Genomic DNA, 912,603 nt, shown 5'->3' on the forward strand with positions numbered 1-912,603 from the left:
AGGCAAGGCGCCTTCGCGCCTTGCCCTTGCGTGGGCCAGCGGGTGCAGGCTCAGACGGCCAGCAGCTCCACGTCGAACTTCAGCGTGGCGTTGGGCGGGATCACGCCGCCAGCGCCGCGTGCGCCGTAGCCCAGTTCGGCCGGGATGATCAGGGTGCGCTGGCCGCCCACCTTCATGCCTTGCACGCCTTCGTCCCAGCCCTTGATCACCATGCCGCCGCCCAGGGGGAAGACGAAGGGATCGTTGCGGTCCTTGCTGGAGTCGAACTTCGCGCCTTGCACGCCGTTGTTGTAGAGCCAGCCCGTGTAGTGCACGGTCACGCTGCGGCCGCGCTGGGCCTCGGCGCCGTCACCCACGACGGTGTCTTCATACTGCAGGCCGGATGCGGTGGTGGTGAAAGCCATGGTGGTATTCCTTGAGAGAGAAACGGTGGGGGAAAAAGACTGTACGGCGGCAAGAGGGCGAAGGGCCTGGCCGCAAGAATCACTTCTTGGCGCGCGCGGCCACCCAGCGGTTGGCGAATGCCTGCACATCGGACAGGCGCTTGAGCAGGTCCTGGCCGGCCAGCGTCACGGTATAGCCGTCGGAGCCATGCTCCAGCAGCCCGCATTCGCGCAGTTCCTTGATGCGGGTGTTCAGCGTGTTGGGCGTGATGCCGCCCACGCTGTCTTGCAGCAGTCGAAAGGTCTGAGGATGGCCGTCACGCAAAGCCCACAGCACGCGCAACGCGTAGCGGCATTCGAGTTTCTCGAACAGCTGGTTGATGGCGGCGTTTTCCTTGGAGCTCATGACGCTTCTCCTTGCGCAATGGTGTGTGTGAGCCGGCGGGGGCATCCGGGTGGGACGCGCGCCGAGCCAAGTCCCGGGGAACTATAGCTCTGGATCCATTCTGCTACAAGTTTGGTAGCTCAAAACCCACAGCGGCAATGCGCTTCGCTAGAGGAATACGCGAATCTCCGAACCAGTGTTGCAGGCCCGCCACGCAACCTGCCCGCTGGACTTCGGTTTCTCAGCTCTTGAGTTTGAGCAGATAGGTCATGACGCTGGCCGTGGTGTGCTCCAGCTCCAGAAAGCCGCTGAAATCGCGGCCTGCCTGCCACGAAGGCTCCCAGCGGTTCTGCCGCAGGGCGCGCTGCCAGCTTTCGTGCTGGGTCGCCTGCTCCACGGCGCCCAGCAGGGCCTGGGCGCGTGCGGCGCTGACCTGCTTGCCCGTGAAGACGGCGCGCCAGTTGGCCATGTCGGCATCCAGTCCCTGTTCGCGGAACGAGGGCAGGCCGAACAGGCTGCGGCGCGAAGACACGCCAATGGCGCGCAGCCTGCCGCTGGCCAGGGCTTCGCTGAACTCGCTGTAGCCGGACACACCCATGCGCGCTTCGCCCTTGAGCAAGGCCTCCACCACCTGGGCGCCGCCCGGAAAGGGCTTGTAGACCAGTTGCTCGGGCGCCGCCTTGGCGGCGCGCGTGAGCAGGCCGGCAAACATATGGTCCACGCCGCCGGCCGAGCCGCCCGCAAACGACTGGTGGGCCAGATCGCTGCGCAGCGCGGCGACCAGGTCCTTGGCATTGCGGATGGGGGAGTCGGCAGGCACGGCCACTACCAGATAGTCGCTGGTCAGGCGGGCAATCGGCTGCACGTGCGACATGTTCACGGCCGGCTTTTGCAGCGCCACGGCACCGACCATGACCATGCCGCCGATCAGCAGCGCATCGGGGTCCTGGCCATGGCGCTCGACAAACTGTGCCAGGCCGATGGTGCCGCCCTTGCCGCCCAGGTTTTCATACTCCACGCGATCTGCCGCGCCGCATGCCACCAGGGCCGCGCCCAGTGCGCGGCCGGTCTGGTCCCAGCCGCCCCCGGCATTGGCCGGAATGACGATGCGCAGGCTGGCGGCCACGCGCTGGCCACCGGCGGCAGCGCGCGGCGCATGGGCCGCAGGCGTTGCAGCGGGCGGCGCGGCATGGGCCAGCGGGGAGCACAGCATGGCCAGGGCTGCACCCTGTGCCAGCAGCTGGCGGCGGTTCTGGCGCGTGCCGTCACCGGAGTGGGCGGCGTTGGCAGTGGTTTGCGAAAAGCTCGGAAGGCGCATGCAGTCTCCAATCGGGTTCGCGCGCCATTGTGGGCGCAAATGAATCAGAAAAGCAGATTATGTAAGCATGTGCGTCAGCTAGTTGACATAACGCAGGCTGTCTGGCGGCATGGGTGCCAGACGCTTCAGGAGAGGGCCCACCGACGGTGCATCGCTGTCCCGGGATGCGTGGGGGCATGCGCGCCCGGGGGCAAGGAGCGGAGATGGAGCGCCGTGACACAGATGTCGATTAAGCCGGTAAAGCTTGTGTAAATGCGATCAATTCTTATTCGTGGGCGGTAGAATCCCCCGGCCTTTTTCTTTCCTGTGCTCCCCGTGGCCGCCGCCGTGATGGTTGTGGCCGCGTGGTGCTGCCGCCTGCCTCTGTTGCGATGACATCCCCCAAACCGGACCCTCGGCGCCGTTCCTACTGGCTCAAGACACTGCACGAGTGGCATTGGGTCAGCTCTGCGCTGTGCCTGATCGGCATGCTGCTGTTCGCCGTCACGGGGTTCACGCTCAATCATGCGGGGCAGATCGAGTCCAAGCCGCGCATCGTGCGCGGCGAGGCGGCATTGCCGGACGCGCTGCGCGTGCAGCTGGTCCGGCAGCAGGCCAGCCAGTCGCGCGACCGTGCTCCCGTGCCTGCGCCATTTGCGGACTGGGTGCGCGGCCAGTGGGGGCTTGAAGCCGAGGGCCGCGAAGCCGAATGGACGGCCGACGAGCTGTATGTGTCCCTGCCTCGCCCCGGTGGCGATGCCTGGGTGCGCGTGGCCCTGGCCGATGGCGAGGCCGAATACGAGCGCACCGACCGGGGCTGGATCGCCTATCTGAACGATCTGCACAAGGGCCGCAACACGGGCGCTGCCTGGAGCTGGTTCATCGATATCTTTGCCGCAGCCTGCCTGGTGTTCACCGTCACCGGGCTGTTCATCCTGAAGATGCACGCGGGCAACCGTCCCTTCACCTGGCCCATGGTCGGCATGGGGCTGGTGATTCCCATGCTGCTGGCCCTCCTGTTGATCCACTGAGAACCGAAAGAGCCTTGCCTATGAATCCGCACTTCTCTCTGCGCTACACCATGGCGCTTGGCGCCTGCCTGGGCGCGGCCCCGGCCTTTGCCGCCGGCCTGAACGTGGGCGTGGAGGTCCCGCGCCTGGATGTCGCCGAGTACCACCGCCCCTATGTGGCCGTGTGGATCGAGCGCGCCGACGCCTCGGTGGCCGCCACGCTGTCGGTCTGGTACGACGTGAAGATGCGCAATGCCGAAGGCACGAAGTGGCTCAAGGACATGCGCCAGTGGTGGCGCCGCACGGGCCGCGACCTGACGCTGCCCATCGATGGCGTGACCAGCCCCACGCGTCCCGTGGGCAAGCACCAGCTGAGCTTCACCGAAGGCGCCAACCCCTTCGCCAAGCTGCCGCCCGGCGAGTACAAGCTCGTGGTCGAGGCCGCGCGCGAAGTCGGCGGCCGCGAAGTGGTCACCGTGCCCTTCAAGTGGCCTGCCGCCAAGGCCGAGCAGCTGAGCGCCAAGGGCAGCAGCGAGCTGGGCGAGATCAGCGTCGAGCTCAAGCCTTGAAATTGAAACCCCCTGAGGCCTTGCGCGTCCTCCCCCTCACGAGGCGGGTGACGCCATCGCTGCGGGGCGGCGCGGCCGGCCAGGCCCTTGCCCGGCATCCCTGAACTGGGCCCTGCATGTGGGCGGGCCACGCATCTTGCGGGGCACCCATGTGCCAGCCCCATCCACGAACCAAGGAGAATCTTCATGAAGTCCAAGACCCGCTTTGCCATCCGTCTGGCGGCCAGCCTCGCCATTGCCTGCGGCGCCTTCCAGTCCGCCCAGGCCCACAACCTGTGGCTGCTGCCCTCGACCACGGTGCTGTCCAAGGCCGAATGGATCACGGTGGATGCCGCTGTCTCCAACGACCTGTTCTTCTTCAACCACGTGCCGCTGGGCCTGGACAACCTCGTTGTCTCGGCGCCGGACGGCTCGGCCGTCGCGCCGCAGAATGCCCATCGCGGCAAGCTGCGCAGCGTGTTCGACCTGGACCTGCAGCAAAGCGGCACCTACCGCCTGGCCATCGTCAACGACGGCCTGTTTGCCTCCTGGAAGGACAAGGCCACGGGCCAGAACCGCCGCTGGCGCGGCTCGCCCGAGAAGTTCGCCGCCGATGTGCCCGCCGACGCGCAGGACCTGAAGGTGACCCAGTCCGTGGGCCGCATCGAGACCTTCGTGACCGTGGGCAAGCCCAGCGCCGTCAAGCCTTCCGGCAAGGGGCTGGAGCTGGTGCCCGTGACCCATCCCAACGACCTGGTCAAGGGCGAGAAGGCCACCTTCGCCTTCCATGTGGACGGCAAGCCCGCCGCCAACCTGGAAGTCGTGCTGGTGCCCGGCGCCACGCGCTACCGCGACAACAAGGGCGAGATCAAGGCCACGACCGACGCCAAGGGCGAGTTCAGCGTGACCTGGCCCACCGCCGGCATGTACTGGGTGGATGCCGACGCGCAGGACAGCAAGACATCGCTGCCCCAGGCCAAGGAGCGCCGCCTGTCCTACGTGGGCACGTTCGAGGTGCTGCCCTGAGCCTTGCGTCCCCACCCGGGGCTCCGTCTGCGCCCGCGCCCGTGCGCGTGAGCTTTGCGCCCGCCCTGTTGCAGGGCAGCGCAGGCCGGGGCCTTGCCGCGCCTGTGTCCACAGGCGCGGCGTCCTTTGCCGTCTCCGGCTACGCGCCGCAGGCCGTGCGGCGGGCAGACCCCGCCGCGCTGCAAACACTCACCGGCGAGGCCATGGGCACAACCTGGAGCGTGCGCCTGCACAACCCGGATTTCCGCCCGCTCGATGAGGCGCGCCAGGCCATAGAGGCTGCGCTGGCCCTGGTCGTGCGCCAGATGAGCAACTGGGAGGCTGATTCCGACATCTCGCGCTTCAACCGCGCAGAGGCGGGCAGCTGGCATGTGCTGCCTGCCGAATTCTTCACCGTGCTGACCTGTGCATTCGATTGGGCGCAGGCCAGTGGCGGCGCCTGGGACCCCACCCTGGGGCCGCTGGTCGAGCTGTGGGGCTTCGGCCCGCGTGCGGAAAAGGCGCAGGGCGCCGGCATCCCCGATGCCGATGCACTGCGGCGGGTGCGCGAGCGCGTGGGCTACCAGCGCATCGTGCTGGACCTGAAGGGCCGGCGCGCGCTGCAGCCCGGCGCCGTCCATGTGGACTTCAGCGGCATCGCCAAAGGCTATTCGGTGGACCTGGTCGCCGAGCGCCTGCAGGCGCTGGGCCATACCGATTTCCTCGTCGAGGTGGGAGGCGAGCTGCGGGCCTGCGGTCAGCGCCCTGGCAACCAGCCCTGGCGCGTGGCCGTGGCCAGCATGGCGGACCCGTCCACGCCGCTGGCGCTGCCGCTGCGCGACATGGCCATCGCCACCTCGGGCGACCACTGGCATGCCTTCGAGCAGGGCGGGCGCCGCTACTCCCACACCATCGATCCGCGCAGCGGCGAGCCCGTGGCGCATGGCCTGACCAGCGTCACCGTGCTGCATGCCGAATGCATGCAGGCCGACGCCCTGGCCACCGTGCTCACCGTGCTGGGGCCGCGCGAGGGCCTGGACTTTGCCGAGCAGCGCGGCGTGGCGGCGCTGCTGTGCGAGCGCACTGCGCAAGGCCCTGCCATGGCGATGACAACGGCTTTTGCCGCGCTGCTGCCGTGAGCGTTTCCTTCCCTTTTTCCGTCGTGTAGATTCCCGGTCCTGCCATGACCTTGTCCGAACCTGGGCTGCGCGTACTCGCAGCCGCCGTGCTGGTCCTGCTCTATGCGGCCATGTGCGCCGCCATCTGGTGGCGCGAGCGCCGCCAGCGCATGCGGGCCCGGCAGGAAGCGGCTGCGCTGACCAGCGCACGCGAGGGCGCGCTGCCCCTGCTTGTGGCCTATGCCAGCCAGACCGGCCAGGCCGAGGAGCTGGCGCGCGAGACCGCCCGGCTGCTGCACACGGCCGGAGAAAGCGTGCACCTGTGCGCCCTGGACGCTGTGGATGCCGACCTGCTGGCGCGCACGCAAAGGGCGCTGTTCATCGCCAGCACCTATGGCGAAGGCGACCCGCCCGACAACGCGGCGCTGTTCCTGGCGCACGCCATGGCCGATGCACGGCCGCTGTCCCATCTGCAATACGGCCTGCTGGCGCTGGGCGACCGGCAGTATGCGCAGTTCTGCGGCTTTGGCCGCGCGCTGGACAGCTGGCTGCGTGCCGGTGGCGCCAGGCCCTGGTTCGAGCGCGTCGAAATGGACAACGGCGCGCCGCAGGCCCTGACCGCCTGGCAGCACCAGCTGACCCAGATCAGCAGCCTGGGCGACATGCCGGCATGGGAGCAGCCGGTCTTCAGCGAATGGACGCTGGCCGCGCGCCGGCACATGAACCCGGGCAGCGCAGGCGAGCCGGTGTTCCACATCGAGCTGCAGCCCCCTGCAACGGAGCCCGCGCTGTGGGAGTCCGGCGACCTGGCGCAGGTCTGCATTCCTGCGGACCCGCAGCATCCGCGCGAGTACTCCATCGCCTCCATCGCCCAGGATGGCTGCGTGCACCTGCTGGTGCGCCAGGCGCGGCGCGAGGATGGCTCGCCGGGCCTGGCCTCGGGCTGGCTCACGCAGGGCGCGCCCCTGGGTGCAGCCATCACCCTGCGGCTGCGTGCGCACCGCAATTTCCGGCTGGAAGACAACCTGCAGCTCCCGCTGGTGCTGATCGGCAACGGCACGGGCCTGGCCGGCCTGCGCAGCCACCTGCGCGCGCGTGCTGCGGCGGGCCTGGGTCCCAACTGGCTGCTGTTCGGCGAGCGCAATGCGGCGCACGACCGGCTGTACGGCGACGAGCTTCAGGCATGGTGCGATGGCGGCGTGCTGCAGCGCCTGGACCTGGCCTTCTCGCGCGACCGCAGCGAAGGCGCGCCGCGCGCCTATGTGCAGGACCTGCTGGCGCAGTCCGGCGATGTGCTGCGCCAATGGGTGGCGCAGGGCGCCGCCATCTATGTGTGCGGCAGCCTGCAGGGCATGGCCCAGGGCGTGGACCAGGCGTTGCACGCCGTGCTGGGTGAGACGCAAATGGACCAGCTGGTGCGCAGCGGCCGCTACCGGCGTGACGTGTATTGAGGTGGTGAGAGCAGCTTGCGCCAGCGCAAGCATTGGTGCCGTCAGCGCTTTCTGCTCCTAGGAACGTAGCATCCGTGCGACAGATAAATCCTATTGTGATCATGAGAATGGAAATGATTCTCAATGTTCATATAATTTCGTTACATATCCCCATCCCATCGCATAACCAAAGATTTCAAAGCGAGTTGAACGGGCCTCACAGCCCGTTTTCCGTTTCTGGAGTGTTTGCATGTCGTATCGCGATCTGCGCGGCGTTCTTCCGTCGCGTCCTTCCCCTCTGGCCCTCCTGGTGGCCGCCATCTGTGCTTCGGGTGCCGCATCGGCACAGACCCCATTGCAAAGCAATGCGGCTGCCGCCACCGAGTTGCGCGAAGTCGTGGTCTCTGCCTCGGGCTTCGAGCAGGACATCAAGGAGGCGCCGGCCTCCATCACCGTCATACCGCGTGAGGAACTGGCCAAGGGCCGCTTCGGCAGCCTGACCGACGCGCTGGAAAGCGTGGAAGGCATCGACGTGGGCGCCCCCGCAGGCAAGACCGGCGGCCTGAACATCAGCATCCGCGGCATGCCCAGCGACTACACGCTGGTGCTCATCGACGGCCGCCGCCAGAACTCGGCCGGCAACGTCACGCCCAACGGCTTTGGCGAGACGCAGACCAGCTTCATGCCGCCCATCGGCGCCATCGAGCGCATCGAGGTCATCCGCGGCCCCATGTCCACGCTCTACGGCTCCGACGCCATGGGCGGCGTGATCAACATCATCACGCGCAAGGTCGGCAAGACCTGGACGGGCAGCGTCAGCGCCGACTACACGCTGCAGCAAGAGTCGGAGTTCGGTGATATCAAGTCCGGCAAGTTCTACCTGAGCGGCCCCATCAAGGAGGACCTGCTGGGCCTGTCGATCCGCGGCAGCACCCAGCGCCGGGCCGCTTCGGACATCACCTATGCGGGCGCCAACGGCCAGCCAGCCGTTCCCATCATGGGCGGCAACCCCGTCAAGTCCGAGATCAACAACCTGGGCCTGCGCCTGGCGCTCACGCCCAACAGGTACCACGACATCACGCTGGACCTGGACTCGGGCCGCCAGACCTATGACAACTCGCAGGGCCAGTTGGGCACGCTGGGCACGGGAGGCTACAGCCCCGAGCAGAAATACAACCGTGACCAGCTCACGCTGGCCCATACCGGTCGCTACGGCTTCGGAACCTGGGACACCAGCTTCATGGTCAACCGGACCGAGACCATCGGCCGGACCATTCCCCGGGGAACCCCGGGCGCGACGCCAGGTGCCGCGCGCACGCTGGAGGTGGAAAGCAAGGTGCTGGACAGCAAGCTGGTCCTGCCCTGGGGTGCCCACCTGACCACGCTGGGCGGCCAGTGGTGGGATGCCGAGATGAAGGACGGCGTGGCGCCGAACAAGTTCGCCTTCACGCAGAAGGCCCTGTTTGCCGAGGACGAATGGAGCCTGACCGACGCCTTCAAGCTCACGCTGGGCGCGCGCTATGACCGCCACAGCCTCTTCGGCGGCAAGCTCAGCCCGCGCATCTACGGCGTGTGGAATGCCGCGCCGCAGTGGACCGTGAAGGGCGGCGTCAGCAACGGCTACAAGACGCCGCGCGTGGAGCAGCTGGCGCCCGGCATCAACGGCTTCGGCCAGCAGGGCCGCCTGCCGCTGGTGGGCAGCCCCAACCTCAAGCCCGAAACCAGCCGCACCACCGAACTGGGCGTCTATTTCGACAGCCCCACGGGCTTTGCGGGCAGCGCCACGGTGTTCAACAACGAGTTCAAGGACAAGATCACCAGCGGCCCGGGCCTGATCAACTGCGACTTTGCGGCAGCGCCCAACCGCCCCGGCTGCGTGAGCTTCGGCGACTGGCCGCTGGTGGATGCCTTCGGCCAGTCCATCAACGTGGACGAGGCCGTCACGCGCGGCCTGGAGCTGAGTGCGCGCATGCCGCTGGCGCGCGGCTGGAACGCCAGCGCCAACTACACCTTCACCAAGAGCGAGCAAAAGAGCGGCCCCAACCGTGGCAACCCGCTGAGCGACACACCCAGGCACGCGCTCAACGCCCGCCTGAACTGGGAGCCGGGTGCCCAGTGGAACCTGTGGCTGCGCGCCGAGTACCGCAGCGAGCGCTACCGTGACCCCGGCACCAGCGCCAGCTCCCAGGCCGCCAAGGCCGCGCTGGGCAACTACAAGGCCTATACCCAGTTCCACCTGGGCGGCAGCTACCGCGTGAGCAAGCAGTTCACCATCAACGCGGCCATCTACAACGTGTTCAACAAGGATTTCGTGGACTACCAGCCCTACAACGTACCGGGCCAGGTCCAGGGCACCGTGATCTTTGGCAACCGCTACGCGAACAACCAGGAAGGCCGTCGCCTGTGGGTGTCTGCCAACTACGAGTTCTGAGGCGGGTTCAGGGGCGCCTGGCTGGCCTGCATGCGTGAAGGGGCCAGCCTGACCAGCACCTGCAGCGTGCGGTTCAGCGGCACCGGCACGCCCAGGGCCTCGCCGCGCCGCACCACGTAGCCGTTGAGGTGATCGATTTCGCTGGGCTTGCCCAGCGCCAGGTCCTGGGCGGTGGATGAAAACTGGCCCGGCATGGTGGCCGGCAGGCCGCGCACGGCAGCGGGCACGTCGCCGGGCAGGGCCACGCCGTCGGCCCTGGCCACGGCCAGGCATTCGGCCACCACGTCGTCCACCACGTCCGTCACGCCGGGCGACTGCACCAGCGGGCCGTAGGGCAGCTGGCACAGCGCCGACAGCGCGTTGTAGGCGCAGTTGATCACCAGCTTGGCCCACAGCGCGCCGCGCACGTCGGGCGATACCTGCACGGCAATGCCTGCCTTGCCAAACTGCAGGGCCACCTGTTCACTGAGTGCAGACGGCGCAATGACCAGCTCGCCGCGGCCGAAATGGCGCACATGGCCGGGGCCGGCCATGGCAGTGGCCACGTAGACCACGGCGGCGGCCACGGCCACGGACGGGCCCAGCACGGCGCGCACGCGCTCGTCGTTGTCCACGCCGTTTTGCATGGTCAGCACCAGGGTGCCCGGCGCCAGGTGCGGCTGCATCTCGCGGGCCGCTTCCTCGGTGGCCGTGGACTTGACGCAGAACATCACCACATCGGCATCGCGCACGGCGCTGGCCTCGGTCGATGCCTGCATGGGCACCTGGATGTCCAGTGCCGCCGTCTCCAGCCGCAGGCCATGCTGCTGCACGGCCTGCACATGGGCGGGGCGGCCGATCAGCGTGACCTGGTGGCCGGCGCGCGCCAGCAGTGCGCCGAAATAGCAGCCCACGGCGCCTGCGCCCATGACGGCGATGCGCAGCGGTTCGGAAGGAGAGGGGAGGCGGGCGGAAGAAGCGTCCATGGTGCAGATCGGATGGGCCTTTGATGGCGCCCAGTCTAGCCAGGCTGCCGTCGAAGGCCCATGCCGTCTTCCCTGCCGGGTGCCATTGCGGACGTCAGGCAACCCTCATGCCGTCTGCAGGCACAGGTACTTGGTCTCCAGGTATTCCTCGATGCCGTGGCGCGAGCCCTCGCGGCCCAGGCCGGACTGCTTGACGCCGCCGAAGGGCGCGACCTCGTTGGAGATCAGGCCGGTGTTGATGCCCACCATGCCGTACTCCAGCGCGCGCGACACGCGCCAGATGCGGCGGTTGTCGTTGGTGAACAGATAGGCGGCCAGGCCGTAGATGGTGTCGTTGGCGCGGCGCACCACTTCGTCCTCGTCATGGAAGCGGAACAGCGGCGCCAGCGGGCCGAAGGTCTCTTCCTCGCAGACTTGCATGCTGTCGTTCACATCGACCAGCAGCGTGGGCTCGAAGAACAGCTGGCCCGGCACCGGGCGCCTGCCGCCCGCCAGCAGGCGCGCGCCCTTGGACAGCGCATCGGCCACATGGCTTTCCACCTTCTGCACGGCCGCCTCGTTGATCAGCGGGCCATGGGTCACGCCGGGCTCCAGCCCATTGCCGACCTTGAAGCCCGCCATGGCACGGGCCAGGCGGCGGGCCAGTTCGTCGTGGATGCCATCCTGCACATAGATGCGGTTGGCGCACACGCAGGTCTGGCCGGCGTTGCGGAACTTGGAGGCCACGATGCCGGCCACGGCCTGGTCGATGTCGGCATCGTCAAACACGATCAACGGTGCATTGCCGCCGAGCTCCAGCGACAGCTTCTTGACCGTGTCGCTGCACTGGCGCATCAGCAGCCGCCCGGTGGCCGTGGAGCCCGTGAAGCTGAGCTTGCGCACCACGGGGCTTTGCGTCAGCGCCTGGCCGATGTCCTGCGGATGGCCGGTCAGCACCTGGAAGACGCCGGCGGGAATGCCGGCCTCCTCGGCCAGCACGGCCAGGGCCAGGGCCGTGAAGGGCGTGCTTTCTGCCGGCTTGACCAGCATGGTGCAGCCGGCGGCCAGCGCCGGGCCGGCCTTGCGCGTGATCATGGCGGCCGGGAAATTCCAGGGCGTGATGGCGGCGCACACGCCAATGGGCTCGCGCAGCGTGAGCAGCTGCTGGCCTGCGTTGGGCGACTGCAGCAGCTCGCCGTCCACACGCTTGCCTTCCTCGGCAAACCATTCGATGAAGGAGGCCGCATAGGCGATCTCGCCGCGCGCCTCGGCCAGGGGCTTGCCCTGCTCCAGCGTCATCAGCCGCGCCAGATCGTCCTGGTGCGCCAGCATCAGGTCGAACCAGCGGCGCAGGATGCCGGCGCGCTGCTTGCCCGTCAGCGCGGCCCAGGCGGGCAGGGCGCGCTGTGCGGCGGCAATGGCGGCCTCGGCCGCGCCGGCCTGCAGGGCGGGTACCTGGCCCAGGCGCTCGCCCGTGGCGGGGTTGAAGACATCGATGGCGGGGCCGGAGCCCACGGGGTGCCAGCCCTGGGCAAGCAGGCAGGCCTGGCGGAACAGATCGGGGCGTTGCAGTGAAAGACTCATGGTGCGGGAAGGCTCAGGCTGTGGAATGGATTCAGGCCGCGACCGGCTGGGGCGCGGTCTGGGTGATGGCGTTGGCGATGATGTCCAGCGCCTTGCCGAACAGCGGCTCTGGAATCGTCAGCGGATAGAGGAAGCGGATGGCGTTGCCGTACAGGCCGCAGGTCAGCAGCAGCAGGCCTTGCTGCTGCGCACGCTGGACGATGGCGGCCACGCGCTGCGCGTCCGGCGCACCGCTGCCGGGAATGTGGAATTCCACGGCCAGCATCGAGCCCAGGCCGCGCACTTCGGCGATGCCGGCATCCTGCGTCTGCAATGCCTGCAGGCGCGAGCGCAGCTGGCTGCCCAGTGCCAGGGCCCGCTCGCACAGGCGCTCTTCATCGATCACATCGAGCACGGCATGGGCAGAGGCCACGGCCAGCGGGTTGGCGGCATAGGTGCCCCCCAGCCCGCCGGGATGGGGGGCGTCCATGATGGCCGCGCGGCCGACCACGCCCGAGATCGGCAGACCGCCGCCCAGGCTCTTGGCCATGGTGATCAGGTCGGGCCGCACGCTGTAGTGCTCCATGGCAAACAGCTTGCCCGTGCGTGCAAAGCCGGTCTGTACCTCGTCGGCGATCAGCAGCATGCCGTGCTGGTTGCACAGCTGGCGCAGGCCCGTGAACAGCGCGGCAGGCACGGGGTTGAAGCCGCCTTCGCCCTGTACGGGCTCCACGATGATGGCTGCCACGCGCTGCGGGTCCACCGAGGTCTTGAGCAGCATGGCAATGGCGTCCAGCGACTGCTGCACGCTGATGCCCTGCACATCGCTGGGGAAGGGCGCGTGGAAGACTTCGCCCGGCATGGGGCCGAAGCCCTGCTTGTAGGGCGCCACCTTGCCCGTCAGCGCCATGCCCAGCTGGGTGCGGCCGTGGAAGGCGCCCTGGAAGGCGATCACGGCCGAGCGGCCCGTGGCATGGCGGGCGATCTTGACGGCGTTTTCCACCGCCTCGGCGCCCGTGGTGAAGAAGGCGGTCTTGGCCGGGCCGTCGATGGGCGCCAGTGCATTGATGCGCTCGGCCAGTGCGATGGCGCTTTCATAGGGAACGATCTGGAAGGCCGTGTGCGTGAAGCACTCCAGCTGGCGCTGCACGGCCTGCACCACGCGCGGATGGCGGTGGCCCGTGTTGAGCACGGCAATGCCGGCCGCGAAGTCGATGTACTGGCGGCCCTCGGCATCGGTCAGCAAGGCGTTGTCGGCCTGCACGGCATGGAAGCCGCACATCACGCCCACGCCGCGCGGCATGGCGGCGGTGCGCCGGCTCTGGAGTTGCTGGTTGACGGACGAGGCTCTGGTGGTGTCGTTGGTGGCGGCGCTGGACATGGGAAGGTCTCCGTTGAGGTGGCTGCAATGCTTACGGTTATAGTGGCGATTGGTTCCATGAATGGAGCCATCTTTTGAAAAGATGATGGTGCCAATCGAGTTCGCCACCATCGCTTCCACAAGGCAGGCAAGGCAGGTAACGCAGGCAAGGCAGACATGGCAAAACCTTCCGTGTGCGCGGACCTCATCCTCCAGATGGACTGGCGCGGGCTGGGCGGGGACCGCGTCCGCCTGAACCGGGCCCTGTACCTGGCGCTGCGCCAGGCCGTGGACAGCGGGGCCCTGTTGCCGGGCAGCCGCCTGCCGGCCTCGCGCGACCTGGCCCGCGAGCTGGATGTGTCGCGCAACACCGTCAACCATGCCTATGAGCAGCTGCAGGTGGAGGGCTATGTGCGCAGCCAGGTCGGGCGTGGCACGCAGGTGGTCGACACCCTGCCTGCGGCCATGCTGCTGAGCGGCGGACGTGCACCTGCCCGCCGCGCTGCCGCCGCAGCGCCTGCGCCTGGCGGCGGCCTGTCCGTGCAGGCACAGGCCCTGCTGAAAACCGCCCAGGCTTCGGAGCAGCAATGGGGCGCCTTCATGCCTGGCGTGCCCGACGTGACGCAGTTCCCGCGCGCCGCCTACGCGCGCATCCACAACCGCCTGCTGCGACACGCCGGGCCGCAGCTGCTCACCTATGGCACGCGCGGCGGCGTGGAGGCGCTCAAGCAGGCGCTGGCCGATCACCTGCGCGTGGCGCGCTCGGTGAACTGCGCGCCCGACCAGGTGCTGATCACAGAAGGCGTGCACCAGGCCATCGACCTGGTGGTGCGCAGCCTTGCCGACCCTGGCGACTGCGTCTGGATGGAGGAGCCGGGCTACTGGGGCATCGCCAACGTGTTGCGCATGCAGCACGGGCTGAGCCTGCACAGCGTGCCAGTGGACGAGGAGGGCATGCATCTGCCGGACGGCCTGCCCGTGCCGCGACTGATCTTCGTCACTCCCTCGCACCAGTACCCGCTGGGCGCCGTCATGAGCATGGCGCGGCGCCGCGCGCTGATCGCCTACGCGCGCCGGGTGGGTGCCTGGATCGTCGAGGACGACTACGACAGCGAATTCCGGTTCTCCGGCAGCCCCGTGCCCAGCATGCAGGGCATGGAGGAGGACGCGCCCGTCATCTACATAGGCACCTTCAGCAAGACCCTCTACCCGGGAATGCGCATGGGCTACATGGTGCTGCCCCCGACCCTGGCCGAGCCGCTGCGCCGCATCCATTCCGAGCTGTACCGAGAGGGTCACCAGCTGCCGCAGCAGGTCATCGCCGAACTGATCGTGGAAGGCCACTACGCCGCCCACATCCGCAAGATGCGCCTGCTCTACGGCAAGCGCCGCCGCATGCTGATGGCCTTGATCGAGCGCTATCTGGGCGCCGACCACCTGCCCTGGGTGGACAGCGGCGCGGGGCTGCATTTCGTGATGCAGCTGCCCGGGCAGGACGATGATGTCGTGCTCGCCGAGGACCTCCGGCAGGCCGGCATCTTCGTCAAGCCGCTGTCGCGCTACTACGCGGGTCCGCACCGGCGGCGTGGCCTGCTGCTGGGGTACGCCTGCGTTTCCGAGGAAGAGATAGGCGCAGCCTTCTTCCGCATGCTGGCAGTGCTCGGAGCCCGGCATGGCCGGCGCTGAGGCCCGGGCCGGACCATCCGGCCGGGCGCCGCCTTGGCTCCCGACGCCAACCCTTTTTTGTCTGCCTAAGGACGCACCATGATCTCCATCCGCCCCGTTGAACCCCATGAATGGCCGCAGTACCGGGATATCCGCCTGCGTGCCCTGCGCGATGCACCCGACGCCTTCGGCAGCACCTGGGAGTCGGAGGCCGCAAGGGTTGACGCGGACTGGGCTGCGCGGCTGCAGGCCGCCGTTGCCGGCGGCAGGGACAGGGTGCTTTTCGCCGTCAACGGCGGCCAGGCCTGCGGCCTGCTCTGGTGCAAGCTGTGTGCCCCCGAGCCCGGCGTGGCCGATCTCTTCCAGATGTGGGTCGATCCCGCCGTGCGTGGCCGGGGTGCGGGCCAGGCCCTGCTGGCCCAGGCCGTCGCCTGGGCCTGGCACAAGGGCATGCAGCGTGTGCGGCTGGGTGTGACCGATGCCGACTCTCCCGCCATGCGCCTGTACCTGGCGAACGGCTTCCGGCCTGTGGGCGGGCTGCAGCCGCTGCGCGAGGGCTGCGAACTGCGCGTGCAGACGATGGCCCTGGACCGGGCCGGCGGCTGAGCCGCTGCACAGCGCAGGAAGTTCCGGCAGTCAGTCCCTGCGGCCTCTGTCGCCCCCTGGTGGCCCCCTGTAGCCCCCCGTAGCCCCGGGGCGTCCACAAGGCCGTCCTGCATCAGCCCGGCAGCACGGCCGGTGAAGGCACCTGCCGGGTCTTGGCCAGTTGCGCGTTGCTGTAGCGAAGATCAGCGGTGACCTCCGCTCCCAGCCAGGCGGGCGAGGGCGGCTGGATATCCTCGCTGGCCAGTTCGATCTCGGCCGTGACCAGCCCGGCCAGCGGGCCTTCGAATACATCGACCTCGAAGTCGAAGCCGTCCACCGTCACGATGTAGCGCACCTTTTCGAGTGCGCCATGCGCGCAGTGCTGGGCCAGCAGCGTCTCGGCGTCGGCCAGCGGAATCCGGTATTCGAATTCGGCGCGGCTCATGCCGCGTGCCGGCCCCTTGAGCGTGAGAAATCCGGCGTCCCCGGCGATGCGCACCCGCACCCACATGCCGTTGTCGGCGATGTATCCCTGCGCCATGCGCACGCCGGTCAGGCCGGTCACGACGCCGGGGTCGGCCACAAGGTATTTGCGTTCGATTTCGAGAGCCATGCTGATGCCCTTGCAGACAAAGGCGGCAGTCTATCGCGCCACCATCGCCCTGCCCGGCAGATGGCCGGCCACAAACAAAAAGCCCCGCAGTGGAGTGCGGGGCTTTCCAGGGGGCGGTTGCCGGCCCGGGGGGGCGGCATCCACAGCGCCTTACAGCGAGTCGATGAAGCTGCGCAGCTTGTCCGAGCGGCTCGGATGCTTGAGCTTGCGCAGGGCCTTGGCCTCGATCTGGCGGATGCGTTCGCGCGTGACGTCGAACTGCTTGCCCACTTCTTCCAGCGTGTGGTCGGTGGACATTTCGATGCCGAAGCGCATGCGCAGCACCTTGGCTTCGCGCGGGGTCAGGCCGTCGAGGATGTCCTTGACCACGTCGCGCAGGCCGGCCTGCATGGCGGCGTCCACGGGAGCGGTGTTGTTGGTGTCCTCGATGAAGTCGCCCAGGTGCGAATCGTCGTCGTCGCCGATCGGCGTTTCCATGGAGATCGGCTCCTTGGCGATCTTCATGATCTTGCGGATCTTGTCTTCCGGGATCTCCATCTTGGCCGCCAGGATGGACGCATCGGGCTCGAAGCCGAACTCCTGCAGATGCTGGCGCGAGATGCGGTTCATCTTGTTGATGGTCTCGATCATGTGCACCGGGATACGGATGGTGCGCGCCTGGTCGGCGATCGAGCGCGTGATGGCCTGGCGGATCCACCACGTGGCATAGGTCGAGAACTTGTAGCCGCGACGGTATTCGAACTTGTCCACGGCCTTCATCAGGCCGATGTTGCCTTCCTGGATCAGGTCCAGGAACTGCAGGCCGCGGTTCGTGTACTTCTTGGCGATGGAGATCACCAGGCGCAGGTTGGCCTCGATCATCTCCTTCTTGGCGTCACGGCTGGCGCGCTCGCCGTCGTTCATGCGCTTGTTGATGCGCTTGAGCTCGTCCAGCGGCACGACCACGCGCGATTGCAGGTCGATCAGGTTCTGCTGCAGTTCCTGCACGGGCGGGACATTGCGCTCCAGCACGCTGCTCCAGGGCTTGCCGGCCGCGACCTGCTCCACCACCCACTGCAGGTTCAGCAGGTTGGGCGGGAACTGGGCGATGAAGGTTTCCTGCGGCATGCCGCACTTGTCCACGATGATCTTGCGCAGCTCGCGTTCCTTCTTGCGCACGTCATCGACCTGGGCACGCACGAGGTCGCACAGCTTCTCGATGGTCTTGGCCGTGAAGCGGATGGTCATCAGCTCTTCGGTCAGGGCCTTCTGCACCTTGATGTACGTGGGCGTGCCGTAGCCTTCCTTGTCGTACACCTTGTGCATCTTGTCGAAGTTCTCGCGCATGGCGTCGAAGCGGCGCAGCGCCTCGTTCTTGAGTTCTTCGAGCTTCTTGGTCAGTGCCTTGGAGCCGCCCTTGCCGTCGTCGTCGTCCTCTTCGTCGTATTCGTCGAAGTCTTCTTCGGCCACGTAGTCGTCGTTCTCATTGGCGTTGACGAAACCGTCGACGATGGTGGAGATGACGACCTTGCCTTCGCGGATTTCCTCGGACATGGCCAGGATTTCGGCGATGGTGGCGGGCGAGGCCGAGATGGCCTCCATCATGTCCATCAGGCCGCCTTCGATGCGCTTGGCGATTTCGATCTCGCCTTCGCGCGTCAGCAGCTCCACCGTGCCCATTTCGCGCATGTACATGCGCACGGGGTCGGTGGTGCGGCCGAATTCGGAGTCCACCGTGGACAGGGCGGCTTCGGCCTCTTCCTCGGCTTCCTCTTCGGTGGTGGCGGACTGGCCCGTGTTGTTCAGCAGCAGGGTTTCCGCGTCGGGGGTCTGCTCGTAGACAGCTACGCCCATGTCGTTGAGCATGGAGATCACGACTTCCAGCGTCTCGGCATCGACCAGCTTGTCGGGCAGGTGGTCGTTGATTTCGCTGTGCGTCAGGTAGCCGCGCGTCTTGCCCAGCTTGATCAGCGCCTTCAGGCGCTGGCGGCGGGTGGACATTTCCTCTTCGGTCAGGACGGTTTCGTCCAGGCCGAATTCCTTCATCAAGGCCCGTTCCTTGGCCTTGCTGATCTTCATGCGCAGGGGCTTGACCTTTTCAGCCGGGGCCGAGGAGGCCTCGACCTCGACTTCCACTTCGGTCTCGACTTCGCCTTCCACTTCGCCATCGATGTCGCCATCGATGTCCGACAGGTCGGCGTCGTCCATGTCGTCGCCCGCTTCCTTGGCCTTGGGCTTGCGGCCGCGCTTGGCGGGGGTCTTGGCTGCAGCGGTGGAAGTGGCGGCCTTGGCCGGCGCCTTCTTGGCGGCAGCAGGCTTCTTTTCTGTCTGGGCGGGGGCGTCGTCGCCTTCGGCTGCCTTCTTGCGGCCACGCTTGGGCGTCGCGGCGGCGAGCAGTTCGTCGGCCATGGCTTTGAGTTCGGCTTGGGACTTGGTTACCACGTCGGTATCTTTCTTTGCTTTGGCCGCAGATGCGGCGCTCTTCGGTCCTGCAGCGGCTTTGCCGGCACCGGCCTTGACGGCCGGGGCTGAAGAGGTTGTCGAAGTCTTGGGCTTCGCTGGAGCTTCGGGGGCCTGCTTGGACTTCACGGACTTTGAAACGGGCATGAGCACCTCACGGTCGGGAGCGAACACACACAAAGGGAAACTCAAACAAGCGCCGCCTAAGCGCGCGCGGACGGACTAGGCCCGCCAGGGAAGCGTACATATTCCAGGCAAGATGTCTGGGCGATCATTTGGTGTGCAGTCCTTGCGGGAAATTGGGCCGTGCAGTTGCTGCAATCACGTGAGTTCGTCACGGGGCCCGGTCCGGAGGTGCTGCTGTCGCTCTTGCCGATAGCCCCCAATTATATCTGCTTACCTCGATTTCAAGAGGAAGTGCGCATCTGGTTTTCCAGGGCCTGCTGTCGGGCAAAGAGATCGCGATAGCGCTGGGCGGCGCTGGGGTCCCGTGCCATGTCGCGCAAGGCTTCGTCGATCTGGGCCTTGATGTGGACGATGACCATGCGATTGAGGACATCACGCAACTCACGGCGCAGCTCGGGCAGTTCGCCCTCGGGATGCGCGTGGGGGCCGCTCATGAGCCTGTCTGCCAGCGTTTCGTGAGGCAGGCCGCGCAGTTGTTCGCGCAGCACGGCAAAGGGCCGGGCACCGGATTCCTGGAACTGTGCCTCCATCCAGCGGAACATGGCGCCATGTTCGCCTGAGCAGTGCGCCAGTGCCTCGAAGTCCTCGTGGGTGAGTTCTTCCATGAATTCCATGTGCGCCATGAGCAGGCGTGCCGCCTGGTCGGTGCGTGTGGCTGGCGCGCCACGCGGGCCCATGGGGGGCGGGTTGAAGTCGGCCCGGCCATTCTTGTCCCAGGGTTTGCGCGGCCAGGGCTTTTTGCCGCCGCGCCCGGGCTCGCCGCTGCGCCAGCCGCCCGCGCCGCTTCCATGGCCGCCACGCTCGTGCCAGCCCGAAGGCGCGCCGTATTCGACAGGCTGGCCCCAGTCGGGCGCGGCCGGTGCATGGCCGGCCTGCTGGCCCGGATGGGAAGCACCGCCGGCCATGGAGCCCCGCGCCGGGCCGCTGCGGGCGGCTTCCTGCGACCACAGGTCGGAGAGGTCGCGCGCATCGAGCTGCACGAGTTCGGCGATCTCGCCCAGCAGCTGGCGCTTGAGCGCGCCGTCAGGCAGGGCTGTCCACAGGGGGCGGGCATTGCTGGCCATGTGGGCACGGCCTTCGGCCTGGCCCAGGTCGCAGCCTTCGCTGGCCGCCTCGATGAGAAAGCGGCTCAGCGGCAGCGCGTCGCCCACGTAGCGGGCAAAGGCTTCGCTGCCGTATTCGCGGATGAAGCTGTCCGGGTCGTGTTCGGCGGGCAGGAAGAGGAATTTGACGCTGCGCGTGTCGCTGGCATAGGGCAGGGCCGCATCGAGCGCCTTGCGCGCGGCGCGCCGGCCCGCCCCGTCGCCGTCGAAGCTGAAAACGACGGCGTCAGTAAATCGAAACAGTTTGTGAATGTGATCGGGCGTGCAGGCCGTGCCCAGCGTGGCGACGGCGTTGGCAAAGCCCAGCTGGGCCAGGGCCACCACGTCCATATAGCCTTCGGTGACCAGCGCATAGCCCATGTCGCGCAGGGCGGTGCGGGCCTCGAACAGGCCGTAGAGTTCGCGCCCCTTGTGAAACACCGGGGTTTCGGGCGAATTCAGGTATTTGGGCTTCTCGTCGCCGAAGACGCGGCCGCCGAAGCCTATGCACTCGCCCTTGACGTTGCGGATGGGAAACATCAGCCGGTCGCGGAAGCGGTCGTAGCGCTTGCCGTCGTCCTCGCCGACGATGACCAGGCCCGATTCTTCGAGCTGCGGATCGTCGTAATGCGCAAAGACGCTGGCCAGGTTGCGCCAGCCGGCGGGCGCATAGCCCAGGCCGAAGCGCCTGGCGGTTTCGCCCGAGACACCGCGGCGCTTGAGGTATTCGATGGCCTGGGGGGAGGCCTTCAGGTGCTTGCGGAAAGATTCGCCGGCCTTTTCCAGCACGTCGGTGAGGGTGGCCTGTTTCTGCTTCTGGGCGGCCTGGCGCTCGCGCTCGGCCGGGCTGATGTCGTCCTGCGGCACCTGCAGGCCGACCTGGCCGGCAAGATCCTGCACGGCCTCAACGAAGCCCATGCCGGCATGGTCCATCAGAAAACCGATGGCGTTGCCGTTCTTGCCGCAGCCGAAGCAGTGATAGAACTGCTTGCTGGGGCTGACGGTGAAGGAAGGCGACTTCTCGCTGTGGAAAGGGCACAGGCCCATGAAGTTGGCGCCGCCCTTCCTGAGCTGTACGTAACGGCCCACGATGTCGACCACGTCGACGCGCGCGAGCAACTCCTGGATGAACGATTGGGGAATGGACACCCGCGTATTGTGCCTTCGCGGGGCCATCCGGCCGTGCCCCGGGGGCACTGGCCGGCAGCGCCCGGCCCTCAGCCCAGGCGCTGGAAGGTCAGCGTGAAGGCCACGCCATCGCGCGTGTTGTGGGCCCTGATCGTGCCGCCCATCTTGGCCATGTAGGTCCTGGCCACGAACAGGCCCTGTCCCCGGTGCTCGGCGCCGCTGGCGGCAGAAGGCTCCTGGGGCGCGGACACCCCCAGCTCGAAGATGCGCTCCAGCAGGTCCTCCGCAATGGTGGCGCCCTGGTTGTGCAGCGTGGCGCTGGCGGTGGACTCGGAGGCCGACAGCGACAGCGTGATGGCCGTGCCGGCCGGACGGTAGCTGTCGGCATTGCGCAGGATGTGGGTGACCACGTCCTCCAGGGCAAATTCGTCGGCGCGCACGATCACGGCGCCGGCGGCTCCCGCGCTCCCGCTCTTGTTCCCGCCTTCGTAGACCACATCGGCAATGCCCGCATAGTGCGCGTTGGCCGCCACGTGGCTGAGGAAGGCGTCCAGGTCCAGCCGGCCCTCCGGCACGGTGGCGGCCTGCAGCGCCTCGGCCGGCGATGCCGTGCCGTAGAGCACATGCACGGCCTGCTGCATGCGCTGCACATAGCGGTGGCCGGGGTCGTCGGGGCCGTACAGCACCATCAGCGATTGCAGGGGCGACATGATTTCGTGGCCCACGGCATGCCACATGTCCCGCTCCTGCTGGGCGCGTAGCTGTTCGCGCTGCAGGTCGTCCTTCACGCGCTGCAGCAGGTCGGCCAGGCCGCCGGCCAGAATGCCCAGCTCGTCGGAACCACGCAGGTCCGACACTTCGAGGTCGCCCAGGCGTGGGCCGACATGGCCGTCCTGCACGTTGTACGACACGGCGGCGGCGCGCCGGGTGAGGGCGGTCACGCGGCGGATCAGCCCCAGCTCGACGATCAGCCAGGCCAGCGCAATGGCGGCCAGCATGGCGCCCAGGTACCAGGACAGGCGCGTGGCCACGGCGGCCAGGCCCTGCTCCACATCGCGCGGGTGGCCGGTGAAGCTGACGGTGTAGTTGCCCGTGGGCGTGTCCAGAATGTCCTGGCCCGTGGGCACGGCCGGGGTCATGGTGGCGGCGGAGACGCCGGCCGCATGCAGCGGCAGCCAGCTGATCAGGCGCAGCAGCCAGGGCGCCGACGGCGCGGCCTGCACATCCACGCCCTTGAGGGTGATGGCGCTGGCCTCGTCGGCACCCACCTTGCGGATCTGCACGCGCTCGCCCGGAAGCAGGCTGCGCGAGATGTCGTTGAGCGAGGCCGCAAGCTGCGCTCCCGGCGCATTGCTGTCGAACACCGGCGGCTCCGTGTCCCCGGGGGCCAGCATTTCCACGCGCACACGCATGCTGCCCAGGTCTTCTGGCGGCCAGACGGGGCGCACGTCCCTGCGGAACAGGGCTTCGCGGAACAGCTCGACCGGCAGGCGGATGGAGTAGTGCGTGCGGCGCAGGCAGTCGGCTGCAGGGGGTGTCTTGTCATTGCCCGCATGGCCCTGCACGCCAGGCGGCAGGTCGCGGCAATGGCCGTTCTGCCAGAGCCAGCCACGGAAATCGCGCACGGGCCGCGCGCGGGCGTCAAGCTGGGGCGTGCCGTTGTCCACAAAGCCGGTGAGCCGGCCGTGCTCGCCGTTGCCGGCCCTGTTGCCCTGCCGCGGCATGGCCTCATAGGGGGCGATCCAGCGGTAGGTGCTGCCGCGCATGTCCAGCGTGATGCGGGCGCGGTGCGCCTGGGCGGGCTCGCGCGAGCCGCGTTCGCGCGGTGTCAGCTCGCCTGCGAAGAAGCTGCCCACCAGATAGATGAAGCCGCCTGCGTAGGGATTGTTGCCGATGGCCGCGCACAGCGAGGCGCCATCGGGATACTGCACCGAGCAGCCAGCCATCTCCACGGCCTGCTGGGACTTTTGCGGATCGTCGAAGTCGATGGCCGCATAGGGCAGCAGCAGCGGCGCCAGCGGCGTCACGCCCTGGCCCAGGTGGCCGGCGTTGAGCAGGGCCAGCCGGCCCGAAGGATGGCGCAGCCGCGCCATGACCTCGGCCTGGCTGCGCACAAAGCCGTGCTGGTAGGCCTGCCAGGCGCGTTCCTTCTCGTCCTTGAGCACCACCACGCTCAGCGCCACCGTGGCCACGGCCAGCAGCACGAACACGCCGCGCAGCAGGATGCGCTGGCGGAAGGCGGCCAGGCCCAGGCGCGGAACTTCCAGCCGGGGCAGCTCCAGTTTGGGGTTGAGCAGGCGCTTCATGCGCGGGCGGCGGCGCCGGCCTGGCCCACCCAGCGAAAGCCGCGCATGGGCACGTTCTCTATGCCTTCGAAGCCCGGGTCCACCTCGCGCAGGGCCTCGCGGATGGTGCTGACGTGCTTGCGCACGTTGTCGCGGTTGCGGCCGCTTTTGACCACCTCGAACAGCTCGTCGTAGGACACCACTTCGCCGCTGCGCTGGTGCAGCGTGGCCAGGATGCGCTGAGCCGTCAGCGGCAGGTTGATGCGCTCTCCGCGCCAGGTGGGCGTGCGCTGCCACAGCGGGTCCAGCACCAGGGCATCGCCTGCGGGCGCTGCGGCGGCCTGCGCGGCCACGGGCGCTGCGCGCTGCGTGGTGCGCAGGATGTCGAGGAAAGTCTCGATGAAGTCCGCCTCCTCGAACGTGGTCTTTTGCAGGTAGTCCCAGGCGTCCAGCGCTTTCATGATGCTGCGGTAGATGGCGGCCGGCATGGCCGACACCACCAGCACCGGCGTGCCCTGGCCCAGCTTGTTGATGGCGTTGATCAGGGCCACGCCGGCATGGCGCTCGCGGCCCAGCTCGATGTCCAGCACCACGGCGTCGTAGTGCTCGCGCGCCAGGGCGGCCTCGGCCTCGTCGCGCGTGAACCACTGGTCGATCACGATGCCGCTGCGCGCACTGCGTATCCATCCCGCCAACTGGTTGCTGGTGGGCAGGTCGTCTTCGATCACGGCGATACGGGTCATGGGGCTGTGCAGTGGTGGGGTCGGGGAGGCCGCCGTGGCGGTGTTCGCGGGATTATCTCGGCCCTGCGCCGGCCCGGGTGTGAGTTTTTCTTCCGGGGCCGGAGCGTTTGCGCCGCCGGTGTGAGCGCTTTGGTCCGTGCGCTGCGTTGTTGCTTCCGGGGTGGATCCGAACAATCGGTCCTCAATGAGCCACCCCTGTTTCCGGTGCCTCAGAAACAGCCAACAACAGCCATCACAGCCGAGAGAGAGAACACCATGAAAGCCACCTGGAACCGCATCATGCAGGCCCTGACGGGCCGCAAGTCCGCCCGCCTGGACGGAGCCGGCACTGCCGCGCCCGCAGCCGGGTCCGATGCTGCAACGCTGCCGGGCAACGCGCCCCGCCGCCAGCCCGTGGACTGGGCAGTCCTGCTGCCCACGGCACGTACCGTGCGCTGGCTGGCCATCGGCGCCGTGGTGGTGGCAGCCGGCCTGGTGGTGGTGCGCAACCCGCCCGTGCAGCACCTGGAGCAGGGCACGCTGGGCGTGCGCCTGAACCAGTTCACGGGCTCCGTCAGCCTGTGGCGCGATGGCAGCGTGTGGGTGGTTCCGGGCCTGCACACGGTGCGCGTGTTCTCCCTGCGCGACCAGAGCTACCGTCCGGAGGCCATGCGCCAGGCCAATGGCAGCGCACCCCTGCAGTCGGTCGAGGGCCTGTCCCTGGGTCTGGACCTGAACGTCCGCTATGCGCTTGATCCCGCATCGCCCGCCGTCAAGGTCGGCAACCTGCCTCTGGACATAGGCGGCGACATCGTGGAGCCCGCCGTGCAGGGCCTGGTCTACAAGGTGTTTGCGCGCTACACCGTGCGCGAGATCTTCTCGACCAAGCGCGCCGAGATCGCCCAGATCATGGAAACCGAACTGCGCACGCGCCTGGCGGCCGATGGCGTGACGCTGCGCAGCATCCAGATCGGCAAGGTGGACCTGCCCGCCGAGTACCGCCGCGGCATGGACAGCCTGCTGGCCGAGGAGCTGGCCTCCGAGAAGATGCGCTACACGCTGGAACTCAAGGACAAGCGCGTCAAGGAAACCGAGCTGGACGCCAATGCCGACAAGGTGCGCCGCGAAGTGGCCGCCGAAGCCGCCGCACGCGAGCAGGTGATTGCGGCGCGTGCCCAGGAAGAGGCCATGAAGCATGTGCTGCCCTTCAAGCAGCGCCAGATCGAGCAGCGCCAGCTGGAAGCCGAGGCCGAGCGCGTGGCCCGCGTGAAAGCTGCCGAGGGCAGCGCCCAGGCCCGCCGCATCGAGGCCAACGGCGAAGCCGATGCACGCCAGAAGCTGGCCGAGGCCGAGGCCTTCCGCATGGACCGCCTGGGCAAGGTCAACGCCGAGCAGATGGCGCGCGAAGGCACCCTGGTCACGCGCTACCCGCTGCTCATCCAGAAGACGCTGGCCGACAAGCTCTCGGACAAGATCCAGGTCATCATCGCGCCCCCGCCGACCAATGGCGACTTCATCGGCGCGGCCCTGCTGGGCGGCAGCCGCAATGCACAGGCCGGCGCAGCCTCCGTGGCGGCCGAAGATGCCAACGCAGCCGTTCAGGAGCAATAAGCCATGCTGACCGTATCGACCTTGGCCGCCGCAGCGCTGGCCACCGGCATGGGCAGCGCCATCGTGGTGCAGGACCAGGCCAGCCTGCGCGCCGCGCCGCGCGATGGCGCCCAGCAGCAGGCCAGCCTGTGGCAGGGCGAGGTGCTGGAGATCAGGGGCGAACGCCTGGACTACCTCCAGGTCTGGGACCACAAGCGCGAGCGCGGCGGCTTCATCCGCGCCAGCGATGTGCGCCGTGTGGCCCTGACAGAGGCCGATGCCCCCGCGCTGCTGGCCGTGCTGCGCTTCGTGCAGGATACGCCCGGTGCCGAGGCGCTGGGCATCGGCCTGGCGGCCGCCTACCTGCAGGCCGCGCCCGCCAGGACCCTGGCTGGCGCCGAAGGCGCGCAGGCCTTCGACGCACTGGGCGGCTTTGCCGACCGGCTGGCGCGGCGCGCCTCCGCCGCTGCGCCCGGCAAGACCTCGGGCGCCACGCTGTCGGCCCACCTGGATGTGGCCAGCGGCTACGGCCTGCGCTTTGCGACCCATGAGGTCGAAGGCCGCATGCAGGTCTGCTACGAAGGGGAATTCTTCCGCCGCGTGCTCGCCATGCCGGCCGCCGACGCGCCGCAGCGCGCCCGTGCCGCCCTGGCGCTGACACGGCCCGAATGCGTGGACCCCGATCTGCCGGCCCATGAGCGCGCCCGCATGCATGCCTGGCAGGCCGATGTGCTGGAGCGCGTGGATGTGACCGGCCTGCCGCCCTACCTGCGCGGCCGCGTGCAGATGCGTCGCGCCAGCGTGTGGGCGGCGCTGGCCTTTCAGCAGGCGCGCAAGAGCATGGCCGACCCTGCCGTGGCGGCATCGGCCGCCCGGGCGCTGGCCGAGTTCACGAGCGTCAGCAAGTCCGAGCTGCCCGATGAAGACCAGAGCGCCTACAACGACGCGGCCATGCGGGTGAGCGCCGTGCGCTGGGCGCTGGCGCCTGTTGCTGCTGCGGCTCCTGCTGCCGGAGCCCGCCCGACGCTGCTGACCGAGCCCGGTGCTGCCGGCGAAACCTGCGTGCTGCTGGTGGACGCCCAGCACGGCGCCAAGGCTCCTTTGCTGCGCCGCTGCACCTACGGCGTGGTGTGGGCTGCATCGGCCAGCACCAACCGCGAGGGCACGGCCGTGGCCCTGGCCGTGCAGCCGCTGGAAGGCTGGCGCGAACTGTGGGTGCTGCGCAAGACCGAAGGCGGCTGGCTGGCCGATGTGCTTCCCCCCGCCGCCACCGCGCCGGAGACCGGCGTGGCCGAATGGGCGGGCTGGGTGCCTGGCGGCCAGCTGATGCTGGTGGCGCGCGAGGCCCGTGGCCAGGGCCGCTACCGCAAGAGCTTCGAAGTGGTGCGGCTGGACGGCCTGGCCACCGAGCGCGTGACCGGCGATGTGTCTGCCCTGCCGCTGTTCCAGCGCTGGCAGGACCCGGCCTGGAAGCGCCAGTCCCTGAGCCTGCGCTGAAGCAAAAAAAAGCCTGCACCGGTGGGGTGCAGGCTCGTCTCCAACGATGCCTGGAGCGTTGCCAGGCGACTCCTCTAGGAACTCCTTGTTCGCCTTCCAGCGGTGCTGGCCGGCGAATCCAAGCGGCGATTCTACGAGTGAAGCCGGGGCCGCGCGGCCGAGTCATCTGATAAATGATGTCTTATAGAGGACCCTGGTTGTGCAGTCGCCTGGGGGACAGTCACAGGCGCGCCTGCAGGCAGGTCAAGTGATTGTTCTGCATAGGTATTTTCAATTTTCATGAAATTCTGAAAGTTTTGATGCTCTGCAAAGACCATGCATGCCGCTTTGGTTATCCGGGCCTGTGCGGTGGCGATCCGGGTGGATGCGCATCAAGCTTGTGTAAGCCTGTCTTGCTATATCTTCAGGTTTCGCCAGTCTGCAATGGCAGACCTGCATCACACCAAGAACCCCAGCGAACCGGAGACCACGATGACCCACATTTACGACCAGCATCTGGAGCGCAACAGCGCCAACCATGCGCCGCTCAGCCCCTTGGGCTTCATCGCCCGCACGGCCGAGGTCTATCCCGAGCGGATGGCTGTGGTCCACGGCACGCTGCGTCGCAACTGGGGCGAGACCTATGCGCGCTGCCGCCAACTGGCCAGCAGCCTGAACAAGGCGGGCGTGGGCAAGAACGACACCGTGGCCGTGATGCTGCCCAATACGCCGCCCATGGTGGAGGCGCATTTCGGCGTGCCCATGGCGGGGGCCGTGCTCAATGCGCTGAACACGCGGCTGGATGCGGAAACCATCGCCTTCATGCTGGACCACGGGGAGGCCAAGGTGCTGATCGTGGACCCGGAGTTCACGGGCGTGGTGGCCAAGGCGCTGAAGCTGCGCCAGCGCAGCGCGCCGCTGCTGGTGATCCAGGTCGAGGACGCGCTGTACGGCCCGGCCGCCGAGCAGGTGGGCAGCCTGGACTACGACGATTTCGTGGCCGGCGGCGATGCCGGTTTCGACTGGCAGCTGCCCGCCGACGAGTGGGACGCCATTGCGCTGAACTACACCAGCGGCACCACGGGCAACCCCAAGGGCGTGGTCTATCACCACCGGGGTGCGGCCATCAATGCCATCAGCAATGTGCTGGAGTGGGACATGCCCAAGCACGCCGTCTACCTGTGGACCCTGCCCATGTTCCATTGCAACGGCTGGTGCTTTCCGTGGACGGTGGCGGCACGCGCGGGGGTCAATGTCTGCCTGCGCAGGGTGGAGGCGCAGGCCATCTTCGACGCCATCCGCAACCACGGCGTCACGCATTACTGCGGCGCGCCCATCGTGCACGGCCTGCTGGTCAACGCGCCGGCCGCCATGAAGGAGGGAGTGCCCGCCGGAGTCAAGGCCATGGTGGCAGGCGCCGCGCCACCGGCCTCGATGATCGAGGGCATGGAGCAGCTGGGCTTCGACATCACCCATGTCTACGGCCTGACCGAGGTCTACGGCCCGGCCACGGTCTGCGCCAAGCATGCAGCCTGGGATGCGCTGGACATCGGCGAACGCGCGCGCCTCAATTCCCGCCAGGGCGTGCGCTACCACCTGCAGCGCTCGGCCAGCGTGCTCGATCCGGAGACCATGGAACCCGTGCCCCATGACGGCCAGACCATGGGCGAGATCATGTTCCAGGGCAACATCGCCATGAAGGGCTACCTGAAGAACCCGCAGGCCACGGACGAGGCCTTCCGCGGCGGCTGGTTCCACACGGGCGACCTGGCCGTGCAGCATCCGGACGGCTATATACAGATCAAGGACCGCAGCAAGGACATCATCATCTCGGGTGGCGAGAACATCTCGTCCATCGAGGTCGAGGACGTGCTCTACCGCCACCCGGCCGTGATGGCCGCCGCCGTGGTGGCCAAGCCCGATCCCAAGTGGGGCGAGACGCCCTGCGCCTTCATCGAGCTGAAGGCCGGCGCGCAGACCACGGCCGAAGACATCGTGGCCCACTGCAAGAAGCACCTGGCCGGCTACAAGGTGCCGCGCGCCGTGGTCTTTGGCGAGCTGCCCAAGACCAGCACGGGCAAGATCCAGAAGTTCGAGCTGCGCCGCCAGGCCGGATCGGTCCAGGCCATCACGGGCTGAGGGCCGGGCCGCAGCGCGGGCAGCGGCTCAGTGTCCGGCCGTCTTGGAAAACAGCTGGATGACCAGCACGCCCGCCACGATCAGGCCCATGCCCGCCAGCGCGGGCAGGTCCAGCGTCTGGCCCTGCCAGAGCCATCCGACCAGGGAGATCAGCACGATGCCCGCGCCGGACCAGATCGCATAGGCCACGCCCGTGGGCACGGTGCGCAGCGTCAGCGACAGGAAGTAGAAGGCCAGCGCGTAGCCCAGGACCGTGACCACGCTGGGCCACAGCCGCGTGAAGCCTTCGGACTGCTTGAGGCAGGAGGTGGCCGCCACCTCGGCGACGATGGCCAGGCCCAGGTACAGGTAGTTGGACGCCATGCTCAGATGGCCGCGTAGTTGCCCGTGCCCTCGGGCCAGCGCGTGAGCACGTCGAAGCCCGTGTCGGTCACCACCACCATGTGCTCCCACTGGGCGGACAGCGACTTGTCGTTGGTGATCACCGTCCAGCCGTCGGCCAGTTCGCGCGTGGCAGCCTTGCCGGCGTTGAGCATGGGCTCGATGGTGAAGATCATGCCGGCCTCCAGCACCATGCCCTGGCCGGGCTGGCCGTAGTGCAGCACCTGGGGGTCGTCGTGGTAGACCTTGCCGATGCCGTGGCCGCAGTACTCGCGCACCACGCTGAAGCGCTCGCGCTGGGCCACGGTCTGGATGGCATGGCCGATGTCGCCCAGCGTGGCGCCGGGGCGCACGGCGCGGATACCGGCCAGCAGGGCCTCGTAGGTGGTCTCCACCAGGCGGCGCGCCTGGTTGGAGGGCTGGCCCACGTAGTACATGCGGCTGGTGTCGCCGATCCAGCCATCGGGCGTGGTCACGGCCACATCGACGTTGAGGATGTCGCCCTCGCGCAGGATCTGACGGGCGTCGGGGATGCCGTGGCAGACCACGTGGTTGGGCGAGGTGCAGACCGTCTTCGGAAAGCCGTGGTAGCCCACGTTGGTGGGCACGCAGCGCAGTTCGTCGACGATGAAGTCATGGCAGAGCCTGTCCAGGTGCTCGGTGCTGACGCCTGGCTGCACGTGGGGCACCAGCATCTGCAGGACGCGGGCGGCCAGGCCACCGGCCTTGCGTGATTGCGCGATATCGAGGGCATCGTGCAGCGGAACGCTGCGCAGCTTGGCGCCCCTCATTGCAGGCCTTCCGAAAGGCGCACGGGGCGCGGGCGGCGTGCTGCCGTATCGGCGGGAGCCGGCGCCGCTTCGGGCTCGCCCAGCTTCAGCGTGGCCGCGGCCTCTTGCAGCAGCAGGGCGCAGATGCCTGCGTAGTCGAGATGGGGATGGTGTTCGGCCAGCTGGCCGACACGCAGCCAATGCTCGGCCTGGGCGTTGATGGATCGACCCAGGGCCGCGCTGGACAGGCGGATCTGGTCGTGCAATTGGTCGGATATTTTGACGATTCCCATGGGGTGGCGATCATACGGGGAATATACGTTTCGTATATTGACAATCGCAAATCGCGGGCTCTGCGGCGGGACATTCGTGCAGGTCTTCAGATGCAGGCCGCCATGTCGTCGGCAAGACTGCGCGAAGTAGGGTGTGAATGCTCTTGTGTTGATAGCGTAATGATCAGGTCCGGCTGGCCATCCGGCAAGGATGATGTTTTTCCTGCAGCGCGGTCCTGCACAAGACTGGGCCTTGCGCGATCGGCGGTCTTCTATCAGATATCTGTTGCAGATCTGGGGCTTACCCCTAGCAACTCGCCTGCTACCCAAACTGACAAGAATCAAGACTGTCTGGAAGCGAATGTCCTGCAAGCCGGCGCATGGTGCGGCCGGCCGGGCCTTCCGGCAGGGAGCAGCAATGGGCAAGGAACAAGAAGCGGGTTCGGCAACGGCATCGGGCGGGGCGCGCATCGTCGTCGTGGGCGGTGGCGTGGCGGGGCTGGAGATTGCGACGGCGCTGGGCAAGGGGCGCACGGGGGCCATCGGCTCCGTGACCCTGGTGGACAGCGATTCGGCCCACGTCTGGAAGCCCATGCTGCACACCATTGCCGCCGGCACGCGCGACCTGGCCCAGCAGCAGACCACCTACCTGGCCCAGGCCAGCGACGCCAGCTTTGCCTACCAGCCCGGCGAGATGTGCGGCCTGGACCGCGAGGCCCGCGAGGTGCTGCTGGCCCCCATCGAGGCGCCCGATGGCCGCGAGATCGTGCCGGGCCGGCGCATTGCCTACGACAGGCTGGTGATCGCCGTGGGCAGCGGCGCCAATGATTTCGGCACGCCGGGCGTGGACGAGCACTGCTTCATGATCGACTCGCGCCGCAAGGCCGATGCCTTCAACAGCGAGATCCGCCTGCGCATGGTGCGCTGCATGACCAGCGGCGAGCAGCTGCGCGTGGCCATCGTGGGCGGCGGCGCCACGGGCGTGGAGCTGGCGGCCGAGCTGGTGCAGCTGGCCGAGAGCGCCCGGGCCTACGGCGCGCTGGGCGAGGCCGCGCGCTTCGGCATCGTGCTGATCGAGGCCGGGCCACGACTGCTGCCCGGTTTTCCTGAAGAGATTTCCGAAGCCACGCGCCTGCGCCTGCAGGCCCTGGGCGTTTCGGTGATCGTCAACGGCCGCGTGCAGTCGGCCAGCGAAGAGGGGTTCGTGCTGGCCAGCGGCGAGTTCGTCGCCGCAGGCCTGCGTGTCTGGGCAGCGGGCGTGAAGGCCCCGGCCTTCCTGGCGCAGCTGGGACTGGAGACCACGCAAGGCAACCAGCTCAAGGTCAACGGCCAGTTGCAGACCAGCGACCCCCATGTCTACGCCGTGGGGGACTGCGCCAGCTTCACCCTGCCCGGCGCCGGCGTGCCGCTGCCGCCCACCGCCCAGGTGGCGCACCAGCAGGCCCGCTATCTGGTGGAGACGCTGCCGCGCCTGCTGAAGGAGCCGGGTTTCCGCCCCGAAGGCTTTGCCTACCGCGACTTTGGCGCCCTGGTGTCCTTGGCCCATTACGACGCCTATGGATCGTTGGGCAAATTCGGCCTGTTCAACGGCGGCGTGATCCGCGGGCGCATGGCCATGCTGAGCCACATCATGCTGTACCGCTCGCACCAGGCCCGCATCTACGGCTTTTGGCGCGGTGGGCTGCTGTGGCTGATCGATTTGATGAATTCGCGCCTGCGCCCGTCGATCCGGCTGGACTGAGCGGCGGGGCCCGGCATCAAAGCAGCCCCTCGATGGGCAGCCAGCCCAGCACGCGCAGCATCAGGCGCTTGAATGCACTGCTGCCGGGCTCGGTGGTGGTGGTGAGTGGCGCAGGCGGCGTGCCGCTTTCCGTGGTCCAGCTCAGGCGGCCCTGTGCATCGATCTGCACGTGGTAGGCGGCCGCTGGCAGGCTCTGGTCGAGCATGCGGCTCATCTGCGAAGCCATCTCGGGGCTGTCGATCAGCAGGCCCATCTCGGTGTTGAGATGTGCCGAGCGCGGGTCGAAGTTGAACGAGCCCACGAAGATGCGCTCGCCATCGACCGCAAAAGTCTTCGCATGCAGGCTGGAGCCCGAGCTGCCGGGGCGGCTGCCAGAACCCACGCCCGCCTTCCCGCCCGACTTCCCGCCCGAGGACGCGGCGGGCGACGGTAGCCCTTGCCTGGGCACGCCTGCATCGGCGGCGGGCGTGTCCGGCTCGCCGATCTGGCGGCGCAGCTCGTACAACTGCACGCCTTCCTCGATCAGCGGGCGCCGGTACCGGGCATAGCCGGCGTGGACCACGGCCACGTCGGTCGCCTCCAGGCTGTTGGTGAGCACGCGCACGGCAATGCCCTGGCGGCGCAGGCCGGCCAGGGCGCGCACACCGGCCTCGGTGGGCACGAAGTAGGGCGAGACCAAGTCCAGCTGGCGCTGCGGCTGGCCGATGGCGGGTGCCAGCTGCGTGATCAGCAGCCCCTGCCTGGGCACCTGGCCCAGCACCTTGGCCGGGTCGTCGCTGACCAGGGTGGTGCGGGCCCAGCGCAGCGGCAGGCGGCCGGCCAGCAGCTCTTGCGTGAACGGGCTTTGCGCCACGGCGCGCACATAGGCCTGGGCCTCGGGGCGCTGCACCTCGGTGGCCAGGGCCTCGCTGGCGCGCGCCACCGCATAGTCGGGCAGCGGCGGCAGCAGGCTGGCCACGGGGTAGGCCGAGGCGCTGGCCCAGTACTGGTCGAACGAGTGCGCGATATCGGCCACCACCGGCCCCATGGCGACCACGTCCAGGTCGGCGAACAGCACGCCGTCGGTGGCCGCGAAGTACTCGTCGCCGATGTTGCGTCCACCCACGATGCTGGCCTGGCTGTCGGCCGTGAAGCTCTTGTTGTGCATGCGCCGCTGCGTGCGCGAGAAATCCGTCACATAGCCCAGCGCCTTGGGCGTGCGCTGCGCAAAGGGGTTGAACAGCCGCACCTCGATCTGCGAATGCCGGTCCAGCGCGCTGAGCTGCGTGTCCAGCCCTGCCGTGCCGCCGTCGTCCAGCAGCAGGCGCACGCGAACGCCCCGGTCGGCGGCCTGGCGCAGTTCGTCAAGCAGCAGGTGGCCCGTGGTGTCGTCACGCCAGATGTAGTACTGCACATCCAGCGTGCGCTGGGCCACGCGGGCCAGCAGGGCACGCGCCGCGTAGGCGTTGCGTGCATCGGAAAGCGCGTGGATGCCGGTAAGCCCCGGATGCTGGTCCAGCAGCGGTGCCAGCGCCTGGCCCAGCAGCGTGGCCTGGGCGGCCTCGGGCGCCAGCGCCGTGGATTCGCTGCGGCCGGCCAGCGGCGGCAGGCTGCAGCCTGCCAGCAGCAGGGCCAGGACGAGCGCCTGGGTGGTGGCAAGGGCGCGGCGCAGCAGGGGCATGATGCGTTCGGTGTTCGCAGTGGTCAGTGCAGCCAGCGGATGAACAGCTGGATCACCGTGGCATTGACGATGTCGACGAAGAAGGCGCCCACCATCGGCACGATGAGGAAGGCCTTGTGCGAGGGGCCGTACTGGTTGGTGATGGCCTGCATGTTGGCCACGGCCGTGGGCGTGGCACCCATGCCGAAACCGCAGTGGCCGGCGGCCAGCACGGCCGCATCGTAGTTGCTGCCCATGATGCGGAAGGTCACCAGCGCGGCATACAGGCCCATCACCAGGGTCTGGGCCGCCAGGATCACCATCAGCGGCGCCGCCAGCCCCGCCAGCTCCCACAGCTTGAGCGACAGCAGGGCCATGGCCAGGTAGATGGACAGCGAGGCATTGCCGAAGACGTCGATGGCCCGGTCGAATACCTGGAAGTGAAAGACATAGTCCAGCGTGTTGCGGATCACGACGCCGCCTGCCAGCGCCCAGACGAAGGTGGGCAGGGAGAACAGGGTGCCGGCGGTGAACTGCGCCATGAACTCGGCAAAGCCCAGGCAGCCTGCGAACAGGGCCAGTGTTTCTATGGCCGCGCTGGTGGTGATCAGGCGCGTCTGCTCGGGGTTCTCGAAGCCGCCATGGCTTGCACTTTCGCCCAGCGGGGGCTGTTTTTCGGGGGCGGCTGCGGGGTCATGCACGGTAAGCCTACGGCGCGTGATCAGGGCCTTGGCCAGCGGGCCGCCGATCAGGCCGCCGATCACCAGTCCGAAGGTGGCACAGGCAATGCCCAGGGTGACCGCGCCCTGGATGCCGTATTCGCGCTCGAAAACCTGGCCCCAGGCACCTGCCGTGCCATGGCCGCCCGTCAGGGTGACGGAGCCTGCGATCAGCCCGAACAGCGGATCGAGCCCGAGCATCTTGGCCAGGCTCACGCCGACCAGATCCTGCAGGCTGATGAAGACGGCGACCACGGCCAGGAACAGCAGCAGCGAACGGCCGCCTTCGCGCAGCTTGGCGAAATTGGCGCTCAGCCCGATGGACGAGAAAAACACCAGCATGAAGGCCATCTGCAGCTCGCTGCTGAAGCTGAAGGTGCAGCCCAGGGTCTGGTTGAGCACGAACAGGGCGACGGCCACGACCAGGCCGCCGGCCACGGGCTCGGGGATGTTGAATTCGCGCAGCAGGCGCAGGTGCCGTACCAGCCATTTGCCCAGCAAAAGGACGAGGGCGGCGAAGATCAGGGTGTAGTAGGCGCTGAAAGTCAGGTGCATGGCTTCCGTTTTCCGGTGGGCGGGGCAAGGCAGCGCACCATACGATAGGCGGCATGCCGGGGGGCGATGTCAGGATAGCCACTGATTGCCAGGCCTGCTGAAAGTGCCCTTTGGTCGTGCCCTGCGTCAGTGCCCTGTCAGCTGGCTACGGGGCCGGGCCGCCTGTCCTCGACGGTGAAGCGGGCCAGCGTGTAGATGCGGCTGTCGGCTCGCATCGGGTTGGCCACGGCGCGCAGCTCGCTGGTCCAGCGCTCGGGCGTGATGTCGGCCAGCCCGTAGCCGCGTTCCTCGCAGCGTGCGTACAGCACCTGAGGGTTGTGGTCGACGATGGCATCGACCTTGGCCTGGGTGGTGCCGCTGCGCGAGGTGATGGAGGTGCTGCAGAACTCGCTGGCCACGACGGGATTGCGCCGCTCGGGCGCGGCCTCGGGGTCTGCGTGCACGGCACAGACATAGTTCTGGTGCAGGTCGCCGCCCAGCAGCACGCTGTTGCGCGGCGTGGGCTGGGCGCCCGGCGTGAGGTGGCGCACCAGGCGCTGGCGCGCTGCAGGGTAGCCGTCCCAGCTGTCCGTGGCCTGCGATCCCGATGGCGGCCGGTGCGCGGACACCAGGGTGGGCTGGGCCAGGATGCTCCAGCGCGGTCCCTCGCTTGCGTGCTGGCGGGCATCTTCGGCCAGCTGGCGGTACAGCCACTGCTCCTGCGTCCAGCCCAGGAAGCTGCGCGCCGTATCCGACAGGGCTGCGCATTGCGCAGGGCGCACGCTGCCCTTGTCTGCCGCTCCCTCGGCGCGGCAGGCCTGGGCGCTGCGGTACTGGCGGCCGTCCAGAAAATGCAGCCGGGCCAGCCGGCCCCACTGCAGGCTGCGGTACAGCTGCAGCCCGCCGCCGCCATGCTGGGCGCCCGCGCCGGTCAGTGCGCTGGCGCGCAGCGGCATGTTCTCGTAGAAGGCCTGCCAGGCAGCCATGCGCCGGGCCAGGAAGCGCCCGGCATCGCCCTGGCCCTGGTCGCCGGCGTAGTTGTTCTCCACCTCATGGTCGTCCCAGCCCACGGACCAGTTGCACATGGCGTGCGCTGCCTGCAGCAGCGGGTCGCTCTTGTGCAGGGCGTAGCGGTCCCGGTAGTCCTGCAGGCTTTGCGCGGCCCGCAGGTTGTGGGTGCGGGCCAGGCCCAGCGTCATGGCGGGCGTGGCGTACTCGTAGATGTAGTCGCCCAGGAAGAGCACCAGGTCCGGCGCGTCCTGCACCACCTGGCGCCAGGCTGCGTAGTAGCCGTGCTCCCAGCGCTGGCAGGAGGCATAGGCCAGGCGCAGCCGCTGGGGCAGGCTGCCGGGCGCGGGCGCCGTGCGGCAGCGGCCCGTGCTGCTCACGGCCTGACCCAGCATGAAGCGGTAGTGGTACCAGCGGTCAGGCGCCAGCCCTCCCACCTGCACATGCACGCCGTGGCCCCATTCGGGCTGGGCCATGGCCTCGCCGCTGCGCACGATCTGGCGGAACAGCGGGTCGTGCGCCAGCTCCCAGCGGATCTTGAGCGCAGGCATGGCCGTGGTGTCGGTCTCGCCCAGCTGTGCAAGCGGCGGCGTGAGCCGCGTCCACAGCAGCACGTTGTCGGGTTCGGGGTCGCCGCTGGCCACGCCCAGCGTGAAGGGGTTGTGCGCAGGCCGCTCGCCCAGGCGGGCCCAGGCAGGCAACTGGCCCAGCGCCGTGGCCAGGCCCGCTGCGACCAGAAACTGGCGCCGCGGTGCAGGGACGGGGGCGCTGAAGGGCAGGGGCATGGCGGTTCGGGGGCAGGTGGCGCAAGAAAGCGGGGAGATACGGAGCGTGGCCTCGGTGGATCAAAGGCCGGCGCCTGCATTTCCAACTGGCTGCCATTGTGCGCCTGATGCCGTGGCAATGCTGTGCTTGCCGCGCTCCTTGGCCTGCAGCATGGCGGTATCCGCGCGGCGCAGCACGTCCATGCCGTTTTCGTGGCTTTGCAGCTGGGCCACGCCCGCACTGAAGCTCAATGGCCGGGGGGCCGGCTGGCCTGGCGTCTGCGAAGAGGCTGGCAAAGGCGTCTGCTCCAGCAACTGCAGCAGGCGCTGCAGCGCCTGGGCGCCCGCAGTCTCCGGTGTCTGGGGCAGCAGCAGCACGAAGGCCTGGCCCTCGTATCGGCCCACCACGTCCTCGGGACGCAGTCCCTGGCGTGCCAGCTGGGCCACATGGATGAGGGCGGCATCGCCCATGGCATGCCCCAGCTCGGCATTGAGGGCCTGCATGCCGTCCATGTCGAGCAGGGCAACGCTCAGCGGCTGGCCATGGCGCTGGGCGCGCGCCACCTCGCGGTCCAGCGCCTCGCTCACACCCAGGCGGTTGAGCTGGCCGGTCAGCGGATCGTGGCGTGCACGGCGCGCGGCCTCGTCCAGTTCCTGCTGCAGGGCCTCTATGCGCGCCTCGCAGGCATCGACATGGCTGCGCAGCGATTGCAGCTCTTCCTGGGCCACGCGGCTGCCGGCGGCCATGGTGCGGGTGGCCTCCAGCACCTGTTGCAGCAGCGGGGCGGCATCCTCCAGGCGCTGGATGCCGTCCAGCTGGCGCGCGGCTTCCTCCATGCGGGCGCCCAGTGTTTCGTTGCTGCTCGTGATCTTTGCCAGATGCTGGACGAAGCCGCCCAGCATGTCCTTGAGCGCCTGCTGCGCGGCGGCCATGCCGTCCTGCAGCTGCATGCGCCGGTGGATCACGGTCTGCAGCTCGCGCCGCGCATCCACCAGGGGCGCGGGTGACAGCGGCGGCGTGATGGCCTGCTCGATGGCCGTGAGCTGCGGCACCAGCCAGCTGCCGTGCGTGGGGTCCTGGGCCAGATGCTGGATCAGGGTCTGCAGCAGCTCCTGCACCAGCTGCAGGACCTGGAGCTGGTCGGCAATGGAGAACGACAGCTGGTAGTGCTGGTCATGCAGGCGCCGCGCCAGGGCCTTGGCGTCCACGGGCGGTGCCTGCAGCTGTTCCATGAGCTGCTGATGCAGTTGCCGGGTCTTGGCTTCCTGGGTATTCAGCAGCGCAAAGAAGGCCTCGAAGCGCCGCGCCAGCTGCTGCGTCAGATCCTCGGGCAAAGCCTGCAGGGGCGGCGGCACGGGCAATTCCACGGGCCTGGCCTCATGGGTTGGCGGCTGCAGGGCCGCGTTGGCATAGGCGGTGATGACCTGCTGCAGGCCCTGCCAGTCGCTGCGTTCTATGGCGGCGCCCAACTGGTCGCGCAGGCGCTTCTGTCCGGGCGTCTGCGCAGGCAAAAGCGCATGGACGTGGCGCAGCGGCCCCTGGGGAAAGCTGGCGGGGCCGGGTTCGCCGGCTGCCTGCTCATAGAGGCGGGTGTAGTTTTCCGGGGTGGGCGGCAGGCGGTTCAGCGCCAGTTGCCGCAGTGTTTCGCGTGCCAGTTCGGAAGCGGAGCGCTCGGCCATGGGTGGGCAGTTGTTTCAGAATGCAATGCCCTCCAGTGTGGCATGGCCGGCGCCTGGTTCACTGCTCGTTGACCATGACCAGCTTGCCCTGGACCTGGCGCGATCCCATGCGTGCGTAGGCCGCGTGCAGCTCGGCCATGGGCATGGTGCGGTCGATCACGGGCTTGATCTTTCCCTGGCCGTACCACTGGGCCAGCTCCTGCATCATGGCCGCGTTGGCCTTGGGCTCGCGCCGGGAGAACTCGCCCCAGAAGACGCCCACCAGCGATGCGCCCTTGAGCAGCGGCAGGTTCAGCGGCAGGGCCGGGATGGGGCCTGCGGCAAAGCCCACGATCAGATAGCGGCCGCGCCAGGCGATGGAGCGGAAGGCAGGCTCGGCGAAGTCGCCGCCCACGGGGTCGTAGACCACGTCGGGGCCCTTGCCGTCGGTGGCCTCCTTGATGGCCGCGCGCAGGTCGCCCTGGCTGTAGTTGATGGTGGCATCGGCGCCCTGTGCCTTGCACAGCGCGCACTTTTCGTCGGTGGAGGCTGCCGCGATCACGCGTGCGCCTGCCGCCTTGGCGATCTGGATGGCGGCCGTGCCCACGCCGCCTGCCGCGCCCAGCACCAGCACGGTCTCGCCCTCGCGCAGCTGGCCACGGTCGATCAGCGCATGGTGCGAGGTGGCATAGGTCATGATGAAGGCCGCTGCATCGACGAAGCTGAATCCATCGGGCAGCGGCATGCACAGCGCGGCCGGTGCCAGCGTATGGGTGCCAAAGCCCCCGGTGCCCGACAGGCAGGCCACGCGCTGGCCCACGCTGAGGTGGCTCACGCCTTCGCCCACGGCCTGGACCACGCCCGCGTATTCCGAACCCGGCACGAACGGCAGCTCAGGCTTCATCTGGTACTTGTTCTGCACGATCAGCAGATCGGGAAAGTTCAGGCTGGCCGCCTTCACTTCGAGCAGTACCTGTCCAGGGCCCGGTGCGGGTGTGGGCAGCTGCGTCCACTGCAGTTGATCGACGCCCGTGGGCGTTGTGCAAAGCCAAGCGTGCATGGTGGTTGTCTCCTGTGATTGAATGCCTGGCCGATGATAGGAGTGTGGCGGGAATGCCTCCTGTCCCTCGGGCGACGAGACGCCCGCCTACAATCGCCCGCAATCCCTGCTGTATCCATGAAGATTCTCATTTGTAACGACGACGGCTACCAGGCGCCCGGCATCCAGGCCTTGTACGAGGCGCTGCGCACGGTGGCAGACGTCGAGGTGGTGGCGCCGGAGCACAACAACAGTGCCAAGTCCAACGCCCTGACGCTGAATGCACCGCTGTACGTGCACCAGGCCCACAACGGTTTCCGCTATGTCAACGGCACGCCGGCAGACTGCGTGCACATCGCCCTGACCGGCCTGCTGGGCTACCGGCCCGACCTGGTGGTCTCCGGCATCAACAACGGCGCCAACATGGGCGACGACACCATCTACTCGGGCACCGTCGGCGCGGCCATGGAGGGCTTTCTTTTCGGCATTCCCGCCATTGCCTTCTCCCAGGTGGACAAGGGCTGGTCCGAGATCGAGGCTGCCGCCGCCGCCGCGCGCCAGCTGGTCATGGACATGCAGTCGCAGGAACTGATCGGCCTGTCGCCCTGGCTGCTCAACGTGAACATTCCCAACATGCCGCTGTCCGCGCTCAAGCCGCTCAAGCTGTGCCGGCTGGGCCGCCGCCATGCGGCCGAGCGCGTCATCACCCAGGAGAGCCCGCGCGGCGAAATGATGTATTGGATAGGCAGCGCAGGCGCGGCCATGGATGACTCGGAGGGCACGGACTTCCACGCCACGTCCCACGGCCACATGTCTGTCACGCCGCTGAAGGTGGACCTGACCGACCATGACAACCTGGGCTACTGGGCGCAGACGGCGGCCAGGCTGGCATCGGCCAGTCAGGCCGTGCTGCCTGCCCAGGGCGGGGCGGTGCAACCGTGAGCGAGCGCCGTCCCGGAGTTCCCTCGTGGGTGGCGCGCTCGGTGCAGAACCCTGCGCCGGCCTCGCGCGCGGTGCCCGCGCGCTCCGCGCTGGCCACCGCCGCCGCCCGTGCCCCGCAACAGCCCTCGGGCATCGGCATGGATTCGGCCGCCGTGCGCGCGCGCATGGTGCAACGGCTGGCCGCCACCGGCATCCAGTCGCCGGCCGTGCTCGCTGCCATGGGAGCGGTGGAGCGCCACCGCTTCGTGGACAGCGCCCTGGTCAACCAGGCCTATGAGGACACCAGCCTGCCCATCGGTCTGGGCCAGACGATCTCCAAGCCCAGCGTGGTCGCCCGCATGACCGAGCTGCTGCTGGGTTCGGAGGCCGCGAAGTCGGGCCTGGGCCGCGTGCTGGAGATCGGCACCGGCTGCGGCTACCAGGCGGCCGTGCTGGCGCGCGTGGCACGCGAGGTCTATTCGATCGAGCGCCTGCGCGGCCTGCACGAGAAAGCGCGCAGCAACCTGCGGCCCTGGCGCCTGACCAATGTCCATCTGATCTTTGGAGACGGCATGGAAGGCTATGGCAGCGGCGCGCCGTACGCGGGCATCATCTCGGCCGCCGGCGGCGAGAGCATGCCCTCGGCCTGGTGCGACCAGCTGGCCGTGGGCGGGCGGCTTGTCGCGCCCATGGTGGTTACGGGGGGTAAGCAGGCACTGCTGGTGATTGACAAGAGTTCACACGGGTTTACGCAATCGATTTTGGAGGCCGTGAACTTTGTCCCCCTAAAATCGGGCATCGCCTAGAAGGGAATAACTTATGTTGGTATCGCGAAGTCTTGGGGCTTGGGGAACGGTGGTGCTGGCCGGCATGGTTCTGGCAGGCTGCACATCCCAAGTGAACAGGGCTCCCGTGGAGGACCGCGGAACATCCACCTCCACTTCCACCTCTTCCTCGCCATCGGCGGCCGTCAAGCCGCTGCCCGGCGTCGAGAACGCCGGCAAGCCCGGCTACTACACCATCAAGCCGGGTGACACGCTGATCCGCATCGGCCTGGAGACCGGCCAGAGCTGGAAGGACATCGCGCGCTGGAACAATCTGGAGAACCCCAACCTGATCGAAGTCGGTCAGGTGGTTCGCGTCGTGCCGCCGACCAGCTCGTCCATGGCAAGTTCGGACAGCGGCAGCACACGTTCTTCGTCGTCGTCCTCGTCCTCCTCTTCCACGCCCAGCGGCTCGCCGGTGGTGGCAACGCCGTTGCCGCCCGTGGCATCCTCGGCATCGTCTGGCAGCTCCACCGCAACGCCTGCACCCGCGCCGACCCCGGCACCGGCTCCTGCACCCGCAGCCGGCAAGGGCGCCGACGATGTGGACTTCATCTGGCCTGCCTCGGGCAGCCTGATTGCCGGCTTCGACGAGGCGCGCAACAAGGGCTATGACATCGCAGGCAAGGCCGGCGACCCCGTGATGGCCGCTGCCGATGGCCGCGTGGTCTATGCCGGCGCCGGCCTGCGTGGCTATGGCAACCTGATCATCCTCAAGCACAACAACACCTACCTCACGGCCTACGCGCACAACCAGACGCTGTTGGTCAAGGAGGACCAGACCGTGCGCAAGGGCCAGAAGATTGCCGAGATGGGCAGCACCGACGCCGACCGCGTGAAGCTGCACTTCGAGGTGCGTCGCCAGGGCAAGCCTGTCGATCCTTCGCGCTACCTGCCTTCGCGCTGATGAGCCGCAGCACCAGGCAAACCGGACAAGCCCCTGCCCCGCAGGGGCTTGTTTCTTCTGCGCCCGGCGAACCGCTGCCGGAATCGGTCGAGGACCAGGACGAGGCCGACGCCGAAGGTGGCGAGGTCGAGGCCGCCGCCGAGCTGCGCGAAATCACCGTGCCGCCCGCCCAGCACGGCCTGCGCGCCGACAAGGTGCTGGCCGAATGCGTGGCCGAGTTCTCGCGCAGCTATCTGCAGCAGCTGCTTGCGCAGGGCGCGGTCACCCTCAACGGGCGTGTGCTGGGCAAGCCTTCCGCCAAGGTCGCGGCCGGCGACCGCATGGTGCTGGAGATGCGGCCCACGCAGCAGAGCATGGCCTTCCAGCCCGAGGACATGGCGCTGGACGTGGTGCATGAGGACGAGCACCTGCTGGTCGTCAACAAGCCGGCTGGCCTGGTCGTGCACCCGGCGCCCGGCAACTGGACGGGAACCCTGCTCAACGGCCTGCTGGGGCGCGACCCCAAGGCGCGCGATGTGCCGCGCGCCGGCATCGTCCACCGCCTGGACAAGGACACCAGCGGCCTCATGGTCGTGGCGCGCAGCCGCGCCGCCATGGATGCGCTGGTGGCCATGATCGCCGCACGCGATGTCAGCCGGCAGTACCTGGCGCTGGCCCACAAGGCCTGGGGCCCGCGCAAGCACCGCGAGGTCGATGCGCCCATCGGCCGCGATCCGCGCAACCGCCTGCGCATGGCCGTGGTCGACCTGGCCCAGCATGCGGGCAAGACCGCGCGCACCGACATCGACCTGCTGGCCGGCAACGACGAGGTCAGCCTGGTGCGCTGCACGCTGCATACGGGCCGCACCCACCAGATCCGCGTGCACATGGCCTCTCTGGGTCATCCGCTGGTGGCCGATGCCGTCTACGGCGGCAAGGACGCTGGCGGCATGACGCGCCAGGCCCTGCACGCCTTCCGGCTGGCCTTCACCCATCCCATGACGGGCCAGGCCCTGGTGCTGCATGCGCCGCTGCCCGCCGACATGGCGCAGGCGCTGGAAAATTGGGGGCTGAGCTACAATCCCGCCGAAAGCCTCTGACCATCTCTCGCATGGCATCTGTGGAGCGCTTGCTTCCTCTTCTTTGATTCGGCGCACCCTGGCTGCCACCCCTGGTGGCACGCGCGCCTTTGTTCCCGAGACGCTGAGCCATGAATACGGTAGATGCCAAGCGGGTCCTGGAAACTGCATTGATCTGCGCGCCGCAGCCTGTCACGCTGCGTGAGCTGCGCTCGCTGTTCGATGACGTGCTGGGCTCCGACACGCTGAAGGACCTGCTGCTGGACCTGCAGAAGGACTGGGCGCAAAAGGGCGTGGAGCTGGTGCAGGTGGCGTCCGGGTGGCGCTTCCAGAGCCGGCCCGAGATGCGGGTGTACCTGGACCGGCTGCATCCTGAAAAGCCGCCACGCTACACCCGTGCGACCCTGGAGACGCTGGCCATCATCGCCTACCGTCAGCCGGTGACGCGCGGTGATATCGAGGACATACGCGGTGTGACGGTCAACAGCCTGCTGATCAAGCAACTGGAAGACCGGGGCTGGATCGAGGTGATTGGCCACCGGGAAACCGTGGGCCGGCCCTCTTTGTTTGCCACCACGCGCCAGTTTCTGGACGACCTGGGCCTGCAGTCGCTGGACCAGTTGCCCATGCTTGAGGAGCCTGAATCCCAGCAAAGCCTGTTCAAGGCGCTGGAGGAGTCGGGCGAGCCTGAGGTGCAAGAGAGTGCGCCAGCCGGTGACGCCCCGCCGACCGAAGGCTGGGGTCCCGACGAAGTGCCGCCAGTCAACGGCGCGCAGGACGTGGGCGAGGAATTGCTGGATCAGGTGCCGTTGCAGGCCGATGAGACGGAGCTGCCGGAGCTGGTCGAGGACGGTGAGGACGACGCCCTTGCCGCTCTCTTGCCAGAGGCGCCCTCGGGCGAGGCTGAGACACCGGATGGGACAGATGCCGCGAGTGCCGCAGAAGCTGCGCAGACCGCAGACACAGCGGAAAAAGCGGACACCGCGGATACGACAGACACAACGGATACGGACGGCGCTGCACTGCAGGCCGAAGAAGGAAAGCCATGACGGGTAGTGATATCTCCAAGGACCAGGACGCCCAGCCGGCGTCCGACGAGGCTGGCGCACAGCGCAAGGCCCGCCCCGCGCGCTCGCGCGCTCCCAAGGCCGAGTCCCGGCCTGGCGCCAGGCCTGCGCGCAAGCCGCGCCCGGCCGCCGAGGCGGTGCCTGCCGAAGACACCGAGCAGGAGCTGGTGACGGCTGATGCATCAGAGTCAAGCGACTCAGGGTCTGCCGAAGGCTACGGTTTTGCGGACGTCATCTCGGGCGAGCTCGACGCCGCCGAAGAGCGCGACGATGCCGCGCCTGCCAAGCGCGTGCTGCTGCCCCAGGTCGATTCGCCCAAGCTGCACAAGGTGCTGGCCCAGGCCGGGCTGGGATCGCGCCTTGAAATGGAGCAGCTCATTCTTGAAGGCCGCATCTCGGTCAACAACGAGCCTGCCCACGTGGGCCAGCGCATCCAGTTCGGCGACCAGATCAAGGTCAATGGCCAGCCCATCCGCTTTCGCATCGATCCGCCGCCGGCGCGTGTCATCGCCTACCACAAGCCCGTGGGTGAAGTCGTCACGCACGACGATCCCCAGAACCGCCCCACGGTGTTCCGCAAGCTGCCGCGCCTGCAGCATGGCAAATGGCAGTCCGTTGGCCGCCTGGACCTGAACACCGAAGGCCTGCTGCTGTTCACCAGCTCGGGCGAACTGGCCAACTCCCTGATGCACCCGCGCTTCGGTCTGGAGCGCGAGTACGCGGCCCGCGTGCTGGGCGCGCTCAGCAAGGAAGAAAAGCAGCGCCTGACCGATGGCGTGCAGCTGGAAGACGGCGTGGCCGCCTTCGGCTCCATCGAGGATGGCGGCGGCGAAGGCGCCAACTGCTGGTACCGCGTGACCATTTCCGAAGGCCGCAACCGCGAAGTGCGCCGCATGTTCGAGGCGGTGGGCCATGCCGTGAGCCGGCTGATCCGCATCCGCTATGGCGCCATGGTGCTTCCGCGCGGCCTCAAGCGCGGCGCCTGGGTGGAGCTGGACCAGGCCGACATCCAGTCCCTGGCCTCCGCGGCAGGCATGCAGGCGCGTGCGCCTGCTGCACCCAAGCCCGCGGCCGGAGGCCGCCGTGGTGGCCCGGCCGACCGCAACACCGTTCGCCGCGAAGGCGGCGGCCGCTATTTCGACGGCAATCGCCCGGCACCCAATGCCATGCTGGACGGCCCGCGTGCCAAGCCCGCTGCCAAGGGTGGCAAGGCGGAGGGCGGCCAGGGCAGAGGGCAGGGCGGTGCAGGCGGGCGTGGCAAGACAGGTGGCAGCCAGCAGCCCGATCCGATGCGTACATCGGTGGGCTACATCGGCTCCGACAGCCTGTCGCGTGCACGCCAGAACGCCAAGCGCAAGCCGGGAGGGCGCCGCTGAAATACGGCGGTCAGCCTCCCCTTTGGCAGCACCATGTCATCAAGGACTTTGATGGCACAGCTAGAATCAACGGTTTTGTCCAATTGACAAAAATCCATAGTAACCCTGATTAGGAACCATTCAAATGGCCATCGAACGCACTCTTTCCATCATCAAGCCCGACGCCGTTGCCAAGAACGTGATCGGCCAGATCTACGCTCGCTTCGAGGCCGCCGGCCTGAAGGTCATCGCCGCCAAGATGGTGCACCTGTCGCGCGGCGAAGCCGAGCAGTTCTACGGCGTCCACAAGGAGCGTCCCTTCTTCAAGGACCTGGTGGACTTCATGATCTCCGGCCCCGTGATGATCCAGGCCCTGGAAGGCGAGAACGCCATCCTGAAGAACCGTGAACTGATGGGCGCCACCGACCCCAAGAAGGCTGAGAAGGGCACGATCCGCGCCGACTTCGCCGACAGCATCGACGCCAACGCCGTGCACGGCTCTGACGCCGCTGAAACTGCAGCCGTGGAAGTGGCATTCTTCTTCCCCGGCATGAACGTCTACTCGCGCTGATCCCCGCGTCTTCCGCGGCCGTCATGGTCTGTCCGGTGCAGGCCATGCCTGCCGCGGAAGAGCCGAGAGCGGCGTGGCACCGGCCTGCCGACATGAATACCAATTTGCTAGATTTTGATCTCGACGGACTGGCCGCTTATTGCGAACAGCTCGGCGAGAAGCGTTTCCGCGCAACGCAGCTGTTCCGCTGGATCCACCAGCGAGGCGCCAGCGATTTCGACCAGATGAGCGATCTGGCCAAGTCCCTGCGCGAAAAGCTCAAGGCGCGTGCCCACATCACGGCCCTGCCGGTTCTGACCGAGCATGTGTCTGCCGATGGAACGGTCAAGTGGCTGTTCGACGTGGGGGGCGGCAATGCCGTCGAATCCGTTTTCATTCCCGAAGATGACCGGGGCACGCTGTGCGTGTCGTCCCAGGCCGGCTGTGCCGTGGGCTGCCGCTTCTGCTCCACGGGTCACCAGGGCTTCAGCCGCAACCTCAGCACGGGCGAGATCCTGGCCCAGCTCTGGTATGCCGAGCATGCGCTGCGCAAGCGCCTGGGCACGGGCGGCGAGCGCGTCATCTCCAACGTGGTGATGATGGGCATGGGCGAGCCGCTGCAGAACTACACGGCCCTGGTGCCGGCGCTGCGCGTGATGCTGGATGACCATGGCTACGGCCTCTCGCGCCGCCGCGTGACCGTGTCCACCTCGGGCGTGGTCCCGATGATCGACAGGCTGTCGCAGGACTGCGCCGTGGCCATGGCCGTGTCGCTGCATGCGCCCAACGACGAGCTGCGCGACCCGTTGGTGCCGCTGAACCGCAAGTACCCCATCCACGAGCTGCTCGATGCCTGCGAGCGCTACCTGGAGTTCGCGCCGCGCGATTTCATCACGTTCGAATATTGCATGCTCGATGGCGTCAATGATCAGCCCGAGCATGCGCGCCAACTGATAGAGTTGGTCCGCGCACGTGGCGACGGCCGCAGCTGGTGCAAGTTCAACCTGATTCCGTTCAACCCCTTCCCGGCCTCGGGCCTGCTGCGTTCACCTGCAGCGCGGGTGACGGAGTTCGCCAGCCTGCTGAGCAATGCCGGCATTGTGACCACGGTGCGCAAGACACGTGGCGACGACATCGACGCAGCCTGCGGACAGCTGGCTGGCGATGTCAAGGACCGCACGCGCGCTGCCGAGCGCATGGCAAAGCAGCGCACCATTGTTCTCAAGCAGATGCCTTGAGAGGACCTACGGAACAAAGGGACAGTTCATGAAGTCAGTGGCTCGGCGGCTGCGATCGGGGGGTATCGGTGGATGCATGCGCTGGGCAGTGCCGGTGCTGGTCCTTGCCTTGGCCGGTTGCGCCGGCAAGCAACCTTTGGTGCCTTCGGCGAATTCAGGCTCCGGCAATGCTTCGTCCGTCTCCAATGCCTCGATGGCCTCGGCCGCCGAGGTCGATCCCCGTCGCCGCGCGGCCATTCGCCTGGAGCTGGCGGCTTCCTACTTCCAGGCCGGCCGCATCGATGTGGCCCTGGAAGAGGTAAACCAGGCGCTGGCCTCCGACCCCGGTTCCGCCGATGGCTATGGACTGCTGGCCCTGATCTACATGCGCAACCAGGACTGGGACCAGGCCGATGCCAGCCTGCGCAAGGCCATGTCGCTGCGCCCCCAGGACGGTGACCTGCAGCACAACTACGGATGGCTGCTGTGCCAGCGCAAGCAGTATGTGCAGGCCCAGGAATGGCTGGACAAGGCACTGGCCCAGCCCGGCTACCTGGAGCGTCCCAAGACATGGATGGCCAAGGGGCTGTGCCTGCAGCAGGCCGGTCTGCTGGTCGAGGCCCAGCAGGCGCTGCTCAAGGGCTATGAACTCGACGCCGCCAACCCGGTGATAGCCTATCACCTGAGCAATGTGATGCTGCAGGGGGGCGACGCCAAGAGGGCGCAGTTCTACATCCGCCGCCTCAACAGCAGCCCCCAGTCCAACGCGGAAAGCCTGTGGCTGGGCATCAAGATAGAGAGGGCGCTGCAGCAATCTGCAGCGATGCGGCAGCTGGCCGACCAGCTGCACCAGCGCTTCCCGGAGTCCCGCCAATGGCTGGCCTACGAGCGTGGAGCATTCAATGAGTGAGGTGTTGGCGGTGCATGACGAAGCAGGTACGCAAGGCGAGAACGCCAAAACTTCCATGACGGCGGGCACGCTGCTGCGCCAGGCGCGCGAGGCGGCAGGCCTGTCGCTGGCCGGACTGGCGGCGGCGCTCAAGGTGCCGGCACCCAAGCTGGAGGCCCTGGAGGCGGATGACTATGCCGCCTTCCAGGACCATGTCTTCATGCGGGCCCTGGCACAAAGCGTCTGCCGCACGCTGCGCGTGGACTCGGCCTCGGTGCTGGCCCTGCTGCCGCGCACCCAGCTCAAGAGCCTGGCCGATGATCGCGGCAGCATCAATGCCACGTTCAAGGAGCGCTCCTTCAAGGCCACCGGAACACCGCTGGGCCGCGAAAACGGTTCGCGCAAGGTCGCCATCATCGTGCTGCTGCTGCTGGCGGCCGCCGCCGCCGTGTACTTCCTGCCCAAGCACGAAGGCGATGCCGAGGAGCCGCAGGCCGGCTCTTCCGACGCCGCTGCCCTGGTGTCGCCGGCCGCAACCGTGTCCGAGCCCGTGGCTGCCCAGGAGCCTGTGGCGCCCGCAGTGACAGCGCCAGCCTCCGAAGGGGCGGCGCCTGCAGCACCTGCACCTGCACCTGCACCTGCAGCGCCTGCAGCCACGCCAGCCGTCCAGGCGCCTGCAGCAGCGGCTCCCGCAGCCGGCGTGCCTGGCGATGTGCCCGCCGATGCCGCAGCGGCGACTCCTGCAACCCAGGCCGCGCAAACGCCTGGTGGCGTGCTGGTCATGAAGGCCAGCGCACAATCGTGGGTGCAGGTCAAGGATGCCAACGGCCGCGTGGTGCTGCAAAAGACGCTGGCGGCAGGTGAGTCGGTTGGCGCTGAAGGTGCGCTGCCGCTGTCTGTCATCGTCGGCAATGCCAGCGGCACCGAAGTGCGCGTCCGTGGTGAGCTGCTGGAAGTGGCCAAGACCACCCGTGACAACGTGGCCCGCTTTGAGGTGAAGTGACCGTGCAAGATTTCCTATCCACGCAGCAGCCGATAGCGATTGCCTCGCCGCTGCCGCGCAAGTCCCGCCAGGCCCGCGTGGTCTGGCGCAACAATGTCGTCACCGTGGGCGGCGATGCGCCTGTGCGCGTGCAGTCCATGACCAACACCGATACGGTGGACGCGGTCGAGACGGCCATACAGGTGCGCCAGCTGGCCCAGGCCGGCTCGGAGATGGTGCGCATCACCGTCAACACGCCCGAGGCAGCCGCTGCCGTGCCCTACATCCGCGAGCAGCTCGACCGCATGGGCGAGTACGTGCCGCTGGTGGGCGACTTCCACTACAACGGCCACCGCCTGCTCACCGAATACCCGGCCTGCGCCGAGGCGCTGTCCAAGTACCGCATCAACCCCGGCAACGTCGGCAAGGGCGAGAAAAAGGACAGGCAGTTCGGCCAGATGATCGAGGCGGCAGCCCGCTACGACAAGGCCGTGCGCATCGGTGTCAACTGGGGTTCGCTGGACCAGGAGCTGATGGCGCGCCTGATGGACGAGAACTCGCGCCGCGCCCAGCCCTGGGATACGCGCCAGGTCATGTTCGAGGCGCTGATCTCCTCGGCCGTCGATTCCGCGCGCCTGGCCGAGTCCATGGGGCTGAACGGCGACAACATCATCCTGTCGTGCAAGGTCAGCGGCGTGCAGGACCTGATCTCGGTCTACCGGGCCCTTGCGCAGCGCTGCGACTATGCGCTGCACCTGGGCCTGACCGAGGCCGGCATGGGCACCAAGGGCACGGTGGCCTCGGCCGCCGCGCTGTCCGTGCTGCTGCAGGAAGGCATTGGCGACACCATCCGCGTCTCGCTCACGCCCCAGCCCGGTGAGGCGCGCACGCAGGAAGTGGTGGTTGCCTCCGAAATCCTGCAGGCCCTGGGCCTGCGCGTTTTCGTGCCCAGCGTCACGGCCTGCCCTGGCTGCGGCCGCACCACCAGCACCACCTTCCAGGAGCTGGCCAAGCGCATCGACGACTACCTGCGCGGCCAGATGCCGCTGTGGCGCATGAAGTACCCCGGCGTCGAGGCCATGAAGGTGGCCGTGATGGGCTGCATCGTCAACGGCCCTGGCGAGAGCAAGCACGCCAACATCGGCATCAGCCTGCCCGGGACGGGCGAGGCGCCCGCTGCCCCCGTCTACATTGACGGCGAGAAGGCGTTGACGCTGCGCGGCGAGCGCATTGCCGAGGAATTCCAGACCCTGGTCGAAGACTATGTGGCGCGCACCTATGGCGCCACCGCTGCCGCACCCGCCTGAGCGGCTGCGCCAGGCATTGCAGTTATTGCAAAATAGATAGCACACCACGCTTTGTTTCATGGGGCCTCACGCGGAATGCGCGTGGGGGCATGGAGCGCAAAAGGCGGGGTCCGCTCCTGTTTCCGAGCATTCATCGAACGAGAACAACGTGGCCAAACCCGAAAAACTCTCCGCCGTCAAAGGCATGAACGACATTCTTCCCGCCGAGTCCGCTCGCTGGGAATGGCTGGAGGCGCAGGTGCGCGAGCTGATGGCGCGCTTTGCCTACCGCAACGTGCGCACGCCCATCGTCGAGCACACGCAACTGTTCGTGCGCGGCATCGGCGAGGTGACGGACATCGTCGAAAAGGAGATGTACTCCTTCGAGGACAAGCTCAATGGCGAGCGCCTGACGCTGCGCCCAGAAGGCACGGCGAGCCTGGTGCGCGCCACCATCGAAAACAACCTGCTGTACGACGGCGGCAAGCGCATGTGGTACATGGGCCCCATGTTCCGCCACGAGCGCCCGCAGCGCGGCCGCTACCGCCAGTTCCACCAGATCGGTGCCGAGGCCCTGGGCTTTGCCGGCCCCGATGTCGATGCCGAGCTCATTTTGCTGGCCGTCTCCCTGTGGAAACAGCTGGGCCTGACGCAGTGGCGCCTGGAAATCAACAGCCTGGGCCAGCCCGAGGAGCGCCAGGCCCACCGCCAGGCCCTGATCGCCTACCTGGAGCAGCACCAGGACGTGATGGACGAAGAGGCCAGGCGCCGCATGTACAGCAACCCGCTGCGCGTGCTGGACACCAAGAATCCCGCCATGCAGGCCATGGTCAACGGGGCGCCGCGCCTGCTGGACTTCCTGGGCGAGGGCTCGCTGGCCCACTTCGACGGACTCAAGGCCATCCTGGACGCCAATGGCGTGCCCTGGACCGTGAATCCGCGCCTGGTGCGCGGCCTGGACTACTACAACCTCACGGTGTTCGAGTTCATCACCGACATGCTGGGCGCGCAGGGCACCATCTGCGCCGGCGGCCGCTACGACTACCTGATCGAGCAGGTGGGCGGCAAGAGCGCGCCGGCCGTGGGCTGGGCGCTGGGGGTGGAGCGCGTGCTGGAGCTCGTCAAGGAGCTGGGCGCCGACATCCCCGCGCCCACGCTGCATGCCTACGCCATCGTTCCCGACGTGTCGGCCATGCCCGTGGCCCTGCGCACCCTGCAGCAACTGCGCGAGGCCGGCGTGCGCGTGCAGATGCATGCGGCCAGCTCCGAAGGCCTGGGCAGCATGAAGTCGCAGTTCAAGAAGGCCGACGCCAGTGGCGCGCATTTCGCATTGATCTTCGGCTCCGACGAGCTGCAGCAGGGCCTGGTCACCGTCAAGTCGCTGCGCGACGGCACGGGCCAGCAGGTGCAGCAAGCCCTGGCCGATGCGGCCCAATGGGCTGCCACCCTACAATCGGCGGTTTGACCGTCATCCGCAGCTTTCCAGGCCACCGCTCCAGCGGCGTCCTCCATACACAAGGCGACACAGGCGATTCATGGCAAACCATTTCGATCTCGAAGAACAAGAGCAGATAGAGCAGCTCAAGCATTTCTGGAATACCTGGGGCACGTTGATCACGGGTGTGCTCGTGGTCATCTTTGTCGGCTTTGCCGGCTGGAATGGCTACCAGTACTGGGAAAAGCGCCAGGCCACCCAGGCTGCCGCTCTGGCGCATGCCGTCGATGTGGCGCTGTCAGGCAAGGATGCGGCGCGCGCCGGCCAGGCCTTTGCCGATCTCAAGGACAAGTACGCCGGCACCACGCAGGCAGCCCAGGCCGGCCTGCTGCTGGCCAAGGCTGCAGTGGATGAAGGCAGGCTCGATGATGCCAAGGCAGCCCTGACCTGGGTGGCCGACAAGGGCGACGAAGGCTACAAGGCCCTGGCCAAGCTGCGCCTGAGCGCCGTGCTGGAGCAGCAAAAGCAGTACGACGAAGCTCTGAAGGCGCTGGATGGCAGCATGCCCGAATCCTTCGCCGGCATCGTGGCCGACCGCCGCGGTGACATTCTTGCGGCCCAGGGCAAGACGGCCGAGGCCATCGACGCCTACCAGCGCGCCCATGCGCTCCTGGACAAGGGCGTGGACTACGGACGCCTGATCGAATTCAAGCTCAACGCCCTGGGCGCCACGCCCACCGTGCTGGCACAGGCCAAGACTTCGACCTCGGAGAAGCAACCTTGAAAACTTCGGCAGATCAACTGATGGCAATCTCGCGCCCGCGTGGCGTTGCGCGCTGGATGGCTCTGGGCCTGCTGGCCGGTGCCCTGGGCGGCTGCTCCACGGTCTCCTCGTGGTTCAGCAGCGACACCAAGCCCAAGCCCAAGGAACTGGGGGCCAACCCCGGCCTGCTGGCAGTGCACCAGGCCTGGACGGCCAAGCTGGGCGCCGAAGTGCCGCTGGCCACCGACATCCATGTGCAGGGTGACACGCTGCTGATCGCGGCCAAGGACGGCAGCGTCACGGCCCTCGATGCGCGCAATGGCAGCCAGCTGTCGCGCTTCACCGTTGGCGAGCCGCTGACTGCCGGCGTGGGTGGCGACGCCCAGCGCCAGGCCGTGCTCACGCGCAGCAACCAGGTCATCGTCTACTCGCAAGGCAAGCAGTTGTGGAAGCAGCCGCTGCCCGCAGCCGCCTACACGCCGCCGCTGGTGGCGGGCGGCCGCGTCTTCGTGCTGGCGGCCGACCGCTCGCTGGCCGCATTCGATGCCGCCAATGGCCGCAAGCTGTGGACCGCGCAGCGCCCTGGCGAACCGCTGGTGCTGCGCCAGCCCGGCGTTCTGATCGCCGTGGGCAACACCCTGGTGGCCGGCCTGTCGGGCCGCATGGTGGGCATCGATCCCGACACGGGTGCCGTGCGCTGGGAGGCCCCGCTGGCCAGCCCGCGCGGCACCAATGACGTGGAGCGCCTGGTGGACCTCGTCGGCCGCGTCAGCCGTGTCGGCGACAGCGTCTGCGCGCGCGCCTTCCAGGCTGCCGTGGGCTGTGTGGATACGCAAAATGCATCGGTGCGCTGGACCCAGCCGTCCAAGGGTGCCGACGGCATCGACGGCGATGGCGAGACCGTGTTCGGCGCCGAAAGCAATGGCACCGTCCAGGCCTGGCGCCGCGGCGACGGCTCGCGCGTGTGGTCCATCGACCAGTTGCAGCACCGCCGCCTGACGGCGCCGTTGATGCTGGGCCGTTCGGTGGTGTTTGGTGATGACTATGGTGTGGTGCACCTGCTGTCCAAGACGGACGGACAGGCGCTGGCACGATTGAAGACGGACGACTCCGGTGTGGCCTCGCCCCCGGTATCGGCTGCCAATACGCTGGTGGTGGTAAGCCGCAGCGGAACTGTGTACGGCTTCCGGCCGGATTGATAGGTATTTTCGGGAATGAAGCCAGTTATTGCCCTGGTAGGGCGACCCAATGTGGGCAAATCGACGCTGTTCAATCGGCTGACCAAGTCGAGGGATGCAATCGTCGCGGATTTCGCGGGCCTCACGCGTGACCGCCACTATGGACAGGGCCGCCAGGGCAAGCACGAATACATCGTGATCGACACCGGCGGCTTCGAGCCTGATGCATCCAGCGGCATCTTCAAGGAGATGGCGCGCCAGACGCAGCAGGCCGTGGCCGAGGCAGACGTCGTGGTCTTCGTCGTCGATGCGCGCCTGGGCATGTCTGCCCAGGACCATGACATCGCCAAGTACCTGCGCCGCCTGGGCAAGCCCTGCGTGCTCGTGGCCAACAAGGCCGAGGGCATGAAGGAAGGCGTGCAGCTGACCGAGTTCTACGAACTGGGCCTGGGCGAAGTGCTGCCGGTTTCCGCCGCGCACGGACAGGGTGTGCGCGGCCTGGTCGACCTGGCCCTGGGCCAGCTCAACCTGCCCGAACCCGAGGAAGACGACCCCTTCGACGATGTGGCCCAGAAGCCCATCCGCCTCACCGTGGCCGGTCGCCCCAACGTCGGCAAGTCCACGCTGATCAACACCTGGCTGGGCGAGGAGCGACTGGTCGCCTTCGACATGCCGGGCACCACGCGCGATGCCATCTCCGTGCCCTTCGAGCGCGCCGGCCAGAAGTTCGAACTCATCGACACGGCAGGCCTGCGCCGCAAGGGGCGGGTGTTCGAGGCCATCGAGAAGTTCTCCGTCGTCAAGACGCTGCAGGCCATCGAGAGCGCCAACGTCGTGCTGCTGCTCATCGATGCCACGCAGGGCGTGACCGATCAGGATGCGCACATTGCCGGCTACGTGCTGGAAAGCGGCCGCGCCGTGGTGCTGGCCGTGAACAAATGGGATGCGGTGGACGACTACCAGCGCCAGATGCTGGAGCGCTCGATCGAGACGCGCCTGTCCTTCCTGAAGTTCGCTCCCATGCACTTCATCTCGGCCGAGAAGCGCCAGGGCCTGGGTCCGCTGTGGAACTCCATCATCCAGGCGCACAAGGCAGCCACCTGCAAGATGCCCACGCCGGTGCTCACGCGCCTGCTGATGGAGGCCGTGCAGTTCCAGACGCCCAAGAAGACAGGCATCTACCGACCCAAGATGCGTTACGCGCACCAGGGCGGCATGAACCCGCCGGTCATCGTCATACACGGCAATTCGCTCGAGCATGTGACGGAGGCCTACAAGCGCTTCCTCGAGGGGCGGTTCCGAAAGGAATTCAATTTGGTCGGCACGCCGTTGCGGATCGAGTTGAAAACCTCTCATAATCCTTTCGCCGACAAGGACAAATAACAAGCCACGGAATTTGGGGAAAACCCTTGTGCAGACAGGGGGCCCAAAACACTGTGGTAAGGTGTCGGTTTACAACAACACTCTTCGAACACGGAGAATATCGTGAGCAACAAAGGCCAACTCCTCCAAGACCCGTTCCTGAACGCGCTGCGCCGCGAACATGTGCCGGTGTCCATCTACCTCGTCAACGGCATCAAGCTGCAAGGCCAGATCGAATCCTTCGACCAGTACGTGGTTCTGCTTCGCAACACCGTCACCCAGATGGTTTACAAGCACGCCATCTCCACCATTGTTCCCGGCCGCGCCGTGAACTTCTCCACGGCCGAAGCTGCCGGCAGCGACGCCAGCGCTTGAGCTCGCTGCGCCCTGATGCCTCCCCGCACAGCCGGGGAGCTTCCTCACCCTTCGGGAGAGGTTTTTCTTGAGTTCTGAATCTTTTGACCGGTCCACGCCAACGCCAGTGCTGCTGGTGGGCGTGGATTTCGGCTTTCCCCATTTCGATGGCGAGTTGGAAGAGCTGGGCCTGCTGGCCGGCACGGCCGGCCTGCGTCCCGTTGCACGCCTGACCTGCAAGCGCAAGGTGCCCGATGCGGCGCTGTTCGTGGGCAGCGGCAAGGCCGACGAAATCCGCATGCTCGCCCAGATGCACGGTGCCCAGGAAGTGCTGTTCGACCAGGCCCTGAGCCCGGCCCAGCAGCGCAATCTGGAGCGCCATCTGCAGATGCCGGTCAACGACCGCACCCTGTTGATCCTGGAGATCTTCGCCCAGCGCGCCCGCAGCCATGAAGGCAAGCTGCAGGTAGAGCTGGCGCGCCTGCAATACGTGGCCACGCGCCTCGTGCGCCGCTGGACCCACCTGGAGCGCCAGATGGGCGGCATCGGCGGGCGCGGCGGCCCTGGCGAAAAGCAGATCGAGCTGGATCGCCGCATGATCGACGAATCGATCAAGCGCACCAAGGAGCGGCTGCTGAAGGTCAAGAAGCAACGCGCCACGCAGCGCCGCCGGCGCGAGCGCCATGGCATCTTCAACATCTCGCTGGTCGGCTACACCAATGCCGGCAAATCCACGCTGTTCAACGCGCTGGTGAAGGCGCGGGCCTATGCGGCCGACCAGTTGTTCGCCACGCTGGACACGACCACGCGCCAGCTGTATTTGAACGAGGCCCGGCAATCGGTGTCCCTGTCGGACACCGTGGGCTTCATCCGCGACCTGCCGCACGGCCTGGTCGATGCATTCCAGGCCACGTTGCAGGAGGCGATCGATGCCGATCTTCTGCTGCATGTGGTTGACGCCTCCAATCCGAATTTCCCGGAACAAATCCAACAAGTCCAGAAAGTTCTGAAGGAAATCGGTGCCCAGGAGGTGCCTCTGGTACTGGTTTTCAACAAGCTCGATGCCGTCGATGAAGAGCGGCTTCCAGCGCAGTTGCAGGACCAGTACGAGCTTGACGGGCTACCTGTTTCACGGGTGTTTGTCAGCGCCCGCTCCGGTGAGGGGCTGCCGCAGCTGCGGCAGCTGCTGGCCGACCACGCACTGCGCGCAGAAGCGGAATACGCCGAAGCGCATGGTGGTGAAGAGCGGGGCGAAGGGGAGGTGGATGGCGCGATGCCCCCTGGGCAGGACGCCGAATACTAGGGGCTAGCGCCCTGATTGGGCAAAATGCCGATTGGGTCCCTGTCTTTACCGAAGAAACCGAGACTTCTCGCATGAATCTTTCACAACGCGCCCATCGTTGGGCGATGCTGCCGCAGCGCCTTCGCGGGATGTTCAACCTGAATGATCCGCGCTGGGGACGTGGCGACGACAAGAACGACGATGCCTCGCGCCCCGATGCCGACCGTCCCGCTGCGCCGCCGCCTGCGGAACCCGCACGCGACAACCGCGACAGCCGTGACAACCGTCCCTCCTCGGGTGGGGGTGGCCAGCCGCCGGATCTAGACGAGCTGTGGCGTGACCTCAACCGCAAGCTTTCGGGCCTGTTCGGCGGCAAGCCGGGCGGTGGCCGCGGGCAGCCGCCCGTGCGCAATGGCGGTGGCAGCCAGCCGCCGGACATGCGCAGTGCCGGCATGGGCGTGGGCCTGATTGCCGGCATTGCCTTCATCATCTGGATGGGCACGGGCATCTTCATCGTCCAGGAAGGCCAGCAGGCCGTCATCACCCAGTTCGGCAAGTACAAGAGCACGGTGGGTGCCGGCATCAACTGGCGCCTGCCGTACCCGATCCAGCGCCATGAACTGGTGTTCGTGACGCAGATCCGCTCGGCCGACGTGGGGCGCGACACCATCATCAAGAGCACGGGCCTGCGCGAGTCGGCCATGCTCACCGAGGACGAGAACATCGTCGAGATCAAGTTCGCCGTCCAGTACCGTCTGAGCGACGCGCGTGCCTGGCTGTTCGAGAGCAAGAACCCGTCCGAGGCCGTGGTCCAGGCCGCCGAGACCGCCGTGCGCGAAGTCGTCGGCAAGATGAAGATGGACACGGCGCTGGCCGAGGAGCGCGACCAGATCGCGCCGCGCGTGCGCGACCTGATGCAGACCATCCTGGACCGCTACAAGGTGGGCGTGGAAGTCGTGGGCATCAACCTGCAGCAAGGCGGCGTGCGTCCGCCCGAGCAGGTGCAGGCCGCCTTCGACGACGTGCTGCGTGCCGGCCAGGAGCGCGAGCGCGCCAAGAACGAGGCCCAGGCCTATGCCAATGACGTGGTGCCCCGCGCAGCCGGCTCGGCGGCACGTCTGCTGGAAGAGGCCAATGGCTACAAGGCCCGCATCGTGGCCCAGGCCCAGGGTGATGCGCAGCGCTTCAGCTCGGTGTTCACCGAGTACCAGAAGGCGCCCCAGGTCACGCGCGACCGCATGTATCTGGAAACCATGCAGCAGATCTACGGCAACGTGACCAAGGTGCTGGTGGAATCGCGCCAGGGCTCCAACCTGCTGTACCTGCCGCTGGACAAGATCATGCAAGGCGTGAGCGGCAATGTGCCGGCAGCCGATGGCTCGGCTGCCCCCAGCACCCAGGCGCCTGCGCCTGCCGCCATTCCCGGCCTTTCGAACGATGCGCGCAGCCGCGACAGCAGTCGCAGCCGTGACCGCGAAGCACGCTGAGGAGCAGCCCAAGTGAACCGAGTTGGATTTTTCATCACCAGCATTCTTCTAGCGCTGGCGCTGCTCAGCTCCATGCTGTTCGTCGTCGATCAGCGCCAGTTCGGCGTGGTCTATGCCCTGGGTCAGATCAAGGAAGTGATCACCGAGCCGGGCCTGAACATCAAGATGCCGCCGCCGTTCCAGAACGTGCGCTACATCGACAAGCGCCTGCTCACACTGGACAGCACCGACACCGAGCCCATGCTCACTGCCGAAAAGCAGCGCGTGGTCATCGACTGGTACGTGCGCTGGCGCATCTCCGATCCGTCGGAGTACATCCGCAACGTGGGCCTGGATGAGTCGGCCGGTGCCATGCAGCTCAACCGCGTGGTGCGCAACGCCTTCCAGGAGGAAATCAACCGCCGCACCGTGCGCGAGCTTCTGTCCAGCAAGCGCGACGCGCTGATGAACGACGTCAAGCGCGAAGTGCTGGAGACCGTGCGCGGCGCCAAGCCCTGGGGCGTGGACGTGGTCGATGTGCGCATCACGCGCGTGGACTATGCCGAGACCATCACGGAATCGGTCTATCGCCGCATGGAGGCCGAACGCAAGCGCGTGGCCAACGAGCTGCGCTCCACCGGCGCCGCCGAAGGCGAGAAGATCCGCGCCGAGGCCGATCGCCAGCGCGAGATCACCATCGCCAACGCCTACCGCGATGCCCAGAAGCTCAAGGGCGAGGGCGACGCGGAAGCCGCCCGCACCTATGCCGACGCCTTTGGCAAGGACCCGCAGTTCGCGCAGTTCTACCGCAGCCTGGAGGCCTACAAGTCCAGCTTTGCCAAGAAGAGCGACGTGCTTGTGCTCGATCCTTCGCAGACCGACTTCTTCAAGGCCTACCGCAACGGCGGCAGCTCTGGAAAGTAAGAACGCCTGAGCGGCAACGCCGCCCGGCCCATGCACGGCGCCCCTGTTGGGGCGCCGTTTTTTCTTGCGCTGCCGCTGGCGCCCGCACACCGAATCGATTCGGAATACCGAACGCTCCTCGCGGGCCTTGGGACACCCCCAATTTGGGCTGGCCCGCAACAGCCGGTAGAATCACGTTTTTAACAGCCTCCCCCTTTTTCCATGTCTGCTTGGGTCCTGCCGGATCACATCGCCGATGTCTTGCCTTCCGAGGCCCGGCACATCGAAGAATTGCGTCGAGGCCTGCTCGATACCGCACGTGGCTATGGCTATGAACTGGTCATGCCGCCCATGCTGGAGTACCTCGAATCCCTGCTCACCGGCACAGGGGAGGCGCTGGACCTGCAGACCTGCAAGCTCATCGACCAGCTGACGGGCCGCACCATGGGCCTGCGTGCCGATACCACGCAGCAGGTGGCTCGCATCGACGCCCATCTGCTCAACCGCAAGGGCCTCACGCGCCTGTGCTACTGCGGCCCCGTCGTCCATGCCCGCCCTGATCGTCCCCGCGCCACGCGCGAGCCGCTGCAGTTCGGTGCCGAAATCTACGGCCACCAGGGCATGGAAGCCGACCTGGAGGCACTGCACCTGGCGCTGGACTGCCTGCGCAGCGCGGGCGTCACCGACATCAACGTCGATCTGGCCGATGTGCGCATCGTGCGCAGCCTGCTGGCTGGCGTGATGGTGGACATGCAGGTGCTGCGCGGCGTGCATGCCGCGCTGGCCGCCAAGGATGCGAGCGAACTCGAGCGCCTCACCCGGGACTTCCCCATCGCCTCGCGCGAAGGCCTGATGGCCTTGCTGCAGCTGTACGGCGGCATCGAGGTGCTGGACCGCGCCGAGAAGCTGCTGGCGCGCACGGCAGGCGTGCAGCCTCTGCTGGCCCAGCTGCGCTGGCTTGCCCAGCGCCTGGAAGGCGTGAACGTGAGCTTTGATCTGGCCGATCTGCGCGGCTATGCCTACTACAGCGGCACGCGCTTCGCCATCTATGTTCCGGGTGCCAGCGACGCGCTGGTGCGCGGCGGCCGTTATGACGAGGTGGGCGCGGTCTTTGGCCGCAACCGGCCCGCCGCCGGCTTCAGCCTGGACATCAAGCAGCTCGTGGCCGTTGTGCCCGAGCGCCCGCTCAAGGCTGCCATCCGTGCGCCCTGGGGCGACAATCCCCAGGTGGCAGCCGCCATCGCGGCATTGCGCCGGCAGGGCGAGACCGTGGTCTGCGTGCTGCCAGGCCATGAAAGCGAAGTGGACGAGTTCCACTGCGACCGTGAGCTCGTGCAGGTTGCCGGGCAGTGGGCCGTGCAAGCCATCTGACGCATTTGTCAATTTCTTCGGATTTCATCGGATTTGAATATGAAAGCTACCAAAGGTCGCAACGTGGTCGTGGTCGGCACCCAGTGGGGTGACGAAGGCAAGGGCAAGCTGGTGGACTGGCTGACCGAAAGCGCCCAGGGCGTGGTCCGCTTCCAGGGTGGCCACAATGCGGGCCACACGCTGGTCATCAATGGTGTGAAGACCGCGCTGCACCTGATTCCCAGCGGCATCATGCGCCCCGGCGTGAAGTGCTATATCGGCAACGGCGTGGTGCTGTCGGCCGCCAAGCTGTTCGAGGAAATCGAAGGCCTGGAGAAGGCCGGCGTGCAAGTGCGCGACCGCCTGCGCGTGTCCGAAGCCTGCCCGCTGATCCTGCCCTTCCACTCGGCGCTGGACGTGGCGCGCGAAGCGGCGCGCGAGCAGGGCGGCACCGAGAAGATCGGCACCACCGGCCGTGGCATCGGCCCCGCCTACGAAGACAAGATTGCCCGCCGCGCACTGCGCGTGCAGGACCTCAAGTACCCCGAGCGCTTCGCCACCAAGCTGCGCGAACTGCTGGCCCTGCACAACCACATCCTGGTCAACGTGCTGGGCTCGAAGAACTTCACCTTCGGTGACGCGCTCAAGCCGTACATCAAGGATGGCGAAGTCCAGTTCGACGCCGTGTACGAAGAAGCCATGCGCCATGCCGAGCAGCTTTTGCCCATGATGGCTGACGTCTCGCGCGAGCTGAACGCCGCGCACGCCGAAGGCGCCAACCTGCTGTTCGAAGGCGCGCAGGGTACGCTCCTGGACGTGGACCACGGCACCTATCCCTATGTCACCTCGTCCAACTGCGTCGCCGGCAATGCGGCTGCAGGCTCGGGCGTGGGCCCCGGCATGCTGCACTACATCCTGGGCATCACCAAGGCCTACTGCACCCGCGTGGGCGGCGGTCCTTTCCCCACCGAACTGGATTGGGAAAAGGAAGGCACGCCGGGCTGGCACATGAGCACCGTGGGCGCCGAAAAGGGCGTGACCACCGGCCGCTCGCGCCGCTGCGGCTGGTTTGACGCCGCGCTGCTCAAGCGCAGCGCCCAGGTCAACGGCCTGTCGGGCCTGTGCATCACCAAGCTCGACGTGCTCGACGGCCTGCAGGAACTGCTGCTGTGCGTGGGCTACGAGCTGGACGGCGAAAAGATCGACCTGCTGCCCATGGGCGCCGACGAGATCGCCCGCTGCAAGCCCATCTATGAATCCATCCCCGGCTGGACCGATTCCACCGTGGGCGTGACCGACTACGACAAGCTGCCGGCCAATGCCCGCCGCTATCTGGAGCGCATCGAGGAAGTGACGGGCGTGCCCATCGCCATGGTTTCGACCAGCCCCGACCGGGATCACACCATCCTGATGCAAAACCCCTACGCCGCCCAGTGAACTGCTGGCGTTTGAACCCCAAGATTGAACCAGGAGCCATTCCATGCTGACGGAAGACGGTCAACACCTGTATGTGAGCTACGACGAATACCACGGACTGATCGAAAAGCTCGCGATCAAAGTGCACCAGTCCGGCTGGGAATTCGACACCATTCTCTGCCTGGCCCGTGGCGGCCTGCGTCCCGGTGACATGCTCAGCCGCATCTTCGACAAGCCGCTGGCCATCATGTCCACCAGCTCCTACCGCGCCGAGGCCGGCACGGTGCAGGGCCATCTGGACATCGCGCGCTTCATCACCACGCCCAAGGGCGAGATTGCCGGTCGCGTGCTGCTGGTCGATGACCTGGCCGATTCGGGCCACACGCTGAATGCCGTGATCGCCATGCTCAAGACCAACTATCCGCCGATCACCGAGCTGCGCAGCGCCGTGATCTGGACCAAGGGCCTGTCCGCGTTCACGCCCGACTACTCGGTGGACTACCTGCCGACCAACCCCTGGATCCACCAGCCTTTCGAGCACTACGACACGCTGCGTCCCGAAAAGCTCATGGAAAAGTGGAAGATCTGAGAGCCGTTGCGCTTTCAAGGTCCTTGCCTGCAAAGGGAGCCAGCCGGCTCCCTTTGTCGTTGTGGCCTGCGTTTTCATGCGTTGTCGTTATGCCTTGATGCAAGTCATGGGTTGGCGCGCTTGTCGCGATATCTCGGGCCAACGTCGCGTAAATGTCGGTTTTTTGCACAGCTTTAAAAGCCGATGCCCTAGAGCGTCCGAGGGCTGAATGGCGCGGCTACACTGCGCAGATTCTCAGAAGGTGGTGCTTTGTGAAACGTCTTTCCGTCGGGCGCTTGGGCGCGGCTGTGGCTTTGGTTGTGGGCGGCGGTGCGCTGGCCTGGCTGGCCGTGGCGTCCCTGCCCGGATCCAAATCGGCCCGTGCGGCCTCAGCCACGCCTGCAGCCGTCCAGGCGCAGGCTGCATCGGCTCAGGCCGCTGCCGTTCCCGCCGCGCCTTCCGTGCCTGCGGCCTCTGCTGCCTCGGTAGCGCCAGTTGCGCCTGTTGCGCGTGTCACGCCGCCGCCGCAGACCCAGGGCCCCACGCCCATCTTCGTGCTCAACTCGCTCGATGCCAACATCAGCATCGTGGACCCGGTCACCTGGCAGGAGACGGCCCGCATTCCCACGGGCAAGGAGCCGCACCACCTCTACCTCACGCCTGACGAGAAATCGCTGGTCGTGGCCAATGCGCTGGGCGATACCCTGACCCTGGTCGATCCGCGCACGGGCGAGGTGCAGCGCGTGATCCGCGACATCATCGACCCCTATCACCTGCGCTTCAGCCCGGACATGAAGTGGTTCGTCACGGCGGCCAACCGCCTCAACCACATCGACATCTACCGGTGGGATGGCCAGAACCCGCAGTTGGTCAAGCGCGTGCCCACGGGCAAGACGCCCAGCCATCTCTGGATCGATGCCAGGAGCACGACCATCTATTCCACCATGCAGGACAGCGATGCCCTGGTGGCCATCGACATCGCCACGCAGACCATCAAGGCCCGCGTGCCCACCGGCCCCATGCCGGCCGATCTCTATGGCAGCCCGGACGGCACCAAGCTGTTCATCGGCCTGACCGGTAGCGATGGCGTGGAAGTGTTCGACATCACCGGCCCCGAGCCGCGCAGCGTGGCCCGCATCAAGACAGCCGCTGGCGCCCACGCCATGCGTGCCGCCGGCGATGGCCGCCACCTGTATGTGAGCAACCGCGTGGCCAACACCATCAGCAAGATCGACATGCAGACCAACCAGGTCGTGGCCAGCTACCCGGCCCCGGGAGGCCCGGACTGCATGGACGTTTCCGCCGACGGCCGCTACCTGCTGGTCAGCTCGCGCTGGGCGCGCAAGCTGTCGGTGATCGACACCGTCGAAAAGAAGGTGGTCCAGCAGGTCAAGGTCGGCAAGTCGCCCCACGGTGTCTGGACACTGGCCCACGCGCAGCGCTGATGGACCGCAGACTCTTTGCGCAATCGCTGGCTGGCGCCGCCGCCTTCAGCCTGCTGCGCCCCGCGATGGCCGCAGGGCAGGGCACGGGCTGCGCCAAGACCGTGTACCTGACGTTTGACACGGGCCACATGGGCATTGCCGACCTGGTGGCCGAGGTGCTCAAGCGCCATGGCGTGCCAGTGACCTTCTTTGCCGCCAACGAGCGCACGCAGCAAGGCGACGGCAGCCTGGGCGAGACCTGGGCGCCCTGGTGGCGCGCACGCGCCGCCGAAGGCCATGAGTTCGCCTCGCACACCTACGACCACATGTACTGGCGCGGTGATCTGCGTGCCTCGAAGAACGGTCCGGTCACGGGCTTTCGCGTGCGCCCCTCGGCCGGGCCACGCGCCAACGAGAACTTCACGGTCGATGCGGCAGGCTATTGCGACGAGATCCGCAGGGCTGCACAGCGGCTGCAGCAGATCACCGGGCGCAAGCCCCTGCCGCTGTTCCGTGCGCCCGGCGGCAAGACCTCGCCCGCGCTGCTGGACGCCGCGCGGCAGGGCGGCTACATGCATGTGGGCTGGTCCAGCGCAGGCTTTCTGGGCGACGAGCTGCCCAGCGACCGCTACCCGAATGCGCAGCTGCTGGCCCAGGCGCTCAAGAACATCCGCAGCGGCGACATCCTGCTGGCCCATCTGGGCATCTGGTCACGCAAGGACCCCTGGGCACCGGCCGTGCTGGAACCTTTGATCACAGGCCTGCTCAAGCAGGGGTTCTGCTTCCGCACGCTGCGGGAGCATCCCGACTATCGGGATTGGATAGCAAAATTCGCATGACGTCCGCGCGCGCAGCGCGGCGGGCGATGGGAGCGTGGTGTGGACTGGTGGATTCAGTGGTTCGGTAATGCGCAGCAGCGCCTGTTCGAGGGCGTTGTCCAGCCTGTGCTCTTTTGGCTGGGACAGGCCAGCCTGCTGGAGGATGCCTACGACGCCACAGGCTGGCTGCTGGTGGGCCTGCTGCAGATCTTCATCATGGTGGCCGTGATCGCGCCGCTGCAGTACTGGCGGCCCGTCGAGCCCGTTACCGACCGGCGCGCCATCCATGTGGACATCATCTATACCGTGGTGCACCGGCTGGGCCTGTTCAGGCTGGCGCTGTTCTTCACGCTGGACCCGCTGTGGGACGAGCTCATGGGCCGCCTGCATGTCTGGGGCCTGCCGAGCTTTCACCTGGACGGTGTCTGGCCCGGCGTGACCGATCTGGCCTGGGTCAGCCTGATCATCTACCTGCTGGCCTTCGACTTCCTCGACTACTGGATACACCGGGGCCAGCACAGCATCGGCTGGTGGTGGAAGCTGCATGCGCTGCACCACTCGCAGCGCCAGATGACGGTCTGGAGCGACAACCGCAATCACCTGCTCGACGATGTGATCCGCGACACCATCATTGTGCTCGTGGCCCAGTTCATCGGCGTGGCTCCAGGCCAGTTCGTGGCCATCGTGGCCTTCACCCAGCTCAGCGAGAGCTTCCAGCATGCCAACCTGCGCGTCTGGTTCGGCACCATCGGCGAGCGGCTGTGGATCAGCCCGCGCTTTCACCGCCGCCACCACGCCATCGGCATTGGCCACGAGCCCATGGCGCCCGTGCGCAACAAGAAGGCGCATGGCAACAACTTCGGCGTGCTCCTGCCCTGGTGGGACATGCTGTTCGGCACCGCCAATTTCGAGCTGCGCTTCGATCCCACCGGCGTGCGCGACCAGGTCCAGCCCAATGCCCAGGGCCAGCTGCGCGACTACGGCCAGGGCTTTTGGGCCCAGCAATGGCGTGGGTTCCTAAGGTTGATGGGTCGCGCTTGAGGCTGGGCTCGGGGTATGCTTGCCGGCATGGGCTTGCTACTCGATTCCTTCTGGCGTGCGACGGCGTATTGCCTGCATAAGCGGGTGATTGCATGGTCGCTGTTTCCCCTGCTCTTCATGGCCATCACGGCCTGGCTGCTGGGTTACTTCTTCTGGGCCGATGCCGTGGTCTGGACGGAAGGAGTCCTGCAGGGCGTGGGCTGGCTGCACACCGTCTGGTCCTGGATGGGCGTGCAATCGCTGCCCGAGCTGGTGGCGCCGGTGCTGGTCGTTCTCTCGGTCACGCCGGTGCTGGTCGTGGTCTCGCTGCTGCTGGTGGCGCTGTTCATGACGCCGGCCCTGGTCGAGCTGGTGGCGCAACGGCGCTTTCCGGCACTCGAGCGCAGGCAGGGTGCCACCCTGATCGGCAGCCTGCTGTGGTCGGCCGGCTCCTCGCTGATCGCCCTGATCGCGTTGCTGGTATCGGTTCCATTGTGGTTCGTGCCTCCCCTGGTGGTGGTGATCCCCCCGCTGATCTGGGGCTGGCTGACCTACCGCGTCATGGCCTTCGACGCGCTGTCTGCCCACGCCAGCAAGCCAGAACGCCGCAGCCTGTTCCTGCGCCACCGCCTGGCGCTGATGCTCATGGGCGTGGTCTGTGGCTACCTGGGGGCGGCTCCGGCCATTGTCTGGGCCTCGGGCGTGGTCTTCGTTGCAGCCTTCTGGATACTGATTCCGGTGGCCATCTGGATCTATGCGCTGATCTTCGCCTTCTCCTCGCTGTGGTTTGCCCATTTCTGCCTGGCGGCGCTGCAGCGCATGCGCGAGGAGGAGCCGGCGCTGCCCGAAGCACCCATCATTCCCTACGCTCCCGACGCGCCGCAAGGCTCCGGCACAGCCCCTGTTCCCCCCACCCCGCAAGAAAAGACCACATGACCCTTCAAGTTGGCGCACTCATCATCGGAGACGAAATCCTGTCGGGCAAGCGTGCCGACAAGCACCTTCCCAAGCTGATCGAACTGCTGGGCGCGCGTGGCCTGTCCCTGGCCCATGCCGAGTACGTGGGTGACGATAGGGCACGCATCACCGACGCCCTGCGCCGCGCCTTCGCATCGCAGGCCGTGGTCTTCAGCTTTGGCGGCATAGGCGCCACCCCCGACGACCACACGCGCCAATGCGCGGCCGAGGCCCTGGGCGTGCCGCTGGCCCTGCATCCCGAGGCCGTTGCCCTGATCCGCGAACGCATGCGCGATGTGGCCACCGAGGAAGGCAAGCCCTACGAGCCCCAGCGGGCCGACAACCTGCACCGGCTGCAGATGGGCAACTTCCCCGAAGGCGCGCGCATCATCCCCAACGTCTACAACAAGATCCCGGGCTTTTCCTGTTCGGGCGCCAGCGGCACGGTGCACTTCGTGCCCGGCTTCCCGGTCATGGCCTGGCCCATGGTCGAGTGGGTGCTGGAGCAGCGCTATGCCAAGCATTTCCACAGCACGGTGCAGCGGGAGCATTCGGTCATCGTCTACGGTGGCATGGAGGCCACGCTGACGCCGCTGATGGTGGCCATAGAGCGCGACCACCCGGGCGTCAAGGTGTTCAGCCTGCCCAGCGTGGATGATTCCAAGCACGGCCGGCACATAGAACTTGGTGTCAAGGGCGAAGCTGGTGCCGTCACCAAGGCCTGGCCCACGCTGCTGGAAGGTTTGCACTCATTTGGTGCAAGTCTTGGCCCTGAATTGGTGCGCAATATCTGATTTACGGCCCTTCATCCAAATCTGCACCGATTTGGTGAGTGGTCACTCGGGCCGGGCCAGGCTGCAATGTCATCCACAACGCCCACGCAAGGCGGCAGAATCACGGGGCTGGCGCGCCAAGCAGGTGCCAGTCTGCGGGCATGCACTCAATGGATGCAGCCTGGCACGCAAACTGCTTAAGAGTATTTATCTTTTTTGATCAGCCAGATTGGCAGGAGAGATCTGATGGCAAAGACCGTTGCAGACGTGTTGAACATGGTGAAGGAGAACGAGGTCAAATTCGTGGACCTTCGTTTTACGGACACCCGTGGCAAGGAGCAGCACGTCACGGTGCCGGTGTCGCACTTCGACGAAGACAAGTTCACCTCGGGCCACGCCTTCGACGGCTCGTCGGTGGCAGGCTGGAAGGGCATTGAAGCATCGGACATGCAACTGATGCCCGATCCCGCCACCGCGAACATCGACCCCTTCTTTGAAGAGACCACGCTGTTCCTGCAGTGCGATGTGATCGAACCCGGCGATGGCAAGGCCTACGACCGCGATCCCCGCTCGGTGGCCAAGCGTGCCGAAGCCTATCTGAAGGCCTCGGGCCTGGGCGATACCGCCTACTTCGGTCCCGAACCTGAATTCTTCATCTTCGACGGCGTGCGCTGGAACACCGAACCCGGCAGCACCTTCTACGAAATCGAAGAGTACGAAGCCCCCTGGAATTCCGGCGCCAAGTTCGAGTCCGGCAACCGCGGCCACCGTCCGCGCAACAAGGGCGGCTACTTCCCCGTGCCGCCCGTGGACAGCACCCAGGACCTGCGCGCCGAGATGGTGCTGCTGCTCGAGCAACTGGGCATTCCCGTCGAAGTGTTCCACCACGAAGTGGCGGGCGCCGGCCAGAACGAGATCGGCACCAAGTTCTCGACCCTGGTGGAGCGCGCCGACTGGACACAGGTCATGAAGTACGTGATCTGGAACGTGGCCAACACCTACGGCAAGACCGCCACCTTCATGCCCAAGCCCTATCCGGGCGACAACGGCTCCGGCATGCACGTGCACCAGTCCGTCTGGAAGGATGGCAAGAACCTGTTCGCAGGTGACGGCTATGCCGGCCTGTCCGACTTCGCGCTGTACTACATCGGCGGCATCATCAAGCACGCCCGTGCCCTGAACGCCATCACCAACCCCGGCACCAACAGCTACAAGCGCCTGGTGCCCGGCTTCGAGGCTCCGGTCAAGCTGGCCTACTCGGCCAAGAACCGCTCGGCATCGATCCGCATCCCCTACGTGGCCAACCCCAAGGGCCGCCGCGTCGAGGCACGCTTCCCCGATCCGCTGATGAACCCCTACCTGGGCTTCTCGGCCCTGCTGATGGCAGGTCTGGACGGCGTGGAAAACAAGATCCATCCCGGCGAAGCCGCGACCAAGGATCTGTACCACCTGCCCCCGGAAGAGGACAAGCTGGTGCCCACGGTTTGCCACAGCCTGGACCAGGCCCTGGAAGCACTGGACGCAGACCGTTCGTTCCTGACCAAGGGCGGCGTGTTCTCGGACAGCATGCTCGATGCCTACATCGAGCTGAAGATGGGCGAAGTGACCCGTTACCGTCAGGCCGTGCACCCGGTCGAGTACGACATGTACTTCTCGCTGTAAGGCGGGTCGGCAAAAAGGCGGCGCAAGCCGCCTTTTTTGCTTTCGGCCAGGACCTGGGTATGCTGGGCGCGGAACCAAAAGGGGTTGTCCCGCTCAAGAAATGACGTCCAGCCCGGAAGATGGAGCGATACTTGCCCGGACAAGCCGGGCCCTTCCGATCTGGCTACCCGAGGGAATGGAATGAAGAAACTGTTTGTGTCGCTGCTGCTGCCGCTGCTGTCGGCAGGAGCCTGGTCCCAGGACGTGATCTACCGCTGCGGCAACGAGTACACCAACAACGTCAGCCAGGCCAAGGCCAAGGACTGCAAGCCGGTGGACGGCGGGCATGTGACGGTGATCCATGGCGGCAGCAAGCCGGCGGCCTCGGGCGGCGGCCAGGCGCCGCGCACCTCCGCCGCTCCTGCGGCAGGATCGCCCGCTCCGGCCAAGGTCAACAGCAGCGCCCAGAAGGCCCGCGACTCCGATGCGCGGACCATCCTCGAAAGCGAGCTGGCCCGCGCCCAGGAGAAGCTGACACAGCTGCGTCAGGAGTACAACGATGGCAATCCCCAGCGCACCGCATTGGAGTTGCGCAATCCCCAGGGCTATCTGGAACGTGTCGAGCAGCTCAAGAGCAGCATCTCGCGGCAGGAAGGCGATGTCGCCGGCATCCGCCGCGAACTGGATCGACTTCCCAAGAACTGACGGGCCCGAGCGGCCCATGCGAGCCCGGCCATGATCCAGGACGACCGGCCGGCGCCCCCGGCCTCCTATCAGGCGCTTGATCTGCTGTGCACGCTGATGACCGTGCTCGACGAGCAAGGCGCCGTGCTTTTCGCCAACGCGGCCCTTGAGAATGCATTGGGCCTGTCGCGCCGCATGCTCGAAGGCAGCGAGCTGGCTGCCTGCTTCACCGAGCCGGCCTTGCTGGACAAGGCCTTGCGCGGCGCCCAGGACAACGACTTCGCCGCCCTGCGCTTCGAGGCCAGCCTGCACCGCGTGGGGGGCGATGCGCTTCCTGTGCACGTCACGGTTTCCCTGGCCGAGCGGCCCGGCCATGTGCTGGTGGAGTTCTGGCCGCTGGAGCAGCAGGCCCGCCAGGACCGCGAGGAGCGTTTGCGCGAGCAGGCCCAGGCGCACAAGGAGCTGATCCGCAACCTGGCCCACGAGATCAAGAACCCGCTGGGCGGCATCCGTGGCGCGGCCCAGCTGCTGCAGATGGATCTGGACGCGCCCGAGCTGCGCGAGTACACCGAAGTCATCATCCACGAGGCCGACCGTCTGCAGGCGCTGGTCGACCGGCTGCTGGCGCCGCACCGCCATCCGCACGAGGTCGGTGACGTCAACATCCACGAAGTCTGCGAGCGCGTGCGTTCGCTGGTGCTGGTCGAGCATCCTGCAGGGCTGACCATTACGCGCGACTACGACATCTCCATTCCCGAGTTCCGGGGCGACAGCGCACAGCTGATCCAGGCCGTGCTCAACATCGTCCAGAACGCGGCGCAGGCCTTGCACGAACGCATCGCGGCCGGCGATGCCGAGATCATTTTGAGAACCCGTGTGGCGCGCCAGGTAACTTTTGGTCGCCAACGCTACCGGTTGGCATTGGAATTGCATGTGATCGACAACGGGCCAGGCGTTCCCGATGCCATCAAGGAGCGGATCTTCTATCCGCTGGTATCGGGAAGGGATGGCGGTTCGGGACTGGGGCTGACGCTGGCGCAGACCTTCGTGCAGCGCCACCAGGGGCTGATCGAATGTGAAAGCCAGCCGGGCCGCACGGATTTCCGCATCCTCATTCCCCTGCCTTGAGGCCCACGGAAGTCAACACTGCAACAAGGGAAGGAAGCACCACCAATGAAACCGATCTGGATCGTGGATGATGACCCTTCCATCCGCTTCGTGCTGGAAAAGGCACTGGGCCGGGAAGGCTGGGCAACGCGCAGCTTCGTTCAGGCGCGCGACGTGCTCACGGCACTGTCCGATGTCGATGCCAGCGACCCGGCGCGCCAGCCACCACAGGTGCTGGTCAGCGATATCCGCATGCCCGGCGGCTCCGGCCTGGAACTGCTCGAGCAGATCCGCGCCCAGCAGCCCGGCCTGCCCGTCATCATCATGACCGCGTACTCCGACCTGGACAGTGCCGTATCGGCCTTCCAGCGCGGAGCCTTCGAGTACCTGCCCAAACCCTTCGACCTGCCCAAGGCGGTGGAACTCATCCGCCGCGCCGTCGAGGAAAGCCTGCGCGAGGACGTGGCCGAGGCACAGGCCCCGCTGCAGGCCGAGATGCTGGGCCAGGCGCCTGCCATGCAGGACGTGTTCCGCGCCATCGGCCGGCTCAGCCAGAGCCAGGTCACGGTGCTGGTCACGGGCGAGTCGGGCTCGGGCAAGGAACTGGTGGCGCGCGCGCTGCACAAGCACTCGCCAGTGGCGGGCGGCCCCTTCGTGGCCATCAACACCGCCGCCATCCCCAAGGACCTGCTGGAGTCCGAGCTGTTCGGCCACGAGCGCGGCGCCTTCACGGGCGCACAGACCCAGCGGCGCGGCCGCTTCGAGCAGGCAGAGGGCGGCACGCTCTTTCTCGATGAAATCGGCGACATGCCTTTCGACCTGCAGACGCGCCTGCTGCGTGTGCTGTCGGACGGGCATTTCTACCGCGTGGGCGGCCACCAGGCCGTCAAGGCACATGTGCGCGTCATCGCCGCCACCCACCAGGACCTGGAGCAGCGCGTGCGCAACGGCGCCTTCCGCGAGGATCTGTTCCACCGTCTCAACGTCATCCGCCTGCGCCTGCCCGCGCTGCGCGAGCGCAACGAAGACGTGCCCATGCTGGCACGCCACTTCCTGCAGCAAAGCGCGCGGCAGCTGGGCGTGGAGCCCAAGCGCATGGGGGTCGATGCCATGCAGCGGCTGCAGTCGTTCGCCTTTCCCGGCAACGTGCGCCAGCTGGAGAACATCTGCCACTGGCTGACCGTCATGGCGCCAGCCCAGGTCATCTCGGTCAAGGACCTGCCTCCCGAGGTGCTGGGCGAGGCCGCGCCACCCGTGGGCGGCGGCAATGCCGGCGTGCCCGCACCGGTGATGCTGTCGCATGCGCCGGCCGTGGCGGAAGAGGGAGTGGGCCGCATCGCCATGCCAGCCCCGTCGCTGGCCCAGCCGCATGACGGGGGGCTGGCCACGTCCGACCTGGACTGGGTGCATCTGCTGGGGCAGCAGGCGCGCCAGCTGCTGGAGCACACCCAGGCCCACGGTCATGGCGAGGTCTGGGACCAGCTGTCCCGCCGCTTCGAGGCGCAGCTGATCCGTTCGGCCCTGGCCGTCACCCACGGCCGCCGGGTCGAGGCCGCCCAGCGCCTGGGCATTGGCCGCAACACCATCACCCGCAAGCTGCAGGAGCTGGGCATGGACGAGGACGCCTTCGAGTAAGGCAAGCCGGCGGGCGGCCGGGCCCTTGCCTTGGCAAGGGTCCGGCTCCTACAGGCCGGCGCCCGGGGTGCTGACGGGCCGGGCCGCCCGGGCTTGGGACAATGGAGTCCTCTTCGCTGGAACGGCCTACGTCCCGACCTATCGTGCCCACAGTCCTCTCCAACCTCTGGCAAAAGGCCAAACCCGCCCGCCCGGGCGTGATGTACCCATCGACACCGCGCAAGCTCGGCGAGCCGGTCGATGCGTACTGGCATGACCGCTATTTCCTGGAGCCGTACTTCGTGCCGGGGCGCGGCTACGACCAATACCGGCCCGCCTATGCACTGGGCTGGAAGGCTTCCCTGTCGCCGGAACACGCGCAGCAGGATTTCGAGTCCGCAGAAGCCCGACTGGAAGAACGCTGGGAGCAGGAACGGGGCGGCAGCCTGCTGCACTGGAACCAGGTGCGTGAGGCCGTGGAGGCCTCCTGGCTGCAGGCGCGCCGGCGCACGCCCGCACAGCCTGCGGCTTCCACGCTGGAACTGCAGACCACGGCGCTGCTCAATGCCGTGCTGGCCCTGGGTCGCCAGGCCCATGTCCGGTTGGGCGAATGCATGGATCCCATGCCCCAGGGACTGATAGGCCAGGTACTGGCGCGCCACTTCAATGCCAGCCAGGTCCTGGTCGATGACCTGGAACGCGCCATCGACGCCAACGGCGGCGTGGTGCTGCCCGTGCGCGACAGCCGTGCCGCACTGCGTCGCAACGCCTTCTGGGACGGGCTGCTGGGCAGGGAAGAGGGCGCGGACTACGTGCTGGACCAGGCCGAGTCCTGCCAGCAGCAATGGCTGAGCGCCTATGAGGCTGCTGAGCAGTCCCGTCTGCCGGCGCCACTCAGCGAAGTTCTGCATCGCCAGTCCCTGATGCTGCGCGGGCAGATCGAGGCCATCCACTGGCTGCGCCGGTACATGCTGTAGCGCAAGTCTGAAAACCTAGCCCAATGTCACGACGACCGGCGCATGGTCGCTGGGCTGCGGATTCTTGCGCGGCGCGCGGTCCACGATGCAGGCGGTGACGCTGGGACGCAAGGCCTCGCTGACCAGGATATGGTCGATGCGCAGGCCCCGGTTCTTCTGGAAACCCAGCATCCGGTAGTCCCACCACGAATAGCTTTTCTCGGGCTGGTCGAACATGCGGAAGGCATCGGTCAGGCCCAGCTGCAGCAGCGCCTGGAAATGCGTGCGCTCTTCCACCGTGTGGTGGATGGTGTCCTTCAGGCCGATGGGATCGTAGGAGTCGCGGTCCTCGGGCGCCACGTTGAAGTCGCCCACGAGCACCAGGCGCGGGTGGGTCGCCATTTCGCTTTTCACCCAGTCCTGCAGCGCCTGCAGCCAGCGCATCTTGTAGGCGAACTTGTCGGTGCCCGGCGCCTGCCCATTGACGAAGTAGCCATTGATCAGGCGCACCGGGCCGCCTTCGGCATCGAGGGTGGCGGCAATGATGCGGGCCTGCTCGTCATCCAGGCCCGGAATATTGCGCACCACGTCGCGCACCGGCGTGCGCGTCAGCCAGGCCACGCCGTTGTAGGTCTTCTGTCCATGGCTGACCGCGTGGTAGCCGGCCTCCTGCAGCGCCTGCAGCGGAAACTTGTCGTCGGTGAGCTTGAGTTCCTGCAGCGCCAGCGCATCGACAGGGTTGGCCTGCAGCCAGGCCAGCACCTGCGGCAGGCGCACGGACAGGGAATTGACGTTCCAGGTGGCGATTTGCATAAATAAATCCAATTAAATCAAATGGTTGCGTGATTTTTCGATGGTTGCTCTTGTGGTGGTTGCCAGCCTGTTCACCCGAAAAATCATGCCCTTGCCGCAGCAGTCAGCCCCTATTTTGATGCGCGATTGCGCTTGGGTGTTTTTCAGGCGATTCGGCAGCGCGGCTGTCAGCCTTGGCTACGGCCAGCGTATCGGCATGCGGGGCCGTTGACGTGATGGGGCCTGCCTCGCCACGACCTTCATGGCACCGGGCAGACCTTGAATCAGATTGATCTGATTTCATCTCGGATGAAAGATGTCTACGATTGAAAATTTACCAAGGAAATGCGGCCTTGGAATTTTTTCATTATCCGGGGGTATTCAAAATGCATATATTCGCAGGTGCTTTTTGCAGAATAAACAAGGCTGTCATGATATTTATTTTGGCAATGATGGCCACCTCCGCATGGTCCGCATGCGCAATTATAGATACAAGTGATGGGTCAGGCTATTACAAGTATATGTTCAATAATTTCAATCCTCCAGAATTCAATCCCAATGTAGCCAAGAACACGGTGATTTACTCAAAAACCGCTATAGCGGTACTGAGTAATGGGGTTGGCGATAGATTGATGCGTTGTAGTCCAGCGGTCACGGGCTATAGTTTGGGTAAATCTACACCAGTCAATAATATATACCCGACGACAGTCGAGGGTATTGGAATGAGGGTTTCGACTGTAAATGGTGCTGCGCCTGTAAGTACTTCGGAGCATTCCAATCACCCCGGATCTTTTGCATATCAATATGCCATTGTCACAGTTGAGTTGATCAAGACCGCAGATGGCGATATCACTGCAGGTGGCGTGCTGGACAGCGATTTCCTGTACGAACGCGCGAATGATGCATTTGGCCAGATTCTCGCTCAATACAACTTTTCCTCGCCCGTCGTCCTCCGGCCCAAGGTGCCCACCTGTACCCCACAGGCGCCGGAGCCCGTGCGCATGGCCCAGACTGTCACTCAAAAACTCACCTCAATCGGCTCAACCGGTGCTCCCCGCTCCTTCCTCATCTCGTTGTTGTGCAAGGGCGGCATCCCAGGTTCGTTGACCAACGCCTATGTCACGCTGACGGATGTGGCAAATCCTGGAAATATCGGCAATGCTCTGACCCTGTCCAAAACCTCGGTGGCAAAAGGTGTGGGTGTGCAGATCCGCAAGGATGACCAGATACTGGGCTTTGGCCCGGACTCCAATGCCGCCGGCAACAGGAATCAATGGTTTGCAGGGTCTGTTGCCTACGGGCAGGAGCGGTTGGATATCCCGCTGACGGCGCGCTATGTCAAGACCGAAGAGAACGTGACCATAGGCAGTGCCAATGCGGCGGCGACCTTCACCATCAGCTACCAGTAGTTCCCCCTGATCCCTTGCGCTTTCGGTCTGACCGCTGGCAGGCCATTCAGCGTGGTCAGGCAAGTCTGCGGGGGCGCGGCCATGCCCGCAGAATACGCAGATGCTTGATCTACTCGTCATTCACGCCACGCTGCCCGACGGCCGCCAGGACATGTCCATCGCCGTGCAGGGCGGGCGCATCGTCGAGGTCGCGGCCGGTCTTTCGGCGCCTGCCCATCAGGTCATCGATGCACAGCACCAGCTGGTGTCGCCGCCCTTCGTCGATCCGCATTTCCACATGGATGCCACGCTGAGCCACGGCCTGCCGCGCGTCAACCGCAGCGGCACGCTGCTGGAGGGCATAGCGCTGTGGGGCGAGCTCAAGCCGCTGCTCACGGCCGAGGCGCTGATCTCGCGTGCGCTGGAGTATTGCGACTGGGCGGCGGCCAAGGGGCTGCAGGCCATCCGCAGCCATGTGGATACCAGCGATGCTCGCCTGCTGGCCGTCGATGCGTTGCTGGAGGTCAAGCGCCAGGTGGCTCCCTATATCGACCTGCAACTGGTGGCGTTTCCGCAGGACGGCGTGCTGCGCTCGCCCGGCGGCGTCGCCAACCTGCGGCGGGCGCTGGACAAGGGCGTGGACGTGGTGGGCGGCATTCCCCACTTCGAGCGCACCATGGCCGAGGGTGCCGACAGCGTCAGGCTGCTGTGCGAGCTGGCGGCCGAGCGCGGCCTGCTGGTGGACATGCACTGCGACGAGTCCGACGACCCGCTGTCGCGCCACATCGAAACCCTGGCCTTCGAGGCGCAGCGCCTGGGCCTGCAGGGCCGCGTGACGGGCTCGCACTGCACCTCCATGCACAGCATGGACAACTACTACGTGAGCAAGCTGCTGCCGCTGATCGCCGAAAGCGGCGTGGCCGTGATTGCCAATCCGCTGATCAACATCACGTTGCAGGGCCGCCAGGACAGCTATCCCAAGCGCCGCGGCATGACGCGCGTGCCCGAGCTGCTGGCCGCAGGCGTCAACGTGGCCTTCGGCCATGACTGCGTGATGGACCCCTGGTACGGCATGGGCTCGGGCGACATGCTGGAGGTCGCCCACATGGGCCTGCATGTGGCGCAGATGACCAGCCAGGACGGCATGCGCGACTGCTTCGACGCCGTGACCACGCGCGCGGCGCGTGTGATGCACCTGGACGGCTATGGCATCGAGGTCGGCTGCGATGCCAGCTTCGTGCTGCTGCAGGCGCGCGATGCGGCCGAGGCGATACGGCTGCGCGCCACGCGCCTGAAGGTGTTCCGCAAGGGCCGGTTGCTGGCCGAGGCGCCTGCTGCAACGGCTGCGCTGCATCTGCCGGGCCGCCCGGCAAGAATCGACTGGCGGCGCTGAACCGGCGCTGAACTGCCGCTGCGCTGGCGCCGGCCTCAGGCGCCGGCCAGGCTGGCCTCGCGCACGATGGTCTGCAGGGCCACCAGGTCCCTGACCACCAGGCCCTGGGCTTCCACGCGAATGCAGTTGTCGCGCTCCATGCGCTTGAGTTCCTGGTTCACGCGCTGGCGCGAGGCGCCCAGCAACTGGGCCAGCTCCTCCTGCACCAGTTGCAGGCCTATGCGCAGCTCGCGCGGGTCGTCCAGCACCTGTGTGCCGTAGCTGCGCGACAGGTGCAGCAACTGCTTGGCCAGGCGTGCGCGCAGGGGCAGGGTGTTGAGGTCTTCCACCAGCCCGTAGGTCTGGCGTATGCGGTGGGCCTGCAGGCGCAGCAGGGCGTCGTAGAACTCCACATGCGTGGCCAGGATGGCGTGAAAGCTGTCCTTGTCCACGCACAGCAGCGTGGTGTCGCCATGGGCATAGGCATCGCGCGTGCGGGGCTCGTCAAGAAAGGTGGACATGGCACCGAACCAGGCACCCGGCTCCACATAGGCCAGCGTGGTCTGCCGACCCGACAGGCTGGTCGAGCTCATGCGCACGGCGCCCTGCGCACAGGCATACCACCTGTGCGGCACATCGCCGCGTGCATAGATCAGGGCCCCGTCCTTGAGCCGCCGGACCGTGGTCTGGCGCAGGATGTCATGGCGCAGCGAGGGCGAAAGGCTGCAGAACCACTGGCCGGAATTGATGGCCTCGCGCTCGGCGGGGGTGAGCATGGGCTCGTGGGTACTCGTTTGCAAACCGCTTGTCTCCAATCGGCCGCAATTTTAGGGCGTGCGGACCGTGGGGAAGGCCTGCGCAGGCCTTGGCTGTGGCGCGATCACGGTTAGGAGGTATTGGAGCGGCCGCCTGCGGGCTGCAGCCGCTCCATACAGGTCAGTGTGACTTGCTGCGCGGGCGGGGCCTGTGCATTGTCAGGGCGGCTGCTGCCAGCATCAGTGCCAGCAGTATCCACTGGCTCCATTGAGATAGCGTGGGAATGGCGGCAGGGCTGCCGCCCGCAGTGGCCGTTACCACGGCGATGCCGCCTGGGTCGCTGATGAAAGCATTCACATCCATGTCGTCATCGCCGTGCTTGCCGTCCTCGATGGTCAGTGTCACGGTTTTCCCCGAGAACTGCGCACCGGTGAAGCGGTACCAGTGCGGCGCGGGATTGTCGGACGTGGCGCCGTACTTCCAGTATTGGGCGCCGGCAGGCAGATCGTTCGGGAAGGTCAGCGTGAGGCTGAGTGTGGACCCCGGCGAGCCATTCATTACGGTGAAATCGAACAGGCCGAACGGGAATTGCAGCTGGGCTGGTGGTGCCTCTGCAGGAGACCTGGTATGTCCCTGCAGCGGGATGAAGCCCGGCGTTTGCGACGGCCCCGTGCCCAAGGGCGTGAACACCCAGTGGCTTCCTGTCGCGATCTGCGCGGTGGCTGTCGCGCCGCCCGCGGCACCTGTCAGGGAACTCACGGTGTGAGGCGGCAAGGTGATCGTGAAGGTCTGGTTCACGGGCGTTGCTGCGGCGTACTCGGCATCGCCGGCCTGGCTGGCCTGCAATGTGCATTCGCCCGTACGCATCAGGCGCAGCGAGGTGCCCGTGACCACGCAGGTCTGAGGGGTGAGGCTGCTGAAGCTGATCGGCAGGTTGGAGTTGGTGCCGGCGGCGTTGGCCAGAGACAGGGCCTCGGGGCTCAGATAGCGCAGGGACGAGAAATCGAAGGTGATGTTCTGGATTGCCTTGCCGACTGCAATCTGCACTGAGGCCGTTGCCTGTGCATGGTTGGCATCGGCCGCCTTGGTTGCCGTCACCGTACAGCTGCCTACGGCCGTGCCGGTGACGGTATCGCCCAGCAGGGAGCAGTTGCCTGAGCCGGCGGTCAGCGCGAAAGTGACGGCTCCGCTTCCGCTGCCACCTGTGACCGTGACCGTGCTGGAGGCACCCTTGGCAATGCTGCTGGGCGAAGCCGCCACGGACAGCGCAGCCTGGCTCGCCTGAGACACTGTCACCGAGGCGCCTGCCGTGGCCTCTTCATGGTTGGCGTCCGCTGCCTTGGTGGCCGTGACCGTGCAGGCTCCGACCCCCTGGCCTGTGAGCGTGGACCCCGTGATGCTGCATGGGCCGCCGACGCTGAAGCTCACCGCGCCTGTGCCCGAGCCACCCGTGGTGGTCAATTGCGACGTACCGCCAAAGTTGATGGCCGCCGGATTGGCCTGGACGGCCAGTGCTGCCTGTCCCGCCTTGGTCACGGTGACCGTGGTGCTGGCGCTGGTGGCCTGGTGGTTGATGTCAGCGGCCTTGGTGGCCGTGATGGTGCAACTGCCGGCGCCCGTGGTGGTCAGCTGGTTGCCGGTCACCGTGCAGAACTGGGCGCCATCGGTCACCGCGTAGGTGGTGGCACCGGTGCCGGACCCCCCCGTGGTCGCCAGCGTTGCCGTGGCGCCGAAGGCCAGCGTCGAAGGCGTGGCCTGCACGCTCAGGGTGGCCTGGGCTGCAGGGGTCACGGTCACCACGGTGGTGGCCAGCGTGTCCTGGTAGTTGGCATCGCCCAGCTTGGTGGCGGTCACTGTGCAGGAGCCCGTGCCTTCCGCAGTGAGCGTGTTGCCGTTGACGGAGCAAAAGGCGGCTCCATCCGTGATGGAAAAGCCCACGGCGCCGGACCCTGTGCCGCCACTGGTTGACAGCACGGCCTTGCTGAAGGCCGCCAGCGTGCTGGGTGTTGCCGTCGCCGTCAGAGCAGGCTGCTGGGCCTTGATCACCGAGATGTCCACGGTGGTCATGGCGGCCAGGTAGCTGGCGTCTCCCGCCTTGGTCGCCGTCACGGTGCAATCGCCCACGGCCGTGGCTGTGACCGTGTTGCCTGTCAGGGCGCAATAGGCCGCGCCTGCGGTTACGGCGTAGCTGATGGCGCCTGCGCCAGAGCCGCCGTTGGTGCTCAGCGTGGTGGTGCTGGCATAGGGCAGGGTCTGGAGTGCTGCACTTGCCGTCAGTGCAGCCTGCGGGCTCTTGTCATTGGTCAGCGAGAACGAGGTGCTGGCCGCCCCTGCCTGCGCCGTCACGGTATAGCTGCCGGCGAACAGGTTGGCCGTGGCACTCAGCGATGCGATGCCCTGGGCGTTGGTCGTGACCGAGGTTCTTGTGGCAAAGGTGGTGGATGGCTCCGATGCGGCAGGCGCATTGAAGTCCACCATGATGCCGGCAAGCGGCTGGTCGTCGATGTCGGTGACCTTGACCGCCAACGGCGTGGCAAAAGGCTGCTGGATGCGGGTGGACTGTTGAGAGCCAGTGAGCACCGCCATGGCCGCAGGTGGGCCGAAAGGATCGATGCGAAACACCAGGCCATTCGAAAGGCTCGCGTTTGCGCTGAGGGCGCTGTTCGCAGGGTTGGTCAGGCCGTTGGTGCCCGATGTGGTGGTGGCGCCGCCCACGGAAAGAAGGGTCCTGCCCTGCACATTGGTTGCGGCCAAGCTGCGCATGGCCTCGTTTTCCGAGGTGCCCAGGAACCCTGCATAGTTCCAGTTGTTCGGATCGCTGGTTGCGATGCTGACCAGGAAGCCGTCCTGCTTGCCTCCTGGCGTGGTGGACAGGCCGCTTTGTGCCTTGACGGGAAAGCCTGCTCCATTGCTGGTGCTGCCCGTGGCGAACCACTGCACGCCGTCGCCGGCCAGCCCTTCCACGCTGTCGTAGCCATTGCCACCCAGGTAGGTGGCGTCCAGCACTTGGTCTCCTGATGCATTCAGACGCAGCACAAAGCCGTCCATGCCGGTGCTGCGCGCGGTCTGCGGCCCTAGGCCCTTGCGCAGTCCGCCGTTGTCGGCGGGAAAGTTGTCGGACCCGGTCTCCCCGCCCACGAGCAGTGAGCCGTCATACATCAGGTTCAGGGCCAGTGCACGGTCCGCACCGGCGCCCGAGCCTGTCAGCAGCGTGAAGTAGTCGAAGGCGCTGCCGTCGGCCCGGATCTTGGCGACGAAGCCGTCTGATCCATCGATGGCGCGCGAATTGATTAGTGTCCTGAGGCCCGTGGCGCCCGGCATCCCCGAGACAGAGTCGGTAGCGCCAGCCACATAGGCCGCGCCGGTGCCGTCCACGGCAATGGCATATCCGATGTCGGCGCCGCCGTCGCCGCCGATGTATCCGGCGTACTCCAGCCCGCTGCCTGAAGAGTCGATGCGGGCCACGAAGGCATCCCGCATTTCTGACTGCGCAGGGCCAAAGCCGTGGTTGAGCTGCGGTCCGTTCACGGCAGGAAAGCCTTTGCCTTCCGTGAATCCGGTCACATAGACCCGGCCAAGGGTGTCCAGAGCCAGGGCATTGGCCTGATCGTCACCCGTTCCACCAATCAGGCCCGAATACAGAATGCCGGCACCGTCTGGTGCCAGGCGCATGACGAAGGCATCCCTATCCGTCGTGCTCTTGCTGCGCCGAAAGCGTTGGTTGGCATCTGTGCCAAGCAGGGGGAAGCCGGTGGATTCCGTGCTGCCCGCCAGGTGGATGCGGTTTTGTATGTCCACGGCCAGGCCGTTGCAGGCGTCGTCTCCCGATCCGCCCACATAAGTGACGCTCATGGGGACACCCTTGGGATCGAATCTGACGACGAAGGCATCCTCGCCACCTTTGCTGCTGCCCGCGTTGGGCAGGTCGGACGATTGCGTCACGCCACAGGCGTAGGTGTTGCCGTCGCTGTCTCGCGCCACGGCGTTGACCTGGTCGGCCGAGTTGCCTCCGACCAGGCCCGAGTAGCCGGTCCAGGCCGGATCGATGACCAGCGGCAGGCCTTTGTCATGGCTGCCCAGCTCAAAGCCCACGCGCCAGGTGGTGGCGTCCACCTGCTCCAGCCGGTAGCGGGCGGGCACGTCCACGCGGCCATTGCCCCGGGGTTGGTAAACCAGCGGTGCATCGTCGGTGAAAAGGTCGTTGCCTATGCTCCACTGCAGCGCTCCCGTGGGCAGGATGCGTGCATCCGTCGCACCTTCCACGCGCAGCCAGACCTGTGCGGCATCGGCACCAGGAGCCAGTTCAAACTGGTACTTCAGACCGCCGGGCTCGCCCTGGAAAACGGCATCAATGCCTGGCCAGACGCTGCGGTAGCCCAAGGCGCCGAAGCTGCGCAGGCCTTTGCGCCATTGCGCGGCTTCGCCGACCAGCCAGTGGTAGAGCGTGGGCGAAGGCTGCATGCCCTGCGGCGTCGACATGGTCCCGTTCTCGAAGCTGTAGCGCAGGCGCGAATCCGGGCGCAGGCTCAGGCTCCGGGCCACGCCGGATGCGGCCACCGACCGGCCTTGCACGCCGTTGGTCTGGCCGGGCAGGTCGATGCTCATGCCTTGCGCATCGAAACTGATGCGCTTGCCTGCGGCCATGGCGCGAAAGCCGGCACCGGGTATCTCTATGAAGCGGTTGTCCCTGCCGGAGAATTCGCGTTGGACCAGGGGATCGGCCTGGACCCCCGTGGTCAGGGCCAACATGGTCAGGGCCGCAATGGAACTGCGCATAGGTGTACTCAGCTCCGTGCGGGGAAGATGCCCTGCAAGGCGATGATGAAGTTCATGACCAGGTAGGGCGGAAGATTGTTGTGTGGCTGGCTGCCGCCCGCAGGTTGAGGGGGAGCCATGGTGACCGCAGAGGTGTTGGAGGCTGGCGCGATGTAGGGGCGCGTCGGTGCGGTGCCCAGGACGGCGCCGGCCGGGCTTGCCACGGCGGGATCTGCGGGCGAAGCAGCCAGGGCCTGATGGGTGTGCCTGGGAATTTCCGATTCCAGCAGCGTCACGGTTTCAGTACCGCCGGTTTCGCCCAGATCGTGCAAGGACAGCCCCGGTCCCTGGCCTGGATGCATGGGCATGCGCCCTTGAAGGTTGGGAAGGGAAAAATTGGATTTTCCATCGCCACCATAGGTTGTTCCCAGCAGGGAAAACAGCGCCGTGTTCTGAGAAAGCGGTATGAGCTGACCATCGCAAAAGGCCCAGCCCTTGGGTGCGAAGTTGAACCCGCCAAGGCGGATTTCGGCGACGAAGGGATCAGACATGTTCTTCAGTTCTGGGAAGGAAAGAGGCCTTGCATCGCCATGCAAAAGCTCAGCGTCAGGTAGGGCGGCATATTGAGGTGTGGCTGGCTGCCGCCAACATTGGCTAACAGGGCGGGCATGCTCGTATTGCCGCTTTGCGCATAGTGGCCGCGCGCCGCTGCAGGCAGGTTGCCGTTGCCCGATGTCGCCTGGCCCGTGGTGCCGGAAGCGGCCATGGCGTGGCTGTGCTGCGGTATCTCTGGCAGGGTCAGGGTATGGGCTTGCTCGCCTGCTCTCTCTCCCAGCGTATGGCCGGCCCCCATGTGCATGGGCATGCGGCCGCGCAGGTCGGGCAGTGCAAAGTTGGTCTGCCCGTTGCCACCGTAGGTGGTGCCCAGCAGCGAGAACAGTGCCTGGTTCTGGTTGATGGGCAGCAATTGCCCATTGCAAAGGGCCCAGCCTTTGGGGGCGAAGTTGAAGGAGAAGACGCGAACCTCTCCGAGAAAAGGGGTAGACATCAGGTGGGTGAGGGATAGATGCCGAACAGCGAGATGATGAAGTTCACGCAAAGATAGGGCGGCATATTGGTATGCGGCTGTGACCCACCGACCGCGCCCACCATCGAGGCCGCCATGGGCGTAGCGGGGGCACCGTTCGCAAAGGCCTTGTGATCCCTGTGCTTGGCAAACACCGCATCGGCGGGCGAAGCCAGAAAGCCGGTGCCGGAGGAAGCGGGAACGCCGTGCGTGTGGGCTGGAATCTGATTGACGGTCAGCGTGACCTCTTCGACTCCAGCGGCCTGTGCCAGCGTGAATTCGTTGCCTGCGTGCAGGGGGATGCGGCCACGCATGTCTGGCAGGGCGAACGTGCTTTGGCCATCACCGCCGTATGTCGTGCCGATCAGATTGAACAGGGTTTCGTATTCAGAGATGGGCAGGAGCTGCCCTTCGCAGAACATCCAGCCTGCCGGCGCGAAGTTGCCGGCAAACATGCGGATTTCCCCAACAAAGGGTTGAGCCATGACAGGGTGGGGTTAGTAAACGTTAATAATTGCAAAATAGTTTAGTATGGCAACCTGTTTCGCAGCAAAAATATTTTGCTTCTGTTGCTTGGGCAGGAAGGGCCACGATGAAGACAGGACGCCGTGCTTTCATGCAGGTTGCAGGGGCCTTTCCCGCTGCAGCGGCCGTTTCCGGGATTCCAGTGATCGCCTGTGCGGCTGGCATGGAGTTGCGCCGCAGCCACTTTCAGCCGCTGCTGGGCCATAGCTTCTCGGTAGCAGGAGAAGTTTCCGAGTTACGTTTGGTTTCGTTGGCAGCGCTGCCGCACACACTGCATGGCGACCGCTCTTTCAGCGCACTGTTCGAGTTGTCCCGCCCTGGCGCGTTGCTGCAGGACACCTGGGAAATCTCTCATCCGGCTCTGGGAAGCCACGCCGTCTTCCTGAGCCCCAGCGACGTGCAAGGCGGTCTGCTGGAAGCCGTGTTCAACCGCGGCTGAGCGCCGCGGTCCTGCGCATGCGCAGGTAGATGCCTTCCTGGTCCTGCTCGACAAAGCCCAGGCGCGTATACAGGCGCCGGGCTGGATTGTTGGCTTCCACGAACAGCTGCATGTCGCGCCCTTCTTGATCTGCCCAGCCGGCCAGCCATTGCATGAGGGCCGTGCCCAGCCCCTGGCCTTGAACAGCGGCGTCGAGCGAGATGTCCATCACTCCCAGCGGCCCGGGTGCGAGATTGAGGTAGAGCCGGCCTATAGGCAGACCTGCCCTCTCGATCACGAAAAACGCGCCGTGTGCGTAGTGCTTGCGGTAGTGCTGGTCCTGCAAAGCGAACTGCGAATCGCAGAAGGCATGCTTTTCGGCTTCGCTCCAGGGCACGGGCGCCAGTTCGGCAGCGCGTACCTGGCGGTACAGGGCGCGGAGAAAAGCGTAGTCGGCTTCTTCGGCCAGGCGCAGCCGCACATCCTCCAGATACAGCGGCGGCAACTCGGGCACGAACGGATCAGACGGCATGGGAAAAGCAGGCCTCGTAATCGACATGGCCTGCCGACTGCGCAATGGGCGTGATGAAGATGGCGTAGTCACCGAGCTGCGCATGGCGCACGCGGTAAGTGCGCTGCGGCAGCTGCGGCTGGCGCGGACCGCGAAACACCAGGGAGAACTGCAGCATGCCGGGCGTGTCGGCCGATGTCTGCGTTGCGCTGAGCACTTGCATGTCGATGCCGATGGTGTGCTCGCCCTCCGCCATGAAGAAGCTCACGGTCTGCTGGGCCAGGGACTGGGCGTCGTTCCACTGCAGGATTCGGGCGTAGAGCGCGTCGTCAATTTCGAAGTTGGACGGGGACAAAGAGGTTGCGGACATGGGCGGCAGTCTGATCGGTGGGGCTGGCAGGCACAGAGCGGCAGCATAGCCCATGCACAGGCGGCGGTTTTCTTCTGCTGAGACCTCAACTGCCTCAACCCCCCCAGCGCAGCACCAGCGGATCCAGCCGCCGCGCAATGTCCAGCAGCTGGCGGCGCACCTCGGGGTGCATGGGCGGCCAGGGCGCGCGCGGCGCGTCGCAGGCGATCACGCCGCCGGCCTTCATCAGCGCCTTGGCGGCCAGGAAGCCGGCCTGGCGGTTTTCGTGGTTGATCAGGGGCAGCCAGCGCTGGTAGAGGGCGAATGCGGTGTCGGGGTCGCCGTTTCTGTGGGCTTCGATGATGGGGCGTATGCCGTCGGCAAAGCCGCCGCCCGTCATGGAGCCCGTGGCGCCGGCCTCCAGGTCGGCCAGCAGGGTGATGGCTTCCTCGCCGTCCCAGGGGCCTTCGATGGCCTCACCACCCAGGGCGATGAGTTCGCGCAGCTTGCCGGCGGCGCCTGCGGTTTCCATCTTGAAGTAGCAGACCTGCTCGATCTCGCGGGCCATGCGCGCGAGGAAGGCGGGGGACAGCGGCGTGCCTGCGGCGGGCGCGTCCTGCACCATGATGGGAATGGCGATGGCATCGGACACGGCCTGGAAGAAGCCCTGGATCTGGGCCTCGCCGAAGCGGAAGGTGGCGCCGTGGTAGGGCGGCATGACCATCACCATGGCCGCACCCATGTCCTGCGCGCGGCGGCTTCGCTCGGAGCACACGCGCGATGAGGTGTGCGTGGTGGTGACGATCACGGGCACGCGGCCCGCCACATGTTCCAGCGCCGTGCGCGTGAGGATCTCGCGCTCGTCATCGGCCAGCAGGAACTGCTCGGAGAAGTTGGCCAGGATGCACAGGCCATCCACGCCCGAGTCGATCATGAAGTCCAGGCAGCGCCTCTGGCTGGCCAGGTCCAGCGTGCCGTCCTCGTGGAAGGTGGTGGGTACCACGGGGAAGATGCCGCTGTAGCGCGGCCGAGAAATTCCGGGCATGGCGTGCTCCCTCATTCGACGATGCGGAACTGGTCCAGGTACTCGGTCTTGAGCGTGAGGCCCAGGCCCGGCACATCGTCCCTGAGCTGCAGGAAGCCGTTCTCGGCCACGGGCTCGCCGTCGAAGATGTACCAGAACAGCTCATTGCCCACTTCCACGTCGAAGATGGGGAAGTACTCGGCCATGGGCGAGGCCAGCGTGCTCATGGTCAGGTGGTAGTTGTGCATCTGGCCCGCATGCGGGATCACGGGCACGCTGAACGCCTCGCACAGTGCATTGATCTTGTGCGCGGCCGTGATGCCGCCCACGCGGTTGGTGTCGTACTGCACGACGCTGACGGCCTTTTTGTCGAGCAGCTGCTTGAAGCCGTAGAGGCTGAACTCGTGCTCGCCGCCCGAGATCGGAATGCTGGTGAGCCGGCTGAGTTCGGCGTAGCCGTCGATGTCGTCGGCGATCACGGGCTCCTCCAGCCAGCGCGGCTCGAACTTCTCCAGCTTGGGCAGCATGCGCCTGGCGTACTCCAGGTTCCAGCCCATGTAGCACTCCAGCATCAGGTCGCAGTCGTAGCCTATGACTTCGCGCACGGCCTCGACCGAGCGCAGGTTCTCGCGCACGCCTTCCTGCAGATGGGCCGGGCCGTAGCCGAAGCGCATCTTGAAGGCCTTGAAGCCCTGGTCCAGGAATTTCTGCGCCTCTTCCTGCATGGCCTTGAGGTCGGTGCGGTAGAGCTTGCTGTAGTAGCAGGGAATCCTTTCCTTGGTGCGCCCGCCCAGCAGCTTGAACACAGGCTTGTTCACGCTCTTGCCCAGGATGTCCCAGATGGCCAGGTCCACGGCCGAGATGGCGGCCATGGTCACGCCCTTGCGGCCCCAGGCGTGCGTGGCGCGGTACATGCGCTGCCACAGGTATTCGTAGTCCCACGGGTCGTGGCCGATGACCAGGGGCGCCAGGTACTCGTCGATGATGGCCTTGGCGATGCGCGGCGCCAGCGCCACGTTGCCCAGGCCGACGATGCCGTCGTCGGTCTCGATCTCCACCACCGTCCAGGAATGGAAGCGGAAGGTGGACATGGTCTCCTGCGGCGCATAGAGCAGGTCCATGGCGTTGGAGCAGAAGTTGCCCTGGGGCGGCACGGTCTTGCCTTGCCATTCGTAGACGCGGGCGCGGACGGATTTGATTTTCATGATGGTGATGGCGAGGGAGTGAAGTCAGTCAGGACAGGCGCGCGGCGCCCATGCGGCAGGCGATCAGAAAGGCCTGCCAGGTGGCCTCCACGCTGGCCCGGCCCTGGCCCGCGATGTCATAGGCCGTGCCGTGGGCCGGCGTGGTGATGGGGATCGGCAGGCCGCCCTGCACGGTCACGCCGCGCGAGAAGCCCAGCAGCTTGATGGCGATCTGGCCCTGGTCGTGGTACATGGTCACGATGGCCTGGTACTCGCCCGCCTGGGCCTTCAGGAAGATGGTGTCGGCCGGGAAGGGGCCGTGGAACGGGTCGGGCGTGGGCCAGTCGCGGGCCTGCAGCGCGCGCACGGCCGGCGCGATGATGTCGATCTCCTCGCGCCCGCAGGTGCCGCCGTCGCCGTTGTGCGGGTTGAAGCCCGCAATCGCCACCTTGGGGGCCGCCATGCCGCTGGCCAGCAGCGCGCGGTAGATCAGCTCGGCCGCCTGGGCGATGCGCTCCTGGCTCAGATAGCCGGCCACGTCCCTGAGCGGCACATGGGACGAAATGCGCGAGGTCCACAGATCGCCCAGCGTGTTGAATTCGCAGAAATAGCCGCTCACACCCAGGTACTCGGCAAAGTGGTGCAGCTCGTCCTCATGGCGCAGGCCGCCCAGCTTCATGGCCTGCTTGTTGAGCGGCGCAAAGCAGATGGCGTCGATCTGGCCGGCCTGGGCCGCGTCCATGCACCGGTCCAGCACCTGCAGCACCGAGCGCCCGCCTGCGGCTTCGGCACGACCCTGGTGCACGGCATCGGGGGCCACCGTGTCCAGGGCCAGGAAGGCGGGCAGGGCGGTATCGGTGCGGCCACGTGCATGGGCCATGCTGGCGATGGGTGTGGTGGCCACCTGCAGGCCCGCGATGCGCTGGCCCTGCTGCCACAGCCAGGGGTCGCCGGCCAGCACGATGTTGGCCTTTTGCATGGCCTCGGGCCGCGCCAGCAGGCGTGCGATCAGTTCGGCGCCTATGCCGGCGGGATCGCCCAGGGTCAGGGCGACGACGGGAAGTTCGGATGCGGGCATGTGCGGCTCAGTCGATCTTGATGTGGTTCTTGCGGATGATTTCGCCAAAGCGCTGGTACTCGGCGTTGTGCAAGGCAATGAACTCCGCCTGGCCCATGGGCTGCAGCTCGGCGCCCACGGCCTCCAGGCGCGTGCGCGTCTCGGGCAGGGCCAGCACCTTGTTGACTTCGTCGTGCACCCGGGCCTGCACGGCGCGGGGTGTGGCCGCTGGCATGTAGATGCCGTACCAGGCGCCTATCTCCACGCCGGGCAGGCCGGCCTCGGCCAGCGTCGGCACCTGGGGCAGCTGGGCGTTGCGGCGCGGCGACGTCACGCCCAGCGGGCGCAGCTTGCCGGCCTTGATCTGGCCGATCACCGAAGGCATGGTGTCAAAGCTCATCTGCACCTGGCCGCTGACCAGGTCCACCAGGGCGGCGGCGCTGCCCTTGTAGGGCACGTGGGTCAGTTCAATGCCGGCCGCGTCCTTGAACATCTCGGCCGCGATGTGCTGGGTGCTGCCCGTGCCGCTGCTGGCGAAGTTGATCCTGCCGGGCTCCTTGCGGGCCAGGGCGACCAGTTCCTGCACCGAGTTGGCGGGCAGGTTGTTTCCCACCACCAGCACATTGGGCACTGCGCCCACATAGGCCACGGGCACCAGGTCGCGGTTGCTGTCGTAGCCCAGCTTGAGCAGGTGCGGGGCAATGGCATGGGCCGTGACCACGCCCATCACCATGGTGTGCCCGTCCGTGGACTTGGCCGTCATGTCCACGGCCAGGGTGTTGGAGACGCCGGGGCGGTTTTCCACGATCACCGGCTGGCGCAGCAGCGGCGCGAGCCGGTCGGCCACCGCGCGGGCCATGGCGTCGGTGCCGCCGCCTGGGGCCGAGCCCACAAGCATGCGCACAGGCCGCGTGGGCCAGTCCGGCGGGGTTTGGGCCAGGGCGATGGCGGGCAGCAGGGCAGTTGCGGCCAGCAGCAGGGGGCGGCGTTGCATGTCTTGTCTCCGGTGCTTTTGTTGTGGACCCATGCTAGGCAGATGATTGATTGCCGTAAACTGAAAGTTGCTGATGAATCAATAACCTTGGGTAATCAATTCACGGGATATTCCTATGGGCTCCATCGACCGCAGGGACAGCACGCCGCAACTGCTCAACCGCCTGCGCATGCGGCAGGTGGCGCTGATGCTGGCCATCGACCAGAAGGGCACGCTGCGCGGCGCCGCAGCCGAGCTGGGACTGAGCCAGCCGGCCGCCACCAAGATGCTGCATGAGCTGGAAAGCGCGCTGGGCCTGCCCCTGTTCGACCGCGTTGGGCGCGGCCTGCAGCTGAACGCGGCGGGCGAGCGCGTGACGGGCTACTTCCGCCACCTGCGCGGCGGCATGGAGGCGCTGAACCGCGAGCTGCAGGAACTGCGCGAAGGCAGCGCGGGGCGGCTGGCCGTGGGCAGCATCATGGCGGCCTCGCCGGGGCGGCTGACACAGGCGCTGCTGGCGCTCAAGCGCCAGTGGCCGCTGCTGTCCATCGAGGTGGCCGTGGACACCAGCGACCGGCTGCTGGCGCAGTTGCAGGACGGCGTGCTGGAGGTGGTGGTGGGCCGGCAGACCGGGCAGGCCGATCCCGCCCATCTGTTCCGCACCATAGATGACGAGGCCCTGTCCATCATCGTGGGCTGCGGCCATCCTCTGGCGCGTGCCCGCAGCGTGGGCTTTGCGCAGCTGCAGGCCCATGGCTGGGTGCTGCAGCCGCCCGGCAGTCCCATGCGCGCACTGATCGACCAGGAATTCCAGGCCCACGGCCTGCCGCTGCCGCGCGGCCTGATCGAGACGGGCTCCATCCTCACCACCATGAACCTGGTGCGCAACTCCGACCTGATCGCCGTGATTCCGCAGGCCGTGGCCCGGGACAGCGCCGCGCACGGCATGGTCCGCATCCTGCCCTATCGCATGCGCCGCAACCTGCAGGCCTACGGCAGCCTGGTGCGCCGCGACCGGCCGCTGAGCCAGGCGGCCGACAGCTTTCTGGCGCTGTTGCACGGGCAGGAGCCGCCGCCGGCATCCGCGCCCTAGCCGATGTACCGCGCCAGATGCGGGCTGACCCGCTTGCAGTAGCTCTTGCAGACCCGGCGCAGCACCTGGGCAGTGTCGGTGACGCCGGGCGGCGGGCTCTTGGGGTACCAGGTGGTGATGCGAAAGGAGGGCGGCGTGGGCAGTTCCAGCTCCACCAGCTCCCCGCTTTCGAGCTGCGGCGCCACCAGCATGCCGTGCATGATGGCGACGCCTAGCCCTTCTCGCACCAGCGAGACCAGGGCCGCCAGCGAGGGCGATCCCGAGATGCGCAGATCGCTGGAGACCATGCCGCTTTGCACGGCCAGTTGCTGTGCCATGGCCACGGCCTGCTCGTAGGGGCCGGTGCCGCGCATCTGTGTCAGCAATTGCTTGCCCAGCGCCTTGTGCAGTCCATCCTTCCTGGGCACCAGGCCCCGCCTGGCAATCCAGTGCACGGGCACCTCCAGCAGGTTCTCGACCACGGCGAACTGGGGGTCCACGCCGCTGCCGGTGCGCACGATCAGGTCCAGATCGCGCCGCATCATCTGCTCCGACAGGTGGGTGCTCAGATCGACGGTCAGGTCCAGCTCGATATGCGGCAGGCTGGCGCCCATCGCCTTGACGAATTCGGGCAGGAAGGTGTGTACCGCCGTCTCCAGCACGCCGACCCGCAGGCGGCAGCCGATGGCGTCGTCGGACCTGGCGGCACGCTCCAGGGTGCGTGCGGCTTCAATGACGGCCTCCGCATGCCGCAGCAAGCGGGCGCCGGCGTCGGTGATCTGCAGCGTCTTGCGGTCCCAGTGGAACAGGGTCACGCCCAGGTCCGACTCCAGCCCGCGTATGCGCATGGAGACGGCGCCGGGGCTGGCATGCACCAGTTCGGCCACGCGGCGCACGCTGCCGATGCGTGCCAGCAGCACAAAGGTTTCCAGAAAGCGGATGTTCATGGGGGTCTGCGCGGGCTGCGGTGGCTGTTCAGTTTTTCTGGGAGAGGCTGCGCACAATTCCTGAGTGGACCGGTGGCCTGCTGCTTTTTACATTGGGAGGCATCTCCACTCAATAGAGGCTCACCCATGACGCACTGGACCCATCCGACCGAGTTCCGACAGGAGGTGCGCGCCGGCCGCTTTCGCGGGCAGACGGCAGGGCAGTGCCCCGGCTACACCCAGGGCAACCTGGCGATATTGCCGCGCGAGTGCAGCGAGGAGTTCCTGCGCTTTGCTCGCCTCAACCCCAAGTCCTGCCCGCTGATCGGCGTGACCGAGCCCGGCAGCAGCCGCGTGCCCGAGCTCGGCGATATCGATCTGAAGACCGACCTGCCCTCGTACTGGGTGTTTCGCGATGGTCACAGGGCCGAGCAGGTGAATGACCTCACGGAGCTGTGGCGCGACGACCTGGTGGGCTTCGTCATCGGCTGCTCCTACTCCTTCGAGGATGCGCTGCGCGAGGCGGGCGTGCCCGTGCGCCACATCGATGAAGGCCGGGGCGCGCCCATGTTCATCACCGACATTGCCAACGGCCAGGCTGGCCGGTTCGGTGGCCGGATGGTGGTCAGCATGCGGCCCATGACGGCGGCCCACGCCATCCGCGCCATCCAGGTCACTTCGCGCTATCCCAGCGTGCATGGGGCGCCCGTGCACCTGGGCGATCCCGCGCAGATAGGCATTGCCGACATCGACAGGCCGGACTTCGGCGAGCCCATGGCGCTCAGGCCGGGAGAGATTCCCGTGTTCTGGGCCTGCGGCGTGACGCCCCAGCAGGCCATACGCTCGGCGGCCCTGCCATTCGCCATCACGCACGAGCCGGGCCACATGCTGGTGACGGAGTTGCGCAACAGCCATCTGGCCGCGTTCTGACGGCCTGCCTGCCTGGCTTGGGGCCCGCTTCGGCGGGCCTTTTTCTTTGCGTCGCTGGCCGGCAAGGGGTCGCTCCTGTTCAGTTTTCGTGAACAGAGGGGGCGAAAACTTCTCGATGGACGCGGTCCAGGGGCACTTTTAGATTGGACGCCAGTGGTGGGCACAGGCGGAGGGCCGTGCTCCAGGCCACGGTTTTCCTGACTTCAACTTCGAGACAAACGGGTTCCGACACCATGCAAGAACGCTCCATTCCCCATGACAGGCGCTGGCAATTCTGGATAGACCGTGGCGGTACGTTCACCGATGTGGTGGGCAAGCGGCCCGATGGCAGCCTGGTCACGCACAAGCTGCTGTCGGAGAACCCCGAGCAGTACCGGGACGCGGCCGTGGCCGGCATCCGCCACCTGCTGGGGCTGGCGCCGGGCGAGCCGGTCCCCGCCGATCAGGTGGAGTGCGTGAAGATGGGCACCACGGTGGCCACCAATGCGCTGCTGGAGCGCAAGGGCGAGCCCACGCTGCTGGTGACCACGCGGGGCTTTCGCGATGCGCTGCGCATCGCCTACCAGAACCGTCCGCGCCTGTTCGACCGCCATATCCAGTTGCCCGAACTGCTCTACAGCGAGGTGGTCGAGGCCGTGGAACGTGTGGATGCCCATGGGAAGGTGCTGCGCGAGCTGGACGGGCTGCACCTGCACACGGCGTTGGCCGCAGCCCATGCGCGCGGCTTGCGCAGCGTGGCCATCGTCTTCATGCATGGCTACCGCCACACGCGGCATGAGCAGATGGCGGCGCGCATTGCGCGGCAGTTGGGTTTCACGCAGGTCAGCACTTCGCACGAGACCAGTCCGCTGATGAAGTTCGTGAGCCGGGGCGATACCACGGTGGTCGATGCCTACCTGTCTCCCATCCTGCGCCGCTATGTGCAGCAGGTGGCTGCAGAGATGCCGGGAGTGCGGCTGTTCTTCATGCAGTCTTGCGGAGGGCTGTCCGACGCGGGCAGTTTTCAGGGCAAGGACGCCATCCTGAGCGGGCCGGCCGGAGGCATCGTGGGCATGGCGCGCACGGCGGGCCTGGCCGGGCACGACAGGGTCATCGGTTTCGACATGGGTGGCACATCCACCGACGTCAGCCACTATGCAGGCGCCTTCGAGCGCGAGTTCGAGACCCAGGTGGCCGGCGTGCGCATGCGCGCGCCGATGATGAGCATCCACACCGTGGCCGCCGGCGGCGGCTCGGTGCTGGCCTATGACGGCTCGCGCTTTCGCGTGGGACCCGAGAGCGCGGGTGCCCATCCCGGCCCGGCGAGCTATCGCCGCGGCGGCCCCCTGGCCGTGACCGATGCGAACGTGATGGTCGGCAAGGTCCAGCCGCGCTACTTTCCCAGCGTGTTTGGGCCTGCCGCCAACGAGCGACTGGACGGCGAGGCCGTGCGTGTCCGCTTCGAGGAACTGGCGCGGCAGACGGGGCGCACTCCCGAGGACGTGGCCGAGGGCTTCATCCGCATCGCCGTGCAGCAGATGGCCAACGCCATCAAGAAGATCAGCGTGGCGCGCGGCTATGACGTCACGCGCTATACGCTGCAGTGCTTCGGCGGCGCGGGCGGCCAGCATGCCTGCCTGGTGGCCGATGCGCTGGGCATGTCCCGCGTGTTCGTGCATCCGCTGGCCGGCGTGCTCAGCGCCTATGGCATGGGCCTGGCGGACCAGACCGTGATCCGCGAGCAGGCCATGGAGCTGGCGCTGACTGCCGAGGCCCTGCCGCTGATCGCTGAATGCCTGGATGCGCTGGGCACGGGCGCGCAGGCGGAGCTGGAGCGCCGGCAGGTCGGCGCAGGCCCCGTGCAGGTGCGGCACAACGTGCATGTGCGCTACGAGGGCTCCGATTCCGCCTTGGTCGTGCCCTTTGGCTCCCTGCCGGGCATTCAGTCGGCTTTCGAGGAGGCCTACCGCCAGCGTTTCGCCTTTCTGATGGCGGGCAAGGGGCTGGTGGTGGAAGCCGTGTCGGTCGAAGCCGTGATTGCGGGCGATGCGCCCGGCGAGCCGCTGCAGCCGGAGCATCCGCCGCGCGAGCATCCGCGCCGCGAAACCGTGCACATGTACTCCGGCGGCGCCTGGCATGGCGCGGCCCTGGTGGTGCGCGAGGACCTGCGGCCCGGCGACGTCATTGCCGGCCCGGCCATCATCGCCGAGCGCAACGCCACCACCGTGATCGAGCCTGGCTGGTCGGCCAGGCTCACCGGGCTGGATCACCTGGTGCTGGACCGGGTGGTGCCGCGCAAGGTCGAGTACGCGGCCGGCACGACGGTGGACCCTGTGCTGCTGGAGGTCTTCAACAACCTGTTCATGAACATCGCCGAGCAGATGGGCCTGCAGCTGCAGAACACCGCCTATTCGGTGAACATCAAGGAGCGGCTGGATTTCAGCTGCGCGCTGTTCGATGCCCGGGGCCATCTCATCGCCAACGCGCCGCACATGCCCGTCCATCTGGGCTCCATGGGCGAAAGCATCCAGACGGTGATCCGCAGGAACGCCGGGCGTATGGCCCAGGGCGATGTCTACGTGCTCAACGACCCCTACCAGGGCGGCACCCATCTGCCGGACATCACCGTCATCACGCCGGTCCATATCGCCGGCGAGGCATCTCCGACCTTCTACGTCGGCAGCCGGGGCCACCATGCCGATGTGGGCGGCATCACGCCGGGCTCCATGCCGCCGTTTTCCACGCGCATCGAGGAAGAGGGCGTGCAGATCGACAACTTCAAGCTGGTCGATCGCGGCGTGCTGCGCGCCCAGGAGATGGTCGAGCTGCTGCAAAGCGGCGAGTACCCGAGCCGCAACCCGCAGCAGAACCTGGCCGACCTGAAGGCCCAGATCGCGGCCAATGAAAAAGGCGTGCAGGAGCTGCACAAGATGGTGGCGCAGTTCGGCCTGCCCGTGGTGCAGGCCTACATGGGCCATGTGCAGGACAACGCCGAGGAGTCGGTGCGCCGCGTCATCACGCGACTCAGGGACGGGCAGTTCACGCTGGAACTGGACAATGGCGCGCAGATCCGCGTGGCCGTCACCGTCGATACGGCCGAGCGCAGTGCCGTCATCGATTTCTCGGGCACCAGCGTCCAGCAGACCAACAACTTCAATGCGCCGCGCGCCGTGTGCATGGCGGCCGTGCTCTATGTGTTCCGCACGCTGGTGGACGACGACATCCCGCTCAACGCGGGCTGCCTCAAGCCTTTGAAAGTCATCATCCCCCAGGGCTGCATGCTCAACCCCAACCCGCCCGCTTCGGTGGTCGCGGGCAATGTGGAGACCTCCACCTGCATCACCAACGCGCTGTTCGGCGCGCTGGGCGTGATGGCGGGCAGCCAGCCCACCATGAACAACTTCACCTTCGGCAATGCGCACCACCAGTACTACGAAACCATTGCCGGCGGCAGCGGCGCAGGCGCGGTGCTGGACGCCGAGGGCCGGGTGGAGCGCGGCTTCAACGGCACCAGCGTCGTCCAGACGCACATGACCAATTCGCGCCTGACCGATCCGGAGGTGCTGGAGTTCCGCTTCCCCGTGATGCTGGACAGCTATGAGATTCGCGACGGCTCGGGCGGCGGCGGGCGCTGGCACGGCGGCAACGGCGGCGTGCGGCGCGTGCGCTTCCTGGAGCCCATGACGGCCAGCATCCTGTCCAACGGGCGCCTGAATCCGGCCTTCGGCATGGCAGGTGGCCAGCCGGGGCAGCCGGGCATCAACCGTGTGCTGCGTGCCGATGGCCAGGTCGAGGAACTGGACCACATCGGCGCCGTGCACATGCAGCCGGGCGACATCTTCGAAGTCTGCACGCCGGGGGGCGGCGGCTACGGAACGGCGGCCTGACACGCCGCCAGCAGGGGGCATGGCGCGGGCGGGGGAGGGCCGCCCGGCCAGGCCCGGATCACAACCGATGGAGTGCCATTGAATGCAAGACGCTTCGCGCAGCCGAAGTGCAAGGAGACAACAAATGACAAGCCTTGACAACGCAAGGACCCTGGCCGCAGAGCAGCCCCGGGGCCACTGGCTGGGCCAGCTCGAGCCCAAGGAAAAGCGGGCGCTGACGGCCTCGTTCGGCGGCTATGCCGTGGACGCCTTCGACTACTACACGCTGCCCCTGGTCACCCCGATCCTGCTGTCGCTGTGGGGCATGAGCAAGACCGAGGTCGGCCTGATCGGCACCTCGACGCTGGTGGCCTCGGCCATCGGCGGCTGGATGGCCGGCATCCTGGCGGACCGCTACGGGCGCGTGCGTGTGCTGCAGTGGACCATCCTCGTATTCGCTCTTTTCACCTTCGCCTGCGGCCTGGCGCAGACACCGGGCCAACTGCTGCTGGCCCGCACGCTGCAGGGCCTGGGCTTTGGCGGCGAGTGGGCCGTGGGCTCGGTGCTGATCGCCGAGACCATACGGCCGGCCTTCAGGGGCAAGGCGGTGGGCCTGGTGCAAAGCAGCTGGTCCATAGGCTGGGGCGCGGCCGTGCTGGTGTCCATGGCGCTGTTCTCGTTTCTGCCGCCCGAGATCTCATGGCGGGCCATGTTCCTGCTGGGCCTGCTGCCGGCCCTGCTGATCCTGTACATACGCCGCACCGTCAAGGACCCCGAGGTCTACCTGAAGACCCGCGCCGCCGTGGGCCGGGGCGAGCGCAGCGGGCACTTCCTGGACATCTTCAAGGGCGGCATGCTCAAGACCACGGTGCTGGCCAGCCTGATGTTCACGGGCATGCAGGGCGGCTACTACGCCATTGCCGTGTGGCTGCCCACCTTCCTGAAGAACGAGCGCCACCTGACGGTGCTGGGCTCGGGCGGCTACCAGTTCATGTTCATCTTCGGCGCCTTTGCAGGCTACCTGTGCGGTGCCTACGCCTCCGACCTGCTGGGCCGGCGCCTGGCCTTCACGCTGTTCGCCATCGGCGCCGGCAGCCTGGCCTATGCCTATACGCTGCTGCCCATCACCGATGCCTGGATGCTGGTGCTGGGCTTTCCGCTGGGCTTTTTCATGTCGGGCATCTTCAGCGGCGCCGGAGCCTTCCTGGCCGAGCTGTTCCCCAACGAACTGCGCGGCTCCGGCCAGGGCTTTTGCTACAACTTCGGCCGCGGCATCGGGGCCACCTTCCCTGCGCTGGTGGGCGTGTTCAGCGACCGGCTGGGCCTGTCGCTGGGCATGGCCATCGGCATCTGCGCCACGGCCGGCTACGTGATGGTGGTGTTGTTCGCCATGTGCCTGCCGGAGACGCGAGGCCGGGATCTGGCCGCGCAGTGAAGCGCTGGCCAGACCGGCCATGGCACGCTCAGTAGCTGCCCATGTAGTCGCGCTTGCCGACCTCGACGCCGTTGTGGCGCAGCAGGGCATAGGCGGTGGTCACATGGAAGAAGAACTGCGGCAGGCCGTAGTGCAGCAGATAGGCGCTGGCGGTCAGCTTCTTTTCCTTGGGCGTGCCGGGGCGCAGCACGATCTCGCGGGACTCGCTTTGCGCGAACTGCTCGGGCGCGAACGAGCCCACATGGTCCAGCGCCTTGGTGATCAGCGCCTGCAGGTCGGCAAAGCTGGTCTGCGTGTCGGGCCACGAAGGCACCTCGGCGCCGGCCAGGCGCGAGGCGATGCCCTTGGCGAAGTCCGCAGCAATCTGCACCTGGCGCACCAGCGGGAACATGTCGGGGAACAGGCGGGCCTGCAGCAGGGCGTCGGGATCGATGTTCTTCTGCGCGGCGTGTTCCTCGGCCTTTTTGAGCACGTCGGACAGGGCCTTCAGCATCTGCTGCAGGACGGGAATGGAGGCGGTGTACAGGGGGCTGGTCATTGCGGGCTCGCTAAGGATTGTGAAGGGCTGGCAATCGCATGCATCTGCATCCATCGCCAGCCGGCACAGGCTAACAGCAACTGCTTTCACTTGCCGCCTGCGCTAGCATGCGCGCCATGCAAATCCCTGAAGCCGCTCCCTCGTTCGCAGGCCTTGGCCAGGCCGGATTCGGCGCCGCCATCTTCGACATGGACGGCCTGCTCATAGACTCCGAGCCCTTCTGGAAGCGTGCCGAGCGCGAGTCCTTTGCCGAGGTCGGCATCGACATCACGGCCGAGATGTCCCGCGTGACGGCGCCCATGACCACGGCGCAGGTTGCCGCGCACTGGTATGCCCACCGGCCCTGGCAGGGGCCCAGCCAGCGCGAGCTGGAGAGCCGCGTGGTCGCGCGCGTGGCGGCCCTGGTCAGCGCGCATGGGCAGGCCCTGCCCGGCGTGCGCGAAACACTGGGCGCCTGCCGCGCCCTGGGCTGGCGCGTGGCGCTGGCCTCGAACTCTCCTTTGTCTTTGTGCCACCACACCCTGGATGCGCTGGGCCTGCGGCCGGCGTTCGACGCCATCGTCTCGGCCGAGCAGGTGGTGCGCGGCAAGCCCGCGCCCGACATCTATTACTTCGCGGCGCAACGCCTGGGCGTGCCGACCGGGCGCTGCCTGGTGTTCGAGGACTCGGTCTCGGGAACACATGCGGCGCGGCAGGCCGGCATGACCGTCATCGCCGTGCCGTCCGAGGACCAGTGCTTCGACGGGGCGCAGCCTGCGCCGAACTGGGTGGTGCCCACGCTGGTGGCGCTGCATGGGGCAGCGGGCCGGTAAGGCATTGGCGGGGCCCGCATCGCATGGCGCGTGCCGGCCGCAAGGGTGTTGATGAGAACCATTCTCAGTACAATCGCCGCCCGTGCCGTCCTTCTTCGTCCTGTCCGTTTCCCATGCTGGCTTGCCTGCCCGCGTCCAGACCGCTGTGCCGGGAGCCTGCCCGTGAGCGCGCGCGTGCCAGGCGCGGACGATGATGCCGCCCCCTCCCTGCTGGCCCGCGTGTATGCGCGCTGGCACCAGCCTCTGCGCCGCCTGCTGGGCCGGCAGATGCGCAACCGCGAGGATGCCGAGGATGCGGTGCAGGAGGTCTTCGTGCGCTATGCGGCCTCGGGCAAGGCCCTGCCGCCCGAGGAGCAGGAACCCTATCTGCGCGTGATCGCCCACCATGTCTCGCACGATGCCTGGCGCCGCTCGGCGGGTGCGCCGGGGCGCGAATCGGTCTCGCTGGATGAACACATGGAACTGGCGCAGCAACTGCCGGCCGGCGAGGGGTCGGACCCCCTTCAGGCGGCGCACCACCGCGAGCGCCTGTGCCGCCTGGAGCAGGCCATGGCCGAGCTGCCCGAGCGCCGCCGCGAGGCCTTCGTGCTGCACAGCATCGACGGGCTCACGCAGACCGAGGTGGCGCAGCGCATGGGCATTTCGCGCCGCATGGTGCACAACCATGTGACGCTGGCCATGGCCTATTGCGAACTGCGCGTGCAGTACGGCAGCGCCGAAGACATGCGCGTGATGCAGGGCCTGCTGGCGCAGGCCGCGACGGACGGGGAGGGCCGGGAATGACGCTGACCCCGCAACGCCTGCAATTGCATGCCCGCGCCGCCGACTACTTCGCCCGCCGCCGTGAAGCCGACTGGACCGGCGCCGACGAGCGCGAACTCGACGCCTGGCTGGCCGCCGACCCGCAGCACCGCAGCATCTTCGAGAGCCTGGGGCGCACGGTGCTGGACCTGCAGCAGTTGCGCAGGCCGGTGCTGGCCTGCGACGCGGCTGCTGCGCCGCAAGCCAGGGCGAGCGGGCCGCGTGCGCAGACACAGGCCCACTTGCCCGGGCCGGCACGTCAGTGCACACGCCGCGGCCTGATGCCTGCATTGCTGTCGGTGGCTCTGGTCACGACGCTGGCCGTGGGCGGGGGCTGGTATGCCTGGGACAACCACGCAAGCCATGTGATCGAGATGGCCACCGGCCCCGGCGAGGTGCGCGAGGCTGAACTGCCCGATGGCACGCGGGTCACGCTGAATTTTTCCTCCAGGCTGCAGGTGCGCTACTACCCGCGCCGCCGCGAGACGGTGCTGGACCAGGGCGAGGCCTTCTTCCAGGTCGCCGCCGACCGGTCGCGGCCCTTCACCGTGGACAGCGGCGCCAGCCAGATCCGCGTGGTGGGCACGGCCTTCAATGTGCGCGCCGGGCCGCCAGCGCTGGTGGTGAAGGTGCTGGAGGGCAAGGTGGAGCTGCGCCCCGATCGCCATGCGGCGGACGGCAGGCGCCTGCTGCTGGGCGCGGGCGCCGGCATGTCCGTCGATGCCCGCGACGGCACGCAGCATCCGCTGGCGGCCGGCGCGGACACGGTGGGCGACTGGCGCAGCGGCCAGATGGTGTTCCAGCAGGCAACGCTGGCCGAGGTCGCCGCCGATCTGTCGCGCTACCTGGGCCAGCCCGTACGGGTGGATGGCGATGCGCGGCTGGCCGCGCTGTCCGTGTCCGGCGTGGCGCTGACCGGCAAGCCCGAGGTGTTTCTGCGCTCGCTGCCGCACTTGTTGCCGGTGCGTGTGCAGGGCGATGCGCAGGGCGGCTGGCGAATCTCGGCGCATTGAGTGTCTTGGCTGTTTGTAAATTAATGTAAACAACCCGCTTTCTCGGTTCGGCCACGTTCCCACTTTGGCGCGGTAGTGGGTTTTACCTTCATGGAGGCCGGGTTTTCTCGCGCCTCCATGGTTGCCAGCCAGGCCGCTGCCCAGTGCACAGCTCAGCCAACAACCGCGACGGCCGCGCACGCGCGTGGCGGGTGGACGCTCAACTGTCTGCCTGCCACCCACCGCGCACACCGCGACAGCGGGCAATGGACACAGTGCAGCAGGAGCAGGGATGCAAGCAGGAAAAGAACACGGCAGCGCCGCCATGGGCGCGGGCATTTGGGGAGGAGAGTTTCAGCACAGGGGCAGGCCATGGCGGCGGGCAAGGATGCCGTCGCTGGTGGCCGCAGCCCTGGTTGCGCTGGCGCAGCCTGCGGTGCAGGCGCAGCAGCCATCGTCCGTGCAGGCGGGGCAGGCGGGGCAGGCGGGCCAGGCAGGGGAGCTGGCCTTCAGCATCGCGCCCCAGCCGCTGGCCGGCGCGCTGCGCCAGTTCACGCAGCAGGCCCAGCACCAGGTGCTGTTCGATCCGCAGATCGTTGCAGGCCGCACTTCGCCGGCCTTGCAGGGCCGCTTCACGCCGCGCCAGGCGCTGGACCGGCTGCTGGCCGGCACGGGCGTGACCGTGATCGACGCCGTACCGGGCGCCTACACGCTGAAGGCACCGGCCAGGGAGCCGTCGCCGGCAGCCGATGCTGCGCTGGGCACGGTGCTGGTCACGGCCCAGGCGCACGCTGGCGATACCACGGAGGGTTCGGGCTCCTATGCGGCCTCGCGCGTGTCGCTGGGCAAGGGGCAGAGCGTGCGCGAGACGCCGCAGTCCATCTCCGTGGTCACGCGCCAGCGCATCGAGGACCAGGGCCTGGTCTCCGTGGGCGACGTGATGCAGCAGACCACGGGCGTGACGGTGGACTACGCGGGCTCGGGTGGCCTGGGCGGCACGGCCAACAGCTTTTACGCGCGGGGCTTCCAGATCAGCAATGTCCAGATCGACGGAGCGGCGGTGGACGCCTTCAGCCAGGGCACCTTCGACCCCAACATGGCCATGTACGACAGCGTGCAGGTGATCCGCGGCGCGGACGGCCTGTACAGCGGCAATGGCGAGCCCGGCGGCTCCATCAACCTGGTGAGAAAGCGCCCCACGGCCCAGCCCCAGGTGCTGGCCTCGGCCTCGGTGGGCAGCTGGAACCAGCGCCGGGCCGAAGTCGATGTGGCCGGCCCGCTGGCCGCCGATGGCCGGGTGCGCGGCCGCGCCGTGCTGGCGCACAGCGACCGCGAGTTCTTCTATGACTACGCCGATGCGCGCAACACCTTGCTCTACGGCATCGTGGAAGCCGATCTCACGCCTGCGACCAAGCTGACCCTGGGCGGCAGCTACGACAAGTCGGCCAGCCTGCCCTGGCGCAGCGGCCTGCCGCGCGCGGCCAATGGCGACGATCTGCACCTGCCGCGCAGCACGGCGCTGATGGCCGGCTGGGGCCACTACGACAGAACCAACAAGGAACTGTTTGCGCAGCTGGAGCAACGGCTGCAAGGCGACTGGCGCGTCCGTGCCCATGCCAACTACGTCAAGGTCGACAGCGACAGCCGTCTGGCGGACATGTCCGGGGCGGTGGACCCCTCGACCGGCCTGGGCGCGGCGCTCAGCGGGTTCTCCAACGATTTCTATTCCACCAAGAAGGCGCTGGATGCCAACGTCAGCGGAACGTTCTCCCTGCTGGGGCGCAGGCACCGGCTGCTTTTGGGCGCGGACTGGGTCAAGATCCGCGACACGCAGGACACCTTTCTCTCCGAAGTGGATACGCCGGCGGGGGGAATCAGTGTGTTCGGCTTCGACCCGGGCGCCATTCCCCTGCCCAGCTTCGTCTGGAAGACGCGCAGCTTCGCGGGCTATGGCGCCACGCAGAAAGGCCTGTACGGCCGGCTCAACCTGAGCCTGACGGACCGCCTGACCGCCATCGTCGGCGCGCGCCGCGCCAGCTACGACACGCAGACGCCCTGGCTGCGCTTCGACCGGGCCGGCAATCTCACCAGCCGCATCGTGTCGTCCTATGGCGAGAGCGGTATCTTCACGCCCTATGGCGGCCTGGTCTACGACATCGACGACCGCTGGACGGCCTACGGCAGCGTCGCCGAGATCCACAAGTCCCAGGCCGACAAGCTGGGCGGGCCCTTGCCCGGCACGCCGCTGGACCCCATCAAGGGCCGCAATTTCGAGCTGGGCGCCAAGGGCGAGTTCAACGAGGGCAGGCTGATGGCCTCCATGGCCCTGTACCGCATAGAGCGCAATGGCGAGGCCGTGGCCGATCCCTCCTACCCCAACACCGACATCGGCGACGCGGGCCTGAACTGCTGCTGGCTGAGCAAGGGCAAGGTGGTCAGCCAGGGCGTGGAAGGCGAGATCTCGGGCGAGCTGGCGCGCGGCTGGCAGCTGTTTGCCGGCTACACCTTCAACCGCAACCACAACAAGACGCCGGGCATCGAAGGCATCTACCACTCCGTCACGCCCAAGCATCTGTTCAAGCTGTGGAGCACCTACCGCCTGCCCGGCGAGCTGTCGCAATGGACGATTGGCGGTGGCGCCAATATCCAGAGCGCGCATTTCGTGAGCGGCTCGGCCAATGCCTTCAATCCTGACACGGGCAAGTTCGACGGCGCGGCCGTGCCCTTCAAGTTCAGCCAGGGCGGCTATGCCGTGTGGAATGCCAGCGTGCAGTACCGCATCAACCGCAACTGGCAGGCCGTGCTCAACCTGAACAACCTGTTCGACAAGGTCTACTACCGCACAGTGGGCACCAGCGGCGGCAACAACTGGTATGGCGAGCCACGCAATGTGATGCTGACGCTGCGCGGAACGTTCTGAGGCACCCCTGAGCGGCTGCGCCGCTTCCCCCTCTCTTCGGAGGGGGGCGGCCACCCTCTGGGCGTGGCGCCCAACGCCAGCAACCTGCTGGACAGGCGCTGCTACGTGCCTTCGTTCAACACGGTGTCGGGCAACAACTGCTATGGCGCACCGCGCTCGCTGCTGCTGACGCTAAGCGCCGCGTATCTGGCGCGTGCTATGCGGCAGCGGCCGCCGCAACGCCGAACTCCTCGCTGTCCGCCTGGGCTCCGTCGTCGAACACCAGGCGGCGCTCAGGCCAGCGCATGGCGGCAAGCTTGAAACGCTGCTGCGGGTCCTCGCCCGCCAGGCGGGCATTCCAGCGGCCGCCGACCGAGTAGTCCACGCAAAACACATTGCCGCGCCGGCCGTGCCAGGACAGTGGGCCCGTCTGGCCGAACAGGTTCTCGGCCTGGGCGCCGTGGAAGGACGGGCCGCCCCGGTTCAGGCGCCGCCAGTAGTGGCCCACGACCACGGCCTGGGCATCCTCATATTCGTTCCACCAGGCCACGCGCTCGACGAAGCGCCACTTGCCGCCCGCGTAGAAGGGGTTGCGGCATTCGCGCTCCACGCCCGAGGTCAGCACCTTCAGCGGATTGACCATGGCCTTGGCCAGCTCGCTTTCGCTGTGCGCGGGCAGGAAGGGCGGCAGCCAGTTGCGGTCTTCCAGGTCATGCGGCCATTGCCGGCGCTCGGCGCGCATGCGTTCGGCCACCTTGTTGACCTGGGCCTGCTGGGCGGCCACGGCCTCGAAGTGGTCATAGGCGCTGCGCGCGCTGCCTGGCGGCAGCTCGCGCGCCATGGCGATCTGCTGCGGGCGCCAGGCCGCGTGGACCACGCGCAGGTCCTCGCGCTCCATGGCAATGGGCAGCCGCTCCAGCAAGGCCAGGGTGTCGGGGATATCGCACAGCGGCATGCGTGCGAACGGGGCGTACTTGGGTGTGTCGGAGGCCACGCGGCTGTCGAAGAACCAGCCGGAGCCGTCCTTGGCATCCTCGCGCAGCAGGTTGATTTCGTGGTTGCCGAGCACGGCCAGCGCATGGCCCGACTCCAGCATGGGCACCACGCGGGCCAGCACGCCCGGGCTGTCGGGACCCCGGTCGCAGAAGTCGCCCACGAAGACCAGGCGCCTGCCCTGGGGGTGGCGGCCCAGCGCGTCGTAGCCCAGGTGCCCCAGCAGATGCTCCAGCGCTTCGGCTTCGCCATGGATGTCGCCGACGATGTCGAGCGGACCGGGGGGCAGGGGCTGGACGAGGCTCATGGCGGAAAGATGCAAAAGACGGCGCAGGCTTGGAAAACCGACATTATTTGCACAGACCCGCCGTGCCCGCCAGCCCCGTTTGCGACAGGACCGTGTCAGCGCCGTTGCAGGCGCACAAAGCTGTAGGGCAGGCCATTGGCTGCCACATGGCGGCTGCGCGAGGCCTCCTGCCACTCGGGGCCCGGCGTGGGCGCGAAGGCGTCGCCTTCGTAGTCGCGTTCGATTTCAGTCACCTCGATGCTGTCGGCCAGCGGCAGGGCCTGGGCGTAGATCTGGGCACCGCCCATGACCCACACGTCGGCGGATGCCTGGCGGCCCAGCGCCAGGGCCTGCTCCAGGCTGGTGGCATGCAGCACGCCGGGGGCGGCTGGCTCGGGTGCCCAGTCCGCCTGGCGCGTGACCACGATGTTGGTGCGCCCGGGCAGCGGCCTGAAGCGGGCCGGCAGCGAGTCCCAGGTCTTGCGGCCCATGACCACGGCCGAGCCCTGGGTCAATTGCTTGAAGTGCGCCAGGTCCTCGGGCAGGTGCCAGGGCATGGCATTGTCCTTGCCGATGACGCCGTTGGCGGCGCGTGCGTAGATGAGATGGATGGCCATCGGGCGGGTCTTTCTGCTGCCTCAGACGGCCACGGGGGCCTTGATGGGCTCGTGGTGCTGGTAGCCGACGACCTCGAAGTCCTCGTACTCGTAGCCGAAGATGGAGTCGGGCCGGCGCTTGATCTGAAGCGTCGGGTAGGCGAAGGGCTGGCGCGCCAGCTGGGTCTCGACCTGGGTGAAGTGGTTGTTGTAGATGTGGCAGTCGCCACCGGTCCAGACGAAGTCGCCCACCTCCAGGTCGCATTGCTGGGCCAGCATGTGGGTCAGCAGCGCGTAGCTGGCGATGTTGAAGGGAACGCCCAGGAAGATGTCCGCGCTGCGCTGGTATAGCTGGCAGCTGAGCTTGCCGTCGGCCACGTAGAACTGGAAGAAGGCGTGGCAGGGCATGAGCGCCATCTGCGGCAGGTCGGCCACGTTCCAGGCGCTGACGATGATGCGGCGGCTGTCCGGGTTGCTCTTGAGCTGCTTGACCACTTCGGCGATCTGGTCGATGTGGCCGCCGTCCGGCGTCGGCCAGTTGCGCCATTGCACGCCATAGACCGGGCCCAGGTCGCCGTCCTCACGGGCCCATTCGTCCCAGATGGTGCAGCCGCGCTCCTGCAGCCAGCGCACATTGCTGTCGCCGCGCAGGAACCACAGCAGTTCCAGGATGATGGACTTGAGGTGCACCTTCTTGGTGGTGACCAGCGGAAAGCCTTCGGACAGGTCGAAGCGCATCTGGTGGCCGAACACGCTGCGCGTGCCCGTGCCGGTACGGTCGGTCTTGGACACGCCGTGCTCGTACACATGGCGCATGAAATCTTCGTACTGGGAGCGGGCTGGGCGGGGCGCAGGAGTCGTGTTCATCTTCCGGATTATCCCTTGATGAATACGGCGCCTTGTCCGACGGTATCCATGCCCCTTGAAACAAGGTCTGGCGCCCCGGATGCGAAAATGCCCGCAGACTGGTGCCGGTGCATTGCCCAGGCTTTCGCACCGGCGTCACCGCTTTTTTCGCATCCGCTTTGACAAGGAGCTTGCGCATGTCTTCCATGCTCTCCCCCTGGCAGGCCGCCGTTGCATTGGGTGTCGCCATGCTGGCGCTGACAGCCTGCGATCCGCGTTCTCCCTCCGTCCCGACTCCCAAGGCTGCGCAGTCCGTCGCACTCGATGTGGCTGCGCCAGCCCCGGAATTGGTGCTGGCGTTTCCCGCGCGCACGCGCATGCCCTCCACCGCCAAGGCGGGGGAGCCCGGCCTGGACAGCCTGGCCGAGTACGTGGGCAAGTATCCCTACGACGGCACCAACTACCTGGAGCAGGGCGTGCTGGCCGACCGGCTCAAGGCGCTGCTGGGCACCAGCTACCCGACCCTGCTGAGCAATATGCGTACCGTGGGCCCGCTGACCAAGGAAGGAGATGTCTGGAGCATCGTCGGCCTGCGCCCGCACCAGGGCGGCGAGGAAATGGGCGCCATCGTGATCGATCCCGCCCGCAATGCCCTGCGCGTGTGGCTGCTCACCGGCGGCAAACAGTCCGACTTCTCCGATGCGGCCGGCGCCGACATCGCCTGGCCCGAACAGGTCAACAAGACGATGGCCAATATCGAGGCCAAACCGGTTTCCTGACAAGGCAGGCACGTGCCGCTCCTGGCTCAGGACGGCGCGTGCAAACCCGGCGCTGCCCCAGAAGGGGCGGCGTTGCGCTCAGGAGGCTTGCCTTGGCAGGATGCAGCCCGGGTTCATCAGTCCCTGCGGGTCCAGCGCCTGCTTGATGGCGCGCATCATGCCCAGCGCCACGGGTGACTGGTACTTCTGCAGCTTGTCCACCTTGAGCGCACCCACGCCGTGCTCGGCCGAGAACGAGCCGCCGAATTCGGCCACGGCTTCATAGACGAGGTGGTTGACCAGGTGCTCTCGCTCGTTGAGGAAGGCCTTGGCATCACCGCCCTCGGGCGCCTGCACGTTGTAGTGCAGGTTGCCGTCGCCCAGGTGGCCGAAGTTGACCAGGCGCACGCCAGGGATCTCGCGCTGCAGCACGGCATCGGTGTGCTCGACGAAGGCGGGGATGCGCGATGCGGCGATGGAGATGTCGTGCTTGATGTTCAGGCCTTCCTCGGCCTGGGCCAGCGGAATGCTTTCGCGGATGTGCCACAGCTCATGGGCCTGCGACAGGCTTTCGGCCACCACGGCGTCGAGCACGCAGCCGTCCTCGAAGGCCAGCTCCAGCAGCGCCTCGAAACGCTCGCGCGCATGCTGCTCGGACTCGCTGTCCGAATTCTCGACCAGCACGTAGTAGGGCGGCGCGCCGATCAGCCCGGCAAAGGGCACGCGCAGCTGGGGCATGTGCTTGATCACCAGCGACAGCGCGAACTGGCCCATGACCTCGAAGCCCGTCAGGCCCGCGCCCAGGTACTGGTGCGCCATGCCCAGCAGGCGCACGGCCGCTTCCATGGAGGGCACGGCGGCGAAGGCCGTGAGCTGGGCCGCAGGCTGGGGGAACAGCTTCATGGTGGCGGCGGTGATGATGCCCAGCGTGCCTTCGCTGCCGATGAACAGGTCGCGCAGGTCGTAGCCGGTGTTGTCCTTGCGCAGGCCCTTGAGGCCGTCCCAGATCTCACCCTGCGGGGTGACCACTTCCAGGCCCAGGCACAGCTCGCGCGTGTTGCCGTAGCGCACCACCTGGGTGCCGCCCGCGTTCGTTCCCAGGTTGCCGCCAATGGTGCAGCTGCCTTCGGCGGCCAGCGACAGCGGGAACAGCAGGCCCTCTTTCTCGGCAAGCTCCTGCAGGCTTTGCAGGATGCAGCCGGCCTCGACGGTGAAGCTCAGGTTGTCGCGGTCGATGTGGCGCACGGCATTCATTCGCGTGAGGCTGAGCACGACCTGCGTGCCGCTGTCGTCCGGCGTGGAGCCCACCGACAGGCCGGTGTTTCCGCCCTGCGGGATGATGCTGGTGCCTGCGGCCGCGCATTCGCGCACCACGGCGGCCACCTCTGCCGTGCTGGCCGGGCGTACCACGGCCAGGGACTTGCCGCGCACGCGGCGGCGCCAATCCTGTTCGTAGGCCACAAGGTCGCCCTCGGTGAGGACATGGGCTTCGCCGACGATCTGGCGCAGGCGTTCAAGCAGTGCAGTCATGTTGCAACTTCTTTCAAAGACGTGAAGGCATGAAAACGGGGGGCTCAGCCGCCGGCCGCCTGGGCCGCGCGGCGCGCGCTGCGCTGGCGCCAGCGCACATGCAGGGCGCAGGCGGTGAACAGCATCAGGCACAGGAAAACTTCGAGCAGCGCCAGCCAGCGGCCGGGCGCGGGATCGCTCCAGGCGCGCACCACGCCCTCGGTGAAATAGATCCACACCAGCAGGCTGACCCAGCGGTAGGTGTACATGCGGTGCTTGAGCAGGCCGATCAGCGGAATCGCCAGCGGCAGGGCCTTGAGCACCAGCCAGGAGCCCCCGGGCCGCATGGGCGCCAGCCACAGTTCCCAGGCCAGGCTCAGCACGATCAGGCCCATGAGGCTGGAGACCGCCAGCCAGCGGGTGGCGGCGACATCGGCGCCGGGGCGAGAAATGGAATCAGTCATCGGGGTGGCATCATATCGGCCATGGTCTTGACCTTTGAACATGTGATTGCTTGGATGGCCGCGCCCGCTGCAGACATGCGCCTTGCGGCGGAGATGGGGCGATGAGCGGCGGCCCCGAAAAGGAGCCCGTCGATGGCCTGGAGGATGGCGCCCTGGCGCTGCCCGTTCCTGCCCAGGAGCGCAGCCTGTCCCTGGCCGAGCCGCCCGAGCCTGCGGTGCCGCGATCGTGGCGCGAACGCTGGCGCTGCTTTCCATGGCGCAATACCGCACACACGCTGCGCGAACGCTTTCGCGAGGACCGGCTGGGCGTGACCGCCAGCAGCCTGACCTTCACCACGGTGCTGGCCCTGGTGCCGTTCTTCACGGTGGCGCTGGCGCTGTTCACGGCCTTTCCCATCTTCTCCCGCGTGCAGATCGTGCTGGAGCGCTGGCTGATCGACAGCCTGATCCCCGAGACCATCGCGCGCCAGGTGCTGGGCTATCTGACGCAGTTCGCCTCCAAGGCCAGCCAGCTGGGCATGGCGGGGTTTTCCATTCTGGTGATCACGGCGGTGGCGCTGATCCTCACCATTGACCGCACGCTCAACAACATCTGGCGCGTGCGCCAGTTGCGGCCGCTGGGCCAGCGCGTGCTGATCTACTGGGCGGCGATCACGCTGGGCCCCCTGGTGCTGGGCCTGAGCCTGGTGCTGTCGTCCTATGTGATGTCGGCCTCGCGCGGGCTGGTCAATGCGCTGCCCGAAGGCTTGCGCTTCATCTTCGATTCCATCGAGTACCTGGCGCTGGCCGCTGGCATGGCGGGCCTGTACCACTACGTGCCCAACACGGCGGTGCGCTGGCGCCATGCCTGGGTGGGCGGCCTGTTCGTGGCCACCTGCATGGAGCTGGCGAAGAAGGCGCTGGGCCTGTACCTGGCCTCGGTGCCTACCTATTCGGTCATCTACGGCACCTTCGCCACGCTGCCCATCCTGCTGATCTGGATCTACATGGCCTGGGTCATCGTGCTGCTGGGCGCCGTGGTCACGGCCTACCTGCCCATCGTGATGGCGGGCGTGCAGCGCATGCCGGGCCAGCAGGGCTGGCAGTTCGAGATGGCCGTGGAGATCCTGCAGTACCTCGCACAGGAGCGCGAGTCGCCCGCCAAGGGCTTGTACGCCAGCGATCTGGCGCGGCGCCTGCGTGTGGACTGGCAGCAGATCGATCCGGTGCTGCAGGCGCTGTCGGTGCTGGACTGGGTGGGCACGATGCAGGCCCCCGGCACTGTGGCGGCCAGCGAAGGCCCCGAGCCCCGCTACATGCTGCTGGTGGAGCCCCATCGCACGCCGCTGCAGCCGCTGGTGCAGCGTCTGCTGCTGGCGCCGTCGCCGGCCGTGCAGCCGCTGTGGGATCGCACGGGGCTGGCAGGCATGACGCTGGCCGATCTGCTGGAGCAAAGGCCGCAGGCTCCGGTCTAGAGCGGGATGCGGCCCGTCAGGATGTCGCGCCACATCACCCAGTCGCCGCGAAAGCTGTAGAGCGGGCGCTTGAAGCTGGCGGGCCGGTTCTTCTCGAAGCCGAAATGCCCTATCCAGGCAAAGCCGTAGCCAAACAGCAGGCCGCCCAGCAGGAACCAGAAATTGCCGGTCAGGAACAGCGCGAACAGGCACAGCAGCGCCAGCGTGGAGCCGACGAAGTGCAGGCGCCGGCAGGTGCGGTTGCTGTGCTCCTGCAGGTAGAACGGATAGAACTCGGCAAAGCTCTTGAACTGGCGCGGGTCCACGGCAGCCTGTGCGGCGCCGGGCAGGGGAGCGGAAGCGTGTGACATGGCAGGCCTTCGCAAGCATGGGGTAGGGTCAACTTATACGCTGCTGCCTTGCCGCTCACCATCGGAGGAACCCGCGCGCCCAGGTTCGCAAAAGCTGCCCCGAGAGAGACAAAAGCTGCCGCATTCCGCCCTGCGCGTCGCCACGGTGTCGCCCTCTGGCGGCATGCGGGCGCATGATGTCTGCCGGGCCGGCGCTGACCGGCATGGAGTTTTTCGATGCCTTCCTCCTGCATGACCGACATCCCCGCATCCCTGAGCGAAACCCGCATTTCCACGCCCCAGGGCAGCATCTACGTCAGGCGCTGGCAGGCGCCGGCGGCCGGCGAAGAGTCCCTGGCCCGCGCGCCCATCGTGCTGCTGCACGACTCGCTGGGTTCGGTGGCGCTGTGGCGTGATTTCCCGCAGCAACTGGCCGAGGCCACGCGCCGCGATGTGCTGGCCTACGACCGGCTGGGCTTTGGCCAGTCCGACCCCTATCCGGGCACGCTGGGGCCGGGCTTTGTGGCCCGGGAGGCAGAGACCGTGTTTCCGGCAGTGCACCAGGGGCTGGGTCTTGGGGATTTCATCGTGCTGGGCCACAGCGTGGGCGGCGGCATGGCCGCCATGGTGGCGGCCCGATACGGCGCGCAGTGCAAGGCGGTGGTCACGGAGTCCGCCCAGGCCTTCGTGGAAGATCGCACCTTGCAGGGCATTCGTGCGGCCCAACAGGATTTCGCCCGGCCCGGCCAGCTGGCGCGCCTGGAGAAATACCACGGCGACAAGGCCGCCTGGGTGCTGTCTGCCTGGGTCGATACCTGGCTGTCGCAGCCATTTGCCGACTACCGGCTGGACGAGGCGCTGGAGCGCGTGCGCTGCCCGGTGCTGGCCATCCACGGCGAGCATGACGAGTTCGGCTCCCTGGTCCACCCCGAGCGCATCCGCGACCGGGCGCGCGGCCCTGTGGAGGTGGAGATCGTGGCCGGTGGCGGCCACGTCCCCCACCGCGAGCAGCCCGAGCGCATCGCCCAGCGCATCGCCCGCTTCCTGGCACGGGTCTGATCCCGGGTGGGCTTCAGTGGCCCGCCTGGGCGGACGCCGAGAGCTCCGGCGGAAACAGCTTCTTCTTGATCACGGCGTGCACGCCCCAGTTGCCGTCCACCACCTGCGTCACGGCGAAGTCCACGGCCACGGAGATCAGTGATACGGCCTCGTCCTCGTCCAGCCCGTGGGCCAGCATCAGATAGCGCCTTGCCTTGTGGAAGGCGTCACGCATGGCGCCTTCCAGCGATGACTTGCGATAGACCTGGGACTGCGCCTGGCTGCCCAGTTCGGCCAGGTGGTCGGTGAAGCTGAAGCCCTGTATCACCCACTCGGAGCCGGTCTCCAGGAAAGGGTGGTCCAGCTCTGCAAGGAAGCGGTTGTCCAGCGCGGCGCGCTTGTGCACCCGCAGCTCGAAGCTGCCGGTCAGCGAGCATTCGATGGCCGTGCCGCACAGTTCCGAGTCGCCTTGGGATGCATGCGGGTCTCCCACCGAAAACAGTGCGCCTGGCACCGATACGGGCAGGAAGAGGGTGGCTCCCTTGCCCGCGCGCCAATTGTCCAGGTTGCCGCCGAAGTAGCTCGGCGGTATGGAGTCGATCAGGCCGGCCTCTCGCGGTGCCACGGCCAGCATGCCGAAATGCGGACGCAGCGGCACGCGTGCCTTGTCCAGCACACCAAAGCGCCGGGTGATGCTGGCGGGGTCCACGGGCACGCCCGGGTAGTCGATGGTCGGATGGACCACGCCGAAGGGGTCGGTCTGCGGCGTCCAGCGGTAGTTGTAGACGGCGCGGGCTGTGGGCTCCTCGGGCAGTGCGTGGTCGATTTCGTAGATGGTGACCACTTCGCGCTGGCGGGGCTCCGTGATCTGGTCGCGGTAGTGAAAGCCCCACCAGGCGGCGGCGTTGCTGCCGAAGACACGGCCGTGGTGGGCGGGGCTGCAGCTGGGGCGTGGCTGCACGTCGAGGATGCGTATCTCCAGCAGGTCGCCAGGTTCGGCCTCATGCACATAGACGGGGCCGGTGCAGATGTGCACGCCGAAGCCCTCGCCTGCGCCGCGGCCGTAGATCGAGGCATCCATCGGGCCCGCGCCGCGCCGGTCCACGGCCTTCTGGGCTGCGGTCCAGTGGAACACGCTTTCGGCGCCCGGATCGCCTTCGATCATGCGTTCCCAGTCGTCCGAGGCATGCTGGGTCAGCGTCTCCATGGTCACCACGTCACCCGAGCGCACCGAAAGCACGGGCTTGAGTGAACGGCTCAGGTAACCCCAGTGCACGGTCTTGTCGGAGACCGGAAGGTAGTAATGCTGGGGCGACGCACCACCATTGTCTGCGTGCGCCGAGCGCTTGGGCACAAGGGCCAGCGCCTGGGCGTAGCGTGCATGGTCGCGCAGCAGGGCCTGGAACGGGCTGTGTGCCAGGCGCGCTGCGGCCGGTTCTGCACCCTGCGCAGCGCTCTCTGCGGGCGAGGGGCGTCCGCGCTGGCCGGGCGGCGCATCCTGCACGCGCGCCGGACTGGCGCGATAGGCCTTGGGGGACAGGCCATAGCGGGCCGTGAAGGCACGGCTGAAGTTGGCGGCATCGCCAAAACCCCAGCGAAAGCACAGCTCGGCAATGGAGCAATGCTGCAGCGAGCGGTTGCTCAGGTCCATGCGGCAGCGCTCCAGCCGGCGTTCGCGCAGGTAGGTGCTGAAGCTGGTGGCCGCTCCCTTGAACAGCTTTTGCAGATAGCGCGTGGACAGCCCCTCGGCTTCGGCGATGGCATCGATGGACAGCTCGGCATCGCCCAGCCGGGTTTCGATGGCGCGGCAGATGCGGCGCAGATGGCCAAGCTGCACGGCGCTGGGCGGCTCGGTCGCCTCCGCCTGCTCCTGGTCGGGATTGCCGGCGCGCGGTGTCAGGCAGGTGACCAGCATGTCGGTGAGCGTGGCCTCCACCGACAGCAGATCGTCCTGTGCCAGTGTGTCGATCTGCTCTGCCAGTGAGGCCGCCATTGCCATGCACATGGCCCCCACACCGCCTGTCCCGCCGATGTGCCTGGCCTCGGGCGGGCACGAGCGCAGCAGGCGCAGCAGAAAGCTCGAAGACTCCAGCCGCGCAAGCAGCAGGCGGCCGTCGCCGGGCAACTGCAGCTGCCATTCCCGGTCTGACTCCAGCAGCAGCGCGGAGCCGGCCTTGAGCGGGAACGCGGCGTCCTCGACCACCGCATCGGCGCTGCCTTGCAGCAAGGCGCACAGCAGCAGGCCCGGGCCGCGCAGCTGCTTGGCCACGGCCCGCAGCGTCAGCGGCGAGGTGGCCAGCGTAATGAATACCGATCCCAGTGGCGAGCTGCGCAGCGCCAGGTGGGTGGCCGGTGGCGTGGGCGCTTCGCCATGGATGTCTGCCCTGGACAGCGCCTCATTTAGCGCAGCCTGCCGCAAGGCATCGGGAAATGCGTGGGTGGAAAAGCGTCTTGGATCGTCGTGCATCAGGGGCGAACTATGAACTGCCGCGTACTGCCTGTCCAAGCCCGGCGCACCGGATGGCAGCCGCGACAAGTTTTTGTGCGCGCAGGAACAACCGGCCTGGACATGCTCGCCTGGACACTGGCGCTGCCGGCACCGATCCACAACAGCAGGAGTATTTTCGATGACCATCCCCCACCAAGAACATATCTGCGGCCCGGGCTGCCAGCACGGTGCTTCGCCAGCCGATGAGACGCTGATCCGCGAGGAATTCCAGGTTGCACGCCGTTCCTTCCTGCGCGACGCCATGGTGGTCGGTGGCGGCGCGGTCTCGGCTGGCGCCATCAGCGGTGCAATGGCACCGTCCCGGGCCTTTGCCCAGGGTGCGCCTGGCGCCCGGGCCGGCCAGGGCATGGCCAGCCACTACTACATTCCCGCCTCTGCCAGCACCGTGCTCTGGGGCTACTTCAGCAGATCGGCCAAGCCGGTGGTCGAAGTCGAATCGGGTGACTACGTGACCATGGAGACGCTGACCCACCATGCCAATGACGATGCCGAACGCATGGTCCGGGGCGACCCTGGCGCCGAGAGCGTGTTCCACTGGGACAGCCAGCGCAAGAACGTCGATCGCCGGGGCGCCGGTCCCATGGATGCCAAGAACGGCGCAGGTGGCGGCCAGGGCGTGCACATCTGCACGGGACCGGTACGCATCAAGGGCGCCCAGCCCGGCGATGTGCTGGAAGTACGCATCATTGATGTGGTGCCACGCCCCTCGGGCAACCCGCAGTTCAAGGGCCGGACCTTCGGCAGCAATGCGGCGGCGAACTGGGGCTTTCACTATGGCGACACGCTTACCGAGCCCCGAAAGCGCGAGGTGGTCACCATCTACGAGGTGGATGCGACCGGCGAGCGCAACTGGGCCCGCGCCGTCTACAACTACCGCTGGACGCCGCAGACCGACCCCTTCGGCGTGGTCCACCCGACCATCGACTATCCGGGCGTGCCCGTGGACCACCGCACGATCAGCAAGAACGAAAACGTGCTGCGCAATATCCGCGTTCCCGTGCGCCCGCATTTCGGCACCATCGGCGTGGCGCCGGCCGAGGTGGAGATGGCCAGCTCCATTCCGCCCAACCACACGGGCGGCAACATCGACAACTGGCGCATCGGCAAGGGGGCGACCATGTATTTCCCCGTGGCCGTGCCAGGGGCCAACTTCACCGTGGGCGATCCGCATGCCTCGCAGGGGGACTCCGAGCTGTGCGGCACGGCCATCGAGTGCTCGCTGACCGGCACCTTCCAGTTGATCCTGCACAAGAAGGCGGACCTGCCTGGAACGCCGCTGGCCGAACTGGCCTATCCGCTGCTCGAAACCCAGGACGAATGGCTGCTGCACGGCTTCAGCTACGCCAACTACCTGGCGGAGCTGGGGCCGGATGCGCAAAACCAGATCTTCAAGAAGTCTTCCGTGGACCTGGCTCTGCGCGACGCCTATCACAAGATGCGCCACTTCCTCATGACCACCCAGGGGCTGGGAGAGGACGAGGCCATCTCGCTGATGTCGATTGCCGTGGACTTCGGCATCACCCAGGTGGTGGATGGCAACTGGGGCGTGCACGCGCTCGTGAAAAAGAGCATCTTCCCCGCGCGCGGGGCGTGAGTGCGTGAGTGAGTGCGTGCCTGCCCTGCGGGCAGGACCTGGCCGGTCTCAGCGCGCCAGGAAATCCCGGATGGCGAACAGCGTCTGGTCGGGCGCCTCAGTCATCTGGTTGTGGCCGCTGGGCAGGTGCACGATGCTGACCTGGCGCTGCGCGGCCCGGGCCGCCTCGATCAGGCCCTTGGCGGCCTTGGGCGGCGTCATCTGGTCCTGCTCGCCCAGGGCGAACAGGACCGGACATTGCAGCGCCGCCATGGCCCCCTCGCCGCCCGCATAGCTGTCGCAGGCCTTGAAGCCGGCGTGCAGCAGGTTGGTGCGGTCATTGCTGGCCAGCACGCGCCGGCCCAGCGCCATGCCGGCGCCGAACACCCAGCTGCCTGCGCCGCTGGGTGGCGCCAGCGTGGCGCGCGAGAACACATTCACCATGTGGATGGCCTGCTCGGGCGTGCTGAGCGCGGAGTCCAGCAAAGCAGGCGAGACCTTCATCGGGTAGGCCGTGCCCACCAGCACCAGGTGGCTGACGCGCGCGCCCAGCCGCGCGGCCGCTTCCATGGCGATCAGGCTGCCCCAGCTGTGGCCTACCAGCGCAGCCTTCTCGATGCCTGCCGCATTCATGAGCTGGCCGATGAAATCCGCCGCCGCCTCCACGCTGGCCGGCGCATCGCCTGCGCTGCGGCAGTGGCCCGGCAGGTCTATGGCCAGCACGTTCCAGCCGTGGTTGGCCAGGTAACGGCTTTGCAGTGCCCAGATGCTGTGGTCGCACAGCACGCCGTGGATGAGGATGGCCGTCGGCTGTGCAGGATTGAAGGCCTTGCCGCCGGTATAGGCGTAGATGGCGTGGCCGTGAACATCGATCTTCATTGTTGGTGTCTCCCTTGCCTATTCACGCGGCCTTCTCGGCCGCCTTGAGGGCGCGCTTGAGGTCGTCGATCAGGTCGTCTGCGTCTTCCAGCCCGATGGACAGGCGGATCGTGCCCTGGCCGATGCCGGCCTGGGCCAGCGCCTCGTCGCTCATGCGGAAGTGCGTGGTGCTGGCAGGGTGGATGACCAGGCTGCGGCAGTCGCCCACGTTGGCCAGGTGGCTGAAGACCTTGAGCGTCTCGATGAACTTGCGGCCCTGGTTGCGGTTGCCCTTGATGTCGAAGCTGAACACCGAGCCTGCGCCGCGCGGCAGCAGCTTCTTGGCGAGCTGGTGCGAGGGATGGGTATCGAGCAGCGGGTGGCCCACGCGGCCCACCAGCGGATGGCTGGCCAGGAATTGCACCACCTTCTCGGTGTTGCGGATATGGCGCTCCATGCGCAGCGGCAGCGTCTCTATGCCCTGCAGGATCAGCCAGGCCGTGTGCGGGCTCATGCAGGCGCCGAAGTCGCGCAGGCCTTCGCGGCGTGCGCGCAGAAGGAAGGCGCCAGTGCTGCTTTCCTCGCTGAACACCATGTTGTGGAAGCCGTCGTAGGGCTCGGTCAGCTCCGGGAAGCGCCCCGATTTTTCCCAGTCGAAGCTGCCGCCATCCACCACGATGCCCCCGACCACGGTGCCGTGGCCCGACAGGAACTTGGTGGCCGAGTGGTAGACGATGTCCGCGCCATGCTCCAGCGGCTTCATCAGCCAGGGCGATGTCAGCGTGGAGTCCACCAGCAGCGGCACGCCGGCCTCATGCGCGATGGCGCTGATGGTGGGAATGTCGAGCACGTCCAGGCCCGGGTTGCCCACGGTCTCGCCGAAGAACAGCTTGGTATTGGGCCGCACGGCGGCGCGCCAGCCGTCGATGTCGCCGGGCTTGACGAAGGTGGTCTCTATGCCGAAGCGCGCCAGCGTGTAGTGCAGCAGGTTCTGCGAGCCGCCGTACAGCGCCGTGCTGGCCACGATGTGGCTGCCCGCGCCCATGAGCGTGGCCACCGACAGGTGCAGCGCCGCCTGGCCGCTGGCCACGGCGATGGCGCCCACGCCCCCTTCCAGGGCCGAGACGCGCTGCTCCAGTACGGCGTTCGTGGGATTGGAGATGCGGCTGTAGACGTGGCCGGGGCGCTCCAGATTGAACAAAGAGGCCGCATGGTCGCTGGACTCGAAGACGAACGAGGTCGTGAGGTGGATGGGCGTCGCGCGCGCACCGGTGGCGGGGTCGGGCTGTGCGCCCGCGTGCAGCGCCAGAGTGTCAAAGCCGGGATCCGAGTAGCCGGGCATTCCTGTCTCCATGGTTGTCAAGGCAAGCGGGCATTGTGGGCTATATTTCCCGGCAGACATGGGCTTGCCGCAACCACGGCGACACAGACAATCTTGGAGATACGGCATGAAAGTAAGTGACATCCTGCGCGTCAAGGGCAACACCCTCTACACGGTGTCGCCGGACGAAAGCCTGGCCAGCGCGGTGCAGGTGATGTCCGAGCGCGATATAGGCTCCCTCGTGGTCATGGAGCACGGCGACGTGGTCGGCATGCTGACCTTCCGCGAAGTGATCCAGGGCTTTGTCAAGCACGGCGGCGTGGGCGAGACGCTGGTGCGCTCGGCCATGGACGACGCTCCCATGACCTGCACCATGGAAACCGACATGGACGAGGTGCGCCGCATGATGCTGGACCGCCATGCGCGCTACATGCCGGTGATGGACAAGCGCATGCTGATGGGCGTGATCAGCCTGTACGACGTGGCCAAGGCCGTGGTGGACAGCCAGAACTTCGAGAACCGCATGCTCAAGGCCTATATCCGCGACTGGCCCGAAGGCGAGCGCCAGGGCGCGGACTGATCATCCGGTCGCGGCAAGACCGTCCCTGCCCATGCAGCAAGGCCTGCGACCGCAGAACGCGGCGCAGGCCTTGGTTTTTTACGGCCGGGCGCAAGCCCGTTCAATGCACGCTGCTGCGCCGGGGCTTGAGCAAGGCGCTGGGCGGCACGGCATAGGCCTGCCTGAAGACGCGGCTGAAGTGCGAGAAACTGGTGAAGCCGCAGGCCATCGCCACATCGGTCACGCGCCGCGCATTGTCGGCCTGCAGCAGCAGGTGGGCCTGGGCCAGGCGCTCGTTCCAGAGCCAGCGGCTGGGAGTCAGTCCCTCGGTGGCGAACAGGCGCGCCAGGCTGCGCAGCGACATGCCCAGGCCCTGGGCCACCTGCAGGGGCTTGAGCTCGGGGTCATCCAGCCGGGCCCGCATGTACTGCTTGGCCTGGGCAAGCCGGTTGCGGGTTCTGAAATCATCGGGCCTGGCTGAGACCAGCAGCATGGTCATCAGGGTGGGGTGAAGATTCTGGTCACCGGCATCCTGTTGAAGGATGGGTGAAGGCGGTGGAGTGCTGCTCGCAGGATCGCTGCGATCCTGGCGTTGCGTTGAGCCGGAAGAGGTCTGCATTTCACGAATCTCCCGCAAGTTGCGGCTGGTGCCTGAGGGATGGTCCGCAGGCGGTTGAAGAACAATGTTCTGTAATTCTAGCTATCAATATTTGTAATTTGATAGTTTTATTGTTTCTTTGCAGGAGATGGCAGCCTGCGCAATGCACCGCTGCAGCGGGAGCGGCGCCTGGGGGCGACCCGGGCATAATCATCGGCCTATGAGCGGCAACACCTTCGGAACCCTATTCACTGTCACCAACTTCGGCGAATCGCATGGCCCGGCCATCGGCTGCGTCATCGACGGTTGCCCGCCTGGCATGGCACTGAGCGAGGCGGACATCCAGCACGACCTGGACCGCCGCCGCCCCGGCACCAGCAAGTTCGTGACGCAGCGCAACGAGCCGGACGCGGTGGAAATCCTCTCGGGTGTCTACGAAGGCCGTACCACGGGCACGCCGATCGCTTTGCTGATCCGCAATACCGACCAGCGCAGCAAGGACTACTCCAACATTGCGCAAAGCTTTCGTCCCGGCCATGCCGACTACGCCTACTTCCAGAAGTACGGCATCCGTGATCCGCGCGGCGGCGGCCGCTCCTCCGCACGGCTGACGGCGCCCACGGTGGCGGCCGGCGCCGTGGCCAAGAAGTGGCTCAAGGAAAAATTCGGCACCGAGTTCCGCGCCTGCATGACCCAGGTGGGCGAGCTGTCGCTGCCCTTCGAGAGCTGGGAGCATGTGTGCAACAATCCCTTCTTTGCGCCGGTGGCCGATGTGTCCCGCTACGAGGAATACATGGATGCGCTGCGCAAGTCGGGCGACTCCTGCGGCGCCGCGCTGCGCGTGCAGGCCAGTGGCATGCCGGTGGGCCTGGGCCAGCCGCTGTATGACCGCCTCGATGCCGACGTCGCCTACGCCATGATGGGCCTGAACGCCGTCAAGGCCGTGGAGATCGGCGCGGGCTTCGACAGCGTGGTCCAGCGCGGCACCACGCACGGCGACTCGCTGAGCCCCGAAGGCTTTCGCAGCAACAACGCCGGTGGCATCGTGGGCGGCATCAGCACGGGCCAGGCTCTGGAGGTGCGCATCGCCATCAAGCCCACCAGCTCCATCATTTCGCCGCGCGAGTCCATCGACACCCAGGGCCAGAGCACCGAAGTCATCACCAAGGGTCGCCATGACCCCTGCGTGGGCATCCGCGCCGCGCCCATCGCCGAAGCGTTGCTGGCCCTGGTGGTGATGGACCACGCCCTGCGCCACCGCGCCCAGTGCGGCGACGTCGATTCAGGCCTGGCGCCGATTCCTGCCGCGGCGCCCTGAAAGCGCTGCCAGGACGCCAAAGAGAAAGCCGCCCAAGGGCGGCTTTCTTATGTCCTGCCGGCCTGATCAGCCAGGATTGCGGACTTCATCCATGACGTTCTTGAAGTCGTCCACGTCCTCGAAGCTGCGGTAGACGCTGGCGTAGCGGATGTAGCCGACCTTGTCGAGCAGCTTGAGCTCGCGCATCACCATCTCGCCCAGGCGGCTGGAGAGCACTTCGCGCTCGCCCAGGTTGCGCAGCCGTTCCTCGATGCGCTCGATGGCGGCATCGATCTGCTCCGTGCTCACGGGACGCTTGCGCAGCGCAATCTTGAACGAACCCAGCAGCTTGGCGCGCTCGTACTCGATGCGCCGCCCGTCCTTCTTGACGATGGCGGGGAAGCTGACCTCGGGCCGCTCATAGGTGGTGAAGCGCTTGTCGCAGCCGCCGCATTGGCGGCGGCGGCGGATGAAGCCCCCATCCTCGGCCTCACGGGTCTCCACGACCTGGGTGTCCGGGTGGCTGCAGAACGGGCACTTCATGGCAGGCCTCTATGCGCTCAAATCAGGCGCCGTAGACCGGGAAGCGGGCCGTCAGCTCGGCCACCTGGGCGCGCACGCGGGCCAGGTTGGCTTCGTCGCTGGGGTTCTCCAGCACGTCGGCCAGCAGGTTGGCCGTCAGGCGGGCTTCCTCTTCCTTGAAGCCGCGCGTGGTCATGGCGGGCGTGCCCACGCGGATGCCGCTGGTGACCATCGGCTTTTCGGGGTCGTTGGGGATGGAGTTCTTGTTGATCGTCATGTGGGCGGCACCCAGCGCGGCTTCGGCCGCCTTGCCGGTGATGCCCTTGGCGCGCAGGTCCACCAGCATGACGTGGCTTTCCGTGCGGCCGGAGACGATGCGCAGGCCGCGGGCCGTCAGCGTTTCGGCGACGACCTTGGCATTCTTCACGACCTGCTCCTGGTAGGCCTTGAACTCGGGAGACAGTGCTTCCTTGAAGGCCACGGCCTTGCCGGCGATGACGTGCATCAGCGGGCCGCCTTGCAGGCCGGGGAAGATGGCGCTGTTGATGGCCTTCTCATGCTCGGCCTTCATCAGGATCACGCCGCCGCGCGGGCCGCGCAGGCTCTTGTGCGTGGTGGTGGTGACCACGTCGGCGTGAGGCACGGGGTTGGGGTACACGCCCGCGGCGATCAGGCCGGCGTAGTGGGCCATGTCCACCCAGAAGATGGCGCCGACTTCCTTTGCGATCTTGGCGAAGCGCTCGAAGTCGATGGCCAGGGCGTAGGCCGATGCGCCGGCCACGATGATGCGGGGCTTGTGCTCGCGCGCCAGCGCTTCCATCTTGTCGTAGTCGATGGCTTCTTCGGCGTTCAGGCCGTAGGAGACCACGTTGAACCACTTGCCCGACATGTTCAGCGGCATGCCGTGCGTCAGGTGGCCGCCTTCGGCCAGGCTCATGCCCATGATGGTGTCGCCGGGCTTGGCAAAGGCCATGAGCACGGCCTGGTTGGCCTGGGAGCCGGAGTTGGGCTGGACGTTGGCGGCCTCGGCGCCGAACAGCTTCTTGACGCGGTCGATGGCGAGCTGCTCGACCACATCGACGTTTTCGCAGCCGCCGTAGTAGCGCTTGCCTGGATAGCCTTCTGCGTACTTGTTGGTGAGCTGGGAGCCCTGGGCTTCCATCACGGCGGGCGAGCAGTAGTTCTCGCTGGCGATCAGCTCGATATGTTCTTGTTGACGCAGGTTCTCGGCCTGGATGGCGGCAAAGACTTCGGCGTCGACCTTCTCGACGGTATTGGTGCGTTGAAACATGGCAGTCCTGTGAACTTGAAATTCCCTTGAGGCCAAGGGCTGCCCAGGCGAACGGCGGAACACTCCAGATCCCGCGTGCGCATGGAGGCTGGGCGGTACGCTCCCCGGTGGTTCACAGAAGGTGGTTCTTTTCAGGCCTTCTGCTGGTTTCCACGTCAGCGGCAGCGGTGCGTGAAGCGGCTGCGCCTATCGCCAGTTGCGTACCCCGCTAGTGTAGCTGAGCTGATGGAGCCGAAGACAGGCGAGGGGCGTTGGCGAAGCCGCCTGCCTGGCAGATCAGCGGGTGCAGGCAGGCATGAAAAAAGCTGGCCTTAGCCAGCTTCGTGCGCCATGTCGGTGGTTCCGGTTACAGCGCCGGCTCCTGTGTCTGCAGGGCCACCTGTTCGGTGCGCGCGGACATGCTGCTCGAGCTGACCGGCACTGCCGGGGTGCCAGCGGACGCAGCCGAGGCCGCAGGTCCGGCTGCCTCGGCCGTGGATGTGGCCGGCTTGGTGGCTGCGATCTGGACGGCCTGCTTGGGCTGCTCGATCTTGGCGGTCATCAGCGGCACGGCACGCAGGCCGGCGGCCATGCGCAGGCGCTGGTGCTCGGCCAGCACCTTGGCGGCATAGCCGCCGTCGGTGGGCAGGTTGGCCGCGCCCACGTAGTAGCGCAGGCCACCTTCGATGGAGCCGGCGCGCTCAATGCACTCCTTGAGCACGCGCACGCCCACGCGCAGATTGCTGACGGGGTCGAACGCGGCGTTCTGGCCGCCGAAGTTCTCGTACTTGTCGGTATGCACCGTGGTCATCACCTGCATCAGGCCTTGCGCGCCGACAGCGCTTTGCGCGAACGGATTGAAGCTGGATTCGATGGCCATGATGGCCAGGATCAGCGTCGGGTCCAGGCGGTTGACCTTGCCCAGGTCGTAGGCTTCGCTGACCAGTGCCGCGATGGGCTCGGGCGCCACGCGGTACTTCTTGCTGAGCCAGAAGGCCACGGCCGCCTGATCCTTGGGCAGGTTCTTCGGGTTGGTCGCCGTCGCGCGGTCGCTGGCCGCGAGTTCGACGGGCGCACCCAGCTCGGCCATCTGGCGAGCGGTCAGCCAGGAGCGCAGCTGGCTCTCTCCGGCATCGCGCAGGTCGGGACGGGCGAACAAGGTAATGGCCAGGAAGGCCACAGCCAGGCCCAGAAGGGCGAAGCTGTTGTGGATGATGGCAAGAAAACCGTTGGCCACATCGATGGCGAACGTTCGCGCGGCGGCGAAAAATTTTCCTGACGCTGGCATAGCTTTTTCCTTTCTAGGGGCACCAACCCGAAACGGCCTTCGCCGAAGCGAAGGCCGGTGAGGCTGACACCCTGGATTGGGTGCTGCGGATCCGGGAGGCTGGCGCTTGGTGCACCATGGCGTTGTAGGCCTGCGGGATCTGCTCAGTCGTGAGGCAGCAGAAACAAAAAACGCTCTATTCGAGCGCTGGCGGATTCTAGGAGTTCACCAAATACACGGTCAACACTATGAAGTGCGTTTGTTAGATCGATGAATAATAACAAACCATGGATGCAAACACAGTTTCTGAGTGTTTGAGAGCAGGTTGCGTGCTACCGATGTGGGGCGCTTGCGGCGGTTGTACAGGGCTTCATGAAATTGCAATGAAATGCAAAAGCACTGGCAGGCCTGGCCTGCATCCTTCTATATTGGAGGCGACTGCTCCTGCAGTCGTCTCGCCAAGGTGGAAGACGGGTAAAAGTGGTGTTCGATGGTTCGGGCACAATCGTTCAAGTCTTCTTCCGCGGCCTTCCTGGAAGCAATCTCTTGCTTCCGAGCAGCAAGGACCATCCTCTCCTTGACTGCGGAAAACGGCCAGGACTTGTGCCTGCCGTAAAGCCCGGAAGCCGGTTCAAGGCTTCCGGGCTTTGTCTTTCCAGGGTGACTGCAACGTCAAGAAATGTGCGGTGATGCGGGTTGAGGTCTTGCTGCCAGCCCAATTTCTGATGCAATGCAGCCACCGCTGCGTCCTCTGTCCAGGATGGCGCCGTATTAGTTATTAGAGCCCCATGCAATTTCTCTTCAAGCACCGCTGGCTGCGCAGGCTGGCCATCGCCTTTGCAGCGTTTCTTTTGCTGTGGCTGCTGCTGTGGGCGCTGGTGCCCGTTGTCGCCAAAAGCCAGCTGGAAAAGCAGGCATCGGCCAAGCTGGGTCGCCAGGTCCATGTGGGGGCAGTGGAGTTCCGGCCCTGGTCGCTGGAGCTGACCCTGCGTGATCTGCGCATTGCCAAAAGCCAGCCGGCGGGCGCAGGGCAGGCAGAACCCGCGCCGTCGTCGCCACAGCTGCAGGTCGACCGCATCTATGTGAATGCCAGTATCCAGTCCCTCTTCAGGCTGGCACCTGTCCTGGATGCCATCGAAGTCGATGCGCCGGTGCTGCGCCTCACGCAGCAGAGCCTGGGGCACTTCGATGTGGATGATGTGCTGGCCCGGCTGGCCGAGCCCAGCGATACGCCGCCGGCCAAGCCCTTGGGCTTTGCGCTGTACAACATTGCGCTGCGCGACGGCCGCGTGCAATTGCAGGACGATGTCCAGCAGCGTGAGCACATGCTGGATCAGCTGCAGCTGAAGCTGCCGTTCATCAGTAATCTGGAGTCCAAGCGCGAGATCAAGGTGCTGCCGCACCTGTCCTTCGCGCTCAATGGCAGCCGCTTTGAATCCAGTGCCCAGAGCACGCCTTTCACCGACCAGCGCCAGACGGCCGTCGATCTGAGCTGGCAGGGCGTGGACCTGACGCCTTACCTGGGCTATGTGCCCGCCAATGCCCCCGTCAAGCCGCGCTCCGGCGTGCTGGATACCAATCTGCACATCTCCTTTGAGCAGGCCGAGCAGGCCGTGGTGCGGATCACCGGCGAGGTCAGCCTGTCCGGTGCCGAGTTGCTTGACCGCGATGAGGCGCCCCTGCTGCGTTTCGAGCGCCTGGCGGCCGTGCTCAAGAACGTGCAGCCCCTGCAGTCGGTGGTGGAGCTGGAGTCCGTGCAGTGGAGCTCTCCAGAGATTTTCGCGGCCCGTGATGCGCAAGGCCGCATCAACTGGATGGCGATGGGCAGTCGCTCTGCCTCCGATTCCAGGCCGGCAGTGGAAAAGCCTGCCTCCGATGCGCCCCAGCCCCAGCCCTGGAGGGTGAGCCTGGACAGGCTGGCCATTTCCGATGCCACGGTGCATTGGCGCGATGCGTCGCCCGGCGCAGGCCAGTCGGGTGCGGCGCTGCAGGCGCGCCAGCTGTCATTGGAAGTGCGCGATGTCCGCTGGCCGCTGGAGCAGCCTTTGCAATTTGATGCCGGCATGCAGGTGCAGTCTGCAGCGGCAGGAGAGGGCGCAAAACCCGCCGAACTGAGGCTGAGCGGCGCCATGACCGACAGGCAGGGGCAACTGGCCGTCTCCGCGCGCCAGTTGCCTCTGCAACTGGCGGCGCCGTATCTGTCTGCCCATCTCAAGCCGGAGCTGACCGGCCTGCTGAGCACCGACGCCGGCCTGGGCTGGAGCGGCTCCGCCATGGTGGTGCAGGTGGCCGAGCTGGGCGTGGAGCAGTTGAGCCTCAAGGACAAGGCCGCGCCGGTCGACATCGCGCGCCTGCAGCTGGAGCAGGTACAGGTCAATCTGGCCAGCCAGCAGGTTTCCGTGGGGCGCCTGGCGCTGCAAAAGCCGCAGCTGGGCGTGTCGCGCGACGCCCAGGGCCGGTGGATGTATGAGCAATGGCTGCCACCCGCAACCTCGGCACCTGCGACGCCGGACCCCGCCAAGGACAAGCCCAGGCCCTGGGGTCTGAGGCTGCAGGCCGTGGAAGTGGACGGTGGCGCCGTTGCGCTGCGTGACGAAGCGCCCGTGCGCAACGCCGATTCGGCGCGCACCGTGTCCCTGGATCTGAGTTCACTGCGCCTGCGCCTGGGCGCCATCGAGCCGCTGGCGGCCAAGTCCGCGCCCACGCCGCTGGAGCTGTCCGCCCAGGTCGGCTCGGGCCGGCGTGTCCAGGCAGGATCGCTGAGCCTGCGCGGCGATCTGGGACTGGCGCCACTGTCGCTTCAGGGCAGGCTGCAGGCGCGCAGCCTGCCGCTGCACGCGCTGGAGCCCTACTTTGCCGACATGCTCAATGTGGAGCTGGTGCGCGCCGATGGCAATTTCCTGGGTCAGCTGCGCTTTGCCAGCCAGCCTGCCGGCCCCGAGCTGATGGTGCAGGGCGATGTCGAACTGGTGGATCTGCGCATGCGTTCCGCGCTGGCCTCGCCCGTGCAAGCCGGGGGTGAGGCTGCGGGGCAGGGCGCACCCAGCACGGCCGCAGGCGCCGTGGCAGCCGTGCTCAGCGAATCCACGGCCGACCGGGCCAAGGCTCGATCGGCTGCCTTGGGCCTGGGCCTGCGCGATGAACTCGTCGCCTGGAAAACCTTGGCCGTGCGTGGCCTGGACCTGCAGATGCAGCCCGCCCAGCCACTGCGCCTGAGCGTGCGCGAGACGGCGCTCAGCGACTTCTTTGCACGCGTGATCGTGCAGCGCAATGGCCGCATCAATCTGCAGGACATCGTCAAGTCGGCCCAGTCTCAGCAGTCCCTGGAGCAAAACACCGCGCCGGCTGCGGATGGCGCGGCGGCTCCTGCCGAGCCCGTCCCGCCGAAGGCCGCTTCCGGGCCTGCACCGGTCATCAAGATCGGCCCCATCGTGCTGACGGGCGGCAAGGTGCAGTTCTCCGACTACTTCATCCAGCCCAACTACTCGGCTGACCTCAGTGAGCTGGCCGGCCGCCTGAGCGCCTTCTCGTCCGAACAGCCGGCCGGGGAGCAGGGGCCGCAACTGGCGGATGTGGAGCTGCGCGGCCGCGCCCAGGGCACGGCTTCGCTGGAGATCACCGGCCAGATCAATCCGCTGGCCAAGCCGCTGGCCCTGGACATACGCGCCCAGATGCGCGATCTGGAGCTGCCGCCGCTGTCGCCGTACTCCATCAAGTACGCGGGCCATGGCATCGAGCGCGGCAAGCTCAGCATGGATGTCAGCTACAAGATCGAGCCCGATGGCCAGCTCACGGCGCGCAACAAGCTGGTGCTGCACCAGCTCACCTTCGGCGAAGCCGTCGAAGGTGCGCCGGCCTCGCTGCCCGTGCGCCTGGCCGTGGCGTTGCTGGCCGACCGCAACGGCGTCATCGACCTGGACCTGCCGGTCAGCGGCTCGCTCAACGACCCCCAATTCAGGTTGGCGCCAGTCATCTTCAAGATCATCGGCAACCTGATCATGAAGGCCGTCACCTCGCCGTTCTCGCTGCTGTCGGGCGCATTTGGCGGCAGCAGCGAGTCGGGCGTGGTGGCCTTTGCGCCGGGCCGATCCCAGATCGATGCCAAGGCCCGCGAAAGCCTGGACAAGGTGGTCGCCTCCCTCAAGGAGCGCCCGGCCCTCAGGCTCACCGTGATCGGCGAGGCGCGCGAGGCCCAGGACAAGGAGGCCTGGAAGCAGGCCGAACTCGATCGCCTGTTGCTGGCCCAGAAACGCCGCCAGGTGCTGCGCGAGGGCAAATCGGCAGAATCGGTGACCGAGTTGTCTGCTGCCGAAGTGCCGGCTTTGACCAAGGCGCTTTACAGCCGTGCCGACTTTGCCAAGCCGCGCAATGTCATCGGCATGGCCAAGGACTTGCCCACCGACCAGATGCGCAGCCTGCTGCTGGAGCAGATCACCGTGCCCGACGATGCCATGCGCGAGCTGGCGCTGGCGCGCGGCGTGGCCGTTCGCGACTATCTGGCGCAGCAGCAGTTGCCGCTCGAGCGCCTGTTTCTCGGGGCCCCGAAACTGGATTCCGACGACCAGGAATGGAGCCCGCGCGCCCAGCTCAGCCTGTCCGCACAGTAGCCCGGTTTTGGCTCCGCTTCAAATAACGGCGAGAATATGGTTTTCCCGGCCCGGCTAGCATGCCCGCATGCAGCCCGGCCGGCCGCGTCTGGCGGCCCGCGGCAGCCAGGCATTCAACGATTGATTCATGTCTTCTCTTTCCCCCCGCAGCACCATGTCCGATGCACCTGAAGTGAGCCCTGCTTCTGCCAAGAATCCTGAACAACACCCCTTGGATGTGCTCACGGGCGGTGCCTTCTCCGCCGAAACCTCGGGTGATCGCGCCTCGCGCATCCGCGACTGGCTGGCAACCCAGCCTTCGGTCGAGCAATTGCAGGACGTCCTCAAGGAGCTGAGCGCGCGCGACAAGAGCGCGGCCCGCGCCGTGCGTGAGCGTCTGGATGAAATCCGCCGCACCAAGGACCAGGAAAAGATCGCAGTGGAATGGGCTGAAAAGGCCCAGGCACTGCTGGTCGCATCGCCCTTCAATGCCGCCGACGCCATCGCCTGGCAGCGCGACGCCGCCAAGGCAGGCGCCCCGCTGTCGCGTGAGCCGCTGTCGCAATACAAGGCCCAACTGGCCGAGCGCGTCAAGGCCATCGAGGAACTGCAGCATCGCGTGCAGGTCCAGCGCGAAGTGGCTGTCTTGCTGGCCCAGCGCATCGAAGTCCTGTCCACCAAGCCATGGCGCGACGCCCAGGCTGTGCTCGACAACCTGCGCGCCGACGTGGCCCGCTGGCAGGAGCAGGCCGGCGAGCTCACCGGCGATGCCAACTGGGCCAGCGTGGATGGACGCTTCCCGCCCCAGCTGGAAGCCGCCAGCGCACAGCTGATCCTTGTCTGGGATGCCTTCCAGTCTGCCCTTGCGCTGACCGAGGCCGCCGCAGCGGACGAAGCAGCCCCGCTGCCCACCGTGCCCGTGTGGGCCGATGAACTGCGTGTGGCGCGTGGCCTGCCTCCCGAGGCAGCGGCCGCCGAGCCGTCCAAGCCAGCGCCTGCCGGCCGCAGCGCAGCGCAGCCCAAGGCCAAGACGTCGCCTGAGCAGGTGGCTGCCGCCAGCGCTGCCCTGACCCAGGCGCTGGAACAGCTCCAGGCCGAGACGGCTGCCGGCGAAAGCAAGGCTGGCTCCGCTGCCGTGCAAGCCGTGCGTGCCGCCATCAAGGCCCATGGTCGTCTGGTGGACGACGCGCTGGTCACCAAGGTGCACGAGGCCCTCTTGGCGGCAGGCGAAGCCGAAGGCTGGCCGCGCCAGAACGCAGACAAGCTGCGTGAGGAGCTGGTTGCCAAGGCGGAAGCTCTGCTGAACCGTCCCGAAGGCCAGGCGCTGGGTGGTCGCAAGATCCAGGAATCCCTGCGCAGCCTGCGTGAGCAGTGGAGGCTGGCCGACCAGGGCAGCGCGGCCAACCACGCTCTCTGGAAGAAGTTTGACGAAGCCTGCAACGCGGCCCACAAGGTGGTCGAGTCCTGGCACGACAAGCTGCGCACGGAAACCACCCAGTCCAAGGCACAGCGCCTGGCGCTGATCGAAGAGATCAAGGCCTGGGCAGCGCAGCAGGCCGCCAGCGAAGATCTCAAGGGTGCGGCCCGCGCATTGCGCCAGTTCGCTGAACGCTGGCGCGAGAGCGGTCATATCGGTGAAAAACTGTTTGCCGAGCTGCAGCCCCAGTTCAAGCAGGCCATGGCCCTGGCCGAGGCTCCGCTGCATGCTGCGCAAAAGGCCAGCCTGCAGCGCCGCCACGCCATGATCGACGAGGCCACGGCGCTGGGCGCCGCACCCAGCCTGCGCATCGATGCCGTCAAGGCACTGCAGCAGCGCTGGCAGGCCGAGGCACAGGCCGTGCCGCTGGATCGCAAGCACGAGCAAAAGCTGTGGGACGCCTTCCGCAAGCCCCTGGACGAGGCTTTCAACCGCAAGGGCAGCGAGCGTGGTTCCCGGGCCGCAGCCGTGCAGCTCAGCGACCATGACCGCCGCGTACTGGAGGCTTCGCAGGCCGTGGAAGCTGCCAACACATCGGGTGACGTGCAGCAAATCCGCGCTGCGGTGGAGGCTCTGGAGCAGGCGCTGCGCGGCCGTGCCGATGCCTCCGTCAACGCTGCCCAGCCGGAACAGGCGCCAGTGGCTGCGGCTGGCTCGGAAGAATCGCAAGCGAAGCCGGCGCCGGTGCGCCCCGTGGTTGCCGTGCGCGGGGATGATCGTCCCGGCATGAAGAAGGAAGAGGGTGGTGCGCGCGCTGCCCGTCCTGGCGACCGCCGCGACGGTGGCCGTGGCCGCGATGGAAGGGACGGACGCGACAACCGTGACAATGGCCGCTTTGGCCGCGAACCGCGTGAAGAGCGCGGTCCGCGCCTAGCCGATCCGGCCTTCCGTGCCCAGCGTGAAGCCATGGAGCATGCGCAGGACGCTCTGCGCAAGCTCGCGGCCCAGGCCCATGGCGAAGCGCTGACCCAGCTGATGGCAGCCTGGGAATCGCGTGACGCTACGCAGATTCCGGCGGCCCAGCAGCTCGGCGGTCGCGTGTCTGCGCAAGTGCGCAGCGCCTGGTCGCAGGCATTGGCCCAGGCGCCCAAGGGTGATGCGGGTGAAGCCCTGCTGCGCCTTGAAATGGCTGCCGACGTGCCCACGCCTGCAGAGCATCTGAGCGCCCGCCGTGCCCTGCAGCTGCAACTGCTGACGCGCCGCAACGATCCGGCCCCGCAGGAAACCTGGGGTAGCGATGCCGCGCGGGTGCTGGCATCGGCACGCGATGACGCCACCGCACGCCGCCTGCAGAACGTGCTCAAGCAACTGCTGCGCAAGTGACGGGGTGGGGTTGAGACCCTCATCGTCAAGAAAGGGAGCCGTCGGCTCCCTTTTTTTTGACCCTGCCGATACCTGATGGTGCTTGGGATGGAGGCATCCGTGTACGCACCCAAGCAAAAAGGCCGTTGCATGTGCAACGGCCTTTTTATGTTTGGTGCCCAGGAGAGGACTCGAACCTCCACGGAGTTACCCGCTAGTACCTGAAACTAGTGCGTCTACCAATTCCGCCACCTGGGCATTTCAGAGTACGCAAATTATATAGCGCGAAAGCGATGTGCCGGGCAGGTTTGCAAAGATTTTCGTGAAATTTTTCTGGCGAGAGGCGCGTGACGTCGCTTTTCGGAAACGGCAAAGAAAAAGGCCGTTGCATGTGCAACGGCCTTTTCATGTTTGGTGCCCAGGAGAGGACTCGAACCTCCACGGAGTTACCCGCTAGTACCTGAAACTAGTGCGTCTACCAATTCCGCCACCTGGGCTTGCTGAAGCTGAAATTCTACTGCATTTTTTTGCAGCGAAGTCCTGATCTTCGATTTTTTCTTGAGACTGTGATCGGCCAAGTCATGAAGCCAGGGAGCCACCTTCTTGTGAAGATAGTTCCTCAGTTCACCGCAACCTCTGCAGGTTGTCGTTAAACTTGGTGCCCAGGAGAGGACTCGAACCTCCACGGAGTTACCCGCTAGTACCTGAAACTAGTGCGTCTACCAATTCCGCCACCTGGGCATCTCAGGAAAGATTTAGATTGTATACCAAGAAAATGAACCCTCACGCAAAAAGTGCCGACGCGAACGACGAAATCGGGGGCAGTGTGCAGGGGCACCGCGACGGACATGGCTTCGTCATCCGTGATGACGGCGAAGGCGACATCTTCCTTCCTCCCAATGAAATGCGTGCGGTGCTGCACAAGGACCGTGTCAAGGTTCGCATCGTGCGGCAGGACCGCCGCGGCAGGCCTGAAGGCCGCGTGGTCGAGATCATCGAGCGGCCTGCGCACAACATCATTGGCCGCTTCTTGCAGGAAAGCGGCGTGTATCTGGTCGCTCCCGAAGACAAGCGCTATGGCCAGGACATCCTGATCCCTGCCAACGCGACGGGTTCGGCCAAGATCGGGCAGGTGGTCGTGGTGGAGTTGACCGAGGCGCCTGCACTGTTCGGCCAGCCCGTGGGGCGCATCATTGAAGTGCTCGGTGAGGTCGACGATCCCGGCATGGAGATCGAGATTGCGGTGCGCAAGTACGGCGTGCCCCATGTGTTTTCCGATGCCTGCCTGGCACAGGCCAAGGCCCTGCCGGACAGGGTGCGGCCTGCCGATCGCAAGAATCGCATCGATCTGACCGATGTGCCCCTGGTCACCATCGATGGCGAGGATGCGCGCGACTTCGACGATGCCGTCTACTGCGAGCCTGCCAAGGTCGGGCGCGGCAAGGGCTGGCGCCTGCTGGTGGCGATTGCCGATGTGAGTCACTACGTGACCACGGGCAGTGCCATCGATATCGATGCCTATGACCGTGCCACCAGCGTCTATTTCCCGCGCCGTGTGATCCCCATGCTGCCCGAGAAGCTCAGCAATGGCCTGTGCTCGCTCAATCCCGATGTGGATCGCCTGTGCATGGTCTGCGACATGCTGATCACTGCAAAGGGCGATATCCATGCCTATCAGTTCTACCCCGCGGTGATGCACAGCCATGCGCGCTTCACCTATAACGAGGTGGCTGCCATCCTGGCCAATACGCGTGGCCCGGAGGCTGCCAAGCGCTCCGATCGCGTGGGCGACTTGCTGAATCTGCATGGGGTGTACCAGGCGCTGCTCAAGTCGCGCGAAGCACGCGGCGCCGTGGACTTCGAGACCACGGAGACGCAGATCGTCTGTGACGAGAACGGCCGCATCGAGAAGATCGTGCCGCGCACGCGCAACGAGGCGCACAAGCTGATCGAGGAGGCCATGCTGGCCGCCAACGTCTGCAGCGCGGACTTCATCGAGCACAGCGGCCGCGTTGGCCTGTTCCGCGTGCACGACAAGCCCTCGCTGGAGAAGCAGGACATCCTGCGCAACTACCTCAAGGCCATGGGAGTGGGTATGGCGCTTGGCGAGAATCCGGCCACGTCCGAATTCCAGGCCATTGCCAATGCCACCAAGGACCGGCCTGATGCCCAGCAGATCCACACCATGCTTCTGCGCTCGATGATGCAGGCCTTCTACACGCCTGAAAATTCGGGCCACTTCGGGCTGGCCTTCGATGCCTATACGCACTTCACCAGTCCGATTCGCCGCTATCCCGACTTGCTCGTGCACCGCGTGATCAAGGCCGAGCTTGAAGGCACGCACTATCGCCTGCCCGAGCTGCCCACGCCTGGAGAGGCCGAAGCCAAGCTGGCCAAGCGTCTGGCCTCGCGTGTCAGTGCACCCGGCCAGAAGCCGCGCAAGCGCGCGCCCGCCGCCGAGGTCCAGGCCTGGGAGGCTGCAGGCCTGCACTGCAGCGCGAACGAGCGCCGCGCCGATGAGGCCAGCCGAGATGTCGAGGCCTGGCTCAAGTGCAAGTACATGCGTGAGCATCTGGGGGAGGAGTTCGCAGGCGTGGTCTCTGCGGTCACCACCTTCGGCATCTTCGTCACGCTCGATGCCATGTATGTGGAGGGTCTGGTCCACATCACCGAGCTGGGGGGGGACTACTTCCGCTTTGATGAGGCGCGCCAGGAACTGCGGGGCGAGCGCTCGGGCATCCGCTACGGCATAGGTACGCGGCTGCGCGTTCAGGTCAGCCGTGTGGACCTGGATGGCCGGCGCATCGATTTCCGCCTGGTGCGCGACGGCGAAGAGCAGCCGGCTTCGGGTCGTTCCGGCAGGGCGCCGGCGCGCACGGAAGCCCATCAGGGCGAAAAATGGGGGCGCCGCGACGCCAAGGAAAAGCGTGCGCAGCGTAACTCCGGCGGTGCCGGCGGAGCCCGGTCTGAATCCGATGGCGCGGTGTCTTCCGGCAAGCAGGGGCGCAAGGCGTCCAAGAAGGCCATGGTCAAGGGCGTGAACCTGGCCGCGCTGGAGGCTGAATATGCGAGTGCCCAGTCCCGCCCGGCCGCGCCAGTGCGTCAAAGCGACGTGAGTGAGCCGGCCGTGGTGCCGGGTTCGTCCGCACCTGCGGCACGCGCTTCCCGCAGGGGCAGGGCGGCTGAAGCGCGCAAGTCTGTCGCCGTCGATGCTGACCACGGTCTGCCGCAGTTGCCGCCGCCATCGCCGGTGCAGGCGCTGCGCGCCTTGGGTAAGAAGGCCTTGGGGGCCGTCAAGTCCAAGGTGGCAGGCAAGACATCCAAGCCCCGGCGCAAGCCCTGAGGGCGTCTATTGGCCCAGCCGCTGGGCCAGCGCGCTGGCGCTGAACGGCATTTGCGCGGGCCATTGGTCTGCCGCATGACCGTGGCGCCAGGCCGCCAGTGTTGCGGCCTGCGCGGAGTCCAGCCCTTGCGCCCATAGCGCGGCAATCAGCCCGGCGAGAACATCTCCGGTTCCTCCGGTGGACAGCCGGGCGTTGCCTGTGGGGTTGATCCAGCAGGGCGGCGATGCATTGCCGTCGCCCTGCGGTCCGGCGATCACGGTGCCCGAGCCCTTCAGCAACGCCGTGCAGTTGAATTGCAGCGCCAGCTGCCTGGCTGCTGAAAGTCGCTGGGCCTGGATCTGGGCAGTGCTCATTTTCAGCAGGCGGGCGGCCTCCAGCGGGTGCGGTGTCAGCACCGTGTGCTGGCTGCGTCGGCTGCGTTCTTTCAGAAGCAGGGCCAGCGACTCATCTTCGGCAACCGCGTTCAGTGCGTCTGCGTCCAGTACCAGCCTGGGCGCCTGATCCAGAATTTGGGGCAGCCAGGCGCGCACCGCCATGCCGCCGCCACATCCGCACACGACGGTGGCGCCGCGCCAGTCTTGTGCTTCGGGGCTGCGCAACATGATTTCGGGCCAGGGGGAGATGGCCTGGTCTGACCCGTGCGAGGCATCGAGCAGTGCCAGCATCACGCGTCCCGCCCCGCCGTGCAAGGCTGCCAGTGCGGCCAGCCAGGCGGCGCCGGTCATGGACAGGCCGCGGTATTCCAGCCCCTCTCCGCCCAGAATGGCCACGTCGCCAAAGCTCCCCTTATGGCTGGCATGCGGACGCGGGGCGCGGGCTTCCGGGGAGAAAAGTTGTGCGCACGGTGAGATGGCGAAGGGTGGCGCGCTGCTTGCCAGTCCTGTGTCCAGATCGTCCCACCATATCTGGCCGCAGGCGTCGCGGCCGCTTCCTGTGAACAGGCCGGGATGCAGTGTCAGCAGAGCCAGCGTATGCCGTGCGCTGACCGGGAGGTTCATGGGCTCGAATCCAGGCAGGTATTGCCCGGTGTCGGCATCCAGGCCGGATGCGATGTCCACGCAAAGGACGGGGCTGATGCCGGACTGCAGGCTGCGCAGCAGCGGCAGCAATCGGTCATCTTTTCGGGTGGGTGGGCTTGCCGTGTCGGGTCGGCGCAGGCCGATGCCGAGCAAGGCATCAATGCACAGATCCTGAGGCCCCATGTCGGAGGGCATGTGGGCGATCCATTGCACGCCGGCCTTGTGGGCTGCATCCCATGCGGCACGCGCGTCGGCGGGCATGCGGTCGCGTTCGTGCACGCAGCTGACCAGGATGCGGCAATTGCGGGATCGTGCCGGCATCGTGTTCAGGTGCTGTTGAAGCCAGGCGGCTGCCTGCAGGCCGTCTCCGCCGTTGTTCCCAGGGCCGCAGGCGATCCAGATGCGGTTGGCGTGAGGGGCGATGGCGCGTGCCAGGCGTGCCAGCCCCATGCCTGCGCGCTGCATGAGGCAGTGTTCGGGCAGTCGGGCCGCGGCCTGCTGTTCCAGGGTGCGTGTGGCCACCGTATCGAACAGTGGCAATGCGGTGGATGTGGGAATGCGCAGCATGGCCTGAGCATAGCCGCCAGCCGCAGGGCGGGGTGTCCGCAGCGGTCAGCCGAAGCGGCGCGGATCCAGCAATGCGCTGTCCAGGAAACTGGTGCGGTTGTCCATCAGGTCGCTCAGCATGCTGGCGCAGCCTTGGGCAATGGCGGCACCACAACTGCCATGGCCCAGGTTGAGCCAGATGCCGGGCAAACCGCTGGCGCCCAGCAAAGGCAGTCCATCGGCTGTGCACATGCGTGTGCCATGCCAGATCTGAACGCCCGAGGTCAGCACGGCGCTGCCGGGAAAGACCATGTTGAGTCGGTGGTACATGCGCTGCAGCGTGGCCTCGTGCATGGGGCCGTGGCTGCCCAGTTCAGCGCCGGCCACGACCCGCATGCGCTGGCCAAGGCGCACCAGGGTCATCTGCTCGCTCCAGTCGACGATGGCGTGGCGGGGCGCGTAGCCTTGTTCGCGCAGCGGAGCACTGATGCCATAGCCGCGCAGGGCGATCATGGGCAGGCGCAGGCTCAGCGGCGCGAGCAGGTTTGCGGCCTCGGCGCCAGCGCAGACGACGATGGCATCGTGCGACCGGGGCGTGTCTTCGCCTTGCAGCTGCAGGCGAGCGGTGCGCCCGGCGCCGCCGGGCTGCAGTCGCTGCACCAGGCGTTGCGTCTCGAATCGTGCTCCTGCGGACTGTGCGGCCTGCCTTTGCATCAGCGTGGCCAGGCGGCCGTTGGCGGCGCCAGCCTGCGGGAAATACAAGGAGCCTGCGAGTGCGGTCTCCTCGCCCAGCGCGGGCTCACGCAGGCGGGTCTGGGCGGCATCCAGTGCCTCGCAGCGCGTGCCGGCCTCGGCCAGCGCTGCAAGTGCAGGTTTCAGTTGCTCATGGTCGGCCTCGCTGCCCAGCAGCACCAGGCTGCCGGAGACATATTCCGGGTCCAGCTCCCACTGCCGCCACAGCGATTGCTGGAACTGCTGGCTGCGCTGGGTGAGTGTCTCCAGTGCCGCCATCGTGGCTGTGGGTTCGCCGGCTTTGCGCAGGCGCCGCCCAGCCTGGCGCCATTGCCATAGCCAGCGCAGCTGGGCTGCGAGGTTTCCGGAGCCGGGGCGTGGCAAAGCCTGCCGGCCGGGAAGCGTGGGTGAGCGTTCTATGGTGGAGAGGCCGGGGACGCTCCACGGTTGGAGCAGACTGGGGCCCAGCCAGCCGGCATGTCCGAAGCTGGCTTCCTCGGCCACCGTGCCATGGCGCTCGTAGACGGTGACCTCGTGCCCGACCTGGGCCAGTGCGTGGGCTGTCGCAACGCCAATGCTGCCGGCGCCCACAATCGCGATGTTCATTTTGGGGTGGAATCTGCTGAAGTGCCTGAATTATCAAGCGGATGTAGCTATCACTACAGGAGTGTGTGGCCGATGCGGCAGCCGTGGCTGTGCGGGGTGTGAGCGCGCGTTGGGTGCGAAGCCTCAGTCTTGGGATGGCGTATGCTAGAATCTTGCGGCTTTGCTAGGGGTTCACCCTGATTTTCTTCGGAATTGCCGGAGATCAGGTGATGGCTTTGGGGTGCGAGGTGTTCGTCATGAATGCCTGCCCATGCTTGCAACCCCCGTTGCAAAGTCAATCGCAAACCAGTCCCTTCAAGGTGTTGCTTCCTGTATCCAGGGGGCAATTGTCGGGCTGGATTTTAGACCTAACCTTTGAGGTATTCATATGTCCGTCACTATGCGCGATATGCTGGAAGCAGGCGTCCACTTCGGTCACCAGACCCGTTTCTGGAACCCCAAGATGGCCCCCTTCATCTTCGGCCACCGCAACAAGATCCACATCATCAACCTGGAAAAGTCGCTGCCGATGTTCCAGGACGCCCAGAAGTTCGTGAAGCAGCTGGCTTCCAACGGCGGCACCATCCTGATGGTCGGCACCAAGCGCCAGGCCCGCGAGCTGGTGGCTGCCGAAGCCCAGCGCGCTGGCGTTCCTTTCGTTGACCAGCGCTGGCTGGGCGGCATGCTGACCAACTTCAAGACCGTTAAGACGTCCATCAAGCGTCTGAAGGAAATGAAGGCTCAGCAGGAAGCCGGTCTGGAAGCCATGAGCAAGAAGGAACAGCTGATGTTCGTTCGCGAACTGGAAAAGCTGGAAAAGGACATCGGCGGCATTCAGGACATGAACAGCCTGCCCGACGCCATCTTCGTGATCGACGTGGGTTTCCACAAGATTGCCGTGGCCGAAGCCAAGAAGCTGGGCATCCCCCTGGTCGGCGTGGTTGACTCCAACCACAATCCCGAAGGCATCGACTATGTCATCCCCGGTAACGACGACTCTGCCAAGGCCGTGCAACTGTACGCCCAAGGCATCGCCGACGCGATCCTGGAAGGCCGCGCTGCTGCACTGACCGACGTGGTCAAGGCCGCATCCGGCGAGAGCGGTGACGAGTTCGTGGAAGTGGAAGAATCCGCTGCCTGATTGAGCTTGTCCGGCTGAGCGACCTCGTCGCCGAATAAAAAGCGGGGCTCAGGGTAGCCCCGTTTTTTTAAGCCGAAATCCTGTAACGAATCGAACTGACATTGGAGAAATACGATGGCTGCAATTACCGCAAGCATGGTGGCTGAACTGCGCGCAAAGACTGACGCGCCCATGATGGAGTGCAAGAAGGCTCTGACCGAAGCCGAAGGCGACCTGGTCAAGGCGGAAGAGCTGCTGCGCGTCAAGCTCGGCACCAAGGCTGGCAAGGCTGCCTCGCGCGTGACCGCCGAAGGCGTGATCGCCGCCTTCATCAATGGCAACCAGGGTGCCATGATCGAAGTCAACAGCGAAACCGACTTCGTGTCCAAGAACGACAGCTTCATCGCGATGGCCAACGCCGCCGCCAAGCTGGTCGCCGAGCAAAACCCCGCCGACGTGGCCGCGCTGAGCGCACTGACCTATGAGCAGGACGGCTTCGGTCCCACGCTGGAAGACGTGCGCAAGGGCCTGATCGGCAAGATCGGCGAAAACATGTCCTTCCGCCGCTTCAAGCGCTTCGAAGGCTCCAGCCTGGCTTCCTACCTGCACGGCTCGCGCATCGGCGTGGTCGTCGAGTTCGACGGCGATGCCACGGCTGCCAAGGATGTCGCCATGCACGTGGCCGCCATGAAGCCCGTGTCCGTGACCAGCGCCGACGTGCCCGTCGAGCTGATCGAGAAGGAGCGTACCGTTGCTGCCGCCAAGGCTGCCGAGTCCGGCAAGCCTGCCGACATCGTCGCCAAGATGGTCGAAGGCTCGGTGCAGAAGTACCTGAAGGAAGTCTCGCTGGCCGACCAGGTCTTCGTGAAGGCTGCCGACGGCAAGCAGACCGTGGCCCAGATGCTCAAGGCCGCCAACACCAACGTCAAGGGCTTCACCCTGTACGTGGTCGGCGAAGGCATTGAAAAGAAGGTCGACGACTTCGCTGCCGAAGTGGCTGCCCAGGTGGCTGCCGCCAAGGCCGGCGCCTGATCCTTCCAGGCGCCCGAACCGTTCCCTTCACCATCCATCATCATCCACCACTTCGGAGAAACACCATGACCCACGCCACACCGGCCCACAAGCGCATCCTGCTCAAGCTGTCCGGTGAGGCACTCATGGGGGATGACTCGTTCGGCATCAACCGTGCGACCATCGAGCGCATGGTTTCCGAAATTGCCGAGGTCACCAAGGTTGGTGTCCAGGTGGCGGTGGTGATCGGTGGGGGGAACATCTTTCGCGGCGTGGCTGGCGGCTCGGTCGGCATGGACCGTGCCACCGCCGACTACATGGGCATGCTGGCCACGGTCATGAATGCCCTGGCCCTGGCCGATGCCATGGACAAGCAGGGGCTGACAGCCCGCGTGATGTCGGCCATTGCCATCGAGCAGGTCGTGGAGCCCTATGTGCGCCCCAAGGCCTTGCAGTACCTCGAGGAGGGCAAGGTGGTGGTGTTCGCTGCCGGCACCGGCAACCCGTTCTTCACGACCGACACGGCCGCCGCGCTGCGTGGCGCTGAAATCGGCGCCGAGGTGGTGCTCAAGGCCACCAAGGTCGACGGTGTCTACACCGACGACCCGATGAAGAACCCCGACGCGACCCGCTACCACAAGCTGGCTTTCGACGAGGCCATCTCGCGCAACCTGGGCATCATGGACGCCACCGCCTTTGCGCTGTGCCGCGATCAGAAGCTGCCGATCCGGGTGTTCTCCATCGTCAAGCCCGGCGCGCTCAAGCGCGTGGTCATGGGCGAGGACGAGGGCACGCTGGTGTACGCTTGAGCGTTTTGATACCGCGTTACACAGCTCTTCAAGGAACAAGAACATGACGATTGCAGACATCAAGAAGACCACCGAGTCCAAGATGGGCCAGTCCATCGAAGCGCTCAAGAACAATCTTGCGCGCGTGCGCACCGGTCGTGCCAATCCATCGCTGCTGGACTCCATCCATGTGGAGTACTACGGCTCCATGGTGCCGCTGTCCCAGGTGGCCAACGTCACCCTGCTTGACGCGCGCACCATCAGCGTCCAGCCCTGGGAAAAGAGCATGTCGGCCAAGGTGGAGAAGGCCATCCGCGAAAGCGATCTGGGCCTGAACCCCGCCTCGCTGGGCGACCTGATCCGCGTGCCCATGCCTCCCATGAGCGAGGAGCGCCGCAAGGAAATGACCAAGCTGGCGCGCAATGAAGGCGAAGCTTCCAAGGTCGCCGTGCGCAACCTGCGCCGCGATGCCAACGAAGCCGTCAAGAAGCTGGTCAAGGACAAGGAAGCCTCGGAAGACGATCAAAAGCGTTGCGAAGCCGATGTCCAGAAGATGACCGACAAGCACATCGCCGAGATCGATACGCTGGTGGCGGCCAAGGAACAAGACATCATGGCGGTCTGAGGCGTCCTGCCTCATTTGCCTCAGGGTCCGTACCTTTGACCAAACAAGACTCCGGCGCGGTGCCGCGCCATATTGCCGTCATCATGGATGGCAATGGACGCTGGGCCAATCGCCGCTTTCTGCCGCGACTGGCCGGCCACAAGCAGGGCGTGGAATCACTGCGCCGCTGCGCCCGCGCCTGCGTCCAGCGCGGCGTGCAGGTCCTGACCGTCTTCGCTTTCTCTTCCGAGAACTGGAACCGTCCCGAAGAGGAGGTTTCCGGTCTCATGGGCCTGCTGGCCAATGCGCTTGCCAAGGAAGTGCAGCAACTGAGCCGCGACGGCGTGCGCCTGCATTTCATCGGTGACCGCAGTGGCCTGGGCGATAAAGTGTGCGCGGGCCTTGCGCAGGCCGAGACCGTCACTGCGCACAACAATCGCCTGGTTCTCAACGTCTGCTTCAACTACGGCGGACGCTGGGACATTGCACAGGCAGCTGCCCGGCTGGCAGAGAAGGGCGAGCCCATCACCCCGCAGAGCCTGGACCGCGCGCTCGCGCTGGCCCATGTGCCCGACCCGGATCTGCTGATCCGTACCGGCGGGGAAATGCGCATCAGCAACTTCCTGCTGTGGCAGGCTGCGTATTCCGAGCTTTTCTTCAGTGACAGCTTGTGGCCTGATTTCGATGAGGCCTGCCTGGACGAGGCCATCGCGGCTTTCGCTTCACGCGAGCGGCGCTTCGGCCAGACTTCCGCGCAAGTACAACAATCACAACCGACGTCGTCCCATCCGCAGACGTCCTGAACAAGGGGGAGCCATGCTCAAGCAGCGAGTCATCACCGCCCTGATCCTGCTGGCCATCCTGTTGCCTGCGCTGTTCTATCCCACGGGTATTCCGTTCGCCGTGGTCGTGCTCGTGCTCATGGCGGCAGGTGCCTGGGAATGGGGGCGTCTCAACGGCTTTGGCACCGCGGGCGCCATCGGCATAGGCGCCATCTGCACGGCGATGTGCCTGGGCGCCTGGGCTGCCGGCTGGCTGGAGCGTCCGCTGTCAGCGCTCTGGATTGTTGCCGGTGCTGCCTGGGTGCTGGGTGGCGGGGCGCTGCTGCGTGCCGGCGTGGCTGGCTGGCCTCGCATTGCAGCGCCTGTGCGCCTGGTCGGTGGAGTGCTTGCCTTGTGGCTGGCCTGGGTCGCCGTGGTGCAGGCGCGCATGATGGGCATCAACTTCCTGCTGTCGGTGCTGGTGCTGGTCTGGGTGGCCGACGTGTTCGCGTATTTCGCAGGACGGACCCTGGGCCTGAAATTCACCAAATCCAAGCTGGCTCCCACGATCAGCCCCGGCAAGAGCTGGGAAGGCGTATGGGGCGGCATGGCAGGCGTTCTGGTGCTGGCCTTAGTCTGGGTCTGGGCCGACCGCCACTACGCGTTGGCCGTGCCCAGTTTCTATTCATTGCTGCTGGCGCGCGGGGCCTGGTTCCTGCTGCTGGCGGTTGTTTTCATGGCCGCGATGAGCGTGGTCGGCGACCTGGTCGAATCCCTGGTCAAGCGCAGCGTCGGCGTCAAGGACAGCAGTGGCCTGCTACCCGGTCATGGCGGCGTCCTCGACCGCGTCGATGCCCTGCTGCCGACCCTGCCGCTGGCCCTGATGCTTTCCTCTTTCGCGCATTCATGAAGCAGAAAATCACCGTCCTGGGCTCCACAGGCTCCATCGGTACCAATACGCTGGATGTGGTGGCGCGCCACCGCGATCACTACGAAGTCTTTGCGCTCAGCGCGGCCACGCAGGTGGACCTGATGCTGCGCCAGTGTGCCGAATTCAAGCCCCGCTACGCCGTCATGGCCAGCGCGCCGCATGCAAGGCTGCTGGCTGAGCAGCTGCGCAGCAATGGATTGGCCACCGAAGTGCTGCAGTCGCCTGACGCGCTGGAGCAGATCGCCTCGCATCCTGAAGCCGATGCCGTCATGGCGGCCATCGTCGGTGCGGCGGGCCTGGCGCCTTGCCTGGCTGCCGCACGCGCCGGCAAGCGTCTGCTGCTGGCTAACAAGGAGGCGCTGGTGGTTGGCGGTGCACTGTTCATGGACACCGTCAAGCGCCACGGCGCAACGCTGCTGCCCATTGACAGTGAGCACTCGGCCATCTTCCAGTGCCTGCCCGAAGACCGCACCAGTTGGCCCGATCGCGTGGACAGTCTGCTGCTCACAGCCTCGGGCGGGCCTTTTCGCCTGCGCGATCCGTCCACCCTGTCCGAGATCACGCCGGAGCAGGCCTGCGCGCACCCGAATTTCTCCATGGGGCGCAAGATCTCCGTGGACTCGGCCACCATGATGAACAAGGCGCTGGAGGTGATCGAGGCCCGCTGGCTGTTCGACATGGCGCCTGACAAGATCAAGGTCGTCATCCATCCGCAGCAGATCGTGCACTCCATGGTGCAGTTCAAGGATGCTTCGGTGCTCGCGCAACTGGGTACGCCCGACATGCGCGTGCCCATCGCCTGCGGCCTGGCCTGGCCCCGCCGCATCGCCAGCGGTGCGGCGCCCCTGGATTTCGCCAAGCTGTCTGCCCTGACCTTCGAGGAGGCGGATGCCGTGCGCTTTCCGGGCCTGCACCTTTCCTGGCAGGCGCTGCACGCCAGCGAGGGAACCACGGCGGTTCTCAACGCTTCCAACGAAGTCGCCGTTGCCGCCTTCCTGGAGCGGCGCCTGGCATTTGACCGTATCCACGCTGTGAATTTGCGCACGCTCGAGACCTTGCTGCCGCCTACACTGGGCAGTCTGGAAGACCTGCTGGCCCTGGACGCGCAGGCGCGCGAAATCGCGCAGACCGTGGCGCGGCAGTGGCAGCTGTGATGCCGGCTTCGCAGGTCAGGAGGGTTTTCTTGATGGGCCTGCGGCGGAATCCAGAGGCGCATTGGATTCAAAGGAGTATCAATTGTTGCTGACCGTTGTCGCATTCGTGGTCGCACTGGGCTTGCTGATTGCCGTGCATGAGTGGGGCCACTACCGCGTCGCCGTGGCTTGCGGCGTGAAGGTGCTTCGCTTTTCCGTCGGATTCGGCCGCCCCATCCTGCGATGGAAGCGCAAGGGTTCGGACACGGAATTTGTCATCGGTGCACTGCCCCTTGGCGGCTATGTGCGCATGCTCGATGAGCGTGAGGGCGAGGTGCCTGCCGACCAACGCCATCTGGCATTCAACACCCAGCCGCTGCGTGCGCGTGCAGCCATCGTGGCCGCAGGTCCCGTGGCCAATCTCGTGCTGGCCATTGCGCTGCTGGCCATCGTCAATTGGGTCGGCATGCAGGAGCCCGTTGCACGGCTGGCAACACCGCCAGCAGGCACGGTGCTGCAGATGGCGGGTGTTCAAGGCGGCGATCGCGTGCTGCGCATGGCTTTGGGTGACCAGGAATGGGAAGAGGTCCGCTCCATCAATGATCTGCGCTGGACGCTGGCCCGTGCAGCGCTCGATGACGAGTCCGTGCGCATGGAGGTGCTCCAGGCCCGCCGCACCGCCCCGTCCGAACTGCGGCTCGCGCTGGCTGGTCAGGTTCAGGGCGAGCCCGATGCCGCCTTCTTCGAGCGCCTGGGCTTGCTTGGTCCCTGGACGCAGCCCGTGCTGGACAAGGTGATTGCCGGTGGTGCCGCCGAGAAGGCGGGCCTGCGCCAGGGCGATCTGGTTTTGCGCGTGGGTGGCACCTCGGTGGACGATGGCACGCAGTTGCGCAATCTCATCCGCAAGATGGGCGCATCGGGCCAGGTCCAGCAGCAGATCTGGCTGGTGGAGCGCGAGGGACGGCAGTTGCAGATCCCGGTGCTGCCCGACCTGGGCCGATCGGAAGACGGCAAGGAAAGCATCGCCCGCATCGGCGCCTACATCGGCAGCGCCCCGGAAATGGCTCTGGTGCAGCGCGGTCCGCTGGAGGGCCTGTGGGCCGGCGTGCAGCGCACCTGGGAGCTGTCGTCGCTGACACTGCGCATGATGGGCCGCATGGTGATCGGCGAGGCCTCGCTCAAGAACATCAGCGGGCCCCTGACCATTGCCGATTACGCGGGGCGTTCGGCCAGCATGGGCCTGGTCCAATATCTCTCGTTCCTGGCGCTGATCAGCATCAGCCTGGGGGTTCTCAACTTGCTCCCCCTGCCGGTGCTCGATGGTGGGCACCTGATGTATTATCTTTGGGAGGGCGTGACTGGCCGAAGCGTGTCGGAAGTCTGGGCCGGACGCTTGCAGCGTGCAGGCGTGGCGGTTTTGATGATGATGATGTCCGTCGCCTTTTTCAACGATATCAACCGGCTTTGGGGCTAACTTTTCAGCCGTTTTCGGCAAGCCGCAGCGGCGGCAAATCCATTCATGACTAAACGTATCAATCGCCTGGGCGTGCGCGCTGCATCGACCCTGGCTGCCATGGTTTTGGCTGCCAATGCAGCCTGGGCACTGGAGCCCTTCCGCGTACAGGACATCCGCATCGAAGGTCTTCAGCGCGTGGAGCCGGGCACGGTCTTCGCTTCCATCCCCCTGCGCGTGGGTGACCAGTATGACGACGACAAGGGTGCAGCCGCCATCCGCTCGCTGTTCGCACTGGGCCTGTTCAAGGACATCCGCCTGGAAGCCAACGGCAACGTGCTCGTCGTCGTCGTTGAAGAACGCCCGACCATCGCCGAAGTGAACTTCGCCGGCACCAAGGAATTCGACAAGGAAACCCTGCAAAAGGCCATGCGCGATGTGGGCCTGGCCGAGGGGCGTCCGTTCGACAAGGCACTTGCCGACCGCGCGGAGCAGGAGCTCAAGCGCCAGTACATCAACCGCAGCCTGTATGGCGCCGAAGTCGTCACGACGGTCACGCCCATCGAGCGCAACCGCGTCAACCTGACCTTCACGGTGACCGAAGGTGATCCCGCCCGTATCAACGAGATCCATATCGTCGGGAACAAGGCCTTCAGCGAATCCACGCTCAAGGACCTTTTTGACCAGGACACCGGCAACTGGATGAGCTGGTACACCAAGTCGGACCGCTATGCGCGCAACAAGCTCAACGCCGACCTGGAAACGCTGCGCTCGTACTACCTGCAGCGTGGCTACCTGGAGTTCCGCGTGGACTCCACCCAGGTGGCGATCTCGCCCGACAAGCAGACCATCTCGCTGACCCTGAACATCCATGAAGGCGAGCGTTTCGTGGTCTCCGGCGTCAAGCTGGAAGGCAACTACCTGGACCGCGACGACGAATTCAAGTCCCTGGTCAAGATCAAGCCCGGCGAGCCCTACAACGCCGATCAGGTCACGGCAACGACCAAGGCCTTCACCGAGCACTTCGGCAACTTCGGCTTTGCCTTCGCGCGCGTCGAGGCCGTGCCGGACATCGACCGTGCGACCAACCGGGTGGCCCTGGTGCTGCACGCCGAGCCTTCTCGCCGCGCCTATGTGCGACGCATCAATCTCAGCGGCAACAACCGCACGCGCGACGAAGTGATCCGCCGCGAATTCCGCCAGTACGAGGCTTCCTGGTACGACGGCGACAAGATTCGCCTGTCGCGCGACCGGGTGGACCGTCTGGGCTTCTTCACCGAAGTCAACGTCGAAACCCAGGAAGTGCCGGGTTCGCCTGATCAGGTGGATCTGGTCATCTCGGTGGCTGAAAAGCCCACCGGCTCGCTGCAGCTGGGCGCTGGTTTTTCCAGCGCTGAAAAGGTTTCGCTGTCCTTCGGCATCAAGCAGGAAAACGTGTTCGGCTCGGGCAACTACCTGGGCGTGGACGTGAACACCAGCAAGTACCGCCGCACCATGGTGCTGTCGACCACGGACCCGTACTTCACGGACACCGGCATCTCGCGCACCTACGACCTGTACTACCGCACTGACCGTCCCTACTACGACGATGCGGCCTACAAGATCGTCACCTCGGGCGGCAGCGTCCGCTTTGGCGTGCCCTTCAGCGAGATCGACACCGTTTACTTCGGCGGCGGCGTGGAGCGCTCCGAAATCAAGCCCGGCACCTACCTGCCCCAGGCGTACAAGGACTATGCCGACAAGTACGGCTACTCCAACACCGGCATACCGCTGACCCTGGGCTGGTCGCGCGACAGCCGCGACAGCGCGCTGGCGCCCAACTCCGGTCTCTACCAGCGCCTGAACACCGAGTGGTCGGTGGGTGGCGAGGCCCGCTATGTGCGAGCCAACTACCAGATCCAGCAGTACATCCCTCTGAGCAAGAAGTACACGCTGGCACTGAACGGTGAACTGGGCTACGGCAAGGGCCTCAATGGCCGTCCGTTCCCGCTGTTCAAGAACTTCTTCTCGGGTGGCCTGGGCTCGGTGCGTGGCTTCGAGCAGGGCTCGCTGGGTCCGCGCGACACCAAGGAAAACCTGGCGCTTGGCGGCTCCAAGAAGGTGACATTGAACGCCGAGTTCATGGTTCCGTTCCCTGGTGCTGGCAATGACAGGACTTTGCGTCTTTTTACATTCCTCGATGTGGGCAATGTCTACGGAGCCAACGAGAACTTCGATCTCGGGGAGCTGCGGGCATCCACGGGCCTGGGCATCAGCTGGATTTCCCCGCTGGGTCCCCTGCGCCTGGCCTTTGCTCAACCCATCCGCAAGCAGACCGGGGATAAAATCCAGCGACTGCAATTCCAAATCGGAACCTCTTTCTAATGAAATCTCTATCTAGCCATTTTTCCCTGGCTGTGCTGCTTGGCGCCATGGCCGTTTCCGCGCACGCCCAGGAGTTCAAGGCCGGCTTTGTGAATACGGATCGCATCTTCCGTGAAGCATCGACTGCCAAGGCTGCGCAGTCCAAGCTGGAGCAGGAATTCTCCAAGCGTGAGAAGGAGCTGATTGACCAGGGCAACTCGCTCAAGAGCGCTTCGGAGAAGTTCGAGCGTGAAGCTCCCACCATGGCCGAAAGCCAGCGCGTCTCGCGCCAGCGCCAGCTGGTGGATCAGGACCGCGAGTTCCAGCGCAAGCGCCGTGAGTTCCAGGAAGACCTGAACTCCCGCAAGAACGAAGAACTGGCCCAGGTGCTGGAACGCGCCAACAAGGTGGTCAAGCAAGTGGCCGAATCCGAGAAGTACGACGTCATCCTTCAGGAAGCCGTCTACATCAACCCCAAGTACGACATCACTGACAAGGTGATCAAGGCGCTGAACGGCGGCGGCAAGTAAGCCAGCTGTCCAGGGCTGCATGCCGTGAGCGTATTGTTGGGCCAGATCCTCGATGCACTCGGTGGCGAGTTGGTCGGTGGCGAAAGGGAGATGTCCATCTCCCGCATCGCACCGCTGGACTCTGCCGGGGCCGGGGATCTCAGTTTTCTGAGCAACCCCCGCTACCGCCAGCAACTGGCCGCCTCCGAGGCGGCCTGCGTTATTGTGGCGCCCGCCATGCGCGAGCTGGCGCAGCAGCGGGGTGCCTGCATCGTGGTCCCTGATCCGTATGCGTATTTCGCCAGGGCCACGCAGTGGTGGAAGCGAAACTGCAGGCCCGTGGCGCCGGCCGGTATCCATCCGAGCGCCGTGGTGCACGAGAGCGCCATCGTTGATGCATCGGCCACCATTGGCCCGCTGTGCGTGGTCGAGGAGGGTGCCACGATCGGTGCCCACACCGTGCTCAAGTCGCGCGTCACCATTGGCGAGAACTGCCATGTGGGCGCGCGCTGTCTGCTGCATTCCGGCGTGGTGCTGGGGGCGGACGGCTTTGGGTTCGCGCCCGAGAACGGCGCATGGGTGAAGATCGAGCAGCTCGGCGGCGTGCGGATCGGCGACGATGTGGAAATCGGCGCCAATACCTGCATAGACCGGGGTGCGCTGGACGACACGGTGATCGAGGATGGGGTCAAGCTCGACAACCTGATCCAGATCGGTCACAACGTGCACGTCGGCAGGCATACGGCCATGGCCGGCTGCGTGGGGGTGGCCGGCAGCGCGCGCATTGGCGCGCATTGCACCGTGGGAGGCGGGGCCATCGTGCTGGGCCATCTGCAGCTGGCTGACCGGGTGCATATTTCGGCAGCGACGGTAGTGACCCGTTCGCTGACACAATCAGGTGTTTACACGGGCATGTTTCCCGTGGATGAAAACGCCAAATGGGAAAAAAATGCTGCGACGCTGAAGCAGCTGCACTCCATGCGCGATCGCATCAAGGCCCTGGAGCGGCAACTGCAGCAATCGGCGGATCAAGGCCATAACGGAACGCAATGATGGATATTCACGCAATTCTCAAGCAACTGCCCCACCGCTACCCCTTCCTGCTGGTGGACAAGGTCACGGAGCTTGAGCGCAATACACGCATCAAGGCGATCAAGAACGTCACGTTCAACGAACCCTATTTCATGGGCCATTTCCCGGGCCGCCCTGTCATGCCTGGCGTGCTCATCCTGGAGGCGCTGGCGCAGGCGGCCGGCCTTCTGGCCTTCGATGCGATGGGCCAGGTTCCGGATGAGAACAACATCTACTACTTCGTGGGCATCGACGGGGCGCGCTTCAAGCGTCCCGTGGAGCCGGGCGACCAGCTGGTGCTGGAGATCACCATCGACCGTGTGCGCGGCGGCATCTGGAAGTTCAAGGGCGTGGCTCGCGTCGAAGACGAAGTGGCCTGCGAAGCCGAGCTGATGTGCACCATGCGCAACGTGGGCTGACGGGCGCATGGCTGGCATTGAACGCATCCATCCCACGGCACTGATAGATTCCGCTGCGCAGCTGGATTCGTCGGTGTCGGTCGGCGCCTATGCCGTCATCGGACCGCATGTGGAAATCGGCGCCGGCACCACCATCGGCGCGCATTGCGTTGTTGAAGGCCATACCCGCATTGGCTGCGACAACCGGATTTTCCAGTTCGCGTCCCTGGGCGCGCAGCCCCAGGACAAGAAGTACGCAGGCGAGCCTACCCGGCTGGTTATCGGTGACCGCAACACGGTGCGGGAGTTCTGCACCTTCAACACCGGTACCGTGCAGGACCAGGGCGTCACGGCCATCGGCGACGACAACTGGATCATGGCCTATGTGCATGTGGCTCATGACTGCGTTGTCGGCAGCCACACCATCCTGGCCAACAACGCTACCCTGGCCGGCCACGTGCACGTGGGCGACTATGTCATCCTGGGCGGCCTGACGGGTGTGCACCAGTTCACCAAGGTGGGTGCCCATGCCATGGCCGGCTTTGCCAGCCATATCTCGCAGGATGTACCGCCCTTCATGATGGTGGATGGCAATCCGCTGGCCGTGCGCGGCTTCAATATCGAAGGCTTGCGCCGTCGCGGCTTCGGGCCGCAGCGCATTCAGGCCGTCAAGCAGATGCACCGTCTGCTGTACCGCCAGGGACTGACCCTTGAAGCTGCGCGAGAAGCCATTGCTTCGCTGGAGGGTGAACTGCCCGAGGCCGCGGCCGATGTATCGCTGATGCTGGATTTCCTGGCGGCTTCGACCCGGGGCATTGCGCGCTGATCTGGCGCGCGAAAGGACGGCATGACAGAGAACGCGGCGCCATCGGCGCGCCTGAGTCCATCGATTGCCATGGTCGCCGGAGAAACCTCTGGCGACCTGCTGGCGTCCTTGCTCCTGGGGGGGCTGCAGTCCCGCTGGCCAGAGGCCTCGGCCTTTGGCATCGGCGGGCTGCAGATGCAGCAGCGCGGCTTTGAAGCCTGGTGGTCCAGCGAGCGCTTGGCCGTGCATGGATACAGCTGGGAAGTGTTTCGCCGGCTGGCCGAGATTCTGAATATCCGACGCCAGCTGCGTCAGCGACTGCTCCAGCAGCGGCCGGCCGTCTTTGTCGGCATCGACGCGCCGGACTTCAACCTGGGGCTGGAAACCGATCTGCGTGCTGCGGGCATCAAGACCGTGCATTTCGTCTGTCCTTCGATCTGGGCCTGGCGTGCCGATCGCGTCGACAAGATCCGCCGCGCGGCCGATCATGTCCTGTGCATCTTCCCCTTTGAGCCCGAGTTGCTGGCCCGCCATGGCATAGACGCGACCTACGTGGGCCATCCCCTGGCCAGCGTGATTCCGCTGCAGCCCGACCGCGCAGCTGCGCGCCGCCGGTTAGGGCTGCCCGAAGATGGTCTGGTGCTGGCCGTGCTGCCCGGCAGTCGGCGCTCTGAAATACGTTACCTGGCTGCCCGCTTCTTTCAGGCGGCAGCTTTGGTTCGGAAGGCGCTGCCAGCTATTAAAATAGTAGTGCCTGCTGTGCCTTCGCAATTCGACGAGCTGCAGCGCATTGCCGCGCAAGCCGGCATGGCTTCGTCGCTGCACATCGTGCGCGGCCAGTCCCATGACGCATTGGCAGCCTGTGACGTGACGCTGATAGCCAGCGGCACGGCCACGCTGGAAGCCGCCTTGTACAAGCGGCCCATGGTGATCGGCTACAACATGCACCCGTGGAGCTGGCGTCTGATGCGTGGCAAGCAACTGCAGCCCTGGGTGGGCCTGCCCAACATCCTGTGCGGCGATTTCGTCGTGCCCGAGCTGATCCAGGATGCGGCAACGCCCCAGGCGCTGAGCGCGGCCGTGCTGCAATGGCTGCAGGCCTGCGAGCATTCCCCTTCAACCGTCGAAGCGCTGGTACAGCGCTTCACAGCGCTGCACCATGAATTGCGGCGCGATACTGCCGAACTGGCCGCCCATGCGATCGAGAAAATCATTGCCCCCACTGCCGCCTGAACAGGCGTGCCTGCCCTGGCATCCGCCGGGGTTGGTTGCGGGCGTGGACGAAGCGGGCCGCGGCCCGTTGGCCGGCCCCGTGGTGGCCGCCGCTGTCATTCTTGACGATCTCCATCCCATCGAGGGCCTGAACGATTCCAAGAAGCTCACGGCTGCGCGCCGCGAGGCACTCTATGACGAGATCCGTGCCAAGGCGCTGTGCTGCAGCATTGCCGAGGCCTCGGTCGAAGAGATCGATCGCCTGAACATCCTGCAGGCCACGCTGCTGGCCATGCGCCGCGCGGTGCTGGGCCTGCGATTGAAGCCGGTACTGGTTCTGGTGGATGGCAACCAGTTGCCCGTGCTGGATGTGCAGGCCGAGGCCATCGTCAAGGGCGACGCCCTGGTGCAGTCCATCTCGGCGGCCTCCATTCTTGCCAAGGTCACGCGGGATCGGTGGTGCCAGCGCCTGCATGAGCAATACCCGGAATACGGCTTCGACGGCCACAAGGGCTATGGCACGGCGGCCCATCTTGCCGCGCTGCGCCTGCATGGCGCCTGCCAGGAGCACCGGCGAACCTTCGCGCCCGTGGCCCATGTCGTGAGCATTGCCCGCAGGGCCGAGCCGCTGGCAGCCGCCCGCGTGGCCGCTGCGGCGCAGGGCGCGCAGGCCTTGCTGCTGTCGGCCTGAGCGCCTTCGCTTTCTGCGCCCGTGGCGCTGTTCTTCGCTGTTCTCTTTGCCCGGAAGCCTTGCCATGAGCCGACAACCTGCCGCTACATCGATCCAGTCCCGTGACAACGCCCTGGTCAAGGATTTGCGAAGGCTTGCCCAGGACAGCGGGGCCTACCGCAAACAAGGACGTGTCTGGCTGGAGGGGGACCATCTGTGCCGTGCTGCCCTGGCGCGCGGCATGCAGCCCGCCGTGGCCGTGGTGGCCGAGTCCTTCTGGCCTCAGGTGCCGCTGGAGTGGGTGCAGGGCGCAGGCAAGTGCGTGGTGCTGTCCGATGCCGTGTTTGCCGAGGTCAGCGGACTGGAGTCTCCGGCGCGCATCGGCTTTCTGATGGACTGGCAGGCGTCGGCGGCCGTGCGTGCCGGCGTGGCCACCGTGGTGCTCGACCGTGTGCAGGACGCAGGCAACGTGGGCTCCATTCTTCGCAGTGCGGCCGCTTTCGGCTTCGGCCAGATCGTGGCCTTGAAGGGCACGGCTGCGCTGTGGAGCCAGAAGGTGCTGCGCGCCGGAATGGGCGCGCATTTCGGGCTGCACCTGGTGGAGTCGGCGTCACCCGAGGATCTGAGTGCGCTTGGCTTGCCCCTGATCGTGACCAGTTCCCATCAAGGTGAACTGATCCAGAGCGCCGCTCTGCCCTGGCCGTGTGCCTGGGCCATGGGCCATGAAGGGCAGGGCGTTGGCGAGGCGCTGATGCAGCAGGCGGCGCAGCATGTGCGCATCGGCCAGCCGGGTGGTGAAGAGTCTCTGAACGTGGCTGCGGCTGCGGCAATATGCCTGCACGCAAGCAGCGTGAGTGCCGGCTCACGTCAAGGGTAATCCCGCCTCCTGTCAGGAGGCTGAAGCGCGACCAGCCTATAATGGGCGGCTTTCAAGCATTCCACAATACGCCTAGCGACGCTTCCTCGCCACCCCCTGCAGACAAGCTGTAAACCGCACGGACCCGTCCGTGCGGCACGCTGGGCGTAACCGTAATTAGAACCGGAGAACCCAGTGCTTTTGTCTCTCAAGGGAGCATTCCCATCCGCCATCCTGGCGCTCGCAGACGGCACGGTCTTTGTTGGCAACTCGATCGGTGCGCAAGGCACCACGGTTGGTGAAGTCGTTTTCAACACGGCAATCACCGGCTACCAGGAAATCCTCACCGACCCCAGCTACTGCCAGCAGATCGTGACGCTCACGTATCCGCACATCGGCAACTACGGCGTCAACGCAGAGGATGTCGAGGCTGGCAAGGTCCATGCGGCGGGCCTGATCATCAAGAACCTTCCGCTGCTGGCCAGCAACTTCCGCAAGTCCGAGACCCTGCCCGACTACCTCACGCGCAGCGGCACGGTGGCGATTGCCAACATCGACACGCGCAAGCTCACACGGCTGCTGCGCGACAAGGGCGCACAAAACGGCGCCATCGTCGGTTTGGCCGCTGGCGAAGAAGTGACCCAGGCGCGCATCGACGAGGCACTGGCTGCGGCCAAGGCGGCCCCCAGCATGAAGGGCCTGGATCTGGCCCAGGTGGTGAGCGCCGCCCAGCAGTACGAATGGACGGAAACCGAGTGGAAGCTGGGCGAAGGCTACGGCCAGCAGCAGGCCCCGCGTTTCCATGTGGTGGCCTATGACTTCGGCGTGAAGTTCAACATTCTGCGCATGCTGGCCGAGCGCGGCTGCAAGCTGACCGTGGTGCCGGCCAAGACGCCCGCCAAGGATGTGCTGGCACTCAACCCCGACGGCGTTTTCCTGTCCAACGGCCCTGGCGACCCGGAGCCCTGCGACTACGCCATTGCCGCGACCAAGGAACTGGTGGAGTCCGGCAAGCCCGTCTTCGGCATCTGCCTGGGTCATCAGATCATGGCCCTGGCCGCTGGCGCCAAGACCTTCAAGATGGCCAACAGCCACCACGGCGCCAACCACCCCGTCAAGGACCTGGACAACGGCCGCGTGAGCATCACCAGCCAGAACCACGGTTTTGCCGTGGAGATGGAGTCCCTGCCCGACACGCTGCGCGCCACGCACATCAGCCTGTTCGACGGCACGCTGCAAGGCCTTGAGCACAAGGACAAGCCTGCGTTCTGCTTCCAGGGCCACCCCGAGGCTTCGCCCGGCCCGCACGATATCGCCTACCTGTTTGACCGCTTCACGGCGCTGATGGAGAAACACAAAAATGCCTAAGCGCACCGACCTCAAAAGCATTCTGATCATTGGCGCCGGTCCCATCGTCATCGGCCAGGCCTGCGAGTTTGACTACTCCGGCGTGCAGGCCTGCAAGGCGTTGCGCGAAGAGGGCTACAAGGTCATCCTGATCAACAGCAACCCTGCCACGATCATGACCGACCCGGCCACGGCCGACGTCACCTACATCGAGCCCATCACCTGGCAGACGGTCGAGAAGATCATCGCCAAGGAGCGTCCCGACGCCATCCTGCCGACCATGGGCGGCCAGACCGCGCTGAACTGCGCGCTGGACCTGTGGCGCAACGGCGTGCTGCACAAGTACAAGGTCGAGCTGATCGGCGCCACGCCCGAGGCCATCGACAAGGCCGAGGACCGCCTCAAGTTCAAGGATGCGATGACGCGCATCGGCCTGGGTTCGGCACGCTCGGGCATCGCCCATTCGATGGACGAAGCCTGGGCCGTGCAAAAGGAGATGGGCTTTCCCACCGTCATCCGCCCCAGCTTCACGCTGGGCGGCACGGGCGGCGGCATTGCCTACAACCCCGAAGAGTTCGAGACCATCTGCAAGCGCGGCCTGGAAGCGTCGCCGACCAATGAGCTGCTGATCGAGGAATCGCTGCTCGGCTGGAAGGAGTACGAGATGGAAGTCGTCCGCGACAAGGCGGACAACTGCATCATCATCTGCTCCATCGAGAACCTGGACCCCATGGGCGTGCACACCGGCGACTCGATCACCGTTGCGCCCGCGCAGACGCTGACCGACAAGGAATACCAGATCATGCGCAACGCCTCGCTGGCGGTGCTGCGCGAGATCGGTGTGGACACGGGTGGCTCCAACGTGCAGTTCTCGGTGAATCCGAAGGACGGCCGCATGATCGTCATCGAGATGAACCCGCGCGTGTCGCGCTCCTCGGCGCTGGCCTCCAAGGCCACGGGCTTCCCCATCGCCAAGGTCGCTGCCAAGCTGGCCGTGGGCTATACGCTGGACGAACTCAAGAACGACATCACGGGCGGCAAGACGCCTGCGTCGTTCGAACCCTCGATCGACTACGTGGTCACCAAGATCCCGCGTTTCGCGTTCGAGAAGTTCCCGGCTGCCGACAACCGCCTGACCACGCAGATGAAGTCCGTGGGCGAGGTCATGGCCATTGGCCGTACCTTCCAGGAGTCTTTCCAGAAGGCGCTGCGCGGCCTGGAAGTCGGCGTGGACGGCATGAACGAAAAGACCCAGGACCGCGAGATCCTCGAAAAGGAACTCGGCGAACCAGGTCCGGACCGCATCTGGTATGTGGGTGACGCCTTTGCTGCCGGCTGGACGCTGGACGAAGTGCACAACATCACCAAGATCGACAAGTGGTTCCTCGTGCAGATCGAAGAGATCGTCAAGATCGAACTCGAACTGGACAAGGTCTACGAGGAAAAGGGCGATGCCGCGCTGGCTGCACTGGATGCCACCACGCTGCGCACGCTCAAGCAAAAGGGCTTCTCCGACCGCCGCCTGGCCAAGCTGCTGCACAGCACCGACAAGGCCGTGCGCGAGGCGCGCAAGGCACTGGGCGTGCGCCCCGTGTTCAAGCGCGTGGACACCTGCGCTGCCGAGTTCGCCACCGACACGGCCTACATGTACTCCACCTATGACGAGGAGTGCGAAGCCGAGCCGACGGACAAGAAAAAGATCATGGTGCTGGGCGGTGGCCCTAACCGCATCGGCCAGGGCATCGAGTTCGACTACTGCTGCGTGCATGCCGCGCTCGCCATGCGCGAGGACGGCTATGAAACCATCATGGTCAACTGCAACCCCGAAACCGTGTCCACCGACTACGACACCTCGGACCGCCTGTATTTCGAGCCGCTGACGCTGGAAGACGTGCTCGAAGTCGTGGCTGTCGAGAAGCCGGTCGGCGTCATCGTGCAGTACGGTGGCCAGACGCCCCTGAAGCTCGCCCTGGGCCTGGAAAAGGAAGGCGTGCCCATCATCGGCACCACGCCCGACATGATCGACGCGGCCGAAGACCGCGAGCGCTTCCAGAAGCTGCTGCATGAGCTGGGCCTGCGCCAGCCGCCCAATGCCACGGCCCGTACCGAGCCCGAAGCGCTGGAAAAGGCGGCCGGCCTGGGCTACCCCCTGGTCGTGCGTCCCAGCTATGTGCTGGGTGGCCGTGCCATGGAAATCGTGCATGAGCAGCGCGACCTGGAGCGCTACATGCGCGAAGCCGTCAAGGTCAGCAATGACTCGCCCGTGCTGCTGGACCACTTCCTGTCCAACGCCATCGAGTGCGATGTGGACTGCGTGCGTGACCGCGAAGGCGCCGTCTTCATCGGCGGCGTGATGGAGCACATCGAGCAGGCCGGCGTGCATTCGGGCGATTCCGCCTGCTCGCTGCCGCCTTACTACCTCAAGCCCGAGACCGTGGCCGAGATTAAGCGCCAGACGGCTGCCATGGCCAACGCGCTGAGCGTGGTCGGCCTGATGAACGTGCAGTTCGCCATCAAGGAAACGGCCGATGGCGACGTGATCTACGTGCTGGAAGTCAATCCGCGTGCCTCGCGCACCGTGCCCTTCGTCTCCAAGGCCACGGGCATCCAGCTGGCCAAGGTGGCTGCGCGCTGCATGGCCGGCGACACGCTGGCCCAGCAAGGCATCACCAAGGAAGTCACGCCGCCGTACTTCAGCGTCAAGGAAGCCGTCTTCCCGTTCGTGAAGTTCCCGGGCGTGGACACCATCCTCGGCCCCGAGATGAAGTCCACCGGCGAAGTCATGGGCGTGGGCAAGACCTTTGGCGAAGCCTTCGTCAAGAGCCAGCTGGGCGCCGGCGTGGCACTGCCCACCCAGGGCAAGGTCTTCCTGACCGTGAAGAACGCCGACAAGCCGCGCGCCGTGGCCGTGGCCAAGGAACTGGCTGCCATGGGCTTCGTGCTGTGCGCCACGCGCGGCACGGCAGCGGCCATCTCCGAGGCAGGTATCGAGGTGCAGCTCGTCAACAAGGTGACCGAGGGCCGTCCCCACATCGTGGACATGATCAAGAACGGCGAGATCGCCATGGTCATCAACACGGTGGAAGAGCGCCGCAACGCCATCGCCGACTCGCGAGCCATCCGCACCAGCGCCCTGCTGGCGCGCGTGACCACCTTCACCACCATCTTCGGTGCCGAAGCCGCCGTCGAAGGCATGAAGTCCATGGGCAACATGGATGTGCACTCCGTCCAGGAACTGCACGCCCAGCTGCAAACGGCCTGATCCTTCCGCGCTGCCGCCCCTCGTTTCTGACGAGGTGCAGCCGGCGGCACTGTCCGACAGTGCCGCCGGGTTTTCCCACCGAAGCTGGTGGTCAAACGCGGCATAATGGACCACATGACTTGATGAAACCGCCGCGCGGCAACGTGCGGCGGTTTGCTTTTGGGGCGCAGGCCCTGCCGCCATACTGCCGGCCCGCCTGTGCCAAAGAAGCCGCGCAACGCGCGGCGTTTGCTGCACATGGAGACTTTTCAATGGCCACCATTCCCATCACCAAGCGCGGAGCCGAGAAACTCAAGGACGAGCTGCACCGTCTGAAGACCGTGGAGCGTCCTTCCATCATCCAGGCCATCGCCGAGGCCCGTGCCCAGGGCGACCTGAGCGAAAACGCCGAGTACGAGGCCGCCAAGGACCGCCAAGGCTTCATCGAGGGCCGCATTGCCGAGGTAGAGAGCAAGCTGTCCGCAGCCCAGATCATCGATCCTTCCGCCGTGGATGCCGGCGGCCGCGTGGTCTTCGGTGCAACGGTTGAACTCGAAGACGAGGACAGCGGCGACACGGTCAAGTACCAGATCGTCGGCGAGGACGAGGCCGATCTCAAGCTGGGCCTGATCAACGTCTCCAGCCCCATCGCACGCGCGCTGATCGGCAAGGAAGAAGGCGATACCGCTGTCGTGCAGGCACCGGGCGGCGAGCGCCGCTATGAAGTGGTGTCGGTGCGCTACCTCTGATGCGTCAGTGCCTATGCCTCGATCGTTGAGGAAGGCCTAAGCCCATGAGCAACCTGTACGAGCGCGTTCCCCTGCTGGCCGCTGCCCTGTGGTGGGGCAGCCTGTCGGCCATCGGCTTCATGGCCGTACCCATGCTGTTCGCCCACTTGCCCACGCCGGCTGTCGCGGGCTTCATGGCTGCCAAGCTGTTTGCCGCGCAGACCTGGGTGTCCATCGCCTGCGCGGCCGTGCTGCTGGTCCTGTCCCGGCGCAGCAAGGAGTCGGTCCTGCAGCCCTGGGCCAAGGCCTGCCTGGGCTTTGTGATCGCAGGCATGCTGCTGGCATTTGTCGTCCAGTACGGCGTGTCGCCGCGCATCGTTGCACGCGACAACCTCAAGCTGTGGCACAGCGTGGGCACGGTGATGTATGCGCTGCAGTGGCTGTGTGCGCTCGTCGTGCTGTGGCGCATAGGCCGTTCGTCTCAAGCGAACACCCGGACCACGGCCTGATCCCGGTCCTGCCGGTTCGGCACCATGCCAAACAAAAACGCCCGCAAGCGCGGGCGTTTTTTTGTGGGTCGAGCTGCTCACTCGTGCCAGTGCTCGGCCACCCAGGTGGCAGGCCGGATATAGCGAAAGCGCCGATTGCGCCGGCCGGCCAACGCGTCGGGCGGGTTGCATTCGCCGTGGAAGATCACCACGCGCGCACCATCCGGCACGAAGGGCGGCTTCCAGTAGTTCGTCGGCCATGCGGGAATGCAGTGGTACTTGAAGCTGGGGCACCAGGCCTGCGGCCAGTACTTGAGCTTGCCCTGCTTGTGCAGCATGTCGGACAGATAGGCCTGTTCATTGCGAAAGTTGCGGCGTATCTCTTCGAAATGCGTGCGGAAGTAGTCCAGCACCTCGGGGTGGGCACCCAGCTCGAAGCGGTACACCGAGGAATTGCCCGTGATGCGCCACGGACGCTTGTAGTCGTGGATGATCAGGAATTCGCCGGGCTCGGTGAAAAAATCGTCCAGCGGCCCGGTGATGACCACGTCCACGTCAAGAAACAGCGCCGTGCCGCGCAGGCCGTGCAGGTCGGCACTGAAGGTGGCGAGCTTGTTCCAGCCGCGTTCCGGAATGCCCGCGGGCAGGTTCAGCGGAGGAATCGGCAGGCATTCGACCTCGTCGCGAATCCCCACGCCGTCATCGGTCAGGCAGACAAGGCGAAAATCGCCCTTCAGATGCCGACGCACCATGGCGTAGAGCCTGTTGACATACTCCGGACCGTACTTCTTGCCCCACTTCATGCAGATCACGAAGCGCTGCTGCGCAGAGGGGGAGGCGGAGGGCGGTTGCGCGGCCTGGGCCACGCTGGCGGCATGGGATGCTACGGTCATGGATGCGGCGGACTCAGTCTGCCTGACGCTTCTTGACCGACTTCTGCTTGGGCTTGGCGCGCTTGACCTGGCCACCTGCCGTCAGGCGCTGGTTGCCCAGCACGCGGATCTGCTTGACCTCGGGCTTCTGGCCCGAGCGCTTGCTGAACTTGAGCAGCTTGACATCGCGAGGGCCGGGCATGCGGTTCTCGTCGATGGCTTTTTCCTTTTCCGGCATGGGGCGCCAGAGCACGAGCAGCTTGCCGATGTGCTGAATGGGTGCAGCGCCAAGCTCGTCGCACAGCTGCAGATACATCTGCTCGCGTGCGGCGCGGTCGTCGTTGAAGACACGGACCTTGATCAGGCCATGTGCGTTAAGGCCGGCGTTGACCTCCTTTTGCACGGCAGCCGTCAGGCCGTCACCCCCGATGAGGACCACGGGGTCCAGGTGGTGTGCGTTGGCGCGGTGTTCCCGGCGCTCGGCGGGAGTCAATTGAATTTGGGGCATGGCCGTATTATCGAGGCTGAAAGAATCCAGCATGAAAGTCAACACAAAAAGCAAGAAGGTCAACAAGGCTTGGCTCAACAGCCACGTCAACGATCCTTACGTCAAGGCCGCCCAGAAGGACGGCTACCGCGCGCGCGCGGCCTACAAACTCAAGGAGATCGACGAGCAGCTCAAGCTCATCCGGCCGGGTGCCACGGTGGTGGACCTGGGCTGCGCACCCGGGGCTTGGAGCCAGTATGTGCGCCGTTGCCTGTCGCCCAACGGGGCGGCCGTCGGCGCGCTCAACGGCCGCATCATCTCGCTGGATCTGCTGCCCATGGAGCCCATCGAGGGCGTGCAGTACATCCAGGGCGATTTCCGCGAGGAGCCGGTTCTGGCCCAGCTCCAGGAGGCCCTGGGCGGGGGCAAGGCCGACGTGGTGGTCTCCGACATGGCTCCCAACCTGTCGGGCAACGGCACGACGGATGCGGCGCGCATTGCGCTGCTGGTCGAACTGGCGGTTGATTTTTCCATCCACCATATGAAACCTGAAGGCGCCTTGGTCGTGAAGCTCTTCCACGGCGGGGCCTACGATGACCTGGTTGCGCTGTTCCGGCAGACCTTCAAGGTGGTCAAGCCGATCAAGCCCAAGTCCTCGCGTGACAAGTCTTCGGAGACGTTTTTGGTGGGCATGGGGCTCAAGTAGGCCTGTGCAGCCGCCCGGCGCTGCCCTGACCCGGGTCAAGACCGTATTCAAGCTATGGCTGCTATAGAGGGATATAGGCGACCAGCCAGCTTGAAACACCTAAAATGGACCGCAAATACGCTTCGAGCACGCTGGAAGTCGTTTTATCTGTATCCCCCATTGGAGCCCCGCTTGAACAATCAGTGGTTTTCAAAAATTGCCGTCTGGCTGGTCATCGCCATGGTGCTGTTTACGGTGTTCAAGCAATTTGACACCCGTGGCGGCGCTGGCGCGTCCCATGTCGGTTACTCCGAGTTCCTGGAAGAGGTGCGAAGCAATCGCATCAAGAGCGCCACCATCCAGGAAAGCCCCGGCGGCACCGAGATCGTGGCCACGACCAACGATGACCGCAAGGTGCGCACCACCGCCACCTACCTGGATCGCGGGCTCGTGGGTGACCTGATCAACAACAACGTCAAGTTCGACGTCAAGCCCCGCGAAGAAGGCTCGGTCCTCATGACCCTGCTCGTCAGCTGGGGGCCCATGCTGCTGTTGATCGGCGTGTGGGTGTACTTCATGCGCCAGATGCAGGGCGGCGGCAAGGGCGGTGCCTTCAGCTTCGGCAAGAGCAAGGCGCGCATGCTGGACGAGAACAACAACACCGTGACCTTTGCCGACGTTGCAGGCTGCGACGAAGCCAAGGAAGAGGTCAAGGAAGTCGTGGACTTCCTGAAGGACCCCAACAAGTTCCAGAAGCTCGGCGGCCGCATTCCGCGCGGCCTGCTGCTGGTAGGGCCTCCGGGTACCGGCAAGACGCTGCTGGCCAAGTCCATCGCTGGTGAAGCCAAGGTTCCGTTCTTCAGCATCTCGGGCTCCGACTTCGTTGAAATGTTCGTCGGCGTGGGCGCGGCCCGCGTGCGCGACATGTTCGAGAACGCCAAGAAGAATGCACCCTGCATCATCTTCATCGATGAAATCGATGCCGTGGGCCGCCAGCGTGGCGCAGGCCTGGGCGGTGGTAACGATGAGCGTGAGCAGACCCTGAACCAGATGCTGGTCGAGATGGACGGTTTTGAGACCAACCTCGGCGTGATCGTCGTGGCTGCAACCAACCGTCCCGACATCCTGGATGCGGCGCTGCTGCGCCCCGGCCGTTTCGACCGCCAGGTGTATGTGACGCTGCCCGACATCCGTGGCCGCGAGCAGATCCTCAATGTGCACATGCGCAAGATCCCTGTAGGCCAGGACGTGAATCCGGGCGTGATCGCCCGCGGCACGCCCGGCATGTCGGGTGCCGATCTGGCCAACCTCTGCAACGAAGCAGCCCTGATGGCCGCGCGCCGCAATGCGCGCACCGTCGAGATGCAGGACTTCGAGAAGGCCAAGGACAAGATCATCATGGGCCCCGAGCGCAAGAGCATGGTCATGCCCGAGGAAGAGCGCCGCAACACGGCCTACCACGAGGCAGGCCACGCACTGATCGGCAAGCTGCTGCCCAAGTGCGATCCCGTGCACAAGGTCACCATCATCCCGCGCGGCCGTGCGCTGGGCGTGACCATGAGCCTGCCCGAGAAGGACCGCTACTCCTACGACAAGGAGTTCATGCTCAACCAGATCGCCATGCTGTTCGGTGGACGCATTGCCGAAGAAGTGTTCATGAACCAGATGACCACGGGCGCGAGCAACGACTTCGAGCGGGCCACGCAGATCGCACGCGACATGGTCACCCGCTACGGCATGACCGACGCGCTGGGTCCCATGGTCTATGCGGAGCAGGAAGGCGAGCCTTTCCTGGGCCGCTCGATGAGCAAGACCAACAGCATGAGCGAGCAGACGATGCAGAAGGTGGACCAGGAGGTTCGCCGCATCATCGACGAGCAGTACGGACTGGCGCGCAAGCTGATCGAGGACAACTCCGACAAGATGCATGCCATGGCCAAGGCCATGCTCGACTGGGAAACCATCGACGCCGAGCAGCTCGATGACATCATGGCCGGCCGTGAGCCGCGTCCTCCCAAGGACTGGGTGCCGCGCAACCCTCCGTCGTCCGACGGTGGCAACTCGTCCGGCGGCACGCCGGCAGTGGATGCCGACCCTGCGCCCACCACGGCCTGAGCTGCTTGCCGCAGAATCGGCCAATCCCATGCAAAGGGCCCTGAGGGGCCCTTTTGCTTTGCTTGCAGGATGTGTTCAATTGCCCGCAACGGCCAGCGATGAACCCGGTCCGGCGGGCGCCTACCTTCAGGAAATCCCATGCCGCATCAATGGCAGACTTCGCGCTTTGTTCTAGACCTTCAGCGTCCACTGGTCATGGGCATCGTCAATGTGACGCCCGACTCGTTTTCCGACGGCGGGCGGCACAACACGGTGGAGCAGGCCTTGCGGCATGCAGAGCAACTGGTCAGTGAGGGCGCGCACATCCTCGATATTGGCGGCGAGTCCACCAGGCCCGGCTCACCGGCTGTTCCGCTGGATGAGGAGTTGCGGCGCGTGCTGCCTGTTGTGCAGGGCGCGGTGCAATTGGGCGTGCCTGTCTCCGTCGATACCTACAAGCCCGAGGTCATGCAGGCCGTGCTGGATCTGGGGGCCGATATCGTCAACGACATCTGGGCGCTGCGCCAGCCGGGCGCGCAGCAGGTGGTGGCCGCGCACCCGAGCTGCGGCATCTGTCTCATGCACATGCATGGCACGCCGCAGGACATGCAGACCACGCCCATGCAAGGCGATGCCGTGCCCGCCGTGCGCGATTTCCTGCAGTTGCACAGCGATGCCCTGCTGGCCCGGGGCGTGGCGCGCGAGCGCATTGTCTGGGACTATGGCATCGGCTTCGGCAAAAGCGTGGCACAGAATTTTTCCCTGCTTGCACGCCAGCATGAATTGCTGGGCCTAGACTTCCCGCTGCTGGCCGGCTGGTCGCGCAAGGGCTCGCTCGGGCAGGTCAGTGGCCGTCCACAGGGCCAGCGCATGGTGCCCAGCGTGGCGGCGGCACTGCTGGCGGTGGAGCGTGGCGCGCGCGTGGTGCGCGTGCACGACGTGGCCGATACGGTGGCGGCATTGACGGTCTGGCAGACCATGCACGACAACGACTGAACAACAAAGGAGCACTATGGCACGCACATATTTTGGTACCGATGGAATTCGCGGCCTGGTGGGCCGTTCGCCCATCACCCCCGACTTCGCGCTGCGTCTGGCGCATGCCGTGGGCCGTGTGCTGCGGCGCAAGGAAGCCCGTCCCACGGTGCTGATCGGCAAGGACACGCGGATCTCGGGCTACATGCTGGAGAGCGCGCTGGAGTCCGGGTTCAACTCTGCCGGCGTGGACGTGATGCTGCTGGGCCCCCTGCCCACGCCGGGCGTGGCCTATCTGACGCGCGCCCAGCGCGCCAGCCTGGGCGTGGTCATCAGCGCCAGCCACAACCCTTATTACGACAACGGCATCAAGTTCTTCAGCGCACAGGGTACCAAGCTGCCCGATGCCTGGGAGGAAGAGGTCGAGCAGGCCTTGACCGAAGATCCCGTATGGGTCGACTCTGCCGCTCTGGGAAAGGCCCGGCGCCTTGAAGACGCGGCAGGGCGCTACATCGAGTTCTGCAAGAGCACCTTCGACCATGCGCTCACGCTCAAGGGTGTGAAGATCGTGGTCGATGCAGCCCATGGCGCGGCCTACCAGATCGCCCCCAAGGTCTTCCATGAACTGGGGGCCGATGTGGTGGCCATTGGCTGTGCGCCCGATGGACTGAACATCAACGAAGGCGTGGGTGCCACCCATCCCGAGGCCCTGGTGCTGGCCGTGCGAGCGAACAAGGCCGACTTCGGTGTGGCGCTGGATGGTGATGCCGACCGGCTGCTGCTGGTCGATGCGGCTGGCCGGCTCTACAACGGCGACGAACTGCTGTACCTGATGGCGGCCGATCGGCTGGCGCGTGGCGAGGCCGTGCCGGGTGCCGTGGGCACACTGATGACCAATATGGCCGTGGAGGTGGCGCTGAAGTCCCAGGGGGTGGGCTTTGTGCGCGCCAAGGTCGGCGACCGCTATGTGCTGGAGGAGCTGCACCGGCAGGGCTGGACCCTGGGGGGCGAGGGCTCGGGCCATCTGCTGGCGCTGGACAAGCACACCACGGGCGATGGCCTGGTCAGCGCGCTGCAGGTGCTGCAGGCCTGCGTCCGTTCGGGCAAGAGCCTGTCGCAGTGGCTGTCTTCGGTCCAGCTGTTTCCCCAGGTATTGCTCAACGTGCGGCTGCAGCCGGGCCAGGACTGGAAGCGCAACACCCAGCTGGAGGAAGCCACCGAGGCCGTCAAGGCCGAATTGGGCGATACGGGGCGCGTGCTTATCCGCGCCAGCGGCACCGAGCCTTTGCTGCGCGTGATGGTGGAGGCACGCGATGGCGACCAGGCCAGCCGCTGCGCCGAGCGCCTGGCCAGCGTGGCGAAGAATTCACCCATGCCCTGAGCGGCGGGCGGCACGTTCCCGGCCATGGAAAGCCGAAGCTGCAGTCTTCGGCTTTTTCGTCTGCAGACCGTGGCGCGGTGAGCCGTTCAGCCCTGGCTGCGCAGAAAGGCCTCCAGCGCCTGGGGCGGCAGCGGGCGGCTGAAATGGTAGCCCTGGGCTTCATCGCAGCCTTGCTCGCGCAGGAACTCCAGCTGCGCCTCCGTTTCCACGCCTTCGGCCGTGGTCTGCATGCCCAGGGCCTGGGCCATGCGGATGATGGCGCTGACTATGGCGCGGTCATTGCTGTCGTGGTCCAGGTCCTGGATGAAGGACTGGTCGATCTTGAGTTTGTAGATCTGAAAGCGCTTGAGCTGGCTCAGGGATGAATAGCCGGTGCCGAAGTCATCCATGGCCAGGCGCACGCCATGCTCGCGCAGCCGGTCCATGGTGGCCGTGGCCTGGCGCGGATCATGGATGGCCACGCCCTCGGTCAGCTCCAGCTCCAGAGAATCGGCCGGCAGGTCGCTGTCGAGCAGGATGCGGTTGATGATTTCGGGCAGTTGCTGCTGGTGGAACTGGATGGCCGACAGGTTCACGGCCACCTTCAGGTCCCGCAGCCCCGCATTGCGCCAGGCCTGCAGTTGCTGCATGGCGCTGCGCAGCACCCATTCGCCGATCTGCAGGATCTGGCCGCTATCCTCGGCGACGGGGATGAACTCCGCGGGCGAAACCGAGCCCAGCTCGGGATGCTCCCATCGCAGCAGTGCCTCCACGCTGCGCACGCGTCCGGTGCTCAGGGTGATCTGCGGCTGGTAATGCAGATACAGCTGATTGCGTTCCAGCGCCCGCCGCAAGGCGTTCTCCAGCTGCAGGGCGCGCAGGGACTGGGCCTGCATCTGCGGAGTGAAGAAGCGGTAGGTGTTGCGGCCGGCCTGCTTGGCGTGGTACATGGCCGCATCGGCGGCCTGTGTCAGCGAGTCGATGTCGTGGCCGTCGCGCGGGTACAGCGCGATGCCCATGGACGGCGCAATGGTCAGTTCGTGGCGGTCGATCTGGTAGGCCTGGCGCGACGCCTCCTGCAGCTTGCCTGCCACGCGGGCCGCACCCTGGGCATTGGCGCCGGGCAGCAGCAGCACAAATTCGTCGCCGCCGATGCGGGCCACCGTATCGCGGTCGCGCACGACGGCACGCAGGCGGCGGGCAATCTCCACCAGCAGGGCATCGCCCACGCGATGGCCCAGCGAATCATTGACATGCTTGAAATGGTCCAGGTCCAGGAACATCACGGCCAGCGGCGTGTCGTTGACCTTGGCCAGCTCGATGGCGCGGGCGCTGCGCTCGGCCAGCAGCGTGCGATTGGGCAGGCCGGTGAGCGCGTCGTAGTGCGCCATCCAGTAGATGCGTTCCTGGTCCAGCTTGCGGTCGGCGATCTCGCGGTGCAGGTTCTCCACCGTGGCGCTGAGTTCGCGTGTGCGGTCGCGCACCTGCTGCTCCAGCAGTTCGTGGGCCTGGCTCAGGGCCTGCTGGGCGCGCAGACGGTCGTCGATGTCGCTGACGATCCAGATGGAGCCTTCGCGTGCATCGCCCGGATTGATGAGCCGGCCCGTCAGTTCACCCCAGAACAGGCTGCCATCCTTGCGGCGCAGGCGGCGCTGCGTGCGAAAGGACAGGCCCGCGCTCAGCGTGCGATAGGCCTCGCGCCCCAGGCTGCGCAGCTCGTCGCGGCTGGGGTGCAGGTGCTCGCTGTTGATGCCGACCAGCGCATGCTCGCCCGCGTAGCCGAAGATGTCGGCATAGCACTGGTTGCATCGGACGATGACGCGCTGGCGGATGAAGACGATGCCCACGCCGGCATTGTCGAGCAGTGCCTGCTGCTCGCGCAGGCTGCGCTGCAGCGACGCCGCCATCATCGAAGACGGACGTTCGAGTACAGGGTCGTACGCAATCGTCGGCGCGGACATGGCGAAGCGTTAGGGCGGTGGTAAAGGGATGAGGGGGAACTTACAAAGTGTAGCACTTGCGCGCAAAACAGCATTTTGTCGTTCCCTGGCGAGGGCAGGGCCTTGGTTTTCAGGTGCCGGTGGACTGTCGTTGCCGGCCCTTGGCCTGCGCATCGAGCTTGTGGGCCAATTCATAGAGCACGCCATGGCGCAGGGCTCCGTGCGTGACGCGCATGCGCTCGATGCCCAGGCTGGAGAAGATGCCCCGCATCACGCTCATGCCGCCGCCGATCATGGGGCGCAGCTCTTCCTTGAGTCCGTCCATGTTCACACGGTCGACATAGCCTGCGCGCAGCAACTGCGCATGCAGCCAGTCCAGTCCCTGCCGCGTGATCCAGCCGGCCGTGCCGCCGGGCGCATGGGCCAGGACCTTGACAATGGCACCGGCCGTGCCCGAGGAGCCATAGGCATGGCTCCATTGCCCGGCAGCAAAAAGTCCTGCTTCGGGCGCAATGATGTCGGCCACGTCTGCTTCGGCCTGGGACAGGGCCTGGGCCGACAGCTCGCCATCGGGGAAGTGGCGCAGGGCCCAGGTCACGCTGCCGAAGGCGAAGGAGCGTGCCTGCAGTACTTGCCGCTGCTGACCCAGGCACAGCTCGGTCGAGCGGCCGCCGATGTCCACCACCAGCCTCCGCTGGGCGCTGGGCGGCAGCAACTGGGCGACGCCGCGATAGATCAGGCGTGCTTCCTCCTCGCCGTCAATGACCTCGATGGGGCAGCCCAGGATGCGCTGGCCTTCGTCCAGGAAGATCTGGCGATTCGATGCCTCTCTCAGCGTCTGCGTGGCCACTGCACGTACGCGGTGGCGGGGCAAATCACCCAGCACCTGCGCATAGCGCTCCAGGCAGGCCCAGCCGCGCTGCATGGCCTCCAGGCTCAAGGCGCCCTGGGCGTCGAGGGCGCTGCCCAGGCGTATGGCTTCCTTGCGATGGCTGAGCAGCTGTACCTTTGCGCCGTCGCTGCGGGCCATGGCCAGCAGGCAGCTGTTGGAGCCAATGTCGATGGCGGCCAGGCGGCTTTCGGGGGGATTGGAAGAGGACATGCGCGAAAGGCGGACGACGGCACGGCTGCGGCAGGTTTGCAGCAGCCAACGGCATCCAGGGGAAGGCAGCTAGCTTAGCACCCCGGCGATGTCGCGTCGCTCTCGTGCCGGTGTGACTGGGTCATGACTTTTGCGTGACGGTTTCTGCGCCGTTGCTTGCGCCTGACTTGGCTTGTATGACAGATGTCATGAACAGAGGAATGCATGTCATGAACTTGTCACAAATCCGGGGCAGACTGCCCGAATCCCCGGCTAGCGGGGTGACTACCGGGTCCTGCCCAGGCCGGGCCCCTGCATCCATGCCCCAGACATTCACGCCGATTCCCGGTGGCGCCTCTGCCGCACCTGCCGAACCAGAACATGAACAGGGAGCGCGTGCCGTGCCCGCAGGGCCGGCTTCGCTGGGCATGGCCCGCCAGACAGCTCCCATACCCGTCTCTGCACCCCTGAATGTCCCGATGATGCCTCTGGCGAAAAGCCTCTCCACCGCCTTGTCGGAGCTGCAGGGCCAGGCCATTGCGGCTTCTGCCTCTGCTTCTTCTGCAAGGCTTCCCGCCCCCGAATACACTGGACTGCACGCCACAGCCGAAAGCGGTGAAGTGCAAGAGCAGCAGCAACAGTTTCTTGACCGTGACCATTGCATCCTGGCCTTCAATGAGCGCGTGCTGGACTGGGCCGTGCGTGAAGATGTGCCGCTGCTGGAGCGTTTGCGCTATCTGTGCATCGTCTCCTCGAATCTCGACGAATGGTTCGAGGTGCGTTGCGCCCCGCATGTGACGGCCGCCAAGGCCGGCGACGCCAAGGGCCTGTACACCCTGCAGAGCTTCCGCTCGCTGATGGACAAGGCGCATGAGCTGGTATTGCGCCAATACACGCTGTACAACCAGTCACTGATTCCCGCCTTTGCGGGGCAGGGCATACGCGTGGTATCCCATGGCGAGCGCAGCAGCGCCCAGCGCAAATGGGTGCGCGAGTACTTCCTGCGCGAAGTCCAGCCGCTGCTCATGCCCGTGGGCCTGGACCCATCCCATCCATTCCCCCAGGTGGCCAACAAGGCGCTGAACTTCATCGTGCGCCTCAAAGGTGTCGATGCCTTTGGCCGTGCCAACGAGGTGGCCATCGTCAAGGTGCCGCGTGTCTTGCCGCGCCTGGTGCGCCTGCCCGAGAAGATCGCGGGCAAGCAGCGCCTGTTCGTGAGCATCTCCAGCATCGTGCGCGCCCATCTCGTCGAGTTGTTCCCGGGGCGTGAGGTGGCGGAGTTTGCGCAATTCCGTGTCACGCGCCATTCGGACCTGGCAGTGGATGAGGAAGACGTCAGCGACCTGCGCACGGCCCTGCGCCAGGGTCTGCACCATCGCCACTACGGCCAGGCGGTGAGGCTGGAGGTGTCCTTTGCCTGCTCGCCCATGCTGTCCGACCTGCTGCTGGGCCAGTTCGGCCTGCCGACCGAGGCACTGTTCCGCGTCAAGGGGCCCGTGAACCTGGTGCGCCAGTCGCAGCTGGTGGATCTGGTCGATGACCCCGCGCTGCTGTTTCCGCCTTGGCGTCCGGCATGGCCGCGCCAGCTGCAGCCGGGCCGCTCGGTGATGGCCCAGATACGCAAGCGTGATGTGCTGATCCACCAGCCCTTCGAGAGCTTCGACGGCGTGCTGGAACTGCTGCGCGAGGCCGTCAACGACCCCGAGGTGCTGGCCATCAAGCAGACCATCTACCGCACGGGATCGGACTCCGAGATCATGCAGCTGCTGGCCGAGGCGGTTCGCCGCGGCAAGGAAGTGCTGGCCGTGCTGGAACTCAAGGCCCGCTTTGACGAAGAGGCCAACATCAACTCCGCCGAAAAGCTGGAGGCCTTGGGCGCCCAGGTGGTCTACGGCGTGCTGGGCCTGAAGACGCACGCCAAGATGCTGCTGATTACCCGGCGCGAAAAGCGCAGCGGCCAGCTCAAGCGCTACGGCCACCTGTCCACCGGCAACTACAACGTGCGCACGGCGCGCCTGTACACCGACATCAGCCAGCTGACCTGCGATGCGCAGATCACGGCCGACATGGATGCCGTGTTCAGCCACCTGTCCAGCCACAACCGCTTGCCCAAGCTGCACCAGCTTGTGATTGCACCGTTCCAGCTGCACGATCGCATGCTGGCGCTGATTGCCCAGGTGGGCGAGGCCGCACAGCGCGGCGAAGAGGCGCGGATTGTGCTGAAGATGAATGCGCTGACTGACGAGTTGCTCATGCAGGCCCTGGTGCGTGCCGGTCAGCAGGGCGCACGCATCGATCTCATCGTGCGCAGCGCCTGCATGCTGCCGCCGCAGCGCAAGGGCTGGACGGACAACATCCGCGTGCGCTCCATCATCGGCCGCTTCCTGGAGCATTCGCGCGTCTTCTACTTCGCCTGGGGCAATCAGCAGGAACTGCTGCTGTCCAGTGCGGACTGGATGAACCGCAACATGATGCGCCGGGTGGAGCTGGCCTGGCCTGTGCGCGATCCGGCGTTGCGCCAGCAGGTGATAGACGAATGTCTTGTCGCCAGCCTGCATGACAACCGCGACGCCTGGACGCTGGAAGCCAATGGCGCCTACCAGCGCGCACCCTATCCGACCACGGGCCTGGGGGCGCAGAACGCCTTGATGGAGCGTTACGGCCCTCGGGCCTGAGCCGCATATCCTGTCAGGGCGCCGCGCGCCTGCCCTGTGCAATCGAAAAAGCCCCGCCAACGCATTGCGCTGGCAGGGCTTTTTGCTTGTCGCTGCGGCAGCCGGAGATGTTCGGCGTTCAGTGCAGATGCAACTGCAGCGTCCAAGGCGTCTTCTGCCAGGCCACGGCTTCGGTGCGCAGCAACTGGGCGGACTGCGGGTAGCTCCTGGTCCAGCCTTCCGGCACGGTCAGGTGAAAGACGCTGTCCGAGCGGTGCAGGCGCATGCCCTGCAGATCGGGATCGCGCCGGGCGTGGCACAGCTGCACGGCCAGGCGCAGCGCCAGCAATGGCCAGGCCACGGCCCGGTCCTCGATGGCAGCCTCGAGCTTGCGCAGCTTGCCCTGGTGGCCAAGCACCAGCTGGGTGATGCGTTCGCGCAGCTCCACGGGCCAGGTGGCAGCACTGCAGTGTTCGGTGATGTAGGCGCCGTGGCGGTGGTAGGCGCTCAGAGAGATGCGCATGCCGATCTCATGCAGGCTGGCAGCCGTGTCCAGTGCGTGCGTGGCCAGTGCATCGGGCGGCTGCTGCGCCTGCAGCGATTGCCAGGCCCAGCGTGCCACCTTGCGAACACGCAGAGCGTGGGATGTGTCAATGCCGAAGTCCTGTTGCAGCGCCGCGATCTCGGCGGCTTCGCGATCGGCAGGCGGCTCGTGTTCCAGCAGATCGTGCAGCACGCCCTGGCGCAGCGCGCCCTGTGCAACCTCCAGTTCGTCGATGCCCAGCAGGCCCAGGGCGGCCATCAGAATGCTCAGGCCGCCGGCGATGACGGCTCGCCGGTCTTCCTTGAGTCCGGCCAGGCGGATGCGGTCCACGTGACCGGCGTCCATCAACTGCTCATGCAGCCAGCGCAGGCTGTCGGGCGTGATCAGCCCGCCGGAATATCCGTTGGCAGCCAGGATGTCGCCCACGGCGTTGGCCGTGCCTGACGATGCATAGGCGCAGTCCCAGGCGGTGGCTGGATAGGCCGATACGGTCTGGGTGAGGGCTGCCTGCGCCGCCTTGATGGCGGCCGAGAAGTGCGCGCGCGACAGCGTGCCCTCGCCAAAGAACTGCGTGCTCCAGGCCACGCTGCCTATGGGGTAGGAGGCCACCTGGCGCGCTTCGCCATGCTGGCCGATGATGACTTCGGTAGAGCGCCCGCCAATGTCCACCACCAGACGCCGTTGAGACGACGGCGGCAGCAGGCTGGAGACGCCGCGATAGATCAGCCGGGCCTCTTCCTCGCCCGAGATGACTTCGATGGGAAAGCCCAGCAGGGTGCTGCCTCGCGCGATGAAGACATCGCGGTTGCGGGCCTCGCGCAGGGTCTGTGTGGCCACGGCGCGGACCTGGTCGGCCGCAAAGCCGGCCAGCCGTTCGCCAAAGCGTGCCAGGCAGTCCCAGCCGCGTTGCATGGCTTCGTCAGTCAGTTCATGGCGCTCGTTGAGCCCATTGCCCTGGCGCACGGTTTCCTTGAGGTATTCCACGCGCTCTATGCGCTGGTGGCTGCCGACGCGGCCTATTTCGAGGCGAAAGCTGTTGGACCCGAGGTCAACGGCAGCGAGCAGGGATTCTGGTGCCATGAAAGAAACGCCAATCAAGATTCGTCGAGCACGATTGCACAGCGATGTCCGAGGGGGCAGGGCTGCACCTGTCTGGTGCCTGCTCGTGCGACACACAAGACTAAGACGGAATTGTGACATCGCGATGACCGGGTTCTTACATGGGAAGGCCTGCTGTTTGTGACGCCTTTTTTCCATGTCACATCAATGTCACAAAGCCTTCTTACAGTCCAGCCATCGCATCTTTCAACCCCTAAGAGGTCTGTACATGAAGTTGTCTGTGATTCACATTCTGGTGGCTGGTGCTCTGTCTGCGGGCGGCGTGGGCCAGGCCCTGGCTCAGCAGGAAGCCACCGGCGCAGGCGCCAGCTTCCCGGCTCCGCTGTACTCCAAGTGGGCTGCGGACTACAACAAGGCCACCGGCGTGAAGATCAACTACCAGTCCGTGGGCTCCAGCGCCGGCATCAAGCAGATCGAAGCCAAGACCGTGGACTTCGGCGCCTCCGACGAGCCGCTCAAGGATGAAGAACTGGCCAAGAAGGGTCTGGTGCAATTTCCCACCGTGATCGGCGGCATCGTGCCCGTGGTCAACATCAAGGGCATCCAGCCCGGCCAGCTCAAGCTGACCGGCCAGGTGCTGGGCGACATCTACCTGGGCAAGATCAGCAAGTGGAATGACGAGGCCATCAAGGCCCTGAACCCGGGCGTGAACCTGCCTGACGCCACCATCGCTCCCGTGCGCCGCGCTGACGGCTCGGGCACCACCTTCGGCTTCACCAACTACCTGTCCAAGGTCAATGCCGAGTGGAAGGAAAAGGTTGGCGAAGGCAAGGCCGTGAACTGGCCCACGGGCGCAGGCGGCAAGGGCAACGAAGGCGTGGCCGCCTTCGTGGGTCGCCTGCCCAACTCCATCGGCTACGTCGAGTACGCCTACGTCAAGCAAAACAAGCTGACCTACACCCAGCTGCAGACCGCAGGCGGCACCTTCGTGTCCCCTGATGACGCCACCTTCAAGGCCGCTGCTGCCGGTGCCGACTGGGCCAAGAGCTTCTACCAGATCCTGACCAACCAGCCTGGCAAGGAGGCATGGCCCATCACCTCGGCCACCTTCATCATCATGCACAAGGCCCAGGACAAGCCTGCACAGGCCGCTGCCTCGCTGAAGTTCTTCGAGTGGGCCTACAAGTCCGGCGACAAGACCGCCACCGACCTGGACTACGTGCCCATGCCTGACGCCGTCAAGAACGTGATCTTCCAATCCTGGGGCCAGATCAAGGACACCTCCGGCACTGCCATTTCCCTGAAGTAAACCCTGAAAAGGGGACCATGGCGCACCGCCGGCAGGTGCATCATGGCTCCCCTGATCCCTTCACAAACCGCGAATAAAGGCGCCTCACGTGTCCACAACGTCGCCCTCGAACTCGCTGGCCGCCTCTGCACAGGCTTCCCAGCGACGCACACCTTCTCCGCTACGCCCCCCGATGCTGTCGGGGCGCGTAGCGGATCGCTTGTTTGGCGCTCTCGCGCGTCTGGCCGCGCTGCTGACGCTGGGCCTGCTGCTGGCCATCCTGGCCTCGCTGCTGGTCGGTGCCTGGCCCGCCATCTATGAATACGGCCTGAGTTTCCTCGGCCGCAGTGTCTGGGACCCCGTTCGCAACGAATTCGGCGGCCTGGTCATGATCTACGGCACGCTGGCCACCTCGGCCATCGCTTTGCTGATTGCGGTGCCCGTGAGCTTCGGCATCGCGCTGTTCCTCACCGAGCTGTCGCCGGCCTGGCTCAAGCGCCCGCTGGGCACGGCCGTGGAGCTGCTGGCCGCCGTGCCTTCCATCGTCTACGGCATGTGGGGCCTGATGGTGTTCGGCCCCGTGCTGTCCACCTATGTGCAGCAGCCCCTGCAAAAGCTGTTCCAGGGCGTTCCCTATCTGGAGGCCTTCGTGTCCGGCCCGCCGGTGGGCATCGGCATCCTGTCGGCCGGCATCATCCTGGCCATCATGATCATTCCCTTCATCGCCTCCGTGATGCGCGATGTGTTCGAGGTCACTCCGGCCCTGCTCAAGGAGTCCGCCTATGGCCTGGGTTCCACGACCTGGGAAGTGGTCTGGAAGGTGGTTCTGCCCTACACCAAGACCGGCGTGCTCGGCGGCGTGATGCTGGGCCTGGGCCGTGCATTGGGCGAGACCATGGCCGTGACCTTCGTGATCGGCAACATGAACCAGCTCAACTCGCTGTCGGTCTTCGAGGCTGCCAACAGCATCACCTCGGCCCTGGCCAACGAGTTCGCCGAAGCGGGCGAGGGCCTGCACCAGGCCTCGCTGATCTATCTGGGTCTGGTGCTGTTCTTCATCACCTTCGTGGTGCTGGCTTGCTCCAAGGTCCTGCTCAACCGCCTGCAAAAGAATGAAGGAGCACGCTCGTGAGCAGCACCTCCACCAAGATGATCAATGCCGCCGAGCTGTCGCGCGTGCGCCAGGCCAAGTATGCCCAGCGCAAGCGTGTGAACCAGGTGGCGCTGACCCTGTCCCTGGCTGCCATGGCCTTCGGCGTGTTCTGGCTGATCTGGATTCTGTGGGAGACCATCACCCTGGGCATCGGCGGCCTGAGCCTGGCACTGTTCAGCGAGATGACGCCTCCGCCCAATGAGGCCGGTGGCATTGCCAACGCCATCTTCGGCTCGCTGATCATGGTGGCGCTGGCCACGTTCGTGGGCACGCCCATCGGCGTGATGGCCGGTGTCTACCTGGCCGAATACGATGCGCGTGGCTGGCTGGCCAATACCACACGCTTCGTCAACGACATCCTGCTGTCGGCGCCGTCCATCGTGATCGGCCTGTTCGTCTACACCGTGGTCGTGGCGCGCTTCAAGAGCTTTTCCGGCTATGCGGGCGTGGTGGCGCTGGCGCTGATCGTGATTCCCGTGGTCATCCGCACCACCGAGAACATGCTGGTGCTGGTGCCTGCCAGCCTGCGCGAAGCCGCCTACGCGCTGGGCACGCCCAAGTGGAAGGTCATCATCATGGTGACGCTGCGTGCAGCGCGCGCCGGCGTGATCACCGGCGTGCTGCTGGCCGTGGCCCGCATTGCCGGCGAGACCGCTCCGCTGCTGTTCACGGCGCTGAACAACCAGTTCTGGAATGCCGACCTGTCCAAGCCCATGGCCAGCCTGCCGGTGACCATCTTCAAGTTCGCGATGAGCCCTTACGAGAATTGGCAGCAACTGGCCTGGGCCGGTGTGTTCCTGATCACCGTGGCGGTGCTCGGTCTCAATATCCTGGCGCGTTTCCTGACACGCCAGAAGTAATGCAGCAACAAGCAATCAACCAGGACAAGGATTCCGCAATGACTGCGACCTCTTCCAGCGCGCTGACCTCTTCCAAGCTGACGGTGCGCGACCTGAACTTCTACTACGGCAAGTTCCACGCCTTGAAGGGCATCAACCTGGACATTCCCGAAAAGAAGGTCACGGCTTTCATCGGCCCGTCGGGCTGCGGCAAGTCCACGCTGCTGCGCACCTTCAACCGCATGTTCGAGCTGTATCCCGAGCAGCGCGCCGAAGGCCAGATCTTGCTGGACGGCGAGAACCTGCTGACCAGCAAGCAGGACGTGGCGCTGATCCGCGCCAAGGTCGGCATGGTGTTCCAGAAGCCCACGCCGTTTCCCATGTCCATCTATGACAACATCGCCTTCGGCGTGAAGCTGTTTGAAAACCTCAGCTCCTCCGACATGGACGACCGTGTGGAATGGGCACTGCGCAAGGCGGCCCTGTGGGGCGAGGTCAAGGACAAGCTGCAGCAAAGCGGCTCGGGCCTGTCCGGCGGCCAGCAGCAGCGCCTGTGCATTGCACGCGGCATTGCCATCAAGCCCGAAGTGCTGCTGCTCGACGAGCCCTGCTCGGCCCTGGACCCGATCTCCACGGCCAAGATCGAGGAGCTGATTGCCGAACTGAAGAACGACTACACCGTCGTCATCGTCACGCACAACATGCAGCAGGCGGCCCGCTGCAGCGACTACACGGCCTACATGTACCTGGGCGACCTGGTGGAATTCGGAGACACCGAGCAGATGTTCTTCAAGCCCCAGCGCAAGGAAACGGAAGACTACATCACCGGCCGCTTCGGCTGAGCAGGAGCCATCGATGACCGAAAAACACCTTTCCAGCCAGTTCGACAGCGAACTCAACCGCGTCTCGGCGCGCGTCATGGAACTCGGCGGTCTGGTCGAGTCCCAGATCCGCCAGGCCGTCTATGCGCTGTCGCGCTTCAGCATCGAGGCCGTGGAGCAGGTCGATGCCGCAGAAAAGCGCGTCAATGCCATGGAAGTGGAGATCGACCACGAACTGTCGTCCATCATTGCCCGGCGCCAGCCCACGGCGCGCGATCTGCGCCTGCTGATCGCCTTCTCCAAGGCCACGGCCAACCTGGAGCGCATGGGCGACGAAGCGCACAAGATGGCGCGCATGGTCAAGTCCATCATCGAAAGCGGCGCCGCACGCTCCCTGCCCACGGGCGACCTGCGCACTGCGGCCGAGATGGCCTCGGGCCTGCTGCGCAAGACGCTGGACGCCTTTGCGCGCCTGGACACCAAGGCGGCCGTGGCCATCCTCAAGGAAGATGACCTGATAGACCAGGAGTTCGACGGCTTTGTGCGAAAGCTCATCACCTACATGATGGAAGACCCGCGCACCATCTCGGCCAGCCTGGACCTGCTGTTCCTGGCCAAGGCCATTGAGCGCATCGGTGACCACTCCAAGAATGTGGCCGAGCTGATCATCTATCTGGTGGAGGGCAAGGATGTCCGCCACCAGACCATGGATGCCATCGAGTCGGCAGTGCTGTAAGTGCCGGAGGCGAACAACGGATGAAGAAGATGCCCATGGTCCTTATCGTCGAGGACGAGCCCGCCATCGCGGAGCTGATCGCTGTCAACCTGCGGCACAACGGCTTCCAGCCGGTCTGGGCCGAGGACGGCGTGACCGCGCAGCGCGAGCTCGATGCCGTGCTGCCCGACGTGATCCTGCTCGACTGGATGCTGCCCGGTGCCAGCGGTCTGGCCCTGGCGCGCAAGTGGCGCGCCGACAGCCGCACCAAGGCCGTGCCCATCCTGATGCTCACGGCGCGCGGCGATGAGCCGGACAAGGTGGCGGGGCTCGATGCGGGAGCCGATGACTACATCACCAAGCCCTTCTCGACCCAGGAGCTGCTGGCGCGCATTCGTGCCGTGCTGCGGCGCCGTGCGCCCGAGCAGATCCAGGACAAGGTCAGCATCGGCGAGCTGGTGCTCGACGCCGCCGCGCACCGTGTGAGCTGGCAGGGCGACATGATTAAGGTGGGCCCCACCGAGTTCAAGCTGCTGCACTATCTGATGAAGCACCCCGAGCGTGTGCACAGCCGTGCCCAGTTGCTGGACAAAGTCTGGGGCGATCACGTCTTCATCGAGGAGCGCACGGTGGACGTCCACGTCAAGCGGCTGCGCGAGGCGCTGGGCATGGCCGGTGCATTGATCGAAACGGTGCGGGGCGCCGGCTACCGGCTCAGCGCGCAGGCGCTGGCCTGAGGCGGTCCTGCGTTCCAATGAATCCACGCATGGCCCCCGCAGGCCATGCCCGGGCGCCGCTGCCCCAGGCAGCGAATACAACGCAAAGAAGGCGCAAGTATGGGTTGGCGAGGTTTTCGCTTGTTGGCGTCCCAGATCGCGGGCGCATTGCTGGGATGGTGGCTGTGGGGCGCCATGGCGGCCTCCAGCCCTGGCATGGCGTCACAGGCCGTGGCGGCCCTGGCGGGTGCGTTGTGCGCGGGCTGGATCTGGTGGCTGGTGGACAGCTGGAACGCCATGCGCCTGCTGTCCTGGCTGCGCCAGTCGGAGCTGCGGGAGGCGCCTGAACTCAGCGGCATCTGGGGAGAAGCCAGCGTGCGCATGCGCCGCTGGCTGCGCCAGAGCGTGCAGCAGGTGCAGCAGGGCGACCAGCGGCTCAATGACATTCTTTCTGCCCTGCAGGCCAGTCCCAACGGCGTGGTCCTGCTGGATGCCGACGGCCGCATCGAATGGTGCAACCAGATCGCGGCGCGCCAGTTCGGCTTCGATGCCGAACGGGACCTGCTGCAAAGCATTGGCAACCTGGTGCGCGACCCCGAGTTCAGCGCCTATTTCGCCACCCAGGATTTCTCGCGCGATCTGGTCATGCAGGGCCGCGAAAGCACGGCCTCGCGCCCCGTCAAGCTGTCGGTGCAACTGTACGGCTATGGCGAAGGACGCAAGCTGCTGCTGGCGCGCGATGTGACCGCGGTGGAGCAGGCCGAGGCCATGCGCCGTGACTTCGTGGCCAACGTCTCGCATGAAATCCGCACGCCGCTGACCGTGCTCGTGGGCTTTGTCGAGACGCTGCAGAACCTGCCGCTGGAGCCCGAGGAACGCAACCGCTACCTGGGCCTGATGGCCCAGCAGGCCGAGCGCATGCAGCATCTGGTGGAAGACCTGCTGGCGCTGTCGCGCCTGGAGGGCAGTCCGCTGCCCAGCAGCAACGAATGGGTGCCCGTGGCCCAGCTCATGCAGCGCTGCGAAAACGAGGCGCGCGGCCTGTCGTCCATGCTGACACGCAAGCAATCCCTGCCGCATGCGCTGAGCTTTCCGTCGGCCGAGATGCTGGCGCAGGCCGGCGAGGTGGCCGGCGCCAGCGCCGAGCTGCAAAGCGCCTTCTCCAACCTGCTGGCCAACGCCATGCGCTACACACCGGCAGGCGGGCGCATCGACGTCACCTGGGAGACCTTGCCCGATGGATCGGCACGCTTTGCCGTGCAGGACTCCGGGCCAGGGATCGAGCCCAAGCACCTGGCGCGCCTGACGGAACGCTTTTACCGCGTGGACCGCAGCCGTTCGCGCGATACCGGCGGCACGGGCCTGGGCCTGGCCATCGTCAAGCATGTGCTGCAGCGCCATGGTGCCAAGCTGGGCATCACCAGCGCGCCGGGCCAGGGATCGGAGTTTTCGGTGACCTTTCCGGCCAGCCGGGTGCGCATTCCTGCGCCCGAGGCCCGTGACAGCAGCGACAGCCGGGGCAGCCGCGCCGCATAGCGCGCTCTGACGGATGGCCGCTACCCGCTCAGCGGTTTGTGGCCTTGCGTACGACCGCGCTGAACACCACGGCGGTCACCAGCAGCGCACAGGCGCTGCCGGCCCAGAACGGGGCGGGCGTGCCCGGGTGCAGCCAGGCGGGCAGGACGCTGTCCGTGCCATAGGCCAGCCAGTATCCGCCGGCCAGACCGCCACCCCATAGCAGCAGGCAATAGATGACCAGCGGCGCCACGGTGATGCGGTAGCAGCGCAGCACGAAGATGCAGAAAGTCTGGATGGCGTCCGCCACATGGTAGGCAGCCACCCAGGCCAGCAGGCTGGCGGTGATGGCCACCACCTCGAGGTTGCCGCTGTAGATGCGGGCCAGGCCCTCGCGGGAAAGGAACAGTGCACAGGCCAGCACCAACCCGCCCATTGCCGCCAGTCGCCAGCCCATGGCGACCAGGCGCCGCGCCGTGACCTCGTCGCCGGCGCCGCGCCAGTAGCTGACCCGTGCGCTGGTGGCAATGGCCAGTGACAGAGGCACCATGTAGCACAGCGCCGCAAGGTTGGCGGCGATCTGGTGGCTGGCCGAGGCCAGCGTGCCCTGGCGCGCCACGAACAAGGCCATCAGCGTGAACGATGTCACCTCCACCAGAATCGCCAGTCCCGCAGGAATGCCCAGGCGCGCGAACTGCGCCAGCTGGGGCCAGTCCGGAGGCTCCATGCGCTGCCACAGCGCCAGCGGTGCGTACAGGCGTTGGCTGCGCATCAAAGACAAGGCCAGCGCGACCATGGCGTAGTTCACGATCAGCGTGGCCCAGGCGCAGCCTTCGGCGCCCAAGGCCGGCAGGCCGGCTCCGCCAAAGGCCAGCCAGATGGACAAAGGGATCTTGATCAGCAGCGACACCAGCTGCAGCCAGGTCACCAGCAAGGGGTGGCCCAGCGCCTGGTTGAGCGTGCTGTAGATGCGAAACAGCAGGGCGGCCGGCAGGCTCCAGGCCAGCACCGAGAGATAGGCCCGCACCTGCACCTGCAGCGGCAGCGGAACATCGGCCCAGCGCAGCAGTGCATCGGGAAACAGCAGCACGCCCATGCCCACGGCGCAGGCCGCCAGCAGCATGTACATGGCCTGCCGCAGCGTGCGGCCTATGTCCTGGGGCTGTCCGGCGCCGCGGTGCTCGGCCCACAGCGGCAGCAGGGCCTGGAAAATGCCCATCAGCGAGACGTAGACGCTCACGAAGATGGCCGATCCCACGGACAGCGCCGCCAGCGCCTCCTCTGAATAGCGGCCCGCCACGATGGTGTCGGTCACGCCGAAGGCCATCACGGCCAGCTGCCCGGCCAGCACGGTCAGGGCATGCTGGGCAATGGTGCGTCGCTCTGCGCTCAGGGGGGCGTGCGCTGGCAGGTTCATGGCTTGACCTGGACGGGCCTCGCCTCAGGCCTGCGTTTCAAGACCAGAAGGAAGTCCTTGCGGTCGGTGGGGCGTACCACGCGGGCCACGGTCTCCCAGGTGGCCTGCAGACGTGCGCTGTGAGGATCCAGCCAGGTTTCTTCCTCGGCCACCATCCAGTCGCAGCGCGCGGCACCGGCCATGCTCAGGCGCTGGGTATCGATGTCACCGTAGTAGCGCAGCGCGGCAATGTGGGCGCGCGGCAGGCCATAGGTTTGAACGCAGCTGCCGTCCCTGGGCAGTTCGGCCAGTACCAGGCGCATCTGTGGCTCGAAGCTGCGCGCATGGTCCATCAGCGGCAGCCACAGCGTCATCAGCAGCAGCCAGGCCAGCGTGGCGCCACTGGCGGGCAGCACCAGGCTCTTCCAGATGGCCGCACGGTTGCGCGAGGTGCGCCAGGCCACGAGCACACACCAGGCCAGGGTGGCAGCCACCGCCACGGCGAAGGACAGCACCGAGAATTCCGGCGTGAACTGCGGGGCCAGCCTTGCCACATTGGCGGCGGGCTTGGCGGGAATGCCGGTCTGCAGCGAAAGCCAGATCACCCAGATGGCAATGGCCGCGGCGCTGAAGAACAGCAGGGTGAACCAGTCGATCAGGGCGCTGATGCTGCGGCGCAGCGTGGGCAGGGCAAAGGCCGCCAGCGTGGCTATGGCGGGCAGGCCCAGCAGCAGGGCGCGGTCTGCTGGCAGCGTGCTCAACGAAGCGATCACCGGAATGATGGCAAACCACAGCGGCAGCGCCAGATGGGGATAGCGCCGGGGCGTGGCGATCTGGCGACGCCAGACCCACAGCGTCCACAGTGCCAGCGGCCAGGCGGGCCAGCTGAACCACAGCAGCAGCCTGACCAGGCTTTGCCATTCCTTGGCAGTGCCGCTGTCCACCACGCGCCAGGCCCACTGGTCCAGCCACCAGGACAGTGCGGCCGCCAAGATCGTCACCGCCAGCCACAGCACGGTCCACAGGCGTGATGCGCGTGGGGCGGGCGTGGCTTCGTCGCCCCAGGTGCGCGAGAAGAAAGCCATGGAGGTACCGCCCAGGCCGAACAGCGTGGCCACGGTCGGCGCACCGCTCAGTGCCAGGCCGGGCAGGCCCAGCAGCAATGCCAGCGTGGCCGTGCGGCCGTGGTAGGGCATGGCGGCGGCGGCAAAGAACAGCAGGGCCGCGCAGCCCAGCTGGGTCATGTAGCTGGTGGTTTCGTGGGAGAGCTGGGCCAGGCCCAGGCAGGCCACCAGGGCCAGCAACCCTCCGTCGGCCATGGCGCGCGCATAGTCGGTGGGCTGTGCCTCGCCGCCAAAGGCAAAGGCCACGGGGCGCGCGCCCGGCGTGCGCGCCAGGTAGTACACGCCCCACCAGGTGGCCGTCAGCGTAAGCACCAGCATGGCGATGAAGGGCAGGCGTGCCGCCATCTCCAGATGCAGCCAGGAAGGCGCTCCCTGCATGGCCAGCGCGCCAAGCCAGTACGACAGCAGGCCCTCGGATTCGGGCAGCAGGCCCGCCATGCGCGGTGCCAGCCACGATGTATGGCCCAGGGCCAGCTCCCGCATGTAGCCGAAGGCCTCCATGTCGGCCATGCGCCAGGGGCTGCGCCCCACATATCCGGGCACGACATAGGCCAGGCACAGCAGCAGCAGCGACCAGCGCGGCAGGCGGCGCACGGCGCTTTGGGCAACGATGGCAGGGGTGGGCTGGTTCACTCACAGGACTTTCTGCAACGGAGGGCGCAAGAATACGCGAAGCAAAGGCCTCGAAAAGAATGGGGCATGCCTGGCCGCCATGGATTGGCCGGACTGCGAAAAACAAAAGGGCAGCGCGGTTGCCCGTGCTGCCCTTCTGGCCGGAGAAGCAGGATTTACTTCTTGCCGAAACGGTTGCGGAAGCGCTCCACACGGCCGCCCATGTTGTCCACCGACTTTTGCGTGCCGGTGTAGAAGGGGTGCGACTCGGACGAGGTGTCCAGCTTGAACAGGGGGTAGTCCTTGCCTTCGAAGGTTTCGGTTTCCTTCGTGTTCACGCAGGAGCGGGTCACGAACTTGAAGCCGTTGGACAGGTCCACGAACAGCACTTCGCGGTAGTTGGGGTGGATGCCTTCTTTCATGATCTTTCCTTCTGATGCAAGTGCGGTAGCCGTGCCTGACCCGCTGCAACCTTTGTAGCGGTTCAAATCAAGCGTACTTTCCGCAAGAAAAAGCCCTGCATTATCGCATAGTGCTCAGTTCCGTGCCAAACCGGCAGGCCTGGGGCCCGTGTACGCCGCGCGCGGACGGATGATTTGCCGGGTGGCACGCTGCTCCAGCGCCTGCGCCAGCCAGCCGGCGCAGCGGCCCAGCGCGAACAGGCCGAAGGCGCTGCCCGGCGGCAGCTGCAGATGCCGTCGCAGGGCCACCAGCGCGAAATCGACCGAAGGCGCCTGCCCCGTCAACGCCATCACCTCCTTGGCCAGCATCGTTGCCGGGCCATGCGCCGGCAGCATGTCAAGCAGCAGGGCGGCACGCACGTCGCCATCAGGGTAGAGGTGGTGGCCGAAGCCGGGCAGGGATTCGCCGCGCGCCAGACGCTGGCGCAGGCGGGTGGCGATCTGCTGCTCGCCCACCTCGTCCCACAGCGCTTCCACGCGCGCGGTCGTGCCACCGTGGCGCCCGCCTGTCAAGGCGGCAAGGCCTCCCACCACGGCAGCGCGCAGGCTTGCGCCCGTGGAGGCCACGCAGCGCGCCGTAAAGCCTGATGCGTTGAGTTCATGGTCGGCGCACAGCACCAGGGCCATGCGCACGAGGTCCGCGCCTGGCGCATCCAGCTTCCAGGCCCGTGCGCATTGCAGATGGATGGCGGCCTTGTCCGGCACGGTGCCCAGCAGGCAGGCAGCCAGCAGGCGCAACAGCGCACCGCAGCCTGCCGCCAGCCGTTCGGGCGATTGCTGCCAGGCAGCGGTGGCCGTGTCATCGCTGGCGACGGTGAACAGGGGCAGCAATGTGTTTTCGCACGGTTGGCCTGCCATGCGCTGCTGCAGGTTGGACAGCAAAGGCGCGGCCTCCACGGCGTTTGCAGCGAAGGCTGCCTGGGTCGGGCATTGCCACAGGAGGGCGGCTGTCTCCTCCAGCGTGCGGGTTCGCGCCCAGTGAACGGCGTCCTCGCCCCGGTAGTACAGGCGGCCCTTTTCTATCAATGTGATCGTGGACTCCAGCACCGGCAGGCCCCAGCTGAGCGCGGCCTGCGCCACTTCGCGCGGCTTGCGGCCCAGGCCGCGCTGGCGTGCGAGCTGCTCGACCTCTTCGCGCAGGTAGCGGCTTTGGCGCGGCGTGTCTGCGGCGTGGGCCTGCAGCAGGCCTCGGCTGACATAGGCGTACAGCGTGGCACGGCTCACGCCCAGCAGCGCGGTGGCTTCGGTGGAGTTCAGGTAGTCGGGCATGGGTCGATCATATGTTGATTAATTGAATCAATATTGACAATATTTACCAGGAACCTATGGTACGAGCTCCAAGCCTTGTTTCAGCTGCCAGGAGTGCTCCATGTCCAGTCTTCCGTCCCCTTGCGCTTTTGATCACTGCGCCGCCCAGATCTGGGCGGCACTGGAAGGTGCCCAGGGCGCGCTGCACCGTCTGGAGATGCGCGGGCAAGGCGCCTTGACCTCGGTGTTCCCGGTCTCCGATCTGGCGGCGGCCAGCCTGGGTGTGGCAGGCCTTGCCATCTCCGAGCTGGTGGCCGAATGCGGCGCTGCCGCGCCGCAGGTGGTGGTGGACCGCAGGCTCGCGTCCCTGTGGTTTGGCAGCAGCCTGCATCCACTGGGCTGGGAGATGCCCGCGCTGTGGGACGCCGTGGCCGGTGACTACCGCACGGCCGATGGCTGGATCCGCCTGCATACCAATGCGCCCCACCACCGCGCAGCGGCGCTGGCCGTGCTCGGCGCGCCGGCCAATCGGGAGGCTGTGGCGACGGCGGTGAGCCGCTGGACGGCGCATGAGTTGGAGTCGGCCGTTGTCGCGCAGGGTGGGTGTGCCGCCGCCATGCGCGGGCTGGCTGCCTGGGCTGCGCATCCGCAGGGGCAGGCCGTGCAGCAGGAGCCTTTGCTGGCGTGGCAGGTGCATCCGCAGCCGGGTCAGCCTTTCAGTGCTGGTGCGTGGCAGCCATCGGCGCAGCGGCCGCTGCAGGGGCTGCGCGTGCTGGATCTGACGCGCATCCTGGCCGGTCCCGCCGCCACGCGCTGGCTGGCGGGCCATGGTGCCGAGGTGCTGCGCATCGATCCGCCCGGTTGGGAGGAGCCGGGTACGGTGCCTGAAGTCACGCTGGGCAAGCGCTGCGCCCGGCTGGACCTGCGGGCGCCCCAGGATCGTGCCGTGTTTGAGCAACTGCTGGGCGGCGCCGACGTGCTGGTCCATGGTTACCGGGACGGTGCGCTGGAGGGGCTGGGATTCGGGGCCGCGTGGCGCCGTCGGCTGAATCCCTCGCTCATCGATGTGTCGCTCAACGCCTATGGATGGAGCGGGCCCTGGCAGCAGCGGCGCGGCTTCGACAGTCTGGTGCAGATGAGCGCCGGCATTGCCGATGCAGGCATGCACCGGCTGGGCCGTGACCGGCCCACGCCCCTGCCGCTGCAGGCGCTGGACCACGCTACCGGCTATCTGATGGCTGCCGCCGTGGTGATGGCGCTGGTGCGGCGCATGCAGGGGCAGGGCGGCAGCACGGTGCGTGCCTCGTTGGCGCGCACGGCCCATCTTCTGGCGGGGCATGGCGTGGGCGACCCGGATGCCTGCCCGCTGGCGCCGGTGAACGGTGCCGAGGATTTCAGCGCGGCGATCGAGGCGACCTCCTGGGGCGCGGCGCGGCGCCTGCGGGCGCCGGTGGAGGTGGCGGGTGCGCCCATGCACTGGGAGCGCGCGGCCTGTGCGCTGGGCACGTCTGTCGCAGCGTGGTGAGACGGGCGGCTGGAATGCAAAACGCCCCGCGTAAGCGAGGCGTCTGTGGGGGCCGTGGGCTGGATCTCTGCGATCAGCCGCCGCGGCGCATCATGTCGAAGAAGTCCACGTTGGTCTTCGTGGCCCGCATGTTCTTGATCATCAGCTCCATGGCCTCGATCTCGTCCATGTTGTACATGAACTGGCGCAGGATGCGGGTCTTTTGCAGGATCTCGGGAGCCAGCAGCAGTTCTTCGCGGCGTGTGCCGCTCTTGTTGAGTTCGATGGCGGGGAACACGCGCTTTTCGTAGAGGCGGCGGTTCAGGGCCAGTTCACTGTTGCCCGTGCCCTTGAACTCTTCGAAGATCACTTCGTCCATGCGGCTGCCGGTATCGACCAGGGCCGTGGCGATGATGGTCAGCGAGCCGCCTTCTTCCACATTGCGTGCCGCGCCGAAGAAGCGCTTGGGACGCTGCAGGGCGTTGGAGTCCACGCCGCCCGACAGCACCTTGCCCGACGAGGGCACGACGTTGTTGTAGGCGCGGGCCAGGCGGGTGATGGAGTCCAGCAGGATGACCACGTCCTTCTTGAGCTCGACCAGGCGCTTGGCGCGCTCGATCACCATCTCGGCCACGTGCACGTGGCGCGTGGCGGGCTCGTCGAAGGTGGAGGCGATGATTTCGCCCTTGACCGAGCGCTGCATCTCGGTCACTTCTTCGGGGCGCTCATCGACCAGCAGCACCATCAGGTGCACGTCGGGATGGTTGGCCGTGATGGAATGGGCGATGCTCTGCATCATCATGGTCTTGCCGCTCTTGGGCGGTGCGACGATCAGCGCGCGCTGGCCGCGGCCGATGGGGGCGATGATGTCGATGATGCGGCCGGTGATGTTCTCCTCACCCTTGATCTCGCGCTCCAGGCGCAGCTGCTGGGTGGGGAACAGGGGGGTCAGATTCTCGAACAGCACCTTGTGCTTGTTCTGCTCGGGCGAGCCGCCATTGACGGAGTCGAGCTTGGTCAGGGCAAAGTAGCGCTCGCCATCCTTGGGTGTGCGCACTTCGCCTTCGATCATGTCGCCGGTGTGCAGGTTGAAGCGGCGGACCTGGCTGGGCGAGATGTAGATGTCGTCGGTGCTGGCCGTGTAGCTGGTGTCGGGGCTGCGCAGGAAGCCGAAACCATCCGGCAGGATTTCCAGCACGCCGTCGGCGAACACTTGTTCCCCGGCCTTGGCGCGCTTTTTGATGATGGCGAACATCAACTCTTGCTTGCGCATGCGACCGACGTTTTCGATCTCAAGCGCTTCGGCCTGCTTCAGGACTTCAGACACGTGCAGTGCCTTGAGTTCATTAAGGTGCATGGAGAGACTCCAGAACGGAGTGGAAAGAAACCAGGGGGAGGCGTTGAGCCAAGCGAAACACTGTGGAAGTGGGCTGGCTTGCCTGAGGGTCTCAGCGCGGCCTTCGATGCATAAGGCCGGTGATGAAGGGCATTATGACAGGAAAAAATCCGCAGGTCATAGGGAAATTTGCGCTGGCGCAGGGTTTGTGCGCCAGTGCGATGCGGTGCAGCGGTCAGCGCCGGGCCGCATGTTTGGCTGCCCCGGTGTAGGGGGCAGCCAGGAGAATCAGGCCAGGTGCTGGTCCAGGAAAGCAGACAGCTGTGCCTTGTTGAGGGCGCCGACCTTGGTGGCGGCCAGCTGGCCGTCCTTGAACAGCATCAGCGTGGGGATGCCGCGGATGCCGAACTTGGCCGGGATCTCGCGGTTCTCGTCCACATTCATCTTGGCGATGGACAGCTTGTCCTTGTAGGTCTGGGCTGCTTCGTCGAGGATGGGGGCGATCATCTTGCAGGGACCGCACCATTCGGCCCAGTAATCGACCAGCACCGTGGAGCCGGGTTGCAAGACGTCAGCTTCAAAGCTTGCGTCGGAGATGTGTTTGATCAGTTCGCTGGCCATGGGTGATGTCCTTGATTTTTCGCAATGAGGAAGGCGCAGGAAAATCCGCACCGCGAAATGATTGTGACAGAAACCTATCACCTGCTGCACCGTATGGGCGGTAGCTGGATGCTATGACTGTCATAGCTGTTTACGGGGCGGCAGCAGGGTTGCGGGGTCATCGGGAATTAGTGGCGCCTGCGCGCAGGCCGGCCTGCGGCAGGGTATTCTGCGCGCCCGCGCTGCAGGCATATAAGTCTGCCGGCAGCGCAAAGTTGAATGCGAGCTTGGAATGGGAACTGATGTGATGGATGCTTTTGAACACAGCGCGGCGGCGCGCACGATGGACTGCGATGTGGCGGTGATCGGCGCCGGGCCTGCGGGCCTGATGGCGGCCGAAGGGCTGGCCGGCAAGGGGCTGACTGTCCATGTGTTCGAGGCCAAGTCCTCCGCAGGACGCAAGTTCCTCATGGCCGGCAAGGGCGGGCTCAACCTGACCCATTCCGAAAACCTGCCCGCCTTTGTCTCCCGCTATGGCGAGCGCAGTGCCGAGGTGTCGCGCTGGCTGGAGCTGCTGCCCCCGGACCAGCTGCGTGCCTGGGCCGGCGAGCTGGGCGTGGAAACCTTTGTGGGCAGTTCGGGCCGCGTATTCCCCAAGGACATGAAGGCTGCGCCCTTGCTGCGTGCCTGGCTGGTGCGTCTGCAGACCCAGGGCGTGGTCCTGCACACGCGCCACCGCTGGCTGGGTTGGCAGGATGGCGATGCGCTGGGCTTTGACACCCCCGAAGGGCGGCTGCAGGTGCACGCGAAGGCCGTGGTGCTGGCGCTGGGCGGCGGCAGCTGGGCGCGGCTGGGCTCGGATGGCGCCTGGATGCCCTGGCTGGAGCAGCGCGGCGTGGAAGTCGCTGCGTTGAAGCCCTCCAACTGCGGGTTCGATGTGGGCCTGGGCGATGCGGCGCCGGGCGGGCAGATTGATCGCCGGGAATTCATGGCCGAGCTGCTGGGGGCCAGCCCCCAGCCTGCGCGCGGCTGGAGCCCCTATTTCACCGAGCGCTTTGCCGGCCAGCCTTTCAAGTCGGTGGCGCTGTCCTTTGATGATGGCCGGGGCAACGTTTTCTCGCGCAAGGGCGAATTCGTGGCCACAACCACGGGCGTGGAGGGCAGCCTGGTCTATGCCGTCTCTGCCGCGCTGCGCGAAGCCATTGCGCGCGACGGGCATGCCACCGTCCATCTCGACCTGCTGCCCCAGTTGACACCCGAGCGGGTGCTGGCGGAGGTGCGCCATCCGCGTGGCTCACGCAGCCTGGCCAGCCATCTGAAGGGGCGCCTGGGCCTGGACGGCATCAAGGCCGCCGTGCTGCATGAGGTGCTGGGCAAGGACGGCGTGGCCGATCCTGCGCGGCTGGCCCAGGCCATCAAGGCCCTGCCCATCACCTTGGTGGCGGCCCGGCCCATCGACGAGGCCATCAGCACCGCAGGTGGCGTGCGGCTGCAGGCGCTGAATGCCAATGGCATGTGCGTGGCTGCGCCCGGCGTTTTCTGTGCCGGCGAAATGCTGGACTGGGAGGCTCCCACGGGTGGCTACCTGCTGACGGCATGCATGGCCAGCGGCGTGCACGCGGCACAGGGCGTCGCCCGCTATCTGAAGGTGGATGGCGAGACGCGTTGAGGAGAGAAGGGGCCGCTGCGGGCGTGGACGGGGGAGGCGCCCGCAGGGCCTGCTGTTCAATGGAAGGTGACGAGCCTTGCCCTCGGCACTGGTTTCACGGTTAGGGCTGCTTGGTTCCCCACCTGACCCGGTTGGCCGCTTCCCCATGCGAGGAGGCCCGTCACTCCCGATTATAGGGGCAAACACCGGGCTGCCCGGGCGACAAGGCCGGCCAAACCCGGGGCGCACCGGGCGAGGGTGCTCAGCCCCGTAGAATCGCGGGATGTCTTATCTTGTGCTGGCCCGCAAATACCGCCCCCGCAATTTCTCCGAAATGGTGGGGCAGGAGCATGTCGTTCAGGCGCTCACCAATGCCCTGACGCAGCAGCGCCTGCACCATGCCTATCTGTTCACCGGCACGCGCGGCGTGGGCAAGACCACGGTCTCGCGCATTCTGGCCAAGTCGCTCAACTGCCAGGGCGCCGATGGCCAGGGCGGCATCACGGCAACGCCCTGCGGCGTCTGTGCGGCCTGTACCGAAATCGACAGCGGCCGCTTTCCCGATTACACCGAGCTGGACGCCGCCTCCAACCGCGGGGTGGACGAGGTGCAAAGCCTGCTGGAGCAGGCCGTCTACAAGCCGGTGCAGGGACGCTTCAAGGTCTTCATGATCGACGAAGTGCACATGCTCACGAACACGGCCTTCAACGCCATGCTCAAGACGCTGGAAGAGCCACCCGAGTACCTGAAGTTCGTGCTGGCCACCACCGATCCGCAGAAGGTGCCCGTGACCGTGCTCAGCCGCTGCCTGCAGTTCAACCTGCGGCCCATGGCGCCCGAGACCGTGCTGGAGCATCTGGGCCAGGTGCTCGGCCAGGAAGGCGTGGCTTCCGAACCCCAGGCCCTGCGCCTGCTGTCTCGCGCCGCGCGCGGCTCCATGCGCGATGCGCTGTCGCTGACCGACCAGGCCATTGCCTTTGGCAGCGGCCAGCTGCAGGAGTCCATGGTGCGCCAGATGCTGGGCAGCGTGGACCGCAGCCATGTGTTCCGCCTGATCGAGGCACTGGCCCAAGGCGATGGCCAGGTGGTGGTGGAGACTTCCGAGGCGCTGCGCCGCAACGGCCTGTCTGCAGCCTCCACGCTGGAGGAGATGTGCGCCGTGCTGCAACGCATGGCTGTGGCGCAGGCTGTGCCGCAGATGGCCGCCGACGCCAGCGATCCGGAGGCCGCAGAGATCGCCCGCCTTGCGGTGCTGATGCCGCGCGACGAAACCCAGCTGCTCTACAGCATCTGCCTGCATGGTCGGGCCGAACTGGGCCTGGCACCCGACGAGTACGCGGCGCTGACCATGGCGCTGCTGCGGCTGCTGGCGTTCAAGCCGCAATCTGCAGAGCCCGCCCCGGGCGCGGCTGAAAAAAAAACTCCAGCGCTGACCCCCTCCACGGCGAAGCCTGAATCTCCCGCGCCCGTTGCGCAGACGCGGCCCGCACAGCCCGCTGTGCCCGAGGCCCCCGCTGTCCCAGTCAAGGCGGCCATGCCCGTCCCGGTCGCGCCTCCTGCTCCTGTCGCGCCTGTCGTATCTCCCGTGACCGCTGCGCCCGCCGTGGTCGCTCCCGTGGTGCAAGCCGTTGCGGCTCCAGCGCCTGTTCAGGCGCCCGTGGCCGTGGCCGCAGTTGTCAGGCCGGAACCTGTGCTTGCGCCTGTCCAGGAGGCCAGGCCTTCCGCTGCTCCAGAGCTGAAGCCGGCCGCCGGTGTCGCCCAAGAGCCCCTGGACGAGCCTGTGGATGAGCCCGTGGACGATGTGCAGGAAGACGCAGACTCTTCTGCCGATGAGGCGCCGCAGGTGCAGGATGCCGATGCGCCGGACGAGGGTGCCTGGGCCGGGATGCCCGATGAAGGCTGGGCCGACGAAGGCCGCTGGAGCGATGACGGAGATCTGGCCCTGGAGCCGCCTGCCGCTGCCGTGGCACGGCAGTCCGAACCGCAGATCGACACTCAGATCGATGTGCAGGATTTCGCTCCCGAACGTGGCCGCCAGTCCCCGGATGCGCCACCCGCGCCGACCGTGGAGCGCACGGCCGAGGGCGATGTCTGGCACGCTGCCGTCCAGCAACTGGTGCAGGCCGAGGCCGTCACTGCGCTGGCGCGCCAGCTGGCGCTGCAGTCGCAGCTGGTGGCGCGCGAGGGCGATACTTGGACGCTGCGTGTGGAAAGCAGCTCGCTGGCCCAGCCCGCCACGCGCGAGCGCCTGCGTGCGGCGCTGGAGGCTGCCGGCCTGGCCCGGCAGCTGCATGTCGAGCAGGGCGCCGTGGTGGACAGCCCCGCGCGGCGCAATGCGGTGGCCAGCCATGAGCGCCAGCGCATTGCCGAAGACATCGTGATGAATCATTCTCTGGTGCAGACCCTGATCCGCAGCCATGGCGCGAAAATCGTGCCTGGCAGTATCAAGCCCGTATCCATTCAGCCCTGACACGCTCTAGAGCGTTTCGTTTTTACCCTACAGAAGAAGGAACTCACATGTTCAACAAAGGACAACTGGCCGGCCTGATGAAGCAAGCCCAGGCCATGCAGGACAACCTCAAGAAGGCCCAGGATGAACTGGGCAACATCGAGGTGGAAGGCGAGTCCGGCGCGGGCCTGGTGAAGGTGGTCATGACCTGCAAGCACGACGTCAAGCGCATCACCATCGACCCCAGCCTGCTGGCCGAAGACAAGGACATGCTGGAAGACCTGGTGGCTGCCGCCTTCAACGCTGCCGTGCGCAAGGCAGAAGAAACCTCCAACGAAAAGATGGGCAAGCTCACGGCCGGCATGCCCGGCCTGCCGGGCGGCATGAAGTTCCCTTTCTGAGGCTGGCCCCGAGAGGTTGTGCCGAACAGCCGGGAGAGGCCGTGACGGTTTCCCCAGCCACTCAATTGCGTTGAGAGGCCATCGAGCGATCTGCCCTTGCAGGTCGCTTTTTTTCTGAGAATCTTCTTCATTGAAAGGAAGCCGCCATGTCGGATGTGCAATCGCTCGATGGTCTGATCGAAGCCCTGCGCAGGCTCCCGGGCGTGGGCATCAAGTCTGCGCAGCGCATGGCCTTTCACCTGCTGCAGCGCGACCAGGACGGCGCGCGGCAGCTGGCCCGTGCCCTGACCACGGCCGTGGAGTCGGTAAGCCATTGCGAGCGCTGCCATACCTTCACCGAAGGCCGCATCTGCTCCATCTGCCAGGACGAAGGGCGCGACGCGGCCCGGCTGTGCGTGGTGGAGGCGCCTGCCGACATGGGGGCCATGGAACGCACGGGGGCCTACAACGGCTACTACTACGTGCTGATGGGGCGGCTGTCGCCGCTCGACGGCATAGGTCCGCGCGACCTGAATCTGTCATCCCTGCTGGAGCGCGCCGGCGACGGCAAGGTGCAGGAGGTGATCCTGGCCACCAGTTTCACGGCCGAGGGCGAGGCCACGGCCCATGCGATCAGCGAGGCGCTGAAAGCGCGCGGCATCCATGTGACGCGGCTGGCGCGCGGCGTGCCCATCGGCAGCGAACTCGAGTACGTGGACCTGGGTACGATCGCCCATGCGCTGGTGGATCGCCGGTAGTGGTGGAGGCGGCCAGCATTCCTTGTCTTTTCATCAGGAGCCCGTATGCCGACCTCTGTCGTCCTGCCGCCCGGCGGTTTTTCCCTTGCCCATTGGTGCCTGCTGGTGGCGGCCCTGCTGCCGCTGGTCTGCGCCTACATCGCCAAGGCGCCCGGAATGAAGCACCGGCCGGGGCAGCGCGGCTTCGACAACCACGACCCCCGCGCCTGGCTCGCCCAGCAGACCGGCTACCAGGCGCGGGCGAATGCGGCGCAGGCCAACAGTTTCGAGTGCCTGCCGTTCTTCATTGGCGCCTTGCTGGTTGCCTGGCAACTGGGCGCGCCAGCGGCGCGGGTCGATGGCCTTGCCGTGGCCTTCGTGGTGTTGCGCATCGCCTACATCGCCTTCTATGTGATGGACCGCGCCACGCTGCGCAGTCTGGCCTGGGCCCTGGCCCTGGTGGTGAATCTGCTGCTGTTTTTCGCAGGCTACCGCTGAGGCCTGCGGCCGCATCCGGCGCCATCGTCCCGCGCAGGGCCTGCACCACAGGCCCTGCGGTGTTTCACGTACGGGCAAGCACCGATGCTGCGTATGCGGGCTCTGGGCATGATCGTGTTGCACTGCAGCAAAATAACCATCATGTCTTCCCACGTGCTTGATCGCCGAACCTTGTTGAGCCTTCTGGGGCTGGCTCCTCTTTGGTCGCTCCCTGTGCTCGGCTCGGCCGAGCTGCTGACGATTGCCGTGGGCGGCCAGGGCCTGCTGTACTACCTGCCGCTGGTGATTGCGCAGCAGCTGGGTTATTTCGAGGCCGAAGGCCTGGCCGTGCGCATTGAGGACTATCCAGGCGGATCGCAGTCGCTGCAGGCCCTGGAGTCGGGCGCCGCCGATGTCTGCGCGGGCGCCTATGAACACACGCTTCTTGCCCAGCAGCGCGGCAGCCAGCTGCGGGCCTTCGTCGTGCAGGGGCGTGCACCCCAGATCGCGCTGGGCGTGGCTGCGCGCTGGATGCCGCGCTACCAGACGCTGGCCGATCTGCGCGGGCGGCGCGTGGGTGTTTCCTCGCTGGGCGCATCCACGGCCCGGGCCATGCAACTGATGCTGCTGGGCGATGGCCTGGATCCCGCTGCGGTGCAACTGGTGGGCGTGGGCTCTGGGCCCGATGCCATGGAGGCGCTGCGCACCGGGCGTGTGCATGCGCTGTGCCATGCGGACCCGCTGATGAGCGTGCTGGAGGACAAGGGCGCCGTGCGCATCGTGCGGGACCTGCGTGATCTGCGCAGCAGCGCGCAGTTGTACGGCGGCTCCATGCCCTCGGGCACGCTGTATGCGACACAGGCCTTCTTGCGCAGGAACCCGGCCAAGGCCCAGGCGCTCAGCAACGCCATGGTGCGCTCGCTCAAGTGGCTGCAGACTGCCGCGCCCATGGATGTGCTGCGGGCCGTGCCTGCGCCCTATCTGCTGGGCTCCCGGCGCGCCTATCTGTCGGCCTTCGAGCACATGCGCACCACGATTTCGCCCGATGGGATGATGCCCGATGACGGGCCCGCCACGGCCCTGCGTGCGCTGGTCCGGCTCGACCCTGCGCTGGCGCGCGGCGGCATTGACCTGGAGCGCTCGTACACCAACGAATTCGTGCGCCAGTCCCGCCAGCGCTTTCACACCTGAGCCCGGCGGCCGCACGCAAAAAAGCCCGCGAAAGCGGGCTCCGTGACGCGGGTGCCAGAGGGATTCCTCAGCGCTTTTTCACCTTGGATGGCTTGCCTCCGCGCTGTGCCGTGGTGACGGCCGTCTTGGCGTTGCGGCTTTGCGGCTGAACGGCCACCTTGCGTGCGGTTCCCGTGGACTTGGCTGCGCGGGCGTTGCCGCCACTGCTGGCGCGTACCGGCAGATAGGCCACCAGCGACTGGCCTGCATGCAGCGTGGCCGAGGACTTCAGGTCATTCCAGTCCGCCAGGTTGGACACGCTGACGCCGTAGCGGTTGGCCACGCTGATCAGCGTGTCGCGCTTGCGTGCCTTGATGGTGGTGCGGCGCGTGATGATCTCGGGGGCAAAGCTGATCTGGCCGTTGTCGGCCACGTGGCCGGCCACGTCGGCACGCACGTTGGCGCCGCGCGGCACCATGAGCGCGGAGCCGGCCTTGATCAGCATGCGCGGCGGAATGTTGTTGAGGGCGCGCAGGTCGGACTCGCCCAGGCCCACGCGCTGGGCTGCCTCGGCCACGCTGATGGTGGAGGGCACGGTCCAGACGGTCCAGCTCGCGTACTGGCCTTCGTCGAAGGCCTGCATGTTGCGGCGAAACACCTTGGCGTTGTCCCAGGGCAGCAGGATCTCCGGCGTGCCGGCCGCAAAGATCACCGGCTTGCGAAAGCTGGGATTCAGCGCCTTGAAGTCCTCGGTCGATACGTCGGCCAGCTTGGCCACCAGTTCCACGTCGATGTCGCGGGTGATGGTGACGGTCTGGAAGTAGGGGTGGTTTTCGATCACCGGCAGCTCGGTGTTGAACGCATCGGGGTTGGCCACGATGTTCTTGACGGCCTGCAGCTTGGGCACGTACATGCGGGTCTCGGCCGGCATCTGCAGGTCGGTGTAGCCCGTGGGCAGCCCCAGCTTCTCGTTGCGCTTGATGGCGCGGCCCACGCTGCCTTCGCCCCAGTTGTAGGCGGCCAGGGCCAAGTGCCAGTCGCCGAACATGTCATAGAGCTTTTGCAGGTAGTCCAGCGCGGCGCGCGTGGAGGCCAGCACGTCGCGGCGGTCGTCGCGGAAGGCGTTCTGCTTGAGGTCGAAATAGGTGCCGGTGGCCGGCATGAACTGCCACATGCCGGCCGCCTTGGCGGTGGAGACGGCCTGCGGGTTGAAGGCACTCTCGATATAGGGCAGCAGCGCCAGCTCGGTGGGCATGTTGCGCCGCTCCAGTTCCTCGACGATGTGGAACAGGTATTTGCTGGAGCGCTCGGTCATGCGCTGTATGTAGTCGGGACGGCTGGCGTACCACTGCTCGCGGTCCTTGACCAGATCCTGGTCCAGGTCGGGCATGGCAAAGCCCTGGCGTATGCGTACCCACAGATCGCCCGTGGTCTCCAGCGAGGCCACGTCGCCGTTGCTGGCACTGCCTGTGCCCAGCGGGCTCAGCGGCCCTTTGGGATACATGGGGGAGTGGGGTGCGGGGCTGGGGGAGGGATCCGTCGTACCGGCCAAGTCCGGGCCGCTGGTGGTGGCGCAGCCGGCAAGAACCAGCAGGCTGCCCAGCAGCAGGGTGTGTAGCAGTTTCATCAGAAGACGTTTTTCCATTGGCGCAGGCCGGCCAGCACGCTGGCTGGGTCCTGCTGTCTCACCTGTGCGTCGAAGCCTGCGGCGGCCGCGGCCACCGCGGATTCGCGCGTTCTCAGAAAGGGATTGATGGAGCGCTCGGTCTCCATCAGGGATGGCAGCGTGGGCCGACCGGCCTCGCGCAACGCCTGACAATGCCGCTGGTAGTGAGCCAGGGTTTCGTTGTTTGGTTCCACGGCCTGGGCAAAGCGCAGGTTGGACATTGTGTACTCATGTGCGCAGCACACCAGTGTATTGCCCGGCAGCGAGGCCAGATTGTCCAGCGATTGCTGCATCTGCTGCGCAGTGCCCTCGAACAGGCGGCCGCACCCCCCGGAAAACAGCGTGTCGCCGCAAAACAGCACGGGCTGTGCCTGTGCCGCCGTGCTGTAGAAGGCAATGTGGCCGCTGGTATGGCCTGGTACATCGATGACCTGCCAGGGGCCGCCCAGTGCCTGCACGGCATCGCCTCCCTGCACGCGCTGAACGGGTTCGGGCAACTGCTCGTAGGCAGGACCCCAGACCTGGGCGCCCGTGGCCTGGTGCAGCTGGGCCACGCCACCGACATGATCGGCATGGTGGTGGGTGACTAAAATGCCCTGCAGCTGCAGGCCCAGCCGGTGCAACGTGGCGAGCACGGGCGCTGCATCGCCGGGATCGACGACCAGGGCCTGCCCGGCGTCATGCAGCAGCCAGATGTAGTTGTCGGAAAAAGCAGGAATGGGCAACAGGTTCATGAGCAGCAAAATTATAGGGATGCATCACTGGACGCAATCTGCCCTCGGCCACTACCTGCTGGAATGGGAGCAGCAGCGCTGCGACGAGGCGGTAGCCGATATTTTCGGCTATCACAGCCTGCAGCTGGGCATGCCCATGCTCCAGGGGCTGCGTGCCAACCGCATGCCGCACCGCTGGCTGGCGCTGGATTCCACGCAGGATGCAGCGCCAGCGGACGGCGCTGCCCCGCTGGAGGTTCCCGTGGCGCTGCTGGCCGATCCCGCCGCGCTGCCATTTCCCGAGGCCAGCCTCGACCTGGTCGTGATGCCCCATACGCTGGAGACCTCGCCGGACCCGCATGCCGTGCTGCGCGAGGCGGCCAGGGTGCTGATGCCTGAAGGCCGCATCGTGGTGTGCGGACTCAATCCTGCCAGTTTGCTGGGCGTGCAGCGGCGTGCCGAGCGTGGCGTGTATCTGCCCGATGTGGGCTGGGGCGTGGGCTACTGGCGGCTGCGCGACTGGCTGCGATTGCTGGCCTTTGAGATCGAGGCCGTGCAGTTCGGCTGCTATCGTCCTGCCGTGCAGACGGATCGCTGGCTGCGGCGCTGGCAGTTCATGGACCGCGTGGGGCGGCTGGGCTGGCCCATGCTGGGCGGCGTGTACTGCGTGGTGGCCGTCAAGCGCGTGCCGGGCGCACGCATGCTGGAGCCTGCCTGGCGTGGCCGCGCAGCCGTGTCGGGCGCCTCCGTGCCTGTGGCCCACCGCATGCCGGCGCAGGCGGTGCAGGGCAGCGGTCCGCATTCCAACCGGCCTGAAGGCCGGGCCATTCAACCCAAGGAAATTTTTTGAATCAAGTTGTTATCTACACGGACGGCGCCTGCAAGGGCAATCCGGGTCCCGGCGGCTGGGGCGTGGTGCTGGAGGCCGGCAGCGCCAGGAAAGAGCTGTTCGGCGGCGAGCTGAACACGACCAACAACCGCATGGAGATGATGGCCGTGATCGAGGCGCTGTCCGCGCTCAGGCGGCCCTGCGATGTGGTGCTCTACATCGACAGCCAGTACGTGCTCAAGGGCATCACCGAATGGATCCATGGCTGGAAGGCCAAGGGCTGGAAGACGGCCTCCAAGGAGCCGGTCAAGAACGTCGAGCTGTGGCAGCGGCTGGACGCCCTGGTCCAGGGTGGCGGCCACCGCATCGACTGGCGCTGGGTCAAGGGCCACGCAGGCGACCCTGGCAACGAGCGGGCAGACGCCCTGGCCAACAAGGGCGTGGACCAGGCACTGGGGCGCTGAGCGCCTGGTGCGGGGCGGGTGCAATGCCCGTCCCTTTCTTCCATCTTCCGAGACCTACCTACAACGCGGTAGATGAAAACCCCAGAACCAAAATTCGGCCTGCGCAGCTAATATTTCCATAAGTGGAAATTAGTTCGCGCCCTGCCAGGCATCTTCCGTGGCGTGGTGTTTGAAATTGCCACTTGTGGAATTTTTAAACCATCTCACGATGAAAGAGCCTTGCGATGAAATACAAAGCAATTGCCGCATTGGCGATGCTGGGCGGCGCGGGAGCGGCGCTGGCCCAGAGTTCGGTGACGCTGTACGGCAGCATGGACCTGACCATGCCCTGGATCAGCGATGTGCGCGGGAGCCGGCTGACGCGCATGGATTCGGCCATTTCCCAGCCTGACCTCTGGGGCCTGCGCGGATCGGAGGATCTGGGCGGTGGCATGAAGGCCTCGTTCCAGCTGGAGAACGGATTCCTCACGGACATCGGCTCGCCGATCTCGCCGACCAGCTACTTCAACCGGGCTTCCTGGGTGGGTCTGGACAGCGCGTCGATGGGCTCGGTGCGGCTGGGTCGCCAGGTCGATTTCACGGCCGGCACGCTGAGCCAGTGGGGCAACGGCTACCAGCTCTACAACTTCTATCTCTACCACCCCGGCAATCTGGACGGCCTGTCCAGCCAGTTTCCGGTGGACAACTCCGTGGTCTACCTGACGCCCAGCATGGGCGGCATGCAGTTCGGCGCGCAGTACGGCTTTGGCGAGGTGCCGGGCCGCTCGCAGGCCAACCGTACCTACAGCGTCATGGGCAGCTATTCCAGTGCCAAGCTCAATCTGGCCGTGGCCTACACCGATGCGCGTGGCCGTGCCTTCGATATCGCCGGGCGCACGGGCCTGGCGAACGCGCTGGGCCAGGACCTGGTGGCGGGCCGGCCCCTGGTGCTCGATACCTTCCAGGTGCTGGGCATCGGCGGCGGTTACCAGCTCGATGCACTTCCGGTCCGGCTCAACGCGCTGCTGACGCGCTCCACGCTCAAGTACGGCGGGGCCTCCAGCAACATGAGTGCCCTTGACCTGGGCCTGGCCTGGCAGACCAGCCAGTCCGTGACCATCAACACGGGCTACTCCTTCAGCCGCTTCGAGCAGACGAAGTGGAACCAGGTCCACCTGGGCGCGCGCTACGCCTTCTCCAAACGCACGCAGCTGCATGCCTCGGTCACGCACCAGCGCGCCTCGGATGGCGTGGCGGCGATGAATTCCGTGGGCGTTGCCAGCGGGCGCACGCAGACCGTGATTGCGGCAGGCATACACCACTCGTTCTGAGAGGCATGAGACATGCAGCCCGGTCGATGCGGGCGCATTGGAGACCCCACGATGAAATTCACCCTCAATTCCCAAAGCGTGGCCTTTGACGGCGACGGGCAGACCCCGTTGCTGTGGGTGCTGCGCGATCACTTCAAGCTGCCCGGCACCAAGTTCGGCTGCGGCATCAGCATGTGCGGGGCCTGCACGGTCCATGTCGATGGCGAGCCGGTGCGCTCCTGCGTGCTGCCCGTGTCGACGGTGGGCGGCAAGGCGGTCACGACCATCGAAGGGCTGTCCAGCAACCGTTCCCACCCCATCCAGAAGGCCTGGATGGACAAGGACGTGCCGCAGTGCGGCTACTGCCAGTCCGGCATGGTCATGGCCGCTGCCGCGCTGCTCAAGACCCATCCACAGCCTACCGATGCGCAGATCGACGAGGCCATGACCAATCTGTGCCGCTGCGCCACCTACCACCGCATCCGGGAGGCCATCCATGCCGCAGCGTCCAAGCAATGAACGGGGCCGTACGGCCGGCTCTGCCATCTCGCTGCGGCGCAGGCATCTGCTCCAGAGCGCTGCCGCGCTGCTGGTGGCGCCTGCTGCCGGCAGCCTGCTGATTCCGCTGGCGCAGGCCGCGCCAGCGGAGGCGGGTGCAGCGGCAGCAACGGCCTCCTCCATCGGCGACTGGGTCTGGATCGAGCCTTCGGGGCAGGTGGTGATCGGCGTGTCGCAGTGCGAGGTGGGCCAGGGCATCTACACCGGCCTGCCCCAGGTGCTGGCCGACGAGCTCGATGCCGACTGGGCCAGCGTGACCGTGCGCTTCGTCACGGGGCGCGACGCCTATCGCAACGATGCGGGCGAAATGCCGTTCCAGCAGTTCGTGGGCGCGTCGATGTCGATGAACTATTTCTACGAGCGCATGCGCCTGGCCGGTGCCCAGGCCCGTGATGTGCTGCTGCGTGCCGGCGCGGCCCGGCTGGGCGTGCGGGCATCCCAGTGCAGCACGCGCGCCGGCCGCGTGCTGCACTCCGCGACGGGCCGCAGCGTGGGCTACGGCGAGATCGTGGCCGAGGCTTCCAGGCTGCCCCTGGCCGCGCGCCCGCGCATGAAGTCGGCTTCCGAGCAGGGCCTGATCGGCCGCAACCTGCGGCGGGTGGACACCCCGGCCAAGGTCGATGGCAGCGCGGTCTTCGGCATCGATGTCGAGGTGCCCGGCATGCTGATCGGCGCCGTGCGCATGGCGCCCAGCGTGACGGGGCGCATCGTACGCATCCGCAACGAGGCAGAGGTGCGCGCGCGCCCCGGCGTGCATGCCGTCGTGCGCACCACGCAGTGGCCCGACCCCGAGCCCAGCACCGTGGTCGTGGTGGCCGATTCGTACTGGATCGCCAAGCAGGCCGCCGACGCGCTGGACATCGAATTCGACGCCGGCGCGGCGGCCGGCGTGGACAGCGAGCGCATCCATGCGCAGTTCGTCGCAGGCCTGTCGAACGACAAGGCCGTCGTTGCCCGCAGCCTGGGCAAGCCGCGCGAAATGCTGGCGGCGGGCAAGCCGATCACGGCCGACTACCACTCGCCCTACATCACGCACGCCACCATGGAGCCGCTGGCCGCCACTGTCCATGTGCGCGACGGCGAAGTCGAAACCTGGGGGCCCTACCAGGGCCAGGACTTCCTGCGCGGCGAACTCGGCAAGGCCTGCGGGGTGCCTGCGGACAAGGTCATCGTGCACACCACGTTCCTGGGCGGCAGCTTCGGGCGCAAGTACATGCCCGACTTCGCCTTGCATGCAGCAGCGGCATCCAAGGCCGTGGGCCGGCCCGTCAAGGTCATCCGCTCGCGCGAGGACGACATACGGCATTCCTACTATCGGCCCGGTGCCTCGGGGCGGCTGAGTGCCGTGCTGGGCGCCGACGGCCTGCCTGCCGCGCTGCATGCACGCATCTCGGGCCAGTCGCTGTACGGCGCCATCAACCCCAAGAAGATGGCCGATGCAGGCGGCTGGGACGAGACCATGGTCGAGTCCATCTACGACCTGATCTACGGCGTGCCCAACCTGCTGGTGGATGCCGTGGACGTGCAGCAGCCCATACCGCTGAGCTATCTGCGCAGCGTGGGCACCACGTCCAGCGTGTTCTTCCTGGAAAGCTTCATCAGCGAGTTGGCCCACACCGCAGGCGTGGACGACTACCAGTACCGGCGCCGCCTGCTGGCCGGCCAGCCGCTGGCGCTGGGCGTGCTGGATGCGGCGGCGCGGGCCGCGCGCTGGGAGCAGCCCGCACCGGCAGGCCTGCACCGCGCCATGACCTTCAACGTCTACACGGGGCGGGGCGAGAGCTTCCAGACCTTCGTCGCGCTGGTCATGGAGTTGCGTGTTGTGGAAGGCCGCGTGCGGCTGGAGCGCGCCATCTGCGCCATCGACGCGGGCCGCGTGGTCAACCCGGGACTGGTCAAGGCCAATGTCGAAGGCGGCATCGGCTTTGCGCTGACCAACACCTTCAAGAGCCGGCTGGGCTTTGACAAGGGCGTGGTGCAGCAAAGCAATTTCCACGACTACCCGCTGCTGCAACTGTCCGAAATGCCCCGCGTGGAGGTGGTCCTGGTCGAAAGCGACCGGCCGCCCCAGGGCTGCGGCGAAGTGGCCCTGGGCCCCACGGCGCCTGCCGTGGCCACGGCCCTGTTCCATGCCACCGGCCGCCGGTTCCGCTCCATGCCGCTGCCGCAGGACATTGCGTCCACCTGATCACCACCCCAACCCCGTTTTTTTTGGAAAAGGAATTTCATGCAAGTCGAACACATCACCCCGTGCATAGGATCGGAGATATACGGCATCGATCTCTCGGACCCGGCGCAGGTGCATGACCATGCGGACGCGCTGCGCCGGCTGCTGGCCGAGCGCCAGGTCATATTCTTCCGCGACCAGACGCTGGACCCTGCGCAGCAGGTGCGCGTGGCCCAGGTGTTCGGCAAGGTAGAGCCCGTGTCCTCCACCTTTCCCTCGCACCCGGACGATCCCCATGTCGAGCTGCTGATCAGCCAGGGCACGCGCACCGGCACCGACATCTGGCATGCCGACCTGACCTGGCAGACCAAGCCGCCCGCCGGTGCCTGCCTCTACGCCGTGGACGTGCCGCCCACGGGCGGCGACACCATGTGGGCCAGCATGACCACGGCCTTCGCCTCGCTGGCGCCCGAGCTGCAGGCCTATCTGCGCAAGCTGCGCGCCACCCACAACTGGGAGGCGCCAGCGCTCAGGCAAAGCCTGATGCGCCGAGATCCGTCTGGCGAGGCCTATCGGGCCACGCGCCTCAAGCATCCGCCGCTGGAGCAGCCCGTGGTCCTGGTGCACCCGGTGACCTGCCTGCCCGTGGCCTTTGTGAACTCGCTCTACACCACGCACATAGAAGGCGTGACCAGCGACGAGAGCGCGGCGCTGATCGCCATGCTCAGCGGCCTGGCCAAGGTGCCTGAATGGCAGGTGCGCTTTCGCTGGCGCAAGGGCTCGGTGGCCATCTGGGACAACCTGGCCACCCAGCATTACGCGGTCAACGACTACCACCCCGCAGCGCGGCGCATGCACCGCGTGGCGATACGCCAGGCGTGAGCCCGGCCCCGGCCTTTGCTGAAAATGACAAAACCCACGATGAAAGCCCACCCCATGAAAGCGAAACGCAAAACGCTTGCCCTAGGCATGGCCCTGGCCATGGCCCTGCTGGCCGGTCCTGCCCAGGCGCAGGCCTATCCCCACAAGCCCGTCACCATCGTCGTGGCCTATCCCGCAGGCGGTGACACCGATGCGCTGGCGCGCCTGCTGGGCGAGAAGCTGTCGGCCCGCATCGGACAGTCGGTGCTTGTGGACAACCGCGCAGGCGCCAGCGGCACCATCGGCAGCAGCTATGTGGCCAAGGCGCCGGCCGATGGCTATACGCTGCTGCTGGCGCCCAATACCTTTTCCATGGCCCAGCTGGTGCTCAAGCTGGGCGCAGGCCACGGATATGACGTGCTCAACGGATTCACGCCCGTGATCGAGGTCGGCTCCACATCGCTGTTCCTTGTCGCCGGACCCGGCGCGGGCGTGCGCACGCTCAAGGAGGCCGTATCCGCGAGCCAGGGCCGTTCGCTGGGCTACGCCACCCCGGGCAATGGCTCGCCCATGCACTTTCTGGGCGAGATGGTCCGGCGCGCCACGGGCGCCCGCTTCGAGTCCATCCCCTACAAGGGGGTGGCGCCTGCGGTCACGGACGTGGTGGGCGGCCATGTGCCCTTCACCTACAGCACGCTGGGCTCCATCGCGCCCTACCTGCCCGGCGGCAAGCTCGTGGCGCTGGCCGTGGCCGACGCCCAGCGCTCGCCGCTTGCGCCCGACGTGCCCACGCTGGCCGAGCTGGGCTACAAGGACGTGGAGCTGACGGCCTGGTATGGCCTGTTCGGCCCCAGGAACATGCCTGCCGACGTGGTCAGGCTGCTGAATACGCACCTGAACGAGGTCCTCAAGATGCCCGACGTGGTGGCACGCATGGCCACGCTGGGAACCGTCCCTGTGGGCGGCCCGCCGCAGCGCCTGGGCAAGACCAATGCCAGCGACTTCGAGCGCTTCGGGCGGCTGGTCAAGGAGCTGGGCATACAGTCCGACTGAGGGCAGCGCACCGGACGAAAGGAGGGAGCAGCGGGCGCCGGCGCAAGTCAATCCGGGTGGTGGCCCGGGTGTGGTGGGTGGTCTTGCGCCGGCGCATCCTGCCTGATGCGCTCGGCCAGCAGGTGGGACATGAAGCGCAGATAGTGCTCGACCTGCTGGTCTGCCTGCGGCCCTTCCCCGAACAGTTCGGCCAGCAGCGGCCGTGCCGTGGGCAGGAAGGCCGAAATGCTGAGGATGGCCAGGTGGATGAAGCGCGGGTCCACCTGTGCCGGGTGGCTGGCCTGCGCTCCGTCCATCAGCATGGTCGAGGTCAGCTCCAGCCCGCGCCGCGTGATGCGCTGCAGCGGCGTGCCCGAGGGCGGAGGCTCTTCTTCGCTTTCATAGTGGTAGATCTCGGACAGCGCCAGCCGCTCGAACTGCGGGTGCTCGCGCATGAAATCCAGCCGCAGCAGCAGGCGCTGGTAGACGCGCTCTTCCACCGTGCCCTGCGTCCTGAGCGCCACTTCCATGCGGTTTTGCAACTCGCGCATCAGGGACTCCGTCACTTCCTGCAGCAGTCCCTTGAGGCTGCTGAAGTAGTAGCGCACCAGCGCCCGCGTGACGCCGGCCGCCGCCGCGATTTCCAGAATGCTCAGTTGCTCCGGCGTGCGGGTCTTGAGCAGGTTGACCGTGGTCTGCAGGATGATGTCCCGGCCGACGGCATCGTCAGCCAGCGGGCGGCCGCTGTTGCGGCGGGGCTTCTTGGGCGCGGAATCGGCAGGCTTCTTTTGGGACGGCATGCGGGCCATTGTCGGCGATACACAGGCAGCGGCTGCGCCGCAAGTGTCAGGGCTGGGCGGTGATGCGGGCCAGCGCGTCCTCGATCTCGCGGGCCTGCTGGGGCCGCACCAGCCTTTGCACCTCCTGCCCGTCACGCAGAAAGACCAGGGTGGGCCAGAGCTTGACGCGGTAGCTGCGTCCCAGGGCCCTGCCGGGGCCGTCTTCCACCTTGATGTGGGCCACCTGCGGGGCGGCATCCAGCGCCTGGGCAATCAGCGGTTGCGCGCGCTGGCAGTGGCCGCACCAGGCGGTGCCGAACTCCAGCAAGGTAGCGCCGGGCAGCGCTTCGACGGTGCTGCGATCGGGGGCGTCGGTCAGGTGCTTGGACTGGAAGGGCATGGGGCAATCTCCTGTCAGGGAAAGGCCTGCAGCGGCAGGATGGACACGGTTTCGCCGGCTTGCACGGCAGCGCGCTCATGTTCGAGCACGATGAGGCAGTCGGCCTCGGCCATGGAGCGCAGCACGCCCGAACCCTGCGGCCCGGTGGTGCGGACCAGGCAGCGGCCATCGGCGCCTGTGGACAGAAGGCCGCGCTGGTACTCGGTGCGGCCCGTCCGCTTGGACAGCGCATGGGCAGCCGCGGCCTGGGGCAGGGCGGCCGCCTCGGCAGCTGCCTGCGCAGCGCCCATGAGCTGCAGCAGCGCCGGACGGACAAAGACCAGAAAGCTGACCATGGCGGCCACGGGATTGCCGGGAAGGCCGATCAGCACCGTGGTGCGTGCAGGCGTGCGGCTTGCGGCAAACGGCGTGCCCGCATCGGGCTGCAGCAGGCCCACGGCCAGCGGCCGGCCGGGCCGCATGGCCAGTCGCCAGAAGTGCACGCAGCCCATGCGCTGCAGCATGGCGCGCGTGTGGTCGGCCTCGCCTGCGCTGATGCCGCCGCTGGTCAGCACCACGTCGGCCAGGGAGGCGGCTTTGCGCAGGCGCTCCTGCAGGGCCTCGGGCTCGTCGGCCACCACGCCCAGGTCCAGCACCTGCACGCCCATGCGCTGCAGCAGGCCGATGAGGCTGAAGCGGTTGCTGTCGTAGACCGCACCCTCGCGCGGCGCCGTGCCGGGGTGGAGGATTTCATCGCCCGTGGAGAAATAGGCCACGCGCAGCCGCCTGCGCACGCGCACCTGGGGCTGGCCCAGGCTGGCGATCAGGCCCAGGGCCGCGGGATGCAGGCGCTGGCCCGCCGCCAGGGCCACGCGGCCCAGGCTCAGGTCCTCGCCGCGCAGGCGCCGGTTGTCCCCGGCACGCACGCTGCCTGCCGGAATGCCGATGTGGTCAGTGCCTGCGGACACGGTGCGTTCATGCGCGATCACCGTGTCCAGCCCGCTCGGCAACACGGCGCCGGTCATGATCTTGATGCACTCGCCGGCCTGCACGGTGCCGTGCCAGGGTTTGCCGGCCAGGGCCTGGCCGACCACGCGCAGCACCAGCGGTGCAGCGGGCGAACCGGCGTGAGCAGCCTGCAGCTGGCCGCCATCGAAGGCATAGCCATCCATGGCGGCGTTGTCATGCGCTGGCACATCGACGGGGGAGACGATGTCTTCGGCCAGCACGCGGTCCAGCGCATCGGCCAGCGCCAGCGTCTCCAACTCTGCCACCGGGCCCAGGGGCTGCAGCAGGCTGGCCAGCTGTGTCAGGGCCTGATCGACCCTCAGGTCCTGGGTGGATGCGGTGGTGGGGGATGCGGGCTGGAAGGATGCTGTCATCAGAACGGAATCCGGTTGGGCAAGGCGGCGTGCGGGCCGGCGGCGCGGGGCACTACGACGGGGTGGCTGCGGCGCGCGCCAGCGCCTGCAGCTCCTGCTGCGTGTTGGCGTTGGCAAAGGCCAGCGGGCTGTCGCCCGCGTGGTCGAAGAGGGCCGTGGCGCAGCGGTGCTGGCCCGTCCATGCATCGATCTTGCGGCCGCCCGAACGTATGAACGATTGCAGACTATCACGCAGCGATGACCGCATCAGGCAGAACACGGGCTGGGCCCGCAGCAGGGATTGATCTGCGTCAAGCGAGCGCTCCCAGCCATGGGCGACGACGATGTCGGCCGCAGGCTGCTGCGACAGCGCCGCCTGCACAAGCCGCTCCACAAGGTCCAGCGGGAACAGCGGCGTATCGCAGGGCACGCAGACCAGCCAGGGCGTCCGGCAGTGCATCAGGCCGCTCAGGAAGCCGGCCAGCGGGCCGGGATAGTCGGGTTCGGCATCGGGCCAGACCGGCGCACCGTAAGCCGCGCCCAATTGCGCATAGGCCTCGGCATGGCGATTGGCGTTGATCAGCAGATGCCCGACCTGGGGCGCCAGGCGGTCCAGCGCATGGGCTGCCAGCGGCTGGCCCAGAAAGGGCTGCAGCCCCTTGTCGACACCGCCCATTCGCATGCCGCGCCCGCCTGCCAGCACGCAGCCCGTGATGTCGTTCAGGGGCAGGGGGGCGTGCAGGGGAGCGGGCTGGGAAGAAGGGGGCATGTGGGGCGGGAGGGAGCAGCGGGGAAAAGGAGTAGGGGGCGAGGCGGCGATGGCAGGGCGCCGACGCCCCGCGCACGCCGCACGAATCAGCCGCCGATGTAGCTCATCTCGATGCGCCTGCGCTGCGTGCCTGTGCTGGCCGGCAGACTGGCGCGCAGTTCGGAGTAGCGGTCGCTGCGCTGCTGCCAGATGGGGGCCAGCGCGGAGGCGACCTCGGCATCGCTGGCGCCGCTGCGCAGCAGGCTGCGCAGGTCCCAGCCTTCGGAGGCGAACAGGCACAGGTACAGCCGGCCTTCGGTGGACAGGCGCGCGCGGTTGCAGTCGCCGCAAAAGGCATGGGTGACGCTGCTGATCACGCCGACCTCGCCCAGCGACGGGTCGTGCAGGCCGCGTGCGTCGGCATAGCCCCAGCGCACGGCCGTCTCGCCGGTGGCGCTGGGCTGCAGCGGCACCAGGGGCAGTTCGGCGCGCAGCCGGGCGATGACCTCGTCGGAGGGCAGAACCTCGTCCATGCGCCAGCCGTTGGTCGCGCCTACATCCATGTATTCGATGAAGCGCAAGGTCACGCCCGTGCCCTGGAAGTGGCGCGCCATGGGCAGGATCTGGTCTTCGTTGGTGCCGCGCTTGACCACCATGTTGACCTTGATGTTGGTCAGGCCCGCGGCCTGGGCCGCCTCGATGCCGGCCAGCACGTCGGAGACCGGGAAGTCCACGTCGTTCATGCTGCGGAACACCGCGTCGTCCAGCCCGTCCAGGCTCACGGTGACGCGGTTCAGGCCGGCGTCCTTGAGCGCGCGGGCCTTGCGGGCCAGCAGGGAGCCGTTGGTGGTCAGCGTCAGGTCCAGCGGCTGGCCGCCGGGCGTGCGCAGGGCGGAGAGCTGCTCCACCAGCGTTTCCACGTTCTTGCGCAGCAGCGGCTCGCCACCCGTCAGCCGGATCTTCTGCACGCCGTGCTGCACGAACAGGCGTGCCGTGCGCGTGATTTCCTCGAAACTCAGCAGCGAGCCGTGCGGCAGGTAGCTGTAGTTCTTGTCGAAGACTTCCTTGGGCATGCAGTAGCTGCAGCGGAAGTTGCAGCGGTCGGTGATGCTGATGCGCAGGTCGCGCAGCGACCGGCCAAGCCTGTCCTGCAGATCGCCGGTGGGCGTCTGCAGCAGACTTGGCACGGCGGCCGGGCGCGTGGGGGAGCGCTCGTCGACCAGGGGGATCACTCGTTCTGCCATGCCTGTGATTTTGCCCGAATGCCTATGTCCAGGCACTGCGCAAGCCTGCAGTTCTTGATCTGTGTCTAGACGCAGCGCGCTCCGTCCACCTCGATGCAGGTGCCGCTGATGAAGGCGGCCTCGTCGCTGGCCAGATACAGCGCGGCATTTGCCACGTCCAGCGCTGTGGAAAAGCGGCCCAGCGGAATCGTCGCGCGAAAGCGCGCGCGGCGCTCCTCGTCCACCGGGCCGCCGGCGAACTCGGCGGCCAGGCCGGTGTCCGGGTTGAACACGGGGTTGATGCAGTTGACGCGGATGTTCTCGGGCCCGAGCTCGGCCGCCATGGACTTGCTGGTGATGATGACGGCTCCCTTGGAGCCGTTGTACCAGGTCAGCCCCGGCCGAGGGCGCAGGCCTGCCGTGGAGGCGATGTTGATGAAGCTGCCGCCGCCAGGGCGGCCATCGGCCAGCGCCGGGTTGGCGCGCATGGCGGGCACGCCGTGCACGGCAGAAAGGTAGATGCTCTTGACGTTGATGGCGTAGACGCGGTCGAACTCGGCCTCGCTGACTTCGAGCATGGGGCGGTTGCGGTGCGTCCAGCCCGCGTTGTTGACGAAGGCGTCGAGCCGGCCATGCGCCTGCAGCGTGGCCTCCACCAGGGCCTTGACCTGTTCGCTGCGGGTCATGTCCGCCTGCACGAAAAGTGCCCGGCCGCCTTCGGCGGTGATGGACTGTGCCACGCGCGTGCCGGCCTCGCGGTCGATGTCGTTGACGATGACCCGGGCACCTTCGGCGGCCAGCCGCTTTGCGATGCCGGCCCCGATGCCGCTGCCGGCGCCTGTGACGATGATGGATTTGTCCTGGACACGCATCGGGCTTTGCTCCTCGGTCGGGGGGTCAGGCCCCCTGGGTTTCGGTGGTTGCTGTGGTCGACGGGATCGGGGTCGCGCCGCCTGTGCTGGGCTGCCAGCCCACGAATTGCGGGTAATAGCGCGCCACGCCGGGGCCGTTGAAGTCCCAGCCCAGGCACTGGCCCAGGTGGCGTGGCGGCTGGCTGGGGTCGGCATCGCCAAAGACGCCCGGCACGGACTGGAAGGCTGCCGTGGCCATGTTGAACAGCAGCTCGCGCAGATGCGTGCAGCTGGCCACGCCGCCCAGGTTCTCGTTGATGGCCTTGCGCCAGCCGCGCGCCATGCTGCAGCCGACCATTTTCTGCAGGGCCCGCGTGGCCTCGGGGCAGTGGCCCAGCGGGTGGGAATCCATGACGACCTCGATGGCCTGCACCGCCAGGCGGGCATCGACCGTGGTGCGTATCCACATGTGGTGTATGGCCGTGCCGGCGGGCATGTGGCGGCCGCCGCTCAGTTCGATGTCATGGGTCTTGCTGTCGCGCAGCTCGCCTTCGATATCCCAGAGGCCGTCGGCGCGGGCGTAGCTGCGGTAGCGCACGTCGCGTTCATGCTGGGGCGTGCGGTCGGGAATGGGGGACAAGGGCATGGGGGAAGCTGTTCTTTCTGTCGCGGGCTGCCGGCTGGCGCCGGGCATCCCGCGATTTTCCGTCATGCGCAACGATCAGCCATGCCGTATGGCGACGGTCTTCAGCGTGGTAAAGCCGTAGAGCGCCTCGAAGCCCTTTTCGCGGCCATGGCCGCTGGACTTGACGCCGCCGAAGGGCAGCTCCACGCCGCCACCCGCCCCGTAGTTGTTGACGAAGACCTGGCCGCAGCGCAGGCGCCGCGCCAGACGCAGCTGGCGCGCGCCGTCGCGCGTCCACAGGCCGGCCACCAGGCCGTAGGCCGTGCCGTTGGCCAGTTGCACGGCATGGTCCTCGTCATGGAAGGGCATGGCGCAGAGCACGGGGCCGAAAATCTCTTCCTGCGCCAGCCGGTGCTCGGGCGGCACGTCGCGCAGCAGGGTGGGCGCCTGGTAAAAGCCGCTGTCTGGGGCATCCTCGACGATCTGGCCCTGCGCCACCACGGCAATGCCTGCCACCTGGGCGTCGGACAGGAAATCCCAGACGCGCTGCTGCTGGCTGGCGCGGATCAGCGGCCCCAGGTCCAGGTCCATGGCAGCCGGGCCCACGCGCAGCGCCTCGAAGGCCTGGCCCAGGCGTTCGAGCAGCGGCTCGTAGATCAGCGAGTCGATCAGCACGCGCGAACCTGCCGAGCAGGTCTGGCCCGCGTTCTGCACGATGGCGTTGACGATGGCGGGCACGGCGGCATCAAGGTCCGCGTCTGCAAACACGATCTGCGGGCTCTTGCCGCCCAGCTCCAGCGTGACGGGGCAGTGGCGCTCGGCCGCCGCCTGCTGGATCAGCGTGCCCACGCCGGGGCTGCCCGTGAAGCTCAGGTGGTCTACGCCGGGATGGCGCGCCAGGGCCTCGCCCACCTCGTGACCCAGGCCGGTGACCACGTTGAAGGCGCCGGCTGGAAAGCCTGCCTCGGTGGCCAGCCGCGCCACGCGCAGCACGGACAGGCAGGCGTCTTCCGAGGGCTTGACCACACAGGTATTGCCCGCGGCCAGCGCCGCGCCCACGCTGCGGCCCAGGATCTGCATGGGATAGTTCCAGGGGACGATATGACCGGTCACGCCGTGGGGCTCGCGCCAGGTCAGGGCGCTGTAGCCCTGCTGGTAGGGCAGGGTCTCACCGTGCAGCTTGTCGCAGGCGCCGGCATAGAACTCGAAGTAGCGCGCAAGCGCCAGCACGTCGGCACGGGCCTGGCGCGTGGGCTTGCCGCAGTCGCGCTGCTCAATGGCCGTGAGCTCATCGGCATGCTGGAGCACGCTGCCCGACAGGCGCATCAGCAGGCGCCCGCGCTCTGCGGCAGAAAGCTTGCTCCAGACGCTGTCCTGGCACTCGCGCGCCGAACGCACGGCCAGGTCGATGTCCTGGGGCGAGCCGCGCTGCAGCTCGTCGAAAGCCTGCCCGTCCGACGGGTCCAGCACGGGGATCGTGCGTCCCGACTCCGTGGGCACGGACGCATTGCCGATGTAGTGGTATTGCATGGAGCCCGATTGTGGGGTGCCCGCGCCGCTTGTCCAGTCCCGGGCGTTGCTGCGTCCCCTCGATCGCCTTGGTGGCTCCAGAAGCTTCAGTGGCTTCAGTGGCTTCAGTCCTCGGGCCAGCCCGCGTCGCGCAGGCCCTGCCGGTCCAGCACCTCCATCTTGCCGCGCCGCAGTTGCAGGCAACCGGCCTGCTGCAGCTCCTGCAGGATCTGGTTGGTCGTCTGGCGCGACAGGCCCAGCATGCGCGCCAGCTGTTCCTGGGAAACATCCAGCTCGCGGCGCCAGCGCTGGCGGCCCTGGCCGTCCGGCTGCCACTGGTCAAAGCCTTCGGCCATGCGCACCAGACGCCGCGCCAGGCGCTGCGGCGCAGGCAGCAGCGTGTGCTCCTCCAGCGCCATCAGGCACACGCGCAGCTTGTCGGTCAGCAGCAAGGCCAGCACCTGCCAGTGTTCGGGATGGGCCGCCAGCCATGCCTGCAGTGGGGCCTGGGGCACGTGCAGCACGGTGCAGGCCGTGGCTGCCTGGGCATCGTGGGTGCGCTCGGCTCCATCGAACAGCGCGATTTCCCCCAGCCACATGGGAGGCTCCACCAGGGTCAGCAGCGCCGTGCGGGCCTGCTCGCCGCAGGCGGCCGTTCCCGAGATGCTGAGCGCACCACGCGCCACCGCATAGAGGCCGCAGGGCGGGTCGCCGCGCCGGAACAGCCAGTCGCCTGCCGCCAGCGTGCGGGGCTGGGCCAGTGCCTTGAGCTGTGCGCCCAGCTCCGGCGGCAGGGCGTGGAACCAGCGGCCCGCCTCGATGGTGGCCCAGAGATCGGCCATGCCCGGCGGGCCGGCCGCAGCACGGCGCCGTACGCCGCGCGGGGTGGCGTGGGCTGCCGGAGGTGCCGGAGCGGGTGCGGGTAAGCCCGAGGTGTGCGATGAGGCTTGTGTCGGATCCATGACAGACGCCAATCCTTGATGACACCACCATGGTTGCGCAACATCCACCGCAGGTGCAGCCTATGAAAACCCTCATCGACCAACTGTCCCAGTACGCGGACTATCACCGTGATCCACGCAACATCCTCACGCACTTCGTCGGCGTGCCGCTGATCATGTGGGCGGTGGTGATTTTGCTGGCCCGCCTGCAGTGGGCTGCCCCCTTGGGCGACGGCCTGCCCGAGCTGCCATTGAGCCTGGCCCTACTGGCGGCACTGGCGGCAGGCATCTACTACTGTCTGCTGGACCTGCGCTACGGCATCGCCATGGCCCTGGTGCTTGCCCTGATGCTGGCACTGGCCCAGCCCATCGCCATGCTGCCGATGGGGGCTTGGCTGGGCTGGGGCCTGGGCATCTTCGCCGTGGGCTGGGTGATCCAGTTCGTGGGCCATTACTACGAGGGCCGCAAGCCGGCTTTCCTGGATGACATCGTGGGCCTGGTCATCGGGCCGCTGTTCGTGCTGGCCGAGCTGGGCTTTGCCCTGGGCCTGCGCCGCGAAGTGCAGCATGCGGTGGAGCAGCGCAGCGGTCCCGTGCAGCGGCGCGCGGGCGGCGCACACGCCTGAAAACGGCCCGGGCGCTGCAAGCTTGGCGCAGGCTTGCCGCCGTAGCATGGCAGGCGTTCCTGCGGAGCCATCCGTGGGGGCGTGTGCCTGCGCCTAAAATCACGCTGCTATCCCCCTGCGGGGGCTTTTTTGTTTCAACTCTCCTCATCCATCATGTCTTTCGACAAAGTCACACCGGGCAAGAACGCTCCTGAATCCTTCAACGTCGTGATCGAGATCTCGGCCAACTCCGATCCCATCAAGTACGAAGTGGACAAGGAAAGCGGCGCCGTCTTCGTGGACCGCTTCATGGGCACGGCCATGCACTACCCGGCCAACTACGGCTATGTGCCCCAGACGCTGTCCGGCGACGGCGATCCGGTGGACGTGCTGGTGATGACGCCCTTCCCGCTGCCCCCGGGCGTGGTCGTGGCCTGCCGCCCCATCGGCATCCTGCTCATGGAAGACGAGTCCGGCGTGGATGGCAAGGTCCTGGCCGTGCCCACGCAAAAGCTGCTGCCCGCCTACGACAAGATCAACACGCTGGAAGACATCCACGAGATCACCCTCAAGCAGATCCAGCATTTCTTCGAGCACTACAAGGACCTGGAAAAGGGCAAGTGGGTCAAGGTTCTGGGCTGGAAGGGCGTGGACGAGGCCAAGAAGGAAGTCGTGGACGGCATCGCCAACTACAAGGGCTGATCCCTTTCACTCCCGTCGAGGGAGTCTCAACTGCGCTGAGGTAAATGCCCGCTTCGCAGTTGATACAATTTGAAACGCACCCGGTGCCTAGGCGCCGGGTGCGTTTTTTGTTTTGTCATGGATCAGGGTTTGGACAGATCAATCAGGCGCTGATGGGGACATCGGCCCGGGAGCGAGCAAATGAAGGTGGCAGATTGGCGCATGGGCACGAAGCTGGGCATGGGATTCCTCATCATGGTCCTGTTCTCGGCAGTTCTGGGGGCGGTAGCCTGGTTGCAACTGGCGCAGATGCACCGCAACGCATTGCATTTGTCGGATGTGGCCCTGCCCAGCATGTTCCATGCGGGCGCCATGCGATCCGAATACAACCGCCTGCGCCGCCACGAGGCCGGCATTGCCTCCGCGCGCAGCCTGGCCGAGGTCGATGGCTTTGCCAAGCAGGTGCAGGACCGGCTGCAGACCATTGGCGAGCATGAGACGGCCCTGCGTTCGCTGATCGACCAGCAGGCCTTGCGCGCGGCCTTCGACGACTACCTCGGCTTCAAGCAACAGTTCCTGGCCATGCATGCGCGATTGCTGGAGCGTGCGCGCGCCGGCAACTATTCCACCACCGAGGAGCAGGCCTTCATGGCCGACGAGATGGGGTTGATGTTCGCCGGCGAGTCCGAGGCGCAGTTCGGCAAGCTGGCCGAAAGCGCCGGCCGCCTGCTGACCCTGCAGCGCGAGGCGGGCGAGCAGGCGCGGCAGCAGGCGCAGGCAGGCTTTGACCTGGCCCGCATCTGGGTGCTGGGCACGCTGGCCGCGGTGGTGGCGATTGCGGCCCTGGTGGGCTGGGCCATCACGCGTGCGGTCACCGGCCCGGTGGCCCAGGCCGTGGCCGTGGCGCGCAATGTGGCGGCCGGCCATCTGGAAAAGCCGGTCACCAGCCGGCGCCGGGATGAAATGGGCCAGCTCATCAACGCACAGGAGGACATGCGCCGCAAGCTCGCCGAGCTGGTGGGCGATGTGCGCGGCAATGCGCACGGCGTGGCGCTGGCCGCTGGCGAGATCGCCCAGGGCAATGCGGACCTGTCGGCGCGCACCGAAAGCCAGGCCAGTGCTCTGGAAGAAACCGCAGCCTCCATGGAGCAGCTGGGCGCCACCGTGCGCCAGAACGCGGACAACGCGCGCCAGGCCAACCAGATGGCTGCCTCCGCCTCGGGCATTGCCGCGCGTGGCGGCGAGGTTGTGGCCCAGGTGGTGGACACCATGAAGGGCATCAACGACAGCAGCCGCCAGATCGCCGACATCATCGGCGTGATCGACGGCATTGCCTTCCAGACCAATATCCTGGCGCTGAACGCCGCCGTGGAGGCGGCCCGCGCTGGCGAGCAGGGCCGGGGCTTTGCCGTGGTGGCCGGCGAGGTGCGCACGCTGGCCCAGCGCAGTGCCGAGGCGGCCAAGGAGATCAAGGCCTTGATCCAGGCCAGCGAGCAGCGTGTGGAGCAGGGCACGCAGCTGGTGGACAAGGCCGGCGAGACCATGTCCGAAATCGTCGCCGCCATCCGGCGCGTGACCGACATCATGGGCGAGATCAGCGCCGCCAGCAGCGAGCAGAGCGCGGGCGTGGCCCAGGTGGGCGATGCCATCACGCAAATGGACCAGGCCACCCAGCAGAACGCCGCCCTGGTCGAGCAAAGTGCGGCCGCTGCCCAGTCGCTGCAGCAGCAGGCGCGGGCCATGGTGGCATCGGTATCGGTGTTTCGCACGGCGCCGGGAGACTCGACAGCGGTCCCCGAGGTGGCTGAGACCGCCAAGGCGGCCGTGGCGGTGCCGCGCGCAACGGCGGCCGCCCCTTTGGCATCACCGCCGGTCCTGGCGCCCATCGCAGCCCGGCCAGCGAAAACTGCCACGCCAGCCCAGGTCAGCAGGACCGCGACCGCCGACGACGAGGAGTGGGCCGCGTTCTGAGGCCTTGCCCGCAGCTGTGCCCCATCCTCTGGCGGCCCCATGCCCTGCATGGGGCCGCTTTCTTTTTGCGTGCTGCGTTGAGCTTGCGCACGCCGGGTGGCAGGAGGCTGTGGCGCAAATCCTCCAGTGAAGGTTTCTGCCTACTGCAAGTACCTGAACTTGTCCTGAACAATGCTTGGATACTGGCAGAATGTAAATAGATGTAGTCCTATTCTTACAGATTGAGGAACGGCCGCTCCTGGCCTCGTTCGCTCGGAACGAAGGGATATCCCATGATTACCTTGTTCTCATGGCCGCCTGGCCTGGCGGCCATCGGCCATCCAGCAGACCGCGCTCCCGCGGGGTCCCGTCCTCCCCCTCTCCAAGCCTTGCCTGCCAGCTGCCATCGGCCGGTGCGGCTGGCCTGTTTCTGCAAGGTTCGCGCCGGGCCTGGCTGATAGCCTGCCCATGGCGCGAGACAGAGCAAGACGCAACAAGATGACGGGACCTCTACAAGAGAGATGAATGTGAAAAACCTCAAGATTTCAACGCGCATGCTGGGCACCTTCGGCCTGCTGGTGGTGCTGCTGCTGGCCGTGGTGGCCGCGGCCCTGGTGCAACTGCGCTCCATGCGCACCAGCATGGAAGTCATCACCGGCAATGCCATGCCCAGCGTGGAAGTGATCAACCAGATAGGCACCGATGTCGTGCGTACCCGCTTGCTGGAGGTGCGCCACGTCAACAATGATGATGTCGCCTACAAGACCGATTCGGAAAAGCAGCTGGAGCAACTGCAGCGCCGCCTGGCCGAGCGCAAGAAGGCCTACGAGCCGCTGCTGTCTTCCGACGAAGAGCGAAGGCTCTACGCCCAACTGCTCCAGGAACGCGAGCGCTACCAGCAACTGAGCCAGCAGGTGCTGGCGCTGTCACGCCAGGGCGAAAAGGAAAAGGCCCAGGCCGTGCTGGGCGGCGAGTCGCTGAAGCTCTACAACGATTCGTCGAACACGCTGGATCTGCTGGTCAAGCTCAACAGCGATGCGGCCGTGCAGGAAAGCCGCAATGCCGAGGCTGTGTACGGGCGCTCGGTCGTCGTCCTCAGCGTGGCGGCGCTGGCCGCCGTGCTGCTGGCCGTGCTGGCCGGGCTGTGGCTGACGCGCTCCATCCGCACGCCGCTGGCCCATGCGGTCGATGCCGCAGACCGCGTGGCCAATGGCGATCTGGGCGGGACCATTCACATCGACCGCCATGACGAAACCGGCCTGCTGCTGGGCGCGCTGCAGCGCATGCAGTCCAGCCTGGTGCAGACCGTGCGCAGCGTGCGCCAGAACGCCGAAGGCGTGGCCTCGGCCAGTGCGCAGATTGCCTCCGGCAATGCCGACCTGTCCAGCCGCACGGAGGAGCAGGCCAGCGCGCTGGAGCAGACGGCTGCATCCATGGAAGAGCTGGGCTCCACCGTGCGCCAGAACGCCGACAACGCACGCCAGGCCAATCAGCTGGCGCTCAATGCATCGAGCGTTGCGCGCCGCGGCGGCGACGTGGTGGCCGAGGCCGTGGAAACCATGAAGGGCATCAATGACAGCAGCCGGCGCATCGGCGACATCATCGGCGTGATCGACGGCATTGCCTTTCAGACCAACATCCTCGCGCTCAATGCCGCGGTGGAGGCTGCGCGTGCCGGTGAGCAGGGCCGGGGCTTTGCCGTGGTCGCGGGCGAGGTGCGATCGCTGGCGCAGCGCAGCGCCGAGGCGGCCAAGGAAATCAAGGCGCTGATCACGGCCAGCGTGGAGCGTGTGGAGCAGGGCTCGCAACTGGTGGACCGCGCAGGCACGACCATGACCGAAGTGGTGGCTGCCATCGGCCAGGTCACCGACATCATGGGCGAGATCAGCGCGGCCAGTACCGAGCAGAGCTCCGGCGTCGCCCAGGTCAGCGAAGCCGTCACGCAAATGGACCAGACCACGCAGCAAAACGCTGCCCTGGTCGAGGAAAGCGCGGCCGCCGCTGCCTCGCTGCGCAAGCAGGCGCAGGACCTGGTCGAGGCCGTGGCCGTGTTCCAGCTGCCGCGCGGTGCCATGGACAGCCATGCGCATGTGCCCAACAGGATGGTGGCGCAGGCCAGCGCCGCGCCACGCGCCGCAGCGCAGCCTGTCCGGCCGGCCCCGCCGGCCAGCCCCGCACGGCCTGCGGCCTTGGGGGGCGGCGGTGCTGCAGCGGGTGGCGAGACACTGGCCCGCCGGCTTGAGCGCGATGCCACGCCTCCCATCCAGCCACGCCCTGGGCCCGCAGCAACAGGCAAGCCGGCTCCGCGCCAGCCCGGTCAGGGCGATGACGACTGGGAAACCTTCTGAGCCTCAGTCCTGGCGCAGCGGGCTGTGGGCCTGCAGCTCCTGCAGATAGCCGGCCATGCCTTCGCCCTCGCGGTCCAGAAAGCGCGAGATGGCGTCGGCGAAGGACGGGTGGGCAATCCAGTGGGCGCTGGGCGTCACCACGGGCAGCAGCGCCCGCGCCATCTTGTGCTCGCCCTGGGCGCCTCCCTCGAAGTGCGCAATCCCGCGTTCTATGCACCAGGCGATAGGCTGGTAGTAGCAGGCCTCGAAATGCAGGCAGTCCACGCGCTCCAGCGCGCCCCAGTAGCGGCCGTAGGCCGTGCCCTGCGGGATGTGCGGGATCTGCGGCGTGTCGCGGTCGCAACTGCCGGCCGAAAGCCGTGCGGCTGCCGCATCGAGTGCGATCAGGCTGCAGGCCATGGGTTGGCCGTCGCGCTCGGCGACGAACATCAGCCAGTTCTCGGGCATCTGGTGCGCCATGGCCTCGAAGAAGGCCGGCTGGAGGTACGGGGCGTTGCCGTGTTCCAGATAGGTGCGTTCGTGGCAGCGATAGAAGAAGGCCCAGTCCTGGGCGCTCATGTCGGGGCCGTGCACTGCTCGAAAGCGCACGCCGGCCTCGTGCACCTTGCGCCGTTCCTGGCGAATCTTCTTGCGCTTTTCCTGGTTCAGCGTGGACAGAAAGTGGTCGAAGTCCCGGTGGCCTGCGCCCCCGGCGTTCTGGTTGCTCCAGTGGAACTGCACGGTGCTGCGCTGCATCCAGCCGTCGGCGTCGCAGGCTGCCAGATCCTCGGCATCGCTGAACAGCAAATGCAGGGAAGACAGCTGCTGCGCCTGGGCCCATTCGCGCACGGCGCGCACCAGGGCCGCACGCAGCAGCGGCGTGCGTGCCAGCAGCCGGCTGCCCGGCACAGGCGTGAAAGGCACGGCGAGCACGCCCTTGGGGTAGTAATCCAGCCCATGCTGGGCGTAGGCGCGCGCCCAGGCAAAGTCGAACACGTACTCGCCATAGGAATGCGCCTTGGCGTAGACCGGGCAGGCGGCGACCAGCTCGCCGCCCTGCCAGAGCGTGACCACGCGGGCGGCCCAGCCGGTTTGCGGCACGGCGCTGCCGCTGGATTCCAGCGCGCTCAGGTACTCGTGGCGCATGAAGGGGGTGGGCGCAGCCTGCGATGCCAGCAGCGCATTCCAGGCCTGGGCATCGAGCTGCTGCACGCTGTCCAGCACGCGGGTGATAATTGCGGTTTCAGCCATGCCATTCCTTGCAGGCCCGTGTGACGCGCGCTGCCGCCTTGCGCTGTGGGGTGGCCTTGTCGGCCCTGTTGGCTCCATTGCATTCCATGACGCTCTCCATCTGCACTGCCCAGCTCAACTTTGTCGTGGGCGATCTGCCCGGCAATGTCCAGAAAATCATTGCCGCAGCCCGTGAAGCTTATGCCACGGGAGCGCGCTTGCTGCTGACTCCCGAGCTTGCCCTGTGCGGCTATGCGGCCGAAGACCTCTATCTGCGTCCCGCCTTTCTGGACGCCTGCGATCAGGCCGTGCAGCAGCTGGCGCTGGAGACCGCGCAATGGCCGGGCCTGGCGCTGGTGCTGGGCCATCCCTGGCGCGACCCCGGCGCTGGTGGCGCGTTGCGCAATGCAGCCAGCGTGCTGCGCGACGGGCGCGTGGAATGCAGCTACGCCAAGCAATGCCTGCCCAACTACGGCGTGTTCGACGAGCAGCGCTACTTTGTGGCCGGCCAGTCGCCTTGCGTGGTCGAGGTCCAGGCAGTTCGCGTGGGCTTGCTGATCTGCGAGGACGCCTGGCATCCCGGGCCGGCAAGCGCGGCTGCCGCGGCGGGTGCGCAATTGCTGGCCGTGATCAATGCTTCACCCTTTCATGAGGGCAAGCAGGCCGAACGTGAAGCCACGCTGGCTGCACGTGCGCGTGAGACCGGCCTGCCCCTGGTCTACGCACATCTGGTCGGTGGCCAGGATGAAATTGTCTTCGATGGCAGCTCTTTTGCCGTGCACGCCGACGGCAGCATTGCCGCACGCGCGGCGGCCTTTGCCGAGGCGCTGCCGTTGGTGGAAGTGCGTGCCGGCGCGCAGGAACTGACGCTGGCCGCCGATGTGCAGCCACCGGTGGAGCACCTGCCGGCGCTGTGGTCCGCCCTGGTGCTGGCCGTGCGCGACTACGTGGGCAAGAACCGTTTCCCCGGCGCGCTGCTGGGCCTGTCGGGCGGGATTGACTCTGCGCTGGTGCTGGCGATTGCGGTCGATGCGCTGGGCGCGGACAAGGTGCACACGGTGATGATGCCTTCGCCCTATACGGCGGACATCAGCTGGATCGATGCGCGCGACATGGCCGAGCGTGTGGGCGTGCGCTATGACGAAATCTCCATCGCGCCCCAGTTCGAGGCCTTCAAGGCCGCCCTGGCTCCGGCCTTCGCGGGCCGCCCCGAGGACACGACCGAAGAGAACCTGCAGGCCCGCATCCGCGGCACCTTGCTGATGGGCCTGTCCAACAAGTTCGGCTCCGTGGTGCTGACCACCGGCAACAAGAGCGAGATGTCCACCGGCTACTGCACGCTCTATGGCGACATGGCCGGCGGCTTTGCCGTGATCAAGGACGTGCTCAAGACCGAGGTTTTTGCGCTGGCGCGCTGGCGCAATGCCAACGATCCGTTCGGCACGGGGCTGGACCCCATTCCGGATCGCATCATCACGCGCCCGCCCAGCGCCGAACTGCGCCCGGACCAGAAAGACCAGGACAGCCTGCCCGCTTATGAGGTGCTCGACGCCATCGTGCGCCGATACATGGAAAATAACGAAAGCATCGCCTCCATCGTGGCCGACGGATATGCCGGCGCCGATGTGGAGCGAGTGACGCGCCTCATCCAGATCAACGAATACAAACGCCGCCAGGCGCCCGTGGGGCCGCGGCTGACGCGCCGCAGCTTCGGCAAGGACTGGCGCTACCCGATCACCAACCGCTTTCGCGCTTGAAGCACCTGAGGCGGCGGGGTTTCCTGGCCAGCCGTCTTGCCCCGTATTGCATGCACTGAGGAGTTCACCCCATGAAAATGATCACCGCCATCATCAAGCCGTTCAAGCTGGAAGAGGTCCGCGAGGCACTGGCCGACTGCGGCGTCAACGGCCTGACCGTCACCGAGGTCAAGGGCTTTGGTCGCCAGAAGGGCCATACCGAGCTCTACCGTGGCGCCGAGTACGTGGTGGACTTCCTGCCCAAGGTGAAGATCGAGGTGGTGGTCCGCACGGAAGACGTGGACCGCTGCGTGGATGCCATCGTCAACGTGGCCCGCACGGGCAAGATCGGTGACGGGAAGATCTTCGTCACCGCCGTGGAGCGCGTGGTGCGCATCCGTACTGGCGAACTCGACGACGGAGCCATCTGAACCCGGCAGCAGTGCAGGGCGCACGCGGCGCCCTGGGCTCGACATCCGGATTCCAGCGGCCACCCCTGAACGGGTGGCCGTTTCCGTTTCAGATTACGGCGCGCAAGGGGGCCGTTTCCAGGCCCGTGCCGGCGTTCTGCACCAGGGATTGCAGCAGTGCGGGGATGTCGCTGCCGCTTTCTATCAGTCCCATCTGCCACTCGCCCATGAAGCCATGGCCCACGCAGGTCTGCAGGAACTGCAGCATGCTGTCGTAGTAGCCGTCCACATTGAGCAGGCCGATGGGCTTGTCGTGGTAGCGCAGCTGGCGCCAGGTCCAGACCTCGAACAATTCCTCGAAGGTGCCTATGCCGCCGGGCAGGGCGACGAAGGCATCGCTGCGCTCGGCCATCATGGCCTTGCGCTCGTGCATGGTCTGGACGATGTGCAGTTCGTCGCAGGCATGGTTGGCCAGCTCCTTGTCCACCAGCGCCTGCGGGATTACTCCCACGACGCGGCCACCGGCCTGCCGCGTGGCCTCGGCCACCTCGCCCATCAGGCCGCTGCGCCCGCCGCCGTAGACCAACTGGCCGCCGTGCTCGCCAATCCAGCGGCCGGTGGCGCGGGCGGCCTCGATGAAACCGGGCTGGTCGCCGGGGCGCGAGCCGCAATACACACAAATGGAAAACGTGGGATTTGTCATGCAATGAACCGTTGATAGAGAGCCGCCAGCCAGACGCCCGTGCACAGCAGCAGCGCCAGCAGCACGGCGGCGCTGCCCATGTCCTTGGCTTGCTTGGACAGGGCGTGCCATTCGGGGCCTATGCGATCGACCACGGCCTCGATGCCGCTGTTGAGCAATTCCACGATCAGCACCAGCAAGACCGTGCTCGCCAGCAGCGAGACCTCGATCCAGCTGCGTCCCAGCCAGAAAGCGGCAGGGATCAGCACGATGGCGGCCAGCGCTTCCTGGCGGAAGGCTTTCTCATTCCATCCGGCACGAAGGCCGGACAGCGAATAACCCGCAGCGTGCCAGACACGGTTCAGGCCCGTGCGGCTTTTCTGGGGATTGACAGGCGTGCTGTCGTTGGACTTGGGTGAAGCGGCGGGCATGCTGGGGAGTGTAGGAGATGCGATGCTGCCTTTGCCGCTCAGCGTTTTTTCCTGGGCGGCGGGGCCTGGTGGATCAGCTGTGTGCCGGCCCAGGCGTCATGCCAGAACTGGCGGCGCGGATGAAGGCGGCTGAGCAGGGCCCAGAGTGCCACCCACAGCACCAGCAGCACCAAGGTGGTCAAGGCCGGCACGCCGGTGGAGTAGGCCGCCAGCGGTGGCAGCAGCCAGATCCAGCTCAGCACATAGCGCCGCAGGGCGCGCAGCTGGCTGACGGGCTGGCCTGCAGCATCCACCAGGCGGATGTGCCAGGTCTTCATGGCCAATGTCTGCCCCTTGGACCAGAACCAGACGAAATAGATGCCCAGCACCACGAACATGAAGGCCTGCAGCGCATGGCGGTTGTCCATGGCGTTGCGCGTCTGAGACAAGGTGCCAAACAGATATCCGGCGATGAAGACCACGCCGAACAGCAGCATGCCCTCATATAGCCAGCAGGCCATGCGCCGGGCCAGGCGCGGGGCCATCCGTGGATCGGCGGCGGAGCCGGCTGCCGTGGAGGCGGGGGAGGTGGCGTTCGTCATGCGGGCGTGTCGGGGCGCTGCATCAATGCGAAGGGGCTGCTTCGCCGTGCGAGGGCTGTGGGGTGGCCTCGGCGCCGTCATGCAGTTCCATGGGCGGCAAGGGCATGGGTGTGGCCGAAGGCACTTCCACCGGGGCTGTCTCCACCAGCGCAGGCGGGCGCACGGGATGGGTTTCCACGGCCGAAGGCGGCGCGACCGGTGGAACCGGAGGCGGCGGATTGTAGATGGTGGCTGGTGGAATTTTGGGGGGATTCGGAATGGTGGCCGGTGCCACCGAGGCCGCAGGAATCCGCGCCAGACGCTTGGGCGCCACGGGCTGTATGGCGTTGGCGGCGCCCTTGACCTTGGGCGCGGCGCGTGCAGCCAGAAGGCGTTTTTCTTCGTCGCTGAGCGCCTGGTAGGCCTCCCACTGGGCTCGCTTGTCCGTGGCAAGGCGGTTGGTCAGGGCGAAATTCAGGCGGGCCTGGCTGCGCTGCTGGGCGCTGAGGCTGGACCAGGTCTGCATGCGGTCGCGCAGCTTTTCCTGCTCCTTTTCGCTGAGCTTGTCCCAGCCTTCGGCCAATGCCATCCAGCGGCGCTTTTGCAGCGCGTCCATCATGGACCAGCGCTCGGAAAGGGGCTCGAGCACCCTGCTTTGCGCAGGCGTCAGCTCGGCCCAGCGTGGGCCGGAGGCCAGGGCCGTGGCGCGCTGGCGCGTGGCTGCGTCGCCATGCAGGGTCTTGGAGGCCGCAATGGTGGCCGGCGACACCGTGCTGGGCGCCAGCCGCACCTGTTGCACGACGCGCCAGCCGGTCCAGGCCAGCGCCATCAACAGCACCGCCGCCAGGATGGCGGCGGGTGATCGGTGGAACGCAGCGCGTGAATCAGTGGGCATGCAGGCAGGCAAGGCGGGTATCAGCGTTCCGTGTTGGTGGCCGAAGTCTTCAGGTACTGGATGAAACCGGGGTCGGCATAGGCGGCAGGGGGCAGGTCATCGGTCAGCAGGGCCGTATCGACCTCGGCAACCTCGGTCAGGCCAATCTGATCGGTCTGCACGTTGACGACCACCAGGCCAATGATGAGGGCCAGCACCGGCACGGCCGAGATCAGCGCGCGCCACCAGGTGCCGCCTTCGTCGCCAGAGCCCAGCGTCATGGTGGCACCCTGAGCCTGGGTTGCGCTGGCAGCCTGCACGGGCGCAGCGCGCAGTTCGCGCCGGCGAACGGACAGGGCGCGCTCGCGCCCAGCGCGCAGCCGCTCGGTGATGTCGTATGGCAGCAACGCCTCGCCGTCACCCAGGCGCGCGGTGATCCGGCGTGCGATGCGGTCGGCCGCCATTTCGCTGTGGAGAGTGAGAGTGGGCGCAGTCTTCATAGCTCGATTCCTTTGGCCTTCAGTGCCTTGCTCAATGTCTGGATGGCGCGGAAACAATGTGTTTTTACACTTCCTTCGGAACACCCCATCGCGGCAGCGGTCTCCGCAACGTCCATCTCTTCCCAATAACGCATCAGGAATGCTTCGCGTTGACGCGCCGGCAGCTCCTGTATCTCTTTTTCAATGCTTTGCAAAATCTGCGCCCGCTCGGTCAGATCCTCGGCGCTGCGGGCGGTTTCGCCGTTCTGTGCGGAGTCGGCGTAGGTCTCGAGCCAGTCGAAGTCCGCATCGTCGCCGGCCGAGGCCTCCAGATCGCTCATGCGGGTGAAGAGGGCGTTCTGCGTCTTTTGCCTGCGAAACCAGTCCAGGGTGCTGTTGGACAGGATGCGCTGGAAGAGCATGGGCAGCTCGGTGATGGGCTTGTCGCCATAGTGCTGCGCCAGCTTGAGCATGCTGTCCTGCACGATGTCCAGCGCCGCCTCCTCGTCCCGGACGTGGAAAAAGCTGCGCTTGAAGGCACGCTTTTCTACGCTTTTGAGGAAGTCGGATAGTTCTTGCTCGGTTGCCAAAAGGAACGCAGGCCCGGATGAGGGGCTCGTTGAGGGGGGCTGAACGGACGCGGGACCCGATTATCGCACCGCAGTGTCAATTTTTTTCGCACGATGGCGCACAGGCTTGTTGCAGTGCGATAATGTCGGCTGCAATTCAAAAAGGCAAACGGTTCACGGTCCGGCGTTTACTCACTCGCCCATGTCTGTTGGTCCTAAGTCCCGCACCGGCCTCACAAGGGCTTCAGGCAAGGGGCACCCAAGGTTTTTCGTTAGAGAAATTCACAAAGGTTGATCATGGAAATTTCCAAAGCCGAGTACTCCAGCGCGGCAGCAGCGGCGTCGCAGTCCCATGCATCCCAGGAGCTGATGGGCTCCGAGATCCTCGTCAAGTCCCTGCAGGCCGAAGGCGTCAAGCAGCTTTGGGGCTATCCGGGCGGTGCGGTCCTGTACATCTACGACGCCCTCTACAAGCAAGACACCATTCAGCATGTGCTGGTGCGCCACGAGCAGGCGGCTGTGCATGCGGCAGACGGCTTTGCCCGTGCCACGGGTGAAGTCGGCGTGGCCCTGGTAACCTCGGGTCCCGGCCTGACCAACGCCGTCACCGGCATTGCCACCGCCTACACCGATTCCATTCCCCTGGTCGTGATCAGCGGCCAGACCTCGACGGCCTACATCGGCACCGATGCATTCCAGGAGTGCGACACCGTCGGCATCACCCGCCCCATCGTCAAGCACAACTTCCTGGTCAAGGATGTGCGCGAGCTGGCGGACACCATGAAGAAGGCCTTCCACATCGCGCGCACCGGCCGCCCCGGCCCCGTGGTGGTGGACATCCCCAAGGATGTGTCCTTCAAGAAGGCTCTCTACACCGGTTACCCCGAAAAGGTGGAGATGCGCTCCTACAACCCGGTGCGCAAGGGCCATGCCGGCCAGATCCGCAAGGCGCTGCAGTTGCTGCTCGCTGCCAAGCGTCCCTATATCTACACGGGTGGCGGCGTGCTGCTGGGCAATGCCTGCAACGAGCTGCGCACCCTGGTGGACATGCTGGGCTACCCGGTCACGCATACGCTGCTGGGCCTGGGTGCCTATCCGGCCAGCGACCGCAAGTTCCTCGGCATGCTGGGCATGCACGGCACCATCGAAGCCAACAACGCCATGCAGAACTGCGATGTGCTGCTGGCCGTGGGTGCGCGCTTCGACGACCGGGTGATCGGCAACCCCAAGCATTTCATGTCGGTGGAGCGCAAGATCATCCATATCGACATCGATCCCTCCTCCATCTCCAAGCGCGTGAAGGTGGACGTGCCCATCGTCGGCGACGTCAAGGAAGTGCTGACCGAGCTGATCTCCATGATCCGCGAGGCCAGCGCCCGTCCCGACGCTGCGGCCCTGGGCCAGTGGTGGGAGACCATCGAAGGCTGGCGCAGCCGCGACTGCCTGCAGTACAGCCGTGGCGACGGCTCGGTCATCAAGCCGCAGTACGTGGTGGAGACGCTGTGGAACATGACCCGCGACGCAGATGCCTACATCACGTCCGACGTGGGCCAGCACCAGATGTGGGCCGCGCAGTACTACCGCTTCGACGAGCCGCGCCGCTGGATCAACTCCGGCGGCCTGGGCACCATGGGCGTGGGCCTGCCCTACGCCATGGGCATCAAGCTGGCCAAGCCTGAATCCGAGGTGTTCTGCATCACGGGCGAAGGCTCCATCCAGATGAACATCCAGGAGCTGGCCACCTGCCTGCAGTACAACACGCCGGTCAAGGTGGTGTCGCTGAACAACCGCTACCTGGGCATGGTGCGCCAGTGGCAGGAGATCGAGTACTCGGGCCGCTATAGCAGCAGCTACATGGACTCGCTGCCCAACTTCGTGAAGCTGGCCGAGGCCTATGGCCACGTGGGCATGCTGATCGAGCGCCCCGAGGACGTGGAGCCCGCCCTGCGCGAGGCCCGCAAGCTCAAGGATCGGACGGTGTTCATGGACTTCCGCACCGATCCCACCGAGAATGTGTTCCCCATGGTGCAGGCCGGCCGTGGGATCACCGAGATGCTGCTGGGAGCTGACGACCTCTGAGCGAGCCCTTGGCCGGGTTCGCCAGGGCCTGTTCCTGCCGCATCTTCTTCAGTAGCCGCCCTCAAGGCGGCAACCCCTTGACGAATCTATTGCCTGCCAAGCCCGACGTTTACCGGCGCCGGGGGAGGGCAGCGAAAAGAGGAATCTTTCTTTCATGAAACACATCATTGCCGTGCTGCTCGAAAACGAGCCGGGAGCCTTGTCGCGCGTGGTGGGCCTGTTCTCGGCCCGCGGCTACAACATCGAATCGCTGACCGTGGCTCCCACGGAAGACGCATCGCTGTCGCGCATGACCATTCAGACGAATGGCTCCGAAGACGTGATCGAGCAGATCACCAAGCACCTGAACCGCCTGATCGAGGTCGTCAAGGTCGTGGACCTGACGGAAGGCTCCTATACCGAGCGCGAGCTCATGATGGTCAAGGTCCGCGCCGTGGGCAAGGAACGCGAGGAGATGAAGCGCATGGCCGACATCTTCCGCGGCCGCATCATCGACGTGACCGAAAAGAGCTACACGGTCGAGCTGACCGGCGACCAATCCAAGAACGACGCCTTCCTGCAGGCGCTGGACCGCACGGCCATTCTGGAAACCGTGCGTACCGGCTCCTGCGGCATCGGCCGCGGCGAACGCATCCTGCGCGTTTGATGCGCTGCAACGCACCTGAAACCTGTCCCCTTCCCCTTTCAACCCCTACACACACACGAAGCCTGGAGCCAACATGAAAGTTTTCTACGACAAGGACTGTGACCTGAGCCTGATCAAGGGCAAGACCGTTGCCATCATCGGCTACGGCAGCCAGGGCCACGCACACGCTCAAAACCTGAACGAAAGCGGCGTGAAGGTCGTGGTCGGCCTGCGCAAGGGCGGCGCTTCCTGGGACAAGGTCGCCAAGGCAGGCCTGACCGTCGCTGAAGTCGACGACGCCGTGAAGGCCGCCGATCTGGTCATGATCCTGCTGCCGGATGAGAACATCCCCGAGGTCTACACCAACAACGTGGCCCCCAACATCAAGCAAGGCGCCACGCTGGCCTTTGCCCACGGCTTCAACATCCACTACAACCAGGTTGTGCCGCGCGCCGATCTGGACGTGATCATGGTCGCCCCCAAGGGCCCTGGCCACACCGTGCGCTCCGAATACCTCAAGGGCGGCGGCGTGCCTTCGCTGATCGCCGTGTACCAGGACAAGTCCGGCAAGGCCCGTGACCTGGCCCTGTCCTATGCCATGGCCAACGGTGGCGGCAAGGGCGGCATCATCGAAACCAACTTCAAGGAAGAAACCGAGACCGACCTGTTCGGCGAGCAGGCCGTTCTGTGCGGCGGCGCGGTGGAACTGGTGAAGATGGGCTTCGAGACCCTGACCGAAGCCGGCTACGCTCCCGAAATGGCCTACTTCGAGTGCCTGCATGAGCTCAAGCTCATCGTGGACCTGATGTACGAAGGCGGCATCGCCAACATGAACTACTCGATCTCGAACAACGCCGAATACGGCGAGTACGTGACGGGTACAGAAGTCATCAACGACAAGTCGCGTGAAGCCATGCGTGCTGCCCTCAAGCGCATCCAGACCGGCGAATACGCCAAGATGTTCATCCAGGAAGGCCGCACCAACTACCCGAGCATGACGGCCCGCCGCCGCATGAACGCCGAACACGCCATCGAAAAGGTGGGCGGTCAGCTGCGCGCCATGATGCCCTGGATCTCCAAGAACAAGCTGGTTGACCAGAGCCGCAACTGAGATTGCTGCATTCCATCTTGCATGGGTCGCGCATGCGGCCTACGCAAGGTGCAGGACAAGGCCACCCCGACGGGTGGCCTTTTTCGTGCAGAGAAGGGGGGCAGCGCGCAGGTACACTGACCCTTTCGGGGCGGCACTGTCCGCTCCCTTAGAATACTATCGTTTTAATAGCTGCTCACGCTTGCGTGCGCTGTGCTGGAGGCCGGATTGATGCAAAACCACAATGAGTCCAACGAAATCGAAGGCGTGGTGGTGCGCAAGCGCCGCAAGGGTATCTACATCCTGCCCAACCTGTTCACGCTGGCTGCGCTGTTCGGTGGCTTCTACGCCATCGTGATGGCCATGAATGGCCGCTTTGAACTGGCTGCCGCAGGCGTGTTCTGCGCCATGGTGCTGGACAGTCTTGACGGCCGCGTGGCACGCATGACCAATACGCAAAGCGCCTTTGGCGAACAGATGGACTCGCTGTCGGACATGGTGTCCTTCGGGGCCGCTCCCGCCTTGATCGCCTATGAGTGGGCGCTCAAGGGCATTGGCCGCTGGGGCTGGATTGCAGCCTTCGTCTATTGCGCCTGCGCTGCGCTGCGGCTGGCGCGCTTCAACGTCAACACCGGCACCGTGGACAAGCGCTGGTTCCAGGGCCTGCCTTCGCCCGCCGCTGCAGCGCTGGTCACCGGCTTCATCTGGCTGCTGGACGAGGCGGGCCTGCTGCGCGGCCAGGATGCCTGGCTGAGCTGGACGCAGATCACCTGGATCATGTTCTTCCTGACGCTGTACGCGGGCCTGACCATGGTCACCAACGTGCCTTTCTACAGCTTCAAGGACGTGCATTTCAAGAAGAGCGTGCCCTTTGCGGCCATCGTGCTGATCGCCCTGGGCATCGCCATCATCAATATCCATCCGCCCATCGTGCTGTTCGGCGTGTTCCTGCTCTACGGTTTCTCGGGCTACGGCGTCTATGCATGGCGCAAGGCCAAGGGCCAGCGCACCAGCGTCATCAGCACCTCGACCGATGAGCCTGAAGAGCGCGGCCTGCACAAATGATGCGCCGCAGCATCTTCACAGCGCCTGAGAACCTGTGCTAAAGTGACCCGCATGCAATACCTGTCGCTAGCTCTACTATTGATGTCCCACGGGCAGAGACAGTAGCGCGCGCGTACATTCCTACTTTCACGGCCCGTTTGCACCAGCGACGGGCCGTTTTGCGTTTGTGGGGTCGCTGGAGCAGGTGGGTCTTGTTTTTACCTAGACGATAGAAAGCACTTCAGCCATGTTGCAAAACCCTTCGACCAAGTACCGTACGTTCGCTCCGGTCCGCCTGCAAGACCGCCGCTGGCCCGATGCGGTGATCACCCAGGCCCCGGTCTGGTGCAGCGTGGACCTGCGCGATGGCAACCAGGCGCTGATCGAGCCCATGGACATCGATCGCAAGATGCGCATGTTCGAGCAGCTGGTGAAGATCGGCTTCAAGGAAATCGAGGTCGGCTTTCCTTCCGCGTCCCAGGTCGAGTTCGACTTCATGCGCAAGCTCATCGAGGAAAACCGCATTCCCGATGACGTGACCGTCCAGGTGCTGACCCAGGCGCGCGAGCACCTCATCCGCCGTACCTTCGAGGCGCTCGAAGGCGTGCCCCGGGCCATCGTCCACCTCTACAACGCCACCGCGCCCGTGATGCGCCGCGTGGTATTGAACATGAGCGAGGACGAGATCGTCGAGCTGGCCACCACCAATGCCCGCATGTTCAACGAGATCGCTGCCGGCTATCCCCAGACGCAGTGGACCTTCCAGTACTCGCCCGAGATGTATTCGGACACCGAGCTGGAGTTTTCCAAGCGCGTCATCGATGCCGTCACCGATGTATGGCAGCCCACGCCCGAGCGCAAGTGCATCATCAACCTGCCCACCACCGTGGAGCACTCCACGCCCAACATCTTCGCCGACATGGTGGAGTGGACGCATCGCCACATCCAGCGCCGCGACTCCATCGTGCTGTCCGTGCATCCGCACAATGACCGCGGCACGGGCACGGCCACGGCCGAGCTGGCGTTGATGGCCGGTGCGGACCGCCTTGAAGGCTGCCTGTTCGGCAATGGCGAGCGCACGGGCAACCTCGATGTGGTCAACGTGGCGTTGAACATGTACATCCAGGGCGTGTCGCCTGGCCTGGATTTCTCCGATATCGACGGCATCCGCAGCACGGTCGAGCATTGCAACCAGCTGCCCGTGCATCCGCGCCATCCCTATGTGGGCGATCTGGTCTACACCTCGTTCTCGGGCTCGCACCAGGATGCCATCAAGAAGGCCTTCGCCGATCGCAAGGACGGCGACATCTGGGACATGCCCTATCTGCCCATCGACCCCAAGGACCTGGGCCGCAGCTACGAGGCCGTGATCCGCGTCAACAGCCAGTCCGGCAAGGGCGGCATCGCCTATCTGCTTGAAAGCGAATATGGCCTCCAGTTGCCGCGCCGCCTGCAGATCGAGTTCAGCCAGGTGGTGCAGCGCGAGATGGACGCCAGCGGCAAGGAGCTGGCCGCGGCCGACCTGTGGGCGCTGTTCCAGCGCGAGTACGGCCTGCAATCCGTGCAGGCGCCGCATTACCGCCTCAGCGAGAACGACGGCGTGGTCAGCCTGTCGGCCGATCTGTCCGTTGACGGCGGCAAGCGCACGGTCGAGGCGCAAGGCACGGGGCCCATCGATGCCTTCGTGCAGGCGCTGAGCGAGCACAGCGGCCGGGCCGTGCGCGTGCTGGACTACAACGAGCATGCCATCGGCGAGGGTGCCAATGCCAAGGCCATTGCCTACGTGGAACTGCGCGTGGACGAGTTGCACGTGTGCTACGGCGTCGGGGTTGATGCGAATATCGTCTCCGCTTCGTTCCGGGCCATCATGTCGGGCTTGCAGCGCGTGCCCTCTGCCGAGAAGGTGACGGTGCAGGAGGCGGTTGCCGCTTAAATTCCATTGCCTAGCCGGTGCAGCCACAAGCGCACCGGCTTTTTTCATCACCTGCCCGTGGGCAGGAGATTCGCATCCACAAGAAAGACGAGACTCCCATGACCGACCAATTGATCATTTTCGACACCACCTTGCGTGACGGCGAGCAGTCGCCCGGTGCCTCCATGACCCGCGACGAAAAGCTGCGCATCGCGCGCCAGCTCGAGCGGCTGAAGGTCGATGTGATCGAGGCTGGTTTTGCGGCGAGTTCCAATGGCGACTTCGAGTCGGTGCAGGCTATTGCGCGCGCCATCAAGGACTCCACCATCTGCTCGCTGGCCCGTGCCAATGACCGCGACATCGCCCGTGCGGCCGAGGCTCTGAAGGACGCCAGCCGCGCGCGCATCCACACTTTCATTGCCACCAGTGCGCTGCACATGGAGAAAAAGCTGCGCATGACGCCCGAGCAGGTGCTGGAGCAGGCGCGCCAGTCGGTGCGATTTGCGCGCAACCTGATCGCCGACATCGAGTTCAGCCCCGAAGACGGCTACCGCAGCGACCCGGACTTTCTGTGCCGCGTCATCGAGACGGTGATTGCCGAAGGCGCGACCACCATCAACGTGCCCGACACCGTGGGCTACGCCATTCCGGAGCTGTACGGCGCCTTCATCAAGAACCTGCGCGAGCGCGTGCCCAACAGCGACAAGGCCGTCTGGAGCGTGCATTGCCACAACGACCTGGGCATGGCCGTGGCCAACTCGCTGGCCGGCGTCAAGCTTGGCGGGGCGCGCCAGATCGAGTGCACCATCAACGGCCTGGGCGAACGCGCGGGCAACTGCTCGCTCGAGGAGGTGGTGATGGCCATCAAGACGCGCAAGGACTACTTCGGCCTTGACGTCAACATCGACGCCCAGCACATCGTGGCCGCCAGCCGCATGGTCAGCCAGACCACGGGCTTCGTGGTGCAGCCCAACAAGGCCGTCGTGGGCGCCAACGCCTTCGCCCACGCCTCGGGCATCCATCAGGATGGCGTGCTCAAGGCGCGCGACACCTACGAAATCATGCGTGCCGAGGATGTGGGCTGGAGCGCCAACAAGATCGTGCTGGGCAAGCTCAGCGGCCGCAATGCCTTCAAGCAGCGCCTGCAGGAGCTGGGCGTGGAACTCGACAGCGAAGCCGCGATCAACACTGCCTTTGCGGCCTTCAAGGAACTGGCCGACCGCAAGAGTGAAATCTTCGACGAGGACATCCTGGCCCTGGTGACCGAGCAGGATGCGCATCAGCAGGCCGATCCCTTCCAGTTCATCTCGCTGGCCCAGCAAAGCGAAACGGGTGAGCGCCCACACGCGTCGGTAGTGTTCAGCCGCGATGGCCGTGAGATCAAGGCCCAGTCCGACGGCAATGGCCCGGTCGATGCCTCGTTCAAGGCCATCGAGTCCGAGGTGAGGAGCGGTGCCGAGATGCTGCTGTACTCGGTCAACGCCATCAGCGGCTCCACCGAGAGCCAGGGCGAAGTGACCGTTCGCCTGCAGCGCAGCGGGCGCGTGGTCAACGGCGTGGGAGCGGACCCGGACATCGTCGTGGCCTCGGCCAAGGCCTATCTGAGCGCGTTGAACAAATTACACAGCAATGCAGAGGTCGTGGCTGCGCAGGGGTAAGCACTCGCCTTATAATTTCATTTAAATTATCGAAAAGTCGCACAAGTTATTGTCACAGTGCGACTTTTTCGATTAATGTAAGGTCTAGTCACAAATTCTTGCTGCTTGGAGCATTTCTCATGCCCACCCTACGCCGTGCCCGCCTCGGTCGATTTGCTCAGGTTCTCTCGTTGCTGGCCCTGAGTTGTGCTCTCACTGCCCCGGGCGCGCATGCCGCACCGGCCAAGAAAGTTGCCAAGAAACAGGTGGCCGTGGCCCCTGTCAAGAAGAAGGCCGTGAAGGAGCGCGCCACGGCGGCTCCCCAGGGCAAGCGCGTTGCCAAGAGCGCGCGCCAGCCCAGCCGCGTGGCCGCCCGCAGCGCTGCCAGCCCCATTCGTGCCGTTGCCTACGAGCCACGCCTGTCGTTCGGGCAGATGGCCGGGCTGCATGCAGTGGCCGATCCTCTTGATCTCAAGAGCAGCGTGGCCCTGGTCATGGACCAGGACACCCACGAAGTGCTGCTCAGCAAGAACGACCATGCCGTGCTGCCCATCGCCTCGCTGACCAAGCTGATGACGGGTCTGCTGATTTCCCAGGCCCGTCTGCCCATGGATGAATCCATCACCATCACGCAGGATGATGTGGATACCGAAAAGGGCAGCAGTTCGCGCCTGGCCGTGGGCACCACGCTCACCCGTGCCGAAATGCTGCACCTGGCCCTGATGTCCAGCGAAAACCGTGCTGCCCATGCGCTGGGTCGCACCTTCCCAGGTGGCCTGGATGCCTTCGTCCAGCAGATGAATGCCAAGGCGCGCCTGCTGGGCATGACCGATACCCGTTACGTGGAGCCCACCGGGCTGTCCAGCCGCAACCAGTCCAGCGCCCGTGATCTGGCCGTGCTCGTGAATGTGGCGCACAGTGATCCGCTGGTGCGCGAGTACACCACTTCGCCCGGCTATGAAGTGGCCGTGGGCCGCCGCACGCTGCAGTACAACAACACCAACCGCCTGGTGCTGAGCCCGACCTGGGATATCGGCCTGCAAAAGACCGGCTACATCTCCGAAGCGGGTCGTTGCCTGGTCATGCAGGCGCAGGTGGCTGGCCGCAAGATCATCATGGTCTTCCTGGACTCCGCCGGAAAGTTCAGCCGCCTGGGCGATGCCGAGCGCGTACGCCACTGGGTGGAATCCATGGGGCAGGTGGCCGGCGATTCCATGATCCACAAGGTCAAGGGCTGAGTTTCTTCCCCTCAACAACAAAGGCGCCCTGGGCGCCTTTGTTGTTTTTGATGACCGGTCTTGCTGCTTGCGGATGGCTGCTTGCAGATCAGTGGCTGCTGCGCGCGTAGGGATTGGGGGGCGGGGCTGCAGGGCGGACCGCATTGAAGCCCAGGGCGCCCGAGATCTCCTGCGCGGTGGCCTGGAGCTTGGACAACCAGCTTTCGTCCAGCCGGTCGGCGGGAGCGGAGATGGACAGGCCGGCCACCAGCTTGCCCTGGTCGTCATAGATGCCGGCGGCCATGCAGCGCACACCCAGCTCCAGCTCCTCGTTGTCGCGGGCGACGCCATAGTGGCGTACCTTGTCCAGCTCGTTTTCCATGTCGGCAAGCCGCGTGATGCTGAAGTGCGTCTTGCCGGGAAGGCCGGTTCGTGTGGCGTAGGCGCGCACCTGCTGCGCATCATCGGCCGCCAGAAACAGCTTGCCATTGGATGTGAGGTGCAGCGGCGCATGGCCGCCGATGGCGCGCACCACCTGCATGCCCGAGCGCTCGCTGTAGGCGCGTTCCACATAGACGATTTCATCGCCCTGGCGCACGCTGAGGCTGACCGGCTGCTGGATCTGCTTGTGCAGCTGGCGCATGGGAATCAGGGCCGCTTCGCGTACGCTCAGGCGGGCCTTGACCAGGTTGCCCAGCTCCAGGAAGCGCATGCCCAGCCGGTAGCTGCCCGATTCGGGGCGGTCGACGAAGCGGCCAATGGCCAGGTCGTTGAGAATGCGGTGCGTGGTGGAGGGGTGCAGGCCGGTGCGCTCGCTGATCTCCTTGAGCGATACCGCTTCCTCACGCGAGGCCAACACGTCGATCAACGTGAACATGCGTTCCAGGACCTGGACGCTGGGCTTGGGCGAGGCCGCGTTATCGTCTTTTTTCATGAGGCGCAAGGGGATTTCGGGATTCGGTCATTCTAGCGGCGGGCATGGCTTGGCGGCATATGTGCCGCCTGCAAACAGCGGCCATGTGCATAAGAAATGTCGCTGAAAAGGGCGCGGTGGCGCCATATCAGCGTGGGAGCTGATCCACGCGCTGCCAGCGCTCGTCCACGCGCACTTCATGGGGAAGAAAGCGCGCCTTGTAATTCATCTTCTGGCTGTCGGCGATCCAGTAGCCCAGATAGACATAGGGCAGGCTCATGGAGCGTGCCTGATCGATCTGCCACAGCACGTTGAACGTGCCGTAGCTGGCCTGGTCATCGGGCTCGTAGAAGGTGTAGACGGCGGACAGCCCGTCTTCCAGCACATCGAGGATGGAGACCATCTTCAGCCTGCCGACTGCGCCGTCGGCCGCCGGTGCGCGGAACTCCACAAGCCGTGAGTTGACGCGGCTTTGCAGCAGGAACTGCGTGTACTGGTCCACGCTGTCGTGGTCCATGCCGCCGCCGCTGTGACGGCTTTGCTGGTAGCGCAGGTACAGCTGGTAATGCTCGTTCGAGTAATGCAGGCGCTGGATCGATGCCGTGAGATCGGCGTGGCGCACGGCGGCGCGGCGCTGGCTGCGGTCCGGGCGGAAATCGTGGACCAGGATGCGCATGGGCACGCAGGCCCGGCAACCATCGCAATACGGCCGGTAGGTGAACATTCCGCTGCGGCGAAACCCCAGGGAGACCAGCTCCGAATAGGCGCTGTTCTGGATCAGGTGGCTGGGCGTGGCCACTTGCGAACGCGCCAGCCGGCCATCCAGGTAGCTGCAGGGATAGGCGGCTGTGGCGTAGAACTGCAGGGCCTGCAGCGGAAGATCGTTCGGGTGCGTCATGGTGTGCTGGCGGCAGCCGGTGATGTGCTGCCGGCGTTACCGGACGGCGGCAGCAACTCGTTCCAGTATACGTTTTCGAATTGCCAGTGCATGGGCGGCAGCTGGCTTTGCTCTGCCACGGTGCGCAGGAACTGGGAGCGGGGCATCTCGCGCGCGCCCAGCGAAGCCAGGTGCTGCGTGGCCTGCTGGCAATCGATTTGCGCGGCGCCTTGGTGCCGGCACAGCGCCACCAGTGCCGACAGTGCGATCTTGGATGCGTCTGTGGCATGCGCGAACATGGACTCGCCGAATACGGCGCGGCCCAGCGCCACGCAGTACAGGCCGCCCACCAGGCGCCCGTCGATCCAGGTTTCCACGCTGTGGGCTGCACCCTGGCGGTGCAGTTCGGTATAGGCGTCAAGAATTTCCTGCACGATCCAGGTGCCATCCTGATCACGGCGCACCGTTTGGGCGCAGTGCTGCATCACGGCCTCGAAAGCGCTGTCGATGCGGATCTCGCAGCCGGCGGTGGAGCGAAAGCGCTGCAATGTCTTGCGCAGGCTGCGGTGCAGCCGGAACTGCGATGTCTGCAGCACCATGCGTGGATCGGGCGACCACCATAGCGTGGGCTGGCCTTCGCTGAACCAGGGAAAAATGCCCTGGCTGTAGGCGATGCGCAGGTGCGCCGCATCCAGCGTGCCGCCTGCGGCCAGCAGGCCCGGAATCGGGTCGTTGGGGCCCCATGCCGTTTCCACAGGAGGGAAGGCCTGGTGGGGAATGAGCCATGGGAGGGGGTGGGACATGATCGGGTACGGACTGAAAAATAATGGATTCGTGCTTCTCTGCAGCCGCAGTCTTGCACAAACCATGGTGAAGAGGGTTGCGTGGATGCGAGAGCATCGCCTGGCCGGGGTAAGTGAACCTCCTACGCGGCCTTGTCCCGCCGGGGGACAGCGCCGCCAGGCCGGGTTGGCTATCCTGGGCTTGTCTTCTTGCGGATGCATGGCTTTCGCTGCGAAGACATCGAAGGAGGATGAGCGATGTTTTTCAGCAAAATCTTTGGCGCAAGCCTTGCCGAGCCGCGCTATATCCGTCGCACCCGGGCCTACCTGCAGGAGGCACGCATGGCGATGCTGGAGCACACCATTGCTGCCGAATACTACAAGTCCTCTGCGGACATGTATGCGGAGCGGGCTGCGCGGCTGGAGGAAGAGCTGCGTGCATGGGAAGAGGGCGTGGAGCAAGCGCGCGCTGCGCACGGTGCGCGTCGCGCACATGCCAAGCACGGCAAGCCTGTCACCGTGGAGTCGGCCGCCCCTGCCGCAGCGCCGAGCACGCCGACTGTCGGCATGGTGCGCGCAGCCTGAGCAAACAAAAAAGCCCGCATGCGCTGGCATGCGGGCTTTTTATCTGGCTCCTCAACCTGGGCTCGAACCAGGGACCTACGGATTAACAGTCCGGCGCTCTACCAACTGAGCTATTGAGGAATATGTTGGTGCTGGGCCCTGTGCGATTGCAAGGCCGCTGAAATTTGGCTCCTCAACCTGGGCTCGAACCAGGGACCTACGGATTAACAGTCCGGCGCTCTACCAACTGAGCTATTGAGGAATACGTGTCTATCGACAAAGACCCTGTGCGATTGCAGGGTCTTGAAATTCTTTGGCTCCTCAACCTGGGCTCGAACCAGGGACCTACGGATTAACAGTCCGGCGCTCTACCAACTGAGCTATTGAGGAACAAGACCTAGATTATATGACGTAAAAAACACGTCACAGAAAACTCGGGGAATTTTTTTCAGCAGGCCTGCCGCAGGCCTTCATTCTCAGGGCTCTGGCCTGAACCACAGCCACACCAGCACGCAGCCCATGGACGTCAGCGCCACGGCCTGTACCCAGGCGGGCGGGCGTGTCCACAGCAGGATGACGGCGCACAGGCTCATCATGGCGCTGGCGCTCCATTTGGCGCGCCGGCTCACGCAGCCACCCCGCGCCCAATTGCGCAGCATGGGCCCGAACAGGCGATGGCGCCACAGCCAGGTGTGCATGCGCTGCGAGCTGCGCGCCGCGGCCCATCCGGCCATGAGCACGAACACCGTGGTGGGCAATCCCGGAATGAAGATGCCGGCAATGCCCGTCGCCAGGCTCAGGCAGGCAAACAGCTGCAGCGCCCAGCGCAACGGCGCGGCCGGCATGCGGTGCAGGGGAGGGGGATCATCATCATTGAAGGCCTGCGCCTGCGCCATGCCTGCCTGCGCAGTGGCATCCGGCTGCCGGGCCTGTGCCGCGGGTGTTTGCTGCGCGCCTGTGTCACGGTCCTCTGGGGACGCGGCGGATGACTCTCTGGCGGTGCTGGGCATGCTGCGATTGTGCCAGCGCGGTGTAGCCATGGCGGCCAAGGGGGGCGAGAGGGGGTGATCGGGGGGGCGAAGCAGGTGGGTGTGGTCAAGGTGCGCGGTGCGCCCGCTATGCTTGGCGACCCGCATTTCCTGCATCACCGTGCACTGCCATGACTGTACGCACCATATTGAAAATGGGTGATCCGCGCCTGCTGCGCGTCGCCCAGCCCGTGACCGAATTCGACACCGACGAACTGCACCTGCTGCTCAGCGACCTGCTGGACACCATGCATGCCGCCAATGGCGCGGGGCTGGCCGCGCCGCAGATTGGCGTGGACCTGCAGATGGTGGTGTTCGGCTCCGGCCTGCCCAATCCGCGCTACCCCGATGCACCGGTGGTGCCGCGCACCGTGCTCATCAATCCGGTCATCACGCCCATGGGCGAGGACGAGCAACTGGATTGGGAAGGCTGCCTGTCCGTACCCGGCATGCGTGGCATGGTGCCGCGCTGGAGCCATATCCGCTACACGGGCTTCGATGTCTTTGGCGATGCGATCGATCGCACGGTGGATGGCTTTCATGCGCGGGTGGTCCAGCATGAGTGCGACCACCTCTGGGGAAAGCTCTATCCCATGCGCATGCGCGACTTCCGCCAGTTCGGCTTCACCGATGTGCTGTTCCCCGGCATCAGCGCTGCCGAGGATGACTGAGCGGACTTGCTTGCCGCTGTAATTCCAGGATCTGCGGTCAGGTCTTTGTATACAAATCGGTAGACAATTTTTCCATGCTGGCGCCGTACAGTGGCACTTCCCGCGAAGGCGGGGATTGTGTGCGTGCGCCCGCCAAGAGCTGCCAAGCAGCCACCGGGCTTCGCGATGCAGGATGCAGGAGAGCGCGGCCTATCGGGTCGGCGGCAAAGGGTGCGCGGGGGCGTGCCTGCCGCCATCCGGCTGCCGCGTACTTGTCCGGCGTTCTGTGAACAAGAGGACAAGGAGACAGCGATGGAAAAAAGTTCTGGCAATGCGCCGGCCCTGGGCGCAGACATCCGCCCGGAGGACGAGCAACTCGGCCTCACGGCCAACACCCTCTATGGTTTGCAGCATGTGCTGACCATGTACGGCGGCATCGTGGCCGTGCCCCTGGTCATGGCCAATGCGGCGGGCATGTCGGCGGCCGACACGGGTCTGCTGATCACGGCCTGCCTTTTCATGGGCGGGCTGGCCACGCTGCTGCAGACGCTGGGCATTCCGTTCTTCGGCTCGCGCCTGCCGCTGGTGCAGGGCGTGTCCTTCTCGGGCGTGGCCACCATGGTCAGCATCCTGCATACGGGCGGCGGCATGCAGGGGGTGCTGGGCGCTGTGCTCTTTGCCTCGGTGTTCGGCCTGATCATTGCGCCCATCTTCTCCAAGCTCACGCGCTTTTTTCCTCCGCTGGTCAATGGCTGCGTGATCACCATCATCGGCCTGTCGCTGATGCCGGTGGCCGCCCACTGGGCCATGGGTGGCAATCCCCAGGCGGCCGACTACGGAAGCATGGGCAACATCGGCCTGGCCGGGCTGTCCCTGGTCATCGTGCTGGCGCTGAGCAAGCTGGGCAACGCCATGATCTCGCGCCTGTCCATCCTGCTGGCCATCGTCATCGGCACGGCGGTGGCGGCCATGATCGGCAAGTCCGACTTTTCCGAGGTGGGCAGCGGTGCGTGGTTCGCCGTGCCCATGCCGCTGCACTTCGGCTGGCCGACCTTCAGCCTGGCGGCGACGCTTTCCATGTCCATCGTGATCCTGGTGACCTTGGTGGAGACCTCGGCCGACATCCTGGCCGTGGGCGACATCGTGGGCACCCGCGTGGATTCGCGCCGCCTGGCCGACGGCCTGCGTGCCGACATGCTGTCCAGCGTGGTGGCCCCGTTCTTCGGTTCGTTCACGCAGAGCGCCTTTGCCCAGAACGTGGGCCTGGTCGCGGTCACGGGCATCAAGAGCCGCTATGTGGTGGCCTTCAGCGGGCTGATCCTGATCGCCTTCGGACTGCTGCCCATCATGGGGCGCATCGTGGCCTGCGTGCCGCCCTCGGTGCTGGGCGGCGCGGGCCTGGTGCTCTTTGGCACGGTGGCAGCCAGCGGCATCCGCACGCTGGCCAAGGTGGACTATCACAACAACATGAACCTGATCATCGTGGCGGCGTCCATCGGCATGGGCGTGCTGCCCATGGTCAAGCCGGACTTCTATCACCACTTCCCGGACTGGTTCGCCACCATGTTCCATTCGGGCATCAGCTCCACTGCGGTGACCGTGCTGCTGCTGAACCTGGTCTTCAATCACTTCAAGCAGGGCAACCCCGAAGAGCCATCGGTGTTCGGCGCCGGATCGGAGCGCGTGCTCAGCGAGGCTGTGCTGTCTGCCCTGGCCGATGGCGACCGGGTGGTCGACGGCAAGCTCTATGACCGCGAGGGCAATCAAGTGGCCACGGTGTCGGCGCCTGCGTCCGCCATGCACTGATGGCTGCATCCCCGCCTGCCAGCGCATGAACCCGACGAGCCCGCCCTGCACAACAGGGCGGGCTTTTTTTCGCAATCGGCTCAGACTGCCAGGGCCTGCAAAAGCTCGGTCTCTATGAGCAGCTGGCGCTGGTTGTTCTGCAGCTCCGCACCCTCGATGAGGAAGCTGTCCTCCACGCGCTCGCCCAGCGTGCTGACCTTGGCCAACTGCACGCTCAGGTGGTGCTGGGCCAGGATGCGCGCCACGGTGTAGAGCAGGCCGGCGCGGTCCGTGGCCGAGATGGACAGCAGCCAGTGCTGGGCCTTGTCGTCGGGTCGCAGCGTGACGCGCGGCGCGAAGGGGAAGCTCTTGACGCGGCGCGACAGGCGCCGGGGCGAGGGCTCGCGCAGCGGTCCGCCCTCCATCAGGGCGGCGACCAGATCGTTCTCGACCATGTGCATCAGTTCGCGGTACTGCTCCTGCATGGCGGGCGCCACCACCTGGAAGGTGTCCAGCGCATAGCTGTTGTGGGCCGTGTGCACGCGCGCATCCAGGATGGAAAACGCTGCGCGGTCGAAGTAGCCGCAGATGCGCGCGAACAGATCGGGCTGGTCGGGTGCGTAGACCAGCACCTGCAGGCCCTCGCCCGCCAGTGAGCGGCGCGCACGCACCACGGGGCGGGTGGTGCCCACGTGGCGCGACAGGTGGCGTGTGTGCCAGGCGATGTCGGCCGCCTCGTGGCGCATGAAGTAGTCCACGCCCAGCGTGTCCCAGAGCTTCTTGTGGGACTCGAAGGGCTGGGCCGTCAGCGCCAGCTGCACCAGCGCCTCGCGCCGGCGCGCCTCGATCTCGGCGGCCGCGTCGGGCGCGCGGCCACCCATCACGCGCAGGGTCAGGCGATAGGTGTCCTCCAGCAGCTTGCCCTTCCAGGCGCTCCACACCTTGGGGCTGGTGCCACGGATGTCGGCCACGGTGAGCAGGTACAGCGCCGTAAGGTTGCGCTCGTTGCCCACGCGCTCGGCAAAGGCCTGGATCACCTCGGGGTCCGACAGATCCTGCTTTTGTGCAACCTGGCTCATGGTCAGGTGCTCGCGCACGAGGAACTCGATCAGCTCGGCGTCGGCGCGCGCAATGCCGTGGGCGCGGCAAAAGCGCTTGGCCTCCACGGCGCCGATGATGGAGTGGTCGCCGCCGCGGCCCTTGCCGATGTCGTGGAACAGTGCGGCCACGTACAGCAGCCAGGGCTTGTCCCAGCCGCTGGCCAGCTGCGAGCAGAACGGGTACTCATGCGCATGCTCGGCCATGAAAAAGCGCCGCACATTGCGCAGCACCATGAGAATGTGCTGGTCCACCGTGTAGACGTGGAACAGGTCGTGCTGCATCTGGCCCACGATGCGCCGGAAGGGCCACAGGTAGCGCCCCAGCACCGAGGTCTGGTTCATCAGCCGCATGGCATGCGTGATGCCGCTGGGCTGCTGCAGGATCTTCATGAACGTGGCGCGGTTGACCGGGTCGCGCCGGAAGGCCGCATCCATCAGGTCCCGCGCGCCGTACAGCGCGCGCAGCGTGCGTGCCGACAGGTCGGTGAGGCCCACATGGGTCTCGTACATCAGGAAGGTTTCGAGGATGGCATGCGGCTCGCGCTCGTACAGATCGTCGCTGGCCACTTCGATGGTGCCGGCCTTCTCGTAGAAGCGGGAGTTCAGCCGGATCCGCGGCGTGGGGCGCGGGTTCAGGCGCTCCTCGATGTTCAGCCGCAGGATCTGGCACAGCTGGGTCACGGCCTTGGCTGCCCAGTAGTAGTGGCGCATCAGCGTCTCGCTGGCGCGCATGGCCAGCTTGCGGCCCTCGGCCGAGGTGGAGCGGTAGCCAAAGGCCTCGGCCACGGCGGTCTGCTGGTCGAAGACCAGGCGGTCCTCGTGCCGGCCCGCCACGGCGTGCAGGCGTGCGCGTATCAGGCTGAGCATGGCCTCGTTGTCTTCGAGCTGCTGGCGCTCGAAATCGGTGATCAGTCCCTTTTCCGCCAGGGCCTGCCAGCTGTGGCCCAGGCCTGCGGCGCGGGCCAGCCAGATCATGGTGTGCAGATCGCGCAGGCCGCCGGGCGATTCCTTGCAGTTGGGCTCCAGCGAGTAGGGCGTGCTCTCGTACTTGTTGTGGCGCTGGCGCATTTCCAGCAGCTTGCCGGACAGAAAGGCGCGCGCATTCATCTGTGCCTGGTAGCGCTGCTGGAACTCGCCGAACAGCGGCTCGTTTCCGCAGATGCGGCGCGACTCCAGCAAGGCGGTCTGCACGGTGAGGTCGCGCCCGGACTCTTGCAGGCATTCGGCCAGCGTGCGCACGCTGGAGCCGATCTCCAGGCCCGCGTCCCAGCAGCTGCCGATGAACTTTTCTATGCGCGAGGTCAGCTCCGGGTCTGCCGTGCCGGTGGCCGGCAGCAGCACCAGCACGTCGATGTCGGAGTAGGGAAACAGCTGGGCGCGGCCATAGCCTCCCACGGCGGCCAGGCAGGCCTCGGCAGGCATGCCGGCGCGGTGCCACAGCGCGCGCAGCAGCGTGTCGGCCAGATCGCTCAGGTGCTGCAGCACCAGGCGCACGCCGCGCCGGCCCATGGTGGGCGCCAGCAGCGAGCCTATCCAGCGTCCGCGATCGAGGGCGTACTGCGCGCGCAACTGCTCCAGCGAATCCGGGGCTGCGGGCGCAGAGTTGGAAGGAGTGTGGTCAGTGATCTGTTTCATGCGCGGCCAGGGCAGGGGAGGCGCCTGGAGCGGGTGCCCCGGGCGCAGTGCCATTTTGCCTGCGCATCACGCAAGAAACATGCCGAGCCTCAGCAGCTCGTGGCGGTCACGAAGGGCGGGAGCGCGGGCGAGCCAGCCGACAGGGTCATGACTTCGTAGCCCGTCTTGGTCACCACCAGGGTGTGTTCCCACTGGGCCGAGAGGCTGTGGTCCTTGGTCACGATGGTCCAGCCGTCCTTGCCCAGTTCCTTGATCTCGCGCCTGCCCAGGTTGAGCATGGGCTCGACGGTGAAGACCATGCCTTCTTCCAGCACGGTGCCCGTTCCGGGGCGGCCATAGTGCAGGATCTGCGGCTCTTCGTGGAACTTCTGGCCGATGCCGTGGCCGCAGAACTCGCGCACCACCGACAGGCCGTGGCCTTCGGCAAAGGTCTGGATGGCGTTGCCGATGTCGCCCAGCGTGGCGCCGGGCCTGACCTGCTGGATGCCCAGCCACATGGCGTCGAAGGTCAGCGCCGACAGGCGCTTGGCCGCGATGGAGCACTCGCCGATCAGGAACATGCGGCTGTTGTCGCCGTACCAGCCGTCCTTGGTGATGACCGTGACATCCACATTGACGATGTCGCCCTTCTTGAGCGGCTTGTCATTGGGGATGCCGTGGCAGACCACATGGTTGACCGAGGTGCACAGGTGCCCGGGATAGGGCGGGTAGCCAGGCGGCTGGTAGCCGATGGTGGCGGAGACCGTGCCCTGCTGCGCCATGCATTCGGCGCCCAGCCGGTCGATCTCGGCCGTGGTGATGCCGGGCTTGATGTGGGGGGTGATGTAGTCCAGCACTTCCGAAGCCAGGCGGCATGCCACGCGCATGGCTGCGATGTCTTCGGCGCTCTTGATGGTGATGCTCATGCCCGCAATTATCCCATTGCGCCTTTGGACGTGCAGGGGTAAGGGGCGGCTGTCGCCACCGGGACGGCGCAGCCCGGTAAAATGGCGGCCTCACCGATTCAGCGCCTTGCGGCCTGCCCCCAGCCGGGCGGGGCCGCAGGGCGCTTTTCACAAGCCTCCTCACCCAACAGGCCGCCACGTGACCTTGCATCTGACACAGTTCGAGGGTGGAAACGCTCTCAGCTCGTTCCGCGCCCAGCAGCTTCTGACCGACCTGGTCGCCATCCATCCCAAAATCACCGGCATTGCCGCGCGTTTCGTGCACCTGGTGGCCACGGACGCCGCACCCACGCCCGCATTGCAAGAGCGCCTCCAGGCGCTCTTGACCTATGGAGATCCCTACGAAGGCCCGCAAGGCCCGGCCGATGGCACCGCCCTGGTGGTCACCCCGCGCCTGGGCACGATCTCGCCCTGGGCCTCCAAGGCCACCGATATCGCGCGCAACTGCGGCCTTGAAGTCTTCCGCGTCGAGCGCATCACCGAGTACCGCGTGGTCCTCAAGAGCGGCCTGCTCGGTGGCAAGCCCGAGCTGTCGGCCGAGCAGACCGCGCAGATCGCGGCCCTGCTGCACGACCGCATGACCGAATCGGTCTTCGCCACGCGCGCCGAGGCCGAGCAGCTGTTCTCCGCCCTGGAAGCCGCTCCCATGGAGTTCGTCGATGTGCTGGGCGGCGGCCGCGCGGCGCTGGAGACTGCCAACCGCCAATGGGGCCTGGCCCTGGCCGACGACGAGATCGACTACCTGGTCGACGCCTTCAAGGGCCTGCAGCGCAATCCCACGGACGTGGAGCTGATGATGTTCGCGCAGGCCAACAGCGAGCACTGCCGCCACAAGATCTTCAACGCCCAGTTCACCATTGACGGCGTGGCCCAGGACAAGAGCCTGTTCGGCATGATCCGCAACACGCACCAGGTCTCGCCCCAGCACACGGTGGTGGCCTACTCGGACAACGCCTCCATCATGGAAGGCCATGAGGTCGAGCGCTTCGTCGCCACCTTCGAGGCGGCCCTGGACAAGATCAAGGCGCCCAGCTACCAGAAGAAGAAGGCCGTCAACCACGTCCTCATGAAGGTGGAGACGCACAACCACCCCACGGCCATCTCCCCCTTCCCCGGCGCATCGACTGGCGCGGGCGGCGAGATCCGCGACGAGGGCGCCACGGGCCGCGGCTCCAAGCCCAAGGCCGGCCTGTCGGGCTTCACGGTCTCCAAGCTGTGGGGCAGCGAAGTGGGCAAGCCCGAGCACATCGCCAGCCCGCTGCAGATCATGATCGAGGGCCCGCTCGGTGGCGCGGCCTTCAACAACGAGTTCGGCCGTCCCAACCTGACCGGCTATTTCCGCGAGTACGAGCAGCAGGTCGGCGTGGGTGCCGATGCCGTGATGCGCGGCTACCACAAGCCCATCATGATCGCGGGCGGCCTGGGCGTGATCGACTCCGAGCTGACGCGCAAGATCGAATTCCCCGCCGGCACCCTGCTGATCCAGCTGGGCGGCCCCGGCATGCGCATCGGCATGGGCGGCGGCGCTGCCAGCTCCATGGCCAGCGGCACGAACGCGGCCGAGCTGGACTTCGACTCCGTGCAGCGCGGCAACCCCGAGATCGAGCGCCGCGCCCAGGAAGTCATCAACCACTGCTGGGTCCAGGGTGACAAGAACCCCATCCTGGCCATCCACGACGTGGGTGCCGGCGGCCTGTCCAATGCCTTCCCCGAGCTGACCAACGATGCGGGCCGTGGCGCGCGCTTCGACCTGCGCGCCGTCAACCTGGAGGAATCCGGCCTGGCGCCCAAGGAAATCTGGTCCAACGAAAGCCAGGAGCGCTATGTACTGGCCATCGCTCCCGAATCGCTGGCCGAATTCACGGCCTTCTGCGAGCGCGAGCGCTGCCCGTTTGCCGTGATCGGCACGGCCACCGAGGAGCGCCAGCTGGTGCTGGAGGACACGGCCGTGGCCTCGGGCGACCAGAAGTTCCCCGTGGACATGCCCATGAACGTGCTGCTGGGCAAGCCGCCCAAGATGCACCGCGACGTGGCCACCGTGCAGCGGGAGCTGCCGCCCATGGACCTGACCGGCGTGCCCCTGGAAAAGGCCGTGATCGATGTGCTGGCCCACCCCACCGTGGCCTCCAAGCGCTTCCTGATCACCATCGGCGACCGCGCCGTGGGCGGCCTGACCCACCGCGACCAGATGGTCGGCCCCTGGCAGGTGCCCGTGGCCGACGTGGCCGTCACGCTGGCCGATTTCCAGGGCTTCAAGGGCGAGGCCATGGCCATGGGCGAGCGCACGCCGCTGGCGGCCATCAACGCGCCGGCGTCGGGCCGCATGGCCGTGGCCGAGGCCATCACCAACATGCTGGCCGCGCCCATCGAACTGTCCAGGGTCAAGATGTCGGCCAACTGGATGGCGGCCTGCGGCGAGCCCGGCGAAGACGCGGCGCTCTACGCCACCGTCAAGGCCGTGGGCATGGAGCTGTGCCCGCAGCTGGACATCTCGATCCCCGTGGGCAAGGACAGCCTGTCCATGCGCACCCAGTGGAACGAGGGCGGCCAGGTCAAGAAGGTGACCTCGCCGGTCAGCCTGATCATCACGGGCTTTGCCTCCATCGACGATGTGCGCGGCACGCTCACGCCCCAGCTGGACGCCTCGGAAGACGACAGCACCCTGGTGCTGGTGGACCTGGGCCGCGGCAAGATGCGCATGGGCGGCTCCATCCTGGGCCAGGTGCTGGGCCAGACCGGCAACGAGACGCCCGACCTCGATGACGCCAAGGACCTGATTGCCCTGGTCGATGCCGTCAACGACCTGCGCGCCAAGGGCCAGATCCTGGCCTACCACGACAAGGGCGACGGCGGCCTGCTGGCCACCGTGGCCGAGATGGCCTTTGCCGGCCATGTGGGCGTGGCTATCAACGTGGACATGCTGGTCACCGAAGGCGACGGCATCAGCGACAGCCGCATGGACTCGGGCGAAGGCAAGAACTGGGCCTCCCAGATCAGCGGCCGCCGCGACGACATGACGCTGCGCGCGCTGTTCAACGAAGAACTGGGCGCCGTGCTGCAGATCCGCACGGCCGACCGCGCCGCCGTGCTGCAGACCCTGCGCGAGCATGGCCTGTCCACCTGCAGCCACATCATCGGCAAGACGCGTCCTGCCTCCTCCAAGGTCGATGCGGGCAAGGGCGAGCTGCAGGTCTGGCGCGATGCCAAGTCCGTCTTCGGCGCCTCGCTCAGCGACCTGCACCAGGTCTGGGATGCCGTCAGCTGGAAGATCGCCCAGCAGCGCGACAACCCGGCCTGCGCCGACAGCGAGCACGCCGCAGCCGGCGAGCCTGCCGACCCGGGCATGCACCTGCACCTGACGTTCGACCCGGCCGAGAACCCGGCCGCACCCTTCCTGAACCTGGGCGCGCGGCCCCGCGTGGCTGTGCTGCGCGAGCAGGGCGTGAACTCCCATGTGGAAATGGCCTACGCCTTCACCGAGGCCGGCTTCGACGCCGTGGACGTGCACATGACCGACCTGCAAAGCGGCCGCGCGCAGCTGCAGGACTTCGCCGGCGTGGTGGCCTGCGGCGGCTTCAGCTACGGCGACACGCTGGGCGCCGGCATCGGCTGGGCGCGCTCCATCACCTTCAACGACAGCCTGTCCGCGCAGTTCCAGCAGTTCTTCGGCCGCAGCGACACCTTCGGCCTGGGCGTGTGCAATGGCTGCCAGATGTTTGCCGAACTGGCCGATATCATTCCCGGCGCCCAGGACTGGCCGCGTTTCACGCAGAACCAGAGCAACCGCTTCGAGGCGCGCCTGTCCATGGTGGAAGTGCTGGAGTCGCCCAGCCTGTTCCTGCAGGGCATGGCCGGCAGCCGCCTGCCCATCGCCGTGGCCCACGGCGAAGGCTTTGCCAACTTCCGCTTCCGCGGCAATGCGGACAAGGCCATCGCCTCCATGCGCTATGTGGACAACCACGGCAAGGCCACCGAGCAGTACCCGTTCAATCCCAACGGATCGGCCGGCGGTCTGACGGCAGTGACCACGGCCGATGGCCGCTTCACGGCCATGATGCCCCACCCCGAGCGCGTGTTCCGCAACGTGCAGATGAGCTGGACCAACGGCGACAAGTCGGAATTCAGCCCCTGGATGCGCGTGTGGCGCAACGCCCGCAAGTGGCTGGGCTGATGCACTGAGCGACGCTGCAAAGCAGACAAAGGCCCTTCGGGGCCTTTTCTTTTTTCTGTTTCTTTTTGGCGGCTGCCGTTACGGCGCCAGCATCTGCGCCGTGCGCGCGCGGGCCTGCTGGACCAGGGTGGAGATCAGCACCGTCTCGGGCAGGTTGTGCCAGTAGCGGCGCGGCATCTCGCGCAGCATGGCCTGCTCCTTCAGGCGCGCGGGGTTGAAGGTGCTGGCGTAGTAGGTCAGCCACAGGGCCTCGCCCGCGTCGGCTGGCGGGGCATCGCTGCGGCGTGCGCCGGGCGCCAGGCGCAGCGCATGGCCGTCCCAGTGCACGCTGCATTGCGGCGTGAGGATGGCCCAGTGCATGTTGGCAAAGCGCTTGCAGAAGAAGGGTGCCGCCGCGCGCACGATGTGGTGCTCGGGCTCGAACCAGGCGATGTGCAGCTCGGGCAGGTTCTGCCGCTGGGTCGTCCGAAAGCGCACGAAGGCGTGCATCTTGTGGATCTCGCGCGAGACGGGGCGGGCCAGGGCCTCGATGGCGCGCCAGTCCGCATCCAGCGCATCCAGCCGCAGTTCGGGCCGGGCCTGCATGCGCGCCAGCCAGCGGTGGCAAAGCTCGAAGCGGCCTGCCGCGCGGTGCATGCAGGCATGGCGCAGGGCGGACATCTGGGTGTCCGACAGGGACAGCCCTGCCTCGCCGGGGCCGGCCAGCCCGGCGAGTGCCGAGGCGGGCATGGCCTGCTGCGGCGCGCTGGAAAACAGATCCACCCCCGCGCCGAGTGGCTGCGCACCCCGCGTGTCGGGCCACCGCCAGCGCACCACAGCGGGGTCGGCGCCGTGGGCCAGCAGCGCCCGGCAGGCTGCGCGAAAGCCGGGCCAGTCGTCAGGGCTGTCGAGTTCGATGGTGAGGGCCTGTCCGTGCATGGCGTGCTCCAGGTTCTAGAACAGGCTGGCCTGCAGTGCGCTTTGCACGCGCATGCCGCTGTGCCGCGCCTGGGCCTGGCTGGCCTGCGACTGCGCGATCAGCCGCGTGCGCAGCGCGGCCGAGTCGGTCTCGCCCAGCAGGGGCCGGTGGCCGTCGATCAGCACGAAGGGCAGGGCCTTTTGCACGGGGGCGCGCAGCCGCAGCAGATCGTCCAGCCGCAGCCTGCGCACGCGGCGCGCCGCCAGCAGGCGGTCCACCGTCTGCGTGCCCAGGCCCGGCACGCGCAGCAGCAGGCTGCGCGGAGCACGGTTGAGGTCCACGGGGAACTGCTGGCGGTTGGCCAGTGCCCAGGCCAGCTTGGGGTCGATCTCCAGGTCCAGCATGCCGTGGCGGCTGGCCGCCGCGATCTCGCCCGCCCCGTAGCCGTAAAAGCGCATGAGCCAGTCGGCCTGGTAGAGCCGGTGCTCGCGCATGAGGGGCGGCGCCTGCGGCGGCAGGTCGCGCGAGGCATCGGGAATGGGGCTGAAGGCTGAGTAGTACACGCGGCGCAGGCCGTAGCCCGCATACAGCGTATGGCTGGATTCGAGGATGTCGGCATCGGTTGCGCGGTCGGCGCCCACGATCATCTGCGTGCTCTGCCCGCCCGGCGCGAAGCGCGGCACGGCGGCGCGCTGCGCGGGCGCGCCGGGCAGGGACTGCGCCTGGCGCTGCTCGCGCGTGGCCGCGCGCCAGGCCTGCACATGCCGGTCCACGCCCTGCATGGCCTGGCGTATGCGCCGGCCGTCCTTTTCAGGCGCGAACTGCGCCAGGCCGCTGGCCGTGGGCAGTTCCACATTGATGCTCAGGCGGTCGGCATGGCGGCCTGCCTGGGCCAGCAATTCGGGCGCGGCATCCGGGATGGTCTTGAGGTGGATGTAGCCGCGAAAGTCATGCTCCTCGCGCAGGCGGCGCGCCACTTCCACCAGTTGCTCCATGGTGTAGTCGCTGGAACGGATGATGCCGCTGGACAGGAACAGCCCCTCGATGCAGTTGCGCCGGTAGAAGTCCAGCGTCAGCTGCACCACCTCGGCCACCGTGAAGCGGGCGCGCTGCACGTTGGAGCTCTTGCGGTTGATGCAGTAGCGGCAGTCGAAGATGCAGACATTGGTCAGCAGGATCTTGAGCAGCGAGATGCAGCGCCCGTCGGGCGCATAGCTGTGGCAGATGCCCATGCCGGTGACCGAGCCCATGCCCTTGCCGTCCAGCGAGTCGCGCCCCTGCGATCCGCTGGAGGCGCAGCTGGCGTCGTACTTGGCGGCGTCGGCGAGGATGAAAAGTTTGCGTTGCAGCTCCATGGCTGTATGAATATACAGTATATTTGCCTGGCACATCCAGTTTTTGGAGAGCCCATCCCCCAGCCAGGGTCTGGTCCGGCCTTGCCTGGCTCCGGTTTGAACGCACTGTCGGGCTATCGCAATGGCCAGCGGATTGCAATGGTTGCCAGTGCAATGGAATGAAACCGTTTTCAGTGCGCAATGAGTGCTTGCTTTCAATGGGTGGAGATGTGCATCGCAGGAAATGGTGAATGCGTGTTTCCTGCGTCTTTTTGCAATGCCTGAAGGCTGGTACGGCTTGGTGCCATCAATGCATGCGCTGATATAGCGCAGCTGGCTGCGCGCCATGGGGTTCCCGGTTCATGGGAGAGAGGTTTGACGTTGTTGTGATTTGTTTCAAATTGCCGATAACTATTGCTGATAGGCTTTCGGGCTTGCCGGGCGCGGTCGTTTCTTCATTCAATGCGCCTGGCGATGACAAACACTTGGAGAGGGAGCTTCGGTGTCGCGTGTATTAGGAACAGAGAGCGAAGTGCTGGCGCTATCGCCGGACGCTTCCTCCAGCAAGGCCGCCAAGGGGCTGCAATCGCCCGCCAAATGGCCCACCATGGGTGCCAACGATGTGGCGGTGTGGGGCGAGTGCCAGGGCAGCGGCAGCAAGCCCTACCAGACCCAGGTGGACCTGTCGGGACCCTCCTTCAAATGCTCTTGCCCCAGCCGCAAGTTCCCCTGCAAGCATGGGCTGGCGCTGATGCTGATGCGTGCGGGCGGCCAGGTCACCGAGGGCGGCGATCCACCGGCCTGGGTGCAGACCTGGCTGGACAGCCGCCAGGAAAAGGCCGAGAAGAAGGAGGCCAAGGCAGCCGCCGCGGCGGCCGAGCCGCCACCCGATCCCGAGGTTGCGGCCAGGCAGCAGGCCAGGCGCGAAGACAAGCGCTGGGACAAGGTCGAGGCGGGCCTGCAGGAACTGTCGCTGTGGATGCAGGACATGGTGCGCGCGGGCCTGGCCAACCAGGCCGGCGACTCCCAGATGCGCCAGCGCTGGAACACCATGGCCGCGCGCATGGTCGATGCGCAGGCCACGGGCATGGCGGCACGCATCAAGGACTGCCGGGATCTGGTGGACAGCCACCGCGACTGGCCACGCGACATGCTGGTGCAGCTGGGCCACTGGCAGCTGATCATCGACGCCGTGCGCCGCCGTGAATCGCTCAGCCCCGAGGTCAAGGCCGACGTGATGGCCGCGCTGGGCTGGCCCATGGACAAGGCCGAAGTGCAGGCCAGGGGCCAGCTGGTCGAGGACGAATGGCTGGTGGCCGGCCTGCGCATGATCGAGCGCGAAGGCCGGCTCATGGAGCGTCGCGTCTGGCTGCACGGGCAGCGCACGGGCCGCATGGCCCTGGTGCTGGACTATGCGCAGGGCGGGCGCGGCTTCGAATCGGCCTGGGTGCCTGGTCATCGCTACGGATGCGCGCTGAATTTCTACCCGGGCCATGCGCCGCTGCGCGCCATTGCCGCCAACGGCAACGGGCCTGCGCTGCCTGCCGAGGGCGCCAGCCCGCTGGACACCTCGGCCGTGGGCGACGTCCTGCAGCAGATGGGCCGGCGCATTGCCGCCAACCCGCTGCAGGCCACGCAGCCGCTGTGCCAGGACGGGTTGCGCCTGGTGCCTGCCCAGGGCCAATGGTTTGCGGCCTGGCCCGATGCGCCGGGCGCATCGGCGGCTGCGCCCGGCGTGTCTGCCGACGGCACTGCCGCGCCTGTGCAACCCGTTCCCGTGGCCATTGACGATGCCGAAGCCTGGCGCCTGCTGGCGCTCAGCGGCGGCGCGCCCATGCAGCTGTTTGGCGAATGGGAGCCCGGCCCGGCCGTGGGCCGCTGGCGCCTGCTGAGCGCCTGGCAGGCCCGCGAGGGCGAAAGCGCCCGGCAATGTATCTGGCAGAACCAGGGTGAACCGGTATGAGCAACACACAACTTTGGACTGCGCTGCAGCAATCGGCCATGGTCGGCTCGGACCGGCTGGCCGTGCCGCCTGCGCTGGCTTCGGGCGTTGATCCGTCTGCCCCGTGGTCGCAGCAGGCCGTGCAGGCCGCGCTGCTGCCCCGGGCGGACCTGCCCGGCGACTCGCCCGCCCAGCAACTGCTGCGCGCCAGCGCCGTGGCGGCCGTGTTCGAGCGCGCAGGCTGGCAGCCCGGCGCGCAGGTGCGCCTGCCGGCACCGCTGGCCGTGCCGGCCGCGGCGCCTGCAGAATCGCGCCCCGCGCCTGCCGATGCTCGCCTGCAGACCCTGATGGGCGACGTGCTCAAGGACGGACCGTTCGAGCTGCAGGCCTCCATGCTGCGCACCCTGGACCAGGCCGGCCAGCGCCTGCCCCATGACCTGCTGGTGCCTGCGCTGGAGCAGGGCCGCCAGTCCGTGGAGCTGCGCCAGTGGCTGGCCCCGGTGCTGGGCGAGCGCGGGCGCTGGCTGGGCGCGCTCAATCCGCAATGGAGCTATGCCAGCGGCGTGGAGGAAACCGCCGACCCCGAACTGGTCTGGCAGGAGGGCTCGGTCGAGCAGCGCGTGGCCCTGCTGCGCAGCGAGCGCGCGGCCGATGCCGCCCAGGCCCGTGCGCGGCTGGAAGGCAGCCTGAAGGAGCTGGGCGCCAAGGAGCGCCTGCCCATGGTCCAGGCACTGACCGTGGGGCTGGGCATGGACGACGAGCCGCTGCTCGAAAAACTGCTGTCCGACCGCAGCAAGGAAATCCGCGAGAACGCCGCGCAAATGCTCTCGTGCCTGCCGGACAGCGCGCACAGCCAGCGCGTCATGGGCTGGATGCAGTCCATGCTGCAGCAGGACGACAAGGGCCAGTGGATCGTGGAGCCTCCCGAGGAAGGCCTCAAGGAATGGGAGCGCGACGGCATCACGCTCAAGCCCGATGCCTACTTCCGTGGCGGCAAGAAGGCCTGGCTGCTGGAGCAGATGGTGCAGCTCACCCCGGTGTCCTTCTGGACCCGGGCCCTGGGCCTGACACCCCTGGAAGTGATGGAGTGGAGCCGGCGCAGCGACTGGAAATCCTCGCTGCGCCAGGGCTGGGTGCGGGCCCTGCAGTACCAGCTGGACGTGGAATGGATCGATGCCGCCCAGGCCCTGGGCCGCGACATGCGCCACGATGCGCTGCTGCCCGCCCTCATGGCCCGGCTGTCCCCCGAAGAACGCGAGTCCCGCTGGATTGCCCAGTTCGAGCGCGACAGGCACAAGCTCATCGACGCCATCGAGGGCATGTCCCAGTCGCTGGGCGGTGCCGAACTGCTCTCGCCCGCGCTGTCGGCGCGGCTGACCGAGGCACTGCATGTGGCCGTGGGCGGCAAGCAGATCACGGGCAACTGGCACAGCTACCGCGCCGACCAGGCCCTGCTGTCCTGCGCGCGCATGCTGGACGTGACCGCGCTGGAGCGGTTTGCCGAGCTGTGGCGCAAGCCCTCGGTGCTGGATGCACAGGTCGAGCCCGAGCCGGAGCCCCCGGCCGAGCCTGTTGCAGAGACCGCAGCCGCTTCGGCATCTGCAGCAACAGCCGCCCCGGCCATTCCCCTCACGCCCCAGCAGCAGGCGCGCCTCGAGCGCAGCCGCGCGCGGCCCTGGGACGAGGAGCGCATGCGCGGCCACCTGGAGCGCATCGTCGAGCTGCGCCTGGGCCTGCACCAGGCCTTCATCGCACTGCGCGGCCAGGCCTGAGGCCGGGCCCGCTTTGCCACCCACCCCCTACCGAATCCCATTCCCATCCCTTTCCGGAAGCACACCATGAGCCAAGTCCTGCGCCAGCATGCCGAACAGCAATTCGCCGAAGAACTCGAAGCCCTGCGCAAGGTGGACGACCGTCCGCGTCCGCCCAACTGGAAGCTGTCGCCCTGGGCCGTGCTCCAGTACCTGATGGGCGGCAAGCTCGGCAACGGCTTCGAGGTCAGCCCCAAGTACATCGGCAATCCGCGCCTGATGGAAATCGCCGTCTCCACCCTGGCCACCGACCGCGCCCTGCTGCTGTACGGCGTGCCCGGCACGGCCAAGTCCTGGGTGTCCGAGCACCTGTCGGCCGCCGTCAGCGGCGACTCCACCATGCTGGTGCAGGGCACGGCCGGCACCAGCGAGGAGCAGCTGCGCTACGGCTGGAACTACGCGCAGCTGCTGGCCCACGGCCCGTCCGAGAAGGCGCTGATTCCCAGCCCCCTGGTCAACGCCATGAAGCTGGGCAAGATCGCCCGCATCGAAGAGCTGACCCGCATCCCGGCCGACGTGCAGGACACGCTGATCACCGTGCTGTCCGAAAAGACCCTGCCCGTGCCCGAGCTGGGCACCGAGGTGCAGGCCGTGCAGGGCTTCTCGGTCATCGCCACGGCCAACAACCGCGACAAGGGCGTGAACGAGCTGTCCAGCGCGCTCAAGCGCCGCTTCAACACCGTGGTCCTGCCCGTGCCGGCATCGCAGGACGAGGAAGTGCAGATCGTCACCAAGCGCGTGGCCGAGCAGGGCCGCGCCCTGGCCCTGCCCGCCGAGCCGCCGGCCCTGCAGGAAGTGCGCCGGGTGGTGCAGATCTTCCGCGAGCTGCGCAACGGCCAGACCGAGGACGGCAAGACCGTGCGCGTGAAGTCGCCCAGCAGCACGCTGTCCACGGCCGAGGCCATCTCGGTCATCAACAGCGGCATGGCGCTGGCCGGGCATTTCGGCGACGGCGTGCTGCGCGCGGGCGATGTGGCCTCGGGCCTGCTGGGCGCCGTGATCAAGGACCCGGTGCAGGACAGCGTGGTCTGGAAGGAATACCTGGAAACCGTGGTCAAGGAGCGCAGCGACTGGAAGGACCTGTACCGCGCCTGCCGCGAGCAGCTCTGAAGCCCGCACTCCCGCTCCGCTGACCGACCGCATCTTCTGCGCATCTCCTGCGCACTTCCCGTATGGCCACCTCTGCCAATCCGCTTCATTTCTTCGGCATCCGCCACCATGGCCCGGGCTGCGCGCGCAGCCTGCTGCAGGCCCTGGAGCAGCTGCAGCCCGACTGCCTGCTGGTCGAAGGCCCGCCCGAGGGCGAGTCCCTGCTGCCCATGCTGCAGCATGCCGACCTGCAGCCGCCCGTGGCCATGCTGGTCTATGTGCAGGACAGCCCGGCCCATGCCGCCTTCTATCCCTACGCCGAGTTCTCGCCCGAATGGCAGGCCCTGCAATGGGCGGCGCGCCAGGGCGTGGCCACGCGCTTCATCGACCTGCCCCAGACCCACCGCATGGCGCTGGACATGGCCGAGCAGGAGCGGCGCCGGGCCGAGGCGGCGGCAGCAGATGCAGGTGATGCAGGCGAGGATGCGGGCGATGAAGGCCAGGATGCAGATGCCGACACCGGCTCCGATTCCGGCGTCGCTGCGGCAGACGGCGGCCAGCTCCAGAGCAATGCCGCCGAGGCCCTGGACCGCGACGACACCACGCAGTCCGTGCCGGCTGCCGACCTCGCCGTCGATCCCTCGGACCCCGGCAGGCGGGACTGGCGCGATCCGCTGGACCTGCTGGCCGAGGCCGCTGGCTACCCCGACGGCGAAAGCTGGTGGAACCGCATGGTCGAGGAGCGCGGCGACGGCGCCACCCTGTTCGAGGGCATTGCCGAAGCCATGGCCGTGGTGCGCGCCGAGCTGCCCAACGAAGTGCGCGGAGAACGCCACGCCCGGCGCGAGGCGCTGCGCGAAGCCTGGATGCGCCAGTGCATGCGCGAGGCCGTCAAGGCCGGCCACCAGCGCATTGCCGTGGTCTGCGGCGCATGGCATGTGCCGGCCCTGCAGGCCCAGGTCACCGCCAAGGCCGATGCCGCCACGCTCAAGGGCCTGCCCAAGGCCAAGGTCCAGGCCACCTGGGCGCCCTGGACCTACCGCAACCTGTGCTCGTCCAGCGGCTATGGAGCGGGCGTGGATTCGCCGGGCTGGTATGAACACCTGTGGCGCTGCTCCGAGCCTGCGCCCGAGTCCTTGCTCCAGTCCGCACCTGCTGCCGACCCGGCACGCGCCAGCACCCGGCGCACCGTCGGCTGGCTGGCGCGCGTGGCCCATCTGCTGCGTTCCAAGGACCTGGACTGCTCCAGCGCCCACATCATCGAGGCCACGCGCCTGGCCGAAAGCCTGGCCGCCCTGCGCGGCCACGCCAGCCCGGGCCTGCCCGAGCTGGACGAGGCCATCGTCACCGTCATCAGCATGGGCGAGCGCGCTCCGCTGCGCCTGATCGAGCGCGAACTCAGCGTGGGCGACCGCATCGGCGGCGTGCCCGCCGACGTGCCCCAGGTGCCGCTGCAGCGCGACATCGAGCAGCAGCAAAAAAGCCTGCGCCTCAAGCCCGAGGCGGCCGCCAAGGTCCTGGCCCTGGACCTGCGCAAGGACACGGACCGCGACCGCAGCCACTTCCTGCACCGGCTGCGCCTGCTGGGCATAGAGTGGGGCAGCGTCACCACCGACCAGCAGCGCAACCGGGGCACCTTCCGCGAAAGCTGGCAGCTGCAGTGGGAGCCCGAGCTGGCCGTGCGCGTCATCGAGGCCAGCCGCTACGGCGGCACCCTGGTGCAGGCTGCAGCCGCCAAGGTGCGCCAGGCGCTGACGCCCGAGACACCGCTGCCCGAGCTGGCAAGGACCATCGACGACGCCCTGCTGGCCGACCTGCCGCACCTGGTCGATGCCCTCATGCACGACCTGGCCGACCGCTCTGCCAGCACCGGCGACGTTTCCCAGCTCATGCAGGCGCTGCCGCCGCTGGCCAATGTGCTGCGCTACGGCAGCGTGCGCCAGACCGACACCCAGGCGCTGGCCACGGTGATCGACAGCATGGCGCTGCGTGCCGCCATCGGCCTGCCCCTGGCCTGCATGGCGCTGGATGAAGACGCCGCAAGGCACATGCAGGCCACGGTGCTGCAGGCCCACGAGGCCCTGCGCCTGCGCGATGCCGAGGAGCCGCGCGAGGTCTGGTTCGGCGCCCTGCGCAGCATTGCCCTGGGCGATGCCGGCGCGGCCCTGCTGCGCGGCACGTCCTGCCGCCTGCTGCTGGATGCCCACCGCCTGGACAGCGAGGCCGTGGCCACGCAACTGGGCCGCAATCTCTCGCTGGGCGTGCCGCCGCTGGACGCTGCCGCCTGGCTGGACGGCTTTCTCAACCGCCAGGCCCTGGTGCTGCTGCACGACGACGCCATTTGGGGTGCCGTCGATGCCTGGCTGGCCCAGCTGGGCGAGACCCAGTTCACCCAGATCCTGCCGCTGGTGCGCCGCAGCTTCTCGGCCTTCTCCAACCATGACCGCCAGAGCCTGGGCGAAAAGGCCCGGCGAGGGCAGGGCAGTGCGGCCGTCGTGGCGGCTGCATCCGCAGGTGCCGCAGGCGCGGCAGGCGGCGGTGACGACGGCGCCTGGAACGAGGCGCGCGCCGTGCTTGCCCTTCCCGTACTCGATCAACTGCTGGGCCTGAACCTGCCCGCGCAACTGCTGTCCAGCCCGCAGGAGGCCCAGCCATGAACACCGCTGCCACCGTGAACGATGCATCCCTTGCCGACGCCGATCCGCAGGACCCCGCCGTCCAGCCCACCAACCGGCTGCAGCGCTGGCGCCTGGTGCTGGGCCAGCCGGCCGAGGGCAGCTGCGGCGGGCTGGGCGCCAAGGGCGGCTCCCTCGAAGAGATGGACAAGGCCCTGGCCGCGCTCTACGAAGAAGACAACAAGGACGGCAGCCTCTCGCGCCGGGGCGGCCGGGGCAACTCCTCGCCCAGCGTGGCGCGCTGGCTGGGCGACATCCGCAAGTACTTTCCCAGCCAGGTCGTGCAGGTCATGCAGCGCGACGCCATGGAGCGCCTGAACCTGCGCGAACTCATGCTCCAGCCCGAAATGCTGGAGCATGTGCAGCCCGACGTGCACATGGTGGCCGACCTCATCTCCCTGGGCTCCGTCATCCCGCAGAACACCAAGGAGACCGCGCGCATCGTCGTGCGCAAGGTGGTGGACGACCTCATGCGCCGCCTGGAAGAGCCCATGCGCAGCGCCGTCTCGGGCGCGCTGGACCGCAGCCAGCGCAACCGCCGCCCGCGCCATTCCGAGATCGACTGGAACCGCACCATCCGCGCCAACCTGCGCCACTGGCAGCCCGACTACCGCACCATCGTGCCCGAGACCCTGGTCGGCTACGGCCGCAAGGTCCGCCGCCCGCAGCGCGAAGTCATCCTGTGCATAGACCAGAGCGGCTCCATGGCCAACTCCGTCGTCTACTCCAGCATCTTCGGTGCCGTCATGGCCAGCCTGCCGGCCGTCGCTACCCGTCTGGTGGTCTTCGACACGGCGGTGGTGGACCTGACCGACAAGCTCTCCGACCCCGTGGACGTGCTGTTCGGCGTGCAACTGGGCGGCGGCACCGACATCAACCGCGCCGTGGGCTACTGCCAGGGCCTGATCAGCGAGCCGCGCAACGCCATCGTCGTGCTCATCTCCGACCTCTACGAAGGCGGCGTGGAAAGCGGCCTGCTGCGACGTGCCTCCGAGCTGGTGGAGTCGGGCGTGCAGTTCATCACGCTGCTGGCGCTCAGCGACGAAGGCGCGCCTGCCTACGATGCACAATTGGCCGCCAAGCTGGCCGCGCTGGGCGTGCCCTCGTTTGCCTGCACGCCGGACGCCTTCCCGCAGCTCATGGCCGCCGCCATCCGCCGCGACGACGTGGCGGCCTGGGCGGCAGGGCAGGGCTTCAAGACAAGCAAGTAGCGGATGGCCGCTCAGGCCGGTGGCCCGGCCGGCCGCCGGGCCTCTCCTACACGGGCAGGACATGCCCGTGCCCCATGATGGCGCCCAGGCCGCAAGGCCCCCCAACAATTCACTGGAGAAACGCGATGGCTGGTGCTGGTTTGCTGATGCTGCTTGACGATATTGCAGCGATCCTTGACGATGTGGCCCTCATGACCAAGGTCGCGGCCCGCAAGAGCGTGGCCATGGCCGACGATGTGTCCGTCATGACCAAGGTGGCTGCGCAGAAGACGGCCGGCGTGCTGGGCGATGACCTGGCCCTCAACGCCCAGCAGGTCACGGGCGTGCGCGCCGAGCGCGAGATTCCCGTGGTCTGGGCCGTGGCCAAGGGCTCGCTGGTCAACAAGGTCATCCTCGTGCCGACGGCGCTGCTCATCAGCGCCTTCATTCCCTGGGCTGTCACGCCGCTGCTCATGGTCGGCGGCGCCTTTCTGTGCTTTGAGGGTTGCGAGAAGCTGGCCCACAAATTCCTGCATTCGCCCGAGGAAGATGCCGTGGAGCGCGAGCGCCTCACCCAGGCCAATGCCGATGCGAGCGTCGATCTCGTCGCCATGGAAAAGGACAAGATCAAGGGCGCCGTACGCACCGACTTCATCCTCTCGGCCGAGATCATCGCCATTACCCTGGGCACCGTGGCCTCGGCGCCGTTCGGGCAGCAGGTCGCCGTGCTGGCGGGCATTGCCCTCATCATGACCTTGGGCGTCTATGGCCTGGTGGCCGGCATCGTCAAGCTCGATGACCTGGGACTGTGGCTGGGCCAGCGTGCCAGCGCCGCGGCCCGCGCGCTGGGCCGGGGCATCGTCGCCGCCGCGCCCTGGCTCATGAAGGGGCTGTCCGTTGCGGGCACGGCCGCCATGTTCCTGGTGGGTGGCGGCATCCTCGTACACGGCGTGCCTGCGCTGCACCACGCCGTGGAGGGCCTGGGCGATGCCGTGGCCCAGGGCGCGCTGGGCGGCCTGTGGCGCGTGCTGGCGGTGAATGTGCTCAACGCGGTGGCCGGCATCGTGGCCGGCGCCATCGTGCTGGCGGCTGTCGAAGGCATCAAGCGCCTGCGCCGCCGCTGAGTCGCCGCAAGCAAGGCCTGCCGGGGCTGCAGCCGGCAGAGCACACCAGGGGGGCCGTCAGGCCCCCTTTTCGATGGAATCTGCATGGAATTTGCACCTCAGCGCATTGCATTTGACTGTGGGCGCAAGCACGTGCATTTCCCCTGGAACTCTGCAAGGCCTGGCGTCCTCCTGTCCCTTGGCGGCGGCGCAATGCACTTGCGCCTGCCGGCCTCCGAGGTTCCGTGAACGGCCCATCGCCGCGCCAGAGCCATTGTCGGGACCGGGCGGCTGAAGCTGATTCCGCGCGGGTCCCTGGATTTTCATCAGGGGGATTCCATGATTTCCAATCTCACCAAGGCCAATGTGCTGCGCTCCGTCATCGCCGGCTGCTCGGTCGCGCAAGCGGGCAAGGCCGAGAAACTCGGCACCGAACGCGCACGCACCGCCCTCAATCGCATCTGCGAACTGCTGAATCTGCCCAACGACCTGGACGCCATACATGCGGAGCCGGACCTGTACCTCGAATCCCTGGCCCATTTCGAGAGCCTGCCCCAGTTCGAGCTGCGCACTCCCCTGGTGGCCAAACTCAGGCAGGTCCTGGGCCTGCGCTCCTGCAGGCAACTGACGCCGGCCATGCTGGCGCAAGTCACCGCGTCACAGCTTATCAACCAGGGCATCTCCATCGTCGCGCTGGCCGATCTGCAGCAATGGCTGCTCAAGCACGATCTGTCGCTGCGGCACAGTCCGCCCGTCACGGAAGTGGACTTCAGGGAGGCCAGGAAAGCCATTGCCCTGCTGGATGCCTTCGACTTCGATACCGAATCGCTGGAATGGCAAATGAATCACCTTGCCCGCCCGCGCGCCAGGGGCAGGGGAAGGCGTGCCGCCGCCACGGCCCCCTCAACTGGCAGGCCTGCAGGTGAATCCCCTTCTGCCGGCTCCGCTCCTGCGTCTGCGTCTGCGTCTGCGTCTGCGTCTGCGTCTGCGTCTGCGCCCTAATATCGGCTTTCCCGAACCACGCTCAGCACACCATGAAGCTCCCCTTGCTTGCCGCCATGGCCCTGGCACTGCAGCTGCTGGCGCCAGCGCCCGCCATGGCAGCCGACGACATCGTCTTCAAGGACAGCGCCGGCCGCGTGCTCAAGCGCAGCGACCTGGACAAGGCCGATGGCCGTTTCAGCTGGGAACTGCCCCGCGCCACACCCGTCAGCCAGGCGGCACGCGATGCCCATGCCCTGGGCCGCGCCGCAGGGCAGCGCGGTGACAACCGGGCTGCGCTGGCGCATTTCGAGACCGCCTCGAAGCTGGCGCCGGACTGGCCTTATCCCGTCTACGACGCCGCATTCACCTACCTGCTGCAAAAGGACTTTGATGCGGCCTATCGCCACTACCGGCGCGTGGATGCAATGGCTCCCAGGGGTTTCTTCATGGCCAAGACGGCCGTGCACAGCCTGCGCATGGAGCGCGATGGCAAGCTCCCGCAAGGCACCTATCTGCGCTACCTCGCCCTGGAGTGGGAGACCGACAGGAGCAAGGTGCGCCAGGCCGCCCTGGCCATGACCCGCGAAACCCCTGGCTTCGCCCCCGCCTGGAAGACAGCCGCCCTGATGGAGGACGACCCCGACCAATGCCTTGCCCTGCTGGACAGCGGCCTGAAGGCCGACCCCGATGCCCAGACCCGCGGCTTTCTGCTGCTGAACAAGGCCCTGCTGCTGCGCGAGCGCAACCAGATTCCCGAGGCCATGGTGATGCTGGGAGAGCTGGCGGTGGACCCCCGGTCTCCGCTGGATGTCGAGGCGCTGGCGCGGCACACGCTGGCGCAGTGGGCGCGGCCTTGAGACCGGCACCCGCACCTTCGCTGGCCGGCCCACTCAGCGCATCGCCAGCTCCACGGCCTCCGCAGACAGCCCGTAGGCCTCGACAAAGACCTCGATGCGGTCCTGCGTCTGCGCGTTCACAAACGTCTCCATGCCCACGCTGTCCATCTCCCCTGACAGCATCTGGCCCGTATTCACGGGGCGGGTGTCGAGCTGCTGCGCCAGCACGCAGCTGTCTTCTCCCTCCGGCTGCAGACCGATGAGCCCTGTCTGGTTGTTGATGGCAATCACCCTGGCTTGTCTTTGCATGCTCCACCCTGTCGTCTGAATCCGTCGTTTCTGGAATGGCGAAAAGGCGCCGCCTTGCGCAACGCCCCTGCCTGTCCTGGCGACTTTAGGCAAGGCTTGGGGGCGGCGGTAGAGGTCTGGGGCTTGGTGGACTGCCAAGGGAAATTTACGAATGGCTGTCTGGTTTTTTGTTTTTGCAAGTGAATGCGTGTGGAAGGTTGCAGCAACAGTTGATTTGAGATTGCCTAGAATATGTCGGCAAGTGACCTCAAAGGAGCAAAAAATGACCATCATCCGTACTACCGTAGATGACAAGATCTACGACAGCGCTGCCGACATACTTTCTACGCTGGGCATGGATGTGAACGCCGCCGTGCGCATGTTTCTGCAGGGCGTTGTGCTGCACAACGGGATTCCCTTTGACCTGCGGCTGACGGCGGAGCAGGTGCAGGCGATGCGGCTGCGTCGCGAGACAAATCGGCAGGCCACTTTGGAGGCGAGAGAAATCGCCAGAGGCGGTGAACCTGGACATGCCTCTGTTGAAGCCATGCTGCAGGCCATGGAAAAGGATGAAGCCTGATGGCCGGCAAGAAGGGCTGCAGGCTGCGCACCATCGCGTACACCAAGACCTTCAGGAAGGACTACCAGCGCATGGCGGCATCAGGCCGTTACGACATGACACTGGTGAACCAGGTCGGCGGCCTGCTCATTGCCCACACGGCGCAGCAGGTGCTGGCGGCGCAGTGGAGCGATCACGCCTTGATCGCCGACGATGAATGGGACGCGGGCGATCGGGATATCCATCTGGGAGGGGACTTCCTGCTGATCTATCGCATTGATCCGCATCCCGAAGCCAAGGACATGGAGATCGTCATCTTCAAGCGCCTTGGAACCCACAGCGATCTGTTTGGCTGAGCGCGGCCATCGCAGGCCGCGGGCAGCCTCCCCCCTCAGCTCCCCAGCGCCCCGCGCACGGCAGCGCGCTCGCCCATGCGCTTGAAGTGCGCCTGCACCTTGGGGAAGCCGGCGATGTCCACGCCGTCGCCCTCCAGCCAGCCGGCAATGGTGAACAGATAGGCGTCGGCCACGGAATAGTCGGAGCCCAGCACCCAGGGCGCGTCGCCCAGGTAGTGGCGCTCTATCACGCCAAAGCATTCGGCCATGTTGGCTGCCACCTTGCGCTGCATGGAGGCAATGGCCGGCTCGTCATCGGCCCAGCGGCCTGCGCGCCGGCCGTGGGCGTGGGCCACGTGCACGGTGGAGGACAGGTAGCCGTGGAACTCCTGCATGTGGGCGAAGGCATAGGCATCGTCCAGCGGGGCAAGCCGGGCTTCGGGAAAGCGCCGGGCAATATAGGCGAGCAGGGCCGGCGTTTCGGTGAGCACGCCGCGCTCGGTTACCAGGGCGGGCACGCGGCCCTTGGGATTGATGGCCAGGTATTCGGGGCTGCGCTGCTCGCCCTTGGAGAAATCGAGCTTGACGACTTCATGGGGCGCATTGGCCTCGATCAGGGCGATGCGGGCGGCCAGGGCGCAGGTGCCGGGAGCGTAGTAGAGCTTGAGGGTGGTCATGAAAGAGACGGGTAGGGGTGGGATACGGGCAGATTCTGCCGTCGACGCCGATGGCCGGGCCGGCCCTCCAAGTTAGTGCGTATTGCAGGGGCGTGCAAGCGGCATCTGCGTCTTTGCTTATGCCGGTCCGGGGTGTTACAGCGCCCGGCTTCCTGTCCTGTCGAAAGGAGCCGTCAATCGCCGGCCGGGTCACTGCCCTGACCGATCACCTTCATGCGCTTCTCCACATCCTTGATCAATGCAGACGGCGTGATGTCCAGGGCATCGCAAAGCTGAAACAGCATGCGGATGCTTGGGCTGTTGCGGCCCAACTCTATCAACGACACATAAGAACGGTCCATGTCTGCGCGCAGAGCCAAGTCTGTCTGCGACCAATTGCGCTTTGTTCTCAGGCTGCGCAGCGCCTGTCCGAATGCCTGATCTGGTTCCACGTTGCTTGCTCAAAATATTCAGCAAGGTTCGCTCTAGGCAATTGGTGATTTGTTGAATATATTCAGCAAAATCATTGGCTTCGATAGATTGAGCCAAATATGTTGGCGCGCGCCAAAAAAGCCTTGGCAAGAGTTCACGCAAATCAGGGGGAGGACGTAGTCAATGCACCAATGCAACTGCGACGGCGCAATGCCATGCGATTGCGAAGAGCAGGTCAACGATGCGCTGTGCCAGATGGGCGCTGCACTGAGCGTGCTGGAGATGCATGCCGAGCGCGTGCAAAGCCCGGAAATCTCTGCTATCCGTGATCTGCTGCACCGCTACCACGAAGAGGCCCACCATACGGCGGGCCTGGTGCACATGGCCGCGCCGGTGGTCTGCCTGCTGAACGATCTGTCTCTGAACCTGCGGCGGATCATCGCCCTGGTCGGGCGGCTCCATGGCGACGACAACGACGATCCCATCCTCTACGCGGTGAGCTATCTGTTGCTGTCCGCCAGGCGTTTTGCCGAGGGCGGGGCCTGCACGGAGGCCCTCCTGGCCGGCAGCAATGGCCGCGCCGAGAACCAGTAAGCCGCAGCCACGGCCTCGCACCTAGAACCCGGCATCACACATCGGTGGCCGCTGGCCTGCCGCGCAATGCGTTGCATGCATCCAACGCCATCCGATCCAGACGAGCAGGTCCGCGATGCGCTGTGCTGGATGCAAGCTGCACCGAGCGTGCTGCAGATGCATGCCGAGTGGGCTGTCTGTTGCTCTCCGCCGGGCGTTGTTCCAAGAGCGGGGGCCTGCATTGCTCCCGCCCTGGCGGGCAGCAATGGCGGCACTCAGAACCGATAGGCCGCCGCCACACGCACCTCGCGCCCGAAGCCCAGCGCGCAAAATTGCGCGCCGCCACGGAAGGTGTTGCATTGCGTGCGGTACTGCCTGTCGGTGAGGTTGCTGAGGTTGACCGAGAAGCGCCACGGGCCGGTGGTGTAGGCGGCCATGGCGTCCCACAGCGTGTAGGCGTCGTTCATGGGGGTCTTCACGCCGTCCATGGGCAGCTCGCCAGGCGTGGCGCTGATGTGGCGCAGGCCCAGGCCCAGCTCCAGGGCGCCGCGCTGGTACTTGCCCCACAGCGATGCGGCATGGCGCGGCGTGGCGCCGGGGCGCGCGCCGATCTCGATGGCGTTGTTGCTGCGCGTGACCCTGGAGTCGAGGTAGGTATAGGCCGCAATGGCCGAGAAGCCGCCGCCGATCTCGCCCTGGGCCTGCAGTTCCAGCCCCCGGTTGCGCACTTCGCCGGTCTGCACGTCGAAGCGCGGGTTGAGTGTGGATGGCGTGCGCACATTGCGCTTGCGCAGGTCGAACACTGCGGCGCTGAGCGTGTAGCCGGCCGACGGCGGCGCGTAGCGCAGGCCGGCCTCGAACTGGCGCGCGGTCTCGGGCTCGTAGGGCCTGCCGTTGGCGTCGGTGGCCGTGACCGTGGTCAGCGGCGGCTGGAAGGAGTTGTTGAAGGACACATAGGGCGCCAGGCCGCTGGGCGCCAGGTAGATCAGGCCCAGCCGCCCGGTGACGGCGCTGTCGGTGCGGCGCACGGTGGTGATGGCGAAGGGCGCGGTGGCTGCGGCGCGCGCGTCGTAGTCGGTGTCTATGCGTGCGCTGTCGCGGCGCAGGCCGGCGCTGAGCACCCAGCGCTCGCCGAACTTGATCTGGTCCTGCACGTACAGGCCCGCCTGGTGCGTGCGTGCCAGCGCGCGGTCGCTGAGGTAGTTGTCATCCCAGTTCGGCGCGATGTGGATGGGGTTGACCAGGTCCAGCGGCGCCACGGCGCCGTTGAGCGAGTAGATGCGCCAGTCGAGCCTGGAGCGGTAGTAGTCGAAGCCCACGGCCCACTGGTGCGAGACGGCACCCGTCCGGTGGCGGCCTTCGATCTGCGTGTCCATGACCCAGGTCTGTTCGGCGTCGGGCCGCACCATGGCCAGGCGTGCCATGCCGCGCTGGTCGGCCGTCAGGCCCCGGTTGCGCATCTCGCGCCGGTCGTTGCGGCCATCCAGGTAGCGCAGGTTGTTGCGCAGCGTGAGCTGGTCGTTCAGCCGGTGCTCCAGCAGCCAGCCCACGCTGGCGTTGCGCTTGTGGTGGCCAGATCCCGGACCGCTGACGTTGATGTCCGTGGCCGACCAGCCCGCAGGCGTCTGGCGGTAGTAGGGGATGACGAAGCCGGTTTCGTCCTCCTGGTACTGCGCCAGCAGGGTGAGGCTGGTGCGCTCGCCCAGCAGTGTGAAGGAGGGGGCGATGTAGCTGCGGTCGGCGCGCAGGCCGTTCCACTGCGTGCCCGATTCGCGCTTGAGCACGGTCAGCCGTGCCAGCGCCGTGCCCTGTTCATTGATGGCGCCACCGATGTCGGCCGTGAGCTGGCGCCGGTCGTGGCTGCCGAACTCCACGCCCACTTCGCGCTGCATGCCGGCGCGCGGGCGCTTGGTGACGGCATTGATCAGGCCGCCGGGCGCGGACTGGCCGTACAGCACCGAGGCCGGGCCGTGCACGACTTCCAGCCGCTCCAGTCCATACGGCTCCAGGTTGGTCATGAAGCCGTTGTGGACCATGCGCATGCCGTCCCGGTACAGGCCCGTGCCCGTCAGATAGAAACCGCGCACGGCCACGTCGTCATCGGTGATGCCGTAGTCCATGGGACGCACGCCCGCGCTGTAGCGCACGGCTTCGGCCACGCTGGAGATGGCCTGGTCGCGGATCTGGGCCTCGCCGATGATGCTGACCTGCTGCGGCGTCTCCAGCAGCGGCACATCCATCTTCATGGCCGAGGCGCTGCGGCGCGGCCCGTAGCCGGGCACGGCGCCCCAGGCGCTTTCATGCTCGGCATCGGCCAGCACGTTCACGGTGGGCAGCGCATGCTCGGCCGCGGCCCCGGGCCGCGCACGGTGCACGGCCCAGCCGCCTTCGGCCGTGCGCGTGGCCTGCAGCTGGTGCGGGGCGAGCAGGGCGGCAAGCCCTTCGTGCACGCCGCGCGTACCGCTCAGCGCCGCCGACTGTCGGTTCTGGACCAGGGCTGGATCGAACGAGAGGGTGATGCCTGCCTGGCGCGCGAGGCTGTGCAGGCTGGTCTCCAGTTCACCGGCCGGCAGGTCGAACCGGATGGATCTGGCATCCGGGGCGGAGCTCGGGCTCTGGGCCAGGGCGGTCATGGGCAGGCCCAGCGTGATAAACAGGCCCAGCATCAAGGCCTGTGCAGCCACCGCCGTGGGGCGTGTGCACGAGGGTGGATGGGCGGCGCGGCGGGTGCTGGGCAGGCTGGGCATGGAGGCAGTCCTTGAGAAGCGGCAAAGGAAAAGCGATGTCTTTGCTCCTATGCCGAACGGGCGGTGTGAAACCCGTAATGACTGCCTGAAAAAATTCCGGCTCAGGCTTTGACCAGGCGCTTGGCGCTGCGGGCACCGCTGGCCGCACCTTGTCCGCGCTCCACACGCACAGGCAGCGTGCGGGCAATGGCGGCCAGCGCACGACCCGCCGGATCCGGGCCGTCCAGCTGGAATACGCCTGAAACACGCAGGGCAGCCACGTCGTCGGCACATTCCATGGGCATGCCGGTCTGGCGTGACAGCTCGGTCACGAAGGCGTCCAGGCGCATGCGGCGGGCGACCAGTACGCCGTCGGTCCATGCGTCGGGCACCAGGCCTTCGTCGGGCAGGCGCACAGGGCGGTGCTGGCCGGCGTGCAGCACATGGGTTTCGCCGGAGGTGGCGACGATGGCGTCCAGGGGGCCTGGCGCAGTGCCGTCCAGCGCCCTGACATGGATGGCCACGCGGCCCTCGGTGACGTACAGGCGCGTGGCCGTGTCCGGGTGTTTTTCGTGGCGCACGCCGAAGCTGGTGCCCAGGGCCTCGAAGCGGGCCAGCGGCGTTTCCACCCAGAAGGAGCGTCGGCCCGCGAGGGAGCGCGGGTCGCTGCCGGTGTCGATGAAGATCTCGCCGCGTGCCAGGCGGACCACGCGGCGCAGCAAGGTGAAATCCACCTGCACCAGCGTGTCCGGTGCCAGGTGCAGGCGGCTGCCGTCGGCCAGCAGCGTGCTGCGGCGCTCACCGATGGCCGTGTCCAGCGCGATCTGCTCGCGCGGTGCAGCCCAGCGCCATGCCATGGATCCCAGCAGCAGGGCCGCGGGGCCCAGGAACAGCAGCCGCTGCAGGCTTGCGCGCCGGCCTCGCGCCGGCCCTGGGCCGGCGGACCGCAGCACGCCGTGGGCCAGGCCCGCCTGGCCGGCGGGCAGGGCGAACTGGGCCTCCACAGCCTGGACCTGTTGCCAGGCCTGTTCGTGCGCGGCGTGGCTGCTGCGCCATGCCTGGCAGGCGGCGCGGTCGGCATCGGTGGCCGTGCCGGAGGCCAGCCGCACGGCCCAGGCAATGGCCTGTTCCAGCGCCTGGGGGGCCTGGTCTGTGCTCACGCCGTCAGTTCCCTGCGCAGGGCAAGGCAGTGGCGTATGGCGGTGGCCATGTATTTCTCGACGGAGCTCAGGCACACGCCCAGCTGCAGGGCGATTTCCGGGTAGCTCAGGCCTTCCAGGCGGGAGAGCAGAAAGGCGCTGCGGGCCTTGGGCGGCAGGCCGGCCAGCAGGTTGTCCATGCGCACCAGGGATTCGATCAGCAGATGGCGCTCCTCGGCCGAGGGCGCCAGCGGCTCGGGCAGGCTGGCGATGGCGTCCAGGCAGGCGCGCTCCAGCGCGGCGCGGCGTGTGTGGTCCACGACCAGGCCGTTGGCGATGGTGGTGAGCCAGGCGCGCGGCTCGCGCACGCCATGCAGGGACTGGGGCTTGCCCAGCACGCGAATGAAGGTGTCCTGGGCCAGGTCGGCCGCATCGCAGGGATTGCCCAGCCTGCGCCTGAGCCAGCCCACCAGCCAGCCGTGGTGGTCGCTGTAGAGCAGGGCGATATCGGGGTGCGAAGGCGCGGCGGCCATGGAGCGGGTTCCTGGGAAAGCGGATTTGATAATGATTCGCATTCTATTTGAGCAATGGCTGCAGCCTGGCCGCAACTGGCCTGCCGCGCATGGCGTTGCATGCATCCAACGCGATCCGGCCATGCGACGGCGCCCACCTTCGGATTTGAGCTAGGACAAGACCGGCCTTGCCTGCCCCTGCTGCAATACAGCTACGGGATTTGCCCCGGGCTACTCCAAGACTCTCCATCATGAAAAGAACTCTGCTCGCCGTTGCTGCCGTTTGCGCCCTGTCGTCGGGTGCCGCCTTTGCGCAGCAGGCCGAAGGCCCCTGGATGGTGCGCGTGCGCGCCGTCCACCTGGACAGCGTCAACAAGGACAGCACGGGCCTGGGCCTGTCGATCAATGACAAGTGGATGCCCGAGCTGGACGTGTCCTACTTCTTCACGCCCAACATCGCGGCCGAGCTGGTGCTGACCTACCCGCAAAAGCATGACCTGCGTGCCAACGGCCTGGGTCAGATCGGCAGCCTCAAGCACCTGCCGCCCACGCTGCTGGCGCAATACCACTTCACCAATTTCGGCGCGTTCAAGCCCTACGTGGGCGCCGGTGTCAACTTCACGCGCTTTTCCAGCGTGAACTTCGATCCCGCCGTGCAGGCCGCGCTGAACCCCTCCATCAAGAAGAACAGTTTTGGCGGCGCGCTGCAGATCGGCTTCGACTATGCGCTGGACAAGAACTGGTCGCTGAATTTCGACGTGAAGAAGGTCTTCATCGAGACGGACGTGCGCGCTGGCGGCACCAAGGTGGGCACCTTCAAGGTGAACCCCGTGCTGGTTGGCGTGGGACTGGGCTATCGCTTCTGATCTTCGGATCATGAGCGAGGCACGCGCTGCTTCATCCGGCAGCGCGTAGTGAGGCAAGGATGGGTACTTGGTCCGGTATGCCGTTCGCGGCATACCGGATTTTTTTCGTCCGGCATGCTGCAGCGCACCAGATCTGCAGGTCATGAAAAAGACACGCTCGCTGGAAACTGTCCTACCCGCGTGCCTGGGGCGGGCGCCTAGGCTGGTGCCTCGGCCTGTCGGCGCGCGCCTTGCGAGGCGGGACGCCAGTTTGCAGGCTTCATTCTGGCTGCCCGCCCCCTTGGCGACCGCTCCCCGCTGCAAGGCGGGGGCGCGGCATTCACCATGCTGAGGCGGTCGGCGCACAACGCGAGGCCCCCACCATGCTGTATGCCCACGATCATTCCGTGTCTTCCCCTCCATTGGCGTCGCGCGCCCAGCGCGTGCCCCTGCCCCTGCCTTCGGCTCCGCGCCCACCGGCCGAAGGTGGCAGGAGAGAGGCTGCGCCGGAGCTGGCAGACAGCGCCCTGCGAGCAACCCTGGCCGAATTGCAGAACGGGCTGATGCAGCCGCAGGCCCGGGTCTCGCCCAAGTTTCTCTATGACTCACGCGGCTGCGACCTGTTCGAGCAGATCACGCGGCTGCCCGAGTACTACCCCACGCGCACCGAGGCCGCCATCCTGGCCGACTCCGGTCCGGCCATGGCCGAGGCCCTGCGCGGCAGCGAGGTGCTGATCGAGCTGGGCGCCGGCAATTGCGAAAAGGTGCGCGGCCTGTGCCGCAGCCTGCGTCCACGGCACTTCGTGGGCGTGGACATTGCGGGCGCCTTCCTGCGCCAGTCCGTGCGGCGCCTGGCCGAGGAGTTTCCGCAGCTGCAGGCCCATGCCGTCACGGCCGACATCACCGAGCCGCTGGCCCTGCCGCCCTATATCCCGCAGGCCGGCCGGCTGCTGTTCTACCCGGGCTCGTCCATAGGTAACTTCGACCCTGAACAGGCCCAGCGCATGCTGGGCCAGATGCGGGCCCTGCTCAGCGACGACGGTGGGCTGCTGATCGGCATAGACCTGCCCAAACCCATACAGTGGCTGGAGCCTGCCTATGACGATGCCCAGGGCGTGACGGCGCGCTTCAACCTCAACCTGCTCAGCCATGTGAACCACCTGCTGGGCAGCGACTTCAACGAGGGCGACTGGGAACATGTGGCCTTCTTCAACACCGAGCACTCGCGCATCGAAATGCACCTGCGCGCGCGGCGCCCGCTGATCGTTGGCTGGCCCCAGGGGCTGCGGCACTTCGCGGCCGGCGAGACCATACACACCGAGAACAGCTACAAATACCCGCTGCCCGACTTCCTGGACATGCTGGCCTGTGCGGGCTTCGGGGCCTGCCAGGTCTGGACCGATGAGCGCCAGTGGTTTGCCGTGATCCATGCCCATGCGTGAAATGCCCGCCGTCTTCCGCTGGGTGCAGCGCTACGAGGCCGTGCGCCAGACCACCGTGCTGCTGGCCGCCCCCTTGTCCGCCGAGGATGCCTGCGTACAGTCCATGCCCGATGCCAGCCCTGCCAAATGGCATCTGGCGCATACCACCTGGTTCTTCGAGACCTTTGTCCTGGCCGAGCACGCGCCCGGCGTGCCGCCCTTCGATCCCGACTTCCGCGTGCTGTTCAACTCCTACTACCAGCAGGTGGGTGCGCGGCATCCGCGTGCCCAGCGCGGGCTGCTGACCCGGCCCTCGCTGGCGCGGGTGCTGGCCTACCGCGAGGCGGTGGACCAGCGCATGCTGCAGATGTTCGAGGACTGGGGCACGCAGCCGCCTGCGCGTCTGGCCGCGCTGCTGGAGCTGGGCCTGCAGCATGAGCAGCAGCACCAGGAACTGCTGCTGACCGACATCAAGCACCTGCTGTCGTGCCACCCGCTGTGGCCTGCCTATCGAGAGCAGGAAGAGGGCATGCCTGCGCCTGGGCCGGCAGATGGAACGCCTGCCCCGCTGCAGTGGCAGACCGTGCCGCGTGGCATGCATGCCGTGGGCCATGGCGGCGAGGGCTTTGCGTTCGACAACGAGCGCCCGCGCCACGAGGTGTTTGTGCAAGGCTGCGAGATCGCGCAGCGGCCCGTGAGCAATGCCGAGTTCCTGCGCTTCGTCGAGGACGGCGGCTATGCCCAGCCGCAGTGGTGGCTGGCCGAAGGCTGGGACTGGCGCTGCGCGCAGCAACTGGAGCATCCCTGGTACTGGCGGCGCAATGCAGGCGGCGCGTTGGATGGCGCATCGGACGGCACGTGGCAGGAGTTCAGCCTGCATGGCGCGCTGGCGCTGGACGGGCGCCGCCCCGTCTGCCACATCTCGTATTTCGAGGCCGACGCCTATGCGCGCTGGGCCGGTGCGCGCTTGCCTACCGAGGCGGAATGGGAGGCGGCCTTTGCCGCGCCCATGGCGCAGCGCCCCGAGCACGACGAGCCTCCCGGCCCCGTGCACCCGCGCGCCATGCAGCCCGGCAGCCTTGCGCTGGGCGAGGTCTGGGAATGGACCCAGTCCGCCTACGGCGCCTACCCGGGCTTCCAGATCGCGGAGGGCGCCGTGGGTGAATACAACGGCAAGTTCATGGTCAACCAGTATGTGCTGCGGGGCGGCTCCTGCCTCACGCCGCCAGGCCATGCGCGCGCCAGCTACCGCAATTTCTTTCCCACGCAGGCGCGCTGGCAGATGACCGGCCTGCGGCTGGCGCGGGATCCGGCTTGAGCCTGCCCCTGCCGCATCCCCATGCATTGCGCCGCCCGCCGGTGCATGCAGTAGCATCGTCGGCCTCAATGATCCGAGGGAGTTCCATGTTGTTGCGTTCGCTTGTTCTTGCCATGCCGCTGTCCCTGGTCCTTGCCGGCTGCGCCACTGCGCCGCCCCAGGTTCCGGCGCCCAGCCAGCCACAGGAGCAGCCCCGGCCCCAGGTGCCTGCCCAGGCCCCGGCCGACACGCCGCGCGCCGAGCCCGAGGTGGCCAACCTCACGCCCCTGCCCAGCCTGCTGCTGATCGGCGAAGACGCAGCCGGCCGCTACTACTCCATGGTGGCCAAGGCCACCTTCACCATCGAGTCCGATGGCCGCCTGACCCTGGCCGACCAGGGCGGCGGCCAAGGCGGCGAGCCCGTCGCCCCGCATGCCGACATGCAGGACCAGAGCATGTCCACCGAATGCAAGCCCTATGGCGCCGTGGCCAACCAGCGCACCACCTGGTTCCCGTATACGGGCGTGTTCGTGCGCGGCGGCACGCTGGTCGGCGCCCAGGCGGATGGCGCCGATGCGGCCATCAAGACGCTGACCGAGCATGAAGGCGCCCAGATGCTGTACACGGGCAAGGATGCCGACCCCACCGAGTACTACTACGCGCCCTGTGTGGGCGCGCAGCGCGTGGCCACCGGCTGGCGGCTGGACCGCTATCTGCCCGATGGCGGACAGCTGCGCGTGCGTGCCGATGCGCGTAACGGCAATGTAAACGGCAAGGGCCAGACGCTGGCGCTGAAGCTGCCCAAGCCCTTTGCGCCCTTCGTGCTGGTGCGCTACCAGTCGGGAGCGATGATTCCCGTGCCCATGCGTGCCGTGCTGGCCACGGTGGACCTGCCCGAGCGCCGCGTGGTGCTGCAGTTCCAGGGCACCTACGCCGTGGAGCCGGCCATCCGCAAGATGGAGCTGCGCCTGATCGTGCCCGGCAGCCGCCCCTCCGAAGGAGAGACCGCCGCGCGCCATGCCGAACGAACCCAGGCCCAGCTGCGTGACCTGGCCCGCTGCGCCCCGCCGCGCGGCCATGCCATCGAGCCCTGCGCCAATCCGCAGCGCACGCCGGACCCGCTGATCTTCTATTCCTCGCAGGAACTGCGCGAGCGCTCGCGCAGGCGCTGAGGGCGTCTCAGACCTTGTCCAGCGCCTGCTCCAGGTCGGCCAGCAGGTCGCTGATGTGCTCGATGCCCACGGACAGGCGCACCATGCCTTCGGTGACGCCGGCCTTGGCCAGTTCCTCGGCGTCGAGCTGGCGGTGCGTGGTCGATGCGGGGTGCGTGGCCAGGGACTTGGCGTCGCCGATGTTGACCAGGCGCGTGAACAGCTGCAGCGCATCCAGGAAGCGCGCACCGGCGGCGCGGGTGTCGCTGTCGCCGCTGCCGTTCCTGAGGCTGAACGACAGGATGCCCGAGGCGCGGCCGCCCAGCTGCTTCTTCACCAGGGCGTGGTCGGGATGGTCCTGCAGGCCGGCGTAGCGCACCCATTCGATCTTGGGATGCCTTTGCAGCGTCTCGGCGATCTTCTGGGTGTTCTCGCAGATGCGGTCCATGCGCAGGGCCAGCGTCTCTATGCCCTGCAGGATGAGGAAGGCGTTGTGCGGCGACAGTGCGGCGCCGGTATTGCGCAGCGGCACCACGCGCACGCGGCCGATGTAGGCTGCCTCGCCCAGGGCCTCGGTGTAGACCACGCCGTGGTAGCTGACATCGGGCTCGTTCAGGCGCTTGAAGCGGGCCTTGTGCTCGGCCCAGGGGAACTTGCCGCTGTCCACGACGGCGCCGCCCACGCTGTTGCCGTGGCCGCCCAGGTACTTGGTCAGCGAGTGCACCACGATGTCGGCGCCATGCTCGATGGGGCGCAGCAGGTAGGGGCTGGGCACGGTGTTGTCCACGATCAGCGGCACGCCATGGGCGTGGGCCACGTCGGCCAGGGCGCGGATGTCGGTGACATTGCCCAGCGGGTTGCCGATGGACTCGATGAAGATGGCCTTGGTCTTTTCGTCGATGTGCTGGGCGAAGCTGGCCGGGTCGCGCGGATCGGCAAAGCGCACCGTGATGCCCTGCTGCGGGAAGGTGTGGGCGAACAGGTTGTAGGTGCCGCCGTAGAGCGTGCTGGCCGAGACGATGTTGTCGCCTGCCTCCGCGATGGCCTGGATGGCATAGGTGATGGCTGCCATGCCCGAGGCCACGGCCACGGCGGCAATGCCTCCTTCCAGCGCCGCGACGCGCTTTTCCAGCACGTCGGTGGTGGGGTTCATGATGCGCGTGTAGATGTTGCCGGCCACCTTGAGGTCGAACAGGTCGGCACCATGCTGTGCACTGTCGAAGGCATAGGCCACGGTCTGGTAGATGGGCACGGCGGCCGACTTGGTGGTGGGGTCGGGCGAGTAGCCGGCGTGGACGGCCAGGGTTTCGATGCGCATGGAAGATTGCCTTTCTGGTGACGGCTTACGCAAGAAGGGCAGGGCGGGCCATTTGCCATGGGCAGCGGCGCGTTCCCGCATCCTGTTTGCGTAAGTCCTGAGGTTTTACAAGCGGAGGACGGTTGGCATTGTGGCGTGCCGGCCTCCGGTGCCCAACGATGCGTTGGTTACGAACATATACGCCGCAGACCGGTTGCTCCTCTGCCGTGCGCAGATATGTCCGGCCTGGCTTTGCCAGGATCGTGAGTGAATGTGTATTTTTGTTAACAACGTGTTGTAACGTGACCTGATCGCTAGACTCCATTCGGGAGTTGATGGTGACGTTGACAGCAAGACATTTTCTGGCGCTGGCGGTGCCCTTGTGCACCTCGCTGCTGGCCGGCTGTTTCTATGTCTGCTGGCGGCATCTGCGTGCCCGGCGCGAGTTGCGCAGCATGTCCCTCGCCTTCACCGGATTCAGCCTGGCGCTGCTGCTGCAGGTCCTGGAGCGGCCTGCGGCCGTGCCCGTCAATGCGCTGGCCACGGCCGCGCTGCAGCTGTGTGCGGCCTGGTTCATCACCGAGGCCATGGCCATGCGCCAGGGCGTGCGACCGGATGCGCCGCTGGCGGCTGTCTTTGGCAGCGCAGTGCTGGCGGTGCTGGGCTACTACGCCTGGGTCGTTCCCGATGCGCAGGCGCGCCAGCATGTGCTCAATTTCGGCCTGGGACTGCAACTGGCCCTGCCGCTGTGGCGTTTGCCGCGCAGGCATCCCGGTACGGACTGGGACCGGCTGCTGCTGGGGGTGTTCGTGGTCTTTGCGCTGAGCTTTTTCGTTCGTGCGCTGTGGCTGACACCGCCTGGCGCCTCGCCACCGGCCGACGCGGCCAGTGAATGGCTGGGCGTTTCTTCCGCGTGCCTGGCGAAGCAGCTGAGCCTGCTGGTGTTCGGCCTGCTGTTCGCCATTGTGTTCCTGGCGGCGGCGGTGCGCGACACCGTGCAGGAGCTGCATGAGGAACGCGACCGCGATCCGCTGACAGGGCTGCTGAACCGGCGCGCCTTCAAGGAGGAGGTGCAGCGCCGGCGGGCCGAGCACCCTCAGCTTTCAGCCGCCGTGCTGGTCTGTGATCTGGACCATTTCAAGCGGGTCAACGACGGCTGGGGCCACGCGGCCGGTGACGAAGTGCTGCAGCGCTTTGCGCGACTGCTGCTGCGCAGCACGCGCCAGCAGGACCTGGTGGCCCGCTTCGGCGGGGAAGAGTTCGTGGCCTTGCTGCCGCGTGCGGACCCTCTGGCCGTGCAGTCGATCACCCGGCGCATACAGACCCAGCTGCGCCTGATGGGCTTCAGCGGGCTGCCCGACGAGGTGCGCATCACCGCCAGCTTCGGCGTGGCCTGGATGGCGCCGGGCCAGACGCTGGAGCAGGCGCTCGCGCGTGCCGACGCCATGCTCTACGAGGCCAAGCGCGCAGGCCGGGACCGGGTGCGGCTGGTGAAGGAAGAGGAAACGCTCTAGGACTTGGCCGGCGCGACCGCAGCCTGCAGCAGGCGAGCGGTGCGGGGCGGACGCGGTGTCTGCGGCGTCTGCGGGGCGCTGGACTCGCGTGGCCCGCGCGGTTCAAGCGCAGGCCTGGAAGGCCGCTGGGCCGCTGCCGGCTGGCGCAGCTCCCAGCCCGGCAGCGCGGCATGCACCATGGCGGCGCCGTGGGCGTCGTTGGCCGCATAGTGGCGCTGGGCCAGGCTCAGCTGCGGTGCAGCCCAGTTGGAGGTGGAGATCTTCTTGGTCTTTTGGAAGTTCTGCCCCAGCACCAGAGCCACGGCCGCGCGCACGCCTACCGAGCTGGCGTAGCCATGGCGCTTGAACACGCGGTCCAGGTCGATCACGTTGTTCAGCGCCACGCCCAGGCGCGCGGGCAGCGCGCTGCGGTCATGGTCCAGCCCGAAGCCGGCCTTGCAGATGGCCTCGCTGGCCATCACGTCGGCCGCAAGCGCGCGTGCCTGCGCATGGTGCAGCTGCAGCAGCCAGGCCTGGTCGCAGGTGGCCAACTGCACCACATGGGGGCCGGTGTCGGTCTGGCTGGCGTGGAAAAGAGGCTTGCTCTCGGTATCGAAGCCGAGCACGGGCGCGGCCATCAGCGCGGCGCGGGCGGCCGCGAATTCGGCGTCGGTGGCGGGCACGTGGATGCAGCGTTCCGGCAGGGCGGAAAAAGGCGGCAGCAGGCGGCTGTCTTCCTTGCTGGGGGCGTGCAGGCGGGGCATGGGAAAGGGGGGGAGGCCGAGGCGAGCCGTCAAGTATGCCTGCTCCTGCATGTCCCTTCGGCCCCAGGTTTTTATCCCCGATGCATGTGGACGGAGTTGTGGAAAACTCCGGGTGTAACTTGCCGAATCCGCGCCCTGCAAGGCTTTCCACGGAATGCCTAAAAAATCAGCGCAGTGGCGAAAGGGCGTCGATTAAGGGTAATTACGGATGGCCGCGGCGGACCCGTGGGCAGGGTCCGGTGGTTGTTTCAAGAGGTGTCTAAAGGCCTTGGTCGCTGAACACCGGGGCCCGTTTTTCCAGGCCTGCGCGCACGGCTTCGGCCTGGTTGGCACTGCCCAGCAGGGCCTGCTGCTCGCGCGCCTCGGCCAGCAGGATGTCCTGGGGCGATGCCGTTTCGCTGAGCTGCATCAGGCGCTTGGACGCGCGCATGGCGTGCGGGCTGCTGGCCGCGATCTGGCGGGCCAGGTGGCGCGCTTCCTCCAGCGGCGCGGAACTCACGCGCGTGGCCAGGCCCAGGGCCACGGCCTCGAGGCCGGGCACGATGCGGCCCGTGTAGACCAGCTCGCGCAGCACATCGCCGCGCACCAGCGGCGCGGCCAGCGCGCAGCCGGCCATGTCGGGCACCAGTCCCCACTTGATTTCCATGATGGACAGCCGCGCATCCTCGGCCACCAGGCGGATGTCCGCGCCCAGCGCCAGCTGCAGGCCGCCGCCGTAGGCCACGCCGTGCACGGCGGCGATCACGGGCACCGGCAGTTCGCGCCAGCCCCAGCAGATCTGCTGGAAGCGGTTGGCAATGCCGTGCGTGCGCGCGGCCAGGTCCGTCATGTCCGCCGTCTGCTGGCCGTCGGCAATGCCGGCCATGCTGCCCATGTCCAGGCCCGCGCAGAAGGCGCGCCCCTCGCCATGCAGCACCACGGCGCGCAACCCGGGCGTGTCCCGCAGCCGTGCCAATGCGTCGATCAGGGCGTCGAACATGGCGGGGTCCAGCGCATTCATCTTGTCGGGCCGGGCCAGGGTCACCTCGGCCACGCCGTGGTCCACCGATATGCGCACGCGTTCTTGGCTCATGGCTTGTCTCCTTGTTTCTATGCGGTTCTTTGCTGGCGGTCGGCCGCGTTGCGCGATTCGATGGCGCTGCGCGCATTCGCCCAGTCCTGGTCGCTCCAGCTGGCCAGCCCGGCGAAGTTGCCGCCCGTCGCCTGGTATTGTCCGCCGTCTATGGCGATGGTCTGTCCCGTCAGGTACTCGGCCTGGCGGCTCATGAGGAAGACGGCCAGGTTGGCCAGCTCGGGCATGCGGCCGTTGCGGCCCATGGGGTTGTCGGCGCGCACATGCTCGCCGCCCTGTGGGTTCAGCCGCGCGCTCATGCCTTCGGTGGGAAACAGGCCCGGCGCGATGGCGTTGAAGCGTATGCCCCGGTTGCCCCATTCCACGGCCAGCGACTGCGTCATGGCATGCACGCCCGACTTGGCCATGGCCGAGGGCACGGTGAAGGCCGAGCCGTTCCAGACCCAGGTGGTGAGGATGGACAGCACGCTGGCCTTGCGGCCCTCGGCCAGCCAGCGGCGGCCGCACTCCAGCGTGAGGTTGAAGCTGCCGCGCATGACGATGTTGGCCACGGCGTCGAAGGCGCGCATGGACAGGTCCTCGGTGCGGCTCACGAAGTTGCCGGCCGCGTTGTTGACCAGGCCCGTGAGCGCGCCGCCGTCGGCCCAGATGGCCTCGATCATCTGCTCCACGGCCTCGGGCTGGCGCACGTCGCAGGCATGGCCCGTGGCCCGGCCGCCGTGCTGCTGCACCAGCTCCTGCGCTGTCTGCTCGACCACGGCGCCGCGCCGGCCGCACAGGTGGATGTCGGCGCCCAGCATGAGAAAGGCCTCGGCCATGACACGGCCCAGACCGGTGCCGCCGCCGGTGACGAGGATGCGTTCGCCCTGGAGCAGGCCGGGCTTGTAGATGAGGTCGTCGAGGGTCATGGCTGCTGTCTCCTGTGCTGCCGGGGAAGGGATAGGGGGACTGCGGCAGCGCTTGGCGCCGCCAGGGGATCGGAGCGTCAGAGCGCGCGCGAGATCACTTCCTTCATGATTTCGCTGGTGCCGCCGTAGATGCGCTGCACGCGCGCATCGGCGTACATGCGCGTGACCATGTATTCGTTCATGTAGCCGTAGCCACCATGCAGCTGCACGAGTTCGTCGAGCACGCGGCCCTGCGCTTCCGAGCCCCACAGCTTGGCCATGGAGGCCGTGGCCGTGTCCAGCGTGCCGGCCACCAGCTGCTCCACGCAGCGGTCGATGAAGGCGCGGCCCACGGTGAGGGTGGTTGCCACCTCGGCGAGCTTGAACCGGGTGTTCTGCATGTCGGCAATGGCCTGGCCGAAGGCGCGGCGCTCGCGCACGTAGGCCAGCGTGGCCTCGTAGGCGCCTTCCATGCAGGCCAGGGCGGCCAGGCCGATGATCAGGCGTTCGTAGGGCAGGTCGCCCATGAGCTGGTAGAAGCCCTGGCCTTCGCGCCCGCCCAGCAGCGCGTCCTGCGGCACGGTCACGTCGTCGAAGAACAGCTCCGAGGTGTCCTGGGCCTTCATGCCCATCTTGTCGAGCACGCGGCCCACGCGAAAGCCCGCGCAGTCCCGGGTCTCCACGATGAGGATGGAGGTGCCGCGCGCGCCCTGGGCCGGGTCGGTCTTGCAGACCACGAGGATCAGGCCGGCCAGCAGGCCGTTGGTGATGAAGGTCTTGCTGCCGTTGATGCGGTAGCGGCCGTCCCTGAGTTCTGCGCGCGTGCGCACGCCCTGCAGGTCCGAGCCCGCGCCGGGCTCGGTCATGGCGATGGCGCCCACCAGCTCGCCGCGCGCCATGGCGGGCAGGTACTTGCGCTTTTGCGCCTCGGTGCCGTGGTTGAGCAGGTAGTGGGCCACGATGGAATGCACGGAGTTGCTCATGCCCGAGAGGGCGCGGCGCGCCATCTCCTCGTGGATCACGGCCTCGTGGCGGAAGTCGCCGCCGCCGCCGCCGTAGTCCTCGGGGATGTCGGTGCACAGCAGGCCCAGCTCGCCGGCGCGGCGCCAGATGGCATGGCCCACGTTGCCGCGCTGGCGTGCGGCCTCGTCCTGCGGCTGCATTTCGGTTTCCAGAAAGCGCACGGCGGTGGCGCGCAGGCTTTCCAGTTCGGGGGTGCTCCAGGAGCGTGTCAGTTGCAGTGGCATGGCTTGGACCGGTGGATTGAGGGGTTCAGTTGATGCGGCGTTCACGGCCCTGCCAGTAGGGCTCGCGCAGCTGGAATTTCTGCAGCTTGCCGGCGGCCGACAGCGGCAGCTCGCTGCGGAACTCCACCGAGCGCGGGCACTTGTAGCCCGCGATGCGTTCGCGGCAGTGGGCGATGACCTCGGCCTCGGTCAGCGGCTGGCCCTCGCGCGCGACGATCACGGCGTGCACGCGCTCGCCCCAGCGTTCGTCGGGCACGCCGATGACGGCGCACATGGCGACCTGGGGCAGCTGGGCGATGGCGTTCTCGACCTCGGCCGAATACACGTTCTCGCCGCCGCTGACGATCATGTCCTTGAGCCGGTCCACGACGAAGAGGTAGCCGTCGGCATCCAGCCGGCCCATGTCGCCCGTGTGCATCCAGCCGTCCTTGAGCGCCGCGGCCGTCTCGGCGGGCCTGTTCCAGTAGCCCTGCATGACCATGGGGCCGCGTGCCGTGATCTCGCCCACCTCGCCGGCAGGCAGCTCGCGGCCCTCGCCATCGACGATGCGCACCTCGGCAATGGTCACGGGCCGGCCGGCCGCGCGCAGCAGGCGCTCGCGCTGCGGGCCGGGGCGGTGCTCGGCCGGGCCCATGGACACGATGGTGGGCGACAGCTCGGTCATGCCGTAGGCCTGGGCGAAGTCGGCGCCGGGCAGCGCCTGCATGGCGCGCTCCAGCAGGCTGGCGTCTATGGGGGCTGCGCCATAGAGCATGAGGCGCAGGCTGGACAGGTCGAATTCGGCCAGGCGCGGATGCTCGATCAGCCGGCGGATCATGGTGGGCACCAGGAACAGCTCGTTCACGCCGTGCTGCTGCACTCCGTTCAGGATGGCCAGCTCGTCGAAGGCCGGCACGATGACCTGGGGCACCAGGCGCTGGGCCATGAGCAGGGCCAGGCCGCAGCCGGCCACATGGAACATGGGAGTGACCACCATGCCCACCTTCACATGCTGGCGCGGCACGTTGCTGGCATTGGACAGGGCGTTGATGAACAGGTTGTCGTGGCTGAGCATCACCCCCTTGGGCCGGCCCGTGGTGCCGCCCGTATACATCACGGCGGCCAGGTCGGTGCCGCTGCGCAGCGCGTCGGCGCAGGGCGTGGCGGCGGCCAGCAATTGCTCGTAGTGCAGCGCGCCTTCGGGCGCGGCGCCCGTGCCGCAGAACACCACGGTGCGCAGGCTGGAGGACAGCTCGCGCAGCCGGGGCACCAGGGGCGCGAAGGCATCGTCCACGAAGAGCACGCGCGTGTCGCAATCGTCCAGCGAGTAGGCCACCTCGTGCGCGCTCCAGCGGATGTTGACGGGGTTGACCGCGGCGCCTGCCCACCAGCAGCCATAGAAGTATTCAAGGTAGCGGATGGAGTTCAGGCCCATCATGCCGACGCGGTCGCCGGGCGCCACGTCCAGCGCCCGCAGCAGGCCGGCGCAGCGTTCGATGCGCTGCGCAAGCTGCGACCAGCTGGCCTGCTCTGCGCCGCAGATGGCTGCCGTGGCGCCGGCCCTTTCGCGGCGGCCCTTGTGGATGGCCTGGGTGAGATACATGGGCATGGGGTTTCCTCAGGAGCGGGCATTCCAGGCGGCCAGCGTGTCCTGCAGGCTGGCGGCGCGCGGGGGGCGGGGCTGCTCGGGCACGCTGCGCGAAAAGCGCGGCGCCGGCGCGGGCTGGAGCACGCCGCCGGCCTCGGTGAACGTGGCGCGCGCGCGGTTGTGGGCGTGCTGGGGCGCCTCGTCCCAGTCGAGCACGGGGGCGAAGCAGGCATCGCTGCCTTCCAGCAACTCGCACCACTGCTGGCGCGTGCGCGTGCGGAACACGTCGGCCAGGCGCAGCTTGAGCAGGGGCCAGCGCGCGGCGTCCAGCTGCGCGTCGAACAGCGGGTCCTGTATGCCGCAGCGCTGGCGCAGCTCGGCGTAGAACTGCGGCTCGATGGCGCCTATGGCGATGTATTTGCCGTCGGCGCAGGCATAGGTGTCATAGAAGTGCGCGCCGCCGTCCAGCAGGTTCTCTCCGCGCTGGTTGCTCCACTGGCCCTTGGCCTTGAAGCCGTACATGAAGGCCGACAGCAGGGCCGTGCCATCGGTCATGGCCGCGTCGATGACCTGGCCCCGGCCGCTGCGCCCGGCCTCGTGCAGGGCGGCCAGCAGGCCCACGGCCAGCAGCATGCCGCCGCCGCCGAAGTCGCCCACGTAGTTGAGCGGCGGCACGGGCGCCTCGCCCGCGCGGCCGATGGCGTGCAGGGCGCCGGAGATGGCGATGTAGTTGATGTCATGCCCCGCCGCATGCGCCAGCGGCCCGTGCTGGCCCCAGCCCGTCATGCGGCCGTAGACCAGGCGCGGGTTGCGCGCCAGGCAGGGCTCGGGGCCCAGGCCCAGGCGCTCCATCACGCCGGGCCGAAAGCCCTCGATCAGCAGATCGGCGCGTGCGATCAGCGCCAGGGCCGAGGCCTGGCCTTCCTCGCCGCGCAGGTCGATCTCGACCTGGCTGCGGCTGCGCGTGGTGATGTCCTGCGCATCGACCGGCGTGCCGGGCCGCGCGATGCGCAGCACCTCGGCACCCATGTCGGCCAGCAGCATGGCGCAGAACGGCCCCGGGCCCAGGCCCGCGAACTCGACCACGCGCACGCCTTCAAGCGGTCCTGGCATGGAGGTCTCCTTTCAGGCCGTGGGCAGTGGATGGTTCTTGTACTGCTCGCGCAGCTTGGTCTTTAGCAGTTTTCCCGTGGCCGTGTGCGGCAGCTCGGCCACCTGCAGCACATCGTCGGGCAGCCACCATTTGGCGATGCGCGTGGACAGGAAGTCGAGCATGGACTCGCGGCTGACGCTGTGGCCTGCGCGCGGCACCACCAGCAGCAGCGGCCGCTCCTGCCACTTGGGATGGGCCACGCCGATGATGGCGGCCTCGGCCACGCCGGGATGGCCCATGGCGGCGTTCTCAACGTCGATGGAGGAAATCCACTCGCCGCCCGACTTGATCACGTCCTTGGCGCGGTCCACCAGCTGCAGGAAGCCGTCGGCATCGATGGTGGCCACGTCACCCGTGGTGAAGAAGCCTTCCTCATCGACGGGCGAGCCGCCTTCGCCCTTGAAGTAGCCGCTGGCGATCCAGGGGCCGCGCACGCGCAGGTGTCCCCGGGCCTGGCCGTCCCAGGGCTGGGGCCGGCCGTCGTCGTCCACGATCTTGAGGTCCACGCCCCAGACGCCGCGTCCCTGCTTGAGCTTGACCTTGACCAGTTCCTCGCCCGACAGCGCGTCGTGCCGGGGCAGCAGCTTGCTGACCACGCCGATGGGGCTGGTCTCGGTCATGCCCCAGCCCTGCACGACCTGGGCGCCGAACTGGTTCTCGAAGCGCTCCAGCATGGCGCGCGGCACGGCCGCGCCGCCGATGCCTATGCTCTTGACGCCCAGCGCGCGCGGGTCGATGTCGGGATGCGCATCCAGGTACTGGAACAGCATCAGCCACACGGTGGGCACGCCCTGCGAGAAGGTGACCTTCTCGTCGCGCATGAGCTCGTAGACGCTCTGGCCGTCCAGGTGGGGGCCGGGCAGCACCAGCCGTGCGCCGGCCATGGCCGCCGCATAGGGCGTGCCCCAGGCGTTGGCATGGAACATGGGCACGATGAGCATCACGGTCTCGCGCGCGTTCAGGCCGAAGGTGTCGGGCGCCAGCTCCATCAGCGTGTGCAGCACGGTGGAGCGGTGCGAGTACAGCACGCCCTTGGGGTGGCCCGTGGTGCCCGAGGTGTAGCACAGCGAGGAGGCCGTGCGCTCGTCGAACTCGGGCCACTCGAAGTCCTCGCTCTGGTTGCCCACCAGCTCGTCCCAGCAGTGCAGGCCGGGCAGGTCCAGCGCGGGCATGTGCTCGCGCGAACTCATGCAGACATAGGTGGTCACGGTCTTCAGATGCGGTGCGAGCTTTTCCACCAGCGGCGCGAAGGTCACGTCGAAGAACAGCACCCGGTCCTCGGCATGGTTGGCGATGTATTCGATCTGCTCGGGAAACAGGCGCGGGTTGATGGTGTGCAGCACCGCGCCGCTGCCCGAGACGCCGAAGTACAGCGCCAGGTGGCGCCAGCTGTTCCAGGCCAGCGTGCCCACGCGTTCGCCAGGCTGCACGCCCAGCGACTGCAGGGCGTTGGCCACCTGGCAGGAGGCGCGGCGCATGCCGGCCCAGTCGGTGCGGTGCAGGCCACCGTCCCGGGTTTCCGGCAGGCGCGAGACGATCTCGGTGTGCGGATGAAAGCGCGCCGCATGCTCGATCAGCGACGAGATCATGAGCGGGCGGTCCTGCATCAGTCCTTGCAAGGCGGGCATGGGGGTGTCTCCTGTCGTTGTCCTGAAGGCCGGGGTCATTGCACGGGCGCGTAGCGGCTGCCGTCGAAGCGCACGAGCTGCATCTTCTTGATGGGGAAGAAATCGTCCGCCCCGGTCTGCAGGCTGATGCCCGGGTAGAGCATGGGCAGGTCCATCTTCAGGCTGGCGGCCTGCTTCATGATGTTGGCGCGCGTGAGCTCGTCGCCGGCCTGCCTGAGCACCTGCACCAGGGTCTGGGCCTGGGAGTAGCCGATGACGTTGAGCGAATCGTTGGGGTCGCCGGCCGGGTAGAACTGCTTCATGAAGGCCAGGTAGCCGGCCAGCTCGGGCGTGCCCTGGTTGCTGGGGTCCGAGGGCTCGCGCAGGTAGCTGGCCGTCATCACGCCGCGTGCGTTGTCCAGGCCCGCGGGCTTGAGCACCGAGCTGATGGACAGCGAGACGCTGACCAGGTAGTGCGCAGGCTTCCAGCCGATGTCGGCGGCCTTGCGTATGGACTGGGCCGCGAACTTGGGCGTGCTGATGTTGATGAAGGTGTCCGCCCCCGAGCCCTTGAGCGCCACCATCTGGCTGTCCACCGTGGGGTCGCCTACCTCGTAGGTCTGCTGCACGACGATGCGCTGCTTGGCCTGCTCGCCGAATCCGTCGAGCACGCCTTTGAGGTAGTCCTTGCCGAAGTCGTCGTTCTGCATCAGGACGGCCACCTTGGCCTGGGGCCGCGTGGCCAGGATGTGCTGGGCGAAGGTGCGGCCTTCGAGCTGGTAGGTGGGCTGCCAGCCCATGGTCCAGGGGAAGTTCTTCGGATCGCCCCAGCGCGTGGCGCCCGTGGAGACGAACAGCTGGGGCACCTTGCGCTGGTTCATGTAGCGATGCACGGCCTGGTTGTGCGAGGTGCCCAGCGCGCCGAACATCAGCAGCACGCCGTCGCGCTCGACCAGCTTGCGCGTCTGCTCCACGCTCTGGGCGGGGTTGTAGGCGTCGTCGGCCGAGAGGTAGGTGATCTTGCGGCCGTTGATGCCGCCTTCGGCGTTGATCTTGGCGAAGTAGGCCGCATGGGCCTTGCCGATGGTTCCATAGGCCGACACGGGACCTGAGTAGGGCACGAAGTTGCCGATGCGGATCTCGGTGTCGCTGGCGCCGGTGTCGTACTTCTTCTGGGTCTGGGTCTGGGTCTGGGTCTGGGCCTGGGCTGGCACCTGGGTGATGGCCGGCAGGACCAGCGCCAGGCAGGCGATCAGGGCCCGGGGGCCGCGGGCGAAGGGGTTGCGCATGGTGGTCTCCTGGCTTGCGGGCGCCGTGCCCGCTTTTCTTGTGGTGGCCGGTCCATGGTAGGAACCGGCCCGGCGCGCGCCCATCGTCGATTCCGACGAATGCATGTGCGGGCGCAGCAAGGTGCGTCGGGAAGGTGTGGCGCTCAGCCCGGCTGGCGGGGCGCGAACACGGGCTCGCGCTTTTGCATGAAGGCCTGCACGCCTTCCATGAAGGCCGGCGCGCCCACCAGCTCGCGCTGGCGTTCGGCCTCGTAGTGAAGCTGCTGCTCCAGCGTGGAAGCGGCTGCGTGGTCCAGCGCGCGGCGGGCTTCCAGCACGGCACCGGCCGGCAGCCGCGCCAGGCGGGCGGCCGTGGCCAGGGCCTGCTCGCGCAGGGCCTCGTCGTCCACGCAGGCCCAGACCAGGCCCCAGTCGGCAGCCTGCTGCGCGCCCAGCCTGTCGCCCAGCAGGGACAGGCCCAGGGCGCGCGCACGGCCCAGCCGGCGCTCGATGAACCAGGTGGTGCCCAGGTCCGGCACGATGCCCAGGCGCGGCAGGAAAGGCAGGTAGAAGTAGGCCGAGCGCGCCGCCAGCGCCACGTCGCCGGCCAGGGCCAGGCCCACGCCGGCCCCGGCTGCCGCGCCGTTGATGGCGCAGACCACGGGCACGGGCAACTGCTGCAGGTCCAGGATGAGGCGGTTGGACAGCTGCTGCATGTTGTCGGCCGTCTGCTCGCCCAGCGTGCGGCCATCGGCCTGGGCCCCGCCTTGTGCCCCACCTTGTGCCCCGCCTTGTGCGCCGCCCATGGACGACAGGTCCGCGCCCACGCAAAACCCCCGGCCCTCGGCGGTGAGCACCAGGGCGCGGAGGGAGGTGTCCTCGCGCACCTCGGCCAGCAGTTCGCGCAGCCGCAGCTGCAAGGGCCTGCCCAGCGGATTCATGCGGGCGCTGTCCTGGAGGACGATGAGGGCGATCTCGCCGTTGTTGCCGCTGTCGCCGTTGTTGCCGTGGCGTTCCATGCGGACGGCCGGACTGGAATTCATGGGGGACTCCTGTGGGTGGGGATGGAAAGTCAGGCACGCGGCCGCTGCCGGGGCAGGTGCATGCCCGGCCGGCCCGGTCGGCCCAGTCGGTGCAGCAGGCCCATCACGCCGCCGGGCATGGCGAACATGAAGACGATGAGCACGGTGCCGTAGACGGCCCAGGGCGCGGCCTTGGACACCTGCTCGGCCAGCCCCGGGATGAACATGATGAACAGGGCGCCGAACAGCGCGCCCCACAGCGTTCCCACGCCGCCCACCACCACGCCCACCAGCAGCGAAATGGACAGGAACATGGTGAAGGAGTCGGGCGCCACGAACTGCACGGCAATGGCCGACAGCGCGCCGCCCACGCCCGTGTAGCCGGCCGAAATCGCAAAGGCCAAGGACTTGCAGTGCGCGTTGTCCACGCCCATGGCCTCGGCCGCCATGGCATGGTCGCGGATGGCGCGCAGCGCCAGGCCGCTGCCGCTGTCTATGAGGTTGCGCGCCATCCAGAACAGCAGGGCCGCCACGGCCAATGCATAGAGGTAGAACCACTGGTCGGCATCCAGCGGCAGGCCCCAGGGCGCCTCGGGCTTGGTCAGCACGATGCCGCCCACGCCGCCGGTCCAGGCTTCCAGGTGGCGGTACTTGAGCAGCTGGGGCATGGCCACGCCCAGCGCAAAGGTGGCCAGCGCCAGGTACAGCCCTTCCAGCCTGAGCGCGGGCCGCCCGAACAGGTAGCCCGCCGCCAGGCTCACCAGGCCCGCTGCAGGCACGGCAAGCCAGTAGGCCAGGCCCGCGCGGTCCATCAGGATGCCGGCCGCATAGGCGCCTATGGCGAAGAAGGCGCCATGGCCCAGCGAGATCTGGCCGCTGTAGCCCGTGAGGATGTTCAGCCCCACCAGGGCCACGGCATAGGCCAGCACCATGGTGGCCTGGAACAGCTGGTAGCCCTTGGCCACGAAGACTAGCGAGCAGGCCGCCAGCGCCAGCGCCGCGATCAGTACCGTGCCCAGGGGCAGGGGGCGGGGCGCGCTGGTGGCGGCGACCAGTGCGTCAGACGAGGAGGCGGATCGTGTGGACATCATTGTTCTCCAGGGCGTTTGGCACAAAACTGGCGTGGCCCAAAAGCGAGGGTGTCGTCCCCCTCCCGCGTAGCGAAAGAGGGGGCGCCGTGCAACGGGAAGCGGCGTAGCCGCTCAGGGGGGACATTGTTCAAACCCTCCTGACGACTTTGCGGCCCATCAGCCCGGCCGGCCGCACGATGAGCACGCCCACGATCAGCACCAGGGCCACAGAAAGCTTGAGTTCGGTGCCGACCACGTAGCTGCCCACCAGGTTTTCAAGCACGCCCACGATGAAGCCGCCCAGCACGGCGCCCGCGGGGCTGTCGATGCCGCCCAGCAGCGCGCCCGCAAAGGCATACAGCAGCACGCCGCTCATCATGTGCGGATCGAGGAAAACCACGGGCGCCACCATCATCCCGGCCACCGCGCCGATGGCGCCGGCCAGGCCCCAGCCCAGCATCAGCATGCGCCCCACGGAGATGCCCACCAGGCGCGAGGAGGCCGGGTTCTGCGCGGCCGCGCGCATGGCCAGCCCCAGCGGCGTGAGCCGGAAGAAGGCAAACAGCAGGGCCACGATGGACAGCGCCACGAAGATGGTGCCCACCTCATGGGCCGACATCAGGGCGCTGCCATACCAGGCGTCGGCCGGGAACGGGCTGGGGAACTCCTTGATGGTGTAGCCGAAGATCCAGCCAGCCAGGCTGTGGAAGACGATCAGCAGGCCGATGAAGACCACCACCTGGGCCAGGTCCGCCGCCTTGTGCATGGGGCGGATGATGGCGAACTCCACGGCCGCGCCCAGCACGAAGGACAGCGCCACCGTGGCCAGGAAGGCCCACCAGTACGGCAGCCCCGCCTGCAGCAGCGCCCAGGCGATGAAGGTGGAGAACATGGCCATCTCGCCCTGCGCGAAATTGATGTGGTGCGTGGCCTGGTAGATCATGACCAGGGCCAGGGCCACGGTGGCGTAGATGCCGCCCGTGGCCAGGCCGGCCAGCAATTGGTGGATGAAGGCGTCCATGGCCGCTACTCCCCGAGATAGGCCTGGCGCACCGCATCGTTGCGGCGCATGGCTTCGCTGGGGCCGTGCAGCACGATGCGACCGGTCTCCAGTAGGTAGGCGCTGTGCGCCAGCTCCAGCGCCAGGCGCGCGTTCTGCTCCACCAGCAGGATGGTCATGCCCTGCTCGGCGTTGATGCGCCGCAGGATGCCGAAGATGTCGCGCACCACCAGCGGCGCCAGGCCGAAGGAGGGCTCGTCCAGCAGCAGCAGGCGCGGGCGGCCCATGAGGGCGCGGGCAATGGCCAGCATCTGCTGCTCGCCGCCCGACAGCGTGCCGGCCTGCTGGGCGCGGCGCTCGCGCAGGCGGGGGAAGTAGCCGAACATGCGCTCCATATCGCCGCCCACGTCGGCACGGGCAGCGCGCGTGGGCCGGGCCTGCGCGCCCAGGCGCAGGTTCTCCTCGGCGCTGAGCTGGGCGAAGGTGCCGCGCCCGTCGGGCACATGGCCCACGCCCTGGCGCGCGATGCGCTCGGTGCTGTGCCGGTCTATGCGTTCGCCGGCCAGGCGCACCTCGCCGCGCGTGTCCACGAGGTGGCGGCAGATGGCGCGCAGCGTGGTGGTCTTGCCCGCGCCATTGGCGCCCAGCAGGGCCGTGACGCGGCCTTCGGCCAGGTCCATGTCGATGCCGTCCAGCACGCGCACCGACCCGTAGGCCGCATGCAGTCCGCGGATTTCAAGCAGTGCCGGCATGCGCCACCTCCCTGTCCTGATCCTGCGGCTGCATGTCCGAACCCAGGTAGGCGCGGATGACTTCGGCATGGGCGCGAACCTCGCCCGGCGTGCCTTCGGCGATCTTGCGGCCGAAGTTCAGCGCCACGACCTTGTCGCTCACGCGCATGACCAGGCCCATGTGGTGCTCCACCAGCAGCACGGTCAGGCCCAGCCGGTCGCGCAGCGACAGGATCAGGTCGCCCAGGCCGGCCAGCTCCTCATGGTTGAGGCCGCAGGCCGGCTCGTCCAGCAGCAGCAACTGCGGGCGGCAGGCCAGGGCGCGCGCCAGCTCCACGCGCTTTTGCGTGCCGAAGGGCAGGTCGGCCACGCGGCGCTCTGCCACGCCCGTCAGCTCCAGCAGGGCCATCAGCGATTGCGCCTGGGCGCGGGCTTCTTCCTCGCGCCGGCGCACGCCGGGCAGGCGCAGGGCGTCGCGCACAAAGCCGGCGTGCTGGTGGCTGTGCGTGCCCAGGCGCACGTTGTCGGCCACCGTCATGCTGGAAAACAGGGCCAGGTTCTGGAAGGTGCGGCCCATGCCCAGCGCGGCCATGCGGTGGCGCGCCAGCGTGGCCAGCGGCTGGCCGCGAAAGCGGATGTGGCCGGCCTGCCAGGCATACAGCCGCGACAGGCAGTTGAACAGGCTGCTCTTGCCTGCGCCGTTGGGGTCGATGAGGCCGCAGATCTGGCCTGCCGCAACATCGAAACTCACGCCGTCCAGCGCGACGATGCCGCCGAAGCGCAGCGAAACGCCTTCGATGCGCAGCAGGGGCTGCGAGTCCTGGCTCATGGCTTTCCCTCCCCCCCGATGGTGGGCGGCCGGCGCGGGCCGCGCCGGTCGCACGGTGGCATGGCGGCGCCTACAGGCGCTCGATGATGGTGACGTTGGCCATGCCGCCGCCCTCGCACATGGTCTGCAGGCCGTAGCGCCCGCCGCGCGCATGCAGGGCGTGGATCAGCGTGGCCATGAGCTTGGTGCCCGAGGCGCCCAGCGGATGGCCCAGCGCAATGGCGCCGCCGTTGACGTTGAGCCGCGCCGGATCCGCGCCCGTGGCCTGCAGCCAGGCCAGGGGCACGGGGGCGAAGGCCTCGTTGACTTCGTACAGGTCGATGTCGGAGATGCGCATGCCGGCCTTTTTCAGCGCGGCCTGGGTGGCGGGGATGGGGGCCTCCAGCATGATCACCGGGTCATGCCCGAGCAGGCTCATGTGGTGGATGCGCGCCAGCGGCTGCACGCCCAGGGCCTTGAGGCCGCGCTCGCTGACCACCATGACGCCGCTGGCGCCATCGCAGATCTGGCTGGCCGTGGCGGCGGTCACGCAGCCGCCTTCGCGGATGGTCTTGACGCCGGCAATGCCCTCCAGCGTGGCGTTGAAGCGTATGCCTTCATCCACCGTGTGCGGCTGGCCTTCGCCCTCGGCACCGCCTTCGGCGCTGCGCGCCTGCACGGCCAGGATCTCGCGGTCGAAGCGGCCCTCGCGCGCGGCCTGCACGGCGCGCTCATGGCTTTGCAGCGCATAGGCGTCCAGCTGGTCCTTGGCCAGGCCGTACTTGCCGGCCATCATCTCGGCGCCCATGAACTGGCTGAACTCCACGCCCGGATAGCGCTGCTGCATGGCCGGGCTCATGTACACGCCCAGGCCGGACTTGGCGGGCAGGGCGTTGGGCGTGCCCATGGGCACGCGCGACATGCTCTCCACGCCTGCGGCGATCACCATGTCCATGCTGCCCGACATCACGGCCTGGGCCGCGAAATGCAGGGCCTGCTGGGACGACCCGCACTGCCGGTCCACCGTGGTGCCCGGCACGGACTCGGGCAGGGACGAGGCCAGCACCGCGTTGCGCGCCACGTTCGTCGCCTGCTGGCCGACCTGGCTGACGCAGCCCATGATCACGTCCTCGACCTGGGCCGGGTCGGCCTGGCTGCGGCGCACCAGCTCGTCCAGCACCTGGGCCGCGAGATCGGCCGGATGCCAGCCCGAGAGCTTTCCGCCGCGCTTGCCGCCCGCCGTGCGCGTGGCGGCGACGATGTATGCCTGTGCCATGGATATGTCTCCTGTTCCTGTATTCCTGGGGGGGATGGTGGCCCGGCCGGCGCGGGCCGGGCATCGTCGCAATCGACGATTCCGGCCAGGGAAAACGCGGGGACGGTGCCTGCCGTGGTGGCTGGGCGGTACGCCTAACGCGGCGCCATGCGGATGGCGCCGTCCAGGCGCACGCACTCGCCGTTGAAGTAGCCGTTGGTGATCATGGTCTCGGCCAGGTGGGCGTATTCGTCGGGCTGGCCCAGCCGCTTGGGGAAGGGGACGGAGGCGGCCAGCGCCGCCTTCACGTTGTCGGGCGCGCCCTGCAGCAGCGGCGTGTCGAAGATGCCGGGCAGGATGGTGTTCACGCGGATGCCCTCGCCCATGAGGTCGCGCGCGATGGGCAGGGTCATGCCCGTGATGCCGGCCTTGCTGGCCGAGTAGCTGGCCTGGCCCATCTGCCCGTCCTGCGCCGCCACCGAGGCCGTGTTGACGATGGCGCCGCGCTCGCCGTCGGCCAGCGGCTCCAGCGTGAGCATGCCCGCGGCCGACTTGGCGATGCAGCGGAAGGTGCCCACCAGGTTGATCTGGATGATGCGGTCGAAATTGGCCACGGGCAGGTGCCGGATCTCGCCTGTGGCCTTGTCGCGGCTGGCCGTCTTGACGGCATTGCCCGTGCCCGCGCAGTTGATCAGGATGCGCTCCTGCCCGTGGGCCGCGCGGGCCTGGGCAAAGCCCGCGTCCACGCTGGCCTCGTCGGTCACGTCCACGCGGCAGAACAGGCCGCCTGTCTCGCGCGCCAGCGCCTGCCCGGCCGTCTCGTTGAGGTCGAACAGGGCGACGCGCACGCCTTTTGCGGCCAGGCGGCGCGCGGTGGCCGCGCCCAGGCCCGATGCCCCGCCCGTGACGACGGCGCTGATGCTTGCGTCAAGCTTCATGTGTGGGTCTCCTTTGTGAGAGTCTTTGCCGCGCGCCCTGTCGCCTTGGCTCGCGACAGGGCGCGCTGCGCTGCCTATGATCTGCAGGCCAGTCTAGGAATCACCCCGCATTGCCGCCATCGTCGAAACCGACGAAAGTGCCCGCTCCTTCACTCCTGCCATGTGCTCCTCGCCCGCATGCCGTCCCCAGTGCCCATTCCTGCTCCCGGTTCCGGCTATGTGCCCCAGGCCAAGCTGAGCCCGCCGCGCGCGGCCGCAGCCCAGGTGGCGCGCCTGGCGGTGGCCGCGCGCTGGCCCGAGGCGCTGCGCGCCCGCGTGGTGCTGGTGCGTGCGCCGGCCGGCTTCGGCAAGACCACGGCCATGCGCCAGATGCGCGAGCGCCTGCAGGCCGAAGGGCAGGCCACGGCCTGGCTCACGCTGGATGCCGCCGACAACGATGTCTCGCGCTTTCTGCAATGCCTGGGTGCGGCCGTGCGCGGCCTGGGCGGCATGGCCGAGCGCGAGGCGGACGGGCCGGGCGAGCTGTCCCGGGCGCTGCAGTCGCTGGCCGGCGAAGGCCGGTCGTTTGCGCTGTTCATCGACGATTTCGAGGTGCTGCACAACGATGCCGTGCTGGGCCTGGTGCGCCAGCTGATGGAGCAGTTGCCCGTGCACGGCCGGCTGGTCATAGGCTCGCGCGCGCTGCCGGCCCTGGGACTGGGGCGGCTGCGCACCAGCGGCCAGCTGCTGGAGATCGATGCGGCGCTGCTGCGCTTTTCAGCGGCCGAGGCCGAGGAGTTCTTTCGCCTGCGCGGCTGCGCGCTGCCGCGCGAGGCCGTGGCGCGCCTGGTGGACAAGACCGAAGGCTGGATAGGCGCGCTGTGGCTGGCCTCGCTGGCGCTGGAGCGGTATGGGGCGCACAGCGACTTCATCGAGCGCTTCTCGGGCTCGGAGCGTGCCGTGGCCGACTACCTGGCCGAGGACGTGCTGGCACAGCAGGCCGCGCCCGTGCGCGATTTTTTGCTGCGCACCAGCATCCTGCGCACGCTGGATGCCCAGGTCTGCCAGGCCCTGGTGCCGCGCGCCGATGGCGCCGCCATGCTGCAGGCGCTGGAGCAGGCCCATCTGTTCTTGCTGCCGCTGGCCGACGAAGGGCAGGGCAGGCGCAGCTGGCGCTACCACAGCATGTTTGCCGACTTCCTTCGCGCCCAGCTGCAGCGCGAGCGCCCCGGCGAGGTGCAGCGCCTGCATCTGGCGGCCAGCGGCTGGTACGAATCCTGCGGCCGGCCCGTGCCCGCCATCGAGCATGCGCTGGAAGGCGGCGACCTGCCGCATGCCCTGTCCCTGCTGGCGCGCCATGCCGAGGCGCTGATGGAGCAGGGCCGCATGCGCCTGCTGTCGCGCTGGTTCACGGCCCTGCCGGCGCCGCTGCTGGCGCGCGAGCCGCTGCTGCAGGCCGTGGCCGCCTATGCCGACTGCTTCACCCGCGGTCCCGTGCAGGCACAGCTGTGGCTGGATGCGCTGGAGCCCGGCATGGCCGCCGACCCTGCCGCGCAGGCCCTGGTCATCGCCCTGCGGCCGCTGCTGCTGGCCATGATGGACCGCGTGGAAGAGGCTGCACCACTGGGCCGCGAGGCGCTGGCGCGCCTGCCCAGCTGCCGGCCCTTTGCGGACAGCTCGCTGACCAATGCCATGGCCTACGTGGCATCGGTGCTGGGCGATACCGACGAGGCCCGCCGCCTGCTGGATGCGGCACGCAGCACCCAGGCCGGCAGCCTGTTCAGCCGCATGTACACCGAGGCCATGGAAGGCGTGCTGGACCTGTCCGCCGGCCGGCTGCGCCAGGCGGCAGCGCGTTTCAGGGTGGCGCTGGCTGCCACGCCGCGCAGCGCGGCCTACAACCCCACCAACGGCAATGCCTGGGCAGGCGTCCTGTACGCGGGGGTGCTCTACGAGGGCAATGACATCGACGGCGCCGATCACCTGCTGCAGGTCTACCTGCCGCTGGCACGCGATGTGGGCCTGCCCGACCACGTGATCGCCAGCTACCGCATGCGCGCGCGCATCGCCTTCCTGCGCGGCGACGTGGATGCCGCCGTGGGCCTGCTCACCGAACTGGAATACCTGGGGCACGAGCGCCAGCTGCCGCGCGTGACGGCCAGCGCGCGGCTGGAACATGCGCGCATCTTCGTGCTGCAGGGCAACCGGGCGGCCGCGTCCGAGGCGCTGGAGCGTGCCGACGACCCTGGCGTATGGCCGCGCGTGGAACGCCTGCGCCTGCCGCCGCACGAGGTGGAGGACATCGCCATCGCCCGGCTGCGCTGGGGGCTGCACTTTGGCGACTGCCGTGACGTGCGCGATGCCATCGCCCCCTTGCTGGCCGATGCGCAACTGCGCGGGCGCCGCCACCGCAGCCTCAAGCTGCAGGTGCTGTGCGCGCTGGCCGAGGCGGGCTGCGGCGACTTGGACGCCGCCGCCGCCATGCTGGCCCAGCCGCTGCGCCACGGGGCCAGCGAAGGCTTTGTGCGCCTGATGCTCGATGAGGGGCCGCTGCTCGCGCCCGTGCTGCAGCGCGTGCTGTCTCCTTCACTGTCGCCCTCACTGTCGCGCCGCACGGAACCGGCGGAGCCGGAGGCTGCCGCCCATGCGCAGCGGCTGCTGTCTGCCCTGGGCGAGCCTGCCGAGCCCGCCGATCCCCCCGAGCTGCAGGCAGCGGATGCGCCCCAGGGCCCGGCGCCGGCCACGGCGCTTGCCGAGCCCCTGACCCGCAAGGAGCTGCGCGTGCTGGAATTGCTGGCCTCGGGCTACTCCAATGCGGCCATGGCCGAGAAGCTCTTCGTCTCCGACAGCACGGTGCGCACCCACCTGCGCAGCATCAACCTCAAGCTGGGCGCGCGCAGCCGCACCCAGGCCGTGGCGCTGGCGCGGGAGCTGCGGGTTCTGCGCTAGGCCGCTGGCGGCTCAAGCCTGCAGATGGCGCGCATAGGTCAGGAACACTTCGTCACGCACCCAGCCCAGCGACTCGTACAGCGCCTGGGCGCGCAGGTTGTTGCGGGCCGTGGTCAGGTCCATGCGTGCATGGCCCGTGGCGCGGGCATGGGCTTCGGCCGCCAGCAGCAGGGCGCGGCCCACGCCCAGGCGGCGCGCCTCGGGCACCACGAAGAGGTCGTAGAGCACGTAGATGGGCGCGGCCAGCACCGAGCAGAACGAGGGGTAGAGCTGGCAAAAGCCCAGGGCGCTGCCGTCCGGTCGGCGGGCCAGCAGGATCACGGATTCGCCGCGCTCCAGCCGCGCCGTGATGAAGGCCAGCGCCGCGTCGGCATCCGCAGGTTGCTCGTAGAACTGGCGGTAGGCATCGAACAGCGGCGCGATCAGCGCGGCGTCTTCGGGGATGGCGGTGTGTATGGCTGTGGAGTTCATCTGTGGTCCGGGGCGGAGGTTGCCAGCATGGCGCAGGGCAAGGATGCCGTGCTCATATCTTTGCTGAATCTCTCCATTTGGAGATGTGATTTGACCTGGATCATGGACAGGCGGAACACTCCCGGCCCATGTCCGAACAAAAGATCGAGTTCTACAAGGGCGCCGCTGGCGGCTGGGGCGCATTGCGCAGCGTGAGCCAGGCCCTGATGCGCCAGGATATCGCCGTCAAGGGCGCCAAGACGCTGCTGTCGGCCAACCAGCCCGACGGCTTCGACTGCCCGGGCTGCGCCTGGCCCGACCGCAACCACCATTCCACCTTCGAGTTCTGCGAGAACGGCGCCAAGGCCGTGGCGGCCGAGGCCACGGCGCGCCGCGTGACGCCCGAATTCTTTGCCCGGCACATGGTGGCCGAGCTCATGGCGCAAAGCGATTTCTGGCTGGAAGACCAGGGCCGGCTCACCGAGCCCATGGTGTACGACGCGGCCAGCGACCGCTACCGGCCCATCGCCTGGGACGACGCCTTTGCACTGATTGCCCGCCACCTGAACGCGCTGCCCGACCCGAACCAGGCCATCTTCTACACCTCGGGCCGCGCCAGCAACGAGGCGGCCTTCCTGTACCAGCTGTTCGTGCGCGCCTACGGCACGAACAATTTCCCCGACTGCTCCAACATGTGCCACGAGCCCAGCGGCAGCGGCATGAAGCCGCAGATCGGCGTGGGCAAGGGCACGGTGCAGCTGGCCGATTTCGAGCAGGCCGATGCCATCTTCATCTTCGGCCAGAACCCCGGCACCAACCACCCGCGCATGCTGGGCGAGCTGCGCGCAGCCCACAAACGCGGCGCGCGCATCCTGAGCTTCAACCCGCTGCGCGAGCGCGGGCTGGAGCGCTTCCAGGACCCGCAAAGCAAGCTGGAGATGGCCACCCTGGGCGCCACGCCCATCAGCACGCACTACTTCCAGCTGCGCGTGGGCGGCGACATCGCGGCCGTCAAGGGCATCATGAAGCATGTGATCGCGCAGGACGATGCACTGGGGCACGGGTGCGGCGGCGTGCTGGACCATGCCTTCATCGCCGAACACACGACCGGCTTCGAGGCCCTGGCCGAGGACCTGCGGGCCGAGGACTGGGGCCTGCTGGAGGCCGAGTCCGGCCTGAGCCGCGCGCAGATGCAGACGGCGGCCGAGGTCTACATCGCCGCCCGCAGCACCATCGTCTGCTGGGGCATGGGCATCACGCAGCACATGCATTCGGTGGCCGCCGTGCAGATGCTGGTCAACCTGCTGCTGCTGCGCGGCAACATCGGCCGCCCGGGTGCGGGCGCCTGTCCGGTGCGCGGCCACAGCAATGTGCAGGGCGACCGCAGCATGGGCATCTGGGAAAAGCCGCCGGCCGCGCTGCTGGACCGGCTGCAGCAGGTCTTCGGCTTCGAGCCGCCGCGTGCCCACGGCGTGGACGTGGTCGAGTCCATCCGCCTCATGCTCGAGGGCAGGGGCAAGGTCTTCTTCGCGCTGGGCGGCAACTTCGCGGCGGCCACGCCCGACACGCATGCCACCTGGCAGGCGCTGCGCCGCTGCGACCTGACCGTGCATGTGACCACCAAGCTCAACCGCAGCCACCTGGTGCACGGCCGCGAGGCGCTGATCCTGCCCTGCCTGGGCCGCACCGAGATCGACATGCAGGCCACCGGGCCGCAGGGCGTGACGGTGGAGGACTCCATGGGCATGGTCCATATCTCCAGCGGCATCAACCCGCCTGCGTCCGAGCACCTGCTCAGCGAGATCGCCATCGTCGCGCGCCTGGCGGCCGCCACGCTGGGCGCGCAGCGGCCCGTGCCCTGGCTGGAGCTGGCTGGCGACTATGCACGCATACGCGAGCTGATCGAGCAGGTCTTCGACGACTTCCACGACTTCAACGCGCGCGTGGCCGTGCCGGGCGGCTTCAAGCTGCGCAATGCGGCAAGCGAGCGCATCTGGGAGACGCCCCGGGGCAAGGCCGGCTTCTTCGTGCACGCCGTGCCGCGCGACACGCCCGTGCACCGCGCACGCGCCGCGCGCAGCCCCGGCGCATCGCCGGTGTTCACGCTGTTCACCACGCGCTCGCACGACCAGTACAACACCACCATCTACGGCATGGACGACCGCTACCGCGGCGTCTTCGGCCAGCGCCGCGTGGTCTTCATCCATGCCGAGGACATCCGCGCCCTGGGCATGAAGAATGGCGACTGGGTGGACCTGCAGACGGTGTGGGATGACGGCCAGCAGCGCAGCGCCGAGCGCTTCAGGCTCGTGGCCTACGACATTCCGCGCGGCTGCATCGCTGCCTACTATCCCGAGACCAATCCGCTGGTGCCGCTGTCGGCCACGGCCATCGTGGCGGGCACGCCCAGCTCCAAGTCCATTCCCGTGCAGCTGGTGGCGCACCGGCTGCCTGCCGTGCCGTCTCCCGCGCTGGAAGAAATGGCGGCCTGAAGTGCAAGGCATGGAAGAACTGGCCGCCGCCATCCTGCGCGAATTGGCCACCGAGCCCGCACCCATGTCCCTGCCCAGGCTGGGCAAGCGACTGGGGCAGGGCGCCAGCGTGCTCATGCGCTGCCTGGCGCTGATGGGCGATGCACCCATTGCCGGCACACCGGGGCCGGGCTGGGTCAGGCTGGAGCAGGAAGAGGGGCGGTGGCTGGCGGCCCTGACGGAGCGCGGGCGCTTGTGGGTGGAGGCCGAGGCCTGTCAGGCGCTGGCCGAGGGCACGGGCCGCGTGCGGTAGAACTGCATCGGAAACTCCTGCATTTCCTTGGCGTGCTGGTTGATCACCGCGCGCTTCATCTTGCCCACCACGTGCATCTCGCAGGGCTTGCAGTCGAAGCGCAGCGTGAGTTTTTCCTTGCCGTTGATCAGCTGCAGCGGCTCGGCCTTGATCGTGCCCTTGACGCCGATGACGCCCTTGGCCTGCTTGGGGCACAGGCTCATGGAAAAGCGCACGCAATGCTTGGTGATCATCAGGCTGACTTCGCCTTCTTCTTCCTTGCTCTCGTAGGCCGCGTCGATGACCTTGACGCCGTGCTTGATGTAGAAATCGTGCGCCTTCTGGTTGTAGACGTTGGCCAGGTAGGTCAGCGTGTCCTCGGGGAAGGGCACGGGCGGCTCCACGGGCAGGGCGCGCGGCAGGCGCACGAAGCCGGCCTGGCGTGCGGCCTCCAGCGCGGCGACGGCGTCGCGGCGCAGCTGGTTCAGGGCCGAGGCCGGCACGAACCAGGGCTGGCTCAGCTGCAGGCCGATGTCATGCACGGAAAAAATGGTGGCGCCGAAGCGGCCCAGCTGCTCGCGCAGCGTGGCCTCGGCACGTGCTGCGTCGGTGGCGGCCTGGTGTTCCTGCACGATGGCGGCGGTGGCGGTGAAGCCGTCCTCGTCGGTCAGCGTGAGCGCAAAGCCGTCGGGCGTTTCCTTGAGTTCGGCCCACAGGCCGATGCGGCGGTCGCTGGACTTCTTGTCCAGCGTGCGCACCCAGGCCATGTCGCGGTTGCGGTTGACTTCCAGGCCCTTGCGCAGATCCTTGAAGCCGGCGATGGGGTCCTTGGGGAACAGGCGCCACAGCGACTTCTTCGCATCCACCGACTCGGCGCGGTTGATCTGCAGGCCCACCAGTTCCTTTTGCAGGTCGTAGTAGCACAGGCCGTCGCCGTTGTGCAGTTCGGTGTCGCGGCTCGAGGTCTCGATCTCCACGAAGTTCTCGCCCACCTTGGTGACCCAGCCGATGGCGCGGCCCGGTGTCTTGGGCGTGTCGAAGGCGCCGATGTCGTCCTTGCGGCCGTTGACGAAGTAGTCGGTGAACTCGCGGTTGAAGTTCTGGTCGGGGTCGGGCGTGAAGCTGAACGTGGTGCTGCCTGAAGACGAGCGCGCCAGCGGCGTGTCGGAGAATTCGCGCTCCTCGATGATTTCGTCCAGCAGCTTGCGGTAGTGGGCCGTGATGTTCTTCACGTAGCCCATGTCCTTGTAGCGGCCCTCGATCTTGAAGCTGCGCACGCCGGCGTCGATCAGGGCGCGCAGGTTGTCGCTCTGGTTGTTGTCCTTCATGGACAGCACGTGCTTTTCGTGGGCAATGATGCGGCCGCTGGCGTCCAGCACCTCGTAGGGCAGGCGGCAGGCCTGGTTGCAGTCGCCGCGGTTGGCGCTGCGGCCCGTGTGGGCGTGGGTGATGTAGCACTGGCCCGAGTAGGCCACGCACAGCGCGCCGTGCACGAAGAATTCGATGGTGGTGCGCGCCGGGTCGGTGGCCGCACGCACGGCGGCGATCTGCTGCAGGTCCAGCTCGCGCGCAACGACGATCTGCGACAGGCCGGCATCCTGCAGGAAGCGGGCCTTCTCGGGGGTGCGGATGTCGGTCTGGGTGCTGGCGTGCAGCTGGATGGGCGGCAGGTCCAGCTCCAGCAGGCCCATGTCCTGGATGATCAGCGCGTCGGCACCGGCCTCGTAGATCTGCCAGGCCATCTTGCGCGCGGCCTCCAGTTCATCGTCGCGCAGGATGGTGTTGAGCGTGATGAAGATGCGGCTGCCGAAGCGGTGCGCGTGGTTGATCAGGCGCTGCAGGTCGCGGATGTCGTTGCCCGCCGTGGCGCGCGCGCCGAAGGCCGGGCCGCCGATGTAGACGGCGTCGGCGCCATGGTTCACGGCCTCGATGCCGATGTCGGCATCGCGCGCGGGAGACAGGAGTTCGAGCTGGTGGGGCAGGAGGGACATGGGGCTTTGTGGTGTTCTGTGTTCGTACCCGCACCGGCGTGGGGGCCGGGCGTCGGGCGCAATGCGGGGGAAACTGGCCCCCACGCTACCCTTGCTGCGCAAGGTCCGCTGCCCCCCAAGGGGGCCGCTTTTTGTCTTGGGGCGGCCCGGCGACGAAAACCTCGCAGCCCGCTTGCGGTGAGGCGCAGCATTATCGCCGCAGCCCCGAAAAAACGCGCGCCAGGGGGTATGCGCCCGATGCCCGGACGCGCAGCGCCGGTTTTTGCCTATCCTTTAGGATGCGCACTGCACGGGCCGGGCCGCCATGCCGGACACCCTGGCCCGTGCCTGCTCCGCCCTCTGCCTGGTGCGCTTTCGCTGCGCCAGTCCTTGACCGGCCGGGCAGCGCCAGATGGCCACGCCGCAGCGGATTTCGCTGGCCAAGGCGCCGTTTCACTGATTGACCGTTTTTTCCAGGAGTTGCCATGCACGCCTCGATTCGCCATTTCCCGTGGGCCGGCCCGGCCCTGCTGTGCGCCATGCTGGGCAGCGGCGGCCTGGCCTGGGCGCTGCCGGGAAGCGGCCCGGCCAACGGGCAGGCGGCAGGGGCTTCCGCTGCGGCGGCTGCACCCGGTACGGCCGCTGCACCCGCTGCGCCCGCTGCACCGGGTTCAGCCGATGCGCCCCTGGTGGTGCGCATTGCCCATGCCGGGCCGGTGTCCGGCCCCATTGCCAGCCTGGGCAAGGATGAGGAAAACGGCGTGCGCATGGCCCTGGACGATCTCAATGCCAAGGGCCTGGAGATCGGCGGGCGCAAGCTGCACTGGAAGCTGGAGGCCGGCGACGACGGCGGCGACCCCGGCCAGGCCGTGGCCCTGGCCCGGCGCCTGTGCGACAAGAAGGTGGCGGCCGTGGTCGGCCACCTGCAGTCGGGCACCACGCTGCCGGCCACGTCCATCTATCAGGACTGCGGCATCGTCATGGTCACGCCTGCGGCCAGCAACCCGGCCATCACCCAGTCGGGCTATGACACCACGTACCGCGTGATCGCCGACGACCGCGCCATGGTCGATGCGCTGGTGTCCCACGCCGTGGGCAAGCTGGGCGTCAAGCGCGTGGCCATCATCGATGACCGCTCGGCCTACGGCCAGGGCATCGTGGCGCTGTTCGAGGCCCAGGCGCGCGAGCAGGGCATCGAGATCGTGGACAAGCAGTACACCGGCGACAAGTCCACGGACTTCGTCCCCATCCTCACGGCCATCAAGGGCAAGAAGCCCGACGCCATCTTCTTCGGCGGCCTGGATGCCCAGGCCGGCCCCATGCTCAGGCAGATGGCCCAACTGGCCATGGACAAGGTGCGCTTTCTGGGCGGCGACGGCCAGTGCACGCTGCGCCTGCCCGAGCTGGCCGGCAACGCGGCGCCGCTGCGCAACGTGACCTGCGCCGTCGGCGGCAGCCCGCTGGAGCGCATGCCGGGCGGCGCTGCCTGGAAGCAGCGCTATGACCAGCGCTTTGCCGACCAGTACCAGGTCTTCAGCCCCTACGCCTACGATGCCACCATGGTGCTGGCCCAGGCCATGGTGCGGGCCGACTCCATCCGGCCCGATGCCTATATCCCCTATCTGCGCCAGACCCGGTATGAGGGCGTGACGGCGCCGATTGCCTTCACGCCCCAGGGCGAGCTGCAGGCGCCGGTGGTCACGCTGTACCACTACGCGCAGGGCGTGCGCAAGGCGCTGCCCTGACGCGCTGACAACGTGGCTGCCGAACACCCTTTCTTGCCGCAGGCCGACGACGAGGCCTGGATGCGCGCCGCCCTGGAGCTGGCACGCGCCGCTGCCGGGGCTGGCGAGGTGCCCGTGGGCGCCGTCATCGTCAAGGACGGCGCCATCATCGGCCGGGGCCGCAACGCGCCCGTGGCCCACGGCGATCCCACGGCCCATGCCGAGGTGCTGGCGCTGCGCGACGCGGCCGCGCGCCTGGGCAACTACCGGCTGGACGATTGCACGCTCTACGTGACCCTGGAGCCCTGCACCATGTGCAGCGGCGCCATGCTGCATGCGCGCCTGGGCCGCGTGGTCTATGGCGCGGCCGAGCCGCGCACGGGCGCGGCCGGATCGGTGCTGGACGTGTTTGCGCTGCCGCAGATCAACCACCACACGCAGGTGACGCGCGGCGTGCTGGCCGGCGAATGCGCGGCCCTGATGTCGGACTTCTTTCGCACGCGCCGCGCCGAGCAGCGCGCGGCCCAGCCGCATCCGCTCAAGGACACGGCGCTGCGCCATGCGGATTCCACCTTTGGCGGCTTTGCCCAGCCGCAGTGGCGCAGCGACCTTCCGGCGCTGGCAGGCCTGCGCCTGGCCGTGCGTGACGAAGGCCCGCGCGATGCACCACTGACCTGGCTGTGCCTGCACGGCAGCCCCTCATGGGGCCAGCTGTTCCAGCCCATGCTGCCCGGCTGGCTCCAGGCCGGCCATCGCGTGGTGGTCCCCGACCTGCCGGGCTTTGGCCGCAGCGACCAGCCCAAGAAGGAGAAGGCGCACAGCGCGGCCTGGCATGTGCAAGTGCTGCGCGAGCTGGTGCTGGCGCTGGACCTGCGGAGCATCGTGCTGGTCGGCCATGACGATGGCGCGCGCCTGGGTCTGGCCGTGGCGCAGGCCGAGCCCGCCCGTTTTTGCGGCGCCTGGCTCATGAATGCCTGGCCCGCAGGCCCGGCGCCCGATGCCTGCGTGCAATGGTTTGCGCAGGCGGCGCGCAAGCCGTCATGGCCCGTGGGCCGCGCCATGCACGAGGTGGGTGGGGAGGCCGGCGCACAGCCGCAGGCCTGGAACCTGCCGTTTTCCCAACCCGGCCACCGCGCCGCGCTGCAGGCCTGGCCCCGCGTGCAGGCCGAAATGCCGGCCCTGCCGATGGCGTTGCTGGCGCAGTGGAGCCAACAGCAGCGCCTGTGGGTGCAGGGCGGCGAGCACGATGCGCTGATGCCTGCGCCCGCATGGCGCCAGGCCTGGCTGCAGGCGCTGCCACAGCTGCCGCCAGCGCAACTGCGCCTATCCCCGTGCGGCCATTGGGTTCCCCTGTGCCCTGCCGGCATGGTGGCCGACGCTGTGGAATACTTCCGCCCGTAGGCCTGCGCCGCCGGCCCCTTGCCGGGGCTGCGCGGCGCCAGGTCCCCGTCTTCACTCCCCTTGCAATATGGAGCATGCCGGCCAGGGCCGGCATGGAACCACCTTGGCCACTTCGCGCAGTTCCCGCACCCCCCGCAAAACGGCAGCCGCTACCGCTACCGTTTCAGCCCCCGTTTCTGCTCCCGCAGAACACTCGCACGAGCATGTGCATTCAGCCGACGGCCAGTGCTGCGTGCATGGCCACGGGCGTGCCGATGACCATGGGGATGCCCACGACCACAAGCATGTGCACGCCGCCGACGGCAGCTGCTGCGGCCACGCGCATGACCAGGGGCCGCGCCACATCTACATCTACTCGCCCGCCGGCGCCGTGCGCGACAAGGCCGGTTTCAAGCGGGCCGTGCGCCGCCTGGAGGCCATGGGCCACCAGGTGGAGATCGATGCCGATGCGCTGAGCAGCCACCAGCGCTTTGCCGGCGACGACGCCACGCGCCTGGCGGCCATCGACCGTGCGGCGGCCAGCGGTGCCGACCTTGCGCTGCCCACGCGCGGCGGCTACGGCCTCACGCGCATCCTGCCGGGCATCAAGTACAAGGCCGTGGCCAAGGCCATCGCAGGCGGCACGCGTTTCGTGGGCCTGAGCGACTTCACGGCGCTGTCGCTGGCCCTGCTGGCCAGGACCGGCGCCACCACCTGGGCCGGCCCGCTGCTGGTGCACGACTTCGGCCGCCCCGATGCCGAGGGCGGCGTGGACGACATCATGCTGGACTGCTTCAACGACCTGCTCAGCGGCCAGGGCGAGGGCGCGGGCTGGCAGATGCCGAAGATCGGCCTGCGCGAAGACGGCAAGCCTGCCGTCAAGGACTTCTACATCAGCGGCGGCGCCACGCTGTGGGGCGGCAACCTGGCCGTGCTGGTGTCCCTGCTGGGCACGCCGTACTTCCCGCAGATCAAGGGCGGCATCCTGTTCCTGGAAGACGTGGGCGAGCATCCCTACCGCGTGGAGCGCATGCTGACCCAGCTGCTGCATGCGGGCGTGCTGGCCCAGCAAAAGGCCATCGTGTTCGGCCAGTTCAGCGAGTTCAAGCTCAGCTCGCATGACAAGGGCTTCAAGCTGCAGACCGTGATCGACTGGCTGCGCAGCCAGGTCAAGTGCCCCGTGCTGCAGGGCCTGCCCTACGGCCATGTGCCGACCAAGGTGATGCTGCCCGTGGGCGCGCCCGTGTCGCTGTCGGTCGAAGGGCGCGATGCGCTGATCTACTGGGGCCACGTGCACTGAGCGGCAAGGAGCAGACGGCATGCTGCAGATGTGGGAGTTCGCGGCCTACCCGCTGCTGGCGCTGATGTTCGTCGGCATCTTCACGCGCGAGGTGATCGCGCCGGCCTCGCGCAACCATTGCGACCGGCGCTGGCTGATCCTGTCCACGCTGTTGGGCCTGGGCACGCTGGCCACCACCTTGGCGGTAGGCCATCTGTTCTCGGACGGCATCCGCCGCCATGCGCTGCTGGACGTGGGCCGGCAATGGCCGGCCTGGGCCGTGGGCGCACTGAGCTTTGTGCTCACCAGCTTTGTCTTTTACTGGTGGCACCGCGCCACGCACCGGTCGGACACGCTGTGGCGCCTGTTCCACCAGCTGCACCACAGCGCGCCGCGCGTGGAGGCGCTCACGGCGTTTTTCGCCCATCCCATGGACACGGCCGCCGCCGTGCTGCTGAGCGCGCTCTCCAGCTACTGGGTGCTGGGGGCCAGCCCGCTGGCTGCCGCCTTCGCCATCGGCCTCACGGGGGCGTTCGACCTGTTCCTGCATGCCGACATCCGCACGCCGCGCTGGCTGGGATACATCGTGCAGCGGCCCGAGATGCACACCGTGCACCACCAGTACGGCCACCATGCGCAGAACTACGGCCTGCCCGTCTGGGACCTGCTGTTCGGCACCTGGGCCAATCCGGCCGAGCGGGTGGAGCGCCTGGGCTTTGATGCCGACAAGGCCGAGCGCGTGACCGACATGCTGCGCTGGCAAGACGTGCACAAGCAGAACTCCCCCTGAGGCGCTGCGCGCCTTTCCCCTCTCGCTTCGCGGGGGGGGGGGACGACAGCCTCGCTGCGGGGCGGCGCGGCCGGCGTAGGCCCTTGCTCGCTGTCCCTTGTTCTTGGCCGCGCCAGATTTTTGAGGCTCTGTCCGGTGGCGGGGGGCTGACTGCTATTCGAGATACCGGCCGTTTTCCTTGCGGCGGGCGCGCATGCCGGTGCGCAGGAAGAGCACGGTGCCGCCTTGCTCGGCCAGCGGCACGCGCGTGTCGCCGGACAGGTGGGCGTCCAGGCGCTGGGGCAGGTTCTCCAGCAGGGAGCGGATGGCGGACAGGTCGGTGTCGGCCGCTTCGGGGTGGTCGCGCACGAAGCCTTCAAGGTAGGCGCGGGCATCGGCCTGCAGCTGCTCGCGCGTGGTGGCCAGCGAGACGTAGCTGACGCCGGCCTGGCCCGGCGCCTCGGTTCCCAGCAGGTAGCAGCCTATGTAGTCACCACGGGGCTGGCCCACGGGCGGGTCCTGGCTGAGCTTCTTCAAGAGGCTGAAAGGCCACATTCCTGGTACTTCCTGTTTCTGTCTGGCGCCCTGCATCCAACTGCGCAGGGCGGGCGCTGATTGTCGCCTGAAGGCGGGGCCAGACTTGCTGACGATTCGTCGTGAGCAATGTGAGCAATGGACCAGTTCATATGCTACAAACTGCAACGCTACGATATGAAAAAAAAGCAGGGGGAAGGGAGAAGAATGGGAATCATGCGAATCCTGAACTCGCGATGGTGGAGCGTGGGCGCCGTGGCGTTGGTCGGCTCGGCCTTGCTGGCCGGCAGCGCGGTGGCCATCTATGCCGTGCGCGTGCAGCCGGTGCTCGACGGACAGCTCACGCTGGCCGGCCTGGAGCAGCCCGTGCGCGTGCGGCGCGACGAGGCCGACATCACCCACATCAGCGCCTTCACGCCGCAGGACCTGTGGCGCGCGCTGGGCCATGTGCATGCGCAGGAGCGCGGCTGGCAGCTGGAGTTCAACCGCCGCCTGATGCACGGCACGCTGTCCGAGATCCTCGGGCCGGCCACGCTGGATACCGACAAGCTCATGCGTGCGCTGGACATACGCGGCGCGGCGCGGCGCCAGTACGCATCCCTGCCCGCCAACGCGCGCGAGGCGCTGCAGGCCTACAGCGAGGGCATCGCGGCCTTCTATGCGGCCCTGCCCATGCGCCAGCATCCGCAGGTGCCCGAATTCATGCTGCTGGGCACCACGCCGGGCGGAGGCGACAGCTCGGCCTGGGCGCCCGAGGACAGCGTGGGCTGGGCGCTGATGATGGCGCTGGACCTGGGCGGCAACTGGGGCAACGAGTTCGCGCGGCTGGCCGCGCTCTCGCAACTGGACACACAGCAGCTGTGGCAGCTGATGCCGCCCTATCCGGGCGAGGCGCCGGCCACCGCCACCGATCTGGCCGCGCTTTACCGGGGGCTGGGCGTGTACCGCCAGGAGGCACAGGCGGCGTCTGCGCCCAAGGTGGCTGCCGCCGGCGAGGCGAGCGATGCCTGGGCCCGCTGGTCCCGCGACATGGTGCGCGATGCGGGCACCAACGACGGCAAGGGCAGCAACAACTGGGTGCTGTCGGGTAGCCGCACGGTCAGCGGCAAGCCGCTGCTGGCCAACGATCCCCATCTGGGCCTGAGCGCGCCCGCCATCTGGTACTACGCGCGCCTGCAGTCGCCCGCCGGCCATGCGCAGGACGGCACGCCGCTGGCGCCCATCGATGTGGTGGGGGCCACCCTGCCGGGCCTGCCCTTCGTGGTGCTGGGGCGCACGCGCGAGGTGGCCTGGGGCTTTACCAACACCAATCCCGATGTGCAGGATCTGTACCTGGAGCAGATCGATCCAGGCAACCCGGGCCGCTACCGCACGCCGGACGGCTGGGCGCCTTTCACCGAGCGCAGCGAGCGCATCAGGGTCAAGGGCCGGGCCGATGTGCAGCTCACGCTGCGCAGCACGCGCCACGGTCCCGTGATCAGCGATGTGCAGCCCCAGTACGAGGCCGTGCTCGACAAGCGCCGCTACGCCGTGGCCCTGCGCTGGGCGGCGCTGGACACCGACAACCTCACCGTGCAGGCCGGCCTGCGCGCCAACGAGGCGCGCAGCGTGGCCCAGCTGTTCGAGGCCTTTGCCGACTACCACTCGCCCATGCAGAGCATCGTCGCGGCCGATGTCCATGGCGACATCGGTTTCAAGGCCGCAGGCCGGGTGCCGCTGCGCGCGGCCGACAACGACCTGCGCGGCGTGGCGCCCGCGCCGGGCTGGGAGGCACGCTACGACTGGCAGGGCTGGCTGCCCTACGACCAGGCCCCGCAGGACGATGGAACGGCGCAGGGCTATCTGGCCACAGCCAACCAGCGCATCACGCGCGAGGGCTATGCCCACTTCCTCACCCAGGACTGGAGCCTGCCGTACCGGCACCAGCGCATCACCGAACTCATCGATGCGAAGGACAGGCACGACGTGGTCAGCATGGCCTCCATCCAGAACGATCAGACCTCGCTGGCCGCCCGCGCCCTGCTGCCGCAAATGCTCAAGGCCCTGGACGAAGCGCCGGCCACCCATCCGCTGGCCCCGCAGGCGCGCCGGGTGATGGCGCAGTTCGACGGCCGCATGGACGCTGCGCAGGCCGCGCCGCTGATCTTTGCCGCCTGGGTGGACGAACTGACGCGCGGCCTGGTGATCCCGCGCATTGGCGCACAGACCTTTGCGGCCACCTATGGCAAGCGCGACTACCGCGCAGGCATCGAAGGCATGCTGGAACGCCGCGACGGCTGGTGGTGCGCGGCTGCAGGCTGCAGTGCCCAGGTCAGCCAGGCGCTGGACCGGGCGCTGGTGCGCCTGCAGTCCATGCAGGGCAGCGACCTGGGCCGCTGGCGCTGGGGTACGGCGCATGCGGCCCTGAGCAGCCATCGGCCGCTGGGCAGCGTGGGGCTGCTGGCAGGCATCTTCAATGTCAGCGTGCCTTCGGGCGGTGACAGCTACACCGTCAACGTGGGACAGTACCTGCCCGGTGATGCCAGGGCGCCGTTCGCCAACCGCCATGCGGCATCGCTGCGCGCCATCTACGACCTGGCCGAGCCCGAGCGCTCGCTGTTCATCTACCAGACCGGACAAAGCGGCGTGGCCCTGTCCAGCCGCTATGCGGACATGTCTGCCGAATGGGCCGACGGCCGCTACCGGCCGCTGCAGATGGCGCCCGCGCGCTGGCGCCATTCCATGATGCTGCGGCCGCAGTAGGTTGCAGTAGGTTGCATTAGGCTGCAGTAGCGGCGCGCGCAGGACTCAGGTGCTGAGGAATTGCTCGATCAGCCCGGCCACGTCCGCCGGCTGGTCGTGGTGCAGCATATGGCCGGCGTCCTGGACCACGGCCGTGCGGCAGACGGCAATCTGCCCGATGCGCTCGTGGTACTCGGCCAGCGTGTAGCGGTCCTTCCACCACATGCCCAGGCTGTCGTCGCTGGCCTCGACGGCCAGTACCGGCGCCGTGATGGCACGGTACAGGGCCAGGATTTCTTCCACGCGGAACAGCTGCGCGCTGATGAGCTTGTGCGCCGTGTCGCCCAGGATTTCCCAGCGGCCCTGCGCATTGGGCGCCGCCCAGTGGTGGGCCAGCCACAGCGCCTTGTCCCCGGGCAGGCGGCGGTTGGTCTTCATCAGCCTGCGCGCCACGTCCTGCACGCTGTCGTAGCTCTTGAGCTCCATGCCGCCGCTGCGCAGCTGGCGCAGCTCGTCCATCCACTGCGCATAGCGTGCGGGCGCCTGGTCGGGCCGGGTGGCCGGCATGCCGAAACCCTCCAGATTGACCAGCCGGCGTATGCGCGCAGGCCGCGCGCCCGCATACATCATGGACACGTTGCCGCCCATGCTGTGGCCCACCAGGTCCACGGGCATATCGCCCACCAGGGTGTCCAGCAGATGGTCCAGGTCGCCCAGGTAGTCGGCAAAGTCATGCCGGTCGGCAGGCCAGGCCGGCCGGCTCAGGCCGAAGCCGCGCCAGTCCGGCGCAATGATGCGGCGCCCCGCCATGAAGGCCTCGCCAAAGGCATCGACCACGAACTGGTAGGAGGCCGCCACATCCATCCAGCCGTGCACCAGCACCAGCGGCGCCAGCGCGGGATCGCCATCCACGGGCCCCCACTCGCGCACGTGGTACTCCATGGTGCGCACCGGCACCATGCGCGAGCGCCAGGGGCGGCTGGCAACGTAGATGGGCGCTTCTTCAGCGGCCGGGGCGGAGAGGGAAGAGGAGGCTTGCAGCATCCCGCCGATTATTCCGGTTTGCTGCTGTGCAGCAGTCAGGGGCGGGACAGCGGTTGCGCGGGATTTCCCTGTGGCGGCAGACCCGCAGGTAGTAACCCGAGCGCCGCCGCCGCTGATGCACGGCATCAGAAACAATGATTGGCCGTTAGGGCCGGCGCTGCCTACAGTGGGTTGCAGATCGACCGCACAACAACCCGAAGGAGACAGCAATGCAGCAACGCAGATGGCTGACGGCCGCCATGGCCGCAGGATTGTGGGGCGCCGCCATGGCGGCGCAGGCCGGCACGGTGACGGTGCTGACCTCGTTTCCCAAGGAGCTGACCACGGCCTACCAGAAGGCCTTCGAGGCGGCCAATCCGGGGATCAAGATCGAGATCCTGAACAAGAACACCACGGCCGCCGTGGCCTATGTGCGCGAGCTGCCCGAGGGCCAGCGGCCCGACATCATGTGGGCCAGCGCCCCTGATGCCTTCGAGGTGCTGGCGCGCAACAAGCTGCTGACCGCCGCGCCCGAGGCGCGCAATCCGGCCGCGCCCGCCAAGATCGGCAACTACCCGCTCAACGACCCGCAGGGCCTGTACTACGGCCAGGCGCTGGCCGGCTACGGAATCATGTGGAACACGCGCTACCTGAAGGCGCACAAGCTGGCGGCGCCCAAGGAGTGGAGCGATCTGACGCGGCCCGAGTACTTCGGCCACATCGCCATCTCCTCGCCCTCGCGCTCGGGCACCACGCAGCTGACGGTGGAGACCATCCTGCAGGGCGAGGGCTGGGACAAGGGCTGGCGCCAGCTGCTGTCCATGATGGGCAATGCCGCTGCCGTGACCGACCGCAGCTTTGCCGTGCCCGATGGCGTGAACAACGGCCAGTACGGCATAGGCATCGTGATCGATTTCTTCGGGCTGGCGGGCAAGTACTCGGGCTTCCCGGTGGACTTCGCCTACCCGGCGATGACGGCCGTGGTGCCGGCCAACATCGCGCTGATCGCGGGCGCCAAGAATGCCGATGAGGCCCGCAAGTTCATGGCCTTCACCATGTCGGTGCCGGGCCAGCAGCTGCTGTTCGACCCCAAGATCAGCCGCCTGCCCATCCTGCCCTACAGCCAGCTCAAGGCGCCGGCCGGCTACCCCGTGCCGCAGGAGGTGGCGCAGCGCGCCAAGGTGCAGTTCGATGCCAACCTGTCCGAGTCGCGCTATGCCGTGGTGATCAGCCTGTTCGACCAGATGGTGACCTTCCGCCTCAAGGAGCTGCAGGCGGCCACGCGCGCCATCCAGGAGGCGCACAAGGCCCTGCAGGCCAAGCCCAATGCCAAGGGGCAGGAGCTGCTGGCGCAGGCGCGCGACATCGCCTACTCGCCGCTGGTGGGCGAAGCCAATGTGAAGGACGAGCAGTTCCTGGAGCTGTTCCGCAAGAGCCGGCGCGATGTGGCCGTGTCCAAGGAGCTGACGGGCCTGGAGCAGATGTGGGCCGACAAGGCGCGTGCCAACTACGAGCGCGCAGGCAAGCTGGCCGCCGAGGCGCGCGGCCTGGCCCGGTAAGTGGCGGGCGCAGGGGCCCGGCACCGGGCGCCTGCATGCACTCCCCTTGACAGTCTCTTTCGCTGCGGAGCATTCGCATGAGCATCGATTCCATGGCGGCGCCCGGCGCCGCCCCCCTTGCTGCGCGCGCACGGCGCATTCCGTCGGGCTGGGGGCCGTGGCTGGCCTTCGCGCTGATCCTGGCCTTTTTGCTGGCCTTTCTCATCGTGCCCGTGGGCATGGTGGTCTACACCGCCTTCATCAATGAAGGCGGCGGGCTCACGCTGGGGCACTTCGGCAATTTCTTCGGCCAGACCGTCTTCCGCGAGTCGTTCTTCAACAGCCTGGGCGTGTCCCTGGCCAGCGTGTTCTTCGCCAGCCTGATCGCCGTGCCGCTGGCCTACCTGACGGTGCGCTTCGAGTTCCGGGGCGCGCTGCTGATACAGACGCTGGGCGTGCTGCCGCTGATCATGCCGCCCTTCGTGGGGGCGGTGGCGCTGCAGCTGATCTTCGGGCGCAGCGGCTCGGTCAACCTGCTGCTGGACGACTGGTTCGGCTTCACCGTGCCCATCATGGAGGGGCTGACGGGCGTGATCTTCGTGGAGAGCATCCACTACTTCCCGTTCATCCTGCTCAACCTCGTGGCGGCCATGCGCAATATCGACGGGGCCATGGAGGAGTCGGCGCTGAACCTGGGCTCGCGCGGCTTCCGGCTGTTCCGGCGCGTGATCTTTCCGCTGGCCATGCCCGGCTACCTGGCGGGCGCGGCCCTGGTGTTCGTCAAGGTGTTCGACGACCTGGGCACGCCGCTGGTGATGGGCGTGACCAATATGCTGGCGCCCCAGGCCTATCTGCGCATCACCTCGGTGGGGCTCGATGATCCGCTGGGCTATGTGATCAGCGTGATCATGATCGCGTTCTCCATCGTCGCCCTGTGGCTGGCCGCGCGGGTGATGAAGGGCAAGGACTACGCCACGCTGCAAAAGGGTGGCAGCGCGCTGCAAAAGCGCCGGCTGTCAGCCTGGGAGGCGCTGCTGGCCTATGGCTGGATCGCCCTGGTGCTGCTGGTGGTGCTGGCGCCGCACATCGGCATCTTGCTGATGTCGTTCTCCAAGGTCTGGAGCTTCTCGGTGCTGCCCGACAGCTACACGCTGGAGCACTACGCCACGGTGTTCACCGACTCGGGCTACATGATCGGCAACACGCTGCTGTACTGCCTGATGGCGGCGGGCATCGACGTGGTGATCGGCACCGCCATCGCCTACCTGATCCTGCGCACCCGGTTGCCTGCCCGGCAGTGGCTGGACTACCTGGCCTCGGTGGCGCTGGCGATTCCGGGGCTGGTGCTGGCCATCGGCTACCTGCGGCTGTTCAAGGGCGTGAACCTGCCCTTCACCGATACGCCCATCGTCACGACCTGGGTGCTGATCATGCTGGCCTATGCGGTGCGGCGGCTGCCGTATGCGCTGCGCTCGTGCATGGCGGCGCTGCAGCAGGTGCACATCTCGCTGGAGGAGGCCGCGCAAAGCCTGGGCGCGGGCCGCACCAGCGTGATACGGCGCGTGATGGTGCCGCTGATGGCCGGCGGCATCCTGGCCGGCTTCGTCACCAGCTTCATCACGGCGGCGGTGGAGCTGTCGGCCACCATCATGCTGGCCTCGGCCCAGAGCCAGGCGCCCATGAGCTACGGCATCTACCTGTACATGCAAAGCATCTCGGGGCGCGGGCCCGGTGCGGCATTGGGCGTGCTGGCCGTGGTCGTGGTCGGCCTGGGCACGTATTTCTCGCACCGCTTCGTGGAGCGCTCGCGCGCCACCGTGCAATCGACTTCGGAGTGAAACGCCATGCACCTGGACCCTGTCTCCCTCGAATGCAGGCACATCAGCCTGAGCTACGGCAGCAACGAAGTGCTGCGCGACGTCAACCTCAAGATCGAGCCCGGCGAGTTCTTCGCGCTGCTGGGGCCTTCGGGCTCGGGCAAGTCCACGCTGCTGCGGCTGATCGCGGGCTTCAACCGGCACCAGCGCGGCGAGCTGCTGGTGGGCGGGCAGGACATCACGGGCGTGCCGCCGCATGCGCGCAACATCGGCATGGTGTTCCAGAACTACGCGCTGTGGCCGCACATGACGGTGTACGACAACGTGGCCTTCGGCCTGGTCGAGCGCCGCGAAAGCCGCGACACCATCCGCCGCAAGGTGGGCGAGGTGCTGGAGCTGGTGGGCCTGTCGCAGTACGCGCAGCGCCGCCCGGGCCAGCTGTCGGGCGGGCAGCAGCAGCGCGTGGCGCTGGCGCGCACCGTGGTGATCGCGCCCAAGCTGCTGCTGCTGGACGAGCCGCTGTCCAACCTCGACAAGCAGCTGCGCGTGCAGATGCGCGAGGAACTGCGCAGCCTGCAGCGCAAGCTGGGCCTGACCACCATCTTCGTCACCCACGACCAGGAAGAGGCCATGACCACGGCCGACCGCATGGCCGTGCTGGACAAGGGCGTGCTGCAGCAGGTGGGCTCGGCGGCTGGGCTGTACGACTATCCGGCCAACCGCTTCGTGGCGGGCTTTGTCGGCACGGCCAATGTGCTGGAGGGCGAGGTGCTGCCGACGATAGGCGAGTCGCTGGTCTTCAAGGTGCCGGGCCTGGGCACGCTGACTCTGCCGCGCCCGGCCCAGCCGCCCGTGCCGGGGCGCGCGGCGCTGGCCTTCCGGCCGCACCAGGTGCAGATTGCGGTGCGCGACGATGCGGGCGATGCCTCGCGCGTGTGGGTGGAAGGGCAGATCGAGAGCGCCGAATTCCTGGGCGAGTTCTCGCGCTACCGCGTGCGCGTGGGCGAGGTGGCCGTGGTCGCCGACCAGGCGCACTACGCAGGCATTGCCATGTTCCCCATGGGCATGCCGGTGCGCCTGGGCATCGAGCCCACGCAGCTGCGCTACCTCGATGAGTGAACGATGAGACGGCTAGGGATGTTCCCTGACACCCGGGCCTGCCCGGGCCGCAGGCCCTGGCGCCTGCGCTAGGCTGGCCGCCCATGGAGATGTATCAGCTGCGCGCCTACGTCACGGCGGCCACGCTGGGCAGCGTCACGCGCACGGCCGAGGCCCTGCACCTGACACAGCCCGCCATCACGGCCCAGATCAAGGCGCTGGAGGAAGAGCTGGGCGTGGCGCTGTTCGACCGGCGCCCGGGCCGCATCAGCCTCACGCGGGCCGGCGAGGCCCTGATGGAGCCCGCCCGGCAGGTGCTGGATGCGGCAGGACGCCTGCAGGGCCAGGCCCGCGAGCTGCAGGGCGAGATCACCGGCCAGCTGCTGCTGGGCACGGTGGCCGACCCCGAGGCGCTGCGCCTGGGCTCGCTGCTGCATGGCCTGGTGGAGGCGCTGCCGCTGCTGGACATCAAGACACGCCAGGGCTGGGCCGAGGAGTTGCGCGCGCAGGTCGCGGCCGGCGGCCTGCAGGGCGCGTTCTACATCGGCGCCCACATGCCGCGCGACCTGGGTGCCCTGGTGCTGCAGACACTGCACTACCGCGTGGCGGCGCCGCCCGCGCTGCGCGAGCGCGTCCTGCAATCGGGCTGGAAGGACCTGGCGCAACTGCCCTGGATCGGCGCGCCCGCGCAGCACCATGAGCAGGCCCTGCTGCTGGCGCTGTTCGCCCGCCAGGGGCTGAGCCCCAATCAGATCGTGGAAAGCGATGCCGCCGCCGCGCCCGAGAGCCTGGTGCGCGCCGGCCTGGGCCTGGCGCTGCTGCGCGAGGACCGCGCCCTGGCCGCGGCCGAGCATGGCTGCGTGGCCATCTGGCCGCATGCGCGCGTGTCGGCGCAGCTGGGCTTCATCCACCCGCGCGAGGCCGAGCACGACCCGGCCCTGGTGGCCACGCTGTCGCAGCTGCGCAGGGTCTGGGGACTGACCGAGGTTCAGGCGGCGGCGCCGCCGCCGGCCTGAGGGGTGCCTGCCTGGACGATGGCCTCGACCAGCGCATCAAGGCTGCCCTGGCGTTCCTGCTCGCCCACCTCGAACAGCTCCAGCACGCCGGTGCCGCGCAGGATGGCGAAGGCCATGGCCGCAAAGCCCTGGGGGCGGGGATGGTGGGCCGCGATCTCGGGGAAGACGTCCAGGAAGCGGGTGTAGAACACGCTGTCCACATGTACCCGGCGCGCGTCCACGCGGTCGAACAGCGAGGGGGAGGCCTTGCAGCCGAAGAACATGCTCCAGGCCGCCTGGTAGTTGGCCGCACCGAAGATGTTGTCCCAGGCCAGGGTGACGAAGGTCTGTGCACGCTCGCGCAGGGGCAGGGCCTTGTCGGGCCAGACCGTGCCCTGGTCGCTCAGCGGCTCCATGACCTCGATGACCAGCCGCTCCATCAGCGCATCGCGGCTCTCGAAGTGGTGCTGCAGCGCGCCCAGCGACACATCGGCGCCGCGCGCGATGGCCTGCAGCGTGGCGCTCTTGAAGCCGCCCTCGCGCAGCAGCGCCAGGGCGGAGTCGATGATCTTGCGTTGCGTTGTCTCCACACGCTCGGTCTGCGGCGTGCGTGCGCGCCGCTGCGTGGCGGACGTCGTCATGTTCTGGGCTCCAGAGGGCAAAAAAATAATAGTAGATTGTTTTTGTTTGTTGCGGGCGTTCAACCGTTGCCGGAGTGCGGCATGGCGGGCGGCAATGCGTCGATGGCCTTCGCTACTCCTTCTTTTTGGGCTTGTCCATAGGGATAAATTACAAGAAATAATAATTTATTGTTTTTTATAGTTGATACCCATCAACAAGGGGCGCACAAGGCCCCGCATTCCAACAGGCACCCCACGAGGAGACATTGCCGTGAAGACCACCGAAGTGTTCCAACCCCTGCGCCGCCGCGCGCCTTGCTGAGAGTCGGAGCACCCCCTTGATGCACAGTTCTTCTTCGCAGGGCCATCTGGAGCGCAGGCTCAAGAACCGCCATATCCAGCTCATCGCGCTGGGCGGCACCATCGGCACGGGCCTGTTCCTGGGCTCGGCCGGCATCATCGAGCTGGCCGGCCCGTCCGTGCTGCTCGGCTACGCCATTGGCGGGCTGATCATCTTTTTCATCATGCGTTTCCTGGGCGAGATGCTGGTCGAGGAGCCCAACGCGGGCTCGTTCAGCTATTTCGCCAACCGCTACCTGGGCCGCTTCGCGGGCTTTCTTGCGGGCTGGAACTGTGTGGCGCTGTATGTGCTGGTGGGCATGCTGGAGCTGACGGCCGCAGGCAAGTTCATCCAGTTCTGGTGGCCCGGCATACCCACCTGGGTGACGGCGGCGGTGTTCTTCGTGCTGATCAACGGCGTGAACTTCATCAACGTCAAGGCCTATGGCGAGTTCGAGTTCTGGTTCGCGCTGATCAAGATCGTGGCCGTGATGGCCATGATCGGCGCAGGCCTGTATTTGCTGTTCAGCGCCGACCGGCCCGAGCAGACCGTGCGCAACCTGTGGACGCACGGCGGCTTCTTCCCCAACGGCTTCTCAGGCCTGGTGATGGCCTTCGCCTTCATCATGTTCGCCTTCGGTGGCGTGGAGATGCTGGGCTTCGCGGCGGCCGAGACCGACCAGCCGCGCACCGTCATCCCCAAGGCCGTGAACCAGCTGATCTATCGCGTGCTGGTGTTCTACATCGGCTCCATGGCCGTGCTGATGTCGCTGATGCCCTGGACCGACCTGCTGGGCCAGCTCAAGGCCGGCGGCGACACCTACAGCAGCAGCCCCTTCGTGCTGGTGTTCTCGGGCCTGGGCGAGAACACGGCCGCCCACCTGCTGAACTTCGTGATCCTCACGGCCACGCTGTCGGTCTACAACAGCATGGTCTACAGCAACAGCCGCCTGCTGTACGGCATGGCCAGCGAAGGCAATGCGCCGCGCTCGCTGATGCAGGTCAACCGCCGCGGCGTGCCGGTGCGGGCCATCGTCTATCCGGCCATCTTCACGGCGCTGGCCATCGTGCTGAACTATGTGGCGCCGGCCGGCGTGCTGGAGTTGCTGATGTCGCTGATCGTGGCAGCCCTGGTGATCACCTGGACCATCATCATCGTGGCGCACTGGCGCTTTCGCCGGGCGCATGTGGCGCGCAAGACCGTGCTGGGCTTTCCCGCACCTGCCGCGCCGCTGACCAATGCCATCTGCCTGGCTGCCATGGCCCTGGTGGTGGGCGTGATGCTGCTGACACCGTCGGTGCGGTCCTCCGCGCTGGCCATTCCGATCTGGGTCCTGGTGGTCTACGGGGCCTATCGCCTCGTGTTCCGCCAACGTCCCACGCCTGTGCTGGAATCCGTACTGGAACCCGCGCACATCCCCCGTTGAAACCTTCAAGGAGAACCAACCATGGCAGACCTGTTCGACAACCCGATGGGCCTGATGGGCTTCGAATTCGTGGAATTCGCGTCGCCCGCGCCCGGCGTGCTGGAGCCGCTGTTCGAGAAGCTGGGCTTCACCCTGGTGGCCAAGCACCGTTCCAAGAACGTGCTGCTGTACCGCCAGGGAGGCATCAACTTCATCATCAACAATGAGCCGGGGCAGGCCGCCTATTTCGCGGCCGAGCACGGCGCCTCGGCCTGCGGCCTGGCCTTCCGCGTCAAGGACGCGCACCAGGCCTACAAGCGCGCGCTGGAACTGGGCGCCCAGCCGGTGGAGATCCCCACGGGTCCCATGGAGCTGCGCCTGCCGGCCATCAAGGGCATCGGCGGCGCGCCGCTGTACCTGATCGACCGCTTCGACGAAGGCAAGTCCATCTACGACATCGACTTCGAGTTCCTGCCCGGCGTGGACCGCAACCCCAAGGGCCACGGCTTCCAGGTGGTGGACCACCTGACGCACAACGTCTACCGCGGCCGCATGACCTACTGGGCGGACTTCTACAGCAAGCTGTTCAATTTCCGCGAGATCCGTTACTTCGACATCTCGGGCGAGTACACCGGCCTGGCCTCCAAGGCCATGACGGCGCCCGACGGCCTGATCCGCATCCCGCTGAACGAGGAATCGCGCCAGGGCGGCGGCCAGATCGAGGAGTTCCTCATGCAGTTCAACGGAGAGGGCATCCAGCACATCGCGCTGCTGACGGACAACCTGCTGGACTCCATCGACCAGCTGCAGATGGCCGGCATTCCGCTGCTGACCGCGCCCAACGACATCTACTACCAGAACCTGGAAGGCCGCCTGCCCGGCCACGGCCAGCCCGTGGGCGAGCTGCAGGCGCGCGGCATCCTGCTGGACGGCACGACCGAGGGCGGCCAGCCGCGCCTGCTGCTGCAGATCTTCTCCCAGCCCATGCTGGGCCCCGTGTTCTTCGAGTTCATCGAGCGCAAGGGCAACTACCGCGAGGGCTTCGGCGAAGGCAATTTCAAGGCCCTGTTCGAGTCCATGGAGCGCGACCAGATCAACCGCGGCGTGCTGCAGACCGAGGCACCGCAGGGCGCCTGATCCCGACGGACGCAACGCGCCCGCCCGGCCCTGGCCGGGTGGGCGCGCTGTCGTCAGGGTAAACACGGGCGGCCCTACACTCGGTGCCCATGAATTCCCCCTCGATGCAACCGGTGGCGCTCGGTCAAAGCGCATTGCAAGTCAGCCCCATCTGCCTGGGCACCATGACGTTCGGCGAGCAGGTCGGCGAGGCCGAGGCCTTTGCCATCATGGACCGCGCGCTGGAGCGCGGCGTGGACTTCTTCGACACGGCCGAGATGTATGCCGTGCCCGCACGCGCCGAAACCTGCGGCGCCACCGAAACCATCATCGGCCGCTGGTTCGCCCAGCGCCCTGGCGCGCGCGCCAGGGTCGTGCTGGCCACCAAGGTGGCCGGTCCTTCGCGGGGCATGCCCTGGGTGCGCGAGGGCAAGGGCATGACGGCGGCCGACATCGCCGCCTCCTGCGAAGGCAGCCTGCGCCGCCTGGGCACGGACGTGATCGACCTCTACCAGATCCACTGGCCCGAGCGCAACGTGCCGGCCTTCGGCCAGCTGTACTACGACCCGTCCAAGGAAAGCTCGCAGACCGGCATCCATGAGCAGCTCGAGGCGCTGGGCCGCCTGGTCCGTGAAGGCAAGGTGCGCCACATCGGCCTGTCCAACGAAACGCCCTGGGGCGTGCACGAATTCGTGCGCCTGGCCGAGCAGCACGGCCTGCCGCGCGTGGCCTCGGTGCAGAACGCCTACTGCCTGCTCAACCGCAGCTGGGAAAACGGCATGGATGAAAGCTGCCACCGCCTGGGTGTCTCGCTGCTGGCCTATTCGCCGCTGGCCTTCGGCCTGCTCACGGGCAAGTTCGACGTGCATGCGCCCACCGATCCCGCTGCGCCGCAGGCCGCACGCATTGCGCGCTACGAGTCCGTGCGCAAGCAGCGCTGGGGCCGGCCCGAAGCCCTGGCCGCCGCGCGCCGCTACAACGCGCTGGCGCGCGAGCATGGCATGACGCCCACGCAGCTGGCGCTGGCGTTTTGCTACACCAAGTGGCAGGTGGCCAGCACCATCATCGGCGTGACCTCGGTGGCCCAGCTCGATGAGGACCTGAACGCCTGGGGCACCCAACTGTCGCCCGAACTGCTGTCGGCCATCGACGCCATCCGCTGGGAAGTGCGCGACCCCGCGCAATAGGCCTCGGCCCTGCGCAATAGGCCTAGGCTCTGCGCCTTCAGCGGCTGCACTCGCCTTGGAGCGCAGCGGCCGCCAGCATGGGCAGGCTCAGCAGGCCCATGCCGCCGCCCTTGAACTCGCCCTTCATGCAGTCGCCCTGGGCGGCCTCGCGCATGCCGCTGGCCAGCGGGTCCTCGCGCTGCGCAGGGATCTGGGGCCTGACCAGGCCTTGCCGGGCCGCCGACTGCACGGCCTCGCGGCCTGCGGCCGAGTCCAGCAGGCGGCCCATGGCCCTGGCGCTGCGCGCGGCGTCCGGAGCGGCCTCGGTGTCGGCGAGCACAGGCGCTTGCGCGGCGGCTGTCGCGGCCTGCTCCGTGGCCTTTGCAGCCCCTGCGCTTTGCATTGAAGGCGGTGCGACGGCGGCGGTGTCCGGCCGTCGCGTAGGCGGGGACGCGGGCGCGGGCGCGGGCGCCGGTCCGGGCCGGGCAGCCGCTGGAGCAGGAGAGGGGGCCGGCGTTGGCGTCGGCATCGGCATCGGCATCGGCATCGGCGCCTCGACCCAGACCACCTGAAGGCGGTGCGCCTCGGCCTGCCCGGTGCCGGGCCGCGCAATGTCCGGGGCCAGACCCTGCCACAGCAGCGCCCCATGCAGCAGCAGCGACAGCAGCAGGCCCGCGATCAGCCGCAGCCGTCCGCTGCTCAAGCCTCGGGCCCTGCCACCCATTCCAGCAGGTCGCCGGGCTGGCACTGGAGCGCCTCGCAGATGCGCTCCAGCGTGTCGAAGCGCACGCCGCGCACCTTGCCGCTCTTGAGCAGGGAAATATTCTGTTCGGTGATGCCGACCATCTCGGCCAGTTCGCGCGAGCGCATCTTGCGGCGCGCCAGCATCACATCGAGGTGGACGATGATGGGCATGCTCAGACGAATCCCGCGTTCTCGTCGGCGATGCGCCGCGCCTGCAGCATCACATGGGCGATGGAGACCAGCACCACGCCGAGCAGGACCAGCAGGCCATCGTGCCAGTACAGGCCCAGCGTGACGAAGCGCTGCCCTGGCGGATTGCCCATGCTGGCCGCCACCGACATCAGCGCGCGCGTGAAGGGCAGGGCCAGCGCGCCCGCCAGCACCGTCCAGGCAAAGCGCATCAGGGCGTGCTGCGCCTGCTGGCCGAAGACCCGGCCCTGCAGGTACTCGCCGAACAGTGTCCACAACTGGCGCAGCGCATACAGGCCGCAGCCCACGGGCAGCAGGCTGACCAGTGCGGTGCGCCAGCGCGCAGCCATGTCCAGCGGCTGGCCGGGCGGCATGCCCAGCAGGCCTTCCGCCTGGCCCGAAAGATCTTGCGGCGACAGCAGGGCGGCTGCCGGCAGGGCCAGCAGCGCGACGGCACCGAGCGCAATCAGGATGCGCGCCGCCTGGGAGTGGCGCCTCAGGGTGTTGCCCGCGGCGTGGGGCGTATAGTTCATGGCACAGCCTTGTATTGATGAATCGATAAAAAATTATTGTAAAACGATAAAAAATTCATGTCCAAGAAAAACTCTCATGTCAGCGAGACACCGGCCACGCAGCTGCTGCGCGCCCACAAGGTGGAGTTCACCGAGCACCCCTATGAGTACCTGGAACACGGCGGCACCGAGCACAGCGCGGCCAGCCTCGGCCTGGACGAGCACATGGTGGTCAAGACCCTGGTGATGCAGGACCAGGACGCCAGGCCGCTGATCGTGCTCATGCATGGCGACTGCAAGGTCTCCACCAAGAACCTGGCGCGGCAGATCGGCGCCAAGAGCGTGGAGCCCTGCAAGCCCGAAGTCGCCAACCGCCACAGCGGCTACCTGGTCGGCGGCACCTCGCCCTTCGGCACGCGCCGCGACATGCCGGTCTATATCGAAGAGAGCATCCTGGCGCTGCCGCGCATCGCCATCAACGGCGGGCGCCGGGGCTTTCTGGTGCAGCTGGACCCGCAGGTCTGCGTGCAGCTGCTGGATGCACGGCCCGTGCACTGCGCGCTGGCAGAATAGATGCCCTGAAGAAATGAACATGACTTGCGCACACGGGAAGGCGGCCACCGTCTCCACCGGGTTCGCGCAGGTCCTGATGAAAAACATGTGTCGGCGATCAGGGAGGGCGGGCCATCATGGCCGGCCGGATCGCGCGCCGGCGCTCCACAGACCGGCCAAGGACTTCAATTGAACGCGCTCTACCCCCTTCTCGCCACCGTGGCGGCCTACCTGATCGGCTCGCTGTCGTTCGCCGTCATCGTCAGCCGGGCCATGGGCCTGAATGATCCGCGTACCTATGGCAGCGGCAACCCCGGCGCCACCAATGTGCTGCGCTCCGGCAGCAAGGCGGCAGCGGCCGTCACCCTGCTGCTGGACGCCGCCAAGGGCTGGCTGCCCGTGGCCCTGGTGCAATGGTTCGGCAGCCGCTTCGGCATGGGCGACGGCACGGTGGCCATGGTGGCGCTGGCTGCTTTCCTGGGCCACCTGTACCCGGTGTTCTTCCGCTTCAAGGGCGGCAAGGGCGTGGCCACGGCCCTGGGCGTGCTGCTGGGCATCAGCGTCTGGCTGGGCCTGGCGGTGGCGCTGACCTGGCTGATCATTGCCGTGTTCTTCCGCTATTCCTCGCTGGCGGCCCTGGTGGCCTCCGTGTTCGCCCCCGTCTACTACCTGCTGTGCAGTGGCGTGGTCTGGTATGCCGAGACACCGATTGCCGCCGCCATCGTCGCCATGGCGGCCCTGCTGATCTGGCGCCACCGCGAGAACATCCAGCGCCTGATGGCCGGCAAGGAATCCAGGCTGGGCAGCAAGAAGGCCGACCCGGCAGCCGCCGCGGCCAAGCCCGGCACGGCCAAAGGCAAGCCGCATTGACCGTCGCCGCCGCGCTGCGCACCACGGGCGCAGCTTGCGTGCGGGGCGTGGCCGGCCGGTCACGCTCCAGGCCCTCTCTTCACTGACGACTCTCTCACATGGCATCCAGTCCATCGCAGCGCGTGTACCGCGCACCATGCCCCGGCTGCGGCGCGCCCGTGGAATTTGCCAGCGCCCAGGCCAGCTATGCCGTCTGCGAGTTCTGCCGCAGCACCGTGGTGCGCCAGGGCGATGTGCTGCAGCGCCGTGGCTCCATGGCCGAGGTCTTCGAGGACTACAGCCCCCTGCGCATCGGCGCCACGGGCCAGATGCTGCGCAACGGCAAGCCCGAGCACTTCACCCTGGTCGGGCGGCTGCAGCTCAAGAGCGAGGCGGGCGCCTGGAGCGAATGGGTGGCCGCGTTCAGCGATGGCGCGCTGGGCTTCCTGAGCGAGGACAACGGCCAGTTCGTCTGGTCCTGGCCCTGGGAGGCCGAGGCCCTGCGCAACGGGCCGTTCAAGGCCTCCGACTGGCTGCTGGGCTCGCAGCGCGTGCTGGGTGGCAAGAGCTTCACGGTCAGCAGCGTGCAGAACGCGCGGCTGGTATCGGCCCAGGGCGAGCTGGCGCAGCTGCCCGAGCCCGGCACGCCGTACCGGCTGGTGGAGCTGCGCAGCGAGCAGGGCCAGGTCCTGTCCGTGGACTTCTCGTCCCAGCCGCCTGCGCTGAGCCTGGGCGAACGCGTGGTGCTGGACGACCTCAGGCTGCAGGGCCTGCGCGACGGCGCCTCGCTCAAGGGTGAGCAGGGCCGGCACTTCAACTGCCCCAAGTGCGGCGCCGTGGTGCCCGTGCGCTTCACCACCACCAAGAGCCTGAGCTGCCCCAGTTGCGGATCGCTGGTGGACCTGAGCCAGGGCATTGGCAAGGAACTGTCCTATGCCGAACAGAACGAGCCCGTGCGCCCCGCCATCCCCCTGGGCAGCAAGGGCGCATTGGAAGGCCTGCAATGGCAGGTGGTGGGCTTTCAGCACCGCATGGGCGAGGAGGCCGGCGACGACGAGAGCTTTGGCTGGGAGGAATACCTGCTGTTCAGCCAGAAGGCCGGCTTCGCCTTCCTGGTCGATTCCTCCGATGGCTGGAGCATGGCCCGCGTGACCACGGGCGTGCCCAAGCTCTCCAAGAACCGCAGCACGGCCAAGTACATGGGCCGGCAGTACCAGCTTGAATCGCGCTACACGGCCGAGACCACCTATGCGCTGGGCGAGTTCTACTGGCCCGTGCAGCGCGGCCAGACCACGCGCAATGTGGACTATGTGAGCGCAGGCGCGCAGAACAAGGCCTTTCTGGCCAGCGAGACCGAGAACGGCGAGACCACCTGGTCGCATGGCAGCGCCGTCTCGGCCACCACGCTGGCCACGGCCTTCGGCCTCAAGCAGCTGCGGGACCGCTCGCAGGTCGGCGTGATGTCGGGCAGCCGCTTCGGCCTGTGGACCATCGTCATCGGGCTGCTCATCCTCTGGCTGGTGTTCGTCACCTTGCGCGGCTGCGCATCGCGCCCCAACTGCGACCCCAATACCGACGCCAACTGCAACAGCTACACCCGCAGCAGCGGCGGCTCCTGGGGTGGCTACACCTCGGGCGGCAGCCACAAGTAAACAACGGAGAAACTGATCATGAACTTCGACTGGCTCAACCCCGCCGCCTTCTTCGGCTCGATCCTCTATGCGCTGGTGGGCGTGGTGGTGTTCTGGCTGTGCTTCTTCATCATCGACAAGATCACACCCGTGGACATGTGGGCCGAGATCGTCGAGAAGCACAACAAGGCGCTGGCCATGGTGGTGGCCGCCATGTGCCTGGGCATCAGCATCATCGTCGCTGCCGCCATCCACTGAACGGGGCCGCCTGGCCCCCGCATTCCCCATCTCCTGCCGACACGCAGCCCGCCTGAAAAGGTGCGGCTGCGCTGCGCATGGCGGCGTTGCTGCGTCGCAACAAATTCCTTGTTGATAGTGAGTTTGCAAATGATATTCGTTTGCATTCTAAATAAAATCGCCCCCTTCATTCGAAGAGAGGGTTTCCATGACAGACCATCAAGCTGCCCGCAGGGCAAGGCTTTCAGTGGGTGTGACCGCTGGCATCATCACCACCGCGCTGGCGGGGGCGGTCCTTGCCCAGGAGGCCGCCCCAGCCGTTCCAGCCGATCCGGCCCAGGCACAGACGCAGACGCAGACGCATCCTCAACAGGCCCACACCCTGCCCACGCTGCAGGTCAACGCCTCCCAGTACGACCCTGACGATGTGCGGCCCGAAGGCGTGACCACGGCGACCAAGACCTACCTGGCGCCCAAGGACATCCCGCAGACCATCGACACGCTGGAGGTCAACAAGTACAAGAGCTACGGCATCAACGACCTGGCCACCATGCTGGACGGCGTTCCCGGCGTGAACACCAGCTACGACATGCGCGGCGAAGGCGTGTACATCCGAGGCTTCAAGGCCGACGAGAGCGACATCTACCGCGACGGCGTGCGCGAGAGCGGCCAGGTACGCCGCAGCACCGCCAATGTGGAGCGCATCGAGATCCTCAAGGGCCCGGCCTCGGTGCTCTATGGCCGCAGCGCAGGCGGCGGCGTGGTCAACATGGTGAGCAAGCAGGCGCGCTTCGACGCCAAGAGCAGCATCACGCTGCGCGGCGGCTCCTGGGACAACGTGGGCGGCACCATCGACATCAACCGCGTGCTCAACGAGAACGTGGCCGTGCGACTGACGGCCGATCGCGAGCAGGCCCACAGCTTCCGCGAAGGCATACGCAACCGCAACGAGATGGTCTCGCCCAGCATCCTGGTGGACTCGCGCACGGGCTGGCGCTGGACCGGCCAGTACACCTATGACAACGTCTGGCGCGTGCCCGATCGCGGTCCGGTCTACGACCAGCTGCCGGCCGGTGTCTCCATCCGCAAGGGCTTTGCGGCGCCGGGCGACTATGTGGAAGACCGCCTGCGCGTGCTGCGCTCCGACCTGTCCTACGACTTCAACAACCGCTGGAGTCTGCGCTGGGTGGCCAGCAAGCGCGAGGCCAGCCAGGATTTCGACCACTACTTCGCCGGCACCTACCGTGCCGCCACCGGCAAGATCACGCCCAACTACGCCTGGCAGCAGACCCGCAACACCACGCTGTCCAACACGCTGGACCTGACGGGCAAGTTCAGCACGGGCAGCATCCGGCACGATCTGCTGGTGGGCCTGGAGGCCAGCGAGGAAGAGCGCGCGCCGCGCGTCGGCCAGCCCGGCAGCACCTTCTCCTACGATCCGTTCCAGCCCATCGTCTGGCCCAGCCGTCCGGTGCAGGGCAAGCCGACCCAGGACAACTATCACAAGGGCAAGGGCCAGGCGCTGTACATGCAGGACCTGGTCAGCCTGACCGAGCAGTGGAAGCTGCTGCTGGGCCTGCGCTACGACAGCTACGACTTCCAGAGCACCAACAGGATCGCCAATCTCACGCGCAAGACCGACGGCAACGGCTTCAGCCCGCGCGTGGGCGTGGTGTGGCAGCCGGTGCGTGAGCACAGCTTCTATGCGTCCTGGAACAAGAGCTACTCGCCCTATGGCGGTCGCGGCATCCTGTCCGTGGAAACCGCTGTCGGCGCGGTGCCGGACGACGAGCCCCAGTACTCGCGCCAGTCCGAGGTCGGCGTCAAGAGCGACTGGCTCGGCGGCGCGCTGTCCACCCAGGTCTCCGTCTACCAGCTGGAGAAGTACAACATCCGCTACCGTCCCGATCCCGAGAACGATCCCTACACCTGGGCCATCCGGGGCAAGGACCGTTCGCGCGGCATCGAGTTCAGCGCGGCGGGCCGCGTGGCCAGTTCCTGGTATGTGCGCGGCGGCGTGGCCTTCATGGAGGCCAAGGTGGCTGAAGACGCGCAAAACCCCGCCAACGTGGGCCTGTACCTGCGTGACACGGCCAAGCGCAACGGCAACCTGTTCCTGCGCTATGCGCCCAAGGGACCCTGGTATGGCGAAGTCGGCGTGACCTACACGGGCAGCCGCTTCACCAACGCCGCCAACACGGCCATCCTGCCCGGCTACTCGCGCTGGGATGCGCTGGTGGGCTGGCGCCAGGACGCCTGGACCGTGACCGTGGCCCTGTCCAACCTGTTCGACAAGCAGTACTGGCGCTCCGGCTCCATGCCGGGCGCACCGCGCAGCGTGCTGGTCAGCGCCAACTACCAGTTCTGACGGAACCCCCAGGAGGCGCGCGGCGCCTTCTCCCGTTGCACGGCGCCTCTCGCGCACACGGGGGGCGCATCGCGCACAATACCGGCCGTGCAAACCTCAGCCCCTCTTGCCGGCGCGCAGCCGGCGCGTCCCATCGACATCGCCCTGCTGGTCAGCGTCTTCGTGATCGCGGCCTGCGGCCTGCTTTACGAACTGGCTGCAGGTGCGCTGGCTTCCTATCTGCTGGGCGATTCGGTCCTGCAGTTCTCCACCATCATCGGCAGCTACCTGTTCGCCATGGGCATCGGCTCATGGCTTTCGCGCTATTTCGAGGACCATCTGCCCGCGCACTTTCTGCGCATCGAGCTGATGGTGGCCCTGGTCGGCGGCGCGCTGCCGGCCACGCTGTTCATTGCCAATGCCTACGCGCCCGGCGCGTTCCGGTTCCTGCTGTACGGCATGGTGCTGGTGGTGGGAACCCTGGTGGGGCTGGAGATTCCGCTGGTGATGCGCATCCTGAAGCGCAATGTGACGCTCAAGGACCTGGTGTCCCAGGTGCTGACCTTCGACTACCTGGGCGCGCTGGCCGTGTCGCTGGCATTTCCGCTGCTGCTGGTGCCCAAGCTGGGCCTGGTGCGCACGGGGCTGCTGTTCGGCTTCATGAATGCGGCGGTAGCGGTCTGGGCACTGCTGCTGTTTCGCCATGAACTGCGGCGCCCGCGCGCCCATGCCCTGGCCTGCGCGGCCGTGCTGGCCCTGCTGGGCACGGGCATCTGGGGCGCCGACCATCTGACGCGCCTGGCCGACGACCATTTCTACCAGGACCGCATCGTGCTCTCCAGCAGCTCGCCCTACCAGCGCATCGTGGTGACGCAGGGTCGCCAGGGTGCGCGGCTGTACCTCAACGGCAACCTGCAGTTCGCCGAAGGCGACGAGTACCGCTACCACGAGGCCCTGGTCCACCCGGTGATGGCCGCGCATGGCGCGCCCAAGCGCGTGGCCGTGCTGGGCGGCGGCGACGGCATGGCTGTGCGCGAGGTGCTCAAGTACCCCTCGGTGGAGTCGGTCACCCTGGTGGAGCTGGACCCGGCCATGACGGACCTGTTCAAGGACAACGCCATGCTGCGCCGGCTCAACGGCGAAGCGCTCAGCGATGCGCGCGTGCACATCCTCAATACCGATGCCTTCCACTGGCTGCAGCAGGGCGGCGATACCTTCGACGTGGTCATCGTCGATTTCCCCGACCCGACCAATTTCGCCATCGGCAAGCTGTTCACCAACAGCTTCTATGCCTTGCTGGACAAGCGCCTGGCCGCCAGCGGCTACGCCGTGGTGCAGACCACCTCGCCCCTGATCGCACGCAAGAGCTACTGGACCGTGGTGCAGACCATCGAATCCATCGGCCTGCAGGCCACGCCCTACCACGCGCATGTGCCCAGTTTTGGCGAATGGGGCTTCGTCATCGCCAGCCACCGGCCTTGGCGCGAGCCCGATGCCCTGCCTGCGGGCCTGCGCTTTCTGAGCGCGCAGACCATGGCGCTGATGTTCGACTTTCCGCTGGACATGGCGCGCGTTCCGGCCGAGGTCAACCGCCTGTCCAACCAGGTGCTGGTCAACACCTACGAGCGCGAATGGGGCAGGGTGGAGCGTTGAGCACCGGCCTCTCGCCCCTGTGGAGCCGGCGCCAATGGCTGCAGGGCCTGGCCGGCGGCGCGGCCCTGGGCCTGTCCGGCTGCACGCCAACGCCACCGCGGCTTGAGAACCTGCCCGGCGGATTCAGCGGCGTGGCGCTGGAGCGCGGCCATGCCTTGCGCGCTTTCTGGCAGCGATTGGGCCAGGGCCTGGCGCTGCCGGCGCCGGCCGTGGTGCACCGCGCCAAGGTGGTGATTGCCGGTGGCGGCATGGCGGGCCTGGCGGCTGCGCGGGCGCTGGAGCTGTCTGGGGTGCAGGGTGTGGCACTGCTGGACACGCAGCCGGCCATGGGCGGAAACAGCCAGGGCGGCAGCATGTCCGGGCTGGCCTGTCCTTTGGGCGCCCACTATCTGCCCTTGCCTGGCGACGATGCATCCGAGGTCCAGGACTGGCTCGAGGCCCTGGGCCTGCGCCAGCGCCGCGCAGGCCGCTGGCAGTACGACGAGCGCCATCTGTGCCACAGCCCGCAGGAGCGCCTGTTCTGGCAGGGCGCCTGGCATGAGGGCCTGCTGCCCGTCGATGGCGTGGCGCCGCGCACGCTGGAGCAGTACGAACTCTTTGCGCGCAGCGTGGCCCAGGAGATGGACAGGGCGCCCTTTGCCATGCCGTCCATCCGCGTCTGGCAGCGCCAGGGCCGGCTGCCCGCCGCCCATGCCGCGCTGGACGGCCAGACCATGCAGGCCTGGCTGGCCAGCCAGGGCATCGATGATGCGCAGCTGATCTGGTATCTGGAGTACTGCTGCCGCGACGATTTCGGCGCGGGCCTGGCGCGGGTGTCGGCCTGGGCAGGCATTCACTATTTCGCCAGCCGCCACGGCTTCTCGGCCCCGCGCCGCCAGGATGAGCGCACGCCCGAAGACGCGGGTGATGCCGTGCTGACCTGGCCCCAGGGCAATGGCTGGCTGTCGCAGCAACTGGTGGCCGGGCTGGGCTCCACCGACCTGCAGACCGATTGCAGCGTGCTATCCATTGCCGAGAGTGCCGATGGCGTGGAGATCGACGTCTACCACCACGGTCGCCAGCAGCACGAGCGCTGGCTGGCCGCGCGCTGCATCGTGGCCCTGCCCAGCTTCATCGCGGCACGCGTGGTGCGCGATGCGCCGGACTTCCTGCGCGCGGTGGCGGGCCGGCTGGACTGGGCGCCCTGGCTGGTGGCCAACATCCATCTGCAGCGGCCGCTGGCCGACCGGCCCGGCGCCGATCCGGCCTGGGACAACGTGCTCTTTGCCGATCCGAATGCGGGCGGCCTGGGCTACGTGGACGCGGGCCACCAGGGCCTGGACCGGCTCACGCCCCGGCCCACGGTGCTCAGTTACTACCAGGCGCTGGGCGACTGGCCTGACGGGCGCGCCCAACTGCTGGGCCAGCCCTTCGGCTTCTGGCGGGACCGCATCGTCGGCAGCCTGCTCGTCCCCCATCCCGACCTGCTGCACAAGGCCACGCGCATGGAGATCACGCGCTACGGCCACGCCATGGCCATACCCCGTCCCGGTGACCAGCAGCTGCTCAGCCAGGTGGCGCTGCAGTCGCTGCACCGGGGGCGCAGCGCGCTGTGCGCCGGCGAGCGCGTGGCCCTGCTGCCCACGCCGGGCACGCGCCGCCTGTGGTTCGCACATTCCGACTGGGCCGGCTACTCGGTACTGGAGGAGGCCTTCACGCGTGGCCACCATGCGGGCCTGTGGGCTGGCGCGCGGACCTGACACGGGCCGCGGCGCCGGTGTCGCGCGCTTCAGGCGCCAGATCGTTCAGACAGGCCCGGGCATCTGCACCATGCGGTACAGCGACTGGCTGCCGCGTGCGGCCAGCACGCCCAGCTGGGCCAGCGTGCGCGGGTCCAGCTCCAGCGTGATGGCGGCGCGCGCCAGTGCCGAGCGGATGCGGGGGCCGTCCTCGCCTTCATGGATGACGGGCGGATACAGGCTCGCGCCGTCGGCGCCGATCACGCTGGCCACCAGCGGCGGCTGCGGCGGCTCGCCACGGCGCAGCACCACGGCGATATCGCCGTTGTCCAGCCGCACGTAGGTGCCCGGCGGGCACAGGCCCACGGCGCGCACCAGCGCGAAGCCCACCTCGTCGGAGTAGCGCTGCTGCTGGGTGAGTGCGCGCAGCGACTCGGCGGCGCTGCGGCCTTCGCGTGACTTGCGCGGGCTGATCAGGGCGGCGTAGCGGTCCACCGTGCCCAGGATGCGGACCAGCCGCTGCACGGGCGCCAGCGTGGACAGCGGCTGCTGCGGCACGGCCTCGTGGTGGTGGCCCACCAGCTCCAGCCACAGCGCATCGTTGACGAACAGCCGCGTCAGCAGGGCCTGGCTGTGCAGCGGGTGGCGCTGTACGGCCTGCTGCTGGGCGGGGGTCAGCGGCTCGCGCTGCAGCGCCAGTTCGTCCTGCAGCGCGTTCATGCCGATGTTCATGGTCAGTGCGCCATACACCAGGGTGCGGTGTTCGGACTCGTCCAGGCGCAGCTCGCGCGCCAGCACATGGCACAGGCAGGCGCAGACCAGGGCATGGGAGGCGCTGTAGCCCACGGTGGACGAGCAGGCGCGCTGGAACATCAGGTACAGCGCGGCATCGCTGTCGTGGGCGATCAGCTCCTGCAGCCACAGGTCGATCTGCTGCAGCTTGACCAGGAAGCCCTGCACCTGCAGCGGCGCGGACAGCAGCACGGACAGTGCGGCCTCCAGGTCGGACCACAGGCCCAGCAGGTCTTCGTAGGAATCGTCGGGGCGTCGGCTCATCGTTGGCGGGGTGCGGGAAGCGGGGCGCATGCAGGCCGCATCAGCGCCGCTCCAGCACCATCTCGCTGCCCTGGCGGGTCATCTGGACGTGGGCAAGAAAGCTGTTGCCCAGCAGCACATAGGGCATGGGAAGAGGGGCGACCACGGCGTCCACACCGAAGACCTCGACATCGCCCACGCGCACCGAATCCAGCCGCAGGCGCCAGCCCTGGGCATCGCCGTTGGCGGTGCGCATCATCACCGGCTGGCCCTTGAGAAAGGGCAGGCCCATGCGTTCGGCGTCGGACCGGCCGATGGCGACCGAGCTGGCGCCCGTGTCCACCATGTAGACCATGGTCTTGCCATTGATCTGGCCGCGTTCGATGAAGTGCCCCCGGTTGTCGGCCTTGAGCACCACGCGCCGGCCGAGCGCGGGATCGCCCGCCGCCGCGCCCCGGCCGCCCAGGCTGATGGGCGCCTCGCCCAGGCGCAATGTCTGGCGGCGGCCCTTGATTTCCACCTCGGCCGTGTCACCCGATACCTGCAGCACGCGCACGTCCTGCAGGCTTTCGCCCGCCGCCAGCGCGCGCGGCGTGCCGCCGTCTATGACCAGCAAGGCCTTGCTGCCCAGCACGCCGCTGAGCGCCACGGACTGCGCCGTCGCCGATGGTGGAGCCAGCGCGGCCGCTGCGGCCAGGCTCAGAAGTACGGCACGTAGGTGGCGCATGGGGTGGCTTGTGGCGCAGAGGCGGGTGCCAGGCGATCAGTCGCGGAAGTTGTTGAAGGACAGGGGATGGTCGGCCAGGTCCTTGCGGATCAGGGCCATGGCGGCCTGCAGGTCGTCGCGCTTGGCGCCGGTGACGCGCACGGCGTCGCCCTGGATGGCGGCCTGCACCTTGAGCTTGCTGTCCTTGATCAGCTTTTGCAGCTTCTTGCCCAGCTCGGCCTCGATGCCGTTCTTGACCTTGATGGTCTGCTTGAGCTTGTCGCCGCCGATCTTCTGGGCCTTCTGGATGTCCAGGAAGCGCACGTCCACGCTGCGCTTGGTCAGCTTGTTGCGCAGGATGTCCTCGACCTGCTGCAGCTGGAAGTCGGCATCGCCGAACAGCGTGATTTCCTTGTCCTTGAGCTCGATGGCGGCCGAGGTGCCCTTGAAGTCGAAGCGTGTGCCGATTTCCTTGGCGGTGTTCTCCACGGCGTTCTTCACTTCGACGAAGTCGGCTTCGCACACGGTGTCAAAAGAAGGCATGGCAAATATTTCCTGTAAATGTTCTGAAAAAGTACCGCAGCGCGCGGCCGGGCGATGCGGGCGCGGGGCCGGCGGCGCAGGGAGGCGGTGCGACAATCCGGTCGATGTTAGTCGAGAAAAATGTTCCGCTGCAGCATTGCAACAGCTTCGGCATCGCCGCCCGTGCCCACACCCTGGTGCGCGTGCGCAGCGACGAGGACGTGCGCCATTTCCTGGCCGATCCGCTGTGGGGCCGCCAGCCCGTGTTCGTGCTGGGCGGCGGCAGCAATGTGGTGATCACGGGCGACGTCGATCCCGTGGTCCTCAAGATGGAGATAGCGGGCATGCGCCTGCTGCGCGAGACCGATCGCCACTGGATCGTCGAGGCCGGTGCCGGCGAACGCTGGCACGACCTGGTGGCCTGGACCCTGTCGCAGGGCTATGGCGGCCTGGAGAACATGGCGCTGATTCCCGGCACCGTGGGCGCGTCGCCGGTGCAGAACATCGGCGCCTACGGATTGGAGCTGCAGGATCGGTTCGAGTCGCTGGATGCCATCGACCTGGCCACGGGGGAGTCCTTCACGCTGGATGCCGCGCAATGCGCCTTCGGCTACCGCGACTCGGTGTTCAAGCATGCGCCGGCCGAGCCCACGCCCGTGGCGCGTGCGCGCATGAGCGGCGTGCCGCCGCGCGGCATGGGCCTCAAGGGCCGCGCCGTGATCACGCGCGTGCGTCTGGCCCTGCCCAAGGACTGGAAGCCGGGCCTGGGCTACCTGGACCTGCAGCGCCGCCAGGCCGAGGCGGGCGTGGCCGAGCCCACGGCCCGCCAGATCTTCGACTGGGTGTGCGAGATCCGCCGCGCCAAGCTGCCCGATCCGGAGCACATCGGCAACGCGGGCAGCTTCTTCAAGAACCCGACGGTGACGCCCGAGCAGTGTGCCGACATCATTGCGCGCGAGCCCCGCATCGTGCACTACCCCATGGACGACGGCTCCATCAAGCTGGCCGCCGGCTGGCTGATCGATGCCTGCGGCTGGAAGGGCAAGTCCATGGGCCGCGCCGGGGTGTATGACAAGCAGGCCCTGGTGCTGGTCAACCGGGGCGACCGGCACAGCGTGGACAGCAGCGTCACGGGCGGCGAGGTCATGACGCTGGCCGGAGCGATACAGACCAGCGTCTACGAGCGATTCGGCATCCGCCTGGAGCCCGAGCCCGTCGTGGTCTGAGCGGCCTTGGGCGGTCCTTGGGCGGTTCTTGAGGGGCACGGCGGCAAAAAAACAGCGGCCCGCAGGGCATTGCCGCCTGCGGGCCGCTGCGCATCAGCGCCTCAGTGGGCGGAGCGACTGCGCCAGTCCATATAGTCCTTGTCGGTCATCAGCACCCACAGCGCGAGCACCAGCACCACGATGCCCGACACCACGGCATTGCGCATGGCGTCCATCTGGCCGGCAAAGCCCAGCGCCCAGGGCGAGATCACCATCCACAGACCCAGCAGGCCTTCGGTCCATTCCTCCCACGCGCGGGGCATGAAGATGGCTCCTAGCGCAGCGGCAATCAGCGCCAGTCCGATGACCACGCCGTTGGCCGTGGGCGCCATCTGGTCCTGGAACCCCAGCACCCAGGGCGAGACTGCCAACCAGACTCCCAGCAGGACGTTGAGCGGGTCCTGCCAATGCTTCATGTATTTCATGGCTGCACCTCCTGCCGCCACGACGAATGAGGGCGGCAGCTGGTTGGATCAAGGGCGCAGCATGCAGGTTCCATGAGGATTTTTGCGAAAGTGCATGCTTACCATGGCATCTCGCCCTTGTTCACCTTGGCGCCGATGTCCAGCGACAGCGCCATGCCGGCCTGCGGGTAGGCCTGCTTCATGGCACCGATCAGCTCGGCGCTGTTGCCCGCCTTGGCGGCGGCGGCCTTGAAACGCTGGAGATAGTCGCGTGTATAGGCGATGGCGCTGGCGTCCATGGCCGTGCCGGCCTGCATGTGGCCGGGCACGACGACAGCGGGCTTGAGGGCCTGCATCTCGTCCAGTTGCGCCAGCCAGGCCTTGCGCTCGGCGCTCTTTTGCGTGTCCGCCGTCCAGACATGCAGGTTGCCGAACACGCCCACGTTGCCGACGATGGCCTGCAGCGCAGGCACCCAGACATAGGGGCGGTGGGCCAGCGGGCCGGTGGTGCCGCGCAGCTCCAGCGCCTGGCCGTCCACCATCACCGTATTGCCTTGCAGGGCCTCGGGCAGCACGGGATGGCTGGGGGCGTTGGCGCCCATCTTGGGGCCCCAGAAGGCCAGCTTGCCCTGCAGCTTGGACTCGATCTTCTCGCGCACGGCCGGCGTGGCCACCACCTTGGCCTGCGGGAACAGGCTCTTGAGCACTTCGGCGCCGAAGTAGTAGTCGGGGTCGGCATTGCTGATGAGGATGGTGGTCAGCTGCTTGCCGCTGTCCAGCACATTGGCGGCAATGCGCAGGCCGTCGGCGCGGGTGAAGCCGCTGTCCACGACCACGGCCTCCTTGGCGCCGGTGATCAGGGTGGAGGTCACGGCAAAGCTGTGTTCGTCGGCCTGGTAGACCTTCATCTGCAGCGGGGCGGGCGCCTGGGCATGGGACAGGCCGGCCGACAGGGCCAGGGTGAGCGAAAGCACGGTGGTGCGAAGCATGTCGATTTCCTTTGAAAAAAGCACAAGACAGAAAACGGGTGGCAGCGCCGTGCTGCCATGGGTGGTACTTTAGTTTTTGAAATCGAGCAGATAAACGGCAAAATATGCGCTTGTTTGTTGCAGAAATCGAGCATATCCATGGACCGATTGCTGGCGATGCAGGTGTTTGCCACGGTGGCCGAATGCGGCAGCTTCACGGCGGCGGCCGAGCGGCTGGACCTGTCGCGCGCCATGGCCACGCGCCATGTGGAGTCGCTGGAGCAGTGGCTGGGCGCGCGCCTGCTGCACCGCACCACGCGCCGTGTCTCGCTTACCGATGCCGGTGCGCAGTGCCTGCGCTACAGCCAGCAGATGCTGGCCCTGGCCGATGAGGTGCAAGGCGAGATGCGCGCCGGCGACAGCCAGTTGCGCGGCCTGCTGCGCGTGACCTGCAGCATGTCCTTCGGCCATGCGCAGATGGCGCCGGCCATTGCGCAGTTCATGCGGCTGCACCCGCACCTCAAGATCGACCTGCTGGTGGACGACGGCGCGCTGGACCTGGTGCAGCAGCGCATCGACCTGGCCATACGCATCAGCGCCGATCCGGGCGCCGCACTCATCGGCCGGCCGCTGGCCGTCTGCGAATCGGTGCTGGTGGCCTCGACCGCCTATCTGGATGCGGCTGGCCGGCCGCAGGCACCGGCCCAGCTGCAGGCGCACCGCTGCCTGGGACACATGCGCGTGGGGCGCAATGTCTGGCAATTGACTCGCCGTGACGATGAAAGCGATGAGCAGCAGATCGCCGTCACCACCTGGTTCAACGCCAACGAAGCCACCGTGCTGGCCGCCGCTGCCGTCGAAGGCGCCGGCATTGCCTTGCAGCCAACCTACCTGGTCCAGCCCATGCTGCAAAACGGCCAGCTGGAGCTGGTGCTGCCCGACTGGCGCCCGCAGCCGCTGACCGTGCATGCGCTGTACAGCTCGCGTCGCCACCTGCCGGTGGCCGTGCGCGCGCTGCTGGATTTTCTCGTGCAGCGCTTCGAGGGCGCGCGCTGGTAGCAGGGGCGTAAAAAAAGCCGCCTTGCGGCGGCTTGTGGGATGCAAGTGTGCGATTTTCTGGCCCATGGCGTCGCGTGCTTGGCGGGCGCGTCCCATGCCAGGGACGCCGAGCAAGGGCCTACGCCGGCCGCGCCGCCCCGCAGCGAGGGCGTCGTCCCCCTCCCTCGCGAAGCGAGTAGAGAGGGGGAAGCGGCGTCAGCCGCTCAGGGGGTGTAGGTCATTCCTTGCCGCCCAATTGGGGCAGGGCGGTGCTGGTGCCCAGGGACAGCAGGCCAGCCTTGGCGTAAATGGCCAGCTTGTCGCGGGTGTCCATCAGGTCCAGGTTGCGCATGGTCAGCTGGCCGATGCGGTCGGCGGGGCTGAAGGGCGCGTCCTCGACCTTTTCCATCGACAGGCGCTCGGGCGCGTAGGTCAGGTTGGGCGATTCGGTGTTCAGGATGGAGTAGTCATTGCCGCGGCGCAGCTCCAGCGTCACGGTGCCGGTCACGGCGCGGGCCACCCAGCGTTGGGCGGTTTCGCGCAGCATGATGGCCTGCGGGTCGAACCAGCGGCCCTGGTACAGCAGGCGGCCCAGGCGCAGGCCGTTGATGCGGTACTGCTCGATGGTGTCCTCGTTGTGGATGCCGGTCACCAGGCGCTCGTAGGCGATGTGCAGCAGGGCCATGCCGGGGGCTTCGTAGATGCCGCGGCTCTTGGCTTCGATGATGCGGTTCTCGATCTGGTCGCTCATGCCCAGGCCGTGGCGGCCACCGATGCGGTTGGCTTCCAGGAACAGCTCCACGGGATCGGCGATTTCCTTGCCATTGAGGGCCACGGGGCGGCCTTCTTCGAAGGTCACCGACACTTCCTCGGCCTTGACCTCGACCTCGGGCTTCCAGAACGCCACGCCCATGATGGGGTTGACGATGCGGATGCCGCTGTTCAGGAACTCCAGGTCCTTGGCTTCGTGCGTGGCGCCCAGCATGTTGCTGTCGGTCGAGTAGGCCTTCTCGGCGCTCATCTTGTAGCCGAAGCCTTCCTTGGTCATGAAGGCCGACATCTCGGCGCGGCCGCCCAGCTCGTCGATGAAGGTCTGGTCCAGCCAGGGCTTGTAGATCTTCAGAGCGGGGTTGGTCAGCAGGCCGTAGCGGTAGAAGCGCTCGATGTCGTTGCCCTTGAAGGTCGAGCCGTCACCCCAGATGTTGACGTCGTCTTCCTTCATGGCGGCCACCAGCATGGTGCCGGTCACGGCACGGCCCAGGGGCGTGGTGTTGAAGTAGGTGATGCCGCCCGTGGAGATGTGAAAGGCGCCGGCCTGGATGGCGGCAATGCCTTCGCCGGCCAGCTGCGCGCGGCAGTCGATCAGGCGGGCCTGCTCGGCGCCGTACTCCATGGCTTTGCGGGGGATTTCGTCGTAGTCGGCCTCGTCGGGCTGGCCCAGGTTGGCCGTGTAGGCGTAGGGCAGGGCGCCCTTGTTCTTCATCCAGCGCAGGGCGGCGCTGGTGTCCAGGCCGCCCGAGAAGGCGATGCCGACCTTCTGGCCGACGGGGACGTTTTGCAGGATGGTTTCCATACGATGCTTCTCTCAATAACGATGGCGGCTGGCGTGCGGGACGCGGCTGCCGGAAAACACGGAAGGCGTCTGGGCGCCGTCAGGTCGAATGCGTCGGTCTGCCCAGGCGCTCAGGCGCTCTTAGGCGTAGTGGCAGATGTAGTGGTAGGCCTCGGTCACGCGGATGTCGAACTTGGAGTTCGCAGGCACCTGGAAGGACTCGCCGGCCTTGGAGGTCAGCCACTGGTCCGAGCCGTCGAGCTTGTACTCGCAGGAACCGGCCACGCATTCCATGATCTCGGCGGCGGCCGTGCCGAAGGTCAGCTGGCTGGGCAGCACCACGCCGGCAGACTTCTTCGTGCCATCGGCCAGCGTGAAGCCGTGGCTGATGCATTTGCCGTCGAAATAGACATTGGCCTTGGTGGTCAGGGTGATGCCAGAGATGGTTTCGGTGGTCATGGAAGCTGGGCAGAGGGTGGACTAAACCGCCCATTTTAGGCCAGCACCCGGCCGCTGCCCGTACGTGCTGGCCGCCGCCATGCAAAAAGCCCCTTGTCGGGGCTTGCGGGGCGAGCGCATGGCGGCCTCAGCGGCGCCAGCCGTGGCGGTAGCCGCCGCGCCAGCCGTGATAGCTGGGGCGCGAGGCGTAGTACACGCCGGCAGCAAGGGCTGCTCCAATCACCACGGGGGCCACATAGTCACCGGCCGAATACACGGGCTGCACAGGCTGGGGGGCGTAGTAGCCACCGCCGTCGTAGTAGTTGTTCTGGTAGACCACGGGCGGCGGCACGGGTGCGGTGGAGTACGCGGCCTGGGGCGGCTGGTTGGTGCCGTAGTAGCCGTTGCTGCCATAGGCCGCGCTGTTGGCGGCGGGCTGCACGCTCAGCGCGATCCAGTCACCGGGCGGCGTGGTGGTGCGCGTCGTGTAGTTGCGGCCTGCGTACTCGTAGACCACGTCATAGGCCACGGCGCGGTTCTGGTAGTAGGTCTGGGTGGTGCAGTTGCGCACCGTCTGGTACTGGGGCTGGCCCGTGGCCTCGGCCTGGTTGCCCAGCATGGCGCCGCCGATCACGCCGGCCGCCGTGGCGGCCGCGCGTCCGCCGCCATGGCCGATGGCATTGCCGACCACGCCGCCCGCCAGGGCACCCAGAACGGCGCCCGCGCCCGAGGTGCGCTGGCCGGTATAGACGTTTTCATCGCGGCAGACCTGCTGGGGCACGGCCACCTGCTGGGTCACCGGGGTCACCGACAGCACCCGGCCTTGCTCCTGGGCCAGGGCCACGGTGGCGGTCGTGGCCGCCAGCGTCAAAAGAACCAGGGATTTCATGATTGCACTCCTGTTGCGCTGGCGGTATTTCCTGCCAGGCTCCATGCAAGTGTATTCCTCGGGCCTGGAAAGCAGTTTGCGGTCGCGTAAATCCACGTAATAAGCTGTTCCAGGCCTGATGGCAGAGTCAGCGCTTGCCCCCGTGGGCCATCTCTGCCCAGGCGTCGGGCGCAAAACCCACGGTGATGCGTCCCTGCGGCCATTGGACGACCGGGCGCTTGATGACGCTGGGCTGCTGCTGCATGAGGGCTGCGGCACCGGCCGCATCCTGGGCGGCGGCCTGGGTGTCGGCATCGAGCTTGCGCCACGTCGTGCCTTGGCGGTTGAGCAGCTTTTCCCAGCCGACAGCCTGCATCCAGGCGGGCAACTGCTCGGCGGGAACACCCTGTTTCTTGAAGTCGTGGAATTCGTAGGCGATGCCCTGGTCGGTGAGCCAGGCGCGGGCCTTCTTGACGGTGTCGCAGTTGGGAATGCCGTAGAGCGTCACAGTGTTTGCAGTGGTCATGATTGGTTGCAGTTGCCGCAGTCAATGGATGGCGAGGACCCCATAAGGACACTGTCCCTGGGTAACAATAGCGCGCAGTATGCACACCTCATTTCCCACATTGGATGCATGGCTCGCCTATTGCGAGCGCCTGCACCCCAAGAATATTGCGCTGGGCCTGGATCGCGTGCGCGAAGTTGCCCAGCGCCTGGACCTGCGTTTCGACTGCCCCGTGATCACGGTGGCGGGCACCAACGGCAAAGGCTCGACCTGCGCCATGCTGGAGGCCGTGGCGCTTCAATCGGGCTTTCGCCCCGGCGTCTACACATCGCCGCATCTGGTGCATTTCGAGGAACGCTGCCGCGTGGGCGGCGAGATCGTGAAGGCCGCCGAGCTGCTGCCGCAGTTCGAGGCCGTGGAGCAGGCGCGCGTGCAGGGCACGGAAGTGGCGCTCACCTATTTCGAGTTCACCACGCTGGCCATCCTGCGGCTGATGAGCCAGTCCAGGCTGGATGTGGCGATTCTCGAGGTGGGCCTGGGCGGGCGGCTGGATGCCACCAATGTGATCGACGCCGATTGCGCCGTCATCACCAGCATCGACATCGACCATGTGGAATTCCTGGGGCCGGACCGCGAGAGCATCGGCCGCGAGAAGGCCGGCATCATGCGCGCCGGCCGGCCTGTGGTGGTCAGCGATCCCATGCCGCCGCAAAGCGTGCTGGACCATGCACAGGCCATTGGCGCCGATCTCTGGCGCCTGGGCCAGGACTTCAATTTCTCGGGCGACAAGCAGCAGTGGGGCTGGGCCGGACGCGGGCGGCGCTATGCGGGCCTGGCCTATCCGGCGCTGCGCGGCGCCAACCAGCTGGTCAATGCATCGGGTGCGCTGGCCGCGCTCGAAGCCATCCGCAGCCGCCTCCCCGTCACGGCCCAGGCCGTGCGCACGGGGCTGGCCATGGTCGAGCTGCCGGGCCGTTTCCAGATCATTCCGGGCCAGCCCACGCTGGTGCTAGATGTTGCGCACAACCCGCATTCGGTGGCGGCGCTGACGGCCAACCTCGATGCCATGGGCTACTTTCCCTGCACGCATGCGGTCTTCGGCGCCATGCACGACAAGGACTTGGCCCCCATGCTGGCCAGGATTGCCCCGCTGATCGACCGCTGGTATCTGACCGACCTGCCCACGCCGCGCGCCGAGAGCGCCGAGGTGCTGCGCCAGAAGATCGAAGCCCTGCCGCCCGCGCCGGGCGTGCCACGCGAGATCTCGCTGGCCACCTTCGCAAACCCGCAGCTGGCGCTGGATGCCGCGGTTCTTGCAGCAGGTCCCACTGATAGAATCGTGGTCTTTGGCTCGTTCTTCACGGTGGGCGGCGTGCTGCAGGACGGCCCGCCCCGGCTGAACGCCAAGCATCTGGGCACCTGAATCCAGTGATCCGCACCGCAAACGGCCATCGTGGCTGCCTGTGGTGGCCGATCTGAACGAGTCCGCACTCCATGGCATTTTTCAATTTTCGTTGGCCCGGCAAAAAAGACGACGGTGATTCGTCGTCCGCATCGAGGCGGCCCACACGGCTGGGACAGGCGGAAAGCGTCGATGTCATGCGCCGCCGGGCGCGCCACCGCCTCATCGGCGCTGCCGTGCTGGTCCTGGCGGGCGTGGTGGGATTCCCCCTGCTGTTCGACACCCAGCCGCGTCCGATTCCCGTGGACATCCCCATCGAGATTCCCGACCGCGACAAGGTCGCTCCTCTGGTCGTGCCCGGCGCCAATGCCGTGGACGCCCATCCGCACCAGGGCGCCGCTTCCCCGGCAGGCCGCGTGCCGGCCCAGGCCTCGCTGGGCGCCGACGAGGAAGAGGTTCCCATGGGCAGGCCTTCCGTGCCCGTGGCGCCGGCCGTCTCGCAGGTGGCTCCGGTCAAGCCGGAAGCAAAGCCCGAAACCCGGCCCGAGGCAAAGCCTGAGCCCAAGCCCGCCGCCAAGCCTGAGACCAAACCCGAGCCCAAGCCGGAACCCAGGCCCAAGCCCGAGCCGGCCAAACCCGAACACAAGCCGGAGCCCAAGCCCGAACCCAAACCCGAGCCGAAGCCAAAGCCCGAACCCAAGCCCGAGCCGTCCAGGAGCGACGACGCCGCGCGTGCCCGGGCCCTGCTGGAAGGTCGCAGCGCACCGGCGGCGCCGGCGGCTGCTGCGGCGACGGACGAGCGCTTCATCGTGCAGGTCGGCGCCTTCTCCGATGCCGGCAAGGCCCAGGAAATCCGCGCCAAGCTGGAGCTGGCGGGCCTGAAGACTTTCACGCAGGTGGTGGACACCAAGGACGGCAAGCGCACGCGTGTGCGTGTGGGTCCGTTCAACGGCCGTGCCGAGGCCGACAAGGCGGCGGCGCGCGTCAAGGGCCAGGGCCTGCCGGCGTCGGTGCTCAAGCTCTGAGGCGGTGACGTACACCTTGCAAAGCAGCACAGGCGCACAGAGATAGCGTATGTCCACGGTGGACTGGGTTTTGCTGGCCTGCGTGCTGGCATCGATGCTGCTAGGTGCCTGGCGCGGGCTGGTGTATGAGGTGCTGTCGCTGCTCGGCTGGCTGGTGGCCTTTGTCGTGGCTCGCATCTGGGCAGCCGACGTGGCGCTGTGGCTGCCCATGCAGGACTGGGACATGCAGCTGCGCTATGCCGCAGGCTTTGTGCTGTTGTTCGTGCTGGCGCTGTTCGGCTGGGGCCTGGTGTCCTGGCTGTCGCGCCGGCTGATCGAGGCGGTGGGCCTGAGGCCCGTGGACCGCACGCTGGGCGCGCTGTTCGGCGTGCTGCGCGGGGCGCTGCTGGCCCTGGTGGCAACGATGGTGATCAGCTACACGCCGCTGCACCAGGGACAGTGGTGGCAGGATTCAGCCCTGGCGCCGTGGCTGATGCAGGCGCTGGCTGCGGTTTTGCCGCAGCTGCCGCAGGAATGGGGACGCTATCTGCCGGCTGCATGACAAGGCGCTGCAGCGCAGGAGTCGGCTGGCAGAAACAGTTTGGATAGAGAAATCGGGCGCAGGCGTGGCCAATGGGTGGCTGCTACGGCCCAGACAGCGAAGGGCGACCTTCGCAAACGGATGGAACGCAACTATGTGTGGAATCGTTGGTGTAGTCAGCACCGCGCCCGTGAATCAACTGATCTATGACGCCCTGCTGCTGCTGCAGCACCGTGGCCAGGATGCCGCCGGCATCGTGACCCAGCAGGAGCGCAAGTTCTTCATGCACAAGGCCAAGGGCATGGTGCGCGACGTGTTCCGCACCCGCAACATGCGCGCCCTGCCGGGCACGGTGGGCCTGGGCCAGGTGCGCTACCCGACGGCCGGCAACGCGACCAGCGAGGAAGAGGCCCAGCCCTTCTACGTGAACGCGCCCTTCGGCATCGTCATGGTGCACAACGGCAACCTCACCAACGCCAAGCAGCTGCGCGAGGAACTGTCGGACACCGACCACCGCCACACCAACACCGAGAGCGACTCCGAAGTCCTGCTCAACGTGCTGGCCCACGAGCTGGCCCGCGCCAGCAGCGGCGCACCGCTCAAGAGCGAAGACGTCTTCCAGGCCGTCAGCGCCGTGCACAAGCGCATCAAGGGCTCGTACGCCGTGATCGCGCTGATTGCGGGCTACGGCCTGCTGGCCTTCCGCGACCCCTTCGGCATCCGTCCCCTGTGCATGGGCCGCAGCGCCGACGGCACGGTGATGCTGGCCAGCGAATCCGTGGCCCTGGAAGGCACGCTGCACCAGCTCGAGCGCGATGTCGCTCCGGGTGAAGCCGTGTTCGTGCACAGCGACGGCCAGGTCGAAACCCGCCAGTGCGCCGAAAAGAGCGAGCTGCACCCCTGCGTGTTCGAGTACGTGTACCTGGCCCGTCCGGACTCGGTGCTCGACGGCATCTCCGTCTACCAGGCGCGCCTGAACATGGGCGAGACGCTGGCCAAGCGCGTGGTCTCCACCGTGCCGCCCAACGAGATCGACGCCATCATCCCGATTCCGGAATCCAGCCGGCCCAGCGCCATGCAGCTGGCCCAGCTGCTGGGCATCCCCTACCGCGAAGGCTTCGTCAAGAACCGCTACGTGGGCCGCACCTTCATCATGCCGGGCCAGGCCTCGCGCAAGAAATCCGTGCGCCAGAAGCTCAACGCCATCGGCAGCGAGTTCAAGGGCCGCAAGGTGCTGCTGGTGGACGACTCCATCGTGCGCGGCACCACCTCCAAGGAAATCGTGCAGATGGCGCGTGACGCCGGCGCCGTCAAGGTCTACCTGGCCTCGGCCGCTCCTCCGGTGCGCCATCCCAACGTCTACGGCATCGACATGCCCACGCGCGCCGAACTGGTGGCGCATGGCCGCACGGTCGAGGAAATCCGCCAGGTCATCGGCGCCGACGCGCTGATCTACCAGGACGTGGCCGCCATGAAGCAGACCGTGGGCAAGATCAATCCGCAGGTGCAGGGCTTCGAGGCCTCGTGCTTCGACGGCGTCTACATCACGGGCGACATCTCCGAGGACGAGGTCACGGCGCTCAACGAGGGCCGTAACCGGGGCGGGGAGGAAGAGGCCAGCGATGCGTCGCGCCTGTCCCTGCCCAATGCCCAGGAAGCCTGAGCGCCAGGGCATTCAGTGACAATGTCGGGCGGGCCTGTGGCCCGCCTTTTTTGACAAATGAGCTAAAAGCGCTGGTGCTGGAGCGTCCAGGGCCGCAAGGCCCTGGAAGCCGCCAGGTGACAAGTGCTTCTAGCTCCTTTTTTCCGGGCACCGCCACCGCTGGCGGTCTGCGCCCGATCCCCAAGGACCATCAACGTGACCAACAAGACACTTCCCGAAGGCCTGCATCCCGATACGCTGGCCCTGCGCGTGGGCGTGGAGCGAAGCCAGTGGGGTGAGCACAGCGAAGCCCTGTACATGACCAGCAGCTTCGTGCAGCCCGACTGTGCAACGGCTGCGCGCCGCTTCGCCAATGAAGAGCCCGGCTACACTTACAGCCGCACCTCCAACCCCACCGTCACCAGCTTCGAGCAGCGCCTGGCCGCCATGGAGGGCACGGAATGCGCGGTGGCCACGTCCACGGGCATGTCGGCCATCTTGCTGGTGGCGCTGACCACGCTCAAGGCCGGCGACCATGTGATCTGCTCGCAGTCCATGTTCGGCTCCACCATCAAGCTGCTGGGCGGCGAGATGGCGCGCTTCGGCGTGGAGACCAGCTTTGTCTCGCAGACCGATGTGCAGGCCTGGAAGGCGGCCATCCGTCCCAACACGCGCCTTCTGTTCGCCGAGACGCCGACCAACCCGCTGACCGACCTGTGCGACATCGCCGCGCTGGCCGAGCTGGCGCACGCCCATGGCGCGCTGCTGGCCGTGGACAACAGCTTTGCCTCGCCCGTGCTGCAGCAGCCTGCCAAGTTCGGTGCCGACCTGGTCGTGCACTCCGGCACCAAGCTGCTGGACGGCCAGGGCCGCGTCATGTCGGGCGCCGTCTGCGGCACGACGGCACTGGTGGACAAGGTCATGGGCACCTTCCTGCGCAGCGGCGGCCTGAACCTGGCGCCGTTCAACGCCTGGGTGGTGCTCAAGGGGCTGGAGACGCTGTCCCTGCGCGTGAAGGCGCAAAGCGCCTCCGCGCTGGAGCTGGCCACCTGGCTGGAGGCCCATCCCAAGGTCGCCCGCGTCTACTACCCGGGCCTGGCCAGCCACCCGCAGCACGAGCTGGCCATGCGCCAGCAAAACGGCATGGGCGGTGGCGTGCTGTCCTTCGACGTGGTGGGCGAGGGCGCCGAACAGCTGCGCGCCAACGCCTTCCATGTGGCCGACAGCACCCGGGTGTGCTCGATCACGGCCAACCTGGGCGACGTCAAGACCACCATCACCCATCCGGCCAGCACCTCGCATGGCCGCCTGAGCGAAGAGCAGCGCCGTGCCGCCGGCATCGGCCAGGGCCTGCTGCGCATCTCCGTCGGACTGGAATACCTGGGCGACCTCAAGAACGATCTCTCCCGCGGACTGGATACCCTGCAATGACACAAAAAGTACGTACCCGTTTTGCCCCGTCTCCCACGGGCTTCATCCACCTGGGCAACATCCGCTCGGCCCTGTATCCCTGGGCCTTTGCGCGCGCCACTGGCGGCGATTTCATCCTGCGCATCGAGGACACCGACGTGGAGCGCTCCACCCAGGCCTCGGTGGACGTGATCATCGAGGGCATGGCCTGGCTGCAGCTGGACCATGACGAAGGTCCGTTCTATCAAATGCAGCGCATGGACCGCTACAAGGAGGTGCTGGCCGGCCTGCAGGCTTCGGGCCATGTCTACCCCTGCTACATGAGCGTGGAAGAACTCGACGCCCTGCGCGAGCGCCAGATGGCCAACAAGGAAAAGCCGCGCTACGACGGCACCTGGCGCCCTGAGGAAGGCAAGGTGCTGCCGCCCGTGCCCGAAGGCGTGCGTCCCGTGCTGCGCTTCAAGACGCCGAAGGGCGGCGTCGTGGCCTGGGAAGACAAGTGCAAGGGCCGCATCGAGTTCCAGAACAGCGAGCTGGACGACCTGGTGATCGCGCGCCCCGATGGCACGCCCACCTACAACTTCTGCGTCTGCGTGGACGACATGGACATGGCCATCACCCATGTCATCCGTGGCGACGACCACGTCAACAACACGCCGCGCCAGATCCACATCTTCGAGGCCCTGGGCGCCAGCGTGCCCGTGTTCGCCCATCTGCCCACCGTGCTCAACGAGCAGGGCGAGAAGATGAGCAAGCGCAACGGCGCCAAGGCCGTCACCCAGTACCGCGACGAAGGCTACCTGCCCGACGCCATGGTCAACTACCTGGCCCGCCTGGGCTGGAGCCATGGCGATGACGAAATCTTCAGCCGCGCCCAGTTCCTGGAGTGGTTCAACCTCGACCACCTGGGCCGCAGCGCAGGCCAGTTCGACGAGGCCAAGCTGCGCTGGGTCAACGCCCAGCACCTGAAGGCCCTGGACGATGCGGCCCTGGCAGAGCTGGTGCGCCCCTTCGTGCTCAAGACCGGGCTGGACCAGGCCCTGCTCGACGCAGACGACCGCCTGCCGCGCATCTGCGCCCTGTTCAAGGACCGCTGCGAAACCCTGGTCGATCTGGCCGGCTGGGTGCGCCTGTTCTACGTGGACGCCTTCGACCGCAACGCCGAAGACCTGGCAAAGCACGTGACCGACGCCGTGGCGCCCGCCCTGGACGCCTTCGCCGAAGGCATCGCCTCGGTGGAGTGGAGCAAGGAAGCCATTGCTGCCCTGATCAAGGAAGTGCTCAAGGCCCAGGGCCTGAAGATGCCGCAACTGGCCATGCCGGTGCGCGTGCTGACGCTGGGCACAGCGCACACGCCTTCGGTGGACGCGGTGCTGGAGCTGCTGGGTCGTGAAAAAATTCTGGCGCGTTTGAAAAACCGCTGAAAACCTGTCTATAATTCGAGTCTCTGATGCAAACGCAGCAACTAACAAGAAGCAGCGATTGCAGCATGAAGGGGGTATAGCTCAGCTGGGAGAGCGCTTGCATGGCATGCAAGAGGTCATCGGTTCGATCCCGTTTACCTCCACCAAAATTGAGACTTGAGTTTGTAACGCAAGTTCTAGGATTGACCCTATCGTCTAGAGGCCTAGGACATCACCCTTTCACGGTGAGTACCGGGGTTCGAATCCCCGTAGGGTCGCCAAGTTTGCAGCACTTGGCTCGAAAGAGCGCAAAAGCTGTCTGCCAGGAGTGGTAGTTCAGTTGGTTAGAATACCGGCCTGTCACGCCGGGGGTCGCGGGTTCGAGTCCCGTCCACTCCGCCAAAATTTGTCGCTTGGTATGTAAGCGCCTTTGAAACACGAAGGCGCTTTTTTATCGGCGGATCACAGGCTGTGACCCTATCGTCTAGAGGCCTAGGACATCACCCTTTCACGGTGAGTACCGGGGTTCGAATCCCCGTAGGGTCGCCAAGTTTGCAGCACTTGGCTCGAAAGAGCGCAAAAGCTGTCTGCCAGGAGTGGTAGTTCAGTTGGTTAGAATACCGGCCTGTCACGCCGGGGGTCGCGGGTTCGAGTCCCGTCCACTCCGCCAGTATCGGATTCTTGGGGGTATAGCTCAGCTGGGAGAGCGCTTGCATGGCATGCAAGAGGTCATCGGTTCGATCCCGTTTACCTCCACCAAAAATCGAGACTTGAGTTTGTAACGCAAGTTCTAGGATTGACCCTATCGTCTAGAGGCCTAGGACATCACCCTTTCACGGTGAGTACCGGGGTTCGAATCCCCGTAGGGTCGCCAAGTTTGCAGCACTTGGCTCGCAAGAGCGCAAAAGTTGCCTGCCAGGAGTGGTAGTTCAGTTGGTTAGAATACCGGCCTGTCACGCCGGGGGTCGCGGGTTCGAGTCCCGTCCACTCCGCCAGATTCCTTGTGCAGACCCTCGTGTTTGCGCAGACAAGAAGCCACCGCAAGGTGGCTTTTTTGTTTCTGGTTATTGCAGTTTTCGGTGTGACTTCTTCACATGGAAAGCCTTTGTGCACAAAACACGATCTATTGCCCAGATTTTTTAAGGGCAAACCCGGAACTTTCCCTCAACATTCGTAACAATAGACGGTGTCCTGTTTGCAGGGCGTCCATCTTTCACCGACTCGTCTGCCCCGCTCCATGCGCCTTGCGCCATCGTTTGTCTTTTCGTTGCTGATGCTGCTGTCCATCTTCTGCGGGCAGGTGGCAGCTTCGGCATCTTCCGATGGGTTGGAAGGCGATGGCCTGCTGGCGCACCATCCCGTCGTGACCATCGATGAGGAATTCCTCGAGGAACTCGCGGAAGTGGAGGAAGACGACGAGACCGAGTTTGCCGAGCTGACGGCACACAGCGGCAACAAGCGCCAACTGCTGGCCCTGCTGGCCTGCGGCGAGGACCGTTCCGCCGAGATGTACTGGCCGCCCGAGCCCATCGCCGTGCAGGTGGTGTCGCTGTGGGCCCCGCCTTCGACCTATTCCCAGGCGCACCTGTCGCCCGCCCCGGGCCAGCTGCTGCGCCCTCCAAGACCTTCCCTGCTCGGCTGACCGCATATTGCGGCGCAGGCATGCCTTGTGCCCCTTGCGCCCCTTGTCGGCTGACGCATCCCACTGCCTGATCACTGCTCGTGCGCGCCTTGCTGGCGTGCACGCCATGCCGTCGTCCGCGCGCTGACTGCGCACGGCGCGGCCATGCCCGTTCCCGCGTGGTCCGCAGGGAAGGGCCCATCTCTTACTCAACCCCTCGACTGTCGCTTTGCGGCAGATGCATGCCATGGTGAATCCAACGGTATTGGCGGGAATGGCCCCCGCCCGTTTTCCATCCTGTTCGCGCAAGGTCCTGCAAGGCGCGATCTGCAGCCTGCTGGTGGGCTGGGGTGCTGGCGCTTCGGCGCAGGCCCACCCCCCTGGCAAGCCCCAGGCGTCCCAGGCGCCCCTGACGCAGGCGGCTCCGGCCGCCGCCGAGGCCGCCGAGGCCGCGGCGTCCCGTACGCCGATCGTGCCGAAGGCCGGTTCGGCCGCAGAGGCGCCTTCGGTGGCTTCGGCCGCCGCACAGCGCCTGCCCCAGCTGAGCCTGAACGAGGTCGTTCGCGCCGTGCTGGACCACAACCCCGATCTGCGCGCTGTCGAGCAGTCCCGGACCACGGCGCGCGCAGGCGTGGTCAGCGCCTCGGCGCTGCCCAATCCCAAGCTCGAATGGAACCAGGGCCGCAACAGCGCCCGCGTTCCGGGCGCGGCAGCCGGCACGGTGCAGGGCTGGGCCGTGGCCTTGCCCATCGAGAACCCCGCCGTGCGAGGTGCGCGCGTGGAGGCCGCGAGGGCAGGCGAGCAGGGCTCGGTGCACTTCGTGGCGACCACGCGCAATGCGCTGGTGGCCCAGGTGCGGCTACGCGCCTACGAGATGGTGCTGCGCGAGGCGGAGGTCGAGGCCGCCAAGGAGGCGGTGCGCCTTCTGGAGCAGGCCCATGAGCGCGTCCGCGTCCGCGTGGACAGCGGCGAGGCGGCCCGCTACGAAATCATCAAGGCCGATGCCGAAATCATCCAGGCGCGCCAGCAGGAACAGACCGCGCGGCTGCGTGCCGAGCAGGCGCAGCTGGCGCTGGGCCGCCTGGCCGCAGGCCAGCTGCCCGTGCGCTTCCGCCTGGATGTGTCGCTGGAGGATCCGCTGCGCATCGAGGACATGGGCGAGATCGATCCCATGGAGCATCCCGAACTGCGCCAGCTCAAGGCGGAGGTCGAGCGTGCCCAGGCGCGGCTCGACGGTGCCAAGGCCTCGCGCTGGCCGGGCGTGGAGCTGCGCTACGGCCAGACGCGCGAGCCCGACGTGCGCCTGAACACGGTGGGCGTGAGCATCCAGATCCCCTTGCTCGACCAGCACCGCGGCCCCATCGACGAGGCGGCCTCCGAGCTGGAGCGCGCGCGTCTGCAGCTGGAGGGCCGGCAGATCGAGCTGCGCCAGCAGACGCTGCAGGCCTGGAAGGAGCTGGAGATGGCACGACTGCGCACCCAGGCACTGAGCCAGGGTTCGGTGCGCGAGGCCGAGTCGGCCCTGCGCGTGGCCGAGGCCGCCTACCGCTTCGGCGAGCGCGGCATTCTCGATGTGCTCGATGCGCAGCGCGTGCTGCGCTCCATCCGTGCAGACCTGCTCGATGCGCGCTACCAGCTGCAGGCGGCGCGCATACAGCTCGAATACCTCGCGGGCCGCTACGACGATCCGTCCGCGCTGTGAAGCGCGCCGTCCCTGCCTCACACCCGAAATCAGAAACGAACATGTCCTTGAATATGCATCCGAAACCCATCGCCGCCCGCGCAGGCAGCAGCACCTTGGTGAACTCCCTGGCCCTGGCCGGCCTGCTGGCCGCAACGCTGGCGCTGAGCGCCTGCGGCAAGAACGAAGAGGCCGAGGCCAAGGCGGCGCCAGCGGCAGCCGCTGCCCAGGAGCAGGACCCGATGGAGGTCCGAGTGACCGCCGAGATGGCACCCAACTTCGCCGTCAAGCCCGTGGCGCAGGCGCAGATCGCGCTGCTGCAGGAGGTGTCCGGCCGCATCGAGGCCAATGAGCGCCAGGTCACCCGCATTGGCGCGGCCGCCACGGGGCGCGTGACCGAGGTGCTGGTCGAAGTGGGCGACCGCGTGCGCGCGGGCCAGGTGCTGGCCCGCGTGGCCAGCCCCGAGCTGACCACCGCCCAACTGGCCTATCTGCGTGCACACTCCGCCGCCACGCTGGCCGAGCGCGGCGTGGAGCGCGCGCGCCAGCTGATAGCCGCCGACGTCATCGGCTCGGCCGAGCTGCAGCGCCGCGAGTCCGAGCTGTCGATTGCGCGCGCCGAGCAGCGCGCTGCCGGCGACCAGTTGCGCCTGATCGGCATTCCCGACAGCGCCATCGCCCAGCTGCGCGACAAGGGCACGCTGCAGTCGCATGCGGCCGTGCTGTCCACAGGGGCCGGCGTGGTGATCGAGCGCAAGGTCAGCTCCGGCCAGGTGACCCAGCCCGGCGATCCGCTGTTCACCGTGGCCGACCTGAGCAGCGTCTGGGTGGTGGGCGCGATCCCCGAGCAGATGGCCAGCGGCGTGCGTGCCGGCCAGGCCGTGGAGATCGCCGTGCCCGCCCTGGGCGAGCGGGTGCTGTCGGGCCAGATCGTGCATGTGGGCGACACCGTCACGCCCGAGACCCGCACCGTCACCATCCGCACCCAGGTGGACAACCCCGAGCGCGACCTCAAGCCCCAGATGCTGGCCACCATGCGCATCCAGGGCGAGGTGCGCCAGCTGCTGGCCGTGCCGGCCGAGGCCGTGGTGCGCGAGAACGACCGCGACCATGTCTTCGTCAAGAAGGGCGAGAACCACTACCGCCTCACGCCCGTCGAGCTGGGCACCGCCAGCGGCGGCATGCGCCCCGTGAACAAGGGCGTGGCCGATGGCACGGTCATCGTCACCACGGGTGCCTTCCACCTGAACAACGAGCGCAAGCGCGCAGAGCTGGAGTAAGCCCATGATCGCTTCCATGATCCGGGCCGCACTGAGCCAGCGGCTCATCGTGATCGTGCTCTCGCTGGTGCTGTGCGGCTTCGGCCTGCGCGCCGCCATGAATCTGTCGGTGGATGCCTTTCCTGACGTGACCAACGTCCAGGTCCAGGTGGCCACCGAGGCGCCAGGCCGTTCGCCCGAGGAAATCGAGCGCTTCGTGACCGTGCCGCTGGAAATCGCCATGACCGGCATGCCGGGCCTGGTGGAGATGCGCTCGCTCAACAAGAGCGGCCTGTCCATCATCACCCTGGTCTTCACCGATGCCACCGACGTGTACTTTGCTCGCCAGCTCGTCACCGAGCGGCTGATGGAGGTCACGCCGCGCATGCCCGCAGGCATCATCCCCGTGCTGGGGCCGGTGTCCACGGGCCTGGGCGAGGTCTACCAGTACACGCTGGACCATCCCGACGACGGCAAGCGGGCCCTCACGCCCGAGGAGCTGACCGAGCGCCGCACCATCCAGGACTGGGTGGCGCGCCCGCTGCTGCGCTCCATTCCCGGCGTGGCCGAAATCAACTCGCAGGGCGGCTACGTCAAGCAGTACCAGGTGGAGGTCGATCCCGGCCGGCTGCGCCACTACGGCCTGTCCGTGCGCCATGTGGTCCAGGCCATCGCCGACAACAACGCCAATGCCAGCGGCGGCATCCTGCCCCAGGTCACCGAGCAGTACCTGATCCGCGCCGTGGGCCTGGTCCAGTCGCTGGATGACATCGGCAACATCGTTCTCAAGCAGGAAGGCGGCGTGCCGGTCTTCGTGCGCGATGTGGCCGAGGTCCAGCTGGGCCAGGAAGTGCGCCAGGGCGCCATCATCAAGGGCGGCTATACCGAAGGCGTCTCCGGCATCGTGCTGATGATGCGCGGCGGCAATGCCAAGGAAGTGGTCACCCGCGTGAAGGAGCGCGTGCAGGAGATCAACTCCAAGGGCATGCTGCCCGGCGGCCTGCAGATCGTTCCCTACTACGACCGTACCGACCTGGTCGACTCGGCGCTGTGGACCGTGGGCAAGGTGCTGATCGAGGGCATCCTGCTGGTGGTCGTGGTGCTCTTCATCTTCCTGGGTGACGTGCGCTCCAGCCTGATCGTGGTGGCCACGCTGATCATCACGCCGCTGACCACCTTCATCATGATGAACCGCTGGGGCATCTCGGCCAACCTCATGTCGCTGGGAGGGTTGGCGATCGCCATCGGCCTCATGGTCGATGCCACCGTGGTGGTGGTGGAGAACGTGTTCCACAAGCTCGGCCAGGCCGGCGACAGCATGGGCGCCCGCGTGCGCACCGTGCTCTCGGCCACCACCGAGGTGGCCACGCCCACCATCTTCGGCATCGCCATCATCATCCTGGTGTTCCTGCCGCTGATGACGCTGCAAGGCATCGAAGGCAAGATGTTCGGCCCGCTGGCGCTGACCATCGCGATCTCGCTGGCCGTCTCGCTGGCCGTGTCGCTGTTCCTGTCGCCCGTGCTGTGCTCGTACTTCCTCAAGGGCGGCGCGGACCATGACACGCGCCTGATCGCCTTCCTCAAGCGCCACTACCTGCGCCTGCTGGACCTGGCCACCGCGCGCAACCGCGCCACGCTGGCCGTGGCCGTGGCGCTGCTGCTGGGCTCGCTGGGACTGTTCCCGCTGCTGGGCAAGTCCTTCATGCCCACCATGAAGGAGGGGGCGCTGACGCCGCAGATCAACCGCGTGCCCAGCATCTCGCTGGACGAGTCCATCCGCATGGAAATGGCGGCGATGAAGTCCGTGGCCGAAGTGCCCGGCGTGCTCAGCGTGGTCTCCAAGCTCGGACGCGGCGAATCGCCGGCCGATCCCGCAGGCCCCAACGAGTCCGACCCCATCGTGCTGCTGGACCCCGAGTCCGACCGCACCCAGGACGAGATCGACGAAGACATCCGCCAGCGCCTGTCCTCGATCCCGGGCGTGCAGATCGTGCTGTCCCAGCCGATCTCCGAGCGCGTGGACGAAATGGTCACGGGCGTGCGCTCGCAACTGGCCATCAAGGTCTTCGGCGACGAGCTGAGCGAGCTGCGCGACGTGTCCGAGCAGGTCGCACGCATCCTCAAGAGCGTGCCGGGCAGCACGGACATCCGCGTCGAGCGCCTGTCAGGCCAGCAGGCTCTGACCGTGGATATCGACCGCAAGGCGATCGCCCGCCACGGCCTGAACGTCACCGACGTGCAGGGCGTGATCGAGTCGGCCATCGGCGGCAAGGAAGTGACCACGGTCTACGAGGGCGAGCGCCGCTACAACGTGGTGGTTCGCTTCCCCGAGCCGTTCCGCGGCTCGCCCGCCGCCATCGGCGCCACCTTGCTGACCACGGCCACGGGCGCCCAGGTGCCGCTGAGCAGCGTGGCCCGCATCGAGCTGGTGGACGGCCCCGCGCAGATCAGCCGCGAAGGCGGCAAGCGCCGCGTGGTGGTGGGAGCCAACGTGGAAGGGCGCGACCTGGGCGGCTTCGTGACCGAAGTGCAGCAGCGCATCGACAGTGAAGTGCAGTTGCCCGATGGCTACTACTTCAAGTACGGTGGCCAGTTCGAGAACATGGAGCGCGCCATGGGCACGCTGCAGATCATCGTGCCGCTGACCATCGTGGCCATCTTCTTCCTGCTGTTCCTGCTGTTCAACTCGGTCAAGCTGGCCGGGCTGATCATCCTGGTGCTGCCCTTCGCCTCCATCGGGGGACTGATAGGCCTGTTCGTCACGGGAGAATACGTGAGCGTGCCGGCATCGGTGGGCTTCATCGCGCTGTGGGGCATTGCGGTGCTCAACGGCGTGGTGCTGGTCTCCTGCATCCGCAAGCTGCGCGAAGATGGCATGAACGTGGCCGAGGCCGTGCGCGAAGGCTGCGTGCAGCGCTTCCGCCCCGTGATGATGACGGCCACCGTCGCGCTGCTGGGCCTGGTGCCCTTCCTGTTCGCCACCGGCCCCGGCTCGGAGGTGCAGCGCCCGCTGGCCATCGTGGTGATCGGTGGCCTGATCTCGTCCACCCTGCTCACGCTGGTGGTGTTGCCGACCCTGTACCGCTGGTTTGACGAAAAACCGCTGGAAGCCTGATGAAGGAGACACTGCAATGACCATGAAGGAAATCCGGGCCATCGTGCGCCCCAGCCGCCTGGAGCGCCTGCGCGACGCGCTGCGCGCCATTCCCAACTTCCCCGGCGTGACGCTGTTCCGTGCCGAGGGCTTCACGGCCCCGGCCGCCATCGACAAGCGCAGCGTGAAGGAGGAGTTGACCGACTTCTCCGACAAGATCATGGTCTGCGTGCTGGCCGAGGCATCCATGGTCGAGCCCATCCGCGCGGCCATCACCTCGGCCTGTCACTCGGGCCAGGTCGGCGACGGCCTGGTCTGGGTGGTGGACATCGCCGAGATCCACCGCATACGCGACGGGCAAAGCCTGGCCTGACCCGGGCTGCAGCAGGGCGCCGGAATGCAGGGCGACATAAAAAAGTCATGCATTCCGGAATTGCCCCAAAAACGCTGTGCTACAATTTTTGAATCGCAGCAACGAAGCAGTGCAACGTTGCAGCAAGGGGGTATAGCTCAGCTGGGAGAGCGCTTGCATGGCATGCAAGAGGTCATCGGTTCGATCCCGTTTACCTCCACCAAAAATTGAGACTTGAGTATTTACGCAAGTTCTAGGATTGACCCTATCGTCTAGAGGCCTAGGACATCACCCTTTCACGGTGAGTACCGGGGTTCGAATCCCCGTAGGGTCGCCAAGTTTGCAGCACTTGGCTCGCAAGAGCGCAAAAGTTGCCTGCCAGGAGTGGTAGTTCAGTTGGTTAGAATACCGGCCTGTCACGCCGGGGGTCGCGGGTTCGAGTCCCGTCCACTCCGCCAGATTCCTTGTGCAAACCACCGCGTTTGCGCAGACAAGAAGCCACCGCAAGGTGGCTTTTTTTCGTCTGCAGTTTCGCTGCGGGCCGCGTCTCGATGGGGCCTGCCCAGTGCGATGGCAGGGGCCTGCGCTGCAGGCAGTTCCTGCTTCCATCCCGATGTATCGGGCATCACCAGTCCGTCATGATCCAGGCCCATCATCCACGGCGAGGGAAAGCCATGGTGATGCGATGCGCCATAGGCGATGCCTGCCGATTTTCCACAGCCGATAGCCGTGTCTCCGTTTGCACTGGCGGGACGTCTTCCAGGCAGGTGTGAGCAGCCATTCCAGGCCCGGTCCTGTCGCCGGAACTGGTAATGCTTCTCATTTCAATGTTGGAAAACGTCAAAGGAGCGCCACTGCATGCCATGGTCCCGGTTCAAGTTTCAGCACGTCTGCAAGGCTGCACAGCCCTTGCCGATCCTGTTGCAGGACGCATGGATCCGGCGAGGGCGGCCGCCGCCCTGAGGCCGTCATGAGGCCGATCTAGGCCCGATCTAGGCCTGCCTCCCAAGTCACGCCGATGCGCATCGGCGCGCACTGATGCCCTGCGGTCAGCGGTTGTGCCGCCGCTTGCCGCCTGTGCCGAGGCCCGCTCCGCCCTATTGCACGGGCGGCACGCCGGCCGTCCATCGACCTGCGGTCGACATTTCCCCTTGACGTTCTTGCCTAGCTTGCGAGAGGAACTGCATCGTGTCCTTGAATCACACACATTCTTCGCTGGAAGAGGTCTTCATTGCTTCGCGTGGACAGTTGGTGAGGGTCGCGCGAAGAATTCTCAGAAATCCCGAACTGGCCGACGAGGCCGTGCAGGACACCTATCTGCGCGTTGCCGAGATGCGCAGCGATGCCGAAATCGCCAAGCCCGCCGCCTACTGGACGCGCGCCGTCTGCAACATGGCGCTGGACTACCTGCGCCGCCAGGAGCGCGAGAACACCTACCGCACCCACGGCGTGGATGTGGAGACGCTGGAGATACCGGACGGCCGCTCGCCCGAGCGCAGCCTGTTCGAGTCCCAGGCCATACGCCTGATCGACCAGGCCCTGGACGAGGTGCCGCCCAAGACCCGCGAGACCTTCGAGCTGTACCGCATCAAGGGACTCACGCAGCGCCAGATCGCCGAGCACATGGAGTGCGCGCTGGGCCTGGTGAACGCCAGGATTGCCGATGCCTGCAAGGCCATCCATGTCCACCGCTCGCTGCTGGACCGCCATTGAACGGTGCAGCCCGGCGCACGACCCGGAACCGGCGCGCACGCGGCGTGAACAGTTTCGGGTTCGGAACGTCATGTTCAACAGAGGCGCAGTACCGGATCGCCGCGATCCGGTACTGGCTTCGCCGATGTTCAACTGCACAAGGACGCCTGCATGTCTACAAGCTGCTTCGACCGCGAAGACGAAACCTTCATCGTTCTGGTCAACCACGAGGAACAGTATTCCATCTGGCCGCACTGGAAGGCCGTACCCGGCGGTTGGACCGCCGTGGAGGGCGTGAAGGGCGACAAGAAAACCGTGCTCGACTACGTGGACGCCACCTGGACCGACATGCGGCCCAAGTCGCTGCGCGTGTGGATGCAGCAGCAGGAGCAGGCGGGCTCCGGCGCCGCGCTGCACAAGGCCGATACCGATACCGAAACCGCAGCGGGCTGACGCGCATGCACGCGCCGCTGACCCTGCTGTGCCTGCCGTGCGCAGGCGCCAGCGCCACCATGTACCTGCGCTGGCGCAGGCTGCTGCCCCACTGGATCCGCATTGCGCCGGTGGAGCTGCCGGGGCGGGGCAGCCGGCTGGGCGAGCCTGCGGTCGAGGACTTCGGGCAACTGGTATCGCTGCTGTGCGCCGAGCAGCGCCAGGCCATGCGCGGCCGCTTTGCGCTGCTGGGCCACAGCATGGGCGCGCTGCTGGCCTTCGGCATGGCGCGGCAGTTGCGCGAGCAGGGCAGGGAGCTGCCGCTGGCCCTGGTTGCCTCGGGCAGCCCGGCACCGGCCTGCCGTGCTCCCGAGCGCTTTGCGGGCAAGGGCGACGATGCGGCGCTGATTGCCGATCTGCGCAGGCAGGGCGGCACGCCCGAAGAGGTGTTTGGCAGCCCCGAGCTCATGCGCATCACGCTGGATGTGCTGGGGTCCGACTACCGCGTCTGCGAGAGCTTCGGCCATGTGCCCGCTGCGGGCCTGCCGCTGCCGGTGCACGTCTTTGCGGGGCGGCAGGACGACATCGAGGCGCCCCGCGTCCATGCCTGGTCGCAGGAGGCCGCCGGGGCCTTCACGCTGGACTGGTTCGAGGGCGGGCATTTCTTCATCAGGCAGCGCGAAGGCGATGTGCTGGCCGTGCTGGCGCAGCGCCTGGCCGGGTCCCAGTCACTCCAGGGGGAAATCCATGCAGCTCGTGTCCGTGCGTGAGGCCATGAGCCAGGGCATCGAGGTCTTCAGGCTGGACCTGGACCTGTCGGCCGAGCTGAGCGACAGCCTGCCGCACCTGACCCCCGAGGAGCGCGGTCGCGCCGCGCGCTTCGTGCGGGCCGCCGACCGGCTGCGCTTCGCACAGACGCGCGCTGCCACGCGGCGGCTGCTGGGGCGCAGGCTGGGCTGCTGCCCGGCCGATGTGCCCCTGGCCATCGGCACGCACGGCAAGCCTTTCGTGGATGACGAGCCGCACAGGGCGCCTGTGTTCAACGTCTCGCATTCGGGCGGCCATGCGCTGATCGCGCTGGCCGACCCCGGTGGCGTGCTGCACCTGGGCGTGGACATCGAGCAGCACAAGCCCGACCTCGATGCCGAGGTCATGCTCGACGCCGTCTGCACCGACCAGGAACGCGCCAGCGTGCGCCGTGCGCCTGATCGGCTGGCGGCCTTCTACCAGCGCTGGGTGGGCAAGGAAGCCGTGCTCAAGGCCATCGGCATTGGCGTGGCCGAGCACCTGCGCTCCATTGGCATCAGCCCGGGAGGGGACGGACGGCTGGCCATTGCCTGCGCGGTCCCCGACTGGAATGGTTTTCAAGCGATGGCGCTTCCAGCGCCGCCGGGCTACGCGGCAGCTCTTGCGTGGCGCACCAAGGAATCGACATGAACGAAACCCTCCAGCGCTTCGAGCGCAAGGCCCCCGCGGGCTCGCTGCTTCCCCAGCTCATCACGCCCGCCCAGCCGGGCCAGGACCTGCTGGCCGCGCTGCCGCCGCTGCGCCGCGACATCGACGAAGCCCTGCTGACCACGGGCGGCGTGCTGCTGCGCGGCTTTGGCGTGCCCGATGTGGAGACCTTCCAGCGCTTCGCCTCGGCCTTCGGCCATCCGCTGCTCAAGTACGAATTCGCCTCCACGCCGCGCAGCGCGGTCGAGGCCTCCAGCGGCGCGGGCGTCTACACCTCCACCGAATACCCGGCCCACCAGAGCATTCCGCTGCACAACGAGCAGGCCTACACGCGCGAGTGGCCCATGAAGATCTGGTTCCACTGCGTCACCGCATCGCCCGAGGGCGGCGAGACGCCGATTGCCGACAGCCGTGCGGTCTACCGCCGCATTCCGGCGCGCATCCGCGAGCTGTTCGAGCCCGGCATCCTCTACGTGCGCAACTTCGGCGAGATGGACGTGCCCTGGCAGAAGGTCTTCAACACCGAAAGCCGCGCCGAGGTCGAGGCCTTCTGCCGCCATGCGCGCATGGACTGGGAGTGGAAGGAGGACGACGGCCTGCGCACGCGCCAGCTGTGCCAGGCCATGGAAAGCCACCCCGTCACGGGCGAGATGGTCTGGTTCAACCAGGCCCACCTGTTCCACATCTCGGCGCGCGAGCCCGAGGAGCGCGAGGTGCTGGAGGAGGTCTACGGCATCGAGAACCTGCCGCGCAACACCTTCTTCGCCGACGGCTCCACCATCGGCGACGACATCTTCGCCGAGGTGCGCGCCGCGCTGGACGCCGAGACCGTCAGCTTCCCCTGGGAGCAGGGCGACGTGCTGATGCTGGACAACATGCTCGTGGCCCATGCCCGCTCGCCCTTCAAGGGGCCGCGCAAGGTCATCGTCGCCATGGCCGAGCCGCGCAGCAATCTGGACCGTTTCTGAGAACCCGGGAGGCAGCTGACATGCTGAGTGGACAAAGTGCAATCGCGGCAGCAGGCCGGGCGCCGGCCAGCCTGGTCGAGCATCTGAGTGGGCTGGCGCAGCAGCGGTCCGACGACATCTGGCTCACCGTGGCCGCCGTGCAGGACGGCCGCGTGGTCGAGCGCAGCCACAGCTATGGCGAGTTCGACCGCCGCGTGCGCGCGCTGGCCGCCCGGCTGCAGCAGCTGTGCCCCGTGGGCGAGCGCGCCCTGGTGATGATGGACAACGACGAGCACTACGCCGCCAGCATGCTGGCCTGCTTCTACGCGGGCGTGATCGCCGTGCCGGTGCCGCCGCTGGAATCGCTGCGCGTGCAGCACCTGGAGCGGCTGCTGGGCATCGTGGGCGACGCGGACGCGGCCTGCGTGATCAGCACGGCCGAAGTGATGCAGGCCCTGCCCGGCGCCGATGCGCGCTTTGGCAGCATTGCCGCCGTGGCCGCCGACCAGGTGGACCTGGCCGATGCCGAGGCCTGGCGGCCCCATGCGCCGGCTGCCGACGACATCGCCTTCCTGCAATACACCTCGGGCTCCACCTCGGCGCCCAAGGGCGTGATGGTCAGCCACGGCAACCTCATCGCCAACGAGGCCGCCATCCAGCAGCGCATGGACATCGGCGCGGGCGACCGCTTCATGTCCTGGGCACCGCTGTACCACGACATGGGCCTGATCGGCGGCCTGCTGCAGCCGCTGTACAGCGGGCTGCCGCTGGTGCTGACCTCGCCGCGCCTCTTCCTGGAAAGCCCCGTGCGCTGGCTGGAACTGATCTCGCGCCACCGCGCCACCATCAGCGGCGGCCCCGACTTCGCCTACCGCATGTGCCTGGAGCGCATCAAGCCGTCGCAGCTGGCGCAGCTGGACCTGTCGAGCTGGCGGCTGGCCTACACCGGCGCCGAGCCCGTGCGTGCCGACACCGTCACGGCCTTCGCGCAGCGCTTTGCCGCCTGCGGCCTGCGGCCCGACGCGGCCTATGCCTGCTACGGCCTGGCCGAGGCCACCCTGTTCATCACCGGCGGCAGTTGCGGCGCGGGCGCCACGATCACGTCCTTCGATACCGAGGCCCTGGGCCAGGGCCGGGCCGTGGAAAGCCCCGGCGCCTCGCAGACCACCGCGCTGGTGGGCTGCGGCCCCGCCGTTCCCGGCCATGCGGTGGCCATCGTCGATCCGCACAGCCTGCAGGTGCTGGAGCCCGGCCGCGTGGGCGAGATCTGGGCGCACGGCCCCAGCATCAGCCAGGGCTACTGGGGCAAGCCGCAGCAAACGCAGCAGGCCTTTGTCGAGCATGCAGGCCGGCGCTGGCTGCGCACGGGCGACCTGGGCTTCGTGCACGGCGGGCAGGTCCATGTGGCGGGCCGCATCAAGGACCTGATCATCGTGCGCGGGCACAACCTCTACCCGCAGGACATCGAGCGCGTGGTCGAGGCCGAGGTCGAAGCCGTGCGCAAGGGACGCGTGGCCGCGTTTGCGGTGGACATCGATGGCCGGGAAGGCATAGGCATTGCTGCCGAAGTCTCGTTCGGCATGCAAAAGCTGGTGCCGGCCCAGGCCCTGGTCGATGCCCTGAGCACCGCCGTGGGCGCGCAGTGCGGTGAGGCACCCCGGGTGATCGTGCTGCTCAACCCCGGCGCCTTGCCCCGCACCTCCAGCGGCAAGCTGCAGCGCGCAGCCTGCCGCCAGGGCTGGTCCGCGCGCACGCTGGATGCCTGGGCCGTGTTCGAGTCGGGCCGCTTCGCGGGCGGCGGCAGCCAGGCACCACAGGAGGCGGGCGCGGCAGATCCCACCACAGGCACGCTGGCCGGCCTGTGGCGCGAGGTGCTCGGTGGCGATGCGCAGCCCGGGCCGGCCGGCGAGGCCAACTTCTTCGCGCAAGGCGGCAACTCCCTGGCCGCTGTGCGGCTGGCCGCGCGCATCTGCCGGCAATGGTCCCTGGAGTATCCGGCCGGGCGGGTCTTCGAGCACCCGCGGCTGCGCGACCAGGCGCAGGACATCGACCGGCTGTGCCAACAGCGCCAGCCGGGCATGGCGCTGCAGCGCATTGCCCCGCTGGCCGAGGCCCGCCGCGCCATGCCCCTGCCGCTGACGCCGGCCCAGCAGCGCCAATGGTTTCTCTGGAAGATGGATACGCGCAGCACGGCCTACCACGTGCAGGGCGCCCTGCGCATCACCGGGCCGCTGGATGCAGGCGCCCTGCGTGCAGCCGTGCAGGGCCTGGCCGAACGGCATGGTTCGCTGCGCACGGTATTCAACGCCCGGCCCGATGGGGAGGTCGAGCAGCGCCTGGACCCCCAGGGCAGGCTGGAGCTGCAGTGGCTGGATGCCGCGCAGGGCGACTCCGCGCAGCGCCAGGAGCACGCCGCCCAATGGCTGCAGGCGCTGTGCGCCCAGCCCTTTGATCTGCAGCAGGGGCCGCTGGCCAGGGCTGCCCTGGTGCGGCTGCAGGCCCATGAGCACATCCTGGCGCTGGTGATACACCACATCGTCTCCGACGGCGCCTCCATGCAGATCCTGCTGGACGATCTGGCGGCGCTGTATGCCGGCGCCCCGGACAGCGGCCCGGCGCTGCAGTACGTGGACTACGCCGTCTGGCAGCGGGAGCAGGCTCAACAGGCTCAGCAAGGCCAGCAGGCCTCGCTGGCCTACTGGCTGGAACGGTTGCAGGTGCCTCCAGGCGAGGCCCAGCCTGTGCTGGCCCTGCCTACCGACCATCCGCGCCAGGCGCTGGCACGCTATCGTGCGGGGCGGCACAGCTTCGAGCTGCCCGGCGCGACCTTGCAGGCACTGCGCGCGCAGGCCCGCCAGCAGGGGGACACGCTCTTCACGCTGCTGCTGGCAGGATGGCAGGCGCTGCTGTACCGCTACACGGGCCAGGAGGACATCCGCGTCGGCGTGCCCGTGGCCAACCGTGCGCATGCCGACCTGCAGGGCGTGGTCGGCTTTTTCGTCAACACCCTGGTGCTGCGCAACCGCATCGACGGGCGCATGCGCCTGGCCGACGTGCTGCAGCAGGCCCGCGAGGCGGCGCAGGGCGCGCAGGCCCACCACGCGCTGCCGTTCGAGCAACTGGTGGAGGCGCTGCAGCCGCAGCGCAGCCTGGCGCACAGCCCCTTGTTCCAGGTGCTGTTCAATCATCTGGTGGAGGACTGGCACGCGCTGCAGCAGGTGCCGGGCTGGACGGTGGCCGGCCAGCCGCTGGCGGCCGCAGATGCACAGTTCGAGCTGACCGTGGAAGTGCGCGAGCGCTCCGATGGCAGCCTGGGCATCAGCCTGGTCTATGCCCGCGAGCTGTTCGAGCCGGGCAGCATGCAGCGCCTGGCCGCCCACTATGCGGCCATGCTGGACGCACTGGCGCGCCAGCCCCAATGTGCCGTGGACGAGGTGCCGCTGCTGGGTCCCGACGAACGCCAGCAACTGGCGGCCTGGAGCTGCAATGACCAGGTCCTGCACGGCGGCGACATCGTGCACCGCCGCTTCGAGCAGCAGGTGGCGCGCAGCCCCGGTGCCCCGGCCCTGTGCCTGGGCGAGGCCACGCTGGGCTACGCCGAGCTCAATGCGCGCGCCAACCGCCTGGCGCATCACCTGATCGCATCGGGCGTGCGACCCGGCGTGCCGGTGGGCATTGCCATGGAGCGCTCCATCGAGATGGTCGTGGGGCTGCTGGCCATCATGAAGGCCGGCGCGGCCTATGTGCCCATCGACCCCGAGCACCCGGCCGACCGCATCGCCTACATGCTGGAGGACAGCGGCGTGTCCCTGGTGCTGGTGCAGCCGCAGGTGCGGGACCGCCTGCCGGCCAGCTGCAGGGCCCGACTGGTCGATGTGCCGGGCCTGGCGTCCCGGCTGCAGGACCTGCCGTCCCACAACCCGGCCATTGCCTTGCATGGCGACAGCCTGGTCTATGTCATCTACACCTCGGGCTCCACGGGCCGGCCCAAGGGCGCGGCCAACCGCCACCGTTCGCTGTGCAACCGCCTGGCGTGGGGGCAGATGCACCAGCCGCTGGGCCCGGGCGACACGGTGCTGCAGAAAACGCCCTTCGGCTTCGACATCTCCTTCTGGGAATTCTTCTGGCCGCTGACCACCGGCGCACGCCTGGCGCTGGCCGCCCCCGGCGACCACCGCGATCCCCGGCGCCTGGCCGAGCTGATAGCGCGCCACCAGGTCAACACCATCCACTTCGTGCCGTCCATGCTGCAGGCCTTCATGGCGCACCCGGCGGCCGCCACCTGCCAGGGGCTGCAGCGCATCATCTGCAGCGGCGAGGCCCTGTCCGCCGAATTGCAGGCGGCCGTGCTGCAGGCCTTCCCCGGCACCCGCCTGCTCAATCTCTACGGTCCCACAGAGGCGGCCATCGAGGTCACCTGGTGGGACTGCCGGGACGAGGGCGCGTTGTCCGTGCCCATAGGCCGCCCCGTGGCCGGGCTGCGTACCCATGTGCTGGATGCCGCGCTCAACGAGGTGCCGCGCGGCGTGGCCGGCGAGCTGTATCTGGGCGGTGTGGGCCTGGCGCGCGGCTACTGGCGGCGCCCGGGCCTGAGCGCCGAGCGCTTTGTCGCCGACCCCGCCAGCCGCACGGGCGAGCGCCTGTACCGCACGGGCGACCTGGTGCGCTGGCGCAGCGACGGCCAGATCGACTACCTGGGCCGCGTGGACCACCAGGTGAAGATCCGCGGCTTTCGCATCGAGCTGGCCGAGGTGGAGGCGCAACTGCTGGCCCACCCCGCCGTGCGCGAGGCCGTGGTGGTCGCCCGCCAGGCGGCCGATGGCGCGCGGCTGGCCGCCTTTGTCTCGGTGCAGCAGGGGCAGACCCTGGACATCGCCGCGCTGCGCAGCGCGCTGGCCGCAGCCCTGCCCGACTACATGCTGCCCTCGTCCATCACCGTGCTGGATGCCTTGCCGCTGAACGCCAATGGCAAGGTGGACCGCAAGGCGCTGCCCGAGGCGCCCACCCTGCCGGCCCTGGAGCACCAGGCCTACGAGCCGCCCGAAGGCGGCGTGGCCGAGACCATTGCCGCCCTCTGGGCCCAGGTGCTGGGCGTGGAGCGCATAGGCGCCGGCGACAACTTCTTCGACCTGGGCGGGCATTCGCTGCAGCTCATCCGCGTGCATGGCCTGCTGGAGTCGCGGCTGGGCCGGGAGCTGTCCCTGGTCGATCTCTTCAAGCACCCCACGGTGTCGGCCCTGGCGCGGCGCATCGAGCAGGGCGCAGATGGCGAGGGCGAGGGCGACGGCGCCGCGCAGGCGGCCGCCGCCCGGGACGGCATGGACGCGGCGCAGCGCCGCCGCGAGGCGCTGCTGCAGCGCAAGCGCCACATCGAAAGGACCCTCTGATGTCTTCTTCCTCCGAAACCACCGGCCTGGAGATCGCCGTCATCGGCGTGGCCGGGCGCTTTCCGGGCGCCGACGACATCGACCGCTTCTGGGCCAACATCCGTGACGGCGTCGAGTCCGTGAAGCGCTACAGCGACGATGAGCTGCGCGCCCTGGGCGTGCCCCAGGCCCTGCTGGACGATGCCGGCTACGTGAAGGCCGGCGTGCCGCTGGCCGGCATGGACCTGTTCGATGCCGACTTCTTCGGCTACACCCCGCGCGATGCCGAGCAGCTGGACCCGCAGCACCGCCTTTTCCTGGAATGCGCGTGGCAGGCGCTGGAGCATGCGGGCTACGAGGGCCGGCGCTACCCCGGCGCCATCGGCGTGTATGCGGGCACGGGCGCCAGCGTCTACCTGATGCGCCATCTGCTGCCCCGCCATGCGCCGGGCCCTGGCGCCCAGGTCGCCGACCTGCTGGGCCTGATGAGCGGCAACATGGCCGATGCCCTGGCCACGCGCGTGGCCTACAAGCTGGACCTGCGCGGCCCGGCCGTCACCGTGCAGACGGCCTGCTCGACCTCGCTGATGGCCGTGCACACCGCCTGCCAGGCGCTGCTGGGCCATGAATGCGCCATGGCGCTGGCCGGGGGCGTCTCGCTCAACCTGCTGCAAAACGGCGGCTACCGCTACCAAACCGGCGCCATCTTCTCGCCGGACGGGCATTGCCGCGCCTTCGATGCCCAGGCCGCAGGCACGCTGCAGGGCAGCGGCGCGGGCATTGTGGTGCTCAAGCGCCTGGACGATGCGCTGCGCGACGGCGACACCATCCACGCCGTCATCCTGGCCAGCGCCGCCAACAACGATGGCGCAGACAAGGTGGGCTTCACGGCGCCCGGCGTCAACGGCCAGGCGGCCGTGGTGCGCGCGGCGCAGGCCCTGGCGGGCGTGCCGGCCGACACCATCGGCTATGTGGAAGCCCATGGCACGGGCACGGCGCTGGGCGACCCCATCGAGATCGCAGCGCTGACCCAGGCCTTTCGCGCCAGCACGCAGCGCAGGGGCTACTGCGCCATCGGCTCGGTGAAGACCAATATCGGCCATCTCGATGCGGCCGCCGGTGTCACGGGCCTGATCAAGACGGTGCTCTCGCTCAGGCATGCCACCTTGCCGCCCAGCCTGCATTTCGAGCGGCCGCACCCGCAGATCGACTTCGAGCGCAGTCCCTTCCATGTCAACACCGTGGCCAGGCCTTGGCCCCAGGCGGCCACGCCGCGCCGCGCGGGCGTGAGCGCCTTCGGCATTGGCGGCACCAATGTCCATGTGGTGCTGCAGGAGGCTGCTGCCGCCCCTGCCACCTCTGCCGCCCCTTCCCTTACACAGGCGGATGCAGCCCGGGGCTGGCAGGTGCTGCCGCTGTCCGCTCGCAGCCCCCGTGCGCTGGATGAAGCGGCGCGCCGCCTGGCCGCCCATCTGCAGCAGGCCGGCAGCGGCCTGTCGCTGGACGATGTGGCCCACACCCTGCAGCAGGGCCGCCGCGCCTTCGGCCATCGCCGTGCCGTGGTGGCAGACGGTATGGGCATGGCGGTGGAGGGCCTGCACCTCTCTGCTGCTGCTGCTGCTGCGCCGGCAGGCCAGGCCACCGAGGTGCCGCCACAGCCGCCCGGCGTGGTCTTTCTTTTCCCGGGCGGGGGCGTGCAGCACGCCAACATGGGCCTGGACCTGTACCGCGACGGCGGTGTATTCCGGCAGGAGGTGGACCGCTGCTGCGAGCTGCTGCAGGCCGAAACAGGCTGGGACCTGCGCCAGTGGCTGTTCCCCGCCCCGGGTGAAGAGGTGGAGGCCGACGCGGCGCTGTCCGCCATGGACAAGGCCCAGCCGGCCCTCTTCGTGATCGGCTATGCGCTGGCCCGGATGTGGATGGCACGCGGCGTGCAGCCCGTGTCCATGCTGGGCCACAGCCTGGGCGAGTATGTGGCGGCCTGCCTGGCCGGCGTGTTCGAGCTGCCGCATGCCCTGCGCATCGTCGCGGCGCGCGGCCGCCTGCTGCAGTCGCTGCCTCAGGGCGCCATGACCTCGGTGCCCCTGGCCGAGGCCGAGCTGCAATCGCTGCTGGATGCGGGCTGCGACCTGGGTGCCGTCAACGGCGAACGCCTGTGCGTGCTGTCCGGCCCGCTGGCCGCCATCGAGGCGGCCGAAGAGGCGCTGCGCGCGCGCGACATCACCGCGCGCCGGCTGCACATTGCCGTGGCCTCGCACTCGGCCATGACCGAGCCCCTGCTGGCGCAGCTGGAGCAGGTGGTGGCCAGCGTGCCCCGGCATGCGCCGCGCCTGGCCTTCATCTCCAGCGTGACCGGCAAGCCCATCACGGCCGAGCAGGCCATGAACCCCGCCTACTGGGCCCGCCACCTGCGCCATACCGTGCGCTTTGCGGACGGGCTGGACGAGCTTGTGCGAGAGCCGGGCCGCGTGCTGCTGGAGGTGGGCCCCGGCCAGGCCCTTGCCGCCCTGGCTCGCCAGCATGCGCGCGCCGCCACGGCGGCCGGCATCTGGCCCAGCCAGGCCCATCCCCAGCAGACCGCACGCAGCGCGCAACTGCTGGCGCAGGCCGTAGCCGGACTGTGGTGCGCGGGCGTGGACATCGACTGGACTGCCTGTCGGGGCGGGCGGCCAGGCCGGCGCGTGCCGCTGCCGACCTATGCCTTCCAGCGCCGCTCCTTCTGGGTGCAGGCGGCGGGGCAGGGTGGCGATGCACCGAATGCGGCAGGCACGGCAGGTCCCTCGGCGACCGCGGGTCCGTTCTACGCAGCCGCCTGGCAGCGCAGTCCCTTGCAGTGGGAGGCAGGCACCACCGGCGCAGCCCAGGTGGCCCTGGTATTTGGCGACGGCAGTGCCACGGCCGAGGCCCTGGTGCACGCATTGCGCGCGCAGGGCACCGATGTGGTCTGCGTGGAAACGGGCGCCGCCCCCGCCTGCCTGGCCCCGGGCCGGCATGCCGTGCGCCCCGGCGAGCGCCGCGATTGCGAGGACTTGCTCGATGCGGTGCAGGCGCAGTTCGGCCCCGTGGACGCCATCTACCACCTGTGGGCCATGGATGCGGCCGCCCCTGCGCCGCTGGAGCGCGGCTTTCACAGCGTGCTGGCCCTGGCGCAGGCGCTGGAGGCCCGTGCGCACGGCGCTGGAGGCCCGCGCACACGGCGGCTGCTGCTGGTGGCCGCAGGCGGTTCGGAGGATGTGACCGGAGCGGAAGCGCTGAACCCCGAGATGGCCGCCGTCTTTCCGCTGTGCAAGGCGATAGGGCAGGAATGCCCGTCCATCGACTGCCGTTTCGTCGATGTGGTGCAGGCGGGCTCGCCCGCAATGCAGGCCCGGCTGGCGCGCCAGCTGCTGGACGAAGCCCGCGCGCCGCATGGGCTGCGCGCGGCCGACACGGCCATCGCCCTGCGCGGTATCCACCGCTGGCGCAAGACCTACGAGCCCCTGCAATGGCAGGACGCCGCGGCGCCGCGCCTGCGCAGGCAGGGCGTGTACCTGATCACGGGCGGCCTGGGCGGCGTGGGCCTGGCGCTGGCCCGGCATCTGGCCGCGCACTGGCAGGCCCGCCTGGTGCTGCTGGGCCGCACGGCGCTGCCTGCGCGCAGCCAATGGGAGGCGCTGGCCGCCGATGACGGGCAGCCGAGCACCCTGCGCCAGCAACTGCTGCAGCTGCTGGCCCTGGAGGCCGAGGGCGCCCAGGTGCTGACCCTGGCCGCCGATGTGGCCGACGCCGCGCAGGTGCAGGCGGCGCTGGCGCAGGCGCACCAGCGCTTTGGCGCCCTGCATGGCGTGGTCCATGCCGCAGGCCATGCCGACAGCGGCATGCTGGCCACCCGCACGCGGGACAGCGTGGAGCGCACGTTCGCCCCCAAGCTGCGCGGCACCCGGCTGCTGCTGGACCTGCTGGGCACGCAGGGCACGCAGGGCACGCAGGACGTGCAGGCGCCGGACTTCGTGCTGCTGTGCTCGTCCATCTCCAGCCTCACCGCAGGCCTGGGCAAGAGCGACTACGCCGCCGCCAATGCCTGCATGGATGCATTGGCGGCACTGGCCAGCCGCCAGCGCGCCTGGCCCGTCATCTCCGTGGACTGGGACGCCTGGCGTGACCTGGGCATGGCCGCCGGCATGCGCATTCCCGAGGGCATAGGCTGGAGCGGCGCAGAAGCGGCAGCGGTGTTCGAACGCATCGTCAACGGCGATGTGCCGCACCAGGTGGTCATCTCCACCACCGACCTGCAGCAGCGCCTGGGCGAGATCGATGCCGGGCTGGTGGATGCGCTGGCAGAACCTGCCACCGAAGCCGTCGCCGAACCTGCCAACGGATCGCAGGCCCGTGGCGGCCATCCGCGCCCGGCGCTGCAGACCGCCTACGTTGCGGCCGAAGGCGAACTGCAGCAGGCCCTGGCCGCGCTGTGGACCGACATGCTGGGCATTGCCCCGGTGGGCGTGGACGACAACCTGTTCGAGCTGGGCGGCGACTCGCTGCTGGCCCTGCAGATCCTGGGCCGCGTGAAAAAGCGCTTTGGTGTCGAGCTGCACCCTGCGGCCTTCTTCAAGGCCCCCACCGTCGGCGAGCTGGCCGTGCTGGTGGAGACCCGGCTGATCGAGGAGATCGAGGCCACCGTTACCGATGAAGGCGATGCCCTTGCCGCCTTCGCATCTGCGTGAGAAGACCACCATGTCCCTGAACGATCTCGATTCCCGCAAGTCCCGCCTGTCCGATGCGCAGCGTGCCGCACTGGCCCTGAGGCTCCGGGGTGCATCCGGCGCACCCGCTGCATCTGACGCAGGTGGCGCAGGTGGCCTGCCGGACGGCGACGCCCGCAACACGGCCCACACCATCACCCGCTGTGACCGCACGCTGGCCATTGCCCTGTCCCCCGCGCAGCGCAGCCTCTGGCTCACCTGGCGGCTGGAGCCCGCCAGCCCCGCCTACAACATGGTGGGATCGCTGTCGCTCAAGGGGCCGCTGGATGCGTGGGCGCTGGAGCAGGCGCTGCAGGCCCTGGCCGAGCGCCACGAGATCCTGCGCACCTGCTATCCGGCCGGCGAGGACGGCGAGCCCCGGCAGTCCATCCAGCCCGCCGCGCCCGTGCCCCTGCGCCATGTCGATCTGGGCGCATGGACGGACGGCGATCCGCAGGCCGAGGCGCAGCGCCAGGTGCTGCTGCTCGCCCGCCAGCCCTTTGCGCTGGACACGGAAACGCCATTGCGCGCCGTCCTGTGCCGGCTGGGCGCGCAGGAGCATGTGCTGGGCCTGTCGCTGCACCACATTGCGGGCGATGGCTGGTCCAACGGCATCGTGATCCAGGAGCTGTTCCACCTGTACGAGGCCCTGCGCACGCAGCAGCCATCGCGCCTGCCGGCCATGGCCCTGCAGTTCGCCGACTATGCCGTCTGGCAGCGCCGCTGGTTCGATGCCGGTGAGCGCGAGCGGCAGCTGGACTACTGGCGCGCCCGGCTGGGCACCGAGCACGAGGCCCTGGCCCTGCCGATGAAGCAGGCCAGGGCGGCCGTGCAGGAAGCACAGGAGCAGCGCCTGGAGTTCACGCTGCCCGCCGCGCTGGCCACCCGCGTGCGTGCCCTGGGCCGCGCGCATGGCGCCTCGCTGTTCATGGTGATGCTGGCCCTGCTCAAGCTGGTGTTGTACCGCTTCAGCGGCACGCGCGAGCTGCGCGTGGGTACGCCCGTGGCCAACCGCCAGAAGGCCGAGACGCATGGCCTGATCGGCTACTTCCTGAACCTGCTGGTGCTGCGCACGCACATCGATCCCGCGCAGGACTTCGGCGCGCTGCTGGCACAGGTGCGCGAGGCGGTGCTGGGCGCGCAGGCCCACCAGGACCTGCCGTTCCACCTGCTGGTCGAGGCGCTGCAGCCGGCCCGCCAGCCGGGCGTTCACCCGCTGTTCCAGGTCAAGTGCACCCAGCAGGAGGATGCATCGGCCGCGCGCCACATCGCCGGCCTGGAGATCGCCATGCAGGCCGTCTCCAGCGGCCAGGCGCATTTCGACCTCAGCCTGGACTTCACCGACCGGCAGGACGGCATCGACTGCGTGCTGATCTACGCCGATGAACTGTTCGACCAAGCCGTGGTGCGTGACATGGCCGCCGCGTTCCAGGACCTTGCGCGGCAGGTCACCGGCGCAATCAGCGACAGGCAGCCCAGGCTGGGCGAGCTGTCGCTGCCAGGCCGCGTGTCGGAGTCTGCAGGCCCGGTGCAGGCCTTTGGCGCCGACAGCGTGCTGCAGCTGTGGTCGCGCGCCGTGCAGGCCCATCCCGATGGCACGGCGGTCAGGGATGCGGGCTCGGCCCTGGGCTACGCGCAGCTGGACCGGCAGTCCGACCAGCTGGCCCGGGCCCTGGTGGCGCGCGGCGTGGGTGCCGATGTGCGCGTGGCCCTGCATGCCGAGCGCAGCTGCGCCTTTGTGCTGGGCCTGCTCGCCGTGCTCAAGGCCGGTGGCACCTATGTGCCCCTGGACCCCGGCCTGCCGGCGCAGCGGCTGGCCTGGCAGCTGCGCGACAGCGGCGCGGTGCTGATGCTCTGCCAGCAGGCGCCCGCCTGGGACGCGGGCGTTCCCGTGTTGAGCCTGGACCCGAATGCCTGCCAGGACCCGTGCATTGCGGGGCAGGCGCCGCCGGCCGCGCCGCCGCATTCCGCACAGGGCGCCTATGTGATCTACACCTCGGGCTCGACCGGGCAGCCCAAGGGCGTGGTCGTCAGCCACGGCGCGCTGGCCCACTATGTGCAGGCCGTGCTGCAGCGGCTGGACCTGCCCGATGCGGCGCGCAGCATGGCCATGGTCTCGACCGTGGCGGCGGACCTGGGGCACACCGTGCTGTTCGGCGCGCTGTGCTCGGGGCGCGCGCTGCATCTGATGGCGCCCGAACTGGCCTTCGACCCCGACGGCTTCGCGCGCTACATGGCAGAGCACCGCGTGGACGTGCTCAAGATCGTGCCCAGCCATCTGCAGGGGCTGCTGAATGCCGGCATCCCCGCTGACGTGCTGCCTGCCAGCCGCCTGGTGCTGGGCGGCGAGGCCACGCGCTGGCCGCTGGTGGACCGCATCGCCGCGCTCAGGCCCGGCTGCCGCGTGCTCAACCATTACGGCCCCACCGAAACCACGGTGGGCATCCTCACCCAGGAGGCGGGCGAGGCGCTGCGCGGCGGCGAAAGCCTGCCCGTGGGCAGGCCGCTGGCCAATAGCCGCGCCCTGGTGCTGGATGCCGACCTGCAGCCCGTGCCTCGGGGCGCCAGCGGCGAGCTGTACCTGGGCGGGCCGGGCCTGGCGCGCGGCTACCAGGCCCGGCCCGGGCAGACGGCAGAGCGCTTCGTGGCCAGCCCGTTCCAGCCGGGCGAGCGCCTGTACCGCACGGGCGACCGCGTGACCATGCTGGCCGATGGCGGCCTGCAGTTCCTGGGCCGCATGGACGACCAGGTGAAGGTGCGCGGCTACCGCGTGGAGCTGCGCGAGGTGGCGCTGGCGCTGCAGGCCGTGCCCGGCGTGGCCCAGGCCGAAGTCGTGGCGCGGCTGGATGGGGAGGGAGGCGGGGACGGGCGCATGCAGTTGCATGCCTATGCCGTGCCCCAGGCGGGCGTTCCCGCCGACAGGCCGGGGTGGGCCGCCGCGCTGGCGCAGGCGCTGCCCGAATACATGGTGCCCGCCAGCATCACCGTGCTGGAAGGCATGCCCCTGACGGCCAACGGCAAGATCGACCGCAAGGCCCTGCCCGTGCCGGAGCAGGCTGCCGCCGATCTGTTCGAGGCGCCCCAAGGCGAGGCCGAGCAGGCGCTGGCCGCTGTCTGGGCCGACCTCTTCGGCCTGGAGCGCGCGGGCCGGCATGACGACTTCTTCGCGCTGGGCGGGGACTCCATCCTCGCGCTCAAGCTGGTGGCGCGCGCCCGCAAGCGCGGCGTCAAGCTCACGCCCAAGCAGCTGTTCACGGGCAAGACGCCAGCGGGTGTGGCACGGCTGGTGGAGGGGCCGGTTGCCGGCGCCGAGCAGACCGAAGGCACGGCGCCCCTGCCCAGGGCCGACCGCAGTGGCCCGCTGCCGCTGTCCTTTGCGCAATTGCGCCAGTGGTTCCTGTGGCAGCTGGAGCCGGCCGGTACGGCCTATCACATCAGCGGCGCGCTGCGTCTGCTGGGCACGCTCGATGTGCTGGCGCTGCAGCAAAGCTTCGACGCGCTGGTGGCGCGCCACGAGTCGCTGCGCACGGTGTTCCGCATGGGCGGGGACGGGCAGGTGGTGCAGGTGATTGCCGCACAGGGCGGTGTGCGGGTCGAGCAAACGGATCTGTCCGGACTCCCCGCTGCGCAGCGCCAGGAGCAACTGCACGAGGCGGCGGCCGCCGTGCACCGCCAGCCCTTCGACCTGCAGGCCGGGCCGCTGCTGCGCGTGGGCCTGATCCGGGAGTCGGCCGAGGCGCATGTGCTGGTCGTGGCCATGCACCACATCGTCTCCGACGGCTGGTCCATGCAGATCATCGTGGATGAATTCGTGCAGCAGTACCGCGCACGGTGCCAGGGACAGGTGCCGCAGGCCGCACCCCTGCCGCTGCAGTACGCCGACTACGCGGCCTGGCAGCGCCAGTGGCTGGAGGCCGGCGAGCGGCAGCGGCAACTGGCCTACTGGCGCGCCCAACTGGGCGACACGCACCCCGTGCTGCAACTGCCCACCGACCACCCGCGCCGGCCCGGCGCGGACCATGTGGCCGCCAGCCATGGCCTGCAGCTGCCGGCCGATCTGGTCGGCAGCCTGCGCCGCCGCGCCCAGGCGCAGGACGCAACGCTGTTCGTGCTGCTGCTGGCGGGCCTGCAGGCCGTGCTGCACCGCTACACGGGCCAGGAAGACATTCGCGTGGGCGTGCCCATTGCCAACCGCCACCGGGTGGAAGCGCAGGGCACGGTGGGCTTTTTCGTGAACACCCAGGTTCTGCGCGCCACGCTGGACGGGCGCCTGGGCCTGGCGCAGCTGCTGGACCAGGCCCGGCAGGCCGCCCAGGGCGCGCAGGCCCACCAGGACCTGCCCTTCGAGCAACTGGTCGAGGCGCTGCAGCCCGAACGCAACGCCGGCACCCAGCCGCTGTTCCAGGTGCTGTTCAACCACCAGCGCCAGGACCGCAGCGCGCTGCAGCAACTGCCTGGGCTGGAGCTGCAGGAATATGCGCTGCAGGGCCAGGGCGCCCAGTTCGAGCTGACCGTGGACACCACCGAGGATGCGCAGGGCCGCCTGCACCTGCGCCTGACCTATGCCCGCGAATTGTTCGAGGCCACCACCATCGGCGCACTGGCCGGCCACTATGTGGCCATGCTGCAGGCGCTGGCCGATGATCCGGCCCGCAAGGTGGGCGAGGTCGCCTTGCTGGGCGCGGCCGAACTGCACAGGCAGCAGGCATGGGGCCGCGCCGCCGGCCTGCCTGCCGGTCGGCCGGCCGCAGCGCAGACGCTGCACGGCCGCTTCGCCAGCCAGGCATTGGCGCGGGCCGGGGCGCAGGCGCTGTCCTTCGAGCACCACGTTCTCGGCTACGCCGAACTCGACGCCCGGGCCAACCGTCTGGCCCACCGCCTCATCGCCCTGGGCGTGCGCCCGGAGACCCGCGTGGGCATTGCCATGCAGCGCTCGGTGGAGATGGTGGTCGGCCTGCTGGCCATCCTCAAGGCTGGTGGCGCCTATGTGCCGCTGGACCCGGATTACCCGGCCGACCGGCTGGCGCACATGGTCGAGGACAGCGGCATTGCCCTGGTGCTGACGCAGGCGGCGGTGCGCGAGCGCATTCCCGGCGCTGCTGCGCTGCAGGTACTGGAGATCGACATGCTGGACCTGTCGGGCGAACCCGATACCGATCCGCAGGTCGATGTGAACCCGGACAGCCTGGCCTATGTGATCTACACCTCGGGCTCCACGGGCCGTCCCAAGGGCGCGCAACTGAGCCACCGCAACGTGGCACGGCTGCTGGACGCCACCGATGCCTGGTTCGGCTTCGGGCCTGACGATGTCTGGACCCTGTTCCACTCCTACGCCTTCGACTTCTCGGTCTGGGAGATCTTTGGCGCGCTGTGCACGGGCGGCAGGCTGGTGGTGGTGCCTTACTGGGTCAGCCGTTCGCCCCAGGACTTCCTGGCTTTGCTGCGTGCGGAGCGCGTAACGGTTCTCAATCAAACACCTTCGGCCTTCGGGCAACTGGTGCATGCCGTGGAGCAGGATGAAGAAGGCAGTGCTGGCCTGGCGCTGCGCCAGGTGATCTTCGGCGGCGAGGCGCTGGAGCCCGAGAGCCTGCGGCCCTGGTTCGAGCGCTTCGGTGACCAGAGCCCCCAACTCATCAACATGTACGGCATCACCGAGACCACGGTGCATGTGACGTACCGGGAGATCACCAAGACGGATCTGGAGGGCGGACGCAGCCCCGTGGGCGTGGCGATTCCGGACCTGGGCCTGTATGTGCTCGACGGCAGCCTGAACCTGCTGCCGCAGGGCGTGGCAGGAGAGTTGTACGTGGCAGGCGAGGGCTTGGCACGCGGCTATCTCAACAGGCAAGGACTGACGGCAGAGCGCTTCGTTGCCAACCCGTTCAGCGAGACGGGCGAGCGCCTGTACCGCACGGGCGATCTGGTGCGCTGGAACGCTCAGGGCGAACTCGAATACCTGGGCCGTGCCGACCAGCAGGTCAAGATCCGGGGCTTCCGCATCGAGCTGGGCGAGGTGCAGTCGCAACTGCTGGCCCAGCCCGAGGTGCGCGAGGCGGTGGTGCTGGCCAAGGAGGGGGCGGGCGGTGCCAGACTGATCGCCTATGTGTCGCTGAATGCAGAAATCGCAGAGGGTCTGCTCAAGGACCGGCTGGGCGAGGTACTGCCCGACTACATGGTGCCCTCGGCCATCGTCGTGCTCGATGCCCTGCCTTTGACGGCCAACGGCAAGGTGGACCGCAAGGCGCTGCCCGAGCCGGAGATGGCGAGTGCACAGGAATACGAGGCACCGCAGGGCGAGTTGGAGGAAACGCTGGCGAAGATCTGGGCCGAGGTGCTGGGCGTGGAGCGCGTGGGCCGGCAGGACGGCTTCTTCGAGCTGGGCGGGCATTCGCTGCTCGCCCTGGGCCTGCTGGAGCGCGTGCGCGCCCAGGGCCTGCGCGTGCAGGTGCGCACGCTGTTCCAGCACCCGAGGCTGGCGGAGTTTGCGCAGGCGGTGCAGCAGGAGCAGCAGGGTGAGCAGGGTGAGCAAGGGGCGCAGGTGGCCGGCGAGATCGACGTGCCGCCCAATGGCATCCCCGAAGGCTGCACGGCGATCACGCCGGACATGCTGACCCTGGTGGCGCTGGATGAAGATGAGATTGCACGCATTGCCGCTGCGGTGCCCGGTGGCGCGGCCAACATCCAGGACATCTACCCGCTGGCGCCGCTGCAGGAGGGGATTTTGTTCCACCACCTGCTGCAGTCCGGGGGCGATGTATTCGTCTCGCCCAACCTGCTGAGCTTCGGGGCGCGCGAGCAGCTGCAATCCTTCGTGCACAGCCTCAACCAGGTGATTGCGCGCCATGACATCCTGCGCACGGCCGTGCTCTGGGAAGGGCTGTCCGAGCCCGTGCAGGTGGTGCTGCGCCAGGCACCGCTGCAGCTGCAGTGGCCTGATGCGGATGAGGCGCATGGGTCGCATGAGGTGCATGAGGCACATGAGGCACATGAGGTGCTGGTGCCGCAGATGCTGGAGCAACTGCGCAGCCACGACCTGCGCCTGGACGTGCGGCAGGCGCCGATGATAGGGGCGCGGGCCGCGCACGATGCCGGGCAAGGCCGCTGGCTGCTGCAGCTGCTGAGTCACCACCTGGTGATGGACCGCATCACGCTGGACCTGCTGCTGCAGGAGGTGCTGCGGCTTCAGAAGGGCCGTGCGGCCGAGCTGCCGGTGCCCGTGCCCTTCCGGCGCTTTGTGGCGCAGGCGCGCCAGGGTGTGGCGGCCGAGGCGCACGAGCGGTTCTTCCGCCGCATGCTGGCCGATGTGCAGGAGCCCACGGCCGCCTTCGGCCTGCTGGACGTGCAAGGCGATGGCCGTGGCATGGAGGAGGCCCGCCTGCGGTTGGACGCCCCACTGGCCCAGGGCATGCGCGGCCAGGCGCGTGCGCACGGGGTCAGCCCCGCCGCGCTCTGCCACCTGGCCTGGGCGCTGGTGCTGGCCCGCACCAGCGGCAGGCAGGAGCCGGTCTTCGGCACCGTGCTGATGGGCCGCATGGACGGCGGCGCCGGTGCGCAGCAGGCGCTGGGCATGTTCATCAACACCTTGCCGCTGCGCCTGCCGCTGGGCGAAGGCAGCGTGCTCCAGGGCCTGCGCAGCACGGCGGCGGCGCTTGCGGCGCTGCTGCAGCACGAGCATGCCAGCCTGTCGCTGGCCCAGCGCTGCAGCGGCCTGCCTGCGGGAACGCCGCTGTTCAGCGCATTGCTGAACTACCGGCATGGCGCGGCCGAGGGCGCTGCGCAAGAGCTGGCCCGGGCCGGCGTGCAGGTGCTGGGCCGCCCCGAGCGCAGCAACTATCCCGTGGGCATGGCCGTGGATGACGACGGCCAGGGCTTTGTGCTCGTCGCCCAGGTGGTGCGCAGCGTGGGGGCCGTGCGCGTCTGCGCCTACATGCAGCAGGCCCTGCAGGCGCTGGTGCAGGCGCTGCAGCAGCAGCCCGGCCGCGACCTGCGCACGCTGGACGTGGTGCCCCCGGCCGAGCGCCAGGCGCTGCTGGCGCAGGCCTGCAACCCCCGCTCCTGGCCGCAGGCCTTGCCGGTGCACCGCATGTTCGAGGCGCAGGCAAGGCAGCGGCCCCAGGCCCCGGCCCTGGCCGCGGACGGGCAGGTGTTCAGCTACGGCGATCTGGATCGGCGGGCCAGCAGCCTGGCGCAGGCCCTGATCGCCCAGGGGCTGCGGCCCGGGCAGCGCGTGGGCCTGGTGGCCGAGCGCGGGGCCGCCATGGTGGCCGGCCTGCTGGCCATCCTCAAGGCGGGCGCTGCCTACGTGCCCGTCGATCCAGCCCTGCCCGATGAGCGCATGCAGTACATGCTGCAGGACAGCGGGGCCTGCCTGGTGCTGGCCTCGGGCCTGGCGCCGGGCCGGCTGGCCTTGCTCGCCGCCAGCGTGCCGAAGGTGCTGGAACTGGAGGCGCTGGAGGTACCGGAGACAGTGGAGGCAGTGGAGGCAAGGGAGCCAGGGCCGCAGGCAGGCACGGAACGCGCGCCCCGCGTCGAGGTGCATGGCGACCAGGCCGCCTATGTGATCTACACCTCGGGCTCCACCGGCCGGCCCAAGGGCGTGGTGGTGCGGCATGCGGCCTTCTCCAACTTCCTGCAGTCCATGGCGGCACAGCCGGGCCTGCAGGCGCAGGACGTGGTGCTGGCCACGACCTCCGTGTCCTTCGACATTGCGGGCCTGGAGATCTTCCTGCCCCTGGCCGTGGGCGCGCAGTTGGTGGTGGCCGGGCGCGAGCAGGTGCGCGACGCGGCCGCGCTGGCGGCGCTGCTGGAGCGCAGCCGCGCCAGCGTGATGCAGGCCACGCCCTCGGGCTGGCGCCTGCTGCTGGCCGGTGGCTGGAAGGCGGCACGGCCGCTGAAGGCGCTGTGCGGCGGCGAGGCGCTTGCACCGGACCTGATTGACCTGCTGCGCGCGGCGGGCGTGGACCTCTGGAACCTCTACGGCCCGACCGAGACCACGATCTGGTCCAGCCTGCAGCAGGTGCAGGGCGATGCCGCCACCCTGGGCCAGGCCATCGCGGCCACCCGGCTGCTGGTGCTTGACGAAGGACTGCGCTGCGTGCCGCAAGGCGTGGCCGGTGAGCTGTTCATTGGCGGCCAGGGCCTGGCGCGCGGCTACTGGCAGCGGCCGGGCCTGAGCGCAGAGCGTTTTGTGGCCGATCCTTTCGCGGGTCCGGGTGAGGCTGGCGAACGCCTGTACCGCACGGGCGACCTGGTGCGCCGCAATGCCGATGGTGCGCTCGAATACCTGGGCCGGCTGGACCACCAGGTCAAGATCCGCGGCCACCGCATCGAGCTGGGCGAGGTGGAGGCCGCACTGCTGGCCCAGCCCGAGGTGCGCGAGGCCGTGGTCACGGCAGCGGGGTCCGGCAGCGATACGCGCCTTGTGGCGCATGTATCTCTACATGCATCGCTGCATGCGTCGCTATATGCACCGCTGCATGCATCACTGCATGCAGGCCCTCCCCTGGACGCTGCGGCACTGCGCGCAAGACTGGCCAGCGGCCTGCCCGACTACATGCTGCCGTCCGCCATCGTGGTGCTGGACACGCTGCCGCTGAACAACAGCGGCAAGGTGGACCGTGCCGCGCTGCCTGCGGCGCAGGCACCGGCCGGGCAGTCCTACGAGGCGCCCTCGGGGCAGGCCGAGGAAATGCTGGCCGGGCTCTGGTCCGAGCTGCTGGGCGGTGGCCGCGTGGACCGCCGCGACAGCTTCTTCGAGCGCGGCGGGCACTCGCTCAAGGTGGTGCAACTGCTGGCGCGGCTGCAGGGGGCAGGCGCTGCGGGGCTGACCGCCCAGGACATTTTCCGCACCCCGGTGCTGCAGGACATGGCGGGCCTGGTGCGCCTGCCGGCCCATGGCAGCGCGGATGCTGCGGGTGCTGCGGGTGAAACAGGCACGACAGGCGCGGATGCGCAGGCGCTCGATGCGCTGGATTCCTTTCTCGAAACTCTGGGAGATATCTGATGGACCGTGGCCGCCTGCGCCAAATCGCCGAGCGCTTTGCAAGCCTGAGCCCTGCCCAGCGCACGCTGGCATTGCAAAAGATCCGGGCCGAGGGACTGGATCTCTCGCACTTCCCCATCCCGGTGCGCGCACCATCGTCCGACCAGACCGAAGCCCTGTCCCATGCGCAGTTGCGCCAGTGGTTCCTGTGGAAGCTGGACCCGCAAAGCTCGGCCTACCACATCGCCCAGGCCTCGTGGATGCATGGCGAGCTGGATCTGGCGGCCTTGCGGCAGGCGTTCGGCGTGCTGCTGGAGCGCCACGGCGGACTGCGCACGGTGTTTGAGGAAAGCCCCGACGGCCTGGCGCGGCAGCGCATCGTGCCGCAGCTGGCCCTGGAGCTGCCGCTGATCGACCTCAGCTCCCTGCCTGCCGCACAGCGGCGCGAACGGGCCCTGGCCGAAGCCGAGCGCCTGTGCCTCACGCCCTTTGACCTGACGCGCGGCCCGCTGCTGCGCGTGGCCGCCGTCCGCCTGGACAGCCGCCAGCACCTACTGGTGGTGGTGATGCACCACATCATCTCCGACGGCCGCTCCATGCAGATCCTGCTGGAGGAGTTCGCAGGCCTGTACGCGGCACTGGTGCAGCAGCGCCCGACCCGCCTGCCGCCGCTGCCCATTGCCTACACCGACTACGCCGCCTGGCAGCGCGACTGGCTGGAGGCCGGGGAAAGGCAGCGCCTGCTGGACTACTGGCTGCCCGAACTGGCCGGGGGTCAGGACCTGCATCTGGAGCTGCCCGCCGACCATGCGCGCGCGCCGGGCGCCGAGACCCGCTGGCATGCCGCCTGGCACCGGCTGGATCTGCCCGCCAGCCTGGTGGCCGGACTGGAGCAGCGCGCCCGCGAGCAGGGCACCTCCCTCTTCGTGGCGCTGCTGGCCGGGTTCCAGGCCCTGCTGCACCGCTATACCGCCGAGACCGATATCCGCGTGGGCGTGCCCGTGGCCAACCGCAACCAGCCCGAGGCCGAGCCGCTGGTCGGCTTCTTCGTCAACACGCTGGTGATGCGTGGCCGGCTCGATCCCCGCATGCGCCTGCAGGAGCTGCTGGCCCAACTGGCCGAGCGGGTCCGCCTGGGCCTGGCCCACCAGGACCTGCCCTACGAGCGACTGGTCGAGGCGCTGCAGCCGCGCCGCAGCCTGGACGGCAGCTCGCTGTTCCAGGTGATGCTGAACTACCAGCACGAAGAGGCGGCCGGCCTGGCGGGCCTGGAGATCCAGAAGCTGGAGCTGGACGGCCTGGCCGCCCAGTTCGAGCTGACCCTGCACGCCAGCCGCCGCGCCAACGGCAGCCTGCAGCTGGGCTTTGCCTATGCGCGCGAGCGCTTCGAGCCGGCCACGGTGCAGCGCATGGGCGCGCATCTGTCGCTGCTGCTGCATGCGCTGGCGCATGCGCCGCAGTGCGCGCTGGACCAGGTGCAACTGCTGCCCGGCGATGAGCAGGCGCAGCTTCTGGACCGCAGCGCGCGCCGCAGTACCCGCAATGGACCTGCCCTCAACCCTGCGCAGCCCGCCTGCCTGCACCAGCGCTTTGCCGCAAGCGCGCAGCAGCGGCCGGATGCGGTGGCGTTGACCTGCGAGTCCGCACAACTGACCTACGCCGAACTCGACGCCCAGGCCAACCGCCTGGCCCGCCGCCTGATCGCCCGGGGCGTGCGCCCGGAGACGCGCGTGGGCATTGCCATGCAGCGCTCGGTGGAGATGGTGGTCGGCCTGCTGGCCATCCTCAAGGCTGGTGGTGCCTATGTGCCGCTGGACCCGGACTACCCTGCCGATCGTCTGGCGCACATGGTCGAGGACAGTGGCATTGCCCTGGTGCCGACGCAGGCGGCGCTGCGCGAGCGCATTCCCGGCGCTGCTGCGCTGCAGGTGCTGGAGATCGACACGCTGGACCTGTCGGGCGAACCCGATAGCGATCCGCAGGTTGAAGTCTCTGCAGACAGCCTGGCCTATGTGATCTACACCTCGGGCTCCACGGGCCGCCCCAAGGGCGCGCAACTGAGCCACCGCAACGTGGCACGGCTGCTGGATGCCACCGATGCCTGGTTCGGCTTCGGCCCGGACGATGTCTGGACCCTGTTCCATTCCTACGCCTTCGACTTCTCGGTCTGGGAGATCTTCGGCGCGCTGTGCACGGGGGGCAGGCTGGTGGTGGTGCCGTACTGGGTCAGCCGCTCGCCCCAGGACTTCCTGGCTTTGCTGCGTGCCGAGCGCGTAACGGTTCTCAATCAAACGCCCTCGGCCTTTGGGCAACTGGTCCATGCCGTGGAGCAGGAAGATGGGAACGAGCAGGGCGGCGCTGGCCTGGCGCTGCGCCAGGTGATCTTTGGCGGCGAGGCGCTGGAGCCCGAGAGCCTGCGGCCCTGGTTTGACCGCTTCGGTGACCAGAGCCCCCAACTCGTCAACATGTACGGCATCACCGAGACCACGGTGCATGTGACGTACCGGGAGATCACCCGGAAGGATCTGGAGGGCGGACGCAGCCCCGTGGGCGTGGCGATTCCGGACCTGGGCCTGTACGTGCTCGACGGCAGCCTGAACCTGCTGCCGCAGGGCGTGGCGGGAGAGTTGTACGTGTCGGGCGAGGGCTTGGCACGCGGCTATCTCAACAGGCAAGGGCTGACGGCAGAGCGCTTCATTGCCAACCCGTTCAGCGAGACGGGCGAACGCCTGTACCGCACGGGCGACCTGGTGCGCTGGAGTGCGCAGGGCGAACTCGAATACCTGGGCCGTGCCGACCAGCAGGTCAAGATCCGGGGCTTCCGCATCGAGCTGGGCGAGGTGCAGTCGCAGTTGCTGGCCCAGGCCGAGGTCCGCGAGGCCGTGGTACTGGCCAGGGAGGGTGCAGGCGGGGCGCGATTGGTGGCCTATGTCTCGCTGAATTCGCCAGCCGAAGACGGTTGGCTCAAGGACCGGCTGGGCCAGGTACTGCCCGACTACATGGTGCCTTCGGCCATCGTTGTGCTCGATGCCCTGCCTTTGACGGCCAACGGCAAGGTGGACCGCAAGGCCTTGCCCGAGCCGGAGATGGCGAGTGCGCAGGAATACGAGGCACCGCAGGGCGAGTTGGAGGAAACGCTGGCGCAGATCTGGGCCGAGGTGCTGGGCGTGGAGCGCGTGGGACGGCAGGACGGCTTCTTCGAGCTGGGCGGGCATTCGCTGCTCGCCCTGGGCCTGCTGGAGCGCGTGCGCGCCCAGGGCCTGCGCGTGCAGGTGCGCACGCTGTTCCAGCACCCGAGGCTGGCGGAGTTTGCGCAGGCGGTGCAGCAGGAGCAGCAGGAGCAGCAGGGTGAGCAAGGGGCGCAGGTGGCCGGCGAGATCGATGTGCCGCCCAACGGCATCCCCGAAGGCTGCACGGCGATCACGCCGGACATGCTGACCCTGGTGGCGCTGGATGAGGATGAGATTGCACGCATTGCCGCTGCGGTGCCCGGTGGGGCGGCCAACATCCAGGACATCTACCCGCTGGCGCCGTTGCAGGAGGGAATTCTGTTCCACCACCTGCTGCATACGAAGAACGATGCCTATCTGACATGGCACACGCTGTCCTTCGACAGCCGCGAGCGGTTGCAGCGTTTCATGGACAGCTTCAACCAGGTGATTGCGCGCCATGAAATCCTGCGCACGGCCGTGCTCTGGGAAGGGCTGGCCGAGCCCGTGCAGGTGGTGTTGCGCCAGGCCCGCTTGCAGACTCGCTGGCTTGAAGCCGGGGCAGCACAGCCGCAGCGCCTGGATGTACGCAAGGCGCCCATGATCGAAGCGCTGGCCCTGCAGTCTCCCGAGGGCGGCCGTTGGTTGCTGCGGGTGGCCTGCCACCATCTGGTGCTGGACCATGCCACCGTGGATTTGCTGGTGGAGGAAATCGCCCTGGTGCAGCAGGGTCGCGTGCATGCGCTGCCTGTGCCGGTTCCCTTCAGGCGCTTTGTGGCGCAGGCGCGCAGGGGCGTGTCATCCACCGCCCATGAGCAGTTCTTTCGCAGCATGCTGGCCGATGTGCAGGAGCCCACCGTGCCCTATGGGCTGCTGAATGTACAGGGCGATGGCCGCAATGTGAGGGAGGCGCGTCTGGCCCTGGATGCCGATCTGGCAAAGGCCGTCCGCCGCCAGGCCCGGCTGTACGGTGTGAGCCCGGCATCGGTTTTCCATCTGGCATGGGCCCTGGTGCTGTCCGGTGCCACGGGCCGTGAGGATGTGGTGTTCGGCACAGTGCTGCTGGGCCGCATGCAGGCTGGCGAAGAGGCGGGCCGCTCGCTGGGACTGTTTGTCAACACCTTGCCGCTGCGCATCCGGCTGGGCCGCCTTGGCTTGCGCGATGCGCTGTTGGACACCCACGCCACGCTGTCCACGCTGTTGCAGCACGAGCATGCCGGCCTGACGCTGGCCCAGCGCTGCAGCGGCCTGCCCGCAGGCGCGCCCCTGTTTACCGCGCTGCTGAATTTTCGCTACAGCCGGCCGCAGGCGCGCACATCGTCGCAGGCGCTGGAAGGCATGGAGATCGTGGACAGCATGGAGCGGACGAACTATCCGTTGTGCATGTCCGTGGACGATCAGGGAGAGGGCTTTGGTCTGGTCGCCCAGGTCGCCGGCGCTGTGGAGCCCGCCGTGCTCTGTGGCCGCCTGCATGGCGCGATGGATCAGTTGGTGATGGGGCTGGCCCGTGGAGGTGCCAAGGCACTGGGCGATATCGACCTGCTGGATCCGGAGGAGCGCAGCCGCTTGCTGGCCCATGGCCAATACCTGGGCTCACAGGCGCATGGTGGTCATGGGGGAGCCATGGCGCTGCACGGCCGCTTCCAGGCCCAGGCACGGAGCCATCCCCGCGCCCCGGCCTTGAGCTGCGAGGCCAGAACGCTGACCTACGCCGAACTCGACGCCCAGGCCAACCGCCTGGCCCGTCGTCTGATCGCCCTGGGCGTGCGCCCGGAGACGCGCGTGGGCATTGCCATGCAGCGCTCGGTGGAGATGGTGGTGGGACTGCTGGCCATCCTCAAGGCCGGTGGCGCCTATGTGCCGCTGGACCCGGACTACCCGGCCGACCGGCTGGCGCACATGGTGGCCGACAGCGGGATCTCCCTGGTGCTGACGCAAGCGGCGCTGCACGAGCGCATTCCCGGCGCTGCTGCGCTGCAGGTGCTGGAGATCGACATGCTGGACCTGTCGGGCGAACCCGATACCGATCCGCAGGTCGATGTGAACCCGGACAGCCTGGCCTATGTGATCTACACCTCGGGCTCGACAGGCAAACCCAAAGGCGCGCAACTGAGCCACCGCAACGTGGCACGGCTGCTGGATGCCACCGATGCCTGGTTCGGCTTCGGGCCTGACGATGTCTGGACCCTGTTCCATTCCTACGCCTTCGACTTCTCGGTATGGGAGATCTTCGGCGCCCTGTGCACGGGCGGTCGGCTGGTGGTGGTGCCGTACTGGATCAGCCGCTCGCCCCAGGACTTCCTGGCTTTGCTGCGTGCGGAGCGCGTAACGGTTCTCAATCAAACACCTTCGGCCTTTGGACAGCTGGTGCATGCGGTGGAGCAGGAAGATGGGAACGAGCAGGGCGGCGCTGGCTTGGCGCTGCGCCAGGTGATCTTTGGCGGCGAGGCGCTGGAGCCCGAGAGCCTGCGGCCCTGGTTTGACCGCTTCGGTGACCAGAGCCCCCAACTCGTCAACATGTACGGCATCACCGAGACCACGGTGCATGTGACGTACCGGGAGATCACCCGGAAGGATCTGGACGGCGGACGCAGCCCCGTGGGCGTGGCGATTCCGGACCTGGGCCTGTATGTGCTCGATGGCAGCCTGAACCTGCTGCCGCAGGGCGTGGCCGGGGAGCTGTACGTGGCAGGCGAGGGCTTGGCACGCGGCTATCTCAACAGGCAAGGACTGACGGCAGAGCGCTTCATCGCCAACCCCTTCGCGGAGTCCGGCGAGCGCCTGTACCGCACAGGCGATCTGGTGCGCTGGAGCGCCCAGGGCGAACTTGAATACCTGGGCCGTGCCGACCAGCAGGTCAAGATCCGGGGCTTTCGCATCGAGCTGGGCGAGGTGCAGTCGCAACTGCTGGCCCAGCCCGAGGTGCGCGAGGCCGTGGTTTTGGCCAAGGATGGTGCAAGGCTGATCGCCTATGTCTCCCTGCGTGACGCGGTGGACGAAAGCCAGCTCAAGCAGCGCCTGGGCCAGGTGCTGCCCGACTACATGGTGCCTTCGGCCATCGTCGTGCTCGAAGCCCTGCCTTTGACGGCCAACGGCAAGGTGGACCGCAAGTCGCTGCCCGAGCCGGAGATGGTCAGCGCGCAGGAATACGAGGCACCGCAGGGCGAGTTGGAAGAAACGCTGGCGCAGATCTGGGCCGAGGTGCTGGGCGTGGAGCGCGCGGGCCGGAAGGACAACTTCTTCGAGCTGGGCGGACATTCCATGACCCTGCTCGAAATGCAATTGCAGATAGGCCGGCAGCTGTCGGTGCAACTGCCGCTCAAGGCCTGTTTTGAAAGCCCATCGCTGGCGGCGCTGGCCCGGCTCGTGCAGGCCCATGCCGCGCCCGCCCACATCAAGAAAACCGCCGATCTGGAAAAGATGGCATCCCTACTCGCAGAGCTGGACCTGGAATGAAAAACACGGAATTCGACATCGCCCATCGCTTCAACGTGCTCGTCCCGGGAAAGCGGCGCCAGTTCCTTGATGCCCTGGCGGCCCAGGGCATTGATTTCTCAGGCTTGCCGATTGTCCCGGCGCAGGATGGGGCCGTCACACCGGCCTCCTATGCCCAGGCCCGGATGTGGTTTCTCTGGAAGCTGGAGCCGCAAAGCGCGGCCTACCACATCAGCGGAGCATGGCGGCTGCACGGGGCGCTGGACCTTGACGCCCTGCGCACCGGCTTTGGGGCCCTGGTGGCGCGCCATGCCACGCTGCGCACCGTGTTCAAGGCCGGGCCTGAGGGGCTGCCGCTGCAGTGCGTGCTGGAGCACGTGGAGATTGACATCCCTGTTGTCGAAGCCTCGCAGCCGGCAGTGCAGATGCAGGCCCTGTGCAATCGCACCTTTGATCTTGAAACAGGCCCGCTGCTGCGGGTGGCGCTGATACGCGAGGCGCAGGACCGGCACCTGCTGGTGGTCGTCATGCACCACATCGTCTCCGATGGGCGGTCCATGCAGATCCTGGTGGAGGAGTTTGCCGCGCAATACGCTGCACATGTGCAGTCGCTGGCGGCCGGGCTGCCCTCCCTGCCGGTGCAGTACGCCGACTATGCGCTGTGGCAGAGAAACTGGATGGAGGCGGGCGAGCGCGATAGGCAGCTTGCGTACTGGACGCAGCAATTGGGCCAGGGCCAGGACCAGCCTGTGCTGCAACTGCAGGCCGACCACCCGCGCCGCGCCGATGGCCGTTACCCCGCCGCCGAGCACGTATTGCTGCTTCCCAGGCCGCTGGTACAGGCCTTGAAGGCGCGGGCGCGCGCCGAGGGGGCCACGCTGTTCATGGCGCTCCTGGCCGGATGGCAAGCCCTGCTGGCACGCTACAGCGGCCAAGGCGATATCCGGGTGGGCGTGCCTCTGGCCAACCGGCAGCGGGCAGAGACGCAGGGACTGGTCGGCCTGTTCGTCAACACGCAGGTGCTGCGCAACCGCATCGACATGCGCATGCCCATGGTGCAGGTGCTGCGACAGGCCAGGGAGGCGGCGCTGGGTGCGCAGGCACATCAGGATTTGCCGTTCGATCAACTGGTGGAAGCCCTGCAGCCCGAGCGCAACCTGGGGGTCCAGGCCCTGTTCCAGGTCATGCACAACCACCAGCGCACGGCCGCTGCATTGCCGCGGCAGATGGCAGGGCTGCTGCTGGAGCCCTGCCCGCAGGACGAGCGTGCCGCGCAGTTCGAGTTGGTGCTCAACAGCAGCGAAAGCGCCGACGGCGAGGTGCGGCTGGCCTTCAGCTATGCAGCGCCGTTGTTCGAGAGCGAAACCATTGCCCGCATGGCAGGCCATTGCCAGGCGTTGCTGCAGGCGCTGGCGGAGCATCCCCAACAGGCGCTGGGCGATGTGCCTCTGTTGCAGCCGCAAGAGCAGCGCCAGTTGGCCGCCTGGGGGCTCAATCGCATGCCTGCGGGGCAGGGGCAGCCCGTGCATCGCTCGTTCGAAGCATGGGCCCGGCGCACTCCGGATGCCGTGGCCTTGGCATTTGGCGATGCAGCGCTGAGCTACGGCGAACTCAACCGCCGTGCCAACCGTCTTGCGCACCGTCTGATGTCGCTGGGAGTGGGGCTGGAGACGCGCGTGGCCGTTGCAGCCCAGCGCTCCGTGGAGATGATGGTCGGGCTGCTGGCCATCCTCAAGGCGGGTGGCGCCTACGTGCCGCTGGACCTTGACTATCCGCGCGAGCGCCTGGCCTACATGCTGCAGGACAGCGGCGTGCGCCTGGTGCTGTGCCAGGGGCCCGGTCAGTCGCTGCTTCCCGACCAGCACGGCCTGCAGGTGGTCGATCTCGACGCATCCGAGCCTGGCGTCTGGCCGGACCATGATCCACAGGTCGAAGTCGATGGCCAGAACCTGGTCTATGTGATCTACACCTCGGGATCGACGGGCCGGCCCAAGGGGGCTGCCAACCGCCATGACGCACTGAGCAATTGCATGGCATGGATGCAGGAACGCTATGGGCTCACGGCCCAGGACGCGGTGCTGCACAAGGCGCCCTTCGGTTTCGACGTGTCGGTCTGGGAGATGTTCTGGCCCCTGACCACGGGCGTGAAGCTGGTGCTCGCCCAGCCCGGTGACCAGCGCGAGCCAGCGCGCATCGTGGAGCTGATCCGGCGCCATCAGATCACCACGCTGAATTTCGTGCCCTCCATGCTGCAGGCCTTTCTGGCGCATGAGGGTATCGAGGCGCAGACGCGCCTGCGCTACGTTATCTGCGGTGGCGAGGCCATGCCGGCCGCTACCCAGCGCGAGGCATTGCAGCGGCTGGCCGGCGTCAGCCTGCAGAATCTTTACGGGCCCACCGAGGCGGCCATCCACGTCACGCAGTGGACCTGCCAGGACGACGGCAGCCACCAGGTGCCTATTGGTCGCCCCATCAGCGCCACCGGCACCTGGGTGCTGGACGCCGACATGGCGCCTGTGCCCCAGGGCGTGGCAGGCGAGCTGTATCTGGGCGGCATGGCCCTGGCACGCGGCTATCTGAACCGTCCCGGCCTGACGGCGGAGCGGTTTGTGGCCGATCCCTTCGACAGCAGCGGCAAGGGGCGTCTCTACCGCACAGGTGACCTGGTGCGATGGAATGCGCAAGGCCAGCTTGAGTATCTGGGCCGCATGGACCATCAGGTCAAAATCCGGGGACTGCGCATCGAACTGGGCGAGATCGAGGCACATCTGCTGGCCCGGCCCGAAGTGCGCGAAGCCGTGGTGGTCGCCGCGCACGGTCCCGGCGGCGAATGCCTGGTGGGCTATGTGGCGGCCCCCGGTGAAGATGAACGCCTGGCCGCCAGGCTCAGGCAGGCGCTGGCTGGTGTGCTGCCGGACTACATGGTGCCTTCATCCATCGTCGTGCTGCAAGGCCTTCCACTGAATGCGAACGGCAAGGTGGACCGCAAGGCGCTGCCGGCGCCGCAGTGGTTGGAGCGCGAGTACGCGCAGCCGCTCACGGCGACCGAGACGCAGTTGGCGGCCATCTGGGCTGAGCTGCTCGGCCGCGAGCTGGTGGGGCGCCATGACCACTTCTTCGAGCTGGGTGGGCACTCCCTGCTCGCACTGGGCATGCTGGAGCGCATGCGGGCGCATGGCCTGACGGCCTCCGTGCGAAGCCTGTTCCAGCATCCGCAGCTGGCGGATTTCGCCGCGCAGGTCACGCGGGCCGATGACAGCGCCGAGGTCGAGGTACCGCCCAACGGTATCCCCGATGACTGCACGGCGATCACGCCCGCCATGCTGACCCTGGTGCGGCTGGACGCGCAGGAGATTGCGCTGGTGGAGGCCGCCGTTCCGGGCGGATCGGCCAACATCCAGGACATCTATCCGCTGGCGCCGCTGCAGGAAGGCATTCTGTTCCACCACACGCTGCACCAGCAGGGCGATGCCTACGCCACGCCGAATCTGCTGGCCTTCGACAGCAGCCAGCGAATGCAGGACTTTGTGGACAGCCTCAATCAGGTGATTGCGCGCCACGACATCCTGCGCACGGCCGTGCTGTGGGAAGGCCTGAGCGAGCCCGTGCAGGTGGTCTGCCGTCGTGCCGATGTACGGATCGAATGGTTGCAGGACGAGGCCGCTGAAGCAGATGTTGCCGGGCGGCTGTATGCCCGGATTGATCCCAGGGTGCATCGCATCGATGTGCGCCGTGCCCCGATGATCCGTGCCGTGGCCTCGCACGATGCCGCGCAGCAGCGCTGGCTGTTGCAGTTGCTCACTCACCATCTGGTGCTGGACCACACGACGCTGGAACGCGTGGTCGAGGAGATCGCGCTGATCCAGCAGGGCCGCCATGGTGCACTGCCGCAGCCCCTGCCGTTCAGGCGCTTCGTGGCCCGGGCCAGGCTGGGCGTGAGCGTCGCCGAGCACGAGGCTTTCTTTGGTGCCATGCTCGGCGATGTCGATGAGCCGACGGCGCCGTTCGGGCTGCTTGATGTCCAGGGCAATGGTGCCGCTGTGCAGGAAGCGCGCCTGCCGCTGCAGGCCAGCCTGGCGCAGCGCGTGCGCAAGACGGCACAGCGCAACGGCGTCAGCGCAGCCAGCCTGCTGCACCTGGCCTGGGCGCTTGTGATGGGCAGGAGCACGGGCCGTGACGACGTGGTGTTTGGGACCGTGCTGTTCGGGCGCATGCAGGGCGGCGAGGGTGCGCACAACGCATTGGGCATGTTCATCAACACGCTGCCGCTGCGGGTGAAGCTGGGAGCGCAGACCGTGCAGGACTGTCTGCGCCAGACACATTCCCTGCTGACACAGCTGATGCACCATGAGCATGCCAGTCTGTCGCTGGCCCAGCGCTGCAGTGCGGTGCCGGGCGGCACGCCCTTGTTCTCGGCCCTGCTGAACTACCGCTATGGCGTGCAGCCGCAACACCAGGGGCCGGGGCAGGGAGCCGAGGGGGGCTGGGAGGGCGTGACCCTGCTGGGCGGGCGCGAACGCACCAATTACCCGGTAGCCATGTCCATCGACGATCTGGGAGACGGCTTTGCCTTGGTGGCTCAGACCAGCGCGGCCGTAGGAGCGCAATGCCTGTGCGATGCCCTGGAAGCGGCCACCGGCGTTCTGGTCGAAGCGCTGGAGCGCAGTCCGGCGCAAAGCGCGGGCGAGCTGCAGCTGCTGTCGGCGCAGGAGTGGGCATTGCAGCAGCGATGGGGTGTCCAGGCCGTAGCCGACCCATGGCAAGCGCCTGTGCACCGTGCCATCGAACGCCAGGTCCGCGCCACGCCCGGCGCCGTGGCGCTGGTCTTTGGGAGTCTGTCGCTGAGTTACGGGAAATTGAACCAACGCGCCAACCAGTTGGCGCACTGGTTGATCGCGGCCGGTGTGGGGCCTGAGAGACGCGTGGGCATTGCGCTGGAGCGCAGCTTCGACATGGTCGTGGCGCTGCTGGCCGTCATGAAGGCGGGCGGTGCCTATGTTCCGCTGGACCCGGAGCAGCCTGCCCAGCGACTGTCATCCATGGTGGAGGACAGTGGCATTGAATGGCTGCTCACGCACGGTGCGCTGCGCCATGGCATTGCGGCGGGCGATGGCCTGCAGGTTCTGGCGCTGGACGGGCTGGATCTTGACAGCCAGCCTGGCCACGACCCGCAGGTACCTGTGCACGGCGAGAACCTGGCCTATGTGATCTTCACCTCGGGCTCCACGGGGCGGCCCAAGGGGGCTGCCAACCGGCATGCAGCGCTGCACAATCGCCTGGCCTGGATGCAGAGCGCCTATGCGCTGGACGCCTCGGACGCGGTCCTGCAAAAGACGCCCTTTGGCTTCGATGTATCGGTCTGGGAGTTCTTCTGGCCGTTGATGGCAGGCGCAAGGCTGGTGATTGCCGCGCCTGGCGATCACCGCGATCCCGCCCGGCTGGTGGAGTTGATCCGGGGACAGCGGGTCACCAGCCTGCACTTTGTGCCGTCCATGCTGCAGGCCTTTCTGGCCCATGAGGGCATGCAGGCCTGCACCGGCCTCAGGCGCATTTTCTGCAGCGGCGAGGCACTGCCTGCCGAAGCGCAGAATGCCGTCTTGCGGCATCTGCCCCAGGCGCGCCTGTACAACCTGTACGGCCCCACCGAGGCAGCCATCGACGTCACGCACTGGAGCTGCCGCGATGACGGCGGAAGCCAGGTGCCCATAGGCCAGCCCATCAGTGGCATCAGGACCTATGTGCTCGATGCCTGCATGCAGCCTTTGCCGCAGGGCGTGGCTGGCGAGCTTTTCCTGGGTGGCACGGGGCTTGGACGCGGCTATCTGAACCGGCCGGGCCTGACGGCCGATCGCTTTGTCGCCGACCCCTTCGACGCCGATGGCGCTGGCCGGCTCTACCGCACAGGCGATCTGGTGCGCTGGAGCGCACGGGGCCAGCTCGAATACTTGGGCCGCATGGACCACCAGGTCAAGATCCGGGGACTGCGCATCGAGCTGGGCGAGGTCGAGGCACAACTGCTGGCCCAGCCCGAAGTGCGCGAAGCGGTCGTGGTGGTCGCGGGTGGCCCGGGCGGGGGGCGACTGGTGGGCCATGTCTCGGCCCGTGCGGGCAGGCACATCGACTGGCCGCTGCTCAGGCAGCGCCTGCTGACGCTACTGCCGGACTACATGGTGCCGACGGCCATCGTGGTGCTGCCTTCCCTTCCGCTGAATTCCAACGGCAAGGTGGACAGAAAGCAGTTGCCCGAGCCCGGCCAGGACCATGACGGCGGCTATGAGACGGCGCAGGGCGAGGCCGAACAACTGCTGGCGGGCATCTGGGCTCAGGTGCTGGAGGTGGAGCAGGTCGGTCGGCACGACAATTTCTTTGCGCGCGGTGGCGACTCCATCCTGAGTCTGCAGATCGTCAGCCGTGCACACCGTGCGGGCTGGAAGCTCACGCCCCGGCAATTGTTCGAGCAGCAGACCATTGCCCAGTTGGCGACGGTCATGCTGCCGCTGCAGGGCATGGCCTGCGAGCCGCCGGTGTCCGCAAAGCCCGGGCAACTGGCCGATTTTCTGGATGCCGATGCACTGGCTGCGCTGGCCCTGGATCCGTCAGCCATCGAGGATGTCTACCCGCTCACCCCCACACAGGAGGGCATGCTCTTTCACGCCATGGAGGCGCCAGGCTCGGGGCTGTATGTCAACCAGCTGAGCGTGCAGCTGTCCCATGTCGATGCCGCGCGCCTGGCGCAGGCGTGGTCGTCCATGGTGCAGCGCCATGCCCATCTGCGCACGGCATTTCTTTGGCAGGAGGGCATGCAGCGGCCCCTGCAATTGGTGATGCGTGAGGCAACGGCGCAATTTGCCGTCAGCGACTGGCGTGCGGACCCCGATGCGGGCCTGCGGCTGGAGCCATTTGCAAGGCAGGAGCTGCTGCAGGTGCCCGACTGGCTTGCGCCGCCGCTGGTGCGGGTGTGCCTGATCCGGCTCACCGAGACGCGCTATCAGCTGATCTGGACCCAGCAGCACATCGTCTCCGACGGGTGGAGCGACTCCCGCCTGCTGGGGGAATGGCTGCAGTGCTATGCAGGCGAGGATCTGCCCGCACGGCCCCCTGCCTACGGCGACTATGTGCGCTGGCTGCATCGGCAGGATGCCCGGGCGGCGCAGGCATTCTGGACAGAAGAGCTTCGCGCTCTGGATGGCGCCTGCCTGCTTGCGGGGGCTGCCTCGGGCGAGCCCTCTCCTGGCTACGGCAAGGTCTACACGCGCCTGGGCGCCACTCGGACGCAGGAGCTCCAGCGCCATGCCCAGCGCGAGCGGGTGACCATGAACACACTGGTCCAGGCTGCTTGGGCGCTGGTGCTGCAGCGCCACACCGGCAGTTCCCGGGTGATCTTCGGCGCCACGGTGGCGGGGCGGCCTGCACAGGTGGAGGGCGCGCAGGAGATGCTGGGCCTGTTCATCAACACCATTCCGATTGCTGTGAACGTGCGGCCCGGGCTGTCGTCGGGCGAGTTCCTGCGCGGCATGCAGGCACGCAACCTGCGCGCCAGGGAATTCGAGTATGCGGCGCTGGCAGATATCCAGCGCTGGGCCGGCTGCTCCGGCAGGCCGCTGTTCGACAGCATCATCGTGTTCGAGAACCATCCGGTGGACCGGACGCTGAGGCAACTGGACCGCTTCGGCCTGGAATTCGGCAGCGTGGCAGGCAGTGGTCTGACGGGCTACGCGATGGACCTGCAGGTCACCGTGGGCGAGACGCTGGAGATCGAGTACTGCTATGCACGCAGCAGCTTCGACGAAGGCCAGGCGCTTACCATGCAGCGCATGGTCGAGCATCTTCTGGACCAGATGCTGGTGGGTGCGGCACAGCCGGTGGGATCGCTGGGCTGGCTGGACCCGTCGGTCAGGACGGCCGTGCTGTCGCTGGGCCAGGGGGGGGCGCAGCCTGCTCCGCGATCGACGGTCCATGCCCTGATCGAGCACCAGGCGCAATCCCGGCCGCAGGCCGTCGCGCTGAAGATGGGCGAGGCGCAGATGCGCTATGGGCAGCTCGATGCGCAGGCCAACCGACTCGCGCACCATCTGATCGCGCAGGGTGTAGGGCCTGACAAGGTGGTGGCTGTGGCGCTGGAGCGTTCGCTGGACACCATCGTCACCCTGCTGGCCGTGCTCAAGGCCGGAGGCGCCTATCTGCCGCTGGATATCGCCTATCCCGCCGACCGGCTGGCCTTCATGCTGAAGGACAGCGGCGCCGTGCTTCTGCTGAGCCAGCGCTGCGCCTGGCCACACCTGGCGGGCACCCAGGTCGCGACGCTGCTGCTGGACGAAATCGATCTTCAAGGCACGAGCGAGGCGCGCCCTCTTGTCTCGCTGAGCCCGGACAACCTGGCCTATGTGATCTACACCTCCGGCTCCACCGGCATGCCCAAGGGTGTGACGGTGTCCCATGGACCCTTGGCCATGCACTGCCTTGCCACGGCGGAGATCTACGGCATGACGGCGGACTCCTGCGAACTGCATTTCATGTCGTTCTCGTTCGACGGAGCGCATGAACGCTGGCTCACGCCGCTGTGCGTGGGCGCCAGCCTGGCCGTGCGCGACAACGAGCTGTGGACTGCCGAGCAGACCTACCAGGCCTTGCACCGCCACGGCGTGACGACGGCGGCGTTTCCCCCTGCCTACCTCGGCGAGATCGCCGAATGGGCGGCGCAGCGCGACGATGTGCCTGCGGTGGAGCTGTACGTGTTCGGGGGGGAAGCGATGCCCAAGGCTGCCTATGACAAGGTCCGTGCACGGTTGAAGCCGCGCTGGCTCATCAACGGCTATGGCCCGACGGAAACGGTGGTGACGCCGCTGATCTGGCGCACGTCGTCAGAAGGCAGCTTCGATTGTGCCTACGCGCCCATAGGCCGACCTGTGGGTGAGCGCTGCGCCTATGTGCTGGACGACGATATGCAGCTGCTGCCCGAGGGCATGATCGGCGAGCTGTACATCGGTGGCTATGGCCTGGCGCGTGGCTATCTGGATCGGCGCGCGCTGACGGCCGAGCGCTTCGTCGCTGATCCTTTCGACGACCGTGGAGGCAGGCTGTACCGCACGGGCGATCTGGTGCGCTGGTTGAGCGGCGGCAACATCGAGTACATCGGCCGGGCCGATCACCAGGTCAAGATCCGCGGCTTCCGCATCGAGCTGGGCGAGGTCGAGAAGGCAGTACGCAGCGTGGCGGGCGTGATGGATGCCGCCGTCCTGGTCCATGACGCGCCGGGGGGCAAGCAGCTGACGGCCTACGTCGTGGCGAATGCCGCCAGCGCCGGCCAGGTCCTGGCGCGGAGCGTGCGCCAGCAACTGGGCGAACGATTGCCGGACTACATGGTGCCCGCGCATGTGCTGCTGCTGCCCGCCCTGCCGCGCCTGGTCAGCGGAAAGCTGGACCGGCATGCCCTGCCCGCGCCGCAAGCGGATGCGCAGCGCCACCATGCTCCGCCATCGACCGCCGAGGCGCGTGCACTGGCGCAGATCTGGGAGGAAGTGCTGGGAGTGCAGCCCGTGGGCGAAACGGACAATTTCTTCGAGCTGGGCGGGGACTCGCTTCTGAGCCTCAGGATGCATGCCAAGGTCCGCAAGCTCGGCAACAGCCGGCTGGACTTCAAGCTGCGTGATCTTTTGCAGCGGCCCACCATCGCCGGGCTGCTGGGGTTGGGCGCTGCAGCGGCGCAGCTGCCTTGCGGCCTGGTGGCCTTGAATGCCGTGTGCGATGCCGCGCCGCCACTGTTTTGCGTGCATGCTGGCTTTGGCACCGTGTTCGACTACCAGCCTCTGGCGCGGGCTTTGAATGGTGTCCGCACCGTCTACGCCATACCGTGCCGCAGCCTGGCCGATCCCGCGCATCTGGATGCTTGTCTGGAGCAGATGGCCGATGACTACTGCCGCATGGTGCGTGCCGTACAACCGACGGGTCCCTGCCATCTGCTGGGCTGGTCACTGGGAGGTACGCTGGCGGTGCTGATGGCGCAGCGGCTGCAATCACGGGAGCCGGGCACGGGTTTCGTGGGCCTGGTCGATCCCTTTGTGCCGCCTGCATCGGGGCAGGTGGCAGACGCATGGTGGCCCGACTTTGTACGCTTTGCAGCCTATCTGATGCCGCAGGTCCGCATCGAAGATCTGGCCGAACTCGGTGCTGCGCAGGAGCCCAGCATCGACCTGCTGGCGGGTCCCATCGACCGCCTTCTGGGTCGGGCAGAGACTGACCATCCTGCGGGTCATGCATCCATGGATGGAACCGGGCTGGCACAGGCTTTCATGACGGCACGGCACCTGAAGCGCCTGTCTCTGCAGATGGACAGGCTTCCTGCCTTGGAGGCGGAGGTTGACCTGTGGTGGAGCCAGGACCGGGATGCTGCAGACCGTTCACGGCTGGAACGTCAGCTGGGGCGGGAGCCCGCGAGTGCTGCCGATATTGCGGCCGACCATTTTTCGCTCATGAGGCATGAGGATCTGGTGGCGCAGTTGCTGCAATGCCTGTCGCTGGAGCCTGTGCCGGTTTGAGGCCGCCGCCCGGCGGGGTCATGAACGGCCAGGCACGTTGTGCCTGGCCGGCACATCTAGGTGTTTACACATTGTCTCCATTTTTTTGCGCTGAACGTCTCTTTGGCAGGAGGTGCACAGCTTGCGGGACTTTTCCTTCGGCATCGCCAGCGGCTGCACCAGATGAGTTTCGAGTTTCATTCAAAGCCTTTGGGATTTTTCTAGCCATGCGTTCTTTGCCCCGTCAACATCTGTTGAGCCTTACTCTGGCTACAGTCTTTGGTTCCGCCTCCATCTGGAGCCCTCTCGCCGCTGCACAGGGGGCAGGGCAGACCAGCCAGGTCTTCGACATCAATGTTCCGGCGCAGGCCTTGGCATCGGCGCTCAATGAACTGTCCCGGCAGACGGGGTCGCAGGTGTTCGCTGCCGGGGATGTGGTGTCGGGGCTCAGTTCCCGTGCCGTGACGGGGCAACTGACCTCCGAGCAGGCGCTGCGCGAAATGCTGACCGGCTCCCCGCTGCAGGCCACCAGGACGGCCAACGGCGGTTTTGCCATCCGCCGCATGCCGGAGCCGGGCGCTTCTGCAACGACTCTGCCCGTGGTCACGGTCACCGACCGCGAGGATTCATACGGTCCCATCCAGGGCTATACGGCCAAGCGAAGCGCGACGGGCGCCAAGACCGATACGCCGATTGTGGAAATTCCCCAATCCATCAGCGTTGTCGGCGCCGAGGAAATCGACGTTCTCAAGTCGCAGAACATCCAGGACGCGCTGGGCTATGTGGCTGGCGTCAGCCGCTCCGAGGGACTGGACAGGACCACGGATACGTTGATCGTGCGGGGCTTTCAGATCGACGGCAACGGCAATCAGTACCGCGACGGACTGAAGTACACGGTCAATCGCTACAACGGCCAGCAGGAACCGTATGGACTGGATCGCATCGAGCTGCTCAAGGGTGCGGCATCCGTGCTGTATGGCGCGGCGTCGCCGGGTGGTGTGCTCAACACGGTGAGCAAGCGCCCCACGACCGCGCCGCTGCATGAACTCAATATGGAACTGGGCAGTTTCAACCGCAAGCAGGTGTCCGGTGATTTCGGCGGCGCGCTGGACAAGGATGGAGAGTGGTCCTACCGGCTCACTTTCCTCAAGCGCGACAGCAATACCTTCATCGACCATGTGCCCGATGACCGGTTCTATATCGCTCCTGCGCTGAAGTGGCAGCCCAATGCAAACACCTCGCTGACGCTGCTGACGGAGTACCAGAAGGACAGGACCGGCTATGTGCTGGGCCTGCCAGAATCCGGCACCATCTTGCCGAACATCAATGGCCGCATCCCGCGCAACCGCTTCGTCGGCGAGCCCGGCTTCGACACCTTCGAAGGCGAGCGCTATTCCGTCGGCTATGTGTTCGAGCATGCCTTCAATGACAAGCTCAAGCTGCGTCACGGCCTGAGGTACATCCATGCGGATATCCGGTACCGATCGGTGTTTGTCTCCGGCCTTGCCAGCGACCAGCGCACATCCCGCTACCGCGGCACCTTGTCGCGCTGGGACGATTCTTCGGGCCTGACCAGCGATACCTCGCTGGAGTATCAAGGGGTCACCGGTCCGGTCAAGCACACCCTGCTGGCGGGCGTGGACTACTATGCACCGCGCCACTCCAGCGAACGCTATGAGGGCAGCCTGGGGAGCATCGACATCTTCAATCCCGTGTATGGCCAGCCCATCGGCAACGTGGATATTCCCAATCCTTTCTCCTGGAGGAGCAAGGCGAGGCAGTTGGGCGTCTATTTCCAGGACCAGATGAAGATCTCCGACAAGTGGGTCGTGCTTCTGGGCGGGCGGCATGACTCCGTGCGGTACGACGAAAGCAATTTCTTCACTGGCGAGAAAAGTGCGGACAACGAAAAAAGCAGCGCCTCCACTGGTCGCGCCGGCCTGGTGTACCTGGCGGACAACGGCCTCGCGCCTTTCCTGAGCTACAGCGAATCCTTCGAGCCTACGTCCGGCCGAGACCGTCTCGGGTCCCGGTTCAAGCCAACCACGGGTGAACAGGTGGAAGCGGGCATCCGTTTCCAGCCCAAGGGCTCCAACACCTTGATTTCTGCGGCCGTGTATCAGCTGACCCGCCAGAACGTCCTGGTGGCAGATCCCCAGGACCCCACGCTGAGCAGCAGCATTCAGGCTGGCGAGATCCGCTCGCGCGGCTTCGAGCTGGAAGCCAGAACCTCCATCAGCCGCCATGCCAATGTGATCGCCGCCTATGCCTATACCGATGCCAGGACCACGCGCGCCAGCGCCCTGCAGCCGGAACAGCAGGACCGTCGCACTTATGGCGTTCCCCGCAACCAACTGTCGCTGTGGGGTGACTACAGCTTTGGCGAATTCGGCCTGCCCGGTCTCAAGGTAGGTGTGGGCATGCGTTACGTTGGCAGCACCAGAAGCCAGAATTACAACGTGGTGCCCTCCTTCACGCTGCTGGACGCCATGGTCAGCTACACGACGGGGCCATGGAGGTTTGCCCTCAACGCCACCAACCTGGCCGACAAGACCTATGTCGGCAGCTGCAGTACCGTCTGCTTCTACGGCGAGCCCCGCAAGGTGATCGGCACGGCCACCTATCGCTGGTAAGCGGGCATGGGCCATGGGCCACGGCTGGAGCGATCCGGCCGTGGCCTTTTCTTTGTCGGGGAGCCGAAGGCGCCGCTCAGAGCGCCTGCAACTGCACGCCGCCACCGGCCTGCGGGCGCACCCTCAGCGGCAGGATGGACGGCAGCACGGCCAGCAGGCCGGCCGAGTCATTGGCGCGAAAGCGCCCGGTCAGGCGCAGCGCGGCCACGCGCGCATCGGCGGCTTCGATGGGCTGGGTGCGGTAGGCGTTGACGGTGGCCAGGGCCTCGGCCAGCGGGGTGTTCTCGAAGACCAGCCAGCCTTCGCGCCAGGCGGACAGCGTGGCGGCATCGGCCTGGCGCACGGCCTCGGCCTGGCCGTTGCGGATGTCCACGATCTGGCCAGGCAGCAGGTCCAGCGTTGCCGCCGCCGGGCCCATCGCATCCTGGGCATCCCTGCCCAGCACCCGGACCCTGACATGGCCATGCTCCACGCCCACGGTGACGGGGCCGCCGCGGTCGCGCACGGTGAAGACCGTGCCCACGACCTCGATGCGCGCCTCGCGCGTGATGACCTCGAAGGGCCGGTCGGGATCGGGGGCCACGTCGAATCGCACTTCGCCCCGGGCCATGGACACGCTGCGGCGCTGGCGGTAGAGCGTCACGGCAATGGCGCTCTGGGGCGCCAGTTCCACCAGGCTGGCCTGCAGCGGCAGCTTGCCGTCGGCCAGAGTGATCTTGAGGATCTGCGAGTTGCGCGTGGCGTAGGCCGAGGTGTGTATGGGCTGCTGCCAGTACCAGTAGGCGCCCCGGCCCGCCAGCGCGCCTGTGCCCAGCAGCCCGGCGAAGGACAGCAGCAGCTTGCGGCGCCGGAGGGTCTGGGTGGAGCGCGAGGCCCGGTCGGCCAGCAGGGCGGTTTCCTGGAACTGCTCGCGCAGGCCGCCGGACATGCCGCCCAGCAGGTTCCAGCGCAGGTGCGCCTCGCGTGCGGCGGCATCGTGCCGGGCTGATTTCCCGCGCCATTCGCCCAGGGTCAGGCGGGCCTGGTCGGCCACCGGGTCGGGAGCGATTTCGCTTTGAACGATCAGCGTCAGCGCATGCTCGACCATGCGCTCGCTAGGTGCACTTGCCATGGAAAGGGGGAGTCAGGATGCGTCGTCGGTCAGTGTACTGTTGTCGAAATCCATGGCGCTGCCCAGCGCATGGTCCTCGATCAGTTCGGAGCGCAGCTGGGCCAACACGCGCGAGCAGTCCAGCGTGGCGCGCACCATGTGCTTGGCGACGGCCATTTCGGTGATGTTGAGCTGATCGGCGATTTCCGCGCGCGTGTAGCCATGGGCGCGAAAGAGGATGAAGACTTCGCGCCGGCGCGGCGGCAGGCTTTCCAGCGCCTGGACGACGCGGTTCAGGATCTGGCGCTGGGCGGCCAGGGTTTCGCTGGAGGGCGCACTGTGCTGCACCACCATTTGCTGGCGCGTCCATTCCTGGGCGGTCTTGCGCTTGCGCGCGTCGTCGATGCACAGATTGCGTGCCACTCGAAACAGCAGCGCGCGTGGGGATTCGATGCCGGCGTCGGGCAGGGTTTCGGCCTTCTTGCCGCTGCGCAGGCCCAGGGCGTGCACATAGACCCGCTCGAAGCTCGATTGCGCGATGTCGGCCGCATAGTGCGGATCTCGGAGATCGCGCGTGAGCTGGCGGCGCAGATCGCCATAGTGAGCCACGAGTTCCTGGATCAGGTCACGCATCCGGATACCTGCCTTTCCGCAAGGGCGATGGGTTGGAACCCCTGGGTCCGTACAGAGAAGGGCCTACCGGATGCCGCAACCCCGGCCAGGGCCGGGGCGGTGCAGCAGCGGGTATGGGATTCAGCGGCGCAGGTGATTCGAATTCAAATGCAAATGGTTTGCATTCAAATTATGGCATGGGAGATTCGTGCGGCATCATGCCCGGTGCGATCTTTCAGTCCTGCAGCGCCAGCTGTTCTGTGCGCGCAACATCGGGTTTTTGGGCTTGCGCTGCCAGCAGGGCGTCGCCGATTTCGCCGGTGCGCACCGAAGTGACGGACAGCAGGGTGTCGCTGAGGCCGTGGGAGCCCTCGCAGGCGCCCTGCAGGAAGATGGCGGGGCGAAAGTCCGGCGTGGTGTGCACCTGGTAGTCGCGGCTCACGGAGAAGTCGCCCAGGTAGGGGGCCAGCGGGTCCAGCAGGGTCTTGTGGTGCTCGCGCGCATAGCCGGTGGCCAGCACCACCACGTCGTAGCGCGATGCATGGTCGATGCCGCTGTTGAGATCGCGCAGCCCCAGGTGGATGCCGTCGCTGGCGGCGCGCACGTCCTGCACCTCGTGGCGGCGCAGGAAGCGATGGCGCGTATCGCCGACGACCTTCTGTTCATAGAACACCTTGAAGATGCTCTCGATCAGCTCCAGGTCGGGACAGGCGTAGTTGGTGTGCCAGAACTCGCGCAGCAGGGCGCCGCGCTCGTCGTGCGGGCGGCTGTAGACATGGTCCACGAAGTCGGCGTTGAAGATTTCGTTGACGAAGGGGCTGTCGTCGGAGGGGCGGATGGAGCGGGCGCGCATGACCAGGTCGATCTCGGCCGTGGCGTAGCGGCCATGCAGGTCCATGAAGATTTCCGCTGCGCTTTGGCCCGCGCCCACGACGGCGATGCGCAGCGGCCTGGCATGCTCGGCAATGCTGCGCAGGTAGGCGCTGGAGTGGAAGACGCGCGCGTCGCCGCGCAGGGGCTTGAACTGCTCGGGAATGCTGGGCGTGCCGCCGATGCTCATGACCAGGTTCTGTCCCAGGCGCTCATGCACGTTGCCGGCCGCATCGCGCGAGCGCACGCGCAGCAGCTCCACCTTGCCGTCGCGTTTTTCAGGCAGCACCTCGATGACTTCCTGGCCGTAGACGCAGCGGTCCTCGAACTTGGAGGCGGCCCAGGCCAGGTAGTCGTTGAATTCGTGGCGGCTGGGAAAGAAGGTCTTGAGGTTGATGAAGTCCTGCAGCCGGCCCTTCTCGTGCAGGTAGTTGATGAAGGTGAAGCGGCTGGTGGGATTGCGCAGCGTGGCCAGGTCCTTGAGGAAGGACACCTGCATGTGGGCCTGCTCCAGCAGCATGTCCTTGTGCCAGGCGAAGCGCGGCTGCTTTTCGATGAAGACGGGGTGCATGGCCCGCGCGGTGGTTTCGCGCTCCTTGAGGGCGATGGCCAGGGCAATGTTGGAGGGGCCGAAGCCGATGCCGATCAGCGGGTGGGTTTGCATGGAAGGTCCTTTCATTGGGTCGATGCGTCCAGTGCGTCCGGCGCGGCTGCGTCGGTCTGCGGTATCCACAAGGCGTCTGCGAAAAAGCGTTCCCTGAGCAGCACTCCCAGCACGGCGCGCTTGTGCGGGAAGTCGAATTCCTTGACCAGCGCATAGCCGCAGCGCGGCAGGCTTTTGCGCATCTTGCGGTTGTCGGCGCGCGGCTCCACGACGATGCGCTGCGTGCGGCAGTCGTCCAGAAAGAGGTAGTGCGACAGCGAGGGCAGCCAGGCCGTCAGGTAGGGCCTGCCGCGAAACGGTGCCTCCCCCACCAGCGCATGCCAGCCCCGGTCATGGTCGCCCGCGTCATAGAAGGGGGCGATGCGGTCTTCCTTGGCCCAGTAGGCCTCGAAGTAGCCGAAGGGCTCGCCGTCGAAGCAGCCGATGAGGCCGAGCGCATGCGGGTCGCCGGCCATGCGCTGCAGATAGGCGCGGTGGTGGGCAAGGTCGCCGCTTTCCTCCCAGAAATGCGCGACGACCGGGTCGTTCATCCAGCGGTGGATGAGGGGCAGGTCGGCCTCGGGCTCCACGGTGCGAAAGCTCAGCGTGCGGCCCAGCCAGGGGATGAAGCGGCGGTAGACTTCGCCGCGCGGCTTGTGCAGGCGCACGGGGTGGCGCCGGCCTTCGGTGAGCGTGTAGTGCAGGGCATAGGGTGGGCGCGGGCGGGGCAGCCACAGGGGCTGCTGCCACAGCACGCTTCTTGCCACGCACGGGGCCTGGCCCGGCTGCACTGTGGCAATGCTGTCGCGCAGGCCCGGTGGCAGGCGGGGCAGGGACAGCTCGATTTCCCGGGCATCCGGGCGCAGGCCGAAACCGGCCTGCAGCGCGGCCAGCAGTTCATCCGCTTCGGGCATGCCCGAGCAGGGGCCCAGCCATTGCAGCCGCAGCAGGCCTGGCGCGGCCGCGGGTGACAGGTTCCAGAGACTGTGCTTGCCGGGCCTGCCGGCATCCACGGACCCCGAACGCTCCAGGCGCAGCCGCTGTCCATCGCCGAAGACGCTGATCGTCTCGGCGCCTGCATGGGCAAGGTAGCTGGCGCCGGAGGCGTCCGGTGACGGTGTAGCGGTGGCTTCGACTGGACGCACGTGGACTCTTTCAGATGGAGTGCCCCGCGTGCGGGACACGGATGGGGGCAAGGGCACAAGGGACGCAGGGGACGCAGGGGACGCAGGGGACGCAGGGGACGCAGGGGACACAAGGCAGCCTCATGACCGGGATGACGTGCAGGCGCGGCAAATGTTCATGCCAGGGCCGTTCATGCCAGGGCCGGGATCCGGGCCGCCTGGAAGGAATGGGCCAGTGCCTTGCAGATCCGGCCGCGCAGCACCTCGGTCTCTTCGGTGAGGGCGCCCAGCCGCGCAAAGTCATGGACCATGCCGGCGTAGATCTGCAGGTCCACGGCCACGCCGGCGGCCTGCAGCCGCTCGGCATAGCGCTTTCCTTCGTCGATCAGCGGGTCGTACTCGGCCAGCACCATCAGCGTGGGGGCCAGCCGGCCCAGGTCGGATGCCTGCAGCGGGGCAAAGCGCCAGTCCTGCCGGTCCGCATCGCTGCGCAGGTATTGGCCGAACATCCAGGCCAGGGTGTCACCTTCCAGCAGATGGCCGGTGGCCAGGCGCGCATGCGAGTCACTGTCCTGCTGCGCTGCCGTGCAGGGGTAGAGCAGCAACTGCAGCAAGGGCTGGGGCATGCCCGCGTCGCGCGCGGCGATGCACAGGGCCGTGGCCAGCGTGCCCCCGACGCTGTCGCCGCCAATGGCCAGGCGCTGCGCGTCCAGGCCATGGCGGCCGCCGTGCTCCAGCAGCCAGGCCAGGGCGTCCTCTGCGTCGAGGAAGGCTGTGGGAAAGCGGTGCTCTGGCGCCAGCCGGTAGTCGATGGCCAGCACATTGCAGGGCGTGCCCAGCGCCAGGCTGCGGCACAGGCTGTCATGCGAGTCGAGCCCGCCCAGCACGTAGCCGCCGCCGTGAAGGAACAGCAGGCAGGGCGCGGCTGTGTATTCAGGGGCTGCGCGGTAGAGCCGGGCACGGATACGCGCGCCGTCGCGCGTGGGCAGATCCAGGTCCTCGGTGGGCAGATCGTCGCCCGGCAGGTCCAGCGCCAGCGTGGCGTTGTCGTAGGCGGCGCGCGCCTGCGCTGCCGTCATCTGGCTCATGCGCGGGCGGCTGGATGCCTGGGCGTTGGCGAGTTCGAGAAATGCTTGCAGGTCGGGGTGGAGAGCCATGGCGTCCTTCGGGTGTGCGGCAGACAAGGCAGGGCGGGCCGATGCAGGGCATGGCGCCCGCGCTGCCCCTTCTTCGTGATGACGCAGGGCGGCGGAATTTGTTCATCGCCTGGGCGATGAACATTTTTGGCGCGCGCACGTCTTGCAGGGAGTAGGGGGCGCTCGCCGTGCGTCGCGCTCCAGGAAACGCCGGGCCGCGCCGGCATTGCAAGGCCATGCGCCCACGGGCGCCAGAGGAATCCCTTATGGAAAACGCCAGCCGACCGCCCTCCGAGGTACTGCGCCTGCTCAGGCCCTTCCTGCCGTGGATGGCCCTGTCCGTGGTCACGGGCATTTGCGCGGGTGGGGCCACGGTGGCGCTGCTGGCGACCATCAACCAGGTGCTCAACCGCCCAGGCGGATTGGCCGGCGGGCTGCTGCTGACCTTCATCGCCCTGTGCGCCACCGTGCTGGTGTGCCGGGCCGCGTCCGACATGTCGGGCAATTTCGTGGGGCAGCGCCTGGTGGCCCGGCTGCGCAAGGAGCTGGCCAGCAAGATCCTGGCCGCGCCCATCGATGCGCTGGAGCGCTACCGCACGCACCGCCTCATGCCCGTGCTCACGCAGGATGTGGACATGATCAGCGACGTGGCCTTCGTGCTGGCCTCCAACGTGATCGCCCTGGCCATTGCGCTGGGCTGCCTGGCCTACCTGGCCCTGCTGTCGCCGCCGCTGTTTGCCATGCTGGTGGTGGCGCTGGTGCTGGGCGTCAGCCTGCAGGCGCTGGCCCAGTCGCGCGGCGTGGCGGGGTTCTGGAAGGCGCGCGATCACGAGGAAGTGCTGCACAAGGCCTACCGCGCCATCAGCGAAGGCGCCAAGGAGCTGCGCATGCACCGCGCGCGCCGGGGCCGCATCTTCGACGGGCAGATCGGCTCCACCGTGGATGCCATCCGCCGCATCAACAGCCGCGCCATCAACACCTATGTACTGGCCTCGGCCTTCGGCTCGGCGCTGTTCTTTCTGTTGATCGCCCTCATCCTGGGCTGGGCCGCGCTGCGCACCACCGAGCCCGTGGTGCTCACCGGCTTCGTGCTGGTGCTGCTGTTCCTCAAGGGCCCCATGGACCAGATCGCGGGCGCGCTGCCCAACCTGGGCCGTGCCAAGGTGGCGCTGCAGCGCATTGCCGACCTGTCGGCGCGCTTTGCCAGTCCCGAGCCGCACCTGCACCTGGACCTGGACAGCCCGCCCGGCGAGGTCCGCCTGGACCACGGCCTGGAGCTGCGGGGCGTGCGCTATGCCTTCGATGCGCCCGAAGGCGGCAAGGCCTTCGAGATCGGCCCCATCGACCTGAAGCTGGGCAAGGGCGAACTGGTCTTTGTGGTGGGTGACAACGGCTCGGGCAAGACCACGCTGATCAAGCTGCTGCTGGGCCTGTACGCGCCCCAGCAGGGCGAGATCCTGCATGACGGCCAGCCCGTCACGGCACAGACGCGCGATGACTACCGCCAGCTGTTCACCACGGTGTTCTCGGACTTCTACCTGTTCGAGGACCTGGTGGCCGGTGGCGAGGAAGGCCAGGCCGCCGCGCTGCCCGAGGCCGCGCTGCCCTACCTGCAGCGGCTGGAGATCGCCCACAAGGTCAGCGTGCGCAACGGCAGCTTCAGCACCATCGACCTGTCCACCGGCCAGCGCAAGCGCCTGGCCCTGGTCCACGCCTATCTGGAGGGCCGGCCCGTGCTGGTCTTCGACGAATGGGCGGCCGACCAGGACCCGAGCTTCCGCCACCTGTTCTACACCGAGCTGCTGCCCGAGCTGCGCGCCAGGGGCCACCTGCTGGTGGTGATCTCCCATGACGATCGCTACTTCCACCTGGCCGACCGTATCGTGCGCATGGAGGCCGGCCGCATGGTCCTGCCGCAAGACGGGGCGCAGCCGGTGGCGGCTGCATCGGCCAGTCCCGCCAGTCAAGGCGTGCTGGCCGACATCTGAATTCCTGCTGAATCCACGAACATGGCAAAGACAAAACTCGTCTACATCTGGTCCCTGAGAAACGCCGCCGCCGACCAGGCCGGCCAGCACATCGCCTACAAGGGCGCAACGCGCTACATGAAGTCGCCGCTCGAATACCTGGGCGAGCTGTTGGACACCAGCCCGCTGGGCGATATCTACAGCCTGGAGGCCGTGATCCACGACGACGACGAGGCCTCGCCCCGCGACCGCGAAAAAATCGGCGACTACGGCTTCAGCTACCAGCCTGGCGGCCGCTGGTTCTATCCGCCGGACCTGCGCATCCAGGGGCGCAGGGTCAATGACCTGCTCATGGCCGTGCCGTCTTCCTACCGGCGCCTGCCGCTGAACGATCCGCAGCGCGCCGCGGGCAAGCAGATGTTCGAGGCGCAGTTGCAGGACAGGCTGGTACAGCTGGGTGCCGAGCGGGTGGTGCTGGATGGCCTGCTCGTCATCCTGGACCGGCTCGTGCGGCCCGGTGCCCTGTTCCACCGCAGGATCGCCAACATCCACCCCGGCATCACGCGCCTGGAGTCACCCTATGAACGCCGGGGCGCCTGCGCCACGCTGGACGCGCTGCATGGCGCACAAGGCTACAAGATCGTGGACTGGAAGACCATGGAACAGCGCCCGGTCCCGCCCCTGTTCAAGACCGGCGCATCCTTTCACTACGTGGACAACGGCATCGACTCCGGCGAAGTCATCGCCGACGTGCTGGGCACCGACATCGATCCCCAAGACACGATTCTTGAGCTGCGCTGGAACAACTTCCAGCACAGCCTGTTCCCTGCATTGCGCAAGGGGCTGGAGATGATGGCCAGAGCGCCTGCAGACACGCCTGCAGACACCACGGTGTGACAACGCGCGTATCTCAAAAACCGGCACGGCCCAAAGCGAGGGACACCGAGCAAGGGCCTATGCCGGCCGCGCCGCCCCGCCGCGAGGGTGTCGTCCCCCTCCCTCGCGAAGCGAGAAAGAGAGGGGGAAGCGGCGCAGCCGCTCAGGGGGTGCTTACTTCGGCGCCAGACGAATGGCCCCGTCCAGCCGGATCACCTCGCCATTGAGCATGTCGTTGTCCAGGATGTGGCGCACCAGCTTGGCATAGTCCTGGGGCGTGCCCAGGCGGCTGGGGAAGGGCACGCCGGCGGCCAGCGCATCCTGCACTTCCTGCGGCATGCCGAACAGCATGGGCGTGCCGAAGATGCCGGGGGCAATCGTCATGTTGCGGATGCCGTTGCGCGCCAGGTCGCGCGCAATGGGCAGCGTCATGCCGACCACGCCGCCCTTGGACGCCGCATAGGCCGCCTGGCCGATCTGGCCGTCGTAGGCGGCCACGCTGGCCGTGGAGATCAGCACGCCGCGCTCGCCCGTGCTCTCGGGCTCGTTGGCCGACATGGCGGCGGCGGCCAGGCGGATCATGTTGAAGCTGCCGATCAGGTTGACCGTGATGGTCTTGGAGAACAGCGCCAGGTTGTGCGCGCCGTTCTTGCCCACGGTCTTCTCGGCGGGCGCAATGCCTGCGCAGTTGACCAGGCCTGCCAGCTTGCCCAGGCTCACGGCCTTGTCCACCACAGCCTGGCCATCGGCCTCCTGGCTCACGTCGCATTTGACGAAGACGCCGCCGATCTCGCGCGCCACGGCCTCGCCCTTGTCCGCCTGCATGTCGGCGATCACCACCTTGCCGCCCTCGGCCGCCAGCATGCGCGCCGTGCCTTCGCCCAGCCCGGAGGCGCCGCCCGTGACGATGAATACCCGGTCCTTGATCTGCATGGAATGTCTCCTTGGTTATCTGACGTTGACGTAAACGTAACTCTCAAATTATGCATGCAGCCCCGGCCGCAGCCATGTCGCGCCCAAGAAAAAGCCCGGCAGTGCCGGGCTGGTGATGGGCGCGATGGGGATTACTGGAACCCGGCACGGTCCAGCATTTGCTGGACCTTGGTCATGTTCTTGCCCACGGCCGTGATCGGGATGGTCTCGCTCTTGAAGGGCTTGCCGCCGGTCATTTCCTTGAGGGCAGGGTTGTCCAGTTCCACGCCCTTGGCTGCTGGCCACTCGTTGTTGCCGTTGGCAAAGTAGTTCTGGGCGGCGGGGCTGGCCAGGTACTCCAGGAACTTGACGGCGTTGTCCTTGTTCTTGGCATGGCGTGCCACGGCGCCGCCCGCGATGTTCAGGTGCGTGCCCCAGCTGGACTGGTTGGGGAAGACCACGCCGATCTTGCCGACCACGGCCTGGTCCTCGGGCTTGCCCGAGCGCATCATGCGCGCCAGGTAGTAGCTGTTGGTGACGCCGATGGTGCATTCGCCCGAGGCCACGGCCTTGATCTGGTCGGTGTCGCCACCCTTGGGCGGGCGGGCCAGGTTGGCCTTCATGCCCTGGATCCAGCCCTCTGCCTTTTGCTCGCCCATGTGTTCGACCACGGTGCCGAACAGGCTCAGGTTGTAGGGGTGCGAGCCCGAGCGGATGCACAGCTGGCCCTTGAACTTGGGGTCGGCCAGCGATTCGTAGTTCTGCACGTCGGCAGGCTGGACCTTGGCCTTGTTGTAGACGATGACGCGGGCGCGTGTGGACAGGCCGAACCAGCTGATGCCATCGGCCGTGGGCTGGGCGCGCAGGTTGGAGGGAATGGCGTCTTCCAGCAGCTTGGAGTGGATGGGCTGGAACAGCCCATCGACCTCGCCGCGGTACAGGCGCGCGGCATCGACCAGCAGGATCACGTCGGCCGGCGAGGCCTGGCCCTCGGCCTTCAGGCGCGCAATGATGCCGGCGTCGTCGCCGTCCACGCGGTTGATCTTGATGCCGGTGGCCTTGGTGAAGCCGTTGTACAGCTCCTCGTCCGTGGAGTAGTGGCGCGCGGAGTAGAGGTTGACGACCTGGGAGTCGGCAATGGCTGTGCCGGCAGCCACCAGGGCGCAAGCGGCAAACAGGGCTTTCAGGGATTTCGACATGAAGACAGGCCTCTCTTTGTTGGCAAAGCGCGATGATAGGTCAAACGCGAATTGTTCTTAATAAAGGGAAGAGGCTTCCAAAGGTTTTCTCGCCCCAGGGCCTTTGTGCGTTGCAGGGTGCAGTGCTCAGTGCGGCGAGGATGCCGGACGCATCAGCGCAATGATGTCGCGCAGGTCCGTCTGGTCCTGCAACTGGCGCAGCGCCTGCCGCAGTTTCTCGGCCCGTGCACTCGGTACCGGCGGCAGTGCATGCGCGCAGCAGGCGTGGAATTTCGCATCCTGCTCGGCTTCGTTGAGCGGCAATGCGGGGCTGCCAGGAAGATCGGGCATGTCCAGTGACAGCACGCGCCCATTGCAAAGCCGCAACTCCACGCGCTGGGGTGTCATTGCATTGGGGTCGGGGTTGCCGTCGTCGAGCACCTGCACGCGTGAGGCCAGCTCCAGCCTGCGCGGGTCGGACAGCATGGCGGCGTCGAAGTCGTCCAGGCCTACGTGGCCTTGCAGCGCGGCCGTGGCCACCGCGTAGCCCATGCACAGTCTTGCGCTGGCCGAGTCCATGCCGGCGTGCGCCGGCCGGCCTACCAGGCGCACGATGAGTGCAGAGGCATGTACGCATACGCTTGCGATGTCCTGCGCGTGCAATCCGTGCTCGCGCATCAATTGCAGTACGGCGCCTATGCCGCTGTGCGTGGCGCGGCCTGTGGGGTAGGGCTTGTGGCTCATGCGCTCGATCTGGAACACATGACCCACGTCGGCAGCCACTTCGTGCCAGCGGGCCTGGCCGGCGTCGAACAGCGCGAAATAGCCAAACGGCCCTTCGAGAATGTCACGCGGCCCAGGAAAACCCGCTTGTGCGAGTTCGAAGGCTGTGATTGCGGCACGCGCGTTCAGTCCTACCTGCAGTCCTACGGCCGGCGATCCCTCGGCATGCGCCTGCATGGTGCCCGACAGATGGCTGTAGGCCAGGCCCAGCGCATCACGCGTGGTGGTCTCGTCCAGACTCGCCAGCTTGCACAGTGCGGCCGTGGCGCCCAGCCCGCCGCACATGGCGGGCCGGAAAAAGCGCATGGGCGCGCGCTGCGCCAGCGCCACATGGATGGCGAAGTCCAGGCCAGCGGCCACCGCCTCTATGAGTTGGCGGCCGTCGATTGCGCCCTCGCGCTCGGCGTAGCCCAGCGTCGCAGGCGCGATGCAGGCGAATGCATGGACCACGGCGCGGTCATGGATGGCATCGAATTCCTGATTGAAGACCTGGTAGGCGTTGAGCATCACCGCACTGGCCAGCGGCAGTCGCTCGCCGCTGGCCCACACCGTGGCCTCTTGTCCCTGGCCCAGGGCCGCTGCCGCCCGGTGCAGCGCGGCCATGCGCGGATGGCGTGAGCCTGACAGCCCCACGCCGACTGCATCGAGCAAAAATGCCTTGGCGGCGTTCACGGCAGGCGCGGGCAGGTCCTCATAGCGCAGGTGCTGTACGTGCGCGACCAGTGTGTCGATTGCATTCATGCAGCACCTCGGTCATGCGTGCAGGTGGGTGGCGGGCACTGCTGCGCATACCAGGCATGCAGGGTGGTGCCTGTCACGAAGCGGGTCATCGGATGCTGCTGTAGCCGATCCAGCATGGACTCGAAATCGGGCAAGCGATGGGGGACTCCCATCAGATGAGGGTGCAGGCCCAGCGTCAGCACGCGCGGTGAGCCATGCTCGCGCACCTCGTTCTCGAAAACCTGCAGCGTGCTTTCCAGGCGGCGCCCGAACTCGCCCGTGGCGTGCTTTTCCACGGCGTGAATGACCGAATCGTTGAGTTCCAGCGCGTATGGAAGCGCCAGCAACTGACCGCTGGAGGTCTGCATCCAGTTGGGCAGATCGTCCAGGCACCAGTCGAATACATGGTCTATGCCGGCCTGGGCCAGCAGGTCGGGCGTTTGCAGCGTTTCTCGCAGGCCCGGCGACAGCCATCCGCGGGGCCGGATTCCGCAAAAGCGTTCTATGCGGTCCAGTGCGCTGGAAATGGCCCCGGCTTGGTCTGAACCACCATCGTGCGACAGCGCGCGCTGGTGCATGCCATGTCCGATGATTTCCCAGCCTGCGTCCAGCAATGCCTGAGCGGCCTGGGGATAGGCGTCGATGACGGTGGCGTTGAGGCTGGCCGAGGCAACAAGGCCGCGGGTGCGAATGGCCGCCATCATGCGAGGCAGGCCGCAGCGCAGACCGTATTCGGCCCAACTGAAGTTGGGAACGTCGGGCAGATTCTCTCGGCCGTGGGGCGGCGTGAGTATGGTGCGCGGCATGGGCTGGTCAAAGGGCCAGTGCTCCACATTGATGACCAGGTGGACCAGGATATGTCGGCCGTCCAATCCGCGCAGCGCTGGCCTGCGGCTGGATAGCTGAAACGGGATGCGGGGATTGTTCATCATGGGTGCGGTCATCGGCCTGTGAATGAAGGGGCGCGCTTTTCCGCAAAGGCGCGGCGGCCTTCTGCATAGTCCGCGCTGTCGAAGCATTGGCGTATCAGTGCCTCTGTGGCCACGGCCTGTGCACTGCTGCCTGGCTGGCGCGAGGCCAGTATGGCTGCTTTCGCGGCGCGCAACGTCAGCGGCGCGTTTGCTGCGATGGTCTCGAGGCGCGCGCGTGACATGGCTGCAAAGTCTTCCAAAGCAAAGCACTCCTGCACCAGTCCCCTGGCCAGGGCCTGGAATGCGTCCAGCGTGCGTGCCGTGTAGAACAGTTCGAAGGCTGATGCCATGCCTGTCACCTCGACGAGACGGCGCATGTCGGCCAAGCCGTAACCCAGGCCGAGCCGTGCGGCCGGCATGCGCAAGCGCGCGCTTGCGCTGGCATAGCGCAGGTCGCAAGCCAGTGCCAGGCCAATACCCCCGCCCATGCAGGCGCCCTGGATCAGCGCCACGGTCGGGGCGGGAAACCCTGCCAGCGCCTGCTGTGCCTCAGAGACTGCCTGGTTGTAGCGCAGCACAGCCTCGGCGCCATCGCGAACCTGATCGAACTCTGCGATATCAGCGCCCGAGACAAAGGCCTGGCTGCCTGTGCCCTGCAGTGCCAGCACACGAAGGCCATCGGCCTCGCGCAATTGGTACAGCGCCTGCGCCAGCTGCTGCCACATGGCCAGCGTCATTGCATTGCGCCGTTCGGGGTGGCAGATCGTCAAGGTGGCGATGCCGTCGGTCAACGCCTGCTGGATATGGCCGCCGCTCATACCACCCCCTCGCTGCGCATGCGCTGCACATCGGCGGTGCCATAGCCGATCTCGGCCAGCACTTCCTGTGTGTGCTCGCCCCAGCCAGGCGCGGGACGCGCAATGCCGGCAGGCGTGCGCTCCAGGGTGACGGGCTGGGAGATGAGCCGGTAGCTGCTGCCATCGTCGCCGGGGACGGCCTGCGCCACACCCAGATGTCGCACCTGGGGGTCGTCGAACACCTCAGGCATGGAATAGACCGGACCTGCGGGAACACCTGCGTCATTGAGCAGCTTCACCCAGTGGGCTACGTCGCGTTCCCGAAAGCGCCTGGCCAGGGCCTCGTTCAGCGCAGTGCGGTGGCGCACGCGCAGTTTTTCCGACGCGTAGCGCGGGTCCTGCAGCCACGCGGCCTCGCCCAGACAGTCACACAGACGCTTCCAATTGCCCTCTCCCGAGGCTCCCAGGTTGAAGGCGCCATCGCGCGCATTGAACAGGCCCATGGGGCTGCTTGTGGGATGGTCATTGCCCACTTGCACCGGCAGGTCGCCTTCGTTGAGGTAGCGCGCGGCCTGGAAGTCCATCAGCGCTATCTGCGTGTGCAGCAGCGAGCTGTGAATCCACTGACCCAGGCCCGAATGCTCGCGCTCCAGCAAAGCCAGCAGGATACCGACGGCGGCATAGATTCCGGTGCCGCAATCGGCCACGGCCAGACCTGCACGCAGCGGTCCGCCACCAGAAAAGCCGGTGACCGACATGAGCCCACCCATGCCCTGAATGATCTGGTCGAAGCCGGGCCTGCCTGCATAGGGACCGTTCTGGCCGAAGCCCGAAATGCTGGCCAGGATGACGCGGGGGTTGATGGCGCTCAGCTTTTCGTAGGACAGACCCAGCCTGTCCTTGACATCGGGCCGCCAGTTCTCGACCACCACGTCGGCGTCGACCACGAGCTTGCGAAATACCTCCAAGCCCTCGGGCGTCTTGAGATTGAGTGTCAGCGACCGCTTGTTGCGGTTCAGGTTCTGGAAGTCTCCCCCCTGGCGGTCGGCGGCAAACATGGCCTCATTGGGATCGATGCCTGCCGGTGGCTCGATCCGTATCACATCGGCGCCGAAGTCGGCAAGGATGCGCACGCAGGTCGGGCCGGCCCGCACGCGTGACAGGTCAAGCACTCGCAGATGCGCAAGGGCGGGGGATGCGTTGATTTGAGGCATGTTGTCTCCCGGTATCAAGGGTGCACAAAGTGATGGAAGGGCAAGGCAAACTCGTGGGCAAAGGCCAGCAGCAGGCTTTCGCTGCCGGGTGCTCCCACGATCTGGACACTGACCGGACGGCCCCTGCCGTCCTTGCCCACGGGCATGACCAGCGCTGGCAGCCCCAGGTAGTTGATATAGGCGTGGTGGCGGTGCATTGCCGCCAGCGCGCGAGGGTCGAAGCCGGGGCAGGAGGTTGTGACGGTCTCGCGGTCGGGCACGCCTTTTGGCAGGCAGGGCGTCAGCAAAAGGTCGATGCCGTCCAGGCAGGTGGTCATGAAGGCATGGCTCTGTGCCGGTATCTGATGCAAGGCATGGCGATACCAGCCATTTGGCATGGCCCAGCCCGGCAGGGCGATGGCCCTTGTGGCCGGAGCCAGGGTGTCAAGCTCTGTGCGCACAGCGGCCTCCAGTGAAATGGCTGCCTCGGCATGCAGGACGATCTGGGCCAGCCGGTTCAGCCGGCCCAGGTCAGGCGCCGGGCGGTTTTGGATCTGCACGCTGGCGTGCAGGCTCTTTTCGAAGAGGGTCAGCGCAGCCGCCACGCCGGCATCCTCGTGGGTTGTGCGCATTGCGTTGCCGATGCGCCAGCGCGGTGGGGGATCCGGCGTGTCAGGCCGCGTCGGCAGCATGGCTGTGAAGATGCGGGCCGCATCGGCCGCGCTGCGCGCGATCACCCCGACGGTATCCAGAGTGGGAGCCAATGGCGCCACGCCATCGGAGGGCAGCAGGCCGCGCGTAGGCTTCAGGCCGATCAGGGCGCAGGTTGCCGCCGGCATGCGCACTGAGCCCGCCGTGTCGGTGCCCAGCGAAGCCGCGCAAAGACCCGCAGCCACGGCCACGGCCGATCCGCTGGACGAGCCGCCGACGGCAGCCTGGGCGTCAAGAGGGTTGAGCAGCCGTGGTGAATGGAGGCTCTCTGCCGTGGCGCCGCATGCAAATTCCGCCATGGTGAGCGTGCCCAGGTGCAGTGCGCCCTGCGCCTTCAGCCGTTGCAAGACGGTGGCGGCCGGCCGGATCTGCCCCGTTGTGCGAGGCCGGCCCAGACCTGGTACGTGCAGGCCTGTGTCGAAGACGTCCTTGTGTGCCAGTGGCACGCCGGAGAGCAGGCCGCCGGGTTGGGGCGACGGTGCGGCAAAGATGTGCTCCGCGCAGTGCCACTGCGCGTTGCGGCGCCTGAATTCGGTGGCCAGTGCTGCCGCATGACTGTCATGTGCCGAGGGAGGCAGCAGGGCGAAGCGCCGGAGCATTTCGTCCACTGAAGGAAGCGTCTCGAACTCAGCCATGGCCGGGCTCCGTGCACTCCAGTTCGTTCGCCACGGCGCTCAATCGGGCCAGTGTTTGGGCAATGGCCTGAAGGTCCTGCGGTGGCAAAGCCAGGCCCCGCAGCCGGCAGGCCAGCGCAGCCCAGGCCAGCCAATCATGTGAGCAGTCTTCGTGCATGGTGCTTGTCTCCTGCTACGCTTGTGCATTGATCTAATTTTGAGTGTCATAAATATATTTATGAAAGTCAAGGAAATAAAATCAGGCGGCGATCCGTTCTGTTTTTGCGAAGGGGAGGCTTGCCATGAAGGCTGCTGAGCGCATCCGCCTTTCCATTGAGGAATCCATACGCGACGGCAGCCTGCTGCCCGGGGATGCGGTGGATGAACAGGCGCTGATGCAGACCTATGACGTGTCACGCACACCCGTACGCGAGGCTCTGCTGCAGTTGCAGGCCCAGGGCCTGGTGGTCAATCTGCCGCGCGCCGGCATGGTGGTGGCCAAGATGGATGTGGGCCAACTGCTGGCCATGTGGGAGTTGCTGGCGGAGCTGGAGGGCATAGGCGCAAGGCTGGCCTGCGAGCGCATGACACCAGCAGAGCGCGAGGAGCTGGCCGCCATCCATGAACGCGCGTCAGCCGTGGCGCGTCGAGAGGACGCACAAGCCTGGCAGGAGCACAACCGGCGCTTCCACGAGGCGCTGTACCAGGGGGCGCGCAATCCCTATCTTCGGCAGGAGATCCTGCGTATGCGTTCACGCACCGGTGCCTACAGACGCCATGCATTTTCGGCCTTTGGCCAGACGGCCCTGTCCTGGGCTCAGCATGGAGAAATGGTCGAAGCAGTCCAGGCGCAGGATGCTTCGCGGGCGGCCTCCCTGATGACCCGGCACATGAGTCCTGGCCAGGGCTCGGCCAGTTTCGCGTCGTTCATCGCGGCCCTGCCCAAGCACCTGCTGGCTTGAGCGCACGAGGGCGCAGGCAGGACATCTGCGGGAAGTCCCGGGGTATATAAGTTATTTGCGCGATCAAAAATATATTTATAGAAATCAAAAAAATTTGATCGTGCATCCTGACCTCGCTGTTTCGAGGGGGATGTCTTGTGCAGGCATACCTACCAAGGAACCACCCATCATGGACGCTCTTTCTCCGCAGTTGCCTTTGCCCCAGGCGCTGGTCCAAGCGCCGGCTTTCGATTCGGACGCCGTGCATCGCAAGGTTGCATGGCGGCTGATCCCCTTTCTTGTCTTCCTGTTTCTGTTGGCCTGGATAGACCGTGTCAATGTCGGCTTTGCCAAGCTGCAGATGCTGCAGGACCTGCGATTCAGTGAGGCTGTCTACGGACTGGGCGCAGGCATCTTCTTCATCGGCTACTTTCTCTTCGAGGTCCCCAGCAATCTGTTGCTGCAGCGCATAGGTGCGCGCAAGACGCTGGCGCGCATCACCATCCTATGGGGGCTGGCGTCCATGGGCATGGCTTTTGTGACCACGCCCGAGGCCTTTTATGCGCTGCGCTTCCTGCTCGGTGTGTTCGAGGCGGGGTTTTTCCCGGGCGTCATGCTTTACCTGACCTACTGGATTCCGGCTGCCAGGCGAGGCCGCATCAACGGATGGTTCATGACTTCCTTCGGCATCGCGGGCGTGGTGGGCGGGCCCATCGCTGGGCTCATCATGAGTGGAATGGAGGCAGTGGCCCCTCTGCGAAACTGGCAGTGGCTGTTCGTCCTGGAAGGCATTCCCTCGGTGATCGCTGGCTTGGTGGTCCTGGCATGGCTGCCCGACAGGCCCTGCCAGGCTCACTGGCTGTCCGAGGCAGAGAAAAGCGCGTTGGAAATGCAACTCGACGCCGAGCGGCAGGGTGCGGGCAAGCATGCAAGCTTCATGCAGGCACTGCGTCTGCCCGCGCTGTGGCTGTGCACGGCGGCGTACTTCTGCATCGTGGGCGGCAATGCCACGCTGGCCTTCTGGATGCCTTCGCTGGTGCGTGAGCTGGGTGTGCACAGTGCGTTGCACATCGGCCTGCTGTCGGCGATTCCGTTCATGCTTGGCACGGCGGCCATGGTGATCAACGGGGCACATTCCGACGCCACCCGCGAGCGCCGTCTGCATTGCGCGGGTGCCACCTTGGTCGGTGCTGTCGGGCTTGCGCTGACTGGCGCCCCCATGGGCAACCCGGTGCTGGCCATGGTGGCCTTGAGCATTGCTGCCATTGGTGTGCTGGGCGCCTTCCCGGTGTTCTGGGCCATGCCAGCTTCGTTTCTGACCGGCACAGCGGCTGCTGCGGGCATTGCCTTCATCAATTCGGTAGGCAATCTCGCAGGCTTTGCCACGCCGTTCATGATGGGCTGGGCCAAGCAGTGGACCGGTGGTGTCGGCGCGGGCCTTTATGGAGTGGCCGCAATGCAGCTGGCCGCATCGGCCATTGTGGCTTTGGCCATGCGCAGGCTCAAACCATGAACAGGCCATGGCAGGCGAAAAAAAAACCCAGTCCAAGGACTGGGTTTTGAAAGGATCCAGAAACGGGGGTTTCGAGAGGATCCAAGGAGACAACTGGTCAGGTCTTGCGACCCGGGATGCATGCAATTATGAGGGTAATCACTAATTCTTGCACGCAACCCTGTTGTAAGACGGCGTGATCAACGCTTGCGGGTCTGGGCCGACTGGACGGCTTCGCTGGCGGTGTTGGTCACGGCCGTGAAGTTGGCTTCCGCCAGGTCCGAAGCCTGCTTGACGGCCTTTTGCACCGACTCGAAGGCATTGTTGGCAGCCGACACGGCGCTCTTCATCACGGCCACGGCGGTTTCGGAACCTGCGGGTGCGTTCTTGGCGGTGGTGTCCACCAGGGCGCTGAAGTTCTTCTGCAGATCGGACGCCTGGCTTTCGAAGGCCTTGGCCAGCTCGGCACCGGTGCCGCTGGCGATGTCGTACAGGTGGCGGCTGTAGGCAGCGGTCTTTTCAGCCAGGGGCTGGAACAGGTTGGCCTGCAGCGACAGCAGTTCCTGCGCATCCTTCACGCTCAGGACGGCCTGGGTGTGCTGGGCGGCTTCGTTCAGTGCGGCGCGCGAGGCGGTCACATTCAGTTCCACCAGCTTTTCAACGCCTTCGAAGGCCTTGCTCGTCAGGCCGAACAGGGTTTCCAGGTTGGCCTTTTGTGCGCTCAGGATTTGGTCAGGGGTCAAGCTCATGTCAGTCTCCAGAAAAACGGACCACAGGGGTCTCGGGTTACGGGGAATTGCCTGCGCTGACCTGACTGAGTGTCATGTTGCAGTGCAGCATGGGTCTTATTGTAGGGATTGCCAAAAAGGAATCAAGTACCTGATGCTGCGGTGCAGCAAAAAAATCGGCAAAGCTGTGGGTTTTTTGTAAGTCTTTGATTTTGAATTGGTTTTATGTCGGTTTGACGACATTTTTCGGTTTGCATGCTTACTCGCTTGGCGAGTGATTGGCAGCAGTGCGCGTCGTGATGGCGACAGTGGCTGGGGACAGGGCGCATTCGGCCGGCGGCACAATGGCCGCCATGAATGAATCGCCCCCGAGCCGCCCCGCGCCGCAGCCCCGTTCGGCCTATGCGGCATTCCGACGCATCAGCACGCGCTGGTCGGACAACGATGTCTACGGGCACGTCAACAACGTCGTGTATTACAGCTGGTTCGATACGGCGGTGAATGCCCATCTGATCGAGCAGGGCGCGCTGGATATCCACGCGGGCGAGACGATAGGCCTGGTCATAGAGACGCAATGCAATTACTTTGCGCCGCTGGCCTTCCCGCAGGAGGTGGAGGCCGGTATCCGGGTGGCCCGCATCGGTGGCTCCAGCGTGCGCTACGAGGTGGGGCTGTTCGCGCAGGGCGAGCCATTGACGGCGGCGGCCGGGCATTTCGTGCATGTCTATGTGGACCGGCATACGCGCCGGCCTGCCCAGATTCCGCAGGCGCTGCGACAGGTGCTGGAGCCGCTGCTGCGCGGCTGATGGCGTTCGGGGCGCATGCAAGGCGCCCGCTCGCAGCGCGGCAGCGTGTGTATGGCCTACACTCGAAAGCTGTCTGCCATCTGACCGCTGGGGCGCTTACCGCCCGGCTCTGTCCATGATCATCACCAGCCTGCTCGATACCGACCTGTACAAATTCACGATGATGCAGGTGGTGCTGCACCAGTTTCCCGGAGCACAGGTCGAGTACCGCTTCAAGTGCCGCAACCCCGGCGTGCAGCTCGCACCCTATGTGAACGAGATCCGCTCCGAGATCCGCTCGCTGTGCAGCCTGCGTTTCCAGGACGCGGAGCTGGCCTATCTGAGCTCGCTGCGCTTCATCAAGAGCGACTTCGTCGATTTCCTGGGCCTGTTCCACCTCAACGAGAAATGCATCACGGTGCAGGCGCTGCCCAATGGCGAGATCGACATCACCATCCGCGGGCCCTGGCTGCACACCATCCTGTTCGAGATTCCCGTGCTGGCCATCGTCAACGAGGTGTACTTCCGCAACACCCAGCCGGTGCCCGATTTTCCGGAAGGCCGGCGCCGTCTCGACGCCAAGATTGCGCTGCTGCAGCAGCCCGGCCTGGAGCAGCTCAAGATTGCCGACTACGGCACGCGCCGTCGCTTTTCGCGGGCCTGGCATGAAGAGGTGCTGCGCGTGCTGTGCGCACGCCTGGGCCGGCCCGGCACATCCGTGGAGTCCGAAGGCCAGTTCGCCGGCACCAGCAATGTGCTGTACGCCATGAAGCTGGGCGTGCGGCCCCTGGGCACGCTGGCGCATGAATACCTGCAGGCCTGCCAGTCCCTGGGCCCGCGCCTGCGCGACAGCCAGATCTTCGGCTTCGAATCCTGGGCGCGCGAATACCGGGGCGACCTGGGCATTGCGCTGTCGGACGTCTACGGCATGTCGGCCTTCCTGCGCGATTTCGACCTGTACTTCTGCAAGCTCTTCGACGGTGCGCGCCACGACAGCGGTGACCCGTTCGAGTGGGGCGAGCGGCTGCTGGCCCACTACCGTGCCAACCGCATCGATCCGCTGACCAAGACGCTGATCTTCAGCGACGGCCTGACGGTGCCGCGCACCATCGAGCTGTTCCAGCGCTTCCATGGCCGCTGCCAGCTGGCCTTCGGCATAGGCACCAACTTGACCAACGACCTGGGCGACGCGCCCGACCATGTGCCGCTGCAGATCGTCATCAAGATGACCCGCTGCAACGGCCAGCCCGTGGCCAAGCTCTCGGACACGCCGGGCAAAAGCATGTGCGATGACGAGAAGTACCTGGCCTACCTGCGCCAGGTGTTCGAGATTGCGCCGCCTGCGGCGCAGGCTTGATTGCGGCACCACCTGCCGCCAGGAGGGGACAGTGAATAGAGAACAAAGAGGAGACGGGACCATGAAGGCATTGCGCGGATTGCTGGCGCTGCTGGCCACCTGCGCGCCATCCTGGGCCCTGGCCGCCGATATCGACGGCGGCCAGCTTTCGGTACTTTGGGGCGTGCCGTTTGCGGGCATGCTGTTGTCCATCGCCCTGATGCCGCTGGCGGCGCCCCATTTCTGGCACCGGCATTTCGGCAAGGTGACGGCCGCCTGGGCGCTGGTCTTTCTGCTGCCCTTCGCGGCGGTGTTCGGCGTGGGCGCGGCCATGGCCAACCTGGTGCATGCCCTGCTGGCCGAATACCTGCCGTTCGTGATCCTGCTGACGGCGCTGTACACGGTGTCGGGCGGCATCTATGTGCGCGGCAATCTCAAGGGATCGCCGGGGCTGAACACGGCCATTCTGGCGATCGGCGCCGTGCTGGCCAGCTTCATGGGGACCACGGGCGCCTCGATGCTGCTGATCCGGCCGCTGCTGCGCGCCAACGACAACCGCAGGCACCAGGTGCATGTGGTGGTGTTCTTCATCTTCATCGTCTCCAATGCCGGCGGCTCGCTGACGCCACTGGGCGATCCACCGCTGTTCCTGGGCTTTCTCAAGGGGGTGGATTTCTTCTGGACGGTACGTCACATCTTCACCGAGACGCTGTTCCTGGTGGGTGCGCTGCTGGCGTTGTTCTACGCGATCGATGCCTGGCTGCTGCGCAAGGCCGGCGAAGCGGATCTGCCCGATCCCACGCCCAGCGTCGATGCCTTGGGCCGCGCCAGCCGCCTGGGTTTTGATGGCGGCGTGAACTTCGTGCTGCTGCTGGCCGTGGTGGCACTGGTGCTGATGAGCGGCCTGTGGCGTACCGATGCCGGCCTGGTGCTGGCCGGCACGCATGTGGGCCTGCCGGGTCTGGTGCGCGATGCGGGCCTCGTCGCCGTGACTGTGCTGTCCCTCAGGCTCACGCCGCGCAGCGTGCACCAGGCCAATGAATTTGGCTGGGGGCCGATGCAGGAAGTGGCCAAGCTGTTCGCGGGCATCTTCCTGACCATCATTCCAGTGATCGCCATGCTCAAGGCGGGAACGGCCGGACCCTTCGGCGCCATTGTGGGGGCCGTGACGCGCGCCGACGGCACGCCCGATCCGCTGATGTATTTCTGGGCCACGGGCCTGCTGTCCTCGTTCCTGGACAACGCGCCGACCTACCTGGTGTTCTTCAATACGGCGGGCGGAGACGCCGCTCAGATGATGACGGCCATGGCCTCGACGCTGGCCGCCATCTCGGCGGGCGCGGTGTTCATGGGCGCCAACACCTATATCGGCAATGCGCCCAACCTGATGGTCAAGGCCATTGCCGAGGAGCGCGGCGTGAAGATGCCCAGCTTCTTCGGCTACATGGCCTGGTCGCTGTGCATTCTGGTGCCGCTGTTCGTATTGATGAGCTTCATCTGGTTCCGCTGAAGAACCGCCTAACGCCAAGACAAGGAAAGAGACAGACATGGCAAGCAAACCCCGCATCCTGATCGCCCGTGCCATCCCGCCCGAAGTGGTGCGCAAGCTGGAGCAGCACTTCGAGGTCGAGTCCAACCAGGATGACGTGGTCTGGAGCCCGCAGGAACTGGCCCGGCATCTGCAGGACAAGGATGGCGTGCTGACCACGGGCTCGCAGACCATCGATGCGGCGCTGCTGGCCGCCTGCCCGCGCCTGAAGGTGGTGGCCAACATGGCCGTGGGCTACAACAACTTCGACGTGCCTGCGATGACGGCTGCAGGTGTGCAGGGCACGAATGCCCCCGACGTGCTGACCGAGACCACGGCCGATTTCGGCTTTGCCCTGCTCATGGCCACGGCCCGCCGCGTGACAGAGAGCGAGCACTACCTGCGCGCCGGAAAGTGGAACTCCTGGCGCTACGACCTGTTTGCCGGCTCGGAAGTGCACGGCAGCACGCTGGGCATCATCGGCATGGGCCGCATCGGCCAGGGCATCGCCAAACGCGGGGCGCATGGCTTCGGCATGAAGGTGGTCTATCACAACCGCTCGCGCCTGTCGCCCGAGCTGGAAGCCGAATGCAAGGCCGGCTACGTGGGCAAGGATGAACTGCTGGCCATGGCCGACCATGTGGTGCTGGTGCTGCCCTACACCAAGGAAAACCACCACACCATAGGCGCGGCCGAGATCGCCCGGATGAAGCCCACGGCCACGCTGATCAACATCGCGCGCGGCGGCATCGTCGATGACGCGGCGCTGGCCAGGGCACTGCGCGACAGGACCATTGCTGCAGCAGGCCTGGACGTGTTCGAGGGCGAGCCCTCGGTCCATCCCGGCCTGCTGACCGTACCCAACGTGGCGCTGACCCCGCACATCGCCAGCGCCACCATGGGCACGCGCAGCGCCATGGCCGAGCTGGCGGCCGACAACCTGATCGACTTCCTGTCCGGCAAGGGCCCGCGCACGCCCGTGAACCAGCCCGAAGCGGCGGCCGCCGGCGCGCGCGCCAAGGCCTGAACACCGTGTTGTGACAATCGCGGGACGGCTGGCCGTGGCCGCTTCCCGCTGCATGGAGCGCAAGCAAAATCTTGACCCAGATATCCGGAGTGTGGTGGGCGGCCTGGGCCGTGCTGCTGTTGGGGCAGGCGGCCGTGATGTGGCTGCTGTGGAGGCGCTCGGCGCAGCGCGAGGACGGGGTGGCGCCCCAGCAGGTGCTGCAGGCGCTGCAGATGCTGGACGTGCGGCTGCAGCAGCTCGAGCGCGGTGCCCAGGCCACGCAGATGGCCGTGGCCAAGAGCGATGGCGGGCTGGACCGCGTCTCGCAGCAGCTGCAGGCCCATCTGGCCCAGGCCCAGCTCGATGCCCAGGCGGCGCGGCGCGAGCAGGGCGAGGCGCTGGCAGCCTTTCGCATGGAACTGGGCCGGCTCACCGTGCGGCTGGCCGCCGACAGCGCCCAGGCCCGCGAGGCCCAGGGCGAAAGCACGCAGCGCTTCAACGCCCATGTGCAGGAGCGCTTCGAGGCGCTGGCGCAGACCACGCGCAGCACGCTGGACTCCCTCAAGAACGACATCCAGCAGCAGCTGGGGGGGCTGGCGCAATCCAGCCAGGTCCATGCCGAGCAGCTGCGCGGCACGCTCAACGAGCGGCTGGCCACCATCCAGTCGGACAATGCGGCGCGCCTGGAAGAGATGCGGCGCACGGTGGACGAGAAGCTGCATGCCACGCTGGAGCAGCGCCTGGGCGAATCGTTCAAGCTGGTCAGCGACCGGCTGGAGCAGGTGCACAAGGGCCTGGGCGAGATGCAGACGCTGGCCGGCAGCGTGGGCGATCTCAAGCGCGTGATGACCAATGTGAAGACGCGCGGCACCTGGGGCGAACTGCAGCTGGGCGCCATCATCGAGAACGTGCTCACGCCCGAGCAGTACGCGCGCAACCTCAAGACCGTGCCCGGCAGCGACGACATGGTGGAGTTCGCCATCCGCCTGCCCGGACGCAGCGACGAGACGCCGGTCTGGCTGCCCATCGACGCCAAGTACCCGGTGGAGCAGTACCAGCGCCTGCTCGACGCCCAGGATGCGGCGGACAAGGCGGCCATTGTCTCGGCAGGCAATGCCTTCGAGGCATCGATCAAGTTCGAGGCGCGCAAGATCCACGGCAAGTACGTGAGCCCGCCGCACACCACGGACTTTGCCGTGCTCTACCTGCCCACCGAAGGCCTGTTTGCCGAGGTCATGCGCCGCCCCGGCCTGGTCGAGGCCGTGCAAAACGGCTGCCGCGTGATGGTCACCGGCCCGGCCAACCTGGCCGCCATGCTCAGCAGCCTGCAGATGGGCTTCAAGACGCTGGCCATCGAAAAGCGCTCGTCCGAGGTCTGGGCGGTGCTCGGCCAGGTCAAGACCGAGTTCGCCAAGTTCGGCGAAGTGGTGGATGCCACGCGCAAGTCCATAGACGCGGCGGCCAAGCGCTTCGAGCAGGTGGGCGTGCGCACGCGCGCCATCCAGCGCCAGCTGCGCGACGTGCAGGAGCTGCCCGCGCCGACCTCTAGTGCAGCGCGGCCCGGCCTGCCGGATGACAAGGACGCTGCGGCCGGAATGGAGCCGGGGTCGGAGCAGGATTGAGATGAACCTGGCCCTGTTCAAGGTCATCATGGCGCAGGTCAGCGTGCATGCCACCATGGCCGGCATGCGGCTGGCAGCGCCCTTGCTGGCCCTGCAGCAGGGCTATAGCGCGGCGGCCGTGGGCATCTTGCTGGCGCTGTTCGCGCTGACCCAGGTGTTCCTGGCGCTGCCGGCCGGGCGCTTCGCGGACAAGCATGGTTTTCGCAAGCCGTTTTTCCTGTCCATGCTGGCGGCCAGCGGGGGCTGCGCGCTGGCGCTGGCATTGCCGCTGTATCCGGTGCTATGCCTTGCGGCGTTGTTGACGGGCGGAGCCAGCGGCGCCGTGGTGATTGCCGTGCAGCGCCATGCGGGCCGTGTCACCCACGATGCGGTGGCGCTCAAGAAGGTGTTCAGCTGGTTGGCCATAGGCCCGGCCATCTCCAACTTCATCGGGCCCTTCAGCACCGGGCTGCTGATCGATCACGCGAATTTTGGCGGCGAGGGCAGCACCATGGGCTACCGCGTCGCCTTCGGCCTGCTGGCCCTGGTGCCCGTGCTGGCCTGGAGCTGGGTGCGCCACACGCAGGAGCTGCCGCCCGTGCGCGCGCCCATAGGCGGTCCGAAGCAGCATGCCTGGGACCTGCTGCGCGACCGCAATTTCCGCAACCTGCTGCTGGTCAACTGGCTGCAGTCCGCATGCTGGGACGTGCACACCTTCGTGCTGCCGCTGCTGGGCCATGAGAAGGGCCTGAGTGCCTCGGTCATCGGCACGCTGCTGGGCATTTTTGCCGTGGCGGCCGCCGCCATCCGCCTGGCCATGCCGCTGGTGGCCGAGCGCCTGCGCGAAGGCGCCGTGATCTCCGGTGCCATGGCCATCACCGCCTTCGTCTTTGCGCTGTACCCCTTCATGGACTCGGCGCTGACCATGGGCATGTGTTCGGTGATGCTGGGTTTTTCGCTGGGGTCTGTGCAGCCCATGGTCATGAGCATGCTGCACCAGATCACGCCCGAGCACCGCCATGGCGAGGCACTGGGCCTGCGGCTCATGGCCATCAATGCCTCCAGCGTGGCCATGCCCGTGCTGTTCGGCTCGGCGGGGGCATTGATCGGCGTCTCGGCCCTGTTCTGGGTGGTGGGCGCGGCCGTGGCCTCGGGCATCCGCACGGCCTGGTTCATGGGGCTGACGCCGCGCAAGCCGGAATGAGAAAAAGCGACCTGCGCCTTGGTGCGCAGATCGCCTTGCGATGCGGTGGCGGCCTGCCGGCCGCTGCGGCTTACCAGCCGCCAGCGTGGAACTGCTTGATCAGCGCCCAGGCCTCGACCGGATCATCGGTATAGCGGAACAGCTGCAGGTCCTTGGGCGAGATCGTGCCTTCCTCGATCATCAGGTCGATGTTGAGCAGGCGCTTCCAGAACTCGGTGCCAAAAAGGATCACGGGCACCGAATGCGTCTTGCCGGTCTGCATCAGGGTCAGCACCTCGAACAGCTCGTCCAGCGTGCCGAAGCCGCCGGGGAAGGCCACCAGGGCCTTGGCGCGCATCATGAAATGCATCTTGCGCAGGGCGAAGTAGTGGAACTTGAAGCTCAGGTCCGGCGAGATGAAGCGGTTGCCGTTTTGCTCGTGCGGCAGCTCGATGTTCAGGCCGATGCTGGGCGCGCCCACGTCATGGGCGCCCCGGTTGGCCGCCTCCATGATGCCGGGGCCGCCGCCGGTGCAGATGTAGAGGCGTTCCTCGGGCGGCTGGTTCAGGCTGTCGGCGGCCACGATGCGCGTGAAGGCGCGGGCCTGTTCATAGCGGTGCGCATTGCGCACGGCGCGCTCGGCCAAGGCAACGCGCTGGGGATCGCCGCTGGCCTGTGCGTCGGCCAATTGCTGCTCGGCCTGCTCCAGGTCCACGAAGCGGGCGCTGCCATAGACCACGACGGTGTGCTCGATGCCGCGCTCGATCTGGGCCAGGTCCGGCTTGAGCAGCTCCAGCTGCATGCGGATGCCGCGGGTTTCGCGGCGGAACATGAATTCCGGGTCCGCGAAGGCGAGGCGATTGGAGTTCTGCTGCAATGCCATGCCGTTGTGTGCCTGGTTGTGAAGGGCCGACCAGCCGTTGGCCAGATCGGTATCGGTCAGGGGGGAAGAGATTTGCATGAACCCTCGTACACAGGAAAAACCAGGGCGGCCACGCCTGTGGCCGTTCCATCAAATACGTTGCCAGCGCAGATGATGACTGCACTATACGCTCACAAACTCATAGCCGCGGGGCTCGTGCACCGGGTGCTTTGGCGCATTGACGCAGCCGTGGGCGAATTCGTATGCTGGACAGTTGGCAGTAGGGCTTTTGCCTGCCGCTGCCTGCCGCATCGGCGGGTATTTTCAGGCCCGATTGCGCTTCAGACGTCCGGGTGTTCGGCCGGCTCGTTGCGCACGACGCTGCTCAGCGGCGGCGGCACGTCCTGGCCCGCACGGCGTGCGCGGAACAGGGCTGCACGCATCAGGAAGATGGTCGTGATGGGAACGGTCACCGAGATGAACACCGCAATCAGCAGCGCATGCACGGCCAGGCTCTGTCCGCTGACGGAAAAGTAGATCCAGGTGGCATGCATGATCAGCCAGCAGCCCATGGTGGCGATGATGGAAGGCGCATGCACGCGCTCGAAATAGCTGTCCAGGCGCCACAGGCCCATGGAGCCCAGAAAGGCGATGATGGCGCCGCCCAGCGCCAGCACAGCCACCAGGATCTGGCACCACAGCGGCAGCGTGGTGGTTTCCGGCATCATTCGATCACCTCGCCGCGCAGCAGGAACTTGGCCATGGCCGTGGAGCCCACGCAGCCGAACAGCGCAACCAGCAGGGCGGCCTCGAAATAGCTGGTGCTGTCATAGATGATGCCCATCAGCAGCATGGCCAGCATGCCGTTGAGGTACATGCAGTCCAGCGCCAGCACGCGATCCTGGGCGTGCGGGCCCTTGAGCAGGCGCAGCACGGCGCAGCCCATGGCGGCGACCAGCAGGCCCAGCGCGAACATCAAAGTCCAGTGGAACCAGGGCATCATTCGAAAATCTCCATCAGGGGGCGCTCGTAGGAGCGCTTGACGTGCTGGACGATCTCTTCGGGATCATCGACCTCCAGCACATGCAGCATGAGCTGGGAGCGGTCGCGCGAGATCTCGGCCCAGGCCGTGCCGGGCGTGATGCACACGATCATGGCGAGCACGGCCAGGCCGTTGGGGTCGCGCAGTTCCAGCGGGATGCGCACGAAGTTGGCCGGGTGCTTGCGCATGCCCGGAAACAGCATGAACCGCACGACGTTGAAGTTGGACACCGAGGTGTCCCAGACCACGCGCAGCCCCAGGCGCACGATGGTCAGCGGATGGCGCACGCGCACGGGCAAGGGGCGCAGGCCGCGCAGCAGCAGCGGCAGCAACAGGCCCAGCAAGGCGCCCAGCAGGATCTGGCCGCTGCTGAACGAGCGGTTGAGCAGCAGCCACAGCAGGAACAGCGCCACCGACAGCAGCGGCGCGGGCAGCAGGGTTTTCATCATCGGGAATCCTCCTTGCCGGCCGTTGGGCCTGCATCGCCTATGCCTGCGGGCATGGGGGCGCCGCTGGCCTGGGCAGCGGCGCGCGCGGCGCCTTCGGGGCCGGCTTCCAGCCGCGCCTTCTTTTCTGCCGGGCTCGGCTCCGGCTGCGTGCCCATGACGGAGCGCACATAGACATCGGGCGCCAGCAGCGCATCGGCCGCACGCTGCGTGTAGCCCATCAGCTGGCCACCCTGCACGGTGAGCGTCACGCAGCAGGCCAGCAGCACGGCGATGGGCAGGCCTTCGGCCACACGCAACGAGGGCGAGTTCTGCTCCTCGGTCGCCCAGAAATGGCGTATGCCGGCGCGCACCAGCGACAGCAGGGCGAGCAGTCCCGTGGCGATCATCAGCGCCACCAGCACCCAGCCGGCCCAGCCGGCCTGGAAGCCGCTGGAGTTGCCCAGGCCCAGCGGGTTGAGCAGGGCAGACAGCATGGCGAACTTGCCCACAAAGCCCGAAAGCGGGGGCAGGCCGGTGACCACCAGGGTGGCCAGCATGAAGCTCAGGCCGATGAAGGCGGCCGCTGCGGGAATGGCGCGGCCGATCAGCACCTCTTCGGATTCGTCGAGGTTGAAGCCCTCCGTGGGCAGCAGTTCGGCGTTGAGGAAGGGAGCCTCGTCATCCTCATAGGGCTCGCCCGCATCGTCATCCACGCGCCAGCGGTCCACCACGTCGGCGATCAGAAACAGGGCGCTCACGGCCAGGGTGGAGCTGGGCAGGTAGTACAGCAGCCCGGCCGTCAAGGCGTTCTGGCCAAACCCCGTGGCGGCCAGCAAGGTGCCCGAAGAGAGAACGGCCGCAAAGCCCGCGATATGCGTCAGACGCTGCGAGCCCAGCATGCCCAGGCCGCCGAAGGCCATGGTCAGCATGCCGCCGACGATCAGCCAGGTGCTGCCGAACAGGGCGGAGGCGCCGGCCTCGGAGCTGAACAGCAGCGTCCACAGCCGCAGCACCACGTAGACGCCCACCTTGGTCATGAGCGCGAACACGGCGCCCACGGGAGCGGTGGCTGCGCTGTAGGCCGGCACCAGCCAGAAGTTCAGCGGCCACATGGCTGCCTTGGTCAGGAAGGCAATGCCCAGGATGGCAGCGGCCGAATGCAGCAGCCCGCGGTCGTCGCTGCTGACCTGGGGGATGGCACGTGCCAGGTCGGCCATGTTCAGCGTGCCGGTCAGGCCGTAGAGCATGGACACGCCGATCAGGAACAGCGACGAGGCTGCAAGATTGATGGCGATGTAGTGCAGGCCCGCCTGGATGCGCGTCCGCCCGGAACCATGCAGGACCAGTCCATAGGAGGCCGCGAGCATGATCTCGAAGAACACGAACAGGTTGAACAGGTCCGCCGTGAGGAAGGCGCCGCTCAGGCCCATCAGCTGAAACTGGAACAGCGAGTGAAAGTGCATCCCCGCGCGGTGCCAGCGGGCGCTGGAGAAGACCAGCGAGGCCAGGGCCACCGTATAGGTCAGCACCAGCATCATGCCGGTCAGGCGGTCCAGTGCCAGCGAGATGCCGAAGGGCATGGGCCAGTTGCCCGGCATGTAGACGCCCAGGTTGACGGGCGCGCCGGCCTGGTCGGTCCACAGCATCAGCATCACGGCCACGCCCAGCCCCATCAGGGTGGATACCAGTCCAAGAGCGAATTTGAGGCGCTGGCGCTCTTCGCGCAGCAACAGCATCAGCGCTGCCGAAAGCATGGGCAGCACGATGGGCGCCAGCATCAGGTGCGGCATGAGACGGGCGGTCAGCTCGTTCATGGCATCTCCTGCTCGGTGCGGGAATGGGCTCCGTCCACATGGTCGGTGCCCGTGGTGCCGCGCGAGGCCAGCAGCACCACCAGGAACAGTGCCGTCATGGCAAAGCCGATCACGATGGCCGTGAGCACCAGCGCCTGCGGCATGGGGTCCGCATAGTGCGCAAGATCCTGCGGCACGCCGGCGCGCAGCACGGGCTCCTTGTCGATGGCCAGGCCCTGGCGGCCCATGCTGAAGATGAACAGGTTGACTGCGTAAGACAGCAGGGCCAGGCCCATGATGACCTGGTAGGTGCGTGGGCGCAGCAGCAGCCACACGCCCGAGCCCGTCAGTACGCCGATGGCAATGGCAAGCACGACTTCCATCAGAAACCTCCTCGTGCAAGCGCTGCAGCGGTGGCCTGCTGCACGGCGGCTTCGGCCTCTTCGGCCTGTTGCTGCTGCTCCTCCAGCAGACGGGCGTGGTAGCGGTGGCTGCGTACCGATTGGTGGGCGATGGCCGTCAGAATGAGCATGGTCGCGCCGACCACCAGCGAGAACACACCGATGTCGAAGAACAGGGCGCTGGCGAGATGCACGTCGCCGACGACTGGCAGGGTCATATGGAAGGTGTGGCTGGTGAGAAAGGGATAGCCGGCCACGATGGAGCCCATGCCGGTACCCAGTGCGAACAGCAGGCCGACACCGATCCATCGGCGCGGGAAGATCGGCAGGTGGGCCTCGACCCACTGCGTGCCTGAGATGATGTACTGCATCAGCAAGGCGACCGAGAACACCAGGCCGGCCACGAAGCCGCCGCCGGGCTCGTTGTGGCCACGCATGAAGATGTAGACGGAAACCAGGGCGGCAAACGGCAGCAGCAGCCGCACCAGCACGGCGGGCACCATCAGGTAGCCCACGGCCGTATCGCCTGCGTTGCGCGGATTGAACAGATCGGTCTGCAGATCGCCAGGCATGTAGCGCTGCTGCTCGGGCAGGTCCAGCGTCTCGCGGGCCGGGCGAAAGCGCCTGAGCAGCGCATAGACGACCAGGGCCACGATGCCCAGCACCACGATCTCGCCGAAGGTGTCGAAGCCCCGGAAGTCCACCAGCATGACGTTGACCACATTGGTGCCGCCGCCATCGCTGAGCGCATGTTCCAGGAAGAAGGTGGAGGCCCCGTCATAGAAGGGGCGGCTCATCATGGCGAAGGCCAGCCAGGCCATGCCGCCACCTGCAACCAGCGACAGCAGCAGGTCACGCATGCGGCGCGAGCGGGCGCGCAGCTCGGCGGACAGCACGGGAATGTGCAGGCTTTTGTCGCGCTTGGGCATCCAGCGCAGGCCCAGCAGCATCAGCACCGTGGTGGCGACCTCGACGACCAGCTGGGTCAGCGCCAGGTCAGGCGCCGAGAACCACAGGAAGGTCAGGCAGGTGCACAGCCCGGCGCCGCCCAGCATGATCAGCGCCGTCAGCCGGTGGTACTTGGCCTTCCAGGCCGTACCCAGGGCGCAGAGAATGCCCACGGCCCACAGCATCACGAAGGCGGGCGACAGCGGCAGCATGCTCCGGTCGCCCAGCTTGATGCCTTGCAGCCACAGGGGCAGAACGCCCGCCAGCACGGCGGTGCAGACCAGCCACAGCATCTGCCACTGCAGGCGCATGGTGGACAGGCGCCGGCGCGACCAGCGGCCCAGCAGGGACAGGCGGGCCAGCAGATTCTCGAAAACACGCTGGCCGCTGAGCGTGCCCACCAGCGGCGCGGTATCCATATGGCCGGCCTGGCGCTGCCAGCGCAGCAGCATGTACAGCAGGATGCCGCCAATCAACGCCACAAGGCTCATGATCAAGGGCATGTTCCAGCCGTGCCAGATGGCCAGGCTGTACTCGGGCAGGTCGCCGCCGACCACGGGCGTGGCGGCCGCTGCGAGAAAGCTGCCCACCGCCCACGCCGGCAGCATGCCCACCACCAGGCAGGCCAGCACCAGCAGCTCGACGGGCACGCGCATCCAGTGCGGAGGCTCGTGCGGGTCGTGCGGCAGGTCGGTGGCCTTGGGGCCGAAGAAGACGTCGATGGTGAAGCGCAGCGAGTAGGCCACGCTGAACATGCCCGCCACCGTGGCGGCCACCGGCAAGGCCGTGCGCACCCAGGGAGCGGCATCCAGGTAGACGGTCTCGGCGAAGAACATTTCCTTGGACAGGAAGCCGTTGAGCAGCGGTACGCCCGCCATGGCCGCGCTGGCCACGCAGGCCAGCGTGGCCGTGATGGGCATCATGTGCCGCAGGCCCGAAAGCCGGCGGATGTCACGCGTGCCGCTTTCATGGTCGACGATGCCCGCGGCCATGAACAGCGAGGCCTTGAAGGTCGCGTGGTTCATGATGTGGAACACCGCAGCCACGGCGGCCAGCTTGCTGTTCAGGCCCAGCAGCAGCGTGATCAGGCCCAGGTGGGAAATCGTCGAATAGGCCAGCAATCCCTTGAGATCGTGCTGGAACATGGCCAGATAGCCGCCGATGAGCAGGGTTGCCGCGCCGGCTCCGCCCACCAGCCAGAACCAGGCATCGGTGTCACCGAGCACGGGCCACATGCGCGCCAGCAGGAACACGCCGGCCTTGACCATGGTGGCGGAGTGCAGATAGGCCGACACCGGCGTGGGCGCGGCCATGGCGTGCGGCAGCCAGAAGTGGAAGGGGAACTGCGCACTCTTGGTCAGCGCGCCCAGCAGGATCAGCACCAGGGCGATCAGGTACAGCTGGTGGTCACGCACCTGCTGGCCGGCGATGAGCACGTTGTCCAGGTCATAGCTGCCCACGATGTGGCCCAGCACCAGCATGCCGGCCAGCATGGCCAGGCCGCCCGTGCCCGTCACCGTCAGCGCCATGCGCGCGCCGCGGCGTGCATCCTTGCGATGGTGCCAGTATCCGATCAGAAGAAAGGAGAAGAGGCTGGTCAGCTCCCAGAAGAAGGCAATCTGGATGATGTTGCCCGACAGCACCACGCCAGCCATCGCGCCCATGAAGGCCAGAAAGAACGAGAAAAAGCGCGGCACGGGATCGGCCGGCGACATGTAATAGCGCGCATACAGCACGACCAGCGAGCCTATGCCCAGCACCAGCATGCAGAACATCCAGGCAAAGCCGTCCATGCGGATCACCAGGTTCAGTCCCAGTGCCGGCAGCCACTCGATCTCCTGGCGCAGCACTTCCCCATCGGCGATCTGTGGAAACAGCAATGCGGTCTGTATGGCACAGCCCAATGCGATCACGCCGGCCAGAGTCGACTCCGTATTGCGTGCATTGGCGGGCAGCATTGCGGCAATCAGGCTGCCGATGAAGGGTAGGAGTATGAGGGTGATCAGGGGCATGGGCGGTCCATTTTACGGGCAAGGTTTTTTGCTTCGCTATGAAAACCTGAGCATGTTTCAGGCTATGGCCGCGCATACCCCGAGGGTCGTACGCATGAAAAACCCGCCGAAGCGGGTTGGATAGAGACAGTTCGCGTCTTCAGGAGGCCGAGCCGGCCTTGGCTGGAGTGGCCGGCTTTGCCGCCTGCTCCTTGGTCGGCTTGGTGCCCTGGGCCGCCGTGTCCTTGCCCCCCCTGGCCGCAGTGTCCTTGGCATCAGGCTTGGCGCTGTGGCCTTTGTAGCTGCTGCCGTTGACAGTCAGGCCTTCGCCCGAAAACTTGGTGGCTGTCGGTTCCGCCACACCCTTGACCCGTGCGATGAAGTCGGGCCAGTCCTTGAAGGGGGCTGATTTGCGTTCCTCGAGAATGCGTGCCGACATGGCCGGGCCTATGCCCTTGATGGATGTCAGTTCGGCTTCATTCGCCTTGTTGGCTTCCACAGCGGCCAAAGCCATCACGGACCACAGCAGCGCAATGAAGCCAGCCATCAATTTTCTGAACATACAAACCTCCTGATCCCTCAATGTTGAGGGCCGCAACATTGCGACCCAGAAGCATCTTATGCAGGCCTCTGGCGTGCCGCCAGGCAGTCGCGGGCTCCAGGAGGCCGGCGCAGGCACGGCCGCACGCACCCAAAGCCAATGGCCACGCGCCCTCCAGGGCGGTTTCTAGGAATACTCTGAAAATACACTGGCCATGCCGGGTTTGCCAATGGGGGTGACGCGATGCCGGGGATAGGGCCGCCTTTCGCCACCCCGGCCCATCACAGCTCCTCGACGCGCCGGGCCGGGTAGCTGTCCCAGCTCTGGCAGCCGGGGCAGTGCCAGAAATGCTGGCGCGCCTCGAAGCCGCAGGCCGCGCAGCGATAGCGGGTCAGCGGTTTGGCGGCGTGGTCCAGCGCGCGTTGCACGGCTGGGTGGTATTGCTCCTCGGACAGTTTCTCGCCAGCCAGCCACTGCGCAGCAGCCACCAGGGAAGGTTCCCGGTCCAGATGCTGGACCAGGCGGGCGCGTCCCGGTGCCTTGGTTTCACCATCGGTGCTCTGTTCTTCAATTTGAGCGTCCAGCGCAACCAGCGCCTGCAGCAGGTCCAGCGAAGGTGCCTGGGTGTATTGCTGGCTGAGCAGCTGGTGGACATGCTGGCGTTGGCCCGTGGCGGCTGCGATGTCCACCAGCAACTGGGCTGCCAGCGGCAGCGCGGCGGGGGACTGCTCGGCCAGGCTTTCCAGCGTTTGCAAGGCCTGGGCCGATTGCCCCATGCGATGCTGCAGCTGGGCATGCTCCAGGCGCGGTCGCGCAGCCTGGGGTGCTGTGGTGATGGCTTGCTGCAGCCGCTGCAGCGCCTCGGCCTGCTGGCCCTGCGTGAGCAAGGACTGGGCGTCTTCGCACAGGTAGTGCGCCAGCCGGCCACTGAAGTCCCCCTGGTTGGCATCCTGCATGCGGCGAGCAATGGCGGCGGCCTGTGTCCAGTCGCGCGAGCGCTCGTAGATGGCCAGCAGGGCCAGGCGGGCCTCGGCCTCGAAGGCCGTGCCTTCCAGGCGGCGCAGCGCGTCCTCGGCGCGATCGAGCAGGCCTGCCTTCAGAAAGTCCTGGGCCAGCGCGTGCTGGGCGCGGTCGCGGTCCACGCGGCTGAGGTCGCCGCGCGACAGCAGGTGCTCATGCACGCGCACGGCGCGGTTGTATTCGCCGCGGCGGCGAAAGAGATTGCCCAGGGCGAAGTGCAACTCCGAGGTGTCGGGGTCGTTCTGCACGGCTTCGATGAAGGCGTCGATGGCCTTGTCCTGCTGCTCGTTGAGCAGGAAGTTCAATCCCTTGAAGTAGGCCTTGGGTGCCTGGCGGTTTTCGGCGCGGATCTGCCGCAGGTCCCAGCGCGAGGCCAGCCAGCCCAGCACGAAGGCCACGGGCAGGCCCAGCAGTATCCAGCTCAGATCAAATTCCATGCACATCGCCCGGCAGGATGGGGGAGGGGGGCGCCTTGGGCGCCGTGGCTGGCGCCGCTCCTTCGGCTGCAGGCGCGGTGCCCTGGGTCGAGCGCGCGGCATTGCGGTGCTTGAGCCAGCGCGGCACCATGCCCAGCACGCCCACGATCAGGCCCAGGGCGAAGGCGGCCAGCACCACCAGTACCAGCGGCGCAGTCCAGGAGGTGCCGAAGAAGAAGTGCACCGTCGCGTCCTGCTGGTTGTTCAGTGCGAAGGCGAACAGCGTAAAAAAAATGGCCGCCTTGAGCAGCCACAGGAAGTACTTCATGTGTTCCCTTGTGTGACGGGAACGATTCTAGAGCCTGGCGGTGACGACGGCTGCAGTGCGCGCAGCCGGCAAGCCGGCTTTCAGGCGGCAGGGCCGGTGCCTGCGGAGCTGGCGGCAACCGTGTCGGGCGCCGCGCCGGGGCGCAGGTCCACGGCTTCGCGCAGGGCCTTGCCGGGCTTGAAGTGCGGCACGCGCTTGGACGGAATGTGGACGGCCTCGCCGCTGCGGGGATTGCGGCCCATGCGGGGCGGGCGGTGGTTGACCGAGAAACTTCCAAAGCCGCGGATTTCGATGCGATGGCCGCGCACCAGGGCATCGCTGACGGCGTCAAGAATCGTCTTGACGGCCTGCTCGGCGTCGCGCTGGCTCAGTTGGCCAAAGCGTGCTGCGAGTTCTTCGACGAGATCGGATCGGGTCATCAAGGATAGGAATCAGGGGTTGAAATGGCGACGGGCGCCCGGAGGCACCCGTCGCATCCGACCTTCAGCGGTCAGCAGACTGGCTGCTGATTACTTGTCGGAGTTGTCCAGCTTGGCGCGCAGCAGGGCGCCCAGGCTGGTCGTGCCGGCGTTTTCCTTGGCCGACTGGGCGGACAGGGAAGCCATGGCTTCTTGCTGGTCAACCTGGTCCTTGGCCTTGATCGACAGCTGGATGTTGCGGGTCTTGCGATCCACATTGACCACCACGGCGGTGATCTCGTCGCCTTCCTTCAGCACCGAGCGGGCATCTTCCACGCGGTCAACGGCGATTTCCGAAGCGCGCAGGTAGCCGACGATGTCTTCGCCCAGGTCGATTTCAGCACCGCGTGCGTCCACCGTCTTGACCTTGCCCGACACGATCTGGCCCTTGTCGTTCACAGTCACGAAGGTCGTGAAGGGATCGCTGTCCAGCTGCTTGATGCCCAGGGAGATGCGCTCGCGCTCGACGTCCACGGCCAGCACGATGGCTTCGACTTCCTGGCCCTTCTTGTAATTGCGCACGGCAGCTTCGCCGGGCTCGTTCCAGGACAGGTCGGACAGGTGCACCAGGCCGTCGATACCGGCAGCCAGACCCACGAACACGCCGAAGTCGGTGATCGACTTGATCGGGCCCTTGACGCGGTCGCCGCGCTTGGTGTTCTGTGCGAACTCTTGCCAGGGGTTGGCCTTGCACTGCTTCATGCCCAGCGAGATGCGACGCTTGTCTTCGTCGATCTCCAGCACCATGACTTCGACTTCGTCACCCAGAGTCACGAGCTTGGTCGGAGCAATGTTCTTGTTGGTCCAGTCCATTTCGGAGACGTGCACCAGGCCTTCGATGCCGGGTTCCAGCTCGACGAACGCGCCGTAGTCGGCAATGTTCGTGACCTTGCCGAACAGGCGGGTGCTGGAGGGATAGCGGCGCGAAACGCCCATCCACGGGTCGTCGCCCATTTGCTTCAGACCCAGCGAGACACGGTTCTTCTCGGTGTCGAACTTGAGGATCTTGGCCGTGATTTCCTGGCCAGCCTGCACGACTTCCGAAGGATGACGCACGCGGCGCCATGCCATGTCGGTGATGTGCAGCAGGCCGTCGATGCCGCCCAGGTCCACGAACGCACCGTATTCGGTGATGTTCTTGACCACGCCTTGAACGATGGCGCCTTCCTTCAGCGTTTCCATCAGCTTGGCGCGCTCTTCGCCCATCGAGGCTTCGACCACGGCGCGGCGGCTCAGCACCACGTTGTTGCGCTTGCGGTCCAGCTTGATGACCTTGAACTCCATCGTCTTGTTTTCGTACGGAGTCAGGTCCTTGATCGGACGGGTGTCGATCAGCGAACCGGGCAGGAAGGCGCGGATGCCGTTGACCAGCACCGTCAGGCCGCCCTTGACCTTGCCGGAGGTCGTGCCGGTCACGAATTCGCCCGATTCCAGGGCCTTTTCCAGAGCCAGCCACGAGGCCAGGCGCTTGGCGGTGTCGCGCGACAGGATGGTGTCGCCGTAGCCGTTTTCGATCGAGCCGATGGCGACCGACACAAAGTCGCCCACCTGGACTTCGATTTCTCCCTGGTCGTTCTTGAATTCGTCGATCGGCACATAGGCTTCCGACTTCAGGCCAGCGTTCACGACGACGAAGTTGTGCTCGACGCGCACGACTTCAGCGGTGATGACCTCGCCAGGACGCATTTCCGTGCGTTGCAGCGATTCTTCAAACAGGGAGGCAAAAGATTCAGACATGTATTTCCTTGCCCGCAAACAGGTTTCCGTTGGCACCATTGCCAAGCGTTTCTAGGACTGTTTGCGGAGGTGTTGTGGGTTCAACCACGGGGTTGGAGCCTATGAACCTCGGGCCGTACACGGGGCGGTGCCGCCATGTCTGGGCCCTGAGGGCGGGTTGCCGACCGTGCGGCGCAACTGGCAATCAGTCGCGGCCGAACGGCTGGCGTTCCTGCCACCATGAAAGCACCTGCTCTGCCACCTCTTCGATGGAAAGCTCGGAGCTGTCAAGCAGCATGGAATCCTGGGCGGGCTTGAGCGGTGCAACGCTGCGGTTCATGTCCCGCGCATCGCGTGCTTCAAGGTCTGCCCGAAGGGCGCTTATGTTAGCGGCAATTCCTTTGGAAATCAACTGCTTATGCCGGCGCTCGGCGCGACAGGCGGCGGAGGCCGACAAATAGACCTTGAGGGGAGCATGGGGAAAGATCACCGTGCCCATGTCGCGGCCGTCGGCGACCAGTCCCGGCAGCTGCTGGAAGGACAGCTGCAGGTCCACCAGTGCATCGCGCACGGCCGGCAGGGCCGAGACGCGCGAGGCGTTCATGCCCGACTCCTCGCTGCGCAGGATCAGGGTGACATCCTCGTCGCCCAGCCAGATGCGCTGCTCGGCATCAAAGCGCACGGGCAGCGCGCGCGCCAGCGCGGCAATCTGCGGGGCGTGGGATTCGTCCAGCACCATGCCGGCCCGCGACGCGGCCAGTCCTGTGAGGCGGTACAGCGCGCCCGAGTCCAGCAGGTGGTAGCCCAGGGCCTCGGCCACCTCGGCGGCGATGGTTCCTTTGCCGGAGGCGGTGGGGCCATCGATGCAGATCACGGGGATGCGGGCACGGGCGGTCTCGCAGACCGAGAACAGGGCCTCGAAGTAGTCGGGGAAGGTCTTGGCGACGCACTTGGGGTCTTCGATGCGCACCGGCAGGGCGGCCGGGTTGAAGGCCGCCAGCGAGAAGCACATGGCCACGCGGTGATCGTCGTAGGTGTGGATGCTGGCCGCGCGCCATGCGGCGGTGGATGCGGGTGGTGTGACGCGGATGAAGTCCGCGCCTTCCTCGACTTCGGCGCCCAGCTTGCGCAGCTCCTTGGTCATGGCCGCGATGCGGTCGGTCTCTTTGACGCGCCAGCTTGCGATGTTGCGCAGCGTGGTCGTGCCATCGGCATACAGGGCCATGACGGCCAGCGTCATGGCGGCATCGGGGATGTGGTTGCAGTCCAGGTCGATGGCCTTGAGCGGCCAGGCGCCACGGCGGATGCGCAGCCAGTTGGGGCCGCCTTCCACCTCGGCGCCCATGGCGCGCGCGGCCTCGACAAAGCGGATATCGCCCTGGATGGAGTCCAGGCCCACGCCGAGGATGCGGATGCCTTCGGCGCTGTCCGAGGCGATGGCGCCCAGTGCGATGAAGTAGCTGGCCGACGAGGCGTCTGCCTCGACATGGATCTCGCCCGGCGAGCGGTAGCGACTGCCGGCCGGGATGGTGAAGCGCTGCCAGTTCTCGTTGTGCACGGCGATGCCGAAGCGGGCCAGCAACTCCAGCGTGATATGGATGTAGGGCTTGGAGATCAGCTCGCCCACGACTTCGATGGTGATGTCGCGCGTGGTGGCCAGCAGCGGCAGCGCCATCAGCAGCGAGGTCAGGAACTGGCTGGAGACATCGCCACGCACCTGGATGGGGCTGTGCGGCAGCTGCGAGAAATCGGGCTTGCGGATGTGCAGCGGAGGAAAGCCCTCGTTGCCCAGATAGTCGATGCGGCAGCCGAGCTGTCGCAGCGCATCGACCAGATCGCCGATGGGGCGCTCATGCATGCGCGGCACGCCGCTGAGTTGGAAGTCGCCGCCCAGCACGGACAGGGCTGCCGTCAGCGGCCGCATGGCCGTGCCGGCGTTGCCCATGAACAGCTCGGCACTGGCGCCGGAGGGCAGGACGCCGCCCAGGCCGGTGATGCGCACAGGCTGGCCGAGGGTGATGGCGGTGGGCTCCACCGTGCAGCCCAGTTGCTGCAGGGCCCGGAGCATGACGCGCGTGTCGTCCGAGTCAAGCAGGTCGTGGACCACGGTCGTGCCCTGGCTCAGCGCTGCCAGCAGCAGCACGCGGTTCGAGATGCTCTTGGAGCCTGGCAGGCTCACCGTGCCCTGCGCGCGGGAAAGAGGGGGGATGTCGAGGAAGGCGGTACTGAACATGGCAATTCGGAGGCAAACAGGCTGTCGGAAGGCATTGCGGCCGCGCTGGCCGCAATCCACAGATGCGCTTGGGGGCGCTTGGAGCGCGGCCGGCGTTGCGCGTCAGCGGCGCGGTACGCCCATGCGCCAGTGGGCACGCGCCGCGCTGGCCAGGGTCAGGTGGTCTTCCAGGCCTTGGCCGTCGCCGGCCTGGATCAGGCATTCGAGTTGCTGCAGCGCCTGCTGGAACTGGCGCGACTGCGCCAGCACCTGTTCGCTGTTGGCCAGCAGCACATCGCGCCACATCTTGGGGTCGCCTGCTGCAATGCGCGTGAAGTCACGGAAGCCGGGGCCGGCCAGGGACAGCACCTCATCGGAATCGGGCTGGGTGATCACGCTTTGCATCATGGCGAAGGCCAGCAGATGCGGCAGGTGGCTGACCGTGGCAAAGGCGCTGTCGTGGGCTTCTGGCGACATGGCGCGCACGCGGCAGCCCAGCAGCTCCCACAGGGACTGGGCCTTTTGGAGGTGCTCGGTCAGTGTGCGTTCCGTGGGCGTCAGGATGACCTGTGCGCCCTTGTACAGCTGGGGGTCGGAATGCTCGACGCCCGAGACTTCCTTGCCCGCAATGGGGTGGGCCGGCACGAAGGAGCCGAGCTGGTCGCGCAATGCCGAGCGGGCGGCATGCACCACATCGACCTTGGTGGAGCCCACGTCCATGATCATCATCCCGGGCGTGACCAAGTGCTTGATGGACTTGAGCGTGGCCTCGGTGGCCGCCACGGGCACCGCCAGCAGCACCAGGTCTGCGCCGGCGGCGGCCAGCAGGGCCGAGGGTGCCTCCACATCGATGACGCCCATCTGGCGTGCGCGCTCGGTGGTGGACGGGGATTTGCTGTAGCCCACGACACGCTTGACCAGCCCGGCCTGCTTGAGCGCCAGCGCGAACGAGCCGCCCATGAGGCCGCAGCCGATCAACCCCAGTTGTTCGAACGGCTGCATCACTTGGAGACCGGATAGGTGCCCAGCACCTTGTAGAAGGCGCACAGCTCGCGCAGCTCCTGCAGCGCGCTGGCCACGTTGGGCTGGGCCGGGTGACCTTCGAGGTCGATGTAGAAGTAGTACTCCCACTGGCCGGTGCGTGCGGGGCGCGATTCGAAGCGCGTCATGGAGACGCCGTGCCGCTTGAGCGGTACCAGCAGGTCATGCACGGCGCCGGGACGGTTGGGCACGGAGATGATGATGCTGGTGCAATCCTGCCCGCTGGGTGCGGGCGTCGCCAGCGTATGCGGCAGGCAGATGACGGCGAAGCGCGTACGGTTGTAGGCATCGTCCTGAATGGCATGCGCCACCACGTGCAGGCCGAATTGCTGGGCCGCGCGTTCGCTGGCCAGGCCGGCGATGTCGGGGTGCAGCGCCGCCAGGCGGGCGCCTTCGGCGTTGCTGGACACCGGGCGGCGTTCGGCATGTGGCAGATGCTTGGACAGCCAGCCCTGACATTGGGCCAGGGCCTGGGGGTGAGCTGCAACCACCTTGATGCCTTCGGTCGTGCTGGTGCTGCGCAGCAGGTTGTGGCGCACCAGCAGGCTGACCTCTCCCACCACGTGGCAGGGCGTATGCAGGAACATGTCCAGCGAGCGCGTGACCACGCCTTCGTTGGAGTTCTCCACGCCCACCACTCCGTACTGCGCGCTGCCCGCAGCCGTGGCGTGGAACACCTCGTCGAAGCTGTTGCAGTACATCAGGTCGGCCGCGCCGCCGAAGTACTGGATGGCCGCTTCCTCGCAGAACGTGCCCGCCGGGCCCAGCACGGCCACGCGCTGGGGTGACTCCAGCGCCAGGCAGGCCGACATGATCTCGCGCCAGATGGCCGAGACATGGGCGTTCTTGAGCGGGCCGGGGTTGGCGGACTCGATCTTCTGGATGACCTGGGCCACGCGGTCAGGGCGGAAGAAGGGCGTGCCTTCACGCTTCTTGACCTCGCCGACCTGCTCGGCCACGCGGGCGCGTCGGTTCAGCAGATCCAGCAGTTGCTGGTCGATATCGTCGATCTGCACGCGCAGATGCGCCAGATCGGGAGAGGCTTGGGGTGGGGTGCTCATGGAAGGGGTGTGGTCGGTCAGGCGTTGCGCTGTTCGAATTCGCGCATGTACTCCACCAGCGCCTGCACGCCAGCGATGGGCATGGCGTTGTAGATGCTGGCACGCATGCCGCCGACGGACTTGTGGCCCTTGAGCTGCAGCAGGCCGCGTTCCCGGGCTCCGGCCAGGAAGGCGTCATTGCGCGACTCGTCGCGCAGGAAGAAAGGGATGTTCATGCGCGAGCGGCAATTGGCAGCGACCTTGTTCACGTAGAACGAGGACTGGTCCACGTACTGGTAGAACAGGTCGGCCTTGGCGATATTGCGCGCCTGCAGGGCCGCCACGCCGGTCAGGCCGCCTTCGGTCTGGCGCTTGATCCACTGGAAGGTCAGGCCCGCGATGTAGATGCCCCAGGTGGGCGGCGTGTTGTACATCGACTGGTTGTCGGCCACGGTCTTGTAGTCGAAGGCCGAAGGGCAGGCGGGCAGGGCGTGGCCCAGCAGGTCCTCGCGCACGATGACCAGGGTCAGGCCGGCCGGGCCCAGGTTCTTTTGCGCACCGCCGAACGCCAGGCCCACGCGGCTCCAATCGACGGGGCGCGAGGCCACGTGCGAGGAGAAATCCACCACCAGCGGAGCATCGCAGCCCAGCGCCTTCAGGTCGGGCAGTTCCTGGAACTCCACGCCATGGATGGTTTCGTTGCTGCAGATGTGCACGTAGCTGGCGCCACGGCTCAGTTGCCAGCTTTCGGGGGCGGGCAGGGTGGTGAATTGGCTGTCCTCGCCGCTGGCTGCGATGTGTGCATCGGCTACGTACTTGCGTGCTTCCTTGGCCGACTTCTGGCTCCAGCTGCCGCTGAGCACGAAGTCCACCGTGCCGGCGCGCGACAGGTTCAGCGGAACAATGGCGTTCTCGGCCAGGCCGCCGCCCTGCATGAACAGAATCTTGAATTCGGGCGGCACGGCCAGCAGCTCGCGCAGATCGGCCTCGGCCTGTTCGTAGATGGAGATGAACTCCTTGCCGCGGTGGCTCATCTCCATCACGCTCATGCCGGACCCGTGCCAGTCGAGCATTTCGGCGGCTGCCTGCTGCAGCACTTCGGCGGGAATGGCGGCAGGGCCGGCGGAGAAGTTGTAAGGGCGGTTCATGGAGTTCACTGTCAAGTCACGCGCAGGCGCCAGTTCGGGCGGGGCCTGCAACTGTCAAAAATCTGGGCCGCCGCTACGGCTGCACTCCCGGTGTGGGAGGCAGCCCCAGCGGCGGCCGGGTCATCAGGCGGGCTCGCCCGTGCCTTCGGCAGCGGCTTCGTCGCCGCCCGGGACTTCCTCGCCCGTGGCCTCGCCCTCGACTTCGTTGGCATCGTTTTCGACGATGCGCTGCAGGCCGCCCAGCTTGGCGCCTTCGTCCAGCGAGATCAGCGTCACGCCCTGGGTGGCTCGGCCCAGTTCGCGGATTTCCGACACCCGGGTACGCACCAGCACGCCAGTGTCGGTGATCAGCATGATTTCGTCATCGGCGTGGACCAGGGTGGCGGCGACCACCTTGCCGTTGCGCTCGGACTGCTGGATGGCAATCATGCCCTTGGTGCCTCGGCCATGGCGCGTGTACTCGACGATGGACGTGCGCTTGCCGTAGCCGTTTTCCGTGGCCGTGAGCACGCTTTGCGATTCGTCCTCGGCCACCAGCATTGCGATCACGCTCTGGCCCTCTTCCAGGGTCATGCCCTTGACGCCACGCGCATTGCGGCCCATGGGGCGCACGTCGTTTTCGTCGAATCGAACGGCCTTGCCGCCGTCGCTGAACAGCATCACGTCATGCTTGCCGTCGGTGAGGGCTGCGCCGATCAGGAAATCGCCCTCGTCCAGGCCCACGGCGATGATGCCGGCCTTGCGCGGGTTGGAGAACTCGTCCAGCGCCGTCTTCTTCACGGTGCCCATGCTGGTGGACATGAACACATAGTGGTCGGCCGGGAAGCTGCGGTACTCGCCCGTCAGCGGCAGCACCACGTTGATCTTCTCGCCATCCTGCAGAGGGAACATGTTGACGATGGGGCGGCCACGCGAACCGCGCGAGCCCGCCGGCACTTCCCAGACCTTGAGCCAGTACAGGCGGCCGCGGTTGGAAAAGCACAGCAGGTAGTCGTGCGTGTTGGCGATGAACAACTGGTCGATCCAGTCGTCTTCCTTGGTGGCCGTGGCCTGCTTGCCGCGGCCGCCGCGCTTTTGCGAGCGGTACTCGGACAGCGGCTGGCTCTTGATGTAGCCCGTGTGGCTGAGCGTGACCACCATGTCGGTGGGCGTGATCAGGTCCTCGGTGGACAGGTCCTGCGCGCTGTACTCGACCGTGCTGCGGCGGGCGCCGACCTTGCTCTGGCCGAACTCGGCCTTGATCTGCTTGAGTTCGTCGCCAATGATGGCCGACACGCGCTCGGGCTTGGACAGGATGTCCAGCAGGTCCTCGATGACGGACATCACGTCCTTGTACTCGGCGACGATCTTGTCCTGCTCCAGGCCGGTCAGGCGCTGCAGGCGCATCTGCAGGATTTCCTGGGCCTGGGTCTCGGACAGGCGGTACAGGCCATCGGCCTGCATGCCGAATTCGCGTTCCAGGCCGTCGGGGCGGTAGTCGTCGGCATTGACCACGCCGCCATCGGTACGGGTGCGCGTCAGCATCTCGCGCACCAGCTTGCTGTCCCAGTTGCGCGTCATCAGCTCGGCCTTGGCCACAGGTGGCGTGGGCGCGTTGCGGATGATGGCGATGAAGTCGTCGATGTTGGCCAGCGCGACCGCCAGGCCCTCCAGCACATGGCCGCGCTCGCGCGCCTTGCGCAGTTCATAGACCGTGCGGCGCGTGACCACTTCGCGGCGGTGCTGCAGGAAGACCTCGACCAGATCCTTCAGATTGCACAGCTTGGGCTGGCCATCGACCAGCGCCACCATGTTCATGCCGAAGGTGTCTTGCAGCTGGGTCAGCTTGTACAGGTTGTTGAGCACGACCTCGGGCACTTCGCCGCGCTTGAGCTCGATCACCAGGCGCATGCCCGACTTGTCGGACTCGTCCTGGATGTGGCTGATGCCCTCGATCTTCTTTTCGTGCACCAGCTCGGCCATGCGCTCCTGCAGCGTCTTCTTGTTGACCTGGTAGGGCAGCTCATCGACGATGATGGCCTGGCGCTGGCCGCGGTCGATGTCCTCGAAGTGGCACTTGGCGCGCATCACCACGCGTCCGCGACCCGTGCGATAGCCCTCCTTGACACCGTTGATGCCATAGATGATGCCGGCCGTCGGGAAGTCGGGCGCGGGGATGATCTCCATCAGCTCGTCGATGGTGGCCTGGGGCGTCTGCAGCAGGTGCAGGCAGGCGTCCACCACCTCGTTGAGGTTGTGCGGTGGAATATTGGTGGCCATGCCCACGGCAATGCCCGAGGAACCATTGACCAGCAGGTTGGGCAGCCGCGCAGGCAGCACCAGCGGCTCGCGCTCGCTGCCGTCGTAGTTCGGGCCGTAGTCCACCGTCTCCTTGTCGATGTCGCCCAGCATCTCGTGGGAGATCTTGGACAGGCGGATTTCGGTGTAACGCATCGCCGCCGCGCTGTCCCCGTCCACCGAACCGAAGTTGCCCTGCCCGTCGACCAGCATGTGGCGCAGCGAGAAGTCCTGTGCCATGCGCACGATGGTGTCGTACACCGCGCTGTCTCCGTGCGGGTGGTACTTACCGATCACGTCGCCGACGATACGCGCCGACTTCTTGTACGGCCGGTTCCAGTCGTTGTTGAGCTCGTGCATGGCGAACAGCACGCGCCGATGCACAGGCTTGAGACCATCTCGCGCATCGGGCAGCGCCCGGCCCACGATCACGCTCATTGCGTAATCGAGATAGCTGCGACGCATCTCCTCTTCGAGGCTGATGGGCAGGGTTTCTTTAGCAAACTGGGTCATGTGTGGCGATACTCTGACGGCGGGAAAAGGCCCATTTTAGGTCGAATGACGTGTAGCAGCCGAGCAACATAACCCTGGAATTCCGCCGCTGTCCTACTTGTTGGCCCCCGCTTGGCGGTCCGTCTGCATGTGACGTATGGCACAATCAATTCAACGTTTTTGGTGATGGTCACTGATGACGTCCACAGATTCGCAGCCCTGCTGCGGCTTTTTCCCCAAGAGGAGAACCATGAAGAAACTGAACAAAGTGGCGATGTTGTTTGCCTCTGCCGCCCTCGCAACGGCCGCTGGCGCACAAGTGAAGGCTGCTGACGGTGGCAAGACCATCGACAACTGGCAAAACGGCACCAGCGAACTGGTGTGGAAGAACGGCACGAACGAACTGTGCTGGCGCGATGCCAACTGGACGCCCGCCACTGCAGCTGCTGACTGCGACGGCGCTCTGAAGCCTGTGGCCGCCGCTGTGGCTCCCGCCGCAACGCCCGCTCCGGCAACTCCCGCACCCGCACCGGCACCCGCTCCGGCCGTGGCCTCCAAGGTGACCTTCTCTGCCGACGCTTTCTTCGACTTCGACAAGTCGGTTCTGAAGCCCGAAGGCAAGGCCAAGCTGGACGACCTGGCCTCCAAGGTCAAGGGCATCAACCTGGAAGTGGTCATCGCCGTGGGTCACACCGACTCCGTTGGCTCTGACGCCTACAACCAGAAGCTGTCGGTTCGCCGCGCTGAAGCTGTGAAGGCTTACCTGGTGTCCAAGGGCATCGAAAAGAACCGCGTCTACACCGAAGGCAAGGGCGAAAAGCAGCCTATCGCCGACAACAAGACCAAGGAAGGCCGCGCGAAGAACCGTCGCGTGGAAATCGAAGTGGTCGGCACCCGCGCCGCCCAGTAATCTTTCGATTGCTTCTCGCAAAAGCCCCGGCAACGGGGCTTTTTTTATGGCTGAACGGTCGCCGCAATCGCCGACAATCGACGCCATGAGCAACGCAATCAACCTCAACGCCGACCCGGCGGAGCTGGAGAAATTCTCCAGCCTGGCCCATCGCTGGTGGGACCCGGAAAGTGAGTTCAAACCCCTGCATCAGATCAATCCGCTGCGGCTGGACTGGATCGATGCGCAAGTTCCCTTGAAGGGGCGCAGAATTCTGGATGTCGGGTGTGGCGGCGGCATCCTTGCCGACTCCATGGCGCGCAAGGGTGCGCGCGAAGTGGTTGGCATCGATCTGGCCACCAAGGCATTGCGCGTGGCCCAGCTGCATGCACTGGAGACGGGTACGCCCAACATCCACTACCACGAAGTCAGTGTGGAGCGTCTGGCCCAGGAGCAGCCTGGTTCCTTTGATGTGGTGACCTGCATGGAGATGCTGGAGCATGTGCCCGATCCCGCCTCCGTGGTATCGGCCTGTGCTGAGCTGGTCAAGCCTGGCGGCTGGGTGTTCTTCTCCACGATCAACCGCAGTGCAAAGGCCTTCGGTCTGGCCATCGTCGCGGCAGAATACCTGCTCAAGATGATTCCCAAGGGAACGCATGAGTACGCGAAACTGATCCAGCCCAGCGAACTCGCCATGTTCGCCCGTCAGGCTGGCCTTGATCTGCAGGCCAGCAAGGGCCTGCAGCACAACCCCATCACAGGGCGCTACTGGCTCAGTGCAGACACATCTGTGAACTACATGCTGGCCACGCGCCGGGCTGAGGGGTAAGCTGCATGTGGAAAGAAGTCCGAGCCGTGCTGTTCGATCTGGACGGCACCTTGATCGACAGTGCACCAGACCTGGGTGCAGCCGCAGACAGGATGCGTACGGATCGGGGTATGCCTTCAATTCCCTATGAGCGATATCGACCCATGGCGGGCGCGGGGGCGCGGGGCATGCTGGGGGTGGGGTTCGGGCTCACGCCCGACTCGCCCGAGTTTGCGCAGATGCGCGAGGAGTTCTTCCGCAACTACGAGCAATGCATGACAGAGCGCACCTATGCGTTCGAGGGTGTCGAGGAACTGATTGCACGACTCCAGGCTGTGTCCATGCCCTGGGGCGTGGTCACGAACAAGTCCATGCGCTTTACCGATCCGCTGACGCAACAGATGCCGCTGTTCGCAACTGCGTCAGCCGTCGTCAGCGGCGACACCACGCCCCATGCAAAGCCCCATCCTGCACCCTTGCTGGAGGCTGCCGCGCGTATCGGCCTTCCTCCCGAGAGTTTTGTCTATGTCGGTGACGACGAGCGCGACATCGTTGCAGGCAAGGCCGCAGGCATGAAGACCGTGGCGGCTTGCTACGGCTACCTTGGCGCAGCCGGCGATACGCTGCACTGGCAGGCGGATGCGCAAATCAATTCTCCGCTGGAGCTCTTGAAACTGCTGGAAAGAGGCTAAGATAGGAGCCTTGGGGCTGTCCTGGTTTCGACGTGGGTTCGGGACCGGTGTGGTGCATGTCGAGCTTGATTGACGCTCGTAAATCTCCATTCAAAAAACTAACTGCAAACGACGAACGTTTCGCACTCGCCGCTTAAATCCGGTGAGCCTTGCAACAGCACGCTGATGGGCTGGGCAAGGGGGTAGCAATACCTCCCGGCTGCAAGGGAATTCACATCAGCTGGCTGCGTGCTGGGCTTCTTAGTACGTGGCAAGATCCAAGGAAGCTGGCATCCCGGGTAGCGTGCGCCTGCGCGACTCGGGAGGCGAGACTCAAAACAGAACGCTAAACATGTAGATCTGCCCGGCGAAGGCTTGCGGACGCGGGTTCAATTCCCGCCAGCTCCACCATCCAAGACACCGCCACACACTGAAGACCTCAGTGTGTGGCGGTTTTTTCTTGCCTGTTCGTTGCCTCGCGCCTGCCTCAGTGGCTGTTCATGTCGGGCATGGGCTGCTGGGACAGTTCCTGGATCAGCGTCAGGCGGAAATGTGCCAGGGCCTTGGCTCCATGCTGTATATGGTTCAGGTCTGCCACTCCGCCGATGCCCGACACCAGCAGTTCGGGCTTGGTCGACAAAATGACTTCTATGAAGTGGTCGGCCAGTTCTGCAGCCAACAGCGTGTCCGAGTTCTGTTTGCTCATGTGTGCTTCCTCCTGGTGATGGAAGCACATGGTATGGCATCGCGCCTGAATATGGCTGGCGATCAGATGGCGAGGCTTGCGCGGTCCTTGCCTTCTATCCACTTGGGCGGCTTTCCGCGGCCTGTCCAGGTTGCGCCGGTTTCGGGGTTGCGGAATTTGGGTTCGCCCACGCTGCGCTGTCCGGTCTTGCGAGGTTTGATCCTGGCGGAGGGGAAGACATCCTCTTTCGTCAGGCCATATTGCTGCACCATGGCCTTTGCTTCAGTGATCGCATCCGTTCTTGCGTGCTTGATCAGAGCGTCGATCTTTTTCTCAAGATCGGCTTTTTGTTGCAGCAGGGCTCTGTAGTCGGATGTCATGGCGATGATGATTTTCAGTGGGAGATGCGCGTGTATATCACGGGAATGAATTTTTTGTAAGTTATGAGTAAGAAAAAGAGTGTGGGAGTGTGCGGACGCACGAAAAGCCTCCAGCGACGTGGCGCGTTCAAGACGGGTGACGAGGATGGTTTTGGCGACGAGGCGCGCCCAAGAAAAAGGCCAGCGGCTTGCGCTGGCCTGGGAAGAAAGAGCCGGTGCCTTTTTGAAGGCTTCCTGGGGGAATGAGAGGGAGGGAGGAGGAAATGCCCCAGGGCCGGCAATGAAACGATTCAGAAACTGGGTGCAATGATGCATGCCGTGTGGGGAGTGGGAGATGGGTGAGCGGCCAGTCTGCGCGTAGGACGCGGGAGCATCCGCCAAGTCACAGGCTGGTCATGTCCATGCGCGATAAACCGGAAGTTGCGCAACCACGGGGGGATGCGCATTATTTTTTTATTGCACATCCATGTCCATTGCCCGCACGCTGATTCCGTTTGTATTCAACCCGGCCAATCCGATGAGTCCGCCGCTGCAGCGCCATCGTTGGCGTCTGTATGGTGCAGGCCTGCTTCTTTCGGCCTCCGCCGGCGTATGGGCGCAGGTTCCTTTCACCGGCACCTATGCGCAGAATTTCGACACCCTGGCCGCATCCGGGACGGGGCTGGCCTGGGCCAATGACAGCACCCTGCCGGGCTGGTTTCTCTTCAACAGGAACCTGGCGGGCATCACTGCATATGCGGCAGGCAATGGCGCGTCCAATGCCGGCAGCTTCTACAGCCTGGGGCTGGATGCGGACCGTGCATTGGGTGGTGTGGCATCGGGTGGAGCTTACTTTGGCAGCCCCTCCCAGGGTGCCGTGGCCGGCTGGATTGCGCTGGCGATGCGCAATGACACGGGCGGCGCGGTGGATGGCATCAGCCTGCGATTCAGTGGCGAGCAATGGCGCAATGGCGGCAACACCTCCGAGCAGCCCATGGAGCTGGAGTACGGCATGGGCGCGACCTTTGCCGATGTGCCTGAATGGCTGCCTGCCGGTGCGAATTTCAATTGGAAATCGCCGATCGCTACCGGTACTGCCGCCCCGGTGGATGGCAATGTGGCCGGACGGGTGAATGATGTGGGCGGCGATCTGCGCGGTCTGGGCTGGGCGCCAGGCGCCACGTTGTGGCTGCGTTGGATCGAGCTCAATGATGTGGGCAACGATCACGGCCTGGCCGTTGACGATGTCTCCATCGCCCTGGCACTGCCCGATACCACGCCACCCACTGTGCAGGCCACCATTCCTGCTGCGGCGGCAACCGGGGTGGCGCTGAATCCCGAAATCAAGCTGAGCTTTGATGAGGCGGTGAAACCCGGTAGCGGCAGCTTCGAACTGCGCCAGGGCAGCACCGTGGTGGCAATGCTGCAGGCTGGCGATGCGGCGAAGGTGAAATTCAGTGGCTCGACCATCACGCTCAACGCCGGTGTGCGGCTGGCGGTCAATACGTCCTACAGCCTGGTTCCCGTGGGCGAGCCGGTGTTGGATACCTCGGGCAATGTGTGGACCGGCACGGCGCTGGGCTTCACGACCGGGGACGAGCCGCCCATCACCAGAATTTCTGCACTCCAGGGTTCCGGCGACCAGTCTCCCCTGGTGGGGCAGAAGGTGACAGTGAGCGCCGTGGTAACGGCCTATATGCCAGGGTTGAGTGGCTTCTTCGTGCAGGAGGAGGAGGCGGATTCCGATGGCGATGCTGCCACCTCGGAGGGCGTCTTCGTCTATTACGGCAATGCGAATCCCGGGGTGGATGAGGGCACGGTAGGCAAGCTGGTGCAGGTCTCCGCCTCGGTGAGCGAGTTTCGCAACCAGACCCAGCTCAGCGCCGTCACGGACTTCGTGGTCCGTGGCGCGGCCGCCTTGCCGGAGCCCGTGCGCGTCACGCTGCCTGTCAGCGACATGGGGCAGTGGGAGCGTCTGGAGGGGATGCGTGTGGAGGTCGCGTCCGCCACTGCGGGCGGCAAGCTGGTGGTGAGCGACAACCGCACGCTGGGCCGCTACGGCAATGTCACGCTGTCTGCCGACGCGCCGCTGGCGCAGTACACCGAACTCAATGCGCCCAGCGTGACGGGCTATGCCGCCTATGTGCAGACATTGCAGCGCAGCCAGATCATTCTGGATGATCGCTCGGGCGCACAGAATCCCGCCTCTGTGCCGGGCCGCGGCGGACAGTCTCTGTCGGCCTCCAACACGCTGCGTGCCGGCGATGGCGTGGACCGTGTCATCGGCGTGCTCGATCAGTTCTCGGATGCAGCTGCCAGCGAGCCATATCTGACCAGCTACCGCGTACAGCCTACGCAGACGCCGCAGTTCTCGGGGGCGGCGCGTCCCTCGGCTGCTCAGTTGCAGCAGGCTGTGGGGGCGGCATCGCTCAAGATTGCCTCGGCCAACGTGCTCAATTTCTTCAACCTGACGGGCGCCACCAGCGGCTCTTCCCAGGTGATGTTCAGCACGCCCCTGGGCAATCAGCAGGGCATTCGTGGTGCCAACAGCATTGCCGAGCTGGACAGGCAGCGCGCCAAGATCGTGGCCAATCTGCTGGGGCTGGGCGCCGATGTGTATGGCCTGATGGAGGTGCAGAACAACGGCTTTGGCCCGGGCAGCGCCATCCAGGATCTGGCCGACGCCTTGAACGCGAGTGCGGACAAGCCTGCCGGCGCCGTGTATGCGGTGGTCAAGGCGCCTTTCAGCGAGGCTTCAGGTACGGTGGCGGGTGCTGGCACGGATGCGATCACCGTGGCCATCCTCTATCGCAGCGATCGTGTCACGCCGGTGGGCAGCGCAGCGGCACCCAGCGTCACCACCTACGACGCCTTCAACCCAGGCGTAGGCGGCGCACGCGTACCGATTGCACAGACTTTTGCGGTAGGCGGCAGCACGGAGCAGTTCACGCTGGTGGTGAATCACTTCAAATCCAAGGGCAGCGTGCTCAGCAGCCCGGGCAATGCAGACGCGCTTGACGGCCAGGGCGCCAACAACGCCGCGCGTGTGAAGACGGCCGAGCAACTGAGCAGTTGGCTGGCAACCCGGCCCACAGGCACGACCAGCCCGCATGTGGTGCTGGTCGGGGATTTCAATGCGTACTCTAAGGAGGACCCCATCAAGGCGCTGGAGGATGGCGGCTACGCCAAGGTGTCTCAGGGCCTGTCCTATGCGTTCGATGGAATGTGGGGCTCGCTGGACCATGTGCTGGTAAGTGCCAGCCTGCAGCCGAGCGTGGGGCGCGCGGTCAAGTGGGCCATCAATGCCGAGGAGCCTGAAGTCCTGGACTACAACCTCGAGTTCAAGTCGCTGGACCAGCAGGCCGGCTTCTATGCGCCGACGGCCTATCGTTCCAGCGACCACAATCCGATTTTGCTGGGTCTGAATTTCGGTGGGCAGGCACCATCGCTCAGTGGCTTGCCCGCCAATGCGCAATCCGTGGTGGTTGGCCAGGCGGCCGATCTGGCCGATGTGCAGGTGGCAGATGCCGACAGCCCTGTCGTGACGCTGTCCATTGTTGCCAGCAACGGGCAGGTGCTTGGACTCGAGGACGCCGATGCCGCGCAGCCGGGCATACAGTTGCGCGGCAGCCCCGCTCAGGTGTCGGAGCAATTTCGCTCCGCCGTCTATCTGGCATCGGTGGCCGGTTCGGCCAGCTTGCAATTGAGCGCGAGCGATGGGGTCCATGCGCCTGTGACTGCCAGCTATCCGTTGCTGGCGGCTGCTGCAGGTCCTGTGGACCAGGCCAACCGCTTCAACATCACCGGGTCGGGCCAGATGGCGGTATCGGGCGAAGTCGCCGGCGGCGGTATCAACTGCCGCCTGGCCGAGCCGCCTCAGGTCATGGCGGCGCCTGGCACACCGCGTCCGGGGGCTGTGGTGCCCCACGGACTGCTGAAGCTGAATACCGATGGCTGTGATGCGGGTGCGCTCGTGACTGTCAAGCTGACCTATCCCAGTGATCTGCCCAGCGGTGCCGAGTACTGGAAGTGGGGGCGCACAAGCGACAACGCCACGCAGCACTGGTATCGGATACCGGCAACGCTGCAGGGGCGCGTCGTCTCCTTCGTGCTGCGCGATGGTGGCCTGGGTGATGACGATCTGGTGGCCAACGGCCGGGTGGAAGATCCCTCTGCACTGGTTGTGCCTGCTGCGGCGGTCGGCGGCGGCACGCCAGCGGCGATTCCTTCACTGAGCGAATGGGCTGTGGCTCTGCTAAGTCTGATGATGGGCGGGCTGGCCATCCGTTTGCGCCGTCGCGGTTCCTGATCCGGCAACGGGAAAGGCCCGGCTTGCGCTTGGCGCGGGCCGGGCCTGTTGCATTGCGCGAAGGAAATCTGCAGTCAGGGCATTGCCTGGATGCGATGGAGTTCAGAGAAATTTGGCGTGCAGTCGCAGGCCGGTGCGCGATGGATGCGCGATGGCAGTGTTGAGGCGAAGAAAAAGCGCCTGCTGTGGACGCTGCTCAGTGCAACTGATGCATTGAATATCCAGAAATGATCGTGCTTTAAAAAAGAGCCTGGCTAACCGGCATACCGCTGGCTGGCAAAAACGACTGCAGGCTGAACTGGCCTGACGAGTCGCCCCACGATGAAACTGAACTGCTGCAACACCATGAATGCTGCGGCATGGGTTGAATCATACACGCAAACAAGAATCATTCTCAAATAAACCTGTGCTTTTCTCTGGAATTGAGAAAAAACTTGCCTTTGTGCCCGTTTCGGTTGTTGCCAGGGCGCCTGAGCGATCGTCGTCAAGAAAAAACGCCCCGGCTGCGGAGGCGGCCGGGGCGCTGAATGGAGCGTTCCATGCGATCAATCCTGGAAGGACACATGCTAAGAGTTTGAAATGAGAGCGCTGGCGTCTGGCGCCTCCGGTCCTTCCTGGTTGTCAAGTGTAAATTGAAACAAGGTGCTTGACGGAGCTAACTCGGGTGAAGTTGCATGCAACTGAGTCGTAAATCCTGTTTTTCACACGCCATCGTGAGACCAGCCGGGCAGTGGGAATGCAAAAAGCCCGCTTGAAAGCGGGCTTTTTGCGGGTGATGTGGACGATGGCTCTTACGCGACCATCGTTTTACGGCAGAACGTCTCTGCGGCTGTCACCGTTGTTTTTTTCGTCGTAGTGCACGACGCGCCGGCGTGAGATACAGCATTGTCTGCGCAGACAACCGCGAGATTGTAGCATGACCGCAATTTCAGCTGGATCGAGAACATGCATTGCCACCAAAGGATGAAACCATGAACGAAATGACGCAAAGGCTCGAGGGCCTCCTGGCGTCCGGCAAGGACTCGGCTTTGATGCGCTGCACGTTGGGCAAGGCGTATCTTGATGGCGATGCGCCTGCTGTGGCGCACTCGCACCTGCAGCGCGCCACTGAACTCGATCCCGGCTATTCGGTGGCATGGAAGCTTCTGGGCCGGGCATTGCTGGCGCTGGACGATGCTTCGGGGGCTCGGCAGGCGTGGAGCACGGGGTTGGCCTGTGCTGAGGGAAAGGGAGATGCCCAGGTCGTCAAGGAGATTGGTGTGTTCCTCAAGCGGCTGGACAGGCAGCAGTCCGCCTGAGTGCGGCAAGCGCGGGGTCACGGCTGCAAAAGGGCCGCTCTGGCCAGCGCGTCGGCCTCGGTGTTGCGGTGACGAGGAATCCAGCGCAGTTGCACATGCTCGAACTCGGCCAGCATGGCGCGGGCCTGATCGAAAAGGTCGGCCAGCCGCACGATGGGCCTGGTGGGGCGGGGCGATGGCGCCAACTGCTCTACCAGGACGCTGCTGTCCGTGAAGATGGCCAGCCGGCGAGCCTGCAGGCCTAGCAGGGTCTGCAGCACAGCCATCAAGGCCCGCAGCTCGGCTTCGTTGTTGCAGCCTTGGTCGGGGCAGACCTGGGACAGAAGCTGCCGTGTTCCGTCGGGCGCCGTGATGACGGCTCCCAAGGCCATGCGACCCGGGTTGGGCAGTGCGCTTGCATCGATGTATGCAGTCCACAGGTCTGTGTCGGTCGGAGAAGGGCCAGAGTGGTTTCGGCGGGATGACGGCTGTTCCAGAGGCATGTCTGCATCATGCGGCAGCAGTGGGAATCTGACCGCATTCCTCATCGGATTGGACGGGACAATGCAGGATTGCAAATCACCGAAACCGAAGAAGGCTGCGAATGATCAGGATTCTGGGAAAGTCATCGTCCATCAATGTGCGCAAGGTGCTGTGGCTTTGCGTGGAGCTGGGAGTCTCGTTCGAACAGGAAGAGTGGGGTTCGGGCCATCGGTCAACGCAGGAGCCGGGATTTCTTGCACTCAACCCGAATGCCATGGTTCCCGTGCTGCTTGATGGGGCGCTGGTGCTGTGGGAGTCCAACACCATTTGCCGCTATCTTGCCGCGCGCCAGGCTCGGCATGACCTGCTGCCTGCAGCACCCGCAGAGCGCGCACGCGTCGAGCAATGGATGGACTGGCAGGCGACCGAACTGAACAACTCCTGGCGCTATGCCTTCATGGGATTGGTGAGAAACAGTCCCGAGCATCAGGATCCTGCGCTGCTGGCCAGCAGCATGGCGAACTGGCATCGCCACATGCGCATACTGGAGGAGCAACTGTCGCGCACAGGCGCCTTTGCTGCAGGCGCGCAACTCACCCTTGCCGACATCGTGCTGGGCCTGTCTGCCCACCGCTGGCTGTCTGCCCCGATGGAGCGCCCTGACTTGCCTGCAGTCCGTGCGTACTATGAGCGGCTTTGCGAGCGCCCAGGCTTTCGCACGCATGGTGCCAACGGCATGCCTTGATGGCCGCCTGGTGCCCTCTGCGCGAAAAAGCCCGCCGGAATGTCCTGCGGGTTTCGTCTTTTTAGGGAAGGTCAGGGGGCAACCCGCACCAGCACCATATCGGCCTTCGGGCCTGCTCCACGGGTCAGGACCGGGTGGACGGTGTCATTGGTGAAGATGAGCTGGTTGCCCTGGGTGATGCGTGAGATCACCGTATATTGCGCCGCAGGATTGAGACGATTGGGCTCCACGGGCAGCTTGTAGCTGAACGGGGGCTTGAGGCCTTCAAGCCGCACGGATTGCTGAGATATCACGGGGGCGGCGGCATCGGCGCGAGAGGTGTCCTGCAGCTCCACAACCAGCACGGCATCGGACGGGAGCGGCATGGGCTCTCTCAGATCGACCGTGCCCATGACGGCGGTGACCGGCGCGTTGGGCGAGGGCTGGGACTGGGCACATGCGCCCAAAAGTGCGGCGGCCATCACGATGGCGAGAGAGGTGCGGCGCTGGAGGATGTTGGGATTCATGGGAATTCCTTCTTGATTGGAAAGGTCCCAGTCTGGCTTGGCGCATTCTGGAGGGCTGTAGGAACGGGTTCCACAGAGGCTGCTGCCATTTCCCAAAGTCGCATACGCCGATCTGCGGTCGGGTTGCCAGCCAGGGCGACGGGCGTGTGAAAGCTCAGGTCGCGCCGGTGCATGAAGGACGCTGCCAGACAGTCCACAGGGTTTCGGAGGGGGCTGCATCGTTCGAAGCCTGCGCCATGCCAAGAGCGATGGGTCAAGCGTCCCGATCTATTTGCTTTACTTCTCATCAATCCGCCGCTCCTCTTTGGGCGGTGAATCGTTCTTGCTTTTGCCATCGCTCGCAGCAGGCGAGAGACCGTTTCTTTTGACGTGTCTGGGCAACTATCCCCACATCGCGGCAGCTGAGGGCAAGTCATTGCAGCCCGAGGGGCTGACTCCTTGGCGCGAAGAGGTGTGCGCAAGTGTGCAGAGGTGCGGCAGCGATCGATCTGGGCAGCCGCCGCGTCGGCCACGGAGCCTCGCCCACGGGTGTGGCGTGCCGCGCGGAAGGGCTTCTCTGTCCCAGCACACGGCGGTGGAAAGCTTGTGCTTTGGGGTGCGGAGCATTTTTTGAATAGAATGCGTTTTTGCTAGCATGCATCCAAAGAAAAAGCCATGACATCTGATTACAAGACTCTCCTTCAGCAAAAGGCCGAGATCGAGGCTCGCATTGCCGAGGTCCTCAAAGCCGAAAAAGGCGGTGCCATCGCCAAGGTCCGTGAACTGGTCCAGCAGTTCCAGTTGACCCAGGAAGACGTGTTTGCTACCGGTAAGCGCAAGTCTCCTGCTGGTACAGGTGTGGCCAAGTACCGTGATCCGTCCACTGGCGCAACATGGACCGGCCGGGGCAAGCCTCCCGGCTGGATCAAGGACGCAGCGGACCGAACCGCTTTCGAGATCTGAATCTGATCAAGGGCCCGCAGTCGCGGGCCTTTTCTTTTGTGGGTCCCCGTGTGGGTTCGATCGGCCGGCAGCTGTCCGGGAAAGGGCGACTGAGCGCTGTCTTGCCCGAAGGTCTCCCAGACCGAGCTGGACATGTGGAAGAGCGCGGTAAGGTATCTCTCGCGGACCATGCCGCTGGCGCTGGCAGTGCGTCCACCGCGTATTACTGCGCAGCATCTGCTGCCATGCAGGCCTGCAGGCCAGGCTTACAAGAAGATCCTGTACGTCCTGCCTGGCTTTCACTGCATATCCTTCGCAGGCGTAGCCCGGATTTATCAAGGTCTCCAGCATGGACAAGGCTCCTGTATTCCAGCTTCCGAAATGGTCAGGGCTGTGCTTATCTCATCTGGCAGAGCTTTCGACCCATCGTGAATTTCATATGGCTGCCTTGTCTCTTGTGCCTCGCGGTGATTTCCCATGCCTTTCGAGGCAGCTTGACTCCATGCAGGCAAAAAAGGACCCTGGGGGCCCTTTTGCTGTCCTGGCCAGCCCATTTATTGCTGAGCCTGCTCTTCCGGAGTAATAGGCCCATGCTCAACCATTCCTAACCCTTGTGAGCCTTTGAAATCATGTGGTTGGCGAATGCGAGCAGCGGCGCCGAATCAGCAGTTGCGCGCACGCTGGTGCGAAAGGAAAAAGCGCAGCATCTCGGCGCTGGCGTCGATTCCTCCCGGCGCGGTGTAGCTGCCTGCTGCGCTGCCGCCGGACCAGGCGTGGCCTGCGCCATGCAGTTGCCAGTGCTCGATGGCGGTACTGCCATCGGCTGCGATATAGGCAGAGCGGGTGAACCGTTGGCGGTTCGGCGCATGGCCCTGGCTGACGCGAGGTGCGCCTGTGGGGCTTTGCGCGCTGCGTGCAGCATGCACGACGGCCGCGCCGTTGTCGTGATGTACCGTGGTGTCCGCGTCACCATGAAACACGATCACTGGACACACGCTGGGGCCGCTGGCCGAGCCAGATGCTGCGCCTCTTAGCATCGCCTCGAGGGCTGAGGGCAGATTGGACGCGGCACCGGCGGCCAGGCCCGAATGCACGCCCACGGCGGCGAACAGCTCGGGATAGGTGCGTCCCAATATGTCCGCCATTGCACCTCCGGCCGAAAGTCCGGCGACATAGACCCGCGATGCGTCCGCTCCATGGTCGGCCATCACCTGGCGCGTGAGGCCTGCCAGCAGTGCGGGCTCGCCCCGGCCCCGTTGCTGGTGCTGGGCCTTGAACCAGTTCCAGCACCTTTGCGAGTTTGCATGCTGTGTTTGTTCGGGATAGAGCACCATTACGCCAGCGCTGCGCGCCTGGTCATTCATGCGCGTGCCGGCGGCGAAGTCTTGCGGCCCTTGGGTGCAGCCGTGCAGCATGAGGATGAGCGGGCGAGGTCCCGCTTCGAGGGCACTGCCTGGCGGCACGTACAGCCGATAAGCCAGCTGCCGGCCTCCGTGAGAGTAGCTGCCGAGCAGCCATTGCTCGTTGCTGGACGTGCCTGCCTGCGATGTGCCCGCAGGCACGGCGAGTTCGGGAGCATCGTCGATGAAGCGGGCTTCGGCATCGACGATCCAGCCTGCATCCCGATGACTGGTTGCGGCTGGCTTGTCGTGGGGTGTGGGCGCACTTTGGCCTCGCAGCGTGCGCTGAATCAGCTCGGTGGCTTCCAGCAGATGGCCGGTGCGCGTCAGGCGTGTCGCCTCGCCCAGCATGTCTTGAAAAAGCTGTTTCATGGAATGGTTCTCAGGTAATGCGGCCGGCCAGAGCGGCACGAACGGCGGGGCTGGCCTGGAGCGCTCCCAGCACCGTGATGGATTCGATGGTTTCGGCGGCAAGCTGCGCAGGCACGTCCTGCGCGATGCTGGCCAGGCCCAACACGCGGATCTGCAGCTTTTCCCCGGCAGCCTGCACCCGCATGAGATCGGCTTGGGAGAAATGCTGCATCCCAAGGACCAGCATCTTGCGGGCGACGACCTGTTGCACCGCGTCCGCATGGCTGCGCAGGTGATTGCGTATCGCTGTGCGGATGAAATCGCTGCGGTTGGCGTAGAAGCCTTCGGCGACCAGCAGGTCGATCTGGCCCAGGTCGACATAGCCCAGATTGATGGTGAGCTTCTCGGATTCGCTCACGCGAGGGTTGGAGGTGGTTGTGTTTGCGGCCATGGAACATCCTTATGCCATCCATATGGATGGTTTAGGGATGGTTTCAAGGCCTGGCGTTGCAATTTGACGCGGCACGTCGTGGGGTATCCGGCGGACGGCGCTGCAGCGTGTGAGTTGCAATCATTGCCCTGTCACGTCTGAGCCGTAAGGTGGAGGAGCCGGGCACGGCGTCCGGCGTTCCTTGGTCATGCGACAGGAGGCTTCATGCCAGACTTGCAGGCAGGCTTGCCGAGCGGCACAAGCGTTTGCTGCCAGCCCGGCGAGCGGTTCAATACCTGGAGTCATCTGGCAGCCCTGCTCGTGGGCGTGGTGGCCAGTGTGGGCCTCATCTGCGAAACGGTGGCCGGCGGCGATGCGCGCAAGATTGCAGGCTCTGTGGTGTTTGGCCTCTCTCTGGCGGCGCTGTTCGGTGCCTCGGCCCTCTTTCATGGCTGCACCGGGGCACGCAAGCGTTTTTGGCAGCGCGTCGACCACGCCTGCATTTACCTGCTGATTGCCGGCAGTCACACGCCCTTTGCCTTGATGGCGCCCTCTGGCTTGTGGGCTTGGTCCTTGCTTGCCGGTGTATGGGCGCTCGCATTGCAGGGCGCGATACGTGCACTTGGTTTCGATTCGCCGCCGCGCCTGTCCCTGTACATCAGCCTCGGCTGGCTCAGCTTAGGGGGCGCGGTGCCGATGGCCTTGCGCCACGGTGCGCAGACCCTGGCCTGGCTGCTCGCGGGCGGACTGCTCTATTCGGCAGGAACGGTGTTCTACCGAAGCCTTTCGAGCATGCGCCATTCGCATGGCATCTGGCACCTGTTCGTGGTTGCCGGCAGCGCCTGCCATACCGTCGCGGTGGTCGGTTTGCTGGCCTGAAGCGAGGGCTCGTGCTGGCGGCGCTGCGTTAGACGCTTTGGATTCTGTTAGACAAAAGCCCCTGGCTCTTTCGAACCAGGGGCTTGAATCATTTGGTCGGAGCGGCGGGATTCGAACTCGCGACCCTCTGCTCCCAAAGCAGATGCGCTACCAGGCTGCGCTACGCTCCGACTAAAATGCTATTGTAGCGTCAAAAAAATGGGTATTTTCGCAATGTGCGAATTTTCTGTTCAACGCGATCCAGGGCCGGGGCCACGGTTGGCCAGGTGGCGGAAGGTGATGCGGCCCTTGGTGAGGTCGTAGGGCGACATCTCCAGCGATACCTTGTCGCCAGCCAGGATGCGGATATGGTGCTTGCGCATCTTGCCGCCGGTGTAGGCGATCAGCTGGTGTCCGTTTTCCAGCGTCACACGAAAGCGAGAGTCAGGCAGGACTTCCGTGACGGAGCCTTGCATTTCAATCAGTTCTTCTTTGGCCATGTGTTCAATCTCTTAGGTCTGGGTCGGTTGCGGCACTCATTTGTCGGAACCACGAAAACCTTGCCTGGCCCACAGAACATGGGGTACGTGGTCAGGCTGAAAAGGCTGTGGATGTTCTGCGCAAAAGGCGCAGACCGGACAGAGGACCAGGTCACAACGGTGTCGCAAAGACGAAGCCCGGCAACACCTAAACTTCCTGATTCTACAGTGTTGTATTCGTCGCCGTGCGTGCGGTGTTCAAAGCGGCCATCGTACGCAAAACACAGGTCGGATTCGTGCTGGGACGGCGAGGCTTTTGTCATCCGCGTGTGATGAGATGGCCTCGAAAAACGTGCGCGAGGCTTTGCGGCGGTCCGGCCAGGGTTGAAGGCCGCGGTGGCCGAGGAGGGGCGATGGTCGCGGGTTGGCTAGAATCCGCCCACAGCTTCTATTACTTTTATAGCAAAACCTCGATGTCTGATCGACTTGCCGTTCTCTCCCAGTATCTTTTGCCCAAGCAGGCGCTGACTGCCGTCATGGGGCGCCTGGCCCAGGCGCGTGCGGGTGACCTGACCACGGCAGTCATCCGTCGCTTCATTGCACGCTATGGCGTGGACATGTCGGAGGCGGCCGATTCCGATCCTGCGGCCTATGCCAGCTTCAACGAGTTCTTCACGCGGGCGCTCAAGCCCGGTGTGCGGCCGCTGGCTTCGGCTGACTGGGTCTGTCCTGTGGATGGCGCCATCAGCCAGATCGGCGCCATCGAGGGCGAGCAGATCTTCCAGGCCAAGGGGCACAGCTACAGCGCCACGGCGCTGGTCGGCGGCGATGCACAGCTGGCGCGGCAGTTCGACAACGGGCATTTCGCGACCATTTACCTGAGCCCGCGCGACTACCACCGCATCCACATGCCCTGTGCCGGCCGGTTGCGTCGGATGATTTATGTGCCCGGCGAACTGTTCTCGGTCAACCCGGTCACGGCGCGCGGCGTGCCGGGCCTGTTTGCGCGCAACGAGCGCGTGGTCTGCGTCTTCGATACGGACCACGGTCCCATGGTGCTGGTGCTGGTGGGGGCCACCATCGTGGGCAGCATGGGAACGGTGTGGCACGGCATCGTCAATCCGCCGCGGCCCGGTCGCATCCAGGACTGGCGCTACGACGACCAGTCCATCGTCCTGGGCCAGGGCGAGGAAATGGGGCGCTTCCAGCTGGGCTCCACCGTGGTCATGCTGTTTCCCGCATCGGCAGGGCTGCGCTTCAACGCGCAGTGGACACATGCCGCGCCCGTGCGCCTGGGCCAGAAGATGGCCGGGCGCGGCGAGGCCTGAGTCTCGAAGGGTCGTCGATGAAAAACCGGGCCCAGGCCCGGTTTCCTGTCAAAGAATCCAGCTCAGGGCTTCAGGGCGCCGCTGTGTGGTGAACATCGAGGGTGCGATGCTCAGCCGCTCTGGCCTGACGGGGTCTTCATGGCCGACCAGATAGACCATCAGTTCACGGCGGCGCAGTATGACGTGGCTGACCTTCTCGGCCTTCCCGTTCTGTGTGACCTGCGTGCCCGGGCGGAACAGCGGCATCTGGAAGGTGAAGCTGCGCGGATCGGCCGGTGGCGCGACGGCAGTGCTGGGAGGGGCTTCTAGAGTGGCAACCATAGGCTTGATGTGCATGAGTGGACGCTGCCCACCTTATCGGCACTGCCGCGCCGAACTGTAGGGTCGCCGGGCGGCGAACACCAAGCTCAGGCGTCCGGATGGGAAACGCCGAGGATGGCGTGCAGCCGTGCGCTGGTCGTCGTGTACTGCAGCAGCGGTTTCTCGCCCTGCATGTACTCGGCGGCGGCAAAGGCCGCCATGGTGGCTTCATGGAAGCCGCACAGGATCAGCTTGTGCTTGCCCGGGTAGCTGACGATGTCGCCGATCGCATAGATGCCTGGCGCATCGGTGGCCTGGGTTGCAGGGTTCACCAGCAGCTGCTTGCGCTCCATGGCCAGGCCCCATTCGGCGACCGGGCCCAGGCGGGGGGAGATGCCCAGACAGACGACCAGTTGCTGCGCCGCCAGTTCATGCTCCTGCCCTTCGCCATCCATCCACTGCACGGCACGCAGCAGGCCTGAGTCGGCATGCAGTTGCGTGATCTGGCCGATCACCACGCGGATGGCGCCGCTGTCGCGCAGCTCCTGCAGGCGCTCCAGCAACGGCGCCGAAGCCTGGAAGGCGTCGCGGCGGTAGAGCAGGCAGGTGGTCTGGGCCTTGTCGGCGCAGGCAATGGCCGCGGCCACGGCCTCTTCGTCGCCACCGTGGACGATGGCGGTCCGGCCGCGCACCATTTCCAGATCGGCGGGATGGTAGTGGAGCTGGCCTGCAGCCAGCCGCTCCACGCCGGGCACCTTCAGCGCCTTGGGCACAAAGGCGCCCACGCCAGCCGCAATGAAGACGCTGCGCGCATGCAGTTCAAGGCCTTGCGAGGTCTGCGCCAGCCAGCGGCCATCGTCCATGCGATGCAGCTGGGCGACCTGCTGGGAAAGGTGCAGTTGCGCGTCCATGGGCGCGACCTGCCGCTGCAGCAACTGGACCAGTTCATGGCCCGTGCACACCGGAATGCCGGGAATGTCGTAGATGGGCTTGTCGCCGTACAGCTGCGCGCACTGCCCGCCCACATGGGGCAGGGCATCGACGACATGGCAGCGGATGCCTTGCAGCCCCAGCTGGAACACCTGGAACAGGCCCGCCGGGCCTGCGCCTATGACGAGGGCATCGGTCTGGATCGGTTGCGCGCCGGAGGTGTCTTGCATGGGCTGCGCGGCTTCAGCGTTCGAGCTGGTCCAGCTTGCCGGGCTTGCCGTTCCAGTCGTCGGCGTCGGGCAGCGAGGCCTTGCGCTTGGTGATGCTCTTCCAGCCCTTTTCCAGCGACAACTCGGCATTGAGCTTGATGAAGGCGAGCTGGTCGGCGGGGACGTCTTCCTCGGCAAAGATGGCATTGGCCGGGCATTCGGGAATGCACACGGCGCAATCGATGCACTCGTCAGGATCGATCACGAGGAAGTTGGGGCCTTCGCGGAAGCAGTCCACGGGGCAGACATCCACACAATCTGTGTATTTGCACTTGATGCAGTTTTCGGTGACGACGTGAGTCATGGGAGTCTTTTATTTGCGGTGTGAATGTCGGTATCAACCCGGGATTCTAGAATTTTTCGGAACACGGTCCTGCACATGCAAGAGATTCTGGCGCGGACTGCTGCGGTTTTCTGAAAGCCCACGAGCCGGCATGTGCCGGCTCGCGAAGCGGGACTGTTCAGTTGCTCAATCCAGCAGTGCAGCGCCTGCGGTAGCGTGGCTGGCCGTGTCCACAAGGATCAGCGCACCCAGCTGGCGGGCCTGGGCGAAGGGCGCTGCGGGAATGCTTTCCTGCAGCAGCAGCTCCACGCGGCCGATGGCGTTGGGCTCCAGCTGGGTGGCCTCTTCCTGGGCCAGCGTGTGGATGTTCAGGCGGTGCACCACGCGGCGGGCCTTGGCCTTGATCCAGCGGTGGCCGTGCAGCGCCAGGTAGGTGCGGCCGGGGACCAGCGGCTGCTCGTCCATCCAGGCCACGGTGGCGGTCAGCTCGCGCTGGCTGGGCCATGCGGGCTCCGCTTGCGGGGCGTCGAAGTCGTCATCGGCAGTGGCCGCTGCAGCCACCGGGGCGGCGACGATCCAGTCGCCGCGCGAGACATCGACCTCGCGGTCCAGCGTGATGCCGGCCGACAGGCCCGCGTCGATGGAGCCGGGAACGCGGGCATGGTCCAGCACCTGGGCAATCACGGCTTGCTGGCCGCTGGGCAGGATCTGCACGGCGTCGCCCACGCGTGCGCGGCCTGCGGCCACGCGGCCCCAGAACACGCGGCGGCCCTGGCTGGTATCGGCCGAGGACGAGAATTTCTCCACCCACTGCACGGGGAAGGCCAGCGCCAGGCCGGTGTCGGTCGGCGTGTTGGGCAACTGCTCCAGCAGTTGCAGCAGGCTGGGACCGTCGTAGCCGGCCCAGCCGGGCTCGGCGTTGACCACGTTGAAGCCCTTGAGGGCCGAGACGGGCACGGTGGCCGCGGAGGCGATGCCGGCCTCGGCCGTGAAGCGCTGCAGCGCGCCACGGATGTGGACGAAGGCCAGTTGCGGGTCTTCGACGGCGTCGAGCTTGTTGACGGCAAACACCAGCGAGTGCACGCGCAGCAGGTGGGCCAGCAGGCTGTGGCGGCGCGTCTGCGGCAGCAGGGTGAGCTGCGGGTTCTTCCAGTCGAGCTTGGTGGCATCGACCAGCACCACGGCGGCGTCGGCGCTGCTGGCGGCGGTGACCATGTTGCGCGTGTACTGCTCATGGCCCGGCGCGTCGCCGATGATGAACTTGCGGCTTTCGGTGGCGAAGTAGCGGTAGGCCACGTCGATGGTGATGCCCTGCTCGCGCTCGGCCGACAGGCCGTCGGTCAGCAGCGCCAGGTCGGTCTCGCCGCTCTTGGTGACGCCGGCGAGCTGGTCCTGGAGCACGGCACGCGTGTCCACCAGCAGGCGGCCGATCAGCGTGCTCTTGCCGTCGTCGACGGAGCCGCAGGTGATGAAGCGTAGGGCCGAGGCGTTGGAGGCGGTCTGCTGTGTGGCCTGGCTGGCCTGGGTGGCCGTGGAATCCGCGACGGCTGTGTCGGCGGCAATGCTTGCGGTGGTCATCAGAAATATCCGTCCTTCTTGCGCTTTTCCATGGAGGCGTCGCTGGTCTTGTCGTCCATGCGCGTGGCGCCGCGTTCGCTGACTTCGGCGGCCAGGGTTTCGAGCACGATGTCGGCCGCCGTGGCGGCTTCGCTTTCCACGGGGCAGGTGCAGGTGATGTCGCCCACGGTACGAAAGCGCACGTCGCGTACCACGACTTCCTCGCCGTCGCGCGGGGGCGTGAGTTCGGTCACGGGCACCAGCAGGCCGCGGCGCTCCACCACTTCGCGCTTGTGCGTGTAGTAGATGCTGGGCAGGGCGATCTGCTCGCGCTCGATGTATTGCCAGACATCGAGTTCAGTCCAGTTGCTGATGGGGAACACGCGGAAGTGCTCGCCGGGGGCCAGACGCGTGTTGAACAGCGTCCACAGCTCGGGGCGCTGGGCCTTGGGCTGCCATTGGCCGAAGCTGTCGCGGTGGCTGAAGATGCGTTCCTTGGCGCGGGCCTTTTCCTCGTCGCGGCGGGCGCCGCCGATCAGGGCGTCGAAGCGGAATTCATCGATGGCCTCCAGCAGCGTCACCGACTGGTGGACGTTGCGGCTTTCGCCCGGATGGGCCAGGCGCACGGTGCCGCGTGCCATGGAGTCCTCGACGCTGCGCACGATGAGTTCGGCGCCGAGCTCCTTGGCACGCAGGTCGCGGAAATCGGTCACTTCCGGGAAGTTGTGGCCGGTGTCGATCATCAGCAGCGGGTAGGGGATGCGGCCCTTGCCGAAGGCTTTTTCTGCGCAGCGCAGCATGACCAGCGAGTCCTTGCCGCCCGAAAACAGCAGGGTGGGGCGCTCGAAGGCGGCGGCCACTTCGCGCAGCACGAAGATGGTTTCCTCTTCGAGGGCGTCGAGGTGGCGGTTGCTGAGATGGCTCAGCACGGAGGTGTCCACACGGGCATTCATTTCTTGGTTTCCAATCAAATCGGTGTCAAACCCTGCAGGCTTCACTTCTTGGCGTGCAGGCCGCATTCCTTGGCTGCTTCATCCTCCCACCACCAGCGGCCGGCGCGGAAGTCCTCGCCAAGGCTGACCGCGCGCGTGCAGGGTGCGCAGCCGATGCTGGGATAGAACTGGTCGTGCAGCGGGTTGTAGTCCACGCCGTGGCTGGCGATGTAGTGCCAGACATCGCCCTGGGTCCAGTCGGTCAGCGGGTTGAACTTGGTCAGGCCCTTGGTCTCGACCTCGCTGCGGTCCACGGCGGGCACGTCGGCGCGGGCATTGGACTGCTCGCGGCGCAGGCCCGTGATCCAGGCGCTCTTGCCGGCCAGCGCGCGCGCCAGCGGCTCCATCTTGCGCACGCCGCAGCAGGCCTTGCGCAGCTCGATGCTGCGGTACATGGCGTCCTGGCCGTTGTCGCGGATGAAGTGGATCACCGATTCGAGCTGCGGCCGGTAGACCTTGACGCTCAGGCCGGGCAGCGACTGGGTGCGCTCCAGCAGGGCCAGGGTCTCGGTGTGCAGCGCGCCGGTGTCCAGCACGAAGACGGGGATGTCCAGGCCCAGGCGGTGGATGATGTCGGTGATCACCACATCCTCGGCGCCCAGGCTGGAGGCCTGCGTCACGGCCTCGGCGCCCAGCGCCGCTGCCTCGCGCAGCAAGGCCTCGGTGGCGGCCAGCTTGTCGGCAAAGCCGCTGCTGGCTCGGCCGTTGACCTCGGTGGCCTTGGCCGATGCCTGTCGCGACAGAAAGCTTTGCGCACCCATGTCAGGCCGCCTTGACGAAGTGGGGCTCGGGATGGACGGCATCACCCTGGTAGAAGCCGTGGAAGCGGTCCAGCTGGCGCTGGGCATCGGAGATGTCCACGCCTTCGCGCAGTACGGCCACGTCGAAGCCGCAGCGCTGCATCTGCACCAGCTGGTCGATCAGCACGTCGCCCGTGGCGCGGATTTCTCCCTGGAAGCCCAGGCGCTTGCGCAGCAGGCGGGCCTGGCTGAAGGCGCGGCCGTCGGTGAACTTGGGAAAGTGCAGGTCGATGCGCTGCACGCCGGTCAGGTCCAGCGTGAAGGGGTCGGCGTCATTGGCCGGGGCGATGACAGTCTGCTGGCCTTCGGCCGGGCTTTGGTGCTCGTGGGCGGCGATGATTTTCATGGGGATCTCCTGCGGCTCTCACCTGGGGTCAGGCGGCCGCTTCCTCGGTGTGCTTGGCGGGGTGGCGGGCGGCATTGCCGGCGGCCTTGAACGGGTCGATGCCCACGCGGCGCACGGTGGCGATGAAGGTCTCGAAACGGCCGCCTTCGCTTTGGCGCTGCTCGCGGTAGGTGGCCAGCAGGGCCTCGATCACGCCGGGCACTTCGGCGGCGCTGAACGAGGGGCCGATGATCTTGCCGGGCGTGGCCGGGCCGGACAGGTGGGAGCCGTCGGCGCCGCCCAGCGTGATCTGGTACCACTCCTTGCCGTCCTTGTCCACGCCCAGGATGCCGATGTGGCCGCTGTGGTGGTGGCCGCAGCTGTTGATGCAGCCGCTGATGTGCAGGTCGATCTCGCCCAGGTCCCACAGCTCGTCCAGGTCCTGGTAGCGCTCGGTGATGGCCTCGGCAATGGGCAGGGAGCGTGCATTGGCCAGCGAGCAGAAGTCGCCGCCGGGGCAGGCGATCATGTCGGTCAGCAGGCCGATGTTGGGCTTGGCCAGGCCCAGGGCCTTGGCCGCCTTGTACAGCTGGGGCAGCTGGTCGCGGCGCACCCAGGGCAGCAGCAGGTTCTGCTCGTGGGTGACGCGCATCTCGCCGGCCGAGAACTGGTCGGCCAGCGCGGCGGCGGCATCCATCTGGTCGGCCGTGGCGTCGCCCGGCGCGTAGCCCAGGCGCTTGAACGACAGCAGCACGGCGCGCAGTTGCGGGTGGCGGTGCGGGCGCACATTGCTGGTCAGCCAGCGGCCGAAGTCCTTGTCTTCCTCGGCGGCCGTGCGCAGCAGGGCCAGGGTTTCGGCCTCGGCATTGGCGGGCGACAGGTCCAGCTCGGGCTCGCGGAAATTGGCGGCCACGCGGTCGTACTCGGCTTGCGTGATGGTGTGGGGACCACCCTCGACCTCGACGATCTGGCGGAACTCCTCATCAACCTGGTCGATGTAGTTCTGGCCCTCGGACTTCACGAGGATCTTGATGCGCGCCTTCCAGGCGTTGTCGCGGCGGCCGTAGCGGTTGTAGACGCGGATCACGGCTTCCAGGTAGTTCATCAGCTGGTTCCAGGGCAGGAACTCGCGCAGCACCGGGCTGATGGTGGGCGTGCGGCCCATGCCGCCGCCCACGCGCACCTTGAAGCCCAGCTCACCAGCCTCGTTCTTGAGCAGCTGCAGGCCCACGTCGTACCAGCCCAGCGCGGCGCGGTCTTCCTCGGCGCCGCTGATGGAGACCTTGAACTTGCGCGGCAGGAAGCTGAACTCGGGGTGCAGCGTGCTCCACTGGCGCAGGATTTCGGTGAAGGGGCGGGGGTCGGCGATCTCGTCGATGGCAATGCCGGCCAGCGCGTCGCTGTTGATGTTGCGGATGCAGTTGCCGCTGGTCTGGATGCCGTGCAGGTTCACGCTGGCCAGCAGGTCCATCACGTCGGCGGCCTTGGACAGCGGAATCCAGTTGTACTGCACGTTGGTGCGCGTGGTGAAGTGGCCGTAGCCGAACTTCAGGTCGGAGCCGATGCGGCGGCCGTCGTGCAGGGGAATGTCGCCCAGCTTGGCCTGGGTGTCGCGGGCCTCGGCCAGCAGGGCGGCGTCGGGCTGGTCGTACTCGCGGGCCACGCGGGCCAGCACGCGCAGCTGGGCGCTGGACAGCTCGCCATAGGGAACGGCCACGCGCAGCATGGGCGCGTAGCGCTGCACATACCAGCCGTTTTGCAGGCGCAGGGGCTTGAACTCATCCTCCGAGAGCTTGCCGGCCTGCCAGCGTTCGAGCTGGTCACGGAACTGCTCGGCGCGCAGGCGGATGAACTGTTTGTCGAATTCGGTGTATTGGTACATGGCGCTTCGGATGTGGGGTCTTCGACTGCCGCCAGTGGCGGCGGTGCAGGGGCTCATCGCGTGGCACCGAGGCACTTGCGGGACACGCGCACAGAACCCTGCATGGAGGGGAATGTAAGCAATGGCCTTATAGAAGCAAACGATTGTTTTGTCCTGCAAGTATGTGGATATGGATATAAGTGAATGGCAGCAGGCTTTGTGGGGCTGGGCATGCCAAACGCATGAGCGGCCGATATGCTTTCCGGTCAGAGGGAGGATTTCAGAATGCGAAACCGTTGTGCCGCCATCGGGCTGGCCTTGGCATTGGCAACTGCTGCTCAGGCGCAGGCCCAGAAGCCGGCACCGCCGCCGTCTCCGTTGTCAGCAGCGCACACAGCTGACATGCCTGAACCCGACAAATCCGCACAGAAATCAGCCTGGGATGCGTATCTGCATCGCGTGGCGGCGCAGTTGGCCGGTTCCGGCAGCGGGCGCGATCTGGCCTTTGCGGCCATCCTGATCAATCTGTCGCCCCGCGACAAAAGCGCTGTCAGCCAGGCCGAGGGCTGGCGCCAGGACGCGCTGGAGCGGGCAGGGCAGGATGCGCTGGCCTATCAACTGCTGGCCTCCAAGGCCCCTGAGGACGAAGGCGAAGTGCGCTCCGAGGCTGCCCGCCGCTGGCTGGCGCTGGAGCCCAGCAATTTCTCTGCGCTGATGCAGCAGGCGCTGGGACCGCAGGAACTGCTGGTTGCAGCGCGCGAAAGCCGCTACGCGGACCTGCACATGTATGACGGCGTGCGCTGGATGCAGTCCGCTTTGCTGCGCCATCCGCCCACGGCACAGGAGCTGCAGGCGCTGGGTGGCAGTCCGAACTACCGGCTCGAGGAAGGCGCGGTGATCACTGCAATAGGTATCTGGACAGCCTTTCCCTTGACGGGCTACAAGACGCTGCTGGATACCTGCAAACCCGAAGCGATGGGCAAAACCCCGGCGCGCGAGGCCGACTGCCTGCATGTAGCCCACCTGCTGACGCAGCGCTCATCGACCGTGCTGGACGAGGGCTTTGGGCTGGCGATTCAACGCCGGCTGGCCAAAACCCCGACCGAGCGCGCCGCGGCCCAGGCCCGGCGCCGCCAGTTGGAGTGGCTGATGCAAGCGTCCGCCCCGCTCGGCATGCAGGACGGAGGAGCCCAGTTTGCCCGGCTGTTGTCCGATTCCTCCATCCACAGCGAACAGCAACTGCTGGAGCGCATGCTCAAGGACGCAGGCCGCCCGCTGCAGCCCCCGCCTGGCTGGAAGCTGCCCGTTCCCAAGCACTGATGCCAACGCTGCGCCTATCCAGGTCTGCTGGCAGCCGCGCCGCCACCGCCGCCTCGCTCACCCCATAGAGCGCAGCCAGCGCGGCCGGTGTCGCCACCTGCGCCGCCGCACCGCAGGCCTGCAGGCCGCCGCGGCCCAGCAGGGCGATGCGGTCGGCCACCTGCAGCGCATGCTCGGGCTGGTGGGTGGACAGCAGCACGGCCATGCCGCGTGCACGCAGCGCGGCAATCTGGTCCAGCACGCGGATCTGGTTGCCGAAGTCCAGGCTGGCCGTGGGCTCGTCCATGACCAGCAGCGCGGGCTCCTGGGCCAGGGCGCGTGCGATCAGCACCAGCTGGCGCTCGCCGCCGCTCAGCTCGGTATAGGGGCGCAGCGCCAAATGGGCGATGCCCAACTGCTCCAGGCAGCCCAGCGCCAGGGCGCGGTCGGCACTTGAAGGCCGGGCCAGCGCAGGCAGGCGCGCGGCACGGCCCATGAGCACCATGTCCAGCGCCTCGAAGCCGAAGACGCCGGCCTGCGCCTGGGGCACATAGCCCACGCGCCGCGCAAACTCGGCACGCGGCCAGCTGTGCACGGGCTGGCCCTGCACGCGCACCTCTCCGGCCAGCGGCGCCAGCAGGCCCAGCACGGTGCGGAACAGCGTGGTCTTGCCGCAGCCGTTGGGTCCCAGCAGGCACAGCACCTCGCCTGCGGCAATGGCCAGGTCCAGCCCCTGGCTGACGCGCCGCCGCCCATGGCCTGTGGCCAGGGCCAGCGTCTGCAGCACGGGTGGGGCCTGCACCTCAGTCATTGCGGCCCTTGCGCGACAGCAGGTAGAGAAAGAAGGGCGCGCCGACCAGGGCCGTGAGAATGCCCAGCGGCAGCTCGATGCGCGCCGCACTGCGCGCCAGCGTGTCGGCCGCCACCACGAAGCCCGCGCCCAGCAGCGCCGAGGCCGGCAGCAGGCGCACGAAATTGGGGCCGACCAGCAGGCGCGCCACATGCGGCACCACCAGCCCCACCCATCCGACGATGCCGGCCAGCGATACGGCGGCCGCCGTGCCCAGCGTGGCACAGGCCACCAGCAGCAGGCGCAGGCGTGCCACGGGCACACCCAGGGCCAGCGCCTCCTCGTCGGGCAGGCCCAGCAGGTTGATGCGCCAGCGCAGCAGCAGCAGGGGCAGCAGGGCGCACAGCATCACGGGTGCCGTGGCACCCAGCTCGGGCAGGGTCACGGCGCTCAGGCCGCCCATGAGCCAGAAGGTGATGGATGGCAGCTGCGTATTGGGGTCGGCCAGCGTCTTGACCAGGGCGATGCCCGCGCCCAGTAGCGCGCCCAGCGCAATGCCGGCCAGCACCAGAACCAGCACCGGGTCATGGCGGCGCACGCTGGCGCTGATGGCCACCACCACGGCCACGGCGGCCAGCCCGCCACCAAAGGCCAGGGCCTGCACGGCCGCCATGGACCAGCCCAGGAAGATGCCCAGCACCGCGCCCAGGCCGGCACCGGCCGAGACGCCCAGGATGTCGGGCGAGACCAGCGGGTTGCGGAACATGCCCTGGTAGGCCGCGCCTGCCGCCGCCAGCGTGGCGCCCACGGCCAGGCCTGCGGCGATGCGCGGCAGGCGGATGTTCCAGAGCACGGTCTCGGCGCTGGCGGACAAGGGGGATGCCGTGCCCGTGGCGCGCGCCAGCAGCGACTGCCACAGCTGCTGCGGCGCGATGGAGAACTGACCCGCCGCCAGCGCCCACAGCAGCACGGCGGCCAGCAAGGCCAGCGCGAGCACCCACCCCAGGCGGCGGCCTGTGGCAGGCATCAACGCGCAGTCTCCATCAGCCTGCCCAGCGCTGCGGGCGACAGGTCGGCGCCGTAGAACAGGCGGTAGAAGTCGCGCACCTCGCGCTCCAACGGAGGCAGTGCCTGCAGGGCCGGCGCCTGCGGGTGGAGCTTTTCCAGCAGCCAGCGCACGCCGATGAGCCGGTTGACGCCGGGCGGACCATCCAGCCAGCCGAAGGGCCAGACCGGCGCGCAGTGCACGCGGCCCGAGCGCACGGCGGCCACGCCGCGCCACAGCGGGTCCTGGCGCATGCGCTCGGCAAGGCCGGGTTCCTGCGTGACGATGACCTGCGGGTCCCAGGCCAGGATCTGCTCCATGGACACGCGCGTGAGCCCGCCACGCCCTGCATCGGCGGCCACATTGCACCCGCCCGCATATTCGACGGCTTCCACATTGATGGAGCCCGCCAGCCCCGTCTCCAGGCCATTGGCGCTGCGTGCGAAATACACGCGCGGGCACTCGGCCGGTGCCAGGCCCTGGGTGGCACGCTGCGCCAGCGCCGCCACGGCATCGGCATGGCGGGCCAGCGTCTCGCCACGCGCAGCCTCGCTCAGCAGGGCGCCGACCTCGCGCAACTGGCGTGCGTGGTCGGCCAGCGAGCCCTGGATCAGCACGCAGGGCAGGCCGGTCTGGCGCGCCAGCCGCTCGGTGGCCGAGATATAGGTGGCATCGGCCGTGCCGGCGTCCAGCACCAGGTCGGGCTGCAGCTTCAGCAGCGACTCCAGCGGCATGGTGCTGCCGCGCCCGGACAGGCGGCCCAGGTGCGGCAGCGCCTGCAGCGTGGGCCCCAGATAGGCTCGCGAGACATCGTCCAGCTGCTGGGGCCAGCCCAGCAGCTTGTGCGGTGCCAGCGTGGCCACCAGCACGCCTGCGGGCGGTCCGGCCGCGAATACGCGGCGCAGCCTGGCAGGGTCCGGCATCTGTCCCATGCGGGCGGCAATCGTGGTTGCCTGGGCATGGCCGGGAACAAGCGCCGATGAGGCCAGTGCCGCCATGGCCTGGCCCAGCCAGCGGCGGCGGGTGAACAGAAGATCGGTCATGAAAGTCAGGGGATGGGGCTGGCGCAGCCACGGCGCTCAAGCTGTGCCTGGCACCATTGCTCGATCTGCACCTCATCGGCTGCCAGCTCGGCATGCAGGCTGCCGGTGTACCTGCGCCAGTCTTCAAGATGGCGGGCCGCGACGGCCGTGAGCACGGGCGTGCCGGCCTCGACAAAGGCCGCGAATTCGGCGGCAAAGCCCTGGCCCGAGGCCTCGACGATGCCGAAGCGGTTGATCACCACCAGATCCACGCCATCGTCCAGCGCCTGGCGCAGCACGGCGCTGGCCTGGGCCAGGGCCTGGGGGTTGAGGCTGCAGGCGCGCGAGGCGCAGCCCAGGTCCTGGGACAGCTCGAATTGGCGGTCACTGCGCAGGTCGAACAGCTGCATGCGCTTGTTGCCGTTGGCATAGCGGTCCTGGCGATGCACCAGCCCGCCCACGCGCCAGCCCGCGCCTTGCAGGCGGCGTGCCACGCGTTCGAGCAGCAGCTCCATTGCATGCTCGTCGTCGGGATGGACCAGGGCGGCCAGGGGCAGGATGGTGAAGGGCGGGTTCATGGCATGCAGGTTGATGCGTATCAATGGGGCTGTTGTACTCCTGCCCGACCCCGGTGTCGTTGACCATGGGCAGCTTGGCTGGACCCGGAACGCAGGCAGGCGTGGGCGGGCGCTTCGCGCCAGGTCCGCTCCTCAGAAGCGATAGCCCAGGTTGACATACCAGCTGCGGCCCGGCATGGGCAGGCCGTCATCGAACTGGTACCACTTGTCGCCGATATTGGCCACGCCAAAGTCCACGGTGATGTCGCTGCGCGGCTTGTAGCGTGCACGCAGGTTGGCAATGCCGTAGCCGGGCAGCTTGAGCGTCTGCAGCTGGCCGCTGCCCGACAGCGGCACGTAGCGGCCCTTCTCGGTCTCGACCTCGGCATTGAATTCCCACTGCGCCAGCGGACGCCACTGGACACCGGCCAGCAGGCGGTGGCGCGGCGTGTGGGTCAGCGTGATGCTGGAGTCGCTGGTGTTGCGGCGGTTCAGGTAGGTGTAGCCGGCGTTCACGCCCCATTGCGCCGACAGTTGCTGGGCCAGGGACAGCTCCATGCCGATGTTGCGCGTGCGCCCCACGTTCTGCGCCTGGTTGCAGGTGGTGCCGCCGCATTCGGCCGACGCCACGACCACGGTCTGGATCTGGTTGCGCACGCGGCTGTAGAACAGCGCGGCCTGGCCCTGGCCGCCATGCCAGGGCGAGCCGCTGACGCCCAGCTCCAGGTGGTTGGCCGTCTCGGGCTGCAGGTCGGGGTTGGCCAGGGCCGTGCCCATGCGTGCCGAGTAGCGGTCCTTGATGGTGGGAAAGCGCGTCTTGTGCGAGGCGATGAAATACGCCTCGCTGCCACCGCCCAGCGCATAGCCGAGCTTGGCCACGCCATTGGTGGCGCTGGCGGAGCCCGTGGGCCACTGGTAGACCTCGCGCGCATCGCGCTGGTCGTGGCTGAGCGCCAGGTTCAGGCTCCAGCGCTCGGCCAGGGAGATCGTGTCCTCGATCACCAGCGAGCGCGTCACGTCGCGGTAGTGCTTGCTGGGGTCCTTGGCCGAGGCGGCGTCGGTGTGCTCGTCGATCTTGTAGTGCGCGCCCAGGCGCAGCGCATGGCCCTTGAAACTGTAGTTGGCCCACTCGACGCTGGCGCCCTGGCTCACGTCCTTGTAGCTGCTGGTGGGGTCATGGCGCGTGTAGCTCGCGTCCGTGTACATGTCCAGGCCGTTTTGGTAGGTGTCGTGGTAGATGCGCGTCTTGAGCAGGTTGTCGGCATTGATGCGCGTGGTGCTCAGGAAGTACACGCTGTCCTTGTCCCAATAGGGCCAGCGCCAGTAGCGGATGACGTTCTTGCCCGTGGCGCTGCCGGTATACACGGGGTTGCCCTTCTCGCCTTCCTGGCGCACATAGCCCAGCGCGTACTCGTCCGTGGCATTGGGCGTGAGGCCCAGCTTGAACGACAGCCGCCTGTCCGTGCGGTAGGCGTTGTCGCGGTAGTTGCCCGTGTCGGTGGGCTGCTTCTTGAAGTCCTTGAAGCCCTTGGGCAGCGGAAAACTGTCCGCGTCCAGGTAGGAGGCGCCAAGCTGGTAGTACCAGGTGCCCAGGTTGCCGCCCAGGTTCACGGCGGCCTTGCGTTCGCCGCCTGCGCCTGCGCCGATGCGCGCATCGCCCTCGAAGGATTTGACGGGCTTGCGCGTGACCAGGTTGATGGCGCCGCCCAGCGTATTGGGGCCATACATCAGCGAGGCGCCAGCCTTGGCCACGCGGATCTCGGACAGGTCGAACGTGGTGAAGCGGCCGAAGTCCACATAGCCGTCATAGGGCACGTACAGGGGCACGCCGTCCACGAAGACCGGCACCTGGCGCGGATCGAAGCCGCGCAGGTAGATCATTTCCTCGTTGCGATTGTTGCGCGACAGCGTGGCGCCCGGCAGCAGGCGCACGGCGTCGGCCACGGTGTCGGCATTGTGCTGGCGCATCTCGGCGGCGCCCAGTCGCTGTTCATCGCCGGATATGGCCTCTGCTTCATCACGCGCACCGTGCACATCGACCGTGCCCAGCTGGAAGGTCTGCGAAGCCTGTGCTGCGGACGTGACCGATTGGGCTTGTGTCTGGGTGCTGGCGGCCAGGCCCGCAAGCAGCAGGGCGTGGGCCAGCGTGGACTGCAGGCGGAAGGCAGGGGAGGAGGCTTGGGCGCTGTAGCGGGGCTGGAGGGGCACGATTTTCGGTGGTTGTGTGAGTGGACGCGGAGCGGCTGGTTGTTTCCTTTTGAAAACAGGTTCCGGATTCTAGCGATATGCACCAATAAACATAACGAGTGACAAAAAACCGTCTGCGGGAAGACTCGGGTTTTCTTTCAGGCCGTTGTGTGAATGCCCGGCCGTCCAGCGGCCGGGCGGTTCAACGGCTCAGCGCCTGCGGCCCAGGCGTTCGCTGGCCAGGGCAGCCGCCAGCTTGGCATCCAGGGGCAGCGGTTCGTCGTGCAGGCGTGCTGCCAGCAGCTCGCCGCACAGCAGCGACAGCGTGAGCCCGCGCGAACCCATGGCCGTCAGCGCCCACAGGCCGGGAGCCTGGTCGGACACCGGTCCGACCACGGGCAGCCGGTCTGGCGAGGCCACGCGCACGGCGCCCCAGGTGGCGCGCGGTGGCGCGTCGAAGAAGCCTTGCAGGCCCTGGTAGGCACGTGGCAGCAGCTGCGCCAGCTTGGCGCCATTGGCTGCATGGGCGGCGGCCTGGTCTCCGGGGCTGGGCGGCAGCGCGGTCTGGTCGCGCTCGAAGGTCGATCCCATGACCCAGCCTGGCCCGGCTGCATCGCCGGGCAGCGGCATGGCAGGCACCAGGTTGCCATGGCCGTTGACGGGAAAGGGCGGCATGGCCTGTGCGCTGGCCGGGGTGTGCACATCCCAGCTGACCTGGCCGCGAATGGGCTGCAGCGGCCAGGCGGCCTGCGCACCCAGGCTGTGCTCCAGCAGCGCATTGGTTGCGGGGCCCAGTGCGAGAACGACCAGTTCAGCCTCGGCCAGCAGATTGCCCTGTGCATCCAGGGCCTGCCAGACGGGCGCGCCACCGGCTGTGTCGGTGCGTGCAAGACGCGCCACGCAGGCGCGGCCCTGCCAGCGCACGCCCGGCAGCGCCAGTTGCGCCTGCACCAGCCGCGCCGGGCGTACCCAGCCAGCTTGCGCATGCCAGCAGGCCGGGGCGTCGGCGGGCAGGCCGGCCGCCGAGAGTTGATCGGCGCTTGCGGGCCGGCTCCAGTGGTCGCCCGGGCCGGGGGATTGCCAGTCGCGCGGCAGCCGCGGGGCGGCTTCCACGCCGTGCTCCAGCACGCCGGTATCGCACCAGTCCGTGCCCGGTTGCAGCAGGCCCTGGCCGGAGAGCACTTGCAGCTGCGCCAGGGTCAGGCGTGCGCCGTCGCGGCTCAGGCGGGACAGCAGGCTGTCATCGGGCGAGACATGGGGGCAGAACAGGCCCGCGGGCAGGGCCGAGGCGCCCGCTGCAGGCGCGTCGGCAGCATCCAGCACGGTGACCTGCCAGCCACGGCGCGACAGGCTGGCGGCGGCGGCCGCACCGGCGATGCCTGCACCCAGCACCGTGCAGCGCCGTGGGGTGATGGGTTCCTGCGGCTGTGCTCCCGGCCCGCGCGGCCCGCGCGGTTGCCAGGCCGGGTCGAAGACGGCATGCAGGTTGTGGCGCTTGGGTGGGACGCCATCGACCTTGCGCACCTGAAAGCCGTGCTGTGCCAGGCCATCGCGCACCGTGCGCGCCACGCACCAGGTGGACAGCTGCGTGCCGCGCCGACAATGGCGCGCCAGCGCGCGCAGGGTGTCGGCGCTCCAGAGGTCGGGGTTGAGTTCCGGCGTGAAGCCGTCCAGGTAGATGCTGTCGGCCGTGAGCTGCTGGCGCCGCAGCATGGCCTGGGCATCGCCGATGTACAGCGTCAGCAGCACGCGGCCCTGCTCGAAGGCGAGGCGGTGCACGCCGGGCAGCAGGCCCTGGAACCGGGTGGCCAGTTGCTCGGCCAGTGCACGCAGGCTGGGTTCCCGGGGCATGGCCTGGCGCATGGCGTCGGCGCTGACGGGAAAGGCTTCGGCCGAGACGAAATGCAGCAGCCTCGGGCGCCGGGGATCGGCCTTCCAGGCTTCCCAGGCCACGAGGAAATTCAGCCCGAAGCCGAAACCGGTCTCCAGGATGCGCCATTGCGGCGCGTCGGCCCAGGCCGCCGGCAGGCCGCAGCCGCCCAGAAAGACGTGGCGGGCCTGGTCCAGGCCGCCGAGTTCGCTGTGGTAGCGGTCGCCGAAGCGCGGGCTGTAGGGCGTGCCATCGGGCAGCCAGTCAATGGGTTCGGACATGGGCAAGGGGCAGAACTACTCCTCCCAGCGCTGCTGGTAGGAGAACACGGGCAGGCGCCACTTGAAGCGGATGGCGGCCAGGCGCAGCGTGAGTCCGCCGGCAAAGCAGACGACGGTGCTGAGGTTGGAGCCCACGTCCAGCGTGCGCAGCCCCAGGAACAGCAGGCACACGGCCAGGGACACGCTGGCGTACAGCTCGCGCCGGAAGACGACCGGCACCTGGTTGCACAGCACGTCGCGCAGAATGCCGCCGCTGATGCCGGTCAGCATGCCCGACATCACCACCACCACGGGCGGGTAGCCCAGCTCCAGCGCCACGTTGCAGCCGATCAGCGAGAAGGCGATCAGCCCCATGGCGTCCAGCAGCAGAAAGACCTGCTTGAGATGGTGCATGTGGCGCGCCACGACGATGGTCAGCAGCCCGGCCGAGATGACCAGGTAGACATATTCAGGGTGCTGCGTCCAGCCGATGGGGTAGTGGCCCAGCACCATGTCGCGGATGGTGCCGCCGCCCAGCGCGGTAACGAAGGCGATCACGGCCACGCCGAAGATGTCCATGTTGCGCCGGCCCGCCGCCAGCGCGCCCGACATGGCTTCGGCCGTGATGGCCACGAGGTAGATCACCAGCATGACGGTGAACTGCGATGCCTGGAACGATTCCAGCAGGGAGACGGATGGAAGCACGGAAAACCTCGGATGAAGACCGGCCCGCGCCGCAGGGTGTGCGGCCACTGCGCCGTCCAGCGCAAGAAGGCGGGCATTGTAGGCGGTCTCTGGGCGGCGGCCGTTTGCGGCACCGCAAATGAAACCGCCCCCGGCGCGGTGCGACGGGGGCGGTGAAAGGGCACGAAGCGGCTCAGGCCGTAGGAGGCACGTAGCCGGCCGCCGCATCGGCGCCGCCGCCGAAGAAGTGGTTTTCCATCTGGCGGGCCAGGTACTGGCGGGCGCGTGCGTCGGCCAGGTTCAGGCGGTTTTCGTTGACCAGCATCGTCTGGTGCTTGAGCCAGTCGGCCCAGGCCTGCTTGCTCACGCCTTCAAAAATGCGCTTGCCCAGCTCGCCGGGGTAGGGCGGGAAATCCAGGCCTTCAGCGTCAACGCCAAGCTTGATGCAGTGAACGGTACGTGCCATGGGGAATTGAGTCCTTGTCTTGCAGAGATTCAGATGTTTTGGGAATAACAAACTGAAATCTTATTGGTTTGAGTTTTAAGAGTTGGCTTTGAGAATGCTTTCCACGGCACCAGACCGTCGTCTCCACTCTCTACCGACACTCCAATGAAAATTCGCCGCCACTTTATCAAGTTTCCTGTCGCCGCCGGCCTGATCGCGGGCTTGACCCTGTCGGCTCTGCCGGCGTTGGCCCAGTCGGTGCAACTGCTCAATGTCTCCTACGATCCGACGCGCGAGCTGTACGTGGAATACAACCAGGCCTTCGCCAAGCACTGGAAGGCCAAGAGCGGCCAGGACGTGAGCGTCAAGCAGTCGCACGGCGGCTCGGGCAAGCAGGCGCGTTCCATCATCGACGGCATCGACGCCGACGTGGCCACGCTGGCGCTGGCCGGCGACATCGACGCCCTGGTCAAGAACGGCAACCTGCTCAAGGCCGACTGGCAAAAGCGCCTGCCGCACAACTCGGCGCCCTACAGCTCCACCATCGTCTTCCTGGTGAAGAAGGGCAATCCCAAGAACCTCAAGGACTGGGACGATCTGGTCAAGCCTGGCGTGCAGGTGATCACGCCCAACCCCAAGACCAGCGGCGGTGCGCGCTGGAACTACCTGGCCGCCTGGGAATTCGCCAAGCGCAAGTACGGCGGCGACGCACAGGCCAAGGACTTCATCGGCAAGCTGTTCAAGAACGTGCCCGTGCTGGACACCGGCGCGCGCGGCGCCACCATCACCTTCGTGCAGCGCGGCGTGGGCGATGTGCTGCTGGCCTGGGAGAACGAGGCCTTCCTGGCACTCAAGGAGTTCGGTCCCGACAAGTTCCAGATCGTCGTGCCTTCGCTGTCCATCCTGGCCGAGCCTTCGGTGGCCGTGGTCGACAAGGTCGTGGACAAGAAGGGCACACGCGCCGTGGCCGAGGAGTACCTGAAGTACCTGTACTCCGAGGAAGGCCAGCGCATCGCCGGCCGCAACTACTACCGTCCCACCGATGCCAAGGTCAAGGCCGAATTCGCGGACAAGTTCCCCAAGCTGGAGCTGGTCACCATCGACCAGGCCTTTGGCGGCTGGGCCAAGGCCGACAAGGACCACTTTGCCGACGGCGGCAGCTTCGACCAGATCTACACCAAGAAGTGAGTGCGGCGCGCCGGCCCGGCCGGCGCCCACCCACTGAATTCACCCGCTTTCCCAGATCTCTGCCAACTACCACGATCCGCCATGTCCATCTTGCTGACTTCCCGCCACTCTTTGCAGGCCCCGCGCCGCACGGCGCAGGCAGGCGTGGTGGCATCCAGCTCTTTTCCTCGCTTCGAGACCGTGGCCTTCGCCAGCCGGCGATGTAGCACCTGACGACTCCGTGCGGTGCGTCTGCAGGCCTGGCCCTGCAGGCGGCCGCCCCTTGCTCCGCCTTCCCTTTTTTTGTTTTTTGGCTGCATGCCGCGCGCATGCATGGGCAGCGCTTTGCCTGCGCCACGCACCACGCACCACGCACCACTCTTCCAAGGATGTCCGTCATGGTCTCGTTTGATTCTTTCCCCCGACACACAGCCAACTGGCGCCGACGCCAACTGCTGGGCGCGGGCCTTGCCGCAGCAGTCGCCACGGTGGGCGGCCCGGCCCTGGCCCAGGACAAGGCGGGTGACCGCGTGCTGCGCGTGGGCCACCAAAAGGGCTGGCTGTCCATCCTGAAGAGCCGGGGCACGCTGGAAAAGCGGCTGGCGCCGCTGGGCGTATCCGTGCGCTGGATCGAGTTCAACGCCGGCCCCGTGCAGTTGGAGGCGCTGAACGTGGGCTCCATCGACTTCGGCGATGTGGGCGAGGCCCCTCCCATCTTTGCGCAGGCCGCAGGCGCACCCCTGGTCTATGCGGGCGCCACCGTGCCGCGCCCCGGGCTGGAGGCGGTGATCGTGCCCAAGGACTCGCCCATCCGCAGCGTGCAGGACCTCAAGGGCAAGCGCGTGGCCTACAACAAGGGCTCGAACGTGCAGTACTTCCTGGTCAAGCTGCTGGAAAAGCATGGCCTGAAGTACGGCGATGTGCAGTCCGTCTTCCTGGCGCCGGCCGATGCGCGTGCCGCCTTCGAGCGCGGCTCCGTCGATGCCTGGCTGATCTGGGACCCCTTCCTGGCTGCCGCGCAAAAGACGCTGGACGCCCGCCTGCTGGCCGATGCCACGGGCGTGGTCAACAACCGCGCCTACTACTTCACCTCGCGCGATTTCGCCACGCGCAATGCCGATGTGCTGCGCATTGCCATCGAAGAGGTCGATGGGATTGACCGTTGGGCCTCGAAGAACCAGACGGCGGCGGCCGCCGAGCTGTCCAGCATCCTGGGCCTGGACAAGTCCATCACCGAGCTGTACCTGAGCCGCGCACGCTTCGGCACCTCGTCCGTGACGCGCGAGATCCTGGCCGAGCAGCAGCAGATCGCCGACACCTTCTTCGAGCTCAAGCTCATCCCCCGCAAGCTCAACCTGCTGCATGCCGCGCCCGTGGACCTGATCGCGTCGCGCCCCTGAGCCCACTGCAAGGAGTCCGCACCATGAACGCCATCCCCAAGAAGCCCCGCCTGGACCGCGTGCGCCGCCAGGCCCTGCAACTGCTGGGCACCACCGCCTTCAGCTGGAGCCTGGCCGGCCAGTACGCACGCGCCGAGACGCCGGCCGCCGTGGCCGGACCCGAGCAGTTGCGCATCGGCTACCAGAAGTCGGCCGTCAACCTGGTCATCCTCAAGCAGCAGGGCGTGCTGGAAAAGCGCTTTGCGGGCACCAAGGTCAGCTGGCTGGAGTTTCCGGCCGGCCCCCAGCTGCTGGAGGCCCTGGCCGCAGGCAGCCTGGATTTCGGCCTGACCGGCGATTCGCCCCCGGTCTTTGCCCAGGCCGCAGGCCGCGACCTGCTGTACGTGGGCGCCGAGCCGCCCAAGCCCGAAAGCTCGGCCATCCTCGTGCCGTCGGACTCGCCGCTGCGCGCCCTGGCCGACCTCAAGGGCCGGCGCGTGGCGCTGCAAAAAGGCTCCAGCGCCCATTACCTGCTGGTGCGCGCGCTGGACAAGGCGGGCCTGGCCTGGAACGAGATCCAGCCCGTGTACCTGGCCCCGGCCGATGCGCGCGCCGCCTTCGAACGCAAGAGCGTGGACGCCTGGGCCATCTGGGACCCGTTCTACGCGGCCACCGAGCTGGCGATTCGCCCGCGCGTGCTGGCCAATGGCGAAGGCCTGTCGGGCAACGCCTCGTTCTACCTGGCCGCGCGCGGACTGGTGGAGCGCCATCCGCAGGTGCTGCGCGCGCTGTTCGACGAGCTCACGCGCGCCGATCGCCTGGCCCAGAGCGCGCGCCAGGAGGCCGTGGCCCTGGTGGCCGGCTTCAGCGGCCTGGATACGGCGGTGGTCAGCCGCTTCATTGCGCGCCGGCCCAGCTCCCCCGTGGGCCTGCTGGCTGCGCAGACCGTGGTGGACCAGCAGCGCGTGGCCGATGCATTTTTTCGGCTGGGCCTGATTCCGCGCCAGGTGCAGGTGGCCGACATCGTCTGGCGGCCCTCGGCGGCCGAGTACGCGCGGCTGGCCGAGCCTGCGGCGGCACGGCCTTCTTCCGCCCTTTGATTTCCTTCCTCGATTCCGTCCCCTGACTGGAGCAGCGCATGCAGGTTTTCTGGTTCATTCCCACCCACGGCGACAGCCGCTACCTCGGCACGGCCGAGGGCGCCCGCCCGCTCAGCCACGACTATGTCAAGCAGGTCGCCATCGCGGCCGACAGCCTGGGCTACGAGGGCGTGCTGATTCCCACGGGCCGCTCCTGCGAGGACCCCTGGGTCGTCGCCTCCAGCCTGATTCCGGTCACCAGGCGCCTGAAGTTCCTGGTCGCCGTGCGGCCCGGCCTGCACCAGCCCAGCCTGGCGGCGCGCATGGCGGCCTCGTTCGACCGCCTGTCGGGCGGGCGGCTGCTGATCAACCTGGTCACGGGCGGCGACCGTGCCGAGCTGGAGGGCGACGGCGTCTTCCTCGACCATGCGCAGCGCTACGAGCAATCGGCCGAGTTCATCCGCATCTGGCGCGAGATCCTTGAGCGCAGCCATGAGGGCGGCACGCTCGACTACGAAGGTGAACACCTCTCGGTCAAGGGCGCCAAGCTGCTGTTCCCGCCGCTGCAAAAGCCGTATCCGCCCGTGTACTTCGGCGGCTCGTCCGAGGCCGCGCACGACCTGGCCGCCGAGCAGGTCGATGCCTACCTGACCTGGGGCGAGCCCCCGGCCGAGGTGGCCAAAAAGATTGCCGATGTGCGCGAGAAGGCGGCGCGCCATGGCCGCAGCGTGAAGTTCGGCATCCGCCTGCACGTCATCGTGCGCGAGACCGAGGACGAGGCCTGGGCCGATGCCGATCGCCTGATCAGCCGCCTCAAGGACGAGACCGTGGTCCAGGCCCAGGCCGCCTTCGCGCGCATGGACTCGGAAGGTCAGCGCCGCATGGCCGCCCTGCATGCCGGCGGAAGCCGCCGCACGCGGGCCGAGCTGGAGATCAGCCCCAACCTCTGGGCCGGCGTGGGCCTGGTGCGCGGCGGCGCGGGCACGGCCCTGGTGGGCGATGCGCAGACCGTGGCCGACCGCATCAAGGAGTACGCGGACCTGGGCATAGACACCTTCGTGCTGTCCGGCTATCCGCACCTGGAAGAGGCCTACCGCTTTGCCGAACTGGTCTTCCCGCTGCTGCCGCTGTCCGTGCGCGACAGGCTGGCTGGCGGCGTGGGCGGGCCGCTGGGCGAGACCGTTGCCAACCTGTACTCGCCGCGCGCGTCGCAAAGCTGAGGGAGTCACGCATGTCCGATGCACGTACCGTTACTGCGCTGCCGGCCTCCTCGGCCCCCCCGGCCGGCGATTCCTGGTCGCCGCTGCTGCGCTTTGCGGCCGGCGTGGGCCGCCGCCTGGTGCCCTGGCTGGTGCCGCTGGCGCTGATCGCCGTCTGGCAGGCCGCCTCGGCCTTCGGCTGGCTGTCCACGCGGGTGCTGCCCGCTCCGCTGGATGTGCTGCGCGCCGCGCAGGCGCTGGCCGAGTCGGGAGAGCTGCTCAAGCATGTGCAGGTGAGCGCGGGCCGCGCGCTGGGAGGCCTGGCCATCGGCGGCGGCCTGGGCCTGGCGCTGGGCCTGCTCACGGGTTCGCTGCGCTGGGCCGAAACGCTGCTGGATTCCACCATCCAGATGGTGCGCAACATTCCCGCGCTGGCGCTGATTCCGCTGGTCATCCTGTGGTTCGGCATCGACGAGAGCGCCAAGCTGTTCCTGATCAGCGTGTCGGTGTTCTTTCCCATCTACCTCAACACCTTCCACGGCATACGCAATGTGGACCCCGCGCTGATCGAGATGGGGCGCAGCTACGGCCTCACGCGCTGGCAGCTGTACCGCGAGGTCATCCTGCCGGGCGCGCTGTCCTCCATCCTCGTCGGCCTGCGTTTTTCGCTGGGCCTGATGTGGGTGATCCTCATCGTGGCCGAGACCATTTCGGCGCAGTCGGGCATCGGCTACCTGACCATGAACGCCCGCGAGTTCCTGCAGACCGACGTGGTGCTGGTCGGCATCCTGCTGTACGCCCTGCTGGGCAAGCTGGCCGACTGGTTTGCGCGTGCGCTGGAGCACTGGTGGCTGCGCTGGCATCCGGGCTACCAGCCCAAGTGACACAAGGAGCACGACATGAGCCGATGGAACCGTATGAAGACCACGCTGGCACAGGCCGTGGAGCTGAACACCACCGCGCCGGCGATGGCCTGGGAGGCCTCGTTCGATGCCGATGGCCTGGACGTCAGCGACCGCCTGGCCCAGAACGACGATGCGCCGCAGTCCGCATCCCCCCAATCCGCACCGCGCCGTGGCGTGCGCCTGCAGGCCGGCGGGCTGACCAAGCGCTACGGCCAGCGCGAGGTGCTGCACGAAGTGCAGCTGCAGGTGGAGCCTGGCGAATTCGTCGCCATCGTGGGCCGCAGCGGCTGCGGCAAGAGCACCTTGCTGCGTCTGGTCGCAGGCCTGGAGCAGGCCACGGCCGGCACCTTGCTGCTGGACGGCGAGCCCGCCCGCGCCGTGCAGGGCGCGCAGGGCGGCACGCGCATCATGTTCCAGGACGCGCGCCTGCTGCCCTGGCGGCGCGTGCTGGCCAACGTGACGCTGGGCCTGCCCGCCTCGGCCCAGGAACGTGGCCGCGAAGTGCTGGCCCAGGTCGGCCTGGCCGACCGCGAGGGCGAATGGCCGGCGCGCCTGTCCGGCGGCCAGCGCCAGCGCGTGGCCCTGGCGCGTGCCCTGGTGCACCGCCCGCAACTGCTGCTGCTGGACGAGCCGCTGGGTGCGCTCGATGCGCTCACCCGCATAGAGATGCACCGCCTGATCGAAGGCCTGTGGCAGCGCCACGGCTTCACGGCCCTGCTGGTCACGCATGACGTGCAGGAGGCCGTGGCCCTGGCCGACCGCGTGGTGCTGATCGAGGACGGCCGCATTGCGCTGGATGAACGCATCGCCCTGCCACGGCCGCGCGTGCACGGCAGCGTGGCGCTGGCGGCCATCGAGCAACGCATCCTCGACCGCGTGCTGCAAAAGCCCGCCGCCGAGCCCGACTCCAACCCGCTGACCGACACCACGGCCTGGCCCGGCGTGCCGGCCCATGGCCTGCGCTGGGCGGTCTGACTTTCCGTTTTCCCCCACCTTCCTTTGATTCCTTTTGATCCCCAGGAGAAAAACATGTCCATTCAAGCCATCAACGTGCGCAACCAGTTCAAGGGCCAGGTGCGCGAAATCATCCGAGGCGACGTTGTCTCCGAAGTCGATGTGCAAACGCCCTGGGGCGTGGTCACCTCGGTGATCACCACGCGCTCGGTGGACGAGCTGGGCCTGGTCGTGGGCTCCGACGTGGTGGCCCTGGTCAAGTCCACCGAAGTGTCCATTGCCAAGCTCTGAGGCCAAGCTCTGAGGCCAGGCACTGAAGGCACTGCCGATGCTCAACCGCCCCAGAGCATCGGCTTGTTGACCATGAGGTAGTAGGTCACGGCCATGGCGATGAAGGCCGGGTAGCCCAGCGCCTCCCAGCGCCGGGCATAGACGGCATACAGCGCGGGCAGGGCGGCCTGCGCTGCGTGCGCGCCGCGCGCCATGGCGGCCATGCGCACCTGCAGCCAGACCACGGGCAGCCAGCAGGCGCCGGCCAGCAGGTACAGGCCCAGCGACAGTGCCAGCCACGGCGTGGTCAACGGCCAGCCCGCCATATGGGCCAGGGCAATGCCGCTCACAGGCTGTATGACCACGCAGGGCGTGGTGAACCACCAGTCCGCACGCACCACCAGGCGGCTGACCACGGCCTGCGCAGCGACGCTGCCGCTGCGGTTGGCGAAGAACATGTAGAAGGCCGAGCCCAGGCCGGTGCCGACCAGCAGCACGCTGGACGCGATATGCAGCGTCTTGAGCAACAGGTAGAGATTCATGCGGACTCCTTCGGGGTGACAGGTGCCGACATCAGGTGCAGCAGCATGGCGGCGATCGGCAGGTTCTTGAGCAGCGGCCCCAGCGGATGCAGCCACAGCGTGGGCTGCAGCACCGTGGCCAGCACGGTCATGGCGGCCATCAGCAGCAAGGCCGCCAGATAGCTCTCCCGGCCCGGCCGCAGCCACAGCGCCAGGCCCACGGCCAGGTCGGCGAGCAGGCCGCTCCAGATCAGGAATGTCTGCCAGCCCGCATCGTGGATGCCGGCGTCGGCCAGCACCTGCACGCTCAGGCCCCGGTGCTCAATGGCGCTGACCAGGGCCGTGCCCAGCCAGACGGCGATCAGGCTCAAGTGCATGGTGCGCAGCGGTGCTGGAACGGGGCGGGAGCGGCGCTCATCCATGGCGCAAGGTGGACAGCAGTTGGGAGGGCGCAATGCCGGGCCGGCCCAGCAGGCCTTGCAGGCCAGCCGGATCAGTGACGTTGTCGCTGGCCAGCATGGCCAGTGTCTCGCTGCACCAGGGCGAGGCGCTGACCCAGTCGCCAGCGCGTGCGCTGGCGCGGGTGAGCCAGCCGGGCAGCGTGCCCACGCGAGCGGGGGCGCGGCCCATTTGCGCGCGCAGGCTGGCAATCAGTGCGGCCAGCGGCAAGGGCAGGGGGCCACCGATCTCGATCATGCCCACGGGCTCGGGGCGCGTCACCAAGCCGGCCACGGCCTCGGCCAGGTCGCGCACGGCTACCGGCTGCACGCGGGCCTGCAGCACGGGGCGCGGCAGCAGCAGCGCCGGCAGGCGCGCCATGGACAGGAACATCTCGCTGCTGGCGCCGCCAGCGCCGAACACCACGCTGGGGCGGACCACGCAGCCTTGCAGATGTCCGGCTGCCGTGAGTGCCAGCAGATGCTCGTCAGCGGCGCGCTTGGTGGTGGCGTAGCGCGTGGCACTGCCTTCTATGCCCAGGGCAGAGATCTGCACCACGCGCCGCACGCCGGCCGCCGCGCAGGCATCGAACAGGGCGATGGGGGCCTTGGCATGCATGGCATCGATGGGCCGGGAGGCGCTGTCGCGCAGCACGCCCACGGCATTGACCACGGCATCCACGCCCGCCAGGTGCGGCAGCCAGGCGTCGGGCGTGGTGGCCTTGGCGTAGTCGAGCGCCGGCAGGGAATGGCGGCTGCGTGCCACGGGATCATGGCCGGCCAGGGCCAGCAGGTTGACGATATGGCGGCCGATGAAGCCGTTGCCGCCGCAGACCAGAATGCGCATGGTGACCTCCAGTTTCTCTTGTGACGGAAATTTCAGGCTCAGCGTCCGCGCTTGACACGGGTGTCAGCGGCCTCGGAGCGCACGAAGCGCTGCACGCTGGCGCCCAGGCGCAGGAGCTTGTCCAGCGTGGAGGGCGACAGCCGCAGCATCTCGTCGGTCCAGATGCCCAGCGACTCCATGAGGCGCAGCGTCTCGTGCACGCGGTCCTGGGTGTCGGGGGATTCGGCATCGAAACCGGGCTCGGCGATCAGTTCGCGCAGCATCTCGGAGGTCGGGTCGAATTCGCGCTGCTTGCGCTCTCGCACGATGGTGCGCAGCAACTCCCAGACATCGGACGAGGTCTCGAAGTAGTCGCGGCGGTCACCAGGCCTGCGGCTGGTGCGGATCAGCTCCCAGCCTTGCAGTTCCTTGAGGCTGTTGCTCACGTTGGAGCGAGCGGCGCCCAGCGTGTCGGCAATCTCTTCCGCGTTGAGCGGGCGGCCATGGAAGAACAGCAGGGCGTGGATCTGGGCGACCGTGCGGTTCACCCCCCAGGAGCTGCCCATGTCGCCCCAATGGTGGATGAAACGGTGTGCGATGGGACTCAGTTGCATGGCCTCAGTGTCTGCAGGCCTGAAATTTCTGTCAAGAGAGAAATTTGTGAAAGCTGAAAAATCCAGACCGGCTGCAGCGCGGAGGCGGCACCTGGCGGGGCGCGGCATGTGCTGCTCCATAATGCTGGGCAGCCTGGCCTGCCACCCAGTACATACACAGGCGGGCCGCCGTTTTGAGGGGAACACCATGACTGCTGTGCAAAACCTGCGTGCCATCACCGTGCTGGCCGCCTGCGCGCTGGCGCAGGCTGCGTCTGCCGCCTGCTATTCCGTCTACACGCCCGAGCAGGAGCTGATCTACCGCTCCAACCGCCCGCCGGTGGACCTGACCTTGCCGCTGCACCAGACCGTGGACAAGATCGAGCGCGGCGCCACCATGGTGTTCACGCTGGACGAGTTCAACTGCCTCACTGAAGTCAATCTGCTGGCCGAGCGCGAACAGCTGGCGCGTGCACGCCAGGAGCGCCAGCGGGACCTGGGCCGCAGCAGCACGCCGCGCTCCTGAGGGGCAAAAGCGAGTTCGGGGCTTTTTTGGGGGGGCGCCACCAGGGCAATCGGAGAGCCTGAGACAATCTGGCCCCATGAGTGAACCCCGCGACAACAAGATCCCCGACAACCTGCCCGAAGCCGACGCCGACGCCCCTGCACTGCCCGAAGGCTGGCTGCAGGTCCTGTCCATGGATATGGACGCCCAGGGCGTGGCCCGCAAGAGCGATGGCAAGGTGGTATTCATCGACGGCGCCCTGCCGACCGAGCTGGTCAGCGCCAACACCCATCGCAAGAAAAACAACTGGGAAGCCGCCAGCCTGACGGCCATCCACCGCGAATCCTCCCAGCGCGTGCGCCCCGGCTGCCCCAACTTCGGCTTGCATGCCGGCGCCTGCGGCGGCTGCAAGATGCAGCATCTGCACGTCGCTGCCCAGGTGGCCATCAAGCAGCGCGTGCTGGAGGACAACCTCTGGCATCTGGCCAAGGTCAGGCCCGAGACGCTGCTGCGCCCCATCGAAGGTCCGTCGTGGGGCTACCGCTTCCGCTCGCGCCTGTCGGTGCGCTACGTGGCCAAGAAGGGCAAGGTGCTGGTGGGCTTTCACGAGCGCAAGAGCCGCTACATCGCCGACATGGAAACCTGCAAGGTACTGCCGCCCCATGTGGATGCCATGCTGCTGCCCATGCGCGCGCTGATCGCCTCCATGGATGCGCGCGAAACCTGCCCGCAGATCGAGGTCGCCTGCGGCGATTCGGTCACGGCCCTGGTGCTGCGCCACCTGGAGCCGCTGTCCGAGGACGACCAGGCCCGGCTCCGCGCTTTCGCGGCCGAGCACAACGTGCAGTGGTGGCTTCAACCCAAGGGCCCGGACACCGTGCACCTCATGGAGCAGGGAGGCGCCCAGCTCGATTACGGCCTGCCTGATTTCGGCATCACCATGCCGTTCAAGCCCACGGACTTCACCCAGGTCAATCCGCACATCAACCGCGTGCTGGTCACGCGCGCGCTGCGCTTGCTGGATGTCAAGAAGGATGAGCGCGTGATCGACTGGTTCTGCGGTCTGGGCAACTTCACCCTGCCCCTGGCCACGCAGGCGCGCGAGGTGCTGGGCATCGAGGGCAGCGACACCCTGGTCAAGCGCTCCCATGAAAACTACGCGGCCAACAACGCGCAGCGGGCGGAAGGCGACAAGCTCGCGCCCACGCGATTTGTGGCACGCAACCTGTTCGAGATGACGCCCGAGATGCTGTTCGCCGACGGCGTCGCCGGCAAGTGGCTGGTCGATCCGCCGCGCGAAGGAGCGTTTGCGCTGTCCAAGGCCCTGGCCGACATCCATCAGGCGCGCATCGGCGCCGAAGGTGCCGAGCCCCTGCCGGCAGGGCATGAGGACTGGCGCTTTCCAGAGCGCATCGTCTATGTCAGCTGCAATCCCGCCACGCTGGCACGCGATGCCGGTCTGTTGGTGCACCTGGCCGGCTATCGCTGTGTTTCGGCCGGCGTGGTCAACATGTTCCCGCACACGGCCCATGTGGAGAGCATGGCGGTGTTCGAGCGTCGCGTGGACTGACGGCGGCCCCGCAGGCCCTGCATGAAAAAGCCGTGGCCGCCTGAGGGCGCCACGGCTTTTTTTGCGGCCGGATCCGGATGCCTGCCGGATCAGCTGCGATTGCGTCCTGCCGAAGGCTCGGCAGGCACATCTTCCTTGTCGCTGCGGCGGCGGTCACTCTGGCCCAGGACCGAAGGCGTGCCCTCGATCTTGTTGGCGCGCATGTACTCGTCCATATCCTTCCAGCCTGCGAACACCAGGGCCTTGGGCGATTTGGGATTGAGCGTGTAGCAATCCTCCAGCCCGCGCAGGGCATGGCGGCAGGCCCCGCCAATGGCCTTGGCCTCGGCCTCCTTGGCGACGGCGCGGGGGTCCGGCCCCAGGCCCGGAATATCATCCAGCTTGCAGCCGGCAAGCAGCGTGGGCAGCAGCAGGATGGCGAAGGTGCGGGGAAGATTAGGCATGGTCATCTTGACGAGATTATCGGCACGACCCGGAAAAAGTTGAGCCCGCCTTGCACGAATGATGATCCCGGACATGCAAAAGGCCTCCCGAAGGAGGCCTTTTGTGTTGCAGCACGCAAGGCGCAGCCTTGGCGCGCGCGGCATCAGTCGCGTTCGCCGCCCATGATGCCCAGCAGGGCCAGCAGGCTCTGGAACACGTTGAACAGGTCCAGGTACAGGGCCAGCGTGGCGCTGATGTAGTTGGTCTCGCCGCCGTCCATGATCTGCTTGAGGTCATAGAGCATGTAGGCGCTGAAGATGCCGATGGCCGCCACCGAGATCGCCATCATGCCGGCCGTGGAGCCGATGAAGACGTTGATGATGGAGCCCACGAACAGCACCAGCACGCCCACGAACAGGAACTTGCCCATGCCCGACAGGTCGCGCTTGATCACCGTGGCCAGCGAGGCCATGACCAGGAACACGCCGGCCGTGCCTGCAAAGGCGGTCATGATCAGCTCGGAGCCGTTCTTGAAGCCCAGGATCATGCCGATCATGCGCGACAGCATCAGGCCCATGAAGAAGGTAAAGCCCAGCAGCACGGGAATGCCGGCTGCCGAGTGCTTTGTCTTCTCGATGGCGAACATGAAGCCGAAGGCGCCGCCCAGGAAGACGATGAGCCCCAGACCGCCGCTCAGCGAGCGCGTGATGCCCGTGGCCACGCCCAGCCAAGCGCCCAGCACGGTGGGGAGAAGACTCAGGGCCAGCAGCCAGTAGGTGTTGCGCAATACGCGATTGCGCTCTTGCTGCGAGACACCGTAGCCCGCAGAGCCCAGTGTGGTGACTTGATCATTCATGTGGCCAGTCCTCCGAAGGAGTGTTGTTGCGACTTGCCCATTCTAGGTGGCGGCTCGCGCGCCGCTTGCAATACCCCGAGCCGCTGCCATGGTTTGGTTTCGAATGTTTTGTTCTGCGCATGCATTGTCAGTCCTCATACGATTGCTATGCTTATAGGACATTTGTGATGGAATGGATAACTGCAATCTTATGAAGACCAAGCATGAACTCGAACTGGCCGACGTGAAGGCCATTGCCGCCGCCGCAGAGGCCGAGGCGCTGAAGAACAAGTGGGCCGTGACCATTGCCATCGTCGATGACGGCGGTCACCTGCTGTGGCTGCAGCGCCTTGATGGCGCCGCCGCAGTCTCGGCCCATATCGCTCCGTCCAAGGCCCGTTCGGCTGCCCTGGGCCGCCGCGACACCAAGGGCTATGAAGACATGATCAACAACGGCCGTACGGCCTTCCTGAGTGCCCCCACGGTGGACGGCCTGCTCGAAGGCGGCGTGGCCATCATGAAGGACGGCCAGTGCCTGGGTGCCGTGGGCGTCAGCGGCGTCAAGGCCAACGAGGATGCCCAGGTGGCCAGCGCCGGCATTGCGGCTCTGGGTCTGTAAAAGCCCCTGATGCACCCTGCATGAATCTGCCTTTCGGGCCGATTCATGAGGCAAAAGAAAAAGCCCCTGTACTGAGGTATAGGGGCTTTTTCTTTGAAGCGATCCACATTGCAGCGCAGGGAAAAAATGCTTGGCTACGCAAAATCCGAAGATTCTGTTGGCTGGCTAATCGACCTTTGGGACTGGAAGCCCCAAGGTCGCCCCACGATGAAACAAAGAAGCGGTCAGCGGACCCGAACATGACCCGCCGACGGCTGCAATCTTGGTTATTTGGTCAGGATGAGCTTGCCCAGCTTGGTGGCCTGCAGACGATAGGGTGTGCCGTTGTGCACGATGGTCACAGCCTTCTGCCCATTGAGCAGCAAGGTGCTGTCGAGTCCGCTGGCGGCCCCGCTGAGGGCTGCGGATGCTGCGGCCTGCAGCGCTGCAAAGGCCTGGGCTGTGGAGTTGCCGGACAGATGCGAGGTGGCGGCGGAAGTGGCAGACATGCAGGGAATTCCTCAAAAATTGGAAAGTTTTGCGAATGATAACAATTCTCAATTGAAAATCAAGTGAGACTTACTCTCATTGTGGTTTCTGCCCCCCGAACGACCGAACGACCGAACGACCGAACGACCGAACGCCTGATCACCCCGCGAGCTTGTTCCAAGAGCGGGCCGCAATGGAAAACGGCCCCGAAGGGCCGTTGTCGCTGAGCGCCAGGCAACGAATGCCGCTCTCGCGGCCTACTTGACGGGGTCCGTCACAAAGCCGATCTTGCGCACGCCGGCACGCTGGGCGGCGGCCATGGCCTGGGCAACACGCTCGTAGCGCACTTCCTTGTCGCCCTGGATGTGCAGGTCGGGTTGCGGCTCCTTGGCTGCCTCGGCCTTGAGGTTTTCCTCGAACTGCGTATCGCTCACGGCCACGCCATTCCAGTGGTACTGGCCATCAGCGGACACGGCCAGGCGCACGGTGGCGGGCTTGACGTCTTCGGGCTGGTTGGTGGCGCGGGGCAGGTCCACGTTCACCGAATGCTTCATCACCGGCACGGTGATGATGAAGATGATCAGAAGCACCAGCATGACGTCGACCAGCGGCGTCATGTTGATCTCGTTCATCACCTCTTCGCCGTCATCATCCATTGTTCCGAATGCCATGGCTTACGCGCCTTTCTTCAGCGGCAGCACATTGCCGGCTTCCTTGCCGTCGATGGACACACGGGCGCCGGTCACGAAGTAGGCGTGCATGTCGTGGGCAAAGCTGTTGAGTGCGTTGAGGATGGACTTGTTGCCGCGCACCACGGCGTTGTAGCCGAGCACGGCCGGAATGGCCACGGCCAGACCCAGGGCCGTCATGATCAGCGCCTCGCCGATGGGGCCTGCCACCTTGTCGATGGAGGACTGGCCCGACAGGCCGATGGCGACCAGTGCGTGGTAGATGCCCCAGACGGTGCCGAACAGGCCGATGAAGGGAGCTGTAGAGCCCACGGAGGCCAGAATGGCCAGGCCCGATTGCAGGCGGGCCGTGAACTCGCTGATGCCGTTGCGCATGCAGCGGGTCACCCAGTCGCTGATGTCAAGCGTGTCGTGCAGGTGGGCGCTGGTCTTGCGGTGGTGGGCAGTGGCTTCGCGGCCTTCGAGCACCAGGTAGCGGAAGGGGTTGGACCGGTCATTGCCGAGCTTTTCCAGGCCGCTGGCCAGGTCGGGGCTGTGCCAGAAGTCCTGGGCGTTGCGGGCGTACTTCTTGAACTTCACGATGTCCAGGGCCTTGATGATCATCACCAGCCAAGAGGCCACCGACATGGCCAGCAGGATGACGGCGACGGCACGGGTGACGAAGTCTCCCTGCGTCCAGACGTGGGCAATGCCGAATTGGGAATCCATGGATACTCCTGAGAATCAATTGAGGGTGAATTTGACCGGGACCGTAACCCACATGGGGGTTGGCGTGCCGTTGCTCTTGCCGGGGACGAACTTCCAGTTCTTGACGCCGTCCACGGCCTGCTGGTCCAGACGGTCGTAGCCGCTGGATTTGCTGACCTCGATCTTCTGAGGCAGGCCTTGCGCATCCACGAAGATGCGCAGCATCACGGTTCCCTGCTCGCCCATGCGCCGGCTGATGGCAGGGTAGTTGGGCGCCGGGTTGTTCAGGTAGGCGGCATTGTTGGATGGCAGCTCGATCTTGGGCGGTGCCGGAGGGGCAGGAGGCGCGGGCGGGGCAGGTGGGGCGGGCGGTGCCGGGGGGGCCGGCGGTGCCTCCACCACGGGCTTGGGCTCGTCTTCCAGCGTGCCTCGCGGCGCCGCAGGTGCCGGCTTGGGATCGGCAATGGCCTTGGGCAGAGGCGGCGCCTTCTTCACGACCGGCTGTGGCTTGGGGGGGGGCGGTGGCGGCGGAGGTGGCTTGGGGGCCTCGGGCTCGGGCGCGGGTGGCGAAATGAATTCCGCGATCACCTGGGCTGGCACGATGACCTCTTCGGGGGCGCGCTGGAGCAGGCCATGCTGCATCGCCCAGAGGGTTGCTGCATGCAAGACCACGACCGAACCCGCGATGGCCACGTTACGGCCAAGGCCCCCGGGGGGGCCAAAACGATCAGACTGGGACATAGAGACAGAAGGAGCTGACAGCGGATAGGTGCCGGGTGCTGTCGCTCGGAAGACGGAGTATCAGCTGCGCAGGATCCACCAGGTGCATGTAACGACGAGGATCAGGCTGCCGACAAGTGCTGAGAGGAGGACCATGCTTTGCTCTCCAGGATATTGTTGGCAAGCTGGACGGTCTGGGCCGCGATCTCGTTGTGTATGGCCGCCACGGGCTGGGTTGCGCAGCATTGCGCCACCACATCCCGGGCACAACTCTCGCACCGGCCGCACTGCATGGCGATACCCAATTCGAATTGGATTTCGTCAAAGCTCATGCCAGCGTGAGCGTGGCGTGCGATCTCACGGTCGGAAACCCGGCGACATACACAGACGATCATGGCTACAGGCAGTAATGGCTGGCTATTGATGAGATGAAAAATTATAAATGAGAATTCATCGCATTTGCAATTCTTGGTTGTCTGTAGGGCTGTATGGCCTTGCGCTTTACTCGGTATCCAGCAGTTCCACAGTGGCCTGCGCGAGGGTTGCACAGCCTGTCAGGGCCATGGCGACCTCCAGTTCGTCGCGCAGCAGCCTCAGTACGTGGGCCACGCCAGCGGCACCTGCATTGGCCAGACCCCAGACTATCGGGCGGCCTATCAGCACAGCCGTTGCACCGAGAGCGATGGCCTTGAGCACATCGGTGCCTCGCCGTATGCCGCCGTCGGCGAGCACAGGGAGCGCATGCCCCGAGTTGCGCAAGGCCTTGGTGACGCGCGCCAGTGCGGTGGCCGTTGCGGGAACGGTATCCAGCGTGCGTCCCCCGTGGTTGGAAACAATGATGCCTGCCACGCCCGATCTCGCCGCCTGCAGCGCGTCAGCCGGATGCAGCACCCCCTTGAGCAGCACTGGCAGGCGTGTCTGCTGCTGCAGCCAGGCAACGTCATCCCAGGTGGGCGCATGCTGCAGCAGGCCGTCGAACAGTGCGCTCTGGTCCGGTGCGAGCCGGACGGCCGGAGATGGAGCCAGGCCCTGCAGATTGACGGCAGAAATGCCGGCGGGAAGGCTAAAGCGCGCGCGGCGTTCACGGTCCCTTACGCCGCTGGCGGGGGCGTCCACCGTCAGCACCAGTGCTTCGTAGCCTGCCGCCTCGGCCCGTTCGATCAATTGCCTGGTAAAGCCCCGGTCGTGCTGCAGGTACAGTTGGAACCATAGCGGCCCGCGGGTCGGCGTGAGCTGTGCGGCCTTCGCCACAGTCTCCAGCGGCAGGCTGGCCTGGGTGCTGAGCACCATGCCCGCGCCCAGCGCCGCAGCCGCATAGGCTGTTGCAAGCTCTGCGTCGGCATGCGCCATTTGCTGGAAGGCCATGGGGGCGACCAGCAGGGGGCAGGCCAGCTCTCGCCCCAGCAGTTGCAGCCGTGTGTTTCCCCCTGCAAGAGGCCTGAGTACGCGTGGCCACAACGTGAGCGCATCCCAGGCGCTGCGGTTGGCGGCAAGGCTGTGCTCATCGGCCGCGCCGCCCGAGAAGTAGGCCCAGGCGTTGTCGTCCAACCGCTGCCGCGCCTGGGTCTCGTGGTCGGCCAGATTGATGATGCCGTCGGGAACGGCTTGCAGTGCGGGCACTTGGCTCATGGCATTGGAGGGGGGCGATGGCGCATCGCCGGTGGCAGACATCCGGAAAAAAGAAAAGCCGGCCCATGGGCCGGCTTTCATCCGTGGGGCAGGCCCGGGGATTACTTGACGTGCTTGCCGATCAGGCCAGCCATCTCGAACATCGAGACTTGGGGCTTGCCGAACACTTCCTTGAGCTTGGCATCAGCGTTGATCATGCGCTTGTTGGCAGCGTCTTGCAGCTTGTTGGCCTTGATGTAGACCCACAGCTTGCTGATGATCTCGGTGCGGGGCAGGGGGGTGGAACCCACCACGGCAGCCAGAGCGGGGCTGGGGGTGAGGGGTTTCATGAAGGCGGCGTTGGGAGTGCGCTTCTTTGCGGGAGCTGCCGGAGCAGCCGTTGCCTTCTTTGCAGTTGCCATGTTGCTTGTTCCTAGTATGGAGTGGATTCTTTACCAGCGAAAAACCGTCGCTATCCACTGGCAGGCTGATGCTAATGGGAAAAAAACGGTCTTCCAAGCTCACCCGTCAAATTTTTGCCTCGATTTGTTGCTGTGGCGCTGTTTTTTGAAGAGTTTTTGCATTCCTGCTCCCTTTCGGGGGCCGCCATGGCTGGAGGGCCGTCGGAGTCAGCGCTCTCAGAGGAGGCGGGCCTCGCTTGTGGAAGAAGGTTCCGAAGAGAGTTTTCGGGCGGGCCAGGTAGCCACAAAAATGCCCAGCAGGGCGATCGCGAAGGCCAGCGCCTGCATGGATGTGACCCGTTCGCCCAGCACGCACATGCCGACCAAGGCGGCGCTGATCGGCAGCAAAACCGTGAAAGTGCCCGCCTGCGAGGCTGGCACGCTGCGCAGGCCCGTCATCCACAGCCATACGGTCCACACGCAGGCAGCCAGGGCGTAGAACAGCAGCAGTCCCCAGATGCTCCATTGCACGCTGCCGAAGTCGAAGTGCCAGGCCAGATACAGCCCGAAGGGAGTTGACAGCGCAAATCCCCAGAGGTTGACGATGGATGTGATGCGTTTGGGCCCCAGGGATGTGGTCAGGCGCTTGCCGATCACGGCGTAAAACGCCTCGCAAAGCACGGCGCCGACGAGCAGCATCTGCCCCAGCCATGCCTGCGACGAGGTCGAAGAGACTGCCGCGGTGCCCGCGTCGGGGCGCGACAGTGCATACAAGCCTATGCCGGTCACAGCCAGTGCAATGGCCAGCCAGGTGCGCGCGGCCACGCGCTCGCGCAGGAACAGCCAGCTCATCAAGGCCACGGCGGCCGGAATGGCGGCCATGGTCACGCCTGCCGTGACGGCGCTGGTCAGGCTGACGCCGGTAACCATGCAGATGGTGAAGAGGAAGTTGCCGAACAGCGACTCCAGGAACAGCAGTCCTTGTGTGCGGCGCGGCAAGGGAGCCTCGTCAGCCGGCTTGCGCAGCCATCGCAGCATGGCGATGGCTCCTATGCCAAAGCGCAGCCAGGCCAGCAACAGCACCGGAAAAATGGCGGCCAAGGGCTTGGATAGGGCGACATAGCTGCCGACCAGGGACATGCTCAGCGCCAGGCAGGCATAGGCAGATCTGCGATGGGAGGTGTTCACGGCTTGTGGAGTTTGGGGCGGCGGTGGCGCTGCCTGAACGCGCGATGGTACCTGCGAGCACGGCAGGCACCCGTGACATACCTGTGTCGCGAATGCTTGCCATGCTGTGGCAATTTTTCACTGCATGGAATCTTCTTTTTGCATTGTGAAAAATTGGATTGCTGCGTTGCGCCATTTTTTCTCAATACGAGAAATGCAATTTCATATTGAAAAATATGAAAATAAGCTGTTGATTTTTATGAAGAAAAATTTAGTCTTGTATAAGACACAAGATGTTGATCGGGTCTTCTATAAGACTTAAATTTGATCCCAAGGCCGACGCAAGAAAGCCGCTTGTTTCAACAACCTCCCAGGAGAGCAACATGCCCCAATCCCTGACCCAGCAACTGAGCCGCGAACAACAGATTTCCGCCCTTGAGAAAGACTGGGCGCAGAACCCCCGTTGGAAGGGTGTCAAGCGTGGCTACAGCGCCGCTGACGTGGTGCGTCTTCGCGGCAGCCTGCAGCCTGAATACACTCTGGCCCAGCGCGGCGCGGAACTGCTCTGGGACAGGATCAACGGCGGTGCCAAGAAAGGCTACGTGAATGCCTTTGGCGCCATCTCTGCGGGCCAGGCCATGCAGCAGGCCAAGGCCGGCCTGGAAGCGGTGTACCTGTCGGGCTGGCAGGTGGCTGCCGACGGCAACACTAGCGAAACCATGTACCCCGACCAGTCGCTGTACGCCTATGACTCGGTGCCCACCATGGTGCGCCGCATCAACAACACCTTCAAGCGCGCCGACGAAATCCAGTGGAGCCGTGGCATCAACCCCGGCGACAAGGAATTCATCGACTACTTCCTCCCCATCGTGGCGGATGCCGAAGCCGGCTTCGGCGGCGTGCTCAACGCGTTCGAGCTGATGAAGAACATGATTGCCGCTGGCGCGGCAGGCGTGCACTTCGAGGACCAGTTGGCCGCCGTGAAGAAGTGCGGCCACATGGGTGGCAAGGTGCTGGTGCCTACCCAGGAAGCCGTCGAGAAGCTGATCTCCGCGCGCTTTGCCGCCGACGTGATGGGCGTGCCCACCATCGTGCTGGCCCGTACCGATGCTGAAGCCGCCAACCTGATCACCTCCGACCATGACGCCAACGACAAGCCGTTCCTGACCGGCGAGCGCACGCAGGAAGGCTTCTACCGGGTCAGGAACGGCATGGAGCAATCCATCAGCCGCGGCGTGGCCTACGCACCCTATGCAGACCTGGTGTGGTGCGAAACCGGCGTGCCTGACATCGGCTTTGCCCGCGAGTTCGCCCAGGCCGTGCATGGTGCCTGCCCAGGCAAGCTGCTGAGCTACAACTGCTCGCCGTCGTTCAACTGGAAGAAGAACCTCAACGACAGCCAGATTGCCTCCTTCCAGGAAGAGCTGTCTGCATTGGGCTACAAGTTCCAGTTCATCACGCTGGCCGGCATCCACATCAACTGGTTCAACACCTTCCAGTTCGCCCACGCCTACGCCAACGGCGAAGGCATGAAGCACTACGTGAACATGGTGCAGGAGCCCGAATTCGCAGCCCGCGAACAAGGCTACACCTTCGTGTCGCACCAGCAGGAAGTGGGTGCAGGCTACTTCGACGACGTAACCACGGTGATCCAGGGCGGCTCGTCCAGCGTGAAGGCGCTGACCGGCTCGACGGAAGAGGAGCAGTTCCACTGAAGCGCGGCTGTAGTGAGTCGAACTTCAGGTAGATAGGGGTGAGAAAGCGTCCGGGGCCTTGTGCTTCGGGCGCTTTTTCTTTGGCTGGGGGTGCAATAACCATTGCCAGGCTGATGCGCGCGACTGGCGGTGTTCGGCCAAGAGCAGCCCGTCGCCGCACCGGCACTAAGCCGCCATTGCCCAAAGCTGCCTACCAGCACCACCCAGGTGCTCAGCCATGCGCGTTGGCAGTAGAGGGGCATCCGTGATTGAATGCTGTATATTGCCAACGATATGCAAATTCCAACCAAGCTCACGCATCTGTCCAACGATGCCCAAGCGACAATCTCAGGCGTCTTGGCCCGCTGCGAAGCTGCGAACTTTCGCTGGGAACAGGGAGTTTCCGGTGCCCGCTGCCAAGAATACGAGAGCTTTCTTGATCTGCTGCCAAGCAGTGCCCACAAAGATTGGCGGGCAGAACACAAAGGCTATGTGCGCGAGTTTGTCCAGGTACCACAAAGCCATCCGCGCTCAGCCGAGACCTTCATGGCTGTCAACGCCGATGCACATTTGCTCGAGCAAATGGATAATGCTTTATTGATTCGTCTGGAATCCATGGCCTCGGTTATGAGTCAGGATTTGCTGGCCTCGGCGATTGGGCGTCTTTTTTGGGATCGATTCCACAACTATCCCAAAGATTTGGCTAAACCAAAGCTGTCACCTGACGATGAAGCTTTGCGCGATCAATTTCTGACTCACTGGAACGCCCAGCGTTTGCAAGCGCGCCCGCTTTTTGCGACATTTTTGAGCGATTTTGGTGGCAATTTGCGCGAGCTCATCCAACAAGACTGGCCCCATCTGCTGCGAGACCGCTTGGGCCTGACCCATTGGCCTATCGACATGAGCGCACCATTGCCTGTGGCCTTGATGTGCTATTCCGTCGACGAAGTGCGCCAAGCCCGGGCTGAGTCACGGAAAAAAGGAGCCGTGTGCAGCTTTGCCCGCCCCACAGTGCTGGACACTGAAATGTCTGCTGCCTTTGTGCCTGCTCCGTGTTTCAAGGGCGGTGAGAGTTTTGGACACACGCTGGATTTGGCCCAAACCCAGGTGCCGCCCAGCTTCACACCCGAGCTGCTGACCTTTCCGCTGCGCTATCAAGCCCGGCACGTGAAAGCTTTGGGCTTTATCAGCCGGCCCCATGCGCTGCAGCGTGCCGATGGTGGCTTGGACGAGGCCGCGCTGTTCGACGCACGCAATCGCCATGTGAAAGGCTTGCAAAGCACCCTTGACTGCGCAAACTTTGCCGAGGTGTTGACATGAGCTGGCTCCCCTGGACCGATCAGTTGCGGCAAACGCCCGAACACGCGGTGGCCGACCTGCTGCGGGGTGCAGCGGCTGTCGCACCTTACGAGCGCGCAGAGGCCCACGAATTTTTGCTGGCGGTGTTGCCACGCACAGCCCGTCGCGTAACAGAGCCTTTGGTGGGCGAACCCGCACGCAATCCCGTTTTCCCAGAACACCGAGCAGATTTACCTGCTTTGATTGACCGGGGTTTGGCGGCTTGGCTGCAAACTCAAATTCAAACCCCCTTGCCAACCGGACGCAAACTGGGCGCTTACGCCGCGCAAACGTGTGAAGCTTTGCAGTGGCCGCTGTACTTCCGGCTGCCGCTCACCGTGGCAGCGCTTCGAGCCCTTCCTCAACAGTGGCAGGCCTACTTTGCCAAGCTCACGTTGTCTTCCTACCGAGATCCCGAATACGACTATTGGCAGGTGCTGGCGGCCCACCAAACTGACAGCAGTCTGCAATTTTTCTGGTATGGCTTCGTGCAGGAAGCGGGGCACATCCGGTCCATGCGCTACCTGTCTTTGGGGCTTCTGGCCCTGGCGCGATTGCCGCTAAACGAAAACGACAGCGTACGCAATCTGCGCCTGCAAGCGCAAGCCTTGGTCAGCCGTTTCCAACGCCGCCGCTCGGCTGGTGATGCAGCGCTTAATGAACTGGCCGATCAACTGCAAGGCTTGCGGGTACGGAACCTGAGCATCAATGGCGACAATTGGTTGGGCTTTTTGCGTGAAATGCTCAGCCCCCTAGGCGACGAGCGCAGCATGTCAGTCTTGGCCACCTTGGGCTTGAATCAAAAGAATATCCGCCAGTACGGCAACGCAGGATTCAAAGCCCAATGGCGCTTGCAATCGCCGGCTGGCGTCGAAGAGACCACCCGCGCCTTACAAACCATCCGCCAGTCGCTCTCTTTGACCGAAGCATGGAACGCCATGTGGCCGTTGCTGCAGGCGCATGAAGACTATGTCCACAAATCTGGCGATCCCTACTATTTCGTTCGTACGCTGGATAGATGCGCGCGTGCACTGCTCAAAAAAAACGACTTGCGTGAGCCCGAAATCCAAGCGCGCTTGTTGCAGTGGATACACCTGAGCCTGCGCTTGGAACCCGAGAACCCGAGACTTTGGCTTTTGTGGTCAGAGGCCTTGGCGCGTGCAGGGCAAACCCAACGCAGCCAGTGGGTGCTTTGGGAAATGACGCGACGCTTTCCTGACCACCTGCCCTGCCGCGTGGAACTGGCACAGGCTCTGGCCGAAACCGGTAGGGCTGAAGATGTCCAACAGGCGCGAAATCTGTTGCAGCAGGTGCTGCAGATGGACCCAGAAGACTTGCACGCTTTTTCCGTGTTGGCTGATCTGGAACTGCAAGCCAAGGAATGGGACGAAGCGATTAAATGGGCGCGAAAGGGGCTGGAGGTGGAAGACGGCAATGGCCCCTGCGCGATACTCTTGGCCAGCGCGTACGAACGCCGTCGCCATGAAGGCGATTTGGAAGCAGCTATTACGTATTTGCAAGGATTTACGCGCAAGTACCAGGGCAACCTGAGAGCCGAACGCTATTTGAACGACTTGATTCAAAGTCAAAAACTGCATTCTGATCGTCAGAGAGTGCATCAGGCTGCATGGGCTGACGAAACCCAGGTTCGCACACCATCGACTGGTGAAACCGAATCCGACCCGGCTTGGTTGAGTTTTGCTGCCCAATTACAGAGTTGGTGCCACACGGAGAAAGCAGCCGTTGCCAGCGATGCCGCACAACTGCCCCCCCACCCAGACCGTGTCTTGCCCCTACCGCAGGCGCTGCGCCAAATGGTATTGGCAAGCAGCTGGGATGAGAATGATTTGGACAGTTTCGAACCAACAGAACTCAGTGCATTCCCGTTGGAAACGGCACTTTGGTTCTACCTGCAAGCGTTACAGGCTCAAGCCAGCTTGGGCGACGTGAACCGCGCCAAAAACGCGGTTGAAACCATCCTTAGGCGCGAAGAGGAAGCCCCAAGCTACGATAGCAACTTTTGGCTGCCTTTCTTAAAGCAGCGCTGGCAGGAAACAGTGCGACAAGCAGGAGAAGGCAACATTCAAGCCGGAACGGCTTGGCTCGTTTCTTTGTTGGATCGTCACCAGCCACTGCCCGGTGTGTTAATGGCGGCATAGTCCAAAAAGCAGGCGGCCTGATACCTCGTTAAAGCATTTGGTCTGGCGGTCGAGCCCAGATCTGCCCCCGGGCTTGAGAGTCGAATTTTTTGATCTAGGTGGTTATGGCCCGGCTGAACGCAACCGGCAGCGCGCACGCGCCAATCAATGTCGAAAGGGCGCATTGCCGCGGCACAACCAAAAACTGCTCTTGCATGCCACGAGCGGCTCCTGCGGGTCGTAAGCGCCAGTCGCGCGCGGCTCAGTGGCACTCTTAGCAAGAGGGCACAAGATCGTCCCGGATGCAGTACCTAGCTATCTCAAGAGGGACAACGGGCGCGGCGCTTCACAGCACTTCGCCCGCATCATCTACTGCCTCAATTACCGGCTGCGGCTCGACTGAGAAACGACCGAGCCGGCCAGCGTCTTGGTCGTCGCGGAGGAGCGTGAGTTATCGAGCGCCGCGGAGGCCCGGCCCTCGAGTTTTGCCCCAGTCTGTGCGGTCGACCCTGACTGCCGCAATGCCGAGCCAGCCAAAGAGCGCTGCAGGGCGCTAGCTGAGCCGCTTTGGAGCGTCTTTCCCGCGAGGGACGCGACGCTAGAGGAGGTTTGTTTTGTATTCGAACCCATGACGAAGCTCCTATAGTCAAGAGGCATGCTGCTGGATAAATCAACAGTGATGACGACTATATTTAGTGTTTTGAAGGTGGTCAATGCACTACCTATAGTGTTCGAGTAATAAATTGTGTTTTGTCGTGAGCGGCCTAAGCCTGCAATCGAACGAATCGCATCTACGCTGTCGCGTGGAACCAATCTTGCATCTGCCCGCCAGGATGAGGCCTGCGTCCAAGCTTCCCTCGGGGACAAAGGAGTGAGCTGTGGCCGGTTTTGATGCCACATCTGAGCGACTGCTATGGGTCTCCAGAGATGGTCGCGGACCGACGAGAAGCAATCGCGTAGACGTGTTGCCTGGGTGCCCGATGGGTCTGTTTGCCGACACCGAGGCAGGACACCCTGGCGACAGTTATGCGCCCGTATCCTTTTTCGCAGCGAGGCCGCTATCGCTGTAAAAACGGTATTCGCAGCCGTTGCCTGAGTGTCTACAACGGGCCAGCTTTGCCTGAGCGGGGCGCTTATCTACTGTGCATTGGAAGGACTTTGAGGCCTTTGAAGCCTGTTGGCACTACCGGTCCTTTGAAGTCGGTTGGTCTCAGCTTCGGCTCTTCGTTTTCCGACTGCTAGCAAAAGTGCTGCTGCGCTTGTCAAGGTACTCGCCGAGCAGCTCTAGGGGCGGCACGCCCAGGGCCTCTGCGAATTCAACCAGTTCAACAGCATCAATGCGGCGTTCCCCACGTTCGCACTTCGATACGAACGTCTGTGTGTTGCCCAGCCGCTCTGCCAGCTCGACCTGAGACACCCCTACACGCTTGCGAGCTGTCCTGAGGATCGACAGCAAGAGCTGGTAGTCGGAGTTGTGGGTCGATAGGGACATCGTGCGGTGACTGAAGAGTCATGACACGGTAAAGTCCATCTTGAAATAGTCCAAAATAGACTATTTTTTGCCTGAAGTCGGCTGCAGCTTGATCAAGCAGGGTCGTTGGCAGCACAGCAGAAACCGCCGATGTGAAGGGAGATGAACGTCTCAAAAGATCAATGCGGCTGCGCAAACGGCCTGTTTCATATTGCTCAGAAATGAGCTCGGTTTTTTAACATGGAGGATTAGATGGAGTACGAATACAAGGTCATTGACGTGGCTGATGGAGCAATTAGCTCGCTTCTGCTCGGAGAGGGTCGAATCGAAACGGAAGTTCTGGAGGCCTATATCAATGCCATGGCTTCGGAAGGATGGCGCTTGGTGTTTATGGAAAAAGTCATGCAAAGGCATCTCGTCGTGGCAGATAGGGAAACCTTGATGATCACTTTTGAAAGGAGAGTGCCGGAATCCGAGCGCGCCGCCAGAGCCGCGCGGTGCATTGACGATGTGATTCGTGCAGAAGACGCAGCCAAGCGCAAGGGGCATGGAGCTGCTGCTGGAGCAGCTGGCATGGTTGCCGCAGGGGCGGTGTTGAGCAATCTACTGAGCGAGGAATAAATTGGATCTGAACCAAAAAATTGCAGAGAGAAGGGCTCAATTGCAAAAGGAAGAGGCGGCCCAGGAGGCGCTCAAGCGGCAGGAGGCGCTTGAACAGCGGCAAAGGGAGCAAGCGCGCGAGAGGGCGATCAAAGAGTCTGCCGAGAAGGAGGCGGCGCGGAAGATTCAAGAGATCGAGGCCCAACTGCACAGCACAAAGGAGAAGGTATCAACTGATGCAGCTCCAGTGCTGGATGAGCGAGTAAGCCAGGAGGCCAAGAAGAAGGTAGATGCACATATCAGCGCACTTGCCAACAAACGATTCACCAAAGGAGAAAACTGGGTATTCGGCCTCCTCATGTTGGGCACCGTCCTTGGCTTCTTTATGGCGTGGTGGTTTGGCATGGGAATGCTGATTTGGACGTGCTACTACGTCACCAAGGTCAGCAATCGTCACGAAGCCGAGATCAGGGCCGAGTTGGCTCAATCCGAAGAAGGGAGCAACGAATGAAGAGGGTTTCAACCGCGATCATGCTTGTGGGCATCGTCATGCTCATCCTCGCCTTGGGCAGCGATGTTGCTGTTGATGGTATGGGAGGGCGACGGATCACGAACAACGGATTGATGCATGACCGCCTGGTCAACATCATCCTGAGCGTGACCCTGATCCTGGGCGGTCTGCTGCTGAAGCTGTTCGGGGAGCGACTGTCAGGCGCCTACCTGCAGGCCATTGATCAGTTGCCAGCGAGTGAGTACTTCGCTCGTTGGGCTACGGCCATGTTGTCGTCTGCCTGTGTGTGGGTGCTGGTCCTGATGTATCTCTGGCCGACAACCTTGGTGGCTGCGGCGCTGCTCGGCGTAATGGCTTGGTGCTCGTTCCTGCCGAGGGCAACCTACACCGTGCTCAAGCGGGTGTGGTCTGGCACGCTTGTGCTGGCACTGGGTATGGCGACATGGCACGCAATCGCCTTGTCTGTTCCATGGATCAACGTCATGACCCTCATGCTGATCTCGAAGGGCGTGCCCTTGATCGGCACCGGTCGGTTGTTGCCCTTGTTCGCTGTGATGGCAGGGGTTCCGCTGCTGGTGTCCATCGGAGGGTTCGTTTTCACATCACTTAAGGGTAAAGCGAGCTGATTGAAAATTCTTCTCAAGCTAACCGCTTGGGAAGAGTTCTGGTGGGTCTGACTCTTGGCTTTTGACGTGTGGTGAATTCTTGCTGCGGTAGAATGTATGAATAAATTCTTATGTTGAAAGATGCAATGAGGCAAATCACTGATTCAATAAATCCTATTCATGAAGATGGTTGTATGGCGCTTAGGAATAGGAGCTGGCTGAGATATGAGATTGGTGAGAGGGTTTCGGATCGTACTTTGCATCTGCGTATCGTGGAGAACTCAGGAGAAGGCACTTTTTGCAATGAATGGATATGTGCTAAAGACATTGTAAAGGTCTTGGATATTAAATCTAGATTCAGCGGAAATGACTTGAACAGACTTATGGGATTTAGTGATTTAAATACTGGGGGATTTGTATTGGCTATTTTTGCTCATTTGGGTTTGGTTTGCAAAAAGGATGGTCAATTTTATGAGCGTGTGGCACATTCTAGTTTTAGAGGCGCCGTAGAAGAGAGGTTAAATAATTGAAAGATAGTGCTATGTATTAAATTCATCGTTTCCCTGCCTCGCCCGCCCTGGAGAAATCCTCGGCGGGCTTTCTTTTTTCTAACAGAAAGGAGTTTTATGTACGTTTATTATGATTCACTATCAATTCACAACGCCTGTGCTCAGGCGTTGGGCACCGAGCTGGGTGAGTTGATTGGTCTGCGCATTGAGGAGTTGGCCGAATATGAGGTGAATGATCTATCCAGTCTCATCAAAATCCTGGTTCTGGAGCCCAGTGATGCATTGACTGCGGTTGATGCGGAACTGGGTTTCTCACTTCTTGGCCGCCATTGCGATGTGGCCGAGAGCCATCAGGATTGGTTCGAACTGACCCTTGTGCTCAGTGATGACGGGTTTGGAGTCGTGATCTACGTGCCCAAGCATGCGGATCTTGCCCCCCAGTTGATGACCTATTGCGCCAGCCAGGTGAGGGCCAGATCACAGTGAACTGCCTTCATCACCCACCACCTGCCGCCCATCGAGGCGGCTTTTTTTTGTCTGAGGGCTTTTTGCCACCTTATCTGATAGGCCTCCTGCCTATCGCATCCATCTACCAAGGAGAACTTTATGAGTGAAATCGAAGCGACAGGAGCCGGGCGGCAGCCCACATCGATCGACAGCATCTACAGCGGCAGTTGCCTGTCCGTCTCGGGCCGAAGCACGCTTACATATACGGTGGGCCGGAGCCAGGGGGACAACGCGCTGTACCTGCGCATCGCCGATAGCACTGGCAACGGCGTGTGGTGCAAGGATTGGGCGTCTGCTCGGGCCATCGAGGTGATCGTCGCTGGTGCGCAGGAACTGACAGCCAAGAGCTTTCACTGCCTGCATCCAGGCAAGTCCATCAACACAGGCGGCTTCGTGCTGGCGGCGCTACGGGACTTGGGGCTGATTCGACCGGGCGAGGTGAACACGCGTCTTCATGAGCATGTGCCTGGGACAACGCTGGAGGTCATCATGCGCAACCCGCCCAAGGCAAAGGACGATGGCAGTGCCACCCGTTCGACAGGGAAGTCGCGCCGGAAGGCAAAGGAGGGGGCTTGACCCCGGGGATACAGGCCGCCTTGGTCACGGTGTTGGTACTGGGCATGTGGTTCAACGTGACCCGTCCCATGTCGATCGCTGCTGCCGCTGCGCTGACCTTCATGTATCCCTTGCTACTGATCTTGATTCTGGTCGGTGCTGGGATCGCACTCTGGGTGGGTTACTTCCGAAAGTAGTCCGTGCCAAGCCCATGCCGTGAGCCCGGCCCCACGGACCATCGCCGCTGGTGGCCGCCAGAGTGGGCCAGGGTGGGCCAGGGTGGCGTGCGGCGGCCGCCCCAGGAGGGGGGTCATCCCGCCCCCCTGTCGACCCCACCTGGGGGCAATCTGGGTACCCGTCGGGGGCGCGACGCGGTCCCCTCCGGTCCACCCGGTTCGCCTGCCCCGGCCCGGGGGGGCGGCAGGCCCTCTCCCCGTAATCCGCCACATCTGCCACGGCGCCACCCGCCGGGCCATGCCCTGCAATACCGTTGCGGCGTTGCGGAAGTGGCGCCTGCTGGCGGGGTAGGGGTAGGTAAAAAATGTCGGCAGAAAACCACACTTTGCAAAAGGATACAAATAATTTCAATTTGTTTCTTTCCTGTGCTTTGCCTTTTTTTTTTGGCTTTCGGCCATCTTTTCTCCCACGCAGAAGTGCTTCTAGCCTTATGAAAAAAATCTTCCCAGCGAGAAGTGCTTCTATCCAATAAATTTTTCTCCCTACTTGGCGCTTTTCCGTCCTTAGATTTCTTGACAAGCATCTAGGAAGCACTTCCTATCGCAAACAAAAAGATCTCCCACTGAAAAGTGCGCTAAGCCTTATTAATTTTTTCATTCCTTGTTTAGAGTGCTTCTGTCCTTATTGTTCTTCTGATTTTCTGGAAATGGCTATCGTGAGGGAGTCAATTGGGGTTATTTGCAAGGACCAGGCTTTCGTTCAGAATTCAGTTCTGGCTCGCTGCTTGTACTCAGCGAACCACGGATTGGCCAATCCATAACCTCAACTGCTTAAACAAGGACGGATCATGAAGCAGAAACCAAAAAACTCAACTTCTTCAATCATTTTGAATAGTCTGGAGGCAAATAACGTTGCTCCGTGTGAGCAAGATTTTGATTACGATGCTTTTGTAAGGGAATTAATTGATGTCATAAAGAGTTATGTTGTTATAACGGAACATGACGCATTGGCTGTGGCTCTTTGGTGTATTAATACTTGGTGCTACAGGGAATTTGATCGATGCCCATTGTTATTTATCAACGCGCCTGAAAGAGAGTGTGGGAAGACTCAGCTGCTAAAGGTGGTGGAGAAGTTGGTCTGTAAACCGATGGAAACGGCAAACATCACTTTGGCGGCTCTATTTAGGTTGATTACTAAATACTGTCCCACGGTACTTATTGACGAGGCAGACACATTCATGGACGGAAAGACAGAGTTCGCGGGAGTGGTGAACAAAGGCTACGAGAAGGGCGGATTTGTTGTACGGGTGGAGACTGTGGGTAAAGAGTTTGTCGAGTGCGTGTACCAAGTTTATGGACCTAAAGCCATGGCAGGAATCATGCTTGAGAGACATTTGCCAAGTGCCACGATGAGTCGAGGTATTCAGATCCCTATGAAGCGCAAGACGAAGGACGACAGTGTGCAGCGCTTGCGCTCCGCCGATCCAAGGGTTTTTAAAGACTTGCGTGCTCGGATTGTGAAATTTGTCACAGACAACAAGGACGTTTTGGCGAAAGGATGGGATGAGATGCCCCAAGAGCTCAGCGATCGCCAGCAAGATAATTGGGAGCCATTGCTTGCCATTGCACATTGCTTGGGCGAGGAGTGGTATCGCAAAGCGTGCGAAGCGGCTCTGAAAAACTGTGAAGAAACAGCGCCGCCTAAGTCGTCTTCCAATCAACTACTGGAGGACATCCGTGAGGTATTATCTGGCTATACGGGAAAGTACATTCCGTCGGCCGATTTATTGCAAATGCTCAATGAAAATGAGGATATGGACTGGCGTACCTACAATCACGGTAAACCTCTCTCGGCGCGTCAGTTGGCGAAGTTCATGGCGGCCTACGGGGTCAAGTCAAAAACCGTGCGCATGAAATTGGACTACACACCAAAGGGCTACGAGGTGCGTGAGTTTGCTGATGCCTTTGCGCGGTATCTGCCGGAATTGCCAAGTGAGCCGACCTCGGAGAATGCCAAGCCTCTTCGTGCAGGAAAGCCGCCAATTCCTGGTTTCTAAACTGACGAACGGAATTTTCGCCTTCAGAACGGGTGGCGGCCTTCTTCGGAGAAAACTGCCGGGTCGCTGGCTCTTGTTTTCAAGCGATTTTTCCTAAGTCGATGATTTTCATCATCGTCAAGTCCTGCGGTGGTGGTCTCAGAGTTACTGCTCCGCATCTTTGTTAACCTATTTTTTGTAAATAGCCACGCCCATGTGGAGAGGCGTTCGTGCGCCTATTGCTTCGGCGTCTATCTCCATGGGCGCGGTTCTTTATCAATCAACCTCATGAAAGGAGAGGCTGCATGCCCATTGTCAAACTCAGTGCACAGTTTGTGCGTGAAGCGGTTTGTCCACCCGGAAAATCCAAGGTGGACTATTACGACAGCGCACTCAAAGGATTCATTCTGGAGGCTCGCCCTTCAGGGGGTAAAACCTTTTACCTGCGCTATCACGATAGCCACGGCAAGCTGCGCCAATGCAAGATCGGTGACGCTGCTGCGGTCAGCTACGACAAGGCCCGGCAGAAGGCCATGCGGTTGCGCTCGGAGGTGGAGCTGGGCGGCAATCCTCTGGAGGAGCGCCAAGCCTTGCGTGCGGTGCCGACCCTGGCCGAGTTCATCCGCGAGACCTATGTGCCGCACATCCACCTGCACCGGAGGAATTTTCAGTCCACGCTGAGCTTCATCAAGTGCCATGTCCTGCCGCGCTTTGGAGCCAAGCACCTGGACGAAATCACGACCAACATGCTGGCCGAGGCTCACCAGGATCTGCGCACGAAGGGCTACGCGTTGGCTCATGCCAACAAGATACCTGTCCTGTTCAAGATCATGTTCAATCTGGCGAGGAAGAAAGGCATCCCGGGAAGTGAGTCCAACCCTGCCGACGGTGTGGTGCTGTTCAACCCGAACAACGCGAAGGAGCGGTATCTCAGCGCGGCTGAAACCCAGCGCCTGCACGAGGTTCTGTCCCGGTGTGGCTCAGCCCAGTTCAAGAGCATCGTTGCTCTTTTGCTGCTGCTCGGATGTCGCAAACGTGAGTTGTTGGATGCACGCTGGGAAGACGTCGATCTGGAGCGGCGCAACTGGCGCATTCCTATGTCCAAGAGCGGAAAGGCCCGAAACATTCCGATCTCTGACAGGGCTCTGGAGGTGTTTCAAGCGCTGCCCCGTTGGAAAGGGTGCCCTTACGTAGTTCCCAATCCCAATACCAGGCAGCCGTTTGGCAACCTGTACCACCCCTGGGACAAGGTTCGCAGGGAGGCTGGGATGCCTGACCTGCGGATGCACGACCTACGTCACACGTTCGCCAGCAATCTGGTGAACTCTGGGCAGTCCATCTATGTGGTGAGCAAACTTCTTGGCCACTCCCAGATCAAGACCACGGCGCGCTACAGCCACTTGGCAGATGAGACGCTGATGTCTGCTGTGGACGCTGCAGCCAAAGTGGTGGACACAAGTTGGAGGCCGATTGTCTGAAAAGCTGCCTAAAATTTAGGCAAAGCGCGGGGCGCCACGCACGCGATCACCTGCCCATCCTATGGGGCTGGGTGGTCCGTGGGGTCAAACCCTCTCCCTCATTCCTGGGGTGATGGCCCAAAAGCTGAAAACCCAGCAAACAGGTCACTGCGACAGTTTGGGGCATGTGTGGGTGGGGCGGGAGGTGCAGGCTCGAAAACGGAAAAAACCCTTGAAAATCTGCTACTTACAGTATTGCTGGAGGGTTCAACACCTTCAAGTTTGCCCACGCCTACGCCAACGGCGAAGGCATGAAGCACTACGTGAACATGGTGCAGGAGCCCGAATTCGCGGCCCGCGAGCAAGGCTATACCTTCGTGTCCCACCAGCAGGAAGTGGGTGCAGGCTACTTCGACGACGTGACCACGGTGATCCAGGGTGGCTCGTCCAGCGTGAAGGCGCTGACCGGCTCCACGGAAGAGGAGCAATTCCACTGAAGCGCGGCTTCGGTGAGTGCAACTTCAGGTAGATAGGGGTGAGAAAGCGTCCGAGGCCTTGTGCTTCGGGCGCTTTTTCTTTGCTGGGGTTAAAATGCAAGGAGTTTTCAACTGACAAGGGCGAGAAAGGCATCATGGTTATGACACCGCGAACTACATCGGAGATGTACACCGGCCGCTAGCGGCTGGCGGTTCGCGCCTGCACGAGATTCACTCGACCCCAACAAAGCGCGGACCCGGCTCCGCGCTTTTTTGCTTTTGGGGGATGGCGCACCCCCCCTGAGAAATATTTTTAGGAATCCCATGATCCACATTACGCTTCCCGATGGTTCGCAACGCGAGTATCCCGGTCCGGTCACCGTGGCCGAAGTGGCTGCATCGATAGGCACGGGCCTTGCCAAGGCTGCACTGGCTGGCAAGGTTGGCACGGGCGACGACGCCAAGGTGGTGGACACCAGCTTTGTGATCGACAAGGACATGCCCCTGTCCATCGTGACGGCCAAGGATGCAGATGGCCTGGACGTGATCCGTCATTCGACGGCCCACTTGCTGGCCTACGCCGTCAAGGATCTGTTTCCTGACGCCCAGGTCACCATCGGCCCCGTCATCGAGAATGGCTTCTACTACGACTTCTCGTACAAGCGTCCTTTCACGCCCGAGGACCTGGTCGCCATCGAAAAACGCATGGCCGAGCTGGCTGCCAAGGACGAGCCCGTGGTGCGCCGCGTGCTGCCGCGCGACGAGGCCGTGGCCTACTTCAAGGGCATGGGCGAGAACTACAAGGCCGAGATCATCGCCAGCATCCCCTCGAACGAGGATGTGAGCCTGTACCGCGAAGGCGGTTTCGAGGATCTGTGCCGCGGCCCGCACGTGCCGAGCACCGGCAAGCTCAAGTTCTTCAAGCTGATGAAGGTGGCTGGCGCCTACTGGCGCGGTGACCATCGCAACGAGATGCTGCAGCGCGTGTACGGCACGGCCTGGGCTACCAAGGACGACCTGCAGCAGTACCTGCACATGCTGGAGGAGGCCGAAAAGCGCGACCACCGCAAGCTGGGCCGTGAACTGGATCTGTTCCACATCGACGAGCATTCGCCAGGCACCGTGTTCTGGCATCCGAAGGGTTGGGCTTTGTGGCAAGAGGTCGAGCAGTACATGCGCCGCGTGTACCGGGACAACGGCTACCAGGAGGTCAAGGGTCCGCAGATCCTGGACAAGACCCTGTGGGAGAAGACCGGCCACTGGGACAAGTACCGCGAGAACATGTTCACGACCGAGTCGGAAAAGCGCGACTACGCGCTCAAGCCGATGAACTGCCCCGGCCACATCCTGATCTTCAAGCAGGGCATCAAGAGCTACCGCGACCTGCCGCTGCGCTACGGCGAGTTCGGCCAGTGCCACCGCAACGAGCCCACGGGGGGGCTGCACGGCATCATGCGCGTGCGCGGCTTCACGCAGGATGACGGCCACGTCTTCTGCACCGAAGACCAGATCCAGCCCGAGGTGCTGGCTTTCACCACGCTGCTGCAAAAGGTCTACGCGGACTTCGGTTTCAGCGACATCATCTACAAGGTCGCCACGCGCCCCGAGGCGCGCATCGGCTCCGATGAAAGCTGGGACAAGGCGGAGGCCGCGCTGATCAACAGCCTGGAGGCCTCGGGCTGCGAGTACGTGATCTCGCCCGGCGATGGCGCGTTCTACGGTCCCAAGATCGAGTACACGCTCAAGGACGCCATCGGTCGCCAGTGGCAGTGCGGCACCATCCAGGTCGACTTCTCCATGCCCGAGCGCCTGGATGCGGAATACGTGGGTGAAGACGGCGATCGCCATCGCCCCGTGATGCTGCACCGTGCCATCGTCGGCAGCCTTGAGCGTTTCATCGGCATCCTCATCGAGCAGCATGCCGGTGCCATGCCGACATGGCTGGCTCCTGTTCAGGCGGCCGTGCTCAATATCACTGACGCGCAGGCGGACTATGTGCGGGAAGTCGCACAAAAGCTGCAAAAAGCATTTCCGAATCAAGGCCTTAGGGTGGCGACAGATCTGCGCAACGAAAAGATTACGTATAAAATACGGGAGCATTCGTTGCAAAAGCTGCCTTACATCCTTGTTGCTGGCGACAAGGAGAAGGCTGCTGGTGCAGTGGCAGTGCGCGCACGGGGCAACAAGGACCTCGGTGTGATGTCGGTCGACGCGTTCATTGAACTCGTGGCCAAGGACATCGCGGCGAAGGCCTGACGGAGCATCTCCAAAGGCGTTAGCCGTTTGGCGTGTACTGCACACAAGCGGCTACGCTGTTGTAGCAACTTAAATCCAAGGGTGAGAACCATAGCTACTGAATTTCGTGATCGGCGCCACCGTGAAGAGCGCAAGCATCGTCTCAACCGTGAAATCATGGCGCCTGAAGTGCGTCTGTCCGGCCCGGAGAACGAGCCGCTGGGCATCGTGCCTCTGCAGGAAGCGCTGCGCATGGCGGGCGAGTTGGACGTGGACCTGGTGGAAATCGCCGCCACGGCCACTCCGCCTGTCTGCCGGTTGATGGACTATGGCAAGTTCAAGTACCTTGAACAGAAGAAGGCTGCCGAAGCCAAGGCCAAGCAGACCGTCATCGAAATCAAGGAAGTGAAATTCCGCCCTGGTACCGACGACGGCGACTACAACATCAAGCTGCGCAACATCCGCCGATTCCTGGCCGATGGTGACAAGTGCAAGATCACGCTGCGTTTCCGCGGCCGTGAAATCACGCACCAGCAGATCGGTCTGGACCTGCTGAACCGTCTGCGTGACGATCTGGCGGACTCCATCCAGGTGGAGCAGTTCCCCAAGCTCGAAGGCCGCCAGATGGTGATGATGATCGCCCCTGCGCGCAAGAAGCCCACCACCGGTGGCAAACCGCAAGCAGAGGTTTCTGCTGCACCTGCGGTGGCTGATAAGGCATAATCGCGGTTTCGCCCTTCGCTGAGGGGCGACAGAATTTGCAGGCCTTGCGCGAGTCGATTGCGCGGGGCGTGCGATGCAAGGGACATGGTATCCATGTCCCTTGTTCTTGCCGGCCTTCGGGCTGGCACAGAAGTGTCTCGGGGCCAGCAAGTGCGCGCAGTGTTGCGAGCCGCCTCACGAGCACAAACAACAGGAGCATTCAAATGCCCAAAATGAAGACCAAGAGCAGCGCGAAGAAGCGTTTTCGCGTTCGTCCCGGTGGCACCGTCAAGCGCGGTCAAGCCTTCAAGCGTCACATCTTGACCAAGAAGACCACCAAGAACAAGCGTCACCTGCGTGGTGCAGTGGCTGTGCATGAGACCAACATGGGCTCGATCGCACAGATGCTGCCGATGGCTGGCCTGTAATTCACTGACGAACAAGGAGAAAACACATGCCTCGCGTCAAACGTGGTGTAACGGCCCGCGCCCGTCACAAAAAAGTTCTGGCCCTTTCCAAGGGTTTCCGCGGCCGCCGCGGCAATGTCTTCCGCATCGCCAAGCAGGCGGTGATGAAGGCTGGGCAATATGCCTACCGTGACCGCCGTGCCAAGAAGCGCGTGTTCCGCCGTCTGTGGATCGCCCGTATCAACGCCGCTGCACGTGAACTGGGCCTGACCTACAGCCAGTTCGCCAACGGCCTGAAGAAGGCAGCCATCGAGATCGACCGCAAGATGCTGGCCGATATCGCGGTGCACGACAAGGCTGCTTTCAGCAGCATCGTTGATCAAGTCAAGGCCAAGCTGGCTGCTTGAGATAACGGTCTGTGGCCATCCTCGTGATGGCTTGCAGCGCAAACAGCAAGGGCTAGGGCTTGAAAAGGCTGCTAGCCCTTGTTTCTTTTCACAGTCGATAAAGAGTCGATATGAACGAGTTGGATTCTCTGGTCGAAAGCGCGCAGCAATTGTTCGCGCAGGCACAAACCCCCGCTGATCTGGAAAACGCCAAGGCGCAGTTTCTGGGCAAGTCGGGCAAGGTGACCGAGCTCATGAAGGGCATGGCGCAGCTTTCCGTCGAAGAGAAGAAGTCGCGCGGAGCCGCCATCAACGTGGCCAAGCAAGGCATCGAGGCCGCGCTGACCGCGCGCCGCAAGGCCCTGGCCGATGCCGAACTGCAGGCCCACCTGAAGGCCGAGGTGCTGGATGTGACCTTGCCGGGCCGTCGCCGTGGCCAGGGCGGCCTGCACCCCGTGTCGCTGACGCTGGAGCGCATCGAGGGCATCTTCGGCTCCATGGGCTTCGATGTGGCCGAGGGCCCCGAGATCGAGTCCGACTGGTTCAACTTCACGGCGCTGAACACGCCCGAAGACCATCCCGCCCGTTCCATGCACGACACCTTCTACGTGGAAGGCGGCACGGAACAGGCCCCCAATCTGCTGCGCACGCACACCAGCCCCATGCAGGTGCGCCATGCCGTGCAGCACGTCAAGAAATACCGTGAGCGGCTGGACGCCGGCCAGGGCATGCCCGAGATCCGCGTGATCGCGCCGGGCCGCACCTACCGCGTGGACAGCGATGCCACGCACTCGCCCATGTTCCACCAGTGCGAAGGCCTGTGGATCGGCGAGAACGTCAGCTTCAAGGATCTGAAGGTGGTCTTCACCGACTTCTGCAAGACCTTCTTCGAGAGCGATGACCTGGTGCTGCGCTTCCGTCCCAGCTTCTTCCCCTTCACCGAGCCCAGCGCCGAGATCGACATCCAGTTCCAGAGCGGCCCGCTGGCCGGCCGCTGGCTGGAGGTGGCCGGCTCCGGCCAGGTGCACCCCAACGTGGTGCGCAACATGGGGCTGGATCCTGAGAAGTACATCGGCTTTGCCTTTGGCATGGGTCCTGACCGCCTGACCATGCTGCGCTATGGCGTCAACGATCTGCGTCTGTTTTTTGACGGCGATATCCGCTTCCTGTCGCAATTCCGTTAGAAATGGATCGCCCCCTGAGGCGCTGCGCGCCATCCCCCTGGGAGGGGGACGACGCCCTCGCCGCGAGGCGGCTCTTGCTCGGCGTCTCCGGCCTGAACCATGCCAGTCGCATGGTCAGGCTGTTCGGGGGGCTTGGAATGAGAGTCGTCAATACGTTCATGGGGTCCGCCAGCGCCGCGGCGCGCGGACCGAACCAACGCCAAAGAGTCTGATATGCAATTTCCCGAATCCTGGCTGCGCGAGTTCTGCAATCCGCCGCTGACCACCCAAGAACTGGCCGACACCCTGACCATGGCCGGCCTGGAGGTGGAGGAGCTGGAGCCCGTGGCACCGCCGTTCACCAAGATTGTCGTCGGCGAGATCAAGGCTGCCGAGCAGCATCCCAATGCCGATCGCCTGCGCGTGTGCCAGGTCGATGTGGGCGGGCCCGAGCTGCTGACCATCGTCTGCGGCGCGCCCAATGCGCGCGTGGGCATCCGCGTGCCCTGCGCCACGGTGGGTGCCGAGCTGCCGCCCGGTGAAGACGGCAAGCCCTTCCTCATCAAGATCGGCAAGCTGCGCGGTGTGGAGAGCTTCGGCATGCTGTGCTCGGCACGCGAACTCAAGCTGTCCGAGGACCATGGCGGCCTGATGGAGCTGCCGCTGGACGCGCCCCTGGGCCAGAACATCCGCGAATACCTGAACCTGGATGACACCCTGTTCACGCTCAAGCTCACGCCCAACCTGGCGCATTGCCTGAGCGTCTATGGTGTGGCGCGCGAAGTGGCTGCGCTGACCGGTGCGCCGCTCAAGCCCCAGTCGTTCACGCCTGCTGCGGTGGGTGTGCAGGACAGGCTGGCCGTGAAGATCGAGGCGCCCGACCTGTGCGGCCGCTTCTCGGGCCGCGTGGTGCGCAACGTCAACACCCAGGCGAAGACGCCGCAGTGGATGGTCGATCGCCTGGCGCGCTGCGGCCAGCGCAGCGTGGCGCCGCTGGTGGACATCTCCAACTATGTGATGTTCGAGCTGGGCCGCCCCTCCCACATCTTTGACCTGGACAAGATCCACGGCGGCCTGCAGGTGCGCTGGGGCAAGGAAGGCGAGCAGCTCAAGCTGCTCAACGGCAATACCGTCACCGTGGATGGCCAGGTGGGCGTGATCGCCGATGAGCGCGAAGTCGAATCGCTGGCCGGCATCATGGGCGGCGACGCCACGGCCGTGTCCGACGACACGCGCCACATCTACATCGAGGCGGCCTTCTGGTGGCCCAAGTCGATTGCCGGCCGTTCGCGCCGCTACAACTTCTCCACCGATGCGGGCCACCGCTTCGAGCGGGGTGTCGATCCCGAACTGACGGTCGAGCACATCGAGCGCATCACTGAGCTGGTGCTGCAGATCTGCGGCACGCCCGAGACCGTCTGCGGCCCCATCGACGATCAGCAGGCCAACATGCCCCAGCCCAAGCCCGTCACGCTGCGCGTGGCGCGTGCGGCCAAGGTCATCGGCATGCCGCTCACGCAGCAGCAGTGCCACGATGCGCTGGCCGGCCTGGGCCTGCCGGTGGAGCAGGGCGATGGCGTGCTCACCGTCACGCCGCCCAGCTTCCGCTTCGACATCAACATCGAGGAAGACCTGATCGAGGAAGTGGCGCGCATGGTGGGTTACGAGAACCTGCCCACGACCAAGCCGCTGGCGCCCATTGCGCCCAAGCTGCGCGCCGAAAACCGCCGCAGCCAGTTCGCCGTGCGCCGCGCGCTGGCCGATCTGGGCTACCAGGAAACCATCAACTTCAGCTTTGTGGAAGCCGCGTGGGAGAAGGATCTGGCTGGCAACGCCAATCCCATCCAGCTGCTCAACCCCATCGCAAGCCAGCTCAGCGTGATGCGCTCCAGCCTCATCGGCTCGCTCATGCAGGTGCTCAAGTTCAATGCCGACCGCAAGGCCGAGCGCGTGCGCGTGTTCGAGCTGGGCCGTGTCTTCCTCAAGGATGACAGCGTTGTTGACAGCGACACCACGGTCAAGGGCTTCTACCAGCCCATGCGCGTGGCGGGCCTGGCCTGGGGTGCTGGAGAGCAGCTGCAATGGGGCCGCGCCGAAGCCAAGGTGGACTTCTACGACGTCAAGGGCGATGTCGAGGCGCTGCTGGCGCCGCGCAAGCCCGTGTTCGAGCCGGCCGAGCATCCGGCCATGCACCCGGGCCGCTGCGCGCGCGTGCTGCTCGATGGCCAGTCCATCGGCTTCATCGGCGAGCTGCATCCCCAGTGGCGCCAGCAATGGGATCTGGCCCAGGCGCCCGTGCTGTTCGAGCTGGAGCTCGATGCCGTGCTGGCGCGCGAGGTGCCGGTGTTCAAGCCCGTGGCCAAGCACCAGGCCGTGGAGCGCGACATTGCCGTGGTCGTGAACGAAAAGGCCACGCATGCCCAGCTGATGCAGGCGGTGGAAGCTGCCCAGACAGGCGGCCTGCTGCGCTCCGTCGTGCTGTTCGATGTGTTCCGTCCCAAGGCGCTCAAGGCCGGCGAGACAGCGGCACCGGGCGCGCTGGCGCAGGACGAAAAGAGCCTGGCCGTGCGCCTGACGCTGGGCCATGACGACAGCTCGCTGACCGATGTGCAGATCGAACAGGCCGTGCAGGCCGTGCTCGAGCAGCTGCAGCAACGCCTGGGCGCGCGCCTGCGCGCCTGATGGAAGGCCCATGCCGTGAAAGGAGATCCCGTGATGGAACTGACGGTGGAAAGTCTTGATTCGCCCGCGCTGACCAAGGCGCAGCTGGCGGACCTGCTGTTCGACGAGATCGGCCTGAACAAGCGCGAATCCAAGGAAATGGTGGATGCGTTCTTCGAGCTGATCTCGCAAAGCCTGGTGACGGGCGAGGATGTGAAGCTGTCGGGTTTCGGCAACTTCCAGATCCGCACCAAGGCGCCGCGTCCGGGGCGCAACCCGCGCACGGGCGAGGCCATTCCGATCGAGGCGCGCCGCGTCGTGACCTTCCATGCGAGCAGCAAGCTCAAGGAGCAGATCCAGGAAGGCACGACGGGTTCCGCGTCCTGAAAGGTCGTCCCCGGGGCCCGGCTCGCCGTGGCCCAGCTGTCGTCAGCCTGTCTGCCTCGCGGTGGATGGGCTGTTTTTACGACAGGGTGCTGGCCTGCAGGCGAGCTGTGCAGTAGGCTCGGCCTTCTTCCCGGATCGGCGTCCGCGCACCAGCGGCATTGCACATCCTGACCTCATCCACATTTGCCATGGCTTCACTTCTGCCCCAGATTCCCGCCAAGCGCTACTTCACCATCGGTGAGGTCGCGGATCTGTGCGACGTCAAGCCGCATGTGCTGCGCTATTGGGAGCAGGAGTTCACGCAGCTGCGTCCCATGAAGCGGCGCGGCAACCGCCGCTACTACCAGCACCACGAAGTGCTGATGATCCGGCGCATCCGTGAGCTGCTGTACGAACAGGGCTTCACCATCAACGGCGCGCGCAACCGCCTGCGCGAAGCCTCGGGGTCTGCCGTGGTTCCCGCGCTGCAGGCCGGTGTCGTGGTGTCGGCGCCGGCTGCCGCGCCGCTGCTCGGTGGCGATGCCGCGGCCAGCGTTCCGCTGGAGCCGGAGGCCGTGCGCGAGGAGCTTTTGCAGATTCGTGCGCTGCTTTCTATTTGAGAGCAAAAAGCTGTATATAATTGAATTCTTCGGCGTGTAGCGCAGCCTGGTAGCGCACTTGCATGGGGTGCAAGGGGTCGCGAGTTCGAATCCCGCCACGCCGACCATAAATGAATACGGACCACAGCTTCTGGCTGTGGTCCGTTTTTCTTTGTGCCATTGCCAACCGCTACCAACCGCTACCAACCGCTGAAGGGGAGCAGCCGTTGCGCAGGAATCAACCCTGAGCGCAGGTCTCAAGCAGCCATTGCCGGAAGGCTGCCAGCGCCGGCAGTGTCGCGTTCCTCTCGGGATAGACCAGGTAGTAGCTGCGCTGGCTGGGGATGGCGTCTCCCACCACGTGCAGCTCACCGCGCGCTATCTCCTCTTCCACCAGCACTCGTGGCACCAGGCCCACGCCCATGCCTGCCAGCACGGCCTGTATCAGGTGCGAGGTCAGCTCGAAGCTCGGCCCTATCCGCATCTGCCGGTGATCGAGCCGATAGTGCGTGAACCACTCGCTCCAGGCCTGCCGGTTGCTGGCCACCGTGAGCAGCACCTGTTGGCCCGCCCAATCCGGCGAGGCTGCTGCCTGCCCGGCCTGCTGCAGCGCCTGCGGGCTGGCCACCGCCACCAGAAACTCGTGGTACAGGCGATGCGCGGTCAGCCCGGGCCAGTCTCCCGTGCCCACGGTGATGGCGGCGTCTATCTCTGCGCTGTCGAAATCGATATCGCCGATGCGCGAGTGGATGTGCATCGTCACCCCGGGCTGCGCCTGGTAGAAGCCATGCAGGTGCGGCAGCAGCCATTTGGAGCCGAAGGTGGGCAGGGTGGCCAGGTTGAGCGTGCCACCGCCGGACTGGCGTGACATGGCCTGCAGGGTGGCGCTGCGTATGCGGCCCAGCGCGGCGCCCAGGTCGATGAAGTAGCGGCGCCCCACGTCGGTCAGGCGCACCGTGCGGCCCTCGCGGCGGAACAGGCTGATGCCCAGCTGCGCCTCCAGCGTCTGCACCTGCCGGCTGATGGCGCTCTGGCTGAGCGACAGCTCCTCGGCCGCACGCGCATAGCTTTCGTGGCGCGCGGCCGCCTCGAAGACCAGCAGCAGGGACATGGAGGGCGTCAGGCGTCGGTAATTCATGAGTTTTATGCAGTGTTTGCGGCAGCAATTTTCGTTTGTTCCAGAGGAAGAGTGTAGAGATACTTGCGGCCATGGTCGGCCTGAAATCGTGTATTGCATGCATGGGTTTCCTGGGCTGATCGCCTGCAACAAAACTCCCCACCTTGCCTTCCATGTCGATTGCCCCACTGCCCCACGCCGGCGCCCCCGTGCCTGCCCAATACCTTGAGTTTCTTGAAGCGCTGAAGGCCGCCGGCTTCGAGGGCGACGTGGACACGGACCATGCCAGCCGCACCGTGCTGGCCACGGACAACTCCATCTACCAGCGCATGCCGCAGGCGGCCATCTACCCGCGTCACGCCGAGGATGTGGCCAGGGCGGCGCAGGTGCTGGCGCGGCCTGAGTTCCGCGATGTGGTGCTGACACCGCGCGGCGGCGGCACCGGAACGAATGGCCAGTCGCTCACGCATGGCGTGACCATGGACTTGTCGCGGCACATGAACGGCATCCTCGAAATCAATGCCGAGCAGCGCTGGGTGCGCGTGCAGGCCGGCGTGGTCAAGGACCAGCTCAACGCCGCGCTCAAGCCATACGGGCTGTTCTTTGCCCCCGAGCTGTCCACCTCCAACCGCGCCACCATCGGCGGCATGATCAACACCGATGCCAGCGGGCAGGGCAGCTGCACCTATGGCAAGACGCGCGACCACGTGCTGGCGCTGGACTTCGTGCTGCTGGGCGGCGAGCGCCTGCACAGCGCGCCGCTGGATGCCAAGGCGCTGGAGCGCATGTGCGCCGATTCGGGCCGCATCGGCAAGGTGCACCGCACGGCGCGGCGCATCAGCGAGGACCAGGCGGAGTTGATCGAGGCCAGATTCCCCAAGCTCAACCGCTGCCTCACCGGCTATGACCTGGCCCATCTGCGCGAAGGCGACGGGCGCTTCAACCTCAACAGCGTGCTGTGCGGCGCCGAAGGCTCGCTGGGCTTCGTGGTGGAGGCGCGGCTCAACGTGCTGCCCATTCCCCGCTACTCGGTCCTGGTCAACGTGCGCTATGCGGGCTTCATGGATGCGCTGCGCGATGCGCGCGCGCTGATGGCGCACCGGCCGCTGTCCATTGAGACGGTGGATTCCAAGGTGCTGCTGCTGGCCATGAAGGACTTCGTCTGGAGCAGCGTGGCCGAGTACTTCCCGCAGGACGGCCAGCGCCCCACGCTGGGCATCAACCTGGTGGAATTCAGCGGCGACGATCCGCAGGAGGTCGATGGCCGCGTGCAGGCCTTCCTCGCGCACCTGGGCGCCGACGCCTCGGTGGAGCGGCTGGGCCACACGCTGGCGGCCGGCAATGCGGCGGTGCACCGCGTCTATTCCATGCGCAAGCGCGCCGTGGGCCTGCTGGGCAACGTGGCGGGCGAGGCGCGGCCCCAGCCCTTTGTCGAAGACACGGCCGTGCCGCCCGAGAACCTGCCCGAGTTCATTGCCGAGTTCCGCGCGCTGCTGGACAGCCACGGCCTGCAGTACGGCATGTTCGGCCACGTCGATGCCGGCGTGCTGCATGTGCGCCCCATCCTGGACATGAAGAACCCCGTGGACGCCGCCCTGGTGCGCCCCATCTCCGACGCGGTGGCCGAACTCACGCAGCGCCATGGCGGCCTGCTGTGGGGCGAGCACGGCAAGGGCCTGCGCTCCGAATATGTGCCGGCCTTCTTCGGCGAGCTGTATCCCTCGCTGCAGCAGCTCAAGGCCGCCTTCGACCCGCACAACCAGCTCAACCCCGGCAAGATCGCCACGCCGCCGGCCAGCAAGACCTTGCTGCTCAAGGTGGACGGCGTCACCACGCGCGGCGAGCTGGACCGGCAGATAGACGAGCGGGTATGGCAAAGCTATGGCGCGGCCATGCACTGCAACGGCAACGGCGCCTGCTACAACTTCGACCCGGACGACGCCATGTGCCCGTCCTGGAAGGCCACGCGCCAGCGCGTGCATTCGCCCAAGGGCCGGGCCTCGCTGATGCGCGAATGGCTGCGCCTGCAGGGGCAGGCCGGCGTGAACGTGCTGGAGGTCGCGCAGCGGCCCCAGCCCTTCCTGTCCAGCCTGGCCGCGCGCTGGCGCAACAGCCGCGCGGCGCGCCGCGGCGAGGCCGATTTTTCGCACGAGGTCTATGACGCCATGGCCGGCTGCCTGGCCTGCAAGTCCTGCGCCGGGCAGTGTCCCGTCAAGGTCAACGTGCCCGAATTCCGCTCGCGCTTTCTGGAGCTCTACCACCGCCGCTACCTGCGGCCCGTGCGCGACTACCTGATCGGCTCGCTGGAATTCACCATGCCCTGGCTGGCGCGCATGCCCGCGCTCTACAACGGGGTGATGGGCTCGCCATGGATGCGCGATGTGCTCAGCCGTCGCATCGGCATGGTCGATGGCCCGCTGCTGAGCCGGCTGGACCTGGCAACCACCTTGCGGCAATGGAAGGTGCGCGCGGCCGATGCGCAGGCACTGGCTGCGCTCACGCCCGAGCAGCGCGCGCGCAGCGTGGTCATCGTGCAGGACAGCTTTACCCGCTACTTCGAGACCGGCCAGCTGCAGGTGCTGATCGAGTTGGCTGCGCGCCTGGGGTTCCAGGTCTGGCTGGCGCCGCTGCTGCCCAATGGCAAGCCGCTGCATGTGCAGGGATTCATGGGCGCCTTTGCCAAGGCGGCCATCCGCAATGCCGCGCAGCTGGCGCAACTGGCGCAGTCCGGCGTTGCGCTGGTGGGGCTGGATCCGGCCATGACGCTGGCCTATCGGCAGGAATACCTCAAGGTGCCGGGCATGGGCGAGGTGCCGAAGGTCGCGCTGCCCCAGGAGTGGCTGCTGCAGGTGCTGCCCGAGGCGGTGACCAGCGTGGCCAGCGTGGCCTACCGGCTGCTGCCGCACTGCACTGAAAAGACCAATGCGCCCGACAGCGGCAAGCAGTGGATGCAGCTTTTCGAGCGACGGGGGCTGCGGCTGAGCGTGGAGGCCACGGGCTGCTGCGGCATGTCGGGCACCTACGGGCATGAGGCGCGCAACCTCGAAACCTCCAAGACCATCTATGCCCAGTCATGGGAGAAACAGATCGAGAGCAAGCAGAACCTGGGCGAGCCGCTGGCCACCGGCTATTCCTGCCGCAGCCAGGTCAAGCGACTGTCTGCACGCCAGTTGCGCCATCCGTTGGAGGCCTTGCTGGACCACGTGCGCGCTACGCATCAGGGGTGAGAAGATGCGGGGGCTGATCGTCGCCATTTCAGGAATTTGCAGACATTTTTGAAAAATCTCTGCGTTTTCCCTGAAGGCCTGTTTTTAGTCCCTATAATTCAATGCTTCGGCGTGTAGCGCAGCCTGGTAGCGCACTTGCATGGGGTGCAAGGGGTCGCGAGTTCGAATCCCGCCACGCCGACCAAAACGCAAAGCTCCTGACGGAAACGTCAGGAGCTTTTTGCTTTGTACGTTCGTTTTTTTGCGCGTTCGATTTTGCGCGCGATGGCGCCTTGCCGCGAAGAGCAAGGGCATGTGCAAGTTCAGCTTCGCCAGGCAGGTCCATCACGGATGGCGAGGGCAGCCAGCGCATGAAAAGTCCATGCACCGCGAAGATGCGCGTCCCGGTCTGGGCACGTAAAACCTGCACCTACAATGGCGTCTTTTGTAACTGACGATTTCTTCCTGGTCTCGCACATGATGGATGGACTGATTACCGGCAGACTCACCGGTACGCCCGAACACCGCAGCGACCGCAATCGGCGCCCCTTCATGGTGGCCCGCGTGCGCTCCGAGGCATCCGATGGCACCTCCATCCCGGTCAACGTGGTTGCATTCGATGCCCAGGCCTGCGAGGTGTTGCGCAATCTGATCGAAGGCGATGCCGTGGCGCTGCGTGGCAGCTTCACGCCCAAGGTCTGGATAGACCGCCAGGAGCAACCCCATCCCGTACTGGATGTCGTGGCCCACCAGGTCATGGCAACGCCCGAGTTCCAGGACCGCTGACGCCCGCGCTGCGGCGCCGGTTGTGAGCTACTGAAAAAACTGTCTAGCCGCAGTGTGCCGGTACGGTCGCCGCGCGCTGTGTTGGCGCTACAGTGTGCGCCTGTGTTTTTGACAGGTTACAAGGAACCGCATCCATGCCCACCAAGCGCCATTTCCTCCGCCGCACGCTCACGGCCGCCGCGATTGCCAGCACCGCCGCCATGACCCTGCTGGCCATGCCCGCGCAGGCGCAGGACAAGCCCATCAAGGTCGGCGTCACGGCCGGCCCGCACGCCCAGATCATGGAGCAGGTCAAGAAGGTCGCCGAGAAGAACGGCCTGAAGATCCAGATCGTTGAATTCGGCGACTACGTGCAGCCCAATGCCGCGCTGTCTGCCGGTGACCTGGACGCCAACAGCTACCAGCACCGCCCCTACCTCGACGCCCAGGTGCGCGACCGCGGCTACAAGATCGGCTGGGTGGCCGACACGGTGAATTTCCCCATCGGCATCTATTCCAAGAAGATCAAGCAGCTGGCCGACCTGCCCCAGGGCGCCAAGTTCGGCATCCCCAACGACCCCACCAACGGTGGCCGCGTGCTGCTGCTGCTGCAGGCCCAGGGCCTGATCAAGCTCAAGGAAAGCGCGGGCCTGAAGGCCACGCCGCTGGACGTGGTCTCCAACCCCAAGAAGCTGCGCTTCGTGGAGCTGGACGCAGCCCAGCTGCCACGCTCGCTGGATGACCTGGATGCCTCGGCCATCAACACCAACTTCGCGATCTCGGCAGGCCTGAACCCCAAGACCGATGCCATTGCGCAGGAAGCCGCCAAGAACCCCTATGTGAACATTCTGGTCGCGCGCGATGCCGACAAGGGCAAGCCCTGGGTGGCGCAGCTGATCAAGGCCTACCACTCCGATGAAGTGCGCCAGTTCATTGATGTGCAGTTCAAGGGGTCGGTGATCCCTGCGTTTTGATAGGAAGCACCCCCTGAGCGGCTGACGCCGCTTCCCCCTCTCTCGCTTCGCGGGAGGGGGACGACACCCTCGCTGCGGGGCGGCCCTTGCTCGGTGTCCCTCGCTTTGGGTTGCGCCGGTTTCGGTCGCCGTGTTCAGTGCGAGCGAGGGCTGAATTGCAAAAGCTGCCATTGGCAGCTTTTTTTCATTCTCCCAGTACCCTGAAGTATTCGGTCAGCGGTGCGCGGGTGGTCTGGGTGCGGTTGACGGGGGCGGCCTCGTCGGGCCAGCCCAGGGCCAGGCCGCAGACGATGTGCTCGCCGGGCGGCAGGTCGAGCACGCGGCGCACGGTGTCGGGGTAGGAGGCCAGGGCGCCGATGGCGCAGCTGCCAAGGCCCTGGGCGGCTGCGGCCATTTGCAGGCCGTACAGGGTCATGCCCAGGTCCATGTAGCCGCCTGCGCCGAAGCGTGCGTCGATGCTCACGACCAGGGCCACGGGCGCATCGAAGAAGCGGTAGTTGCGGCCGAACTGCACGTCGCGCCCTGCGCGGTCCTCGCGGGCCACGCCCAGGGCGCTGTACAGGGCCTGGGCCGATGCCACCTGGCGCTTGCGCAGCGCCATGGGCATGGGGCGGGGGAAGTAGCCGTAGTCCTCGCGCTCAGGTGCTCCGCCTTGCCAGTCGGCCAGCAGCGCCTGCGTGAGTGCGCCGCGCAGGCTGCCGCGCACCTGTATGAACTGGCCGGGCTGCAGGTTGCCGCCGCTGGGCGCCCGGCGGGCCGATTGCAGCAACTGGTGCAGCAGCGCGTCCGGCACGGGATCGGGCCGGTAGGCGCGCACGGAGCGGCGCGCGTGCACCAGGGCCTCATGCGCATCGCCAAAGGGACGGGTGTCGGACGGTGGGTTGGCGGACATGGGAAATGCGGAGTCCATGGATTCAAAGTGCCTGCACCAGGCAGGCCGCGCCTATGCCGCCCGCACCGGCAATGGCGGCCAGGCCCAGGGCCGGTCTGTGGGCTGCTGGCGTGCGGTGCAGGTCGCAGAGCATGCGCACCAGCGCAACCGCGCCCGATGCGCCAATGGGATGGCCGCGCGCCAGGCCACCGCCGCCGGTGTTGAGCTGCTGCAGCGGCAGGCCCAGGGTTTCGGCAAAGGCTAGGGCCTGCACGGCGAAGGCATCGTGCAGCTCCACAGCCTGGAGCTCTGCCGCAGTCAGGCAAGGCAACTGCAGCGCTGCGGCTGCACGCTCCAGCACCTGCTGGGCCGCCAGTGCGGCGGCGACCAGCGGTGTTTCCGGCGCATGGCCCAGCGAGGCACTGGCCACCCAGCGGGCGCGTGGCTGCAGGCCCAGGCGTGCACAGGCCTGCGGCGTGGCCAGCAGCACCAGGGCTGCGCCATCGGCCTTGGGCGAGATGGTGGGCGTGCTCAGCGCATGGCGCTGGCGTGCATGGGCGTCAACGGCGCCAGCCGCTTCGGCCACCACGGGCATGCGGGCAACGCGGGCCGGGTTCAAGGCGCGCGGATAGGCGTCGTGGTCCAGCCCCGCCATGGGCACGATCTCTTGGGCCAGCCGGTCGCGGTGCGCGAGCGCAAGCGCGTGGCTGTGGATGGCATGGGCCTCCTGAACGGCGCGGGTGATGCCGTGGGCCAGTGCATGGTCTGCGGCCGATTGCAGCAGGTCCGGGTCGCGTGCGGGGTCGGGAGCGAACGCGGGGCGGTCATAGGTGGCGGGCAACTCGTCTGCATGGCGCGGGCGTGTCTGCCGGATGGGGGCACGGCTCCAGGCCTCGGCACCACCGGCCACCACGATATCGGCCTGGCCCGACAGCAGCAGGCCCGCAGCCAGGGCCACGCTGTCCAGGCCAGAGCAGCATTGAGTGTCCACGCTGTGGGCCGCGCAGCGCTCCGGCAGGCCCGCAGCCAGGGCCAGCATGCGGGCCGGGTTGCCGCCTGCGCCCAGGGCGTTGCCTAAGACCACGGCATCCACGGCCCGGGCAGGCAGGCCGGCCCGGGCCAGCAAGGCCTGGAGCACGGGCGCGCCCAGCTCGTGCGCGGCAAATTCGCGCAATGCACCGCCCACGGGGGCGACAGGGCTGCGCGCCCAGGCCAGGATGACGGGGGCGTCGTGCGGGTTCATGGCAGGGGTAGCAGCGCGGGTTCGCCGGGCAGTGCCTGGCCAGCGTCCGTGCCAGTGGCAGTGGCGGCCAGTGCACGCGCCAGACGGCCGTGGTCGGTCTTGCCGCTGGCGGTCTGCGGCCAGTCGGTGCAGCTCCACCATTGGCGCGGCAGCTTGTAGCTTTCCAGCCGGTCGCGCAGCCAGGCCGCCAGCGCCTGTGCGGAGCCTGCGGGCGCGGCGCCGTGCCATTGCACGACGGCGTGCACCTGCATGCCGCGCAGCGCGTCGGGCAGGCCTTGGATGGAGACCTGGGCCACGCCCGGGTGCGCGGCCAGCAGGGTTTCGACTTCTTCGGGGAACAGGTTCTTGCCCTGGGTGACGAGCATGCGGCTCTGGCGCCCGGCCAGGCACAGCTGGCCGCCGGCATCGATATGGCCCATGTCGCGCACGGACAGCCACTCGCCATCGCGCAGCGCGGCCGTGCCATCGCGCGCCTCGCCCACATAGTCCATGAACAGCATGGGGCTGCGCATGTAGATCAGGCCGTCCTCGCCCGGCTGCAGGGGCTGGTCGCCGGGCTGCCGCGTGGCGGGGCGGATCTGCAGCTGCACATTGCTGAAGGGCCGGCCCACGGCCTGGGGCGGGGCCTGTTCGTCGGCCTCCATCCAGGCGATGAAGCTGGCTTCCGAGGCGCCGTAGAACTCGATGATGCGTGCGTGCGGAAACAGCGCGCGCAGGGCCGGGGTCTGGGCGCGCATCCAGCGCGCGCCGCTGATCATGATCAGCTCCACCTCGGGGATGGGCGCCAGCGCGCGGTGTGCGGCCCATTGCAGCATCAGCAGCAGCTGGCTGGGCACGGCGACCAGGCAGGGGGCTTCGCCGCGCGCCAGGCTGGCCAGGCAGCGTGCTGCCGAGAACCGCTCCTGCACCACGGCGCCTTCGCCGCACCACAGGCCCTGCATCACGCCGAACAGGAACAGCGAATGCGAGATGCGCCCGGGCGCCATGGTGCGCTGCGCGGCCACGGGGCCGAAGTCCTGCAGGCAGACGCGAAAGCTCTCTGTCCACGAACGGTGGTGGCGCATGAAGCCCTTGGGCAGCCCGGTGCTGCCCGAGGTGAAGCCGGTGTAGAAGGCACCGGTGGCCGTGGCCTCGGCCAGAGCGCTGGGCGCCGTGGGCAGCCAGCCCTCGATGCGGCTGCGCACGGCCTCGGGCCAATCAGGATCGGCCACGGCGGCGCAGCGGCCGCTGTGCAGGATGGCGAGGAATTCGACGATGGCATCCACGGTGCTGGCGCTGCCGCCCGTGTCTACCAGCAGCATCTCTGGCGCCTGGCCGGCCACCAGCGCGGCCGAGCGCTGCAGCACGGTGGCATGCAGCGCGGCAAAGCTCCATTGGCCGGCCTCGCTTTGCAGCGCCATCGCATCGGGGCGCTGCCGCGCCCAATGCTCCAGCGGGCCATGGACCAGGGTCCATGGGTGCTGCAGCGGCGCGGCCAGCGGATGACGCGCGGATGGCTCAGCCATGCTGGCGGCCTCCGAACGGCCAGTCCGGCATGCCGCGCGCCACCGTGTGCACCACCAGGGCGCACAGCACGCACTTGACCAGATCGCCGGGCACGAACAGCAAGGTGGCCATGAAGGCCTGCGACAGGCTGAGCTTGGCCATCAGCATGAGGCCCAGCACGCCAAAGGCATGCAGGGCCACCAGCCCGCCCAGCGCCGAGGCCGCAAAGGCGCTGAGCGCCGCGCGCCGGGGAGAGCCCTGGGGCAGCGCACGCATGACCAGGCCGGCAATGCAGGCCGCCAGCGGGTAGCCCAGCAGGTAGCCGGCCGAGGGCGCCATGAAGACGGCAATGCCGCCGCGCCCGCCCGACAGCAGGGGCAGGCCCACGGCCACGGCCGCAAGGAACAGCAGCATGGACTGCATGCCGCGCCAGGGGCCGAGCATCACGCCGGCCAGCATCACGCCCAGCGACTGGATGGTGATGGGCACGCCCAGCGGCAGGTCGATCTTGGGAATCAGGCCCATGACGGCCATCAGTGCCGCGAACAGCGAGACCTGGGCCATGGAGCGCGCCGAGGCGCGTGAGACGGTGGAGGGAGCGGTCATGGAGAGTTCTCGCTGTCGGTCAGGAAGGGCAGTTCAGCAGGGCAAATCGGAAGGGCAAATCGGCAGGGCAGGCCTCAGCGGCCCAGGCGCGCCCACAGCGCATCGGACACGCGGCGCGTGGCCTGCAGCATGTGGATGGTCAGCGGCGCAATCAGGCGCAGGCCGCCGGCGCGGCCCGTGCGCAGCCGGTGGGCATCGTCCATGCGCTTCCACTGCACGAAGAAATGCTCGGTGAAACGCAGCATCAATGCCAGCTGCAGGGCCACCTGTTCGGGGGAGATACCGATGCGCTCCAGCGGCGCCAGCAGCCGCTCCAGCACATCGACCAGATCGCTGGGGCGCGTGCTCACGGTCAGCGCCATGCCCAGCGTGGAGGCGCAGACCAGGCGCAGCGCGCTGGCGGCGGCCAGGGCGTAATGCTGCATCCACACATGGAAGGCAGCCACCAGCAGGGCGGCCACGGTGACCGACAGCATGAGCCGCCGTGCGCCCTCGGTGGCGCGGCCCAGCGACAGCCACAGCAGGCCGCAGGCGGCGCCGGCCATGGCCAGCAGCCACGGTGAATCGATGAGGAACAGGCCCGTTCCCAGCAGCGCCATGAGCAGCAGCTTGCGGCCCGCACTCCAGGCATGGAGCCAGCTGGTGTATTCGCTGTAGAGGCTTCCCATGGCGGCCGGCTCCTGCGTCAGGACTGCGCTTGCAGCCGGCGGGCCACGTCGGCTTCATAGGCCGCGCAGACCGCGTGGCCGGGGCCGTCTGCGCGCACTTGGCCACGCTCCAGCCAGAGCACGCGGCCAAAGCTGCGCACGTGGTCCAGCACATGGGTGGAGACCAGCACCTGCTGCTCGGCGGCCGCGATGTCCCTGGCCAGCCGCGCCTGGCCCGGCAGGTCCAGGCTGGCGAAGGGCTCGTCCAGCAGCAGCACGCGCGGCGCGGCAATGAGCAGGGCCAGCCAGCACACCTGCTGGCGCTGGCCCTGGCTGAGTCCGGCCACGGCGCGCGGTGCCCAGTCGGCCAGGCCGCGGCTGCTCAGCAGGGCGCGGGCGCGCTCCGTGGCCTCGCGCCGCGAGATGCCCGAAGGGCGCAATCCCAGGGCCAGCTCTTCCTCCACGGTGGGGAAGATGATCTGGTCGTCGGGGTTCTGGAACATCAGCCCGACCTGGCCCGGCCGCCTGGCGCGGGCCTCGTGCAGTTCTGTGCCGTCCAGCAGCACGCGCCCGGCCTGCGGCGCATCCAGGCCGCACAGCAGCCGGAACAGACTGGTCTTGCCCGCGCCGTTGTCGCCGATGAGTCCCACGCGCGGCTCGTCCAGCTGCAGGTCCAGGCCATCAAAGACGGTTGTGATGCCACGCCGCAGGCGCACCGCTTCCACGCGCAGGCTGGCGGCGCAGGCGGGGCAGTCGGCAGTTCGGGAGGATTCAGGCATGGCGAATGAAAGCGGGTACTTACCTGTAATGCACGCAACCACAAGGAATCTTGCTGTTGTACAGGCCTGTCGGGGGCGGATTCTAGCAATGCCGTCCAGGCCGTACATCAAGGCTTGAAAGACGGCAATCGATATAAGCACCGTATTTTTTATTCTTTTGTTTGAACAACGTTTTGCAACACACTCGTTAGAACACTAATGACGGCAGATCCTGGGGATTCGCCTGTGCTTGGCGACGACGCAAGACAACGCATGCCCATCGGCTTGCAACTGCGTCCAACTCCTCAGCACAGGACCCGGAAATTGCGCGCCATTGCCTGGAGATGGCGGTGCAAAGGCTGCCGTTGTCGATCCCAGGACCGTTTTCACTGCCGAACCGAGACTCCATGACCGTCCAGACCGCCGATTTCGCCCCGGAAAACGCGCTGATCCGCCTGCGCGACCTGCAAAAGAAATTTGTAACAGCCGATGGCAAGCACTTCGATGCCGTGCGTTCGGTATCACTGGACATCGGCCAGGGCACGGTCTTCGGCCTGATCGGCAAGAGCGGTGCGGGCAAGTCCACGCTGCTGCGCCTGATCAACCTGCTCGAGCGTCCCGACAGCGGCGAGGTGGTGGTGGCCGGCCAGCGCCTGACCGACCTGGGCCGCCGCGCGCTGCGCGAGGCGCGCCAGAACATCGGCATGATTTTTCAGCAGTTCAACCTGCTGCAGAACGCCAGCGTGTTCGAGAACGTGGCCTTTCCGCTGCGCATCCATGGCGGCCACTCGCGCGCCCAGATCGAGCAGCGCGTGCGCGAATGCCTGGACATCGTGGGCCTGGCCGACAAGGCCGGCAGCTATCCGGCCCAGTTGTCCGGAGGTCAGAAGCAGCGCGTGGCGATTGCGCGTGCCCTGGCGCCGCGCCCCCAGGTGCTGCTGTGCGACGAGCCCACCTCGGCGCTGGACAGCGAGACCACGCGCTCCATCCTGGCCACGCTGGCGGACATCAACAGCCGCCTGGGCGTGACCATCGTCATCGTCACGCACGAGCTGGCCGTGGTCGATGCGCTGTGCAGCGAGGTGGCCATCATCGAGCAGGGCCAGGTGGCAGAACGCTTCACGCTGCCCGCCCTGCCGCAAGGCCGTGCCTACGAGGCGCCGCAGCGCGCCACGCTGCTGGGCAGCGAACTTGAGGCCCTGCGCGTGGAGCGTGCCGACAAGGCCCTGCGCGAACGCGGCGCCACCCGCCCCGTAGTGCTGCGCGCCGTGGGTGGCTCCGAGCACTGATGGGGTCTTCGCCCCTTCCCGTTTTTCCCTTCTTTTCGATTCCGCATTCCCATGTCTGAAAACATCGTCGAAATCCTGCCCGAGCTGTGGCTGGCCATGGGCCAGACCCTTTTGATGCTGGGCATCGGCCTGTCGGCCGCCGTGCTGATCGGCGGCCCGCTGGGCGTGCTGCTGTTCCTGCTTGGCCCCGGCCAGTCGCTGGACAACCGCCCGGCCTTTGCCGTGCTGAACTGGACGGTCAATACCGTGCGGTCCTTCCCCTTCATCATCTTGCTGGTCGCGCTGGTGCCCTTCACGCGCTGGCTGGCCGGCACCTCCATCGGCCCGCTGGCTGCGGCCGTGCCGCTGTCCGTGGCAGCCATTCCCTACCTGGCACGCCTGGTGGACCAGTGCCTGCGCGATGTGCCGCGCGGCGTGATCGAGGCCGCGCACGCCATGGGCGCCTCGGAGCTGCAGATCGTCTGGCGCGTGCTCATCGTCGAGGCGCGTTCGGGCCTGGTGCTGGCGCTGACCGTACTGGCCGTGAGCTTTCTGTCGTACTCGGCCATTGCCGGCGTGGTGGGCGGCGGCGGCATTGGCGATCTGGCCATCCGCTACGGCTACTACCGCTTCCAGACCGATGTGATGGTGCTCACCGTGACCATCCTCGTGGCCATGGTCCAGGTCATCCAGTTCGTGGGCAACACGGCGGCCCGCCGCCTGGACAAGCGCGGCTGAGCGCGCTGTCCAGACCCGCTTTCTTCTTTCTTCCCGCTCTTTCCCAAAAAAAGGATTCCGACATGACCGCATCCCTTTCCTTCGTGCGCCGCCATCTGCTGGCCTCGGCCGCCGCCCTTGCCGCTGCCAGCGTGCTGGCGCTGCCCGCCCACGCCCAGGCCGACAAGAAGCAGCTGGTGATCGGCGGCACGGCAGGCTCCAACATCGACCAGCTCAAGCAGGGCATCGTGCCGCTGCTGCAAAAGAAGGGCTACCAGGTCAAGCTGGTGGAGTTCAACGACTACGTGCAGCCCAACCTGGCGCTGGCCCAGGGCTCGCTGGATGCCAACTTCTTCCAGCACCGCGTCTACCTGCAGAAGTTCGCGGCCGACCAGAAGCTGGATCTGGTGGAGCTGGTGCAAGGCCCCATCGCCCCGCTGGGCGTGTACTCCAAGACCCGCAAGACCCTGGCCGAGGCCAAGGAAGGCGACCGCGTGACCCTGCCCAACGACCCGAGCAACCTGGCGCGTGCGCTGGTGCTGCTGGAGCAGGCCGGGCTGATCAAGGCCAAGCCCGGCATCGATCCGCTGCGCGTGTCCGAAAAGGACCTGGCCGAGAACCCGCGCAAGCTCAAGTTCATCCCGCTGGAAGCCGCACAGCTGCCGCGTTCGCTGGGCGACACCGAGTACGCCATCATCAACGGCAATTTCGCCATCTCTTCGGGCCTGAAGCTGACCGAGGCCGTCTCGCTGGAAAAGACCCCCGACCACTACCTGAACGTGGTGGCCATCAAGAAGAAGGACCAGGGCACGGCATGGGCCAAGGACCTGGCCGAGGTCTACCGCTCCGCCGAATTCAAGGCCGTGGTGGACAGCAAGTTCCAGGGCTACGCCAAGCCCTCCTTCCTACAGTGAGCCCGCTGAAGGCGGCCACATAATGGCTGCTTGCGGGAGGTGCCCCTCCCGCCTCTTTCCCGCCCGTTTCCCGCCATTTCCTCCAGGAGCAATGCATGAGCCAGATCAAGGTCGCTGTCATCGTGGGCAGCCTGCGCAAGGATTCCTTCAACCGCAAATTCGCCGACGCCATTGCGCGCCTGGCGCCCGAAGGCCTGGTCTTCGAGCAGGTCGCCATCGACAACCTGCCCCTGTACAACCAGGACCATGACGGCAATGAGGTGGACGTGGTCAAGCAGTTCCGCGCCCAGATCCAGTCGGCCCAGGCCGTGCTGTTCCTGACGCCCGAGTACAACCGCTCGATTCCCGGCGTGCTCAAGAACGCGCTGGATCAGGGCTCGCGCCCCTACGGCAAGAGCGTCTGGGCCGGCAAGCCCGCTGCCGTGGCCGGCGTCTCCGTGGGTGCCATCGGCACGGCGCTGGCGCAGCAGCACCTGCGCAATGTGCTGGCCTACCTGGACATGCCCACGCTGGCCCAGCCCGAAATCTTCATTCAGGCCAAGGACGGCCTGTTTGCCGAAGACGGCTCCATCGGCGCCGGCAGCCGCGATTTCGTGAACGGCTTCGTGCAGAAGTTCGCGGCCTGGGCGCGCAAGCACCAGTGAACGGCGCGGCAAGGCCGCTCAAGACACAAAAAAGCCCGGCAATGCCGGGCTTTTGCGTTGGGGGGCCTGCGAGCGCAGAACTCAGGCAGCGTCAGGAAGCGGGAGACGGGTTGGCAATCGCCGCAGCAGGGCGCGCGGCGGACGATGCCTTCTCGCGCGCCTGGGCCTGGTCGATGGCGTCGATGATCACCACGCCGGTCGACTTGACACCGGGCGCCGAAAAGCCGGCACCGGGCGTCACACCGGGATGGGCCAGCAGCTTGCGCGTCATTTCCTGGTTCAGCTGCTGCTGGCTGGGCTTGGCGGGGGTGGGCGTGGCGGCGGGCTGATCGGGCTCCTCGGGCGCAGGTGCCTCGTCGGTGTTGCGCACATAGCTGCGGTACACGCGGGAATTGAGCTGCTCCTGATCCTGCTCGCGCTGGTACTGCAGGAACTGGTAGACGCCAATGCCCACCACGGTGATGGCCAGCAGGGACACGGCGATCACCGTGATCACCAGGTTTTCATCGGACGGAGGGCGGGCATGGACAGGGCCGCGGGGCCGGACATGGGGGCGGGGACTTGTGGCTGGCATGGATGGAAGGCAGTGAATGCAATGAGGCTGCCTGGATATCGGCAGGTCCGCCGACTTTCTGAAATACAGACGGTTCGTGTCGGACAAAGCCGCGAATATGGCGGTGATGGTTCAGCCTAACAGCTTCGTGTGTCGTGCAAGGCCAGGCAGGCATTGGATTTTTCAAAGAAGCGGAAAAAGCGGATACCTGTTTTGTTTGGTAACGCCCACTAGACTGCTGGCGTGACGTTCATGACGGCATTCATCCATAAGGGCGAGACAAGATGCAAAAAAAGGGCTGGAAAAATCTGTGCAGGGGCGCCGCGCTGAGCGTGGCATTGGTGACCGTATTGGCGGCGTGCGGCGGTGGGGGAGGCGATGGCAATGGCTCAGTTGTCGAGCCGCAGCCGGCGCCTGTGCAGATGTCGCTGCTGGCGGGTTCGCTTGCAAGCAAGCCCGACGCACTGGCTCAGGACCACTGTGGTCAGGTCAACGGCGTGGGCGCGCAGGCGCGGTTTTCGAGAATCACCGATCTCGCCCTTTCGCCGCTTGGCGACATTTATGTGTCGGAAGATGTTTATCCGCCTGTGTCACCGCAGCCGCCTTGCCCCACACCCGAGCGCTCTCGCATTCGCCGGATTGCGGGGGAAGGTGTGGTGTCCACCTTCTCCACAGGGGGTGACCGCGACTGGGGCGAGCCCCGCAACTATCTGTATCCGCGCGCTATTGCAGCAGGTGGCAGTGGCGAGGTCTTTGTTGCGGATGGCCTGACCTGTGCAGAGTGCGCTGTCTTCAGTGGAGGCATGCCCCGCAATGGCATGGGAGTCTGGGTGCAGCAGGCATCGGGCGCAGTGCGGGCGCTGGCCGGTGGTGGGCCCAATTCAAGTGGCCCTAAGGATGGCGTTGGCGCTGCAGCGATTTTTTCCGGCCCCCATGCCATGCGACGTACGCCCGATGGCCGGCTGTTCGTGCTGGATGGGAACAGGCTGCGTCAGGTCACGGCCGATGGTGAGGTCACCACGTTGCCAGGCGAAGGTTTCAACGCGCTCGCCGTCGCCAGCAATGGGCAACTGCTGGTGGCCCGTGGTGGAGAAATCCTCAACTACACGACAGGCCAAACGCTGGCTAGGCTGGATGACAACGTGACTTCCATGGCCCTGGACAGCAGGAATGGCATCTACGTTGTGACCAGCAACCGCAGCACCCTGGTCCAAAAGCTTTCGGATAGCGGGCAGCTCAGCATCGTGGCAGGACGTGTGGACAGCGCACCCCTGGCATACGAGCTGGGGCCGCTGCCTGGCAAGCTGCTGCACGTCAAAGCCATTGCTTTCGACCGCCAGGACCGCTTGTTGATCGCCGGCGCGTACGCCGTCGTTCGCACCAGTCCGCTGGTGCGCTGATTGCGACGGCTGCCAGGCTCGGCGGCCAGCAAAAAGCGCAGGCGCCCCGGTCAGGGTGCCTGCGCTTTTTTATGCGCAAGACCGAGCTCAGGCGGCGATGGCCGCTTCCTGATTGGCGGCAGCCGCTGCACGCACGATGTCGTCGCGGGCCGATTCCAGGGCCTTGGCCTTGGACTCATCGCCCATGGCCACGCCTTCTGCGCGCACGATGCTCACATCGGTGATGCCCAGGAAGCCGAACACCGTCTTCAGGTAGCTTTCCTGGTGCTCCAGGGCCTGGCCCATTTCGCTGGTGGAGTACACACCGCCGCGCGTGGAGGCCACGATGACCTTCTTGCCCTTGGCCAGGCCTTCGGGGCCGGCTGCGGTGTAGCGGAAGGTGCGGCCGCCCTGGGCGATGCGGTCGATCCAGGCCTTGAGCTGGCTGGAGATGGTGAAGTTGTAGAACGGAGCGCCGACCACGACCACATCGGCCGCCAGGAACTGGCTCACCAGGGCTTCGGAGATGGCGTTCTGTGCGCGCTCGGCTTCCGTCGTGGCGGCCTGGCCGGTGCGAAAGCCCATGGACACTGCGTTCAGGTGGTCGGGGGCGTTCACGGCCAGATCCAGGTACTCGACCTTGGCGCCGGGATTGGCGGCCACCAGGGCAGCCACGGTCTGGGCGGTCAGCTGGCGGGACACCGAAGCGGCGCCGGTGATGGAAGAGTCGATGTGCAGCACTTGCATGGAAAAGCTCCTGGGATGTCGGTTGGGATCGCGGTTGGGATCGGCCATTCGGGAAAGCTTGTAGGGCCGACGATGGGATCAATTGTGAATTTGGACAGAGTCTTTGATAAGCCGCAGAAATTGCGATAGATTGTCCTGAATTTGCAGCCAATGAGCACAGGGAGGGACGAGCGACATGATGGATCTCAACGACATGCTGTACTTCGCCGAGGTCGTGGAGCGCGGCGGCTTCGCCTCTGCCGGGCGGGCGCTGGGCATACCCAAGTCCAGGCTGTCGCGGCGCGTGGCCGAACTGGAGGCCCGGCTCGGAGTGCGCCTGCTGCAGCGCACCACGCGCAAGCTCTCGCTGACCCAGGTGGGCGAGGCCTATCTGCGCCATTGCCAGGCCATGCGCGATGCGGCCCTGGCCGCCGCCGACACCGTGGCCGAGGTGCAGACCGAGCCGCGCGGCACCATCCGCGTGAGCTGCCCCGTCACCCTGGCCCAGACCGTGCTGGGCGAGCTCATGCCCCAGTTCCTGCAGCGCTGCCCGCTGGTGCATGTGGAAATGCAGGTGACCAACCGGCCCGTGAACCTGGTGGAGGAGGGCATCGACGTGGCGCTGCGCGTGCGCCCCAGTCTGGAGGACAGCGGCTCCATGGTCGTCAAGCGGCTGGATGTGGCGCGCCAGATCCTCGTTGCCAGCCCGGAGCTGCTGGAGCGCCAGGGCACGCCGCGTGCACTGGCCGACCTGCAGCACCTGGACAGCATGTCCATGTCGGCGGTGGATGGCCAGTCCAGCCTGCTGCTGGTCGGCCCCGAAGGCCGCGAGCAACGCCTGCAGCTGCAGCCGCGCTATGTGGTGGATGACCTGCTGACGCTGAAATTCGCGGCGCTGGCCGGCAGCGGCATGTGCTGGCTGCCCGACTACATGTGCCATGAGGAACTGGCCGAAGGCCGGCTGGTCCATCTGCTGCCGGGCTGGGAGCCGCCGCAGGGCATCGTGCATGCGGTCTTCCCCTCGCGGCGCGGCCTGGCGCCGGCCGTGCGGCATTTCCTGGACTTCCTGGGAGAGACCGTGCCGGGGCGAAACAGCCACGCCACGCGCGAGCCGGTGGCGCGCTGAGGCTGCACCCCGCCACGCCATAAGAAAACAACAAATCGTTCGTTGGGATCGTCGGCGGCGTTCTCCACAAATCGGGGCCCATGTCCAGCAATGGACAGTCCAGGAGAACCCATGAATCCCCACCGCATCATCATCGTGCCCGGCTGGCGCAACTCCGGCCCTGACCACTGGCAAAGCCTGTGGGCACAGCAGCTGCCGCATGCCGAGCGCGTGGAGCAGGACGACTGGCTCGTGCCGCACCGCGAACCCTGGGTGGCCGCGCTGGAGCAACTGGTGCTGTCCCGGCCCGAGCCCGTGGTGCTGGCCGCCCACAGCCTGGGCTGCATCACGGCCGCGCACATGGGGCCCGAGGCCAGCGCCCGCGTGCAGGGTGCGCTGCTGGTGGCGCCGGCCGATCCCGAGCGCCGCGCCCAGCTGGCCGACTTTGCGCCCGTGCCCTATGCGCCGCTGCCCTACCGCAGCGTGCTGGTGGCCAGCAGCAACGATCCCTACTGTCCGATCCGCCGGGCCGGCGCCTATGCGCGAGCCTGGGGAAGCGAGTTCGTGCGGCTGCAGAACGCGGGGCACATCAATGTCGAATCGGGTTTCGGCGACTGGCCCCTGGGCCTGGCGCTGCTGCAGTCGTTGATGCAGGGTGACAGCTGGCAGCCCGCGCAACCCCGGCCTGCCGTGCGTGCGCCGCGCGTTGCCGGTGCACGGGCAGCGGTGCCGGCAGGCGCGGGCGCCCCCTGGGCCGCCGGGCTGTGAGGTGGCGGCTGGCGAAGACGGTGGACCAGGCTTCTTATATGGAAGCAGGCCATTAACAAACAAAAATATATTCTTTTGAGTTTTAAGCCAGCGTTCGCACAATGTGACTGTCTGTGAATCCACCGCAGAGATGTCCACTAATAAAAGGCAGCGAACCATGCATTCTTTGAAGCTCAAGACTTTGTTGGCCACCCTGGCGCTGGCCGCCGCGGGAACGGTATCGGCGCAGAACCAGCTACTCAACGTCTCCTACGACGTGGCGCGCGAGTTCTACAAGGACTACAACGCCGCCTTCGTCGCCCACTACAAGAAGACCAAGGGCGTGGACATCAAGGTGGACCAGTCGCACGGCGGCTCCAGCGCCCAGGCGCGCGCCGTCAACGACGGCCTGGCTGCCGATGTGGTGACCTTCAACACCACGACCGACGTGCAGTTCCTGGCCGACAGCGGCGTGGTCGCCAAGGACTGGGCCAAGAAATTCCCCAATGACGCATCGCCCACCACCTCGACCATGCTGTTCCTGGTGCGCAACGGCAACCCCAAGAACATCAAGGACTGGAGCGATCTGACCCGTCCCGACGTGAAGGTCGTGGTGGTCAATCCCAAGACGGGCGGCAATGGCCGCTACGCCTACCTGGCGGCCTGGGGTTCAGTGCGCGAGAAGGGCGGCACCGACGCGCAGGCGGCCGAGTTCGTGCAGCAGCTATACAAGAACGTGCCCGTGCTGGGCAAGGGCGGCCGCGATGCGACCAGCATCTTCCTGCAACGCAACATCGGCGACGTGCTGATCACGTTCGAGTCCGAAGTGGTTTCCGTGGAGCGCGAATTCGGCAAGGGCAAGGTCGATGCCGTCCATCCCTCGGTGTCCATCGTGGCCGAGAACCCCGTGGCCGTGGTCGAGCGCACCGTGGCCAAGAAGGGCACGGGCCAGCTGGCGCACGACTACCTGGCCTGGCTGTACTCCGACGAGGCCCAGGAAATCGCCGCACAGCACGCGCTGCGCCCCCGCTCCGAGGCCGTGCTCAAGAAGCACGCCGACGTGTTCAAGCCCATCAAGCAGTTCACCGTGGCCAAGTACTTCGGCTCGCTGTCCGAAGCCCAGAAGGTGCACTTCAACGACGGCGGACAGTTCGACAAGATCTACGTCCCCGGCAAGTAAGCACGCAAGCAGGCATGAAGGCGGCGCAGTCCGCCTGAGGCCCCCTCCCCACACTGGCTGATTTGGAATCCAACATGGTGTCTGCCGTTCCGACCAGCCCAAGGCCTGGCGCCGACGCTCCTGTGCCCGCACCGTCCGGTGCGGCGCGCAAAGGGCGCGGCGCCAAGCGCGTTTTGCCCGGCTTCGGGCTGACCTTGGGCTATACGCTGTTTTATCTGAGCCTGATCGTGCTGATCCCGTTGTCGGCACTGCTGTTCAAGACCTTCTCGCTCACCTGGCCCCAGTTCTGGGAGGCCGTGGCCTCGCCGCGCGTGCTGGCCTCGTACCGGCTGACGTTTGGCGCCTCGTTTGCGGCGGCCTGCGTGAACCTGGTGTTCGGCCTGCTGATCGCCTGGGTGCTGGTGCGCTACAAGTTCCCGGGCAAGAAGATCGTCGATGCGCTCGTCGATCTGCCCTTTGCCCTGCCCACGGCCGTGGCCGGCATTTCGCTGACCGCCTTGCTGGCCGGCAACGGCTGGGTGGGCCAGTACCTGGAGCCCTACGGCATCCAGCTGGCCTTCAACCCGAACGGCGTGGTCATTGCGCTGATCTTCATCGGCCTGCCCTTTGTCGTGCGCACGGTGCAGCCGGTGCTGGAAGACTCCGAGAAGGAGCTGGAAGAGGCTGCCACCAGCCTGGGCGCCTCGCGCTGGCAGATCTTCTACAAGGTGATCCTGCCGGCCATCACGCCCGCGCTGCTCACGGGCTTTGCCATGGCCTTCGCGCGCGCCATCGGCGAGTACGGCTCGGTCATCTTCATCGCGGGCAACATGCCCATGATTTCCGAGATCACACCGCTGATCATCATCGGCAAGCTGGAGCAATACGACTACGCAGGCGCCACGGCCGTGGCCGTGGTGATGCTGCTGTTCTCCTTCGTGATGCTGCTGGTCATCAACGCGCTGCAGGCATGGCAGCGCAAGCATTCGGGAGGGGCTTGAGATGGCGTTGTCTCCACAGGAAGCATTGCTTCTCAAGATCATTGGCGCGGTGCTGGTCGCCGTGCTGGTGCTGTACAGGCTCACGGCGCCCCCGAAGGGCCGGCGTGAAAAGCTCTCCACCACCGAGCCGCGCGCTGTGCGCTGGATTCTCACGGGCATTGCGCTGACCTTCATCGGCCTGTTCCTGGTGCTGCCGCTGGCGGCCGTGTTCACCGAGGCGCTGCGCAAGGGCTGGGATGCCTATGTCGCCGGCCTGCAGGAGCCCGATGCCTGGTCGGCCATCAAGCTGACGCTGATCACGGCGCTGATCGCCGTGCCGGTGAACCTGGTGTTCGGCGTGGCGGCGGCCTGGTGCATTGCCAAGTTCGAGTTCCGGGGCAAGGCCTTTCTGATCACCCTGATCGACCTGCCGTTCTCGATCTCGCCTGTGGTGGCGGGCCTGATGTACGTGCTGGTGTTCGGTGCCCATGGCTGGTTCGGCCCCTGGCTGGCCGAGCATGACATCAAGATCATCTTCGCCGTGCCCGGCATCGTGCTGGCCACCATCTTCGTGACCTTCCCCTTCATCGCCCGCGAGCTGATCCCGCTGATGCAGGCGCAGGGCAGCGACGAGGAGCAGGCCGCCATCGTGCTGGGTGCCACGGGCTGGCAGACCTTCTGGAAGGTCACCGTGCCCAACATCAAGTGGGGCCTGCTGTACGGCGTGATCCTGTGCAATGCGCGTGCCATGGGTGAGTTCGGCGCGGTGTCGGTGGTCTCGGGCCACATCCGCGGCCAGACCAACACCATTCCGCTGCATGTGGAGATCCTCTACAACGAGTACCAGTCCGTTGCCGCCTTCGCTGCCGCCTCGCTGCTGGCCCTGCTGGCGCTGGTGACCCTGGTCATCAAGTCGGTGGCCGAGTGGCGTGCCGAGCAGCAGGCCAAGGCCGCTGCCGACCTGCCTCCCGAGCGCCCCACGGCGTCTTCCCAGGCATCCCAGGCTTCCCAGGCATCCCAGGTGCCGCAGGTGTCCTGAACCTCGGCCCCGACCAGACAAAAGCAAGAGCAAGACCATGAGCATTGAAATACGCAACGTCAGCAAGCAGTTCGGCGATTTCCAGGCCCTGCGCGATGTGAGCCTGGACATCCAGTCCGGCGAACTCATCGCACTGCTCGGCCCCTCGGGCTGCGGCAAGACCACGCTGCTGCGCATCATCGCGGGCCTGGAGACGCCCGACGTGGGCAGCATCCACTTCAGCGGCGAAGACACCACCGATGTCCATGTGCGCGAGCGCAACGTGGGATTCGTGTTCCAGCACTACGCGCTGTTCCGCCACATGACGGTGTTCGAGAACGTGGCCTTCGGCCTGCGCGTGAAGCCCCGCAGCCAGCGCCCCAGCGAAGCCCAGATCCGCGACAAGGTGATGAGCCTGCTCAAGCTGGTGCAGCTGGACTGGATCGCGGACCGCTTTCCGTCCCAGCTGTCGGGTGGCCAGCGCCAGCGCATCGCGCTGGCCCGCGCCCTGGCGGTGGAGCCCAAGGTGCTGCTGCTCGACGAGCCCTTCGGCGCGCTGGATGCCAAGGTGCGCAAGGAGCTGCGCCGCTGGTTGCGCCACCTGCATGACGAGCTGCATGTGACCTCCATCTTCGTGACCCACGACCAGGAAGAGGCACTGGAAGTGGCCGACCGCGTGGTCGTCATCAACCAGGGTCGCATCGAGCAGGAAGGCACGCCCCAGCAGGTCTGGGACAACCCGGCCACGCCCTTCGTCTACGGCTTCCTGGGCGACGTCAACCTCTTCAAGGGCCGCGCCAGCGATGGCCGCGTCTACCTGGACGACGGCACCCAGCTGGACAGCCACGACGCCAAGGGCGCCAGCGACAGCAAGGCCTTCGCCTATGTGCGCCCGCACGATCTGGAGGTGGAACGCTACTCGCCCGGCCAGAACCTGGACGTCCAGGGACGGCCCACGGGCATCGTCGTGCAGCTGGCCCGCGCCATCGTCGTGGGGCCCATTGCGCGCCTGGAACTTATTCCATCGGAGAGCACCGAAAGCACGGACAATGCCGAAGAGGGTGGCCTGATCGAGGCGCAGATTCCTGCGCAGCAGTTCATGGACATGGCGCTGCGCGAGGGGGAAACCCTGGTGGTGACACCGCGCCGCGCCAAGGTGTTCCTGGACGAGGCGGCTGGCATCTGACGGCGCGGCAACGGTTTCCTGCACCCGCTGAACAGGGCTGCAGCGCCGGGCCGGCGCCGCAGCCCTGATTTCATTCAACCGGGTGACGAAAGACAAGAATGCTTCAATGGTTTGACAACGCTCCGCGCCGCATCCTGGCGCTCATCAGCCTGGCCTGCGTGGCCATGCTGGCCTTCGGCATGTATCTGCAGCATGTGGTCGGGCTGGAGCCCTGCCCGATGTGCATCGTGCAGCGCTATGCATTGATCGGCGTGGCCATCTTCGCGGGCCTGGGCAGCGCACGCGGCGGGCGCGGCTGGCTGATGGGTTGGGGCATCGCGGCGCTGGTCGCCGCAGGCTTTGGCGCCTTCGTCGCCGCGCGCCAGAGCTGGCTGCAGTGGTATCCGCCCGAGTTCGCCACCTGCGGGCGCGACTTCTACGGAATGATCGAGAACTACTCCATCAGCCGTGCCGTGCCCATGATCTTCCGTGGTTCGGGCGATTGCGTTGCCGTGGACTGGAGCTTCCTGGGCGGCTCCATCGCCAACTGGTCCTTCATCTGCTTCGCCATCATGAGCGTGGCCGTTTTGGTGCTGCTGGTGCGCGGCGCTGCCCGCAGGCGCTGAGCCCTAGGCTGAGGCTTGCGCCAGTCGCCGCTGCAGCGACTGCGCCAGGGTGCTCAGAATCAGCCAGCAGGACGTGGCGCCCGCGTCCAGCACGCCGATGGAGCGCGGCCCCAGCCGGGCCGAGCGCCCGATGCGGGCCTGCAGGTGGCGCGTGGATTCCTTGCCTGCCTCGGCCGCGGCCTCCATGGCCTGCAGCGCCTCGCGGAAGCCGGCGCCGGCCTGCAGCGATTGCCGGTAGGCCTGCAGGGCCGGGGCCAGCGTGTCGATGAGGGTCTTGTCGCCCACCCGGGCCTTGCCCATCTCCTGCACATCGGCGACGGCCCGCGCCAGGGCCTGGCCGAACAGGGCGGCATCCATCTCCTGCTCCGGCCCAAGAACATCGGCGAAGCCTTGGAAGAAGCTGCCGTACAGCGGGCCCATGGAGCCGCCGATATCGTCCATCAAGGCCTGGGACAGCTGCTGCAGCGCCGCAGGCAGCTGCGCCGCCTGGCTGGCCTCCATGGCATCAAGCCGTGCGCCGCAGCCGGAAAAGCCCTTGGCCATGTTGATGCCGTGATCGCCATCGCCGATCAGGCCGTCGATCTCGCTCAGGAACTCTCGGTGGCTGACGATGGCCGTGATCAGTTCACGCACGATGCTGCCCGCGCCATCAAGCGCGATGGCCGGCCCTTTGCTGGTGCGCCTTGCGGCTTGGGGGCGGGCGGTTTGTGCTTGTTCCTGGGCCTGTGCTGGCGTCCTTGCCGGAACAGAGGGCGGCGTTGGAATGACCTCCTGCGGCTGGGGCGGCAGCCCGCCGGCCAGGGTCAGGGCGACTGACTGGCAGGGCGCCTTGAGGCAGGCTTCCAGCGCATCGTCCAGCTGCATCAGCGTGAGCGTGATGCCCATCATCTCCAGCGACGTGAAGAGATTGCCCACCAGCCGGAAGGCCACCTGAATGCCGCGTTCTTGCAGGCGCCGGGCCACCTCGCCATAGAGGATGTACTGCTCCATCAGCGGCGTGGCGCCCAGGCCGGACAGCAGCACGGCCACGCGGTCGCCCGGGGCGAAGGGCAGGTCGGGCAGCAGGGTGTCCAGCATGCGCTCGGCCATATCGGCCGCCGTGGCCGTGCGGTGCACGGACATGCCGGGCTCGCCATGGTGGCCAATGCCCACCTCCATGCTGCCGCGCTCGATATGGAAATTGGCCTTGCCCACGGCGGGAATGGTGCATGCCGACAGGCCGATGCCGATGCTGCGCGTGCGGGCCATGGCGTGCCGGGCGATGGCGATGACTTCGTCGAGGCTGGCACCCATGGCCGCCCGGGCGCCCGCCACCTTCCACATCAGGATCTCGCCGGCCACGCCGCGGCGGCTGGCCTCGTCGCCCCGCGCGGCAGAAGGCACGTCGTCGTTGGCCACCACGGTCCTGACCGCCATGCCTTCGGTCGTGGCCATCTGCACGGCCATGGCCACGTTCATGTTGTCGCCCGCGTAGTTGCCATACAGGCAGGCCACGCCGGCGCCGCCATCGGCCGCGCGCATGGCGTCGTAGAAGCTTCTGGCCGTGGGGGACGAGAAGACCTCGCCCACGGCGGCGGCGTCGCACAGGCCTGCGCCCACATAGCCCAGAAAGGCCGGCTCGTGCCCCGACCCGCCGCCCGTCACGATGCCCACCTTGCCCCTGCGTGGCGCGCCATGCAGGCGCACGACGCGGGCATTGCCGGCGTCGATGCGCAGGGTGTCGCCATGGGCGGCGATCCATCCCTGGAGCATGTCCTCCACCACCCGGTCGGGGTCGTTGATCACGCGGTTGGTCGTCATGCCGTTGTCTCCTCCAGGTGCAGTCCCGGCGGGTGTGCCGAAGACTGTTCATATGATCATTGAGTGGTCATTTTTGATTTGTTGAAATTGGCATGTCAATGCCTTTTGGCTATTCAATAGCCAAGGGAAAACGATAGGATTTGATGAATTTCGTAGAAAATTCAACGGGTTACGTATTCATTTTGCCGGTTCACATAGCTATCGTTGTTTGACAACTGCTCTTCTATTGAGAAGACTCTCGTAAAACATTGATCAAATGATCATGTGATGGTCTTTTGTAATGAAGGGGATGCCATGAAGCTGGCCATCGGCTGCGACGAAGCCGCCTGCGACCTCAAGAACGCCGTGAAGCAGCATCTGCTGGCCCAGGGCCACGAAGTGGCCGACTTCGGCACGCACGACGGCGAGCCGGTGCTCTACCCCGACATCGGCATCGCGGTGGCGCAGGCCATCGTCCAGGGCCGCCATGAGCGCGGCGTTCTCCTGTGCGGCACGGGCATAGGCATGGCCATTGCGGCCAACAAGGTGGCGGGCATCCGCGCCGCGCAGGCCCATGACACCTATTCGGCCGAGCGCGCCAGCCGCAGCAACGACGCGCAGATCATCACGCTGGGCTCGCGCGTGATCGGGGTGGAACTGGCCAAGGCCATCTTGGACCGCTTCCTTGCATCGCGCTTCGATGGCGGCAGCTCGGCCCTGAAGGTGGATGCCATCACCGGCTTTGAACGCTCGCAGGCCGCCGCGGCCGGGCGCGGGCAGGGCGCGTGACCATGGGCACCGGCACCCGTACCGATACCGGCACCGCACTGCTGCAGGCGCGCGGCGTGGCCAAGAGCTTCGGCGGCGTGCCTGCGCTGCGCAACGGCTGCCTTGAGCTGCAGGCGGGCAGCGTGCACGCGCTGTGCGGCGGCAATGGCGCAGGCAAGTCCACCTTCCTGAACATCGTGATGGGCCTGTTGCGGCGCGATGCCGGCGAGATACTGCTCAAGGGCCGGCCGGTGGATTTCGCCACGCCGCACGAGGCGCTGGCGCACCGCCTGTCCATCATCACGCAGGAGCTGTCGCCCATCCCGGGCATGAGCGTGGCCGAGAACATCTTCCTGGGCCGCGAGCCCCGGCGCGCCGGCGTGGTGGTCCGCCATGCCGCGCTGCTGGAGCAGGCGGATGCGCTGCTCAGGCAGCTGGGCTTCGATATCGATCCGCGTGCGCAGATGGGCCGCCTGAGCCTGGCGCAGACCCAGCTGGTGGAGATTGCCAAGGCCCTGAGCCGGCAAAGCGAGCTGATCATCATGGACGAGCCCACCTCGGCCATTGGCGAAAGCGAGACCGCCATCCTCTTCGACGCGATACGCCGCGTGACCGCGCAGGGCGCCGGCATCCTCTATGTGTCGCACCGCCTGACGGAGATCTTCACCATTGCCGACAGCTACACGGTGTTCCGCGATGGCGGCTTCGTGCAGACCGGCGCGCTGGCCGATATCGACCGGCGGCAGCTGGTGAGGCTCATCGTGGGCCGGGAGGTCCGCGCTGCCGCCAGCGAGCGCAGGGCTGCGGCGCCGGGCGAGCCGCTGCTGTCGGTGCAGGGGCTCACGCGCCGGGGCGAGTTCGAGGACATCAGCCTGGACGTCGCCCCCGGCGAGGTGCTGGGCATCTACGGACTGATGGGATCGGGCCGCAGCGAATTCCTCAACTGCCTGTACGGCCTCACGCGCGCCGACCAGGGGCAGGCGAGCCTGGGTGGACGGCCCCTGCCGCGCGGCAATCCGGCGGCGTCGATCAAGGCGGGCCTGGCCCTGGTGACCGAGGACCGCAAGGCCACGGGGCTGGTGATGAGCTCCTCGGTGCGCTTCAACACCAGCTTGCCCGCACTGCCGGGCCTGCAGCGCGCCGGGGTGGTGGATGGCGCGGCAGAGCGCGTGCTGGTGGGCGGCCTGCTGCAGCGCCTGCGCGTGAAGCTGGCCAGCCCGGCCATGCCGGTCTCGGGCCTGAGCGGCGGCAACCAGCAGAAGGTGGTGCTGGCCCGTTGCATGGCCACCAATCCCGTCTGCCTGCTGTGCGACGAGCCCACGCGCGGCATCGACGAAGGCGCCAAGCGCGAGGTGTACGCCTTCCTGGCCTCGCTGGCCGCGCAGGGCCATGCCGTGGTCGTGGTGTCCTCCGAGGCGCCGGAGCTGCTGGAGCTGAGCGACCGCATTGCCATCTTCCGCAAAGGCCGGCTTGACCGCGTGGTGGCCGGCCACGGCATCACGCAGGAGGCGCTGATGCACCTCGCTTCCTGAGCCCGGGCGATGCCCATGCAGCGTTTTTCCCCTTGCCTTTCACAACACACAGGAGACATGACCATGCCGTTTTTCCGCTTCACCACCGTGCTTGCCGCCGCGCTTGCCGGTGGGCTGTTCCTGGCCGCAGCGCAGGTCCGGGCCCAGGCTCCGGCCCCGCTGTCGGCACCAGCACCAGTACCCGCACCGGCCAAGCCCTACCGCATAGGCGCGGCCGTCTATGGGCTCAAGGGCGAGTTCATGCAGATGTGGACCAAGGAGCTGAAGGCGCATCCGGCCGTGAAGGACGGCATGGTGCAGATCACCGTGTTCGACGGCAACTACGACGCGCTGACGCAGAGCAACCAGTTCGACACCATGATCACGCAGAAGTACGACGACATCCTCTTCGTGCCCATCGACCTGAAGGCGGGCGCGGCGCCCGTGCACAAGGCGGTGAAGGCCGGCATTCCCGTGGTGGGCTCCAACACGCGCGTGCAGGGCGATGTGCTGACCTCCTACGTGGGCAATGACGATGTGGTGGCCGGCCGCATGCAGGCCGAGGCATTGATGAAGGCCATCGGCGGCAAGGGCAATATCGTCGTCATCGAGGGGCCCATAGGCCAGTCGGCACAGATCGAGCGGGCGCGCGGCAATGACGAGGTGCTGGCCCGCCACAAGGATGTGAAGGTGCTGGCGCGCAAGACCGCCAACTGGTCGCGCGCCGAGTCCATGGGCCTGATGGAGAACTGGCTGACCGCATTCCCGGGGCAGATCCAGGGCGTGATCGCCCAGAACGACGACGAGGCCCTGGGCGCGGTGCAGGCCATCAAGACCAAGGGCATCGACATCAAGACCATCCCGGTGGTGGGCGTGGACGGCGTGGCCGCCGCCATCACGGCCGTCAAGCGCGGGGAGATGACCACCAATTTCCAGGATGCCCAGGCCCAGGCGCAGGGCGCGCTGGATGTGCTGCTGCGCCAGCTAGTCGGCCCGTCCTACCGGCCGCGCTCGGTGGTATGGAGCGAGTATGCCCAGGCCATGCCCTGGGGCGATGGCACGGCCAAATCCTACGAGGTGCCCTGGACCGCCATCGTGCCCGCCAATGCCGACGCCTTCTTGCAGAAGGTGCGCAAATGAGCGCCGACAGCCTGGAGCGGGACTTCGACGGCCGCACGGCCCTGGTCACCGGCGGCGCGGGCGGCATCGGCCTGGCGATTGCCCGGCAGCTCGCGGCGGGCGGGGCGCGCGTCGCCTTGCTGGACCTGGAGCGGCAGGCACTGGACGTGGCCGCTGCCAGCCTGGCGGAGCCCAGGCCCCACCTGGCGCTGGCGGCGGATGTGACCAGGCCTGCGGGCGTGGAGCAGGCGGTGGCCACGGTGCTGGAGGCCACGGGCCGCATCGACATTCTGGTCAACAGCGCCGGCGTGGCGCTGCTGGAGCCGGCCGGTGAAGTCAGCGAGGCGGCCTGGGAGCGCACGCTGGCCGTCAACCTCACGGCGCCGCTGCTGCTGGCCCAGGCGGTGGCCCCGGCCATGCGCCGCCAGCGCCACGGCCGCATCATCAACCTGGCCTCGCAGGCCAGCGTGGTCGCGCTCCGGCGCCATGCCGCCTATTGCGCCAGCAAGGCGGGCCTGGTGGGGCTGACGCGCGTGCTGGCGCTGGAGTGGGCGACGGACGGCATTACCGTCAACGCCATCTCGCCGACCGTGGTGGACACGCCGCTGGGCCGCAAGGCCTGGGCCGGGCAGGTGGGGGAGGCCATGCGGGCACTCATCCCCACGGGCCGCTTTGCGCAGCCCGAGGAGGTGGCGCGGCTGGCCGTGTTCCTGGCCGGTACGCACGCCGGCATGCTGACGGGCGAGAACATCGTCATCGACGGGGGCTACTCCATCCAGTGAGCGGCCTGCCGGCCCCACGCCTTTCTTCCATCAACGCGGGAGTCCTCCATGACGAATCTTCAAGCCGCATCTTCGCCGCCGCTCTTGGGGCGGCGCGCGCTGGACCTGCGCAGCCTGCGCGAGCGCTACGGCGTGGTCATCGCGCTGGTTGCACTGTGCGCGGCGCTGGCGCTGGCCAACCCCCATTTCATGACCTGGGGCAACTGGGCCGACATCCTGCGCCAGACCTCCATCAACGGCATCCTGGCCATCGGCATGACGTGCGTGGTGCTGACGGCGGGCATCGACCTGTCGGTGGGCGCCATCCTGGCGCTGGCCGGCATGGTCGGCGCCTGGCTGGCGGCCGATGGCCAGGGGCTGGCGGTGAGCGTGGGCGCCGGGCTGGGCGTGGGCATGCTGCTGGGCGGCGTCAACGGCCTGCTGGTGGCCTGGTTCGCGGTGCCGCCCTTCGTGGCCACGCTGGGCATGCTCAGTGCGGCGCGTGGCCTGACCTACATCTACAACGACGGCATGCCGGTGTCCGAGCTGCCCGACGGCTTTCTTGCCATCGGCGCCGGCCAGCTGGGACCCGTGCCCATGCCCATCGTGATCTTTGCCGTTGCCGTCGCGGTGTTCGCCTTCGTGCTGCGCTACACCGTGTATGGCCGCTATATCTACGCCGTGGGCGGCAACCTGCGCAGCGCCAAGACCAGTGGCATCAACACCCGCGCCATCGTGCTGCTGGTCTATGTGGTCAGCGGCCTGCTCGCGGGGCTGGCCGGCATTTTGCTGGCGTCGCGCACCACGGCGGCGCTGCCGCAGGCCGGCGTGTCCTACGAGCTGGACGCCATCGCGGCCGTGGTGATCGGCGGCACCAGCCTGTCGGGCGGCACGGGCAGCCTGGGCGGCACGGTCGTCGGCGCCCTGCTCATCGGCGTGATCAACAACGGGCTGAACCTGCTGGGCGTGTCCTCGTACTACCAGCAGCTGATCAAGGGCGTGATCATCGTCGGCGCCGTGCTGCTCGACAGTTCACGCCGCAGGGCATGAAGCGCTGCGCCCACGTCCTGTCCACAACCTGCAACCCGGGAGAGTTCCATGCAAAACACCCTGCCTGACGCCGCCGATACGAACATGCTGGCCGTGGTCTGCCACGGCCCCAGGGATTACCGGCTCGAACGCGTCGCGCGTCCGCAGGCCGGGCCGCGCGAGCTGGTCATCCGCGTGGCTTCCTGCGGCATTTGCGCGGGCGACTGCAAATGCTGGGCTGGCGCGCCGCGCTTTTGGGGAGATCCGGAAAAAGGCCGCCCCGCCTATGTGCGCCCGCCGGTGATCGCGGGCCACGAGTTCTGGGGCCATGTGGTGCAGGTGGGCGAGGGCGCGCAGGAGCACCACGGCGTGCAGCTGGGTGACCGGGTGATCGCCGAGCAGATCGTGCCCTGCCATGCCTGCCGCTATTGCAGGACCGGCTTTCGCTGGATGTGCGAGGTGCACGACGTCTACGGCTTCCAGGGCCAGGTGGCCGATGGCGGCATGGCCGAGTACATGCGCCTGTCCGCCCGCGCCGTGGTGCACCGGATTCCCGAGAGCGTGGCCTTCGAGGATGCGGCCATCACCGAGCCGCTGTCCTGCGCCATCCATGCCGTCAACCGCGGCGACATCCAGCTCGATGATGTGGTGGTCATCGCCGGCGCGGGCACGCTGGGCCTGCTCATGGCCCAGGTGGCGCGCCTGAAGACGCCGCGCCGGCTGGTGGTCATGGACCTGTCGGACCAGCGCCTGGCGCTGGCACGCCGCTGCGGCGCCGACGTGACCATCAACCCCGCGCGCGAGGATGCCCGCGCCATCGTGCACGCGCTGACCGACGGCTATGGCTGCGATGTGTACATAGAGACCACGGGCGCGCCCTCGGGTGTGACGCAGGGGCTGGACCTGGTGCGCAAGCTCGGCCGCTTCGTGGAGTTCAGCGTCTTCGGGCGCGAGACCACGGTGGACTGGTCCATCATCGGCGAGGAAAAGGAGCTGGACCTGCGCGGCGCCCACCTGAGCGCCCATTGCTACCCCATTGCCATCGACCTGCTGGCGCGCGGGCTGGTCACCTCCGAGGGCATCGTCACCCACCGCTATGCGCTGTCGGAGTGGGAGAGCGCCATCCGGGTGGCCGATTCCATGGACTCGGTCAAGGTCCTGCTGCTGCCCCACGCTGGCGAGGCCCGGTGAGCGGCGCTACACTGCGCGCCTTTCCCGGCACCCTTGGAGGCACCCTTGACTGAAAGCGACCTGACGCGACTGGCGACCCTGTACTACGTCGATGGATGCACGCAGGACCAACTGTCCAAGGAGTTCGGCATCTCGCGCGCCACCGTCGGGCGGCTGCTGCGCCGCGCGCAGGAAGAGGGCATTGTCGAGATCCGCGTGCGGCCGCATTCGCTGGTGTCCGCCGACCTGGAGCGGCAGCTGACCGAGCGCTTTCACATCAAGCGCGCACTGATCGCGGTGGACCACAAGGATGCCGACCGGCAGCGCGAACTGCTGGCAGGCCTGGTGGCCAGCGAGCTGGAGCGCATCCTGGTCGACGGCTCCATCGTGGCCGTGGGCATGGGGCGCAACGTGTCCTCGGTCTCCGAGCACGCCCTGTCCGCCACACGGCGGGAGTGCCACTTCGTCAGCGCCATCGGCGGCTCCTACCGTGGTGGGGAGGCGATGAACGCCGACCACATCGCGCGCCGCCTGGCCGCGCGCTTTGGCGGCAAGTCCGAATCGCTCTATGCGCCGGCCCTGGTGGGCGATCCGCAACTGCGCAAGGCGCTGCTGGACAACGACACCGTCAGGCACACCCTGGACAAGGCGCGCCGCGCCGACATCGCCCTCATCGGCGTGGGCGATGTCAGCGTGGACAGCAACATGGCCCGCATGGGCTGGTTTTCCGCGCAGGAGATCTCGGACGCCCGCCGCGCGGGCACGGTGGGCGACATGATGGGCTACGACTTCATCGACATCCACGGCCAGCCGGCCGCAACCCCCATGCAGGACCGCGTCATCGGCCTGAGCCGCGAGGACCTGCTGCGCATACCCAACGTCATCGCCGTGGCGGCGGAATCCAGCAAGGTCACGGCCATCCTTGGAGCCCTGCGCACCGGCGCCATCGACACCCTGGCCACCACCACGGCCAACGCGGCGGCCGTGCTGCAGCTGGACGATGTCATGGGGACGACGCGCTGACGCAGTGGGGGAGGCGCGGCTCTTGGGCCGCGCGCCTAGTTCGACGCGCGGCGGTAGAAGGCCAGCGAGCCTGCCAGCGCCAGCAGCATGCCGCCGCACAGGCGGTCCAGCCACATCACGGCCCGCCCGCGCAGCAGCCGCGCGGCGCGTGATCCGGCGAAGGCATAGGCCAGCATCACCAGGAAATCGATGAGCGCGAACACCAGCGCAATGGCGATGTACTGCGGCGCCTGGGCGGCCGCCGGGTCGATGAACTGGGGCAGCAGGGCCGAGCAGAACAGGTAGCCCTTGGGATTGGTCACGGCGACCAGGAACGATTTGAGCAGCACGGTGCGGGCGCTGTAGCCGTCGGCGCCGGCCTCTGCCTTGCCGTCACCCTGGGGTGCCGACAGCGATCCGCCCTGGCTGCGCAGCATGCGCAGGCCCAGCCAGGCCAGGTAGGCCGCTCCCGCCCACTTGACCACCGAGAACCAGAACTCCGAGGCTGCCAGCAGGGCGCCCAGGCCCAGCGCGACCGCGCCGACCAGCACGAAGTCAGACAGCACGGCGCCCAGCATGCCCGGCAGGGCGCGGCGCACGCCGTGGCGCGAGCCATTGGCCAGGGCCAGCAGCACGGTGGGACCGGGGGTGATGATCGCGATCAGCGCGACCAGGGAGAAGACGAGCAGGGTGGCGAGGGTCATGTCGGCGAAGGCTCATGCGGTTGGCAACAGCCTGCCACTGTGCCAGCTTTGCCTGCCTTGCGCAGCCCCTGCCGACCCGGGGCAGGGCACACGGGGCGGGCAGGCGTCAGTCGCTGCCCACGCCACCGGCGGCAAAGACCGGGCCGCGCGTGCCGGGCACCCAGCCCGGGTAGGTTTCCATCACTTCTGCGAACAGGGCCGAGTCGATCCAGCGCTGCAGCCAGGCCTGCAGATGCGGCCAGGGCTGCTCGTTCCATTGCGACTCGTCGATGCGCGCGTACTGGCGCACGAAGGGGCGCAGGGCCATGTCGGCCAGGCTGGGGTTCTGGCCGAACAGGTAGCCGGTGGCCTCCAGCTGGTCGTCCAGCTCGGCCAGCCAGGTCAGGGCATCGGCCTGGGCGTGGTTGACCTCTTCGGCCGTATAGCGCTCGGGGTACTTGCAGCGGTCCAGGGCGTGCTTGAAAAAGCCGTCGTTGCGCTCGATCAGCGCCAGCATGTCCGGCAGCGAGCCGCTGGTCGGTGCCAGCCAGCCGTCCGGGTCATTGGCGCGCAGCGCGTGCAGCATGACATCCAGGCTCTGCTCGATCACGCGGCCGTCCTCCAGCACCAGCACGGGCACCGTGCCCTTGGGCGATGCGTCGAGCAGCGCCTGCGGCTTGTTGCGCAGGTTGATTTCGCGCAGCTCGCAGGCCAGGCCGGCATGGGCCAGCGCCAGACGGGCGCGGATGGCGTAGGGGCAGCGGCGAAACGAGTAGAGAACCGGCAGGGTCTGGGTCATGGAGCGGGAACGGGGCTAGGGGCCAAAAGCGGCAGATGATAGCGCCGGGGCCAAAGTCGGGCGGCCTGCGGGTCTTGCCGCGGGCGTCCGTGGCTATTGCAGCTGCGCCAGCAGCCATTGCCTGAAGGTCTTGAGCGCCGCGCTGGGTGCGCGCGAGCGCAGGTGGGTCAGCCAGTAGGCGCCCGTGTCCACCTCCTGCTCGAAGGGGCGCACCAGCCGGCCCTGCTGCAGCAGGTGCTGGAACATGCGCGCCGGCAGCAGGGCCACGCCCGCGCCCTGGGCGGCCGCCTCGGCCAGCGTCAGCGAGGAGTCGAACATGGCGCCGCGCGCCAGCGGCGCGCTCTGGTCCAGCGTGGCAAACCAGCTCTCCCACTCCTGCAGGCGGTACGAGCGCAGCAGCGTCTGCCCGGCCAGGTCGGCCGGCTGGCGCAGGCGCTGGGCCAGGGCCGGGGTGCACATGGGCGTCAGCGGCGCGCGCAGCAGCAGCTCGGCGCGCGTGCCCTGCCAGGCGCCGTCGCCAAAGCGCACGGCCGCATCCAGCCCTTCGCCGGCCAGGTCCACGCGGTTGTTGTGCGTGAGCAGTCGCAGGTCGATGTAGGGGTGCTGCTGCTGGAACTGGCCCAGCCTGGGAATCAGCCAGCCGATGGCGAAGGTGCCGACCACGCCCACGGTGAGGATCTCGCGCGGGCGCGGTTCGGCCACCTGCTGCAGCGAATGCTCTATGCGCGCAAAGCTCTCGGCCACGGCAGGCCACAGCGCATGGCCCTCGTCGGTCAGCGCCAGGCCGCGCGGCAGGCGCCGGAACAGCGGCTTGCCCAGGCGCTCCTCCAGGTTGCGGATGTGCTGGCTGACGGCGGCCTGGGTCACGCACAGCTCGTCGGCCGCCCGCGTCAGGTTGAGATGGCGCGCGGCCGCGTCGAACATGCGCAGGGCATTGAGGGGCAGTTGCATGGTGAGCCAATAGTTTTTCTAAGGGATGCTGCCAATTATTCACGCTGGTCGCAGATTGGGCGCGGCGCTATCGTTGCGGTTGTCGATCTGCAACTGAAAAGGAAAAACAATGCAAAGACGCGATTTTCTGATGACAGGCGGCGCGGCCGCCTGGATGGCGGCCGGGCTGGCGGGCTGCGCCCTGCCATCAAAAAAACAGGGGGCTGCCGACCAGGCCTTCAGGACGGAGCTGGCGCGCATCGAGAAAAGTGTGGGCGGCCGGCTCGGCGTGGCCGTGCTGGAGGTGGAGTCGGGCGCCAGCGTGGACCACCGCGGCGATGAGCGCTTTGTCATGTGCAGCACCTTCAAGCTGCTGCTGGCCGCCCAGGTGCTGGACCGCGTGCAGCAGGGCGATGAGCGCCTGTCGCGCCGCGTGCACTACGCCAGCTCCCGGCTGGTTCCCTACTCGCCGGCCAGCGGCCCGCGTGCCGGTGACGGCGGCGGCATGACCATCTCCGAGCTGTGCGAGGCCGCCGTGGTGCTCAGCGACAACACCGCCGCCAACCTGCTGCTGGACGCCAGCGGCGGACCGCAGGCGCTGACGCAGTGGCTGCGCGCCAGCGGGGACGAGACCACGCGGCTGGACCGCATGGAGCCCGAACTCAACGAAGGCCTGCCCGGTGACGAGCGCGACACCACCACGCCGCTGGCCATGGTGCAAAGCATGCAGCGCCTGCTGCTGGGATCGGTGCTGGACGGCCATGGCCGCGCCCTGCTGCAGCAGTGGCTGGTGGCCAGCCGCACGGGCGACAAGCGCCTGCGCGCTGGCATGCCGGCCGGCTGGCGCGTGGGTGGAAAGACGGGCACCGGCGATCGCGGCACGGCCAACGATGCCGTCATCGCCTGGCCCACGCCGCAAAGCGCACCGCTGCTGGTGACCGGCTACCTCACCGAATGCCCGGCCGACGCGCCGCAGCGCGATGCGGCGCTGGCAGCGGCCGGCAAGGCGGCTGCACGCTGGCAGGCAGCAGTGCAAGGCTGAGTTGCGCCACCATGTCGCTTGATTTGGGCGATTTCAAAAAAATTGGCGCGGCCTGAAGACGAGAGACACCGAGGAAGGGCCTGGGCCGGCCGCGCCGCCCCCGCACCGAGGGTGTCGCCGGCCGCCCGTATGCCCCCTCGTGAGGGGGAAGGCGCACAGCGCCTCAGGGGGTTACAACTTCTTGACCAGGACCTGACTTTTGCGGTCCCAGTTGTACTTGGCCTTGCGCGCCTCGGGCAGCCAGTCGGGGTCCACGGGCTGGAAGCCGCGCTTGATGAACCAGTGCATGGTGCGCGTGGTCAGCACGAACAGGCTGTCCAGGCCCTGGGCCTTGGCGCGCTGCTCTATGCGCTTGAGCAGCTTCTCGCCGTCGCCCGTGCCCTGGCTCTTGGGCGAGACGGTGACGGCCGCCATCTCGGCCGTCCTGGCGCTGGGATAGGGGTAGAGCGCGGCGCAGCCGAAGATCACGCCATCGTGTTCGATGATGGTGTAGTGGGCGATGTCGCGCTCGATCTCGGTGCGGCTGCGCTTGACCAGGGTGCCGTCCTTCTCGAAGGGCTCGATCAGCTGGATGATCCCGGCCACGTCGTCGGGCGTGGCCTCGCGCAGCTCCTCCAGCTTCTCGTCGATGATCATGGTGCCGATGCCGTCGTGCACATAGATCTCCAGCAGCAGCGCGCCGTCGATGGCGAAGGGCAGGATGTGGCTGCGCTCCACGCCGTGCTCGCAGGCATGCACGCAGTGCTGCAGGTAAAAGCCCGTGTCCGTGGGCTGCTCGGGCGTGGGCAGCTCGGACAGCATGCGGCGGGCAGTGGCCAGCGGCAGCTCGGTGTCGATGGGGTTGGTCTCGTCGGCCGGGCCCGTGGGGTCCATGCGGATGCCCGGCACCTCGGTCATGAAGATCAGCTTGTCGGCCTTCAGCTCGATGGCCACGCGCGTGGCCACCTCTTCCATGCTCAGGTTGAAGGCCTCGCCGGTGGGCGAGAAGCCGAAGGGCGACATCAGCACCATGGCATCCATGTCCAGTGCGCTGCGGATGCCGCTGACATCGACCTTGCGCACCAGGCCCGAATGCTTGAAATCCACGCCGTCCACGATGCCCACGGGCCGCGCCGTGAGGAAGTTGCCCGAGATCACCCGCACCCGCGCGCCGGCCATGGGCGTATTGGGCAGGCCCTGGCTGAAGGCGGCCTCGATCTCGTAGCGCAACTGGCCGGCGGCTTCCTGGGCGCAGTCCAGCGCCACGGAGTCGGTGATGCGCACGCCGCGCGAGTACTGGGCCTCATGGCCCTTGGCGGCAAGCTGCTCGTTGACCTGGGGACGGAAGCCATGGACCAGCACGATCTTCACGCCCATGGCCTGGATCATGGCCAGGTCCTGGACGATGGAGCTGAGCTTGCCCGATGCGATGGCCTCGCCCGTCAGTCCCACCACAAAGGTCTGGTGTCGGAACTTGTGGATATAGGGAGCCACGGACCGGAACCAGGGGACGAAGGTGAAGTTGAAGACGGTGGACATGGTGGTCAGTCGGGGCATCGGGCCGATGCCGGGCAGAAAAAAAAGGCCTGCGGACAGGTCCGCCAGGACATGCTCGCGCAGGCAGGCGCCAGTGTAGCGGCATGGCGCGGCACCTGCGCACAGAAATGGGATGGAACGCCACGCAAATCGGCCCTGCTGCACGGTGCCGGGGGCACAAGGCACAGGACCTTGTCCGACGGAGGGCCGCCTGCAAGCCCGTGTAAGCTTCGCCACCATCGGTGAACCACGCAAGGCGCCCCCATTCATGCCATTGAGCGCTTCCATGTTTTTTCCGTTGCTTGCGCGGCCCGCGCGCCTTGTGCCGTGGCTGGCGGCGCTGGGCATGGTCGCAGGGGCGGCCCAGGCTGCAGGGGAGGCTCCGGCCTCCCAGGCTGCCGCCGCGATGAGCTTCGTGCAGGCCCGCCAGGCGCTGCTGCAGGGCTCCGACCAACTGGCCGCCTCGGCCAAGGCCGTGGAAAGCGCGCGCCTCAGACGCCAGGGTACGCAGGGGCTGGGCGGGCCTTCCGTGGCCATCACGGGCCTGGGCTACCGCTACTCGGCCAATGCCGACATCGATCTCGATCCTGCGCGGCGCACCCTGGACGGCGTCCTCGGCCAGCTGCCGCCCTCGGTGGGGCCGGCCATTCCCTCGCTGCCGCAACTGCCCACCTCCTATGCCTTGCAGCGCAAGAGCACGAATGCCTCGGCCAGCCTGTCCCTGGTCTGGCCGCTGTACCTGGGCGGCCTGTCCGATGCGGTGCGCAGTGGCCTGGACGCTGCCACCGACGAAGCCCTGGCCGATGCCGCCAGCAGCAGCCACGCCCTGCATTCGCTGCTGGTGCAGCGCTACTTCGGCGCCCAGCTGGCCGAGCGGGCCGCACGGCTGCGCGAGCGTGCGCTTGAGGGCGTGCGCGTGCATGACGCGGCCGCGCAAAGCATGCTCAAGGCGGGCGTGATCTCCCGGCTGGAGCGCCTGCAGGCCCGTGCCGCGCTGGCCGACGCCGAGCAGCAGGCGCGCAAATCGCGCGACGACGCAGACCTGGCCGCAGCGGCGCTGGCGCGCACGGTCAAGGCGCAGCGGCAGGTGCTGCCCAGTACGCCGCTGTTCGTCAGCAGCCGGCCTTTGCCGCCGCTGGACGGCTTTGTCGCCGCGGCCCAGTCGCACCATCCGGGTCTGGACAAGGTGCAGGCCAAGAAGCGCCAGGCCGAGTCCCTGCACGATGCCCAGGAGGCGCTGCGCCGGCCGCAGCTGCTGGCCTTCGGTTCGCGCGAGGTCAACACCAGCGGCAAGCCCAACTGGGTGGCAGGCGTGGCCGTGCGCTGGACGCTGTGGGACAGCATCGACCGCGATGCGCTGGCCGCCTCCTCGCAGCGCAAGATCGAGCAGGCCGAGCTGACCCAAGCCCAGGCGCTCAGCGACATCGCGCTGCTGGTCGAGAAGAACTGGCTGGGCGTGGAGCAGGCACGCCGCCAGTACCAGGCCCAGCAGGCCCAGGAGGATCTTGCGCGCGAGCTGCTGCGGCTGCGCGAGGCCGGCCTGCGGGAAGGCACCAGCACCACGCTGGACCTGATCGATGCCAGCCTCAATCTCGCCAAGGTCCAGACCCAGCGTGCCGAACTGGCCAACCAGTATGTGCAGGCCCTGGCCGCACTGCTGGAGAGCACGGGCCAGAGCGAGGAATTCGACCGATTCATGGCCCAGGCCGACATACAGATCCCACCCGACGCACCATGAGCACAGCCACGCCCGACCATCCCCGCAGCGCCACCGAAGCACCCGGCCCCGCGCCCGTGCCGCCGGGGCGCAGGCGCCCCTGGCTGGCCCTGGCCATCGTGCTGGCCGTGCTGCTGCTCGTGGCCTGGGGCTTTTGGCGTGCGGCGCAGCCCGCCCCCCTGTATTTCCAGGGCCAGATGGAGGCGCGCGAGACCGACATCGCGCCCAAGGTCACGGCGCGCATCGCCAAGGTGCGCGTCACCGAAGGCCAGAAGATCCAGCCCGGTGATCTGCTGGTGGAGATGGACAGCCCCGAGGTGCGCGCCAAGCTGGCCCAGGCCGAGGCCGCGCGCGATGCCGCCCAGGCCCAGGCCGACAAGGCGCAGGCCGGCGCACGCCCGCAGGAAGTGCAGATGGCGCGCCTGAACTGGCAGCGCGCCCAGACGGCCGCCGACCTGGCCCAGACCTCGCTGCGCCGCGTGCAAAGCCTGTTCGACCAGGGACTGGTTGCGGCCCAGAAACGTGATGAAGCTGATGCCAACTGGCGCGCCTCGCGCGACCAGGCGCTGGCTGCGCGTGCGCAGTATGAAATGGCGGCTTCGGGCGCGCGCCAGGAGGATCGCAGCGCTGCCCAGGCCCAGGCACGCCAGGTGCAGGGCGTGGTGGCCGAGGTGGAGGCCGCGCGTGCCGAGACCGAGCTGCGCAGCCCCGTGGGCGGCGAGGTGGTCCAGGTGCTGGCCCGCCAGGGCGAGCTGTCCCCGCAGGGCGTGGCCGTGGTCACCGTGGTGGACCTGGCCGACCAGTGGGTGGTGCTCAATGTGCGCGAGGACCAGCTTGCACGCTTTGCCCAGGGCAGCCGCTTCACCGGCCGCCTGCCGGGCCTGGACAACCGCGAGGCCGGCTTCGAGGTCTACTACCTGGGTGTGCTGCCCGACTTCGCCACCTGGCGCGCGACGCGCGCCGGCCAGGGCTTCGATGCGCGCACCTTCGAGGTCCGCGCGCGGCCGCAGCAGCCCATTGCAGGCGCGCGGCCCGGCATGAGCGTGGTTGTGGAAGGCGGCCGTTGAGCGGCCGGCGGCAGTGAGCGCGAACCCGCCCACGGCCTTTGCCGCCAGCCTGCGGCGCGAATGGCGTCTGCTGCGCGGACGGCCCTGGGACCTGGCCATGGTCAGCTGGGTGCCGCTGCTGGCGCTGCTGCTCATGGTCTGGATCTTCTCGGCAGGCCTGGTCCAGCGCCTGCCCGTCGCTGTCTGGGACCAGGACCACAGCGCCCTGTCGCGCCAACTGGTGCGCATGCTGGACGCCACGCCGGGCCTGGCCGTGCAGTCGCAGGCGCTCAATGCCTCGGAGGCGCAATGGGCGCTGCAGTCCATGAATGCCTACGCCGTGGTGCAGATCCCGCCCGGCTTTGCGCGCGACATCAAGCGGGGCCAGGGGGCCGACGTGGTGCTCATGCACAACGCCCAGCTGGCCACGCATTCCAGCCTGATCCAGCGCGACCTGCGCCAGGTGGTGGGAACGCTGTCGGCCGGCGTGGAAATGCAGGCCCGTGCCAAGCGCGGCGACCCGGCCCAGGCGCTGCGCGTGCGCATGGAGCCCATACGCACCAACCTGGTGTCGCTGTTCAACATCTCCACCAATTACGAGCAGTTCCTGGCGGCGGCGCTGATTCCCGCGCTGCTGCACATCCTGGGCATGACGGCCGGCGCCTGGTCCGTGGGGCGCGAGCTGCGCGACCGCACGCTGGGCCAGTGGATGGCCGAGGCTGCGGGCCCGGGAAAGCCCGGCTGGAGCGCCATTGCGGGCGCCTTGGCGGGCAAGCTGGCGCTGTCCTGGGCCAGCCTGGGCCTGGGCGGTACGCTGGCCATGCTGTGGCTCACGGCCGGACGGGGCTGGCATCCGGGGCAGGGCGCTGCCAGCCTGGCCTGGGTGGCGCTGGCCCTGCTGCTGCTGATCGCCGTGAGCCTGGCGGCGGGGGCGCTGCTGGCGGCGCTCACGCTGTCGTTGCGCACGGCGCTGTCGGGCGCGGGCCTGCTGTCGGCGCCGGCCTTTGCGTTCAGCGGCGTGGGTTTTCCGCTGCTGGCCATGCCGGATTCGGCACGTGCCTGGGCCCTGTCCATGCCCTATACCCACTATGCGCGGCTGCAGATAGAGCAGCTGCAGATGGGCGCGCCCATCGTGCAGAGCCTGCCCGTGGTGGCCGGGCTATTGCTGGCCGCGCTGGTGTTGCTGCTGCTGGCCACGGCAGGCCTGGCGCGCGGCCTTTCCCGCCCCGACAAATGGGGAGGGCGCTGAGATGGCCAGGGGCTTTGCGCAAGACTTCATCAGCGCCCTGCGTGCCGTGTTCGGCGACGTGGGCGTGCTCATGCTGCTGGTGGGCGCACCCGTGCTCTACGGCTTCTTCTATCCCTGGTTCTATGGGCAGGAGGTCGTGCAGCGCGTGCCCGTGGCCGTGGTGCAGCACGACGGCAGCGGCCTGGCACGCCAGATGCTGCGCTTTGCCCAGGCCAGCCCGCGCATCGAGGTGACCCTGGTCACGGGCGACGAGGCCCAGGCGCAGCAGGCCCTGCTGGATGGCCGCGTCATGGGCTACGCGCTGCTGCCGCGCGACCTCAAGCGCCGCGTGGTGCGCAGCGAAGAGGCCGTGGTCCCCGTCTATGCCAACGGTGCCTACCCGCTGGCCGCCAAGCAGGTGCAGTACGGCTTTGCCGAGGCCTTCGGCACGGTCTCGGCAGGCGTGGAGCTGCGGCGGCTGACGGCCGGCGGACAGAGCGCATTGCAGGCCCAGGCCAGCCGCTCGCCCGTCAACCTGCAGATGCAGGCCCTGTTCAATCCGACGGAAGGCTACGGCAGCTTCGTCGTCGCCGCCGTGGCCATCATCATCCTGCAGCAGACACTGCTCATGGGCGGCGCGCTGCTGGTGGGAACCTGGCGCGAGCAGGGATTGGACCGGGCGCCGGCACGCACCTGGCTGGCGCGGCTGCTGGCGCTGTGCACGCTGGGCTGGCTCTCGGGCCTGTACTACTTCGGCTGGATCTTCGTCTGGCACGACTATCCGCGCGGCGGCAATCCCTGGGGCGCGCTGGCGCTGCTGGCCGTCTTCGTCCCGGCCGTGGCGGGGGCGGCGGCGCTGCTGGGCTGGTGGCTGGCCAACCGCGAGCGTGCCATGCAGGTGGTGCTGTTCACCTCCATCCCGCTGGCCTTCGTCGGCGGCTTCAGCTGGCCGGCCGAAGCCCTGCCGCAACTGCTGCAGGCGCTGCGCTGGCTGTCGCCCAGCACGGCGGCCATCCAGGCCTCGCTGCGACTGAACCAGGCCGGCGCGCCGCTGGAGGCGGCGCTATGGCATCTGTCCGTGCTGCTGGCCCTGGCGCTGCTGGGCTGGGTGGCCGTGCTCTGGCTGGGCAGCCGCCGTGCGGACCTGCCCGGGGATGGCCGCAAGTAGACCGATGCTGCGTCCAGCACAGGTCCGCCTTGGCGGGTCCCATCATGGGTTGGACGGCGCCGCTCAGTCGCAGCGGATCGTGTCGCCTTCCAGCAGGCAGATCAGCCCGTTGTAGGCGGTCAAGGTGTCGCGATACCGGCGATAGAGGTTGCCTTTGATGTCGAAGCAGCTGTCTGCCTTGCACCGGTCGAGCTTTACGGTGCGGGTGCCGGCTGGAGGGGTCAGGACAATCTTGGGTGGCTCCTGGAGCAAGGGCATATTCGTGCCGCAGGATGCGTTCACGTTGGAGATCTGCGCATTCATGCGCATGCGCTTTTCGCCTTCGGAGAGACTGCGGATGCTGGAGACGAATTCCAGCTCCTTGCGAGCCTGGCCGCAGCCCGGGGAGGCTGATGCAGGCGTGGGCTGCTGCGCCTGCTGGTCGATCATGCGCTGCTGGCTATCGATCTGGCGCCGCTGTTCTTCAGCGGCCTGCTGGCGGTATTTGCGCTCGTTGGCCTGCGCGGCCTCGGCGCGCTCCTGGAGAATCTCCGCATCCGTCTTTCGGCGCTCGATCATGCCGCCGACTTGCGCGCTGCTGCATGGACGGTCGGAGAAATTCATGTCTCCGGATGGATCCTTGCATTGATAGATCTGCGCCATGGCTGGAACTGCGAATGTCAGGCCGCACAACAGTGCAATGGCTTCACGCATGGATTCTCTCCACAAGAGGTCTGGACCACGATTTCCGATGGCCTGGCATGGCGTCCGTTCCGACATGCGCTTCACACTTCAGGCCGGCGCGCCCGCGCCGCGACCCCGTCCCTGCACGGCCAGCATCAGCAGCACCACGCCCACGATGGGCAGCAGCCAGGTGTTGATGCCGTCCCAGCCGGCCGTGTGCAGCAGCTGGCCCGAGCCGAACGAGGCCACGGCCACGGTGCCGAAGACCAGGAAATCGTTGAGCGCCTGCACCTTGGCGCGCTCTGCGGGCCGGTAGCACTCGGTGACCATGGCCGTGGCGCCGATGAAGCCGAAGTTCCAGCCCACGCCCAGCAGCACCAGGGAGCCCCAGAAGTGCAGCAACTCCAGCCCCATCAGCGCCATCAGGGCCGAGGCGGCGATCATCACCAGCCCCAGCGCCGTGATGCGGCGCTTGCCGAAGCGCGCGATCAGCCGGCCCGTGAAGAAGCTGGGCGCGAACATGGCCAGCACATGCCACTGGATGCCCAGCGCCGCCTCGCCCACCGTGTGGCCGCAGCCCACCATGGCCATGGGCGCGGCCGTCATCAGAAAGGCCATGAGGCCGTAGCTGACCACGCCGGCCGAAGCCGCCACGATGAACTGCGGTGTGCGCGCAATCTCGGCCAGCGGCCGGGCCTCGCCCGCCACGGCGCGGGCCTGGGGCGGCGGCAGCTTCAGGCCCAGCAGCAGCGGCAGGGCCAGCAGGGCGAGCACGGCCTGGCTGTAGAAGCTGCCGGCGAACGGCGTCATGGGCAGGGCGTCGCGCGTCCAGATCACCACCTGCGGGCCGATGATGGCCGCGATCAGCCCGCCGATCATCACGCGCGAGATGGCGCGAGCCTGCTCGGCGGGGTCGGTCATGGCGTCGGTGGCCGCGAAGCGGTAGCTCTGCACGCAGGCCGCGTAAAAGCCCGCCAGCGCCGTGCCGATGCAGAAGGTCACGAAATCGGAGTGCGCAATGCCCTGGGCGGCGATCACGCCCGAGACCACGCCCAGGATGGCTCCCAGCACATAGGCCGTGCGCCGCCCCATGCGCTGCATCAGCCAGGCCGCAGGCAGCGTGGACAGCGCCAGGCCCAGCTGGTAGATGCTGACAGGCAGCGTGGTGGCCGTGGGATTGGTGGACAGCTGCTGGCCCACCAGGCCGCCCAGCGAAATGATGATGGGCGGCGACGCGCCCCCCAGCGATTGCGCGGCCACGAGCAGGCCGAGGTTGCGGCGCTGCAGCGCTGGAGTGTGTTGTTCTGGTGTCATGGCTTGTGCGGCGGAAAGACCGCATCTTCACCGAAAAGCATGAGGGCTGGGTTAAGCGCCGATTCAGCCAGCCGGGCCGGTGGTCCAGTCCGCGATGGCCAGTCCGGGTTCGGGAATGCGGCTGAACACCCGGTCTCTTGTGACCAGCACCGAGCGCTCGCCGGCCTGCGCGGCCCGCTGCTGCAGGAGCAGGGCGTGCGCGGCAATCATCATGTCCATGGAGGCCAGCGTGATGCCGGTCGCCTCGCAGGCGGCGCGCAGGTGGCCGTAGGCATCGGCCACCTGGGCCGTCCAGGGCAGCACCTCGACGCGGGCCAGGAATCCTGTCACCCGCAGCGACAGCCCGGCAGGGTGGCCGCGCTTGGCGACCCCGTACATCAGTTCGGCCTGCGTGACCGCCGACACTGCGATCTGGTGCATGGGTACGCGAACCAGCTGTTCGCGCACGGCAGGGATATCGCCTTTGATGATGTGGCTGGCGATGTTGGTGTCCAGCAGGTAGCGTGTCATCGCGCACTGCCTTCGTCGGCAAACGGATCGCGGCCTGACTCTGGCTGCGCTCGGTCAGCGGTGTCCATGAAATCGGCCGGCACGTCGGTGGTGGCGTCGAGCGCAAAGAACTCTTGCCATGAGTCGGGACGGCGCGACAGGATCACGTCGCCCGTGACGGGGTCGCGACGTATGTAGACCTCTTTTTCCTCGAACCGGAATTCATAGGGAAGGCGCACGGCCTGGCTGCGACCGGTGGTGAAAAGCTTGGCAGTCTGCGTCACGGCGATTCCTCCTGCTGGTATGTATCAAAGTATATATCCGCGCTGTGACTTGCTGTACGCCTCCTGGAAGATCTGGTGGATCAGCTCCCTGAACCATTTGTGCCCCGCGTCATGGTCGTTGCGCGGATGCCAGACGGCGTCGATGGACAGGGCCAGCTCGGGCAGGGGCATGGGGCGCGCCACGCAGTTGGAGCCGGACAGCACGCTGTGCATCCAGTGCGCGGGCATGGCGGCCACCAGGTCGGTGGATTCGATGACGGGCACCATGCCCAGCCAGGTGGGCACCTGGAACATCACGCGCCGCGCCAGCCCGCGCTCGGCCAGGAGTTCATCCACGATGCTGCTGCCCACGCCCGTGACCTTCAGGTGGCCTTGCTCCAGGTATTTCTCCAGCGTGAGCGGGGAGGCGGCGGCCGGATGGTCCTTGCGCATCAGCACCATCCACTGGTCGTCCAGCAGGCGCCGTGACGCCGACAGCACCGAGCGCCCGCGCGAGACGGAAAGGCGGATTTCCACGCCTTCGTACTCGACACGGTCCGAGGGCTGGCGGCCGTCGAAGGACTGCACCGACAGGCTGATGCCCGGCGCCACGGCGCGTAGATGGATGCACAGCTGCGGCAGCAGCAGCACGCCCACGTAGTCGGACAGGCGCAGGTGGAAATTGCGCCGCGCCGTGGCCGGATCGAATCCCTTGCTGACCTCGATGGCGCTTTCGATCTCGCTGAAGGCCTTGCGGAAGCTGCGCGCCAGGCGCACGGCCTCGGGCGTGGGCGACATGCCTTCGGCCGTGCGCAGCAGCAGCGGGTCCTTGAACTGCGTGCGCAGCCGGCGCAGCGCATGGCTGACGGCCGAGGAGGTGATGCCCAGCCGCGCGGCGGCCTTGCCCACGCTGCGTTCTTCCACCAGGGCCTCGAAGATCACCAGCAGGTTGAGGTCGATGCTGCGCAGGTTGACTGGAGCCCGGGGCGCGCCGTCGGCATGTTGAATGCTGTTCATTTTGATGATGACAAAGATGAGCTTGACTGAATTTTACGTGCGTCACGACAATGCACCAGCTTTGAAATGAATGCCCATGAATTCACCCAGTTTCAACCGCTGTGCCGGTAATTGCGACGCAGTCGAAAATCCAGCGGAACAATATCTGTTTCCAGAAAATTCCTGCGATACCCATTTCCATGTATTTGGTCGTTCCGATGATTTTCCGTTGATTGCGGAGCGCGCCTATACGCCGGCTGTCGCGTCCATGGACGGTTATTGGAAAGCCTTTCGCCCATTGGGCGTGGGCCGCTGCGTTCTGGTCCAGCCCAGCGTGTATGGCCGCGATCACGGCCTTCTCAAGCAGACGCTGCGCCATGCCGAGGCGGGCCGCATGCGTGGCGTGGCCGTGATCTATGAGGACACGCCGGATACAGAGATCGAAGCGCTGCACGCCCTGGGCGTGCGCGGCGCACGGTGCAATGCGCTGTTTTCGGGCGGGGTCTCCGTCTCCAGCCTGCGGGCCGTGGCCGACCGCATCCGGGGCCTGGGCTGGCACATGCAGTTGCTGGTGAACGTGGATGAAGACCCTGGCCTGGCGCAGCGCGTGGCCGACATGGGCGTGGCCGTGGTGGTGGATCACTTCGGCCACCCGTCGCGCCAGCTGGGCGCCGGCGGGCCGGGCAGCCGCAACCTGCAGGCGCTGATGAAGGAAGGCCGGGCCTGGGTGAAGTTCTCGGGCGCCTACCGGATATCGGCAACGGCATCGGCCGTGGACCCGGCCGTGGTTCCGATTGCACATGCCCTGGTGCAGGCCAATCCGCACCGGATCGTATGGGGGTCGGACTGGCCGCATCCCGGAATAAAGGCCCGTTCGAATTCCGCTGGCGAATTGGCGCAGGCACTGGTGGATTGGGTTCCAGAGGAATACAGGCACACGGTATTGGTCGATAACCCCGCGCGCCTGTATTGGGGTCATTGATTTTCAAATAGCAGGAGACAGAGAAAATGAATCGAATCACATCGGGCCGCAGAGGCTTTATCCGCACGGCGGTATCTTTCGCGGCGCTGGCTGCGGCATCGGCTGCATCTGCAGTGCAGGCGCGCGCATTTCCGGCCAAGCCGCTCACGCTGGTCGTGCCCTTTGCGCCGGGCGGAAACGTGGACATCGTGGCCCGCACGCTGGGCATTCCGCTGGCCCGGCATGCGGGCCAGTCCGTGATCGTGGACAACCGTGCGGGCGGCGGTGGTGCCGTGGGCTCGGGCTGGGTGGCGCGCGCCGAGCCGGACGGGCATACGCTGCTGGTGGCCACGCCGGGCCAGTTGGGCACCTTGCCCGAGATGATCAAGCTGCCCTACCGCGCCGACAGCTTTGCGCCCATTGCCGTGGTCAGCCGCACGCCCGTGGTCGTGGTGGTGCGCGCCAACGACGTGCGCTTCAAGACCGCTGCCGATTTCATCAAGGCGATGAAGGCCAAGGATGGCAGCGTGACCGTGGGCCATGCCGGCCCGGGCTCGCCCAATCACCTGGCCGTGCTGCAGCTGGAAGATGCGGTGAAGGTGCGCGTCAATCCCGTGCCCTACAAGGGATCGGGGCCGGCCCTGGTCGATCTGATCGGCGGGCAGATCGACGCCGTGGTGGACCAGATCACCAGCTCCACGCCGCATATCAAGAGCGGCGCCCTGCGCGCGCTGTTCGTGCTGGGGCCGCGCGCCGGCGGCGGGCTGGCCGATGTGCCCGACCTGGCCCAGCTGGGCCTGCCGGTGTTCGATGCCACCACCTTCGTGGGCGTGTTCGCGCCCAAGGGTGCGCCCACGGCCAGCGTGGACAGCCTGTATGGCTGGATCTCCCAGTCTGTGGCCGACCCGGAGTTCAGCCGCCTGATCCGCGAGCTGGGCAGCGAGCCCTTCCCGGCCAGCGCGGCCGTGCTGCAGCGCCTGGTCAGCGAAGAGGCCGCGCTGGCGGCGCGGCTGACCCGGCAGGGGCGTCTGCGCGCGGAGTAGCCGCCGCGCGCACTTTCCCGATCCTCTAGTACCCGGCCGCCAGCCCGTCGCGGCGCGGGTCGCTGGCGATCTGGTAGCCCTCCACGGCGGGATCGCCCATGCGCCAGATGAACTGGCCGGCGCCGAAGTCCTGGTAGGGGTCGTGGATGACCTCCACCTGGTGGCCCAGCGCCTGCAGGCCGGCGATGGTGGCCGGGTCCATGCCGCCTTCCACGTTGATGGCCAGGCCTTCGTTGACGCGCCAGCGCGGCGCATCGCAGGCCGCCTGGGGCGACTGGCGGTAGTCCAGCATGCGCACCACAGTCTGCATGTGGCCCTGGGGCTGCATGTTGCCGCCCATGACGCCGAAGCTCATCACCGGCTGGCCGTCGCGGGTCAGGAAGGCCGGAATGATGGTGTGGAAGGGGCGCTTGCCCGGGCCCACCAGGTTGGCGCGGTTGGGGTGCTGGGGGTCGGTGCCGAAGCCGTGGCCGCGGTTTTGCAGGCTGATGCCGAAGCTCGGCTCCACCACGCCCGAGCCAAAGCCCGAGAAGTTGCTCTGGATGAAGCTGACCATCATGCCGTTCTCGTCGGCCGCCGTCAGGTAGATGGTGCCGCCGCGCACGGGGTTGCCGGCCTTGAAGTCCTGCGCACGGCGCGGATCGATCAGCCTGGCGCGCGAGGCCAGGTAGGCGTCGTCCAGCATCTGTGCGGGCGTCACCTCCATGTCCGCGTCGGCCACGTAGCGGTAGATGTCGGCAAAGGCCAGCTTCATGGCCTCGATCTGCAGATGCTGGGAGGCCACGCCATCCACGGGCAGGCTGGCCAGGTCGAAGTTGGACAGAATGCCCAGCGCAATCTGCGCGGCAATGCCTTGCCCGCCCGGCGGGATCTCGTGCAGCGTGTGGCCGCGGTAGTCCTTGGCCAGCGGCTGCACCCATTGCACCTCGTGCGCGGCCATGTCGGCCATGCCCAGGCAGCCGCCGTGCTGCTGCACGAACGAGGTCACGGCCCGGGCAATCTCGCCTTCATAGAAGGCCTTGCCGCGCGTGGCACCGATGGCGCGCAGGGCGCGCGCTGCGGCGGGAAAGCAAAACAGCTCGCCCACCTCGGGCGCGCGGCCCCGGGGCAGGAAGCTTTCCCTGAACCCCGGCTGCGATTGCAGCTCGGGCGCGCCTGCGGCCCATTTCTGCTGGACCACGGGCGGCACCAGGTAGCCGCGCTCGGCGATCTCGGCGGCCGGCTCCATCAGCGCGTCAAAGGGCAGCTTGCCGAAGCGCTCGTGCAGGGCCACCCAGGCGCTGACGGCGCCCGGCACGGTGATGGAGTCCACGCCCCGGCGCGGCGGCTTGTCCTGGCGGCCATAGCGCTGGTGGAAGTACTCGGGCGCCCAGCCCTGCGGTGCGCGGCCGCTGGCGTTGAGCCCGTGCAGCTCCTTGCCATCCCAGAGAATGCAGAAGGCGTCCGAGCCCAGGCCGTTGCTCACCGGCTCGACGATGGTCATGGCCGCCGCCGCCGCAATGGCCGCGTCCACCGCGTTGCCGCCCGCCCACAGCATGCGCAGGCCGGCCTGCGCCGCCAGCGGGTGGGAGGTGGACACGGCATTGCGCGCGAACACGGGCACCCGCCTGGAGTCGTAGGGGTTGCCGGGAGAGAAGGGAGAGGAAGAGGCGTGCATGAAAGAGCCTGCCTCAGTCGGAGGTGATGCCCATGGTCTTCACGTCACGGCTCCAGCGCGTCAGCTCGCGGTCGATCTGCTGCTTGAAGGACTTGGGGTCGCTGGTCTCGGGGTCCAGGCCCTGGGCCTCGAACTGGGCCTGCACTTCGGGGCGCTCCATGATCTTGCGCACTTCCTGGGCCAGCCGCTCGACGATGGCCGGGTCCGTGCCGCCCGTGGTGAACAGGCCGTACCAGGACGTGAAGGCATAGCCGGGCAGGCCGGCCTCGGCGACGGTGGGCACGTTGGGCAGGTTCTTGACGCGCTGCTTCGTGGTCACGGCCAGGATGCGGGTCTGGCCGGTCTTGGCCGAGGTGATGGCGGGCGGAATGCCCGAGAAAATGGCCTGCACCTGGCCGCCCGACACATCGGTGATGGCCGGGCCGTTGCCGCGGTAGGGCACGTGCACCAGGTTCACGCCGGCCTGCTGCGCGAACAGCGCGCCGGCCAGGTGCAGGGTGGAGCCGTTGCCCGACGATGCGTAGTTGATGCTGCCCGGCGCCTTGCGCGCGGCCTCGATCATTTCCTGCACCGTCTTGTAGGGCAGGGCGGCGTTCACCAGCAGCGCGTTGCCGGATTCGGCCACCAGGGTGATGGGCTCCAGGTCCTTGCGCGGGTCGAACGACAGCTTCTTGGCCAGCACGGGCGCCACGGTGTTGCTGCCGATGGAGCCCAACAGCAGCGTGTAGCCGTTCTTGGGCGCCTTGGCCACCACTTCGCTGGCGATCAGGCCGCCCGCGCCGCCGCGGTTCTCCACCACCACGCTCTGGCCCAGGCGCTGCTGCAGCTCCTTGGCCAGGATGCGGGCCACGATGTCGTTGGCGCCGCCGGCGGCAAAGCCCACCATGATCTTCAGCGGCTGCGAGGGCCAGGCATCGGCGGCGGGCGCGGCCCAGCCGGGCGTGGCGCAGGTCAACAGGGCGGCGCAGCAGACGAGCAGGCGGCGGGACACGGGTGCAGGCATGGAGATCTCCAGAAATCCGGGAAGTGGGAGGGTGCGATCAGGACGATCGGCTATCGGTTGCCAGCGATTTTGATGATAGAAACTGTTTGGTGAAAGCTGGAATTTCTTACGAATCTTGAAAGTAAAACTTTTATGCCAAGCCTGCGCATTCTTCGCACTTTTCTGGCCGTGGCGGCCGAGGGCTCCTTCACCGCGGCAGGCCAACGCGTGGCGCTGACCCAGGTGGCCGTGGGGCTGCAGATGCGCACGCTGGAAAACGACCTCAAGCGCAAGCTGTTCGCGCGCCAGGGCAAGCTGGTCACGCTCAACGAGCAGGGCCGGGCGCTGGTGCCCATTGCCACCCAGCTGGTGGCGCTGTACGAGCAGGCCAAGCACGGCACGCGGGCCGACGCACCGCTGGCCGGCACCGTGCAGTTCGGCTCCATCGTCTCGGCGCTGAGCCAGCTGGTGCGCGCCACGCTGGAGCTCAAGCGCCACCATCCGGCGGTGGACCTGCATGTGGTCTCGGGCAAGTCCAACCGGCTGATCGCCCAGGTGGAGAACCATGAGCTGGATGCGGCCGTGGTGGTCTACAACCCGGCCATCAAGCGCCCCTCGCTGGTCTGGACACCGCTGTATGCCGAGCCTATGGTGCTGCTGGCGCCGCGCGCCGCCCGGCCCGCGGCGCCCGCCGACATGGTGGAGCGCTATCCCTTCATCCGCTTCGACCGCACTGAGCACACGGGCGAGCTGGTGGAGCGCACGCTGCGCCGCCTGCGCGCCAAGCCCCAGGAGTTCCTGGAGCTCAACTCCATCGAGACCATCGTGGAGCTGGTGCGCGACGGCATGGGCGTGGCCATGCTGCCCAATCTGGCGCGGCATGGCTGGGAGGGCGACCCGCGCCTGCGCGTGCTGCCCCTTGCCCAGACCGCCGAGAGCCGGCAGATCGCCCTGGTGCAGCTGCGCACGGCGGCGCGCGCCGAGATCATTACCGCCGTGGGCCAGCAATTCGTGGCGGCGCTGGCTGTGCCGGACTGAGTGTGCCGGCCTGAGCGCGCCGCTGTGGGTGTTGCGCCGATCCGCGTGTCTTAAGTTGCGTATTGCGCGAGCCCGTGGCCCATGGACCAGTTCTCCTTGTCCACCTCGACCAGGTTGACGAACACGTCCTCGGGCCGCAGGCCGGGGCTTTCGACCAGCAGCTCGGCGATGCGGCTGAACAGCGCCTTTTTCTGCTCCAGGCTGCGGGTGTTGCTGACCGTGAGCTGCACCAGCACCAGATCGTCGCTGCGCGCTACGCCCAGGTAGGAGGCGCTGTAGCGGAAGTTGTCGCCGTCATGCTCGGTGATGGTCATGAACTGGTCGTCCTCCGGCACGTTGAAGGTCTCGCGCATGGCGCGGTATAGGCTGTCGCAGATGGCTTGGCGGTAGGCGGGGGACTTGCCGGCGCGCATGTTGATCCGGGTCATGGGCATGGTGTGGCTCCTTTGCGTTGCGTTGAGTTGCTTTGCGTTGTGGGAGCCTCGAAGGTAGGTCGTGCCAGATATTTCGAAAAGCCATGACTGCTGATATCAGTAATAATGGATTGAAATGATTCAACGACCTCTGGACCTGGATGCCGTGCAAGGCTTCGTGCACATCGCGGACCTGGGCAGCTTCACGCGCGCGGCCGAAGCCATGCAGACCACGCAGGCTGCCGTCAGCCTCAAGCTCAAGCGGCTGGAGCAGCGGCTGGGCTGCAGGCTGGTCGAGCGCACGCCGCGCCACGTGCAGCTGTCGGCGCTGGGTGCCGACTTCCTGCCCCATGCGCGCGAACTGCTGCAGGCCCATGAGCGCGCACTGGCGCTGGCCGTCAGCACGCGCCAGCGGCTGACCATCGGCATCAGCGACCACGTGGCCGGGCCCGAGCTGCCGGCCCTGATCGCCCGCATGAATGCGCAGGACCCGCAGCTGCTGATCGACATCCGCATCGCATCGTCCGGCCCGCTGCTGCAGGGGTTTGACCGGCGCGAGTACGACACGGTGATCGTTCGCACGCATGCCGGGCGTGACGACGGCGAGCTGCTGGCCGAGGAGCCCTTCGGCTGGTTTGCCGCGCCCGGCTGGCAGCACCGCGCGGGCGAGCCCCTGCCGCTGGCCACGCTGGCCGAGCCCTGCGGCGTGCGCGCCATGGCCGGGCAGCTGCTGGATTCGGCGCGCATGCCGTGGACCGAGGTGTTCGTGGGCGGCGGCGTGGCCGCTGTCTCGGCCGCCGTCATGGCGGGGCTGGGCGTGGCCGCGCTGGCGCCGCGCATGCTGGCCCTGGGCGCCGTGGACGTGGGCCCGCGCCTGGGCCTGCCCACGCTGCCGCGCCTGCCCGTGCTGCTGCACACCCGCGTGCGCGAAGGCCGGCCGCGCGCGGCGCTGGATGCGCTGGGCGCCGCCTTCAAGTCCGCCGTGCGTGGCTAGCAGCCAACAATCGGCCCGGCATGGCGCGCAGCCGCTTGTGCCTGCGGGGCAACGGGCGATAGACTCGCACCCCTCCCATCCACCCTCACCCTTTCGAGGTGCACCATGCCCCGCCGCACAGCTTCCTGCTGAACGACTTCGTCACACGCTGATCCTGGCCTTGCCCCGGATGTCTTTTGCGTGTGCGCTGCGGTGCGTGGCCTTTTGAGGGCTTGCGGCTGACCGTCCTTTTTGCGGACGGCCCCGACAGTCCTGCCATCTTCCCCTTCGACAGCCTGCCGGCCCGGCCACCACGGGCCAGGCCGCGCTGTCGCTGCATCCCCTGCATTGCGGCGCCTGGCGTCGTCGTCGGCTTTTCCCGCTCCACGGCATGTCGCCGTGGGGTGCTGCATCGTTTTCGGAAAGCACGACATGACCCCATCCATTGCCCAAGGCGCTCACTTTCTTGCGAGCGTCGAGATCCTCAAATACCCCCGTACGCCGCACCTGCGCGGCTCGCGCCTGCAGGCCGGCGACCAGGACGACGCCGTGCCCTATGAGCGGCTGGCCGGCCGGCACATCGTCGTCGAGGAAAAACTCGACGGCGCCAACGCCGCGCTGAGCTTTGCCGGCGACGGCCAGCTGCTGCTGCAGTCGCGCGGCCACTACCTGGACAGCGAGCGGCCCGGCGGGCGCGAGCGCCAGTTCAACCTCTTCAAGCAATGGGCCCAGGCCCATGAGGGCGCGCTGCTGTCCCTGCTGGACGACCGCTACCAGGTGTTCGGCGAGTGGATGTATGCCAAGCACTCGCTGTTCTACGACGCGCTGCCGCACTGGTTCTGCGAGTTCGACATCTGGGACCGCTCGGCGCAGTGCTTCCTGGACACGCCGCGCCGCCATGCCCTGCTGGCCGGCGTGCCCGTGGTCTCGGTGCCCGTGCTCTACAGCGGGGCGGCGCCCCGGCGCATGCAGGACCTGCTGGCGCTGCTGGCCCCTTCGCTGGGCCGCAGCGCGCGCTGGCGCCAGGCCTTCGAGCAGGTGGTGGCCCGCCAGAAGCTGGACCTGCCGCTGTGCTGGCGGCAGACCGACGGCTCCGAGCTGGCCGAAGGCCTGTACCTCAAGGTGGAGGAGGACGGCCAGACCGTGGCGCGCTACAAGTTCGTGCGGCCGGACTTCGTGCAGGTCATCCTCGACTCGGGCTCGCACCACAGCGAGCGGCCCATCGTCCCCAACGGGCTGCGCGAAGGCGCAGACATCTTTGCGGCCGATATTTCAAAAAGCTGGTGAGGCCTGCAGCGCAGACCCATCGCAAGGAGATTTCCATGACGAACTGGAAACAGATCCAGTCCCTGGTGCCGCAGCCCGGCGCCGACCCCGACTTCGCCGCCTGCCTGGCCGCCTTCCCCCAGCTGGAGCAGGCCAAAACCACGCCGCAGGACCCGGTCTACCACGCCGAAGGCGATGTCTGGACGCACACGCAGATGGTGGTGCGCGAGCTGCTGGCCGATCCCGACCATGCGGCACTCACCGCCACCGAGTGCGAGACGGTCTTCCTGGCCGCGCTGCTGCACGACGTGGCCAAGTGCTCGACCACCGTGGTGGGCGAGGACGGCCGCATCGGCCAGCCCGGCCATTCGCGCCGGGGTGCGCTGGATGCGCGGCTCATGCTCTGGGAAGCCGGCGCGCCCGTGGACCAGCGCGAGGCCATCTGCCGGCTGATCGCCGTGCACCAGGTGCCGTTCTTCGCCTTTGCCGATTCGCGGCGCGGCCTCTCGCCCGAGTTCATCGTGCGCGAGCTGTCCTGGCAGGTGGACCTGCACCTGCTCACCCTGCTGGCGCGGGCCGACATGCGCGGGCGCATCTGCCCGGACATTGCGTCCGTGCTGGTCAACATCGAGCTGGTGCGCGAGTTCGCGCTGGAAGAGGGCTGCCTGCGCACGCCGCGCCGCTTTGCCTCGGACGAGACGGCGGTGCGCTACTTCCGCGGCGCGCAGCTGCATCCCGACTATGCGCTGCACGCGCAGGCCGGCTCGCGCGCCATCGTCATGTGCGGCCTGCCGGCCAGCGGCAAGAACACCTGGGTGGCCGCCCACCATGGCGACCTGCCCGTGGTCTCCTTCGACGATGCGCGTACGCAGCTGGGCCTGCGCCACGGCCAGAACGAGGGCGCGGCCGCCCACCACGCCGTGGACAAGGCCAAGGCCCTGCTGCGCGCGGGCCAGCCCTTCGTCTGGAACGCCACCCACCTGTCGCGCCAGATGCGCGGCAAGACCGTGGACCTGTGCCTGGCCTACGGCGCCCGCGTGGAGCTCGTGCACCTGGAAGCCAGCCGCCCAACCCTGCTGGCCCGCAACCGCGCGCGCGACACCACACTGACCAACGCGGCCCTGCTCGGCCTGCTGCAGCGCTGGGATGTGCCTTTGCCTACCGAGGCGCATGCCCTGTCGTTGCTGGTCAATGAGGGGTAGGGGAGGGGGAGGGTTGCTGTACCGCTGTCAAGCGGCATGCTCGCCGCGTGCGCGCTTCATCTCCAGATAGGACTGGGCTGCTTCCTGGTCTCCGGCCCGGTATGCCACGTTCATGTCCGGGCGATGCACGTCATCGCCCGGACCCTTCAGCCCTGGCAATGCCCGAAGATGATCAAGCAAGGTGGTCTGCGTGTTGGCAGAGGTGATCAAGGGGCGCAGATAGGCATCGAGGTGTCTGCCTTGCGGGTTCTGGATCTCCTGGGTCAGTGCCTTCAGATAAGCCTCCTTGTTGGAGGCCAGCCAGTCGATGGCAAAGCCCGCGCGGTGGCACAGCTCGGCATGGATCAGCAGCATGCTGCGTCCATTTCCGTCGAGAAAGGGATGACCCCAGGCAAACGCGCCCATGACAGCACCAGGTTTGTCGCGCAGGGTGCCTGCATCGTTGCCCATGTCCAGGCCCCATTCGACGGCGCGCTGGCACAGCTCTGACACTTCGAATTGCAGGCCTGCACCCCTGCCGACGAGCCGGCCCACGCCCAGCGCACGCCTGTCCTGGCCGGCCCAGGGGTAGAAGTCGGAAAACAGGATGGCGTGAACGCGCAAAAAATCGCGGTAGCCAATCCGGCCCCGGATGCTTGCCAGAAAGGCAAGTGCTTCTTCCAGGTTGGCCTCGAAAAAGAGGTGTTCCTGGATCTTGACCTCACGGGCGTCTTTCAGTCCTTCAATGTTGCGCAGGTAGCCCGCGCTTTCGAAGTCCCCGAACGGATCGAACATCCTGCACCTCCCTCATGTGATTGGTCATCAGCCTGGCAAGCTGCCGGCCATTGATGACATGTTTTTTCTTCAAGGCCACGAGCAGCTTGCCCGTGCTGTCGAGCTCCACTTCATCTCCTGCAGCGCGTGTGACTGCCTGTGCATAGTCGTCCAGTCCGGTACGCTGGTGTTGGATGTGGTGCGTGCGGGCCAGCCGCTCGACAAACTGGCGTACACCTTTGGTGGGCAGGGCGTTCACGTCTGCGGGCAAGGTTTCGCCGGGTTCATCAGGTGCCGAGGGATTGCGGACATAGCGCACGGCGACATCGCCCAGATTCAGCCTGCGTGAGATGCGCTGGCTGCCTGCATCGATCAGCAGCGTGGCCTGACCCGCCTCGTTGACCAGATCCACGCTGCGAAACCTGATTCCCAGTCTGTCCAGCACCTCCCTGACCAGCTCATCGCTGGGGGCGAGCAACTGCGGATCGCCGCTGGCGTCGGGCCTTGCCTTGGCATAGATGCCGGCGCCCAGGCGGATCAGGCGGCCGTCCGAGACCAAGTCATGCAAGGCCTCGCTGAGGTGGGAAGCGCTTGCCAATCTGCTCAGATCACGCCGGAGCACGATGTTGCCGGAGCGCTTGCTCAGCGATATCTGAAGTTTGCTGTCCAGGTTCATTCTCTGCCTCAGACGATCTCTACATGGTCTGATTTTAAGGTGTTGTTTTTTCCTTTTATAACAATGGGTTGTGTGCGGATTTCATGCCGCTTGACCAGCAGGGATTGCGATGAAGTCCAACCCCAATTCCAGTGCTGGACGCAATGGCAATCCAAGACCCAATACCGGCAAGCCATGCTCGCTGGTGAGATGACACCCGGACCTTGCACCGGCCGTGTGCGCAGACAATGAAGGTTTGAAGACCGCCGCCCCTTCTGTCTGCCACTTCGAAAGCCATCCATGAACCATTCCTCCCAGCTGCTGTCCACCCTCGCGCCGCTTGGCCGCATCCGCGCCTCCATCAACACCGGCAATCCCATTCTTGCGCGGCTGGATGCCGACGGCCGGCCTGCGGGCGTGTCCATCGACCTGGCCCGGCGCTTTGCGCAGCAGCTGGGGTTGGAGCTGGAACTGGTGGTCTTCGACACGGCCGCCAAGTCGGTGGATGCCGTCACGCGCGAGGAGGCCGACTTCGGCTTCTTTGCCGTGGACCCCGTGCGTGGCGCGGGCATCGGCTTCACGGCACCCTATGTGCTGATCGAGGGCAGCTACCTGGTGCGCCAGGATTCGCCGCTGACCGACAACGCCCAGGTGGACCGGGCCGGGCACACGGTCGTGGTCGGCAAGGGCAGCGCCTATGACCTGTACCTGAGCCGCGAGCTCAAGCATGCGCAGATAGAGCGCGCCGTGTCTTCGCCCGCCGTGGTGCAGACCTTTGTGGAATCGACGGCCGACGTGGCCGCCGGCGTCAAGCAGCAATTGGAGGCCGATGCCGCCCGCCTGCCCGGCCTGCGCCTGCTGCCAGGCCGCTTCATGGTGATCCAGCAGGCCATGGGCCTGCCCAAGGGGCGGGGCGATGAGGCCCTGCGCGTGCTGGCGGCCTTTGTGGAAGAGGCCAAGGCCTCGGGCTTTGTGGCCGAGGCACTGCAGCGCCACGGCATCCAGGGCGCAGCGGTTGCGCCTGCGGCCTGAAGGTCAGGCCCCGCGCAGCACCAGCAGGTCGATGCTGGCCGGCACGCCCAGGCGCACGGCAAAGCCGGCCCACAGGCCTGCGCCGGCGCTGACGAAGAGCTTCATGGCGCCGACCTCGTACTCGCCGCGCACAAAGCCGTCATTGGCGGGCGCCACCAGCCATTGGTCCATGCCCAGGATCAGGCCGCCGTGCGTATGGCCCGACAGCTGCAGGCCCACGCCGTGGGCCGCATTGTCGCGGGCGGTCTTGGGCTGGTGGGCCAGCAGCAGGTGGTATTGCGCACCGGCCTCTTTGGCCTGGCGGGCCACGGTGTCGATGTCGGGCGGCACGCCTTCGGGCACGGACGGGTCGGTGTTCTGGCGCGACAGGCGGCCATAGGCCGGATCGCCGATGCCCGACAGCGCCAGGCGCGCGCCCTGCACATCGATCAGCTGCATGCGGTTTTCCAGCAGGTTCAAGCCCAGGCGGCGGAATTCGGCCATCCAGGCGTCGTAGCCGCTGTAGTACTCATGGTTGCCGGGCGCCGCCCAGACGCCGTGGCGTGCCTTGAGCTGCGCCAGCGGCACGATGTTGGCGCGGCCGCTGTCCACGTCGCCGTCCACCATGTCGCCGGGCAGCACGATGAGGTCGGGGCGCGCCCCCAGCGTGCGGTCCACGATGGTCTGCACATAGCGTGCGTCGTTGATGGGGCTGGCGTGGATGTCGGCCAGCACGGCCACGCGCAGGCCTTCCAGGCCGGCGGGCAGGCCGGGCAGGCGCAGCGTGCGCTCGTGCACCTCGGGCGGGCGCAGCGCATTGGTCACGCCCCAGGCCGACAGCAGGCCCGCCAGGGCCAGGGCGCCGGCCGTGAGCAGCGGGGCGTGCAGGCGCTGCTTCCAGTCCTCGCGCCGGGCCACGGCGGCCAGCGCCCAGAGGCCGTCGCGCAGCACGATGAAGACGGCCAGCATCAGCAGCAGGGCCAGCACCCAGCCGCCCGGCACCTGCAGATAGGCCAGCGTGCGGTACTCGACCGTGCCCTCGCGCAGCAGCACCAGCAGCAGGGCGGGCGTGCAGCCCAGGGCCGCCGTGGCCACGGCCGCCATCAGGCGTGCGCGGCGCGGCATCAGGCGGACGGGCCACCACAGCCACAGGGCCAATAGCGGGATGACGAGGGCGGCAAGAGTAACCATGGGGAGCAGATCGAGGAAGGCGGGTGAGGCGGCCAGCGCCGGGAGCGGGCGGCAAGGCGAGCGCCGATTGTGCGCAATGCCTTGCATGCCGCTGGCCTGACTTGGCGAAGGCCCTGGCATGCGGGGGTTTTCATGCGGGCGGCACAGGGCAGGCGTATGGAAATCTGCAGCCGCGTGGCGCCGCCGGCATGGCGCGGGGATAATCCAGCCCCTTATGCCTTTGAAGATCAGCTTCCCTGAATCCCTGCCCGTATCCGCCCGCCGTGAGGAAATCATGGAGGCCATGGACCGGCACCAGGTCATCATCGTGTGCGGCGAGACGGGCTCGGGCAAGACCACGCAGCTGCCCAAGATCGCGCTGGCGCTGGGCCGGGGCAAGGTCAACGCCACGCCCGACGACAAGGGCCAGGTGCGCGGCCACCTGATCGGCCACACGCAGCCGCGCCGCATTGCCGCCAGCTCGGTGGCCAAGCGCATTGCCGAGGAGCTGAACACGCCGCTGGGCGATGTGGTGGGCTACAAGGTGCGCTTCCAGGACCGGCTGTCCAAGGACGCCTCGGTCAAGCTGATGACGGACGGCATCCTGCTGGCCGAGACGCAGACCGATCCGCTGCTCAAGGCCTACGACACCCTCATCATCGACGAGGCCCACGAGCGCAGCCTCAACATCGACTTCCTGCTGGGCTACATCAAGCAGATCCTGCCCCGGCGCCCCGACCTCAAGGTGGTGGTGACATCGGCCACCATCGATGCCGAGCGGTTCTCCAGGCACTTCGAAGGCCCCAAGGGGCCTGCGCCGGTGATCATGGTCTCGGGCCGCACCTACCCCGTGGAGATGCGCTGGCGCCCCTTCGAGGAAAAGCGCGACCACGACCTCAACGATGCCATTGCCGAAGGCGTGGACGAGCTGTGGTCCGGCGGCGTCAGCGGCGACATCCTGGTGTTCCTGCCCGGCGAGCGCGAGATCCGCGAGGCGGCCGACCACCTGCGCAAGCATCTGGCACAGCAGCCCGTGCTGCGCCATGCCGAGGTGCTACCGTTGTTCTCGCGCCTGTCGCAGGCCGAGCAGGACCGCATCTTCGACAGCCACACGGGCCGGCGCATCGTGCTGGCCACCAACGTGGCCGAGACCTCGCTGACCGTGCCCGGCATCCGCTATGTGATCGATGCGGGCACGGCGCGCGTCAAGCGCTATTCCTTCCGCAGCAAGGTCGAGCAGCTGCTGGTCGAGCCCATCAGCCAGGCAGCGGCCAACCAGCGCGCGGGCCGTTGCGGCCGAGTGGCCAACGGTATCTGCATCCGCCTGTACGACGAGGCCGACTTCGGCACGCGCGCGCGCTTCACCGACCCTGAAATCCTGCGCTCCTCGCTGGCCGGCGTCATCCTGCGCATGAAGTCGCTGGGCCTGGGCGACGTGGTGAACTTTCCCTTCCTCGAAGCGCCCTCGGGCCGTGCCATTGCCGACGGCTACCAGCTGCTGGGCGAGCTGGGCGCCGTGGACGAGCGCGGCGAGCTGCTGCCCATGGGCCGCGAGCTGTCGCGCCTGCCGCTGGACCCGCGCGTGGGCCGCATGATCCTGGAGGCGCGCACGCGCGGCGCCGTGGCCGAGGTGCTGGTCATCGCCTCCGCCCTGTCCGTGCAGGACGTGCGCGACCGGCCGCTGGAGGCCCAGCAGCAGGCCGACCAGCAGCACGCCAAGTTCGACGACGAGAAAAGCGAATTCAGCGGCTACCTGCGCCTGTGGAAATGGCTGCAGGATGCGCGCGGCGGCAAGGTGGTGGCCAAGAGCCGCAAGGAAATGGCCACGGCCCAGGCGCCGGCTGCCAAGCCGTCGGCGCGCAATGCCGCCTTCCTGCCCGTGGCCCAGCGCAGCGGCGGGCAGAGCGTGGCCGCCCCGGCGGCCGAGGCGTTGGCGGCCTTCCATCCGCAGGACACCGGTCCCGGCACGGATGACGAGCCCTCGCACAAGCTCAGCAACCGCCAGTGGGAGCAGCTGCTGCGCCAGAACTTCATCAACATCCGCCGCGTGCGCGAATGGCGCGACATCCACTCGCAGCTGCTGACCGTGGTCAACGAGCACAAGTGGAAGGTCAACACCGAGCCCGCGGGCTACGACGCCGTGCACCTGTCCATGCTGTCCGGCCTGCTGGGCAACCTGGGCTACAAGGGCGATGAAAGCGACGCCTACCTGGGCGCGCGCGGCATCCGCTTCCATCCGCACCCGGGCGCCCACCTGTCCAAGAAGCCGGGGCGCTGGATCGTTGCGGCCGAGCTGGTGGAAACCTCGCGCCTGTACGGCCGGGGCATCGCCGCCATCGATCCGCAGTGGCTGGAGGAAGTCGGCGCCCACCTGCTCAAGAAGCAGCTGCTCGATCCGCACTGGTCCAAGAACCAGGCCGATGTGGTGGCGCTGGAGCGCGCCACGCTCTACGGCCTGGTGGTCTACAACGGCCGCCGCATGAGCTATGGCCGCATCGATCCGCAGTCCGCGCGCGAGATCTTCATCCGCCAGGCCCTGGTGGAGGGGCAGTGGGATACGCGCTGGCACTTCCTGCCCGCCAACCTCAAGCTGGTGCGCAAGGTCGAGGAGCTGGAGCACAAGAGCCGCCGCCAGGACGTGCTGGTCGATGACGAGCTGATCTACGCCTTCTACGACCAGCAGATCCCCAAGGACGTGTTCAGCGGCGCCACCTTCGACCATTGGTTCCGCGAGGCGGCCAAGGAAAACGCCGACCTGCTGCGCCTGTCGCGCGACGAGCTGATGCGCCACGAGGCGGCCGGCATCACCACCCAGGCCTTTCCCAAGGTGGTCAAGCTCGGCGGCGTGGACTGCACGGCCAGCTACCTGCACAGCCCCGGCGACGCGCGCGACGGCATCACCGTCACCGTGCCGCTGTTCGTGCTCAACCAGGTCAGCGACGAGCGCGTGGAATGGCTGGTGCCCGGCATGCTCAAGGACAAGCTCCAGGCCCTGCTCAAGAGCCTGCCGCAGCGCCCGCGCAGCCGCTTCGTGCCCCTGCCCGAAAGCGCCCAGCGCCTGGCCGAACTCTTCACCACGCCCGAGCGCTGGGGCCAGGGATCGCTGATCGATGCCCTGCTCAAGCAGGTGCGCGACGAGACCTCGCTGGACGTCAAGCGCGCCGACTTCAAGCTGGACATGCTCAGCCCGCACCTGTTCATGAACTTCCGCATCACGGACGAGCATGGACGCCAGCTGGGCCAGGGCCGCAACCTGGGCGCGCTCAAGGCCGAACTGGGCGCCAAGGCGCGCGGCGCCTTCCAGGCGCTGGCCGCGTTGAAGGTGGCGTCGGTCACGGAGGCCCCTGCACCCGCTGCCAACGCTGCCACCGCGCCCGAAACCGGCAGGAAGCCTGCGCCTGCTGCCAAGGCGGAAAAGCCCGACCAGGCCACGCCTGCCAGGAATGCCAAGCCCAGCCAGCCCGCCGACAGCCGCTACAAGGAATGGAGCTTTGGCGAGCTGCCCGAGCTGATGGAGATCGGCCGGGGCGGGCAGACGCTGATCGGCTTTCCAGCACTGATCGACCACGGCGATGCCGTCGGCATCGAGGTCTTCGACGAGCCCGAGGTTGCGGCCGCACGCCACCGCGTGGGCCTGCGCCGCCTGTTCGCGCTGCAGATCCGCGACGCGCTCAAGTACCTGGAAAAGAACATTCCAGACCTGCAGAAGATGGCCGTTGCCTACATGCCGCTGGGCACGCAGGAGGAACTGCGCGAGCAGATCATCGACGTGGCCATAGACCGCGCCTTCCTGCAGGAGCCGCTGCCCACCAACGACGCGCAGTTCAAGCAGCGCGTGCAGGACGGACGCGGCCGGCTGACGCTGATCGCCAACGAGGTGGCGCGCATGGCCTCCACCATCCTGGTCGAGTACGCGGCGGCGCAGCGCAAGATCAAGGACACCAAGAACGCGCCTGACGCCACGGCCGACGCCGCCCAGCAACTGCAGCGCCTGGTGCCCAAGAACTTCATCGCGGCCGCGCCCTGGACCCAGCTGCAGCACTATGCGCGCTACCTCAAGGCCATCACCAGCCGGCTGGACAAGTACCGCGCCGACCCTGCGCGCGACGCCAGCCGCCTGGCCGAGCTGCGCCCGCTGGAGCAGCGCTACTGGCGACTGGTGGCCGAGCGCAAGGGCCACATCGATGCGCGCATGCAGGAGTACCGCTGGATGCTGGAGGAGCTGCGCGTGAGCTTCTTCGCCCAGGAGCTGCGCACGCCGTACCCGGTCAGCATCAAGCGGCTGGACAAGGTCTGGCAGCAGCTGCAGAACTAGCGCCGTGCCCGCCTGCGGCCCTTTCTTGAGCGGGAGGGCCGCAGGCCATGTTTCAATGCGGCATCGCCACCTTCACCGGCACGCGGCCGGTTGGAGCGATGCAAGGCCCAAGGCCGTATGCGCCATCACAGAGATGGGGCATTTTTCAAAGCACGGGCGATCTGTGCAGAACCTGCACAGATGCTGGCCGCTCCATGGCGTTGTGGTGGGCCCTGTGCGTTTCTAGACTGCAGGCATCAACCACTTCCCGTTTTCAGGAGCACTGCATGTCCCTCGCAGAACAGGCCAGCCAGGCCACCCAATCCACCAGCCATCCCACCCTCCGCGCCCTGTCCGGCGCGCCGGGGCGCAGCCAGTTGCCACGGGGTGCCACGGCGCTGCTGGTCATCGACTTCCAGAACGAGTACTTCAGCGGCCGCCTGCCCATCCCGCGCGGCCCGCAGGTCCTGGAGCAGGCCCGGCGCCTGCTGCAATGGGCCGATGCCGGGCAGGTTGCCGTGTTCCACATCCAGCACATTGCCCCTGAAGGTGCGCCCGTGTTCGCCGTCAATGGCAGCACCGTCCAGTTCCACCCCGGCCTGCAGCCGCGCGCGGGCGACACCGTGGTGCAAAAGCGCAGCGTCAGTGCCTTCGTCGGCACCGACCTGGCCGACCAGTTGCGCGCGCGTGGCATCACCACCGTGGTCATCTGCGGCCTCATGACCCACGCCTGCGTGGCCGGCGCCGCACGCGATGCCGCGCCGCTGGGCTTCGAGGTCGTCGTGGCCAGCGACGCCGTGGCCACACGTGCCATCACGCGCAGCAACGGCGAATCCGTGGACGCCGACAGCCTGCACCGTGCCGCGCTGGCCGAGATCGAGGATGTGTTCGGCGATGTGCTGCCCACCGCGCATGTGGTGCAGCTGCCCCTGCGCTGAGCCTGCAGGCAGGACCCGCGCATCGTCTCCTAGCGAGAATCCACGGCGTTGCCGTACTCCCTCGTGGTGCTGGCCGCATCCTTGCGCACCGGCACGGCGATCTGCTCGAACACATTGCCTTCGATCACAACGCCTTTGGACTCCAGCAGGTTGATGCCGGCCTGGGGTTCCTCTTCCTTCTTCCTGAACAGCCCGCTGCGCTTCACGATGAAGCGGTTGTTGCGGATGATGGAACCATCGGCATCGCGCAGCTTGAGGATGGCGGGCAGCGGGGCCTTGTCGCGCGGGTCCATATGCACGATGAAGGTATTGCCCTCCACCAGCGAGCGCGGGCCATACAGGTAGACGGCGGTGCGGCCATCGACCTCGATGGTGTTGTTGCGCACCACGTTGTCGGAGCCCGCCATGATGATGGCGCGGCCGCCGGATTTGATTTGGAGGTTTTCTGCTGTGTAGAAGGTGGGTGGAGAGTAGTCCCAGGGGATTTCGTTGAAGTTCTGGTTCTCGCCATTCCAATTTGTTTTAATAATTATTGAAATATCTTCCTTCATCATTTCTATTCTTTTTCTAATATTTGAATCTCCAGAAGCCATTTCTACGCTTATTCCCAATCTTCCAGGTGTTTCAATCTTTCCATTATGAACCTTTAGACAGCATAATTCAATCCCCTTAGTTCCAATGCCACGAGTATCTTCAAAAGGCGATCCCGATATGAGATGATTTTGCAAGTTCAGGTCCACATCGCTGCTTTCGAAGAACGTTAATATATTTCCGGTTCCAGCATCATTTATTGGAGACCCTCTTTGTCTACCAGATATGAGGTCACGAGATTTTCGCTGAACGAAATCATGAACAACGCAGTGCTTACCAGAACCTTTGATTGACTCTGATATTGGAACTCTCTGACCTCTATATTTCACAGCCTTGCACCATATGGGTGGAATTTTTGCGTCAACAGGAGGGTGTTGGCTCTCGGTCCATTTTTCCCATTGCTGTTTTTCTGCATGCCCAGTCCGCCAAAAAGCTAGCAGCACAAATATTATTAAAATGCACACTATACGGGTTTGCATAACAAACTCCTTGGCAAACACACACCTGGATAGTCTTTCTCCCTACCCACTAAACCACCAAGAAATACCTCTCTATTGTTTTCTGCTTTCTCAAAGTCATATTCCTCTGAATTTTTATCTTTCAAATCTATTTTTGTTATTTTGATCTGACTTTTATTGTCTTTCGTTAAATTCAATTTTCCCTCATTAGTCCATTTATTTAGATGGTTTCGTAGCAAATCAAATTTATCTGGAGAATTGCTCCCACTCTTCCGCGTGGCATTGAATCTCTCCAGCACTTTCTCTATCTCTTTAAAGCTCGCCGCCGGCTTAGCCCCATACCGCGTCAAAAACTCATAACGCATATGGCCGTCGAATACCTCCATTCCATCAGGGGCTGCCTTTTGAAATGTTTCCACTCTCCGTTGTGGTACTGGCCGCATCCTTGCGCACCGGCACGGCGACCTGCTCGAACACATTGCCCTCGATCACAACGCCTTTGGACTCCAGCAGGTTGATGCCGGCCTGGGGTTCCTCTTCCTTCTTCCTGAACAGCCCGCTGCGCTTCACGATGAAGCGGTTGTTGCGGATGATGGAACCATCGGCATCGCGCAGCTTGAGGATGGCGGGCAGCGGCGCCTTGTCGCGCAGGTCCATGTGCACGATGAAGGTGTTGCCCTCCACCAGCGAGCGCGGGCCGTACAGGTAGACGGCGGTGCGGCCATCGACCTCGATGGTGTTGTTGCGCACCACGTTGTCGGAGCCCGCCATGATGATGGCGCGGCCGCCGGATTTGATTTGGAGGTTTTCTGCTGTGTAGAAGGTGGGTGGGGTGTAATCCCAAATACCCGCGAATGTACGGCTGTAGCCGACTTCTTTGATTGCTGGACGATCTTCTGTCAACTCCTGTAGCCTCTGACGACCTTCTATATAAGGTGCCATATCTATTCCAATACCTAGTGGACCGGGCGTTTCGATTTTTCCGTTGTGAACTGCCAAGTGAGTCAGTGATTTGCTATTCATGCCTATGCCGCGGGTATTTTCAAACGGCTTGCCAGATATAAGATGTTTTCTTAGATCAATGTTGGAATGGCTATCTTGAGAGAAACTAATCACACTACCCCTTCCGGCTTCATCTGTTGGTGATCCACGTTCCCTGCCATTAATGAAGTCTCTTAATTTCCTCTGTACAAAATCGTGAACTACACAGTGGTCTCCTCGTCCTCTGACATACTCAATAATGGGATGAAAGGTCCCTCGATATTTGACGGGGCTGCAGCCATCTGGCAATGGTCCTGTGTCGCTGGGTGGATGGCGAGTTTCAGCCCACTCTTCCCAGGTCATCCCTTGGGAAAATCCGGAAGACAAAACTATCAAGATAAATGTCAGTGCCTTAACTGTCACACTGGTTTGCATATGATACTCCTTGGCAAGCAGACTCCTGGATATTTAGCCTCTTGGCCAACAAGTGCTCCAAGATATTTTTCCCGATTAGCGTCAGCTTGATCTTCGTTGTAAGCTTCATTCTCTGTATTTTTAAGATCTATCTTTTTTATTTCAGTTAATCTTCCTTCTTGATCTATCTTTGTCAGTTTTAGCTTGCCGTCATTTATCCAGGATTTGATGGTATCTTCTAGCAGATTAAATTTACTTAGTGAATTTCCTCCAGTCTCTCGAATAGCATTGAATCTCTCCAGCACTTTCTCTATCTCTTTAAAGCTCACCGCCGGCTTAGCCCCATACCGCGTCAAAAACTCATAAACCGCCTTCTCCCCTTGCAGCGATCGATACTCCCGCTGGCCCCAATAAGGCACCTCTGGATCAGGCATATTCCCCAGTATTGGCATGTCCTCGTCATAGGTGTAGTCCGGCTCGGACCCCGCAAGCCCATGCCCTATGCCCAGCTTCACGCTGATGGCATCGAACGGCCGGTTGTCCTTGTCCCGGTGGCTGAAGGTGTCCAGATAGGAGTGCAGGAATTCGCCCAGGAACTGGTATTCGGCACAGGGCTGGGCCGGGTTGCCCAGCCGGCTGGCGTTGAGCAGGTTGTTCAGTTGCGGGCTCAGGTTGCCCACCACGCTGTTGACGTTGTCGTTGGCGTACTGGGGCAGCGTGGTGCCCTTGTCGTCGGACAGCGTGAAGTGGTACCACAGCAGTTGCCGGTGGTTCTTGAAGATCGAGCCCACCGTGGTGAGGGTGTTGGCATCGTCCAGCGGCTTGGTGATGGGGTTGTCATCCACGTACTGCGAAGCCAGCGCCGTGATGCGCGCAGGTTCGTAGTCCAGGCCGGCGGCCAGGGCCAGGAAGAAGACCATGTAGTAGTGCATGTCCTCCTGGTACAGCCCGGTGGGATCTATCCGGTTGAGCGGGTCGCCGCCGGCATACAGGTAGGCATCGGGCCCGTCCGGGTAGCCCAGCGGGTCCGGCTGCAGGTAGCGGCCGCTGGCCGGGTCGTAGCTGCGGTGCCAGTTGTCGTGCAGTCCGCTTTCCTCGTCGAAGTACTGGCCCGGCAGGCGCAGGTTGAGCACGGCCTGCTGCCGGGGCAGGCTTGTGTGGCCGGCCTGATGCATGGCCGGCGCTCCCCAGGGCGTCTGGCGGGCACGCCAGACCACGCGCTGGCCTGCGTCCGTCATGGCCTGCGGACTGCCCCGGTGGTCGTTGTGGATGTGCAGCATGCGCGCCTTGCCGCTGGCGTTGTCCCGGTTGTGCGCGGATTCCAGCTTGGCGATGGGCAGGGTGCGAGTCCCCTCGCTCAGGTACAGGTACTGGCTGGTGATGCGGCCTTCGCCATCCATTTCCGCGACGAGCCGGTTGTCCTGCCACAGGTAGTGGCTGTGCGTTTGCCCATCGCCCTGGTGCACGGTCTTGCCCACGCGCTGGCCCAGGCTGTTGTAGCGGTAGCTGGCGATGGGCCGGTCCTGGTGGTCGCTGATGCCCTGGAGCTGTCCTGCTTCGGTGTAGGTGTAGCGGTGCAGCGCATCTTGGACGGTGCGGCCCTGGCTGTCGCGCTGCACGGGCGCTGGTGCTGACGGTGCGTTGTCCTGCACCAGCCTGCCGAAGCCCTGGTAGCGGTAGTCGGTCTTGTGCAGGCCCGCTGGTGGCCCCTCCTGCTCGATGGCGCGGATGCGCGGGCCCACGCCGTAGCGGTAGCGCTGGCTGAGGATGGGTGCGCTGCCTTGTGATGTGCCTTGTGATGTGCCTTGCGATGTGCCTTGCCCGGTGGTCTGCTGCGTGAGGCGCCCGGCAATGTCGTATTGGCGAATGGTGGCCAGGCCATTGCCTGCCGTGTAGTGCTGCAGGCCGTTGAAGGCGTCTGTTTGGATGTCGCCGACCACCGTCTGCGCGGGCAGCAAGCGTTCAAGCAAGCCTGTGGCGCCGGCGCCCAGCCAGTGGTCGCTGGCCTGCAGCAGGCCGGCCACCCAGGCGCTTTGCAGTTGCAGCCCTTGCACGCTGGCGCCTTCGCTGGCGGGGCCGCGCCGGGTGACGAGCACGCGGCCATCGGCCAGGGTGCGGCTGTGGACCCGGCCGTCCGGGCCATAGCGCGTGGCGGTGCGGTAGGTATGTTCGCCCTGGCCGTCGGGCGTGGCCAGCGCAATGGTGCGTGCCACGGGGCGGCCCAGGGCGTCGTATTCGATGGACTCGCGCTGCCAGTTGCTGTCGATGGTCTGCAGCAGCCGGCCCTGGTAGTGCAGCCGGGTTTGCGAGGAAGAGCGACGATCAGCACCGGGCGCCGGCTCGTAGGTCTTGGACAGCAGACGCCCGCTGGGAGCGTACTGGTAGTGGGTGCTGCTGCCGTCGGCGCGGGTGTGCACCAGCAATTGATCGGCTTCGTTGTAGCGTGCGCTTTGGCGGCCATGATCGGCAAGCTGGAGCCAGACGGTGCGGCCGAAGTCGTCGTGCAGGGCCTGGCGGCGTTCGGCGGGTTGGGTGCTCCGGGATTTGCTGGTGATCTGCTCCATCGCCGCGCTGGCCGGGCCTTGCAATGCCAGCCGTACCGCCCCATCGGGCGTTTGCGACAGGCTGGCATGGAGACTGCCGTTGTCCAGCCAGCGCGTGCGGGTGTCGTCGCCATCGGTGTGCTGGAGCAGCTCGCCCGCGTCGCCGTAGGTGTAGCTGTCCAGGCGCCCATCGGGCAGCAGGCGGTGGCTCAGGCGCCCTTGCGCATTCCAGCCGTAGTAGGCCGCACGTTCGGGGAGGTCCTGGCCTTCGCGGTACAGGCCCAGCCGCTTGATGCGGCCTTCGCTGTCGCGCTCGATCTGGCCCCGGTTGCCCAGGCCATCGAGCCTAGCCTGGGTGCTGCCCTGGTAGGCCCAGGTGATGCTGCGGCCTGCCGTGTCGATGGCCTGGCTGGGGCGGCCCAGGGCGTCGTGGCGGATGCGGTATGGATTCAGGCTCAGCCGGCTGCTGGCGCGGGGCTGGCCGTCGGCGTCCAGCAGCCAGCCGCTGGTGGTGATTTCTTCCGCCTGCAGGGCGTTGGCGGACAGGGCGCTGTAGCGCATCTGGCGCTGAAGGCGCCGCACGCCGTCGTCTTCGGTGCGGGTTGTGATGCGCCCGGCCTGGTCATGCTCCAGCGCCACGGCGGTGCCATCGGGCTGCAGCACGCGCGTGACGTGGCTGCCGCTGCGGTCCCAGCGCAGTCGCGTGAGGTCGTTCTGCGCCGGGCTTCCGTCGTCATAGCCTGCCAGCGAGGTGGGCAGCGGCCCGTCGATGTCCACCAGCACGCTGCGGCCGTTGATCTCGGTGTAGCGGTAGCGCGTGCTGCGTTCGATGGGCGTGGCGCCGTCCGCATTGCCTGCGGGCTGGCCCTGGGCATCCAATGGGCTGAAGCCCGTCTCGGTGATCTGCAGCGGCTGGCGGCTGCTGTTGTAGCGGATGCGGATCTGGTGTTCGTGCCCGGGCACGACGCTGGGCCGGGCGATGAGTTCGGGCGCGTATTGCTTCCAGGGGTCCTTGCCGTAGCCGTAGCGCACCTGCAGCTGCGGGGCCCGGGCTTGGCCTTGTGTGTAGGGAATGCGGTACACGGCCAGCGGGCGGCCGAAGGGGTCCAGCTCGGTGCGCGTGCCTTCCAGCGGGCGGCCTGCGGGATCGAGCCGCGTGGCTTCGGTCAGGCGCCCTTGCGCGTCGTACCGGTAGCGCATGTCGCCGGGGCCGCAGCTGGCGCAGCCCGGGCCGCGCACTTCAAGCAATCGCCATTGCCCGCCGATGGTGTCGTAGTGGTAGGTGGTTGTTTGCCCAAGGCTGTTGGTGAGGGTGTTCTTCCAGGGCTGGCTGAGGTCCAGGGTGACTTTTTCCTGCTGGCTGTCCGGCGGGCCGCGCACGCTCAAGGTGGCGCGGCCGGTGTCGCCGTAGGCGTAGCTGGCGATGCGCTTGTCCATGGGCTTGCCGTCGCTGCCCTGGCCCTGGACGCTGATGCCCGTGAGCAAGGTGGGGTGGCGCGGGTCCTCATAGTGGTAGTGGCGCTGGACCGGGGCTTGGCCATCGGCCGATGGGAGGCTGACTTGCACGAGGCTGGCGTTCAGCTTGGCCTGGGGCTGGGTGCTGCCGGGCAACGGTGCGCTGCCGTGGCGGTAGTCGATGCGGCCCAGCGGGGTGTCGATGGCCTGCACGCCGGTGAAGCTGCCCTCGCCCGAAGATTGGGCGTAGTGCAGGCGCAGGCTGCGGCCCTGCGGGTCGGTGACCTTGAGCAGGCGGTTGCCCTTGGCGTTGTAGTCCAGGCGGACCTGTTCGCCCGAGGGCAGGCTGATGCGGGTCAGGCGCCCCCGGTGGTTGAAGCGCAGCTCGCGCCCGTCCATCCATTGCCAGGTGTAGTGCCTGTCGGGGCCGGCTTCGGCGGCCTTGGCACCCTGGCCTTCGATGCGCACGATGCCGTTGCCCGGCTGCTCGCTGGCGCACAGGCTGGGGTGCTCGCGCAGCTTGCTGAAGATGATGCGGGTGCCGTCGGCCTGCACGATCTGCAGATTGGTGGGGTGGTCGTACAGGCGGGCCTCGTAGCTGAGCAGCCAGCCGCGGCCGAGCAGGCCTGGCGGCACGTAGGCCCGGCTGTAGCTGCTGTTGTAGTGGCGCACGACTTCCAGGCCGAGCAGGCCGGGCAAGGCGGGCATGTCCACTTCGCGCTGGTATTTGTTGCCGTTGATGAGGTGGATGGGGTTGCCTGCGCCCTGGTGGGTGCTGCTGGAGTTGCCCTGGGTGGCGGGGCCGGCGCCGCCGCAGGGGCTGCCGCCGGGCGTGGGGGTGCAGGTGCCGCCGCCCGAGCCGCCACCGCCACCGCCGAGGTCGATGCCGCCGCCCGCGCCGGGGGCGCAGCTTTGCACGGTGGGGTCGCATTTGCCGGAGCCTCCGCCCAGGTTGGGGGCGGCAGTCGCCAGGGTCGGCATGGCGTGGGCCAGCAGTGCGGCAATGCATAGCAAGGCGCTGCGCAGCAGCATGTGCCGTGGGTGCATGTGAGTTTCTCCCTCGGGATTTTTAGGAATCTCGGGCAGGAGGCGGCCATGCGTCTGGCGGGGAGCTGGTGGAGGCAAGCCTGTGTCCGGGTTGCCGGTCAATCTAGGCAGCTGCGGCGTGCTTGTCTCTAGGAATAGTCTGTTTCTGCGGCCCAAAGGGAGGAATGGGTCGGAAAAGGGGCCGGCGTGGGGCTGTGGCGCAACGGAATGCGGCCGCCCGCATGCCCCACAATCCCCGCCAAAGGAGTGCACGGGCAATGGACAGATGGCAGGCCATGCGGGTGTTTTGCGGCGTGGTGGATGCGCAGGGCTTCACGGCGGCGCAGGACAGGCTGGGCATGACGCATTCGACCGCCTCGCGCCATGTCAAATGGCTGGAGTCGGAACTGGGCACGCAGCTGCTGCAGCGCAATTCGCGCGGGCTGAGCCTGACCGAGGCGGGGCGCAGCTACTACCTCAGCTGCGTGCAGTTGCTGGAGCAGCTCGATGCGGCCGAGGCCGCACTGGCGCAGCGCCGCGCACGCGTGGCGGGCGTGCTGCGCATCACGCTGCCGCTGGCCGTGGGTGCCATCGAGCTGGGCGACTGGCTGCCCGAGTTCGAGCAGCAATTCCCGGATCTGGAGCTGCAACTGCTGTGCACCGACCGGCTGGTGGACCTGGTGGCCGAGGGCGTGGATGCAGCCGTGCGCATCAGCCGGCAATTGCCGGACAGTGGACTGCAGGCGCGGCTGCTCACGCATTCGCCTCTGGTGCTGGTGGCTTCGCCCGCCTATCTGATGCGCCACGGGGTGGTGCAGGCGCCAGAGCAACTGGCAGCGCACCGCGCCCTGGCCTTTGCTGCGGGTCCGGCCCAGCTGCGCTGGAGCGTGGTGTCCGGGCAGGGCGCTGTCACTGAGGTCCAGCCGCTAGCGGCATTGCGCACCGATTCGGTGGCCACCATCTTCGAGGCCGCACGCGCAGGCCGGGGCATTGCGGCGCTGACCTGGCATACCGTGCGCTCGGCCATCGAGCGCGGCCAGCTGGTGCGGGTGCTGCCCTGTTTTCATCTGGGGCAGTACAGCTACCACGCGCTGTATCCGCGCACGCGGCATCTGCGCCCGGCCGTGCGTGCCTTCGTGGATTTCATGGCACGGCGCTATCGGCAGGGGCCGGGGGACTGAGCATGGTGTTCTGGAGCCGGCCGCTCGATGCGCAGGAACAGGCCTTTGTGCGCACGCACTTCGGTGCCTCGCTGGATGCGCTGCTGCCGCGCATGCGCCTTTATCTGCGCCGCCTGGGCGACACGCGCAGGGCGCTGTCCATGAATGGCGGGCGCATCTTCATGCCGCGTGCCTTTTTCATGCAGTCCGATCCGCGCCAGCCGCTGCGCCTGTCGCATCCGCAGATCGCAGGCATCTTTGCCCATGAGCTGCTGCACCAGTGGCAGCGCCTGCAGGGCATGCCCGTCACGCGGCAGGCCGCCTGGCTGCAGTTCAAGGCGCTGTGCACGCGCGGTGATCCCTATGCCTACGAGCGCTGCGACGATCCCCGGCGCATGCTGCAGCGCTTTGTCCATGCCCAGGTGGAGCAGCAGGGCCAGATGTGGGAGGACCATGTGCGCGCCTGCGTGGCGGGGCAGGGCGATGCGGCGGGCGCCCTGATCGCGGCCCACGTGCGGGGCACGTGAGTCAGCTGGGCTGGATGCTCAGTGCTTCGATCAGGTCATGGGCCGACACATCGCGCGCCGCGCCAAAGCCCGCCACGTGCCGGGCGATGGATGGCGTGATGCAGACAATGCGGAAGTCGCCCAGATCGGTCATGAACGCGGCTTCGGGGAAGCGCAGCACATAGCTGTCGCGCGCACCATCGGCCAGCACGCTGCCGGGCGGAGGTGTGCTGGCCACGCCTTCAATGGCCACGCGCTCCAGTGCATGCACGCCCTCGCCGTCCACTTCGGCCGCGCACACCAGCAGGCTGACGGCCGGGTGCAGCTCCATGGCCCGCGTGTGCGCTGCCAGCGCGCTGACGTGCAGCACAAAGCAGCCAAACTGCGCATTCCAGGCCCAGGGCACCATGGACAGACGGGGAGCGGGCAGTGCATCGCCAGCCCCGGGGGCAGGGGAGTCGGCGGGCTGGGTGGCCAGGGCCGCGCTGCGGCGGCGGGCCAGCAGATCGCGCAGCGACAGCTGCAGGCGGGACAGGTGGGGCATGTCGGGCGTGGAGGGCATGGCGCCATCGTACCCGTGGCGTACTTGTGGCGTTCCCGTGGCCGGCTTGCGAAAGCACAAGGCGAGTTGCGGTGGCATCGGTATGCCATGGGCGCTCAAGCGTCACTTTGGCGACGATTCCCTGGGGCCTTCCCCAATGCCGGGAACCGGGTGTGCGCCTAGCCTCGCTGGCAAGGCGGATTGCCGCCGTCCGATCCACTCACCGACCATTCAACGCCCATCCGTCCATGTCGACCCTGCCCGCGCACCACGCCTTCTGGCCCAGCCGTCTGCCCCATTCCATCACCGTGCCCGCCACCAGCGTATGGGAGAACCTGGCCGTCAACGCGCGCCGCTATCCCGACAAGCCGGCCATCCGCTACTTCGGCAGCTCCATCAGCTACCGCGAGCTGTGCGAGGGCACGGAACGCATGGCGGCCTACCTGCACAGCCTGGGCGTGCAGCGCGGCGACCGCGTGATCCTGCTGATGCAGAACACGCCTCAGCTCATACTGGCGCACTACGCCATCTTCCGCGCCAATGCCGTGGTGGTGCCGGTCAATCCCATGAACATGGCCGAGGAGCTCAAGCACTACATCACCGACGCCGACGCCAAGGTCGCCATCACCACGGCCGACCTGGCCCCCGAGCTGGCCAAGGCCAGCAACGCGCTGGCGCCGGGCCAGCGGCTCGATCACCTGATCGTCACCCAGTTCACCGATGCCTTCGATGCCGGTGTGCAGGGCGACGATGCGCCGCCTGCGCAGTGGCACGACTGGCTGCTCACCCGGCGCGAGCCGGCTGTGCTGGAGGGCGGCAGCGTCCACACCTGGCAGCAGGCCCTGGCCTGCACCGACGCCGCGCCGCCCCATGTGGTGGGCCGCGACGACATGGCCGTGCTGCCCTACACCAGCGGCACCACGGGCCACCCCAAGGGCTGCATGCACCCGCACCGCTCCATCAACCACAACGCCGTGGCGGGAAGCTACTGGGGCAGCGGCACCAGCGAGGCGGTCGTGCTGGCGGTGGTGCCCATGTTCCACATCACGGGCATGGTGTCGGTGCTGCACACGGCCATCTTCATGGGTGCCACCGTGGTGGTCATGCCGCGCTGGGACCGCGAGCTGGCCGGGCGGCTGATCTCGCGCTACCAGGTCACCAGCTGGACCAACATCCCCACCATGGTCATCGACCTGCTGGGCAGCCCCAACTTCGCGCAGTTCGACCTCACCAGCCTAAAGTACATCGGCGGCGGCGGCGCGGCCATGCCCCAGGCCGTGGCCCAGCGCCTGCTGGAGCAATACGGCCTGCGCTTTTGCGAGGGCTACGGCCTGACCGAGACCGCTGCGCCCACGCACAGCAACCCGTCCGAGCACCCCAAGCAGCAGTGCCTGGGCATTCCCTTCATGAGCACGGAGGCGCGCGTCATCGATCCTGACACCGGTGCCGAAGTGCCCCAGGGCGAGCAGGGCGAGATCGTGGTCCACGGGCCCGAGGTCTTCGACGGCTACTGGAAGCGCCCCGACGCCACGGCCCAGGTCTTCATGGAGATCGACGGCAAGCGGTTCTTTCGCACCGGCGACCTGGGCCACGTGGATGAGGACGGCTACTACTTCATCACCGACCGCCTCAAGCGCATGATCAACGCCAGCGGCTTCAAGGTCTGGCCGGCCGAGGTCGAGTCGCTGATGTTCCGCCACCCCGCCATCCAGGAAGCCTGCGTGATCTCCACGCGCGACGCCTACCGGGGCGAGTCGGTCAAGGCCGTCGTCGTGCTGCGTGCCGGCAAGGAAGACACCACGGCCGAGGACATCATCCAGTGGTGCCGCGAGAACATGGCCGTCTACAAGGCGCCCAAGGTGGTGGAGTTCGTCAAGGCCCTGCCCAAGAGCGGCAGCGGCAAGGTGATGTGGCGGCAGTTGCAGGAGGCGCAGGCGTAGCCCCGCGGGCAGTTCCCATCCATGGGCAAGTCCCACACGCGCTTGCCCAGGGCGCCGTGGGGCTGTTTGCTGCAGGGGCTCTGCAAAGGCTGCGCGCGCATCTATGATCGCGCGCCAGATACGAACACCGCAGCGCACAGCACATGCATAGATTTCCTGGGACCGCTGCCACGGCCGTGGCAGCTTTTTTTTGGGTTTCCGTTCCCGCCCCCGTTGTCGCGCACGAACTGTGCACCATCGTCGCCGACGCCGACACGGGCCAGTCCCTGGTGCACAGCGGCCCGGCCTGCGCCGAGCGGGTCACGCCGGCGTCCACCTTCAAGATCGCCATCAGCCTGATGGGCTATGACGCCGGCATCCTGCAGGACGAATCCCGGCCCGCGTGGCCGTACCAACCGGAGTATCCGGACTGGGGCGGCGATGCCTGGCGGCGCGATATCACGCCCCAGGCGTGGATGAAGGACTCGGTGTTCTGGTACTCGCAGCAGGTGGTGATGCGTCTGGGCCAGCAGCGCTTTGACGCCTACGTGAAGGCCTTCCGCTATGGCAACGAGGATGTCTCTGCCGTGCCAGTGGCCGACCCGGGCCACAACGGCGTGTGGGTGGTGTCTTCGCTGCGCATCTCGGCGGCCGAGCAGGTGGCCTTCATGCGCAGGATCGTGCGCCGGGAACTGCCCGTGAACAGTCAGGCCATCGACATGACCGCGCGCATCACCCGGCATCCAGTGGCCGTGGGCGGCTGGACCGTGCATGGCAAGACGGGCACGGGCTCGCCGGGCAGCGACAACCGCTACGACGCCAGCCGGGCCTATGGCTGGTACGTGGGCTGGGCCACCAAGGACGAGCGCAGGCTGGTGTTCGCCACGCTGATCCAGGACGAGCAGGCGCAAAAGCCCAATGCCGGCCTGCGCGCCCGCGATGCCCTGCTGCAGCGACTGCCTGCCGTGGACCGCTGACAATGCACGGGCCGTTCCTTTTCCGTACACCTTCCGCACACGAGCGACAGACCGACACCCGATGAAGACCATTGACGAAATGCTGAACCTGGACCTGCTCACCCCCGAGCAGCACGTTGAGATCAGCGACTGGATCGCCCGCGCGAACTCCCCCGAGGAAATACTGCAGATGCCGGCCCCCCTGTGGCAGGCCGTGGAGCGGGCCAGCGAGGCCATGGGCGTCAATGCCGATCTTCTGCGGCCGCCCGCGCTGGATGCGGGCGGCACGGTCTTCGGATAGAGCGTGCCACGCCTCGTCCCGGACCCCTTTCCCGGCTTTCACGGGCACATCAAAGTGCATAGCACGCTCTAGGGCAGGCGCCGCAGTTCACCATCCCATCATCGACCGGTGCGCGCCAATGCCGGCCATGGCGCCATCGCTCACGGCCATGGCCACGTTGCCGGCCGCGCGGGCCGCGTCGCCACAGGCGAACACGTTGGGGACGCTGGTGGCCTGGCCTTCCGCGACCTTGATGAAGGGACCCATGGGGCCTTCTTCCAGGGCGCAGCCCAGCTGTTCGGCCACGGGGCTGGCGATGCGGGTGCGCGGCTGGGTGAACAGGCCATCCATGACCAGGCGGCGGCCGTCCTGCAGCAGCACGTCGGCCCGGCCTTCCAGGCGGGCGATGGGCGTGGCCTCCACCTGGGTGCCCCGGCGCGCAAGGGTGGAAAGTTCTTCGGCGCCGGGCGTGTAGGCGCCGTTGAGCAGCAGCGTGGTCTGGCCCCAGTCGGGCAGCATGACGGCGTGGTGGTGGGCCAGGGCCGAGCTGGCGATGATGCCGATGCGGCCCGCATTCATCTCGTAGCCGTGGCAGTACGGGCAGTGAAAGACGCTGCGGCCCCAGCGCTCGGCCAGTCCCGGCACGGGCGGCAGGCTGTCATGCACGCCCAGCGCCAGGACGATGCGGGCAGCGCTGATGGCCGTGCCCGCTGCACGGAACTCCAGCCGGCCATCGGGCGCCACGCGGGCGTCCTCGGCCGTGCCGTCCAGCCACTGCACGGTGGGATAGGCCATCAGCTGCTGCCGGGCCTGGGCGGCGATCTGGGCGGGGGCCACGCCATCCTGGGTGAGAAAGCCGTGCGATGTCTCGCCGGCCTGGTCCACGAAGCGGTTGCGCCGCAGCCCGGCATCGACCACCAGCACCTGGCGGCGCGCACGCGCCAGTTGCAGCGCGGCGGACAGGCCGGCATAGCTGCCGCCGATGACGGCGAAATCAACGTGTTTCATGCGAGTGCTCCTGCAGTTGGTGCCAACCCTGGCCGCCTGCTGCGCGATGGCGGGCCAGGCGGGCGTGGAAGTCTTGGGACAGGGCAGCCAGCGTCACCGTGCCCAGCCGCGCGAGCAGGGCGGCCTCGGCCTGCTGCACCGCATTGCTCAGCGCTTCGTTCACGGCCTGGGCGACCAGGCATTCGGGCCGGTCTTCCCTGAAGCCCAACGACACCAGATCAGGGGCGCCCAAGGCTTCATGCACGCCGCGCAGCGTGGTGCGGTCCAGCTCGCAAGACAGCACCCAGCCCCCGCCATGGCCTTTGGCGGAGGTGACAAGGCCTGCATCGCGCAGGCCCGACATCAGCCGGCGCAGCACGACCGGGTTGGTCTGCAGCGCGGCGGCGAGCATGTCGGAGGTGGCAGGTCCATCGCCCTCGGCCATGTGCAGCAGCACATGCAGGACGTCCGAGAATTGGCTGTTCTGTTTCATGCAACATTATTTGTTGCATGAGTGTGGCCTTGTTTCGCGAAGGGATATGGACCTGCCGTCCGGGTGCGCCATCAGGACTCGCCCGTGAACCCGATCTGCTTGACCAGCGAACTCCAGCGCTCGAACTCGGCCTGCTGGTCGGCCGCCATTTCCTGCTGCGTGCTGCCGCGCGCCAGCAGGCCCAGGGCCGCCAGCCCGTCGATCACGGCCTTGTCCTTGAGCGCGGCGGTGATGGCCGCGTTGGCGTTGGCAATGGTGGCGGCCGGGGTCTTGGCGGGCGCGTAGAACCCGAACCATTCCTCCACCGTGACATCGGGAAAGCCCAGTTCGGTGAAGGTGGGCACGTCGGGCAGGAAGGGCGAGCGCTGCTTGCCCGAGGTGGCCAGCACGCGCAGGCGGCCCGCCTTCAGGTACTGCAGGTAGTCGCCGCTGGGGTTCATGGTGGCCGCGATCTGGCCGCCCACCAGGTCGGTGATGCTCGGCACGGTGCCGCGATAGGGCGCGTGCTTGAGCTCCACGCCCGAGCGCAGGCCCAGCAGCGCGCCCAGCAGGTGCGGCATGGAGCCCGCGCCCGGCGAGCCGAAGCTGGCGCGGTCGGGGTTGGCCTTGGCCCAGGCCAGGAAGTCCTTGAGCGTCTTGACCTCGGCCGGCACGGCGGGGCCCACGGCCAGGCCGTGGTAGATCACGGCGCCAATCGATACGGGCGTTGCGTCTTCGGGCCTGTAGGTCAGCTTGGGGTAGATGTGGGGATAGACCGAGAAGGCCGATACGGGGGCCAGTGCCAGCACGGAACCGTTGGGCGGGGAGTTCTTCAAGGCCTCCACCGCGATGCGGCCTCCGGCGCCGGGCTTGTTCTCCACAAAGCCCGGGCCCTTGCTGTAGGGCGTGCCGCCCAGCCGCTCGGCCACGCGGCGGGCCACGCTGTCGCCCGAGCTGCCGGCCGGAAAGCCGTACATGATCTTGACCTGGTCCAGTGCCTGGGCCAGGGCTTGCAGCGGTGACAGCGAGCCCAGGGCGGCGGCGCTGCCCAGGGCCTGGACGAAATGACGGCGATGCATCTGCATGGGATGTCTCCTGGTGAATATGGGAAAGGCAGGCGGATGGAAGCGGCTCAGAACATGTGGCGGATGCCCACGTTGATGCCGGTCTGCGAGCGTCCCGGCGCGGTGTTGCTGCCCGGCGCGCCGCCGCTGACCGAGACGGTCGCCAGGCGGTCGTTGCGGATGTGGCCGAGCTGGGTGTAGACCGCCGTGCGCTTGGACAGGTTGTAGATGGCGCGTGCCACCAGCAGGTCGGAGTCGTAGCCCGACACGCCGCGGTAGCGCAGCGTGAGCCACTGGGTTTCGAGCACCAGGGCCTCGGTGACCGGGTAGGAGGCGCCCACGTACCACAGGTTGCTGCGTGGCTTGACGGCGTCGCCGTCGTTGTCGCGGCGCAGCAGGCCGCCGCCGATCTTCACGCCGGCCAGCTTGAAGTAGCCGCCCAGGTGCAGGCGCTCGTCATGCTTGGCGCTGGAGTTCATGCCGCCGAACACCGGGTCGGTGGACGAGGCCGGCGTGCGGCCGTTTTGCTGCTCGTAGCCCAGCGCCACGCCCCAGGCCGGTGTGTCGTACTTGGCGTACAGTGACCATTGGCGGCAGGCCTGCGTGTCCGATCCGCTCTCGCCCGGGCAGTTGGTGCCTGCCGGGCTGGGGCCGGCATTGACGGTGTCACGCCCGAAGCTGTAGCCCGCGCCCAGTGCCAGCCCGCCGAAGTTGCCGCGCCAGGCCAGCATGTTGTCGGCGCGCGAGTTGGGAATGTAGGCGTCCAGCGAGCCCATGGCGAAGACGGCCGGACCGATGATGTCCGAGTCCAGCAGCGACCAGAACAGCATGGAGTTCTGGCGGCCCATGGTCAGGCTGCCCCAGTTGCCGCCCAGGCCCACCCAGCTTTGGCGGCCAAAGCCGCGCCCGCCCTGGTTGAAGGTGCCCTGGTCGGGCGCAAAGCCCGACTCCAGCGTGTAGATGGCCTTGAGGCCGCCGCCCAGGTCCTCGCTGCCGCGCAGGCCCCAGCGCGAGGGCACCATGCTGGTGGTCGATGGCATGCGGCTGAGACCGCCGCCCGCCGCCACATTGTTCAGGTGCTCCACGCCCACATCGACGATGCCGTAGAGCGTGACGCTGGAGGTGCCTTGCGCGAAGGCGCCGAAGCTGGCGCCGGAGCCGGCCAGGGCCAGCACAGCGGCGGCCGCCAGGGTCAGCGGGGAAGGGGTTTTTTGCATGGTGATGTCTCCTCTGGTTTGAAAAATCGTTGCCGTCTTGGCGTGGGTGTCCGCGCGCCTTTTTTTCAGGCGCAGCGGGGCCAGGCCCCGCCGGGGGGCGGGACTGCGGACAAGGGGGTGGATGAGGGCGGAAGGGGGCGGGCCGTTCAGGCGCCGCCCGCCTTCAGTGCATGGTCAGCGGCAACTGAAGCTGGCAGCGCTTTCCATGTCGCCGCTGCCGTTGTAGCGGGCGGCCAGCGGATGGGGGCACAGCGGCCGGGTGCGCGTGGGCGACCAGTTGGCGGGCAGGTCGGCGTTGGTGCCGCCCGCGTTGCCCGCGCCGCGCGCACTGGCGATCACGCGGTCCGGCGCCTGGCCTTTCTCCACCCAGGCCACGAGGGAGCTGAGCATGTCGAACTGATCGGTGGCCGGGCCGCCGCTGCAGTGGTTCATGCCGGGCACCAGGTACAGGCGGGCGAAGTCGGCGGCGTCGCCATGGTTGCGGCGCAGCGTGTCGTACCACTGCACGGTGTCATCGCTGGAGAAGATGGGGTCGGCCGTGCCGTGGTAGACCATGAGCTTGGCGCCCCGGTTGCGCAGCACGGGCAGCTTGCCGTAGTCGGGCGGCATCATCAGCGACAGGCCGCTTTCCGTGAAGGTGCCGTTGGTCGCCTGCACCTTGGCCAGCATGCTGTCCACGCTGCCGTTGAGGGCGAACTGCGCGTCGTTGAAGCTGGCGGCGCTTTCCGGCGGCGTCTGCCAGATGAAGGCCACGGCACCGGAGTCGCGGCTGATGGGGTTGGAGAATTTCCAGCCGGCCCAGCCGGCCGTATCCAGGCCCGCGTCATACGGGAAGCTGTTGTAGATGCGGCTGCCGCCGCTGGTGGTGGCGCCCTTGAACAGGCCGGCAATGGTGCTCTTTTGCTCGGCGCTGAGGCAGCTGCCGTCGCGCGCACCGCCGCAGGTGGGCACATCGCGCGACAGGTCGAAGCTCGCCTGGCAGGCTGCGCCGGCCTGCACCATGCCGTCGGTGGCCCCGTCCAGCGCATCGCACCGGGCCAGCACGGCCTGGCTGACCAGGCGGCGCTCGGCCTGGGTGAAGCCCGTGCCCAGGTCCGAGGGCGTGGTCGCCAGCTTCGCATAGCCCTGGGCGCCGGCAATGTTGGCAATGGCCGCCAGCGGCAGGCGCGTGCCGGGGTTGCCGGCGATGATGCCGTCGTACTGGTCGGCATAGCGCGAGGCCGCCACCATGGCGTGGCGCCCGCCGTTGGAGCAGCCGCCCAGGTAGGAGCGGTCAGGCCCCTTGCCATAGGCCGTCTGCAGCGCGCTGCGCGCCATGGGCGTGAGCTTGCCCACGGCCTGGTAGCCATAGTCCAGCCGCGCCTGCGGGTCCAGGCCGAAGAAGGGACCCAGGCTGCCTGCATGCCCGGCATCGGAGCTGAGCACGGCAAAGCCCATCTGCAGCGCGTTGCCCAGCGGCCCGCCGCCCAGCGCGCCCACGGCCGTGCTCACGACGCCGTCCAGCCCGCCGTTGGCCTGGTAGAAGAAGCGCCCGTTCCAGTCGCGCGGCAGGCGCATCTCGAAGCCCACGGCGTAGTTCTGGCCATCCACGGTGCTGACGCGCTCGTGCATGCGGCCGGTCACGCGGCAGTGCTCGGCAATGGGCTTGCCCGCCACCGCCAGCGTGCCGGCGGCCACGGTCTCGGCGGCGGTGATGCGGGTGTTGGGGAAGGATATTTTCGCGGCCAGGTCCGTGCACGACAGCAGCGTGGCGGGGCGGGCCTCGGCCAACTGCGCGATGCCGTCGCTCGAGCCGCCGCAGGCCGACAGCAGCAGGGCGGGCAGGGCGGCGGCCAGCGCGGCCGGCAAGGCGCGGGAACGGGTCTTGTGGATCTTTCTGTCCATGTCTGTCTCCTCGGAAGGTGGTGTGAAGCCTCAGCGCGAATCCGTTGCGTGGCAGCCGTTGCCTGCATCTGCATCGCTTTCTGATGGCCGCGATTTTGGTTATATTTAATAACCAATTCAAGCGGCCTTTGCGAATTTCTTATTGGGACTTCCCCTTGATTGCGGGGCAGGCAGCAGGCCGCACAGGAGACAGACATGGACCACGAAAAACTCATTGCCATCGACATCCACACGCATGCCGAGGTGAGCTGCTGGAACCCGTTCGACAACTACGGCGAGGAGTACGACCGCGCCGCCGACAAGTACTTCGGCAACGGCCGGCGCCCGACCATCGCCGAGACCGTTGCCTATTACCGCGAGCGCAACCTGGGCCTGGTGATGTTCACGGTGGACAGCGAATCGCAGCTGGGCCGGCGCCGCATTCCCAACGAGGAGATCGCCGAGGCTGCGCGGGCCAACAGCGACATGATGGTGGCCTTCGCCAGCATCGATCCGCACAAGGGCCGCATGGGTGCGCGCGAGGCGCGGCGGCTGATCGAGGAAGAGGGCGTCAGGGGCTTCAAGTTCCACCCCACGGTGCAGGGCTTCCATCCCTACGACCGCATGGCCTGGCCGATCTACGAGGTGGTGGCCGAGCACCAACTGCCGGCCATCTTCCACACGGGCCACAGCGGCATTGGCAGCGGCATGCGCTGCGGCGGCGGCCTGCGCCTGGCCTACAGCAATCCCATGCACCTGGACGACGTGGCCATCGACTTTCCCGACATGCAGATCGTGATGGCCCACCCCAGCTTTCCCTGGCAGGACGAGGCCCTGTCCGTGGCCCTGCACAAGCCCAATGTCTGGATCGATCTGTCGGGCTGGAGCCCCAAGTACTTTCCCCGGCAGCTGGTGCAGTACGCCAACACCCTGCTCAGGGACCGCGTGCTCTTCGGCAGCGACTATCCCCTGATCACGCCCGAGCGCTGGATGAAGGATTTCCAGGAAGCCGGCTTCAAGCCCGAGGTGATGCCCGGCATCCTCAAGGGCAATGCGGTGCGGCTGCTGGGCTTGGACCGGCCCGCCGCGCAGAAGGCGGACTGAGCGCGCTCAGTTGTAGATCTTCTGCAGCAGCTGGATCAGCGTTTTGCGCTCGGCATCGGTCAGGCGGTAGGTGGCATCCATCTCCAGCTGGGCCGCCGTTCTTTCTGCCTGGGCCGTGAGTTCGGCGCCGGCCGGCGTCAGGTGCACGCCCACGGCGCGGCGGTCTGTGGGATGGGGGCGGCGCTCGATGAGCTTGCGCCGCTCCAGGGCGGCGATCAGGCCCACCAGGTTGGGCGGCATCACGTCCAGCGCCGTGCACAGCTGGCGCGAGGTGATGCCGGGGTTGTGGGACACCAGGGACAGCACGGAGAACTCCACCATCTTGAGATCGTGGGTGGCCATGCGCTCCACGAACACCTCGATGATGGACATCGAGGCACGCCGGGCGTTGTAGCCGACCAGGGTGTGCAGGAAAGAGGCGTCGATGGACGGCCCCGGCGCTGTGGCGCCGGACGGGGCCGTGTTCTCTTCGGACGGAGCGGGCTTGGATGTGCGGGCGCGGGGCATGGGTTCAAGGAACTGAAAATCGAATCATAGTGTGGCGCGCGGCTGCCGTGGTCCGGGGCCTAAGGCCGTGGCGATTGGCCGCGTTCGCCTTCAGCCTGTCTTCAGGCGTGCTTCAGCCCCCCTTCAGCCTGCGCGTGCGCCATGCGCCCGGACGGTCCTACATTGCGGCCTGCCCCCTTGCGGGCATGACTGCATCAGCAACCAGGAGGACCATCCATGATGACTTTTCGCCATTCCCGCGCGTGGCTCGGCGCGGCCGGCATCGCCACCCTTGCCCTGGGCCTCGCGGCCTGCGGCGGGGGCTCTTCGGGCAGCACCAACCCCGGGCCGCGCATCTGGGGCTACATCCAGCTGCCTGACGGCAACAAGATGCGCTATTCGGTGGTCTTCCCCAAGGGGCCGGGGCCTTTTCCCGTGCTGATGGAGTACGACGGCTACGGATCGGGCTCGGTCACGGACCAGACCACCCAGGAATGGACCCAGGAAGGCTATGCCGTGATGGGCCTGAACGTGCCCGGCACAGGCTGCTCCACGGGCGAGAACCAGTGGGCCGACGCCTCCGTGGGCGCGGCCGGGGCGCATGCGGTGGAGTGGGCGGCGCGCCAGGCGTGGTCCACGGGCAAGGTGGGTATGGTGGGCTATTCGTACTCGGGCTACGACCAGCTGTGGGTGGCGGCCCAGCGTCCGCCCAGCCTCAAGGCGATCGCGCCGGGCAAGAACGTGGCCGATCCCTACCGCGACGTGGCCTATCCGGGCGGCATCCAGAACATCGGCTTTCCCGCCAACTGGTGGCGGCAGTTCCCCGCGATATGGCGCAAGGCCGCCGACGATGCCAGGGCGCTGGATGGCGATACCGGATGCGCCCAGGTCGTGGAGGACAACATCCGCAAGATCCAGCGCCCTGACCTGGACATGGCGCGCTGGCTGGACGAGGACCGCTTCTTCGGCGCCCGCTACGCGCTCAAGAGCGCCATGAACTCCACGCACCGCATCGACATCCCCACGCTGGGCACCCAGTCCTGGCAGGACGAGCAGGTGGGCACCCGTATGGGCTACTACGAGGACAGCATCGCCCCGGACAAGATGTGGCTGATCAGCTCCAACGGCGACCACCACACCGACAACGCCCCCTTTCTGCGCGAGACCATGAAGCGCTTTTATGCGCGCTTTCTCAAGGGCGAGAGCAATGGCTTCGAGCACACGCCCCGCGTGCTGCTGGCGCAGGAAATGCAGTGGATGAACGGTGGGGGCGACTATGGGCAGCTGCGCCCCTCGGCCGTGGCCAGCTTTGACCGGCTGCCCGTGCGCGTCACGCCCATGACGCTGTGGCTGCAGCCGGGCGGCGGCCTGGGCGATGCGCCGCCGCAGGCCGAGCGCCAGTCGGCCAGCTACCGCTACCCGTTGCCGGGCGCCGAGGCCAACCATCCCGACGCGGATACCGAGTCCGGCGCGGGCCAATGGACGGCCAGCCCCGCCGGGCAGGGCCTGCTGCGCTTCACCACGGCCCCGCTGCCGCGCGCGCTGAGCTTTTATGGCGAGGCCTCGCTGGACCTGTGGCTCAGCGCCACGGCCGGCGACACCGATGTGCAGGTCACCGTCTCGGAGGTGCGTCCCGACGGCCAGGAGATGTTCGTGCAGCGCGGCTGGCTGCGTGCTTCCATGCGTGCGCTGGACGGCCAGCGCTCCACCGCCTTGCGGCCCTGGGGCGATTTCACCGAGGCCGCCGTGCGCCCGCTGCGCCCCGGCGAGCCCACGCTCATGCGCGTGGAAATTCAGAAATTCGCCCATGTGTTCCGCGCGGGCTCCAGCCTGCGCGTGACCCTGGACACGCCTTCGCAGACCGGGTACTGGGCCTTCGACCATCTGTCCACGCCTTCGACCAACACCGTCTGGCTGGACCGCAGCCGGCCGTCGAAGATCGTGCTGGGCCACATCGCCTATGCCCATGAGCGGCAGCTGCCGGACTGCCGGCGCATGCTGCGCCAGCCTTGCAGGCCCAACGAGGAGGCCGTTCCTTCGGGCGTGGGCCCCCTGCCGCCGCTGTGATTTCATGCCCCGGTGTTGACTATGAATGAACGTTCGTTCATCATTCGGGGCATGAAAAAGAAAGAAGACATCAGCGAGCGCCGGGCCGTCATCGTGGAGGCCGCCCTGCAGTGCTTCGTGGAGCGCGGCTTTCACTGCACCAGCATGCGCGACATCGCGCAGGCTGCCTCGGTGAGCCTGGGCAATCTGTACAACCACTTCGACAGCAAGCAGGCCTTGATTGCCGAGGTCGCCACGCAGGAGCAGACCGAGCTGCTGCCCTTGCTGCAGGCGCTGGAGCGGGCCGCAGCCCCTTCGCTGCCTGTGGTGGCGCAATTCCTGGCCGCCTACCAGGCGCTGTGCCGCCAGCGGGAATGGGCCGTGCTCAGCGCCGAATGCCTGTCCGAGATCGCGCGTTCGCCCGGGCTGGCGCCGGCCTTCGAGGCCAACCGCAGGCGCATGCTCGACGGCCTGGCAGGCTTCATGGAGCGCGGGGCGCAGCAGGGCCTCTTGCGGCCCGCCGTGCCCGTGCGCCTGGCCGCGCAATTGCTGCTGGATGCCGTGGAAAGCGATGCGCTGCGCTTTGCGCTGGCGGTGACGCCGCAAGAAGACGCGGGGGCGGATGAAGGGGTCGATGTGCTGCATCCCGCCTTGCTGGCCTGCCTTCTTGGAGGCGAGGCACGGGGGGACGCGACATGAGGCACGCCACCGGCAGGGGCGCCCGCCTGGCGGGGCTGGACCTGGCGCGCTACCTGGCGCTGGCAGGCATGGTGTTCGTCAACTTCAAGCAGGCCATGCATCCCGCGCTGCAGGAGCCGGGTTGGCTGCTGTCGTTCTTCCATTTTCTGGAGGGCAAGGCCTCGGCCACCTTCGTGGTGCTGGCGGGACTGGGCCTGGTGCTGGCCACGCGCTCGCTGGAGCCGGCCACGGCGCGCCTCTGGACGCTGCGCCGCGCGCTGTTCCTGCTGGTGGCCGGTGGCATGAACCTGCTGATCTTTCCGGCCGACATCATTCACTACTACGCGGTGTATTTCGTGTTGGCCATCGCCTGGCTGCAGGCCGGCGCACGGGCGCTGCTGGCCGGCATGGCGGCAGTGGCCGTGCTGTCCGCCTGGGCCTTGCTGCAGCTGGACTACAGCCAGGGCTGGGACTGGGCGAGCCTGTCCTACCAGGGCCTGTGGGAGCCGGCCGGCTTTGCGCGCAACCTGCTGTTCAACGGCTTCCATCCGGTGCTGCCCTGGTTTGCGTTCTTCCTCTGCGGCATGCTGCTGGCGCGCCTGCCGCTGGCCGAGCCGCGCGTGCAATGGGGCCTGGTGGCTGCGGGCGGCTTGATGGTGGGCGCGGCCTGCGCCGTCTCGGCACTTGCGGCACAGAGTGAATGGGCTCCCTGGCTGGCCACCGGCCCCATGCCGCCCGGCCCAGCCTATCTGCTGATGGGCCTGGGCTGCGCCAGCATTGCCATAGGCGCCTGCCTGCGGCTGGCCGACCGCTGGCCCGCCGGACCGTGGCGCGGCCTGCTGCCGGCCGGGCGCATGACGCTGACCCTGTACCTGGCACACATCCTCATCGGCATGGGCCTGCTGGAGGCCATGGGCGCTCTGGACGGATCACGCAGCCTGCGCGAAGTGGCCGTGGCCGCCGCGCTGTACGTGATCATCGCCAGCCTGGCCGCCTGGGCCTGGAGCAAGAAGGCGGCGCAGGGGCCCGTGGAGTGGGTGATGCGGCGGCTGACGGCACTGGGCTGACGCAGTCTTGCAGGGCGATGGCCCCGGGCCTGCGGCGTTGGCGACCCTGCTGTAAGATAGCTCTCCGCTCCGGGGTGCACGCCAGTGCTGAGATCCACACCCGAGAACTTGAACCGGGTCATTCCGGCGGAAGAAGAGCTTGCACCCCTGCGTGGCCGCCCATGCGCCACGGGCGGGGCGCCTTCGGAGCATCACGTCCCAGCTCTCGAAGGAATTCCATGGACAAGGCCCGGCCCCAGGCGGCTTCTCTGGTCGCAGACCTGCTTGCATTCATCGCCATGGACGGCTGCACCGACGAGCAGTTCGACGCACTGGCGCTGCGGCTGTTCGCCTACCAATACGAATCGAATGCGCCGTTTCGCAGCTTCTGCCAGCGGCGCGGCGCCACGCTGCGCAATGTGAAGACCTGGAGCGACATTCCCGCCGTGCCCATCGATGCGTTCAAGGCCATGGAGCTGCGCAGCGAGTCGGCCTCGCCCGCGGAGCGCGTGTTCATGACCAGCGGCACCACGGGCCAGGCCAAGGGACTGTCTTCGCGCGGGCGTCACTTCCATCCCGCGCTCGATGTCTACGATGCGTCGATGACGCGCAACTTCGCGCAGCGCTTCATGGCCGGGCACGAGCGCCTGCCAATGGGCATCCTCTTTCCCGACGAGCAGGCCATGCCCAACTCTTCGCTGGCCCACTACCTGGCGCTGGCCAAGACGGAATTCGGCACTCCCGACAGCCGCTACTTCCTCACCCCCGACGGCCTGGACATGCCCGGCCTGTGCGCCGTGCTGGAGGAGTCCGAGCGCAGCGGCCGCCCCTATGCGCTGCTGGGCGCCAGCTTCAGCCTGGTGCATGTGATGGACGCGCTGCGCGAGCAGGGCCGCAGCTTTTGCCTGCCGCCGGGCAGCCGCATCCTGGACACGGGCGGCTACAAGGGCCAGTCGCGCGAGCTGCCGCTGGAGGATTTCTACGCCGACCTGTCCCGGTTGCTGGGCGTGCCGCGCAGCCACTGCATCAACATGTACGGCATGACCGAGTTGAGCACGCAGTTCTATGACGACGGCAATGCCACGCTGCCCTCGGTCAAGTCGGGGCCGCACTGGATACGCTCGCGCCTGGTCGAGCCCGTCACCGGCCGCAGCGTGGCGCCCGGCGAGCGCGGCATTCTCGTGCACTGCGACCTGGCCAACTACAACGCGGTCACCACCATCCTCACCGAGGACGTGGGCCTGTGGGCCGGCCATGGCGAGAACAGCGGTTTCCTGTTGCTGGGGCGTGCCGAGGGCGCAGCGGCCAAGGGCTGCTCGCTGGCGGTCGATGAATTCGTGAAGGCCGCTGCTGCATGAACATCGAGAGGATCACGGCCGGCTACCTGCCCGAACTGCCTGGTTTGCGCGAGGACGAGGTGCAGTGGCATGTGCTGCCCTTCGAACGCAGCGGCGTGCGGCTGGAAGTCTCCGTGCCCCTGCTGACCGGCCCGCAGATGCATGCGCTGGCAGCCCATGTGCGCCGTGCCGCCGACCGCCACCTCAGGGCCATGCCCGTGGCCGAGATCATCGATGCCATCGACCGTGCCATTGCCCGCCTGCTGGACCGCAGCGATCCCTATCGGCGCCAGGCCGAGGCCTGGCTGCCCGTGGTCAGCGGCTATGACGCCGACATGGTGCGCCTGGGGCTGACGGGCTTCTTCAAGACCTTTCGCGCCGCGCAGCTGCGGCGCTTCGTGGCCGAGGACTTTGCCAACCCGGCCGTGCTGGACGGCTTCCAGCCCGCGCCCAAGGGCGGCGCGGTGCGCGCCTTCGGGCCCGACCTGCTGATGCACAGCTGGGCCGGCAATGTGCCTGCGCTGTCCCTGTGGAGCCTGGTCTGCGGCCTGCTGGTCAAGGCGCCAGCCATTGGCAAGCTGGCCAGCGCCGAGCCGCTGTTCGCGGGCTGGTTCGCACGGCTGCTGGCCGAGGTGCACCCGCCGCTGACCGATTGCCTGGCCGTGGTGTGGTGGAGCGGCGCGGGTGGTGTGGATGGGGCGGATGGCGCCGATGGCGTGGATGGCGGTGGAGCCGCCGCGCTCCATGCCGAGGCCGACACCGTGCTCGCCTACGGCGGCAACCAGACGCTGCAGGCGCTGCGCCAGCGCCTGCCCGTGACCACGCGCTTTCTGCCGCATGGCCACAAGCTGGGCTTCGGCATGGTGGGCGCCCAGGCGCTGGACACGCTCAAGGCGCCCGCCGTGGCGCGGCTGGCGGCCTGGGACGTGATGCGCTACGACCAGCAGGGTTGCTACTCGCCCCATGTCTTCTACGTGGAGCGCGGTGCCCCCGTGCCGCCGCGTGCCTTTGCCGACTATCTGGCGGCCGAGCTGGCCAACCTGCAGCGGCGCTTTGCGCGCCGGCCGTTGGAGCTGGAGGAGGGCGCCGCCGTGGCCCGCTGGCAGCAGGCCGTGGAATGGTCGGGCGACGCGCAGCAGCTGCTGGGCCCCGTTGACGCGCCCTGGAGCGTGGCGTACAGCGACAGCCTGCAGCCGCTGGCGCCCACGGCCCTGTACCGCACGATTGCCGTGGTGGGTGTGGACCGCCTGGATGACGCCGTGCCCGTGGTGGCCGCGCAGCGCGACTACCTGCAGACGGCCGGCATTGCCGCCTCGCCCGAGCAGCTGTACCGCCTGGCCGGCCTGCTGGGCGCGGCCGGCGTCACGCGCATCAGTGCCATCGGCTCCATGAGCATGCCCGAGGCCGGCTGGCACCATGACGGCCGCTTCAACCTGCTGGACCTGGTGCGCATGACCGAGATAGAGCAATCTGCCGAGGCGGCGGCGCAGCCGTTTGCGCCGTATGCGGACTGACATGGCGAACCTGCAAGAGGGGACGGACGGGGCTGCAACCATGGCGTTTCTCGATGTCGAGCAAGTGGTCTTCACCTACCCGGGCCGCCCGCCCGTGGTGGACGGTGTGGACTGGCGCGTGCAGGCCGGTGAGGTCCACTGCCTGCTGGGCCGCAGCGGCTGCGGCAAGACCACCTTGCTGAAGCTGGCGGCGGGGCTGCTCAGGCCGCAGTCGGGCCGCATCCTGCTGCGTGGCGCCGAGCTGGCCGAGCCCGGCCCGCAGCTGGGCTTCATGTTCCAGGCGCCCACGCTGCTGGAGTGGCATACGGCGCTGGGCAATGTGCTGCTGCCCGTGTCGCTGCAAAGGCGCCCCGCGCCGCAGGACGAACAACGCGCCCTGGCGCTGCTGCAGCAGCTGGGCCTGGCCAGCCATGCGCAGCGCCATCCGCGCCATCTCTCGGGCGGGCAGCAAAGCCGCGTGGCGCTGGCGCGGGCGCTGGTCCTCGATCCGCCGCTGCTGCTGCTGGACGAGCCCTTTGCCGCGCTGGACGCCATCACGCGCGCCGAGCTGCAGGACGACCTGCTGCGCACCTGCCGCGAGCGCGGCACCACGGTGCTCTTCGTCACCCACGACATCAACGAGGCCGTCTACCTGGGCGACCGCATCGCCCTCATGCACGGCGGGCGCATCGTGGCCGATATGGCAGTCGATCTGCCCGCGCCGCGCACCCAGGCCATGCGCCACGGGCCGGCGTTCAACGAACACTGCGCCCGCGTGCGCGCAGCCCTGGACAGGACGGCGGCATGACGGTGTCCTTGTTCCATGCCCGCCTGCTGGCCGCCGCGCTGGCGCTGGTCCTGCTGGGCCTGTGGGAGCTGCTGGTGCGGCAATGGGGCCTGTCCGCCCTGGTGCTGCCGGCGCCCTCGGCCATTGCGGCATCGCTGTGGACGGGGCTGGCCACGGGCTATTTCTGGCCGCACATCTGGGCGACGCTCCAGGCCCTGCTGCTGGGGCTGGCGGCCGGCAGCGCGATCGGCCTGCTGGCGGGCATGGCCCTGGCTGAATCCGAGCTGCTCGAGCGTGTGCTCAAGCCCTACGTGGTGGTCAGCCAGGTCGTGCCCAAGCTGGCGCTGGCGCCGCTGTTCGTGCTGTGGTTCGGCTTCGGCATGCTGCCCACGGTGCTGATCACGGCGCTGATCTGCTTTTTCCCGCTGATGGAAAACACCCTGACCGGCCTGCGCCAGGTCGATGCCCAGCGGCTGCAGCTGTTTCGCATGCTGGGCGCCACGCGGCTGCAGACGCTGCTGCGCCTGAAGCTGCCCACGGGCCTGCCCGCCATTCTTGCGGGCCTGCGCGTGGCCGTGGTGCTGGCCCTGGTCGGCGCCGTGGTGGCCGAATTCATGGGCGCCAGCCGGGGCCTGGGCGCCGTGGTCATCGCCGCCCAGGGAATGATGGACACCACCCTCATGTTCGCCGCCCTGGTGCTGATCGCCGCCATGGGCCTGCTGCTGTACCAGGCCTGCCTGGTGCTGGAGCGCCGGCTGCTGCGCTCGCGCGCCGCCTGACCGTCCTGAACACTTCCGAAACCTTTTCCCCAAGCGCCATGCACACACCGCAATCCCCCTTCCTCACCCGCCGCAGCCTGCTGGGCGCCTCTGCCGGTTTTGCCGGCCTGGCGCTGGCCGGCAATTGCCTGGCCGCTCCTGTGCAAGGCAAGATCCGCCTGGCGGGCTGGAGCAAGCCCATCAGCGAGATCACCAACATCCTGGCCGAGCCCGACAAGGGCTTCTTCAAGGCCCAGGGCGTGGAGCTGGCCTACCTGCCCGGCGCGGGCGGCGGCGACGCCATCCGCAACATGCTCAGCGGCCAGGCCGATGTGGCCTTCACCGACCCCGGCTCCTTCTTCATGGCGCTGGACAAGGGCGAGAAGCTGGTCGCCATCTACGACATCTACCCGCAGAACGTGTTCAACGTGGTCTCGCTCAAGTCGGCCGGCATCCGCAAGCCGGCGGACCTCAAGGGCAAGAAGATCGGCGTCTACAGCCTGTCCAGCGGCACGCGCCAGAACCTGCTGGTGATGCTGCACCAGGCCGGCCTCAAGGAGTCGGACGTGACCATCGTCGTCACCGGCCTGCTCAACTTCGCGCCGCTGATGCAGGGCCAGGTCGATGCCACGGCCGCCACCGACACCGGCCTGGCCGTGGGCCTGCGCAAAGGCATTGGCGAGGTCGATGTGATGCAGGTGCGCGACCACCTCAACATCTCCAGCGACATGTTCGTGGTGCGTGAGGACACGCTGCGCGACAAGAAGGACCTGCTGCGCGCCTTCCTCAAGGGCTACCGCGACAGCGCCGCCTGGATGATGGCCAACCCTGAGGAGGCCGCCACGCTGGCCGGCAAGCACGCCATCGACGGCACCCAGCGCGACATCAACCTGGACGTGATCCGCCTGCGCAATGCGTCTTCGCAGCCGCTGCAAGCCGGCAAGCCGCTGGGCAGCTTCGACCTGGCCGCCCTGCAAAAGGGCGCCGACGCCTACCGCGCGCAGGGCATGGTGCAAAGGCAGATCAAGGTGTCCGACGTGGTGGACACCAGCCTGCTGCCCGGGGCCTGAGATGGCACAGCCGTCTTCCCTGGGCCTGCAAGGCAAGGTGGTACTGGTCACCGGCGCCGGCCGCGGCATAGGCGCGGCCATTGCCACCGCCTTTGCGCGCGAGGGCGCCACCGTGGTGGTCAACCACCTGTCCAACGATGCTGCCGCCGCGCAGACCGTGGCGGCCTGCCAGGCTGCGGGCAAGCAGGCCGGAGGCGATGCCTGGGCCATCAAGGCCGATGTAGGCTCGCAGCCTGCCGTCCAGGCCATGACCGAGGCCATTGCGCGCGAGGCGGGCGCCATCGACATCGTGGTCAACAACGCCTTCAGGCCCTATGCCTTCGATCCCGAGCGGCGCAGCCGTTTCGACGACCTGGACTGGAGCGACTACCAGGCCCAGTACGACGGTGCCGTGGGCGCGGCCTTCAACGTCTGCCGCGCCGTGCTGCCGCAGATGCGCCAGCGTGCGCGGGGCAGCATCGTCAACATCGCCAGCAACCTGGTGGAGCACCCCGTCGTGCCGTACCACGACTACACCACGGCCAAGGCCTCGCTGGTGGCCTTCAGCCGCAACCTGGCCAGCGAACTGGGGCCCGTGGGCATACGCGTCAACTGCGTGGCGCCGGGCCTGGTCTATCCCACGCAGGGCACGCAGGACACGCGCGAGTCCTTCCGCGAATCGCTGATGGCCGCCACGCCGCTGCGCCGCCTGGCAAGCCCCGAAGACGTGGCGGGGCCGGTGCTGTTCCTGGCCTCGGAACTGAGCGGCTTCATGACGGGACAGGTACTGTTCGTCGATGGTGGCCTGGTGATGCGCTGAGCCTGTTCTAGAACTGCTCCCACTCATCGGCCTCGGCCATCTCGGCCATTCCGGCCGCCGTGGCGCGGCGGGGTGTTGCCGCCTTGGCGGGCAGCGCCACAGGCGCGCTGGAGGCCGCAGCCGCTGCCGCGCGCAAGGGCTTGGCGGGGAGGGGCACGGCAGGGGCCAGCGCGGGAGACGGCCTGGCGGTCTGTGCACGCGCCGGCACGGCCGCTGCCACTGTCGTGGACTTGGACAGGGCGGCCTGGGGGCGGGTCGCGTTCTCATCCAGCCGGAACACGCTGACCAGTTGCACCAGCTGCGCGGCCTGCTTGTTCAGGCTGTCGGCAGCAGCGGCAGACTCCTCCACCAGGGATGCGTTGTGCTGCGTCACCTGGTCGAGCTGCTGCACCGCGTCGCTGACCTGGGTCACGCCCTGGGACTGCTCCTGCGTGGCGGCACCGATGTCGGAGATCAGTTCGGCCACGCGGTGCGTCTGGGTGACGATGTCGTTCATGGTGCTGCCGGCCTCGGCCACCTGGCGGGAGCCGGCGGCGACCTTGCCCACGCTCTCGCTGATCAGGCCCTTGATCTCCTTGGCCGCATTGGCGCAGCGCTGGGCCAGGGAGCGCACCTCCGAGGCGACCACCGCAAAGCCCTTGCCCTGTTCCCCGGCACGCGCGGCCTCCACGGCGGCATTGAGCGCGAGGATGTTGGTCTGGAACGCAATGGCGTCGATCACGCCGATGATTTCCCCGATCTTGCGCGAGCTGTGCGTGATGTCCTCCATGGTGCTGACCACGCCATGCACCACCTCGCCGCCGTGCACGGCCGTGGCGCTGGCCGACTGGGCCAGGCCCGAGGCGCTGCGCACCGTGTCCACGTTCTGCTGAATGGTGGCGGTCATCTGCTCCATGGAGGCGGCCGTTTCCTCCAGGTTGGCGGCCTGCTCCTCCGTGCGAGCGCTCAGGTCGGCGTTGCCCGAGGCGATCTGGCTGGCGCCCGTGGCAATCGATTCGCTGCTGTGGCGCACCTGGCTGACGATGCCGGCCAGGCTGGCGCGCATGGCCTCCAGGCTGGCCAGCAGGCTGGTGGTATCGCCCCGGCGCAGCTGCACGTTCACCGCCAGGTTGCCCTTGGCCACTTCCTGCGTGACCTGGGCCGCGTAGGCCGGCTCGCCACCGAGCAGGCCCTTGATGCGGCGGGTGATGGCCCAGGCCACCAGCGCACCCAGCAACAGCGAGGCCAGGGCCAGCGACAGCATCTGCCGGCCGGCGGCCAGCGATTTGCCTTCGGTGGCCTGGGCCGTTTCCGTGGCACGCACCTGCTGGTGGGCCAGCATGTCGTTGATGGCGGCAAAGAACGCGTCCTGCTGCCTGCGGAACTCTCCGCTGCTGCCCAGCATGGCCGAGACGGTGGGCAGGTCATGCCGCATGGCCGCGGCCATGAACTGGTCCAGCAGCGGCAGGTAGGCGGTGCGCGCATTCCTCATGCGGTCGTACAGGGCGATGCCCTGCGGCGTGGTCAGTCCCTCGCGGAACTGCTCCATGAGCTGGCCTATCTTCTGGCGCTGCGTGTCCAGCGTGGCCTTGGCCAGGGCCTTTTCCGCAGGGTCTTCGATCAGCGCCAGACTGCGCACGCCGCGGAAGATGAACTCCACCGAGCTCTTGACCTCCACCAGCCTGAGCAGGCTGGTGATGCGCGTGTCGGCCAGGTAGGAGACATCGTCCGAGGCCTGGATCAGCCGCGCTCGGCCCAGCAGCGCAATCGACAGCGCGATGAGGATGAGAACCGAGAAACCCAGACCCAGCATGGAGCCCGTTTTCATATTCTTCAGATATTTCATGCGTCTTCCTTTGCGTCCTACTTTGCGTGTTGCTTCGGGTGATCGGTAGGGCCTGAATACACGCCCGTCATATGCATTCCAGGATTTTTCAAATCACGTCAGCCGGTGGTGCCGAACCCACGCCGATGGCGGTATCCCATAATGGCCGGAAAAATCCCTGGAAAATGTGGAGAGGGAGGAATATCCAAGCCGGGAGGAAATCTGTCCTATGCTTTGATCCGTGGTCAGCAAGGATTCCGCAGCCAGGTGGATACGGCTTTGTCTTATATATTCACCAATGCTGCATGATCGGCTATGGCGAAATGAAACTTCCAGCGTGCGGCGGCTGACGCGGCAATGGTCGGCAATGGACTGCACCAGCAGTTTCTTGTCCAGGTTGTCTTCTATGTATTGAAGGGCGCGTTTCACATAGGCAGGTTCCAGGTCATGCAACCGCGCCTCGTCCATGGCCGTGAATCGTGATTTCTCCAGATAAGGACTGATGGCCATGCTCTTGAGTCGCATGATGTTCAGCGCCTTCAGCGTGGACAGTGCGCCCGCGAAATCGCCCTGCGTTTCCTGTATGTGGTACTCATAGACCAGCGCATTGCGGTGCAGGCCCTCCAACTGGTAGGTCTGCGCCGTGGACTTGGCCAGTACGGCGGCCTGCAGCGCTTGTCCGTACTGGCGCTTGCTGCAATGCACCAGCGCACTGCTGAGCCAGGCCCAGCCTGCAATGGGCGGGTTCTTGGCCTGGTAGTGGATGCCGATGCGCTCAATGGAGCGGACCACGGCGGCAGCCTCGCGCCGGCCCGACTCCAGCCCCTTGAGCGACAGCCGCAGCAGCTCGCTGTACGGCCAGGCCAGGCCCGCTGGCAGCTGGCGGCCCACATTCCCCAGCAGGTCCTGCAAGGCAGCGCTGTCGGGCGCAGCGGCACCCAGCTGGACCAGGCCTGAATCGGGCGGTGGCCCGCACCACAGGTCCTGGTGGTTTTTATAAAGAAAGACCTTCCAGAGGATTTGCGCCCTGGCCCAGGTGATCAGGGCGGGGAGCCAGGGGCTGTCTCCGGGCGCCATTTGCGCAAAATCATGGTCCTTGCCTTCGATCAATTGCAGGGCGGTATCGAGCTCGCCCAGCCGGCCATGCGCCAGCGCCAGCACATAGGTGGCGCGCACCAGGGCCTCGGGCGGCAGCAGCGCGGGATTGGCCATGGCCGCCGTGGCCAGTGAAATGGCATTGCGCTCCTCACCCAGCTGGCAATGGACGAAGGCCGCTGCGATGCGCGACGACACCGCGCGGTCAGGCATGCGGTGCAATTCGAAAATCGCCTGCGCTTCCTGAATATGCCTGAGTACCAATGATGGATATATCGGCGGCTCCGGCCATTTGCAGGCCTGCAGCAATTGCTCGGCCCGGCTGATTTTATTGTTTCCCTGATCAGGTCGCTGGTGATGGTCGGATATTATTCTCCACAATCTGGATGCGCTCTCATCTGGGTGGCCGTGGATGTTGTGCGTCAAAAGATGGATTGAGTAAGAATTCTTGCTTGAAAAAATCAATGATCCTGCTCGATTGATGCATTTTCATGATGAATGCATCTGTGGGGTGGCGCAGGCCTGTCCCATGGGAAACACTGATTGACTGGAGGAATCTTACAGGCTGAATAAACAATTGTTTACATTTGGAAAAGCTTTCTCTTGTCAGATTGCGCAGGCGTTTGTCTTTTTGCGAAACTTTCTCCGGCTCCATTGACTTAATTCGCTGATGCGGCTCGGTTTTTCTGATGGGAAAAATCACAAAGGCCCGCGAGAAAATCCCTGAGTTTTCTAGGGTTGTCACAAGTCGAGTGATATGCGGCCCGCATGTGGGCGGGGTGGATCTGGGCCGGTACCTGCCAGGCAAGGGCGGGCGGTCGGACGAGCTGGGCGCATTGGAGGGGTCGTGCGGCCTTCGAGCGGCCCTTGCCAGAGCCGGTGCCCGCTGGCCAATTACCTGCTTTCAGGGATATGCGCTGCGCAGGCCGTCGTCTAAAGTAAGAAATTGTCAGCAGCGCAGTCATTTGTGGCCTGCCTGAAGGCAGTGGCGGGGACCGCTCCCCGCCTGTTCGGATCTTCGGATCTTTTCTTCCAGGCCAGACCCATGCTGCAACTTTTCCAATTCCTTGCCCGTGGCACGGGGCTCGCACAGGCGTTGGGCGCCTTGGCCGTGGCCTGTGCCGTGCCGGCAGCCCAGGCCCAGAGCATCACTGCGGCACCGCTGGCGGCCGTGGCGCCGGCGGCGATTCCTGTGGACCACCCTGGCGCTCTTGCGCTGCTGGCGTTGGCCTTGGGGGCCTGCCTTGTGCGGGGTGTGCAAAAAGGGCGGATCTCCCTGGTCGGCCTGCGTGCCTGGGCCATGGGCGGTGCTGTTGTCATGACCGCAGCCACGGCGGTCTGGGGCGAGCGGGTGCAGGCCCAGATTCAGGAATTGCAGGAAGCCTTCAACCAGGCCGCAGGCGAGACGCTCACCGTTCCCGTGCAGACGACAGCGCTGGGTGCCGATGGCGCACCGCAGGGATTCCTGCCTGTGGTCTATCGCAACCAGACCTCGGTGCGGCTGAAAATCACCGGCATCACGGACCCTGTGTGGAACACCTGCTTTCCGCTGGGCGTGCCGGGCACGATTCCTACGACGGCCGCGCGTCCCGGCAGCGCCTGCGCGGTCGGCGCCACGCTGGAGGCGGGCGGCTCCTGCTGGGTGGATGTGGCGCAGCTGTGCGCCAACGCGGCGGCCGCCGCGCACGGCAGCCACGCCAGCGTGCTTGCGCCCGACAGCGTGCAGGTGGACACGGCCGGGCAGCGCACGGGCAATGTGCTGTCCAACGATTCCGATGCCGATGGGGCGCTCGTGGTCGCCAGCTTCACCTATGAAGGCCAGACCGTGGCGGCCGGCAGCTCCCGGAACGTGGCGGGGCGCGGGACCTTCGCGCTGCAGGCAGACGGCAGCTTCACTTTCCAGGCGGATGCGAACTACAGCGGCGGCCATCCGCTGGCCATCGGCTACACCGTGCAGACCGGCGCGTCCAGCACGCTGAGTGTTTTCGTGAACCGGGTGCCCGTGGCCGGCAACGATACGGCCACCACCGATGCCGATACATCCGTCACCATCGCCGTGCGCGGGAACGACAGCGATGCGGATGGGGACAGCCTGACCGTTTCCGGCATCACCCAGGGCACCCACGGTTCCGTGGTCGTGGATGCCGTCACGGGCAATCCGGTCTACACGCCGAACGCCAACTTCACCGGCAGCGACAGCTTCACCTACACCATTGGCGACGGCAGGGGCGGCTTTGCCACGGCCAGCGTGTCGGTGACGGTTGCTGCTGCGCCCTCCGGCAATCAACCGCCAGTGTCTGTCTCCGATGCGATAGTGGTGGCCGAGGGCGCTGTGGCCACGGTCCTTGCCAGCGGTGCAACCAGCGTGCTGGCCAACGACACGGACCCTGACGGCAATCCGCTCGTCGCGGTGCTGGTGACGGGTCCGGCGAACGGGTCCCTGACGCTGAGCGGCAATGGCACCTTCACCTATATCCACAACGGCAGCGAGACGGTTTCCGACAGCTTTGCCTACCGTGCCAGCGATGGGCTGGCCATGGGAAACATCGTCACCGTTTCCATCACGGTCACTCCCGTGAACGATGCACCGGTTGCCGTGGCAGATCAATGGATGGTTGCCACGGACATCCCGCGGAGCATCAGCTTTGCCACGTTGCTGGCCAATGACACGGATGCCGACGGCGACAGCCTGACCATCACCTTGGCTCATTCGCCGATCAATGGCAGCCTTGCATCGCAGGCGGGCGGGGTGCTGTTCACGCCCGCGGCAGGCTACGAAGGACCGGCCAGCTTTCTCTACGACGTCAGCGATGGGCGCGGCGGTACCAGTATCGGCACGGTCAATCTGTCGGTTGGAGCGGCCAGCGCTTCTTCGGTCGTTGTCCTGAAGTCCCTGCTGGCCATCGCACAAGGCACAGGCGGGACCAGCGTCAGGTTTCCGATAACCACGAAGCTGGTGGATACGGATGGCTCGGAAACCCTGTCGATCAGGATCAGTGGACTGCCCACCAATCTGTCCTTCAATGCGGGCACGAACCTGGGTGGTGGTGTCTGGCAGTTCACCGAAGCCGACCTGCCCAATCTCATCCTGAATCTGCCTGGCAGCTACACCACGAACGCCACCAATCTCACGGTCCAGGTCACGGCGACGGAGGTGAGCGGCGGCTTCACGGCATCGACATCCACCGTGGTCACGCTCAAGGCCTCATATACGACCGTGGATGTCACCACGACCCATAGCGGCAGCTATACAGGCAGCTCGGCCAACGAGTACATCACCGGTGGCAACGGCGCCAACACCATCAGCGCCAACAACGGAAACAACATCGTTTTCGGAGGCGCTGGCGACGACAACCTGTCGGCGGGCGCAGGCTCCGATGTGCTGATGGGTGGCAGCGGCGACGACACCCTCAATGCGGGGTCGGGCACGGACCTGCTGGCCGGTGGCCCCGGCAACGATCTGATGAGCGGCGGTGATGCGGGCGAGAACTTCGTGGATGTCTTTGCCTGGTCGCTGGGAGACCAGGGGGCGGCAGGAACGCCGGCCATGGACCGAATCCAGAACTTCGCCATGGCGGCCGCGGGAGCCAACGGCGCAGGCGGTGATGTACTGGACCTGCGCGACCTGCTGCAGGGTGAATCCGCAGGCCCCGGCAATGCCGCAGGCAACCTGGCCGACTACCTGCACTTCGAGATCACAGGAGGTGATACCTGGGTCCATGTCAGCCACACGGGCGGCTTCGGTGCGGACTCCCATGCGGTGGGTGCAAGCTATTCGGCATCGGCCGAGACCCAGCAGATCATCCTGGAAGGCGTGAATCTGCAGACGCTGTATTCCGGTGCCGCCACGGATCAGCAGATCATCACGCAGCTGCTGAACAACAGCAAATTGATCGTGGATTGACCGGCGCCGGTCCTATGGCCACCGGGCACCGCGCACCGGGTCCGTTTCTCGTGCCTACATGAAATTGCGCGTATGCAGCGAGGCCAGCCGCTCGGCGTGCCCGCGCTCGAAGCCCAGCCGCAGCAGCTTGGAGAGACGCCCGTCTGCCATGTCGCGCATGAGCTGCTGCACGCGGGCGGCGCCACGGGCCAGGGCCTCGGGGGTGAGGGTGCCGGCCGCGATGAGGATCAGGGCGTCGAAGACTTCCTCGTTCAGGCCCGAGGTGCCGGCCAGGTTGTCGAAGCGCTGCTCCACGGCCTGGGCCAGCTGATGCTGGAAGCCGGGCTCGTGCTGCAGGCGGTACAGCAGGTGGGACATGCCCAGGGCCACATGGCGCGCCTCGTCGCGTGCGGCCAGGCGGCAGATCTGGCGTGTGAGGGGGTCGGGCGCCTCGGTCTGCAGGAACTGCAGCAGGTGCACGAAGGTGCCTTCGCCCAGTACCGACAGCAGGAAACCCGCCACGGAAAAATCCGTCTCGTCCAGCAGGCTCTTGAGCGAGGCCTGGCCACCCGCCGTGGACAGCGCGGGCTCGCGGCCATGGCGGCGGATGCGGCGCGTGAAGACATCGATGTGCCGCGCCTCGTCGGCCACCTGGATGGCCAGCGCAGCCTGCAGTTCGCGGTAGTGCGGGTGCAGCTGGCCCAGAAAGCGCGCAGGCACCAGCAGGGCCGCGTTCTCGTTCTCGACCATGTAGGTCATGAGCTGGACGATGGCGTCCTCCACCGGCGCGGGCAGCTCGGGTGCGTCGTTCCAGTCGATATCGGTGTCGGCATTCCACTGCGCGGCCACGGCCTGGGCGTAGAGGTCGGAGGCGCTGTCGGTCCAGATCTGCAGCTTGTCGCTGAGCCGGAAATGGAAGGCCGGCGCGCCGGCTTCCACCTGCGCGCCACGCGCGGCCAGGCCCCAGAAAGGCTGGGCCTGCGCGGCCACGGCACCGTCGCCCGAGCGCGCATCGCTGCGGCCCGTCTGCGCCGCGCCGCGCCAGCGCCCGGCCTGGGCGCTGCCGCGCGCCACGATGGCCATGGACTGTGCTGCACCCGCGCCGTCCTCCCAGCGCAGGCCGTGGCCCTGGTCGCTGCACCAGCCCGACAGCTGGGCCTGCCAGCCCGGCGCGCTGCCGGTCACGCGCAGCTGCCCGCCCACGGGCAGGGCGGCCAGCGCGTGCTTGACCAGAAGATGGGCACCGGCATCGAAGCCCAGACCCTGCAGGTCGATGACAGGCAGGGTGGAGGCGGGCAGGGTGCCGCTGTCGGAATCAGGCATGGCCATGGCGCGTATCAGTAACGGTAGTCCTGCACGGTGATGCGGCCTTCGGCGTCGTAGAAGGCCTCGTCCGTCACCGCGCGCTCCAGCAGGCCGTAGCCCGTGCCGCGGCCCGGGTGCCAGACCTTCAGGCCTTCCAGCTCCAGCAGCGGGCGCACTGCCGCGTCGTCCCAGGACATGGCCAGCAGGATGTCGCGGAAGGCGGTGGCACGCCCGGCATCGATGTGCGGGCCGGCCGTCATGTTGCAGTGGTCGAAGGCGCCCGAGGTGGCCAGCACGCGCGTGCCGCCGGCCGGCAGCGTGCCTTCGCGCGCAAAGGCCAGGTAGTTCTTGCCCACCATCCATGAAGCCTGTATCTCGCCGGCCACCATGGCGGCGGCGGCCAGGCGCTCGCCGCCGATGTGGTCGCCATGCTTGCCGCCCAGCACGTCAAAGCGGCGTGCCGTGTAGTCGCGCCCGGCCACTAGCCCTTGCTGGCGCAGATGGTCCAGCGGGATCAGCGTGGCCTGGGGCGAATCCACGGCACCGAAGCCCACGGTCTTGCCGCGCAGGTCCTGCACGCTCTGGATGGGGCTGTCTGCGGGCACGACCAGCAGCGAATGCAGGTCCAGGTCGGTATCGCGCATGGCGATGGACTCCACGCGCAGGCCGCGCGCGCGGGCCATGCGGTCGGCGCGCACAAAGGCCAGCGGCGAGTTCCAGGCCAGGTGCACATCGCCTGCTATCAACGCCTCGGTCAGCGACTCGTAGTTGGAATAGAGAACGTAGTCGAAGTAGTAGCCGCGCTCGATGAAATACGCCTTGAAGCCTTCCCAGATGGTGATCACCTTGGGGGCGTAGGCCACGGCGCCGAGCTTGATCACGGGGGCGGTTGTCGTCATGCGGAAGTCCTTTGCTGGATGGGGGAGGAGGGGTGAAGCGATCGACGGGTTCTGCCGTTCAGGCTCAGGCGGCGGCGTCGCACATGCCTTTGCCCAGCATGTCGTAGATCACATCGGTGGTGGGCGCCATGACCGAGGCGGCGCGCGCATCGCGGAACAGGCGCTCTATGCCCAGCTCCTTGCGGAAGGCGGCGCCGCCGCACACGCGCATGGCAATGTCGGTCACTTCCAGTGCGGCCTCGGCGGCTGCGGCCTTGCTCTGCAGCAGGCGGGTGCGCGCATCGGCCCGGGCCGCCTGCACGGCGGCCACGGTATCGTCGCGCAGCAGGCGGGCCTGCTCCAGGCGCAGCTGGGCACGGGCCAGGTAGGCGCGGATGGTGGGCAGGTCGGCCAGCGAGCTGCCGCTTTCCGCAAAGCGCGTGCCCGCCACATGGGCCACGGCGCGGCGCAGCGCGCCCTGCATCAGGCCGATGGACGTCGTGGCGATCAGCGTGGGAAAGAAGGGCATCAGATAGCGGCCCTTCACGGCCTCGCCCTCGCCGTCGGCGCCCAGCATGCGGGCGCGTGGAACGCCCACGTTGCGTGCCTCGATGGGCGAGGACGCATTGCCGCGCAGCCCCATGCCGTTGAAGCGTCCGGGAATGGACAGGCCCGGCAGCCGGCTGTCCACCAGCCACAGCGTATTGCCCTCGCCCTGCGTGGCGCGCGAGATCCAGACATAGGAATCGGCCTCGCCGGCCGACGTGATCATGCTCTTGAGCGCGTTCAGGTGGATGACATCTTCAGCGGCGGTCGCCGTGCCCGTCGGCGCCCAGATATGGCTGCGCGAGCCGGCTTCGGACACGGCCAGCGTGGTGAGGTGGCGGCCGGCCGCGATCTCGCGGCGCACAGGGTCGTCGGCAAAGGGTTCGATCAGCGCCACGCCGCAGTAGTGCATGGTCAGCACCATGGCCGTGCAGGGGCAGTCCTGGGCAATGCGCTCGACGACCTGCACCGCTTCGGCCAGGCCCTTGCCCAGGCCGCCCACCTCGCTGGCGCTGATCAGGCCCAGCAGGCCGGCTGCCGCCAGTGCATCCAGCGCGGCGCGCGGGTAGCGTGCCTGCTCGTCGATCTGCGCGGCCTGGGGCGCGATGATGTCGCGCATGAGGGGTTCGAGTTGCTTCAAAACTTCCATCTGGGTTCACCGTGGGCATGCCCATGACCGCCTGCCGGGAGGCTGTTGCTGGAAGTCTGGGGAAATGCTGGGGCGCCGCGATGGCCGCTGGACGCGCCTGCCGCATGCAGACCTGCAATGGCGGATGGGCTGGGGAAAGAATGCAGGCGATTATGCGCCGGGTGCACTACGGCTTCGCGCAACGGGCGCCTTGCTCGGGCACCATGGCTGGTGTGCGCTTGATCCCGGTCAAGGTGGCGGGAGAACGCTGCGTCGCCACAGCACATTCACGCATGCAGGCAGGCACGCATTCACGCAGGCTCGAAAGCTTGAACGCCTGGGCCCTAGGCCCTGGCAAGCCCCATGGCCAGCGCCTGTGCTGACCCCATCGGCTTGGCAAAGAAGTAGCCCTGGGCCAGATCCACGCCAAGGCTTGCCAGCGCATTGAATTCCTCGGCAGTCTCCACACCTTCGGCGACCACCACGCTTCCTATTTCGTGCGCGAAACTCGTGAGCCCCTTGGCGAGCGCACGGCGGCTGCGGTCGGTATCGACGTCGTGCGTGATGCTCATGTCCAGCTTGATCATGTCCGGTTGAAGATGCAGGATGTGCCGCATGCTGGAGTAGCCGGCACCGGCATCGTCGACTGCCAAGGTCGCGCCCCGGCGCCGCAGCGGAGCCAGTGCATCGGCCAAAGCCCTGTAGTCATCCACGGCGGCATGCTCCGTGATTTCCAGCGTCACGCGCGACAGATCCTGGTCCGAACCCAGAAGCCGGGGCAGCTGCTCCGACTGGATCAGCTGCGGCGAGCAGTTGACTGCGAGCAGCCAATCGGTTGGCAGGCGACCGAGCGCGCCAAGCGCCGTGTCGATTGCATGGCGCTCCAGCTCCAGCCCCAGGCCGACTTCGTGCGCTGCCTTGAACCATTGGTCTGGCGGGCGAAATGGCTCCAGGTCAAAGCGCGACAAGCACTCAAAACCGTGCAGCTTGCCTGTCGCGATGGTGTATACGGGCTGAAATACAGGGCGCAGCGCATTGCCCTGCATGGCAAGGCGGATTTCGTTGGCCGCTTTGTCCCTTGCATGCTGGACCGCAGAAGTTGCACTGAAATGCAGTCCCAATAAATCGGAGAATGCCCGCAATAGCGACATATCGTGCTCACCCAGCGCGGGATTGGGCTGGTGGCTGAAGCAGCACAAGGTGCCGTACAGACGGTTGTCATCCAGGCGGATCGGTACGCTCAGGTGCGAGCCGATGGGAATGGTGTGCGTCTCCGGTATTCCCTGTGCAGCGGGTAAACGGGACGTGTCTGGAATCAACTGCGGCAATTCGCCATTGACCACCTTCTGGCAATAGCCCTCGTTCAATGGAATCTTCTGCTGCCGGAAAATCACACCGCCAGTGCTCTCGTCCACATGCTCCAGCACCCGATCCGCTTCGCGGAATCGGGCCACAAAGGCCACATCCATGCCAAGATGCCGCCGGACCACGGACAGCACACGGTCCACTCCATCCAGTTCAATGGCGAAAGCAAAAATTCTGCTCAAAGGTGCGAATGTGGATTTTCGAGGGGTCATTTCATTGATCTGCTCTATCAGATGTGTACGCACATTGAATTGAAGCGCTGCTGGCGGATTGGCGGTCCTCAGTTCTGCCCAGCATGGCCGAGCGGCACGATATGCCGTTGATAACGGGAATGAATTATCGGTAGTCCGCTCCATTGGCAGGAACACGGCAAGGTTGGGGTTGCCGCGCCATCGCAAATCAGAACAGGGGGAGAGCAATGGCCCTAAGTATGCGCGGTTGAAGTGCGCAGGTCGAGTCCGTCTGTTCGGATTGACAATGGGAATGAAAAGCCAACGCGGGAACTTGCAAGTTCATTGCACCGTCTGGAACACCGGTCATGCCGCATGCCCCGGGCGTGACGGTTCCAGGTGCTCCATCGGTCACTGCCTGGCCGTATGGCGAATGCGGGCCAGGTACTGGCTGGGCGTCAGCCCCAGATGTTTGCGAAACGCGGCTCCCATGTGCGATTGATGGCTGAAGCCGCAATCGTGGGCGATACAGGCCAGCGAATCGGCATCCGCCCGCATCATGGAGCGGGCCGCCTGTATGCGGGTCTCCACAAGATAGGCATGCGGAGTCATGCCAAGCAGCTGGGAAAACTCACGCAGAAAACGCAGCGGGGTGCGACGGGTCATCCGGGCCAGCTGGGCAATGCTCAACGGCTGTGCAAACTCGGCCGCCATGCGCTCCAGAACCGGCCGATACACCGGGCGCAATGCATCGATGCGCGGGATGGGCGCATGGGGCACATCCCTCGCATCGACGCATTGCCGGGCCATGAAGTGCAGGGCTGCCTGCTCTATTGCCAGGGTGTCCGTCTCGGGGCAAAGCAGCAGTTGCCGCAGCTGGTGCGCAATCTGCAAGGCGGCGCGCTGGCCAGGGTGCACAACGCGCCGGGCTTCGGTGTCAGGCACTGCGTCGTCCAGCCATTGCTCCCATTGCGCAGGGGTACAGCGAACCACCAGGTACTCGCCGCCCGTGGCCGATTCGGAAAACACATCCACCCCCGGTGGCGTGCGTGCCACCGTGCCGGGCCATGTGTCGAAGTCCACGCGGCGGTCGCTGCCAATGGCATGCACGCCTTGCTGGCGCTCCAGCGCAATGCCCAGCGAATGAAGGCGGGTCGGGTCATGGCTGCTATAGGCGGCGCGGCCCAGCAGCTGCACCTCGAATCCCGGTAGTTCCTGAACTTTCATCACCCTGGCGCCTTGTGTCTTGAACTGAAATTTCTTGATAGACGGGAAACCGGGCGCTGCCCACACTGAAGGCATGAACGCAAACCACACGGAAATTCACCGCATCATCGGTCTCATCGGGGGCATGAGCTGGGAGTCCAGCGCCGAGTACTACCGGCTCATCAACCAGGGCGTGCGCGACCGGCTGGGTCCGCTGCGCTCTGCAAAACTGCTCATGTACAGCGTGGATTTTGGCCCCATCGAGCTGGCCCAGCATGAAGGCCGCTGGGATGACGCAGCCGCCTTGCTGGAAGATGCCGCGCGGCGGCTGCAGGATGGCGGGGCGGATGGGGTGCTGCTGTGCACCAACACCATGCACAAGCTGGCAGACCGCATTGCGGCAGCGGTGCGCATCCCTTTTCTGCACATTGCCGACCCGGTGGCCGATGCGGCCCGGGCGGCAGGCCACCGCAGGCTGGGGCTGCTGGGCACCCGCTTCACCATGGAGCAGCCCTTCATGCGCGAGCGCCTGCAGCAGCAGGGGCTGGAGGTGATGGTGCCGCAGGAGGCGGACCGCGCCGAAGTGCACCGCATCATCTACGAGGAACTGTGCGCAGGCCGGATACGGGAAGAGTCGCGGCGCACCTATCAGCGCATCATGGCGCAGCTGGCCGGGCAGGGCGCCCAGGCCATGGTGCTGGGCTGCACGGAAATCAGCCTGCTGGTGCAGCAGGCGCATTGCCCCGTGCCCGTGCTGGACACCACGGCCTTGCATGCCGAGGCTGCGGTGGACTTTGCATTGACGCCTTGAGGCGCCAAAACGACCCGGACTGAACCGGCCCGGACCCCTATCAGTGGCAGATGTGACCTGCAAGCGCACGCAAGCGGCCCACCTGCGGCAAGCAGATCATCCGTGGGGCCGCCCTGGCGCAAGCGGGGCGAGTTCCATCCGGTCCCGTCCCTTGCGCTTCGATGCATAGAGGGCCTCGTCGGCCTGCTTGAGCCAGTGGGACAGCTCTGTTCCGGGCTGGTCGAACAAGGCCGCACCGATGCTCAGGGACACGGGCTGCGGCGTCGCGAACATCGCGCGCGCCTGCTGCACGAACGCCTCGCGCAAGTCCTGGCCCAGCGCCTGCGCGGCCGTGCCGCAGACGTTGTGCAGCAGGATCACGAACTCATCCCCGCCCAGCCGCGCGGCCAGTGCGCCGCGAGGCAGCACGCTGCGGATGAGGTCGCTCAGCGTCACCAGCAGGCGGTCGCCGGCATCGTGGCCGTGCAGGTCGTTGACCTGCTTGAAGTGGTCGATGTCGATCAGCAGCAGGGCGCCGGGGCGGGCCGGCGAGGCTTGTGCCAGCAGCGCCGGTGCGCGCAGATAGAGCGCGCGGCGGTTGTCCAGGGAGGTCAGCGGATCGCGGGCGGCAATCTGCGCGATGCGCTCCTCGCGGCGATGGCGCTCCGTCCCGGTCATGGACATGGCCAGCAGCATGATCGCCATCACGCCCTCCACCAGCGAGACCAGGATCACCGTGCCGCGGAAACTGCCCAGGTTGACGAAGGCGTCCAGCGCCACGGTCGATCCGGCCTTGGCGAGGTAGAACAGGCCGTGGGCCAGCAGCACGAAACTCAACTGCGCCGCGCCCATGCCCAGCGCACCGCCATGCGGGCGCAGCAGCAGGCCGGCGCGCAAGGTGGTGATGGCGATCAGCAGCGACTGGATGCCCAGCATCGCCTTGGACCACCAGGGCTCGTCTGGCAGAAACAGCATGGCCAGCCAGACGACGGCCAGCAGCCACCAGAAGTGCGACAGCCGCACGCGCATGAATCCGGCGACCCCGGCCAGGAACAGCCAGTGGGCGGCGATCAGCAGGCCGTTGGGAAACCAGATGCCCAGCAGCACATGGCCGCTGGAACGCAGCAGGGCCAGCACGCAGCCCACGACGATGATGGCGAACCCCGCGCTCCACAGCAGCAGCGAGCGTTCGCGCACGCTGCTCCATTCCGCAGCCAGATACAGCGCCGAAGCGGCCGCCATGGCCGTGGTGAGAACGAGCAGGGTGAAGGGGTCGAGAGCCATGGGCGATGGAGGTATCGGCGCAGGCGCGCTCCTTGTGAGAGCCGCCAGACAAGGAGCAATGCGGCGACGGTCCGTGCCGTCGCGATGCAGTGGAGCAAAGCGAGCGGGGCGGATTGTCGCAGGAAGCAGGTTTTCAGGCTTGCCCGATCACCCGGCTGCAGCGATTCCGGCGTCGGCCGCGTTGCCAAGGCCACGTCGCGGAGGCGAACGCCGGGTCCTTGCACTGCGCAGGCATCCCGCCGCTCCAGACCATGGCGAAGCCGTCCTCACTGCTGGGCTGCGGGCTCTGTTGGAAGCCCGGGGCCTTGTGGAAGGCGGTGGATTTGCCGAGCTCGCTTGCCGGCAGGCTGATGAAGAGGGACCTGGTCATGCTGGACCAGGAGGAAGCGGCCACGGCTGCGCGCGGGGCCGTCCATGCACCTGCCGCTCCCCGCTTTGCCATGGTGGCCCGGGGGCGGCAAGGCGGGAGCACCGGGGCAAGATGCCCTATGGGGCGTCAACCGTGACCGGGGGAGCCGGCCCTGTCAGACCGCAACGGCGTGCAGGCGGGTATTGAAAAGCGGCCCTTGGGTGAAGGTCGCCAGGCGCTTGGCCAGCCACAGCACCGCCAGGTCCACCAGGGGTTCCACCAGCACGACGCACATGTAGGCAGCACCGAAGCTTGCCACCTCGGTCAAGGTTGCCAGGCTGGCACCGTGGCCGTAGATGGCCCAGAACGCGACCCACAGGACAATGCCGCCCTGGTAGGTGGTGGACAGGGCCAGGGCCTGCCTGTAGCTGATGTCCACATAGGCCGTGCCGGCGGGAATCAGCCGGCGCGCCAGTTGGTTCACCGCATACAGCGGCACCAGCAAGGTGGTGACGTTCATGCCGTACTGCGGCAGGTCGAAGGGGGCAAAGAACAGGCCCTGCACCAGCAGGCCGAACGCCAGGCCGATGGCCGCAGCTCCCGCGCCGAACATCAGCAGCAAGGTCGAGCCCAGGATCAGATGGACCTCGGACACGCCGACCGGCTCGTGCGGAAACACCTCGAAGAAGCTGAACACCAGCGCGGTGGTGATGACACTGCGGGCCAGCAGCGCGAGCCAGCCGCCGTTGTCGCGCAGGCTTTGCCGTGCCAGGGCGGCGGTCAGGCCGAAGGCCGCTGCGGCGGTGACATAACTGAGGGCGATTTTTTCGGGGCTGACGACGCCGGGTTCGATGTGCATGGGAGGTCCTGAACAGTCAAGGTCCGTTGCAGTGCGGGCGCCGGCTGCGCAACGGCAAAGGTATTGAGCATAGCCGTGGATGAATGGCTGCGCTATTGAAAGGGCAGATTCGATTTCCGCCCAGACGCGGTAGAAGTTGTGTTCAATTGACGCCAACTCTCGACTCGTTGCCCTTGCTCGCGCGGAGTCCAGAACTTCTGACATCCTGAATCTGAAACCGTCACAGCTTAGATAGCTTAGCTTCCGCCTCGATAGTGACCCGCTCTGCTGATGAACTCATCGTTATCGCAGACGGGAATTCCCGAGTTGACTGCTCGCATGCTAGACCGGACGATCTGAGCGCAAAGGGAGCCCACATGAAACGTCTTTTGGTAATGGCATTTCTGGCAACAGTACTGATCAGTAGTGAGGCCGACGCGGCGACTGTATTTGGTTTCGTTAAGGAATCCAGCAAGTCCGGCACGCCGAAGGCTTACCTCGCGAATAGTCCGGTTGACATGGGCTACGTGACTATCAAGGCCACAGTCGAGGGGGGTAGCGACGCGGGGTGCATTTCACCTGGGCTTTCAAATCTCTGGCGGAAAGTATTTTCGCAAGAAACAGAGGTTTTTCTGGCGGCGCAGGTTTGGGGCTTTAAGGGTGTGGAAAGTGGTAAGTGGATTCCTATAGCTTCATATAAATGGGACAATAAAGGTCAGTTCTGCAACTCGGTTTTTCAGCCCGCCGTTGTTTTGGTGCCTTTGACACCTATTTCTCCATCCACGGACATTGCTGGTCCAGGTAAGTCAGGCCAGCCTTACCTTCGAATCGCGCTTCGATTTCAATCAAAGCGCAACGAAAAAATTTCATCTGCATTTAATACAGTGCTGCAAGTTGCTTCAACTTATGCAACCGGAGGCACTGCTGGCACATTGACCCAGTTGCTTGGATTTGCTGGAGATCCAGCTATCAAGATTATCAGCAACCAGTTTCAGGAGATTTACTCTGCCTCCAGCGATCAAGATCATCTGCTTCAATTGTCTTGGGATGATTTGAGATCTGGTTCCCTCGAGTACCCTCTTCAATTGTTGTCTATTGATAAGGGTGCGAATGAAACAGTTCAAAATGCTCTTGAGCGAATGGCCAGAAATCCAAGCGCGGCGACCTCCCTGGCTCGGCTGCGGATATTGCTAAATACACGTCGATCGATATTTTTTGCGGACGATCTGATTGCATCCGCTGCACCAGGTTACTCTGTTTCACATGATGACGCTGCTGTTTCTCGCTATGCTGTGCTGAATTTTCCGGAGGGTATTTCTGCAGGTGTATCTGGGGCCGTTTCTTCGGTGCAGCAGTTGCTAAGCTCAGAAGCACCTGAGCTGACAAAAGAGCTGGCAACCGAGCGATATCCTGCTGCATGTCAAAAGCTGATGAGGAAATTGAATTCCGCAGGTTTCAATAGACACGATTCCGCCTTGATCGTTTCGGCAGTACTCGATGAGGCGAGAACTGACTGGCGCACGGACGCCGGGTTCATCGGTACATGCATTCCAGACAATCAATTGTTCAGCACCATTGAGGTCTTGCGCCCTCCCGTCGTTCCGCCACTTAGGGCGCCGGTCGATGCTGAAGTGCCGACCAATCTGGATTCATTCGTGACGGTTCGGCATCAGAATTTTTTAGTAGGCCTCCGCGATGCCTTGGTCAGTTTCGGTGTCAGCAAAAAGCAGGGCCTTGGGGAGGCATTCAAAGGATTGCCAACCGATGCGACATGGACGGCGGACACCGCCCAGTTGCCGGTTGACATGAAGGTCTCGGAGGCAGCTGTGAGCGGGGACCTGCCAAGCCAGTTGCAGCAACTGACTGTCGTCAAGGCCGGGTGTTTCGTGAGCTATATGACGCCCAATGGCGACCCGCACTTGGGGATGGCGGTCGTTGTCAACGATCCTCAAGGCGCAGCTAGGCCATACTTACTAACCATGAAAATGGACCCGGCTAAGATGATGGGTCCGTTGCCAGCCTCGGGCATCAAGTCTGTTTGGCTGCTGGACTTGCAGCAAGCCCCGCCGCAGGCTAACGCTTTCGCCAAATCTGTCTATGCGCAGTCCGGAATTTGCTACATACCCGAGCCTCGCAACGGTGCTGCCATCATCAAAAAGCTGGCGGGTGTTTAGACAGGGATTGACGGATTCGCTTTTTTTGGGCGTGGCAGAGGGCAGGAGTTTTGAGGCAGGCTTTTGTTGTAACCGACGGCTGCATCTTTTGATTGACCGCAACTGGTCGAATGCAATCTTTTCTGGAGCCCTCCTCACCTCCCAGGCTCCCTCATAACCTCCCTGGCCTGCACCGCCTCAATAGCCCCCTGCAGCGCCTGCCTCTGCGAAATCAGGAAACTCAACAAGGCCTCCGTCCCCACTGTGGTCTGCATGGCAGAAATCCCGCAGCCCAAGTCCACAAGCAGCGATATCTGCTGCATGCAGTCCTGAACCACTTGCAATTCTTCTTCAGCAATCGGGTAGTACATGCGGTACTCCCTTCAGCGATAGGGTGACGGAAATGGCTTGCAGCGCTGAAGCTGCAAAAGAGAAGAGGGTGGATGCGCGGCAGCAAATGCGCCGTGTGTGATGGTGGTGTCAGCCATGGCAGCTCCTGTGTGACAAGTAGAGCCTGCCGCCCCTCCGCCAAGAGAGGTGGCAGGACTGTGCAGGTTGGCGGACCGGACACAGGACCGGCACCCCCTTTCGGAGGTCCCGCACAGCCCCGCCAAAACGGGAGTGTGTCCAGCGCAGCCCTGGAGAAAGCGTAAAAAGTCGCCGCCTCATTTAGAGGTGGCGACTGCTGCGTCTGTGTCCGGGCCGCCAAGCCCGTGTCCGCTGAGGGACGGCGAAATGGTACCGCAAATACGTTGCCTACCCAGCCGGCAGCACCCCCCAATCCCAACCCTGCCGGCCGATTTTTCCGAAGCCGGGGACAATACCGGGTTCGCGGGTTTTTCCGGCTCGACCTGGGTCGAGGACGGGAATCGCTTGCGGAAGGAAGCTGCACTGGCGTTGAACCCGGACGCAGAAAACCCCAAGATCGGACGGCGGCGAGACCGCCGAGATGGCGCAGGTGCATGTGACGAAGAGGGATTGGTGGACAAGGGCCTGCCGCAGCCGCAGCGGTCGGCCCGTCAAACGCGATACCCGCCTGGTGGGCTGGCTGCTGGCCGTGGTGTTCGTGTCGGTGTCGGCGGCCACGGTGTGGCAGTTGGTGGCTGCACGCCAGCGCACGCTGGCCGAGGTGGATACCGTCAACCGCAATCTGGCGCAGACGCTGAATACCTATTCCGAAGGCGTGATCACCCAAAGCTCCATGCTGCTGCTGGGCATTGCCGAAAGGCTGGAGCTGGATGGCGCCGGTGCCGCGCACCTGGAGCGCGTGCTGCATCTGGTCAACCGCCAGGAGCAGCTGCTGAACCAGCTCAACGAGCTGCTGGTCGTGGACGCGCAGGGGCGCTGGCTGATGTCGTCCAAGGGGACGTTTCCCCCAGGAACGCAAAGCGCGGACCGCGACTTCTTCACGCACCACCGCGACGACCCGTCGTCAGGCATCTACATCGGGCCGCCGATCCGCAGCCGCTCCACAAGCGAATGGGTGATCACCATCAGCCGGCGCTATACCGACAGCGAGGGCCAGTTTGCCGGCGTGGTCGTGGTGACGCTGGGTGTGGAAAATTTCCTGCGGCTGTTCGGCAAGATCGACATCGGCGAGCAGGGCGCCATTTCACTGAGCACGCCGGGCGGGCAACTGCTGGTGCGCCACCCCTTCCGTGAGCAGGACCTGGGCCGGGACTTCTCGCAGTCGCCCAATTTCCTGCGCCACTATGCGGGGGCGATGTCGGGCACGGCGTCGTTCCGCTCGGGCCTGGATGGCACGGAAAGAATCTATGCCTTCCTGCGCAGCGAGCGCTATCCGCTGGTGACCACGGTGGCCCTGGGCCGCGACGAGGCGCTCAGTTCCTGGCAGCGCCAGGCGCAACTGACGCTGGCCGTGGTGCTGGGGCTGTTTCTGGCGATTGCGCTGATCGGCTGGCGGCTGACGGCGGCGATGCGGCTGCGCTCGCGTGCCGAATGCTCCCTGGTCAGCGCGCGCGAGGAATTGCTGCAGGCCAACCGCCGGCTGGAGGTGCTGGCCGCCCAGGACCAGCTCACGGGCCTGGCCAACCGGCGCCGCTTCGACGAGGTGCTGGAGCGCGAGGCACGGCGCGCCGTGCGCGAGGGCACGCCGCTGTCGCTGCTGCTGATCGATCTGGACCATTTCAAGGGCTACAACGACGCCTACGGCCATGTGGCGGGCGATGCCTGCCTGCAGACAGTGTGTCGCGCCCTGGCCCAGGCCGTGCAGCGGCCCGGCGACATGGCGGCGCGCTACGGCGGGGAGGAGCTGGCCGTGGTGCTTCCCAATACGGACCATGCCGGCGGGCTGCAGGTGGCCGAGCGGCTGCGTGCGCGCATCGAGGGCCTGGGCCTGGAGCACCGCAGCAGCCGCTTCGGCCATGTGACGGCCAGCATCGGCGTGGCGACAGCGCAGTGCGGTGAGGCTGGCGCGACTCAAGGCGCTACACAAAGCGCTACACAAAGCGCTACACAAGGCACTACCCACGGCTCCACCCAAGGTGCCGCCGTGGCGCTGGTGGAAGCGGCCGACCGTGCGCTGTACCGCGCCAAGGCCGCAGGGCGCAACTGCGTGCAGGGCTGAATGGGGGTGGGTCTGCGTGCGCTCAGTCCGTGGGCGAGCGGTGGGCCACCACCTGCTGCTTGAGGTCGCCCAGCGCCTGGTACAGGTCGTTGCGGCTGGCCTGCGGCATGTCGCCGAACATGCCCATGACCCAGGACTCATGCGCCTTGGCCATGCGCGCAAAGGTCTTGCGGCCCAGCGGGGTGAGGTGCAGCACGGAGCTGCGCCGGTCGGACTCCACCTTGGTGCGCACCACCAGGCCCTCCTTCTCCAACTGGTCGGTGATGCCGGTGATGTTGCCGTTGGTCACCATCATGTGGCGCGACAGCTCGCCCATCTTCATACCCTCGGGCGCGCGCTGCAGCTGGGCCATGAGGTCGAAGCGGGGCAGGGTGGTGTCGAATTCGCTGCGCAGGCGGTTGCGGATCTCGCCTTCGATGAGGTTGCAGCAGGTGAGCATGCGCAGCCACAGGCGCAGCGCATGGTGGTCGTCGGGCGCGGCGCGCGACTCCAGGTCGGGAGCGTGGGTCATGGCTGGTTCTGCGGTGTGGGGGCGCTCAAGCCCATCTGCGCGAGGATGGCGCGCGTCAGCGGGCTGGCCGGGTCGTTCAGGGTGAGCACGATGTCGAAATGGTTGGTGCCGGGCATGGCCACGTACTGGCCTGACGATGGACCGGGGCCACAGCGCTGGTTCCAGGCGGCCAGGTAGTCGTCGCTCTGGCGCTTGAATTCATCGGTCTCGCTCTCGCCGTAGCTCACGATGAGCGGGCAGGCCGCGCCGTGCGGCAGGAGGGCGGGGCTGTTGCGAATGGCGTCCTGCTCGCTCAGGCGCATCCATTCGTTGATGTGGGTGTGCACCAGCGGGCGCAGGTCGAACAGGCCCGACAGCGATGCGGCGCCGCGCACCACGTCCTCGGGCACGCCGTAGTCCGCATGCCAGCCGCCGGCCAGCAGCATGCCCGCCAGGTGGCCGCCGGCCGAGCTGCCGCAGACATGGATGCGGCCCGGGTCGCCGCCGTAGCGGGCGATGTGCGCATGCACCCAGGCCAGGGCGCGGCGTGTCTGGTCCACGATGCGGTCCAGCGTGACGGCGGGCGCCAGCGAATAGTTCAGGGCCACCACCACGGCGCCGGCGCGCGTGAAGGTGGGCGCCATGCTGCTGGAGTCGTCCTTGGACAGCAGCCGCCAGTACCCGCCATGGATGAAGAAGAGAACAGGGGCGCCTGCCGCCCCGGTTGCTGCCGGGAAAATGTCCAGCAGCTCGTCGGCATGCTCGCCATAGGCCACGTTCAGCGCGCAGGGCAGGCTCTGGCGCGCAGCCCGGCTGTCGTCGGCATAGGCCTTGATGATGGGGGTGATGTCGGGTACCGTCGCGCGGGCGTTGTACTGGACATCGAGTCCGGCGCGGTCGTAGTGACGGTAGAGTGCGGGCATTGGAACGGAGATGGCGCGAAATGGTTTGTATGGCAGGTATTGGTACAAGTCCCAGACTTGTTCTGCAAAATACTTTAAACCTAAACTAAGACCCGCGCCAACCGTTCCAGCCCTTACAGAGTTTCCCGTCCAGCGTGACGGAAGACTGCCTCACCACCGATTGCCATCCGCGCGGCCCGCGCAAGGAGCACAGCAGCATGCGTTTCCTCACCCCCTTCCTGGCCGCAGCGGCCCTGGCCCCTGCCTTTGTTCCCGCGCTCGCGCAGGCGGACACCATCAAGGTCGGTATCGCCAACGATATTTCCGGGCCGTTTGCCGCGCTGGGCGCCGAGGCGCGTGACGGCTTCAACCTCGCCATCAAGCAGCTGGGCGGCAAGCTGGGCGGCCAGCCGGCCGAGTTCCTGCAGACCGACATGGGCGGCAACCCCGACCAGGCGCGCCAGCTGGTCACGCGCTACATACAGCGCGACAAGGTGGATTTCTTCACCGGCCCCATCGGCTCCAACGTGGCCCTGGCCGTGGGCCCGGCGCTGTTCGGCGCCAAGGTGCCCTACCTGTCCAACAATCCCGGCCCCAGCCAGTTCGCGGGCGCGCAGTGCAATGCGTTCTGGTTCGGCACGTCCTACCAGAACGATGCCTTCCACGAGGCAGCCGGCAAGCTGGCCGCCGACCGTGGCTTCAAGAAGATGTTCATCATGGCGCCCGACTATCCGGCCGGCAAGGATGCGCTGGTCGGCTTCAAGCGCGGCTACAAGACCGCGCCCGGCGAAGAGGTCTACACCAAGCTGGGCCAGATCGACTATGCGGCCGAACTGGCCCAGATCCGCGCGGCCAAGCCCGATGCGGTCTACATCTTCCTGCCGGGCGGCATGGGCATCAACTTCGTCAAGCAGTTCGTGTCCACGGGGCTGTCGCAAGGCGTCAAGCTGATCGGCCCGGGCTTCTCGGCCGACGAGGACGTGATCCAGGCCGTGGGCGAGCCCATGCTGGGCATGGTCAACACCGCGCAATGGGCGCATGACCTGGACGTGCCGCAGAACAAGGCCTTCGTCGAGGCCTTCCGCAAGGAGTACAAGGGCCGCAACCCCTCGGTCTACGCGGCCCAGGCGTATGACGTGATCATGGCCATGGATGCGGCGGTCAAGCAGGCCGGCGGCAAGGCCTCGGACCGCCAGGCCATCGTCAAGGCGCTGGAGAAGGCCGACTACGCCTCGGTGCGCGGCCCCTTCACGTACGGCAAGAACCACTACCCCATCCAGGCCTACTACCAGCGCGTGATCGAGAAGGATGGCAGCGGCCGCATCACCAACAAGCTGGTGGGCAAGGTGTTCGACAAGTACCAGGACGTCTACGTCAACGACTGCAAGATGTGACCCCGCCGCCGCGCCCCCGTCGGGCGCGGCGTGCCTTGATCTTGATTTTCAAAGCTGGATGATTTGTTGACCGCGCGCGGGCCGATGCGCCCGCGGCAGGGGGCGTGTGGATGACGTGGACGCTGCTCTTGGAGCAATTGCTCAATGGCCTGCAGTTCGGGCTGATGCTGTTTCTGATCGCGGCCGGGCTGACCCTGGTGTTCGGCATCATGGACATCATGAACCTGGCCCATGGCTCGCTGTACATGGCGGGCGCCTATGTGGCGGCAGAGACCCTGCAGCGCACGGGCTCGTTCACGGCGGCGGTGCTGGTGGCGGCCGTGGCCACGGGCGTGGCGGGTGTGGTGCTGGAGCTGGTGCTGATACGGCGCCTTGCCGTGCGCGACCACCTGGCCCAGGTGCTGGGCAGCTATGCGGTCATCCTCATCGCCAATGACCTGGTCAAGATGGTCTGGGGCCCGGCGCCCGTGATGCTGAACATGCCGGCTGCGCTGTCCGGGCCCGTGCAGCTGCTGCCCGATCTCATGTACCCGGCCTACCGGCTGATGATCATCGTCTTCGGCCTGGCCGCCGCGTTGGGCCTGTACTGGTTCGTGACGCGCACGCGCGCCGGCGTGCTGGTGCGGGCAGGCGCCTCCAACCGCCAGATGGCCACGCTGATGGGCGTGCGCGTGCCGCTGCTGTTCCTGGGCGTGTTCACGCTGGGCGCCATGCTGGCGGCGGTGGCGGGCGCGCTGCTGGGGCCCATCACCTCGGTGCAGGTGGGCATGGGCGAGGACATCCTGATCCTGGTGCTGGTGTGCATCGTCATCGGCGGCATAGGTTCCATACGCGGCGCCCTGGTGGGGGCCTTGCTGGTGGGCATGGTGGATACGGCGGGGCGGGCCTTCCTGCCCATGCTGCTGCGCCAGGTGTTCTCCCCGGCCGTGGCGTCCAGCGTGGGGCCCACGCTGGCGGCGATTTCCATCTACGTGCTGATGGCGGTGGTGCTGGTGTACCGTCCTTCCGGCCTTTTCCCTGCGCGAGGCTGAGCATGGAACACAGCACATTGCAAGGCAGGTTCCAGGCCCGGTTCTTCTGGACCGTACTCGCGCTGCTGGCGCTGGCGGTGTTCCCGCTGGTGGCTCCGGCGCTGGGGCTGGACTTCTACATCTCCTTCGTGCGCCGGGTGCTGATCTACGCGCTGGCCGCCACCAGCCTGAACCTCATCCTGGGCTATGGCGGCATGGTGGCGCTGGGGCATGCGGCCTTCTTCGGTGCGGGGGCCTATGCGGTGGGCATCCTGGCCATGAACGGCGTGACCTCGGCCCTGGTCGCCTGGCCTGCCGCCGCGCTGCTGGCGGGGCTGCTGGCCGCCGCCACGGGCGCCGTGTCGCTGCGCACGCGCGGCGTGTACTTCATCATGATCACGCTGGCCTTTGCGCAGATGCTGTTCTATATCTTCATCTCGCTGCGCCAGTACGGCGGCGAGGACGGGCTGAACCTGCCCGGCCATTCCGTGCTGCCCGGGCTGGACCTGGGCCACGACGTTTCTTTCTACTACGTGGTGCTGGCGCTGTTCGCGGTGCTGATGGCCTTGTTTGGCCGGCTGGTGGATTCGCGCTTCGGCAAGGCGCTGCAGGGCGTGCGCGAGAACGAGTCGCGCATGGAGTCGCTGGGCTACCCGGTCTACCGCCTGAAGCTCGTGGCCTTCGTTTTCAGCGGCGCGGTGGCTGGGCTGGCGGGCGCGCTGCTGGCCAACCACAACCTGTTCATCTCGCCCAGCCTCATGCACTGGACCCAGTCGGCCAACCTGCTGATCATGGTGCTGGTCGGTGGCGTGGGCCTGCGCTGGGGCGGCGTGGCCGGCGCCGTCGTCATGCTGACGCTGGAGGAAGTGCTTCGCATGTGGACCGAGTACTGGCACCTGCCGCTGGGCCTGCTGCTGCTGTGCGTGGTGTTCGGCGCGCCACGCGGCCTGACGGGCCTGTGGTCCGCACGCGGGAGGCAGGCATGAGCGGCGCGGCCACACCTATCTCCATCCCCACCCCGGCCCTGGAGGCCAAGGGCCTGGTGCGCCGCTTTGGCGCGCTGCTGGCCACCGACCATGTCTCGCTGTCGCTGGCGCCTGGCGAGATCCATGCGCTGATCGGCCCCAATGGCGCGGGCAAGTCCACGCTCATCCATCTGCTGTCGGGCACGCTGGCGGCCGACGCCGGCACCCTGGCACTGGCCGGGCGCGACGTGAGCGCGCTCAACGCCCACCAGCGCGTGGCGGCGGGGCTGTCGCGGTCGTTCCAGATCACCAACATCTTCAAGCAGTCCAGCGTGCTGGACAACCTGGCGCTGGCCGTGCAGGCGCATGCGGGCAGCAGTTTCCGCTTCTGGCGCCCGCGCGCGGCCGAGACCGAGCTCTACGAGCAGGCCCGCGAGCTGGCGCGCGAATGCGCCATCGACGCCAGCCTGCTGCAGCGCCCCGCAGGCACGCTGCCGCATGGCGAGCAGCGCAAGCTGGAGTTCGCGCTGGCCCTGGCCGCGCGGCCCGGCGTGCTGCTGCTGGACGAACCCATGGCCGGCATGGGGCCTGATGAAACACTGCGCCTGACCGAGCTGATCGAATCCCTGCGCGGCCGCGCCGCCATGCTGCTGGTGGAGCACGACATGCAGGCCGTGTTCCGCCTGGCCGACCGCATCTCCGTGCTGGTCTACGGCCGCATCATCGCCACCGGCACGCCCGACGAGATACGTGGCAACGCCGATGTGCGCCAGGCCTACCTGGGAGACGAAGAAGTGAAGGAGGGCGCGTGATGCTCGAAATGCAGGCCGTGCAAAGCGGCTACGGACCCAGCCAGGTGCTGTTCGGCGTGGACCTGCGCATCGAGGCAGGCCAGGTCGTCACCCTGCTGGGCCGCAACGGCATGGGCAAGACCACGCTGCTTCGCACGCTGCTGGGCCAGCTGCCGCTGCGCGCTGGCCGCATGGTGTTTGCCGGGCAGGACATCGCCGGCTGGGCCACCGACCGCATCGCCCGCGCCGGCGTGGCCATCGTGCCCGAAGGCCGCCAGTGCTTTCCCAACCTCACGGTGCGCGAGCACCTGACGGCCTTTGTGGCCCATCGCAATTCGGGCAGCCCCGGCGCGGCAGAGCCCTGGTCGCCCGAGCGCGTGTTCGCCCTGTTCCCCCGCCTGGGCGAGCGCGCCTCCAACATGGGCAACCAACTGTCGGGCGGTGAACAGCAAATGCTGGCCATAGGCCGCGCCCTGGTCACCAACCCGCGCCTGCTCATCCTGGACGAAGCCACCGAGGGCCTGGCCCCCCGCATCCGCGAAGAGATCTGGTCCTGCCTGGCCCAACTGCGCGCCGCTGGCCAGACCATCCTGGTCATCGACAAATACGTGGAGCGCCTGCTGGGCCTGGCCGACCGCCACCTCATTCTGGAGCGCGGCAAGGTCGTATGGAGCGGAGACTCGGCTGCGCTGGATGGGGACAGAGCGCTGTGGGAACGGTATTTGGGAGTGTGAGCACGCGCAATGCATTCGCAGTTCAAGGCGAAATTCAAGGCGCGATGGAGGGTTGAATGGCATTGAAGATCAATGGGTGGCATGCCATTCAAATACATGCCTGTATCCAAGATGGGAAATTGCTTACATTTACAGGATGTATCTGACCCTGCATTTGATTGCCCTATGGCCATCGGCTTGTCTATGATCCCCGCTCACCAAGAGACGGGAGGCCGCCCCCAGGGCGGTTCATACAATGACACGCCGAGTCACCATCCACACGCCATTGGGCGATGAACTGCATTTCCGTGAATTGCGCGGCCAGGAAAACATCAGCCAGCTCTTCAGCCTCGATGTGGAAATGCTCAGCGAAAACGAAAGCATCGATCCCAAGGCCCTATTGGGCAAAAACGCCACCATAGAAATTGAAACCCAGGGCGGCGGCAGGCGCTTCATCGACGGCATCGTCACCCGCTTCGGCATGCAGGGCCAGGACCACCGCCACTACGCCTACAAGGCGCGCCTGAGCCCCTGGCTGTGGCTGGCCACGCGCAAGAGCGACTTTCGCATCTTCCAGAACCAGACCGTGCCCGACATCATCGAGCAGGTATTGGGCGTCTATGGCCATCCCCTGCAAAAGAAACTCACGCGTGCGTATCGCAGCTGGGACTACTGCGTTCAATACAACGAAAGCGATTGCGAATTTGTCTCGCGATTGATGGAGCACGAAGGCATTTACTACTTCTTCGAGCATGCCTCGGGCCAGCACACCCTGGTGCTGTGCGACGACATCATTGCCTCGCATGGCGCATTGCCCGGCGGCGAATCCATTCCCTTCTATCCCCCGGAAAAAGCCGCCGCAGGCGACCAGGAAAACATCCACGCCTGGCAGTTGGAGCAGGAAATCAAGCCGGGCCGCCATTACATCGACGACTACGACTTCAAAAAGCCCCGGGCCGAACTGTCCCACATGCGCCGCGATCCACCGGGCCATGCGCACGACGGCCATGAAACCTACGAATGGCCGGGCGGCTACACGGAGTACGGCGATGGAGATGCCTACATCCGCGTGCGACTGAAGCAAGGCCTCACGGGCCACAGCCGGGTGCGGGGCCAGTCCTGCCACCGGGCGCTGGCCACGGGCTACACCTTCAGCCTCTACAACTACCCGCGTGGTGACCAGAACCGGCAGTACCTGATCACGGGCCTGAGCTACCACCTCAAGGAGAACCCCCGCGTCAGCGCTGTGGCCCCGGGCGCCAAGGGCAGCGCCGCCGAAGACGGCTCCTTCCAGCGCTACGAACTGCAGGCCCAGCCCACTAGCCTGGCCTTCACGCCGCCGCGCACCACGCCCAAGCCGCGCACCACGGGCCCTCAGACCGCCGTCGTCGTGGGTCCGGCCGGAGAGGAAATCTGGACCGACGAATACGGCCGCATCAAGGTGCAGTTCCACTGGGACCGGCTGGGCAGCAAGGACCAGAACTCCAGCTGCTGGATCCGCGTGGCCACCAACTGGGCAGGACCAGGCTTTGGCGCCATCTCCATCCCGCGCATAGGGCACGAGGTGGTGGTGGACTTCCTCAACGGCGACCCGGACTATCCCATCGTCACGGGCTGCGTCTACAACGCGGCCAACATGCCGCCCTGGGCGCTGCCGGCCAACGCCACGCAATCGGGCATCAAGACCCGGTCGAGCAAGGGCGGTGCCGCAGGCGCGGGCATGAAGAACGGCCCGGGCGACGCCAACGCCATCCGCTTCGAGGACAAGGCCGGGCAAGAACAGCTGTGGCTGCATGCGCAAAAGGACCAGCTCACCGAGGTCGAGAACGACGAGGACAAATGGGTGGGCAACGACCGGCGCAAGACCATCGACCGGGACGAGACCAGCGTCATCCACCGCGACCGCACCGAGACCGTGGACCGCGACGAGACCATCACCGTGCACAACAACCGCACGGAGCGGGTGGACCACGACGAGAAGATCAGCATCGGCGACAACCGCAATGAAGACGTTGGCATCGACGAGAACATCTCCATCGGCAAGAACCGCAGCAAGACCATCGGCAAGACCGAGACCGACAAGATAGGCCAGAACTGGCACGTCACGGTCGGCCTGCTCAAGACCCAGACCATAGGCATGGCCTACATGCAGAACGTGGGTGGGATGAAGATGATGAACATCGGCGTCAACTACATGGAAAACATCGGCGTGGCCATGCAGACCCATGTGGGCATGAACCAGAGCCTCACCGTGGGGCAGGAGCGCCAGGTCAAGGTCGGCAGCAAGCAAAGCACCGAAGTGGGCTCGAAGTATTCGCTGACCGTGGGAGGCGGAGGTGGCGGCGGCGCGGGAGGTGGCGCCGGTGGCGGCATGGCCATGAACATCACGGCGCCCGGTGGCGGTGGTGGCAGCGGCGGTGGGGGCGCAGGCGGAGGTGGCAAGGCCTCGCAGCTCACCATGGATGGACAAAGCATCCAGCTCAATGCCGCCAAGATCCGGCTCGAAGCCCAGCAGGAAATCCTGCTGACCTGCGGCAAAAGCACCATCCGCATCACGCCCGGCGACATCCAGATCCTCTCGCCCATGGACCGGCTCAACTGCTGAGGCCCGCATGTCCTGCAGCCCCTGCATTCCCCGCATCTTCCGCATCTTCCGCATCCGCCGTCCCGTTCTCTCTCACCTCTCCAGGAGCAGCCTCGCATGAGTGGCCAACCCGCAGCCCGCATCACCGACAGCGTCGTCAAGGGCAAGATCGTCACCGGCTCGCGCACCGTGCTCATCGGCAGCCAGGGGGGCCTGGCCTGCTCCGTCTGCCCGGGCGGCATCACCGTCAGCTCCCCCGTCAACCCCCAGCTGGGCGCCAAGGTCCTGCTGGGCGCACAAGACCTGGACTTCGCCCTGCCCTCGGCTGCGCTGCCCGTGGCCTGGCAGCGTCAATACAGCAGCTACGTCAACCCCGAGCACGGCGCTGCCTGCGGCCTGCTGGGCCATGGCTGGCACCTGCTGCAGGAGCTCAGCATCCGCTTGCAGGAAGAGGCCACCTTGCTGCTGGACGCCAGCGGCCGCGTCATCACCTTCGACCAGCCTCTGGCCCCGGGCGGCCAGCTGCACAGTGCCAGCGAAGACATCTGGCTGCTGCGCGGCGGCAGCACGGAGCCGGACGGAGGTACTGCGCCCTGGGCTGCGAACCCGCGCTGGTCGCATGTGGAGGCGGCGCTGGCGTGCAATCCCGAGGCCATCCTGGCCTTCAGCGGCGATGGCGACACCCTCTGGGGCTTTGGCCCCCCGCCCGGTGAGTCGGTCGATGGCCCCTGGCGCCTCATGGCCCAGATCGACCACTTCGGACGCCGCCAGCTCTACCACTACAGCGACGGCAAGACCACGGCCCCGGACGTCAACGGCAGTCCGGAACCGCTGCCCGCAGGCCGCCTGGTCTCGCTGAGCGACGGCACAGGCCGGCGCTACCGGCTGCTGCACCAGCGCATCCATGGTGGCAGGGATGCGCTGGGTTTGTGGGGAACCGACGACGGCTGGCGGGTCACAGGCGTGGATCTGGTGCAGGACCCGATGCATCCCCTGTCCACCCCCATCGCCCTCGTGCGCTACGGCTACAGCAGCGCAGGCGACCTCATCACCGTCCACGACCGCGCAGGCCAGCTCGTGCGCGAATTCGAATGGGACCACCACCGCATCAGCGCCCACCGCCATGCCAGCGGACCCTGGCACCGCTACCGCTACGAGAGCGCCCAGCCCGGCGCCCGCGTCATCGAACACAGCAACCAGGAAGGGCTGTCCTACCGCTTCGACTACCTCAGCCAACCGCCGGGCCCGGACGGCCAGCCGCGCGCGGCCACCCGCGTCAGCGACAGCCTGGATCGCATCGAGACCTACTACTTCGAAGGCGCAGCGGGCCTGTCGCGCCTCATCGCCCACCACAAGGCCGACGGCAGCCGCTGGCTGCAAAGCTACGACAGCTTCGGCCGCCTGGCCTCGCGCACCGACCCGCTGGGCCGCAGCGTCCACCTCAGGCGCGACGGCCAGGGCCGGCTCATCGGCGTGCAACTGCCCGACGGGCGCAGCACCCAGCAGGAACACGACGAAGCCACCGGCCGCCTGCTGCAAAGCACTGACACCGCAGGGGCCACCATTGGCTACGAATACGACAGCTGGGGCCGTCTCACCCAGATCACCCAGGCCGATGGCAGCACCGAGCGCTACCACTACCCCGACCCCCAGGAAGCGCCGCTCACCTGCGACAGCCCCCGGCGCATCGAAGACGCCCAGGGCGGCAGCAAACAGCTGGCCTGGAGCGACGCGGGCCAACTGCTCAGCTACACCGACTGCTCGGGCCACAGCACGCACTACCACTACGACCGCTGGGGGGCGCTCATCGAAGTGGACAACGCCCTGGGCCAGCGCCAACGCCACCAGCGCGATGGCCAGGGCCGCATCGTGGCCAGCGAACTGCCCAACGGCCAGATCGAGCGCTACCACTACGACAGCGCAGGCCACCTCACGCGCATCGAACCGGCCCAACCCCCGCTCACCCCTCTCATGGGGGGACAAAGCCCTGCTGCACCGGCCGCCGACCCCAGCATCCACCTGCGCTACGACCTCTGGGGCAGGCTGGTCCAGCGAACACATGGCGGCCTCACCCTGGCCTTCGAATACGACAGCGCCGGCCGCCTCACGCGTCTCGTCAATGAGAACGGAGCGCAAAGCCGCTTTGCCTGGGACGCGCTGGACCGGCTCGTGCAGGAAGAAGGGTTTGATCAACGCCTGCAGCGCTACCGCTGGGACGCGGCAGGCCAGCTCATGGAAGCCACGGACGGCAACGCCGCGCAGCAAAGCAGCAGCCACTACCGCTGGGACGAAGGCGGCAGATTGGTCGAACGCCAGCTGCCCGCCACGGCCCATGCGCCCGCACAAACCCACCGCTACGAATGGGATGCGGCCGGGCGCCTCACGGCGGCCAGCGTCTGGCAACACAGCACCGCAGACAACGACAACGGCCTCATCGCCCAACTGCAAAGCCGCATAGCACTGGAGCGCGACGCGCTGGGCCGCATCACTGCAGAAGTGCAACAGCTGTACCGGCCCGGCAAGGACGGGAACGGGGGCGCAGAGCAGATCGAATACGAACACCGCATCGCCCACACCCTGGATGCGCTGGGCACACGCCAGCACAGCCAGCTGCAAGGCCTGGGAGAGATTGCCTGGCTCACCTACGGCTCAGGCCATGTGCACGGACTGCAGCTCAACGGCGCCGGCCTCATCGACTTCGAACGCGACGCCCTGCACCGCGAAGTCCGCCGCAGCCTGCACCCACCCACCCCCGCAGCAGAAGCAGATGCAGACGCACACCACCCCCTGCAGGTGCAACGCCAATGGGACAGCATGGGCCGCCTCACGGCCCTGGGCACCACAGGCCTGCAAAGCACGGAAGGCAGAGATCACCTCGTCCAGCCCCTCATCGGCCAGATCCTTGGCCGCCGCTACCACTACGACAGCCTGGGCCAGCTCGTTGCCATCGAACAGGCCGGCGCCCCGGGCCAGGCCGCACAACTGCTGCGCTACGGCTACGACAGCGCCGGGCGCCTCAGGGCGGCCACCGACAGCCAGGACCCCCAGACCACCGCCCGCTGGCAGATCGACCCTGCCGGCAACCGCCTGCCCGCACCGGGCGCACCGGGTCAAGCCAGCCCTCAGGACAGCTGGGCCGCCCAGGTCCACGCCCACTGGCGGCACACCGACTTCAACCTCATGGGCCTGGGCCACCTTGCAGGCCAGCGGCAAGGCCCCGTGCAGCGCTGGGAAGACAACCGCATCGGCTTCACCGAAGACTGCGTCTGGCGCTACGACCCCTGCGGCAACCGCATCGCGCAAATGCAGGCAGACCACAGCCAGCAGCAACTGCACTACGACGGAGCCCACCAGCTCATCGCCGTGCGCAGCAGCCAGATCCAGGGCAACGCCGAGCAGTTGCGCCACCACAGCCGTTACACCTATGACGCCCTGGGCCGCAGGCTCAAGCAGCAAGTGCAAAGCGCAGACACGGAACTGCCCACCCGCACCCACTACTACGGCTGGGACGGCGACAGCCTCATCCACACCGAGCGCCTGCAGCACGGCAGCGACACGCGCCACATAGAGCACACCATCTACGAACCGGGCAGCTTCACCCCCCTGGTGCGCCTGAGCACCACGGCCAGCGGAGACCCCCAAGACGAGCCCCACCTGCTGGTGCAAGCCATCACCGCAGGCCTGCCCGACCCGGACGACCCCAACCACACGCCGGCCCTGGCCCTGATGCAAACCATGCTCGACGCCATGCCGCGCGACATGCAGCAAGACGCGGCCCGCCACCTGCGCCACACACTGGAGCACGGCCTGCCGCCCAGCGCCCAGGCCATGCTGGGCGAACAGGCCGAAAGCACCACCCGCCTGCTCAGCGGCATGCAGGCCAAACTGCAGGACCAGGAAAAAGAACAGCACGCCCGCATCGCCATCCACCACTACCACTGCGACCACCTGGGCACACCCATGGCCCTGACGGACCAGACCGGCCAGGTGGCCTGGGCCGCGAAGCTGGACCCCTGGGGCAATGTGCTGCAGGAGTACAACCCGCAGGGCCTGCACCAAGCAATCCGGCTGCCGGGGCAGCACCATGACAGGGAAACGGGGCTGTATTACAACCGGCATCGGTATTACGATCCGGTGGTGGGGAGCTATATCAATCAGGATCCGATTGGATTGACAGGTGGTGTAAATAAAATTTTGTACTCAGAGTCTTCTCCGACATTAAAAATTGATCCCACAGGGTTGAATACAGTCGCTATAGGGGCAGGAGTCGGGGCTTCTGTTGGTGGACCAATAGGTGCAGTAGTGGGGGCTGCGATTGGTGTCGCGGTTCTGGGGGTTATTTGGATGGCATCCAGGCCAAGTTCAAATACGACTTCTGTATCAAAAACGGCAAGTGAATTATCTATTGCACACAATAATGCAGCCCAGATAGGTGATCGCTCATCGTATCAAGGGTACGGAGGGAATTGCACGCCAGATGATCATGACAAACTTGACGATGAAAAGAAGGATGCATGCGATAAATCAAAAGGACTTACGTGCGGGAAAAATGAAATTGATTATGGGAAGGCGGATAAGATCAAGAAATGTATTGATGCTCGAATAAACATTGCAAGAAAATGCTTTAATGGTGGTGATAAAGGGCATAATACACAAATAAATCAATTGTATTCCATAATAGGCAAATGCACAGGGCAGGCGGAATAAAAATGAATTTGAATAATATAATTTCAAAAAGATTACGTGAAAGTAAGCTTGAGCCTTCTTTGCGGGAAAGATACAACATTGCATTAAAGAAAGAATTTTCTGATGATCTGCCGAATTGCGGATTGTTTATTGATAATACATTCTCCGGAGATGATGCTATTGACTATGAGAAGGGTATTAGACTATTTCGAGGAAAAAAATGGACCGAAGTTGATCTTGATTATTTATATGAAGAATATGTGCAGTTTTTAATGTTGAATGACGACGGTTTTATTTATTACCTTCCGTCTTTTTTGTTATATTTCTATGATCTAAAACATTTTGCATTGGAATATTATATTTATTTTATGGATAAGTTGGAGTTGGGGCTGAATGAATCCAAGGCTACTTACAACGCAGGCAGACGACGGCAGGATTATTCTGGATTCAACAAATTGAGTCACGAGCAATCCAAGCTTGTTGCATTGTTTTTGGTAAATACAGCTAATTTGCTTCCAGATGGCTACATGGAGAAGGCGCAAGCGCAGAGAGCGCTAACCAACTATTGGGGTAATTTTTTACTATTCTGATTAATAAATCAAAGGGTTCATATAATCTTATTGATTAATGCATTCATTCTTTGAGTAATGATAATTAGATTGATATAAAAAAGTAATGGCCAAGAGTTGGCTATGCTACTCTAATTATTATCTCCAGAACATAACCTGAAACACTGCTACGACATGCAGACAAAGCTTCAGGAACAGGAAAAAGAACAACAAGCCCGCATCGCCATCCACCACTACCACTGCGACTACCTGGGCACGCCCATGGCGCTGACCGACCAACGGGGGCTAGTCACCTGGGCGGCAAAGCTGGACCCTTGGGGCAATGTGCTGCAGGAGTACAACCCGCAAGGCATCCACCAGGCAATCCGGCTGCTGGGGCAGCACCATGACAGGGAGACGGGGCTGTATTACAACCGGCATCGGTATTACGATCCGGTGGTGGGGAGTTATATCAATCAGGATCCGATCGGGTTGATGGGTGGGGTAAATTTCTTCACCTATCCCTCAAATCCACTGCTTGGTATTGATCCAACAGGTCTCTCTGGGGTAATCCCCAAAAATTTTGGAAAGGGCAAGCCAATTAACCCTGTTCCAATCCCAGAAAAAGGGCCTTATCCATTAGATAAGGTATACGATCAAATAAATCCTAATGACAAGGTATGGAAGAGGTTTAGTCCATTCGATTACACAATTGAATGCCTTGAGTGGGAGTCGGATAATGAAGGAGGAACATGTCGTCCCTTTGATGAAAAACCCGGAAAGACTATCACAAGAAGTCACGATAGTATTCCTTCCACTCCTAAATCAATGCCTTTGCCAGTTGGCGAAAAATGCAATAAATCCCGACTGAAGAGCGACCCCACCGGGCCAGGCACCGCTCCTACAGCAGATACGGACGATATATTGGAAATGATGCAAAAAATCAGGACTAGAACAAGAGGCACTCGACGATGAAATATTTATTTTATGTATTTGCTATTTGTTTGAATTTTTCTTCATCGTACGCCAAAGATATTGAAAATCGAGAGCCAGAATGTTTGGTTGGCGTAGATTCAAAGAAATTTGTAGCCAGTTTTCAAATCTTTGATAAAGATCAAAAAATATGGATTATTAATGATGGAAGTAATGAAAAAAATGAAATCAACTATTCTTGGATGGTTGAGCCTGGGTTAATAAAGAATGGTAATTTTCTTCCTGTAAAATATGCATTTGGTGTCGGACATAGAAATGAGTATGAATCAAAGGGGAGGCAAGAAAATTCGCTATCGGTTCTGTTGGAAGAAATAAAAAATAGTGGAACGATTTATATAAATAGCCCTGATAAAAAGAGTAGGCAGAAAATATCGAGGAATTTGGAAAATGTTCAAATTCATATGCTTTTAAATAAAGATGAAATAATTCTCTATTCCAGGGATATTGACGGAAAAAATGCTATTTTCTCAAGTAAGCCTACACATGCAAGGATGACCATGAGAACTCCATATAAATCACAATCTTACATCTGCTTAGCAGAAATTGATTATCAATAGAATTCGTGTTGGGAGATCATTGATTAGTTTGTTGCGGATTATCTATATCTCTGAATTCGGTGTATTTATTGCTATTAACGCAAGTGGGGTATTCATTTTAATTAATTGACTGTGCTTTGGGGGGCCAGGCTGGGTAATTACTTAGGGAATTTCTGCACAAAGCACGATTTCTACTTGTAGACATAGTTGGTTCCTTGGGAGCAGGGCACCGTTAAACAGTATTGGGATATCAGTTCGACCAGGAACAAATGAATTAATAACGGCATATCCTGACTGAATTATGAAAATATTCGAAACCATTGAATGTCCAAATTGCAGGCAAGATAAATTAATTATCTCGAAAAATACAGATGCGGGAAAACTTTATTTGTATTGTAGCGAATGCTTTGCTGCATGGAATTCAATTGAAGAAGTTGCCGAAAAAAATCGCATGTCTATTGATTTGGATGGGAATTCAGAAGATCCTAGTTACGAAGAAATATTGGCTAATGGATGGGATTTATTTGTTTCTAGAATAATTGAGGTTTAATTTTCTGAAAATAGCCATTAAGGCGAATATATTTATTTCAGATTGAAAATCCAATTTATATTTAGTATGGCGTAGTTTTGGTTTTCCGGTTAAATAGTTTTTGATAAATATTATTGCTTTCTATTTTCTCTGGTTTATAATCCAATGAAAACGGCAATCTCATGAATGGTAAGATAAATGGGCGCTGCAGAGTTTTACTTTGGATGAAAGTTCCTGACAGGGCCCTTGGTTTCAAAACACCAAGCCTAGAGACATTGAACCAGAGAGCTTGATGCAGTTGTTAAGTCCTTCTCCCGACGAAGTGATGCATATGCACCCCATGCTGTGCTTCCCCATCGAAGGAAAGGGAGGGCAGACATGGGGTGTAGTGGCCACCTTCGATCCACAAAACAGGCTGAGTACTTTCAGCCTGGTGCATTCTGGAGACTGGCGGGAAGCGGCGCCTATTCCGCAACCTGAGCAAGCCAGTTCAGTGCCTGTTGAAACGCCTACACGCAGATCATTGACTTGCCGCTCTGGAGCAAGAACACCCGAATCAGGTATCTGGAAAGGGCGGCTACCGGCTGGCCATCCCCAGGCTTCAATGCTGGCAGAGGCACCGCACAGGTTTGTATTCAAGCGTGCTGGTGATGCAATGGCTGACTTGGGTCTTGCCCCGTTTGATGAAGCAACGGTGGTTTGGACTTGGCTACGAGCCTAGTGCTACTCACCATCGACAGGGAGCAGGAAGATATTGAGATGCCTCGCTTGAAATATCCTGAAATGAGAATGGAATTGCTCGGATATTTGAGGAAACTAAAGGATTTGAAATATCAAATGAAAGCCTGGGTGAATCAGGACTTTCCTGCAGACGTTCAATACGACCATCTTGATTGGGCCATACATTTCATTTTTGACGATACGGATCTTGGCAGTGATGCTCGTATGGCGATCGGTGAAATTCTTCTCGATGAGCAGGAGGCAGGACTGATGAGGCAGTTGGTGGATGCCATCAATGCCGTCTTTGAGGCGTACGGCACGGACATGCCGAACAGCTTCTACATGCAAGTTGGCGAATGGACGAGAGTGGTGGCCTATGCCGAAAGGGCGTTCGATTGTCTGGAGGGGAGCAACGCCGCTGGCTGCCCCGAGCCGCTGGATTGACACGGGCATGCCAGACGACTAGCCGGGGAAAGACCATGGCTGATCGTGATGTCCAGTCGATGGTAAAGAGTACCGTAGCGTTGCCAGGTTCGTGGAACAACAAGATGTTTTCCACTGGTAGCCCGCCCCCAAAACCTGCCAGACAATCCATAAAAACCAAGGCACCGTTCCATGACAACTTCAACCCCCCTTCCCGAACCCGAATTGAGAGCCTTCGCAGCGGCGGCGGCCGAGCAGCAGCGATGCACGGACTGCGCTGTGCTGTGGAGGCCGGGCTGGGAGTCCTTGTCGGGTGCGGACAAGACTTCGCATCTGCAGCAGGTTGGTGCGCTGGGCACGCCGGAGACACGGGAATTGCTTGATGAATACCACCCACAGGGCACGAACCAGTGGTCGCCGGATGCTCCCATCGCCCTGGGCTGGCACCCGTACAACCGCTGCACGCTCTGGCGCTGCCACCATTGCAATGCCGCCTTTCTGCGCTACACGGAGTACGGCGGCTACTACCAGGACGATCGCATCCGGCCGCTGCTGGCGCATCTGATCGTCACGCCCGAGCAGGGCCGCGTCTGAGCGGCGCTGCTCGGCCGGCTCAGGTCCAGTCGAAGGTGAACAGCGCCGTGCGGCTTTCCGGCTCGTAGAACAGCAGGATGCTGTCCGCGCCCGTGGCGCACCAGTTGTAGCCGGCCACGTTGGCCACGTGGAAGAAGGGCTTGCCGTCGCGGGTGATGCGGATGCCGTCGTCTTCCAGTTCATCGCCCATGCCGGCGTTTTCCGCTTCGTCCAGCTGGAAGGCCGGGGGAATGGGCGGGTGGCTGGTCCAGTTGCCGTACCAGATGCCGCCGCCCAGGCTGTCCAGGTAGTCCTGCTCCATGGGCTCGCCCTTGCCGTAGCGCGAGTAGCTGGCCAGTCGGCCATGCTGGGCGTAGTAGGCGCTGGCCTTGGCGTGGCTGGCCAGCATTTCGTCGGTGTGCTCGCAGGCGTAGGCGTCTTTGGTGAACTGGCCGCCATGCTGCGGCGCGCGCTGGAAGAAGCCTTCGTTGCCCAGGAAGCGGTAGCGGTTGTCGGGCGTCAGTTCCAGCGCAAACCAGTTGGGGGCGGTGAAGGCGTTGTGGTGGGCTTCGGTCTCATCGCCTATGCAGCCCTCGAAGGGCTCGACGGGGCACAGCATGTGGACCACGGTGCCGGCCAGTTCGGGCCGCACCAGGCCCAGGTCGATGGAGATCAGCGGCAGCAGGTGCTCTGCCAGCCAGGGCTGGTCGGCCACAAAGATGTCGGCGGCGGCGGGGAAGGGGGTGAGGCCCGGCTTCAGTTCGCGGACTTCGGTTGGCTGGGACAAGAGGGGCTCCTTGGCGGATAGAGGGGGTTGGGAATGCGGGGGGCGCTGCGGGCCGGGTGTCAGGTGATCTCGAAGATGTCCTGGTCCGATGCGGCTGCGCTCTCGTGATAGATGTCGTACAGGTACTGGGCCAGTTCGGCGTGGGTCACGTCGGCGGGGATGGCCAGCAGGGCAGGGGCACGCTTGCCGTCCGCGCCCACGTTGAAGCAGCGCCAGTGGGCGTCTGCCCGTTCGATGGCGATGATGCGGCCAAAGACATTGAAGCGGTATTTCTCCAAGCGGGTGTCTCCTGGTGAGCGGGCATCGTAACGGGAGCCGGTGGCATATCCGTGTTCTCCCCATGTCCGTGGTGGCGGTTTGTCCATATATTTCAAACCTAAACTATTCAGACCTAAAGTGATTGGGCACTGTTGCTGAACCTGGGGCGCCTGCCGCCCGTCGAGAAAAGGGTTTGCGGTATGAAGATCGTCTGTATCGGTGGAGGTCCCGCCGGCCTGTACTTCGGCCTGCTGATGAAGCTGCAGGACCCCGCCAACGAGGTCACGGTGGTGGAGCGCAACCGGCCCTACGACACCTTTGGCTGGGGCGTGGTGTTCTCGGACGCCACCATGGACAACCTGCGCGAGGCCGATCCGGTGTCGGCCCGCACCATTGGTGACGCCTTCAACCACTGGGACGATATCGACATCCACTTCAAGGGCCGAAGCCTGCGCAGCAGCGGCCATGGCTTCATCGGCATAGGCCGCAAGAAGCTGCTCAACATCCTGCAGGCGCGCTGCGAGGACGTGGGCGTGAAGCTGGTGTTCGAGAACTTCGTGCAGGACGACCAGGCGATGGCGCGCGAGTACGACGCAGACCTGGTCATCGCCTCGGACGGCATCAACAGCCAGGTGCGCACGCGCTATGCCGATACCTTTCGGCCCGATATCGACCAGCGCCGCTGCCGCTTCGTGTGGCTGGGCACGACCAAGGTGTTCGATGCCTTCACCTTCGCCTTCGTGCAGACCGAGCACGGCTGGTTCCAGGCCCATGCCTACCGCTATGAAGACGGCATGTCCACCTTCATCGTGGAGACGCCCGAGGAGACCTGGCAGGCCGCCGGCATAGAGCAGATGAGCCAGGAAGAGGGCATTGCCTATTGCGAAAAACTGTTCGCCCCCTGGCTGGACGGCCATGCCCTGGTCAGCAATGCCACGCACCTGCGCGGCTCGGCCATCTGGATCCGCTTTCCGCGCGTGATCTGCAATACCTGGGTGCACTGGAATGCGCTGGACACGCCGCGCGGCCCGCGCAGCGTGCCCGTGGTGCTGATGGGCGACGCGGCGCACACGGCGCATTTCTCGATTGGCTCGGGCACCAAGCTGGCGCTGGAGGATGCGATCGAGCTGGCGCGCAGCCTGCGGTCTGCGGGGGGCATCGAGGCCGGCCTGCGCCACTACGAGGAGGTGCGCAGCGTGGAGGTGCTCAAGATCCAGAACGCGGCGCGCAATTCCACGGAATGGTTCGAGAACGTGGAGCGCTATGCGGGCCTGGAGCCGGAGCAGTTCGCCTATTCGCTGCTGACGCGCTCGCAGCGCATCTCGCACGAGAACCTGCGCCTGCGCGATGCCGCCTGGCTGCAGGGCTTCGAGCGCTGGATTGCCGAGCATGCGGGCGAGACCGTGCCCGAAGGCCGCCGCCCGCCCATGCCCATGCTCACGCCCTACCAGGCGCGCGGCCTGCGGCTGAAGAACCGCATCGTGGTCTCGCCCATGGCCATGTATTCCTGCACCGACGGCGTGCCTGGCGACTTCCACCTGGTGCACCTGGGCGCGCGCGCCATGGGCGGCGCGGGCCTGGTGATGGTGGAGATGACCTGCACCTCGCCTGATGCACGCATCACGCCCGGCTGCCCCGGGCTGTGGAACGACGAGCAGGCGCAGGCCTTTGCGCGCATTGTCGATTTCGTGCACGCGCAGGGCGGGGCGCACATTGGTATGCAGCTGGGGCATGCGGGCCGCAAGGGTTCCACCCAACTGGGCTGGCAGCAGATCGACCATCCGCTGGAGCAGGGCAACTGGCCGCTGCTGTCGGCGTCGGCACTGCCGTACTTGGAGGGACTCTCGCAAGTGCCCCGCGCCATGACCCGCGCCGACATGGACCGCGTGCGCGAGGACTTCGTGGCCGCCACGCGGCGCGCTGCGGCAGCGGGCTTTGACTGGCTGGAGCTGCACTGCGCGCACGGCTATCTGCTGTCCAGCTTCATCTCGCCGCTGACCAACCGGCGCGATGACGAATATGGCGGCAGCCTGGACAACCGCCTGCGCTTTCCGCTGGAGGTGTTCGAGGCGGTGCGTGCAGCCTGGCCGCAGGACAAGCCCATGTCGGTGCGCATCTCGGCCCATGACTGGGTGGAGGGCGGCATCACGCCCGACGATGCGGTGGAGATCGCACGCCGCTTCAAGGCGGCGGGCGCCGACATGATCGACTGCTCCTCGGGCCAGGTCAGCCCCGACCAGAAGCCCGTGTACGGCCGCATGTACCAGACGCCGTTTGCCGACCGTGTTCGCAACGAGGCCGGTATACCGACCATTGCCGTGGGCGCCATCTTCGAGGCCGACCATGCCAACGCCATCATCGCCTCGGGCCGGGCCGACCTGTGCGCGCTGGCGCGTCCGCACCTGGCCGATGCCGCCTGGACGCTGCGCGAGGCCGCACGCCTGGGCGCCCACGATGTGGACTGGCCGAACCAGTACCAGCCCGGCAAGCGCCAGTTGGAAACCAACTTCGAACGCGCCGCCGCCATGGCGCAGTTGGATCTCAAATGACCCCAAATTCACGACCCCTGGAAGGACGGCATGCCCTGGTGACGGGCGGGGCGCGCGGCATAGGCCTGGCCTGCGCGCGGGCGCTGCTGGCGCGCGGCGCGCGGGTCACGCTGCTGGGACGCGATGGTGCAGCGCTGGAGGCTGCCGTGCGCGAGCTGGGCGGCACGGCACCGGCAGCACAGATGGTGCAGTCCGTGCAGGCGGATATTGCCGACGAGGCCTCGGTGCGCCAGGCCTTCGCGCAGGCCGAGGCGGCCTTCGGCCCCGTGCAGGTGCTGGTCAACAACGCGGGCCAGGCCAGCAGCCAGAAGTTCGAGCGCACCGACGCCGCACTGTGGCAGGCGATGCTGGCCGTCAACCTCACGGGCACCTTCCACTGCATGCAGGCCGCGCTGCCGGGCATGCTGGCTGCGCGCTGGGGCCGCATCATCAATGTGGCCAGCACGGCAGGGCTGATCGGCTATGCCTATGTCAGCGCCTATTGCGCGGCCAAGCATGGCGTGATCGGCCTCACGCGCTCGCTGGCGCTGGAGACGGCGGGCAAGGGCGTGACGGTGAACGCGGTCTGCCCCGGCTATACCGAGACCGACATCGTGCGCGGCGCCGTGGCCAACATCGTGGACAAGACCGGCATGACGGCGGATGAGGCCCGCGCCAGGCTGGCCGAACGCAACCCGCAGGGCCGCCTGGTCCAGCCCGAGGAAGTGGCCGAGACCGTGGCCTGGCTGGCCCTGCCGGCATCGGCCTCGGTCAACGGCCAGTCCATTGCCGTCGATGGCGGCGAGGTGATGACCGGCTGAACCCGGTCCACTCCCCCCGTTTTCTGAATTCTTGATGGAGACACCATGAGCACCCAGCCCGAAGAACACAGCATGAAGCACCACAAGCGCCCCCTGGCCGGCTACGAGGCCAGGACCTTTGTGTGGCAGGTATCGGCCGACGGCAAGATCGGCACCATCACCCTGAACCGGCCCGAGCGCAAGAACCCGCTGACCTTCGGCTCCTATGCCGAGCTGCGAGACCTGTTCCGCGCCCTGGTCTATGCCACCGACATCAAGGCCGTGGTGGTCACGGGCGCGGGCGGCAATTTCTGCTCGGGCGGCGATGTGCACGAGATCATCGGCCCGCTCACCAAGATGAGCATGCCCGAGCTGCTGGACTTCACGCGCATGACGGGCGACCTGATCAAGGCCATGCGCGCCTGCCCGCAGCCCATCGTGGCGGCCGTGGACGGCATCTGCGCGGGCGCGGGCGCCATGGTCGCGCTGGCGGCCGACATGCGCCTGGGCACGCCGGCCGCGCGCACGGCGTTTCTCTTCACCCGCGTAGGCCTGGCCGGTGCCGACATGGGCGCCTGCACGCTGCTGCCGCGCATGATCGGCCAGGGCCGCGCCTCCGAGCTGCTGTACACGGGCCGCGCCATGACGGCCGAGGAGGGCGCTGCCTGGGGCTTCTTCAATGCATTGCACAGCCCCGAGCAGATCGGCGAAGCCGCCCACGCGCTGGCCGCCCAGCTGGCCGCCGGCCCCACCTTTGCCCATGGCGTGACCAAGAAGCTGCTGCACCAGGAATGGAACATGGGCGTGGACGAGGCCATCGAGGCCGAAGCCGAGGCCCAGGCCATCTGCATGCAGACGCGCGACTTCCACCGCGCCTACGAGGCCTTCGTGGCCAAGCAAAAGCCCGTCTTCGAAGGAAACTGAAAATGCGTGATTCCTCCTGGCTGGACTGGCCCTTCTTCGATGACGCCCACCGCACGCTGGCGCATGAGGCCGACGCCTGGTGCGCCCAATCCCTGGGCGATGTGGACCACCACGATGCCGATGCGGCCTGCCGCCAACTGGTGAAGGCCCTGGGCCAGGCCGGATGGCTGCGCTATGCCGTGCCGTCCGGCCCCGGCGGCGCCTGGGGCGGGGCCTTGCCCGAGGTGGACTCGCGTGCGGTCTGCATCCTGCGCGAGACCCTGGCCCGCCATGAAGGCCTGGCCGACTTCGCCTTTGCCATGCAGGGGCTGGGCAGCGGTGCGATATCGCTCATGGGGTCGGAAGCGCTGCGCCAGCGCTACCTGCCGCGCGTGGCGCGTGGCGAAGCCATTGCAGCCTTTGCGCTGTCCGAGCCCGATGCCGGCTCCGACGTGGCCGCCATGGCCTGCGAGGCGCGGCTCGAAGGCGACCACTATGTGCTCAACGGTGCCAAGACCTGGATCTCCAACGGCGGCATTGCCGACTTCTACTGCGTGTTCGCCCGCACGGGCGAGGCGCCGGGGGCGCGCGGCATCAGCGCCTTCGTGGTCGATGCGGACACGCCGGGCTTCTCGATTGGCGAGCGCATCGAGCTGATCGCGCCGCACCCGCTGGCCACCATCTGCTTCGACAACTGCCGCATACCCGTGTCGCAGCGCCTGGGCGAGCCGGGGCAGGGCTTCAAGCTGGCCATGATGACGCTGGACATCTTCCGCGCCTCGGTGGCCGCCGCCGCACTGGGCTTTGCGCGCCGCGCGCTGGACGAAGGCCTGGCACGCGCCAAGTCGCGCCGCATGTTCGGCCAGACCCTGGGCGACCTGCAACTGACCCAGGCCGCGCTGGGCGACATGGACACGGCCATCGACGCATCGGCCCTGCTGACCTACCGGGCCGCCTGGATGCGCGATGTGAAGAAGACGCGCACCACGCGCGAGGCGGCCATGGCCAAGATGACGGCCACTGAATCGGCCCAGGCCGTGATCGACCGTGCGCTGCAGATGTTCGGCGGGGCGGGCGTGGTCTCGGGCATGCCGGTGGAGACGCTGTACCGCGAAATCCGCGCGCTGCGCATCTACGAGGGCGCGACCGAGGTGCAAAAACTCATCATCGCGCGCGAGCTGCTCAAGGCCTGAGCGGCAGGCTGCCCATTCAACGCAAAGCCAGGGAACATCGCATGCAAGCCTCCGCCCACATCGATACTTTCGCCCGGGACAACCTGCCGCCGCCCGACCAATGGCCCGAGTTCCTGCTCGACGGGCCGGACGTGGCCTATCCCGAACGCCTGAACTGCGCGGCCGAACTGGTCGACGCCATGGTGGCGCACGGCCATGGCGACCGCGTGGCCCTGCGCTGGAGGCAGGGCGCGGACCAGGCCGCCATGACCTATGCCGAACTGCAGGCGCTGACCAACCGCATCGCCCATGTGCTGGTGGAAGACCTGCAGCTGGTGCCCGGCAACCGGCTGCTGCTGCGCGGCCCCAACAACGCCATGATGGCCGCTTCCTGGCTGGCCGCCATCAAGGCCGGGCTGGTGACGGTGCCCACCATGCCGCTGCTGCGCGCCAAGGAGCTGCAGCAGATCATCGCCAAGGCCCGGGTGCAGGCCGTGCTGTGCGATGTGCGCCTCAAGGACGAAGTGCAGCTGTGCCTGCAGCCCGGCCATGAACACCATTGCCCGGACCTTTCGCGCGTGCTGTATTTCAACGATGGCGCAGCCGACGCGCTGGACGCCCTGGCCGCAGCCAAGCCCGACACCTTTGCCTGCTGCGACACGGCGGCCGACGATGTCTGCCTCATCGCCTTCACCAGCGGCACCACGGGCGCGCCCAAGGGCTGCATGCATTTCCACCGCGACGTGCTGGCCATGTGCGACCTGTTCCCGCGTCACGTGATACGGCCCGGCCCGGACGACATCTTCTGCGGCACGCCGCCGCTGGCCTTCACCTTTGGCCTGGGCGGGCTGCTGTGCTTTCCGCTGCGCGTGGGCGCCAGCACCGTGCTGGCCGAAAAGCTCACGCCCGAAGGGCTGCTGCAGCTGGTGCAGGATTTCCGCGCCACCATCGTCTTCACCGCACCCACCTTCTACCGGCAGATGGCGGCGCAGGCAGCGCGCTTCGACCTGTCGTCACTCAGGAAAAGCGTCTCGGCCGGTGAGGCCTTGCCGGACGCCACGCGCCAGCTGTGGAAGCAGGCCACGGGCATCGAGATGATCGACGGCATCGGCGGCACCGAGCTCATCCACGTCTTTGTCTCCAGCCCGCCCGAGGAGGTGCGCGCGGGCGCCATCGGCAAGGTCGTGCCCGGCTATGTGGCCCAGGTGGTGGATGACGACATGCAGCCCGTGCCCGACGGCACGCCCGGCCGCCTGGCCATCAAGGGACCGACCGGCTGCCGGTATCTTGCCGACGAGCGCCAGAAGCGCTTTGTGCAAAACGGCTGGAACCTGCCCGGCGATACCTTTGTGCGTGATGCCGACGGCTATCTGTTCTACCAGGCGCGCAATGACGACATGATCATCTCGGCCGGCTACAACATCGCCGGCCCCGAGGTGGAGGACGCACTGCTGCGCCACGAGGCCGTGGCCGAATGCGGTGTGATCGGCGCGGCAGACGACGAGCGCGGCCAGGTGGTCAAGGCCTTTGTGGTGCTCAAGCCCGGCTTTGCGGCCGGCGACGACATGGCGGCCACGCTGCAGGCCTTCGTCAAGGCCAGCATTGCGCCCTACAAGTACCCGCGCGCCATTGTCTTCGTGCCGGCCCTGCCGCGCACCGAGACCGGCAAGCTGCAGCGCTTCGTGCTGCGCAAGATGCCGTGAGCGCGCGCCATGGCCTCCGCCTTCGTCAGCCAGGTGCAGGTGCTGTTTCGCCATTGCGATCCGGCCGGCATCGTCTTTTACCCGCGCTATTTCGAAATGGTCAACGACCTGGTGGAGGAATGGTTCGACAGGGGAATGGGCCTGCCATTCCACACCCTGCATTTACAGCGCCAGGTGGGCACGCCCACGGTGTCGGTGCAATGCGATTTCACGGCGCCCAGCCGCTGGCACGACACGCTGCGCCAGGTATTGGAGGTGCGCCGCATCGGCGGGGCATCGTTCCAGTTCGATGTGCGTTTCGAGGGGCCGGACGGCCAGCGACGGCTGTCTGCGCGCATGACCATCGTCACCATGGATTTGCGCAGCATGAAGGCCACGCCACTGCCGGCCGATCTGCGCGAGCGCCTGCAGGCCTATCTGGTGCCGCAGGACGGTTTTACGGATTCAACGAGAACAGGATGAAGCAATGAAGACTCTGCAACCCCCGGACTGGCTGGCGCCACGAGGCTATGCCAATGGCATCCTCACCGAAATGACGGTCGGCTCCCGGCTGGTGTTTGTCGGCGGGCAGATTGGCTGGAACGGCCAGCAGCAATTCGAGACGGACGACTTTGCCGGACAGGTGCGGCAGGCGCTGGCCAATATCGTCGCCATCCTCGCCGAAGGTGGCGCCAGGCCCGAGCACATCGTGCGCATGACCTGGTATGTGACCGACAAGCAGGAATACGTGGCGGCCTATCCGGCCATTGGAAAGCACTACCGTGAGTTGATCGGGCGGCATTTCCCCGCCATGACGGCGGTGGAGGTGGCGGATCTGGTGGAAGACCGGGCCAAGGTGGAGATCGAGGTCACGGCGGTGGTGCCTGCATGACGCACCTCTGAGCATGTGCCCGCGCATGTGCGCCGCCGTGCGGGCGGGCCCATGCGCGGCAGGGACTCACTTGATTTCGAACAGGGTGCGGTCCTTGCCCAGGATCCAGTTCGGCGGCTTGCCGCGGCCGGTCCAGGTCTTGCCGGACTCGGGGTCCTGGTACTTGGCGGGGGCGCTCTTCTTGCCATCGGGCTTCCAGGGGAAGACCTGCTGTGCCGTGAAGCCAAACTCCCGGACCAGTTCCTGCACCGATGCCAGAGCCGCTTTGGACTCCAGCTTGCGGGCCTCGTCGATTTGCTGGTCGAGCAGTTTTTTCTGGGCAATCAGCTCTTGGTATGTAGTCATCTTGATAGAAGAATTTCTAAGTGCGGCTATTTGTCGAAAACTGCGCAGCAAGAACAACGACCCGGAACTCTTTACGCAATGGTCAAGGTTGGTGCATGTGCAGTGGGGGATGAAGATATCACCGTAAGTATAAATACTGATGATGTGAGCGTTCTATGAGGTGTAGACAGCTTCTTCTCATGCCTGGGCATATTCCGAGGCGATCCGCATTATATCCAGCAGCATCTTGATAACCGCCACTTTACAAAAGCTGTTGCGTCTTTGTTACATTTGCAGAGCATTGTGGTTGGCGCTTCCTCCTCTGGAGAGGGCGTGCTGGCATGCTTTTCCTGGGCAGCCGCGACGAGGTGATCGTACAAGTTCCCATTTCAGAACCGGTTGCGGGTGCTGATTTTGTTTCATCAATCGATTTTATTTATCGATTTATAAAATAAATTACATGTGATTCGATTCTGCTATTTAATCTTGCGATTAACACGCGTTGTTTCATTTGTCTTGTCGATTGGCTGGATAGATTTTTTGTATTGCGAGGATTGAATTCCTGGCCGTGGTTTGAAATATCTTCCGCCGATATCGCGTAAATTCATGAGCCGTTGATTGCCAGGCCATTGCAGTCCCGGGAATGCCTTTGGGGCTGATTCTTCAGGCGCAGTTTCGCGGCCCGGCCATGCCCGCCAGGCAGCGGGCGCGTACCGAACGCTTGATTGGCGTGCCACCAACAGCCTGTTAGGATCGCCGCACTACAACGATCCACACCCTGGCAGACATGGCAAGAAGGCAGACCAGCGCCCACGACGGCAACGAGACCCGCGAGACCCTTCTCAAGCTGGCCGCCCGCACCTTCGGTGAGCAGGGCTACTCTGCCACCACCATGCGCAACATTGCCGAGCAGTCCGGGATCGAGGCCGCCAGCATCTACTACCACTTCGCCTCCAAGGAGGAGCTGGTGGACGAGGTCATGGAGCAGGGCGGCAACCGCATCATCAGCCAGCAGCAGGAGCGCCTTGCCGCGCTGGGCGCCGACGCCACGGCCGAGCAGCGTTTCCGCGCAGCCGTGCTGGGCCAGATGGCGGGCCTGATCAAGCATGGGGACTTCGCCCTGGCCCACGGCCGCCTGCTGGGCCAGTTGCCCGACAAGGTGCGCGAACGCCAGATCAAGCGCCGCGAGCGCCACCAGAAATTCTGGAGCGGCCTGCTCGAAGACCTGCGCGCCGAAGGCCGCCTGCGGGCCGATGCCGACATCCACCTGGCGCGCATCATGATCCTGGGCAGCATCAACTCCATACAGTCCTGGTTCAACCCCCGCAAGGGCTCGCTGGAGAAGGTGGCGGACCAGATCTGCGACATGTTCTTCCGGGGCGTGGGGCCCGCAGATCAATAGGCACAATGCGGGAAATCGCCAGTCGGCTGTCACATGCCTGTGCCATATTGCCGCGCTGTCTCCGGGGCCCATGCTGAAAATGCCGGCGGATAGTTAACGATATTGAATTGTCAATAGTAAGATCGCCGTCTTATGCGTCTGCTTGTTTTGCGCCTGCTATTGCTGGCCGTGTTCTTCAACACGGCCATTGGCATGCCCCTGCATGGCGCAACGCATATCCGGCAGGCGGCGGCAGCGCCCGGCCAGGCGTTTGCCGGCCTGAACGGCTGCGAGGACAAGGCGCCGGCCGGTGAAAAGGCGGAAGCCGCGGAAGCCGTCTGCGTCTGGTGCATGGGCCATGCACCGCATGCGGCGGCCTGGCTGCCGCACTTCGGCCTGCCGCTGGCCGTGGCCGCGCCGCCTGAGAGGGTGCCGCCGCGCACCGTGGGCGGCGCCATCCCCTCGCAGAACCGCTGGGCCTTTGCATCGCGCGACCCGCCGCGCTGAATCCGCAAGCACTTTTCTCCTTCTCTGCTGCCAGCACCCGTTGGTGCTGGCGGCATGTCCGTGTTTGCGCGCGCCGGCTTCTGATGCCGGCGGCATGCGCCCGTGCCCGTTTTCATCATGACTGCCTTCTCCATCCTTGCGAAGCCGCTCCCCGGCCTTCGCCCGCTGCCGCTTGCTCTGAGCGCTGCCGCTTTCTTCTCCGCGCCCGTGCTGGCCCAGGGCCAGGAACAAACTGCGGCATCCGTGCCGTCAGCGCCGTCGCCCCAGGAGCAGACCCTGCTGCCTGCCGTGGAAGTCGTGGGCCGCACGGCCTCGGGCGCCTATCACACCGATGAGGCGGCAGGCGCCAAGACCGACCTGCCGCTGCGCGAGCTGCCGCAGTCGGTGCGCGTGATCACGCGCCAGGCCATGGACGACCTGGGAGCCACCAAGCTCGACGATGTGCTGGACTATGTGGGCGGCGTCTCGCGCCAGAACAACTTTGGCGGCCTGTGGGACAACATCGTCATTCGCGGCCTGCCCGGCGATCAGAACGTGGGCATGGCCACCTTGTTCAACGGCTTTTCCTCGGGGCGCGGCTTCAACGCGCCGCGTGATCTGGCTGGCGTGGAGCGCATCGAGTTCCTCAAGGGCACGGCCGCTGCGCTCTACGGCAGCAGCGAGCCGGGCGGCACGCTGAACGTCGTCTCCAAGCGTCCGCTGTGGACGCCTTCGCATTCCGTGGAAGCCTATGCGGGCAGCTACGGGCTGCGGCGCGGCGCGCTCGACAGCACGGGGCCGATTGGCGAGGACTTTGCCTACCGGCTCAACATCGCCGTGGAGGACCGCGACAGCTTCCGCGACTTCGTGGGCGCCAGCCGCCAGGTGATTGCGCCGGCCTTCACCTGGAAGCTGGGACGCGATACGGTGCTGGAGTACTCGGGCGAGCTGCTGCGCCACAAGACGCCGCTGGACCGTGGCGTGGTGGCCGTGGGCGACCGCCTGGGCGCCATCTCGCGCAGCCGCTTCCTGGGCGACCCGCGCGATGGCGATGTGACGGTGGAAAACCGCACGCACCAGTTCATCCTCTCGCATGAGTGGAGCGCGCAGTGGCGCAGCCGCCTGGGCCTGTCCTACCGCGAGACCTCGATCAACGGCTTTTCCACCGAACCCCATGCGCTGCTGGCCAATGGCGACCTGACGCGCCAGCGGCGTTTCCGCGACTACCAGTCCGACGATATCGCCGTGCAGGCCGAGCTGCAGGGCACGGTGAAAACGGGCACCGTCGAACACGAGCTGCTGCTGGGCCTGGAGAGCTTTCGCTTCGACATGGATACGGTGATGCTGCGCGCCAACCCCACGGCGGCCAATCCCTATGCCATCAATATCTACAACCCCGTCTACGGAGGCACGCAGCCCGTGCCCACGGCCAATACCGATACCTTCGAGCGCCAGCGCAACACGGCCTTCTACCTGCAGGACGCCATCAAGCTCTCTCCCCAGTGGCGCGTGGTGGCCGGCCTGCGCATGGACCGCTATGACCAGTCGCTGCACAACCGCCGCACGGGCGCGACCACGCAGCAGGACCCGACCTCGACCTCTCCGCGCCTGGGCCTGAGCTGGCTGCCGCTGCCGCAATGGACCTTCTATGCCAACGTGGGCCGCTCGTTCCGGCCCAACGTGGGCGTCGATGTGGCCGGCGCGGGCTTCAGTCCCGAATCCGGCCGCTCCATGGAACTGGGCGCCAAGTGGGAAAGCGCCGACCGGCGCATGGGTGCCACGGCCGCGCTGTTCGACATCCGCAAGCGCAACGTGCTGACGGCCGACCCGGGCAACGCCGGCTACTCGGTCTCGGCCGGCGAGATCCGCAGCCGGGGGCTGGAGTTCGACTTTGCCGGCCAGGTCACGCAGCGTTGGCGCCTGAATGCGAGCCTGGTGCTCAACGACGTGGAGATCTCGCGCGACAACACGCTGGAAGTGGGCGGGCGCCTGCTCAACGTGCCCAAGGTCAACGGCAGCGTGCTGGCGGTCTACGAGAACGCCTTCTCCAACGGCCAGCGCTACGGCATTGGCGGCGGCGTCACCCGCGTGGGCAAGCGCCTGGGCCAGGCCCGCACGCAGGCCGAGGCCGACGCTGGCAAGGCGGCCTTCGATCTGCCCGGCTACACCACCGCCAAGCTGGTGGCCTACTGGCGCATCAGCCCCACGCTGCGCCTGACGCTGGACGTGGACAACCTCTTTGACAAGACCTACTACACCAGCTCGTACAGCCGGCTGTGGGTGACGCCGGGCACCGCCCGCACCGTCACCGTAGGCCTTCAAGCCAAGTTCTGAGCCCCGCCATGCATCCATCCCTTCCTGTTTCTTCCAACCCCACTTCTGCCTCCACGCCCGTGCTCCAAGCGCTGGGCGCCGTGGTGGACTATGGCGAGCGCACCATCCTCCAGGGCCTGGACCTGGCCGTGCATGCTGGCGAGATCTATGCGCTGCTGGGCGCCAACGGCGCGGGCAAGACCACCACGCTGAGCCTGTTCCTGGGCTTTGTGCGGCCGCGCAGCGGCCAGGTGCGCGTGCAGGGCGTAGACCCGGTGACGGCTGCCGCGCAGGCGCGCGGCCTGATCGCCTATATCCCCGAGAACGTGGCGCTGTACGAGCACCTGAGCGCGCGCGAGAACGTGGCCTATCTGCTGGACCTGGCGGGCCAGCCGGCCAGCAGGGATGCCATCGGCCAGGCCTTGTCCGCTGCAGGGCTGGATGCGGCCGCGCATGACCGGCGCGTCTCGGGCTTTTCCAAAGGCATGCGGCAGAAGGTGGCCATTGCGCTGGCGCTGGCACGCAAGGTGCCGGCACTGCTGCTGGACGAACCCACTTCGGGCCTGGACCCGCAGGCCACGGCCGAATTCAGCCGGCTGATCACGCAGCTGCGCGGCCAGGGCGTGGCCATTCTCATGGTCACGCACGACCTGCTGGGGGCTGCCGATGTGGCCGACCGCATTGGCTTCATCGCGGGCGGCAGGCTGGTGGAGGAGGTGGCGGCCCGTGGGGAAGAGCGCTTTGACGTGCGGGCACTGCACCGCCACTACGCGGGTACAGGTTCGGGTGCGAGTGCAGACGCAAACGCACACGCACACGCACACGCACACGCAGACGCAGGCGTGCAGGGGGCCGCGGCATGAGCACGGCCTGGACCATTGCACGCGAGGAATGGCGCCTGCTGCTGCGCGACCGCGTGGCCGTGCTGGGCATGGTGCTGTGGCTGCTGCTCGGTGCTACTGCCGCCTTCACCGCCTGGGACCAGCGCAGCGCGGCCCAGGCCCAGCGCGAACGCCACCAGTCGCAGGTGGACCACGAGTTCGAGGCCCAGCCCGACCGCCATCCGCACCGCATGGTGCACTACGGCCATTTCGTGTTCCGCCCGCTCAATCCGCTGGCGGCCTTCGATGCGGGCATAGACGCCTACACCGGCCACACGCTGTTTCTCGAAGGCCACCGCCAGAACAGCGCCAACTTCGGCGATGTGCGCCAGTCGTCGCTGCTGCTGCGCTTCGGCCAGCTCACGCCGGCCTTTGTGCTGCAGGTGCTGGCACCGCTGCTGCTGATCTTCGTGGGCCATGCCTGCATCGCGCGAGAGCGCGAGGCCGGCACCTTGCGCGTGCTGCTGGCCCAGGGCGTGGGCATGCGGCAGTTCGTGGCCGGCAAGCTGCTGGCGCTGACGGGCGTGGCGGCCCTGGTGCTGCTGCCCGCCTTGCTGGCTCTGGCCTGGATGGCGGTGGCCACGCCCGTGCCCATCAGCCTGGTGGCCGCACTGGCGGCTGGCCATGTGCTGTGGCTGCTGCTGTGGGCCGTGGGCATCACCGCGGTCTCGGCCCTCATGCGGCGCGGGCGCGATGCCTTGCTGACCCTGCTGGCCGCCTGGGCCATTGGCGTGGTGCTGGTGCCCCGGCTGGCGCCGGAGCTGGTGGGCGCGGCCCTGGCATTGCCCACGCGCTTCGAGACCGATATCGCCACGGCGCGCGAGCTGGCGGCGCTGGGCGACAGCCACAATCCCGACGATCCCTACTTCGCCGCCTTTCGCGCCAAAGTGCTTGCGCAGTACGGCGTGTCGCGTGTGGAGGATCTGCCCGTCAACTACAAGGGCCTGGTCGGCATGGAGGGCGAGCGGCTGACCAGCGAGCTCTTCAGGCGCCATGCCGAGGCCAGCTTCGATCTGCAGGCCCGGCAACTGCGCAGCGCCGACGGCTTTGCCCTGGTCAGCCCCTTGATTGCGCTGCGCCGCCTGTCCATGGCCGTGGCCGGCACCGACCTGCAAGGCTATCGGCGCTTTCTGGAGCAGGCCGAGCAGCATCGCTACCGCATGGTGCAGGCGCTCAACCAGCTGCAGGTGGACAAGCTCAGCTACGCGGGTGACCGTTCCAGCCGAGACAACCGCATCAGCCACGAGCACTGGCGCGGCGTCTCCGACTTCCATCACGAGCCCGATCCGCCGCTGGCGGCCTTGCGCCGCGCGGCACCCGCAGCCTGCGTGCTGCTGGGATGGCTGGCGGCGCTGGCGGCCGCCTTGCTGGTGGCCACGCAACGTCTGGGGAGGGTGGTGCGATGAGCTGGCTACGACATGAATGGCGTCTTCTGACGCGCTCGCGCCTGGCGCTGTGCGCCCTGGCCCTGCTGCTGTTGCTGTCCACGCTGGCCGTACTGTCGGGCCTGCGCGAGATCTCGTCGCAGCGCCAGACCCTGGACCGTCTGGCCCAAATGCAGCAGCAGGAAATGGCGGCCCAGGCAGGTCGGCATGCACAGCCCGGCGATGCGGGCTCGGTGGCCTACTACGGCTTTCACAGCACCTGGGATGCACCGTCGTCCACGGCCTTCCTCGCCCTGGGCCTGCGCGATGCCGCGCCCTATGTGCTGCGCGTGCGTGCCCTGGCGCTGCAGGCGCAGCTGCATGAAGGCGAGAGCTTCAACCCCGAACTGGCGCTGGCGGGCCGCTTCGACTTCGCCTTTGTGCTGGTCTACCTGGCGCCGCTGTTCCTGATTGCACTGCTCTACGACCTGGTCTCGGGCGAGCGCGAATCGGGACGCCTGGGCACGCTTCAGGCCATGCCCGGCAGCGGGCGCCGGCTGTGGCTGCGCCGTGCGGGCCTGCGTTCGGTGCTGTTGCTGGCATGCCTGGCGCTGCCGGCCCTGGCAGGGGCATTGGCCAGCGGTGCGCAGGCGGGCGCCATCGCCTCCGTGCTGCTGAGCGCCACGGCCTATGTGGCCTTCTGGAGCGGGCTGTGCCTGGTGGTCGCCACGCTGGGCGGCAGTTCGGTGGCCAACGCCATGGCCCTCATGGGCTGCTGGGCCGTGCTGACCCTGGTGCTGCCCACGCTGGCCAATGCCGCGCTGTCGCGCGCCGTGCCCGTGAGCCAGGGCGTGGAGCTGATGCTGGCCCAGCGCCAGACCGTGCATGGTGCCTGGGACCTGCCGCGCGAGCAGACCATGGAGCGCTTCTTCCGCAACCACCCCGAATGGCGCAACACCGCGCCGCTGCCTGCGGGCTTTCACTGGAAGTGGTACTACGCCTTCCAGCAGCTCGGTGATGAAAGCGTCGCCCCCCAGTTCGCCGCCTATCGGGAAGGCCTGCAGGCGCGCCAGGCCTGGACCGGGCGCCTGGGCTGGCTGCTGCCCGGCGTGGGCGTGCAGGCCGCATTGCACCGCCAGGCCGGCACCGACCTGCTGGCGCAGCTGGCTTACCAGGACGACATTGCCGCCTTCCATGCGCGGCTGCGGACTTTCTTCTATCCCTATCTGTTCGAGGACCGTCCATTCGGCGCGAAGGACTTTGCAGCGCAGCCGGTCTTCACGGCCAGTCCGCGCCATGCGCCGCAGACCTGGGGTCAGGTGGCGATGCTCTGGGCGGTGGCTGCGCTGGCCTTGCTGGCCGGGGGCGTTGCCGCAGGCCGCGTGCGGCCGGGCAGGCGCTGAGGCAGCGGACCGGGGAAAAAGAAACAGCCATGGCGCAGGGAAGGCCTGCGCCATGGCTGTCGGCTTGCGGATGCCTGGGCCTGAGGCCCGGGGCCCGCCGCTACTGCACGTTCTGGTGGCAGTCGCTGCAGATGCCGTACATCGTCATCTCATGGCGCTCCACCACAAAGCCTTCGGGCACGATGCGCTGCATGTCGCCAAGGCAACCGGGCACGTTGAACACGCGGTTGCAGCTCATGCAGCGGAAATGGTGGTGATGGGCGCGGCCGCTGAGTTCGTAGCGCGTGGCCTCGCCGGGCAGGTCCACGGCCTGCACCTCACCGGCTTCCATCAATTGCTTGATGTTGCGGTACACCGTGGCCAGACCGATGGCCGGCACTTCGCGCTGCGCTGCGCCCAGGATTTCAGCGGGGAGCAGGGGGCGCCCAGCCTCTTCCATGACCGTGCGTATCGAACTGCGCTGGCGGGTCGAGCGTTCCATTGGCCTGAACAAGCGCTCCACGATGGGCTGAGTGTGTCTAGTCATGGTAGTTCCGTTATTTACTATAACAATCTCGAAGCGATTAATCAGTGTTCACGAACGCTCACAGCCGAAATGGAACTGTGCCTGCCTGTAGCTCCTGCAAGCATGGGTATGCAATCCCTGCAACGGTTCTTTTCTTCAAAGAGAAAAAATCACATCGGACGGACAACAGGTATTCCATTCTTGCGGTTTTGCGCGAGTATATGTCGTGAGCATTCGATGGACCTTGTGCAAAGGTTAAATACCATAGCCGTCCACAATGCTGTAATGGGATGTAATTGATCTATTGTCTGAAGAATGCTTGAAACAAGGGTTGTGCGGCACTTCGCGCAGGTCCTGAATCCGACGGTAACTGCTGGAGACGCGATGCAATGGATTGCATGGGCAGTGTATTACCGATTCAAGCAGATTGCCTCAATGCACCTCGTTTGTCCATCATCCATTCCCTGGAAGAAAGGTGCGGCCATCCCGTAATGGTTCATGTCACCACATGTCGATTCAGCATCCGGGCACCATTTGCCGAGCAGTTGCTTCGTCGTGAATTGCGTGGTCAGAAAACATCAGCCAGCTCCTTGGCCACGATGCGGGAATGAACAGCGAAGGCACAAGCATCGTTTCCAGGGGAATTATTGGGGCAGGAATGCCACTTTCAAAACTCCCCTGATAAAGCCGCCGCAGGCGACCGGAAGATCCGAGCGGGCCGCCATTGCCGCGACGGCTTTGGCGGGGCTCTGCTTCAAGTCCGTTGGATGGACACACCGCCATCGACCACCATGGCCGTTCCCGTGACGAAGCTGGATGCATCCGACGCCAGGAACAGCGCTGCCGCTGCAATCTCCGCCGGTGTAGCCAGGCGCTTGAGGGCGTGCAGGTTTTCGACAAAGGCGCGTGCCTCGGGCGTGGGGGTGCTGGCGCGGCCCATGGGCGTGTCGGTGCCGCCGGGCAGCAGGGCGTTGGCCCGCAGGCCGCGGGGGCCGTATTCAGCCGCGATGACCTGGGTGAGGCCGACGAGGCCGGCCTTGCTGGCGGCATAGGCACCCATGCCGGGCAGGCCCGCCGTGTAGCCCACGAAGGTGGAGGTGAAGATCAGCGAGCCGCCGCCGCGTGCCAGCAGGGCCGGTATCTGGTGCTTGGCGCCCAGAAAGGCGCTGGTGAGATTGGTGGCGATGGCCTCCTGCCAGGCCTGCAGCGACAGGTCGGGCAGGGCGCAGGGATCGCCCGTCATGCCGGCATTGTTGAAGGCGATGTCCAGGCCGCCAAAGCGCGCCGTGGCGGTTTCGACCAGGGCCCGGGCCAGCGGCTCGTCCCGCACGTCGCCGGCCAGCGCGATGGCCTGGCCGCCGTCCTGCTCTATCTCCGCCACCAGGGCCTGCAGTTCCGGCTGGCGGCGGGCCGTGAGCACCAGCCTGGCGCCGTGGCGTGCGAACAGCCTGGCGGCTTCGCGGCCTATGCCTGAGCTGGCGCCCGTGATGAGGGCGACTTTTCCGTGGAGTTGCTGTGACGATGGCTGCATCTGGCACCTTTTCTTTCCGTGAATGAGGGAAAGCGGTTTGTAGTGCGGCGCAGGCGCGGGCGCATCCCGTTTCTTGCACCGGTGCGGCGCCAATGCGGGCCGCACTCAGTCTTTGCCCAGGTCCAGGTGTGCGAACAGGTCGGCCAGCGTGGGCGTGGAGCGTGCGGGCCAGATGGCGCTGAGGTCCAGGCTGGGCAGGGACCGGCCATCGCGCACTTCGCAAAATCGCACGCCGCGAAAGTCCATGGAGCGTATCCAGCTGGGCAGCAGTGCCACGCCGCAGCCGCCGGCCACGCAGGCCAGCACGGTGAGGGTGCGGTTGGCTTCCTGCGCCACATGGGCCTCGTGCCCGGCCTTGCGCAGCGCGTCGAGGATGCCGGCATGCAGCACGGGCAATTGCGCCTGCGGGTACATCACCAGCCCGGCCTCGGCGATCTGGGCCAGGCTGACCTGGCCGTCCTCGCCGATCTGGAATTCATCGGGCACGGCGGCCACCAGACGCTCGCGCAGCAGCTGGCGCTCGCGCATGCGGCCGCCCACGGCCACGGGCGTGTGCATGAGGCCGATATCGATGGCGCCGGTCTGCAAGGCCTCGGCCTGCTCGGCATTGCTCATCTCGCGCAGGATGACGCGCACGCCGGGCGCCTGCTGCCGCAGCGCGCGCAGGGCGCGGGGCAGGGTGCCGAACAGCGCCGAAGACACCAGGCCCACGGTGAGCTGGCCTGCACTGCCCCTGGCGATCTCGCGCGCGCGGCTGGCGGCGGCATCTATGCGGGCCACGCTGGTGCGCACGTCATCCAGCATTGCCAGGGCGGCCGGCGTGGGCAGGGCGCCCTGGCGCGAGCGCTGGAACAGCTGCACGCCCAGGTCTTTCTCCATGCGGGCCAGGGTCTGGCTCAGCGCGGGCTGGGCAATGCCCAGCCAGTCGGCTGCGCGGCTGACGCTGCCCTGGTCCACCACCGCCAGAAAGTAGCGCAGATGCCGGGTTTCCATATCGATCCAGTATGAATAAATCCATTTTGAAGAATGGAAATATATATCCCCCGTTCCTAGAATCCGGCCGCATACCCCCTGCGCCGCATCCTGTGCCGCGCCACCCGCAAGGAGTTTTTCCCCGTGTCTGCCCTGCCTAGGTTCGCCATTGCGTCCAGCGTCGATACCCATGCCCATGTCTTCGAGCGCGGCCTGCCCATGCCCGATGTGCGCCGCTACGCGCCCGACGCAGATGCGTCCCTGGCCACGTATCTGCAGCACCTGGACACGCACGGCCTGGCCTATGGCGTGCTCGTGCAGCCCAGCTTCCTGGGCACGGACAACCGCTACATGCTCCAGGCCCTGCGCGCCCGGCCGCAGCGCCTGCGCGGCGTGGCCGTGGTCGATGACAACACGGGCGAGGACCACCTGCAGGCCCTGGCCGATGCCGGCGTGGTGGGCATGCGCCTGAACCTGATCGGCCTGCCTTTGCCTGATCTGAATGCGCCAGGTTGGCGCCGCGTGCTGGAGCAGGCCAACACCCTGGGCTGGCATGTGGAGCTGCACCTGCAGGCCGGGCGCTTGCCTGACCTGCTGCCCACCCTGCTGGCGGCCGGCTGCCGCGTGGTGGTCGACCACTTCGGGCGGCCTGACCCGGCCCTGGGCGTGCGCGACCCTGGCTTTGGCTATCTGCTGCAACAGGCCGGCAGCGGCCGTGTGTGGGTCAAGCTGTCTGCGCCCTACCGCATCTGGCGGGCTGCCGACTGCGCCGCCTCGGGCCGGCAGGCCACCGCGCAGTTGCTGCAGGCCTTTGCGGCCGAGCGATTGCTCTGGGGCAGCGACTGGCCGCACACCCAGCACGCGGGCCAGGCCAGCTATCCGGCGGCCGTGCGCTGGATGCACGACTGGCTGGACCCGCTGGACGATGCCGCCTCGCTGCAGGCCGTGCTGGGCCGCAGCGCCGTCGAGCTGTTCCGATTTCCGAGCCCGATTCAAACCCAAGGAGACACACCATGAATTCCCTGTCCAGACGCACCGCCAGCCTGTGGGCGGCCGCAGGCCTGCTTTCGGCTGTTGCCGGCATGGCCGCGCCGGCCGCAGCGGCTGCAGCGCCCAACTACCCCGATCGCCCCGTCACCCTGGTCGTGACCTATCCTCCCGGCGGCACCGTCGATGTGGTGGCGCGCCTGATCGGCCCCAGGCTGTCTGCCGAGCTGGGCCAGCCCGTGGTGATCGAGAACCGGGGCGGGGCAGGCGGCATGATCGGCGGCGCCCAGGTGGCCAAGGCCCAGCCCGACGGCTACACCCTGATGCTCGATGCCTCCAACCACGCGCAGAATCCCGCCATCCACGCGCGCATGCAGTTCGATACGCTCAAGGCCTTCGCGCCGGTCTCGCTGCTGCTGCGCGTGCCCAATGTGCTGGTGGTGGCGCCATCGTCCCCCATCAAGAGCGTGCAGGACCTGATCCAGGCCGGCCGCTCCGAAGCGGGCGGGCATCTGTACTTTGCGTCGGCAGGCCCGGGCTCGGCCCAGCACCTGGCGGGCGAGCTGTTCAACCTGCTGGCCAGGACGCAGCTGCACCATGTGGCCTACAAGGGCGGCGGCCCGGCCATGATGGACGTGATGTCGGGCCAGGTGCCGCTGATGTTTGCCAGCATGGGCTCGGCCTGGCAGCACGTGAAGACCGGCAAGCTGCGCGCGGTGGCCGTGGGCGGGCTGGAGCGCTCCAAGGCCGCCCCCGAGCTGCCGACCATTGCCGAGTCGGGCGTGCCCGGCTACGAGACCTACGAGTGGAACGCCATCTTTGCGCCGGCCGGCACGCCGCCCGCCATCGTGAACCGGCTGTCCACGGTGCTGGCCAAGGTGCTGCGCGAGCCTGCCATCGTGGAGCGGCTCGCTGGCATAGGTGCCGAGCCCATAGGCTCCACGCCGGCCGAGCTGGAGACATTCCGCCGCGCCGAGATCGCCAAATGGCAGAAGGTGGTGAAGGACTCGCGGCTCAAGCTGGACTGAGCGCATGCAGGCCAGAAAGCGGACCATTGCGGTCTGCTGTACACCGCAGGCAGCCTTGGCGCGTTGAGCAGGAACGGGCGCTGGCTTGAACGGGTTCTTACACCTTTTCAGGCGCAACGGCCCATGCGGCCCCAGGCGCTTGGTAGAAACGGGGCCTTTCCTGTTTCACCCCTTCAAAAGAACATGGCCATGCTTACCTTGCGATCCACCTTGCGCGCCGCGGCCGCCCTTGCGCTGGCCTGCTCGGCCCTTGCGGCCCAGGCGCAGACCTATATCAGCGGCTCGGTCTCGGGCCAGCTGGCTCCGGGTGTCTACGGCACCGTGGACATAGGCAATGCCCCGCCTCCGCCGCTGCTGTACCAGCGGCCCGTCATCATCGCGCCGGCGCCCATGGCCCCGCCGCCGGTCTACATGTGGGTGCCGCCCGGCCATGCCAAGCACTGGGGCAAGCACTGCGCACGCTACGGTGCCTGCGGCCGCCCGGTGTACTTCCTGCGCAATCCGCCGCCGCACTGGCGCGCCGGGCCGCCGCGCCACGATCCTCGCTGGCGCGAGGAGCGCCGCCACCGCGAATGGGAGCACCGCCGCGATGACCGCCGCTGGGACCGCCACGACCGCCACGATCGGCATGACCGCCACGACGACCACCGCGGCCGCGGGCATGGCCATGATCGCGGCCGGGGCCATGACCGCGATTGAGCGGCACTGCGCCCCAATAAGTTGTATCAAGCAGTTGCGGCGCCCCGGCGTCGCAGCCTGCGGCCCAGGCTTGGTGTTGAGCTATGCCGGTTTGCTATAGCTGCTAGCGGGCTTGCCCAGTAGTGCCTGGCCCGCGCCATGCTCACAATAGCTGTCATACCCATACTGATAGAGACAGCCATGCAAACGGCCATTCCCTGCCTGCTGATGCGGGGCGGTACTTCCAAGGGCCCTTTCTTCCGGGCCAGCGATCTTCCCTCCGACCTGCCCACGCGCGACCGCGTGCTGCTGGCGGCCATGGGATCGCCCGACAGGCGCCAGATCGACGGCGTGGGTGGCGCGCATCCGCTGACCAGCAAGGTCGGCATCGTCAGCCTCTCCGACAAGGAGGGCATAGACCTCGAATTCCTCTTCGCCCAGCTGCAGCCCGACAAGGACACGGTGGACACCACGCCCAACTGCGGCAACATGCTGGCCGGCGTGGTTCCCTTTGCGCTGGAGACCGGCATGGTGCAGCCGCGTGGCGAGACCAGCACCTTCCGCGTGCTGACGCTGAACACCGGCATGGCGGCCGACATCACCGTGCAGACGCCCGGCGGCCAGGTCGAGTACGAAGGCTCGGCCCGCATCGACGGCGCGCCCGGCAGCTCGGCACCCATCGAAATCAGTTTCCTGGAGACGGCCGGCTCGGTCTGCTCTGGCCTGCTGCCCACGGGCAAGCCCCGGGACACGGTCACGGTGACGGGCGAGGGGTTCGAGCCCTTCACGCTCGACGTCACCTGCATAGACAACGGCATGCCGCTGGTGATCTTCAAGGCGTCCGATGTGGGCGCCACCGGGCAGGAGACCGTGGCCGAGCTCAACGCCGACACCGACCTCAAGCGCCGCATCGAGGCGCTGCGCCTGCAGATCTCGCAGACCATGGGCCTGGGCGATGTCTCGGCCAAGAACTATCCCAAGATGACCCTGATCGCGCCGCCCCAGCATGGCGGCGCGCTGACCACGCGCAGCTTCATCCCCCATGTCTGCCATGACGCCATCGGCGTGCTGGCGGCCGTCACCGTGGGCACGGCGGTGAAGATGCCGGGCACCGTGTGCGAGGGCGTGGCACAGCTGCAGCAGGGCACGGGTCCGCTCACCGTCTCGGTGGAGCATCCCACGGGCGAGTTCAGCGTCACGCTGGACAGCGACCCGGCCCATCCCGACGTAGTGACCAAGGCGGCCCTGCTGCGCACGGCGCGCCTGCTGATGCGTGGCGAGGTCATGGTGCCGCGCTCGGTCTGGGACGGCCGCAGGCAGGACTGAAGAAACAGCGCAGGGGCTTGCCGGCCCCTGCGGTGCAAGGGGCGGGCCGCGCGCGCAGATGCGGTATCCGCCAGGCTGAGAGACAGTGGAAGAGACAAGTCATGACATCCGTCCAGAAGGACGCCGCAGCAACCGGCGTCAATGTGCAGACCCTGCTCAACGAGCACCCGTTTTCGGGATTCCAGTGGGTGATCTTTGCGCTGTGTTTCCTGATCGTTCTGCTCGATGGCTTTGATACGGCGGCCATCGGCTATATCGCGCCCTCGCTGATCACCGAATGGGGCGTGAGCAAGCCCGCGCTGGCGCCCGTGCTCAGCGCTGCGCTGTTCGGCCTGGCCGCAGGCGCGATCTTCTCGGGCCCGCTGGCCGACCGCCTGGGCCGCAAGACCGTGCTCGTGGGCTCGGTCGCGGTGTTTGCCGTGGCCTGCCTGGGTTCCGGCTTTTCCCCCGACATCTGGACCCTGGCCGTGCTGCGCTTCGTCACCGGCCTGGGCCTGGGCGCCGCCATGCCCAATGCCGTCACGCTGATGAGCGAGTACTGCCCTGATTCGCGCCGTGCCACGCTGACCAACGCCATGTTCTGCGGATTTCCGCTGGGCGCGGCCTTCGGCGGCTTTCTGGCGGCCTGGATGATCCCGCATTTCGGCTGGCGCAGCGTGCTCATCCTGGGCGGTGCCGCGCCGCTGCTGCTGCTGGTGGCCCTGGTCGTGCTGCTGCCTGAATCCGTGCGCCACATGGTGGCCAACAACTACCCGGCCGAGCGCATCCGCAAGGTGCTGGCGCGCATTGCCGGTGATGCCGTGCAGGGCGTGCAGCGTTTCGTGCTGACCGAGGCCAGGCCCGAGGCCCAGGCCGGCAGCGGCATGGGCGTGGTGCTGTCGCGCCAGTACCGCGTGGGCTCGGTGATGCTGTGGATCGCCTACTTCATGGGCCTGGTCATCTTCTACGCGCTGATGAACTGGATGCCCGTGCTGTTCAAGGAAGCGGGCCTGGACCCCAAGACCGGCACCCTGGTGGCGGCGCTGTTCCCGCTGGGCGGCGTGGGCGCCGTGCTGTTCGGCTGGCTCATGGACCGCTTCAATGCCAACCGCATCATCGCCATCGGCTATGCGCTGACGGCGGCCTCCATCTGGTGGATAGGCCAGACGGCCGGCCACCTGGGCTGGCTGGTGGTGGCCGTCTTCCTGGCCGGCACCATCATGAACACCGCCCAGTCGTCCATGCCGGCGCTGGCCGCCGCCTTCTATCCGACACGCGGCCGCGCCACGGGCGTGGCCTGGATGCTGGGCATCGGGCGCTTCGGCGGCATCGCGGGCTCCTTCCTGGTGGCCGAGCTGTCGGCGCGCCACATGGCCTTCAGCGAGATCTTTGCCGTGGTGGCCATTCCTGGCGTGATCGCCATGGCCGCCCTCATCATCAAGCAGTACAGCAGTCCCGAGCCGCAGGGCGGCGCGGTGCCTGCCACGCCCCTTCATTGACACATTTCCACCCCATAAAGACGCAGGAGACCCTCCGATGATCATCGACGTACACGGCCACTACACCACCGCGCCCGCGGCCCTGGGCGCCTGGCGCGACCTGCAGATCGCGGGACTCAAGGACCCGTCCAAGGCCCCGCGGGCCAGCGAGCTGAAGATCAGCGACGACGAGATCCGCGAGACCATCGAGACCAACCAGCTCAAGCTGATGAAGCAGCGCGGCTCCGATCTCACCATCTTCAGCCCGCGCGCCAGCTTCATGGCGCACCACATCGGCGACTTCGAGACATCGAGCACCTGGGCCGCCATCTGCAACGAGCTGTGCTACCGCGTCAGCCAGCTGTTCCCCGATCACTTCATCCCGGCCGCCATGCTGCCGCAGTCGCCCGGGGTGGACCCCAAGACCTGCATTCCCGAGCTGGTCAAGTGCGTGGAGCAGTACGGCAACGTGGGCATCAACCTGAACCCCGATCCGTCAGGCGGCCACTGGACCTCGCCCCCGCTGTCGGACCGCTCCTGGTACCCCATCTACGAAAAGATGGTGGAGTACGACATCCCGGCCATGGTCCACGTCTCCACCAGCTGCAACGCGTGCTTCCACACCACGGGCGCCCACTACCTGAATGCCGACACCACGGCCTTCATGCAGTGCCTGACCAGCGACCTGTTCAAGGACTTCCCCACGCTCAAGTTCCTGATCCCCCATGGCGGCGGCGCCGTGCCCTACCACTGGGGCCGTTTCCGCGGCCTGGCGCAGGAACTCAAGAAGCCGCTGCTGGACGAGCACCTGCTCAACAACATCTTCTTCGACACCTGCGTCTACCACCAGCCGGGCATCGATCTGCTGACCAAGGTGATCCCGGTCAAGAACATCCTGTTTGCCAGCGAGATGATCGGCGCCGTGCGCGGCATCGACCCGACCACGGGCCACTACTACGACGACACCAAGCGCTACATCGAGGCCACGGCCAACCTCACCGAAGAGGAGCGCTACCAGGTCTACGAAGGCAACGCGCGCCGCGTGTTCCCGCGCCTGGACGCCGCCCTCAAGCAAAAGGGCCTGTAAGCAGGCCGCCACCACAGATCAAGGAGAACACCATGTACGAACTCGGTGTGGTTTACCGCAACATCCAGCGCGCCGACCGCGCGGCCGCCGACGGCCTGGCCGCCCTGGGCTCGGCCACCGTCCACGAGGCCATGGGCCGCGTGGGCCTGCTCAAGCCCTATATGCGTCCCATCTACGCGGGCCAGCAGGTCTCGGGCACGGCCGTCACCGTGCTGCTGCAGCCCGGCGACAACTGGATGATGCATGTGGCCGCAGAGCAGATCCAGCCCGGCGACATCGTGGTCGCGGCCGTGACCTCGGAATGCACGGACGGCTACTTCGGCGACCTGCTGGCCACCAGCTTCCAGGCGCGCGGCGCGCGTGCACTGATCATCGATGCCGGCGTGCGCGACGTGAAGACGCTGCAGGAAATGAACTTCCCCGTGTGGAGCCGCGCCATCTCCTCCAAGGGCACGATCAAGGCCACGCTGGGCTCGGTCAACATCCCCGTGGTCTGCGCAGGCATGTGGGTCACGCCCGGCGACGTGATCGTGGCCGACGATGACGGCGTGGTCTGCGTGCCCGCCGCCAAGGCCGCCGAAACCCTGGCTGCCGCGCAAAAGCGCGAGAGCTTCGAGGGCGAGAAGCGCGCCAAGCTGGCTTCCGGCGTGCTGGGCCTGGACATGTACAAGATGCGCGAGCCGCTCGAAAAGGCCGGCCTTCGTTACATCGATTGAAGGAGGGAATATGAGCGCTTTTGAAAAGACCCCCGGCTGGCTGGACTGGTACGCCGGCCCCTCCAAGCCCAAGTTCCAGGTGCCCGCAGGCGCTGTCGATGCCCACTGCCACGTCTTCGGCCCTGGCGATGAATTCCCGTTCGCGCCCGAGCGCAAGTACACGCCCTGCGATGCCAGCAAGCAGCAGCTGTTCGCGCTGCGCGACCACCTGGGCTTTGCGCGCAACGTCATCGTGCAGGCCACCTGCCACGGCGCCGACAACCGCGCCATGGTCGATGCCTGCAAGGCCGCCGGCGGCAAGGCGCGCGGCGTGGCCACGGTGCGCCGCAGCGTGACCGACGAGGAACTGCAGGAACTGCACGCCGCCGGCGTGCGCGGCGTGCGCTTCAACTTCGTCAAGCGCCTGGTGGACTTCACGCCCAAGGACGAGCTGATGGAGATCGCGGGCCGCATCGCCAAGCTCGGCTGGCATGTGGTCATCTACTTCGAGGCCGTGGACCTGCCCGAGCTGTGGGATTTCTTCACCAGCCTGCCCACCACCGTGGTCGTGGACCACATGGGCCGCCCCGACGTGAGCAAGCCCGTGGACGGGCCCGAGTTCGAGCTGTTCCTCAAGTTCATGCGCGAGCACCAGAACGTCTGGAGCAAGGTCAGCTGCCCAGAGCGCCTGTCCGTCACCGGCCCCAAGGCGCTGGACGGCGAGCAAAATGCCTACCGTGACGTGGTGCCCTTCGCCCGCCGCGTGGTCGAGGAATTCCCCGACCGCGTGCTGTGGGGAACCGACTGGCCCCACCCCAATCTGAAGGACCACATGCCCGACGACGGCCTGCTGGTCGATTTCATCCCGCACATTGCACCGACTGCCGAGCTGCAGAAGAAGCTGCTGGTCGACAACCCCATGCGTCTGTACTGGCCCGAAGAAGCCTGATGGCGACCATGTCCGGCCTGGGTGCCGGACATATTCAAGGAGATATCCATGGCATTGGACAAACCCTATCTGGACGTGCCCGGCACCATCATTTTTGATGCCGAGCAGTCCCGCAAAGGCTACTGGCTCAACCAGTTCTGCATGTCGCTGATGAAGGCCGAGAACCGCGAGCGCTTCAAGGCCGACGAGCGTGCCTACCTGGACGAATGGGCCATGAGCGAGGAGCAGAAGCAGGCCGTCCTGGCCCGCGATCTGAACTGGTGCATGCGCACGGGCGGCAACATCTACTTCCTGGCCAAGATCGGCGCCACGGATGGCAAGAGCTTCCAGCAGATGGCCGGCTCCATGACCGGCATGTCGGAAGAGGAATACCGCAACATGATGGTGAGCGGAGGCCGTTCGGCCGAAGGCAACCGCCGCGTGGGCGAGGAGGGCGATGCCCAGGCCCACCGCCAGCCGCAGGGCAAGGCCGGCAGCGTGGACAAGAACAACAAGGAAGGCAACTGACATGGCGCGCATCACCGCATCCGTCTACACCTCGCATGTGCCCGCCATCGGCGCGGCCATGGACCTGGGCAAGGTGGGCGACCCCTATTGGCAGCCGCTGTTCAAGGGCTTCGAGCACTCGCGCCAATGGCTCAAGGACAACAGGCCCGACGTGATCTTCCTGGTCTACAACGACCACGCGACCGCGTTCAGCCTGGACTTCATCCCGACGTTTGCCATCGGCACGGCCGCTGAATACCAGCCCGCCGACGAAGGCTGGGGCCCGCGCCCCGTGCCCAAGGTCATCGGCCATCCGGAACTGGCCAGCCACATTGCGCAGTCGGTGATCCAGCAGGACTTCGACCTGACCATCGTCAACAAGATGGACGTGGACCACGGCCTGACCGTGCCGCTGTCGCTGATGTGCGGCGAGCAGGACGCGCGCACGGGCGCCTGGCCCTGCCCGGTGATTCCGTTTGCCGTGAACGTGGTGCAGTACCCCGTGCCGTCGGGCCAGCGCTGCTTCAACCTGGGCCGTGCCATCCGCCGCGCCGTGGAAAGCTTCGATGAAGACCTGAACGTGCAGATCTGGGGCACGGGCGGCATGAGCCACCAGCTGCAGGGCGCGCGTGCGGGCCTGATCAACAAGGAGTGGGACAACCGCTTCCTGGACCTGCTGATCGAGAACCCTGCCGGCCTGGCCAAGATGCCGCATATCGACTACGTGCGCGAGGCCGGCTCCGAAGGCATCGAGCTGGTGATGTGGCTGATCGCGCGCGGCGCCATGGCCGATGTGGATGGCCCCGCGCCGCTGCCCAAGGTCAACCACCGCTTCTACCATGTGCCCGCGTCCAATACGGCCGTGGGACATCTCATCCTGGAGAACGGCTGAGGCCCCCACGTTCATCACTGCGTGTATTCACTGCCCCCCGAGGGGGCCTTCGCCTCCTTGAGGCGGCTCTACGGAGACTCATATGAGCAACAAGACCATCAAAGTCGCCCTGGCGGGCGCCGGTGCCTTCGGCATCAAGCACCTGGACGGCATCAAGAACATCGACGGCGTGGAAGTCGTCTCCCTGGTGGGCCGCGAGCTGGCCAAGACCCAGGAAGTGGCCGACAAGTACGGCATCCAGCATGTGACCACCGAGCTGGCCGACAGCCTGGCCCTGCCCGAGGTGGATGCCGTCATCCTGTGCACGCCCACGCAGATGCATGCCGCCCAGGCCATCGAATGCCTGAAGGCCGGCAAGCATGTGCAGGTGGAGATCCCGCTGGCCGACAGCCTCAAGGACGCGCAGGCCGTGGCCGATCTGCAAAAGCAGACCGGCCTGGTGGCCATGTGCGGCCATACGCGCCGCTTCAACCCCAGCCACCAGTGGGTGCACAAGAAGATCGCGGCCGGCGAGTTCAACATCCAGCAGATGGATGTGCAGACCTACTTCTTCCGCCGCACCAACATGAACGCGCTGGGCCAGGCCCGCAGCTGGACCGACCACCTGCTGTGGCACCACGCTGCCCACACCGTGGACCTGTTCGCCTACCAGGCCGGCAGCCCCATCGTGAAGGCCAACGCCGTGCAAGGCCCCATCCACCCGGAACTGGGCATTGCCATGGACATGAGCATCCAGCTCAAGGCCGCCAATGGCGCCATCTGCACGCTGAGCCTGTCGTTCAACAACGACGGCCCGCTGGGCACCTTCTTCCGCTACATCGGTGACACCGGTACCTACATCGCGCGCTATGACGACCTCGTCAACGGCAAGGAAGAGAAGATCGACGTTTCCAAGGTCGACGTGTCCATGAACGGCATCGAGCTGCAGGACCGCGAGTTCTTCGCCGCCATCCGCGAAGGCCGCGAGCCCAATTCCAGCGTGGCCCAGGTGCTGCCCTGCTATCAGGTCCTGCACGATCTGGAAAAACAGCTCACCCCCTGAGCCGCTTCGCGTCTTCCCCCTGAAAGGGGGACGACACCCTCGGTGCGGGGCGGCCCTTCCTCGGTGTCTCTGAGTTGGGCCGCGCCAGTTTTACGCGTATTTGATCGTAGGAGAGCGATGCCACTTGGGCGTGGCACGACGATCATGTTTCCACCCGGAGTACCGCAATGACCGATTCCTCCTCCAGCAGCCGGGAAGACGTGCCCGAGGCGTCCAATCGCCTCGGGATCGACGGCATAGAGTTCATCGAGTACACGACCAGCCAGCCCCAGGCCCTGGGCCAGGTGCTGGAGGGGCTGGGCTTTCGCCCCGTGGCGCGGCACCGCTCGCGCGAGGTGACGCTGTACCGGCAGGGGGACATGAACCTGGTGGTCAATGCGGGCGCTGCCGATGCGCTGGCCCATGCCGCCTCGGACGGGCAGCCCGTCATCTCGGCCGTGGCGCTGCGCGTGCAGGATGCCCTGCAGGCGCATACGCGCTGCATCGAGCTGGGAGCCTGGGCGGCGCCCAGCCAGGCCCAGGCGATGGAGCTGCACATTCCGGCCATCCACGGCCCGGGTGGCAGCCGCTTCTACTTTGTCGATCGATGGCAGGAGTTCTCCATCTATGACATCGACTTCAAGCCCGTTGCCGGGGCCGATCCCCATCCGCCGGCGCTGGCCGGCCTGGGCTATTTCGGCGTGGTCCAGTACATAGGGCGTGGCCGCAGCGCCGACTGGATCACCTACTTCGAACGCATGTTCGACTTCCACCTGCTGCCCGATGCGCAGCGCTTCGGCATCCTGCCCAAGGGCAAGCTCATGCGCAGCCCCTGCAAGCGCTTCCTGTGGCAGCTCATCGAGCCCGATCCGGGCCTGGAGTGGGACGACATGCCCGAGCGCCTGCAGCGCATTGGCCTGGGCACCACCGACGTGCCTGGCGCCGTGCAGGCGCTGCGCCAGCGCGGCGTGGAGTTCGTGGAATCGAGCCGCCTGCACCCCGATGACCGTGGCGCACTCACGCGCAACGCCATGGGCACCGTGGTGTTCGAGCTGGTGCACCGCGACGCCTAGCGCAAAGCCTGGCGCGCCGCCGTCCGATTCAACCGCCGATACACACAACGATCCTGGAGGGCAACATGGGCTTGCTGGACAGCTATGGCATGGACACCATCACTCTGAATGGCTCGCTGGAGGCCAAGCTCGACGCCATCCGGCGCGCGGGCTTCACCCAGGTCATGCTCAGTGCGCGCGACCTGGCCGGCCACCCGGGCGGCGTCAAGGCAGCGGCGGCGGCCGTGCGCGCCAGCGGCCTGCGGCCCACGGGCTTTCAGGTGCTGCGCGACTTCGAGGGCCTGTCCGACCACCTGCACCACTACAAGGTGGACATCGCCAAATCCATGCTGGAGATGTGCGCCGAGATCGGCAGCCCCGTGCTGCTGGCCTGCTCGTCGACCTCGCGCCATGCCACGGGCGATCTCAACGTGATTGCGCGCGACCTGCGCAAGCTGGCCATGCTCGGCATTCCGCTGGGCGTGAAGATCGCCTACGAGGGCCTGTCCTGGGGCCGCTCCGTCAATGAGTTCACCACCAGCTGGGACGTGGTCTGCCGCGCCGACATGTCCAACCTGGGCATCGGCCTGGACTCCTTCCACATCCTGGCCGCCAAGACGCCGCTGGATGCGCTGGAGCTGATCGACCGCGACAAGATCTTCCTGGTGCAGCTGTCCGACTTCATGTGGCATGACGCGCCCACCTTCGAGGAACGCATGGCCACGGCGCGCACCTTCCGCGTGTTTCCGGGCGAGGGCGTGCACAGCGAGCGCCTGGCCGACCTGGTGCTGCGCCTGGACCGCCTGGGCTACCGTGGCGACTACAGCTTCGAGGTCTTCAACGACGACTACCAGCAACTGCCGCTGGACACCGTGGCCGAGCGCGCGCGCCGCAGCGCGCAGTGGCTCAACGACGACGTGCTGCACCGGCCCGTGCCGCTGCCGGCCTGGGCGCGCACGGGCGTGCGGGGCGCTGCGGTTTGACGGCAAAATCGTTGTGCGAATGCACTGCAAGGGAGCGCCGGCCGCTCCCTTTCTTCTTTTCCCTGTGAGCCACCATGACCAACCTGTCCACACGAAACCTGGGTCCCTTCTCCGTCAGCGCCGTCGGCCTGGGCTGCATGAACCTCAGCCACGCCTATGGCCATCCGCCGTCGCCCGAGCAGGGCAGGGCCGTGCTGCATGCGGCGCTGGACGCCGGTGTCACGCTGTTCGACACGGCGGCGCTGTATGGCTTCGGCGCCAATGAATCCCTGGTCGGCCCCGTGCTCAAGTCCCACCGCAACCACATCACCCTGGCCAGCAAATGCGGCATGGCCGGCGTGCGCGGCGACGACGGCGTGGTGCGCCGCGTGATCGATGGCCACCCCAGGACCCTGCGCCGCAATTGCGAAGACAGCCTGCAGCGCCTGGGCACCGATGTCATCGACCTCTACTACCTGCACCGCTGGGACCGCCGCGTGCCCATCGAGGAATCGGTGGGCGAGATGTCGCGCCTGGTGGAAGAGGGCAAGGTGCGCGCCCTGGGCCTGTCCGAGATCGGCGCCGACGCGCTGCGCCGCGCCCATGCCACCTTCCCCATCGCCGCGCTGCAAAGCGAGTATTCGCTGTGGTCGCGCAATGCCGAGCTGGGCACGCTGCAGGCCTGCAAGGAACTGGGCATTGCCTACGTGGCCTTCAGCCCGCTGGGCCGCGCCTTCCTCACCGGCAAGCTCCAGGAGGTCGAGGGCCTGGTCAAGGGCGATATCCGCGCCGCCATGCCGCGCTTCGCGCCCGAGGCCTATGCGAAGAACCTGCAGCTGCTCGCGCCCATGCAGTCCATTGCCGAGCGCGCCGACTGCACGCTGGCCGAGCTGGCCATCGCCTGGGTGCTGCACCAGGGCGAGCATGTGATTGCCCTGCCGGGCACCACCAGCGTGGACCATCTGCACGAAGACCTGCGCGGCGGCGCCGTGCGCCTGGATGCGGCCCTGCTGGCCGAACTGGACGACCTCTTCAAGCCCGAGCGCATCCAGGGCGACCGCTATGCCGTGGCCTCGCAGCGCGAGGTGGACACGGAAAAATACGCGTTCGAGACGGTCTGAACACGCCGCAGGCCGCTCATGGCATGGATGCGGCCAGGTCGAATGGCGCCGTGGGCGTGCCCTGGTGGAAGCGCATCTGCCAGCCCCGCGCCGTGCGCAGCCAGACCGAAGAGCGCAGCGTATGCCGGCCGGCCGTTCCATCCTCGGCCACGCTGGCCGAGCGGTAGGTCAGCAGCGCGCTGTCCGGTCCCAGGCGCGCCAGCGCAAAGCCGCCTGACACCAGCCGGGCAGGGGCCTGTGCTGGCAAGGCGTCCGCCAGGCTGTCCACGGTGGCGGCCCGGTCGTGCATGCCGCCCGATCGGCCGAATTCCAGGAAGTCTTCATGCAGCAGCGCCTGCAGCTGGCCTGCGTCCGATCGCACCTGCGGATCGTGCAGCCGCACTTCCAGTGCCTGCAGATGCTGCAGCAGATGGTCGTCGCCGCCATGCATGTCCAGGCCAGGAAGTTGCGCCATGGCCGTGTTGTTCACCATCAGATCAGATCCCGCATGGCCTGCGCCGTCTCGCGCAGCATGGGCAGCACGCGCGCCACGGCGTCCTTGCCGGTTTCGCGGCCCATGGGCATGGTGATGTTGAGGGCGCCGGCCAGCGCGCCGTGGCGGTCGCGCAGCGGCACGGCAATGCCGCGCGAGTCCAGGTTCAGCTGCTGCTCGCACAGCGCCCAGTCCTGGGTGCGGATCAGGGCCAGCTCGCGGCGCATTTCGGCGGGGCAGGTGATGGTGTGCGAGGTGAAGACCGTCAGCGCGCGGTTGTCCAGCCAGTGCTCCAGCTCGGCGTCGCTGCGCATGGACAGCATCAGCATGCCGGCCGCCGTGACCTGGGCCGGCACGCGCGCGCCCAGCACGTAGCCGGTGTTCATGTTGCGGTTGGGTCCGTTGCGCGCGATGTAGACCACCTCGTCGTCGTCCAGCACCGCCAGGTAGGCGGTTTCATGGGTGCCGGCGGCCACGCGCTGCAGGAACGGCTGGACGATGCGCGGCAGCCGCGCCGACTCCAGGTACGACTGCCCCAGCCGCAGCACGCGCGGCGTGAGCCAGAACAGCTTGCCGTCCCCCGCCACGTAGCCCATGTGCTGCAGCGTCAGCAGGTAGCGCCGCGCGGCGGTGCGCGTCATGCCCGTGCGCTGGCCGGCCTCGGCGGCCGTCATGCGCGGGTGGGCGTCGTCAAAGGCTTCGATGATCGATACGCCGCGTTCCAGTCCGGCAATCCAGTCGCGCTGGGCGAGGGTGGAAGGTGTTGTCATGACGGTTTTGATTTTTCCGTATTAACCCTGGGTGCGTGCGATTATCGAACAGCGCGGTGCGATCAGCGCACATGCCTTTCGAAATTGGCTTGGGCGCATCCATAGGCGGGAACTACATTTTTTACATCCCGCCGGCCTGGCCGCAAGCATCGGGCAGGGGCCTTTTCTACATGGAGGAGACAACACATGAGCGCAACCCCGATACACACACAGCCCACCGGGCACCAGCCGCGCAAGGCCGCCACCAGCGGCTGGATAGGCTCGGCCCTGGAGTACTACGACTTCTTCATCTACGCCACGGCGGCTGCGCTGATCTTTCCGCAGATCTTCTTTCCGCAGGGTGATCCGGCGATTGCCATCATCGCCTCGCTGGCCACCTATGGCGTGGGCTATGTGGCGCGGCCCATCGGCGCCTTCGTGCTGGGCCACCTGGGCGACACGCACGGGCGCAAGCAGGTGCTGGTGTGGTGCATGTTCCTGATGGGCTTTTCCACCATCGCCGTGGGCCTGCTGCCCACCTATGACCAGGTCGGCCTGTGGGCGCCCGCGCTGCTGGTGCTGATGCGGCTGATCCAGGGCTTTGCGGTGGCCGGCGAGATCTCGGGCGCCAGCTCCATGATCCTGGAGCATGCCCCGTTCGGGCGGCGCGGCTTCTTCGCCAGCTTCACGCTGCAGGGCGTGCAGGCCGGCCAGATCCTGGCAGCGGCCGTGTTCCTGCCGCTGGCGCACTACATGCCTCCCGAGCAGTTCAACAGCTGGGGCTGGCGCATTCCCTTCATCCTGAGCTTCGTCGTCATCATCGCGGGCTGGATCATCCGCCGCGAGGTCAACGAGACCCCGGCCTTCACGGCAGCAGGGCGCAGCGAGGCGCGTCCGCGTTCGCCCGTGGTCGAGGCCTTCCGCCACCATTCGCCCGACATGCTGCGCGTGGTCTGCATGGCGCTGATGAACGTGATCCCCGTGGTGGCCACCATCTTCGGCGCGGCCTATGCGGTGCAGCCCGCCTACGGCATCGGCTTCGCCAAGGACATGTACCTGTGGATTCCCGTGGTGGGCAACATCGTCGCGGTGCTGGTGATCCCCATGGTGGGCAACCTGTCCGACCGCATCGGCCGGCGCCCGCCCATCATCTTCGGCGCGCTGCTGTCGGGCCTGCTGGCCATCGGCTACCTCTACGCCATCAGCGAACGCAACATGCCGCTGGCCTTCGCCATGTCCATCCTGATGTGGGGCGTGGTCTACCAGGGCTACAACGCGGTGTTCCCCAGCTTCTACCCCGAGCTGTTCCCCACCCGCACCCGTGTCTCGGCCATGGCCATCTCGCAGAACGTGGGCACGGCCATCACCGCCATGCTGCCCGCGCTGTTCACGGCCGTGGCGCCTCCGGGTGCGCACAACATCTGGCTGACCGTGGGCCTGATCGCCTTCGGCATCACCGTGGTGGCCGCCCTGGCCGCGTGGAGCGCCCGCGAGACCTACCGCGTGCGCATGGAAGACCTGGGCGAGGCCGGTGCGCAGCCCGTGGCAGCTGCCGAGTACGACCGCCTGCGCAACCAGGCCCTGGCCCAGTCCGGCCGCTGAATCCTGCAACCCAAGGCATCCGAAGGCCCCAGGAAATGATTTCCGGAAAAACCACCCTCATCGCGCACATCGGCGACCCGACCGAGACCTTCAAGTCGCCCATGATCTACAACCCGTGGTTCGACAGCCGGGGCATAGACGCCTGCGTCGTGCCCATGGGCGTGAAGGCGGCGCATTTCGCCGGCGACTTTGCCGCCATCATGCGTTTCACCAACCTGCGCGGCGCGCTGATCACCATGCCGCACAAGGTGTCCGTGGTGGAACTGGTGCACGAGGTCACGCCTGCCGTGCACATTGCAGGCGCCTGCAATGCCGTGCTGCGGCGCGAGGACGGCACGCTGCTGGGCGACCAGTTCGACGGCGCGGGCTTTGTGCGCGGCGTGCTGCGCAAGGGGCGGCAGTTGCAGGGCGCGCGGGTGCTGATTTCCGGGGCGGGTGGCGTGGGCTCGGCGATTGCCGCCTCGCTGGCGGCGGCCGGCGTGGGCGAGCTGATGCTGTTCGACACGCGGGACGAGAGCGCGCAGGCCCTGGCCGGGCGGCTCGCTGCCTACTACCCGAGGATGAAGGTGGGCACGGGCTCCAGGGACCCGCAGGGCTTTGACGTGGTCGTCAACGCCACGCCGCTGGGCATGAAGGACGATGACCCGCTGCCGTTCGATGTGCAGCGCATCGCACCCACCGCCTTTGTGGGCGAGGTGGTGATGAAGTCCGAGTTCACGCCGCTGCTGCGCGCCGTGCGCGACAAGGGCTGCGACTTCCAGGTGGGCACGGACATGCTGTTCGAGATGATTCCCGCCTACCTCGAATTCTTCGGCTTCGGCAGCGCCACGCCCGACCAGCTGCGCGCCACCGCGCACATCTCCTACTGATCCAGCCGACAGACAACCGGCCCTGAATGCGTCCAGGGCAGGGCGCAGCCACGCCCGAAAAAGCATTTTTCACAGAGAAGGAGACAAGACCATGCAACAGCAAATGCACCAGACACCGCGAGTGCCGCAGCGCGGGGCCCTTCGCATCCTGGCCCTGACCACCGTGCTGGGCGCCTGGGGCGCGGGTGCCCACGCCCAGTCCTCGGTCACCATCTACGGCAGCGTGGACCAGTACATCAACCACATGCGCAGCAGCTCGGGCGCATCCATGACCACGCTGGAGGACGGTGCCCTGCTGCGCAGCCGCCTGGGCTTTCGCGGGCAGGAAGACCTGGGTGGTGGCCTGTACGCGAAGTTCCAGCTGGAGATGGGCATCAACGCCGACAACGGCACGCAGGCCGACAGCACGCGCGGCTTCGACCGCCAAAGCTGGGTGGGCCTGGGCGGCGGCTGGGGCGAGGTGCGGCTGGGCCGGCAGAACACCGTGATCTTCGGGCGCGGCGACTACATCGACTTCACCTCGCGCACGTTGGGATCGATGGTCAACAACTTCGGTGTGCCCTCGCGCTTCGACAACGACATCTCCTACACCTCGCCGCGCATGGCCGGCTTCCTGTTCGAGGCCCACTACGCCATGGCCGAGACCGGTGCTCCAGCGCGCCAGGCCATCTACCAGCTGGGCCTGGACTACCTGAACGGCCCCTACCGCGTGGGATATGCCGGGCTGTATGCGCGTGCGCCGCAGAACGCGGCCTATACCGACGCGGTCCGCTACGACAACCTCTACGCCAACTACGACTACGGCAAGGGCAAGGTCCAGCTGGCCTTTGTGCGGTCCAACAACAGCACGGCAGGCTCGGCGGGCAACAACACGGGCACGGTGCTGGGCAATGTGGGCGGGCTGGTGGCGGGCACGAACGCCGATGTGCGCCGCTTCTACCGCGTCTGGCAACTGTCGGCCGACTACCGCGTGACGCCGCAACTGCGCGTGGGCGCACTGTGGGGCCGCATACAGGATGGCTCGGACAGCGGGCGCGGCGCATCGGGCGGCGCGGTCGCGGCCTACTACGACCTGTCCAAGCGCACCATGCTCTACGCGGTGGCCGAGCAGTTGAAGAACGACCGCAATGCGGGCTTCCGGCTGGCGGCCTCGGGCGGCATGAAGCCCAACTTCACATCGGCCGACGACGTCAACGGCCGCACCATCAAGGGCGTGCAGCTGGGCGTGCTGCACCGCTTCTGAGGGGGCATGCCATGGCACAGCTGCACCCGCTTCGCATTGCCGTGGCCGGCGCCGGCGCGATCGGCCAGGCGCATATCGCCGCCATCGGGGCCCAGGCGGATTGCCGCCTGTCCGCCATCGTGGACCCGGCGCCCGCAGCCCGGGAGCTTGCCCAAAGGGCCGGAGTGCCGCTGTGGCGCGACCTGGGCGAGCTGATCGCCCATGACCGGCCCGACGCCGTGGTGCTGGCCATGCCCAACCGCCTGCATGCCCCGCAGGCGGCGCAGTGCATGCATGCGCGCCTGCCCATCCTGCTGGAAAAGCCCGTCACCGCCACCGTTGCCGAGGCGCAGCGCCTGGCCGCGCTGGCCGAGCGCAGCGGCGCCCGCGTGCTGGTGGGCCACCACCGCGCCCACAGCCCGATCATGGCGCGGGCCGCAGCCCTCATTGCCCAGGGGCGGCTGGGCCGCCTGGTGGCCGTGACCGGCGCGGCCCTGTTCTACAAGCCGGACGCCTATTTCGAGGAAGGCCCCTGGCGTCGCGAGGCCGGGGGCGGCCCCATCCTGCTCAACATGATCCACGAGGTCCACAACCTGCGCATGCTGTGCGGCGACATCGTGGCCGTGCAGGCCTTCGCCTCGCATGCCACGCGCGGTTTTGCCGTGGAAGACACGGTGGCCATCAACCTGCGCTTTGCCAGCGGTGCGCTGGGCAGCTTTGTGCTTTCGGACACGGCCGCCAGCGCGCACAGCTGGGAGCAGACCTCGCAGGAGAACAAGGCCTATGCCAGCTATGAGGACGAAGACTGCTACCTGGTGGCGGGCACCTTCGGCTCGCTGGCCATACCGAGCATGCGGCTGAAGACCTATGCATCGGCCGGCCAGCGCTCCTGGAATGAGCCCTTCGACCTGGATGTGGCCGCCGTGGAGCGCGAAGACCCGCTGGTGCGCCAGATGGCGCATTTCGCGCAGGTGGCGCGCGGCCTGGCGCAGCCCCTGGTCAGCGTGCACGACGGCCTGCGCAACCTGCAGATCACCGAAGCCATAGCAGAGGCTGCCCGCATGGGCGCCGCCATCGACACCACGGCGTGACCCGGGCACCACCGGCGCCCATCCTTCATCCATGACATCAAGCCACGGAGCCACCATGAAAAAGATCCTGATGCTGCACGGCATCAACCACAACATGTTCGGCCAGCGCGATCCGGCGCAGTACGGCACGGTCACGCTGGCCGAGATCGACGCCTCGCTGCGCAGCCTGGGCGGCCAGCTGGGCTGCGAGGTGGACAGCTTCCAGACCAATTGCGAAGGCGCCATGTGCGATCGCATCCACCAGGGCTTTCGGGACGGCGTCGATGGCGTGCTCATCAACGCCGGCGCCTGGACGCACTACAGCTACGGCATCCGCGACGCTCTGGCCATGCTCACCGTGCCCGTGGTGGAGATCCACATGAGCAACATCCATGCGCGCGAGCCCTTCCGCCACCACTCGGTGTTTGCCGACATCGCCCGGGGCCAGATCTGCGGCTTCGGCGCGGACAGCTATCTGCTGGGCCTGCGGGCCGTGCTGTCCGCCGTCGCATAGGATGCATGGCGCGCAACTGGCCATGTATCGTCCTTCGAACTCCCTCGCTCGACGCGCTGCATGCCGTGACCAGGCTTCATTGAGATGAACTTCGCCGATCCCGGCCCGCGCCGCGCCGTTTCCTTCCTCCTGCTGTTGCCGCTGCTGCTGGCCGCGCAGCCGGTCGCCACCGATGGCTATCTGCCGGCGTTGCCCGAGATCGCGCGCGACCTGGGCTCGGCCAGCAGCAGCCTGACCGTGTTCATGCTGGCCTTCGGTGTCGCCCAGCTGGTGTGCGGGCCGCTGGCCGACCGCTTCGGGCGCCGGCCCGTTCTGCTGACGGGGTTGGCCTGCTACACGGCAGCGGCGGCAGGCTGTGCGCTGGCGGGCAGCGCGGACGCACTGGTGGCCTGGCGCGCCGTGCAGGGCGCGGCCATGGCTGCCATCCTGGTGTGCGCACGGGCTGCGGTGCGCGACCTGTATCCGGCCCATGAAGGTCCGCGCATCATGGCCCGCGGCCTGATGGGCCTGGGGCTGGTGGCCCTGGTGGCGCCGATTGCCGGTGCATGGGCAGTCCAGGCCGCCGGCTGGCGCTGGGTGCTGGTGGCGATGGGTGTCTACTCGCTGGCTTTGCTGGCACTGTGCTGGCGCACTTTCAGCGAGACGCGGCAAGCGCCGGCGGAGTCTGCCCCGGTCATCGCATCCGTACCCGTATCCGTATCCGCTGGCGGTGTGCGCCAGGTGTTCGCCGACCCCGGCTTTTGCGCCTGGACGGCGCTGGCCGCAACCACCTACGGCGGCATCTTCTGCTTTTTGCTGCTGTCGCCGATGGTGTACGTCGACCTGTTCGGCCTGTCGCCCGTGCTCTATGGCTGGATTCCAGCGGGCGGCTCGCTGGTCTACATCCTGGGCATCACATGGTGCCGGCGCCTGCTGTCGCGCCACGGGCCGGTGCGCACGGTGCAGCTGGGCGCTTCGCTCAGTCTGCTGGGGCCGTGCATCCAGATCGCCGGCTGCGTGCTGGCGCCGGCCTCGCCCTTTCCACTGCTGCTGGGGCACGCGGTGTATGCGCTGGGCCATGGCCTGCACCAGCCTTGCGGCCAGGCGGGCGCGGTGGGTGGCCTGCCGCCGCAGCTGGCCGGGCGGGCCGTGTCGTGCTCGGGCTTCGCGATCATGTGCGTGGCCTTCTGCGCCGGCCAGCTGGCGGCGCAATTTGTCGATCCGATCATGCGCCACGGTGCCTGGCCGATGGTGTTGCCCATGGCGCTGGCAGGCGTTGTGCTGGTCCTCATCGCCTTTGTCTGGCTGCCGTGGCTGTACCGGGTGCGGTCAGCGCAAAGGGTTCAGCCCCGGTCATGACACCGTTCATGCATCCGCGCGGTATTCCCCCCGATGCTTCATGAACCGGTGGTAGGACATGCGCAGGTGCAGCTGCATCACCTGGCGTGCCAGCTCCCCATCCCTGGCACGTATGGCGATCACCAGGTCGCAGTGGTGGTGCAGGCTTTGCACCAGCTCTTCGGGCGTGTAGATGTAGAACGACCGCTTGATGATCGGCATGTCGATCATCGTCGCCAGCATGGTCTTGAGGCGCGGCGAGCCCGATGCCTCGATCAGCGCGTGGTGAAAATCCCGGTTGGCTGACTGCACCTCGCCAATGCCGTCGTGGCCAGCGGCAATGCCGGCCTCCATGCGCTGGTTGCTGGCCTCCAGCTCATCGGCCAGCCCCTCGCCGCCGCGCGTGGCCGCGAGGAACGAGGCGTACGGCTCCAGCAGCATGCGCAGCTGGAAGGTCTCCTCCACATCCCAGTCGCTCCACTCCGACACGCGGATACCCTGGCCCGCGCCATCGGTGGCCAGGCCATCTTCCACCAGACGGTGCAGCGCATTGCGCACCGGCGTGCGGCTCAGTCCCAGGTCGCGGGCAATGGGCTCTTCCTTGAGCTGTTCGCCGGGTCGGTAGTGGCCGCCGATGAGCCGCTGCCGCAGAACCTCGTACGCCTTGTCTTTCACGTTTTGCACTGTGTTTGCACCAGGTGGGTGGGGATGGTGCGCCGATTCTAGGTGACGACGGAGGGGCTCGCTGCGCCGCGCTTCATTCGGAAAAGTACAAAACAAGTACAAAAATCCGCAGTTCTACGGGAAATCTCTATGAATGGATCGGGGATGCACTCCATAGACTGCGCTCAATGTTTTAAATTTGTACTTTTATGAAGTTCGCAATACTGGGTGGTGGAATGGTCGGCGCCTGCTACATGCAGGCCTTTGTGGAGCAGGGGCACAGCCTGGTGGGCCTGTGCGACCTGCAGCCCAACGCTGCGGTGGCCGACGCCGTGCAGGCCGCTGGTGCGCAGGTGCATACCGCGCCCGGTGCCTGGCTGGCCGAGGCCGACGTGGTGGTGAGCGCCGTGTTCGGCACCGTGGCGCGCAGCCTGTTCGAGGCCTGCCTGCCCCATCTGCGCGATGGCGTGGTCTATGTGGACATGACCACGGCCGACCCGCAGGAGATGCGCGAATGCGGCGAGCTGGCCCGGCGCGTCGCCCAGGGCAGGGCGGTGCACTTCGTGGACGTGGCCATCACCGGCGCGGTCAACCTGGGCGGCAGGAAGACGCCGCTGCTCGTGGCCGGTGGCAAGGCCGGTTTTGTACAGGAATTGTTCTTGCCCTTTGGCGGCTCCGTTCGCGTGGTGGGCGGACAGCCAGGCGATGCCGCCGCGCTCAAGCTCCTGCGCAGCATCTACACCAAGGGGACCGAGGCGCTGGCCGTGGAGTGCCTGGTGACGGCCCAGCAGATGGGCCTGCGCGAGCAGCTGCATGCCATGCTGCAGGACATCGACGAGACACCGCTGCGCACGCTGATGGAGTCCATGGTGCGCACGCACATCCCGCATTCCGCGCGCCGCCGCAACGAGGTGGCCGAGGCCCGGCAGCAGATGGCCCGCAACGGCCTGGCGCCCATCGCCTCGCCCGCCGTCGAGGCGCTGTTCGCCGCCACGGCCCGCGCGCATGCGGCCCAGCCGTTCACCGGCACCTCCACCGACGAGGCCATCGATTGGCTGGGCAGCCACGTGCTCGCCAGCCAAGCCTGATCAACGTACCCATGCGCCAACCGACACCACCAAAGGAGACATCCGCAATGACGACCCCGACCCGACGCCGCCTGGCCCTCGCCGGCCTGCTGGCACTGACCGCTGCCGCCATGGCCCCGGCCCATGCCCAGGGCACCTATCCGCAGCGGCCCATCAGGTTCATCGTGCCCTTTCCGGCCGGTGGCGGCACCGACAACCTCACGCGGCTGGTCGGCACCAAGCTCACCGAGGCCCATGGGTGGGCCATCGTGGTGGAGAACAAGCCCGGTGCCGGTGGCAACCTGGCTCTGGACCAGGTGGCCAAGGCCCCCGCCGACGGCCTGACCCTGGTGATGGCGCAGACCGACAACGTGGTGCTCAACCCGCTGCTGTACTCCAAGCTCACCTACAACCCCGACAAGGACCTGCGCGCCGTGGCCCTGGTCGCAGCCGGCCCGGCCGTGCTCGTGGTGAATGCCGATTCCCCGTACAAGTCCCTGGACGACATCATCCAGGCGGCGAAGAAGGAACCCGGGCGCCTGAGCTTTGCCACGCCGGGCACCGGCACCATTTCGCACCTCATCAGCGAGGCCTGGCAGAAAAGCTCGAATGTGAAGTTCACCCACGTGCCGTTTCGCGGCATGGCGCAGGCCATGCCCGACCTGCTGGGCGGGCGCATCGACATGTACATGGGCTCCATCCCCACGCTGCTGTCGCACATCCAGTCGGGCAAGGTGCGCGCCATCGGCGTGACCACCGCGAGCCGCTCCAAGCTGCTGCCCGACGTGCCGACCTACACCGAATCCGGCATCAAGGGCGTGGAGCTGGCCAGCGTGTGGGGCGTGATGGCCCCGGCCGGCACCTCCGACGCCATCGTCAGGCAGCTCAACGAAGCCATCAACAAGGTGGTGAACGCACCCGACACGGCCAGGAAGATCGCCGACTCCGGCGCCGAACTCATCACCGGCACACCGCAGGACATGGCCAGGCTCTACGCCAGCGACCGCGCACGCCTGGCACCCATCGTCAAGAGCTCTGGCACCACGCTCGATTGAGCGGCACGGCTTTCATTCCATCCACTCTGAGCACCACACCATGATCGGTCTTCAAATTCTGAAGCGGCAACGCGCTGTCAGCCTGGATATTGCCAGGCGCTATCTCGACGTGCCTGTCGCCAACGTCAGCGACTGCATGGCCCGCATGACGGCTGGCGGCGCGCGGCTGCGCCCCATGCACGGCGGCGGGCGCATGGCCGGCCCCGCGTTGACCATCAAGACACGCCCGGGCGACAACCTCATGCTCCACAAGGCACTTCAACTGGCCAGCCCAGGTGACGTGATCGTGGTGGATGCGGGCGGCGACCTCACCAACGCACTCATCGGAGAAATCATGGTCGGAGACGCCATGCGTCGCCAGCTGGGCGGCATCGTGATCAACGGCGCGATCCGCGACGCGGCATGGATTCGTGCTGGCAGCTTCCCGGTATTCGCCGCGGGCGTCACGCACCGCGGACCCTACAAGGATGGCCCGGGCGAAATCAATGTGCCTATCGCCATCGATGGCATGGTGATCGAGCCCGGCGACCTCATGATTGGCGATGACGACGGCTTGCTGTGCGTACCCTATGCGCAGGCGCAGGCCCTGCTGGATGCAGCACATGGAAAACAGATGGTTGAGGCCAAGATGGTGGCCGACATCGCTGCCGGTACCTACAGCGCGCCATGGATCGACGAGACGCTCAAGCGTCTGGGCTGCCCGATTCAGCCGTAGCGCCGGCGCTGCAGCATCCATCCTGCACCCATTCATCACCCATCGCCCGTCCGCCTCAGACCTCGGCCAGCGCCTTCAGATGGCTTTCCAGGCCACCGGTGCCGCTGGCCGCGTTCACATGGTCGAAGTAGCCGTACCAGCCGCTGGCCTTGATGCCCGCCAGCAGGGCATCGCGCGCGGCGGTATCGGGAAAGCGCCAGATGCGCATATCCATATGCGGCAGGCTTGTTTGCGATAGCCGGGCTGGCCTTTAGGCTGGCGCGCTTTGACCACGCCATGTCCAGCCCCGTCGCAACTGTCCATTCCGATTCCCGTCCCGGCGCCTTTGCCATTTCATCCCAACCCGCCACGGCGTTGCACCTTGCCACGCCCGCCACGCTGGCGGCCGTGCTGGAGCAACTGTCCCCGGCCCAGGCCCGATGGGCGCGCGCCGCAGGCTTTGATGCGCAGCCGGGCCGCATCCTGCTGTTGCCCGGCATGCAGAGCGAAGGGCAGGGCGATGGCACTGCCCTCGCTGGCGTGCTGGTCGGCGTGGACCCGGACCAGCCGCTGTGGCAGCTGGCCGGCCTGCCGCCTGCGCTGCCGCCCGGCACCTATGCGCTCGCCGATGCGGATGAGGCTCAGAGGCCGCATCTGCTCCTGGGCTGGGCACTGGGCGCGTTGCCATCGACCCGCCAGACGCGGCAGTCGGATGCGGCAACCGCTCCATCACTCGCTCAGTTGGTGGCAAGCCCTGATGAGCAGGCCGCTGTTGCGCCAATGGCCGCCGCCATTGGCGAGGTGCGGCGGCTGGTCAACCTGCCTGCCAACCAGCTGGGTCCCGAACAGCTGGCCCAGGCCGTGGCCGACCTGGCCGCGCGCCATGGCGCGCGCTACCGGCAATGGGTGGGCGACGAACTGCCTGCCGCAGGCTTTGCCCTGGTGCACGCCGTGGGTCGGGCGGCGTCCCAGGCCTCCCAGGCGGCCCAGGCGCCGCGCGTGGCCGAGCTGACCTGGGGCGATGCCGCGCTGCCCCATGTGGTGCTCATCGGCAAGGGCGTGTGCTTTGACTCCGGCGGGCTGGACCTCAAGCCCGCCGCAGGCATGCGCTGGATGAAGAAGGACATGGGCGGCGCCGCACACGCCCTGGCCCTGGCCGATCTGCTGATGCAGGCGGGCCTGCCCATCCACCTGAAGCTGCTGGTGCCTGCGGTGGAGAACGCCGTGGGTGCCGGTGCGCTGCGGCCCGGCGACATCATCGAGGCCGGTGACGGCCGGCGCGTGGAGATCGAGAACACCGATGCCGAAGGCCGGCTCCTGCTGGCCGATGCGCTGCACCACGCCATTCGCAGCGCGCCCACGCCGCCCGCGCTGCTGATCGACCTGGCCACGCTCACGGGCGCTGCGCGCACGGCGCTGGGGCCGGACCTGCCTGCGCTGTTCAGCAACCATGACGGCTGGGCCGATGCGCTGCTGGCCCAGGGCCGCGCGCAGGCCGACCCGCTGTGGCGCCTGCCCCTGTGGGCGCCGTACCGCCGCATGCTCCGTTCCGACCAGGCCGACCTGCTCAACGCCGCCAGCACGCCACAGGGCGGCGCCATCACGGCTGCGCTGTTCCTGGAAAGCTTTGTGCCGCCCGAGCTGCCCTGGCTGCACCTGGACCTGTTCGCCTGGAATCTGGAGGAGCGCCCCGGCCGGCCCAGGGGCGGCGAAGCCCAGGGCCTGCGCGCGCTGTACGCCCTGCTGTCGCAGCGCTTTGCATCTGCGCGCAGCGCATTTGCATAGGCGCAATCGGGCTTTGCGGCGGGCTGGTGGCTCCACACAATCGGCCGTCTGGTGCAGCCGGCGCGGCACCCGCCGCCGCCTTTCTGCGATCTTGTTCCGGCTGCCAGGACACTTCATGACCCAAAGACGCTTCCTGCCTCGCCTTTCCCTGCTGCGCACCCACTTGCGCACCCTGCGAACTTCCGCACTGCTCCCCGCCCTGGCCGCAGCCTTGCTGTGCGCACCGCCCGCCCAGGCCGAAACCCTGCGCTGGGCGCGCTCCACCGACGCATCCACGCTGGACCCGCACGCGCTGAACAACGGCCCCAACCACAACCTGCTGCACCAGATCTACGAGCCGCTGATCATCCGCACGGCCGATGGCAAGCTGCTGCCCACCCTGGCCACGTCCTGGGCGCTGACTGCCGACCCCTCGGTCTGGGAGTTCAAGCTGCGCAAGGGCGTGAAGTTTCATGACGGCAGCCTGTTCACGGCCGACGACGTGCTGTTCTCGCTGCGCCGCGCGCGCTCGGCCACCTCGGACATGCGCTCGCTGCTGACCTCGATCACCGACGTGACCAAGGTCGATGCCTTCACCGTGCACATCAGGACCAACGGGCCCAACCCGCTGCTGCCGGCCAGCCTCATCAACATCCAGATCCTGAGCGCCGCCTGGGCCAAGGCCCATGGTGCCGAGCAGCCGCAGAACGCGCTGGCCAAGGAAGAGAACTACGCCACGCGCAACGCCAACGGCACGGGGCCCTACGTCATCGCCTCGCGCGAGCAGGACACGCGCACCGTGCTGCGGCAGTTTCCCGGCTACTGGGGCAAGGGGCTGTTCCCGCTGGAGATCGACGAACTGGTCTACCTGCCCATCAAGTCCCAGGCCACGCGCGTGGCGGCGCTGCTGTCGGGCGAGGTGGACTTCGTGCAGGACCTGCCCATCCAGGACATTGCGCGCCTGAGCGCCGACCCGCGCTTTCGCATCAACCAGGCCGCCGAGAACCGCACCATCTTCCTGGGCCTGAACGTGGGCGCCGCCCCGCTGTCGCATTCCGATGTGAAGGACAAGAACCCGCTGGCTGACCTGCGCGTGCGCCAGGCCTTCCAGCTGGCCATAGACCGGCAGGCCATACAGCGCGCCGTGATGCGCGGCCTGTCCGTGCCCACCAACATCATTGCGCCGCCCTTTGTGCATGGCTACGAGAAATCCTTTGGCGCCGTGGGCAAGGCCGACTTGGCCCAGGCCAGGAAGCTGCTGGCCGAGGCCGGCTATCCCAACGGCTTCGGCATCACCCTGCATTGCACGAACGACCGCTACCTGAACGACGAGGCCATCTGCCAGGCCATCGCCGGCTTTTTGGGCCGCATCGGCGTGAAGACGGCCGTGTCGTCCCGGCCGCTGGCCATCCAGACGGCGGCCATCAACAACCAGGAGACGGATTTCTACCTCTACGGCTGGGGCGTGCCCACCTATGACTCGGCCTATGTCTTCGACTACCTGGTGCACACGCGCGGCAAGAACGGCCGGGGCAACACCAATGCCACGCGCTACAGCAATGCCGAGCTGGACAGCCAGATCGTCTCCCTGGCCTCCGAGGGCGATGCGCGCAAGCGCGATGCCACCATCCACTCCATCTGGAGCACGGTGCAAAAGGAGCTGATCTACCTGCCGCTGCACGACCAGATCCAGACCTATGCCATGGTGCGCAAGTTCGACATCCCGGTGAATCCGTCGAACACGCCTTACTTCAAGCTGTTCAAGCAGCCCGGTGCGCGCCAGGCTGCGGTGGCCGGCGCGCAGTAGGCTCAGTGTGTCGCAGCCGGCTGCGGCCGGTTGACCTCCACCGTGACGTGGACCAGTTCCTCGTGCACGCCAAGCAACTGGCGCACGGCATCGGGGTCCACGCCTGCGGGCGCGTCCAGTGCCACGATGCAGGCGTAGCGCGCCTTGCCCACGCGCCAGACATGCAGGTCGGAGATCTGCGCGGCAAACGGCGCCTGGGCGATGGCCTCACGCACCTCGCTGACCACGGGGGCGTGCATCTCGGCGTCCAGCAGCACGCGGCTGCTGTCGCGCAGCAGGCCCATGGCCCATGCCGCCACCAGCACGGCGCCGGCCAGGCCCATGGCCGGGTCCAGCCATCCCAGGCCCCAGGCCATGCCGCCGAACAGGGCGGCGATGGCCATCACCGAGGTGGCGGCATCGGCCAGCACATGCAGGTAGGCCGAGCGCAGGTTGAGATCGCTGTGGTCGCCATGGTCGCCGTGATGGCGGTCGCCCGCGTGGCCGCCGTGCGCATGCCTGCCGTGCCCGTGGTGATGTCCGTGGTCGTGACCGTGACCGTGACCATGGTGATGCCCGTGCCCGCCCTTCAGCAGCCAGGCGCAGACAAGGTTGACCAGCAGGCCCAGCGCGGCCACGCCCAGTGCCTGCTCGTAATGGATGGGCGAGGGCGAGAACAGGCGCTGCACCGACTGCCAGGCCATGCCGCCCGCCACCAGCAGCAGCAAGATGGCGCTGGTGTAGCCGGCCAGCACCTCGATCTTCCAGGTGCCGAAGGCAAAGCGCGTATCGCCCGCCAATCTGCGCGCGGCCGCATAGGCGCCAGCTGAGAGCCCCAGCGCCAGCGCGTGCGATCCCATGTGCCAGCCATCGGCCAGCAGCGCCATGGAGTTGAATCCGTACCCGCCTGCGATCTCCCCGACCATCATGGCCGCCGTCAGCCCCGCAGCCAGCATGGCACGGCGCTCGCCCAGCGGGTTGCCTTCGTCGAAACGGTGTGAATGCTGCCTGGGGCTGGCGCCGCCAGCGGTCGAGAGGGATGGAATGCTGTGCATGAAGATACTGTACCCCAGTATGTGCAGGCGCCTAGAATGGCCCTCATGGCACATACGATTCAGAACAAGAAGCGCTTGCTCACGCGCATCCGCCGCATCCAGGGCCAGGCCCAGGCGCTGGAGCGCGCGCTCGAGGCCGAGCACGACTGCGCGGCCATCCTCCAGCAACTGGCGGCCGTGCGCGGCGCCGTCAACGGCATGATCTTCGAGGTGCTCGAGGGCCATGTGCGCACCCATCTGGGCGATGGCGAGGCCGGCGGCCAGGCCCGTGATGACGACGTGGACCTGGTGCTGTCGGTGATGCGCTCGTACATGAAGTGATTGATGAAGTGATGGCCGGCCCTGCGGATTGGCGCTCTCGGCGCGGTTTCCTGCTCTCATTTTTTGCAAACAGTGACCCCTGAAAACCGCCCATCTCGGACACGGCGCCCCATTCGCAGCGGACAATCGTCAGGCCAGGAATATGACGGGATTTCGACAGTTCCCGCCGCCTGCTGGCCAGCCAAGGACTACCGCGCATGACAGAAGACCCCCGCCGAGATTCCCCCGCAGATGCCGCCCCCGCCGCCGCCCAGGCGCCGCAGACGGCCCCGCAGCTGCGCATCGGCACCGTCGCCAAGCTCAATCTCGCCGACTTCCAGAACGCCGTGCCCGCGCTGCTGGAGCTGGCCATCGTCAACGAGGGCGAGCTGCCGCTGCAGGCGCTGAGCCTGCACTTGGCCTCGGAGCCTGCCTTCATCAAGCCGCGCACCTGGCGCCTGGAGTCGGTGGCCGCGCACAGCACCTATGCGCTGACCGACCTGGATGTGGCGCTGGACGGCGCCTTGCTCTCGCGCCTGACCGAGGCCGAGCCTGCCGTGCTGCGGCTGGAGCTGCGCAGCGGCCAGCCGGCACAGACGGTGCTGGCCCGGCACGAACACCCGCTGGAACTGCTGGCCCGCAACCAGTGGGGCGGCCTGGGGCATTTGCCCGAGATGGTGGCGGCCTTCGTGCAACCCAATGATCCGGCCGTGGACCGCATCCTCAAGGGCGCGGCGCAGGCGCTGGAGGCGGCGGGCAAGTCCGGCGCCATCAACGGCTATGAACAGGGGCCGCAGCGGGCCTGGGAACTGGCCTCGGCCATCTGGACCTCCGTGCTCCAGAAGAAACTCAACTACGCGCTGCCGCCGGCCAGCTTCGAGCATGCGGGCCAGAAGATACGCGGCGCGTCCCAGGTACTGGATGCGGGCCTGGCCACCTGCCTGGACCTGACGCTGCTGTTCGCCTCCTGCCTGGAGCAGGCGCACCTGAACCCGCTGCTGGTCTTCACGCGCGGCCATGCCTTCGTGGGCCTGTGGCTGGGCAGGCAGGAATTCTCGACCGCCGTGGTCGATGACATCACGGCCGTGCGCAAGCGGCTCAAGCTGCAGGAGCTGGTGGTCTTCGAGACCACGCTGGCCGCGCAAGGCCAGGCCGTGGCCTTCAGCCAGGCCATTGCCCAGGGCGCGCGCCAGCTGGCCGAAGAGCATGAGGACCAGTTCGAGCTGCTGGTGGACGTTCGGCGCGCACGCATGCAGCGCATCCGCCCGCTGGCGCTGGCCCAGCCGCAGGACGCCGCGCCCGAGGCCGGCGAAGGACAGGCCGAGCCACGGCTCACCGTGGAGCCGCCGCCCGAACTCCTGGCGCAGGCGCAGACACGCGAAGTGCCCACCTCCCAGCTCGATCCCAAGGACAGGCTGGCGCGCTGGCAGCGCCGGCTGCTGGACCTGTCGCTGCGCAATGCCCTGCTCAACTTCAAGCCCGGCAAGAAATCGCTGCTGCTGCAGGTGGCCGCGCCCGCGCTGGAGGACACGCTGGCCCGGGGCCAGGTGCTCAAGCTGCTGCCCAGCCCCGAGCTCATGCAGGGCAAGGACCCGCGCAGCCAGCCATTGCACGAGGCGCGCAGCCTGGAAGACCTGCGCGGCGCGCACGCCGAAGAGGCGCTGCAGCGGCGCGAGGTCTTCATCGACCTGGAGCCGCTGGAGCTGGACAGCCGCTTTGTGGAGCTGTTTCGCGGCGCGCGCAACGCGCTGCAGGAAGGCGGCGCCAACACCTTGTTCGTGGCCCTGGGCTTTCTGGTCTGGAGCCGGCCCGACAAGCCCGATGTGCGCGTGCGCGCGCCGCTGATCCTGCTGCCCGTCACGCTGGAGCGCAAGAGCGCGCGCTCGGGCTTCACGCTGCAGGCGCATGAGGACGAGCCGCGCTTCAACCCCACGCTGGTCGAGATGCTACGCCAGGACTTCCAGCTGGAGCTGGGCGTGCCCGCAGGCGACCTGCCGCGCGACGAGGCCGGACTGGACATCACCGGCATCTGGGCCCGCGTGCGCGAGGCGATCAAGGACGTGCGCGGCTGGGAGGTCAGCGAGGACGTGGTGCTGTCCATGTTCTCCTTCGCCAAATACCTGATGTGGAAGGACCTGGCCGAGCGCGCCGACCAGCTGCGCAGCTCGCCCGTGGTCGCCCACCTGATCGACACGCCGCGCGAGCCCTATCGCTCGGAGATCGCCTTTCCCGACACGCGGCGGCTGGACCAGGAGTTCGCGCCGCAGCAGGTCTTCAGCCCGCTGCCGGCCGATTCATCGCAGCTGTCGGCCGTGATGGCCGCTGCGCGCGGCAAGGACTTCGTGCTCATCGGCCCGCCGGGCACGGGCAAGAGCCAGACCATTGCCAACCTGATCGCGCAGTGCCTGGCCGAGGACAAGCGCGTGCTCTTCGTGGCCGAGAAAATCGCCGCGCTGGACGTGGTCTACCGCCGCCTGCGCGAAGTGGGCCTGGGCGAGTTCTGCCTGGAGCTGCACTCCAACAAGAGCCGCAAGCTCGACGTGCTGGGCCAGTTGCAGAAATCCTGGGACTCGCATGGCCAGGTGGATGCCGAGGCCTGGGCCGCCAAGGCCAGCCAGCTCGGCCGCCTGCGCGAGCAGCTGTCGGCCTATGTGGAGCGCCTGCACCGGCGCCACGCCAACGGCTGGACCATCTACCGCGCCATTGGCGCCGCGGCCGGTGGCCAGGCGCTGCCGCGCCTGGGATTTCACTGGCCCACGCCCCAGGCCCATGACGAAGCGGGCCTGGCCCTTTTGCGCGAGACTGCGGGCCGCCTGCAGGCCAATGCCCAGGCCGTGGGCGCGCAGCATCTGAAGGACGGGCCGCTGGCCACGGTGCAGGCCAGCGACTGGTCCGTGCGCTGGCAGCAGCAGATGGTGGATGCCGCCCAGGCCCTGCACGATGCAGGCCAGGGCTTTGCCGAGGCGGCGCAGCAGCTGGGCCGGCTGCTGCGCATCGAGTGGCCGGCGCTGGGGCGCCAGGCGCGCTCGGCGCTGGGCGTGATCGCGCGCGCGCTGCCTGCGGCCGCAGGCCGCAACCTGGCTTTCTGCGTGCTGCCTGACGGCGCGCGCATTGGCGAATCCCTGCAATCGGGCCTGCAGCTGCTGGCGCAGCACGGTGATCTGTCCGCACAGATGCTGGCGCCCTGGCCGGCCGAGCTGCAGGCGCGCCTGGCCCAGGCGCTGGACCTGCTGGCGCAGCGCCGGCGCCTGCAGGCCGGGCTGGGCACGCCCTGGCCCGTGGCCCTGGGCGACGAGCTGGAACGCGGCCTGCAGTGCATCGACGAGATCGCGGCGCTGCGCCAGGGCCTGTCCGTTAAGTACGGCGCGGGCGTGGGCCAGCTCAATGTCTCGCAGCTGCAGCGCGAATGGGCCAGGGCCGGCAAGTCCTTGTGGCCGCTGTCCTGGCTGGGCCGGCGCAAGGTGCGCGCGGCGCTGGAGGCCACCATCGAAGGCGCGGGCGAGCCGCGCGTGGCCGATGACCTGGCCGCCCTGGTGCGCATCCGGGGCCTGCGCGAGGAACTGGACCAGATCCAGCCCGGCGCCGCAGCCGACGGCCTGTGGGCCGGACACCGCACGCGCACCGACCATGCGCGCAGCGCCTTGAAGGCCAATGCGGCCCTGCTGGCCGCGCGCGCGCAGAAATCCTTCTCGCTCGACGGCCTGGAGGCCGTGGCCGAAGGCCATGGCGGCGAGCGCTGGGCTGCCGAAGTGCAGCGCCTGCAGGCCCTGTACCAGATCGACCGCCAGCTCGATGGCTACCTGCCGCTGGCCGATGCCAGCCACGGCCTGTGGCGCGGCCTGGAAACCGATGCCCAGGCCTTGCAGGACGCGCTGGCCTTCGAGCGCGAGCGCCTGCAACTGACGCGGCGGGGCGGCCTGATGGCATCGCACGCCGCCGTGGCCCAGGGCCGTTGTGGCGCGGCGCTGCAGCAGGCCCATGCGCAGCTGGCGGCCCGCAGCGCCATCGAGGAACAGCTGCTGGCGCTGGACGATCTGCGCTTGCGCTGCCCCGGCGTCTGGGACGGCCTGGACACGCGCCCGCAAGCCGTGGAGCATGCGCTGCGCCTGCAGGGATCGCTGCAGGCAGGGCTGACCGGGCTGGGCTGGCAGGAGGCCGAGCTGGCCCAGGCACGCCAGGCCCTGCACCAGGTGCTGGCCTTGCGCAGCGCCGAGCTGGGCGAGGGTGCCGCGGTCGGCATGGCCTGCCAGCAGTTGCTGGACAGCCTGGCCGGCCTGCACGCGGCCATAGACCCCTTCAGCGCGGCGGCAGCCCATGGCGAGCCGCAGCAGCGTGCCCTGGCCCAGCGCACGGCCGAGCAGCTGGCGGCCACGGCGGGCGGCGTGCTGGCCGGGCAGGGCGGCCTGCATGCCTGGTGCGCCTGGCGCAATGCCCAGGCCGCGGCCCGCGCGGGCGGGCTGGGTGCGCTGGCCGACGCCATCGAGTCCGGCAGCCTGGAGCCGGCCCAGGCACCCAAGGCCTTCGAGGTCAACTACGCGCGCTGGTGGCTGGCGCTGGCCGTGGACGAGGACGAGGTGCTCAAGCGCTTCGTCTCTGCCGAGCATGAGCGGCGCATTGCCGACTTCCGCGCGCTGGACGATGAATTCACCTCGGTCACGCGCCAGTGGATACGTGCGCGGCTGTGCGCGGGCCTGCCGTCGGCCGACAGCATCCAGCGCAACAGCGAGTGGGGCATCCTGCGGCGCGAGATCACCAAGAAGCGCCAGCACCTGCCGCTGCGCCAACTGCTGGAGCAGATCCCCTCGGCCGTGCTGCGCCTGACGCCCTGCCTGCTGATGAGCCCGCTGTCCATTGCCCAGTACCTGAGCGCCGAGACCAGCAACTTCGACATCGTCATCTTCGACGAGGCCTCGCAGATTCCCGTCTGGGACGCCATCGGCGCCATGGCGCGTGCCAGGCAGGTGGTCATGGTGGGCGACCCCAAGCAGCTGCCGCCCACCAGCTTCTTCGGCCGTGCCGACACCTCCGACACCTTCGACGACGACACGCAGGGCGTGGAAGGCGACATGGAAAGCATCCTGGACGAATGCCTGGGCGCCAGCCTGCCCACGCGCAACCTGTCGTGGCACTACCGCTCGCGCCATGAAAGCCTGATCGCCTTCAGCAACCACCGCTACTACGGCGGCGGGCTGGTGACCTTTCCCTCGCCCGTCACCGATGACCGCGCCGTCAGCTTCCACGCCGTGCAGGGCCGCTATGAAAAAGGTGGCGCCCGCATCAACCAGCCCGAGGCCAAGGCCCTCGTGGCCGACCTGGTGGCGCGGCTGAAGTCGCCGGGGTTTGCGCAGTCGGGTGCCACCATCGGCGTGGTCACCTTCAACTCCGAGCAGCAAAGCCTGATCGAGGATTTGCTGGACGAGGAGCGCCGCAAGGACCCGGGGCTGGAGCCGTTTTTCTCCGATGCGCTGCTGGAGCCCGTCTTCGTCAAGAACCTGGAAAGCGTGCAGGGCGACGAGCGGGACATCATGTACTTTTCCATCACCTACGGTCCCGATATCTCGGGCGCCGTGTCCATGAACTTCGGCCCGCTCAACCGCGATGGCGGCGAGCGGCGGCTGAACGTGGCGGTGACGCGCGCGCGGCAGGAGCTTCGCATCTTCTCCAGCCTGCGTGGCGAGCAGATGGACCTGTCGCGCACCCAGGCGGCGGGCGTGCGCGACCTCAAGCACTTCCTGGAATTTGCCGAGCGCGGCCCGCGCGCGCTGGCCGAGTCGCACCATGGCAGCCAGGGCGATTTCGACAGCCCCTTCGAGGCCAGCGTGGCCCAGGCGCTGGAGCGCAAGGGCTGGCGCGTGCACACGCAGATCGGCGCATCCTCGTTCCGCGTGGACCTGGGCGTGGTGCACCCGGACCATGCGGGCAGCTACCTGGCGGGCGTGGAGTGCGACGGCGCCACCTACCACCGCTCGGCCACGGCGCGCGACCGCGACAAGCTGCGCGAGCAGGTGCTGCGCGGCCTGGGCTGGCAGATTCTGCGCATCTGGTCCACGGACTGGTGGGTCAACCCGGGCGGCACGCTGGAGCGCATCCACGCGGCGCTGACCGCGCTGCTGGAGCAGGACCGGCGCAAGCGTGCGGCCGAGGTTGTAGAGGTTGCCGAGGTGCCGCAGGCGGCTGCAGTCGCCAAGGCAGAGCCAGCGCCAGAGACGCCTGAGTCGTCCGAGTCCTCCGAGCCCTCCGCGTCCTCTGAGTGGCCCGAGGCATCCGTGGAGGATGGCGAGGCGCAGAAGGCTTGAGGAAACGGGTCTTGAGAAGACGGGGCGTGAGAACGCCGGCAGCCCGCTGCCGGCCGCCGGCCGCCGCTCAGTACAGATCCGGAACGTACATGTGCTGGGGAACCGGGTTGCGCGTGTACTCCGGGTTGCGCGTGCGCTCGGGCAGCACGATGGCCGGGTGCTCTATCTCCTCGTAGGGCAGCTGCGTCAGCAGGTGGGAGATGCAGTTGAGCCGGGCCTTCTTCTTGTCCACGGCCTGCACCAGCCACCAGGGCGCCTCGGCGATGTGGGTGCGCTCCAGCATGGCTTCCTTGGCCTTGGTGTAGTCCTCCCAGCGGCGGCGGCTCTCGAAGTCCATGGGACTGAGCTTCCACTGCTTGAGCGGGTCGTGCACGCGGCCCAGAAAGCGCAGGTGCTGCTCCTCGTCGGTGATGGAGAACCAGTACTTCACCAGCGTGATGCCCGAGCGCACCAGCATCTTCTCGAACTCGGGCACGGAGCGGAAGAACTCCTCGTACTCCTCGTCGGAGCAAAAGCCCATCACGCGCTCCACGCCGGCGCGGTTGTACCAGCTGCGGTCAAAGAGAACGATCTCGCCGCCCGCAGGCAGGTGGGAGACATAGCGCTGGAAATACCATTGCGTGCGCTCGCGGTCGTTGGGCGCGGGCAGGGCGGCCACGCGGCACACGCGAGGGTTCAGGCGCTGGGTGATGCGCTTGATCACGCCGCCCTTGCCGGCCGCATCGCGGCCCTCGAAGAGGATGACCACCTTTTTCCTGTGGTGCTGCACCCAGTCCTGCAGCTTGACCAGCTCGCCCTGCAGGCGCAGCAGCTCGCGGAAGTAGGTCTGGCGGCTCACGGTGTCGGCACCGTCCAGATCGTCGCCACCGCTGCCCAGGCGGGCGTCGTCTATCTCCATCTCCAGTTCTTCGTCGTAGCTGTCGAGCAGATCGCGTTCGATGCGCTGCATCAGCGAATCATGGTGGTCGGGCAGAAGTTCGTCGTACATGGTGGGGAATCCGGGCGTCCAGGAGTTGGCGCCTGGGATGGTGGCGTGGATGTGTGACGCGGCTGTGACGGTGCGGCTGGGTGAATACCCTGGCACCGCTCGTCTTCCCGCCGCCTACAGCCACCCCGCCTTGCGGAACTTGTAGTAGAGCAGGCCGCAAACACCCAGCACGAACAGCAGCGCGGCCGGATAGCCGTATTGCCACTTCAGTTCGGGCATGTTCTCGAAGTTCATGCCCCAGACGCCGAAAAAGGCCGTGCAGATGGCGAAGATACTGGCCCAGGCTGCCAGCCGCTTGGTGACTTCGTTTTCCTCGATGGACACCATGGACAGGTTCACCTGGATGGCCGTGCCCACGGTGTCGCGCATGGTGTCGATCTGGGCGTTGATGCGGCCCAGGTGATCCATCACATCGCGGAAGTAGTCCCTGGAGCCCACGCAGATCTGGGGGACGCGCCCGCCGTTGAGCTTGCCCACGGCTTCCAGCAGGGGGGCCACGGCATGCTTGAGGTCCATGGCGCGGCCCTTGAGTTCATACAGCTGCTTGATGTTGTCGCGCGCCGCGCCCTTGGTGAAGATCTGCTGCTCGATCTGCTCCAGCTCCACCTCCAGCGCGTCGATGATGGGAAAGTAGCGGTCCACCACCGCATCCATCAGCGCATACAGCACAAAGCCCGAGCCGTGGCGCAGCAGCTCCGGCTCGCTCTCGCAGCGCTCGCGCACGCCCAGGAAACCGCGCTTGCTGCGGTTGCGCACCGACAGCACGTAGTTGGAGCCCACGAAGACATCGACCTCGCCGTGGTTGAAGTGGCCGGGCCGCTCGGGCTCGGGCTCGAGCAGGTGCATCACGGCAAACAGCGAGCTGCCGTACTCCTCCAGCTTGGGCCGCTGGTGGCCGTGCAGCGCATCTTCCACGGCCAGGGCATGCAGGCCGAACTCCTGGCGCATCTCCTCCAGCTCGGCCGGCGTGGCGTCCGCCAGCGCCACCCAGACGAAGCAGCCGGGCCGCTCTATGTAGTTGCTGATGTCGGCGACAGGAATGTCCGCCAGCTTGGCCCCGTTTTCGTAGGCAACGCAGTTGATCAGCATGGGAGTTCCCTCGGTAATTCTGGTGCTGGTGATCCTGCCATAACGGGGGAGGGGGAAAAGCCAGTGCCCAAGCTGCCATCGAAACCGCCAGCAGCCCAGGTTTGCGCACCTGGTAACAATACGTGTATAACCTGTCACAACCTGCTGGGCGCCGCCCGGCGCTTGCGAGCCAAGGACTCAGATGATCTTTCGCCAGTGGGGAATTGCGTTGGGTGCGTTGGGCCTGTCGGCCTTGAGCGGTGTCTCTGCAGCCGGTGTGCTGGACAAGATCCAGGCCGGTGGCGCGCTGGTGATTGCGCACCGGGAATCGTCGGTTCCCTTCTCCTACATCGACACCCGCAGCGGCAAGCCCGTCGGTTATGCGCTGGATCTGTGCCTTCGCCTGGCCGAGGCGTTGCGCAAGCAGACAGGCAGGAAGGACATGAAGGTGGAGTTCCTGATGGTCACGCCCGCCAATCGCATGGCCGCGATCGAGCAGGGCAAGGCCGACATGGAGTGCGGCTCGACCACGAACAACGCGCAGCGCCGCCAGACCGTGGCGTTCACGGTTCCCCATTTCATCACCGGCGCCCGGATGCTCGTGAAGGCCGACAGCACCATCAACGCGATGGAAGATCTCAAGGGCAAAAAGCTGGTTTCCACCAAGGGCACCAGCCCGATGGCCCTGGTGACGCAGGCCAACAGGCAGCGCCTCATGGGCATCACCATTGTGGAGGCCCCCGATCACGCGAGGGCCCTGGAGATGGTGGAGAAGGGCGAAGCCGACGCGTTCGTGATGGATGACGTGCTTCTCAACGGGCTGGCCGCTGCACGGCCCGATCCACGTGCCCTGAAGGTGGTGGGCAAGTTCCTGTCCACCGAACCCCTGGCGATCATGCTGCCGAAGGCCGATACCGCGTTCAAGAAACTGGTCGATGAAGAGATGAAGCGGATCATCACCAGCCGCGAAATCCACCCCATCTACGAGAAGTGGTTCCTGCAGCCGATTCCACCCAACTCCACGAATCTGAACCTGCCGATCAGCTACCTGCTGCGCGACTTCTGGAAGTACCCCACGGCGGACATTCTGCTGTAGGCCCGTCTGTGCAGCCGCAGCGCCGCATCGGTCAAGCCGCCAGCGCTTGCTCCCTTGGGCGGGCGGCTGGGGCATCAACCGCTCCCGTCCCCGCCAGCTCCCCCAGCCCGAAATGCCCGCGCAGCGTGCGGCTTTCGTATTCCTCGCGGAACAGGCCGCGCTTGCGCAGGATCGGCACGACTTCGCTGGTGAACAGCTCGAACTGCTGGTTGAGTATGGGCGGCATGACGTTGAAGCCGTCGGCTGCGCCGTGCCTGAACCAGTCTTCGATGATGTCGGCCACCTGTTCGGGCGTGCCGGCCACGGCCAGGTGGCCGCGGGCGCCGGCCAGGCGCTTGAGCAGGCCGCGCAGGGTGAGGCCGTCGCGCAGGCTGGTTTCCACGTAGCCCACGGCGCGGCTGCGCGAGGCTTCGACCTTGTCGGGATCGGGGAAGTCGTCGCGCGTGAGCAGGCGGTCCAGCGGCACGGCCGAGAAGTCGTGGCCGCCAAAGCGTGCGGACAGGCGGGCCAGGCCGACCTCGATGCTGGTCAGGCTGTCGAGCTCTTCCCAGACCTGGCGCGCCTCGTATTCGGTGGAGCCGATGGCGGCGCTGATGCCGGGCAGGATCACGATGTCCTGCGGACGGCGGCCCAGCCGCTGCGCCTGTCCCTTGATGTCGGCATAGAAGGCCTGGGCCGATTCCCGCGAGCCGTGGGCCGTGAAGATGGCCTCGGCCCATTGCGCGGCAAAGGCACGGCCCGATTCGGACTGGCCGGCCTGCACGAAGACGGGCCGGCCCTGCGGGCTGCCGGGCACGTTGAGCGGGCCGCGCGTGCGGATGTATTTGCCCTCGAAGTGGATGGGCCGGATCTGCGATGCGTCCAGGAACTGGCCGGCCGCCGTGTCGTCCAGCAGGGCGCTGGCTGGAAAGCTGCGCCACAGCGCATCGACGGCGGACACGAATTCCTCGGCGATGCGGTAGCGGTCGCCGTGGTCCACGCTGTCGGCCAGGCCGTAGTTCAGGCCCGCATTGGGCGCCCAGGAGGTGACGATGTTCCAGCCCGCCCGCCCCTTGGACAGATGGTCCAGCGAGGCGAACTGGCGCGCCAGCGTATAGGCATGGCTGTAGGTGGTGGAGGCGGTGCCGATCAGGCCGATGCGCTCGGTGCGCAGCGCCAGTGCCGTCAGCAGCACCAGCGGGTCCAGCAGGCCCGAGGTGATCTGCTGGCCGTTCTCGGGCCCGACCAGGCTGTCGGCCAGGAAGACGGCGTCGAATTTGGCGGCCTCGGCGATGCGTGCGGCATCGACGTACAGCTCCAGGTCGGTGAGCGCCTTGCGGTTGGCGCCGGGATGGCGCCAGGCGCCTTCGTGGTGGCCGCGCGTCATGAGGAACAGGTTCAGGTGCAGTTGCCGAGACATGGGAGCAGTCCTTTGTTGTGTGGGTTGTTTCGCGGGCGGGGCCGGCGTCAGGCGATCTCTGTCTCGACGCCCAGGCTGCGCAGCAAGGTGGCGCGCAGCTGCATGAAGGCAGGATGGTCGGGGCGGCGGGGATGGGGCAGGTCCACGGCGTGGTCCTCGGCGATGCGGCCGTCCCTGAGCACCAGGATGCGGTCGGCCAGCAGCAGGGATTCGTCCACGTCGTGCGTGACGAGGATGACCGTGGGCCGTATGCGCTCGACCAGGCGCAGCAGCAGGCCGTGCATGCGCATTCGCGTGAGCGCGTCCAGCGCGCCGAAGGGCTCGTCGGCCAGCAGCACGTGCGGGTCGCGCAGCAGGCTGCGGGCCAGCGAGGCGCGCTGCTTCTGGCCGCCCGACAGCGTGGCGGGCCAGGCGCCAGCCTTGTCCTGCAGGCCCACGTCGTGCAGGATTTGCCGTGCTGCGGGCAGCACGGCGCGGGCGTCCAGCCCCAGCGTGAGGTTGTCCAGCACCGACAGCCAGGGCAGCAGGCGCGCGTCCTGGAACAGCACGGAGACATTGCCCTGCGCACTGGCCGCGCCGCTGGACTGCGCATGGCCGTCCAGCCCGGCGAGCGCGCGCAGCAAGGTGGTCTTGCCCGAGCCGGACTCGCCCAGCAGGGCCACGAACTGGCCCGGGGCAATGTCCAGGTCGATGGCGTCCAGCACGTTCTTGCCGCCAAAGCTGCGCGTGAAGCGCTGCAGCCGCACGGCGCCCGGGGTGGGGTGATGGCTCATGATCCCAGCGACCTCCGGTAGGACAGCACATGCGCCTCGACGCGGCGCACCACGGCGTCGGACAGCAGGCCCAGCAGGGCGTAGATGAGGATGCCCACCACGATCACATCGGTCTGCCCCCAGTCGCGGGCGCGGTTCATGAGGTAGCCGATGCCGGTCTGCGTGTTGATCAGCTCCAGCACCACCAGCGCCGTCCAGCACAGCGACACGGCAATGCGCAAGCCCACGAAGAAGCCCGGCAGCGCGCCCGGCAGCGCCACCTTGCGGATGAATTCGGCGCGCGAAAGGCCCAGGGTCTGGGCCAGCTCCACATGGCCGATGTCGATGCCGCGCAGGGCCGCGTGGGTATTGATGTAGACGGGCACCAGCACGGCCGTGAAGATCAGAAAGATCTTCATGGACTCGCCAATGCCCAGCCAGATGATGGCCAGGGGAATCAGCGCCAGCGTGGGCACGGCGCGCTTGATCTGCACCAAGCCGTCGAGCAGGGCCTCGCCCGTGCGCGTCAGGCCCGAGGCCAGGGCCAGCAGCACGCCAGCCACCACGCCCAGCAGCAACCCGCTGTAGGCACGGCCTGCCGATGCCAGCAGGTGGGGCAGCAGGCTGCCGTCGGCCACCATGCCGTAGCCGGCGACCAGGGCCTGCGAGGGCGCGGTCAGTGTCTCGGGCGACAGCCAGCCCAGGCGCGAGGCCGCCTCCCACAGCACCAGCAGCAGGCCGGGGCCCACCAGCAGCGCGCCCTGCGACAGGCGCGCGGGCACCAGTTGCACGGCGGCCCGGGTGGCGGGCTCGGATTGAGCGGTGGCTGCGGTGGCCGGTGCCAGACCGGCCGCGTTGATATCCAGTTGCGCTTGCGTCATCGTGTGTTTTCTGGCCGGTTCATCGGTTGGCCACGATCACGCGGTCGTAGGTGGACACGAAGGAGCCGGCCGCATCCAGCCGCTGCGGCAGGCTGCCGGCGGCGTGCAGGATGTCGATCAGCTTCTGGTGGTGGGGTTGCGCCTCGGCGGCCGTCTGGAACAGCAGGTCGGACTGCGATGCCAGGATGGCCGCCGTGCTCTCCGCATCGATGCGCTGGAACTGCGTGTAGTAGTGGCGGCCCCATTCCTGCTCGTGGCCATTGCTCCACTTGCCTGCGCGCACGAAGGCGCCAAGGAAATCGACGATGGCCTGGGACTTGGCCGGGTCGGCCAGCACCTCGGGCCGGGCATAGAGGTACGAGGTGGCGGGCAGCAGCGTGCGCTCCTGCGGATCGGGCACGGGCCGCGCGCCGATCTGCTTGCCCAGGCGCGTGACATGGGGCTCCATGAGCACGGCCACGTCCACGGCCTTGGCGCGCAGCGCGTCGTTGAGTTCGGCCACGCGCAGGTTGACCAGCTTCACGTCGGCCAGCGTCAGGCCCGCGCGTGTCAATGCCTCGATCAGGAAGACCTGGCGGCCCGAGCCTTCCACATAGCTCAGGCGCTTGCCGCGCAGGTCGGCCAGGCGCTCTATGCCTGCATCGGCACGCTGCACCAGCCGGTACTGGGCGCGCTCGCGCGTGAAGGTGGCGATGATGGGCAGCTGCACACCGGCGGCGCGCGCCTGGATGGGCGGCGTGTCGCCCACATAGGCAATGTCCAGCGCGCCTGCGCGTATGGCCTCGAAGATGGCCGGGCCGCCCGCGAAGTTGGGCAGCTCCAGCTGAAAGCCCAGGCGCTTGCGCTCGCCGCTGGCATCCAGCAGGTGGCGCAGCAGCTCGCTCTGGTCGGCGACGACCAATCGGGTCCTGGGGTCGGCCGCAGCCCGCGCGGCGGTGGTGGAAGCCAGGGCGGCAGCGGCCAGCAGAGAAGGGCCGGCCAGCAGGAAACGACGCTTGTTCACGCGCTCCATCCTCAAAAGATTGCAATGGGATGGATGCTAGTTAGCGTGCTTCAGTTGTGAAAATACCGATTCCGTATTTGCAAACGCGCGCCACGCACATGGGCGTGGCGCGGGGGAGGTTCAGCCGAACACCGGGCGCATGAAGCTGCGCTCGTAGCTGAGGATGCAGCGCGTGTCCTCCGCGTAGCGGAAGGCCGCCTGGCATTCGGGGTCCTGCATGGACTTGATGCGGTACTCCTCGTACAGCGCCATGCTGGGGAAGCTGAACATGGCCAGCGCCACATTGTTGGCACCTTCGGACGGCAGGAAGTAGCCGTGGTGCTTGCCGCCGAACTTCTCGACCAGCGGAATCCAGGTCTTGCCGTAGTGCTCGAATTCCTTGGCCTTGAACGGGTCGATGATGTAGCGCAGGTAGCAGGTGATCATGGGGATGGAAGAAGGGGAGGAAAGGAAAGGGGAGGCAGGGAGGGCAGAGCCGGCTCTAGAGTTTGAACGAAGCCGTCAGGCGCGACAGCTTCTCCGATTCTTCCTGCAGCACCTGCGTGGCAGCCGAGGACTGCTCGACCAGGGCGGCGTTTTGCTGGGTCACGCGGTCCATGTCGGTCACGGCATGGCCCACCTGCTCGATGCCGCTGCTTTGCTCGCGGCTGGCCGAGGCGATTTCGGTCACGATGCCCGTGATGTTGCGCACCGTGGTGACCACCTCGCGCATGGTCTGGCCGGCCTGGTCCACCAGGGTGGCGCCGGCGTCCACGCTTTCCACCGAGGTCTGGATCAGCGTCTTGATCTCGCGCGCGGCCGAGGCGCTGCGCTGTGCCAGCGTGCGCACCTCGCCCGCCACCACGGCAAAGCCGCGCCCGTGCTCGCCCGCGCGCGCCGCTTCCACGGCCGCATTCAGCGCGAGGATATTGGTCTGGAAGGCAATGCCGTCGATCACGCCGATGATGTCCACCACGCGGCGCGAGGAGCTGTTGATCTCGCCCATGGTGGCCACCACCTGGTCCACCACGGAGCCGCCGCGCTCGGCCACGGAACAGGCGCCCGAGGCGATCTGGCTGGCGTGCTGGGCGTTCTCGGCGTTCTGGTGCACGGTGGCCGTGAGCTGCTCCATGGAGGCGGCGGTTTCTTCCAGCGAACTGGCCTGGCGCTCCGTGCGCTGCGACAGGTCCACGCTGCCCGTGGCGATCTCGCCGGCCGAGCGGTGGATGACGCCGGCCGTGTCATGGATGCGCGTCACCAGCTGGCGCAGCTGCTCGCTCATGCGCTGCACGGCGGCGATCACGCTGCCTTCGGGGGCCTGGGCTGCGCCCGCCAGCCCCGACTGCGACAGGTCGCCCGAGGCGATGCGGTTGGCAATCTCGGCCGCCACCGCCGGTTCGCCGCCAATGGCATTGAGCACGCTGCGCGTGGCCAGCCACGCAATCAGGGACAGCAGTGCGCCCAGCACGGCCAGCGCCGCCACCGACTTGGTGATGGTGGCGACAAAGGCCTGCTGGATGTCGTCCACATAGTCGCCAGCGATCAGGTCCCAGTTCCAGGCCGTGGAGCGCCTGGCATAGGCCAGCTTCGCGCTGGGCTCCTTGGCGCCGGGGCGGGGCCACCAGTACGTGAGGTAGCCGCTGCCCTGGGCCGACGCGCCCACGGCGGCAATGTTGCGGTACAGGTAGTTGCCCTTGGCATCCTGGAAGCCGCCCATGTTCTTGCCGTTGATGCCCGGGCTTGCGGGATTGTTCAGCACCACGGAATCCGTGGTGATGCTGGTGATGTAGCCTGCGCCGCCTGCATAGCGCAACTGGCCCACGCGGGCAATGGCGGTGGCCTTGGCTTCTTCCTCTGTCAGCTTGCCGGCCTTGGCCTCGGCGGCAATCGCCGCAATCAGGCTGTCGCCCGCATCGACGAAGTCGCGCAGCGCCTGCTGCCGGGCCTCGTAGGCCTTGTCGCGTGCCTGGTAGGCGTTGAAGAGGGTGAGCGCAAGCAGCGCGAGAAGGCAGAAAACCAGCGGTGCCAGCAGTTTCTGGCGAAGGGACAGGGCGGGCATGGTCGGGGAGTGCAGCAGAAGGCCAGGAACGCCACAATGCTACAGAAACTTACGGCGTGATTGCATGTAATTACAAATAAAGCTGCGGTCCGCAGCACTGCAAAGGCGGGCGAAAATCGCGCCATGCAAGAAACCCCGCCTCCCGTCGCCCAGCCCCGCAATCCGCTGCACGGCGTCACGCTCGAAGCCATCGTCCTTGCCCTGGAGGCCCGCTACGGCTGGGCCGGGCTTGCGCGGCAGGTTCCGGTGCGCTGCTTTGCGCTGGACCCCAGCGTCAGCTCCAGCCTGAAGTTCCTGCGCAAGACGCCCTGGGCGCGCGAGAAGGTGGAGGCGCTCTATCTGGAGATGCTGCGCAAGGACAGGCACAGGCCTGCTTCCAAAGACTGAAGGCGAAGCCTGTGGCCACCGGGCAGCCTGTCCGGTGCGCTGGCGCAGGTTCTGCCGATCATCGGCTCCCGCTGCATGCCTGCATCCCTGCCGCCGTGATTGCCGCCGCCCTGGACAAGCTCGGCATCACGCAGGCTCCGCGCCCAGCGCCTGGGCCAGGAACTCGGCCGTGACGCGCACCCGGGCCGTGCGCTGCAGGTCGGGGTGCATGACCTGCCAGACCTCGTAGTCATCCGAGCGCTGGCGCTGCGGCCAGATGCGCAGCAGGCCTTCGCGCTTGCCCATGCTCACGGGCATTTCGCCCAGGCCTATGCCGGCCGCCACGGCCTTGCGCACCAGCAGGCTGGAGTTGGCGGCCATGGCGATCCTGGCCTGGCGCGCGGGCACGTCCACCATGGTGGGAACGGGCCGCTGCTCCAGGAAGGGACCGTAGACCACGAGGTGGTGGCCGCGCAGTTCGTCCTCGGCCACGGGCTCGCCAAAGCGCGCCACATAGGCGGCACTCGCAAACAGCCCTACCGGCCATGCCGCCACGCGGCGCACCACCAGCTCGGGCGCCTCGGGGCGGACGTTGCGAAACGCGATGTCGGCCTGGCGGCGGCCCAGGTTGAGCATCTGGGTGGACACCTCCAGGTCCACGCGGATGCCGGGCCAGCGCTGCTGCAGGCGCTCGATGGCGGGCAGCAGGAATTCTGTGGCAATCGAGTCGGTGCTGGTCACGCGCACCAGGCCGGCCGGGCTGTCGTCCAGGCCTTCGATGCGCGTGCGCAGGTCCAGCGCCGCGCCCTCCATGCGTCGCGCCGCGCCCAGTGCGGCCTCGCCGGCGGCGGTCAGCAGGTAGCCGTCCCTGGCGCGCAGGAAGAGCTTGCTGCCCAGCTCGGCCTCCAGCGCATTCAGGCGCCGGCCCACGGTGGCCTGGTCCACGCCCAGGATGCGTGCGGCCGCGCGCAGGGAAGGGGCGCGTGTCAGGGCGAGAAAGATGCGGGTGTCATCCCAGTTCATGGCGGTTGGCGTGATGCAGATTTGCAGCACTGTAGAGCGAAATCGCTGCGTTCGAGCGGCTGGCGGCAGTCGTAAGCTCGGGGCATTCGTTTCTTCAACCTGTTTTTGGACACTCTTTCGCCATGAATGACGACGCCCGCATGCAAGCCATTGTTTTCGACGATTTCGGCGGCCCCGAAGTGCTCGTGGCCCGCGACGTGGCCCGGCCCGAAGTCCGGCCCCATGACCTTCTGGTGCGCAATGCCTCCATCGGCGTGAACCGTGCCGATGTCTCGCACCGCAAGGGCGCCTATGGCCGCGCCCACTTTGGCGAATCCGACCTCATGGGCCTGGAGATCGCCGGCACGGTGGTGCAAGTGGGCGCCGAGGTGCAGGGCTTCGCCGTGGGCGACCGCGTCATGGGCATCGTGGGCGGCGGCGCCTATGCCGAGCTGTCGCGCATCGACCACCGCATGGCCATGCATGTGCCCGAGGGCCTTTCGCTGACGGATGCCGGCGCGGTGGCCGAAGTCTTCGTGACGGCGCATGAGGCGCTGTTCCACCTGGCCCAACTGCAGCCTGGCGAAGCCGTGCTCATCCACGCGGCCGGCAGCGGCGTGGGCTCGGCGGCGGTGCAGCTGGCGCATGCGGCCGGGGCGCGCGTGTTCGCCACGGCCAGCGGCGACAAGCGGGCGGCTGTCTTGGGCCTTGGCGCCGACGTGTTCATCGACTACCGCAGCGAAGACTTCCAGGCCGTGGTGGCCGAGCAGACCGGCGGCCAGGGTGTGGATGTGGTGGTGGACTTCATCGGCGCCCCGTATCTGGAGCGCAACCTACGCTCGATGGCCATGGGCGGGCGCATGGTCTGCGTGGGCCTGCTGGGCGGCGCGCTGGCGGCGGCCGTGCCCATGGACGTGCTGCTGTACAGGCACCTGAGGATCTTCGGCACGGTGATGAAGTCGCGCCCGCCCGAAGTCAAGCAGGCCATGGTCCGGCGCTTTGCCCAGCGCTGGCTGCCCGCGCTGGCTGCCGGCACCATCCGCCCCGTGATCGACAGCACCTGGCCGCTGGCCGAGGCCGCGCAGGCGCACCGGCGCATGGAGTCGGGCCAGAGCGTGGGCAAGCTGCTGCTGATTCCCGGGCAGGGCGCTCAATAGGGCGCTCAATAGGGCGGCCAGGCCCCATCCCCCGCGTCCACGGTCGCGAACATGGTGCGCACGGTGTGCGTGAAATGCGGCCGCGTGATGTCGCTCCAGGCCGTGGCGCGCACCTGCAGCCAGGCCGGGCAGCCCAGCACGCCGGGGTTTTGCAGGTCATAGCAGGCCAGGGACAGCGGGCCGCCGTCGTGGTTCAGGTAGCGGCGTGAATGGATGTTGCCCTGCACGGCGGCCAGGCCCGGCATGTGTTCTTCGTCGTACCAGCGAAAGATCTCGGGCGCCCAGCCTTCGGCCGGGTCCATCTCCACCGTGTAGTGGGCATGGCGCTGCTGCCCGTGCGAGGCGCCGGGCCGGTCGAAGGCCAGCGTCAGCCTGGACGCCGCAAGGTTTGATGCGGCCGGCAGCATGGCCTGCGCCGCCGCCTGCACGGCAAGCACTGCAGGCCGCGAGACGCCCATGCGGCCCGGCAGCTCCACATAGACGTAGATGCGCCCCGTGCTGGCCGACCAGGCGAATCGCTGGACGGTCAGGCGCACGCCCAGGCCTGCCGCCTGGGTGAGGGCGTCGCCAAACGCAGGACCGTAGGCGCTTCTTGCGAGTGCCTTGGCGCTTGCCAGGCAGGGCGCTGCCATCGTCCATCGCAGCAGCAGGCAGTCGGCAGGTATGCGGGAATCAGCCATGCCTTCAGTGCCCGATACGGAATGCGGTGAGAAAGCGCGAGACCATGTTGTAGGCCGCGATGGTGGCCACCAGGTCCACCTGCTCCTGCGCGCTGAAGCGGGCCTGCACCTGGGCGAACAGCGCGTCGGCGACGGTGATGTCGCGCGTCATGGCATCGGTCAGGCGGATGGCAAGGTGCTCTTGCTCGGTCCACGGCGCATCCGCGGCGCAGGGGATGCTGCGGGTCGCCTCGATGGCCGCATCGCTCTTGCCCGCCTTGTGGGCATGGGGCACATGGGCATTGAATTCATAGGGCGCGCCGTTGAGCACGGCCACGCGCAGGATGACCAGCTCGCGCAGCCCTGCATCCAGGCTGCTGCGATTGCGTACGGCCGACAGCATCTGCTCCCATCCGTGGGCGATGGGCGGGCTGTTGAGCAGCACCTGGTACAGCTCGGAAATGCGGCCGCGTTCGGCCAGGATGCGCGATTCCACAGCCGCCAGTTCGGGGCGGGTTCCGGGGAGTACGGGTTGGATTCTCATGGGGGCTCGCTTCAGTCGGGGGTGATGCCGTTGGCGCGTACCACGCGGCTCCATTTGAGGGTGTCGGCCTGCAGCGCCCTGGCCAGCTCGGCCGGCGTGCTGCCCACGACTTCAGTGCCAGAGGCTTCCAGGCGGCTTTTGACCGAGGGCGTGTTCAGCGCCCGCTGCACGGCCTGGCTCATTTTTTCGATCTCGGCCGCTGGCGTGCCCTTGGGGGCGAACAGGGCGTACCAGTTGTCCGAATCCACGCCGGTGATGCCGATCTCGGCAAAGGTCCTGACCTCGGGAAAGCGCGGGTGGCGCCGGCTGGCGGCAATGGCAACGGGCTTGAGCTTGCCGGCGGAGATCTGTCCGATCAGCCCGGGAATGTCGCCAAAGAAACCATCGACATGGCCCGCCACCACATCCGTGATGGCGGGCGCGGCGCCCTTGTAGGGAATGTGGGCGAGCTGGATGCCCGCATGCTCTTTGAGCAATTCCATGGCCAGGTGCGGCACGCTGCCTGTGCCGGACGAGGCCATGGTCAGCGGTGTACGGGCCTGGCGTGCGGCTGCCACGAACTGCGCGCCGTTGCCGTAGGGCGCCTTGGCGTTGACCACCAGCATCTCCACGTTGCTGACCACCAGCGACACCGGTGCGAGGTCGGTGGCCGGCTTGTAGCCGAGCTTGGGGTACAGCGCCGGGTTGATGGCCACGGCGCCCACGCTGGTCAGCCACAGCGTGCGCGTGTCCGGCTGTGCGCGCGATACGTATTCGGCCGCAATGGCGCCGTTGGCACCGGCCTTGTTCTCGACCACGACGATGCTGCCCAGCTCCTTGCCCAACTGCTCGGCCAGCGTGCGCGCCACGAAGTCCACCGGGCCGCCCGGCGGAAAGGCCACGACGATGCGCGTCATCTGCGGCTGCGCGGGCGCAAGCGCGGGCCATGCGGCGCAAACCAGGGCAGCGAGGGGCGCCAGGGCCGCCAGCGCCATGGACAGGCAGCGCCTGCGGCGGGTGGAAGGGATGCTTGTCATGGATGTCTCCTTTTATGGGTATCTGTGGGCAGGGCGACCGGCGATGAGCCACAGGCGACAGGCGCCGTCTGCGGTCCTCAGAACCGGTACAGCCGCTGCGGGTTGTCCACCAGCAGGGCCTGCCGCAGCGCTGGCGTGGGCGCGATGTCGGCCAGCGCATCGACCAGCAGGCCGTCGTCGGGCACATGCGTGTGGTTGGGGTGGGGCCAGTCCGTGCCCCACAGGCATTGCGTGGGAAAGCGCTCCACCAGCAGGCGCGCCAGCGGCTTGCCCTGGGCATAGGGCGGCTGGCTGTCGATGCGGTCCACGCCGCTGACTTTGACGTGGAACTGCGGCTGGTCGGCCAGCAGCTGCATCAGCGCCTGGAAATCTGCATGCCCTGCGCCCAGGCGCGCATCCACGCGCCCCATGTGGTCGATCACCACGGGCACGGCACTGGCCTGCAACTGCCGGCCCACCGTATGCACCAGGCTGCTTTCGAAATGCACCTGCAGATGCAGTCCGGCCGCGGCCAGGCGCGGGGTCAGCGCCAGAACGTCTTCAATGCGGACGCCGGCCAGGTGCCGCATGAAGTTGAAGCGCACGCCCCGGAACCCCGCACCCGCCAGCCGCGCCAGCTCGCCATCGGACACATCGGCGGCCACCAGCGCCACGCCCAGGTAGTTGCCGCCACCGGCGGCAATCGCGTCCTGCACCGCACTGTTGTCCAGGCCGTGGCAGGCGGACTGCACGATCACGCAGCGCGACACGCCCAGGTGGCGGTGCAGTGCAAACAGCGTGTGCTTGCCCGCGTCCGCCGGGGTGAAGCTGCGCCCGGCCGCATAGGGAAACTGGGTGCCGGGACCGAACACATGCACATGGGTATCGCAGGCGCCCGCAGGCAGCTGCAGCGCGGGCTTGGAGGGGGACAGGGCGTAGGTGAGTTCAGGCATGGGGCTTTGCAACAAGGTAGCGACAGCGAAGGCTTGTGGCGATTGTGGGCGGGCTTGCCGCGAATGAGGCATAGACTTGGCTAATACCTGCTATCAGTCAAAAGCATGCTGAAAGCCCTTGCCAAGGAGAACCATGGACCTGACGCGCCTGAGCTATTTCGCTGCGGTGGCCGAGGCCGGCAGCTTCAGCCGCGCCGCCGCCGCCCTGCATTTGTCGCAACCGGCCCTCAGCCGACAGGTGCTGTTGCTGGAGGGGGAGCTGGGACAGCGGCTGCTGGAGCGCACCGGGCGCGGCGTGGTGCTGACCGAGCCGGGCCAGGCGCTGCTGCAGCATGCGGCCGGCATCTTTGCGCTGGCCGCGCAGGCCGAATCGGACATGCAGGACCGGCTGCGCAGCCCGCGCGGGCGCATCAGCATCGGCCTGCCGCCCTGGGTGGCGCGCTCCATCGCCGCAGACCTGGTGCAGGGCTTTTTGCAGCAGTACCCCGACGTCACCATCTCCATCGAGGAGAACCTGAGCATCAGCCTGCGCGAATGGCTGATCGCCGGGCGCGTGGACATGGCCCTGCTGTTCGATCCCCCGCACTCGCCGCAGATCACCACGGAGACCCTGCTGCGCGAGCCGCTGGTGCTGGTCAGCAGGCATGCGCTGCCCGCCAAGGTCCGCATGGCGGCGCTGTCCCAGCGCAAGCTCGTCATGGCGCGCGGTCCCAACGCGCTGCGCAAGCTGCTGGAGAGCTACACCGTGCCGCGCGGCGTGCCGCTGCACATGCTGGCCGAGGTCGATTCCGTGCACACCGTGCTCTCGCTGGTGGCCCGGGGCATGGGCGACTCCGTGCTGCCGCTGAGCGCCATCCAGGGCACGGCCTCGCCTTCGCAGCTGTCGATCGCGCAGATCATCTCGCCCGTCGTGCGCAACCGCCTGGTGCTGGCCATTCCGCGCGCACGCCCGTCCACCCGCGTCACGCGCTTTGCAGAGCAGCTGATCAAGCGGGTGGTGAGCGAGCGGCTGGGCTTGCCGGGTTGATACGACAGCTGTTGAACGGCCAGTGCGAAGCCCTGGCCCGCACTCAGCCCAGCTTGTGCCGCGTCCTGAGCAATCCCAGGCCCAGCGCGATGAAGGTGCCGCCCACGATGCGGTTGAACAGCCTGGCGTGCGCCAGCACGTGGCCCTTGATCATGGAGATCAGCAGCACATAGCAGGCGTGCGAGATCAGGGCGCAGACCGCGAACGTGGTGGTCAGCACCAGGTACTGCGTGAGCAGTGGCTCGCCCGGGATGACGAATTGCGGGAACAGCGCGGAGAAGAACAGGATGGCCTTGGGATTGGTCAGCGACACGCCCAGGCCCTGCGCCACCAACTGCCAGTTCCCGCGTTCACGCCGGTGGGCAGGCGCCAGGCCGGCGTCGCTGCCCAGCAGCGCGTCCTTGCTGCGCCAGCGCTTGACGCCCAGCCAGATCAGGTACATGGCGCCTGCCACCTTCATGACCAGAAATGCGTGGGCCGACATGCTGAGAATGGTGCCCATGCCGATCATGGCCAGCCCGGAGACCACGAAGATGCCCACCGAGCTGCCCAGCGAACTCAGGGCCGTTCGCCTGGCGCCCACGTCCACCGAGTTGGAGATGGCCAGCAGCACTGCCGGGCCGGGAGTGAAGCACATCAGCAGCGAGACGCCGCAGAAAACAAGCCAGTGGGCGATGGTCATGGTCGGTGCGAGGAGGCCGTGGGAAGACAGCCGGTATTCTCGTTCAATAACGCCCCCTGCGTGGCCCCGGGGTTGCCGGCCACCCCGGCCCGTGCAAACAGATGCATGGCCCAGCCCGCGCAGGCCGCCGCGCAGGCCCAGACCAGCCCCCAGCCCTGGGCCGACAGCAAGTGCGGAATGGCCAGCGGCACCAGGAAGCACACCGCGAACACCGAGGTATTGGCCATGCCCAGCGCCGTGCCCGCGCGGGCCGCGCCGGCCAGCCCGGCCAGCTGCGTGTAGGCAACGCCGTGCCAGGCGGACACGCAGATACCGCACACGCCCAGCATCACCATCAGCACCAGGCCCATGGCGGGCGACACTGCCGATGCGCCCGGATGGCTGCTCCAGCTCAGGGCCGCCATGCCTGCGAACAACGCCAGGGTGAGCTGGCAGCAGGCCCGCAGAAAGGCCGGGCGGTTCTGGCGCCTGTCGGTCCAGCGGCCGCTGCAGATGCGCAGGGCCATGGAGGCGAGCTGCACGGCCGACATGACAGCCGCCGCCACGCCCAGCCCCAGGTGGGCATGGTCATGCAGAAACACCGTTCCGAACGAGAGCACGGCGAACTGCGGGGCGCACAGGATGCCGATGCCGGCGGCCATGCGCCAGGCTTGCCGATCGCGCAGGGGTCCTGGCGCGGATGGCCCGGCCCGGCCTGGCGCAGCGGCCTTGCCTGAGGCCGGTGCATGCGATGGCTCCTGAATCCACAGCGCTGCAAACACCGCCGCCGCCAGGCACAGCGCCGCCAGCACGCCATAGACGGCGGCAAAGCCTGCATGCGTGGCCAGGCCGGTCAGCAAGGGGGCGCCAATGGCGCCGCCCAAGGGCACGGCGGTCTGGCGGATGCTCATGGCCAGGCCGCGCTCGCCTTCGGCAAACCAGCCCATGACGGCCCGGCCACTGGCGCCGTTGACGCTGCCGCCCAGCAGCCCCACCAGCACCAGCCCGCCGGCCAGCAGGCCGAACGAAGGGTTATGGTCCGGCGATGGCGAGGCCCAGAGCGCCATCGCCGCCAGGGCCAAGGCCGTGCCGCACAGGCCCAGCAGCAGCACTGGCCGGTCGCCCCAGCGGTCCGTCAGCAGGCCCCAGGGCAGTTCGCTGAGCGCAATGCCCAGGCCCATCAGCCCCAGCGCCAGGCCCAGCGTCTGCGTGTCCAGCTGGTAGCCCGAACGCATGAGGATGGCCGTCATGGGGATGCCGCTGAAAGCCACGGAAAACGCGGCGTTGGCGATGACGCCAGCGGCCAGCACCTTCCATCGGTGGCGGGGCGGGTGGGGGGAAGCCAAGGGGCTGGGATTGGCGCTGCGGCCGGCGGAAGAAGAGGTCATGGCCGGCAGTATGGTCAGTCCCAACCATCCTGAAAATCACATAATTTCGTATCTACAATCCAGTTTTTCAGCACGATGAAGGCTTGGCAATGACACGTGTGCTCTATGACCTGGATGTGCTGCGCACGTTTTGCACCGGCGTCGAACTGGGCAGTTTCGCCCGCGCCGCGGACAAGCTGGGCCGCTCCACCTCGGCCGTCAGCGCCCAGCTCAAGAAGCTGGAATCCCAATGCGGCACGCCCTTGCTGCGCAAGTCCGGCCGGGGGCTGGTGCTGACGGAGGCCGGAGAAACCCTGCGCGGCTACGCGCTGCGCCTGCTCGAACTCAACGACCGCGCCGTGGCGGCCGTGCGCGGCAGCGAACTGCGCGGCCTGGTGCGCCTGGGCCTGCAGGAAGACCTGGGCGAAAGCGTGCTGCCCCATGTGCTGGGGCAGTTCGCGCGCGCCCATCCCCATGTGCGCATCGAAGCCAGCGTGGCCCGCAGCGATGAACTGCGCGAGCGCATCGCCCTCGGGCAATTCGACCTGGCCCTGCTATGGGATGCGGGCGTGAACCACGCGTGCGTGCATGGGGAGCACATCATGCGGCTGCCGCTCCAGTGGATTGGCCCGGCATCCATGGACGCGGCCGACGCCGGCTGGGCACGCTGGCGCAGTGGTGCAGCGCAGGACGACGACGTGCTGCCCCTGGCCATGCTCGATGCGCCTTGCCCCTTGCGGGACATCGTGACGGCTGCGCTGGACAAGAAGGGCATGGCCTGGCGCCATGCCTTCAACAGTGCCAGCCTGTCCGCCGTCTGGGCCGCCACGGCTGCAGGCCTGGGCCTGTCCGTGCGCACGCCGTTCGGCCTGCCCGCGCACGTCAAGCCGCTGGATGCGCAGGCCCTGGGCCTGCCGGCCCTGCCGTCCATGGATCTGATCCTGGGCCGTGCCACGCTCGATGCGCCAGCGCCCGTGGACCGGCTGGCCAGCATCCTGGTCGATGCGGTGCGCGAGCATATGCGCGCGCAGAAACTCGATATATAGGGCTACTTCTTCGCAACCAGGCCACTGAAGTATTCATTGAGGTCGCGGAAATCCTTCACGGTCCAGGCATGGGGCGGCACCTTCACCCCGTTTTCCCGCAAGGTCCTGGGAATCAGGTCGCCATTGGGGCGAAGAATGACGGACGAGACGATCACGCCCGGATAGTCATGGAGCCTTTTTCTGAACGCGGCGGTCGCCAGGTCGGGGGTGGGTGGATTGCTCTTGTTGGCCAGCGGGCCCGTACCCTTGGCGTCTGCCCCGTGGCACATGGCGCATCTGGACAGGTAGAGCTGCTTTCCATTGCTGTTGTCTGCAAGGCAGGGCAATGCCTGAATGCACAGCGATATTCCCAAGGATACGGCGACGATTGTTTTCATTGACTCGCGGATTTTTTGGTATGAATCTGATCCGCCGCGAACATATGGTCCTGCACGGCCGCCCACGAAAAAGCCCTGCAACGCAGGGCTTGTCAAAGAAGCAGGGCGCGCCCGGCTTACTTCTTGGCGTACTCGAATTTGGGCAGCGCCTTCAGCGCGTCCTTGGTGGCGCCGGGCAGCGTGATCTTGTTGTTTTCCACGCGGAACTGGTTCACCGGAATGGCCACGTCATGCTTGCCCATGCCCAGGAAGCCGCCGGCGCCGACGATGGCGTAGGAGACCGCCTTGTCGGGTGCGACGATCACGTCGTCGATCTTGCCCACGGCCTTGCCTTCCTCGTTGTAGACGCTCTTGCCCAGCACGGACTTCTTCAGGCTCCAGCCCGTGGCCACGGCCTGGACTTCGGTGGCCGTCACACCCAAGGTGGTGGTGCCCGCCACGGGCTGTGCCCAGCTGGTCGAGGCCGTGGCTGCGATCAGCGCGGTTGCGATCAAACCCATCTTCAGCGTCTTGAGACCTGTCATAGAGAACTCCTGGAAAACAAAATTTGAAGCCCTCATTAGGAGTGCAGCCCGGCAGCGGCGAGATCGGAAAACCAAGCAAAGCCATGTCAGCCGATCCAGCGCCACGGTGAGGAGACTGCCTACAGTCGTCCCGCCAATTGCCTGCGCCTGCGCCCGGCATGCCATGGCCAAGGCCCTTCATTTTCCCTGTGCGTATCGATTGCGCTCTTCGACGAACTTCCTGATTTTCGATGCCTCCATGGGCCTGCTGAAATAGTAGCCCTGTATCTCATCGAACCCCAGCGAAACCAGCAGATCGAAGACTTCGGCGCTGTCAACGCCTTCTGCCACAAGGCGGTAGCCAAGGTCCGAGGCCATGGTCATGATGGATTTGAGCACGGCCAGCGCCCGTTCATTGGTATCGACGTCGCAGACCATGGAGCGGTCTATCTTCAATATCTCGGCAGGCAGATTCTTGAGTGACGCAAGATTGGAGTAGGCGGCACCAAAATCATCCAGTGCGACCTGGATTCCGAGTTTTCTGATGTGCTGAAGCGCCTGGACCGTGCCATGGCCTGTCAGCACATCGCTTTCGGTGCACTCGATCACGATATTTTCCAGGGCAACGCCATATTGACTGCACATGGCGTTGAGGTAGTCCGGAAAATCGACCTCGTCCAGATTGCGCGGCGAGACATTGATGGAGACCTGGAGGTCGAGACTTTCCGCTTTCCAGGCCGCAACCTGCGCCAGCGCCGTTTTGATCACGAACCGCGTCAGGCCATGGATCAACGGCGTGGCTTCCACCAGGGGGATGAATTCGCTGGGCGGGATTTCCCCCATTTCCGGGTGCTTCCAGCGGATGAGCGCCTCCAGCCCCTTGCAGCTGAAACTGCGGTTGTCGAATTTGGGCTGGTACACCAGCCGCAGCTGCCCCTTGTCCAGCGCATGCCCAAAGTCCCGCAATAGCCGATAGGATCTTCGCTGGCGGCTGTCCTCGTTCTCCTCATAGCGGTGAAGTGACCGATGGTTGTGGCCAGCCTGCTGCACGGACACCATGGCCTTGCGAATGACATCATCGACCTCGGCCTGGGCCAGGCGGAACCGCACCACGCCTGCCCGGGGCTGAAGTTCGAACCGGAGATCGGCACTGGTGATGGGCTTTTGCAGGTGTTTCAGCAATTGCCTGACCAGGGCCTCTTCATCTTCTTGCCTGCCCGCGCTGATGATCCAGGCAAACCTGGCCAGGCCCACGTGGTACACGGTTGCGTGCGGCCCCGTCATGTCCGTGACGGCCTTCGCAATGTCACGCAGGAGCTGCTCGACATAATTCAAGCCCAGCGCATTGCTCATTTCCAGCAGGCTGCAATGGTTGATCGCTTCCATCAATACCAGGCTGCGTGCCTCCTGCGGGGCCACAATGCAAAGGCTGTTCAGGTCGGACTGGAGCTGCGAGCGATTGTGCAAGCCCGTGACCTCGTCTACTTTTCCAATGCTGTGATGGTATTGGATCTGAGCCTGCACTATCGCAGCCATGGCGGCCAGTTGCCGGCCTTGCTCTTCAGAGAAGGTTCTGGGTCGGGTATCGATGATGCACAGGCTGCCGATGGCATGGCCGGATTTCATGATCAGGGGAACGCCGGCATAGAACCTGATGTTCGGTTGGCCGGTTACCAGCGCATTGCCTGAGAACCTGCGGTCAAGGTGCGTGTCAGGAATCACCATGATTCCTTCGTTTCTGATGGTGTGGTCGCAGAAGGCGTCCGTGCGCAGGCTGCCGTCCATGTCCACACCTACGGGCGCCTTGAACCATTGCCTGTGCTCGTCCAGAACCGTGATGATGGCAATCGGCACCATGAACATCTGGCTGGTCAGCTGGGTGATGCGCTGAAATTCCCGTCTGGCGGTCATGTCCAGGATTTCAGCGGTCTGAAGTCCGAGCAGTTGCTCTTTCTCGGATTCGGTAGTCCAACGGGTGAGCATCGATTTCCTGCCTCAGTGAACCCACATCATGAAAATCCCGCTCCGCTTTGGCCGAAGGAATTACTGAACATCCAGCAGCGGCAACAGCTCCTGCAATTTGGCCAGCGCACCAGGGCCTTCAAGCTTGGAAATCGTGCCCAGATGTTCTGCATCTTCCACAATCACATAGGCCATGGACCACTTGGCGAAACGCCTTTGATCAATGCGCGTTTGCGGGAACATCGGCGTGAAGTTGATATGTCTTTCGTCGCGCGAGATGGACTCCACCAGCAAACCCAATTGCCGTGCCGGCCCTTCGACATACTGAAAGAAACGTTCCCCGTCGAAAACCAGCATGCCCGTGATCCCGGCCGACCCGTTGAAGGAGCGTGCGGTTTTGATGATGCCCGCGATGCAGGTGGTGTCGGCCCCTGGTGCCAACTGACTGTGATAGAGGAAGCACTCCAGAGAACTCTCCTGCATAACCTCGCGCCTTTCTGTGTTGTAGGCCGGCGATGGTATGGCCTGCGCGGGACGGTCCACGTAGGTGTGCAACCCGTTGTTGCATATGTAACCATCCCGGCCTCCAGCGCCTGCTGCATCTGGCGCTGGTCAGCCTTGGTCTGCAGATGGGCTGGCCCATCTGCATGGGTATCTGCATGGGTGCATGGGAGCGGCGATGGCAGCCCGCTGGCTGCGGGCGCTCATGGCGAATCAGCCTTTGCGCAAATCTCCCGTACGCACCCGCGCAGCCAGCGGTGCGCAGCATCGGCATGCAGCCTGGGATGCCAGAGCAATGAAACCGTGATCTGCGGCATGGAGACCGGAAGGGGGAAGCTGTGCATTTGCGCGCGCAGGTTGCCGGTGTGCCGTTCGGGAACGCTGGCGATCAGGTCGCTGGCGCGGGCCAGGGCCAGCGCGGTGGAAAAGCCGCCGACGGTCGCAACGATCTGCCGCTGCAGGCCGAGCGCATTCAAGGCTTCATCAATGGGCCCCTTTTCCTGCCCCCGCCGGGACACCAGGATATGCCTGCCGCTCGCATAGCGCGCGGGTGTGATCTCGCCCTGGCCCAGCGGATGGCCCTGGCGCACGACGCCGATGAAACGGTCTCGGAACAGCGCCTGCGCGCGCACCTCCGGACCTATCGTGCTTGCGACAACGCCGGTTTCCAGGTCGACCGTCCCGTCGCGAAGCGGGCCGCTGTCCTTGTTGGTCTTTTGCACGAAGCAAAGCCGTACGCCGGGCGCTTGCTGGCCCACGCGGGCAATGAGGTCCGGTCCGAAATTCTCCACGAAGCCTTCGCTGGTGCGCAGCGTGAACGTGCGCACCAGTTGTCCGAGGTCGGGCTGCCCGGCAGGGCGCAGAACAGCTTCCGTGTCCTGCACCAGCTGGCTGACCCGCTCGCGCAGCTCAAGCGCTCGCGGTGTGGGAACGAGACCCCGCCCGGCCCTGACCAGCAGCGGATCGCCTGTGGTCTCACGCAGCCGCGCCAGCGCCCGGCTCATTGCCGACGGGCTCAGCCGCAACCGCTGGGCCGCGCGCGCAACGTTTCCCTCCGCAAGGAGCACATCCAGGGTGACAAGCAGGTTGAGATCGGGCTTCGGCATGGATTGACCGTAGCACAGCGGGTAGCGACATGGCGTCAAACGCATGAATAAAGTGAGAGCAGTGCGCCTTCCGCCATGCCAGGCGCGGCACTAGGCTCCTGAGAACTTGAATATGGGAGTCGCCAAAGATGAAGTCCACGTCGAAACCGATCGGTGCCGGAACAGGTGGGGCAGGGGCCGGCGGTGCGCAACAGGGGCCGCCGGTCCGTTGGGTGCTGGCCAGCCTTTCGCTGTCCATGCTGCTGTCCTCGCTGGGCACCAGCATCGCCAACGTGGGATTGCCCACCTTCGCGCAGGCGTTCAACGCGTCCTTCCAGCAGGTCCAGTGGATCGTCCTGGCCTATCTGCTGGCCATCACCGCCCTGACCGTCAGCGCCGGCCGGCTTGGAGATGTCCTGGGCCGCCGACGGCTGCTGCTGGCCGGCATCGTCCTGTTCACGCTGGCCTCGGTCCTTTGCGGCCTGGCTCCCACTCTCTGGCTGCTGATTGCCGCCCGGGCGGTGCAGGGCCTGGGCGCGGCCATCATGATGGCCCTCTCCATGGCGCTGGTCGCCGAGACGGTTCCGAAGGCGAGGACCGGTAGCGCGATGGGCCTGCTCGGAACGATGTCCGCGATGGGCACCACCCTCGGTCCAGCACTCGGCGGATATCTGATCGCCGGACCCGGCTGGCGGGCCATCTTCCTCATCAACCTGCCGCTGGGCGTCCTGACATTCCTTCTCGCGCATCGATACCTGCCCGTGCATCGCCAAGGGGCGCAGGCGGATCGGGCGCGCTTCGACCACCTGGGCACCTTGCTGCTCGCTCTGACGCTTGTGGCCTATGCACTCGCCATGACGCTGGGGCGCGCAAGCTTCGGTTCGCTCAACGGGGCTTTGCTGTCGGCCGCGGCCTTCGGCGTCGTGCTCTTCGCGAGGGCCCAGGCGGCAGCCGCATCGCCATTGATCCGATTGGAGCGGTTCCGCGATCCGGGCTTCAGCGCGAGCCTGGCCATGAATGCGCTCGTCTCGACGGTGATGATGGCGACGCTGGTGGTCGGGCCGTTCTATCTGTCTCGCGGGCTCGGGCTTGACGAAACCACGGTCGGGCTCGTGATGTCGGTGGGCCCGTTCATCGCCATCCTGAGCGGTGTCCCGGCCGGCCGTGTCGTCGATCGCCTGGGCGCTGCCCCCATGGTCATCGCCGGACTCATCGCCATGGCGGCGGGCGCATTCGCCCTGTCCGTGCTTGCGGCGATGTTCGGTGTTGCGGGCTACGTTGCCGCCATCGCCGTCCTGACCCCTGGCTACCAGCTGTTCCAGGCCGCCAACAACACGGCCGTCATGGCCGATGTCGCTGCGGACCAGCGTGGCGTGATGTCGGGCATGCTCGGGCTGTCGCGCAACCTCGGGCTCGTCACCGGGGCATCCGTGATGGGGATGGTGTTCGCGTTCGCGTCAGGGACGGCCGACATCGCCGCGGCGCATCCCGGGGCCATTGCCCACGCGATGCGGATCACGTTCGCAGTCGCGGCAGTGCTGGTCGTGGCTGCGCTCGTGATTGCGGCTGCGATTGCGGCCGCAAGCCGCGCTCCCGCGACCGGCGCGGCTACACCACGGCAGCGCTGAACGACTCCGGCAGCCGTGCAAGCAGATGGGACAGCCGTTGAAGACCGGCGTGCAGGCGTCCACGGTCCTTGATGCTGCCCAGGGAGATGCGGATGGCATTCACGGATTCGCTGCCGGTGGCGAATGCCTGCGCGGGCGTGACGGCGATGCCCTCGCTGTCGGCGGCACGTGCCAGCTGGGCGCTAGTCCAGTACCCCGGCAGCTCCAGCCATACATGCAGGCCGTCTCCGGCGCCGCTGTACCGCCCCGCCAGGATGTCCCTGGCCATCCGGTGGCGCAGGCGCGCCTCCTTGCGCACGCCGTCCATCAATTGCCCGGCCGAACCATCGAGGATCCACTGCGTGGCCAGCGCGGCCGTCACGGGGGTGGCCATCAGCGCAAAGGACCTGAGCGCCACCAGGAAGCGCTGGCGTTCATGCGGGTCGCGCATGAGCACGAAGGCCACGCGCAGGCCGGGCGTCAGGCATTTGGACAGGGTCGAGATGTAGTACACCTGCTGCGGGGCGAATGCGGCAATGGGCGGCGGCGGGGCGTCGGCCAGCAGCCAGTAGGGGTCGTCCTCGACGATGCGCACCTGGCAGCGCCTGGCCACGCTGGCCAGCTGCTTGCGCCGGCCTTCCGACATGGTGATGGCGGTCGGGTTCTGCAGTGTCGGATTGAGGTAGACCAGCGCCGGCCTGTGCTCGCGGCAGGCCTGTTCCAGCATCTCCGGCACCATTCCCTGCCTGTCCGCCTGCACCGCCAGGATGCGCCGGCCGAACTGGGCCGCTGCGGCACGCAGGCCGGGATAGCTGGCGGGCTCCGCCAGGATCACGTCGCCCGGCGCGGTCAGCGCAAGAATCAGGGCGGCGATCGCCGCCTGCGCCCCGGGGCAGACAACGATCTGCCGGTCATCCAGACTCCCAAACATCGGCTCCAGCCATTGGGCTGCGGCCTTGCGGTCGGAGTCGCTGCCCCCGCCCAGGTGGTAGGTCATCAGCAGCTGGGCATCGGCCCTCATCAATACCTGTGACAAGCCCTGTTTGAGCATGTCGTCGAAGTCCACGCCCTCGGGCGGCGGCGGGGTGTTCATGCTCAGGTCGAGCACCGAGCTCCATTCGACCTTCGGCGCCGCGACATAGGTGCCTCGCGCGCCGCGTCCCTCCAGCAGGTGGCGCCGCCGGGCCTCGTCGTAGGCGCGGGTGATGGTCGTCAGGTCCACATCCAGCTGCGCTGCCAGCAGGCGCTGCGGAGGCAGGCGGTCACCCGGTTTCAGCGATCCGTCCGCCACCGCTGCCTGCAAGGCATCCGCAATCTGCAGAAAACGGGGGCCGCGCTGCACGGCCAGGCGCGGCAGCCAGCTTGGCAAAGAGTCATCTTGCATGGTTTTCAGCAGCGATGTTGGGGTCCATGTATGGAAATTGCTTTTGGGTAGTATGCGCCACAAGGTGTGGCAGCACCGTGCTTGCATGGCCGTCGCTGGCGCTCTGCCTCTCATGTCCGGGAGGGGGGCTCCCCACCGTGGACAGTGCCAAGTCATTGGCTGGAAGTTCTCAAAATGATCGATTGGATCCCCGTAGTCTTCGTCACGTTCAAGGCGCTCGTGTTCGGCACGGCCATGTTCTTCGCCATCAAGTGGCATTACGACCAAGGCAAGAAGAAGGGGGCGGACAGGCGCGAGCTGCTCATTGCGGGCGGCAAGATCGCTGCCGTCTTCACGCTGCTGCTGCTGTGCGTGCTGGCCTTCACCTTCGGCCTTGCCAGGATGCTCGGCATGGATCTGAGCCTTCCCTGAGGGCAGGCACTGGCGGGCCTCAGTGCACGGGCCGGTTCAGCCGCCTGCTCGCCCTGGATATCGCGTAGTTCACAAGGCAGTAGAGCACCGCCACCACCAGGTACACGGGCACCAGCGCGTGGTAGTTGGCAATGAGCACCTTGGCGTTCTGCATGAGCTCGCCATAGGTGACGATGTAGCCGAAGGTGGTGTCCTTGACCACGATGACCAGTTGCGCGACCAGCGCCGGCACGATGAAGCGCACCGCCTGGGGGAAGACGACGAACCGGAAGACCTGTACCTCGGTCAGTCCCAGGCTTCGCGCGGCATCGGTCTGGCCGCGGGGCACGGCAAGCACGCCCGCGCGGTAGACCTCGGCCACCACGGCGGCGGTGCTCAGGCCTATGGGCAGGGTCAGCATCCAGTAGGTGCTCAGCTTGATGCCGGCGGCGGGCAGCACCAGAAAGCAGACATAGATCAGCAGCAGCGTGGGCGTGCCGCGCAGGAATTCGATGACGGCGACGCTGGGCCAGCGCACGAGCCGATGCCGCGCCAGGCGCCCCGCCAGCAGCACCAGCCCCAGGGTCAGCGCAATCACGGCGGCCATGGCTGACGATGCCAGCGTGCCGAGCAGGCCCTTGGCCAGAAAGGCCCAGGTGGTGGGCCAGGCGAAGAATTCCCAGAACCGGGCCTCGAGCTGGCCTGCCGAATGAAAGCGCAGCGCGATGCCCGCGGCCAGCGCCAGCAGCAGGGCCGCCGCGATCAGGCTGGCCACCTGCGTGACCCGCCGGGCCTGCGGGCTAGGTGCGCCAAACAGAATGTCTTCCAGAGAACGGCTCATCGCAGTATCCGCAGCTTCTTTTCCAGGATGGCGCCCGCCCAGGCGATCAGCAATCCGGTGGCCACGTACATCGCGGCGGCCACGGCGAAGGCGGCCATGCCGGCAGCGGAGTCGTTGGCGATCTTGGACACGAGCGAGGTGAGTTCCCGGCCCGCCAGCGGCACCTGGGATGCCAGCGAGGTGGACAGCATCAGCGCAATGAGCAGCGACGTCATCGGCTGCACCACCGAGCGCAGCGCCTGCGGCAGCACCACGGCCGAGATGATCTGCATGGGCCGCATGCCCAGGCTGAGCGCGGCCTCGATCTGGCTGCCGGCAATGGTGTTGATGCCCGCGCGCAGATAGTCCGCCGTGAACGCGGAACACACCAGCGCCAGGGCCAGGACCACGCTGGGCTCATAGTCGATCACGACGTTGAGATCGGGCAGCGCGAACACGATGAAGATCAGCAGCGCCACGCTGGGGATGTTGCGGAAGATCTCGACGTAGCCCGTCAGCACGAAGCGCAGCGGCGGCAGCGGAAGCAACCTGAGCACCGTGACGACCACGCCCAGCAGGAAGCCGGGCAGGAACGAGAACGCGGTGAGCTTCCAGGTCAGCAAGAGGGCCTGCCAGAAGGCAGGCCCGTGGTCGGCGAGGAGTCTGGAGACGTCACCCATCGCTCAGGGCAGGGCGGGCGGCGTGGGAACGGCCGTGCTGCCGGTGCGCTGGCCGATGGAGATGGTCCACAGCTTGGCCCAGGTGCCGTCGGCTTCGATTTTCTTCAGGAAGGCATTGATGAAGGCCACGCCGTCCGAGCCCTTGGGCAGGCCGATGCCATAGGAATCCTGCGTGCCGAAGGGCGCGCCCGCCAGCCGCGCGTCGCCGGTGCCCAGGCTCAGGGTGTTGAGCAGCAGGGTGTAGTCGGTCACATAGGCGTCCACGCGGCCCTGGCGCAGGGAGTCCAGCGCTTCCTGGTGCGTCTGGAACTCCTGCACGACCGCCTTGGGCGCGTGCTGCGCCAGGATGGCAGGCCCCGTGGAGCCGGCCTGCGTGGCGACCTTCTTGCCGCCCAGATCGCTGTACGACTGCACGGTCTTGTTGCTTGCCTTGACCAGCACCCCGGCCTGCGAGGTGTAGTAGGGGCCGGCAAACGAGATCTTCTCGGCACGGGCGGGGGTGATGGAGTAGGTGGCAATCACCATGTCCGCCTGGTTGTTGATCAGCACCTGCTCGCGCGTGGACGAGGTGACCTGCGCGAACTGGTACTTGGACGCATCGCCCAGGATGTAGCGCGTGAGCAGCTGGGCCAGGCCTGCGTCGAAGCCGCGGATCTTGCCGTCCTTCTCGTTGAGCAGGGAAAACAGATTGGAGGTCTGGGTGCTGCCCAGGCGCAGCGTGCCGGCCTGCTTGATCTTGCTGGCCCAGGTGCTCGATGCGATGGTCGCGGCGTCGGCGACGGGGCCTTGCGCAATCAGGGCGTCGAACGCCGCTGTGTTCAGGGGCGCGCCCTGCGCAAAGAGCGAACCGCTGCCCACGATCGCCAGTGCCACCACGGTGGATTTCAGAATGGATTGGATCGGCATGGGGTCTTCCTGCTGGGTCTGTGATGTAAATCTGGGGATGGCTGCCAGGGGCAAGGGCCGATTATGGCGACTCGCGGCCCTTGCCGCCGCACAAGGGCTCAGGCCCCGGCCACGCGCTGCCCCGGCGCAATGGTGGGGGGCGCGGCGTTGAGCGTCTCGATCGCAAAGCCGGCAGCGGCCTTGTATCGGGCCATGAAGCCCTCGCGCTCCTCGCGTGGCAGCACCTCGTCGATATGGTCGAAGACGCCGCCGCAGCGCTCGTCCACCAGCCCCAGCAGGCCGAAGGGGCCGGCCCCCCGGTTGCGCAGCACCAGCGCCGAGAGGTCCTTGCACAGCTTGTCGTCATAGGCGCGCAGCGCCTGCGGGCCCACGCCGTGGGCAAGGAACTGCGCACCCAGAACGCGCGCGTCCACGATGGCCTGGCTGGCGCCATTGGAGCCCACCGGGTACATCACATGCGCCGCATCGCCCAGCAAGGCCACGCGGCCGTCCACCCAGGTGGGCACGGGGTCGCGGTCGATCATGGGGTACTCGAAGACATCCGTGGCGCCGCGCAGCATGGCCGGCACGTCCAGCCAGCCGTAGTCCCAGCCGTCGAAGTGGTGGATGAATTCCTCCAGCGCCACGCGCCGGTTCCAGTCGCCCTGCCGCCAGCCGCCCTGGTTGTCCACCGTGATCTCGGCGATCCAGTTGATGGTGGCCAGGCCCGTGACGGGGTCCGGCGGCGTGATGGGGTACAGCACCACGCGATGGCGCAGCGAGCCCACGCCCACGAAGGACGCGCCGGTGCGCACCGGCACCCCGGGCGTGGTGCCGCGCCACATGATGGCGCCGCCCCACTGTATGGGCGGCTGCGTGGGGTGCATCTGCGCGCGCACGGCCGAGTGCAGGCCATCGGCCGCCACCAGCAGCGAGCCCTGCACCTCCAGCCGCTGGCCATCGCGGGTGTCGATGAGGGCGGTCACGCCCTCGGCATCCTGCCGGTAGCCCACCACGCGCCGGCCCAGCTGCACGGCGTCGTCGCCCAGGCGCTGCCTGACGGCGTTGAACAGCATCATCTGCAGCTGCCCGCGGTGCACCGCGTACTGCGGCCAGCGGTAGCCGGCCTGCAGCCCGCGTGGCTCGGCATACACCTCGTTGCCGTTGCGCCCGACCAGCGCCCATTCCCGGGCCTGCAGGCCGATGGTGTCCAGCACATCGTTGCCGAAGCCCAGGTCATGCAGTTCCCGCACCGCGTTCGGCTGCAGGTTGATGCCCACGCCCAGCGGCTGCAGCTGCGCCACCGACTCGAACACGATGCAGGGCACGCCGATCTGGTGCAGCGTGAGGGCAGTGGCCATGCCACCGATGCCGCCGCCGGCAATGAGCACGGGGCGGGATGGATTGTGGTGTGAAGCAGCAGCAGACATGCCGGGATTGTCCATGCAATGGCTGCGGGCGGATGTCCCATCTGCGGTGCGTGCATGGCGCAAACAATGTATGATGACCATCATGCGAAACACAAATTCCAGCACCCGGGCTTCCGCCAAGGAGGCCACGCATGAGCGCATCGTCTCCGTGGCGGCGCGTGCCATCCGCCGCAGCGGCTATGGCGGCACCGGGGTGGCTGACATCATGAAGGAGGCGGGCCTGACCCATGGCGCCTTCTACGCCCACTTCGCCTCGCGCGATGCCATGCTGGCCGAAGCGGCGGGCAAGGCCTGCGCGGAGTCCTGCGCCGCCGTCGCCGACGTGGTGGCCAAGGCACCGCCCGGCATGGTGCTGCAGGCCATGCTGGCCGCCTATCTTTCCAAGGAACATGTCCAGCGCGCCGAGGTGGGCTGCCCCCTGGCGGCCCTGGGCTCCGAGACCTCGCGCCAGGCGCCGGAGGTGCGCCGCGTGGCCACGGGCCACATCAAGGAAATGGTCGATCTCATCGCCCGCCAATCACCGGACTGGGGACAGCCCGGTGCCCACGAGCGCGCGCTCGTCACCTTGTCCACCATGGTCGGCAGCCTGCTGCTGGCACGGGCAGTGGATGAGCCTGGCCTGTCCGACAGCCTGCGCGAAGCAGCGCTCAAGCACCTGGCGCCGGCCGGCCATTGATGGCGCATGCCCTGTACATGTGCCTGGATTTTTTTCGTCGTTACATATGATGATCATCATATAAAGGAAGACCATGAAGGCATTTGTTCTGGAAAGCTATGGAGCGAACCGCGCCTTGCAGCTGGCAGACGTACCCGAGCCGCAGCTGCGTGACGACGAAGTCCTGGTCCAGGTCCATGCCGCAGGCGTGAACCAGCTGGACTCCAAGATCAAGGACGGGCAATTCAAGCTCATCCTGCCCTATCGCCTGCCCCTGATCCTGGGCCACGACGTGGCCGGCGTGGTGGTCAAGGCCGGCCCGCGCGTGCGGCAGTTCAAGCCGGGCGACGAGGTCTATGCACGCACGGACGATTTCCGGATCGGTACGTTCGCGGAGTTCGTGCCGGTCAAGGAGTCGTCGCTGGCGCCAAAACCCAAGGGGCTCACGATGGAAGAGGCGGCCTCCATCCCCCTGGTGGGCCTGACGGCCTGGCAGGCCCTGGTGGAGACGGCGAAGCTGTCGAAGGGGCAAAGGGTCTTCATCCAGGCCGGCTCCGGGGGCGTGGGCACGTTCGCCATCCAGCTGGCCAGGCACCTGGGCGCCACCGTTGCCACCACCACAAGCGCTGCCAACTTCGAACTGGTCAGGAGCCTGGGTGCGGATGTCGTCATCGACTACCGCACGCAGGACTTCGAGGATGTCCTGCACGACTACGACGTGGTGCTCAACAGCCAGGACGGCAAGACGCTTGGCAAATCTCTGCGCGTGCTCAAGGGCGGCGCGAAGCTGATCTCCATCTCCGGCCCGCCCGATCCCGCATTTGGCAGAAACATCGCGGCGCCCGCATTCGTGCGGCTGGTGATGCGGCTGCTCAGCTCCGGCATCAGGCGCCGGGCGCGAAGCCGTGGCATCGACTACTCCTTTGTCTTCATGAAGGCCGACGGCGGCCAGCTGCGCGAGATCACCCGCCTCATCGAGGCGGGCGCCATCCGCCCGGTCGTGGACAAGGTCTTCGCATTCGAGTCCACCAACGAGGCCCTTGCCTATGCCGAAGCCGGCCACGCAAAGGGCAAGGTCGTCATCAAGATCCGTTGAATCTGTTTCCCCCCACCCCTGGAGTGCTCCATGAAAATTGAAAACGCTGTTGTTCTCGTCACCGGTGCCAATCGCGGCATCGGCCTGGCCTTCGCACGCGAGCTGCTTGCCCGTGGCGCCCGCAAGGTCTACGCCGGCGCGCGCGACCCCGCCACCGTCACCCAGCCCGGCGTGCATGCCCTGCAGCTGGACGTGAACCGCCCGCAGGACGTGGCCGCCGCCGCAGCGCAGGCGTCGGACGTCACGCTGGTGATCAACAACGCCGGCATCGCGCAGCCCGGCGGCTTTCTGGCGCCCGACAGCGAAGAGGTCGCCAGGCGCATCTTCGAGACCAACTTCTTCGCCGTGCTGCGCATGAGCCAGGCCTTTGCGCCGGTTCTCAAGGCCAACGGCGGCGGGGCCTTGCTCAATGTGTTGTCGGTGGCCTCCTGGGTCAATGGCGGCGAACTGGCCGCCTACTCGGCCAGCAAGTCGGCCGCCTGGTCGCTCACCAACGCCCTGCGCAGCGAGCTTGCAGGGCAGAAGACACAGGTGCTGGGCCTGCACATGGCCTATGTCGACACCGACCTCACACGCGGGCTTGACGCACCGAAGTCCAGCCCCGAGGACATCGTCAGCCGCGCGCTGGACGGACTGGAGGCCGGGCTCGATGAAGTGCTGGCCGACGAGCTCACCCAGCAGGTCAAGCGCGGCATGACGGCGGCCCGGCCAAGCTATCTGCCGCAGGGCGCCTGAGCCTGGATGACCGCCACAGCCCGTGGCCGGACCATCAACACAGGCCGGGCCATGAAGTGCGCGCCATGGCAGATCCGCAGCCCATGGCCTGGGCCTCGGTGCCGGCGTAGTCGGCCAGCGTGTCGGCGCTGTCGCGGATGCTTTGCAGGGCACGGGCCACCACGTCCAGGTGGCGATGGCCCTTGGGGGTCTCCAGCCATGCCAGGGCGAGCTGGGCGATGGCGGAGATTTCTGCACAGCCTTGCTGCACGAGATGGTCCACCTGGGTGAGGGCGTTGGACAGCTGCCGGGTGCTGTGGCTGTCCGTGGTGGGGGAGGGCTGGGCGGGGTTCATGCCATGTCCCTCCGCAGTTGGCCAAGCACAAAGGGCTGGCATGAGAGAGGGGCTGCGCCAAAAGACGGCGCGCAGGCGAGAGAAACGGCGTTCATTGTTCCGTGCTCCATTGCGGATCGAATCCACAGGCCATTGCATCTGCATTGACTGATGGATTCGGTGTACCAAGCCTCGCTTTCGGAGAGGCTGTGCCGCTATACGACGGATGTTTTGAAGCATCAGCCCCGGGACAGGGGGCCGGGGCGGATGATAGCGCGGGTAGGGAGGGGAACGCCCCTTTTTTGGGGAGTGAGGCTTGCGAAACGTCCAGTCAAGCGCGGCACGAACGCACAGTCAAGCCGCCAGGGCTGCGCGCCCGCAAGATGGCCGGCAGTGCGCATCCGCCCGTGCCACACGCTTGCATCAACATGGCTTTCAGCGCTTGATACACAAGCGCTGAAAGCATTTTTCATGGCCGATCGCGGCTGGGTGGAACACCGCTTCACCCACCCACCCCATCGACATGAAAACCCTTGCCCTTCGAATTGCCATGCTGCTGCTGACGGTGGCGGCTTCAGTGTCTGCTGGTGCAGTCACGGTATTCGACAACCTGGCAGCCGCCAATGACCCGTGGCTCATCCAGCACAACTCCAGCTACCACACCAAACTGTGGGTGGCCAACCGCATCCCGATTGGCAGCCAGTCGCTGCGCATCACGCAGGTGAAGATGAATCTCACCCAGATCGACCAGTTCGAGCTGCAAGTGTGCGCAACCGACGCCAGCGCCGCCACGCCGTTCGTGGACATGACGGCCTGCGCCCCCTTCACCGCCGACGCGGCCACGCCGGGCATGCGCGTGTTCACGGGCGACCGCATCGTGGCGGCGGGCGACTTTGCCTGGGTGGTGGTGCGCAGCATCGGCCAGACCATGATCCGCCGCCAGATCACCACGGCCACCAACGACGGGCTGACCTGGTATTCAGGCGCGAGCCACAACCCGGCCTGGGTGGCCGAGCCGCAGACCTCCATCGGCATGACGGTCGAGGCCGGCTCCGTGCAGCTCGATGGCGTGTGCGGCAGTGCCAGCAGCACCACGCCTCGCCGTTATCCGCCAGACGCCTTGCTGTGCAGCGTGGGCACGACCAGCGGCGTGATGGGTGAAACCTACTCCTTCTCCTGGGTGTGCCAGAGCAGCTACGGCGGCAACCCTTCGCCGCAATGCTCCGTGCCTCGCGCCTACCTCGTTACCTCCCAGGCCACGGGCGGCGGCAGCATCGAGGCAGGGCGCGATGTAGCGGCGGGGCAGCAGGCCAGCTTCACGCTCACCACGCCACCGGGCTATACGGTGCAGGTCAGCGGCTGCGGCGGATCGCTTGCGGGCAACACCTACACCACTGCGACCATTACCGGCAATTGCACCATCAGCGCCACCTTCGCCCCGCCGCCCACCAATGGCGCGTGTGGCAGCACTGCGCCTTCGCTCACCTTGCCAACCCTCTTGTGCAGCGCCGGTTCGGCCACCAACCAGTCTGCCGCGTCCGACGCCTTCCGCTGGAATTGCGCGGGCATCAGCGGCGGCACCACGGCCGCTTGCCTGGCACCGCGCCAGTACATGGTGACAGTCAACACGGATGCGGGCATTGCCAGCGCACAGTGCACCCCGAACCCCGTGACCCATGGCTCCAGCGCCAGCTGCACGGCCACGGTGCACGACCCTGTCGCCCGCCCCTTCAGCGGCTGGGGCGGCGCCTGCAGCGGCACGGGGGCTTGCCAGCCCGTGGTTCTCGGGGCTACCACCGTCTCTGCCAACACGACGCTCATCACCTACGCCATCACTACCACTGCCACCACGGGCGGGAGCATGTCTTGCACGCCCAACCCCGTGCCCCACGGCCAGGCCGCTGGCTGCACTGCCACGCCGCAAACGGGCTTTCAGTTCACCGGCTGGACGGGCGATTGCGCGGGCACGGGTGCATGCCAGTTCACCAACGTGACCAGCGCGCACAGCGTGGGAGCCACCTTCGCGCCGATTACCTACGCCATCGCCACCCCTGCCGTCACCGGCGGCAGCGTGAACTGCACGGCCAACCCCGTGCCCCATGGGCAAGACACCATCTGCGTCGCCTCGCCCGCGATGGGCTACCACTTCACCCATTGGTCGGGCGATTGCGCGGGCACTGCCAGCGCGTGCATTCTCTACAACGTGACCAGCCCGCGCAGCGTGGGTGCCACATTTGTACTCAACACCTATTCCATCGGCATCGTCCCCGCCCCGGCCAACGGCACAGTCACCTGCACGCCCAACCCCGTCACCCACGGCCAGGACGCAAGCTGCACCGCCACGCCCGATGCGGGCTACCACTTCACCAGTTGGTCGGGCGATTGCACGGGCACGGGTGCATGCCAGTTCACCAGCGTGACCGCGTCGCGCACCGTCTCGGCCACCTTCACGCCCAACACCCACTCCATCGCCACCCCCGCCGCCGTCAACGGCACGGTCACCTGCACGCCCAACCCCGTCACCCACGGCCAGGACGCAAGCTGCACCGCCACGCCCAATGCGGGCTATCACTTCACCAGTTGGTCAGGCGATTGCACGGGCACGGGGGCATGCCAGCTCACCAACGTGACCAGCCCGCGCAGCGTGGGTGCCACTTTCGCGCTGAACACCTACCCCATCAGCATCGCCCCCGCCACCACCAACGGCACGGTCACCTGCACGCCCAACCCCGTGACCCACGGCCAGGCCGCAAGCTGCACCGCCACGCCCGATACGGGCTATCACTTCACCAGTTGGTCGGGCGATTGCGCAGGGGCGGGAGCATGCCAGCTCACCAACGTGACCAGCCCGCGCAGCGTGAGTGCCACCTTCGCGCTGAACACCTACCCCATCAGCATCACCCCCGCCCCGGCCAACGGCACGGTCACCTGCACGCCCAACCCCGTCACCCACGGCCAGGACGCAAGCTGCACCGCCACGCCCGATGCGGGCTATCACTTCACCAGTTGGTCGGGCGAGTGCGCAGGGGCGGGGGCATGCCAGCTCACCAACGTGACCAGTCCGCGCAGCGTGAGTGCCACCTTCGCGCTGAACACCTACCCCATCAGCATCACCCCCGCCCCGGCCAACGGCACGGTCACCTGCGCGCCCAACCCCGTCACCCACGGCCAGGACGCAAGCTGCACCGCTACGCCCGATATGGGCTATCACTTCACCAGTTGGTCAGGCGATTGCACGGGCACGGGGGCATGCCAGCTCACCAACGTGACCAGTCCGCGCAGCGTTTCGGCCACGTTCACCCACGACCCGGTCGATGCGACCTGCGGCTCAGCGGCCAACGGCGCTGTGGCCTTCAAGCCCAGCGCGAATCTGTGCGCCACGGGTACGCCAGGGACCGTGCTATCCGCCGGCGGCCAACACAAATGGCAGTGCAGCGGTGAATATGGCGGCGCAGCGCAGCAGTGCAGCGCACCGTGGCAGGGTGCGGGCGGCAACGGCAATCTGGGGGCGGTGGAGGTGGATGGCGCGAACGGCTGGGAGATCAGCAGCGCCGCCTTTGCCTCCACCTTGCCCGCGCCCTTGCCGTCCCATGTGCGTGCGGTGCACGCGCCGCTGGGCCTGGTGCTGGGGCGTGTCGCTGGCAATGCAGATGCACAGGTGACCGTGCACTTCACCACACCAGTGCCGCAGGGGGCCGTTTATTACAAATACGGCCCCAGCCCCGACGGGCTGGGCTGCACCGGCGCTGCCTGCGCGCAGCCGCACTGGTATGCGCTGCCCGGCGCGCAGTTTGCACCCGACGGCCTGAGCGTGACCTTCACCCTGGCCGATGGCGGCGTGGGTGACAGCGATTCCGTGCCCAACCAGATCACCGACCCCGGCCTGCCCGTGCTGCTGGCACCGCAGGCCATACCCGCGCTCGGCCCCTGGGCGCTGGCACTGCTTTCGCTGCTGGCAGCGGGTCTGGTGGCGGTGCGTTGCCGAGCGTCGAGCAGTGGTTGCGCACCGCCGATCAGAAAGTGAAGCCTTGGCTTGCAGCGGCAGCAACCCCGCACTGTGGACTGCTGCCCCTTGGTTGACGCTCAGATAGACGGTCGGCAACCACCGTTTTGGTAGGCTTTGAATTTGATGGATAGACAACCAGATACAGGCATGAATTTGAAATTTAAGCGGCTCACTGAAGTTGATCCGGCTCACATTGTTTCGCTGAACAACAATCCAGATGTGCTGCGACAAATGCCGCTTGGAAGTGCGAATTTCGACCTGGCGAAAGCAAATGAATGGGCTCGGCAAAAGGATGCCCAGTGGCAGCAATACGGCTATGGGCCATGGGCGTTTGAAATTGATCAGCAATTTGCCGGCTGGGGCGGTTTGCAGTACGAGGAAGGTGATGCCGACCTCGCTTTGGTGCTTCACCCCAAATTCTGGGGAAGTGGCAAAGCCATCTATCAAGAGATAGTGAAACGTGCATTCACTGGCTTGGGGCTGAGCTCCATCACAATTTTGCTGCCACCTTCAAGAACCAGAATAAAAGGGATTCTCAAGCTGGGATTTCGGCCAGATGGCGCACTGGATATCGAGGGGACTCGCTTTTTGCGCTATCGCCTGCATGCACCCGGCAAACCCGCTTGACCAGATCTTTGGGCAGCGCGTCTTGATCCCGCGCGCTCATACCTTGGCGAGGAAGGCCGCTGCATCACCCGCTTCACACTTCCAGTCTGCGAAGACCCCAACCAGATTGCACTCCACGCAGCGGCAAGCGATGTAGTACCAGCGCACGTCGTGTGTGCCTTCGTACACGGAGACGCCGGACATCAGTTCGAACGTCTCGTTCTCGCACACGCACTCGTGTGCCTCGGGGGTGGCCTCTTCAACATATTCCGCGCTGTCGCCCATCAGGTGTTCCTGCCCGCAGTCGGTGCAGGTGCGGATGGCCACGCCGGCTTCTTCATCCGTCTGCAGCGCAAAAGTCCGGCACCCGCAATCGCATTTGGACGAGGCAAACCGGACGGCCTCATGAAGATTCGCAATGCTGTAGCTGCGCAGCTCGGCTTGGGTGTCGCCGGACGTTGTCCCGTACCAGAACTCGCCCTTCTTCGTCAGTGCCATTGATACTGTTCCATTCTTCAAGTTGGGCTTCCCGGCAGACCTGACGCCAAGCTTTCCCGATCGTCTGGATTTTGCCTGAAGGCACGGTGAATCTTCGTCAAGGGGCCGGGCAGCTCTCAGCCTCAAGCAGCCGCACCGAATGCCGGCTCTACAGCGATGGCAGATCCTGACCGGGCGCACCGCAATCCGTGCGGGGATGTGCGTGTCAGCGTTCCCTGCGCAGCTGTCTGGCACTGGCCAACAGGAATGCGCGCGTGCCCGGCGCGCCCAGCCCATCGAGTGCGCCACCATCTTGCGCGCCCATGGCCAGCCAGGCTTGCATTGCGGCCTGCGCCACCTCCAGATGAAACTCTTTCAGCAGCAGGCGGACAAGCGGTGCCCCCGCCGCAGGGTCTGCGATCTGCCCCAGCGCCATGGCTGCTGCCTGGCGGCGGCGCGCGTTGGGGCTGCTCAGTTGATCGATCAGTGCAGGCACAACCGTCCGGTCGCCCAGTCTGCCCAGACGGCCCAAGGCTTCCAATATCTCTTCGGTGGCGAGGTCGGCCTGCAGCGCCCGTATCAGGTCGGGAATCGCCTCGCGCGTGGCTGCCTTCGCCAGCGTTTCGGTGATCAGTCGGGCATCAGCCGGCGATTCGGCTTGCAGCAATGCCGCAGCCAGCGCCGCGCTGGCCTCGGCGCTGGGCGTGGCTGACAGCGACAGCATGGCGGCGTCCCGCAACGGGTTGCGGCGGACCATCAGAGGCGCCAGCAAACCGGCCCCCTGGGGGTCGCGGAACTCGGCAAGCGCCATCACGTAGCGGTGTCGCAAGCTGTCGCCGGCTGCCTGGGCTGCAGCGATCAGCGCAGGCAATACGTCAGCCCCTTGCGCTGCCAGCGCTTTGCAGACGTGGTGGACGTATTCGTTGCGGATGCCGGGTATCAGCCCCAGGAGCAGGGCCTGCACCTGGGGGCCGCGAAGATTCTGGCAGGCGTACGCCACGGCGCTGGCATTCCAGTGGTGGGGGTCGTCCGCCAATGCCTTCGCGAAGCCTTCGAAACCCTCTGCTGAGCCCATCAAGGCCAGCGCTTCGGCCACGCCCACGGCGTCGCCGCCGCACAGCTGGGGCAGCATGGCGCGCAGATGCTGGGCCGCTTCCTGGGGCGCGGTGCGCGCCAGCTGCAGCGCGGCGGCTCGCCGTACCTGCAGCGACGCCGTGCGCAACCCTGCGCGGGGCCACTGCGACTCGCCAGGCCCTTGCAGCTGGGCCAACACCTCGGCCAGCTCGTCGGCATCGCGCGGTGTCCTTGCCTGCTCCAGCGCGGCCATCAGTTCAGGCACGGCTTCCTGCGCCTTCAGCGGGCCCAGCGCCGGTGCTGCAACGGTCACTCCGGCACGCAGCAGTGGCGCGATCGCACGCGCGTCGCCCAACTCGCCAAGCACCTTGACCAGTGCCGTCCTCAGCTCCCGCGGCATCCCGCGGCGCGGGTGTTCAAACGTCTCGATCAGCGGGACCACGGCTGCCGTATCGCCCAGGCGCCCCAGTGCGCTGATACAGGTCCCGCGGACTCTGGCGTCCGCATCGTGGAGTCCTTCCATCAGCAGGTCCAGGCAGGCGTGTGTGGATTTCTGGACCACCGCGCTGCACAGCGTGTTGATCACCTCGCCAAAGTCTTTCTTTTTGTCGGTCTCCTCACGCCGCAGCGTGCGGATGGCCTCCAGCAGGTCGGCGATCCAGTGTTCGTCGGCGTGGCTGTGAATGGATGTCGCCGCATACTCGCGCACCGCTGCGCTGCGGTGACCCAAGGCCTTGAACAAAGGCGCCCGGGCCTGTGGCGAGGAGATACGGCCCAGGTACATGCAGCCCGAGCAGGCTTCGTCAACGCTCTTGGACTTGGCCATGCGCAGGTACAGGGGCAGTGCCTCATTGGAGGGACGGATCAACAAGGCCTGCCTGGCCGCGTCAGCCACCTTTGCGTCTTCGTCCAGCGTCGCGCTCACCAGGAGCGCGGGAGCGCGGTCCGCCAGCTCCAGCAGTGCATTTCGGGCCAGGGGCAGCTGATTTGCCGGCGCGGACCTCATGAATGTCGTGATGGCCTCGAAAGCCACTGCGGGGGCAGCGCAGGACAGCGCTTGCAGCGCCAAGAAAACATCGACGTTTTTTGTGAAGCTCTGCAGCTGGTCTGCGAGTGCCTGGCTTGGGTTGTCGTTCATAAGTACTGGAAGGGCCGGTCCGGATTGCCCTGGTTCTGCTTGTCCGAGAAGACCACCAGCACAGGCTCGTCTGGCGCGCCCTGCATCATAGGTGCCGCCCCAGGGCCGCCACTGGACAAGTCGTCCACCGGTCGACCGGCCGGTCAGGCCTTGGCATCCGGCCGCTTTTGGCCGACCCCATCCGCCCGGTCACCTTGTCCCACCATCCACCCACGCCATCCCCGCCCCCCGGTTCACATGCCGCTGCCTGCCCACGACAAACTCCGAATCCAGCGTGGCCAGTGCGACGGAGATCCATGCGCCTTCTTCGTAGTGCTGGCTGTGCCATGACAGCGATGAGCCGCATTGCTGGCAAAAGCAGCGCGTGATGCCGGGCGATGAGGCAAAGGAGCGCAATTGCTCCTGGCCCCGGGTGAAGACAAGGTCCTTTGCCGGCACGCTGCCGTAGGTGGCGAATGCGGCGCCGTGGGCCTTCTGGCAGATGCGGCAGTGGCAGTGCGAGACGGCCTGGGGCGTGGAGCGCAGTGCATAGGCGATGGCGCCGCACAGGCAGCTGCCGGTCAGGGCAAGAGGGGGGCTATCCGGGGCGTTGCTCATGGTCGGGCGGGCACGAAAAAAGGCGCATGCCATTGTGCATGCGCCCCAATGCCGCGACAGGGATGCGCGGCAACCCCAGGAGTCATCCGTTTCGTCAGTCGCCGATGACCTGCAGCCCGCTGCCGTCCCCATGCGCCTGCAGGCACATTCTTCCGAGGTCGTTGAGAAAGCGCAGCACCGGCATCTCGCCCACGCAGGCGGGGATGGCGGCCATGATGTCGTTGTGCAGTTCCAGCAACTGGTCCGAGGCCACGAACATGGCGGCGGATTCGCCGTAGTAGTGCCGCCAGAAGTCCTGCAGCAGGCCGTGGCGGGCCTTGCCGACGACCAGGGGATAGCCGTTTTCCCAGACCTGTGCGTCCATGGAAAGGCTGGCCAGGCCAGGGTCAACGGGCCGCGCGCTGGCGGGGATCAACAGTACACGTCGCATGTCCATGCTCATTTGCGGTTTCCAGGTGCGCCAGTGGACTCGGGCAACCCGGTCCGGGAGGAGGGTGAGAGGTCCTTGCCGCAGGCGGCAGGAACCGGTTCCCACTTTATTGACGTGTGCACAACAAGAAAATTACAGCTGATTACATACGGCGAGCGATGCGCCGTGTGCCTGCCGTTCTCCGTTGCAGTTCGCCGTTCAGGCGCTGCGCGCCCCGCCCTCGATCTCGAACGCAAAGTCCCCGAAGCGCAGGCTGCCGCGCCGCCGCTCCACCAGGGCCGGCAAGGCCGCGCATTCGGGCAGGGCGCTGAGGATCTGGTGCTTGGCGCGGAAGATCTGGATGTTCACGTACGACGAATCCACGCCCAGCATGCGCGAGAGCGCGTCGAGCTCTATCCAGCCCTGGCTTGCGGGGGCCAGGCCCTTGTGGGCGTCCTGCTGGCGCACGCGGGCCAGGGTGACCAGGGTGTAGTGGTGTATGCGTTCACCCAGCGCAATGGGCTTGCCGTCGCTCATGACGGTCAGGCTGGCGTGCTCCTCGTTCTGGCTGACGTGGAAGCGAAAGGACACGTCCGGCGGCTTGGGCGCATGCGGGTCGAAGCTGCTTTCCCGCGTGGATTCCAGGTCGTCGCATTGCACGAATTCCCAGCTGCCTGCGGAGGTGTGGACCATGGCGCCGTCCACCAGGGGCTCGGTGCCGTCGCCGGACTCCAGCAGCCAGCGCCCGTCTTCGAAGAAGACGTTGGCTTCGGGCTCCTGGGCGTCGGGCAGCAGGGTGCCGCGCGGGTTCAGGGCCAGGGGGGCGTCCTGGGGCAGGCCCGGGCCGGGGCTCAGGCAGGTGACGGGCGGCCCCAGGTCTTGCACGGTCCAGGCCGCTTCTGCGCCTTCGCCCATGCTGAGCCTGGCGCCCACGGTCAGTACGGTCCAGCGGCCGGCGACCAGGCGCACGCCGTTGAGCATGGTGCCGTTGCGGCTCTGGTCCACGATTTCCCAGGTCTGCCGGTTCCAGCGGAACAGGGCGTGGACCTGGGAGACGTCGGGCGCCTTCATGACGGTCTGGCAGACCGAGGGGTGGCGGCCGAAGGTATGCAGGGGCCGCAGCACGACGATGCTGCCGTCGAGTTGGTTACGAAAGAGGGCCATCGCCTCGAATTCTCCTTGGGGCTTGTGTGAACAGGGGGTGGGCTGGGGGCGCATTGGCCCGGAGCCGGCAGCCTGTTGCCAAGCCGAGAGAGTACATGCCCGCTGCGCGTTTCAGTTTGTCAAACGTACAGCGCCTGCGGATTGAACTCGGATTCCTGCAGCGGACGGCTGCGCCAGCCCAGGGCCACGGGCACGTCGCGCAGCCGTGGATTGCCCAGTTCCGGCCAGATATGGCACAGGCCCGGAACCACGACCTTGACGGTGTACAGAGGGATGTCGGGGCGCGAGTGGTCGTAGACGATGGTTTCCAGGCCCAGGCCCCGTGCGATGTCCACGCAGTGCGCAATGGCCCGGGCAATGTCCGGCGGCGCGGTGTCCGCCTGCTGCGCAGGCTGTTGCGGCGGCGCATCGGTGCCCTCCAGCGGATGCAGAAAGGCCTGCACCTGCTGCGGCACGGCAAAGCCCTTGCCCGCCGCGATCAGCTGGCTGATTTCGGTGAGGGCGCGTTCGCAGGCCAGGGCGCGGTCCAGGCTGCAGCCAAAGCCCACGGCCCAATGGCCGGTATCCGCGTGGCGGCCCACGCAGACCACGACCGGTATGCCGAAGTCATGGGTGATGTCCAGCAGCCAGTACGACCATTGCGGGCCGCAGCTGCGCGCCAGGCGCTGGCGCGTGGCTGCGGCGATGCCGTCCAGCGCGATGGCGGGCCTGCGGATCTGGCCGTACCACCAGATGGCGGCGGCGTCGCGTTCCACCAGTTCCATGAAGCCTTGGAGGATGGCCTCTTCCCGTGTGTTGCCTGCGGCGCAGCCGTTGGAGGTCCAGCCCACGTGGTGCTGGCTTTGCGCGGGCGCATGGGCCAGGCAAAAGCCCAGCGGCAGGTAGCGGCGCGCATCGGCGGTCAGGGACCAGGCGGGCGCCCACCACAGGGGGTCGCCCTGGCCGGCGCCGGGGGCCACGGCATGCGGCGGCCTGTCGGTGGCAAAGCGGGCGGTCTGCCGGTCGCTGAAACGGGCCAGCGCTGTGGGAGGAATGCAGGGCGCATCCAGCTGCGCGGCGGGGGCGACGACCACGGCTTCATCGCCCTGGTGGAAGGCGGCGTAGCGCTCCACGGCTTCGCACATGGCGCTGGCGCGGGCCTGCATGGCCGACAGGCCCTTGCCCAGGCACAGCTGTGTCGGGGGGCCTGCCAGGAAGCCGCTGCCAGGCGCGGGCGTTCTGAAGATTTCGCTGCGGTAGACGGTGAGCGCTTCGTCGGTCTCGGCCGTCAGCGGCGTGACCCGGGCAATCACGCCGGTCAGCGGGCTGACGTGCCGGGACAGGCGCTGCACCGTGGTCTCGGCCGGCACGCTGCGCCAGCCGCCGTCGGCGCGCGCGGCATGCGTGCCGGGAACTGGCGCAATGGGTTCGCGTTGGCGCAGTGCCATCAGCCCCGGTGTGCCGCAGTGCGGGCATTGCGGGCGGGCGGCCACGGGGTGGGCCTGGGGGGGCTCCAGCGTCCACACGGTTTGCGCCGCATCGGTGTGCGCCAGCAGGCGCTGCACCGTGGGCAGCAGGGCCTGCAGCCGCGTGGCGATGAGGTCGGCGCCGGCGCGCACGGGCGGGCAGCGGCCGCTGTCGTGCGGCGAGCCGCCTTGCGCGGCGCGTGCGGGATGGTTGCGTTGCCAGCGGTGCGCCAGGCAATGCCAGCAGGCCGATGCGGTGCCGGCATGGGGCGTGAACAAGGGCCCGGCCATGGCCTGCTCGCCCGCGGGCCGGACCAGCAACCAGGGCCGGCCTGCGGCACGCTGGCCGGCGTCGATGGCGCCCAGGCGCGGGTCCAGGTAGTCGTCGCAGAAAACGATGGTGAGGGGGGCGGGGGCTGGTGCCTGCGTGGCCACGGCCGCAGCCCAGTGGCAGGCGGCTGTGCTGTCCAGCGCTGCAGTCAGCAGGACGATGTCGATCTGCTCCGATGCCTGCAGGCGCACGGGCGGGGCCGAGAAATCCGGTTGCAGATAACCGTGGCCGTTCAAGTCGCTGTGCAGCACCGGCTGGACCAGGCCCTGGCGCAGCAGGGCGCCCAGGGCGTGCAGCATCTGCGCAAGCGGCGCATCGGGCGCTGTGGCGCAGTGCTGCATGAGGCTGGTGCCGGCCTGCAGCGGGGCGTTGAGCGCCAGCACGGCGGCGGAGCCCAGGGCCAGGGTGTCGCGTTCGCTGGTCAGCAAAAGGCGGTCGCCCTGCTGCACGGGGGAAAGGAATTTCTCGTGCCAGCGGAAGGCGTCGGCAAACAGGTCCGGGGCCGCAGGCTCAGGCAAGGGACGGGGCTCCCAGTTCAAGGCGGACGACGGCATACGGATGCTGGCCGGTGGTGGCGTGGAAGGCGGTCTCGAACAGCTGGTGCTGCTGCGAGAACCGGGCATACAGGTGCTCTTGCAGGCTGATGCGGATGGCGGGGTGGATGCGCTCTATCTGCGCGCCGTCCGCAAAGCCCGAGACGACGGGCAGGCGCATTCCGCCCACCTGCATGGGCAACCGCGCAAGGGCCGGGTGCACATGGTCGAGCACGACGGTGCACGGCGGGCTGCCGGGCGCGGCAAAGCGCTGGGCCAGCTGCTGCAGCATGGCCTCCAGCGCCGCCTGGGGAAGATAGGGGCAGACGCCTTCCAGCAGCACCAGAACGGGCTGGTTGCCGGGCAGGGCGGCGGTGTCCAGCCAGGAGGTGTCGAGGATGGAGCAGGCGAGGTTGGCTTCAGTGCCTGCAATGTATTGCGCGCGCAGGGCGATGGCGTCGGGCAGGTCCACGTTCAGCCAGCGTGCGGTGCCGGCCTCGGGTGCCAGACGGTTGCGCCGCGTGCACAGGCCTGCACCCAGCGCAATGCACAGGCCGGGCGGATGGGCGGTCAGAAATTCGGTGGTGAGCCGGTCGAACAGCTGCGAGCGCAGCACCACGCTGCGTACAAAGGCGGGGTCGGCCGCATGGGCCTCGCTGGCCTGGGGCAGGGCGGCGGCAATGCGGCGCGCCTCGGGGTCGGAAAAAGGCGGCAGGTCCGGCAGTTCCGAGGAAGCTGCCGGACCTGCCGCCCGGGCACGTGCCGCCAGCGTCAGCAGCAAGGTGGCCGTGGCCCCTTGCAGCTGCGCCGGTGCCGTATCAGCAGGTGAAGGGGTAGGCGTCACCGGTGTTGTTGTAGGAGGTGAGGGCGATGGCCCACAGGTCCTGCTCGGCGGGTGCCACCGGGTAGTTCAGCACGATGCCGTTCTTGATGGCCGTGCCGTCTGCGCGCTGCAGGTTCCATTCGCCGCGTGCCGCATCCCAGGTGAAGGCCTGCTCGGTCTCGAAACGCACCTGGAAGTTGAACGGGTTGTTGTAGCCCAGCCATTGGCTCAGCACGGGGGCCTTGTCCTTGCCATCGTCACGTGTCAGCTCTGCGTGGAACTCGGGCGACTGCCAGGCCAGGGCGATGGCGCGCAGCACCACGCCGCCAAAGGCCAGCAGCGAGTCGGGGCCGCCGCCGGGGATGCCCAGGCCCGTGGGCAGGGCGGCCCTGAGCGTGCCGTTGCTCGGTTCCTCGAACGAGGTGCTGACGCCCATGAAGTTGGGGAACAGCTGGTAGTAGGCGGCCAGGGCCTCGGAGGCGTGGGTCTGGGGCGCCTGGGGCAGGACGATGACGAATTCATCGTCAGGGCCGATCCAGCCGGCCGTGAGCACGGGCTTCCATTCGGCGCGCTGGGTGGGGTCGTCGCTCAGGCGCAGCGACACATCGACCTGGGGCCACTGGGTCGGCAGGCTGAAGTCGCGGTGCAGCATGGGCTGGATGTCGCGCTGCCCCAGCAGATCACGGCGGTAGGCGTCATCCTGCCAGGAGCGGGCGATGGCCCGCAGGTAGGCAAGGCGGAATGCGAGCAACGGTTCAGTATTCTGCAGCTGGGTGGTCATGTGACTTCATCCTCGGTTCAAGAAAAATGCGCCGGGCCGGGCCGGGGCCCGGACAGGAGCACGGACAGTTCAGGCCGCAATGCGGCCAGCTCACTCAGGCGCGCGGCCACGTCCGGCCTGGCGGGTGCCAGGGCCTGCGACAGGGCCAGCGCCTCGGTTTCGGTGCGGTACTTGCCGGCGGTGCGCGCAGTCCCTGCCGCCTGGGCCAGGCTGTCCTGCACGGCTGCGTGGTCTGCGCCCATGGCCAGCAGGAAGCGGGCCTTCTTCAGGTGCAGCTCGCTGCTGTGCAGCCGCTCGTCCAGCACGTCGGCCAGGCGCAGGCACTCGTCGATCTTGTCCAGGGCCTCGGCCCAGCGCCCGCTGGCCGCCAGCATTTCGGCGACGAAGGAGCGGTAGTAGGTCTGGCAGTAGCGGCAGCCCATGTCCCAGAGCACCTGCGCCGTTGCGCTGGCGCGCGCTATGCCTTCGCTGTCTTCGCTTGCCGTGCCCTCGCCCAGGGCCCAGCAGCGGATGATGTCCGCATAGCCCGAGAACGCTGGCAGGCCGTAGCGGGCCGTGATGTCCAGCAGCTCGCCCGTGGTGGCCAGCGCGCTGGCCCGGTCGCCGCGCGCCTGGTGGACCAGGCCCTGGTAGAGCAGGGCCATGCTCAGCGAGGGAATGTGCGAGACCTCGTGCGCCAGGCGCACGGCGTCGGCCGCATCGGCCAGCGCGGCCTGGTCGAAGCCGGCGAACCAGCGCACCAGGGCGCGCCCGCAGGTGGCCCAGACACGGGTGTCGAAGCCGAACTCGGCCGCATGGTGGGCATGGGCCACGGGGTCGTAGCGGGTGATGGCGTCGGTCAGCGCTTCTTCGGCCTGCTCGAATCGGCCGTCGGAGTAGTGGGCCAGTCCCAGGTAGGTCTGGGCGGCCACCAGCACGCCCGTGTCCTGCTGGCGCACGGCCTGCTCCAGCAGCCGGTGGCTGAGCTGGCGCACTTCCTCGCGGTTGCTGGCCACGTGGTGGTAGGTGATCAGCATCCACAGGTGCTGCACCTGCTTGTAGTCGGCCACGGCGTTGGCGCCCGGGCCGGCCAGCAGCTCCTGCGACAGCGCGATGCTTTCCACCACCTGGGCATGGGCCCAGCCGTGCTTGTTCATCAGCGCCTGGGTCACGTAGCTGTTGACGTCCAGCCGCGCCTCGCGCTGGGCCACGCCCTGGAGCTGTTGCAGCCAGTCGTCGATGTGGCGCGCGTAGGCAATGGTTTCATCGTTGAGCGAGCGCAGCTGGGTGATGCGCAACTGCCGCACGGCCAGGGCCACGGCCTGGGCGTGGTCTCCGGCGTCCGCCCAGTGCTGGGCCACGCCTGCGGGTTCCGCCGCAACGCGCTGCGGCTGGTGCTGCATCAGGGCCAGGGCCACGTCGCGGTGCAGCAGCCGGCGCTGCGATACCAGCATGCATTCGTAGGCCGTGTCGCGGATCAGCGCGTGGCGGAACATGAAGGCGCCGGCGCCCGCACGTTCATCGGCAATGACCAGGCCGGCCTGGCCCAGCTGCGCCAGTTCCTGCTCGACCTCGCCTTGCGGGCGTTCCACGCAGGCGCACAGCAGGTCGAACTCGAAGTGCCGGCCCATGGTGGCGGCCAGCTGCAGCAGGGGCTTGAGCGGGCCGATGCGGTCAAAGCGGCTGACCAGCGAGTCGCGCAGCGTGAGCGGAATGGCGGCCGGCAGCCCGGCATGGCGAAAGTCCCAGACGCCGTCTTCCTCCACCAGGTGGGCATCCAGCAGCATGCGCGCCATTTCCTGGATGAACAGCGGCACGCCGTCGGTGCGCTCCACCACGTGGCGGATCACGGCGGGGCTGAGCCGGCGCGGTGCCAGCGTCTGGCGGGCCAGTTCGGTGGCCTGGGCGTCTTCCAGCCGCCGCACGTCCACGCAGTCGGCCTGCAGGCCTTCGGGCGGTTGCCACTGCGGACGCGCCGTGAGCACCAGCAGCACGCGCCGCCCGGGCAGGCGCGCTACCAGTTGCTCCAGCAGTTCGATGCTGGTGGGGTCGGCCCAGTGCACGTCCTCGACGACCAGCAGCAAGGGCTCGGCTTCGGACATGTGCAGCAGCCATTGCGCGGTGGACTGCAGCAGCAGCGCCCTTTGCATGACGGCCGAGATGCGGCTGGGCTCGCAGTCGCCCAGGGGCAGCGAGAGCCAGGCGCACAGAATGGGCAGGGCGGCCTCGGCATCGCAGCCTGCGGCGCGCAGGGCTTCGCGCATCTGCTCGCGGTGGTCCTGCGGGGGATCGGCCGCCTCCAGCCGCTGCCGTATCAGGCCCAGGAAAGGGGTCAGCGCGGTGTTGCGATGCTCGGGCTGGCATTGCAGCACCACGGTGTTCGCGCCCTGTGTCCTGGCGTGGACGAGCAGCATGTCGGCCAGGCAGGATTTGCCGATGCCCGGCTCGCCGCGAATCCACAGCGCATTGCCCCCGGCTTCGCGGGCCCGCGCCCATGCGTCGTGCAGGCGCTGCAGTTCGGGTTCGCGGCCTATGCACTGCAAGGCTGCATCGGACACAGGTCCCTGCAGTAGCTCGGCTGGCTGCTCCAGCTCCAGGCGATAGGTCTGCATGCCCGTGGGCTGGCCGGGCAGGCGCAGGCTGCCGGCCTTCTCGAAGCGCGCATGACGCGACAGCAGGCGGTGGCTGCTTTCGCTGGCCAGCAGGGTGCCCGCATCGGCGATGGCCTCCAGCCGCATGGCCACGTTGACGGCATGGCCCGAGGGCGCTTCGCCGCCGACCACCACGGCCATGCCGGTGTGCAGGCCCATGCGGATTCCCAGGTGCAGTCCGTGGACCTGCTCGATGGCGGCTGCGCGGCTGCGGCTGAGCGTCAGCAGCTCCTGGGCCGTCATGCCGGCCTGGCGGGCATCGGTGTCGCTGGTGTGCGGGTAGCCGAAGAGCACCAGCATGCGGTCGCCCAGCGTGCCCGCCAGCATGCCGCCGCGCCGGGTGGCAACGTCGGAGAACAGCGTGAGTTCCTCGCGCTGCAGCAGTTCGATGTCTTCGATGTTCAGCCCCTGCGAGGGCTGGCTTGAGGTGCCCGTCGTGCCGTCCATGCCGTGGGTGTCGCTGCCCGGCCAGAGGGAGACGCTGCAGCACAGCACGGTGAGCTGGCGCACTTCGGAGAACACGCGTGTGGTGGCCACGGTGCGTGTCAGGTCCGCCTGCTGCACCTGGGCGGCGGCGGGCAACTGGCCCACCAGATCGTCCAGCCGCACGCGCATGAGGTCCCTGAGCAGGGCCGCCGCCGAGTCGCTGCGCTCCGCAGGCCGCTTCTTGAGCGCCTTGCGCAGCAGGGCGGCGATGGGGTGGGTGGAGATGGCCGGCGGCAGCTGCACTTCCTGCGGGCTGAGCTGGCGGTGCACGATCTCGGCCACCGAGGCGCCCTGCACGGCGGGCGTGCCCGTCAGGCATTCGAGGAACATCAGCCCCCAGGCATACAGGTCGGTGCGGGCGCTGGGCGGCTCGCCGCGCAGCTGCTCGGGGGCGCTGTAGGCGGGCGTGCCAAGGCATTCGTCGCCCATGGTGAGCTGCGAGACCTGCGGGCCGGCAAACTGCGGGATCACGGTGCCGATGCCGAAGTCCAGCACCATGGCGTGGCGCACCGCGCCCGTGGAGGTGACCATCACGTTGTCGGGCTTGAGGTCGCGGTGCACGATGCCGGCGGCATGCGCGCAGTCCAGCGCATCAAGCACCTCGGCCATGAGGCGGCCGGCCTCGGCGGCAGTCAGCACGCCCTGGCGGCGGATCAGGCTCTTGAGGGTCTCGCCGGGCACATATTCGAAGACGCCGTAGACGCAGTCGCCTTGCTCGCCCTTGTCCAGCAACTGGACGATGTGGGGATGGTGCAGGGACGCGCACAGCATGGTCTCGCGGTGGAAGCGCTCCACCTGGCGGCCGCCTTCCTGCAGCCTGACGACCTTGATGGCCACCGATGCACCCGTGCGCCGGTGTCGCGCACGGTAGACGGTGCCGTAGCCACCCGATCCCAAGGTTTCCAGCAGTTCGTAATCGGGTATTTCCAGGGGGGCTGGCGCCACCGGGGTCACCGCAGCTTGCGTGGGGTTGGTGATGGCATCGTGCATTTCAGCCTCGGTTGGGTATCCTCCTGGAGGGTATCCAGTCGTCCATTTGTCATACGGCAGACCGTGCTTTTGATACCGTTCGTTACTATAGCGTACGTCCGAATGCAATTGCCTGTTTTTGCCTACGTGCTTGCCCATGGTTGCCGTCGCCGTGGCGTCCGGCGCTCAGTCCAGTTGCAGCAGTGCGCTGACGGCGGTCTGCAGCATGTCCACCAGTTCCGGGTCCATGTAGCGGTACTCGTCAGGAATATCGAGCACATGCAGGCGCTTTTGCGCCAGCAGCCGGCCGTAATCGGCCTTGAGGCGGGACTGGTGCCTTTCCTCCATCACGAGAATCACGTCGGCCCAGGCCACATCGTCGGCCGACACGCGGTGGCGGGCGCCCGCACTGGTGCCGCCCGAACGCACCTGCAAGGCAGGGTGCCTGCGCCAGACCTGCTCTGCCGTGGGACTGCGCCACTGGTTGCGGCTGCAGACGAAGAGGACCTTGAGGCGGTTGTCATTGCGGGGCATGGTTGACAAGGGGGATGGATGGTTGAGAGGACTGGCGCGCAGTGTAGGGCGCGGCGATTTGCAGGCGGCCCGCCATCGCCTATGATGCGCGACACCTGTGAATAATCCCAGGTACTCGCAACCCACGGAAAGGTCCACGCACCATGAACGGTCACTGTCTTTGCGGCGCTGTCAGCTTTGTCTCTCCCCAGGCCCGGGAAATCGGGGCCTGCCACTGTGGGTACTGCCGGCGCTGGGGCGGCGGCCCCATGCTGGCGGTGCATTGCGGGCCCGATGTGAAGTTCGAGGGCGGCGAGCACATAGGCACCTATGCCTCCTCCGAATGGGCCGAGCGCGCCTTCTGCAGGCAATGCGGCACGCACCTGTACTACCGGCTGCACGCCACGGGCGAGTACTTTGTGCCGGCCGGCGCCTTCGAGTCGCAGGACTTCGAGCTGGCCACGCAGATCTACATCGACAGAAAGCCCGGCTACTACGACTTCGCCAACCAGACGCCGACCATGACCGAGGCCGAGGTCATCGCCCAGTACGCGCCCCCGCAGGAATGAGGCACAGCACCATGCCCTTGCACGATGACGCCAGCGGCCTGGCACTGGAGCCTGCTGCACGGCCCGGCGATCCGCTCGATCGCATCGACACACCCAGCCTGGCGCTGGACCTGACGGTCTTCGATGCCAACCTGCGCACCATGCAGGACTGGGCCGACCGCCATGGCGTGGCGCTGCGCCCGCATGCCAAGGCGCACAAGTGCCCCCAGATCGCGCTGCGCCAGCTGGCGCTGGGCGCGCGTGGCATCTGCTGCCAGAAGGTGAGCGAAGCACTGCCCTTTGTGGCGGCCGGCGTGCGCGACATCCTGATCAGCAACGAGGTCGTGGGGCCGGCCAAGCACGCGCTGCTGGCCCGGCTGGCGCGCAGTGCGCGCATGGCCGTGTGCGTGGACAACGCGGCCAACCTGGTGCAGCTGTCCGAGGCCATGTCGCAGGCGGGCGTGGAGATCGACGTGCTGGTGGAGGTGGACGTGGGTCAGGGCCGCTGCGGCGTCACGGGCCCCGAGGCCGTGCTGGCCCTGGCGCGGCAGGCGCACAACCTGCCGGGCGTGAATTTCGCGGGCCTGCAGGCCTACCACGGAGCGGCGCAGCACCGGCGCAGCCGCGAAGAGCGTGCGCAGGCCTGCCAGGAGGCTGCGAGCCGGGCGGCGGCCTGCGCGCAGCTGCTGCGCGACAACGGCCTGGCGTGCCACACCATCACGGGCGGCGGCACGGGCAGCGTGGAGTTCGATGCGGCCAGCGGCGTCTACACCGAGCTGCAGCCGGGCTCCTATGCCTTCATGGATGGTGACTACGGCGCCAACGAGTGGGACGGGGCGCTGGCCTTTCGCCGCAGCCTGTTCCTGCTGTCCACGGTGATGAGCACGCCCGCGCCGGACCGCGTCATCCTCGATGCGGGCCTGAAATCCACCTCGGCCGAATGCGGCCCGCCCGCCGTCTACGGCACGCCGGGTCTGCGCTGCGTGGCCATCAATGACGAGCACAGCGTGGTATGCGTGGAGCCTGGCGCCCAGGCGCCCGCCCTGGGCAGCGTGCTGCAGCTGCTGCCCTCGCACGTGGACCCGACATTCAACCTGCACGACGAGCTGGTGGTGCTGCAGGGCGGCACGGTGCACGCGCTGTGGCCGATTGCGGCGCGCGGGCTGTCGCGCTGAAGACGACATGAAAGAAGCCGCCGGCCTTGCGGCGCGGCGGCTTTTTTGCGTCTGCGCCTGCTGTGGCCTGTGGCTTACAGCTCGATCTTGGCGCGGCGGATCACGTCGCCAAAGCGCTTGTTCTCTTCGACGATGAAGGCCTTGAACTCTTCGGGCGTGGGAAAGTAGTTCTCGTAGCCGAAGGTCTGGAACTTGGGCTGGATGTCGGGCTCGCGCAGGACTTTCATGGTGTCCTGGCGGATCTTCTCGACCACGGCCGGCGGCGTGGACTTGGAGACGGCAAAGGCATTCCAGCCGGTGACCACGGCATCGGCCGGGCCGCCGGACTCGGCCACGGTGGGCACGTCTTCATAGCCCTTGAGGCGGTGGGGCGCCAGCACGGCTAGAAAGCGCAGCTTGCCCGAGCGCATCAGCGGGCCGGCCGTGCCCGAGGAGCCCAGCGCAAAGGCCAGCTCGCCCGTGGCCACGCTGGTGTACAGCTGGCTGGTTTCCTTGTAGATGACGTGTTCCATCTTGGTGCCCGTCAGCGACTCCAGCAGGGCCGAGCCCAGGTGCACCGGGTTGCCCACGGACCACGAGCCGTAGTTGAGCTTGCCGGGGCGCGCCTTGGCGTCGGCAATCAGGTCGGCCACGGTCTTGTAGGGGCTGTTGACCGGCACGCAGACGAAGAAGAAGGTGCGAAACAGCGGCAGGACGACTTCGAAGTCCTTGTCGATGCTGTAGGGCAGCTTCTTGAACAGGTGGGGATAGGCGGCCAGGTGGACGTTGTCCAGCTGGATGATGTCCGTGCCGTCGGTGGCGCCGCGCTTGAAGGCCTCAATGGCGATGAAGCCGTTGCCCCCCGGGCGGTTTTCCACGATGACGGGCTGGTTCCACAGGCGCGCCAGCTTGTCGGCCACCAGGCGCGAGGTGCCGTCCGGCCCGCCGCCCACGGGGAAGGGGTTGATGATGCGCACCTGCTTGGTGGGCCAGTTGGCGGCGGCACCCGACTGGGCACGCGCGGGTGCCAGGGCGCCCATGGCCAGGGCGCCAAGGGCGAGGCCCGCCTGGCGGCGATTGATGCGGAAGGCGCTGTCTTTCATGGTTTGTCTCCGAGTCGCTGTTGGGCTTGCTGGGTGGCTTGGTCCTATGCCGGCAAGGCACAGGCTGCTCTTGTTTTTACGCTCTCTTGCGGGAGCGGCTGGATCATCCAGTCGCCGCATTGTGTCAGTTCGTTGCAAAGCACCTAGCCGTGGCTGGCGCTAGCAGCTATAGCAAAATGGCATAAGTGAGGAGGCGAGAGAACATGAATTTGCAGCAGATAGAGACGTTCGTGCATGTGGCCGAGACCGGCAGCTTCAGCAAGGCGGCCGTGCTGCTGGAGACGGCCCAGCCCGCACTGAGCCGCCAGGTGCGGGCGCTGGAGACCGAGCTGCGCGAAACCCTGCTGATCCGCACCGGCCGCGGCGTGACCCTGACCGACGCGGGCCGCCGCCTGCTGGAGCACGGCCACGCCATCATGCAGCGCGTGGCGCTGGCCAAGGAGGATCTGGGCAGCCAGCGCGACGAGCCCGTGGGCCGCATCGTGGTGGGCCTGCCGCCCAGCCTGGCGCGGCGCCTGACGCTGCCGCTGATCGATCTGTTCAGCAAGGACATGCCCAAGGCCCGGCTGGCCGTGGTCGAGGGCTTTTCCATGAACATCGCCGAATGGCTGACCTCGGGCCGCATGGATCTGGGCCTGGTCTATACGCCCGAGCCGCATCCGCACATCGAGGTCACGCCCGTGCTGGAAGAGCGCCTGTGCCTGATCGGCCCGACGCGCACGCTGGGCGGGCGCAGCAGCGTGCGCTTTGACGAGCTGTCGCAGTTTCCGTTGATCATGCCGCAGCACGGCCAGATCTTCCGCAAGCTGATGGAGGCCCAGGCCACGCTGTCCCAGGTCAAGCTCAACGTGGTCTGGGAAGTGTCCAGCGTGCCGGCCATCCTGGACCTGGTGCGCGGCGGCTACGGCTACGCCGCGTTGACCGACAGCGCCATGCGCAGCCACCTGACCGATGCCGAGCTGGTGGGCATTCCCATCGAATCGCCCCACGTGGTGAGCACGCTGTGCCTGGCGCAGTCGGCCAAGAAAAAGGCCACGCCGCTGATCCGCAAGACTTCTCTGGCCCTGCGCGAACTGAGCCGGCTGGTGTGCGCGCCGCTCTGAGTGGTTGCAGCGACGGCGGCAGTTCAGCCAGGCTTCAGAGCAACGGCCGCAGCTCCCGCGCCGCCTCCTGCAGCAGCGGCAGCAGCTCGGCCACCATGTCGGCCGGCGCCATGCGCTGGGGCGAGGTCACGATGTTGAGCGCGGCCACCGTGCGCCCCTCCATGTTGCGCAGCGGCACGGCCAGGGCCTGCACGGCCAGCTCATGCTCTTCCAGGGCCAGGCAGAAGTCCTGTCGGCGCACTTCGTCCAGCACGCCTTCGAGCGCTGCGCTGTCGGTGACCGTGTGGGCGGTCAGGCGCCGCAGATCGTGCGAGGCCAGCCATTGCCTGAGCTCGGCCGCAGGCAGGGCGGCCAGCAGCACGCGGCCCGTGGAGGTGGCATGGGCGGGCAGGCGGCTGCCCAGATGCAGGCCGTGGGCCATGAGGCGCTGGCCGCGCTCGTGCAGGGCGCTGCGCGCCACGATGACCACCTCGTGGCCATCGCGCACCACGCAGGAAAACGACAGCTGGGTCTGCGCCGCCAGCCGGTAGAGCACGGGCTGGACGATGCGCGGCAGCCGCGCCGAGGCCAGGTAGCTGCCCGACAGCCGCAGCACCTTGGGCGCCAGCCAGAAATGGCTGCCGTCCGTCTCCAGGTAACCCAGGTGCGCCAGCGTCAGCAGATGGCGGCGCGCGGCCGTGCGCGTGATGCCAGAGCGCTCGGCCGCCATGGTGGCGTTCAGGCGCTGGCGCTCGGTGTCGAAGCTCTCCAGCACGGCCAGGCCCTTGGCCAAGCCGGCGATGAAGTCATCGGGGTCGATGGGAAAGGGCTGGTTCATGGGCGGGGAGGGCGGGCATGCAGGTAGTGCGCGATTGTCGCGCAGATTGCGCGATCACCGCGCAACTCATGTGCCAGCCCCTCGTCTTTGCGCTGCCTCAAAACTAGTCTTGGGACCAGGCCATGGCATGAACCGGCCATGACATCGAACAACGCAACGGAGACAGATCAATGCGTACCCAAGTCGCCATCATCGGCGCAGGCCCTGCCGGCCTGCTTCTCGGCCAGCTGCTGTACCGCGCAGGCATAGACAACGTCATCATCGAGCAGCGCAGCGCCGACTACGTGCTGGGCCGCATCCGTGCCGGCGTGCTGGAACAGGTCACGGTGGACCTGCTGGAGCAGGCCGGCGCCGATGCCCGCATGCGCGCAGAAGGCCTGCCGCACGACGGCATCGAGCTGCTGTTCGGCGGCCAGCGCCACCGCATCGACCTGCATGGCCTGACCGGCGGCAAGCGCGTCATGGTCTACGGCCAGACCGAGGTCACGCGCGACCTGATGGAAGTGCGCGCCGCCGAGGGCCTGACCACGGTCTACGAGGCCAGCAACGTGCAGCCCGTGGGCTTCGATGGCGACAGCCCCGTCGTGCGCTATGAGAAGGACGGCCAGGTCCATGAGCTGCAATGCGACTTCATCGCCGGCTGCGACGGCTTTCACGGCATCTGCCGCGCCAGCGTGCCGCAGGACAAGGTGCGCACCTTCGAGAAGGTCTACCCCTTCGGCTGGCTGGGACTGCTGTCGGACACGCCGCCCGTCTCGCACGAACTGATCTACGCCCAGACCGAGCGCGGCTTCGCACTGTGCAGCCAGCGCAGCGCCACGCGCAGCCGCTACTACCTGCAGGTGCCGCTGACCGAAAAGGTCGAGGACTGGAGCGACGAGGCCTTCTGGAACGAACTGCGCCTGCGCCTGGACCCCGAGGCACGCGAGCGCCTGGTCACCGGCCCCTCGCTGGAAAAGAGCATTGCCCCGCTGCGCAGCTTCGTGACCGAGCCCATGCGCTTCGGCCGCCTGTTCCTGGCCGGCGACGCGGCCCACATCGTGCCGCCCACGGGCGCCAAGGGCCTGAACCTGGCCGCCTCGGACGTGGGCTACCTGTCCAGCGCCTTCGCGCAGTACTACCGCGACAAGGCACCCGAAGGCATCGACGGCTACTCCGAGCAATGCCTGCGCCGCGTCTGGAAGGCCGAGCGTTTTTCGTGGTGGATGACCTCGCTCATGCACCGCTTCCCCGATGCAGGCGGCTTCGACACCAAGGTGCAGGAGGCGGAGCTGGACTACATCGTCAACTCCCGTGCAGGCTCGACCTCGCTGGCGGAGAACTATGTGGGGTTGCCGCTGGTGTGAGGGCCGGCGTGAGGCCCCGGGCGCCGCCGAGGCTGCGCCCGCATTGATGCGCGCCTGTCGCCACAGCATTGCGCAAATTTGCAGGCCGCCTCGCCCGGACGGGCACGGGCGAGGAGTAAGCTTGGCAGGTTATGGCGCACATCACGTTTCCCCCTCCCTATATCGCTCCCCAGAATGCAGCGCAGTCGCTGCGCGACGCAGGCTATGCGGTGCTGCGCCCCGACGAATTCGCGGCCTGGGCGGGCGTGTCCTTGACCGAGCTGCATGCGCTCGATGCCGACTGGGCCCAACTGCCGCCCGATGCCTTTCTGAAGGACGGCGGGCGCTACCGGCGCCGCCGCCATTCCTGCTTCATCGCGGGGCAGGACGGGCTGCAGCAGGTGGAGCACCGCGCGCACTGGCAGCCGGTGGAGTACAACGCCCTGCATGGCGGCATGCTGCGCATGTTCGATCCCATGCGCGACGCCACGGCGCAAAGCGCCACCTGGAGCCGCCTGCTGCTGGCGCTGGCTGGCCTGTCCGACCAGGTGTTCTGTGCCCAGGGCGATGATGTGCAGCACGAGCGCTGGTTCATCGAGTCCCACCAGTTCCGCATCGACACCACGGACGGCATTGGCCGGCCCACCCCCGAAGGCGCGCACCGCGACGGCGTGGACCTGGTGGCCGTGATCCTGGTCGGGCGCGAGGGCGTGAAGGGCGGCGAGACGCGCATCTTTGAGGCCACGGGCCCCAGTGGCCAGCGCTTCACGCTGACCGAGCCCTGGTCGGTGATGCTGCTGGACGATGCCCGCATGATCCATGAGACCACGCCCATACAGCCCGAGCAGCCGGGCGGTGTGCGCGATACCCTGGTGCTGACCTATCGCCGCCAGGGTTTCCAGGGCTCGGAGCTGACGCGTCGCCGCAAGGATTGATGCAGCTCAAGACGCTGGCGCATGATGGGCGCACACTTTGGTTCATCGACCCGGCCGCCCCCGATTCCTGAGGGCGGCCAAGCACAAAGGAGAAAACGCATGTTCAAGCACATCCTGGTTCCCGTGGACGGCTCCAACAGCTCGATGCTGGCGGTCCACAAGGGCGTGGAGCTGGCCAAGGTCTTTGGCAGCACGCTGACGGCGGTCTACGTGGTGGACCCCTATCCGTTCACGGGCGTGGGCGCCGACTTCGCCTACGGCCAGTCGCAGTACCTGAGCGCGGCCACGGCCGAGGCCAACACCACGCTGGACGCCGTCAAGAAGATCACCGACGAGGCCGGCATCACCGCCACCACCGTGGTGGGCGAAGGCCATGCGGTGCACGAAGGCATCGTGCGCGTGCTCGAGAGCACGGGCGCCGACCTGATCATCATGGGCTCGCAAGGCCGCCGTGGCCTGGAAAAGCTGATGCTGGGCAGCGTGACCCAGCGCGTGCTGGGCGCCGTGCGCGTGCCGGTGCTGGTGGTGCGCGAGTAATCACCGGGCCGCTCGGCCCTTCGCATGGTGAAACGTCAACGGCTCCCTCGGGAGCCGTTTTTATTGGTGCGCTGCAGGGGGAGAGGGCGATCAGCGATTGAGCAGCCGTGCCAGCCAGCCCTTTTTCTTGCGCTGCAGTTCCAGTTCCTGCAGCACTTCGTTCTTGAGCCTTTCCTTCTCGGCGGCAGGACTGGACTCGCGCGCCATGCGCAGATAGGCCTTGGCCGAGTCCACGTAGCCGGTGTCTTCGTTGCGGATGTGGTTGAACAGCCAGCGCGAGAGCATGCCGTGCAGCTCGGCGGCCACGTCCTCGCCGGCATCGAAGCGGGTCTGCATCTCGATCACGCGGCGCGTGAACAGCTCGTGCACCTTCTTGTGCGGGCCGGCGAACATGTAGCCGGCGCTCTCGATCAGGCTTTCCTCGAACACGAAGTGCGAGACGGTGTAGTCGATCATCTCGCCGATGACATCGCCCAGGGCCTCGCGGTCGGGCGAGGACCGCAGCTCGTAGAGCTTGTTGATGTAGTCGACGATGCGGCGGTGCTGCCTGTCGATCTCTGCAATTCCGGTGTCCAGCTCGGGGACCCAGACCAGCAATGCCATGGCGTTCTCCAGGAATTCGATGATTTCCGGAGAAGTATTCACGGGACTGTCACATCGCCCCTTGATGCAGATCAGTCTGATCTGCATCAAGGAGACGCGGCGTCACTCGATCTTGGCGCCCGAGGACTCGACGATATGCTTGGACTGCTTGAAGTCGGCCTGGAACATTTTGTCGAAGTCGGCCACGGTCATGGACTGGGGCTCGGCGCCCTGGGTCTGGATGGCGTCGCGCACTTCGGGCATGGCCAGCAGCTTGTTCACTTCGGCGTTGACCTTGGTCACGACGGCCGTGGGCGTGCCCTTGGGCATGAACAGGCCGTACCAGGTGCTGACGTCAAAGCCCTTGAGGCCCGATTCGGCCAGCGTGGGCGTGTCGGGCAGCGAGGACGAGCGCTTGGCCGAGGTCACGGCGATGGCGCGCAGCTTGCCGGCCTTGATCTGGCCGATGGCCGAGGGCACGGAGGACACCAGCAGGTCCACGTTGCCGGCCAGCGCATCCATCAGGGCCGGGTTGGAGCCCTTGTAGGGCACGTGCACCAGCTGGATGCCCGCCGCTTTCTCCAGCAGCACGCCCGAGAGGTGGATGCTGGTGCCATTGCCCGGCGAGCCGTAGGTCACCTTGCCCGGGTGCTGCTTGGCAGCGGCCACGATGTCGGCCAGGGTCTTGTAGGGCGAGTTCACGCTGGTGGCGATCACGATGGGCGTGTAGGCCACGTGGGCCACGGGCACCAGGTCCTTGACCGGGTTCCAGGGCAGGTTCTTGTAGAGGTAGGGGCCCAGGACCACGTTGTCCTTCTGGCCCATGACCATGTCGTAGCCCGTGGGCGCCGCCTTGGCGGCCTCGGTGATGCCGATGGTGCCGCCTGCGCCCGCGCGGTTGTCGGGCACCACGGTCCACTTGCTGACTTCGGTGAGCTTGTTGGACACCACGCGCGCGAGGATGTCGGTGCCGCCGCCGGGCGGGAAGGGCACGATCATGCGCACGGGCTTGTTCGGATAGTCGGCCGCCGCGCCTTGGGCGGCTGCGGAAAAGCTCAGGCCCATGGCGGCGGCCACGGCGGTGCAGGTGATCAGTTGGCGGAACATGAAAGAAGAAACTCCAGGGTCTGATGGGGCGGTGCAACCCTCTCGCAGCGGACCGGCAGCGCCGGGCCGCCCATGCGGTGGGTTGTCGATGATCGGGGAGGGTGGTTCCGCCATCTTGCATTGGGAAACCCGCTATTTGGGCGGATTTCCGCAATCTGTGCCACAGGGGCTTCCACCAAGGAGCAGCTTGTGCCTGCTCCAGAGGGAAGCGGGCTATTTTATGCCGCCTTGGTGCCTGGCCGCAGGCCAGGCGCTCAGGCCTGCGCCAACTGCCTGTCCAGCACGCGCACCGTCTCGTACAGCACGCGCGTGCCGTCCAGCAGCTGGGCGGGTTCTATCCACTCCTCGGGCGCATGGCTGCGGCCGTGGAGGCAGGGGATGAAGATCATGCCCATGGGGCCGGTGGGCGCCATGTAGACGGCGTCATGGCCGGCGCCGCTGGGCATGCGCATGTGGGCGTAGCCCAGGTTGTCGCAGGCCTGCTCCACGCCCTGCATGACCAGGCCAGCGCAGTCCGTGGGCTGGGAGCGGCTCACGTCGGCCATCTCGGCACGCACGCGCAGGGCGGCCAGGCCGGGCAGGACTTCGGCCAGCAGTTCCTCGGGGAAGCTCTCCAGCACGCCGGCGTGGTCGCTGCGCACTTCCATCATCATCTCGACCAGGCCGGGCACGGCATTGGAGGCATTGGGCGTGAGCGAGAGCCGGCCCACGGTGGCCACCACATAGTGGGGCTGGCCATTGAGCGCAGCGGCCTTGCGGTTGGCCGCATCGATGATGCGCGCCGCGCCCACCAGCGCGTCCTGTCGGATGTCCATGGGCGTGGTGCCTGCGTGGTCGGCCTGGCCGTGCACGGTGAAGCCCACGCGGCGTATGCCCACGATGTTCGTCACCACGCCAATGGGCAGGCCGCGCTGCTCCAGCACCGGGCCCTGCTCTATGTGCAGCTCCACGAAGGCGGCCGTGCCGCCAGCGCTGCGCAGCGGGCGGTGCAGCGCCTCGGGCCGTGCGCCGATGCGCCGCATGCCTTCGGCCAGGGTTTCGCCTTGCGGGTTGCGTGCCGCCAGCATGGTGGCGTCCAGCTTGCCCGACAGCGCGCGGCTGCCTATGCAGGAGATGCCGTAGTCGCTGGGTTCTTCGGACAGGAAGTCGATCACCTCGAACGGGTGCTGCAGGGCGATGCCGTTTTCATGCAGGCAGTGCGCCACCTCGATGCCGGCCAGCACGCCGATGATGCCGTCGAAGCGCCCGCCCATCATCACGGTGTCGCAGTGCGATCCGGTGGAGATGGGGGCGCGTTCTGCGCCGCCCGCAGCGGCCTGGGCAGCCGGCAGGCGGCCGACCAGATTGCCGCCTTCATCCAGATGCACCTGCATGCCCGCGGCCGCGAACTCGGCGCGCAGCCAGGCGCGGGCCTGGTCGAACTCGGGCGAGAAGGCGCGGCGGGTCCAGGGCCGGTCGGGCAGGGTGAAGGTGGACAGGGTCTGGACACGGCGCCAAAGGCGCTCGGCATTGATGGGGGGCAGGGCGGTCATGGGTCTCGGTGAGTTCTGCGGCAGGCGTGCGAGCCGCGCAGGCGGCGCAGGCAGGCTGGACGAAGCGGGGATTGTCGCGCGCAAAGGCGGTGCTCATGCAGACGTGCGCAGGCTCCTGAGCAACCGCTCCAGCGTGTCGAAGCTCACGGGCTTGACCAGGTGGTGGTCCATGCCGGCCTCGCGCGATCGTCTCAGGTCATCCTCCTGCCCCCAGCCCGTGAGGGCGATCAGCAGGACCTGGTCGCGGCCCTGCCGGGCGCGGATGCGGCGCGCAACTTCCAGGCCGTCCATGCCGGGTAGGCCGATGTCCAGCAGCACGACGTCGGGCCTGAAGGCGTCGTGCATGGCCAGCGCGCCGGGGCCGTCGCGGGCGATCTCGACCTCGGCTCCCAGCAGCCCTAGCAGCATGGACAGGGTGTCGGCGGCGTCCGCGTTGTCATCGACCACCAGGATGCGGCCGAAGGCTGGCGCGTCCCCGGACTGCGCGCCTGCGGCCGGGCCGGGCAGGGAGGGCACATCGGCGGGTGCATGGGCGGATGCATCGGCAGGTGCATGGGCCGGCAAGGGCAGGCGCAGCCGCAATTCGCTGCCCTGGCCCGGACCTTCGCTGAGCGCCTGCACGCTGCCGCCGTGCATCTCCACCAGGCTGCGCACCAGGGTCAGGCCGATGCCCAGGCCCCCCTGGCCCCGGCGGCCGCCGCGGTCCACCTGCATGAACATGTCGAAGATCCTGTCCAGCAGCGCGGCGGGGATGCCTATGCCGTCGTCACGCACGGAGATCACGGCCTGCGCACCCTCTGCCCAGGCCGCCAGCACGATGTGGCCGCCGGGATCGGTGTACTTGGCGGCATTGTTGAGAAGGTTGGTGACCATTTGCGCCAGCCGCACGGGGTCGGCCGGCAGAAGCAGGGTCTCGGCGGGCAGCTCCAGCCGAAGCTGGTGGCCGCCGGATTCCATGACCGCATGGCTGGCCGCCGCCACGCCTTGCAGCACGTTGTTCAGGTCCACCACCTCCTTGCGCAGCTGGACCTTGCCCGTGGTGATGCGCGAGACCTCCAGCAGGTCGTCCACCATGCGCACCATGTGGTTGACCTGGCGCTCCAGCATCTCCTGGCTGCGGCGCGCGCTGTCGTCGCCATGGGCGGTGCGCTTGAGGATTTGCAGGCCGTGGCTGATGGGTGCCAGCGGATTGCGCAGCTCGTGGGCCAGGGTTGCCAGGAACTCGTCCTTGCGCCGGTCGGCCTCCCTGAGGTGCTGCTCGGCGCGCTTGAGTTCGGTGATGTCCTGGATGATGGAGCAGGTGCCCACGAGCTGCCCGCCGTCATCGCGCAGCGGAGCGGCGCTGACGCGCATCCACCATTCGCGGCCCTCGTCGTCGGTGTGCAGCATCTCCAGCCCCGGCATGACCACCTCGCCGCGCAGCGCGCGCCTGCCGGGCCAGTTCTCGGGCGGTATGGGCCGGCCCTTGTCGTCCCAGCCGCGCCAGCGCTGCACGCGGTCGGCAAGGGTGGACGGGATGGCGCGCGGGACGAATCGGTCCATGAGCGCATTGCTGAGCACCATGGTGCCGCCCATGTCGGACACGCCCACGCCCGCCGGCATCTGGTCGATGATGGCGCGCAGCCTTCTCTCGTTGGCGCGCAGGGCGGCATGGGCCTGCTCGCGCATGCGCTCGAGCTGCAGCAGCGAGGCGACGCGCGCCAGCAGCTCGCGCGCCGAAAAGGGCTTGACCAGGTAGTCGTCCGCGCCTGCGCGCAGGCCTTCGACCTGGGCCTCCTGGCCTGCACGCGCGGACAGCATGATGACGGGGATGGAGCGCGTGGCCTCGTCGCTGCGCAGCGCATGCAGCAGCTCGAAGCCGTCGAGCACGGGCATCATCACGTCGGCAATCACGAGATCGGGCCGCTGGCGCCGGATGCAGTCCAGCGCGGCCCGGCCGTCGCCGGCCACCTCCACCTCGTACAGCGGACGCAGCAACTGGCCGATGTAGCCGCGCATGTCGGCGTTGTCGTCGGCGCAGACGATGCGCGGCCGGGGGCCTTGCGGTTCGGCACCAGCCGGCACGCCGTGCGGGGCATGCGGGGCGTGCGTGGGCGATTCGCCCGGCACCCACTGCCGCGTCTCGTCCACGAGCTGGCGTGCGGCCGGGGCGCCCGCGCCGTGCCCCGGCGGCGGCGGGGTTGACGGTGACGCGATGGGGTTCACCTGTTCGGCCGGCAGGTGCGCGCTGCCCTTGGGCAGCCGCACGGTGAAGCGGCTGCCCTCGCCCTCCGTGCTGGTGACCGTGATGGTGCCGCCATGCAGCCGCACCAGTTCCTGCACCAGGGCCAGGCCGATGCCCGTGCCCTCGTGCGTGCGGGCGGGCTTGCCCGGAATGCGGTGAAAGCGCTGGAAAAGATGGGGCAGGTGCTGGGGCGCAATGCCCGAGCCGGTGTCGCTGACGGACAGCTCCACCGCAGGGCCCGCGTCGTGCAGCGCCACGGCGATCTCGCCCTGCAAGGTGAACTTGAAGGCGTTGGACAGCAGGTTGAGCACGATCTTTTCGTACATGTCCTGGTCCACGTAGACCGGCCCTTGCAGTGGCGGGCAGTCCACGCGCAGCCGCAGGCCCGCCTGCTCCATGGCCGAGCGGAACACGCTGGCCAGCTCGGCCGTGGCGCGGGCCAGGTCCGTGGGCTCGTAGCTGGCCTGCATGCGCCCGGCCTCAATGCGCGCGAAGTCCAGCAGGGCGTTGACCAGCTTTTGCAGGCGCAGCGCGTTGCGGTGGACCATCTGCGCCTGATCGGGCGGCAGGTGGCCGCCGTGCTCGCGCAGGGCGTCGTCCAGCGGCCCCAGGATCAGCGTCAGCGGCGTGCGCAGCTCGTGGCTGACGTTGGAGAAGAACACGGTCTTGGCACGGTCCACCTCGGCCAGGGCCCGGGCGCGCCGCGCTTCCTGCTCATAGGCCACGGCGTGCGCGACAACGCCGCCCGTGTGGCTTGCCACCATATCGAGGAAGGCGCAGTACTCCGCATCCAGCGGGCGGCGCGGGCTGACGCCCAGCACCAGCACGCCCGAGGCCTGGCCGTCGCCCGACCAGCGAACGGGCACGATGCGCGCCAGGCGCGAGGGTTCGGGCCAGGGGCCGCCAGGCAGGGTCAGGCCCAGCTGCGCCAGGTCCACGTTGGCCGGCTGGCCCGATTGCACGGCCTGGGCCAGCGGCCAGGGCGCGGGGTCGGCCGCCAGGTCGGTGTCCATGCCGGTGGAGCACAGCAGCTGGAAGGCCGGGGGAGCGGTGTCTGCGCTGCCTGCATCCGGGGCGGCCTGACATTCGTAGATGATGGCGAAGGGCACGTCGTAGGGGTTTTCATCCAGCACGGCGCAGACCTTTTCGCCCGCGTCCTTGGCACTGCGCATGTCCAGCGTGCGGATGCCCAGGCGGTGCAGCGTCTCCAGGCGCCGCCGGCTGACGATTTTCTCGGTGGTGTCGGTGCAGGGACAGAACACGCCCTGCACGGTGATGCCGTCATCGGCCAGGATGGGGCCGTAGGTGAAGGTGACGAAGACCTCTTCCTGCGGCAGCTCGCGGTCGAAGAAGTAGCGCGCATCGGTGGACCAGGTGGCCTGGCCCGTGCGCAGCACGCCCTCCAGCATGGGGCCGATGTCGTCCCAGATCTCGCTCCAGCATTGCGCGCCGGCCTGTCCCAGCGCCTTGGGGTGCTTGCTGGTGCCCAGGAAGGGAATGTAGGCGTCGTTGTAGATCAGCCGGAAGTCATCGCCCCACCAGATGATGATGGGAAAGCGCGAGCCCAGCATCAGGCTGGCGGCGTTGCGCAGGCTTTGCGGCCAGCTCTGCGGCGAGCCCAGGGGCGTGCCCTCCCAGTCGTGGGCGCGCACGCGCGCCGCCATTTCGCCGCGCTGCGGCAGGAATCCAAAACCGTCTTCTGAATTCACGGGTTCTCCCACGGGATTGCCGACTTCGCGGGCCGGCCTGTGTCGTTGATCCAGGCGCCGGGGCCGCGGGGGCGGCGCAGCTATCGCGAGGCGGATTGCGCTGCAGGTGCGGCGCCTCGCCTGCGGGCGCCCTTGCGGGCAGCGCAATGCGCTGCTTGCCGGCCCCGGCCGCAGCCCGATTGCCTGCCGCCGCCGCTGTCCTTGTCCACGGTGGCCCACAGGCGCCTTTCGGCCTCTTCATGGCCTGCGCCGCGCGATTCGTGGCTGTGCACTATGTGCCGGGCCTGGCGTTTTCGCTCATGGGTATCGGTGGATTTGTCTCCTCGGGGCATGTCACTCTCCCTTGCGGGTCTGTTCCTGCTCGGGCGCGGGCGGCAATTCTATGGGGGGCGCCGTGGTGGGCGGATCTATCGGCTCGGGTCCGCGCGGGCGGCCGGGCTGGCGGTTGGGATCGTCGGGTGCCACGGGGTCGTTGGGCGTGGTCGGCACCTGGGGAATATTGGGTGCGTGGGGCAGGGGGTGGTTCATGGCTGCTGCTGTCCTGAGGGGAAGGGTTGATACAAGTGCGCAGGCGGGCTCAGCGTGGCGCGGTGGTGGCGGGTGCGGTGGCCGGATCGGCCTGCGGCGGCGTCATGGACGGCGCGGCAGGTGCGGCAGGTGCGGCCGGCGAGGCAGAGGAGGTGGGTTCTGTCGCTGGCGTTCCGGTGGCGCTGGGCGCATCCAGCCGCCCCCTGGGTGCCATGAAGTTGAACATCAGCACCAGGATCAGTGCGACGGCGGCCGTGAGGGCGGCGATGCGCAGCGGCCAGCGGCCATCGCGGATGTGGTTGTTCTCGCTGCGCTGGCGTTCGAGGGGGGCGTGCACTCTGCGGGGAGGGGTGTCCATGGCGGTCTCCTTCAATCCATGAGCCTTCACCTTAGGCCGGACGGCGGCCTGCAACTGTCGGACAAGGCAGGACCTGGGGGAGCGACAAGCCGCTGCACGGCAGTGGGGCTTGGCAGGACACACCGCCACGGGCAGCGGCGCCAAGGGCCATCGCAAGGCCGCGGCCGCGACGGCAGGTGCCGTGTCAGCCGTGGCGCCTGCGCCGGTCGGCCGGCGCTATGCGCAGCAGCTGGCGGTACTTGGTGACGGTGCGGCGGGCCACGACCAGGCCCTGGGCGCCCAGCTGGCGTGCGATATCGACGTCGGACAGGGGCCGGGCATCGGATTCGGCCGCGATGATGTCGCCGATCAGCTCGCGGATGGCCGTGGCCGAGCAGGCGCTGCCGCTGGCACTGAGCATGGGGCGCGAGAAGAAGTGCTTGAGCTCGAACACGCCCGTGGGCGTGGCCATGTACTTGTTGTTGGTCACGCGCGAGACGGTGGATTCGTGCACACCCACTTCCTCGGCAATTTCGCGCAGCACCAGCGGCTTCATGGCCATGGCGCCGAACTCCAGGAACAGCTCCTGCTTTCGCACGATGGCCCGGGCCACGTCCAGGATGGTGGAAAAGCGCTGCTCCACATTGCGCACGGTCCAGCGCGCGTCCTGCAGATGGTCGGCCAGCTGGGCCTGGCCCGTGCAGCGGTGGCGCTGGAACAGCTGCTCGTAGACGCTGTTCAGTCGCACGCGCGGCACGACGGCGGGGTTCAGTTGCACATTCCAGCCGCTCGGTCCCCTGCGCACGATCACGTCGGGAACGATGTAGTCCACGCGCGTGGAGCCGAAGCTCCAGCCAGGCCTGGGGTTGAGGCGCCGTATGGCATTCATGGCCTGCACGATCTGGGCCGCCGGCACCTGCAGCGCCTTGGCCAGCCGCGGCACGTCGCGCGCGGCCAGCGCGTCCATGTGGTGCTGCAGCAGGGTCTGCGACAGCTGGCGCAGCGTGGCGTCGGCCATCTGCGGGCATTGCAGCAACAGGCATTCGCCCACGCTGCGCGCGGCCACGCCCGCCGGATCCAGCGATTGCACCAGTCGCAGGGCGATGAGCATTTCCTGCGCATCGGGCGCCGGGCTGAGCGCCAGCAGGCCGGCCAGCTCCTGCAGGTCCGTGCGCAGATAGCCGTCGTCGTCCAGCGATTCCACGATGGCGCGCGCCATGCACAGGTCGCGCGGCGTCATGGCCGTCACGTTGAGCTGGCCGTGCAGGTGCATGGCCAGCGTGGTTTCGCAGGCAGCCGTGTCCATGGCGGAGCCTTCCGCGTCAACGGCCTGGCGCGCGCCCAGGTGCATGTCGGCCACCCACAGGTCGCGGTCATCTGCGGGCTCGGCATCTTCCAGGAATGGGTTGTCCTCCATCTTGCTGCGCACCATCGCGGCAAAGTCCAGCGAGGACATCTGCAGCATGCGCACCGCGTGCTGCAAGCGCGGGGAAAGCGTCTGGGACTGGCGTATGTCCGCCTTGAGGTGCATGGAACCCATCTCGTCTCCTTGTTGCGATGGCCACAAGGACGCAACGTTCATGCCCCGATCAGCGTGGCGAATCGTCTGGATACACTTTGGGCACGAAACCTGCTGCGTACTTGCTGCGCAGAAGGCACAGGGGCCCGGGGTTCGGCCGTCGCTGCGGGTATCGGCTTTGCAACAGCAGGGCCGCTCAAGGCGCCTGCGGTAAAAATTTCCGCTCGGGCGCAAGGTTTTCTGCAAACTTTGCCATGTACCAATCCACCGGTTTTCACACGGTCCCGCCGCCGGAAACCCTCAATGCAGTCCCGCAAGGCGGGGCGCGCGGCGCCGCACGCGGGCCATCCATGTCCATGCGCCTGAGACGGGTCCTGTTGCTTTTGGCCTTGCTGGTGCTTGTGCTGGCTGCCTCGTCCTGGCTGCTGTTGCGCGCCTATCAATCCGGGCACGCGGCGCAGGAGCAGGCCGTTCGCATCGCCAGCATGGCCGCGGCCCGCCTGCTGGACAGGCAGGAGCCACGCGCTGCCAATGCCGAGCAGGCGCTGGCTGCCGTCCAACCGCTGCTGGAGGCAGGATGGTCCGGCTTTCTGGTGGACAGCGCGGGCCGTGCGGTGCCGGCCGGCACGGCTGCGGCAACGGGTCAGCCTGCCTTGCCCGCTGATTTCAGCGAGCGCCTGGCTTCCAGCCTGGCGCACGGCTGGCTGGATGTGCCCGATGCGCAGGGCGGCACCCTGCGCGTTTTCTTCAGCAGGACGGCCCAGGGCTGGACCTGGGTGAGCTGGGTTCCCTGTTCCGCGCTGGATCCGGCGTGTTCCCCGCTCCTGAGGGGCGTGATCTGGGCGGCGATCGTGTTGTTTGCGCTGGCCGGCCTGGGCCTGGCGGGGCTGGCCTTGCGTGGCAGGGCGGACCCGATGAGGCCGGCCCGGCGCAGCCAGGCCGGCGGCGCACCGGGGGAGCGGGACAACGAAGCCGGCGAGGCGCATATCCAGAACGAGCGCCTGCAGGTGGTCGGCCGGCTGGCAGGCCGCTTCTCCCATGAGTTCAACAACCAGCTCGGCGTTCTGAGCAACAGCGCCTATCTGATTGAGCGTCGTTCGGAGGACCCGAACCTGCGCCTGCCTGCACAGGCCATGCTGCGTTCGGTGGACACGGCCAGCCGGTTGACGCAGCAGCTGCTGCGCTTCGGGCCGCGCCACAGCACGCATGCGCTGGTGGTGGATCTGTACCGCTGGTTGCCGGGCGTGCGGGGCACGCTGGCCGTGGTGCTGGGAAAGCGCGTGGCGCTGGAGGTGGCTGAGCCCGCCGAGGCCAGCCCGCCGGGCCAGCCGGCCGCGCGCCTGGGCGTGTATGTGGACCCTGACGAGCTGGAGCTGGCGCTGATCAGCATTTTCCTGTCCGTGCGCGAGGCCTTGCCCGATGGCGCCCGCGTGCGCATGGCGGCACATCCCGTGGGCGGACATCTTGCGGCATCGGCCGCCAAGGGCGAGCAGGTGGAGATCCGCATCGAGGCCGTGGCCCACTGGCAGGGCGCCGGGCCGGGGCCGGAGGGGGTGGGTCCGGGCGAAGCGGGCGTAGCGGGCGTAGTGGCCGCAGCCAGCGCCGAGGCGCCGCAGCGGCCGCAGGAATCCCGCCCCGGCGTGCGCTTGAGCGACGCCGATGCAGATGCCTCCTGCGGCCTGGCCCTGGCGCGCCGGCTGTGCCTGGCTGGCGGTGGCGTGGCGTGGGCCGAGGGCGGCAGCGGGGGAGGCGACGGCGATGGAGCCAGCGGCGGCCTGGCCGTCTCCCTGGTCCTGCCGCGCGTGCCCATGGCGGCGCAGGATTGTCTTGCGCAAAGCCTGGACTGAGCTGGCATTCGCGGCCCTGGAAACAGGACTGCGCGCCGGGGCGCGCAGTCAGCAAGCAGGAAAGTCGAAAAAGAGAGGAGGGCCGAGCCCGGTCAGCGTGCGAGGCGCGCGATCAGCAGCCCCGCCGCCAGCGCCGTGGCAATGGAGCGCAGCGGTTTCTTGCACACGGCGCTGCCATGGCGGGAGAGGTCGGTGCTGCCAGCGGTACTTCTGGTCTGGAAGGGATCTTTGCTCATGGAGGCTCCTTTCCTGCAAGTCAATGGCCCGTGGCCGGGCCGGCTCAGTGGCGCATGCGCGGTTTGCACAGGTTGAAGATGGCCAGCAGCGCAACGGCGCTGGCCATGGAAATGAAGATGGACATGGATGTGGCCGGCACCTGCGCCTGCGCATCCATGGCCGAGGGCGCCAGCAGCGGCGCCAGCAGCCAGCCGCCCAGCAAGGCGCCGATGGCGCCTATTGCCACGTTGAGCAAAATGCCTTGCTGGGCCTGGGTGTTCGTGACCATGCTGGTGATCCAGCCGATCAGCCCGCCCACCATCAGCCAGATGAGGAAATCCATGGCATCGCCTTTGACAAAAGTTGCAGTTGAATATCAATGGCAATCGGCGTGCCTGCCAGTCGCAAGCGACTCAGCGCTCCGGTTGCGGGGTGCCGTTGCCCCGGGCCGGCGCAGGGCGGATTTGTGCACGCTCGGCTTCGCGGCCTGAAGGTGTCTGGGCGTCCAGGCCCCGGTCGGGCGACTCGCTGACCTGGGGCAGATCGGCGGCGTGTTCTATCAATTCCTCGATGATGAAGCGGCCGTAGAGCTGTGCGCGCTCGGCGCCGGCGGCCTTGAGGGCATCGGCGGCGTTGCGTGCGGCCTCGTCGCTGTCCACCCGTACCACCAGCCAGTGGTAGCCGCGCTCGGCCAGGGCCTGGTGGGCCTTGACCAGATTGAGTTCCTGGCCCACGGCGGCCACGGGGCTGGCCTGTCGCAGGTCTTGGTCGATCTGGGCCAGCATTTCCCGGTCGGTGTAGCGCCGTACGTCCTGCTCGGGCAGGTTCAGCGCCTGCAGCGCCGCCATGCCGTCATCGGCCTGCGCAGCCGTGGGAAAAGAGACCACCATGTGGCCCACGGGCTTGAAGACACCGTAGGCGCGGGCAGGAGAGGAGTCCATGGGCTTGTCCTTGGTTGCTCAAAGGTGCTTGCAGGGTGGCAAGCAGCGTGCCCGCAAGGCAACGGCAGCAGGTGCTGTGCGCGTCTGCGCACGTGTCAGCCGGGTTCGGCGTCCGTCCTGTCCTTTTTGCCGCCCGCATAGTCCTTGAGCCGGTTGTACAGCGTCTTGAGGCTGATGCCGAGCACGGCGGCCGTGCGTTCCTTCTGGTACTTGCACTGCTTGAGCGTGGCCTGGATCAGCAGCCGCTCGGCCTGCGCCATGGTCATGCCGATGGGCAGCTGTATGGTGGCCGGCTCCATATCGGGCAGGTCGTAGGCGTCGCCTGCCGCGCCGTGGTCGGCGAACGGATGCACGGCGACAGGCGCGGCCTGCGCAGTGGGCGGCAACTGCGGGGCGTTGGCGGCCAGCTGTGCAGGCACGGATGTGTGCACGGATGCGTGCAATGACACCGGCATGGGGGCGGGCTGGGCAATGGCCACCGGTGGGCGGGGCAGCCATTCGGTGCCTACCTGCGGGCCGGGCTCCATGACGTAGGCACGCTGCACGGCATTGCGCAGCTCGCGCACATTGCCGGGCCAGCTGTGCTGTGCCAACTGCCTCAGGGCCGACGCCGTGAACTGCTTGGTCTGCCCCTCTCGCTGAGAGATGGCCTGCAGCAAGTGCTGGGCCAGCAGCGGGATGTCGGACAGGCGCTCGCGCAGCGGCGGCAGCTCGATGGGAAAGACGTTCAGCCGGTACAGCAGGTCCTCGCGCAGCCTGCCGCTGGCCACGGCCTCGAAGGGGCAGCGGTTGGTGGCGGCGATCACGCGCACATCGGTCTGCAGCGTTTGGGTGGAGCCCACGCGCATGAAGCGGCCGGTCTCCAGCACGCGCAGCAGCTTGACCTGCAGCTCCATGGGCATTTCCGTGATCTCGTCCAGGAACAGCGTGCCCGTGGCCGCGCGCTCGAAAAAGCCCTGGTGCTGGCGGTCGGCACCCGTGAAGCTGCCCTTTTCGTGGCCGAAGATCTCGCTTTCGATGAGATGCGGCGAAATGGCGCCGCAGTTCACGGCAAGAAACGGGCGGCTGCGCCGCTGGCTCAAGTCGTGCAGGGTCTGCGCCACGACCTCCTTGCCGGTGCCGCTCTCTCCCGTGAGAAACACCGTGACCGAGGTGCCTGCCACGCGCTCCATCTGCTGGTACAGGCGCTGCATGGGAGGCGATTGGCCCAGGAGCCGGCCAAAGCGGCCTTCCTGCGCGCAGTAGCTGCCAGCGGGTGCGCAATGGTCTTGTGCCGTGATCTGATCGGAGGCCGGGCCTGCGCCGTTGCGGCTGTCCGCGCCCGACAGGCCCGGCGTGGGGATGAGAAAGCGCGAAAGAATGTCCTCGAGCCGGCCTATGCCCACGGGCTTGACCAGATAGTCCATGGCGCCTCGGCGCAGGGCTTCGATGGAGGAGTCCAGGCTGGCATGGCCGGTCACCAGCACGATCTGCGAGTCCTGCGGCACTTGCCGGTCGCCGAACAGGTCCATGCCGTTGCCATCGGGCAGCTGCAGGTCCAGCAGAACCAGGCTGGGCGGCTGCATGGCCATCTGGCGGCGCGCATCGCGCAGGGTGTGGGCCACGGCGACCGAAAAGCGGTCCACGCCCACCAGTTCGCGCATGGTGGCTGCCGAGTCCGCGTCGTCATCGACGATCAGCACGTGGTTCATTCCATGGCCTCCAGAGCTGCCGACCGCAGCCTGTTTTGACAAAAATTCATGATCCGGCAGTTTAGGGGCTGGGATGTATGCATCTGTGTCAGTCCACAGGCACAGTGCTTGCCGGGTGGTCCGGTCCCCGCCGCCGTCGCCGCAAAGAGGGGATCAAGCGGATCAGGCGGGCCGGCGGCTGGCGCCCTGGCCACGGCGGGGCGGGGTCCTGCGGGGCCGGGGCTGGGGCTCCAGCAGGCCCAGGAACAGGCATTCCTTGGCGCTCAGCCCGCGCGTGCGCCGTGCGGGTGCAGCGGTCGCGGCGGGCGGGCATTGTCCGGGCTGCTCGCACAGGGCCAGTACCTGGGGATGGATGTAGAACTTGCGGCAAACCGTACAGGTATTGCCCAGGCGCCGCGCCATCTCGGCGATGAGGTCCGTGAAGGTGAGCGCGCCTGGATGGCGGCTGCCCGCCGGTGACGCTGCGGCGGCCATGGCCAGCTCCAGCGCGTACACGCTGGCATGCCAGGTACGGAAGTCCTTGGCACTGAAGTCCGGTCCGTCTGCCTCGTCTGCCCCGGCCTTGCTGCAGATCCTGCGGATGTAGTCGTTCACGTGCTCGGAGCGCACATGGTGAACATCTCCCTCGTCGTCCACGAACTGGAAAAGCCGCTGCCCCGGCAGGTCCTGGCAGCGCTTGACGACGCGGGCCACGGCCCGGTCGGACACGCGGGCCTGCTGGGCGACGCCGCTCTTGCCCTTGAAGCTCAGCGTCAGCTCGCCGGCGCGCACCTGGGCGTGGCGGTTCCTGAGCGTGGTCAGGCCGAAGGATCCATTGGCTTCTGAATACTCGTCATTGCCAACGCGCAGCGCCGTGCAGTCCAGCAGCCAGACGATGGTGGCCACCACGGTTTCGAGCTGCGGCCGCCCCGGCCTGAGGTCCCGCGCCACGGCACGCCGAATGGCGGGCAGATGCCGGCCGAACTCGCGCATGCGGTCGAACTTGACCTGCTTGCGCTGCTCCTGCCACTGCGGGTGATAGCGGTATTGCTTGCGCCCGCGGGCATCGCGGCCCGTGGCCTGCAGGTGGCCCCGGGCGTCAGGGCAGATCCATACATCCACATAGGCCGGTGGAATGGCCAATTTGCGGATGCGCTCCAGCGCCTGGGCGTCGCGCACGGGCCTGCCGTCCTGGTCCACATAGGAAAAGCCTTTGCCACGCCGCACGCGGCGCCAGCCGGGCATGCGGTCGTTGACATGGATGAGGTCTGCAGTCAGTGCAACCCCTGCGGCGGCGGAGGTGCGATGGGGGGGTCGGAATAGGGCGAAGGCGCCGGAGCCGGCGGAGGATCACCCACGGGTGGCACCAGCGGCTCGGTCGGCGGCGGATTGACCGGCGGAGCGACGGGAGGTGTGGCAGGCGGTGTGGGTGGTGCAGCGATCATGGAACGGTTTCTCCTGTGATGTTGGCGGGCCGCAGCGGCCATGCAGCCGCTGCAGCAATCGCCATGCCCGGACCCTTGCACGGGGCCGAAGCGTTGACATTTGGTAGCAATGATTCGCGAAAACCGGTGGCCTGCGGCCTCAGGCCAGCGTCCTCAGCGTGGGCTCGCGGTCCCAGAAGCGTTTCTTGGCGCCTTCGACAAAGGGCTTGGGCGTGTCGATGGGAAACACGCCCTCGTCCGGCGTGATGCCCGCGGTCTGCAGGATGTACCCCGTGGCCTTGCAGGCCGCAATGGCCTTGAGGTGGCCGAAGGCATCGCGGAACCAGTCCTGCGCGGCCGCTTCCCGGGCCAGGGCTTCGCCGCGCTGCGGCGTGAGGATGGACACCACGGCGTCGAACTGCGCCGAGGGCGATCCGGCCAGCTGGCCGTCTGCAGGCAGGTGGCTGCCGTCGTCCAGCGTGGCGCCGCCGATCTTGGGCGCAATGATCTTCACGCTGGCCTTTTGCGCCACCAGGGCCTTGTGGAAGGCGGCAATGTGTCGGGCGCTGGAGCCTTCATCCACCAGGATGGCCACGCAGCGGCCCTGCAGTGTGGGTTTCATGCGGTCGATGATGCGCGTGGCCGGGCTGGGCGGCAGCTTTTGCGGGGGCACGGCAGGCTTGGCGGCAGGCGGCAGCTGGGGCAGGCCCAGGCCGTCGGCCACGCGCTTTGCCAGGTCGGCGTCTATCACCTGCAGGTGGCCCACCACGGCCAGTCGCACATGCGGCGTCTGCACCTTGGACAGCTCGAACACCAGGGCGCTGGCGATGTGGGCCTGCTCCACCGCGCTCTGGCTGGCGTAGAACATGCGCGCCTGGCTGTAGTGGTCGGCAAAGCTTTCGGGGCGGATGCGGCCCTTGGCGCCGTCCCCGTCATCCTGGGCAAAGTGCCTGAAGCCGCGCGCCGCCGAGGCGCGCGGACTGTCGGCCTGCAGGCTGGAGGGCTCGTAGGCCACGCGGCCCTTGGGCACCTGGGTCTGCATATGGCCGTCGCGCTGGTCGTGGGCAAACGGGCATTTGGGCGCGTTGATGGGCAGCTGCGTGAAGTTGGGTCCGCCCAGGCGCGACAGCTGGGTGTCCAGGTAGGAGAAAAGGCGGCCCTGCAGCAGCGGATCGTTGCTGAAGTCGATGCCCGGGGGCAGGTTGGCCGGGCAGAAGGCGACCTGCTCGGTCTCGGCAAAGAAGTTGTCGGGCCAGCGGTCCAGCACGAAGCGGCCGATCTTGCGCAGCGGTATTTCCTCTTCCGGAATGATCTTGGTGGGGTCCAGATGGTCATAGGGCAGGGCGTCGGCCTGTTCCTGCGAGAACAGCTGCACGCACAGCTCCCAGGCCGGGTAGTCGCCGGCCTCGATGGCCTCGAACAGGTCGCGGCGGTGGTAGTCGTTGTCGGCGGCCTGCAGCTTCAGGGCCTCGTCCCAGACGGTGGATTGGATGCCCAGCTCAGGCCGCCAGTGGAATTTCACGAAGGTGCTTTTGCCTTGCGCATTGACCAGCCGGAAACTGTGCACGCCAAAGCCCTCGATCATGCGCAGGCTGCGCGCGATGGTGCGGTCGCTCATGATCCACATGACCATGTGCATGGACTCGGGCATGAGGGAGATGAAGTCCCAGAACGTGTCGTGCGCCGTGGCGGCCTGTGGAAAGCCCCGGTCCGGCTCCATCTTCACGGCATGGACCAGGTCGGGAAACTTCATGGCGTCCTGTATGAAGAACACCGGAATGTTGTTGCCGACCAGATCCCAGTTGCCCTCTTCGGTATAGAACTTGATGGCGAAGCCGCGCACGTCCCGCGGGGTGTCCACCGAGCCTGCGCCGCCGGCCACGGTGGAAAAGCGCACGAAGACCGGCACCTGCTTGCCGGTTTCGGTCAGCACCTTGGCGGTGGTGTACTGCTCCAGTGAATCGATCAGCTGGAAATAACCGTGGACACCTGTGCCGCGTGCATGGACGATCCGCTCCGGAATGCGCTCATGGTCGAAATGCGTGATTTTCTCGCGCAATATGAAATCTTCCAGCAGCGAGGGTCCCTTTGGCCCTTGCTTCAATGAATTCTGGTTGTCCGCAACCGGTATGCCCTGCTGCGTCGTCAATACAGGATGAGAGGCTTCGGCCTGCTGCTGGAGTTCTCCGCCGTGGCCAACGGGGCATTGGGATGGAGATTTCTTTTCAGCTGGGGCTTTCTTGGCCATGATGCACTCCTTGGGAATGAACGCCATGTTCTTTTGACGCGGATATTTTCAAGCGGAGCAACGGTATGTTTTCCAGTTGCCGCAATGGGAAAATAAAAAAAGGGCCCGGAGGACCCTTTTTTCAGGTCATGCAACCTGCGGCTCAACGCTGCTGGTGGCTGTCCTGCTTTTGCTGCTGACCCGGCTGGTTGCGCTGGGGGTTGCTCTGCTGTTGCTGATGGTTGGGATTATTGGGATTGCTTTGCTGCTGCTGCCCCGGATTGTTTTGTTGCTGCTGCTGGTTCTGCTTGTTCTTGTCGTTTTGCTGGTTGCTGGCCGTGTTGCCTTGAGGGTTATTGGTCTGTTGCGTCATTTCCATACTCCTTAAGTAAACAGCGATGCCGTCATCACTGCAATTTCATTGTGCTGCCTGAAAAATCCACGGCGTGTAGGAAATTCGGAAGATTACTTTTGGTAAATCATTGGAATTTGCTATGAATATCATGAAATCCATTTTTGCGGCAAAAATGCATGTATTTTTTATCATGAAATGCCATTTGTGGATTATGCAAAACGGCAATGGTCCGTTTCATTTGGATGTTGAACGTTTTGCAGGCGCCTTGGACGCTGGCTTTCGGGGCTTGGGTGTTGTCCGGGTCGCGGGCGCTTTTGCAGCTTTTGCAGCTTTTGCCGCCGCCCCGGTATTTTTTTCCTTGGCCGCGGAGGCGGGGGCCCCGCTGCCTGCCTTGCCCAGGCTGCTCCTGAGCAGGGCGGTCAGATCCAGCACGGCTGCGTTGGCGGGTGCGGCGGGCGCGTCCTGCTGCCTTTGCACACTTTGCACGTCGCCCGCATGGGCCTTGGCCTGCACCAGCTGGTGGATTTCCTCGCTGAAGGAGTTGCGGAACTGGTCGGCGTCCCAGGCCTGGCTCATGTCCTTGATCAGTGCCAGGGCCATGGTCATTTCGGCGGCCTTGATGCCTGCGGCCCTTGCGTCCAGCGGCGGCAGGTCCAGCTGCTCGAAGGAGCGGATCTCGCCGCCCCAGCGCAGCAGGTTCAGCACCAGCGCCCGGCCGCAGGGGATCAGGATGGCCAGGTGCTGCTTGGCCTGGATGACGACCTTGGCCACGCCCACCTTGTTGCTCTTGCGCAGCGCCTCGCGCAGCAGTGCGTAGACCTTCCCGCCCCGGTGCAGGGGGGCGGTGTAGTAGGGCCGCTCCAGGTAGATGAAGGGGATATCGTCGGCATCGACAAAGGCCTCGATCTCTATGGTCTGCGTGGTCTTGGGAAAGGCGGCGGCAATCTCTTCGGCGCTCAGCACCACGTAGCGGCCTTCTTCGAATTCCACGCCCTTGACGATGTCGGCCGAGGCCACCTCCTTGCCTGTGACTTTGTTGATGCGCTTGTAGCCCACGGGCTGCATGTTGCGCTTGTCCAGCCAGTCGAAGTCGATGTCCGTGCTGGCCGTGGCCGCATACAGGCCTATCGGGATGTGGACCAGGCCAAAGCTGATGGCCCCCTTCCACAGGCTGCGCGAGGAGACGGCCGGGGCCGTGCGGGGAGATGTGGCTTTCCTGGTCATCGTTGTGCTTTCCTCGTTGGCGGCGCTTCGCGGGCCGGTGCCTCGAAGCCCAGCGCCTTCATGGCGCGGCCCAGGCTGGTGGCCGCCGTGCCGTAGTGCTCCCAGGGCGAGTTGCCCAGGCGCAGGCGCTGGTCCACCGAGCGAATGGTCCAGTGCGCGCCGCCCGTGAGCCTGTCGAGCTCGTTCCAGCCCACGGGCACGGAGATGCCCATGCCGGGCCGCGCACGCGCTGTCCACGCGCAGGCCGTGGTGGCGCCAAAGCCGTTGCGCAGGTAGTCCACGAAGATTTTTCCCACGCGGTTGCGTGGCCCGCTCTTGGCCACGAAGCGCTGGGGCACGGTGCTGGCCAGGTGCTGGACCACGGCCTGGGAGAAGGCCTTGACCGTGTCCCAGTCCAGCAGCCGCTTGATCGGCACGACCACATGCAGGCCCTTGCCTCCGCTGGTCTTGAGGAAGGCCGGCAGCTCCAGCTCCTGCAGCAGCACATGCAGCAAGGTGGCCGCTTCCTGCACCTGCGTCCAGGGCACGCCCTCGCCGGGGTCCAGGTCGAAGGTCATGCGGTCGGGCCGGTCGATGCGGTCCCGGCGGGCATTCCAGGTGTGCCATTCGATGGTGTTCATCTGCGCGGCCGCCACCAGGCCTTCACGCCGCGCCACCTCCATCAGCGGCGCATGGCCGGGATCGAGTTCGGGCGCCAGGGCGGCAATGCCCTGCAGCGGCGTCTGGTCCATGTGTTTCTGGAAGAACAGCTCGCCCTCGATGCCCTCCGGCGCGCGCACCATGGCCACGGGCCGGGCCTTGAGGTGGGTGATCATGAAGGGGGCCACCGTGGCGTAGTAGCGCGCCAGCTCCATCTTGGTGATGCCGGTGGAGGGGTCGATGACACGCTCGGCATGGGTGATGGCGATCGTGGCGGGCAGGCGCGCCGCCTTGGCCATGCGGGGCGGGGCGGCTTTGTGGCGGGTTGCGGTGCGGGGTGAAGATGCGGTCGATGGCACGTGCTGTGGCTCCTCTGTTGCGATGCGGCGCGCAGGCTTGTCCGTGCGCAGGCCCTGGAATACGGCGTGGCGGATGCGGCCGTCCGCGGTCCATTGCGCGAACGAGACTTCGGCCAGCAGGGTGGGGCGCACCCAGTGCACCTGGCTGCCAAGGCCCCGGGTGTCTGCCAGCGGGGATGTGCCGGTGGCCAGGCCGTCCAGGCGCTGGCGCAGGTCGGCCAGGGTGCGTGCGTTGAAACCCGTGCCGACCTTGCCGGCCGCGTGCAGCTGCCCGTCCTCGCCATGCACGGCGAGGACCAGGGCCCCCAGGCCGGTGCGCGAGCCCTGGGGATCGGTATAGCCGGCGATCACGAACTCCTGGCGGTGGCCGCACTTGAGCTTGATCCAGTCCATGCTGCGCCTCGAGACGTAGGCGCTGCCGCGCCGCTTGCCGATCACGCCCTCCAGGCCCAGCCGGCAGGCGGCAGCCATCAGGTCGGCGGGCGGGGCGTCAAAGGCCTGGCTGAACCGAACGCGGTCCGACGGCGCCTTGTGCAGCAGCTCCTGCAACCGCTGGCGGCGCTGTTCCACGGGCTGCTGGCGCAGGTCCTGGCCGTCGTGCCACAGCAGGTCGAAGGCGAAGAAGACCAGCAGGTCGGTGTGCTCGCCGTCGAAGGCATTTTGCAGGGCCTGGAAGTCGGGGCGGTCGTCGCTGTCCAGCATCAGCACCTCGCCGTCGATCCAGCCTGTTTGCAAGGGCAGGGCCGCCAAGGCGCGGGCCAGGGCAGGCATTCTGGCGGTCCAGTCCTTGCCGTTGCGCGTGACAAGCCGCACGGTACCGCTGTCGATGCGGGCCAGCAGGCGGTAGCCGTCGAACTTGCTCTCGAAGATCCATTGCCCGGCCTCCGTGGGCGGGCGGTCCACCAAGGTCGCCAGCTGGGGGGCGATCTCCTGCGGCATGGTCGCGGTGCCGGCGTGCTGCTTTCGTGCTGGCGCTGGCGCTGTTGCTGTTGTTGTTTCTGTTTCTGTTTCTGTTTCTGTTTCTGTCGTTGCCGCTGCTGCAGGTTCCAGGGGAAGGCCGGCCACGCTGTCGGGCATGTCCTCGACCACGCTGAATTCGCCGGCGGCGCGTTCCAGCCCGTCATGCTCCTTGATCAGCAGCCACGCGGGTTTTTTGGCATCGTCCTTGCCGCGCATGCGCACCAGGGTCCAGCGGCCCTGCAGCTTGTGGCCGCGCAGTTCGAACCTGAGCTTGCCCTTGCGAAGGCCCTCGGCGGCGTCGCCTTGTGGCCACCAGGTGCCCCGGTCCCAGATGATGACCTTGCCCGCACCGTACTGGCCCGGCGGAATCTGGCCTTCGAAGCGGTTGTAGGCCATGGGGTGGTCTTCCACCTGCACGGCCATGCGCTTGTCGGCCGGGTCGTAGCTGGGGCCCTTGGGCACGGCCCAGCTTTTCATGCTGCCGTCCAGCTCCAGCCGGAAGTCGTAGTGCAGATGGCTGGCCCAGTGCTTTTGAATGACGAATTGCAGGACACCCGTGCCGGGCTGCCCTGCAATCGCGTCGCTGGAAGGTTCTGCCGAGGGCTCTGGCGTGCGCGTGAAGTCGCGCTTTTGCCGGTAGGCCGCCAGCGAAGCGGCAGCCTTGTCCTGCCCGCCGGCCGCAGCAGCCCGCCGCGGCTGCTGCGTGACCGGGTGGCTGCGGCGCGGTGCGGGCATGCGGCGCTCCTTCAGAACATCAGTGCAATCAAAATGATGATGGGAATGGGCACGCCCAGAAGAAAAAGCAGTATGGATCGCATGAATGGCCTCCGTTCAATGAATGGTTGGATGGTGTTGACTGCGATGCAAAATCAAATGGCATCGCGTTGGCGGCCACCCCAGGTGGCGCACAGGCTGCCCACAAAGGCGCCCAGCATCAGGGAAACAAACAGCCAGAGCATGGAATGGGCGGTCGCCTTTCGCGTTTCTTCAGCGGCCTGCTTGGCCTTTTGCTTGGCCTCTTCTGCCTTTTGCTCGGCCTGCTTAATCTGCATCTGTACGGAATCAAAGGTGCTTCGCACTTTCTTTTGCGCTTCTTCCACCGGAATATCGGAATTGCGCGCAATCAGCTGGGCCAGATATTGCTCATCGGCCGCAGAAAGCTGGCCGGTGCGCAGCGACTGGGCAAAGATCACGCCGGCCTCCCGCGTGGCGCTGGCCATGTCGGCAGGCGTTGTGCTGCCGGAGGTTGCCGCGGAATTGCGGAACAGGCTGCCGGTCCAGTAGGCCAGGCCCTGGGGCGAGGCATCGGCGCCCGAGGCACCGGCCATGGCTGCGGCACCGCCAGCAGCCGCACCGCCGGCGGCGCCGATCGCGCCGCCTACCACGCTGGAGGCGCTGGTGGCCACGGTCTGCGCGGCCTTGAAGGCGCCGGAGACAGCACCGCCTGCAGCAGCGCCCATCAGGGCCACCATGGCCAGCGTGGCCAGCGCCCAGGACAGAAAGCCGTGGGCCGTGTCGCGGAAGTAGACCTCGTCCGTATGCACGCCTTGCCAGCGGGTGCGCAGCCGCCCGGCCAGGTACCCGCCCACGCCGGCGGAGGCCAGCTGGGTGAAGGCGATCCAGGCCACGGCCGTCCACCCCAGGGCGCCGGCATCCATGCCCTGGCCGGTCCATACCGAGACAGACGACAGGCCCAGGCCCGTGCCCAGAATGAACAGCAGCAGCGACAGCGAGGCCGCCGCCATGGCGCCCGCGAATATCGCCGCCCATGAAACACCGCTGACGGATGTATTGGCCGCAGGGACCACTGGCGTTGCCAGGGGATCGGAATAGGCAATGGACATGGCTGGATTTCCTGGAGTTGAGTGCCCCATTCTTGCCAGCCGAAATAAATGCCACTGTAGGAGGATTGGAAAAGCAGGACTGGCAAACGCAGACGAAAAACGTCATCCTTTGCCAGATGACGGTTTCCAAGGCAATGCGCGGCCTGGATATGGGAAATGATTCCTGCAATCGGTAAAACTTGCGGAATATTTTCCAGGGCGAATGGCTGGATTGTTTCCGGCAGCACGGCGATATGTTTCTGTCTGCTGCCGGGATTTTCATTGCTGCATCGGGCCTGCCAGACCCGTACGTTCAGGGCTGGCGCACGTCGGCCACGACCTGCTCGCCAAAATCCGCGCGCTGCAGCCAGCCCAGCACCAGGGTGGCGGCCTGCTCGGGCGTGGACAGCTTGCCGCCCTCCTTGAGCTGGGCGAAGTTGCCTGCGTCGGGAAAGGCTGCGGCATCGGCGCTGCGCAGCTGCACCTGCATGTCGGTGTCGATGACGCCGGGCGCCAGCGAGCAGATGCGCGCGCCGTGGGGCTTGAGCGCCTCGTCCAGCGCCACGCTGCGGCTGAAATGGTCCATGCCGGCCTTGGCCGCGCAGTAGGAGGCCTGCGAGGCAATGGCGCGCCGCCCCAGGCCGGAAGAGATGTTGAGCACCTTGCGCGGTACGGCCGTCCAGCCTTCGGTGGCGGCCAGGAAGGCGGCCGTCAGCAGCATGGGCGCCTCCAGTCCCACGCGCATGGCCTGGGCGATGTCGGCGGGCCGCAGCTGCGACAGCGGCGCGATCTGCGGAATCACGCCCGCGTTGTTGATCAGGGTGACGCTGGCGTAGCGCGTGGCGTCCAGCCCGGCGAGCCATTCGCCCAGCCTGCGGGCCGCTGCCTCGGGCTCGCCCAGGTCCACGCTCCACTGCTGCAGCGGGGCGCCTGCCGTGGCGGCGGCCCGGTTCAGGTCTTCGCTGGTGGAGCGCGACAGCGTGACCAGCTCATGGCCGGCATCGAGCAGTTGCCGGGCCATGGCCAGGCCCATGCCGCGCGAAGCGCCCGTGAGAATCGTCAGGGAAAGGAGAGGCGATGCATTGTTCATGCGGGCGATGGTATCGCTTGTGCCCGTGCTGCCGGTGCTGCCTGCGCGGTCATTGCCCGGGCGGCGACGGGGTCCGAGGGCAGCAGCAGCTCGGCGCTGCGCGCCTGCCGCGTGCGCTCCAGCGCCTGCACGATGCGTTCGCAGGCGCGCTCGGCCGCCTCGCGCAGGCTGGCGCCCTGCAGCCAGTGGCCGGTGAGCGCGGCGCTGAACAAGTCGCCCGTTCCCTTGGGCACCGCATCCACGCGCGCGTGGGTGACCACATGCACGTCCTCGCGCGTGACCAGCGCCACGCGCATGCGCAGTGCATGCTCGCCGCCCAGCTCGGGCGCCGCGCTGGTCACGGCCACCCACTGCGTGCGGCCGGTCAGCAGGCTGCGTGCGGCCTGGACCACATCGTCCATGCCGTGCACAGGGCGCGCGGTCAGCCGTTCCAGCTCGAAATGGTTGGGTGTCAGCCCGTCGGCCAGGGGCAGCAGGTAGCGCTGGTAGGCCTCGACCATGGCGGGGTCCACGTAGATGCCGCTGTCGTGGTCGCCGATCACCGGGTCCACCACCACGCGCAGGCCGGGGCGCTGCTGCAGCAGGCCCGCCACCCAGTCCGCCAGCAGCCCGGCCTGGTCCGGCCCGCCCAGGTAGCCGGCCAGCACGGCCTGCAGTTGCCTGAGCGCGCCGCGCGCGCCCAGGTCCTGCAGATAGCCCGCAAACCACTCGGCGGCAATTGCTCCGCCGTGGATGCTGGGATAGTGCGGCGTATTGCTGAACACCACCGTGGGCACGGCCGCCGCCGCCAGTCCCAGGGCCTGCAGCGTGGGCATGGCCACGTTGTTGCCAACGCGGCCGTAGACGACCTGGGACTGCACGGACACCACGTCGATGGCCAGGGGTTGCAGCATGTCTTGGGGGGCGGGGGCGTTCATGGGCGGCCTTGCGGGTGGTAATTCTTGGGCGAAGCTGCATTTATAGCGCTGCCATGCGAGGGCCGGCAGCACAATCCAGGGAGCACGGCCAGACCACTTCCAGAATCGCGGCAGCGGGATTGGAGCGCCATGCAAGAATGGTTTTTTCCGCGCGCATGCATCTCGCTTGAACATGAATTCCCCTTCAGAAATCCAGGCCCTGTATTCGAAATTCAGCGGTGCCGAGGCCTCGGAGCGATTGAGGGCCGAGATCCGCAGCCAGGTCGCAAGCTGGCGCTGGGCGTCTGACTCCATGAGCTTTGACGAACCCTATGCCTGTGAGCTGTTCGGCGGCCCTGCCGCACGCTGGCTCAGCGATGGGCGGGCAGACCCGCAAAAGCATGTGCACCACGGCTTTGATGCCCAGGGCCGTATCGTCATCGAATGCCGGTCCAACGCGCGCGAGCAGGTATGCCTGTACACGCCCGGCCAGCGCACAACCGTGTCGTGGCATGGAGGCGGCAGCATCGATTCCGTCAGCCAAAGCCGCTACGAGGAGGGGCGGCTGGTCGCCCATCACATGCACCTTGGCTACCGTGGCATGGACAGCCGTTATGAGTACGACGGCCGGCAACTGCAGTGCAGCGTGACCCGGAACTGGGAAACCCGTGAGAAGCCCTGGCTCACGCGGCATGTGTTCGCGCATGGCGCGGACGGCGTTCTGGATCGCATCCACCTTCAATACCTGGACACCCACGGCCAGCCCGAGCCGGGTGCCGACAGGCTGCTCTACCTGCGCCTGCCCAGGGGCGAGACGCTGAAGACCGTCGAGGCGCGTGTGCAGCGGCTGCTGGAGCAGTCACTGGCCACGGCCTTGCAGCAGATCCCACGCGGTGAACCGCTCTACGGTCTTTTGCTTTGCTACACGCATGAGGACCTGACTGCAGCCTGGCCGCCTTTTCTGGTCTGGGGGCGCGAATCCTATCGGCGCGCGGTGCTGGAGCGTGGTGAAGAGATTCCGTATTACCTGTGGGCGCCGGACGAGATACGCGGCATGGGCGAGGCCGATGAGCACTGGTTCTCCGACGAGGCGCTAGGCGAAGCCTGCCTGCTGCATGGCCAGTTGATGGAGATGAAGCAAAGCAATGCCTCGGCCATGCGGGTGCTCAGGCACATGCTGCCCTTGCTGGAGAGCATGGTCAGGCAGGCGGGCCTGCCCGTGACCGATGATTTCGTGGTGGCCTTTGCCGACAACACGGGCGAGGTCGATCCCTTGAAGGCCATGAAGGCCCGTCTGCCGGATGCGCATTGGGCGTTGCTCAAGCAGCGCGGCCTGGTGTGAGGTCTCGCGGGCTCTGAAATGAAAAGGCCCGCCGAATGGCGGGCCTCCGTTCAGTGCCGGCGTGCAGTATTGCCGGCGTTTTGCCGGGCGCGCAGGCGCTCAGGCGCCCAGGTAGGCGCGGCGCACGGCGTCGTTGGTCAGCAGGTTGGCGCCGGTGTCCTCCAGCACCACCTTGCCGGTCTCCAGCACATAGCCGCGGTCGGCGATCTGCAGGGCGCGGTTGGCGTTCTGCTCGACCAGGAAGACCGTGACGCCAGCGGCGCGGATGGTCTGGATGATCTCGAAGATCTGCGCAATGATCAGCGGCGCCAGGCCCAGCGTGGGTTCGTCCAGCAGCAGCAGGCGGGGCTTGCTCATCAGCGCGCGGCCGATGGCCAGCATCTGCTGCTCGCCGCCCGACATGGTGCCGGCGCGCTGGTGGGCGCGCTCGCGCAGGCGCGGGAAGAGGCCGAACACATGTTCGATGCCTGCCTCGATCTGCGGCTTGTCCAGGAAGAATCCGCCCATCTTCAGGTTGTCGGTGACCGTGAGGTCCGAGAAGATGCGCCGCCCTTCTGGCGAGACCGCAATGCCCTTGCGCATGATGTGGTGCGAAGGAAGCTGGGTGATGTCCTCGCCCTCGAACGAGATGCGGCCCGAGCTGGCGCGCGGGTTGCCGCACACCGTCATCAGCAGCGAGGTCTTGCCGGCGCCGTTGGAGCCGATCAGCGAGACGATCTCGCCCTGGTTGACGTGCAGGCTGACGCTGTCGACCGCGCAGATGGCGCCGTAGTGGGTGGAGATGTTCTCCAGTTGCAGCATGGCAGGCATCAGGCTTCTCCCAGATAGGCCTTGATGACCCGTTCATCGTTGCGAATGGCATCCGGCAGGCCCATGGCGATGGGCTTGCCGTACTCCATGACCAGGATGCGCTCGGACACGCCCATGACCAGGCCCATGTCGTGCTCGATCAGCAGCACGGCAATGCCGTACTGGCGGCGCAGCTGGTCGATCAGGCCCTGCAGGTCCTTTTTCTCCTGCGGGTTCAGGCCGGCGGCGGGTTCGTCAAGCATGAGTACGCGCGGCTTGGTGATCATGCAGCGCGCGATCTCCAGGCGGCGCTGGTGGCCGTAGGCCAGGTTGCCGGCCTCGCGGTTGACGAACTCGCGCAGGCCCATCACGTCCAGCCAGTGCAGGGCGCTCTCGATCTTTTCCTCTTCGCTGCGGCGGTAGCCCGCCGTGTTGAACAGGCCCGACAGCAGATTGACGCCGGAGCGGCGGTGCTGTGCCACCAGCAGGTTTTCCAGCACCGTCATGGACTTGAACAGGCGCACGTTCTGGAAGGTGCGCACCACGCCGTGGTTGGCCACGTGGTGGCTGCTGCGCCCCTCGATGGCGCTGCCGTCCAGTGCGATGGAGCCGCTGCTGGGTTGGTAGAAACCGCTGATGCAGTTGAACACCGTGGTCTTGCCGGCGCCGTTGGGGCCGATGATGGCAAACACTTCCTGCGGACGCACGTTGAAGCCCACGTGGTCCACGGCCAGCAGGCCGCCGAAGCGCATGCACAGGTCTTTGACTTCTAGCAAATACTCGCTCATTGCCGGCCCTTGCTGCTATCTGTTGTCCCAAAAATCATGGTGTCGGCATGCCTCATGAGCGCACCTCCACATGGCGACGGCGCATGGGCAGCAGGCCCTGCGGGCGCCAGACCATCATCAGCACCATCACCAGGCCGAAGATCAGCATGCGGTACTCGGAGAACTCGCGCGCCAGCTCGGGCAGCACCGTCAGCAAGATGGCCGCGATGATCACGCCCAGCTGCGAGCCCATGCCGCCCAGCACCACGATGGACAGGATCAGCGCCGACTCGATGAAGGTGAAGGACTCGGGGTTGACGATGCCTTGGCGCGCCGCGAAGAAGGCGCCGCCGAAGCCGGCGAACATGGCGCCCAGCGTGAAGGCCGACAGCTTGATCTTCATGGGGTTCAGGCCCAGGGAGCGGCAGGCGATCTCGTCCTCGCGCAGTGCCTCCCAGGCGCGGCCTATGGGCATGCGCACCAGGCGGTTGGAGATCCACAGCGTGACCACGGCCAGCAGCAGCGCCATCAGGTACAGGAAGATCACCATGTGCAGCGAGCTGAACTCCAGCCCCAGGAACTGGTGGAACGTCGTGCCGCCCTCGGTGGAGGGGGTGCGCGTCATCTCCAGGCCCAGCACCGTGGGCTTGGGGATGCTGGAGATGCCGTCCGGCCCGCCCGTGATGCTGGTCAGGTTGACCAGCAGCAGGCGGATGATCTCGCCAAAGCCCAGGGTCACGATGGCCAGGTAGTCACCGCGCAGCCGCAGCACCGGAAAGCCCAGCACGAAGCCGAACATCGCGGCAGCGGCACCGGCCAGCGGCAGCGCTTCCCAGAAGGACCAGCCGGCCCAGTGGAAGAGCAGCGCATAGGTGTAGGCGCCCACGGCGTAGAAGCCCACGAAGCCCAGGTCCAGCAGGCCGGCAAAGCCCACGACGATGTTCAGGCCCAGGCCCAGCATCACGTAGATCATGGCCAGCGTGGCGATGTCCACCGCGTTGCGGCCCGCAAAGAAGGGCCAGGACACGGCGATCAGCAGGGCCGCCAGCATCAGGCCGTTGCGGTGGCTGGGGCGCGCCTGCGGCAGCGAGGGCAGCGAGACCTTGGGCATCTTCGCCGCGATCAGCGGGCGCAGCAGCTGCACCAGGAAGACCAGGGCGCAGGCCCAGGCCACCACCGTCCAGTCGGGGTTGATGATGGTGCGGGTGCCGGCGCGTTCCAGGTGCAGGCCGAAGATGGGCGTGACGACCACGGCCGTCATCACCGTGGCGATCAGGGCGTCGCGCAGGTTCAAAGTGGGTTTGGTTTTCATCAGACCTTCTCCACTTCAGGTTTGCCCAGCAGGCCCGTGGGGCGGAACAGCAGGATCAGCACCAGCAGGCCGAAGGCCACGATGTCCTTGTACTCGGACGAGATGTAGGCTGCCGCAAAGGTTTCGGCCACGCCCAGCAGCACGCCGCCAAGCATGGCGCCGGGGATGGAGCCGATGCCGCCCAGCACCGCGGCCGTGAAGGCCTTGATGCCGGCCAGAAAGCCGATGAACGGGTTGAGCTTGCCCACGGCCAGCGCGATCAGCACCCCGCCCACGGCCGCCAGCATGGCGCCCAGCACGAAGGTGAACGAGATCACGCGGTTGGTGTCGATGCCCAGCAGGCTGGCCATGTGCATGTCCTGGGCGCAGGCGCGCGAGGCGCGGCCCATGCGCGAGTGGCGGATGTACAGCGTCAGCAGCACCATGAGCACGATGGCCACCACGATGATCAGGATGCGCGAGTAGGGCACATAGATCTCGAAGCCGCCTTCGGCACCGAAGCGCAGCGCGCCCGGCAGCAGCGAGGGCACGGCCATGTCGCGCGCACCCTGGCCCAGGGCCACCCAGTTCTGCAGGAAGATGGACATGCCGATGGCCGAGATCAGGGCCACCAGGCGGGGACTGCGGCGCAGCGGCTTGTAGGCCACCTGCTCCACCACCAGGCCATAGACGCCGGTGACGAAGACCGAGACCACCAGCATCAGGCCGATGATGGCCCACACCGGCAGGCCGCTTTGCGTGCCTATGGCCGACAGCGTGACCAGGCCGATGTAGGCCCCGATCATGTAGATGTCGCCGTGGGCGAAGTTGATCATCCCGATGATGCCGTAGACCATCGTGTAGCCGATGGCGATCAGGGCATAGATGGCGCCCAGGGACAGTCCGTTGAACAGCTGCTGTATCAGCTGAGGTAAGAGTTCTGACATGGTGTAATGCCGCCCCAAAACAGGAAAAGGCCTAAAAGGCCAGGATGCAGACGACCGGGACACGCCGAATGCGTGCCCCGGTCAGTCAGACGGAGGGGGATTACTTGGCAGCGACCGACTTGCTGCCGTCCTTGTGCCATTCGAACACCTGGAAGTCGAAGGACTTCAGGTCGCCCTGCTTGTTCCAGCCCACCGAGCCCAGAACGGTCTCGAAGTTGGACTTGTGCAGGTGGTCAGCCACCTTGGCGGGGCTGTCGCCCACGGCCTTGATGCTGTCCAGCAGCACTTGCGTGGCGGCAAATGCGGTCAGCTGGAAGGCGCCCGAAGGATTGCGCTTCTTGTCCTTGAAGGCCTTGACCACGGCGGCGTTCTTGGGGTTGGCCGAGAAGTCTGCGGGCAGGGTCACCAGCATGCCTTCGACGGCGTTGCCGGCGATGGCGTTGACTTCGGGGTTGCCCACGCCTTCGGGGCCCATCATGCGGACCTTCAGGCCCTGCTCGGAAGCCTGGCGCAGCAGCAGGCCCATTTCGGGGTGGTAGCCACCGTAGTAGATGAAGTCCACGCCGGCGCTCTTGAGCTTGGTGATGACGGCGGAGTAGTCGCTGTCGCCGGCGTTGATGCCTTCGAACAGGGCCACTTCCACGCCGGCCTTCTTCAGGTCGTCGCGCACGGAGGATGCAATGCCCTGGCCATACGACTGCTTGTCGTGCAGCACGGCAACCTTCTTGGGCTTGGCCTTTTCCAGGATGAACTTGGCGGCGGCCGGGCCCTGCTGGTCATCGCGGCCGATGGTGCGGAAGATGAAGTGGTAGTTCTTGCCGTCGGTCAGGGCGGGGGACGTCGCCGAGGGGGTCACCACGACCACGCCTTCGTTGTTGTAGATCGGGGCTGCGGCAATCGATGCGCCCGAGCAGACGGGGCCGATCACGTAGCCGATCTTGGCGTTGACCACGCGGTTGGCGGCCACGGGACCTTGCTTGGGTTCGCAGGCGTCATCGACGGACACCAGCTCGATCTTCTTGCCGTTGACGCCGCCGGCCGCATTGGCCATTTCCACGGCGGTGTTCACGCCTTCCTTGACCATGTCGCCGTACTGCGTCAGCGGGCCGGTGGTGGGAACCACCATGGCGATCTTGATTTGCGCATGCGCTGTGGAGAACAGGGCGGCGCCAGCCAAACCCAGGGCGGCGACGACGGTGTGCATGCGGAACGGAATGCTCATGAGTACTTCCTTCAACTTTGGGTAAAGCGTTCTGAAAAACGCGGTGGCTCCTGTAGGGGCTAGCCGCGCAAAGAAGCACAGGTTAATCGCCTGGTTACCAATGGCAACAGGGTATCCCGGGGCTGGCGCGGCAACAGGCTTTTCGCTAAGGCTCCCATCGCGGCCTGCGCCGTCGGGCGGGGGCTGTTTTGGCCGAAGAAAACGGCTGATGCCGACGATGCACCCTGACGGTGCTTCCTGAAGTCAATATGACCAACTGCAAGAAGGGGAAACACGTACGCTGAATGTTGCATTGCAGCAACGTACGCGGTGGCGATGATTTGCGTGTTCCTGCGATGGATCAGAACGGCGCGGCGGATTCGAAACGCAGCGTCTCGCCAGACAGGGGATGCGCCAGCTCCAGCAGCTGCGCATGCAGCAGCAGGCGCGGCGACAGCGCCTGCACGGCGGCATCGGCATAGAGCGCATCGCCCAGGATGGGATGGCCCAGCGCGGCCATGTGCACGCGCAGCTGGTGGGTGCGCCCCGTCACGGGCTGCAGCTGCACCCGCGTGGTGATTGCATCCCGGACTTCGGTGGCTTGCGCGCTTGGCAGGGCGCGCCACAGGGTCTGGCTGGGCTTGCCCTGCACGGCATCGATGATGCGCAGCGGGCGCCGCTCCCAGTCGGCTGCAATCGGCAGGTCGATGCTCTGCCATGCGCCGGCTTGCCGCGCGGCGGGGCTGCCTGCCACCACGGCCACATAGCGCTTGTGCACGCGGCGCTGCGCAAAGGCCTCGCTCAGCAGGCGCTGGCTGGCCAGGCTGCGCGCCATGATCACCAGGCCCGAGGTGGCCTGGTCCAGCCGGTGCACGACCAGCGCATCGGGCCAGCGCTGCAGGGCGCGGGCGCTCAGGCAGTCCTGCTTGTCTGGGCCGCGCCCGGGCACGCACAGCAGGCCGCTGGGCTTGTCCAGCACCAGCAGTTCGGCATCCTCGTGCAGGCAGATGACGCCTGCGCCGCCACCTGCACTGGCGCCGCCATCGCGTTGCTCAGGGGTCAAGCCGTTCCCCGCTCATTCAGCAGCCTGTGCACCGTGGCGCACAGCTCTTCCACGTCGTTGGGCTTGTGGACCAGGGCCCTGGCGCCTGCAGCCAATGCGGCCTGCTCGATCTCGGTGGTGATGTAGCCCGAGGCCAGCGCGATGGGCAGCTGCGGCTGGATGGACAGGGCCTCATGCACCAGGTCGATGCCGCTGTAGCCGGGCATGTTGTAGTCGGTGACCAGCAGGTCGCAGTCCTGGGGCGCGGCGCGCAGCGCCTCGATGGCCTCGTGCGGATCGGTGAAGCCGCTGACCTGGTAGCCGCGCCGGCGCAGCAGGCGCTGCACCAGAAAGACCAGGGCCTGGTCATCGTCCACGTACATCACATGCTGCTGCGCGGCCTGCGGGTCGGGCAGCAGGGCGAACTGCGGGCCGGTCGGGGTTTCCGCGGCCGCCAGGGGCTCGGGTGCGCTGGGCAGCGCCTGGGAGGCGGGGGGCTCGGCCGGTGCAGAGTCGGCCGGCGTCAGGGGGTCGGCCGGAGGAAAGTACAGCGTGAAGCGGCTGCCCTGGCCGGGGATGCTGTACACGTCCACGGCGCCGCCGTGGTTGCGCATGACGCCGTGCACCACGGGCAGACCCAGGCCCGTTCCCTGGCCCACGGGCTTGGTGGTGAAGAAGGGCTCGAAGATGCGCTGCAGCGTGCGTGCGTCCATGCCGGGGCCGTTGTCCTGCACCGACAGCGCCACATAGCTGACGGGCGGCAGGCCCAGGCGTTCGCACAGGCGCTGGTCCGGGCGCACCAGGTCGGCATCCATCTGGATCAGGCCGCGCCGCTCGCCCAAAGCGTGCATGGCATTGGTGCACAGGTTGAAAAGGGCCTGCTCCACCTGCATGGCGTCGGCCAGCATGGGCGGCATCTGCGGCGGCACGTGCACCTGCAGCTCCACTGCGGGCGGCAGGGTCACGCGCAGCAGCCGCGCCGTGTCGCCCATGACCTCGCGCGCCTGCACGGGCTTGCGCTGCGGCGGTTCATTGCGGCTGAACGTCAGGATCTGGCGCACCAGATCGCGCGCGCGGCGGCCGGCCTTTTCGATCTCCTGCAGGCTTTCGATGGCTGCGGCATTGCCGCCGCAGTCGGCCTTGGCCAGCTCCACATTGCCCAGGATGGCGCCCACGATGTTGTTGAAGTCGTGGGCAATGCCGCCGGCCATGGTGCCCAGGGCCTGCATCTTGTGCGATTCGCGCAGCTGCTCTTCCAGCTCGTTGCGCTGGGCCTCGGCCTTCTTGCGGCTGGTGAGGTCGCGCGCGAACACGGTGGTGGTCTCGCCGCCGCTGTGGTGCTCGAAGGAGACGCTGACCTCGACCGGGATTTCGCGGCCGCTGGCCGTGCGTGCCGTCATCTCGCCCAGCACGGCCTGCGTGGTCAGCGGCGCAAAGGACAGGGCCTGGGCCGCATCGGGCAGGAAACGCTCCAGCGGACTGCCCAGCGCGTCGTGCGGCGGACACAGAAACAGGGCGGCAGCCGTGGGATTGAAGACGGTGATGCGCTGCTCGTGGTCCAGGCAGATGATGGCGTCCAGGGCCGAGTTGATGACCGATTCGAGCCGCCGCTCGCTCAGGAACAGCTGGTGGTTGCGCTGCTGCAGCGCCAGGCGCTCGGCCAGCAGCGGACCCTGGTCGACCACGGCGCACAGGTACTGCGCAATGGGCGGGCCGCTTTGCTGCGGGATGGCGATGCAGGCCACATGCAGGTCGGCGCGCAGCTGGTGCTGCTCGGTGATGTCGAAGCAGACCTCGTGGGCCTCGGTGCGGCCCAGCTCGCGTGCCGCAACGAAGGTCTCGCGCACGCGCTCGGCGTCGTCAGGGTGCACGAAGGGCGCGAAATTGACCAGCAGCCGGTCATGCTCGGTGGGCTGGAAGGCGCTGTGCGCCATGGCGTTGGCCTGCACCACCATGTCGTGCTCGTCCACCACCAGCAGGGGCAGGGGAATGCTGGCAAACAGGGCTTCGAAGCGCTCGGAGGCGCTTTCGGCCACGGCCTGGCTGTAGTCCAGCACGCGGTTCTGGATCTCCAGCTCGCGCTGGTAGTTGCGCAGCTCGGCGACCAGGGCCTGCAGCGGATCGTCTTCGGGCTGGAAGGAGGGGAAACGTTCGACGGGGGGCAGGTCGGCGCCGGGCGCCAGCAAGGCATGCAGGGGCAGGTGCTCGTCGTCGCGAGGCTGGTCGGAAGGGTCTTGGCTGCTCATCGCGTGCTGGCGCTGGGGAAAGCGGCATCTGCCGCACAAATCCTGGTTGCCCGCGCCTGGCGCCCGGCAGATGGACCGGGGCCCGGCGCGGGCAGGGCCGCAGTGTACGCGCGCCGGCCGGGGCGCCACAAGCGCCCCTTTGGGTGGCAGGTGCTTCAGCTCAGGTAAGCGTCGACCGGGATGCAGCTGCAGTAGAGGTTGCGGTCGCCGTAGACGTTGTCCACCCGGCCCACGGGACACCAGTACTTGGACTGGCGCAGGGCAGCCACGGGGTAGGCGGCGGCCTCGCGGCTGTACGGGTGGGTCCATTCCGAAGCCAGCAGGGTCTCGGCCGTGTGCGGCGCGTTCTTGAGCGGGTTGTCGTCCTGGGGCAGGCGGCCCTGCTCGATGGCGCGGATTTCCTCGCGGATGGCGATCATGGCGTCCACGAAGCGGTCCAGCTCGTACAGGCTTTCGCTTTCGGTGGGCTCCACCATCAGCGTGTTGGGCACGGGGAAGGACAGCGTGGGCGCATGGAAGCCGTAGTCGATCAGGCGCTTGGCCACGTCCTCGGCCATGACGCCCGTGCTTTCCTTGAACTGGCGCAGGTCCAGGATGCACTCGTGCGCCACATGGCCGTGCTCGCCCGCGTACAGCGTGGGGTAGTGGTCGCGCAGCCGGGCGCTGATGTAGTTGGCGCTGAGGATGGCGGTCTCGGTGGCCAGGGTCAGGCCCTGGGCGCCCATCATGCGGATGTACATCCAGCTGATGGGCAGCACGGCCGCATTGCCCAGCGGCGCGGCACTGATCGCGCCCGTGCCGCCCGCAAGGCCCGTGGTGGCATGGCCGGGCAGGAAGGGCACGAGATCCTCGACCACGCAGACGGGGCCCACGCCCGGGCCGCCGCCGCCGTGCGGGATGCAGAAGGTCTTGTGCAGGTTCAGGTGGCTGACATCGCCGCCGAAGCTGCCCGGCGCGGCCAGGCCCACCAGGGCGTTCATGTTGGCGCCGTCCACGTAGACGCGGCCGCCGTGGTCATGCACCAGCTTGCACAGCTCCTTGACCTGGGTCTCGAACACGCCGTGCGTGCTGGGGTAGGTGATCATGATGCAGGCCAGGTTGGCACTGTGCTGCTCGCACTTGGCCGCCAGGTCCGCCATGTCGACGTTGCCGTTGGCGTCGCAGGCGGTGACCACCACCTGCATGCCCACCATCTGCGCGCTGGCGGGGTTGGTGCCGTGGGCGCTGCTGGGAATCAGGCAGACGTTGCGGTGCGACTGGCCCCGGCTCGCATGCCAGCCCTTGATGGCCAGCAGGCCCGCGTACTCGCCCTGGCTGCCGGCATTGGGCTGCAGGCTGATGCCGGCGTAGCCCGTGGCCTGGCACAGCCAGTCGCGCAGCTGCTTGTCCAGTTCCGCATAGCCCTGCTGCTGGTCGGCCGGGGCAAAGGGGTGCACCTGGGCGAATTCGGGCCAGGTGATGGGAATCATCTCGCTGGTGGCGTTGAGCTTCATGGTGCAGGAGCCCAGCGGGATCATGCTGCGGTCCAGCGCCAGGTCCTTGTCCGACAGCTGGCGGATGTAGCGCAGCATGGCGGTCTCGGAGCGGTGGGTGTTGAACCCCGGGTGCGTGAGGAAGGCGCTGCTGCGGCGCAGTCCGTCGGGAATCAGCGGCTCCACGCCCTTTTCGAAGGCGGTGAAGCTGGGCAGGGCCTGGCCGTCCCGGGCGAAGATCTTCCACAGCAGTTCGACATCGGCGCGCGTGGTGGTCTCGTCCAGCGAGATGCACAGGTATTCCTTGAAATACACGCGCAGGTTGGCGCCCAGGGACACGGCACGCTCCACGATGGCCTGGGTGGCCGCGCCCGTGTGCAGGCTCAGCGTGTCGAAGCTGGGCGCCTCGCGCAGCGGCGCGCCCAGCTCGGCCAGGCCGCGCGCCAGGATGGCCGTGTACGAGGCCACGCGGCGGGCGATGCGCTCCAGGCCCTCGGGGCCGTGGTAGACGGCGTACATGCTGGCCACCACGGCGGGCAGCACCTGGGCCGTGCAAATGTTGGAGGTGGCCTTTTCGCGGCGGATGTGCTGCTCGCGCGTCTGCAGTGCCAGGCGGTAGGCGGGCTTGCCGTGCACGTCCACGCTCACGCCGACCAGGCGGCCGGGCAGGGAGCGCTTGAACTCGTCGCGGCAGGCCATGAAGGCGGCGTGCGGGCCGCCGGCGCCCATGGGCATGCCAAAGCGCTGGGTGGTGCCCACCACGATGTCGGCACCCCATTCGCCGGGCGGCGTGATCAGGGTCAGCGCCAGCAGGTCGGTGGCCACGATGAAGGCGGCCTGCTTGCCATGGGCCTTGTCCACGTCGGCGCGCAGATCGTCGATGCGGCCGCTGGTGGCAGGGTACTGGGCCAGCACGGCGAAGTAGTCGCCCTCCATCAGCTGGTTCCATTCCTCCAGCGAGTTGGCCAGCAGCACCTCGATGCCCAGCGGCGCGGCGCGCGTCTGTATCACCTCGATGGTCTGGGGGTGGGCATCGCCGGCCACCACGAAACGGTTGCTCTTGCTTTTGACGGAGCGCTTGGCCAGCGTCATGGCCTCGGCGGCCGCCGTGGCCTCGTCCAGCATGGAGGCGTTGGCAATCGGCATGGCCGTCAGGTCGCAGACCATGGTCTGGAAGTTGACCAGGGCCTCCATGCGGCCTTGCGAGATCTCGGCCTGGTAGGGCGTGTAGGCCGTGTACCAGGCGGGGTTCTCGAGAATGTTGCGCAGGATGACGCCGGGCGTGTGCGTGCCGTAGTAGCCCTGGCCGATGAAGCTTTTGAGTAGCTGGTTGCGGCCTGCCAGCGCCTTGAGTTCGGCCAGCGCCTGGGCCTCGGTGGCCGCTGGCGGCAGCGCCATGGGTTGGTGGCGCCGGATGGAGGGCGGGACGATGGCGTCGATCAGCGCATCGCGCGATGCCGCGCCGATGGCGCTGAGCATGTGGGCCTCGTCTTCGGGCGCGATGCCGATATGGCGGGCCACGAATTCGGTGGCGTTCTCGAGGGCGGCAAGGGGCTGGGTGGAGGACATCAGCATGGAGGGACCTGTCTCAAAAGCTGAAAAGCGCCAGGGCGGGCCCTGGCGCCCGTCCTGGCCGGAAAGTGGCGTCAGTTGCTCTGGGCAAAGGCCGTGTAGGCGGCTTCGTCGAGCAGCGCGGCCAGCTGGCCTGCGTCGCTGAGCTTGACCTTGAAGAACCAGCCTTCGCCCAGCGGGTCGCTGTTGGCCAGGGAGGGGTCGTCGCGCAGGGCCTCGTTGACTTCGACGATCTCGCCGCTGACGGGCATGTAGACATCGGCGGCGGCCTTGACGGACTCGACCACGCCGGCCACATCGCCCTGGTTGAAGCTGGTGCCCACGGCGGGCAGGTCGACGAACACCACGTCGCCCAGCGCGTCCTGCGCGTGGAGGGTGATGCCGACGATGGCCGCGTCAGGGTTGGCGGCGTTGATCCACTCGTGGTCCTTGGAATACTGGATGCTCATGGCTTGCTCCGATAGAAACTGAAAAAACCTGTGAAAGGCGGTTTGAGAAAGGTCAGTGCGCACTGTAGCGGCATGCGATGGCAGGAAAAACGAATCCGCCGAACTCGATCCACGCCAAGCGCGCAGGCTGTCCTCAACCGCGGTGATAGCGGGGCGCCACGAAGGGCGTGGCCTGCACCTGCATGGGCACGGCCTTGCCGCGCACCATGGCCTGCAGCGTGGTGCCGACGGCGGCGCTGCCCGGCTCCACGTACGCCAGGGCCACGGGCTGGTTCAGCGTGGGCGACAGCAGGCCGCTGGTGACCTGGCCGACCTTGCGGCCGCCGGCATCCAGCAGCTCCGTGCCTTCGCGCACGGGCACGCGCTCCAGGGCCACCAGGCCCACGCGCTTGCGCGTGAGCAGCTTGGGCGACTGCAGCTGGGCCAGCACGGTGGCCGCGCCGGGAAAGCCGCCTTCGCGCTCGCCACCTGCGCGGCGGACCTTCTGCACGGCCCAGTTCAGGGCGGCCTCGGCCGGGGTGGTGGTCGTGTCCAGATCGTTGCCGTACAGGCACAGGCCGGCTTCCAGGCGCAGCGAATTGCGCGCGCCCAGGCCCACGGGCCTGACTTCGGGCTGGGCCAGCAGGGCACGGGCAAAGGCCTCGGCGTGGCTGGCGGGCAGGGAGATCTCGAAGCCGTCCTCACCGGTGTAGCCGCTGCGCGTGATGTACAGCTCGGCGCCTTCCCAGTCGAAGTGGCCGCCTGTCATGAACACCAGGCCGGCCGTATCCGGCAGCAGGCGCTCCATCGCGGCTGCGGCCTGCGGGCCCTGCAGCGCCAGCAGGCCCCGGTCGAACTGGGGCTCGATTTCGCAGCGCTGGCCGATGCGGGCCTGGATGTGCGCCAGGTCTTCATGCTTGCAGGCGCCGTTGACGATCAGGAACAGGTCGTCCTCGCGGCGCACGAACATCAGGTCGTCCAGAATGCCGCCCGCGTCGTTGAGCAGCAGGCCGTAGCGCTGGCGGTGTTCGCCCAGGCCCAGCACGTCCATGGGCAGCAGCGATTCCAGCGCCGCGCCGGCATCCGGGCCGCGCAGGCTGATCTGGCCCATGTGCGAGACATCGAACAGGCCTGCCGCCTCGCGGGTGTGCAGGTGCTCGGCCATCAGCCCCTGCGGGTATTGCACGGGCATGGAGTAGCCGGCAAACGGCACCATGCGCGCGCCCAGTTCCTGGTGCAGGTCGAACAGCGGGGTCCTGAGCAGATCGGTGGTGGAGGCAGCGGACAAGGAGGGCTCTCTTTCAGGCAAGGAACAAGGCATAACGCCATCCCGGTCCTCCGGGATGTGCTGCCCTGCTGTCCGCTTTACCTGAGAGATTCACCCGCACCTTCCATGCGTGGGGCTTGCTCCTTCGGTGGATGGGGCACACCGCCGTGCCCTGCATCTCTCTCCAGCTAGGAACGCCTGCGGCCGTGGCGGCAGGCGGTGCCAGTCCTTTTGCCTGAGCGTTCGGGACGAACCCTGCGCCTTCGGCGGTGCCGCTGCCTGTGACCATTGCGGCCGGGCGGGCACTCTCTCCTGACCGGCGCATTCTAGCTGCGGCCAGCGTCCGTGCGGCTTCGGGATTTCCGCGGGCCGACCGCAGCTCCATGCGCTTGCCTGCATGGATGCATTTGCAAATTGCATAACTGTCTAAAAAATCTCCTACATTGAGATGCATCGATATATGAATCTCGTGAGCGAGAAGGAAGAAGCGCACATGCAGCAGACGCTGGGAGACACATTGGCCTGGCCGGCACGTTACCTGCCGAACAAGGAAGCCCTGGTCGCGTGGGAGGGCGGCGAGCGCCGCGCCTGGACCTACGCCCAGCTCGATGCCGAAGTCAACCGCCACGCCCACGGCCTGGCCGAGCTGGGCATAGGCCATGGCGACGTGGTCGCGGCCTTTCTCTACAACACGCCGGCCTTTGTCTTCACCATGCTGGCGGCCGCGCGCCTGGGCGCGATCTTCAATCCCATCAACTACCGGCTGGCGGCGCAGGAGCTGGCCTTCATCCTCAAGGACGGCGCAGCGCGCGCCCTTGTGTTCGAGCACGAGGGCGGCGAGGTGGCCGCACGCGCCCAGGCCCTGCTCAAGGCCGAAGGTGGCGGCACTGGCACGGGCATCGAGCACTGGATCTTTGCCGACGATGCCCCGGCCGACCCGCTGCCGGCCTGGGCCACGCAGCGCCTGTCCGCCCTGGCCAGTGGCCGCAGCAGCGCGCCGCCCCAGGCCCATGTGCGCGAGAGCGACCCCTGCATCCTCATGTACACCAGCGGCACCACGGGCCGGCCCAAGGGCGTGCTGCATACGCACCGCAGCAAGCTGGCGCACAACGCCCTCATGCACCAGACCATGCAGTTCACGCGCGACGACGTGGGCCTGGCCATGGCGCCGCTCAACCACACGGCCGAGCTGCACACCAGCTTTTTGCCGCGCCTGCAGGCCGGTGCCACCCAGGTGCTGCTGCGCCGCTTCGACGTGACCGAGGCCTGGCGCCTGATCCGCGAAGAGCGCGTGAGCTTCTTCTTCGCGGCGCCCACCATGGTCACCATGCTGCTGGCCGACCCCATTGCCTCGCCTGAGCAGGCGCCCGCGCTGCGGCTGGTGGAGTACGGCGGCGCCTCCATGGCGCCGCACCTGATCCGCGAATGGACACGCAAGGTCGGCAGCGACCTGGTCCAGGTCTACGGCACCACCGAGATGGGGCCCTGCATGTCCATCCTCCTGCCGCGCGAGCAACTCTCGCACGCGGGCTCGGCCGGGCTGCCCTCCATGGGCCATGACCTCATCGTGGCCAGGCTGCGCGAAGACAACGCCCCCACCGACCCGGCCGAGGCCTGCCTGCCCGGCGAGGTGGGCGAAATCCTCGTGCGCGGCCCCTGCATGATGGCCGGCTACCTCAACCGCCCCGACGCCAACACCCGAGCCCTGGCGCACGGCTGGTACCACACGGGCGACCTGGGCCACATCGACGACGACGGCTATCTCTGGATCCGCGACCGCATCGACTACATGATCAATTCGGGTGCCGAGAACGTCTATCCGCGTGAGGTGGAAGACGCGCTGGTCGAACACGCCGACGTGCTCGAGGTCGCCGTCATCGGCGAGGCCGACGAGCGCTGGGGCCAGATCGTCGCCGCCCACGTGGTCGCCAAGCCTGGCGCCACGCCCACGGCCGAGGCGCTGGACGCCTTCCTGGTCCATGGCGACCGCCTGGCTGCCTACAAGCGCCCGCGCCGCTACCACTTCCGCGAGGCCCTGCCCAAGACGGCCAGCGGGAAGATACAGAAGCAGTTGCTGCGGGTGGTGGTGGCGGCTTGAGGCTGCGGCCTGCGCCTACTTCTGTGTTTGCCCCTGCGCAGTACAGCACTGCGCCATCGAGTTGCGCAGCCACCGATGCATGGCATCCCCCTGCTTGCGCACATGCCAGGCCTGCTGGTAGGCGAACTCGGGCAGCTCCAGCGGAGGAGTGAAGCGGCGCAGCGTTTTGTGGCGGCGCAGGTCACCGATGGCGCGGCTGCCCACGGTCAGCACGAGGTCGGTGCCTGCCAGCACCTCCAGCGCCGCGCTCCAGTGGGGCAGGGCCAGCACCACGCGGCGGCTCAGGCCTTGGGCGGCCAGCGCCCGTTCGATCTCCTCGCTGGCGTCGGGCCGCATGGCCAGCATGACGTGCGGGCGCTGCAGCCAGTCTTGCAGTGACAGCCCGCCGCGTGCCGGCAGCACGGCCTGGTCGGCCACGCTCACGAACTGTTCCTGGAACAGATCCTGCACCTCGATGCCCTCGGGCAGGTCGGGTGCGTCGGGGAAGGGGCCCAGGGCCAGGTCCAGTTCGCCATCGGCCAGCTGGGCCAGCATCACCTCGCGCGTGGACTGGCTGATGGCCAGGTCCAGCCCGGGTGCGTGCTGGCGCAGATGCCGCATCAGCGGCGGCAGCACGATGCGCGATGCGTAGTCCGACAGCGCCAGCCGCAGCCGTCCGCGTGCGTGGGCCGGGTCGAACTCCGCCTGTGCCAGCAAGCCGTTGAGGCTGCCCAGCGCATCCGCCAGCGGTTGCACCAGGCCTTGTGCGCGTGCCGTCAGCGCCATGCGGCCGCCGCGCCGCACCAGCAACGGGTCGCCCAGATGTTCGCGCAACTGCGCCAGCGAATGGCTCATGGCCGGCTGGCTCTTGTGCAGCCGCAGGGCCGCGCGCGTCACATGTTTTTCGGCCAGCAGGGCGTGCAGGGCCAGCAGCAGGTTGAGGTCGATCCGGCGCAGTTCATCCATGCCATGAATATAGACCGTGCACAAAAATGATTTTCATCAACGTGCTGGATGCGAGAGCATGCAGGCATCGATTGACAGAAGAAGAAAGGTCTTGCCGCATGACAGGTAAAAGCACATTCACCGCCCTTGCTCCCGTGGCCCTGGCGCTGCTGGCGGGGGCCATCCTGCCATTCCAGGCTGCCAGCAATGCCCTGGTGGGCCGCCTGCTGGGCCACCCGCTGTGGGGCGCGCTGGTCTCGCTGGCCGTGAGCGTCATGGTCGTGGTGCCTGCACTGTGGGTGCTGCGCGCGCCCGCTCCGGCCATGGCCCAGGCGGCAGCGGGGCCATGGTGGCTATGGATAGGCGGCGTGCTGGGGGCCATCTATGTGGCCAGCGCGGCGGCCGTGACACCCAAGCTGGGCGCAGGCGGCTTCCTGGTTTGCGTGGTGGCGGGGCAGATCGTGGTCTCGGTGCTGGTGGACCACTTCGGCCTGATGGGCCTGGGCGCGCGGCCGGTCAATGCGACGCGCCTGGCCGGCGTGGCCTTGATCCTGGGTGGAGTGCTGCTGGTGGTGCAGGGCGGGACGGCCCGTGCAGCGGCGGCCCCATGAGCGCCGCGAGCACGCCCTGCTTCAGGGGCAAAGGCCCCGGCCTTGCCCGCGTCAGGCGGGCATGCCCGGCGGCACGGCGGCCGGCCTTGCCGCTGGCGGACATTCCTGGCAGGCATCTGCCGTGCCGGGCAGGAACCGGCCCAGCCGGATGACAAAGCAGGCCCCGCCTCCGGCAGCCGGCTGGAAGAACGCGTCGCCTGCGTGCAGCCTGGCGATGCGCCTCACCACGGACAGGCCCAGGCCATGCCCGTTGACGTGCCGGGTGGCGCTTGCGCGTTCATAGGGCTCGAAAACCTGTCTTGCCGCTTCGGGCGCAAGGCCCGGTCCCTGGTCGCTGACGGAAATCAGCAGGTCACCGGACGCATCGCAGCGGGCGGCCAGGGTGATGTCGCCCGCCTTGGCATATTTGATGGCGTTGCCGACAAGGTTGGAGATGGCGATGCGCACCAGGACAGGGTCGCATTGCCATTGCTGCGGGCCTTGTTCCAGATCCAGTTTCAGGCGATGCCGCCGGGACCAGCCGACGAGCTCTGCAGACTCCTCCAGGAGTTCATCCAATGGCGTCTGCTCCAGTTGCAGCCGGAACGCGCCCGCGTCCAGCCGGTCGTTGATCAGGCAGGTGTCCACCAGGGTCATCAGCCGGCGCGAAGCCCTGCGTATCTGGGACGCCTGCTCGATGAGGGAGTCCGCATCCGTCGTCGGGAACGTCTGCAGCTCGGTCGCGGCGCCGTCCACGATGGTGAGCGGGGTGCGGAACTCGTGGTTGATCATGTTGAAGAACTGGCGCTGCTCCAGCCGCATCTCCCGCTCGCTGTGCAAGGCGGTCTGCAGGGCCTGCTGGGCCGTTTGCAGCTGTGCGGTGCGCTGCAGGACCTTGGACTCCAGCTCGCGCTCGGCCGCCTGGGCGCGTGACAGGGCCTGCATCCGCTCACTGCGCAGGGCGCGCTCCGCCACCCGCGTGCGATTGGTCACCGCCATTCCCAGCAGGATGGCCTCGGAAACACGCCCGGCAAACCAGAGCATCTGGGCCGATGGCAGCGCGACATCGGGCAGCAGGCCCTGGGTTCTCAGCAGGTTCAGGATGCCCAGGGCGGAAGGCACGGCAAACGCCAGCGCGCCCGGCAGGTATTGCCACTGCCTTCGGACCACCAGCAGGTACAGCACGAAGACGGCGCCGAACGATGTGGACACCAGGGCCGTGAACACCACGGCACGCGAGATCTGCGCATAGCCACCCAACAGTGCCAGGCCCAGTGCGATGGCATTCAGCCAGGCCACCACGCTGAAGAGGTGCGCAGCCCAGATCCAATGGCGGCGGAACTCGAACAATTGGCTGAAAAACACCGTCGCCACCACACAGAAGCTGCAGTAGGCGATGGACAGCGCATGCTGGGGCTGGTCGGCGCCGGGCAGCCACAGGCCTTCGGGCCGGTAACGGAAAGCAGCGTAGGCAAAACCGGCTGCCAGGAGCGCGGCGCAAAGAATGTAGAGCCTTTCCCTGAGCCAGCACCACAGGATCAGGCTCATCAGCGTGATGGCCAGGGCCGAGCCCATGTACGCGTAAAGCAGCATGGCGGCCGGCGCCATGCTCCTGCCGGGAAAGACCGCGATGCCCTGGGCTGCCTGGGGGTTGGGCAGCCAGCGGGTGAGCAGTGCCAGAAGCGCTGCGGCTGCCAGGGCTTGCGCCAGCCATCGCATTGCAGAATCCGTTGGCCAGTGCCTCCGGCGGCCTTCGGTGGGATTGTCTTGGGTGTGGATCAAGGGGCCGATTGGTTGATGTGGCGAGCGCCCATGCATGCCCGACGTCAGGGTCGGTGCATGGGCGTGCACGTTTGCGGGAGGCATTGTGCACCGGCCGCCGTTGCGGGAAAGCGCTGCCGGGTGTCTGCGGATGCCTGCCGGGTGCCCCAATGCAACAGGCCGCCCCACTGCGGATAAGCGGGGCGGCCTGTAACGGGTTCCTGAGGGGATCACGCATCCGGGCGCTGGCGGTAGTCGGCGGGGCTGGGTGAATGGTTTTGCTGCGCCGGTAAGCGTGCTCCCATGCAGACAAGTGTGCGCGCCTGGCCTCAGAAAATGCTGCTTTATTTCTTCAAAACAGGCGTTGCTACAGAAAATTATTCTGCGCCTGCCTGTTTTGCAGTAGATTGCCGGACATGGACACCCTCGACAGAAAGATTCTTTCCGCCCTGCAGGCCAACGCGCGCGCCAGCCTGCAGGAAATCGGCGCCGCCGTGGGCCTGAGTGCCTCGCCCTGCTGGGCACGCATCAAGAAGCTGGAAGAGGCGGGGGTGATCGAGGGCTATACCGTGCGCCTGAACCCGCTGGCGCTGGGCCTGGGCGATACGGTGCTGGTGCAGGTCACGCTGGACAGCCATTCGGACAACACGCTGGAGAAATTCGGCGAGATGCTGGCGACCATTCCCGAGGTGGTGGAGGCGCACCTGGTCTCGGGCGAGTACGACTACCTGCTGCGCGTCGTCGTCAAGGACACGCGCGACTACGAGCGCCTGCTGCGCGAGAAGCTCTACAAGATCAAGGGCATTCGCCACAGCCAGTCCAGCTTTGTGCTGCGCACGCTGAAGAAGGCGGACCTGCCGCTGGGGGTCTGAAGTCCATGCCCTCTGGCCAGGCGCCGCCGCCCGCTCCCTACCGCGAACACTCCCCGCCGCCCGCCTTGCAGCCGCACTTCCAGTGCCTGTGGAGCAGCACCGTGGCCCCGGACTATGCCGGCGGCTTTCTCGTGGTGCCCGATGGCTGCGTGGACATCGTCTGCAAAGGCGGGCGGCTGCTGGCCGTGGGGCCTGACAGGGTGGCCGCGCGGCCCGCGCTGGTGCCGGGGTCCGAGGTATGGGGGGCGCGCTTCGGCCCCGGTGCGGCCAGCGCCTGGCTGGGCCTGCCCATGGACGAGATCGTGGGGCAGGCGGTGGAACTGGGCGATCTGCTGGGGCCGCGCGCGCGGGAGTGGGTGCATCGCATCAACGATGCGCAGCCGGGCGCAGGGCAGGCCGTGTTCATCCATGGACTGGTGCAAATGGGCCGCGACGCCCCGGAGCCCGACCGGCAGGCCATGCAGCTGTTCGGTGTGGCGGCTACAGCCGGGCGGGACGAATCCGGTGTGCTGGCCGCCATGCGCGCGCAGCTGGACATTTCCGAGCGCAGCCTGCGCCGCCTGTGCCACGCGCAGTTTGGCTACGGCCCCAAGACGCTGGAGCGCGTGCTGCGCTTTCAGCGCCTGCTGGTCCTGGCACGGTCTGACCGGCAGGCAGGTCTTGCGGCCCTGGCGGCGGAGGCCGGCTATGCGGACCAGGCGCATCTGTCGCGCGAGGTGAGGGCGCTGTGCGGCATCACGCCCCGCGCTGCCTTGCAGCAACTGCTGGATTGAGCGGCCCGGCTGGCCGTTTTGTTCAAGATGCCATGCCCCTGCGTGGCCGATGATGGCGGCCTACCGACATTCAATGGAGCATCACATGGGCATCAGGGGCAACAACCACCAGATCGACAACATCGAATTCAACGTGGCCGACATCGCACGCAGCAAGGCGTTCTACGGCGAGGCCTTCGGCTGGACCTTCACCGACTACGGGCCGAGCTACACCGAGTTCAGCGACGGCCGGCTGACGGGCGGCTTCACCACCGGCGAGGAGGTGCGGCCCGGCGGCCCGCTGGTCATCCTCTACGCCGACGATCTGGCCGAGGCGCAGCGTCGCGTGCAGGCGGCCGGGGCCGTAATCAGCCGCGCGGCGTTCGCGTTCCCGGGGGGCCGCAGGTTCCACTTCACCGATCCGGACGGCTACGAACTGGCCGTGTGGTCGGCCGATGCCTGAAAGACGACAGCCCGCATCTGCGGGCTGTTTTCATGGGGACTGGGAGGGCGTCAGTCGACGTTGGAGCCCAGCTGCATGTCCTTGTACTTCACGATGTGCGTGCCCTTGACCAGGCGGTAGCCGCCCCAGATCAGCAGGAACAACGGCAGGCCGATATAGGTGGCGACCACGCCGGTCCAGTCGATGCGGTCTGCCATGAAGGCCTCGTAGTTCTGGCCCAGCGTGATCACCATGCACAGCACGAAGGCGAAGATGGGGCCGAACGGGAACCACGATGCACGGTAGGGCAGCCGGTTCAGGTCCAGGCCCTGGGCCTCGTAGCCCTTGCGGAAGCGGTAGTGGCTGATGGCGATGCCCAGCCAGGCGATGAAGCCCGTCATGCCCGACAGATTCAGCAGCCAGATGTAGACCAGCTGGGGGCTGAAGATGTTGGTCAGAAAGCACAGCGCAGCCACGACCGTGGTGGCCAGCAGGGCCATCGTGGGCACGCCGCGCTTGTTGACGTACGAGAACATGCGCGGCGCCATGCGCTGGCAGGCCAGCGTATAGAGCATGCGCGTGGAGGCGTACATGCCCGAGTTGCCGGCCGACAGCACCGAGGTCAGCACCACGGCGTTCATCACGGCGGCGGCCGACAGCAGGCCCGCGCGCTCGAAGACCAGGGTGAAGGGGCTCACGCTGATGTCGCCCAGGTCGTTCTTGAGCAGTTGCGGATCGGTGTAGGGGATCAGCAGGCTGATGACCAGGATGGCCAGGACGTAGAACAGCAAAATGCGCCAGAACACCTGGCGCACGGCGCGGGGCACGTTCTTGGCGGGGTTCTCGGATTCGCCAGCGGCAATGCCGATCAGCTCCGTGCCCTGGAAGGAAAAGCCCACGATCATGGCCACGCCGATCAGCGCCGAGAAACCGCCTGCAAAGGGCGCATCGCCCTGGCTCCACAGGGCAAAGTTGCCCCAGATGCCTTCAGGCGCGCCGCCCCGCACGATGCCCAGGATCATGAGCACGCCCACGCCGATGAAGAGGATGACGGTGGTCACCTTGATGGCGGCGAACCAGTACTCGGCCTCGCCGAAGCCTTTGACCGAGATGGCGTTGAGGCCGAACATGATGGCCAGGAACAGGGCGCTCCACAGCATGCCGTTGCCGTCGGGGAACCAGTAGGCCATGACCAGCTGGGCGGCCACCAGGTCCACGGCAATGGTGACGGCCCAGTTGTACCAGTAGTTCCAGCCCAGCGCGAAGCCGAAGCCTTCGTCCACGTAGCGCGCGCCGTAGGTGGCGAACGAGCCCGAGACGGGCAGGTTCGCGGCCATTTCGCCGAGGCTGGTCATGAGGAAGTAGACCATCAGGCCCACGATCATGTAGGCCAGCAGGGCGCCGCCGGGGCCGGCCTGCGATATGGTGGCGCCCGAGGCAACGAAGAGGCCGGTGCCGATGGAGCCGCCGATGGCGATCATGGACAGATGCCGCGCCTTGAGTTCGCGCCTGAGTGCGGTGGGAGCGGCGTTCTTGGAGTTGTCTGCTGCCATGGATGTGTCGATGGTTGGATCAGATCCCGCGTGGCCGCTGGCCGGCGCGGGGGCAGGAATGCAAAACAGGTAAAAACAAAAGAGCCGCGCTGTCGCGGCCCCATCAAGGTGCATGCACCACGAAAAGGCGTGATTGTCCGAGAACGCAGCCATCGTGGAAAGGCAGCAGTTTAATCTCCCTTCACCCGCATAAGCCGATCTGAATCAGCACCCACTGTGTGTGCGGCGCCACGCCAGCTCGGCTGGCCGCTGCCGCCTCACCACTGTGTCTGCGCCAGCAGCAGTTGTGCCAGTGCCTTGATGCGCGGCGAAGCCTGGCGCGTGCGCGGGTAGACCAGGGACAGCTCGCGGGCGCGGCCTTCGTGCTGGGGCAGCAGCCGCACCAGCCTGCCCGCCTGCAGGTGCTCGCGCACCGCGAACTCCATGACCTGGGCCACGCCCAGGCCGCCCAGCGAGCCTTCCACCAGCGGATCGCCGCTGTCGAAGGTCACGGTCTGCGGCGCCGGCCAGTCCAGCATCTCGCCGTTGCCCGCCAGGAACTGCCAGGGCACGCGCCGGCCCAGGTAGTGGTTGTAGACGGCCATGCAGCTGTGCTGTGCCAGCTCCTGCAGCGTCTGCGGCGTGCCGCGCGCCGCCAGGTAGGCGGGCGAGGCCACGGTCACCCAGCGCAGCGGCGGCAGGGCGCGGGCGATCATGCGGCTGTCTGCCAGCGGGCCGATGCGCACGGCCGCGTCAAAGCCTTCTTCCACCATGTCCACCATGCGGTCGGTGAAGCTGGTGTCGATCTGCAATTGCGGATGCTCGCGCAGCAACTGCCCCAGCAGCGGCACCAGCACGATGCGGCCCAGCATGGACGGCGCCGTCATGCGCAGCACGCCGCTGGGCGCGCAGCGCCGGTCGCTGACCAGCTGGCGCGCCTCCTCCAGCCCGGCGATCAGCGGGGCGCAGCGGTCCACCAGCGCGCAGCCGTCTGGCGTGAGCGACACGCTGCGCGTATTGCGGTGCAGCAGCCGCGTGCCCAGGTCTTTCTCCAGCTGCGCCACGGCGCGCGATATGCGGGACTGGCTGGTGCCCAGCAGGCTTGCCGCCTGGGTGAAGCTGCGGCTTTCGGCCACCTTGATGAGCAATTGAACGGCGTTGAGGTCCATGGCGATGGCAGGTTTGATTGATTCGATTTTGCATAAGAAAAATGAATATCTGATGTTTATCTTCAGAAATGCATTAATTAGGATCGCTCCCATGCTTGTGAACGACTCCCCCGCTGGCGCCCTGCGCCACCCGCGCGCCGCGCTGGCGCTGCTGTCCCTGTCCCAGTTGCTGATTGCGCTGGATGCCACCATCGTCTTCGTCGCGCTCGACGCCATGGGCCAGCAGCTGCAGATGGATGCGCACCACCTGCAATGGGTGGTCAGTGCCTACAGCGTGGCCTTTGGCGGCTGCCTGCTGCTGGGCGGGCGCTGTGCGGACCTGCTGGGCAAGCGGCGCATGTATGTGGCGGGGATGGCGCTGTTCGGCCTGGCCTCGCTGGTCGGCGGCTTCGCCTCCCAGCCCTGGCAACTGGTGCTGGGCCGCGCAGGGCAGGGCGTGGCCGGGGCGCTGCTGTTTCCGGCCACGCTGTCGCTGATCAACACCTTGTATGCGGCCGGGCCCGAGCGCAATCGCGCCCTGGCCGTGTGGAGCATGGCGTCAGCCGGCGGGCTGGCGGCCGGCGCGCTGCTGGGCGGCGTGCTCACGCAGACGCTGGGCTGGAACTGGGTGCTGTGGGTGCTGGTGCCCGTGGCCTGGCCGTGTGCCATGGCGGCGCTGCGCTTTCTGCCGCCCTCGGCCCAGACCGGGCGCGCCGCGCCGGGCCAGGGCTTTGATCTGGCCGGCTGCCTTAGCGTGACCGTGGGCAGCAGCCTGCTGGTGACGGCCCTGGTGCAAGGCCCTGAATGGGGCTTTGCCAGCGCCGCCACTCTGGGGACGCTGGCCGTGGCCATGGCGGCGCTGGCGCTGTTCTGGCGCATCGAGGCCCGCATCGCCTCGCCGCTGATGCCGCTGTCCCTGCTGCGCGTGCCCAGCCTGCGCTCGGCCATGCTGCTGACCATGATCTTCATGAGCAGCTTTGGCGTGCAGTACTACTTTCTGGCGCTGTACTTCCAGCAGATCTACGGCTGGAGCCCGCTGCAGGCCGGCCTGGCCTTCCTGCTGCCCACGGCGGTCTGCACGCTGGGCATCCGCTGGGCCGAACACTGGCTGCACCGCTCCACGCCGCGCACCGTGCTCATGGGCGGCTGGGCCGCAGGCACCCTCGGCCTGGCCTACATGGCCTGGGCGCTGCCGCTGGGTGGCAGCTATGTCTGGCTGGTGCCCGGCTTCGTGGTGCTCAGCCTGGGCCAGGGCGCGTGCTGGACCGCCATGTGGGTGGTGGCCGGCCAGGGCGTGGTGGCTGCGCAGCAGGGCGTGGCCTCGGGCATTGCGGCCACGGCCCAGCAGGTGGGCGCAGCGATGGGGCTGGCCCTGCTGGTGATGGTGGCCACGGCGCCGCTGGCCGGTATCACGGCGCCCGATGCGCTGCGCGAGGCCACGGCCCGGGGGCTGCAGCAGGCCGAATGGGGTGCCGCGCTGATCGCGCTGCTGGGGTGGGTGGTGTCGGCGGCCATGCGCCGCGCACCGGCAATCCAGTCCGTGCCGGGCGCGGAGCAGCCTGCCTGCTCGCCTTGAGGTCACTGGCCCGCAGTTACCATCTGCGGCTGCTTTGCACACCCCTCACCACCAACCCACATGGCAGAAACGAGCATCTCCAGCGACTGGGTCCGGCATTCGCAGCTGGGCGCAGGCCTGGAGCGTATCGAGGCCTACTTCGGCGGGCACGGCTATGCGCCCCACAGGCACGACACCTACGCGCTGGGCCTGACGCTGTCCGGCGTGCAAAGCTTTGCCTACCGCCGCAGCCAGCGGCACAGCCTGCCCGGTGGCGCCATGGTGCTGCACCCTGACGAATTGCATGACGGCCACGCGGGCACCGACGCGGGCTTTCGCTACCGCATGGTCTATGTGGAGCCGGCCCTGATCCAGCAGGTGCTGGGCGGCAGGCCCTTGCCTTTCGTCGAGGGAGGACTTTCGGCTGATCCCCGGCTCAAGGCTGCGCTGCTGCCCTTGCTGGAATGCCTGGGCGAGGACCTTGAGCCGCTGGCACGCGACGATGCCCTCTACGACCTGGCGCTGGCCCTGGAGGCCGTGGCCGGTCGGCGCAAGCTCAGGCGTCTGCCGGACCTGGTGGCCGTGGAGCGCGCCCGCGCCTGCATCCATGATTCGCTGGAGCAGGGCGTAACCCTGGAGGCGCTGTCCCAGGCCAGCGGCCTGGACCGCTGGCGGCTGTGCCGGGATTTCCGCGCGCTCTACGGCACCAGCCCCTACCGCTACCTGAGCATGCGCCGGCTGGACACCGTGCGGCGCCTGCTGCTGGCGGGGCAGGGCGTGGCCGATGCTGCACTGCAGGCCGGCTTCTTCGACCAGAGCCACATGGCGCGCCAGTTCGCCATGGCCTATGGCGTGCCGCCCGCACGCTGGCTCAGGCGCCTGGGCGCGGCCTGAGCTGCACGATCGTGCAAGACCGCAGGGAAGGCGCTTCCTAGCATGGAGGCTTCACACGCTTTCATAAGGTCTGCCCATGACGTTCCCCGTTGAAAACCGCCCCTGCGAGGCCATCAACTTCCCCGACAAATTCAGCCGCTTCACCGGCCAGTGGAGCCCCCGCGTCGTCGCCGAGATGAACGACTACCAGTTCAAGATCGTGCGCGTGCAGGGCGAGTTCATCTGGCACTCGCATGCCGAAACGGATGAAGCCTTCCTGGTGCTGGACGGCGAGCTGCGCATCGACTTCCGTGATGGCCATGTGCTGCTGCGCCAGGGCGAGCTCTACGTGGTCCCCAAAGGCACGGAGCACAAGCCCAGCGCCGAGCGGGAAGCCCGCCTCATGCTGATCGAGCCGCGCGGCGTGCTGAACACCGGGGAGGAAGGCGGCGAGAGGACGGCGTTGAACGACGTGTGGGTTTAGCGGGCTGGCGGTTGGCTGTCGCCGGGATGGCCGGCCAGCTAGAGAATGTCGCGCTCCCACTTCTGCGTTCCGTGCAGGCGGCGCGCCAGACTGTCGATGCGCCACTGTCCCGCCTTGCGATGTACGGAGAAACGGTGTTCGTATGCCATGGACTCGTTGGCGCGAAGAACGATGAGTTCCATTCTCGATGCGGATTGCTGGGTCACCGACAGCAGCAGGTCTTGCGCGGAGTGGTGGGTGGGTGTGCCAAAAGAGCTGTGGGCGTAGGCGCGCGGCTTGGAGGTGCAGTACTTGGCCACGATGTCCAGTTGCTCTGCCCAGAACTCAGGCGCGGATGCGGATGCTGCGTGCCTGGCGGCGCCTTTGCGTTCCCAGGCTTCCATGGCCAGGATGTAGGCGCGAACCACTCGTTCAGGCGTCTGCGTTTCGGTGCCCGGTGGTGTCTCTGGCCAATCCTGAGCCTGCGGTGCTACAGGCGGCGGCGGGCTGGCGCTGCCAGACCTCTCCAGCAGTGCCATGACCTGCGTATGTCCCTTGGCCCGGGCCAGCGCCCAGGCGTTTTCCTGGCGGAAATCCAGCGGTGCGGGATCGGCACCTGCCTCCAGAAGCAAGGCCACCAGTTCCGTATGGCCGGCCTGCGCGGCGCTCATCAGTGCCGTGCGGCCCAGCTCGGGCGAGGCGATTTCGATGTCGGCATTGTGCGAGAGCAGCATTGCAGCGATGGCCGCATCGCCCAGGCTCGCCGCCCAGGCCAATGCCGTGCTTCCAAGCGCCTTGCATTGCAGGTTGAGCGATGCTCCGTGGCGCAGCAGGGCGGCCACGGCCTGCGGCTGCCGCTGGATGCTGGCCTCGATCAGTGCCGTCCTGCCGGTTCCCTTGTGGCGCCAATCTATGTCTGCGCCGCGGGCCAGCTGGGCATCGATTGCCGCGACATCACCGGCACTTGCGGCCTTGAAAAGGAGATGGGACATGGGGGATCGGCTTTCTGAAGTCAAAAGGCCAGGGCAGGGGCCGTGAAAAAGGGCGCCGCAGCGCCCTTTTATCTTATGCGGGCTGTTTCAGCCCAGTTCAGCTCAGCCCAGCAGCAGCGCGTCGTCTGCCAGCTTTTCGCCGCGCACCTTCTCGAACATTTGCAGCAGGTCGGGCACGTCCATGCGGGCGCGTTCTTCGCCGCTGACGTCGAGCACCACCTGGCCCTGGTGCAGCATCACCGTGCGCTCGCCCACGTCCAGCGCCTGGCGCATGCTGTGGGTGACCATCATGGTGGTGAGCTTGGCCTCGGAGACGATGCGCGCCGTCAGCTGCAGCACGAAGTCGGCCGTGCGCGGGTCGAGCGCGGCGGTGTGCTCGTCCAGCAGCAGGATGCGCGAAGGCTGCAGCGCCGCCATCAGCAGGCTCACGGCCTGGCGCTGGCCGCCCGACAGCAGGCCGATGCGGTCGGTCAGGCGGTTTTCCAGGCCCAGGCCCAGGATGGACAGGCGCTCGCGGAAGTTGTCGCGCATCTCGGCCTTGACGGCGCGGCTCAGGCGGCGGAAGGTGCCGCGGCGCTGGGCCAGGGCCATGTTTTCCTCGATGGTCAGGTCCTCGCAGGTGCCCGCCATGGGGTCCTGGAAGACGCGGGCCACGCGTTCGGAACGTGCCCACACGGGCAGGCGCGTCATGTCCTGGCCGGCGATCTCGATGCGGCCCTTGTCCACGGACAGGTCGCCCGAGACGGCGTTCAGGAAGGTGGACTTGCCGGCGCCGTTGGAGCCGATGACGGTGACGAACTGGCCGTCGGGAATGTCCAGCGACATGCCGCGCAGCGCCCGCGTTTCGATGGGCGTGCCGGGGTTGAAGGTGATTTCGAGTTGTTGTGCGCTCAGCATGAGTGCAATCTCCGGTATTTCTTCGTTCAGTCGCTCAAGGCGTGGTGCTTGAACTGACGCTGTCCAAACTCAGGGACGCCTAGCAAGGGCCGCCCCGCAGCGATGGCGTCGTTCCCCTCCCTCGCGCAGCGAGTAGAGAGGGGGAAGCGGCATAGCCGCTCAGGGGGTGTCATTTCCTTTGCGCAAACTTGCGCTTCAGTTGGGGGATCACCAGGGCGACGGTCACCAGAAGGGCGGTGACGAGGTTCAGATCCTGGGCCTTGAGGCCGATGAAATCGCTGTTGAGGGCCGCTGCAATGAAGAAGCGGTACACGATGGCGCCCACCACCACGGCCAGCGTGGCCCAGACGATGCGGCGCGAAGGCAGGATGGACTCGCCCACGATCACGGCAGCCAGGCCGATGACGATGGTGCCGATGCCCATGGAAATGTCCGAGCCGCCCTGGGTCTGCACGAACAGCGCGCCGGCCAGGCCGACCAGGCCGTTGGAGATCGCCATGCCCAGCAGGATCATGGCGCCGGTGTTCACGCCCTGCGAGCGTGCCATGCGGGCGTTGGAGCCCGTGGCGCGGATGGCCAGGCCCCGTTCGGTGGCGAAGAACCAGTCCAGGCCCAGCTTGGCCAGCACGACGATGACGAACAGGATCACCGGGCGCATCACATAGTCGGCCACGCTGTCGGGCTGCAGCAGGGTGAACAGCGTGGTCTCGTTGATCAGCGGCACGTTGGGGCCGCCCATGATGCGCAGGTTGACCGAATACAGGCCGATCATCATCAGGATGGAGGCCAGCAGGTCCATGATCTTCAGGCGCACATTGAGCCAGCCCGTGATCAGGCCCGCGACGGCGCCAGCGGCCGTGCCGGCCAGCGTGGCCAGCCAGGGATTGGTGCCCGTGGAAATCAGGATGGCGCAGACGGCGCCGCCCAGCGGAAAGCTGCCGTCCACCGTGAGGTCGGGAAAGCGCAGCAGTCTGAACGAGATGAAGACGCCCAGCGCCACCAGGCTGAAGATCAGGCCGATCTCGACGGCACCGAGCAATGAAAAGAGGGACATAAGAAGAGCGACAGGCGCGTGGGAACGGAAAACGACTTAAAAAAAGGGCAGGGCCATGTTGCCATGGCGCCTGCCACCGTGGGCGCACTGCCCGGGTTGGTCCCGGGCAGGCAAACCCCGGGTATTACTTGATCACCTGGGCGGCCGACTTGACCAGTGCGTCGGACAGCTTGACGCCTTGCTTCTCGGCGGCGCCCGGATTCACGAACAGCTCCATCTTGGTGCTGACTTCGGTCTTGAGGTCGCCGGGCTTCTCGCCCTTGAGGATGCGCACCACCATGCGGCCGGTCTGCTCGCCCAGATCGCGGTAGTTGATGCCCAGGGCCGCCACGGCGCCGCGCTTGACGGAGTCGGTGTCCGAGGCCACCAGCGGGATCTTGGCGTCCTGGCCGACCTTGACCAGCGACTCGTAGGCCGAGACCACGTTGTTGTCGGTGTTGGTATAGATCACATCGACCTTGCCGACCAGGCTGCGCGCAGCGCTGCTGACGTCCACGGAGCGGGGAGCGGCGGCTTCCACCAGGGTCATGCCCAGCTTGGGCAGCAGGGTCTTGAGTTCCTTGACGACCACGGCGGAGTTGGCCTCGCCGGGGTTGTAGACCATGCCCACGCGCTTGGCGTTGGGCACGACCTGCTTGACCAGCTCCATCTGCTTGTCCAGGGCCAGCAGGTCGGACACGCCGGTCACGTTGTTCTTGGAAGGCTCCCAGCTGGGCACCAGCTTGGCGGCCACGGGGTCGGTCACGGCGGAGAACACCACGGGCACGGTCTTGGTGGCGGCGACCACGGCCTGGGCCGAGGGCGTGGCGATGGCGACGATGGCATCAGGCTTGTCGCCGACGAACTTGCGAGCGATCTGCGCGGCCGTGCCGGTGTTGCCCTGGGCACTCTGGTACTGCCACTTGAGGTTCTTGCCGGCTTCGTAGCCTGCTTCCTTGAGCGCGGCCTGCACGCCGTCGCGCACGGCGTCGAGTGCAGGATGCTCGACGATGGCGGTCACTGCGACCGACTTCTCGTCAGCGGCGTGGGCGCCGCCCGCAATGGCGGAAATTGCCAGGGCCAGCGCGCCCAGGGGCGCCCAAGACAAGTGCTTCATACGTGTATCTCCAACGTGCTTGTGGTTGTTCCTGTTTGCTCAGCAGAAGGCCGCACAGGACGGTCGCGGCGCTTCGCGGCAAAGTCTACTGCAGCCGCCCTGTACGCCTTGGCGTTTGGACGACCCGGTTTTCACCTATAGGTTTGTATCTAAAAATTGGCATGAAATCTGCGGGGAATGCCCTAGGTGCAACTTTTTCATGCGTCTTGGACAGGTTTGGCGATGCAGGTTTGCGTCTTCAAGGGCCTGTTTTTGGTTTTGCCGTGCATTTTTATTGCGTGCGATGGCATTTCGGATGGCCTTCTATGCTTTCTGCACCGATGTTGCTTTGACGAGGCTCAAAGAAAAAGCCTGCACAAGCAGGCTTGGGCAGGCTTCAGAGAAGGGCCGGTGTGGCGCGCGGATCACATGCCCGCGTAGTTCGGCCCTCCGCCGCCTTCGGGCGTGACCCAGACGATGTTCTGCGTGGGGTCCTTGATGTCGCAGGTCTTGCAGTGCACGCAGTTCTGGGCGTTGATCTGCAGGCGCTTGCCGCCCTGGGCCGTATCGTCCACGAACTCATAGACGCCGGCCGGGCAGTAGCGCTGCTCGGGGCCTGCGTACTTGGCCAGGTTGATGGCCACGGGCACCGAGGCGTCCTTGAGCGTCAGGTGGGCGGGCTGGTCTTCGGCGTGGTTGGTGTTGCTGATGAAGACGCTGGACAGGCGGTCGAAGGTCAGCTTGCCATCGGGCTTGGGGTAGTCGATGGGCTTGCACTCGGCCGCAGGCTTCAGGTAGGCGTGGTCGGGCTTGTCGCGGTGCAGCGTCCAGGGGATGTTGCCCTTGAGCACGAACTGCTCGATGCCGTTCATCAGCGTGGCCGTGGTCAGGCCCTTCTTGAACCAGGCCTTGAAGTTGCGCGACTTGTTCAGCTCTTCGTACAGCCAGCTGTTCTCGAAGGCCTCTACATAGGCGCCCAGCTCGTCGCCCTGGCGGCCCGCGACGATGGCGTCATAGGCGGCCTCGGCGGCCAGCATGCCGGTCTTGATGGCGGCATGGCTGCCCTTGATGCGGCTGACGTTCAGGAAACCTGCGTCGCAGCCCACGAGCGCGCCGCCCGGGAACACGAACTTGGGCAGGGACAGCAGGCCGCCGGCCGTGATAGCGCGCGCGCCGTAGCCCAGGCGCTTGGCCGGCTTGATGCCCTTGGACTCGTCGCCTTCCAGGTAGTAGCGGATGTTGGGATGGGTCTTCCAGCGCTGGAATTCCTCGAAGGGGCTCAGGTAGGGGTTGGCATAGTCCAGGCCCGTGATGAAGCCCAGCGTGACCTTGTTGTCGTCCAGGTGGTAGAGGAAGGCGCCGCCGTAGGTCTTGCTGTCCATGGGCCAGCCGGCCGTGTGCATCACGAAGCCGGGCTTGTGGCGTGCCGGGTCGATTTCCCACAGCTCCTTGATGCCCAGGCCGTAGCTTTGCGGGTCCTTGCCGGCGTCCAGCTGGTACTTGGCGATGATCTGCTTGCCCAGATGGCCGCGTGAGCCTTCGGCAAAGATCGTGTACTTGGCGTGCAGCTCCATGCCCAGCTGGAACTCGCCCGTGGGCTCGCCGTCCTTGCCGATGCCCATGTTGCCGGTGGCCACGCCCTTGACCGAACCGTCCTCGTTGTAGAGCACCTCGGCGGCAGCAAAGCCCGGGAAGATTTCAACGCCCAGTGCCTCGGCCTGCTCGCCCAGCCACTTGACCACGTAGCCCAGGCGAACGATGTAGTTGCCATGGTTCTGGAAACAGGCCGGCAGCAGGAAGTTGGGCGTGCGCAGGGCGGATTTCTCGCCCAGGAAGACCATGGCGTCATCTGTGACGGGCTGGGTCAGGGGCGCGCCCTTTTCCTTCCAGTCAGGGATCAGCTCGGTCAGCGCACGCGGGTCCATGATGGCGCCCGACAGGATGTGGGCTCCGGGTTCCGACCCCTTTTCCAGCACGACGACGGAGACATCCTGGCCTTTTTCGGCCGCCAGCTGCTTGAGGCGGATGGCCGTGGCCAGCCCGCCGGGGCCGCCGCCGACCACCACCACGTCGTATTCCATGGCTTCGCGCGGCCCGTACTGGGCCAGGATTTCTTCGTTCGTCATCGGGGTGTCTCGCTTGGATATTGAAAAACAGGATGGTCGGCAGACCGAACGTTTGTTCGGTTGCAGCGCAAAAGCCGCAATGCGGTGGATTCTATGACGTGCTTGGACCCTGCCGTTGCTGATAGGTGACAGCGCGGGAATCCGCCCTGCTGCACAGTGACCGGGGGCTGCGGGGCATGGTGCCTTGCGGTGGCGCTACAACAAGGAGACTGCAGGCATGCGCATAGAGATTCCAGAATATAAAAAATGGGTTCACGAGATGCGATTCAAAGTGCGCTGGGGCGACATGGACGCCATGGGCCATGTCAACAACGCCATGTACTTCCGCTATCTGGAGACTGCACGCATCGACTGGATGGTTGAAGCGGGCATGGCGCCTACGCCGGGCGGGCAGGGGCCGGTCATCGTCAATGCGTTCTGCAACTTCCACCAGCAGCTGGCCTATCCCGACGAAGTGCTGCTCAAGATGTACGTCAGCGACCCCGGCCGCACCACCTTCGAGACCTGGGGAACCATGGAACGCGTCTCCGAACCCGGCGTGATCTGCGCGGCCGGTGGCGGCACCGTCATCTGGGTGGACTTTCCCAGGCAGAAGGCCGTCGAGCTGCCGGGCTGGGTGCGGGAGATGGTGGGCGGCACGGCTGGCCCAGGTTGACTCAGGCTCGCCCGCTGTACCAGCCGACGTGTAGCCAGCAATGGCTGGCGGGGCTGGCCCGGTCCGGACGAACAAGCCCTTTGATGCAGGGTGCGCTGGGGTTTTTGTTCTGCCGCATTGCAGATCCATCGCAGCCCTGGGTAGCCCGGCGTGGCGGCCGGGCGCGACTTACGCAGCGGCCAACCGCTCCTTTGCCAGCCGCGTGCCTTCTGCCAGCGCTTGCAGCTTGCGCCACGCCACGTCGCGGCCCATGGGTGCGAGGCCGCAGTTCGTGCAGGGGAACAGCCGCTCCTTCGGCACGAACTCCAGCGCCCGGCCGATGGTGTCGGCCACCTCTTCGGGGGTCTCGACCACGTCGCTGGCCACGTCGATCACGCCGACCATCACGTCCTTGCCGGCCAGCAGCCTCATCAGGTCGGGCGGCACATGGGAGTGGATGCACTCCAGGCTCACCTGGTCGATGCGGCTCTTGGCCAGCGCGGGGAACACCGTCTCGTACTGGCGCCATTCATCGCCCAGGGTGCTTTTCCAGTCCGTATTGGCCTTGATCCCGTAGCCGTAGCAGATATGCACGGCCGTCGTGCAGGTCAGGCCCTGCGCCGCACGTTCCAGCGCCTGCACGCCCCAGTCGGCGGCGTCCTTCATGTAGACGTTGAAGGCGGGCTCGTCGAACTGGATGATGTCCACGCCGTCGGCCTGCAGCGCCAGGGCCTCCTGGTTGAGCAGCTCGGCGAAGGCGAAGGCCATCTTCACCCTGTCGCCATAGAAGCGGTCCGCCACGGTGTCGACGATGGTCATGGGGCCGGGCAGCGTGAACTTCAGCTTCTTCCTGGTGTGCGCGCGTGCCAGTTGGGCCTCGAAGGCATGCACGCGGCCCTTCAGGCGCAGGGCCGACACCACCTGCGGCACCATCGCGTCGTAGCGGTTGTCGCGGATGCCCATCTTCACCTTGTTTTCGAAGTCGATGCCCTCGACCTGTTCCAGGAAGCCGTGCACGAAGTGCTGGCGTGACTGCTCGCCGTCGCACACGATGTCCAGGCCTGCGTCTTCCTGGGCCTTGATCCACAGCAGGGTTGCATCGGCCTTGGCCTGGCGAAGCGCATCGCCTTCGGCCTTCCACTGGGGCCAGAGCTTGTTGGTTTCAGCCAGCCAGGCGGGCTTGGGCAGGCTGCCGGCGATCGAGGTTTCGAACATCTGGGAATTCCTTCAAATCAAACAGGGGTATGGCGGGCGTGCTCCGGGACGGTTTTCCCGGCCCGCCACGGATTGGGTGCCATGGCAGGCATGGCGGCGGATGCTACAGGGCGAAATCGGCAGCCCATTGCTCAAGCACATTCTTGTACGGCTTGATGAAGTGCTGCTCTGCAAACTTGCCCTGCTTGACAGCCAACTGGCTGCGCTCTTCCCGGTCATAGACAATCTGCGTCGACGAGTAATCGTGATTCTTCAGGCTGGGTTGATAGAGCATCCCGGCTGCAGAATTCGCGTTGTAGATTTCGGGGCGATAAATCTTCTGGAAGGTCTCCATGGTGCTGATCGTGCCGATCAGCTCGATATTCGTATAGTCGTTCAGCAGGTCGCCGTGAAAGTAGAAGGCCAGTGGCGCAACGCCATTTGGAGGCATGAAGAAGCGAACCTGCATTCCCATCTTCTCGAAATACCGGTCGGTCGAGGAGAACTCGCTCTGCCGATACTCGATGCCCAGTATGGGGTGCCGGTTTCCGGTGCGCTGGTAGGTCTTGCTGGTGGACACGCTGATACAGATGACGGGCGGCTTGTCGAAGTGCTGCCTGTAGGTGCCTGAACTGGAAAATTGCCTGAACAGCTTTCCATGCAAGTCGCCAAAATCATCGGGGGTGCCGAATTCGGATCGGTTGGCGTTGTACTCCGCAAGCACAACGCTGAAATCGTAGTCGCGCACGTAGGATGAGAAATTGTTCCCTGCGATGCCGTCTATGCGCTTGTGGTTCTTCTTGTCGAGGATGCTGGTCTTCAATATCTCGATCAACGGAAACGCACCAAGGCCGTTTCTGGCGCCAATTCCCATTTCGACCGAGATGATCTCGAGCTCCACCGAGTAGCGATCTCCCGTGGGATTGTCCCAGTGGGCCAGGTCGTTGAAGCGGTTGTCAATCATCCTCAGCGTGTTGCGCAGGTTCTGCTGCCGGCAATCGCCACGGGCCAGATTGGCAAAGTTGGTGGTAATTCGCGTGCTGTCCGATGGTTGATAGTCTTCATCGAAACGAATGCGCTTGAGATGGAAGCTGAGTTCTTGGTTCATTGTGATCTGCGACCTGATTCATGCCCTTGCCGAAAACTGCGGGCAAGCAATAGGTGCGGATGTTATGGACGGCAATCGATGAAGTAAAGTGGTCTTATCTCATGAAACCATGAGCCTGGTTCATCAAAAGCCGGCAGGCCAGAGTGCATCCCGCTCAGCGCGGTGGAGCCAGTCGGTATCCGGGCCAGTTCCGACCGCGCCGCGGTCTTCAGGCTGACTGGCGCAGCACCAGCTTGGGCCTGGCCAACAACTGCTGGCGGGGCTGGCCCGGATGGGCCATGCGTGCCAGCAGCAAGGTGGCAGCCTGTTCGCCAAGCTCGGCGGGGCGCACGTCCACCGTGCTCAGGGGGGGATGGGAATGCGCGGCATCGAACACGTTGTCGAAGCCCATGAGCGCGAAGTCTTTGCCTGCGCGCAGTCCGTTTTCGTCCAGGGCAGACAGTGCGCCAAAGGCCACCAGATCGTTGTAGCAGATGGCCGCCTTGATGGCTGGCTGCGCGGCCAGCAGGCTGCGCATGGCGTCATGCCCTCCCGTGCGCGTGGGGCTGGCGGAGAAAACCAGATCTTCATCGAAAGCCAGGCCCGCATCGGCAAAGGCGGCCCTGCAGCCGCTCAGGCGCTGCTCCAGCATCAGGCCGTCCAGCCCTCCCAGAAAACCGATGCGGCGATGCCCGGCCGCCAGCAGGTGGCGCGTGGCCGCCGCCACGCCATGGGCGTTGTCGGCGCCTGCGAAGTCGTAGCTTCCCTCGCCCAGCGTGCGGATCATGACCACCAGGGGAATGCCCCATGACTGCAGGTCCTGCGCCAGCGAGGCCGGCGTGTCCAGCGCCGGGCACAGCGCAATGCCTGCCGCGTTGTGCTCGCGCATGGTGGTCAGCACTTTTTGCTGGCGCTCCAGGCTTTCGCTGGTGTGGGCCATGAGCGTGATGAAGCCGGCATCGGCCAGCCTGCGCTCCAGCCCCGCCAGCACCTCGGCAAAGAAGGGGTTCATCAGGTCGTTGATCACGACTCCGACCATGTTGGACGACTGGCGCCGCAGCTCTCCGGCGCGGCGGTTGTAGACGTAGCCGAGCTGCGCTGCCGCTGCACGCACGCGCTCCGATGTCTCGGCCGGAATCAGGGGGCTGCCCTTGAGCACCAGCGACACCGTTGATTTGGAGACCTGGGCCGCAGCCGCCACGTCAAGGATGGTCACGGCGCGCACGGAAGGGGGCTTGTTCATCATGGTTCGGTGTTTTCCCTGGGTCGGCGCGATTGTGCTTGATCTTCTTTTGGAACGTTCCAATAATCAATTAGAACGTTCCAATAGAAATTATCAATACAAGGAGGGAGACCATGAGCGAGGTCGGTTGGGGATTGATAGGGGCCAGCACCATTGCTGCCGATCACATGATCGGTGCCATCCGCGCGCAGCGCGGGCACACGGTGGCGGCGGTCGCCAGCCGCAGTGCAAAGCGCGCGGCGCAGTTTGCTGCCGGGCAGGGCATTGCCCGCGCCTACGACTCGGTGCCCGCCCTGCTGGCCGACCCGTCAGTCCAGGTGGTCTACGTCAGCTCCGACAACGAACTGCGCCACGCCCAGGTCCTTGCTGCGGCAGCGGCCGGCAAGCATGTTCTGTGCGAGAAGCCATTGGCGCTGACCGTGGAGCATGCGCTGGACATGGTGAGGGCATGCCGGGCCGCAGGCGTGGTGCTGGGCACCAACCACCACCTGCGCAACGCGGCAACGCACCGCAGGATGCGCGAGCTGGTGCGCGATGGCGCCGTGGGCCAGCCGCTGTTTGCGCGCGTCTTCCACGCCATCGAACTGCCGCCCTCTGTGCAGGGCTGGCGGCTGGAGCGGCCCGAGGCCGGTGGCGTGATCCTCGACATCGGCGTGCATGACGTGGATGCACTGCGCTTCATCCTGGGGGCTGAGCCGGTGGAGGCGGTGGCGCTGGAGCAGCAAGGACCGCTGTCTCGCAACGGCGTGGCGGACGGCGTGATGGCCGTGCTGCGGCTGGACAACGGCGTGTTGGCGCAACTGCATGCGGCATTCACCGTGGCGCATGCGGGAACCGGCATCGAGATCCATGGCACCTCGGGCTCGCTCATCGGGCGCGATGTGATGACGCAGCGGCCGGGCGGCGAGGTGCTGCTGCGCAATGGGGCCGGCGAGCAGTCCATTGCCGTGGAGCACCACGGTCTCTACGCGCATGGGGTGGCCGCGTTCTGCGCCGCGCTGCGTGGCGAAGGCCTGCCTGCCGCCACCGGCGAGGACGGCGTGCGCTCGCTGGCGGCGGCGGTGGCCATGGCCCAGGCCTGCCGCACGGGCCGGGCCGTACCCATAGCCAATCCCCTTGCACGGGAACGGGGAGCAGCCGCATGAACAAGCACATCACCGCCGCACAGGCTGCAGCCTTGCTGCGCGACGGCGACATCGTCAGCGTGAGCTCGTCCAGCGGGCTGGGCTGCCCCGACAAGGTGCTGGCCGCCATTGGCGAGCGCTTCGAACGCGAGGGTGCTCCGCGCAACCTGACCACGCTGCACCCGATTGCGGCCGGCGATATGTACGGCATCAAGGGAATGGACCATCTGGCCCGGCCTGGGCTGCTGTCGCGTGTCCTGGCCGGCTCGTATCCCAGCGGCCCGTCCTCGCTGCCCATGCCTGCGATCTGGCGCATGGTGGTGGACAACCAGATCCAGGCCTACAACATCCCCAGCGGCATCCTGTTCGACATGCACCGCGAGGCGGCTGCGCGGCGCCCGGGCGTGCTGACCCAGGCGGGCATGGGCACCTTTGTCGATCCCGCACAGCAGGGCTGCGCGATGAACGAGCCGGCCAGCCGCCATCCGGTAGTGCGCCTGCAGCATTTCGACGGGCGCGACTGGCTGTTCTTTCCCGCTATGGCGCCCGACGTGACCGTCCTGCGCGCCACCACGGCCGATGAGCGCGGCAACCTGGGCTATGAGCACGAAGGCGCGCTGCTGGGTGCGCTGGAGCAGGCGATGGCCGCACGCAACAACGGCGGCATCGTCATCGCCCAGGTCAAGCGCATCGTCAGGGCCGGCCACCTGAGGCCGCACGATGTCCACGTCCCCTGCCATCTGGTGGACCATGTGGTGGTCGATGCCGATCAGTGGCAGACCACGCAGACGGTGTATGACCCGGCCATCAGCGGAGAGGTTGCGCAACCGCTGTCCGGCTTCGAGCCCCAGGCCTGGGGGCCCGAGAAGGTGATTGCGCGCCGCGCCGCCATGGAACTGGCGCACGGGCATGCCGCCAACCTGGGCTTTGGCATTGCGGCCAATGTGCCGCGCATCCTGCTCGAGGAGGGCCTGCATGGCGAGGTGACCTGGGTGATAGAGCAGGGCGCCGTCGGCGGCATGCCGCTGCTGGGCTTTGCCTTTGGCTGCGCGGCCAATGCCGATGCCATCGTGGCCTCGCCCCAGCAGTTCACCTATTTCCAGGGCGGGGGCTTCGATGTGACGCTGCTGTCCTTCCTGCAGGTGGATGGCGATGGCAGCGTCAATGTCTCGCGGCTGGGCGCCAGGCCCTATCTGACGGCCGGCTGCGGCGGCTTTGTGGATATCACGGCCCATGCGCGGCGCATCGTCTTCTGCGGACTTTTCACGGCCGGCGCCAGGCTGCGCGTGGGAGACGGGCGGCTGGACATCCTCGAGGAGGGCGGCACGCGCAAGTTCGTCGGCACGGCCGAGCACATCAGCTTCAGCGGCCTGGTCGGGCGCCAGCGCGGGCAGCGGGTGCGCTATGTGACCGAGCGCTGCGTCATCGACCTCGAAGACCAGGGCCTGGTCGTGCGCGAGATCGCGCCCGGCGTGGACCTGCAGCGCGATGTGCTGGAGCAGGCCGGCATGGCGCTGCAGGTGGCGCCCGACCTGCGGCGTATGGATGAGCGCCTGTTCCACGATGCGCCCTTTGGCCTGGCCCTGCAGGCCCGGGAGGTCCGCCGTGGCTGAGACCCTGGTTCAACTGGTGCGCCAGGGCCCCGTGGCCCAGGTCACGATAGACCGGCCCGCACGGCTGAACGCGCTGACCCCCTGCATGCTTGACGCACTGGAGCACATTGCGCGCGAGATCGAGGCCGATGGCGCCATCCGTGCCGTGGTGCTGACCGGCCGTGGCGACAGGGCCTTTTGCGCGGGCGCCGACATCCATGCCTGGGCCGCGCTGCAGCCGCTGGACATGTGGCGGCAGTGGGTGCGCCGTGGCCACCAGGTGTTCGACCGGTGGGCGCGGCTGCGCCAGCCCGTGATTGCGGCGCTCAACGGCCATGCGTTCGGCGGCGGGCTGGAGCTGGCCATCACCAGCGATGTGCGCATCGCCGTCGATACGGCGCAGTTCGCGCTGCCAGAGGCATCGATCGCCACCTGTCCCGGCTGGTCCGGCTCGCAGCGGCTGGTGCGGCTGATCGGCCCCGGCCACGCGAAGTACCTGGCCCTGGGCGGCGTGCGGCTGTCCGCCGATCAGGCGCTGGCCTGCGGGCTGGTGCATGAACGGGTGCCGGCCAGCGAACTGGGCCTGCGCGCTGCTGCGTTGGCCCACGACATGGCAGGCCAGGCGCCCGTGGCACTGCAGCTGACCAAGCAACTGATCAATGCCGCCGCCGGCGAAGACGCACCCGCCGCACTGGAAGCCATGGCCGCAGCCCTGGCCGCGAGCACGGCCGATGCAGCCGAAGGCCTGCTCAGCTTCAAGGAAAAGCGCGTGCCGCGCTACCTGGGCCGCTGAATCTGCGCCGACCTGCCGACCTGCCGATTCGCCGTCCCGCCCTTGCCCCCTGTACCACCCAAGGAGACCGCCACCATGACTGCCGCGAAACCGCCTCCAGCCCATGCACCTGCAGTGAATGCAGGGGCCATGGCCGGCCTCGTCCATAGGCCCCCGTTCCATGGCCGGCTGCTCATCGATGGCGCCTGGGCCGATGCGGCCGACGGCGCGACGCTGGAACGCCGCTCCCCGGCCCACGGCACCGTGGCCAGCATCCATGCGCGGGCCGGGCGGGCCGATGCCGCGCGTGCCATTGCCGCAGCACGCCGCGCTGCGGACCACGGGCCCTGGCCCCGCATGAAGGGTGCGCAGCGCGCCAGCGTGCTGCGTGCCGTGGCCGAATGCCTGCTGGACCGCAGGCAGGAATTGGCGCGTATGGAGACGCTGGAGACCGGCAAGCCGCTGGCCCAGTCGCTGGACGAGGTGGGCGCGGCGGCCGACCTGTGGCACTACGCCGCCGCACTGGCGCGCAACCTGCATGGCGACAGCTATGACACGCTGGGCGAGCAGACGCTGGGCGTGGTGCTGCGCGAGCCGCTGGGCGTGGTCGGCATCGTCACGCCCTGGAACTTTCCCCTGCTCATCGTCAGCCAGAAGCTGCCCTTTGCGCTGGCCGCCGGCTGCACGGCCGTGGTCAAGCCGGCCGAGGAAACATCGGCCACCACGCTGATGCTGGGCGAGATCCTCATGAACGCCGGCCTGCCGCCCGGTGCCGTCAACATCCTGCCAGGCGGCGGTGGCGCTGTCGGCGAGGTCCTGGCCGCGCACCCGGACATCGACATGCTGTCCTTCACGGGCTCCACGGAAACAGGCCGGAAGGTGGCCGCAGCTTCGGCGCAGACGCTCAAGAAGCTGTCCCTGGAGCTGGGCGGCAAGAATCCCCAGATCGTCTTTGCCGACTGCGACTTCGAGGCGGCCGTCGATGCCACGGTGCTGGGCATGCACTTCAATGCCGGCCAGTGCTGCAACAGCGGCAGCCGCGTGCTGGTGCAGGCGGCCATCGCCGAGCGCTTCGTGGCCGCCGTGGCCGAGCGCGCTCGGCAGGTGCGCGTGGGCGATCCGCTGGACCAGGGCGTGCAGGTGGGCGCCATCACCACGCAGCGCCAGCTGGACGCCATCCTCACCCACATCGAGGCCGCGCGCCAGGCCGGCGCCCGCGTGGTGCTGGGCGGCGGCCGCATGGCGCGCCCGGGCCTGTATGTGGAGCCCACGGTGCTGGCCGGCGTGACGCCGGACATGGCCATTGCCAGGCAGGAGGTCTTCGGGCCCGTGCTCGCGGTGCTGGTCTTCGAGGACCTGGACGATGCCATCGACCTGGCCAACGCCACGCTCTACGGCCTGTCGGCCGCCGTCTGGAGCCGTGACTTCAGCACCTGCCTGGCGGCGGCGCGGCGCATCAAGGCCGGCACGGTATGGGTCAATACCTTCCTCGAAGGCCATGCCGAGCTGCCTTTCGGCGGCTACCGCCAAAGCGGCCTGGGCCGAGAGCTGGGCCGCCGTGCCGCCGAGGACTACACCCAGGCCAAGACCCTGCACATGCACCTGGGGGCGCGCAGCCACTGGTATCTGCCCATCCACGAAGGAGACACGGCATGAAGCGGCCACTGACTGCCATGGCGCTGGCCATGGCCCTTGCCACACCGCCGGCCGCCATGGCCGGGCAGAGCGTCGAGGTCCTGCACTGGTGGACCGCTGGCGGCGAGGCCGCCGCGCTGAACCTGCTCAAGAGCGGGCTGGAAAAGCAGGGCGTGCGCTGGAACGACATGCCCGTGGCCGGTGGCGGCGGCGAGGCGGCCATGACGGCGGTGCGCGCCCGCGTGACCTCGGGCAACCCGCCCACGGCGGTGCAGATGCTGGGCTTCGACATCCTGGACTGGGGCGGCCAGGGCGTGGTCGCCGACCTGGATGCCCTGGCCGCGCGCGAGGGCTGGGACAAGAGCGTGCCGCAGGAGGTGCAGAAATTCTCGCGCTACCAGGGCCGCTGGATCGCGGCGCCGGTCAACATCCATTCGACCAACTGGCTGTGGGCCAACCGGCAGGTGCTGGCCCAGGCGGGCGTGACGGCCCAGCCGGCGAGCTTTGACGAATTCATCGCGGCGGCGCGCAAGGTGCGCCAGGCCGGTTTCATCGCCATCGCCCATGGCGGCCAGCCCTGGCAGGAGGCCATCGTGTTCGACAGCGTGGCCCTGTCCACGGGCGGCGCCGACTACTACCGCAAGGCCTTCATCGAGCGCGATCCGGCCACCATCCGGTCGGCGACCACGCGCAAGGTATTCCAGCGCATGGCGCAGATCCGCAGCCTGGTGGACAAGGATTTTTCAGGGCGCGACTGGAACGTGGCCTCGGGCATGGTCATCGCCGGCAAGGCGGGCTTCCAGATCATGGGCGACTGGGCCAAGGGCGAGTTCCTCAACGCCGGCAAGCAGCCCGGCAAGGACTTTGCCTGCTACCGCTTCCCGGGCACCCAGGGCATGGTGGCCTTCAGCTCCGACCAGTTCGTGATGTTCAGGCTGTCCGACGCAGGCAAGGCGGCCGCTCAGCGCAAGCTGGCGGCCGCCATCATGGAGCCGGCTTTTCAGTCGGCGTTCAATGTCGTCAAGGGTGCGGCGCCTGCGCGCCTGGACGTGGCGGATACGGCCTTCGACGAATGCGGCAAAAAGGCCATCCGCGACGTGGCCGAGGCCGATGGCCGGCGCAGCATGCTGGGCTCCATTGCGCTGGGCCATGCGACGGCCGCATCGGCCAAGAACGCCATCTATGACGTGGTCACGCGCCACTTCAACGGCCAGATCGACGATGCCAGGGCCGTGGCCGAGCTGGCCTCGGCCCTGGCCGACTGATGGAGCACCCTGCCATGAAGGCCGGCTGGCTCCCCAGGCTGCTGCTCAGCCCCAGCGTGCTGCTCACGCTGGTGTGCGTGTACGGATGCATTCTGTTCACGGTCTATCTGTCGTTCACGGCATCGACCCTGCTGCCGCGCCATGAATGGGCCGGCACCGCTGCCTACACGCGGCTGCTGGGGCTGGAGAACTGGAAGATCTCGGCGAACAACCTCGCGGTGTTCGCCAGCCTCTACATCGCCATTGCCATGGCGATGGGCCTGGTACTGGCCATCCTGATCGACCAGAAGATCCGCGCCGAGGCCGTGCTGCGCTCCATCTTCCTGTACCCCATGGCCCTGTCCTTCATCGTCACGGGAACGGCGTGGAAATGGCTGCTCGACCCCGGCGTGGGCCTGGAAAAATCCATGCACCTGCTGGGCTGGCAGGGTTTTGCGTTCGGCTGGATCAAGGACGGCGACATGGCCATCTACTGCGTGGTCATCGCCGCCGTGTGGCAGACCAGCGGCTTTGCCATGGCCCTGTTCCTGGCGGGCCTGCGCGGGGTGGACTCCGAGCAGATCCATGCGGCGCGGCTCGATGGCGCGCGCACCTGGCAGGTCTACTGGCGCATCGTCCTGCCGCAATTGGGGCCGGTTTTCGTATCGGCCTTCGTGATCCTGGCGCACATGGCCATCAAGTCCTATGACCTGGTGATTGCGCTGACCAATGGCGGGCCCGGCCGCTCGACCTGGCTGCCCTCGGTGTTCATGTACCAGTACTCGTTCACCCGCAACGAGATGGCCGTGGGCGCGGCCAGCTCGGTGCTGATGCTGCTGGCCGTGGGCGCCATCGTCCTGCCCTATCTCTGGGGCGCCATGCGCAGTGCAGGAGGTCGCCATGACTGAGCTGCGCACACCCTGGTCCTTGACACGGCGGCTTCAGCCCTGGCGCGTGCTGCTGTATGCGGCGCTGGTCCTGCTGGCGGCGGTCTTCCTGCTGCCGGTCTATGTGATGCTGGCCAATTCGTTCAAGCCGCTCGACGAGATCCGCAGCGGCCACCTGCTGGCGCTGCCCGGCCAGTGGACGCTGGCGCCCTGGCGCAGCGCCTGGAGCACGGCGCAGATCGGCGTGCAGGCCACGGGGCTGCGGCCGTTCTTCCTCAATTCCTTCCTGGTGGCCGTGCCATCCGTGCTGCTGTCCACGGCCCTGGGCGCGCTCAACGGCTGCATCCTGACCCAGTTCCGTTTCCGGGGGGCGGACCTGCTGTTCGGCGCCATCTTGCTGTCGGTCTTCATTCCATTCCAGATCGTGCTGATCCCCATGGCCAAGATGCTGGGGGCGCTGGGCCTGGCGGGCAGCCTCAAGGGCCTGGTCTTCGTCAACACGGTGTACGGCATAGGCTTCACCACGCTGTTCTTTCGCAACTACTACGCGGCCTTCCCGGCCGAGCTGGTGCGCTCGGCGCGCATGGATGGCGCGGGGTTCTTCGGGCTGCTGTGGCGCGTGCTGCTGCCCAACAGCCTGCCCATCGTCGTGGTGGCCGCGATATGGCAGTTCACCAGCATCTGGAACGAGTTCCTGTTCGGCGCCTCGTTCAGCGATTTCAGCTCCTACCCGCTGACCGTGGCGCTGAACAACCTGGTCAACAGCAGCACCGGCGTCAAGGAATACAACGTCCACTTCGCGGGGGCGTTCATTGCGGCCTTGCCGACGCTGGCCGTGTACCTGGTGTCGGGCCGGTTCTTCGTGCGCGGGCTGATGGCCGGCGCCGTCAAAGGCTGATGCCCAGCATCTTGCAGTGAGGCATTCCATGGCATTCCTTGATCTCGACCGCATCCACAAGCGCTTCGGCGCGGCCAGCATCCTGCAGGACATCAGCATTGCCGTGCAGGAGGGCGAATTCCTGGTCCTCGTCGGCCCGTCGGGCTGTGGCAAGAGCACGCTGATGAACATCATCGCGGGCCTGGAGCCGCCCAGCGGCGGCCGTCTGGCGCTGGGCGGCCGCGACATCACCCACGCGGCGCCGGCCGAGCGCGACATCTCCATGGTGTTCCAGTCCTATGCGCTGTACCCTAACATGACCGTGGCGGGCAACATCGGCTTTCCGCTGGAGATGCGCAAGGTGGACAAGTCGCGGCGCCTTGCGCGGGTGCAGGAGGTGTCCAGGCTGCTGCAGATAGAGCACCTGCTGGGGCGCAAGCCGCGCCAGCTGTCGGGCGGCCAGCGCCAGCGCGTGGCCATAGGGCGGGCGCTGGCGCGCGAGCCGCAGCTCTACCTGTTCGACGAGCCGCTGTCCAACCTCGATGCCCAGCTGCGCGTGGACATGCGCGCCGAGATCAAGAAGCTGCATCAGCGCCTGGGCGCCACCATCATCTATGTCACGCACGACCAGATCGAGGCCATGACCCTGGCCACGCGCATCGCCGTCATGAAGAGCGGGGTGCTGCAGCAGCTGGGCACGCCGCAGCAGGTCTACAACCGGCCGGCCAACACCTTTGTGGCGGGCTTCATGGGGTCGCCGCGCATGAACCTGCTGCCTGCGCGCGTGGGTGAGGGGGCGGGTGAGGGGCAGGGCGGTCCCTCCCTCGATATCGGCGGCCAGTCCCTGCCCCTGCCGCAGCCGCTGGCCACCGCGCTGCAGGGCCATGCGGGCCGCGAAGTCATTGCCGGCATACGTGCCGAGGCCGTGGGCCTGGCGCCCGAAGGCGTGCCGGCTGCCCCCGGCCAGGGCCTGGCCGAGGCCCGCGTCGAACTGCTGGAGCCCACCGGATCGGACACGCTGGCCCTGCTGAAGCTCGGTGGCCATGCGTTCACCGCGCGGCTGCCGCCCGATGCGCCGTTGCGCGCCGGGGACAGGGCACGCCTGCTGATCGACCTGTCTCGGCTGGTCTGCTTCGATGCCGCCACCCAGGCGCTGATCGCATGACCGCCATGGCGCACAACGGGCTGGACTGCGATGTGCTCATCATCGGCTCGGGCGTGGGCGGCTCGGCCGTGGCCCTGCAACTGGCGGACAGCGGTGCGGGCGTATGGGTGCTGGAGCGCGGCCCGGTGCTGCCGCGCGAGGCGCAGAACTGGGACATCGAGGCCGTCTTCGCCGAAAGACGCTACCAGACCGACGAGGTCTGGTACGCCAGCGGGCGGGCGTTTCGGCCCGGCATGTTCTATTTCGTGGGCGGGCACACCAAGTTCTACGGCACGGCCATGCTGCGCTTTCGGCAGCGCGATTTCGAGGCGGTGGAGCATGAGGAGGGCATCTCGCCCGCCTGGCCGCTGCGCTATGCCGATCTTGAACCCTGGTATGCCCTGGCCGAGCAACTGTTCGGCGTGCGCGGCCAGGGCGGCGCCGACCCCACGGAGCCGCCGCGCAGCACGGCCTATGCCCATCCCCCGGTGCCGCACGAGCCGCTGCTTTCGCGCATCGAGCAGCGCTTGCGTGCCCAGGGCCTGCGGCCGTTTCCCATGCCCTGCGCCATCGACCTGGGACCGGGCGGACACTGCCGGCGCTGCGCCAATTGCGACGCCGTGCCCTGCATGGTGGGGGCCAAGGGCGATGCCGAAACCTGCCTGCTGCGGCCTGCGCTGGCGCACCGCAATGTGCGGCTGCACACCGGCGTGCGCGTTCAGCGCCTGCTCACCGATGCGGAGGGGCGGCGCGTCGTCGCGGCGGAGGTGGTGGACCGCGGCGTGGCGCGCCGCATCACGGCGGGGCTGTTCGTGCTCAGTGCCGGCGCCATCAACTCGGCGGCCCTGCTGCTGCGCTCGGCCAATGCGCGGCATCCGCGCGGCCTGGCCAATGGCAGCGACGTGGTGGGCCGCCACTACATGACGCACAACACCACGGCCCTGATGGCATGGCACCCGTTCAGGCGCAACCGCACGCGCTTTCCCAAGACGCTGGCACTGCACGACTTCTATTTCGGCGACGGCGCGGGCGGCCCGCCGCTGGGCAGCCTGCAACTGCTGGGAAAGATCCGCGAGCCCATGCTGCGTGCCGCCCTGCCGGGCACCCCGAGGTGGCTGCGCAGCGCGCTGGCCGAGCGCAGTGTGGACTGGTACGCGCAAAGCGAGGACCTGCCCCACCCCAGCAGCCGCGTCACGCTGCGCGCAGACGGAGCCATCGACCTGCACTGGCACCGCACCAACCTGCGCGCCCACCAGCGTTGGGTGGCGCGCTGCGCCCAGATACTGCGCGGCACCGGCTACCCGCTGGTGCTGTCGCGCGGCTTCGGCACCGAGGTGGTGTCGCACCAGTGCGGAACGGTGCGCCTTGGGAGTGATCCGGCCACCTCGGCGCTGGACCCGCAGTGCAAGGCCTGGGAGCTGGACAACCTGTATGTGGTCGATGCGGGATTCTTCCCGTCCTCGGCCGCCGTCAACCCCGCGCTGACCGTGGCGGCCCAGGCCCTGCGCGTGGGCAGTCACCTGCGTCACCACCTTCAGGAGCTGTTGCCATGAATCCGCAATCGACGGCACGGCGCCCCGTGGCCCTGGTCACCGGCGGCAGCCAGGGCATAGGCGCCGCCATTGCGCTGCAACTGGCGCACGACGGCTTTGACGTGGCCATCACCACGCTGCAGGACGATGGTGCCAGTGACGGCGCCAGCGTCGCGCAGATCCAGGCCTGCGGCGCGCGTGCGCTGCGTGTTTGCGGCGACCTGGCCGACGTGCACGACCACGCTCGTGTGCTCGATGCGGTCTGCGCCTGGGGCGGTGTGCCGTCCTGCCTGGTCAACAACGCAGGCATGGGATCGCCGCGCCGCGGCGATCTGCTGGACATCCGCGCCGAGGACTTCGACCGGGTGATGGCCACCAACCTGCGCGGCAGCTTCTTTTTCACGCAGGCCGTGGCGCAGCGCATGCTGGCTGCGCCTTCGGGCGCTGCGCGGTCCATCGTCACCGTGTCCTCGGTCAGCGGCGAGATGGCGTCGGTGGAGCGCGGCGAGTACTGCCTGTCCAAGGCCGGCCTGGGCATGCTGACGCGCCTGTTCGCGCTGCGTCTGGCGGCGCACGGCATTGGCGTGTTCGAGCTGCGCCCCGGCATCGTCCGCACGGCCATGACGGCGGGTGCTGCCGATCGGTACGACGGCCTGATCGCTGCGGGCCTTGTGCCCATGGGCCGCTGGGGCCGGCCCGAGGACGTGGCGCAGGCCGCCAGCGCGCTGGCAAGCGGCAGGCTGGCGTTTGCGACGGGGTCGGTGCTGCATGTGGATGGCGCGCTCTCCATCGCGCGGCTGTGAGGAGGATGACCATGGACAGCTATGACTACATCATCACGGGCGCGGGCTCGGCCGGCTGCGTGCTGGCCAACCGGCTGAGCGCCGACCCCTCGGTGCGCGTGCTGCTGCTGGAGGCCGGGGGCTGGGACTCGCATCTTCTGTACCACTGGCCTGCGGGCTTTGCGCGCATGACCCGGGGCCGGGGCTCCTGGGGATGGCAGACCGTGCCGCAGCGGCATCTGAACCAGCGCGTGCTGCGCTACACGCAGGCCAAGGTCATCGGTGGCGGCTCGACCATCAACGCCCAGCTGTACACGCGCGGCGCGCCGGCAGACTATGACGACTGGGAGCGCCTGGGCGGCGCCACGGGCTGGTCCTGGCGCGACGTGCTGCCGTACTTCAAGCGTTCGGAGAACAACCAGCGCTTTGCCAACCAGTACCACGGCTACGGCGGCCCGCTGGGCGTGTCCTGCCCCGTCAGCCCGCTGCCCATCTGCGAGGCCTTCTTCCAGGCCGGCCAGGAAATGGGCATGCCCTTCAACCCCGACTTCAACGGCGCCGCGCAGCAGGGCCTAGGCTACTACCAGCTCACGCAGTGGAATGCGCGCCGTGCGTCGGCGGCCACCGGCTTCATCGATCCGGTGCGCATGCGCCGCCCCAATCTGACCATCCAGCTGCAGACCCAGGCGCTGCGCGTGCTGGTGCAGGGCCGGCGCGCGGTTGGCGTGGAGGCGGTCTCGGGCTCCAGCCGCACGCCTTTCAGCGTGCACGCCAGCCGCGAAGTCATCGTCTGCTCGGGTGCCATAGGCTCGCCCAGGCTGCTGATGCACTCCGGCATAGGCCCTGCCGACCATCTGCGCAGCGTGGGGCTGGCGCCTGTGCATGACCTCCCTGGTGTCGGCTCCAACCTGCAGGACCACCTGGACCTGTTCGTGATCGCCGAATGCACGGGCGACCACACCTACGACAAATACCAGCGCCCCTGGCACGCGGCCTGGGCGGGCCTGCAGTACCTGCTGCTCAAGAAAGGGCCGGCCGCCTCCAGCCTCTTCGAGACCGGGGGCTTCTGGTATGCCGACCCCGATGCGCTCGCGCGCTCGCCCGACATCCAGTTCCATCTGGGGCTGGGCTCGGGCATAGAAGCCGGAATGACCGGGCTGGAGAACGCGGGCGTGACGCTGAACACGGCCTACCTGCGCCCCCGCTCGCGTGGCACGGTCCGGCTCGCGGATGCAGACCCGGCGTCGGCGCCCTTGATCGATCCCAACTACTGGGCCGACCCGCATGACCGGGCCATGTCCATCAAGGGCCTGCGCCTTGCGCGCAAGCTGCTGTGCCAGCCAGCGCTGCGACGCTACGTGCACGGCGAGGTATTGCCGGGCGGACATCGGGACAGCGATGCCGAACTGTCTGACTACGCCTGCGCCCATGCCAAGACCGACCACCATCCCGTGGGCACCTGTCGCATGGGCCCCGAGCACGACCCGGACAGCGTGGTGACGCCGCAACTGCAGCTCATCGGAATGGAGGGGCTGCGCGTGGCCGATGCGTCCGTGATGCCCTTCATCCCCTCGTGCAACACCAACGCTCCCACCATCATGGTGGCCGAGAAGGCTGCCGACCACATCCTCGGCCGACTGGCTTGAGGCAGGAGACCCCATGCAGATCCTCCTTCCCCGAAGCGACGGCCGTCTCGTGCCACTGGCCATGAAGGCCAGTCCCATCGCTCCCGCGGGCCCGGCCCCTGCCTTCAACCGCAGCGTCTACGCAGCGGCCCATGTGGTGATCGACCCGTTGGCCGCCACGCATCCCTGGGATGGCCCGCCTGCCATCGATTGGGAGGCGACGCTGGCCTTCCGCGAGCATCTGTACCGCCTGGGCTTCAAGGTCGCCGAAGCCATGGACACGGCCCAGCGCGGCATGGGCCTGGACTGGCCATCGGCACGCGAACTCATCCAGCGCAGCGCGCGCCATGCGCGGGCAGTGGGCGGCCAGCTGGCCTGCGGCGCGGGCACCGACCAGCTGGCGGCGCAACCCGGGGTCACGCTGGCACAGGTCGAGGGGGCCTACCGCGAGCAGATGGACGTGGTGCAGGCCGAAGGCTGCCCCGTGGTCCTCATGGCCAGCCGCGCCCTGGTCCAGGCCGCGCGCGGCCCGCAGGACTATCTGCAACTCTATGACCGGCTGCTGGACGCTGCCGACCAGCCCGTGGTGCTGCACTGGCTGGGCGAGATGTTCGACCCTGCGCTGCGCGGCTACTGGGGCAGTACGGACCTGGCGCAGGCCCTTGATACCGTCGCCGCGCTGATCGCAGCGAAGGCGCCCAAGGTCGAAGGCATCAAGGTATCGCTGCTCGATGCGCAATGGGAGAGGGCGCTGCGCCGCAGGCTGCCTGCGGGCGTGAAGATGTACACGGGTGACGATTTCCACTACGCCGAACTCATGGCCGGCGATGGGACGGCAGCCGGTGAGGGCGGCCACTCCCACGGCCTGCTGGGCATCTTCGACCCCATCGCCCCGGTGGCGGCCGTGGCGCTGGCCGAACTGGCCCAGGGCCGCAGCGGACGCTTCCGGGAACTGCTGGATCCCACGGTGGCGCTGTCGCGCGAGATTTTTTGCACGCCCACGCGGCATTACAAGGCAGGCATCGTGTTCCTGGCCTGGCTCAATGGCCACCAGAAGCACTTCTCCATGGCCGGCGGAATGCAGTCTGCACGCGGGACCGTGCACTTTGCCAAGGTGTTCGAGCTGGCCGATGCCTGCGGTGCGCTGGCCGACCCGGATCGGGCCAGCGCGCGCATGAAAGGCTATCTGTCGGTGGCCTGTGGCGTCGAGGCTTGAAGCAGGATTGCCCGGATCTTGCCCGTCGTCCCCAGGCCGGCAGCTCACACCGCACTCACTCCACGCTCACACCAGGCTCACACCACGCTCAGGGATTCATCGCATCCTGGCTGCAGCATCGGCTGCAGCCCGAGCATCAGATCAAGGTTCTGCACCGCCGCGCCGGCGGCGCCCTTGCCCAGGTTGTCGAACACGGCGGTCAGCAGCACCTGCTGCTCCTGCGGCTGCCCGAACACCGCGAGCCGCATCCGGTTGCTGCCATTGAGCGCGCGCGGGTCGAGCCGCTGCGCATCGGCGTCCTCCTCCAGGGGGTGCAGCTCGATGCAGGGCTGGCCCTGGTACCGCGCCTGCAGCGCAGCGTGCAGGCTGCGGGCGGTCACACCAGCGGGCAGCAGCCGCAGATGCAGGGCGATGGTCAGCACGATGCCTTGCCGGTAGTGGCCATAGGCCGGCACGAACACCGGCGCATGGGCCAGGCCGGCATGCTGCTGGATCTCGGGCACGTGCTTGTGGTGCAGTCCCAGGCCATAGACCTGCAGGGGCACGGCAGTCGCGGCGGCAGCGCCCTCATGGTCCAGCAGTCCTGCGCGGCCCCGACCCGAATAGCCCGATACCGCGTGAATGGCCAGCGGGTAGTCGGGGGGCAGCAGGCCCGCGTCGATCAAGGGCCTGAGCAGTGCCAGAGCACCTGTCGGATAGCAGCCGGGATTGCTGACGCGCCGGGCATGGGCGATGCGTTCAGCCTGGCCTGCCTCCAGTTCCGGCAGGCCATAGACCCAGCCCGGCGCGGTGCGATGCGCAGAACTCGCATCGATCACGCGCACGCCGGGCCGGCGCACCAGCGCCACGGCCTCGCGCGCAGCCTCGTCCGGCAGGCACAGCAAGGCGATGTCGCAGTCGTTGAGCGCCTCGGCGCGGTGCACCGTGCTTTTGCGCTGGTCGGCCGGCAGCTGCAGCAGGCGCAGGTCGGTCCGATCCGCCAGCCATTCGCGCACCTGCAGGCCGGTGGTGCCTTGGTCGCCATCGATGAAAACAAGAGAGGTCATGGGTTGCTCCGATTGGGTGTGGAGCGCATGGTGCAGCGCCTGCCGAATGCAGGCCAGTTGAATCTGACAAACTACGGATTCATGATTCCTGAATTGCTGGCAACCTGGGACACCGCACCATGCGCGAAATCAATCTGGACCGTCTGCGCACCTTGCTGACGGTGGCCGACCTGGGCTCGTTCGCCGCCGCCGCCAAGGTGCTGCACCTGGCGCCGCCCACGGTGACGCTGCATGTGGCGCAGCTCGAAGAACGTCTGGGAACTCGTCTATTGCACCGCGCACCGGCCGGCGTCACCGCCACATCGGCGGGCAGCCTGCTGATAGACAAGGCGCGCCAGCTCCTGGCCGAGGCCGACGATCTCCTGCAGACCGTGCAGCGCCAGATCGCCACGCGCGGGGGCCGCGTGCGCCTGGGCGCCTCCACCGGCGCACTCGCGCACCTCTTGCCCCAGGCACTGGAAACCCTGGCCGCCCGGCATCCCGAGATCGATGTGCAAGTGGCGGTGATGACCAGCGAGGAAGCCCTGGCGCGCCTGGCTGCCGGCAGCCTGGACATCGGCATCGTTGCCTTGCCGCAGCCCGTGCTGCGCGGGCTGCAGGTGCAGGCCTGGCGTCAGGACCCCGTGCTCGCCTTCATCCCGGCCGCCTGGAAACCGCCGCGACACATCACGCCCGCCTGGCTTGCGGCCCGCCCCCTGATCGCCAACGACCGTGGCACCCGGCTGTCGCGCCAGACCGCCGAATGGTTTGCCGCAGGCGGCGCCCGGCCGCAGGCACGCATCGAGCTGAACTACAACGACGCAATGAAGAGCCTGGTGGCAGCGGGCTACGGCGCCGCGCTGCTGCCCCACGAGGCCGGCGCACCGCAGCCTGACCCCCGCATCACCACGCGACCCCTGCGGCCGGCACTGTCAAGGGCGTTGGGCATCGCGCATCGCAAAAGGCCGGATGACGACGCGACGACGGTGACGATTGGGGTTTTGATGGGGATGCGGGGGCGTTGACTTTGCTGATTGATGCCTGATTGACAGCAGGAATCAATAGAGCCGATGAGCGGACTGGAATAAACCTCGGCTTCATCCCAGTCCGTTTCGGTGCCTTGTTGATGCGATGGCACCATCACCGGCTTGACACTACGCTGGAATGAAAACGCCTATCGCGTCAACATTTGTGCCGGAACGACCAAAGAATCCACCCGCTGCTTCAGCAGGAATGGGGCCGAAGGGTTTCCCTCCGTCGCCTCCGTAGGGGCCGTAGGACTTCTTGTTGGTGGTAATGGTCAGGGAATCAATTCGACTTCCGCTTCGCCCTTGTATCGTAACGATGTGCTCGTTGCTGCCAAACTCGATCACAGTTTCTTCGCCGCCCCCGCCACCATGGCGTGCACCAGTGAGTTGTGTTCCGTCTGTCAGAAGCCATGTGGTTTGGATGGCATCGACTCTGGCTCCATGCCTGATCGAAATCCTCACAATTCGAACCACTTGGGTCAGATCATCGGAAAATTCGTCTCCACCCTGACCGCCGACTTGTTGACTTTTCTTGTAAGGCATATAAATCTCCGTTGTCAATCGCCCTTGGTTTTTTGGCTTCTACGGGGCGATGTTCATAGAAGCATAAGGCTCGAAAGCCAGAAGCTGGATTCAATGATTGGCCGAATGGCGACAATGGTCGTAGTGCGCTTCCAGTGCAAATGAGGTGCGGGCGACAAGAGCACGCTCTGACGTTCATTGACCAAACGATCCCTCAGAAATGCGCGAAGTCAACACGATTTGATTTCTGGATCTCAATAGCGGTACATCCGGTTTTTCGCCCTGTCATTGCGATCGCTATGGCAATATTTGCCACTGCCATCATCAGAGGTCTTCAAGCCATTCATTGCTGGCGTTTCATTCTGTCACATTGAATAAGCGGCGTCCATCGGAAGTTGTCAATTCAATCATTGGATTGAGAATGGCTTCTTCTTTTCAATGGTGGTGGTGCATTCTGATCGCATCAAATAGCTGCTGTACACACATTGCTGCCATTGCTCTCATTGCACCCATTGCACCCATTGCAGCAATTGATGCCGGTGTGCGGTGGCAGTCTCGATAAAGCCGACAAGTTCGGACCACAGATGAGCAACCGCAAAGAGGCAAGTCCGCCATCGCGGCTCATGCACAGGCGCTGCCGACCCGAACCGGGCCTTCACCAGGTGCACCAAAGCAGGCCGCAGTGTCCAGGCTCCAGGCTCCCCGACATGATGGAAGTGCCGGGTTTCTTCAGACAGCCAGCGAGTCGGCAGGGGGCTTCGACCTGATATCAGGGACCTGCAGTTTTGCCGCTTGACCTTCAACTCAAGTTGAAGCTTAAGCTCCTTATCCTCTCATCACACAAGATGCTGCAAGGATCGATATGCAAACCATTTTGGGCGCCAATGGCCAGATCGCTGTGGAGCTGGCGCGCGAGCTCCACCGCAACTACACGCAGAACCTGCGCCTGGTCAGCCGCAAGCCGCGCAAGGTGAACGATACGGACGAGCTGGTGTCCGCCGACCTGATGAATTCCGCGCAAACCCTTGAGGCCGTGCGTGGCAGCGAGGTCGTGTACTTCACCGCTGGCCTGCCACCAGACACCGAGTTATGGGAGGGGCAATTTCCTGCCATGCTGCGCAACGCGCTCGATGCCACGCGGGCAGCGGGGGCCAAGTTTGTCTACTTTGACAACACCTACATGTACCCGCAAACCGCGCAGCGGCAGACCGAGGAAACCGCCTATGCCCCGGTGGGCCGCAAGGGGCGCGTGCGCGCCTTGATGGCCGAGATGGTGCTGGCCGAGATGCAGCGCGGCGATATCCCCGTCGCCATTGCCCGCGCGCCAGAGTTCTACGGCCCCGGCAAAACCCAAAGCATCACCAACACCCTGGTGATCGGCCCGCTCAAGGCGGGCCAGAAGGCCAAAGTGCCGGTGCGTGACGACAAGCTGCGCACCCTGATCTGGACGCCCGATGCAAGCCGCGCCATGGCAGCCATTGGCAATGCGCAAGATGCGTATGGTCAGACATGGCATCTGCCTTGCTGGGACGAGCGGCTGACCTATCAGGCCTTTGTGAACCTGGCGGCTGCAACCTTTGGGGTTGAGCCGCGCTACAAGGTACTGAGCCACCTGGCCATGGTGGTTGCTGGCTGGGTCTCCAAGCCCGTGCGCGAACTGCGTGAACTGCTGCCACGCTACGCGCACGACAATGTGTTTGATTCGTCCAAGTTCAAGCGCCGCTTTCCCGACTTTGCTGTCACCAGCTACGCACAGGGCCTCAAGCACATCGCGCAGGAGTCATCATGAGTACGCCACGTATCTTGCATGTCGTCACCAATGTCGCTCATTACGACGACCCTGCGCACGCCACAGGGCTGTGGCTGTCGGAGCTGACCCATGCCTGGGATGTGTTTGCTGCGCAAGGGTATCTGCAACAACTGGCGAGCCCGCTGGGTGGCGCCGTACCGCTGGAGCCGCGCGCACTCCAATGGCCGCACTTCGATGCTTCGGCCAAAGCCTGGCTCGATGATCCCGCGCGCATGGCCCTGCTGGCGAACACTGCGGCACCTGCCGATATCGATGCGAACGATTTCGATGCCATCTACTTCACCGGAGGGCATGCGGTGATGTGGGATTTTCCCGATAGTGCGGGGCTGCAGCGCATCACACGCAGCATCTGGGAGCGAAGTGGCATCGTTGCATCGGTTTGCCACGGCTACTGCGGCCTGCTCAATACGCAGCTCAGCGACGGCTCTTTGCTGGTCGCGGGCAAACGGGTCACGGGTTTTTCATGGACGGAAGAAATCCTGGCCGGAGTGGCCCGGTCCATGCCCTACAACGCCGAGCAGGAGATGAAGATGCGCGGTGCGCGCTATCAAAAAGCCTTGCTGCCTTTTATGTCGTATGTGGTGGCCGAGGGCCGCCTCATCACCGGGCAAAACCCGGGGTCGGCCAAAGCGACTGCAAAGCAGGTGGTGCAGGCTTTGGCAACGCGCTAGGGCCACGTTCCAAACTGGCGCAGGCCTATGCCGCGCTTGCCCGCTTCTTGTGTCCGGTGCGCATGAGCTTGCCCATTTTTTCTTCGGCCGCTGCTTCAGAGGCCAGGGATTCGGATTGCTGGGCCAGTACATGTGAGAGCACGCGGCGTGCGTTGTCATGGCAATCCATGTTGTCTGGCCGGGCTTCAATATCGGACAACAAAGCCTGCAACTGCTTTTTGCTGGTCTGCAGCTTTTTCTCCATGGCCTTGATATCGGAAATTTTTTGGCGCAGCGCGCCCACGACGGCCTCATGGTCCCAGCCTTGCAGGCCGGGTGGCAAGAGTGCACGAATTTCATCCAGGCTGAAGCCCACGCCTTGCGCCATCGCAATCAGCTCCAGCATCTGCACCATCTCAGGCGGATAGCTGCGGTAGCCATTCAAGCCACGCTCAGCCGCTTGCAGCAGGCCGCTTTGCTCATAAAAACGAATGCGTGATGTGGACAGGCCTGTGCGTTTGCTCAGTTCGCCAATGTTCATACGTGACCTCGGCAGGGATGCCTTTACCTTCAATAAGACTTGAAGCTTATCGCATTCGCAAGCCCTTCGCTCCAGCGGCAATTTGCGGCGAGCGCGACGTGCAAGCGAGGCAACCTGACGCAGCTCGGTCAGCCGCTGATGACCAGCCTGCACGCCTGCTTTGACTGCCGTGGCTACCGTATCTGCCGGGTGTCATGGCCCCGTGGAAGCCGCCGCTTGCGCAATAGACCCCTGCGCGCGAACTGTATGGATGGACAGTAGAATTTCGGGCTCGATAGTTTCCACAAGGGAAGGGTCTGGACATGTCCGCAGAACTCGAACAAAAAGTCGTCTCAATCTTCGAAGACCGCCTTTGGCATCACAACGGCTGGGAGGCCCGCGTCATCAAGAATGAAGACGACGATGGCTGGGCCGTTGCCATGACCCAGGACGGCCAGGCGGAGCCAAGCCTGGTCGGCCCGTGGACCATGGGCCGCGACAAGAAAAATCCCAAGCCGCTGGACGTTTCCGCCTTCAACACGCTCGTGAAGACGGCGCACGAGGTGATGCGCCGGCATGAGCAGCATCTGGCAGCGCAGTTGCACAAGGATGTGCAGATCGTGGTGGGCGGGTCACGCGTGACCGTCTCTCTGGATATCGAGCCCGATGAAGACAATCCCAGCGCCACGCTCACCGCCACTGCCGCCGACGGCAGCGAGCTGGCCAAGGTGGGAGTCAGGCCGGACCATCAGCTCACCCGGACGTCTGCGCAAGCGTGGGCAGAGGCAGGCTACCCCCGTCCCAGCGAGGACTGAGCCGCGGGCAAGGCCGGGGAATCGGGGGGGGGCTGTTTCACAGCTGCCTTCCAGGGCGGATATTCGGCTTTGCGGCTTTGCGGCTTTGCCACACGCTCTAGATGTGCAGCATGGCCAGCCCGCCCACGCCAAGGCCTAGCGCTGCCACGCCGAGCATGGCGTATTCCAGCCATTTCTTCTTGGTCAGCAGCGCGATGGCTGCAAGGGCAATGGCGACCTGCAGCGCGGTGGTGGCCTGCGCCCAGCGGTGATGCAGATGCATCTGCATCTCTGACTTCTCGTCCCATTGCCGGGCCTCTGCTTCCAGGCGGTCGGCATCGCGCTTGATGTCGTCCTTTTCCTTTTCGTAGCGCTCCACCTTGGCCTGGTAGGCCGCCCGCCTGTCCTCCGTGGTCGCCAGATCACGCGCGAACTCGGACAGCGATTGCTTGGTGCTCTTGGCCTGGAAGAAGGCCCACTGGTTGGCCGCTTCGGTCTTCTTGATGGCTGCGTCGTTCTTGTACAGCCCGGCATTGGCCTGGGTGGCGCCGCCCATGTACGCGAAGATGGCGCCCACCGTGGCGATGACTGCCGTGCACATGGCGATCTGGTTGGTCAGGCTGCCGCCGCCGATGCCGTGATGGGCGGTGTGGCCATGCTCGCCCTGGGCAGCATGTTCGAGTTCGTGATCGTGTGGGCCGTGGACGTGAAAGCCGCCGGAAGACATAGGTGCCAATTCCTTGATGCAATGGGGTGGCGCATTATGGGGCCGGCCTGGCGGCAATCCAGGGCTCCCAGGATGTGCGGGCGCATGGCCCGCTTGGAGGTCAGCGCCTTGGCTGACGGCCTGCAGATGGGGGAGTGGGATCAGGCGGCAGTCGCGCGGTGCGGCAGCGCTGCGAGCAGTATTTGACCTCGTCCCAATCACGTGCCCATTTTTTGCGCCATGTGAACGCAAGACCGCAGCACGCACACAGCTTGGAGGGAAGGTGGGGCTTCTTGTGCATGGCGCGGGCGTTCCTGCAGTTCAGCGCGTCAGCGTGGCCAGGGCGCGCCGGGCCAGCGCCCGTCCGCTGAGCCAGGCGCCTTCGACGCCTGCGCCGCACATCCAGTCGCCGCACAGGCCCAGGCCCGCAGGCGCGTCCCACCAGCAGCGGTTGACCAGGTGGGGTGCCGGCAGCGCATAGCGCCAGCGGTGGGCAGTGACGCGCAGGCCGCCTGGCAGAGAGCCGGCCAGGGCCTCGAATGCCTGCAGCAGTTGCCGGGCCACGGATTCAGCGTCCGATTCGATGTGATCCTGGCTCCACCGTGCACTGGCATGCAGTACCCAGGTCTGCTGCCCTTGTTGCCCTTGCCGCCCTGGCTTGGCGCTGTCGCGTGCCACCCAGCACAGCGGGCCATCCGTGATTTCTGCCGCATCCCAGTCCAGCGGCAGGGGGGCGTCGGTGCGCAGCATGGCCACCCAGCAAGGCTGCATGCGTGCGCTGGCGGCCAGTGCCGCAGCATAGGGCGAGACCGGCTCCAGCAAGGCTGCCGCCTGCGGTGCAGGCACTGCCAGCACCAGGGCGCAGTATTCCGGCCCCATCTGCCCTTGTTCGGCACAGTGCACTGTCCAGCGGGCAGGCCCGTGCTGCAAATGCTGCACCGTGGCCTGCAGGTGCAGCCGTACGCCATGCCCCTGCTGTCCAAGCCGCTGGACAAGAAACGCTGCGGGAGAGGTCATGCGCGGCACGCCCACCCAGCGGTCGAGGCCTGCCTCTGCGGGCACCGCGTCTGTGCCCTGCAGGCGCACTGCGCGCGGACGCCAGGCGGCGACAACGCCGTGCTGCTCCCACTGGCGCACCTCCTGCACGAACTCCGGGTCCTGGGCTGCAAACGATGGGGCGCCGTGATCGCACTGCCACGCACACTGCAGATCCTGCGCGCGCCGTGTGCTCATGCGCCCGGATGGGCCTCGGCTTTTCTCGAAGATATCCACGCGGCAGCCAGCCTCGGCCAGCAACTGTGCGCAGGCCAAACCCGCCATTCCTGCGCCGATCACCGCGACGGGGGGCAGGCTGTTCACAAGGCCTCCTGGCTGCGCGCTTCCTGGTGCCGATCATGGCTGACCCAGATCAGCGCGCCGGTATCGACGCCCAGTTCCGCGGCCTTGGCGACGATGGATTGCAGGGTCTGCGGGGGCAGTTTCGGCTCCCTGGCCAGTATCCAGCAGTACTGCGTGTCCGGCCCGAGGACCAGCGCCCAGCGGTAGTCAGGGTCCAGGGCGGCCACATGGTAGCCGCCGTAGAACGGACCGAAGAAGGAGACCTTGAGCGAAGCCGTGTCCGGCTTGCCCGTGAACAGGGCCTTGCCGACGGCACGCTGCCACTGGCCCCGGGGCACGGAAAACCCCCGGTTTACCACCTTCACGCTGCCGTCTGCCTGCGGCGTGTACTCGGCGGTCACATCGGTCATGCCCCGCTCGAAACCATGGTCCAGCCGTGCCAGTTCGTACCACAGGCCCTGGTAGCGCTGCAGATCGAACGGTGAGACGGGCGTGACCGAGCCGGGCGGGCGCATGCTGGCGCAACCGCTGGCCAGCAGGCCTGCGCCAAGGGCCGTTGCCAGCAGGGTGCGCCGCCTGGCGGTGAAGACGGGGCGGGGGGCGGGAAAGTTCATGCGGATGTCCTTGGTGTTCTTGTCGCCTGCCGCCATCGGGCGACCAGCGGTTGCAGATCCGTGAGATGGCGCACCGGCGTGATGCCCGCGACAGGGCTGGAATAGAGCGCCGGGCATGCTCCACCGGCCCACAACTCGATGGCCGGCGGCAGGTGGCTGCGCAGCTCGCCCAGGCAAGCCTGCGCCATTGCTCCGTTGTGCGCGCTGCTGAAGCTCAGCCCCACGATGTCGGCGCGATGCGCCCGCGCGGCCTGTGCCACGTCGCCGATGGGCGTCTGGGTGCCCAGCGATACGCAGTTGCAGCCTTCCAGGGCCAGCAAGGCTTCGACCATGAGCAGCCCAAGTCCATGCATCTCCTGCGGCAGCGTGGTCAGCAATACCTTGGGCGCGGGCGGCGGGGAAGGCGGGACGAGCGAGGCGATCGCCTGCCTCAAGACGCCGGTGAGCACCTCGGTGTACAGGTGCTCTTCGAACACTTCAAAACGCCCCTGTGCCCAGAATTCGCCGACCGCCGTGGTCAGCGGGGCCACGAGCGTGGTCACGAAACCGGCCAGGCCCATGCGCGACTGGGCCAGGCTCAGGCAATGCCTGAGCTGGGCGGGATCATGTGCGGCAATGGCGTTGAGCATGGGTGCGAAGCGGTCAGAGTCTGCTGCATTCTCTGAATTTGTCCTGGACAAATCCATGGCTGGCGAGGTGTCGGCGCGGGCCAGCAGCGCCTGCAGGCCGTCCAGATCCACGCCCATCAGCTTGCTGGGGCGCAGCCCCGTATCCATGAGCCGCCGGATCAGGGTCAGTTGTCGAACTTGGTCTGCCGGGTAGCGGCGATCGCCTGCCGAATCCCGTTCAGGCCTTGGAAAGCCGTAGCGTCTTTCCCAGACACGCAGGGTGTCCTTGGCAAGTCCGGTCTCGCGTTCGACGGCCGAGATGGGCAGCCCGGGGCCAGGCGCCAAAGGCAGGGGGTCAGAAAGTGGCGTCATTGATCTGAAGGGAACAAAACGTCCGGCCATGGCCGGAATGTTTTGAGGGATTTTGCGAATTGTCTAGGACAAAAATATGTTTTGTCCAATATATTACATAGAGAAACAAAGCACAGGCCCGCTGGCCGCCACCCGGCAGCCGCTGGCGCGAGTGCTCTGTAGATCCCGGCCAGGAGATGACTGCCCCAGGCGCAGGCGAGGCTTGACATCGTGATCGCCGCGCCCGTGTGCAGTCTTTCCGGCTACGCAGTCCGTACCGATGATCATCATGAATTTGTCCAACTGGCCACTGGCCCGCCGTCTCGCAGCTGCCTTCGCATGCGTCATCGCCATTTTTCTTCTTGTCATCGCGCTGGCCGTGAGCAGCCAGTCCCGGCTCAAGGAGGCCCAGCATTGGAACGAGCACACCTTCAAGGTGATGTCCCAAGGACAGCGCATGCTCACGGGCATGGTCAACATGGAGACGGCCTCGCGGGGCTATCTCCTGTCGGGTGACTCCCGTTTTCTTGCTCCATGGGATGAAGGACTCAAGGAGTTCGAGGCCTCCTGGCAGGAGGCCGTACGCCTGACCGAGGACAACCCCGCCCAGCAGCGCCGGCTCGACGGAATCCGGCTGCGCCACCGTGAATTCGTGCAGGCGGTGCAGCCGCTGCAGGCGCTGCGGCGGCAAGTTCAGGACGGCACGGCGACGGTCGAGGATCTGGTTCGCGAGTTCTCCCTGGGGCGCGAGAAGGCGGCCATGGATGGGCTGCGCGCACTGCAGGCGGACCTGGTGCGGGAGGAGGAGCAGCTCATGGCCGAGCGCCTGACGCGCACCGAGTCGCTGGCGGCAATGACGCTGGCGTTCGAGTTGGGGGGCGCGCTGGTGGCCGTCGTGCTGGCCGCTCTGCTGGGTACCTGGGTCACGCGCTCCATCACGGTTCCCATCGGCCGGGCCATCCAGGTGGCACGCGCGGTGGCATGCGGGGATCTGACGCAGCGGGTGGAGGCCACCACCCACGATGAAGTGGGGACCCTGCTGCGCAGCCTCGGCGAGATGAGTGATGCGCTATCGCAGGTCGTGGCCGTCGTGCGCAGCGGCAGCGAATCCGTGGCGAGTGCAAGCACCCAGATTGCCCAGGGCAACACCGACCTGTCCTCGCGAACCGAAAGCCAGGCCAGCGCGCTTGAACAAACTGCGGCCTCCATGGAGCAGCTCGGAGCGACCGTGACCCAGAACGCGGATGGCGCGGGCAAGGCCAACGCGCTCGCGCAGCAGGCCAGCGGCGTGGCCGGGCAGGCGGGCGAGGTGGTCACCCAGGTCGTGGACACGATGAAGGGCATCAGTGAAAGTTCGCGCCGCATCGCCGACATCATCAACGTCATAGATGGCATCGCGTTCCAGACCAACATCCTGGCGCTGAACGCTGCGGTGGAGGCTGCGCGTGCCGGTGAACAGGGCCGCGGCTTCGCTGTGGTGGCCTCCGAGGTCCGCAGCCTGGCCGGCCGCAGCGCGGCGGCGGCCAAGGAGATCAAGGCCCTGATCTCCGACAGCGTCGAGCGGGTCGAACAGGGCTCTGTGCTGGCCGACCGCGCGGGGGGCACCATGGCTGAAGTGGTGATGAGCATACGCAGCGTCACCGACCTCATGGGCGAGATCAGCGCGGCTTCTGCCGAACAACGCAGCGGCGTGGCACAAGTGGGCGAGGCGGTCACGCAGATGGACCAGGCGACGCAGCAAAACGCGGCCCTGGTGGAGGAAATGGCGGCGGCAGCCACGAGCCTGCGCCAGCAGGCGCATGACCTTGTGCAGTCCGTGAGCGTTTTTCGCCTGGGGCCTCAGGCGCAGGGTTGAGGCAGGGTTGATGCACCGGGTGAAGACACGGTGCGGGACCCTGGGAGAGCGGGCCCCTCTACAGGCGCCGGAGCATCAGCCGCTGCTGCCGTTCTGCCCGGGCACCGGCCGGCGTTCAAACAGTTGCGCCATGGCTTTGGCGGCTGCCTCGGCCGCTTCGGTGCGGCGCATCTCGGCCGCGTCTTCAAACCCGCATCCCATGGCCTGGGCCTCGGTGCTGGCGTAGTCGGCCAGCGTCTCGGCGCTGTCGCGGATGCTTTGCAGGGCGCGGGCCACCACATCCATGTGGCGATGGCCCTTGGGCGTCTCCAGCCATGCCAGGGCGAGCTGGGCGATGGCGGAAATCTCTGCACAGCCTTGCTGCACTAGATGGTCCACCTGGGTGAGGGCATTGGACAGCTGCCGGGTGCTGTGGCTGTCCTTGGCGAGGGTGGGCTGGGTGGTGGGGTTCATGCCTTGGCCCTCCGTGTGGAAGGGGCGGCGCCAAGAGAGGGCGCGCAGGCGAGTGCGAGAGAAACGGCGTTCATGGTTCCGTACTCCTGTGTGAGATTTGAAACCGCCAATCCCTCGTTTTGAAGCACGGAAAAGGTGGACGGGATGTTCAAAACACGCACACAGACGTGCGGGCAGCCTTGCGGACAGCCCCATCCCGCCCGTAACCGTTTGGACGAGCGGGCGGGAGCCCACTTGCCAAGTGTTCAGACGTGACGAGGCCTTCTTTCGGGAAGGCTCAGCCGCTGTGTGGTGAAGGTGTTTTGAAGCACCGGCCCCGTGACAGGGGGCCGGTGCGGATGATAGCGCGGGCGGGGAGGGGAGTGCCCCGTTTTCGGGGCGGAGATTTGCAGCGATGGCGTGGGCTGCTGCGGATGGTGGATGCAGCTATTGGCTGAGTTTTGACTGTCGCTGTTCGACCCACAGGAGACCTTCATTGGTCCGCCGTTAAGCAGTCATTGTGAAGGCATAGAAAGAGCGCCGACTAGACTTGTATGGCGTTAGGGGCCAGTGCAATGTATTATTCTTCATCTTTTACTACTAAAATCACCTCTGCATGTTTAATCTTGATAAATTGAAAAAAGAAAAAGGAACAAATGCATGGTTTTCGCAAACAGAAGATGGGACAGAGTTATTTCTTTATGGTACCGATGAGGCGCCCAGTATCGCGGCTCTTGAAGACGCGAAGATGATAATTTCTGAATATTTTTTAATAAAGAAAAAATCGATTGCACTACTGGAGTCTTTTATGAAAGACAGTGGAGAATGGTTTCTCAACTCGATAGTTGTTGGTCCATTTCAATCCGAGAAAGACGCTGACTTTCGCGTGGAACTTGGTTTTGAGGCAGACAGCAATAAAAACGAATATAGTTACACAGGGTTTACTGTCTACTTTACGCTTAATAAGAAGGGTCGGTATCTTGGATTGACATCGCACCCTTTCAAATTCTCAGTTGAATTCTCGTAATAATCCCAACTGTTTATTGAGTCAACGTAGATGACTGGACTGCTAATTCAAATGGTTAACGACTGATTTCCCTTAGCCTGATTGGCTGCTACTGGCCGATTTGCGTCGTTGGTCGCCACAAATTGGCCGAGACCAGTCCCTGCTCCTCAATCCACCAAACCCACAACCTAGCCACACCATCCAAGCCCCGATTCGCATACCGCTACCCGCCCGCCGCAAATTCCGAATCCTGCGTTCCCTGCGCCAACGAGATCAAGGCGCCCTCGTCGGAGTACTGGCTGTGCCATGACAGCGATGGGCCGCATTGCTGGCATATCAAGCCATCCATATCACGCTGGGTCGGTTGGCGATTCGATCGGCAAGCGCGCTTGTCCCGGAATCAAGGGCGTCCCGTGGCGACGGTGCTCGTCAGGTCCACGGCCCAGCGCCACCCCAAAAAAAAGAAGTGTGGACAGGGTGCACAGGCAGGTCGGAGGCGGCATGCCCAGTCATCCGGTTTTCCGAACGATGCAGGCGTTCCATCGTTCGGATTTCCGTGCCACCTTATGCATAAAAGTAAGGTCGATATAGGCGAATCAAGCAGTTAGCGCGGGGTGCAGGGGCCGGATGCGGCTGGCACGGTCTGTGCACTGTCAGGCGCAGGCCACGTGCATCGTGGTTGTGTATGCAGGGAGACAAGCCCGTCTTCGCTGTGGCATCCGGCCCGTGGCCGGCAGCCGTGGTGGCCGGGCTCGCTTGCAAGACCGAAATACGTCCAACGAAAAAATCCGCATGAAATTCAACCGCTTGACCACCATGGTGCTCGTGGCCATGGTCCTCGGCGTGCTGGTGGGCTATGCCTGCAACAGCTACGCGCCCACGCCCGAGGCCACCAAGGAAATCGCCAGCTACTTCGGCATCCTCACCGATGTCTTCCTGCGCATGATCAAGATGATCATCGCGCCCCTGGTGTTCGCCACCCTGGTGTCGGGCCTGGCCAACATGGGCGACGCCAAGGCCGTGGGCCGCATCGGCGGCCGTGCGCTGGGCTGGTTCATCGTGGCCTCGTTCTGCTCGCTGGCCATCGGCCTGATCTATGCAAACGTGCTGCAGCCCGGCCATGGCCTGAGCGTGGCCCTGCCGTCGTCGGCCGAAGGGCTGAACCTCAAGACCTCGGCGCTGAACCTCAAGGACTTCATCGCCCACGTGTTCCCCAAGAACATCTTCGAGGCCATGGCGACCAACGAGGTGCTGCAGATCCTGGTGTTCGCGCTGTTCTTCGGCATTGCGCTGGGCAACCTGCACAACCAGGCCGCGCGTTCCATGGTGGGCCTGATGGACGAAGTGGTCCACATCATGCTCAAGGTCACCGACTACGTGATGCGCTTCGCCCCCGTGGGCGTGTTCGGTGCCGTGGCCGGCACCATCACCATCCATGGCCTGGGCATGCTGTCGGTGTTCGGCAAGTTCATGCTGTGCTTCTACCTGGCCCTGGCCACGCTGTGGGTGCTGCTGATCGTGGCCGGCTACGTCGTGCTGGGCCGTGACATCTTCCGCCTGCTGAACCTGATCCGCGGCCCGCTGCTGGTGGGCTTTTCCACGGCCAGCAGCGAATCGACCTATCCCAAGCTGATGGAGCAGCTGGAGAAGTTCGGCATCAAGCCGCGCATCATCGGCTTCGTGCTGCCGCTGGGCTACTCGTTCAATCTCGATGGCTCCATGGTCTACACCACCTTCCTGGCCATCTTCATCGCCCAGGCCTACGGCATCGACATGACGCTGACGGCCCAGATCACCATGCTGCTGGTGCTGATGGTCTCCAGCAAGGGCATTGCCGGCGTGCCGCGCGCCTCGCTGGTGGTGGTGGCCGCCGTGCTGCCCATGTTCGGCCTGCCCGAGGCCGGCATCCTGCTGATCCTGGGCATCGACCATTTCCTGGACATGGGCCGCACGCTGACCAATGTGCTGGGCAATGCCATTGCCACGGCCGTGGTGGCCAAGTGGGAAGGCGCGGTCGATCCGAATGCCACCACGGACGACGACGAGTCGCTGCTGCCCATGGAGCACTCCCAGGAAGGGCGGCCCGCTGTCTCGGCCTGAGGCCCAGGCGGCGCTGGGGGGCACTGATAACATTGGTGCCTTCACCATGCCCGCCCGCCGCCCCCTGCGCCAGCTCATCCTGCTTTTGCTGTGGCTTGCCCTGAGCGGGCTGAGCGGCTGGGGTGCGTACCTGATGGCGCAGCGGCTGGGCATCGCCGATCTGCGTGCCACGGGCATGCACCGGCTGGAGCTGTACGGCGCCAGCCTGCAGCGCGAGATCGGCAAGTACGCCTTCCTGCCCGACGTGCTGGCACTGGAAGGCAATGTGCAAAGGCTGCTGGCCGAGCCCGGCGACGAGCAGCTCACCAACCGCGTCAACGCCTACCTGGAGCAGCTCAACGACCGCGCGGGCACGCTGACCGCCTACCTGGTCGATGCGCGCGGCCATGTCGTGGCCTCCAGCAACTGGCGGCGCTCCGACAGCTACATGGGCGAGGACCTGAGCTTTCGCCCCTACTACCGCACGGCCATGGCCACGGGCAGCGCGCGCTTCTTCGGCATAGGCACCACGCGCGGCGAGCCCGGCTACTACCTGGCCTCCACCCTGGGCGACGACACCCACACGCTGGGCGTGGCCGTGGTCAAGGTCAGCCTGGACCAGCTGGAGCAATCTTGGTCCACGGTGGAGGCGCCCGTGCTGGTGGGCGACGAGAACGGCGTCGTCATCCTGGGCACGGTCTCCGACTGGAAATTCACCACCCTGCGCACGCTGGACGAGGGCACGCGCGCCGCCTTCGACCACACGCGCCAGTACAACCGCCGCGCGCTGGAGCCGCTGGGCCTGCAGGTGCTGCGCGACCTGGGCCAGGGCGCGCGCCTGGTGCGCATTGCCCGCCATGGCGAGGAATCGCCAGGCTCGGTCTACCCGGTCAGCGGCCGCTTCCTGGCCCAGTCGCGCCAGCTGCCGGGCACGCCCTGGACGATCACCGTGCTCTCGCACCTGGAGCAGGTCGACCAGCTGGCCCAGAGCCGCGCGCTGGCCGCGGCCGTGGGCGCGGCCTTTGTGCTGCTGCTGGCCATGATGGTCAACGAGCGCCGCCGCCACCTGCGCGACCGGCTGGCCGCGCGCGAGGCGCTGCAGGCCGCGCACGACGAGCTCGAGCGCAAGGTGGAGCAGCGCACGGCCGACCTGTCGGCCGCCAACGAGGCGCTGCAGGCCGAGGTGGCCGAGCGCACCCACGCCGAGGCCACGCTGCGCGCCGCCCAGGACGAACTGGTGCAGGCCGGCAAGCTGGCCGTGATAGGCCAGCTGTCCACGGGCGTGGCCCATGAACTCAACCAGCCGCTGACGGCGCTGCGCACCCTGGCCGGCAACAGCCAGCGCTTTCTGGAGCGCGGCGATACCGAAACCACGCGCGTGAACCTGGAGCGCATGGCGCAGCTGGCCGACCGCATGGGCCGCATCACCGGCCAGCTGCGCAACTTCGCGCGCAAGTCCAGCGGCGCCAGCCAGGCCGTGCCGCTGGCGCGTGCCCTGGACAATGCGCTGGCCGTGCTGGAGTCGCGCGTGGCCGAGACCGGCGCCCGCATCCTGCGCGATGACGGCGTGCCCGAGGCCGTGGCCTGGTGCGACCGCAACCGCATCGAGCAGGTGCTGATCAACCTGATCAACAACTCCCTGGACGCCATGCGCGGCCAGCCCGCGCCCTGCCTGGAGCTGGCCTGCGCCGTGGCCGATGGCCGCGCCCAGGTCACCGTGCGCGACCACGGGCCGGGCCTGAGCGAAGCGGCGCAGGCCCATCTGTTCCAGCCGTTTTTCACCACCAAGGAAGAGGGCGTGGGCCTGGGCCTGGGGCTGGCGCTGTCGGCCGGCATCGTGCGTGAATGCGGCGGCACGCTGACGGGCAGCAACCATCCGGGCGGCGGCGCCGTCTTCACGCTGAGCCTGGCCCTGGCTCCCTCCACACCCTCTGCCGACACACCATGACCGACGCCCTCAAAGTCCTGATCATCGAGGATGACCCCGACATCGTGCTCGGCTGCGAGCAGGCGCTGCAGCTCGAAGGCATCGCCTGCGAAAGCGTGGGCAGCGCCGAGCAGGCGCGCCGGCGCCTGTCGCGCGACTTCGCGGGCATCGTGGTCAGCGACATCCGCCTGCCGCGCATGGACGGCATGGCCTTCCTGCGCGAACTGGTGGCCATGGACCCGGAACTGCCCGTGGTGCTGATCACCGGCCACGGCGACATCTCCATGGCCGTGCAGGCCATGAAGGACGGCGCCCAGGACTTCATCCAGAAACCCTTCGCCCCCGAAACCCTGGTCGGCGCCGTGCGCCGCGCCCTGGAGCGCCGCCGCCTGGTGCTGGAAGTGCGGGCGCTGCGCCAGCAGCTGGACCAGCGCGACAGCCTGGAGCACCGGCTGATAGGCCGCGCGCCCAACATGCGCCAGCTGCGCCAGATGCTCACGGGGCTGGCGCAGAGCGCGGCCGATGTGCTGATCCAAGGCGAGACCGGCACGGGCAAGGAACTGGTGGCGCGCTGCCTGCACGAAGCCAGCGCACGGCGCGATGGCAACTTCGTGGCCGTCAACTGCGGCGGCCTGCCCGATACGCTGTTCGACAGCGAAATGTTCGGCAGCGAGGCCGGCGCCTATACCGGCGCGGGCAAGAAGCGCATCGGCAAGCTGGAGCACGCCAGCGGCGGCACGCTGTTCCTGGACGAAATCGAGAGCATGCCCCTGCCCATGCAGATCAAGCTGCTGCGCGTGCTGCAGGAGCGTGTGCTGGAGCGCCTGGGCTCCAACACCCTGATCCCCATCGACTGCCGCGTGATCGCGGCCACCAAGGTGGATCTGCTGGAGTTGAGCCGACAAGGGCTGTTCCGCGCCGACCTCTACTACCGCCTGAACGTGGCCACCGTCTCGCTGCCGCCGCTGCGCGAGCGGCGCGAGGACGTGCCGCTGCTGTTCGAGCACTTCGCGCTGCAGGGCGCCGCGCGCCACCAGCGGCCCGTGCCCGAGCTGACCACCGCGCGCGTGCAGCAGTTGCTGGGCTATGACTGGCCCGGCAACGTGCGCGAGCTGCGCAACGTGGCCGAGCGCACGGTGCTGGGCATCGAGACCGGCTCGCCCCCCTTCGGCCAGCCGGCCGGCACCACCGCGCAGGACGCCGCGCCCCGGCCGCTGTCCGCCGCTGTCGAGGCCTTCGAGCGCGCCCTCATCGCCGACGCCCTGCGCCGCCACGCCGGCAGCCTGGCGCGCACGGCCGAAGCCCTGTCCATGCCCAAGACCACGCTGCACGACAAGATCCGCAAGTACGGGCTGGATGGGTAGGCACCCTCAACCTCGCTCCCCGAACTCCACGCTTTCGCGCGTCCAGCGCCGCGCCTGCTCGCTCAGGCTCAGTCCCAGGCCGGGGCGCGTGGGTACGAGCATGCGGCCATCGGCGATGTCCAGGCGTTCGTTGAACAGCGGCTCCAGCCAGTCGAAGTGTTCCACCCAAGGCTCGTTGGCGCAGGTGGCGGCCAGGTGCACGTGCAGCTCCATGGCGAAGTGGGGCGCCAGGCTCAGGTGGGCCAGTTCGGCCTGGGCGGCGATCTGCAGGAAGGGCGTGATGCCGCCCACGCGCGGCGCGTCGGGCATGAGGAAGTCGGCGCTGCGGTGGCGTATGAGATCGCCGTGCTCGGCGGCGCTGGTCAGCATCTCGCCGGTGGCGATCGGCGTGTCGAAGCGCGCGGCCAGCGCGGCATGGCCTTCGTGGTCGTAGGCGTCCAGCGGCTCCTCGATCCAGACCAGGTTGAATTCCTCGAAGACACGGCACATGCGCTGGGCCGTGGGGCGGTCCCATTGCTGGTTGGCATCGACCATGATGGGCGCGGCATCGCCCAGGTGGGCGCGCATGGCCTCCACACGCCGTATGTCCAGCGCGCAGTCGGGCTGGCCCACCTTGAGCTTGATGCCGCCAATGCCGCGCTCCAGCGAGGCGCTGGCGTTGCGCTTGAGCTCATCGAGCGGCGTGTGCAGAAAGCCGCCCGAGGTGTTGTAGCAGCGCACGGATTCGCGCTGCGAGCCCAGCAGCTTGGACAGCGACAGGCCCGCGCGGCGCGCCTTGATGTCGTACAGCGCCACGTCGAAGGCCGCGATGGCCTGCACGGCCAGCCCGCTGCGGCCCACGGAGGCGCCGGCCCAGCACATGCGTGTCCACAGCCGCGCAATGTCGCTGGGGTCCTCGCCCAGCAGGGAGGGCGCGATTTCGCGGGCATGGGCGAACTGGCCCGGGCCGCCTGCGCGCTTGGCGTAGCTCAGGCCCAGGCCCCGGTGGCCGTCGCGGGTCTGGATCTCGGCGAACAGCATGGCCACCTCGGTCATGGGCTTTTGGCGGCCCGTGAGCACCTTGGCATCGCTGATGGGCCGGGCCAGGGGGAGGTAGCAGGACGACAGGCGTATCCACTGGATGCGGTCCTGGCTGGTGGTTTCGGAGAGCGCGGAAGAAGTCATGGCTGCGGGAGTGCGGTGGTTGAAAAAAGGACAGGGGCAGGCATCAGTCGATGCTGATCTTTCCGGCCTCGATGACCGTCTTCCAGCGCGCGTATTCCTGGCGCTGGAATTCGGCGAACTGCTGGGGCGTGCCGGCCACCATCTCGTAGCCGATGGAGACGAACTGCTCGCGCACCCGGGGATCGTTGAGCGCCTCGACAAAGGCCGCATGGGCCTTGTCACGCAGCGCAGGCGGCAGGCCCTTGGGCGCGACGATGGCCTGCCAGGAGGCGACTTCCACGTTCTTCACCCCGGCTTCGGCCAGCGTGGGCAGGTCCGGCAGCACGGGCGAGCGGCGCGGGCTGGTCACGGCCAGGGCGCGCATCTTGCCGGCCCGGATGTGCTGTATCACGGCATTGATGTTCTGGAACGAGGCATCGACCTGGCCGCCGATCAGGTCGGCATGGGCCGGTGCGCCGCCCTTGTAGGGGATGTGCACGCCCTGGGTGCCCGTCTGCTGCCAGAACAGTTCGGCCGTCAGGTGGTCGCTGGAGCCGTGACCGGCCGAGGCAAAGCTCATCTTGCCCGGATGGGCCTTGAGGTGGGCGACCACGTCGGCCACGCTTTTGTGCGGCGAGGCGGCAGGCACGACCAGCACGTTGGGCGACTGCACGGCCACGGTGATCAGGTCGAAGTCCTTGAGCGCGTCGTAGGGCAGGTTCTTGATCAGGTGGGGCACGATGACCAGCGGGCCCAGCGAGGTGACGAGAAAGGTCTGCCCGTCCGCCGCCGCGCGCTGCACGAAGGCTGCGCCGATGGTGCCCGTGGCGCCGGCCTTGTTCTCCACCACGAAGGACTGCCTGAGCTTCTCGCCCAGCCTGGGCGCCACGGCGCGCGCGACCTGGTCGGTGGAGCCGCCGGCAGGGAAGGGCACGACCAGGGTGACGGGCCTGTCTGGCCAGGCCTGGGCCGATGCAGAAAAGGCAGCGAGCGCGGCCAGGGCCAGCGCCATGGCACGAAGAATGTGATTCATCTTGTCTCCTGATTTGTGAATGACATCGTTGTCATTTCCGAGGAAATGAAAAAGCGCCGATGCCAATTTGTAGATGCAAGGATTTGCGCTTTCAGCAAAATGATATCGTTGTCATTTTGGCTGTCAATCACGATTTCTGCGATGCAGGGCAGGCCTGGCGCCCGTGCGTGGAAGGCGGTCTGCTATCTTCAGGCCCGTCCCCGATACCAGCCCGCGATCGCGCTTGCCCATGAACACACCCACACCACCCAGGCCCACCACGCTGCACGACGTGGCCGAGGCGGCCGGCGTCTCGCTGATCACGGCCTCGCGCGCCCTGGGCAATCCTTCCATCGTTTCGGAGAAGACGCGCGAGCGCGTGCGCCAGGCCGTGGAGGCCACGGGCTACATCCCCAACCTGCTGGCGGGAGGGCTCAAGTCCCGCCGCAGCCGCATGGTGGCGGGCGTGGTGCCCGCGCTGTCGGTGTCGCAATTCCTGCCCACCGTGCAGTCATTGACGGCCACGCTGGCGCAGGAGGGCTACCAGCTGCTGCTGGGACAGACCTTCTACGACGAGCAGCGCGAGGAGGAGGTGCTCAACGCCATGATCGGGCGCCAGCCCGACGGCATTGTGATGATGGGCCTGGTGCAGTCCGACAAGGCGCGCGAGCGGCTGCGCAGGACCGGCATTCCCGTGGTGGAAACCTGGGACTTCAGCGACCGGCCGCTGGACATGGTGGTGGGCTTTTCCCACCTCAAGGTGGGCAGCGCGCTGGCCGGCTATTTCCTCTCGCGCGGCCTGCAGCGCGTGGGCATGGCCACGGGCAGCGACCACCGGGCCCAGCAGCGGCGCGAGGGCTTTCTTGCAGCCTGGGGCCGCGAGGTGCCCACGGTCACCGTATCCGCGCCCGGCAGCCTGGAGCTGGGCCGGCAGGCGCTGGGCCAGTTGCTGGCGCGGCAGCCCGATCTGCAGGCCGTGGTCTGCAGCTCGGACATGCTGGCCCACGGCATTTTGGTGGAAGCCCAGGCGCGCGGCCTGCGCGTGCCCATGGATCTGGCCGTCTCGGGCTTCGGCAATGCCGATTTCGCGGCCCATCTGCTGCCGTCGCTGACCACCGTGCATGTGGACGGGCCGGGCATAGGCCGCCTGGCCGCCGAACTCGTGCTGGCACGCTGCCAGGGCCGCCGTGCCGGGCGCTCGGCGTTCGACCTGGGGTTCGAGCTGATCGAGCGGGATTCGACCCGCCTGGCTTAGAGGCTCAGCACAGGGCAGCCGCCTGGCGCTCGGTCGCCAGCCCGAACAGGCTGCCCAGCGCGTGCTGGATCTCATCAGGGGCCAGCTGCCTGGTCTCGGTGCCGCTGGCCGTGATGGTCTTGAGCGCGTCGCCCACCAGGATCATGCGGCCGGCCGGCTGGTGCAGCACCACCACCCGCTTTTGCACGAAGATGGCGTCCGGGTGCGTGGAGTTCAGGTAGTTGGCGGGGGCGAAATCCACCCATTCCTGGGGCGACAGGTTGAAGGCGTACTGGTTGGCCCATTCACCGTCCACGCGGGCCTGCAGCAGGTATTCGCCCTGGTCGTCCAGGCTCAGGCGGAAGGTGTCGCCGTCCTGGCGGACCTCGGTGTCCAGCTCGTCCAGGGCCATGGGGGCGCGTATGCCGTAGCTGCCAAAGCCCAGGTCGCACAGCCAGCGCCGTCCCTCGACCTCGGCCACCAGGGCCATGTGGGTGCGGGGCCGGCGTGCCGGATAGAACATGGGCCGCGCCGCCGCAAAGCGGTAGGCAATGCCCAGGGCCTGCAGCGCCATGGCGAACAGGCCGTTCACCTCGTAGCAGTAGCCGCCCCGGGCGCCGCCGAGGATCTTGCCCGCAATGTCTTCGGGCACCAGAGAGACGATCTTGCCGGCCTGCACGTCGAGATTCTCGAAAGGCACCGCGAACAACTGGTGGCGCATCAGCGCATGCAAGGTGGCGGTATCGGCCTTGGCGGAGTCACCGGCACTGAAGCCGATGCGGCGGAAATAGGCCTGGAGATCGAAATTGCTGGCTTGCATGGGTTTCCTCGGGTTGCTTGATGGCTGCAACGATAAATCCGCGCAGCCAATGCCTGTATAAGCAGAATCCAAGAAAACTGACCTGTACAGATTGGCATGCCCACCAACAACGAACCCTTGCCCCAGTACCGCCGCATTGCCCAGGCCCTGCGCGAGACGCTGGCCTGTGGCGCACTGCGCCCCGGCGACAGGCTGATCTCCGCCCGCAGCCTGGCCGAGCGCGAACAGGTCAGCCTGCCCACCGCGCTGGAGGCGCTGCGCTGCCTGGAGGCCGAGGGCCTGATCGTCGCGCGCCCGCGCTCGGGCTACTTTGTGCGGCAGGCAACCGGCGGCGCGGCGCTGCAGGCGTCCCGCCCGTCGTCTCGTCCCGTGCCCGTGACCCTGTCGGCCCTGGCGCGCTCGCTGTTCAGCAGTCCCGACACGCGCCTGATCCCGCTGGGTGCGGCATTGCCCGATCCGGCCTGGCTGCCCACGGCCCGGCTGCAGCGCGCGCTGCAGACCGCCGGGCGCCGCCTGGACGCGCACGGGCAGACCTACAGCATGCCGCCGGGCCGCGCCGACCTGCGTGGCCAGATAGCAGCCCGGGCCGCGCAATGGGGTGCGCGCTTCGGCCCCGATGACCTGGTCCTGACGGCAGGCGCCACCCAGGCCGTGCGGCTGGCCCTGCGCGCCGTGTGCAAGCCCGGCGATGTCGTGGCCGTGGAGAGGCCCGCCTATTTCGGCAGCCTGCTGCTGCTGGAGGACCTGGGCCTGAAGGCGCTGGAGATTGCCACCGATCCCCGCGAAGGCCTGCTGCTGGAGCCGCTGGCCGAGGCCATTGCCCGCCACCGGCCGGCTGCCGTGCTGGCATCGCCCACCGTGCAGAACCCGCTGGGCGCCAGCATGCCGGTGGAGCGCAAGCAGGCCCTGGTGGCGCTGCTGGAGCGGGCGGGCATTCCCTTGATCGAAGACGATGTCTATGGCGACCTTGCCGGAGACGGCCAGCGCCCGCCGGCCTGCAAGGCCTTCGACGGCAGCGGCAACGTGCTGTATTGCGGCTCCGTGTCCAAGACCCTGGCGCCGGGCTGGCGCGTGGGCTGGATTGCGGCGGGCCGCTTCCATGCCCAGGTGCTGCAGGTGCGCCTGGCGGGCGACTGGGCCGGTGCGCCGCTGCTGGAGGCCGCCGTGAGCGAGGTGCTGGCCAGCGGCGACTACGACCGGCACCTGCGCCGTCTCAAGTCCCGCGTGCAGGTCGGGGTGCAGGCCGTCACGGCCAGGGTCGAGGCCAGCTTTCCGCCCGGCACCCGCGTCTCGGCCCCGCGCGCGGGCTTTCTGCTGTGGGTGGAGTTGCCGCGCCAGGTCAATGCACTGGAGGTGCACCGCCGCGCGCTGGAGCTGGGCATTGGCGTCAGCCCCGGCCCGCTGTTCTCATCGCGCTCGGACCTGCCCAACCACCTGCGCCTGAACTGCGCCAACGAGCCCACGCCGCGCCTGCTGGGGGCCGTGGGGCAGGTGGGGGAGATATGCCGGGGTCTGGCAGAGGGTGCTGCTGCGCGCCAGGGGGCACAGGTCGGTCAGCCTACTTCTTCTCGCGCGGCACGCGCCCCATGAGGAAGAACTCGGGATTGGGCTGCATGCCGGCAAAGCTGGCCATGCGGTTGGACAGGCCGAAGAAGGCGGTGATGGCGGCGATGTCCCAGATGTCCTCGTCGTCGAAGCCATGCGGGTACAGCGCCTCGAAGTCGGCCTCGCAGATTTCATGGCTGCGTTCGCAGACCTTCATGGCGAAGTCCAGCATGGCGCGCTGGCGGGCGCTGATGTCGGCCTTGCGGTAGTTGACCGCCACCTGGTCGGCCACGTAGGGCTGCTTTTCGTAGATGCGCAGGATGGCGCCGTGGGCCACCACGCAGTACAGGCACTGGTTGGCCGCGCTGGTGGTGGTGACGATCATCTCGCGCTCGCCCTTGGTCAGGCTGCCTTCTTCCTTGAGCATGAGCGCATCGTGGTAGGCGAAGAAGGCACGCCACTCGGCAGGGCGGCGCGCAAAGGCCAGGAAGACGTTGGGGATGAAGCCCGCCTTTTCCTGCACTTCAAGGATGCGGGTGCGGATGTCCTCGGGCAGGCTGGACAGTTCGGGCTGGGGGTAGCGGGCGGTGGCCATGTGTCTTGTCTCCTGGGTGTGGTGGTTGTCGTTGCGGTCCATGTTCGCATGGCCTGCGCTGCGCGGGGTGAACGCGCATGACAGCCTGCCTGCCGCCGAGGTTGCAGATTGCGCCCGAGCTCAGGCGGGCGCCATGGCCGGTTCAGGCCGTTGTGCAAACCAGTCGCCCAGAAAGCCGGTGAGCGCGCGGATCCGGGCCGACATCTCGCTGCGCGTGGCGTGCACCAGGTAGATGTCGGCCGCAGGCAGCTGCCATTGGGGCAGGACCTCGCGCAGGGCGCCTGCGGCCAGCGGCGCGGCCACGTCCCAGAGCGAGCGCTGCAGGATGCCGTGGCCGTCCAGTGCCCAGGTCAGGGCTGCAGCGCCATCGTTGGTGCTCATCACGCCGTTGACCTTGATGTTGTGCTCGCTCAGGCCCTGGCGCGTGCGACGGCTCAGGCGCCAGCTGCCATAGGTTTCGTCGCTCTCGCGGATCACGATGCAGCGGTGGGCCTGCAGGTCGGCGGGCTGGCGCGGCTCGCCGTGGGCGTTGAGGTAGGAGGGCGCGGCGCAAAGCACGCGGCGGTTGGGCAGCAGCAGGCGGGCGGTGAGGGCGGAGTCGGGCAGGGCGCCAAAGCGCACCACGGCGTCAAAGCCCTGCTCGACCAGGTTGACGGGCCTGTCCGTCAGGTGCAGCTGCACTTGCACCTCGGGATAGGCGCGCGCAAAGGCCGACAGCGCGGGCGCCAGCCGCTGGCGGCCAAAGCCCAGTGTGCAGGCAATGGACAGCGGGCCGCGCGCCGTGGCGCGCGTGCCCGAGATGCTGCGCTCCAGCGCCTCCAGGTCGGCCAGGATGCGCGCGCCGTCCAGCAGGTAGGCTTCGCCCTCGGGCGTCAGGTGGATGCGCCGTGTCGTGCGCTGCAGCAGGCGCACGCCCAGGCGCCGCTCCAGCAAGGACAGGCGGCGGCTGACGGCGGGCGGCGTCACGCCCATCTGCTGGGCCGCAGCGGCCAGGCTGCCTTCGCGGATCAGCAGCGAGAAGAAACGCAGGTCGGAAAAGCCGTCCATGGTGGATGCGGTGGATGGTTGATTCGTAAATTGAACTGATGGATCAATGCAGTATTTTGCTATTTATGCAGCCTGGTTTACTGATTAGCATGGCAGGCTGACAGTCATGAACAACGTAGAAGGAATCTCCGGGATGCACACAGATCCATGGATGCCGGGCCTGCGCCAGCAGCGCATCACGGTCGATGACGGGGTGGAGATCAACGCCTGGGTGGGCGGCCAGGGGCCGGCCCTGCTGCTGGTGCACGGCCACCCGCAGACCAGCGCCATCTGGCACCGCGTCGCGCCCCGGCTGGCGCAGCAGTTCACCGTGGTGCTGGCCGACCTGCGCGGCTATGGCGACTCCTCGCGCCCCGCCGACGATCCCGAGCATGTGAACTACAGCAAGCGCACCATGGCCCGCGACCTGCTGCGGCTGATGGCGCGGCTGGGCCATGAGCATTTCAGCGTGCTGGCGCATGACCGGGGCGCGCGCGTGGCGCACCGGCTGGCCATGGACTATCCCGCCAGCGTGCAGCGTCTGGTGCTGCTGGACATTGCGCCCACGCTGGCCATGTACGAGCAGACCGGCGAGGCCTTTGCGCGCGCCTACTGGCACTGGTTCTTCCTGATCCAGCCCGCGCCGCTGCCCGAGCGCCTGATCGAGGCCGACCCCGCCGCCTATGTGCGCGAGATCATGGGCCGGCGCAGCGCCGGCCTGGCGCCCTTCGATCCCCGGGCGCTGGCCGAGTACCAGCGCTGCCTGGCGCTGCCGGGCAGCGCGCACGGCATGTGCGAGGACTACCGCGCCTCGGCCGGCATCGACCTGGACCATGACCGCGAGGACCGCCGGCTGGGGCGCAGGCTGTCCATGCCGCTGCTGGTGCTCTGGGGCGAGGAGGGCGTGGTGCACCGCTGCTTCGATCCGCTGCGCGAGTGGCAGCTCGTGGCCGACGATGTGCGCGGTCGGCCACTGGCCTGTGGGCACTACATTGCCGAGGAGGCGCCCGACGCACTGCTGGACGCGGCTCTGCCATTTCTGTTGCAGGCCGGGTGAGTGCGGTCATTGCTGGCTTTCGGGACTGCATTCAGGCAAGCCGGCAAAAAAGGGCAAAGAGGGCAAAGGTGCATTCGCCCCATATCTGCGGAGACATAGCGTTCTCCATGGATTCAATTGGTATGCCAATCGTGTCCGGAAAAGGTAAGCAATTGAAAAAACCGCATGCCTGCTGCCCGCATGCAATGCCCAGGTCCCAATCCTTGAAAGCCGCTGGAGACAAGGCCTGGCAAGGGCTGGGCAACGCCTTGTGCCCATAGGGGACCACCGCACAAGGTGCAGGCGGGCCAATGCGCGGCCCATTGCCGATGCATGGTGAAACGCCGAACTGATACAGTCGCGCGGCCCGCCCGAGGGGGAGGGTCTTATTCATCACGGGATATTCACAATGAGCAACAAGAAAACCGCAGTGGCTGCTGCCGTGGCATTGGCCGTCGTGGCCTATGGAGGAACCACCTGGTATACGGGCCAAAGGGCCGAGTCCGGCTACAAGGATGCCGTGGCCGAATTGCGCAAGGTGCTGGGCGAGAAGGCCGTCGTGACCGACGAATACCACAAGGGATTCCTGTCGTCCCAGGCCAAGCTGGTGCTGCAGTGGCCTGCGGCTGGCGAGGCCGATGCGCCCGCCGCTGCAGACGCCGGCGCAGAAGCCGCCCCCAAGCCCGTGCGCCTGGTGGTGGACACCACGGTGCGCCACGGCCCGCTGGCCGGTGGCCGCCTGGCGGCAGCGGTGTCGGAGACGCGCTTTGCGCTCGACGGCCTGGACGAAAAGAGCCGCCAGACCCTGGCCAAGGCTGTCGCTCCCACGCTGACCAGCGTGCACCACTTCACGGGCGGCCAGGATGTGCGCCTGCTGCTGCCCGCCGGCGAGCTGGGCGACCAGGAAGTCACCATGCGCTGGCAGGAAATGGTGCTGGACACGGCCCTGGGCGGTGGCAGCGTCAAGGGCACCTGGCGCTGGCCCGAGGTGGCCCTGCTGGGCCTGCCCAGCCGCGACAAGTCCATGGGCGTGGAAGAGGAAGAGGGCGAGGAGGAGGAATCCGACAACGACGAGGCCATCGCCGCCCAGCCGGCCGCAGCGCCGGTGGAGCGCACCAGCATCGTGCTCACGGGCCTGGAAAGCAGCTTCGAGAACAAGGTCATCGACGGCCTGTGGGGCCTGGGCCCCGGCAAGGCCAGCGTGCGCATCGCCCGCTTCGGCATGAGCAGCACTCCCGCCGAAGGCGGCGAGGCCAAGACGCTGCTGGACCTCAAGAACGTGGACGGCAGCTCGGTCATCGAGTCCGACAAGACCACGCTGGGCATGACCACCCAGGTCAAGGGCACGGGCCGCATCGGCCCCATCGATTTCGAGTCCGTGGGCTACGAGGAAAAGATCCAGCGCCTGGACATCGAGGCGCTGCGCGGCTTCCAGCGCGTCATGGTCGAGGGCTACCGCAAGGAGGGCCTGGCCAAGGCGCTGGAATCGCTGGAAGAGCAGGGCATGGGCGTGCTGATGCAGAACGCTCCGCGCCTGGTGGCGGCCCTGCCGGCCTACTCCATGAAGCTGCAGGCCACCTACCAGGGCCAGACCGGCCACCTGGAGTACGGCGCCGAAGTGCAAAGCGCGCCCACGCAGGAGCAGGTCGCCCAGGCCGGCTGGATGCCGGCGCTGCTCAAGACCTCGGCACTGCAGGCCAATGCCAGCCTGCCCAAGGCCTGGCTGGAGCCGCTGCTCAAGGCATCGGGCAAGCCCGATGTCTCGGCAGAGGATGTGGAAGGCATGCTGGGCATGGCCCAGGCCACGGGCTATGCCCGCCTGGAAGGCGACAAGCTGGTCAGCGCGCTCAAGATGCAGGCCGGCCAGGTCACGCTCAACGGCAAGCCCATCGCCCTGCCCATGGGCGCGCTGCAGTAAGCGGCCATCCACCTTCCGGGCGTCGCCCCGGAAGGGGTTCTCAGGGGTGCCACTGGCTGGCGCGCACCACAGGGGCCTGTGTGCTGGCGCTGCCCGCCAGCGCATAGGACAGCTGGTTGGCCGCCGCCACCACCGTCTGCGCCATGGCTTCCAGCCGGGCCTCGGGCAGGCGCGATGCCGGCCCGGAAATGCACACCGACCCCATCAGCCGCCAGTGCATGCCGAACACCGGCGCCGACACCGTGGCCACGCCCTGTTCGCGCTCGCCGATGGACCAGTGGTAGCCGCGCTGGCGGATCTGCTCGTACACCGGCCCCGGCTCGCCTGAAAACGCCAGGATCACGCGCCCCGGTGAGCCCTGGTCCAGCGGCAGCCCCTCGCCCATGCGCGCATGGTGGCGCAGGGCCTGCGGCCCTTCCACGCGCACGAGGCAGGTGCGCACATTGCCCTCGCGCACATAGAAGGCCGCGCTCTCGCCGCTGGCCTGCGTGAGCGCGCGCAGCGCGGGCTCCAGCACGTTCTGCACATCAAAGCCCGCCTGGTAGCGGGCACCCAGCCAGCCCGCCGCCGGGCCCAGGCGCCAGTCCCCATCGTCCCTTTGCACCATGAAGCCCGACTGCGCCAGCGTGCGCGCCAGCCGCAGCACCGTGGTCTTGTGCAGCGCGCAGCGCCGGCTCAGTTCCGCCAGGGACAGGTGCGACTCCCCGAGGGCGAAGGCGCCAAGCAACTGCAAGGCACGCGTGACGGCGATGACGCCGCCGTCCTTGGCCGGGCTGGCCTTGTCATCGGATGTCTGCGCCGGGGAAGGGGTGCTGGGGGGCTTGTTCATGGTGCAAGGCATGCAATTGGTTGCGCTGTATGAAACGGCATTGTATGGGTTGAAACGTTTTCATAAAGTTCGTCCCACGCACCGCAGACATGCGGGCGTTGGACACAACAAACGGAGACAAACCGCCATGCCGATTCCCTCGCTTTCGCGTTGCCTCAACGCACGCCTTCTTGCCGCCCTGGTCGGCGTTGCCGCCATCGTGCCCATGGGCGCTGCCCAGGCCCAGGACGCCTATCCCCGCAAGCCCATCCGCCTGGTCGTGCCGTTTCCGCCCGGTGGCGGCACGGACATGATTGCGCGCACCGTGGCCCAGCGCCTGGCGGACCACAACAAGTGGACCGTGGTGGTGGACAACCGGCCCGGCGCAGGCGGCAACCTGGGCGTGGATGCCGTGGCCAAGGCCGCGCCGGACGGCCATACCCTGGTCATGGGCCAGACCAGCAACCTGGCCATCAACCCCTCGCTGTATGCCAAGCTGCCCTACGACCCCCTGAAGGACCTGGTGCCCGTGGCCCTGGTGTCCTCGGCGCCCATCGTGATGGCAGCGCCGGCCAACTCGCCCTACAAGACCTTTGCCGACCTGGTCAAGGCCGCCAAGGCCAAGCCCGACGGCCTCACGCTGGGCTACTCGGGCAACGGCACGGTGGCCCACCTGGCCGGCGAGCTGGCCGAGAACGCCGCCGGCATCAAGCTGCGCCATGTGCCCTACAAGGGCGCGGCCCAGGCCATGACCGACCTGGTGGGCGGGCAGATCGACTTCTACATGTCGGCCGTGCCCACGCTGCTTGGCCAGGTGCGCAACGGCAAGCTGCGCGCGGTGATGGTGACCTCGCTCAAGCGGTCCGACCAGCTGCCGCAGACGCCCACGCTGGCCGAGTCGGGCTACAAGGACTTCGAGGCCGTCACCTGGTTCGGCGTGCTGGCCCCGGCCGGGACGCCCCAGGCCATCGTGCAGCAGCTGAACAAGGCCATCAACGACGCGCTGCTGGTGCCCGAGGTGGCCGAGAAGCTGCGCTCCGAAGGCGGCGAGGTGCTGGGCGGTTCGTCCGAGAAGTTCGCCGCGCTGCTGCGCGCCGAGGTGCCGCGCTGGGCACGCATCGTCAAGGACTCGGGCGCCAGCCTGGACTGAGACCGGGGGGCAGGGGCGCCAGCCCTTTCGCTTCCTCCGCGCTTCCTCCTCCCTTCCTTTTTCTTCCTCCATCGAGATCTCGCCATGGACTGCGACAGCCTTGCCGTGCCCGTCCGTTTGGCCTTTGCCTCGGGCGGCAGCGGAACCGTCTTGCAGATGCAGGGCGAGCTGCTGCAAAGGCAGGGCGGCGTGCGCTTCATCCATGTGCCCTACAAGGGCGACACGCCCGCGCTGGCCGTGACCTCGGCGGCGCGCCTGAAGGCCCTGCCTGACGTGCTCACCATGGCCGAGGCCGGCATGGTCGGCGGCACGTCCCGGCAATTGGGCGAGCTGCAGAAATCCGACTCCGCCAAGTGGGCCCAACTCATCCGCGAGGCCGGCATCAAGGCCGACTGACGCGCGCACATCTTCCTGATCTTCCTGTTTTTCTTCCCCCCATCTCACCGAACCATCATGAGCCAACTCCCAGAAATCATCCGTGACATAGAGCGCGTGGACGCCCAGGTCGTGCAACGCGCAGCAGGCTTTCAGGCCGCCATCCTGGCCGACGTGGCGGGCCGCCGCGGCACCATGCATGCGCGCGTGGCGCCCGTGCACCAGGGCATGAAGGTGGCCGGCCCGGCCTTCACCGTCGAGGTGCGCCCCGGCGACAACCTCATGATCCACGCCGCCATCGCGCTGGCCCGGCCCGGCGATGTGTTGGTCATCGACGGCAAGGGCGACCAGACGGCGGCGCTGATGGGCACGCTGATGCTCAGCGCCTGCAAGAAGCTGGGCCTGGCCGGCGTCATCGTGGACGGCGCCATCCGCGACCGCCTGGAGCTGCTGGAGCTGGACTTCCCCGTGTTCAGCGCAGGCTTCAATCCCGCAGGCCCGACCAAGTTCGTGCCGGGCCGCATCAACCACGCCATCTCCGCTGGTGGCACGACGGTTCACCCGGGCGACCTGGTGGTGGGCGATGCCGATGGCGTGGTCGTCATCGAGCGCGCCAAGGCACCCGCCATGCTGGAGCTGGCCGTGAAGAAGGTGGCCGACGAGGCCGCCCGCATCGAGGCCATTGCGCGCGGCGACACGGCATCGAAGTGGCTGCCCGCGGCCCTGCGCGCGGCCGGCGTGCTCAAGGAAGGGGAATCGCTGTGAGCACCATCATCGTCACCGGCGCCGATCTGGCGCAACAGGCGCTGGAGCTGCTGGCGCAGCACGACATCGTCTATGCGGGCAAGACGCCCACCGAAGAGGACCTGGTCGCGCTGTGCCGCGCCCATGATCCCGTGGCCATCATCGTGCGCTACGGCAAGGTGGGCGCGGCCGTGATGGACGCGGCGCCCTCGCTGCGCGTGATCTCCAAGCACGGCAGCGGCACGGACACCATCGACAAGGTGGCCGCCGCCGAACGCGGCATTGCCGTGGTGGCCGCCGCGGGCGCCAATGCGGCGGCCGTGGCCGAGCAGGCACTGGCCCTGCTGCTGGCCTGCGCCAAGTCGGTGGTGGCGCTGGATGCACGCATGCACGCAGGCCACTGGGACAAGGCCACGCACAAGAGCCTGGAGCTGGGTGGGCGCACCGTGGGCCTGGTGGGGCTGGGCGCCATCGGTCTGCGCTTTGCGCGCATGGCCGATGCGCTGGGCATGCGCGTGATCGGCTTCGATCCCTTCGCAAAGAATCTGCCCGCCTACGTGCAGCCCGTGGACCTGGAGACCATCTGGCGCGAGTCCGACGCGATTTCGCTGCACTGCCCGCTGACCGAGGAAAACCGGGGCATGCTCGGCGCCGCCACGCTGGCGGCCTGCAAGCGCGGCGTGATCGTGGTCAACACCGCACGCGGCGGCCTGATCGACGAGGCCGCGCTGCTGGCCGCCGTGCGCTCGGGCCAGGTGGCGGCCGCAGGGCTGGACAGCTTTGCGGTGGAGCCCATGGTGGCCGGCCACCCGTTCCAGGGCGAAAGGAACTTCGTGCTCAGCCCCCATATCGGCGGCGTGACCGGCGATGCCTACGTGAACATGGGCGTGGGCGCGGCCCGCAATGTGCTGGAGGTGCTGGCCCGCGTGCCTGCGGCGGCCGGCGCCTGAGCCAGGGCAGGGGCGTCCTATGCGCAGATCGCCCGCGAACTGAACCTGAAGGCGGATTGATTCGGCCGCCGCCCCCTCTAAAAAATGTGGAGACAAGCCATGAAATTCCTTGCCAGAACCCTGATCGCGGCCTGCGCCCTGGCCGCCGCCGTGGCCCAGGCCGCCTTTCCCGAGCGTCCCATCACCCTGGTCGTGCCCTATGCGCCCGGCGGCGGCGCCGACGCGGCCGCGCGCCTGCTGGCCACGCGCATGGGCGCGCGGCTGGGCACCAGCATCATCGTGGACAACCGGCCCGGGGCCAGCGGCACGATTGGTGCCAGCCAGGTGGCCAAGGCGCGCGCCGATGGCTACACGGTGCTCTACGACGCCACGCCGTTTTCCATCAACCCGCATCTGTTTGCCAAGCTGCCCTATGCGCGCAGCGCGCTGCAGCCGCTGTCGCTGGTGCTGCTCATGCCCAATGTGGTCGTGGTCAAGGCCGACTCGCCCGTGCGCAGCGTGGCCGACCTGGCGGCCAGGGCCAAGGCGCAGCCGGGCAAGATCAACTTCGCCTCGGGCGGCAGCGGCACGGTGCAGCGCCTGGCGGCCGAGCTGTTCCGCCAGCGGCTGGAGCTGGACATGGTCCATGTGCCCTACAAGAGCGGCGGGCCGGCCATTGCCGATGTGATGGGCGGGCAGGTGGACTTCATGTTCGGCACCATGGCGGCCACCTATCCGCTGGTCACGGGCGGCAAGCTGCGCGCCCTGGCCGTGGCGGCGCCCCAGCGCTCGGCGCGCCTGCCCGATGTGCCCACCGTGTCCGAGACCGTGATTCCCGGCTACGAGGCCTATGAGTGGAACGGCATCTTCCTGCCCACGGGCACGCCCGAGCCCGTGGCCGCGCGCCTGCACCAGGCGCTGTCCGAGGTGCTGCAGGAAGCCGAGGTGCGCCAGCGCCTGAGCGACCTGGGCGCCCAGCCCATGGCATCGACGCCGGCCGAGTTCGCCGCCTTCCTCCAGAAGGAAGACGCCAAGTGGGGCGAGGTGGTGCGCAAGGGCGCCATCGTGCTGGACTGAGCGCATGGGCATGACCGACATCGCCATGGCCGTGCCGCACTCGGCCGGCACGAGCAGGCCTGCGCGCACGCTGCCGCCCCTGGCTTGCGACAGCCACATGCACATCTTCGATGCGCGCTTTGCGCCGTCGCCGCACTGGCCGCGCACGCCTCCGCAGGCCGACGTGGCCATGTACCGCCAACTGCAGCGGCGCCTGGGCACCTCGCGCGCCGTGGTGGTCACGCCCTCGACCTATGGCACGGACAACGCCTGCACGCTGGATGCGCTGGAGCGCCTGGGCGATGATGCGCGCGGCGTGGCCGTGGTCGCCCACGATGTGGCCGATGCCGAGCTGGACCGGCTGGCCACGCACCGCGTCTGCGGGCTGCGCGTGAACTTTGTCTCGCCGCAGTCATGGGGCGAGACCACGGCCCACATGCTGGTCACGCTGGCGCACCGGGTCGCACGGCTGGGCTGGCATGTGCAGGTCTTTGTGCAGCCCGAACAGCTGGTGGCGCTGGCTCCCGTGCTGGGCGCGCTGCCCGTGCCCCTGGTCGTGGACCACCTGGGCCGCATCGACCCGGCTGAAGGCATGGAGGGCGCGGCCCATGCCGCGCTGCGCCGGCTGCTCGACGGCGGCAACACCTGGGTCAAGCTCTCCGGCGCCTATATGCGTTCATCGGTGGGCGGCCCTTCCTATGCCGACACGCTGCCGCTGGGCCGCGACCTGGTGCGCGCCGCGCCCGAGCGCCTGGTCTGGGGCAGCGACTGGCCGCACACCACCGAGGCGCCGGGCTCCGTCAACGACGCCGACCTGGTGGACCTGCTGCAGGCCTGGGCGGGCACGGACGAGGCCATGGACCGCATCCTGGTGGACAACCCCGCAAGGCTGTATGGCTTCGACGGCGCGGCCTGACACTCCAAGAAAGACAGACACTATGTTCCTGCTGCAAGCCCCCCAGGTCTGCGACCTCGAATCGTTCACCGCCATGCCCGACGCCCTGCGCCGCCCCGAGCGCAGCGACTGGGCCGATGCCAACCGCAGCGGCGCCGTCACCGACTCCTTCCTCGAGGGGCCGGTGTTCGACGGCGCCGGCAACCTGTACGTGGCCGACATTCCCTGGGGCCGCGTCTTCCGCATCGATCCGCAAGGCGCCTGGACCCTGGTGGCCGAGTACGACGGCGAGCCCAACGGCATGAAGTTCCTTGACGAGCGCACGCTGCTGATCACCGACTACAAGAACGGCCTGATGTGCCTGGAGGTGGCCACGGGGCGCGTCAGCCCCTATCTGCAGCGGCGCAACAGCGAGCGTTTCAAGGGCGTGAACGACCTGGTCTTCGATGCCGAAGGCAACCTCTACTTCACCGACCAGGGCCAGAGCGGCCTGCACGATCCCAGCGGCCGCCTGTACCGCCTGCGGCCGGACGGCCGGCTGGACCTGCTGCTGGCCAACGTGCCCAGCCCCAACGGCGTGGCGCTGTCGCCCGATGGCCGCGTGCTCTACCTGGCCGTGACGCGCGGCAACTGCGTCTGGCGCGTGCCCCTGCTGCCCGATGGCAGCGTGGCCAAGGTGGGGCAGTTCTTCACCTCCTACGGCCCCAGCGGTCCCGACGGGCTGGCCGTGGATGACCAGGGCCGACTGCTGGTGGCCAACCCGGGCCTGGGCCTGGTGTGGGTGCTCAACCACCGTGCCGAGCCCGTGCAGGTGCTGCGCGGCGTGCCGGGAAGCTCGCTCACCAACCTGGCCTTTGGCGGCGCGGACCGCCGCACGCTGTATGTGACGGACTCCACGCACGGGTGCATTCTGCGTGCCCGGCTGGAGGCGCCGGGGCTGGCGCTGCACGGCTTGAACAAGGGCTGAGGCGGCCGTCGCGACCTTCTCAGCCGTCTCGGCAGTCTCAGTCGTCGCAACCGTTGCTCAGGGCCTGGCCGGCATGTCCAGGATCTCCCGGGCTTCCTGCAGCAGGCCTATCCACAGCTGCTCCTGCTGTATGCCGGCCTTGAGCACCAGGTGCTGCAGTCGCCGCTCGCGCGTGGGCGGCTTGTCCAGGAAATCGCGCTGCTCCAGGCGCTGGTAGACGTCCAGCTGCGCCTGGTGCAGTGCCAGCAGCCGCTGCACTTCGTCCTGCAGTCCGCAGGGCCCCACCACCGCCTCGGCACGCAGGCGCACCATCCATTCCTCGCGCAGCGGCTTGGGGTCTTCCTGCTCGGCCACCCAGCGCTTGAGCTCCTTGCGGCCGGTGGGAAGGATGCGGTACTGGCGCTTGCGGCCCCGGCCGGATTCGGCGGGAAGGGCCTCTATCCATTGCGCCTCTTCCAGCCGCGCGAGTTCGCGGTAGATCTGCTGGTGCGTGGCGTTCCAGAAGTAGCCGATGGAGCGGTCGAAGCGCTCGGCAAGTTCCGAGCCCGAGCAGGGGTGCTCGACCAAGGCGGTGAGAAGGGCGTGTGGCAGGGACATCGGCAACAAAGGGACTGGCGCTGGGCGCCATCTTACGGGCCTGCATGGAGGCGCGGCCAAGCGCTGCAGTCATTTCTGCAATTTTTTGCGCAACCAGTTGCATAAATAAAGGAGGCTGACTACATTCATGCAATCAGTTGCATAAAAAAGCGAGACAGGCATGACCCACTACCCCCACCTGAATGCCGAACTGGACCTGGGCTTCACCACGCTCAGAAACCGCGTGCTCATGGGCTCCATGCACGTGGGGCTGGAGGAGGCGCCCCACGGCTTCGAGCGCATGGCCGCCTTCTACGCCGAGCGCGCGCGCGGCGAGGTGGGCTTGATCGTCACGGGCGGCATCGCCCCCAATGAGCGCGGCCGGCCCATGAAGGGCGGCGCCATGATGGTCAACGAACACGAGGCGGACCAGCACCGCATCGTCACGCAGGCCGTCCATGCCGAGGGCGGCAAGATCGCCATGCAGATCCTGCACTTCGGCCGCTATGCCTACCAGCCCGGGCTGGTGGCGCCCAGCGCGCTGCAGGCGCCCATCAACCCCTTCGTGCCGCATGCGCTGACGGGCGACGAGGTGGAGCAGACCATCGAGGACTTCGTGCGCTGCGCAGCCCTGGCCCGCCATGCGGGCTACGACGGCGTGGAGATCATGGGCTCCGAGGGCTATCTGATCAACGAGTTCATCGCCGCACGCACCAACCACCGCGATGACGAATGGGGCGGCAGCTACGCGGGCCGCATGCGCTTTGCGGTGGAGATCGTGCGGCGCACGCGCCAGCGCGTGGGGCGGGACTTCATCATCATCTACCGCCTGTCCATGCTGGACCTGGTGGAGGGCGGCTCCACGCTGGAGGAAGTGATCGCGCTGGCCCAGGCCATCGAGGCCGCGGGCGCCACGCTGCTGAACACGGGCATAGGCTGGCACGAGGCGCGCATCCCCACCATTGCCACCAAGGTGCCGCGCGCCGCCTATGCCTGGGTCACGCAGCGCGTGATGGGGCAGGTGGGCATCCCGCTGATCACATCCAACCGCATCAACACGCCCGAAGTGGCCGAGCGCCTGCTGGCCGAGGGCTATGCCGACATGGTCTCCATGGCCCGGCCGCTGCTGGCCGATGGCGACTTCGTGCGCAAGGCGCGCCAGGGCCGGGCCGACGAGATCAACACCTGCATTGCCTGCAACCAGGCCTGCCTGGACCATACCTTTGGCGGCAAGATCACCTCCTGCCTGGTCAACCCGCGCGCCTGCCACGAGACCGAGCTGGTGATTGCGCCCGCGCCCGCCGCCAAGCGCATCGCCGTGGTGGGCGCCGGCCCAGCGGGCCTGAGCTTCGCCGTCACCGCCGCGCAGCGCGGCCATGCGGTGACGCTGTTCGATGCGGCCAGCGAGATCGGCGGGCAGTTCAACATTGCCAAGAAGGTGCCCGGCAAGGAGGAGTTCCACGAGACGCTGCGCTACTTTCGCCGCCAACTGGAGCTGGGCGGCGTGGACCTTCGCCTGGGCCACCGCGTGGAGGCGGCCCAGCTCATCGAGGGCGGCTATGACGAGATCGTGCTGGCCACGGGCATACGGCCACGCGTTCCCGCCATTGACGGCGTGGACCATCCCAAGGTGCTCGGCTACCTGGACGTGCTGCAGGGCGACAGGCCCGTGGGCGAGCGCGTGGCCATCATCGGCGCGGGCGGCATCGGCTTCGATGTGGCCGAGTACCTGACCCATGCCGGCGACAGCGGCGCCGTGGCGCCCCGCAAGTTCTATGCGGAGTGGGGCATAGACACGGACTACGCCCAGGCCGGCGGCCTGGCGCAGCCGCAGGCCCAGCCCTCGCCGCGCCGCGTGCACCTGCTGCAGCGCAAGTCCACCAAGGTGGGCGACCAGCTGGGCAAGACCACGGGCTGGATACACCGCACCTCGCTGAAGGCACGCAGCGTGGCCATGGGCTCGGGCGTGGCCTATGAGCGCATCGACGACACCGGGCTGCACATCACCGTGGACGGCCAGCCGCAACTGCTGGAGGTGGACAACGTCGTGCTCTGCGCGGGCCAGGAGCCGCAGCGCGAGCTGCATGCGGCCCTGAGCGCGGCGGGCTGCAGCGTGCACCTGATCGGCGGCGCCGACGTGGCGGCCGAACTCGACGCCAAGCGCGCCATCGTGCAAGGCACCACGCTGGCGGCCAGCCTTTGAGGGCGCCGCCCGATTCCGTTTTCCACCTCAACCACCAGGAGACAAGCATGTCCCAGCCCCCGAAGAACGCCCATCCCGCAGTCGCCCGCTCCCTGGAGTTGTGGCATCGCATGGTTGCCGCCAGCGACCTGGGCGAGCTGCACACCATCGTCCATCCCGACGCAGTGTTCCGCTCGCCCATGGCCAACACGCCCTATGCCTCGGCAGCCGCGCTGATGCTGGCGCTGTCCACCGTGGTCCAGGTGTTCGAGAACTTCACCTACCACTGCCAGATGGCCAGCGATGACGGCCTGGACGTGGTGCTGGAGTTCAGCGCCAGCGTGGGCGGCAAGAACCTCAAGGGCATCGACTTCATCCGTTTCGACGAGCAGGGGCTGATCCGGGAATTCGAGGTCATGGTGCGCCCCATGAGCGGCCTGCAGGCCCTGGGCACGGAGATGGGCAAGCGGCTGGGCGACAAGCTTCCCGCCTTCAAGGCCGTGGCCTGAGGGCAGGGCGCGCCATGAAAAACGCCCCCGGCGATGCGGGGGCGTTTTGCCGTGGGTCAGCCGGTCAGAGCGTGCCGGCCTTCTGGCGGGCGATGGCATCGGCCACGCCCTTGCCGTAGGCCGGGTCGGCCTGGGTGCAGTGCGCTATGTGCTTTTGCACGATGTGCTCGGACACACCGGCGATGTTGCGCGCCGTGTTCTCGAACAGGCGCTGCTGCGCATCGGGCGTGAGCAGGCGGAACAGGTCGCCGGGCTGGGTGAAGTAGTCGGCATCGTCCTCGCGGTAGTTCCAGCGGTCGGCCGCACCGTGCAGGGCCAGCGGCGGCTCGGCGAAGGCGGGCTGCTCCTGCCACTCGCCCTTGGTGTTGGGCTCGTAGGCAATGGTGCCGCCGTAGTTGCCGTCCACGCGCATGGCGCCATCACGGTGGTAGGCGTGGTAGGGGCAGCGCGGCGCGTTCACGGGGATCTGGTGGTGGTTCACGCCCAGGCGGTAGCGCGCGGCATCGCCATACGAGAACAGGCGCGACTGCAGCATGCGGTCGGGCGAGGGGCCGATGCCCGGCACCAGGTTGGCCGGCGTGAACGAGGCCTGCTCCACGTCGGCGTGGTAGTTGCGCGGGTTGCGGTTGAGCTCCATCACGCCCACTTCGATCAGCGGGTAGTCCTTCTTGCTCCAGACCTTGGTCAGGTCGAAGGGGTGGAAGCGGTAGGTCTCGGCTTCATGCTCGGGCATGATCTGCACGCACAGCTTCCAGCGCGGGAACTCGCCGCGCTCGATGGCTTCGAGCAGGTCGCGCTGGCTGCTTTCACGGTCGGAGGCGACGACGGAGGCCGCCTCGGCATCGCCGAAGTTCTCGATGCCCTGCTGGCAGACCCAGTGGAACTTGACCCAGTGGCGCTCGTTGCTGGCGTTGATGAAGCTGTAGGTGTGCGAGCCGAAGCCGTGCATGTGGCGGTAGCCGCGCGGAATGCCCCGGTCGCTCATGACGATGGTGATCTGGTGCAGCGCCTCGGGCAGGCCGGTCCAGAAGTCCCAGTTGTTCTCGGGCGAGCGCAGGTTGGTGTAGGGGTCGCGCTTGACGGCCTTGTTCAGGTCGGGGAACTTGAGCGGGTCGCGGAAGAAGAACACCGGCGTGTTGTTGCCCACCAGGTCCCAGTTGCCTTCCTCGGTATAGAGCTTGACGGCGAAGCCGCGGATATCGCGCTCTGCGTCTGCCGCGCCGCGCTCGCCGGCCACGGTGGAAAAGCGCGCGAACACTTCGGTCTGCTTGCCGATGTCGGAGAACACCTTGGCGCGGGTGTAGCGCGTGATGTCACCCGTCACGGTGAAGGTGCCGAAGGCGCCCGAGCCCTTGGCGTGCATGCGGCGCTCGGGAATCACTTCGCGGTTGAAGTGGGCCATTTTTTCCAGATGCCACAGGTCCTGCAGCAGCATCGGGCCACGCGGGCCGGCCGTGAGCGAGTCCTGGTTGTTGGCAACCGGGGCACCTGCGGCGGTGGTGAGCTTGTGGGTCATGGTCTCTCCTTGATCGAGGGGTGGTAGCGGCGCCGGCTTGCACGCAGGCAGCGCGGCGCTTGGAAAATCAATAGCTGCGTGCTATCGAATTGCTTTTATTGTTGTTTCGTTCTATGGATGCGGCAAGGCTTTGGCGATTGGCAAATCTCAACTGCGCCATAGCCAAAAAATTTCACCGCACCCCGCCTGCGTCGTGCCGGGCATGCTTTTTGCCAAGGCATTGTGTTGCGCGGGCGGATACGGCCCGTGTAGGCCGTCGCCCTGTCAGCCAGAGACCAGCTTGTGGACCAGATCGGCGGCCGTGGAGGCGCCGTACTTGCGCATCAGCCGTGCGCGGTAGATCTCCACCGTGCGGTGGCTGATGGCCAGGGCACGGCCGATTTCCTTGGAGGTCAGGCCTTCCAGCAGGCGGGCGGCCACCTCGCGCTCGCGCCCCGTGAGTTCGGCCTTGACGGGGCGCTGGGCGCTGAGGTCCTCGAAGCTCCAGATGCCCGAGGCATGCGGGTCGCTGCGGTCCAGCGTGCGGCCCGTGACATGGCACCAGAACGTTTCGCCGTTGGCGCGCTTCATGATGCGGTTGTCCGAATAAAAGCCCCTTGCATTGAGAATGGGCGCGATGCGCGCGCCCAGCCGCTCATACTCGTCGGCGCTGGGGTAGAGGATCTGGAAGGTCTGGCCGATCAGCACCTCGCGCGAGGCCTCGAACATCTCGCAGACCTGGCGATTGCAGTCGATCATGGTTCGGTTGCGCGAGATCACGAGACCGACGGGGGCGGCCTCGAACGCCAGCCTGTAATCTATATCCATGGGCAAATCTTTACGAAAAACTACTTATGCAAGTACGTAGTATCGTAGCGCATCCAATCTGAAGGAGACATGTGTGAAAAAGCTCTACCCCTCTGCGGAGCAGGCGCTCCAGGGCGTCGTGGCCGACGGGCAATTGCTGGCTGTGGGAGGCTTCGGCCTGTGCGGCATTCCCGAGGCCCTGATCGACGCGCTGCGTGACAGCGGCGTCAAGGGCCTGACGGTGATTTCCAACAACGCGGGCGTGGACGGCTTTGGCCTGGGCAAGCTGCTGGAGACGCGCCAGATCAAGAAGATGATCTCGTCGTATGTGGGCGAGAACAAGGAGTTCGAGCGCCAGTACCTGGCCGGCGAGCTGGAGCTGGAATTCACGCCCCAGGGCACGCTGGCCGAGAAGCTGCGCGCAGGCGGCGCCGGCATTCCCGCCTTCTTCACCAAGACCGGCGTGGGCACCATGGTGGCCGAGGGCAAGGAGCTGCGCGAGTTCGACGGCGAGACCTATGTGATGGAGCGCTCGCTCGTGCCCGATGTCTCCCTGGTCAAGGCCCACCGTGCCGACAAGAGCGGCAACCTGCAGTTCCGCCTGACGGCGCGCAACTTCAACCCTGCCGCCGCCACGGCCGGCAAGGTCTGCATCGTGGAAGTGGAGGAGGTGGTCGAGGTCGGCGAGATCGCACCGGACGACATCCACCTGCCCGGCATCTACGTGCACCGCATCGTGCACAACCCGAACCCCGAAAAGCGCATCGAAAAGCGCACCATCACAGAAAAACAAGGAGCCTGACCATGCCGTGGACCCAAGACCAGATGGCCGCCCGCGCGGCCCAAGAACTCGAAGACGGCTTCTACGTCAACCTGGGCATCGGCATTCCCACCCTGGTGGCCAACCACACGGGTGACAAGGAAGTGTGGCTGCAGTCCGAGAACGGCATGCTGGGCATCGGCCCCTTCCCGACCGAGGATGCCGTGGACGCCGACCTGATCAACGCCGGCAAGCAGACCGTGACGACGATTGCCGGCTCGTCCATCTTCGGCAGCGACCAGTCGTTCGCCATGATCCGCGGCGGCAAGATCAACCTGTCCATCCTGGGCGCCATGCAGGTGTCCGAGAAGGGCGACCTGGCCAACTGGATGATCCCCGGCAAGATGGTCAAGGGCATGGGCGGCGCCATGGACCTGGTGGCGGGCGTCAAGCGCGTCATCGTGCTCATGGAGCATGTGGCAAAGAAGAAGGACGGCACGACCGACCTCAAAATTCTTCCCGCCTGCACTCTGCCTTTGACCGGCGTGGGCGTGGTGGACCGTATCATCACCGACCTGGGAGTGATGGACGTGACGCCGCAGGGCCTGAAGCTCGTGGAACTGGCCCCCGAAGTGAGCTTCGAGGACATCCAGTCCAAGACCGGCGTGACGCTGATTCGCTGATGTTGCCGTGCTGTGCAGTGCCTGCCTGGTGCAGGCCTGCGCGACGAGAGCCCGCCTTGCGCGGGCTCTTTTGCTTATATTTCAGATTTCGAGCCAATGGGAGCCTCTATGACGGATGTCGCGGCCGTGCGCAATCCACCGACAGCGCAGGGATGGAAGGACGAGGGCGTGCATTTCCTGCGCGCCGTCACCGACATGGCCGAGCATTGCAACGTGGTGACCGGCGAGCCCATCTTCAACGACAAGGGTGTCAAGCTCGTGGACAAGGGCGCGCGCATCGACAGCAACATGTACGAGCGCCTGGTCAAGCACAAGCTGCGCGACCCCATCGACAAGCACCTGGGCGTTGACAACCGCGTGGACGTGCTGGCCATCGAGGCCCAGGCCATGGTGCAGTGCGAAACCGTGGACCTGATGCGCCGCCTGGTGCAGTCGCTGGGCGGCACGGACCGGCTGCTGGCGCCGCTGCGCCTGATGGTGCTGCCGCCGCAGATCGCCTTCAAGCTCACGGTCATGCGCGAGCAGCGCCCCGAGCTGTTCGCCCACAGCCTGCAGATGATGCTGGTGGCCGTCTACCTGGCGCTGCAAAGCGAATGGAGCGAGCGTGAATGCGGCCCGCTGGCCACGGCGGCCCTGCTGCACGATGTGGGCATGCTCTACATGGACCCGGCCTGGACCGACCCCAACTACCGGCTCACGGGCGCCGAGCGCAAGCACCTGGTGGCGCACTCGGTCACGGGCATGCTCATCATGCGGGGCGCGGGCGCGTATTCGCAGGACGTGGAAATGGCCGTGCTCGAGCACCACGAGCGCATGGACGGCACGGGCTATCCGCGCGGCGTGCATGGCGAAGCCATCTCCAAAATGGGCCGTATCCTGTTGCTGGCCGAGGTGGTCTCGGCCTTCTTCGACAAATTCCAGGACCTGCCCGGCCAGCGCCTGTCGCTGATGCTGCGCATGAACCACCGCCGCTATCCGGCCGATCTGGTCGGCATCCTGCTGCCGCTGCTGTACGACGAGATCTCGCCGGGCACGCCGCTGCCGCCGCTGCAGGCCGAGGTCACGCACAGCGTGGCAGCGCTGTCGGCCGCCTTCCAGATGTGGGACACGTTCAGCCAGGCCTTTCCCGAGCGCTGGCAGGCCATGCCCGACCACCAGGCGGCCGTCTACATCGACTCCAGCATCGGCAGCCTGCAAAAGCAGCTGGCCGAGGCCGGCCTGCACCCGAACCAGCAGACCGACCTGCTGGCCTACCTCAAGGACGACGTGCAGGGCATGAGCGAGCTGGCCCTGCTCAGCCGCGAGGCCCTGTGGCAGCTGCAGGCCATCGTCAACGCCTGCCTGCGCCGCTGGCCCGCCATCAACGCCCGCACCCACGCCGTGGACACGGCGGTCGCGCAATGGTGCGAAGCCTGCATGCAGATCGACGCCACGCCGCCGCCGGGTGGGGCAGCGGCAACAGCTGCGCACTGAGACAGCCGGGCTTGCCCGGCTTTTTTTACATCCGTGGATCTCTTGGAAATCAAGAGTGCTGTATATTCATACAGTATTTGAGATTTTCCCCATGACCACGCCCCACGCCTCCCAACCTGCGCAGCCCGCCCCCATGGCGGGCGCGGCGCGTGTGCTGCCTCAGTTGCAGGGCGTGTGGCGTGGCGATGGCTGGCAGCAGGCGCTGCAGCAGCGCGTCCAGCCTTCGGGCCATGCGCTGCTGGATGCGCAATTGCCGGGCGGGGGCTGGCCGCTGGGCGCGATGGTCGAGCTGCTGCAGCCCGCCCATGGCCATGCCGAATGGCCGCTGCTGTTGCCGGGTCTGGCGGCCCTGATGCAGCGCAGCGCGGGCCAGGTGGTGCTGGTGGCACCGCCTTGCAGGCCTTTTGCACCGGGACTGGAAGCGGCGGGCGTGGCGGCGCACCGGCTGTGCTGCGTGGAGGCCGATACCCACCCCGGCACCCACCCCGGCGCCCACCCGGCAGGCGATGGGGCAGGGCTGGCCTGGGTCTGTGAGCAGGCACTGCGCTGCCGCGACGTGCTGGCCGTGCTGGCCTGGCTGCCGGCCGGTCTGCCCATGGCCACGCTGCGCCGGCTGCAATGGGCGGCCGCTGCGCAGGGGCGCATTCTGTGGCTGTGGCGCGAGGCCTCGGCCGCCCTGCAGACGGTGGCCTCGCCCGCGCCGCTGCGGCTGCGCGTGGAGACAGAGTTGGGGGAGCCGGGCGAAGGCGGCACGCCAGCCTGCCTGCGCGTGCAGTTGCTCAAGCGCCGGGGGCCTGCGCTGGAGCATCCCTTGAAGCTGCCGCTGCACCACTGGGCCTGGCAGGACGTGCTGCAGGCCCAGGCCCAGCGGCGCACCCGGCAGGCGGACGAGGCGCAGCGCTGGCTTCATGGACACGGGCAACTGCTGCCCGCCGAGGCGCCCGCCCTGCAGGCGGCAGCGCACACCCTGGGGTGAGATGCCATGGCACAGCCGAATCAAGCACTGCACTGGATTGCCTGGCCGCTGCATGTCGCGCAGGGCGATGGCCAGGGCAACGGCGACAGTGATGGCGAAGGCAGTGCCTGCGCCCAGCAGGCCTGGTGGGCCCTGCGCTGGACGCCGCGCGTGGCTCTCTGGTACGGGGCAGGGCAGGCCGTGGCGTTGATGGAGGTGGGCAGCGTGGAGCGCCTGTGGGGCGGTCGCCAGGCCATGCTGCTGGGCCTGCTGCGCGCGCTGCGCGAACAGCAGCCCGAGGACGGTCAGGCGGGCGGCCCCCGGATGCCGTCCTGGGCCCGGGGCGCCACGGCATGGCAGGCGCTGGCGCGTCTGCGCTGGCGCATGCAGGGCGCGGATTCGCGCCAGCCCTGGCCGCCTGCCGACGCACTGCCCATCTGGACACTGCCCGCACTGGAGCCGCATGCGCCGGCCCTGGAGCGCATGGGCTGCCGCCGCTGGGGCGAACTGCGCGCCCTGCCGCGCGCGGGCCTGGCGCGGCGCATCGGGCTGCCGGCGCTGCTGGCGCTGGACCAGGCCTATGGCAGCAGCCCCCATGCGCTGGACTGGCTGGAGCTGCCCGAGCACTTTGCATTGCGCGCCGACCTGGGCTATCCGGCCAGCGACGCCCAGGCCCTGCTGCAGGCCGCCCGGCCCCTGCTGCGTGCGCTGCAGGCCTGGCTGCAGGCCCGCCACCAGGGTGTGCTGGGCCTGCAGCTGCGCTGGCACCACGATCTGCGGCGCGTGGACGGCACGGAGCTGCCGGCCTGGGAAGCGCTGGACATCCGCACGGCCCGGCCCGCCCAGGCGCTGGAGCACATGGAGCGCCTGCTGCGCGAACGCCTGGCCCGCACGCCCTGGCGCGCGCCTGCGGACATGCTGGAGCTGGTGGCGCTGGACACCGCGCCTTTCGCGGCCGATGCCGGCAGTTGCCTGCCACCGGCCGCGCCCGGCCCGGCGCCACTGGGCGAGGCGACAGACGCGGCCAGCGGCATGGCCTGGCATGAATGGGTGGAGCGCGTCTCGGCCCGCCGTGGTGCGCAGGGCGTGCGGGTGGCGCAGCTGCAATCGGACCACCGGCCCGAGGCCATGCAGCGCTGGACCCCGGCCTGCGAGGCCCTGCAGACCCCGCAGGCGCCGCGGCGGCCCGCGCACGCGCGCAAGGCGGCCAACCCCTGGCAGGGCCTGCTGCCGCCCTGGCTGCTTGATCCGCCCCAGCCGCTGCTCCTGCAGGGCAGCCGCCCCTGCTGGCAGGGGCCGCTGCAATTGCTGGCCGGCCCCTATCGGCTGGAGGCCGGCTGGTGGGGAGAGCCGCAGGCCGATGCGGCGCTGGCCGTGCGTGACTATTTCGTGGCCAGCAACGCGGCTGTCGGCCATGTCTGGATCTACCGCGAGCGCGCGCCTGCATCGGAACGGCTGCCAGGCATGCCGGCCCTGCTGTCGCCCGCCGCCTGGTTTGCGCAAGGCATCTATGGCTGAACAGGACATCCTGATGGAGCCGCCGCCCCCGCAGCTGCAGCGGCTGCAGCCCCCGCCCCAGGCCACCGGGCCGGTGTCCGGCATGGCATCGGGCCCGGGCCTGCCCGGCTATGCGGAGCTGCACTGCCTGTCGAACTTCAGCTTTCTGCGCGGCGCCTCTTCGCCGGCCCAACTGGTGCAGCGCGCCAAGGCCCTGGGCTACCAGGCGCTGGCCCTGACCGACGAATGCTCGGTGGCCGGCGCCGTGCGGGCCTTCGAGGCTGCACGCGACTGCGAGATGGCGCTGATCCATGGCAGCGAATTCGCCTGGGGGCCGCTGCGCGTGGTGGCGCTGGCGCGCGATCTGAACGGCTGGGGCAACCTCTGCGAGTTCATCAGCGCAGCGCGCGCCCGTGCCGAAAAGGGCCGGTACCTGGTCGATACCGACAGCCCCTGGCATCTGCTGCGTGAAGGCTGCGAATGCATCGTCCTGCCACAGCGTGCGCTGCTTCCAGCCGGCGATGTGCCCGCCATCGCCCAGGCCGTGCAGGCCGCCGTGGCGCAGCTGGGGCCGGGCTGCTGGCTGGGCGTGGAGCTGCTGCTGGCGCCCGACGACAGCCTGTGGCTGCAAAGCCTGCAGGACGTGGCAGGGTTACTGGGCCTGTCCTGCGTGGCCTGCGGCGACGTGCACATGCATGCGCGCTCGCGCAAGCCGCTGCAGGACCTGGTGACGGCGCTGCGCCTTGGCTGCACGGTGGCCGAATGCGGCTTCGAGCTGCATCCCAATGCCGAGCGCCATCTGCGCTCACGCTTGCGGCTGGGCGGCATCTATCCGCGCGCCATGCTGGATGCAACCCTGCAGATTGCCGCGCGCTGCGATTTCAAGCTCAGTGAGATCAGCTACCACTATCCGCAGGAAAGCGTGCTGCCCGGCATGGACGCGCGCCAGACCCTGGCCTGGCATACCTGGCAGGGAGCGGCGGGGCGCTATCCGCAAGGCATTCCCGAATCGGTCGCCAAGCAATTGAAGGATGAGCTGGAGCTGATCGCCGAATGCCGCTACGAGATGTACTTTCTCACCGTGCACGACATCGTGCGCTATGCGCGCAGCGAAGGCATCCTGTGCCAGGGGCGCGGTTCGGCCGCGAACTCGGCCGTCTGCTATTGCCTGGGCATCACGGCCGTGGACCCGAACAAGACCACGCTGCTGATGGCGCGCTTCATCAGCCGCGAGCGCAGCGAGCCCCCAGATATCGACGTGGACTTCGAGCACGCGCGGCGCGAGACCGTCATCCAGTACATCTACGAAAAATACGGCCGCGGCCGTGCGGCGCTGACGGCCGTGGTCAGCTGCTGGCGCACGCGCGGTGCGCTGCGCGATGCGGGCAAGGCCCTGGGCGTGGATGCGGCGCTGATCGACGCCATGGCCCGGCAGCACCACTGGTTCAGCGATGCCGAGGACCAGGCGGCCGAGCCGGAGCCCGAACCCGATGACCCCGCCCTGGGCTGGGTGCGCTCCAAGCTGCTGCGCATGGCCCGGCTGCGCGAGCGGCTGGGCGACGACTGCCCGCAACTGTCGCCCCAGCGTGCGCGGCTGTGGCTGGAGCTGGCCCTGCAGCTGCGCGACAGCCCGCGCCACCTGAGCCAGCATGTGGGCGGCTTTGTGCTGACCGACGGGCCGCTGACGCGGCTGGTGCCCGTGGAGCCGGCCGCCATGGAGGGCCGCTCGGTCATCCAGTGGGACAAGGACGATCTGGACACCATGAAGCTGCTCAAGGTCGATGTGCTGGCCCTGGGCATGCTCACCGTGCTGCGCGGCAGCCTGCACGCGCGCGCCGCGCTGCGCGGCCCGCGCTGGGAGCTGGCCGACATTCCCAAGGACGACCCGGCCACCTACGACATGATCTGCCGCGCCGACACCGTGGGCACCTTCCAGATCGAGAGCCGGGCGCAGATGAGCATGCTGCCCCGGCTGCAGCCGCGCGAGTTCTACGACCTGGTGGTCGAGGTCGCCATCGTGCGGCCCGGCCCCATACAGGGCGGCATGGTCCATCCCTATCTTCAGGCGCGCGAGCGTCGGCGGCAGGGCGGCGAGCTGGTCCTGGAAAAGCCTGCGCTCGAGAAGGCGCTCAAGCGCACGCTGGGCGTGCCCATTTTTCAGGAGCAGGTGATGCAGATCGCCATGATCGCGGCGAACTTCTCGGCGGGCGATGCCGACGAGCTGCGCCGCTCCATGGCGGCCTGGCGGCGCAAGGGCGGCGTGCACCGCTTCGAGCGTCCGTTGATAGACGGCATGCTGGCCAACGGCTACAGCGCCGAATTTGCCCAGGCCATCTTCCGCCAGATGCTGGGCTTCGGCGAATACGGCTTCCCTGAAAGCCATGCCTACAGCTTTGCCATGCTGGCCTATGCCAGCGCCTGGCTCAAGCGCCATGAGCCGGCCTGTTTCCTCATGGCCTTGCTCAATGCCCAGCCCATGGGCTTCTACACCCCCTCGCAACTGATCCAGGATGCGCGCCGCCACGGCGTGCGCGTGCTGCCCGTCGATGTGCGCCACAGCGACTGGGACTGCACGCTGGAGGCACCGCACGAGCGCATTGCTGGCGTCGAGCTGCCGCAGCCGGCCGTGCGCCTGGGTCTGTGCATGGTGGCGCAGCTGCCAAAGACTTCCGGCGAGCGCGTGGCCCAGGTCCGCGCGCAGGCGCCGTTCAGGAGCACCGAGGACCTGGCCCTGCGCGCCCGGCTGCAGCGCGCCGAGCTGCAGGCCCTGGCGGCGGCCGATGCGCTGCAGGGCCTGTCAGGCCACCGCCGCCAGCAGATGTGGGATGCCGCGGCCCTGCAGGTGCAGCCCCCGCTGTTCGCGGGCGTGCCCGTGCACGAGGCGCCCGTGCAACTGGCCGCCGCGCCCGAGGGCGAGGAAATCCTGTTCGACTACGCGGCCACGGGCCTGAGCCTGCGCCGCCATCCGCTGGCCCTGCTGCGTGACCGCCTGCGCCGCCACGGGCTGCGCACGGCGCTGGAGCTGCGCGACACGCTGGCGGGCATGCGCGTGCGGGCCTGCGGCATCGTCACCGTGCGCCAGCGCCCGCCCACGGCCAAGGGCACGGTCTTCATCACGTTGGAGGACGAGACGGGCACGGTCAACCTGGTGGTCTGGCCCGATACCGTCACGCGCTGGGGCGAGCCCTTGCTGGGCGCGCGGCTGCTGGCGGTGGAGGGCATCTGGCAAAGCAGCTCGGACTGGGGCGGCGGCAAGGACTGCGGCGAGTCAGTGCCTGCAGAGCAGGCCAGCCAGGAGGTGGCCGCCGTGCGCCATCTCATCGTGCACCGCGCCCGCGACATGAGCCGCTGGCTGGGCCGCCTGGGCGGCGCCGGCGTGGCAAGCCGCAATTTCCACTGAGGGCTGTTGCCGTTGTTGCCGAAGCAGGCTCAGGCCATGCGGGCGTCGGCGCGGATGTCGGGCATCTGGTCGATACGCTTGCCGAACCAGCCTATGCGCTCGGTCTGGCGCACGTCCAGCCTGGGCACGTAGGGCTTGATGTCGAGCACGGGCGTGCCGTCCAGCATGTCGTTGCCCAGGAAATGCAGCAGCAGTCCTTCGCGCCGCACCAGGCGCACGATGGACAGGCCCAGCCGGTTGGGCCGCGCCGGGGCGCGCGTGGCGAACACGCCGTGGCTGCTGTCGTCCATGAAGGGCACGACTTCCAGCTTTTCCACGGCCTGGTGCAGGTGGGTGATGAGGATCAGGTAGTCAAAGCCTTCGATGTCGCGCAGCCCGGCCTCGAACTCGGGCAGCAGCTCCACGCGGCCGGCCTCGTCGGCCGCGCCTGCCGTCTGTATGGGCATGCCCACCGGATCGGTGAAGCGGCTGCGCACATGGCCGATGGGGCGGCAGCCTATGGCTTGCGCGGCGGCATCGCTCATGCGCTGGCGGTGCCCTGGGGATTGAGCAGGCGCGTCAGCGCTGCGATATCGGCCGCAGCCGCCATGCGCGACGTGGTTTCTATGGAGCGGTAATGCCTGACGATGGCCTCGCCCGTGGCCGTGAGCGAGGCGCCGCCGCCATGGGCGCCGCCTGCGCTGGTGTTGACGGCCGGCGTCTGCAGCGCGCGGTTCATCTCGTCCACGAGCACCCAGGCGCGCCGGTACGACATGCCCAGCGAACGGGCTGCGGCCGAGATGGAGCCCGCCTCGGCGATGGATTCGAGCAACTGCACCTTGCCGGGTCCGATGGCAATGGTGCTGTCGTTGTATACGCGCAGGCGGAACTGGACTTTGGAGGACATGGGAGAAGGGCTGGGCACGGCAAAAGCGGGTTAACGGCGAAGGTTAAGCGAAATCAACGGTCTGCGCCGCGATGGGGCTAAGGGGAAATACGCAATGCATGGCCTGCTACAGCGGGGCGGGTCATATGCACTGTGCGCCGCCGCCGTTCGCAACGGCTGTGGCCCTCATGGTACTGATGGCTCGCACGGTCGGCGTTGCCACTCTTGCCAGACTGCACGCTGGCCCAAGCCCCGGCTCACATAGGCGCGCGGTGATCATGGACTTGCTGGCCAGCGCCTGGGGACGGCCGTTCGTGGCGTTCCCAGGGCGCGCTGCAGCTGAAGGCCGGGCAGGCCTTCCTACTTCTTGCCGGCGTCTGCCAGCAGGCGCTGGCATTGCGCATCTTCCTCGGCAGCCGGCACCGTCAGCGGCACCAGGGCCAGGGCGGCGGGCGCCACCACGGCGGCGGCCACGGCCGCGCCCGCACGCAGCAGCAGCGGGCCGGGCTCCACGCCCACCTTGGGGTTGGCGAAGCTGCCGCGCACATACAGGGGCGTGCGCAGCGAGAAGAACTTCCACTTCAGCGATTCGGGCTTGATGTGCAGATCCATGGTCTCCTGCGCCAGGCTGATCTGGCCTGTGGCCTCCACGATCGCCTCCGGCGTCGCCAACTTGACGTTGCGCGTGCGTGCCAGGCCGTTCTGCACGGACAGGTCGGCCACGGCGCAGTTGAGCTGGACTTCCTTGTCGGCACCGAACAGCTTGGTCACCACCACGCTGCCCAGGTTGAGCGCGGCCAGGTCCAGCAGTTGCTTGCTGAAGCGCCCGTCGCGCACATACAGGCGCATGTCGCCGGAGCTGGTGCCCAGCCATTCGGCCATGGACTGGCCTCGGCCCTCCAGGGCGATGGCGCCATCCATGCTGCCCAGGCTTTTCTTCATCAATTCGATCTCGGGGAACAGGGCCGACAGCTGCAGCCCCTGGACCTTGCCCTGGAGGTTGGCCTTGGGCGGCTTGGCGCCGCTGTCCACCATGGCCTGCAGGTCCAGCTTGCCCTTGGCCATGCCGAAGCGCAGCGGCGCCAGGCGCAGCACACCGTTGTCCATGACGGCATGTACGCTGAAGTTCTCGATGGGCAGGGCCTGGGGACGCTCGATGCGATCACTCTGGAAGTGCACATCCATATCCATGGCATTCCACTTGCTGGTGTCGAAGCGCTGCGTGGGCAGGGTCTTGCCGCTGGCCGCCTGCCGGCTTTTCTGGTCCTGCCTGGTGGACGGTGCTCCTACCACCGGCCCCAGGTCGGCCAGGCGCAGCTTGCGCGATGCCAGCTTGCCGCTGAGCTTGGGCCGGGGCTTGCCGGATGCGTAATGCAGCGAGCCGCGCAGATCGCTCTGGCCCACGCGGCCCTCGAAGTTTTCGTAGTCCCACTCGGCGCGGCCGGGCTGCAGGCTGCCGACCAGATGGCCGTTGGTGTCGAAGGGCGGTGTACGCGGCAGCAGCAGGCCGGTCAGTGGGAACAGGTCGGCCATGCTGGAGCCGCGCAGGTGCACCTGCAGGTCCATGCCCTTGAGTGCCCTGGGATTGTCGAGAATGCCCTCGGCCCGTGCGCGCAGGCTGCCCGCATGGGCCCACAGCTTGACCGGAAAGCGTGCCTGCTCGCTTTGCAGGTCCAGCACGGGCCCGATGAGGCCCTGGGCCTCGACCGTGGCCTTGGCGATGCGGCCGGTCAGGCCGACGCGCATGCCATACGGAAAGTCTGGACTGGGCGGCCGTACAAGGCTGTCCAGGCGTGCGCGCACCGCCATCTGGCGCACGCCATCGCTCCAGCCCACCAGGCCGCCGCGCAGGCTCAATTGCGTCACTTGGAAGCGCCAGCGCGGACCGGTGGACTCGGGGCGCTTGAAAGTCCAGTTGTTGCTGCCGTCCTTGCGCCGTGCAAAGACCAGGTCAGGCCCTTCGAGCTGCAGATGGTCCAGCAGCACGTGCCGGCCCAGCAGCGGCCACAGCCGCAGGCTGGCCGTGGCGTGGGCTGCCGTGGCCATGGTGGCGGCGTCGCGCGGGGGAGGGGCCATTTTCTCGTCGGCCAGGACGATGCTGTCGCTGTCGATACTGGGCGCGGAAGGGCTGGCCTGCGAGTCCTTGTCCTTCGCCTTTCCCCTGGGCTGTTCCTTGGCTTTCTCCTCGGGCAGGCGGCCCTTGTTCAACTGGTCGGGCGGCGCAGGCAGGGCAGGCAGCTCGCCACTGCCCTTGGCCGGCTCCTGCTCCACCTGCCAGCCTTCGGGCTGGCCCAGCGTCAGCTGCTCGGCCTGGACGGTGACGCCAGGAATCCAGTGACGCCAGCCCTGGTCCAGGGGCTGGGGCCAGTTCCATTGCACCCGCAGGTCGCCTTCAATCGCGAAATGCCGGCCGGTGCTTTCACTGACCCGCTCATTGATCCAGGGCTTGGCGCGGTTCCAGTCATAGGTGGCAATCAGGACCACGACCAGCGCCAGCAGCAGCACCAGGGCCGAGACCATCCACACGAGGATGCGCAGCCAGCGGCGGCGCGGCGGGCGGGGTGTGGGCTTGGATGCCGGCGTGGGAGAGCTGTCGGTCGCTGTGTCGGTCATGGCGCAGGGGGCCGCTAAATGGAGTTCGGTCCATCCTAGCGCCGCAAAACCGCTTGCCAAGGTCCGGGACGCGCTGGCGGGCAGCCGGCAGGCCCGCATACAGGAGATTGGCCTACAGCGCGGCCTGCCGTGGCAAAAGCGCTGTCATCACCGTGTCTCCTGGCCCTGCCGCAGTCGGGTGGATGCCAGGGCGGCCACCACCAGCAGGCCCGCCATGATGAACAGGCCGTTGCGCGTGCTGCCCGTGGCCTGTTCGATCATCCCCATCACCGTGGGGCCGATGAAGCCGCCCACCAGGCCGCAGGTATTGACCAGGGCAATGCCGCCCGCCAGCCCCGCACCCGCCAGCCGCGAGGCCGGGAACAGGAAGACGACGGACTGCACCACGAAGAACATCAGCGCCGTGAGGCTGAAGCCCAGCAGCCCCAGCGCGGGCGAGGCCTTGCCCGCCAGCGCCGCCAGCAGCAGGCCTGCAGCCATGGTGCCCAGGCCCGCCAGCAGCATGCGCCGGCAGCGCTGCGGGTGGGTGGCAAAGCGCGGTAGCCAGGCCGCACCGATGGCCGCTGCGATCCAGGGCGCGGAGTTGAGCGTGCCGATCTGCAGCGGCGAGAGCTGGCCGTAGGTGCCGATGATGCCGGGCAGGAAGAAGATCACCGTGTAGATGCTGATCTGGTGGCAGAAGTAGACAAGGATGGCCAGCCAGATCTGGCGGTCGCGCAGGCAGTCCCGGAGCGAGTGGCCCACCTGGCCGGCGCTGGCCTGCTGGTCCTGCTCGGCCTGCAGGCGTTGCAGTACCTCGCGCGATTCGGCGGCCGTCAGCCAGGGCGCGCTGGCCGGGCCGTCTGGCAGCTTCTTCCAGACCACCCAGGCCAGGGCCACGGCGGGCAGGCCCTCGATCACGAACATCCATTGCCAGCCGTGCCAGCCCAGGAAGCCGTCCATCTGCAGCAGCGCGCCGCCCACGGGGCCGCTGAGGATGTTGGCAATGCACACGCCCAGCAGGAAGTAGCCGATGGCGCGGGCCCGTTCCTCGCGGCCGAACCAGTAGGTCAGGTACAGCATCACGCCGGGGAACAGCCCCGCCTCGGCCGCGCCCAGCAGCACGCGCATCACGTAGAACGAGGTCTCTCCGGTGATGAAGGCCATGCCGGCCGACAGCAGGCCCCAGGTCACCATGATGCGGGTGATCCAGAACCGCGCGCCCACCCTGTGCATGATCAGGTTGCTGGGCACTTCCAGCAGGGCGTAGCTCAGGAAGAACAGCCCCGCGCCCAGGCCGTAGGCGGCCGCCGAGATGCCCAGGTCCACCTCGATGTGCGACTTGGCCAGCGCGATATTGGTGCGGTCTATGAAGCTGATCACATAGGACAGCACCAGCAGCGGCATCAGCCTGCGGAAGATGCGGGCATTGAGCAGCGACTGCCTGTCGCCGGCGGCAGGCTGCGGCCGTGCGGGCGGCGCGTGAACAGGGGAGGGCGATGGGTGATGGACCATGGCAAATCCTTGGAAAGATGGGTGGATGAAAGCGGAGTCAGGCGGTGGCGGTGGAGGCGGCGTTGCCGCGCGTGCCCAGCTGCAGGGCCACGCCGCCCAGCGCGCAGCCGGCCATGACCAGGAAGCACAGGGCATAGCCGCCGGGGCTGGTCCAGCCGCCGCCCAGGGAGATCAGGCTGCCCATCAGCACGGGCGCGATGCCGCCGCCCACGAACATGGCGGTGGTGATGATTCCGTTGGCCGTGGAGGTGGCCGCAGGCTGGGCGCAGTCCGAGGCCACCGCGTAGTAGATGGGCCAGACCGCATTGGCGACCAGGCCGAACAGCAGCTGCATCACCACGACCAGGGCCATGGTGTCGGCGAAGTAGAAGGCGCCCACGCTGGCGGCCATCCACAGGCCGCAGATCACCAGGGTGACGCGGCGCCCGATCACGTCCGACAGAGCCGGCCAGACCAGCTGGCCCAGGATGCCGGTGAGCGTGAACACCACGCTCATGCCTGCCGATTCGGCCAGCGACAGGCCCATGATGTTGTAGAGGTAGGCGGGCAGCACCACGTTGATGCCCATGTAGACCACCTGCGTGAGCAGGGTGTTTCCAGCCGTCAGGGCGATGCTGCGGTTGGCCAGCGTGCTGCGCAGGGTGCGCCAGGCCTGGCCTTTTTCCACCTGCGCCGCCACGCTGGCCTGCGGCGGGGTCATGCCCCGGGCGGCGATGTCGGCATACAGCAGTTCCATCTTCTGCGGCGTGGAGTAGCGCGCCCAGAACCACATCAGCGGGATGGCGACGACCAGCGCGACAAAGAACACATAGCGCCAGTTCTCCTCGCCGAAGGCGTACAGCACAAAGCCGGCGACCAGGCCGCTGAGCATGGCGCCCACCGGATAGCCCGTGTGGTGGGCGCCCAGCGCGAAGCCGCGCCGCTCCACCGGCCACCACTCGGCGGTATTGCTCACGCCCACGGGCTCGCCCCAGCCGGCGCCCAGGTTGACGCCGACGCGCAGCGCCACGAAGCCCGCCAGGCTGCCGCTCAGCGCCTTGAAGCCCGAGGCGAACGACAGCGCCGTATAGCCCAGCACCAGGGGCACCTGAAAGCGTGCGCGCTTCCAGCCCGCGCCGTAGCGGTCGCTCCAGATCGCCCCGGGAACGTCCAGCACGGCCAGGGCCAGCATCACGATGGTGGCCACCGTGCCCCATTCGTCGGCCGACAGGCCGAAGTGCCGGGAGATGGTCGGCCCCAGCCGCAGCACGATCTCGCGGTCGTAGGCATTCAGTACCCAGATCAGCCAGCAGACCAGCAGGGATACCCATGAATAGCGGTGGATCTGGCGCAGCGAAGCGCGCGGGGCCTGGGCCATGGCGGTCTCCCGGGCACCAGCGGTGGGTGCCGTTTCATTGTTGTGTGGATGAAGGCGCCGCTTCGCGGGGCGGGCGGCGTTGCGGTGCGAAGGCTCCGGGCCTGCATGCCCGGCTCCGTGCTCAGGCGCCGAAGCGCTGCTCGGGCAGGCCACGCACGCCCAGCCCCTTGACGGCAAACAGCGCGCCACGGGACTGGCCGTCGCCCGGGAAACGCGGCAACGGCGGCTTGCCCATGGAGGTGACGTACAGCGTGTCGAGCCCGGGCCCGCCGAACATCACGCTGGTCACCTTGCGCACCGGCATCTCTATCACCCGGTCCACCCGGCCGTCCGGCGTGTAGCGCACCAGCTGGCCCGCGTACACCAGGGCCTGCCACAGGCAGCCTTCGGCATCGACCGTGGCCCCGTCGGCCGCGCCGCCACCGCTGGTGTCGACCGGGGCAAAGGTCCGGCGGCCGCTGGCATGGCCCGTGGCCGTGTCGTAGTCGTAGGCGCGGATCTCGCCGCTCCACGTGTCCGAGAAATAGAGCGTCGTGCCGTCCGGGCTCCAGCACGGGCCGTTCGAGCAGATGATGCCCTCGTCCAGCACATGCAGGCTCAGGTCCGTGTCCAGCCGGTACAGCCGTGCCGAAGGCTGCTCCTCCAGGGTGTCCATGGAGCCGAAGACGAAGCGGCCCTGCCGGTCCACCTTGCCGTCGTTGAGCCGGTTGCCGGGAAGGTGGGGCTCGGGGGCGACGACCAGCTCCAGCTCGCCGCTTTCCAGGTCCAGCGTGTGCACGCCGCCGTGCAGCGCCACCAGGGCCGAGCGGCCGTCGCGGCGCAGTGCCATGGAGCCAATCTTCTGGCCGACTTCCCAGGCGCGCAGTTCCCGCCCGTCGGCCGTGCAGCGGAAGATGCGGCCGTCGAAGCTGTCTATCCAGTACAGGCGCTGCTGCCCGACATCCCACAGCGGGCCTTCGCCCAGCGTGGTCTTGAGGTCGGCGACGATATCGATCTGCATGGGAGTCTCCTGTTCGGTGGCATGGGGGCTGGCCCGGGAAGGCGATTCAGAAGGCCACGTTGGCCGCACCCTTGAGGCCCAGCATGCTGCGCGCCTCGTCAGGCGTGGCGACGTCGACATTCAGGGCCTCGAGCACGGTGCGGATGCGGCGCACCTGCTCGGCGCTGGAGGTGGCCAGCTGTCCCGGGCCTATCCACAGAGAGTCTTCCAGCCCCACGCGCACATGCGAGCCCATGGCCGCGCCCATGGTGGCCAGCGGCAGCTGGTTGCGCCCGGCGCCCAGGATGGACCACTGGTAGTTGCTGCCCAGCAGGCGGTCGGCCGTGCGCCGCATGTGCATCAGGTCCTCCGGGTGGCCGCCGATGCCGCCCAGGATGCCGAACACCGACTGCACGAACACGGGCCCCTGCACCAGCCCCCGGTCCACGAAATGCGCCAGGTTGTGCAGGTGGCTGATGTCGTAGCACTCGAACTCGAATCGCGTGCCCTGGGCCTGGCCCAGCCGCAGGATGCCTTCGATATCGGCAAAGGTGTTCTTGAAGACCAGGTTGCGGCTGTTTTCCAGGTGCTCGCGCTCCCAGGCGTGTTCCAGGTTCTGGAAGCGCTCCAGCATGGGGAACAGGCCGAAGTTCATCGAGCCCATGTTCAGCGAGGCCAGCTCGGGCTGGAACTCGGTCACGGGCCGCATGCGCTCTGGCACCGTCATGTGCGGGCTGCCGCCCGTGGTGATGTTGACGATGGCATCGCTCTCGGCCCGGATCGCCTTGAGAAAGGGGCGGAACAGCTCAGGGTCCTGCGACGGGCGCCCGTCGCGCGGATCGCGGGCATGCAGGTGCACGATGGCGGCGCCGGCCTCGGCGGCATCGATGGCGGCGCGCGCAATCTGCTCGGCCGTCACCGGCAGGTGGGGCGACATGCTGGGCGTGTGGATGGCGCCCGTGGGCGCGCAGGTGATGATGGCTTTGGTGCGGGTGGCCATGGAAGGTCCTTGCGAACGGTGAAAAGACGAGAGGAGGGGAGGACGAGAGGGCGCTCAGCTCAGCGCCTGTGTCAGCCCATCGACGGCCAGCTCCTGGCCCGTGACATGGCCGGCCAGCGGGCTGGCGGCAAACACGGCCATGTTGGCAATGTCGCGCGCCGTGGCCATGCGGCCCAGCGCGGCCTGGTGCGTGTAGCTGCGCGTGACGTCCTCCAGCGGCATGCCGCGTGCCTGCGCCTTGGCGGCAATCACATCGCGGATGCGCGGGCCGTCCACGGCGCCCGGCAGGATGGCGTTCACCCGGATGCCGTCGGCGCCCAGCTCCAGCGCCAGCGACTTGGTCAGGCCGATCACCGCCCACTTGGACGCCGAATAGGCCGTGCGGCCCGGCATGCCCAGGTGGCCTGCCGCCGAAGACAGGTTGACGATGGCCGCCTGCCGGCCCTCGCGTGCCGATTGCCGAAGCCGGGGCACGGCCAGCCGCGTGCACAGGAAGGCGCCGGTGATGTTCACATCCAGCGTGCGCTGCCAGTCGGCCAGCTCCAGCGTCTCCACCGCGCCCGTGGGGCCGGCCACCCCGGCGTTGTTGACGAGGATGTCCAGGCCGCCCAACTCGTTGTCCACGGCCTTGAACAGGGCCTGCACCTGCAAGGCATCCGACACATCGGCAAGACGGCCGCTGGCGCCGGGCAAAGCGGCAGCCAGCGCATCCAGGCTGGCCTGGGCCACGTCACAGACCATGACGCGCGCGCCGGCCTCGGCAAAGGCGCGGCTGATTTCCAGGCCGATTCCGGCGGCGCCCGCCGTCACCAGGACGCGCTGGCCGGCCAGAAGATCGTTTTTCCACATGCGGGGACTCCTTGGGATCTCAAACAAAGGTGAAAGGGATTCGGGTTGGGTTTGGATTTTGTGTCTGTGATCACAGATCAAATATGGTGAATACCCTATGCGGCATGACAGCGGCGGCGCCGCGCTACCATCGCCGCCATGGCCATCAACGAACTAGTCACCCCACTCAAACGCCAGACCCTCAGCAGCGATGTCTATGCACAGCTCAGGGAATTGCTGATCACGGGCCAGATGATTCCGGGCGAGCAGATCTCGCTGCGCACCACGGCCAGCGCGCTGGGCGTCAGCGTCATGCCCGTGCGCGAAGCCGTGCACCGGCTGGTGGCCGAGCAGGCGCTGGAACTCACGCCCAACCGCGCGCTGCGCGTGCCCTTGATGACGGAAAGCGCCTTCCGCGAGATCACGCGCATCCGCGTCAACCTCGAAGGCCTGGCCACGGAGCAGGCGGCACGGCAATTGCCGGCCGCCGAGCTGGAACGCATCGCCGCCCTGCAGGACCGCTTTGCGGCCGAGATGGCCAGCGCCTCGCCGGACGGCGCGCGGCTCATCGCCTTCAACAAGGATTTCCACTTCGCCGTCTACAGCGCGGCCGGCATGCCCATGCTGCTGCAGATGATCGAGGCGCTGTGGCTGCGCATAGGCCCCATCCTCAACCACGACATGCGCTCGGGCTCGCGCCGCGTGAGCGAACAGGTGGCGGTCGGTCACCATGCACGCTTGGTCGAGGCCCTGCGTCGCGGCGATGCGCCTGCCGCGAAGGAGGCACTGCGCGGCGACATCGAAAGCGCGGCCGATTACATCGTTTCGGCGGGCGTGCTGGTGACGGCGGACAGCGGGTTGAACGGCGTGGGTGGACTGAGCGGGCCAGCCTCGCCAGATGAAGAAGCCCGGTGACACGCAGAGGAATGAGGTAAGGAAGTAAGATTTCCGTGTTTTCTCTCATTTGCAGGAGCCGGCCATGCTTGCCAAATTGACGTCGAAGAACCAGATCACCCTGCCCAAGGCCGTGGTGTCCGAGGTGGAGGCCGCAGAGTATTTCGAGGTGGCCGTGGAAAACGGCCGCA

Annotated in this window: 776 protein-coding genes, 20 tRNA genes, 2 other RNA genes, 3 pseudogenes and 4 riboswitches (1 of these 805 running past the window's edge); of the genes and pseudogenes, 432 read left to right on the top strand and 369 right to left on the bottom strand. The window is 66.8% G+C overall.

Annotated elements, in window-relative coordinates:
• Positions 1–50: 50 nt before the first annotated feature.
• From AAN986_RS07920 to AAN986_RS07930, 3 genes are all read right to left on the bottom strand, one after another.
• Complete coding sequence (locus tag AAN986_RS07920; RefSeq protein WP_012206859.1) at positions 51–404, bottom strand: FKBP-type peptidyl-prolyl cis-trans isomerase; 354 nt, start codon at positions 402–404, stop codon at positions 51–53.
• Between the two features lie 79 nt (positions 405–483).
• On the bottom strand, positions 484–789 hold the full coding sequence (locus AAN986_RS07925) for a winged helix-turn-helix transcriptional regulator (RefSeq protein ID WP_012206858.1): 306 nt from the start codon (positions 787–789) through the stop codon (positions 484–486).
• A gap of 220 nt (positions 790–1,009) precedes the next feature.
• The gene (locus tag AAN986_RS07930; RefSeq protein ID WP_047218187.1) at positions 1,010–2,086 is read right to left on the bottom strand and encodes a tripartite tricarboxylate transporter substrate-binding protein; all 1,077 of its coding nucleotides are present in this window, start codon (positions 2,084–2,086) and stop codon (positions 1,010–1,012) included.
• Between the two features lie 371 nt (positions 2,087–2,457).
• Here AAN986_RS07930 and AAN986_RS07935 point away from each other — a divergent pair, with 371 nt between their 5' ends.
• The 6 genes from AAN986_RS07935 to AAN986_RS07960 all read left to right on the top strand — a co-directional run bounded on the left by AAN986_RS07935 (position 2,458) and on the right by AAN986_RS07960 (position 9,607).
• Positions 2,458–3,096: a PepSY-associated TM helix domain-containing protein gene (locus AAN986_RS07935; RefSeq protein ID WP_016447596.1), complete on the top strand. Its 639-nt coding sequence runs from the start codon at positions 2,458–2,460 to the stop codon at positions 3,094–3,096.
• A 20-nt stretch (positions 3,097–3,116) separates the two neighbouring features.
• Positions 3,117–3,644 carry a DUF2271 domain-containing protein gene (locus AAN986_RS07940; RefSeq protein ID WP_016447595.1) on the top strand — a complete coding sequence of 176 codons (528 nt, stop codon included), beginning with the start codon at positions 3,117–3,119 and terminating at the stop codon, positions 3,642–3,644.
• Between the two features lie 186 nt (positions 3,645–3,830).
• Entirely contained in the window at positions 3,831–4,649 is an 819-nt protein-coding gene (locus tag AAN986_RS07945; protein ID WP_047218188.1) for a DUF4198 domain-containing protein, read from the top strand.
• A gap of 41 nt (positions 4,650–4,690) precedes the next feature.
• Entirely contained in the window at positions 4,691–5,767 is a 1,077-nt protein-coding gene (locus tag AAN986_RS07950) for an FAD:protein FMN transferase (RefSeq protein WP_047218189.1), read from the top strand.
• Positions 5,768–5,811: 44 nt separating this feature from the next.
• Positions 5,812–7,197 carry a sulfite reductase subunit alpha gene (locus AAN986_RS07955; RefSeq protein ID WP_047218190.1) on the top strand — a complete coding sequence of 462 codons (1,386 nt, stop codon included), beginning with the start codon at positions 5,812–5,814 and terminating at the stop codon, positions 7,195–7,197.
• A 229-nt stretch (positions 7,198–7,426) separates the two neighbouring features.
• Entirely contained in the window at positions 7,427–9,607 is a 2,181-nt protein-coding gene (locus tag AAN986_RS07960; protein WP_047218191.1) for a TonB-dependent receptor, read from the top strand.
• Here the strand turns inward: AAN986_RS07960 and AAN986_RS07965 are convergent.
• The 3 genes from AAN986_RS07965 to gabT form a co-directional block, all read right to left on the bottom strand.
• Complete coding sequence (locus AAN986_RS07965) at positions 9,595–10,572, bottom strand: ketopantoate reductase family protein (protein WP_047218192.1); 978 nt, start codon at positions 10,570–10,572, stop codon at positions 9,595–9,597. The two genes, AAN986_RS07960 and AAN986_RS07965, sit on opposite strands and share 13 nt — an antisense overlap.
• A gap of 105 nt (positions 10,573–10,677) precedes the next feature.
• On the bottom strand, positions 10,678–12,135 hold the full coding sequence (locus AAN986_RS07970) for an NAD-dependent succinate-semialdehyde dehydrogenase (RefSeq protein ID WP_047218193.1): 1,458 nt from the start codon (positions 12,133–12,135) through the stop codon (positions 10,678–10,680).
• A gap of 31 nt (positions 12,136–12,166) precedes the next feature.
• Entirely contained in the window at positions 12,167–13,495 is a 1,329-nt protein-coding gene (gene gabT / locus AAN986_RS07975; RefSeq protein WP_047218194.1) for a 4-aminobutyrate--2-oxoglutarate transaminase, read from the bottom strand.
• Positions 13,496–13,651: 156 nt separating this feature from the next.
• Here gabT and AAN986_RS07980 point away from each other — a divergent pair, with 156 nt between their 5' ends.
• Positions 13,652–15,160, top strand: coding sequence for a PLP-dependent aminotransferase family protein (locus tag AAN986_RS07980; RefSeq protein ID WP_349335606.1), 1,509 nt, complete (start codon positions 13,652–13,654; stop codon positions 15,158–15,160).
• A gap of 78 nt (positions 15,161–15,238) precedes the next feature.
• Positions 15,239–15,745, top strand: a complete 507-nt coding sequence (locus AAN986_RS07985; protein WP_016447586.1) for a GNAT family N-acetyltransferase — start codon at positions 15,239–15,241, stop codon at positions 15,743–15,745.
• Positions 15,746–15,857: 112 nt separating this feature from the next.
• Here AAN986_RS07985 and AAN986_RS07990 read toward each other — a convergent pair whose 3' ends face one another.
• The 5 genes from AAN986_RS07990 to AAN986_RS08010 form a co-directional block, all read right to left on the bottom strand.
• Positions 15,858–16,337 carry a CYTH domain-containing protein gene (locus AAN986_RS07990; protein WP_016447585.1) on the bottom strand — a complete coding sequence of 160 codons (480 nt, stop codon included), beginning with the start codon at positions 16,335–16,337 and terminating at the stop codon, positions 15,858–15,860.
• 150 nt (positions 16,338–16,487) lie between these two features.
• Positions 16,488–18,923: an RNA polymerase sigma factor RpoD gene (rpoD, locus tag AAN986_RS07995; protein ID WP_016447584.1), complete on the bottom strand. Its 2,436-nt coding sequence runs from the start codon at positions 18,921–18,923 to the stop codon at positions 16,488–16,490.
• Between the two features lie 260 nt (positions 18,924–19,183).
• A complete protein-coding gene (dnaG, locus tag AAN986_RS08000; protein WP_016447583.1) occupies positions 19,184–21,220 on the bottom strand; it encodes a DNA primase in 2,037 nt (678 codons plus the stop codon).
• A gap of 41 nt (positions 21,221–21,261) precedes the next feature.
• Positions 21,262–23,478, bottom strand: a complete 2,217-nt coding sequence (locus AAN986_RS08005; protein WP_349335607.1) for a HAMP domain-containing sensor histidine kinase — start codon at positions 23,476–23,478, stop codon at positions 21,262–21,264.
• Positions 23,475–24,200 carry a response regulator gene (locus tag AAN986_RS08010; RefSeq protein ID WP_016447581.1) on the bottom strand — a complete coding sequence of 242 codons (726 nt, stop codon included), beginning with the start codon at positions 24,198–24,200 and terminating at the stop codon, positions 23,475–23,477. Before AAN986_RS08010 ends, AAN986_RS08005 begins: the two co-directional genes overlap by 4 nt.
• A 255-nt stretch (positions 24,201–24,455) precedes the next feature.
• On the opposite strand from AAN986_RS08010, the gene AAN986_RS08015 reads away from it, so the two are divergent.
• From AAN986_RS08015 to AAN986_RS08025, 3 genes are all read left to right on the top strand, one after another.
• Positions 24,456–25,790 carry an SPFH domain-containing protein gene (locus AAN986_RS08015; protein ID WP_047218197.1) on the top strand — a complete coding sequence of 445 codons (1,335 nt, stop codon included), beginning with the start codon at positions 24,456–24,458 and terminating at the stop codon, positions 25,788–25,790.
• Between the two features lie 3 nt (positions 25,791–25,793).
• The gene (locus AAN986_RS08020) at positions 25,794–27,266 is read left to right on the top strand and encodes a hypothetical protein (protein WP_047218198.1); all 1,473 of its coding nucleotides are present in this window, start codon (positions 25,794–25,796) and stop codon (positions 27,264–27,266) included.
• A gap of 471 nt (positions 27,267–27,737) precedes the next feature.
• Positions 27,738–29,384, top strand: a complete 1,647-nt coding sequence (locus AAN986_RS08025) for an acyl-CoA synthetase (protein ID WP_047218240.1) — start codon at positions 27,738–27,740, stop codon at positions 29,382–29,384.
• Between the two features lie 27 nt (positions 29,385–29,411).
• Here the strand turns inward: AAN986_RS08025 and AAN986_RS08030 are convergent, their stop codons facing one another.
• From AAN986_RS08030 to AAN986_RS08040, 3 genes are read right to left on the bottom strand one after another with little or no spacing between them, the layout of a single operon-like run.
• The gene (locus tag AAN986_RS08030) at positions 29,412–29,747 is read right to left on the bottom strand and encodes an SMR family transporter (protein WP_012206837.1); all 336 of its coding nucleotides are present in this window, start codon (positions 29,745–29,747) and stop codon (positions 29,412–29,414) included.
• 2 nt (positions 29,748–29,749) lie between these two features.
• Positions 29,750–30,556 (bottom strand): type I methionyl aminopeptidase, encoded by an 807-nt coding sequence (gene map, locus AAN986_RS08035; RefSeq protein WP_047218199.1) that lies wholly within the window; start codon positions 30,554–30,556, stop codon positions 29,750–29,752.
• Positions 30,553–30,828, bottom strand: coding sequence for a ParD-like family protein (locus tag AAN986_RS08040; RefSeq protein ID WP_016447576.1), 276 nt, complete (start codon positions 30,826–30,828; stop codon positions 30,553–30,555). Before AAN986_RS08040 ends, map (AAN986_RS08035) begins: the two co-directional genes overlap by 4 nt.
• A gap of 397 nt (positions 30,829–31,225) precedes the next feature.
• On the opposite strand from AAN986_RS08040, the gene AAN986_RS08045 reads away from it, so the two are divergent.
• Entirely contained in the window at positions 31,226–32,548 is a 1,323-nt protein-coding gene (locus AAN986_RS08045) for an FAD-dependent oxidoreductase (RefSeq protein WP_047218241.1), read from the top strand.
• Positions 32,549–32,564: 16 nt separating this feature from the next.
• On the opposite strand, the gene AAN986_RS08050 is transcribed toward AAN986_RS08045, so the two are convergent.
• The 5 genes from AAN986_RS08050 to AAN986_RS08070 all read right to left on the bottom strand — a co-directional run bounded on the left by AAN986_RS08050 (position 32,565) and on the right by AAN986_RS08070 (position 39,931).
• A complete protein-coding gene (locus AAN986_RS08050) occupies positions 32,565–34,208 on the bottom strand; it encodes a phospholipase D family protein (protein WP_047218200.1) in 1,644 nt (547 codons plus the stop codon).
• A gap of 23 nt (positions 34,209–34,231) precedes the next feature.
• Positions 34,232–35,461, bottom strand: a complete 1,230-nt coding sequence (gltS, locus tag AAN986_RS08055; protein WP_047218201.1) for a sodium/glutamate symporter — start codon at positions 35,459–35,461, stop codon at positions 34,232–34,234.
• A 137-nt stretch (positions 35,462–35,598) separates the two neighbouring features.
• On the bottom strand, positions 35,599–37,233 hold the full coding sequence (locus tag AAN986_RS08060) for an alkaline phosphatase D family protein (RefSeq protein ID WP_046984216.1): 1,635 nt from the start codon (positions 37,231–37,233) through the stop codon (positions 35,599–35,601).
• Between the two features lie 60 nt (positions 37,234–37,293).
• Positions 37,294–38,892: a GGDEF domain-containing protein gene (locus AAN986_RS08065; RefSeq protein ID WP_043790780.1), complete on the bottom strand. Its 1,599-nt coding sequence runs from the start codon at positions 38,890–38,892 to the stop codon at positions 37,294–37,296.
• A gap of 58 nt (positions 38,893–38,950) precedes the next feature.
• Complete coding sequence (locus AAN986_RS08070) at positions 38,951–39,931, bottom strand: zinc-binding dehydrogenase (RefSeq protein WP_016447570.1); 981 nt, start codon at positions 39,929–39,931, stop codon at positions 38,951–38,953.
• A 117-nt stretch (positions 39,932–40,048) separates the two neighbouring features.
• Between AAN986_RS08070 and surE the strand changes: the two genes are divergently transcribed.
• The 32 genes from surE to AAN986_RS08230 all read left to right on the top strand — a co-directional run bounded on the left by surE (position 40,049) and on the right by AAN986_RS08230 (position 74,058).
• A complete protein-coding gene (surE, locus tag AAN986_RS08075) occupies positions 40,049–40,852 on the top strand; it encodes a 5'/3'-nucleotidase SurE (protein ID WP_016447569.1) in 804 nt (267 codons plus the stop codon).
• Positions 40,849–41,637, top strand: coding sequence for a protein-L-isoaspartate(D-aspartate) O-methyltransferase (locus tag AAN986_RS08080; RefSeq protein WP_016447568.1), 789 nt, complete (start codon positions 40,849–40,851; stop codon positions 41,635–41,637). Before surE ends, AAN986_RS08080 begins: the two co-directional genes overlap by 4 nt.
• Positions 41,638–41,650: 13 nt before the next feature.
• Positions 41,651–42,562 (top strand): peptidoglycan DD-metalloendopeptidase family protein, encoded by a 912-nt coding sequence (locus tag AAN986_RS08085; protein WP_016447567.1) that lies wholly within the window; start codon positions 41,651–41,653, stop codon positions 42,560–42,562.
• On the top strand, positions 42,562–43,641 hold the full coding sequence (locus AAN986_RS08090) for an RluA family pseudouridine synthase (protein WP_047218203.1): 1,080 nt from the start codon (positions 42,562–42,564) through the stop codon (positions 43,639–43,641). The genes AAN986_RS08085 and AAN986_RS08090 overlap by 1 nt, the downstream gene beginning before the upstream one ends.
• A 110-nt stretch (positions 43,642–43,751) precedes the next feature.
• Positions 43,752–44,669: an SMC-Scp complex subunit ScpB gene (gene scpB, locus AAN986_RS08095; protein WP_047218204.1), complete on the top strand. Its 918-nt coding sequence runs from the start codon at positions 43,752–43,754 to the stop codon at positions 44,667–44,669.
• Complete coding sequence (locus AAN986_RS08100) at positions 44,666–46,063, top strand: pseudouridine synthase (protein ID WP_047218205.1); 1,398 nt, start codon at positions 44,666–44,668, stop codon at positions 46,061–46,063. Before scpB ends, AAN986_RS08100 begins: the two co-directional genes overlap by 4 nt.
• A 124-nt stretch (positions 46,064–46,187) precedes the next feature.
• Entirely contained in the window at positions 46,188–46,613 is a 426-nt protein-coding gene (gene ndk, locus AAN986_RS08105; protein WP_016447563.1) for a nucleoside-diphosphate kinase, read from the top strand.
• 92 nt (positions 46,614–46,705) lie between these two features.
• A complete protein-coding gene (gene rlmN / locus AAN986_RS08110; RefSeq protein WP_017404144.1) occupies positions 46,706–47,830 on the top strand; it encodes a 23S rRNA (adenine(2503)-C(2))-methyltransferase RlmN in 1,125 nt (374 codons plus the stop codon).
• Positions 47,831–47,858: 28 nt separating this feature from the next.
• Entirely contained in the window at positions 47,859–48,719 is an 861-nt protein-coding gene (gene pilW / locus AAN986_RS08115) for a type IV pilus biogenesis/stability protein PilW (protein ID WP_174538864.1), read from the top strand.
• Complete coding sequence (locus AAN986_RS08120) at positions 48,712–49,701, top strand: RodZ domain-containing protein (protein ID WP_047218206.1); 990 nt, start codon at positions 48,712–48,714, stop codon at positions 49,699–49,701. Before pilW ends, AAN986_RS08120 begins: the two co-directional genes overlap by 8 nt.
• Positions 49,702–49,703: 2 nt before the next feature.
• Positions 49,704–50,987: a flavodoxin-dependent (E)-4-hydroxy-3-methylbut-2-enyl-diphosphate synthase gene (gene ispG, locus AAN986_RS08125; protein ID WP_026062068.1), complete on the top strand. Its 1,284-nt coding sequence runs from the start codon at positions 49,704–49,706 to the stop codon at positions 50,985–50,987.
• Between the two features lie 184 nt (positions 50,988–51,171).
• The gene (hisS, locus tag AAN986_RS08130) at positions 51,172–52,431 is read left to right on the top strand and encodes a histidine--tRNA ligase (RefSeq protein WP_227472469.1); all 1,260 of its coding nucleotides are present in this window, start codon (positions 51,172–51,174) and stop codon (positions 52,429–52,431) included.
• Positions 52,432–52,501: 70 nt separating this feature from the next.
• Positions 52,502–53,185 (top strand): tetratricopeptide repeat protein, encoded by a 684-nt coding sequence (locus AAN986_RS08135; RefSeq protein WP_016447557.1) that lies wholly within the window; start codon positions 52,502–52,504, stop codon positions 53,183–53,185.
• Positions 53,186–53,205: 20 nt separating this feature from the next.
• On the top strand, positions 53,206–54,363 hold the full coding sequence (bamB, locus tag AAN986_RS08140) for an outer membrane protein assembly factor BamB (protein WP_016447556.1): 1,158 nt from the start codon (positions 53,206–53,208) through the stop codon (positions 54,361–54,363).
• Between the two features lie 15 nt (positions 54,364–54,378).
• The gene (gene der / locus AAN986_RS08145) at positions 54,379–55,725 is read left to right on the top strand and encodes a ribosome biogenesis GTPase Der (protein WP_016447555.1); all 1,347 of its coding nucleotides are present in this window, start codon (positions 54,379–54,381) and stop codon (positions 55,723–55,725) included.
• Positions 55,726–55,827: 102 nt separating this feature from the next.
• Positions 55,828–56,079: an RNA chaperone Hfq gene (gene hfq / locus AAN986_RS08150; RefSeq protein WP_012206813.1), complete on the top strand. Its 252-nt coding sequence runs from the start codon at positions 55,828–55,830 to the stop codon at positions 56,077–56,079.
• 67 nt (positions 56,080–56,146) lie between these two features.
• The gene (hflX, locus tag AAN986_RS08155; RefSeq protein WP_016447554.1) at positions 56,147–57,361 is read left to right on the top strand and encodes a GTPase HflX; all 1,215 of its coding nucleotides are present in this window, start codon (positions 56,147–56,149) and stop codon (positions 57,359–57,361) included.
• Positions 57,362–57,432: 71 nt separating this feature from the next.
• Complete coding sequence (gene hflK / locus AAN986_RS08160) at positions 57,433–58,827, top strand: FtsH protease activity modulator HflK (protein WP_016447553.1); 1,395 nt, start codon at positions 57,433–57,435, stop codon at positions 58,825–58,827.
• Between the two features lie 12 nt (positions 58,828–58,839).
• Positions 58,840–59,730 carry a protease modulator HflC gene (gene hflC, locus AAN986_RS08165; RefSeq protein ID WP_016447552.1) on the top strand — a complete coding sequence of 297 codons (891 nt, stop codon included), beginning with the start codon at positions 58,840–58,842 and terminating at the stop codon, positions 59,728–59,730.
• A gap of 201 nt (positions 59,731–59,931) precedes the next feature.
• Positions 59,932–61,080, top strand: a complete 1,149-nt coding sequence (locus tag AAN986_RS08170; protein ID WP_349335608.1) for an ATP phosphoribosyltransferase regulatory subunit — start codon at positions 59,932–59,934, stop codon at positions 61,078–61,080.
• Between the two features lie 39 nt (positions 61,081–61,119).
• Positions 61,120–62,496: an adenylosuccinate synthase gene (locus AAN986_RS08175; RefSeq protein ID WP_016451293.1), complete on the top strand. Its 1,377-nt coding sequence runs from the start codon at positions 61,120–61,122 to the stop codon at positions 62,494–62,496.
• Positions 62,497–62,539: 43 nt separating this feature from the next.
• Entirely contained in the window at positions 62,540–63,064 is a 525-nt protein-coding gene (locus AAN986_RS08180) for a phosphoribosyltransferase (protein ID WP_012206807.1), read from the top strand.
• 152 nt (positions 63,065–63,216) lie between these two features.
• Entirely contained in the window at positions 63,217–64,488 is a 1,272-nt protein-coding gene (locus AAN986_RS08185; RefSeq protein WP_047218209.1) for a beta-propeller fold lactonase family protein, read from the top strand.
• On the top strand, positions 64,488–65,306 hold the full coding sequence (locus AAN986_RS08190; protein ID WP_034364146.1) for a polysaccharide deacetylase family protein: 819 nt from the start codon (positions 64,488–64,490) through the stop codon (positions 65,304–65,306). Before AAN986_RS08185 ends, AAN986_RS08190 begins: the two co-directional genes overlap by 1 nt.
• A 39-nt stretch (positions 65,307–65,345) precedes the next feature.
• Positions 65,346–66,326, top strand: a complete 981-nt coding sequence (locus AAN986_RS08195) for a sterol desaturase family protein (protein WP_016447547.1) — start codon at positions 65,346–65,348, stop codon at positions 66,324–66,326.
• 15 nt (positions 66,327–66,341) lie between these two features.
• Positions 66,342–67,241 carry an EI24 domain-containing protein gene (locus tag AAN986_RS08200; protein WP_016447546.1) on the top strand — a complete coding sequence of 300 codons (900 nt, stop codon included), beginning with the start codon at positions 66,342–66,344 and terminating at the stop codon, positions 67,239–67,241.
• On the top strand, positions 67,238–68,056 hold the full coding sequence (locus AAN986_RS08205) for a molybdopterin-binding protein (RefSeq protein ID WP_016447545.1): 819 nt from the start codon (positions 67,238–67,240) through the stop codon (positions 68,054–68,056). Before AAN986_RS08200 ends, AAN986_RS08205 begins: the two co-directional genes overlap by 4 nt.
• Positions 68,057–68,281: 225 nt before the next feature.
• The gene (glnA, locus tag AAN986_RS08210) at positions 68,282–69,697 is read left to right on the top strand and encodes a type I glutamate--ammonia ligase (RefSeq protein WP_016447544.1); all 1,416 of its coding nucleotides are present in this window, start codon (positions 68,282–68,284) and stop codon (positions 69,695–69,697) included.
• Between the two features lie 180 nt (positions 69,698–69,877).
• A complete protein-coding gene (locus AAN986_RS08215; protein ID WP_017404153.1) occupies positions 69,878–70,381 on the top strand; it encodes a hypothetical protein in 504 nt (167 codons plus the stop codon).
• Between the two features lie 30 nt (positions 70,382–70,411).
• A complete protein-coding gene (gene glnL / locus AAN986_RS08220) occupies positions 70,412–71,488 on the top strand; it encodes a nitrogen regulation protein NR(II) (RefSeq protein WP_016447543.1) in 1,077 nt (358 codons plus the stop codon).
• 45 nt (positions 71,489–71,533) lie between these two features.
• Positions 71,534–73,102 (top strand): nitrogen regulation protein NR(I), encoded by a 1,569-nt coding sequence (gene ntrC / locus AAN986_RS08225; protein ID WP_047218210.1) that lies wholly within the window; start codon positions 71,534–71,536, stop codon positions 73,100–73,102.
• A gap of 143 nt (positions 73,103–73,245) precedes the next feature.
• Complete coding sequence (locus AAN986_RS08230; protein ID WP_227469501.1) at positions 73,246–74,058, top strand: hypothetical protein; 813 nt, start codon at positions 73,246–73,248, stop codon at positions 74,056–74,058.
• 15 nt (positions 74,059–74,073) lie between these two features.
• Here the strand turns inward: AAN986_RS08230 and xth are convergent, their stop codons facing one another.
• Positions 74,074–74,850, bottom strand: coding sequence for an exodeoxyribonuclease III (gene xth, locus AAN986_RS08235; protein WP_047218211.1), 777 nt, complete (start codon positions 74,848–74,850; stop codon positions 74,074–74,076).
• A 305-nt stretch (positions 74,851–75,155) separates the two neighbouring features.
• Between xth and AAN986_RS08240 the strand changes: the two genes are divergently transcribed.
• Both AAN986_RS08240 and AAN986_RS08245 read left to right on the top strand, forming a co-directional pair.
• Complete coding sequence (locus AAN986_RS08240) at positions 75,156–76,238, top strand: fimbrial protein (RefSeq protein ID WP_156179811.1); 1,083 nt, start codon at positions 75,156–75,158, stop codon at positions 76,236–76,238.
• A 100-nt stretch (positions 76,239–76,338) separates the two neighbouring features.
• Complete coding sequence (locus AAN986_RS08245) at positions 76,339–77,610, top strand: amidohydrolase family protein (protein WP_047218213.1); 1,272 nt, start codon at positions 76,339–76,341, stop codon at positions 77,608–77,610.
• A 35-nt stretch (positions 77,611–77,645) separates the two neighbouring features.
• Here AAN986_RS08245 and AAN986_RS08250 read toward each other — a convergent pair whose 3' ends face one another.
• The 5 genes from AAN986_RS08250 to AAN986_RS08270 form a co-directional block, all read right to left on the bottom strand.
• Positions 77,646–78,365 (bottom strand): Crp/Fnr family transcriptional regulator, encoded by a 720-nt coding sequence (locus AAN986_RS08250; protein WP_034396256.1) that lies wholly within the window; start codon positions 78,363–78,365, stop codon positions 77,646–77,648.
• Positions 78,366–78,525: 160 nt separating this feature from the next.
• Positions 78,526–83,121: a choice-of-anchor U domain-containing protein gene (locus AAN986_RS08255; protein WP_047218214.1), complete on the bottom strand. Its 4,596-nt coding sequence runs from the start codon at positions 83,119–83,121 to the stop codon at positions 78,526–78,528.
• 8 nt (positions 83,122–83,129) lie between these two features.
• Positions 83,130–83,651, bottom strand: a complete 522-nt coding sequence (locus AAN986_RS08260) for a tail fiber protein (RefSeq protein ID WP_047218215.1) — start codon at positions 83,649–83,651, stop codon at positions 83,130–83,132.
• A gap of 5 nt (positions 83,652–83,656) precedes the next feature.
• A complete protein-coding gene (locus AAN986_RS08265; protein ID WP_047218216.1) occupies positions 83,657–84,148 on the bottom strand; it encodes a tail fiber protein in 492 nt (163 codons plus the stop codon).
• Positions 84,148–84,621 carry a tail fiber protein gene (locus AAN986_RS08270; RefSeq protein ID WP_047218217.1) on the bottom strand — a complete coding sequence of 158 codons (474 nt, stop codon included), beginning with the start codon at positions 84,619–84,621 and terminating at the stop codon, positions 84,148–84,150. Before AAN986_RS08270 ends, AAN986_RS08265 begins: the two co-directional genes overlap by 1 nt.
• A gap of 137 nt (positions 84,622–84,758) precedes the next feature.
• On the opposite strand from AAN986_RS08270, the gene AAN986_RS08275 reads away from it, so the two are divergent.
• Entirely contained in the window at positions 84,759–85,130 is a 372-nt protein-coding gene (locus AAN986_RS08275) for a hypothetical protein (protein ID WP_047218218.1), read from the top strand.
• Here the strand turns inward: AAN986_RS08275 and AAN986_RS08280 are convergent.
• The 6 genes from AAN986_RS08280 to AAN986_RS08305 all read right to left on the bottom strand — a co-directional run bounded on the left by AAN986_RS08280 (position 85,117) and on the right by AAN986_RS08305 (position 90,228).
• Entirely contained in the window at positions 85,117–85,641 is a 525-nt protein-coding gene (locus tag AAN986_RS08280; RefSeq protein ID WP_047218219.1) for a GNAT family N-acetyltransferase, read from the bottom strand. The two genes, AAN986_RS08275 and AAN986_RS08280, sit on opposite strands and share 14 nt — an antisense overlap.
• Positions 85,631–85,990: a hypothetical protein gene (locus tag AAN986_RS08285; RefSeq protein WP_047218220.1), complete on the bottom strand. Its 360-nt coding sequence runs from the start codon at positions 85,988–85,990 to the stop codon at positions 85,631–85,633. The genes AAN986_RS08280 and AAN986_RS08285 overlap by 11 nt, the downstream gene beginning before the upstream one ends.
• Before the next feature lie 94 nt (positions 85,991–86,084).
• Positions 86,085–87,014, bottom strand: coding sequence for a dihydrodipicolinate synthase family protein (locus AAN986_RS08290; RefSeq protein WP_047218221.1), 930 nt, complete (start codon positions 87,012–87,014; stop codon positions 86,085–86,087).
• A gap of 11 nt (positions 87,015–87,025) precedes the next feature.
• Entirely contained in the window at positions 87,026–88,198 is a 1,173-nt protein-coding gene (locus AAN986_RS08295) for an L-rhamnonate dehydratase (RefSeq protein WP_034396240.1), read from the bottom strand.
• 28 nt (positions 88,199–88,226) lie between these two features.
• Positions 88,227–89,255 carry a 4-hydroxythreonine-4-phosphate dehydrogenase PdxA gene (locus AAN986_RS08300; protein WP_047218222.1) on the bottom strand — a complete coding sequence of 343 codons (1,029 nt, stop codon included), beginning with the start codon at positions 89,253–89,255 and terminating at the stop codon, positions 88,227–88,229.
• Between the two features lie 7 nt (positions 89,256–89,262).
• Complete coding sequence (locus AAN986_RS08305) at positions 89,263–90,228, bottom strand: tripartite tricarboxylate transporter substrate binding protein (RefSeq protein ID WP_047218223.1); 966 nt, start codon at positions 90,226–90,228, stop codon at positions 89,263–89,265.
• A 115-nt stretch (positions 90,229–90,343) separates the two neighbouring features.
• Between AAN986_RS08305 and AAN986_RS08310 the strand changes: the two genes are divergently transcribed.
• Complete coding sequence (locus AAN986_RS08310) at positions 90,344–91,300, top strand: LysR family transcriptional regulator (protein WP_047218224.1); 957 nt, start codon at positions 90,344–90,346, stop codon at positions 91,298–91,300.
• Here AAN986_RS08310 and AAN986_RS08315 read toward each other — a convergent pair.
• A complete protein-coding gene (locus AAN986_RS08315; protein ID WP_047218225.1) occupies positions 91,297–92,226 on the bottom strand; it encodes a LysR family transcriptional regulator in 930 nt (309 codons plus the stop codon). The two genes, AAN986_RS08310 and AAN986_RS08315, sit on opposite strands and share 4 nt — an antisense overlap.
• A gap of 126 nt (positions 92,227–92,352) precedes the next feature.
• Here AAN986_RS08315 and AAN986_RS08320 point away from each other — a divergent pair, with 126 nt between their 5' ends.
• The 3 genes from AAN986_RS08320 to AAN986_RS08330 all read left to right on the top strand — a co-directional run bounded on the left by AAN986_RS08320 (position 92,353) and on the right by AAN986_RS08330 (position 98,415).
• Positions 92,353–93,135 (top strand): putative hydro-lyase, encoded by a 783-nt coding sequence (locus AAN986_RS08320; protein ID WP_047218226.1) that lies wholly within the window; start codon positions 92,353–92,355, stop codon positions 93,133–93,135.
• 233 nt (positions 93,136–93,368) lie between these two features.
• The gene (locus tag AAN986_RS08325) at positions 93,369–97,001 is read left to right on the top strand and encodes a hydantoinase B/oxoprolinase family protein (RefSeq protein ID WP_047218227.1); all 3,633 of its coding nucleotides are present in this window, start codon (positions 93,369–93,371) and stop codon (positions 96,999–97,001) included.
• 124 nt (positions 97,002–97,125) lie between these two features.
• The gene (locus AAN986_RS08330; protein ID WP_047218228.1) at positions 97,126–98,415 is read left to right on the top strand and encodes an MFS transporter; all 1,290 of its coding nucleotides are present in this window, start codon (positions 97,126–97,128) and stop codon (positions 98,413–98,415) included.
• Between the two features lie 28 nt (positions 98,416–98,443).
• Here AAN986_RS08330 and AAN986_RS08335 read toward each other — a convergent pair whose 3' ends face one another.
• Positions 98,444–98,953 carry a DUF1993 domain-containing protein gene (locus AAN986_RS08335; protein ID WP_016447516.1) on the bottom strand — a complete coding sequence of 170 codons (510 nt, stop codon included), beginning with the start codon at positions 98,951–98,953 and terminating at the stop codon, positions 98,444–98,446.
• A 116-nt stretch (positions 98,954–99,069) separates the two neighbouring features.
• Between AAN986_RS08335 and hxpB the strand changes: the two genes are divergently transcribed.
• The 4 genes from hxpB (at position 99,070) to AAN986_RS08355 (ending at position 104,478) form a co-directional block, all read left to right on the top strand.
• Positions 99,070–99,765 carry a hexitol phosphatase HxpB gene (hxpB, locus tag AAN986_RS08340; RefSeq protein WP_236884559.1) on the top strand — a complete coding sequence of 232 codons (696 nt, stop codon included), beginning with the start codon at positions 99,070–99,072 and terminating at the stop codon, positions 99,763–99,765.
• A 162-nt stretch (positions 99,766–99,927) separates the two neighbouring features.
• On the top strand, positions 99,928–100,548 hold the full coding sequence (locus AAN986_RS08345; protein WP_349335609.1) for a sigma-70 family RNA polymerase sigma factor: 621 nt from the start codon (positions 99,928–99,930) through the stop codon (positions 100,546–100,548).
• Positions 100,545–101,579, top strand: coding sequence for a FecR domain-containing protein (locus tag AAN986_RS08350; protein WP_047218230.1), 1,035 nt, complete (start codon positions 100,545–100,547; stop codon positions 101,577–101,579). Before AAN986_RS08345 ends, AAN986_RS08350 begins: the two co-directional genes overlap by 4 nt.
• Before the next feature lie 271 nt (positions 101,580–101,850).
• Positions 101,851–104,478 (top strand): TonB-dependent siderophore receptor, encoded by a 2,628-nt coding sequence (locus AAN986_RS08355; RefSeq protein WP_047218231.1) that lies wholly within the window; start codon positions 101,851–101,853, stop codon positions 104,476–104,478.
• A 196-nt stretch (positions 104,479–104,674) separates the two neighbouring features.
• Here AAN986_RS08355 and AAN986_RS08360 read toward each other — a convergent pair whose 3' ends face one another.
• The 3 genes from AAN986_RS08360 to AAN986_RS08370 form a co-directional block, all read right to left on the bottom strand.
• The gene (locus AAN986_RS08360) at positions 104,675–105,757 is read right to left on the bottom strand and encodes a metallophosphoesterase (RefSeq protein WP_016447512.1); all 1,083 of its coding nucleotides are present in this window, start codon (positions 105,755–105,757) and stop codon (positions 104,675–104,677) included.
• Between the two features lie 95 nt (positions 105,758–105,852).
• The gene (locus AAN986_RS08365) at positions 105,853–106,353 is read right to left on the bottom strand and encodes a dihydrofolate reductase (protein WP_017406729.1); all 501 of its coding nucleotides are present in this window, start codon (positions 106,351–106,353) and stop codon (positions 105,853–105,855) included.
• A gap of 21 nt (positions 106,354–106,374) precedes the next feature.
• Positions 106,375–107,199, bottom strand: coding sequence for a thymidylate synthase (locus tag AAN986_RS08370; RefSeq protein WP_034400291.1), 825 nt, complete (start codon positions 107,197–107,199; stop codon positions 106,375–106,377).
• A 176-nt stretch (positions 107,200–107,375) separates the two neighbouring features.
• On the opposite strand from AAN986_RS08370, the gene AAN986_RS08375 reads away from it, so the two are divergent.
• On the top strand, positions 107,376–107,957 hold the full coding sequence (locus AAN986_RS08375; protein ID WP_016447509.1) for a hypothetical protein: 582 nt from the start codon (positions 107,376–107,378) through the stop codon (positions 107,955–107,957).
• A gap of 78 nt (positions 107,958–108,035) precedes the next feature.
• Here the strand turns inward: AAN986_RS08375 and AAN986_RS08380 are convergent, their stop codons facing one another.
• A complete protein-coding gene (locus AAN986_RS08380; protein WP_016447508.1) occupies positions 108,036–109,466 on the bottom strand; it encodes an FAD-binding oxidoreductase in 1,431 nt (476 codons plus the stop codon).
• A gap of 44 nt (positions 109,467–109,510) precedes the next feature.
• On the bottom strand, positions 109,511–109,909 hold the full coding sequence (locus AAN986_RS08385; RefSeq protein ID WP_016451330.1) for a DUF2069 domain-containing protein: 399 nt from the start codon (positions 109,907–109,909) through the stop codon (positions 109,511–109,513).
• Positions 109,910–110,010: 101 nt separating this feature from the next.
• Between AAN986_RS08385 and AAN986_RS08390 the strand changes: the two genes are divergently transcribed.
• Positions 110,011–111,363 carry a YihY family inner membrane protein gene (locus AAN986_RS08390; protein ID WP_047218232.1) on the top strand — a complete coding sequence of 451 codons (1,353 nt, stop codon included), beginning with the start codon at positions 110,011–110,013 and terminating at the stop codon, positions 111,361–111,363.
• Here the strand turns inward: AAN986_RS08390 and AAN986_RS08395 are convergent.
• On the bottom strand, positions 111,360–111,713 hold the full coding sequence (locus AAN986_RS08395; protein WP_016447505.1) for an Mpo1-like protein: 354 nt from the start codon (positions 111,711–111,713) through the stop codon (positions 111,360–111,362). The two genes, AAN986_RS08390 and AAN986_RS08395, sit on opposite strands and share 4 nt — an antisense overlap.
• A gap of 216 nt (positions 111,714–111,929) precedes the next feature.
• Here AAN986_RS08395 and AAN986_RS08400 point away from each other — a divergent pair, with 216 nt between their 5' ends.
• Positions 111,930–112,751: an alpha/beta hydrolase gene (locus AAN986_RS08400; RefSeq protein ID WP_016451331.1), complete on the top strand. Its 822-nt coding sequence runs from the start codon at positions 111,930–111,932 to the stop codon at positions 112,749–112,751.
• A 13-nt stretch (positions 112,752–112,764) separates the two neighbouring features.
• On the opposite strand, the gene AAN986_RS08405 is transcribed toward AAN986_RS08400, so the two are convergent.
• Positions 112,765–115,197: an acetamidase/formamidase family protein gene (locus AAN986_RS08405; RefSeq protein WP_047218233.1), complete on the bottom strand. Its 2,433-nt coding sequence runs from the start codon at positions 115,195–115,197 to the stop codon at positions 112,765–112,767.
• Positions 115,198–115,357: 160 nt separating this feature from the next.
• Between AAN986_RS08405 and AAN986_RS08410 the strand changes: the two genes are divergently transcribed.
• A complete protein-coding gene (locus AAN986_RS08410) occupies positions 115,358–116,833 on the top strand; it encodes an acetamidase/formamidase family protein (protein WP_034367320.1) in 1,476 nt (491 codons plus the stop codon).
• 48 nt (positions 116,834–116,881) lie between these two features.
• Here AAN986_RS08410 and AAN986_RS08415 read toward each other — a convergent pair whose 3' ends face one another.
• Together AAN986_RS08415 and AAN986_RS08420 are read right to left on the bottom strand one after the other, a co-directional pair.
• Positions 116,882–117,691, bottom strand: coding sequence for an alpha/beta hydrolase (locus tag AAN986_RS08415; protein ID WP_047218234.1), 810 nt, complete (start codon positions 117,689–117,691; stop codon positions 116,882–116,884).
• Positions 117,692–117,713: 22 nt separating this feature from the next.
• Positions 117,714–119,012, bottom strand: a complete 1,299-nt coding sequence (locus tag AAN986_RS08420) for an O-acetylhomoserine aminocarboxypropyltransferase (RefSeq protein ID WP_017406117.1) — start codon at positions 119,010–119,012, stop codon at positions 117,714–117,716.
• 106 nt (positions 119,013–119,118) lie between these two features.
• On the opposite strand from AAN986_RS08420, the gene AAN986_RS08425 reads away from it, so the two are divergent.
• Positions 119,119–119,571, top strand: coding sequence for a CBS domain-containing protein (locus AAN986_RS08425; RefSeq protein ID WP_012206758.1), 453 nt, complete (start codon positions 119,119–119,121; stop codon positions 119,569–119,571).
• Positions 119,572–119,671: 100 nt separating this feature from the next.
• Here AAN986_RS08425 and AAN986_RS08430 read toward each other — a convergent pair whose 3' ends face one another.
• Positions 119,672–120,049, bottom strand: a complete 378-nt coding sequence (locus AAN986_RS08430) for an AraC family transcriptional regulator (RefSeq protein ID WP_223275132.1) — start codon at positions 120,047–120,049, stop codon at positions 119,672–119,674.
• Positions 120,050–120,368: 319 nt separating this feature from the next.
• Here AAN986_RS08430 and aroC point away from each other — a divergent pair, with 319 nt between their 5' ends.
• Positions 120,369–121,466, top strand: a complete 1,098-nt coding sequence (aroC, locus tag AAN986_RS08435) for a chorismate synthase (RefSeq protein ID WP_047218236.1) — start codon at positions 120,369–120,371, stop codon at positions 121,464–121,466.
• Between the two features lie 66 nt (positions 121,467–121,532).
• On the opposite strand, the gene nrdR is transcribed toward aroC, so the two are convergent.
• The 3 genes from nrdR to AAN986_RS08450 form a co-directional block, all read right to left on the bottom strand.
• Positions 121,533–121,988: a transcriptional regulator NrdR gene (gene nrdR, locus AAN986_RS08440; protein WP_012206755.1), complete on the bottom strand. Its 456-nt coding sequence runs from the start codon at positions 121,986–121,988 to the stop codon at positions 121,533–121,535.
• Positions 121,989–122,010: 22 nt separating this feature from the next.
• Positions 122,011–123,258, bottom strand: a complete 1,248-nt coding sequence (glyA, locus tag AAN986_RS08445; RefSeq protein ID WP_016447497.1) for a serine hydroxymethyltransferase — start codon at positions 123,256–123,258, stop codon at positions 122,011–122,013.
• Between the two features lie 34 nt (positions 123,259–123,292).
• Positions 123,293–123,468: riboswitch (ZMP/ZTP riboswitch) on the bottom strand.
• Between the two features lie 136 nt (positions 123,469–123,604).
• A complete protein-coding gene (locus AAN986_RS08450; RefSeq protein ID WP_016447496.1) occupies positions 123,605–124,525 on the bottom strand; it encodes a lytic transglycosylase domain-containing protein in 921 nt (306 codons plus the stop codon).
• 767 nt (positions 124,526–125,292) lie between these two features.
• Here AAN986_RS08450 and AAN986_RS08455 point away from each other — a divergent pair.
• Both AAN986_RS08455 and AAN986_RS08460 read left to right on the top strand, forming a co-directional pair.
• Positions 125,293–129,111: a DUF748 domain-containing protein gene (locus AAN986_RS08455; protein ID WP_047218237.1), complete on the top strand. Its 3,819-nt coding sequence runs from the start codon at positions 125,293–125,295 to the stop codon at positions 129,109–129,111.
• 154 nt (positions 129,112–129,265) lie between these two features.
• Positions 129,266–131,890, top strand: coding sequence for a DUF349 domain-containing protein (locus AAN986_RS08460; RefSeq protein WP_047218238.1), 2,625 nt, complete (start codon positions 129,266–129,268; stop codon positions 131,888–131,890).
• Positions 131,891–132,042: 152 nt separating this feature from the next.
• Here AAN986_RS08460 and AAN986_RS08465 read toward each other — a convergent pair.
• The 3 genes from AAN986_RS08465 to AAN986_RS08475 form a co-directional block, all read right to left on the bottom strand.
• Positions 132,043–132,127: transfer RNA gene (locus tag AAN986_RS08465), tRNA-Leu, on the bottom strand.
• A gap of 154 nt (positions 132,128–132,281) precedes the next feature.
• Positions 132,282–132,366: transfer RNA gene (locus tag AAN986_RS08470), tRNA-Leu, on the bottom strand.
• Positions 132,367–132,525: 159 nt separating this feature from the next.
• Positions 132,526–132,610: transfer RNA gene (locus AAN986_RS08475), tRNA-Leu, on the bottom strand.
• 34 nt (positions 132,611–132,644) lie between these two features.
• Between AAN986_RS08475 and rnr the strand changes: the two genes are divergently transcribed.
• A complete protein-coding gene (gene rnr / locus AAN986_RS08480; RefSeq protein ID WP_017404495.1) occupies positions 132,645–135,212 on the top strand; it encodes a ribonuclease R in 2,568 nt (855 codons plus the stop codon).
• A gap of 6 nt (positions 135,213–135,218) precedes the next feature.
• Here rnr and AAN986_RS08485 read toward each other — a convergent pair whose 3' ends face one another.
• Positions 135,219–136,799, bottom strand: a complete 1,581-nt coding sequence (locus tag AAN986_RS08485; RefSeq protein ID WP_047218933.1) for an NAD(P)H-hydrate dehydratase — start codon at positions 136,797–136,799, stop codon at positions 135,219–135,221.
• A 45-nt stretch (positions 136,800–136,844) separates the two neighbouring features.
• Positions 136,845–138,116: an FAD-dependent oxidoreductase gene (locus tag AAN986_RS08490; protein ID WP_017404497.1), complete on the bottom strand. Its 1,272-nt coding sequence runs from the start codon at positions 138,114–138,116 to the stop codon at positions 136,845–136,847.
• 367 nt (positions 138,117–138,483) lie between these two features.
• On the opposite strand from AAN986_RS08490, the gene rpsB reads away from it, so the two are divergent.
• From rpsB to AAN986_RS08590, 20 genes are all read left to right on the top strand, one after another.
• Entirely contained in the window at positions 138,484–139,236 is a 753-nt protein-coding gene (gene rpsB, locus AAN986_RS08495; protein WP_016447490.1) for a 30S ribosomal protein S2, read from the top strand.
• Positions 139,237–139,350: 114 nt separating this feature from the next.
• Complete coding sequence (tsf, locus tag AAN986_RS08500; protein ID WP_047218934.1) at positions 139,351–140,247, top strand: translation elongation factor Ts; 897 nt, start codon at positions 139,351–139,353, stop codon at positions 140,245–140,247.
• 65 nt (positions 140,248–140,312) lie between these two features.
• Positions 140,313–141,035, top strand: coding sequence for a UMP kinase (pyrH, locus tag AAN986_RS08505; protein ID WP_016447488.1), 723 nt, complete (start codon positions 140,313–140,315; stop codon positions 141,033–141,035).
• 43 nt (positions 141,036–141,078) lie between these two features.
• A complete protein-coding gene (gene frr / locus AAN986_RS08510) occupies positions 141,079–141,639 on the top strand; it encodes a ribosome recycling factor (RefSeq protein WP_016447487.1) in 561 nt (186 codons plus the stop codon).
• Between the two features lie 35 nt (positions 141,640–141,674).
• Positions 141,675–142,421, top strand: coding sequence for a polyprenyl diphosphate synthase (uppS, locus tag AAN986_RS08515; protein ID WP_016447486.1), 747 nt, complete (start codon positions 141,675–141,677; stop codon positions 142,419–142,421).
• Between the two features lie 13 nt (positions 142,422–142,434).
• Positions 142,435–143,289, top strand: a complete 855-nt coding sequence (locus AAN986_RS08520; RefSeq protein WP_047218935.1) for a phosphatidate cytidylyltransferase — start codon at positions 142,435–142,437, stop codon at positions 143,287–143,289.
• The gene (gene ispC, locus AAN986_RS08525; RefSeq protein ID WP_047218936.1) at positions 143,286–144,464 is read left to right on the top strand and encodes a 1-deoxy-D-xylulose-5-phosphate reductoisomerase; all 1,179 of its coding nucleotides are present in this window, start codon (positions 143,286–143,288) and stop codon (positions 144,462–144,464) included. The genes AAN986_RS08520 and ispC overlap by 4 nt, the downstream gene beginning before the upstream one ends.
• A gap of 82 nt (positions 144,465–144,546) precedes the next feature.
• Positions 144,547–145,917: an RIP metalloprotease RseP gene (gene rseP / locus AAN986_RS08530; protein WP_047218937.1), complete on the top strand. Its 1,371-nt coding sequence runs from the start codon at positions 144,547–144,549 to the stop codon at positions 145,915–145,917.
• 45 nt (positions 145,918–145,962) lie between these two features.
• Positions 145,963–148,260: an outer membrane protein assembly factor BamA gene (gene bamA / locus AAN986_RS08535; RefSeq protein ID WP_016447482.1), complete on the top strand. Its 2,298-nt coding sequence runs from the start codon at positions 145,963–145,965 to the stop codon at positions 148,258–148,260.
• Positions 148,260–148,769 carry an OmpH family outer membrane protein gene (locus AAN986_RS08540; RefSeq protein WP_016447481.1) on the top strand — a complete coding sequence of 170 codons (510 nt, stop codon included), beginning with the start codon at positions 148,260–148,262 and terminating at the stop codon, positions 148,767–148,769. Before bamA ends, AAN986_RS08540 begins: the two co-directional genes overlap by 1 nt.
• Positions 148,770–148,793: 24 nt before the next feature.
• The gene (gene lpxD, locus AAN986_RS08545) at positions 148,794–149,801 is read left to right on the top strand and encodes a UDP-3-O-(3-hydroxymyristoyl)glucosamine N-acyltransferase (RefSeq protein WP_016451336.1); all 1,008 of its coding nucleotides are present in this window, start codon (positions 148,794–148,796) and stop codon (positions 149,799–149,801) included.
• Entirely contained in the window at positions 149,798–150,238 is a 441-nt protein-coding gene (fabZ, locus tag AAN986_RS08550) for a 3-hydroxyacyl-ACP dehydratase FabZ (RefSeq protein ID WP_012206736.1), read from the top strand. Before lpxD ends, fabZ begins: the two co-directional genes overlap by 4 nt.
• A gap of 7 nt (positions 150,239–150,245) precedes the next feature.
• Complete coding sequence (gene lpxA / locus AAN986_RS08555; protein ID WP_047218938.1) at positions 150,246–151,043, top strand: acyl-ACP--UDP-N-acetylglucosamine O-acyltransferase; 798 nt, start codon at positions 150,246–150,248, stop codon at positions 151,041–151,043.
• A gap of 21 nt (positions 151,044–151,064) precedes the next feature.
• On the top strand, positions 151,065–152,255 hold the full coding sequence (gene lpxB, locus AAN986_RS08560; RefSeq protein ID WP_016447478.1) for a lipid-A-disaccharide synthase: 1,191 nt from the start codon (positions 151,065–151,067) through the stop codon (positions 152,253–152,255).
• The gene (gene rnhB / locus AAN986_RS08565) at positions 152,218–152,925 is read left to right on the top strand and encodes a ribonuclease HII (RefSeq protein ID WP_016447477.1); all 708 of its coding nucleotides are present in this window, start codon (positions 152,218–152,220) and stop codon (positions 152,923–152,925) included. Before lpxB ends, rnhB begins: the two co-directional genes overlap by 38 nt.
• A gap of 64 nt (positions 152,926–152,989) precedes the next feature.
• Positions 152,990–153,781 carry an RNA methyltransferase gene (locus AAN986_RS08570; protein WP_046238473.1) on the top strand — a complete coding sequence of 264 codons (792 nt, stop codon included), beginning with the start codon at positions 152,990–152,992 and terminating at the stop codon, positions 153,779–153,781.
• Between the two features lie 174 nt (positions 153,782–153,955).
• The gene (gene carA, locus AAN986_RS08575; RefSeq protein WP_016447475.1) at positions 153,956–155,128 is read left to right on the top strand and encodes a glutamine-hydrolyzing carbamoyl-phosphate synthase small subunit; all 1,173 of its coding nucleotides are present in this window, start codon (positions 153,956–153,958) and stop codon (positions 155,126–155,128) included.
• Positions 155,121–158,369: a carbamoyl-phosphate synthase large subunit gene (gene carB / locus AAN986_RS08580; RefSeq protein ID WP_016447474.1), complete on the top strand. Its 3,249-nt coding sequence runs from the start codon at positions 155,121–155,123 to the stop codon at positions 158,367–158,369. Before carA ends, carB begins: the two co-directional genes overlap by 8 nt.
• A gap of 251 nt (positions 158,370–158,620) precedes the next feature.
• A complete protein-coding gene (gene greA / locus AAN986_RS08585) occupies positions 158,621–159,097 on the top strand; it encodes a transcription elongation factor GreA (protein ID WP_016447473.1) in 477 nt (158 codons plus the stop codon).
• Between the two features lie 44 nt (positions 159,098–159,141).
• Positions 159,142–159,585: a DUF4149 domain-containing protein gene (locus tag AAN986_RS08590; RefSeq protein WP_047218939.1), complete on the top strand. Its 444-nt coding sequence runs from the start codon at positions 159,142–159,144 to the stop codon at positions 159,583–159,585.
• A gap of 77 nt (positions 159,586–159,662) precedes the next feature.
• Here the strand turns inward: AAN986_RS08590 and AAN986_RS08595 are convergent, their stop codons facing one another.
• Both AAN986_RS08595 and AAN986_RS08600 read right to left on the bottom strand, forming a co-directional pair.
• Positions 159,663–160,457 (bottom strand): hypothetical protein, encoded by a 795-nt coding sequence (locus tag AAN986_RS08595; RefSeq protein ID WP_016447471.1) that lies wholly within the window; start codon positions 160,455–160,457, stop codon positions 159,663–159,665.
• 13 nt (positions 160,458–160,470) lie between these two features.
• Entirely contained in the window at positions 160,471–160,944 is a 474-nt protein-coding gene (locus AAN986_RS08600; protein WP_012206726.1) for a YhbY family RNA-binding protein, read from the bottom strand.
• Positions 160,945–160,975: 31 nt separating this feature from the next.
• Between AAN986_RS08600 and AAN986_RS08605 the strand changes: the two genes are divergently transcribed.
• The 4 genes from AAN986_RS08605 (at position 160,976) to glmM (ending at position 166,058) form a co-directional block, all read left to right on the top strand.
• A complete protein-coding gene (locus tag AAN986_RS08605; protein WP_016447470.1) occupies positions 160,976–161,629 on the top strand; it encodes an RlmE family RNA methyltransferase in 654 nt (217 codons plus the stop codon).
• A 171-nt stretch (positions 161,630–161,800) separates the two neighbouring features.
• Positions 161,801–163,723, top strand: coding sequence for an ATP-dependent zinc metalloprotease FtsH (gene ftsH, locus AAN986_RS08610; RefSeq protein WP_016447469.1), 1,923 nt, complete (start codon positions 161,801–161,803; stop codon positions 163,721–163,723).
• Between the two features lie 138 nt (positions 163,724–163,861).
• Positions 163,862–164,698, top strand: coding sequence for a dihydropteroate synthase (folP, locus tag AAN986_RS08615; RefSeq protein WP_016447468.1), 837 nt, complete (start codon positions 163,862–163,864; stop codon positions 164,696–164,698).
• A 16-nt stretch (positions 164,699–164,714) separates the two neighbouring features.
• On the top strand, positions 164,715–166,058 hold the full coding sequence (glmM, locus tag AAN986_RS08620; protein ID WP_047218940.1) for a phosphoglucosamine mutase: 1,344 nt from the start codon (positions 164,715–164,717) through the stop codon (positions 166,056–166,058).
• A gap of 86 nt (positions 166,059–166,144) precedes the next feature.
• On the opposite strand, the gene AAN986_RS08625 is transcribed toward glmM, so the two are convergent.
• Together AAN986_RS08625 and AAN986_RS08630 are read right to left on the bottom strand one after the other, a co-directional pair.
• Entirely contained in the window at positions 166,145–167,998 is a 1,854-nt protein-coding gene (locus AAN986_RS08625; RefSeq protein ID WP_016447466.1) for an EAL domain-containing protein, read from the bottom strand.
• A gap of 109 nt (positions 167,999–168,107) precedes the next feature.
• A complete protein-coding gene (locus AAN986_RS08630) occupies positions 168,108–169,079 on the bottom strand; it encodes a Ppx/GppA family phosphatase (protein WP_047218941.1) in 972 nt (323 codons plus the stop codon).
• 209 nt (positions 169,080–169,288) lie between these two features.
• On the opposite strand from AAN986_RS08630, the gene ppk1 reads away from it, so the two are divergent.
• A complete protein-coding gene (gene ppk1, locus AAN986_RS08635; protein WP_047218961.1) occupies positions 169,289–171,733 on the top strand; it encodes a polyphosphate kinase 1 in 2,445 nt (814 codons plus the stop codon).
• Between the two features lie 118 nt (positions 171,734–171,851).
• Here the strand turns inward: ppk1 and AAN986_RS08640 are convergent, their stop codons facing one another.
• Complete coding sequence (locus AAN986_RS08640) at positions 171,852–173,336, bottom strand: Ppx/GppA phosphatase family protein (RefSeq protein ID WP_047218942.1); 1,485 nt, start codon at positions 173,334–173,336, stop codon at positions 171,852–171,854.
• A 247-nt stretch (positions 173,337–173,583) separates the two neighbouring features.
• On the opposite strand from AAN986_RS08640, the gene pstS reads away from it, so the two are divergent.
• From pstS to phoR, 7 genes are all read left to right on the top strand, one after another.
• Positions 173,584–174,624: a phosphate ABC transporter substrate-binding protein PstS gene (pstS, locus tag AAN986_RS08645; protein ID WP_016447462.1), complete on the top strand. Its 1,041-nt coding sequence runs from the start codon at positions 173,584–173,586 to the stop codon at positions 174,622–174,624.
• 172 nt (positions 174,625–174,796) lie between these two features.
• On the top strand, positions 174,797–175,735 hold the full coding sequence (gene pstC, locus AAN986_RS08650; RefSeq protein ID WP_016447461.1) for a phosphate ABC transporter permease subunit PstC: 939 nt from the start codon (positions 174,797–174,799) through the stop codon (positions 175,733–175,735).
• Between the two features lie 17 nt (positions 175,736–175,752).
• Positions 175,753–176,616 (top strand): phosphate ABC transporter permease PstA, encoded by an 864-nt coding sequence (gene pstA, locus AAN986_RS08655; RefSeq protein WP_034347746.1) that lies wholly within the window; start codon positions 175,753–175,755, stop codon positions 176,614–176,616.
• Between the two features lie 38 nt (positions 176,617–176,654).
• Positions 176,655–177,437, top strand: coding sequence for a phosphate ABC transporter ATP-binding protein PstB (gene pstB / locus AAN986_RS08660; RefSeq protein WP_016447459.1), 783 nt, complete (start codon positions 176,655–176,657; stop codon positions 177,435–177,437).
• A gap of 13 nt (positions 177,438–177,450) precedes the next feature.
• Positions 177,451–178,152 (top strand): phosphate signaling complex protein PhoU, encoded by a 702-nt coding sequence (gene phoU / locus AAN986_RS08665; protein WP_016447458.1) that lies wholly within the window; start codon positions 177,451–177,453, stop codon positions 178,150–178,152.
• Between the two features lie 20 nt (positions 178,153–178,172).
• Positions 178,173–178,868 carry a phosphate regulon transcriptional regulator PhoB gene (phoB, locus tag AAN986_RS08670; RefSeq protein ID WP_016447457.1) on the top strand — a complete coding sequence of 232 codons (696 nt, stop codon included), beginning with the start codon at positions 178,173–178,175 and terminating at the stop codon, positions 178,866–178,868.
• A gap of 120 nt (positions 178,869–178,988) precedes the next feature.
• Positions 178,989–180,383 (top strand): phosphate regulon sensor histidine kinase PhoR, encoded by a 1,395-nt coding sequence (gene phoR / locus AAN986_RS08675; protein ID WP_016447456.1) that lies wholly within the window; start codon positions 178,989–178,991, stop codon positions 180,381–180,383.
• A gap of 28 nt (positions 180,384–180,411) precedes the next feature.
• Here phoR and AAN986_RS08680 read toward each other — a convergent pair whose 3' ends face one another.
• The 4 genes from AAN986_RS08680 to AAN986_RS08695 all read right to left on the bottom strand — a co-directional run bounded on the left by AAN986_RS08680 (position 180,412) and on the right by AAN986_RS08695 (position 185,224).
• Positions 180,412–181,779, bottom strand: a complete 1,368-nt coding sequence (locus AAN986_RS08680) for an MATE family efflux transporter (protein ID WP_047218943.1) — start codon at positions 181,777–181,779, stop codon at positions 180,412–180,414.
• Positions 181,776–183,515: a hypothetical protein gene (locus AAN986_RS08685; RefSeq protein ID WP_047218944.1), complete on the bottom strand. Its 1,740-nt coding sequence runs from the start codon at positions 183,513–183,515 to the stop codon at positions 181,776–181,778. Before AAN986_RS08685 ends, AAN986_RS08680 begins: the two co-directional genes overlap by 4 nt.
• A 155-nt stretch (positions 183,516–183,670) precedes the next feature.
• On the bottom strand, positions 183,671–183,916 hold the full coding sequence (locus tag AAN986_RS08690; protein WP_012206708.1) for a type B 50S ribosomal protein L31: 246 nt from the start codon (positions 183,914–183,916) through the stop codon (positions 183,671–183,673).
• A 114-nt stretch (positions 183,917–184,030) separates the two neighbouring features.
• The gene (locus AAN986_RS08695; protein ID WP_047218945.1) at positions 184,031–185,224 is read right to left on the bottom strand and encodes a citrate synthase family protein; all 1,194 of its coding nucleotides are present in this window, start codon (positions 185,222–185,224) and stop codon (positions 184,031–184,033) included.
• A 100-nt stretch (positions 185,225–185,324) separates the two neighbouring features.
• On the opposite strand from AAN986_RS08695, the gene AAN986_RS08700 reads away from it, so the two are divergent.
• Positions 185,325–186,728: a CoA transferase gene (locus AAN986_RS08700; protein ID WP_047218946.1), complete on the top strand. Its 1,404-nt coding sequence runs from the start codon at positions 185,325–185,327 to the stop codon at positions 186,726–186,728.
• Positions 186,729–186,801: 73 nt separating this feature from the next.
• Here AAN986_RS08700 and rho read toward each other — a convergent pair whose 3' ends face one another.
• Both rho and trxA read right to left on the bottom strand, forming a co-directional pair.
• Positions 186,802–188,064, bottom strand: coding sequence for a transcription termination factor Rho (gene rho, locus AAN986_RS08705; protein ID WP_012206705.1), 1,263 nt, complete (start codon positions 188,062–188,064; stop codon positions 186,802–186,804).
• 267 nt (positions 188,065–188,331) lie between these two features.
• Entirely contained in the window at positions 188,332–188,664 is a 333-nt protein-coding gene (gene trxA / locus AAN986_RS08710; protein WP_016447450.1) for a thioredoxin TrxA, read from the bottom strand.
• A gap of 271 nt (positions 188,665–188,935) precedes the next feature.
• Between trxA and AAN986_RS08715 the strand changes: the two genes are divergently transcribed.
• Positions 188,936–190,312, top strand: a complete 1,377-nt coding sequence (locus tag AAN986_RS08715) for a TIGR03862 family flavoprotein (protein WP_047218947.1) — start codon at positions 188,936–188,938, stop codon at positions 190,310–190,312.
• Between the two features lie 65 nt (positions 190,313–190,377).
• Here AAN986_RS08715 and ffs read toward each other — a convergent pair.
• An RNA gene (gene ffs, locus AAN986_RS08720) (signal recognition particle sRNA small type) lies at positions 190,378–190,474 on the bottom strand.
• A 100-nt stretch (positions 190,475–190,574) separates the two neighbouring features.
• Here ffs and dnaX point away from each other — a divergent pair.
• The 5 genes from dnaX (at position 190,575) to AAN986_RS08745 (ending at position 195,525) form a co-directional block, all read left to right on the top strand.
• Positions 190,575–192,761, top strand: coding sequence for a DNA polymerase III subunit gamma/tau (gene dnaX / locus AAN986_RS08725; RefSeq protein WP_047218948.1), 2,187 nt, complete (start codon positions 190,575–190,577; stop codon positions 192,759–192,761).
• A 47-nt stretch (positions 192,762–192,808) separates the two neighbouring features.
• The gene (locus AAN986_RS08730; RefSeq protein ID WP_012206701.1) at positions 192,809–193,141 is read left to right on the top strand and encodes a YbaB/EbfC family nucleoid-associated protein; all 333 of its coding nucleotides are present in this window, start codon (positions 192,809–192,811) and stop codon (positions 193,139–193,141) included.
• Between the two features lie 146 nt (positions 193,142–193,287).
• Positions 193,288–193,878 carry a recombination mediator RecR gene (gene recR / locus AAN986_RS08735; RefSeq protein ID WP_017404532.1) on the top strand — a complete coding sequence of 197 codons (591 nt, stop codon included), beginning with the start codon at positions 193,288–193,290 and terminating at the stop codon, positions 193,876–193,878.
• Positions 193,879–193,923: 45 nt separating this feature from the next.
• Positions 193,924–194,355, top strand: coding sequence for an MAPEG family protein (locus AAN986_RS08740; RefSeq protein WP_016447446.1), 432 nt, complete (start codon positions 193,924–193,926; stop codon positions 194,353–194,355).
• An 84-nt stretch (positions 194,356–194,439) separates the two neighbouring features.
• Positions 194,440–195,525 (top strand): ABC transporter substrate-binding protein, encoded by a 1,086-nt coding sequence (locus AAN986_RS08745; protein ID WP_016447445.1) that lies wholly within the window; start codon positions 194,440–194,442, stop codon positions 195,523–195,525.
• 67 nt (positions 195,526–195,592) lie between these two features.
• Here the strand turns inward: AAN986_RS08745 and AAN986_RS08750 are convergent, their stop codons facing one another.
• A complete protein-coding gene (locus AAN986_RS08750; RefSeq protein WP_016451348.1) occupies positions 195,593–197,131 on the bottom strand; it encodes a transglycosylase SLT domain-containing protein in 1,539 nt (512 codons plus the stop codon).
• A complete protein-coding gene (gloB, locus tag AAN986_RS08755) occupies positions 197,131–197,904 on the bottom strand; it encodes a hydroxyacylglutathione hydrolase (protein WP_047218949.1) in 774 nt (257 codons plus the stop codon). The genes AAN986_RS08750 and gloB overlap by 1 nt, the downstream gene beginning before the upstream one ends.
• A 19-nt stretch (positions 197,905–197,923) precedes the next feature.
• Between gloB and AAN986_RS08760 the strand changes: the two genes are divergently transcribed.
• The 7 genes from AAN986_RS08760 (at position 197,924) to AAN986_RS08790 (ending at position 205,104) form a co-directional block, all read left to right on the top strand.
• Positions 197,924–198,733, top strand: a complete 810-nt coding sequence (locus AAN986_RS08760; protein ID WP_349335725.1) for a class I SAM-dependent methyltransferase — start codon at positions 197,924–197,926, stop codon at positions 198,731–198,733.
• Complete coding sequence (gene rnhA, locus AAN986_RS08765) at positions 198,730–199,176, top strand: ribonuclease HI (RefSeq protein WP_013801482.1); 447 nt, start codon at positions 198,730–198,732, stop codon at positions 199,174–199,176. The genes AAN986_RS08760 and rnhA overlap by 4 nt, the downstream gene beginning before the upstream one ends.
• Positions 199,177–199,400: 224 nt before the next feature.
• The gene (locus AAN986_RS08770) at positions 199,401–200,486 is read left to right on the top strand and encodes a porin (RefSeq protein ID WP_047218951.1); all 1,086 of its coding nucleotides are present in this window, start codon (positions 199,401–199,403) and stop codon (positions 200,484–200,486) included.
• 51 nt (positions 200,487–200,537) lie between these two features.
• On the top strand, positions 200,538–200,984 hold the full coding sequence (locus AAN986_RS08775; protein WP_034396093.1) for a (2Fe-2S)-binding protein: 447 nt from the start codon (positions 200,538–200,540) through the stop codon (positions 200,982–200,984).
• Positions 200,962–203,211 (top strand): molybdopterin cofactor-binding domain-containing protein, encoded by a 2,250-nt coding sequence (locus tag AAN986_RS08780; RefSeq protein WP_047218952.1) that lies wholly within the window; start codon positions 200,962–200,964, stop codon positions 203,209–203,211. Before AAN986_RS08775 ends, AAN986_RS08780 begins: the two co-directional genes overlap by 23 nt.
• A 39-nt stretch (positions 203,212–203,250) precedes the next feature.
• Complete coding sequence (locus tag AAN986_RS08785; protein WP_034396088.1) at positions 203,251–204,072, top strand: TauD/TfdA family dioxygenase; 822 nt, start codon at positions 203,251–203,253, stop codon at positions 204,070–204,072.
• Positions 204,073–204,126: 54 nt separating this feature from the next.
• The gene (locus AAN986_RS08790; protein WP_206424543.1) at positions 204,127–205,104 is read left to right on the top strand and encodes a tripartite tricarboxylate transporter substrate binding protein; all 978 of its coding nucleotides are present in this window, start codon (positions 204,127–204,129) and stop codon (positions 205,102–205,104) included.
• Between the two features lie 47 nt (positions 205,105–205,151).
• Here AAN986_RS08790 and AAN986_RS08795 read toward each other — a convergent pair whose 3' ends face one another.
• The 9 genes from AAN986_RS08795 to AAN986_RS08835 form a co-directional block, all read right to left on the bottom strand.
• Positions 205,152–205,883 (bottom strand): TetR/AcrR family transcriptional regulator, encoded by a 732-nt coding sequence (locus AAN986_RS08795; RefSeq protein ID WP_223275354.1) that lies wholly within the window; start codon positions 205,881–205,883, stop codon positions 205,152–205,154.
• A gap of 46 nt (positions 205,884–205,929) precedes the next feature.
• Positions 205,930–206,262 (bottom strand): thioredoxin family protein, encoded by a 333-nt coding sequence (locus tag AAN986_RS08800; protein WP_016451353.1) that lies wholly within the window; start codon positions 206,260–206,262, stop codon positions 205,930–205,932.
• Positions 206,263–206,276: 14 nt separating this feature from the next.
• Entirely contained in the window at positions 206,277–207,623 is a 1,347-nt protein-coding gene (glp, locus tag AAN986_RS08805) for a gephyrin-like molybdotransferase Glp (RefSeq protein ID WP_047218954.1), read from the bottom strand.
• A 52-nt stretch (positions 207,624–207,675) separates the two neighbouring features.
• Entirely contained in the window at positions 207,676–208,371 is a 696-nt protein-coding gene (mobA, locus tag AAN986_RS08810) for a molybdenum cofactor guanylyltransferase MobA (protein ID WP_047218955.1), read from the bottom strand.
• 86 nt (positions 208,372–208,457) lie between these two features.
• Complete coding sequence (gene moaA / locus AAN986_RS08815; RefSeq protein ID WP_013801490.1) at positions 208,458–209,594, bottom strand: GTP 3',8-cyclase MoaA; 1,137 nt, start codon at positions 209,592–209,594, stop codon at positions 208,458–208,460.
• Between the two features lie 65 nt (positions 209,595–209,659).
• Positions 209,660–210,445 (bottom strand): SDR family oxidoreductase, encoded by a 786-nt coding sequence (locus AAN986_RS08820; protein ID WP_047218956.1) that lies wholly within the window; start codon positions 210,443–210,445, stop codon positions 209,660–209,662.
• A gap of 25 nt (positions 210,446–210,470) precedes the next feature.
• The gene (locus AAN986_RS08825; protein ID WP_047218957.1) at positions 210,471–211,070 is read right to left on the bottom strand and encodes a DUF2889 domain-containing protein; all 600 of its coding nucleotides are present in this window, start codon (positions 211,068–211,070) and stop codon (positions 210,471–210,473) included.
• Positions 211,071–211,145: 75 nt separating this feature from the next.
• Entirely contained in the window at positions 211,146–212,579 is a 1,434-nt protein-coding gene (locus AAN986_RS08830; RefSeq protein WP_047218958.1) for an aldehyde dehydrogenase family protein, read from the bottom strand.
• Positions 212,580–212,683: 104 nt separating this feature from the next.
• Entirely contained in the window at positions 212,684–213,520 is an 837-nt protein-coding gene (locus tag AAN986_RS08835; protein WP_047218959.1) for a Crp/Fnr family transcriptional regulator, read from the bottom strand.
• 62 nt (positions 213,521–213,582) lie between these two features.
• On the opposite strand from AAN986_RS08835, the gene AAN986_RS08840 reads away from it, so the two are divergent.
• From AAN986_RS08840 to AAN986_RS08855, 4 genes are all read left to right on the top strand, one after another.
• Positions 213,583–214,125, top strand: coding sequence for an Mpo1-like protein (locus AAN986_RS08840; RefSeq protein WP_012206679.1), 543 nt, complete (start codon positions 213,583–213,585; stop codon positions 214,123–214,125).
• Positions 214,126–214,278: 153 nt separating this feature from the next.
• Positions 214,279–214,806 carry an inorganic diphosphatase gene (gene ppa, locus AAN986_RS08845; protein ID WP_013801496.1) on the top strand — a complete coding sequence of 176 codons (528 nt, stop codon included), beginning with the start codon at positions 214,279–214,281 and terminating at the stop codon, positions 214,804–214,806.
• Positions 214,807–214,986: 180 nt separating this feature from the next.
• Positions 214,987–216,756, top strand: a complete 1,770-nt coding sequence (locus AAN986_RS08850; RefSeq protein ID WP_203400591.1) for a methyl-accepting chemotaxis protein — start codon at positions 214,987–214,989, stop codon at positions 216,754–216,756.
• 500 nt (positions 216,757–217,256) lie between these two features.
• Positions 217,257–219,083 (top strand): methyl-accepting chemotaxis protein, encoded by a 1,827-nt coding sequence (locus AAN986_RS08855; protein ID WP_082138087.1) that lies wholly within the window; start codon positions 217,257–217,259, stop codon positions 219,081–219,083.
• A 3-nt stretch (positions 219,084–219,086) separates the two neighbouring features.
• On the opposite strand, the gene AAN986_RS08860 is transcribed toward AAN986_RS08855, so the two are convergent.
• Positions 219,087–220,313 carry a GNAT family N-acetyltransferase gene (locus AAN986_RS08860; RefSeq protein ID WP_047218371.1) on the bottom strand — a complete coding sequence of 409 codons (1,227 nt, stop codon included), beginning with the start codon at positions 220,311–220,313 and terminating at the stop codon, positions 219,087–219,089.
• 86 nt (positions 220,314–220,399) lie between these two features.
• On the opposite strand from AAN986_RS08860, the gene AAN986_RS08865 reads away from it, so the two are divergent.
• Positions 220,400–222,049: an NAD+ synthase gene (locus AAN986_RS08865; RefSeq protein WP_016447422.1), complete on the top strand. Its 1,650-nt coding sequence runs from the start codon at positions 220,400–220,402 to the stop codon at positions 222,047–222,049.
• 71 nt (positions 222,050–222,120) lie between these two features.
• Positions 222,121–222,459 (top strand): P-II family nitrogen regulator, encoded by a 339-nt coding sequence (locus AAN986_RS08870; protein WP_012206673.1) that lies wholly within the window; start codon positions 222,121–222,123, stop codon positions 222,457–222,459.
• 88 nt (positions 222,460–222,547) lie between these two features.
• On the opposite strand, the gene AAN986_RS08875 is transcribed toward AAN986_RS08870, so the two are convergent.
• Genes AAN986_RS08875 through AAN986_RS08900 form a run of 6 tightly spaced genes read right to left on the bottom strand, consistent with a single transcriptional unit; the run spans position 222,548 to position 226,054 of the window.
• Positions 222,548–223,141, bottom strand: a complete 594-nt coding sequence (locus AAN986_RS08875; protein WP_016447421.1) for a TIGR00730 family Rossman fold protein — start codon at positions 223,139–223,141, stop codon at positions 222,548–222,550.
• Positions 223,138–223,551, bottom strand: a complete 414-nt coding sequence (locus AAN986_RS08880) for a diacylglycerol kinase (protein ID WP_047218372.1) — start codon at positions 223,549–223,551, stop codon at positions 223,138–223,140. The genes AAN986_RS08875 and AAN986_RS08880 overlap by 4 nt, the downstream gene beginning before the upstream one ends.
• A gap of 38 nt (positions 223,552–223,589) precedes the next feature.
• Positions 223,590–224,132: an RDD family protein gene (locus AAN986_RS08885; RefSeq protein WP_016447419.1), complete on the bottom strand. Its 543-nt coding sequence runs from the start codon at positions 224,130–224,132 to the stop codon at positions 223,590–223,592.
• Between the two features lie 22 nt (positions 224,133–224,154).
• The gene (locus AAN986_RS08890; RefSeq protein ID WP_016451365.1) at positions 224,155–225,006 is read right to left on the bottom strand and encodes a DUF3106 domain-containing protein; all 852 of its coding nucleotides are present in this window, start codon (positions 225,004–225,006) and stop codon (positions 224,155–224,157) included.
• A 20-nt stretch (positions 225,007–225,026) separates the two neighbouring features.
• Positions 225,027–225,485, bottom strand: a complete 459-nt coding sequence (locus AAN986_RS08895) for a DUF3619 family protein (protein ID WP_047218373.1) — start codon at positions 225,483–225,485, stop codon at positions 225,027–225,029.
• A complete protein-coding gene (locus tag AAN986_RS08900; protein ID WP_016447416.1) occupies positions 225,482–226,054 on the bottom strand; it encodes an RNA polymerase sigma factor in 573 nt (190 codons plus the stop codon). Before AAN986_RS08900 ends, AAN986_RS08895 begins: the two co-directional genes overlap by 4 nt.
• Before the next feature lie 276 nt (positions 226,055–226,330).
• On the opposite strand from AAN986_RS08900, the gene AAN986_RS08905 reads away from it, so the two are divergent.
• From AAN986_RS08905 to AAN986_RS08935, 7 genes are all read left to right on the top strand, one after another.
• On the top strand, positions 226,331–228,112 hold the full coding sequence (locus AAN986_RS08905) for an acetolactate synthase 3 catalytic subunit (RefSeq protein WP_016447415.1): 1,782 nt from the start codon (positions 226,331–226,333) through the stop codon (positions 228,110–228,112).
• 154 nt (positions 228,113–228,266) lie between these two features.
• Entirely contained in the window at positions 228,267–228,758 is a 492-nt protein-coding gene (ilvN, locus tag AAN986_RS08910; protein WP_012206665.1) for an acetolactate synthase small subunit, read from the top strand.
• 73 nt (positions 228,759–228,831) lie between these two features.
• Positions 228,832–229,848: a ketol-acid reductoisomerase gene (gene ilvC / locus AAN986_RS08915; protein ID WP_016447414.1), complete on the top strand. Its 1,017-nt coding sequence runs from the start codon at positions 228,832–228,834 to the stop codon at positions 229,846–229,848.
• Positions 229,849–230,058: 210 nt separating this feature from the next.
• On the top strand, positions 230,059–230,892 hold the full coding sequence (pssA, locus tag AAN986_RS08920) for a CDP-diacylglycerol--serine O-phosphatidyltransferase (protein ID WP_012206663.1): 834 nt from the start codon (positions 230,059–230,061) through the stop codon (positions 230,890–230,892).
• A gap of 226 nt (positions 230,893–231,118) precedes the next feature.
• Positions 231,119–232,804: a 2-isopropylmalate synthase gene (gene leuA / locus AAN986_RS08925; RefSeq protein WP_047218374.1), complete on the top strand. Its 1,686-nt coding sequence runs from the start codon at positions 231,119–231,121 to the stop codon at positions 232,802–232,804.
• 98 nt (positions 232,805–232,902) lie between these two features.
• On the top strand, positions 232,903–234,441 hold the full coding sequence (locus tag AAN986_RS08930) for a 2-isopropylmalate synthase (RefSeq protein ID WP_349335610.1): 1,539 nt from the start codon (positions 232,903–232,905) through the stop codon (positions 234,439–234,441).
• A gap of 119 nt (positions 234,442–234,560) precedes the next feature.
• On the top strand, positions 234,561–235,658 hold the full coding sequence (locus AAN986_RS08935; protein ID WP_047218375.1) for a serine hydrolase: 1,098 nt from the start codon (positions 234,561–234,563) through the stop codon (positions 235,656–235,658).
• A gap of 88 nt (positions 235,659–235,746) precedes the next feature.
• Here the strand turns inward: AAN986_RS08935 and AAN986_RS08940 are convergent, their stop codons facing one another.
• From AAN986_RS08940 to aat, 3 genes are all read right to left on the bottom strand, one after another.
• Entirely contained in the window at positions 235,747–236,571 is an 825-nt protein-coding gene (locus AAN986_RS08940; RefSeq protein WP_047218376.1) for an IclR family transcriptional regulator, read from the bottom strand.
• Between the two features lie 127 nt (positions 236,572–236,698).
• On the bottom strand, positions 236,699–237,448 hold the full coding sequence (locus AAN986_RS08945) for an arginyltransferase (protein ID WP_016451368.1): 750 nt from the start codon (positions 237,446–237,448) through the stop codon (positions 236,699–236,701).
• Positions 237,445–238,230 (bottom strand): leucyl/phenylalanyl-tRNA--protein transferase, encoded by a 786-nt coding sequence (aat, locus tag AAN986_RS08950; RefSeq protein WP_047218377.1) that lies wholly within the window; start codon positions 238,228–238,230, stop codon positions 237,445–237,447. Before aat ends, AAN986_RS08945 begins: the two co-directional genes overlap by 4 nt.
• 237 nt (positions 238,231–238,467) lie before the next feature.
• Here aat and AAN986_RS08955 point away from each other — a divergent pair, with 237 nt between their 5' ends.
• The gene (locus AAN986_RS08955) at positions 238,468–238,794 is read left to right on the top strand and encodes a hypothetical protein (RefSeq protein ID WP_016447407.1); all 327 of its coding nucleotides are present in this window, start codon (positions 238,468–238,470) and stop codon (positions 238,792–238,794) included.
• Positions 238,795–238,838: 44 nt separating this feature from the next.
• Here AAN986_RS08955 and AAN986_RS08960 read toward each other — a convergent pair.
• The 4 genes from AAN986_RS08960 to AAN986_RS08975 all read right to left on the bottom strand — a co-directional run bounded on the left by AAN986_RS08960 (position 238,839) and on the right by AAN986_RS08975 (position 239,669).
• Positions 238,839–238,914: transfer RNA gene (locus tag AAN986_RS08960), tRNA-Asn, on the bottom strand.
• A gap of 45 nt (positions 238,915–238,959) precedes the next feature.
• A tRNA-Asn gene (locus AAN986_RS08965) sits at positions 238,960–239,035 on the bottom strand.
• Positions 239,036–239,087: 52 nt separating this feature from the next.
• Positions 239,088–239,163, bottom strand: a tRNA-Asn gene (locus AAN986_RS08970).
• A gap of 86 nt (positions 239,164–239,249) precedes the next feature.
• Entirely contained in the window at positions 239,250–239,669 is a 420-nt protein-coding gene (locus AAN986_RS08975; RefSeq protein ID WP_016450765.1) for a YbaN family protein, read from the bottom strand.
• 263 nt (positions 239,670–239,932) lie between these two features.
• On the opposite strand from AAN986_RS08975, the gene def reads away from it, so the two are divergent.
• Positions 239,933–240,472, top strand: a complete 540-nt coding sequence (gene def / locus AAN986_RS08980; RefSeq protein ID WP_047218378.1) for a peptide deformylase — start codon at positions 239,933–239,935, stop codon at positions 240,470–240,472.
• Between the two features lie 291 nt (positions 240,473–240,763).
• A complete protein-coding gene (locus tag AAN986_RS08985; protein ID WP_047218379.1) occupies positions 240,764–242,257 on the top strand; it encodes a nucleobase:cation symporter-2 family protein in 1,494 nt (497 codons plus the stop codon).
• Between the two features lie 80 nt (positions 242,258–242,337).
• Here AAN986_RS08985 and AAN986_RS08990 read toward each other — a convergent pair whose 3' ends face one another.
• Both AAN986_RS08990 and map (AAN986_RS08995) read right to left on the bottom strand, forming a co-directional pair.
• Positions 242,338–244,971 carry a [protein-PII] uridylyltransferase gene (locus tag AAN986_RS08990; protein ID WP_046986780.1) on the bottom strand — a complete coding sequence of 878 codons (2,634 nt, stop codon included), beginning with the start codon at positions 244,969–244,971 and terminating at the stop codon, positions 242,338–242,340.
• 89 nt (positions 244,972–245,060) lie between these two features.
• A complete protein-coding gene (map, locus tag AAN986_RS08995; protein ID WP_016450769.1) occupies positions 245,061–245,876 on the bottom strand; it encodes a type I methionyl aminopeptidase in 816 nt (271 codons plus the stop codon).
• Between the two features lie 178 nt (positions 245,877–246,054).
• On the opposite strand from map (AAN986_RS08995), the gene purL reads away from it, so the two are divergent.
• On the top strand, positions 246,055–250,086 hold the full coding sequence (gene purL, locus AAN986_RS09000; protein WP_047218380.1) for a phosphoribosylformylglycinamidine synthase: 4,032 nt from the start codon (positions 246,055–246,057) through the stop codon (positions 250,084–250,086).
• Positions 250,087–250,164: 78 nt separating this feature from the next.
• Here the strand turns inward: purL and AAN986_RS09005 are convergent, their stop codons facing one another.
• The gene (locus AAN986_RS09005; protein WP_047218381.1) at positions 250,165–251,004 is read right to left on the bottom strand and encodes a TIGR03915 family putative DNA repair protein; all 840 of its coding nucleotides are present in this window, start codon (positions 251,002–251,004) and stop codon (positions 250,165–250,167) included.
• A 15-nt stretch (positions 251,005–251,019) separates the two neighbouring features.
• A complete protein-coding gene (locus tag AAN986_RS09010) occupies positions 251,020–252,339 on the bottom strand; it encodes a putative DNA modification/repair radical SAM protein (protein ID WP_047218382.1) in 1,320 nt (439 codons plus the stop codon).
• Positions 252,340–252,820: 481 nt separating this feature from the next.
• Here AAN986_RS09010 and AAN986_RS09015 point away from each other — a divergent pair, with 481 nt between their 5' ends.
• The 8 genes from AAN986_RS09015 (at position 252,821) to AAN986_RS09050 (ending at position 263,969) form a co-directional block, all read left to right on the top strand.
• Positions 252,821–254,281 (top strand): SWIM zinc finger family protein, encoded by a 1,461-nt coding sequence (locus tag AAN986_RS09015; RefSeq protein ID WP_016450773.1) that lies wholly within the window; start codon positions 252,821–252,823, stop codon positions 254,279–254,281.
• A complete protein-coding gene (locus AAN986_RS09020) occupies positions 254,278–256,032 on the top strand; it encodes a DUF5691 domain-containing protein (protein WP_047218383.1) in 1,755 nt (584 codons plus the stop codon). The genes AAN986_RS09015 and AAN986_RS09020 overlap by 4 nt, the downstream gene beginning before the upstream one ends.
• A 66-nt stretch (positions 256,033–256,098) precedes the next feature.
• Positions 256,099–257,181 (top strand): AAA family ATPase, encoded by a 1,083-nt coding sequence (locus AAN986_RS09025; protein ID WP_016449186.1) that lies wholly within the window; start codon positions 256,099–256,101, stop codon positions 257,179–257,181.
• A 62-nt stretch (positions 257,182–257,243) separates the two neighbouring features.
• Positions 257,244–259,817, top strand: a complete 2,574-nt coding sequence (locus AAN986_RS09030) for a DUF5682 family protein (protein ID WP_047218384.1) — start codon at positions 257,244–257,246, stop codon at positions 259,815–259,817.
• A complete protein-coding gene (locus tag AAN986_RS09035) occupies positions 259,814–261,046 on the top strand; it encodes a VWA domain-containing protein (RefSeq protein ID WP_016449188.1) in 1,233 nt (410 codons plus the stop codon). Before AAN986_RS09030 ends, AAN986_RS09035 begins: the two co-directional genes overlap by 4 nt.
• Before the next feature lie 125 nt (positions 261,047–261,171).
• On the top strand, positions 261,172–262,149 hold the full coding sequence (locus AAN986_RS09040; RefSeq protein ID WP_016449189.1) for a DUF808 domain-containing protein: 978 nt from the start codon (positions 261,172–261,174) through the stop codon (positions 262,147–262,149).
• A gap of 318 nt (positions 262,150–262,467) precedes the next feature.
• Positions 262,468–263,130, top strand: a complete 663-nt coding sequence (locus tag AAN986_RS09045; RefSeq protein ID WP_047218385.1) for a hypothetical protein — start codon at positions 262,468–262,470, stop codon at positions 263,128–263,130.
• A gap of 32 nt (positions 263,131–263,162) precedes the next feature.
• Positions 263,163–263,969: a hypothetical protein gene (locus AAN986_RS09050; RefSeq protein ID WP_047218386.1), complete on the top strand. Its 807-nt coding sequence runs from the start codon at positions 263,163–263,165 to the stop codon at positions 263,967–263,969.
• Positions 263,970–264,002: 33 nt separating this feature from the next.
• On the opposite strand, the gene AAN986_RS09055 is transcribed toward AAN986_RS09050, so the two are convergent.
• A complete protein-coding gene (locus AAN986_RS09055; protein ID WP_016451380.1) occupies positions 264,003–264,257 on the bottom strand; it encodes a hypothetical protein in 255 nt (84 codons plus the stop codon).
• A gap of 262 nt (positions 264,258–264,519) precedes the next feature.
• On the opposite strand from AAN986_RS09055, the gene AAN986_RS09060 reads away from it, so the two are divergent.
• The gene (locus AAN986_RS09060; protein ID WP_016449193.1) at positions 264,520–264,816 is read left to right on the top strand and encodes a type II toxin-antitoxin system RelB/DinJ family antitoxin; all 297 of its coding nucleotides are present in this window, start codon (positions 264,520–264,522) and stop codon (positions 264,814–264,816) included.
• On the top strand, positions 264,816–265,151 hold the full coding sequence (locus tag AAN986_RS09065) for a type II toxin-antitoxin system YafQ family toxin (RefSeq protein ID WP_047218387.1): 336 nt from the start codon (positions 264,816–264,818) through the stop codon (positions 265,149–265,151). Before AAN986_RS09060 ends, AAN986_RS09065 begins: the two co-directional genes overlap by 1 nt.
• A 35-nt stretch (positions 265,152–265,186) precedes the next feature.
• Here AAN986_RS09065 and AAN986_RS09070 read toward each other — a convergent pair whose 3' ends face one another.
• Both AAN986_RS09070 and AAN986_RS09075 read right to left on the bottom strand, forming a co-directional pair.
• Positions 265,187–265,807: a glutathione S-transferase family protein gene (locus AAN986_RS09070; RefSeq protein WP_047218388.1), complete on the bottom strand. Its 621-nt coding sequence runs from the start codon at positions 265,805–265,807 to the stop codon at positions 265,187–265,189.
• A gap of 173 nt (positions 265,808–265,980) precedes the next feature.
• Entirely contained in the window at positions 265,981–266,238 is a 258-nt protein-coding gene (locus AAN986_RS09075) for a helix-turn-helix transcriptional regulator (RefSeq protein WP_034396000.1), read from the bottom strand.
• A 190-nt stretch (positions 266,239–266,428) separates the two neighbouring features.
• Between AAN986_RS09075 and AAN986_RS09080 the strand changes: the two genes are divergently transcribed.
• Positions 266,429–266,812: a hypothetical protein gene (locus AAN986_RS09080; protein ID WP_052862704.1), complete on the top strand. Its 384-nt coding sequence runs from the start codon at positions 266,429–266,431 to the stop codon at positions 266,810–266,812.
• Positions 266,813–267,066: 254 nt separating this feature from the next.
• On the opposite strand, the gene AAN986_RS09085 is transcribed toward AAN986_RS09080, so the two are convergent.
• The 3 genes from AAN986_RS09085 to AAN986_RS09095 all read right to left on the bottom strand — a co-directional run bounded on the left by AAN986_RS09085 (position 267,067) and on the right by AAN986_RS09095 (position 271,189).
• Positions 267,067–269,538 (bottom strand): TonB-dependent siderophore receptor, encoded by a 2,472-nt coding sequence (locus AAN986_RS09085; RefSeq protein ID WP_047218390.1) that lies wholly within the window; start codon positions 269,536–269,538, stop codon positions 267,067–267,069.
• A 101-nt stretch (positions 269,539–269,639) separates the two neighbouring features.
• Complete coding sequence (locus tag AAN986_RS09090) at positions 269,640–270,677, bottom strand: FecR domain-containing protein (protein WP_047218391.1); 1,038 nt, start codon at positions 270,675–270,677, stop codon at positions 269,640–269,642.
• The gene (locus AAN986_RS09095) at positions 270,674–271,189 is read right to left on the bottom strand and encodes a sigma-70 family RNA polymerase sigma factor (protein ID WP_016451386.1); all 516 of its coding nucleotides are present in this window, start codon (positions 271,187–271,189) and stop codon (positions 270,674–270,676) included. The genes AAN986_RS09090 and AAN986_RS09095 overlap by 4 nt, the downstream gene beginning before the upstream one ends.
• Positions 271,190–271,419: 230 nt before the next feature.
• Between AAN986_RS09095 and AAN986_RS09100 the strand changes: the two genes are divergently transcribed.
• The 4 genes from AAN986_RS09100 (at position 271,420) to AAN986_RS09115 (ending at position 275,903) form a co-directional block, all read left to right on the top strand.
• The gene (locus AAN986_RS09100) at positions 271,420–272,034 is read left to right on the top strand and encodes an OmpW family protein (RefSeq protein ID WP_016449200.1); all 615 of its coding nucleotides are present in this window, start codon (positions 271,420–271,422) and stop codon (positions 272,032–272,034) included.
• Positions 272,035–272,396: 362 nt separating this feature from the next.
• Entirely contained in the window at positions 272,397–273,455 is a 1,059-nt protein-coding gene (egtD, locus tag AAN986_RS09105) for an L-histidine N(alpha)-methyltransferase (RefSeq protein WP_047218392.1), read from the top strand.
• On the top strand, positions 273,442–274,752 hold the full coding sequence (egtB, locus tag AAN986_RS09110) for an ergothioneine biosynthesis protein EgtB (RefSeq protein WP_046241878.1): 1,311 nt from the start codon (positions 273,442–273,444) through the stop codon (positions 274,750–274,752). The genes egtD and egtB overlap by 14 nt, the downstream gene beginning before the upstream one ends.
• Positions 274,753–274,838: 86 nt before the next feature.
• Positions 274,839–275,903 carry a hypothetical protein gene (locus tag AAN986_RS09115; RefSeq protein WP_349335611.1) on the top strand — a complete coding sequence of 355 codons (1,065 nt, stop codon included), beginning with the start codon at positions 274,839–274,841 and terminating at the stop codon, positions 275,901–275,903.
• Between the two features lie 7 nt (positions 275,904–275,910).
• Here the strand turns inward: AAN986_RS09115 and AAN986_RS09120 are convergent, their stop codons facing one another.
• Positions 275,911–277,200: an aminotransferase class I/II-fold pyridoxal phosphate-dependent enzyme gene (locus tag AAN986_RS09120; RefSeq protein ID WP_016449204.1), complete on the bottom strand. Its 1,290-nt coding sequence runs from the start codon at positions 277,198–277,200 to the stop codon at positions 275,911–275,913.
• 314 nt (positions 277,201–277,514) lie between these two features.
• Here AAN986_RS09120 and AAN986_RS09125 point away from each other — a divergent pair, with 314 nt between their 5' ends.
• Positions 277,515–278,693 (top strand): GGDEF domain-containing protein, encoded by a 1,179-nt coding sequence (locus AAN986_RS09125; protein ID WP_026062628.1) that lies wholly within the window; start codon positions 277,515–277,517, stop codon positions 278,691–278,693.
• On the opposite strand, the gene AAN986_RS09130 is transcribed toward AAN986_RS09125, so the two are convergent.
• The 15 genes from AAN986_RS09130 to AAN986_RS09200 all read right to left on the bottom strand — a co-directional run bounded on the left by AAN986_RS09130 (position 278,690) and on the right by AAN986_RS09200 (position 295,061).
• The gene (locus AAN986_RS09130) at positions 278,690–279,436 is read right to left on the bottom strand and encodes a 3'-5' exonuclease (protein WP_047218423.1); all 747 of its coding nucleotides are present in this window, start codon (positions 279,434–279,436) and stop codon (positions 278,690–278,692) included. The genes AAN986_RS09125 and AAN986_RS09130 overlap by 4 nt on opposite strands.
• Positions 279,437–279,695: 259 nt before the next feature.
• A complete protein-coding gene (locus tag AAN986_RS09135; protein ID WP_047218394.1) occupies positions 279,696–280,508 on the bottom strand; it encodes a crotonase/enoyl-CoA hydratase family protein in 813 nt (270 codons plus the stop codon).
• A gap of 17 nt (positions 280,509–280,525) precedes the next feature.
• Entirely contained in the window at positions 280,526–281,416 is an 891-nt protein-coding gene (locus tag AAN986_RS09140; RefSeq protein ID WP_016449208.1) for an SDR family oxidoreductase, read from the bottom strand.
• A gap of 77 nt (positions 281,417–281,493) precedes the next feature.
• Complete coding sequence (locus AAN986_RS09145) at positions 281,494–282,642, bottom strand: acyl-CoA dehydrogenase family protein (RefSeq protein ID WP_047218395.1); 1,149 nt, start codon at positions 282,640–282,642, stop codon at positions 281,494–281,496.
• 25 nt (positions 282,643–282,667) lie between these two features.
• Positions 282,668–284,230 carry a long-chain-fatty-acid--CoA ligase gene (locus AAN986_RS09150; protein WP_047218396.1) on the bottom strand — a complete coding sequence of 521 codons (1,563 nt, stop codon included), beginning with the start codon at positions 284,228–284,230 and terminating at the stop codon, positions 282,668–282,670.
• 9 nt (positions 284,231–284,239) lie between these two features.
• Positions 284,240–285,322: a CaiB/BaiF CoA-transferase family protein gene (locus AAN986_RS09155; protein ID WP_012206624.1), complete on the bottom strand. Its 1,083-nt coding sequence runs from the start codon at positions 285,320–285,322 to the stop codon at positions 284,240–284,242.
• A 12-nt stretch (positions 285,323–285,334) separates the two neighbouring features.
• Positions 285,335–286,990 (bottom strand): long-chain-fatty-acid--CoA ligase, encoded by a 1,656-nt coding sequence (locus tag AAN986_RS09160; protein ID WP_047218397.1) that lies wholly within the window; start codon positions 286,988–286,990, stop codon positions 285,335–285,337.
• Between the two features lie 35 nt (positions 286,991–287,025).
• On the bottom strand, positions 287,026–288,258 hold the full coding sequence (locus AAN986_RS09165) for an ABC transporter substrate-binding protein (protein WP_047218398.1): 1,233 nt from the start codon (positions 288,256–288,258) through the stop codon (positions 287,026–287,028).
• Positions 288,259–288,401: 143 nt separating this feature from the next.
• Positions 288,402–289,280 (bottom strand): enoyl-CoA hydratase-related protein, encoded by an 879-nt coding sequence (locus AAN986_RS09170; protein ID WP_047218399.1) that lies wholly within the window; start codon positions 289,278–289,280, stop codon positions 288,402–288,404.
• A gap of 29 nt (positions 289,281–289,309) precedes the next feature.
• Entirely contained in the window at positions 289,310–290,347 is a 1,038-nt protein-coding gene (locus AAN986_RS09175; RefSeq protein WP_047218400.1) for a branched-chain amino acid ABC transporter permease, read from the bottom strand.
• Between the two features lie 130 nt (positions 290,348–290,477).
• Positions 290,478–291,350 (bottom strand): branched-chain amino acid ABC transporter permease, encoded by an 873-nt coding sequence (locus tag AAN986_RS09180; RefSeq protein ID WP_034363620.1) that lies wholly within the window; start codon positions 291,348–291,350, stop codon positions 290,478–290,480.
• 5 nt (positions 291,351–291,355) lie between these two features.
• Positions 291,356–292,081 (bottom strand): ABC transporter ATP-binding protein, encoded by a 726-nt coding sequence (locus tag AAN986_RS09185; RefSeq protein ID WP_047218401.1) that lies wholly within the window; start codon positions 292,079–292,081, stop codon positions 291,356–291,358.
• Positions 292,065–292,889, bottom strand: a complete 825-nt coding sequence (locus AAN986_RS09190; RefSeq protein WP_047218402.1) for an ABC transporter ATP-binding protein — start codon at positions 292,887–292,889, stop codon at positions 292,065–292,067. Before AAN986_RS09190 ends, AAN986_RS09185 begins: the two co-directional genes overlap by 17 nt.
• Before the next feature lie 70 nt (positions 292,890–292,959).
• Complete coding sequence (locus tag AAN986_RS09195) at positions 292,960–294,144, bottom strand: acetyl-CoA C-acetyltransferase (protein WP_016451397.1); 1,185 nt, start codon at positions 294,142–294,144, stop codon at positions 292,960–292,962.
• A gap of 134 nt (positions 294,145–294,278) precedes the next feature.
• The gene (locus tag AAN986_RS09200) at positions 294,279–295,061 is read right to left on the bottom strand and encodes an SDR family NAD(P)-dependent oxidoreductase (RefSeq protein ID WP_046985184.1); all 783 of its coding nucleotides are present in this window, start codon (positions 295,059–295,061) and stop codon (positions 294,279–294,281) included.
• 177 nt (positions 295,062–295,238) lie between these two features.
• Between AAN986_RS09200 and AAN986_RS09205 the strand changes: the two genes are divergently transcribed.
• Complete coding sequence (locus AAN986_RS09205) at positions 295,239–297,989, top strand: LuxR C-terminal-related transcriptional regulator (RefSeq protein WP_047218403.1); 2,751 nt, start codon at positions 295,239–295,241, stop codon at positions 297,987–297,989.
• 12 nt (positions 297,990–298,001) lie between these two features.
• Here AAN986_RS09205 and AAN986_RS09210 read toward each other — a convergent pair whose 3' ends face one another.
• The gene (locus AAN986_RS09210; protein ID WP_047218404.1) at positions 298,002–298,460 is read right to left on the bottom strand and encodes a GNAT family N-acetyltransferase; all 459 of its coding nucleotides are present in this window, start codon (positions 298,458–298,460) and stop codon (positions 298,002–298,004) included.
• Positions 298,461–298,588: 128 nt separating this feature from the next.
• Here AAN986_RS09210 and AAN986_RS09215 point away from each other — a divergent pair, with 128 nt between their 5' ends.
• Positions 298,589–300,931 carry an FdhF/YdeP family oxidoreductase gene (locus AAN986_RS09215; protein WP_047218405.1) on the top strand — a complete coding sequence of 781 codons (2,343 nt, stop codon included), beginning with the start codon at positions 298,589–298,591 and terminating at the stop codon, positions 300,929–300,931.
• Positions 300,932–300,941: 10 nt separating this feature from the next.
• A complete protein-coding gene (locus AAN986_RS09220) occupies positions 300,942–301,223 on the top strand; it encodes a hypothetical protein (protein WP_012206611.1) in 282 nt (93 codons plus the stop codon).
• Here the strand turns inward: AAN986_RS09220 and AAN986_RS09225 are convergent.
• Positions 301,187–303,193 (bottom strand): U32 family peptidase, encoded by a 2,007-nt coding sequence (locus AAN986_RS09225; RefSeq protein ID WP_016451402.1) that lies wholly within the window; start codon positions 303,191–303,193, stop codon positions 301,187–301,189. The two genes, AAN986_RS09220 and AAN986_RS09225, sit on opposite strands and share 37 nt — an antisense overlap.
• A gap of 464 nt (positions 303,194–303,657) precedes the next feature.
• Here AAN986_RS09225 and AAN986_RS09230 point away from each other — a divergent pair, with 464 nt between their 5' ends.
• The 4 genes from AAN986_RS09230 (at position 303,658) to AAN986_RS09245 (ending at position 308,345) form a co-directional block, all read left to right on the top strand.
• Positions 303,658–304,917, top strand: a complete 1,260-nt coding sequence (locus AAN986_RS09230; protein WP_047218406.1) for a branched-chain amino acid ABC transporter substrate-binding protein — start codon at positions 303,658–303,660, stop codon at positions 304,915–304,917.
• A gap of 12 nt (positions 304,918–304,929) precedes the next feature.
• Complete coding sequence (gene tadA, locus AAN986_RS09235; protein WP_277422858.1) at positions 304,930–306,297, top strand: tRNA adenosine(34) deaminase TadA; 1,368 nt, start codon at positions 304,930–304,932, stop codon at positions 306,295–306,297.
• Positions 306,298–306,583: 286 nt separating this feature from the next.
• A complete protein-coding gene (locus AAN986_RS09240) occupies positions 306,584–307,576 on the top strand; it encodes an LD-carboxypeptidase (protein WP_034399682.1) in 993 nt (330 codons plus the stop codon).
• 19 nt (positions 307,577–307,595) lie between these two features.
• Positions 307,596–308,345: a sterol desaturase family protein gene (locus AAN986_RS09245; protein WP_016449226.1), complete on the top strand. Its 750-nt coding sequence runs from the start codon at positions 307,596–307,598 to the stop codon at positions 308,343–308,345.
• Positions 308,346–308,498: 153 nt separating this feature from the next.
• On the opposite strand, the gene AAN986_RS09250 is transcribed toward AAN986_RS09245, so the two are convergent.
• The gene (locus tag AAN986_RS09250; protein ID WP_016451406.1) at positions 308,499–308,879 is read right to left on the bottom strand and encodes a hypothetical protein; all 381 of its coding nucleotides are present in this window, start codon (positions 308,877–308,879) and stop codon (positions 308,499–308,501) included.
• Positions 308,880–309,065: 186 nt separating this feature from the next.
• Between AAN986_RS09250 and AAN986_RS09255 the strand changes: the two genes are divergently transcribed.
• Complete coding sequence (locus tag AAN986_RS09255; protein WP_047218407.1) at positions 309,066–311,600, top strand: penicillin acylase family protein; 2,535 nt, start codon at positions 309,066–309,068, stop codon at positions 311,598–311,600.
• A gap of 45 nt (positions 311,601–311,645) precedes the next feature.
• Here the strand turns inward: AAN986_RS09255 and AAN986_RS09260 are convergent, their stop codons facing one another.
• Positions 311,646–312,623 carry an alpha/beta hydrolase gene (locus tag AAN986_RS09260; RefSeq protein WP_047218408.1) on the bottom strand — a complete coding sequence of 326 codons (978 nt, stop codon included), beginning with the start codon at positions 312,621–312,623 and terminating at the stop codon, positions 311,646–311,648.
• Positions 312,624–312,832: 209 nt separating this feature from the next.
• Between AAN986_RS09260 and AAN986_RS09265 the strand changes: the two genes are divergently transcribed.
• The 4 genes from AAN986_RS09265 (at position 312,833) to AAN986_RS09280 (ending at position 318,071) form a co-directional block, all read left to right on the top strand.
• A complete protein-coding gene (locus AAN986_RS09265) occupies positions 312,833–314,161 on the top strand; it encodes an extracellular solute-binding protein (protein WP_349335612.1) in 1,329 nt (442 codons plus the stop codon).
• A gap of 77 nt (positions 314,162–314,238) precedes the next feature.
• Entirely contained in the window at positions 314,239–315,978 is a 1,740-nt protein-coding gene (locus AAN986_RS09270) for an iron ABC transporter permease (protein WP_016451410.1), read from the top strand.
• Positions 315,979–315,990: 12 nt separating this feature from the next.
• Positions 315,991–317,076 (top strand): ABC transporter ATP-binding protein, encoded by a 1,086-nt coding sequence (locus AAN986_RS09275; RefSeq protein ID WP_170962126.1) that lies wholly within the window; start codon positions 315,991–315,993, stop codon positions 317,074–317,076.
• A gap of 83 nt (positions 317,077–317,159) precedes the next feature.
• Positions 317,160–318,071, top strand: coding sequence for a LysR family transcriptional regulator (locus AAN986_RS09280; RefSeq protein ID WP_016449232.1), 912 nt, complete (start codon positions 317,160–317,162; stop codon positions 318,069–318,071).
• On the opposite strand, the gene AAN986_RS09285 is transcribed toward AAN986_RS09280, so the two are convergent.
• Positions 318,044–318,691, bottom strand: a complete 648-nt coding sequence (locus tag AAN986_RS09285; RefSeq protein ID WP_047218409.1) for a TetR/AcrR family transcriptional regulator — start codon at positions 318,689–318,691, stop codon at positions 318,044–318,046. The two genes, AAN986_RS09280 and AAN986_RS09285, sit on opposite strands and share 28 nt — an antisense overlap.
• A gap of 320 nt (positions 318,692–319,011) precedes the next feature.
• On the opposite strand from AAN986_RS09285, the gene AAN986_RS09290 reads away from it, so the two are divergent.
• The 3 genes from AAN986_RS09290 (at position 319,012) to AAN986_RS09300 (ending at position 322,718) form a co-directional block, all read left to right on the top strand.
• Complete coding sequence (locus AAN986_RS09290) at positions 319,012–320,436, top strand: amino acid permease (protein ID WP_047218410.1); 1,425 nt, start codon at positions 319,012–319,014, stop codon at positions 320,434–320,436.
• A gap of 21 nt (positions 320,437–320,457) precedes the next feature.
• Entirely contained in the window at positions 320,458–321,552 is a 1,095-nt protein-coding gene (gene hppD, locus AAN986_RS09295; protein ID WP_047218411.1) for a 4-hydroxyphenylpyruvate dioxygenase, read from the top strand.
• 104 nt (positions 321,553–321,656) lie between these two features.
• A complete protein-coding gene (locus AAN986_RS09300) occupies positions 321,657–322,718 on the top strand; it encodes an aldo/keto reductase (RefSeq protein ID WP_043790114.1) in 1,062 nt (353 codons plus the stop codon).
• A gap of 37 nt (positions 322,719–322,755) precedes the next feature.
• On the opposite strand, the gene AAN986_RS09305 is transcribed toward AAN986_RS09300, so the two are convergent.
• The 3 genes from AAN986_RS09305 to AAN986_RS09315 are packed head-to-tail and all read right to left on the bottom strand — an operon-like array spanning position 322,756 to position 324,163.
• Positions 322,756–323,400, bottom strand: coding sequence for a hypothetical protein (locus AAN986_RS09305; RefSeq protein ID WP_047218412.1), 645 nt, complete (start codon positions 323,398–323,400; stop codon positions 322,756–322,758).
• Complete coding sequence (locus AAN986_RS09310; protein WP_013801570.1) at positions 323,397–323,612, bottom strand: helix-turn-helix transcriptional regulator; 216 nt, start codon at positions 323,610–323,612, stop codon at positions 323,397–323,399. The genes AAN986_RS09305 and AAN986_RS09310 overlap by 4 nt, the downstream gene beginning before the upstream one ends.
• Positions 323,613–323,614: 2 nt before the next feature.
• Positions 323,615–324,163, bottom strand: coding sequence for a DUF2975 domain-containing protein (locus AAN986_RS09315; protein WP_012206590.1), 549 nt, complete (start codon positions 324,161–324,163; stop codon positions 323,615–323,617).
• A gap of 57 nt (positions 324,164–324,220) precedes the next feature.
• Here AAN986_RS09315 and ybaK point away from each other — a divergent pair, with 57 nt between their 5' ends.
• The 7 genes from ybaK to AAN986_RS09350 all read left to right on the top strand — a co-directional run bounded on the left by ybaK (position 324,221) and on the right by AAN986_RS09350 (position 333,150).
• Positions 324,221–324,715: a Cys-tRNA(Pro) deacylase gene (gene ybaK / locus AAN986_RS09320; protein ID WP_012206589.1), complete on the top strand. Its 495-nt coding sequence runs from the start codon at positions 324,221–324,223 to the stop codon at positions 324,713–324,715.
• 168 nt (positions 324,716–324,883) lie between these two features.
• Positions 324,884–325,564: a glycerol-3-phosphate 1-O-acyltransferase PlsY gene (gene plsY, locus AAN986_RS09325; protein WP_016451416.1), complete on the top strand. Its 681-nt coding sequence runs from the start codon at positions 324,884–324,886 to the stop codon at positions 325,562–325,564.
• A 98-nt stretch (positions 325,565–325,662) separates the two neighbouring features.
• A complete protein-coding gene (locus AAN986_RS09330) occupies positions 325,663–327,195 on the top strand; it encodes a DUF4178 domain-containing protein (protein ID WP_349335613.1) in 1,533 nt (510 codons plus the stop codon).
• Positions 327,196–327,213: 18 nt separating this feature from the next.
• Positions 327,214–327,432 (top strand): DUF350 domain-containing protein, encoded by a 219-nt coding sequence (locus AAN986_RS09335; RefSeq protein WP_016449242.1) that lies wholly within the window; start codon positions 327,214–327,216, stop codon positions 327,430–327,432.
• Positions 327,433–327,619: 187 nt separating this feature from the next.
• Positions 327,620–329,779: a TonB-dependent siderophore receptor gene (locus tag AAN986_RS09340; RefSeq protein ID WP_047218414.1), complete on the top strand. Its 2,160-nt coding sequence runs from the start codon at positions 327,620–327,622 to the stop codon at positions 329,777–329,779.
• An 87-nt stretch (positions 329,780–329,866) separates the two neighbouring features.
• The gene (locus AAN986_RS09345) at positions 329,867–331,411 is read left to right on the top strand and encodes a polyamine aminopropyltransferase (RefSeq protein ID WP_047218415.1); all 1,545 of its coding nucleotides are present in this window, start codon (positions 329,867–329,869) and stop codon (positions 331,409–331,411) included.
• On the top strand, positions 331,390–333,150 hold the full coding sequence (locus tag AAN986_RS09350) for an NAD(P)-binding protein (protein ID WP_047218416.1): 1,761 nt from the start codon (positions 331,390–331,392) through the stop codon (positions 333,148–333,150). The genes AAN986_RS09345 and AAN986_RS09350 overlap by 22 nt, the downstream gene beginning before the upstream one ends.
• A 45-nt stretch (positions 333,151–333,195) precedes the next feature.
• On the opposite strand, the gene AAN986_RS09355 is transcribed toward AAN986_RS09350, so the two are convergent.
• From AAN986_RS09355 to AAN986_RS09365, 3 genes are read right to left on the bottom strand one after another with little or no spacing between them, the layout of a single operon-like run.
• Complete coding sequence (locus AAN986_RS09355; protein ID WP_047218417.1) at positions 333,196–334,185, bottom strand: HD domain-containing phosphohydrolase; 990 nt, start codon at positions 334,183–334,185, stop codon at positions 333,196–333,198.
• A 40-nt stretch (positions 334,186–334,225) separates the two neighbouring features.
• Entirely contained in the window at positions 334,226–334,891 is a 666-nt protein-coding gene (locus AAN986_RS09360; protein ID WP_016451421.1) for a retropepsin-like aspartic protease, read from the bottom strand.
• A 36-nt stretch (positions 334,892–334,927) separates the two neighbouring features.
• Positions 334,928–335,413 (bottom strand): YajQ family cyclic di-GMP-binding protein, encoded by a 486-nt coding sequence (locus tag AAN986_RS09365; RefSeq protein ID WP_012206580.1) that lies wholly within the window; start codon positions 335,411–335,413, stop codon positions 334,928–334,930.
• Positions 335,414–335,517: 104 nt separating this feature from the next.
• Between AAN986_RS09365 and murB the strand changes: the two genes are divergently transcribed.
• A complete protein-coding gene (murB, locus tag AAN986_RS09370) occupies positions 335,518–336,618 on the top strand; it encodes a UDP-N-acetylmuramate dehydrogenase (protein ID WP_016449248.1) in 1,101 nt (366 codons plus the stop codon).
• Positions 336,619–336,719: 101 nt separating this feature from the next.
• On the opposite strand, the gene AAN986_RS09375 is transcribed toward murB, so the two are convergent.
• Positions 336,720–337,082, bottom strand: a complete 363-nt coding sequence (locus AAN986_RS09375) for an SPW repeat protein (RefSeq protein ID WP_047218419.1) — start codon at positions 337,080–337,082, stop codon at positions 336,720–336,722.
• A gap of 98 nt (positions 337,083–337,180) precedes the next feature.
• Positions 337,181–338,050, bottom strand: coding sequence for an MBL fold metallo-hydrolase (locus AAN986_RS09380; protein WP_047218420.1), 870 nt, complete (start codon positions 338,048–338,050; stop codon positions 337,181–337,183).
• A gap of 138 nt (positions 338,051–338,188) precedes the next feature.
• Between AAN986_RS09380 and AAN986_RS09385 the strand changes: the two genes are divergently transcribed.
• Complete coding sequence (locus AAN986_RS09385; protein WP_046986341.1) at positions 338,189–339,088, top strand: LysR family transcriptional regulator; 900 nt, start codon at positions 338,189–338,191, stop codon at positions 339,086–339,088.
• A 217-nt stretch (positions 339,089–339,305) separates the two neighbouring features.
• On the opposite strand, the gene argG is transcribed toward AAN986_RS09385, so the two are convergent.
• The 4 genes from argG to AAN986_RS09405 all read right to left on the bottom strand — a co-directional run bounded on the left by argG (position 339,306) and on the right by AAN986_RS09405 (position 342,451).
• The gene (gene argG / locus AAN986_RS09390; RefSeq protein ID WP_016449252.1) at positions 339,306–340,640 is read right to left on the bottom strand and encodes an argininosuccinate synthase; all 1,335 of its coding nucleotides are present in this window, start codon (positions 340,638–340,640) and stop codon (positions 339,306–339,308) included.
• A gap of 120 nt (positions 340,641–340,760) precedes the next feature.
• Positions 340,761–341,078, bottom strand: coding sequence for a pyrimidine/purine nucleoside phosphorylase (locus tag AAN986_RS09395; RefSeq protein ID WP_012206574.1), 318 nt, complete (start codon positions 341,076–341,078; stop codon positions 340,761–340,763).
• Between the two features lie 127 nt (positions 341,079–341,205).
• Positions 341,206–341,946, bottom strand: coding sequence for a glycine zipper 2TM domain-containing protein (locus AAN986_RS09400; protein ID WP_016449254.1), 741 nt, complete (start codon positions 341,944–341,946; stop codon positions 341,206–341,208).
• Between the two features lie 127 nt (positions 341,947–342,073).
• Entirely contained in the window at positions 342,074–342,451 is a 378-nt protein-coding gene (locus tag AAN986_RS09405; protein ID WP_016449255.1) for an ArsC family reductase, read from the bottom strand.
• Between the two features lie 79 nt (positions 342,452–342,530).
• Here AAN986_RS09405 and folC point away from each other — a divergent pair, with 79 nt between their 5' ends.
• The 33 genes from folC to AAN986_RS09570 all read left to right on the top strand — a co-directional run bounded on the left by folC (position 342,531) and on the right by AAN986_RS09570 (position 402,225).
• Entirely contained in the window at positions 342,531–343,853 is a 1,323-nt protein-coding gene (gene folC / locus AAN986_RS09410; RefSeq protein ID WP_016449256.1) for a bifunctional tetrahydrofolate synthase/dihydrofolate synthase, read from the top strand.
• 71 nt (positions 343,854–343,924) lie between these two features.
• The gene (locus tag AAN986_RS09415) at positions 343,925–344,857 is read left to right on the top strand and encodes an SPOR domain-containing protein (protein ID WP_016449257.1); all 933 of its coding nucleotides are present in this window, start codon (positions 343,925–343,927) and stop codon (positions 344,855–344,857) included.
• Positions 344,858–344,906: 49 nt separating this feature from the next.
• Positions 344,907–345,398, top strand: coding sequence for a CvpA family protein (locus AAN986_RS09420; protein WP_016451425.1), 492 nt, complete (start codon positions 344,907–344,909; stop codon positions 345,396–345,398).
• A 133-nt stretch (positions 345,399–345,531) separates the two neighbouring features.
• A complete protein-coding gene (gene purF / locus AAN986_RS09425; protein WP_016449259.1) occupies positions 345,532–347,040 on the top strand; it encodes an amidophosphoribosyltransferase in 1,509 nt (502 codons plus the stop codon).
• 195 nt (positions 347,041–347,235) lie between these two features.
• Positions 347,236–348,450: an O-succinylhomoserine sulfhydrylase gene (locus AAN986_RS09430; RefSeq protein WP_016449260.1), complete on the top strand. Its 1,215-nt coding sequence runs from the start codon at positions 347,236–347,238 to the stop codon at positions 348,448–348,450.
• A complete protein-coding gene (gene gltX, locus AAN986_RS09435) occupies positions 348,447–349,853 on the top strand; it encodes a glutamate--tRNA ligase (protein ID WP_047218421.1) in 1,407 nt (468 codons plus the stop codon). The genes AAN986_RS09430 and gltX overlap by 4 nt, the downstream gene beginning before the upstream one ends.
• A 70-nt stretch (positions 349,854–349,923) precedes the next feature.
• Positions 349,924–349,999: transfer RNA gene (locus AAN986_RS09440), tRNA-Ala, on the top strand.
• Positions 350,000–350,037: 38 nt separating this feature from the next.
• Positions 350,038–350,113 (top strand) — tRNA-Glu (locus AAN986_RS09445).
• A 44-nt stretch (positions 350,114–350,157) separates the two neighbouring features.
• Positions 350,158–350,234 (top strand) — tRNA-Asp (locus AAN986_RS09450).
• Between the two features lie 71 nt (positions 350,235–350,305).
• Positions 350,306–350,381 (top strand) — tRNA-Glu (locus AAN986_RS09455).
• 44 nt (positions 350,382–350,425) lie between these two features.
• Positions 350,426–350,502: transfer RNA gene (locus AAN986_RS09460), tRNA-Asp, on the top strand.
• A 13-nt stretch (positions 350,503–350,515) separates the two neighbouring features.
• Positions 350,516–350,591, top strand: a tRNA-Ala gene (locus AAN986_RS09465).
• A 39-nt stretch (positions 350,592–350,630) separates the two neighbouring features.
• Positions 350,631–350,706 (top strand) — tRNA-Glu (locus AAN986_RS09470).
• Positions 350,707–350,750: 44 nt separating this feature from the next.
• Positions 350,751–350,827: transfer RNA gene (locus tag AAN986_RS09475), tRNA-Asp, on the top strand.
• A gap of 278 nt (positions 350,828–351,105) precedes the next feature.
• Positions 351,106–351,474 carry a hypothetical protein gene (locus AAN986_RS09480; protein WP_017407525.1) on the top strand — a complete coding sequence of 123 codons (369 nt, stop codon included), beginning with the start codon at positions 351,106–351,108 and terminating at the stop codon, positions 351,472–351,474.
• Positions 351,475–351,700: 226 nt separating this feature from the next.
• On the top strand, positions 351,701–353,155 hold the full coding sequence (locus tag AAN986_RS09485; protein WP_016451428.1) for a TolC family protein: 1,455 nt from the start codon (positions 351,701–351,703) through the stop codon (positions 353,153–353,155).
• A gap of 41 nt (positions 353,156–353,196) precedes the next feature.
• A complete protein-coding gene (locus AAN986_RS09490) occupies positions 353,197–354,414 on the top strand; it encodes an efflux RND transporter periplasmic adaptor subunit (RefSeq protein WP_047219905.1) in 1,218 nt (405 codons plus the stop codon).
• A gap of 4 nt (positions 354,415–354,418) precedes the next feature.
• A complete protein-coding gene (locus AAN986_RS09495) occupies positions 354,419–357,508 on the top strand; it encodes a CusA/CzcA family heavy metal efflux RND transporter (protein ID WP_016450796.1) in 3,090 nt (1,029 codons plus the stop codon).
• Between the two features lie 16 nt (positions 357,509–357,524).
• Positions 357,525–357,860 (top strand): P-II family nitrogen regulator, encoded by a 336-nt coding sequence (locus tag AAN986_RS09500; RefSeq protein WP_016450797.1) that lies wholly within the window; start codon positions 357,525–357,527, stop codon positions 357,858–357,860.
• A gap of 126 nt (positions 357,861–357,986) precedes the next feature.
• A tRNA-Ala gene (locus AAN986_RS09505) sits at positions 357,987–358,062 on the top strand.
• Positions 358,063–358,100: 38 nt separating this feature from the next.
• Positions 358,101–358,176: transfer RNA gene (locus tag AAN986_RS09510), tRNA-Glu, on the top strand.
• A gap of 44 nt (positions 358,177–358,220) precedes the next feature.
• Positions 358,221–358,297, top strand: a tRNA-Asp gene (locus AAN986_RS09515).
• Between the two features lie 730 nt (positions 358,298–359,027).
• Complete coding sequence (locus tag AAN986_RS09520) at positions 359,028–359,552, top strand: sigma-70 family RNA polymerase sigma factor (RefSeq protein ID WP_047219763.1); 525 nt, start codon at positions 359,028–359,030, stop codon at positions 359,550–359,552.
• A 150-nt stretch (positions 359,553–359,702) separates the two neighbouring features.
• Positions 359,703–359,984, top strand: a complete 282-nt coding sequence (locus tag AAN986_RS09525) for an MbtH family NRPS accessory protein (protein WP_043790278.1) — start codon at positions 359,703–359,705, stop codon at positions 359,982–359,984.
• A 5-nt stretch (positions 359,985–359,989) separates the two neighbouring features.
• Positions 359,990–360,733 carry an alpha/beta fold hydrolase gene (locus AAN986_RS09530; RefSeq protein WP_047219762.1) on the top strand — a complete coding sequence of 248 codons (744 nt, stop codon included), beginning with the start codon at positions 359,990–359,992 and terminating at the stop codon, positions 360,731–360,733.
• Positions 360,711–361,400, top strand: a complete 690-nt coding sequence (locus tag AAN986_RS09535; protein ID WP_016450665.1) for a 4'-phosphopantetheinyl transferase superfamily protein — start codon at positions 360,711–360,713, stop codon at positions 361,398–361,400. Before AAN986_RS09530 ends, AAN986_RS09535 begins: the two co-directional genes overlap by 23 nt.
• Positions 361,397–362,386: a TauD/TfdA family dioxygenase gene (locus AAN986_RS09540; protein ID WP_016450666.1), complete on the top strand. Its 990-nt coding sequence runs from the start codon at positions 361,397–361,399 to the stop codon at positions 362,384–362,386. The genes AAN986_RS09535 and AAN986_RS09540 overlap by 4 nt, the downstream gene beginning before the upstream one ends.
• 20 nt (positions 362,387–362,406) lie before the next feature.
• Positions 362,407–367,752 (top strand): non-ribosomal peptide synthetase, encoded by a 5,346-nt coding sequence (locus AAN986_RS09545; RefSeq protein WP_047219760.1) that lies wholly within the window; start codon positions 362,407–362,409, stop codon positions 367,750–367,752.
• Positions 367,752–372,434, top strand: a complete 4,683-nt coding sequence (locus AAN986_RS09550) for an SDR family NAD(P)-dependent oxidoreductase (protein WP_349335614.1) — start codon at positions 367,752–367,754, stop codon at positions 372,432–372,434. Before AAN986_RS09545 ends, AAN986_RS09550 begins: the two co-directional genes overlap by 1 nt.
• Before the next feature lie 10 nt (positions 372,435–372,444).
• A complete protein-coding gene (locus tag AAN986_RS09555) occupies positions 372,445–382,455 on the top strand; it encodes an amino acid adenylation domain-containing protein (protein WP_349335615.1) in 10,011 nt (3,336 codons plus the stop codon).
• Positions 382,455–389,099 carry an amino acid adenylation domain-containing protein gene (locus AAN986_RS09560; protein WP_349335616.1) on the top strand — a complete coding sequence of 2,215 codons (6,645 nt, stop codon included), beginning with the start codon at positions 382,455–382,457 and terminating at the stop codon, positions 389,097–389,099. The genes AAN986_RS09555 and AAN986_RS09560 overlap by 1 nt, the downstream gene beginning before the upstream one ends.
• Complete coding sequence (locus tag AAN986_RS09565) at positions 389,096–399,613, top strand: amino acid adenylation domain-containing protein (RefSeq protein WP_349335617.1); 10,518 nt, start codon at positions 389,096–389,098, stop codon at positions 399,611–399,613. Before AAN986_RS09560 ends, AAN986_RS09565 begins: the two co-directional genes overlap by 4 nt.
• 206 nt (positions 399,614–399,819) lie before the next feature.
• Positions 399,820–402,225: a TonB-dependent siderophore receptor gene (locus AAN986_RS09570; RefSeq protein ID WP_047217996.1), complete on the top strand. Its 2,406-nt coding sequence runs from the start codon at positions 399,820–399,822 to the stop codon at positions 402,223–402,225.
• 76 nt (positions 402,226–402,301) lie between these two features.
• Here the strand turns inward: AAN986_RS09570 and AAN986_RS09575 are convergent, their stop codons facing one another.
• From AAN986_RS09575 to AAN986_RS09595, 5 genes are all read right to left on the bottom strand, one after another.
• Positions 402,302–403,336: a FecR domain-containing protein gene (locus tag AAN986_RS09575; RefSeq protein ID WP_047217997.1), complete on the bottom strand. Its 1,035-nt coding sequence runs from the start codon at positions 403,334–403,336 to the stop codon at positions 402,302–402,304.
• 12 nt (positions 403,337–403,348) lie between these two features.
• Positions 403,349–403,948 (bottom strand): RNA polymerase sigma factor, encoded by a 600-nt coding sequence (locus AAN986_RS09580; RefSeq protein ID WP_047217998.1) that lies wholly within the window; start codon positions 403,946–403,948, stop codon positions 403,349–403,351.
• A 214-nt stretch (positions 403,949–404,162) separates the two neighbouring features.
• Positions 404,163–405,461 carry a lysine N(6)-hydroxylase/L-ornithine N(5)-oxygenase family protein gene (locus AAN986_RS09585; RefSeq protein ID WP_047217999.1) on the bottom strand — a complete coding sequence of 433 codons (1,299 nt, stop codon included), beginning with the start codon at positions 405,459–405,461 and terminating at the stop codon, positions 404,163–404,165.
• A gap of 11 nt (positions 405,462–405,472) precedes the next feature.
• Positions 405,473–406,585 (bottom strand): GNAT family N-acetyltransferase, encoded by a 1,113-nt coding sequence (locus AAN986_RS09590; RefSeq protein ID WP_047218000.1) that lies wholly within the window; start codon positions 406,583–406,585, stop codon positions 405,473–405,475.
• Positions 406,586–406,755: 170 nt separating this feature from the next.
• A complete protein-coding gene (locus AAN986_RS09595; protein ID WP_047218001.1) occupies positions 406,756–407,721 on the bottom strand; it encodes an alpha/beta hydrolase in 966 nt (321 codons plus the stop codon).
• A gap of 245 nt (positions 407,722–407,966) precedes the next feature.
• Between AAN986_RS09595 and AAN986_RS09600 the strand changes: the two genes are divergently transcribed.
• Both AAN986_RS09600 and AAN986_RS09605 read left to right on the top strand, forming a co-directional pair.
• Positions 407,967–409,688, top strand: coding sequence for a cyclic peptide export ABC transporter (locus AAN986_RS09600; RefSeq protein WP_047218002.1), 1,722 nt, complete (start codon positions 407,967–407,969; stop codon positions 409,686–409,688).
• Positions 409,689–409,709: 21 nt separating this feature from the next.
• Positions 409,710–410,564, top strand: a complete 855-nt coding sequence (locus AAN986_RS09605; RefSeq protein WP_046988135.1) for a N(5)-hydroxyornithine transformylase PvdF — start codon at positions 409,710–409,712, stop codon at positions 410,562–410,564.
• Between the two features lie 153 nt (positions 410,565–410,717).
• On the opposite strand, the gene AAN986_RS09610 is transcribed toward AAN986_RS09605, so the two are convergent.
• The 8 genes from AAN986_RS09610 to AAN986_RS09645 all read right to left on the bottom strand — a co-directional run bounded on the left by AAN986_RS09610 (position 410,718) and on the right by AAN986_RS09645 (position 418,540).
• A complete protein-coding gene (locus tag AAN986_RS09610) occupies positions 410,718–411,476 on the bottom strand; it encodes a 3-hydroxyacyl-CoA dehydrogenase (RefSeq protein WP_034363673.1) in 759 nt (252 codons plus the stop codon).
• 131 nt (positions 411,477–411,607) lie between these two features.
• Positions 411,608–412,654 (bottom strand): extracellular solute-binding protein, encoded by a 1,047-nt coding sequence (locus AAN986_RS09615; RefSeq protein WP_016450487.1) that lies wholly within the window; start codon positions 412,652–412,654, stop codon positions 411,608–411,610.
• 126 nt (positions 412,655–412,780) lie between these two features.
• Entirely contained in the window at positions 412,781–414,157 is a 1,377-nt protein-coding gene (locus AAN986_RS09620; protein ID WP_047218003.1) for an MmgE/PrpD family protein, read from the bottom strand.
• Positions 414,154–415,065 carry a polysaccharide deacetylase family protein gene (locus AAN986_RS09625; RefSeq protein WP_047218087.1) on the bottom strand — a complete coding sequence of 304 codons (912 nt, stop codon included), beginning with the start codon at positions 415,063–415,065 and terminating at the stop codon, positions 414,154–414,156. The genes AAN986_RS09620 and AAN986_RS09625 overlap by 4 nt, the downstream gene beginning before the upstream one ends.
• A gap of 11 nt (positions 415,066–415,076) precedes the next feature.
• On the bottom strand, positions 415,077–415,865 hold the full coding sequence (locus AAN986_RS09630; RefSeq protein WP_047218004.1) for an enoyl-CoA hydratase: 789 nt from the start codon (positions 415,863–415,865) through the stop codon (positions 415,077–415,079).
• The gene (locus AAN986_RS09635) at positions 415,862–417,058 is read right to left on the bottom strand and encodes a CoA transferase (RefSeq protein ID WP_047218005.1); all 1,197 of its coding nucleotides are present in this window, start codon (positions 417,056–417,058) and stop codon (positions 415,862–415,864) included. Before AAN986_RS09635 ends, AAN986_RS09630 begins: the two co-directional genes overlap by 4 nt.
• Before the next feature lie 14 nt (positions 417,059–417,072).
• Positions 417,073–418,383, bottom strand: a complete 1,311-nt coding sequence (locus tag AAN986_RS09640) for an amidase (protein ID WP_052862657.1) — start codon at positions 418,381–418,383, stop codon at positions 417,073–417,075.
• Complete coding sequence (locus tag AAN986_RS09645) at positions 418,376–418,540, bottom strand: hypothetical protein (RefSeq protein WP_016454374.1); 165 nt, start codon at positions 418,538–418,540, stop codon at positions 418,376–418,378. Before AAN986_RS09645 ends, AAN986_RS09640 begins: the two co-directional genes overlap by 8 nt.
• Positions 418,541–418,664: 124 nt before the next feature.
• Between AAN986_RS09645 and AAN986_RS09650 the strand changes: the two genes are divergently transcribed.
• Positions 418,665–419,324, top strand: a complete 660-nt coding sequence (locus AAN986_RS09650; RefSeq protein ID WP_016454373.1) for a GntR family transcriptional regulator — start codon at positions 418,665–418,667, stop codon at positions 419,322–419,324.
• Between the two features lie 169 nt (positions 419,325–419,493).
• Positions 419,494–420,816: an MFS transporter gene (locus tag AAN986_RS09655; RefSeq protein WP_349335726.1), complete on the top strand. Its 1,323-nt coding sequence runs from the start codon at positions 419,494–419,496 to the stop codon at positions 420,814–420,816.
• A 179-nt stretch (positions 420,817–420,995) separates the two neighbouring features.
• Here AAN986_RS09655 and AAN986_RS09660 read toward each other — a convergent pair whose 3' ends face one another.
• Positions 420,996–421,544: a phasin family protein gene (locus tag AAN986_RS09660; RefSeq protein ID WP_016450488.1), complete on the bottom strand. Its 549-nt coding sequence runs from the start codon at positions 421,542–421,544 to the stop codon at positions 420,996–420,998.
• A gap of 323 nt (positions 421,545–421,867) precedes the next feature.
• Here AAN986_RS09660 and AAN986_RS09665 point away from each other — a divergent pair, with 323 nt between their 5' ends.
• The 6 genes from AAN986_RS09665 (at position 421,868) to AAN986_RS09690 (ending at position 428,983) form a co-directional block, all read left to right on the top strand.
• Positions 421,868–422,329 carry a thioesterase family protein gene (locus AAN986_RS09665; RefSeq protein ID WP_017404735.1) on the top strand — a complete coding sequence of 154 codons (462 nt, stop codon included), beginning with the start codon at positions 421,868–421,870 and terminating at the stop codon, positions 422,327–422,329.
• A gap of 115 nt (positions 422,330–422,444) precedes the next feature.
• Positions 422,445–423,665, top strand: coding sequence for a nicotinate phosphoribosyltransferase (gene pncB, locus AAN986_RS09670; RefSeq protein ID WP_047218007.1), 1,221 nt, complete (start codon positions 422,445–422,447; stop codon positions 423,663–423,665).
• Positions 423,666–423,726: 61 nt separating this feature from the next.
• A complete protein-coding gene (locus AAN986_RS09675) occupies positions 423,727–425,154 on the top strand; it encodes a sodium:proton antiporter (protein WP_047218008.1) in 1,428 nt (475 codons plus the stop codon).
• A 37-nt stretch (positions 425,155–425,191) separates the two neighbouring features.
• Complete coding sequence (locus AAN986_RS09680) at positions 425,192–426,199, top strand: D-glycerate dehydrogenase (protein WP_047218009.1); 1,008 nt, start codon at positions 425,192–425,194, stop codon at positions 426,197–426,199.
• Positions 426,200–426,309: 110 nt separating this feature from the next.
• Positions 426,310–427,800 carry a DNA recombination protein RmuC gene (gene rmuC, locus AAN986_RS09685; RefSeq protein WP_047218088.1) on the top strand — a complete coding sequence of 497 codons (1,491 nt, stop codon included), beginning with the start codon at positions 426,310–426,312 and terminating at the stop codon, positions 427,798–427,800.
• A 1-nt stretch (position 427,801) separates the two neighbouring features.
• Positions 427,802–428,983: an MFS transporter gene (locus AAN986_RS09690; RefSeq protein WP_016450494.1), complete on the top strand. Its 1,182-nt coding sequence runs from the start codon at positions 427,802–427,804 to the stop codon at positions 428,981–428,983.
• Between the two features lie 70 nt (positions 428,984–429,053).
• Here the strand turns inward: AAN986_RS09690 and AAN986_RS09695 are convergent, their stop codons facing one another.
• From AAN986_RS09695 to gyrA, 17 genes are all read right to left on the bottom strand, one after another.
• A complete protein-coding gene (locus AAN986_RS09695; protein ID WP_016450495.1) occupies positions 429,054–429,923 on the bottom strand; it encodes an LOG family protein in 870 nt (289 codons plus the stop codon).
• A gap of 242 nt (positions 429,924–430,165) precedes the next feature.
• The gene (locus AAN986_RS09700) at positions 430,166–430,552 is read right to left on the bottom strand and encodes a monovalent cation/H(+) antiporter subunit G (RefSeq protein ID WP_016450496.1); all 387 of its coding nucleotides are present in this window, start codon (positions 430,550–430,552) and stop codon (positions 430,166–430,168) included.
• A complete protein-coding gene (locus AAN986_RS09705) occupies positions 430,549–430,827 on the bottom strand; it encodes a K+/H+ antiporter subunit F (protein WP_012206532.1) in 279 nt (92 codons plus the stop codon). Before AAN986_RS09705 ends, AAN986_RS09700 begins: the two co-directional genes overlap by 4 nt.
• A complete protein-coding gene (locus tag AAN986_RS09710; protein WP_016450497.1) occupies positions 430,824–431,315 on the bottom strand; it encodes a Na+/H+ antiporter subunit E in 492 nt (163 codons plus the stop codon). Before AAN986_RS09710 ends, AAN986_RS09705 begins: the two co-directional genes overlap by 4 nt.
• A complete protein-coding gene (locus tag AAN986_RS09715) occupies positions 431,312–433,108 on the bottom strand; it encodes a monovalent cation/H+ antiporter subunit D (protein WP_016450498.1) in 1,797 nt (598 codons plus the stop codon). Before AAN986_RS09715 ends, AAN986_RS09710 begins: the two co-directional genes overlap by 4 nt.
• Positions 433,105–433,470 carry a Na+/H+ antiporter subunit C gene (locus tag AAN986_RS09720; RefSeq protein ID WP_016450499.1) on the bottom strand — a complete coding sequence of 122 codons (366 nt, stop codon included), beginning with the start codon at positions 433,468–433,470 and terminating at the stop codon, positions 433,105–433,107. The genes AAN986_RS09715 and AAN986_RS09720 overlap by 4 nt, the downstream gene beginning before the upstream one ends.
• Entirely contained in the window at positions 433,470–436,448 is a 2,979-nt protein-coding gene (locus AAN986_RS09725; RefSeq protein WP_016450500.1) for a monovalent cation/H+ antiporter subunit A, read from the bottom strand. The genes AAN986_RS09720 and AAN986_RS09725 overlap by 1 nt, the downstream gene beginning before the upstream one ends.
• Before the next feature lie 139 nt (positions 436,449–436,587).
• A complete protein-coding gene (locus tag AAN986_RS09730) occupies positions 436,588–436,989 on the bottom strand; it encodes a helix-hairpin-helix domain-containing protein (protein WP_047218010.1) in 402 nt (133 codons plus the stop codon).
• A gap of 260 nt (positions 436,990–437,249) precedes the next feature.
• Positions 437,250–438,425 carry a lipopolysaccharide assembly protein LapB gene (gene lapB, locus AAN986_RS09735; RefSeq protein WP_016454366.1) on the bottom strand — a complete coding sequence of 392 codons (1,176 nt, stop codon included), beginning with the start codon at positions 438,423–438,425 and terminating at the stop codon, positions 437,250–437,252.
• Positions 438,415–438,732, bottom strand: a complete 318-nt coding sequence (locus tag AAN986_RS09740; RefSeq protein ID WP_047218011.1) for a LapA family protein — start codon at positions 438,730–438,732, stop codon at positions 438,415–438,417. Before AAN986_RS09740 ends, lapB begins: the two co-directional genes overlap by 11 nt.
• 80 nt (positions 438,733–438,812) lie before the next feature.
• Entirely contained in the window at positions 438,813–439,151 is a 339-nt protein-coding gene (locus AAN986_RS09745) for an integration host factor subunit beta (protein ID WP_017404723.1), read from the bottom strand.
• A 90-nt stretch (positions 439,152–439,241) separates the two neighbouring features.
• Positions 439,242–440,966 carry a 30S ribosomal protein S1 gene (rpsA, locus tag AAN986_RS09750; RefSeq protein WP_255247313.1) on the bottom strand — a complete coding sequence of 575 codons (1,725 nt, stop codon included), beginning with the start codon at positions 440,964–440,966 and terminating at the stop codon, positions 439,242–439,244.
• A gap of 145 nt (positions 440,967–441,111) precedes the next feature.
• Positions 441,112–443,139 (bottom strand): bifunctional 3-phosphoshikimate 1-carboxyvinyltransferase/cytidylate kinase, encoded by a 2,028-nt coding sequence (locus AAN986_RS09755; RefSeq protein WP_047218012.1) that lies wholly within the window; start codon positions 443,137–443,139, stop codon positions 441,112–441,114.
• Positions 443,140–443,241: 102 nt separating this feature from the next.
• Positions 443,242–444,120: a prephenate dehydrogenase/arogenate dehydrogenase family protein gene (locus AAN986_RS09760; RefSeq protein WP_016449514.1), complete on the bottom strand. Its 879-nt coding sequence runs from the start codon at positions 444,118–444,120 to the stop codon at positions 443,242–443,244.
• Positions 444,120–445,220, bottom strand: a complete 1,101-nt coding sequence (gene pheA, locus AAN986_RS09765) for a prephenate dehydratase (RefSeq protein ID WP_016449513.1) — start codon at positions 445,218–445,220, stop codon at positions 444,120–444,122. The genes AAN986_RS09760 and pheA overlap by 1 nt, the downstream gene beginning before the upstream one ends.
• Positions 445,221–445,237: 17 nt before the next feature.
• Positions 445,238–446,347 (bottom strand): 3-phosphoserine/phosphohydroxythreonine transaminase, encoded by a 1,110-nt coding sequence (gene serC, locus AAN986_RS09770; RefSeq protein ID WP_016454363.1) that lies wholly within the window; start codon positions 446,345–446,347, stop codon positions 445,238–445,240.
• Positions 446,348–446,470: 123 nt separating this feature from the next.
• Entirely contained in the window at positions 446,471–449,137 is a 2,667-nt protein-coding gene (gene gyrA, locus AAN986_RS09775) for a DNA gyrase subunit A (RefSeq protein WP_047218013.1), read from the bottom strand.
• Positions 449,138–449,366: 229 nt separating this feature from the next.
• Between gyrA and ompA the strand changes: the two genes are divergently transcribed.
• The 4 genes from ompA to ssrA all read left to right on the top strand — a co-directional run bounded on the left by ompA (position 449,367) and on the right by ssrA (position 451,895).
• Entirely contained in the window at positions 449,367–450,026 is a 660-nt protein-coding gene (gene ompA, locus AAN986_RS09780) for an outer membrane protein OmpA (protein WP_016449510.1), read from the top strand.
• 85 nt (positions 450,027–450,111) lie between these two features.
• Positions 450,112–450,834: a bifunctional 2-polyprenyl-6-hydroxyphenol methylase/3-demethylubiquinol 3-O-methyltransferase UbiG gene (gene ubiG, locus AAN986_RS09785; protein WP_017406940.1), complete on the top strand. Its 723-nt coding sequence runs from the start codon at positions 450,112–450,114 to the stop codon at positions 450,832–450,834.
• A gap of 5 nt (positions 450,835–450,839) precedes the next feature.
• Positions 450,840–451,505, top strand: coding sequence for an HAD-IA family hydrolase (locus AAN986_RS09790; RefSeq protein WP_016449508.1), 666 nt, complete (start codon positions 450,840–450,842; stop codon positions 451,503–451,505).
• A 12-nt stretch (positions 451,506–451,517) separates the two neighbouring features.
• Positions 451,518–451,895: a transfer-messenger RNA gene (gene ssrA / locus AAN986_RS09795) on the top strand.
• A 76-nt stretch (positions 451,896–451,971) separates the two neighbouring features.
• Here ssrA and AAN986_RS09800 read toward each other — a convergent pair.
• On the bottom strand, positions 451,972–452,190 hold the full coding sequence (locus AAN986_RS09800; protein ID WP_016453327.1) for a hypothetical protein: 219 nt from the start codon (positions 452,188–452,190) through the stop codon (positions 451,972–451,974).
• 62 nt (positions 452,191–452,252) lie between these two features.
• A complete protein-coding gene (locus tag AAN986_RS09805) occupies positions 452,253–452,549 on the bottom strand; it encodes an H-NS histone family protein (protein WP_016449506.1) in 297 nt (98 codons plus the stop codon).
• A gap of 466 nt (positions 452,550–453,015) precedes the next feature.
• Between AAN986_RS09805 and AAN986_RS09810 the strand changes: the two genes are divergently transcribed.
• Positions 453,016–456,837, top strand: a complete 3,822-nt coding sequence (locus tag AAN986_RS09810; RefSeq protein ID WP_047218067.1) for an ExeM/NucH family extracellular endonuclease — start codon at positions 453,016–453,018, stop codon at positions 456,835–456,837.
• Positions 456,838–457,091: 254 nt separating this feature from the next.
• Here AAN986_RS09810 and AAN986_RS09815 read toward each other — a convergent pair whose 3' ends face one another.
• The gene (locus tag AAN986_RS09815; RefSeq protein ID WP_152683542.1) at positions 457,092–457,325 is read right to left on the bottom strand and encodes a hypothetical protein; all 234 of its coding nucleotides are present in this window, start codon (positions 457,323–457,325) and stop codon (positions 457,092–457,094) included.
• A 483-nt stretch (positions 457,326–457,808) separates the two neighbouring features.
• On the opposite strand from AAN986_RS09815, the gene AAN986_RS09820 reads away from it, so the two are divergent.
• Positions 457,809–458,135, top strand: a complete 327-nt coding sequence (locus AAN986_RS09820; RefSeq protein WP_082138069.1) for a tetratricopeptide repeat protein — start codon at positions 457,809–457,811, stop codon at positions 458,133–458,135.
• Between the two features lie 17 nt (positions 458,136–458,152).
• On the opposite strand, the gene AAN986_RS09825 is transcribed toward AAN986_RS09820, so the two are convergent.
• Positions 458,153–458,554 (bottom strand): ribonuclease HI family protein, encoded by a 402-nt coding sequence (locus tag AAN986_RS09825; protein WP_306307625.1) that lies wholly within the window; start codon positions 458,552–458,554, stop codon positions 458,153–458,155.
• 164 nt (positions 458,555–458,718) lie between these two features.
• Between AAN986_RS09825 and AAN986_RS09830 the strand changes: the two genes are divergently transcribed.
• Positions 458,719–459,342 carry a glutathione S-transferase gene (locus AAN986_RS09830; protein WP_043791506.1) on the top strand — a complete coding sequence of 208 codons (624 nt, stop codon included), beginning with the start codon at positions 458,719–458,721 and terminating at the stop codon, positions 459,340–459,342.
• A 71-nt stretch (positions 459,343–459,413) separates the two neighbouring features.
• Here the strand turns inward: AAN986_RS09830 and AAN986_RS09835 are convergent, their stop codons facing one another.
• Positions 459,414–459,848, bottom strand: coding sequence for a YbaY family lipoprotein (locus AAN986_RS09835; protein ID WP_047218068.1), 435 nt, complete (start codon positions 459,846–459,848; stop codon positions 459,414–459,416).
• Between the two features lie 654 nt (positions 459,849–460,502).
• Between AAN986_RS09835 and AAN986_RS09840 the strand changes: the two genes are divergently transcribed.
• Positions 460,503–460,790, top strand: a complete 288-nt coding sequence (locus AAN986_RS09840) for an H-NS histone family protein (RefSeq protein ID WP_016449500.1) — start codon at positions 460,503–460,505, stop codon at positions 460,788–460,790.
• Between the two features lie 641 nt (positions 460,791–461,431).
• Here AAN986_RS09840 and AAN986_RS09845 read toward each other — a convergent pair.
• Both AAN986_RS09845 and AAN986_RS09850 read right to left on the bottom strand, forming a co-directional pair.
• A complete protein-coding gene (locus tag AAN986_RS09845) occupies positions 461,432–462,541 on the bottom strand; it encodes a PHB depolymerase family esterase (protein WP_349335618.1) in 1,110 nt (369 codons plus the stop codon).
• A 10-nt stretch (positions 462,542–462,551) separates the two neighbouring features.
• Positions 462,552–462,971, bottom strand: a complete 420-nt coding sequence (locus AAN986_RS09850; RefSeq protein WP_017406949.1) for a CopG family transcriptional regulator — start codon at positions 462,969–462,971, stop codon at positions 462,552–462,554.
• Between the two features lie 204 nt (positions 462,972–463,175).
• Between AAN986_RS09850 and AAN986_RS09855 the strand changes: the two genes are divergently transcribed.
• Complete coding sequence (locus AAN986_RS09855) at positions 463,176–463,829, top strand: hemolysin III family protein (protein WP_047218070.1); 654 nt, start codon at positions 463,176–463,178, stop codon at positions 463,827–463,829.
• Between the two features lie 93 nt (positions 463,830–463,922).
• Here AAN986_RS09855 and AAN986_RS09860 read toward each other — a convergent pair.
• Together AAN986_RS09860 and infA are read right to left on the bottom strand one after the other, a co-directional pair.
• Positions 463,923–463,999, bottom strand: a tRNA-Pro gene (locus AAN986_RS09860).
• 60 nt (positions 464,000–464,059) lie between these two features.
• The gene (gene infA, locus AAN986_RS09865) at positions 464,060–464,308 is read right to left on the bottom strand and encodes a translation initiation factor IF-1 (protein ID WP_012206460.1); all 249 of its coding nucleotides are present in this window, start codon (positions 464,306–464,308) and stop codon (positions 464,060–464,062) included.
• A gap of 452 nt (positions 464,309–464,760) precedes the next feature.
• On the opposite strand from infA, the gene asd reads away from it, so the two are divergent.
• Entirely contained in the window at positions 464,761–465,615 is an 855-nt protein-coding gene (gene asd, locus AAN986_RS09870) for an archaetidylserine decarboxylase (RefSeq protein WP_026062786.1), read from the top strand.
• Between the two features lie 48 nt (positions 465,616–465,663).
• Here the strand turns inward: asd and AAN986_RS09875 are convergent, their stop codons facing one another.
• From AAN986_RS09875 to AAN986_RS09910, 8 genes are all read right to left on the bottom strand, one after another.
• On the bottom strand, positions 465,664–465,936 hold the full coding sequence (locus AAN986_RS09875) for a hypothetical protein (protein ID WP_227468472.1): 273 nt from the start codon (positions 465,934–465,936) through the stop codon (positions 465,664–465,666).
• A gap of 86 nt (positions 465,937–466,022) precedes the next feature.
• Positions 466,023–467,075: an NAD(P)/FAD-dependent oxidoreductase gene (locus AAN986_RS09880; protein ID WP_047218071.1), complete on the bottom strand. Its 1,053-nt coding sequence runs from the start codon at positions 467,073–467,075 to the stop codon at positions 466,023–466,025.
• Between the two features lie 13 nt (positions 467,076–467,088).
• Positions 467,089–467,418 (bottom strand): ferredoxin FdxA, encoded by a 330-nt coding sequence (gene fdxA, locus AAN986_RS09885; RefSeq protein WP_012206456.1) that lies wholly within the window; start codon positions 467,416–467,418, stop codon positions 467,089–467,091.
• A gap of 165 nt (positions 467,419–467,583) precedes the next feature.
• On the bottom strand, positions 467,584–468,975 hold the full coding sequence (locus AAN986_RS09890; protein ID WP_047218072.1) for a GTP-binding protein: 1,392 nt from the start codon (positions 468,973–468,975) through the stop codon (positions 467,584–467,586).
• Positions 468,975–469,907, bottom strand: coding sequence for a sulfate adenylyltransferase subunit CysD (gene cysD / locus AAN986_RS09895; protein ID WP_013801646.1), 933 nt, complete (start codon positions 469,905–469,907; stop codon positions 468,975–468,977). The genes AAN986_RS09890 and cysD overlap by 1 nt, the downstream gene beginning before the upstream one ends.
• Before the next feature lie 41 nt (positions 469,908–469,948).
• The gene (locus AAN986_RS09900) at positions 469,949–470,707 is read right to left on the bottom strand and encodes a phosphoadenylyl-sulfate reductase (protein WP_013801647.1); all 759 of its coding nucleotides are present in this window, start codon (positions 470,705–470,707) and stop codon (positions 469,949–469,951) included.
• 1 nt (position 470,708) lies between these two features.
• The gene (locus AAN986_RS09905; RefSeq protein WP_016448346.1) at positions 470,709–471,092 is read right to left on the bottom strand and encodes a DUF934 domain-containing protein; all 384 of its coding nucleotides are present in this window, start codon (positions 471,090–471,092) and stop codon (positions 470,709–470,711) included.
• A 28-nt stretch (positions 471,093–471,120) separates the two neighbouring features.
• Positions 471,121–472,953 (bottom strand): nitrite/sulfite reductase, encoded by a 1,833-nt coding sequence (locus AAN986_RS09910; protein ID WP_047218073.1) that lies wholly within the window; start codon positions 472,951–472,953, stop codon positions 471,121–471,123.
• A gap of 381 nt (positions 472,954–473,334) precedes the next feature.
• Between AAN986_RS09910 and AAN986_RS09915 the strand changes: the two genes are divergently transcribed.
• Positions 473,335–474,252 (top strand): hypothetical protein, encoded by a 918-nt coding sequence (locus AAN986_RS09915; RefSeq protein ID WP_241150349.1) that lies wholly within the window; start codon positions 473,335–473,337, stop codon positions 474,250–474,252.
• Here AAN986_RS09915 and AAN986_RS09920 read toward each other — a convergent pair.
• The 8 genes from AAN986_RS09920 to AAN986_RS09955 form a co-directional block, all read right to left on the bottom strand.
• Entirely contained in the window at positions 474,188–475,042 is an 855-nt protein-coding gene (locus AAN986_RS09920; RefSeq protein ID WP_082138070.1) for an ABC transporter ATP-binding protein, read from the bottom strand. The genes AAN986_RS09915 and AAN986_RS09920 overlap by 65 nt on opposite strands.
• Complete coding sequence (locus AAN986_RS09925; RefSeq protein WP_349335619.1) at positions 475,035–476,048, bottom strand: iron ABC transporter permease; 1,014 nt, start codon at positions 476,046–476,048, stop codon at positions 475,035–475,037. The genes AAN986_RS09920 and AAN986_RS09925 overlap by 8 nt, the downstream gene beginning before the upstream one ends.
• Positions 476,048–477,109, bottom strand: a complete 1,062-nt coding sequence (locus tag AAN986_RS09930; protein ID WP_047218076.1) for an iron ABC transporter substrate-binding protein — start codon at positions 477,107–477,109, stop codon at positions 476,048–476,050. Before AAN986_RS09930 ends, AAN986_RS09925 begins: the two co-directional genes overlap by 1 nt.
• Before the next feature lie 5 nt (positions 477,110–477,114).
• Positions 477,115–477,666: a DUF2478 domain-containing protein gene (locus AAN986_RS09935; RefSeq protein WP_047218108.1), complete on the bottom strand. Its 552-nt coding sequence runs from the start codon at positions 477,664–477,666 to the stop codon at positions 477,115–477,117.
• 132 nt (positions 477,667–477,798) lie between these two features.
• On the bottom strand, positions 477,799–479,853 hold the full coding sequence (locus AAN986_RS09940) for a TonB-dependent receptor (protein ID WP_047218077.1): 2,055 nt from the start codon (positions 479,851–479,853) through the stop codon (positions 477,799–477,801).
• 189 nt (positions 479,854–480,042) lie between these two features.
• Positions 480,043–481,983 carry an FAD-dependent 5-carboxymethylaminomethyl-2-thiouridine(34) oxidoreductase MnmC gene (gene mnmC / locus AAN986_RS09945; RefSeq protein WP_047218078.1) on the bottom strand — a complete coding sequence of 647 codons (1,941 nt, stop codon included), beginning with the start codon at positions 481,981–481,983 and terminating at the stop codon, positions 480,043–480,045.
• Between the two features lie 15 nt (positions 481,984–481,998).
• Positions 481,999–482,667: a trimeric intracellular cation channel family protein gene (locus AAN986_RS09950; RefSeq protein WP_016453307.1), complete on the bottom strand. Its 669-nt coding sequence runs from the start codon at positions 482,665–482,667 to the stop codon at positions 481,999–482,001.
• A 172-nt stretch (positions 482,668–482,839) separates the two neighbouring features.
• Positions 482,840–483,112, bottom strand: a complete 273-nt coding sequence (locus AAN986_RS09955) for an oxidative damage protection protein (protein WP_012206441.1) — start codon at positions 483,110–483,112, stop codon at positions 482,840–482,842.
• Positions 483,113–483,256: 144 nt separating this feature from the next.
• Between AAN986_RS09955 and AAN986_RS09960 the strand changes: the two genes are divergently transcribed.
• From AAN986_RS09960 to AAN986_RS09990, 7 genes are all read left to right on the top strand, one after another.
• Positions 483,257–484,279 carry a sulfate ABC transporter substrate-binding protein gene (locus tag AAN986_RS09960; RefSeq protein WP_012206440.1) on the top strand — a complete coding sequence of 341 codons (1,023 nt, stop codon included), beginning with the start codon at positions 483,257–483,259 and terminating at the stop codon, positions 484,277–484,279.
• Between the two features lie 377 nt (positions 484,280–484,656).
• Positions 484,657–485,658 carry a sulfonate ABC transporter substrate-binding protein gene (locus AAN986_RS09965; protein WP_016448337.1) on the top strand — a complete coding sequence of 334 codons (1,002 nt, stop codon included), beginning with the start codon at positions 484,657–484,659 and terminating at the stop codon, positions 485,656–485,658.
• Positions 485,659–485,681: 23 nt separating this feature from the next.
• Positions 485,682–486,737 carry an aliphatic sulfonate ABC transporter substrate-binding protein gene (locus tag AAN986_RS09970; protein WP_047218079.1) on the top strand — a complete coding sequence of 352 codons (1,056 nt, stop codon included), beginning with the start codon at positions 485,682–485,684 and terminating at the stop codon, positions 486,735–486,737.
• A gap of 38 nt (positions 486,738–486,775) precedes the next feature.
• Complete coding sequence (gene ssuD / locus AAN986_RS09975; protein ID WP_012206437.1) at positions 486,776–487,936, top strand: FMNH2-dependent alkanesulfonate monooxygenase; 1,161 nt, start codon at positions 486,776–486,778, stop codon at positions 487,934–487,936.
• A gap of 11 nt (positions 487,937–487,947) precedes the next feature.
• Positions 487,948–488,799, top strand: coding sequence for an aliphatic sulfonate ABC transporter permease SsuC (ssuC, locus tag AAN986_RS09980; protein ID WP_047218080.1), 852 nt, complete (start codon positions 487,948–487,950; stop codon positions 488,797–488,799).
• Between the two features lie 15 nt (positions 488,800–488,814).
• Positions 488,815–489,795 (top strand): ATP-binding cassette domain-containing protein, encoded by a 981-nt coding sequence (locus AAN986_RS09985; protein ID WP_047218081.1) that lies wholly within the window; start codon positions 488,815–488,817, stop codon positions 489,793–489,795.
• A 54-nt stretch (positions 489,796–489,849) separates the two neighbouring features.
• Positions 489,850–490,065, top strand: a complete 216-nt coding sequence (locus AAN986_RS09990; protein ID WP_012206434.1) for a molybdopterin-binding protein — start codon at positions 489,850–489,852, stop codon at positions 490,063–490,065.
• A gap of 41 nt (positions 490,066–490,106) precedes the next feature.
• Here AAN986_RS09990 and AAN986_RS09995 read toward each other — a convergent pair whose 3' ends face one another.
• The 4 genes from AAN986_RS09995 to AAN986_RS10010 are packed head-to-tail and all read right to left on the bottom strand — an operon-like array spanning position 490,107 to position 492,442.
• Positions 490,107–490,586, bottom strand: coding sequence for a DUF2269 domain-containing protein (locus AAN986_RS09995; RefSeq protein WP_012206433.1), 480 nt, complete (start codon positions 490,584–490,586; stop codon positions 490,107–490,109).
• Positions 490,583–490,987: a DoxX-like family protein gene (locus tag AAN986_RS10000; RefSeq protein WP_047218082.1), complete on the bottom strand. Its 405-nt coding sequence runs from the start codon at positions 490,985–490,987 to the stop codon at positions 490,583–490,585. The genes AAN986_RS09995 and AAN986_RS10000 overlap by 4 nt, the downstream gene beginning before the upstream one ends.
• Entirely contained in the window at positions 490,980–491,849 is an 870-nt protein-coding gene (locus tag AAN986_RS10005) for an NAD-dependent epimerase/dehydratase family protein (protein ID WP_047218083.1), read from the bottom strand. The genes AAN986_RS10000 and AAN986_RS10005 overlap by 8 nt, the downstream gene beginning before the upstream one ends.
• A gap of 38 nt (positions 491,850–491,887) precedes the next feature.
• A complete protein-coding gene (locus tag AAN986_RS10010) occupies positions 491,888–492,442 on the bottom strand; it encodes a MarR family transcriptional regulator (RefSeq protein ID WP_016453302.1) in 555 nt (184 codons plus the stop codon).
• A gap of 187 nt (positions 492,443–492,629) precedes the next feature.
• Here AAN986_RS10010 and AAN986_RS10015 point away from each other — a divergent pair, with 187 nt between their 5' ends.
• Together AAN986_RS10015 and rlmD are read left to right on the top strand one after the other, a co-directional pair.
• A complete protein-coding gene (locus AAN986_RS10015; protein ID WP_017405967.1) occupies positions 492,630–492,947 on the top strand; it encodes a hypothetical protein in 318 nt (105 codons plus the stop codon).
• Positions 492,948–493,023: 76 nt separating this feature from the next.
• Positions 493,024–494,496, top strand: coding sequence for a 23S rRNA (uracil(1939)-C(5))-methyltransferase RlmD (gene rlmD / locus AAN986_RS10020; protein ID WP_046240686.1), 1,473 nt, complete (start codon positions 493,024–493,026; stop codon positions 494,494–494,496).
• Between the two features lie 89 nt (positions 494,497–494,585).
• On the opposite strand, the gene AAN986_RS10025 is transcribed toward rlmD, so the two are convergent.
• Together AAN986_RS10025 and AAN986_RS10030 are read right to left on the bottom strand one after the other, a co-directional pair.
• Entirely contained in the window at positions 494,586–494,945 is a 360-nt protein-coding gene (locus tag AAN986_RS10025; protein ID WP_017405969.1) for a hypothetical protein, read from the bottom strand.
• Between the two features lie 137 nt (positions 494,946–495,082).
• Entirely contained in the window at positions 495,083–495,775 is a 693-nt protein-coding gene (locus tag AAN986_RS10030) for a Bax inhibitor-1/YccA family protein (RefSeq protein WP_012206426.1), read from the bottom strand.
• Between the two features lie 190 nt (positions 495,776–495,965).
• On the opposite strand from AAN986_RS10030, the gene AAN986_RS10035 reads away from it, so the two are divergent.
• Positions 495,966–496,373 carry a heme-binding protein gene (locus AAN986_RS10035; protein ID WP_017405970.1) on the top strand — a complete coding sequence of 136 codons (408 nt, stop codon included), beginning with the start codon at positions 495,966–495,968 and terminating at the stop codon, positions 496,371–496,373.
• A gap of 266 nt (positions 496,374–496,639) precedes the next feature.
• Here the strand turns inward: AAN986_RS10035 and AAN986_RS10040 are convergent, their stop codons facing one another.
• The 8 genes from AAN986_RS10040 to AAN986_RS10075 all read right to left on the bottom strand — a co-directional run bounded on the left by AAN986_RS10040 (position 496,640) and on the right by AAN986_RS10075 (position 502,134).
• Positions 496,640–496,861 (bottom strand): hemin uptake protein HemP, encoded by a 222-nt coding sequence (locus AAN986_RS10040; protein ID WP_016448325.1) that lies wholly within the window; start codon positions 496,859–496,861, stop codon positions 496,640–496,642.
• 237 nt (positions 496,862–497,098) lie between these two features.
• On the bottom strand, positions 497,099–497,512 hold the full coding sequence (locus AAN986_RS10045; RefSeq protein WP_016448324.1) for a biopolymer transporter ExbD: 414 nt from the start codon (positions 497,510–497,512) through the stop codon (positions 497,099–497,101).
• A gap of 3 nt (positions 497,513–497,515) precedes the next feature.
• Complete coding sequence (locus AAN986_RS10050; RefSeq protein WP_016448323.1) at positions 497,516–498,238, bottom strand: MotA/TolQ/ExbB proton channel family protein; 723 nt, start codon at positions 498,236–498,238, stop codon at positions 497,516–497,518.
• Between the two features lie 15 nt (positions 498,239–498,253).
• Positions 498,254–498,958 carry an energy transducer TonB gene (locus tag AAN986_RS10055; protein ID WP_016448322.1) on the bottom strand — a complete coding sequence of 235 codons (705 nt, stop codon included), beginning with the start codon at positions 498,956–498,958 and terminating at the stop codon, positions 498,254–498,256.
• Positions 498,959–499,059: 101 nt separating this feature from the next.
• Positions 499,060–499,332: a (2Fe-2S)-binding protein gene (locus tag AAN986_RS10060; protein ID WP_016448321.1), complete on the bottom strand. Its 273-nt coding sequence runs from the start codon at positions 499,330–499,332 to the stop codon at positions 499,060–499,062.
• Positions 499,333–499,438: 106 nt separating this feature from the next.
• A complete protein-coding gene (locus AAN986_RS10065; RefSeq protein WP_206424522.1) occupies positions 499,439–500,566 on the bottom strand; it encodes an alpha-hydroxy acid oxidase in 1,128 nt (375 codons plus the stop codon).
• Between the two features lie 101 nt (positions 500,567–500,667).
• On the bottom strand, positions 500,668–500,967 hold the full coding sequence (locus tag AAN986_RS10070; protein ID WP_012206418.1) for an SWIB/MDM2 domain-containing protein: 300 nt from the start codon (positions 500,965–500,967) through the stop codon (positions 500,668–500,670).
• A 216-nt stretch (positions 500,968–501,183) separates the two neighbouring features.
• The gene (locus AAN986_RS10075; protein WP_047218085.1) at positions 501,184–502,134 is read right to left on the bottom strand and encodes a DMT family transporter; all 951 of its coding nucleotides are present in this window, start codon (positions 502,132–502,134) and stop codon (positions 501,184–501,186) included.
• A gap of 362 nt (positions 502,135–502,496) precedes the next feature.
• Here AAN986_RS10075 and aceA point away from each other — a divergent pair, with 362 nt between their 5' ends.
• The 3 genes from aceA (at position 502,497) to AAN986_RS10090 (ending at position 507,304) form a co-directional block, all read left to right on the top strand.
• Complete coding sequence (gene aceA, locus AAN986_RS10080; protein WP_349335620.1) at positions 502,497–503,828, top strand: isocitrate lyase; 1,332 nt, start codon at positions 502,497–502,499, stop codon at positions 503,826–503,828.
• 252 nt (positions 503,829–504,080) lie between these two features.
• Positions 504,081–505,127, top strand: a complete 1,047-nt coding sequence (locus AAN986_RS10085) for a hypothetical protein (RefSeq protein ID WP_349335621.1) — start codon at positions 504,081–504,083, stop codon at positions 505,125–505,127.
• Positions 505,124–507,304, top strand: coding sequence for a tetratricopeptide repeat protein (locus AAN986_RS10090; protein ID WP_156180126.1), 2,181 nt, complete (start codon positions 505,124–505,126; stop codon positions 507,302–507,304). Before AAN986_RS10085 ends, AAN986_RS10090 begins: the two co-directional genes overlap by 4 nt.
• Before the next feature lie 1,189 nt (positions 507,305–508,493).
• Here the strand turns inward: AAN986_RS10090 and AAN986_RS10095 are convergent.
• A complete protein-coding gene (locus AAN986_RS10095; RefSeq protein ID WP_047219850.1) occupies positions 508,494–508,775 on the bottom strand; it encodes a helix-turn-helix transcriptional regulator in 282 nt (93 codons plus the stop codon).
• A 231-nt stretch (positions 508,776–509,006) separates the two neighbouring features.
• On the opposite strand from AAN986_RS10095, the gene AAN986_RS10100 reads away from it, so the two are divergent.
• The 18 genes and pseudogenes from AAN986_RS10100 (at position 509,007) to AAN986_RS10185 (ending at position 524,833) form a co-directional block, all read left to right on the top strand.
• A complete protein-coding gene (locus tag AAN986_RS10100; protein ID WP_047219851.1) occupies positions 509,007–509,375 on the top strand; it encodes a DUF4177 domain-containing protein in 369 nt (122 codons plus the stop codon).
• 1 nt (position 509,376) lies between these two features.
• On the top strand, positions 509,377–509,865 hold the full coding sequence (locus AAN986_RS10105; RefSeq protein WP_047219852.1) for a hypothetical protein: 489 nt from the start codon (positions 509,377–509,379) through the stop codon (positions 509,863–509,865).
• Positions 509,862–510,491, top strand: a complete 630-nt coding sequence (locus AAN986_RS10110; RefSeq protein ID WP_156180128.1) for a hypothetical protein — start codon at positions 509,862–509,864, stop codon at positions 510,489–510,491. The genes AAN986_RS10105 and AAN986_RS10110 overlap by 4 nt, the downstream gene beginning before the upstream one ends.
• Before the next feature lie 110 nt (positions 510,492–510,601).
• Positions 510,602–511,000 carry a hypothetical protein gene (locus AAN986_RS10115; protein WP_156180130.1) on the top strand — a complete coding sequence of 133 codons (399 nt, stop codon included), beginning with the start codon at positions 510,602–510,604 and terminating at the stop codon, positions 510,998–511,000.
• A 96-nt stretch (positions 511,001–511,096) separates the two neighbouring features.
• Positions 511,097–511,465 (top strand): hypothetical protein, encoded by a 369-nt coding sequence (locus AAN986_RS10120; protein WP_047219854.1) that lies wholly within the window; start codon positions 511,097–511,099, stop codon positions 511,463–511,465.
• Between the two features lie 120 nt (positions 511,466–511,585).
• Complete coding sequence (locus AAN986_RS10125) at positions 511,586–512,062, top strand: hypothetical protein (RefSeq protein ID WP_047219855.1); 477 nt, start codon at positions 511,586–511,588, stop codon at positions 512,060–512,062.
• A 1,003-nt stretch (positions 512,063–513,065) separates the two neighbouring features.
• On the top strand, positions 513,066–514,274 hold the full coding sequence (locus tag AAN986_RS10130; RefSeq protein WP_082138177.1) for a DUF3631 domain-containing protein: 1,209 nt from the start codon (positions 513,066–513,068) through the stop codon (positions 514,272–514,274).
• Positions 514,275–514,558: 284 nt separating this feature from the next.
• Positions 514,559–515,731: a site-specific integrase gene (locus AAN986_RS10135; RefSeq protein ID WP_047219857.1), complete on the top strand. Its 1,173-nt coding sequence runs from the start codon at positions 514,559–514,561 to the stop codon at positions 515,729–515,731.
• A gap of 245 nt (positions 515,732–515,976) precedes the next feature.
• Positions 515,977–516,207, top strand: a pseudogene (locus AAN986_RS10140) (isocitrate lyase); the annotation flags it as partial.
• A 303-nt stretch (positions 516,208–516,510) separates the two neighbouring features.
• A complete protein-coding gene (gene thrS / locus AAN986_RS10145) occupies positions 516,511–518,442 on the top strand; it encodes a threonine--tRNA ligase (RefSeq protein ID WP_016448317.1) in 1,932 nt (643 codons plus the stop codon).
• Between the two features lie 81 nt (positions 518,443–518,523).
• Entirely contained in the window at positions 518,524–519,144 is a 621-nt protein-coding gene (gene infC, locus AAN986_RS10150) for a translation initiation factor IF-3 (protein ID WP_074923479.1), read from the top strand.
• A gap of 203 nt (positions 519,145–519,347) precedes the next feature.
• Entirely contained in the window at positions 519,348–519,551 is a 204-nt protein-coding gene (rpmI, locus tag AAN986_RS10155) for a 50S ribosomal protein L35 (protein WP_046240115.1), read from the top strand.
• Between the two features lie 26 nt (positions 519,552–519,577).
• The gene (rplT, locus tag AAN986_RS10160) at positions 519,578–519,937 is read left to right on the top strand and encodes a 50S ribosomal protein L20 (protein ID WP_012206412.1); all 360 of its coding nucleotides are present in this window, start codon (positions 519,578–519,580) and stop codon (positions 519,935–519,937) included.
• A 110-nt stretch (positions 519,938–520,047) separates the two neighbouring features.
• Positions 520,048–521,100, top strand: a complete 1,053-nt coding sequence (pheS, locus tag AAN986_RS10165; protein WP_012206411.1) for a phenylalanine--tRNA ligase subunit alpha — start codon at positions 520,048–520,050, stop codon at positions 521,098–521,100.
• A gap of 213 nt (positions 521,101–521,313) precedes the next feature.
• The gene (pheT, locus tag AAN986_RS10170; RefSeq protein ID WP_047219931.1) at positions 521,314–523,761 is read left to right on the top strand and encodes a phenylalanine--tRNA ligase subunit beta; all 2,448 of its coding nucleotides are present in this window, start codon (positions 521,314–521,316) and stop codon (positions 523,759–523,761) included.
• 33 nt (positions 523,762–523,794) lie between these two features.
• Positions 523,795–524,127, top strand: a complete 333-nt coding sequence (locus AAN986_RS10175) for an integration host factor subunit alpha (RefSeq protein ID WP_012206409.1) — start codon at positions 523,795–523,797, stop codon at positions 524,125–524,127.
• A gap of 188 nt (positions 524,128–524,315) precedes the next feature.
• Positions 524,316–524,726 carry a MerR family transcriptional regulator gene (locus AAN986_RS10180; protein ID WP_013801679.1) on the top strand — a complete coding sequence of 137 codons (411 nt, stop codon included), beginning with the start codon at positions 524,316–524,318 and terminating at the stop codon, positions 524,724–524,726.
• 30 nt (positions 524,727–524,756) lie between these two features.
• A tRNA-Pro gene (locus AAN986_RS10185) sits at positions 524,757–524,833 on the top strand.
• Positions 524,834–524,943: 110 nt separating this feature from the next.
• Here the strand turns inward: AAN986_RS10185 and AAN986_RS10190 are convergent.
• On the bottom strand, positions 524,944–525,942 hold the full coding sequence (locus AAN986_RS10190; RefSeq protein ID WP_082138189.1) for a LysR substrate-binding domain-containing protein: 999 nt from the start codon (positions 525,940–525,942) through the stop codon (positions 524,944–524,946).
• 53 nt (positions 525,943–525,995) lie between these two features.
• On the opposite strand from AAN986_RS10190, the gene AAN986_RS10195 reads away from it, so the two are divergent.
• The 4 genes from AAN986_RS10195 to AAN986_RS10210 all read left to right on the top strand — a co-directional run bounded on the left by AAN986_RS10195 (position 525,996) and on the right by AAN986_RS10210 (position 530,767).
• Positions 525,996–529,049 carry an FAD-binding and (Fe-S)-binding domain-containing protein gene (locus AAN986_RS10195; protein ID WP_047219923.1) on the top strand — a complete coding sequence of 1,018 codons (3,054 nt, stop codon included), beginning with the start codon at positions 525,996–525,998 and terminating at the stop codon, positions 529,047–529,049.
• A gap of 107 nt (positions 529,050–529,156) precedes the next feature.
• Positions 529,157–529,233: transfer RNA gene (locus AAN986_RS10200), tRNA-Pro, on the top strand.
• 230 nt (positions 529,234–529,463) lie between these two features.
• Positions 529,464–529,814, top strand: a complete 351-nt coding sequence (locus AAN986_RS10205) for a single-stranded DNA-binding protein (RefSeq protein ID WP_012206405.1) — start codon at positions 529,464–529,466, stop codon at positions 529,812–529,814.
• A 134-nt stretch (positions 529,815–529,948) separates the two neighbouring features.
• Positions 529,949–530,767, top strand: coding sequence for a MetQ/NlpA family ABC transporter substrate-binding protein (locus AAN986_RS10210; protein WP_016448274.1), 819 nt, complete (start codon positions 529,949–529,951; stop codon positions 530,765–530,767).
• A gap of 184 nt (positions 530,768–530,951) precedes the next feature.
• Here AAN986_RS10210 and AAN986_RS10215 read toward each other — a convergent pair whose 3' ends face one another.
• The 6 genes from AAN986_RS10215 to AAN986_RS10240 form a co-directional block, all read right to left on the bottom strand.
• Positions 530,952–531,677, bottom strand: a complete 726-nt coding sequence (locus AAN986_RS10215; protein ID WP_047219429.1) for a nitroreductase — start codon at positions 531,675–531,677, stop codon at positions 530,952–530,954.
• A 4-nt stretch (positions 531,678–531,681) separates the two neighbouring features.
• Complete coding sequence (locus AAN986_RS10220) at positions 531,682–532,881, bottom strand: thiolase family protein (RefSeq protein ID WP_349335622.1); 1,200 nt, start codon at positions 532,879–532,881, stop codon at positions 531,682–531,684.
• Positions 532,878–534,386, bottom strand: a complete 1,509-nt coding sequence (locus tag AAN986_RS10225; RefSeq protein ID WP_047219427.1) for an AMP-binding protein — start codon at positions 534,384–534,386, stop codon at positions 532,878–532,880. Before AAN986_RS10225 ends, AAN986_RS10220 begins: the two co-directional genes overlap by 4 nt.
• On the bottom strand, positions 534,379–534,972 hold the full coding sequence (locus AAN986_RS10230) for a biotin transporter BioY (RefSeq protein WP_016448270.1): 594 nt from the start codon (positions 534,970–534,972) through the stop codon (positions 534,379–534,381). The genes AAN986_RS10225 and AAN986_RS10230 overlap by 8 nt, the downstream gene beginning before the upstream one ends.
• 74 nt (positions 534,973–535,046) lie before the next feature.
• Positions 535,047–535,640, bottom strand: coding sequence for an energy-coupling factor transporter transmembrane protein EcfT (locus AAN986_RS10235; RefSeq protein ID WP_016453289.1), 594 nt, complete (start codon positions 535,638–535,640; stop codon positions 535,047–535,049).
• A gap of 17 nt (positions 535,641–535,657) precedes the next feature.
• The gene (locus AAN986_RS10240; RefSeq protein ID WP_016448268.1) at positions 535,658–536,398 is read right to left on the bottom strand and encodes an ABC transporter ATP-binding protein; all 741 of its coding nucleotides are present in this window, start codon (positions 536,396–536,398) and stop codon (positions 535,658–535,660) included.
• A 386-nt stretch (positions 536,399–536,784) separates the two neighbouring features.
• On the opposite strand from AAN986_RS10240, the gene AAN986_RS10245 reads away from it, so the two are divergent.
• The 4 genes from AAN986_RS10245 (at position 536,785) to AAN986_RS10260 (ending at position 539,920) form a co-directional block, all read left to right on the top strand.
• Positions 536,785–537,666 carry a methionine ABC transporter ATP-binding protein gene (locus AAN986_RS10245; protein ID WP_016448267.1) on the top strand — a complete coding sequence of 294 codons (882 nt, stop codon included), beginning with the start codon at positions 536,785–536,787 and terminating at the stop codon, positions 537,664–537,666.
• 51 nt (positions 537,667–537,717) lie between these two features.
• A complete protein-coding gene (locus tag AAN986_RS10250) occupies positions 537,718–538,383 on the top strand; it encodes a methionine ABC transporter permease (protein ID WP_012206396.1) in 666 nt (221 codons plus the stop codon).
• Positions 538,384–538,445: 62 nt separating this feature from the next.
• Entirely contained in the window at positions 538,446–539,276 is an 831-nt protein-coding gene (locus AAN986_RS10255; protein WP_013801689.1) for a MetQ/NlpA family ABC transporter substrate-binding protein, read from the top strand.
• A 95-nt stretch (positions 539,277–539,371) separates the two neighbouring features.
• On the top strand, positions 539,372–539,920 hold the full coding sequence (locus AAN986_RS10260) for an NAD(P)H-dependent oxidoreductase (protein WP_012206394.1): 549 nt from the start codon (positions 539,372–539,374) through the stop codon (positions 539,918–539,920).
• A 91-nt stretch (positions 539,921–540,011) separates the two neighbouring features.
• Here AAN986_RS10260 and AAN986_RS10265 read toward each other — a convergent pair whose 3' ends face one another.
• Positions 540,012–540,494 carry a hypothetical protein gene (locus AAN986_RS10265; protein WP_047219426.1) on the bottom strand — a complete coding sequence of 161 codons (483 nt, stop codon included), beginning with the start codon at positions 540,492–540,494 and terminating at the stop codon, positions 540,012–540,014.
• A 263-nt stretch (positions 540,495–540,757) separates the two neighbouring features.
• On the opposite strand from AAN986_RS10265, the gene AAN986_RS10270 reads away from it, so the two are divergent.
• Positions 540,758–541,873 carry a hypothetical protein gene (locus tag AAN986_RS10270; protein WP_026062879.1) on the top strand — a complete coding sequence of 372 codons (1,116 nt, stop codon included), beginning with the start codon at positions 540,758–540,760 and terminating at the stop codon, positions 541,871–541,873.
• A gap of 87 nt (positions 541,874–541,960) precedes the next feature.
• On the opposite strand, the gene AAN986_RS10275 is transcribed toward AAN986_RS10270, so the two are convergent.
• Positions 541,961–542,599: an FMN-dependent NADH-azoreductase gene (locus tag AAN986_RS10275; RefSeq protein WP_047219433.1), complete on the bottom strand. Its 639-nt coding sequence runs from the start codon at positions 542,597–542,599 to the stop codon at positions 541,961–541,963.
• A 175-nt stretch (positions 542,600–542,774) separates the two neighbouring features.
• Here AAN986_RS10275 and AAN986_RS10280 point away from each other — a divergent pair, with 175 nt between their 5' ends.
• The 7 genes from AAN986_RS10280 to AAN986_RS10310 all read left to right on the top strand — a co-directional run bounded on the left by AAN986_RS10280 (position 542,775) and on the right by AAN986_RS10310 (position 549,378).
• Positions 542,775–543,704, top strand: coding sequence for a LysR family transcriptional regulator (locus tag AAN986_RS10280; RefSeq protein WP_016448262.1), 930 nt, complete (start codon positions 542,775–542,777; stop codon positions 543,702–543,704).
• Between the two features lie 111 nt (positions 543,705–543,815).
• Complete coding sequence (locus AAN986_RS10285) at positions 543,816–544,451, top strand: alpha/beta hydrolase (protein WP_047326869.1); 636 nt, start codon at positions 543,816–543,818, stop codon at positions 544,449–544,451.
• Positions 544,452–544,608: 157 nt separating this feature from the next.
• On the top strand, positions 544,609–545,610 hold the full coding sequence (gene rpsI / locus AAN986_RS10290; RefSeq protein WP_026062880.1) for a 30S ribosomal protein S9: 1,002 nt from the start codon (positions 544,609–544,611) through the stop codon (positions 545,608–545,610).
• Positions 545,611–545,684: 74 nt separating this feature from the next.
• Positions 545,685–546,590: a sulfate ABC transporter permease subunit CysT gene (gene cysT / locus AAN986_RS10295; protein WP_013801696.1), complete on the top strand. Its 906-nt coding sequence runs from the start codon at positions 545,685–545,687 to the stop codon at positions 546,588–546,590.
• Between the two features lies 1 nt (position 546,591).
• Positions 546,592–547,608: a sulfate ABC transporter permease subunit CysW gene (cysW, locus tag AAN986_RS10300; RefSeq protein WP_082138151.1), complete on the top strand. Its 1,017-nt coding sequence runs from the start codon at positions 546,592–546,594 to the stop codon at positions 547,606–547,608.
• A gap of 37 nt (positions 547,609–547,645) precedes the next feature.
• Complete coding sequence (locus AAN986_RS10305) at positions 547,646–548,773, top strand: sulfate ABC transporter ATP-binding protein (protein WP_349335623.1); 1,128 nt, start codon at positions 547,646–547,648, stop codon at positions 548,771–548,773.
• Between the two features lie 98 nt (positions 548,774–548,871).
• Complete coding sequence (locus AAN986_RS10310; protein ID WP_016453280.1) at positions 548,872–549,378, top strand: disulfide bond formation protein B; 507 nt, start codon at positions 548,872–548,874, stop codon at positions 549,376–549,378.
• Between the two features lie 3 nt (positions 549,379–549,381).
• On the opposite strand, the gene dhaL is transcribed toward AAN986_RS10310, so the two are convergent.
• A complete protein-coding gene (gene dhaL / locus AAN986_RS10315) occupies positions 549,382–551,178 on the bottom strand; it encodes a dihydroxyacetone kinase subunit DhaL (RefSeq protein WP_047219424.1) in 1,797 nt (598 codons plus the stop codon).
• A gap of 294 nt (positions 551,179–551,472) precedes the next feature.
• On the opposite strand from dhaL, the gene rpiB reads away from it, so the two are divergent.
• From rpiB to AAN986_RS10350, 7 genes are all read left to right on the top strand, one after another.
• A complete protein-coding gene (rpiB, locus tag AAN986_RS10320) occupies positions 551,473–551,946 on the top strand; it encodes a ribose 5-phosphate isomerase B (RefSeq protein ID WP_047219423.1) in 474 nt (157 codons plus the stop codon).
• Between the two features lie 2 nt (positions 551,947–551,948).
• Positions 551,949–553,457 (top strand): sugar ABC transporter ATP-binding protein, encoded by a 1,509-nt coding sequence (locus AAN986_RS10325; RefSeq protein ID WP_047219422.1) that lies wholly within the window; start codon positions 551,949–551,951, stop codon positions 553,455–553,457.
• A 63-nt stretch (positions 553,458–553,520) separates the two neighbouring features.
• Positions 553,521–554,576 (top strand): substrate-binding domain-containing protein, encoded by a 1,056-nt coding sequence (locus AAN986_RS10330; RefSeq protein WP_349335727.1) that lies wholly within the window; start codon positions 553,521–553,523, stop codon positions 554,574–554,576.
• A complete protein-coding gene (locus tag AAN986_RS10335; protein ID WP_047219421.1) occupies positions 554,573–555,337 on the top strand; it encodes a GolD/DthD family dehydrogenase in 765 nt (254 codons plus the stop codon). The genes AAN986_RS10330 and AAN986_RS10335 overlap by 4 nt, the downstream gene beginning before the upstream one ends.
• A 48-nt stretch (positions 555,338–555,385) precedes the next feature.
• Positions 555,386–556,366, top strand: coding sequence for an ABC transporter permease (locus AAN986_RS10340; RefSeq protein WP_016448253.1), 981 nt, complete (start codon positions 555,386–555,388; stop codon positions 556,364–556,366).
• A 48-nt stretch (positions 556,367–556,414) separates the two neighbouring features.
• Positions 556,415–557,536, top strand: coding sequence for an erythritol/L-threitol dehydrogenase (locus AAN986_RS10345; protein WP_012206378.1), 1,122 nt, complete (start codon positions 556,415–556,417; stop codon positions 557,534–557,536).
• A 45-nt stretch (positions 557,537–557,581) separates the two neighbouring features.
• On the top strand, positions 557,582–558,538 hold the full coding sequence (locus AAN986_RS10350) for a sugar-binding transcriptional regulator (protein WP_012206377.1): 957 nt from the start codon (positions 557,582–557,584) through the stop codon (positions 558,536–558,538).
• A 35-nt stretch (positions 558,539–558,573) separates the two neighbouring features.
• Here the strand turns inward: AAN986_RS10350 and AAN986_RS10355 are convergent, their stop codons facing one another.
• The 3 genes from AAN986_RS10355 to AAN986_RS10365 all read right to left on the bottom strand — a co-directional run bounded on the left by AAN986_RS10355 (position 558,574) and on the right by AAN986_RS10365 (position 560,950).
• Positions 558,574–559,221, bottom strand: a complete 648-nt coding sequence (locus AAN986_RS10355) for a LysE family translocator (protein WP_016453272.1) — start codon at positions 559,219–559,221, stop codon at positions 558,574–558,576.
• 106 nt (positions 559,222–559,327) lie between these two features.
• Positions 559,328–559,999 carry a glutathione S-transferase gene (locus AAN986_RS10360; protein WP_013801706.1) on the bottom strand — a complete coding sequence of 224 codons (672 nt, stop codon included), beginning with the start codon at positions 559,997–559,999 and terminating at the stop codon, positions 559,328–559,330.
• Positions 560,000–560,092: 93 nt separating this feature from the next.
• Complete coding sequence (locus AAN986_RS10365) at positions 560,093–560,950, bottom strand: LysR family transcriptional regulator (RefSeq protein WP_016448249.1); 858 nt, start codon at positions 560,948–560,950, stop codon at positions 560,093–560,095.
• 109 nt (positions 560,951–561,059) lie between these two features.
• Between AAN986_RS10365 and bla the strand changes: the two genes are divergently transcribed.
• Positions 561,060–561,971 carry a class A beta-lactamase gene (gene bla / locus AAN986_RS10370; RefSeq protein ID WP_034367430.1) on the top strand — a complete coding sequence of 304 codons (912 nt, stop codon included), beginning with the start codon at positions 561,060–561,062 and terminating at the stop codon, positions 561,969–561,971.
• A gap of 171 nt (positions 561,972–562,142) precedes the next feature.
• On the opposite strand, the gene argA is transcribed toward bla, so the two are convergent.
• Positions 562,143–563,489: an amino-acid N-acetyltransferase gene (argA, locus tag AAN986_RS10375; RefSeq protein ID WP_349335728.1), complete on the bottom strand. Its 1,347-nt coding sequence runs from the start codon at positions 563,487–563,489 to the stop codon at positions 562,143–562,145.
• Between the two features lie 283 nt (positions 563,490–563,772).
• On the opposite strand from argA, the gene AAN986_RS10380 reads away from it, so the two are divergent.
• From AAN986_RS10380 to AAN986_RS10395, 4 genes are read left to right on the top strand one after another with little or no spacing between them, the layout of a single operon-like run.
• On the top strand, positions 563,773–565,224 hold the full coding sequence (locus AAN986_RS10380; protein WP_016448247.1) for a TolC family protein: 1,452 nt from the start codon (positions 563,773–563,775) through the stop codon (positions 565,222–565,224).
• Positions 565,221–566,270, top strand: a complete 1,050-nt coding sequence (locus AAN986_RS10385; protein ID WP_016448246.1) for an efflux RND transporter periplasmic adaptor subunit — start codon at positions 565,221–565,223, stop codon at positions 566,268–566,270. The genes AAN986_RS10380 and AAN986_RS10385 overlap by 4 nt, the downstream gene beginning before the upstream one ends.
• A 13-nt stretch (positions 566,271–566,283) precedes the next feature.
• Positions 566,284–567,498 carry an ABC transporter permease gene (locus tag AAN986_RS10390; protein WP_047219430.1) on the top strand — a complete coding sequence of 405 codons (1,215 nt, stop codon included), beginning with the start codon at positions 566,284–566,286 and terminating at the stop codon, positions 567,496–567,498.
• A gap of 1 nt (position 567,499) precedes the next feature.
• Positions 567,500–568,645 carry an ABC transporter permease gene (locus AAN986_RS10395; protein WP_349335624.1) on the top strand — a complete coding sequence of 382 codons (1,146 nt, stop codon included), beginning with the start codon at positions 567,500–567,502 and terminating at the stop codon, positions 568,643–568,645.
• Positions 568,646–568,708: 63 nt separating this feature from the next.
• Here AAN986_RS10395 and AAN986_RS10400 read toward each other — a convergent pair whose 3' ends face one another.
• The 5 genes from AAN986_RS10400 to AAN986_RS10420 all read right to left on the bottom strand — a co-directional run bounded on the left by AAN986_RS10400 (position 568,709) and on the right by AAN986_RS10420 (position 572,391).
• On the bottom strand, positions 568,709–569,338 hold the full coding sequence (locus AAN986_RS10400) for a DUF4124 domain-containing protein (protein WP_349335625.1): 630 nt from the start codon (positions 569,336–569,338) through the stop codon (positions 568,709–568,711).
• 78 nt (positions 569,339–569,416) lie between these two features.
• Positions 569,417–570,622 (bottom strand): MFS transporter, encoded by a 1,206-nt coding sequence (locus AAN986_RS10405; protein WP_013801714.1) that lies wholly within the window; start codon positions 570,620–570,622, stop codon positions 569,417–569,419.
• Positions 570,623–570,685: 63 nt separating this feature from the next.
• Positions 570,686–571,132 (bottom strand): type II toxin-antitoxin system VapC family toxin, encoded by a 447-nt coding sequence (locus tag AAN986_RS10410; protein ID WP_349335626.1) that lies wholly within the window; start codon positions 571,130–571,132, stop codon positions 570,686–570,688.
• Entirely contained in the window at positions 571,129–571,395 is a 267-nt protein-coding gene (vapB, locus tag AAN986_RS10415) for a type II toxin-antitoxin system VapB family antitoxin (protein WP_016453264.1), read from the bottom strand. Before vapB ends, AAN986_RS10410 begins: the two co-directional genes overlap by 4 nt.
• A 24-nt stretch (positions 571,396–571,419) precedes the next feature.
• Entirely contained in the window at positions 571,420–572,391 is a 972-nt protein-coding gene (locus AAN986_RS10420) for a LysR family transcriptional regulator (RefSeq protein WP_047219419.1), read from the bottom strand.
• 76 nt (positions 572,392–572,467) lie between these two features.
• Here AAN986_RS10420 and AAN986_RS10425 point away from each other — a divergent pair, with 76 nt between their 5' ends.
• Together AAN986_RS10425 and AAN986_RS10430 are read left to right on the top strand one after the other, a co-directional pair.
• The gene (locus tag AAN986_RS10425) at positions 572,468–573,352 is read left to right on the top strand and encodes an amidohydrolase family protein (protein ID WP_349335627.1); all 885 of its coding nucleotides are present in this window, start codon (positions 572,468–572,470) and stop codon (positions 573,350–573,352) included.
• Positions 573,353–573,378: 26 nt separating this feature from the next.
• The gene (locus tag AAN986_RS10430; protein ID WP_349335628.1) at positions 573,379–574,374 is read left to right on the top strand and encodes a tripartite tricarboxylate transporter substrate binding protein; all 996 of its coding nucleotides are present in this window, start codon (positions 573,379–573,381) and stop codon (positions 574,372–574,374) included.
• Positions 574,375–574,399: 25 nt separating this feature from the next.
• Here AAN986_RS10430 and AAN986_RS10435 read toward each other — a convergent pair whose 3' ends face one another.
• Both AAN986_RS10435 and AAN986_RS10440 read right to left on the bottom strand, forming a co-directional pair.
• Positions 574,400–576,031, bottom strand: coding sequence for a gamma-glutamyltransferase family protein (locus AAN986_RS10435; protein ID WP_047219416.1), 1,632 nt, complete (start codon positions 576,029–576,031; stop codon positions 574,400–574,402).
• A 13-nt stretch (positions 576,032–576,044) separates the two neighbouring features.
• Positions 576,045–577,034, bottom strand: coding sequence for a tripartite tricarboxylate transporter substrate binding protein (locus tag AAN986_RS10440; RefSeq protein ID WP_349335629.1), 990 nt, complete (start codon positions 577,032–577,034; stop codon positions 576,045–576,047).
• Between the two features lie 132 nt (positions 577,035–577,166).
• On the opposite strand from AAN986_RS10440, the gene AAN986_RS10445 reads away from it, so the two are divergent.
• Positions 577,167–578,051, top strand: a complete 885-nt coding sequence (locus AAN986_RS10445) for a LysR family transcriptional regulator (RefSeq protein WP_016448236.1) — start codon at positions 577,167–577,169, stop codon at positions 578,049–578,051.
• A 50-nt stretch (positions 578,052–578,101) separates the two neighbouring features.
• Here AAN986_RS10445 and AAN986_RS10450 read toward each other — a convergent pair whose 3' ends face one another.
• The gene (locus tag AAN986_RS10450) at positions 578,102–578,485 is read right to left on the bottom strand and encodes a tautomerase family protein (protein ID WP_012206360.1); all 384 of its coding nucleotides are present in this window, start codon (positions 578,483–578,485) and stop codon (positions 578,102–578,104) included.
• A 115-nt stretch (positions 578,486–578,600) separates the two neighbouring features.
• Here AAN986_RS10450 and AAN986_RS10455 point away from each other — a divergent pair, with 115 nt between their 5' ends.
• From AAN986_RS10455 to AAN986_RS10465, 3 genes are all read left to right on the top strand, one after another.
• Positions 578,601–579,458 (top strand): LysR family transcriptional regulator, encoded by an 858-nt coding sequence (locus AAN986_RS10455; protein ID WP_026062589.1) that lies wholly within the window; start codon positions 578,601–578,603, stop codon positions 579,456–579,458.
• 411 nt (positions 579,459–579,869) lie between these two features.
• The gene (locus AAN986_RS10460; protein ID WP_047219871.1) at positions 579,870–580,724 is read left to right on the top strand and encodes an RNA ligase family protein; all 855 of its coding nucleotides are present in this window, start codon (positions 579,870–579,872) and stop codon (positions 580,722–580,724) included.
• Between the two features lie 35 nt (positions 580,725–580,759).
• Positions 580,760–581,905 carry an ATP-binding protein gene (locus tag AAN986_RS10465; protein ID WP_047219870.1) on the top strand — a complete coding sequence of 382 codons (1,146 nt, stop codon included), beginning with the start codon at positions 580,760–580,762 and terminating at the stop codon, positions 581,903–581,905.
• 27 nt (positions 581,906–581,932) lie between these two features.
• Here the strand turns inward: AAN986_RS10465 and AAN986_RS10470 are convergent, their stop codons facing one another.
• Together AAN986_RS10470 and AAN986_RS10475 are read right to left on the bottom strand one after the other, a co-directional pair.
• Complete coding sequence (locus AAN986_RS10470; RefSeq protein WP_349335630.1) at positions 581,933–582,679, bottom strand: Fic family protein; 747 nt, start codon at positions 582,677–582,679, stop codon at positions 581,933–581,935.
• Complete coding sequence (locus tag AAN986_RS10475; RefSeq protein ID WP_016448230.1) at positions 582,627–583,334, bottom strand: hypothetical protein; 708 nt, start codon at positions 583,332–583,334, stop codon at positions 582,627–582,629. Before AAN986_RS10475 ends, AAN986_RS10470 begins: the two co-directional genes overlap by 53 nt.
• A gap of 279 nt (positions 583,335–583,613) precedes the next feature.
• Between AAN986_RS10475 and AAN986_RS10480 the strand changes: the two genes are divergently transcribed.
• Positions 583,614–584,345, top strand: a complete 732-nt coding sequence (locus AAN986_RS10480) for an ABC transporter substrate-binding protein (RefSeq protein WP_016453259.1) — start codon at positions 583,614–583,616, stop codon at positions 584,343–584,345.
• Between the two features lie 3 nt (positions 584,346–584,348).
• Here AAN986_RS10480 and AAN986_RS10485 read toward each other — a convergent pair whose 3' ends face one another.
• Positions 584,349–585,515, bottom strand: a complete 1,167-nt coding sequence (locus AAN986_RS10485) for a metallophosphoesterase (protein WP_047219872.1) — start codon at positions 585,513–585,515, stop codon at positions 584,349–584,351.
• A 214-nt stretch (positions 585,516–585,729) separates the two neighbouring features.
• Here AAN986_RS10485 and hrpA point away from each other — a divergent pair, with 214 nt between their 5' ends.
• Together hrpA and AAN986_RS10495 are read left to right on the top strand one after the other, a co-directional pair.
• Complete coding sequence (hrpA, locus tag AAN986_RS10490; protein WP_349335631.1) at positions 585,730–589,809, top strand: ATP-dependent RNA helicase HrpA; 4,080 nt, start codon at positions 585,730–585,732, stop codon at positions 589,807–589,809.
• A gap of 266 nt (positions 589,810–590,075) precedes the next feature.
• Positions 590,076–590,726 (top strand): cysteine hydrolase family protein, encoded by a 651-nt coding sequence (locus AAN986_RS10495; protein ID WP_267178923.1) that lies wholly within the window; start codon positions 590,076–590,078, stop codon positions 590,724–590,726.
• A gap of 29 nt (positions 590,727–590,755) precedes the next feature.
• Here AAN986_RS10495 and AAN986_RS10500 read toward each other — a convergent pair whose 3' ends face one another.
• The 4 genes from AAN986_RS10500 to AAN986_RS10515 all read right to left on the bottom strand — a co-directional run bounded on the left by AAN986_RS10500 (position 590,756) and on the right by AAN986_RS10515 (position 598,215).
• Complete coding sequence (locus AAN986_RS10500; RefSeq protein ID WP_349335632.1) at positions 590,756–591,277, bottom strand: right-handed parallel beta-helix repeat-containing protein; 522 nt, start codon at positions 591,275–591,277, stop codon at positions 590,756–590,758.
• A 503-nt stretch (positions 591,278–591,780) separates the two neighbouring features.
• Positions 591,781–592,194 (bottom strand): hypothetical protein, encoded by a 414-nt coding sequence (locus AAN986_RS10505; protein WP_349335633.1) that lies wholly within the window; start codon positions 592,192–592,194, stop codon positions 591,781–591,783.
• On the bottom strand, positions 592,166–593,191 hold the full coding sequence (locus tag AAN986_RS10510) for a right-handed parallel beta-helix repeat-containing protein (protein WP_349335634.1): 1,026 nt from the start codon (positions 593,189–593,191) through the stop codon (positions 592,166–592,168). Before AAN986_RS10510 ends, AAN986_RS10505 begins: the two co-directional genes overlap by 29 nt.
• Entirely contained in the window at positions 593,176–598,215 is a 5,040-nt protein-coding gene (locus tag AAN986_RS10515; protein WP_349335635.1) for a DUF6765 family protein, read from the bottom strand. Before AAN986_RS10515 ends, AAN986_RS10510 begins: the two co-directional genes overlap by 16 nt.
• A gap of 257 nt (positions 598,216–598,472) precedes the next feature.
• On the opposite strand from AAN986_RS10515, the gene AAN986_RS10520 reads away from it, so the two are divergent.
• Together AAN986_RS10520 and AAN986_RS10525 are read left to right on the top strand one after the other, a co-directional pair.
• Positions 598,473–599,375, top strand: coding sequence for a LysR family transcriptional regulator (locus AAN986_RS10520; RefSeq protein ID WP_349335636.1), 903 nt, complete (start codon positions 598,473–598,475; stop codon positions 599,373–599,375).
• A gap of 2 nt (positions 599,376–599,377) precedes the next feature.
• Positions 599,378–599,881 (top strand): hypothetical protein, encoded by a 504-nt coding sequence (locus AAN986_RS10525; protein ID WP_016450580.1) that lies wholly within the window; start codon positions 599,378–599,380, stop codon positions 599,879–599,881.
• A gap of 1 nt (position 599,882) precedes the next feature.
• Here the strand turns inward: AAN986_RS10525 and AAN986_RS10530 are convergent, their stop codons facing one another.
• Positions 599,883–600,422, bottom strand: coding sequence for a pyridoxamine 5'-phosphate oxidase family protein (locus AAN986_RS10530; RefSeq protein ID WP_016453251.1), 540 nt, complete (start codon positions 600,420–600,422; stop codon positions 599,883–599,885).
• A gap of 227 nt (positions 600,423–600,649) precedes the next feature.
• Between AAN986_RS10530 and AAN986_RS10535 the strand changes: the two genes are divergently transcribed.
• The 3 genes from AAN986_RS10535 to AAN986_RS10545 all read left to right on the top strand — a co-directional run bounded on the left by AAN986_RS10535 (position 600,650) and on the right by AAN986_RS10545 (position 603,577).
• Complete coding sequence (locus AAN986_RS10535; RefSeq protein ID WP_016450578.1) at positions 600,650–602,341, top strand: long-chain fatty acid--CoA ligase; 1,692 nt, start codon at positions 600,650–600,652, stop codon at positions 602,339–602,341.
• Between the two features lie 143 nt (positions 602,342–602,484).
• Positions 602,485–603,297: a class D beta-lactamase gene (gene blaOXA, locus AAN986_RS10540; RefSeq protein ID WP_349335637.1), complete on the top strand. Its 813-nt coding sequence runs from the start codon at positions 602,485–602,487 to the stop codon at positions 603,295–603,297.
• A gap of 61 nt (positions 603,298–603,358) precedes the next feature.
• Entirely contained in the window at positions 603,359–603,577 is a 219-nt protein-coding gene (locus tag AAN986_RS10545) for a hypothetical protein (RefSeq protein WP_043790243.1), read from the top strand.
• Positions 603,578–603,664: 87 nt separating this feature from the next.
• On the opposite strand, the gene AAN986_RS10550 is transcribed toward AAN986_RS10545, so the two are convergent.
• The 5 genes from AAN986_RS10550 to AAN986_RS10570 form a co-directional block, all read right to left on the bottom strand.
• Positions 603,665–604,564 (bottom strand): NAD(P)/FAD-dependent oxidoreductase, encoded by a 900-nt coding sequence (locus AAN986_RS10550; RefSeq protein ID WP_349335638.1) that lies wholly within the window; start codon positions 604,562–604,564, stop codon positions 603,665–603,667.
• Positions 604,551–605,036, bottom strand: a complete 486-nt coding sequence (locus AAN986_RS10555; protein WP_349335639.1) for an Rrf2 family transcriptional regulator — start codon at positions 605,034–605,036, stop codon at positions 604,551–604,553. Before AAN986_RS10555 ends, AAN986_RS10550 begins: the two co-directional genes overlap by 14 nt.
• A 71-nt stretch (positions 605,037–605,107) precedes the next feature.
• Positions 605,108–606,100 (bottom strand): tripartite tricarboxylate transporter substrate-binding protein, encoded by a 993-nt coding sequence (locus AAN986_RS10560; RefSeq protein ID WP_349335640.1) that lies wholly within the window; start codon positions 606,098–606,100, stop codon positions 605,108–605,110.
• 47 nt (positions 606,101–606,147) lie between these two features.
• The gene (locus tag AAN986_RS10565) at positions 606,148–607,296 is read right to left on the bottom strand and encodes a porin (protein ID WP_047219673.1); all 1,149 of its coding nucleotides are present in this window, start codon (positions 607,294–607,296) and stop codon (positions 606,148–606,150) included.
• Between the two features lie 174 nt (positions 607,297–607,470).
• Entirely contained in the window at positions 607,471–609,180 is a 1,710-nt protein-coding gene (locus tag AAN986_RS10570) for a tannase/feruloyl esterase family alpha/beta hydrolase (protein ID WP_016450571.1), read from the bottom strand.
• Positions 609,181–609,375: 195 nt separating this feature from the next.
• On the opposite strand from AAN986_RS10570, the gene AAN986_RS10575 reads away from it, so the two are divergent.
• A complete protein-coding gene (locus AAN986_RS10575; RefSeq protein ID WP_016450570.1) occupies positions 609,376–610,263 on the top strand; it encodes a 4-hydroxyphenyl-beta-ketoacyl-CoA hydrolase in 888 nt (295 codons plus the stop codon).
• A 6-nt stretch (positions 610,264–610,269) separates the two neighbouring features.
• Here the strand turns inward: AAN986_RS10575 and AAN986_RS10580 are convergent, their stop codons facing one another.
• Complete coding sequence (locus AAN986_RS10580) at positions 610,270–610,770, bottom strand: MarR family transcriptional regulator (RefSeq protein WP_349335641.1); 501 nt, start codon at positions 610,768–610,770, stop codon at positions 610,270–610,272.
• Between the two features lie 216 nt (positions 610,771–610,986).
• Between AAN986_RS10580 and AAN986_RS10585 the strand changes: the two genes are divergently transcribed.
• From AAN986_RS10585 to AAN986_RS10625, 9 genes are all read left to right on the top strand, one after another.
• Positions 610,987–612,816 carry a CocE/NonD family hydrolase gene (locus AAN986_RS10585; protein ID WP_349335642.1) on the top strand — a complete coding sequence of 610 codons (1,830 nt, stop codon included), beginning with the start codon at positions 610,987–610,989 and terminating at the stop codon, positions 612,814–612,816.
• Between the two features lie 51 nt (positions 612,817–612,867).
• Positions 612,868–613,494, top strand: a complete 627-nt coding sequence (locus tag AAN986_RS10590) for a TetR/AcrR family transcriptional regulator (RefSeq protein WP_063325956.1) — start codon at positions 612,868–612,870, stop codon at positions 613,492–613,494.
• Positions 613,491–614,540: a DUF418 domain-containing protein gene (locus AAN986_RS10595; protein WP_349335643.1), complete on the top strand. Its 1,050-nt coding sequence runs from the start codon at positions 613,491–613,493 to the stop codon at positions 614,538–614,540. Before AAN986_RS10590 ends, AAN986_RS10595 begins: the two co-directional genes overlap by 4 nt.
• Before the next feature lie 60 nt (positions 614,541–614,600).
• Positions 614,601–614,692, top strand: a riboswitch (TPP riboswitch).
• Between the two features lie 66 nt (positions 614,693–614,758).
• Positions 614,759–615,877, top strand: a complete 1,119-nt coding sequence (locus AAN986_RS10600; protein WP_047219667.1) for a long-chain-fatty-acid--CoA ligase — start codon at positions 614,759–614,761, stop codon at positions 615,875–615,877.
• Entirely contained in the window at positions 615,874–617,370 is a 1,497-nt protein-coding gene (locus tag AAN986_RS10605; RefSeq protein WP_047219666.1) for an acyl-CoA reductase, read from the top strand. Before AAN986_RS10600 ends, AAN986_RS10605 begins: the two co-directional genes overlap by 4 nt.
• A gap of 1 nt (position 617,371) precedes the next feature.
• Positions 617,372–618,157, top strand: a complete 786-nt coding sequence (locus tag AAN986_RS10610; protein WP_016450563.1) for an ABC transporter ATP-binding protein — start codon at positions 617,372–617,374, stop codon at positions 618,155–618,157.
• Positions 618,154–618,915, top strand: coding sequence for an ABC transporter permease (locus AAN986_RS10615; protein ID WP_016450562.1), 762 nt, complete (start codon positions 618,154–618,156; stop codon positions 618,913–618,915). Before AAN986_RS10610 ends, AAN986_RS10615 begins: the two co-directional genes overlap by 4 nt.
• A 38-nt stretch (positions 618,916–618,953) precedes the next feature.
• Positions 618,954–619,964 carry an ABC transporter substrate-binding protein gene (locus tag AAN986_RS10620; protein WP_016450561.1) on the top strand — a complete coding sequence of 337 codons (1,011 nt, stop codon included), beginning with the start codon at positions 618,954–618,956 and terminating at the stop codon, positions 619,962–619,964.
• Between the two features lies 1 nt (position 619,965).
• Positions 619,966–620,763, top strand: coding sequence for an SDR family oxidoreductase (locus AAN986_RS10625; RefSeq protein WP_047219665.1), 798 nt, complete (start codon positions 619,966–619,968; stop codon positions 620,761–620,763).
• 7 nt (positions 620,764–620,770) lie between these two features.
• On the opposite strand, the gene AAN986_RS10630 is transcribed toward AAN986_RS10625, so the two are convergent.
• The 3 genes from AAN986_RS10630 to AAN986_RS10640 all read right to left on the bottom strand — a co-directional run bounded on the left by AAN986_RS10630 (position 620,771) and on the right by AAN986_RS10640 (position 624,407).
• On the bottom strand, positions 620,771–622,588 hold the full coding sequence (locus tag AAN986_RS10630; protein ID WP_349335644.1) for a methyl-accepting chemotaxis protein: 1,818 nt from the start codon (positions 622,586–622,588) through the stop codon (positions 620,771–620,773).
• A 93-nt stretch (positions 622,589–622,681) separates the two neighbouring features.
• The gene (locus tag AAN986_RS10635) at positions 622,682–624,088 is read right to left on the bottom strand and encodes an AraC family transcriptional regulator (RefSeq protein WP_349335645.1); all 1,407 of its coding nucleotides are present in this window, start codon (positions 624,086–624,088) and stop codon (positions 622,682–622,684) included.
• A complete protein-coding gene (locus AAN986_RS10640; RefSeq protein WP_133073538.1) occupies positions 624,057–624,407 on the bottom strand; it encodes a hypothetical protein in 351 nt (116 codons plus the stop codon). The genes AAN986_RS10635 and AAN986_RS10640 overlap by 32 nt, the downstream gene beginning before the upstream one ends.
• Before the next feature lie 300 nt (positions 624,408–624,707).
• Here AAN986_RS10640 and AAN986_RS10645 point away from each other — a divergent pair, with 300 nt between their 5' ends.
• Positions 624,708–627,566, top strand: a complete 2,859-nt coding sequence (locus AAN986_RS10645; RefSeq protein WP_047219708.1) for a midcut-by-XrtH protein — start codon at positions 624,708–624,710, stop codon at positions 627,564–627,566.
• Positions 627,567–627,620: 54 nt separating this feature from the next.
• Here AAN986_RS10645 and AAN986_RS10650 read toward each other — a convergent pair whose 3' ends face one another.
• From AAN986_RS10650 to AAN986_RS10670, 5 genes are all read right to left on the bottom strand, one after another.
• The gene (locus AAN986_RS10650; protein ID WP_349335646.1) at positions 627,621–628,874 is read right to left on the bottom strand and encodes a ferritin-like domain-containing protein; all 1,254 of its coding nucleotides are present in this window, start codon (positions 628,872–628,874) and stop codon (positions 627,621–627,623) included.
• An 8-nt stretch (positions 628,875–628,882) separates the two neighbouring features.
• Positions 628,883–629,749 (bottom strand): PhnD/SsuA/transferrin family substrate-binding protein, encoded by an 867-nt coding sequence (locus AAN986_RS10655; RefSeq protein ID WP_349335647.1) that lies wholly within the window; start codon positions 629,747–629,749, stop codon positions 628,883–628,885.
• 64 nt (positions 629,750–629,813) lie between these two features.
• Complete coding sequence (locus AAN986_RS10660; RefSeq protein WP_026062547.1) at positions 629,814–630,923, bottom strand: acyl-CoA dehydrogenase family protein; 1,110 nt, start codon at positions 630,921–630,923, stop codon at positions 629,814–629,816.
• Positions 630,924–631,246: 323 nt separating this feature from the next.
• On the bottom strand, positions 631,247–632,479 hold the full coding sequence (locus AAN986_RS10665) for an EAL domain-containing protein (protein ID WP_047219706.1): 1,233 nt from the start codon (positions 632,477–632,479) through the stop codon (positions 631,247–631,249).
• Positions 632,480–632,848: 369 nt separating this feature from the next.
• Entirely contained in the window at positions 632,849–633,664 is an 816-nt protein-coding gene (locus AAN986_RS10670) for an AraC family transcriptional regulator (RefSeq protein WP_034367637.1), read from the bottom strand.
• A 73-nt stretch (positions 633,665–633,737) separates the two neighbouring features.
• On the opposite strand from AAN986_RS10670, the gene AAN986_RS10675 reads away from it, so the two are divergent.
• Positions 633,738–634,454, top strand: coding sequence for an aspartate/glutamate racemase family protein (locus AAN986_RS10675; protein WP_016450656.1), 717 nt, complete (start codon positions 633,738–633,740; stop codon positions 634,452–634,454).
• A gap of 96 nt (positions 634,455–634,550) precedes the next feature.
• Here AAN986_RS10675 and AAN986_RS10680 read toward each other — a convergent pair whose 3' ends face one another.
• On the bottom strand, positions 634,551–635,717 hold the full coding sequence (locus AAN986_RS10680) for a GGDEF domain-containing protein (protein WP_047219705.1): 1,167 nt from the start codon (positions 635,715–635,717) through the stop codon (positions 634,551–634,553).
• Between the two features lie 524 nt (positions 635,718–636,241).
• Positions 636,242–636,925, bottom strand: coding sequence for an energy-coupling factor ABC transporter permease (locus AAN986_RS10685; protein ID WP_016453227.1), 684 nt, complete (start codon positions 636,923–636,925; stop codon positions 636,242–636,244).
• A gap of 356 nt (positions 636,926–637,281) precedes the next feature.
• Between AAN986_RS10685 and AAN986_RS10690 the strand changes: the two genes are divergently transcribed.
• The gene (locus AAN986_RS10690; protein ID WP_156180086.1) at positions 637,282–639,078 is read left to right on the top strand and encodes a hypothetical protein; all 1,797 of its coding nucleotides are present in this window, start codon (positions 637,282–637,284) and stop codon (positions 639,076–639,078) included.
• A 134-nt stretch (positions 639,079–639,212) separates the two neighbouring features.
• Here AAN986_RS10690 and AAN986_RS10695 read toward each other — a convergent pair whose 3' ends face one another.
• Positions 639,213–639,428: a hypothetical protein gene (locus tag AAN986_RS10695; RefSeq protein WP_047219703.1), complete on the bottom strand. Its 216-nt coding sequence runs from the start codon at positions 639,426–639,428 to the stop codon at positions 639,213–639,215.
• A 578-nt stretch (positions 639,429–640,006) separates the two neighbouring features.
• Here AAN986_RS10695 and AAN986_RS10700 point away from each other — a divergent pair.
• Complete coding sequence (locus tag AAN986_RS10700) at positions 640,007–641,644, top strand: sensor domain-containing diguanylate cyclase (RefSeq protein WP_046986577.1); 1,638 nt, start codon at positions 640,007–640,009, stop codon at positions 641,642–641,644.
• A gap of 22 nt (positions 641,645–641,666) precedes the next feature.
• On the opposite strand, the gene AAN986_RS10705 is transcribed toward AAN986_RS10700, so the two are convergent.
• Together AAN986_RS10705 and AAN986_RS10710 are read right to left on the bottom strand one after the other, a co-directional pair.
• Positions 641,667–642,155 carry a MarR family transcriptional regulator gene (locus tag AAN986_RS10705; protein WP_012206289.1) on the bottom strand — a complete coding sequence of 163 codons (489 nt, stop codon included), beginning with the start codon at positions 642,153–642,155 and terminating at the stop codon, positions 641,667–641,669.
• Positions 642,152–643,057, bottom strand: a complete 906-nt coding sequence (locus tag AAN986_RS10710) for an alpha/beta hydrolase (protein WP_349335648.1) — start codon at positions 643,055–643,057, stop codon at positions 642,152–642,154. The genes AAN986_RS10705 and AAN986_RS10710 overlap by 4 nt, the downstream gene beginning before the upstream one ends.
• A 197-nt stretch (positions 643,058–643,254) precedes the next feature.
• Here AAN986_RS10710 and AAN986_RS10715 point away from each other — a divergent pair, with 197 nt between their 5' ends.
• From AAN986_RS10715 to AAN986_RS10775, 13 genes are all read left to right on the top strand, one after another.
• Positions 643,255–644,430, top strand: a complete 1,176-nt coding sequence (locus AAN986_RS10715) for an ABC transporter substrate-binding protein (RefSeq protein WP_349335649.1) — start codon at positions 643,255–643,257, stop codon at positions 644,428–644,430.
• 110 nt (positions 644,431–644,540) lie between these two features.
• Positions 644,541–645,461 carry a branched-chain amino acid ABC transporter permease gene (locus tag AAN986_RS10720; protein WP_047326908.1) on the top strand — a complete coding sequence of 307 codons (921 nt, stop codon included), beginning with the start codon at positions 644,541–644,543 and terminating at the stop codon, positions 645,459–645,461.
• A 2-nt stretch (positions 645,462–645,463) separates the two neighbouring features.
• On the top strand, positions 645,464–646,426 hold the full coding sequence (locus AAN986_RS10725) for a branched-chain amino acid ABC transporter permease (RefSeq protein WP_017405999.1): 963 nt from the start codon (positions 645,464–645,466) through the stop codon (positions 646,424–646,426).
• Positions 646,423–647,217 (top strand): ABC transporter ATP-binding protein, encoded by a 795-nt coding sequence (locus AAN986_RS10730; protein ID WP_074924016.1) that lies wholly within the window; start codon positions 646,423–646,425, stop codon positions 647,215–647,217. The genes AAN986_RS10725 and AAN986_RS10730 overlap by 4 nt, the downstream gene beginning before the upstream one ends.
• Positions 647,217–647,930 (top strand): ABC transporter ATP-binding protein, encoded by a 714-nt coding sequence (locus AAN986_RS10735; protein WP_151019496.1) that lies wholly within the window; start codon positions 647,217–647,219, stop codon positions 647,928–647,930. Before AAN986_RS10730 ends, AAN986_RS10735 begins: the two co-directional genes overlap by 1 nt.
• A 235-nt stretch (positions 647,931–648,165) precedes the next feature.
• Complete coding sequence (gene tssI / locus AAN986_RS10740) at positions 648,166–650,514, top strand: type VI secretion system tip protein TssI/VgrG (RefSeq protein ID WP_349335650.1); 2,349 nt, start codon at positions 648,166–648,168, stop codon at positions 650,512–650,514.
• A 96-nt stretch (positions 650,515–650,610) separates the two neighbouring features.
• Positions 650,611–655,200 carry an RHS repeat-associated core domain-containing protein gene (locus tag AAN986_RS10745; protein WP_349335651.1) on the top strand — a complete coding sequence of 1,530 codons (4,590 nt, stop codon included), beginning with the start codon at positions 650,611–650,613 and terminating at the stop codon, positions 655,198–655,200.
• A 2-nt stretch (positions 655,201–655,202) separates the two neighbouring features.
• Positions 655,203–655,769, top strand: a complete 567-nt coding sequence (locus AAN986_RS10750) for a DUF6714 family protein (protein ID WP_212645263.1) — start codon at positions 655,203–655,205, stop codon at positions 655,767–655,769.
• Positions 655,770–655,922: 153 nt separating this feature from the next.
• Positions 655,923–656,702 (top strand): RHS repeat-associated core domain-containing protein, encoded by a 780-nt coding sequence (locus tag AAN986_RS10755; protein ID WP_349335652.1) that lies wholly within the window; start codon positions 655,923–655,925, stop codon positions 656,700–656,702.
• Complete coding sequence (locus AAN986_RS10760) at positions 656,699–657,277, top strand: hypothetical protein (RefSeq protein ID WP_156180064.1); 579 nt, start codon at positions 656,699–656,701, stop codon at positions 657,275–657,277. The genes AAN986_RS10755 and AAN986_RS10760 overlap by 4 nt, the downstream gene beginning before the upstream one ends.
• 280 nt (positions 657,278–657,557) lie before the next feature.
• Complete coding sequence (locus AAN986_RS10765; RefSeq protein WP_156180066.1) at positions 657,558–657,806, top strand: hypothetical protein; 249 nt, start codon at positions 657,558–657,560, stop codon at positions 657,804–657,806.
• Between the two features lie 699 nt (positions 657,807–658,505).
• Positions 658,506–658,949 carry a hypothetical protein gene (locus AAN986_RS10770; protein WP_241150447.1) on the top strand — a complete coding sequence of 148 codons (444 nt, stop codon included), beginning with the start codon at positions 658,506–658,508 and terminating at the stop codon, positions 658,947–658,949.
• A 171-nt stretch (positions 658,950–659,120) separates the two neighbouring features.
• The gene (locus AAN986_RS10775) at positions 659,121–659,522 is read left to right on the top strand and encodes a hypothetical protein (protein ID WP_034368079.1); all 402 of its coding nucleotides are present in this window, start codon (positions 659,121–659,123) and stop codon (positions 659,520–659,522) included.
• A 19-nt stretch (positions 659,523–659,541) separates the two neighbouring features.
• Here AAN986_RS10775 and AAN986_RS10780 read toward each other — a convergent pair whose 3' ends face one another.
• Together AAN986_RS10780 and AAN986_RS10785 are read right to left on the bottom strand one after the other, a co-directional pair.
• Positions 659,542–660,288 carry a hypothetical protein gene (locus AAN986_RS10780; protein ID WP_047219538.1) on the bottom strand — a complete coding sequence of 249 codons (747 nt, stop codon included), beginning with the start codon at positions 660,286–660,288 and terminating at the stop codon, positions 659,542–659,544.
• 59 nt (positions 660,289–660,347) lie between these two features.
• On the bottom strand, positions 660,348–660,566 hold the full coding sequence (locus tag AAN986_RS10785) for a hypothetical protein (RefSeq protein ID WP_016450629.1): 219 nt from the start codon (positions 660,564–660,566) through the stop codon (positions 660,348–660,350).
• 180 nt (positions 660,567–660,746) lie between these two features.
• Between AAN986_RS10785 and AAN986_RS10790 the strand changes: the two genes are divergently transcribed.
• The 7 genes from AAN986_RS10790 to AAN986_RS10820 are packed head-to-tail and all read left to right on the top strand — an operon-like array spanning position 660,747 to position 668,523.
• Complete coding sequence (locus AAN986_RS10790) at positions 660,747–663,095, top strand: bifunctional salicylyl-CoA 5-hydroxylase/oxidoreductase (RefSeq protein WP_047219539.1); 2,349 nt, start codon at positions 660,747–660,749, stop codon at positions 663,093–663,095.
• Positions 663,092–663,895: an SDR family NAD(P)-dependent oxidoreductase gene (locus tag AAN986_RS10795; protein WP_047219540.1), complete on the top strand. Its 804-nt coding sequence runs from the start codon at positions 663,092–663,094 to the stop codon at positions 663,893–663,895. Before AAN986_RS10790 ends, AAN986_RS10795 begins: the two co-directional genes overlap by 4 nt.
• Positions 663,896–663,940: 45 nt before the next feature.
• A complete protein-coding gene (locus AAN986_RS10800) occupies positions 663,941–664,798 on the top strand; it encodes an enoyl-CoA hydratase family protein (RefSeq protein ID WP_016450632.1) in 858 nt (285 codons plus the stop codon).
• Between the two features lie 2 nt (positions 664,799–664,800).
• Complete coding sequence (locus AAN986_RS10805) at positions 664,801–665,970, top strand: acyl-CoA dehydrogenase family protein (RefSeq protein ID WP_047219541.1); 1,170 nt, start codon at positions 664,801–664,803, stop codon at positions 665,968–665,970.
• A 41-nt stretch (positions 665,971–666,011) separates the two neighbouring features.
• On the top strand, positions 666,012–667,652 hold the full coding sequence (locus tag AAN986_RS10810) for an AMP-binding protein (protein WP_047219542.1): 1,641 nt from the start codon (positions 666,012–666,014) through the stop codon (positions 667,650–667,652).
• Between the two features lie 9 nt (positions 667,653–667,661).
• On the top strand, positions 667,662–668,114 hold the full coding sequence (locus tag AAN986_RS10815) for an acyl-CoA thioesterase (RefSeq protein ID WP_047219543.1): 453 nt from the start codon (positions 667,662–667,664) through the stop codon (positions 668,112–668,114).
• A gap of 4 nt (positions 668,115–668,118) precedes the next feature.
• Positions 668,119–668,523, top strand: a complete 405-nt coding sequence (locus AAN986_RS10820; RefSeq protein ID WP_016450636.1) for a RidA family protein — start codon at positions 668,119–668,121, stop codon at positions 668,521–668,523.
• Positions 668,524–668,589: 66 nt separating this feature from the next.
• On the opposite strand, the gene AAN986_RS10825 is transcribed toward AAN986_RS10820, so the two are convergent.
• Positions 668,590–668,868 carry an H-NS histone family protein gene (locus tag AAN986_RS10825; RefSeq protein ID WP_016450637.1) on the bottom strand — a complete coding sequence of 93 codons (279 nt, stop codon included), beginning with the start codon at positions 668,866–668,868 and terminating at the stop codon, positions 668,590–668,592.
• 766 nt (positions 668,869–669,634) lie between these two features.
• Here AAN986_RS10825 and AAN986_RS10830 point away from each other — a divergent pair.
• The 6 genes from AAN986_RS10830 (at position 669,635) to AAN986_RS10855 (ending at position 676,675) form a co-directional block, all read left to right on the top strand.
• Complete coding sequence (locus AAN986_RS10830; RefSeq protein ID WP_016450638.1) at positions 669,635–670,249, top strand: TetR/AcrR family transcriptional regulator; 615 nt, start codon at positions 669,635–669,637, stop codon at positions 670,247–670,249.
• 132 nt (positions 670,250–670,381) lie between these two features.
• The gene (locus tag AAN986_RS10835; RefSeq protein ID WP_016450639.1) at positions 670,382–670,735 is read left to right on the top strand and encodes a hypothetical protein; all 354 of its coding nucleotides are present in this window, start codon (positions 670,382–670,384) and stop codon (positions 670,733–670,735) included.
• A gap of 117 nt (positions 670,736–670,852) precedes the next feature.
• On the top strand, positions 670,853–673,048 hold the full coding sequence (locus tag AAN986_RS10840; RefSeq protein WP_047219551.1) for a TonB-dependent siderophore receptor: 2,196 nt from the start codon (positions 670,853–670,855) through the stop codon (positions 673,046–673,048).
• Positions 673,049–673,056: 8 nt separating this feature from the next.
• Positions 673,057–673,890, top strand: a complete 834-nt coding sequence (locus tag AAN986_RS10845) for an ABC transporter ATP-binding protein (RefSeq protein ID WP_047219544.1) — start codon at positions 673,057–673,059, stop codon at positions 673,888–673,890.
• The gene (locus AAN986_RS10850; RefSeq protein WP_016450443.1) at positions 673,887–675,314 is read left to right on the top strand and encodes a DUF3526 domain-containing protein; all 1,428 of its coding nucleotides are present in this window, start codon (positions 673,887–673,889) and stop codon (positions 675,312–675,314) included. Before AAN986_RS10845 ends, AAN986_RS10850 begins: the two co-directional genes overlap by 4 nt.
• Entirely contained in the window at positions 675,311–676,675 is a 1,365-nt protein-coding gene (locus tag AAN986_RS10855; protein WP_047219545.1) for a DUF3526 domain-containing protein, read from the top strand. Before AAN986_RS10850 ends, AAN986_RS10855 begins: the two co-directional genes overlap by 4 nt.
• Before the next feature lie 100 nt (positions 676,676–676,775).
• On the opposite strand, the gene AAN986_RS10860 is transcribed toward AAN986_RS10855, so the two are convergent.
• The 3 genes from AAN986_RS10860 to AAN986_RS10870 all read right to left on the bottom strand — a co-directional run bounded on the left by AAN986_RS10860 (position 676,776) and on the right by AAN986_RS10870 (position 679,704).
• A complete protein-coding gene (locus tag AAN986_RS10860) occupies positions 676,776–677,201 on the bottom strand; it encodes a transcriptional repressor (protein ID WP_016450441.1) in 426 nt (141 codons plus the stop codon).
• A 733-nt stretch (positions 677,202–677,934) separates the two neighbouring features.
• Complete coding sequence (locus AAN986_RS10865; protein ID WP_016454678.1) at positions 677,935–678,711, bottom strand: SDR family oxidoreductase; 777 nt, start codon at positions 678,709–678,711, stop codon at positions 677,935–677,937.
• Positions 678,712–678,816: 105 nt separating this feature from the next.
• The gene (locus AAN986_RS10870; protein ID WP_016450439.1) at positions 678,817–679,704 is read right to left on the bottom strand and encodes a LysR family transcriptional regulator; all 888 of its coding nucleotides are present in this window, start codon (positions 679,702–679,704) and stop codon (positions 678,817–678,819) included.
• 123 nt (positions 679,705–679,827) lie between these two features.
• Between AAN986_RS10870 and AAN986_RS10875 the strand changes: the two genes are divergently transcribed.
• From AAN986_RS10875 to AAN986_RS10940, 14 genes are all read left to right on the top strand, one after another.
• Positions 679,828–680,700, top strand: coding sequence for an amidohydrolase family protein (locus AAN986_RS10875; protein WP_047219546.1), 873 nt, complete (start codon positions 679,828–679,830; stop codon positions 680,698–680,700).
• The gene (locus tag AAN986_RS10880; RefSeq protein WP_047219547.1) at positions 680,697–681,698 is read left to right on the top strand and encodes a tripartite tricarboxylate transporter substrate binding protein; all 1,002 of its coding nucleotides are present in this window, start codon (positions 680,697–680,699) and stop codon (positions 681,696–681,698) included. Before AAN986_RS10875 ends, AAN986_RS10880 begins: the two co-directional genes overlap by 4 nt.
• Positions 681,699–681,881: 183 nt before the next feature.
• Positions 681,882–682,397, top strand: a complete 516-nt coding sequence (locus AAN986_RS10885; RefSeq protein WP_016450436.1) for a hypothetical protein — start codon at positions 681,882–681,884, stop codon at positions 682,395–682,397.
• A 180-nt stretch (positions 682,398–682,577) separates the two neighbouring features.
• A complete protein-coding gene (locus AAN986_RS10890; protein ID WP_047219548.1) occupies positions 682,578–683,702 on the top strand; it encodes a 4-oxalomesaconate tautomerase in 1,125 nt (374 codons plus the stop codon).
• 101 nt (positions 683,703–683,803) lie between these two features.
• The gene (locus AAN986_RS10895) at positions 683,804–685,180 is read left to right on the top strand and encodes an aromatic acid/H+ symport family MFS transporter (RefSeq protein ID WP_047219549.1); all 1,377 of its coding nucleotides are present in this window, start codon (positions 683,804–683,806) and stop codon (positions 685,178–685,180) included.
• 37 nt (positions 685,181–685,217) lie between these two features.
• Complete coding sequence (locus AAN986_RS10900) at positions 685,218–686,246, top strand: amidohydrolase family protein (protein WP_016454681.1); 1,029 nt, start codon at positions 685,218–685,220, stop codon at positions 686,244–686,246.
• A gap of 32 nt (positions 686,247–686,278) precedes the next feature.
• Positions 686,279–686,962, top strand: a complete 684-nt coding sequence (gene ligK / locus AAN986_RS10905; protein ID WP_012206250.1) for a 4-carboxy-4-hydroxy-2-oxoadipate aldolase/oxaloacetate decarboxylase — start codon at positions 686,279–686,281, stop codon at positions 686,960–686,962.
• A gap of 10 nt (positions 686,963–686,972) precedes the next feature.
• Positions 686,973–687,890, top strand: coding sequence for an amidohydrolase family protein (locus AAN986_RS10910; protein WP_016454682.1), 918 nt, complete (start codon positions 686,973–686,975; stop codon positions 687,888–687,890).
• 48 nt (positions 687,891–687,938) lie between these two features.
• Complete coding sequence (gene ligA / locus AAN986_RS10915) at positions 687,939–688,397, top strand: protocatechuate 4,5-dioxygenase subunit alpha (RefSeq protein WP_016450431.1); 459 nt, start codon at positions 687,939–687,941, stop codon at positions 688,395–688,397.
• A 1-nt stretch (position 688,398) separates the two neighbouring features.
• Positions 688,399–689,268, top strand: coding sequence for a class III extradiol dioxygenase subunit beta (locus AAN986_RS10920; RefSeq protein ID WP_349335653.1), 870 nt, complete (start codon positions 688,399–688,401; stop codon positions 689,266–689,268).
• An 82-nt stretch (positions 689,269–689,350) separates the two neighbouring features.
• Complete coding sequence (locus AAN986_RS10925) at positions 689,351–690,310, top strand: Gfo/Idh/MocA family oxidoreductase (RefSeq protein ID WP_016450429.1); 960 nt, start codon at positions 689,351–689,353, stop codon at positions 690,308–690,310.
• A 167-nt stretch (positions 690,311–690,477) separates the two neighbouring features.
• Positions 690,478–691,362: a 4-hydroxyphenylpyruvate dioxygenase gene (locus AAN986_RS10930; protein WP_047216863.1), complete on the top strand. Its 885-nt coding sequence runs from the start codon at positions 690,478–690,480 to the stop codon at positions 691,360–691,362.
• Positions 691,363–691,427: 65 nt separating this feature from the next.
• A complete protein-coding gene (locus AAN986_RS10935; RefSeq protein WP_047216864.1) occupies positions 691,428–692,324 on the top strand; it encodes a sugar phosphate isomerase/epimerase in 897 nt (298 codons plus the stop codon).
• 74 nt (positions 692,325–692,398) lie between these two features.
• The gene (locus AAN986_RS10940) at positions 692,399–693,424 is read left to right on the top strand and encodes an aldo/keto reductase (RefSeq protein ID WP_047216865.1); all 1,026 of its coding nucleotides are present in this window, start codon (positions 692,399–692,401) and stop codon (positions 693,422–693,424) included.
• 16 nt (positions 693,425–693,440) lie between these two features.
• Here AAN986_RS10940 and AAN986_RS10945 read toward each other — a convergent pair whose 3' ends face one another.
• Complete coding sequence (locus AAN986_RS10945; protein ID WP_227740981.1) at positions 693,441–693,878, bottom strand: nuclear transport factor 2 family protein; 438 nt, start codon at positions 693,876–693,878, stop codon at positions 693,441–693,443.
• A 17-nt stretch (positions 693,879–693,895) separates the two neighbouring features.
• Positions 693,896–694,666, bottom strand: coding sequence for an IclR family transcriptional regulator C-terminal domain-containing protein (locus AAN986_RS10950; RefSeq protein WP_012206241.1), 771 nt, complete (start codon positions 694,664–694,666; stop codon positions 693,896–693,898).
• A gap of 186 nt (positions 694,667–694,852) precedes the next feature.
• On the opposite strand from AAN986_RS10950, the gene AAN986_RS10955 reads away from it, so the two are divergent.
• From AAN986_RS10955 to AAN986_RS10980, 6 genes are all read left to right on the top strand, one after another.
• A complete protein-coding gene (locus AAN986_RS10955; protein ID WP_016450424.1) occupies positions 694,853–696,247 on the top strand; it encodes an MFS transporter in 1,395 nt (464 codons plus the stop codon).
• Between the two features lie 35 nt (positions 696,248–696,282).
• Complete coding sequence (locus AAN986_RS10960) at positions 696,283–697,116, top strand: ThiF family adenylyltransferase (RefSeq protein WP_349335654.1); 834 nt, start codon at positions 696,283–696,285, stop codon at positions 697,114–697,116.
• A 91-nt stretch (positions 697,117–697,207) separates the two neighbouring features.
• Entirely contained in the window at positions 697,208–698,359 is a 1,152-nt protein-coding gene (locus AAN986_RS10965) for a porin (RefSeq protein WP_016451443.1), read from the top strand.
• A gap of 11 nt (positions 698,360–698,370) precedes the next feature.
• On the top strand, positions 698,371–699,429 hold the full coding sequence (locus AAN986_RS10970) for a Gfo/Idh/MocA family oxidoreductase (protein WP_349335655.1): 1,059 nt from the start codon (positions 698,371–698,373) through the stop codon (positions 699,427–699,429).
• A 55-nt stretch (positions 699,430–699,484) separates the two neighbouring features.
• A complete protein-coding gene (gene aroQ / locus AAN986_RS10975; protein ID WP_349335656.1) occupies positions 699,485–699,922 on the top strand; it encodes a type II 3-dehydroquinate dehydratase in 438 nt (145 codons plus the stop codon).
• An 84-nt stretch (positions 699,923–700,006) separates the two neighbouring features.
• A complete protein-coding gene (locus AAN986_RS10980) occupies positions 700,007–701,260 on the top strand; it encodes an MFS transporter (RefSeq protein ID WP_349335657.1) in 1,254 nt (417 codons plus the stop codon).
• A 6-nt stretch (positions 701,261–701,266) separates the two neighbouring features.
• Here AAN986_RS10980 and AAN986_RS10985 read toward each other — a convergent pair whose 3' ends face one another.
• Positions 701,267–701,923, bottom strand: a complete 657-nt coding sequence (locus tag AAN986_RS10985; RefSeq protein ID WP_012206234.1) for a GntR family transcriptional regulator — start codon at positions 701,921–701,923, stop codon at positions 701,267–701,269.
• A gap of 188 nt (positions 701,924–702,111) precedes the next feature.
• Here AAN986_RS10985 and AAN986_RS10990 point away from each other — a divergent pair, with 188 nt between their 5' ends.
• Genes AAN986_RS10990 through AAN986_RS11000 form a run of 3 tightly spaced genes read left to right on the top strand, consistent with a single transcriptional unit; the run spans position 702,112 to position 704,739 of the window.
• Complete coding sequence (locus AAN986_RS10990; RefSeq protein WP_349335658.1) at positions 702,112–702,990, top strand: NAD(P)-binding domain-containing protein; 879 nt, start codon at positions 702,112–702,114, stop codon at positions 702,988–702,990.
• A 47-nt stretch (positions 702,991–703,037) separates the two neighbouring features.
• Complete coding sequence (locus AAN986_RS10995; protein WP_016450417.1) at positions 703,038–704,024, top strand: tripartite tricarboxylate transporter substrate binding protein; 987 nt, start codon at positions 703,038–703,040, stop codon at positions 704,022–704,024.
• Between the two features lie 40 nt (positions 704,025–704,064).
• Positions 704,065–704,739: an RraA family protein gene (locus AAN986_RS11000; protein WP_016451449.1), complete on the top strand. Its 675-nt coding sequence runs from the start codon at positions 704,065–704,067 to the stop codon at positions 704,737–704,739.
• A 55-nt stretch (positions 704,740–704,794) separates the two neighbouring features.
• Here the strand turns inward: AAN986_RS11000 and AAN986_RS11005 are convergent.
• Positions 704,795–704,947 (bottom strand): annotated as a pseudogene (locus tag AAN986_RS11005) (DUF6616 family protein); the annotation flags it as partial.
• A 68-nt stretch (positions 704,948–705,015) separates the two neighbouring features.
• On the opposite strand from AAN986_RS11005, the gene AAN986_RS11010 reads away from it, so the two are divergent.
• Positions 705,016–706,503 (top strand): leucyl aminopeptidase family protein, encoded by a 1,488-nt coding sequence (locus tag AAN986_RS11010; protein WP_047216871.1) that lies wholly within the window; start codon positions 705,016–705,018, stop codon positions 706,501–706,503.
• Between the two features lie 115 nt (positions 706,504–706,618).
• The gene (locus AAN986_RS11015) at positions 706,619–708,289 is read left to right on the top strand and encodes an ABC transporter substrate-binding protein (RefSeq protein ID WP_016451452.1); all 1,671 of its coding nucleotides are present in this window, start codon (positions 706,619–706,621) and stop codon (positions 708,287–708,289) included.
• A gap of 2 nt (positions 708,290–708,291) precedes the next feature.
• Here the strand turns inward: AAN986_RS11015 and dmeF are convergent, their stop codons facing one another.
• Positions 708,292–709,323 carry a CDF family Co(II)/Ni(II) efflux transporter DmeF gene (gene dmeF / locus AAN986_RS11020; protein WP_047216872.1) on the bottom strand — a complete coding sequence of 344 codons (1,032 nt, stop codon included), beginning with the start codon at positions 709,321–709,323 and terminating at the stop codon, positions 708,292–708,294.
• 45 nt (positions 709,324–709,368) lie between these two features.
• On the opposite strand from dmeF, the gene AAN986_RS11025 reads away from it, so the two are divergent.
• Positions 709,369–709,644: a metal/formaldehyde-sensitive transcriptional repressor gene (locus AAN986_RS11025; protein ID WP_349335659.1), complete on the top strand. Its 276-nt coding sequence runs from the start codon at positions 709,369–709,371 to the stop codon at positions 709,642–709,644.
• 197 nt (positions 709,645–709,841) lie between these two features.
• Positions 709,842–715,919, top strand: a complete 6,078-nt coding sequence (locus AAN986_RS11030; protein WP_047216874.1) for a DUF4011 domain-containing protein — start codon at positions 709,842–709,844, stop codon at positions 715,917–715,919.
• A gap of 67 nt (positions 715,920–715,986) precedes the next feature.
• Here AAN986_RS11030 and ppk2 read toward each other — a convergent pair whose 3' ends face one another.
• Positions 715,987–716,907: a polyphosphate kinase 2 gene (gene ppk2 / locus AAN986_RS11035; RefSeq protein WP_046238364.1), complete on the bottom strand. Its 921-nt coding sequence runs from the start codon at positions 716,905–716,907 to the stop codon at positions 715,987–715,989.
• A gap of 114 nt (positions 716,908–717,021) precedes the next feature.
• Positions 717,022–717,996, bottom strand: a complete 975-nt coding sequence (gene corA, locus AAN986_RS11040) for a magnesium/cobalt transporter CorA (RefSeq protein ID WP_012206223.1) — start codon at positions 717,994–717,996, stop codon at positions 717,022–717,024.
• 181 nt (positions 717,997–718,177) lie between these two features.
• Here corA and AAN986_RS11045 point away from each other — a divergent pair, with 181 nt between their 5' ends.
• Positions 718,178–719,071, top strand: coding sequence for an amino acid ABC transporter substrate-binding protein (locus AAN986_RS11045; protein WP_047216875.1), 894 nt, complete (start codon positions 718,178–718,180; stop codon positions 719,069–719,071).
• Between the two features lie 31 nt (positions 719,072–719,102).
• Here the strand turns inward: AAN986_RS11045 and AAN986_RS11050 are convergent, their stop codons facing one another.
• The 6 genes from AAN986_RS11050 to AAN986_RS11075 all read right to left on the bottom strand — a co-directional run bounded on the left by AAN986_RS11050 (position 719,103) and on the right by AAN986_RS11075 (position 725,144).
• On the bottom strand, positions 719,103–720,470 hold the full coding sequence (locus AAN986_RS11050) for an LLM class flavin-dependent oxidoreductase (protein ID WP_047216876.1): 1,368 nt from the start codon (positions 720,468–720,470) through the stop codon (positions 719,103–719,105).
• A 47-nt stretch (positions 720,471–720,517) separates the two neighbouring features.
• A complete protein-coding gene (locus tag AAN986_RS11055) occupies positions 720,518–721,243 on the bottom strand; it encodes an ABC transporter ATP-binding protein (RefSeq protein ID WP_013801847.1) in 726 nt (241 codons plus the stop codon).
• Positions 721,240–722,103 carry an ABC transporter permease gene (locus tag AAN986_RS11060; RefSeq protein WP_034366761.1) on the bottom strand — a complete coding sequence of 288 codons (864 nt, stop codon included), beginning with the start codon at positions 722,101–722,103 and terminating at the stop codon, positions 721,240–721,242. Before AAN986_RS11060 ends, AAN986_RS11055 begins: the two co-directional genes overlap by 4 nt.
• Before the next feature lie 19 nt (positions 722,104–722,122).
• Positions 722,123–723,115, bottom strand: coding sequence for an ABC transporter substrate-binding protein (locus AAN986_RS11065; RefSeq protein ID WP_016446411.1), 993 nt, complete (start codon positions 723,113–723,115; stop codon positions 722,123–722,125).
• Between the two features lie 111 nt (positions 723,116–723,226).
• Complete coding sequence (locus AAN986_RS11070) at positions 723,227–723,532, bottom strand: NIPSNAP family protein (RefSeq protein ID WP_016446410.1); 306 nt, start codon at positions 723,530–723,532, stop codon at positions 723,227–723,229.
• Positions 723,533–723,587: 55 nt separating this feature from the next.
• On the bottom strand, positions 723,588–725,144 hold the full coding sequence (locus AAN986_RS11075; RefSeq protein ID WP_047216877.1) for a methyl-accepting chemotaxis protein: 1,557 nt from the start codon (positions 725,142–725,144) through the stop codon (positions 723,588–723,590).
• 123 nt (positions 725,145–725,267) lie between these two features.
• Here AAN986_RS11075 and AAN986_RS11080 point away from each other — a divergent pair, with 123 nt between their 5' ends.
• A complete protein-coding gene (locus AAN986_RS11080; RefSeq protein WP_206424508.1) occupies positions 725,268–725,531 on the top strand; it encodes a VF530 family protein in 264 nt (87 codons plus the stop codon).
• Positions 725,532–725,657: 126 nt separating this feature from the next.
• On the opposite strand, the gene AAN986_RS11085 is transcribed toward AAN986_RS11080, so the two are convergent.
• A complete protein-coding gene (locus tag AAN986_RS11085; protein WP_047216879.1) occupies positions 725,658–726,533 on the bottom strand; it encodes a LysR family transcriptional regulator in 876 nt (291 codons plus the stop codon).
• A 122-nt stretch (positions 726,534–726,655) separates the two neighbouring features.
• Between AAN986_RS11085 and AAN986_RS11090 the strand changes: the two genes are divergently transcribed.
• Complete coding sequence (locus AAN986_RS11090) at positions 726,656–727,669, top strand: NAD(P)H-quinone oxidoreductase (protein WP_016451458.1); 1,014 nt, start codon at positions 726,656–726,658, stop codon at positions 727,667–727,669.
• Positions 727,670–727,674: 5 nt separating this feature from the next.
• Here AAN986_RS11090 and AAN986_RS11095 read toward each other — a convergent pair whose 3' ends face one another.
• The 4 genes from AAN986_RS11095 to AAN986_RS11110 all read right to left on the bottom strand — a co-directional run bounded on the left by AAN986_RS11095 (position 727,675) and on the right by AAN986_RS11110 (position 730,820).
• On the bottom strand, positions 727,675–728,349 hold the full coding sequence (locus tag AAN986_RS11095) for a hypothetical protein (RefSeq protein ID WP_047216880.1): 675 nt from the start codon (positions 728,347–728,349) through the stop codon (positions 727,675–727,677).
• Positions 728,350–728,353: 4 nt separating this feature from the next.
• Positions 728,354–728,872 carry a carboxymuconolactone decarboxylase family protein gene (locus AAN986_RS11100; RefSeq protein WP_047216881.1) on the bottom strand — a complete coding sequence of 173 codons (519 nt, stop codon included), beginning with the start codon at positions 728,870–728,872 and terminating at the stop codon, positions 728,354–728,356.
• A gap of 11 nt (positions 728,873–728,883) precedes the next feature.
• The gene (locus tag AAN986_RS11105) at positions 728,884–729,888 is read right to left on the bottom strand and encodes a tripartite tricarboxylate transporter substrate binding protein (RefSeq protein ID WP_016451461.1); all 1,005 of its coding nucleotides are present in this window, start codon (positions 729,886–729,888) and stop codon (positions 728,884–728,886) included.
• Positions 729,889–729,965: 77 nt separating this feature from the next.
• Complete coding sequence (locus AAN986_RS11110; protein WP_016446402.1) at positions 729,966–730,820, bottom strand: amidohydrolase family protein; 855 nt, start codon at positions 730,818–730,820, stop codon at positions 729,966–729,968.
• A gap of 133 nt (positions 730,821–730,953) precedes the next feature.
• Between AAN986_RS11110 and AAN986_RS11115 the strand changes: the two genes are divergently transcribed.
• The gene (locus AAN986_RS11115) at positions 730,954–731,847 is read left to right on the top strand and encodes a LysR substrate-binding domain-containing protein (RefSeq protein WP_016446401.1); all 894 of its coding nucleotides are present in this window, start codon (positions 730,954–730,956) and stop codon (positions 731,845–731,847) included.
• A 43-nt stretch (positions 731,848–731,890) separates the two neighbouring features.
• On the opposite strand, the gene AAN986_RS11120 is transcribed toward AAN986_RS11115, so the two are convergent.
• Together AAN986_RS11120 and AAN986_RS11125 are read right to left on the bottom strand one after the other, a co-directional pair.
• Complete coding sequence (locus AAN986_RS11120) at positions 731,891–732,529, bottom strand: LysE family translocator (protein ID WP_016451462.1); 639 nt, start codon at positions 732,527–732,529, stop codon at positions 731,891–731,893.
• A complete protein-coding gene (locus AAN986_RS11125; RefSeq protein ID WP_047217048.1) occupies positions 732,526–733,896 on the bottom strand; it encodes an MFS transporter in 1,371 nt (456 codons plus the stop codon). The genes AAN986_RS11120 and AAN986_RS11125 overlap by 4 nt, the downstream gene beginning before the upstream one ends.
• An 89-nt stretch (positions 733,897–733,985) precedes the next feature.
• Between AAN986_RS11125 and AAN986_RS11130 the strand changes: the two genes are divergently transcribed.
• A complete protein-coding gene (locus AAN986_RS11130) occupies positions 733,986–734,921 on the top strand; it encodes a LysR substrate-binding domain-containing protein (protein WP_016446398.1) in 936 nt (311 codons plus the stop codon).
• Between the two features lie 2 nt (positions 734,922–734,923).
• Here AAN986_RS11130 and AAN986_RS11135 read toward each other — a convergent pair whose 3' ends face one another.
• From AAN986_RS11135 to AAN986_RS11155, 5 genes are all read right to left on the bottom strand, one after another.
• On the bottom strand, positions 734,924–735,298 hold the full coding sequence (locus AAN986_RS11135) for a cytochrome c (RefSeq protein ID WP_016446397.1): 375 nt from the start codon (positions 735,296–735,298) through the stop codon (positions 734,924–734,926).
• A gap of 116 nt (positions 735,299–735,414) precedes the next feature.
• On the bottom strand, positions 735,415–735,822 hold the full coding sequence (locus tag AAN986_RS11140) for a PRC-barrel domain-containing protein (protein ID WP_017404321.1): 408 nt from the start codon (positions 735,820–735,822) through the stop codon (positions 735,415–735,417).
• Positions 735,823–735,999: 177 nt separating this feature from the next.
• Positions 736,000–737,784: a GGDEF and EAL domain-containing protein gene (locus AAN986_RS11145; RefSeq protein ID WP_047216882.1), complete on the bottom strand. Its 1,785-nt coding sequence runs from the start codon at positions 737,782–737,784 to the stop codon at positions 736,000–736,002.
• Between the two features lie 60 nt (positions 737,785–737,844).
• Entirely contained in the window at positions 737,845–738,318 is a 474-nt protein-coding gene (locus AAN986_RS11150) for a BLUF domain-containing protein (RefSeq protein ID WP_241150299.1), read from the bottom strand.
• 149 nt (positions 738,319–738,467) lie between these two features.
• Entirely contained in the window at positions 738,468–739,370 is a 903-nt protein-coding gene (locus AAN986_RS11155) for a LysR family transcriptional regulator (RefSeq protein WP_047216884.1), read from the bottom strand.
• A 128-nt stretch (positions 739,371–739,498) separates the two neighbouring features.
• Between AAN986_RS11155 and AAN986_RS11160 the strand changes: the two genes are divergently transcribed.
• The gene (locus AAN986_RS11160; RefSeq protein WP_047216885.1) at positions 739,499–740,977 is read left to right on the top strand and encodes an MFS transporter; all 1,479 of its coding nucleotides are present in this window, start codon (positions 739,499–739,501) and stop codon (positions 740,975–740,977) included.
• Here AAN986_RS11160 and AAN986_RS11165 read toward each other — a convergent pair.
• The gene (locus AAN986_RS11165) at positions 740,958–742,340 is read right to left on the bottom strand and encodes a PLP-dependent aminotransferase family protein (RefSeq protein ID WP_016446391.1); all 1,383 of its coding nucleotides are present in this window, start codon (positions 742,338–742,340) and stop codon (positions 740,958–740,960) included. The two genes, AAN986_RS11160 and AAN986_RS11165, sit on opposite strands and share 20 nt — an antisense overlap.
• A 174-nt stretch (positions 742,341–742,514) precedes the next feature.
• Here AAN986_RS11165 and AAN986_RS11170 point away from each other — a divergent pair, with 174 nt between their 5' ends.
• Positions 742,515–742,751 carry a hypothetical protein gene (locus AAN986_RS11170; protein WP_016446390.1) on the top strand — a complete coding sequence of 79 codons (237 nt, stop codon included), beginning with the start codon at positions 742,515–742,517 and terminating at the stop codon, positions 742,749–742,751.
• A 19-nt stretch (positions 742,752–742,770) separates the two neighbouring features.
• On the opposite strand, the gene AAN986_RS11175 is transcribed toward AAN986_RS11170, so the two are convergent.
• The 4 genes from AAN986_RS11175 to AAN986_RS11190 all read right to left on the bottom strand — a co-directional run bounded on the left by AAN986_RS11175 (position 742,771) and on the right by AAN986_RS11190 (position 746,545).
• Positions 742,771–743,571: an amino acid ABC transporter permease gene (locus AAN986_RS11175; protein WP_047216886.1), complete on the bottom strand. Its 801-nt coding sequence runs from the start codon at positions 743,569–743,571 to the stop codon at positions 742,771–742,773.
• Complete coding sequence (locus AAN986_RS11180) at positions 743,568–744,230, bottom strand: ABC transporter permease subunit (protein WP_046238349.1); 663 nt, start codon at positions 744,228–744,230, stop codon at positions 743,568–743,570. The genes AAN986_RS11175 and AAN986_RS11180 overlap by 4 nt, the downstream gene beginning before the upstream one ends.
• A gap of 3 nt (positions 744,231–744,233) precedes the next feature.
• On the bottom strand, positions 744,234–745,136 hold the full coding sequence (locus tag AAN986_RS11185; protein WP_016446387.1) for a glutamate ABC transporter substrate-binding protein: 903 nt from the start codon (positions 745,134–745,136) through the stop codon (positions 744,234–744,236).
• A 98-nt stretch (positions 745,137–745,234) separates the two neighbouring features.
• The gene (locus AAN986_RS11190; RefSeq protein WP_026062110.1) at positions 745,235–746,545 is read right to left on the bottom strand and encodes a flavin-dependent oxidoreductase; all 1,311 of its coding nucleotides are present in this window, start codon (positions 746,543–746,545) and stop codon (positions 745,235–745,237) included.
• A 70-nt stretch (positions 746,546–746,615) separates the two neighbouring features.
• Between AAN986_RS11190 and AAN986_RS11195 the strand changes: the two genes are divergently transcribed.
• The 3 genes from AAN986_RS11195 (at position 746,616) to AAN986_RS11205 (ending at position 749,031) form a co-directional block, all read left to right on the top strand.
• Positions 746,616–747,221, top strand: a complete 606-nt coding sequence (locus AAN986_RS11195; RefSeq protein ID WP_047216887.1) for a TetR/AcrR family transcriptional regulator — start codon at positions 746,616–746,618, stop codon at positions 747,219–747,221.
• Positions 747,222–747,294: 73 nt separating this feature from the next.
• Positions 747,295–748,296: an NADP-dependent oxidoreductase gene (locus AAN986_RS11200; protein WP_047216888.1), complete on the top strand. Its 1,002-nt coding sequence runs from the start codon at positions 747,295–747,297 to the stop codon at positions 748,294–748,296.
• 30 nt (positions 748,297–748,326) lie between these two features.
• Positions 748,327–749,031 carry an SDR family oxidoreductase gene (locus tag AAN986_RS11205; protein WP_016446383.1) on the top strand — a complete coding sequence of 235 codons (705 nt, stop codon included), beginning with the start codon at positions 748,327–748,329 and terminating at the stop codon, positions 749,029–749,031.
• A gap of 34 nt (positions 749,032–749,065) precedes the next feature.
• On the opposite strand, the gene AAN986_RS11210 is transcribed toward AAN986_RS11205, so the two are convergent.
• On the bottom strand, positions 749,066–749,365 hold the full coding sequence (locus AAN986_RS11210) for a hypothetical protein (protein ID WP_047216889.1): 300 nt from the start codon (positions 749,363–749,365) through the stop codon (positions 749,066–749,068).
• 502 nt (positions 749,366–749,867) lie between these two features.
• On the opposite strand from AAN986_RS11210, the gene AAN986_RS11215 reads away from it, so the two are divergent.
• On the top strand, positions 749,868–753,368 hold the full coding sequence (locus AAN986_RS11215; RefSeq protein ID WP_349335660.1) for an IPTL-CTERM sorting domain-containing protein: 3,501 nt from the start codon (positions 749,868–749,870) through the stop codon (positions 753,366–753,368).
• A 129-nt stretch (positions 753,369–753,497) separates the two neighbouring features.
• Positions 753,498–753,977, top strand: a complete 480-nt coding sequence (locus AAN986_RS11220) for a GNAT family N-acetyltransferase (protein ID WP_074931903.1) — start codon at positions 753,498–753,500, stop codon at positions 753,975–753,977.
• A 36-nt stretch (positions 753,978–754,013) separates the two neighbouring features.
• Here the strand turns inward: AAN986_RS11220 and AAN986_RS11225 are convergent, their stop codons facing one another.
• The 10 genes from AAN986_RS11225 to AAN986_RS11270 form a co-directional block, all read right to left on the bottom strand.
• Positions 754,014–754,454: a hypothetical protein gene (locus AAN986_RS11225; RefSeq protein ID WP_047216890.1), complete on the bottom strand. Its 441-nt coding sequence runs from the start codon at positions 754,452–754,454 to the stop codon at positions 754,014–754,016.
• 205 nt (positions 754,455–754,659) lie between these two features.
• Entirely contained in the window at positions 754,660–756,645 is a 1,986-nt protein-coding gene (locus AAN986_RS11230) for a HEAT repeat domain-containing protein (RefSeq protein ID WP_349335661.1), read from the bottom strand.
• Positions 756,646–756,834: 189 nt separating this feature from the next.
• Positions 756,835–757,242: a GFA family protein gene (locus AAN986_RS11235; RefSeq protein ID WP_016446377.1), complete on the bottom strand. Its 408-nt coding sequence runs from the start codon at positions 757,240–757,242 to the stop codon at positions 756,835–756,837.
• Between the two features lie 94 nt (positions 757,243–757,336).
• Complete coding sequence (locus AAN986_RS11240) at positions 757,337–757,672, bottom strand: hypothetical protein (RefSeq protein ID WP_223275358.1); 336 nt, start codon at positions 757,670–757,672, stop codon at positions 757,337–757,339.
• 198 nt (positions 757,673–757,870) lie between these two features.
• Complete coding sequence (locus AAN986_RS11245; protein ID WP_016446376.1) at positions 757,871–758,815, bottom strand: FHA domain-containing protein; 945 nt, start codon at positions 758,813–758,815, stop codon at positions 757,871–757,873.
• Positions 758,816–758,934: 119 nt separating this feature from the next.
• Positions 758,935–761,145 carry a TOMM precursor leader peptide-binding protein gene (locus tag AAN986_RS11250; RefSeq protein WP_349335662.1) on the bottom strand — a complete coding sequence of 737 codons (2,211 nt, stop codon included), beginning with the start codon at positions 761,143–761,145 and terminating at the stop codon, positions 758,935–758,937.
• Positions 761,102–761,968, bottom strand: a complete 867-nt coding sequence (locus AAN986_RS11255; protein ID WP_349335663.1) for a class I SAM-dependent methyltransferase — start codon at positions 761,966–761,968, stop codon at positions 761,102–761,104. Before AAN986_RS11255 ends, AAN986_RS11250 begins: the two co-directional genes overlap by 44 nt.
• Positions 761,943–762,728 (bottom strand): BMA_0021/BMA_0022 family TOMM bacteriocin, encoded by a 786-nt coding sequence (locus AAN986_RS11260; protein ID WP_013801906.1) that lies wholly within the window; start codon positions 762,726–762,728, stop codon positions 761,943–761,945. The genes AAN986_RS11255 and AAN986_RS11260 overlap by 26 nt, the downstream gene beginning before the upstream one ends.
• Before the next feature lie 17 nt (positions 762,729–762,745).
• Positions 762,746–766,834 (bottom strand): TOMM system kinase/cyclase fusion protein, encoded by a 4,089-nt coding sequence (locus AAN986_RS11265; RefSeq protein ID WP_349335664.1) that lies wholly within the window; start codon positions 766,832–766,834, stop codon positions 762,746–762,748.
• Positions 766,835–766,999: 165 nt separating this feature from the next.
• Positions 767,000–767,347, bottom strand: a complete 348-nt coding sequence (locus tag AAN986_RS11270) for a hypothetical protein (protein ID WP_016446371.1) — start codon at positions 767,345–767,347, stop codon at positions 767,000–767,002.
• A 143-nt stretch (positions 767,348–767,490) separates the two neighbouring features.
• Between AAN986_RS11270 and AAN986_RS11275 the strand changes: the two genes are divergently transcribed.
• Both AAN986_RS11275 and AAN986_RS11280 read left to right on the top strand, forming a co-directional pair.
• Complete coding sequence (locus tag AAN986_RS11275) at positions 767,491–767,895, top strand: GFA family protein (protein ID WP_016446370.1); 405 nt, start codon at positions 767,491–767,493, stop codon at positions 767,893–767,895.
• 11 nt (positions 767,896–767,906) lie between these two features.
• Positions 767,907–769,049 (top strand): DSD1 family PLP-dependent enzyme, encoded by a 1,143-nt coding sequence (locus AAN986_RS11280; RefSeq protein ID WP_349335665.1) that lies wholly within the window; start codon positions 767,907–767,909, stop codon positions 769,047–769,049.
• A 74-nt stretch (positions 769,050–769,123) separates the two neighbouring features.
• Here AAN986_RS11280 and AAN986_RS11285 read toward each other — a convergent pair whose 3' ends face one another.
• Entirely contained in the window at positions 769,124–770,131 is a 1,008-nt protein-coding gene (locus AAN986_RS11285) for a tripartite tricarboxylate transporter substrate binding protein (protein ID WP_046238589.1), read from the bottom strand.
• 203 nt (positions 770,132–770,334) lie between these two features.
• Here AAN986_RS11285 and AAN986_RS11290 point away from each other — a divergent pair, with 203 nt between their 5' ends.
• Positions 770,335–771,234, top strand: a complete 900-nt coding sequence (locus AAN986_RS11290) for a LysR family transcriptional regulator (protein WP_043792929.1) — start codon at positions 770,335–770,337, stop codon at positions 771,232–771,234.
• A gap of 34 nt (positions 771,235–771,268) precedes the next feature.
• Here AAN986_RS11290 and AAN986_RS11295 read toward each other — a convergent pair whose 3' ends face one another.
• Positions 771,269–772,051 carry an IclR family transcriptional regulator C-terminal domain-containing protein gene (locus tag AAN986_RS11295; RefSeq protein ID WP_016446366.1) on the bottom strand — a complete coding sequence of 261 codons (783 nt, stop codon included), beginning with the start codon at positions 772,049–772,051 and terminating at the stop codon, positions 771,269–771,271.
• 170 nt (positions 772,052–772,221) lie between these two features.
• On the opposite strand from AAN986_RS11295, the gene pobA reads away from it, so the two are divergent.
• The 3 genes from pobA (at position 772,222) to AAN986_RS11310 (ending at position 774,848) form a co-directional block, all read left to right on the top strand.
• A complete protein-coding gene (gene pobA / locus AAN986_RS11300) occupies positions 772,222–773,397 on the top strand; it encodes a 4-hydroxybenzoate 3-monooxygenase (protein WP_013801914.1) in 1,176 nt (391 codons plus the stop codon).
• A 131-nt stretch (positions 773,398–773,528) separates the two neighbouring features.
• Positions 773,529–774,311: a 2OG-Fe dioxygenase family protein gene (locus AAN986_RS11305; protein WP_043791151.1), complete on the top strand. Its 783-nt coding sequence runs from the start codon at positions 773,529–773,531 to the stop codon at positions 774,309–774,311.
• Between the two features lie 99 nt (positions 774,312–774,410).
• On the top strand, positions 774,411–774,848 hold the full coding sequence (locus tag AAN986_RS11310) for a universal stress protein (protein WP_016446360.1): 438 nt from the start codon (positions 774,411–774,413) through the stop codon (positions 774,846–774,848).
• A gap of 90 nt (positions 774,849–774,938) precedes the next feature.
• Here AAN986_RS11310 and AAN986_RS11315 read toward each other — a convergent pair whose 3' ends face one another.
• The 8 genes from AAN986_RS11315 to rpoN form a co-directional block, all read right to left on the bottom strand.
• Positions 774,939–775,493 carry a bacteriohemerythrin gene (locus tag AAN986_RS11315; RefSeq protein WP_223275325.1) on the bottom strand — a complete coding sequence of 185 codons (555 nt, stop codon included), beginning with the start codon at positions 775,491–775,493 and terminating at the stop codon, positions 774,939–774,941.
• Positions 775,494–775,553: 60 nt separating this feature from the next.
• Entirely contained in the window at positions 775,554–776,537 is a 984-nt protein-coding gene (locus AAN986_RS11320; protein WP_349335666.1) for a tripartite tricarboxylate transporter substrate binding protein, read from the bottom strand.
• Positions 776,538–776,791: 254 nt separating this feature from the next.
• The gene (locus AAN986_RS11325; protein ID WP_349335667.1) at positions 776,792–778,069 is read right to left on the bottom strand and encodes a Zn-dependent hydrolase; all 1,278 of its coding nucleotides are present in this window, start codon (positions 778,067–778,069) and stop codon (positions 776,792–776,794) included.
• 93 nt (positions 778,070–778,162) lie between these two features.
• Positions 778,163–782,002: an ATP-binding protein gene (locus AAN986_RS11330; protein WP_349335668.1), complete on the bottom strand. Its 3,840-nt coding sequence runs from the start codon at positions 782,000–782,002 to the stop codon at positions 778,163–778,165.
• A gap of 80 nt (positions 782,003–782,082) precedes the next feature.
• Positions 782,083–782,334: a plasmid stabilization protein gene (locus tag AAN986_RS11335; RefSeq protein WP_082138023.1), complete on the bottom strand. Its 252-nt coding sequence runs from the start codon at positions 782,332–782,334 to the stop codon at positions 782,083–782,085.
• A 1-nt stretch (position 782,335) separates the two neighbouring features.
• Complete coding sequence (locus tag AAN986_RS11340) at positions 782,336–782,530, bottom strand: hypothetical protein (RefSeq protein WP_016446355.1); 195 nt, start codon at positions 782,528–782,530, stop codon at positions 782,336–782,338.
• Between the two features lie 49 nt (positions 782,531–782,579).
• Positions 782,580–782,888, bottom strand: coding sequence for a hypothetical protein (locus tag AAN986_RS11345; RefSeq protein WP_047216897.1), 309 nt, complete (start codon positions 782,886–782,888; stop codon positions 782,580–782,582).
• Between the two features lie 184 nt (positions 782,889–783,072).
• Positions 783,073–784,407, bottom strand: coding sequence for an RNA polymerase factor sigma-54 (gene rpoN, locus AAN986_RS11350; RefSeq protein ID WP_212645305.1), 1,335 nt, complete (start codon positions 784,405–784,407; stop codon positions 783,073–783,075).
• Positions 784,408–784,640: 233 nt separating this feature from the next.
• Here rpoN and AAN986_RS11355 point away from each other — a divergent pair, with 233 nt between their 5' ends.
• Positions 784,641–786,233 (top strand): hypothetical protein, encoded by a 1,593-nt coding sequence (locus tag AAN986_RS11355; RefSeq protein WP_349335669.1) that lies wholly within the window; start codon positions 784,641–784,643, stop codon positions 786,231–786,233.
• Between the two features lie 92 nt (positions 786,234–786,325).
• On the opposite strand, the gene AAN986_RS11360 is transcribed toward AAN986_RS11355, so the two are convergent.
• From AAN986_RS11360 to pdxK, 12 genes are all read right to left on the bottom strand, one after another.
• Positions 786,326–786,469, bottom strand: coding sequence for a hypothetical protein (locus AAN986_RS11360; protein WP_349335670.1), 144 nt, complete (start codon positions 786,467–786,469; stop codon positions 786,326–786,328).
• 44 nt (positions 786,470–786,513) lie between these two features.
• Entirely contained in the window at positions 786,514–786,792 is a 279-nt protein-coding gene (locus AAN986_RS11365; protein ID WP_016446350.1) for a GlsB/YeaQ/YmgE family stress response membrane protein, read from the bottom strand.
• 70 nt (positions 786,793–786,862) lie between these two features.
• On the bottom strand, positions 786,863–787,390 hold the full coding sequence (locus tag AAN986_RS11370) for a hypothetical protein (RefSeq protein WP_016446349.1): 528 nt from the start codon (positions 787,388–787,390) through the stop codon (positions 786,863–786,865).
• Positions 787,391–787,485: 95 nt separating this feature from the next.
• The gene (locus AAN986_RS11375; RefSeq protein ID WP_349335671.1) at positions 787,486–789,081 is read right to left on the bottom strand and encodes a sigma-54 dependent transcriptional regulator; all 1,596 of its coding nucleotides are present in this window, start codon (positions 789,079–789,081) and stop codon (positions 787,486–787,488) included.
• Between the two features lie 162 nt (positions 789,082–789,243).
• On the bottom strand, positions 789,244–790,305 hold the full coding sequence (locus tag AAN986_RS11380) for a DNA topoisomerase IB (RefSeq protein ID WP_349335672.1): 1,062 nt from the start codon (positions 790,303–790,305) through the stop codon (positions 789,244–789,246).
• Between the two features lie 339 nt (positions 790,306–790,644).
• On the bottom strand, positions 790,645–792,732 hold the full coding sequence (locus tag AAN986_RS11385; RefSeq protein WP_349335673.1) for a catalase: 2,088 nt from the start codon (positions 792,730–792,732) through the stop codon (positions 790,645–790,647).
• Between the two features lie 142 nt (positions 792,733–792,874).
• Positions 792,875–793,084 carry a hypothetical protein gene (locus AAN986_RS11390; RefSeq protein WP_016446344.1) on the bottom strand — a complete coding sequence of 70 codons (210 nt, stop codon included), beginning with the start codon at positions 793,082–793,084 and terminating at the stop codon, positions 792,875–792,877.
• Between the two features lie 216 nt (positions 793,085–793,300).
• Positions 793,301–794,290, bottom strand: coding sequence for a Ku protein (locus AAN986_RS11395; RefSeq protein WP_016451498.1), 990 nt, complete (start codon positions 794,288–794,290; stop codon positions 793,301–793,303).
• Positions 794,287–796,983: a DNA ligase D gene (ligD, locus tag AAN986_RS11400; RefSeq protein ID WP_349335674.1), complete on the bottom strand. Its 2,697-nt coding sequence runs from the start codon at positions 796,981–796,983 to the stop codon at positions 794,287–794,289. Before ligD ends, AAN986_RS11395 begins: the two co-directional genes overlap by 4 nt.
• Positions 796,984–797,117: 134 nt before the next feature.
• On the bottom strand, positions 797,118–798,092 hold the full coding sequence (locus AAN986_RS11405) for a hypothetical protein (protein WP_016446341.1): 975 nt from the start codon (positions 798,090–798,092) through the stop codon (positions 797,118–797,120).
• Between the two features lie 292 nt (positions 798,093–798,384).
• Positions 798,385–799,161: an SDR family NAD(P)-dependent oxidoreductase gene (locus AAN986_RS11410; RefSeq protein ID WP_046240202.1), complete on the bottom strand. Its 777-nt coding sequence runs from the start codon at positions 799,159–799,161 to the stop codon at positions 798,385–798,387.
• Positions 799,158–800,078, bottom strand: a complete 921-nt coding sequence (gene pdxK / locus AAN986_RS11415) for a pyridoxine/pyridoxal/pyridoxamine kinase (RefSeq protein ID WP_349335675.1) — start codon at positions 800,076–800,078, stop codon at positions 799,158–799,160. The genes AAN986_RS11410 and pdxK overlap by 4 nt, the downstream gene beginning before the upstream one ends.
• A 172-nt stretch (positions 800,079–800,250) precedes the next feature.
• Between pdxK and AAN986_RS11420 the strand changes: the two genes are divergently transcribed.
• Positions 800,251–801,399 (top strand): hypothetical protein, encoded by a 1,149-nt coding sequence (locus AAN986_RS11420; RefSeq protein WP_047217051.1) that lies wholly within the window; start codon positions 800,251–800,253, stop codon positions 801,397–801,399.
• Between the two features lie 99 nt (positions 801,400–801,498).
• Here the strand turns inward: AAN986_RS11420 and AAN986_RS11425 are convergent, their stop codons facing one another.
• The 10 genes from AAN986_RS11425 to gcvT all read right to left on the bottom strand — a co-directional run bounded on the left by AAN986_RS11425 (position 801,499) and on the right by gcvT (position 814,475).
• Positions 801,499–802,200 carry an ABC transporter ATP-binding protein gene (locus AAN986_RS11425; RefSeq protein ID WP_026062223.1) on the bottom strand — a complete coding sequence of 234 codons (702 nt, stop codon included), beginning with the start codon at positions 802,198–802,200 and terminating at the stop codon, positions 801,499–801,501.
• A gap of 8 nt (positions 802,201–802,208) precedes the next feature.
• Entirely contained in the window at positions 802,209–802,976 is a 768-nt protein-coding gene (livG, locus tag AAN986_RS11430; protein WP_016446336.1) for a high-affinity branched-chain amino acid ABC transporter ATP-binding protein LivG, read from the bottom strand.
• Between the two features lie 52 nt (positions 802,977–803,028).
• Entirely contained in the window at positions 803,029–804,267 is a 1,239-nt protein-coding gene (locus AAN986_RS11435) for a high-affinity branched-chain amino acid ABC transporter permease LivM (protein ID WP_016451503.1), read from the bottom strand.
• A complete protein-coding gene (livH, locus tag AAN986_RS11440; RefSeq protein WP_016446334.1) occupies positions 804,267–805,193 on the bottom strand; it encodes a high-affinity branched-chain amino acid ABC transporter permease LivH in 927 nt (308 codons plus the stop codon). Before livH ends, AAN986_RS11435 begins: the two co-directional genes overlap by 1 nt.
• A 100-nt stretch (positions 805,194–805,293) precedes the next feature.
• Positions 805,294–806,415, bottom strand: coding sequence for a branched-chain amino acid ABC transporter substrate-binding protein (locus AAN986_RS11445; protein ID WP_016446333.1), 1,122 nt, complete (start codon positions 806,413–806,415; stop codon positions 805,294–805,296).
• Between the two features lie 340 nt (positions 806,416–806,755).
• Positions 806,756–807,457: an RluA family pseudouridine synthase gene (locus AAN986_RS11450; protein ID WP_047216906.1), complete on the bottom strand. Its 702-nt coding sequence runs from the start codon at positions 807,455–807,457 to the stop codon at positions 806,756–806,758.
• The gene (locus AAN986_RS11455) at positions 807,454–809,682 is read right to left on the bottom strand and encodes a PAS domain-containing sensor histidine kinase (RefSeq protein WP_047216907.1); all 2,229 of its coding nucleotides are present in this window, start codon (positions 809,680–809,682) and stop codon (positions 807,454–807,456) included. The genes AAN986_RS11450 and AAN986_RS11455 overlap by 4 nt, the downstream gene beginning before the upstream one ends.
• Positions 809,683–809,837: 155 nt before the next feature.
• A complete protein-coding gene (gene gcvP / locus AAN986_RS11460) occupies positions 809,838–812,729 on the bottom strand; it encodes an aminomethyl-transferring glycine dehydrogenase (RefSeq protein WP_047216908.1) in 2,892 nt (963 codons plus the stop codon).
• 71 nt (positions 812,730–812,800) lie between these two features.
• Positions 812,801–813,175, bottom strand: coding sequence for a glycine cleavage system protein GcvH (gene gcvH, locus AAN986_RS11465; RefSeq protein ID WP_012206130.1), 375 nt, complete (start codon positions 813,173–813,175; stop codon positions 812,801–812,803).
• A 133-nt stretch (positions 813,176–813,308) separates the two neighbouring features.
• Complete coding sequence (gene gcvT, locus AAN986_RS11470) at positions 813,309–814,475, bottom strand: glycine cleavage system aminomethyltransferase GcvT (RefSeq protein ID WP_047216909.1); 1,167 nt, start codon at positions 814,473–814,475, stop codon at positions 813,309–813,311.
• Between the two features lie 25 nt (positions 814,476–814,500).
• Positions 814,501–814,619, bottom strand: a riboswitch (glycine riboswitch).
• A gap of 15 nt (positions 814,620–814,634) precedes the next feature.
• Positions 814,635–814,746: riboswitch (glycine riboswitch) on the bottom strand.
• A 168-nt stretch (positions 814,747–814,914) separates the two neighbouring features.
• Here gcvT and AAN986_RS11475 point away from each other — a divergent pair.
• Positions 814,915–816,519 (top strand): fatty acid--CoA ligase, encoded by a 1,605-nt coding sequence (locus AAN986_RS11475; protein WP_047217052.1) that lies wholly within the window; start codon positions 814,915–814,917, stop codon positions 816,517–816,519.
• Between the two features lie 15 nt (positions 816,520–816,534).
• Here AAN986_RS11475 and AAN986_RS11480 read toward each other — a convergent pair whose 3' ends face one another.
• On the bottom strand, positions 816,535–817,464 hold the full coding sequence (locus AAN986_RS11480) for a LysR family transcriptional regulator (RefSeq protein ID WP_016451508.1): 930 nt from the start codon (positions 817,462–817,464) through the stop codon (positions 816,535–816,537).
• 98 nt (positions 817,465–817,562) lie between these two features.
• Here AAN986_RS11480 and AAN986_RS11485 point away from each other — a divergent pair, with 98 nt between their 5' ends.
• Complete coding sequence (locus AAN986_RS11485) at positions 817,563–818,054, top strand: DMT family transporter (protein WP_016446326.1); 492 nt, start codon at positions 817,563–817,565, stop codon at positions 818,052–818,054.
• Between the two features lie 51 nt (positions 818,055–818,105).
• Here the strand turns inward: AAN986_RS11485 and AAN986_RS11490 are convergent, their stop codons facing one another.
• On the bottom strand, positions 818,106–819,752 hold the full coding sequence (locus AAN986_RS11490) for a sensor histidine kinase (RefSeq protein WP_047216911.1): 1,647 nt from the start codon (positions 819,750–819,752) through the stop codon (positions 818,106–818,108).
• Between the two features lie 458 nt (positions 819,753–820,210).
• Between AAN986_RS11490 and AAN986_RS11495 the strand changes: the two genes are divergently transcribed.
• From AAN986_RS11495 to AAN986_RS11505, 3 genes are all read left to right on the top strand, one after another.
• Positions 820,211–820,666, top strand: coding sequence for an Lrp/AsnC family transcriptional regulator (locus AAN986_RS11495; protein ID WP_016446324.1), 456 nt, complete (start codon positions 820,211–820,213; stop codon positions 820,664–820,666).
• Between the two features lie 5 nt (positions 820,667–820,671).
• Positions 820,672–821,439, top strand: a complete 768-nt coding sequence (locus tag AAN986_RS11500) for a DUF6597 domain-containing transcriptional factor (protein WP_047216912.1) — start codon at positions 820,672–820,674, stop codon at positions 821,437–821,439.
• Between the two features lie 85 nt (positions 821,440–821,524).
• Positions 821,525–821,881: a VOC family protein gene (locus AAN986_RS11505; RefSeq protein ID WP_016451512.1), complete on the top strand. Its 357-nt coding sequence runs from the start codon at positions 821,525–821,527 to the stop codon at positions 821,879–821,881.
• Between the two features lie 50 nt (positions 821,882–821,931).
• Here AAN986_RS11505 and AAN986_RS11510 read toward each other — a convergent pair whose 3' ends face one another.
• Positions 821,932–823,413 carry an amino acid permease gene (locus AAN986_RS11510; RefSeq protein ID WP_047216913.1) on the bottom strand — a complete coding sequence of 494 codons (1,482 nt, stop codon included), beginning with the start codon at positions 823,411–823,413 and terminating at the stop codon, positions 821,932–821,934.
• Positions 823,414–823,670: 257 nt separating this feature from the next.
• Positions 823,671–824,561, bottom strand: a complete 891-nt coding sequence (locus AAN986_RS11515) for a LysR family transcriptional regulator (protein ID WP_016446320.1) — start codon at positions 824,559–824,561, stop codon at positions 823,671–823,673.
• A 91-nt stretch (positions 824,562–824,652) separates the two neighbouring features.
• Here AAN986_RS11515 and AAN986_RS11520 point away from each other — a divergent pair, with 91 nt between their 5' ends.
• The 3 genes from AAN986_RS11520 (at position 824,653) to AAN986_RS11530 (ending at position 827,452) form a co-directional block, all read left to right on the top strand.
• Positions 824,653–826,116 carry an MFS transporter gene (locus tag AAN986_RS11520; protein ID WP_047216914.1) on the top strand — a complete coding sequence of 488 codons (1,464 nt, stop codon included), beginning with the start codon at positions 824,653–824,655 and terminating at the stop codon, positions 826,114–826,116.
• Between the two features lie 60 nt (positions 826,117–826,176).
• The gene (locus AAN986_RS11525) at positions 826,177–826,989 is read left to right on the top strand and encodes an AraC family transcriptional regulator (protein WP_047216915.1); all 813 of its coding nucleotides are present in this window, start codon (positions 826,177–826,179) and stop codon (positions 826,987–826,989) included.
• Between the two features lie 76 nt (positions 826,990–827,065).
• Entirely contained in the window at positions 827,066–827,452 is a 387-nt protein-coding gene (locus AAN986_RS11530; RefSeq protein ID WP_046240279.1) for a cupin domain-containing protein, read from the top strand.
• 38 nt (positions 827,453–827,490) lie between these two features.
• Here the strand turns inward: AAN986_RS11530 and AAN986_RS11535 are convergent, their stop codons facing one another.
• From AAN986_RS11535 to AAN986_RS11555, 5 genes are all read right to left on the bottom strand, one after another.
• Entirely contained in the window at positions 827,491–828,423 is a 933-nt protein-coding gene (locus AAN986_RS11535) for an ankyrin repeat domain-containing protein (RefSeq protein WP_047216916.1), read from the bottom strand.
• Between the two features lie 102 nt (positions 828,424–828,525).
• Positions 828,526–829,320: an ABC transporter ATP-binding protein gene (locus tag AAN986_RS11540; RefSeq protein WP_016446316.1), complete on the bottom strand. Its 795-nt coding sequence runs from the start codon at positions 829,318–829,320 to the stop codon at positions 828,526–828,528.
• Positions 829,321–829,489: 169 nt separating this feature from the next.
• Complete coding sequence (locus tag AAN986_RS11545; RefSeq protein ID WP_034366175.1) at positions 829,490–830,374, bottom strand: ABC transporter permease; 885 nt, start codon at positions 830,372–830,374, stop codon at positions 829,490–829,492.
• Positions 830,375–830,498: 124 nt separating this feature from the next.
• On the bottom strand, positions 830,499–831,470 hold the full coding sequence (locus AAN986_RS11550) for an ABC transporter substrate-binding protein (protein WP_016446314.1): 972 nt from the start codon (positions 831,468–831,470) through the stop codon (positions 830,499–830,501).
• Positions 831,471–831,874: 404 nt separating this feature from the next.
• Positions 831,875–833,575 (bottom strand): electron transfer flavoprotein-ubiquinone oxidoreductase, encoded by a 1,701-nt coding sequence (locus AAN986_RS11555; RefSeq protein ID WP_034394846.1) that lies wholly within the window; start codon positions 833,573–833,575, stop codon positions 831,875–831,877.
• 217 nt (positions 833,576–833,792) lie between these two features.
• Between AAN986_RS11555 and AAN986_RS11560 the strand changes: the two genes are divergently transcribed.
• Positions 833,793–834,230, top strand: coding sequence for a thioesterase family protein (locus tag AAN986_RS11560; protein ID WP_016446312.1), 438 nt, complete (start codon positions 833,793–833,795; stop codon positions 834,228–834,230).
• Positions 834,231–834,398: 168 nt separating this feature from the next.
• On the opposite strand, the gene AAN986_RS11565 is transcribed toward AAN986_RS11560, so the two are convergent.
• From AAN986_RS11565 to AAN986_RS11575, 3 genes are all read right to left on the bottom strand, one after another.
• Complete coding sequence (locus AAN986_RS11565; protein WP_017404854.1) at positions 834,399–835,424, bottom strand: methionine synthase; 1,026 nt, start codon at positions 835,422–835,424, stop codon at positions 834,399–834,401.
• 103 nt (positions 835,425–835,527) lie between these two features.
• Positions 835,528–836,511 carry a DUF1852 domain-containing protein gene (locus AAN986_RS11570; RefSeq protein WP_016451520.1) on the bottom strand — a complete coding sequence of 328 codons (984 nt, stop codon included), beginning with the start codon at positions 836,509–836,511 and terminating at the stop codon, positions 835,528–835,530.
• Positions 836,512–836,719: 208 nt separating this feature from the next.
• The gene (locus tag AAN986_RS11575; RefSeq protein WP_017404855.1) at positions 836,720–837,736 is read right to left on the bottom strand and encodes a LacI family DNA-binding transcriptional regulator; all 1,017 of its coding nucleotides are present in this window, start codon (positions 837,734–837,736) and stop codon (positions 836,720–836,722) included.
• A 110-nt stretch (positions 837,737–837,846) separates the two neighbouring features.
• Here AAN986_RS11575 and AAN986_RS11580 point away from each other — a divergent pair, with 110 nt between their 5' ends.
• The 12 genes from AAN986_RS11580 to AAN986_RS11635 all read left to right on the top strand — a co-directional run bounded on the left by AAN986_RS11580 (position 837,847) and on the right by AAN986_RS11635 (position 852,163).
• Positions 837,847–838,878: a Gfo/Idh/MocA family oxidoreductase gene (locus tag AAN986_RS11580; RefSeq protein ID WP_047216917.1), complete on the top strand. Its 1,032-nt coding sequence runs from the start codon at positions 837,847–837,849 to the stop codon at positions 838,876–838,878.
• Positions 838,875–840,470 carry a CoA-transferase gene (locus AAN986_RS11585; RefSeq protein WP_047216918.1) on the top strand — a complete coding sequence of 532 codons (1,596 nt, stop codon included), beginning with the start codon at positions 838,875–838,877 and terminating at the stop codon, positions 840,468–840,470. Before AAN986_RS11580 ends, AAN986_RS11585 begins: the two co-directional genes overlap by 4 nt.
• Positions 840,463–841,242, top strand: coding sequence for an enoyl-CoA hydratase/isomerase family protein (locus AAN986_RS11590; protein WP_016446306.1), 780 nt, complete (start codon positions 840,463–840,465; stop codon positions 841,240–841,242). Before AAN986_RS11585 ends, AAN986_RS11590 begins: the two co-directional genes overlap by 8 nt.
• 75 nt (positions 841,243–841,317) lie before the next feature.
• The gene (locus AAN986_RS11595) at positions 841,318–842,877 is read left to right on the top strand and encodes an aldehyde dehydrogenase family protein (RefSeq protein ID WP_047216919.1); all 1,560 of its coding nucleotides are present in this window, start codon (positions 841,318–841,320) and stop codon (positions 842,875–842,877) included.
• Complete coding sequence (locus AAN986_RS11600) at positions 842,874–844,121, top strand: ABC transporter substrate-binding protein (RefSeq protein WP_047216920.1); 1,248 nt, start codon at positions 842,874–842,876, stop codon at positions 844,119–844,121. The genes AAN986_RS11595 and AAN986_RS11600 overlap by 4 nt, the downstream gene beginning before the upstream one ends.
• Before the next feature lie 14 nt (positions 844,122–844,135).
• Positions 844,136–845,008: a sugar ABC transporter permease gene (locus tag AAN986_RS11605; RefSeq protein WP_047216921.1), complete on the top strand. Its 873-nt coding sequence runs from the start codon at positions 844,136–844,138 to the stop codon at positions 845,006–845,008.
• Positions 845,001–845,885 carry a carbohydrate ABC transporter permease gene (locus AAN986_RS11610; RefSeq protein WP_047216922.1) on the top strand — a complete coding sequence of 295 codons (885 nt, stop codon included), beginning with the start codon at positions 845,001–845,003 and terminating at the stop codon, positions 845,883–845,885. The genes AAN986_RS11605 and AAN986_RS11610 overlap by 8 nt, the downstream gene beginning before the upstream one ends.
• 28 nt (positions 845,886–845,913) lie before the next feature.
• Positions 845,914–847,029, top strand: a complete 1,116-nt coding sequence (locus AAN986_RS11615) for an ABC transporter ATP-binding protein (protein ID WP_047216923.1) — start codon at positions 845,914–845,916, stop codon at positions 847,027–847,029.
• Positions 847,026–848,561: a GMC family oxidoreductase gene (locus tag AAN986_RS11620; RefSeq protein ID WP_047216924.1), complete on the top strand. Its 1,536-nt coding sequence runs from the start codon at positions 847,026–847,028 to the stop codon at positions 848,559–848,561. The genes AAN986_RS11615 and AAN986_RS11620 overlap by 4 nt, the downstream gene beginning before the upstream one ends.
• Complete coding sequence (locus AAN986_RS11625; RefSeq protein ID WP_047216925.1) at positions 848,558–849,343, top strand: 3-ketoacyl-ACP reductase; 786 nt, start codon at positions 848,558–848,560, stop codon at positions 849,341–849,343. The genes AAN986_RS11620 and AAN986_RS11625 overlap by 4 nt, the downstream gene beginning before the upstream one ends.
• Positions 849,344–849,354: 11 nt before the next feature.
• Positions 849,355–850,968, top strand: a complete 1,614-nt coding sequence (locus AAN986_RS11630) for a GMC family oxidoreductase N-terminal domain-containing protein (protein ID WP_047217053.1) — start codon at positions 849,355–849,357, stop codon at positions 850,966–850,968.
• A 13-nt stretch (positions 850,969–850,981) separates the two neighbouring features.
• Positions 850,982–852,163, top strand: coding sequence for a dihydrodipicolinate synthase family protein (locus AAN986_RS11635; RefSeq protein WP_047216926.1), 1,182 nt, complete (start codon positions 850,982–850,984; stop codon positions 852,161–852,163).
• A gap of 77 nt (positions 852,164–852,240) precedes the next feature.
• Here the strand turns inward: AAN986_RS11635 and argC are convergent, their stop codons facing one another.
• Entirely contained in the window at positions 852,241–853,209 is a 969-nt protein-coding gene (argC, locus tag AAN986_RS11640) for an N-acetyl-gamma-glutamyl-phosphate reductase (protein WP_047216927.1), read from the bottom strand.
• Positions 853,210–853,328: 119 nt separating this feature from the next.
• Between argC and AAN986_RS11645 the strand changes: the two genes are divergently transcribed.
• Positions 853,329–854,213, top strand: a complete 885-nt coding sequence (locus AAN986_RS11645; RefSeq protein WP_047216928.1) for a LysR family transcriptional regulator — start codon at positions 853,329–853,331, stop codon at positions 854,211–854,213.
• Between the two features lie 129 nt (positions 854,214–854,342).
• On the opposite strand, the gene AAN986_RS11650 is transcribed toward AAN986_RS11645, so the two are convergent.
• Positions 854,343–854,759 carry a jacalin-like lectin gene (locus AAN986_RS11650; protein WP_074922946.1) on the bottom strand — a complete coding sequence of 139 codons (417 nt, stop codon included), beginning with the start codon at positions 854,757–854,759 and terminating at the stop codon, positions 854,343–854,345.
• 841 nt (positions 854,760–855,600) lie between these two features.
• Here AAN986_RS11650 and AAN986_RS11655 point away from each other — a divergent pair.
• Both AAN986_RS11655 and AAN986_RS11660 read left to right on the top strand, forming a co-directional pair.
• On the top strand, positions 855,601–856,527 hold the full coding sequence (locus AAN986_RS11655) for an NAD-dependent epimerase/dehydratase family protein (protein ID WP_047216929.1): 927 nt from the start codon (positions 855,601–855,603) through the stop codon (positions 856,525–856,527).
• A complete protein-coding gene (locus AAN986_RS11660; protein ID WP_047216930.1) occupies positions 856,524–857,219 on the top strand; it encodes a type 1 glutamine amidotransferase domain-containing protein in 696 nt (231 codons plus the stop codon). Before AAN986_RS11655 ends, AAN986_RS11660 begins: the two co-directional genes overlap by 4 nt.
• A 25-nt stretch (positions 857,220–857,244) precedes the next feature.
• Here the strand turns inward: AAN986_RS11660 and AAN986_RS11665 are convergent, their stop codons facing one another.
• Complete coding sequence (locus tag AAN986_RS11665) at positions 857,245–857,739, bottom strand: MerR family transcriptional regulator (RefSeq protein WP_047216931.1); 495 nt, start codon at positions 857,737–857,739, stop codon at positions 857,245–857,247.
• A 302-nt stretch (positions 857,740–858,041) separates the two neighbouring features.
• Here AAN986_RS11665 and AAN986_RS11670 point away from each other — a divergent pair, with 302 nt between their 5' ends.
• Positions 858,042–858,533, top strand: coding sequence for a hypothetical protein (locus tag AAN986_RS11670; protein ID WP_047216932.1), 492 nt, complete (start codon positions 858,042–858,044; stop codon positions 858,531–858,533).
• Between the two features lie 97 nt (positions 858,534–858,630).
• On the opposite strand, the gene AAN986_RS11675 is transcribed toward AAN986_RS11670, so the two are convergent.
• The 5 genes from AAN986_RS11675 to AAN986_RS11695 form a co-directional block, all read right to left on the bottom strand.
• Entirely contained in the window at positions 858,631–859,239 is a 609-nt protein-coding gene (locus AAN986_RS11675; RefSeq protein ID WP_034366698.1) for a DUF4337 domain-containing protein, read from the bottom strand.
• A 100-nt stretch (positions 859,240–859,339) separates the two neighbouring features.
• Entirely contained in the window at positions 859,340–859,519 is a 180-nt protein-coding gene (locus AAN986_RS11680; protein WP_013801983.1) for a DUF2256 domain-containing protein, read from the bottom strand.
• Positions 859,520–859,539: 20 nt separating this feature from the next.
• Positions 859,540–860,577 (bottom strand): FAD-dependent oxidoreductase, encoded by a 1,038-nt coding sequence (locus tag AAN986_RS11685; protein ID WP_047216933.1) that lies wholly within the window; start codon positions 860,575–860,577, stop codon positions 859,540–859,542.
• Entirely contained in the window at positions 860,574–861,206 is a 633-nt protein-coding gene (locus AAN986_RS11690; RefSeq protein ID WP_047216934.1) for a lipocalin family protein, read from the bottom strand. Before AAN986_RS11690 ends, AAN986_RS11685 begins: the two co-directional genes overlap by 4 nt.
• On the bottom strand, positions 861,167–862,150 hold the full coding sequence (locus tag AAN986_RS11695) for a MerR family transcriptional regulator (RefSeq protein ID WP_047216935.1): 984 nt from the start codon (positions 862,148–862,150) through the stop codon (positions 861,167–861,169). The genes AAN986_RS11690 and AAN986_RS11695 overlap by 40 nt, the downstream gene beginning before the upstream one ends.
• 259 nt (positions 862,151–862,409) lie before the next feature.
• Between AAN986_RS11695 and AAN986_RS11700 the strand changes: the two genes are divergently transcribed.
• The gene (locus AAN986_RS11700) at positions 862,410–863,984 is read left to right on the top strand and encodes a methyl-accepting chemotaxis protein (protein WP_047216936.1); all 1,575 of its coding nucleotides are present in this window, start codon (positions 862,410–862,412) and stop codon (positions 863,982–863,984) included.
• A 75-nt stretch (positions 863,985–864,059) separates the two neighbouring features.
• On the opposite strand, the gene AAN986_RS11705 is transcribed toward AAN986_RS11700, so the two are convergent.
• Positions 864,060–864,437, bottom strand: coding sequence for a hypothetical protein (locus tag AAN986_RS11705; RefSeq protein ID WP_047216937.1), 378 nt, complete (start codon positions 864,435–864,437; stop codon positions 864,060–864,062).
• A 595-nt stretch (positions 864,438–865,032) separates the two neighbouring features.
• On the opposite strand from AAN986_RS11705, the gene AAN986_RS11710 reads away from it, so the two are divergent.
• The 4 genes from AAN986_RS11710 (at position 865,033) to AAN986_RS11725 (ending at position 870,792) form a co-directional block, all read left to right on the top strand.
• Positions 865,033–865,443: a hypothetical protein gene (locus tag AAN986_RS11710; RefSeq protein WP_156179743.1), complete on the top strand. Its 411-nt coding sequence runs from the start codon at positions 865,033–865,035 to the stop codon at positions 865,441–865,443.
• A gap of 771 nt (positions 865,444–866,214) precedes the next feature.
• The gene (locus tag AAN986_RS11715; RefSeq protein ID WP_016451539.1) at positions 866,215–867,522 is read left to right on the top strand and encodes a dicarboxylate/amino acid:cation symporter; all 1,308 of its coding nucleotides are present in this window, start codon (positions 866,215–866,217) and stop codon (positions 867,520–867,522) included.
• 46 nt (positions 867,523–867,568) lie between these two features.
• Entirely contained in the window at positions 867,569–869,449 is a 1,881-nt protein-coding gene (locus AAN986_RS11720; RefSeq protein ID WP_016446284.1) for an ATP-binding protein, read from the top strand.
• Complete coding sequence (locus AAN986_RS11725) at positions 869,446–870,792, top strand: sigma-54 dependent transcriptional regulator (protein ID WP_047216938.1); 1,347 nt, start codon at positions 869,446–869,448, stop codon at positions 870,790–870,792. Before AAN986_RS11720 ends, AAN986_RS11725 begins: the two co-directional genes overlap by 4 nt.
• 6 nt (positions 870,793–870,798) lie before the next feature.
• Here AAN986_RS11725 and AAN986_RS11730 read toward each other — a convergent pair whose 3' ends face one another.
• Together AAN986_RS11730 and AAN986_RS11735 are read right to left on the bottom strand one after the other, a co-directional pair.
• Positions 870,799–871,956 carry a mandelate racemase/muconate lactonizing enzyme family protein gene (locus AAN986_RS11730; protein WP_047216939.1) on the bottom strand — a complete coding sequence of 386 codons (1,158 nt, stop codon included), beginning with the start codon at positions 871,954–871,956 and terminating at the stop codon, positions 870,799–870,801.
• 43 nt (positions 871,957–871,999) lie between these two features.
• Positions 872,000–872,968, bottom strand: coding sequence for a tripartite tricarboxylate transporter substrate binding protein (locus AAN986_RS11735; protein ID WP_047216940.1), 969 nt, complete (start codon positions 872,966–872,968; stop codon positions 872,000–872,002).
• 229 nt (positions 872,969–873,197) lie between these two features.
• Here AAN986_RS11735 and AAN986_RS11740 point away from each other — a divergent pair, with 229 nt between their 5' ends.
• Positions 873,198–874,202 carry a LacI family DNA-binding transcriptional regulator gene (locus AAN986_RS11740; RefSeq protein ID WP_047216941.1) on the top strand — a complete coding sequence of 335 codons (1,005 nt, stop codon included), beginning with the start codon at positions 873,198–873,200 and terminating at the stop codon, positions 874,200–874,202.
• Positions 874,203–874,206: 4 nt separating this feature from the next.
• On the opposite strand, the gene AAN986_RS11745 is transcribed toward AAN986_RS11740, so the two are convergent.
• On the bottom strand, positions 874,207–875,001 hold the full coding sequence (locus tag AAN986_RS11745; protein WP_047216942.1) for an arylamine N-acetyltransferase: 795 nt from the start codon (positions 874,999–875,001) through the stop codon (positions 874,207–874,209).
• A 96-nt stretch (positions 875,002–875,097) separates the two neighbouring features.
• Between AAN986_RS11745 and AAN986_RS11750 the strand changes: the two genes are divergently transcribed.
• Positions 875,098–876,591, top strand: coding sequence for a PLP-dependent aminotransferase family protein (locus AAN986_RS11750; protein ID WP_047216943.1), 1,494 nt, complete (start codon positions 875,098–875,100; stop codon positions 876,589–876,591).
• Here AAN986_RS11750 and AAN986_RS11755 read toward each other — a convergent pair.
• Together AAN986_RS11755 and AAN986_RS11760 are read right to left on the bottom strand one after the other, a co-directional pair.
• Positions 876,560–877,141: a peroxidase-related enzyme gene (locus AAN986_RS11755; protein ID WP_013801997.1), complete on the bottom strand. Its 582-nt coding sequence runs from the start codon at positions 877,139–877,141 to the stop codon at positions 876,560–876,562. The genes AAN986_RS11750 and AAN986_RS11755 overlap by 32 nt on opposite strands.
• A 120-nt stretch (positions 877,142–877,261) precedes the next feature.
• Positions 877,262–878,188, bottom strand: coding sequence for a LysR family transcriptional regulator (locus AAN986_RS11760; RefSeq protein ID WP_047216944.1), 927 nt, complete (start codon positions 878,186–878,188; stop codon positions 877,262–877,264).
• Positions 878,189–878,321: 133 nt separating this feature from the next.
• Here AAN986_RS11760 and AAN986_RS11765 point away from each other — a divergent pair, with 133 nt between their 5' ends.
• Positions 878,322–879,224, top strand: coding sequence for an alpha/beta hydrolase (locus AAN986_RS11765; protein WP_047216945.1), 903 nt, complete (start codon positions 878,322–878,324; stop codon positions 879,222–879,224).
• Between the two features lie 31 nt (positions 879,225–879,255).
• Here the strand turns inward: AAN986_RS11765 and AAN986_RS11770 are convergent, their stop codons facing one another.
• Entirely contained in the window at positions 879,256–879,597 is a 342-nt protein-coding gene (locus tag AAN986_RS11770; RefSeq protein WP_156179745.1) for a hypothetical protein, read from the bottom strand.
• A gap of 15 nt (positions 879,598–879,612) precedes the next feature.
• On the opposite strand from AAN986_RS11770, the gene AAN986_RS11775 reads away from it, so the two are divergent.
• A complete protein-coding gene (locus AAN986_RS11775; RefSeq protein ID WP_047216946.1) occupies positions 879,613–881,121 on the top strand; it encodes a YdgA family protein in 1,509 nt (502 codons plus the stop codon).
• A gap of 40 nt (positions 881,122–881,161) precedes the next feature.
• Here AAN986_RS11775 and AAN986_RS11780 read toward each other — a convergent pair whose 3' ends face one another.
• A complete protein-coding gene (locus AAN986_RS11780) occupies positions 881,162–881,950 on the bottom strand; it encodes an IclR family transcriptional regulator (protein ID WP_047216947.1) in 789 nt (262 codons plus the stop codon).
• A gap of 127 nt (positions 881,951–882,077) precedes the next feature.
• On the opposite strand from AAN986_RS11780, the gene AAN986_RS11785 reads away from it, so the two are divergent.
• From AAN986_RS11785 to AAN986_RS11815, 7 genes and pseudogenes are all read left to right on the top strand, one after another.
• Positions 882,078–883,079, top strand: coding sequence for a tripartite tricarboxylate transporter substrate binding protein (locus AAN986_RS11785; protein ID WP_047216948.1), 1,002 nt, complete (start codon positions 882,078–882,080; stop codon positions 883,077–883,079).
• Between the two features lie 96 nt (positions 883,080–883,175).
• Positions 883,176–883,475: pseudogene (locus tag AAN986_RS11790) on the top strand (tripartite tricarboxylate transporter substrate-binding protein); the annotation flags it as partial.
• Positions 883,476–883,532: 57 nt separating this feature from the next.
• Positions 883,533–884,219: a diguanylate cyclase gene (locus AAN986_RS11795; RefSeq protein ID WP_047216950.1), complete on the top strand. Its 687-nt coding sequence runs from the start codon at positions 883,533–883,535 to the stop codon at positions 884,217–884,219.
• Entirely contained in the window at positions 884,216–885,148 is a 933-nt protein-coding gene (locus AAN986_RS11800; RefSeq protein WP_047216951.1) for an NAD(P)-dependent oxidoreductase, read from the top strand. The genes AAN986_RS11795 and AAN986_RS11800 overlap by 4 nt, the downstream gene beginning before the upstream one ends.
• A 99-nt stretch (positions 885,149–885,247) precedes the next feature.
• Complete coding sequence (locus AAN986_RS11805; RefSeq protein WP_016446265.1) at positions 885,248–886,204, top strand: tripartite tricarboxylate transporter substrate binding protein; 957 nt, start codon at positions 885,248–885,250, stop codon at positions 886,202–886,204.
• A 4-nt stretch (positions 886,205–886,208) separates the two neighbouring features.
• The gene (locus AAN986_RS11810) at positions 886,209–887,099 is read left to right on the top strand and encodes an amidohydrolase family protein (RefSeq protein WP_047216952.1); all 891 of its coding nucleotides are present in this window, start codon (positions 886,209–886,211) and stop codon (positions 887,097–887,099) included.
• A 22-nt stretch (positions 887,100–887,121) separates the two neighbouring features.
• Complete coding sequence (locus tag AAN986_RS11815) at positions 887,122–888,045, top strand: SMP-30/gluconolactonase/LRE family protein (protein WP_047216953.1); 924 nt, start codon at positions 887,122–887,124, stop codon at positions 888,043–888,045.
• 57 nt (positions 888,046–888,102) lie between these two features.
• Here the strand turns inward: AAN986_RS11815 and AAN986_RS11820 are convergent, their stop codons facing one another.
• Positions 888,103–888,642 carry a PadR family transcriptional regulator gene (locus AAN986_RS11820; RefSeq protein WP_016446262.1) on the bottom strand — a complete coding sequence of 180 codons (540 nt, stop codon included), beginning with the start codon at positions 888,640–888,642 and terminating at the stop codon, positions 888,103–888,105.
• A gap of 160 nt (positions 888,643–888,802) precedes the next feature.
• Between AAN986_RS11820 and AAN986_RS11825 the strand changes: the two genes are divergently transcribed.
• Positions 888,803–890,824 carry an NADPH-dependent 2,4-dienoyl-CoA reductase gene (locus AAN986_RS11825; protein ID WP_047216954.1) on the top strand — a complete coding sequence of 674 codons (2,022 nt, stop codon included), beginning with the start codon at positions 888,803–888,805 and terminating at the stop codon, positions 890,822–890,824.
• A gap of 47 nt (positions 890,825–890,871) precedes the next feature.
• On the top strand, positions 890,872–891,312 hold the full coding sequence (locus AAN986_RS11830; RefSeq protein WP_047216955.1) for a nuclear transport factor 2 family protein: 441 nt from the start codon (positions 890,872–890,874) through the stop codon (positions 891,310–891,312).
• A 64-nt stretch (positions 891,313–891,376) separates the two neighbouring features.
• On the opposite strand, the gene AAN986_RS11835 is transcribed toward AAN986_RS11830, so the two are convergent.
• Positions 891,377–892,828, bottom strand: a complete 1,452-nt coding sequence (locus tag AAN986_RS11835) for a catalase (RefSeq protein ID WP_047216956.1) — start codon at positions 892,826–892,828, stop codon at positions 891,377–891,379.
• Between the two features lie 264 nt (positions 892,829–893,092).
• Positions 893,093–893,635, bottom strand: coding sequence for a PAS and helix-turn-helix domain-containing protein (locus tag AAN986_RS11840; protein ID WP_016446258.1), 543 nt, complete (start codon positions 893,633–893,635; stop codon positions 893,093–893,095).
• 73 nt (positions 893,636–893,708) lie between these two features.
• Between AAN986_RS11840 and AAN986_RS11845 the strand changes: the two genes are divergently transcribed.
• From AAN986_RS11845 to dnaE, 6 genes are all read left to right on the top strand, one after another.
• On the top strand, positions 893,709–894,416 hold the full coding sequence (locus AAN986_RS11845; RefSeq protein WP_016446257.1) for a CoA transferase subunit A: 708 nt from the start codon (positions 893,709–893,711) through the stop codon (positions 894,414–894,416).
• A 2-nt stretch (positions 894,417–894,418) separates the two neighbouring features.
• The gene (locus AAN986_RS11850; protein WP_012206068.1) at positions 894,419–895,057 is read left to right on the top strand and encodes a 3-oxoacid CoA-transferase subunit B; all 639 of its coding nucleotides are present in this window, start codon (positions 894,419–894,421) and stop codon (positions 895,055–895,057) included.
• A gap of 108 nt (positions 895,058–895,165) precedes the next feature.
• On the top strand, positions 895,166–896,530 hold the full coding sequence (locus tag AAN986_RS11855) for an HD domain-containing phosphohydrolase (RefSeq protein ID WP_016446256.1): 1,365 nt from the start codon (positions 895,166–895,168) through the stop codon (positions 896,528–896,530).
• Positions 896,531–896,621: 91 nt separating this feature from the next.
• Entirely contained in the window at positions 896,622–897,506 is an 885-nt protein-coding gene (gene imuA / locus AAN986_RS11860) for a translesion DNA synthesis-associated protein ImuA (RefSeq protein ID WP_047216957.1), read from the top strand.
• 6 nt (positions 897,507–897,512) lie between these two features.
• On the top strand, positions 897,513–899,003 hold the full coding sequence (locus tag AAN986_RS11865) for a DNA polymerase Y family protein (protein ID WP_047216958.1): 1,491 nt from the start codon (positions 897,513–897,515) through the stop codon (positions 899,001–899,003).
• Positions 898,996–902,382 (top strand): DNA polymerase III subunit alpha, encoded by a 3,387-nt coding sequence (dnaE, locus tag AAN986_RS11870; RefSeq protein WP_047216959.1) that lies wholly within the window; start codon positions 898,996–898,998, stop codon positions 902,380–902,382. The genes AAN986_RS11865 and dnaE overlap by 8 nt, the downstream gene beginning before the upstream one ends.
• A 29-nt stretch (positions 902,383–902,411) precedes the next feature.
• Here the strand turns inward: dnaE and tsaA are convergent, their stop codons facing one another.
• From tsaA to AAN986_RS11910, 8 genes are all read right to left on the bottom strand, one after another.
• Entirely contained in the window at positions 902,412–902,906 is a 495-nt protein-coding gene (gene tsaA, locus AAN986_RS11875; RefSeq protein ID WP_016451588.1) for a tRNA (N6-threonylcarbamoyladenosine(37)-N6)-methyltransferase TrmO, read from the bottom strand.
• The gene (locus tag AAN986_RS11880; protein ID WP_016446251.1) at positions 902,903–903,268 is read right to left on the bottom strand and encodes a LysR family transcriptional regulator; all 366 of its coding nucleotides are present in this window, start codon (positions 903,266–903,268) and stop codon (positions 902,903–902,905) included. The genes tsaA and AAN986_RS11880 overlap by 4 nt, the downstream gene beginning before the upstream one ends.
• 339 nt (positions 903,269–903,607) lie before the next feature.
• Positions 903,608–905,860: an AsmA family protein gene (locus AAN986_RS11885; RefSeq protein WP_349335676.1), complete on the bottom strand. Its 2,253-nt coding sequence runs from the start codon at positions 905,858–905,860 to the stop codon at positions 903,608–903,610.
• 147 nt (positions 905,861–906,007) lie between these two features.
• Positions 906,008–907,354: an MFS transporter gene (locus AAN986_RS11890; RefSeq protein WP_349335677.1), complete on the bottom strand. Its 1,347-nt coding sequence runs from the start codon at positions 907,352–907,354 to the stop codon at positions 906,008–906,010.
• Between the two features lie 37 nt (positions 907,355–907,391).
• On the bottom strand, positions 907,392–908,711 hold the full coding sequence (locus AAN986_RS11895) for an MFS transporter (protein WP_349335678.1): 1,320 nt from the start codon (positions 908,709–908,711) through the stop codon (positions 907,392–907,394).
• Between the two features lie 121 nt (positions 908,712–908,832).
• The gene (locus AAN986_RS11900) at positions 908,833–909,711 is read right to left on the bottom strand and encodes an SMP-30/gluconolactonase/LRE family protein (RefSeq protein WP_017403842.1); all 879 of its coding nucleotides are present in this window, start codon (positions 909,709–909,711) and stop codon (positions 908,833–908,835) included.
• 46 nt (positions 909,712–909,757) lie between these two features.
• Positions 909,758–910,690 carry a 3-keto-5-aminohexanoate cleavage protein gene (locus AAN986_RS11905; protein WP_047216963.1) on the bottom strand — a complete coding sequence of 311 codons (933 nt, stop codon included), beginning with the start codon at positions 910,688–910,690 and terminating at the stop codon, positions 909,758–909,760.
• Positions 910,691–910,744: 54 nt separating this feature from the next.
• Positions 910,745–911,539: an SDR family oxidoreductase gene (locus tag AAN986_RS11910; protein WP_047216964.1), complete on the bottom strand. Its 795-nt coding sequence runs from the start codon at positions 911,537–911,539 to the stop codon at positions 910,745–910,747.
• Between the two features lie 138 nt (positions 911,540–911,677).
• Here AAN986_RS11910 and AAN986_RS11915 point away from each other — a divergent pair, with 138 nt between their 5' ends.
• A complete protein-coding gene (locus AAN986_RS11915; RefSeq protein ID WP_047216965.1) occupies positions 911,678–912,433 on the top strand; it encodes a GntR family transcriptional regulator in 756 nt (251 codons plus the stop codon).
• Between the two features lie 64 nt (positions 912,434–912,497).
• On the top strand, positions 912,498–912,603 hold the 5' end (the start) of the coding sequence (locus AAN986_RS11920) for an AbrB/MazE/SpoVT family DNA-binding domain-containing protein (RefSeq protein WP_012206056.1). The gene runs 122 nt beyond the window's last position; only the first 106 of its 228 coding nucleotides appear in the window; it begins with the start codon at positions 912,498–912,500; the stop codon falls past the right edge of the window.

This window comes from Delftia sp. DS1230, assembly GCF_040112715.1.
Lineage (GTDB): Bacteria > Pseudomonadota > Gammaproteobacteria > Burkholderiales > Burkholderiaceae_C > Comamonas > Comamonas tsuruhatensis.

Coding starts and splice junctions, on each gene's coding strand:
- AAN986_RS07920 (WP_012206859.1), bottom strand. CDS start 404: ATGGCTTTCACCACCACCGCATCCGGCCTGCAGTATGAAGACACCGTC.
- AAN986_RS07925 (WP_012206858.1), bottom strand. CDS start 789: ATGAGCTCCAAGGAAAACGCCGCCATCAACCAGCTGTTCGAGAAACTC.
- AAN986_RS07930 (WP_047218187.1), bottom strand. CDS start 2,086: ATGCGCCTTCCGAGCTTTTCGCAAACCACTGCCAACGCCGCCCACTCC.
- AAN986_RS07935 (WP_016447596.1), top strand. CDS start 2,458: ATGACATCCCCCAAACCGGACCCTCGGCGCCGTTCCTACTGGCTCAAG.
- AAN986_RS07940 (WP_016447595.1), top strand. CDS start 3,117: ATGAATCCGCACTTCTCTCTGCGCTACACCATGGCGCTTGGCGCCTGC.
- AAN986_RS07945 (WP_047218188.1), top strand. CDS start 3,831: ATGAAGTCCAAGACCCGCTTTGCCATCCGTCTGGCGGCCAGCCTCGCC.
- AAN986_RS07955 (WP_047218190.1), top strand. CDS start 5,812: ATGACCTTGTCCGAACCTGGGCTGCGCGTACTCGCAGCCGCCGTGCTG.
- AAN986_RS07960 (WP_047218191.1), top strand. CDS start 7,427: ATGTCGTATCGCGATCTGCGCGGCGTTCTTCCGTCGCGTCCTTCCCCT.
- AAN986_RS07965 (WP_047218192.1), bottom strand. CDS start 10,572: ATGGACGCTTCTTCCGCCCGCCTCCCCTCTCCTTCCGAACCGCTGCGC.
- AAN986_RS07970 (WP_047218193.1), bottom strand. CDS start 12,135: ATGAGTCTTTCACTGCAACGCCCCGATCTGTTCCGCCAGGCCTGCCTG.
- gabT (WP_047218194.1), bottom strand. CDS start 13,495: ATGTCCAGCGCCGCCACCAACGACACCACCAGAGCCTCGTCCGTCAAC.
- AAN986_RS07980 (WP_349335606.1), top strand. CDS start 13,652: ATGGCAAAACCTTCCGTGTGCGCGGACCTCATCCTCCAGATGGACTGG.
- AAN986_RS07985 (WP_016447586.1), top strand. CDS start 15,239: ATGATCTCCATCCGCCCCGTTGAACCCCATGAATGGCCGCAGTACCGG.
- AAN986_RS07990 (WP_016447585.1), bottom strand. CDS start 16,337: ATGGCTCTCGAAATCGAACGCAAATACCTTGTGGCCGACCCCGGCGTC.
- rpoD (WP_016447584.1), bottom strand. CDS start 18,923: ATGCCCGTTTCAAAGTCCGTGAAGTCCAAGCAGGCCCCCGAAGCTCCA.
- dnaG (WP_016447583.1), bottom strand. CDS start 21,220: ATGGCCCCGCGAAGGCACAATACGCGGGTGTCCATTCCCCAATCGTTC.
- AAN986_RS08005 (WP_349335607.1), bottom strand. CDS start 23,478: ATGAAGCGCCTGCTCAACCCCAAACTGGAGCTGCCCCGGCTGGAAGTT.
- AAN986_RS08010 (WP_016447581.1), bottom strand. CDS start 24,200: ATGACCCGTATCGCCGTGATCGAAGACGACCTGCCCACCAGCAACCAG.
- AAN986_RS08015 (WP_047218197.1), top strand. CDS start 24,456: ATGAAAGCCACCTGGAACCGCATCATGCAGGCCCTGACGGGCCGCAAG.
- AAN986_RS08020 (WP_047218198.1), top strand. CDS start 25,794: ATGCTGACCGTATCGACCTTGGCCGCCGCAGCGCTGGCCACCGGCATG.
- AAN986_RS08025 (WP_047218240.1), top strand. CDS start 27,738: ATGACCCACATTTACGACCAGCATCTGGAGCGCAACAGCGCCAACCAT.
- AAN986_RS08030 (WP_012206837.1), bottom strand. CDS start 29,747: ATGGCGTCCAACTACCTGTACCTGGGCCTGGCCATCGTCGCCGAGGTG.
- map (WP_047218199.1), bottom strand. CDS start 30,556: ATGAGGGGCGCCAAGCTGCGCAGCGTTCCGCTGCACGATGCCCTCGAT.
- AAN986_RS08040 (WP_016447576.1), bottom strand. CDS start 30,828: ATGGGAATCGTCAAAATATCCGACCAATTGCACGACCAGATCCGCCTG.
- AAN986_RS08045 (WP_047218241.1), top strand. CDS start 31,226: ATGGGCAAGGAACAAGAAGCGGGTTCGGCAACGGCATCGGGCGGGGCG.
- AAN986_RS08050 (WP_047218200.1), bottom strand. CDS start 34,208: ATGCCCCTGCTGCGCCGCGCCCTTGCCACCACCCAGGCGCTCGTCCTG.
- gltS (WP_047218201.1), bottom strand. CDS start 35,461: ATGCACCTGACTTTCAGCGCCTACTACACCCTGATCTTCGCCGCCCTC.
- AAN986_RS08060 (WP_046984216.1), bottom strand. CDS start 37,233: ATGCCCCTGCCCTTCAGCGCCCCCGTCCCTGCACCGCGGCGCCAGTTT.
- AAN986_RS08065 (WP_043790780.1), bottom strand. CDS start 38,892: ATGGCCGAGCGCTCCGCTTCCGAACTGGCACGCGAAACACTGCGGCAA.
- AAN986_RS08070 (WP_016447570.1), bottom strand. CDS start 39,931: ATGCACGCTTGGCTTTGCACAACGCCCACGGGCGTCGATCAACTGCAG.
- surE (WP_016447569.1), top strand. CDS start 40,049: ATGAAGATTCTCATTTGTAACGACGACGGCTACCAGGCGCCCGGCATC.
- AAN986_RS08085 (WP_016447567.1), top strand. CDS start 41,651: ATGTTGGTATCGCGAAGTCTTGGGGCTTGGGGAACGGTGGTGCTGGCC.
- AAN986_RS08090 (WP_047218203.1), top strand. CDS start 42,562: ATGAGCCGCAGCACCAGGCAAACCGGACAAGCCCCTGCCCCGCAGGGG.
- scpB (WP_047218204.1), top strand. CDS start 43,752: ATGAATACGGTAGATGCCAAGCGGGTCCTGGAAACTGCATTGATCTGC.
- AAN986_RS08100 (WP_047218205.1), top strand. CDS start 44,666: ATGACGGGTAGTGATATCTCCAAGGACCAGGACGCCCAGCCGGCGTCC.
- ndk (WP_016447563.1), top strand. CDS start 46,188: ATGGCCATCGAACGCACTCTTTCCATCATCAAGCCCGACGCCGTTGCC.
- rlmN (WP_017404144.1), top strand. CDS start 46,706: ATGAATACCAATTTGCTAGATTTTGATCTCGACGGACTGGCCGCTTAT.
- pilW (WP_174538864.1), top strand. CDS start 47,859: ATGAAGTCAGTGGCTCGGCGGCTGCGATCGGGGGGTATCGGTGGATGC.
- AAN986_RS08120 (WP_047218206.1), top strand. CDS start 48,712: ATGAGTGAGGTGTTGGCGGTGCATGACGAAGCAGGTACGCAAGGCGAG.
- hisS (WP_227472469.1), top strand. CDS start 51,172: ATGAACGACATTCTTCCCGCCGAGTCCGCTCGCTGGGAATGGCTGGAG.
- AAN986_RS08135 (WP_016447557.1), top strand. CDS start 52,502: ATGGCAAACCATTTCGATCTCGAAGAACAAGAGCAGATAGAGCAGCTC.
- bamB (WP_016447556.1), top strand. CDS start 53,206: ATGGCAATCTCGCGCCCGCGTGGCGTTGCGCGCTGGATGGCTCTGGGC.
- der (WP_016447555.1), top strand. CDS start 54,379: ATGAAGCCAGTTATTGCCCTGGTAGGGCGACCCAATGTGGGCAAATCG.
- hflK (WP_016447553.1), top strand. CDS start 57,433: ATGAATCTTTCACAACGCGCCCATCGTTGGGCGATGCTGCCGCAGCGC.
- AAN986_RS08170 (WP_349335608.1), top strand. CDS start 59,932: ATGTCTGCTTGGGTCCTGCCGGATCACATCGCCGATGTCTTGCCTTCC.
- AAN986_RS08175 (WP_016451293.1), top strand. CDS start 61,120: ATGAAAGCTACCAAAGGTCGCAACGTGGTCGTGGTCGGCACCCAGTGG.
- AAN986_RS08180 (WP_012206807.1), top strand. CDS start 62,540: ATGCTGACGGAAGACGGTCAACACCTGTATGTGAGCTACGACGAATAC.
- AAN986_RS08185 (WP_047218209.1), top strand. CDS start 63,217: ATGTCGGTTTTTTGCACAGCTTTAAAAGCCGATGCCCTAGAGCGTCCG.
- AAN986_RS08190 (WP_034364146.1), top strand. CDS start 64,488: ATGGACCGCAGACTCTTTGCGCAATCGCTGGCTGGCGCCGCCGCCTTC.
- AAN986_RS08200 (WP_016447546.1), top strand. CDS start 66,342: ATGCTTGCCGGCATGGGCTTGCTACTCGATTCCTTCTGGCGTGCGACG.
- AAN986_RS08205 (WP_016447545.1), top strand. CDS start 67,238: ATGACCCTTCAAGTTGGCGCACTCATCATCGGAGACGAAATCCTGTCG.
- glnA (WP_016447544.1), top strand. CDS start 68,282: ATGGCAAAGACCGTTGCAGACGTGTTGAACATGGTGAAGGAGAACGAG.
- AAN986_RS08215 (WP_017404153.1), top strand. CDS start 69,878: ATGAAGAAACTGTTTGTGTCGCTGCTGCTGCCGCTGCTGTCGGCAGGA.
- glnL (WP_016447543.1), top strand. CDS start 70,412: ATGATCCAGGACGACCGGCCGGCGCCCCCGGCCTCCTATCAGGCGCTT.
- ntrC (WP_047218210.1), top strand. CDS start 71,534: ATGAAACCGATCTGGATCGTGGATGATGACCCTTCCATCCGCTTCGTG.
- xth (WP_047218211.1), bottom strand. CDS start 74,850: ATGCAAATCGCCACCTGGAACGTCAATTCCCTGTCCGTGCGCCTGCCG.
- AAN986_RS08245 (WP_047218213.1), top strand. CDS start 76,339: ATGCTTGATCTACTCGTCATTCACGCCACGCTGCCCGACGGCCGCCAG.
- AAN986_RS08250 (WP_034396256.1), bottom strand. CDS start 78,365: ATGCTCACCCCCGCCGAGCGCGAGGCCATCAATTCCGGCCAGTGGTTC.
- AAN986_RS08255 (WP_047218214.1), bottom strand. CDS start 83,121: ATGCGCAGTTCCATTGCGGCCCTGACCATGTTGGCCCTGACCACGGGG.
- AAN986_RS08260 (WP_047218215.1), bottom strand. CDS start 83,651: ATGTCTGATCCCTTCGTCGCCGAAATCCGCCTTGGCGGGTTCAACTTC.
- AAN986_RS08265 (WP_047218216.1), bottom strand. CDS start 84,148: ATGTCTACCCCTTTTCTCGGAGAGGTTCGCGTCTTCTCCTTCAACTTC.
- AAN986_RS08270 (WP_047218217.1), bottom strand. CDS start 84,621: ATGTTTGCCGGCAACTTCGCGCCGGCAGGCTGGATGTTCTGCGAAGGG.
- AAN986_RS08275 (WP_047218218.1), top strand. CDS start 84,759: ATGAAGACAGGACGCCGTGCTTTCATGCAGGTTGCAGGGGCCTTTCCC.
- AAN986_RS08280 (WP_047218219.1), bottom strand. CDS start 85,641: ATGCCGTCTGATCCGTTCGTGCCCGAGTTGCCGCCGCTGTATCTGGAG.
- AAN986_RS08285 (WP_047218220.1), bottom strand. CDS start 85,990: ATGTCCGCAACCTCTTTGTCCCCGTCCAACTTCGAAATTGACGACGCG.
- AAN986_RS08290 (WP_047218221.1), bottom strand. CDS start 87,014: ATGCCCGGAATTTCTCGGCCGCGCTACAGCGGCATCTTCCCCGTGGTA.
- AAN986_RS08295 (WP_034396240.1), bottom strand. CDS start 88,198: ATGAAAATCAAATCCGTCCGCGCCCGCGTCTACGAATGGCAAGGCAAG.
- AAN986_RS08300 (WP_047218222.1), bottom strand. CDS start 89,255: ATGCCCGCATCCGAACTTCCCGTCGTCGCCCTGACCCTGGGCGATCCC.
- AAN986_RS08305 (WP_047218223.1), bottom strand. CDS start 90,228: ATGCAACGCCGCCCCCTGCTGCTGGCCGCAACTGCCCTGCTGCCCGCC.
- AAN986_RS08310 (WP_047218224.1), top strand. CDS start 90,344: ATGGGCTCCATCGACCGCAGGGACAGCACGCCGCAACTGCTCAACCGC.
- AAN986_RS08315 (WP_047218225.1), bottom strand. CDS start 92,226: ATGAACATCCGCTTTCTGGAAACCTTTGTGCTGCTGGCACGCATCGGC.
- AAN986_RS08320 (WP_047218226.1), top strand. CDS start 92,353: ATGACGCACTGGACCCATCCGACCGAGTTCCGACAGGAGGTGCGCGCC.
- AAN986_RS08325 (WP_047218227.1), top strand. CDS start 93,369: ATGCAAGAACGCTCCATTCCCCATGACAGGCGCTGGCAATTCTGGATA.
- AAN986_RS08330 (WP_047218228.1), top strand. CDS start 97,126: ATGACAAGCCTTGACAACGCAAGGACCCTGGCCGCAGAGCAGCCCCGG.
- AAN986_RS08335 (WP_016447516.1), bottom strand. CDS start 98,953: ATGACCAGCCCCCTGTACACCGCCTCCATTCCCGTCCTGCAGCAGATG.
- hxpB (WP_236884559.1), top strand. CDS start 99,070: ATGCAAATCCCTGAAGCCGCTCCCTCGTTCGCAGGCCTTGGCCAGGCC.
- AAN986_RS08350 (WP_047218230.1), top strand. CDS start 100,545: ATGACGCTGACCCCGCAACGCCTGCAATTGCATGCCCGCGCCGCCGAC.
- AAN986_RS08355 (WP_047218231.1), top strand. CDS start 101,851: ATGCAAGCAGGAAAAGAACACGGCAGCGCCGCCATGGGCGCGGGCATT.
- AAN986_RS08360 (WP_016447512.1), bottom strand. CDS start 105,757: ATGAGCCTCGTCCAGCCCCTGCCCCCCGGTCCGCTCGACATCGTCGGC.
- AAN986_RS08365 (WP_017406729.1), bottom strand. CDS start 106,353: ATGGCCATCCATCTCATCTACGCACGCGCCGCCAACGGCGTCATCGGC.
- AAN986_RS08370 (WP_034400291.1), bottom strand. CDS start 107,199: ATGAACACGACTCCTGCGCCCCGCCCAGCCCGCTCCCAGTACGAAGAT.
- AAN986_RS08375 (WP_016447509.1), top strand. CDS start 107,376: ATGTCTTCCATGCTCTCCCCCTGGCAGGCCGCCGTTGCATTGGGTGTC.
- AAN986_RS08380 (WP_016447508.1), bottom strand. CDS start 109,466: ATGACTGCACTGCTTGAACGCCTGCGCCAGATCGTCGGCGAAGCCCAT.
- AAN986_RS08385 (WP_016451330.1), bottom strand. CDS start 109,909: ATGACTGATTCCATTTCTCGCCCCGGCGCCGATGTCGCCGCCACCCGC.
- AAN986_RS08390 (WP_047218232.1), top strand. CDS start 110,011: ATGAGCGGCGGCCCCGAAAAGGAGCCCGTCGATGGCCTGGAGGATGGC.
- AAN986_RS08395 (WP_016447505.1), bottom strand. CDS start 111,713: ATGTCACACGCTTCCGCTCCCCTGCCCGGCGCCGCACAGGCTGCCGTG.
- AAN986_RS08400 (WP_016451331.1), top strand. CDS start 111,930: ATGCCTTCCTCCTGCATGACCGACATCCCCGCATCCCTGAGCGAAACC.
- AAN986_RS08405 (WP_047218233.1), bottom strand. CDS start 115,197: ATGCACGACGATCCAAGACGCTTTTCCACCCACGCATTTCCCGATGCC.
- AAN986_RS08410 (WP_034367320.1), top strand. CDS start 115,358: ATGACCATCCCCCACCAAGAACATATCTGCGGCCCGGGCTGCCAGCAC.
- AAN986_RS08415 (WP_047218234.1), bottom strand. CDS start 117,691: ATGAAGATCGATGTTCACGGCCACGCCATCTACGCCTATACCGGCGGC.
- AAN986_RS08420 (WP_017406117.1), bottom strand. CDS start 119,012: ATGCCCGGCTACTCGGATCCCGGCTTTGACACTCTGGCGCTGCACGCG.
- AAN986_RS08425 (WP_012206758.1), top strand. CDS start 119,119: ATGAAAGTAAGTGACATCCTGCGCGTCAAGGGCAACACCCTCTACACG.
- AAN986_RS08430 (WP_223275132.1), bottom strand. CDS start 120,049: ATGACCATGCTGCTGGTCTCAGCCAGGCCCGATGATTTCAGAACCCGC.
- aroC (WP_047218236.1), top strand. CDS start 120,369: ATGAGCGGCAACACCTTCGGAACCCTATTCACTGTCACCAACTTCGGC.
- nrdR (WP_012206755.1), bottom strand. CDS start 121,988: ATGAAGTGCCCGTTCTGCAGCCACCCGGACACCCAGGTCGTGGAGACC.
- glyA (WP_016447497.1), bottom strand. CDS start 123,258: ATGTTTCAACGCACCAATACCGTCGAGAAGGTCGACGCCGAAGTCTTT.
- AAN986_RS08450 (WP_016447496.1), bottom strand. CDS start 124,525: ATGCCAGCGTCAGGAAAATTTTTCGCCGCCGCGCGAACGTTCGCCATC.
- AAN986_RS08455 (WP_047218237.1), top strand. CDS start 125,293: ATGCAATTTCTCTTCAAGCACCGCTGGCTGCGCAGGCTGGCCATCGCC.
- AAN986_RS08460 (WP_047218238.1), top strand. CDS start 129,266: ATGTCCGATGCACCTGAAGTGAGCCCTGCTTCTGCCAAGAATCCTGAA.
- rnr (WP_017404495.1), top strand. CDS start 132,645: ATGAACCCTCACGCAAAAAGTGCCGACGCGAACGACGAAATCGGGGGC.
- AAN986_RS08485 (WP_047218933.1), bottom strand. CDS start 136,799: ATGCTGCGCATTCCCACATCCACCGCATTGCCACTGTTCGATACGGTG.
- AAN986_RS08490 (WP_017404497.1), bottom strand. CDS start 138,116: ATGAACATCGCGATTGTGGGCGCCGGCAGCATTGGCGTTGCGACAGCC.
- rpsB (WP_016447490.1), top strand. CDS start 138,484: ATGTCCGTCACTATGCGCGATATGCTGGAAGCAGGCGTCCACTTCGGT.
- tsf (WP_047218934.1), top strand. CDS start 139,351: ATGGCTGCAATTACCGCAAGCATGGTGGCTGAACTGCGCGCAAAGACT.
- pyrH (WP_016447488.1), top strand. CDS start 140,313: ATGACCCACGCCACACCGGCCCACAAGCGCATCCTGCTCAAGCTGTCC.
- frr (WP_016447487.1), top strand. CDS start 141,079: ATGACGATTGCAGACATCAAGAAGACCACCGAGTCCAAGATGGGCCAG.
- AAN986_RS08520 (WP_047218935.1), top strand. CDS start 142,435: ATGCTCAAGCAGCGAGTCATCACCGCCCTGATCCTGCTGGCCATCCTG.
- ispC (WP_047218936.1), top strand. CDS start 143,286: ATGAAGCAGAAAATCACCGTCCTGGGCTCCACAGGCTCCATCGGTACC.
- bamA (WP_016447482.1), top strand. CDS start 145,963: ATGACTAAACGTATCAATCGCCTGGGCGTGCGCGCTGCATCGACCCTG.
- AAN986_RS08540 (WP_016447481.1), top strand. CDS start 148,260: ATGAAATCTCTATCTAGCCATTTTTCCCTGGCTGTGCTGCTTGGCGCC.
- fabZ (WP_012206736.1), top strand. CDS start 149,798: ATGATGGATATTCACGCAATTCTCAAGCAACTGCCCCACCGCTACCCC.
- lpxA (WP_047218938.1), top strand. CDS start 150,246: ATGGCTGGCATTGAACGCATCCATCCCACGGCACTGATAGATTCCGCT.
- lpxB (WP_016447478.1), top strand. CDS start 151,065: ATGACAGAGAACGCGGCGCCATCGGCGCGCCTGAGTCCATCGATTGCC.
- rnhB (WP_016447477.1), top strand. CDS start 152,218: ATGCGATCGAGAAAATCATTGCCCCCACTGCCGCCTGAACAGGCGTGC.
- AAN986_RS08570 (WP_046238473.1), top strand. CDS start 152,990: ATGAGCCGACAACCTGCCGCTACATCGATCCAGTCCCGTGACAACGCC.
- carB (WP_016447474.1), top strand. CDS start 155,121: ATGCCTAAGCGCACCGACCTCAAAAGCATTCTGATCATTGGCGCCGGT.
- greA (WP_016447473.1), top strand. CDS start 158,621: ATGGCCACCATTCCCATCACCAAGCGCGGAGCCGAGAAACTCAAGGAC.
- AAN986_RS08590 (WP_047218939.1), top strand. CDS start 159,142: ATGAGCAACCTGTACGAGCGCGTTCCCCTGCTGGCCGCTGCCCTGTGG.
- AAN986_RS08595 (WP_016447471.1), bottom strand. CDS start 160,457: ATGACCGTAGCATCCCATGCCGCCAGCGTGGCCCAGGCCGCGCAACCG.
- AAN986_RS08600 (WP_012206726.1), bottom strand. CDS start 160,944: ATGCCCCAAATTCAATTGACTCCCGCCGAGCGCCGGGAACACCGCGCC.
- AAN986_RS08605 (WP_016447470.1), top strand. CDS start 160,976: ATGAAAGTCAACACAAAAAGCAAGAAGGTCAACAAGGCTTGGCTCAAC.
- folP (WP_016447468.1), top strand. CDS start 163,862: ATGCCGCATCAATGGCAGACTTCGCGCTTTGTTCTAGACCTTCAGCGT.
- glmM (WP_047218940.1), top strand. CDS start 164,715: ATGGCACGCACATATTTTGGTACCGATGGAATTCGCGGCCTGGTGGGC.
- AAN986_RS08625 (WP_016447466.1), bottom strand. CDS start 167,998: ATGTCCGCGCCGACGATTGCGTACGACCCTGTACTCGAACGTCCGTCT.
- AAN986_RS08630 (WP_047218941.1), bottom strand. CDS start 169,079: ATGTCCTCTTCCAATCCCCCCGAAAGCCGCCTGGCCGCCATCGACATT.
- ppk1 (WP_047218961.1), top strand. CDS start 169,289: ATGAACTTGTCACAAATCCGGGGCAGACTGCCCGAATCCCCGGCTAGC.
- AAN986_RS08640 (WP_047218942.1), bottom strand. CDS start 173,336: ATGGCACCAGAATCCCTGCTCGCTGCCGTTGACCTCGGGTCCAACAGC.
- pstS (WP_016447462.1), top strand. CDS start 173,584: ATGAAGTTGTCTGTGATTCACATTCTGGTGGCTGGTGCTCTGTCTGCG.
- pstC (WP_016447461.1), top strand. CDS start 174,797: ATGCTGTCGGGGCGCGTAGCGGATCGCTTGTTTGGCGCTCTCGCGCGT.
- pstA (WP_034347746.1), top strand. CDS start 175,753: ATGATCAATGCCGCCGAGCTGTCGCGCGTGCGCCAGGCCAAGTATGCC.
- pstB (WP_016447459.1), top strand. CDS start 176,655: ATGACTGCGACCTCTTCCAGCGCGCTGACCTCTTCCAAGCTGACGGTG.
- phoU (WP_016447458.1), top strand. CDS start 177,451: ATGACCGAAAAACACCTTTCCAGCCAGTTCGACAGCGAACTCAACCGC.
- phoB (WP_016447457.1), top strand. CDS start 178,173: ATGAAGAAGATGCCCATGGTCCTTATCGTCGAGGACGAGCCCGCCATC.
- AAN986_RS08680 (WP_047218943.1), bottom strand. CDS start 181,779: ATGAACCTGCCAGCGCACGCCCCCCTGAGCGCAGAGCGACGCACCATT.
- AAN986_RS08690 (WP_012206708.1), bottom strand. CDS start 183,916: ATGAAAGAAGGCATCCACCCCAACTACCGCGAAGTGCTGTTCGTGGAC.
- AAN986_RS08695 (WP_047218945.1), bottom strand. CDS start 185,224: ATGCCCGACTACCTGAACTCCACCGAAGCCACCGCGCTGCTGGGCGTG.
- AAN986_RS08700 (WP_047218946.1), top strand. CDS start 185,325: ATGTCCAGTCTTCCGTCCCCTTGCGCTTTTGATCACTGCGCCGCCCAG.
- rho (WP_012206705.1), bottom strand. CDS start 188,064: ATGCACCTTAATGAACTCAAGGCACTGCACGTGTCTGAAGTCCTGAAG.
- trxA (WP_016447450.1), bottom strand. CDS start 188,664: ATGGCCAGCGAACTGATCAAACACATCTCCGACGCAAGCTTTGAAGCT.
- AAN986_RS08715 (WP_047218947.1), top strand. CDS start 188,936: ATGGGAACTGATGTGATGGATGCTTTTGAACACAGCGCGGCGGCGCGC.
- dnaX (WP_047218948.1), top strand. CDS start 190,575: ATGTCTTATCTTGTGCTGGCCCGCAAATACCGCCCCCGCAATTTCTCC.
- AAN986_RS08730 (WP_012206701.1), top strand. CDS start 192,809: ATGTTCAACAAAGGACAACTGGCCGGCCTGATGAAGCAAGCCCAGGCC.
- recR (WP_017404532.1), top strand. CDS start 193,288: ATGTCGGATGTGCAATCGCTCGATGGTCTGATCGAAGCCCTGCGCAGG.
- AAN986_RS08740 (WP_016447446.1), top strand. CDS start 193,924: ATGCCGACCTCTGTCGTCCTGCCGCCCGGCGGTTTTTCCCTTGCCCAT.
- AAN986_RS08745 (WP_016447445.1), top strand. CDS start 194,440: ATGCTGCGTATGCGGGCTCTGGGCATGATCGTGTTGCACTGCAGCAAA.
- AAN986_RS08750 (WP_016451348.1), bottom strand. CDS start 197,131: ATGAAACTGCTACACACCCTGCTGCTGGGCAGCCTGCTGGTTCTTGCC.
- gloB (WP_047218949.1), bottom strand. CDS start 197,904: ATGAACCTGTTGCCCATTCCTGCTTTTTCCGACAACTACATCTGGCTG.
- AAN986_RS08760 (WP_349335725.1), top strand. CDS start 197,924: ATGCATCACTGGACGCAATCTGCCCTCGGCCACTACCTGCTGGAATGG.
- AAN986_RS08770 (WP_047218951.1), top strand. CDS start 199,401: ATGAAATACAAAGCAATTGCCGCATTGGCGATGCTGGGCGGCGCGGGA.
- AAN986_RS08775 (WP_034396093.1), top strand. CDS start 200,538: ATGAAATTCACCCTCAATTCCCAAAGCGTGGCCTTTGACGGCGACGGG.
- AAN986_RS08780 (WP_047218952.1), top strand. CDS start 200,962: ATGCCGCAGCGTCCAAGCAATGAACGGGGCCGTACGGCCGGCTCTGCC.
- AAN986_RS08785 (WP_034396088.1), top strand. CDS start 203,251: ATGCAAGTCGAACACATCACCCCGTGCATAGGATCGGAGATATACGGC.
- AAN986_RS08790 (WP_206424543.1), top strand. CDS start 204,127: ATGAAAGCGAAACGCAAAACGCTTGCCCTAGGCATGGCCCTGGCCATG.
- AAN986_RS08795 (WP_223275354.1), bottom strand. CDS start 205,883: ATGCCGTCCCAAAAGAAGCCTGCCGATTCCGCGCCCAAGAAGCCCCGC.
- AAN986_RS08800 (WP_016451353.1), bottom strand. CDS start 206,262: ATGCCCTTCCAGTCCAAGCACCTGACCGACGCCCCCGATCGCAGCACC.
- glp (WP_047218954.1), bottom strand. CDS start 207,623: ATGACAGCATCCTTCCAGCCCGCATCCCCCACCACCGCATCCACCCAG.
- mobA (WP_047218955.1), bottom strand. CDS start 208,371: ATGCCCCCTTCTTCCCAGCCCGCTCCCCTGCACGCCCCCCTGCCCCTG.
- moaA (WP_013801490.1), bottom strand. CDS start 209,594: ATGGCAGAACGAGTGATCCCCCTGGTCGACGAGCGCTCCCCCACGCGC.
- AAN986_RS08820 (WP_047218956.1), bottom strand. CDS start 210,445: ATGCGTGTCCAGGACAAATCCATCATCGTCACAGGCGCCGGCAGCGGC.
- AAN986_RS08825 (WP_047218957.1), bottom strand. CDS start 211,070: ATGCCCTTGTCCCCCATTCCCGACCGCACGCCCCAGCATGAACGCGAC.
- AAN986_RS08830 (WP_047218958.1), bottom strand. CDS start 212,579: ATGCAATACCACTACATCGGCAATGCGTCCGTGCCCACGGAGTCGGGA.
- AAN986_RS08835 (WP_047218959.1), bottom strand. CDS start 213,520: ATGGATCCGACACAAGCCTCATCGCACACCTCGGGCTTACCCGCACCC.
- AAN986_RS08840 (WP_012206679.1), top strand. CDS start 213,583: ATGAAAACCCTCATCGACCAACTGTCCCAGTACGCGGACTATCACCGT.
- ppa (WP_013801496.1), top strand. CDS start 214,279: ATGTCTTTCGACAAAGTCACACCGGGCAAGAACGCTCCTGAATCCTTC.
- AAN986_RS08850 (WP_203400591.1), top strand. CDS start 214,987: ATGAAGGTGGCAGATTGGCGCATGGGCACGAAGCTGGGCATGGGATTC.
- AAN986_RS08855 (WP_082138087.1), top strand. CDS start 217,257: ATGAATGTGAAAAACCTCAAGATTTCAACGCGCATGCTGGGCACCTTC.
- AAN986_RS08860 (WP_047218371.1), bottom strand. CDS start 220,313: ATGGCTGAAACCGCAATTATCACCCGCGTGCTGGACAGCGTGCAGCAG.
- AAN986_RS08865 (WP_016447422.1), top strand. CDS start 220,400: ATGACGCTCTCCATCTGCACTGCCCAGCTCAACTTTGTCGTGGGCGAT.
- AAN986_RS08870 (WP_012206673.1), top strand. CDS start 222,121: ATGAAAATGATCACCGCCATCATCAAGCCGTTCAAGCTGGAAGAGGTC.
- AAN986_RS08875 (WP_016447421.1), bottom strand. CDS start 223,141: ATGACAAATCCCACGTTTTCCATTTGTGTGTATTGCGGCTCGCGCCCC.
- AAN986_RS08880 (WP_047218372.1), bottom strand. CDS start 223,551: ATGCCCGCCGCTTCACCCAAGTCCAACGACAGCACGCCTGTCAATCCC.
- AAN986_RS08885 (WP_016447419.1), bottom strand. CDS start 224,132: ATGACGAACGCCACCTCCCCCGCCTCCACGGCAGCCGGCTCCGCCGCC.
- AAN986_RS08890 (WP_016451365.1), bottom strand. CDS start 225,006: ATGCCCACTGATTCACGCGCTGCGTTCCACCGATCACCCGCCGCCATC.
- AAN986_RS08895 (WP_047218373.1), bottom strand. CDS start 225,485: ATGAAGACTGCGCCCACTCTCACTCTCCACAGCGAAATGGCGGCCGAC.
- AAN986_RS08905 (WP_016447415.1), top strand. CDS start 226,331: ATGGAAATTTCCAAAGCCGAGTACTCCAGCGCGGCAGCAGCGGCGTCG.
- ilvN (WP_012206665.1), top strand. CDS start 228,267: ATGAAACACATCATTGCCGTGCTGCTCGAAAACGAGCCGGGAGCCTTG.
- ilvC (WP_016447414.1), top strand. CDS start 228,832: ATGAAAGTTTTCTACGACAAGGACTGTGACCTGAGCCTGATCAAGGGC.
- pssA (WP_012206663.1), top strand. CDS start 230,059: ATGCAAAACCACAATGAGTCCAACGAAATCGAAGGCGTGGTGGTGCGC.
- leuA (WP_047218374.1), top strand. CDS start 231,119: ATGTTGCAAAACCCTTCGACCAAGTACCGTACGTTCGCTCCGGTCCGC.
- AAN986_RS08930 (WP_349335610.1), top strand. CDS start 232,903: ATGACCGACCAATTGATCATTTTCGACACCACCTTGCGTGACGGCGAG.
- AAN986_RS08935 (WP_047218375.1), top strand. CDS start 234,561: ATGCCCACCCTACGCCGTGCCCGCCTCGGTCGATTTGCTCAGGTTCTC.
- AAN986_RS08940 (WP_047218376.1), bottom strand. CDS start 236,571: ATGAAAAAAGACGATAACGCGGCCTCGCCCAAGCCCAGCGTCCAGGTC.
- AAN986_RS08945 (WP_016451368.1), bottom strand. CDS start 237,448: ATGACGCACCCGAACGATCTTCCGCTGCAGGCCCTGCAGTTCTACGCC.
- aat (WP_047218377.1), bottom strand. CDS start 238,230: ATGTCCCACCCCCTCCCATGGCTCATTCCCCACCAGGCCTTCCCTCCT.
- AAN986_RS08955 (WP_016447407.1), top strand. CDS start 238,468: ATGTTTTTCAGCAAAATCTTTGGCGCAAGCCTTGCCGAGCCGCGCTAT.
- AAN986_RS08975 (WP_016450765.1), bottom strand. CDS start 239,669: ATGGCGCAGGCGCAGGCCTTCAATGATGATGATCCCCCTCCCCTGCAC.
- def (WP_047218378.1), top strand. CDS start 239,933: ATGACTGTACGCACCATATTGAAAATGGGTGATCCGCGCCTGCTGCGC.
- AAN986_RS08985 (WP_047218379.1), top strand. CDS start 240,764: ATGGAAAAAAGTTCTGGCAATGCGCCGGCCCTGGGCGCAGACATCCGC.
- AAN986_RS08990 (WP_046986780.1), bottom strand. CDS start 244,971: ATGAAACAGATCACTGACCACACTCCTTCCAACTCTGCGCCCGCAGCC.
- map (WP_016450769.1), bottom strand. CDS start 245,876: ATGAGCATCACCATCAAGAGCGCCGAAGACATCGCAGCCATGCGCGTG.
- AAN986_RS09005 (WP_047218381.1), bottom strand. CDS start 251,004: ATGCACGGACAGGCCCTCACCATCGAACTCGACAGCCCTGACGACTGG.
- AAN986_RS09010 (WP_047218382.1), bottom strand. CDS start 252,339: ATGGAGCTGCAACGCAAACTTTTCATCCTCGCCGACGCCGCCAAGTAC.
- AAN986_RS09020 (WP_047218383.1), top strand. CDS start 254,278: ATGAGCAACACACAACTTTGGACTGCGCTGCAGCAATCGGCCATGGTC.
- AAN986_RS09025 (WP_016449186.1), top strand. CDS start 256,099: ATGAGCCAAGTCCTGCGCCAGCATGCCGAACAGCAATTCGCCGAAGAA.
- AAN986_RS09030 (WP_047218384.1), top strand. CDS start 257,244: ATGGCCACCTCTGCCAATCCGCTTCATTTCTTCGGCATCCGCCACCAT.
- AAN986_RS09035 (WP_016449188.1), top strand. CDS start 259,814: ATGAACACCGCTGCCACCGTGAACGATGCATCCCTTGCCGACGCCGAT.
- AAN986_RS09040 (WP_016449189.1), top strand. CDS start 261,172: ATGGCTGGTGCTGGTTTGCTGATGCTGCTTGACGATATTGCAGCGATC.
- AAN986_RS09045 (WP_047218385.1), top strand. CDS start 262,468: ATGATTTCCAATCTCACCAAGGCCAATGTGCTGCGCTCCGTCATCGCC.
- AAN986_RS09050 (WP_047218386.1), top strand. CDS start 263,163: ATGAAGCTCCCCTTGCTTGCCGCCATGGCCCTGGCACTGCAGCTGCTG.
- AAN986_RS09055 (WP_016451380.1), bottom strand. CDS start 264,257: ATGCAAAGACAAGCCAGGGTGATTGCCATCAACAACCAGACAGGGCTC.
- AAN986_RS09060 (WP_016449193.1), top strand. CDS start 264,520: ATGACCATCATCCGTACTACCGTAGATGACAAGATCTACGACAGCGCT.
- AAN986_RS09065 (WP_047218387.1), top strand. CDS start 264,816: ATGGCCGGCAAGAAGGGCTGCAGGCTGCGCACCATCGCGTACACCAAG.
- AAN986_RS09070 (WP_047218388.1), bottom strand. CDS start 265,807: ATGACCACCCTCAAGCTCTACTACGCTCCCGGCACCTGCGCCCTGGCC.
- AAN986_RS09080 (WP_052862704.1), top strand. CDS start 266,429: ATGCCATGCGATTGCGAAGAGCAGGTCAACGATGCGCTGTGCCAGATG.
- AAN986_RS09085 (WP_047218390.1), bottom strand. CDS start 269,538: ATGCCCAGCCTGCCCAGCACCCGCCGCGCCGCCCATCCACCCTCGTGC.
- AAN986_RS09095 (WP_016451386.1), bottom strand. CDS start 271,189: ATGGCCGCCGCGCCTTCGCACCCCGATATCGCCCTGCTCTACAGCGAC.
- AAN986_RS09100 (WP_016449200.1), top strand. CDS start 271,420: ATGAAAAGAACTCTGCTCGCCGTTGCTGCCGTTTGCGCCCTGTCGTCG.
- egtD (WP_047218392.1), top strand. CDS start 272,397: ATGCTGTATGCCCACGATCATTCCGTGTCTTCCCCTCCATTGGCGTCG.
- egtB (WP_046241878.1), top strand. CDS start 273,442: ATGCCCATGCGTGAAATGCCCGCCGTCTTCCGCTGGGTGCAGCGCTAC.
- AAN986_RS09115 (WP_349335611.1), top strand. CDS start 274,839: ATGTTGTTGCGTTCGCTTGTTCTTGCCATGCCGCTGTCCCTGGTCCTT.
- AAN986_RS09120 (WP_016449204.1), bottom strand. CDS start 277,200: ATGCGCATCGAAACCCTGGCCGTCCACGCCGGCTACTCGCCCGACCCC.
- AAN986_RS09125 (WP_026062628.1), top strand. CDS start 277,515: ATGGTGACGTTGACAGCAAGACATTTTCTGGCGCTGGCGGTGCCCTTG.
- AAN986_RS09130 (WP_047218423.1), bottom strand. CDS start 279,436: ATGCCCCGCCTGCACGCCCCCAGCAAGGAAGACAGCCGCCTGCTGCCG.
- AAN986_RS09135 (WP_047218394.1), bottom strand. CDS start 280,508: ATGAGCCAAGAACGCGTGCGCATATCGGTGGACCACGGCGTGGCCGAG.
- AAN986_RS09140 (WP_016449208.1), bottom strand. CDS start 281,416: ATGACCCTCGACGACCTCATCTACAAGCCCGGCCTGCTCCAGGGCGAA.
- AAN986_RS09145 (WP_047218395.1), bottom strand. CDS start 282,642: ATGCCACTGCAACTGACACGCTCCTGGAGCACCCCCGAACTGGAAAGC.
- AAN986_RS09150 (WP_047218396.1), bottom strand. CDS start 284,230: ATGCCCATGTATCTCACCCAGGCCATCCACAAGGGCCGCCGCGAAAGG.
- AAN986_RS09155 (WP_012206624.1), bottom strand. CDS start 285,322: ATGCCAGGACCGCTTGAAGGCGTGCGCGTGGTCGAGTTCGCGGGCCTG.
- AAN986_RS09160 (WP_047218397.1), bottom strand. CDS start 286,990: ATGCCCGCCTTGCAAGGACTGATGCAGGACCGCCCGCTCATGATCTCG.
- AAN986_RS09165 (WP_047218398.1), bottom strand. CDS start 288,258: ATGCGCAACCCCTTCGCCCGCGGCCCCCGGGCCCTGATCGCCTGCCTG.
- AAN986_RS09170 (WP_047218399.1), bottom strand. CDS start 289,280: ATGAATTCCAGTCCGGCCGTCCGCATGGAACGCCACGGCAACAACGGC.
- AAN986_RS09175 (WP_047218400.1), bottom strand. CDS start 290,347: ATGTCCACACGATCCGCCTCCTCGTCTGACGCACTGGTCGCCGCCACC.
- AAN986_RS09180 (WP_034363620.1), bottom strand. CDS start 291,350: ATGGACGCCTTCATCCACCAATTGCTGGCCGGCCTGGCCACGGGCGGC.
- AAN986_RS09185 (WP_047218401.1), bottom strand. CDS start 292,081: ATGCCGGCACTGCTTGAAATCCGCGGACTGCATGCGGCCTACGGGTCG.
- AAN986_RS09190 (WP_047218402.1), bottom strand. CDS start 292,889: ATGAGCCAGGACTCGCAGCCCCTGCTGCGCATCGAAGGCGTTTCGCTG.
- AAN986_RS09195 (WP_016451397.1), bottom strand. CDS start 294,144: ATGGCACAGGCATACATCGTCGCCGCCACGCGCACGGCGGGCGGCAAG.
- AAN986_RS09200 (WP_046985184.1), bottom strand. CDS start 295,061: ATGAAGCTTGACGCAAGCATCAGCGCCGTCGTCACGGGCGGGGCATCG.
- AAN986_RS09205 (WP_047218403.1), top strand. CDS start 295,239: ATGCCGTCCCCAGTGCCCATTCCTGCTCCCGGTTCCGGCTATGTGCCC.
- AAN986_RS09210 (WP_047218404.1), bottom strand. CDS start 298,460: ATGAACTCCACAGCCATACACACCGCCATCCCCGAAGACGCCGCGCTG.
- AAN986_RS09215 (WP_047218405.1), top strand. CDS start 298,589: ATGTCCGAACAAAAGATCGAGTTCTACAAGGGCGCCGCTGGCGGCTGG.
- AAN986_RS09220 (WP_012206611.1), top strand. CDS start 300,942: ATGGAAGAACTGGCCGCCGCCATCCTGCGCGAATTGGCCACCGAGCCC.
- AAN986_RS09225 (WP_016451402.1), bottom strand. CDS start 303,193: ATGTCCCTCCTGCCCCACCAGCTCGAACTCCTGTCTCCCGCGCGCGAT.
- AAN986_RS09230 (WP_047218406.1), top strand. CDS start 303,658: ATGCACGCCTCGATTCGCCATTTCCCGTGGGCCGGCCCGGCCCTGCTG.
- AAN986_RS09245 (WP_016449226.1), top strand. CDS start 307,596: ATGCTGCAGATGTGGGAGTTCGCGGCCTACCCGCTGCTGGCGCTGATG.
- AAN986_RS09250 (WP_016451406.1), bottom strand. CDS start 308,879: ATGTGGCCTTTCAGCCTCTTGAAGAAGCTCAGCCAGGACCCGCCCGTG.
- AAN986_RS09255 (WP_047218407.1), top strand. CDS start 309,066: ATGGGAATCATGCGAATCCTGAACTCGCGATGGTGGAGCGTGGGCGCC.
- AAN986_RS09260 (WP_047218408.1), bottom strand. CDS start 312,623: ATGCTGCAAGCCTCCTCTTCCCTCTCCGCCCCGGCCGCTGAAGAAGCG.
- AAN986_RS09265 (WP_349335612.1), top strand. CDS start 312,833: ATGCAGCAACGCAGATGGCTGACGGCCGCCATGGCCGCAGGATTGTGG.
- AAN986_RS09270 (WP_016451410.1), top strand. CDS start 314,239: ATGAGCATCGATTCCATGGCGGCGCCCGGCGCCGCCCCCCTTGCTGCG.
- AAN986_RS09280 (WP_016449232.1), top strand. CDS start 317,160: ATGGAGATGTATCAGCTGCGCGCCTACGTCACGGCGGCCACGCTGGGC.
- AAN986_RS09285 (WP_047218409.1), bottom strand. CDS start 318,691: ATGACGACGTCCGCCACGCAGCGGCGCGCACGCACGCCGCAGACCGAG.
- AAN986_RS09290 (WP_047218410.1), top strand. CDS start 319,012: ATGCACAGTTCTTCTTCGCAGGGCCATCTGGAGCGCAGGCTCAAGAAC.
- hppD (WP_047218411.1), top strand. CDS start 320,458: ATGGCAGACCTGTTCGACAACCCGATGGGCCTGATGGGCTTCGAATTC.
- AAN986_RS09300 (WP_043790114.1), top strand. CDS start 321,657: ATGCAACCGGTGGCGCTCGGTCAAAGCGCATTGCAAGTCAGCCCCATC.
- AAN986_RS09310 (WP_013801570.1), bottom strand. CDS start 323,612: ATGCCCATCATCGTCCACCTCGATGTGATGCTGGCGCGCCGCAAGATG.
- AAN986_RS09315 (WP_012206590.1), bottom strand. CDS start 324,163: ATGAACTATACGCCCCACGCCGCGGGCAACACCCTGAGGCGCCACTCC.
- ybaK (WP_012206589.1), top strand. CDS start 324,221: ATGTCCAAGAAAAACTCTCATGTCAGCGAGACACCGGCCACGCAGCTG.
- AAN986_RS09330 (WP_349335613.1), top strand. CDS start 325,663: ATGGCATCCAGTCCATCGCAGCGCGTGTACCGCGCACCATGCCCCGGC.
- AAN986_RS09335 (WP_016449242.1), top strand. CDS start 327,214: ATGAACTTCGACTGGCTCAACCCCGCCGCCTTCTTCGGCTCGATCCTC.
- AAN986_RS09340 (WP_047218414.1), top strand. CDS start 327,620: ATGACAGACCATCAAGCTGCCCGCAGGGCAAGGCTTTCAGTGGGTGTG.
- AAN986_RS09350 (WP_047218416.1), top strand. CDS start 331,390: ATGGGGCAGGGTGGAGCGTTGAGCACCGGCCTCTCGCCCCTGTGGAGC.
- AAN986_RS09355 (WP_047218417.1), bottom strand. CDS start 334,185: ATGAGCCGACGCCCCGACGATTCCTACGAAGACCTGCTGGGCCTGTGG.
- AAN986_RS09360 (WP_016451421.1), bottom strand. CDS start 334,891: ATGCGCCACCTACGTGCCGTACTTCTGAGCCTGGCCGCAGCGGCCGCG.
- AAN986_RS09365 (WP_012206580.1), bottom strand. CDS start 335,413: ATGCCTTCTTTTGACACCGTGTGCGAAGCCGACTTCGTCGAAGTGAAG.
- murB (WP_016449248.1), top strand. CDS start 335,518: ATGTTAGTCGAGAAAAATGTTCCGCTGCAGCATTGCAACAGCTTCGGC.
- AAN986_RS09375 (WP_047218419.1), bottom strand. CDS start 337,082: ATGAAATACATGAAGCATTGGCAGGACCCGCTCAACGTCCTGCTGGGA.
- AAN986_RS09380 (WP_047218420.1), bottom strand. CDS start 338,050: ATGCTTCGCACCACCGTGCTTTCGCTCACCCTGGCCCTGTCGGCCGGC.
- AAN986_RS09385 (WP_046986341.1), top strand. CDS start 338,189: ATGGACCGATTGCTGGCGATGCAGGTGTTTGCCACGGTGGCCGAATGC.
- argG (WP_016449252.1), bottom strand. CDS start 340,640: ATGGAAACCATCCTGCAAAACGTCCCCGTCGGCCAGAAGGTCGGCATC.
- AAN986_RS09395 (WP_012206574.1), bottom strand. CDS start 341,078: ATGACCACCGAAACCATCTCTGGCATCACCCTGACCACCAAGGCCAAT.
- AAN986_RS09400 (WP_016449254.1), bottom strand. CDS start 341,946: ATGAAATCCCTGGTTCTTTTGACGCTGGCGGCCACGACCGCCACCGTG.
- AAN986_RS09405 (WP_016449255.1), bottom strand. CDS start 342,451: ATGACCACTGCAAACACTGTGACGCTCTACGGCATTCCCAACTGCGAC.
- folC (WP_016449256.1), top strand. CDS start 342,531: ATGCACACCTCATTTCCCACATTGGATGCATGGCTCGCCTATTGCGAG.
- AAN986_RS09415 (WP_016449257.1), top strand. CDS start 343,925: ATGGCATTTTTCAATTTTCGTTGGCCCGGCAAAAAAGACGACGGTGAT.
- AAN986_RS09420 (WP_016451425.1), top strand. CDS start 344,907: ATGTCCACGGTGGACTGGGTTTTGCTGGCCTGCGTGCTGGCATCGATG.
- purF (WP_016449259.1), top strand. CDS start 345,532: ATGTGTGGAATCGTTGGTGTAGTCAGCACCGCGCCCGTGAATCAACTG.
- gltX (WP_047218421.1), top strand. CDS start 348,447: ATGACACAAAAAGTACGTACCCGTTTTGCCCCGTCTCCCACGGGCTTC.
- AAN986_RS09480 (WP_017407525.1), top strand. CDS start 351,106: ATGCTGCTGTCCATCTTCTGCGGGCAGGTGGCAGCTTCGGCATCTTCC.
- AAN986_RS09485 (WP_016451428.1), top strand. CDS start 351,701: ATGGTGAATCCAACGGTATTGGCGGGAATGGCCCCCGCCCGTTTTCCA.
- AAN986_RS09490 (WP_047219905.1), top strand. CDS start 353,197: ATGTCCTTGAATATGCATCCGAAACCCATCGCCGCCCGCGCAGGCAGC.
- AAN986_RS09495 (WP_016450796.1), top strand. CDS start 354,419: ATGATCGCTTCCATGATCCGGGCCGCACTGAGCCAGCGGCTCATCGTG.
- AAN986_RS09500 (WP_016450797.1), top strand. CDS start 357,525: ATGACCATGAAGGAAATCCGGGCCATCGTGCGCCCCAGCCGCCTGGAG.
- AAN986_RS09525 (WP_043790278.1), top strand. CDS start 359,703: ATGTCTACAAGCTGCTTCGACCGCGAAGACGAAACCTTCATCGTTCTG.
- AAN986_RS09530 (WP_047219762.1), top strand. CDS start 359,990: ATGCACGCGCCGCTGACCCTGCTGTGCCTGCCGTGCGCAGGCGCCAGC.
- AAN986_RS09535 (WP_016450665.1), top strand. CDS start 360,711: ATGCAGCTCGTGTCCGTGCGTGAGGCCATGAGCCAGGGCATCGAGGTC.
- AAN986_RS09540 (WP_016450666.1), top strand. CDS start 361,397: ATGAACGAAACCCTCCAGCGCTTCGAGCGCAAGGCCCCCGCGGGCTCG.
- AAN986_RS09545 (WP_047219760.1), top strand. CDS start 362,407: ATGCTGAGTGGACAAAGTGCAATCGCGGCAGCAGGCCGGGCGCCGGCC.
- AAN986_RS09550 (WP_349335614.1), top strand. CDS start 367,752: ATGTCTTCTTCCTCCGAAACCACCGGCCTGGAGATCGCCGTCATCGGC.
- AAN986_RS09555 (WP_349335615.1), top strand. CDS start 372,445: ATGTCCCTGAACGATCTCGATTCCCGCAAGTCCCGCCTGTCCGATGCG.
- AAN986_RS09560 (WP_349335616.1), top strand. CDS start 382,455: ATGGACCGTGGCCGCCTGCGCCAAATCGCCGAGCGCTTTGCAAGCCTG.
- AAN986_RS09565 (WP_349335617.1), top strand. CDS start 389,096: ATGAAAAACACGGAATTCGACATCGCCCATCGCTTCAACGTGCTCGTC.
- AAN986_RS09570 (WP_047217996.1), top strand. CDS start 399,820: ATGCGTTCTTTGCCCCGTCAACATCTGTTGAGCCTTACTCTGGCTACA.
- AAN986_RS09575 (WP_047217997.1), bottom strand. CDS start 403,336: ATGGCAAGTGCACCTAGCGAGCGCATGGTCGAGCATGCGCTGACGCTG.
- AAN986_RS09580 (WP_047217998.1), bottom strand. CDS start 403,948: ATGCGTGACCTGATCCAGGAACTCGTGGCTCACTATGGCGATCTGCGC.
- AAN986_RS09585 (WP_047217999.1), bottom strand. CDS start 405,461: ATGCAAACCCACCCGCTGATCGGCATCGGCTTCGGCCCCTCCAACATT.
- AAN986_RS09595 (WP_047218001.1), bottom strand. CDS start 407,721: ATGGCTCTCCACCCCGACCTGCAAGCATTTCTCGAACTCGCCAACGCC.
- AAN986_RS09600 (WP_047218002.1), top strand. CDS start 407,967: ATGGAAAACGCCAGCCGACCGCCCTCCGAGGTACTGCGCCTGCTCAGG.
- AAN986_RS09605 (WP_046988135.1), top strand. CDS start 409,710: ATGGCAAAGACAAAACTCGTCTACATCTGGTCCCTGAGAAACGCCGCC.
- AAN986_RS09610 (WP_034363673.1), bottom strand. CDS start 411,476: ATGCAGATCAAGGACCGGGTATTCATCGTCACGGGCGGCGCCTCCGGG.
- AAN986_RS09615 (WP_016450487.1), bottom strand. CDS start 412,654: ATGTCGAAATCCCTGAAAGCCCTGTTTGCCGCTTGCGCCCTGGTGGCT.
- AAN986_RS09620 (WP_047218003.1), bottom strand. CDS start 414,157: ATGAATGCAATCGACACACTGGTCGCGCACGTACAGCACCTGCGCTAT.
- AAN986_RS09625 (WP_047218087.1), bottom strand. CDS start 415,065: ATGAACAATCCCCGCATCCCGTTTCAGCTATCCAGCCGCAGGCCAGCG.
- AAN986_RS09630 (WP_047218004.1), bottom strand. CDS start 415,865: ATGAGCGGCGGCCATATCCAGCAGGCGTTGACCGACGGCATCGCCACC.
- AAN986_RS09635 (WP_047218005.1), bottom strand. CDS start 417,058: ATGCCTCAAATCAACGCATCCCCCGCCCTTGCGCATCTGCGAGTGCTT.
- AAN986_RS09640 (WP_052862657.1), bottom strand. CDS start 418,383: ATGGCTGAGTTCGAGACGCTTCCTTCAGTGGACGAAATGCTCCGGCGC.
- AAN986_RS09645 (WP_016454374.1), bottom strand. CDS start 418,540: ATGCACGAAGACTGCTCACATGATTGGCTGGCCTGGGCTGCGCTGGCC.
- AAN986_RS09650 (WP_016454373.1), top strand. CDS start 418,665: ATGAAGGCTGCTGAGCGCATCCGCCTTTCCATTGAGGAATCCATACGC.
- AAN986_RS09655 (WP_349335726.1), top strand. CDS start 419,494: ATGGACGCTCTTTCTCCGCAGTTGCCTTTGCCCCAGGCGCTGGTCCAA.
- AAN986_RS09660 (WP_016450488.1), bottom strand. CDS start 421,544: ATGAGCTTGACCCCTGACCAAATCCTGAGCGCACAAAAGGCCAACCTG.
- AAN986_RS09665 (WP_017404735.1), top strand. CDS start 421,868: ATGGCCGCCATGAATGAATCGCCCCCGAGCCGCCCCGCGCCGCAGCCC.
- pncB (WP_047218007.1), top strand. CDS start 422,445: ATGATCATCACCAGCCTGCTCGATACCGACCTGTACAAATTCACGATG.
- AAN986_RS09675 (WP_047218008.1), top strand. CDS start 423,727: ATGAAGGCATTGCGCGGATTGCTGGCGCTGCTGGCCACCTGCGCGCCA.
- AAN986_RS09680 (WP_047218009.1), top strand. CDS start 425,192: ATGGCAAGCAAACCCCGCATCCTGATCGCCCGTGCCATCCCGCCCGAA.
- AAN986_RS09690 (WP_016450494.1), top strand. CDS start 427,802: ATGAACCTGGCCCTGTTCAAGGTCATCATGGCGCAGGTCAGCGTGCAT.
- AAN986_RS09695 (WP_016450495.1), bottom strand. CDS start 429,923: ATGCAAATCTCTTCCCCCCTGACCGATACCGATCTGGCCAACGGCTGG.
- AAN986_RS09700 (WP_016450496.1), bottom strand. CDS start 430,552: ATGATGCCGGAAACCACCACGCTGCCGCTGTGGTGCCAGATCCTGGTG.
- AAN986_RS09705 (WP_012206532.1), bottom strand. CDS start 430,827: ATGATGCCCTGGTTCCACTGGACTTTGATGTTCGCGCTGGGCCTGCTG.
- AAN986_RS09710 (WP_016450497.1), bottom strand. CDS start 431,315: ATGATGAAAACCCTGCTGCCCGCGCCGCTGCTGTCGGTGGCGCTGTTC.
- AAN986_RS09715 (WP_016450498.1), bottom strand. CDS start 433,108: ATGAACGAGCTGACCGCCCGTCTCATGCCGCACCTGATGCTGGCGCCC.
- AAN986_RS09720 (WP_016450499.1), bottom strand. CDS start 433,470: ATGGAAGTCGTGCTTGCCATTGCCATCGGCGTACTGACGGGCTCGGGC.
- AAN986_RS09725 (WP_016450500.1), bottom strand. CDS start 436,448: ATGCCCCTGATCACCCTCATACTCCTACCCTTCATCGGCAGCCTGATT.
- AAN986_RS09730 (WP_047218010.1), bottom strand. CDS start 436,989: ATGTTCAGAAAATTGATGGCTGGCTTCATTGCGCTGCTGTGGTCCGTG.
- lapB (WP_016454366.1), bottom strand. CDS start 438,425: ATGGAATTTGATCTGAGCTGGATACTGCTGGGCCTGCCCGTGGCCTTC.
- AAN986_RS09740 (WP_047218011.1), bottom strand. CDS start 438,732: ATGAAGTACTTCCTGTGGCTGCTCAAGGCGGCCATTTTTTTTACGCTG.
- AAN986_RS09745 (WP_017404723.1), bottom strand. CDS start 439,151: ATGACCCGATCCGATCTCGTCGAAGAACTCGCAGCACGCTTTGGCCAA.
- rpsA (WP_255247313.1), bottom strand. CDS start 440,966: ATGGTGCCAACGGAAACCTGTTTGCGGGCAAGGAAATACATGTCTGAA.
- AAN986_RS09755 (WP_047218012.1), bottom strand. CDS start 443,139: ATGTTCAGTACCGCCTTCCTCGACATCCCCCCTCTTTCCCGCGCGCAG.
- AAN986_RS09760 (WP_016449514.1), bottom strand. CDS start 444,120: ATGCAGCCGTTCGAACAACTGGGGTTGATCGGCTGCGGCCTCATGGGC.
- pheA (WP_016449513.1), bottom strand. CDS start 445,220: ATGAGCACCCCACCCCAAGCCTCTCCCGATCTGGCGCATCTGCGCGTG.
- serC (WP_016454363.1), bottom strand. CDS start 446,347: ATGAACCGCCCTTACAACTTCTCCGCCGGCCCTGCCGCCATTCCCGCC.
- gyrA (WP_047218013.1), bottom strand. CDS start 449,137: ATGACCCAGTTTGCTAAAGAAACCCTGCCCATCAGCCTCGAAGAGGAG.
- ompA (WP_016449510.1), top strand. CDS start 449,367: ATGAAGAAACTGAACAAAGTGGCGATGTTGTTTGCCTCTGCCGCCCTC.
- ubiG (WP_017406940.1), top strand. CDS start 450,112: ATGAGCAACGCAATCAACCTCAACGCCGACCCGGCGGAGCTGGAGAAA.
- AAN986_RS09790 (WP_016449508.1), top strand. CDS start 450,840: ATGTGGAAAGAAGTCCGAGCCGTGCTGTTCGATCTGGACGGCACCTTG.
- AAN986_RS09800 (WP_016453327.1), bottom strand. CDS start 452,190: ATGAGCAAACAGAACTCGGACACGCTGTTGGCTGCAGAACTGGCCGAC.
- AAN986_RS09805 (WP_016449506.1), bottom strand. CDS start 452,549: ATGACATCCGACTACAGAGCCCTGCTGCAACAAAAAGCCGATCTTGAG.
- AAN986_RS09810 (WP_047218067.1), top strand. CDS start 453,016: ATGTCCATTGCCCGCACGCTGATTCCGTTTGTATTCAACCCGGCCAAT.
- AAN986_RS09820 (WP_082138069.1), top strand. CDS start 457,809: ATGAACGAAATGACGCAAAGGCTCGAGGGCCTCCTGGCGTCCGGCAAG.
- AAN986_RS09830 (WP_043791506.1), top strand. CDS start 458,719: ATGATCAGGATTCTGGGAAAGTCATCGTCCATCAATGTGCGCAAGGTG.
- AAN986_RS09835 (WP_047218068.1), bottom strand. CDS start 459,848: ATGAATCCCAACATCCTCCAGCGCCGCACCTCTCTCGCCATCGTGATG.
- AAN986_RS09840 (WP_016449500.1), top strand. CDS start 460,503: ATGACATCTGATTACAAGACTCTCCTTCAGCAAAAGGCCGAGATCGAG.
- AAN986_RS09845 (WP_349335618.1), bottom strand. CDS start 462,541: ATGAAACAGCTTTTTCAAGACATGCTGGGCGAGGCGACACGCCTGACG.
- AAN986_RS09850 (WP_017406949.1), bottom strand. CDS start 462,971: ATGGCCGCAAACACAACCACCTCCAACCCTCGCGTGAGCGAATCCGAG.
- AAN986_RS09855 (WP_047218070.1), top strand. CDS start 463,176: ATGCCAGACTTGCAGGCAGGCTTGCCGAGCGGCACAAGCGTTTGCTGC.
- infA (WP_012206460.1), bottom strand. CDS start 464,308: ATGGCCAAAGAAGAACTGATTGAAATGCAAGGCTCCGTCACGGAAGTC.
- asd (WP_026062786.1), top strand. CDS start 464,761: ATGTCTGATCGACTTGCCGTTCTCTCCCAGTATCTTTTGCCCAAGCAG.
- AAN986_RS09875 (WP_227468472.1), bottom strand. CDS start 465,936: ATGGTTGCCACTCTAGAAGCCCCTCCCAGCACTGCCGTCGCGCCACCG.
- AAN986_RS09880 (WP_047218071.1), bottom strand. CDS start 467,075: ATGCAAGACACCTCCGGCGCGCAACCGATCCAGACCGATGCCCTCGTC.
- fdxA (WP_012206456.1), bottom strand. CDS start 467,418: ATGACTCACGTCGTCACCGAAAACTGCATCAAGTGCAAATACACAGAT.
- AAN986_RS09890 (WP_047218072.1), bottom strand. CDS start 468,975: ATGACCACCGCAAGCATTGCCGCCGACACAGCCGTCGCGGATTCCACG.
- cysD (WP_013801646.1), bottom strand. CDS start 469,907: ATGAATGCCCGTGTGGACACCTCCGTGCTGAGCCATCTCAGCAACCGC.
- AAN986_RS09900 (WP_013801647.1), bottom strand. CDS start 470,707: ATGGGTGCGCAAAGCTTTCTGTCGCGACAGGCATCGGCCAAGGCCACC.
- AAN986_RS09905 (WP_016448346.1), bottom strand. CDS start 471,092: ATGAAAATCATCGCCGCCCACGAGCACCAAAGCCCGGCCGAAGGCCAG.
- AAN986_RS09910 (WP_047218073.1), bottom strand. CDS start 472,953: ATGTACCAATACACCGAATTCGACAAACAGTTCATCCGCCTGCGCGCC.
- AAN986_RS09915 (WP_241150349.1), top strand. CDS start 473,335: ATGCCTGAACCCGACAAATCCGCACAGAAATCAGCCTGGGATGCGTAT.
- AAN986_RS09920 (WP_082138070.1), bottom strand. CDS start 475,042: ATGACTGAGGTGCAGGCCCCACCCGTGCTGCAGACGCTGGCCCTGGCC.
- AAN986_RS09925 (WP_349335619.1), bottom strand. CDS start 476,048: ATGCCTGCCACAGGCCGCCGCCTGGGGTGGGTGCTCGCGCTGGCCTTG.
- AAN986_RS09930 (WP_047218076.1), bottom strand. CDS start 477,109: ATGACCGATCTTCTGTTCACCCGCCGCCGCTGGCTGGGCCAGGCCATG.
- AAN986_RS09935 (WP_047218108.1), bottom strand. CDS start 477,666: ATGAACCCGCCCTTCACCATCCTGCCCCTGGCCGCCCTGGTCCATCCC.
- mnmC (WP_047218078.1), bottom strand. CDS start 481,983: ATGTCCGAACCCATTGACTGGCTGCCCGATGGCACGCCCTACAGCCCG.
- AAN986_RS09955 (WP_012206441.1), bottom strand. CDS start 483,112: ATGGCACGTACCGTTCACTGCATCAAGCTTGGCGTTGACGCTGAAGGC.
- AAN986_RS09960 (WP_012206440.1), top strand. CDS start 483,257: ATGAAAATTCGCCGCCACTTTATCAAGTTTCCTGTCGCCGCCGGCCTG.
- AAN986_RS09965 (WP_016448337.1), top strand. CDS start 484,657: ATGGTCTCGTTTGATTCTTTCCCCCGACACACAGCCAACTGGCGCCGA.
- AAN986_RS09970 (WP_047218079.1), top strand. CDS start 485,682: ATGAACGCCATCCCCAAGAAGCCCCGCCTGGACCGCGTGCGCCGCCAG.
- ssuD (WP_012206437.1), top strand. CDS start 486,776: ATGCAGGTTTTCTGGTTCATTCCCACCCACGGCGACAGCCGCTACCTC.
- ssuC (WP_047218080.1), top strand. CDS start 487,948: ATGTCCGATGCACGTACCGTTACTGCGCTGCCGGCCTCCTCGGCCCCC.
- AAN986_RS09985 (WP_047218081.1), top strand. CDS start 488,815: ATGAGCCGATGGAACCGTATGAAGACCACGCTGGCACAGGCCGTGGAG.
- AAN986_RS09990 (WP_012206434.1), top strand. CDS start 489,850: ATGTCCATTCAAGCCATCAACGTGCGCAACCAGTTCAAGGGCCAGGTG.
- AAN986_RS09995 (WP_012206433.1), bottom strand. CDS start 490,586: ATGAATCTCTACCTGTTGCTCAAGACGCTGCATATCGCGTCCAGCGTG.
- AAN986_RS10000 (WP_047218082.1), bottom strand. CDS start 490,987: ATGGATGAGCGCCGCTCCCGCCCCGTTCCAGCACCGCTGCGCACCATG.
- AAN986_RS10005 (WP_047218083.1), bottom strand. CDS start 491,849: ATGCGCATTCTGGTCTGCGGCGGCAACGGCTTCATCGGCCGCCATATC.
- AAN986_RS10010 (WP_016453302.1), bottom strand. CDS start 492,442: ATGCAACTGAGTCCCATCGCACACCGTTTCATCCACCATTGGGGCGAC.
- AAN986_RS10015 (WP_017405967.1), top strand. CDS start 492,630: ATGACTGCTGTGCAAAACCTGCGTGCCATCACCGTGCTGGCCGCCTGC.
- rlmD (WP_046240686.1), top strand. CDS start 493,024: ATGAGTGAACCCCGCGACAACAAGATCCCCGACAACCTGCCCGAAGCC.
- AAN986_RS10025 (WP_017405969.1), bottom strand. CDS start 494,945: ATGACCATGCCTAATCTTCCCCGCACCTTCGCCATCCTGCTGCTGCCC.
- AAN986_RS10030 (WP_012206426.1), bottom strand. CDS start 495,775: ATGAATGATCAAGTCACCACACTGGGCTCTGCGGGCTACGGTGTCTCG.
- AAN986_RS10035 (WP_017405970.1), top strand. CDS start 495,966: ATGAAGACCAAGCATGAACTCGAACTGGCCGACGTGAAGGCCATTGCC.
- AAN986_RS10040 (WP_016448325.1), bottom strand. CDS start 496,861: ATGTCTGCCACTTCCGCCGCCACCTCGCATCTGTCCGGCAACTCCACA.
- AAN986_RS10045 (WP_016448324.1), bottom strand. CDS start 497,512: ATGGCATTCGGAACAATGGATGATGACGGCGAAGAGGTGATGAACGAG.
- AAN986_RS10050 (WP_016448323.1), bottom strand. CDS start 498,238: ATGGATTCCCAATTCGGCATTGCCCACGTCTGGACGCAGGGAGACTTC.
- AAN986_RS10055 (WP_016448322.1), bottom strand. CDS start 498,958: ATGTCCCAGTCTGATCGTTTTGGCCCCCCCGGGGGCCTTGGCCGTAAC.
- AAN986_RS10060 (WP_016448321.1), bottom strand. CDS start 499,332: ATGATCGTCTGTGTATGTCGCCGGGTTTCCGACCGTGAGATCGCACGC.
- AAN986_RS10065 (WP_206424522.1), bottom strand. CDS start 500,566: ATGAGCCAAGTGCCCGCACTGCAAGCCGTTCCCGACGGCATCATCAAT.
- AAN986_RS10070 (WP_012206418.1), bottom strand. CDS start 500,967: ATGGCAACTGCAAAGAAGGCAACGGCTGCTCCGGCAGCTCCCGCAAAG.
- aceA (WP_349335620.1), top strand. CDS start 502,497: ATGCCCCAATCCCTGACCCAGCAACTGAGCCGCGAACAACAGATTTCC.
- AAN986_RS10085 (WP_349335621.1), top strand. CDS start 504,081: ATGCTGTATATTGCCAACGATATGCAAATTCCAACCAAGCTCACGCAT.
- AAN986_RS10090 (WP_156180126.1), top strand. CDS start 505,124: ATGAGCTGGCTCCCCTGGACCGATCAGTTGCGGCAAACGCCCGAACAC.
- AAN986_RS10095 (WP_047219850.1), bottom strand. CDS start 508,775: ATGTCCCTATCGACCCACAACTCCGACTACCAGCTCTTGCTGTCGATC.
- AAN986_RS10100 (WP_047219851.1), top strand. CDS start 509,007: ATGGAGTACGAATACAAGGTCATTGACGTGGCTGATGGAGCAATTAGC.
- AAN986_RS10110 (WP_156180128.1), top strand. CDS start 509,862: ATGAAGAGGGTTTCAACCGCGATCATGCTTGTGGGCATCGTCATGCTC.
- AAN986_RS10115 (WP_156180130.1), top strand. CDS start 510,602: ATGTTGAAAGATGCAATGAGGCAAATCACTGATTCAATAAATCCTATT.
- AAN986_RS10120 (WP_047219854.1), top strand. CDS start 511,097: ATGTACGTTTATTATGATTCACTATCAATTCACAACGCCTGTGCTCAG.
- AAN986_RS10125 (WP_047219855.1), top strand. CDS start 511,586: ATGAGTGAAATCGAAGCGACAGGAGCCGGGCGGCAGCCCACATCGATC.
- AAN986_RS10130 (WP_082138177.1), top strand. CDS start 513,066: ATGAAGCAGAAACCAAAAAACTCAACTTCTTCAATCATTTTGAATAGT.
- AAN986_RS10135 (WP_047219857.1), top strand. CDS start 514,559: ATGCCCATTGTCAAACTCAGTGCACAGTTTGTGCGTGAAGCGGTTTGT.
- thrS (WP_016448317.1), top strand. CDS start 516,511: ATGATCCACATTACGCTTCCCGATGGTTCGCAACGCGAGTATCCCGGT.
- rpmI (WP_046240115.1), top strand. CDS start 519,348: ATGCCCAAAATGAAGACCAAGAGCAGCGCGAAGAAGCGTTTTCGCGTT.
- rplT (WP_012206412.1), top strand. CDS start 519,578: ATGCCTCGCGTCAAACGTGGTGTAACGGCCCGCGCCCGTCACAAAAAA.
- pheS (WP_012206411.1), top strand. CDS start 520,048: ATGAACGAGTTGGATTCTCTGGTCGAAAGCGCGCAGCAATTGTTCGCG.
- pheT (WP_047219931.1), top strand. CDS start 521,314: ATGCAATTTCCCGAATCCTGGCTGCGCGAGTTCTGCAATCCGCCGCTG.
- AAN986_RS10175 (WP_012206409.1), top strand. CDS start 523,795: ATGGAACTGACGGTGGAAAGTCTTGATTCGCCCGCGCTGACCAAGGCG.
- AAN986_RS10180 (WP_013801679.1), top strand. CDS start 524,316: ATGGCTTCACTTCTGCCCCAGATTCCCGCCAAGCGCTACTTCACCATC.
- AAN986_RS10190 (WP_082138189.1), bottom strand. CDS start 525,942: ATGCAATACACGATTTCAGGCCGACCATGGCCGCAAGTATCTCTACAC.
- AAN986_RS10195 (WP_047219923.1), top strand. CDS start 525,996: ATGTCGATTGCCCCACTGCCCCACGCCGGCGCCCCCGTGCCTGCCCAA.
- AAN986_RS10205 (WP_012206405.1), top strand. CDS start 529,464: ATGGCGTCTTTTGTAACTGACGATTTCTTCCTGGTCTCGCACATGATG.
- AAN986_RS10210 (WP_016448274.1), top strand. CDS start 529,949: ATGCCCACCAAGCGCCATTTCCTCCGCCGCACGCTCACGGCCGCCGCG.
- AAN986_RS10215 (WP_047219429.1), bottom strand. CDS start 531,677: ATGGACTCCGCATTTCCCATGTCCGCCAACCCACCGTCCGACACCCGT.
- AAN986_RS10220 (WP_349335622.1), bottom strand. CDS start 532,881: ATGAACCCGCACGACGCCCCCGTCATCCTGGCCTGGGCGCGCAGCCCT.
- AAN986_RS10225 (WP_047219427.1), bottom strand. CDS start 534,386: ATGGCTGAGCCATCCGCGCGTCATCCGCTGGCCGCGCCGCTGCAGCAC.
- AAN986_RS10230 (WP_016448270.1), bottom strand. CDS start 534,972: ATGACCGCTCCCTCCACCGTCTCACGCGCCTCGGCGCGCTCCATGGCC.
- AAN986_RS10235 (WP_016453289.1), bottom strand. CDS start 535,640: ATGGGAAGCCTCTACAGCGAATACACCAGCTGGCTCCATGCCTGGAGT.
- AAN986_RS10240 (WP_016448268.1), bottom strand. CDS start 536,398: ATGCCTGAATCCTCCCGAACTGCCGACTGCCCCGCCTGCGCCGCCAGC.
- AAN986_RS10245 (WP_016448267.1), top strand. CDS start 536,785: ATGACCGTCCAGACCGCCGATTTCGCCCCGGAAAACGCGCTGATCCGC.
- AAN986_RS10250 (WP_012206396.1), top strand. CDS start 537,718: ATGTCTGAAAACATCGTCGAAATCCTGCCCGAGCTGTGGCTGGCCATG.
- AAN986_RS10255 (WP_013801689.1), top strand. CDS start 538,446: ATGACCGCATCCCTTTCCTTCGTGCGCCGCCATCTGCTGGCCTCGGCC.
- AAN986_RS10260 (WP_012206394.1), top strand. CDS start 539,372: ATGAGCCAGATCAAGGTCGCTGTCATCGTGGGCAGCCTGCGCAAGGAT.
- AAN986_RS10265 (WP_047219426.1), bottom strand. CDS start 540,494: ATGCCAGCCACAAGTCCCCGCCCCCATGTCCGGCCCCGCGGCCCTGTC.
- AAN986_RS10270 (WP_026062879.1), top strand. CDS start 540,758: ATGCAAAAAAAGGGCTGGAAAAATCTGTGCAGGGGCGCCGCGCTGAGC.
- AAN986_RS10275 (WP_047219433.1), bottom strand. CDS start 542,599: ATGCAAGTGCTGCACATCGACTCTTCCATCACCGGCGCCGCTTCGGTG.
- AAN986_RS10280 (WP_016448262.1), top strand. CDS start 542,775: ATGATGGATCTCAACGACATGCTGTACTTCGCCGAGGTCGTGGAGCGC.
- AAN986_RS10285 (WP_047326869.1), top strand. CDS start 543,816: ATGAATCCCCACCGCATCATCATCGTGCCCGGCTGGCGCAACTCCGGC.
- rpsI (WP_026062880.1), top strand. CDS start 544,609: ATGCATTCTTTGAAGCTCAAGACTTTGTTGGCCACCCTGGCGCTGGCC.
- cysT (WP_013801696.1), top strand. CDS start 545,685: ATGGTGTCTGCCGTTCCGACCAGCCCAAGGCCTGGCGCCGACGCTCCT.
- cysW (WP_082138151.1), top strand. CDS start 546,592: ATGGCGTTGTCTCCACAGGAAGCATTGCTTCTCAAGATCATTGGCGCG.
- AAN986_RS10305 (WP_349335623.1), top strand. CDS start 547,646: ATGAGCATTGAAATACGCAACGTCAGCAAGCAGTTCGGCGATTTCCAG.
- AAN986_RS10310 (WP_016453280.1), top strand. CDS start 548,872: ATGCTTCAATGGTTTGACAACGCTCCGCGCCGCATCCTGGCGCTCATC.
- dhaL (WP_047219424.1), bottom strand. CDS start 551,178: ATGACGACCAACCGCGTGATCAACGACCCCGACCGGGTGGTGGAGGAC.
- rpiB (WP_047219423.1), top strand. CDS start 551,473: ATGAAGCTGGCCATCGGCTGCGACGAAGCCGCCTGCGACCTCAAGAAC.
- AAN986_RS10325 (WP_047219422.1), top strand. CDS start 551,949: ATGGGCACCGGCACCCGTACCGATACCGGCACCGCACTGCTGCAGGCG.
- AAN986_RS10330 (WP_349335727.1), top strand. CDS start 553,521: ATGCCGTTTTTCCGCTTCACCACCGTGCTTGCCGCCGCGCTTGCCGGT.
- AAN986_RS10335 (WP_047219421.1), top strand. CDS start 554,573: ATGAGCGCCGACAGCCTGGAGCGGGACTTCGACGGCCGCACGGCCCTG.
- AAN986_RS10340 (WP_016448253.1), top strand. CDS start 555,386: ATGACGAATCTTCAAGCCGCATCTTCGCCGCCGCTCTTGGGGCGGCGC.
- AAN986_RS10345 (WP_012206378.1), top strand. CDS start 556,415: ATGCAAAACACCCTGCCTGACGCCGCCGATACGAACATGCTGGCCGTG.
- AAN986_RS10355 (WP_016453272.1), bottom strand. CDS start 559,221: ATGACCCTCGCCACCCTGCTCGTCTTCTCCCTGGTCGCGCTGATCGCG.
- AAN986_RS10360 (WP_013801706.1), bottom strand. CDS start 559,999: ATGACCCAGACCCTGCCGGTTCTCTACTCGTTTCGCCGCTGCCCCTAC.
- AAN986_RS10365 (WP_016448249.1), bottom strand. CDS start 560,950: ATGCAACTGCCCCTCAATGCCCTGCGCATGTTCGACGCGGCCGCGCGC.
- bla (WP_034367430.1), top strand. CDS start 561,060: ATGCAAAGACGCGATTTTCTGATGACAGGCGGCGCGGCCGCCTGGATG.
- argA (WP_349335728.1), bottom strand. CDS start 563,489: ATGTCCACCGTCTTCAACTTCACCTTCGTCCCCTGGTTCCGGTCCGTG.
- AAN986_RS10380 (WP_016448247.1), top strand. CDS start 563,773: ATGTTTTTTCCGTTGCTTGCGCGGCCCGCGCGCCTTGTGCCGTGGCTG.
- AAN986_RS10385 (WP_016448246.1), top strand. CDS start 565,221: ATGAGCACAGCCACGCCCGACCATCCCCGCAGCGCCACCGAAGCACCC.
- AAN986_RS10395 (WP_349335624.1), top strand. CDS start 567,500: ATGGCCAGGGGCTTTGCGCAAGACTTCATCAGCGCCCTGCGTGCCGTG.
- AAN986_RS10400 (WP_349335625.1), bottom strand. CDS start 569,338: ATGCGTGAAGCCATTGCACTGTTGTGCGGCCTGACATTCGCAGTTCCA.
- AAN986_RS10405 (WP_013801714.1), bottom strand. CDS start 570,622: ATGACACCAGAACAACACACTCCAGCGCTGCAGCGCCGCAACCTCGGC.
- AAN986_RS10410 (WP_349335626.1), bottom strand. CDS start 571,132: ATGACACGCTACCTGCTGGACACCAACATCGCCAGCCACATCATCAAA.
- AAN986_RS10420 (WP_047219419.1), bottom strand. CDS start 572,391: ATGAACAGCATTCAACATGCCGACGGCGCGCCCCGGGCTCCAGTCAAC.
- AAN986_RS10425 (WP_349335627.1), top strand. CDS start 572,468: ATGAATTCACCCAGTTTCAACCGCTGTGCCGGTAATTGCGACGCAGTC.
- AAN986_RS10430 (WP_349335628.1), top strand. CDS start 573,379: ATGAATCGAATCACATCGGGCCGCAGAGGCTTTATCCGCACGGCGGTA.
- AAN986_RS10435 (WP_047219416.1), bottom strand. CDS start 576,031: ATGCACGCCTCTTCCTCTCCCTTCTCTCCCGGCAACCCCTACGACTCC.
- AAN986_RS10440 (WP_349335629.1), bottom strand. CDS start 577,034: ATGCCTGCACCCGTGTCCCGCCGCCTGCTCGTCTGCTGCGCCGCCCTG.
- AAN986_RS10445 (WP_016448236.1), top strand. CDS start 577,167: ATGCCAAGCCTGCGCATTCTTCGCACTTTTCTGGCCGTGGCGGCCGAG.
- AAN986_RS10450 (WP_012206360.1), bottom strand. CDS start 578,485: ATGCCCATGACCCGGATCAACATGCGCGCCGGCAAGTCCCCCGCCTAC.
- AAN986_RS10455 (WP_026062589.1), top strand. CDS start 578,601: ATGATTCAACGACCTCTGGACCTGGATGCCGTGCAAGGCTTCGTGCAC.
- AAN986_RS10460 (WP_047219871.1), top strand. CDS start 579,870: ATGACCCCATCCATTGCCCAAGGCGCTCACTTTCTTGCGAGCGTCGAG.
- AAN986_RS10465 (WP_047219870.1), top strand. CDS start 580,760: ATGACGAACTGGAAACAGATCCAGTCCCTGGTGCCGCAGCCCGGCGCC.
- AAN986_RS10470 (WP_349335630.1), bottom strand. CDS start 582,679: ATGTTCGATCCGTTCGGGGACTTCGAAAGCGCGGGCTACCTGCGCAAC.
- AAN986_RS10475 (WP_016448230.1), bottom strand. CDS start 583,334: ATGAACCTGGACAGCAAACTTCAGATATCGCTGAGCAAGCGCTCCGGC.
- AAN986_RS10480 (WP_016453259.1), top strand. CDS start 583,614: ATGAACCATTCCTCCCAGCTGCTGTCCACCCTCGCGCCGCTTGGCCGC.
- AAN986_RS10485 (WP_047219872.1), bottom strand. CDS start 585,515: ATGGTTACTCTTGCCGCCCTCGTCATCCCGCTATTGGCCCTGTGGCTG.
- hrpA (WP_349335631.1), top strand. CDS start 585,730: ATGCCTTTGAAGATCAGCTTCCCTGAATCCCTGCCCGTATCCGCCCGC.
- AAN986_RS10495 (WP_267178923.1), top strand. CDS start 590,076: ATGTCCCTCGCAGAACAGGCCAGCCAGGCCACCCAATCCACCAGCCAT.
- AAN986_RS10500 (WP_349335632.1), bottom strand. CDS start 591,277: ATGAAGGAAGATATTTCAATAATTATTAAAACAAATTGGAATGGCGAG.
- AAN986_RS10510 (WP_349335634.1), bottom strand. CDS start 593,191: ATGCAAACCAGTGTGACAGTTAAGGCACTGACATTTATCTTGATAGTT.
- AAN986_RS10515 (WP_349335635.1), bottom strand. CDS start 598,215: ATGCACCCACGGCACATGCTGCTGCGCAGCGCCTTGCTATGCATTGCC.
- AAN986_RS10520 (WP_349335636.1), top strand. CDS start 598,473: ATGGACAGATGGCAGGCCATGCGGGTGTTTTGCGGCGTGGTGGATGCG.
- AAN986_RS10525 (WP_016450580.1), top strand. CDS start 599,378: ATGGTGTTCTGGAGCCGGCCGCTCGATGCGCAGGAACAGGCCTTTGTG.
- AAN986_RS10530 (WP_016453251.1), bottom strand. CDS start 600,422: ATGCCCTCCACGCCCGACATGCCCCACCTGTCCCGCCTGCAGCTGTCG.
- AAN986_RS10535 (WP_016450578.1), top strand. CDS start 600,650: ATGTCGACCCTGCCCGCGCACCACGCCTTCTGGCCCAGCCGTCTGCCC.
- blaOXA (WP_349335637.1), top strand. CDS start 602,485: ATGCATAGATTTCCTGGGACCGCTGCCACGGCCGTGGCAGCTTTTTTT.
- AAN986_RS10545 (WP_043790243.1), top strand. CDS start 603,359: ATGAAGACCATTGACGAAATGCTGAACCTGGACCTGCTCACCCCCGAG.
- AAN986_RS10550 (WP_349335638.1), bottom strand. CDS start 604,564: ATGAAACACGTTGATTTCGCCGTCATCGGCGGCAGCTATGCCGGCCTG.
- AAN986_RS10555 (WP_349335639.1), bottom strand. CDS start 605,036: ATGAAACAGAACAGCCAATTCTCGGACGTCCTGCATGTGCTGCTGCAC.
- AAN986_RS10560 (WP_349335640.1), bottom strand. CDS start 606,100: ATGCAGATGCATCGCCGTCATTTCGTCCAGGCCCTGGGCAGCGCCGCC.
- AAN986_RS10565 (WP_047219673.1), bottom strand. CDS start 607,296: ATGCAAAAAACCCCTTCCCCGCTGACCCTGGCGGCCGCCGCTGTGCTG.
- AAN986_RS10570 (WP_016450571.1), bottom strand. CDS start 609,180: ATGGACAGAAAGATCCACAAGACCCGTTCCCGCGCCTTGCCGGCCGCG.
- AAN986_RS10575 (WP_016450570.1), top strand. CDS start 609,376: ATGGACCACGAAAAACTCATTGCCATCGACATCCACACGCATGCCGAG.
- AAN986_RS10580 (WP_349335641.1), bottom strand. CDS start 610,770: ATGCCCCGCGCCCGCACATCCAAGCCCGCTCCGTCCGAAGAGAACACG.
- AAN986_RS10585 (WP_349335642.1), top strand. CDS start 610,987: ATGATGACTTTTCGCCATTCCCGCGCGTGGCTCGGCGCGGCCGGCATC.
- AAN986_RS10590 (WP_063325956.1), top strand. CDS start 612,868: ATGAAAAAGAAAGAAGACATCAGCGAGCGCCGGGCCGTCATCGTGGAG.
- AAN986_RS10595 (WP_349335643.1), top strand. CDS start 613,491: ATGAGGCACGCCACCGGCAGGGGCGCCCGCCTGGCGGGGCTGGACCTG.
- AAN986_RS10600 (WP_047219667.1), top strand. CDS start 614,759: ATGGACAAGGCCCGGCCCCAGGCGGCTTCTCTGGTCGCAGACCTGCTT.
- AAN986_RS10605 (WP_047219666.1), top strand. CDS start 615,874: ATGAACATCGAGAGGATCACGGCCGGCTACCTGCCCGAACTGCCTGGT.
- AAN986_RS10610 (WP_016450563.1), top strand. CDS start 617,372: ATGGCGAACCTGCAAGAGGGGACGGACGGGGCTGCAACCATGGCGTTT.
- AAN986_RS10615 (WP_016450562.1), top strand. CDS start 618,154: ATGACGGTGTCCTTGTTCCATGCCCGCCTGCTGGCCGCCGCGCTGGCG.
- AAN986_RS10620 (WP_016450561.1), top strand. CDS start 618,954: ATGCACACACCGCAATCCCCCTTCCTCACCCGCCGCAGCCTGCTGGGC.
- AAN986_RS10625 (WP_047219665.1), top strand. CDS start 619,966: ATGGCACAGCCGTCTTCCCTGGGCCTGCAAGGCAAGGTGGTACTGGTC.
- AAN986_RS10630 (WP_349335644.1), bottom strand. CDS start 622,588: ATGAAATATCTGAAGAATATGAAAACGGGCTCCATGCTGGGTCTGGGT.
- AAN986_RS10645 (WP_047219708.1), top strand. CDS start 624,708: ATGCTGCAACTTTTCCAATTCCTTGCCCGTGGCACGGGGCTCGCACAG.
- AAN986_RS10650 (WP_349335646.1), bottom strand. CDS start 628,874: ATGGCCATGCCTGATTCCGACAGCGGCACCCTGCCCGCCTCCACCCTG.
- AAN986_RS10655 (WP_349335647.1), bottom strand. CDS start 629,749: ATGACGACAACCGCCCCCGTGATCAAGCTCGGCGCCGTGGCCTACGCC.
- AAN986_RS10660 (WP_026062547.1), bottom strand. CDS start 630,923: ATGGAAGTTTTGAAGCAACTCGAACCCCTCATGCGCGACATCATCGCG.
- AAN986_RS10665 (WP_047219706.1), bottom strand. CDS start 632,479: ATGACCCCTCGAAAATCCACATTCGCACCTTTGAGCAGAATTTTTGCT.
- AAN986_RS10670 (WP_034367637.1), bottom strand. CDS start 633,664: ATGAAAGTTCAGGAACTACCGGGATTCGAGGTGCAGCTGCTGGGCCGC.
- AAN986_RS10675 (WP_016450656.1), top strand. CDS start 633,738: ATGAACGCAAACCACACGGAAATTCACCGCATCATCGGTCTCATCGGG.
- AAN986_RS10680 (WP_047219705.1), bottom strand. CDS start 635,717: ATGGCTCTCGACCCCTTCACCCTGCTCGTTCTCACCACGGCCATGGCG.
- AAN986_RS10685 (WP_016453227.1), bottom strand. CDS start 636,925: ATGCACATCGAACCCGGCGTCGTCAGCCCCGAAAAAATCGCCCTCAGT.
- AAN986_RS10690 (WP_156180086.1), top strand. CDS start 637,282: ATGAAACGTCTTTTGGTAATGGCATTTCTGGCAACAGTACTGATCAGT.
- AAN986_RS10695 (WP_047219703.1), bottom strand. CDS start 639,428: ATGTACTACCCGATTGCTGAAGAAGAATTGCAAGTGGTTCAGGACTGC.
- AAN986_RS10700 (WP_046986577.1), top strand. CDS start 640,007: ATGGCGCAGGTGCATGTGACGAAGAGGGATTGGTGGACAAGGGCCTGC.
- AAN986_RS10705 (WP_012206289.1), bottom strand. CDS start 642,155: ATGACCCACGCTCCCGACCTGGAGTCGCGCGCCGCGCCCGACGACCAC.
- AAN986_RS10710 (WP_349335648.1), bottom strand. CDS start 643,057: ATGCCCGCACTCTACCGTCACTACGACCGCGCCGGACTCGATGTCCAG.
- AAN986_RS10715 (WP_349335649.1), top strand. CDS start 643,255: ATGCGTTTCCTCACCCCCTTCCTGGCCGCAGCGGCCCTGGCCCCTGCC.
- AAN986_RS10720 (WP_047326908.1), top strand. CDS start 644,541: ATGACGTGGACGCTGCTCTTGGAGCAATTGCTCAATGGCCTGCAGTTC.
- AAN986_RS10725 (WP_017405999.1), top strand. CDS start 645,464: ATGGAACACAGCACATTGCAAGGCAGGTTCCAGGCCCGGTTCTTCTGG.
- AAN986_RS10730 (WP_074924016.1), top strand. CDS start 646,423: ATGAGCGGCGCGGCCACACCTATCTCCATCCCCACCCCGGCCCTGGAG.
- AAN986_RS10735 (WP_151019496.1), top strand. CDS start 647,217: ATGCTCGAAATGCAGGCCGTGCAAAGCGGCTACGGACCCAGCCAGGTG.
- tssI (WP_349335650.1), top strand. CDS start 648,166: ATGACACGCCGAGTCACCATCCACACGCCATTGGGCGATGAACTGCAT.
- AAN986_RS10745 (WP_349335651.1), top strand. CDS start 650,611: ATGAGTGGCCAACCCGCAGCCCGCATCACCGACAGCGTCGTCAAGGGC.
- AAN986_RS10750 (WP_212645263.1), top strand. CDS start 655,203: ATGAATTTGAATAATATAATTTCAAAAAGATTACGTGAAAGTAAGCTT.
- AAN986_RS10755 (WP_349335652.1), top strand. CDS start 655,923: ATGCAGACAAAGCTTCAGGAACAGGAAAAAGAACAACAAGCCCGCATC.
- AAN986_RS10760 (WP_156180064.1), top strand. CDS start 656,699: ATGAAATATTTATTTTATGTATTTGCTATTTGTTTGAATTTTTCTTCA.
- AAN986_RS10765 (WP_156180066.1), top strand. CDS start 657,558: ATGAAAATATTCGAAACCATTGAATGTCCAAATTGCAGGCAAGATAAA.
- AAN986_RS10775 (WP_034368079.1), top strand. CDS start 659,121: ATGACAACTTCAACCCCCCTTCCCGAACCCGAATTGAGAGCCTTCGCA.
- AAN986_RS10790 (WP_047219539.1), top strand. CDS start 660,747: ATGAAGATCGTCTGTATCGGTGGAGGTCCCGCCGGCCTGTACTTCGGC.
- AAN986_RS10795 (WP_047219540.1), top strand. CDS start 663,092: ATGACCCCAAATTCACGACCCCTGGAAGGACGGCATGCCCTGGTGACG.
- AAN986_RS10800 (WP_016450632.1), top strand. CDS start 663,941: ATGAGCACCCAGCCCGAAGAACACAGCATGAAGCACCACAAGCGCCCC.
- AAN986_RS10805 (WP_047219541.1), top strand. CDS start 664,801: ATGCGTGATTCCTCCTGGCTGGACTGGCCCTTCTTCGATGACGCCCAC.
- AAN986_RS10810 (WP_047219542.1), top strand. CDS start 666,012: ATGCAAGCCTCCGCCCACATCGATACTTTCGCCCGGGACAACCTGCCG.
- AAN986_RS10815 (WP_047219543.1), top strand. CDS start 667,662: ATGGCCTCCGCCTTCGTCAGCCAGGTGCAGGTGCTGTTTCGCCATTGC.
- AAN986_RS10820 (WP_016450636.1), top strand. CDS start 668,119: ATGAAGACTCTGCAACCCCCGGACTGGCTGGCGCCACGAGGCTATGCC.
- AAN986_RS10825 (WP_016450637.1), bottom strand. CDS start 668,868: ATGACTACATACCAAGAGCTGATTGCCCAGAAAAAACTGCTCGACCAG.
- AAN986_RS10830 (WP_016450638.1), top strand. CDS start 669,635: ATGGCAAGAAGGCAGACCAGCGCCCACGACGGCAACGAGACCCGCGAG.
- AAN986_RS10835 (WP_016450639.1), top strand. CDS start 670,382: ATGCGTCTGCTTGTTTTGCGCCTGCTATTGCTGGCCGTGTTCTTCAAC.
- AAN986_RS10840 (WP_047219551.1), top strand. CDS start 670,853: ATGACTGCCTTCTCCATCCTTGCGAAGCCGCTCCCCGGCCTTCGCCCG.
- AAN986_RS10845 (WP_047219544.1), top strand. CDS start 673,057: ATGCATCCATCCCTTCCTGTTTCTTCCAACCCCACTTCTGCCTCCACG.
- AAN986_RS10850 (WP_016450443.1), top strand. CDS start 673,887: ATGAGCACGGCCTGGACCATTGCACGCGAGGAATGGCGCCTGCTGCTG.
- AAN986_RS10855 (WP_047219545.1), top strand. CDS start 675,311: ATGAGCTGGCTACGACATGAATGGCGTCTTCTGACGCGCTCGCGCCTG.
- AAN986_RS10860 (WP_016450441.1), bottom strand. CDS start 677,201: ATGACTAGACACACTCAGCCCATCGTGGAGCGCTTGTTCAGGCCAATG.
- AAN986_RS10865 (WP_016454678.1), bottom strand. CDS start 678,711: ATGCAGCCATCGTCACAGCAACTCCACGGAAAAGTCGCCCTCATCACG.
- AAN986_RS10870 (WP_016450439.1), bottom strand. CDS start 679,704: ATGGAAACCCGGCATCTGCGCTACTTTCTGGCGGTGGTGGACCAGGGC.
- AAN986_RS10880 (WP_047219547.1), top strand. CDS start 680,697: ATGAATTCCCTGTCCAGACGCACCGCCAGCCTGTGGGCGGCCGCAGGC.
- AAN986_RS10885 (WP_016450436.1), top strand. CDS start 681,882: ATGGCCATGCTTACCTTGCGATCCACCTTGCGCGCCGCGGCCGCCCTT.
- AAN986_RS10890 (WP_047219548.1), top strand. CDS start 682,578: ATGCAAACGGCCATTCCCTGCCTGCTGATGCGGGGCGGTACTTCCAAG.
- AAN986_RS10895 (WP_047219549.1), top strand. CDS start 683,804: ATGACATCCGTCCAGAAGGACGCCGCAGCAACCGGCGTCAATGTGCAG.
- AAN986_RS10900 (WP_016454681.1), top strand. CDS start 685,218: ATGATCATCGACGTACACGGCCACTACACCACCGCGCCCGCGGCCCTG.
- ligK (WP_012206250.1), top strand. CDS start 686,279: ATGTACGAACTCGGTGTGGTTTACCGCAACATCCAGCGCGCCGACCGC.
- AAN986_RS10910 (WP_016454682.1), top strand. CDS start 686,973: ATGAGCGCTTTTGAAAAGACCCCCGGCTGGCTGGACTGGTACGCCGGC.
- ligA (WP_016450431.1), top strand. CDS start 687,939: ATGGCATTGGACAAACCCTATCTGGACGTGCCCGGCACCATCATTTTT.
- AAN986_RS10920 (WP_349335653.1), top strand. CDS start 688,399: ATGGCGCGCATCACCGCATCCGTCTACACCTCGCATGTGCCCGCCATC.
- AAN986_RS10925 (WP_016450429.1), top strand. CDS start 689,351: ATGAGCAACAAGACCATCAAAGTCGCCCTGGCGGGCGCCGGTGCCTTC.
- AAN986_RS10930 (WP_047216863.1), top strand. CDS start 690,478: ATGACCGATTCCTCCTCCAGCAGCCGGGAAGACGTGCCCGAGGCGTCC.
- AAN986_RS10935 (WP_047216864.1), top strand. CDS start 691,428: ATGGGCTTGCTGGACAGCTATGGCATGGACACCATCACTCTGAATGGC.
- AAN986_RS10940 (WP_047216865.1), top strand. CDS start 692,399: ATGACCAACCTGTCCACACGAAACCTGGGTCCCTTCTCCGTCAGCGCC.
- AAN986_RS10945 (WP_227740981.1), bottom strand. CDS start 693,878: ATGGCGCAACTTCCTGGCCTGGACATGCATGGCGGCGACGACCATCTG.
- AAN986_RS10950 (WP_012206241.1), bottom strand. CDS start 694,666: ATGACAACACCTTCCACCCTCGCCCAGCGCGACTGGATTGCCGGACTG.
- AAN986_RS10955 (WP_016450424.1), top strand. CDS start 694,853: ATGAGCGCAACCCCGATACACACACAGCCCACCGGGCACCAGCCGCGC.
- AAN986_RS10960 (WP_349335654.1), top strand. CDS start 696,283: ATGATTTCCGGAAAAACCACCCTCATCGCGCACATCGGCGACCCGACC.
- AAN986_RS10965 (WP_016451443.1), top strand. CDS start 697,208: ATGCAACAGCAAATGCACCAGACACCGCGAGTGCCGCAGCGCGGGGCC.
- AAN986_RS10970 (WP_349335655.1), top strand. CDS start 698,371: ATGGCACAGCTGCACCCGCTTCGCATTGCCGTGGCCGGCGCCGGCGCG.
- aroQ (WP_349335656.1), top strand. CDS start 699,485: ATGAAAAAGATCCTGATGCTGCACGGCATCAACCACAACATGTTCGGC.
- AAN986_RS10980 (WP_349335657.1), top strand. CDS start 700,007: ATGAACTTCGCCGATCCCGGCCCGCGCCGCGCCGTTTCCTTCCTCCTG.
- AAN986_RS10990 (WP_349335658.1), top strand. CDS start 702,112: ATGAAGTTCGCAATACTGGGTGGTGGAATGGTCGGCGCCTGCTACATG.
- AAN986_RS10995 (WP_016450417.1), top strand. CDS start 703,038: ATGACGACCCCGACCCGACGCCGCCTGGCCCTCGCCGGCCTGCTGGCA.
- AAN986_RS11000 (WP_016451449.1), top strand. CDS start 704,065: ATGATCGGTCTTCAAATTCTGAAGCGGCAACGCGCTGTCAGCCTGGAT.
- AAN986_RS11010 (WP_047216871.1), top strand. CDS start 705,016: ATGTCCAGCCCCGTCGCAACTGTCCATTCCGATTCCCGTCCCGGCGCC.
- AAN986_RS11015 (WP_016451452.1), top strand. CDS start 706,619: ATGACCCAAAGACGCTTCCTGCCTCGCCTTTCCCTGCTGCGCACCCAC.
- dmeF (WP_047216872.1), bottom strand. CDS start 709,323: ATGCACAGCATTCCATCCCTCTCGACCGCTGGCGGCGCCAGCCCCAGG.
- AAN986_RS11025 (WP_349335659.1), top strand. CDS start 709,369: ATGGCACATACGATTCAGAACAAGAAGCGCTTGCTCACGCGCATCCGC.
- AAN986_RS11030 (WP_047216874.1), top strand. CDS start 709,842: ATGACAGAAGACCCCCGCCGAGATTCCCCCGCAGATGCCGCCCCCGCC.
- ppk2 (WP_046238364.1), bottom strand. CDS start 716,907: ATGTACGACGAACTTCTGCCCGACCACCATGATTCGCTGATGCAGCGC.
- corA (WP_012206223.1), bottom strand. CDS start 717,996: ATGCTGATCAACTGCGTTGCCTACGAAAACGGGGCCAAGCTGGCGGAC.
- AAN986_RS11045 (WP_047216875.1), top strand. CDS start 718,178: ATGATCTTTCGCCAGTGGGGAATTGCGTTGGGTGCGTTGGGCCTGTCG.
- AAN986_RS11050 (WP_047216876.1), bottom strand. CDS start 720,470: ATGTCTCGGCAACTGCACCTGAACCTGTTCCTCATGACGCGCGGCCAC.
- AAN986_RS11055 (WP_013801847.1), bottom strand. CDS start 721,243: ATGAGCCATCACCCCACCCCGGGCGCCGTGCGGCTGCAGCGCTTCACG.
- AAN986_RS11060 (WP_034366761.1), bottom strand. CDS start 722,103: ATGACGCAAGCGCAACTGGATATCAACGCGGCCGGTCTGGCACCGGCC.
- AAN986_RS11065 (WP_016446411.1), bottom strand. CDS start 723,115: ATGGAGCGCGTGAACAAGCGTCGTTTCCTGCTGGCCGGCCCTTCTCTG.
- AAN986_RS11070 (WP_016446410.1), bottom strand. CDS start 723,532: ATGATCACCTGCTACCTGCGCTACATCATCGACCCGTTCAAGGCCAAG.
- AAN986_RS11075 (WP_047216877.1), bottom strand. CDS start 725,144: ATGCCCGCCCTGTCCCTTCGCCAGAAACTGCTGGCACCGCTGGTTTTC.
- AAN986_RS11080 (WP_206424508.1), top strand. CDS start 725,268: ATGCAAGAAACCCCGCCTCCCGTCGCCCAGCCCCGCAATCCGCTGCAC.
- AAN986_RS11085 (WP_047216879.1), bottom strand. CDS start 726,533: ATGAACTGGGATGACACCCGCATCTTTCTCGCCCTGACACGCGCCCCT.
- AAN986_RS11090 (WP_016451458.1), top strand. CDS start 726,656: ATGAATGACGACGCCCGCATGCAAGCCATTGTTTTCGACGATTTCGGC.
- AAN986_RS11095 (WP_047216880.1), bottom strand. CDS start 728,349: ATGGCTGATTCCCGCATACCTGCCGACTGCCTGCTGCTGCGATGGACG.
- AAN986_RS11100 (WP_047216881.1), bottom strand. CDS start 728,872: ATGAGAATCCAACCCGTACTCCCCGGAACCCGCCCCGAACTGGCGGCT.
- AAN986_RS11105 (WP_016451461.1), bottom strand. CDS start 729,888: ATGACAAGCATCCCTTCCACCCGCCGCAGGCGCTGCCTGTCCATGGCG.
- AAN986_RS11110 (WP_016446402.1), bottom strand. CDS start 730,820: ATGCCTGAACTCACCTACGCCCTGTCCCCCTCCAAGCCCGCGCTGCAG.
- AAN986_RS11115 (WP_016446401.1), top strand. CDS start 730,954: ATGGACCTGACGCGCCTGAGCTATTTCGCTGCGGTGGCCGAGGCCGGC.
- AAN986_RS11120 (WP_016451462.1), bottom strand. CDS start 732,529: ATGACCATCGCCCACTGGCTTGTTTTCTGCGGCGTCTCGCTGCTGATG.
- AAN986_RS11125 (WP_047217048.1), bottom strand. CDS start 733,896: ATGACCTCTTCTTCCGCCGGCCGCAGCGCCAATCCCAGCCCCTTGGCT.
- AAN986_RS11130 (WP_016446398.1), top strand. CDS start 733,986: ATGACACGTGTGCTCTATGACCTGGATGTGCTGCGCACGTTTTGCACC.
- AAN986_RS11135 (WP_016446397.1), bottom strand. CDS start 735,298: ATGAAAACAATCGTCGCCGTATCCTTGGGAATATCGCTGTGCATTCAG.
- AAN986_RS11140 (WP_017404321.1), bottom strand. CDS start 735,822: ATGACAGGTCTCAAGACGCTGAAGATGGGTTTGATCGCAACCGCGCTG.
- AAN986_RS11145 (WP_047216882.1), bottom strand. CDS start 737,784: ATGCTCACCCGTTGGACTACCGAATCCGAGAAAGAGCAACTGCTCGGA.
- AAN986_RS11155 (WP_047216884.1), bottom strand. CDS start 739,370: ATGCCGAAGCCCGATCTCAACCTGCTTGTCACCCTGGATGTGCTCCTT.
- AAN986_RS11160 (WP_047216885.1), top strand. CDS start 739,499: ATGAAGTCCACGTCGAAACCGATCGGTGCCGGAACAGGTGGGGCAGGG.
- AAN986_RS11165 (WP_016446391.1), bottom strand. CDS start 742,340: ATGCAAGATGACTCTTTGCCAAGCTGGCTGCCGCGCCTGGCCGTGCAG.
- AAN986_RS11170 (WP_016446390.1), top strand. CDS start 742,515: ATGATCGATTGGATCCCCGTAGTCTTCGTCACGTTCAAGGCGCTCGTG.
- AAN986_RS11175 (WP_047216886.1), bottom strand. CDS start 743,571: ATGAGCCGTTCTCTGGAAGACATTCTGTTTGGCGCACCTAGCCCGCAG.
- AAN986_RS11180 (WP_046238349.1), bottom strand. CDS start 744,230: ATGGGTGACGTCTCCAGACTCCTCGCCGACCACGGGCCTGCCTTCTGG.
- AAN986_RS11185 (WP_016446387.1), bottom strand. CDS start 745,136: ATGCCGATCCAATCCATTCTGAAATCCACCGTGGTGGCACTGGCGATC.
- AAN986_RS11190 (WP_026062110.1), bottom strand. CDS start 746,545: ATGTCTGCTGCTGCTTCACACCACAATCCATCCCGCCCCGTGCTCATT.
- AAN986_RS11195 (WP_047216887.1), top strand. CDS start 746,616: ATGATGACCATCATGCGAAACACAAATTCCAGCACCCGGGCTTCCGCC.
- AAN986_RS11200 (WP_047216888.1), top strand. CDS start 747,295: ATGAAGGCATTTGTTCTGGAAAGCTATGGAGCGAACCGCGCCTTGCAG.
- AAN986_RS11205 (WP_016446383.1), top strand. CDS start 748,327: ATGAAAATTGAAAACGCTGTTGTTCTCGTCACCGGTGCCAATCGCGGC.
- AAN986_RS11210 (WP_047216889.1), bottom strand. CDS start 749,365: ATGAACCCCGCCCAGCCCTCCCCCACCACGGACAGCCACAGCACCCGG.
- AAN986_RS11215 (WP_349335660.1), top strand. CDS start 749,868: ATGAAAACCCTTGCCCTTCGAATTGCCATGCTGCTGCTGACGGTGGCG.
- AAN986_RS11220 (WP_074931903.1), top strand. CDS start 753,498: ATGAATTTGAAATTTAAGCGGCTCACTGAAGTTGATCCGGCTCACATT.
- AAN986_RS11225 (WP_047216890.1), bottom strand. CDS start 754,454: ATGGCACTGACGAAGAAGGGCGAGTTCTGGTACGGGACAACGTCCGGC.
- AAN986_RS11230 (WP_349335661.1), bottom strand. CDS start 756,645: ATGAACGACAACCCAAGCCAGGCACTCGCAGACCAGCTGCAGAGCTTC.
- AAN986_RS11235 (WP_016446377.1), bottom strand. CDS start 757,242: ATGAGCAACGCCCCGGATAGCCCCCCTCTTGCCCTGACCGGCAGCTGC.
- AAN986_RS11240 (WP_223275358.1), bottom strand. CDS start 757,672: ATGCGACGTGTACTGTTGATCCCCGCCAGCGCGCGGCCCGTTGACCCT.
- AAN986_RS11245 (WP_016446376.1), bottom strand. CDS start 758,815: ATGGCCCTCTTTCGTAACCAACTCGACGGCAGCATCGTCGTGCTGCGG.
- AAN986_RS11250 (WP_349335662.1), bottom strand. CDS start 761,145: ATGCCGTCGTCCGCCTTGAACTGGGAGCCCCGTCCCTTGCCTGAGCCT.
- AAN986_RS11260 (WP_013801906.1), bottom strand. CDS start 762,728: ATGACCACCCAGCTGCAGAATACTGAACCGTTGCTCGCATTCCGCCTT.
- AAN986_RS11265 (WP_349335664.1), bottom strand. CDS start 766,834: ATGCACGATGCCATCACCAACCCCACGCAAGCTGCGGTGACCCCGGTG.
- AAN986_RS11270 (WP_016446371.1), bottom strand. CDS start 767,347: ATGCCCCGCAATGACAACCGCCTCAAGGTCCTCTTCGTCTGCAGCCGC.
- AAN986_RS11275 (WP_016446370.1), top strand. CDS start 767,491: ATGAACGGTCACTGTCTTTGCGGCGCTGTCAGCTTTGTCTCTCCCCAG.
- AAN986_RS11280 (WP_349335665.1), top strand. CDS start 767,907: ATGCCCTTGCACGATGACGCCAGCGGCCTGGCACTGGAGCCTGCTGCA.
- AAN986_RS11285 (WP_046238589.1), bottom strand. CDS start 770,131: ATGAAAGACAGCGCCTTCCGCATCAATCGCCGCCAGGCGGGCCTCGCC.
- AAN986_RS11290 (WP_043792929.1), top strand. CDS start 770,335: ATGAATTTGCAGCAGATAGAGACGTTCGTGCATGTGGCCGAGACCGGC.
- AAN986_RS11295 (WP_016446366.1), bottom strand. CDS start 772,051: ATGAACCAGCCCTTTCCCATCGACCCCGATGACTTCATCGCCGGCTTG.
- pobA (WP_013801914.1), top strand. CDS start 772,222: ATGCGTACCCAAGTCGCCATCATCGGCGCAGGCCCTGCCGGCCTGCTT.
- AAN986_RS11305 (WP_043791151.1), top strand. CDS start 773,529: ATGGCGCACATCACGTTTCCCCCTCCCTATATCGCTCCCCAGAATGCA.
- AAN986_RS11310 (WP_016446360.1), top strand. CDS start 774,411: ATGTTCAAGCACATCCTGGTTCCCGTGGACGGCTCCAACAGCTCGATG.
- AAN986_RS11320 (WP_349335666.1), bottom strand. CDS start 776,537: ATGTTCCGCCAACTGATCACCTGCACCGCCGTGGCCGCCGCCATGGGC.
- AAN986_RS11325 (WP_349335667.1), bottom strand. CDS start 778,069: ATGACCGCCCTGCCCCCCATCAATGCCGAGCGCCTTTGGCGCCGTGTC.
- AAN986_RS11335 (WP_082138023.1), bottom strand. CDS start 782,334: ATGCCCCGAGGAGACAAATCCACCGATACCCATGAGCGAAAACGCCAG.
- AAN986_RS11340 (WP_016446355.1), bottom strand. CDS start 782,530: ATGAACCACCCCCTGCCCCACGCACCCAATATTCCCCAGGTGCCGACC.
- AAN986_RS11345 (WP_047216897.1), bottom strand. CDS start 782,888: ATGGACACCCCTCCCCGCAGAGTGCACGCCCCCCTCGAACGCCAGCGC.
- rpoN (WP_212645305.1), bottom strand. CDS start 784,407: ATGGGTTCCATGCACCTCAAGGCGGACATACGCCAGTCCCAGACGCTT.
- AAN986_RS11355 (WP_349335669.1), top strand. CDS start 784,641: ATGTACCAATCCACCGGTTTTCACACGGTCCCGCCGCCGGAAACCCTC.
- AAN986_RS11360 (WP_349335670.1), bottom strand. CDS start 786,469: ATGAGCAAAGATCCCTTCCAGACCAGAAGTACCGCTGGCAGCACCGAC.
- AAN986_RS11365 (WP_016446350.1), bottom strand. CDS start 786,792: ATGGATTTCCTCATCTGGCTGATGGTGGGCGGGCTGATCGGCTGGATC.
- AAN986_RS11370 (WP_016446349.1), bottom strand. CDS start 787,390: ATGGACTCCTCTCCTGCCCGCGCCTACGGTGTCTTCAAGCCCGTGGGC.
- AAN986_RS11375 (WP_349335671.1), bottom strand. CDS start 789,081: ATGAACCACGTGCTGATCGTCGATGACGACGCGGACTCGGCAGCCACC.
- AAN986_RS11380 (WP_349335672.1), bottom strand. CDS start 790,305: ATGCCCGGCTGGCGCCGCGTGCGGCGTGGCAAAGGCTTTTCCTATGTG.
- AAN986_RS11385 (WP_349335673.1), bottom strand. CDS start 792,732: ATGGCCAAGAAAGCCCCAGCTGAAAAGAAATCTCCATCCCAATGCCCC.
- AAN986_RS11390 (WP_016446344.1), bottom strand. CDS start 793,084: ATGACGCAACAGACCAATAACCCTCAAGGCAACACGGCCAGCAACCAG.
- AAN986_RS11395 (WP_016451498.1), bottom strand. CDS start 794,290: ATGACCAGGAAAGCCACATCTCCCCGCACGGCCCCGGCCGTCTCCTCG.
- ligD (WP_349335674.1), bottom strand. CDS start 796,983: ATGCCCGCACCGCGCCGCAGCCACCCGGTCACGCAGCAGCCGCGGCGG.
- AAN986_RS11405 (WP_016446341.1), bottom strand. CDS start 798,092: ATGTCCATTGCCTATTCCGATCCCCTGGCAACGCCAGTGGTCCCTGCG.
- AAN986_RS11410 (WP_046240202.1), bottom strand. CDS start 799,161: ATGAACAATGCATCGCCTCTCCTTTCCCTGACGATTCTCACGGGCGCT.
- pdxK (WP_349335675.1), bottom strand. CDS start 800,078: ATGAACGCCCCCGCCCCCCAAGACATGCTGCAACCCCTGGCCATCGAC.
- AAN986_RS11420 (WP_047217051.1), top strand. CDS start 800,251: ATGAATTCCCCTTCAGAAATCCAGGCCCTGTATTCGAAATTCAGCGGT.
- AAN986_RS11425 (WP_026062223.1), bottom strand. CDS start 802,200: ATGCTGCAACTGGAGAACATCTCCACCCACTACGGCGCCATCTGCGCG.
- livG (WP_016446336.1), bottom strand. CDS start 802,976: ATGAGCGAGTATTTGCTAGAAGTCAAAGACCTGTGCATGCGCTTCGGC.
- AAN986_RS11435 (WP_016451503.1), bottom strand. CDS start 804,267: ATGAAAACCAAACCCACTTTGAACCTGCGCGACGCCCTGATCGCCACG.
- livH (WP_016446334.1), bottom strand. CDS start 805,193: ATGTCAGAACTCTTACCTCAGCTGATACAGCAGCTGTTCAACGGACTG.
- AAN986_RS11445 (WP_016446333.1), bottom strand. CDS start 806,415: ATGAGCATTCCGTTCCGCATGCACACCGTCGTCGCCGCCCTGGGTTTG.
- AAN986_RS11455 (WP_047216907.1), bottom strand. CDS start 809,682: ATGAGCAGCCAAGACCCTTCCGACCAGCCTCGCGACGACGAGCACCTG.
- gcvP (WP_047216908.1), bottom strand. CDS start 812,729: ATGCTGATGTCCTCCACCCAGCCCCTTGCCGCCCTCGAGAACGCCACC.
- gcvH (WP_012206130.1), bottom strand. CDS start 813,175: ATGAGCATCCAGTATTCCAAGGACCACGAGTGGATCAACGCCGCCAAC.
- gcvT (WP_047216909.1), bottom strand. CDS start 814,475: ATGCCTTGTTCCTTGCCTGAAAGAGAGCCCTCCTTGTCCGCTGCCTCC.
- AAN986_RS11475 (WP_047217052.1), top strand. CDS start 814,915: ATGCAGCAGACGCTGGGAGACACATTGGCCTGGCCGGCACGTTACCTG.
- AAN986_RS11480 (WP_016451508.1), bottom strand. CDS start 817,464: ATGGATGAACTGCGCCGGATCGACCTCAACCTGCTGCTGGCCCTGCAC.
- AAN986_RS11485 (WP_016446326.1), top strand. CDS start 817,563: ATGACAGGTAAAAGCACATTCACCGCCCTTGCTCCCGTGGCCCTGGCG.
- AAN986_RS11490 (WP_047216911.1), bottom strand. CDS start 819,752: ATGCGATGGCTGGCGCAAGCCCTGGCAGCCGCAGCGCTTCTGGCACTG.
- AAN986_RS11495 (WP_016446324.1), top strand. CDS start 820,211: ATGGACACCCTCGACAGAAAGATTCTTTCCGCCCTGCAGGCCAACGCG.
- AAN986_RS11500 (WP_047216912.1), top strand. CDS start 820,672: ATGCCCTCTGGCCAGGCGCCGCCGCCCGCTCCCTACCGCGAACACTCC.
- AAN986_RS11505 (WP_016451512.1), top strand. CDS start 821,525: ATGGGCATCAGGGGCAACAACCACCAGATCGACAACATCGAATTCAAC.
- AAN986_RS11510 (WP_047216913.1), bottom strand. CDS start 823,413: ATGGCAGCAGACAACTCCAAGAACGCCGCTCCCACCGCACTCAGGCGC.
- AAN986_RS11515 (WP_016446320.1), bottom strand. CDS start 824,561: ATGGACCTCAACGCCGTTCAATTGCTCATCAAGGTGGCCGAAAGCCGC.
- AAN986_RS11520 (WP_047216914.1), top strand. CDS start 824,653: ATGCTTGTGAACGACTCCCCCGCTGGCGCCCTGCGCCACCCGCGCGCC.
- AAN986_RS11525 (WP_047216915.1), top strand. CDS start 826,177: ATGGCAGAAACGAGCATCTCCAGCGACTGGGTCCGGCATTCGCAGCTG.
- AAN986_RS11530 (WP_046240279.1), top strand. CDS start 827,066: ATGACGTTCCCCGTTGAAAACCGCCCCTGCGAGGCCATCAACTTCCCC.
- AAN986_RS11535 (WP_047216916.1), bottom strand. CDS start 828,423: ATGTCCCATCTCCTTTTCAAGGCCGCAAGTGCCGGTGATGTCGCGGCA.
- AAN986_RS11540 (WP_016446316.1), bottom strand. CDS start 829,320: ATGCTGAGCGCACAACAACTCGAAATCACCTTCAACCCCGGCACGCCC.
- AAN986_RS11545 (WP_034366175.1), bottom strand. CDS start 830,374: ATGTCCCTCTTTTCATTGCTCGGTGCCGTCGAGATCGGCCTGATCTTC.
- AAN986_RS11550 (WP_016446314.1), bottom strand. CDS start 831,470: ATGAAGCACTTGTCTTGGGCGCCCCTGGGCGCGCTGGCCCTGGCAATT.
- AAN986_RS11555 (WP_034394846.1), bottom strand. CDS start 833,575: ATGACGAACGAAGAAATCCTGGCCCAGTACGGGCCGCGCGAAGCCATG.
- AAN986_RS11560 (WP_016446312.1), top strand. CDS start 833,793: ATGCGCATAGAGATTCCAGAATATAAAAAATGGGTTCACGAGATGCGA.
- AAN986_RS11565 (WP_017404854.1), bottom strand. CDS start 835,424: ATGTTCGAAACCTCGATCGCCGGCAGCCTGCCCAAGCCCGCCTGGCTG.
- AAN986_RS11570 (WP_016451520.1), bottom strand. CDS start 836,511: ATGAACCAAGAACTCAGCTTCCATCTCAAGCGCATTCGTTTCGATGAA.
- AAN986_RS11575 (WP_017404855.1), bottom strand. CDS start 837,736: ATGATGAACAAGCCCCCTTCCGTGCGCGCCGTGACCATCCTTGACGTG.
- AAN986_RS11580 (WP_047216917.1), top strand. CDS start 837,847: ATGAGCGAGGTCGGTTGGGGATTGATAGGGGCCAGCACCATTGCTGCC.
- AAN986_RS11585 (WP_047216918.1), top strand. CDS start 838,875: ATGAACAAGCACATCACCGCCGCACAGGCTGCAGCCTTGCTGCGCGAC.
- AAN986_RS11595 (WP_047216919.1), top strand. CDS start 841,318: ATGACTGCCGCGAAACCGCCTCCAGCCCATGCACCTGCAGTGAATGCA.
- AAN986_RS11600 (WP_047216920.1), top strand. CDS start 842,874: ATGAAGCGGCCACTGACTGCCATGGCGCTGGCCATGGCCCTTGCCACA.
- AAN986_RS11605 (WP_047216921.1), top strand. CDS start 844,136: ATGAAGGCCGGCTGGCTCCCCAGGCTGCTGCTCAGCCCCAGCGTGCTG.
- AAN986_RS11610 (WP_047216922.1), top strand. CDS start 845,001: ATGACTGAGCTGCGCACACCCTGGTCCTTGACACGGCGGCTTCAGCCC.
- AAN986_RS11615 (WP_047216923.1), top strand. CDS start 845,914: ATGGCATTCCTTGATCTCGACCGCATCCACAAGCGCTTCGGCGCGGCC.
- AAN986_RS11620 (WP_047216924.1), top strand. CDS start 847,026: ATGACCGCCATGGCGCACAACGGGCTGGACTGCGATGTGCTCATCATC.
- AAN986_RS11625 (WP_047216925.1), top strand. CDS start 848,558: ATGAATCCGCAATCGACGGCACGGCGCCCCGTGGCCCTGGTCACCGGC.
- AAN986_RS11630 (WP_047217053.1), top strand. CDS start 849,355: ATGGACAGCTATGACTACATCATCACGGGCGCGGGCTCGGCCGGCTGC.
- AAN986_RS11635 (WP_047216926.1), top strand. CDS start 850,982: ATGCAGATCCTCCTTCCCCGAAGCGACGGCCGTCTCGTGCCACTGGCC.
- argC (WP_047216927.1), bottom strand. CDS start 853,209: ATGACCTCTCTTGTTTTCATCGATGGCGACCAAGGCACCACCGGCCTG.
- AAN986_RS11645 (WP_047216928.1), top strand. CDS start 853,329: ATGCGCGAAATCAATCTGGACCGTCTGCGCACCTTGCTGACGGTGGCC.
- AAN986_RS11650 (WP_074922946.1), bottom strand. CDS start 854,759: ATGCCTTACAAGAAAAGTCAACAAGTCGGCGGTCAGGGTGGAGACGAA.
- AAN986_RS11655 (WP_047216929.1), top strand. CDS start 855,601: ATGCAAACCATTTTGGGCGCCAATGGCCAGATCGCTGTGGAGCTGGCG.
- AAN986_RS11660 (WP_047216930.1), top strand. CDS start 856,524: ATGAGTACGCCACGTATCTTGCATGTCGTCACCAATGTCGCTCATTAC.
- AAN986_RS11665 (WP_047216931.1), bottom strand. CDS start 857,739: ATGAACATTGGCGAACTGAGCAAACGCACAGGCCTGTCCACATCACGC.
- AAN986_RS11670 (WP_047216932.1), top strand. CDS start 858,042: ATGTCCGCAGAACTCGAACAAAAAGTCGTCTCAATCTTCGAAGACCGC.
- AAN986_RS11675 (WP_034366698.1), bottom strand. CDS start 859,239: ATGTCTTCCGGCGGCTTTCACGTCCACGGCCCACACGATCACGAACTC.
- AAN986_RS11680 (WP_013801983.1), bottom strand. CDS start 859,519: ATGCACAAGAAGCCCCACCTTCCCTCCAAGCTGTGTGCGTGCTGCGGT.
- AAN986_RS11690 (WP_047216934.1), bottom strand. CDS start 861,206: ATGGCGGCAGGCGACAAGAACACCAAGGACATCCGCATGAACTTTCCC.
- AAN986_RS11695 (WP_047216935.1), bottom strand. CDS start 862,150: ATGACGCCACTTTCTGACCCCCTGCCTTTGGCGCCTGGCCCCGGGCTG.
- AAN986_RS11700 (WP_047216936.1), top strand. CDS start 862,410: ATGATCATCATGAATTTGTCCAACTGGCCACTGGCCCGCCGTCTCGCA.
- AAN986_RS11705 (WP_047216937.1), bottom strand. CDS start 864,437: ATGAACCCCACCACCCAGCCCACCCTCGCCAAGGACAGCCACAGCACC.
- AAN986_RS11710 (WP_156179743.1), top strand. CDS start 865,033: ATGTTTAATCTTGATAAATTGAAAAAAGAAAAAGGAACAAATGCATGG.
- AAN986_RS11715 (WP_016451539.1), top strand. CDS start 866,215: ATGAAATTCAACCGCTTGACCACCATGGTGCTCGTGGCCATGGTCCTC.
- AAN986_RS11720 (WP_016446284.1), top strand. CDS start 867,569: ATGCCCGCCCGCCGCCCCCTGCGCCAGCTCATCCTGCTTTTGCTGTGG.
- AAN986_RS11725 (WP_047216938.1), top strand. CDS start 869,446: ATGACCGACGCCCTCAAAGTCCTGATCATCGAGGATGACCCCGACATC.
- AAN986_RS11730 (WP_047216939.1), bottom strand. CDS start 871,956: ATGACTTCTTCCGCGCTCTCCGAAACCACCAGCCAGGACCGCATCCAG.
- AAN986_RS11735 (WP_047216940.1), bottom strand. CDS start 872,968: ATGAATCACATTCTTCGTGCCATGGCGCTGGCCCTGGCCGCGCTCGCT.
- AAN986_RS11740 (WP_047216941.1), top strand. CDS start 873,198: ATGAACACACCCACACCACCCAGGCCCACCACGCTGCACGACGTGGCC.
- AAN986_RS11745 (WP_047216942.1), bottom strand. CDS start 875,001: ATGCAAGCCAGCAATTTCGATCTCCAGGCCTATTTCCGCCGCATCGGC.
- AAN986_RS11750 (WP_047216943.1), top strand. CDS start 875,098: ATGCCCACCAACAACGAACCCTTGCCCCAGTACCGCCGCATTGCCCAG.
- AAN986_RS11755 (WP_013801997.1), bottom strand. CDS start 877,141: ATGGCCACCGCCCGCTACCCCCAGCCCGAACTGTCCAGCCTGCCCGAG.
- AAN986_RS11760 (WP_047216944.1), bottom strand. CDS start 878,188: ATGGACGGCTTTTCCGACCTGCGTTTCTTCTCGCTGCTGATCCGCGAA.
- AAN986_RS11765 (WP_047216945.1), top strand. CDS start 878,322: ATGCACACAGATCCATGGATGCCGGGCCTGCGCCAGCAGCGCATCACG.
- AAN986_RS11770 (WP_156179745.1), bottom strand. CDS start 879,597: ATGAATAAGACCCTCCCCCTCGGGCGGGCCGCGCGACTGTATCAGTTC.
- AAN986_RS11775 (WP_047216946.1), top strand. CDS start 879,613: ATGAGCAACAAGAAAACCGCAGTGGCTGCTGCCGTGGCATTGGCCGTC.
- AAN986_RS11780 (WP_047216947.1), bottom strand. CDS start 881,950: ATGAACAAGCCCCCCAGCACCCCTTCCCCGGCGCAGACATCCGATGAC.
- AAN986_RS11785 (WP_047216948.1), top strand. CDS start 882,078: ATGCCGATTCCCTCGCTTTCGCGTTGCCTCAACGCACGCCTTCTTGCC.
- AAN986_RS11795 (WP_047216950.1), top strand. CDS start 883,533: ATGAGCCAACTCCCAGAAATCATCCGTGACATAGAGCGCGTGGACGCC.
- AAN986_RS11805 (WP_016446265.1), top strand. CDS start 885,248: ATGAAATTCCTTGCCAGAACCCTGATCGCGGCCTGCGCCCTGGCCGCC.
- AAN986_RS11810 (WP_047216952.1), top strand. CDS start 886,209: ATGGGCATGACCGACATCGCCATGGCCGTGCCGCACTCGGCCGGCACG.
- AAN986_RS11815 (WP_047216953.1), top strand. CDS start 887,122: ATGTTCCTGCTGCAAGCCCCCCAGGTCTGCGACCTCGAATCGTTCACC.
- AAN986_RS11820 (WP_016446262.1), bottom strand. CDS start 888,642: ATGTCCCTGCCACACGCCCTTCTCACCGCCTTGGTCGAGCACCCCTGC.
- AAN986_RS11825 (WP_047216954.1), top strand. CDS start 888,803: ATGACCCACTACCCCCACCTGAATGCCGAACTGGACCTGGGCTTCACC.
- AAN986_RS11830 (WP_047216955.1), top strand. CDS start 890,872: ATGTCCCAGCCCCCGAAGAACGCCCATCCCGCAGTCGCCCGCTCCCTG.
- AAN986_RS11835 (WP_047216956.1), bottom strand. CDS start 892,828: ATGACCCACAAGCTCACCACCGCCGCAGGTGCCCCGGTTGCCAACAAC.
- AAN986_RS11840 (WP_016446258.1), bottom strand. CDS start 893,635: ATGGATATAGATTACAGGCTGGCGTTCGAGGCCGCCCCCGTCGGTCTC.
- AAN986_RS11850 (WP_012206068.1), top strand. CDS start 894,419: ATGCCGTGGACCCAAGACCAGATGGCCGCCCGCGCGGCCCAAGAACTC.
- AAN986_RS11855 (WP_016446256.1), top strand. CDS start 895,166: ATGACGGATGTCGCGGCCGTGCGCAATCCACCGACAGCGCAGGGATGG.
- imuA (WP_047216957.1), top strand. CDS start 896,622: ATGACCACGCCCCACGCCTCCCAACCTGCGCAGCCCGCCCCCATGGCG.
- AAN986_RS11865 (WP_047216958.1), top strand. CDS start 897,513: ATGGCACAGCCGAATCAAGCACTGCACTGGATTGCCTGGCCGCTGCAT.
- dnaE (WP_047216959.1), top strand. CDS start 898,996: ATGGCTGAACAGGACATCCTGATGGAGCCGCCGCCCCCGCAGCTGCAG.
- tsaA (WP_016451588.1), bottom strand. CDS start 902,906: ATGAGCGATGCCGCCGCGCAAGCCATAGGCTGCCGCCCCATCGGCCAT.
- AAN986_RS11880 (WP_016446251.1), bottom strand. CDS start 903,268: ATGTCCTCCAAAGTCCAGTTCCGCCTGCGCGTATACAACGACAGCACC.
- AAN986_RS11885 (WP_349335676.1), bottom strand. CDS start 905,860: ATGACCGACACAGCGACCGACAGCTCTCCCACGCCGGCATCCAAGCCC.
- AAN986_RS11890 (WP_349335677.1), bottom strand. CDS start 907,354: ATGGTCCATCACCCATCGCCCTCCCCTGTTCACGCGCCGCCCGCACGG.
- AAN986_RS11895 (WP_349335678.1), bottom strand. CDS start 908,711: ATGGCCCAGGCCCCGCGCGCTTCGCTGCGCCAGATCCACCGCTATTCA.
- AAN986_RS11900 (WP_017403842.1), bottom strand. CDS start 909,711: ATGCAGATCGATATCGTCGCCGACCTCAAGACCACGCTGGGCGAAGGC.
- AAN986_RS11905 (WP_047216963.1), bottom strand. CDS start 910,690: ATGGCCACCCGCACCAAAGCCATCATCACCTGCGCGCCCACGGGCGCC.
- AAN986_RS11910 (WP_047216964.1), bottom strand. CDS start 911,539: ATGTGGAAAAACGATCTTCTGGCCGGCCAGCGCGTCCTGGTGACGGCG.
- AAN986_RS11915 (WP_047216965.1), top strand. CDS start 911,678: ATGGCCATCAACGAACTAGTCACCCCACTCAAACGCCAGACCCTCAGC.